Annotated in this window: 824 protein-coding genes and 20 pseudogenes (1 of these 844 running past the window's edge); 479 read left to right on the top strand and 365 right to left on the bottom strand. The window is 69.5% G+C overall.

Features of this window, described 5'->3' with window-relative positions:
* The 6 genes from OG219_RS05605 to OG219_RS05580 form a co-directional block, all read left to right on the top strand.
* On the top strand, positions 1-846 hold the 3' portion of the coding sequence (locus OG219_RS05605; protein WP_266823468.1) for an amino acid permease. It extends 594 nt beyond the left edge of the window; only the last 846 of its 1440 coding nucleotides appear in the window; its start codon lies beyond the left edge, outside the window; it ends in the stop codon at positions 844-846.
* The gene (locus OG219_RS05600) at positions 843-1877 is read left to right on the top strand and encodes an asparaginase (protein ID WP_266823466.1); all 1035 of its coding nucleotides are present in this window, start codon (positions 843-845) and stop codon (positions 1875-1877) included. Before OG219_RS05605 ends, OG219_RS05600 begins: the two co-directional genes overlap by 4 nt.
* A gap of 143 nt (positions 1878-2020) precedes the next feature.
* Positions 2021-3466, top strand: coding sequence for an aspartate ammonia-lyase (aspA, locus tag OG219_RS05595; protein WP_266823464.1), 1446 nt, complete (start codon positions 2021-2023; stop codon positions 3464-3466).
* A 33-nt stretch (positions 3467-3499) separates the two neighbouring features.
* A complete protein-coding gene (locus OG219_RS05590; RefSeq protein ID WP_266823462.1) occupies positions 3500-4432 on the top strand; it encodes a glutaminase in 933 nt (310 codons plus the stop codon).
* 146 nt (positions 4433-4578) lie between these two features.
* Positions 4579-5967 carry a polyprenol phosphomannose-dependent alpha 1,6 mannosyltransferase MptB gene (gene mptB / locus OG219_RS05585; protein WP_266823460.1) on the top strand — a complete coding sequence of 463 codons (1389 nt, stop codon included), beginning with the start codon at positions 4579-4581 and terminating at the stop codon, positions 5965-5967.
* Positions 5964-7397 (top strand): glycosyltransferase 87 family protein, encoded by a 1434-nt coding sequence (locus tag OG219_RS05580; protein WP_266823458.1) that lies wholly within the window; start codon positions 5964-5966, stop codon positions 7395-7397. The genes mptB and OG219_RS05580 overlap by 4 nt, the downstream gene beginning before the upstream one ends.
* Before the next feature lie 59 nt (positions 7398-7456).
* Here the strand turns inward: OG219_RS05580 and OG219_RS05575 are convergent.
* The 3 genes and pseudogenes from OG219_RS05575 to OG219_RS05565 form a co-directional block, all read right to left on the bottom strand.
* A pseudogene (locus OG219_RS05575) lies at positions 7457-8281 on the bottom strand (D-alanyl-D-alanine carboxypeptidase family protein); the annotation flags it as partial.
* Between the two features lie 102 nt (positions 8282-8383).
* Positions 8384-9526 carry a transcription termination factor Rho gene (gene rho / locus OG219_RS05570; RefSeq protein WP_266823456.1) on the bottom strand — a complete coding sequence of 381 codons (1143 nt, stop codon included), beginning with the start codon at positions 9524-9526 and terminating at the stop codon, positions 8384-8386.
* Between the two features lie 299 nt (positions 9527-9825).
* The gene (locus OG219_RS05565) at positions 9826-10689 is read right to left on the bottom strand and encodes a bifunctional 2-polyprenyl-6-hydroxyphenol methylase/3-demethylubiquinol 3-O-methyltransferase UbiG (RefSeq protein WP_266823455.1); all 864 of its coding nucleotides are present in this window, start codon (positions 10687-10689) and stop codon (positions 9826-9828) included.
* A 310-nt stretch (positions 10690-10999) separates the two neighbouring features.
* Here OG219_RS05565 and OG219_RS05560 point away from each other — a divergent pair, with 310 nt between their 5' ends.
* The 7 genes from OG219_RS05560 to OG219_RS05530 all read left to right on the top strand — a co-directional run bounded on the left by OG219_RS05560 (position 11000) and on the right by OG219_RS05530 (position 16481).
* Entirely contained in the window at positions 11000-11779 is a 780-nt protein-coding gene (locus OG219_RS05560) for an SDR family NAD(P)-dependent oxidoreductase (protein ID WP_266823454.1), read from the top strand.
* Positions 11780-11785: 6 nt separating this feature from the next.
* A complete protein-coding gene (locus OG219_RS05555) occupies positions 11786-12223 on the top strand; it encodes a VOC family protein (RefSeq protein WP_266823452.1) in 438 nt (145 codons plus the stop codon).
* Between the two features lie 11 nt (positions 12224-12234).
* Positions 12235-13776, top strand: coding sequence for an MFS transporter (locus tag OG219_RS05550; protein ID WP_266823450.1), 1542 nt, complete (start codon positions 12235-12237; stop codon positions 13774-13776).
* A gap of 167 nt (positions 13777-13943) precedes the next feature.
* Positions 13944-14681: a nuclear transport factor 2 family protein gene (locus OG219_RS05545; protein ID WP_266823448.1), complete on the top strand. Its 738-nt coding sequence runs from the start codon at positions 13944-13946 to the stop codon at positions 14679-14681.
* Positions 14678-15019, top strand: coding sequence for a YciI family protein (locus OG219_RS05540; protein WP_266823446.1), 342 nt, complete (start codon positions 14678-14680; stop codon positions 15017-15019). The genes OG219_RS05545 and OG219_RS05540 overlap by 4 nt, the downstream gene beginning before the upstream one ends.
* A gap of 7 nt (positions 15020-15026) precedes the next feature.
* The gene (locus tag OG219_RS05535; RefSeq protein WP_266823443.1) at positions 15027-16277 is read left to right on the top strand and encodes an RNA polymerase sigma factor; all 1251 of its coding nucleotides are present in this window, start codon (positions 15027-15029) and stop codon (positions 16275-16277) included.
* A 48-nt stretch (positions 16278-16325) separates the two neighbouring features.
* Entirely contained in the window at positions 16326-16481 is a 156-nt protein-coding gene (locus OG219_RS05530) for a hypothetical protein (RefSeq protein WP_266823441.1), read from the top strand.
* A gap of 80 nt (positions 16482-16561) precedes the next feature.
* On the opposite strand, the gene OG219_RS05525 is transcribed toward OG219_RS05530, so the two are convergent.
* Positions 16562-18025 carry an MFS transporter gene (locus OG219_RS05525; protein ID WP_266823439.1) on the bottom strand — a complete coding sequence of 488 codons (1464 nt, stop codon included), beginning with the start codon at positions 18023-18025 and terminating at the stop codon, positions 16562-16564.
* 161 nt (positions 18026-18186) lie between these two features.
* On the opposite strand from OG219_RS05525, the gene OG219_RS05520 reads away from it, so the two are divergent.
* A complete protein-coding gene (locus OG219_RS05520; RefSeq protein WP_266823437.1) occupies positions 18187-18642 on the top strand; it encodes a MarR family winged helix-turn-helix transcriptional regulator in 456 nt (151 codons plus the stop codon).
* A 21-nt stretch (positions 18643-18663) separates the two neighbouring features.
* On the opposite strand, the gene OG219_RS05515 is transcribed toward OG219_RS05520, so the two are convergent.
* The 8 genes from OG219_RS05515 to OG219_RS05480 all read right to left on the bottom strand — a co-directional run bounded on the left by OG219_RS05515 (position 18664) and on the right by OG219_RS05480 (position 26410).
* Positions 18664-19434, bottom strand: coding sequence for an SDR family NAD(P)-dependent oxidoreductase (locus OG219_RS05515; RefSeq protein ID WP_266823435.1), 771 nt, complete (start codon positions 19432-19434; stop codon positions 18664-18666).
* A gap of 57 nt (positions 19435-19491) precedes the next feature.
* On the bottom strand, positions 19492-20484 hold the full coding sequence (locus tag OG219_RS05510; RefSeq protein ID WP_266823433.1) for a LysR family transcriptional regulator: 993 nt from the start codon (positions 20482-20484) through the stop codon (positions 19492-19494).
* A 155-nt stretch (positions 20485-20639) separates the two neighbouring features.
* Positions 20640-21596 carry a fumarylacetoacetate hydrolase family protein gene (locus OG219_RS05505; RefSeq protein WP_266823431.1) on the bottom strand — a complete coding sequence of 319 codons (957 nt, stop codon included), beginning with the start codon at positions 21594-21596 and terminating at the stop codon, positions 20640-20642.
* Positions 21577-22965 (bottom strand): FAD-binding oxidoreductase, encoded by a 1389-nt coding sequence (locus OG219_RS05500; RefSeq protein ID WP_266823429.1) that lies wholly within the window; start codon positions 22963-22965, stop codon positions 21577-21579. Before OG219_RS05500 ends, OG219_RS05505 begins: the two co-directional genes overlap by 20 nt.
* Positions 22966-22973: 8 nt before the next feature.
* Positions 22974-23942, bottom strand: a complete 969-nt coding sequence (locus tag OG219_RS05495) for a cyclase family protein (RefSeq protein ID WP_266823427.1) — start codon at positions 23940-23942, stop codon at positions 22974-22976.
* A complete protein-coding gene (locus tag OG219_RS05490; protein ID WP_266823425.1) occupies positions 23939-24943 on the bottom strand; it encodes an amidohydrolase family protein in 1005 nt (334 codons plus the stop codon). The genes OG219_RS05495 and OG219_RS05490 overlap by 4 nt, the downstream gene beginning before the upstream one ends.
* On the bottom strand, positions 24940-26064 hold the full coding sequence (locus OG219_RS05485; RefSeq protein WP_266823423.1) for an FAD-dependent monooxygenase: 1125 nt from the start codon (positions 26062-26064) through the stop codon (positions 24940-24942). The genes OG219_RS05490 and OG219_RS05485 overlap by 4 nt, the downstream gene beginning before the upstream one ends.
* Before the next feature lie 40 nt (positions 26065-26104).
* On the bottom strand, positions 26105-26410 hold the full coding sequence (locus OG219_RS05480; RefSeq protein WP_266823421.1) for an antibiotic biosynthesis monooxygenase: 306 nt from the start codon (positions 26408-26410) through the stop codon (positions 26105-26107).
* A gap of 229 nt (positions 26411-26639) precedes the next feature.
* Between OG219_RS05480 and OG219_RS05475 the strand changes: the two genes are divergently transcribed.
* The 8 genes from OG219_RS05475 to OG219_RS05440 all read left to right on the top strand — a co-directional run bounded on the left by OG219_RS05475 (position 26640) and on the right by OG219_RS05440 (position 36176).
* A complete protein-coding gene (locus OG219_RS05475) occupies positions 26640-27608 on the top strand; it encodes a fumarylacetoacetate hydrolase family protein (protein ID WP_266823419.1) in 969 nt (322 codons plus the stop codon).
* The gene (locus tag OG219_RS05470; protein WP_266823417.1) at positions 27605-28543 is read left to right on the top strand and encodes a VOC family protein; all 939 of its coding nucleotides are present in this window, start codon (positions 27605-27607) and stop codon (positions 28541-28543) included. The genes OG219_RS05475 and OG219_RS05470 overlap by 4 nt, the downstream gene beginning before the upstream one ends.
* A 28-nt stretch (positions 28544-28571) precedes the next feature.
* Entirely contained in the window at positions 28572-29873 is a 1302-nt protein-coding gene (hisD, locus tag OG219_RS05465) for a histidinol dehydrogenase (protein ID WP_266823415.1), read from the top strand.
* Positions 29870-30640, top strand: coding sequence for an SDR family NAD(P)-dependent oxidoreductase (locus OG219_RS05460; protein WP_266823413.1), 771 nt, complete (start codon positions 29870-29872; stop codon positions 30638-30640). Before hisD ends, OG219_RS05460 begins: the two co-directional genes overlap by 4 nt.
* A gap of 282 nt (positions 30641-30922) precedes the next feature.
* Positions 30923-32830, top strand: coding sequence for a hypothetical protein (locus OG219_RS05455; RefSeq protein ID WP_266823411.1), 1908 nt, complete (start codon positions 30923-30925; stop codon positions 32828-32830).
* A gap of 186 nt (positions 32831-33016) precedes the next feature.
* Complete coding sequence (locus OG219_RS05450; RefSeq protein ID WP_266823409.1) at positions 33017-33889, top strand: polyphosphate polymerase domain-containing protein; 873 nt, start codon at positions 33017-33019, stop codon at positions 33887-33889.
* Positions 33886-34563, top strand: coding sequence for a DUF4956 domain-containing protein (locus OG219_RS05445; RefSeq protein WP_266823407.1), 678 nt, complete (start codon positions 33886-33888; stop codon positions 34561-34563). The genes OG219_RS05450 and OG219_RS05445 overlap by 4 nt, the downstream gene beginning before the upstream one ends.
* Positions 34563-36176, top strand: coding sequence for a CotH kinase family protein (locus OG219_RS05440; protein ID WP_266823405.1), 1614 nt, complete (start codon positions 34563-34565; stop codon positions 36174-36176). Before OG219_RS05445 ends, OG219_RS05440 begins: the two co-directional genes overlap by 1 nt.
* A 101-nt stretch (positions 36177-36277) precedes the next feature.
* Here the strand turns inward: OG219_RS05440 and OG219_RS05435 are convergent, their stop codons facing one another.
* Complete coding sequence (locus tag OG219_RS05435; RefSeq protein ID WP_266823403.1) at positions 36278-37879, bottom strand: alpha-amylase family glycosyl hydrolase; 1602 nt, start codon at positions 37877-37879, stop codon at positions 36278-36280.
* Between the two features lie 54 nt (positions 37880-37933).
* Between OG219_RS05435 and OG219_RS05430 the strand changes: the two genes are divergently transcribed.
* Together OG219_RS05430 and OG219_RS05425 are read left to right on the top strand one after the other, a co-directional pair.
* Positions 37934-38752: a class I SAM-dependent methyltransferase gene (locus OG219_RS05430; RefSeq protein WP_266823401.1), complete on the top strand. Its 819-nt coding sequence runs from the start codon at positions 37934-37936 to the stop codon at positions 38750-38752.
* 138 nt (positions 38753-38890) lie between these two features.
* Positions 38891-39703 carry an acyl-CoA thioesterase II gene (locus OG219_RS05425; RefSeq protein WP_266823399.1) on the top strand — a complete coding sequence of 271 codons (813 nt, stop codon included), beginning with the start codon at positions 38891-38893 and terminating at the stop codon, positions 39701-39703.
* Between the two features lie 76 nt (positions 39704-39779).
* On the opposite strand, the gene OG219_RS05420 is transcribed toward OG219_RS05425, so the two are convergent.
* Positions 39780-41849, bottom strand: a complete 2070-nt coding sequence (locus OG219_RS05420; RefSeq protein ID WP_266823397.1) for an AAA family ATPase — start codon at positions 41847-41849, stop codon at positions 39780-39782.
* Between the two features lie 111 nt (positions 41850-41960).
* On the opposite strand from OG219_RS05420, the gene OG219_RS05415 reads away from it, so the two are divergent.
* Positions 41961-42854 carry an MEDS domain-containing protein gene (locus OG219_RS05415; protein ID WP_266823395.1) on the top strand — a complete coding sequence of 298 codons (894 nt, stop codon included), beginning with the start codon at positions 41961-41963 and terminating at the stop codon, positions 42852-42854.
* Positions 42851-43858 carry a sensor histidine kinase gene (locus tag OG219_RS05410; protein ID WP_266823393.1) on the top strand — a complete coding sequence of 336 codons (1008 nt, stop codon included), beginning with the start codon at positions 42851-42853 and terminating at the stop codon, positions 43856-43858. Before OG219_RS05415 ends, OG219_RS05410 begins: the two co-directional genes overlap by 4 nt.
* Here the strand turns inward: OG219_RS05410 and OG219_RS05405 are convergent.
* Together OG219_RS05405 and OG219_RS05400 are read right to left on the bottom strand one after the other, a co-directional pair.
* Entirely contained in the window at positions 43836-44561 is a 726-nt protein-coding gene (locus OG219_RS05405; protein WP_266823391.1) for a winged helix-turn-helix domain-containing protein, read from the bottom strand. The two genes, OG219_RS05410 and OG219_RS05405, sit on opposite strands and share 23 nt — an antisense overlap.
* A gap of 158 nt (positions 44562-44719) precedes the next feature.
* Entirely contained in the window at positions 44720-45886 is a 1167-nt protein-coding gene (locus tag OG219_RS05400) for a serine hydrolase domain-containing protein (protein ID WP_266823389.1), read from the bottom strand.
* A gap of 184 nt (positions 45887-46070) precedes the next feature.
* On the opposite strand from OG219_RS05400, the gene OG219_RS05395 reads away from it, so the two are divergent.
* Entirely contained in the window at positions 46071-47129 is a 1059-nt protein-coding gene (locus tag OG219_RS05395; RefSeq protein WP_266823387.1) for a phosphatidylinositol-specific phospholipase C domain-containing protein, read from the top strand.
* A gap of 3 nt (positions 47130-47132) precedes the next feature.
* Here OG219_RS05395 and OG219_RS05390 read toward each other — a convergent pair whose 3' ends face one another.
* Positions 47133-48107: an acetylxylan esterase gene (locus OG219_RS05390; RefSeq protein ID WP_266823385.1), complete on the bottom strand. Its 975-nt coding sequence runs from the start codon at positions 48105-48107 to the stop codon at positions 47133-47135.
* Between the two features lie 214 nt (positions 48108-48321).
* On the opposite strand from OG219_RS05390, the gene OG219_RS05385 reads away from it, so the two are divergent.
* Positions 48322-49215: a universal stress protein gene (locus tag OG219_RS05385; RefSeq protein ID WP_266823382.1), complete on the top strand. Its 894-nt coding sequence runs from the start codon at positions 48322-48324 to the stop codon at positions 49213-49215.
* A gap of 51 nt (positions 49216-49266) precedes the next feature.
* Here the strand turns inward: OG219_RS05385 and OG219_RS05380 are convergent, their stop codons facing one another.
* Both OG219_RS05380 and OG219_RS05375 read right to left on the bottom strand, forming a co-directional pair.
* Positions 49267-50034: a ferredoxin reductase gene (locus tag OG219_RS05380; protein ID WP_266823380.1), complete on the bottom strand. Its 768-nt coding sequence runs from the start codon at positions 50032-50034 to the stop codon at positions 49267-49269.
* The gene (locus OG219_RS05375) at positions 50027-50632 is read right to left on the bottom strand and encodes a sulfite oxidase-like oxidoreductase (RefSeq protein ID WP_266823378.1); all 606 of its coding nucleotides are present in this window, start codon (positions 50630-50632) and stop codon (positions 50027-50029) included. Before OG219_RS05375 ends, OG219_RS05380 begins: the two co-directional genes overlap by 8 nt.
* 382 nt (positions 50633-51014) lie before the next feature.
* On the opposite strand from OG219_RS05375, the gene OG219_RS05370 reads away from it, so the two are divergent.
* On the top strand, positions 51015-51935 hold the full coding sequence (locus OG219_RS05370) for an NADP-dependent oxidoreductase (protein WP_266823376.1): 921 nt from the start codon (positions 51015-51017) through the stop codon (positions 51933-51935).
* Positions 51932-52627, top strand: coding sequence for a GNAT family N-acetyltransferase (locus tag OG219_RS05365; protein WP_266823374.1), 696 nt, complete (start codon positions 51932-51934; stop codon positions 52625-52627). Before OG219_RS05370 ends, OG219_RS05365 begins: the two co-directional genes overlap by 4 nt.
* A gap of 33 nt (positions 52628-52660) precedes the next feature.
* On the opposite strand, the gene OG219_RS05360 is transcribed toward OG219_RS05365, so the two are convergent.
* Entirely contained in the window at positions 52661-53161 is a 501-nt protein-coding gene (locus OG219_RS05360) for a MarR family winged helix-turn-helix transcriptional regulator (protein ID WP_266823372.1), read from the bottom strand.
* 90 nt (positions 53162-53251) lie between these two features.
* On the opposite strand from OG219_RS05360, the gene OG219_RS05355 reads away from it, so the two are divergent.
* From OG219_RS05355 to OG219_RS05340, 4 genes are all read left to right on the top strand, one after another.
* Positions 53252-54298, top strand: coding sequence for a hypothetical protein (locus OG219_RS05355; protein WP_266823370.1), 1047 nt, complete (start codon positions 53252-53254; stop codon positions 54296-54298).
* A 178-nt stretch (positions 54299-54476) separates the two neighbouring features.
* Complete coding sequence (locus OG219_RS05350; RefSeq protein WP_266823369.1) at positions 54477-55259, top strand: putative protein N(5)-glutamine methyltransferase; 783 nt, start codon at positions 54477-54479, stop codon at positions 55257-55259.
* 144 nt (positions 55260-55403) lie between these two features.
* Positions 55404-57419, top strand: a complete 2016-nt coding sequence (locus OG219_RS05345; protein WP_266823367.1) for an NADPH-dependent 2,4-dienoyl-CoA reductase — start codon at positions 55404-55406, stop codon at positions 57417-57419.
* A gap of 31 nt (positions 57420-57450) precedes the next feature.
* Complete coding sequence (locus OG219_RS05340; RefSeq protein ID WP_266823365.1) at positions 57451-57996, top strand: PadR family transcriptional regulator; 546 nt, start codon at positions 57451-57453, stop codon at positions 57994-57996.
* Between the two features lie 56 nt (positions 57997-58052).
* Here the strand turns inward: OG219_RS05340 and OG219_RS05335 are convergent, their stop codons facing one another.
* Together OG219_RS05335 and OG219_RS05330 are read right to left on the bottom strand one after the other, a co-directional pair.
* Complete coding sequence (locus OG219_RS05335) at positions 58053-58592, bottom strand: hypothetical protein (RefSeq protein ID WP_266823363.1); 540 nt, start codon at positions 58590-58592, stop codon at positions 58053-58055.
* A gap of 215 nt (positions 58593-58807) precedes the next feature.
* On the bottom strand, positions 58808-59785 hold the full coding sequence (locus OG219_RS05330) for a fibronectin type III domain-containing protein (RefSeq protein ID WP_266823361.1): 978 nt from the start codon (positions 59783-59785) through the stop codon (positions 58808-58810).
* Between the two features lie 364 nt (positions 59786-60149).
* Here OG219_RS05330 and OG219_RS05325 point away from each other — a divergent pair, with 364 nt between their 5' ends.
* On the top strand, positions 60150-60851 hold the full coding sequence (locus tag OG219_RS05325; RefSeq protein ID WP_266823359.1) for a glycoside hydrolase family 75 protein: 702 nt from the start codon (positions 60150-60152) through the stop codon (positions 60849-60851).
* 24 nt (positions 60852-60875) lie between these two features.
* Here OG219_RS05325 and OG219_RS05320 read toward each other — a convergent pair whose 3' ends face one another.
* Genes OG219_RS05320 through dhaK form a run of 3 tightly spaced genes read right to left on the bottom strand, consistent with a single transcriptional unit; the run spans position 60876 to position 62942 of the window.
* A complete protein-coding gene (locus OG219_RS05320) occupies positions 60876-61310 on the bottom strand; it encodes a PTS-dependent dihydroxyacetone kinase phosphotransferase subunit DhaM (RefSeq protein WP_266823357.1) in 435 nt (144 codons plus the stop codon).
* Positions 61303-61902 (bottom strand): dihydroxyacetone kinase subunit DhaL, encoded by a 600-nt coding sequence (dhaL, locus tag OG219_RS05315; RefSeq protein WP_266823355.1) that lies wholly within the window; start codon positions 61900-61902, stop codon positions 61303-61305. The genes OG219_RS05320 and dhaL overlap by 8 nt, the downstream gene beginning before the upstream one ends.
* A 47-nt stretch (positions 61903-61949) precedes the next feature.
* Positions 61950-62942, bottom strand: a complete 993-nt coding sequence (gene dhaK / locus OG219_RS05310; RefSeq protein WP_266823353.1) for a dihydroxyacetone kinase subunit DhaK — start codon at positions 62940-62942, stop codon at positions 61950-61952.
* Positions 62943-63208: 266 nt separating this feature from the next.
* On the opposite strand from dhaK, the gene OG219_RS05305 reads away from it, so the two are divergent.
* The 3 genes from OG219_RS05305 (at position 63209) to OG219_RS05295 (ending at position 66358) form a co-directional block, all read left to right on the top strand.
* A complete protein-coding gene (locus OG219_RS05305; RefSeq protein WP_266823351.1) occupies positions 63209-63427 on the top strand; it encodes a hypothetical protein in 219 nt (72 codons plus the stop codon).
* Positions 63428-64005: 578 nt separating this feature from the next.
* Positions 64006-65151: a hypothetical protein gene (locus OG219_RS05300; protein WP_266823349.1), complete on the top strand. Its 1146-nt coding sequence runs from the start codon at positions 64006-64008 to the stop codon at positions 65149-65151.
* A gap of 307 nt (positions 65152-65458) precedes the next feature.
* Complete coding sequence (locus OG219_RS05295; protein ID WP_266823347.1) at positions 65459-66358, top strand: hypothetical protein; 900 nt, start codon at positions 65459-65461, stop codon at positions 66356-66358.
* Positions 66359-66409: 51 nt separating this feature from the next.
* Here OG219_RS05295 and OG219_RS05290 read toward each other — a convergent pair.
* Positions 66410-66854: pseudogene (locus tag OG219_RS05290) on the bottom strand (tyrosine-type recombinase/integrase); the annotation flags it as partial.
* Between the two features lie 321 nt (positions 66855-67175).
* Here OG219_RS05290 and OG219_RS05285 point away from each other — a divergent pair.
* Positions 67176-67727: an ATP-binding protein gene (locus OG219_RS05285; RefSeq protein WP_266823345.1), complete on the top strand. Its 552-nt coding sequence runs from the start codon at positions 67176-67178 to the stop codon at positions 67725-67727.
* Between the two features lie 139 nt (positions 67728-67866).
* Complete coding sequence (locus OG219_RS05280) at positions 67867-68571, top strand: nucleotidyltransferase domain-containing protein (RefSeq protein ID WP_266823343.1); 705 nt, start codon at positions 67867-67869, stop codon at positions 68569-68571.
* A 29-nt stretch (positions 68572-68600) separates the two neighbouring features.
* Here OG219_RS05280 and OG219_RS05275 read toward each other — a convergent pair whose 3' ends face one another.
* The 5 genes and pseudogenes from OG219_RS05275 to OG219_RS05255 all read right to left on the bottom strand — a co-directional run bounded on the left by OG219_RS05275 (position 68601) and on the right by OG219_RS05255 (position 72548).
* The gene (locus OG219_RS05275) at positions 68601-69587 is read right to left on the bottom strand and encodes a phosphotransferase (protein WP_266823341.1); all 987 of its coding nucleotides are present in this window, start codon (positions 69585-69587) and stop codon (positions 68601-68603) included.
* A gap of 4 nt (positions 69588-69591) precedes the next feature.
* Positions 69592-69897: pseudogene (locus OG219_RS05270) on the bottom strand (hypothetical protein); the annotation flags it as partial.
* 134 nt (positions 69898-70031) lie between these two features.
* The gene (locus tag OG219_RS05265; protein ID WP_266823339.1) at positions 70032-70274 is read right to left on the bottom strand and encodes a helix-turn-helix domain-containing protein; all 243 of its coding nucleotides are present in this window, start codon (positions 70272-70274) and stop codon (positions 70032-70034) included.
* Between the two features lie 481 nt (positions 70275-70755).
* Positions 70756-71310, bottom strand: a complete 555-nt coding sequence (locus tag OG219_RS05260; RefSeq protein WP_266836007.1) for a flavoprotein — start codon at positions 71308-71310, stop codon at positions 70756-70758.
* 5 nt (positions 71311-71315) lie between these two features.
* A complete protein-coding gene (locus tag OG219_RS05255; protein ID WP_266823337.1) occupies positions 71316-72548 on the bottom strand; it encodes a helix-turn-helix domain-containing protein in 1233 nt (410 codons plus the stop codon).
* Positions 72549-72853: 305 nt separating this feature from the next.
* Between OG219_RS05255 and OG219_RS05250 the strand changes: the two genes are divergently transcribed.
* Positions 72854-73318, top strand: coding sequence for an NUDIX pyrophosphatase (locus tag OG219_RS05250; protein WP_266823336.1), 465 nt, complete (start codon positions 72854-72856; stop codon positions 73316-73318).
* A 527-nt stretch (positions 73319-73845) separates the two neighbouring features.
* A complete protein-coding gene (gene aspS, locus OG219_RS05245; protein WP_266823334.1) occupies positions 73846-75168 on the top strand; it encodes an aspartate--tRNA(Asn) ligase in 1323 nt (440 codons plus the stop codon).
* 54 nt (positions 75169-75222) lie between these two features.
* Here the strand turns inward: aspS and OG219_RS05240 are convergent, their stop codons facing one another.
* Positions 75223-75924 (bottom strand): 2'-5' RNA ligase family protein, encoded by a 702-nt coding sequence (locus tag OG219_RS05240; RefSeq protein ID WP_266823332.1) that lies wholly within the window; start codon positions 75922-75924, stop codon positions 75223-75225.
* A 245-nt stretch (positions 75925-76169) separates the two neighbouring features.
* A complete protein-coding gene (locus OG219_RS05235) occupies positions 76170-76415 on the bottom strand; it encodes a helix-turn-helix transcriptional regulator (protein ID WP_266823330.1) in 246 nt (81 codons plus the stop codon).
* Positions 76416-76826: 411 nt separating this feature from the next.
* On the opposite strand from OG219_RS05235, the gene OG219_RS05230 reads away from it, so the two are divergent.
* Together OG219_RS05230 and OG219_RS05225 are read left to right on the top strand one after the other, a co-directional pair.
* The gene (locus OG219_RS05230; RefSeq protein ID WP_266823328.1) at positions 76827-77867 is read left to right on the top strand and encodes an AAA family ATPase; all 1041 of its coding nucleotides are present in this window, start codon (positions 76827-76829) and stop codon (positions 77865-77867) included.
* Positions 77864-78415 (top strand): guanylate kinase, encoded by a 552-nt coding sequence (locus OG219_RS05225; protein ID WP_266823326.1) that lies wholly within the window; start codon positions 77864-77866, stop codon positions 78413-78415. The genes OG219_RS05230 and OG219_RS05225 overlap by 4 nt, the downstream gene beginning before the upstream one ends.
* Before the next feature lie 15 nt (positions 78416-78430).
* Here OG219_RS05225 and OG219_RS05220 read toward each other — a convergent pair whose 3' ends face one another.
* The 3 genes and pseudogenes from OG219_RS05220 to OG219_RS05210 form a co-directional block, all read right to left on the bottom strand.
* Positions 78431-79309 carry a DUF1932 domain-containing protein gene (locus tag OG219_RS05220; protein ID WP_266823324.1) on the bottom strand — a complete coding sequence of 293 codons (879 nt, stop codon included), beginning with the start codon at positions 79307-79309 and terminating at the stop codon, positions 78431-78433.
* Entirely contained in the window at positions 79309-79962 is a 654-nt protein-coding gene (locus OG219_RS05215) for an HAD family hydrolase (protein WP_266823322.1), read from the bottom strand. The genes OG219_RS05220 and OG219_RS05215 overlap by 1 nt, the downstream gene beginning before the upstream one ends.
* A gap of 909 nt (positions 79963-80871) precedes the next feature.
* Positions 80872-81705, bottom strand: a pseudogene (locus OG219_RS05210) (class I SAM-dependent methyltransferase); the annotation flags it as partial.
* Positions 81706-81826: 121 nt separating this feature from the next.
* On the opposite strand from OG219_RS05210, the gene OG219_RS05205 reads away from it, so the two are divergent.
* The 9 genes from OG219_RS05205 to OG219_RS05165 all read left to right on the top strand — a co-directional run bounded on the left by OG219_RS05205 (position 81827) and on the right by OG219_RS05165 (position 92046).
* Positions 81827-83203, top strand: coding sequence for an IS1380 family transposase (locus OG219_RS05205; protein ID WP_266823119.1), 1377 nt, complete (start codon positions 81827-81829; stop codon positions 83201-83203).
* A 473-nt stretch (positions 83204-83676) separates the two neighbouring features.
* On the top strand, positions 83677-84186 hold the full coding sequence (locus tag OG219_RS05200; protein WP_266823320.1) for a hypothetical protein: 510 nt from the start codon (positions 83677-83679) through the stop codon (positions 84184-84186).
* A 193-nt stretch (positions 84187-84379) separates the two neighbouring features.
* A complete protein-coding gene (locus tag OG219_RS05195; RefSeq protein ID WP_266823318.1) occupies positions 84380-85234 on the top strand; it encodes a hypothetical protein in 855 nt (284 codons plus the stop codon).
* Between the two features lie 40 nt (positions 85235-85274).
* The gene (locus OG219_RS05190) at positions 85275-86132 is read left to right on the top strand and encodes a hypothetical protein (RefSeq protein ID WP_266823316.1); all 858 of its coding nucleotides are present in this window, start codon (positions 85275-85277) and stop codon (positions 86130-86132) included.
* Positions 86129-89230, top strand: a complete 3102-nt coding sequence (locus OG219_RS05185) for a pyridoxal-dependent decarboxylase (protein WP_266823314.1) — start codon at positions 86129-86131, stop codon at positions 89228-89230. The genes OG219_RS05190 and OG219_RS05185 overlap by 4 nt, the downstream gene beginning before the upstream one ends.
* Positions 89227-89751, top strand: a complete 525-nt coding sequence (locus tag OG219_RS05180; protein ID WP_266823311.1) for a nucleotidyltransferase family protein — start codon at positions 89227-89229, stop codon at positions 89749-89751. The genes OG219_RS05185 and OG219_RS05180 overlap by 4 nt, the downstream gene beginning before the upstream one ends.
* Before the next feature lie 23 nt (positions 89752-89774).
* Positions 89775-90641 (top strand): histidinol-phosphatase HisJ family protein, encoded by an 867-nt coding sequence (locus OG219_RS05175; protein WP_266823309.1) that lies wholly within the window; start codon positions 89775-89777, stop codon positions 90639-90641.
* 59 nt (positions 90642-90700) lie between these two features.
* Positions 90701-91423 (top strand): sulfotransferase, encoded by a 723-nt coding sequence (locus OG219_RS05170; protein ID WP_266823307.1) that lies wholly within the window; start codon positions 90701-90703, stop codon positions 91421-91423.
* On the top strand, positions 91420-92046 hold the full coding sequence (locus OG219_RS05165) for a hypothetical protein (protein WP_266823305.1): 627 nt from the start codon (positions 91420-91422) through the stop codon (positions 92044-92046). The genes OG219_RS05170 and OG219_RS05165 overlap by 4 nt, the downstream gene beginning before the upstream one ends.
* A gap of 15 nt (positions 92047-92061) precedes the next feature.
* Here the strand turns inward: OG219_RS05165 and argS are convergent, their stop codons facing one another.
* Entirely contained in the window at positions 92062-93789 is a 1728-nt protein-coding gene (gene argS / locus OG219_RS05160) for an arginine--tRNA ligase (protein ID WP_266823303.1), read from the bottom strand.
* Positions 93790-94154: 365 nt separating this feature from the next.
* Between argS and OG219_RS05155 the strand changes: the two genes are divergently transcribed.
* The 3 genes from OG219_RS05155 to OG219_RS05145 are packed head-to-tail and all read left to right on the top strand — an operon-like array spanning position 94155 to position 96765.
* The gene (locus tag OG219_RS05155; protein WP_266823301.1) at positions 94155-95825 is read left to right on the top strand and encodes a hypothetical protein; all 1671 of its coding nucleotides are present in this window, start codon (positions 94155-94157) and stop codon (positions 95823-95825) included.
* Positions 95822-96043 (top strand): hypothetical protein, encoded by a 222-nt coding sequence (locus OG219_RS05150; RefSeq protein WP_266823299.1) that lies wholly within the window; start codon positions 95822-95824, stop codon positions 96041-96043. The genes OG219_RS05155 and OG219_RS05150 overlap by 4 nt, the downstream gene beginning before the upstream one ends.
* On the top strand, positions 96040-96765 hold the full coding sequence (locus OG219_RS05145; protein WP_266823297.1) for a phytanoyl-CoA dioxygenase family protein: 726 nt from the start codon (positions 96040-96042) through the stop codon (positions 96763-96765). Before OG219_RS05150 ends, OG219_RS05145 begins: the two co-directional genes overlap by 4 nt.
* Here the strand turns inward: OG219_RS05145 and OG219_RS05140 are convergent.
* The 4 genes from OG219_RS05140 to OG219_RS05120 form a co-directional block, all read right to left on the bottom strand.
* Positions 96762-97616, bottom strand: a complete 855-nt coding sequence (locus OG219_RS05140; protein ID WP_266823295.1) for a GNAT family N-acetyltransferase — start codon at positions 97614-97616, stop codon at positions 96762-96764. The two genes, OG219_RS05145 and OG219_RS05140, sit on opposite strands and share 4 nt — an antisense overlap.
* A gap of 300 nt (positions 97617-97916) precedes the next feature.
* Complete coding sequence (locus OG219_RS05130; RefSeq protein ID WP_266823293.1) at positions 97917-98816, bottom strand: aminoglycoside phosphotransferase family protein; 900 nt, start codon at positions 98814-98816, stop codon at positions 97917-97919.
* 63 nt (positions 98817-98879) lie between these two features.
* Positions 98880-99323, bottom strand: a complete 444-nt coding sequence (locus OG219_RS05125; protein ID WP_266823291.1) for a serine O-acetyltransferase — start codon at positions 99321-99323, stop codon at positions 98880-98882.
* Between the two features lie 769 nt (positions 99324-100092).
* Positions 100093-100827 carry an HAD family hydrolase gene (locus tag OG219_RS05120; protein ID WP_266823289.1) on the bottom strand — a complete coding sequence of 245 codons (735 nt, stop codon included), beginning with the start codon at positions 100825-100827 and terminating at the stop codon, positions 100093-100095.
* A 370-nt stretch (positions 100828-101197) separates the two neighbouring features.
* Here OG219_RS05120 and OG219_RS05115 point away from each other — a divergent pair, with 370 nt between their 5' ends.
* The 10 genes from OG219_RS05115 to OG219_RS05070 all read left to right on the top strand — a co-directional run bounded on the left by OG219_RS05115 (position 101198) and on the right by OG219_RS05070 (position 111674).
* Entirely contained in the window at positions 101198-101392 is a 195-nt protein-coding gene (locus OG219_RS05115; RefSeq protein ID WP_266823287.1) for a hypothetical protein, read from the top strand.
* Between the two features lie 265 nt (positions 101393-101657).
* Positions 101658-102539 carry a hypothetical protein gene (locus OG219_RS05110; protein WP_266823285.1) on the top strand — a complete coding sequence of 294 codons (882 nt, stop codon included), beginning with the start codon at positions 101658-101660 and terminating at the stop codon, positions 102537-102539.
* A gap of 73 nt (positions 102540-102612) precedes the next feature.
* Complete coding sequence (locus tag OG219_RS05105) at positions 102613-104127, top strand: amino acid permease (RefSeq protein ID WP_266823283.1); 1515 nt, start codon at positions 102613-102615, stop codon at positions 104125-104127.
* A gap of 141 nt (positions 104128-104268) precedes the next feature.
* On the top strand, positions 104269-104856 hold the full coding sequence (locus OG219_RS05100; protein ID WP_323183266.1) for a helix-turn-helix transcriptional regulator: 588 nt from the start codon (positions 104269-104271) through the stop codon (positions 104854-104856).
* Positions 104857-105035: 179 nt separating this feature from the next.
* A complete protein-coding gene (locus OG219_RS05095) occupies positions 105036-105926 on the top strand; it encodes an aminoglycoside phosphotransferase family protein (RefSeq protein WP_266836006.1) in 891 nt (296 codons plus the stop codon).
* 70 nt (positions 105927-105996) lie between these two features.
* Positions 105997-107046, top strand: coding sequence for a phosphotransferase enzyme family protein (locus tag OG219_RS05090; RefSeq protein ID WP_266823279.1), 1050 nt, complete (start codon positions 105997-105999; stop codon positions 107044-107046).
* A 91-nt stretch (positions 107047-107137) separates the two neighbouring features.
* On the top strand, positions 107138-107287 hold the full coding sequence (locus tag OG219_RS05085; RefSeq protein ID WP_266823277.1) for a hypothetical protein: 150 nt from the start codon (positions 107138-107140) through the stop codon (positions 107285-107287).
* 28 nt (positions 107288-107315) lie between these two features.
* Positions 107316-108380: an NUDIX hydrolase gene (locus OG219_RS05080; RefSeq protein ID WP_266823275.1), complete on the top strand. Its 1065-nt coding sequence runs from the start codon at positions 107316-107318 to the stop codon at positions 108378-108380.
* 40 nt (positions 108381-108420) lie between these two features.
* A complete protein-coding gene (locus OG219_RS05075; protein WP_266823273.1) occupies positions 108421-110433 on the top strand; it encodes an ABC transporter ATP-binding protein in 2013 nt (670 codons plus the stop codon).
* Positions 110430-111674 (top strand): MFS transporter, encoded by a 1245-nt coding sequence (locus tag OG219_RS05070; protein WP_266823271.1) that lies wholly within the window; start codon positions 110430-110432, stop codon positions 111672-111674. The genes OG219_RS05075 and OG219_RS05070 overlap by 4 nt, the downstream gene beginning before the upstream one ends.
* Positions 111675-111685: 11 nt before the next feature.
* Here the strand turns inward: OG219_RS05070 and OG219_RS05065 are convergent, their stop codons facing one another.
* Positions 111686-112174, bottom strand: a complete 489-nt coding sequence (locus OG219_RS05065) for a hypothetical protein (protein ID WP_266823270.1) — start codon at positions 112172-112174, stop codon at positions 111686-111688.
* Positions 112175-112358: 184 nt separating this feature from the next.
* Here OG219_RS05065 and OG219_RS05060 point away from each other — a divergent pair, with 184 nt between their 5' ends.
* Together OG219_RS05060 and OG219_RS05055 are read left to right on the top strand one after the other, a co-directional pair.
* Entirely contained in the window at positions 112359-112586 is a 228-nt protein-coding gene (locus tag OG219_RS05060) for a hypothetical protein (protein ID WP_266823268.1), read from the top strand.
* Between the two features lie 245 nt (positions 112587-112831).
* Positions 112832-113395 carry a Chromate resistance protein ChrB gene (locus tag OG219_RS05055; RefSeq protein ID WP_266823266.1) on the top strand — a complete coding sequence of 188 codons (564 nt, stop codon included), beginning with the start codon at positions 112832-112834 and terminating at the stop codon, positions 113393-113395.
* Positions 113396-113406: 11 nt separating this feature from the next.
* Here OG219_RS05055 and OG219_RS05050 read toward each other — a convergent pair whose 3' ends face one another.
* Both OG219_RS05050 and OG219_RS05045 read right to left on the bottom strand, forming a co-directional pair.
* The gene (locus OG219_RS05050; protein ID WP_266823264.1) at positions 113407-114126 is read right to left on the bottom strand and encodes a sulfite exporter TauE/SafE family protein; all 720 of its coding nucleotides are present in this window, start codon (positions 114124-114126) and stop codon (positions 113407-113409) included.
* 6 nt (positions 114127-114132) lie between these two features.
* Positions 114133-114555 carry a YkvA family protein gene (locus OG219_RS05045; RefSeq protein WP_266823262.1) on the bottom strand — a complete coding sequence of 141 codons (423 nt, stop codon included), beginning with the start codon at positions 114553-114555 and terminating at the stop codon, positions 114133-114135.
* Positions 114556-114785: 230 nt separating this feature from the next.
* Here OG219_RS05045 and OG219_RS05040 point away from each other — a divergent pair, with 230 nt between their 5' ends.
* The 4 genes from OG219_RS05040 to OG219_RS05025 are packed head-to-tail and all read left to right on the top strand — an operon-like array spanning position 114786 to position 116202.
* The gene (locus OG219_RS05040; protein ID WP_266823260.1) at positions 114786-115118 is read left to right on the top strand and encodes a hypothetical protein; all 333 of its coding nucleotides are present in this window, start codon (positions 114786-114788) and stop codon (positions 115116-115118) included.
* Entirely contained in the window at positions 115115-115561 is a 447-nt protein-coding gene (locus tag OG219_RS05035) for a MerR family transcriptional regulator (protein ID WP_266823258.1), read from the top strand. The genes OG219_RS05040 and OG219_RS05035 overlap by 4 nt, the downstream gene beginning before the upstream one ends.
* Positions 115542-115856, top strand: a complete 315-nt coding sequence (locus OG219_RS05030) for a hypothetical protein (RefSeq protein WP_266823256.1) — start codon at positions 115542-115544, stop codon at positions 115854-115856. The genes OG219_RS05035 and OG219_RS05030 overlap by 20 nt, the downstream gene beginning before the upstream one ends.
* A gap of 10 nt (positions 115857-115866) precedes the next feature.
* Positions 115867-116202, top strand: coding sequence for a YnfA family protein (locus OG219_RS05025; RefSeq protein WP_266823254.1), 336 nt, complete (start codon positions 115867-115869; stop codon positions 116200-116202).
* Positions 116203-116425: 223 nt separating this feature from the next.
* On the opposite strand, the gene OG219_RS05020 is transcribed toward OG219_RS05025, so the two are convergent.
* From OG219_RS05020 to OG219_RS05000, 5 genes are all read right to left on the bottom strand, one after another.
* The gene (locus tag OG219_RS05020; RefSeq protein ID WP_266823252.1) at positions 116426-117847 is read right to left on the bottom strand and encodes a HAMP domain-containing sensor histidine kinase; all 1422 of its coding nucleotides are present in this window, start codon (positions 117845-117847) and stop codon (positions 116426-116428) included.
* Positions 117844-118587, bottom strand: coding sequence for a response regulator transcription factor (locus OG219_RS05015; protein ID WP_266836005.1), 744 nt, complete (start codon positions 118585-118587; stop codon positions 117844-117846). The genes OG219_RS05020 and OG219_RS05015 overlap by 4 nt, the downstream gene beginning before the upstream one ends.
* A 187-nt stretch (positions 118588-118774) precedes the next feature.
* Positions 118775-119419 carry a hypothetical protein gene (locus OG219_RS05010; protein ID WP_266823250.1) on the bottom strand — a complete coding sequence of 215 codons (645 nt, stop codon included), beginning with the start codon at positions 119417-119419 and terminating at the stop codon, positions 118775-118777.
* Between the two features lie 29 nt (positions 119420-119448).
* Entirely contained in the window at positions 119449-119847 is a 399-nt protein-coding gene (locus OG219_RS05005) for a PepSY domain-containing protein (RefSeq protein WP_266823248.1), read from the bottom strand.
* A 607-nt stretch (positions 119848-120454) separates the two neighbouring features.
* Positions 120455-120778: a hypothetical protein gene (locus OG219_RS05000; RefSeq protein ID WP_266823246.1), complete on the bottom strand. Its 324-nt coding sequence runs from the start codon at positions 120776-120778 to the stop codon at positions 120455-120457.
* Positions 120779-120847: 69 nt separating this feature from the next.
* On the opposite strand from OG219_RS05000, the gene OG219_RS04995 reads away from it, so the two are divergent.
* Positions 120848-121522 (top strand): NUDIX hydrolase, encoded by a 675-nt coding sequence (locus tag OG219_RS04995; protein ID WP_266823244.1) that lies wholly within the window; start codon positions 120848-120850, stop codon positions 121520-121522.
* Between the two features lie 54 nt (positions 121523-121576).
* On the opposite strand, the gene OG219_RS04990 is transcribed toward OG219_RS04995, so the two are convergent.
* The 6 genes from OG219_RS04990 to OG219_RS04965 form a co-directional block, all read right to left on the bottom strand.
* Positions 121577-122359: an aminotransferase class IV gene (locus OG219_RS04990; RefSeq protein ID WP_266823242.1), complete on the bottom strand. Its 783-nt coding sequence runs from the start codon at positions 122357-122359 to the stop codon at positions 121577-121579.
* Positions 122360-122508: 149 nt separating this feature from the next.
* Positions 122509-123243 carry a DUF6082 family protein gene (locus tag OG219_RS04985; RefSeq protein ID WP_266823240.1) on the bottom strand — a complete coding sequence of 245 codons (735 nt, stop codon included), beginning with the start codon at positions 123241-123243 and terminating at the stop codon, positions 122509-122511.
* Positions 123240-123398, bottom strand: a complete 159-nt coding sequence (locus OG219_RS04980) for a hypothetical protein (protein ID WP_266823238.1) — start codon at positions 123396-123398, stop codon at positions 123240-123242. Before OG219_RS04980 ends, OG219_RS04985 begins: the two co-directional genes overlap by 4 nt.
* A gap of 17 nt (positions 123399-123415) precedes the next feature.
* Positions 123416-123916: a DUF6879 family protein gene (locus OG219_RS04975; protein WP_266823236.1), complete on the bottom strand. Its 501-nt coding sequence runs from the start codon at positions 123914-123916 to the stop codon at positions 123416-123418.
* A 1-nt stretch (position 123917) separates the two neighbouring features.
* Positions 123918-124112, bottom strand: coding sequence for a hypothetical protein (locus tag OG219_RS04970; RefSeq protein WP_323183265.1), 195 nt, complete (start codon positions 124110-124112; stop codon positions 123918-123920).
* A 245-nt stretch (positions 124113-124357) separates the two neighbouring features.
* Positions 124358-124798: a pyridoxamine 5'-phosphate oxidase family protein gene (locus OG219_RS04965; RefSeq protein WP_266823234.1), complete on the bottom strand. Its 441-nt coding sequence runs from the start codon at positions 124796-124798 to the stop codon at positions 124358-124360.
* A 684-nt stretch (positions 124799-125482) separates the two neighbouring features.
* On the opposite strand from OG219_RS04965, the gene OG219_RS04960 reads away from it, so the two are divergent.
* Genes OG219_RS04960 through OG219_RS04950 form a run of 3 tightly spaced genes read left to right on the top strand, consistent with a single transcriptional unit; the run spans position 125483 to position 128337 of the window.
* Positions 125483-126013 (top strand): hypothetical protein, encoded by a 531-nt coding sequence (locus tag OG219_RS04960; protein ID WP_266823232.1) that lies wholly within the window; start codon positions 125483-125485, stop codon positions 126011-126013.
* Positions 126014-126016: 3 nt separating this feature from the next.
* A complete protein-coding gene (locus OG219_RS04955; protein ID WP_266823230.1) occupies positions 126017-127132 on the top strand; it encodes an MAB_1171c family putative transporter in 1116 nt (371 codons plus the stop codon).
* A gap of 29 nt (positions 127133-127161) precedes the next feature.
* Complete coding sequence (locus tag OG219_RS04950) at positions 127162-128337, top strand: amidohydrolase family protein (protein WP_266823228.1); 1176 nt, start codon at positions 127162-127164, stop codon at positions 128335-128337.
* A 68-nt stretch (positions 128338-128405) separates the two neighbouring features.
* On the opposite strand, the gene OG219_RS04945 is transcribed toward OG219_RS04950, so the two are convergent.
* Positions 128406-129299: a helix-turn-helix transcriptional regulator gene (locus tag OG219_RS04945; protein ID WP_266823226.1), complete on the bottom strand. Its 894-nt coding sequence runs from the start codon at positions 129297-129299 to the stop codon at positions 128406-128408.
* A gap of 974 nt (positions 129300-130273) precedes the next feature.
* Here OG219_RS04945 and OG219_RS04940 point away from each other — a divergent pair.
* The 10 genes from OG219_RS04940 (at position 130274) to OG219_RS04895 (ending at position 138162) form a co-directional block, all read left to right on the top strand.
* Positions 130274-130633, top strand: a complete 360-nt coding sequence (locus OG219_RS04940; RefSeq protein WP_266823225.1) for a hypothetical protein — start codon at positions 130274-130276, stop codon at positions 130631-130633.
* Between the two features lie 3 nt (positions 130634-130636).
* On the top strand, positions 130637-131578 hold the full coding sequence (locus OG219_RS04935) for a hypothetical protein (protein ID WP_266823223.1): 942 nt from the start codon (positions 130637-130639) through the stop codon (positions 131576-131578).
* On the top strand, positions 131578-132285 hold the full coding sequence (locus OG219_RS04930) for an ATP-binding protein (RefSeq protein ID WP_266823221.1): 708 nt from the start codon (positions 131578-131580) through the stop codon (positions 132283-132285). Before OG219_RS04935 ends, OG219_RS04930 begins: the two co-directional genes overlap by 1 nt.
* Before the next feature lie 90 nt (positions 132286-132375).
* Positions 132376-132969, top strand: coding sequence for a WhiB family transcriptional regulator (locus OG219_RS04925; RefSeq protein ID WP_266823220.1), 594 nt, complete (start codon positions 132376-132378; stop codon positions 132967-132969).
* Complete coding sequence (locus tag OG219_RS04920) at positions 132966-133988, top strand: DUF2637 domain-containing protein (RefSeq protein WP_266823219.1); 1023 nt, start codon at positions 132966-132968, stop codon at positions 133986-133988. The genes OG219_RS04925 and OG219_RS04920 overlap by 4 nt, the downstream gene beginning before the upstream one ends.
* Before the next feature lie 92 nt (positions 133989-134080).
* Positions 134081-134302, top strand: a complete 222-nt coding sequence (locus OG219_RS04915) for a hypothetical protein (protein ID WP_266823218.1) — start codon at positions 134081-134083, stop codon at positions 134300-134302.
* Between the two features lie 326 nt (positions 134303-134628).
* A complete protein-coding gene (gene mobC / locus OG219_RS04910; RefSeq protein WP_266823217.1) occupies positions 134629-134925 on the top strand; it encodes a plasmid mobilization relaxosome protein MobC in 297 nt (98 codons plus the stop codon).
* Positions 134926-134927: 2 nt separating this feature from the next.
* The gene (locus OG219_RS04905; protein ID WP_266823216.1) at positions 134928-136673 is read left to right on the top strand and encodes a relaxase/mobilization nuclease domain-containing protein; all 1746 of its coding nucleotides are present in this window, start codon (positions 134928-134930) and stop codon (positions 136671-136673) included.
* A 67-nt stretch (positions 136674-136740) separates the two neighbouring features.
* Positions 136741-137133 carry a hypothetical protein gene (locus OG219_RS04900; RefSeq protein WP_266823215.1) on the top strand — a complete coding sequence of 131 codons (393 nt, stop codon included), beginning with the start codon at positions 136741-136743 and terminating at the stop codon, positions 137131-137133.
* Positions 137134-137277: 144 nt separating this feature from the next.
* The gene (locus OG219_RS04895) at positions 137278-138162 is read left to right on the top strand and encodes a hypothetical protein (protein ID WP_266823213.1); all 885 of its coding nucleotides are present in this window, start codon (positions 137278-137280) and stop codon (positions 138160-138162) included.
* Between the two features lie 296 nt (positions 138163-138458).
* On the opposite strand, the gene OG219_RS04890 is transcribed toward OG219_RS04895, so the two are convergent.
* The 8 genes from OG219_RS04890 to OG219_RS04855 all read right to left on the bottom strand — a co-directional run bounded on the left by OG219_RS04890 (position 138459) and on the right by OG219_RS04855 (position 145480).
* A complete protein-coding gene (locus tag OG219_RS04890) occupies positions 138459-140846 on the bottom strand; it encodes a tetratricopeptide repeat protein (protein WP_266823212.1) in 2388 nt (795 codons plus the stop codon).
* A 27-nt stretch (positions 140847-140873) separates the two neighbouring features.
* The gene (locus tag OG219_RS04885; protein WP_266823211.1) at positions 140874-140969 is read right to left on the bottom strand and encodes a hypothetical protein; all 96 of its coding nucleotides are present in this window, start codon (positions 140967-140969) and stop codon (positions 140874-140876) included.
* The gene (locus OG219_RS04880; RefSeq protein WP_266836003.1) at positions 140951-141067 is read right to left on the bottom strand and encodes a DUF397 domain-containing protein; all 117 of its coding nucleotides are present in this window, start codon (positions 141065-141067) and stop codon (positions 140951-140953) included. The genes OG219_RS04885 and OG219_RS04880 overlap by 19 nt, the downstream gene beginning before the upstream one ends.
* Before the next feature lie 14 nt (positions 141068-141081).
* The gene (locus OG219_RS04875) at positions 141082-143460 is read right to left on the bottom strand and encodes a tetratricopeptide repeat protein (protein ID WP_266823210.1); all 2379 of its coding nucleotides are present in this window, start codon (positions 143458-143460) and stop codon (positions 141082-141084) included.
* The gene (locus tag OG219_RS04870; RefSeq protein ID WP_266823209.1) at positions 143457-143876 is read right to left on the bottom strand and encodes a hypothetical protein; all 420 of its coding nucleotides are present in this window, start codon (positions 143874-143876) and stop codon (positions 143457-143459) included. Before OG219_RS04870 ends, OG219_RS04875 begins: the two co-directional genes overlap by 4 nt.
* Positions 143877-144064: 188 nt before the next feature.
* Complete coding sequence (locus OG219_RS04865; RefSeq protein WP_266823208.1) at positions 144065-144397, bottom strand: esterase; 333 nt, start codon at positions 144395-144397, stop codon at positions 144065-144067.
* An 83-nt stretch (positions 144398-144480) separates the two neighbouring features.
* On the bottom strand, positions 144481-144705 hold the full coding sequence (locus OG219_RS04860) for a hypothetical protein (RefSeq protein ID WP_266823207.1): 225 nt from the start codon (positions 144703-144705) through the stop codon (positions 144481-144483).
* A gap of 400 nt (positions 144706-145105) precedes the next feature.
* Entirely contained in the window at positions 145106-145480 is a 375-nt protein-coding gene (locus OG219_RS04855) for a DUF317 domain-containing protein (RefSeq protein WP_266823205.1), read from the bottom strand.
* 226 nt (positions 145481-145706) lie between these two features.
* Here OG219_RS04855 and OG219_RS04850 point away from each other — a divergent pair, with 226 nt between their 5' ends.
* Positions 145707-145862 (top strand): hypothetical protein, encoded by a 156-nt coding sequence (locus OG219_RS04850; RefSeq protein WP_266823203.1) that lies wholly within the window; start codon positions 145707-145709, stop codon positions 145860-145862.
* Positions 145863-145877: 15 nt separating this feature from the next.
* On the opposite strand, the gene OG219_RS04845 is transcribed toward OG219_RS04850, so the two are convergent.
* Complete coding sequence (locus OG219_RS04845; protein WP_266823201.1) at positions 145878-146387, bottom strand: hypothetical protein; 510 nt, start codon at positions 146385-146387, stop codon at positions 145878-145880.
* Between the two features lie 326 nt (positions 146388-146713).
* Between OG219_RS04845 and OG219_RS04840 the strand changes: the two genes are divergently transcribed.
* A complete protein-coding gene (locus OG219_RS04840) occupies positions 146714-146947 on the top strand; it encodes an AlpA family transcriptional regulator (RefSeq protein WP_266823199.1) in 234 nt (77 codons plus the stop codon).
* A 143-nt stretch (positions 146948-147090) separates the two neighbouring features.
* Here OG219_RS04840 and OG219_RS04835 read toward each other — a convergent pair whose 3' ends face one another.
* The 15 genes from OG219_RS04835 to OG219_RS04765 all read right to left on the bottom strand — a co-directional run bounded on the left by OG219_RS04835 (position 147091) and on the right by OG219_RS04765 (position 159014).
* The gene (locus OG219_RS04835; RefSeq protein WP_266823197.1) at positions 147091-147942 is read right to left on the bottom strand and encodes a DUF317 domain-containing protein; all 852 of its coding nucleotides are present in this window, start codon (positions 147940-147942) and stop codon (positions 147091-147093) included.
* A 30-nt stretch (positions 147943-147972) separates the two neighbouring features.
* On the bottom strand, positions 147973-148827 hold the full coding sequence (locus OG219_RS04830; protein WP_266823195.1) for a DUF317 domain-containing protein: 855 nt from the start codon (positions 148825-148827) through the stop codon (positions 147973-147975).
* Positions 148828-149025: 198 nt separating this feature from the next.
* Complete coding sequence (locus OG219_RS04825; RefSeq protein WP_266823193.1) at positions 149026-149511, bottom strand: type II toxin-antitoxin system RelE/ParE family toxin; 486 nt, start codon at positions 149509-149511, stop codon at positions 149026-149028.
* Positions 149508-150317, bottom strand: a complete 810-nt coding sequence (locus OG219_RS04820; protein ID WP_266823191.1) for a hypothetical protein — start codon at positions 150315-150317, stop codon at positions 149508-149510. The genes OG219_RS04825 and OG219_RS04820 overlap by 4 nt, the downstream gene beginning before the upstream one ends.
* A gap of 1 nt (position 150318) precedes the next feature.
* Positions 150319-150930, bottom strand: coding sequence for a DUF4913 domain-containing protein (locus OG219_RS04815; RefSeq protein WP_266823189.1), 612 nt, complete (start codon positions 150928-150930; stop codon positions 150319-150321).
* 93 nt (positions 150931-151023) lie between these two features.
* Positions 151024-151947 carry a DNA cytosine methyltransferase gene (locus tag OG219_RS04810; RefSeq protein ID WP_266836002.1) on the bottom strand — a complete coding sequence of 308 codons (924 nt, stop codon included), beginning with the start codon at positions 151945-151947 and terminating at the stop codon, positions 151024-151026.
* Positions 151940-152230 (bottom strand): DNA cytosine methyltransferase, encoded by a 291-nt coding sequence (locus tag OG219_RS04805; RefSeq protein ID WP_266823187.1) that lies wholly within the window; start codon positions 152228-152230, stop codon positions 151940-151942. The genes OG219_RS04810 and OG219_RS04805 overlap by 8 nt, the downstream gene beginning before the upstream one ends.
* Positions 152220-152822, bottom strand: coding sequence for a hypothetical protein (locus tag OG219_RS04800; protein ID WP_266823185.1), 603 nt, complete (start codon positions 152820-152822; stop codon positions 152220-152222). The genes OG219_RS04805 and OG219_RS04800 overlap by 11 nt, the downstream gene beginning before the upstream one ends.
* Complete coding sequence (locus OG219_RS04795) at positions 152819-153994, bottom strand: DnaB-like helicase N-terminal domain-containing protein (RefSeq protein ID WP_266823184.1); 1176 nt, start codon at positions 153992-153994, stop codon at positions 152819-152821. The genes OG219_RS04800 and OG219_RS04795 overlap by 4 nt, the downstream gene beginning before the upstream one ends.
* Complete coding sequence (locus OG219_RS04790) at positions 153991-154227, bottom strand: hypothetical protein (RefSeq protein ID WP_266823183.1); 237 nt, start codon at positions 154225-154227, stop codon at positions 153991-153993. The genes OG219_RS04795 and OG219_RS04790 overlap by 4 nt, the downstream gene beginning before the upstream one ends.
* A 102-nt stretch (positions 154228-154329) precedes the next feature.
* A complete protein-coding gene (locus OG219_RS04785) occupies positions 154330-156123 on the bottom strand; it encodes a type IV secretory system conjugative DNA transfer family protein (protein ID WP_266823182.1) in 1794 nt (597 codons plus the stop codon).
* Positions 156124-156247: 124 nt separating this feature from the next.
* Entirely contained in the window at positions 156248-156949 is a 702-nt protein-coding gene (locus tag OG219_RS04780) for a hypothetical protein (protein ID WP_266823181.1), read from the bottom strand.
* An 18-nt stretch (positions 156950-156967) separates the two neighbouring features.
* On the bottom strand, positions 156968-157465 hold the full coding sequence (locus tag OG219_RS04775; protein ID WP_266823179.1) for a hypothetical protein: 498 nt from the start codon (positions 157463-157465) through the stop codon (positions 156968-156970).
* Between the two features lie 32 nt (positions 157466-157497).
* A complete protein-coding gene (locus OG219_RS04770; protein WP_266823177.1) occupies positions 157498-158268 on the bottom strand; it encodes a hypothetical protein in 771 nt (256 codons plus the stop codon).
* 29 nt (positions 158269-158297) lie between these two features.
* Positions 158298-159014 carry a hypothetical protein gene (locus OG219_RS04765; RefSeq protein ID WP_266823175.1) on the bottom strand — a complete coding sequence of 239 codons (717 nt, stop codon included), beginning with the start codon at positions 159012-159014 and terminating at the stop codon, positions 158298-158300.
* Between the two features lie 418 nt (positions 159015-159432).
* On the opposite strand from OG219_RS04765, the gene OG219_RS04760 reads away from it, so the two are divergent.
* Together OG219_RS04760 and OG219_RS04755 are read left to right on the top strand one after the other, a co-directional pair.
* Positions 159433-160920, top strand: a complete 1488-nt coding sequence (locus tag OG219_RS04760) for a restriction endonuclease fold toxin-2 domain-containing protein (protein ID WP_266836001.1) — start codon at positions 159433-159435, stop codon at positions 160918-160920.
* Positions 160921-160993: 73 nt separating this feature from the next.
* On the top strand, positions 160994-161407 hold the full coding sequence (locus tag OG219_RS04755; protein WP_266823173.1) for a hypothetical protein: 414 nt from the start codon (positions 160994-160996) through the stop codon (positions 161405-161407).
* A 247-nt stretch (positions 161408-161654) separates the two neighbouring features.
* Here OG219_RS04755 and OG219_RS04750 read toward each other — a convergent pair whose 3' ends face one another.
* The 7 genes from OG219_RS04750 to OG219_RS04720 all read right to left on the bottom strand — a co-directional run bounded on the left by OG219_RS04750 (position 161655) and on the right by OG219_RS04720 (position 168906).
* A complete protein-coding gene (locus tag OG219_RS04750) occupies positions 161655-163178 on the bottom strand; it encodes an ATP-binding protein (RefSeq protein WP_266823171.1) in 1524 nt (507 codons plus the stop codon).
* Between the two features lie 20 nt (positions 163179-163198).
* Positions 163199-163654, bottom strand: coding sequence for a DUF6238 family protein (locus OG219_RS04745; RefSeq protein ID WP_266823169.1), 456 nt, complete (start codon positions 163652-163654; stop codon positions 163199-163201).
* A 43-nt stretch (positions 163655-163697) separates the two neighbouring features.
* Entirely contained in the window at positions 163698-165167 is a 1470-nt protein-coding gene (locus tag OG219_RS04740) for an SCO6880 family protein (protein WP_266823167.1), read from the bottom strand.
* Between the two features lie 106 nt (positions 165168-165273).
* Positions 165274-166638 (bottom strand): ATP-binding protein, encoded by a 1365-nt coding sequence (locus tag OG219_RS04735; protein ID WP_266823165.1) that lies wholly within the window; start codon positions 166636-166638, stop codon positions 165274-165276.
* Between the two features lie 55 nt (positions 166639-166693).
* The gene (locus tag OG219_RS04730; protein WP_266823163.1) at positions 166694-167380 is read right to left on the bottom strand and encodes a hypothetical protein; all 687 of its coding nucleotides are present in this window, start codon (positions 167378-167380) and stop codon (positions 166694-166696) included.
* Positions 167380-167688: a DUF6112 family protein gene (locus OG219_RS04725; protein WP_266823161.1), complete on the bottom strand. Its 309-nt coding sequence runs from the start codon at positions 167686-167688 to the stop codon at positions 167380-167382. The genes OG219_RS04730 and OG219_RS04725 overlap by 1 nt, the downstream gene beginning before the upstream one ends.
* Positions 167689-167763: 75 nt before the next feature.
* Complete coding sequence (locus tag OG219_RS04720) at positions 167764-168906, bottom strand: C40 family peptidase (RefSeq protein ID WP_266823159.1); 1143 nt, start codon at positions 168904-168906, stop codon at positions 167764-167766.
* A 627-nt stretch (positions 168907-169533) separates the two neighbouring features.
* Between OG219_RS04720 and OG219_RS04715 the strand changes: the two genes are divergently transcribed.
* Positions 169534-170283: a site-specific DNA-methyltransferase gene (locus OG219_RS04715; protein ID WP_266823157.1), complete on the top strand. Its 750-nt coding sequence runs from the start codon at positions 169534-169536 to the stop codon at positions 170281-170283.
* Between the two features lie 90 nt (positions 170284-170373).
* Here the strand turns inward: OG219_RS04715 and OG219_RS04710 are convergent, their stop codons facing one another.
* Positions 170374-171291 carry a DUF5655 domain-containing protein gene (locus OG219_RS04710; RefSeq protein WP_266823155.1) on the bottom strand — a complete coding sequence of 306 codons (918 nt, stop codon included), beginning with the start codon at positions 171289-171291 and terminating at the stop codon, positions 170374-170376.
* 543 nt (positions 171292-171834) lie between these two features.
* Between OG219_RS04710 and OG219_RS04705 the strand changes: the two genes are divergently transcribed.
* The 9 genes from OG219_RS04705 to OG219_RS04665 all read left to right on the top strand — a co-directional run bounded on the left by OG219_RS04705 (position 171835) and on the right by OG219_RS04665 (position 199487).
* A complete protein-coding gene (locus OG219_RS04705; protein ID WP_266823153.1) occupies positions 171835-173406 on the top strand; it encodes a TIGR02677 family protein in 1572 nt (523 codons plus the stop codon).
* On the top strand, positions 173406-174827 hold the full coding sequence (locus OG219_RS04700; protein ID WP_266823151.1) for a DUF2398 family protein: 1422 nt from the start codon (positions 173406-173408) through the stop codon (positions 174825-174827). The genes OG219_RS04705 and OG219_RS04700 overlap by 1 nt, the downstream gene beginning before the upstream one ends.
* Complete coding sequence (locus tag OG219_RS04695) at positions 174824-179167, top strand: TIGR02680 family protein (RefSeq protein ID WP_266823149.1); 4344 nt, start codon at positions 174824-174826, stop codon at positions 179165-179167. Before OG219_RS04700 ends, OG219_RS04695 begins: the two co-directional genes overlap by 4 nt.
* The gene (locus OG219_RS04690; protein ID WP_266823147.1) at positions 179164-180423 is read left to right on the top strand and encodes a TIGR02679 family protein; all 1260 of its coding nucleotides are present in this window, start codon (positions 179164-179166) and stop codon (positions 180421-180423) included. The genes OG219_RS04695 and OG219_RS04690 overlap by 4 nt, the downstream gene beginning before the upstream one ends.
* A gap of 184 nt (positions 180424-180607) precedes the next feature.
* The gene (locus OG219_RS04685; protein ID WP_266823145.1) at positions 180608-181765 is read left to right on the top strand and encodes a serine/threonine-protein kinase; all 1158 of its coding nucleotides are present in this window, start codon (positions 180608-180610) and stop codon (positions 181763-181765) included.
* Between the two features lie 106 nt (positions 181766-181871).
* Entirely contained in the window at positions 181872-184952 is a 3081-nt protein-coding gene (locus OG219_RS04680) for a DEAD/DEAH box helicase (RefSeq protein ID WP_266823143.1), read from the top strand.
* Positions 184949-190447 (top strand): hypothetical protein, encoded by a 5499-nt coding sequence (locus tag OG219_RS04675; protein ID WP_266823141.1) that lies wholly within the window; start codon positions 184949-184951, stop codon positions 190445-190447. Before OG219_RS04680 ends, OG219_RS04675 begins: the two co-directional genes overlap by 4 nt.
* A complete protein-coding gene (locus tag OG219_RS04670; protein WP_266823139.1) occupies positions 190444-197184 on the top strand; it encodes a DEAD/DEAH box helicase in 6741 nt (2246 codons plus the stop codon). Before OG219_RS04675 ends, OG219_RS04670 begins: the two co-directional genes overlap by 4 nt.
* A complete protein-coding gene (locus OG219_RS04665) occupies positions 197181-199487 on the top strand; it encodes a UvrD-helicase domain-containing protein (RefSeq protein WP_266823137.1) in 2307 nt (768 codons plus the stop codon). The genes OG219_RS04670 and OG219_RS04665 overlap by 4 nt, the downstream gene beginning before the upstream one ends.
* Before the next feature lie 32 nt (positions 199488-199519).
* Here OG219_RS04665 and OG219_RS04660 read toward each other — a convergent pair whose 3' ends face one another.
* Positions 199520-200578 (bottom strand): restriction endonuclease, encoded by a 1059-nt coding sequence (locus OG219_RS04660; protein ID WP_266823135.1) that lies wholly within the window; start codon positions 200576-200578, stop codon positions 199520-199522.
* A 522-nt stretch (positions 200579-201100) separates the two neighbouring features.
* Between OG219_RS04660 and OG219_RS04655 the strand changes: the two genes are divergently transcribed.
* A complete protein-coding gene (locus OG219_RS04655; RefSeq protein ID WP_266823133.1) occupies positions 201101-202048 on the top strand; it encodes a hypothetical protein in 948 nt (315 codons plus the stop codon).
* Positions 202049-203307: 1259 nt separating this feature from the next.
* Here the strand turns inward: OG219_RS04655 and OG219_RS04650 are convergent.
* The 7 genes from OG219_RS04650 to casA form a co-directional block, all read right to left on the bottom strand.
* On the bottom strand, positions 203308-203490 hold the full coding sequence (locus tag OG219_RS04650) for a hypothetical protein (protein WP_266823131.1): 183 nt from the start codon (positions 203488-203490) through the stop codon (positions 203308-203310).
* A 2447-nt stretch (positions 203491-205937) separates the two neighbouring features.
* Complete coding sequence (gene cas3 / locus OG219_RS04645; RefSeq protein WP_266823129.1) at positions 205938-208661, bottom strand: CRISPR-associated helicase Cas3'; 2724 nt, start codon at positions 208659-208661, stop codon at positions 205938-205940.
* Between the two features lie 82 nt (positions 208662-208743).
* On the bottom strand, positions 208744-209409 hold the full coding sequence (cas6e, locus tag OG219_RS04640; protein ID WP_266823127.1) for a type I-E CRISPR-associated protein Cas6/Cse3/CasE: 666 nt from the start codon (positions 209407-209409) through the stop codon (positions 208744-208746).
* Positions 209406-210152: a type I-E CRISPR-associated protein Cas5/CasD gene (cas5e, locus tag OG219_RS04635; RefSeq protein ID WP_266823125.1), complete on the bottom strand. Its 747-nt coding sequence runs from the start codon at positions 210150-210152 to the stop codon at positions 209406-209408. Before cas5e ends, cas6e begins: the two co-directional genes overlap by 4 nt.
* Positions 210149-211396, bottom strand: a complete 1248-nt coding sequence (gene cas7e, locus OG219_RS04630; RefSeq protein WP_266823123.1) for a type I-E CRISPR-associated protein Cas7/Cse4/CasC — start codon at positions 211394-211396, stop codon at positions 210149-210151. Before cas7e ends, cas5e begins: the two co-directional genes overlap by 4 nt.
* Positions 211393-212001: a type I-E CRISPR-associated protein Cse2/CasB gene (gene casB / locus OG219_RS04625; RefSeq protein WP_266823121.1), complete on the bottom strand. Its 609-nt coding sequence runs from the start codon at positions 211999-212001 to the stop codon at positions 211393-211395. Before casB ends, cas7e begins: the two co-directional genes overlap by 4 nt.
* A complete protein-coding gene (gene casA / locus OG219_RS04620; RefSeq protein WP_266836000.1) occupies positions 211998-213464 on the bottom strand; it encodes a type I-E CRISPR-associated protein Cse1/CasA in 1467 nt (488 codons plus the stop codon). Before casA ends, casB begins: the two co-directional genes overlap by 4 nt.
* Positions 213465-214905: 1441 nt before the next feature.
* Between casA and OG219_RS04615 the strand changes: the two genes are divergently transcribed.
* From OG219_RS04615 to OG219_RS04580, 8 genes and pseudogenes are all read left to right on the top strand, one after another.
* A complete protein-coding gene (locus OG219_RS04615) occupies positions 214906-216282 on the top strand; it encodes an IS1380 family transposase (protein ID WP_266823119.1) in 1377 nt (458 codons plus the stop codon).
* Positions 216283-216458: 176 nt separating this feature from the next.
* On the top strand, positions 216459-216902 hold the full coding sequence (locus OG219_RS04610) for a helix-turn-helix domain-containing protein (protein ID WP_266823117.1): 444 nt from the start codon (positions 216459-216461) through the stop codon (positions 216900-216902).
* 127 nt (positions 216903-217029) lie between these two features.
* The gene (locus tag OG219_RS04605) at positions 217030-218283 is read left to right on the top strand and encodes a site-specific integrase (protein ID WP_266823116.1); all 1254 of its coding nucleotides are present in this window, start codon (positions 217030-217032) and stop codon (positions 218281-218283) included.
* Positions 218284-218885: 602 nt separating this feature from the next.
* Positions 218886-219735 (top strand): annotated as a pseudogene (locus OG219_RS04600) (aldo/keto reductase).
* A 112-nt stretch (positions 219736-219847) separates the two neighbouring features.
* Complete coding sequence (locus OG219_RS04595) at positions 219848-220732, top strand: esterase family protein (RefSeq protein WP_266823115.1); 885 nt, start codon at positions 219848-219850, stop codon at positions 220730-220732.
* 4 nt (positions 220733-220736) lie between these two features.
* A pseudogene (locus OG219_RS04590) lies at positions 220737-222130 on the top strand (carboxylesterase/lipase family protein).
* A gap of 84 nt (positions 222131-222214) precedes the next feature.
* Positions 222215-222694: a heme-binding protein gene (locus OG219_RS04585; protein WP_266823113.1), complete on the top strand. Its 480-nt coding sequence runs from the start codon at positions 222215-222217 to the stop codon at positions 222692-222694.
* A 57-nt stretch (positions 222695-222751) separates the two neighbouring features.
* Positions 222752-223357, top strand: coding sequence for a carboxymuconolactone decarboxylase family protein (locus tag OG219_RS04580; protein WP_266823111.1), 606 nt, complete (start codon positions 222752-222754; stop codon positions 223355-223357).
* Positions 223358-224164: 807 nt separating this feature from the next.
* On the opposite strand, the gene OG219_RS04575 is transcribed toward OG219_RS04580, so the two are convergent.
* From OG219_RS04575 to OG219_RS04550, 6 genes are all read right to left on the bottom strand, one after another.
* Positions 224165-224443, bottom strand: a complete 279-nt coding sequence (locus OG219_RS04575) for a hypothetical protein (protein ID WP_266823109.1) — start codon at positions 224441-224443, stop codon at positions 224165-224167.
* Entirely contained in the window at positions 224440-225420 is a 981-nt protein-coding gene (locus OG219_RS04570; protein WP_266823107.1) for an ABC transporter ATP-binding protein, read from the bottom strand. The genes OG219_RS04575 and OG219_RS04570 overlap by 4 nt, the downstream gene beginning before the upstream one ends.
* Positions 225417-227366: a dipeptide/oligopeptide/nickel ABC transporter permease/ATP-binding protein gene (locus tag OG219_RS04565; RefSeq protein WP_266823105.1), complete on the bottom strand. Its 1950-nt coding sequence runs from the start codon at positions 227364-227366 to the stop codon at positions 225417-225419. Before OG219_RS04565 ends, OG219_RS04570 begins: the two co-directional genes overlap by 4 nt.
* Positions 227363-228304, bottom strand: a complete 942-nt coding sequence (locus OG219_RS04560; RefSeq protein ID WP_266823103.1) for an ABC transporter permease — start codon at positions 228302-228304, stop codon at positions 227363-227365. Before OG219_RS04560 ends, OG219_RS04565 begins: the two co-directional genes overlap by 4 nt.
* The gene (locus OG219_RS04555; protein ID WP_266823101.1) at positions 228304-229863 is read right to left on the bottom strand and encodes an ABC transporter substrate-binding protein; all 1560 of its coding nucleotides are present in this window, start codon (positions 229861-229863) and stop codon (positions 228304-228306) included. The genes OG219_RS04560 and OG219_RS04555 overlap by 1 nt, the downstream gene beginning before the upstream one ends.
* Positions 229864-229940: 77 nt before the next feature.
* Positions 229941-230288, bottom strand: coding sequence for a hypothetical protein (locus tag OG219_RS04550; RefSeq protein WP_266823099.1), 348 nt, complete (start codon positions 230286-230288; stop codon positions 229941-229943).
* A gap of 820 nt (positions 230289-231108) precedes the next feature.
* On the opposite strand from OG219_RS04550, the gene OG219_RS04545 reads away from it, so the two are divergent.
* From OG219_RS04545 to OG219_RS04525, 5 genes are all read left to right on the top strand, one after another.
* Positions 231109-232626 carry a carboxylesterase/lipase family protein gene (locus OG219_RS04545; protein WP_266823097.1) on the top strand — a complete coding sequence of 506 codons (1518 nt, stop codon included), beginning with the start codon at positions 231109-231111 and terminating at the stop codon, positions 232624-232626.
* Positions 232627-232719: 93 nt separating this feature from the next.
* Positions 232720-232926, top strand: coding sequence for a hypothetical protein (locus tag OG219_RS04540; protein WP_266823095.1), 207 nt, complete (start codon positions 232720-232722; stop codon positions 232924-232926).
* Positions 232927-232939: 13 nt separating this feature from the next.
* Positions 232940-233905: a Gfo/Idh/MocA family protein gene (locus tag OG219_RS04535; RefSeq protein ID WP_266823093.1), complete on the top strand. Its 966-nt coding sequence runs from the start codon at positions 232940-232942 to the stop codon at positions 233903-233905.
* 15 nt (positions 233906-233920) lie between these two features.
* Entirely contained in the window at positions 233921-234388 is a 468-nt protein-coding gene (locus tag OG219_RS04530; RefSeq protein ID WP_266823091.1) for a hypothetical protein, read from the top strand.
* Between the two features lie 58 nt (positions 234389-234446).
* Positions 234447-235016, top strand: coding sequence for an isochorismatase family protein (locus OG219_RS04525; RefSeq protein ID WP_266823089.1), 570 nt, complete (start codon positions 234447-234449; stop codon positions 235014-235016).
* 384 nt (positions 235017-235400) lie between these two features.
* Here OG219_RS04525 and OG219_RS04520 read toward each other — a convergent pair whose 3' ends face one another.
* The 8 genes from OG219_RS04520 to OG219_RS04485 form a co-directional block, all read right to left on the bottom strand.
* Positions 235401-236945 carry a carboxylesterase/lipase family protein gene (locus tag OG219_RS04520; RefSeq protein ID WP_266823087.1) on the bottom strand — a complete coding sequence of 515 codons (1545 nt, stop codon included), beginning with the start codon at positions 236943-236945 and terminating at the stop codon, positions 235401-235403.
* 62 nt (positions 236946-237007) lie between these two features.
* On the bottom strand, positions 237008-237994 hold the full coding sequence (locus OG219_RS04515) for a Gfo/Idh/MocA family protein (RefSeq protein ID WP_266823085.1): 987 nt from the start codon (positions 237992-237994) through the stop codon (positions 237008-237010).
* Between the two features lie 57 nt (positions 237995-238051).
* The gene (locus tag OG219_RS04510; protein ID WP_266823083.1) at positions 238052-238969 is read right to left on the bottom strand and encodes an aldo/keto reductase; all 918 of its coding nucleotides are present in this window, start codon (positions 238967-238969) and stop codon (positions 238052-238054) included.
* A 47-nt stretch (positions 238970-239016) separates the two neighbouring features.
* Positions 239017-239448, bottom strand: a complete 432-nt coding sequence (locus OG219_RS04505) for a heme-binding protein (RefSeq protein ID WP_266823081.1) — start codon at positions 239446-239448, stop codon at positions 239017-239019.
* Positions 239449-239481: 33 nt separating this feature from the next.
* Positions 239482-239907, bottom strand: a complete 426-nt coding sequence (locus OG219_RS04500) for a heme-binding protein (RefSeq protein WP_266823079.1) — start codon at positions 239905-239907, stop codon at positions 239482-239484.
* Between the two features lie 89 nt (positions 239908-239996).
* Positions 239997-240461 carry a heme-binding protein gene (locus OG219_RS04495; RefSeq protein ID WP_266823077.1) on the bottom strand — a complete coding sequence of 155 codons (465 nt, stop codon included), beginning with the start codon at positions 240459-240461 and terminating at the stop codon, positions 239997-239999.
* A 72-nt stretch (positions 240462-240533) separates the two neighbouring features.
* Complete coding sequence (locus OG219_RS04490) at positions 240534-241751, bottom strand: MFS transporter (RefSeq protein WP_266823075.1); 1218 nt, start codon at positions 241749-241751, stop codon at positions 240534-240536.
* A gap of 861 nt (positions 241752-242612) precedes the next feature.
* Complete coding sequence (locus OG219_RS04485) at positions 242613-242987, bottom strand: nuclear transport factor 2 family protein (protein ID WP_266823073.1); 375 nt, start codon at positions 242985-242987, stop codon at positions 242613-242615.
* An 827-nt stretch (positions 242988-243814) separates the two neighbouring features.
* On the opposite strand from OG219_RS04485, the gene OG219_RS04480 reads away from it, so the two are divergent.
* Both OG219_RS04480 and OG219_RS04470 read left to right on the top strand, forming a co-directional pair.
* Positions 243815-244801: an aldo/keto reductase gene (locus OG219_RS04480; RefSeq protein WP_266823071.1), complete on the top strand. Its 987-nt coding sequence runs from the start codon at positions 243815-243817 to the stop codon at positions 244799-244801.
* Positions 244802-245822: 1021 nt separating this feature from the next.
* Complete coding sequence (locus OG219_RS04470; RefSeq protein WP_266823069.1) at positions 245823-246725, top strand: LysR family transcriptional regulator; 903 nt, start codon at positions 245823-245825, stop codon at positions 246723-246725.
* Positions 246726-246780: 55 nt separating this feature from the next.
* Here the strand turns inward: OG219_RS04470 and OG219_RS04465 are convergent, their stop codons facing one another.
* From OG219_RS04465 to OG219_RS04455, 3 genes are all read right to left on the bottom strand, one after another.
* Positions 246781-248046, bottom strand: coding sequence for a hypothetical protein (locus tag OG219_RS04465; RefSeq protein WP_266823067.1), 1266 nt, complete (start codon positions 248044-248046; stop codon positions 246781-246783).
* Positions 248043-249278, bottom strand: a complete 1236-nt coding sequence (locus OG219_RS04460) for a neutral/alkaline non-lysosomal ceramidase N-terminal domain-containing protein (protein WP_266823065.1) — start codon at positions 249276-249278, stop codon at positions 248043-248045. Before OG219_RS04460 ends, OG219_RS04465 begins: the two co-directional genes overlap by 4 nt.
* A gap of 66 nt (positions 249279-249344) precedes the next feature.
* Positions 249345-249740 carry a nuclear transport factor 2 family protein gene (locus tag OG219_RS04455; RefSeq protein ID WP_266823063.1) on the bottom strand — a complete coding sequence of 132 codons (396 nt, stop codon included), beginning with the start codon at positions 249738-249740 and terminating at the stop codon, positions 249345-249347.
* 608 nt (positions 249741-250348) lie between these two features.
* Here OG219_RS04455 and OG219_RS04450 point away from each other — a divergent pair.
* The 4 genes from OG219_RS04450 to OG219_RS04435 all read left to right on the top strand — a co-directional run bounded on the left by OG219_RS04450 (position 250349) and on the right by OG219_RS04435 (position 253754).
* Positions 250349-251620 (top strand): MFS transporter, encoded by a 1272-nt coding sequence (locus OG219_RS04450; protein ID WP_266823061.1) that lies wholly within the window; start codon positions 250349-250351, stop codon positions 251618-251620.
* Between the two features lie 43 nt (positions 251621-251663).
* Positions 251664-252494 carry an aldo/keto reductase gene (locus tag OG219_RS04445; RefSeq protein WP_266823059.1) on the top strand — a complete coding sequence of 277 codons (831 nt, stop codon included), beginning with the start codon at positions 251664-251666 and terminating at the stop codon, positions 252492-252494.
* A gap of 65 nt (positions 252495-252559) precedes the next feature.
* Positions 252560-253120, top strand: a complete 561-nt coding sequence (locus OG219_RS04440; RefSeq protein ID WP_266823057.1) for a carboxymuconolactone decarboxylase family protein — start codon at positions 252560-252562, stop codon at positions 253118-253120.
* A gap of 289 nt (positions 253121-253409) precedes the next feature.
* Complete coding sequence (locus tag OG219_RS04435; protein ID WP_266823055.1) at positions 253410-253754, top strand: substrate-binding domain-containing protein; 345 nt, start codon at positions 253410-253412, stop codon at positions 253752-253754.
* A 514-nt stretch (positions 253755-254268) separates the two neighbouring features.
* Here the strand turns inward: OG219_RS04435 and folE are convergent.
* The 3 genes from folE to OG219_RS04420 all read right to left on the bottom strand — a co-directional run bounded on the left by folE (position 254269) and on the right by OG219_RS04420 (position 258333).
* Positions 254269-254871, bottom strand: a complete 603-nt coding sequence (gene folE / locus OG219_RS04430) for a GTP cyclohydrolase I FolE (protein WP_266823053.1) — start codon at positions 254869-254871, stop codon at positions 254269-254271.
* A 240-nt stretch (positions 254872-255111) separates the two neighbouring features.
* Positions 255112-256455 carry an aminomethyl transferase family protein gene (locus tag OG219_RS04425; protein ID WP_266823051.1) on the bottom strand — a complete coding sequence of 448 codons (1344 nt, stop codon included), beginning with the start codon at positions 256453-256455 and terminating at the stop codon, positions 255112-255114.
* A 978-nt stretch (positions 256456-257433) separates the two neighbouring features.
* Positions 257434-258333 (bottom strand): LacI family DNA-binding transcriptional regulator, encoded by a 900-nt coding sequence (locus OG219_RS04420; RefSeq protein WP_266823049.1) that lies wholly within the window; start codon positions 258331-258333, stop codon positions 257434-257436.
* A 479-nt stretch (positions 258334-258812) separates the two neighbouring features.
* On the opposite strand from OG219_RS04420, the gene OG219_RS04415 reads away from it, so the two are divergent.
* From OG219_RS04415 to OG219_RS04385, 7 genes and pseudogenes are all read left to right on the top strand, one after another.
* On the top strand, positions 258813-260219 hold the full coding sequence (locus OG219_RS04415; RefSeq protein WP_266823047.1) for an NAD(P)-binding protein: 1407 nt from the start codon (positions 258813-258815) through the stop codon (positions 260217-260219).
* A 169-nt stretch (positions 260220-260388) separates the two neighbouring features.
* Positions 260389-261271: pseudogene (gene folP, locus OG219_RS04410) on the top strand (dihydropteroate synthase).
* A gap of 105 nt (positions 261272-261376) precedes the next feature.
* Positions 261377-262720, top strand: coding sequence for an aminomethyl transferase family protein (locus OG219_RS04405; RefSeq protein WP_266823044.1), 1344 nt, complete (start codon positions 261377-261379; stop codon positions 262718-262720).
* A gap of 188 nt (positions 262721-262908) precedes the next feature.
* Positions 262909-263781, top strand: a complete 873-nt coding sequence (locus OG219_RS04400; RefSeq protein WP_266835999.1) for a methylenetetrahydrofolate reductase — start codon at positions 262909-262911, stop codon at positions 263779-263781.
* Positions 263778-264686, top strand: a complete 909-nt coding sequence (gene purU, locus OG219_RS04395; RefSeq protein WP_266823042.1) for a formyltetrahydrofolate deformylase — start codon at positions 263778-263780, stop codon at positions 264684-264686. Before OG219_RS04400 ends, purU begins: the two co-directional genes overlap by 4 nt.
* A gap of 220 nt (positions 264687-264906) precedes the next feature.
* Positions 264907-265770, top strand: coding sequence for a bifunctional 5,10-methylenetetrahydrofolate dehydrogenase/5,10-methenyltetrahydrofolate cyclohydrolase (locus OG219_RS04390; RefSeq protein WP_266823040.1), 864 nt, complete (start codon positions 264907-264909; stop codon positions 265768-265770).
* A 96-nt stretch (positions 265771-265866) separates the two neighbouring features.
* The gene (locus OG219_RS04385) at positions 265867-266934 is read left to right on the top strand and encodes a chorismate-binding protein (protein WP_266823038.1); all 1068 of its coding nucleotides are present in this window, start codon (positions 265867-265869) and stop codon (positions 266932-266934) included.
* A 90-nt stretch (positions 266935-267024) separates the two neighbouring features.
* On the opposite strand, the gene OG219_RS04380 is transcribed toward OG219_RS04385, so the two are convergent.
* The 5 genes from OG219_RS04380 to OG219_RS04360 all read right to left on the bottom strand — a co-directional run bounded on the left by OG219_RS04380 (position 267025) and on the right by OG219_RS04360 (position 272808).
* Positions 267025-268137 (bottom strand): cobalamin-independent methionine synthase II family protein, encoded by a 1113-nt coding sequence (locus OG219_RS04380; protein WP_266823036.1) that lies wholly within the window; start codon positions 268135-268137, stop codon positions 267025-267027.
* Positions 268138-268239: 102 nt separating this feature from the next.
* Positions 268240-268845, bottom strand: a complete 606-nt coding sequence (locus tag OG219_RS04375) for a TetR/AcrR family transcriptional regulator (RefSeq protein ID WP_266835998.1) — start codon at positions 268843-268845, stop codon at positions 268240-268242.
* A 173-nt stretch (positions 268846-269018) separates the two neighbouring features.
* Entirely contained in the window at positions 269019-270047 is a 1029-nt protein-coding gene (locus OG219_RS04370; protein ID WP_266823034.1) for an ABC transporter permease, read from the bottom strand.
* Positions 270047-271651 (bottom strand): sugar ABC transporter ATP-binding protein, encoded by a 1605-nt coding sequence (locus OG219_RS04365; RefSeq protein ID WP_266823032.1) that lies wholly within the window; start codon positions 271649-271651, stop codon positions 270047-270049. The genes OG219_RS04370 and OG219_RS04365 overlap by 1 nt, the downstream gene beginning before the upstream one ends.
* Positions 271648-272808 carry a substrate-binding domain-containing protein gene (locus OG219_RS04360; RefSeq protein WP_266823030.1) on the bottom strand — a complete coding sequence of 387 codons (1161 nt, stop codon included), beginning with the start codon at positions 272806-272808 and terminating at the stop codon, positions 271648-271650. Before OG219_RS04360 ends, OG219_RS04365 begins: the two co-directional genes overlap by 4 nt.
* 991 nt (positions 272809-273799) lie before the next feature.
* Between OG219_RS04360 and OG219_RS04355 the strand changes: the two genes are divergently transcribed.
* The 6 genes from OG219_RS04355 to OG219_RS04330 all read left to right on the top strand — a co-directional run bounded on the left by OG219_RS04355 (position 273800) and on the right by OG219_RS04330 (position 278176).
* Positions 273800-274711: a LysR family transcriptional regulator gene (locus OG219_RS04355; RefSeq protein WP_266823029.1), complete on the top strand. Its 912-nt coding sequence runs from the start codon at positions 273800-273802 to the stop codon at positions 274709-274711.
* A gap of 127 nt (positions 274712-274838) precedes the next feature.
* A complete protein-coding gene (locus tag OG219_RS04350; RefSeq protein ID WP_266823028.1) occupies positions 274839-275129 on the top strand; it encodes a hypothetical protein in 291 nt (96 codons plus the stop codon).
* A gap of 18 nt (positions 275130-275147) precedes the next feature.
* Positions 275148-275348 (top strand): hypothetical protein, encoded by a 201-nt coding sequence (locus OG219_RS04345; protein WP_266823027.1) that lies wholly within the window; start codon positions 275148-275150, stop codon positions 275346-275348.
* Positions 275345-275977, top strand: a complete 633-nt coding sequence (locus OG219_RS04340; protein WP_266823025.1) for an MBL fold metallo-hydrolase — start codon at positions 275345-275347, stop codon at positions 275975-275977. Before OG219_RS04345 ends, OG219_RS04340 begins: the two co-directional genes overlap by 4 nt.
* A gap of 176 nt (positions 275978-276153) precedes the next feature.
* The gene (locus tag OG219_RS04335; RefSeq protein ID WP_266823023.1) at positions 276154-277515 is read left to right on the top strand and encodes a glycine cleavage T C-terminal barrel domain-containing protein; all 1362 of its coding nucleotides are present in this window, start codon (positions 276154-276156) and stop codon (positions 277513-277515) included.
* Positions 277516-277567: 52 nt separating this feature from the next.
* Positions 277568-278176, top strand: coding sequence for a TetR/AcrR family transcriptional regulator (locus OG219_RS04330; protein WP_266823021.1), 609 nt, complete (start codon positions 277568-277570; stop codon positions 278174-278176).
* Positions 278177-278358: 182 nt separating this feature from the next.
* On the opposite strand, the pseudogene OG219_RS04325 reads toward OG219_RS04330, so the two are convergent.
* Positions 278359-279741: pseudogene (locus OG219_RS04325) on the bottom strand (ISAzo13 family transposase); the annotation flags it as partial.
* A gap of 409 nt (positions 279742-280150) precedes the next feature.
* Positions 280151-281899: a WD40 repeat domain-containing serine/threonine protein kinase gene (locus OG219_RS04320; RefSeq protein WP_266823019.1), complete on the bottom strand. Its 1749-nt coding sequence runs from the start codon at positions 281897-281899 to the stop codon at positions 280151-280153.
* 344 nt (positions 281900-282243) lie between these two features.
* On the opposite strand from OG219_RS04320, the gene OG219_RS04315 reads away from it, so the two are divergent.
* The 6 genes from OG219_RS04315 (at position 282244) to OG219_RS04290 (ending at position 288756) form a co-directional block, all read left to right on the top strand.
* Positions 282244-282726, top strand: coding sequence for a hypothetical protein (locus OG219_RS04315; protein WP_266823017.1), 483 nt, complete (start codon positions 282244-282246; stop codon positions 282724-282726).
* 241 nt (positions 282727-282967) lie between these two features.
* Positions 282968-283978 (top strand): LacI family DNA-binding transcriptional regulator, encoded by a 1011-nt coding sequence (locus tag OG219_RS04310; RefSeq protein WP_266823015.1) that lies wholly within the window; start codon positions 282968-282970, stop codon positions 283976-283978.
* A 142-nt stretch (positions 283979-284120) separates the two neighbouring features.
* Entirely contained in the window at positions 284121-285479 is a 1359-nt protein-coding gene (locus OG219_RS04305; protein WP_323183263.1) for an ADP-ribosylglycohydrolase family protein, read from the top strand.
* Between the two features lie 60 nt (positions 285480-285539).
* Entirely contained in the window at positions 285540-286901 is a 1362-nt protein-coding gene (locus tag OG219_RS04300; RefSeq protein WP_266823013.1) for an ABC transporter substrate-binding protein, read from the top strand.
* Complete coding sequence (locus OG219_RS04295) at positions 286898-287854, top strand: carbohydrate ABC transporter permease (protein WP_266823011.1); 957 nt, start codon at positions 286898-286900, stop codon at positions 287852-287854. Before OG219_RS04300 ends, OG219_RS04295 begins: the two co-directional genes overlap by 4 nt.
* Complete coding sequence (locus OG219_RS04290; protein WP_266823009.1) at positions 287851-288756, top strand: carbohydrate ABC transporter permease; 906 nt, start codon at positions 287851-287853, stop codon at positions 288754-288756. Before OG219_RS04295 ends, OG219_RS04290 begins: the two co-directional genes overlap by 4 nt.
* A gap of 363 nt (positions 288757-289119) precedes the next feature.
* Here the strand turns inward: OG219_RS04290 and OG219_RS04285 are convergent, their stop codons facing one another.
* Positions 289120-289326, bottom strand: a complete 207-nt coding sequence (locus tag OG219_RS04285; RefSeq protein ID WP_323183344.1) for an HAD hydrolase-like protein — start codon at positions 289324-289326, stop codon at positions 289120-289122.
* A 372-nt stretch (positions 289327-289698) separates the two neighbouring features.
* Positions 289699-290646 carry a methionyl-tRNA formyltransferase gene (locus OG219_RS04280; protein ID WP_266823007.1) on the bottom strand — a complete coding sequence of 316 codons (948 nt, stop codon included), beginning with the start codon at positions 290644-290646 and terminating at the stop codon, positions 289699-289701.
* A gap of 253 nt (positions 290647-290899) precedes the next feature.
* Here OG219_RS04280 and OG219_RS04275 point away from each other — a divergent pair, with 253 nt between their 5' ends.
* The 8 genes from OG219_RS04275 to OG219_RS04240 all read left to right on the top strand — a co-directional run bounded on the left by OG219_RS04275 (position 290900) and on the right by OG219_RS04240 (position 311102).
* Positions 290900-292255, top strand: coding sequence for a lysine N(6)-hydroxylase/L-ornithine N(5)-oxygenase family protein (locus OG219_RS04275; protein WP_266823004.1), 1356 nt, complete (start codon positions 290900-290902; stop codon positions 292253-292255).
* 114 nt (positions 292256-292369) lie between these two features.
* Positions 292370-293431 carry an iron ABC transporter permease gene (locus OG219_RS04270; protein ID WP_266823002.1) on the top strand — a complete coding sequence of 354 codons (1062 nt, stop codon included), beginning with the start codon at positions 292370-292372 and terminating at the stop codon, positions 293429-293431.
* Positions 293428-294489 (top strand): iron chelate uptake ABC transporter family permease subunit, encoded by a 1062-nt coding sequence (locus OG219_RS04265; protein WP_266823000.1) that lies wholly within the window; start codon positions 293428-293430, stop codon positions 294487-294489. Before OG219_RS04270 ends, OG219_RS04265 begins: the two co-directional genes overlap by 4 nt.
* A 49-nt stretch (positions 294490-294538) precedes the next feature.
* Entirely contained in the window at positions 294539-295399 is an 861-nt protein-coding gene (locus tag OG219_RS04260; protein ID WP_266822998.1) for an ABC transporter ATP-binding protein, read from the top strand.
* A gap of 110 nt (positions 295400-295509) precedes the next feature.
* On the top strand, positions 295510-296565 hold the full coding sequence (locus OG219_RS04255; RefSeq protein ID WP_266822996.1) for an iron-siderophore ABC transporter substrate-binding protein: 1056 nt from the start codon (positions 295510-295512) through the stop codon (positions 296563-296565).
* Between the two features lie 46 nt (positions 296566-296611).
* A complete protein-coding gene (locus tag OG219_RS04250; RefSeq protein WP_266822994.1) occupies positions 296612-298399 on the top strand; it encodes an ABC transporter ATP-binding protein in 1788 nt (595 codons plus the stop codon).
* Positions 298400-298456: 57 nt separating this feature from the next.
* Positions 298457-309412, top strand: a complete 10956-nt coding sequence (locus OG219_RS04245) for a non-ribosomal peptide synthetase (protein ID WP_266822992.1) — start codon at positions 298457-298459, stop codon at positions 309410-309412.
* Entirely contained in the window at positions 309399-311102 is a 1704-nt protein-coding gene (locus tag OG219_RS04240) for an ABC transporter ATP-binding protein (RefSeq protein ID WP_266822990.1), read from the top strand. The genes OG219_RS04245 and OG219_RS04240 overlap by 14 nt, the downstream gene beginning before the upstream one ends.
* A 69-nt stretch (positions 311103-311171) precedes the next feature.
* Here OG219_RS04240 and OG219_RS04235 read toward each other — a convergent pair whose 3' ends face one another.
* Positions 311172-312284 carry an alpha/beta hydrolase-fold protein gene (locus OG219_RS04235; RefSeq protein ID WP_266822988.1) on the bottom strand — a complete coding sequence of 371 codons (1113 nt, stop codon included), beginning with the start codon at positions 312282-312284 and terminating at the stop codon, positions 311172-311174.
* Positions 312285-312388: 104 nt separating this feature from the next.
* Between OG219_RS04235 and OG219_RS04230 the strand changes: the two genes are divergently transcribed.
* From OG219_RS04230 to OG219_RS04220, 3 genes are all read left to right on the top strand, one after another.
* On the top strand, positions 312389-312601 hold the full coding sequence (locus OG219_RS04230; protein ID WP_266822986.1) for an MbtH family protein: 213 nt from the start codon (positions 312389-312391) through the stop codon (positions 312599-312601).
* 66 nt (positions 312602-312667) lie between these two features.
* Complete coding sequence (locus OG219_RS04225; RefSeq protein WP_266822984.1) at positions 312668-314245, top strand: amidohydrolase; 1578 nt, start codon at positions 312668-312670, stop codon at positions 314243-314245.
* Positions 314242-314472 carry a hypothetical protein gene (locus OG219_RS04220; RefSeq protein ID WP_266822982.1) on the top strand — a complete coding sequence of 77 codons (231 nt, stop codon included), beginning with the start codon at positions 314242-314244 and terminating at the stop codon, positions 314470-314472. The genes OG219_RS04225 and OG219_RS04220 overlap by 4 nt, the downstream gene beginning before the upstream one ends.
* Here OG219_RS04220 and OG219_RS04215 read toward each other — a convergent pair whose 3' ends face one another.
* Positions 314473-315264 carry an alpha/beta fold hydrolase gene (locus tag OG219_RS04215; protein ID WP_266822980.1) on the bottom strand — a complete coding sequence of 264 codons (792 nt, stop codon included), beginning with the start codon at positions 315262-315264 and terminating at the stop codon, positions 314473-314475.
* A gap of 505 nt (positions 315265-315769) precedes the next feature.
* On the opposite strand from OG219_RS04215, the gene OG219_RS04210 reads away from it, so the two are divergent.
* Complete coding sequence (locus OG219_RS04210; protein WP_266822978.1) at positions 315770-316270, top strand: MarR family winged helix-turn-helix transcriptional regulator; 501 nt, start codon at positions 315770-315772, stop codon at positions 316268-316270.
* A 28-nt stretch (positions 316271-316298) separates the two neighbouring features.
* Here the strand turns inward: OG219_RS04210 and OG219_RS04205 are convergent, their stop codons facing one another.
* Positions 316299-316709 carry a VOC family protein gene (locus OG219_RS04205; RefSeq protein WP_266822976.1) on the bottom strand — a complete coding sequence of 137 codons (411 nt, stop codon included), beginning with the start codon at positions 316707-316709 and terminating at the stop codon, positions 316299-316301.
* Positions 316710-316790: 81 nt separating this feature from the next.
* Positions 316791-317183, bottom strand: a complete 393-nt coding sequence (locus tag OG219_RS04200) for a helix-turn-helix domain-containing protein (protein WP_266822974.1) — start codon at positions 317181-317183, stop codon at positions 316791-316793.
* A gap of 136 nt (positions 317184-317319) precedes the next feature.
* Between OG219_RS04200 and OG219_RS04195 the strand changes: the two genes are divergently transcribed.
* Positions 317320-317724, top strand: coding sequence for a hypothetical protein (locus OG219_RS04195; protein WP_266822972.1), 405 nt, complete (start codon positions 317320-317322; stop codon positions 317722-317724).
* 48 nt (positions 317725-317772) lie between these two features.
* Here OG219_RS04195 and OG219_RS04190 read toward each other — a convergent pair whose 3' ends face one another.
* Positions 317773-319323 carry a carboxylesterase/lipase family protein gene (locus OG219_RS04190; RefSeq protein ID WP_266822970.1) on the bottom strand — a complete coding sequence of 517 codons (1551 nt, stop codon included), beginning with the start codon at positions 319321-319323 and terminating at the stop codon, positions 317773-317775.
* Positions 319324-319458: 135 nt separating this feature from the next.
* Positions 319459-320958, bottom strand: coding sequence for an MFS transporter (locus tag OG219_RS04185; protein WP_266822968.1), 1500 nt, complete (start codon positions 320956-320958; stop codon positions 319459-319461).
* A 342-nt stretch (positions 320959-321300) separates the two neighbouring features.
* Between OG219_RS04185 and OG219_RS04180 the strand changes: the two genes are divergently transcribed.
* On the top strand, positions 321301-322194 hold the full coding sequence (locus OG219_RS04180; protein WP_266822966.1) for an NAD(P)-dependent oxidoreductase: 894 nt from the start codon (positions 321301-321303) through the stop codon (positions 322192-322194).
* A gap of 108 nt (positions 322195-322302) precedes the next feature.
* Here OG219_RS04180 and OG219_RS04175 read toward each other — a convergent pair whose 3' ends face one another.
* Together OG219_RS04175 and OG219_RS04170 are read right to left on the bottom strand one after the other, a co-directional pair.
* Complete coding sequence (locus OG219_RS04175) at positions 322303-322998, bottom strand: type 1 glutamine amidotransferase domain-containing protein (protein ID WP_266822964.1); 696 nt, start codon at positions 322996-322998, stop codon at positions 322303-322305.
* Between the two features lie 162 nt (positions 322999-323160).
* Positions 323161-323748 carry a PadR family transcriptional regulator gene (locus OG219_RS04170; protein WP_266822962.1) on the bottom strand — a complete coding sequence of 196 codons (588 nt, stop codon included), beginning with the start codon at positions 323746-323748 and terminating at the stop codon, positions 323161-323163.
* Between the two features lie 83 nt (positions 323749-323831).
* On the opposite strand from OG219_RS04170, the gene OG219_RS04165 reads away from it, so the two are divergent.
* The 6 genes from OG219_RS04165 to OG219_RS04140 all read left to right on the top strand — a co-directional run bounded on the left by OG219_RS04165 (position 323832) and on the right by OG219_RS04140 (position 330973).
* On the top strand, positions 323832-324224 hold the full coding sequence (locus tag OG219_RS04165; RefSeq protein ID WP_266835996.1) for a nuclear transport factor 2 family protein: 393 nt from the start codon (positions 323832-323834) through the stop codon (positions 324222-324224).
* Between the two features lie 57 nt (positions 324225-324281).
* The gene (locus tag OG219_RS04160; RefSeq protein WP_266822960.1) at positions 324282-324656 is read left to right on the top strand and encodes a ferredoxin; all 375 of its coding nucleotides are present in this window, start codon (positions 324282-324284) and stop codon (positions 324654-324656) included.
* Positions 324657-324785: 129 nt separating this feature from the next.
* Entirely contained in the window at positions 324786-325964 is a 1179-nt protein-coding gene (locus OG219_RS04155; protein ID WP_266822958.1) for an acyl-CoA dehydrogenase family protein, read from the top strand.
* A 69-nt stretch (positions 325965-326033) separates the two neighbouring features.
* Positions 326034-326831 carry an oxygenase MpaB family protein gene (locus OG219_RS04150; RefSeq protein ID WP_266835995.1) on the top strand — a complete coding sequence of 266 codons (798 nt, stop codon included), beginning with the start codon at positions 326034-326036 and terminating at the stop codon, positions 326829-326831.
* Between the two features lie 64 nt (positions 326832-326895).
* Positions 326896-329175: a tetratricopeptide repeat protein gene (locus OG219_RS04145; RefSeq protein WP_266822950.1), complete on the top strand. Its 2280-nt coding sequence runs from the start codon at positions 326896-326898 to the stop codon at positions 329173-329175.
* A 226-nt stretch (positions 329176-329401) separates the two neighbouring features.
* Positions 329402-330973 carry an NAD(P)/FAD-dependent oxidoreductase gene (locus OG219_RS04140; RefSeq protein WP_266822949.1) on the top strand — a complete coding sequence of 524 codons (1572 nt, stop codon included), beginning with the start codon at positions 329402-329404 and terminating at the stop codon, positions 330971-330973.
* Here OG219_RS04140 and OG219_RS04135 read toward each other — a convergent pair.
* Together OG219_RS04135 and OG219_RS04130 are read right to left on the bottom strand one after the other, a co-directional pair.
* The gene (locus OG219_RS04135) at positions 330970-331557 is read right to left on the bottom strand and encodes a dihydrofolate reductase family protein (protein WP_266822948.1); all 588 of its coding nucleotides are present in this window, start codon (positions 331555-331557) and stop codon (positions 330970-330972) included. The two genes, OG219_RS04140 and OG219_RS04135, sit on opposite strands and share 4 nt — an antisense overlap.
* Before the next feature lie 85 nt (positions 331558-331642).
* The gene (locus OG219_RS04130; RefSeq protein WP_266822947.1) at positions 331643-333433 is read right to left on the bottom strand and encodes a serine hydrolase; all 1791 of its coding nucleotides are present in this window, start codon (positions 333431-333433) and stop codon (positions 331643-331645) included.
* Between the two features lie 171 nt (positions 333434-333604).
* Here OG219_RS04130 and OG219_RS04125 point away from each other — a divergent pair, with 171 nt between their 5' ends.
* A complete protein-coding gene (locus OG219_RS04125) occupies positions 333605-334717 on the top strand; it encodes a nitronate monooxygenase family protein (RefSeq protein WP_266822946.1) in 1113 nt (370 codons plus the stop codon).
* Positions 334714-336288 (top strand): acyl-CoA synthetase, encoded by a 1575-nt coding sequence (locus tag OG219_RS04120; RefSeq protein ID WP_266822945.1) that lies wholly within the window; start codon positions 334714-334716, stop codon positions 336286-336288. The genes OG219_RS04125 and OG219_RS04120 overlap by 4 nt, the downstream gene beginning before the upstream one ends.
* A 91-nt stretch (positions 336289-336379) precedes the next feature.
* On the opposite strand, the gene OG219_RS04115 is transcribed toward OG219_RS04120, so the two are convergent.
* The gene (locus OG219_RS04115; protein WP_266822944.1) at positions 336380-337519 is read right to left on the bottom strand and encodes a winged helix DNA-binding domain-containing protein; all 1140 of its coding nucleotides are present in this window, start codon (positions 337517-337519) and stop codon (positions 336380-336382) included.
* Positions 337520-337562: 43 nt separating this feature from the next.
* On the opposite strand from OG219_RS04115, the pseudogene OG219_RS04110 reads away from it, so the two are divergent.
* The 3 genes and pseudogenes from OG219_RS04110 to OG219_RS04100 form a co-directional block, all read left to right on the top strand.
* Positions 337563-337640, top strand: a pseudogene (locus OG219_RS04110) (VOC family protein); the annotation flags it as partial.
* 167 nt (positions 337641-337807) lie between these two features.
* A complete protein-coding gene (cyaB, locus tag OG219_RS04105) occupies positions 337808-338368 on the top strand; it encodes a class IV adenylate cyclase (RefSeq protein WP_266822943.1) in 561 nt (186 codons plus the stop codon).
* Between the two features lie 182 nt (positions 338369-338550).
* A complete protein-coding gene (locus OG219_RS04100; protein ID WP_266822942.1) occupies positions 338551-340044 on the top strand; it encodes an acyl-CoA synthetase in 1494 nt (497 codons plus the stop codon).
* A gap of 58 nt (positions 340045-340102) precedes the next feature.
* Here the strand turns inward: OG219_RS04100 and OG219_RS04095 are convergent, their stop codons facing one another.
* Positions 340103-341725, bottom strand: coding sequence for an acyl-CoA synthetase (locus OG219_RS04095; protein WP_266822941.1), 1623 nt, complete (start codon positions 341723-341725; stop codon positions 340103-340105).
* Between the two features lie 263 nt (positions 341726-341988).
* On the opposite strand from OG219_RS04095, the gene OG219_RS04090 reads away from it, so the two are divergent.
* From OG219_RS04090 to OG219_RS04065, 6 genes are all read left to right on the top strand, one after another.
* Positions 341989-342789, top strand: a complete 801-nt coding sequence (locus tag OG219_RS04090; protein WP_266822939.1) for a crotonase/enoyl-CoA hydratase family protein — start codon at positions 341989-341991, stop codon at positions 342787-342789.
* A gap of 21 nt (positions 342790-342810) precedes the next feature.
* Positions 342811-343758, top strand: coding sequence for a Zn-ribbon domain-containing OB-fold protein (locus OG219_RS04085; RefSeq protein ID WP_266822937.1), 948 nt, complete (start codon positions 342811-342813; stop codon positions 343756-343758).
* Positions 343755-344804: a thiolase domain-containing protein gene (locus tag OG219_RS04080; protein ID WP_266822935.1), complete on the top strand. Its 1050-nt coding sequence runs from the start codon at positions 343755-343757 to the stop codon at positions 344802-344804. Before OG219_RS04085 ends, OG219_RS04080 begins: the two co-directional genes overlap by 4 nt.
* Positions 344801-345967, top strand: a complete 1167-nt coding sequence (locus OG219_RS04075) for a thiolase domain-containing protein (protein WP_266822933.1) — start codon at positions 344801-344803, stop codon at positions 345965-345967. The genes OG219_RS04080 and OG219_RS04075 overlap by 4 nt, the downstream gene beginning before the upstream one ends.
* A gap of 83 nt (positions 345968-346050) precedes the next feature.
* On the top strand, positions 346051-346293 hold the full coding sequence (locus OG219_RS04070; protein ID WP_266470230.1) for a DUF397 domain-containing protein: 243 nt from the start codon (positions 346051-346053) through the stop codon (positions 346291-346293).
* Between the two features lie 347 nt (positions 346294-346640).
* Entirely contained in the window at positions 346641-347336 is a 696-nt protein-coding gene (locus tag OG219_RS04065) for an alpha/beta fold hydrolase (protein WP_266822932.1), read from the top strand.
* A gap of 15 nt (positions 347337-347351) precedes the next feature.
* Here the strand turns inward: OG219_RS04065 and OG219_RS04060 are convergent, their stop codons facing one another.
* Together OG219_RS04060 and OG219_RS04055 are read right to left on the bottom strand one after the other, a co-directional pair.
* Positions 347352-347942, bottom strand: a complete 591-nt coding sequence (locus tag OG219_RS04060) for a helix-turn-helix domain-containing protein (RefSeq protein ID WP_266822930.1) — start codon at positions 347940-347942, stop codon at positions 347352-347354.
* A 68-nt stretch (positions 347943-348010) separates the two neighbouring features.
* On the bottom strand, positions 348011-348622 hold the full coding sequence (locus OG219_RS04055; RefSeq protein ID WP_266822928.1) for a TetR/AcrR family transcriptional regulator C-terminal domain-containing protein: 612 nt from the start codon (positions 348620-348622) through the stop codon (positions 348011-348013).
* Between the two features lie 70 nt (positions 348623-348692).
* Here OG219_RS04055 and OG219_RS04050 point away from each other — a divergent pair, with 70 nt between their 5' ends.
* Both OG219_RS04050 and OG219_RS04045 read left to right on the top strand, forming a co-directional pair.
* A complete protein-coding gene (locus OG219_RS04050; protein WP_266822926.1) occupies positions 348693-350171 on the top strand; it encodes an FAD-dependent monooxygenase in 1479 nt (492 codons plus the stop codon).
* Positions 350172-350186: 15 nt separating this feature from the next.
* Positions 350187-350942 (top strand): SDR family oxidoreductase, encoded by a 756-nt coding sequence (locus tag OG219_RS04045; RefSeq protein WP_266822924.1) that lies wholly within the window; start codon positions 350187-350189, stop codon positions 350940-350942.
* 122 nt (positions 350943-351064) lie between these two features.
* Here OG219_RS04045 and OG219_RS04040 read toward each other — a convergent pair whose 3' ends face one another.
* The 4 genes from OG219_RS04040 to OG219_RS04025 all read right to left on the bottom strand — a co-directional run bounded on the left by OG219_RS04040 (position 351065) and on the right by OG219_RS04025 (position 353929).
* The gene (locus tag OG219_RS04040) at positions 351065-352009 is read right to left on the bottom strand and encodes an alpha/beta hydrolase (protein ID WP_266822922.1); all 945 of its coding nucleotides are present in this window, start codon (positions 352007-352009) and stop codon (positions 351065-351067) included.
* A gap of 76 nt (positions 352010-352085) precedes the next feature.
* Positions 352086-352493 carry a RidA family protein gene (locus OG219_RS04035; protein WP_266822920.1) on the bottom strand — a complete coding sequence of 136 codons (408 nt, stop codon included), beginning with the start codon at positions 352491-352493 and terminating at the stop codon, positions 352086-352088.
* A 49-nt stretch (positions 352494-352542) separates the two neighbouring features.
* On the bottom strand, positions 352543-353352 hold the full coding sequence (locus OG219_RS04030; RefSeq protein WP_266822918.1) for a class II aldolase/adducin family protein: 810 nt from the start codon (positions 353350-353352) through the stop codon (positions 352543-352545).
* Positions 353353-353473: 121 nt separating this feature from the next.
* On the bottom strand, positions 353474-353929 hold the full coding sequence (locus OG219_RS04025; RefSeq protein ID WP_266822916.1) for an Lrp/AsnC family transcriptional regulator: 456 nt from the start codon (positions 353927-353929) through the stop codon (positions 353474-353476).
* Positions 353930-354098: 169 nt separating this feature from the next.
* Between OG219_RS04025 and OG219_RS04020 the strand changes: the two genes are divergently transcribed.
* The 8 genes from OG219_RS04020 (at position 354099) to OG219_RS03985 (ending at position 363911) form a co-directional block, all read left to right on the top strand.
* Positions 354099-355250, top strand: a complete 1152-nt coding sequence (locus OG219_RS04020; RefSeq protein WP_266822914.1) for an acyl-CoA dehydrogenase family protein — start codon at positions 354099-354101, stop codon at positions 355248-355250.
* Between the two features lie 73 nt (positions 355251-355323).
* Positions 355324-356085 carry an SDR family NAD(P)-dependent oxidoreductase gene (locus tag OG219_RS04015; protein WP_266822912.1) on the top strand — a complete coding sequence of 254 codons (762 nt, stop codon included), beginning with the start codon at positions 355324-355326 and terminating at the stop codon, positions 356083-356085.
* 67 nt (positions 356086-356152) lie between these two features.
* Complete coding sequence (locus OG219_RS04010) at positions 356153-357289, top strand: thiamine pyrophosphate-dependent dehydrogenase E1 component subunit alpha (RefSeq protein WP_266822910.1); 1137 nt, start codon at positions 356153-356155, stop codon at positions 357287-357289.
* Complete coding sequence (locus OG219_RS04005) at positions 357286-358254, top strand: alpha-ketoacid dehydrogenase subunit beta (protein ID WP_266822908.1); 969 nt, start codon at positions 357286-357288, stop codon at positions 358252-358254. Before OG219_RS04010 ends, OG219_RS04005 begins: the two co-directional genes overlap by 4 nt.
* A gap of 17 nt (positions 358255-358271) precedes the next feature.
* A complete protein-coding gene (locus OG219_RS04000) occupies positions 358272-359570 on the top strand; it encodes a dihydrolipoamide acetyltransferase family protein (RefSeq protein WP_266822906.1) in 1299 nt (432 codons plus the stop codon).
* 84 nt (positions 359571-359654) lie between these two features.
* Positions 359655-360254 (top strand): ABATE domain-containing protein, encoded by a 600-nt coding sequence (locus OG219_RS03995; RefSeq protein WP_266822904.1) that lies wholly within the window; start codon positions 359655-359657, stop codon positions 360252-360254.
* Between the two features lie 140 nt (positions 360255-360394).
* Positions 360395-363298 (top strand): AAA family ATPase, encoded by a 2904-nt coding sequence (locus OG219_RS03990; protein ID WP_266822902.1) that lies wholly within the window; start codon positions 360395-360397, stop codon positions 363296-363298.
* A 115-nt stretch (positions 363299-363413) separates the two neighbouring features.
* Positions 363414-363911 (top strand): hypothetical protein, encoded by a 498-nt coding sequence (locus OG219_RS03985; protein WP_266822900.1) that lies wholly within the window; start codon positions 363414-363416, stop codon positions 363909-363911.
* 47 nt (positions 363912-363958) lie between these two features.
* On the opposite strand, the gene OG219_RS03980 is transcribed toward OG219_RS03985, so the two are convergent.
* Positions 363959-365131, bottom strand: coding sequence for an LLM class flavin-dependent oxidoreductase (locus OG219_RS03980; RefSeq protein WP_266822898.1), 1173 nt, complete (start codon positions 365129-365131; stop codon positions 363959-363961).
* A 194-nt stretch (positions 365132-365325) separates the two neighbouring features.
* Here OG219_RS03980 and OG219_RS03975 point away from each other — a divergent pair, with 194 nt between their 5' ends.
* From OG219_RS03975 to OG219_RS03945, 7 genes are all read left to right on the top strand, one after another.
* Positions 365326-366015: an HAD family hydrolase gene (locus tag OG219_RS03975; RefSeq protein ID WP_266822896.1), complete on the top strand. Its 690-nt coding sequence runs from the start codon at positions 365326-365328 to the stop codon at positions 366013-366015.
* Positions 366012-366479, top strand: coding sequence for a DMT family transporter (locus OG219_RS03970; RefSeq protein ID WP_266822894.1), 468 nt, complete (start codon positions 366012-366014; stop codon positions 366477-366479). Before OG219_RS03975 ends, OG219_RS03970 begins: the two co-directional genes overlap by 4 nt.
* A 3-nt stretch (positions 366480-366482) precedes the next feature.
* Positions 366483-367034: a DMT family transporter gene (locus OG219_RS03965; protein ID WP_266822892.1), complete on the top strand. Its 552-nt coding sequence runs from the start codon at positions 366483-366485 to the stop codon at positions 367032-367034.
* Positions 366929-368191 (top strand): questin oxidase family protein, encoded by a 1263-nt coding sequence (locus OG219_RS03960; protein ID WP_266822890.1) that lies wholly within the window; start codon positions 366929-366931, stop codon positions 368189-368191. Before OG219_RS03965 ends, OG219_RS03960 begins: the two co-directional genes overlap by 106 nt.
* A 63-nt stretch (positions 368192-368254) precedes the next feature.
* Entirely contained in the window at positions 368255-368899 is a 645-nt protein-coding gene (upp, locus tag OG219_RS03955; RefSeq protein WP_266835994.1) for a uracil phosphoribosyltransferase, read from the top strand.
* A gap of 29 nt (positions 368900-368928) precedes the next feature.
* Positions 368929-372960: an amino acid adenylation domain-containing protein gene (locus OG219_RS03950; protein ID WP_266835993.1), complete on the top strand. Its 4032-nt coding sequence runs from the start codon at positions 368929-368931 to the stop codon at positions 372958-372960.
* Positions 372961-372988: 28 nt separating this feature from the next.
* Positions 372989-373930, top strand: a complete 942-nt coding sequence (locus OG219_RS03945; protein ID WP_266822888.1) for a pseudouridine-5'-phosphate glycosidase — start codon at positions 372989-372991, stop codon at positions 373928-373930.
* Positions 373931-374003: 73 nt separating this feature from the next.
* On the opposite strand, the gene OG219_RS03940 is transcribed toward OG219_RS03945, so the two are convergent.
* Together OG219_RS03940 and OG219_RS03935 are read right to left on the bottom strand one after the other, a co-directional pair.
* Positions 374004-375983 (bottom strand): N-acetylmuramoyl-L-alanine amidase, encoded by a 1980-nt coding sequence (locus OG219_RS03940; RefSeq protein ID WP_266822886.1) that lies wholly within the window; start codon positions 375981-375983, stop codon positions 374004-374006.
* Positions 375984-376262: 279 nt separating this feature from the next.
* On the bottom strand, positions 376263-377405 hold the full coding sequence (locus OG219_RS03935; RefSeq protein ID WP_266822884.1) for an aminoglycoside phosphotransferase family protein: 1143 nt from the start codon (positions 377403-377405) through the stop codon (positions 376263-376265).
* Between the two features lie 232 nt (positions 377406-377637).
* Here OG219_RS03935 and OG219_RS03930 point away from each other — a divergent pair, with 232 nt between their 5' ends.
* Positions 377638-379137: a hypothetical protein gene (locus OG219_RS03930; RefSeq protein ID WP_266822882.1), complete on the top strand. Its 1500-nt coding sequence runs from the start codon at positions 377638-377640 to the stop codon at positions 379135-379137.
* Positions 379138-379165: 28 nt separating this feature from the next.
* Here OG219_RS03930 and OG219_RS03925 read toward each other — a convergent pair whose 3' ends face one another.
* Both OG219_RS03925 and OG219_RS03920 read right to left on the bottom strand, forming a co-directional pair.
* Positions 379166-380590 carry a PP2C family protein-serine/threonine phosphatase gene (locus OG219_RS03925; protein ID WP_266822880.1) on the bottom strand — a complete coding sequence of 475 codons (1425 nt, stop codon included), beginning with the start codon at positions 380588-380590 and terminating at the stop codon, positions 379166-379168.
* 279 nt (positions 380591-380869) lie between these two features.
* On the bottom strand, positions 380870-381553 hold the full coding sequence (locus OG219_RS03920) for a TetR/AcrR family transcriptional regulator (RefSeq protein WP_266822878.1): 684 nt from the start codon (positions 381551-381553) through the stop codon (positions 380870-380872).
* A 132-nt stretch (positions 381554-381685) separates the two neighbouring features.
* On the opposite strand from OG219_RS03920, the gene OG219_RS03915 reads away from it, so the two are divergent.
* Both OG219_RS03915 and OG219_RS03910 read left to right on the top strand, forming a co-directional pair.
* A complete protein-coding gene (locus OG219_RS03915; RefSeq protein WP_266822876.1) occupies positions 381686-382726 on the top strand; it encodes a medium chain dehydrogenase/reductase family protein in 1041 nt (346 codons plus the stop codon).
* 124 nt (positions 382727-382850) lie between these two features.
* Entirely contained in the window at positions 382851-384881 is a 2031-nt protein-coding gene (locus OG219_RS03910) for a phosphocholine-specific phospholipase C (RefSeq protein ID WP_266822874.1), read from the top strand.
* Here OG219_RS03910 and OG219_RS03905 read toward each other — a convergent pair.
* The gene (locus OG219_RS03905; RefSeq protein ID WP_266822872.1) at positions 384871-385896 is read right to left on the bottom strand and encodes a Gfo/Idh/MocA family protein; all 1026 of its coding nucleotides are present in this window, start codon (positions 385894-385896) and stop codon (positions 384871-384873) included. The genes OG219_RS03910 and OG219_RS03905 overlap by 11 nt on opposite strands.
* Positions 385897-385948: 52 nt before the next feature.
* A complete protein-coding gene (locus OG219_RS03900; RefSeq protein ID WP_266822870.1) occupies positions 385949-387046 on the bottom strand; it encodes a chemotaxis protein in 1098 nt (365 codons plus the stop codon).
* A gap of 151 nt (positions 387047-387197) precedes the next feature.
* On the opposite strand from OG219_RS03900, the gene OG219_RS03895 reads away from it, so the two are divergent.
* Both OG219_RS03895 and OG219_RS03890 read left to right on the top strand, forming a co-directional pair.
* The gene (locus tag OG219_RS03895; RefSeq protein ID WP_266822868.1) at positions 387198-388616 is read left to right on the top strand and encodes a basic amino acid/polyamine antiporter; all 1419 of its coding nucleotides are present in this window, start codon (positions 387198-387200) and stop codon (positions 388614-388616) included.
* Between the two features lie 27 nt (positions 388617-388643).
* The gene (locus OG219_RS03890; RefSeq protein WP_266822866.1) at positions 388644-389906 is read left to right on the top strand and encodes an arginine deiminase; all 1263 of its coding nucleotides are present in this window, start codon (positions 388644-388646) and stop codon (positions 389904-389906) included.
* A gap of 31 nt (positions 389907-389937) precedes the next feature.
* Here OG219_RS03890 and OG219_RS03885 read toward each other — a convergent pair whose 3' ends face one another.
* Together OG219_RS03885 and OG219_RS03880 are read right to left on the bottom strand one after the other, a co-directional pair.
* Positions 389938-390459, bottom strand: coding sequence for a DUF4232 domain-containing protein (locus OG219_RS03885; RefSeq protein ID WP_266822864.1), 522 nt, complete (start codon positions 390457-390459; stop codon positions 389938-389940).
* Between the two features lie 161 nt (positions 390460-390620).
* Positions 390621-392249, bottom strand: coding sequence for an alpha/beta hydrolase (locus tag OG219_RS03880; protein ID WP_266822862.1), 1629 nt, complete (start codon positions 392247-392249; stop codon positions 390621-390623).
* Between the two features lie 289 nt (positions 392250-392538).
* Here OG219_RS03880 and OG219_RS03875 point away from each other — a divergent pair, with 289 nt between their 5' ends.
* Positions 392539-393210, top strand: a complete 672-nt coding sequence (locus OG219_RS03875) for a chaplin (RefSeq protein WP_266822860.1) — start codon at positions 392539-392541, stop codon at positions 393208-393210.
* 64 nt (positions 393211-393274) lie between these two features.
* Here OG219_RS03875 and OG219_RS03870 read toward each other — a convergent pair whose 3' ends face one another.
* Positions 393275-393793 (bottom strand): GNAT family N-acetyltransferase, encoded by a 519-nt coding sequence (locus tag OG219_RS03870; RefSeq protein WP_266822858.1) that lies wholly within the window; start codon positions 393791-393793, stop codon positions 393275-393277.
* A 119-nt stretch (positions 393794-393912) separates the two neighbouring features.
* Between OG219_RS03870 and OG219_RS03865 the strand changes: the two genes are divergently transcribed.
* Entirely contained in the window at positions 393913-394767 is an 855-nt protein-coding gene (locus OG219_RS03865) for a GNAT family N-acetyltransferase (RefSeq protein ID WP_266822856.1), read from the top strand.
* On the opposite strand, the gene OG219_RS03860 is transcribed toward OG219_RS03865, so the two are convergent.
* The gene (locus OG219_RS03860) at positions 394764-396008 is read right to left on the bottom strand and encodes an MFS transporter (RefSeq protein ID WP_266822854.1); all 1245 of its coding nucleotides are present in this window, start codon (positions 396006-396008) and stop codon (positions 394764-394766) included. The two genes, OG219_RS03865 and OG219_RS03860, sit on opposite strands and share 4 nt — an antisense overlap.
* A 59-nt stretch (positions 396009-396067) precedes the next feature.
* Here OG219_RS03860 and OG219_RS03855 point away from each other — a divergent pair, with 59 nt between their 5' ends.
* Positions 396068-396451, top strand: coding sequence for a MerR family transcriptional regulator (locus OG219_RS03855; protein ID WP_266822852.1), 384 nt, complete (start codon positions 396068-396070; stop codon positions 396449-396451).
* On the opposite strand, the gene OG219_RS03850 is transcribed toward OG219_RS03855, so the two are convergent.
* Positions 396444-397193 carry an MBL fold metallo-hydrolase gene (locus OG219_RS03850; protein ID WP_266822850.1) on the bottom strand — a complete coding sequence of 250 codons (750 nt, stop codon included), beginning with the start codon at positions 397191-397193 and terminating at the stop codon, positions 396444-396446. The two genes, OG219_RS03855 and OG219_RS03850, sit on opposite strands and share 8 nt — an antisense overlap.
* 252 nt (positions 397194-397445) lie before the next feature.
* Between OG219_RS03850 and OG219_RS03845 the strand changes: the two genes are divergently transcribed.
* A complete protein-coding gene (locus tag OG219_RS03845; RefSeq protein ID WP_266822848.1) occupies positions 397446-399452 on the top strand; it encodes a ricin-type beta-trefoil lectin domain protein in 2007 nt (668 codons plus the stop codon).
* Between the two features lie 159 nt (positions 399453-399611).
* Here the strand turns inward: OG219_RS03845 and OG219_RS03840 are convergent, their stop codons facing one another.
* Positions 399612-400016 (bottom strand): cupin domain-containing protein, encoded by a 405-nt coding sequence (locus OG219_RS03840; protein ID WP_266822846.1) that lies wholly within the window; start codon positions 400014-400016, stop codon positions 399612-399614.
* A 232-nt stretch (positions 400017-400248) separates the two neighbouring features.
* Between OG219_RS03840 and OG219_RS03835 the strand changes: the two genes are divergently transcribed.
* The 12 genes from OG219_RS03835 (at position 400249) to OG219_RS03780 (ending at position 411758) form a co-directional block, all read left to right on the top strand.
* The gene (locus tag OG219_RS03835) at positions 400249-400812 is read left to right on the top strand and encodes a carboxymuconolactone decarboxylase family protein (protein WP_266835992.1); all 564 of its coding nucleotides are present in this window, start codon (positions 400249-400251) and stop codon (positions 400810-400812) included.
* 38 nt (positions 400813-400850) lie between these two features.
* Positions 400851-402392: a sugar ABC transporter ATP-binding protein gene (locus OG219_RS03830; RefSeq protein ID WP_266822844.1), complete on the top strand. Its 1542-nt coding sequence runs from the start codon at positions 400851-400853 to the stop codon at positions 402390-402392.
* Positions 402389-403411 (top strand): ABC transporter permease, encoded by a 1023-nt coding sequence (locus OG219_RS03825; protein WP_266822842.1) that lies wholly within the window; start codon positions 402389-402391, stop codon positions 403409-403411. Before OG219_RS03830 ends, OG219_RS03825 begins: the two co-directional genes overlap by 4 nt.
* A gap of 159 nt (positions 403412-403570) precedes the next feature.
* Positions 403571-404533 (top strand): sugar ABC transporter substrate-binding protein, encoded by a 963-nt coding sequence (locus OG219_RS03820; protein ID WP_266822840.1) that lies wholly within the window; start codon positions 403571-403573, stop codon positions 404531-404533.
* 203 nt (positions 404534-404736) lie between these two features.
* Positions 404737-405648 carry a LysR family transcriptional regulator gene (locus tag OG219_RS03815; protein WP_266822838.1) on the top strand — a complete coding sequence of 304 codons (912 nt, stop codon included), beginning with the start codon at positions 404737-404739 and terminating at the stop codon, positions 405646-405648.
* A 193-nt stretch (positions 405649-405841) separates the two neighbouring features.
* The gene (locus tag OG219_RS03810) at positions 405842-406762 is read left to right on the top strand and encodes a VOC family protein (protein WP_266822836.1); all 921 of its coding nucleotides are present in this window, start codon (positions 405842-405844) and stop codon (positions 406760-406762) included.
* Between the two features lie 48 nt (positions 406763-406810).
* Entirely contained in the window at positions 406811-408259 is a 1449-nt protein-coding gene (locus tag OG219_RS03805; protein ID WP_266822834.1) for an NAD-dependent succinate-semialdehyde dehydrogenase, read from the top strand.
* A gap of 6 nt (positions 408260-408265) precedes the next feature.
* Positions 408266-409036 (top strand): fumarylacetoacetate hydrolase family protein, encoded by a 771-nt coding sequence (locus tag OG219_RS03800; protein ID WP_266822832.1) that lies wholly within the window; start codon positions 408266-408268, stop codon positions 409034-409036.
* A complete protein-coding gene (locus tag OG219_RS03795) occupies positions 409033-409404 on the top strand; it encodes a VOC family protein (protein ID WP_266822830.1) in 372 nt (123 codons plus the stop codon). The genes OG219_RS03800 and OG219_RS03795 overlap by 4 nt, the downstream gene beginning before the upstream one ends.
* A gap of 49 nt (positions 409405-409453) precedes the next feature.
* Positions 409454-410239, top strand: coding sequence for an alpha/beta fold hydrolase (locus tag OG219_RS03790; RefSeq protein WP_266822828.1), 786 nt, complete (start codon positions 409454-409456; stop codon positions 410237-410239).
* Positions 410236-410715: a heme-binding protein gene (locus tag OG219_RS03785; RefSeq protein ID WP_266822826.1), complete on the top strand. Its 480-nt coding sequence runs from the start codon at positions 410236-410238 to the stop codon at positions 410713-410715. Before OG219_RS03790 ends, OG219_RS03785 begins: the two co-directional genes overlap by 4 nt.
* A gap of 2 nt (positions 410716-410717) precedes the next feature.
* Entirely contained in the window at positions 410718-411758 is a 1041-nt protein-coding gene (locus OG219_RS03780) for a methionine synthase II (cobalamin-independent)-like protein (protein WP_266822824.1), read from the top strand.
* A 56-nt stretch (positions 411759-411814) separates the two neighbouring features.
* Here OG219_RS03780 and OG219_RS03775 read toward each other — a convergent pair whose 3' ends face one another.
* Positions 411815-412102, bottom strand: a complete 288-nt coding sequence (locus tag OG219_RS03775; RefSeq protein WP_266822822.1) for a putative quinol monooxygenase — start codon at positions 412100-412102, stop codon at positions 411815-411817.
* 236 nt (positions 412103-412338) lie between these two features.
* On the opposite strand from OG219_RS03775, the gene OG219_RS03770 reads away from it, so the two are divergent.
* The 5 genes from OG219_RS03770 (at position 412339) to OG219_RS03750 (ending at position 418829) form a co-directional block, all read left to right on the top strand.
* Positions 412339-413784, top strand: coding sequence for an aldehyde dehydrogenase (locus OG219_RS03770; protein WP_266822820.1), 1446 nt, complete (start codon positions 412339-412341; stop codon positions 413782-413784).
* Between the two features lie 29 nt (positions 413785-413813).
* The gene (gene lhgO / locus OG219_RS03765) at positions 413814-415022 is read left to right on the top strand and encodes an L-2-hydroxyglutarate oxidase (RefSeq protein ID WP_266822818.1); all 1209 of its coding nucleotides are present in this window, start codon (positions 413814-413816) and stop codon (positions 415020-415022) included.
* Positions 415023-415154: 132 nt separating this feature from the next.
* Positions 415155-416015 carry an amidohydrolase gene (locus OG219_RS03760; protein WP_266470371.1) on the top strand — a complete coding sequence of 287 codons (861 nt, stop codon included), beginning with the start codon at positions 415155-415157 and terminating at the stop codon, positions 416013-416015.
* Positions 416016-416028: 13 nt separating this feature from the next.
* Positions 416029-417738 (top strand): thiamine pyrophosphate-dependent enzyme, encoded by a 1710-nt coding sequence (locus OG219_RS03755; RefSeq protein WP_266822816.1) that lies wholly within the window; start codon positions 416029-416031, stop codon positions 417736-417738.
* A gap of 20 nt (positions 417739-417758) precedes the next feature.
* Positions 417759-418829, top strand: a complete 1071-nt coding sequence (locus OG219_RS03750) for an Ldh family oxidoreductase (RefSeq protein WP_266822814.1) — start codon at positions 417759-417761, stop codon at positions 418827-418829.
* Between the two features lie 153 nt (positions 418830-418982).
* On the opposite strand, the gene OG219_RS03745 is transcribed toward OG219_RS03750, so the two are convergent.
* The 4 genes from OG219_RS03745 to OG219_RS03730 form a co-directional block, all read right to left on the bottom strand.
* Entirely contained in the window at positions 418983-419939 is a 957-nt protein-coding gene (locus tag OG219_RS03745; protein ID WP_266822812.1) for an alpha/beta hydrolase, read from the bottom strand.
* Between the two features lie 88 nt (positions 419940-420027).
* Positions 420028-420690 (bottom strand): O-methyltransferase, encoded by a 663-nt coding sequence (locus tag OG219_RS03740; protein WP_266822810.1) that lies wholly within the window; start codon positions 420688-420690, stop codon positions 420028-420030.
* A gap of 143 nt (positions 420691-420833) precedes the next feature.
* Positions 420834-421886, bottom strand: coding sequence for a YncE family protein (locus OG219_RS03735; protein ID WP_266822808.1), 1053 nt, complete (start codon positions 421884-421886; stop codon positions 420834-420836).
* A 71-nt stretch (positions 421887-421957) separates the two neighbouring features.
* Positions 421958-423739: a hypothetical protein gene (locus OG219_RS03730; protein ID WP_266822806.1), complete on the bottom strand. Its 1782-nt coding sequence runs from the start codon at positions 423737-423739 to the stop codon at positions 421958-421960.
* Between the two features lie 167 nt (positions 423740-423906).
* Between OG219_RS03730 and fes the strand changes: the two genes are divergently transcribed.
* Positions 423907-425166: an enterochelin esterase gene (gene fes / locus OG219_RS03725; protein ID WP_266822804.1), complete on the top strand. Its 1260-nt coding sequence runs from the start codon at positions 423907-423909 to the stop codon at positions 425164-425166.
* Between the two features lie 35 nt (positions 425167-425201).
* On the opposite strand, the gene OG219_RS03720 is transcribed toward fes, so the two are convergent.
* From OG219_RS03720 to OG219_RS03685, 8 genes are read right to left on the bottom strand one after another with little or no spacing between them, the layout of a single operon-like run.
* Positions 425202-425390, bottom strand: coding sequence for an MbtH family NRPS accessory protein (locus tag OG219_RS03720; protein ID WP_266822802.1), 189 nt, complete (start codon positions 425388-425390; stop codon positions 425202-425204).
* Positions 425387-429292: an amino acid adenylation domain-containing protein gene (locus OG219_RS03715; RefSeq protein WP_266822800.1), complete on the bottom strand. Its 3906-nt coding sequence runs from the start codon at positions 429290-429292 to the stop codon at positions 425387-425389. Before OG219_RS03715 ends, OG219_RS03720 begins: the two co-directional genes overlap by 4 nt.
* Positions 429289-429519 (bottom strand): phosphopantetheine-binding protein, encoded by a 231-nt coding sequence (locus tag OG219_RS03710; RefSeq protein WP_266822797.1) that lies wholly within the window; start codon positions 429517-429519, stop codon positions 429289-429291. The genes OG219_RS03715 and OG219_RS03710 overlap by 4 nt, the downstream gene beginning before the upstream one ends.
* A gap of 5 nt (positions 429520-429524) precedes the next feature.
* Positions 429525-430157, bottom strand: a complete 633-nt coding sequence (locus OG219_RS03705) for an isochorismatase family protein (protein ID WP_266822795.1) — start codon at positions 430155-430157, stop codon at positions 429525-429527.
* 16 nt (positions 430158-430173) lie between these two features.
* Positions 430174-431817: a (2,3-dihydroxybenzoyl)adenylate synthase gene (locus OG219_RS03700; RefSeq protein WP_266822793.1), complete on the bottom strand. Its 1644-nt coding sequence runs from the start codon at positions 431815-431817 to the stop codon at positions 430174-430176.
* Positions 431814-433010 (bottom strand): isochorismate synthase, encoded by a 1197-nt coding sequence (locus tag OG219_RS03695; RefSeq protein WP_266822791.1) that lies wholly within the window; start codon positions 433008-433010, stop codon positions 431814-431816. The genes OG219_RS03700 and OG219_RS03695 overlap by 4 nt, the downstream gene beginning before the upstream one ends.
* Before the next feature lie 58 nt (positions 433011-433068).
* Positions 433069-433860, bottom strand: a complete 792-nt coding sequence (locus OG219_RS03690; protein WP_266822789.1) for a 2,3-dihydro-2,3-dihydroxybenzoate dehydrogenase — start codon at positions 433858-433860, stop codon at positions 433069-433071.
* Positions 433857-434843 (bottom strand): ABC transporter substrate-binding protein, encoded by a 987-nt coding sequence (locus OG219_RS03685; protein ID WP_266822787.1) that lies wholly within the window; start codon positions 434841-434843, stop codon positions 433857-433859. The genes OG219_RS03690 and OG219_RS03685 overlap by 4 nt, the downstream gene beginning before the upstream one ends.
* Positions 434844-435054: 211 nt before the next feature.
* Between OG219_RS03685 and OG219_RS03680 the strand changes: the two genes are divergently transcribed.
* From OG219_RS03680 to OG219_RS03670, 3 genes are read left to right on the top strand one after another with little or no spacing between them, the layout of a single operon-like run.
* Positions 435055-436110 (top strand): iron ABC transporter permease, encoded by a 1056-nt coding sequence (locus tag OG219_RS03680; RefSeq protein WP_266822785.1) that lies wholly within the window; start codon positions 435055-435057, stop codon positions 436108-436110.
* On the top strand, positions 436107-437171 hold the full coding sequence (locus tag OG219_RS03675; RefSeq protein ID WP_266822783.1) for an iron chelate uptake ABC transporter family permease subunit: 1065 nt from the start codon (positions 436107-436109) through the stop codon (positions 437169-437171). Before OG219_RS03680 ends, OG219_RS03675 begins: the two co-directional genes overlap by 4 nt.
* A 22-nt stretch (positions 437172-437193) precedes the next feature.
* A complete protein-coding gene (locus OG219_RS03670) occupies positions 437194-438096 on the top strand; it encodes an ABC transporter ATP-binding protein (RefSeq protein ID WP_266822781.1) in 903 nt (300 codons plus the stop codon).
* Here OG219_RS03670 and OG219_RS03665 read toward each other — a convergent pair.
* The 4 genes from OG219_RS03665 to OG219_RS03650 are packed head-to-tail and all read right to left on the bottom strand — an operon-like array spanning position 438065 to position 442674.
* Positions 438065-439162 carry a cell wall metabolism sensor histidine kinase WalK gene (locus OG219_RS03665; protein ID WP_266822778.1) on the bottom strand — a complete coding sequence of 366 codons (1098 nt, stop codon included), beginning with the start codon at positions 439160-439162 and terminating at the stop codon, positions 438065-438067. The genes OG219_RS03670 and OG219_RS03665 overlap by 32 nt on opposite strands.
* On the bottom strand, positions 439162-439905 hold the full coding sequence (locus tag OG219_RS03660; protein WP_266822776.1) for a response regulator transcription factor: 744 nt from the start codon (positions 439903-439905) through the stop codon (positions 439162-439164). Before OG219_RS03660 ends, OG219_RS03665 begins: the two co-directional genes overlap by 1 nt.
* Positions 439874-442003 (bottom strand): glycosyltransferase, encoded by a 2130-nt coding sequence (locus OG219_RS03655; protein ID WP_266822774.1) that lies wholly within the window; start codon positions 442001-442003, stop codon positions 439874-439876. The genes OG219_RS03660 and OG219_RS03655 overlap by 32 nt, the downstream gene beginning before the upstream one ends.
* On the bottom strand, positions 442003-442674 hold the full coding sequence (locus OG219_RS03650) for a DUF998 domain-containing protein (RefSeq protein WP_266822772.1): 672 nt from the start codon (positions 442672-442674) through the stop codon (positions 442003-442005). Before OG219_RS03650 ends, OG219_RS03655 begins: the two co-directional genes overlap by 1 nt.
* Positions 442675-442914: 240 nt before the next feature.
* On the opposite strand from OG219_RS03650, the gene OG219_RS03645 reads away from it, so the two are divergent.
* From OG219_RS03645 to OG219_RS03615, 7 genes are all read left to right on the top strand, one after another.
* Positions 442915-443565 carry a GntR family transcriptional regulator gene (locus OG219_RS03645; protein ID WP_266822770.1) on the top strand — a complete coding sequence of 217 codons (651 nt, stop codon included), beginning with the start codon at positions 442915-442917 and terminating at the stop codon, positions 443563-443565.
* Positions 443566-443610: 45 nt separating this feature from the next.
* Entirely contained in the window at positions 443611-444363 is a 753-nt protein-coding gene (locus tag OG219_RS03640) for a PIG-L deacetylase family protein (RefSeq protein ID WP_266822768.1), read from the top strand.
* Positions 444360-445073, top strand: coding sequence for a 4-carboxy-4-hydroxy-2-oxoadipate aldolase/oxaloacetate decarboxylase (locus tag OG219_RS03635; RefSeq protein ID WP_266822766.1), 714 nt, complete (start codon positions 444360-444362; stop codon positions 445071-445073). Before OG219_RS03640 ends, OG219_RS03635 begins: the two co-directional genes overlap by 4 nt.
* On the top strand, positions 445070-446155 hold the full coding sequence (locus OG219_RS03630; protein WP_266822764.1) for a 4-oxalomesaconate tautomerase: 1086 nt from the start codon (positions 445070-445072) through the stop codon (positions 446153-446155). The genes OG219_RS03635 and OG219_RS03630 overlap by 4 nt, the downstream gene beginning before the upstream one ends.
* A 10-nt stretch (positions 446156-446165) precedes the next feature.
* A complete protein-coding gene (locus OG219_RS03625) occupies positions 446166-447116 on the top strand; it encodes a catechol 2,3-dioxygenase (RefSeq protein WP_266822762.1) in 951 nt (316 codons plus the stop codon).
* Positions 447117-447396: 280 nt separating this feature from the next.
* Positions 447397-448722, top strand: a complete 1326-nt coding sequence (locus OG219_RS03620; RefSeq protein WP_266822760.1) for an MFS transporter — start codon at positions 447397-447399, stop codon at positions 448720-448722.
* A 235-nt stretch (positions 448723-448957) separates the two neighbouring features.
* Positions 448958-449752, top strand: coding sequence for a GNAT family N-acetyltransferase (locus tag OG219_RS03615; RefSeq protein ID WP_266822758.1), 795 nt, complete (start codon positions 448958-448960; stop codon positions 449750-449752).
* A 93-nt stretch (positions 449753-449845) separates the two neighbouring features.
* On the opposite strand, the gene OG219_RS03610 is transcribed toward OG219_RS03615, so the two are convergent.
* Entirely contained in the window at positions 449846-450727 is an 882-nt protein-coding gene (locus OG219_RS03610) for a GNAT family N-acetyltransferase (RefSeq protein WP_266822756.1), read from the bottom strand.
* A 152-nt stretch (positions 450728-450879) separates the two neighbouring features.
* Positions 450880-451167 (bottom strand): GlsB/YeaQ/YmgE family stress response membrane protein, encoded by a 288-nt coding sequence (locus OG219_RS03605; RefSeq protein WP_266822754.1) that lies wholly within the window; start codon positions 451165-451167, stop codon positions 450880-450882.
* Between the two features lie 235 nt (positions 451168-451402).
* Between OG219_RS03605 and OG219_RS03600 the strand changes: the two genes are divergently transcribed.
* Entirely contained in the window at positions 451403-452845 is a 1443-nt protein-coding gene (locus tag OG219_RS03600) for a hydrolase (RefSeq protein ID WP_266822753.1), read from the top strand.
* Positions 452846-452888: 43 nt separating this feature from the next.
* On the opposite strand, the gene OG219_RS03595 is transcribed toward OG219_RS03600, so the two are convergent.
* Entirely contained in the window at positions 452889-453428 is a 540-nt protein-coding gene (locus OG219_RS03595) for a hypothetical protein (RefSeq protein WP_266822751.1), read from the bottom strand.
* A gap of 137 nt (positions 453429-453565) precedes the next feature.
* Between OG219_RS03595 and OG219_RS03590 the strand changes: the two genes are divergently transcribed.
* Positions 453566-454333 carry a metalloregulator ArsR/SmtB family transcription factor gene (locus OG219_RS03590; RefSeq protein ID WP_266835991.1) on the top strand — a complete coding sequence of 256 codons (768 nt, stop codon included), beginning with the start codon at positions 453566-453568 and terminating at the stop codon, positions 454331-454333.
* A 98-nt stretch (positions 454334-454431) separates the two neighbouring features.
* On the opposite strand, the gene OG219_RS03585 is transcribed toward OG219_RS03590, so the two are convergent.
* Complete coding sequence (locus tag OG219_RS03585) at positions 454432-454872, bottom strand: SPW repeat protein (RefSeq protein WP_266822749.1); 441 nt, start codon at positions 454870-454872, stop codon at positions 454432-454434.
* A 120-nt stretch (positions 454873-454992) separates the two neighbouring features.
* The gene (locus OG219_RS03580) at positions 454993-457248 is read right to left on the bottom strand and encodes a carbohydrate-binding protein (RefSeq protein WP_266822747.1); all 2256 of its coding nucleotides are present in this window, start codon (positions 457246-457248) and stop codon (positions 454993-454995) included.
* A gap of 245 nt (positions 457249-457493) precedes the next feature.
* On the opposite strand from OG219_RS03580, the gene OG219_RS03575 reads away from it, so the two are divergent.
* On the top strand, positions 457494-457934 hold the full coding sequence (locus tag OG219_RS03575; RefSeq protein ID WP_266822745.1) for a hydrolase: 441 nt from the start codon (positions 457494-457496) through the stop codon (positions 457932-457934).
* On the opposite strand, the gene OG219_RS03570 is transcribed toward OG219_RS03575, so the two are convergent.
* Positions 457909-458844 (bottom strand): LysR family transcriptional regulator, encoded by a 936-nt coding sequence (locus OG219_RS03570; protein WP_266822743.1) that lies wholly within the window; start codon positions 458842-458844, stop codon positions 457909-457911. The genes OG219_RS03575 and OG219_RS03570 overlap by 26 nt on opposite strands.
* A 137-nt stretch (positions 458845-458981) precedes the next feature.
* Here OG219_RS03570 and OG219_RS48240 point away from each other — a divergent pair, with 137 nt between their 5' ends.
* The 5 genes from OG219_RS48240 (at position 458982) to OG219_RS03550 (ending at position 463337) form a co-directional block, all read left to right on the top strand.
* On the top strand, positions 458982-459065 hold the full coding sequence (locus tag OG219_RS48240) for a putative leader peptide (RefSeq protein WP_353962412.1): 84 nt from the start codon (positions 458982-458984) through the stop codon (positions 459063-459065).
* Positions 459066-459241: 176 nt separating this feature from the next.
* Positions 459242-460402, top strand: a complete 1161-nt coding sequence (gene sfnG / locus OG219_RS03565; RefSeq protein WP_266822741.1) for a dimethylsulfone monooxygenase SfnG — start codon at positions 459242-459244, stop codon at positions 460400-460402.
* Between the two features lie 35 nt (positions 460403-460437).
* The gene (ssuE, locus tag OG219_RS03560; RefSeq protein WP_266822739.1) at positions 460438-460992 is read left to right on the top strand and encodes an NADPH-dependent FMN reductase; all 555 of its coding nucleotides are present in this window, start codon (positions 460438-460440) and stop codon (positions 460990-460992) included.
* Between the two features lie 4 nt (positions 460993-460996).
* Positions 460997-462181, top strand: a complete 1185-nt coding sequence (locus OG219_RS03555; protein ID WP_266822737.1) for an SfnB family sulfur acquisition oxidoreductase — start codon at positions 460997-460999, stop codon at positions 462179-462181.
* 13 nt (positions 462182-462194) lie between these two features.
* Entirely contained in the window at positions 462195-463337 is a 1143-nt protein-coding gene (locus OG219_RS03550) for an LLM class flavin-dependent oxidoreductase (protein ID WP_266822735.1), read from the top strand.
* On the opposite strand, the gene OG219_RS03545 is transcribed toward OG219_RS03550, so the two are convergent.
* Positions 463327-464391 carry an acyl-CoA dehydrogenase family protein gene (locus OG219_RS03545; RefSeq protein ID WP_266822733.1) on the bottom strand — a complete coding sequence of 355 codons (1065 nt, stop codon included), beginning with the start codon at positions 464389-464391 and terminating at the stop codon, positions 463327-463329. The genes OG219_RS03550 and OG219_RS03545 overlap by 11 nt on opposite strands.
* A 98-nt stretch (positions 464392-464489) precedes the next feature.
* On the opposite strand from OG219_RS03545, the gene OG219_RS03540 reads away from it, so the two are divergent.
* Both OG219_RS03540 and OG219_RS03535 read left to right on the top strand, forming a co-directional pair.
* Positions 464490-464843, top strand: a complete 354-nt coding sequence (locus tag OG219_RS03540; RefSeq protein WP_266822731.1) for a YciI family protein — start codon at positions 464490-464492, stop codon at positions 464841-464843.
* Positions 464843-466039: an RNA polymerase sigma factor gene (locus tag OG219_RS03535; protein WP_266822729.1), complete on the top strand. Its 1197-nt coding sequence runs from the start codon at positions 464843-464845 to the stop codon at positions 466037-466039. Before OG219_RS03540 ends, OG219_RS03535 begins: the two co-directional genes overlap by 1 nt.
* Positions 466040-466077: 38 nt before the next feature.
* Here the strand turns inward: OG219_RS03535 and urtE are convergent, their stop codons facing one another.
* The 6 genes from urtE to OG219_RS03505 all read right to left on the bottom strand — a co-directional run bounded on the left by urtE (position 466078) and on the right by OG219_RS03505 (position 472307).
* Positions 466078-466770 carry an urea ABC transporter ATP-binding subunit UrtE gene (gene urtE / locus OG219_RS03530; protein WP_266835990.1) on the bottom strand — a complete coding sequence of 231 codons (693 nt, stop codon included), beginning with the start codon at positions 466768-466770 and terminating at the stop codon, positions 466078-466080.
* Between the two features lie 9 nt (positions 466771-466779).
* Positions 466780-467580, bottom strand: a complete 801-nt coding sequence (gene urtD, locus OG219_RS03525) for an urea ABC transporter ATP-binding protein UrtD (RefSeq protein ID WP_266822727.1) — start codon at positions 467578-467580, stop codon at positions 466780-466782.
* Positions 467577-468725, bottom strand: coding sequence for an urea ABC transporter permease subunit UrtC (urtC, locus tag OG219_RS03520; RefSeq protein ID WP_266822725.1), 1149 nt, complete (start codon positions 468723-468725; stop codon positions 467577-467579). Before urtC ends, urtD begins: the two co-directional genes overlap by 4 nt.
* Complete coding sequence (urtB, locus tag OG219_RS03515) at positions 468722-469618, bottom strand: urea ABC transporter permease subunit UrtB (RefSeq protein ID WP_266822723.1); 897 nt, start codon at positions 469616-469618, stop codon at positions 468722-468724. The genes urtC and urtB overlap by 4 nt, the downstream gene beginning before the upstream one ends.
* Positions 469619-469681: 63 nt before the next feature.
* Positions 469682-470905 carry an urea ABC transporter substrate-binding protein gene (gene urtA, locus OG219_RS03510; protein ID WP_266822721.1) on the bottom strand — a complete coding sequence of 408 codons (1224 nt, stop codon included), beginning with the start codon at positions 470903-470905 and terminating at the stop codon, positions 469682-469684.
* Between the two features lie 289 nt (positions 470906-471194).
* Complete coding sequence (locus OG219_RS03505) at positions 471195-472307, bottom strand: substrate-binding domain-containing protein (protein WP_266822719.1); 1113 nt, start codon at positions 472305-472307, stop codon at positions 471195-471197.
* Between the two features lie 125 nt (positions 472308-472432).
* On the opposite strand from OG219_RS03505, the gene OG219_RS03500 reads away from it, so the two are divergent.
* The 4 genes from OG219_RS03500 to OG219_RS03485 all read left to right on the top strand — a co-directional run bounded on the left by OG219_RS03500 (position 472433) and on the right by OG219_RS03485 (position 476588).
* On the top strand, positions 472433-472879 hold the full coding sequence (locus tag OG219_RS03500) for a MarR family winged helix-turn-helix transcriptional regulator (protein WP_266822717.1): 447 nt from the start codon (positions 472433-472435) through the stop codon (positions 472877-472879).
* A gap of 133 nt (positions 472880-473012) precedes the next feature.
* Positions 473013-474389, top strand: coding sequence for an aldehyde dehydrogenase family protein (locus OG219_RS03495; protein WP_266835989.1), 1377 nt, complete (start codon positions 473013-473015; stop codon positions 474387-474389).
* Between the two features lie 325 nt (positions 474390-474714).
* Positions 474715-475602, top strand: coding sequence for a glycoside hydrolase family 19 protein (locus tag OG219_RS03490; RefSeq protein ID WP_266822715.1), 888 nt, complete (start codon positions 474715-474717; stop codon positions 475600-475602).
* 80 nt (positions 475603-475682) lie between these two features.
* A complete protein-coding gene (locus OG219_RS03485) occupies positions 475683-476588 on the top strand; it encodes an aldo/keto reductase (protein WP_266822713.1) in 906 nt (301 codons plus the stop codon).
* Positions 476589-476600: 12 nt separating this feature from the next.
* On the opposite strand, the gene OG219_RS03480 is transcribed toward OG219_RS03485, so the two are convergent.
* Together OG219_RS03480 and OG219_RS03475 are read right to left on the bottom strand one after the other, a co-directional pair.
* Positions 476601-476849, bottom strand: coding sequence for a hypothetical protein (locus OG219_RS03480; protein ID WP_266822711.1), 249 nt, complete (start codon positions 476847-476849; stop codon positions 476601-476603).
* Between the two features lie 125 nt (positions 476850-476974).
* Positions 476975-477121 (bottom strand): annotated as a pseudogene (locus OG219_RS03475) (TetR/AcrR family transcriptional regulator); the annotation flags it as partial.
* Positions 477122-477243: 122 nt separating this feature from the next.
* On the opposite strand from OG219_RS03475, the gene OG219_RS03470 reads away from it, so the two are divergent.
* Both OG219_RS03470 and OG219_RS03465 read left to right on the top strand, forming a co-directional pair.
* The gene (locus OG219_RS03470; protein ID WP_266822709.1) at positions 477244-477927 is read left to right on the top strand and encodes an NAD(P)H-binding protein; all 684 of its coding nucleotides are present in this window, start codon (positions 477244-477246) and stop codon (positions 477925-477927) included.
* Positions 477924-478943 carry an NAD-dependent epimerase/dehydratase family protein gene (locus OG219_RS03465; protein WP_266822707.1) on the top strand — a complete coding sequence of 340 codons (1020 nt, stop codon included), beginning with the start codon at positions 477924-477926 and terminating at the stop codon, positions 478941-478943. Before OG219_RS03470 ends, OG219_RS03465 begins: the two co-directional genes overlap by 4 nt.
* 34 nt (positions 478944-478977) lie before the next feature.
* Here the strand turns inward: OG219_RS03465 and OG219_RS03460 are convergent, their stop codons facing one another.
* Positions 478978-479688: a dienelactone hydrolase family protein gene (locus tag OG219_RS03460; protein WP_266822705.1), complete on the bottom strand. Its 711-nt coding sequence runs from the start codon at positions 479686-479688 to the stop codon at positions 478978-478980.
* 208 nt (positions 479689-479896) lie between these two features.
* Here OG219_RS03460 and OG219_RS03455 point away from each other — a divergent pair, with 208 nt between their 5' ends.
* Together OG219_RS03455 and OG219_RS03450 are read left to right on the top strand one after the other, a co-directional pair.
* Entirely contained in the window at positions 479897-480310 is a 414-nt protein-coding gene (locus OG219_RS03455) for a VOC family protein (RefSeq protein WP_266822703.1), read from the top strand.
* Positions 480311-480346: 36 nt separating this feature from the next.
* The gene (locus OG219_RS03450; RefSeq protein ID WP_266822701.1) at positions 480347-481417 is read left to right on the top strand and encodes an adenosine deaminase; all 1071 of its coding nucleotides are present in this window, start codon (positions 480347-480349) and stop codon (positions 481415-481417) included.
* On the opposite strand, the gene OG219_RS03445 is transcribed toward OG219_RS03450, so the two are convergent.
* Positions 481414-481914, bottom strand: a complete 501-nt coding sequence (locus OG219_RS03445; RefSeq protein WP_266822699.1) for a DinB family protein — start codon at positions 481912-481914, stop codon at positions 481414-481416. The two genes, OG219_RS03450 and OG219_RS03445, sit on opposite strands and share 4 nt — an antisense overlap.
* Positions 481915-481966: 52 nt before the next feature.
* Complete coding sequence (locus OG219_RS03440) at positions 481967-482860, bottom strand: LysR family transcriptional regulator (protein ID WP_266822697.1); 894 nt, start codon at positions 482858-482860, stop codon at positions 481967-481969.
* A gap of 148 nt (positions 482861-483008) precedes the next feature.
* Between OG219_RS03440 and mgrA the strand changes: the two genes are divergently transcribed.
* Complete coding sequence (mgrA, locus tag OG219_RS03435; protein ID WP_266822695.1) at positions 483009-483998, top strand: L-glyceraldehyde 3-phosphate reductase; 990 nt, start codon at positions 483009-483011, stop codon at positions 483996-483998.
* Positions 483999-484079: 81 nt separating this feature from the next.
* Here mgrA and OG219_RS03430 read toward each other — a convergent pair whose 3' ends face one another.
* Positions 484080-484367, bottom strand: coding sequence for a DUF1905 domain-containing protein (locus OG219_RS03430; RefSeq protein WP_266822693.1), 288 nt, complete (start codon positions 484365-484367; stop codon positions 484080-484082).
* A gap of 91 nt (positions 484368-484458) precedes the next feature.
* Complete coding sequence (locus tag OG219_RS03425; RefSeq protein ID WP_266822691.1) at positions 484459-484836, bottom strand: nuclear transport factor 2 family protein; 378 nt, start codon at positions 484834-484836, stop codon at positions 484459-484461.
* 359 nt (positions 484837-485195) lie between these two features.
* Between OG219_RS03425 and OG219_RS03420 the strand changes: the two genes are divergently transcribed.
* From OG219_RS03420 to OG219_RS03400, 5 genes are all read left to right on the top strand, one after another.
* A complete protein-coding gene (locus OG219_RS03420) occupies positions 485196-485606 on the top strand; it encodes a hypothetical protein (RefSeq protein WP_266822689.1) in 411 nt (136 codons plus the stop codon).
* 161 nt (positions 485607-485767) lie between these two features.
* Entirely contained in the window at positions 485768-488101 is a 2334-nt protein-coding gene (locus tag OG219_RS03415; RefSeq protein WP_266822687.1) for an FHA domain-containing protein, read from the top strand.
* 5 nt (positions 488102-488106) lie between these two features.
* The gene (locus OG219_RS03410; RefSeq protein ID WP_266822685.1) at positions 488107-488688 is read left to right on the top strand and encodes a hypothetical protein; all 582 of its coding nucleotides are present in this window, start codon (positions 488107-488109) and stop codon (positions 488686-488688) included.
* Positions 488689-488719: 31 nt separating this feature from the next.
* Positions 488720-489721 carry a serine/threonine-protein kinase gene (locus OG219_RS03405; RefSeq protein WP_266822683.1) on the top strand — a complete coding sequence of 334 codons (1002 nt, stop codon included), beginning with the start codon at positions 488720-488722 and terminating at the stop codon, positions 489719-489721.
* A 111-nt stretch (positions 489722-489832) separates the two neighbouring features.
* A complete protein-coding gene (locus OG219_RS03400) occupies positions 489833-491317 on the top strand; it encodes an alpha/beta hydrolase (RefSeq protein WP_266822681.1) in 1485 nt (494 codons plus the stop codon).
* Here OG219_RS03400 and OG219_RS03395 read toward each other — a convergent pair.
* Entirely contained in the window at positions 491314-492627 is a 1314-nt protein-coding gene (locus tag OG219_RS03395) for a streptophobe family protein (RefSeq protein ID WP_266822679.1), read from the bottom strand. The genes OG219_RS03400 and OG219_RS03395 overlap by 4 nt on opposite strands.
* Before the next feature lie 221 nt (positions 492628-492848).
* Here OG219_RS03395 and OG219_RS03390 point away from each other — a divergent pair, with 221 nt between their 5' ends.
* The 3 genes from OG219_RS03390 (at position 492849) to OG219_RS48110 (ending at position 495444) form a co-directional block, all read left to right on the top strand.
* Positions 492849-494225 (top strand): DUF6777 domain-containing protein, encoded by a 1377-nt coding sequence (locus OG219_RS03390; RefSeq protein WP_266822677.1) that lies wholly within the window; start codon positions 492849-492851, stop codon positions 494223-494225.
* A 144-nt stretch (positions 494226-494369) separates the two neighbouring features.
* Positions 494370-494891 carry a DinB family protein gene (locus OG219_RS03385; RefSeq protein ID WP_266835988.1) on the top strand — a complete coding sequence of 174 codons (522 nt, stop codon included), beginning with the start codon at positions 494370-494372 and terminating at the stop codon, positions 494889-494891.
* Positions 494892-494973: 82 nt separating this feature from the next.
* A complete protein-coding gene (locus OG219_RS48110) occupies positions 494974-495444 on the top strand; it encodes a helix-turn-helix transcriptional regulator (protein WP_323183262.1) in 471 nt (156 codons plus the stop codon).
* A gap of 24 nt (positions 495445-495468) precedes the next feature.
* On the opposite strand, the gene OG219_RS03375 is transcribed toward OG219_RS48110, so the two are convergent.
* The 4 genes from OG219_RS03375 to OG219_RS03360 form a co-directional block, all read right to left on the bottom strand.
* Positions 495469-496071 (bottom strand): ClpP family protease, encoded by a 603-nt coding sequence (locus OG219_RS03375; RefSeq protein WP_266822675.1) that lies wholly within the window; start codon positions 496069-496071, stop codon positions 495469-495471.
* Between the two features lies 1 nt (position 496072).
* Positions 496073-496726: an ATP-dependent Clp protease proteolytic subunit gene (locus OG219_RS03370; protein ID WP_266822673.1), complete on the bottom strand. Its 654-nt coding sequence runs from the start codon at positions 496724-496726 to the stop codon at positions 496073-496075.
* Positions 496727-497343: 617 nt separating this feature from the next.
* Positions 497344-498135 carry a hypothetical protein gene (locus OG219_RS03365; RefSeq protein ID WP_266822672.1) on the bottom strand — a complete coding sequence of 264 codons (792 nt, stop codon included), beginning with the start codon at positions 498133-498135 and terminating at the stop codon, positions 497344-497346.
* 89 nt (positions 498136-498224) lie between these two features.
* A complete protein-coding gene (locus OG219_RS03360) occupies positions 498225-498857 on the bottom strand; it encodes an RNA polymerase sigma factor (protein WP_266822670.1) in 633 nt (210 codons plus the stop codon).
* Between the two features lie 752 nt (positions 498858-499609).
* Between OG219_RS03360 and OG219_RS03355 the strand changes: the two genes are divergently transcribed.
* Together OG219_RS03355 and OG219_RS03350 are read left to right on the top strand one after the other, a co-directional pair.
* A complete protein-coding gene (locus OG219_RS03355) occupies positions 499610-500104 on the top strand; it encodes a DUF1877 family protein (protein ID WP_266822668.1) in 495 nt (164 codons plus the stop codon).
* Positions 500105-500987: 883 nt separating this feature from the next.
* Positions 500988-501371: a hypothetical protein gene (locus OG219_RS03350; protein ID WP_266822666.1), complete on the top strand. Its 384-nt coding sequence runs from the start codon at positions 500988-500990 to the stop codon at positions 501369-501371.
* Between the two features lie 142 nt (positions 501372-501513).
* On the opposite strand, the gene OG219_RS03345 is transcribed toward OG219_RS03350, so the two are convergent.
* Positions 501514-501981: a hypothetical protein gene (locus OG219_RS03345; RefSeq protein WP_266822664.1), complete on the bottom strand. Its 468-nt coding sequence runs from the start codon at positions 501979-501981 to the stop codon at positions 501514-501516.
* Between the two features lie 1732 nt (positions 501982-503713).
* On the opposite strand from OG219_RS03345, the gene OG219_RS03340 reads away from it, so the two are divergent.
* Together OG219_RS03340 and OG219_RS03335 are read left to right on the top strand one after the other, a co-directional pair.
* Positions 503714-504073: a hypothetical protein gene (locus OG219_RS03340; protein WP_266822662.1), complete on the top strand. Its 360-nt coding sequence runs from the start codon at positions 503714-503716 to the stop codon at positions 504071-504073.
* Positions 504074-504184: 111 nt separating this feature from the next.
* A complete protein-coding gene (locus OG219_RS03335; protein WP_266822660.1) occupies positions 504185-504451 on the top strand; it encodes a hypothetical protein in 267 nt (88 codons plus the stop codon).
* Between the two features lie 192 nt (positions 504452-504643).
* Here OG219_RS03335 and OG219_RS03330 read toward each other — a convergent pair whose 3' ends face one another.
* Positions 504644-505414, bottom strand: a complete 771-nt coding sequence (locus OG219_RS03330) for a transposase family protein (protein WP_266822658.1) — start codon at positions 505412-505414, stop codon at positions 504644-504646.
* 358 nt (positions 505415-505772) lie between these two features.
* Between OG219_RS03330 and OG219_RS03325 the strand changes: the two genes are divergently transcribed.
* Together OG219_RS03325 and OG219_RS03320 are read left to right on the top strand one after the other, a co-directional pair.
* Positions 505773-506168 (top strand): hypothetical protein, encoded by a 396-nt coding sequence (locus OG219_RS03325; RefSeq protein WP_266822656.1) that lies wholly within the window; start codon positions 505773-505775, stop codon positions 506166-506168.
* A 591-nt stretch (positions 506169-506759) separates the two neighbouring features.
* Positions 506760-508577 (top strand): annotated as a pseudogene (locus OG219_RS03320) (IS481 family transposase).
* A 67-nt stretch (positions 508578-508644) separates the two neighbouring features.
* Here OG219_RS03320 and OG219_RS03315 read toward each other — a convergent pair.
* Positions 508645-509193: a UTRA domain-containing protein gene (locus OG219_RS03315; RefSeq protein WP_266835986.1), complete on the bottom strand. Its 549-nt coding sequence runs from the start codon at positions 509191-509193 to the stop codon at positions 508645-508647.
* Here OG219_RS03315 and OG219_RS03310 point away from each other — a divergent pair.
* Both OG219_RS03310 and OG219_RS03305 read left to right on the top strand, forming a co-directional pair.
* Positions 509162-509806: pseudogene (locus tag OG219_RS03310) on the top strand (tyrosine-type recombinase/integrase); the annotation flags it as partial. The gene OG219_RS03315 and the pseudogene OG219_RS03310 overlap by 32 nt on opposite strands.
* A gap of 131 nt (positions 509807-509937) precedes the next feature.
* Positions 509938-510273: a hypothetical protein gene (locus OG219_RS03305; protein WP_266822654.1), complete on the top strand. Its 336-nt coding sequence runs from the start codon at positions 509938-509940 to the stop codon at positions 510271-510273.
* A 329-nt stretch (positions 510274-510602) separates the two neighbouring features.
* Here the strand turns inward: OG219_RS03305 and OG219_RS03300 are convergent.
* Positions 510603-510897, bottom strand: a pseudogene (locus OG219_RS03300) (epoxide hydrolase N-terminal domain-containing protein); the annotation flags it as partial.
* A 218-nt stretch (positions 510898-511115) separates the two neighbouring features.
* Between OG219_RS03300 and OG219_RS03295 the strand changes: the two are divergent.
* Entirely contained in the window at positions 511116-511598 is a 483-nt protein-coding gene (locus tag OG219_RS03295; protein ID WP_266822652.1) for a VOC family protein, read from the top strand.
* A gap of 47 nt (positions 511599-511645) precedes the next feature.
* Here OG219_RS03295 and OG219_RS03290 read toward each other — a convergent pair whose 3' ends face one another.
* Positions 511646-513409: an ABC transporter ATP-binding protein gene (locus OG219_RS03290; protein WP_266822650.1), complete on the bottom strand. Its 1764-nt coding sequence runs from the start codon at positions 513407-513409 to the stop codon at positions 511646-511648.
* 235 nt (positions 513410-513644) lie between these two features.
* Between OG219_RS03290 and OG219_RS03285 the strand changes: the two genes are divergently transcribed.
* The 7 genes from OG219_RS03285 (at position 513645) to OG219_RS03255 (ending at position 522216) form a co-directional block, all read left to right on the top strand.
* Positions 513645-515228: an ABC transporter substrate-binding protein gene (locus OG219_RS03285; protein ID WP_266822648.1), complete on the top strand. Its 1584-nt coding sequence runs from the start codon at positions 513645-513647 to the stop codon at positions 515226-515228.
* 2 nt (positions 515229-515230) lie between these two features.
* Positions 515231-516187 (top strand): ABC transporter permease, encoded by a 957-nt coding sequence (locus tag OG219_RS03280; protein WP_266822646.1) that lies wholly within the window; start codon positions 515231-515233, stop codon positions 516185-516187.
* Positions 516184-517080 carry an ABC transporter permease gene (locus OG219_RS03275; RefSeq protein WP_266822644.1) on the top strand — a complete coding sequence of 299 codons (897 nt, stop codon included), beginning with the start codon at positions 516184-516186 and terminating at the stop codon, positions 517078-517080. The genes OG219_RS03280 and OG219_RS03275 overlap by 4 nt, the downstream gene beginning before the upstream one ends.
* Positions 517080-518810, top strand: coding sequence for an ABC transporter ATP-binding protein (locus OG219_RS03270; RefSeq protein ID WP_266822642.1), 1731 nt, complete (start codon positions 517080-517082; stop codon positions 518808-518810). The genes OG219_RS03275 and OG219_RS03270 overlap by 1 nt, the downstream gene beginning before the upstream one ends.
* Positions 518807-520807 (top strand): CocE/NonD family hydrolase, encoded by a 2001-nt coding sequence (locus OG219_RS03265; RefSeq protein WP_266822640.1) that lies wholly within the window; start codon positions 518807-518809, stop codon positions 520805-520807. Before OG219_RS03270 ends, OG219_RS03265 begins: the two co-directional genes overlap by 4 nt.
* Entirely contained in the window at positions 520774-521451 is a 678-nt protein-coding gene (locus tag OG219_RS03260; RefSeq protein ID WP_266822638.1) for a TetR/AcrR family transcriptional regulator, read from the top strand. Before OG219_RS03265 ends, OG219_RS03260 begins: the two co-directional genes overlap by 34 nt.
* Positions 521452-521595: 144 nt before the next feature.
* Positions 521596-522216, top strand: coding sequence for a hypothetical protein (locus OG219_RS03255; RefSeq protein ID WP_266822636.1), 621 nt, complete (start codon positions 521596-521598; stop codon positions 522214-522216).
* A gap of 7 nt (positions 522217-522223) precedes the next feature.
* On the opposite strand, the gene OG219_RS03250 is transcribed toward OG219_RS03255, so the two are convergent.
* The 5 genes from OG219_RS03250 to OG219_RS03230 all read right to left on the bottom strand — a co-directional run bounded on the left by OG219_RS03250 (position 522224) and on the right by OG219_RS03230 (position 528175).
* The gene (locus OG219_RS03250; RefSeq protein WP_266822634.1) at positions 522224-523147 is read right to left on the bottom strand and encodes an SGNH/GDSL hydrolase family protein; all 924 of its coding nucleotides are present in this window, start codon (positions 523145-523147) and stop codon (positions 522224-522226) included.
* Positions 523148-523225: 78 nt separating this feature from the next.
* Positions 523226-524932, bottom strand: coding sequence for an ATP-binding protein (locus OG219_RS03245; protein WP_266822633.1), 1707 nt, complete (start codon positions 524930-524932; stop codon positions 523226-523228).
* Between the two features lie 8 nt (positions 524933-524940).
* Positions 524941-525615, bottom strand: coding sequence for a response regulator transcription factor (locus OG219_RS03240; RefSeq protein ID WP_266822631.1), 675 nt, complete (start codon positions 525613-525615; stop codon positions 524941-524943).
* A 248-nt stretch (positions 525616-525863) separates the two neighbouring features.
* Positions 525864-527093: a PP2C family protein-serine/threonine phosphatase gene (locus OG219_RS03235; RefSeq protein ID WP_266822629.1), complete on the bottom strand. Its 1230-nt coding sequence runs from the start codon at positions 527091-527093 to the stop codon at positions 525864-525866.
* A 65-nt stretch (positions 527094-527158) separates the two neighbouring features.
* The gene (locus OG219_RS03230) at positions 527159-528175 is read right to left on the bottom strand and encodes a zinc-binding alcohol dehydrogenase family protein (protein ID WP_266835985.1); all 1017 of its coding nucleotides are present in this window, start codon (positions 528173-528175) and stop codon (positions 527159-527161) included.
* Positions 528176-528317: 142 nt separating this feature from the next.
* Here OG219_RS03230 and OG219_RS03225 point away from each other — a divergent pair, with 142 nt between their 5' ends.
* The 3 genes from OG219_RS03225 to OG219_RS03215 all read left to right on the top strand — a co-directional run bounded on the left by OG219_RS03225 (position 528318) and on the right by OG219_RS03215 (position 530958).
* Complete coding sequence (locus OG219_RS03225; protein WP_266822627.1) at positions 528318-529127, top strand: VOC family protein; 810 nt, start codon at positions 528318-528320, stop codon at positions 529125-529127.
* Between the two features lie 105 nt (positions 529128-529232).
* Positions 529233-530252: a helix-turn-helix transcriptional regulator gene (locus OG219_RS03220; RefSeq protein ID WP_266822625.1), complete on the top strand. Its 1020-nt coding sequence runs from the start codon at positions 529233-529235 to the stop codon at positions 530250-530252.
* 1 nt (position 530253) lies between these two features.
* Complete coding sequence (locus OG219_RS03215; protein ID WP_266835984.1) at positions 530254-530958, top strand: ribonuclease H; 705 nt, start codon at positions 530254-530256, stop codon at positions 530956-530958.
* A gap of 11 nt (positions 530959-530969) precedes the next feature.
* On the opposite strand, the gene OG219_RS03210 is transcribed toward OG219_RS03215, so the two are convergent.
* Positions 530970-531794: a tyrosinase family protein gene (locus tag OG219_RS03210; RefSeq protein ID WP_266822623.1), complete on the bottom strand. Its 825-nt coding sequence runs from the start codon at positions 531792-531794 to the stop codon at positions 530970-530972.
* A gap of 33 nt (positions 531795-531827) precedes the next feature.
* Positions 531828-532196, bottom strand: a complete 369-nt coding sequence (locus tag OG219_RS03205; RefSeq protein ID WP_266822621.1) for a tyrosinase cofactor — start codon at positions 532194-532196, stop codon at positions 531828-531830.
* A gap of 196 nt (positions 532197-532392) precedes the next feature.
* On the opposite strand from OG219_RS03205, the gene OG219_RS03200 reads away from it, so the two are divergent.
* The 3 genes from OG219_RS03200 (at position 532393) to OG219_RS03190 (ending at position 535734) form a co-directional block, all read left to right on the top strand.
* Entirely contained in the window at positions 532393-533595 is a 1203-nt protein-coding gene (locus OG219_RS03200) for an FAD-dependent monooxygenase (RefSeq protein ID WP_266822619.1), read from the top strand.
* A 91-nt stretch (positions 533596-533686) separates the two neighbouring features.
* Positions 533687-535132, top strand: a complete 1446-nt coding sequence (locus OG219_RS03195) for an MFS transporter (RefSeq protein ID WP_266822617.1) — start codon at positions 533687-533689, stop codon at positions 535130-535132.
* Positions 535129-535734 carry a TetR family transcriptional regulator gene (locus OG219_RS03190; RefSeq protein ID WP_266822615.1) on the top strand — a complete coding sequence of 202 codons (606 nt, stop codon included), beginning with the start codon at positions 535129-535131 and terminating at the stop codon, positions 535732-535734. The genes OG219_RS03195 and OG219_RS03190 overlap by 4 nt, the downstream gene beginning before the upstream one ends.
* A gap of 12 nt (positions 535735-535746) precedes the next feature.
* Here OG219_RS03190 and OG219_RS03185 read toward each other — a convergent pair whose 3' ends face one another.
* A complete protein-coding gene (locus OG219_RS03185; protein ID WP_266822613.1) occupies positions 535747-536373 on the bottom strand; it encodes an alpha-ketoglutarate-dependent dioxygenase AlkB in 627 nt (208 codons plus the stop codon).
* Positions 536374-536558: 185 nt separating this feature from the next.
* On the opposite strand from OG219_RS03185, the gene OG219_RS03180 reads away from it, so the two are divergent.
* Both OG219_RS03180 and OG219_RS03175 read left to right on the top strand, forming a co-directional pair.
* Entirely contained in the window at positions 536559-537749 is a 1191-nt protein-coding gene (locus OG219_RS03180; protein WP_266822611.1) for an NAD(P)/FAD-dependent oxidoreductase, read from the top strand.
* Between the two features lie 10 nt (positions 537750-537759).
* Positions 537760-538698: a sigma-70 family RNA polymerase sigma factor gene (locus tag OG219_RS03175; protein ID WP_266822609.1), complete on the top strand. Its 939-nt coding sequence runs from the start codon at positions 537760-537762 to the stop codon at positions 538696-538698.
* 81 nt (positions 538699-538779) lie between these two features.
* Here OG219_RS03175 and OG219_RS03170 read toward each other — a convergent pair whose 3' ends face one another.
* Positions 538780-539670 carry an aminoglycoside phosphotransferase family protein gene (locus tag OG219_RS03170; protein WP_266822607.1) on the bottom strand — a complete coding sequence of 297 codons (891 nt, stop codon included), beginning with the start codon at positions 539668-539670 and terminating at the stop codon, positions 538780-538782.
* Positions 539671-539983: 313 nt separating this feature from the next.
* Here OG219_RS03170 and OG219_RS03165 point away from each other — a divergent pair, with 313 nt between their 5' ends.
* From OG219_RS03165 to OG219_RS03155, 3 genes are all read left to right on the top strand, one after another.
* A complete protein-coding gene (locus OG219_RS03165) occupies positions 539984-541099 on the top strand; it encodes a tetratricopeptide repeat protein (RefSeq protein ID WP_266835983.1) in 1116 nt (371 codons plus the stop codon).
* Positions 541096-542169, top strand: coding sequence for a polyprenyl synthetase family protein (locus tag OG219_RS03160; protein ID WP_266822605.1), 1074 nt, complete (start codon positions 541096-541098; stop codon positions 542167-542169). The genes OG219_RS03165 and OG219_RS03160 overlap by 4 nt, the downstream gene beginning before the upstream one ends.
* 217 nt (positions 542170-542386) lie before the next feature.
* Positions 542387-544153, top strand: coding sequence for a M4 family metallopeptidase (locus OG219_RS03155; RefSeq protein WP_266822603.1), 1767 nt, complete (start codon positions 542387-542389; stop codon positions 544151-544153).
* A gap of 64 nt (positions 544154-544217) precedes the next feature.
* On the opposite strand, the gene OG219_RS03150 is transcribed toward OG219_RS03155, so the two are convergent.
* Positions 544218-544895: an AIM24 family protein gene (locus OG219_RS03150; RefSeq protein WP_266822601.1), complete on the bottom strand. Its 678-nt coding sequence runs from the start codon at positions 544893-544895 to the stop codon at positions 544218-544220.
* A gap of 105 nt (positions 544896-545000) precedes the next feature.
* Positions 545001-545564, bottom strand: coding sequence for an NAD(P)H-dependent oxidoreductase (locus OG219_RS03145; protein WP_266822599.1), 564 nt, complete (start codon positions 545562-545564; stop codon positions 545001-545003).
* Between the two features lie 116 nt (positions 545565-545680).
* On the opposite strand from OG219_RS03145, the gene OG219_RS03140 reads away from it, so the two are divergent.
* Together OG219_RS03140 and OG219_RS03135 are read left to right on the top strand one after the other, a co-directional pair.
* On the top strand, positions 545681-546334 hold the full coding sequence (locus tag OG219_RS03140; RefSeq protein ID WP_266822597.1) for a TetR/AcrR family transcriptional regulator: 654 nt from the start codon (positions 545681-545683) through the stop codon (positions 546332-546334).
* A gap of 36 nt (positions 546335-546370) precedes the next feature.
* Positions 546371-547489, top strand: coding sequence for a sulfite oxidase (locus OG219_RS03135; protein ID WP_266822595.1), 1119 nt, complete (start codon positions 546371-546373; stop codon positions 547487-547489).
* 55 nt (positions 547490-547544) lie between these two features.
* On the opposite strand, the gene OG219_RS03130 is transcribed toward OG219_RS03135, so the two are convergent.
* Positions 547545-548711 carry a glycoside hydrolase family 64 protein gene (locus tag OG219_RS03130; RefSeq protein WP_266835982.1) on the bottom strand — a complete coding sequence of 389 codons (1167 nt, stop codon included), beginning with the start codon at positions 548709-548711 and terminating at the stop codon, positions 547545-547547.
* 295 nt (positions 548712-549006) lie between these two features.
* Between OG219_RS03130 and OG219_RS03125 the strand changes: the two genes are divergently transcribed.
* Positions 549007-549642 (top strand): hypothetical protein, encoded by a 636-nt coding sequence (locus OG219_RS03125; protein ID WP_266822593.1) that lies wholly within the window; start codon positions 549007-549009, stop codon positions 549640-549642.
* A gap of 54 nt (positions 549643-549696) precedes the next feature.
* The gene (locus OG219_RS03120; RefSeq protein ID WP_266822591.1) at positions 549697-551889 is read left to right on the top strand and encodes a PI-PLC domain-containing protein; all 2193 of its coding nucleotides are present in this window, start codon (positions 549697-549699) and stop codon (positions 551887-551889) included.
* 6 nt (positions 551890-551895) lie between these two features.
* On the opposite strand, the gene OG219_RS03115 is transcribed toward OG219_RS03120, so the two are convergent.
* A complete protein-coding gene (locus OG219_RS03115; RefSeq protein ID WP_266835981.1) occupies positions 551896-554010 on the bottom strand; it encodes an alpha-galactosidase in 2115 nt (704 codons plus the stop codon).
* A gap of 177 nt (positions 554011-554187) precedes the next feature.
* Between OG219_RS03115 and OG219_RS03110 the strand changes: the two genes are divergently transcribed.
* The 7 genes from OG219_RS03110 to OG219_RS03080 all read left to right on the top strand — a co-directional run bounded on the left by OG219_RS03110 (position 554188) and on the right by OG219_RS03080 (position 564412).
* Entirely contained in the window at positions 554188-555366 is a 1179-nt protein-coding gene (locus tag OG219_RS03110) for an ROK family transcriptional regulator (protein WP_266822589.1), read from the top strand.
* A gap of 66 nt (positions 555367-555432) precedes the next feature.
* Entirely contained in the window at positions 555433-556746 is a 1314-nt protein-coding gene (locus OG219_RS03105; RefSeq protein WP_266822587.1) for an ABC transporter substrate-binding protein, read from the top strand.
* Between the two features lie 26 nt (positions 556747-556772).
* Positions 556773-557705 (top strand): carbohydrate ABC transporter permease, encoded by a 933-nt coding sequence (locus OG219_RS03100; protein ID WP_266822585.1) that lies wholly within the window; start codon positions 556773-556775, stop codon positions 557703-557705.
* Positions 557706-557713: 8 nt separating this feature from the next.
* Entirely contained in the window at positions 557714-558628 is a 915-nt protein-coding gene (locus OG219_RS03095) for a carbohydrate ABC transporter permease (protein ID WP_266835980.1), read from the top strand.
* 78 nt (positions 558629-558706) lie between these two features.
* On the top strand, positions 558707-560545 hold the full coding sequence (locus OG219_RS03090) for a carbohydrate-binding protein (protein WP_266822583.1): 1839 nt from the start codon (positions 558707-558709) through the stop codon (positions 560543-560545).
* 196 nt (positions 560546-560741) lie between these two features.
* Positions 560742-563159: a glycoside hydrolase N-terminal domain-containing protein gene (locus OG219_RS03085; RefSeq protein WP_266822581.1), complete on the top strand. Its 2418-nt coding sequence runs from the start codon at positions 560742-560744 to the stop codon at positions 563157-563159.
* On the top strand, positions 563156-564412 hold the full coding sequence (locus OG219_RS03080) for an SGNH/GDSL hydrolase family protein (protein WP_266822579.1): 1257 nt from the start codon (positions 563156-563158) through the stop codon (positions 564410-564412). Before OG219_RS03085 ends, OG219_RS03080 begins: the two co-directional genes overlap by 4 nt.
* Positions 564413-564438: 26 nt before the next feature.
* On the opposite strand, the gene OG219_RS03075 is transcribed toward OG219_RS03080, so the two are convergent.
* Entirely contained in the window at positions 564439-566163 is a 1725-nt protein-coding gene (locus OG219_RS03075; protein WP_266822577.1) for a coagulation factor 5/8 type domain-containing protein, read from the bottom strand.
* Between the two features lie 518 nt (positions 566164-566681).
* On the opposite strand from OG219_RS03075, the gene OG219_RS03070 reads away from it, so the two are divergent.
* Entirely contained in the window at positions 566682-567554 is an 873-nt protein-coding gene (locus OG219_RS03070) for a universal stress protein (RefSeq protein WP_266822575.1), read from the top strand.
* Positions 567555-567636: 82 nt separating this feature from the next.
* On the opposite strand, the gene OG219_RS03065 is transcribed toward OG219_RS03070, so the two are convergent.
* Entirely contained in the window at positions 567637-568191 is a 555-nt protein-coding gene (locus OG219_RS03065; protein WP_266822573.1) for a DinB family protein, read from the bottom strand.
* A gap of 285 nt (positions 568192-568476) precedes the next feature.
* Here OG219_RS03065 and OG219_RS03060 point away from each other — a divergent pair, with 285 nt between their 5' ends.
* The 4 genes from OG219_RS03060 to OG219_RS03045 all read left to right on the top strand — a co-directional run bounded on the left by OG219_RS03060 (position 568477) and on the right by OG219_RS03045 (position 572990).
* Positions 568477-569472, top strand: a complete 996-nt coding sequence (locus tag OG219_RS03060) for a LacI family DNA-binding transcriptional regulator (protein ID WP_266822571.1) — start codon at positions 568477-568479, stop codon at positions 569470-569472.
* A gap of 158 nt (positions 569473-569630) precedes the next feature.
* The gene (locus OG219_RS03055; protein ID WP_266822569.1) at positions 569631-571520 is read left to right on the top strand and encodes a discoidin domain-containing protein; all 1890 of its coding nucleotides are present in this window, start codon (positions 569631-569633) and stop codon (positions 571518-571520) included.
* 146 nt (positions 571521-571666) lie between these two features.
* Positions 571667-572269: a hypothetical protein gene (locus OG219_RS03050; protein WP_266822567.1), complete on the top strand. Its 603-nt coding sequence runs from the start codon at positions 571667-571669 to the stop codon at positions 572267-572269.
* A 10-nt stretch (positions 572270-572279) separates the two neighbouring features.
* On the top strand, positions 572280-572990 hold the full coding sequence (locus tag OG219_RS03045; RefSeq protein WP_266822565.1) for a fibronectin type III domain-containing protein: 711 nt from the start codon (positions 572280-572282) through the stop codon (positions 572988-572990).
* A gap of 3 nt (positions 572991-572993) precedes the next feature.
* Here OG219_RS03045 and OG219_RS03040 read toward each other — a convergent pair whose 3' ends face one another.
* Positions 572994-573353, bottom strand: a complete 360-nt coding sequence (locus tag OG219_RS03040) for a hypothetical protein (protein WP_266822563.1) — start codon at positions 573351-573353, stop codon at positions 572994-572996.
* 107 nt (positions 573354-573460) lie between these two features.
* Here OG219_RS03040 and OG219_RS03035 point away from each other — a divergent pair, with 107 nt between their 5' ends.
* Positions 573461-574132 (top strand): NUDIX domain-containing protein, encoded by a 672-nt coding sequence (locus tag OG219_RS03035; RefSeq protein ID WP_266822561.1) that lies wholly within the window; start codon positions 573461-573463, stop codon positions 574130-574132.
* 71 nt (positions 574133-574203) lie between these two features.
* On the top strand, positions 574204-575190 hold the full coding sequence (locus tag OG219_RS03030; RefSeq protein WP_266822559.1) for an aldo/keto reductase: 987 nt from the start codon (positions 574204-574206) through the stop codon (positions 575188-575190).
* 18 nt (positions 575191-575208) lie between these two features.
* Here OG219_RS03030 and OG219_RS03025 read toward each other — a convergent pair whose 3' ends face one another.
* The gene (locus tag OG219_RS03025) at positions 575209-577749 is read right to left on the bottom strand and encodes a SpoIIE family protein phosphatase (RefSeq protein WP_266822557.1); all 2541 of its coding nucleotides are present in this window, start codon (positions 577747-577749) and stop codon (positions 575209-575211) included.
* Between the two features lie 233 nt (positions 577750-577982).
* On the bottom strand, positions 577983-578909 hold the full coding sequence (locus OG219_RS03020; protein ID WP_266822555.1) for a LysR family transcriptional regulator ArgP: 927 nt from the start codon (positions 578907-578909) through the stop codon (positions 577983-577985).
* A 66-nt stretch (positions 578910-578975) separates the two neighbouring features.
* Here OG219_RS03020 and OG219_RS03015 point away from each other — a divergent pair, with 66 nt between their 5' ends.
* From OG219_RS03015 to OG219_RS03000, 4 genes are all read left to right on the top strand, one after another.
* The gene (locus OG219_RS03015; protein ID WP_266822553.1) at positions 578976-579587 is read left to right on the top strand and encodes a LysE/ArgO family amino acid transporter; all 612 of its coding nucleotides are present in this window, start codon (positions 578976-578978) and stop codon (positions 579585-579587) included.
* Positions 579588-579700: 113 nt separating this feature from the next.
* A complete protein-coding gene (locus OG219_RS03010; protein WP_266822551.1) occupies positions 579701-581011 on the top strand; it encodes an MFS transporter in 1311 nt (436 codons plus the stop codon).
* A 37-nt stretch (positions 581012-581048) separates the two neighbouring features.
* The gene (locus OG219_RS03005) at positions 581049-581870 is read left to right on the top strand and encodes a methyltransferase domain-containing protein (protein ID WP_266822549.1); all 822 of its coding nucleotides are present in this window, start codon (positions 581049-581051) and stop codon (positions 581868-581870) included.
* Positions 581871-581977: 107 nt separating this feature from the next.
* Complete coding sequence (locus OG219_RS03000) at positions 581978-582346, top strand: DUF6479 family protein (RefSeq protein ID WP_266822547.1); 369 nt, start codon at positions 581978-581980, stop codon at positions 582344-582346.
* A gap of 46 nt (positions 582347-582392) precedes the next feature.
* Here OG219_RS03000 and ligD read toward each other — a convergent pair whose 3' ends face one another.
* From ligD to OG219_RS02985, 3 genes are all read right to left on the bottom strand, one after another.
* Positions 582393-583337, bottom strand: a complete 945-nt coding sequence (gene ligD, locus OG219_RS02995; protein ID WP_266822545.1) for a non-homologous end-joining DNA ligase — start codon at positions 583335-583337, stop codon at positions 582393-582395.
* A 116-nt stretch (positions 583338-583453) separates the two neighbouring features.
* Entirely contained in the window at positions 583454-584347 is an 894-nt protein-coding gene (locus OG219_RS02990; protein WP_266822543.1) for a Gfo/Idh/MocA family protein, read from the bottom strand.
* Between the two features lie 132 nt (positions 584348-584479).
* Positions 584480-585283 carry a response regulator transcription factor gene (locus OG219_RS02985; protein ID WP_266822541.1) on the bottom strand — a complete coding sequence of 268 codons (804 nt, stop codon included), beginning with the start codon at positions 585281-585283 and terminating at the stop codon, positions 584480-584482.
* 326 nt (positions 585284-585609) lie between these two features.
* On the opposite strand from OG219_RS02985, the gene OG219_RS02980 reads away from it, so the two are divergent.
* From OG219_RS02980 to OG219_RS02920, 13 genes are all read left to right on the top strand, one after another.
* Positions 585610-586740: a sensor histidine kinase gene (locus OG219_RS02980; protein WP_266822539.1), complete on the top strand. Its 1131-nt coding sequence runs from the start codon at positions 585610-585612 to the stop codon at positions 586738-586740.
* A gap of 101 nt (positions 586741-586841) precedes the next feature.
* The gene (locus OG219_RS02975) at positions 586842-587744 is read left to right on the top strand and encodes an ABC transporter ATP-binding protein (protein ID WP_266822537.1); all 903 of its coding nucleotides are present in this window, start codon (positions 586842-586844) and stop codon (positions 587742-587744) included.
* Positions 587737-588489, top strand: a complete 753-nt coding sequence (locus tag OG219_RS02970) for an ABC transporter permease (protein WP_266822535.1) — start codon at positions 587737-587739, stop codon at positions 588487-588489. Before OG219_RS02975 ends, OG219_RS02970 begins: the two co-directional genes overlap by 8 nt.
* 120 nt (positions 588490-588609) lie before the next feature.
* The gene (locus tag OG219_RS02965; protein WP_266822533.1) at positions 588610-588741 is read left to right on the top strand and encodes an aborycin family tricyclic lasso peptide; all 132 of its coding nucleotides are present in this window, start codon (positions 588610-588612) and stop codon (positions 588739-588741) included.
* 60 nt (positions 588742-588801) lie between these two features.
* Positions 588802-590613: a lasso peptide isopeptide bond-forming cyclase gene (locus tag OG219_RS02960; RefSeq protein ID WP_266822531.1), complete on the top strand. Its 1812-nt coding sequence runs from the start codon at positions 588802-588804 to the stop codon at positions 590611-590613.
* Positions 590610-590873, top strand: a complete 264-nt coding sequence (locus OG219_RS02955) for a lasso peptide biosynthesis PqqD family chaperone (protein WP_266822529.1) — start codon at positions 590610-590612, stop codon at positions 590871-590873. Before OG219_RS02960 ends, OG219_RS02955 begins: the two co-directional genes overlap by 4 nt.
* Entirely contained in the window at positions 590870-591298 is a 429-nt protein-coding gene (locus OG219_RS02950; protein ID WP_266822527.1) for a lasso peptide biosynthesis B2 protein, read from the top strand. The genes OG219_RS02955 and OG219_RS02950 overlap by 4 nt, the downstream gene beginning before the upstream one ends.
* Positions 591295-592260 (top strand): ATP-binding cassette domain-containing protein, encoded by a 966-nt coding sequence (locus tag OG219_RS02945; RefSeq protein ID WP_266822525.1) that lies wholly within the window; start codon positions 591295-591297, stop codon positions 592258-592260. The genes OG219_RS02950 and OG219_RS02945 overlap by 4 nt, the downstream gene beginning before the upstream one ends.
* Positions 592257-593132 carry an ABC transporter permease gene (locus OG219_RS02940; RefSeq protein ID WP_266822524.1) on the top strand — a complete coding sequence of 292 codons (876 nt, stop codon included), beginning with the start codon at positions 592257-592259 and terminating at the stop codon, positions 593130-593132. Before OG219_RS02945 ends, OG219_RS02940 begins: the two co-directional genes overlap by 4 nt.
* 20 nt (positions 593133-593152) lie before the next feature.
* Positions 593153-593626 carry a MauE/DoxX family redox-associated membrane protein gene (locus tag OG219_RS02935; RefSeq protein ID WP_266822522.1) on the top strand — a complete coding sequence of 158 codons (474 nt, stop codon included), beginning with the start codon at positions 593153-593155 and terminating at the stop codon, positions 593624-593626.
* 2 nt (positions 593627-593628) lie between these two features.
* Complete coding sequence (locus OG219_RS02930; protein WP_266822520.1) at positions 593629-594378, top strand: thioredoxin domain-containing protein; 750 nt, start codon at positions 593629-593631, stop codon at positions 594376-594378.
* Complete coding sequence (gene mslH, locus OG219_RS02925) at positions 594375-595691, top strand: lasso peptide C-terminal Trp epimerase (protein WP_266822518.1); 1317 nt, start codon at positions 594375-594377, stop codon at positions 595689-595691. Before OG219_RS02930 ends, mslH begins: the two co-directional genes overlap by 4 nt.
* Positions 595692-595800: 109 nt before the next feature.
* A complete protein-coding gene (locus OG219_RS02920; protein WP_266822516.1) occupies positions 595801-596475 on the top strand; it encodes a response regulator transcription factor in 675 nt (224 codons plus the stop codon).
* A gap of 420 nt (positions 596476-596895) precedes the next feature.
* Here the strand turns inward: OG219_RS02920 and glgB are convergent, their stop codons facing one another.
* The 5 genes from glgB to OG219_RS02895 form a co-directional block, all read right to left on the bottom strand.
* Positions 596896-599097: a 1,4-alpha-glucan branching enzyme gene (glgB, locus tag OG219_RS02915; protein ID WP_266835979.1), complete on the bottom strand. Its 2202-nt coding sequence runs from the start codon at positions 599095-599097 to the stop codon at positions 596896-596898.
* A gap of 111 nt (positions 599098-599208) precedes the next feature.
* Complete coding sequence (locus OG219_RS02910) at positions 599209-600582, bottom strand: phosphotransferase (protein ID WP_266822514.1); 1374 nt, start codon at positions 600580-600582, stop codon at positions 599209-599211.
* Between the two features lie 82 nt (positions 600583-600664).
* Positions 600665-602386 carry a maltose alpha-D-glucosyltransferase gene (treS, locus tag OG219_RS02905; RefSeq protein WP_266822512.1) on the bottom strand — a complete coding sequence of 574 codons (1722 nt, stop codon included), beginning with the start codon at positions 602384-602386 and terminating at the stop codon, positions 600665-600667.
* Complete coding sequence (locus OG219_RS02900) at positions 602383-604572, bottom strand: alpha-1,4-glucan--maltose-1-phosphate maltosyltransferase (protein ID WP_266822510.1); 2190 nt, start codon at positions 604570-604572, stop codon at positions 602383-602385. The genes treS and OG219_RS02900 overlap by 4 nt, the downstream gene beginning before the upstream one ends.
* Before the next feature lie 76 nt (positions 604573-604648).
* Positions 604649-604915, bottom strand: a complete 267-nt coding sequence (locus OG219_RS02895) for a DUF5133 domain-containing protein (protein ID WP_266835978.1) — start codon at positions 604913-604915, stop codon at positions 604649-604651.
* 307 nt (positions 604916-605222) lie between these two features.
* On the opposite strand from OG219_RS02895, the gene OG219_RS02890 reads away from it, so the two are divergent.
* The 4 genes from OG219_RS02890 to OG219_RS02875 all read left to right on the top strand — a co-directional run bounded on the left by OG219_RS02890 (position 605223) and on the right by OG219_RS02875 (position 610102).
* Positions 605223-605765, top strand: coding sequence for a pep a2 (locus OG219_RS02890; protein WP_266822508.1), 543 nt, complete (start codon positions 605223-605225; stop codon positions 605763-605765).
* A 14-nt stretch (positions 605766-605779) separates the two neighbouring features.
* Positions 605780-605983, top strand: coding sequence for a hypothetical protein (locus tag OG219_RS02885; RefSeq protein ID WP_266836430.1), 204 nt, complete (start codon positions 605780-605782; stop codon positions 605981-605983).
* Entirely contained in the window at positions 605952-608546 is a 2595-nt protein-coding gene (locus OG219_RS02880; protein WP_266822506.1) for a LuxR family transcriptional regulator, read from the top strand. The genes OG219_RS02885 and OG219_RS02880 overlap by 32 nt, the downstream gene beginning before the upstream one ends.
* A gap of 158 nt (positions 608547-608704) precedes the next feature.
* Positions 608705-610102: an FAD-binding oxidoreductase gene (locus OG219_RS02875; RefSeq protein WP_266822504.1), complete on the top strand. Its 1398-nt coding sequence runs from the start codon at positions 608705-608707 to the stop codon at positions 610100-610102.
* A 20-nt stretch (positions 610103-610122) separates the two neighbouring features.
* Here OG219_RS02875 and OG219_RS02870 read toward each other — a convergent pair whose 3' ends face one another.
* The 4 genes from OG219_RS02870 to OG219_RS02855 all read right to left on the bottom strand — a co-directional run bounded on the left by OG219_RS02870 (position 610123) and on the right by OG219_RS02855 (position 612763).
* Positions 610123-610932 (bottom strand): SAM-dependent methyltransferase, encoded by an 810-nt coding sequence (locus tag OG219_RS02870; protein WP_266822502.1) that lies wholly within the window; start codon positions 610930-610932, stop codon positions 610123-610125.
* 41 nt (positions 610933-610973) lie between these two features.
* On the bottom strand, positions 610974-611492 hold the full coding sequence (locus OG219_RS02865) for a hypothetical protein (protein ID WP_266822501.1): 519 nt from the start codon (positions 611490-611492) through the stop codon (positions 610974-610976).
* Between the two features lie 155 nt (positions 611493-611647).
* Positions 611648-611893, bottom strand: a complete 246-nt coding sequence (locus tag OG219_RS02860) for a DUF397 domain-containing protein (protein ID WP_266822500.1) — start codon at positions 611891-611893, stop codon at positions 611648-611650.
* 3 nt (positions 611894-611896) lie between these two features.
* The gene (locus tag OG219_RS02855; RefSeq protein ID WP_266822498.1) at positions 611897-612763 is read right to left on the bottom strand and encodes a helix-turn-helix transcriptional regulator; all 867 of its coding nucleotides are present in this window, start codon (positions 612761-612763) and stop codon (positions 611897-611899) included.
* A 256-nt stretch (positions 612764-613019) separates the two neighbouring features.
* Here OG219_RS02855 and OG219_RS02850 point away from each other — a divergent pair, with 256 nt between their 5' ends.
* A complete protein-coding gene (locus OG219_RS02850; protein ID WP_266822496.1) occupies positions 613020-614432 on the top strand; it encodes a hypothetical protein in 1413 nt (470 codons plus the stop codon).
* Between the two features lie 35 nt (positions 614433-614467).
* Here the strand turns inward: OG219_RS02850 and OG219_RS02845 are convergent, their stop codons facing one another.
* The gene (locus OG219_RS02845; RefSeq protein ID WP_266835977.1) at positions 614468-615280 is read right to left on the bottom strand and encodes an SDR family NAD(P)-dependent oxidoreductase; all 813 of its coding nucleotides are present in this window, start codon (positions 615278-615280) and stop codon (positions 614468-614470) included.
* Between the two features lie 153 nt (positions 615281-615433).
* Here OG219_RS02845 and OG219_RS02840 point away from each other — a divergent pair, with 153 nt between their 5' ends.
* From OG219_RS02840 to OG219_RS02830, 3 genes are all read left to right on the top strand, one after another.
* Positions 615434-616000, top strand: a complete 567-nt coding sequence (locus tag OG219_RS02840; RefSeq protein WP_266822494.1) for an ATP-binding protein — start codon at positions 615434-615436, stop codon at positions 615998-616000.
* Positions 615997-616569 carry a DUF6624 domain-containing protein gene (locus tag OG219_RS02835; protein WP_323183261.1) on the top strand — a complete coding sequence of 191 codons (573 nt, stop codon included), beginning with the start codon at positions 615997-615999 and terminating at the stop codon, positions 616567-616569. Before OG219_RS02840 ends, OG219_RS02835 begins: the two co-directional genes overlap by 4 nt.
* A 190-nt stretch (positions 616570-616759) precedes the next feature.
* Positions 616760-617278 carry a hypothetical protein gene (locus OG219_RS02830; RefSeq protein WP_266822492.1) on the top strand — a complete coding sequence of 173 codons (519 nt, stop codon included), beginning with the start codon at positions 616760-616762 and terminating at the stop codon, positions 617276-617278.
* Between the two features lie 43 nt (positions 617279-617321).
* Here OG219_RS02830 and OG219_RS02825 read toward each other — a convergent pair whose 3' ends face one another.
* The 3 genes from OG219_RS02825 to OG219_RS02815 all read right to left on the bottom strand — a co-directional run bounded on the left by OG219_RS02825 (position 617322) and on the right by OG219_RS02815 (position 619193).
* Entirely contained in the window at positions 617322-617864 is a 543-nt protein-coding gene (locus OG219_RS02825) for a hypothetical protein (RefSeq protein ID WP_266822490.1), read from the bottom strand.
* 88 nt (positions 617865-617952) lie between these two features.
* Complete coding sequence (locus OG219_RS02820; protein WP_266822488.1) at positions 617953-618780, bottom strand: SAM-dependent methyltransferase; 828 nt, start codon at positions 618778-618780, stop codon at positions 617953-617955.
* A 206-nt stretch (positions 618781-618986) separates the two neighbouring features.
* Positions 618987-619193, bottom strand: coding sequence for a hypothetical protein (locus tag OG219_RS02815; RefSeq protein WP_266822486.1), 207 nt, complete (start codon positions 619191-619193; stop codon positions 618987-618989).
* 194 nt (positions 619194-619387) lie between these two features.
* Between OG219_RS02815 and OG219_RS02810 the strand changes: the two genes are divergently transcribed.
* Positions 619388-619624 carry a chaplin gene (locus OG219_RS02810; protein WP_266822484.1) on the top strand — a complete coding sequence of 79 codons (237 nt, stop codon included), beginning with the start codon at positions 619388-619390 and terminating at the stop codon, positions 619622-619624.
* A 50-nt stretch (positions 619625-619674) separates the two neighbouring features.
* Here the strand turns inward: OG219_RS02810 and OG219_RS02805 are convergent, their stop codons facing one another.
* Complete coding sequence (locus OG219_RS02805) at positions 619675-621204, bottom strand: M81 family metallopeptidase (protein WP_266822482.1); 1530 nt, start codon at positions 621202-621204, stop codon at positions 619675-619677.
* Between the two features lie 36 nt (positions 621205-621240).
* Positions 621241-622437 carry an ROK family transcriptional regulator gene (locus OG219_RS02800; RefSeq protein ID WP_266822480.1) on the bottom strand — a complete coding sequence of 399 codons (1197 nt, stop codon included), beginning with the start codon at positions 622435-622437 and terminating at the stop codon, positions 621241-621243.
* Positions 622438-622622: 185 nt separating this feature from the next.
* Between OG219_RS02800 and OG219_RS02795 the strand changes: the two genes are divergently transcribed.
* From OG219_RS02795 to OG219_RS02755, 9 genes are all read left to right on the top strand, one after another.
* Positions 622623-624416, top strand: coding sequence for a peptide ABC transporter substrate-binding protein (locus OG219_RS02795; protein WP_266822478.1), 1794 nt, complete (start codon positions 622623-622625; stop codon positions 624414-624416).
* Between the two features lie 4 nt (positions 624417-624420).
* The gene (locus OG219_RS02790) at positions 624421-625380 is read left to right on the top strand and encodes an ABC transporter permease (protein WP_266822476.1); all 960 of its coding nucleotides are present in this window, start codon (positions 624421-624423) and stop codon (positions 625378-625380) included.
* Entirely contained in the window at positions 625377-626246 is an 870-nt protein-coding gene (locus tag OG219_RS02785; protein ID WP_266822474.1) for an ABC transporter permease, read from the top strand. The genes OG219_RS02790 and OG219_RS02785 overlap by 4 nt, the downstream gene beginning before the upstream one ends.
* Positions 626243-628015, top strand: coding sequence for an ABC transporter ATP-binding protein (locus OG219_RS02780; RefSeq protein ID WP_266822472.1), 1773 nt, complete (start codon positions 626243-626245; stop codon positions 628013-628015). The genes OG219_RS02785 and OG219_RS02780 overlap by 4 nt, the downstream gene beginning before the upstream one ends.
* A 32-nt stretch (positions 628016-628047) precedes the next feature.
* Positions 628048-628962 (top strand): ROK family protein, encoded by a 915-nt coding sequence (locus tag OG219_RS02775; protein WP_266835975.1) that lies wholly within the window; start codon positions 628048-628050, stop codon positions 628960-628962.
* 199 nt (positions 628963-629161) lie between these two features.
* Positions 629162-630043: a hypothetical protein gene (locus tag OG219_RS02770; RefSeq protein WP_266822470.1), complete on the top strand. Its 882-nt coding sequence runs from the start codon at positions 629162-629164 to the stop codon at positions 630041-630043.
* Between the two features lie 172 nt (positions 630044-630215).
* Positions 630216-631286: a glycerophosphodiester phosphodiesterase gene (locus OG219_RS02765; RefSeq protein ID WP_266822468.1), complete on the top strand. Its 1071-nt coding sequence runs from the start codon at positions 630216-630218 to the stop codon at positions 631284-631286.
* Between the two features lie 45 nt (positions 631287-631331).
* Positions 631332-631583 (top strand): hypothetical protein, encoded by a 252-nt coding sequence (locus tag OG219_RS02760; protein WP_266822466.1) that lies wholly within the window; start codon positions 631332-631334, stop codon positions 631581-631583.
* 11 nt (positions 631584-631594) lie between these two features.
* Positions 631595-632794 (top strand): flotillin family protein, encoded by a 1200-nt coding sequence (locus OG219_RS02755; protein ID WP_266822464.1) that lies wholly within the window; start codon positions 631595-631597, stop codon positions 632792-632794.
* A 29-nt stretch (positions 632795-632823) separates the two neighbouring features.
* Here the strand turns inward: OG219_RS02755 and OG219_RS02750 are convergent, their stop codons facing one another.
* Both OG219_RS02750 and OG219_RS02745 read right to left on the bottom strand, forming a co-directional pair.
* Positions 632824-633039, bottom strand: a complete 216-nt coding sequence (locus OG219_RS02750) for a hypothetical protein (RefSeq protein WP_266822462.1) — start codon at positions 633037-633039, stop codon at positions 632824-632826.
* Positions 633040-633414: 375 nt separating this feature from the next.
* On the bottom strand, positions 633415-633585 hold the full coding sequence (locus OG219_RS02745; protein WP_266822460.1) for a hypothetical protein: 171 nt from the start codon (positions 633583-633585) through the stop codon (positions 633415-633417).
* Positions 633586-633805: 220 nt separating this feature from the next.
* Here OG219_RS02745 and OG219_RS02740 point away from each other — a divergent pair, with 220 nt between their 5' ends.
* On the top strand, positions 633806-634369 hold the full coding sequence (locus OG219_RS02740) for a hypothetical protein (RefSeq protein WP_266822458.1): 564 nt from the start codon (positions 633806-633808) through the stop codon (positions 634367-634369).
* Between the two features lie 23 nt (positions 634370-634392).
* Here OG219_RS02740 and OG219_RS02735 read toward each other — a convergent pair whose 3' ends face one another.
* From OG219_RS02735 to OG219_RS02720, 4 genes are all read right to left on the bottom strand, one after another.
* Positions 634393-634671, bottom strand: a complete 279-nt coding sequence (locus OG219_RS02735; RefSeq protein ID WP_266822456.1) for a hypothetical protein — start codon at positions 634669-634671, stop codon at positions 634393-634395.
* 111 nt (positions 634672-634782) lie between these two features.
* Positions 634783-635250, bottom strand: a complete 468-nt coding sequence (locus OG219_RS02730; protein ID WP_323183260.1) for a peroxiredoxin — start codon at positions 635248-635250, stop codon at positions 634783-634785.
* A gap of 144 nt (positions 635251-635394) precedes the next feature.
* Entirely contained in the window at positions 635395-635790 is a 396-nt protein-coding gene (locus tag OG219_RS02725) for a hypothetical protein (protein WP_266822454.1), read from the bottom strand.
* 231 nt (positions 635791-636021) lie between these two features.
* Positions 636022-636861 carry an alpha/beta fold hydrolase gene (locus OG219_RS02720; RefSeq protein WP_266822452.1) on the bottom strand — a complete coding sequence of 280 codons (840 nt, stop codon included), beginning with the start codon at positions 636859-636861 and terminating at the stop codon, positions 636022-636024.
* Between the two features lie 129 nt (positions 636862-636990).
* Here OG219_RS02720 and OG219_RS02715 point away from each other — a divergent pair, with 129 nt between their 5' ends.
* From OG219_RS02715 to OG219_RS02700, 4 genes are all read left to right on the top strand, one after another.
* Positions 636991-638052 (top strand): NAD(+)/NADH kinase, encoded by a 1062-nt coding sequence (locus tag OG219_RS02715; RefSeq protein WP_266822450.1) that lies wholly within the window; start codon positions 636991-636993, stop codon positions 638050-638052.
* A gap of 79 nt (positions 638053-638131) precedes the next feature.
* Entirely contained in the window at positions 638132-638587 is a 456-nt protein-coding gene (locus tag OG219_RS02710) for a MarR family winged helix-turn-helix transcriptional regulator (protein ID WP_266822448.1), read from the top strand.
* On the top strand, positions 638584-639501 hold the full coding sequence (locus tag OG219_RS02705; protein WP_266822446.1) for an ATP-binding cassette domain-containing protein: 918 nt from the start codon (positions 638584-638586) through the stop codon (positions 639499-639501). The genes OG219_RS02710 and OG219_RS02705 overlap by 4 nt, the downstream gene beginning before the upstream one ends.
* Complete coding sequence (locus tag OG219_RS02700; RefSeq protein WP_266822445.1) at positions 639461-640321, top strand: ABC transporter permease; 861 nt, start codon at positions 639461-639463, stop codon at positions 640319-640321. Before OG219_RS02705 ends, OG219_RS02700 begins: the two co-directional genes overlap by 41 nt.
* A 44-nt stretch (positions 640322-640365) precedes the next feature.
* On the opposite strand, the gene OG219_RS02695 is transcribed toward OG219_RS02700, so the two are convergent.
* Complete coding sequence (locus OG219_RS02695; protein WP_266822444.1) at positions 640366-640545, bottom strand: antitoxin; 180 nt, start codon at positions 640543-640545, stop codon at positions 640366-640368.
* A gap of 194 nt (positions 640546-640739) precedes the next feature.
* Here OG219_RS02695 and OG219_RS02690 point away from each other — a divergent pair, with 194 nt between their 5' ends.
* A complete protein-coding gene (locus OG219_RS02690; protein WP_266822442.1) occupies positions 640740-642359 on the top strand; it encodes an MFS transporter in 1620 nt (539 codons plus the stop codon).
* Here OG219_RS02690 and OG219_RS02685 read toward each other — a convergent pair.
* Positions 642350-645091: a SpoIIE family protein phosphatase/ATP-binding protein gene (locus tag OG219_RS02685; RefSeq protein WP_266822440.1), complete on the bottom strand. Its 2742-nt coding sequence runs from the start codon at positions 645089-645091 to the stop codon at positions 642350-642352. The genes OG219_RS02690 and OG219_RS02685 overlap by 10 nt on opposite strands.
* 180 nt (positions 645092-645271) lie before the next feature.
* On the opposite strand from OG219_RS02685, the gene OG219_RS02680 reads away from it, so the two are divergent.
* The 4 genes from OG219_RS02680 to OG219_RS02665 all read left to right on the top strand — a co-directional run bounded on the left by OG219_RS02680 (position 645272) and on the right by OG219_RS02665 (position 646894).
* The gene (locus OG219_RS02680; protein WP_266822438.1) at positions 645272-645508 is read left to right on the top strand and encodes a DUF6296 family protein; all 237 of its coding nucleotides are present in this window, start codon (positions 645272-645274) and stop codon (positions 645506-645508) included.
* 79 nt (positions 645509-645587) lie between these two features.
* Entirely contained in the window at positions 645588-646298 is a 711-nt protein-coding gene (locus OG219_RS02675) for an AAA family ATPase (protein WP_266822436.1), read from the top strand.
* 96 nt (positions 646299-646394) lie between these two features.
* Positions 646395-646586 (top strand): hypothetical protein, encoded by a 192-nt coding sequence (locus tag OG219_RS02670; protein ID WP_266822434.1) that lies wholly within the window; start codon positions 646395-646397, stop codon positions 646584-646586.
* The gene (locus tag OG219_RS02665; RefSeq protein ID WP_266822432.1) at positions 646583-646894 is read left to right on the top strand and encodes a hypothetical protein; all 312 of its coding nucleotides are present in this window, start codon (positions 646583-646585) and stop codon (positions 646892-646894) included. The genes OG219_RS02670 and OG219_RS02665 overlap by 4 nt, the downstream gene beginning before the upstream one ends.
* 39 nt (positions 646895-646933) lie before the next feature.
* Here the strand turns inward: OG219_RS02665 and OG219_RS02660 are convergent, their stop codons facing one another.
* From OG219_RS02660 to OG219_RS02645, 4 genes are all read right to left on the bottom strand, one after another.
* Positions 646934-647554, bottom strand: a complete 621-nt coding sequence (locus tag OG219_RS02660) for an L-threonylcarbamoyladenylate synthase (RefSeq protein ID WP_266822430.1) — start codon at positions 647552-647554, stop codon at positions 646934-646936.
* A 98-nt stretch (positions 647555-647652) separates the two neighbouring features.
* The gene (locus OG219_RS02655; protein ID WP_266822428.1) at positions 647653-648018 is read right to left on the bottom strand and encodes a cupin domain-containing protein; all 366 of its coding nucleotides are present in this window, start codon (positions 648016-648018) and stop codon (positions 647653-647655) included.
* 79 nt (positions 648019-648097) lie between these two features.
* Positions 648098-649597 (bottom strand): metallophosphoesterase, encoded by a 1500-nt coding sequence (locus OG219_RS02650; protein ID WP_266822426.1) that lies wholly within the window; start codon positions 649595-649597, stop codon positions 648098-648100.
* 67 nt (positions 649598-649664) lie between these two features.
* On the bottom strand, positions 649665-650816 hold the full coding sequence (locus OG219_RS02645) for a S1 family peptidase (protein ID WP_266822424.1): 1152 nt from the start codon (positions 650814-650816) through the stop codon (positions 649665-649667).
* 304 nt (positions 650817-651120) lie between these two features.
* Between OG219_RS02645 and OG219_RS02640 the strand changes: the two genes are divergently transcribed.
* Together OG219_RS02640 and OG219_RS02635 are read left to right on the top strand one after the other, a co-directional pair.
* Positions 651121-651768: an HD domain-containing protein gene (locus tag OG219_RS02640; protein ID WP_266822422.1), complete on the top strand. Its 648-nt coding sequence runs from the start codon at positions 651121-651123 to the stop codon at positions 651766-651768.
* On the top strand, positions 651756-652760 hold the full coding sequence (locus OG219_RS02635; RefSeq protein ID WP_266822420.1) for a GlxA family transcriptional regulator: 1005 nt from the start codon (positions 651756-651758) through the stop codon (positions 652758-652760). The genes OG219_RS02640 and OG219_RS02635 overlap by 13 nt, the downstream gene beginning before the upstream one ends.
* A gap of 22 nt (positions 652761-652782) precedes the next feature.
* Here OG219_RS02635 and OG219_RS02630 read toward each other — a convergent pair whose 3' ends face one another.
* Positions 652783-654831, bottom strand: a complete 2049-nt coding sequence (locus OG219_RS02630) for a SpoIIE family protein phosphatase (RefSeq protein WP_266822418.1) — start codon at positions 654829-654831, stop codon at positions 652783-652785.
* Positions 654832-655114: 283 nt separating this feature from the next.
* On the opposite strand from OG219_RS02630, the gene OG219_RS02625 reads away from it, so the two are divergent.
* Together OG219_RS02625 and OG219_RS02620 are read left to right on the top strand one after the other, a co-directional pair.
* Positions 655115-656191, top strand: coding sequence for a dihydrodipicolinate reductase (locus OG219_RS02625; RefSeq protein WP_266822416.1), 1077 nt, complete (start codon positions 655115-655117; stop codon positions 656189-656191).
* Between the two features lie 11 nt (positions 656192-656202).
* Positions 656203-656682 carry a carboxymuconolactone decarboxylase family protein gene (locus OG219_RS02620; RefSeq protein WP_266835973.1) on the top strand — a complete coding sequence of 160 codons (480 nt, stop codon included), beginning with the start codon at positions 656203-656205 and terminating at the stop codon, positions 656680-656682.
* A gap of 24 nt (positions 656683-656706) precedes the next feature.
* On the opposite strand, the gene OG219_RS02615 is transcribed toward OG219_RS02620, so the two are convergent.
* Entirely contained in the window at positions 656707-658350 is a 1644-nt protein-coding gene (locus OG219_RS02615; protein ID WP_266822414.1) for a GMC oxidoreductase, read from the bottom strand.
* A gap of 345 nt (positions 658351-658695) precedes the next feature.
* On the opposite strand from OG219_RS02615, the gene kstD reads away from it, so the two are divergent.
* On the top strand, positions 658696-660492 hold the full coding sequence (gene kstD / locus OG219_RS02610) for a 3-oxosteroid 1-dehydrogenase (RefSeq protein WP_266822412.1): 1797 nt from the start codon (positions 658696-658698) through the stop codon (positions 660490-660492).
* Here the strand turns inward: kstD and OG219_RS02605 are convergent, their stop codons facing one another.
* Positions 660493-661026, bottom strand: coding sequence for a GNAT family N-acetyltransferase (locus OG219_RS02605; RefSeq protein ID WP_266822410.1), 534 nt, complete (start codon positions 661024-661026; stop codon positions 660493-660495). It lies immediately after the preceding gene.
* A gap of 28 nt (positions 661027-661054) precedes the next feature.
* Here OG219_RS02605 and OG219_RS02600 point away from each other — a divergent pair, with 28 nt between their 5' ends.
* Positions 661055-661657 (top strand): uridine kinase, encoded by a 603-nt coding sequence (locus tag OG219_RS02600; RefSeq protein ID WP_266822408.1) that lies wholly within the window; start codon positions 661055-661057, stop codon positions 661655-661657.
* A gap of 91 nt (positions 661658-661748) precedes the next feature.
* Here OG219_RS02600 and OG219_RS02595 read toward each other — a convergent pair whose 3' ends face one another.
* A complete protein-coding gene (locus tag OG219_RS02595) occupies positions 661749-662249 on the bottom strand; it encodes an alpha/beta fold hydrolase (protein ID WP_266822406.1) in 501 nt (166 codons plus the stop codon).
* A gap of 265 nt (positions 662250-662514) precedes the next feature.
* Here OG219_RS02595 and OG219_RS02590 point away from each other — a divergent pair, with 265 nt between their 5' ends.
* From OG219_RS02590 to OG219_RS02580, 3 genes are read left to right on the top strand one after another with little or no spacing between them, the layout of a single operon-like run.
* Entirely contained in the window at positions 662515-663381 is an 867-nt protein-coding gene (locus OG219_RS02590; RefSeq protein ID WP_266822404.1) for a YoaK family protein, read from the top strand.
* 59 nt (positions 663382-663440) lie between these two features.
* Positions 663441-664190, top strand: coding sequence for a trans-aconitate 2-methyltransferase (locus OG219_RS02585; RefSeq protein WP_266822402.1), 750 nt, complete (start codon positions 663441-663443; stop codon positions 664188-664190).
* Between the two features lie 54 nt (positions 664191-664244).
* The gene (locus OG219_RS02580; RefSeq protein ID WP_266822400.1) at positions 664245-664694 is read left to right on the top strand and encodes a DUF6336 family protein; all 450 of its coding nucleotides are present in this window, start codon (positions 664245-664247) and stop codon (positions 664692-664694) included.
* Positions 664695-664736: 42 nt separating this feature from the next.
* Here the strand turns inward: OG219_RS02580 and OG219_RS02575 are convergent, their stop codons facing one another.
* Complete coding sequence (locus OG219_RS02575; protein ID WP_266822398.1) at positions 664737-665150, bottom strand: nitroreductase family deazaflavin-dependent oxidoreductase; 414 nt, start codon at positions 665148-665150, stop codon at positions 664737-664739.
* Positions 665151-665218: 68 nt separating this feature from the next.
* Between OG219_RS02575 and OG219_RS02570 the strand changes: the two genes are divergently transcribed.
* From OG219_RS02570 to OG219_RS02560, 3 genes are all read left to right on the top strand, one after another.
* Complete coding sequence (locus OG219_RS02570) at positions 665219-665854, top strand: TetR family transcriptional regulator (RefSeq protein ID WP_266822397.1); 636 nt, start codon at positions 665219-665221, stop codon at positions 665852-665854.
* 110 nt (positions 665855-665964) lie between these two features.
* The gene (locus tag OG219_RS02565; RefSeq protein ID WP_266822396.1) at positions 665965-666423 is read left to right on the top strand and encodes a hypothetical protein; all 459 of its coding nucleotides are present in this window, start codon (positions 665965-665967) and stop codon (positions 666421-666423) included.
* Between the two features lies 1 nt (position 666424).
* The gene (locus OG219_RS02560; protein WP_266822395.1) at positions 666425-666904 is read left to right on the top strand and encodes a pyridoxamine 5'-phosphate oxidase family protein; all 480 of its coding nucleotides are present in this window, start codon (positions 666425-666427) and stop codon (positions 666902-666904) included.
* Positions 666905-666925: 21 nt separating this feature from the next.
* Here OG219_RS02560 and OG219_RS02555 read toward each other — a convergent pair whose 3' ends face one another.
* Complete coding sequence (locus tag OG219_RS02555) at positions 666926-667339, bottom strand: cytidine deaminase (protein WP_266822393.1); 414 nt, start codon at positions 667337-667339, stop codon at positions 666926-666928.
* 173 nt (positions 667340-667512) lie between these two features.
* Here OG219_RS02555 and OG219_RS02550 point away from each other — a divergent pair, with 173 nt between their 5' ends.
* A complete protein-coding gene (locus OG219_RS02550; RefSeq protein ID WP_266822391.1) occupies positions 667513-668433 on the top strand; it encodes a serine protease in 921 nt (306 codons plus the stop codon).
* Positions 668434-668589: 156 nt separating this feature from the next.
* Positions 668590-669387 (top strand): DUF899 domain-containing protein, encoded by a 798-nt coding sequence (locus tag OG219_RS02545; RefSeq protein ID WP_266822389.1) that lies wholly within the window; start codon positions 668590-668592, stop codon positions 669385-669387.
* A 25-nt stretch (positions 669388-669412) separates the two neighbouring features.
* On the opposite strand, the gene OG219_RS02540 is transcribed toward OG219_RS02545, so the two are convergent.
* The 4 genes from OG219_RS02540 to OG219_RS02525 are packed head-to-tail and all read right to left on the bottom strand — an operon-like array spanning position 669413 to position 673768.
* Positions 669413-671692 carry a hypothetical protein gene (locus OG219_RS02540; protein WP_266822387.1) on the bottom strand — a complete coding sequence of 760 codons (2280 nt, stop codon included), beginning with the start codon at positions 671690-671692 and terminating at the stop codon, positions 669413-669415.
* Positions 671689-672012, bottom strand: a complete 324-nt coding sequence (locus tag OG219_RS02535; RefSeq protein ID WP_266822385.1) for a hypothetical protein — start codon at positions 672010-672012, stop codon at positions 671689-671691. Before OG219_RS02535 ends, OG219_RS02540 begins: the two co-directional genes overlap by 4 nt.
* Entirely contained in the window at positions 672009-673460 is a 1452-nt protein-coding gene (locus OG219_RS02530) for a PrsW family glutamic-type intramembrane protease (protein ID WP_266822383.1), read from the bottom strand. Before OG219_RS02530 ends, OG219_RS02535 begins: the two co-directional genes overlap by 4 nt.
* Positions 673457-673768 carry a hypothetical protein gene (locus OG219_RS02525; protein ID WP_266822381.1) on the bottom strand — a complete coding sequence of 104 codons (312 nt, stop codon included), beginning with the start codon at positions 673766-673768 and terminating at the stop codon, positions 673457-673459. Before OG219_RS02525 ends, OG219_RS02530 begins: the two co-directional genes overlap by 4 nt.
* Before the next feature lie 371 nt (positions 673769-674139).
* Between OG219_RS02525 and OG219_RS02520 the strand changes: the two genes are divergently transcribed.
* The 12 genes from OG219_RS02520 to OG219_RS02465 all read left to right on the top strand — a co-directional run bounded on the left by OG219_RS02520 (position 674140) and on the right by OG219_RS02465 (position 686517).
* Positions 674140-674958 carry a hypothetical protein gene (locus tag OG219_RS02520; RefSeq protein WP_266822379.1) on the top strand — a complete coding sequence of 273 codons (819 nt, stop codon included), beginning with the start codon at positions 674140-674142 and terminating at the stop codon, positions 674956-674958.
* A gap of 148 nt (positions 674959-675106) precedes the next feature.
* The gene (locus OG219_RS02515; RefSeq protein ID WP_266822377.1) at positions 675107-675745 is read left to right on the top strand and encodes a CatB-related O-acetyltransferase; all 639 of its coding nucleotides are present in this window, start codon (positions 675107-675109) and stop codon (positions 675743-675745) included.
* A gap of 117 nt (positions 675746-675862) precedes the next feature.
* Positions 675863-676087: a hypothetical protein gene (locus tag OG219_RS02510; protein WP_266822375.1), complete on the top strand. Its 225-nt coding sequence runs from the start codon at positions 675863-675865 to the stop codon at positions 676085-676087.
* A gap of 161 nt (positions 676088-676248) precedes the next feature.
* Positions 676249-676821, top strand: coding sequence for a transcriptional regulator (locus OG219_RS02505; protein ID WP_266822373.1), 573 nt, complete (start codon positions 676249-676251; stop codon positions 676819-676821).
* A gap of 143 nt (positions 676822-676964) precedes the next feature.
* Entirely contained in the window at positions 676965-677282 is a 318-nt protein-coding gene (locus OG219_RS02500; RefSeq protein WP_266822371.1) for a helix-turn-helix transcriptional regulator, read from the top strand.
* Positions 677279-678889, top strand: coding sequence for a helix-turn-helix transcriptional regulator (locus OG219_RS02495; RefSeq protein ID WP_266822369.1), 1611 nt, complete (start codon positions 677279-677281; stop codon positions 678887-678889). Before OG219_RS02500 ends, OG219_RS02495 begins: the two co-directional genes overlap by 4 nt.
* A gap of 178 nt (positions 678890-679067) precedes the next feature.
* Entirely contained in the window at positions 679068-679685 is a 618-nt protein-coding gene (locus OG219_RS02490; protein WP_266822367.1) for a DinB family protein, read from the top strand.
* Positions 679686-679835: 150 nt separating this feature from the next.
* Positions 679836-680633: an SAM-dependent methyltransferase gene (locus tag OG219_RS02485; protein WP_266822365.1), complete on the top strand. Its 798-nt coding sequence runs from the start codon at positions 679836-679838 to the stop codon at positions 680631-680633.
* A gap of 330 nt (positions 680634-680963) precedes the next feature.
* The gene (locus OG219_RS02480) at positions 680964-681167 is read left to right on the top strand and encodes a cold-shock protein (protein ID WP_126388790.1); all 204 of its coding nucleotides are present in this window, start codon (positions 680964-680966) and stop codon (positions 681165-681167) included.
* A 296-nt stretch (positions 681168-681463) separates the two neighbouring features.
* Positions 681464-683002: a DEAD/DEAH box helicase gene (locus OG219_RS02475; protein ID WP_266822361.1), complete on the top strand. Its 1539-nt coding sequence runs from the start codon at positions 681464-681466 to the stop codon at positions 683000-683002.
* A gap of 702 nt (positions 683003-683704) precedes the next feature.
* Positions 683705-684595, top strand: coding sequence for an aminoglycoside phosphotransferase family protein (locus OG219_RS02470; protein WP_266822359.1), 891 nt, complete (start codon positions 683705-683707; stop codon positions 684593-684595).
* 95 nt (positions 684596-684690) lie between these two features.
* On the top strand, positions 684691-686517 hold the full coding sequence (locus tag OG219_RS02465; RefSeq protein WP_266835972.1) for an ATP-binding cassette domain-containing protein: 1827 nt from the start codon (positions 684691-684693) through the stop codon (positions 686515-686517).
* Positions 686518-686590: 73 nt separating this feature from the next.
* On the opposite strand, the gene OG219_RS02460 is transcribed toward OG219_RS02465, so the two are convergent.
* Entirely contained in the window at positions 686591-686881 is a 291-nt protein-coding gene (locus tag OG219_RS02460) for a DUF6355 family natural product biosynthesis protein (RefSeq protein ID WP_266822357.1), read from the bottom strand.
* A gap of 17 nt (positions 686882-686898) precedes the next feature.
* On the opposite strand from OG219_RS02460, the gene OG219_RS02455 reads away from it, so the two are divergent.
* The gene (locus OG219_RS02455) at positions 686899-687141 is read left to right on the top strand and encodes a hypothetical protein (RefSeq protein ID WP_266822355.1); all 243 of its coding nucleotides are present in this window, start codon (positions 686899-686901) and stop codon (positions 687139-687141) included.
* Positions 687142-687184: 43 nt separating this feature from the next.
* On the opposite strand, the gene OG219_RS02450 is transcribed toward OG219_RS02455, so the two are convergent.
* The 3 genes from OG219_RS02450 to OG219_RS02440 all read right to left on the bottom strand — a co-directional run bounded on the left by OG219_RS02450 (position 687185) and on the right by OG219_RS02440 (position 690325).
* Complete coding sequence (locus tag OG219_RS02450; protein ID WP_266822354.1) at positions 687185-688609, bottom strand: serine/threonine-protein kinase; 1425 nt, start codon at positions 688607-688609, stop codon at positions 687185-687187.
* Between the two features lie 325 nt (positions 688610-688934).
* The gene (locus OG219_RS02445; protein WP_266822353.1) at positions 688935-689435 is read right to left on the bottom strand and encodes a cysteine dioxygenase family protein; all 501 of its coding nucleotides are present in this window, start codon (positions 689433-689435) and stop codon (positions 688935-688937) included.
* A complete protein-coding gene (locus OG219_RS02440) occupies positions 689432-690325 on the bottom strand; it encodes an amidohydrolase (protein WP_266822351.1) in 894 nt (297 codons plus the stop codon). Before OG219_RS02440 ends, OG219_RS02445 begins: the two co-directional genes overlap by 4 nt.
* A 145-nt stretch (positions 690326-690470) precedes the next feature.
* Here OG219_RS02440 and OG219_RS02435 point away from each other — a divergent pair, with 145 nt between their 5' ends.
* Positions 690471-691484, top strand: coding sequence for a LacI family DNA-binding transcriptional regulator (locus OG219_RS02435; RefSeq protein ID WP_266822349.1), 1014 nt, complete (start codon positions 690471-690473; stop codon positions 691482-691484).
* 57 nt (positions 691485-691541) lie between these two features.
* Here the strand turns inward: OG219_RS02435 and OG219_RS02430 are convergent, their stop codons facing one another.
* Genes OG219_RS02430 through OG219_RS02420 form a run of 3 tightly spaced genes read right to left on the bottom strand, consistent with a single transcriptional unit; the run spans position 691542 to position 694492 of the window.
* On the bottom strand, positions 691542-692393 hold the full coding sequence (locus tag OG219_RS02430) for an aldo/keto reductase (protein ID WP_266822347.1): 852 nt from the start codon (positions 692391-692393) through the stop codon (positions 691542-691544).
* Between the two features lie 38 nt (positions 692394-692431).
* Positions 692432-693466: an alcohol dehydrogenase catalytic domain-containing protein gene (locus OG219_RS02425; RefSeq protein ID WP_266822345.1), complete on the bottom strand. Its 1035-nt coding sequence runs from the start codon at positions 693464-693466 to the stop codon at positions 692432-692434.
* Positions 693467-693514: 48 nt separating this feature from the next.
* Positions 693515-694492, bottom strand: coding sequence for an aldo/keto reductase (locus OG219_RS02420; protein WP_266822343.1), 978 nt, complete (start codon positions 694490-694492; stop codon positions 693515-693517).
* Positions 694493-694739: 247 nt separating this feature from the next.
* Between OG219_RS02420 and OG219_RS02415 the strand changes: the two genes are divergently transcribed.
* Both OG219_RS02415 and OG219_RS02410 read left to right on the top strand, forming a co-directional pair.
* Entirely contained in the window at positions 694740-695669 is a 930-nt protein-coding gene (locus OG219_RS02415) for a helix-turn-helix transcriptional regulator (protein ID WP_266822341.1), read from the top strand.
* 293 nt (positions 695670-695962) lie between these two features.
* Positions 695963-697747: an FAD-binding dehydrogenase gene (locus tag OG219_RS02410; protein ID WP_266822339.1), complete on the top strand. Its 1785-nt coding sequence runs from the start codon at positions 695963-695965 to the stop codon at positions 697745-697747.
* Positions 697748-697838: 91 nt separating this feature from the next.
* Here the strand turns inward: OG219_RS02410 and OG219_RS02405 are convergent, their stop codons facing one another.
* Complete coding sequence (locus OG219_RS02405) at positions 697839-698732, bottom strand: NAD(P)H-binding protein (RefSeq protein ID WP_266822337.1); 894 nt, start codon at positions 698730-698732, stop codon at positions 697839-697841.
* Positions 698733-698882: 150 nt separating this feature from the next.
* Here OG219_RS02405 and OG219_RS02400 point away from each other — a divergent pair, with 150 nt between their 5' ends.
* Both OG219_RS02400 and OG219_RS02395 read left to right on the top strand, forming a co-directional pair.
* The gene (locus OG219_RS02400) at positions 698883-699728 is read left to right on the top strand and encodes a LysR family transcriptional regulator (protein ID WP_266822335.1); all 846 of its coding nucleotides are present in this window, start codon (positions 698883-698885) and stop codon (positions 699726-699728) included.
* A 588-nt stretch (positions 699729-700316) separates the two neighbouring features.
* Positions 700317-701552, top strand: coding sequence for an acyl-CoA dehydrogenase family protein (locus OG219_RS02395; protein ID WP_266822333.1), 1236 nt, complete (start codon positions 700317-700319; stop codon positions 701550-701552).
* Between the two features lie 95 nt (positions 701553-701647).
* Here the strand turns inward: OG219_RS02395 and OG219_RS02390 are convergent, their stop codons facing one another.
* The 8 genes from OG219_RS02390 to OG219_RS02355 all read right to left on the bottom strand — a co-directional run bounded on the left by OG219_RS02390 (position 701648) and on the right by OG219_RS02355 (position 707777).
* A complete protein-coding gene (locus OG219_RS02390; protein WP_266822331.1) occupies positions 701648-702238 on the bottom strand; it encodes a GAF domain-containing protein in 591 nt (196 codons plus the stop codon).
* A 31-nt stretch (positions 702239-702269) separates the two neighbouring features.
* A complete protein-coding gene (locus tag OG219_RS02385) occupies positions 702270-702872 on the bottom strand; it encodes an ATP/GTP-binding protein (protein ID WP_266822330.1) in 603 nt (200 codons plus the stop codon).
* The gene (locus OG219_RS02380; RefSeq protein ID WP_266822329.1) at positions 702850-703227 is read right to left on the bottom strand and encodes a DUF742 domain-containing protein; all 378 of its coding nucleotides are present in this window, start codon (positions 703225-703227) and stop codon (positions 702850-702852) included. The genes OG219_RS02385 and OG219_RS02380 overlap by 23 nt, the downstream gene beginning before the upstream one ends.
* Positions 703228-703229: 2 nt before the next feature.
* Entirely contained in the window at positions 703230-703667 is a 438-nt protein-coding gene (locus tag OG219_RS02375; protein ID WP_266822328.1) for a roadblock/LC7 domain-containing protein, read from the bottom strand.
* 41 nt (positions 703668-703708) lie between these two features.
* Positions 703709-705250 (bottom strand): ATP-binding protein, encoded by a 1542-nt coding sequence (locus OG219_RS02370; RefSeq protein ID WP_266822327.1) that lies wholly within the window; start codon positions 705248-705250, stop codon positions 703709-703711.
* A 786-nt stretch (positions 705251-706036) separates the two neighbouring features.
* Positions 706037-706633 (bottom strand): DUF6461 domain-containing protein, encoded by a 597-nt coding sequence (locus tag OG219_RS02365; protein WP_266822325.1) that lies wholly within the window; start codon positions 706631-706633, stop codon positions 706037-706039.
* A 221-nt stretch (positions 706634-706854) separates the two neighbouring features.
* Entirely contained in the window at positions 706855-707109 is a 255-nt protein-coding gene (locus tag OG219_RS02360; protein WP_266822323.1) for a hypothetical protein, read from the bottom strand.
* Positions 707110-707387: 278 nt separating this feature from the next.
* The gene (locus OG219_RS02355) at positions 707388-707777 is read right to left on the bottom strand and encodes a hypothetical protein (RefSeq protein ID WP_266822321.1); all 390 of its coding nucleotides are present in this window, start codon (positions 707775-707777) and stop codon (positions 707388-707390) included.
* 148 nt (positions 707778-707925) lie between these two features.
* Here OG219_RS02355 and OG219_RS02350 point away from each other — a divergent pair, with 148 nt between their 5' ends.
* Positions 707926-708288 carry a transposase gene (locus tag OG219_RS02350; protein WP_323183343.1) on the top strand — a complete coding sequence of 121 codons (363 nt, stop codon included), beginning with the start codon at positions 707926-707928 and terminating at the stop codon, positions 708286-708288.
* A 178-nt stretch (positions 708289-708466) separates the two neighbouring features.
* Here OG219_RS02350 and OG219_RS02345 read toward each other — a convergent pair whose 3' ends face one another.
* Together OG219_RS02345 and OG219_RS02340 are read right to left on the bottom strand one after the other, a co-directional pair.
* A complete protein-coding gene (locus OG219_RS02345; protein WP_266822319.1) occupies positions 708467-708646 on the bottom strand; it encodes a hypothetical protein in 180 nt (59 codons plus the stop codon).
* A 158-nt stretch (positions 708647-708804) separates the two neighbouring features.
* Complete coding sequence (locus tag OG219_RS02340) at positions 708805-709368, bottom strand: TetR/AcrR family transcriptional regulator (RefSeq protein ID WP_266822318.1); 564 nt, start codon at positions 709366-709368, stop codon at positions 708805-708807.
* 92 nt (positions 709369-709460) lie between these two features.
* Here OG219_RS02340 and OG219_RS02335 point away from each other — a divergent pair, with 92 nt between their 5' ends.
* Positions 709461-710162 (top strand): SDR family oxidoreductase, encoded by a 702-nt coding sequence (locus OG219_RS02335; RefSeq protein WP_266822316.1) that lies wholly within the window; start codon positions 709461-709463, stop codon positions 710160-710162.
* Between the two features lie 322 nt (positions 710163-710484).
* Here OG219_RS02335 and OG219_RS02330 read toward each other — a convergent pair whose 3' ends face one another.
* Positions 710485-711159 (bottom strand): HAD family phosphatase, encoded by a 675-nt coding sequence (locus OG219_RS02330; protein WP_266822315.1) that lies wholly within the window; start codon positions 711157-711159, stop codon positions 710485-710487.
* An 81-nt stretch (positions 711160-711240) separates the two neighbouring features.
* Positions 711241-711900, bottom strand: coding sequence for a LysE family translocator (locus OG219_RS02325; protein ID WP_266822314.1), 660 nt, complete (start codon positions 711898-711900; stop codon positions 711241-711243).
* Between the two features lie 310 nt (positions 711901-712210).
* Here OG219_RS02325 and OG219_RS02320 point away from each other — a divergent pair, with 310 nt between their 5' ends.
* Entirely contained in the window at positions 712211-713131 is a 921-nt protein-coding gene (locus tag OG219_RS02320) for an ornithine cyclodeaminase family protein (protein ID WP_266822313.1), read from the top strand.
* A gap of 97 nt (positions 713132-713228) precedes the next feature.
* Here the strand turns inward: OG219_RS02320 and OG219_RS02315 are convergent, their stop codons facing one another.
* The 3 genes from OG219_RS02315 to OG219_RS02305 all read right to left on the bottom strand — a co-directional run bounded on the left by OG219_RS02315 (position 713229) and on the right by OG219_RS02305 (position 714879).
* Positions 713229-713654: a VOC family protein gene (locus tag OG219_RS02315; protein WP_266822310.1), complete on the bottom strand. Its 426-nt coding sequence runs from the start codon at positions 713652-713654 to the stop codon at positions 713229-713231.
* Between the two features lie 76 nt (positions 713655-713730).
* Positions 713731-714303, bottom strand: a complete 573-nt coding sequence (locus OG219_RS02310) for a hypothetical protein (protein ID WP_266822308.1) — start codon at positions 714301-714303, stop codon at positions 713731-713733.
* A 219-nt stretch (positions 714304-714522) separates the two neighbouring features.
* Positions 714523-714879 carry a hypothetical protein gene (locus OG219_RS02305; RefSeq protein WP_266822306.1) on the bottom strand — a complete coding sequence of 119 codons (357 nt, stop codon included), beginning with the start codon at positions 714877-714879 and terminating at the stop codon, positions 714523-714525.
* A gap of 506 nt (positions 714880-715385) precedes the next feature.
* Between OG219_RS02305 and OG219_RS02300 the strand changes: the two genes are divergently transcribed.
* Positions 715386-717656: a M4 family metallopeptidase gene (locus OG219_RS02300; RefSeq protein WP_266822304.1), complete on the top strand. Its 2271-nt coding sequence runs from the start codon at positions 715386-715388 to the stop codon at positions 717654-717656.
* Positions 717657-717818: 162 nt separating this feature from the next.
* On the opposite strand, the gene OG219_RS02295 is transcribed toward OG219_RS02300, so the two are convergent.
* A complete protein-coding gene (locus OG219_RS02295; RefSeq protein WP_266822302.1) occupies positions 717819-718304 on the bottom strand; it encodes a nitroreductase/quinone reductase family protein in 486 nt (161 codons plus the stop codon).
* Positions 718305-718523: 219 nt separating this feature from the next.
* On the opposite strand from OG219_RS02295, the gene OG219_RS02290 reads away from it, so the two are divergent.
* From OG219_RS02290 to OG219_RS02280, 3 genes are all read left to right on the top strand, one after another.
* Entirely contained in the window at positions 718524-718793 is a 270-nt protein-coding gene (locus tag OG219_RS02290) for a hypothetical protein (RefSeq protein WP_266822300.1), read from the top strand.
* An 81-nt stretch (positions 718794-718874) separates the two neighbouring features.
* Positions 718875-719690 (top strand): SAM-dependent methyltransferase, encoded by an 816-nt coding sequence (locus OG219_RS02285; protein WP_266822298.1) that lies wholly within the window; start codon positions 718875-718877, stop codon positions 719688-719690.
* 365 nt (positions 719691-720055) lie between these two features.
* A complete protein-coding gene (locus OG219_RS02280) occupies positions 720056-721747 on the top strand; it encodes a serine/threonine protein kinase (protein WP_266822296.1) in 1692 nt (563 codons plus the stop codon).
* A gap of 282 nt (positions 721748-722029) precedes the next feature.
* Here OG219_RS02280 and OG219_RS02275 read toward each other — a convergent pair whose 3' ends face one another.
* Positions 722030-722377 (bottom strand): hypothetical protein, encoded by a 348-nt coding sequence (locus OG219_RS02275; protein ID WP_266822294.1) that lies wholly within the window; start codon positions 722375-722377, stop codon positions 722030-722032.
* A gap of 190 nt (positions 722378-722567) precedes the next feature.
* On the opposite strand from OG219_RS02275, the gene OG219_RS02270 reads away from it, so the two are divergent.
* Entirely contained in the window at positions 722568-723005 is a 438-nt protein-coding gene (locus OG219_RS02270; RefSeq protein ID WP_266835971.1) for a glutaredoxin domain-containing protein, read from the top strand.
* Between the two features lie 40 nt (positions 723006-723045).
* Here OG219_RS02270 and OG219_RS02265 read toward each other — a convergent pair whose 3' ends face one another.
* A complete protein-coding gene (locus tag OG219_RS02265) occupies positions 723046-723777 on the bottom strand; it encodes a TetR/AcrR family transcriptional regulator (RefSeq protein WP_323183259.1) in 732 nt (243 codons plus the stop codon).
* A 111-nt stretch (positions 723778-723888) separates the two neighbouring features.
* Between OG219_RS02265 and OG219_RS02260 the strand changes: the two genes are divergently transcribed.
* Complete coding sequence (locus OG219_RS02260; RefSeq protein ID WP_266822290.1) at positions 723889-724590, top strand: NAD(P)-dependent oxidoreductase; 702 nt, start codon at positions 723889-723891, stop codon at positions 724588-724590.
* 140 nt (positions 724591-724730) lie between these two features.
* Here OG219_RS02260 and OG219_RS02255 read toward each other — a convergent pair whose 3' ends face one another.
* Genes OG219_RS02255 through OG219_RS02235 form a run of 5 tightly spaced genes read right to left on the bottom strand, consistent with a single transcriptional unit; the run spans position 724731 to position 729393 of the window.
* Positions 724731-725876, bottom strand: coding sequence for a DUF475 domain-containing protein (locus tag OG219_RS02255; protein WP_266822288.1), 1146 nt, complete (start codon positions 725874-725876; stop codon positions 724731-724733).
* A 57-nt stretch (positions 725877-725933) separates the two neighbouring features.
* The gene (locus OG219_RS02250) at positions 725934-726329 is read right to left on the bottom strand and encodes a universal stress protein (protein ID WP_266822286.1); all 396 of its coding nucleotides are present in this window, start codon (positions 726327-726329) and stop codon (positions 725934-725936) included.
* 24 nt (positions 726330-726353) lie between these two features.
* The gene (locus OG219_RS02245; RefSeq protein WP_266822284.1) at positions 726354-727853 is read right to left on the bottom strand and encodes a tripartite tricarboxylate transporter permease; all 1500 of its coding nucleotides are present in this window, start codon (positions 727851-727853) and stop codon (positions 726354-726356) included.
* A complete protein-coding gene (locus tag OG219_RS02240) occupies positions 727853-728386 on the bottom strand; it encodes a tripartite tricarboxylate transporter TctB family protein (protein ID WP_266822282.1) in 534 nt (177 codons plus the stop codon). The genes OG219_RS02245 and OG219_RS02240 overlap by 1 nt, the downstream gene beginning before the upstream one ends.
* Complete coding sequence (locus tag OG219_RS02235; protein WP_266822279.1) at positions 728383-729393, bottom strand: tripartite tricarboxylate transporter substrate binding protein; 1011 nt, start codon at positions 729391-729393, stop codon at positions 728383-728385. Before OG219_RS02235 ends, OG219_RS02240 begins: the two co-directional genes overlap by 4 nt.
* A gap of 97 nt (positions 729394-729490) precedes the next feature.
* Here OG219_RS02235 and OG219_RS02230 point away from each other — a divergent pair, with 97 nt between their 5' ends.
* Positions 729491-731152: an ATP-binding protein gene (locus OG219_RS02230; protein WP_266822277.1), complete on the top strand. Its 1662-nt coding sequence runs from the start codon at positions 729491-729493 to the stop codon at positions 731150-731152.
* On the top strand, positions 731149-731823 hold the full coding sequence (locus OG219_RS02225; RefSeq protein WP_266822275.1) for a response regulator: 675 nt from the start codon (positions 731149-731151) through the stop codon (positions 731821-731823). Before OG219_RS02230 ends, OG219_RS02225 begins: the two co-directional genes overlap by 4 nt.
* Positions 731824-731900: 77 nt before the next feature.
* On the opposite strand, the gene OG219_RS02220 is transcribed toward OG219_RS02225, so the two are convergent.
* From OG219_RS02220 to OG219_RS02205, 4 genes are all read right to left on the bottom strand, one after another.
* On the bottom strand, positions 731901-732866 hold the full coding sequence (locus tag OG219_RS02220) for an alpha/beta hydrolase (protein WP_266822273.1): 966 nt from the start codon (positions 732864-732866) through the stop codon (positions 731901-731903).
* Positions 732867-733046: 180 nt separating this feature from the next.
* Positions 733047-735839 carry a penicillin acylase family protein gene (locus OG219_RS02215; RefSeq protein WP_266822271.1) on the bottom strand — a complete coding sequence of 931 codons (2793 nt, stop codon included), beginning with the start codon at positions 735837-735839 and terminating at the stop codon, positions 733047-733049.
* A gap of 55 nt (positions 735840-735894) precedes the next feature.
* Positions 735895-736728, bottom strand: coding sequence for an SDR family NAD(P)-dependent oxidoreductase (locus OG219_RS02210; RefSeq protein ID WP_266822270.1), 834 nt, complete (start codon positions 736726-736728; stop codon positions 735895-735897).
* A complete protein-coding gene (locus tag OG219_RS02205) occupies positions 736725-739586 on the bottom strand; it encodes an amino acid permease (protein ID WP_266822268.1) in 2862 nt (953 codons plus the stop codon). Before OG219_RS02205 ends, OG219_RS02210 begins: the two co-directional genes overlap by 4 nt.
* Positions 739587-739707: 121 nt before the next feature.
* Here OG219_RS02205 and OG219_RS02200 point away from each other — a divergent pair, with 121 nt between their 5' ends.
* Entirely contained in the window at positions 739708-740355 is a 648-nt protein-coding gene (locus tag OG219_RS02200) for a TetR/AcrR family transcriptional regulator (RefSeq protein ID WP_266822266.1), read from the top strand.
* Positions 740356-740459: 104 nt separating this feature from the next.
* Here the strand turns inward: OG219_RS02200 and OG219_RS02195 are convergent, their stop codons facing one another.
* Together OG219_RS02195 and OG219_RS02190 are read right to left on the bottom strand one after the other, a co-directional pair.
* Complete coding sequence (locus tag OG219_RS02195) at positions 740460-741254, bottom strand: hypothetical protein (RefSeq protein ID WP_266822264.1); 795 nt, start codon at positions 741252-741254, stop codon at positions 740460-740462.
* 178 nt (positions 741255-741432) lie between these two features.
* On the bottom strand, positions 741433-742182 hold the full coding sequence (locus OG219_RS02190) for a MerR family transcriptional regulator (RefSeq protein ID WP_266822262.1): 750 nt from the start codon (positions 742180-742182) through the stop codon (positions 741433-741435).
* A 46-nt stretch (positions 742183-742228) separates the two neighbouring features.
* Here OG219_RS02190 and OG219_RS02185 point away from each other — a divergent pair, with 46 nt between their 5' ends.
* A complete protein-coding gene (locus OG219_RS02185; RefSeq protein WP_266822260.1) occupies positions 742229-742696 on the top strand; it encodes a DUF6194 family protein in 468 nt (155 codons plus the stop codon).
* Positions 742697-742733: 37 nt separating this feature from the next.
* Here the strand turns inward: OG219_RS02185 and OG219_RS02180 are convergent, their stop codons facing one another.
* The gene (locus OG219_RS02180) at positions 742734-743348 is read right to left on the bottom strand and encodes a dihydrofolate reductase family protein (RefSeq protein WP_266822258.1); all 615 of its coding nucleotides are present in this window, start codon (positions 743346-743348) and stop codon (positions 742734-742736) included.
* Positions 743349-743514: 166 nt separating this feature from the next.
* Positions 743515-744477, bottom strand: a complete 963-nt coding sequence (locus tag OG219_RS02175) for a nucleoside hydrolase (protein WP_266822256.1) — start codon at positions 744475-744477, stop codon at positions 743515-743517.
* A gap of 154 nt (positions 744478-744631) precedes the next feature.
* Between OG219_RS02175 and OG219_RS02170 the strand changes: the two are divergent.
* Positions 744632-744727 (top strand): annotated as a pseudogene (locus OG219_RS02170) (IS5/IS1182 family transposase); the annotation flags it as partial.
* Here the strand turns inward: OG219_RS02170 and OG219_RS02165 are convergent.
* The 5 genes from OG219_RS02165 to OG219_RS02145 form a co-directional block, all read right to left on the bottom strand.
* Positions 744727-746190, bottom strand: coding sequence for an NAD(P)/FAD-dependent oxidoreductase (locus OG219_RS02165; protein WP_266822254.1), 1464 nt, complete (start codon positions 746188-746190; stop codon positions 744727-744729). The pseudogene OG219_RS02170 and the gene OG219_RS02165 overlap by 1 nt on opposite strands.
* Positions 746191-746406: 216 nt before the next feature.
* Entirely contained in the window at positions 746407-746916 is a 510-nt protein-coding gene (locus tag OG219_RS02160) for a DinB family protein (protein ID WP_266822252.1), read from the bottom strand.
* Positions 746906-754960, bottom strand: a complete 8055-nt coding sequence (locus tag OG219_RS02155) for a type I polyketide synthase (protein WP_266822250.1) — start codon at positions 754958-754960, stop codon at positions 746906-746908. Before OG219_RS02155 ends, OG219_RS02160 begins: the two co-directional genes overlap by 11 nt.
* A 166-nt stretch (positions 754961-755126) precedes the next feature.
* Positions 755127-755915, bottom strand: coding sequence for an SAM-dependent methyltransferase (locus OG219_RS02150; RefSeq protein WP_266822248.1), 789 nt, complete (start codon positions 755913-755915; stop codon positions 755127-755129).
* Positions 755916-755979: 64 nt separating this feature from the next.
* Positions 755980-756567: an HXXEE domain-containing protein gene (locus OG219_RS02145; protein WP_266822246.1), complete on the bottom strand. Its 588-nt coding sequence runs from the start codon at positions 756565-756567 to the stop codon at positions 755980-755982.
* 338 nt (positions 756568-756905) lie between these two features.
* Here OG219_RS02145 and OG219_RS02140 point away from each other — a divergent pair, with 338 nt between their 5' ends.
* The 17 genes from OG219_RS02140 to OG219_RS02060 all read left to right on the top strand — a co-directional run bounded on the left by OG219_RS02140 (position 756906) and on the right by OG219_RS02060 (position 776940).
* Positions 756906-757802 (top strand): S1 family peptidase, encoded by an 897-nt coding sequence (locus OG219_RS02140; RefSeq protein ID WP_266822244.1) that lies wholly within the window; start codon positions 756906-756908, stop codon positions 757800-757802.
* 86 nt (positions 757803-757888) lie between these two features.
* Positions 757889-758263 (top strand): hypothetical protein, encoded by a 375-nt coding sequence (locus OG219_RS02135; RefSeq protein WP_266822242.1) that lies wholly within the window; start codon positions 757889-757891, stop codon positions 758261-758263.
* A 457-nt stretch (positions 758264-758720) separates the two neighbouring features.
* On the top strand, positions 758721-759752 hold the full coding sequence (locus OG219_RS02130; protein WP_266822240.1) for a hypothetical protein: 1032 nt from the start codon (positions 758721-758723) through the stop codon (positions 759750-759752).
* Between the two features lie 52 nt (positions 759753-759804).
* Entirely contained in the window at positions 759805-761076 is a 1272-nt protein-coding gene (locus tag OG219_RS02125) for an FAD-dependent monooxygenase (RefSeq protein WP_266822238.1), read from the top strand.
* Between the two features lie 93 nt (positions 761077-761169).
* Entirely contained in the window at positions 761170-762567 is a 1398-nt protein-coding gene (locus tag OG219_RS02120) for an MFS transporter (protein WP_266822235.1), read from the top strand.
* A 43-nt stretch (positions 762568-762610) separates the two neighbouring features.
* Positions 762611-763459, top strand: a complete 849-nt coding sequence (locus tag OG219_RS02115; RefSeq protein WP_266822233.1) for a xanthine dehydrogenase family protein subunit M — start codon at positions 762611-762613, stop codon at positions 763457-763459.
* Positions 763456-765810 carry a xanthine dehydrogenase family protein molybdopterin-binding subunit gene (locus tag OG219_RS02110; protein WP_266822231.1) on the top strand — a complete coding sequence of 785 codons (2355 nt, stop codon included), beginning with the start codon at positions 763456-763458 and terminating at the stop codon, positions 765808-765810. Before OG219_RS02115 ends, OG219_RS02110 begins: the two co-directional genes overlap by 4 nt.
* Positions 765807-766340, top strand: coding sequence for a (2Fe-2S)-binding protein (locus OG219_RS02105; RefSeq protein WP_266822229.1), 534 nt, complete (start codon positions 765807-765809; stop codon positions 766338-766340). Before OG219_RS02110 ends, OG219_RS02105 begins: the two co-directional genes overlap by 4 nt.
* 3 nt (positions 766341-766343) lie before the next feature.
* Positions 766344-767042: an SRPBCC family protein gene (locus OG219_RS02100; protein WP_266822227.1), complete on the top strand. Its 699-nt coding sequence runs from the start codon at positions 766344-766346 to the stop codon at positions 767040-767042.
* Positions 767039-767701 carry an isochorismatase family protein gene (locus tag OG219_RS02095; protein ID WP_266822225.1) on the top strand — a complete coding sequence of 221 codons (663 nt, stop codon included), beginning with the start codon at positions 767039-767041 and terminating at the stop codon, positions 767699-767701. The genes OG219_RS02100 and OG219_RS02095 overlap by 4 nt, the downstream gene beginning before the upstream one ends.
* A gap of 20 nt (positions 767702-767721) precedes the next feature.
* The gene (locus tag OG219_RS02090) at positions 767722-768576 is read left to right on the top strand and encodes an alpha/beta fold hydrolase (protein ID WP_266835970.1); all 855 of its coding nucleotides are present in this window, start codon (positions 767722-767724) and stop codon (positions 768574-768576) included.
* Between the two features lie 78 nt (positions 768577-768654).
* The gene (locus OG219_RS02085) at positions 768655-769137 is read left to right on the top strand and encodes a MarR family winged helix-turn-helix transcriptional regulator (RefSeq protein WP_266822223.1); all 483 of its coding nucleotides are present in this window, start codon (positions 768655-768657) and stop codon (positions 769135-769137) included.
* A 73-nt stretch (positions 769138-769210) separates the two neighbouring features.
* The gene (locus OG219_RS02080) at positions 769211-769981 is read left to right on the top strand and encodes an Asp/Glu racemase (protein ID WP_323183258.1); all 771 of its coding nucleotides are present in this window, start codon (positions 769211-769213) and stop codon (positions 769979-769981) included.
* A 4-nt stretch (positions 769982-769985) separates the two neighbouring features.
* Positions 769986-771245 carry an XdhC/CoxI family protein gene (locus tag OG219_RS02075; RefSeq protein WP_266822221.1) on the top strand — a complete coding sequence of 420 codons (1260 nt, stop codon included), beginning with the start codon at positions 769986-769988 and terminating at the stop codon, positions 771243-771245.
* A 517-nt stretch (positions 771246-771762) separates the two neighbouring features.
* Positions 771763-773283 (top strand): cytosine permease, encoded by a 1521-nt coding sequence (locus OG219_RS02070; protein ID WP_266822219.1) that lies wholly within the window; start codon positions 771763-771765, stop codon positions 773281-773283.
* Positions 773280-775928, top strand: coding sequence for a hypothetical protein (locus OG219_RS02065; protein ID WP_266822217.1), 2649 nt, complete (start codon positions 773280-773282; stop codon positions 775926-775928). Before OG219_RS02070 ends, OG219_RS02065 begins: the two co-directional genes overlap by 4 nt.
* 88 nt (positions 775929-776016) lie before the next feature.
* On the top strand, positions 776017-776940 hold the full coding sequence (locus tag OG219_RS02060; RefSeq protein WP_266822215.1) for a peptidase: 924 nt from the start codon (positions 776017-776019) through the stop codon (positions 776938-776940).
* A gap of 149 nt (positions 776941-777089) precedes the next feature.
* Here the strand turns inward: OG219_RS02060 and OG219_RS02055 are convergent, their stop codons facing one another.
* Both OG219_RS02055 and OG219_RS02050 read right to left on the bottom strand, forming a co-directional pair.
* Positions 777090-780512, bottom strand: a complete 3423-nt coding sequence (locus OG219_RS02055) for a CARDB domain-containing protein (RefSeq protein WP_266822213.1) — start codon at positions 780510-780512, stop codon at positions 777090-777092.
* A gap of 537 nt (positions 780513-781049) precedes the next feature.
* Positions 781050-781712, bottom strand: coding sequence for a class I SAM-dependent methyltransferase (locus tag OG219_RS02050; RefSeq protein ID WP_266822211.1), 663 nt, complete (start codon positions 781710-781712; stop codon positions 781050-781052).
* Between OG219_RS02050 and OG219_RS48235 the strand changes: the two are divergent.
* Positions 781711-782216: pseudogene (locus tag OG219_RS48235) on the top strand (DUF5958 family protein). The gene OG219_RS02050 and the pseudogene OG219_RS48235 overlap by 2 nt on opposite strands.
* Before the next feature lie 53 nt (positions 782217-782269).
* Here the strand turns inward: OG219_RS48235 and OG219_RS02035 are convergent.
* Positions 782270-783007: a cyclopropane-fatty-acyl-phospholipid synthase family protein gene (locus OG219_RS02035; RefSeq protein ID WP_266822207.1), complete on the bottom strand. Its 738-nt coding sequence runs from the start codon at positions 783005-783007 to the stop codon at positions 782270-782272.
* Positions 783008-783377: 370 nt separating this feature from the next.
* Here OG219_RS02035 and OG219_RS02030 point away from each other — a divergent pair, with 370 nt between their 5' ends.
* A complete protein-coding gene (locus OG219_RS02030; protein WP_266822205.1) occupies positions 783378-785075 on the top strand; it encodes a hypothetical protein in 1698 nt (565 codons plus the stop codon).
* Positions 785076-785173: 98 nt separating this feature from the next.
* On the opposite strand, the gene OG219_RS02025 is transcribed toward OG219_RS02030, so the two are convergent.
* Positions 785174-785965 (bottom strand): class II aldolase/adducin family protein, encoded by a 792-nt coding sequence (locus OG219_RS02025; RefSeq protein WP_266822203.1) that lies wholly within the window; start codon positions 785963-785965, stop codon positions 785174-785176.
* A gap of 93 nt (positions 785966-786058) precedes the next feature.
* The gene (locus OG219_RS02020; protein WP_266822201.1) at positions 786059-787522 is read right to left on the bottom strand and encodes a sodium:solute symporter; all 1464 of its coding nucleotides are present in this window, start codon (positions 787520-787522) and stop codon (positions 786059-786061) included.
* A gap of 305 nt (positions 787523-787827) precedes the next feature.
* Here OG219_RS02020 and OG219_RS02015 point away from each other — a divergent pair, with 305 nt between their 5' ends.
* The 6 genes from OG219_RS02015 (at position 787828) to OG219_RS01990 (ending at position 793249) form a co-directional block, all read left to right on the top strand.
* Entirely contained in the window at positions 787828-789411 is a 1584-nt protein-coding gene (locus OG219_RS02015) for a PucR family transcriptional regulator (protein WP_266822199.1), read from the top strand.
* Between the two features lie 132 nt (positions 789412-789543).
* The gene (locus OG219_RS02010) at positions 789544-790266 is read left to right on the top strand and encodes a metal-dependent hydrolase (RefSeq protein WP_266822197.1); all 723 of its coding nucleotides are present in this window, start codon (positions 789544-789546) and stop codon (positions 790264-790266) included.
* A complete protein-coding gene (locus tag OG219_RS02005) occupies positions 790266-790841 on the top strand; it encodes a helix-turn-helix domain-containing protein (RefSeq protein WP_266822195.1) in 576 nt (191 codons plus the stop codon). Before OG219_RS02010 ends, OG219_RS02005 begins: the two co-directional genes overlap by 1 nt.
* A 19-nt stretch (positions 790842-790860) precedes the next feature.
* Positions 790861-791922, top strand: coding sequence for a low specificity L-threonine aldolase (locus tag OG219_RS02000; RefSeq protein WP_266822193.1), 1062 nt, complete (start codon positions 790861-790863; stop codon positions 791920-791922).
* Positions 791923-792138: 216 nt separating this feature from the next.
* Positions 792139-792801, top strand: a complete 663-nt coding sequence (locus OG219_RS01995; RefSeq protein WP_266822191.1) for a GntR family transcriptional regulator — start codon at positions 792139-792141, stop codon at positions 792799-792801.
* Positions 792802-792892: 91 nt separating this feature from the next.
* The gene (locus OG219_RS01990) at positions 792893-793249 is read left to right on the top strand and encodes a PadR family transcriptional regulator (RefSeq protein ID WP_266822189.1); all 357 of its coding nucleotides are present in this window, start codon (positions 792893-792895) and stop codon (positions 793247-793249) included.
* Here OG219_RS01990 and OG219_RS01985 read toward each other — a convergent pair.
* The 6 genes from OG219_RS01985 to OG219_RS01960 all read right to left on the bottom strand — a co-directional run bounded on the left by OG219_RS01985 (position 793215) and on the right by OG219_RS01960 (position 797112).
* Positions 793215-793619: a type II toxin-antitoxin system PemK/MazF family toxin gene (locus OG219_RS01985; RefSeq protein WP_266822187.1), complete on the bottom strand. Its 405-nt coding sequence runs from the start codon at positions 793617-793619 to the stop codon at positions 793215-793217. The genes OG219_RS01990 and OG219_RS01985 overlap by 35 nt on opposite strands.
* Before the next feature lie 295 nt (positions 793620-793914).
* Positions 793915-794763, bottom strand: a complete 849-nt coding sequence (locus OG219_RS01980) for a hypothetical protein (protein ID WP_266822186.1) — start codon at positions 794761-794763, stop codon at positions 793915-793917.
* Between the two features lie 155 nt (positions 794764-794918).
* On the bottom strand, positions 794919-795374 hold the full coding sequence (locus tag OG219_RS01975) for a DUF6069 family protein (RefSeq protein WP_266822184.1): 456 nt from the start codon (positions 795372-795374) through the stop codon (positions 794919-794921).
* A complete protein-coding gene (locus OG219_RS01970) occupies positions 795371-795664 on the bottom strand; it encodes a hypothetical protein (protein WP_266822182.1) in 294 nt (97 codons plus the stop codon). Before OG219_RS01970 ends, OG219_RS01975 begins: the two co-directional genes overlap by 4 nt.
* Before the next feature lie 5 nt (positions 795665-795669).
* On the bottom strand, positions 795670-796668 hold the full coding sequence (locus OG219_RS01965) for an RNA polymerase subunit sigma-70 (RefSeq protein WP_266822180.1): 999 nt from the start codon (positions 796666-796668) through the stop codon (positions 795670-795672).
* Positions 796669-796830: 162 nt separating this feature from the next.
* Complete coding sequence (locus tag OG219_RS01960) at positions 796831-797112, bottom strand: hypothetical protein (RefSeq protein WP_266822178.1); 282 nt, start codon at positions 797110-797112, stop codon at positions 796831-796833.
* A 111-nt stretch (positions 797113-797223) separates the two neighbouring features.
* On the opposite strand from OG219_RS01960, the gene OG219_RS01955 reads away from it, so the two are divergent.
* Positions 797224-798333 (top strand): FAD-binding oxidoreductase, encoded by a 1110-nt coding sequence (locus OG219_RS01955; RefSeq protein ID WP_266822176.1) that lies wholly within the window; start codon positions 797224-797226, stop codon positions 798331-798333.
* A 135-nt stretch (positions 798334-798468) separates the two neighbouring features.
* On the opposite strand, the gene OG219_RS01950 is transcribed toward OG219_RS01955, so the two are convergent.
* The gene (locus OG219_RS01950) at positions 798469-799548 is read right to left on the bottom strand and encodes a cutinase family protein (protein ID WP_266822174.1); all 1080 of its coding nucleotides are present in this window, start codon (positions 799546-799548) and stop codon (positions 798469-798471) included.
* 372 nt (positions 799549-799920) lie between these two features.
* On the bottom strand, positions 799921-801006 hold the full coding sequence (locus tag OG219_RS01945; protein ID WP_266822172.1) for an Lrp/AsnC family transcriptional regulator: 1086 nt from the start codon (positions 801004-801006) through the stop codon (positions 799921-799923).
* Positions 801007-801137: 131 nt separating this feature from the next.
* Here OG219_RS01945 and OG219_RS01940 point away from each other — a divergent pair, with 131 nt between their 5' ends.
* Together OG219_RS01940 and OG219_RS01935 are read left to right on the top strand one after the other, a co-directional pair.
* Positions 801138-802415 carry an amidohydrolase family protein gene (locus tag OG219_RS01940; protein WP_266822170.1) on the top strand — a complete coding sequence of 426 codons (1278 nt, stop codon included), beginning with the start codon at positions 801138-801140 and terminating at the stop codon, positions 802413-802415.
* The gene (locus OG219_RS01935) at positions 802415-803980 is read left to right on the top strand and encodes an AbgT family transporter (RefSeq protein WP_266822168.1); all 1566 of its coding nucleotides are present in this window, start codon (positions 802415-802417) and stop codon (positions 803978-803980) included. The genes OG219_RS01940 and OG219_RS01935 overlap by 1 nt, the downstream gene beginning before the upstream one ends.
* Here OG219_RS01935 and OG219_RS01930 read toward each other — a convergent pair.
* The 9 genes from OG219_RS01930 to OG219_RS01890 form a co-directional block, all read right to left on the bottom strand.
* On the bottom strand, positions 803973-804809 hold the full coding sequence (locus OG219_RS01930; RefSeq protein ID WP_266822166.1) for an alpha/beta fold hydrolase: 837 nt from the start codon (positions 804807-804809) through the stop codon (positions 803973-803975). The two genes, OG219_RS01935 and OG219_RS01930, sit on opposite strands and share 8 nt — an antisense overlap.
* Positions 804809-805864 (bottom strand): LLM class flavin-dependent oxidoreductase, encoded by a 1056-nt coding sequence (locus tag OG219_RS01925; protein ID WP_266822164.1) that lies wholly within the window; start codon positions 805862-805864, stop codon positions 804809-804811. Before OG219_RS01925 ends, OG219_RS01930 begins: the two co-directional genes overlap by 1 nt.
* 110 nt (positions 805865-805974) lie before the next feature.
* Complete coding sequence (locus tag OG219_RS01920; protein ID WP_266822162.1) at positions 805975-806772, bottom strand: IclR family transcriptional regulator; 798 nt, start codon at positions 806770-806772, stop codon at positions 805975-805977.
* A gap of 86 nt (positions 806773-806858) precedes the next feature.
* Positions 806859-807893, bottom strand: coding sequence for a 4-hydroxy-2-oxovalerate aldolase (gene dmpG / locus OG219_RS01915; protein WP_266822160.1), 1035 nt, complete (start codon positions 807891-807893; stop codon positions 806859-806861).
* A complete protein-coding gene (locus OG219_RS01910; RefSeq protein WP_266822158.1) occupies positions 807890-808831 on the bottom strand; it encodes an acetaldehyde dehydrogenase (acetylating) in 942 nt (313 codons plus the stop codon). The genes dmpG and OG219_RS01910 overlap by 4 nt, the downstream gene beginning before the upstream one ends.
* Positions 808831-809622 carry a 2-keto-4-pentenoate hydratase gene (gene mhpD / locus OG219_RS01905; protein ID WP_266822156.1) on the bottom strand — a complete coding sequence of 264 codons (792 nt, stop codon included), beginning with the start codon at positions 809620-809622 and terminating at the stop codon, positions 808831-808833. The genes OG219_RS01910 and mhpD overlap by 1 nt, the downstream gene beginning before the upstream one ends.
* Positions 809619-809954: a ferredoxin gene (gene fdxA, locus OG219_RS01900; protein ID WP_266822154.1), complete on the bottom strand. Its 336-nt coding sequence runs from the start codon at positions 809952-809954 to the stop codon at positions 809619-809621. The genes mhpD and fdxA overlap by 4 nt, the downstream gene beginning before the upstream one ends.
* Before the next feature lies 1 nt (position 809955).
* Entirely contained in the window at positions 809956-810996 is a 1041-nt protein-coding gene (locus OG219_RS01895; protein ID WP_266822152.1) for an NAD(P)/FAD-dependent oxidoreductase, read from the bottom strand.
* A 257-nt stretch (positions 810997-811253) separates the two neighbouring features.
* Complete coding sequence (locus tag OG219_RS01890) at positions 811254-812354, bottom strand: LUD domain-containing protein (protein ID WP_266822150.1); 1101 nt, start codon at positions 812352-812354, stop codon at positions 811254-811256.
* A gap of 150 nt (positions 812355-812504) precedes the next feature.
* Here OG219_RS01890 and sigJ point away from each other — a divergent pair, with 150 nt between their 5' ends.
* Entirely contained in the window at positions 812505-813443 is a 939-nt protein-coding gene (gene sigJ, locus OG219_RS01885; protein WP_266822148.1) for an RNA polymerase sigma factor SigJ, read from the top strand.
* Between the two features lie 200 nt (positions 813444-813643).
* Here the strand turns inward: sigJ and OG219_RS01880 are convergent, their stop codons facing one another.
* The 7 genes from OG219_RS01880 to OG219_RS01850 form a co-directional block, all read right to left on the bottom strand.
* Positions 813644-814042: a MaoC/PaaZ C-terminal domain-containing protein gene (locus tag OG219_RS01880; protein WP_266822146.1), complete on the bottom strand. Its 399-nt coding sequence runs from the start codon at positions 814040-814042 to the stop codon at positions 813644-813646.
* Positions 814039-814560: a MaoC family dehydratase N-terminal domain-containing protein gene (locus OG219_RS01875; protein WP_266822144.1), complete on the bottom strand. Its 522-nt coding sequence runs from the start codon at positions 814558-814560 to the stop codon at positions 814039-814041. Before OG219_RS01875 ends, OG219_RS01880 begins: the two co-directional genes overlap by 4 nt.
* Complete coding sequence (locus OG219_RS01870; protein ID WP_266822142.1) at positions 814557-815369, bottom strand: IclR family transcriptional regulator; 813 nt, start codon at positions 815367-815369, stop codon at positions 814557-814559. Before OG219_RS01870 ends, OG219_RS01875 begins: the two co-directional genes overlap by 4 nt.
* A 16-nt stretch (positions 815370-815385) precedes the next feature.
* Positions 815386-816255: an alpha/beta fold hydrolase gene (locus tag OG219_RS01865; RefSeq protein WP_266822140.1), complete on the bottom strand. Its 870-nt coding sequence runs from the start codon at positions 816253-816255 to the stop codon at positions 815386-815388.
* The gene (locus tag OG219_RS01860) at positions 816252-817208 is read right to left on the bottom strand and encodes a catechol 1,2-dioxygenase (protein ID WP_266822138.1); all 957 of its coding nucleotides are present in this window, start codon (positions 817206-817208) and stop codon (positions 816252-816254) included. The genes OG219_RS01865 and OG219_RS01860 overlap by 4 nt, the downstream gene beginning before the upstream one ends.
* Complete coding sequence (locus tag OG219_RS01855; RefSeq protein WP_266822136.1) at positions 817205-818563, bottom strand: M20 family metallopeptidase; 1359 nt, start codon at positions 818561-818563, stop codon at positions 817205-817207. Before OG219_RS01855 ends, OG219_RS01860 begins: the two co-directional genes overlap by 4 nt.
* 115 nt (positions 818564-818678) lie before the next feature.
* The gene (locus OG219_RS01850) at positions 818679-819884 is read right to left on the bottom strand and encodes a Rieske 2Fe-2S domain-containing protein (protein WP_266822134.1); all 1206 of its coding nucleotides are present in this window, start codon (positions 819882-819884) and stop codon (positions 818679-818681) included.
* Positions 819885-820124: 240 nt separating this feature from the next.
* Here OG219_RS01850 and OG219_RS01845 point away from each other — a divergent pair, with 240 nt between their 5' ends.
* Genes OG219_RS01845 through OG219_RS01830 form a run of 4 tightly spaced genes read left to right on the top strand, consistent with a single transcriptional unit; the run spans position 820125 to position 823733 of the window.
* A complete protein-coding gene (locus OG219_RS01845) occupies positions 820125-821120 on the top strand; it encodes an ABC transporter substrate-binding protein (protein WP_266822131.1) in 996 nt (331 codons plus the stop codon).
* Positions 821117-821965, top strand: coding sequence for an ABC transporter ATP-binding protein (locus tag OG219_RS01840; RefSeq protein WP_266822129.1), 849 nt, complete (start codon positions 821117-821119; stop codon positions 821963-821965). Before OG219_RS01845 ends, OG219_RS01840 begins: the two co-directional genes overlap by 4 nt.
* Positions 821962-822783 carry an ABC transporter permease gene (locus tag OG219_RS01835; protein ID WP_266822127.1) on the top strand — a complete coding sequence of 274 codons (822 nt, stop codon included), beginning with the start codon at positions 821962-821964 and terminating at the stop codon, positions 822781-822783. The genes OG219_RS01840 and OG219_RS01835 overlap by 4 nt, the downstream gene beginning before the upstream one ends.
* The gene (locus OG219_RS01830) at positions 822780-823733 is read left to right on the top strand and encodes a zinc-binding alcohol dehydrogenase family protein (RefSeq protein ID WP_266822125.1); all 954 of its coding nucleotides are present in this window, start codon (positions 822780-822782) and stop codon (positions 823731-823733) included. Before OG219_RS01835 ends, OG219_RS01830 begins: the two co-directional genes overlap by 4 nt.
* Before the next feature lie 18 nt (positions 823734-823751).
* Here OG219_RS01830 and OG219_RS01825 read toward each other — a convergent pair.
* From OG219_RS01825 to OG219_RS01810, 4 genes and pseudogenes are all read right to left on the bottom strand, one after another.
* A pseudogene (locus OG219_RS01825) lies at positions 823752-824287 on the bottom strand (AAA family ATPase).
* Positions 824284-824844 (bottom strand): NUDIX domain-containing protein, encoded by a 561-nt coding sequence (locus OG219_RS01820; RefSeq protein WP_266822124.1) that lies wholly within the window; start codon positions 824842-824844, stop codon positions 824284-824286. Before OG219_RS01820 ends, OG219_RS01825 begins: the two are co-directional and overlap by 4 nt.
* Positions 824841-825275 (bottom strand): acyl dehydratase, encoded by a 435-nt coding sequence (locus OG219_RS01815; RefSeq protein WP_266822122.1) that lies wholly within the window; start codon positions 825273-825275, stop codon positions 824841-824843. Before OG219_RS01815 ends, OG219_RS01820 begins: the two co-directional genes overlap by 4 nt.
* Positions 825272-825742 (bottom strand): MaoC family dehydratase N-terminal domain-containing protein, encoded by a 471-nt coding sequence (locus OG219_RS01810; RefSeq protein WP_266822120.1) that lies wholly within the window; start codon positions 825740-825742, stop codon positions 825272-825274. The genes OG219_RS01815 and OG219_RS01810 overlap by 4 nt, the downstream gene beginning before the upstream one ends.
* Before the next feature lie 131 nt (positions 825743-825873).
* Between OG219_RS01810 and OG219_RS01805 the strand changes: the two genes are divergently transcribed.
* The 13 genes from OG219_RS01805 to OG219_RS01745 all read left to right on the top strand — a co-directional run bounded on the left by OG219_RS01805 (position 825874) and on the right by OG219_RS01745 (position 841682).
* Complete coding sequence (locus tag OG219_RS01805; RefSeq protein ID WP_266822118.1) at positions 825874-826740, top strand: alpha/beta fold hydrolase; 867 nt, start codon at positions 825874-825876, stop codon at positions 826738-826740.
* 17 nt (positions 826741-826757) lie between these two features.
* Positions 826758-829043 (top strand): CoA transferase, encoded by a 2286-nt coding sequence (locus tag OG219_RS01800; RefSeq protein WP_266822116.1) that lies wholly within the window; start codon positions 826758-826760, stop codon positions 829041-829043.
* Positions 829040-830572: an AMP-binding protein gene (locus tag OG219_RS01795; protein WP_266822114.1), complete on the top strand. Its 1533-nt coding sequence runs from the start codon at positions 829040-829042 to the stop codon at positions 830570-830572. Before OG219_RS01800 ends, OG219_RS01795 begins: the two co-directional genes overlap by 4 nt.
* Before the next feature lie 170 nt (positions 830573-830742).
* The gene (locus tag OG219_RS01790; RefSeq protein WP_266822112.1) at positions 830743-832110 is read left to right on the top strand and encodes an amidohydrolase; all 1368 of its coding nucleotides are present in this window, start codon (positions 830743-830745) and stop codon (positions 832108-832110) included.
* On the top strand, positions 832100-833140 hold the full coding sequence (locus tag OG219_RS01785; protein ID WP_266822110.1) for a LacI family DNA-binding transcriptional regulator: 1041 nt from the start codon (positions 832100-832102) through the stop codon (positions 833138-833140). Before OG219_RS01790 ends, OG219_RS01785 begins: the two co-directional genes overlap by 11 nt.
* 85 nt (positions 833141-833225) lie before the next feature.
* Positions 833226-833975, top strand: coding sequence for a glutamine amidotransferase (locus OG219_RS01780; protein WP_266822108.1), 750 nt, complete (start codon positions 833226-833228; stop codon positions 833973-833975).
* Positions 833975-834727 carry a purine-nucleoside phosphorylase gene (gene deoD, locus OG219_RS01775; RefSeq protein ID WP_266822106.1) on the top strand — a complete coding sequence of 251 codons (753 nt, stop codon included), beginning with the start codon at positions 833975-833977 and terminating at the stop codon, positions 834725-834727. Before OG219_RS01780 ends, deoD begins: the two co-directional genes overlap by 1 nt.
* A 115-nt stretch (positions 834728-834842) precedes the next feature.
* Complete coding sequence (locus tag OG219_RS01770) at positions 834843-835937, top strand: BMP family protein (protein ID WP_266822104.1); 1095 nt, start codon at positions 834843-834845, stop codon at positions 835935-835937.
* Between the two features lie 16 nt (positions 835938-835953).
* On the top strand, positions 835954-837600 hold the full coding sequence (locus OG219_RS01765; RefSeq protein WP_266822103.1) for an ABC transporter ATP-binding protein: 1647 nt from the start codon (positions 835954-835956) through the stop codon (positions 837598-837600).
* Positions 837597-838730, top strand: coding sequence for an ABC transporter permease (locus tag OG219_RS01760; protein WP_266822102.1), 1134 nt, complete (start codon positions 837597-837599; stop codon positions 838728-838730). Before OG219_RS01765 ends, OG219_RS01760 begins: the two co-directional genes overlap by 4 nt.
* The gene (locus tag OG219_RS01755; RefSeq protein WP_266822100.1) at positions 838727-839662 is read left to right on the top strand and encodes an ABC transporter permease; all 936 of its coding nucleotides are present in this window, start codon (positions 838727-838729) and stop codon (positions 839660-839662) included. The genes OG219_RS01760 and OG219_RS01755 overlap by 4 nt, the downstream gene beginning before the upstream one ends.
* Positions 839663-839794: 132 nt before the next feature.
* Positions 839795-841144, top strand: coding sequence for an esterase-like activity of phytase family protein (locus OG219_RS01750; protein ID WP_266822098.1), 1350 nt, complete (start codon positions 839795-839797; stop codon positions 841142-841144).
* A 139-nt stretch (positions 841145-841283) separates the two neighbouring features.
* Positions 841284-841682, top strand: a complete 399-nt coding sequence (locus OG219_RS01745) for an ACT domain-containing protein (RefSeq protein ID WP_266822096.1) — start codon at positions 841284-841286, stop codon at positions 841680-841682.
* Between the two features lie 157 nt (positions 841683-841839).
* Here OG219_RS01745 and OG219_RS01740 read toward each other — a convergent pair whose 3' ends face one another.
* The gene (locus OG219_RS01740; RefSeq protein WP_266822095.1) at positions 841840-842343 is read right to left on the bottom strand and encodes a hypothetical protein; all 504 of its coding nucleotides are present in this window, start codon (positions 842341-842343) and stop codon (positions 841840-841842) included.
* 434 nt (positions 842344-842777) lie between these two features.
* Complete coding sequence (locus OG219_RS01735; RefSeq protein WP_266822093.1) at positions 842778-843719, bottom strand: aldo/keto reductase; 942 nt, start codon at positions 843717-843719, stop codon at positions 842778-842780.
* Positions 843720-843915: 196 nt separating this feature from the next.
* Here OG219_RS01735 and OG219_RS01730 point away from each other — a divergent pair, with 196 nt between their 5' ends.
* From OG219_RS01730 to OG219_RS01715, 4 genes are all read left to right on the top strand, one after another.
* Entirely contained in the window at positions 843916-844524 is a 609-nt protein-coding gene (locus OG219_RS01730) for a TetR/AcrR family transcriptional regulator (RefSeq protein WP_266822091.1), read from the top strand.
* 339 nt (positions 844525-844863) lie between these two features.
* On the top strand, positions 844864-846225 hold the full coding sequence (locus OG219_RS01725) for a beta-1,3-glucanase family protein (protein WP_266822089.1): 1362 nt from the start codon (positions 844864-844866) through the stop codon (positions 846223-846225).
* Between the two features lie 243 nt (positions 846226-846468).
* Positions 846469-847470: a zinc-binding dehydrogenase gene (locus OG219_RS01720; protein ID WP_266822087.1), complete on the top strand. Its 1002-nt coding sequence runs from the start codon at positions 846469-846471 to the stop codon at positions 847468-847470.
* 190 nt (positions 847471-847660) lie between these two features.
* Complete coding sequence (locus OG219_RS01715) at positions 847661-848392, top strand: thioredoxin domain-containing protein (RefSeq protein ID WP_266822085.1); 732 nt, start codon at positions 847661-847663, stop codon at positions 848390-848392.
* A gap of 9 nt (positions 848393-848401) precedes the next feature.
* Here OG219_RS01715 and OG219_RS01710 read toward each other — a convergent pair whose 3' ends face one another.
* Entirely contained in the window at positions 848402-849397 is a 996-nt protein-coding gene (locus OG219_RS01710) for a GlxA family transcriptional regulator (protein ID WP_266822083.1), read from the bottom strand.
* Positions 849398-849468: 71 nt separating this feature from the next.
* Between OG219_RS01710 and OG219_RS01705 the strand changes: the two genes are divergently transcribed.
* A complete protein-coding gene (locus OG219_RS01705) occupies positions 849469-850785 on the top strand; it encodes an MFS transporter (protein WP_266822081.1) in 1317 nt (438 codons plus the stop codon).
* A gap of 43 nt (positions 850786-850828) precedes the next feature.
* Here OG219_RS01705 and OG219_RS01700 read toward each other — a convergent pair whose 3' ends face one another.
* Complete coding sequence (locus OG219_RS01700; RefSeq protein WP_266822079.1) at positions 850829-851473, bottom strand: response regulator transcription factor; 645 nt, start codon at positions 851471-851473, stop codon at positions 850829-850831.
* Positions 851458-852594, bottom strand: coding sequence for a GAF domain-containing protein (locus OG219_RS01695; protein ID WP_266822077.1), 1137 nt, complete (start codon positions 852592-852594; stop codon positions 851458-851460). The genes OG219_RS01700 and OG219_RS01695 overlap by 16 nt, the downstream gene beginning before the upstream one ends.
* A gap of 216 nt (positions 852595-852810) precedes the next feature.
* On the opposite strand from OG219_RS01695, the gene OG219_RS01690 reads away from it, so the two are divergent.
* The 10 genes and pseudogenes from OG219_RS01690 (at position 852811) to OG219_RS01645 (ending at position 862808) form a co-directional block, all read left to right on the top strand.
* On the top strand, positions 852811-853614 hold the full coding sequence (locus tag OG219_RS01690; protein WP_266822075.1) for an ABC transporter ATP-binding protein: 804 nt from the start codon (positions 852811-852813) through the stop codon (positions 853612-853614).
* Positions 853611-854534: an ABC transporter ATP-binding protein gene (locus OG219_RS01685; protein ID WP_266822073.1), complete on the top strand. Its 924-nt coding sequence runs from the start codon at positions 853611-853613 to the stop codon at positions 854532-854534. The genes OG219_RS01690 and OG219_RS01685 overlap by 4 nt, the downstream gene beginning before the upstream one ends.
* 1 nt (position 854535) lies before the next feature.
* Positions 854536-855432, top strand: a complete 897-nt coding sequence (locus OG219_RS01680) for a branched-chain amino acid ABC transporter permease (protein ID WP_266822071.1) — start codon at positions 854536-854538, stop codon at positions 855430-855432.
* A complete protein-coding gene (locus OG219_RS01675; RefSeq protein ID WP_266822069.1) occupies positions 855425-856627 on the top strand; it encodes a branched-chain amino acid ABC transporter permease in 1203 nt (400 codons plus the stop codon). The genes OG219_RS01680 and OG219_RS01675 overlap by 8 nt, the downstream gene beginning before the upstream one ends.
* 64 nt (positions 856628-856691) lie before the next feature.
* On the top strand, positions 856692-857969 hold the full coding sequence (locus OG219_RS01670) for an ABC transporter substrate-binding protein (RefSeq protein ID WP_266822066.1): 1278 nt from the start codon (positions 856692-856694) through the stop codon (positions 857967-857969).
* 50 nt (positions 857970-858019) lie between these two features.
* Entirely contained in the window at positions 858020-859147 is a 1128-nt protein-coding gene (locus tag OG219_RS01665; RefSeq protein ID WP_266822064.1) for an alpha/beta hydrolase, read from the top strand.
* Between the two features lie 37 nt (positions 859148-859184).
* A pseudogene (locus OG219_RS01660) lies at positions 859185-859878 on the top strand (RNA-guided endonuclease InsQ/TnpB family protein); the annotation flags it as partial.
* A 278-nt stretch (positions 859879-860156) separates the two neighbouring features.
* Positions 860157-860786 (top strand): hypothetical protein, encoded by a 630-nt coding sequence (locus OG219_RS01655; RefSeq protein ID WP_266822062.1) that lies wholly within the window; start codon positions 860157-860159, stop codon positions 860784-860786.
* A 192-nt stretch (positions 860787-860978) separates the two neighbouring features.
* Positions 860979-861884: a universal stress protein gene (locus OG219_RS01650; protein WP_266822060.1), complete on the top strand. Its 906-nt coding sequence runs from the start codon at positions 860979-860981 to the stop codon at positions 861882-861884.
* A gap of 42 nt (positions 861885-861926) precedes the next feature.
* Positions 861927-862808, top strand: a complete 882-nt coding sequence (locus tag OG219_RS01645; protein ID WP_266822058.1) for a universal stress protein — start codon at positions 861927-861929, stop codon at positions 862806-862808.
* On the opposite strand, the gene OG219_RS01640 is transcribed toward OG219_RS01645, so the two are convergent.
* Entirely contained in the window at positions 862766-862960 is a 195-nt protein-coding gene (locus tag OG219_RS01640; protein WP_266835967.1) for a hypothetical protein, read from the bottom strand. The genes OG219_RS01645 and OG219_RS01640 overlap by 43 nt on opposite strands.
* Positions 862961-863292: 332 nt before the next feature.
* Here OG219_RS01640 and OG219_RS01635 point away from each other — a divergent pair, with 332 nt between their 5' ends.
* The 3 genes from OG219_RS01635 to OG219_RS01625 all read left to right on the top strand — a co-directional run bounded on the left by OG219_RS01635 (position 863293) and on the right by OG219_RS01625 (position 868789).
* The gene (locus OG219_RS01635) at positions 863293-865683 is read left to right on the top strand and encodes a phosphoketolase (protein WP_266822056.1); all 2391 of its coding nucleotides are present in this window, start codon (positions 863293-863295) and stop codon (positions 865681-865683) included.
* A 182-nt stretch (positions 865684-865865) separates the two neighbouring features.
* Positions 865866-866399 (top strand): hypothetical protein, encoded by a 534-nt coding sequence (locus OG219_RS01630; protein WP_323183257.1) that lies wholly within the window; start codon positions 865866-865868, stop codon positions 866397-866399.
* 2 nt (positions 866400-866401) lie between these two features.
* Positions 866402-868789 (top strand): glycoside hydrolase family 65 protein, encoded by a 2388-nt coding sequence (locus OG219_RS01625; RefSeq protein WP_266822054.1) that lies wholly within the window; start codon positions 866402-866404, stop codon positions 868787-868789.
* A 97-nt stretch (positions 868790-868886) separates the two neighbouring features.
* Here the strand turns inward: OG219_RS01625 and OG219_RS01620 are convergent.
* Together OG219_RS01620 and OG219_RS01615 are read right to left on the bottom strand one after the other, a co-directional pair.
* Positions 868887-869000, bottom strand: a pseudogene (locus OG219_RS01620) (universal stress protein); the annotation flags it as partial.
* Positions 869001-869027: 27 nt separating this feature from the next.
* On the bottom strand, positions 869028-869897 hold the full coding sequence (locus OG219_RS01615) for a universal stress protein (RefSeq protein ID WP_266822052.1): 870 nt from the start codon (positions 869895-869897) through the stop codon (positions 869028-869030).
* Positions 869898-870143: 246 nt separating this feature from the next.
* Between OG219_RS01615 and OG219_RS01610 the strand changes: the two genes are divergently transcribed.
* From OG219_RS01610 to OG219_RS01600, 3 genes are read left to right on the top strand one after another with little or no spacing between them, the layout of a single operon-like run.
* Positions 870144-872840, top strand: a complete 2697-nt coding sequence (locus OG219_RS01610; protein WP_266822050.1) for a bifunctional GNAT family N-acetyltransferase/acetate--CoA ligase family protein — start codon at positions 870144-870146, stop codon at positions 872838-872840.
* A 12-nt stretch (positions 872841-872852) separates the two neighbouring features.
* Positions 872853-873584 carry a CBS domain-containing protein gene (locus OG219_RS01605; protein ID WP_266822048.1) on the top strand — a complete coding sequence of 244 codons (732 nt, stop codon included), beginning with the start codon at positions 872853-872855 and terminating at the stop codon, positions 873582-873584.
* A 16-nt stretch (positions 873585-873600) separates the two neighbouring features.
* A complete protein-coding gene (locus OG219_RS01600) occupies positions 873601-874107 on the top strand; it encodes a flavodoxin domain-containing protein (protein WP_266822046.1) in 507 nt (168 codons plus the stop codon).
* A 105-nt stretch (positions 874108-874212) separates the two neighbouring features.
* Here OG219_RS01600 and OG219_RS01595 read toward each other — a convergent pair whose 3' ends face one another.
* The 6 genes and pseudogenes from OG219_RS01595 to OG219_RS01570 all read right to left on the bottom strand — a co-directional run bounded on the left by OG219_RS01595 (position 874213) and on the right by OG219_RS01570 (position 881076).
* Entirely contained in the window at positions 874213-874839 is a 627-nt protein-coding gene (locus tag OG219_RS01595) for a DUF305 domain-containing protein (RefSeq protein ID WP_266822044.1), read from the bottom strand.
* 118 nt (positions 874840-874957) lie between these two features.
* The gene (locus OG219_RS01590) at positions 874958-875371 is read right to left on the bottom strand and encodes a DUF6153 family protein (RefSeq protein ID WP_266822042.1); all 414 of its coding nucleotides are present in this window, start codon (positions 875369-875371) and stop codon (positions 874958-874960) included.
* Positions 875372-875579: 208 nt separating this feature from the next.
* Positions 875580-877836, bottom strand: a pseudogene (locus OG219_RS01585) (heavy metal translocating P-type ATPase).
* Positions 877837-878020: 184 nt separating this feature from the next.
* Entirely contained in the window at positions 878021-878278 is a 258-nt protein-coding gene (locus tag OG219_RS01580; protein WP_266822040.1) for a HypC/HybG/HupF family hydrogenase formation chaperone, read from the bottom strand.
* Between the two features lie 6 nt (positions 878279-878284).
* Positions 878285-880573: a carbamoyltransferase HypF gene (gene hypF / locus OG219_RS01575; RefSeq protein WP_266822038.1), complete on the bottom strand. Its 2289-nt coding sequence runs from the start codon at positions 880571-880573 to the stop codon at positions 878285-878287.
* Positions 880570-881076 carry a hydrogenase maturation protease gene (locus tag OG219_RS01570; RefSeq protein ID WP_266822036.1) on the bottom strand — a complete coding sequence of 169 codons (507 nt, stop codon included), beginning with the start codon at positions 881074-881076 and terminating at the stop codon, positions 880570-880572. The genes hypF and OG219_RS01570 overlap by 4 nt, the downstream gene beginning before the upstream one ends.
* A gap of 199 nt (positions 881077-881275) precedes the next feature.
* Between OG219_RS01570 and OG219_RS01565 the strand changes: the two genes are divergently transcribed.
* Positions 881276-881482 carry a hypothetical protein gene (locus OG219_RS01565; RefSeq protein ID WP_266835966.1) on the top strand — a complete coding sequence of 69 codons (207 nt, stop codon included), beginning with the start codon at positions 881276-881278 and terminating at the stop codon, positions 881480-881482.
* A gap of 67 nt (positions 881483-881549) precedes the next feature.
* On the opposite strand, the pseudogene OG219_RS01560 reads toward OG219_RS01565, so the two are convergent.
* The 3 genes and pseudogenes from OG219_RS01560 to OG219_RS01550 all read right to left on the bottom strand — a co-directional run.
* Positions 881550-882191 (bottom strand): annotated as a pseudogene (locus OG219_RS01560) (DUF4389 domain-containing protein); the annotation flags it as partial.
* Between the two features lie 29 nt (positions 882192-882220).
* Positions 882221-882439: a hypothetical protein gene (locus OG219_RS01555; protein ID WP_266822034.1), complete on the bottom strand. Its 219-nt coding sequence runs from the start codon at positions 882437-882439 to the stop codon at positions 882221-882223.
* 47 nt (positions 882440-882486) lie between these two features.
* A complete protein-coding gene (locus OG219_RS01550) occupies positions 882487-883218 on the bottom strand; it encodes a CBS domain-containing protein (RefSeq protein WP_266822032.1) in 732 nt (243 codons plus the stop codon).
* Positions 883219-883443: 225 nt separating this feature from the next.
* Between OG219_RS01550 and OG219_RS01545 the strand changes: the two genes are divergently transcribed.
* The 12 genes from OG219_RS01545 to hypE all read left to right on the top strand — a co-directional run bounded on the left by OG219_RS01545 (position 883444) and on the right by hypE (position 896926).
* On the top strand, positions 883444-884319 hold the full coding sequence (locus tag OG219_RS01545; RefSeq protein ID WP_266822030.1) for a universal stress protein: 876 nt from the start codon (positions 883444-883446) through the stop codon (positions 884317-884319).
* Positions 884320-884667: 348 nt separating this feature from the next.
* A complete protein-coding gene (locus tag OG219_RS01540; RefSeq protein WP_266822028.1) occupies positions 884668-885570 on the top strand; it encodes a universal stress protein in 903 nt (300 codons plus the stop codon).
* Positions 885571-885585: 15 nt separating this feature from the next.
* Positions 885586-888273 carry a pyruvate, phosphate dikinase gene (gene ppdK / locus OG219_RS01535; RefSeq protein WP_266822026.1) on the top strand — a complete coding sequence of 896 codons (2688 nt, stop codon included), beginning with the start codon at positions 885586-885588 and terminating at the stop codon, positions 888271-888273.
* Positions 888274-888290: 17 nt separating this feature from the next.
* Complete coding sequence (locus OG219_RS01530) at positions 888291-889187, top strand: universal stress protein (protein ID WP_266822024.1); 897 nt, start codon at positions 888291-888293, stop codon at positions 889185-889187.
* Between the two features lie 455 nt (positions 889188-889642).
* Complete coding sequence (locus tag OG219_RS01525) at positions 889643-890770, top strand: 4Fe-4S dicluster domain-containing protein (protein WP_266822022.1); 1128 nt, start codon at positions 889643-889645, stop codon at positions 890768-890770.
* Positions 890767-891222 (top strand): cyclic nucleotide-binding domain-containing protein, encoded by a 456-nt coding sequence (locus OG219_RS01520; protein WP_266822020.1) that lies wholly within the window; start codon positions 890767-890769, stop codon positions 891220-891222. Before OG219_RS01525 ends, OG219_RS01520 begins: the two co-directional genes overlap by 4 nt.
* A complete protein-coding gene (locus tag OG219_RS01515) occupies positions 891222-892031 on the top strand; it encodes an FAD/NAD(P)-binding protein (RefSeq protein ID WP_266822018.1) in 810 nt (269 codons plus the stop codon). The genes OG219_RS01520 and OG219_RS01515 overlap by 1 nt, the downstream gene beginning before the upstream one ends.
* A 1-nt stretch (position 892032) precedes the next feature.
* Positions 892033-892788 carry an oxidoreductase gene (locus tag OG219_RS01510; protein ID WP_266822017.1) on the top strand — a complete coding sequence of 252 codons (756 nt, stop codon included), beginning with the start codon at positions 892033-892035 and terminating at the stop codon, positions 892786-892788.
* Entirely contained in the window at positions 892785-894116 is a 1332-nt protein-coding gene (locus OG219_RS01505) for a Ni/Fe hydrogenase subunit alpha (RefSeq protein WP_266822015.1), read from the top strand. The genes OG219_RS01510 and OG219_RS01505 overlap by 4 nt, the downstream gene beginning before the upstream one ends.
* A 10-nt stretch (positions 894117-894126) precedes the next feature.
* Entirely contained in the window at positions 894127-894801 is a 675-nt protein-coding gene (locus OG219_RS01500; RefSeq protein WP_266822013.1) for a CBS domain-containing protein, read from the top strand.
* Entirely contained in the window at positions 894798-895895 is a 1098-nt protein-coding gene (hypD, locus tag OG219_RS01495) for a hydrogenase formation protein HypD (RefSeq protein WP_266822011.1), read from the top strand. Before OG219_RS01500 ends, hypD begins: the two co-directional genes overlap by 4 nt.
* Positions 895892-896926 (top strand): hydrogenase expression/formation protein HypE, encoded by a 1035-nt coding sequence (gene hypE / locus OG219_RS01490; RefSeq protein WP_266822009.1) that lies wholly within the window; start codon positions 895892-895894, stop codon positions 896924-896926. The genes hypD and hypE overlap by 4 nt, the downstream gene beginning before the upstream one ends.
* Before the next feature lie 161 nt (positions 896927-897087).
* Here hypE and OG219_RS01485 read toward each other — a convergent pair whose 3' ends face one another.
* Both OG219_RS01485 and OG219_RS01480 read right to left on the bottom strand, forming a co-directional pair.
* Positions 897088-897627: a flavodoxin domain-containing protein gene (locus OG219_RS01485; protein ID WP_266822007.1), complete on the bottom strand. Its 540-nt coding sequence runs from the start codon at positions 897625-897627 to the stop codon at positions 897088-897090.
* 309 nt (positions 897628-897936) lie between these two features.
* Positions 897937-898512, bottom strand: a complete 576-nt coding sequence (locus tag OG219_RS01480; protein ID WP_266822005.1) for a hypothetical protein — start codon at positions 898510-898512, stop codon at positions 897937-897939.
* Between the two features lie 242 nt (positions 898513-898754).
* On the opposite strand from OG219_RS01480, the gene OG219_RS01475 reads away from it, so the two are divergent.
* Both OG219_RS01475 and OG219_RS01470 read left to right on the top strand, forming a co-directional pair.
* On the top strand, positions 898755-898973 hold the full coding sequence (locus tag OG219_RS01475) for a hypothetical protein (RefSeq protein ID WP_266822003.1): 219 nt from the start codon (positions 898755-898757) through the stop codon (positions 898971-898973).
* A gap of 124 nt (positions 898974-899097) precedes the next feature.
* Positions 899098-900093 (top strand): nitroreductase family protein, encoded by a 996-nt coding sequence (locus tag OG219_RS01470; protein WP_266822001.1) that lies wholly within the window; start codon positions 899098-899100, stop codon positions 900091-900093.
* A 265-nt stretch (positions 900094-900358) separates the two neighbouring features.
* Here the strand turns inward: OG219_RS01470 and OG219_RS01465 are convergent, their stop codons facing one another.
* The gene (locus tag OG219_RS01465) at positions 900359-900754 is read right to left on the bottom strand and encodes an STAS domain-containing protein (RefSeq protein WP_266821999.1); all 396 of its coding nucleotides are present in this window, start codon (positions 900752-900754) and stop codon (positions 900359-900361) included.
* Positions 900755-901163: 409 nt separating this feature from the next.
* Here OG219_RS01465 and OG219_RS01460 point away from each other — a divergent pair, with 409 nt between their 5' ends.
* The 4 genes from OG219_RS01460 (at position 901164) to OG219_RS01445 (ending at position 906174) form a co-directional block, all read left to right on the top strand.
* Positions 901164-901604 (top strand): pyridoxamine 5'-phosphate oxidase family protein, encoded by a 441-nt coding sequence (locus OG219_RS01460; RefSeq protein WP_266835965.1) that lies wholly within the window; start codon positions 901164-901166, stop codon positions 901602-901604.
* 370 nt (positions 901605-901974) lie between these two features.
* Positions 901975-902460 carry a hypothetical protein gene (locus OG219_RS01455; protein WP_266821996.1) on the top strand — a complete coding sequence of 162 codons (486 nt, stop codon included), beginning with the start codon at positions 901975-901977 and terminating at the stop codon, positions 902458-902460.
* Between the two features lie 3 nt (positions 902461-902463).
* Complete coding sequence (locus OG219_RS01450; RefSeq protein WP_266821994.1) at positions 902464-903387, top strand: carbamate kinase; 924 nt, start codon at positions 902464-902466, stop codon at positions 903385-903387.
* A 429-nt stretch (positions 903388-903816) separates the two neighbouring features.
* Positions 903817-906174: a PAS domain S-box protein gene (locus OG219_RS01445; RefSeq protein WP_323183255.1), complete on the top strand. Its 2358-nt coding sequence runs from the start codon at positions 903817-903819 to the stop codon at positions 906172-906174.
* A 306-nt stretch (positions 906175-906480) separates the two neighbouring features.
* Here OG219_RS01445 and OG219_RS01440 read toward each other — a convergent pair whose 3' ends face one another.
* On the bottom strand, positions 906481-907695 hold the full coding sequence (locus tag OG219_RS01440; RefSeq protein WP_266821990.1) for a globin domain-containing protein: 1215 nt from the start codon (positions 907693-907695) through the stop codon (positions 906481-906483).
* 299 nt (positions 907696-907994) lie between these two features.
* On the opposite strand from OG219_RS01440, the gene pflB reads away from it, so the two are divergent.
* Together pflB and pflA are read left to right on the top strand one after the other, a co-directional pair.
* Complete coding sequence (pflB, locus tag OG219_RS01435; protein WP_266821988.1) at positions 907995-910256, top strand: formate C-acetyltransferase; 2262 nt, start codon at positions 907995-907997, stop codon at positions 910254-910256.
* Between the two features lie 65 nt (positions 910257-910321).
* Positions 910322-911047: a pyruvate formate-lyase-activating protein gene (gene pflA, locus OG219_RS01430; protein WP_266835964.1), complete on the top strand. Its 726-nt coding sequence runs from the start codon at positions 910322-910324 to the stop codon at positions 911045-911047.
* 358 nt (positions 911048-911405) lie between these two features.
* On the opposite strand, the gene OG219_RS01425 is transcribed toward pflA, so the two are convergent.
* The 4 genes from OG219_RS01425 to OG219_RS01410 form a co-directional block, all read right to left on the bottom strand.
* The gene (locus OG219_RS01425; protein WP_266821986.1) at positions 911406-911924 is read right to left on the bottom strand and encodes a pyridoxamine 5'-phosphate oxidase family protein; all 519 of its coding nucleotides are present in this window, start codon (positions 911922-911924) and stop codon (positions 911406-911408) included.
* 252 nt (positions 911925-912176) lie between these two features.
* Entirely contained in the window at positions 912177-914849 is a 2673-nt protein-coding gene (gene adhE / locus OG219_RS01420) for a bifunctional acetaldehyde-CoA/alcohol dehydrogenase (protein WP_266821984.1), read from the bottom strand.
* 232 nt (positions 914850-915081) lie between these two features.
* Positions 915082-915807, bottom strand: coding sequence for a CBS domain-containing protein (locus OG219_RS01415; RefSeq protein WP_266821982.1), 726 nt, complete (start codon positions 915805-915807; stop codon positions 915082-915084).
* A gap of 620 nt (positions 915808-916427) precedes the next feature.
* Positions 916428-916853 (bottom strand): hypothetical protein, encoded by a 426-nt coding sequence (locus OG219_RS01410; protein ID WP_266821980.1) that lies wholly within the window; start codon positions 916851-916853, stop codon positions 916428-916430.
* 373 nt (positions 916854-917226) lie between these two features.
* On the opposite strand from OG219_RS01410, the gene OG219_RS01405 reads away from it, so the two are divergent.
* Together OG219_RS01405 and OG219_RS01400 are read left to right on the top strand one after the other, a co-directional pair.
* Positions 917227-918135, top strand: a complete 909-nt coding sequence (locus OG219_RS01405) for a universal stress protein (RefSeq protein WP_266821978.1) — start codon at positions 917227-917229, stop codon at positions 918133-918135.
* Between the two features lie 94 nt (positions 918136-918229).
* Positions 918230-919087, top strand: coding sequence for a universal stress protein (locus tag OG219_RS01400; RefSeq protein WP_266821976.1), 858 nt, complete (start codon positions 918230-918232; stop codon positions 919085-919087).
* Between the two features lie 55 nt (positions 919088-919142).
* On the opposite strand, the gene OG219_RS01395 is transcribed toward OG219_RS01400, so the two are convergent.
* Positions 919143-919589 carry a pyridoxamine 5'-phosphate oxidase family protein gene (locus tag OG219_RS01395; protein ID WP_266835963.1) on the bottom strand — a complete coding sequence of 149 codons (447 nt, stop codon included), beginning with the start codon at positions 919587-919589 and terminating at the stop codon, positions 919143-919145.
* Between the two features lie 373 nt (positions 919590-919962).
* The gene (locus tag OG219_RS01390; protein ID WP_266821975.1) at positions 919963-920667 is read right to left on the bottom strand and encodes a CBS domain-containing protein; all 705 of its coding nucleotides are present in this window, start codon (positions 920665-920667) and stop codon (positions 919963-919965) included.
* Between the two features lie 199 nt (positions 920668-920866).
* Here OG219_RS01390 and OG219_RS01385 point away from each other — a divergent pair, with 199 nt between their 5' ends.
* Complete coding sequence (locus OG219_RS01385) at positions 920867-921937, top strand: zinc-dependent alcohol dehydrogenase family protein (RefSeq protein ID WP_266821973.1); 1071 nt, start codon at positions 920867-920869, stop codon at positions 921935-921937.
* Between the two features lie 22 nt (positions 921938-921959).
* Complete coding sequence (locus tag OG219_RS01380) at positions 921960-922667, top strand: pyridoxamine 5'-phosphate oxidase family protein (RefSeq protein ID WP_266821971.1); 708 nt, start codon at positions 921960-921962, stop codon at positions 922665-922667.
* Positions 922668-922746: the final 79 nt, after the last annotated feature.

The following is a 922746-nucleotide window of genomic DNA, read 5'->3' as shown; positions in this document are numbered from 1 at the left end:
CATGCCCCAGGCCCGTCCCTGATCACCGACAACGGCGGCATCTTCCCCAACGGCATGCTGCCGATGCTCCTGATCATCCAGGGCGTCGTCTTCGCCTACGCCTCCGTCGAGTTGGTCGGCGTCGCGGCGGGCGAGACCGAGAACCCCGAGAAGATCATGCCGAAGGCCATCAACTCCATCATGTGGCGCGTCGGCATCTTCTACGTCGGCTCCGTGCTCCTCCTGTCGATGCTGCTGCCCTGGAACAAGTACACCGGGGGAGAGAGCCCCTTCGTCACCGTCCTGTCGAACATCGGCATCCCCGCCGCGGGCGGCGTCATGAACCTCGTCGTCCTCACCGCCGCCATGTCCTCGCTCAACTCCGGCCTGTACTCCACCGGCCGCATCCTGCGCTCCATGGCCATGTCCGGCTCCGCACCGAGATTCACCGGAGTGATGAGCCGCAGCCAGGTCCCGTACGGCGGGATCCTGCTCACCAGCGGCATCTGCGTACTCGGCGTCGGCCTCAACTTCGTCGTGCCCGCCGACGCCTTCGAGATCGTGCTGAACTTCGCGGCGATCGGCATCCTCGCCACCTGGGGCATGATCATGCTCTGCCACCTGCTGTTCTGGCGCAAGACGGAGAACGGCGAGCTGTCCAGGCCGAGTTACCGTCTCCCCGGTTCGCCGTGGACCGAGGTCGTGACCATCGGCTTCCTGCTCTCCGTGCTCGTTCTGATGTACGCCGATGGGGGCGCCGGCCGGACGACCGTGCTGTGCCTCCCGCTGATCGCGGCGGCACTCGTCGCCGGCTGGTACGGAGTGCGCCGCCGGGTCGCCGGGATACGCGACGGAGCGGACGCGTGAACCAGGCAGTCCAGTACGGCAGTTCACTCGCGGCGGCTCCGGTGATCCGCGAGCCCCTGCACGCACCCGTCGCCCATCTCGTACGCGGCGGAGTCATCGAAGGCATCCACTACGGCTCGGTGGTCGTGCTGGCCGCCGACGGCGGCGTCGAGTTGCAGATCGGCGACATCGAAGCGGCCTTCTATCCGCGCTCGGCACTCAAACCCCTCCAGGCCGCGGCGATGCTGCGGGCCGGACTGCCGCTCGACGGCGAGCTGCTCTCGCTGGCCGCGGCCAGCCACTCCGGCGAGGAACGGCATCTGGCCGGCACCCGGCGGATCCTGGAGCTGGCCGGACTGCGCGAGGACCAACTGCGCAATGTGCCGGACCTGCCCTTCGACCCGGTCGTACGCGAGGACTGGGTCCGCGAGGGACGGCTGCCTTCGCGGCTTGCGCAGAACTGCTCGGGCAAGCACGCCGCCATGCTGTACACGGCCAAGCTCAACGGCTGGTCGCTCGACGACTACCTCGACCCCGGGCACCCGCTCCAGCAGGCGATCGCGGAGATCGTCGAGGACCTCACCGGGCAGGCGATCGCACGGGTGACCGTCGACGGCTGTGGCGCGCCGCTGTTCTCCGTGTCGCTGCACGGGCTCGCGCGTGCCGCCGCCCGGATCACCACCGCGGCCCCGGGCACCCCCGAGGCGCTGGTGGCCGACGCCATGCGTGAGCACGCCGAGATGGCCTCCGGGTCCGGGCGGGACGTCGCCGCGTTGATGCGGGCCGTGCCGGGGCTGCTCGCCAAGGACGGCTTCGAAGGTGTGCAGGTCGCGGCGCTGCCGGACGGGCGGGCCGTCGCCGTGAAGATCGCCGACGGGGCCGATCGGGCGCGGGTGCCGGTGACCGCGGCTGCGTTGGTCCGGGCCGGGGTCGATCCGGGTGCCCTTGCCGAGTTCGGCGGTGCGGCGCTGCTCGGGGGTGGCGTGGTGGTCGGTCGCATCCGACCTGCCCGCGCGCTTGATCCGCTGCCGGCGCATGACATGTGCGCGTGAGCGCCGTGGGCGGGTGCGGGTCCGTTGTGGCTGGTCGCGCCCACGCGGCGGAGCCGCATAGTGTCACGGCCCCGCGCCCCTTAGGTTCGTTGCCTCTTACCCCTGCTTTTACGCCTCGCCCTTCGAAAGAGGACCGCTCAGCCATGACAACCGTCGCCGCAGCTCACCGCAGCGAACACGACCTGCTCGGAGACCGTGACGTTCCCGCCGAGGCGTACTGGGGGATCCACACCCTGCGGGCCACGGAGAACTTTCCCATCACGGGCACCTCGATCTCCGCCTATCCGCACCTGATCGACGCCCTTGCCGCCGTGAAGGAGGCCGCCGCCCTCGCGAACGAGGAGCTCGGCCTGCTGGAGCACCGCAAGGCGGCCGCGATCGTCGAGGCCTGCCGGGAGATCCGGGACGGCAAGCTGCACGACCAGTTCGTCGTCGACGTCATCCAGGGCGGCGCCGGCACCTCGACGAACATGAACGCCAACGAGGTGATCGCCAACCGGGCGTTGGAGCTCCTCGGCCACGCCAAGGGCGACTACCTGCACCTGCACCCCAACGAGGACGTCAACCTCGGCCAGTCGACCAACGACGTCTACCCGACCGCGGTCAAGGTCGCCACGGTCTTCGCGGTACGCGGGCTGCTCAAGGCGATGGCCGTGCTCCAGGATGCCTTCGCCCGCAAGGCGGTTGAGTTCCGTGACGTCCTGAAGATGGGGCGTACGCAGCTCCAGGACGCGGTGCCGATGACGCTGGGCCAGGAGTTCTCGTCGTACGCCGTGATGCTGGACGAGGACCGCCTCCGCCTCGCCGAGGCCGTCGAGCTGATCCACGAGATCAACCTCGGGGCCACCGCGATCGGCACCGGGCTCAACGCCCCCGCCGGATACGCGGAGTCGGCGCGCCGTCATCTCGCGGACATCACCGGGCTGCCGCTGGTCACCGCCGCCAACCTGGTCGAGGCGACCCAGGACTGCGGCGCGTTCGTCCAGATGTCGGGCGTGCTGAAGCGGATCGCGGTCAAGCTGTCCAAGAGCTGCAACGACCTGCGGCTGCTGTCCTCCGGGCCGCGCGCCGGGCTGAACGAGATCAACCTGCCGCCCGTGCAGGCCGGTTCGAGCATCATGCCCGGCAAGGTCAACCCGGTGATCCCCGAGGTCGTCAACCAGGTCGCCTTCGAGGTGATCGGCAACGACGTCACCATCACGATGGCCGCCGAGGCGGGACAGCTCCAGCTCAACGCGTTCGAGCCGATCATCCTGCACTCCCTCTCGGAGAGCATCACGCACTTGAGGGCCGCCTGCCTGACCCTCGCCGAGCGGTGCGTCGCCGGGATCACCGCCAACACGGAGGTGCTCCGCGCGGCGGTCGAGAACTCCATCGGCCTGGTCACCGCGCTCAACCCGCACATCGGGTACACGGCGGCCACCGACATCGCCAAGGAGGCCCTCGCCACCGGACGCGGAGTCGCCGAACTCGTCCTGGAGAAGGGCCTGTTGCCCGCCGAACGCCTTGAGGCACTGCTCCGGCCCGAGGTACTCGCGGGCAGCGGCACCCCGAAGACCACCCCGGGTACCGCCCCGCGGGCGCTCTGAGCCGATGAGCACCCGGACCGGCCGGACGGCACAATGGTGATCATGTCCCCGTCGCTGACCTTTCAGCCGGTCCTGGAACGCATCGCCACCGAGATCGCGCAGACCCCCGGCCGCGGGCGGCCCGCCGACTACATTCCGGCACTCGCCGCCTGCGACCCGCGCCGCTTCGGCATGGCCGTCGCCGAGCTCGACGGCACCGTGTACGGCGTGGGGGACTGGCGGGTGCCCTTCTCCACCCAGTCCATCACCAAGGTCTTCACACTCGCCCTCGACCTGGCCCGCGAGGGCGACGAGCTCTGGGAGCACGTCGGCCGCGAGCCCTCCGGCAACGCCTTCAACTCCCTGGTGCAGCTGGAGTACGAGAACGGCATCCCGCGCAACCCGTTCATCAACGCGGGCGCCCTCGTCGTCACCGACCGCCTGCAGACGCAGACCAGCGACGCGGCCGGGTCCCTGCTCGCCTTCCTGCGCGCCGAGAGCGGCAACCAGGACCTGACCTTCGACAAGGGCGTCGCCGCCTCCGAGGCCGCGCACGGCGACCGCAACGCGGCCCTCGCCCACTTCATGGCGTCGTACGGCAATATCGACAACCCCGTGCCGGTGCTTCTGGACCAGTACTTCCGGCAGTGCTCGATCGAGGCGTCCTGCGCCGATCTGGCGCTGGCCACCGGGTTCCTGGCCAGGCACGGCCTGAGGGCCGACGGCTCCCGGCTTCTCACCCAGACCCAGGCCAAACAGGTCAACGCGGTGATGCTCACCTGCGGCGCCTACGACGCGGCGGGCGAGTTCGCGTACCGCGTGGGGCTGCCCGGCAAGAGCGGTGTGGGCGGCGGGATCATCGCGGTCGTGCCGGGGCGCTGCACCTTGTGCGTGTGGAGTCCGGGTCTCGACCAGCGCGGTAACTCGGTGGCGGGCGTCGCGGCTCTCGACCGGTTCACGACGCTGACGGGAGTGTCCGTCTTCTGATCCGCCGTCCCGGCGGGGACCGTCCGTGCCCGGAACCGGTCCTGGTCGCGCGAATCTCACACGGAGGTCACGCGCAGGCCGCCGTCCGGAGAGAAGTACGTCGCTTTACGGCCACTCGGCGTTGACACGCTTCCAGAGTGTTGGCCATGGCTTTTCCCGTCGATCTCCGCCGCTGTCAGGCTCTCGGTCTGGCCGGCTCCGCCTTTCTCGCTCTCGGCGGTGAGACGGCCGGAGCCCTGCCCGCGCGGGAGTTCCTCGCCCCCGAGTCCGCCGAGGCGGTACTCGGCCTGGTCGGCGTGTACTTCGGCGTCGTCCTGCTCATAGCAGCATGGGCGCTGCTCGGCACCGTCGTACGCGGCCCCGAACCGCCGACTCCGCGGTCCCTGCTGCTCGTTCTGGCCGTCTGGGCGGCGCCGCTGCTGCTCGCGCCACCGCTGTTCAGCCGCGACGTGTACAGCTATCTCGCGCAGGGCGCGATGGTCGACGCGCACATCGACGTGTACGCGCACGGCCCGGCGCAGCTCGGCGGGCCGCTCGCCGACGAGGTGGCGCCGGTGTGGCAGCAGAGCACGACGCCGTACGGCCCGGTCTTTCTGGCCGTCGCCTCCGCACTGTCCGGCCTCACGCGCGGGGAGCTCCCGGCCGGACTGCTCGGCATGCGTCTGGTCGCCCTGCTGGGTGTCGGGCTGATGGCGGCGGCGCTGCCCCGGCTCGCCCGGCACAGCGGAGCCGATCCGGCCGCCGCGCTGTGGCTGGGCGCGCTCAACCCCCTCGTCCTGCTGCACCTGGTGGCCGGTGCGCACAACGACGCCATCATGCTCGGACTGCTCGGCGTCGGACTGGTGGCCGCGCGCGGCCGATGGCCGGTCGTGGGCGTCGTCCTCATCACCCTCGCGGCGCTGGTCAAGGCGCCCGCCGCGCTCGGCCTGCTGGCGGTGATCGCGCTGCGCGGGCGGCGGGGAGTGGTGCGCTCCACCCTGACGACCGCCGCCGCCGCTCTCGCCACCACCGTCGTGGTGACCGCCGTCACCGGCACGGGCTACGGCTGGATCGCTGCCCTGAAGACGCCCGTCTCCCCGCACAACTGGTCGCTCACCAGCCTGCTCGGCCGTGCGACCGGCACCCTGCTGGAGAATCTCGGCAGCGGCCTCGCACCGCTTGCACTGCCCGCCTGGCACACCGCCGGAATCGTCGTCACCGTGTTCATCGTCCTGTTCATATGGCTGCGCCTCAGGCCGGGACCGATCTACGCACTGGGCCTGAGCCTCGCCGCCGTGGCCGTGTTCGGTCCGGCGATCAGGCCCTGGTACGCGCTGTGGGGGCTGTTCCTCATCGCCGCGGCGGCGCCCAGCGGTCCGGTGCGCCACCGGGTCGCGGCCGTGAGCGGAGTGCTCGCGCTCGCCGTGCTGCCGAGCGGGTACGCGCCGGACGCCCAACAGGTGATCCTGGCCGTCTCCGGCGGACTGCTCGCCCTCGTCGTGCTCTGGCAGGCCCATCAAGCGGCGCAGGCGCCGGTACTGGAGCGCACCGCATGAGACGCAAGCTCTCGTTCATCGGATTTCCCCGCGTCTCTCCCAGACTTCCCCGCACGGACCGGGGACGCCTGTTCCTCGTACTGGGACTCGTCGCCGCCGTGACCGTGTTCACCGCCACCGTGCCGCTCCTGCGCGACTGGTTCGACCTGCGCGTCTACTACGGGACGATCGACGCCTGGGCCCACCACGGCGGCCGGATCTACGACTATCTCGTGCCCGGGACGACGTACGGCTTCACCTATCCGCCGTTCGCCGCCCTCAGCATGCTGCCGATGGCGCTGGTCGGACTGCACACCGCGATCGCCGTCGGACTGCTGCTCAACTTCGCCGCACTGGCAGCCGTGGTGTGGATCCTGGTCGGGCCCGCGCTGCGCCGGTACGGCTGGTTCGGCTTCGCCCTGGCGGCCTGCCTGCTGGCCCTGTTCGAACCGGTCCGCGACACCTTCACCTTCGGCCAGGTGAACCTGCTCCTCCTGGCCCTCGTCCTGAGCGACCTGTGGCTGCTGTCCACCGGCCGGGGCCGCCGGGCAGGCGTCGGAATCGGCCTCGCCGCGGCCGTCAAGCTCACCCCCGCGATCTTCATCGGCATGCTGCTGCTCGCCCGGCGCTGGCGTGCCGCCGCCGTCGCGACGGGCGTCGCCGCCGCGGCCACCGGCCTGGCGGCCTGGGTGGCGCCGGACGCCTCGCGCTTCTACTGGACCCACGCGCTGTGGGACACGGACCGCATCGGACGTCTCGGCTATGTCTCCAACCAGTCGCTGCAGGGCGTACTGGCCCGGCTCGCCGAGCCGGGCGAACCGAGCAAGGCCGTCTGGGCGACGGCCGCGCTGGTGGTCCTGTGCCTATGGGCCTGGCGGACTTCCCGTGCCGTGGCCGGCGAGGACTGGACGGCCGCGTTCGCCCTCACGGGCCTCACCGCCTGCCTCGTCAGCCCGATCACCTGGGTGCACCACCTCGTCTGGCTGCTGCCGTCCTTCGCCGTGCTGCTGCGCAGGCGCCGGCTGCGCGTCGCGGGCATCCTGTACGCGATCCTGTGCACCAGCGTGGTGTGGCTGTGGTTCGACGACGCGTCCGGCCTCGACGGCTTCGTCGGCAGCAACGCGTACACGTGGATCACGCTCGGGCTGCTGCTGTGGCTGCCGGTCGGTCAGCCGCGGGTCAGCCGGCGGACCTTGATCCGCAGGGCCAGGGCGACGCTTCCCGCGCCGAGACAGGCCGCGCCCGCGATCGCGGCAGCCGTCGGCCAGCCGGGTCCGTCGGTCGCGGGCAGCGCGGTCGGCAGTGCGGCAGGCAGAGCGGCGGGTCCTGCCGCCGGCACGGGACGCGTGTCGAGCAGCGACCCGACGGGCTCGACCCGCCCGGACGCCTTGAAACCCCAGTCGAGCAGCGAGCGGGCCTCCTCGTACACCGCGAACCCGCCGCCCGCCTGAGGGTTCATCACGGTGACGATCAGGGTGCGCCCGCCGCGGCGCGCGGCGGTCACCAGCGTGCTGCCCGCATTGCTCGTCGAGCCGTTCTTGACGCCGATCAGGCCCGGGTACGGCTCCACCCCGTCGGCGCCGGTCAGCAGCCGGTTGGTGTTCTCGATCTCGTACGACCAGCCGCCCCCGCCGGGGAACTTGGCCTCGACGGTGGAGCAGTACCGCGCGAACTCGGCGTTGCGCAGCCCGGCCCGCCCGAACACCGCCAGGTCGTAGGCCGACGAGACCTGCCCCGGCGTGTCGTACCCGTCGGGGGAGAGGACGTGCGTGTCGAGGGCGCCCAGGGCCCGGGCCTTGGCCTGCATCCGGGCGGCGGTGGTGCGCCAGCCGCCGTTCATCGCGGCCAGCACGTGGACGGCGTCGTTGCCGGAGTTGAGGAAGACACCGCGCCACAGGTCCGCCACCCGGTAGGTGCGCCCCTCGGCGACGCCCACCAGGCTGCTGCCGTCGCCGATGCCCGTTAGTTCCTCCTCGGTGACGGTGTGCCGGATGCCGCCGGGCAGCACCGGGAGGACGGTGAGGGCGAAGAGGGTCTTGAGCGTGCTGGCGGGCGGCAGTTTGCGGTGGGCGTTGTGCGCGGCGAGCACCCGGCCGGTGCGGGCGTCGGCGACCAGCCACGAGAGTGCGGAGACGTCCTCGGGGACCTCGGGGGCTCCGGCTCGTGGCCGTACCTGCGTCCCGGACCGGTACAGCGGCGGCTGCGAGGCCGAGGCTCTCGGCGCCGGGTCCGTGCCGGCTCGGGCGGCGACCGCACTCGGCGCGAGGGCCAGGGCCCCGGCCACACAGACGGCGGAACAGCGGGCGGCGGCGCGGGAAGAGAATCCGATGGTCATTCCGCAAACGTAGGAACGTACCTGCCGAACGCCGGGGTGCCAGGCCCGAACGGCGGGATCGAGCACCCGGATGCCGCACGCGGGAGGTGCGGACGGCAGTGGTCAGGCGTGCAGCGTCGGCTGGACCTGGCGGAGGAAGGCCGCGTTGTCCGGGGTGGCGCGCATCCGCTCCAGGAGGGTTTCCAGGCCGGTCTGGCCGTCTCGCGTCTGCAGGGCGCGGCGCAGTCCTCGCATGGTGCTCAACTCGCTTGCGGGCACGAGGAGTTCCTCGCGACGGGTGCCGGACGGCGTGATGTCGACGGCCGGGAACACCCGCCTGGAGGACAGGGCGCGGTCGAGGCGGAGCTCCATGTTGCCGGTGCTCTTGAGCTCCTCGAAGAAGTAGTCGTCGGCGCGGGAGCCGGTGTCCACCAGTGCGGTGGCGAGGATGGTCAGCGAGCCGCCCTCCTCGGCGAGGCGCGCGGCACCGAAGAACCGCTTGGGGCCGTGCACCGCGGCCGCGTCGACGCCGCCGCTGAGGGTGCGGCCGCCGGAGGAGGCCGCGTTGTTGTGCGCCCGGCACAGCCGGGTGAGCGAGTCCATCAGGATGACGACGTCCTCGCCCTGCTCGACGAGCCGCTTGGCGCGCTCGATGACGAGTTCGGCGAGTGCGATGTGCTGCTTGGGCGTCTGGTCGAAGGTCGAGGCGAAGACCTCGCCCCGGACCGAGCGCCGCATGTCGGTCACTTCTTCGGGCCGCTCGTCGAGCAGCAGCACCATCAAGTGGGCTTCGGGGTGGTTGCCCGCGACGGCCGCGGCGATCTGCTGGAGCAGCACCGTCTTGCCGGTCTTGGGCGGGGCGACGATCAGGCCGCGCTGGCCCTTGCCGACCGGTGAGACCAGGTCGACGAGGCGTCCGGCCAGACCGCTCGCCGGGTGCTCCAGGTGGAGCCGGTCGCGCGGGTGCAGCGGGGTGAGGTCACGGAAGTGCGGGCGGCGGCGCAGCTCTTCGGGCGTACGCCCGTTGATCCGCTCCACGTCGGCGAGGGCGCGGGCCCCGCCGCGTACGCCTTCGACGGTGTCGCCCTTGCGCAGGCCGTAACGGCGGATCAGCGCGGCGGAGACCTGGACGTCGGTCGGCGTGGGGAGGCAGCTCGCGGCGGCGCGCAGGTACCCCTGCCCGTTGTGCGCGATGTCGAGGACACCGGTGGCCCGGGCCGGGAGCTGCTGCTGTCGTACTGGAGGGTGTTCGAGTGTGGTGGTCATGATGGGAGGTCCTTTCAAGGACGGGTTCATGAGGTCATGAGGGAGGGGGATGTGCCGGGGGAGGCGGCGTGCTCACGCCTCCGTGCGGCGGGGAGACATCACAGCGCGTACGGCGGACGGCAGGAACTGCCTGTGGCCGTGCTCAAGAAGTGATGTGCTGGAAAGCTGTTCCGCCGGTCGGATTCGACGGGCGTGTCAGCGAGAAGAGATGGAACAAACACCGGCGCCCGAGACGGGGCGTACACAAGTGCTGACTGCACTGTAGCACCCCACGCCCGAGCTCGGCTGTGATGTGTGTCTCAGCGGCCCGCGAGCAGGCCGTACAGCAGTGGGATGCGCGGTTCGGTCTCCGGCAGCCGCCACCAGCCGGACGGGGTGCGGATCATCTGCGGCCACCGGGGCCAGGGAAGCTCGTCGCTCTCCCGCAGCCGCCGAATGCGCAGGCCCGCCCCGATCAGCGCGTTGATGACGTCGTCCAGCCCGTGCATCCACTCATAGCTGTCGGTCGCGCCGCGCACGGCCGGACCGTCCGTGTAGGTGTACGTCGCATCCCGGTGGACGGCGTTGCGGCCGCCCAAGTAGTCGTGCCGCAACAGCAGTTCACCGCCCTCGTCCGGCGCCGGCTTGGGGCCCAGCGAGTTGAGCAGGGGATGGAACTCGGCGATGTACAACCGTCCCTCCGGGCGCAGGAGTTGGGCGATGGTGGTGGCCCAGCGGTCCAGGTCGGGCAGATAGCACAGGGCGCCCTTGCCGGTGTACACGACGTCGAACCGCCGCTCTCCCAGAGCCTCGACGGCGTCGTACACATTGGCCCGTACGTACGCGACGTCGGCGCCCGCCTGTGCAGCGATGCCGGCCGCGGCCGCCACGGACGCCTCGGAGATGTCCAGGCCGACGGCGCGGGCGCCTCGTTCGGCGAAGGCGATCGTCTCGGTGCCGAGGTGGCATTGGAGGTGGAGCACGTCGAGGCCGGACAGTTCGCCGAGGTCCTCCCACTCGAAGGCGGCGAACCAGCGGGCCGGGTCGAGTTTCTCCTGCAGCCCGTAGAACCGGCTGGCGAGATGAACGGGGGTGCGCGCGTCCCAGTTGGCCTGGTTGGCCCGCATCATCCGCTCGTGCTCTTGCTCGCGTCCGTTCCCGTGCCCGGCGTCCATCTCGGTCATGGGGACATCCAATCGTGCTCGGCGGGGGAGCGGCGGGAAGAACTCCGGATCGGCGCGAGTCGGTGGGTGTCGAGTCGCCGACCACGAGAGCGGGTCCTCGCGTGCGCGGTCGGGGCTCAACGGCTCTTCGGGGGCGCTGGGCTGAACCGTACGCGTCCGGACTCCGGCCGCCCGGCGACCTCCTGCGGCTGACGTCGCGCATACCAGCCATACGACACCGCGATGGCCCTGAGCCGACCCTTTTCTTGTTCTGGTCAAAGGCCGTACCTACGCTTCCAGCACCGCACACCGGCGGCACTGGACAAGGGGCATGGCAATCATGGGTCGACTGGCCGGGAAAATCGCTTTCATCAGCGGCACGGGGGCTGGAATAGGGCGGGCCGCGGCTCAGATATTCGCCGAAGAAGGGGCCACCGTATTCGGCTGCGACATCGACTCCGACGCCGCCGCGGAAACGGTCGAACTCGTCGAGAAGGCCGGCGGAGTCATGAAGTCCCTCGCCCCCGTGGACCTGTCCACCGAAGCGGGTGCCCGGGAGTGGATCGGCGCGGGAATCGGGGCCCTCGGCGGGATCGACATCCTCTACAACAACGCCTCCGCCCTGCGGAACGGGCCGTTCGAGACCATGCCCGCCGAGGACTGGTACTTCACCATCAGGAACGAGCTCGACGTCCCGTACTTCTGTACGCAGGCGGCCTGGCCGCACCTGATCGCCCGCGGCGGCGGAGCCGTCCTCAACGTCGCCTCGGTGGCCGCCGTACGGGGCGCCCCCTTCATGCCGATGGTGCCGCACGGCGCTGCCAAGGGCGGGGTGCTGGCGATGAGCAAGCACCTGTGCGCGGCCGGTGCCCCGCACCACATCCGCGTCAACACGATCGCACCCGGCATGACCCGCACGTCCGCGACCGCGCCCTTCCTCGACGATCCCGACGGGCCGAAGGCGCAGCTGGAAGCGCGGATCCCGGTCGGGCGGGTGGGGCAGCCCGAGGACATCGCGCGGGCCGCGGCCTTCCTCTGCTCCGACGAGGCCGCGTTCGTCAACGGCGCGAACCTCATGGTCGACGGCGGCGACAGCGCGATGGCCGGCTGAGCGCCCGTGACCACACGACTCGACCACGTGGGCGTCAACGTACGCGACCTGCCCGCCCAAACCGACTGGTACCAGAAGGCGTTCGGCCTGAAGACCGTCTTCGAGTTCACCCTCGAAGGGCCCGGGCTGAGCGCCGTGGTCCTGGAGCATCCGCACGGCTGGCGCCTCGAACTGCTCGCCAGGCCCGGTTCCACGCCCGGGCTGCGCGCACCCGACCCGCTGACCGCCGCCCTCACCGAGGGATACGGGCACTTCGCGGTCACGACCCCTGAGCTCGACCCCGTGTACGCGGCCCTGGTGGCCCACGGAGCGGGCGAGGCCATGGCGCCGGGGCCGTCCCCCGAGCCCGGTATTCGCATGGCCTGGGTCACCGACCCCGAGGGAAATCTCATCGAACTCATAGAGAAAAACGTCGAGCACGACCACCTGAAGAACGCAGAGTGAGGGCACGCACGATGACGGATTCGATCTCCTTGAACTCCCTGAAAAGGCTGGACAGAGGAACACTCATAGCCTGCTGCCTCGCAGTGGCAGCGGCGCAGTTGTGCATTACCGTTCCCTCTCCCATCAACGGGGAAATTCAGGCCGCTTTCGGGGCCTCGGGTTCCCAGGTGGCCTGGGTGACCTCCGCCTTCATTCTGCCCACCGCGATTCTCGAGCTGAATTTCGGTGTACTGGGAGACCTGTTCGGCCGCAAGCGCCTGCTGGTACTCGGCGGACTGATCCTCGCGCTCGGTGAACTCCTCAACGCCACCGCGCAGAACATCACCATGATGTGGACGGGCCAGGCTCTGGCGGGTGTCGGTGCCGCCGCGCTCTTCCCCAGCTCCCTCGCCGTCATCGCGGCCGCCACCCCCGACGGGAAGGACCGTGCGAAGGCGGTCTCCACGTGGGCGCTGAGCATCTCGCTCGCCTCCGCCGTGGGGCCCCTGTCCTCTGGAATTCTTGCCACGGTCGCTGACTTCCGCTGGGCGTTCGTACCGCCGGTCGTGCTCGGTCTGGTGGTCGCGGTCGCCTGCTGGAAACTGGTCACCGACTCCAAGGCCCCCGAGGGCCGCAGTCTGGACTGGCCGGGGCAGATCACCATCGCCGTCGGCCTCACCGCCCTGCTCTGGGGCATCATCGAGGGCGGCGAGCGCGGTTGGAGCAGCCCGGCGATCGTCGGCTCGCTGGCCCTCGCGGCGGTGGCCCTCGTCGGATTCATCGTCGCGGAGACCCGCGCCGCCTCGCCCATGTTCAACCTCGACCTGCTGAAGATCCCGTCGTTCGCCGCCGCCGCGGTCGTCGCGCTCGCCGGCATGTTCGGCTTCATCGGCACCGCGTACTGCGTCTCCATCCGGCTCGGCGCCGTGATGCATCTGAGCGCACTGCGGGCGAGCATGCCGTTCGTGATCCTCCAGCTGATCCCGCTGCTCCTTGCACCGGTGCTGAGCCGGATGCTGACCCGCGTCGACGCCCGCTGGCTCCTGATGGGCGGCCTGCTGCCGATGGCCGCGGGACAGTTCTGGATCGCCGCCCTCCCCATCACCACGACCTCCCTCGCCGCCTTCATCGGCCCGGTGCTGCTGCTCGGCATCGGCTTCATCTGCGTCGTGTCCTCGCTGACCTCGGCCGCCGTGAACGCCGTTCCGATCCACATGACCGGCATGGCCAGCGGCGCCACCAGCCTGGTGCGCGAGTTCGGCCAGGGCCTCGGCCCGGCCGTGATCAGCACCATCGCGATGAGCGCCGCGTCCTCGGCCCTTGTGGGCAAGCTCAGCGGGGCGGACGCGGGCATGGAGGCCGCGGCCGGTCCCCTTGCCGTGGTGAACGCGGGCAGCGACAGCGCCAGGGCGGCGGCCCAGACCGCGCTCGGCCACGGCATGGCCATCGGCGTGGTGATCTGCGGCTGCGCCTCGCTGCTCGGTGCGGTGGTCACCTTGCTGCTGGTGCGGAAGAACACCGCACGCTCGACGGTGGGCGTCACAGGTGAGACGGCGGAGGCGGCGGCCGTCTAGAACTGCGCGTACGAGGAGGGAGCCGGGGCCTTGCGCCCCGGCTCCCTCGTGTGTCCGGCGGATATAAGAGAACGCACGCCGAGCAAGAGAACCTGGAAGGGTGTCGATTCGGCGCCGGACCGTTCGTCGGTGGGGTGAAGGAAGCTCATGAGCACCGGGAGGAACCCATGAAGTACATGCTGCTGGTCTGTGGTGACGACACCGCCGAGGCCTCCGGTATGGCGCCCGTCGAACCCTGGGTCGAGGAGTTGGGCGCCGAGCGCGGCGTACGGCTACACGGCCACCGCTTGCGGCTCCCCGCCGACGCGGTCACCGTCCGTGTCCGCGACGGCGAAGTGCTGCGCACCGACGGGCCGTTCGCGGAGACCAAGGAGTACATCGCCGGGTACGACATCCTCGAGTGCGACACCCTGGAGGAGGCCGTCGAGGCGGCAGCCAAACACCCTGTGGCGACCATCGGCGCCATGGAGGTGCGCGCGTTCTGGGACGACGAGGACGCCGAGGCGGAGATCCGCCGGATCGACGCGGAACTCACCGCCGCGGCCACTGAGCGGGACTTCGACCGGGCAATGGCCTGTTACGCCCCGGACGTCGAGGTCTTCCACCCCGTGAGCGGTCTGGAGCAGAGCGGGATCAAGGCGCTCCGCAAGGCGGAGGAGCTGTGGTTCTCGACGCTGTCCGGACCCGTGGAGCGTGAGGTGCTCGACTTCCGCGTCCGGGTCGACGAGAGCGTCGCGTTCAATCACGCGCTCGTGCGGATGCGCGCCACGCTCGTCACCGGTGAGCCCCTGGACGCCACGGCGCGGGTGACCACCGGTTACCGCGCCGCCGGCGACCGCTGGCAGATCGTCCACCAGCACACCTCGGTCCCGTTCGACGCCGGACTCACGGGGGGCCGGTCATGAAGTACGCGCTGTTCATCTGCAACCCCGTCGGCGGCGAGGAGCTCAGCCCCCAGGAGATCGCCGACGACCCCCGCTTCCTCTCGTACATCGAGGAGGTGCGCGGCCGCGACATCGTGAAGGGCGGCGCGCGGCTGCGGCCGGCCTCCGACGCCACCACCGTGCGTGTCCAGGGCGACGAAGTGCTGCTCAGCGACGGGCCGTTCGTGGAGTCCAAGGAGTACGTCGCGGGCATCGACATCGTCGAGGTCGCCGACCTCGACGAGGCCATCTCGCTCGCCTCGCGGCACCCCGCCGCGCTGGGCGGCGGCTCGGTCGAAGTACGTCCGGTCTGGGAGTGAGCCGGGAGTGAACGACGTCGAGGAGGCGGTCGCCGCCGCCTTTCGCGAGGAATGGGGCCAGGTCGTCGCCACCCTGATCCGGGTGACCGGCGACTGGGACCTCGCCGAGGAGTGCGCGCAGGACGCCTTCGCGCGGGCCCTGGACCGGTGGCGGCGCGACGGCGTGCCGAGCCGCCCCGGCGCCTGGCTGACCACGACTGCACGCAACCGCGCCCTGGACGTACTGCGAAGGGAGGCGGCGGGCGCGGCGAAGCTGCGGGAGGTGGCCGTGCTGGCACGGGACGAGGGGCCCTGCGACCCGGAGGACTCCGACTACGGGAGTGAAGTGGGGGACGACCGGCTGCGGTTGATCTTCACCTGCTGCCACCCGGCGCTCCCGATCGAGGCGAGGGTGGCGCTGACGCTGCGTACCCTCGCGGGACTGACCACACCCGAGATCGCCCGCGCCTTCCTCGTCCCCGAGGCGACGATGGCGCAGCGCCTGGTCCGCGCCAAGCGGAAGATCCGCAACGCGGGCATCCCCTACCGCGTACCGCCCGCGCATCTGCTGCCCGAACGCACGACGGGCGTCCTCGGCGTGCTCTACCTGCTCTTCAACGAGGGGTACGCCGCCACGGCCGGCGCCGATCTGCTGCGCACGAACCTCTGCGCGGAGGCCCTCCGGCTCGCCCGCGTCCTGGCCCGCCTGATGCCTGACGAACCCGAAGTGCTCGGCCTGCTCGCGCTGTTGCTGCTGCACGACGCGCGGCGCGGCACTCGGGCCGACGCGGCGGGCGAGCTGGTGACGCTGGAGGACCAGGACCGTACGGCCTGGGACAGGGCCGCGGTCGACGAGGGCGCCGCCCTGCTCGAGACGGCACTGCGGCGCGGGCGTCCGGGGCCGTACCAGATCCAGGCGGCCATCGCGGCCTGCCACACCACCGCCGCCACGGCGGAGCAGACGGACTGGGCCGACATCGCGGCGCTGTACGGGGAGCTTGCCCGCTTCGTGCCCTCCGCCGTGGTGCGGCTGAACCGCGCGGTGGCCGTCGGCATGGCGGAGGGGCCCCCGGCGGGCCTGGCGCTCGTGGCGGAGTTGGAGAGGGAGGGCGAGCTGGACGGCTATCACCTGCTGCCGGCCACCCGCGCGGATCTGCTGCGCCGCGGCGGGCGTACGGCGGACGCGGCCGAGGCGTACGGCAGGGCCCTGGAGTTGGTGGAGAACGAGGCGGAGCGGCGGTTCCTGGAGAGGCGGCTCGCGGAGTGTCGATCGGCTTAGGGCGTGTTCGTCGGTGGGGTGCAAGGACCCCACGACACAGGAGGCCCAATGTCCGCCACCGTCCTTACCCCGCATGTCCGGAAGGTGCTCGCTCTGCTCCGGCGCCGACCTCCGGGGCGGGATGCGCCGTTCGACGGCAGGACACCCGACCGTGAGCAGGGCGGCCCCGACGTCTGGCTCGCCGGTCTCCGGCTGGGCGGTTGAGTGCGGGATCTGCCGCCACGCTCCGGAGTCGGGCGGCCGCCCCACTGTGGGGCGGCCGCCCGACTCCGGGACGGATCAGATCAGGCCTTGACCTCGGACGCCTCGGGAGCGGAGTCCGACGTGGCGGTGGGCTCCAGCTCCGTGGCCGCCGCCCGGACGGGGATGAAGAAGGCGAGGATCGCCGCCCCGAGGCCCACGCCGCAGCCGATCAGCATGGCGACACGGAAACCGTCCTCGGAGGGCAGGGCGTAGCCGCCGAAGTCCGTGGTCATCTGCGCGAGGACGACACCGATGACGGCGGCCGACACGGAGCTGCCGATCGAGCGCATCAGGGTGTTGAAGCTGTTGGCCGAGGCGGTCTCCGACTGGGGCACCGCGCCCATGATGAGCGCGGGCATCGCGCCGTAGGCGAAGCCGACGCCCGTGTTGCAGACGATGGTCACGACCAGCAGGCCCCAGGTGGAGCCGGTGCTCATCAGCGGCAGGGAGATGCCGTAGCCCACGGCGATGACGAGGCTTCCGACGGACAGGGTGACCTTGGGGCCCTTGGCGGCGGAGAGCTTGGCGCCGATCGGCGACATCACCATCATCATCAGGCCCGCCGGGGCCATCCACAGGCCCATGGCCAGCATCGACTGGCCCAGACCGTACCCGGTGGCCTCGGGCAGCTGGAGCAGCTGAGGCACCACCAGCGACTGGGCGTACATCGCGAACCCGACCAGGATCGAGGCCGCGTTCGTCATCAGCACCTGCGGACGGGCGGTCACACGCAGGTCGACCAGCGGCTCGCCGGTACGCAGCTCCCACCGGCCCCAGGCCAGCAGCAGGACGATCGCGGTGCCGAGCAGGCCGAGGGTGGTGCCGCTTCCCCAGCCCCAGTCGGCGCCCTTGGAGACGCCGAGGAGCAGGCAGACCAGCGCCGCGCCGAGTCCGATCGCGCCGAGCACGTCGAAGCCGCCCGAGGCGGAGTTCTCGCGGCCCGCGGGCACGAGGAAGAAGATCAGGGTGCCGACCGCGAGAGCCAGGACGGCGACGACCCAGAACAGCACGCGCCAGCTGGCGTTCTCGGCGATGGCCGCGGAGAACGGCAGGCCGAGTGCGCCGCCCACGCCCATGGACGCGCTCATGATCGCGATGGACGAGCCGAGCTTCTCCGCCGGCACTACGTCACGCAGCAGGCTGATGCCCAGGGGCACCACGCCCATGCCCAGGCCCTGGAGACCGCGTCCGGCGATCATCGGGACCACCGAGGAGGACAGGGCGCAGACCACCGAGCCCAGGACGAGCGGTACCAGGGAGGCCAGCAGCATGCGCCGCTTGCCGTACATGTCGCCGAGGCGTCCGGCGACGGGAGTCGCCACCGCAGCCGCCAGCAAGGTGGCGGTGATCACCCAGGAAGCGTTCGAGGGGGAGGTGTCGAACATGGTCGGCAGCTCCCCGATGAGCGGCACGACCAGGGTCTGCGTCAACGCGGCCACGATGCCCGCGAAGGCGAGGATGCCGACAACACCGCCGGAGCGGGGTGTGGGCTTGGAACTGTCCACGGGGGTACTCCCTGTTGATCTTCCGGATCCTGGCGAGATGCATCATGCAAGTGATGTGCATTATGCACGTCCGATGCATCATACACATCGCGCCTGGTATAACTGTCGGGGGAGTTGGCTTCCCGGCGGGGAAGCGAGCCAGGAGCCGAAGGAAGCGTCGCGTGGACAAGCCCCTTGACCTGATCGAGTTCGAGACCATGCTGCTCGGGCGGTACATGGCCCTGCTCACCCCGCGCGCACGGGGTCTCGAGGGGCGCCTGGACCGGAGTGCCTATCTCCTGCTCAGCCGTATCCAGGTCGAGGGTCCGATGTCCATCGGCCAGCTCAGCGAGGCCTTCGGTCTGGACACCTCCACCCTCAACCGGCAGACCGCCGCCATGCTGCGGAACGGGGTCGTCGAGCGCATGCCCGACCCCGAGGGCGGCATGGCCCGCAAGTTCGCCATCACCACTGAGGGCGAGCGCCGCCTCGCCGCCGACCGCACCGAGAACATCAGCGGCCTGGAGAAGGTCATGCTCGAGTGGTCGGCCGAGGAAGTGGCGGAGTTCGCCGGATATCTCAGCCGGCTGAACCGTGACGTCGAGCGCCTCGACGGGCGTCCCTGGCCGCGCGACTGAAACCCGGGCGACGCCGCGACGTCAGTGCGCGTCGAGCGCGTTCGTGATCGCCTTCACCCCGCCGTGCGCCGAGTAGCCGCCGTCCACGGTGATCTCCGCGCCGTTCACGTACGAGGACTCGTCGGAGAGCAGATAGACGACCAGGGGTGCCACCTCGTCGCAGGTGCCCGGCCGCCCCTGCGGAGTCATCGCCAGGTGCGCCTGGGTGAACACCGGGTTGGCGGTCGCCATCAGCGGCGTCTCGATGTAGCCGGGGTGGATCACGTTCGTACGGATGCCGCGCGGGGCCAGCTCCAGGGCGGCCACCTTCGACAGCCCCCGCAGCGCCCACTTGCTGGCCGTGTACGCGACCGCGTGATGGGCGGTGAGACCGGCGACCGAGCCGACGTTGACGATGGAGGAGCCCTCGCCCATGAGCGGGACGAGGGCCTGGATGCCGAGCATCGGGCCGGTGGTGTTCACGGCGAACGCCCGGTTCCAGTCGGTGAGTTCGACCGAGCCGAGGCGGGCGCGCATGGGGATCCCGGCGTTGTTGACCAGCCCGTGCACGGCCGGAAGGGACGAGGCCAGGGCCGACCAGTCGTCCGGGGACGACACGTCCAGATGCTCGTAGCGCACGTCCAGGCCGTCGGCGCGCAGGGACGCGGCCAGCTTCTCGCCCAGGTCGTCGAGTACGTCCGTCGCGAGGACCGTGGCGCCCTCGCGGGCCGCGGCGGCCACCTCGGCGGCTCCCTGGCCCTGCGCGGCTCCCGTGATGACGACGGTGCGGCCCGCCAGACGTGCACGGCTCACGGCTTCCTCCAAGGGGGTGCGGGATGCGGGCCCTCCACCGAAGGGCTCCGCTCCACGCTAGGAAGCCGGGGCCAGCTCCGGAAACGCGTGTTCCTCATGGCTGGCATCCACGTCGGCGATCTCGACCGCCTCCGGCCGTACGGGCTCGTCCAGCGTCGCCCCCACCTTCCGCAGGGTCTCGCGGAGCCACCGGTGCGCCGGGTCCGAGTGCCGGTTGTGGTGCCAGTACATGGCCTCCACCAGGGGTACGTCGGGGAAGGGCGCCGGCACGGTGACACACCGGGCGAACCCCTCGTACCGCCGCGCGAGCCGTTCCGGCACCATCGCCACCAGGTCGGTGCCGCCGACCAGGAACGGCAGCACGCTGAAGCCCGGCGCGCTGACCTGCACCCGCGGGGTGATCCCGAGGGTCTCCAGCTGGCGGTCGGCCGGGGTGAGACTCTTGCCGAAGGCCGAGGCAGCGTGCGGGAGTTCGGCGAGGTCGCGCAGCGTGAGCCGCCCGTCGATCAGGCGTGGATTGTCGGGGTCGACGATGCACACGAACCGGTCGTGCATCACCGCCTCGCTGATCCCGGGCAGCCGGTAGCCGAGCGGCACCACCATCAGGTCGTGGCAGCGCAGATGCGTCTCGCTCTCGGGCTGCCCGTGCACCAGCGGATGGAAGTCGATGCGGACGCCCGGTGCCTCGCGCGCGATGACCCGGAGCAGCGGCTCCATGAACACCGTCATCACGTAGTCCGACATCACGACCGAGAAGCGCTGCCGACTGCGTTCCGGGTCGAAGCTGCGCGTGAGCGACATCGCCTCCTCGGCCTTGTACAGGGAGGCCTGGACGACGGGAAGCAGCCGCTCCGCGAGCGGCGTGAGCTCGTACTCCCGACCCACCCGCACCAGCAGCTCGTCGTTGAAGTGCCGCCGCAGCCGGGCGAGCGAGCCGCTCATCGCGGACTGGCTGGTGGAGAGCCGGACACCCGCGTGCGTGACGTTCTTCTCCTCCAGGAGGGCTTCCAGTGCCACCAGAAGATTCAGGTCGATTGCTCCGAGACCCATGCGTGTTTCCTTCCGGCCGCGTCGTTGAAGCTCGGTGAAACCGGAGCGTAACGACCGGGTTCCCGTCGAGGAAGAGTCCGGGAGGGAACTCACAGGGATCCGATAGCAGCCATCGGATCCCTGAATGTGTGCAGGTCGACAGGGGTAGGGGAGCGCTACGGCCGGGGCGTCCGGCCCCGCTTGCGGGCACGCGGCAGATACACGTCCGTGCGCCCGAGCACGATCCGGTTGGAGAGGCACCCGAGGCGTTCCACGGTGAGCGTCACCTCGTCGCCGGGCTTCAGTGGCGGGGGCGTACGTTCCCCGACGCGGCCCCAGAACTCGGCGAGCGCGCCCCAGCCGCAGGTGCCCGAGCCGAGGATGTCGCCGGGGCGCACCCAGGCGTCGCGGGAGGCGTACGCCGTCATCTCCGCGAAGGTCCAGGACACGTTCGCCAGGGTGTCGCGGCCGATCAGCTCGCCGTTGAGCGTGACGGTCATCTCCAGGTCGAGGAAGCCGTCCGGATCGAGCCGGTCCGCCACCTCGTCCGCGGTGACCAGGTACGGGCCGAGGGTGTTGGCGAAGTCCTTGCCCTTGGAGAAGCCGAGGCCCAGGTTCTTCTCCGGCTTCTGCAGATCGCGCGCGGACCAGTCGTTGAAGACGAGGTAGCCGACGATGTGCTCATGGGCCTCCTCGGGCGTGAGGTCCCGGCCGCTGCGGCCGATGACCGCACCCACCTCCAGCTCGAAGTCGAGGACCGAACACCCTGCGGGAATCGGCACGTTGTCGTGCGCGCCGTACGCCGCGTGCGGATTGGTGAAGTAGAAGTTCGGCGCCCGGTACCACTCCTCGGGCACCTGCTCCAGACCGTCCAGCGACTTGGCGACGCCCTCGATGTGCGCTTCGAATCCGACGAAGTCCCGGATGGACGGGGGCTTCAGTGGGGGCAGCAGCCGTACCTGATCCACCGTCAAGTCGCTGTCCTTGGCAAGTGCTTCAGCCCCTGCGTGGTGCAGTGCCTGCTGCTCGACGAGCGCGAGGACGGTGGTGCCGGGCGGCAGCGGATGAATGACCCCGGCCCGGACGACCCCGGCGCTCTCCACGCCCTCGTGTTCATATGTCGCGAACCGCATGCTGCTCCCAGTGGTTGGTGTTGGTGACGGTGCCCGCGCTCAGATAGCCGGCGAAGAGCCCCTTCGGGTCGCGCACGGCTCGTATCTCCTGGAGCCGCCGCCATTGCGCGTCGCCCATGAACTTCAGCTGCCGCACGGTGAAGTCGGAGTCCCCGAGGTACTGGCCCGCGGTGACCGGCCGCATCCGCACCATCGCGTCGTCGAGCCAGGCCCGCAGCTCGGCGTCCCGCTCGGGTTCGTCGTGGACGACGTACGTCGCGCAGTAGATCTCCGACTGCAAGGAGAAGGCCATGTCGGGGAGTTGGCGCAGTGGGGCCATCGAGAACCAGATGGTGAAGGTCCCCCGGGTCGGCTGGTCGGTGAACGCCTTGCGGATCGCCGGGACCACCTCGTCGGCGGGCCCGGTCAGCCAGGCGTTGTCGACGAGATAACGGTGGCCCTCGGGGTTGGCGATCCGCTGGCCCTGGATCTGTTCGGCGAGTGTCGTCCGCTGTGCCTCGATCCGGAACAGCGCCCGGTCGGCGTACGGATTGGCGTGCAGCGGCGCCAGCGCCTCGGCGGCCTGCTCGGGCGTGTCGGTCATGGAGACGCCCGTGACCAGCAGCACCGGCTCGTCCTGGCCGGGCGGGGTCTGCGTGAGGGCGACGATCTCGACCAGGTCGGAGACCGTGTGGTGCATGCCGTGCAGCCAGGTCATGACCTCGTCGAAGAGGTCGAGCGGGTACGCGTGCACGGTGTGCGCCAGATGCTTCGGCAACGGGCGGGTGCGCAGGTGGAAGCGGGTGACCACCCCGAAGAAGCCGGGGCCCGCACCGCGCGCCGCCCAGAACAGGTCGCTGTGCCGCGTCTCGTCCGCGCGCACCAGCTCGCCCTCGGCGGTGACGACATCGATCGCGACGATGTTCTCCGCCGCCCAGCCCCAACCGCGCGCGTTCCAGCCCTGCCCGCCCTGGAGCAGGAAGCCGCCGATGCCGACCGACGGACAGTGCCCGCCGTTGAAGAACCGCCCGAACTCACCCAGATACGGGTTGAGTTCGTCGCCGCCGCGCACGCTGGGCGTCGCTGCCACGATCCCGGTCGTCTCGTCGTACGACAGCTCCCGAAAACCTCCGAGGTCGATCAGGAGTGCCTCGTCACGCACCGACCAGGCGGCCCAGCTGTGCCCTCCGGAACGTACGGCGACCTGCCAGCCGCGCTCGGTCGCGAGCCGCACTCCTTCGACGACGTCCTGCTCGCAGACCGCATTCAGGACGGCCGCCGGTGAACGGTCCGACGGGCGACGGGCGTTGAAGACCCGCCCGAAGCACGCCTCCTCGAAGTCCTCGTCGCCGGGGAAGTGGAGCGTGCCGGAGAACCTGGTGGTGTTCATCGGGGTACTCACTTGATCGCGATCGGGTTGACGGGCGCGCCCACCGCGCCGGTCACCGGCAGGGGCGCGGCGACCAGCAGGAATTCATGGACGCCGTCCGCCGCGCAGTCCTCGGCCAGCTCCTCCAGGTCCCACATCTCACCCAGCGGAAGACCCATGTTGGGGATCGCGATCTGATGCAAGGGGGACATGGCGGGCTGGGGGAACTCGTACGGACGTACCTCAAGCCCCCAGGTGTCGGAGGCGATCGCGGCGATCTCCGTGCGATGCAGCCAGCCGAGCGTGGTGAAGGAGAGACCGGGGGCGTCCCCGGCGGCGTACCCGCCCCATTCGCCGAGCCGCCGTACCCTGCCCAACTGCCCGGTGCGGATGAGCACCAGGTCGCCGCGGCGTACGGAGGAGGTGGCGCCCTGGGCCTCGATCGTGGCGCGCAGGTGTTCCTCCTGGATCGCGAATCCGTCCGGGAGTTCGCCGTGTTCGTCGCCGACCGCGCGGCCGACGTCGAGCAGGACACCGCGGCCGGTGAAGGCGTTCCTCATGTGCTCGATGCCGGTGACCGAGTCGCCGTCGCCGTTGACGATGGTGCACGGGCGGCCGTTCCACGCCTGCTTGTTGTCGTAGATGTGGCCAAGTCCGTCCCACTGCGTGGAGGCCTGCAGCGGCATCACGACATGGTCGTCGGCGCCGCCGAAGCCGTGCGGGAACCCCTGCGTCCCGGCGGCCGCGTCGGAGCCGGTGTCCTTCATGTAGTGGACGGGGTTGATCCGGCCGCGGAAGCCGCGCTGCGGGCCGTCCTCGTTGAACTCCTGGGCGAGCGAGAAGGACCGGCCGCGGCGGACAAGACCCGCCGCGTGCGCGCGCATCGCGTCGTCGATGTGGTTCAGCGTGCCCAGCACGTCGTCCTCGCCCCAGCGTCCCCAATTGCGGTACGCGGAGCGGGCCTTGGCGAGCTCTTCCTCGATGGGACCGAGGCTCATCGGATACGTCCTTTCTGCAGCAGGTCGAGGGCGTTGCCCCCGGCGACGGCGGCACGGTCGGCCGGTGACAGACCGGCGGCGTCCAGCCGCGCCACCGGATCGTCGACCCCCATGTCGAACGGGAAGTCCGTGCCGAGGACGACCCGGTCCACACCGACCTCCTCGACGAGAGCGCGCAGGGCGCGCGGGGTGTAGACCAGCGCGTCGAACCACATCCGTTTCAGGTATGCGCTCGGCGGCTCGGCGCAGCCCCGCGCGTCCTCGCGCACGTGCCAGGCGTGGTCGGAACGGCCGATGTACGTCGGCAGATAGCCCCCGCCGTGCGCGGCCACCAGCTTGAGGCGCGGGAAGCGGTCCAGGACGCCGGTGAAGATGAGATGCGACAGCGCGACCGTCGTCTCGACGGGCTGGCCGACCGTGTTGCCCAGGTAGTGGCCGGCCAGCCGCTCACCGAGCGAGCAGCCCCAGGGGTGCACGAACACGACGGCGCCCAGTTCCTCGGCCTTCTGCCACACCGCGTCGTGCGCCGGGTCGGCCAGTTCCCGGCCCTCGACGGCGGTGGACACGCTGATCCCGTACAGGCCGTACTCGGTGACCGCCTTGTCGAGCAGCGCGACGGCGAGGTCGGGGTGCTGAAGCGGGACCGTGCCCAGGCCGTACAGCCGCTCGGGTGCGGTGGCACAGTGCGCGGCCACCGCTTCGTTGACGGTACTGGCCAGGCGTACGGCGAGACCCTCGTCCGCCCAGTAGTGGTGCATCGGCATCGGACCGACCACCTGGATGGCGACGCCCATCGCGTCCAGGTCACCGAGCCGGGCGCTGACGTCCGTCAACTTTGGCGCCAGGCGCCGGAGTTGGGCGCGATTGGCGGTGAGCGACGCGGGGGAGTGCGCCCGCTGTTCGGCTGCCAGCTCGGCGGCGAGGCCCGGAGTGCCCGCGCAGAGCGCGTCGGCGGCGGGGACCGCGAGATGGCCGTGGAAGTCCACGACGGGGGTGCTCATGCCGCCGCCGTCAGATAGTCCAGGGTCTCGGACATGATCCGGCCGGGGTCGGCGCCCGGCGTGTCCGGGTGGATCTCCCAGTCGGCGAGGCGCAGCGAGTTCTCCAGGACCACGCGAACCCGGGGCAGCCGGCGCGCCATGAACGTGTCGAGCGCCCGGTCGAGCGGCTCCGCGCCGGTGACCAGTTCCGCGAGCACCACCGCGTCCTCCGCGCACATCGCCGCGCCCTGGGCGATCAGTGGCGGGCAGGCGTGCGCCGCGTCGCCGATGATCACCGTCCGGCCGCGGTGCCAGGGCTCGTCGACGAGGATCGCCTCGATCCACCGGTAGTCCACCGCCGTGTCCTCGGGCAACGAGGCGAGGATCTTGCCCCAGACGCCCCCGTACCCGGCGCCGCGCTCACGCAGCAGCGGCAGGGGAGCGCGGGGCCCGATCAGCGAGGCGTCCAGGTTCTCGTCGAGTAGATAGGCGTAGCACTGGTCGGCCGAGATGGGGGAGTAGCCGGCCTTGTAGCGCGGGCCGCCGTAGTAGACCTCGGCGCAGTCCATCTCGGCCGGGCGCTCCGCGACCACCCGGAAGATCGACATGCCGACCGTACGGGGCTCGGTGGTGATGCCGATCAGCGAGCGCATCGCGGAGTTGATGCCATCGGCCCCAACGACCAGGTCGTAGCGCCCGGCGGAACCGTCGGTGAAGGTGACGTCCACGTGCCCGGCGGACTGGTCGAGCTTCTCGACGCTCAGTCCGAGACGGACCCGCACCCCGTGCGCGTACACCGCGTCGCACAGCGCGTTCTGCAGGTCCGAGCGCAGCGCGCCCGCCGTCGACGGGAGATCCTCGCCGCCGGTGTGCGGGGTGGGCAGCTCCGCGATCAGCTCGCCGTCGGCCCGGCGCAGCCGCAACCGGTCGAAGGGGACGGCTCGGGCCAGTACCCGGTCCAGTACGCCGACGGAGCGCAGCGCCTTGAGGGCGTTGCCCTGGATGGTGATGCCGTGGCCCACACCGAACCACTGGGGCGCTATCTCGGCGAGCTCGACCTCGACGCCGCGCTGGGCGAGTGCGAGGGACAGCACGCTTCCGGTGATGCCGCCGCCGACGACGAGCACCTTCTGTACGGGCATGGATGATCCTTGGATACGTAGAAGCGGAGGGGTGGCGCGGTCAGCCGGCGAAGCGGTCGCCGAGCCGCCGGAAGTGCTCGACCGACGGTGGTTCGGCGAAGAACGGGCCGACCAGCGCCCGCCACCGCTGGAAGCGCTCCGACTCGCGGAACCCCACGGTGTGGGCCTCGACCGACTCCCAGCCGACCAGCAGCAGAAATGTCCGCGGCCGCTCCTCGCAGCGCAGCAGCTCGGTCCAGCGGAAGCCGTCGGCCCCGTCGAGCACCTCGCGCGCCTTCTCGAAGACGGCCTCGAAGTCCCCTTCACGGCCGGCCACCACGGTCAGCTCGGCATGCTCGACGATCACGCATCTCTCCTCGGGTCGGACGGTGCTCCGAGCCTGCTGGGAGCCCGGATGCAGGGTCAACGGATCGAGGCATCGGCAAGGGGCACGTCATCCATCCCGTACGACGATGGGCCGCTGATCACCGGGCCTCCGGGGCCCTGATGCCAGGCATCGCGGATCGCCATTTCCGCCGCACCCCGTGCGGTGCCTAGCGTCGGAGGCAAGCCACCCATCCCCGCGAGGAGCGCCCGTGCCCGACCGACTCCCCACCCATGCCGGACCGTTCGCGCTCGGCACCTTCGCAGCCGACGGATTCGGCGCCTTCCCGGGCCTGGTCGTCGGGCGGAGGGTACGCAGCCTCTCCGATCTGGCGCCGTCCGTGCGGGCGGTCGTCGAGGACTGGGACGTCCTCTTTCCCCGTCTGGTGCTCCTCGCCGTCGAGGCGGACGACAGCTGGTACGACCTCGCCGACCTCCGCGTCCTCGCCCCCGTCGAGCCCGGCCAGATCCTGCAGAGCGGCGCCAACTACCGCAAACACGTGGTGGACCTGGTGGCCGCCGAGAAGGAGAGCGTGCACGGCGCCACGCCCGAGGAGGCGCGCGCCAACGCCGAGAGGATGATGGACGAGCGGATCCGCAGCGGCGTCCCGTACGTCTTCCTCGGCTCGCCGCGCGCGATCTGCGGCCCGTACGACGACGTGGTGCTGCCCGTGCTCGGCGAACAGCACGACTGGGAACTCGAACTCGCCCTGGTCATCGGAAAGTCGGGCAGGAACATCCCCGCCTCGGACGCCATGGAGTACGTCGCCGCGTACACCATCTGCAACGACCTCACGACCCGCGACCGGCTCTACCGGCCCGACCTGAAGGCCATCGGCACCGACTGGTTCACCGCCAAGAACGCCGACACCTTCCTGCCGACCGGCCCCTTCCTCGTACCGGCCGCCTTCGTCGGCGATCCCTCGGACGTACGGATCACCCTGCGCCACAACGGAGTCGTGCGCCAGGACGAGACCGCCAAGGACATGATCTTCGACATTCCGCAGCTCATCGCCTACGTCTCGTCGACCACCACCCTGCGCCCCGGCGACCTGCTGCTCACCGGCTCCCCGGCGGGCAACGGCGCGCACTGGGGTGTCTTCCTCAAGCCCGGGGACGTCATGGAGGCGGAGATCACCGGCCTGGGCCACCAGCGCAACACCGTCAGGAGCGGACAGTGACCACCTTCCAGCCCATCACCCATCTGCGCCATGTCGACCTAGCCGTACCGGACTTCGACAGGCAGCGCGCCTTCTACGGCACCACGTGGGGCCTGACCGAGGTCGCGAACGACAGCGGTATCGCGTTCTTCGCCGCCGAAGGCAGCCCCGAGCAGTACATCGTCCGGATCCGCGAGGACGAGCGGAAGCGGATGGACCTGGTCGCGTTCGGCGCCATCTCGCCGGCCGCCGTGGACGAGCTGCATGTACGTCTCGGCCGGGCCGGGGTCCAACTCATCGGCGAGCCCGGCGTGTTGGACACCCCGGGCGGCGGATACGGCTTCCGCTTCTTCGACCCGGACGGACGCGTCGTCGAGGTGTCCGCGGACGTCGAGACCCGCACCCACCGCAGGATCGAGGAGCGCGAGGCGATCCCCGTCCGCCTCTCGCACTGCGTGGTCAACTCCCAGAACCCGGAAGGGCTGCGGGACTTCTACGTCCAGCACCTCGGGTTCCGGCTCACCGACACCCTGTACTCGACGCACATGGGCGACCTCATGTACTTCCTGCGGTGCAGCCCCCTGCACCACTCCTTCGCCATCGCGCGCGGCCCCCATGTCTCCCTGCACCACGCCTCGTTCGAGATGCGCGGCGTCGAGGAGTACATGCGCGGCACCGGGCGCGCGCTGCGCGCCGGGACCAGGCTCACCTGGGGGCCCGGCCGCCATCTCGCGGGCGACAACACCTTCTCGTATTTCCACGACCCGCACGGCAACACCGTCGAGTACACGACCGAACTCGCCGTCCTCGAAGAGGACCTGTGGCACCCCGGCCGCCACGACGTCGGCGACCCGGTCACCCAGGACCAGTGGGGCACCGCCGACCCGATGAGCGAATCGGTCGCCAAGGAGCAGTTCAACGATCCGGACGTGCTGTTCGTCGCTCCGCCGGTCTGATCCGACTACCCCCAGAAGGGCCGCAGTTGTGGCAACGACACTGAAGCACGCAGTTCCGAAGGCCGAGGTCACGGCCTCGCTCGACCAGGTGCGCGAGACCGTCACAGGCGTCATCGCGGACATCCGCGAGCGCGGTGACGACGCCGTGCGCGCCTACTCCGAGAAGTTCGACAAGTGGAGCCCCGACTCCTTCCGGCTCTCCGCCGAGGAGATCGAGGAGATCGTCGCCTCGGTCCCGCAGCAGGTGATCGACGACATCCGGTTCGTGCAGGAACAGGTGCGCTCCTTCGCCCGTCAACAGCTCGACTCCATGGGCGAGTTCGAGGTGGAGACCCTGCCGGGTGTACGGCTCGGGCAGAAGCACATCCCGGTGCGGGCGGCGGGCGCCTACATCCCCGGCGGGCGCTACCCGCTGACCGCGTCCGCGCACATGACCATCGTCACGGCGAAGGTCGCCGGCGTCCCGCGCGTCGTCGCCTGTACGCCGCCGATCCACGGCGAGATACCGGCGGCCACCGTCGCCGCCGCGCACCTCGCGGGCGCCGACGAGATCTGGCTGCTCGGCGGGGTGCAGGCCGTCGCCGCGATGGCCGTCGGCACCGACACCATGAAGCCGGTCAACCTGATCGCCGGGCCCGGCAACGCCTACGTCGCCGAGGCGAAGCGGCAGCTCTTCGGCGAGATCGGGATCGACCTGTTCGCGGGCCCGACCGAGATCCTGGTCCTCGCCGACGACACCGCCGACCCCTTCGTCTGCGCCGTCGACCTGCTCTCCCAGGCCGAGCACGGACCCGACTCCCCGGCCGTCCTCATCACCACCTCCCGGGAGGTCGCCGAGAAGACCATCGCCGAGGTGGAGCGCCTCCTCCCCGGCATGCCCACGCGCGACTTCGCCGGGCCCGCCTGGCGCGACCACGGGCAGGTGCACGTCGTGGACACCGTCGACGAGATGTACGCGCTCGCCGACGAGTTCGCCTTCGAACATGTGGAGGTCCTGACGGCCGAACCACGGCTGGCGCTGACACGCATGTCCCAGTACGGCGCCCTCTTCCTCGGCGAGGGCACGTGTGTGTCGTTCGGCGACAAGGTCATCGGGACGAACCATGTGCTCCCCACACGTGGTGCCGCCCGCTACACCGGCGGTCTGTGGGTGGGGAAGTACCTCAAGACCGTGACGTATCAGGAGGTCACCGACACCGGGTCGGGGGCCCTGCTCGGACGGCTGTGCGGGCGCGCCTCGCGTGTCGAGCTCTTCGAGGGGCACGCCCGATCCGGAGACGTACGGGCCGCGAAGGCCGCGGGCGACGAGCTGCCGTGGAACGTCGCATGACACTGCGCGGGCGTACGGCGCTGATCACGGGCGGCGGCGGACCGCTGGGGCGGGCCTTCGCGCTCGCCCTGGCGGGATCCGGCGCCCGGGTGATCCTCGTGGGCCGGAGCGAACAGGCGCTCGCGGACGCGGCGACGCGGGTGGTGAAGGAGGGCGGACGGGCTCGTACGGCGGTGTGTGACGTCTCCGATCCTGAGTCGGTGAGCGCGCTCGCCACCGAACTCATCGACGAGGACGTGTCGTTGCTCGTCAACAACGCCGGGGTCGCCGGTCCGGTGAAGCCGCTCACCGACATCGAACCGGACGAGTGGGACGAGGTGTTCGCGGCCAACGTACGCGGGGTGTACCTGCTGTGCCGGGCCTTCCTGCCGCCGATGATCGAGGCCGGGCACGGCGACATCGTGAACATCGCGTCCGTGAGCGGCAAACGGCCGCTGCTCAACCGGACCCCGTACACCGCGTCCAAGATGGCGCTCCTCGGCCTGACCCGGACACTGGCGGGAGAGGTCGGACCGTACGGCGTCTCCGTCAACTCGCTTTCCCCGGGCCCGGTTCGGGGCCCGCGCATGGACCGCAACTTCCGCCTGACGGCCGAGTTGACCGGCACCACCGCCGAGGCCGCCGAGCGGGACTTCGCCGCCCGCGCGGCCCTGAACCGGCTGGTGGAGGAGGACGAGGTCGCCCGGGCGCTGGTGGCGATGCTCGCCATGCCGGGCCTGTGCGGGGCGGACATCGATCTGTCGGCCGGAATGATCGCCCCCGCCTGACCAGAGACTCCGACTCGACGGCGGGGCGGGCTGCTTCGGTGGCCCGCCCCGCCTTTCCGCATGCCCTGTGGGCACTCTGTGTGACCGCCATGAAGCGGGCGGCGTGATCCGAGGCATCGGGCTCCGATATGCGTGTGCGCGGCTCCTATTCCCGGGTGTGCAGGGCTGATTCACTCCCTCGTGCGCACCTTCGGTGCCTCGGCCCGGGCCCTCGCCACCCTGTATCCGGCGGCCGCCGGTCACGCTGTGCGACGGCGTACTCGAACCCTCGGAAGGCATGCAATGACGCTGATCACCCGACGCTCGATCCTGATCGCAGGTACCGCCACAGCCGGCGCCCTGCTGGTTCCGGCGGCCTCGGCGACCGCCGCGCCGACGAGAATCGCGTCCGGCACGAAGATCTCGGTCGGCTCCGGCGAGACGTACGAACTCTCCGCCACCACGCGCGTGAGCGAGCTGTCCATCGCCGACGGCGGCAAGGTCACCGCGCCCGACGGCTACAGCGTCACGCTGACCGTCGACGGCGTGGAGACCGGCCAACTCCTCACCGGGACGGGCGGAACCGAGACGCTGATCTCGGCGGGCACGTATCGGGGCGACCTCGTCCTCACCGTCGCGGAGGCGAACGCGGTGACGTACGAGACCCTCACGTTCCCGTTCCGGCAGGCCGTCTACGTCGACGCCGACGGCGTGGTGACCACGAAGTCGGTCCTCAGCAGCGTGCGCGGAGGCAAGCTCACCGACACGCTCGCCAAAGGCGTCGCCATCACCTCGACCGGCGAGTGCTTCGACGGCGTCTTCGTGCAGAACGGCAGCTACACGCTGCAGAAGGCCGCCATCTCCCTGACGGGCAACGGCCGTTGCGACTTCGCGGGCTACGGCGCCGCGGTCGTCGGCACCGGGTCGTCCACCAAGCTCGTCGTGGACGGCGCCCGGATAGCGACCAAGGGCGTGGTCCGCACCACCGTCATCGCCAACGACGGCGCCAACGTCATCGTGAAGAACTCCGAGCTCCAGGCGGAGAACGGTGTCCTGCCCGCCGACTACCAGGCGACCGTGGAGACCCCGTACATGGAGTCGGTGCCCTGGATGCTCGGCCTCGACGGCAACGTCCGCGCCACCAACCTGATCGGCGCGAACACCAAGGCCACGTACATCAACTCCTCGGTGTTCTCGGAGACTTGGGGCGCCCTGTCGGTGGAGGGCGGCAGCGGCCTCCAGTTGACGGCGATCAACAGCAGGGTCGGCAACACGGGCACGTACGGCTACGGCACGTACGCGATCGGGGACGCCACCGTCCGGGTCCTCGGCTCGCGGTTCGACGTCGGCAGCTACGCGACGATCATCGCCGGGCCCGCCGCCTCGGTCCACTACGGCGACAGCGCCCGGGCAGCCGTCGCGGAACTCAACTCCTCGCTCGGACTGGGGCTGACCGCCGCCGAGTTGGCCGCACTCCCGGTCCGGAACACGGTCGTCGACTCGGGCCACTTCGGCTACATGTTCTTCGGCACGGGCACGCTGAGGCTCGACGGCGGCACGGTCGTCAACTCCGAGAAGGCCACCTTCCTCAACAAGGGGCAGCAGACCGCGATCACGGTGGACGGCTCAGGCGGTGCCCGGCTCAACCCGCGCAACGGGATCATCCTGCAGATGATCCAGCTCGACGACCCGGGCCCGGTGAACGTCGACGGCAAGATGCTCAACACCGGCGTCTACACCGAGCCCACGGGCGACCCGACGAAGGACTCCGCCTTCGACGTGACCGCCGTCCACACCGCCGACGGCGCCGCCACCTTCGACTCCATCGCCCTGAAGGGCGACTTCTACAACGGCATGCGCAAGGGCAAGAACATGGTCCTCACCTTCGAGGACTCCACCGTCCAGGGCGTCATCTCGGCGACCGCGGCCAAGCACCACGTCGGCACTATCGACGCCTCGAACTTCTACGAGCTGGGCGAGGTCACCAACACCGCGCGGCCCGCCGTCAACAACGGCGTGGTCGTGCAGCTGAACAGCGGCTCGTCCTGGACGGTGACCGGCACGTCGTACCTGACCAAGCTCGCCGTCGCCGCCGGCGCGGCCGTACGGGCACCGCGCGGCAAGTCCCTGACCATGACGGTCGACGGCACCACGACCGCCGTCGAGCCGGGCGGCACCTACTCCGGCGCGATCGTCCTGACCGTTCAGTGAGCGATCCCTCCTGACGCCTCACGGGGGAGGCGGTGCCCGGTATCCCACGGGATGCCGGGCACTGGTCGTTGTTCACTTGGAATTCACGTCCTGGTTTTAGAGCGTTCAGAGAAGCCCTTCATGGAGCCTTCATCTCTTACATGTTTCTTACCTGGAGATGTACGGCCCTCCGCACGAAGGGAAGCCATGACTGAGGCCCTACAAGTGGCCAGCAGACTTCACGCGTTCAACCGGTACGAGCTGAAGTACCTGGTCCCCGTGGATCAGGCCGCGGCCATCCGTGACGAGCTGGGCCAGCGGATGGACCAGGATCCGCACAGCCCGGTAGGCGGATACGGGGTGTGGAGTCTCTACTACGACACTCCTCAACTCCGCTTCTACTGGGAGAAGATCGACGGCCTGAAGTTCCGCCGCAAACTCCGGATCCGGCACTACGGCGACCTGGCAGGGGTCACCGACGAGACCCCGGTCTGTGTGGAGATCAAGCAGCGCGTCAACCGCGTGACGCAGAAGCGGCGGATCACGCTGCCGTACGCCACGGCCCGAAGACTGTGCGACGAGCGGGAGTTGATCGACCACTCCGCCAAGGAGAAGGCCTTCGTCCAGGAGGTGATCGAACTCGTCGTACGGCTCAACCTCCAGCCCACGGCCATCACCGGCTATCAGCGGGAGGCACTGGTCGGCCGGGCGGAGGACACCGGGCTGCGCGTCACCTTCGACCGCCGGATCCGCGGGCGCGACCGCGATTTCCACTTCGGCACGCAGGACGTGGAGAACCGCTTCACCATCCCGCCCCACATGGCGGTGATGGAGATCAAGGTCAACGAGCGTGCCCCGTACTGGATCACCGACCTGACGGCCAGGCGCAACCTGAACCTGGTCCGGGTCTCCAAGTACGTCCAGTCCATCGAGGCGTTCGGTCTGGCACCCCGCTCCGTCTTCCACGTCCGCGAGGAAGACCTTCCGCCGGCCCCGGCCGGAGGACTGCCCGCCCAACGCACCACCCCCGTCCCCACATCCCCCACAGCACCCCGCGCCACGGAGGCACTCCAGCCGTGAACTTCAACCTTCAGGACCTGAGCGGCACGTTCAGCGTCACCGACATCATCATCGCGATGTCCCTGTCCTTCGTGCTCTCCACCGCGATCGGATACGTCTACCGGGCGACCCACCGCAACGTCTCCTACAGCCAGTCGTACGTCCAGACGCTGGTCATCGTCGGCATGATCGTCGCCCTGATCATGCTGGTCGTCGGCTCGAACCTGGCCCGCGCCTTCTCGCTCGTCGGCGCGCTCTCCGTGGTCCGCTTCAGGAACGCGGTCAAGGAGACCAGGGACGTCGGCTTCATCTTCCTGGTGATGGGCCTCGGCATGGCCTGCGGTGCGCGTTTCTACACCCTCGCCGCGATCGCGGGCGCGGCCATCTGCCTGATCATCCTCGTGATGAACCGGTTCAACTGGTTCGCGCTCAACGTCCAGCGCCAGGTCGTCAAGGTCCAGGTGCCGGCCGGTGAGGACTACACGCATGCCATCCAGGACGTCCTGATCCGCTACACCGACGAGTTCGAGCTGGTCTCCACCGAGACCATCCGCGGCGGCGCCCTCACCGAGGTCTTCTACACCGTGCGCATCAAGAAGGGCCACGAGCCGGGCGAACTGGTCGCCGCACTGTCGGAACGCACCTCCGGTCAGCGTGTGACCGTCCTGACCGGTTACGACCAGACGGATCTCTGATGGCCGCCCCGACACGGCTGGTGCACCGCATCCCCGTGCGGTTGCGCCACCACTGGAAGCCGGCTGCCCTGCTCTGCGTGGGCCTGGCAGTCCTCCTGGTCTTCTTCGGCGATGCCCGGATCTCGCCCTGGGTCACCAGCGCCTCGGCCGAGGACAGCGACACCATCACGGAGGACATCCAGGGCACGGTCGACCTCTACGACTCGACCACGCCGCACTCGATCCAACTCGAGTACGACGAGGACGACTTCGACGAAATGGCCGACGGCTACGTGGAGGACGGCAGCAAGGAGTACATCGAGGCCGACCTCACGATCGACGGCACCTTCGTGAACAGCGTCGGCATCCGGCTCAAGGGCAACTCGACGCTGCGCAGCCTGGCTTCGGGTGGTGCACAGCAGGGTGGCGTCAACCGGCAGCAGGGCGCCGCGAACGGTGGCGCGGCCGCCGGCGGTATGGGCGGCGGCGGTATGGGCGGTGGAGGCGGCGGCATGACGAATGTCCAGCTCTCCTGGGAGAAGCCCGAAGAGCTGCCGTGGCTCATCAAGATCGACGAGTACGTGGAAGGACGCGCGTACCAGGGCGAGCGGCAGATCGCCGTGCGACCCGGCAGCAACGACGGCCTGCCGCTCAACGAGGCCGTCTCGCTGGCCCTGATCGACGAGTCCGACCAGGCGGCACAGCGCTACTCCTTCTCGACGCTCAAGACCAACAACCGCCCGGCCGCCACCCGGCTGATCGTGGAGAACCCCTCGAAGGAGTACGCGGAGAACACGGTCGGCACGGACGGCGTCCTCTACAAGTCGCTGAGCACCGGTTCGTTCACCTACCAGGGCGACGACCCGACCGAGTACGAGACGGACTTCAAACAGCTCACGAAGGAGGGCAGCCAGGACATCCAGCCCGTGATCGACCTCATCAAGTGGGCCGAGGAGGCCACGGACAAGGAGTTCGCCGAAGAGCTCGACGAACACGTCGACGTGAAGTCCTTCGCCCGCTACGTGGCGACGCAGAACCTGCTGCTGAACTTCGACGACATGAGCGGTCCCGGCAAGAACTACTACCTCTGGTACGACCTGGGCACCGAGAAGTTCTCGGTGCTCGGCTGGGACTACAACCTCACGTTCAGCGGAGACGCCACGACGGGTCCTGACGACGCCATCGGCATGGGCGGCGGCGGTATGCGCGGCGGCGCGGCCCAGGGCGGCGACGCCACCGAGCCGGGCGGCACCCAGGGCGCGCCCGAAAGGATGCCTTCGGGGATGCCGTCCGGTATGCCGCAGGGCGGCGGCGCGGGCATGCCCGGAGCGCAGCAGGGCGGCCAGGACGGTGCTCGGCAGGGCGCAGGCGGCGGAGGTATGTCCAGCGGCCACAAGCTGAAGGAGCGCTTCCTCGAACTGGACGCGTTCGACGAGGTCTACCACGAGGCCTACCAGGACCTCTACGAGCAGTTCTTCGGTTCCGGCACCGCGCTGGACGCCCTCGACGGCATTGTCGCCGATGCCAAGAACGCGGGCGCCGGGACCGGGCTCGACGAGGCCGCCAAGTCACTGCGCTCGACGATCACTTCGCGGACGGAGAGCCTCGCGAAGGACGAAGTGATCACCGGCTGACACGCGGCGGCACAGTACGCCTGCACGGCTCGGAGCGCGCCGGATTCCCCAGGGCATCCGGCGCGCTCAGTCACTGCAGCACCTTCGCGGCGCCGGCCGGGCTATCGGCCGATGTCGAAGATCCCGTACCCGAAGCCTTCCGCGGCGACGGTTCCGCCGTCGACCTGAACGCCGGACACCTCCAGAGGCCGTGGCTCCGCCGGGATGCCGTACGCGCAACTCACCGCCTTGCGCTGCGGATTGACGACGACGAGGTACCGCCCGCCCCGTACGTACACGAACGGGTAGCCGGCGTGCAGGACTTCCACCGAGCCGCCGGAGCCGAGCTCCGGTGTCGAGGTGCGCAGGGTGATGAGGCGGCGTACGAAATGGAGCAGCGAGGTCTCGTCGGCACGCTGCGCCGCGACCGAGGGGCGGTCGGGCGCCGGATCGAGCGGGAGATAGAGGCGGTCGGCGGGGGCGGTGGAGAAACCGGCGTTCGGGCCGTCGTCCCACTGCATCGGGGTGCGGGAGCCCGCGCGGTTGTAGCGCGGGCCCAGCACGCTGCCCTCCTTGTCGGGGAGGTCCGGGATGTAGCGCATGCCGATCTCGTCTCCGTAGTAGACCGCCGGGAGAGTCGGCCAGGTGAGCTGGAAGGCGAAGGCGGCGGGGAGCTGTTCGGCTGTGCGGGGGCCGCAGTTGAGGCGGGAGAAGTCGTGGTTCGCGGTCGGGAGGGAGATGAAGCCGCTGTCGGCCACGGCGGCCGACGCCTTGCGCCAGGCTTCGACGAACAGGCCGGGCGTGCCCTTGCCGCTCGGGTCGAAGAAGCAGTCGAGCGGGTCCCAGGACTCGTTGACCGTGCCCTCGGTGTTGCTCCACAGGGACCGCAGGGCGCGACCGTCGGTGGGGCCGCCGAACTGGAGGAAGAAGTCCGTGTGGAAGCCCGCGGGAACGGACACCTCCGGTTCGCCCCACTCCGAGAGCAGCACCGAGTCCGGATGCGTGTCGTCCAGCCAGTGGCGCAACTCCGTCCAGATCCCGGCCGTCCCGGTCTTGTCGGGGTCGTCCTTGACCAGCGACGCGGCCATGTCGACACGGAAGCCGGACAGACCGAGCCCCAGCCAGTGGTCCATGACCGCACGCAGAGCCGCACGGTTGGCGCGCGGGCCCTCGGCGTCGACCGGCTGACGCCAGGGCTCGGCCGGATTCTCCCGCGCGTAGCCGAAGTTGAGGGCCGGCTGAAAGGCGAAGAAGTTCGGCAGGTACGCGCCGGGGCGGGTGCCGGGGGAGTCGACGAAGCCGTCGGGACGGCCATCGGCAGGGTTCTCGGACGCCCAGATGTACCGGTGGTCTGCCGGGTCGTTCGCAGCGGCCGTGAACCAGGGGTGCTGGTCGGAAGTGTGACCGGCCACGAGGTCCAGCAGTACGCGGATGCCGTGGCTGCGTGCCTCGTCGACGAGCTTGGCGAGGTCGTCGTTCGAGCCGTAGCGGGGCGCGGTGTTCAAGTAGTCGGACACGTCGTATCCGGCGTCCCGGAACGGTGAGACGAAGCAGGGGTTGAGCCAGACGGTGTTGACGCCCAGCCACGCGAGGTGGTCGAGGCGCTCGGCGATTCCGTCGAAGTCGCCGATGCCGTCGCCGTTCGAGTCGGCGAACGACTGCGGATAGATCTGGTAGAAGACGGCGTCGGCCAGCCAGCGGGGGGCGGGGCGGAACGAAGTCATGAAGTGGACCTTAGACCGGCGCGCGAGGCACGCGCTGCCCCTATGCTGAGCGCGATGTTCACCCCGCAAGGTCCCACCCTCCGCGAACTGGCCGTGCAGGCCCTGTCGTCCGTCGAGCACGGCTACGACCTGCTCGCACCGAAGTTCGACCACACCCCGTTCCGGACACCGGACTCGATCCTCGACGCCGTGGCAACGGCACTGGACCGGATCGGACCCTTCGACCGTGGACTCGACCTGTGCTGCGGCACCGGCGCGGGGATGGAGGTGCTGAGCGAGCTGTGCCGGGAGAGCGTCACCGGGGTCGACATCAGCGCGGGGATGCTGGCTGTGGGGCGCGAGCGGGCGGGCGCGGCTCGTGCGCGGGGGCGTGGTGAGGCCGAAGCGCCGGAGCGTGGCGAAGTGGAGCCCTTGGGGCGTGCGCTTCCCGACCGCGCGCCGCGTGTCGCATGGGTGCGCGGTGACGCCCGTGCCCTGCCCTTCGCGCCCGTCTTCGACCTGGTGGTGAGCTTCGGAGCGTTCGGCCATTTCCTGCCGCGTGAGCTGCCGGGGCTGTTCGCCGAGGTCCACTCCGTGCTGAGGCAGGGGGGGCGCTTCGCGTTCCCGATCATGGCTCCGCCCCGGCCGAGCTCGCCCGGGTACTGGGTCCTGCTGGCCTTCGACATGGTGATGCGGGTGCGCAACGCCGTCTGGCGCCCGCCGTTCGTCATGTACTACCGGGCGTTCCGGCTCGACGACGTACGCCGTGAACTGGTGCGGGCCGGGTTCGAGGTCGAGCTGCACGCCCTGCCCGAGTTCGGCCGGCGCCCGGACGACAGCCCGCGGTGCCGGATGGTCGTGGCGACGCGGGGAAGCGGTGGGACGCCCGCGTAGGTACCCCAGCTCGACTGGTCGTGGCGTAGGCCTGCCCCTGCTCGGGTTTGGATTTCCAACTCGCGCGGCTATGGTGAGTCTACTTTTCAAACTAATTAGCTTGAGCCCCATGTCGAACCGACCGTGCGAGGAAACGCGATGAGCGTCTCACCACCGGACAGCACGCACGCCACGAGCGACGCCGTGGCCCGTATAGACCCCCTGTGGTGGTCATGGGCGGGCGCACACGGCGGACACGTCGCTGCGGCGGCGCTCTCCGCCGTACGGGATCGCGCGGCCGCCGCGGGGCAACACCCCGCACGTACCCTGACCACCCATTTCCTGGCCCCGGTCGACGCACGCCCCCTGCCGCTCACGGTGACCGTGCCGTCGACCGGGCGCCGCGCCTCGACCTGCATGTTCACCGGGCAGCAGGACGGGAGGCCGGTGCTCGTCGGCTCGGCGGTGTTCGGTACGGGCCGTCCGGGACCCTCGTACGAGAGGCGCACCGCGCCCGATGTGCCGGGAGCGCCGGACTGCCCGCTCCTCGACCTGCCCGTCGGTCTCGCGCCCTTCGCCAAGCAGGTGGAGATACGCCCCGCCACCGAGGACCTGCCGCTGGCCGGAGGTGAGAAGGCCGAACTCGTCGCCTGGGTGCGGTTCGCCGACGACCGGCCCCTGGACGCAGCGGCGGTCGTCACCCTGACCGACGTCCTGCCTCCCGGCCTCTACGCACACTGGCGCACCCCGCGCCCCGTGCCGACCGCCGAGCTGACCGTCCACTTCACCGACGCGCTCGACGACGGTGCACCTCGTGGCTGGGCCCTGGTCCGTATCCGCACCGAACAGGCCGGCAGCGGCTGGGCCGTCGACGACAGCACGGTGTGGTCGGCGGACGGCAGGCTGCTGGCCCTCGCCCGGCAGGCCCGGGTCGTCCAGAGAGCCCCTTCCCCCGTGCGAGAGGCCTTGTGAGCATCACCGGAGCCACGGGCTGACACCCAGGGAGCGGCGCAAGTCGCCGCAGGCCCTCGGTCCCTGTCGTGGACCCCTACGGCTCCTCCGGCCACCTGCCGCCAAGGGCCAGTGTCACCGCCGCGTCCGGGCCCAACTCGTGGCCCTCGCGCACTGCTTGGGCGAAGCGGGTGTCACCAAGGTCCGCGCGCAGTAGACGGGCGTACTCCCGGCGGAAGATCGTCGTCTCGGAGTGACCGAGCCGCGGGAGCCCGGCGGCGTACCAGAGGCGTCTGCTGACGCCGAGGAGCCGGGCGGCGAGCTCCGGCTCGCCCCGGCAGACCTCGGCGACCACGAGCAGGTCGGCGACCGCGGCGGCGCCCAGCCGGTCGTTCATCCGCCACTTGGCGGCCAGTGCCTCACGTCCCGTCCGCAGTGCTTCGTCCGGGTGGCCCAGGCCGATCCCGGAGAGCGAGACGAAGAAGTCACCCCAGGCCCGCATCCACAGCTCACCGCGTTTCGCGCAGTCCGCGCGCAGCCGCTCGGCCACCGTCGCGCACCGCTCGAAAGCGCCCTGGCCGGCCAGGAGATAGGCCTGTACGGCGAGCGTCAGCAGCTGGAAGAACTCCGCGCCGCCGCCACCCCCGGGCCGCTGCGGCGCACTCCCGTACAGCACGGCCGAGCGCGCCGACTCCCCGCGCACGGCCAGGCTGGCACCGGTCAACGGGAGGGCGGGCACCGGCAGTTGACGTTCCTTGGCGAGCCACACATACGCGGCGCTGACGGACTCCGCGGCATCCAGATCGTCCGGTACGACCGTGACCAGGCGGTGTGTCCAGGTGGCGAGCGTGTGCTCGGGGCCGTCGTGGTGCTCTCGGCGCAGTGCCCGTTCGAGATAGCCGCGCCCCTCCTCGGCGAAGCCGCAGGCGAACCAGAAGTACCAGAGGGTGCCCGCGAGTTCGAGCGCCGTCTCCGGTTCCAGCGCCGCCAGGCACTCCTCCATCGCGAGCCGCAGGTTCGCGTGCTCCGCGGTGAGTCGCTCGGCCCACATCCGCTGGCCGGGACCGAGCCACTCGGCCTCGCCCTGCTGGGCGACCCAGCGGAAGTAGTCGCGATGGCGGCGGCGTACGGCCTCCTCCTCACCGAGACCGCTGAGCCACTCGGCGCCGAACGAGCGGACCGTGTCGAGCATCCGGTAGCGCACCGCCGCACTGTCGCCCTCACGCGTCACGATCGACTTCTCGGTGAGCGACGCGAGCAGCGCGAGGATCTCCTCGGCGTCCAACGGGCCGCCGTGGCAGACGAGTTCGGCCGCTTCCACGTCCCAGCCGCCGGCGAAGACCGACAGCCGGGCCCAGAGCAGCCGCTCAAGCGGGGTGCACAGTTCGTGGCTCCAGCCGATCGCCGTACGCAGTGTCTGATGCCGGGCGAGGCGCGGTCGGGCGGGTGAGACCAGCAGGTCGAAGCGGGAGTCCAGGCCCTCCAGGAGCCGTTCGAGGGGGAAGCCGCGCAGGCGCACCGCGGCCAGTTCCAGGGCCAGCGGAATCCCGTCCAGACGGGCGCACACGGCGGCCACGCCCGCCCGGTTGACGTCGGTCAGCGTGAACGAGGGCACGGCCGCGGCGGCACGCGCCGCGAACAGGGCCACCGCGTCGTCCCGTTCGCCGAGCGGCAGCGGCGCCACCGTCAGCAGATGCTCACCCGGTACGCCCAGCGACTGCCGGCTGGTGGCCAGCACGTGCAATTCCGGCACCTTCGCCAGGAGTTCCTGCACCACCCGCGCGCACTCGTCGAGCACGTGCTCGCAGGTGTCGAGGACGAGCAGCAGCGGAGCCTGGGCGAGATGCTCGCAGAGCGCCTCCAGGAGCGGCAGCAGGGTCTGCTCGGCCAGCCGCGTCGCCTGCGCCACGGCGTTGGTGAGCAGATCCGGGTCCTGCAGCTCCGAAAGCTCCACGAGCCACACCCCGCCCGGAAAATCCTCGAGTGCGAGGTGCGCCGCCCGCAGCGCGAGCCGTGACTTGCCGACACCCCCGGGGCCTGTGAGGGTGACGAGGCGGTTGGTGTCCAACAGGCCCGAGACAGCGACGAGTTCGCCTTTCCGTCCGATGAAGGCGTTGGCCTCGGCGGGCAGATTGCCGGTCCTGCCGTTCCGCACTGAGGCCGCCATATTTCCCCCTCACCCGACCGGATGGCGGTCACCCTAACCCTCTGACGCGCGGCCCGCTTCCGGCGTAGCGTGGATGGGCCCCAGCACACCAATCCCTGGGGGGTGCGGGAGATGGCCGTAGTACCGGCACTGCGAGTTGTCGGACAGATGCGTTCCGGAGACCATCTGCTGCTCGGCTACGACACGGACGAGGAGCGGGAGACCGTACTCGCCGCATTCCTCCTCGACGGACTGGCCAGCGGGCAGCGCGGGCTGGTGCTGACCCCGGGAGAGATCCCCGCGGGGCTTGCCCTGTCCTTCCTGGAGGCGCAGGGCTGCTTCGTCGACGACGAGATCGCCGCCGGACGACTGGCGGTCGATGCGCATCTGGCCACGCCCGAGGGGCTGTGGGATCTGGACGAGGTGATCCGCCGCGAGGCGCGCCGTGCGGTCGGCGACGGCTTCCTCGGCCTGCGCGTCAGCATGGAAGTGCTGCGCGGCGGGGCGGACAAGGGGCTGAAGATGCTGCACGACAGCGAGCTGCTCCTCGACCCCGTCTTCGCCACCCTGCCCGTGCTCGGCATCTGCCAGTACGACCGACGCGTCTTCGACGAGGGCGACTTGGCCCGGCTCGACGGACTGCACCACGGCCGGGTCGCCGCCGACCTCGTCTGGCGGGACGACCTGCTCTCCATCACCCGCACCTTCGCGCCCCCCGGCCTGGCCCTCGCCGGGGAGATCGACGACACCAACGTCACCGCCGTCGCCCGCGCCCTGCACGACGAGACGGTCCGCGCCCGCGCCCGCACGGTGAACGGCATCCGCGCCCGCCTCGACCTGCGCGACCTGAGCTTCGTCGACGTCAGCGCCCTGCGGCTGCTGGTGTTCTCGGCGCTCGGCCTGTACGCGGGCGGCGGCACCCTCGTCCTGTACGGCGTCGCCCCGCATGTCCAACGGGTGATGCGGGTGACCGGCTGGGACCGCGTTCCGGGCCTGCGTCTGGAGCAAGGAGAAGAAGTGCCATGACCCGCACCGGGTTCGTCCACCAGGCGCTGTGCTACGGCTCGGACGACGAATTCCTCGAAGGGACCCTCGAGTTCACCCGCGACGGCCTGGACGCGGGCGACGCCGTCCTCGCCGTCGTGAAGGACCACAACATCACCCTCCTCGAATCCGCCCTCGGCGCTCGCGCCCACGAAGTCGAGTTCGTCGACGCCGACGACTGGTACCGCTTCCCCTCCCGCACCCTGGGCCAGTACCACGCGTACTGCGCGGACCACGGTACGGACCGCCGCGTCCGCATCATCGGCGAACCCGTCTGGAGCGGGCGCACAGAGTTCGAGGCACGCGAGTGGACGCGCTACGAGTCACTGCTCAACGTCGCCTTCGCCGACTCGGGCCACTGGATCCTCTGCCCCTACGACACCCGCACCGTCCCCTCCGAGCTCGTGCGCACGGCGACCCGCACCCACCCCGAACTCGCCCTCGGCGCCCGTACTTCGGCCCCCAGCGGCCGCTACACCGCCCCGGCCGACTTCTATGCCGAGTGCGACGCCGCCCTCCCCCACTGCCTTAAGGGCGTGGGAGGTACCCCCATGGCGGGCCGCCTTCCCGACGGCTCGGACGACATCCCCTTCGGCCGCGGCCGGTCGGCGGCCCTGCGTGCGGCCGTCGGCGCGTACGCCCGCCGCTCGGGGATGCCCGAGCAGCGGACGTACGACATGGTGGCGGCCGTGCACGAGGTGGTGACCAACGCCGTGCGGTTCGGCGGCGGGGGCGGTGTGCTGCGGCTGCGCAGTGACCCCGACTACGTGATCTGCGAGGTCGCGGACGCCGGCGCGCACAACTCCCCGGCGCCCGCGCGGTTCCCCGGACAGCTGCCGCCCGGAGCGCGGGCCGCGGGCGGTCACGGGATGTGGGTGGTACGACAGTTGAGCGACCTCGTCGCCGCGGATCTCGGGCCCGAGGGCTCCACCGTACGCGTGTACTTCCGCCGCGCTGGAGACCTCACCCCGCGGCCGGCAGCGTGAACTCATAGACCAAGGCGTCCTGTTGGGCGTCCACCACGAGGTCGGTGATCTCCAGTGGACGGTCGTACTGGTCGTGCACCCGCCGGGTGACCCGTACGGACCGGGGGAGCTGGGTGATCGAGTCCCGGTGGTGCAGGGTCAGCCCCGCCTTGCGCATCCAGTCGTAGGCACGCCTCAGTTGGGCCGACGCCGTGCCGTCGGCCCGGTCGCGGTAGCGGGCCAGCTCCTCGACCTCGGTCACCGCGACGGCGGAGAAGGACGTCACGGCCGTACGCAGTCCGCTCCCGTCCGCGGCTGCCGACTCGTAGCGGTGCACCAGCGTCGGCCGGAGAGGTTCGAGCCCCAGCGCGTGCGCGTGTTCCGGTGGGGGAGTCTCCCAGATCACGGTGGTCCGGTGGACGGTGCACGGTTCGGTGGTGTGTGCCCCGACGGGGAAGTCGAGGGACGGGACGTGTTCCGCGGTGCTGCCGGGCAGTGTCGCGTGACTGCCGCGCCGGTCGGTGGAGACCAGGCCACCGCGCCGCAGCATCTGCAGCGCCTGCCGAACGGTCTCGCGGCTCACGCCGAAACGGTTGGCCAACTCCCTTTCTCCCGGCAGGCGTTCGCCGGGTGGAATGGTCCCGTCGCGCAGATCGCCGAGCAACAGCGCGGCGATCTGCGAGTAACGGGGCTCGTGGTCGGACGGGTGGGCGGTGCGGGCCATGTCCGCGCCCCTCCTGAGTGGTGACGTGCGTGGTGACGAAACGTAGCCGTGCGGGCTCATTGCGCGACCAGATCTAAGCATTGGTCTAAACCACCAGGGAAGGGCGGCCGGGCAGTTCGGCCGATTTCAGCCCGCGCCTCCGTGCGGCGCGGAGGCGTTCAGAGCGCGCTGTACAGCGCGTCCACGAGCGCCATCTTCCTTGGGTCGTCGGCGATGTGAGGGCCCATGCGGTTCATGACGTACCCCAGTGACACGCCCGCCTCCGGGTCGGCGAGACCGCAGGATCCGCCGAAGCCGTCATGTCCGAAAGCCCTCGGGTTGGGCCCGTACGAACCGTTGGGTCCGCTCAGCCACAGCCCCAACCCGATCTCCGTCTCGTGCTCGAACCCGGCACCGAGCACCAGGTCACGGCAGCTGCCCTGCCCCTCGCGCACCCGCTCGGCGGCCTCCGGTGAGAGCACCTCCCGGGAGTCGTACGAGCCGCGCCCGGCGAAGATCCCGTACAGCGCGGCGATCGCGCGGGCCGTGCCGTGGCCGTTCGCGGCCGGGATCTCGGCGGCCCGCCACTGCGGCGTGTTGGCCTCGGCCGCGCCTACGGGCGGATTGGCGAGAGCGGCCAGCGCGGCGGGCGCCAACTGGGCGAAGACCGCCGCCTGTTCACTGGTCGAGGCGGCACGCGGATGCACCAGCTCGGCCGCCCGCCCCGACTCCTTCTCCGGCAGCCCGATGGTGAAGTCGATCCCGAGTGGCCCGGTCACCTCCCGCTCCAGGAACGCACCCGGCAGCAACCCCGAAACCCGCCGCACCACTTCACCCACCAGGTGTCCGAACGTGATCGCGTGATAGCCGGACCGCGACCCCGGCTCCCACCAGGGCTCGTGTGCCGCGAGGCGTTCGACGGTCAGCTCCCAGTCCAGCAACTGCGCGAGCGTGTGCGGCTTCCGCAGCCCGGACAAGCCCGCGCGATGCGACAGCAGATGCCGTACGAGCACCGACTCCTTGCCCGCAGCCGCGAACTCCGGCCAGTACGCGGCCACCGGGGCGTCGAAGTCGAGCAGCCCGCGGTCGGCCAGGATGTGCGCGCACAGTGCCGTCGGACCCTTCGACGTCGACCACACGTTGACCAGGGTCTCCCGCTCCCAGGCCCTGGTGCGTGCCGCGTCCGCCCAGCCGCCCCACAGGTCCACGACGGTCTCGCCGTCGAGCGTGACCGTCACCGCCGCGCCCAGCTCGCCCCGGTCGCCGAAGTTCTCCTCGAACGCGGTGCGCACCGCCGAGAAGCGTGTGTCGCAGTGGCCTTGAACGTGCGGTGCGCGCTGGGACATGGGACCTCCGTCGCCCGTAGGGAGGCCCGGAGTCGGATCCGGGCCGGATCAACGTATCGCTGGAACGTACCGACTGGTCGGACTGGGCGGAAGCGGTCGGACCGCATTCGTCATCGCGTGATCTCCCGCAGGCCACCCAACACCCCTACAGTGCAGGTGAGTTGACCGATGAGACGCGGGAGGCATGGGGACAATGCGGAGACACGTGAAAGTGCTGGCGCGGACCGGGATCGCCGTGGGTACAGCGAGCGTGCTGGCCCTCGCCACGGGACCCCAGGCGACGGCCGCCGACCTGTCGTACTCGTCCAGCACCTCCGTGGGCGTCCACAACGCCTACGAGAAGACGAAGTACCCGTACTTCGCCGACGCCCTGGACTCCGGCGCCGGAATGCTCGAACTCGACGTGTGGACCAATGTGTTCGGAGCCTCCTGGCGGGTCTCGCACAGCAACCCGCTCGGCAACGACAACAACTGCGTGAACGCGGCGAACGCCTCCGAGCTGCGCGCCAAGGCCACCAACCGCGACCTCGGCGGCTGCCTCGCCGACATCAAGGCCTGGCACGACGCGCACCCGGGCCACCGGCCGATCCAGCTGAAGATGGAGATGAAGGACGGCTTCCTGGGCACCAGCGGCCGTGGCCCCGCCCAGTTGGACGCCCTGCTCACCTCGAAGCTCGGCGACGCCCTGCTCCGCCCCGCCGACGTTGTCGGCTCCCACCCCGACCTCGACACCGCCGTCCGCGCCGACGGCTGGCCCGCGCGCTCGGCCCTGGCAGGCAAGTTCATCGTCGAGCTGATCCCCGGCACCGTCGAGGAGGGCAACCCCTTCGACACGCTGTGGACCGACCGCGAGTACGCCACGTACCTGCGAGACCTCGCCGCCGCCGGACGCCTGCGCGAGGCGGCCGCCTTCCCCGCCGTGCACAACGCGGCCACCGGCGACCCCCGCACCCGCTACACCGACGCGACCATCCGCCCCTGGCTCGTGGTGTTCGACGGCGACGCCGCCACCTACGCCAACGGCACGATCGACACCGCCTGGTACGACGACCGCCACTACCTCGTCGTCATGACCGACGCCCAGAACGTGCCCCCGGCCATCGACGGCACCAACCCCACCCAGCAGCAGGCACTCGACCGCCTCGCGCTCCTGGCCGGCAAGGACGCCACCGTCGTCTCCGCGGACTGGTACCCGCTGCCCGCCGTCCTGTCCACGGTCGTACCGCGGGGGACCTCCGGCTGAGAACTACCCGGCCGCGAGGTGGGCGGGCAGCCAGCTCAACTTGGCCGCCTCCTGGTAAGTGCCGCCGCCCTCGTGGTCGTTGAAGTCGTACACCTCGATCGTCTTGTCCTCGGTCGCCCACGCGTTGAACGCCGCGAACACCGTGGAGGGCGGGCACGTCTGGTCCTCCAGGGCGACCGAGAAGAGGGCCGGTGCCCGGCCGCGCGCGGCGAAGTGCACGCCGTCGAAGTAGGAGAGCGTGCGCAGCACTTCGTCGGTGCGGCCGCGGTGCGTCTTGAGGAAGTTGCCGATCTCCCGGTACGGGTTCCGGTCCGTCAGTGTCGCGGCGCGCGGGAAGTCGCACAGGAACGGCACGTCCGGCGCGATCGCCGCCAGGTCGGGTACCAGACCGCCCACCGCGATCGTGATGCCGCCGCCCTGGCTCGCGCCAACGGCCGCGGTGCGCGCCGCGTCGACCAGCGGATGTGAGCGGGCCGCCTCCACGGCGCGCACCCCGTCCGTGAACACCCGGCGGTAGTAGTAGTTCTCGGGGGCGTCGACGCCACGGGTCATGTACCCGGGGTACGCGGGCCCGCTGCCCACCGGATCGGGGGTCTCACCGCCGCCCCACGCGCTGCCCTGGCCGCGCGTGTCCATCACGAAGTGCGCGAAGCCCGCCGAGGCCCACAGCAGATGCGTGTGCGGAAGGCCGCGTCCGCCGCCGTACCCGACGAACTCCACGACCGCGGGCAGCGGCGAGTTCGCCCAGGCGGGCAGTGTCAGCCAGCCCTTGACCGGGTGCCCGCCGAACCCGGCGAACGTGACGTCGTACACCTTGACGGTCTTCAGATGCGTCTCGACCGGCTCGAAACGGGCGCCGAGTTCGTGTTCGCGGGCCTCCTGGAGCGTCTTGGCCCAGAAGGTGTCGAAGCCCTCGGGCTCGACGGACGCGCTGCGGTAGTCGCGGAGTTCGTCGAGGGGGAGGTCGAACAGGGCCATGAAGGACCACCTTTGGTGTCGGGGGCGGATGATCACACCGTACGTGTGCCGTCTCCGGGGCCGCCAGGCCCTTGCTTCTCGCCGGCCGCGCTCCCGCGAGGAATCCGTCCCCCGTACGACTGATCGGCGCTCACTATGGAACCCGCCCACCACCGGCAAGTCCTGGCAGGCGGCAGTCCTCGACACCCGCCCCGACACCCGAAAGGCACGCGCCATGAACCCCGGCACCCGCACCATCACCGTAGGCATCGACGGTTCGCGGGCGAGTCTCGACGCGGCGGACTGGGCCGCCCGCGAGGCCCAGCGCCGCCGCCTCCCGCTGCGTCTGCTGCACGCGGCGCCCGGACCCGCCGTGCCCGCACGGATCCCGGACGTCGACGTCCCGGCCGGGCGCACCAGCACCGCACTCGACCACGCCGCGATCCAACTGGCCTACGCCCACCCGGCGTTGGACATCATCGCGCGCAGCACCGACAAACCCGCCGTCCCCGCGCTGCTGGCGGCGGCCGCGCAGACCGAGACCCTGGTGCTCGGCTCACGGGGCCAGACCGGGTTCGCGGGTCTCCTGGTCGGCTCGGTCGCTCTCGCGGTGACGGCCCGCGCCGAACACCCGGTCGTTGTCGTGCGCGCGGGTGAACTCCCCGAAGACGAACGGATGCCGACCGTCGACGGCACCCCGACGAGCACGGCTCCCTATCTCCCCGTCGTCCTCGGCCTGGACCTGAGCCACCCGGCCGACGACCTCATCGGGTACGCCTTCGACACCGCGGCCGTCCGCTCCGCGCCGCTGCACGTCGTGCACACCTGGACCCTGCCCCCGCCGCGCGGCCACGCGCCCGGCACGCCCCTCCCCGGCCACCCGGACGAGCGGGAGGACGGCAAGTGGCATGTGCTGACCAGCACGTTGCAGCCGTGGCGCCACAAGTTCCCGGAGACGCCCGTCTCCGAGCAGGTGATCTACGGCCACCCCGGGCACCATCTGCTGAGGGCGTCCAACCGGGCGGGTCTGCTGGTCACCGGGCGCCGGATGGGCGAGGGCCTGGGCCGCGCCGCGCACTCACTCATCCACCACGCGATGTGTCCGGTGGCGGTGGTGCCGCACGGCTAAGGGCAGAGAAGAGAAGAGCAGGGCAGGCTGGCAGAGCACCGCACGAACCGCTCAGCCGAAGCGCTCGATACGGATGCGGTCCACCGGTTGCCCGGCCTCGACCAACAGCCGCGACGCATGCTCCGCGAACCCGTTGGAGCCACACACATAGGCCTCCCACCCACCGGGTGGCTGCTCGGCCAGGAGCGGTGCCACATGTGCCGCCGCCATACGTCCTACCGGCACACCCTCCGGCGCGCTGCGCGTGAAGACGGTCTTCGTCTCCTCGCCGTACTCCCGCGCGTAGATGAGCTCTTCGGGACCGCGCGCCGAGACGAGCAGGCGCAGCGGCACGTCCAGACCCTGTGCGCGGTGGTGCCGCAGCATCGACATCAGCGGTACGACACCGGATCCGGCGCCGATGAGCAGCGCGGGCCGGTCGCCGGGCCAGGCGAAGAAGCCGCTGAGCGGCCCCCGTACCTGCACCGTGTCGCCGAGCTCGGCGACGGTGTGGAACCAGCCGGAGACCTCGCCCCCCTCGACATGGTCCAGCGTCAGTTCGACGTGTCCGGCGTCGTCGGGCGGAGAAGCGATGGAGTAGTGGCGCTGTGCCACATACCCGTCCTCGGCGGTCAGCCGCAGCATCAGATGCTGTCCCGGCAGATGCCCCATCCACTGCGGCACCGCGAACCGGAACGTGGCGGCATGCGGCGTCTCCCGGCGGATCTCGGTGAGCGTGGCCGTCTGCCAGGTGGCCGCGGCCCGGTTGCTCACCGCGATCCGCCCGGGCACGGCGAAGCCGGTGTTCGGCACGAAGGTCTCGGTCGTCGTCTCAGTCACCGGAGTAGCGCTGCTCTTCCCAGGGGTTGCCGCGTGCGTGATAGCCGTTCTGCTCCCAGAAGCCCGGCTCGTCGTGGTCCAGGAGCCGCAGGCCGGCGATCCACTTGGCGCTCTTCCAGAAATACAGGTGCGGCACGATCAGCCGCGCCGGACCACCGTGCTCGGCGGACAGCGGCTTCCCGCCGTACTCCCACACGATCCAGGCGCGGCCGCCGGTCAGATCGGCGAGCGGGAGGTTCGTGGTGTACCCCGTGTGCGAGTAGGCGACCGCGTGGGTCGCGGTCGCGTCCGGGCGGACCTCGTCCAGGAACGCGTCCAGGGACACGCCCCCGAAGCGCACGCCGAACTTCGACCAGCTCGTCACACAGTGGATGTCGCCCTCGTACGCCGAAGCGGGCAGCGTGTGTGCCTCGTCCCAGTCCCAGGTGCGCGGCGCGGCCACCAGACCGTCGACTCGGAAGGTCCAGTCGGCGGGCGCCAGGTCGGGGGTGACCTCGGCGGACAGGACGGGCCAGTCGTCGCCCGCGTCGTACTGGCCGGGCGGCAGTCCGGCATTGTGGGCGCGCGGGCGCCCGGTGAAACCTCGGGTGACGTTCATACGGGTGGAGCCTCCAGGCCGCCGGGAGCGACGGCCCGCCGGTCGAGCGTGATCAGTACTTACGCATTCAACCGTACGTGGCTGTCGACTATGCCCGAGCCTCTACGGGGCCCCGATCATTGCGGACATATGAACTCTCCCCGGGCCCGGGAATAGCCGCGCCGCGATCTTCCTTGCCGCTAAGCGGGTCCGGCGATGTCCGGTGCGGTTCGGCAGCGCCCCAAAGGGGCGCGGGGAACTGCGCGACCAGCCACGACGGACCCGCAGGTAACGCACCGGACTGGCGGCGGAGCGCTTGGTGCCGACGCCGGTGGCCCCGACAGCTCCAGCGGGTGACAGTGGTCCCGGCAACCGGTGACAGCGAGGGAGAGTGAGGAAGCACATGCCCAAGGCGTACGTCTTCACGCGGTTCGGCGGACCCGAGGCCGAGGCACTGGTGGAGCAGGAGCGGCCGAGCCCGGGCCCCGGCCAGGTACTGGTCGCGGTACGTGCGGCGGGCGTGAACCCCGTCGACTGGAAGCAGCGGACGGGTCACGCCCGACCCGGTGGCCCCGCACGCGAACTGCCCGCGGTGTTCGGCAACGAGGTCGCGGGGGTCGTCGAGGAGGCCGGCGCCGATGTGACCGGCTTCGCCGTCGGGGACGAGGTCTTCGGCAATCCGGTGGCGGGCGGATACGCCGAGTACGCCCTGCTTCCCGTGACCCTGACCGCGCACAAGCCCGCCGAACTGTCGTACGTGGACGCGGCGACCCTGCCCGTCGCGGCGGCGACCGCGTACGACGGAGTCCGCCAGCTGGATCTGCCCGCCGGCGCGACTCTGCTGATCACCGGTGCGGGCGGCGGTGTCGGCGTCGCGGCCACGCAGATCGCCCGCGCCTTCGGAGTGCGTGTCGTCGGTGTCGCGAGCGATGCCAAGAAGGACTTCGTCGAGTCGCTCGGGGCCGTGCACGTCCCGTCCGGGCCGGACCTGGCGGAGCGGCTGCGCGGGGCTGCCCCGGACGGTGTGGACGGCGTGTTCGACCTGGTCGGGGGCGAAGTCCAGGAAGCCGCGGCGACGCTCCTCGCCGACCCTACGAAGCTGATCACCGGCGCCGACCGGAGGACCGCCGCGCGGCTCGGGGGCGGGCCCGTCGAGCGTGCCCGCAACGCCGCCGTGCTCGACGAGGTGGCGAAGCTCGTGGTCGAGGGCAAGCTGCGGCCGTTCGTCACGCAGACCTTCCCGCTCGACCGGGCGGGCGAGGCGCTGCGCACGGTCGAGGACGGTCACGCGCGCGGCAAGATCGTGATCGAGGTCGGCGGATGAGCGCGCACCCCCTGGACAATCCGGCGTTCGGTGCCCTGACCGGCCCGCACGCCCACTTCGCCGAACGCCGCGGCCGCGTCCTGCGCTACCCCCTGGACGTGTCGCCCTGGCTGGCCCTCCCCGACGAACCGGACGCCGACGACTGGGCGGACCTCGCCGCCCTGGTCGGACCGGGCGGCGAAGCCCTGCTGGCCGGTTTCACCGGGCAGACCCCGGACGGCTGGGAGTTGACCTTCAGCCTGGACGGCGTTCAGCTGGTCGACGACGGGATCGCCGCGGCCCCGGACGCCGAGGCGGTGCGGCTCGGCCCCGCCGATGTGCCCGAGATGCTCGACCTGGTCGAACGGACCAGGCCCGGACCCTTCCTGCCGCGCACCGTCGAACTCGGCACCTATCTCGGGATACGCAGGAACGGCGCCCTGATCGCCATGGCGGGGGAGCGGCTGCACCCGCCGGGCTGGACCGAGATCAGCGCGGTCTGCACCGACCCGGACTTCCGCGGCGAGGGCCTGGCCACCCGGTTGATCCTGGCCGTCGCACACGGCATCCGCGAACGCGGCGAGACCCCGTTCCTGCACACTGCCGCGAACAACACCAACGCCATCCGCCTCTACGAGTCCCTGGGCTTCCGGGTCCGCCGCACGACCCGCTTCCTCGCGGCACGCGTGCCCGAGCACGCGGCGGTGTCCTGAGCCCCATGACCGCGCGGGCGGGTCGCCGGCCGGTCAGTCCGCGGACGGGCCGCTGACCGGCTCGTCCGCGCCCGCCGCGTTGTACCGCAGCAGATACGAGGCGAAGCGCGCGAGATCCTCCTCCGGCCAGCCCGCGAGCCGCTCACGGAACGCCTCTCGGCGGCTCTCGGTCACCTGGGCGAGGATCTCCGTGCCCGTCCCCGTCAGATGCAGCACCTGCACCCGGTGGTCCTCCGGGTCGAGCCGTCGTTCGATCAGCCCGGACCGCTCCAGCGCGGCCACCTGCCGGCTCACCGTGGACTTGTCCAGCGCGTAGTGCGCGGCGAGGTCGGTGGCACGGCAGCCGCCGCGCTCCTCCAGGTGCCCGAGCAGGGTGTACGAGACCAGGGACAGCTCGGGGTGCATACGCCCTGCCGTGGCCCTGGCCCGCCGGGCGAAGGACGTCATCTCGCGCTGGATGGTCTCGACGGCCGCATCGGCGGCAGTGGCAGTGGCAGTGACAACGGTCTCATCAAGCACTTCGGCTGCCTTCATGGGAACCTCCCTCGCGCTACTAGTTGTATAGTACAACCTGAAGTGAGAGTTGTATTTGCCAACCAGTATGTCGATCGAGTAGGAGTTCGCATGGTCACCGGGCTGCGGTCACCGGCGCTGCGTCATGTGCTCACGCACCTGATCACCCCGCTGCTGATGTGCATAGGTATGGGGCTCGCCTACATGGGCGCCTTCGTCACGCCCGAGCCGAACCACCTGCCCGTCGCCGTCGTGGGCAGCGGTCCCGAGGTCAAGGTGTTCGCGCAGTCGGTCAAGGACGAGGCGGGGGACAAGCTCGACGTCCGCACCGTCGCGAGCCGCGCCGAGGCGGTCGACCTGCTCAAGTCCCGTGACATCACGGGTGCGTACATCCCGAGCTCGAAGGCGCCGGAGCTGGTCGTCGCCACCGCCGCTTCCGACATGGGAGCCACGGCGGTCGAGAAGGTCTTCACCCCGGTCGCCGCCCAGCAGAATCTGCCGCTGAAGGTCACCGACGTCGCCCCGCCGGCCGCCGACGACCCCACGGGCCAGGGCCTGTTCTTCCTGTTGATCGCGCTGAGCATCGGCTCGTACGCGTCCGTCGCCGCACTCGGTGCCGCGGGCGGCGAGCTGCCCATGCGGGCACGGGCGCTGCTGGCCGTCGGCATCTCCGGTGCCGTGAGCGTCATCGGCACGCTGCTCGCCGGACCGGTGTTCCACCTCGCGGACCACGACCTCGCGAGCGTGTGGGGGATGAGCTGGCTCTACTCCGCCGGCATCCTCTTCATCGGCGTCGGACTCCACACGTTCCTCAAGCGGTGGACCACGCTCGCCATGATGGTGCTCTTCGTGATGCTCAACTTCACCAGTTCCGGTGGTTTGTTCAGGCCCGAGCTTCAGAACGGCTTCTTCGGCACCCTGCACGCCTTCTGGAACGGCGCCGGGTTCGTCGAGGGAGTCCGGGGCCTCCTCTACTTCGACGGCGACGGCCTGTCCGGCAACCTCTGGACGCTGGTCGTCTGGCTGCTGGTCGGCCTCCTGGTGACGGCCGTCGCCGGTGCCGTGGAGCGAGGGCGAGCCCGTGGCCACGTACGGCCGAAGCCCCTCGATGAAGCCGAGGAGGCCGAGGAAGAGCTGGAGGAGTCGGTCGCTGTCTGACCGTTCCTGTTAATGTTTCCGCGTCGGCTGTGGATCGCCCCAGTCAAAGAGTTGCCCAGGAGGTGGGACCCATCAACGCTTGGTCAGGTCGGGTGCTCTCACCTCAAGGCAACGCGGCTCACCGCCAGTAGGCGGCCGCGAGAGCGCCCTTCGGCTCACCGAAAGGCCCTCGGCTTCCATGCCTCTTCTGCTCCCTCTCTTTGATTCCGTTGTCACCACGCTCCGCTCCGCCGGCTGTGTCTTCGCCGAGGACGAGGCGGAGCTGATCCTCTCCACCGCTCGCACCCCGGACGATGTCGCCGCCATGGTGGACCGGCGCGTCGCGGGACTTCCCCTTGAACACGTGCTCGGCTGGGCCGGGTTCCACGGGCTGCGCGTCGCCGTGGAGCCGGGTGTCTTCGTGCCCCGTCGCCGCACCGAGTTCCTCGTCGACCAGGCGGTCGCCCTCGCGCGGGACGCGTCCCTCGTCGTGGACCTGTGCTGCGGCTCCGGCGCGGTGGGCGCCGCACTGGCCGCCTCCCTCGGCGGGCCCGAACTGCACGCCGCCGACATCGACCCGGCGGCGGTGCGCTGCGCCCGCCGCAACGTCGAGCCCTTCGCCGGTCACGTCCACGAGGGCGACCTCTTCGCCGCCCTGCCCGACACCCTGCGCGGCCGCGTCGACGTGCTGGCCGCCAACGTGCCGTACGTCCCCACCGACGAGGTCGGACTCCTGCCGGCGGAGGCCCGCGACCACGAGCCCCTCGTCGCTCTCGACGGTGGCTCCGACGGGCTCGACATCCTGCGCCGGGTCGCCGCCGAGGCCCCCCGATGGCTGGCCCCCGGCGGCTGCCTCCTCGTCGAGACGAGCGAGCGCCAGGCGTCCCGGGCCGTCGAGGCCTTCACTCGCAGCGGCCTGGCAGGCCGGCTGGCCGTATCCGACGAGCTGTACGCCAACGTCGTGATCGGCCTCAAGCTCTAGCCACTCGACCGACTCCGCTCGCTCGGCACGTCGCGTTCCCCGTCGCGTCGGCCGAGTGAGCGACCTCATTGTGCAACTAGTTGCATAAACTGCGGCCCGTCGTTTACAACAGACATCACGACACCGCGCACGGAGGGCCGCCCGATGAGCCGTTACCCGCACCTGCTGACCCCGCTCGACCTGGGCTTCACCACGCTGCCCAACCGCGTGCTCATGGGCTCCATGCACGTGGGCCTGGAAGAGGCCGAGCGCGGCTTCGAGCGGATGGCGGAGTTCTACGCCACCCGGGCCCGCGGCGGGGTCGGCCTCATCGTGACCGGCGGCATCGCGCCCAACGAGGCGGGACGGCCGTACGAGGGCGGCGCCAAGCTGACCACCGAGGCGGAAGCCGATCAGCACGCGGAGATCACGGCCGCGGTGCACCGCGAGGGTGGGAAGATCGCCATGCAGATCCTGCACTTCGGGCGGTACGCCTACCACCAGGATCTCGTCGCGCCCAGCGCCCTCCAGGCCCCGATCAGCCCCTTCCCGCCGCACGCGCTCACCGACGCCGAGGTCGAGCAGACCATCGACGACTACGCGCGCGCCGCCCGCCTGGCGAAACGGGCCGGCTACGACGGCGTCGAGATCATGGGCTCCGAGGGGTACCTGATCAACGAGTTCATCGCTACCCAGACCAACAAACGCGAGGACCGCTGGGGCGGCTCGTACGAGAACCGCACGCGCTTCCCCCTGGAGATCGTCCGGCGTGTGCGCGAGGCGGTCGGCGCGGACTTCATCATCATCTACCGCCTGTCGATGCTGGACCTGGTGCCCGGCGGCTCCTCCCTGGAGGAGGTGATCACCCTCGCCCAGGCCGTCGAGGCCGCCGGAGCCACGATCATCAACACCGGCATCGGCTGGCACGAGGCCCGCATCCCCACCATCGCGACCTCGGTGCCGCGCGGTGCGTACACGTGGGTGACCAAGAAGGTCATGGGTGCCGTCTCGATCCCCCTCGTCACCACCAACCGCATCAACACCCCCGAACTCGCCGAGCAGTTGCTCGCCGACGGCCACGCCGACATGGTGTCCCTGGCCCGCCCGATGCTCGCCGACCCCGACTTCGTCGCCAAGGCGCAGGCGGGCCGGCCCGAGGCCATCAACACCTGCATCGGCTGCAACCAGGCCTGCCTCGACCACACCTTCAGCGGCAAGATCACCTCCTGCCTGGTCAACCCGCGCGCCTGTCACGAGACGGAGCTCGTCCTCTCGCCGACCAAGCTGCGCAAGCGAGTTGCCGTGGTCGGCGCGGGTCCCGCCGGACTCGCCTGCGCGGTCTCCGCCGCCGAGCGCGGCCACGACGTCACCCTCTACGACGCCGCGCACGAGATCGGCGGCCAGCTCAACGTGGCCCGCAAGGTCCCCGGCAAGCAGGAGTTCGACGAGACGATCCGCTACTTCCGTACACAGCTCGAACTGCACGGCGTGGACGTGCGGTTGAACACCCGCATCACCGCCGAGGACGTCCTCGGACACGACGAGGTCGTGGTCGCGACCGGCGTCAGCCCGCGCACCCCCGAGATCCCCGGCGTCGACCACCCCAGCGTCGTCGGCTACTTGGACGTGCTGCGCGACGGCGCCCCCGTCGGCGACCGCGTGGCGATCCTCGGCGCCGGAGGCATCGGCTTCGACGTCGCCGAGTACCTGACCGACAGCGGCGACAAGGCGAGCGAGGACCCGGCGACGTACTTCCGGAACTGGGGCGTAGACATGGACTACCGGGGGCCCGGCGGCCTCGCCGCCCCCGAGCGGTCCGCCCCGCCCCGCACCGTCCACCTCCTCCAGCGCAAGGCCTCCAAGGTCGGCGCCGGACTCGGCAAGACCACCGGCTGGATCCACCGCGCCGAACTCAAGCACCGCGGCGTCACCATGGTCCCGGGCGTCCAGTACGACCGGATCGACGACGCCGGACTGCACGTCACCATCGAGGGACAGAGCCAGGTCCTGGACGTCGACACGATCGTCCTGTGCACCGGGCAGGACCCGCGCCGCGGCCTGTACGAGGAGCTGCTCGCCGCGGGCAGCAGCGTGCACCTCATCGGTGGCGCCGACGTGGCCGCCGAACTGGACGCCAAGCGAGCCATCAAGCAGGGCACGGAGCTGGCGGCGGCACTGTAGGGGTTCCGCGACCCGTCCCTAGGATGACCCCATGTCACTCCCGCACGCGATCCTCACCGCCCTGCTAGAGAAGCCGTCGTCGGGCCTCGAACTCACCCGGCGGTTCGACAAGTCGATCGGCTACTTCTGGTCGGCGACGCATCAGCAGATCTATCGCGAGCTGGGAAAGCTGGAGGCCGAGGGCCACATCCGCGAGTTGCCGTCCGAGCAGCCGGCCCGCGGGCAGAAGAAGAGCTACGAGGTCCTGCCCGCGGGCCGCGCCGAACTCGCCCGCTGGACCGCCGCCTCCCAGGACCCGAAGCCCCTGCGCGACACCATGCTGCTGCGGCTGCGCGCCTCCGCCGTCGTCGGCACCGCGGGCATCGAGGGGGACCTGCGCCGCCATCTCGACCTGCATCAGCGGCAGTTGGAGGAGTACGAGGAAATCCAGACGCGCGATTTCCCGCCAGGGAAGGACACCGCGCAGGACCGACTGCGGCACCTCGTCCTGCGCGCCGGAATCGACCTGGAGACCTTCTGGACGCGGTGGCTGGCCCACGCGCTGGAGGAGTTCGAGCAGTTGCCCGCGCACGAGTAGCGGCCGCCCCTCCGACCGGAGTCGGGTGGACGGCCGCCGTGGTGACGAACCCCGGATCAGAGCCGGTGCGGCTTGGCCCGGCGGCGCAGGAACCAGGCTCCCGCTACGGCGCCAGTGGCCACCAGTGCCGCACCGCCCACCAGGGTGACGGTGCCGTAGTCCTTGGCCGCTCCACCGAAACCGCCCATGACCCCGAGCGACGGCGTCGCGGAGACTCTGGGCGTCGCGGTGGCGGTGGCCGAGACGACGATGGACTGGGTGCCCGCCGTCGTTCCGTCCTGGCAGACCACGATGACGGTATAGGTGCCAGCGCTAACGCTTGACCAGGAAGCCGCCTGACTGGTGCTCGTCCCGGTCAGGGCCACCTGGCGCCCCTGGGCGAAACTGCCCTGTCCACTGGAGAGCAACGAGGCATTGCCGAAGCTGCTCCCATTGCTCGGACAGGCACTGGTCGTGACCGAAACCGTGGAACCGCTGGTGCTCACGGAGATCCCCGAACCCAGTGCGACGGCCGACGGAGCGGCCAGGGTGAGCGGAAGCGCAGCGGCGGCGGCCACGGTCAGGCCGGAGCGGAGAAGTATCTGACTAGTACGCATAGGACTGCCCTCCAGCGGCACGGTTGGCGGTACATCCCATGCGCCGCCGAGGATTGGCAAGGCCCGTGCTGCCTTCAGGTGTGAGCCAACGTGCCTTTGGCCCGGCCCGCATGCGGACGGGGACCGGGCAGGTGACGGATTCCATCGTCCGGCCGACGCCTGGCGGCCTGTCTCTCCACTCGGCCGCCGCTCAGGTACGTCCCGCCGGCGCCGAATTATCCCTCGGCGCCCGTCGTCACCGTGCGCTCCGCCGAGTACCCGCCCCACGTGCCGTCCGGCAGCTTCGCCCGCATCCGCACCCGGTGCGTGACATCCGCGTCCCGTCCCACATAGAAGCTGTACGTCGCCTTCTCGCTCGGCGCGGTGCCACCCCAGACGAGCGAGGTCGCCACTTCCCCGTCCAGGTGGATCTGATACTCCGTGATCACACCGTCCGCGTCCGGCGGAATCCAGGACAGATCGAGGTAGTACGCGCCGTCGGCGAGGTGCGTGGTGGCGCGGAAGTCGGTCGGCGCGGTGCCCTTTCCGTCGTCGGAACCGGGTGCGGTGGTGAGCCGGACGGCATCGCTCGCGGCCGAGACGTTGTCCGCCGCGTCGCGCGCCTTCACGGTGAAGGAGTAGCCGGTGCCGGCCCGCAGCCCGGTCACCACGGTCGCGGTCTGCCCGCCACCGACGCTGTGGATCTTGGAGGCGCCCTGATAGATGTCGTACGAGGCCACGCCCTGGTCGTCCGTCGACTTCTCCCAGGACAGCTGGACCGACCCGCTCCCGACCGTCTTTCCGCTCGGGCGGCCGGGGCTGCTCGGGGCCTTCTCATCGGCCGCCACTGCTGCCGGTGTGGTGGCGCGGACCTGTTTGCTGGGCGGCCCGGGATTTCCGTCGGCGTTCAGGGCGCGGACGTTGAAGACGTACGTCGTGGACGGCTTGAGCCGGGTGATGTCCACCATGTGCTCGGCGCCGGGCACCGCCTTGACCTTGGTCATGCCGCGGTACACCACGTACTCGGTGACCTCCGGATCCCCGGAAGCCCGGTTCCACATGACGTGCACGCTGGTCGCGCTCCCCGCCGCGGCGGTGACGCCCATCGGTGCCGAGGGCAGCTTTGCGCCCTGGCCGTCGCTCTGCGCGCCCCACCCACAGGACGTCAGGACGAGCAGCGAGCCGCAGATCAGCGCGTGGGGAACGCGTCGCACGGTCCTGCCTTCCCTCGACGGGATTGGTCTGTACCTATTGGACACCGCCGGTGCGATCACATCAAGAGGGCGGTGGCCGTTCGTCGGACCGTCGAGGGGTACGTATGCTGATTCATGACGCGGCGTGAACTCGCCCCTTTCTCAGGGGAGTTCACGCCCACGGCGCGGACCGCTGTCGTCGCTGTTCCCGCGCCGGCGAAGGCGGTCGAGTGGCCGGAGCCGACTGCGGCTCGGGCCCTCGGCCGCACACCGCCTGTCACCTCGGCCGTGCACCGTCCGGACCCCTCCCGGTGGACGGGCCGTCAGATACGCACCACATTTGGGCGGGTGACCGTCAATGTCCCCCAGGAGAGGGTCTCTCATCGTGCGTGTCCAGTCGCTGACGCTGGCCGTGGCCGGCGCCGCCCTGCTCGCTCCTGCCCCCGGTCCCGCGGCGCTTCCCACCGCCGCCCGCCCGAGCACCCCCGTGGCGGTGCATGAGGGGAACGTCCAGGCCGCCGACCTGCTTGCGAAGGTACGCGGCTGCGTCCAGATCTCGAACGGGCGCTACCGCAGTGACGACGGTGCCCGCGCCGACATCCCCGTCTGCGGAACACGGGGCGCCGTGTTCTGGAAGGCCGACATGGACATCGACTGCGACGGCCGCCCCGGCCCGCGCTGCAACAGCCGTACCGACCCGCTCTTCTCCGACGCCACCGCCTACCAGCAGTCCGACGGACAGCAGCTGGACGCCGAGACCCTCCCGTACATCGTCGTCCCCGGCGTCAGCAGCATCTGGAACCACCGCGACCACGACGTCCGCGCCGGTTCGGTGGCCGCCGTGATCTACCGTGACCGCGTCCAGTACGCGGTCGTCGGCGACATCGGCCCGCGCCACATCATCGGCGAGGCCTCGTACGCCACCGCCAGAGGCCTCGGTATCCGCCCCGATCCGATCCGCGGCGGGACGGGCTCGGGGGTCACCTACCTGGTGTTCAAGGACTCCCGGGTCTCGCCCATCGAGAGCCACCGGGCGGCGGTGACGCTGGGGGAGAGCCTGGCGCGCAAGTTCGTCAAGGAGAACTGAGCCACCTCTCCCGGCGGGCCTACATCATTCCTTCCGGTACGAGTACGCCTCCGCCGCGGCCGCCTCCACCGTGGTCAGGTCCGCACCCGCCGAGGCCGTGACGACCGCGGCCACCGCGCCCTCGACGAAGGGCGCGTCCACCAGGCGGGTGTTCTCGGGGAGCTCGTCGCCCTCGGCGAGCAGCGCCTTCACGGTGAGGACCGCGCTGCCGAGGTCGGTGAGGACGGCGACCCCGGCGCCGCGGTCCACGGAGGCGGCAGCGGCGGAGATCAGCTCGGCGCTCGTGCCGAGGCCGCCGTCCATCGTGCCGCCCGCCGGGGCGACGGGAGCCGTCGTGCCGCCGCCCGCGAGCCCCGTCGCCAGCTCGGCGACGGAGGCGGCGACGGCGGCACTGTGCGACACGAGCACGATGCCGACGAGCTGGGGACCGGAGTCGGCGGAGCCCGTTGCGTCACTCACCGGCCGCCTCCTCCAGGGCGCCGATCAGCAGTGCGGAGGACGTGGCACCGGGATCCTGGTGACCGACACTGCGCTCGCCCAGATAGCTCGCCCTGCCCTTGCGGGCCTGCAGCGGGATCGTCGCGGCGGCACCCTCCTCGGCGGCGGCCTTCGCCGCGGCGAAGGAGTCGGAGAGCGCGTCGACGGCGGGCACCAGAGCGTCGATCATGGTCTTGTCGCCGGGCGCGGCTCCGCCCAGTGTCATCACCGCGTCCACGCCCGTGCGCAACGCGTCGGCGAACTGCTCCTCGGTGACCTCGGCAGCGTCCCCGAGCGCCTTGCCGGTACGGCGCAGCAGGGTGCCGTACAACGGTCCGGACGCCCCGCCGACCGTCGAGATCAGCTGCCGTCCGGCGAGCGTGAGGACGGCGCCCGGCGTGTCCGGGGCCTCCTTCTCCAGCGTGGCCGCCACGGCGGTGAACCCGCGCTTCAGATTGCTGCCGTGGTCGGCGTCACCGATCGGCGAGTCCAGGGCGGTGAGCCGTTCCGCCTCGCGGTCCACGGACGCGGCGGTGACCGTCATCCAACGGCGGAAGAAATCGGCGTCGAGCACGGAATCTCCTTGCGTGGTACGAACGTTGACGGGATGCGGAGTTGGTGTCAGACGCCCCAGCGCAGGCCCGGTGTCTTCACAGGTGCGTTCCACAGCCGCAGCAGCTCCTCGTCGACCTGGCACAGCGTCACCGAGGCACCGGCCATGTCGAGCGAGGTGACGTAGTTGCCCACCAGGGTGTGCGCCACGACGACCCCGCGCTCGGTCAGCACCCGCTGCACCTCCGCGTTGAAGCCGTACAGCTCCAGGAGAGGCGTCGCGCCCATGCCGTTGACCAGGACCAGCACGGGATTGCGCGGGTCGAGGTCCTCCAGGATCGCGTGCACCGAGAAGTCGGCGATCTCCCGTGAGGTCATCATCGCGCGCCGCTCACGGCCCGGCTCGCCGTGGATGCCGACACCCAGTTCCAGCTCCCCGGGGGGCAGGTCGAAGGTGGGGCTGCCCTTGGCCGGAGTGGTGCAGGCGCTGAGGGCGACCCCGAAACTGCGGGAGCTCTCGTTCACCTGGCGGGCCAGCGCCTCGACCCGCTCCAGCGGTGCGCCCTCCTCGGCGGCGGCGCCCGCGATCTTCTCCACGTACAGCGTCGCGCCCGTGCCGCGCCGCCCGGCCGTGTAGAGGCTGTCGGTGACGGCGACGTCGTCATTGACGAGGACCTTGGCGATCCGGATGCCCTCGTCCTCGGCGAGCTCGGCCGCCATGTCGAAGTTGAGCACGTCACCCGTGTAGTTCTTCACGATGAACAGCACGCCCGCGCCGCTGTCCACGGCGGCCGCGGCCCGCAGCATCTGGTCCGGCACAGGTGACGTGAAGACCTCGCCGGGACAGGCCGCCGACAGCATCCCGGGACCCACGAAACCGCCGTGCAGCGGCTCGTGCCCCGAGCCGCCGCCGGACACCAGGCCCACCCTTCCGGCCACGGGAGCGTCCCGCCGTACGATCACCCGGTTCTCGACATCCACCGTCAGCTCCGGATGCGCTGCCGCCATGCCCCGCAGCGCGTCCGCGACCACCGTCTCCGCCACGTTGATGAGCATCTTCATGGGTACCTCCTGGTGAGATTAGCAGCTGAGCCTCTGACCGGTATGTTTCCTGGTCAGAGCGCGTGCGGCTGGTTTTTGATCTTGGCGGTCCGTAGCGGCTGGAAGCGGGGTCTGGCGGGGCTGATGCTGACCTAATGCTGACTTTTGTGACGGAGTGTCAGGTGTTGATGTCATGCGTGTGGGCGAGCTGAGCGGGTCCACTCTGTGCAGTATCGACGTTCAGGGTGAGGCGGTCACCTGTAGCGACACCCTTTGGCCTGTGGGCGATGGATCAGATCGAGACGGTCGACGCCGCCCGGCCCGCATACGTACGAGCCGCGGCGGTGGTCGTCAGCAATTCCGGTGCGGACTGGCGGAGGGACGAAGGAGCCGGCCGTTACTTCCTCGCCGTCGAAGAGTCGGAATCCGTCGGGGGCGCTGACACCGGTCCTTCGCTCGCTGGACTGCCGTTGTCGGCGCTGGGGTCCTGTTACGGACCGGTTTAGAGCGTGTGCGACGAATCGAGCGCTGGCGAGATGCCGAGTGGCGTGCTCATGGCCTGACGCAATGGCCGCCGGGGCAACAGAACCCGGCGTACAGCTCGGCTCGTCTGCCGCTACCTGCGGTTTTGCCTTGGAAAGGGCCTCTGATCTGGGACGGAGGCCCTTTCTGATCTTTCATGGGCTTGCCGCGTTAGGCGGCGAAAAGTCCCTCGGAAGTCCCTCAGACAGAGCTGAAAGTCCCTGAAAAGTCCCTGGAGCGGAGGGGCGGATGACGCTTCTGAGCTGGTTCGGGTCGATGGGACATCACGCTGTCGCTCAGCCCCACAGTTTGCAACTGCCGTGAGGTAGGAGGTGGTCTGCGGTGGAGTGTTCGTGGTCTGAGGCCGGTGCACTCGTAGGGGCCGCGTGAGCGAGGGGTGGCCACGTGCGCAGCGAGTGTGCAGAGGGGTGGCCACAGAGGGACGTGGTCGGTCGCTGTCCGCTGTTGCCACTGTTGTGGGTATCCCACAAGGCAAGAGTCCGTCCCGGGTGTCAGTGCCATCGGGTGTAATCGGGACGGAACTCGATGCTGGGGGTGGCGCGTGGGCAGTGTGGACGCAGGTACAGATCAAGTCGCCAACGACATGGCCGTGGTGATGGGCTGTGTGATCTTCTGCCTGCTCATCGCACCGATCGCCGTGCAGATGGTCTTCCCGTTCTGCTTCTGGGCAGCGCGGCGGGTCAGGGGTGCCGTGAACGGGCGGCGCCATGGGACGACCGGCACGAGCCGGGGGATCGTCAGGCGGCTCGATATGGCCATGGAGAGGTTCCAGATACCTCTCTCCTGTCGAGAGGAACTGCGGGACAAGCTGCTCGAACTGTGGGTCATGACCGCCGTTGCGACCCTCCTCGTCGCAGGGCCGATCCTGACGGTCTTCGGGCTGACCATCCGCGACTTGAACGGGTTGCAGACTGAGGACGGCGCAGGACCGGACTCGTACCGGGCGTTTGCGTCCGTCTTCACCGTGGTGATGCTCGTCCTCGGCGTTGTTGGCGGGATGGCCCGGATTTTCTCCCCGCGCCTCCGCCTGCCAGCGGTCAGGGCGGCGTGCCAGGCGCTGATCACAGCGCATGAAGTCCGGGATGGGAGGACGCCGTCGACACGGCTGGACGCATCGGTCAGTGGCCTGGGCGCGATCCTCGTCCATTGGGCTCAAAAGGACGAGAGCAGGTGGCTGCGAGCCGAGATGACCACCCACGCGACGAGGGTGCGGGACACGCTGAGAGCCGGCAGCCGTGAGGTGTTGCAGAACGGGCCCCAGGCGGTGGATGCAGTGGCCCCGAGGCTCGGCAAGATTCTTCACGGGTTGTGTATGGAAACCCCCCTCGCGCTGCTGGGGGAGGCGGAGCTTGTACCGGCAACCGATACCGGTGAACGGGACAGGAAGAAGACTGCACTGCTCGTCGGGGTCGGTATTGCCTTGTCGTCCTTCCTCGCACTCGGCCTGACGACCCTGGGAGTACCCGAGGGCGTGGTGTCCGTCGTGTCGGTGGGGCCGGTCCTCCTGCTGCCGCTCTTTCTGTGGGGGCCATCCGGGCTGGTGCATGCTCGGGACCTCCTGAGTTCCGGATCAGGTGAGTCGAGCCCGGCCGCAGAAGCTGAACCGGCGGACACGCAGCGGACCCCGCAATCGGCTAGCTCCGAGGGAGCCGACACCCAGCCCGTGACCGGGGGCAGGGCTGGGTGAGCCGACGCGGCGCTGGTGCTCTTCCCGGCCGGGTCCTAGCCCGGCATGGCCCAATTGAGCAGCCAGGAGATGAGTGCGCGGGTAGTCCCAGAGACGACTCCGGTGACGAGGGCGAGGCGGGCCGACGGACGTGATGGTTTGTGAGCCGGAGACATGCGAGTTCCTTTTCGAGAGACAGATCAGGGGCGCGACGTCGTTGTTCCAGCTTGAGCCCGGGAATCTGATGCACCCACGTCTCCTGAACACAACTGAAAGAATCTGAAAGCCAGTTGGAGCGGCAGGTGAAGGGGCAGCAGTGGGGATTGCGATGCCGAGCGAAGTCAAGCTGCCGCCCGGTCCTCTGAGGGAACTCGTGGCCGCCGTGCATGGTCTCTACGTGGATGCAGCGATGCCGGGTACCAGCCGGATCAGTCGCCTCATTCGGGAGCGAGACGACCTGCCAGACACGGTCAGCCACGAGATGGTGGGGAAACTGCTGCATGGGGAAGCGCTCCCAAGGTGGGAGAAGCTCCAGTGCGTGATTCAGCAGCTCTGTGACATGGCCGTGAGCAGGCCGGCGGTGGAAGAAGAGAGAGTCCGTTTTCACTCGCTGTGGCTCGCCGCTCAACTTGACCGAGACCAACGACCCAAGGCCGTGCCACCCGTCAAGCCTTCCTCCCTGCTGATGCTTCAGATTCGCGACGCCGCAGGACGCACGGGTTCGGAGATGAAGCAGCTGCAGCACCGCTTCCAGGCGGTTTGGTCGGATGTCCTTGGCGAGCGACGAACGCTGAGATCTGAGGACCGGGGAGACGGGTGGGCCTTCTGGGAGGGCGGGACCGATTTGGTGAGCCAGGCCTACGACGAGCTTCTTCCAGCCCTCGCTGAACGGCTCCACGACAGTAACGAAGCCGCGGAGTCACGGTTGCCTCTGCGCCTGAGCGGTGCGTTACACCTTGGTGCGGTGGTCACCACCGAAACGGGTTTGCATGGGCGGGGAATGAACGAGGCGGCTCGGCTCTTGGACGCTCCTGTGGTTCGCAGTGCGGTTGCGGAGGTGATCAGCGAGGTTGCTGTCGCGGTGTCCGATCAGGCTTGGGACGCGGCCGGGGGGCGCGAGGAGACCAACCACTGCCGTGCCATCTTCGTATCGAGGTTCAAGGAATGGGCTGGTGGCCCGGTACGGCTCTACACCCCGCGTCCCTGGTGGCCGGATTGGAAACGATGAGCGGCGGTCTCGGCCGACTGCCCTTGGCCGAGACCGCCCTGGGGCGAAGTGTTACGCCGACTGCGCTTGGTCTTCAACGCTGCCGCGCGCATCACGAGGGGAGAAGACCTCTGAGGCGTTGGTGATGTCGGGCGTGTTGGCCACGGACTGCCGCTTGCGGGCGCGCGGGACGAGCTTGACGACGGCCTCGGCGGCGGCACGCACGAGGTCGTCGAGGACGGTTTTGGTAGATGTCCCGGGTGATGCGGGTGTCGCTGTGGCCGAGGGTTTCTGAGACGACCTTGATGTCCACACCCGCCGCGAGCATGAGGGGCGCGGCGCCGTGGCGGAGGTCGTGCAGTCGGATCGGCGGCAGGCCGGCCTCGGCCACCAGGCGCTCGAACAGGTCGGAGACCTTGCCGGGGTGGAGCCAGGAGCCGTCCTCCTTGGTGAAGATACGACCGGTCAGCTTCCAGGCCGTGCCCCACTTGTGGCGCTCCTGGTCCTGGCGCTCGCGGTCAAACCGCCCCGCGGCAGACGATCACCTGCTACCGGTCACACCACTGACCATCACGAGCACTCCGTCCCCGACCCACACCAGCTCCGCGACCAGCAACTTCAAGAGGGAATCAGCTCATCGACATCGCGACGGTGATATCACCAGAGGGATAGGGAGTCGGGCGGCTTGTGCCCCATGGTGGTCATCCGCCACCTGCCGGGCTCTTTCCGGATCTCCCGGTTGCCCTGCGGGGCTGCCCGGTGAGGTCGGCGAGCGATCCGTTCACTTATGGGAGATCGCGTTGACGCCCTAGCTCCTGCCCATCGAGAGGTTCCAGCTATGTCTCGCCCGCTCGAAGAATCGCCCTACGCGTTCACCGTCCCGCCTCTGGTCGAAGCGGTGCCGGCAGCACGGGACCGCGTTGTGGACCGCGCTCGGCGGCTTGGGCTGAGCCTGGGTGAGGAACTGATCCACGACTTGAAGCTGCTCACCGGGGAACTGGTCGCGAACTCGGTCACGCACACGAAAGCCGCGTGCGTGGTGTGCGTACGGTTGGCCGGAGAGCGGCTCCGCGTGGAAGTCACTGATGCCGATCCCACCTCGGTGACTCCGGCACAGGCGCTGTCCACGGACGAGCATGGGCGCGGCCTGTCCCTCGTCGCCGCATTGGCAACGGAGTGGGGGTCGAACCCCTGCACAGCGGGGAAGATCACTTGGTTCGAACTGGCAATCCCCACCTCCACAAAGCAGGCCGCACCTTTGACGTCCTCGCAGGGCGACGTGCCTGCAGAGAGGGCGATCGTCACCTGTGCCGGCAGCGCCCACCTGGCTGTCGCGGAAGCTGTACCAATAGCCGATGTACATCCGCGAGTTGAGCATCAAGCGGCCTGAGCGGCTTACGACCAGGCCGCTTCCGGCAGAGCCACCTGGAATGACCGCTGACCCGGACGGCCCGCTGTCCGTGGACAGTGTTCCGGGCCGGTCGAAGAAACCGCGTGCATGCTGCGTAGGAAATACGGATAGTGGCCGCGTGGATCCGGTTGCCGCGGCGCGCGCCGTTGTAGAGGAACGTCATCCTGCCGCTCGGGCTGCGTTCCTCGGGGGCAGTGTCGTCACGGAGCGCCGCACGGTGACGTCTGATCTCGACATCGTGGTGCTGTTGCACGGAGCGCCGGCTCCTTACCGGGAGAGCCTTCAGCATGGAGACTGGCCGGTCGAGCTGTTCGTGCATACCGAGGAGACGTGGCACACCTTCGTAGAGCGGGAAGTGCGGAAGCGTCGATCGCCACTGCTGTGGATGTGCGCGGACGGACTGCTGTTTCTTGACAGGGACGGTGCCGGTGAGCGCCTTGCCGCCGAAGCCCGGAAGCGGGCCGCCGCGGGGCCACCCGCTGCGACTGTCGAGGAGATTGAGGACTACCGCTATGCGATCACGGATCTCCTAGACGATCTTGCCGGAAGCCCCGACCCGGGCGAGCGTCTGTTCATCGCCACGGAACTGGCGCGGCGGACCGGTGAGCTGGCGTTGGCGCATGCCGGCGTGTGGAGTGGCGGCGGGAAGTGGCTGGCCCGGCGCCTTGTGATCACTGCGCCGGGGCTCGACGTGCGCATGCATGACGCAGTCCGTGAGGCATTGGACGGACGGTGTGTGGCCCTTGTCGATGTGGTGGACGAGGTACTGGCTCAGGTCGGCGGGCGCTTGTGGGCCGGGTATCGGCGTAGCAGAACGGCGTGACTGACCCTGACCCTGGACGACTTCGACGGTCAGAACGCCCAGCCGCGACGGTCGGCCAGCCATCGCAGAGTGACCTCGCCGCACCAGGTCTGGTGCTGGCGAATGTACGGGGACCAGTCCGCCGGGGGTTGTGCGCCGGAGACCAGGAAGAAGCCCGAGAGGGCGGCCAGGGCCGCATCGAGCCGCTGATCGTCGACTTCTCGGGCTGTGGGGTGGCTCGCGAAGAGGGTGGTGGCATCGTGCCCGTCGGCGTGCGCTGTGGCCAGGAGGAGTACGAGGTCAAACCAACTTGCCCCGAGGCACGGCCAGTTCCAGTCGCAGATCCACGCGGATCCGTTCGTATCGAGCAGAACGTTGTCCTGGCGCAGGTCGTGGTGAAGAACTGCATTGCCGGCCACGGCCTGTCGCCATTGGGTTTCGAGCTCAGCCAATGTTTCCAGCCGGTTGGTCGGCACCCATGTCGGCAGGGCTTTCGTACTGGAAGCACCGCTGGCGAGGCCGCGCCAGTCGGCGAAGTCGCTGCCGTCACCGATCGGCTTGAGGCCGACCTGCTGGAGTGCCTCGGATGGCGTGGAGAGTGCTTCGGCCGTGACCGTCCAGGCGTCGAGCGTCGCTGCGAGTTCGGCAGGGTTCCACGGCGCATTGGGCATGCGGCCGCCATCGACCGCATCGAATCCCAGGACGATCCACCCGTCTGCCTGCTCCTCGATCCACCGTAGGCGGGGCGCGGGAACCTCGGTCGGCAGTGCCTGGTTGATCAATGCCTCGCGCTGGTAGCAGTCGGCGATTACAGCGTTGTCCATGGTGTTGACCGCCTTGATGAACGCAGGACCGTTGGCGCTGCGGAGTACAGCGGCGAAGCCGCTGGTGAACCCGCTTCCGGTGCTCGGCCCTGCGTCCACCACACCACCCAGGCGTCGGGAGATGAGCTGACGGACGTCCTGCGGGAGGTCGTCCCAGCGCGGGCGCACGGCCGTGGCGCTGTACTGGAGACGCGGGGTGATGGTGTTCGGCATTCCGTCAGGGTGAGGCAAGTACATCGGTCTGCGCGACGGATTTCTCACGAGCATCTGGCAGGGTCCGCCCGGTGACAGCTGGCACCTCGCTTGCGATGTGTATGACGGATCGGCCATCGGCCATCACCCGCACGGTGTCGGCCAGCGCCTGCTCGTCAAGGAGCCGCGCCTTGTAGGCGCTGCGTTCACGCTCCTTCTCGAGTTCCGAGCCGAGTTCCCGGCCAGCCAACCGCTCGTGGGCTGTGATGTCGGACGCGGTGAGCTAGACCCGTACGAGCCGCGCTTCTGTCCCCATGACGCGCTTGAACATGGCGGCTGCCACGGGCAGGGCGCGGTTTGGGTAAGTGAATCTTCGGAACCGGACAGATGCCCGGTGAGTGCTACGACGTTGTGTTGGCTGCGAGGCTCCGGGCGGTGGTGCTGTCTTCGTAGGCGGCAGAGAGGTCAGCGCCGCGAGAGAGCCGTCGACGCAGAGCCACGAGGCTGGTGATGGATGCTAGGCCGCAGCATCGGTCCGGTGAGTTCTGGCGGAGCTTGCAGGCCGTCCAGCAGCTGAATGATCTTGTCGATGTTGGTCAGCTTGCGGGCTCCGGACTCGAGCATCGACAGGAAGGCTTGGCTCAAGCCAGTGATTGCGGCTATGTCGTCTTGGCGGATCCCACCGCGCTGCCTGATCAGCTGGCACATGCGCCCGAATTCTCGGTCGACCAAGGCTTGCCGGACATCAGGTATCTGCCAGATGTCCGTGGGGACGCTGCGCGCCGTCTGCCAGTTGTCGCGGCTGCAACCGGAACAGACGTCTTCCCTGTTGTACCGGCTGAGACGGCATCGGCAGAGGCTACAGAGCCGGGTACCGCCGACTGGTGCGGGAGTGCTTCTCATGGCGCTCACGACGATGTGCTCCGTGCCCGCCGGCGATAGGGCGGCATCTGACGTACGTCGAGACGAGTAGTCACTGCCACCCGCCCCATCCGTGCGTGTGTTCGAGCAGCTCTTGGATCTGTCGCCCCAGGTCCTCGTGCCGGGGAGCGCCGCGGTTAATGCCTGATCGGGCATCCGTTCCCTCCGGTAGTCGGTGATGCCCTCAGACTGGAGCCAGTCAAGGTCAAGGGCCCGGACAGACTGTCCGGGTCCAATTCCTCGCGCTTGCCACCTTATTGATGGAATGTCAGGAAACGGTCTTGCTGGCCTCGTGCAGTACGGCCCCCCACGGGTACCGGCGCCCCGGCATCCCAGCCCGCGGCTCGGCGAGCGGCCACACCTCGTCTCCGTAGATCAACCGCACCCCTGAATCCTGAAGGGCTTTGATGTGCCCATCCCATGCAGGGTGGCGAGTATGCGCGGCATTCACCCGGGGCCAGACGACCACCGGTAGCTCCAGTGTCCCGATGGCTTCGTTGACCTGTGTCAACGCCTGGTTGTCCGAGATCCCCAGGGCGAGCTTGGCGACGGTGTTGGCACTCGCCGGGGCGACGACGTAGCAGTCGACTGGCGGATGCGGCCGGGAGCCACCCGGCAGGCGTGCTTCGGCCCGTACAGGGAGGCCGGTCAACCCTTCGAGCTCCGTGGTCTCCCCGCTCGCGCGAAGCCACTGACCTGCGGTTGGTGTGAGCGTGACCGCGACCGTCCAGCCCCGTTCGAGTGCCGGGACCACGAGCCCTGTACGCAGTTCCTCGATCCCGCCGGCGCTCGATCCGACGACGCCCAGCACCTTGCCCTGCATCGAACTCACTGCACCGCCCTGCATCGTTGGGCCATGGCCAGCAGCTCGGACGAGTGGCTGCCGCCGGTGACCGGGGACTGTTTCCTCAGGTCGCGAAGGGTCTCGCGTACGCGTGGATTGTTCCGCACGAGCTGCGGCGAGGTGCGTTCGGCCTCCCGCAGCTCGCTGAAGGACTCGTCGACGCGACCCCTGAGGCAGAGGCCCCGGGCGTAGTCGATGCGATGGGACACGGCGCGTTCCGCCGCCATGTGGGAGACGTCGATGCGGCCATGCTCGACGACGTACGGGATGTTCTCCAGGTCAAGCTCGATCGACAGGCGGTGCAGCTTGACGTTCGTCGGACCGAAGCACGTATGCCAGTGGTTCTCGTCGGAACCGATCCGGTCGGCGAGCCGCTGCGCCTTCTCCAGCAGGGAGTTGGCGGTAGGGCGATCCTGGTGACGTGCGGCGGCCACAGCAGCTCGCAGATGAATCATGCCAAGCAGGCTCAAGGCGGCCGGGTCGTCGTCGCGCACCTGACTGGCGAGCCAGGCCGCCGCGGTATCGCCGAGTTCGAGGGCGTCCTCGTAGCGCCCGTTGGCCAGCAGTGCGTGCGTACCGGAGCGTGCGGCGGAGACGAGCGACAGCGGGTCCTCGGATTCGTCGGCGGCGCGCATGGCGCGCTCGGCCGCGAGCCACGACAGGTCGGACTCGCCGACCTTGGCGAGGGTGGTCGCCGCTAGGTGATGCGTACGAGCCGAGACGGCGAGGCCGCGTCTCCGCTGATCGCCAGGCGGAAGGTCTTCCAGTTCCTGGGCGGTCCTCAGCAGACCGGGCAGGGCGGCGATGACGTCGCCAAGAACGCCGGCCTGGTAGTCGCCCCAGCCTCGTTCGACGAAGACCTGCGCCTGGTCCGGCCGCGGCAACTGCCGCTCCGCTGCGGGACCGAACAGCAGCTTGGAGAGCCGCCGAGGGCTCATCAGCGCATCGCGGACGGCCGGCACGTCGTCCATGTGCTTTTCCTCGTCCTCCAGGAGGACGGGCTGACCCGTCAAGTCGCCGAGCGGGACACGCAGTACACGAGCGAGCTCAGCGAGCTTGTCGATCCTGGGCGGCTTCCGCACGCCTCGCTCGATCTTCGACAGCCAGTCGGTGCTGTGCCCGACGAGACCGGCGAGCACAGGCTGCGTATAGCCTCGGCGCTCGCGGTAGAACGCGATCCGCTCTCCGATGCTGAGGTGATCACCAAGACCACGCATGCGCGCTGCCTCCCCCACTTTGGTCCGTCATCCACGGTAGCGGCCGAGCAGGCCGCGAGATCAGGGAGCGATTCGGGCTGCGATGCCGTGCTCAACATCCACTGTCGGGCCTAGAACGGGCCGGACACTTTGTCCGGCTACACCCACGAGTCCACGAGGCGCCAGAGGGTGATCACCGAAGCCCTCCGCGAGGCCGCCCAGCTACATCCGATCTGGGGCCTCGATGCCGCGCAGGCCCAAACCAGGGTCCAGCGTTCGAGCGGTGATCTCGCACAGGGCCGGTCTCTGAGTTAAGGAGCATCTGCATGCCCCGCGCACCGTTCCAGGTCCTCGTCGTACCTTTCCGCCGAGTCGGTGAGCAGAGCGAATTCGCCGTGCTGCGACGCACGGATATGGACGTCTGGCAGGTTGTGGCCGGAGGAGGCGAGGACGACGAGAGTCCGGCACAAGCAGCGGCACGCGAGGCCCATGCAGAACTCGGCCTCTGCCGATCTGTACCGCTCTACCCGCTGCAGTCCACAGCCAGTATTCCGGCACGGTTCTTCGTCGCTCACAGCAGCTGGCCTGCCGGAACCTACGTCGTACCCGAGTACTCGTTCGCCATCGATCTGACGGAAGCAGAGATCAAAGTCTCCCACGAGCACACGGAGGCCCAATGGCTGGACTACCAGGCAGCCCACGACGTGCTCCAGTTCGACAGCAATCGCACCGCTCTCGGCGAGCTGCACGAGCGCCTGCTGGCCTCCGACCTGCCGCTTCCGGTCGATTGATCACCCGTAGCTCAAGCCCCCCGGGTAGTCCGCACGGTCATACTCGGCGCTCACGGCCCGCGAGTGTGCGCGATGACGATTCTCTGTTGTAGTTGTGCCCCGAGACCTCGGCCTCCGACGGAACGGGACAGAAGACGAGCAGCTACCGAGATCACGTGAGCCGGCGAGTTGCAGATCAGTCGACGCACGCCCACACGCTGAGCACCAGGCCCATATCTCGCTGTCATCTCGCGGCGCGCCTCGATATCCTCCGTGGCAACGCATCGACGGAGACGAGTAGCCCGGGATCACGCGAGCCGAGAGAGCTGCCGGTAGCTGGGAAGGCGGCCTCGCACCCCGAGGTGAAGACCCTCCCGAGTGCGGGGAGAAACGGCCTCATGGCCCAATGCCCCGTCGGCTGACCCCCGTTACCGGGTTCGAACGAGGCCGCCGCTGTCGAGTGGCGGTGAAGGCGCGGTGGCACCGCGAGCTGCCCCTTCTCGCCCGCGCCCCCCAAGGGATCATGACGAGGCCCTGGGAGGGCTGCGATGATCCACGCGACTGGCCGTGTACTGGTGTCTGACCTGCGTGAGCATGTGGGTCGGACCGTGTCCGTATCGGGCTGGGTGAACACACTCCGCCTGCTGAGCAAGGTGCAGTTCGTTGTCGTGCGCGACCACACCGGCATGGTGCAGGTCACCCACCAGCGCGGCGGCGACAGCGACGCTGTAGAGGCCGCACTCCAGGGGCTCACCCCGGAGTCCGCGGTGCGGGTCACCGGCCGGGTGGCCGACAACCCGATCGTGAAGCTCCACGGTCTGGAGATCATCCCGGAGACGGTCGAGGCCCTGAGCAGGGCCGAGACGCCTTTGCCGATCGACGAGCACACCGGCCTGGAGCACCGCCTCGACTGGCGGTTCCTGGACGTACGGCGGCGCCCGGCCGCTCAGTTGCTGTTCGCCGTGCAGACCACGCTCGAGCAGGGGATGCGCGAGTACGCCTACGGGCAGGGCTGCACGGAGATGCACACACCGAAGCTGATGGGCACCGCCTCGGAATCCGGGGCCGAGGTGTTCGAACTCGGCTACTTCGGCCGCTCCGCATACCTGGCGCAGTCGCCGCAGTTCTTCAAGCAGATGGCGATCGCGGCCGGGATCGACAAGGTCTTCGAGATCGGGCCGGTTTTCCGAGCGGAGCCGTCGTTCACCTCCCGGCACGCCACCGAGTTCACCGGCGTGGATGTGGAGCTTGCATGGATCGACGGGGTCGAGGACGTGATGGCGTTCGAGGAGCGGATGCTCGCGCACGCCATCGCCAGGGTCGTGGACGCGCACGGTGAGGCGATCCTGGAGTTGCTTGGCGTAGAGGTCACGGCGCCGACGGTGCCGTTCCCGCGGATCACGATGGCCGAGGCCCAGCAGATCCTGCGGGCGCAGGGCTGGGATCCGCAGGGTGTGAAGGAGGACCTGGACCCGGAGGGCGAGCGCCGTATCGCCGCGCACATCAGGGAGCAGACTGGGCACGAGTGGGTGTTCGTCACCCACTATCCGACGAGCATCCGGCCCTTCTACCACATGCGCCCGCCCGATAGCCCGGGCGTGACGCTCAGCTTCGACCTGCTGTGGAAGGGGTTGGAGGTCACGACCGGTGCGCAGCGGGAGCACCGCTACGACGTGCTCGTGAAGCAGGCCGAGGAGAAGGGCCTGCGACCCGAGCCGATGCAGGACTACCTCAACTGCTTCCGCTACGGGTGCCCGCCCCACGGCGGTCTGGGCATGGGGCTGGGCCGGGTGCTGATGGTGCTGCTCGGCTTCGACTCGATCCGGGAGGCCACGTTCCTGTTCCGTGGTCCGAACCGCCTTACTCCGTAGGGCCGGGTAGGCAGCGGGCCGCCATCGCCGTGCCGCGATCGGAGGAGGTTCGGTTCACCGTAATGGGAGTGTGTGGACAACCTGCCAGCGGTACGCCCTGTGTTCGCGGCGGAGCTCCACGATTTGCGCTTGGTGGACATTCAGTTCCACCGCGTCGAGGCTGCGGAAGGGCAGTATGGCGGTGCGTACTTCGCGTGCGGGCATCGTCTGGTTGCAGTAGGCGAGGCCCACGTGTGGCCGCAGGCTGGTGGTCGGCTTGTCCATGGGCAGCCTTGACTCGATGCCGGCGGCTGCGAGCGCGGCGTGGAGGCGCAGCACGGGGTGCCACGGGGCGATGCTGTAGCGGATCGCCCCGCGGGAGGCAGTGAGGGGAATCGCCTGAAGGGTGAACCGCTCGATGTCGCGCTTGAACGCGTTAGCGACCAGGCGCTCCAACTGCTGTGAGCTGATCTCCTTGGCGAGGCCGATGCGGCTGAGGGTGAGGTGAAAGCCGTCTTCGTCGATCTCGTCGAAGCCGAGGTGCCGGAGTTCCCGTTGGCAGTGGCGCGCTTGGCCGATCAGAGGGATTGCGTCGGGGAAGGTCAGCATCCAGTAGTAGGCGCGGGTGGTGCTGGTCCAGCCGGGCCGGTCCCAGTGGTTGACCATCTCGTCGACGGCAAAGAAAGCGTCCCAGTCGTGTGCCGAGATGATGCCGGGGTCATTGGGATCGGATGGGGGCGCGGGTGGGAAGGCGCGCGGGTCGATCGCGAGCATCATCCGGCTTCCCCGTCTCGTGCGCGGTCGTGCGGACCATCGTGGCAGATGTCGTGATGAAGCCCTGCCCTTCGGCTACGGGGGGAGGCCGAAGGACAGGGCAGCTCTTCATCAGGCCGACCGCGACATTATCGACGCTGCTTCGTCTCGTAAAGGTCGCAAGGTGCCAGACATCCACGCCGCTCTCGCAAGCGCTGCGGTAACCCTCCCTGAGCCGCAACGGAAATGGGTTATCTGCGGGTTCCTTTCTACAACGGCGGATGTCCCAATGGCCCCGAGGGTTCGCTATGCGGTGGGGTCGGGTGCGCTGAGGTCCGCAGCATGGGGCCAGTGAGCTCGATCGGCACGTCAAGGCCATCGAGCATCATGATGATCTTGTCGATGTTGGCGAGCCGTCGTACGCCTGATTCCAGCATCGACAGGAACGGCTGACCGAGCCCGGTCAATGTGGCCAGGTCTTCTTGTCGTAGTCCTCCGAGGCGGCGGACCAACACACAGAAGGTCCCAAAATCCCGTATGGCGAGTGCGTGTTGAACCTCAGTGTCGGCCCAGACGTGTTGCAGCGTCGACGGCTCTTGTGTCCGGCGGATGCACGCGGAGCAGGACGTCTCATCGTTGTAGCGGCTGAGGTGGCATCCACACCCTTTACACCGGCGCACTTGTCGAGGGCGAGGTGCGTCGAAGGTAGGTACGGCCAATGCGGACACATCTCCTCCGTTGAGTGGGCGCTCTTGGGCTGCCGGTCGCTGGGACCGGTGAGGTATGGCGTGTACAGGACCATGACATCGGCGATCGGGTAGCTGAGCTATCACGGACCGCTACCGAAGCTGTTCATCGTGCCCGAGGAGACTTTTCAACATCCGCTTACACATGGGTTCATGAGGGGGAGACTTAGGGTCCGGATCATGACGAAGGACGGGCAGGCGGTATCGGACATGGCGAAGCGCCGCGTTGGGTGGCGTCCGGACAGACTCCGCGCCATGCGGGAGGCACATGGGCTGACCCTTGAGGGGGCTGGGGAGCGTCTGCGGGACGTCGCGCGCAGTGCTGGCATCACGGAGCCGGCAGCGAACTTCCAGACTCTTTGGCAGCACGAGCAAGGCGAGGTCTACCCCGGTCCTCACTACCGTCGCGCGTACTGCTTGCTCTACAGGGCGACGGAGCCTGAGCTTGGTTTTCGGAACGCGCTGCCGGACGAGGCGACGCTGTTGAAGCTCACTCCCTCAAGTGACCTTCACAATGGCGCTCACGTGTTGGCTGTGGAACGCGCCCTCGCGCAGATCGCGCCGGGAACCGACGACTCCGATGGGCAGGAAGTACAGCAGCGGATCATCGACGCTTGGAAGCGGCGTCATACGGGTGGCGACCCGAACCGGCCGACGTTGCTGATGGTGGGTGGTTTTGCGGGGAGTGGGAAGTCGGAGTTTTCTCGCTTTATCTCCCGGCTCACAGGCTGGCCCGTGCTCGACAAGGATCCGATCACGCGGCCCTTGGTGGAGCGGCTCTTGGTGGAGTTGGGCAGTGAGCCGAACGACCGGCACTCCGCGGTCTACCGTGACCACGTGCGGTCACTGGAGTACCAGTGCCTCCTGGAGACGGCGTACGCGAATGTCGACTGTTCCATCAGCACAGTGTTGAGCGCGCCCTTCGTGTCGGAGGTCACGGATGTGCGCTGGATGCGGCGATTGGTCAACCGGTGCGAGGCGCGGGGCGTGAACGTCGCCGTCGTCTGGATCCAGTGCGACCTTGAGACGATGCACGAGTACATCAGCTTCCGATCCGCGGCCCGCGACAGCTGGAAATTGCAGCACTGGGACGAGTACGCAGCGACCATTGATCCTGAGCTTCGGCCCGCCGTACCGCACTTGGTGGTGGACAACCGGCTTGGCTCGGCTATTTCCCTCACCGACCAGGTGCGTCAGGTCTTCGGGACGGTCTTCTCATGAACCAGGGCGTCTTGTTGTACGGCCCGCCGGCGTCAGGCAAGGACACTGTTACTGCGGCCCTCAGCGATCTCAACGCTCTCTATACGGCCTTCACTCGCTTGAAGGTGGGCACGGGGAAGACACAGGGCTATCGAATGGGCACGCCCCAGGAGTTGGCTGATCTCGAGGGGCGCGGCGACGTCCTCTACTCCAATGCCCGGTACGGCAATGTCTACGTCGTCGACCGTCCTGGCCTGGCGCTGGCGATGGAAGACGGCCGCATTCCGATCCTGCATCTGGGCCAGGTGACGGGCATCGAGGCTGTCGCCAACGGCTATCCAGCTGCCTGGTCTCGGGTCCTGTTGTGGTGTTCTCGGGAGGTCACCGCTGCGCGGTCGAAGGAGCGGGGAGACTGCGATTCGGATGCACGGCTCGCTGCCTGGGATGCAACCGAGCGGGATCTCACCGAGAACAGCCATGCGACGTGGGACTTGCGGGTCGATACCGAGGCCAACTCGCCTGCAGCCACTGCTCTACAGATTGATCGCCTCATTCGCACTCCGGGATGACGAGGAGAAGGCCTGTTACGGGGCTGGCTCCTGTCCGAAGGTGGTCTCCGCTGTGCCGCTGTCGTCATGCAGCAGCGCGAGGGCTTCACTGATGGTGAGTGTGGTGTCCCGAGCCTCGTCCCAGGAGTGGAGTACCTCGGCGGCTGCGCGCATCAGCTGTCCGGGGAGGCCAGTTTCGTCGAGTAGGTCGGCGGCGTCCTCAAGTTCTGGAGCCCACCGCCAGGCTCGGGAGGCCGTCTTGGAGATGTACCCGGTCTCTGTCAGATAGCTGCCTGTTCGCTTGCTGGCGATGTGTAGAAGTTCGTCCGAGACACCGTTCTCGTCCGCGAGCCCGTAAGCCACTGCTGCCAGGACACGGGACGCCTTCTGGTAACTGGAGTAGGCGAGCTTCAACGCGGACGCCTTCCCGATGTCGTCGCCGAGCTGGTGGGTCTGCACATCGGTGCCGGCGAAGAGGTCCTCAAGCCGGCCGACCTCTTCCCGCGGCCCTGCGAGGTAGAGGGTTGGGGATTTGCCGCCTACGGGAGGGGAACCGACGACGGCTCCATCGACGACAACGGCGTCGGGGAGGCACTCCGCGACGTTCCGGACGCGCTGCGGAGTGATCGCATTCGCCTCAACGTAGGTGCCGCAGAAACCGTGGGAGGCCGCCTGGGCAGCAACATCTTCTGCGGCCGCGGGCGGACACAGTGACAGCAGTACATCAACGCTATCGACGAGGTCAGCGAGGGTGGCGACCGGCTTCATGCTGGCCCGGCTGGCGCGCTGCCGGGAGCTCTCGCTTCGTCCCGTCGGGCACCACAGCACCGTCGTGCCCCTTGAGCGAAGTTGCGCAGCGAAGGCTGCCCCCATGCTGCCGGGGTGCATAAGCCCGACTGTTACCTCAGTCGCCATCACCGTGCCGTCCTCGTTTGAGCGGTGCTCAGCAGCAGATTGATGGCGCTGAGGGCATCGGGTACAACATGGTCGGGCGGACTCAAGTGATCAGGCCAGGGCCGGCCTTGGCTGACCCAGATGGTTTTTAGGCCCGCGGACTGGCCCCCGCGTATGTCGTTCTCGGGGTTGTCGCCGACCATCCAGCTCTCTTCCCAAGGGGTGCCGCCGCAGCGGGCGACGGCGACGTGAAATGCGTCCGCTTCTGGCTTGCGTGCGCCGATTTCTTCTGAGATCACGACGGCGTCGACCGACCTGGTGAGTCCTGCGGCAGCGATCTTGGCGCGCTGGATGTCGGCGGCTCCGTTGGTGAGGATGCCCAGTCGCCACCGCGCGGCGCGCATCTTCGCCAGGCCCTCGATGACGTCCGGGCGGCGGGGCACTCTGGCGGCGATAGCTGTGACGTAACCGTCCCAGAGTTGCGTGGCCGGCGCTTCGAGAACGAGCTCGTGGCGCAGCCGCTCGAAGGTGGCCGGATAGGCCCTCTCCTGGAGTGCGCCAACGAGGTGTTCTTCGGCTCCACTGTCCAGGCCGTGGGTCCGGCAGAAGTCTGCCGCCCATTCTGCGAGCGCCCGCTGGCGATCACAGAGAGTGTTGTCGAGATCGAAGAGCACCAGCCTTTGCATAGGGCGAGACCCTAGCTGGATCCGGTGCCCAGCACGGCACCCCCGCCGGGGTGCGTCACCGCACCTGGGTGGGCATGGGCGGCTTCAACGATCACAGAAGAGGACTAATGGATCCGCTGATGCCCGGATCGCAGAGGTGCCGTCGACGGCGAGCGCGGGGATCAGCGGCGCAGTCACCGCAGGGGCGAGGAACCTGCTTTGGCACCCAAAGCGAGGATGCGGTTTCCCTGGGTTCTGCTACAGCAACGCTGCCCGGTACGGGCAGTCCCACCGGGGCGAGAGCCTGGTGTACGCCGAGGGGTTCGGGCTCAGCCACGCTGGACTCGACTTTCATCTCCCTCACGCCTGGTGCGTCCGGCCTGACGGGACGGCCCTGGACCCCACCTGAAATGACGCGCCGGGCCGGCCGTACGTCGGCATCCCGGTTGCTGATCCCGAACTGTCGCCTGTCGGAGGGGGCTGATTGCTCGCGGACTTCGCACGGACTCTTCCGCTGCTGCGCGACGGTTTTCCTGAGGTGGCCCTGGCCGACCTCGGTCGCTCGCTATGAACCTGAGCGGCAAGCTCCAAGGGCTGTCTCTCGGGCGGGGTCAGAGTCGGGTCGCGGCGCTCGGCGAGTCAACTTTGGCTCCCTCGTCGCCTGGCTGATTCCCTCGGGTGTCGAACGCCCCGTAGTCCTCCAAGCTGACATTCACGGGCATCCTCATGGGGAGCGCGGAGCAGCTCCGCCATGACCAGGCGGACGACGCACTGCGCGGGTCGCCCGGTAACCCGCTGGAACTGGGGCGGACGGTCAAGGATGAGCGCAGCTCATCGCGGTAGCGGCGTCCTTGACGGTCCGTCGTGGACCCGACACTTCAGGAATGGGCGGCTCGACTTGCTCCCTCCCTGTTGTCTCTACCGTCGGGCGAGCAGGGCGTACAGCAGCGGGACCCGCGGCTCGTCGTCGGGCAGCTGCCACCAGCCTTCGCGGGTACGGGTCATACGTTCCCAGCGGCGCCAGGGGAGCTGCGGTGTCTCCCGCAGTCTCTCGATCTGCAGGCCGGCGGCAACGACGGCGTTGACCACGTCATCGAGCCCATGCATCCACTCGAAGAAGTCCGTGGCGCCCTGGAGGGCCGGACCATCGGTGTACGTGTGGGTGGACTCCCGTTGGATGGCGCCGCCGGCCAGGTAGTCGTGGCCGATCGCAAGACCGTTGGCGTGGTGATCGTGGCCCACGAGGTCGGGGCCGTCACCGGTGTGGGGCCGGGGGCGCAGGGCGTTGAGGAGCGGGTGGAACTCGGCGATGTACAGCCGGCCTCCCGGGCGCAGGAGTCTGGCGATCGTCTTGGCCCAGGGAATCAGGTCGGGGAGGTAGTACAGGGCTCCCTTCCCTGTGTAGATCACGTCGAACTGGCGCCCGTCGAGGACTTCGGCTGCGTCATACACATTGGCCTGGACGTACTCGACTGGGATGTTGGCGCGCTGCGCGAGTTCTCTGGCTGAGGAGACGGCTTGCCCAGAGAGGTCAAGGCCTACCGCCTGGGCGCCGCGTTGGGCGAAGGCGATGGTTTCGGTACCGAGATGGCACTGAAGGTGGAGAACGTCGCGCCCTTCCAGTTCACCGAGGTCTTCCCACTCGAAGGGGGCAAACCAGCGGGAAGGGTCGGGAGTCTGGCCGTCCTCAAGGCCGTAGTACCTGCTGGCGATGTGGACGGAGGTGCGCGCGTCCCAGTTGAGCTCATTAGCCTCGCGCTTTCATGAGGTGGCCTGTCCGCAGGCTGATCAGAAACACAGAAAGTGCTCTTGACCTGCAACGATAGGACTTGCTGAGGGTCCTGTTGGCTGCGAGGGAAAGAGCACTTTCCGGGTGAGAGAGCCTATCGCGTCGTACCCGCGTGTCCGTGTCCAGGGAGACGGCCGCCAGGTGGTCTCGCAGGCTGGCTCGGTCCTGCTGGTGGAGACGGTCCGTAGAACCGGCCTCGACCAGGCGATATCCGCGGCGCTGGCACCGTGGCGCAAATCCCGGACCGTCCATGATCCGGGGAAGATCCTCCTGGACGTCGCACTGGCGGTCGCGTTGGGCGGGGACTGCCTGGCCGATGTCGGCATGCTGCGGGCCGAGCCCGCCGTGTTCGGGCCGGTCGCCTCCGACCCGACGGTCTCCCGCCTGGTCGACACCCTCGCAGCCTCCGGAGAGAAAGCTCTGCGGGCGATCCGTGCCGCGCGGGCCGAAGCACGCCAGCGGGCCTGGCAGTTGGCCGACGGGAAAGCGCCCGATGCGGGCAGGGCGGTGACCGTCGATCTCGACGGGGTGCTGGTGATCGCGCACTCGGACAAGGAGGACGCCGCACCGACGTGGAAGAGAACCTACGGTCACCACCCGCTGATGGGGTTCGTCGACCACGGACCGGGCGGCACCGGTGAGCCGGTGGCGGCCCTGCTCAGGCCGGGGAACGCGGGCTCGAACACGGCCACCGACCACATCACCGCCACCCAACTGGCCCTGGCTCAACTGCCGAAGAAGTACCGGCGCGGACGTCAGACTCTGATACGCACCGACTCCGCGGGCGGCACCCACGACTTCGTCGCCTGGCTCGCCCAGCGAGGACGGTGGCTGTCCTACTCGGTCGGCATGGTGATCACGGACACGATCCACCAGCACGTGCTGAAGGTTCCGGCGTCGGCCTGGACGCCCGCCGTCGAGGCCGACGGCGAGATCCGCGACGGCGCCTGGGTCGCCGAACTCACCGGCGATGTCCTGGACGGCTGGCCCAAGGGCATGCGGCTGATCGTTCGGAAGGAACGGCCGCACCCTGGAGCTCAGTTGCGGCTCACGGACGCGGACGGCATGCGGCTGACCTGTTTCGCCACCAACACCTCCGGCCGGCCGATCGCCGAACTCGAGCTCCGTCACCGGCTGCGGGCCCGGGCCGAGGACCGCATCCGGGCTGCCCGGGCCACCGGCCTGCGGAATCTCCCTTTGCACCGCACCGCCCAGAACCGGATCTGGCTGGAGATCGTACAGATCGCACTGGACCTGCTGGCCTGGATGCCGATGCTCGCCCTGACCGGCAAGGCCAGGCTCTGGGAGCCCCGCCGACTGCGGCTCCGTCTTTTCACCACGGCCGGACAACTCGTGACCACCGGCCGTCGGCGGATCCTCCGCCTGGCCCGGCACTGGCCCTGGACCAGCCACATCACCACAGCTCTCGAACGGCTCGCACTCCTGCCGAACCCCGGCTGACCAACGGATTCCCGTCCCTACAACAGCAGCTCAACACTCGGAGCAGTGGAACCCGGCGCCACCCCGAGGCGACACTCGGGCCCTGGGCCTGCACAGCCTCCGCCCACGGCACGAAAACGGTTCACCGACTCCGTCGGCGGACCGTCACGAAACTTCGAGGTTAGCTCGCATCATGTCCCGGCTGGTGAGGTCGAGCCCTTCGGATGCCTCATTCATGCCGTCATCCAATCACTGGCCTTCGGGAGTACATATCACCTCGGTGATATCACTCAGGCAATGGTCCCGCTTCTGCGAACTAGGCATCCTTGCAAGCTCGTTCGGCTCGCGTTCGGAGTCGGATGTTGAATGCATCTTCTCCCCGCGAGCAACACCTTGGCGAGCGGGGGGCGTGGCTATTCGCCGCACTGGAACACACCTCGCTGCGTGTCCGTATTTCCGACACTTGCTGGACGGCCCATGAGGAGGGGCACAACGTGACCACGTTGACGCACCGATGGCTCCCGAGTCGCATGCCGGACGACACCGATGTGCGACAGGTTTACGGCTACTGCTTTGACGCCGCCGGCCGGGTTTTGCTGGGAGTGGAGCACGGTGAGAGCGCCGGGCATCATATGCCCGGTAGTGAAACGGAAGCAGACGGATACGGCTGCCTCGCAACGTTGATCCGAGAGTGTCGAAGTAAATATCGGGTCACCATCGCAAAACCTATTTACCTGGGATATCGGCAGGTTCGAGACGAAGACGCCAAACTGGCCTACGCCGAGCTGTTTTTGGCGGCGCGCATCACTACGTTCCATCGCCTTAGTCCCGCGCCTGGCGGCTGTCACTCATTCCGAAGGCTGCTGACACCGGTCAACTGTGTTCCCGATCGACTCGGCTGGGGAGCGGAGGGATTGCTGCAGACTTCTGCCGCCGCCGCTGTCGCAACGAGCGTGTTCGGCCTCGACCTGTCGGTTCTGCACGACGAGATCTATCGGAACTGAGCAAGCTCGGTGAAATGAGCAGCAGAAGGGGAGAATTGTGGCATCCGTACCGCGCAAGCCGATCGTTGAGAGTCCAGGCAACGGGCGAGGCGACGTACCAGAGCGCGGCGTCTTGGTACTTGCCTATGGACACAGGAGATACCACCGCCAAGCATATTCACTGGCCCTGTCGTTGCAGCGCCACTCTCCCGGCATGCATCGCACCTTGGTCACCGATGATGTCCGATGCGTGGCAGCAAAGGCATACGACTCAGTGATCAAGATCGAGACTGGGCAGTCCGATGACTGCCGTCTCAAGCTCAGTCTCGATATGTATGCCCCGTACCCTCACACCCTCTACTTGGACGCCGATGCTCTTGCAGTCCGCCCCATCGAGCCAGTATTTGACCTATTCGACAGCTCCGACGTAGGAGTAGTTGGGCGTGACATCGCAGCCGACCAAGAAGAACTCTGGTACGGGGACGTCGCTTCAATGTGTCGCGCAGCAGGAACAGGCTGGCTACCGAAGTGCAACAGCGGCCTGATCCTCCTCCGCGCCACCGACGTAACTCGCCACGTGTTCGCCCGCGCCCGCGAATTGGCCAACCAGTACAGCCAATTGGGGCTGCATACCTTCCGTGGAGGCATCGCCGACGAGCCCCTACTGGCGATGGCACTCGCAGAGCAAGACATCCACGCCCAAGACCTCACTGCTCTCGCGTCCGCGACACCCATTGGCATCAATGGCCCACTACGAGTCAACGCGCTTACCGGAGCGTGCACATTCGCCAAGCAGGGGATTGAAGTCGAGCCCGCTCTGATCCACTTCGCAGCTGACTACAGCTCGGACTACCGGCTTGCCGGCGCCCACTACAGGCGTGAACGCCTCGCGCTTCATCTGTCTCAGCGCCTCGGAGCGCCTGTCAGGACAGCCCGGATCACCGCAGGGCTGCGCTACGGCATTCAGTGCGCAGCGTTCAACACCTGGATCCGCATAGCTGGCCGCGCCCCTCGCGACCCCTCCGGCTTCTTCGGCACAGCGAAGCAGCCCTTTGAGGTGTCCCAGTGATCAGCGACAGGAAGCAACCTTCGTTCAAAGAGGAGAACTTGTGACGCAGGTGCCACAGCCCGGTGAGACTTCGCCGATCCACGAGTCGACGGCCGGGGATCCCGCTTTCCGGATCGCGTTCCTCTTCCACACCAATCTCGACCTGCTCAGCCAGACCCTGCCGCGTTGCTTGGAAGCCCTGACGGTAGGGACTCAGGAGTCCTTCGAGGTGGTGCTGCACTGTGACGGGACTCCCCCGCAGACCGTCGCCCAGCTTGCCCCGCAGCTGGCCCAGTGGGGGGTCGACGAGGTGCGAGTACGCCGCCGAGACCGGTTCGTCGCTTCTGGGGACGGATCGAACAACGGGCACCGCAGACTGTTCGACCTGCGCTCCCCATACCTGATCGTCATCGAAGACGACGTGGTCATGTACCGCACCGACCCGTCGTTCGACGCCTTGGCCGCCTGCCGGCGCCTCTTCGAGAAGCACCCGCGGGTTCCCGCGTTGAGCAAGGTGAGCGACTACCACCAGTGGTCCTGGAAGCTCGAAGACGCAGGTGACGAGCTGGAACCTGGCGTGCGTTCCGTCAACCGGCTGTCCACGCACTTCATCGCGTACGACCTGCGACGGTTCATCCCTGTTGCCGATCGCTTTGGTGGCTTCGACCTCGACGTGTTCATCGACCGCGACGACCTCAGCTACAACTGGGAGGATCTCGTCTCCCACGTCGCCACCACTGCGGAACGCCGCATCGCCTTCCCCGAAGGCTGGCCGCTTGAAGTGTTCCACTGCGACCGCAAGGTCGCCCCGGGGTCGATGTACCACACCCAAGATCCCCGGCTGAAGGCTCAAGTCCTCGCCGAGCTGGAGCAACGGTTCCGACCGGGTCTCGACAGGCTCGTTGAGGTGACGGCATGACGACCGCGCCGACACGCATCAACTCCTCACCCGCGTACGCCGAGCGCCTGGAAGCGTGGCGTACGCGCCTCGTGGAGAGCAGGCATCTCTCGAATCGCTTCCGCGACCGGTACTCGATCGTCCTGGCGCAGATGGAAGCTCTCGCCTCGACGGAAAGCGTCGCAGCAGCACGGGAGGCAGCAGCCGACGACCCTCATCGAGCCGCTGAGTTACTGGCTGGCATTACCGTGCTCCCATCGGCAAGCCGAGCCAGCGCGCCTCTGCTCTTCGACGGGGACGCGGACATCGTGAAACTGCTGCGAGACCTGCTCGCCGAATGGCCCCACCTGGATGACTTCATGGCGGCCCAGCAGCCCTTGGCTCAGACCGCCGTCCCGATCCACCCCTCCCGTAGGGCACGCATCCTCCGAGTCGATGAACGAGCTTCGTGTGACTTGGTGGCTCTGGTCTGGTCGGCCGGATCCGTAGAGGAGCGGCAGAGGAACGCTGCTCTGATCGCCGGCATCCTCCCTGAGCGGAGTGGTGCGGGTGAGCTGAGGCTCGCCGTCCAGAGCGAGTACGCGCTGGTCCGGACGGAAGCTTCGGCGGACCCTTGGGTCTTCTCGCCGAACCTCGGTGAGACGTTGGAGGATGTGCTGCGATCGAGGAGGCTCGATTCGCGCAGCCGACGCCGGATCCTTACCGCCCTGCGGCGGCTTCGCGCAGCGATGCTGGAGGCTGGCCTGATCTGGCAGGGCTTCGCTCCGCGGAACATGTTTCTGCGCGATGGGGAGATCGTCCTCATCGACTTCGAGGAGGTCGTCGACAGCAGCGCCTCGCCGGCGCGCGCTGCTGAGTGCCTGCTGTGGCACAGGATCTTTTTTGCCGACAGCCTGACCGCCGCGGAGTCCGCCGAGCTGTTCGCCGTGGACAGCGATGGTGCGCCCACCATCCCTGACGATCATCCGCTGCCCGCGGACTCGTTTGAACGGGCGCTGCTCGCGGTCGATACGGTGACGTGGCGGCAACGCCGAGAGCTCCTCGGCCAGTCCCTCCGTCTTGAGGGCCAGCACCGACGCCCTGAGCGGAGGCGTGACGGTGGGGTTCTGTACGGGCATGAGCTGGGGCACTTTTGGGGCGACTTTCTGCCAGTTGCTCATGAGGTCCGGCTCTTCAGCCATCTGTCGCCGATAGAAGATCCAGACACGCTGGTCGCATGCCTGGAGGCATTTGAGGCCGCGATGGAGGCCGACATCTGCCGTGCCATTCGGGCCAGTTACACAGGCACGGGCGATGGCAGTGCAATGCGCACGGAGGGCCTCATCGACGCCCTGGATGCTGCTGGCGTCACCGCTCTTGCTGAGGCACGTCAGAACACACGGTCCTGGTATGAGCAGTTGGCGGCAGACCCTGCTCGTCTCATGGACGAACTTCTCTTTCAGCTCGGCACCAATGTCGGCGGCGTGACCCAGCCGCTCCTGGACACCTACCTCGTCGGCAGTAGCGACGCCCGGAAAGGGCACGAGGAGGATCTGGTCGAGACTGTTCGAGTTGGCCTGGACTTCCTGCACGGCGCCGAGCCGGATCAGCCCTTCCTTCGCTACGCAGAACCGACCGCACTAAGGCAGTCCATCGCCCAGCCCTTGCCGCGGGAAGGGCTCGGCTTCGACCACGTCCTTGCCGAGGTCAACGATGTCGTTGCCCGCTACTCCATCGGGCAGGGGCACTCCAGGTATTTGGCGTTCCCCGACTCGGGCAACGCCTTGGCTGCCCTGGCCGGCAACCTTCTCAGTCCGCTCCTCAACCAGAACCTCATAGCCGTCGACCGCAGTGCGCCGTCGGCGACCTTCGTTGAGGCCCAGGTCATCGAATGGCTGCGGGAGCTGGTCGGGTATCCGACTGCTCCGCTCACTGAACTACGCGGAGTCAAAGACGTCTCCGGTCTCTGGACGACCGGAGGGCATCTGTCCAACCACATCGCGATGCTCGCTGCGCTGGGACACACCTTCCCCGACGCACGCAAGCATGGTCTGCGGGGGCTCGACACCCAGCCAGCGGTCGTCATGGCCGGGCCGATCGCTCACTACTCGCACAGCGACGCCGCGTTCCACCTGGGCCTGGGCTGGGACGCGATTCTCTCCACCGGCGCCAAGCAGGGCTACACGACCGACCCGGAGGCTGTTGACCGGCTTCTCTCGGATCCGCCTTCCGGCCGTACGCCGTTCATGGTGGTCGGAGTGGCCGGGAACTGCCGGACAACAGGGCTAGACGATCTTGAGGCGCTCGGCGAGGTCTGCCGCAAGCATGGTGTGTGGTTCCACGTCGACGCCTGTCACGGAGGAAGCCTGATCTTCAACGATCGGCTGCGGCAGCAGCATCTCCGTGGAATCGAGCAGGCCGATTCTGTTTCGCTCGACCCCCACAAGGGCCTCTTCACTCCATACCCCTCGTCGTATGTCCTGTTCCGAGAGCGTGAAGTCCTCACCCAGTTCAGTCGTCACACGACGACTGTCATGGCGGACGACTGCTGGGACCTTGGGCTGATCACCCCGTTTCTCGGATCGCGGGGCTTCCAAAGCCTGCCGACCTGGATGCTGTTGCGTCACGTCGGCACTCGTGTCTTGGGCGCGATGGTGGAGGCCCGGCAGGCCCTGGTGCGCTACCTGGAAAGACGACTCGACGAGACCGGGCTGTTCGTCCGCCTCAACGACGTTGACTTCTACCGGTTGGCGTTCGTGTTCTGCCCGCCAGGCGTTCGTAGCGCGCTCACCGGCCTGGATGCGGCTGGTAGGCAGCGAGCGGCGAAGGTTGTGAGCGCGTACACGTCGCGGGTGAACACAGGCCTGTATCAGGCTGGTGAGGTGTGCTTCGACGAGCACTCGCTCGCCGACCTGGCTGACCGAGTGGGTGCTGGTGCTGGAACCGGCTACACGATCATGGCCGCATGCCCGGGCAACCCGCTCCTCACCCGGGCTGATCTGGATGTCGCGGTGGAACGGCTCGTCGCCGAGGCACAACCGTTGGTCGAGCAGATGCTGGCGGAGATCCGTGGAGAAGCCGTACATCAGCAGCACGCTCCTCGACTGAGCGGGCCTGCCGGATGGAACGACGGCGAGTGAGCGGCGACGTCGTATCCGCGATTGATCAGTTCCTCACCGATCAGTCCTGCGACGCAGTTGCCGCATTCGTCTACGGCTCAGTCGCGACTGGCCAAGCGGGGCCGACGAGCGATGTGGACACCTTCGTGCTGTTCACACAGCCGTTGTCCGCGGTTGCGGTGCAGCGGCTCCGGTCGGGCTTCGCCGAGCTCCAGGAACGTCTCGGATACACCCCTGACGTCGTCTATCCGGTTGAGCTGTTCACCGTGCAGCAGGCCCATGGGGCGCTGGCCGGGAACGAGGTCAGCCGCGCCATTCATCAGGCCTGCTCTCAAGGGGAGGTCAGCTCCGACCTGGCCGAGTCGGATGCCGTGGAAGTCCTTCGTGCCCTGCTCGGTGCACGGCTGACGGTGCGCGCCTCCGCGCAGCTCGATGAGCTGACCGTACGTGCCAGCCAGGTTCTGACCCGTCACCTGCGCGCCGCTTCTACACCGCCCGAGCGGGAGGTTCTCCGCGCGCTCGGCATACGAGGGAACAACTGACCGCACAGAGGAAGGAAGATCCGTTGGCTACGGAAGATTTCGCATGGAAGGCCTCGCCTGGCCAAGTTCTCCCGGCGGACAACCATGTCCACACAGAGTGGTCGTGGGACGCTTCGACGGGGGTGATGGAGAAGGCGTGCGAGGAGGCGATACGGCTCGGGCTGCCAGCCATCTCCTTCACCGACCACGCGGACTTCACCGCGTGGGCGTTCCCTGGTGAGGCGGAGGATTCGTCCGTCGTCCGGGTCATCGACACCCACGCTCACACTGGTCTGTTCGACTTGGACGGCTACTGGGAGTGCCTGGAACGCTGCCGCGACCGCTATCCGGATCTCAAGATCCTTGCCGGCATGGAACTCGGTGAGCCGCATCTGTTCGAGAAGGAAATCAGCTCGCTTCTCGAGCGGCGGCACTTCGACCGGCTCCTCGGATCTCTGCACTCGCTGGCCGTCGACGGGCAACTGCACTACGCGCCGTTCCTGTTCACGGCTGAGAACGCTGATGAGCTCATGCGGACCTACCTGACCGAGACCCTCCGCATGGTGGAGGCCAACAGCGTCTTCCAGGTCCTCGCGCACATCGACTACCCGATGCGAGCTTGGCCCAAGGGGGCGAAGCCCTACGACGCGAACGACTACCAGGAGGAATACCGGGCCGTCCTGCGGGCGCTGGCCCGCTCCGACCGGGCACTGGAGATGAACACCCAAGGGCCGTGGCCGGCTCCTGAAGTGGTGCGCTGGTGGTACGAGGAGGGCGGCTCGGCGGTGTCCTTCGGAAGCGACTCCCACGAGCCCGAGACGGTGGGCCGGAACTTCGCCGCGACCGCAGCGATGGTGGAGGCTCACGGCTTCAAGCCGGGCAAGGACCCCATCGACTTCTGGCGCCGATGACCATCCCCGCCAAGAGGAGGAGATCAATCATGCCCGCGGAGCCCGTCTCAGATCGACTGGTGCCATCGCCTGTGTTCATCCTGAGCTCGATACGCTCCGGATCAACGCTGCTGCGGTGCATCCTCGACACTCACAGCAAGATCCGCGCCCCCCATGAGCTGCACCTGGCGGACCTCGAAGTCCAACTCATCAGCCCATACGTCGAGTTGGCCATGCAGACCTCCGGGCTCGCCACTGCCGAGATCGAGCACCTGCTGTGGGACCGGATGCTCCACCGCGAGCTGGTCCTGAGCGGCAAAGACATCGTGGTCGACAAGACGCCCGGCAACCTGCTGCTGTGGCGACGGCTCACCGAGTGCTGGCCACAGGCCCGGTACATCTACCTGACCCGCCACCCCCTGCACATCCTCGAGTCGGCGATAGCCGGAAGACCCGACCAAGACCCCGCCCAGACCGAAAACTTGGTGACGACGTATCTGCGGGAACTTCAGGAGGCTCGCAGTCAACTCGGCGGTCTCACCGTGAGCTATGAGGACCTCACCAGCAACGCGGAAGAGGTGGCCCGCAAGATCTGTGTCCACCTGAATGTGGCGTGGGAGCCCGAGATGCTCACGTACGGCTCCGTAGATCACGGCCCGTTCGTGCAAGGTATCGGCGATTTCACCGAGAAGATCAAGAGTGGCGTCGTCATGCCCGGCCGCGACATGCCAGCCGACGCCGATGTGCCCGAGAGTTTGATCGCGGCCTGTCGAGCCTTCGGGTACATGGAGACAGCTCGATGAGAGCCTCGGCCACCGTCGCTCCCGAATCCGATGACGGCGCAGCCCTCCTCAGCCGGCAGGAGTCTCGTCAGGAGAAGGCCCGCACGGTGCTGGACACGCTGAAGCCGTTGCAGCGTTGGGAACGATGCGGTGAGCCGAGGCTTTGCGGGGCCATGTCCTACGACCTATTGGTCGCCCCGGACATCGACATCGAGATCTTCGGGGACCTGCGGGTAGACGCCGGATTCTCACTCGTGTCCGATTGGGCGCGAGATCCGGCGGTAGACCGAGTGTTGTTCATCAACGCAGTGGGGGAACCCGACGCCGGTCTCGGTTGGGAACTGCACTACAGACTCGACGGCGTGCGTTGGGCCGTACAGATGTGGCTTCTTCCGACTGACTACGAGGGGCCGCGCTCGGCTGATCTCGTTGCACCGATGCGCGCGGCGCTGTGCTCGACCACGCGGAGCCGGATCTTGCACATCAAGGAGGCTCTGGTGGCGCGCAAGGCCGAGTACCGGTCGATAGATGTCTATCGCGCTGTCCTCGACCACGGCGTGAAAGGCGTTGAGGAGTACAACCAGTGGTGTCGGTCGTACTCCTCAACAGGGCTCCTCAACTGGAGCCCCGCTCCGCTCCGGTAGCGGGGCTCCAACTGGTCACATCTGGTCGGGTGCCTCGATCCCGAGGAGGCCCAGGCCCAGTTCGAGTGTCCGCGCTGTGATGTCGCACAGGACCAGGCGGCTCTGCTTGATGTCGCCCTCGGATCGCAGGACGGGGCACTTCTCGTAGAAGCTCGTAAACGCGCTGGCCAGGCTGTACAGGTAGTTGGCGAGCTTGTGGAACTCCAGACTTTCGGAAACGTCGGAGATGAGGGCTCCGAATTCGAGCAGTTCCAACGACAGGGCCCGCTCGGCAGGCTCGGCGATGACCAGTGTGTCGACGTTTGTCAGCGGCTGCTCTACTCCGGCACGCCGGAAGATGGAGCAGATCCGGGCCCTCGCGTACTGAAGGTATGGAGCGGTGTTGCCGTCGAACGACAGCATGCGGTCGTAGTCGAAGACATAGTCCTTCAGGCGGTCCGTCGAGAGGTCTGCGTACTTGACCGCTCCGATACCGACGGCCCTAGCGACGGCTGCACGGGTGTCCTCGTCGAGCTCAGGGTTCTTCTCGGCGATGACTGCGGACGCACGGACGACTGACTCTTCGAGCAGGTCGACCAGCTTCACGGAGACGCCGGCACGGGTGCGCAGCATCTTGCCGTCGTCGCCGAGGATTGATCCGTGGCCGACGTGCTCGGCTCGGGCGGGCGGGACCAGCCACTGGGCGTCCCGAGCCACGTCGTAGATCATTTCGAGATGCTGTCGCTGAGGCAGGCCGACGACGTACAGCAGCCGGGTCGCCTTCAGGTTCCGCAGGCGGTGCCGGATGGTAGCCAGGTCGGTGGCGCCGTACCCGAATCCGCCGTCGCCCTTCTGGACGATGATGGGCAGCGGGTCACCGTTGCGGTTCGTGTAGCCCTCAGGGAACACACACTGAGCGCCTTCGCTCTCCCGGAGCAGGCCGAGTTCAGCGAGCTCGTCCACGACCGACTGGAGTTGGTCGTTGTAGTAGCTCTCGCCGAAGAAATCGTCTTCGGTGAGCTTTACGCCCAACATGCCGTAGACGGTCATGAAGTACTTCTTGGACTCGTCGACCAGGGTCCGCCAGAGTCGCAGCGTCGTCGCGTCGCCGCTCTGGAGAAGGACGACCCTCTTGCGAGCGCGGTTCTTGAACGTCTCGTCCGCGTCGAACTTGACGCGCGCAGCCTTGTAGAAGCCGTTGAGGTCACCGACCGACAGTTCGTGAGCGGCCTCGGACTCGCCGATGTCGAGGAGGTGCTCAACGAGCATGCCGAAGGGAGTACCCCATTCGCCGATGTGGTTCTGGCGGATGATGGTGTGGCCCTGCCACTCCAGCAGGCGTACGGCCGCGTCCCCGATGATCGTCGAGCGAAGGTGCCCGACGTGCATCTCCTTCGCAGCGTTCGGTGCGGAGTAGTCGATCGCGATCGTTTCCGGCGCTTTCGCCTGCGGGACAGAGAGCCGCTCATCACCGACAGTGTCGGCGAGGAGCCGCCCGAGCACCTCGTCAGCGAGCGTCAGGTTGATGAAGCCGGGGCCGGAGATCTCCACCGATGAGCAGAGGTCATCGAGCTGAGCGGCCTCGACAACCTGGCTGGCGATGTCGCGGGGCTTGCCGCCAATCTTGCGCACCAGGGCGAGTGCGGCGTCGGACTGGAAGTGCGCGTGCTGGGATCGTCGGATGACCGGGTCGACGGGGGCGCCGGCTACGGCTTCGAACGCGGGGGCCAACCGCTGATGCAGCAATTCTTCCAGATTCGCCATTCGAAAAATCTAGCTGAGCCAAAAGATGAGTGTCCAATCACGGGATTGGCGCCACGGCGGGCCTAGGCGGTACCCGGCGCAGGCTCGGCCGTCCGGGGCCAACGCCGCAGCAACACGCAGCGTGATTACCTCGCTACAAGATTTAAGAAACGGTCGAACCCCCACACACAGGATGACGGCCACGTGATACTCACCGACATGCCGGACCCTGTGCGCGCCTCCCACCATGAGATCGGTTTGACCAGCGGACCCTTCAGCAAGATGGGGCACCCGAGGTCTCCAATCAGAGCTGCGGCGGCGGCCGGCGCAACGCGGTGCCAAGTACCAATCCCGCTGCCACAGCCGCTGACCATGGGAGGACTCCGATGAAGACCGCCGTGCTGCTCGTCAAGAACGGCATCGGGTTCGGTCACCTGAGACGCGCCGTGCTCATCGCCGAGGCCATCCGGAACGAAGGTCGACTCCGGCCCGTGATCATCAGCCAGGCCAGCTCTCTGAGCCTGTTCCGCGACACCCCCGTCGAGGTCATCAACTTTCCGCTGTTGCACAGGGTGTCGTCGGCCGTCGCAGAGGACAGCTACACCGCGATCCTTGACAGGCTCCTCGAACGACTTGATCCGGCGGTAATCATCGAGGACACCTACCCGGACCCTCGCTACCTTTCCCTCAAGTCGCTAGCTCAGCGCCCTCGGCTACTGGTTATGCGTCGCCTCGATGGGACGTCGTTCGACCAGCTCCGCACGCAGGGTCGGTTTGCGGCGTACGACAAGATCCTCATCGCGCAGAGCCGCGAGGCCTTTTCACGTGAAGGGCACAGTGGCGACTCGATGGCTGCCGTGCAGTTCGGCACCAGGTTCTCCTTCATCGGGAACCTCAGCTATTCGCCTTCTCCTGCCGAGATCTCGCAGACGCGCGCCGCCTACGCGCCCAACGACGAGCCGCTGGTGGTCGTCAACGGCGGGGCTGGTGGAGATCAGATGCCTGACGGTTACGGCGACCGTCTCTTCGGTGCCTGCGCGCAAGTGGCCGCACGGCTCCACGCGGACGGTGATCGAGCGCGGTTCGTATTCGTCACCGGCCCGTACTATGCCGGCAAGCCGTTGCAAGAGACAGGAAACGTCACGGTCCGCCGGTACGAGCCTCGGCTGGCGGGACTTCTCTCTGCGGCTCATGTCGCGATCATCAAGCCCGGTAACAATGCCTTGTCCGAGGCGTTGCTGGGGCAGGCCCATCTCGTCCTCGTACCAGACGTCTCCTTCATGGAGGGTCTCGACGAGCATGCGGCTCGAATAGCTGAGCAGTACGGCGGTGCCACAGCGACGACTGATCCGGACGCCCTGGAGAAACTCGTCCGCCGAGCTCTCGCGCGCCCTCTTCGCGAAGTGCGGCTCGAACCGAACCACAAGGGTCTTGCTGATGCAGTCGATGCCATTCACGAGCTGGCCCAGCGGCCCCTGCCCCACGTCCCACGGCGCCGCCTCATGCTCGTCCTACACCCCGGCTCTGGTCAGCAGGCCGACGCCTTGCGCCGTGCGGTACCGGAATCCCTGGAGAGTGCGCTGATCCTCAATGAGACCGCGCCGGAGGGAGCACCCGCCGTCGCACAGTTCGATGGACCGTGTGCCGGCCTGGAGGAAGTACAGGCGTTGTTGGTGAGCGCCGAGCCACCCAACGCCACGCCACAGGAGATCGCGGACCGCGGCATCCGATTGCTCATCGCGCCCAATGCTGTGTCTCCAGCGGTGGAACGGTGGAGGCAACTGGCCCCGTCCATACCGACGGTGGCCGTCCAGCACGGCTACACCGTCACGGCCGCCGAAGGGCGGGCCGAGTTCTGTCTCCGAAGACTTGCTCAAGTACTGGCTGCTGAGGAACCGGCGTGTGTGATCTTGGACCTGTCGAGGTTGAGTAGCGAGAGAGCCGTCGAGCAGTACCTAGCCGAGATCGGCGATTGGCTGCGTCTCCAGCCTGTTGAACTCATCGGCCCCGAAGCAGCCACCGCTCTCCTCGCCCGACGTCTATTGGAGTCATCGTGACACCAGGGGTGGATTTTGCGACCGATGCTGTAGAGCCCGAACTCCGGAGCGTCTGCACATTCGATGTTCGCCATGCCGACAGCGACGTGGAAGGTCTGGTTGACCAAATCATGGGTCTTCTCGACACCGGCGTGACGCTGGTGGATCTCTCGCACCACGATCACCGAGGCACAGTCATCGAACTTCGAGCGCAGCCGAAGGGCGGTACCGCTCAATGACGCTCTCAGAGTCCACGGCCAACCTGATCGCCGACGTACAAAAGCAAGGGTTCGCGATCTGGCCCGGGTTCCTTCAGGGCGAACGATGCGACGAGATACGTAGGCTCGCCGAGCACCTGGCGGGCGGCGAACATGCCAACCGCTACCCCAAGTCCACACGGGTGTGGGATCTGTACCGGCATGGGGAAGAGTTTGTTGACCTTCTCGCCGACCCAGACCTCACCGCGGTGTTGAACGGACTGCTGGGGGAGAACCACCTCGTATCCGACTACAGTCTCAACGTCGTTCAGCCCGGCCAGCCAGTCGATGGCTGGCACATCGACTACCCCTACAACGAGATGCCGGCCCCTGTGACTGGAGCCGTCCTGGGGTTGCAATGCGTGCTGGCTCTGGATTCCTTCCGCTCCTCAAACGGAGCCACTCAGCTGGTTCCCGAGTCACACGCGAGGACGGACCGTCCCGACCCCGACGCCGTCATCGAGCACGCGGTGTTCGACGGTGAGCCCGGAGCATTGTTGATCATGGCGGCAGCAACCTGGCACCGCTCAGGCTTCAACGCATCCGCAGCGCCGCGGTCAGCTGTCCTGATGAGCTTTGTGGAGAAGTGGGTGCGGCCGATGTCCGACCCCCCGGAGCCGGGGCCGTGGGGACGCACAGACGCCTTGCGGATCCTCCTGGGCATGCAGCGGCCACCGGAGACGATCAATGGCGTAGCAATCTAGAAGTCGTACACCGCGAAGTCCGTCACCGGGCGGTAGCCGATCCGCTGGTACAGGCCGTTGCTGGTGGGGTTGGCCAGGTCGGCGAAGAGCAGCACCTCCGCCGCGCCCGCCGCCAGCGCCGCCCGGCTGGCCTCGACCGTCGCAGCGCCCGCGTAGCCGCGGCCGCGCAGGTGGGCCGGGGTGTAGACGGGGGCCACCCTGATCTGGCCAGCGACCATCGGGGTCACACCCGCCATGGAGACAGGAGTGCCGTCCGGGGTCTCCCAGAACGTGATGCGTCCGTGGTCGATGCGCGTGTCGGCCCAGGAGCCGGCGTCCACGGAGGGGGCTGCTCCGAGGGCCTCGGCGAACTCTCCGTGCCAGCACATGAGTTGATCGCGGTCCTGCTCACCCGCGACCCTGCCCCGGCCCTCCGGACGCGGTTCCGGCGGGGTGAGCGTGCCGAGGCGGTACAGCCGCTGGCGCTCGTGGATCGTCGGCGTCGCGCCGGTGTGCCGTTGCCAGGCCTCGGCGAAGGCGGCGGCGGTGTCGCTGTCGGCGCTGACGCCAGGGATGGGGAGGCCGAGGGCGGCCAGATGAGCGGCGAGGGTGTCGGACTCGTCGGGGGTGAGAGTGGTGAGGTTCAGACGGCGGGGCGGGGTGCGGAAGTAGGCCGCGCGGACCTCGCCCGCCTTTTCCAGAACGCCGAAGACGGGTGCTTCGGCGCCGTATCCGTGCGCTCCGCGCGTCCGCAGTCCCTCGGTCACCATCAGGGGGATGGTGTGCAGGGCAGGGCGCGAGTGCAGGAAGTCTCCTGCGCGGGCTAGGAAGCTGTCTACGTCATCGGTGAGGTGCCAGTCGTCCGGGCGCATGCCTCATGATCCCGCGCGTTCACGGACTGCGCCCGTGGTTTTCCGACGGGGCGAGGCGACGGGGCGCGGTCAGGCGCCGCCTCCCCCAGCGGCCCCGCCGCCCACTCCGGCTCCGGGTCCGTCGCCAGGCGGCCGCGCAGGTGCACGTTCCCGGAACGCGCTGGCCCGGTTCGACCATCGCGCCCCGCAGGGTCCCCTCGTACCAGAAACCGCACCGTTCGGCGATGTGGCAGCAAGAGTTGCGGCCGAGGGCGTGGTCCAGTTCGAGGCGGTGGAGGCGAGCGCATCCGCACCGGGAGTTCAGGTCAGGGCTTCGGCGATCTGGTCAGTGATGTTCACGAGCCAGGCAGGGTCTCCGTTCTGGCGACCCCATTGCGCGGACATCACTGCACGCGCCTGGGCCCAACGAGAGACGCGCTCTCGGTCGAGTTCGGCGGCATCGGCGAAGATGTGGAGACGACGAAACAGCGCCGTCTTGAGGTCGCTGGCGGTGAGCAGATCATCGAAGTGGCCGCGGAGTAGTTTGATGGCGTCGTAAGCCGGATCGCCGACGTATCCCTTGGGGTCGATCGCCAGCCAGGGCTCGCGCTCGGCCCGCAGCACGTTGGCGTAGTGCAGGTCGCCGTGGACGAGCGTGTCCGGCTGGTGTGGGCCAAGTTCCTTCACGGTTGAAAGCGCGGCGTCGACTACCCGCTGCGGCAGCGGATAGGCCAACTCCTCTGCTCCCTCGCGGATTTCATCCAGCCACCACTGCTCGGCGTGATCACGCAGCCGTGGTAGGCGTGGAGGAGCTGGCACAGCCAGTCGACGGACGAGGCGGCCTGCGATGGCCACCGCCTCGTCAACGTCGTCGAGATCAGCAAGGCTGGTCTGTTCTGCCTGCTCCAGCACCATGGCGAAGTTCGAGTCATCACGCTCTTGCAGCAGCACGGCTCCGTGTCCACCCCACCGGGCAAGAGCGTGGGGCTCATGAACAAGGCCCGGGTGCGGATGCGAGATCTTCAAGACCCCGGGGTTGCCAAGGTGCAGCACGGGGACTACGAGTCCGACCTGTCCGTGCATTGCTGTAGCAGTCGGTGTGCAGCTCCAACGCTCGAGTAGCTCATCCACCAGGACGGGCAGGGACGCAAGCCAAGCCCTGCTGCTTTCGCCCTCCCGATCGATGGTGCTGCTGGCGAAGTCATCCGGTATCTCGATCATCCAGCACCCTTGGAGGCCTGATCCGCTCCGCTTTGTCCGTCGTCCTCAAGTGGAACGGACAAGCTAGGTCGTCTTTTCTCGCACGACCTGGGCGGGTACGCCGACCACTGTGGCCCCGGCCGGAACATCATGGGTTACGACAGCTCCGGCTCCGATGTTCGCCCCTTGCCCAATGTGGAGGCTCTTCTCGAACGGGGTGATCACCACGGCGTTTGCCCCGATCATGACATCGTCCCCGACGATGATGCGGTGCGGTGATCCTGCAGGGGCACGAACTGACAGCGTGACGTTCTGCCAGATACGTACTCGCCGGCCGATCGTCACGTTGTCGTGGACGACCGTTCCGAGCCCGTGGTGGCCGAGATACACGTCGGGGCTAATGTCTCCGCCAACAGCAAGTGAGTTGTGGTAGAGGAACGAGTTGAGTTGCTTGACGCGCTTGGCGAGCCAGCGGTGCTCTCGCTTGCGTAGTGCGATCGCCCGCATCCACAGCCATTCAGGGCTCACGGTCGGTGCTCCTCCTGCCTACGTTGAAGTCGTCGTACGGGTAGGTTCGTCGGAAACAGTCAGCTTTCCGCTGCTGTTCATCTGGCTCAGGGGTCAGCCCTGATTCTTGGTTGACCGTGACGGCGCAGGGAGTTCTAAGCACAGAGCCCCAGCCGGGTTCGATTGAGCTCGGGCCGTGGGGCACGGATCTCCGTCCTTACTCACCTCGGTAGCCCCACTCTTCCCAGACGATGCGCTCCCACTCTTGCTGGTCGTACTCATGTCGAAGTGCCCTGCGTCGCTGCACTTCTGCTCCTACAGCTATCCCGATCGCCAAGGCAGCAACGATGCTGAAGGCAGTCCATACTCCAAAGAGCGAACTCACCAAAAGCGTCCCTCCGCCGAAGGCGAGTACGCCGACGGCCACGGCAGTCGGGTCGTTCTTCCACCGATTCACCACCCGCGTTCTGGCCGCGACCTGTGGTTGTACACTCCGAGCGACGATCCGCGAACCATGAGACCTGGCATTGATCTCCGCCTCCAATCAGAGTGGATTCCTTTGGAAGCACCGAGGTTGATCGTCGACGGGCTCGCTGGGTGGATCAAACGTGGCAACCGTCCACGAACCCCGAAGGAACGGTCTCGCGCGGATAGGCAGGTCGTGTAAGAGCCTGATCCGCGCGACAGCGTACGACCGCACCTCGGTGCTGGGGTATTACTCCCGTGATACGGGCATTGCCGCGCCGTACCTCTCGCCGCTGTGTGGCGCGTCTGTGTCGGTTTCGTGGAGTCAAGGCTGCATGGGCTGGGCCGTGACGCGCGCGATGGCCTCGATCAGGCTCGGTACATCTTCAAGACTGTTGAGGACGACGTTGGCCCCTGCGTCTTGTAGCTGGGCTGCGGTCGTCTTGCCGGAGGGAACACCCAGTACGGCGGATCCGCCTTCGAGTCCGGTTCGGACGTCTTCGAGGGAGTCACCGATGATCACGGTGTTGGAGCGGGTGAAGTATGTGCCGTATTTGGCCTCGGCCCGTTTCTGGGCGACGGCGACGAGAGAGGGTCGGTGATCGTCGTCGGAGGCGTAGCCGCCGATTTCGGTGTCTACGAAGCGGTCCAAGTCGAAGGCTTCGAGCTTCAGGAGAGCGTTGGCTTTGAGGTTGCCGGTCACGGCGGTCGGCACCAGGCGGGGGTGATCGTGGACGGCACGCAGGGCACTGATCGCTCCCGGCATGACTACGCCCTCACTGCGGAGGTCTGCCGAGTGGCCGGCCAGTCGCTGCGGCAGCAACTCGACCATGAGCGGTACGAGTTCGGCGACGTCCCTTTCCGGCACACCGTTGTCGAGGAGCAGTCCGCGGATCGCGAGTGGCATTGTCACGCCTGTCCCGCGGGCTGGTAGCCGCTCTGCCGGGCGGCCGACGACTTCCGCAAAGGCTTCGCGATACACCTGCCGGTCGATGTCCCCGACGTACAGCAGGGTCCGGTCTATGTCCCACAGGACGAGTACCAGGTCGGCCTCGGTCACGTTCAGCTCCTCAACCCGCCTTGGCTGCAGTGGCCCGTTCCAGCAGGTCACGAGCGTACGGTGCGCGAATGATCGCCTGAGCTCGTCAGTCAGGTCTGGATGTGCTTCAAGTGGGGAGCGTGGCCTCAACAGTCCTTTCTGGAATGGATATCACCCCAGTGATATCACCTGCGGAATGTACGTAGAGGAAGTTTGACGGGACAGTCCTGTGGTCAGCAGCCACCGATCGCGCGAGACCCACGGTCGAGGGCGTACATCAACGGCGCGCCACTATGTACGGGAGATCGGGTGCTTGTTCCTACTCGCCGCCGCGAGGCGACGCAGAGCGTGCTGGCGCGCTCGACGCCGGATGGCATCTGGGGGCTGTCCTGTGGCCGTTAGCATCTCCGCCGTCGCGCTGCTGGCCATCATCGCCTTCCTGCTCATCAAGAAAGGCGGGCTCAACGCCGGGCACGCGATCGTCTGCATCCTTCTGGGTTTCTACCTGGCCAGTTCCTCGATCGCGCCCACGATCTCTGGAGCCACGTCGCGCGTGATCGAAATGATCGGCGGGATCAAGTTCTAACTATGAGTACCAATGCCGGCAGAGCGACAGATCGTCCGCTTCTTCTGAATTGACCGCTCGGCCGCTCTGCGCGATCACTCGTCCCCTACATCGGATTTCCGCTGCGGCGGACGCATTCCGGAGGCTAAAAGGTGTTAATGGACGCCGCTATGGAGCGCGGCGAGCAACTGTCCCACTCGTCCGAAGCGACGGTGGCGGGATAGTTATGAGGCGTGTATCGGCGTTCGACCGGCATCCGGCTCGTGATGACTTCCCGCTACGGACAGTGCTGGATGACGCTGCGATGGGCCGGTGGGAAGGCGCCCGGGAACTGCTGGCCGCGACCGCTACGGACTGGGACCGACGCATCTCCCGTCTCCAGGTCCTCGCCCGCGCCGGGGTGCGGCTGACGTTCGCCGATACGTGGGCACAGGCCGAACCGCGGTCCCCTCACGCTTTGGCCCTCCTTGCGACCGTCCAAGCCCTGCGGTCGATGGCCGGCCCGCGGGGCGGGGGCAACAACGTGGCGATGGCTCAAGCGTGGGAAGTGTGCGATGCCGCCTGCGAGGCCCTGCCTGCTGATCCGGCACCGTACGTCGTCATGCTCGCTCTCCTCCGCTACCACTCCCCGAGCCGTGACCGGCAATGGCGGGCGACAGTGCAGACGGTGTGGAAGCAGGTGGGGGAGCGCGACCCGTGGAACAGAGAGGCGCACCACGAGCTCCTCACCTACATGTTCCCCTCCTGGCATGGCGTAGGGGGCGAAGTGTTCCACTGGGCACAGGAGCGATGCGCCCACACTCCCCGTGGGCTTCCGCTCCACACTCTCCCTTTGGTCGCTCTCGCCGAGTCACACCGAGTGCGGATGGAGAAGGAGGGACACCGGTACGGACTGACGGTTCATCCGTGGACGGATAACCCTTCGACTCGGCAGACATGGGAGAACTGGTGGACATATAGGGCCCCTGGAAGCCCGCACGCCGCTTTCCATGAGGACGCCAACTACCTCGCCCACGCCCTGTCCTTCGCGAACCAGCACAGGGAAGCCGCGGAGGTATTCGACGCCATTGGCCCATACGCCACCGACGTTCCCTGGAGCTACTGCGGGGACGCTCCGACGCTGTTCACCCGCCATCGCACCTGGGCGGTCAAGGCGTCTGCACCGTAAGGCCTTTCGCAGGTAGCGACCTCAACACCCCCTGCGCATCTACCAGGTACGACCAACGAAAGTAGGTCTTGTCATGCCTCTGGACATACCGAGCGTCACACTGTCGGAAGAGGAACGCCTCGCCGAGCTCGGCATCACCCAGACTCTGGACCGCTCCATGTCGGGGCGCCAGAATTTCGCCGTCTCGTTCACGATCATCAGCATCCTGTCCGGCTGCCTGACCATGTACGGGTTCGGCATGAACACCGGCGGGCCCGCCCTGATCATGTGGGGGTGGGTGCTCGTCGGCCTGATGACGCTCTTCGTCGGCCTGGCCATGGCGGAGGTCTGCTCCTCCTACCCGACCTCTGCCGGCCTCTATTTCTGGGCCCACAAACTCGCCCCGCGCACCTCCGCTCCGGCCTGGGCCTGGTTCACCGGCTGGTTCAACACGCTCGGCCAGGTCGCCGTCACCGCGGGCATCGACTTCGGCGCCGCATCGTTCCTCAACGCCTACCTGAACCTTCAGTTCGGGTACGCCGCCACCCCCGGCCACACCATCACGCTCTTCGGCCTCATCCTTCTGCTGCACGCCGCCGTGAACACCTTCCGGGTGCGCATCGTGGGCTTCTTCAACACCGTCTCCGTGTGGTGGCATCTGATCGGTGTCGTCGTGATCGTCGGCGCGCTCCTGACGATCCCCGACAAGCATCAGTCCCCCGGGTTCGTGTTCACCGAGTTCGTCAACAACACAGGCTGGGGCTCCGCTGTCTACGTGGCCCTCATCGGCCTGCTGATGGCCCAGTACACGTTCACCGGATACGACGCGTCCGCCCACATGACCGAGGAGACGAAGAACGCGTCCGTTGAAGGGCCGAAGGGAATCGTCCGATCCATCGTCGTCTCTTGGGTGGCCGGCTTCGTCCTTCTTTTCGGGCTGACCTTCGCCATCCAGTCCTACACAGGCTCCCTTGATTCAGAAACCGGGGTGCCGCCAGCGCAGATCTTCATGGACGCCCTCGGCGCGAGCACCGGCAAGATGATGCTCCTCGTCGTCATCGGCGCCCAGTTGTTCTGCGGCATGGCATCCGTGACCGCGAACTCCCGCATGATCTACGCCTTCTCCCGCGACGGTGCTCTCCCGTTCTCCACCGTGTGGCACAAGCTGCACCCCGGGACCCGTACGCCCACCAACGCAGTGTGGCTCGCTGCCGGCGGTGCGTTCGTCCTCGGCCTGCCGTACTTGTACAACGTCACTGCGTACGCCGCCGTCACCTCCATCGCGACGATCGGTCTCTACATCGCCTACGTGGTCCCGACGTTCCTGCGCCTGCGCCAGGGCAAGAACTTCCACCGGGGTCCCTGGCACCTGGGCCGCTTGTCGACGCCTGTCGGCGTGATCGCGGTGGCCTGGGTCATGCTGATCACGGTCCTGTTCATGCTGCCCCAGCTCACCCCAGTGACCCTGGAGACGTTCAACTACGCGCCCGTCGCCGTCGGAGTGGTGCTGGCCTTCTCCGGAACCTGGTGGCTCGTCTCCGCACGCAAGTGGTTCCTCAACCCGAACCACCCACGGAACGCTGCTCCGCTGGGCGTCGCGCCGCAATAGGCGTCTCGATGACACGCAGCTCGCTGGCCACGGTGATCGACGCTCGCACCGTCGCCGCCGAACGTCCACTCCAAGGTCGCGTGGACACGCGACGCGTCTTCGGCTAGGCGAGGCGGCAATCGCACACGAGGGCCGTCGGCTGTGCGGGTCAATCGCTTGCGCGGATTCGACTGCACGCGCCCGCACAGCCACCCCCATCAACTCCGAGTCCACGCGATTCGAAAGGATGCTCGATCGGTGTCGGCCCAGCCTCGCGTAACGCCTCGACCCCTCACTCCTGCTCAGGTCCGGGTAGCTCGCAAGATCGCTGGCGGCTTGGACACCGCCCAAACGGCGTTCGAGTTGGCCATCACATCGGGCACCGTCAACGTGCAGTTGGCGAGCATGGGCCGGAAGCTCGGAGTGAGCGGTCGGGCCGCAATCGTCCATGCCGCCTACGAGTCCAGGCAGATTCCTCGCCCCGAGCGGGAGTCTTACGACGGTGAGTTCACCGAGATCGAGATTCAGATGTGGGACCTCATCGCGTCGGGTGCAACGGTGCAACGCATTGCCGACGTGTTCCGAGTCTCGCGCGCTACCGCTCGCGTGCGGATCAGACGCTTGCGACGCCGGCTGAAGGCTTCCAGCGACGCGCACCTGGTGACTCAGGGCTGGCGATACGGCGTGGCCGATGAATCGGTCACGGACACGGGTTCTGAGATGACGATCGCAGTCGCACGGAGCAGATGACCTGTCGCAGGTAGAGACCCGCGGTACTGCTCCACCGCTCGGGACCTCAGGCCCGACTGCGTTGTCAGTGGCGCCTGGCAGGCTACGCAACCACACAACATCACCGTGTGCGATCACTCAACCACGGCTTGCGTCAAACATTGGTTTCGTCAACGGGAGGATGCACCACTGTGACCGACATGCCCGAGACGGTCCACCGCTGGGTGGCGTCGGTGACGAACAGCTTCTGCATCATCGCCGATCACTCATCGGCCGGTGACGGACGTCCCGACGTGTGGGAGGTCGAAGGCCAAGATGGACGCCGGTGGTTCGCCAAGCGAAATCCGGGACCCAAACTGCACCGGCGTGAAGTTCGCGCCTATCAGGAGGGATGGACTGGCGCCCTCGGAAAGGATCGGGCCCCCGTCCTGGGAGCTGTGGACAGCGACGCACGCGCCATCGTGATCACCGCCATTCCTGGCCGCCCTGTCCGAAGCCTCCGACTGGATTCGAAGGAAGAGCAGGAGGTGTACTTCCAAGCCGGTCTGCTCCTCGCTCGGCTCAACGCCGCGAAGCCCGGCAAGTCTGGGTCTGCCTCAAGCCCAGCGAACTGGGACGAGAGCGTCGAGAAGATGCTCGCCGGCGCCACCCTGTGTCTGGCTCCAGACGACGTCGCGATGGTCCGCTCGCTCACCAAGGACACGCCAGCGTTGCTGCCTCGCGTGGTGTCGCATGGCGACTTCATGCCCCGGAATTGGCTGTGGGATCAAGCCGAGCGTCGGCTGAGGATCATCGACTTCGAGCGGACCTGCATCGAGTCCGCTGTTTGGCGCGACCTGCCCCGCCTCGGCTACCGCATCCTGCGCGGCCGACCCGATCTGGAAGCAGCGTTTGAGGAAGGCTACGGACGCACACTCACCGCCGAAGAACGCCAGGCCAGTTCCGCGTACGCCGCGCTCGATGCGGTGAGCGCCCTGCGCTGGGGCCTCGAGCACCACGACATTGAATCCGTCGACGAAGCCCACACCATGCTGCGGCATCTACAGGCTGAGTACAGCGGCCGCCGCATCAATAAGGGTGCGAGCCGATGAGCGCACTCACCCTTACGTTCACCGTGCTCACGGCTTGCCGCACCACCCCAGGCGGGATCCGGTGAGCGGCATGGACAACACGGAGTGGGAAGAGGAGCTGACGGCTGATGTATTGGCCGAGCGGTACGGGATGACGGTGGAGGTGGTGGAGCGGGTACCGATGGGCACCGACACCGTCAACCGACGGGTTCTGACATCCGATGGCCGGCGGCTGTTCGTGAAGGAGTACGCGTCGACGGCCGACTTGGACGCTGCGCGGTCGGCCTGGGACATGTCGGAGTTCTGCCGGGCGGCTGATCTCCCTGTACCAAGGGTCTGGCCTGACCGTGACGGCGACCTCATCGTCTTGTCCGAAGGCAGCGCATGGGCCGTAGTCGACGAGGCTCCTGGCCGAGTGGCCACGACTGCAATGACCGTGGCGCGAGCGGAGCACATCGGCGTGGTGCTCGGGCGCATGCACCGGGTGCTGGCCGCCTACCCCCTGCCGAAGCTCGTGCAACAGTCACGGTGGCGAACCGGATCCGTCGAAAGCGCCCTGGCCAAGTGCAGTGCCGTATCGACAACGGCGAGGCGGAGCGGTCACGGCAATCTGGCGCAGTTGCGTGAACAACTCGACCAGCGCCGCCAGGACCTCACCAAGCACGTCGGCCGCCTCCGGGCCGGGCTGCCGGAGGAACTGGTCGAGCAGGCTCTGCACGCGGACTTCACTCGCCCCAACATGCTCGTCCTCACCGATGTCGTCACCGGCATCATCGACTTTCGCAGCGCGAGAGCCTTCCCGTCGTGGGAGTTGGGGCGCGCCGTATTCGACCCCCGGACGGTGGCCACCAGCGACCAGTGGGCAGCCTGCGCCACGGCGATGGTGTCCGCCTACCGCTCAGAGAACCCCACTCTCCCCCTGCACGACGTCCTTGCGTGCCTGCGGATCGCGCTGCTCTACATGTTGTTCAGCTTCTACGGCGCAACCACCAGCGAGTACGGCCTGCCGCACGAAGCAGAAGTCGACCTACAGCGGCACTGGCAGGACCGGCTGATCACCATCCGCCGCCTTCTGGACAACTTCGACGACCTCGACGACGCGCTCAAGACTGCGGCCGACCGCCCCGGGGACCGCCGATGACCTCCAACCGCGAGCGACTGGCTGACGATCCACGGTTCCGGGACACCCACTTCGCCACGGGATTCCGCAGCCTAAGAGCCGGCACCGGGCTATGGACGAGGTCACGGCCACCGCCGCCCTCTTCCGCGCCCTGCTGACCGAAGCAGCTCGGCGCCACAAGCTCACCAGCGTCGCCGAGCTCGGCCACGTGGCCAGCCGGATGTCACGCGCCGCCCAGCCAACCCACCTCGAACTGCCCTGACCGCCGCCAACCCCCCAGGGAACCTCCCGTGCCCGAGCTCAACAGCCCACCCCCCATAAGCACGCCGACGATGGAGGAGGTGCGTGCGTACTACGCCGCCCAGCCAGCCCCTCTGTTCTCCGCCACGGGTCTGGTGGTGGACACACGTGACCGCGTGCTGGTGCTCAGCCCGTCCTGCAAAGACCATCTGGAGCTGCCGGGCGGGCTGATCGACGACACTGAATCGCCCGAGGAAGGACTGGCCCGGGGACTGAAGGAGGCACTGGGCCTGGCTGTGACGGTCGGTCGACTCCTGGCAGTGGACTCCGCTCCGTCCGCCGACCGGGGACGGTCAGCGGTGATGCACCTACATCTGGTCGGCCCGCTGGACAAGGATCAGGTCGCAGGGATCTCGTTCCCTGACGGCGAGATCGTTGCGGCGAACTGGTACGCGCCCGAGGAGGCTCTCGCGCGTCTGCCGGAGCCACTCGCCGCGCGACTACGCGCAGGCCTGGCCGCGTGGCATATCGGGGCGGTCGCCCACTTGGTCGATGGCCAGGTCCAGCGCGGCTCCCCCGCAGGGCTTGCCGCACAACGGCGGGCCGAACTGGAACATGCGAACATCCTTGATCCAGCTTCATGGCGGGCAGTTCGGCCGAAAGTGCTGGCCTGGTCGACCGTCCTGTTCACCGACGCAGTCGGACGGGTCCTGCTGCTCCAGCCCACCTACCGCACGGATCGAGGGTGGGAGCTGCCGGGCTGCGATGTGGACAGCGATCTCGGGGAGAACCCGAGGCAGGCCGCACGCCGTGCAGTCCGCGAACAGCTCGGCCTGGACGTCCCGATGGGTCGGCTGCTGGCCACGAACTGGGCGAACAAGACCCCCCACCCTGCGCAGGTCGGGTTCACCTACAACGGCGGGGTGCTCGGCGAGGCCGACCTAGCGCGGATCCGTATCGACACCGCAGAGATCCACCAGTGGCGCCTGGCCGAGTTGAGCGAGGTGGCATCCGGGGTAGCCCACCCGCTGTACCCGCGTATCGAAGCCTGCCTGTCCGCGCTGCACGAGGCCACCGGCCCGCTGGAGCTGTATGGGGGCGTCCCTTGGGCCTGACACCGCCAGCCTGCCCAAGCCGGAACAGACAGGAGCATCGATGACAAGGCAAAGTTCGCGTCCCGACGATGCGTCGTCTGCGGAGCCCTCCGAGTCAGAGCGTCTGCTCTTCGGCGGCCCTCTGCGCTACGACCTCGGCTGGAATAAGCACCAAGATGCCTTCCTTCACCTCGGCTTACGGTCGATGGTGACGCGGCTTCCGCATCTGCTCGTCACTACAGGCCAGTTGGCTTGGCAGGCGGATAAGCACGCTCTCCGTCTGGTCGCGTGCGCGGAGATCGGCCGGGGCATCAGCCAGGCGATCGGCCTCATCGCTGTGAACCGGATCCTCGGCCATATCCTCGCCGGAGGCACCACCTCCGAGCGGTTGACGGAAGCCGGACCGGCCTTGGCCGTCGCCGCGTCCGCCGCTCTGGTCGGTGCAGTGCTGAGGGCTCTCTCTACGGCAGGCACGGGCCAGTTGGAGCCGAAGGTCGAACGCGTCGCCACTGAGCGATACTTGGCCCACACCGCCAACGTCGAGTTGGAGGCTGTCGAGGACGACGAGTTCCACAAGCTCCTCGACAGCGCGCAGTACGGAGCTGGCTCCGCCCGGCGCATGGTGAAGTACGCACAGAACGTCATCAACGCCCTGATATCGCTGATCGCCGCGGCGGGGGTTCTTGGGATCTTGCACCCGGCGCTCCTGCCTCTACTCGTTGCGATGACGCTTCCCAGCGCATGGGCCACGCTGTCGGTGGCACGGCGCCGCTACATGTCCTTCCACGCCTGGTTGCAACATTCGAGGGCCGGCCAGCTGATCAGCCGCCTGCTGATCTCCACTGAAGCGGCGCCCGAGATTCGCGTCCACAACGTCGGCCCGTTTCTCCTGCACCATTTCCGGGCCATGTCTCAGTCCCAGGAAGGGGAACAGGACAGGCTCGCGCGGCTCGCCGCTCGCACCGGTCTGATCGCCGCCGGATGGACCGGACTTGCCACTGCTGCCGCGTACGCCACCCTCGGCGGATTGCTGTGGACCGGGGCCATGGCACTCTCCGTCGGCGGCACTGCCGTCCTCGCCATCCGTACCGGGTCTTCCAGCCTGGAAAGCCTCGTCAACCAGGTCGGCTTCATGCACGAGGAGAGCATGTTCGTTGGGGATCTGTATGAGCTCTGCGATGAGGCGACGAAGCGAGCGATCCCCATCGGCGGGCTGCCCCTCCCCAAGAAACTGAAGCAGATCACCTTTGAGGACGTGACCTTCACGTACCAGGGCAAAGACGCCAAGCGGGCCCTCGACGGCGCGAGCCTGACCATCCCCACGGGGAAGATCGTCGCGCTCGTGGGTGAGAACGGCAGCGGAAAGACCACATTGATCAAGCTGCTGTGCGGTCTGTATCAACCGGATTCAGGTCGAATCCTGTGGAACGACGTCGATGCCGCGCAGGCCGACAGGCAAGAGCTCGTCTCCCGTGTCGCAGCCGTGGGCCAGGACTTCTACCGGTGGCCGTTCACGGCAGCAGTAAATATCGCCATCGGCCGCCCCGAGACCGCCATGACGGACGATCGCCTGGAACTCGCAGCCCGCTATGCCGGCGCCGAGGAGCTGATCTCCGAGCTGCCAGGCGGATGGAAGACCCTGCTTGCCCGCGGGTACAAGGGGGGTCACCAGCTCTCGGGCGGCCAATGGCAGCGTCTGGGACTCGGCCGCGCGCACTACAGGCAAGGCGAGATCCTCATCGTCGACGAACCGACCTCGGCACTCGACGCGAAGGCGGAGCAGGAACTCTTCGAGAAGATCCGCATCCTCGCCGACGCCGGGCAGACGATCATTCTGATCACGCACAGGCTCGGCTCCGTGAGGGCAGCAGACTTCATCCACGTCCTCGATCACGGCCGGGTCGTGGAGTCCGGCACCTTCACGGACTTGTTGTCCGACGAGGTGGATGGCCCCAAAATCTTCCGGGGCCTATACCAACTTCAGGCGGCCCAGTACGCGACTGAGGCCCCTGCCGTCCCCTCCCAGAACGGGCACTCCCAGGCACAGGGCTCTGCGAAGAGCGGGCTCCAGTGACCGCCGTCGCCCCCGCGGCCAGTCTGTGGCGGCATGCAGACTTTCGTCGGTACTGGGGCGGACAAGCCGTCACCGTCACCGGTTTTGGCATCACGACCATCGGCACCTCGGTCATCGCGGTGGTGGACCTGAACGCCTCGACGATGCACGTCGCGCTGATCGCCTTCGCTGGAAAGTTGCCGCAACTGCTGCTCTCCCTGCACGCGGGCGTCATCGCCGACCGCTACCGCAAACGGCCCATCATCATCAGCTGCGACCTGCTGTGCGCCGCCACTCTGGCCACCATCCCACTCGCCCAATGGCTCGCCCAGATCACCCTGGAGCAGCTGTACGTCGTCACATTCCTCGTCTCCGCACTCCACGTCATCGGTAGCAACGCCTCCATCAGCTACCTCCCAACTCTCCTGCATGGAGATCAACTCAAAGAGGGCAACTCGAAGTTAGGGGCTGCCAACTCGCTCGCAGACCTGGCAGGCAACAACCTGGGCGGCGTGCTGGTCTCCGCATTCGGCGCCGCCCGGGCGATCGCGCTGGACGCGGTCTCCTACCTGATCTGCGCCTGGTGCGTGGTGCGCATCCGTCACCCTGAACCCGCTCCCGTCCCTAGGCCCGCTGGCAGCAGCCAGTGGACGGAGATTCGCGAGGGACTCGACTACACCCTCAAGGCCCCCGTGGTGCGCCCGATCGTCCTCTCCAACGCCACCACCAGCTTCGTGCTCGCCGCGAGCTCGGCAATCTGCTCCCTGTACCTGCTGCGGGAACTGTCCTGGAGCCCGACTGCTCTAGGCATCGTCATGGGCGCCGGCGGCATCGGCGGGTTCCTCGGCGCGCTCGCATGGCGGCCGCTCGAACGCCGGTGGGGAGCCGGTCCCGTCATGCTCACTGCTCTCGCCCTGAACCCGATCGCCCAGGTACCGCTCATCCTCGCCGGGCCCGGCTTGGGCGGTCAGCTCGCGATCGGTACGGGCATGGTCATCCAAACCTGCGCCGCGGTGGCGCACGGCGGCCTGCAGCGCAGTGTTCGCCAGGAGCTCTGCCCCGAGCATCTACAAGGCCGCGCCCAGTCCACCGGAGCGTGGCTCGCCTTCGGACTACGCCCGTTCGCCGCCCTCCTGGCCGGCGCACTGGGCACCCGGATCGGCTTGCGCCCCACTCTCGTGGTCATCACCTGTGCTCTGGTCGCTCCGTTCCTCGTCCTGTGGCGATCCCGCCGCGCTCTAAGCGAGCTGCGAGCCCGATAGGGGGACGCCGTCTATGCCGCCTGTGTGCTCTCTCGAAGGCCGACGTACCCGAGCCACTCCAGAGCAAGCATCAGCGGCATCCGGAAATCGGGTGCCCACATCGCTGGCAGGTCCGGCACCTCGTAAATCTCGGGGGTCGTCGTCAGCGAGGAGATCAGACGGTTGAGCGGTCCGCCCTCGGACGGGGGGAGATGCTCGGCGAAGAGCTCGCACGCGGCAGCGGCAGCGTCCTTGGTGTGCAGGTATTCGGCGCCTTCTGTTCGCACGTACGGCGTGACCGCAGCCCGCGCAGCCGGATCGTCAAGCTGCTCATCGCGGTCGAGGGCGTAGAGGAACAGTGCCAGGGTCTGGAGGGACCAAGTGGGCACCACGCTCGAGTCCTCAGCAGGCCACCTCTGTGCGATGAGCCGCGCAGCCCGACGTACGGCGGTGTCCCATGCGGCGTCGCCCTCGCCGCACGCCGCTACCTGGTCGGTTGCCCGCTGCAGACTCGATTCCATATGCAGCAAGGTATCCGCTCGGCAAGGGCTCAACACTTCGATCAACAGATTTCGCACGGGATCAACTCCCTTACCGAGCCTGCAATCTCGGGGTGCCATCCGTCACTCGGAATCCTGTCGTGTCGTCCTAGTGGAACGAGGCGCGCGTGCGTCTCCGGAGCTGGTGGACAGTAGGGTCATTGGCATGGGAAGCGACGACCGCTGGCAGCGGCGGGGCAGCCGGGTGCTCTTCGCGGGCGGACCGCAGGGCCGAATCCGGCTGACGGTCGACGAAGCGGTACGCCCCGACGGTGAAGCCGTCGCGTACCCGTACGTCGCGGCGCCGGACTTCTCTGAACTAGGAACTGAGCCGTCTCCTCGCCCTGTTTTGGGTGGGCTCATGCCCCGTTCCAGGCCCTCCAACGACGGCTGAGGTGTCTGGGCGCGTCATCCAGGGGCGTACGACGAGCGGGCTAACCCGGTACGGCGTAGATGTGACGGTGTGGCCCTGCCTTCTCCGATCGAGCGGACGTTCGCCGAAGCATGGCGGACTCTGCCTCGGGAGGTCGCGTCACCCGGCGGGCTGATCGTGGAACAGGGGTTATAGGCAGGTCGCGCCCGAGCGGGGCTTCGGCTGTTCTGCCTCTGACCCGGCGGCCGGGTTACGGTCGCGGTGTGGTGAGTGAGGTGGATGTGCGGTGGCTGCTGGTGTCGGTGACGACGGCCGGGGCGGCGCCGTCGTTGCGGATGCAGGTGTGGCGGAAGCTGAAGGGGCTGGGGGCGCTGTATCTGCAGCAGTCGGTGTGTCTGTTGCCCGACCGGCCCGCGGTTGTTGGCGCGGTGTCGGAGCTGGGTGAGCGGGTACGGGCCGACGGCGGGCGCATGCGGGTGATGCACATTGAGGTCGCCGACGACGGCGAGCGGTCTGAGCTGGCCGCGGAGATGACCGCGGCGGTCGATCGGGAGTACGCGGAGGTGCTGGAGCGGTTGCCGTCGTTCTTCGCGGAGTTGGAGATGGAGTCCGCGCGCGGGCGGGCCGTCTTCGCGGAGGTGGAGGAGTCGGAGGCGGACCTGGAGCGGTTCCGGTCGTGGGTGGCGAAGATCGATTCCCGGGACTACTTCGGTGCCCCGCGCGGCGAGCAGGTGCGGGCCGAGCTGGCGCGGGCCGGCGATGCCCTGGCCACATTCGAGACAGCCGCGCTGGCCGGGGAGGACACCGGGGGCACGGGCACGGTGTCGTAGCGCCCGCCGTTTCAGAGCCCGGCCAGGAACAGCAGTCCGGAGATGACGAGCCCGGCCTCGATGAGGCGGACGAACGCCTGGTCGCTGATCCGTGTGACGAGGCGTTTGCCCGCCCAGGCGCCGGCCAGGGTGGCGGGCGTGAGGGCCGCGCCGAGCAGCAGGACCCGTAGGGAGAGCAGGTCGCCCGCGCCGTAGGCGGCGGTCTTGGTCAGGTGCAGGGTTAGCGCGCCGGCGGCTTCGGTGCCGATGTAGGCGCCGTGGGTCAGGCCCTTGGCGAGGAAGAACGGGGCGGTCATCGGGCCGACCGAGCCGAGCAGGGCGGAGCCCAGGCCGGAGGCGGCGCCGAGGGCGGTGAACGCGGCGTCGGTGGGCGGCTTGGGGTGCGGGTTACGGCGCCGCCAGATGACCACGGCGATCAGGAAGGCGCCCAGCAGCCGCTTGAGCGGGGCCAGAGGGGCATGGGCCAACAGCAGGGCGCCGCCCGCGGCCAGCGGGATCGCGCCGAGGGCGAAGCGGCCGATCAGCGGCCAGTGCAGTTCGCGGCGGTTGAGCACGGTGCGGCTGGCGTTGCTGGCGATCTGGGCCAGGGTGAGGACGGGGATCGCCACGCGCAGCCCGAACAGCGCGGTGAAGACGGGCAGCAGCAGTACCCCGCCGCCGAACCCGGCCACGGCCGAGACCAGGGCGAGGGCAAAAGCGGCAGCTGACGCGGCGAGCAGGGTGAGGATCACGTGCGGCTATTCCTGGGCAGCCGCGGCGGGGAGCCCGGCGAGGCGGCGGACGACGTTCAGTCCCTCGTTGGTGCCGGGCCAGTGCCGGGTGAGGGAGTCGGGGCCGGCCTGGCGGATGACGGCGCGCAGCGCGAGGGCGATGGCGAGGGCGTCGTCGGCGTAGCCGAGGACGGGGATGAAGTCGGGTACGAGGTCGATGGGCAGGGCCAGGTAGCCGGCCAGCAGCCACAGCAGCCACCGGGTGCGGCGGGGCATGGTGTGGTCGCGCGCGAGACGGGACACCAGGCGCAGCAGGTCGGGCAGGAGGCGGACGGCTTCGGTGAGCAGGTTGCCCTTGGGGCGGGTGAGGGCAAGGGCGGCGAGAAGGATCAGCCAGCACACCAGCAGGCCGGCCGCGGTGCCGATGAGGATCTGCCATATGCCGTTCACGGCTTACTCCGAGTGTCGTTGCTTGTCCGGGCACGAGGCCCCTTCCCGTGCCATGTTACGGGTGTAACATCCCGCACGGCTGCGGGGCTGCTCCTCCGTTTGGCCAATGAGCACTTCACTTGGCCGCTGGTGCGCTCAGCGGTCACTCGGGCTTGCAACCGGTACCTGGGTACAGGTTTACCGTCGAAGGTGTCCCCGGCTGCGGGGATGTGATGACGGGAGTGAGCGCGATGACCGATCGTGCGTGGGTGCCGCGGTCCTGCACGCTTCCCACCAAGGAGCGGCCCCTGCGGGTCGCGGAGTGGGATGCGCTGTTCGCGGAGCAGCTGACCTCGCTGTCCCGGCCCGAGGCGCTGCGTCTGCGCCTTGACCTGGCCGGCGGTGGGGGCGTTGTCGAGCGGGTTCGTGACCTGGTGGAGCGGGAGGGCGGCTGCTGCTCGTTCTTCACCTTTGCGGTCACCCCCGGCGAGGACCTGGTCCACCTGGACATCTCGGTGGACCAGGCGCATGAGGAGGTCCTGGAGGCCATCGCCGTGCGGACTGGCGCCGGGGAGTCGCGGTGAGCGCGGGCCTTCGCAGCGGGCAGGTCGCCGAGGCGGCCGGCGTGAACGTCCAGACGCTGCGCTACTACGAGCGGCGCGGTCTGCTCGACGAGCCCGAGCGCAGCAACGGCGGGCACCGCCTGTACGGCGAGGAAGCGGTGACCGCGCTGCGGGTCATCAAGGCAGCTCAGCGCCTGGGCTTCACGTTGGACGAGGTCGCCGAGCTGCTGGAGGCCGGCCGCCACCGCCACGGCCGCCCCGTGGCCGGGCTGCAGGAGCGGGCGACGGCCAAGCTCGCCGAGGTCGACGCGAAGATCACGGACCTGACCACTATCCGCACCGCGCTGGCCGCGGCCGTGGAGGCGGGCTGCGACGACCTGACCGCCTGCGCCTCGATGGAATGCTGCCCCATCCCCTTCACCGATCTCGCCGAGGAGAACCGCCATGCCGGACCGTGCTGCTGAGCCGCGCCCCCACAAGGCGCCGAAGGCGCTCGCGGGCCTGGCCGCCCTGGCCTATGTGGCGTGCTGCGCGCTGCCCGTCCTGATCACCGCGGGCATCCTGGGCGCGGGGGCCGGGGCTGTTGTGGGCTGGCTGCCCGCCCTCGCCGTCCTCCTGGCGGTGCTCGCCGGTGGGACCTGGTGGCTGGGGCAACGCCGTCGCTCCTGCTCCTGCGCTCCGAAAACCGCAGGTGAGGATGGGTGCTCCTGCCAGGCATCCGCTGATCCCGTGAAGATCACGAATGTGGGTCGCCGATAGGGTCACCCGCATGGTTGTCGCTCGTTCCGTTGCCCTGTTCGTCGTCGCCGCCCTCTTCGAGATCGGCGGCGCCTGGTTGGTCTGGCAGGGCATCCGTGAGCACAAGGGCTGGATCTGGATCGGCGCCGGCGTCATCGCCCTCGGCCTCTACGGCGTGGTCGCCACCTGGCAGCACGACGACAACTTCGGCCGCATCCTCGCCGCCTACGGCGGGATCTTCGTCGCCGGTTCGATCGCCTGGGGCATGGTCGCCGACGGCTACCGCCCCGACCGCTGGGATGTCATCGGCGCCCTGGTCTGCCTCGCGGGCATGACCGTGATCATGTACGCACCGCGCGGGAACTGACCTTGCAACGGCCGCCCACGCCAGCCAAGTAGAACGCTGAGAGTGGCCAACTGCGGCGACCACACCCGTCGGTCCCGCAGCCACCTGACACGGCGTCGGCGCACGCATCTCGACGTGCGGACGGCTTGTAGCGTCGTCGGTGGCGGGATGGGAGCCATCGGCGTGAGCACAGCACCGATCCGCTGTCTCATGCGAGCGACTCTCATGCCAGTGACCGGACTGCTCATCGCGCGGTGGCTGCTGCCCGCGCGGATCGAGGAAATCCGTTCGCGGGGCGGCGCCGTCCGCTGGCTGCGGGGCGTAGTCGGACGCGGGCGTCGAGCCCGCCGCCGGGCGTGGGGTGCAGGGTGATCTCGCCGCCGGAGGCGTTGACGAGATGGCGGACGATGGGCAGGCCGAGGCCGGTGCCGTCGTGGTGGGAGTCGGAGGCGCGCCAGAACCGGTCGAAGGCCCGCTCCCGGTCGGCCGGCGGCATGCCGGGACCCTGGTCGATGACGTGGAGTTCTGCGCCTTGGGCTCGGGTGAGGGTGAGGGTGGTGCCGGGCGGGGAGACGCGCAGCGCGTTGGCGACCAGGTTGTCGATGATCTGCTCCAGTGCCCCGGAGATCGCCCAGACCCGGCCGGCCGTGGTTCCGGTGACGGCGAGGGTGACGTGTTGTTCGGCGGCGAGCGGCTCCCACATCGCGGCGCGCTCGGCCAAGACGGCGTCCAGGTCGGTGGGTTCCGGTGTGGTGGCGGTGTTCTCCAGGCGGGCCAGGGCGAGCAGCCCGTGGACCATGCGGGCGAGCCGTTCGACCTCGTCGATGGTTTCGTCGAGGCTGGCGTGGGCGCGCGCATCGAGGTAGGGCTCGAAGTTCTCCAGCCGCAGCCGCAGCGCGGTCAGCGGGGTTTTGAGCTGGTGAGAGGCTTCGGCGGCGAACGCCTGCTGGGCGTCGAGCAGTTGCTGCAGACGGGTGGCGGTGTGAGTGAACGAGGCCGCGAGATCGCGTAGTTCGGGCGGGCCGCTGCTGGCGTCGGGCGGGGTGGTCAGGCGGCCGTCGGCGAGCTGGGCGGTGGCGCGCCGCAGCGTGCGCAGCGGGCGGGTGATCCAGCGGGCGAGGGTGAAGGCGACCAGGGCGACCGCGGCCAGGACGCAGGCTCCGATCAGGGCGAGGGCGAGCCAGATCCGGTGCACCCGGTCGGTGACCATCGTCATCGGATACGTCAGCCGCAGGGCGCCGCGGATCGTGGTGCCGGACGAGCCCGGCTGGGTGGCGTACAGGATCTGGCTGCCGTCCGCGCCGGCACCAGTGCCGGTGGTGGGCTGGTTGTGCAACGCGGTGGCGATGTCCGGCTGGAGAGACAGGTTCGTGCCGGTGCGCACGGCAGATCCGGATGCGGCCAGGACGATCCCGTTACGGTCGACCACGACCGCCTGACTGCCGGTGCGGGAGGTGTAGTCGCCGATCACCGTGGGCAGTTCGGCGAGGTTGCCCTCCTCGATGTTCTCCTCGGTGACCTCGGCGAGCATCGCCGCATCCCGCTCGACAGTCTGGGCGAAGCGGCCGGTCTCGCCGCGGGCGTAGAGGTAGCCGAGCGGGATCTCCAGGCCGGCCAGGACCAGCAGGGCCAGGCCGAGGTAGCTGAGCAGCAGTCGTCGGGTCATCGCGGGCCCTCCGGCGGGCCGGTCCCGTCGGCCCGGGCTTCGGGGATGGTGAGGCGGAAGCCGACACCCCGTGCGGTGGTGATCCAGGCCGGGTCGCCGAGTTTGCGGCGCAGGGCGGCGACGTGGGCGTCGAGGGTTTTGGTGGGGCCGAAGAAGTGCGGGTCCCACACCGCGTCCATGATCTGCTGGCGGGAGTGCACGGCGCCGGGATCCTGGGCGAGATAGGCGAGCAGGTCGAACTCCCGCGGGGACAGGGCGACGTCGCGGCCGTCGAGGCGGACCTGGCGCGTGCGGCGGTCGAGGTGCAGGGAACCGAGCTGCTGCGGTACGGCTGCCGCGGGCGCGGCGGGTATCGCGTCCGGTCCCGGCGCCACGGCCGGCAGGGCGCCGGTGCGGCGGGTGACCGCACGGATACGGGCCACCAGCTCCCGTACGCCGAAGGGTTTGGCGAGGTAGTCGTCCGCGCCGAGTTCCAGGCCCACCACGCGGTCGGCTTCGTCGCCCCGGGCGGTGATCATGATGATCGGGATGGGTGAGCGGGCGCGCAGGCTGCGGCACACGTCCAGGCCGTCCATGTCCGGCAGCCCGAGGTCGAGCAGGACCAGATCGGGAGCGTCGGCGGCGTCCGCCAGTCCGGCGGCGCCGGTGCGCACCCGCTCCACCGTGTAGCCGTAGCGGCTCAGCCCCTCCGTGAGTGGCTGGGCGATCCGGTCGTCGTCTTCGATCAACAGCAGCCGCATGGCGCCAGGCTCGCACAGCTGTGCCACGAGAGTTGGGGTGTTCACGAGATGCCGCCTGGGACCTGGGAGAACGGATGATGCCACTGCCATGGGCGGTGTAGTGGGGCAGCCGCCCAGCCGGTCAACGCGGGAGGAAGGACCGGCCGGGCGGCGGGAGCGGGACGGCGGCGCGGGACACCGTGGGGAGTCAGTCGGCGTCGGCGCGGTCGCCGTCCTCGCGTCCGTGATCCTCCCGGCCGTCCCCTCCGCCCTCGTCGTCGCGCCGCTCACCCGTGCCCGGCGGCAGGCCGGTCGGGAGTGCAGAGGCGGTCGGTGCTGCACCGGCTCCGCTTCCCGCAGGGGGCGGGGCGGATGCCGTGGCCTCCGAGGGCGGCGACGGCGCGGCGGGTGACTTCGGCGCGGAGACCTGCGCGGTACCGTCGGCGCCGCCGGGAACCGGGTTGGAGGAGACCGTGTCGCTGACCACCGACAGCGCCAGGCCGAAGCCGCCCATGACCACCAGGGCGGCGGCGGCCGACAGGGCCGGCCTGCGCCGCACGGCCAACTGCTGCCACCGGCCCGCCGATCGCGCGCCGACCGGGCCCGCGCGCCGCTGTCCCCCGTCCGCACTGTCCGACTCCGTGGCCGGGTTGTCGTCCTGCCCCGGGCCGGGTGGTGGTACGCCCACTGCCCAGGACTGCGAGGGTGCGGGAGAGGGGTAGTCGAAGGAGTCCTCCGCGTAGCGGGCTCCGTATCCTGCCTCCGACGGGCCGAGGCCCTCGGTGTCCAGCACCGCCGTGGCGTCGGTTGCCGGCTCCCGGGCCGGTGCGGGGTGTGCGGGGTCAGTGGGCATGGCGCTCCTCCCTGCGGGCCGACCGGGGATCAGCTGCCGGCCTCGTCGGCCTCCTCGTCCTTGGTCTTGACGACCTTGTACGTTGCGGGGTCGAGGTAGACCTCGACCTCACTGCCGTCCGCCTTCTTGATCTCCACCGCGTACATCCCGGGGTTCTCCGCGTCCTCCTCGGACTTGACCACCGTGCCGGGATAGGCCGCCAGCGCCGCAGCCTCGGCCTTCTCCTTCGCCTCACCGGTCAGCGGCGTCTCCACCGCATCGCCGCCTTCCGCTTCCGCGGCTTCGTCCTCGGCGGGAGCGGCAGCCTGCGTATCGCTCGCACCGGCGGCGGAATCACCGGAGTCGGAACCGCCGCCACAAGCGACGAGCGCGAACATCAGCACTGCGGAGGGAACGGCGGCCAGGGCACGACGGGGCATTGCACGCATCAGGTGTCTCCAGAGCGGTAGGGGTGCGGAAGTCCAGAGGCCGGGCTTCCGGGGGAACGTCACCGACCCTAGAAACGCGCCTTGTAGAGCAAGCCCAGGGAAGTGACAGCAGCAGACCAGCAAACGACCAATCTTTCGCCACCACCGCTGTCACTGCACCGCGACGGCATGGCCTGTCGGCCGGAGCCCGACGGGGGGCTTCCAGATCTCCGTCATGCCCGCCGGGTCGGCCGACCTGTCAGCGGGAGAACAGGGCCGGTTGATCCGGGAGAGGAGTCAACGCCTTCGCGCGCTGGGCAGCACGGAATGGACACAGCTCAGGGCCGTGGCATCTAGGCCGCCCCGGTGCGGGTGGGCGCTGGAATGCCAGGGTCCGCGGAGTTGCTTCGACGGGCCTGTTCGGCGTCGCGCCGGGCGAGTTGTCCTGGGCTCCGGCAAGGCTGACTTCGCGTCCTTCCATCTAGCCGAGCCCGCCCTCCAGTTCGTCCTTGGTGATACGGGCCACAAGGTTGTCGCGGAGTATCCGAACTCAGGCCGGCCGTAGAAGCCTGTTGATCGGTACAGGTCGGCCGCTGACGACTTCCGCGTGACGTCGCGCAGGAAGGTGTCAGGTGGTCGGCGGCAGGACGGGCGGGAGGGCCGCGCCGGCAATGCCTGCCAGGCTGTCCAGGACGGGCAGGAGTGTGACGAGTCGGGCGGCGGGAGAGCTATCCCACTGTGCGACGGTGTCCCGAACCTGCTGGACCAGCTCAGGTTCGATGCGACACAAAGCCTGCAGTTCCGAGAACCACACCGCTACCGGCACCACGATCGCACCGGCAGGATCCACGACCCGGTACGGCTCGTACGGGTTTCCGGTCTCTTCTAGACAGCCGGTCTCCGGCAGCACAAAGCTCGTCAGATGACGCGGCTGACTCTGTGCGTCAACCATGACTGGAAGCTAGCAGACACGGCTTCTGAACTGGGCAGATATCGCTGCTAGTTCAGTCAACAGGACTCGGTGCGCGTTCTTGCCGTACATCGCGGGCGGGTAGCGATGGTCACGCAGCACCACTATCTCCATGACGCGGAGATCACGGACCTGCCCGGGGGCCTGGTCGACGAGCGCGAGAAGCCAGCGGACGCCGCGTGCCGCGAACTGGCCGAGGAGACCGGACTGCGGGCGATGTGGCTGTACCCGCTGGGCACCGTGGCCACCGCGCGTGCCGTGAGCACCGAGACGGTCCATCTCTTCCTCGCCCACGGCTGCATCCCGGGCGCCGCGTCTTTGGACGCCGGCGAGGCGGTGCGTACGGGGTGGCGGCGGTGGCACGAAGTCGACGAAGGCAACATCAGGGCCGTACAGGCCGCGATGCCTCCGGCGCTCGCCGACGCCGCCTCCCTCGCGGCAGTGCATCGTGCCGGTGCCCTCTTGCGCGCGGTCGGCGGCGCCTTCCCGGATGCCGACGCCGACCTCCCGAAAGCCGCGTGGGCGGCGTACACCGTTGCCGGTGCGCGCGATCCCCTGATGGATGAGCGGCTCAGCCTGGTGTGGCTGGACGTCGCGATCGGGCGGTACGCGGAAGGCGCCGCCATCCTCTCCGAGTTGGAGTCGGCGTACGAGGGTGCGGATGGCGAGGGCGCGTGGATGCGGGCCGCCGACCGGTATGCCGCTCTTGCTCAATCACCAGCTTGAGCAGGAGAACAAAGCCCAACGGCTCGTCCGCCGCAACGACCGACACGTCAGTCGTCACAACTCCTGTGCGGGGATGCTCGTCCAGCAGGAGCGAAGTGATTCCTCCAACTTGGCGTTCTGGGTGAAGAGTTGGTCGTCGATGGCAGTGATCGAGCGAATGCCGGCGATGGCGTTGGTCGCGAAGGCGTGCGGGAAGTTGTGTATGTCGCCACGGCGTACAGGGGCTGACTCGACGGCGTAGCCGTAATCCGGCAGGGCGTTCCGCAGGAGGTGCATGGTCACTCCGGGCAGAACGTCGGCCTGCGGCCACTGGATCGTGCCGTCATTGCCAGAGAACGCGATGTTCCAGGTCGCTCCCTCGCTCACATGGTCGTGGGCATCGAGAAAGAGCACGTCGTCGAAACCGCGGGCCTGCGCGGTGCGCCGGTGGTAGAGCTGTGCGAACAGACCTGTGTGCTTGACCTCGGGGACATCGCGGACGAAGGCCGTGGTGGCGACCCGCATTGGGTCAGGAGGCGCAGTCGGGGCCGGGCGCGTGGTGATCAGAACGTCGGGCGGGCCGCCTGTTGGCCTGGCCATGTTGAAATCGCGCTGGAACAGGGTGATCCGAGCGGAGACCGGACCAGCGGTGTCCGCCGTCGTTTCGCGCAGCCAGCGCCGCACCTGCTGTTCGTCGACCTGGGCCCCGAACAGGGTGTCGGCGTCGTGCTGCAGTCGATGCAGGTGGAGGTCGAGACCCTGGACACGACCTGCGACGACGACGAGCGAGGTGAATGAGCCGTATCCGCACAACGCCAGGGCCGCCAAGTCCTCAACTGTGGCGGGCTTGCCGTTCACGCGCACGATTCCCCCGGCTGGTTGGGTGACGAATCTCGTGGAGGTTACCGCCTACCCCGGCGCTCCATCGCCGTGGGCCAGCTCCGGCGAGCAGGCAGATTCGAGCGTCGGATACCCCATTCCGCATGTCCGCCTGATATCCGACGAGTTCAGGACTGGTCTTGATCAGCCGCACGCGGAGGCACGACTCCAGGCACTCCAAGATCGGGCAACGCCGGCTCCATGCGTGGCGGCGTATCGAGCGCCGCCAAGTACCGGGCCTCGATGATCTGGTTGAAGTGCTTCATCCGCCGTGTGGACGCGGTCGAGATACGCGCCTCACGGGTGCGTGCCCAGAACGAGCGGCCGATCTCGCCGGCGAAGATCTCGTCGCACATGGACGCCAACCAGTGCTCCGTCAGGTCCCCGAGCTCGAACCACATCTCCCAGTGCGACACCACCAGGTTGACGTACATGTGTTGCCGTCGGAGCAGAACCGTCCGGGACGCGTCGGGGCCGCCCCAGCAGTCGAGATACTCGGGGTTCTCCATAGCCAGCCTGGTGAACTCCATGTGCATGGTGCGGGTGTTCTGTATCCGGGCAGCCTTCGCCTCGCGGGCCTGGAGTACCAGTGAGGCCGCCACGCCGACGACGGCCAGGCCGGACAGAAGCGCGGACACGGCACCGTATGCCTGGGCGATATCGCCGATCCGCTCCCAGTCCTCTCCGCTGCCGTCCAGTGCCGGAAGAGCGAGGGGGGACACGACGACGAGGCCCATAGAGCAGACGACGGCGAGCACGGACAGCGCCAGCGTCGCCGCACGCGAGCGATACCAGGGACGTCCGTGAATGCTGCGAGTGGGGCGAGAGGCGGTCGCGGGAACGGGCTCCGGAGGCGGTGTCATGCCGACGCCTCCGTGCAACGGGCACGCAGCAGCGGGCCGGTGACCCGTTCATGGAATGACGAGAAGTCCTCGCCCGTGCCGTACAGCTGCTCGAAGTCCGCGCGGCAGGCCTCAATCAACCGAGCGTCGTCATGCCGATACGCGCCGGCCAGCACGCCGTCCGGTCCGTACCTCAGCTCATAGAGGCGGATGTTCCCGAGAATGACAAGTTCGGAAAACCATCGGGGGGGGGTGCCTGGAAGCCGGGTCGGCCCTGGCCGACCACGACCCGGATCCGCTCGCCCCGACGCACCCGCTCGTCAAGCACGGCCATCTCCCACACGAGGTAGTCCGACGGCGGCAGTTCGACATAGCGAGCCCGGCGCAGCACCAGGCCACGGGACTCGGCGTCGTCGAACTGGCGCTTGATCGCGGGCCGCGCCTCTTGGAGAAGGTCGACGGACTCCTGCCAGGCACCTCGGTCGAACGCCTCCCACGACGAGAAGCCCGGTTCCTGGAAGTGCTGCCCGCACTCCAACTTGTCGAACGTCGTCACCTCGGGCCGGGCGTAGTCCTCCCGAAACGCCTGAAGGTACTCGTTGACGGGAAGGAACGGGCCCCGCGCCTCGGAGGGCGACGCGACGAGCGCGCTGATGGTGGCCGCGCTGAAGCCCGGTGTCCCAGCTCCGCTCATATCAGGCATCCGGCATGTCCGGCTTCGCAGCGACGAGCAGGCTCCTCGGAATGATCACGAGACGCTCGTCGGCACCGACGGAGACTCCCTCGGGAAGACGCTCGGCCACGAGCGCGGTCACGTCGCGACCGATCACGGCGACGTCACCGTTGTCCATCTCCCAGATGTCCGGGCAGCTCTCCGAGCCGCTCGTCAATCCCAACTCCTGTGGAGACCGGCCCAGTCGACGCATGAAACCGGCGTCGGCATCCGCTTCCCACGGGCGATCTATCGCCATCTCCCCAACCCCAAGCCGTAGCCGAGCGCCTACACCACGTGAAGATCAATCCGAGGCTAACAAGCAGGCAGGGCGCCCGCAATGAAACCCGAGAGGTCGCCACTGACCCCACCGGTGACATCGGCGTAGATGTCAGGTTCTGCCCCTCCTCTGGCCCATGGGTGTTAGGCCGCGGCGCTCCCGGTCTTCGGCCGGGCGGCGCTCACCTGACCCATGGCCCGGTCGATCGTGATCTCGATGACCACTCGCTCCGGATCCGGAGCCGGCGTCCTCCCGTACCGCTCCGCGTAGCGGGCCACGGCGTTGTCGACCGCCGCCGCGTCGGTCAGCACGTCGGCGGTGCCTTCCAGTGTGGCCCAGCGGCCTCCATCGACCTGGCAGACGACCGCGTGGGCTTCGCCAGGGCGGGACGCCTGGATGTTCGCGACCTTCTTGCTTGATTTGCGGGTGATAACTCGCGCGACTCCCGCGTCGGCGTCGAGGGTTACGCCGACGGGCACTACATGAGGGCTTCCGTCCGGGCGAAGGGTGGTCAGTGTGCACAAGTGGTACTCGCTCCAGAACGCTGAGTGCTCAGAGTTCTGGCTGAATATGTCGCTAGGCATGGCCAGGAGCGTAACGCGAAGTAGCACACAGATTGGCGCGGGAGTGACCACTTACACACGCCTTCTCGTGCTCTGGCGCGGTAGGGATTTGCGATTTAAGTTGCTCAATGTCCAAATTATGGATCCGCTAAATATCTCAAAGAGATAACGGAAGTGTTCACTGGCTGCGCGGTGGTGACCAATATGAGCGCAAGCGAATCAGCAGTTCAGAGGCATGATCGAAATCGGGAATGGTCGATTTATTGGCCTTTGTTGAGGGTGGCGACCTCCTGCCGGTGGACCTTGAGTCGTAGCTTTTCAGCCTTGATCTCATGTGGACCTCACGTAAGGTCCGAGACTGTTCCCGCAGGAGCTTCGGTCGGACGGTTAATCGTTCGCTCTCGTGATTTAGCGAGCCCGAAGAGGCCTCTTGCGTGTCCTCGCGGCTCGATCGCTGAGACCGGCGAGCGCCCTTCGGCCGGTGCTGGTCTCGGCGCCTGCTAGCGCCGCTCGGGGACCGAACCTCGTTGAACCGTGGTGGCTGGCGCGCGGCTCCGAGCAAGAGCTCCGATCGGCCGGTACGAAGGGATTGCTCAGGTGTCTTCAGGAGAGAGTCGCGGGGGCGCTCCGGAATCCGCGGTGCCCGCGCAGGAGAGGGCGAGCCGTCGGAGGTTGGGGCGTTGGCGTACGGCTGAGAGACGGACCGTGGAGCGCGACCTCCACCGTCGGCTGCGGCATGAGCTGCGCGGCCTCGGCATAGACCCGCCCCTGGACGTGGAGGATTTGGCCAGGGCGCTGAGCGAGAGGCTCGGACGCCCGATCGTTCTGCGCCCCTTCCCGTTGGAGAAGCCGGGCCCGTCGGGGTTGTGTGTCGACACGCCGCAGATGTACGTGGTCCTGTACCAGCAGGAGACGACGCGGACGCATCAGCGGCAGATCATCCTCCACGAGATCTTCCACATCCTCGTCTCCGAGTGGGAGGGAGACCAGGCGGAGGAGTCTCCGGACGACTTCGTCGAAGGTTGGGCGACCCTCATCCCCGTGTTGGATCCCAAGCTGATCAGGCGGGTCGCCCGCCGGTGCTCCTACGAGGACGCGGAGGAGTGCCAGGTCGAACTCGCGGCCACGATCGTCTTGGAGTGGGACTCGGTGGTGGGCGAGCTCCCGCCGCTGTCGGAGGATCCGGAAGTGCGTCGGGTTCAGTCCGCCTTGGGCGACCGGCGAGGGTGGCTGTAGTCCGTGAGTGAACTACTCCTGCTGATCATCGCGGGTGCCGTGGTGTGGAGGCTCTACCTGTGGTCTCGAGCCCCGCATGACGCTCCCACGAGGTCGGTCGCCCTCTGTCTGCTGAGTGCGGGGCTGTCGTATCCCGTGGCCATGCCGGGCGGCACGACCGGCATCGACACCGTGGCCGGGCACGGCACGGCGAAGCTGGTCCAGAACATCCTCCTGCTGCTGACCGTCTACTTCCTGATGTGCTTCTACCTGTACTCGGTCGACGGGCCGACGGCTCGGCGTCGCGCCCGGAGGGAAGCCGTCGTCGTGTCCGCGGTCGCGGTGGCGATCAGCCTGGCGGCGTTGACCGTGCCCCACGAGGAGTTCGCCGGTTCGTTCAGCACGGCGGACATGACGATTCCGCAGATCGCCTTCTTCTACGCCGGCGCGGGCTCGTACCTGATGTACGCGCTCGGCGCCGCCGGGCGCTGGACCGCCCGCTATGCCCGCATGTCACGCCGCCCGCACGCCACCGGGTTGTGGATGACCGCGATCGGTCTCGGCGCGATGGCGGCGGCCTGCGCCGTCCGCGCGGTCTTCGTCGCCGTGCGGGGGAGCGGCGGTACCGTTCCGAACCGGCTCATGGCCGGCGTGGCGTTCTTGCTGGTGGTGTCGATCCTGCTCTTCGTCGCGGGCGTCACCTATTCGGCGGCCCGCTCCAGGATCACGGCAACGCGGCTGTGGCTGCGGCGCCGCCGGGACCACCGTCGGCTGACCCCGCTGTGGCAACTGCTGACCGAGGTTTACCCGGAGAACGAGTTGCGCCCAGCCTCCCGAGGCCTGTGGGACAGGTGGCGGGCGCGTGGCGTGCACCGCCGCTACCACCGACGGATAGTTGAATGCCGGGACGGGCTGGTCGACATCAGCCCCTATCTGGTGGACGAGGGCGGCGCCCCCGACCTGCTCCGCTTGGAGCCGGCGGAACTGGCGGGCCGACTGCGGCGTGCCGCAGTCACGATCCGGCAGGGCTCTCCGGCGCCGGGTCAGGCAGCGCCGCTCGCGGTGCCGACGGTGGATGACCGGGACGCGGACGTGCGTCAGCTGATCGCGGTGTCGGAAGCGCTCCGGCTGACCGCGTGACCGTGGAAGAACGAGGGAGACGTAACGAGATGCTGATCACCGCAGGCCGGGTTCTGACCGGCTCCGGGACGTACCTGGAGGACGGCGCCGTCCTCGTCGAGGACGACTCGATCGTCGCGGTCGGGCCGCGCACACAACTGACTGACCGCGTCGGCGCAGACGGCAGGCACCTGGCGTTTCCCGACGCGACGGTGGTGCCCGGGCTGATCGACGCCCACGTGCATCTCGCCTTCGACGGCGGCGGTGACCCAGTGGCCACCCTTGACGAGTCGAGCGACGAGACGCTGCTGGAGGACATGCGTCGGCGCGCGGAGCAGCTCCTGCGCAGCGGGGTCACGACGGTCCGGGACCTGGGAGACCGCCACGGCCTGGCGCTCCGCCTGGACGAGGAGATCGGCCGGGGCGGCACTTCCGGCCCGCGCATCGTGTCCGCCGGCACACCGGCCACCCCTCCTGGAGGCCACTGCCACTTCCTGGGCGGTGAGGTCTCCGGCGTGGAGCAGGTCCGTGACCTCGTACGACGCAACCTCGCGGCGGGCGCCGGTGTTATCAAGGCCATGGTGACCGGAGGCGGCCTGACCAAGGATGGGCCGAAGAGCTGGCAGAGCCAGTTCACCCCGGATGAGTTGCGGGCCCTGGTGGACGAGGCCCACGAGGTCGGCGTTCCGGTGGCCGCGCACGCACATGGTACGGACGGTATCGCCGCGGCCGTGGAGGCCGGCGTGGACACGATCGAGCACTGCACCTGGATGACGAGCGACGGCTTCGAACTCCGCGAGGACGTCCTGAAGAAGATCGTCGACGACGGCATCGCGGTCTGCCCGGCCGTGAGCCCCCACTGGCAGATGCTCCCGCGCTTCTTCGGCGAGGAGCGAGCGGCGGCCATGTTCGATCTTGTCCGGCAGATGGCGGAGGCCGGCGCCAAGCTCATCGCCGGAACCGACGCGGGAGTCCAGCGCGCGGGGTTCGACGGGCTGGTACCGGCCCTGTCGTTCTACGCGAACCTGGGCCTGCCGACCAGCAAGATCCTCGACATGGCGACAGCCGACGCGGCAGACGCGCTGGGACTGGGCGAGACGGCGGGCCGGATCGCTCCTGGATTCCGAGCGGACCTGTTGGTGATCGAAGGGGACCCACTAGAAGACCTCGACGCGCTGCGAGCGATCAGTGCTGTGATCGCCACAGGACGACATTACGAGCTGTAGAGATCAGACCCCGCACGACAGCTGACGCGCGTCCTGCCCGGGCCTTCGGGCTGGGCCTCGGGCAGGCGCTACTCGTCTGCTTTCGGCTCTTGCTCTTCCAGCTCCGTGACCAGGTTGTTGACGAAGTCCATGACGTTTGTCGGCAGGCCCTGAGGGCCCATCCCGCGCCCCTTGATCCGGCCAACGGTCCCCTTCCTGGAGGCGGACAGGAGTTGGAGACCTTCGTAGACCTGACGCGCCACGGCATCATCCGGCTGGAAGTACATGGGTGATACGCCGAGGAATGCCGCCAGACCTTCAAGGACGACGGGCGATGACGTTTCCACGGCGCCGGTGCGCAGGTCCAGGACCCCCGCTGCGGAGATGACTCGGGCGCCGGCGTGCGCGTTGATCGCGTCGGCGATCTCCGCGTCCGCCGGCGGACCCTGCTCTCCGGGATACGAGCGCTCCAGGATCAGGGTGATCTTCTCCGCCAGAGTGCCAGGTGGTCCCGCGGAGCCCGGAGTGGACGTAATGGCCTCAGCCTCGGCTTCACCACCCTGCGCCTTGGCGATCGATCGGTCCTCCGCCCGCCGCAGCTCCTCCCCGCTCACCCCGTAGGCCGCTGCCAAGGCAGGGACGTACTTGTCCTTGAGTCGCCGCTCCCCACGCTCCGCTCCCGCCACGGGGCCAGCGCTCTTGGTCCCGATCAGCTTCGCCGTCTCGTACTGGTAGTAACCGGCGTCGCATCGCAGGTCGGTCAGGTCGGGGAGCCCCGTGCGAGGGAATAGGTCGTCCAGGTCCCGCTTTAGTGCCTTCGCCAGTGCGGGCAGCTTTTCCGGGTCGGGGGTGGCCAACCCGGTCTCCCAGCCGGCGACCGTCGAGTCCGCCACGCCGACGGTCGTCGCCACGTCGGCCTGCGCAACCTCGGCGGCGCGCCGCACGGCGCGCACGCGGCCTCTGTCGAAGTGACGGGCGGACATCGAACCTCGTTTTTCTGCAAACCGAAGTAACATCGGTGAGTTGATTTTTTGCGCGAGTGGGGATAGCTTCAGCTTAGCGAAATACGGGAAGCGTCGCACGTGCGCTCGGCCTTCGCCTTCCGGTGTTCGGGAGCGCTGAGGCCGAGCAAGTCGATCCGGGAGGGTTCTGTGTCGTCCTGTGCGCAGGGCGCTTCCAAGACGTAATCGGTGCCGGCGGCGGAGTATTCCTCGGGCGTCAAGCGACATGTGTTCCCGCCTTTCGGCAGGGAACCGAGTTCACATCACTGCTATCCGCGCCCTTGTGCGGTACTTGCGGGGTAGCTGTCACGTGAGGAGTTTCGTATGTCTCTGCTTCGAACGACGGCCTGCGGTATGGCCGTTCGGGCAGGGCTTGCGATCGGTGCGGAGGCATCAGCTCGTATTGATGTGCCGTTAGGTGTGCGGGCGCGGGCATTCCCGAGTCGCACACCGGCTGGGCGCTAGCTCGCCCGTGCCGGGGGCGCTCGGCCGCTGACGAGCCAAGCAGTTGGGGGCGTGTAGTTCAGTGCCGCTGCCGACAGGACTGCTGGCCAGGTGACACGCGCCCCAACACCCCAGAACGGCTTGGTAGTCGCTGGGTAAGCGCTGCCCGTACGCGGAATGGGGACGCATCGGCCCGGCCGTGTATGTCGAGTTGGCGTCGGATCGGCCCACAGTCCGCAATCCGCTGGAGTGTTGGAAGCGGTGTGCATATGTTGCTGGTCCGCCGGCGAAACCGCCGAATCAGCACCCGCTCAAGGGAGGAAATCAGAGAGCCACAACAGGCGCCAAGTCCGCGTTTTTCAGAGGGAAATGAGACCGGCGTCCAGAAGTTAGCAGCTTCCGGACGCCGGGACCGCCACCCTGAAGGGCGCGGATTCATAACCGGGGCGAGTCGGCTGACCTTTTCGACGAGAACGGCCGCCCCACCCCACCTACGAGTGAGGAATTCTCGCATGCCCGCATCCCGGAGCGGAAGGGCGCTCGCCGCCCAGCCCGCCAAGGCCGTTGCACCCACTGACGGTATCCGCCAGCACCGCCTGGCTGCCCTCCTGGCGGACATGGTGCCCGGTGCCCGCACCATCCGTGTCTCGCAGCACCAGCCCAGCCAGACCTGGCCGAGCCCCTACACCCGTGCGTACGACGAGCGGGGGCAGCCCATACGTCTCAACCGGACCCAGTGCGTGGCCGCCGCCCGCTGGGTGATCCGAGCCTTCTCCGAGGCGAACTGGGACGAGGCGCACGACCTCGACCTGAACACCGGGACCCTGCAATCCGCTGCCGGGGCCTGCGCCCCATCGGACGGGGGCCGCTGACCCGTGGCCCGGATCCGAACGATCAAGCCCGAGGCCTTCGCGTCCGAGTCGCTCGCCGCCGTCTCCCTCGCCGCAGAGCGGACCTTCTTCGGTCTCCTCACCCAGGCCGACGACCACGGCCGCTTCCGCGACCAGCCCGCCGTCGTCACCGGACTGCTGTGGTCGCTGCGCCCGGAGCACGGCCCCGTGGACGTCGAGGACGACCTGGCTCAGCTCGCCACCGCCCACCTGATCTGCCGCTACGAGGGCGATGACGGCAAGCGGTACTTGCACATCGTCACCTGGCGCCAACACCAGAAGATCAACCGGCCCAGCGGCGTCCGCTTCCCCGCCTGCCCCGACCACGACGTCGAGCAGCTCAGCCAGGGCGCACCACAACCTCACGGAGACGTCATGGAGTCCTCCCTGAAGGCTCACGGAGGACTCAGTGAGGGCTCACGCACCGCGCAGGAACTCTCCGAGCATCGGAAAACAGCAGCTCAGAGCACACTCCACGAGTCCTCACGGAGCCGTCATGGAGGACTCAGTGAGCCCTCCATGAGTCCTCACGGTCCGGATCTAGGACCTAGGAACTTGGATCTAGGAACTACTTCTCCTTCGGGGAGCGCAGGCGCCCCCGCACCGGAGACCGTCTCGACCCAGCAGCTCATGGCCGAGTACGCCGCTGCCTGCGCCCACCGTCCGCCCAGCGGCGTGCTCGGTCACCTCGGACGGGAGACCGCCAAGCTCCTCGCCGAGGGCATCGATCCCGCTCACATCCGCGCAGGGCTGGCCCGCCACCGGACCAAGGGACTGCACCCGAGCACCCTGCCGAGCCTGGTCCACGAGGCCATGAACGCCACCTCCGCCGGTTTGGTGCGGACGGAATCGCGGCCTAACGTGCCCGGTCACCGGGCCTGGGCCAATCCTGCCGACCCCGCCACCGCCTACGCCGAGGAGCTGTGATGCGCGACCACGACGCCCAGCCCATCGGCGGCATCGCCCGCCGCCTGGCCAACATCCTCACCTCCCGGGGCATCGACCCGGCCGCCCCGATCACCGACCCGGTCGAGCCCATCCCCGCCCTCCAGGCGGCCCAGGCCCGCATCCCGGCCCGCTACCAGACCGCCGTCGCCGACCACCCGGCGGTCGCCGCCTGGGTCCGCGAGGTCGCCGAGGCCGGCCGTCCCGGACCCGAGGGAGCCCCGGGCATCGCCCAGGGACGCTCGCTGCTGATCGTCGGCACCACCGGCACCGGCAAGACCCACCAGGCGTACGGCGCGATTCGGTCTCTCCTCATCGCCGGAGTCCGGCTGCGCTGGAAGGCGACCACGGCCGCCGACCTGTACGCGGAACTGCGGCCCCGCCCCGGGCACGACGGTGAGCGGGAGCTGATGGACCTCGCCCGCTGCCCGCTGCTGATCATCGACGACCTCGGCGCGGCCAAGAACAGCGAGTGGACCGAGGAGATCACGATGCGGCTGATCAACCGCCGCTACAACGAGATGCTCCCGACGCTGATCACCACCAACCTCGGCATGGCCGACCTGCGTCAGCACATCGGCGACCGGGTCGCCTCCCGGCTGACCGAGATGAGCGACAAGGTCATCCTCGACGGTCCCGACCGCAGACGAGCCCTTGCAGCCGATCGTCGCCGCATCCCTGCCGCCTGATCCCTGCCGCGACCGCTTCCGCCTCCTTCACGCACCAACCCCCAGGTCGCGTATGCCTAAAACGCGCCCGGGGCGACCGGAGACACCCACATGCACAGCACCGAGAACCAGATGCCGCGCACCCTCGGCGACCTCACCTGGCACGAGAGCGCCGCCTGCCGCTCGACGCCCCACCATCAGGTCGACCCGGACATCTTCTTCCCCGAGCCGGACGAGATGGACCGCATCCGCGCCGCCAAGGCCCTGTGCGCCCAGTGCCCCGTCCGCACCACCTGCCTCGACGCCGCCCTCGAAAACGGCGACCGCGACGGCATCCGGGGCGGCATGACCGAGGAGGAACGCGACCTGCTGCACCGCAAGTTCCAGAGCCGCTTCGACTACACCCGCGTGAACGCAGTACTGGCCGGTCGCGACATCCACCTCACCCAGGCCGAGCGCGAGGCGGTCGTCCGCGCCGCCTACCAGGCCGAGGTGCCGGCCGAGCGGCTCGCCTGGCTGCTCAAGGTCACCGAGGAGCACGCTGAGAAGCTCTACCGCCGCACCCGCCGGGAGATCCGCAACCGGGCCGTCGACCAGCAGAAGAAGGCGAACAAGGGGAAGAAGAAGCCCAAGAGCTCTACCGAGGCGGTCAAGGCACCCGCAGCGGAGACACCAGCGCGCAACGACCTCGGGACGGCCGCGTGAGCCACAGCGCGCCCATACCGGCGCGGATCACCGGCTGGGACCGAGCCGCGATCGTCGCCCTCGGCGGCGCCGGGTGCGCGCTCTCGTACGACGCCCTGCAGCAGATGGCCAGCGCCATCCACGTCCGCGGCCCCCTCACGTTCGTCTTCCCCTTGGTGATCGACGGCTTCATCGCCTACGGGGTACGCGCCCTCCTGGTCCTGCGCACCGCGTCCTTCGCCGCCCGCCTGTACGTGTGGATGCTGTTCGGCACGGCGACGGCCGCGAGTATCTGGGCCAACGCCCTGCACGCCGTACGCCTCAACCAGCAGCGTCCCGAAGACGGCGGACTACGGCTCGGCGACGTCACCGTCGGCGCCCTGTCCACCATCGCCCCGCTCGCCCTGGCCGGAGCCGTCCACCTGTACATCCTCATCGCCCGGCGGGTCACGGAACCCGGTCACCACGGACACCCGGACAACTTCGGTGTCCGCACTGACCGAATCGCCGCTGACCGGCCGGAGACCCCGCTCGCGGCGGACGGACACCGGCCGATCCCGGTCACCTCCGGCCACTCGGCCGCGCTGTCCAGTGCGGAGAGCGGACGCCCGGCGGTCACCTCCGGCCCGGACGTACCGCGAGCGGCTGACCGGGAGGAGCCATCCGGACACCCGGAGAGCGCCCCGGAGCCCGAGCCCGCGCGCGGCGGAGACGCCGCTGAACTGGGCGGACACCCGGCCAGCAGACCTTCCCCGATCACCCGCCTGCGGCTGGCCGCACCCTCGGTCACCGAACCGGAGACCGGCCCGGACACCGCCTCGGAGACCTCGGACAACGGCCGTCCGGACACCACCCTGTCGGCGGACACTCTCCTGCCGATCGCCCGGCAGGCGGTCACCGACGCGGGCAAGGTCACCCGCGAGGTCGTCGCGGACGCCATCCGCGGACAGGGCAAAACGCTGGCCAACGACCGGCTGACCGCCCTGATGCGACAACTCCGCGCCGAGACCGGCCAGGACTCGGCCACCAAGACCGGCTGACCGAACGGCCCGGACAGGCGGGCGGCCAACGGCGACAGCCGGGCCGCCCGCCCGCACCCCACCAACTCCCGTCCACGCACCGGAGACACACAATGCGCACCACACCGGCCACCCCCGCCGAAGCCGACGCCTGGATCACCGTGCTCCAGCGGTACGGACACCTGCACCGCGCCGAACCCGGCCCGGACGGCGCCTGGACCGTGCAGCGAACCCCCGCCAGCACGCCCCACACCCTGCACCACCCGGTCCTCACCCTCGACTTCGTCGCAGAGGTCCTACACGACGTGCGCCGCACGAAGGCACAGACGCTCTGATGACACCCTCCGAGTCGGCTGGAGACACCTCTGACCTGCGGCAAGACGACTGCCCGGCACGAAGCCGAGCAAGCTGTACCTTCCGAAACTCCTTCGCGGCCCAGGGCCGCGAAGGAGTTTCGGAAGGGCTTACCCCCGCCCCAGGAGGGGTGGGGGAGGCCCGGCACCAGGGGGTGCCGGGCTCGGAGGCTGCGACCGAGGGCGGATCGCAGCCAGGAGGGGAACCGAACCCGCCCGCTCCGACGCGTACGCGTCCTCGCCTGCGCCAGAGCGTCCACCGCGACCAAGTCCGCAGCGTCCGCCTGACTCAGGATGAACTCGACCTGGTGAAGCGTGCCGCGGAAGCCGTCGGCCTGAAGACCGCCGGGTTCCTGGCCGACGCCGCGGTCGCGGTCGCCCAGGCCCAAGGAGGTCCCCAGCCATGGCTGTTGGACCAGCGCGGCCGAGTCGAAGAACTCATGGACGCCAGTGCCCAGCTCGCCCGCGCCGGCAACAACCTCAACCAGGTGGCCCGCATCCTCAACTCCGGCGGTCAGGTGGAGTACGCGGACGACGTGGTCGCCCGTGTCCTGCGTGCCGCAGACCGGGTCGAGGCCGCCGCGATCGAGATGGCGCGGCGCTGACAGTGGTCCCCGACATCTCCGTCGGCAGCCGCACGTACGGACTGCTCAATTACCTTTACGGGCCCGGCCGTCGAGACGAACACACCGATCCGCACCTCGTCGCATCCTGGATGCCAGGGCTCGCCCCCGACCCCGGACGCGATCCGGCCGCCACGCTCAAGCAGCTCACCGACCGGCTCGACCTGCCCGTTCTCGCCTTGCCGAAGAACCGCCGTCCGTCCCGGCACGTGTGGCACTGCCCCGTCCGCACGGCGCCCGGCGACCGTCACCTCAGCGACGCCGAATGGGCCGAGGTCGCCCGCCGCATCGTCCACGCCACCGGAATCGCCGAAGACGGCGACGACAAGGCATGCCGGTGGATCGCCGTACGCCACGCCGACGACCACATCCACCTCGTCGCCACCCTCGTCCGCGAAGACGGCCGCCGCCCCCGCCGCCACGAGGACGGCATCCGTGCCCAGGCCGAATGCCGAAAGATCGAGAAGGAGTTCGGCCTGCAGATCCTCAACGGCGGCGACCGCACTGCTGCCCAGCGCCCCACCAGCGCCGAACGCTCCAAGGCTGAGCGATCCGGCCGCACCGAAACACCCCGCGAGACCCTGCGGGAGAGCGTCCGCAACGCCCTGGCCGGAGCCGCCAGCGAGGAGGAGTTCTTCCACCGCCTCGCCGAAGCCGGCCTTCGGGTCGAACAACGCATCGCCCCGTCCGGCGACACCCTCGGATACAAGGTCGCCCTCCCCGGCGACCGCAACCGCGACGGCGAACCCGTCTGGTTCTCCGGCTCGAAACTTGCCCCGGACCTCTCCCTCCCCAGGATCCGCCAGCGCCTCGACGCCGGACGACCCGACGACGAGCCCGCCATCGACCATGCCGATGAACGAACACCTCGCCCGGCCCACGCCCGACGTCAGGCGGCCCCGGTCGCCGAACGGGCGGCATCGATCCTCGACGGGGACGACGACGAGGACTCCGCCGCCCAACTGGCCGGCGTCGGCGAACTCCTCGACGCACTCGCCCAGACCGCCCCGGCCTCGACCCGTAAGGAACTCGCTGAGGCTGCTCGCGCCTTCGAACGCGCCACCCGTTCCCACATCCGCGCCGAGCGCGCCGACAATCGAGCCATCCGCTCCGCCGCCCGCGGCATCATCCGCGCCGGCAACGCCCTCGGCAAAGGCGAAGACGGCGGCGCCACCGCGATGCTCCTGTCCACGATGGTCCTCGTCACCATCGCCGCGGTGCGCTGGCACTCCGCCCGCGGCCACGCCCAGCAGGCAGCCGCCGCACAACGAGCCGCACAACACCTGCGCGGCGTCTACCGATCGGCCGCCGCTGCCCCCATGAACGCGATGCGCGAGCACGGCCGTCGCCTCCCCGAACCCGTACGAGACCGGTACGCCGACAGTCTCGGAACCGTCCTGCCCGAGCAGGCCGACGCCGTACGTCGCGAACCCGGCTGGGACGCCCTTGCCGCCACCCTGGACCAGGCCGAGCGCGCAGGACACGACCCCGATGCCCTGCTCCAGCAGGCCATCGAGTGGCGCGAACTGGGCACTGCGGACAGCGTCACCGACGTCCTCGTCTGGCGACTGCGACGCATCGGCAAACTCCCCGCCACCATGGACCCGCCCCGCGCCCGTACGAACACACGGGCAGCGCAATCGCGCCCTCACCCGTCCCCGCCACAGGTACCCGAGACGCCGGCTGAGACCCGCCATGTCGGCCCTCGCTCCCGAGGACCGAGGCGCTGAGCAGCACAAAGAGCTGGACACCGACGGCCGGCGCCTGTTAGGGCTGGTTGATATGGAGAAGGAGACAATGCAGATACTCAACGAAGGCCTTCACCCCCAGAGAACCGCTCTGCCGGAGACGGCCCTCGGCGACGACCCCCTGCTGCGGCTCCAGCAGGAGACGCAGCTCGGCGACGGCAGCATCGGTCTCCGTGCCACCACCCACCCCGAGGCAATCGTCATCACCGGGATCCCCGTGATGTGCCCGCAGTGTGGCGCCCGGCGCGACTGGATGGTGATCTGCGACCGCAACGAGATCAGCATCCGCTGCCGCTGCGCACACCAGTGGGTCGAGCGCGAACTGACCCGGGCGGACTACGAGGCGATGATCGACGTCGGTGGGCAGGACTACCCGAGTCTCGAAGCCGCAGCCCAGGCTGTTGGGTACGACGGCACGCTTACCGGGGCGTATTTCACTTGATCGCGGTCCTCGTCCTCGCCGTGTTCCGTCGGGCGGTGGAGGTGTTCGCACAACTGCTCGGTACGGCAATCCGCTGTGGCATCCTCACAGTTCATGACCATGACGGAACCTGTGCGGCGATGGCGGAAGAGTCGACTGGGACGGGTGTCGGACAAGCAAATAGGGGAGTTGCGCACGGCCCTGGATCGCCTTGGCTACGACTGGTGGCCGCTGCCCCTCGGTGTCCGTGTCGCCATACGCCGACGCACTGTCAACAGCCTCCGTATGTTTGTCCACTCGATCGCCGCGACGCTCGGTGTCTCTACGGTCGTGATGTATGCGGCATGGGTCGTCATCGATGCCGAGTTGGAGCCGATGCATCCTGGCCCGCAGGCCGTGGTTGGGCTCTACGCCTGGGGCCTCCTCCTTGCCTTCACGGCGGGAGCAACCCGGGAGGCATACGTCTCAGCTGGCCGGTCCGTCCTGGTGGTCCTGTGCGCGGAGGCGATCAAGGCGTGTGCCGAGGCGCATAGAGCGGGAGGTCCTCGGCGGGCGGAACGGATGCAGGCTGTATCGGCTGCGCTCCGGATCGTGGAGCATGGTGTCCTGAAGGCGTACCGCACGCGGGGGACTGTTCCGCATCTGTCCCCGCGCCGCTCCGAACTGCGCCGTCATGCTGGTCAGGTAGTGGCCCGACTACGCGTCGCGGAATCCCGCCTTGACACAGGGGCCTCGCACGATGCATTGGAGGAGCTGGCGGGCCTGCTGGCCACTGTCGCCGAGCAGTACACCGCTGGAAATGTAGGGACTCTGCTGTCCCCCAGTTCGCTCGATGGCCTTCAGCCGGTTCGTGAGCGCGAGCTGCTGCGCGTGGGGCTCTCCGTGTTGGCCATCGCCGGCGCCGCCGTCATTGTGTCGCTGCTGGGCGTCCCGGATCTGGCTGCCGGTGTGCTCGTTTCCGCCGCAGGGGTGCTGGCGCTCTTGCTGTTGTTCGGCCGGAGGTGGCATCAATATCTGCCTGTGGCCGAGTTATTCAAGCCTGGTCCCTAGCCCGCGCTTCCTTGAGCTCTCGGTCCGCACGACCATGTCTCGGGTTGACGGGCGGGTCTGAGCGTATGGCCCGCCTGCGGTGGCGAGAGGGTCACCCCGTGGGATCGGGAACACCTGAACGATAGGCGCGCACGAACGAGGTCCACGTCTTGGCGTGGACGGTCATCCGGCGATGCGGATCCTTCGAGTCGCGCACCACGGCTTTACCCAGCGGGGGGGGGTGAGGAATTCCATGCAGTTGTTGTTGTGTCCGCTGTAGCTGCTCTTGACCCATATGCCGGTCGATGCGGTGTCCGTCAACGCTGCACGTCCTTGTCATGTTCAGTCCGGGGCGTTTCGTCATCGTGAGGGCTTGACCCGAAGGCGTCAAGATGAGCCTGTCGGCAGGCGAGTGTGTCGGGGTGTTCCTCCCCGAGGACACGGATGCATGCTTCGAGGTTCAGTACGGCCAGAGGTTGCGCCGCCGTCAGATCGCCGGCCCCAGTGAGGATCCGGATCAGCTCGGTGCGCATGGCCAGGGTGTGTGGGTGTTCCGCGCCGAGCAGCTCCTCACGGGGGGTGAGGACCGATCGTGCTGCGACTTCCGCTTCCGCCCAGCGTTCCTGGCCGCACAGGATGCCGGCGAGCAGATCCCGGACGACCAGAGTGCGAGGGTGCTCGGAGCCGAGGGAGTGCTCCCGCTCCGTGAGTGTGGCGGATGCGAGGGCCTCGGCCTCATCGAGGTGCCCCAGCTGGTACAGGGCCCAGGCGAGTGTGTGGCGCGCCGCGAGCGTGTACGGGCTGTTCGGGCCGTGGGCTGCTTCGCTGGTGGCCAGGTTGGCGCGGGCCAGTGCCTCGGCCTCGTCCCAGCGCTGCTGCTCACCGATGGCTTCGGCCAGGCAGGCTGTGCTCATGATCGTGTCGGCGTGTTCGAGTCCGAGGACCCGCCTCCGACCGTCGACGGCGCGTCGAAGGTGCTGCTCGTCCTCGGCCCATTCACCCAGCCCGTACAGGGCCAGACCCAGCGCATGGGCGCTGTCGAGCGTCTGGACGTGGTCGGGGCCGAGCTGTGCCTCGCGGGTGTGCAGAACTTCGCGGTGCATCTCGACGGACTCCGCGTAGCGTCCCAAGTCAGCCAGAGAACAGGCGAGTTCGTATCGGTCGTCGAGCAATTCGGCCTCCGTGGCAGCGGACACGGACGAGGGGACGCGCACGGCGGACTCCGCGAGGAGGTGCGCCGACGTGTAGTCGCCGCGTTCGCGGCTCTGGTCGCGAAGGTAGCGGACAAGGCTGAGGGCCTTCGGTGCGGCGGCCGAGTGGGCGGCGGCAGCGCGGCGTAGCAGTGCCAGCGCGTGCGGAGTGAACAGCCGCAGGGTCTGGGCGTCGAGGTAGGTGCCTTCGGCTTCACCGTCGTGCAGCAAGTGGTCCAGCAGCTGGGTGGCGGAGGCCAGGATGCCCTCGCGCTGGTCGAGGGGGATGCGGGCTGCCACGGTGTCCAGGAGGAGGGCGTGGGCCTGGAGGGAGGGTACGGCGGGTCGGCCGACGTCTCCAGGAACTTCGAGGTCCGCCACCATGGACTGCGACATCAGGCCCCGGAGGGCGGCGTCCGCCTTCCGGGTGGGGAGCGGCGGCTCGGCATGGGCGAGGGCGGTGAGCCGGAGCCGCTGGGCGTGGAGAAGGCCGATGGGCAGGGGGTCGGGCGCGTAGCAGGACAGCAGCCACATCAGAGTGGTCGCCTCGGGGACGCCCCGGTCGGTCAGTGCGTCCAGCGAGATCTGCCACGTGGAGCTGATCAGCCGGCGTAGGTCACGTTCGTCCGGGTCGGCGGCTTCGTCCAGGGTGCCGCTCGGGTCATCGCGCAGGCGTTGGAGGAACTCGTCCACGGTGAGCGGATCGAGCCGCCGCTGGCCGAGGTAGGCGCCGGCCAGGGTGAGCGCGAGCGGATGGCAGCCGAGGCCGTTCGCGAGTCTCTCCAGTGCAGCTTGGTCGTAGCCGCTCACGTTGAGGTCGCGCAGGACCCGTACGGCGTCGTCCAGACCGAGGACATCGAGGCGGCGACGGTCGGCGTCCTGCCACAGAGGCGCGCTGCCGTGGCGCGTGGTGACGAGTACGGTGCCACGCCGGGAGCGGCGCAGCCAGATGCCGTCGCCGAACACGCTCGGGTCGTCGGCGTTGTCGAGGACAAGCAGCCACGGTTCGGCGGAGGCATCGAGGCACTGCCAGACGAGATCGGCGGCGGGGCGCTGTCCGACCCGCGCCGCCTCGACTTGGCCAGGGTCGGCACCACGGTCGAGGGCGACGGCCAGCATGCCGGCGCGGAACGCGACCTCGGTGGCCGCGTTCACCCACAGTCCCACCACGCCCCGCGCCACGACCTCGTCGAACACGTCCTTGGCGAGTACGGTCTTCCCGCTCCCCGCGGTGCCGTGGAAGACGAACTTCGCGGGCGAGACGCCGGGATGACCGATGGCGTGCAGCACGTCACGGCGTATGTCGTGACGGTCCCGGACAGGAGAGGGCGACCGCGCGGTGAGCGGCACTCGTACGGAGTCGGGTCCCGAGCGTTCGGACACGGTGGGGCCGGGCATCGCGGTGTGGTGCGCGACGTACTGGTGGCCGATCTCCACGACGTACTGGTCCCGGGCGGCGCTGTTCCAGCGGGCCCGATCTCGTATCGAGATGTCACCGGTAGCCGGATCCGCCACCGTCAGCCTCCCTCGCTCATTCGGTTCTCAACGGACATGGTCGACGAACTCACCGTGCAGAAGGGCTCGGACGAAGAACGCCCACGAGTGATCGTGAAAATCGATCACCGGCCCGTGGGGCATCTTCGAGTCGCGGATCGGAGCTCTTCCCTGCGGGGGGGGGGGGTGAGGATTTCCATGCAGCCGTTGTCGGCGCCGCTGTAGCTGCTCTTGCGCCACACGCGTATCGGCTCGATCACGACTCGCCGTCCTCTTGGTCAACTGTCCTGCGCTGAACCGGCGTTACGCCGGCGGCTTCGCACTCGGTACGGCAGGCCAGCGTATCCGGATGATCGTCTCCCAGCACGCGGGTGCAGACGACCAGCCTGTCGGCGGCCAGTTCTCTGGCCTCGTCCACGTGCCCGTTGCCGCGCAGAATCCGGGACAGCAGGATCTCGACGGAGAGCGTGTGAGGATGCTCCGGACCGAGAACCTGCTGCCGGGCCGCGCGTACCGACCGCGCTGCCTCCAAGGCCTCCGGCCACTGTCCGAGGCGGGACAGGACGTCGGCCAGGCGCTGGCGCGCGGCGAGCGTACGAGGGTGATCCCTGCCCAGTACCCGCTCGCTGCCCTCCAGCGTGGCGCGGGTGTGGACCGCCGCCTCGTCCCATTCCCCGGTGCCGGCCAGCACCCATGCCAGCGCGATCCGGCTCAGGAGCGTGTGCGGGTGATCGTTCCCGAGCGCCTGCTCACTCACCGCCAGGTTCTCCGCGGCGAGTTGGCGGGCCTCGGTCCAGCGCTGCTGTTGCCCGATCGCCTCGGCCAGCCGGCCCCGGCTGTCGATCGTGTCCGGGTCCGCGGCGCCCAGGACCGCCGTACGGCCCTCAGCGGCACGTCGCATGTACTGCTCGTCCTCCGCCCAGCGACCAAGGCCGTAGAGGGCGATCCCCAGGGCGTGGGCGCTGGCCAGGGTGTCCGGGTGATCAGGGCCCAGCACGGACTCACGGGCCTGCAACGTGGCCTCGTGAACCGTGACCGCCTCGTCGAAGTGCCCCAGGGCGGCCAGAATCCTGCCCTGTTCGTGCCGGTCGGTCAGAGCCTCCGCGGACATCCGGCCGTCGGTGACCCGGGCCGCGTCGTCGGCGAGCGTCCGCGCCGTGGGGTAGTCACCACGCTCGTACGACTGGTCCCGCAGGTCACGGACGATGGACAGCGCCGCCTCGGTGGCCGCCTCGGCGCGGTGTGCGGCGGCATGCCCAAGCAGGGCCGAGGTGTGCGGGGTGAACAGGCGCAGGGTGCGCGTGTCCACGAAGTGATCGGAGTCCGTCGACAGGAGTCGGCACAGCAGGCCGGCGGCGGACTCCAGCAACAGCACTCGTTGGTCGACCGGCATGCGCGACGCGACCGTCTCCAGGAGCAGCGGATGCGCCTGGACGCAGCGCACGTCGGTCCGTCCGGCTCCGGCCTTTGCGTCCGGGACCGCGACCAGCGAGTGGGACATGAGCCCTTCCAGAGCCCGGTTCGCGTGATCACCCGTAAGCGGTGGGGCCGCGTGCGGCAGCTCGGTCTGGTCGATGCCGGCCGGAGCGAGAACCCCGACCGGCAACGGCGCGGAGGCAAAGCACGACAGCAGTCTGAGCAGCGTCGTCGACTCGGGAACACCCTGCTCGGCCAGGGCGTCCAGGGAGATCTGCCACGTGCTGGTGATCAGCCGCCGCAATTCCTGTTCTCCCGGTGCCGCTCCACGGTCGAGGAGGGATGGGTCGGAGTCGAGACGCCTCAGGTACTCGTCCACAGAGACCGCTTCCAGAAGTTGTCGGCCCAGATACGCGCCCGCGAGGGACAACGCCAGCGGGTGGCAGCCGAGCCGCAGTGCCAGCAACTCCAGCTTCGCCGTGTCCTCAGCACTCACCGCGAGATCCCGTAGGACGTCGACGGCGTAGGGGACGTCCAGCACGTCCAACGGGTGCGGGGCTCCGCGACGCCACTCGGCGGCATCCCCGCGCCGCGTCGTGATCAGCACGATGCCGCGGCGGCTCGATCGCAGCCAGGCCCCATGCCGGAACACCGCGGGATCGTCGGCGTTGTCGAGGACGAGCAACCACGGTTCGGGGGAGCGGTCCAGGTAGTGCCAGACAAGATCCGCGTCTGCGCGGCGGCCCTCGCGCGCGGCATCGACCTCCTGCTGCGCGGCTCCTCGGTCGTGGGCCACCGCCAGCATCCCGGAACGGAACGTCGGCTCGTCACAGGCGTTGACCCACAGCCCCACGACTCCACAGCCTGCCACCGCCTCGTCGAACACGGTCTGAGCCAGGGCCGTCTTGCCGCTCCCCGGCATGCCGTGCACGACGTGCAGCCCGTTCGTCGCGGTCGCCGGATCGCGAATGGCCCGCAGGAGTTCGCCTCGCAGGCCGTGGCGGTCACGCAGAGGCGAACTCAGCGGACTGACCATGGGCGTGCGCACCGACTCGGGGCTGGCCCAGGGCAGTCTCGCTCCTGGCGACGGCCGTTCGTACTGCTGGACCGTGTAGTCCACGATGACCTGGTTGCCGCCGGCCTGGTACACACTGCTGCTTCCGTCGGCCACGGCCCGCAGGACGTGATCCACTCGCGGAGTGCTGAACCGTTCCGTCATCGCTCGATGATGTGCTGGTCTCGGCCGGCCTGGTAGACGCGCGCGCTCCCGGATGCGTGCGCGTGCAACTGCACCGAGGGAACCGGCGGTTGCTCCGCCTCCGGCAGTGATGCCCGCGCCTCCGCGAGAACGTCCTCAAGCTCCTGGGCGACGGACGGATCGGCGGCGAGCAGACGCCGCAACCTGCGGCGCCAGTCCCGCTCCAGGTCTTCGGCACCCGCCGAGTCACCATCGCGCCGGACCACGAGGATCTCCTCCCGTGTCTCCTCCAACGCGGTGCCGACCTCGTCGGCCTGCGCGGGACGCACCCGACGCCACAGCGCTACCACGCCGTCACGCGCCTGCTGCCAGGCATCGGTGGCCATCAACGCGACGACAGTCGTCCCCGCGGTCTGCGCCAGCACTTCCGGATCCATGACCGCTTTCCCCCGAACCTCTTGACACGTGACGACGATGATAGGCAGCGCCTCGCTCGCCGAGTAGACGATCTGCCCCGTCGGTGGCTGGTGAGAACGCATCTTGGCCGAAACGTATGGGATCACTCCGCGTACGCCCTGAGAGCCGCCCCTGCTTCAGGAGCGGCTCTCAGGATCAGCCGACGGCGTCAGACGGCGGCCAGGTGGTTGGCGAGGTGTAGCGCGTGAGTGGCTACGGACAAGGCGGCGTGAAGGCCGATGACCTCGTGAAGCGTGGGGTGTACGACCGGGGTCCAATCGCCCCGTAGGCCCGGCCAGTTGGCGAGCAGGACCTCCGCCGAGGCCAGACGGAGGCGAGCGGTCACATCCACTCCGTTCCCGAGGCTGGGCGCCCAGCTGAGCAGGATGGAGCCGGCGCGGAGCGGGGTGGGGCCCTGGTCGGTTATCCACATCGTGTGGATCGGCTGGGCGGGATGGGGGTGCACGCTGCGGAGGAGGACGCCCCGTACAGATCGAGGCATGGGATGACGGACCAGGTCACTGAGGATCAATGGGTGCGAGGGGTTGATCGGCGGTGCAGAGGGCTGTGTACGGGGGTGGCCGGTCATACGTCGGCCCAGTCCAACTGGTCGCGGACGGCGGGCGGTAGCACGCCCTCCTGGCCGTTCTCGGCGATGTAGACGGCTCCGTCCGATCCGGTGATCTCCACGATGCGGCCGATGCGGTGGGCGTACGGCCAGTCCGGGTTGATGGCGAAGTACGCGGGCAGGTCGGGATCGAAGGTCTGGAGCTGATGGACCAGCTGGCCGACGGTGAACTCGTAGGGCAAGACAGCCTCCTGGGCGATGAGGGTGGTAAGCGGGAGCGTGCTGGGCGGTTTTAGTCGTCTGCGTCGAGTCGAAGGAGTTCGCGCAGCACAGCGGGGCCCTTCGACGGGGCGGCGGACTCCGTTCGCTGCTGTTCGGCGCGATGCCGCACGCCTTGCGCGGTGGAGTAGTTCTTTGTGGACGAGCGGCTACTCGTCCAGGTGGAGCAGCTGCACGACGCGACGAAGTGATCTCGTCCCGTGCATCCCTCGGTGAGCGGCTTACCGCTTCTGGTGTGCAGGTGTTCCGAGGGACAGACGGTGTTGTCGGCGTGGTATGCGGTCACGGTGATCGAGTGGCGGGGCATGAGGCGGCCTCCGGGACGGAGTTGGGGCAGGTGGTGCGGCAGCTGAGGGTTGGGTGTCAGACGCAGCTGCAGTAACGGGTCGGGAAGGCGACCAGCGCGGCGAGGAACCCGGCTACGGCCTGTGCCGGGGTGTCCGGACCGAAGGTCTGGCGCCAGGCCGTGGTGCCGTCCTTGTCCGTGACGTGGATGTGCCACAGCTCGCCGCGCGCTGCCTCCTGGCTTTCGGGGAGGAAGCCCACGTATACGCGCTGGTCGGGGCTGGAGCAGTGGACGTTGCAGTCCAGATCGGTGACGACGTCCCATCCCTGGCGCTTGAGGAGGTCGGTGACGGGTCGGGCGCAGTGGCATTCGAGAAGCCACTCGCGCTCGCCGAGGGGGTGCGGAGGAAGCTCGGCCAGGAGCTGGAACGGAGCGGTGGCGGTGAGCGTCACGAACAGAGAACCCTTCGTTGACCTGCGGCTTTTCCGGGCTCCCGTACGTTGACATGGTCTTGGGTGGTGTCTCCAGTCGTTGCCCGCGGTGTGCGTCTGCCGTGGGCGAACTGGCCGCGGATGCGACGGCTGACGTCCGTCCAGCGCGGAATGAAACGGCCGCTCCCTCAGCTGGTGTGGGAGCGGGCGTTCACGGAGCCGAATGGGGAGAAGGGGAGGAGCTGGCTTGGGCAGTGAGGAGATCCGCGTGCACGACGAGGCTGTCGACGACGTCGAGGCGGCGTCGGTCGGCCGGTCCCGGATGGCCGATGGGCGGCGAATTGAGCTGAGCGTGGAGGAACTGGCGCGGCTGGTGGACGCCGAGGCCGACGGTTCGCTGTGAGCGGGCCGGCATCGGCTAACGCTGCGCAGAGCGCGACCTGTTGTGCGGAACGTTCTGGTGCGCCGCGGTGTCGACGCTCGGCTGGTCCCTTGGCGGGTTCGTCGCCGGCGCGCCGGAGCGTGCCAGGGCCGCCTCGGCCCGAGGCTCCGCTGACCGCGTCAACGACCGGGCCAGGCCCTCGGCGAGGTACCCCTCCGGGTAGGCGTCGATGATGGACCGGACGGCATGAACGCGGGCCTGGCTGCTTGCGTGAGCGGTCAGCAGGTCGGACGACGAGGACCCGATCCCCTTCAGATCGTGGAACAACGGGACGCGGCCCGCGCGGGTGAAGCGGTGAACCCGCTCGCGGTGGTTCGTGATGTCGCTGTCGTCGATCTCCAGCGCCCCGCGTATCCGCAGGACGGCCACGAGGGCAGGGTCGTTCACCTTGCCGTCGCGCAGACAGGTGTGCAGATCGTCCAGGGTGTATCCCCAGGCTGCTTCGATCATCTGGTCGGCGGCGGCGAGGTCGGTGGGGTCGGGCACCGATGGATCCCTTTCTCGGTGGATGTGGGTGGGCGGTGAACACGAGCACTGGCGGTAGTGGTCGGCGGACGGGGGCGCGGAGGGGGAACCGGCGGGGCGGGTGGATGCGCCCGGGCGGGTATGGGCACGCCAGTTCGGCGACTTCGAAACGGCAGCGATGAAGCGGAGGGTGAGCAATGCAACTAGCGCGGCAGGAGCTGAGCCCGCGTGGAGGTCACCGGGCGCTTCTGGCCCGCTCGAACGCACAATTCGCACATTCCTCGGGCGCCTTGCCTGAGCCGCTACAGGCCGATGCAGTGGACCGTGTACGGGAGACGGGAGACCTGATGAGTGATGTCGGCGGAGGCCGCTCGAAGTCCAGTGACGGCCCGACTCTCGATGAAGTGCGCTCCTGGCCCGCTACGGTGAGCGTCCCCAAGGCCGCGACCGCGCTCGGCGTCTCAAAGAGCCACCTCCACGCACTGGTCAAACGAGGTGAGGCGCCGTTCAAGCTCGTGCCCCTCGGAGGCCGCCACCGCGTGATCACGGCTTCGCTGGTGCGCCTGCTCGAAGGCACCTGACTGGGAGATGGCCATGCCTCGCATGCGTTGGCCGAACTGGTCGGTGACGGCCATGGCCCTGAGCCGGGTGTCTGTCGGCGGGGGCTGGTGGGACCGGCGAGTGGACTCCCGGTGACGTGGCTGCCCTTTGCGGGGTGTGGCGGTCATCGACGCCGAAAGGCGCGGACAGGAAGGACGGCGCTGGGACCGGGTGCTGTCGCGACCGCGGCGGCACCCACCACGGCCCGGTGGATGGTGGTGCGGGCCCGGGCGGCAGAGGCTCGGCGGACATCCAGAGGAGTTGGTACGGGCGGTGTGACCGGAGTGATGTGGGCGGTGCCGCGGTTTCGGGCAGGAACTTCGGGCGCGTACCGGAGTACGGGCACGGGGTCCGCCAGGCGCGCGGTGGTCGCCGCGATCAGGTGGATGGGCGTGCGGGAGGTGAAGGACGCGTACCAGCGTGAGCGGTAGCCGTCCTGGCCGCCCCACAGGAGCCACCGGTGTTCGTCGCCGTGCAGTTCAGCGTCTGGGCCGGGGAGCTGGCGAGAGTAGGTGAGTCCGGCAAGTTGGTCGGGGGCGGTGCACACGGTTGCGGCCCAGCTGTCCGTGCGTGTCCACCCTGCTTCCGTGAGGGGACGCAAGGCCCCGTCGACCGGATAGGCCTTCTGGGCCAGGTAGTTGTCCGGACCCTTGGCGTAGCCGCTGGCGAGGGCGGTGGTGAAGGCGGTCACCAGTTCGGTGGGGGTGGGTGAGTCGAAGGTGGCCATCCAGCGCGGAGGACCGAAGGGATCGGCGTGGACGGCGATTTTCCACAGCGTGTAGTCCGGCCCCTCGGGGAGGTAGCCGAGGCGTATGTGCCGCTGCGGCGAGGAGACGTACACGTTCGCCAACTCGTCGGAGTGGAGGTCGAAGTCGTGGTCGAGGAGGGGCGCGAGGGCGGGGTCGCCAGTGAAGGTGGAGCCGGCGAGGTAGAGCGGGGAGACGTACAGGTCCCCGTCGGGGGCGGTGTTCGGCACGGTGGAACTCCAGGACTGAGGGGAGGAGCGTCAGCGCTGCCGTCGGGGTCCGGCGTGCGTGGCGAGCGTGGGCGGCGCGGCCGGGGGCGCAGCTACGGGCATTGCCTGGGAGTGCGCGCTGCGGGCGAGCGCCGCTGCGGAGCGCGAATCGGGTCGGCTCGTGTCCCTGCGGGTGACCGATACCAGTGAGCGGTGGCGGTCGGGAATCTGGTCTGTGACGCGGGGCACGGGGGTGGGGTCCGTGAACACGGCGGTCGCGGCCGTTATGAGGTGCTGCGGTGTGTACCGGCTGAAGAAGGCTTGCCAACTCGGCGTGTACACGGGGTCGGTGCCGGCGGACATGCGCCACGTCGACTTCTCGGGCGCGAGCAACTCGTCGTATTCGTGGAGCCAGCCGACGCGCATCTGATAGGCGGCGTGGCCGTCGGGCGAGACGCTGCGGAAGGGCCGGGAGCCGTGGACCGGCTCCCACCGGTGGCGGGCGATCAGGGACGCGGGGCTGGTGCCGGTGTAGTGCCTGCCGCCGCTGAGGTGGTCGGCGAAGTTGTTGTGCAGTCCGTCGACGAGGGTCTTGGTGAACGCGGCCACGATCTCGTGGGGTGTGTTGCGGTCGAACGTGGTGATCCAGTCGGGGACGCCGAGCGGGTCCTCGGCGTAGGAGATGGTCCACCCGCCGTAGAAGCTCTCCACGGGGTTGGCTACGCGTACGCGCTGGCACGGGCTGGTGTGGTAGGTGTCGGTGCCGAAGGCGACGGTCTTGGTCCAACTGGGAGCAACGTCGAGGGTGTTGAAGATCCTGCGGCTGTCGCCGGGCCCGGCGAGATAGCCGGGGCTGATCAGGACGTCGGCGTTCGGGTCGGGGGCGCGGGGAGCAAGGCTGGGCATGCGGTGGCCTTTGGGCGGTGGTGCGCGGCTGGCTGGGCAGATTGTGTTCGGGAGCACGCGGGCGCGATCGCGGCGGCGGGATCTGACTGAGGGCACGGGAGTCACCTGGTCCGGGGCGGGTTGACGAGTTCGGTGGGAGGGGCGGGCGTGTGGGAGAGGTCGGGCATGGTGGGTTCTCCGAAAGGTGTCTGAGCGCCGTCAGTGGGACCGCGCGGCGCGTTCTGACGTCGTGCGGGCCGTGGCGGTGGTCGGTGCCGCAGCCGTCTGGGCATTGGTGGTGGCCGGCCCGCTGTGGCGGTGCGGCGAGCGGGCCCTGGCCGCCTGGGCACGCCGGCCGAGCGGGGTCGCAGCAGTGGCTTCCCGCTCGCGCTCCAGCCGAAGGGCCGCGGTTCGATAGGCGGCTTGGTCCTGGCGCTCGCCGACGGCCAGTAGGTAGATCTCCCGTTTGTGCTGGGAGGAGGCAGGAGCGTCCCGGTACTGGATGACGAGCCGCCAGCGGGTCTCGGGATCGACGTAGACCTTGTGGCAGCCCGCCAGTTCGCGCTGCAGGGCGGCGCCGCGTTCGTTGCCGTGGACCAGGTGCTGCAGTTCGAGCAGGGCCAGGTCGCGGATGTTCTCCGGTACGGCGCGCAGGTCGGCGAGGGCCTCGGGATGGGCGGCGAAGGCGTACCGTGCCCGGCTCATCGCGTGCCCCCACGGGAGTGAGTCGGGGCAGGCGCTCCCGCTGACCGCGGTGGTGATACGGGCGCCGGAGCCACCGCGAGGCTGTTGCCTGTGACCGTGGAGCGAGCGCGGGCGGCTGCCGTTCGGCGGCCGACAACGCCTTGCGGGTCAGGTGCCAGAGGCAGCGGCGACTCCCGCTCCATGACCCACGTGTCGGCCTCCTCGGCGCTGGTGAAGGCGCCTTCCCGCACGGTGTAGGAGCGCAGGTCCTTGGTCGTCTCTTCTAGGAACAGGCGATACGGCGTGCGCACGGAATCGGAGTGGCTGTCGTAGACGAGGGTGCGTACCTCGACGCCGGAGTCGAAGGAGCACAGGTTGTCGGTGTAGTGGTCGAGGAGCTCGTACCGGTCGCCGGGGTTGGTCCGGAGAAGGCCCTCAAGGCGTGCCGTGAGTGCGTCGGCGGGTCGCGGACCGTGGTGGTTGGACACCTCGGCGGCTTCCGTCGGGCAGCCCCGGCGGATCAGCCAGTTCTGCGCCAACGGGACGACCGGGTGGCGCTCGGACGCGAAGTCGAACGTGCGCTGCTCGACGTCTCGGGTGATGTGCAGCGTGACGTACTCCGCAGTCCCGGGGATGTCCCAGATCGCGGACCGGTCATACAGCAGCAGGTGGCTGTCGCGGCCATTCGCGCGGTGGTGCTCGGCGAGGGTGACGAACTGGTCGTCCGCGAGCATGGTGGAAGCGAAGTCCTCACAGATCTGCTCGGTGGCGGCTTCGAAGCCGTCGATCCTGTAGTCCGGTGCGGGAGGTTCGTACGTGGGGGCCATCTCAGACTCCGACGGGCTCGGGGGAGGCCAGCAGCCGGTGGTGGGGTCGGGCCGCACTGGTGGTGCAGGCCCCGAACGGGCCGTCCGGGGTGCGGAGTTGGAGCAGAGCCGGGTCGAGGTGGTCGCGGTGCCAGGTGGAGGGACCGGTGAGGCCGGCCTGGGCGTCGGTGAGCTGCTGCCAGGCGAGCCACAGGGCGTGCAGCCGGGCGACGGCCTCGGGGTGCTCCTGCCACTGCCGGCACCATGGGCGGCCGGTGGTGATCTCCCGTCCGTACACCGGTAGCAGCAGGTCGTGCACCCAGTTCGTCAGCGCGGCCAGTTCCACGGCGTACGCCTTGGCGCCGAGCGCCAGGATGAAGACGGAGGCCGGCCCGCCCTCCACGGGGGCGTGGGGATCACCTCCTGCCGGGGCGGAGGCCGATGCCGTGCCGCCAAGGTGAGCGGCATCGGCCTGTTCACTGCCCTGCGGAGACGGCTGGTCGTCAGTGAGCCGGGCGAGGGTCTCGCCCTGTTTGCGGCTCTCGGTGACGAGGCGGGTGACTGTGGCGACGAGGTCGTCCAGGTCGTGGTCCGGTATGCGCACCGGCTTGCTCTCGTGGGCGGGTTCGGACATGGCTACCCCTGTGCAGGATCTGGTGGGTGGGGTGTCGAGGTTCCGGAGAAACCGGGGTTTGGCCCGGCCGGGAAACAGGTGTAGAAGCGCAGCTCAACGCGGTGCGCGATGGCGGCAGGTGGGAGGAGGCGGCGCCAGGAGTTCCAGGGCGCGGGCGGCCTGTTGAGGCACAACTCCGTTGCCCAGAGCGGTCAGTTGGGCGGGGCGTCCCAGGCCGAGTGTGTCGGTCACCCAGCCGGGAGGGAGGCCTTGCATCCACTCCACGAACAGCGGGCTCAGGCGGCCCGCGTCGTCGGTCGGCCGTGGTGCGGGACGGGTGACCGTCTCCCATCGGGCGATGGCGGCGGCGTACGGTCCCCAGGTCTCGGTCCGTCCTTCTCGGACGCCGGATCCCCGAACAGCGGCAGCGACTGAGTGAGCGGCGTCCAACTCGCGGCTCCCTTGCGCCGGCCCGTCGTACGGGTGAGGTCCGCGTTCGTGGTGGGCCGTAGTCGCGTCGCAGCTGAGGGCAGGGTCAAGTCCCCGTTCCCGTGACGCTGGTTGGGCGAACCTTTCGTACCGTCCGAGGCTTTCGGGGTGGGCAGGAGCCACTCGACCTCGTCCGCCAGGTTCGGGCCGTGGCCGCCCTGCTTGCGTTTCGCCGGGTGCTGACTGCCGCCGTTGGCCCCCAGGTTGCTGGTAGGCGTCTTGAGCAGGGGCGATCCGTCCGGACGGCCAGGCGGCGAGGAAGATCCGCTCCCGGCGGTGCGGGGCTCCGACGTCAGCGGCGCGAAGCACGCACCAGCGCGCATCGAACCGGAGGTCGGCCAGGGAGCCAAGTACGGCACCGAGTGCTCGCACAGCAGGCTGACCTGCGGTGTCTCCCAGGCACCACGGGCAGAATTCCACGTCGCCAGGGGAACCGGCGGGCGAGGAGAGGAGCCCGCGGACATTCTCGATCACCACCAGACAGGGGTTGAGGGCTTCGACGGCGCGGACGACGTGGTGCCACAGACCGGACCGGGTACCATCAGCCAGTCCGGCTCGGCGGCCGGCGACGGAGACGTCTTTGACAGGGGAAGCCGGCCGTCAGGACACACACCTCCGGGACTTCGGCCCAGTTCACAGCCGTGATGTCGCCGAGATTGGGCACGGTCGGCCAGTGCCGGGACAGGATCCGGACCGGTCCCGGATCGATCTCGGCATGCCAGGCGATCGTTCCGCCGAGGACTGCCTGGACGCCGAGATCCAGACCTCCGTACCCGGAGCACAGACTCCCGATCGACGGCTGGGGCGGTGTCGTCGGAAGGTCAGCGCGCACGGCGGGACACCGGCATGTAGGCGAGACGGATCGGCTCGGTCGCGGGGAGCTTCGCCGGGACGCGGTAGATCGAGTTCGCTGGGCGTGCCGAGCGGCTCAGCGCGGCGAGAACACGGGGTGGGGTGCCGTCGATCCCGTCGGCAGCGCGCCGCAGCGTGACGAAGGTTTCCTGCAGTGAGTCCACCGTGAGGTCCAGCCGGTCCTGCGCGACGTTGAAGGCGGCCTGGCGGGCATCGCGCAGATCCGCCGAGGCTGGGGCCTCCGCGTACTTGCGCAGGAATCCGAGCTGTTCGAAGGCATCGGTGTAGTTGGTCATGGCGCGTCCCGCCGGGGCGGACGCACTGGTGTAGGCGGCGATGACCGGCCCGAAGTCGAGTCCCGGGTCGTCGGCGGTGGCGCGGAAGAGGACCTCGTCGGACAGGTCCTTCACCAGACCTGTCAGTGCACCGAGATGATGGGATGCGGGCGCCAGGTCGGGAAGGGAGCTCTGCGTGTACGACCGAACCATTTCTGAGCGGAGCATCTCGAACTCCCGGGCCATCGCGTACAGTTCGTCCTTCTCCAGGCCCGCGCGGCCGGTGTGGTCGGTCACGACGGACTCCGATGGTTGTGTCGGTCGGGAGACGAGGCGCAGGCGGGCGCGACCGGCGCCGAGGGGGCCGGGGCAGCCGCGAGGTGGCTGCGGGCTCGGGCCGCATCGATGCGGGCGGCCGGCGGTGACGTACCTGGCCGGCTGGTCCGCTGCGGCGGTTCGGGTTCGTGTGTGAGGCGCAAGCGGCGGCGTACGTCGTCCAGCGGACCGAGGGCGTGCAGGGCGTACCCGATCAGCCGTCCTGGGGCCAGGGACTCGTTGTCCGCGAGCGCGCGCACCTGCCGGGCGGAGGCCGCGGCCGTACGGACGAGCGAGGCCTGGACGACCTGTCCGCCAAAGTGCTCGGCCACACCGGAGAGGGACAGCGGATCGCAGATCCGCAGGACGCGTTCGGCGTCGAGCGTCCCGTCGGACAGTGCGCTCCGGCGCTGTGTCTCCCACAGCACGGTCAGCTGATCGATGGGTTCGCCCCGGTGATGCAGCGCGCCCAGAGCGCGGTAGATCTGCTGATGACCGATGTCCGCGAAGTCACCCGGATGTAGCCAGCCGACAACGTCGAGCAGCTGCTCGGGCCGGGCGCTGATGCAGCCGAGCAGGAACTCCTCGTCGGCGAGGACCTGTTCGTCGACGGGCTGTGGCTGCTGGGAGGTCGACGTGTTCGGTGCCGGGGGTGGTACCGGTCGCGGCTCGGTGCCCCACCGGTGGGCGAGGTCGGCGAGGACGTCGGACAGGATCTGGGCGTGGCGGACCGTCTCCTCGACTCCGCCGCGGACGGCGTCGGCACGAGCGGCTTGATGGAGGCGGACCGCGTGCTGGGTGACGCTGCGGTGGATGGCGCCCTCCAGGACCATCCGCCCGTAGACGGGCGCATGGGTGGTTCGCGGGCACGCGGAGATCAAGGAGTGGGCGTACGACGCGGTGAGCCCACGGGTCCGGGTGCTGGCCTCCTGCACCGTGTCCGTCACCCAGGACAGCGGGATCGGGTCTCCGCTCTTCCCCGTTGTCGCCGGGTGACCGTCGGCACGGAGCTTGAGCATCGCGGCGTAGAGGGCGGCGTGCGCCGGACGGGAGAAGTGTTCAGGCCGCAGCCAGGGCGCGAGCTGGTCGAGCTGGCCGGGGTCGAGGAAGACCGAGCCCAGGACTGCCTGCTCGGCCTGGACGAGCGGCTTCACCACCGGTCCTTGCGTACGGCCGTGCGTTCGGTGCGCAGTTTTGCGATGGCGCGGTCGGCGGCGGCCATGTCGGCGGCGAAGTGGTCCAGCTCGCCGGTGAAGTCGGGGTCCGAGGCGGGGACGGTGCCGGTCGGGGTGACCAGCCACCAGTGGCCGTCGCGGCGTACGGCGGGAGTGTCGGCAAGTCGTTCGGACGAGCGGACGGATGCCCAGGTCGGTACGGGGTGGGACACGAGAACACCTCAGGAAGAACAGGGGAGGTCGAGCAGCGGCTCGGGGACGTGGTGGGCCTACGTCCGTGCGTCTCGTGCGGGCCTTGCGCCGGGCCGGGGCGGTCATGCCGCCGGGCCGAAGTCGTCGCGGTGCAGCTGCTTGGCCAGTGCTCGCTCGGTGATGGCCGCGGTCGCCCGGGCGGAGGCGGCGCCGAGCCGGTCGGCGTCCGGCTCGCGGTACCACGGCTTCAGATCGAGGAGGGCGGGGCGGACGCCGGTCGCCAGCAGCAGTGCGGAGCCCTTGGGCAGGGCCCGGATCGCGTCGGTCGGCAGCACGCGCTCCTGACGCATCGACACCGACGTGGACCTGCCCGACTCGCTGGTGGATACGGACACCGTGCGTATGTCGTGGTCGCCGACGAGGCGGGAGAGCTTGTCGGCGAAGTCGGCGTCGTCGATGCCGGAGCCGATCAGCTTGATCGTCGCGGCGGACCACAGGGCATCCATGCCGGCCTCGCCCCACACCCGTACGCCCTGGCGGTAGGACTGCAGGATCGTGATCGGGATGACGCCGCGGGACCCGAGGTGGGAGTAGAGGTCCGGGAGGTCGGAGATCTTGCAGACGTTGGCGGCCTCGTCGAGGATCGCGAGCAGCGGGGCGTCGAGGCGCCCGCCGTCGCGTTCGGCTTGGATGACGGCCGCGCGCATCACCGCGTCGGCGGCTGCGGCGATGATCGCCGAGGCGGAACCGCCGCCGTCCTTCGACAGCAGGAACAGGGTGTCCTTGCTGGTCGCGAACGCCTCCGGCTTGAACTCCCGTACCTTCTCCAGACCGTTGGGAGGGGTGACCCAGGCCGCGATGGTGGGGTCCAGGAGACAGCTCGCGTACTGCCGGGCGGTCTCGAAGATGCCGTCACGGGTCTCGACAGCTCCGGCCACGGTGCCCTGGAGCTGGGCGGCGACGGCGTCGAGACCGGCGTCCTGCAGGAGGTCGATGGGGGTGCGGTCGGCGGGGGAGGCGAGCCAGGCCAACACGTCGGTAATCGGCCGGTGGTCGCGGGCCGCGGCGAGGAACAGCGCGGTGAGGGTGTTGGCGGCGGCGGTGGACCAGAAGTCGCCCGCGCTCGACTCGTCCACGGAGGCGGTCACGAAGTGCCCAGCCAGCCGCCGGGCCCCGGCGAGATCGTGGGCGTCGGCGAGGATGTCCCACCACATGCTCTGCGGGGCGTGGGCGATCTGCTGCGGGTCCAGCGTCCACACCGTGCCCACCCGGGAGCGCTCGTCGAGCGTCGCGGTGAAGGCATCGCGGGCCGCCTTGTTCGAGGTCAGCAGCACCGGGCCGGGGGCGCGCAGAATCGCGGGTATCGCAAGGCCCGAGGTCTTTCCGGAGCGAGGCGCCATGATCGCGAGGAGCACGTCCTCCCAGGAGGAGCGGACCTCGGTGCTTCCCGGCTTCAGCGTGCCCAGCAGCACGCCGCGGTCGTCCGGGACCACTGCCTTGGGCTTGACGCCCTTCAGACTGGGCCGTAGATCGATCGCCTTCGCGGCGATCTTCTTGGGCAGCAGGTCGGCCAGGGCCCGACGATCGGCCAGCCCGCTGGGATTCCGGCGAAAGCGCAGCCACAGTCGGCCGCCGAAGACGGCCGCCACCGTGAGCGTGACGGCGGGCAGCAGATAGCAGCTGGTGAGGACGGCGGGCTGGGCGAGATGCGGCCAGACGAGCTCGGGGTGCAGGAGCGCGTCGGTCGGCTGGAAGGCTGCCCACGGATCGGAGCCGGCCACGGCGTTGAAGAGATTGCCGAACAGCCAGGCCAGCGAGCCTCCCGTCATACCGAGACCGGCGATGCCAATCAGGAGGTAAAGGAGGAAGTCGGTGCCGGTGGTGGTCGAGGGCGTGCTGGTACGCGGAGATGGCAAGGCGGGATCCAGAGGGGTGCGGACCTACGGGTGGCGGCGGGGCGGTGGGTTGCTCTGGCGATCACGAGTCGGCTCCTTGCGGTTGAGGGTGAGCAGGAGAGTTGGACGGAACGGCGGGGAGCGGTCAGCGAGTCCGGCCCGGCCGGGGCGTGGTGGGCGGCGTGGCGGAGGGCTCTTCGGCGGCCGGCGTGGCGCCGGTGTGAGGGCGCGGGGCCGTCGCGTAGTAGCTGGCGACGCCTTCCTGCCAGCTCCGCTTCTGGGGCGGTCCGAGCCTCTGCGTCTGGTGGCCGGCGCCGCGCAAGTCCTCGGCGAGAGAGGTGAGCGTGGCAGCGGCGTCCTCGAAGAGGTGGGACAGGTCCCAGCCGTCATCGGTGTCGGCGACGTTGGCCTGCACGGCCGCGGCCTCGAAGAACTCGCCGAGGCGGACGAGGACACCGTCGTCCGGGTCCACGACGTGCTCGATGAGGTCGGCCGCCTTCGCGTACGTCTCGGCTCCGTTGAGCTGGTCGGTCAGGGACAGGATTTGCTGCCCGTAGACGCGCGTGCCGAGGGGATCTGTGGGCGTGGTGATCCGGGTGACGTCCAGGCCGGGATCGAGTTCGACCCGGTAGCCGACCGCGGTGAGCATCCGGGCGGCATGGCTGGCCATCTGGTTCTCGCGCTCTTCGCCCATGTCCCAGGGCAGGCGGTACCAGAAGGAGAGCGGGGTGGTCTCGATGACGAAGCCGGCGCGCTTGAGGAGGGTGACGGCCAATTCGTCCCCGCCTTCGGCGGTGACGTTGCCGGTCGGCTCGCGGGTGATGACGACGTCGGGTGTGGTCGACATGGAGGCCTCCGTGGCGGGTCAGAAGTGGGGGTTCTCGGTGGGCCGGTCGCCCCCGGTGGCGGCTGCCAGAAGCTCGGGCAGGTCTGCGGGGTCGGCGTCGCGTTGGTCCAGCCACCAACCGGCGCGCGTCAGGGGCCGCGCGGTGTCCTCGGTGGCCGTCCACTCCGCCTCGCTGGTGGTGCCTTCGAGCACCAGGGCGGTGTACGCGGCGGCCATGAGCTGGTGGCGGCAGCGGGTGCCCCAGGCGATGGCGCGGTCGGTGCCATCCAGCGGAGGCATCCGATACCGCGTCGACCATTCCTCGGCCTCGGCCTGCTCGGCGGCTCGCTTCTTCGCCAGCCACTCGGCCTTGGACTCGGTGTCCTCGCCCTGGGCGGCACGCCAGCAGTCGGTGCAGTCGCGCTCGGCGAGCCAACGGGCGTAGCCGGCACGCCGGTCGGCCGGACGGTCGGAGAGATCGGCCTGAGTGCTGTCTCCACAGGCATGGTTGATGGTCCAGATCTTCTTTACGGCCATGAGCCGGGCTCCTTGTGCGATCGAGAGGAAGGTCAGCGCGTACGGCGGGGGCTGGACGGCGAAGCTGGTGAACGGGCCGCTTCGTCCGGGGAAGTGGGCTCGGCGGCGGGGCGGTGCGGGGAAGACGCGAGAGCGGCGCGGGCACGGGCGGTGTGCGTGACCGACGGGACGTCGTGCCGGGGGAGCAGAGGCACCTCGGACAGGGACGGGGCGTTGCCCGGCGTTATGTCCGGCATGACCGCCAGGTCGAGCTGGGCGGTGACGAGCTGGTCGCCGAGGAACGCGACGTGGTGGGCGATGGTGCGCAGGTGCTGGCCCAGCTCGCGGCCGTTGGCGGTGTCGAGCCGATCGCACCAGGCGGCGGCCGTGTCGATGAACTCCTCCAAGTCGCCGACGACGCCCTGGTGTTCGTCGAGGATCTGTTCCAGGACGTCGGCGACATCGGCCGAGCGGCGCAGCTCGTGCAGTTCTCCGGTCAGGGCGGTCAGTGACTGTCCGGGCAGTGCCTGGCGTACGGGCACCCCGTCCGGCGTGGGGATCGGGGGCGGCAGCATGATGCGGGGGTCGGCGGCGACCGAGAGGCCGACGTCCTGGAACTCGCGGCTTGCGCGGGCCACGGCCCGCACCGCCGTGTTGTGCGGGGTGTCGCCGGGCAGGAAGTAGAGATCGAGGGTGTTGTTGTAGCGGAAGTGGTGCTTGCGCAGCACTTCGTCGAGGAACGGGTGGTCGTCCGCCACGGCAGCGGCCACACCGAGGTCGGGGTGGACACCGAAGGCGACGTCGGGCTCGAGTTGCAGTTTCATGCTGAGGACTTCCTTTGGGTGCGGATGACCTAGCGGGCGCGGATCGGCTGCCGAGCGGCCGGGTCCGGGCGGTAGGTGACTGTGACGTCGGGCCGCTGCGGCACCGAAGTACCCGCGCGGGCCGGGGAGATGGCGGTGGCGGCTTGGGCCCGGCGCTGCCAGGTCGCGGGAGTCGGATCGGGACGTCCGTTGCCGCGGATGTAGGAGAACGCGTCGAACGCGAGGGCCGTGCTGTCCAGCCGCGTCTCGACGTAGCGCAGATCGCCCTCGCCGTGCAGCAGCACGCCTTCGCGGGTGCGCATGTCGGTGCCGACCGCGCGCAGAGTGCCGTCGGGGTCGCGGACCTGGTCGTGCACGACGATCCGGGCTGCCCGGATATCGGCATCGAGCGCGCGGGCGGCGGCGAAGACCGCCTCCCCGCCGCCGAGGACCTCCGGGACGGGGTTGTTCTCCGGTCCATCGAGGAGACCGCGGCCGGGGTTGCGGCGGGTGGCGGGCTGGAGGTCGTATGTGGCGTCGGAGGTGACGCTGTACTGCGCGGCGCGCAACGACTGGACGGCCTGCTGTCCGCGTCGCGTCAGGTCGTGATCCGGCTCGGTCAGGGCATAGAGGCGGCTGCCGGGCAGCCGCTCGAAGCCGACCCGCCGCAGCATGTGGTCGGTGACGTGGTTGTCGTGCGATGTCGCTGCCACGACGCCGTACTGGTCGTGGTGGGCGACGGTGATGTGCGGGGGTATTTCAGTCACGAGAGGTGCACCTCGCAGAGGTCGGGGCAGTGCGGAGGACGAGGATGTGGCCCGAAGACGGATTTGGTGGGGCCGCGAATCCGCGCTAGCGCGATCCGGTCGGGGGTCGTGCCCGAGGACGCCGAGCGGCGGGGCAGCTGCGGTACGTGACGTGCTCGCGGGCGGCCATGGTCCATGAGCCGGGCAACTGGGCAGTGATTGCCTCGGCGAATGCCGCAAGGTCCTCGTGCTCGTTCGGCCCGTGGGCCGAGGCGGTCTGTTGCCCTGAGGCCTACGCAGTAAAACGGGGCCAAGAGAGTGTCCGGCGGGCCTCGTTCGCAACCGTGTACGATTCGAGCAGCATCTGTCGCGGAGCTGCGGGGGGACGTTGAATCTTCGGCATCAGACTGCGAACTTCGTCAACGCGTCTTGGTCCTTGGTGGAGTTGCGTGACCTGGTCTTCAACATGCTGAGCCTGCTCTCCATGGAGCTAGGCGAGAACGGCGGCATGGCTGGCGACGATGAAGCGGGCCGGGCCTTTGCCGCTGTGTACAAGGAGGCTGTGAAGACGGTCTTCGAGCAGGCTGGGTTCGCTCATCGGGTGATGGCCAACGGCGCGGGCGCGCTGCTCAAGTCCGCCGAGAATTTCCTGAAGGCGGAAAGCAGCATCGCAGAGGAGCTCCTGGGGCAAAGCCCTCAAGGCCCAGGAATCGGTGCACAGCCGTCGGGCCCCGACTGCACCCCGCGCGCGAGCCACAACGCCGAAGATCTCCCCGAAGTCGTCGGCGAGACCAGCGGAGTCGACCAGTACCTCTTCAACGAGCGCTTCCTCGGGCAGCCGGCCAAGCTCCGTGCCGTGGCCGACACCTGGCGGAGCGCAGCCAAGATCCTCGAAAACGCGTACTGGGACTCCGAGGCCGCGTGGAAGAGAGCCACCCTCGACGAGGCCGGTGAGACGGCCGACGCGGTCGAGGAGTTCTTCAGAAAGTTCGTGGGCAAGAGCTCACCGCCCAGTTCGGTGAGTGAAGACGAGACGCTCATGGCGAACCTGCCCACCGCCTGCAGGATGATTGCCACCGCCTGCGACGCCTACGCCGATCACATAGAGACCGTCAAGCAGCGGCTGCCGTACGAGGAAACGTCCCCCACCGGCGAGGTCCTCTGGCCCTGGGAGCAGCCGCGGTTCGGAGGCGACGGCCGCGACGGTGGTCTGCACGAACTTGTCGCGAACGATATGCGGATCAACGCACTCGGGAACATCCCGCCCGCTTTGGACAGCTCCAAGGCCCGGGTGAAGATGCCGCGGCCGGACAACGACAGCCTCGTGCCGGGGCTGCCCCCGTTCCTGGCTCCGCTCATCCGCATCCCGACCCTGGTCCCGGTGGCCTACCGCCCGGCCAACGGCCCACGTGTCCAGCCGATATCCCCGGCCACTCCCCCTGACCCGCGCTTCCCGCCGCTCACGCCCGGAGCGCGGAAGAACTTCCAGACCTGGCTGAACTCCCTCCGGCAGGGGGGCTTCTCCGGTGGCAAACCCGCCGAGATCGCCTACCAGAAGCGCGTGGCCGGCTATCCCGAGTACGAAGTCCACATCCCGGCCGGGCTCAGCGTGAACAACACCCTGATGGTGGACGGATTCCGCGACAGCGACGGCATGGCGATCGAAGCCAAGTACGTCAACAAGCCGGACCAGCGCTGCTACCGCTCACTGGAAGATCTCCGAAAGAACCACGACAACGGTGACAGAGACTTCCTCTACGACAAGGACCGGCGGGAGCTCCGCAAGTACGCGGCCGCGCTCAATGACCCGCGGAACACGGAGATGCGAGGCGTCGAAACCGTCACCAACAACCAGGAGGCAGTCCAGTACTGGCGCATCATGATGGCCGCCTACGGAGTCAAAGGCCACGCCCGCTACGTTCCCTGACCACCGCTAGTACTCCCCGCACAGGAAGCGCCCCGCCACGATGGAACCGGAAGAGATCGCAGAACTCCGCACCATGTACGTCTTCACCTCGCCGGAGGGGCAGACCTGGGGCCTGACGTACGAGAGCCTGGAAGCGAAGCTGCGAGAACGGAACCCCGACGAGTTCATCGGTATCGACGACGGCTCCGACGGGCCGGTCAAAGGCTCGTCGATGCATTTCGGCATCACCCTTGACGACGAGCAACTGGAGGGAATGGCCCTGCTGTCGCCCGAGGGCGTGGCAGCGTTGGACTGCAACGCCCACTTGGCAGCCGCGTTCGCTCTGTGGCTCAGGAACGACGTGGTGCCGACCGGCATGGAGGTCATGTTCAACACGGAGTGGGGTCTGGAGGCCGACTTGCCGCCGACGCCCGTTCCCGATGCACCTCGGCCGCGAATCATTGCCGCCTTTGTGGCGCACGTCGAGGAGACCGGAGGCCTCGACTGAATTCTTTGCCGCCAGGACCACTCTCCTCCGCGAGTCAGGCGCCGGCGGCCCGCCCGGAGCGAGGCTGGTGATCAGGGCAAGCTTGCTCCAGCGTGGCGGGCATGGGGGATGACACAGCGGAAGGCACGGAGTCGCCCGGTGGTCAACGGATTCGACATCTACTTGATCATTGAGGCCGTGCCTGCGCTGTTTCCCGGTCCCGGCAAGGGGTATGACGCCATGCCGTACGCGAACCGGACCTACGTGATCACGCGAAGGCTCCCGGGACGATCTTGGACATCCGAGCGTCCGTGTCAAACAACTCGCGCTCCCGCGGGTGCAAAAGATGTTGAGTAATGAACGATCGGCCGGCCACCTTCCATAGGCCACGCCCCTTGGTGAGAGCGGAGACGGCCTGGGTCTCAACGCCGGTGAGCCCCAACAAGGAAGCCGCTGAAGCGAGTTGGTCGGCTTCCTGACGGTAGATGATCCGGGTCGAGCAGTCGGTGAGCAGCCCCTCGGCCAGGGCCCGGCCCCGGGAGCCGGCATCACCGGCGGCCAGCAGGTCGCTGAGGCGGTGGATGACCATCAGGTTCGCGATGCCCAATCCGCGGGAGAGCTTCCACTGGCTCTGCATCCGTTCCAGCAGTGCGACATGGCGCATCACGCGCCAGGCTTCGTCGTAGATCACCCAGCGCCGTCCTCCGGCGGGGTCGGCGAGCGCGGACTCCATCCAGGCGGAAGCGCACGTCATCGCCAGGACGAGCGCGGTGTCATCGCCCGCACCGCCCAGGCGGGACAGGTCGATGGACAGCATTGGCGCGCTCGGGTCGAACGCCACGGTGCTCGGCGCGTCGAACATCCCGGCCAGGTCACCGTGTACCAGCCGGCGCAACGCATGGGCGAGGTCCTCGGCGGCATGCCCGAGGCGGCCGGACAGCTCGCCGAGCGCGGCATCGAGCCGCTCGGGGGAGCCGAGGACGTAGGCGACCTCGCCCAGCAGCGGCGTGGTGCCGTTGGCCTCGGCGTAGGCGACGACCTGGTCGAGCGCCACGTCAAGGGCGGTGTGCTCCATGGGATGCAGCTCGCGCCCCAGGACCGTCTTGGCGAGCGAGCCGAGCAGCAGAAGGCGCCGCTTGCGGACCTCGCCCGTCCAGTCCTCCTCGTTGACGCCGTACGGCCGGGCGGGCGCGTCCAGGGGGTTCAGGCGTCCGGGCAGGCCGGGGCCGAGCGCGATGGTCTGCCCTCCCAGTTCCTGGGCGACGACGGTCCACTCGCCCTTCGGGTCGCAGGGCACGTAGATCCGGTAGCCGAAGGCCACGGCGCGCACGGCGAGGGACTTGGCCAGGGCGGACTTGCCCATGCCGATGATCCCGGCCAGCAGGATGTTGGGGTTGGTGAAGCCGTCGAGGCGCCCGTAGAGGGCGAACGGGTCGTAGGTGAAGGCGGCTTCGGCGTGGACGTCACGGCCGATGTAGATCCCCTGCGCGCCCAGGCCGCCCTCCGCGAGAAAGGGGTAGGCCCCGGAGGCCGTAGCCGTCGTCATCCGGTGGGCGGGGAGCTTGAGACGGCCGCCGCGGGCGGAGGCCGGGCCGGGCCGGCCAGCGGCCGGGTAGGTGGCCCGCAGCTCGGGGTCGAGACCGGGCGCCGTCGGGCGGGCTTCGGGACGTACGGCGTGGCGGGCTTGGTCGCGGGCGGCGGCGAACTGGGTGCGGGCGGTGCGTGCCGTGCGGCGGTCGCTCTTGCGGGGGACGAACAGGGGGCTGGCGCTGGCGCGGGTACGAGAGGGCATGAGGGTGGTGCTCCTGGAGGTCAGTGGCGGGTGAGGCCGGTGAAGGGGTCGCGCAGATCGGCCGGGGTGTGGTCACGGCGGACGCGGGTGGCGGTGACCAGATGGCGTTGGCACACGGTGAGTTCGGGCGCTCCCTCGGGCAGCCGGGCCCGGCACGCCTCCCGGGTAGGGAGGCGGCCGGAGCTGGGGTGCGGGGCGGCGTGGAACGCGGCGTGGAGGTGCTCGGCTGCCTGCCACAGCCGGATCCGGCACGCCCGCAGATGGTCACCCTCCGCCCTGGCCACCGGGGTAGTGCGGGCGGTGTGGGCGTCGAGCAGTCCGTACAGCGCGACGACGTGGGCGTGCAGGGAGTCGAGTTCGGCACGGCCGGCGGCGACCGGGGCGACCGGCATGTTGATCGCCTGGTGGAAGTCGAGCGCGGCGGTGGCGAACGGGACGAAGTCCGGAGCCAGTTCGGGCATGGGCTCGGTCGGCATGAGGGTGCCCTTCGGTAGAGCGCGAGATGGTGGTGCGTGTGCGCTACGGGCGGGCGAGGGGCAGGGCGGCGTTGGTAAAGGCCTCGGCCTGCTGCCAGGTCAGAAGGCGCAGGTCGACGAGGGCGGCGACGGCGGCCGTCTCGATCGCCGCGCAGGCGGCGTTGAGTTGTTCGTCGGTGTCGGCGCTGACGGTCAGCAGGCCGGTGAGGGCGACGTCGGCGTGTCCGGCGATCAGCTGGCGCTCGCGCTGCTTGATGTCGGCGTACTCGACCGAGTCCTCCTCGGAGTCGACCTGCCCCTTGCGCTGCCGCTCGGCGGCGTCCGCGATCACGGTGGCCTTGCGGCGCTGGACGTCCTTGAGCGCGGAGTCCAGGCCCTTGGGCTCATAGGTCAGCGAGAGGGTGCGGCGCACGCCGGAGGTGAACAGGAGCTGGTGCAGGAAGCCGGGTGAGGTTTCGATGCGGGGCCAGTTCTCGATCCAGAACGTGGCGTGGTGGGCCGAGTCGGTCTGGATCCGGTCGGCCTTCTCGACCAGGACGACGGGTCCGGCGGCAGCGGGCTCGGCCTGCGCGCGGCCGGAGGAGGACCACTGGTCCAGGGCGGCCGATGCCTTCGGGTCGTACGCGGTACGGATCACGGCGGCGATCTCGGCCGCGTCCAGCCAGCCGCTGGGGGCGAGACCGGAGTTGCGGGCGGCCTGGTCGAAGGTGGCGGTGAGCTGGGCCAGGACCGTGAAGGCGCCGGTGAGCCCGCCTCCGGCCTGGTTGATCAGACGGCGGGCGGCCTTCAGATCGAGGGCGAGCGCCACATACGCCTCGTGCGGAGCGGCGGCCGGTCCGGCGGCGGCCAGCAGGTCACGGTAGATGGGACCGGCGAGGTGGGTCGCCTCGTTGCCGTGCTCGTGCCAGTAGCGGTTGAGCGCGTCGCCGGAGTCGGGCACCGTGCGCTCCAGGACCTGGACCCGGGCGATGTGCCCGGTGCGCGCCAGCGCTGCCAGTGTGCGACCCCATCCCGCGACGTTGCTGGACTGGGTGGCCGGGTCGAGCAGCGCGAAGGCACGCGAGGAGACCTTCACGACCGCGGTGAGCGTGCCGTGGTGCGGATCGTGCACCGCGCCGAAACGGCCGCGCGGGGCAGTGACCACGCGCAGGGACGCTGCCGTGCCCGGGAGATGGAGAAGGCCCTCGCGGCGCGGCCGGGTGGACGGCCGGGCGAGCCAGACCAGCTGGCCCCGCGAGCGGCGCAGTGCGTACCGGGCGGTGATGGGTGCCCAGTCGGCGAGGGACCGTCCGCGGTGGCGGATGAACACCGCAGCCAGGATGACCGCCCACAGCGGTATGAGCTTGAGCGCCCCGGTAACGCCGGAAGTGAGCAGCACCGCGAGCAGCAGCAGCCCGGTGACGGTGACGACGATCAGCTGAGGAGCCGACAGGCCGAGCAGTACGCCGCGCCGCGAGCGATGCGGGAACTTCACGGTGGCCGGGCTGTCAGGCTGAGAGGTGTCGGAGAGCATGGCGAAGCCGTCCTTGGAACGTGGAGAGCAAGAAAGAAAAGAGGAGGAGGAAACGGGGCGGGCGGCGCCGGAGGCGACCGGCGCCGCCCGCCCCGTCAGCCGAGGGCTACGAACCCGATCCCCCCGGCGGCTGGGGATAGACCCACCGCTGCGGCGTGGCACCGCCCTGCGGAGAAGGCCCGCTCACCGTGGACGGCCCGGGACGCCGGGGTGCCGGCGGATCCAGATGCGTGACCTGCGGCTGCGCCACCGCCGCGCCCTGAGGCGTCGGCCCAGAGGAGACCGGCGCCGCATCGGCCGCCGTCTCCTGCCCGGGGCGCTGGATCAGCGGCTGACCGCGGTCACCATCGGTGGGAGGCCGCCGGATCAGTGCCCGGCCCTTGTCGCCGCTGGCGTTGGAGTCCTCACCGAAGCGGAAGTGGGTCTGCTTCGGCTGGTCGCCCCCGGCCGATCCGCCGGTCGGGTCGATGCCGGAGGCGACACCGCCCGAGCCCTGGCCCGGAACCTTCGACGGGCCCTGCGGAGCACGCATGCCGGTGCCGGCCTGCATCGCGAGCTGGCCCGCGGTCTTCGCCGCACCGGCAGCCACCGCCATCCCCGCGACGCCCGTACGGTGCAGGTCGCCCTGGTCACCGCCGTCGGCCGCCCAGTGCACGAACTTGTACGTGGCGTAGGGGCACAGCATCACCAAGACCATGACGACGATGCCCGCCATGGCGTCGGATAGGGCGGCGAGTCCGTCGGAGGCGTCGCTCTTGCCCATGGCCGAGACGCCCAGCAGGAACACGATCGTCATCAGCAGCTTGCTGACGATCAAAGTGCTGGTCGCCTCGATCCAGCCGCGCCGCCAGCGCTTGGCGACTTCCCAGCCGCCGCCCGCGCCGGCGAACACCGCCAGCGTCACCAGGACCAGGATGCCGACCTTGCGGGCGACCATCACCGCCCAGTACAAGAAGGCGCCGATGGCACACCCCAGGCCGACCATGGCGGGGATCGTCCAGCCCAACGCGTACATCGGGCCGAGGTTGTTGACCTCGATGACGCGGCGGATCGCGTCGTCGACCGAGCTGTTCGCCGCCTTGAACAGCCCGGCGGACAGTGCGTCGACCACGGTCAGCGCGACGGTGGTGCAGGCGATGGCGGCGAACGCGAACAGGACACCCGCCACCGTCCCGGTCACCGCTTGCGCGAGAGCGCGTTCGTCACGGCGCCAGGCCGCCCGCATCAGCTGCAGACAGAACGTGCCGACGGTCAGCACGAGACCGATGGGCAGCAGCAACTCGTAGTTGCTGCGGAACCACTCGGCGTTGAGATCGACGGCCGTGGTCTTGTCGACAGCCGTCGAGGCGAGGTCCGCGGCGGACTGGGCCAGTTCGCCCATCGACTTGGCGATCCAGGCACCGATGCCATCGGTGATTGCCTCGCCGGTCGAACCGACGACGCCGCCGACGGTGCTGCACACCGTGTCCATCAGGGGAAGGTCACATGCCCCCATGAGGGCACCTCCGTTCGGGGATTGGGGGCGATCAGGGCGCGACGCTGGGCAGCACGCCGACCAGGGCACAGGCCTGGTCGGGGCGGCACTGGACGGCGAGCGTCGTGGAGCGGGACTCGGCTCCGGCTCCGGAGCCCTTCCAGGCGATGGCCTGCTTGCCGGTGACCGTGACGGCGTAGACGTACGCCTCGGTGATCGCGCCGGGGTCCTGGGCCAGGGCGGTCTTGAACGCCTGCGGGAAGTGGCCCTCGCCGACCTTCGCGGTCGCGTGCTGGCGGTTGTCGTGCATCCGCGACCACAGCACCGGGCTGGGCACCTGATCGGAGACGGACTCCCAGTCGGCGTACTTCTTCTCGTCGGTCATCCACCGCTTGAGCCCTGCGACATGCTCGGCCCGGGAGAAGGAACGGGTGTCGTACGTCCACAGGACCTTGGTGGCCGTCTTGGCGAAGGCGATCGGATCGCTCGTCCGGGGCGGTGACGCGACGGCCCCACGCTTGCCGTCGGTCGCTTCCGGCGAAGCCGCCCGCGGCGTGGACTCCGGAGTCGGGGAGGGCTTCGCCGAGGCGGGGCTCTCCGCGCGGGTCAGATACGCGAGGAGACCGGCTACGGCCAGCATCACGGCGAGGGCGAGTCCGCCCATCAGGGCACGTCGCAGGACCGATGCGGGTGCCCCGTACGTGCGCTCCTGAGCATTGAGGGAACGTTTCTTCGGCATCAGTGAACCTGCGTCCCCATCGCTGAGAAGAACGCGACGATGCCGTTGGCCGCGCCGAGCAGCAGTGCGCACCCGGCGGCGATGACTGTGCCCTTCTTCCCGTTCGCCTCAGCCTGGTGGCCGCCGCTGTGATGGCCCCACGCCCAGACGATGGCGGAGATGGCCAGGGCGCCGACCACGGCGATGATCCCGAAGAGGTTGATCGAGGAGATGACGTTCTTCAGCACGCTGAGGCCGGGGAGACCGCCCTCCTTCGGAGTGATGCCGGGGTTGTACGCCAGGTACTGGGCGTGCTGCATGAGCTTCATTTGGAACTCCAGTGCGATTTTGGGCACGCGAGGGCCCGAGGGGAGATGGAGCGAGGGGAGGGGAGAAGAGGCCGGTCAGACGACTCGGCGGGCGGCGAGGATGTCTGCACGCCAGTCGGCGAGGGTCGAGATCTTGACCACGTCACCGGTTTTGGGGGCCTGCAGGATCAACCCCTGGCCGATGAACATCCCGACGTGTTCCGGCACTTTGGCCGTGCCGCGGGTGAACAGGAGGTCACCCGGCTTGAGGGCGTCGACGCTGACCGCCTTGCCCTCCTTGACCTGCGTGTACGTCGTGCGGGAGATCGAGACACCGCCGGCCTTGTACGACGCCTGCATCAGGGACGAGCAGTCACACCGGCCCATCGGGTCCTGGCCGTGCGGAGCGGAACACGTACCACCCCACTGATACGGCGTACCGAGCTGACCAAGGCCCCAACGGATCGCGGTACGCACTGACTTGGGCGCACTCGCCGGGATCTCGTAGCCCTCTGGGACGGACCCTGCGGGAATCGGGCCGAACGAGGACCCGTCCTCGCCGGTGCCGCACCCGGCAACGGCCGAGGAGGTTGCCTGCTGGCTCTCACCACCGGTGTCGCTGTCCTTGCCGGAACTTCCGTTCTGGCCGAGCGACTTGGCGATGGCTTTCTGGAGGGCTGTGGCCAGCGGCTCCCACTTCGCGTACGCGTCGGGAAAGCCGCTCTTCTGGACCGCCTGCGCGGCCTGGGCGATGGTCATCGACTGCCAGCCCGAGACCTTGAGCAGGCCCTCGTAGAATTTCGTCGAGGCGTGCACCGGATCACGAACCTCGGCAGCCGTACCCCAACCTTGGCTGGGACGCTGCTGGAAGAGGCCGAGCGAATCCCGATCGCCGTAATCCAGATTCCGCAGCCCCGACTCCTGCAGAGCCGTGGCCAGGGCAACGATCTGCCCCCGCGCCGGCACGTTCATCGCGACGCCGGTGGCCTGGATCGTCTCGGCGTTCGGTATCTGCTCCTCCGGGTCATCCAGCCCCGAAACGGACACGGACCCCTTGCCGCCGCCCTTGAGGATCGACTTCACCAGCTTCGCGACCGCCGCGCTGTCCGCAGCCTGTGCGCCACCCGCAGAACAGGAGGCCTGGGCACTGCTGGAACCAGCGAGAGCGACAGCGACCGGCGCTATCAACAACGTCGGGCCGAGCGCCACGGCCCCTGCTATGGCAACGACCTTCTTCACGGACGCGGGCCGAACGCCGAACCGCAGGACAGAGAACTTGGCCCCGGGGAGGGGCGCGCCTGGGCATGCTGCATCGGCAGCTCCTTACTCGTAGGCAGCGCGGCGCAGGCGTTCTCGTCGAAAAGGCCACCGGCACCGCGCCGGTTATGAATTCGCGATCCCTGAGGGAGGCAGGGAAACCAGGGCCGGGAGCTGCTAACTCCCGGCCGCTGGCCCCTTACTGGAAGCGGCAGCCAGCCGCGCTCGTAATCTCACTCGCCACATGGGGAGTCCCCTTCGCCGATTAGGAAGCCAGTCGGTGGGGTGCCAGGCACGCTGTCCTTGGACGGAACGGCACGCGTAGACACAGCTCAGCAGGGGCGTAACCAGGTTCCGTCCTGCGAACACGGCGAGACTGTAGGGACGAAATCCGGCCGCACCAAACGACCCGTGCCTCGGGCGGTTTCGGGGCGCTGAGCCGAGATCTGCTTCATTGGGTGCGGCCGGAATTCGGGGTTAACCTCCAGCGCATTGCTCGCCACGGCGACTGCTTTCGCAGTTCCGCGGAGCGACCCATGCCGACGTGCGCATCCCTCCGCGAACGGAGAAATGGGCGCACGACCGCCCCCTGAAAGAGAGAACCGCGCAATGCCGTACACCCTGCACCGAGGCGACGCGCTGACCGCCCTCGCCGGCATCCCCGACAACAGCGTCGATGCCGTGATCACCGACCCGCCCTACAACAGCGGCGGTCGAACGAGTAGCGAGCGCACCGGCCGCTCCGCACGCGCGAAGTACACCTCGGCCGACGCCGAGCACGACCTCGCCAACTTCCCCGGAGAGAACCGAGACCAGCGCTCGTACGGCTTCTGGCTCACCCTCCTGCTCACCGAGTCTTATCGCGCCACGGTTGAGTCCGGCAGCGCGCTCGTCTTCACGGACTGGCGGCAGTTGCCGACGACGACGGACGCGCTCCAGGCCGCCGGGTGGACCTGGCGCGGGATCGCCTCGTGGCACAAGCCGGTATCCCGGCCGCAGAAGGGCCGACTCAAGCAGTCGTGCGAGTACATCGTGTGGGGAACCAAGGGGCCCGTCGACGCCAACCGCAACCCTGTCTACCTGCCTGGCCTCTACACAGCGAGCCAGCCCCGGAAGGACCGCGTGCACATCACGCAGAAGCCCGTGGAAGTGATGCAGGAGTTGGTGAAGATCTGCCCGCCGGGCGGAACGGTCCTCGACCCCTTCACCGGGTCCGGGACGACCGGCGTCGCCGCCTTGCGCGAGGGCCGCCAGTTCATAGGCGTCGAACTCTCCGAGCACTATGCCGACATCGCAGAGGAGCGCCTCCACAACGCTCTGACACAGGACGACTTCGAGCTCGCCGGGCCTGAGGAGTGAGAGCGAGGAGCCCGTCACTGGGGGCAGAACACAAGAAAGGGCTGTTGCGTCACCGGGTTCGTGTGACGCAACAGCCCTTGGCTGTGGGAATCAGGAGACTTCGATGCTCCGCTGGAACAGGCCACTCGCCCGATCGAGATCCTCACGCGATCCGATCCGCACTTCGACGCCGTCCCGGATACCGAGGCACCCCAACCCGCGGACATCCCGCGAAAAGCCGTCCTGCAACTCCACCGTGTCGGGATCCAGCTTCAGATTGACGACGAGCACCCTGTTGCGAGGCTGAAAACGCACCGTGGCGACATTTTTGATGCGCCTGTACGCGATGTAGTGGGCCTGAGTCTCCTTCTGCACGTCGCTGTAGGAGAGGAGAAGCTCGTCGAGATCCGCATACAGGTCCTTCAGGTTCTGCGGGCACGCGTCGAGGTACTGCTGCACCGACTTCGCAGAGACCGGTCCGGCGGGGCGGTGCGTTTTCGAGGCTCTTCCCCGCGCCGTAGCGGAGGCGCCAGCAACCGAAGCGACGAGCTGAAGCGTGAGCACGTCGTCGAACACGCGGTAGCTCACCAGGTCGATCCGGCGGCCGATCATCTCGATGGCGACAGTGTCGTGGTGCGTGAACGATCCGGCGATGCAGACGATTCGGGGATTACTCCAGTCGATCTCCTCAGCCGCCCTGGCACCGAACTTCTCCCTGACCAGGCTCTCGAACTCGTGGTGGTGATCGTGCAGCCACGACAGGTACGAGAGCGCCTGGTTCACGACATTCTGGTCGCGCGAGCGCTTGTACTCCACGATTACCGGCGTCCCGCTCTCATCCAGGCCCAGCGAGTCGATCCGGCCCCGGTGACGACCGGTGCGGTACTCGGTCACCAGAAAGCGGATACCGAGCATCGCTTCCATGTTGGCCTCGATGAGAGTCTGCAGATCGCGTTCCACACCCACGGACGCTCCGGGTATCTCGGTAGCCTGCCTGCCCCTCACCCTGAAGACCTTCAGGTCGCTCACGTGTCTCCCCGGCTCTGCTCCGATCGCTGCGAACGAACAATCGAAACCAGAGGGCATATATTCCAGTGGGGCTCAGGACCTGATGGCTGCGGCGGGGTGGTCCGACATGCAGCCTGGAGGATGTCCCGTCTGGCCTTCCGGTCGCCGGCGAGGTGGCGACCGTACGCATCGTGACGGTGACCGCCCCCGTGCGATCTGCCGCGGAAAGGCCACGGTTTCCACGGGCTGAGCGCTCGCAGCGTGAGGGCTTCCCGCTTGCAACTGCTGACGCGATCCGGCGAACCTGGAGCTCAGTGCTGTGCTTCTTTCCGCTGCCGTCCGTAGCCGTGCCGGCCACCGAGCGGATTCTGGCCAGTTATTGCGGGCTCTATCAGCCCAGCGACTATCAACTCACCTGATCCAAAAGTGGCTTCTCGGGCGATAGCTGCCTGACGGCATGGCCGTTGAGCGGCTTCAGGGACGACCTGTTCCGGGCACTCAGGCGTGATTGTCAGTGGCAACTGTCAGGGTAGGAGCAGTAGATGTGAACGAGGGGCGGTGTAAGTGCTGCAGCGTGATGACTCGGGAATCGCAGAGTCGTTCGATTTAGATTCGTTGACGGTGGGCGACCGGCTCAGACTGTTCAACTTCACCCAGCGTGATAACCACGTCGCGTACCTGTGGGTGCTCCGGGCGATGAATGTGCTGCGGGCTGTGCACCAGGTTCAGGTCCACACCGATGACGTGGCGAAGGCCTTGAGCGAACTTGCGGCAGCGCACGACGAGGTGCCGAGCGCTGCGGACCTGAACCTGCGGGCCATGCTCGACAACCTCGCGGCCGAGGATGAACAGGTCCTCTACAAGGTGGAGGATGCGACGCGGTGCGGGAATCTGGCCGCCTACCGCAACCGCCAGTCGGTGTACCAGTTCACGGAGATCGGCTACCGCGTCTACTGCGCGGTGGAAGAGGTCATCGGGTCGCGGGTCCAAGACGCAAACCTGTCGCGTCTGGTCTTCGCCGACATCCTGGCGGACTTCAAGGCCCTGGCCACCGCGAACCGGCAGGCCGACCAGGACGAGGTCTACCGCAAGCTCACCCGGCTCGACAGCGTGCTGGAGGACATGACTCAACGGGCAGCGCGCTTCTATTTGACGCTCAACGACGTAGTCCGTACGACGGACATCTCCCCCGAGACGTTCCTCCGCTACAAGCATGCACTGCTGGCCCACATGAGCGAGTTCACGGCCGAACTGGAACGCTATGCGCCCCGCCTGGCTGAGGCTGTGCATGAGGTGGAGGACACCGGGGTGGAGACGCTGCTGGAGCGGGCGGCCGCAGCGGACGAACGGCCCATGATGCGCCCGGCTGTACGGCTGGAGGACTGGCGGCGGCGCTGGATGGGGCTGCGGCAGTGGTTCTTGGCCGATGGCACGGGCGGGTCCAGGGCGGATCAGTTGCAGGGCGCCACTCGCACCGCGATCTCTGGGGTCATCGCCCTGCTGAGGCAGGTCACGGAGTCACGCAGAGGCGGCGTGAGCCGCACTACTCAGCTGCGGCATCTGGCCGCGTGGGCTGCCGCGGCACCGGATGAGCAAGCGGCGAACGCTCTGGTCGCCGCTGCTTTCGATCTACGCTCCGTACGGCATCTTTCGGGCGCCCACGACGATGACGACCAGATCTCGCCGCGTTCGACGTGGTGGGAGGCGCCGGGTGTGGAGATCAGCGTCAGCCTCTTCAAGCACGGTAAAAGGCCGGCGCAGGGAGGTCCGCAGCCGGTGCGGAAGTCCCGGGGCGCGCACGCCCGCCTGCGCGAGGCGCAACTGGCAGAGCGGGCCGCGGAACGGAGCGCGGCGGAAACGCTCCTGGAGCACGGACCTCATGATCGAGTACTGAACCAGGCGGAGACTCGCGCCGTGCTCAAGCTGCTGACCCGCGCCCTGGAGGCGCGAACGGTCGTCGCGGGACGTCTGCGCTCAGGCACCGGCAGCAGCGATGTGCTGACGCTGCGTCTCGTGCCCAGTGAACACGGGAGTCGCGTGCGGACCGAAACCGGCACGCTGCACCTGCCCGGTTTCGCCCTGGAGATCAAGCCCCACGGTGCGATGCGTCGCCGTCTCGGATCGGAGGCGCCCTGATGCCTGCCCATCGCGTAGCCGCATCCGTGGAGCCCGCGGACCTCAGCTCGTACCAGCAGGCGGCCCGGCTCATGTTGTTGCACAGCGTGGTCACCGAGACCTACCCCCGGACCAAGGCGCTTGCGTCGGTCCTGCAGTGGGCCGACGAACTGACGAAGGACTTCCGGGACCTGTTCGGATACACGCTGTCCACGAGCGCCCGTCATGCTCGCCTCCTGCGGCGGCTGGATGCCTTCGACGAGAGCCAGGCGTTTCTCACGGTGAAGAGTAAGAAGCCCTTCGACCGGCGGCGGCTCGCATACCTGTGTCTGGTCCTGGCGTGCTTGAACCGGTCGCGGATAGAGATCACCCTCGCCGATCTCGTCAAGTTCCTTGCTCCGTACGCCAACGCCATCGAGCATCTCGGCTTCGACGCGACGGCAGCGGGCCACAAGGACGCGGTCGTTGACGTGATGGACTGGCTGGTCGACCGAGGGGCGCTGCGGATTTCCGACGGTTCCACCGAGGACTGGGCCCGCGACCACGATCGTGGGGACGCGCTGTTCGACATCGACCACGACGCCTGCGCAGCCCTCTTCAAGCCCAACAGGCCCCTGCAGCACCTGACGAGCGCCGCCGGTCTGCTGGACACCCCGACCGCGGGCACCGGGCGGGACCCGCGTCGGCGTCTGGCTGCCCAGCGGGCCCGACGGATGCTCATCGAGCACCCGGTGGTCTACTTCGCCGGCATCGACCCGGAAACCGCGATCGCGCTGCGCCAGCCCACTCTGGCCGAGGACATCGCACGTCTGACCGGTCTGCCCGTCGAGCGCCGGGCTGAGGGGATCATGCTTGTCGACACCACGGGGCGCTTCACGGACAAGCGTTTCCCGGGGCGAGGAGGAGCAGTCAACCGGACCGCCGGTCTGATACTGGCGAAGATCGCGGACCTGCAGGAAGACCCCGACCGTTCCGACAGCCTGCAGCGCCTTCTCCCACCTGACCCGCGAGAAGAACACGCGGACCTGCTGAGTCGCATCGACATGGCCCTGCCCGAGGCCGGCACGCTCGAAGCCCTCGCTCATGACCCGCAGACAGACAACGGCCAAGGGACGCACGGACCAGGAACGGAAGCCGACGCAGCCGAACAGCGGGCGGGCCTGCCGTTCGTTGAGCAAGGCGTGCTGGAGCAGATGATCACCGAGCTGTACGAGGAGTTCGGTCCGTCCTCGTTCACCAACAAATGGCAGGGCGATCCAGGAGGGCTCCTGGCCGAGGCCCTCTCTCTGCTGGCAGACCTGCGCCTGGTGCACCTCGTCCCTGGGGGAATCCTGGTGTGCCCTGCCGCGGCGCGTTACCGCAATATCACCGCCGTGCTGCCTCGACCTGCGTACGAAGGTCAGTTCGCCCTCGACTTCCCCCTTGAGGACACCTCTCGATGACGCTCATCCCGCATCCCCGCAACGCCGAGTATCCGGAGGCCCGATTCAAGCCCACGCGTGCGGGGGTGATCGGCCTGTGGGACTACATCGACGAGGAGTTCGTCTTCGCCGACGGTCGCCTGGTGCTTCGCGGGCACAACGGATCCGGCAAGACCAAGGCCCTGGAGGTGCTCTTCCCCCTCGTGCTGGACGGCGTCCTAGACGCACGACGGCTGGATCCGTTCAGTGGCGAGGAACGGACCATGAAATCGAACCTGCTCTACAAGAAGCAGGAGTCCGCATACGGCTATGTATGGATGGAATTCGCCCGCACTGCCCCCGACGGCAAGGTCATCGAGGCTGTTACCGCTGGCATCGGCATGCGAGTGACGAAAGCGATGCCCTCGCCGGCCCGCTTCTACTTCGTCACCGATGGCCGCATGGGCCTCGACTTTGGTCTCCTGGACGATGCTTCGCGGCCACTGCGGGAAAAGGCACTGGCGAAAATGCTGGGCGAGGATGCCACGTACGAGACGGCAGAGGCATACCGCGATGCCATCGACGACCGGCTGTTCGGCCTTGGACGCGAGCGCTACAGCCAACTGATCAACCTGCTGCTCCAGTTGCGGCGCCCTCTCCTGGCCAAGGACCTGGATCCGGCCAAGGTGTCCGACACCCTCACCGCGGGTCTGCGCCCCGTCGACGAAGACCTGATCAAGCAAGCCGCCCGGGACTTCGAGAACCTCGCAGAGATCCAGGCGCTCCTCAATGCCTTGGCCGGGGCCGACACAGCCGTACAGAACTTCCTGCGTGAGTACACCAGTTACCTGCAAGTCCACGCCCGAGACCGCGTAGACCAGGTCAAGGAGCGCACACAGGCCACGGCCGACGAGTGCGCCAAGATCCTTCAGGCAGCGGAGGAACGGCGCACCGCCGACGGGCAACTGGCTGAGGCACGACAACGCCGGGACACCGGTGAACGGCAGCGCAAAGAGATCGGCACACGTCTCGCCACCCTCAGGAATCATGACGCCGTTACGCAGCAGAAGGACCTCGACGAGCTACGTGACCGAGTGCGCGACGAGAACCAGGGCATCAAAGACAGCGACCGCCTCCTCAACGGCGCTTGGGGGCACCTGGCCACTCTCAAGGGTGAGGCAGAGAAGGTCGGCGAGCGGTGCGAGAAACTCAACGCAGCCGCATCACGGCACACCCGAGACCTCTTGGACGCGGCACGCCGCTCCGGCATCCTCCTCGAAGAGGACGCACTGAACTTCGATACCGCGTTCCAGACGCACGTCGTCGGCTACACGACCGCACGCGAAACCGAACTCGAAGATGTGCGCCACCATCTCACCGCGGTCGAGCAGGCTATGGAGGATCAGGGCCGCGAGCAAAAACGTGTGGATATCGCAGCTGCTGAACTCACGGAGACCGAGCAGAAGTCAGCTGCCGCCGCCGATCAGCTCAGCCAGGCGCGCGCAGAGGCCGCCCAGGATCTCGACCAAGTCATCGCTCGCTGGACCGGCGACGGCGAAGCCGCGGTTCTCTGCCCCGCCGACCGTGCACCCTTGCTCGCTGCTTTGGCCGCGGCAGGAGAGCCGGCAGCGACCCCGCTGCCTGAGGTCTTCCGCGCTCTCACTGATCAGCGCCGAACTGCTGCCCTCACCCGCGTCGAAACGCTCAAGAGGCAGTACGGCGACATCTCGGACGCCCTGCACAAGACGCGAAGCGAGCGAGACAGGGTGGCGGCTGAAGAAGACGAGGCACCTCCGCTCAGCGACCTGCGACCCGCCAATAGAGAGGGAAGGCCAGGCGCTCCGCTGTGGCAGCTCGTACGGTTCGCCGATCACATTTCCGATGACCACGCTGCCGCGGTGGAAGGCGCCCTGTACGCGGCCGGGTTGCTCACCGCATGGCTGCACCCCGGCTCGGAGGCCACCGACCAGGCACTGCGCGATAAGGTCGCCGACGCCTATCTGCGTCCACTGCCCGTCACACAACGGCCCACCGGGAGCACACTGGCCGACATCCTGGTTGTCGAAGACCAGGAACATGTGAGCCCCGAAGGTGTGCAAGCCGTCCTCGCTTCCATCGGGGTCACGGACGAAGCTCCGACAGCCGACAGAGACATCGACACGGATAGCGCCCCTTACATCACCGTCGGGTCGCATTTCTCCCTGGGCGTTCAGGTCGGTGCCCATCCCAAGGAACAGCCGGAGTACATCGGAGCCACTGCACGGGCTGCACGCCGACGTGAGCGGCTGAGCCGCCTCGATGGGGCCATCACCGTGCTGGAGACCCAGCTCACAGATGCCGAGGGTCAACGGCAGGACGCCCAGGAGGTGTTCGACGACTTCGACCGCGCGCGCTGCCAGCTCCCCAGCACCCAGATGATCGACGAAGCGGCACGCGACGTGGCGGTGATCGCCGGCAATCTCGCCGGAGCTCGCCGTCGCCTTGAGAAGACTCGCAAAGACCTTGATGGTGCTGTTGCCCGTGCACACGAGAAGAAGCGGCTGTTGAGACAAGCCGCCACAGCCGCGCGGCTTCCTACGACCCGTGAGGAACTGAAAAACGTCGCCCAGGCCGTCACCGATTTCGGCGCTGCCGGTAAGGAGCTTGCGGTATGCCGAGAACAGATCGATGAGGCCGAGAAGGACCTCGCGGGCCGCAAAGAGATTATCGAAGGGCAGGCGCAGACCTACGCCGAGGAGGCCGAGCAGCTGCAGACACGCAAGGATGCTTTCGCCGTCCTGGAAGAGCGGCTACGTACGAGGCAAGAGACGCTTGAAGCACCGCTCCGGGAGATCCTCCAGAAGATCAAGGTGGCCGAGGGGCAGCTGGCGGAAGCAGAGAAGGCACACCGGCGTGCGGTGAAGGACGTCGAAGACCAGCGCGACCGGCTCATGAAGGCCAAGAACACTCTGGAGTTCGTCGGCGACGTCCTGACGACCGCCGTGCGTGAGCAGCTACGAACGACCCTCACCCTTGAGCCGTACGCCCGGCCGGACCTGCTCGGCCTCCTCGACACAGTGGTGGACACCGTCTGGGTGCCGCGCGAAGTGTGGCCATCTGCCGAGGAGACCGTGCGGCGACTCATGGACATGCTGACTGCCCACGACACCTCGGTCACCGGCATCGAGGCAGCCCGCAGCGCCGTCCCTGCGACCGTCATCTCCCTTGTCGACGCACTCGATGAAGCCACTCAGGGCCGCCGTATCACCGAGAGCCTCCTGAAGACCGCCACCACAAAGATTTCCACGGCCATCACCACGTTGGAAGGCGCCCTGCTCGGATCCGATCAGGGCTACCTCTTCGAGTGGGAGCAGGCCGGCGACATCATCTTGGCCCGGGTTACCGACAGCGAAGGCCCGGCGCCAGTGGCGGACTTCGGGCGCCGATTGGCCGAACAACTCGCCGACCAGCGGGTATTGCTGGAGGAGAAGGAACGCACCGTCCTTGAAGACGGCTTGCTGACCGGGCTCGCCGAGCAGATTCACAGCCGCACCACTGCGGCCCGCGATTTGGTCAGGAACATGGACGCCGACACCCGGGCCAGGCCGATGTCGTCCGGAACGACGGTCGGCATCCACTGGGTCGCCTCCGACAGCCTGACCGACTCCCAGAAGGCCGTCAGCAAACTGCTGGAGAAGGACGCGTCCGGACTCGCCCCCGCGAGCTTGGCCGAACTCCGCTCCCACCTGCGCAGCCAGATCCGCACCAAGGCCGCCGCAGACAAGAAGCAGAGCTACCAACACGTGATCGCCGAAGTCCTGGACTACCGATCCTGGCGCAAGTTCGAACTGCGGCTGTTCCGCCCGGGCATGAGTGAGGAGGAGAGGAAGAAAGGAGAAGTTCTCACCAAGGCCAAACACAGTGTGATGTCCGGCGGTGAGAAGTCCGCCTCCATCCACCTGCCACTCTTCGCCGCCGCCCATGCCCAGTACAGTTCCGCCTACCCCACCTGCCCACGCCTGATCGCCCTCGACGAGGCGTTCGCCGGCATCGACGAGAAGTACCGCCCCGACTTGCTCGCCCTCACGGCCAAGTTCGACCTCGACCTCTTCATGACCGGCTACGACCTGTGGATCACTTATCCCGACGTGCCGCAGATCTCGCACTACGACATGAAGCACGACGAGGCATCTCACACTGTCTCCGCCATGCTGCTGGTCTGGGACGGCGAACAGATCCTCGACGACGTCGGATACCCCGGATCCGAAGATCTGGCCGCCGAGCTGCTCAACTTCCGGCCAAGCCGCCACGTTCCAGCCCACGCGGGGTTGCTCACCGACGTGCCTGAGGAAGAGCCGATGGACACCGGCATTGAGGAAACCGAGAACGAGGGGGAGCAATGAGCCTGCCGACGCCCGACGCATACGAGCGCTATCGCGGCCCCGAGTTCCGCCGCCTTCTTGGGGCCGCCCGGCGCTCTCTTGAACGCAATGGAGGCGAGATCACCGGCTCCATCGGCCTGACGAATCCAACGACAGATGAGCGCAACGCCATCATCGGCATCACAGGCGTGTATCGCTCGGCGGACGTCCGCCGAGTCTCTCTTCCACTCGAGGCACTGGACCAGAACGTCCGCAACGTCACCGGCGCTTCCCTCCGAGAGCTCTTGGAACGACTCGGTCCTCCGCTGCGGTTTCGAGCCGACGAGCGGAGCGCCATTGATCAGGCCCGGCAGCAGCTGTTGGCCGAGGGAGAGGCCAGCACGCTTCACGCCCAGAACCCCTGGTACAAGGAGTGGCTGAGCGGCCTTGCCTCTGACGGGACGATCACTGGGCTGATCAATAAGAAGGACGAACGCCTCCTCAGCCAGGCCATCCGAGTTCTGGAATACCTCGATGCTCGCACCAGCGGTTCGCCCCCGGTCATGCTGGCCGCCTTGGCCGACGCCGCCACGGGAAACACCAAGGCCCTCAACCCTGGCCAAGGCTCGCTGCCGACCCTCGTACTCCGTGCGCTGGCAACAGCACGAGGAGTTCCGCTCGAGGCAGGAGCCGAGGCCCGGCGCGAGCTCTGGGACGCGTTTGACGTCATCGTCGACGACCTGGCCAGCCGCGTCCTCGTCCTCAATCTGCCGGCGGCTGGTCGAGGGCTGGGGGAGTGGCTCACTGACGCGGCTCGATACGGCACCCCCTTCCACGTCACACTTCACCAGCTGGTCACCTTGCCCGTCACCGTGCACCTGCCGCTGGTGTACGTGTGTGAGAACCCGGCTGTCCTCCGCCGCGCCGCCGGAGAACTCGGCGCAGACAGCCCGCCGTTGATCTGCGCCGAAGGCCGGCCTTCAACGGCCTTCCACCGACTGGCCCGCTTGATCGTCAACGGCGGGGGCCGACTCCTCTACCACGGGGACTTCGACTGGCCGGGAATCGACATGACCAATCAACTCATCGGCCGCTATGGAGCTGAGCCCTGGAAGATGAGTGCTGAGGATTACCTGGAAGGGCTCCGGACCGAAGACGACCACGTCGCCTTGTCCGGAAAGGCCCGTAACACTTCATGGGACCCGCGTTTGAGTAATGCGATGCAGGAGCATCAGGCGGCTGTCTACGAGGAAGGCGTCGCTGACGCCCTCCTGGCGGATTGGGGTAACCAACTCTGATCATGGGCGGGTGATGACCTGCTGAGGGGGCAGTCGACAGCCGCCGGGGCGGGATGCCCCACGGTAGAGCGGCAGAGACAACAGAACCCTGCATGCCCCGTACAACGAGCGACTAGGCTTGATCGGCGCCCACGAATCTGGACCGGAGGGCGCAGGGGTGCGTGTAAGGAGTGCTGAGCAGCAGATGACGGGGACGCCCGAGCGGATCGGCCGGTACACCGTGGCCAAGGAGCTGGGCTCGGGCGGCATGGGGGAGGTGTACCTCGCCTACACCCCGGGTGGTCAGCCGGTGGCGGTGAAGCTGATCCGGAGCGACAAGCTGGACCCCGTCACGCGAGCGCGTTTCGAAAAGGAAGCGCTGATAGCGCGCACCGTGATCGGTACCAACAGGGTGGCGCGGTTCCTGGAAGCCGACCCGTTCGCGGACCGCCCCTGGCTGGCCATGGAGTACGTGGCCGGACGCACCTTGCTGGCGTGCGTGGACCAAGACGGCGTTCTCCCTTTGCCGCTGGTTGCCAGTCTCGGCGCGTTGCTCGCCGAGGGGCTGAGCGCCGTGCACGATGCGGAGCTGCTCCACCGGGACCTGAAGCCCCAGAACGTCATCATGGGCACAGAAGGCCCCATAATCATCGACTTCGGACTCGGTGCGTTCATGGATGCCGCGAAGGAGTCCCTGTCCCATAGCGGGATGATCATCGGGACGGTGCGCTGCATGCCGCCGGAGCAGGCGAGCGGGCATCCGAAGGTGACGCCGGCGGCGGACGTGTACGCGCTGGGCACGGTTCTGCTGTACGCGGCGGCTCGCCACTACCCGTATGACGGTGCGGTGTGGGAAGCCGTCGCCATGCAGGTGGCGAATCCTGACATCGGCCCGGATCTGAGCGGTGTGCCCGAAGGGCTCAAGCAACTGATCGCCTCCATGCTCGCCCACGTTCCCGAGGACAGGCCGACGCTGGATGACGTTTCAAAGGCATGCTCGAAGCTGCTGAAGGCCGCTGGAAAGGCGCCGGCCGACGCACGACTCGCGCTGATTGCGCATACGACCGCGGGTGGTACGCCGGATGCGGCCAAGGAGCCGTTGTCCCCATCGTTCGAGAAGCTGCTTGAGGACCAGGCCGAGATCACTGACGACGCGGGTCTCGACTCGCCGCTCGACAGTCCGCGAGGAGCTGCTGAGGCGGAAGAGCCGGAACCGGAGGAGGTGGCGCAGGACGAGCCGCACCCCGACGCCGCCGAGAAGGCCGTGAAGCCAAAGGCCCGGCCCAAGGCCGTAAAACCGCCGGCATCGAAGCGGGTCGCGGATGAACTGAGGGCGGAGTACGCGGCGGACACCGCGCTTTGATGGCCACGCTGTCAGTACCTGGTGGGAAGCTAGGCGCAGGGGCGAATGGGGTCGGCTTGGACGCTGTCCATACGTCTCGTGAATGGTGAGCGGTGCGGGGCGCGCCGTGAGTGAGGAATCGGAGCGGACGTTGAGCGTCGAGGCGGGATCCGTGGGCGGGCAGAGCGATACGGCGAGGGATGCCCGGGAGCCGGACGAAGCCTCGTCACTGAAGCGGCCGACTGACACTGGCGGATACGCGGCGGGCGCACAGGTCCTGATCCGGGACGAGCTGTGGCTGGTGCGCAACTGCAGGGACACCGACCGTGACGGATGGATGGTCGAGGTCACCGGCATCTCGTCGTTCGTCCGCGGGGTCGATGCCACCTTCTACGACCGGCTGGATGTCGTTCAGGAGCTGGACCCGCGCGAGACCGAGCTGGTGGCTGACGATTCTCCGAACCACCGCAGATCCCGTCTGTTCCTTGAGGCGATCATGCGGAAGACGTTCCTGCCGCAGACCGAGCACGGCCTGGCGCTGGCGGACAACTTCCTCATGGACCAGCAGGTCCACCAGTTGCGCCCGGCGGAGCTGGCGCTGTCGATGAAGAACCCGCAGCCGCGGATCCTGATCGCGGATGTGGTGGGTCTCGGTAAGACCCTGGAGATCGGGGTGCTGCTGGCGGAGCTGATCCGGCGGGGGCGCGGCGAGCGGATCCTGGTGGTGACGCCGCAGCACGTGCTGGAGCAGTTCCAGCGCGAGCTGTGGAGCCGGTTCGCGATCCCGCTGGTGCGGCTGGACTCGACCGGCATTCAGCGGGTGCAGCAGGACATCCCCGCAGGGCGGAACCCGTTCGCGTACTTCAAGCGCGCGATCATCTCCGTGGACACCCTGAAGAGTGACGTGTACGCCCACCACCTGGACAACACCGACTGGGACGCCGTCGTCATCGACGAGTCCCACAACCTCGTCAACCGCGGCACGAAGAACAACGCGCTCGCCCGTCTACTGGCACGCAAGACCGACGCGCTGGTGCTGGCCTCGGCCACCCCGCACAACGGCGACGCCACCTCCTTCGCCGAGCTTGTCAGGATGCTGGACGAGGCTGCGATCGCCAATCCGTCCCAGTACGAGGTGAAGGACCTCGCGCACCTCTACATCCGGCGCACCAAGACCGCGGCCGAAGTCCGCGAGTCCCTCAAGGGGACCTGGGCGGACCGCGGCCCGTCCCTGCCTCTCCACGCTCCGGCCACCGAGAAGGAACGCGCAGTCCTCGAGGAACTGGCCACACGCTGGATCCCGGCCGACCTGGCGACTCCGTCGGTGAGCCGGCATCAGCTCGTCCCGTACCGGTTGCTGAAGTCGTTCCTCTCCTCGCACAAGGCGCTGCTGGCGACCATCAAGACCCGCATCGGAAACCTCGACAACCCGCCGCCCGACAAGCCCGACAACGGTTCGAAGACACGGAAGCGGCCGGAGGACCCGGCGGTACGCGAAGCGGCACGGAAGGTCGAGCGGACGGCCCTGACCGACCTGCAGCACCTCGCCGAGCAGATCGAGGACCAGGACTCGGCGAAGCGGGCAGCGCTGCTGGACGAGCTGCGGGAGCTGGGCGTCGGCCCAGGCTCGGACACCCGAGTGGTCGTGTTCTCCGAGAGCATCCCCACCCTGAAGTGGCTGGCGGAGACCGTCCCGGACGCACTCGGCTTCAAGCGCACCACCAGCCCGGACGAGAAGAAGCCCTGGCTGGGATACGGCGGAGCCGTACAGGTCATGCACGGCGAGGCCAGCACGGATCAGGAACAGCAGGACATCGTCGAGAAGTTCGGGCTGCGCGACGACCCGGTGCGCATCCTGTTCACCGGCGACGTCGCTTCCGAGGGCGTCAACCTGCATCAGCAGTGCCATCTGCTGATCCACTACGACCTGCCGTGGTCCCTGATCCGCATCGAGCAGCGCAACGGCCGTATCGACCGGTACGGGCAGGAACACCGGCCTGAGTTCCGCGCGCTGATCCTCGCCAGTGACATCCCGTGGCGCACGGACGAGACGACCGGGCAGCCGCGGACCCTGGATGACCGGCTGGTGGGCGAGAAGCTCCTCAGGCGTGAGGAGGAGGCCCACAAGATCGAAGGTTCGGCTGAGGCCGTGACCGGCCTGTACCGGGCCAAGGAGGAAGAGAGCCGCCTCACCCAGGACCTGATCGCGGGCCGCACCGTTGAGGAGTCCATCAAGCAGTCCCAGCAGGGCGGGGCCGCCTTCCTCACCGGGCTGCTCGGCCAGGTGGGCGCAGTCCATGAACACCCCGAAGTGGCCCGCGCCGTCGTACCGAAGCTCTTCCGGTCCACCGCCGACTACTTCGACGAGGCGCTGCGGCAGGTCTCCCGTCCCAACCCCGAGGACATGCTGTCGCTGCGGCGCGACGACGACGGCACCATCGCCTTCGAGCCACCACGGGACCTGCTGTACCGGCTCAAGGCACTGCCCAAGTCGTACCTGGACGAACAGCAGATCCTGCCGCGCAAGACCGAGCCGGGACGCATGCGCATCACCTTCTCCAAGGACCTCGCCAGCGCACGCCTGAAGGCGGCGAGGGAGACTACTGCGTCCCAGTGGCCGAACGTCTCGTACGTCACCGACGTCCACCCGGTCCTGGACTGGCTCACGGACAAGGTGCTCGTCGAGATCGGGCGTCACAAGGCCCCGGTGCTCGCCGCCACCGTGGACAGCCCGACCTTCCTGGTGCAGGGCATCTACTCCAACGCGTTGGGCAAGCCCACCATCGTCGAGTGGATGGCCGTCTCCGGCCTTCCCGACAGCCCGCACGTCACAGCGCTGACCGCCGACGTACTGGAGAGCTACGGCGTGGGCCCGAACATGCCTGGCCGCGCCACGCCCCGCGACCTGCCGGGCCTCAGCGCGCTCGTGCCCGACGCCATCGATGCCGCACAGCGACAACTCGCCCTCCTTGAAGGCGCGTACCGCGAGCAGATCGAAGAGACCCTTGCTCCCTATCGCAAGAAGGTCACCGACTGGCGGCAGGACGCCCTCTTCGCCAGTGCGCGCCCGAAGGAAGCGGAGCTCGACCGCACGGCCAAGCGACAGCTGAAGCTGGTCAAGTCCCTGGAGACGGCGGGCGAACCGATGCTGCGCCTGCTGGCCGTCCTCGAACCGCACACCGCCACCGAAGGAGGCACCGAACGATGAGCACCGACTTCGACTCCTTCGCCAACCGTGGCGAGTACCTGTCCGCGCACTACTTCGCCGACCAGCTCGGCACCGACCTCAAGAAGGGCCTGTTCACTACCTGGGCGCAGCGCGAGGGCGACGAGAACGACCCGCGCAAGACCCCGCGCGAGCTGCTCCGCACGCTGCGCACTCCCTACCTCGCCGACGAACTGCGCGGCTACTTCGCCAAGACCAGCCAGGCCGACGCCGACGACGAAGCCCGCCTCAACACGCACAACAACCCCGAGTGGACCAAGCGCCTCGCGGAGTGGCACCAGATGGTCCTGCGGACCCTCGGCTACGACACCTCCCCGGCCGAGCTCACCGTGCACCGCGCCGGCCGCGACCACACCCTGCCTGTCGCCTACCACGGCCACGGCATCATCGCCCTGGACTGCGGCTGGACCGCCGCCAACGACGACGCGCTCAACCCTGATCGTGCCGGACGGCTCCTGTCGTCCGTGCGGGTCAGCGCGAGCGAGTCGTACGAGACGGGCGCGGCCCTGGCCTCATGGCTCTTTCAGAGCGAACTCGGCGAAGTCGGCGGCCCGCACCCGCGTTTTGTCCTGCTGCTCTGCGGTGGCGTGATCCTGCTCGCTGACCGGCAGGCCTGGAACGAGGGCCGCTACCTTGCGGTCAACCTCGACGCCGCCCTGGAGCGCAACGACCGCGCTCAGCAGGGCGAACTCGCCACAATCGCCGCCCTGTTCAGCCTGGACATGCTCCGCTCCGGTGAGAACGACACCAGCCGCGCGATCGATGCCCTGCTCAAGTCCTCCGGTGACAACGCGGCCGGCGTCTCCGGCGAACTGCGCTACGGCCTGCAGCGGTCGGTCGAGATCATCGCCAACGAAGTCCTGCACCGGATGGCGGATCCGAAGAACAACGTCACCCCGGCTGACATCGAAAGCCCCAAGATCCCCTTCGCGCGCGAACTCACCCGCGAAGCGCTGCGCTACCTCTACCGCGTCCTGTTCCTGCTGTACGCGGAGGCTCGTCCCGAACTCGGCATCCTTCCCGCCGACGATGGGTCGTACGAGGCCGGCTACTCCATGGCACGCCTGCGCGAACTCGTCGAGCGCGACGAGGAACTTGTCGAGGAGGAGGCAAAGAACGGCTTCCACCTCTTCCAGTCCCTCGACGTCCTGTTCAACAAGGTCAACTTCGGCCACCGCGCGTACGGCACCGAGCCCGACGACTACCAGCCCGGCGACGACGAGGAGACCCGCAAGGCCAAGGAGGCCCGCCGCAGCGAGGGCCGCGGCCTGCGCTTCGAGGCCCTGCGCAGCGAACTCTTCGAGCCGACCGCCATCCGCCTCATCGGCACCGGCGTCCTGGACCCGCGCAGCGACGAGGACAACGATCCCCGCTGGCTCAACCTGTGTCTGCGCAACGAGGCCCTCCACGAGGTGCTTCGGCTGCTCACCATGAAGAAGGGCAAGCGCGGCGAACGCGGCGGCTTCATCTCCTACCGCAACCTCGGCATTAACCAACTCGGTGCTGTCTACGAGGGGTTGATGTCCTACACCGGCATCATCGCCAAGGAGGAACTGTGCGAGGTGGCCCGAGGCGGTGACCCGGAGCAGGGTTCCTGGCTCGTCCCCTCGCACAAGCAGGACCAGTACCCCGACAAGACCCTCGTCCAGTACGGCGAGGACGATGCTCGCAAGGGTCTGCGCGGTGCCAAGAAGTACGAGAAAGGCTCGTTCGTCTACCGGCTCGCCGGCCGCGACCGGGAAACCTCTGCCTCGTACTACACCCCCGAGTCGCTGACCAAGGTCACCGTCGAGCTCACCCTCAAGAACCGCCTCGACCAGGAACGGGGCGAAGACGGGGGCGCCGAGAGGACGCGGGCCTCGGAGCTGCTGAAGTACAAGATCTGCGAGCCGGCGCTCGGCTCGGGTGCGTTCCTCAATGAGGCCATCAACCAGGTCGCCGACGAGTACCTGCGCCGCCGCCAGGACGAACTTGGCATCACCATCCCCTCGGCCGACGCGATCACCGAGAAGCAGAAGGTCAAGGCGTACATCGCCCTGCACAACGCATACGGGGTCGACCTCAACGCGACTGGTGTCGAGCTGGCCGAGGTGTCTCTGTGGCTCAACACCATGCACCCAGGTATGCGCGCTCCGTGGTTCGGCCTGCACCTGCGCCGGGGCAACTCCCTCATCGGCGGGCGCCGCGCGGTGTACGCGGGCGACGACGTGGCGGGCAAGGACAAGGCCTGGCTGAAGGCGAAGGGTGCCCTGGCACCGACACCGCTGCCCTTCCTCAAGGACGGCGAATCGCAGCTGCTGCCCGACGACGCGGTGCACCAGTTCCTGCTGCCGAGCCCGGGCTGGGCCGCGGTCGCGGGCTCGAAGGAAGCCAAGGAACTCGCCCAGGAAGGCGTCGAGCAACTCGCCGCCTGGAAGAAGGGGATCCTCCAGCGCCCCAAGCGCAGCACCGCGCACCTCAATGCGGACGGTAGCCCCAAGCTCAATCCCAAGACCAAGCAGCCGAAGCCGGAAGCACCCTCGCAGTTCACGAAGCTGCGGGACGCTGCACGGAGGGTCGAATTCCTGTGGGCGGCAGTGGTCAAGCGCATGGAACTCTCCGAGAAGGAGATCGCGCGCCGGATCGACCTGTGGCAGGCCGATCCGACGGATCCCGAGTACGCCTTCCTCCAGCACCCCGATCAGGCGGTGCCGAAGGAGAAGGTCCTGGAGGACCTCTTCAATGCGGTCGACACGCCGTACTGGCGGCTGAAGAAGGTCATGGACGCCTGGTGCGCCCTGTGGTTCTGGCCGGTCGACAAGACCGCCTTGCTGGACGGGAGTGACGGTGAGTACGCCGCACGGACTGTGGTCAGTGACGCAGACGGCCTCAGCGAGGTGCTCGACGGGGTGCTGCTGACCGGGGAATTGCCTGAGGCCCAAGATGTTGCCGGGCCGACGCCAGTTTCCGCGCCGGCGCCCGCGCTGCGGTTCGTCGAGGAGTCAGCTCTGTTCGCGCTCGGCCCCGAGCAGACCTCCTTCGAGGACCTCGAACTGTCCGCGGACGACGATGTGGTCGTGGAAGTGAGGCAGGTCGGGTCGAAGGCAGCGAAGAAGGGCCCGGCTAAGCCGAAGGCGCTGGAACGACGGCCGATCGTCCCTCTCAAGGATCTCGACGACTGGCTCGAGTTCTTGGAAGCCATGCTGGGCACGGCCGACGTGCCCGAAGGCACTCTCATCGACAGTTTCAAGAGCCTCGATGAATTGAAGGGCTTCGAAGAGACACTTCCCGGCTTCATGGGAATGGACATCGACAACCCGGAGGACCGGTTCCCGTGGCTCCGGGCCGTGCGCGATATCGCAGGAGAACAGGGCTTTTTGCACTGGGAGTTGGAGTTTGCCCTCGTCTTCGCGCGTGATGGCGGCTTCGACCTGCAGGTGGGAAACCCGCCGTGGGTGAGGCCTCGGTGGAACGAATCGGCCGTACTCGCGGAGCGCGAACCGTGGTTCGAGCTGGAGGACAAGGCGTCCACGGCCGTGAAGGACCGCCGACGCCGGGACCTTCTGGAGTCTCTGGCGGCTCGCCGGTATGTGCTTGGCGAGCTGACAAATACGAGTGCGCAGGTCGCGGTGTTCAGTTCCCCGCAGATGTACCCGCTACTGACGGGGACCCAGCCGGATTTGTACCGAGCGTTCATGTCCCAGGTTTGGGCGCACACCTCTGCGAGCGGGACCGCTGGGATGGTTCACCCGGATACGCACTTCACCGGGGACAAGGAGGGCAGCCTCCGGGAGGCAGCGTACCGGCGGCTTCGTATTCACGGCGACTTTGTCAACTCCGGCCAACGATTCTTCCCACGACCGGTCGGTGACACTGCCCACTTCGGGGTGCACGTCTACGGACGGCCTACGGAGATCGGCTTCGACCATCTCTCATGGTTGGTCTCCGTGGACTCGCTGCGGCACTCTGCTCAGCACGATGGCTCGGGCGAGGTGCCAGGCGTCCGGTACCGCAACGGTGAGTTCGATGAACGCCCGCACCAGGCCCGCGTCGTCCGGGTGGACACTCACCTTCTGTCCGTCTGGCAACGCCTCCTGGACGAGGCCGATCGTCCTGTCGAGCAGGCCCGTCTGCTGTTTCCCGTCAGTACGGCGGAAGCCTCGGCGATCGAGGCTCTGGCGGACTATCCGCTGCGGCTCGGCCCTCTGCTGCCCCAAATCACGCGCGGATATGAGGAGAGCGGTGCCAAACAGGACAATTTGATCGACTATAACCGCCCCGATCCGGTCACAGGTCAGGAGTACCGCCCGGACCGTTGGCGCCACGTCATTCTCAAGGGGACCCAACTAAGCGTCTCCACCCCAGTGTTCAAGCGTCACGATGCCAACAGCAACGATCCATACGGTGCTGATCTTGTCCTCCTCCCGCCGGACTTCGTACCCGACACCGCGTACGTACGGGAACAGGGGAGAGCCCACGCCTACTTGTCCGAGCAGGAACGATGGATCGACCATCGGGCCCTCGCGCGCCTACGGTCCAGCGACAAGGCGATGACCCGTGCGCGGAAAAGGGTTGCTCACGACGATCGCATCCCGGAGGAGCAGGTGACTCCGGCGCAGATCGACGCCGTGCTGGTGCAGCGAGCCCGGCGGAGGTATGTCACGTTTCACCGACTGGCCTGGCGCCGTCAGGTCGCACCCAACACCGAGCGGGCCCTGTACGGGGCTCTCGTGCCGCCCGGGACAGCCCACATCGATGCCGTGCACAGCCTCGCGATGGCCGATTGCCGCCACACCGCATTGGTCGCGGGCTTTTGGGCCTCGCTTCCGCTGGACTACTTCCTCCGGGCAACCGGCCGGGGCGATCTTCGAATCGCTGGCGCCAAGGTCACTCCCGCTCCGACCCCCGACCACCCCCTCGCCCCGGGCCTCCTTTTCCGTACCCTCCGCCTGAACTGCCTCACCCGCGCCTACGCCGACCTCTGGGCTGAGCTCTACGACCCTGCCTGGCCCGGCCAGGAGCGGTGGGCCCGCGAGTGGCCCGGTCTCCAGCGTCTCGACGACGTGACCCCGGACTGGCGCCCAGAAACGCCTCTCCGCAGCGAGCGAGCCCGCCGCTCCGCCCTGGTCGAGATCGACGCCCTGGTTGCCGTCTGGCTTGGTATGGACGCCGACGCGCTGATCGCCGCATACCGGGGCCGTTTCCCCGTACTCCAGAAGTACGAGGCCGTGACATGGTTCGACGCCGACGGCTGGAAGCTCGCCGGCAACGCGCGCACGATCGGACAGCGACAGACCAAGGAGACGTGGAAGCAGTTCGAGGCGTACCGAGCCGCTCCGGACACGGCCCCCGTGCCGGAGGGCTACACGCAGCCCTTCCACAAGGCGGATCGCGAGGCGGAGATGCGCGAGGCGCATGCCGTCTTCCAGAAGCGACTCGATGAAGCGATTGCCCGAGGCGAGTGGGACCCGGTCAAGCAGGAGGTGCCGAAGCCGTGAGGCCAACGCTGGAGGCGCGGGGGCTCAAGGAGAGCCTGCTGCAGTATCTGTCGACGACGTATGCGTTGACGGACGAGGGCGCGCGGGAGGCGCTGCACCGGTTCCTGGGGGACGAGACGGCGGGGATGTTCCGCGGGCCGTACCTGCGGATCCGCACTCCGTTCACGGCGGCCGGCGAAGGGTGGCGCAACCACCTGGAGTGGCAGCGCGAGGGGTTCACGCCGTACGCGCACCAGGCGGTCGCGTTCGAGCGGCTGACGTCGGCGAACGGGCACACGCCGCAGCCGACCCTCGTGACCACGGGGACGGGTTCGGGCAAGACGGAATCGTTCCTCTACCCGGTGCTCGATCACTGCCGCCGGGAGCGGGAGGCGGGGAAGACCGGCGTCAAAGCGGTGTTCCTCTACCCGATGAACGCACTCGCGACCGACCAGGCGCAGCGCATCAACGACCTGCTCACGCAGAACGACGAGGCACTCGGCAAGCTCTGGGCGGGGCTGTACATCGGGGACCGCGCGGCGACGCAGTACGAGAAGGTGCGTACACGGCGTTCGGACATGCAGCTGTCGCCGCCGGACATTCTGATCACCAACTACAAGATGCTGGACCTGTTGCTGCAGCGTGAGGACGACGCCCCGCTGTGGCAGGACGCGGACATCCGGTATGTCGTGGTGGACGAGTTCCACACGTACGACGGTGCGCAGGGCACCGACGTGGCGATGCTGCTACGACGGCTCGCGTCCGCGGTCGGCATGTCCGAGAAGGGACGCCCGCTGGGGCGTATCTGCCCGGTGGCGACCTCGGCGACGCTCGCGTCGGGAACGGACGCCGACGGGGTGACGCGTCTGCTGGAGGTGGCAAGCGACGTCTTCGGTACGGAGTTCACGGCGGAGTCCATCGTTGGGGAGAACCGGCTGTTGGTGGAGGAGTTCATCCCGCTGACGGACGTGAAGATGCAAGGGCTGCCCACTCCAGACGAGCTGCTGGCACTGCCCGATCCCGCTTCCGGCGAGGAGGCGATGCTCGACCTCATCAAAGCAGTGACCACGGTCTCCGATCCGGATCCGTTCCTGCTGGGTGAGAACCTGAAACGGCATCTGTTCACCCGGGCGGTGATGCAGGCGCTGGACGGCGAAGTGAAGACCAGCCCCGAAGTGCTGGACGTCATGTGGCGTGCAGGTGCGGCCGGTTGGGCGGAGGCGGTGGCCCGTCAGCCGGAGAAGGCGGCCGAGGCGCTCGCCCGGTTCGTGGCGCTGATGTCGTACGCGCGTGACCCCAAGTCCCCTCCGGGGGAGCCGCGTCCGTTCGTACACGTCGAGGTGCACCAGTGGGCCCGGTCTGTCTCCCGGCTGCTGCGTGGCGTACTGCCGTGGCCGAAGGCCGAGTTCCGTTGGGACGCGGCCGGCATGGCGGACGCCAGCGCCACGGACGGCGGCCGAACGGCGCCGGTGACGACCGCGACGTCGGGGCAGAGCGCCAACCTGTTCCTGCCAGCCATCTACTGCCGGGACTGTGGGCGGTCGGGCTGGGCGGTGTTCTCGCCGGAGAGCGATGACCACGACGTCCAGTTCGACACCTTCAAGATCCGTCGCGCCTCTCTCGGCCAGGACAAAGCTCGGGTACGGAACCTGATTGCGGCGACCGAACGGGAGGCCCGAGAGGGCTCCGGAACGGCGCCGATGACGGCCGGCGGCAGAGGCACGATCGCGGCATCGCAGGGCTCGGGCGGCTTGCTGATGGTGCTGGACGGCGCGCGCAAGCGACTGCGGCTGCCGGATCCGCTCAACGACTACGACAAGGACACCAAGGAGCCGCGGCTGACCGCCCGCGACTCGGCGTTCGTGCTGGTCAACTTCGGTGGCACGGTGGCGAACACCGCGGCCAGGGAAGACTGGTGTGCGGCGTGCGGCGAGCGCAACGCCATCCGCTACCTGGGCACCGGGTCGGCCGCGATGGCCGCGGCGTCGATCACGCAGCTGTTCACGGGCGGGGAGCTCGACAAGAAGCTGCACGAAGACAAGACGCTGATGTTCAACGACTCGGTGCAGGATGCAGCGCACCGGGCCGGGTTCGTCGCGAACCGTTCGTACACCTTCTCGCTGCGTGCCCTGCTGGCCAAGCACCTAAGGCACGACGAGCCGACGCCACTCAACGACCTGATCGCGGGCGTGGTTGAGGCCACCACGGACAAGGACACGCTGGCTGCGGTGGTGCCGCCGGATCTGCACGGCTACAAGGGAGTTGATCGGCTGCTGTCCGGCGAGGGTCGCGGCGGGAACCTGCCGACGTGGCGTCTGATCGGGCAGCGCCTCGCGTTCGAGGCACTGATGGAGTTCGGCTTCCGATCGCGCAACGGCCGCACCCTGGAACTGACCAGGACCGCTGCTGCGCAGGTTCGTATCGACGATGCGGCGGCCGTCGTAGCCCTCGTCAAACGGATCCACGAGGAGTGCGTGCGCGACGGTGTCCCGCTGATCGCTCAGGACGACGCACGCTATCTGGCGTTCGTACGGATCTTCTTGGAACGGCTGCGCACCCGGGGCGCGGTGGCCCACAAGTGGCTGAGCAAGTACGTCGACGAAGCGGGTACCAGCCGGTACTTCATCTGGGGCAAGCGGGCGCCGGGCATGCGGGCATTCCCTAAGCGCGTCGCGGCCCCGGTGTTCCTGCTCAGCCAGCCCAAGAACGGCAGCGAGTTCGACTTCGCGACCGGGCGGTTGTCCTGGTACGAGCGGTGGGCCGGGCGCTGCCTCGGTCTCCCGCGCGAGATGGCGCCGGAGTTCTGGAGTCGGCTGCTGCCAGAGCTGGCCTCGCTCGGCCTACTGTCGGTCCGTACCCCGGATGACACCTCGGTGCGGGTGTACGGGCTGAAGCCGGGCAACATTGAGGCGCAGCTGCTGGACGACGAGCAGGTGCGTCACGCTTACGTGCGTTGCCCGGTGTGTTTCTGGGAGCAGACGGTCCACCCGTCCCTGCTCGACCAGTGGCACGAGCAGCCGTGCCCCTCCTACCGCTGCCGCAATGGCCGCCTGGTGGCCGGCGACAGGCCCGAGGGCCTGGGCGTGCACCACCGCGACCGCGACTACACCGACGACTACTACCGGCGTCTGTACCGCAAGGCGGGCACCTATCAGGTGGTCACCGCTGAGCACACCGGAATGCTCTCCCGTCCGGAGCGGGAGAACGTGGAGAAGGCATTCAAGCGCCGCGAGGGCTTCAAGGACCCCAACGTCCTGTCGTGCACCCCGACGCTGGAGATGGGCATCGACATCGGTGACCTGTCTGCGGTCGTGCTGGCCGCGTTGCCGCGTCGGCCTGCCAGCTACGCCCAGCAGGTCGGGCGGGCGGGACGACGTACGGGCAATGCGTTCTTGCTGACTATCCCCGACCGGCGGCGCCGCGACCTGTACTTCCTGGAGCGGCCCAAGGACCTGATCGCGGGCACGATCGTGCCACCGGGCTGCCATCTGTCGGCCATCGAGATCCTGCGCCGCCAATACCTGGCGCACTTGCTGGACCTTGCGGCCGCCGGACGGCTGGTGCGTGCGGACGGCATCGTGTTGCGTGCGCTGCCGCACAAGGCGCCTCGTCTGTTCGGGCCTTCGGGCTACCTGGTCGACCTGGTGGAGTTGGCCATCGCCCAGGGCGAGGAGCTGGCGAAGGGGTTTCTGGAGCTGTTCCCCTCCGGTGTCAACGACCAGGCCAAGGCCGATCTGCGCGCGTACGCCACCCACGACCTGCGCTCCAAGGTCGAGGAGGCCGAACGGGAGTGGTTCCGCGGCCAGCGGGCACTGCGGTCTCGGCTGCGTGAGATCGATGATGCCCACGAGGAACTGCACGACTCCGATCCGGACCAGGCGCGGCAGAAGGCCGAACTGGACGCCGAACGACGTGGAGTTGGCCGCCGCCTGATGAACCTGGGCGAGACGTCGGCCCAGAGCGCTCTGTGCGACCTGGGGCTGTTGCCCAACTACGCGCTGATCGATTCCACGACCGTTCTGTCGGCGACGCTGTACGGCGAGGACGGGGTGGACGCCAAGACGGGGCAGATGAAGTACACCTCCACCACCGATTCCTACGAGAGGCCGCGGCGTATCGCGCTGGAGGAGATGGCCCCGGGCAACACCTTCTACGTCAACGGCCACAAGCATCAGATCACCGGTCTGGAGATCGCAACCGGCGGCCGGCAGGAGTGGCGTACCTGGCGGGTATGCCCGGGCTGTGGATATGTGCGTACCGAGGACGCCGCCGAGGACCGGTCACCGTGCCCGCGCTGCAAGACCAGTCATATCGCGGACGACGGCTCCTGCCTGTTCCAGATCGTCGAACCAGCAACCGTGACCTCGCGGGACAAGCGGGAAGACGCCCAGATCCGCGACGACAAGGATGACCGGGACCGCCGCTTCTACACGGTCGTGGACGCGGTCGACATCCCGGTGGAGGCCATTGAGCCGGGCTCGTGGCGGCACGACAGCCAGACGTTCGGCGTCGACTACTGCCGTAAGGCGATGATTCGCCGGATCAACGTCGGACCGGTCCGTTACGACGCTCCGAACCGCGACGACTTCGCCGGCCACCGGGTGCGCCTGAACCCGTTCCACGTGTGCACGGCCTGCGGCGCGGCCACCGCGGACGGCCAGCCGGTCTTCGACCACGACACTGACGCGCTCGACTCCCTCGCCGCTCGCAGCGGAGCACTCAAGCACCACCGTCCATGGTGCCCGCTGCGGCGCGGAAAGAAGGACGGCGTACGTCAAGAACCCGTCCTGCTCGCCCACAAGTTGGAGACAGAAGCCTTGCGGGTCCTCATCCCCGCCGCCACCGCAGACGTCGATTCCAAGGTGCACTCATTCAGGGCCGCACTGCGTCTCGGCGTGGACCTTCACTTCGGCGGCGACCCTCAGCATCTGGCCACCACCGTCGCCTCCATGCCGGACAACGAGAGCGGAGAGCGCCGCTGGTTCCTCGTGCTCTTCGACTCGCTCCCCGGTGGCACCGGCTACCTGGACCGGCTCACCGACCCGATCGCCTTCCGCGACACCCTGGCCAAGGCGTACGAGATGCTCAAGGAGTGCCCGTGCGCCGAGGAGCAGCGCCGGGCCTGCCACCGCTGCCTGCATCGCTACACCCCAGAGCCGTTCCAGGACATCGTCTCGCGCCAGGCCGCGCTGACGATGCTGGAGTCCTTGCTGTTCAAGCAGGACGGCTCGGACGGCTGGGAGTGGAGCGAGGTCGACCACACCGGACTGGTCGGCCTGGACGCCCAGGTCGAATCCGACCTTGAGGCGCGCTTCCTGGCGGCCCTGCGCGACTGGGTGAAGGTCACCGACGACGCCTCCCTCGACGAAGACGGCCATGCGAGCGGGCATCTGCGCTTCACCGACGGTCCTGGGGTCGTGCACTGGCGGCTGACCGCGCAGCAGCAACTCCGAGGCACCGTCACTGACTTCACCTTCACCCGCATCGACGGACCCGCCCAGAGCGTCAAGGTCTACCTCGAAGGCTTCCGCTTCCACGCCAGCCGCGAGCACAACCAGATCGCCACCGACGCGGCGAAGCGCACCCTCCTGCGCGCCGAAGGGGAGACCGTCTTCCAGATCACCTGGGCAGACATCGATCTCTTCGAGAAGCGCCCCACCCGTACACAGCCCGTATGGCCGCCGTACCGGGGCACGGCTCAGGAACAGGCCAAGACCGCCTACGAGCAGTACGGCGGCCAGCGCGCCCACTTCGCCGACGCCGTCTTCGCCAACCCCATCGACACCCTGATCGCCTACCTGCGTGATCCGGATGCCGACCGCTGGGCCCGCCGGGCCCGCGCCCTGGTCACCGGACTGACGGCCCAGCCAGGCACGGCCCCGGTCACCGCGACCGGACGCCGCAGCGAACTCGTGGCAGCCCTGCGCGGCCAACTGGCCACCTTCTCCGCCACCGAGCGCCACGACAAGCCGGTCGTAACGGATGCCGCCGGCATCGGCCCCGTCCACGTCTTCCGCACGCAGGACGAGACCGGGCTGCCGATCGTGTTCGCCCTGGACGCCGCCGACCCCGAGGCCCTGAAATGGACCGCCCTCGCCGTGCTCGACGACTCCGAAGCCGTGCTGGACACGGACGAGCACAAGGAGCGCTGGCGGTCCTGGCTGTACTGGACCAACCTCACCCAGTTCCTTTCGCTGGCCGGCGGTGACGGCGTCCAGCTTGCCACCAGCAAATCCGCGGACTTTGAGGTCGAAGTCCTCGCGGTCTGCGGCGGGCTCGGCGAACTCGACTCACTCATCGGCGTCCTCGCACCCGCCGTGTCAGAGGCGCCCGCGGCCGTGGTCAAGCCCGTCGACCCGGACCCCGGGCACGACTCGGCCGCTGAAGCCGCCGTTGCCCAGGCGCTCCGGGACGCCGTCTGGGACGAGGACATCCTGGAGATCCTGCGCGAAGACGCCGACGAGGCACCGGACTTGCTCCGCCTCGCCGAGACACTTGCCGACCGCGGCAAGCAGGCACCCGTCTTCGGCTACGAACTGGGCACCAGCCGCTGGCAGGCCGACTTCGCCTGGCACACCTCCGCCCTCAAGATCGCCGTTGTCTCCGCCCACCAGGGTGACGACGACCCCGAGGCCCAGCGCCGCGACGCCGCGTATGCCGAGGACGGCTGGACCGTGCGTACCGCCGCCGAATGGCTCGCCCACCTCGACGAACTGCTCGACCAGCTCCCCGACACGGAAGAAGGCACGCTCCGATGACCGCCCGGCTCAGCCTGTACCGCAAAGCCGAACAGGAGCTGTACAAGCTCGACCGCTCGGTCAAGGCCCAGTTCTACGACTTCTGCCACAACTTCCGGAACAACCCCGATCTCCCGGGTCTCAGGAAGAAGAAGCTCAAGGGCGACTCCCGTATCTGGTCGGCTCGCGTCAACCAGGACTATCGGGCCCTGCTCACCCCCACCGGTGTCGACGCCGACGGCGCCGAGAGCTGGCTGGTCATCGCCGTCCGGCACCGCAAGGACGTCTACGAAGAGCTTCAGGTCGCTGTCAACCGCGTCACCGGCGAGATCGAGTTCGTCGACCTCGCCGTCGTCGGCGACAGCGCTCTCCGCAGGGTCGGCATCACCCTCACTCCGGCCGAGCCGGAGGAGCAGGCCCCCAAGCCCGAGACTGTCCCTGAGCCCGAGCCTGCGGCGCCGGCGCTGCTCTCCGCGTACGACGCAGGGCAACTGCGGGGTCTCGGCGTCGCCGAGCAGCTGATCGACCTGGCGCTTACGGTGACCACCAGCGCTGAGCTCGACCAACTCGTCGAGAGCGCCCCGCTGTTGTCGAAGGACATCCTGTACGGCCTCGCCGCCGGGATGGACATCGACGAAGTCCGCAATGAGATCACCGCACCGGTCAAACTCGACCAGCAGCCCGACCCCGACGACTTCGCTACAGCGTTCTCCCGCACCAAGGTCACCACAGTCGACGACGCAGTACGCGCAGTCATCGAGGAAGGCGACTTCCGCGCCTGGAAGGTCTTCCTGCACCCCACGCAAGAGCGCATCGTCCACCGCCACTACAAGGGCCCCGCCCGCGTCTCCGGCGGCCCCGGCACCGGCAAGACGATCGTCGCCCTGCACCGGGTCAAGCATCTCGCTGAGCAGCTGCCCCCCGGGCACAACAAGCCGATCCTGCTGACCACCTTCACCAAGAACCTCACCACTGACCTGCGCCTGCGGCTCGCCTCCCTCGTCGAACCGGAGTTGCTGGCCCGCGTCGACATCGCCCACATCGACCAGCTCGCCGCTCGCGTCCTAGGTGAAAACACCGCCCCCGGACGTGGCAAGCAGCGCGTCTACGACCACGTGGCCCTGAACGAGATGCGCCAACTGCTGGCCGAACTCGATGACCGACGCTGGGAGCCGGAATTCCTCCTTGAGGAGTGGGAGCAGGTCATCCTCGGCCAGTCGGTCCCCACGCGCTCCGACTACTTCAAGGCTCGACGCGCCGGTCGGGGCCGCGCGCTGACCCGCCCCGAGCGCAACCACATCTGGAAGCTCATCGAGCAGTTCACCGCCCGGCTCGACAAGCTCGGCGTCGAAACGTGGGGCCAGGCCGCCGAACGCGCCGCCCGCTTCGAGATCGAGCGCGCCGCGAAGATCAGGGCCCGCCGCGAGTACAAGGAAGAGATCGGTGGCAAGGACCTCATCCACCGCGATGACAGCTCCGGCATGCGCTACATCGGATACCGCTACCGGCACATTGTCGTCGACGAGGCCCAGGACCTGCGCCCCGCGCACTGGAAGATGCTGCGGGCCATGGCCGACCCTGACCAGCCCAACGACATGTTCGTCGCGGGCGACACCCACCAGCGCATCTACGACCACCAGGTCGCTCTCGGCGCCCTCGGCGTCAACATCCGAGGCCGTGCCTCACGGCTGACCCTGAGCTACCGCACGACGAAGGAGATCCTCGCCGAGGCCCTCCGCGTCGTTGACCCCAAGAGCAAGAACGAGAAGGTCACGTACGACGACCTCGACGACGGCACCGACACGCTCGCCGGATACCGTTCCGTCCTCCACGGTCCCAAGCCCGACTTCAATCGGTACGACACCTGGGACGACGAACTCGCCGGACTCGCCACGACCTTGAGCACGTGGCGCGAGGAACTCTCCACCGACGAAAAGGGCGCCTCCCTCGACCCCAGCGGCCGCATCGCCGTGTGCGTGGCCGACCGCGACATGGTCAGCCAGACCATGTATTACCTGGCTACCAAGGCGGGCATCACCTGCGCCGAACTAACGAAGGACGGCCCCAAGGGCGACGGCGAAGTTCACGTCGGCACCATGCACCGCTTCAAGGGACTCGAGTACCAGCGCCTCGCCATCGTCGGCGCCAGCGACGGCATCATCCCGCGCACCAGCGTCATCGAGCGCTACCGCACCGAAGACCCGCCTCGCTACGAACGCGAGCAGCGCAAGGCTCGCTCCCTGCTGTTCGTCGCCACGACCCGGGCCCGCGACGCCCTGAACATCAGCTGGCACGGCAAGCCCAGTCCGTACCTGCCAATCTGACGCGCCGTACGGCACTCCCGGGCCGGAATTGCCTACGGGGCCCCGGCCCGGGACAGGGAACTCGCCTCGTAGCGCAGCTGGTAGGCGCGTACGCCGGTGCCGTTCATGCGGTAGAGCGTGATCGTCGACAGGAACTGCTTTTTGACCTCCGCGGTGCGGTGGCGCTCCTTCTCCCCGATGCCGCTGATCCACTCCTCGATGTGCTCTGGGAGCTTGAACGCCAATTCATAGGCGCCGACCGCGTCTGCGGGTGAGAGCGTCCATTCCGCCGCGGCTCCCACGCCCCGTCGCCTGATCCGCACCGTATGGTCGGGCTTCGCCTCGGCGTACTCCAGGAACCCTCGGTGATCATCGGCGGCGAGCGGCAGGATGAATGGCGCAGCCGGGAAACCGAGGAGCAGCTCCGCGTCGCTGTGCTGCCGGAGCACCGTGGCGAAGTCCTCAATCACGGTGCCGGCGGCCTGCTTGAACTTCCCCTCGGGGATGATGACAGGTGGCAGCTCCAGCGGGGATGTCTCCAGAGCCTTCCGCAGCTCGGATCGCATCCAATTCAGCGGAAATGGGGCCGATTTCGGCAGATGCTGCTGTGCTGCGCACAGACTCGTCGCCGTAGCTCCGATGTTGCCGAGCAGCCAGGCGAAGGAGGCACCCGACAGGTCCACGAGAGAGATCTGGTGGGCGAGTGCGTACTTCTGGGCGTCAGCGGTGAACCCGCTCGCGGAGAACAATGCGTATGAGTACTTGTACCGCTGCCGGGGCCGCGTCCCGGCGCCCGTCATGAAGTTCTCGTTCACGTCGTGCATGACACCATGGGCGTTCCGGACGACCTCCAACTCGCAGCGTGTCTGGTAGTACTTGGCTTCCAGAAACAGCCGCACCGGCATGGAGAACGCCGGGGTGAAGGCGAACTCCCCGAGAACGTCGACCTGGTGAAGCGCGCCCCGCCCTCGGACCCGGAGAGTCTGGCCCTCCGTCACCAACTCGACCGGATCCTGATCTTCGTGGACGAGAAGCCGGTAGCCACTGAAGCGCAGCAGCCAGGCCAGGGACTCTTCCAGTAAGTAGCCTCGCAACGACGAGTCCTTGAGCACCTTTGTGCTCCTTCCCGCTGAGCCGATCACGCACAGGCAAACGTGATCATCTCATCCGGGCGGCTGGAGGGGACGGCCACGTGACGAGTCACTGCGGGTTGGCCACGTCCACGTTGTAGGTGGGGACCCACGGCTTCTCCCGGCAGTTCCAGACACTCTCATTCGTTGGGCTGCCCAACACTGTGTGTGGGTTGGTTTGTTACTTCCGGTGGTTGCGAGTTCTCTCGGCCGTAGGGGTAGTGAATCTGTTCTTCGTCAGCCGGGCTCGCGTACAGAAACGGCCTGAGTTGTACGGCGGGGCCGGGGAGGAGGCCGTATGGCGGTTGGACTTCTGCCCCTTGATGGCCAAGGAATAAGCTCGGATTCATGAGCACCCCTTCTGAATCAGAGCCTGACAGTGCCGAGAGCGGGAAGCCCCGAAGGTCTCCAAGGGTAGCGAGGCGTGAGTGGTGGAGATCTCCCACGGTTCAGTACTTCACGGAAATTGAACAGCGCTACGGGAAAATGTTTCCAGTGGCGCGGATGATCGAGAATTCGATGGCAAAGCAAGCCTGGCCGTCCGAACCTATGTCGACGGCTCTGCAACGGCTTGCCGGGCCTGGAAGTGCGGAATCCGCGGCTTCTGCCGCCGTCGCCCGGATGAACTCCATCCAACTTGCCTCCCCTACATGGGGAGAATCCATTGCCACCCTTGTCGCCAAGCGATCCACGGCACTTTTCCCTCCGAATGTCCACGAGTGGCTTTCATCGGATGCCCTGCGTCACGCGACGAGCATTCCTGAACTGCTGCCGGACAATCTCGTGGACTTTGAGGAAGAGCAGTGGTATCAGCTCCTTTCCATCAGCAGCGAGGACCGGCTGTCCTTTGCATGGGCCCCGAGAAGCGAAGTGATCACGCTCTTGCTACAGGCCCCCGATGCCGTCGGCCGACAGGAGGTCTTGAACGAACACAAGGCGGTCATCCTTCAAGATCTGGGGGAATCGCTAGGTCAGGTCGATCGTCGAGAAATTGCAGAGCTGGCTACCTTTGCGGCCAAGGCCACAGAATGCGAGAGCGGCGGCTACACGGAGGCAGCCACGGCACTTGCAGCCAATGTCCTTGACTCCGCTCTGGAAAAATATCAACAGGCCATTCTCGATAAGCTCGATGTTCCGCGGAAAATTCAGAAGCGCCACCTTCTGACTCAAGAGATCGCCGGGAAACACCCCGGCGAGGTTGAGCGCGAGCAATTCTTTGGGTCAGGTAGGCTGATCTTGCTACTGGCTACCTACGGCCTGAATGGGGTGTTCGAAACCTACCGGCTACCGAAGCCGCCGGACCCTAAATTCAACCGAAACATGCTTGCCCACCGAGTGGGGGACGACACTTACAAACCGCACTATGCGCTTCATGCTCTGCTGCTGACGAACGCGCTCCTGAGGTGGTTGCACATCCAAGACCTCGGGGACGCCGAGCACTCGGGCGAGTGAATTTCGATCTTCATTTGAGCCCTCAAAGTCACCCCGCACAGTCTCCGCCCAGTCCTCACGCATGAACCATGCGGGACATTCCTATTGGACTGATGGCAGACCCTCGTGAGAGTGCGAAACGGTGGGGAACGGCTCTGATGACATTAGCGTCGGCAGCGCACCCACAGTCGCATCGGAGCACCGGTCGCGCCAATACGTGCCATCAGTCCAGGGGGGAGAAGAACTGCTCTAGGGCGAGCTTGCGCCACTCGCCCAGTTTCCATGACGCGGGCACCTGGCGTGTGGGCGATGCGGCGTGGCTCAGCTGCGGAGCCAGGAACCCGGGGGTGGGCCATTCGGTGCGTGGATTCCGCCTCGGGCGCAGCCCACGGCGTAGGTCGCCCAGTCGCGTGCGTGATCGCTTAGGGATCCGTCGCTTGTCATGTGGTGGAGGGTTGCCAAGGTGTCTGGGCTGCGCCATGGGGAGGACCGTGGCGCCTTGTATAGATGGCTGTCCGGGACCTTGGCGCCAAGGACCAGTTCGCTCAACACGCACCGTGCTTCTAGCGATCCGCCTGCAGCGGCGAGATCTCGTGCCGTCTGCAGGGCCAGCGCGGGCGAGATCCGACTCTCGCGCACCAGTTGGTGCAGTACAGCATGCCCTCAGGCAGGATGACGAACTGTCCCAGGCGACCTCCGCAGGCGCGGAGCCGACCACAAGCGCGAGCGCATCGACCCTGCGGACTAGGGGTGACCTCCGCAGGTGCGGAGCCAATGTCGCCCACCTGCTCGACGCACACAACAACATCAGGTGACCTCTGCGGATGCAGAGCAGACGACCGTATCCACCCTACGGTGTGCCGCGTCGACGGGTGGCCGTCTCCGCAGACGCGAGGCGGACCCACCCACCGATGCCGACGGCCTGAACCGTCGGGTCTGAGCCACCTCCGCAGACACGGAGCGGACGGGCTGGCTGCGCAGCACTGCACGGAAATCACGGGGCGACGCGGAGCAGACATCCCGGGCGCGCGGATGACGGAGGCGGCCGGCGAGTGACCTCTGCAGGTGCGGAGCATCCTTGATGATCGGCCCTGGCATGGTCGACGATGACGGGTTACCTCCGCGAGCGCGGAGCAGCGTGCCGCCGAACGACTGCATGAGGCCGGTGACCGGGTGACCTCCGTCGGCGCGGAGCAGCTGCCCCCGACCCTCGCAAGCCGCTTGGCGTGCGGGTGACCTCCGCAAGTGCGGAGCAGCCTCGGCCGCCCGGACGTTTGCGATCATTTGCGCCGGGTGACCTCCGCAGGCGCGGAGTAGACCACGCACGACGCCTCGTGCTCGTAGAGCAGGCCGGGTGACCTCCGCGAGTGCGGAGCAGAATCCATGTGGTAGAGCACCCGGGTGGCGGTGAACGGGTGGCCTCCGCGGATGCGGAGCAGCCTGGATCTCGCATTGGGACCCACGGCTGACCTCCACGGGTGCGGAGCAGACCCGGATCATCTGGGACGACGCCAACGTGCGGATCGGGTGACCTCCGTAAGTGCGGAGCAGCCCTGACCGTTGCCTTGCTGGGCCCGTCGGTGGATGGATGACCTCCGCGGGCGCGGAGCAGACTACGCCACCGCCACCCACCTCACGACCATGGACGGGTGACCTCCGAGGGTGCGGAGCAGACTACGTGCAGGCCCTCGAAGGCGCCGGCGTCACTGGGTGACTTCCGCGTATGCGGAGCAGACGACGACGAGTACGCGCAGTCCGAGATGCAGGCCGGGCGACCTCCGCGAGTGCGGAGCAGACTACTGCGAGGCGGGTGAGCCGATCCTGTACCACGGGTGACCTCCGCGGGTGCGGAGCAGACTGGGCCGAACTCCACACCCACAGCGCCTTCTCCGGGTGACCTCCGCAGTTGCGGAGCGGACGGCGCTCTCATGTTCCTACTCGCCGGCGTCATCGAGTGACCTCCGCGGGTGCGGAGCAGACACCAAGCCGTGCCTCCGGGTACCGTGCCCTGACGGGTGACCTCCGCGCGTACAGAGCGGACGCCTGCTGGTGGGGCGCCGCAGCCGAAGGAGGCGGGTTACCTCCGCGGGCGCGGAGCGGACGAGACCGGTCGCATCGGCCGGCCCTTCATCCGCGAGTGACCTCTACGTGTGCGGAGCGGACAGCTTCCGGCCAACCGCGACATAGGCGGGGTTCGGGTGACCTCCGCGGGCGCGGAGCAGACCGCAGGACCGTCGGCAACCACGGATGGCCTGGCGGGTGACCTCCGCCCTCCGTGGGCGCGGAGCAGACATCGCCCGCACCATCGGCAACGGCACGAACAACGGGTTACCTCCGCGGGCGCGGAGCGAACGCCGAGGAGAAGCTCGCGGTCTGGAACTGGTCCGGGTGACCTCCGCGAGTGTGGAGAGGGCTTCGCCGTGCCGTCACCGAAGTCGACGGACACCGGGTGACCTCCGCAGGTACGGAGCGGACTCTTCGTACGCGTTCGCCAGCTCCGCGGTTCCCGGGTGACCTCCGCTGTGTCACGCGGGTGCGGAGCGGACGTAGTCGACATGATCCGCGCGGCGTTCTTCTGCGGGTGACCTCCTCGGAGCGGAGCGGACGAAACCTCCCTGGCCGAGGCGACGCTGGAGAACGGGTGACCTCCGCGAGTGCGAAGCAGACTCGTAGGTAACCGGCCAGTCGTCGGAGGCGCCCGGGTGACCTCCGCGAGCGCGGAGCAGCCGGCCTCGGGGTCCCACCGGCCTGGGGCGGCATCGGGTGACCTCCGCGGATGCGGAGCAGACGGATCCGGCGCCACCGGCGTCTCCCCACCCGCCGGGTGACCTCTGCGGGCGCGGAGCAGACGAGGTCGGCCGAGGCTGCGGCTTCGACGTCGACGGGTGACCTCCGCGAGTGCGGAGCAGACTAGGAGTTCAGCCTTCTCCAGGTGCTCTGGCACGGGTGACCTCTGCGGGTGCGGAGCAGACCCGGTGAACATGGTGGTCCGCACGAACGGCACCGGGTGACCTCCGCGGGGTGCGGAGCAGACTACGGCACGCCTGCCTCCATCACGCTGTCCGACGGGTGACCTCCGCAGGTGCGGAGCAGACGCGCTGTACCTCTCCATCCCCGGTGAGGTCGCCGGGTGACCTCCGGGGGTGCGGAGCAGACTCGAGGTCGAGGGCGGCGCCGTTGCACCAGCGCGGGTGACCTCCGCGGGGTGCGGAGCAGACGACTCGGGGGTCGGCGGCTTCGACGCCTGGGTCGGATGACCTCCTCGGGTGCGGAGCAGACCGACTGCGGAAGGGAGGCGCCAGGCCCCGCGGCGGGTGACCTCCGCGGTGCGGAGCAGACAGGTCCTGGTAGCGCTCGCCCTCGGCAGCCAGCGGGTGACCTCCGCGGGTGCGGAGCAGACCCGGCCTACCTCGGTGAACTCGAAGACGTCGGCGGGTGACCTCCGCGGGTGCGGAGCAGACGCCGATGACATCGCCGGGGCGACGAAGCCCTGCGGGTGACCTCCTCAGGTGCGGAGCAGACGCGTGCCGGACGTGCCCGTAGTCACGCTGGAACGGGTGACCTCCGCACGTGCGGCGCGGACACGAGCGCGTGCCGCTGCCAGGCGTCGGTCTGCGGGTGACCTCAGCGACTGCCGGAGCAGACATGGCGCTCAGGAGGGTCAGCGGCCGCAACACCGGATGACCTCCGCGGGTGCGGAGCAGACTCCCTTTTCTTCTTGGTGACCTCCGCGAGGACCGGGCGACCTCCGCAGGTGCGGAGCAGACAGCTTCCTGTCGTTCTCGTCGACGATGAGCGACGGGCGACCTCCGCAGGTGCGGAGCAGACTCTTGCTGACCTGCACAGATAGGTCGGTTTTGCCATTTTGTTATCAAAGTGCGTGGCTCGCGGCCGGAGGAGCTGACAGGGGTCAGTGGCGTATGAGGCCGTTCTGTGGGTCGAGGCTGATGGCTCTTCCTGCTGCCCGGTAGGCGTTGATGGCGGTGGGGGTGACGGGGTGGGGCAGCAGGATGAGGTCGCGTAGGCCGGGGATGTGGGACCAGTTGTCGGGGATGTGGGTGGCGGGGCCGCGGCCGGTGAGCCATTGGCTGTTGACGGGGATGGTGGCCTGCATGAGCCGTCGGAGGGTGTGGCGGTCGTCGGGGTCGATGTGCTGGGGCAGGGCGGTTCGCGGGGTGTGGTGGGTGGGGTGGAGCCAGTGGTGGCCGTCGGGGGCGAGGTAGGTGGGCAGGATGCGGACGGTGTCGGCGCCGAGGCGGGTGGCGATCTGGTCGGGGTGTTCGTCGGTGTTGGTGAGCGGGTGCAGGTCGCGGACGGATGCCGGCGCGGGGATGGCGGTGAGGTGGGCGGTGGCGGCGCGTTGGGTGTCGTCGGCGAGGCGGGCGGTGTCGTCGGCGCCTGCGAACTCGGGTCCGTAGACCTGGTCGACGAGGCGTTGGACGTCCTCGGGGACATTGACCGGTTCGCCGTCGAGGGTGGTGAGGAGGTCGCGGGTGCGGCGCAGGAGGGAGGCGGGGTAGACGTCTCCCCAGGCAGGGGGCGGGAGTTGCCCGGCGGGGATGAGGACGGCCAGGCGCGGCTTGGCCGCCCAGGTGGGGCGGTCGGTGCGGGGGTGGCGGTGGCCGCGGCCGGCTCGCTGGAGGAGGAGGGCGAGCGGGGCGAGGTCGCTGATGACGAGATCGAAATCCACGTCAAGTGACTGTTCGGCGACCTGCGTCGTGATCACGACAAACGGCCGGTTGGGGCGTTTGCCGTTGGGGCCGGTCCATCGTTGGAGGCGGCGGGTGATCGCGGTGCGCTGTCGGGCGGGCATCCGGGCGTGCAGGATCCGCACGAGCGGCCGGTCGGTGCTGGTTGGCCAGGCGGTGTCGAGGAGGTCGCGGGTGGCCTGGGCGTCGGCGACGGTGTTGCAGATGACCAACGCGCAGCCCTTGCCAGCCTGTTCGAGGGGGGCGAGTAAGCCGAGCACGGCGCGGGCGCGGCCTCCTTCATGGTCCGGATTGTGGGTGTGGGTGCAGGTGTGGGTGTCGATGGTGAGGGGGTGGGCTCGGTTGGAGCCGAGGGTGGGTGAGGTGGTGATGGTTCCGGTGGTGTGGTCGATGTAGCTCCAGCCGGGGTAGCTGGGGTTGACCGGCGGGGTGTCGTGGTGACCGGCGCCGCGGCGGTAGGCGTGAATGAGGGCGGCGGCACTGGCGCCGGTGACGGTGGCGGACAGCAGGACGACGGGGACGCCGAGGGCGCCGAGCCATTCGAGTAGGCGCAGGGTCAGTGCGTGGCCGTGGGCGTCGTAGGCGTGGACCTCGTCGATGATGACGGTCTTGCCGGACAGGCCGAGCCAGCGCAGGGCCATGAAGCGGTGCGGGAGGACGGCGAGGGCGGCCTGGTCCCAGGTGCCGACGGCGATGCCGGCGAGGAAGCCGCGGTGGCGGCCGCGCAGCCATTCGGCCACGACGTCCGGGCTGCTGGTCGCGGTGGCGAGCTGGTCGGGTGTGTAGTCGGCGTCCAGCCAGGCCATCGCGTGCAGCAGCGTGATGGGGGGTGGGGTACGGCAGTTGGCGCGGGCGTAGGCGCGGACGCGGGCCCACATGGCGTCGGTGGTGGCCATGGTCGGCAGCAGGAAGGCCAGGCCCTTGGTGCCGGCGGACGGTCCCATGATGCGTTCGGCGAACAGGGCGCATTCGGTTTTGCCTTCGCCGGGCGGCGCGGTGATCAGCAGCAGGCCGGGGCCTTTAACGGCCAGGGCCGGGAGGGATTCAGCGAGGCTGGTCTGAAGGGGGTGCAGGGTCTTGCCGCGCAGGTGGGGGAAGAGGTTGTGGAAGCTGCGGGTGCGTCGCCAGGTGGGTGGGACGAGTTGGGCTTCGCGCAGCGTCTTGGGAGCGGCGCGGCGGGCACGTCGTACGTGGGCGTGCCAGTCGTGGGTGGGGTCGCGGTCCCAGCGGCGCTGGCGGGCGCGGATCCAGGGCAGTTGGGAGACGAGCCAGTCGGCCAGGATCACCAGGCCGGTGGTGACCGCCGCGGCGGGGCCGGTGGCCGGGCGGATGGGCCAGGCGGGGGTGCCGAAGAGGTCATGGATGAGGTGGACGAGGTGTTCGCGCTGCTCGTCCCATGCCTTCTCGCCCAGGCCGGGTGCTGCGGCGAGCGGGCAGGTGAGTTCACTTCCCTGGTGGGACAGGGCGATCGGGTAGGTGCCGTGGTGGCCACCGAGCAGCTGGCCGATCTGGTGGGCCACACCGCGGGTGGGACGGCCGGTGAGCGGCAGGCCGTGCAGGCGGTGCAGGAGTTCCGGCAGAGCAAGGTGTGTAGCCCGCTGGTGGCTCGGGCTGCTGGCGGCGGCGGGTGCGGGTTCGTATCCGGGCTGTCCGGTGAGCTCGTGGGCGCCCGGCACGCAGCCCTGGAAACCAGGAGTGATCTTGCCGAGGTCGTGGAGGCCGGCCAGGCAGATGACGAAGGTGCGGGCCTCGGTCTCGGTCATGCCCCAGCCCTCAGCGATGACCGTGCGCTGGCGGGGGGTGAGGTAGCGGTCCCACAGGGCCGCCGCCATCACAGCGGCGTCGATGGCGTGGCAGCCCAGCGGGTACGGGTGGGTAAGACCGCGTTCCTTGCCCCACAGCCGGGGCTCGAACGGAGCGGACACGCGCCCTGATTCCTCTCGTACGGACAGGCAGGCGGCCCCGGCGTCGGCCGGGGCCGGGCGGAGAAACGGCGGGAGCCAGGGGTCAGGCGCGGTAGGGGGCGATGGACAGCAGGCCCAGGCCGTAGGCGCGGCCCTGACCGATGCCGGTGGTGATCGCGGTGCGCAGGGCCTCGGGGTCGGTGACGGTGGCGACGCCCTCGAAGCGCATCGCGCGCAACCGGATCCCCTTGCTCTCACTGCGCGAGCCGAGCACGTCGGGCTGCGGAAGGTCGAGGACGAGCTGGTTGGCCAGTCCCGCCCGGCCTGCTTGGCGCTCCCACCAGGCCAGGGCTTCCTCGCCGGAGACGGGCACCCGCTTGCCGCGCCGGGCGCCGGGCACCGGCACGCTCTTGATCGGGTTGGCGTCGATCCGGAACCGCACGACGCGGCCTTCGTCCACCCAGTCCAGCAGCGGGCCCAGGTCGCGGTATTCGACCTTGCTGGCGTAGCCCGAGGGGAGGGCGTTGCGGTTGATGGGCAGCGTGGACTGGATCAGCAGCAGCGCACCGGTCTGCTCGCGCTCGATGCGGTAGAGGGTGTTCGTGGCCGTCCGGGGTGCGGGCCCGAGGGCGTCGGGGAACAGGGCCTGGACCGTGGTGTGCAGGCGGGTGGCGTCCTTCAGGTCGCGGTGGACCTCCCGGCTGCGGGCCGCAAGGTGGAGCTGGGCCAGGTGCACCGTCTGGGTGGCGGCCGTGGGGGCGGTGGTCATGCGGCGGCTGCCTCTCGGTAGGCGGTCAGTGCGGTAAGCCAGTCCGTACCCCGGCCGGCGTCATCGGCGTCGGGCAGCGGGCGTTGCCGCTCCCACACGGGGCGGCTGGTGAAGTGGCGTTGCGGGCCGGGCTGGTCGCGGACCTCCGTGTCCGGCAGCACTCCGGGCTCGGGGGCTGTGTCGTAGAGGAACGTCACCGGCTCGCGAACGCCGGACCGCGCTGGGGTGCGGTGCAGCGGCAGGCGGTCGAGCTCGGCCAGCGGGTCGGCCACGTCGGACCGGATGAGGATCGGGGTGTCCGGGACGCAGGACCGGCGACCCAAGTACGGGGCGAACCGGGGGCGTTGGAGGGCCTGGACGCACCTGACGAGCGTGGGCGCGGGGCCGGTGACGGCGACGGTGAAGGCAGCGTCCGTCAGGTACCAGCGCTGGGTGAGGATGGTGCCCTCGCCCAGCTTGCGGAACTTGCCGTCGGCGGTAGGCGGGGTGAGGTGGCGGGGGTAGCCGCCACCGATGGTGTGGAAGTCCATCTCCCGCTGGCCCGGACGGTCCACACGGATGGTGAACGACAGCTCGCCGAGGTCGGTGGCGTCGCTGTCGCGGGGGCGGCCCAGGCAGCAGGCGAGCAGTCCGATCAGTCCGGAGCGGGTGGGCCAGCGGTGGGTGGCGCGCACCTCGAAGTCCGCCTCCGAGCCCCAGGACTGCAAGGGCCCGGACAGGTGCAGCAGGAGCCCGTCGCTCACGACAGCTCCTTGGCGACGGTGTCGCTGATCCGGGCGATCAGGTCGTCCAGGCCGTCGAGACGGTCGCCGAGCGCGTCGAAGGCTTCGTCGGTCAGGCCGCTGTGCGCGTGGGTGACCAGGCCGCCAGTGCCCAGGAAACGGTGGTGGGCCCTGGCATGGTCGTTCAGCCGATGCAGGGAGCGGGGCAGGTAACCCTCCGTACTGTCGGGCACCGGGGTCTCGTAGGCGCCGACCAGGCTGACCGGACGGTCCGAGCGCACCGCGACGTAGGTCAGGTGCGGCACGGTGAACGGGGCGGTGCCGGAGGCTTTGGCCGGCAGCACCGTGGTGACGAAGGCGCGCACGAACTCCGCCAACACGGCCTGGGCGGTGTCGGTGTCGGCGTCGAGGTTGCCCAGGAGCTCGGTGACGTTCACGGACGTGTAGCGGTAGAAGGTGGCCGAGGTGTAGCGCTGGTCACCCATGTGCCCGGCGCCGCGCTCGGTGCCTGCTTCTTCGAGGACGTCGTCGACGGCGGTGAAGTAGTCCAGCTGGGTACTGGCCGCATGGGTGCTCAGTCCGTGCGCCATCTGCACGGCGCCGTCGACCGTGGAGCCGGCCTCGTTGGCGAGCATGCGGCCGAAGGCGGCGACCGAGGCGTTCTTGGACTGCAGAATGGTCAGCACCGCCGCCTTGGGCACGATCTTCGCCGCGTACTTGGCCAGCAAACTGCCCTCGCCGACGGCGGGCTCTTCCTCTGCGTCCGCCGCCGCGTCCAGGTCGGCGTCCGCCTTGGTGCGGGTGGTCTTCTTCGCCGCCTCGGCCTCGATGTCGAAGACGGCCTGGGTGATGTCGCCGTGGTGGGTGTCGGCCAGGTCCGCCAGCTCGTCCAGGGCGCTTTCGGGCAGGAACAGCAGGGCGTTGGTGCCCTGCGAGTCGGCGATGCCCAGCCCCTTCACCCCGGCCGCCAGGATCAGCATCTGGCCTGCGGCCAGGGCCAGTTCCGGCTGCCAGCCGCGGGCGGTCAGCCGCTCGGCGACTTCCTGGGGGACGCCGCGGGTACGCACCGCGCGGATCCCGGTGGCCTTCTCCACGGCCCTGCGGGTGTGCCGCTTGCCGTTCTGCGAGGAAGTGCGGGCGCGCATCACACCGCCGTAGCGCGCGGACTTCGGAGCCCCCTGCCGGTCGCGGTTCACGTTGGAGTACGGATAGGACTGGATCAGGTGAAGGTCGACGTGCAGGCTTCCCGGGCCGATGTTGATCACTTGGTGTTCTCCTCAGCGGTGCGGCTGGTGGGGGTGTGGAAGGCGCGGGCCCAGTCGACGCGGACGTCGTCCGCCCACTTCGGCCAGCGGGTCAGATCCCGCAGCAGCACCGGCCACTTGACGGGGATCTGCTGCGAGCGCAGCAACGAGATCGCGCCGGGAAGCTCCCGGACGAGGTCGTCGCCGCCGAGCTCGGCCAGGTGCGACAGCGCATCGGCCGCGTTCTGTCGGCGCATCGCGCCCGTATGTGCGGCGCGGGCGTAGGACCAGCCCAAGTTCTGCCACACCTCCGCCGGCTTTGCCGCAGGCGGCGGATTCGACTTCGCGGTACGGGGGTTGGGGGCGTCGTGGACGGCGTACAGGCAGGCCACGAGCAGATACGGGCGTTCGGCCTCGCGGGTGGGCGCGTAGGCCGGGATCCCTCCGGCGGGCAGCAGATGCATGTACAGCTGCCACGGGGAGGACAGCTCCTCGGCCAGCCCGTTGCGCAGGGCGGCCCGGCCGCCCGGGGTGGCACACGCGCTGCGGACGGTGCGCATGAACCGCTCGAACGACTCCAGCGGGTTCTTCTTGGCCGACGGGGCGGGCGGGGACTCGGTACTCATGCGGCCTTCGCCCTCCTTCCGGGAGTGCGGGGGTGGGTGAGCTGGGTGCGGGCCTGGGCCACCGGGTGCAATCCCTGCGGGCTGGTCGCGGCCGGCCGGGTGGTGGCGTCGTAGATCTCCAAGGCCAGGCTGCGAAACCGGGGCGCTTCAGCGTTGTCGTGGCTGATCGAGGGCCAGAACAGCGCCTCGGCGCGGTCCCAGTACGCGGCGGTCGCCTCATCCGCCCACGGGCAGGACTTCTCGCCGGGCGCCAGGTGCTTCCACGCCGTGCGCAGAGCCCTGGCCAGATCGGCCGCCGCGCTCTCCGCCGCCTTGCGGGTGTCAGCCACGCGGGCCGCGCGCTCAGGGTGCCGGGAAGGCAGGAACGCGGCGATACTCGCCGGGGTCGTTGCGGCGTACCAGTGTTCGTCCCGCTCCTGCTTTTCCTGGTGGCAGCCCAGCGCCCGCACGCGCACCGGCCCCAGCCCGTCGAGCACGTCCTCGGGCAGGTCAGCGAACACCGACAGCCACGCCGGAAGAATCTGTCCCTGGACGCCCGCCGCGGCGGGATTCTTCGCGTGGATGAAGGCGTCGAAGTCCCGCAGCAGGGAACGGCGCCAACTCGCCCGCACCGGGCCCCCCTTGGCGCGGTCGATGACGAACGGATCCCGGGCCGGGGGCAGATCCGTCCGGGTGCCCCAGGCCACCCAGCAGCCCGTCGTCTCCGCTCCCGTCTCGTCCGAAGACAGCAGCACATGGTGGGCGCTCCGGCCCGTCAGGAGCGAGACGGGCCCGCAGGCGGGGGACGGCAGCAGGGGGTCTTCGAGCTCCTCACGCTCCCACGGCGCGAGATCCTGTGCCGGAACTTCTCCTCCGGCCGGCGGCGGGCACGACAGGACGAGTGAGGTGAACAGGCTCTCGCCCAGCGGGTGAATGGAGACCAGCGCCCGCAGCGGCGCGGCCTTCATGTTCTTGGAGTTCACGCCGCTGTGCTGGCGCTGGGCTCCGGTGCCGGACGGCCCGTAGCCGCGCCAGGCGAGCAGCCAGCCCAGGGCCTCGCCCGACGGTACGGGGACTGCCTGCGGCGTCCGGTCCAGCCAGGGCTGGTTCGATCCCGATGGCCTCGGCATCACCAGTTTCCCGGGCGGAGCCTGGCGCGAGCACTCCGCCGCAAGACGGGGATCCTGGAGAAACGGCCGGTGCGGATCATAGAGATCGAACCGGTGCCGCCACCGGTCGAAGTAGGCGTTCACAGCCCCCGCATCAAACCGGCCCGCCGACAGCAGCGCGTCGAAGCGGTCCTCCCACACATCCCGGTCGGGCACATCAAGGCCGCCGGCGCGGACCGCGAGCGCCGTCAGGAGGCGCCGCAGCATCGACTCCACCGCCGGATTCGCCACCTCAAGATCTGCCACAGCATGAGCGGCCAGAAGAGCCGTCCGCAGACCGGCTCCCCGGCGGCCACCAGGCTCAGCCCCCGGCACCAGGGCTGCTAACTCCTCGGGATCCACGTCCCGACGGAACACCAGCGTGACGCACGGCTGGTCAGCCGCGCTGAAAGCACGCAAGATCCCCCTCCTCACACTTTCGGAAACGTCAACAGCGCCCGAAAACCGACGAGTTCACACGCAGTCGCCGACGCCAAGCAGAGGGCGACGCTAAGGGGACCTATGGGGTAGGCGCAACCGGAACCATCAGACTCGCCGCAATTGTCAGAGCCGCCCGATACAGTCCCCACGGATACGCTCCGCACGCGCAGAGGTAACCCAGGGACGTATGGAGCAAATCGCCACGATGTCCCCCAGCTCCGCATCAGCGGAGGCCGACGCTCCGGCCCGCCCGATCGAATGGCTTGAAAGCGTGTCCGAGGACTGGTTAACGGTCGCGATCGAAAAGGAGGGCCCGTCGCGGCATACAACAGAACGGCAAAGCCGCCCAGATCGTGCAGGTCGGCAAGGGTTCGCTCCGCATCCGCGGAGGTGATCCGCCGTCGGACTGGGCGAGCATCATGCCGTACATGTTCGCTCCGCATCCGCGGAGGTGATCCGACGCCGCGCATCTGCCGCATGGCGGTGCGCATGTTCGCTCCGCATCCGCGGAGGTGTCCCGAAGTACGGCGCCCCCGACCATAGGCTGACGCCGCTCGCTCCGCATCCGCGGAGGTGTCGCGACCGTGGTCGCTGAACTGGAGCGCGACCTGCAGTTGGCTCCGCAACCGCGGAGGCATCCCGTAGGACGCGACATCCGCCAGGATGGCCCGGCTATTGGCTCCGCATCCGCAGAGGTATCCCGGCGACGTCCTCGAACCAGGCGATCGCCTCGGGGTTGGCTCCGCGTCCGTGGAGGTGTCCCGGTGTACGGGGCGAAGCCGGGCGGGAGCAGGCGATTGGCTCTGCATCCGCGGAGGTGTCCCGGCGATCTCCCGGCACAGAGCGGCGATCAGATAGTTTGCTTCGCTTCCGCGTAGGTAGCCCGAGCATGTCGTTGCGGATCCAGCCATAGGTGCCAATCGCTCCGCACCCGCGGAGGTACACCGTGCTAGACGCTCGCGAGCCTCACCGCCTGGGCGGTACGCCGACGTTCCTCGCGCGCGTCCAGTGCACCACTGCGTTACTTCTGCGTCCCTGCGGAGGTATCCCGAATCGGAAGGGGGCTACAGGAGGCTGACCTGGGAATTCTCACGCCTGGGAGCATCGCTGAGGCCAGTCGTGGACCCTGGCCGCAGTTCAGTACCGGCGGAGGGACTGAGCAGCATTGGCGATCCGGAACGTGTGTCTGCCGGTGCAAGTCCGGAAGTCTCTAACCTCGCGCTTTCATGAGGTGGCCTGTCCGCAGGCTGATCAGAAACACAGAAAGTGCTCTTGACCTGCAACGATAGGACTTGCTGAGGGTCCTGTTGGCTGCGAGGGAAAGAGCACTTTCCGGGTGAGAGAGCCTATCGCGTCGTACCCGCGTGTCCGTGTCCAGGGAGACGGCCGCCAGGTGGTCTCGCAGGCTGGCTCGGTCCTGCTGGTGGAGACGGTCCGTAGAACCGGCCTCGACCAGGCGATATCCGCGGCGCTGGCACCGTGGCGCAAATCCCGGACCGTCCATGATCCGGGGAAGATCCTCCTGGACGTCGCACTGGCGGTCGCGTTGGGCGGGGACTGCCTGGCCGATGTCGGCATGCTGCGGGCCGAGCCCGCCGTGTTCGGGCCGGTCGCCTCCGACCCGACGGTCTCCCGCCTGGTCGACACCCTCGCAGCCTCCGGAGAGAAAGCTCTGCGGGCGATCCGTGCCGCGCGGGCCGAAGCACGCCAGCGGGCCTGGCAGTTGGCCGACGGGAAAGCGCCCGATGCGGGCAGGGCGGTGACCGTCGATCTCGACGGGGTGCTGGTGATCGCGCACTCGGACAAGGAGGACGCCGCACCGACGTGGAAGAGAACCTACGGTCACCACCCGCTGATGGGGTTCGTCGACCACGGACCGGGCGGCACCGGTGAGCCGGTGGCGGCCCTGCTCAGGCCGGGGAACGCGGGCTCGAACACGGCCACCGACCACATCACCGCCACCCAACTGGCCCTGGCTCAACTGCCGAAGAAGTACCGGCGCGGACGTCAGACTCTGATACGCACCGACTCCGCGGGCGGCACCCACGACTTCGTCGCCTGGCTCGCCCAGCGAGGACGGTGGCTGTCCTACTCGGTCGGCATGGTGATCACGGACACGATCCACCAGCACGTGCTGAAGGTTCCGGCGTCGGCCTGGACGCCCGCCGTCGAGGCCGACGGCGAGATCCGCGACGGCGCCTGGGTCGCCGAACTCACCGGCGATGTCCTGGACGGCTGGCCCAAGGGCATGCGGCTGATCGTTCGGAAGGAACGGCCGCACCCTGGAGCTCAGTTGCGGCTCACGGACGCGGACGGCATGCGGCTGACCTGTTTCGCCACCAACACCTCCGGCCGGCCGATCGCCGAACTCGAGCTCCGTCACCGGCTGCGGGCCCGGGCCGAGGACCGCATCCGGGCTGCCCGGGCCACCGGCCTGCGGAATCTCCCTTTGCACCGCACCGCCCAGAACCGGATCTGGCTGGAGATCGTACAGATCGCACTGGACCTGCTGGCCTGGATGCCGATGCTCGCCCTGACCGGCAAGGCCAGGCTCTGGGAGCCCCGCCGACTGCGGCTCCGTCTTTTCACCACGGCCGGACAACTCGTGACCACCGGCCGTCGGCGGATCCTCCGCCTGGCCCGGCACTGGCCCTGGACCAGCCACATCACCACAGCTCTCGAACGGCTCGCACTCCTGCCGAACCCCGGCTGACCAACGGATTCCCGTCCCTACAACAGCAGCTCAACACTCGGAGCAGTGGAACCCGGCGCCACCCCGAGGCGACACTCGGGCCCTGGGCCTGCACAGCCTCCGCCCACGGCACGAAAACGGTTCACCGACTCCGTCGGCGGACCGTCACGAAACTTCGAGGCTAACGCCAGCACACGATGACCGTCCACTCTGCCCTATCACGACAGGACAGCCACACCAAAACGCTGATTCTCCGGAATCTGATCCTGCTCGCCAGCAGTTATCCGTGCGGCTTCGCCGCGCGAAAGGCGGGAGGACAGAAAGTCGGCTGCTTTGGCAGCGCCTACCCCCGGAGACACGTGATGGGTAACCAATCCGAGCCTTTCGTCGAGGCTGCCTTCCTGAATGTGCAGAACGCTGCGAACTACATGGGCATCTCGGTGAACACCCTCTACGTCTGGCGCCACCGCCGGCAAGGACCGCCCAGCTTCCGGATGGGGCCCGGCGGAAGGGTCATGTACCGCCGGGACCTGCTCGATGCGTGGCTCAGCGAACAGCAGCAGGCGGACTCGCGGTCGAACCAGGCTCTCAACCCGCTGAACAAGGCCCCGCGGCAGCGTGAACGGCGCCGGGCTGCCTGACCTGGGGAAACGGTTCTGAAGAGTTCAGCAACACTCGGAATTTCATGCACACGGACGTCGTCTGTGTGTCTGATCGCGACGCAGATCGCGCCGAGAGAACCATGGCGAGGCTGAGGGCAAGACGAGTATGGCGGGTTACATCGAAGACCGGTGGCTCAAGAAGCGGCCGAACAAGGAGACGGGCAAGCGCGAACGCACTGCCCTGTGGGGCAAGTGCACGCGCTACCGCGTCAAGGGGATACCGGGGGTCCGCGACCGGTCATTCGACACGGTCGCGGACGCCAAGGCGTGGCTGGCCGAGACGCAGACCGACTCACGGCGAGGAGACTTCGTCGACGCTCGCGATGGTGCGATCAGCCTTCGTGAGTACGTCGAGAAGCACTGGTGGCCCTCCCAGGTGCATCCCGCTCAGACGTTGGAAAGCATGAAATACCGAATCTGGGGGCAAGTGCTGCCGCAGCTCGGGGAGTTGGCCCTCAAGGACATCGGCGTCGCGGAGCTGCGCAAGTGGTCGGCCGATGTGCAGCGCGCGGTGGCATCGAGCACGGCGTACGTCGCATGGGTGTACCTGAAAGCGATCATGCAAGCCGCGGTCGAGGACAAGCGGCTGTACCGCAACCCGTGCAAGGGCAGCAGCTCGATCAAGCCGCCGAAGAAGCCGGAGCGTAAGGCTCGTGCCTGGCAGCAGGATCGTGTTGACGCCGTACGGGAGGCGCTGGCCGACCGGTACCGGATCACGGTCGACCTCGGGGTCGGGTGCGGACTCCGGCAGGGTGAGGTGTTCGGCTTCAGCCCAGACGATGTCCGCGACGGCTTCGTGCACGTGGAGCGGCAGATCCTCATGTACAAGTCGCAGCTGTACTTCGGTCCGCCCAAAGGCGGCAAGGAACGCGATGCGCCTCTGCCCCAGGCGCTCGCGAAGCGGATCCTCACGCATCAGGAGCATTTCGAACCGATCGAAGTGACCCTGCCGTGGCTGGATCCCGAGGAGCCCGACCTCGCACGCGATGACCGGCGCAAGGTGACGGTCCGGCTGCTCGTCTACACAGGGCGGCGCGGCGCGATCAACCGCACCACCTGGAACACCAAGGCATGGAAGCCCGCGCTCGCCGAGGCGGGAGTCATCCCGCCGCTGCCCAAACGGCAGCCGGGCGAGAAGCCGTCGCGCGTCTGGGAGCCGAGCCGCGAGCACGGCTTCCACGTCTTGCGCCATACGTACGCCTCGGTGATGCTCGAAGCCGGTGAGTCGATCGTCTCCCTCGCGAAGTGGCTGGGCCACTCCGACCCGGCGTTCACGCTCCGGACGTACACGCACTTCATGCCGCAGGCCGGCGCGCGGGGATTGTCCGCCATCGAGGCGTGGTTCACGGACCTCGGCTGAAAGTCCCTGAGAAGTCCCAGAGGGCGAGACCACCCGCCGGATGCCCACAAACGTGCAGGTCAGAGCGTGATCGCTCCTTGAGTGGGACTCTACCCGGCGTACAGCCCGACTCGTCTGCCGCTACCTGCGGCTTTGCCTGGGAACGACGAAAACTAAGGATGCGCGGAGTGGAAGCCAAGTACCGCTGCTGTGGTTGAACGCGTGCTCAGGCTGCTGCTACGGTTTTTTCGGTCACGAGACCTGCGTCACCACCTTGAAGGAAGGAGATGTCCGTGCATACCCGACCGGCTTGTCTCCTTCGCTCGCCCCAGTGTGCGTCCGGTGTCCCGGTCATTCGCCACGCCTTCGGATGGAGTTAGCCGACCCATCGGGCAGCAGCCCGCAGAACGTCAGGTCCGCAACACCGCAGTGTCGACACGGGCGGGAGCCGTCGCCCGCGCTCCGGCGCTCTCTCACGTGGTGTTTCGGCGGGTGATGTCGTTACGCGACAGGCTGCCCAGAGGATCGCAATCGCCACCCCTTCGCGCGCCTCACGACGTTCCCCCGTGCCTTGGGCACGCCGTCACCGGGACCCGCGAAATCCAGCGGATTGAGTCCTTCTCATGCCCCCTGCACCGCTTGTACCGCTTGTACCGCTTCATACGTTGAACGATGGCCATATCGTTCCCGCCATCGGTCTGGGCACCGCGCCCATGGACGACGCACAGTCAGAGGACGCCGTCCGGCACGCCCTGCGGGCCGGCTACCGCCTGATCGACACCGGCGCCGCCTACCACAACGAGCAGGGCGTCGGCCTGGCCGTCGCCACCGCGGGAGTCCCCCGAGAGGAGATCCGTGTCCTGACCGAGCTGCGCGGCCGGGACCACGGCTTCGAGGAGACTCTCGCGTCCTTCGAGCAGGCCCGCCGACGGCCGGCCCTCGACTACGTCGACCTGTACCTCATCCACTGGCCCCTGCCCCTGCTGGACCGCTACCCGGACTCCTGGCGGGCGATGATCAGACTCCGTGAGGAAGAGCTGGTCCGCTCGATCGGGGTGTCCCACTTCACCGCGGCACACATCCGGCGGCTGGAGCGGGAGACCGGCGTGGTGCCCGCGCTCAACCAGGTCGAGATGCACCGCCGCGTACCCACAGGACGATCTGCGGGCCGTGCACGCCGAGCACGGCATCGTCACCGTGGCCCACAGCCCTCTCGGCCGGGGGAACGTCCTGGTCGAGGACCCGGCTGCACTGGCCGTCGCCCGCGCCCACGAGGTCACCCCGGCCCAAGTGGTGCTCCGTTGGCACGTGCAGCTGGGTGTGGTCCCCCTGCCCAGGTCAGGTGATCCGTGGCGACGGCTGGAGAACCTGGACGTGTTCGGCGTCGAACTGTCGCAGGACGATACGGCCAGGATCACGGACCGCCCACGAGGCCGTATCGGACACGATCCCGAGACCCACGAAGAACTCTGACTGCACAGCCGACCGGGCCGGCACCCGGGCATCCCACATCCGGGCACCGACAACCGCTACCTGCAAGACCACGCCCTATTTCCCCCACCGATGAAGAACAAGGACCGTTTACATGACCGCGCCCACCGCACACACCCCAGAGCACATCCCGGAATACACCCCGGAAGAACTCGCCGTCTTCGAACAGCAGTGGATCGACACCGTCCAGGAGGACCAGGAGCTCACCCGGTTCGGCCTCTACCCACAGGGATCGCGCGACCGCGGCAAGGGGGAGCTCCAGGGCAGCTACCAGATCTACCTGCCGCCGGCCTACGAAGACGATCCGGATGCCCGCTTCCCGGTCGTCTACTGGCTGCACGGTGGCTTCGGCAACGCCCGCCAGGGCGGCGCCGCGGTGCAGCGGATCGACGCCGCGATCCGCGTCGGCGCCATGCCGCCGACCATCGTGGTCCTGCCGCAAGCCCTGCCCATCGGTTGGTACGTCGACTCCAAGGACGGCGCGCGCCCGGTGGAGCAGACGATCGCCGACGACCTGGTCAACCATGTCGACGCCACCTACCGGACGATCCCCGAGCCGTGGGCGAGAACGATCGAGGGCTTCTCGATGGGAGGCTTCGGCGCACTCCACATCGGCTTCAAGTACCCCAAGATCTTCGGCCGGGTGTCAGCCATCGCTTCGCCCCTGTTGAAGGACCTCTCGATGGAGCCCGACGAGCGGGTCGCCAACACGTTCTTCGGGGACCAGGCGTACTACGACGCGGTCAGCCCCTGGACGCTGCTTCTCGCCAACTCCCCGGAGATCAGGAACCACTCGAAGGTCCGGCTGATGGTCGGCTCCCGGGACGAGCGCCTGGTCGGCGTCGTCCGTGAGATGGACGAGATGCTCGCCACGCTCGGGGTCGAGCACGAGTACCACGTGGTGGCAGGGGCCGACCACGACTATCCCGTCCTCCTCGACGGTCTCGGCGACCGGTACGCCGCCTTTTGGCGGAAGTGATCACATGACAGCTCCCAACCTTCCCGTTCGGACCGAGCACGGCCAGGTGACGGGAGTGGTGTCCCGGCTGGCCTCGGTCACTGTCTACAAGGGCATCCCCTACGCCGCTTCCACGGCCGGCCACAACCGCTGGCGCCCGCCGCTGCCCCTTCACCCGATCCGCGCCCGGTGCTGGTCTGGATCCACGGGGGACGCTTCCTGTTCGGGCAAGGCGGTGAGCCGGAGTTCGACGGGGCGGCTCTGGCGAGCAAGGGTCTCGTGGTCGTGACGCTCAACTGCCGCATGGGCGTCTTCGGTTACCTCGCTGTGCCGGAACTGGGCGTGGAGTCCGGGCACGGCGCCAGCGGCAACTACGGGCTGCTGGACCAGATGGCGGCGCTGTGCTGGGTGCGGGACGACATCGCCGCGTTCGGCGGCGATCCGCAGCGGGTGACCGTCGCCGGGCAGTCGGCCGGCGGGGCGTCCGTGGTCGACATGCTGTACTCGCCCCTGGGCCGGGGCCTGTTCGACCGGGCCGTCGTCGAGAGCGCCGCGCTCCATCCGAGGGATCCCGCGATCAGCACGCTGGCGCCCTCGCCCCGGAACCTGGTCCAGGCCGAGAAGGACGGACTCGCCTACGCCGCGAACCGGGGCGCCACGGGTCTGGCCGACCTGCGCACCCTGCCCGCCGGCGACCTGCTCCGGGGCAGCGATGTGAACGACACGAGCGTCCCCGGCAACCCGCCGCCCCCGCTGTTCCGGCCTGTCATCGACGGTTGGGTGCTGCCCCGGACCTACGGAGAGACCCTCGCCGAGGGCCCACCGGTCGGCGTCCCGGTTCTGACCGGCAACAACAAGGACGAGAATGGCGCCACACCTCGTCAGGAGGTGACCCTGGAGCAGTACCGGGCGAGGGCCGCGGTGAAATACGGCGACATGGCGGAGGAGTTCCTGGCCCTCTACCCCGCGGCGACGGATGTCGAAGCGAGCGAGCAGACCAATGCCGCGCTGCGGGACGCCACCCGGGTGTCCACCTACCTGTGGGCCACCGAGTACGGCGCCACGACGTCGAACCCCGTGTTCACGTACTACTGGACCCATCAGCCGCCCGGCGCGCAGGGCGAGGCCCGCGGCGCGCACCACGGCTCCGAGATCGCCTACGTCTTCGCCAACCCGCACACCGTGGGTGCTCCGTACACGGAGACCGACCGCGGTATCGCGGACACCTTGTCGTCCTACGTGGTCAACTTCGCGACCAGTGGGGACCCCAACGGTCCGGGACTGCCCGCGTGGGCCCCGGTGAGCGATGGCTCCCCCACGACATTCGAAGTGGGGACGGCGTTCGACCGGCTCTCCGTGGCGGACTCGGAACGGACCGACTTCCTGATGAGGTTCTTCGCCGCGCAGAAAGCGTGGTGACCGTGCGGCCCGCGGCCGGTCCCGGCCTTCGCACCGGGCGGGCCGCAGCAGACCCGGCATCCGCACCACACCGAAGGAAAGAGCATGTCACTCACCACTGAGGGGGCCGACGAGATCCTCGCAGCCTGCGCCGCCCGCGCCCGCGCCCGGGCCATCGACAAGGCGACCGGCATCGCCGTCGTCGACGTCAACGGCTTCGTGTTGTGCGCCCGTCGTTCGGCGAACACCCGGCCCAACACCCTCGAACTGGCCAGCGCCAAGGCGTACACCGCGGCCGTGATGGGCTGCCCCACCCAGCTCCTGGAGCCCTGGGCGGACAGCAAGCCCGTGCTCTTCATGCAACTCTCCCGGCTCGGCAAGTATCCGATCATGGCGACCGACGGCGGAGTGCCCGTCAAGCGGGACGGCGAAGTCGTCGGCGGGCTCGGCTTCTCCGGTGCCACCGGCGCCGAGGACCAGCGGATCTGCGAGGAGGTACTGGCCGCACTCGGGTACGAACGGGACTTCGTCCCGCCCAAGCCGAGCCTGGACGCCGCGAGGGCCAAGTTCGAACAGCACGCCTGAGTCCCGTCGCCCTTGCTCGCACCCCAGCCGCCACATCGCACAAGCCCAGGAGGACCCATGCGTCTGCCCCCGATATCTGAACCGACCCAGGACCAGGCCTCTCTCCACGCGCGGATCACGGACCGCCGCGGTGGGGTGCCGGGACCGTTCGCGGTGCTGCTGCACAGCCCTCACGCGGGCGACAAGCTGGAGGAGCTCGCCACAACCTGCATGCGCGACTCGCAACTCGTACCCCGGCTACGCGAGTTGACTCTGCTGATCGTCGCCCGCCGCCTCGACGCACAGCACTCGTGGAACGCCCACATCGACAAGGCCGTTGCGGCAGGAGTGGACCGGGAGGCACTGGACCGGCTGGCCCGCGGCGAGCAACCGCGGTTCCCCCGCCCCGACGAAGATGTGCTCCACCAGTTCGTCACCCAGATCCTCGTAGAGCACTTCACCGACGACGAGACATATGCGGCCGCCCTCGCGGAACTCGGCGAGAGCTGTCTGGTCGAACTGGTCATCGCGCTCGGCACCTTCGCCACCTTGGCCATGCTCCTGAACGTCTTCGAGGTGGACCTGCCGCCCGGCAGTGAGCCGCCCTTCCCCGACGTACGGGATTTCCAGCGGGTGCTACGCCCTGACCACGCCGATTCCCCAAAGACCGCGCCAACCCTGTAACGGAGGCCGCCCCAATGGTTCCCTCAGCTCCCGGCCCACGGTGGATTCGTTCCGGGCGGGCGCCGGCAAGGCGGTCGTAGGCCTGCCTCACAGCCTGTTCCCCGTGGACGGCTTCACCTCCGTCCGCGACCCGCTGCATGCCCGGGTGCTCGTGCTGGACGACTCAGCGACCCGGCTCGCCCTCTGCGTGATCGACCAGACCTCGGTCTTCGACGACCAGATCGCCCGCACCCGGGACATCCTCCGCCGGGTCTGCTCGGTGGAACCCTCCCACTGCCTGGTCGTTGCGAGCCACAGGTTCTCAGCCCCGCACATCGTGCCGCCGGAGCACGACAGGGCGAAGAACGCCCTGCTGGGCAAAGCCGTCGACGAACGCGGTGGAGCAGGTGGCCGTCGAGGCGGAGCGTATGATGCGGCCCGCTCGCACCGGCTTACGGATCGGTGCGAGCCGCGTCAACGTCCAGCGCTACGTGCCCACACCGCACGGCTGGTGGCTCGGGGCCGACGACAACGGACCGGTCGACGGCTGCGTGGGTGTGACGCGCATCGAGGGCGAGGACGGCCGTCCCATCGTCGTGCTCGTGAACCATGCGGTGCAGTCCTCGGTGATGAACGGCTCGGCCACTCAGGCCGGCGAGCGGCAGGTCACCGCCGACTTGGCCGGTGCGACCAGCCGTCGGATGGAGGAGTCGTACGGCAACGGCGCAGTCGTCCTCTTCCTCATCGGCGCGGCACGTGACCGGCTCCCTGTCTCACTGCCGTTCACACCACCGTCGGCAAGGACGGTGAGCTGCGGCGGACCGATGCCTACGAGGCCCCGGCTTCGCTCTCGCGGAGCAGCTCGGCGAGAGGCTCGCCGACGACGCCGTACGGGTAGGCGAAGCCGTCCGCGTCGGCGTGCCGACCGTGCCGCTCCGCGTGGTCAACGAGCAGGTGAAAGTCCCCGCCCAGATTCCCCTCGCGGACCTGCACGCCCTCCGCCCGACGACGAGGTACGACTTCACCCCGGACGGCATGTCCGAGGCACCGGTCGTGGTGGCGGTGCGGCCGCAGCAGGAGTTGTGCATCCGCTTCGGTGTCCTTCACCCGGGAGGTGAATACCCGGCCAACTCCTCTGCCCGGATACAGGCGACCTGGGTTCCTCCTGGCGCCGCCACAAGCGGCGGGCGTTCGCGCCGGCACGCGTCGATGACGTGGGGGCATCGCGCGGCGAAGGGGCAGCCGGAACCGGTCGGGGGCGCCGCGACATGCTCGGCGGGGGTCGCGACTGCCCGCCGGGCGGCCTGCCGGTCCGGGTCGGCGACCGGGACCGCTTGCAGCAGCGCGCGGGTGTACGGATGTCCGGGCTTGGTGCAGACGGCTTCCGCCGGACCGGATTCCATGACCGTGCCGCGGTAGAGGACGACGATACGGTCCGAGATGTGGCGCACGACGGCGAGGTTGTGGGCGACGAACAGGTAGCCGAGCCGGTACTCGCGCTGGAGGTCCCGCAGGAGGTTGAGGACCTGGGCCTGGACCGACAGGTCGAGCGCGCTGACGGCCTCGTCGCAGACGACCAGGCGCGGCGAGGGCATCAGGGCCCGAGCGATCGCGATGCGCTGGCGCTGCCCGCCGGAGAACTCCCGGGGGTACCGGCGCAGTGCGTCAGGTTCCAGGCCCACCCGAGCCAGCATGTCGGCTGCCTGGTCGTGTGCGGTCTGCCCGGACGCTAGCCGGTGTGCGAGCAGCGGCTCTGTCAGCGTCTGCGCGACTGTTCGGGTGGGGCTGAGGGAGCCGTAGGGGTCCTGGAAGACCACCTGCATGTCCCTGCTCAGCCGGCGCCGCTGCGACCTGCCGGCATGCGTGATGTCCTCGTCCTCGAAACGTATGGTGCCCGCACGGGCCTTGGCCAGGCCGAGCACCGCGCGGGCGATCGTGGTCTTGCCCGATCCGGATTCGCCGACCAGGCCGACGGTCTCGTCGGCTCCGACGTCGAGGCTGACGTCTTCGACAGCGCATACGTGGCGCCGGCCGACGTGGTAGTCGACGCTCAGTCCTTGGACCGAGAGCAAGTTCGTTGTCATGGTGTCCTCGCCGGTTGAACCTTCTGCCAGTTGACGCATCTGACCTGGTGGAGCCCGTCGTCGTCCGGTGCTGTGCTGAGGAGCGGGATCGGTTCGCGCGTGCACTCCGGGCCGGCCAGGCTGCAGCGCGGCTCGAAGCGGCAGGCCTTGGGCCGGCGGTTCGGGGGCGGCACCATGCCCGGGATGACCGGTAGTTCACCGGTGCCGCTCCAGCGCTCCGGATTGCATTCCTGCAAGCCGAGTGTGTAGGGATGGTGCGGGTGGTGGAAGAGGCTGTGGATCGGTGCCTCCTCCACGATCTGGCCCGCGTACATGACGACGGCGCGGTCGCAGAGGTCGGCGACGACCCCCCAGTCGTGGGTGACGAGGATGACCGACATGCCTGTCTCGGCCTGCAAGGTGCGCAGCAGCGCGAGGATTTCGGCCTGCACTGTCACGTCGAGGGCGGTGGTGGGCTCGTCGGCGACAAGGATGCGGGGCCCGGTCGCGAGCGCTTGGGCGATGCAGACCCGCTGCGCCATGCCGCCGGACAGTTCGTGCGGGTAGCGGCGGTAGACGTCCGCGGGGTCCGGCAGGCGGACCTGCTCCAGCAACGTCAGGACCCTTTCGCGAGCCTCACGCCGTGACAGCTTCTCGTGTGCGCGGATCGTCTCCACCAGCTGGGAGCCGACGCGGAACGACGGATCGAGACTGGACATCGGCTCCTGGAACACCATCGCGATTTCGCTGCCGCGGACATCGGCGAGCTGGCGTTCGGTCATCGCCGCGAGATCCCGGCCGCCCGACATGACGTGCCCGGAGCTGATCCGTCCGTTGTCGGGCAGCAGGCCCAGCAGGGACAGCGAGGTGACGGACTTGCCGCAGCCGGACTCGCCGACGAGGCCGAGCACCTCACCTGGACGCAGGGTGAAGGACACCCCGTCGACCACCGTGACCGGACCTTCCGGCGTGTCGAACTCGACGGTCAGTCCCCGCACGCTCAGCGCACCCGGTTCGGCGGCGTCCAGGGAATCCGGCGCGGCGGCCTCCGCCGGGCGTGTACGCGGCGCCGCTGGGCGCCCGGTCTGCGCGGTCCCGGACCAGCGTTCCACGGCCGCGTCCCGCACCGCGTCGCCCACCAGGCCGAACGCCAGGATGGTGAGCGCGATGATGCCGCCGCTCGGGACCAGCAGCCAGGGGTCCTGGTTGATGGCGTCCGAGGCCTCCCCCACCAGCCCGCCCCAGCTCGGGGCCGGGGACTGGATTCCCAGGCCGAGGAACGCCAGACCGCTTTGCAGTGCCAGCGCGATCCCGGCGTACAGCGAGGTCTGCACGATGACGGGGCCGGCGATGCGGGGCAGTACGTGGCGGCTGACGATCCGAGGGTCGGTGACCCCGGACGTTCGGGCCGCCGCCACGTACAGCTCCTCGCGCACCGCGATGACCGCGCTGCGGATGACCCGGATGACTCCGGCGGAGCCGAGGATGCCGATAGTGATCATCGCCACCGTCATCGAGGAGCCGAACACCGACAGGACCGCGAGGGCAACGACGATGGTGGGCACTGAGAGCATCAGGTCTGTCACGTTGCTGACCACCCGGTCGGTCCAGCCGCCCAGGTAGCCGGCGGCCAGGCCGACGGGCAGGCTGACGACCAGCAGCACCGCAACGCATTCCAGAACGCCGAGCAGGGTGTCCTGGCCGCCGTACAGCAGCCGGCTGAGCACGTCACGGCCCAGCTCGTCGGTGCCGAGCAGGTGGGCTGAGCTCGGGGTGGCCAGGACGTGGTCGAGCTTCTGCGCAAGTGGCGGATAGGGGGCGACGACTGGGGCCAGTGCGCAGGCCAGGGCGAGCAGCAGGAGATACGCGGCGCTGATCACGCCGAGCGGTTTTCGCGCGACTCGCCGCAGGAAGGTGCCGGCGGCGAGCGCGCCCGGCCGCTCGGCATGGACGGTCTGGGGGGTCACTGGTGTCTCACTTTCGGATTGAGCAGCCCGTAAAGCACGTCCAGGACCAGGTTCACGATGACGACGAGGACGGTGAAGTACAGCACCGCCCCTTCGATGACCGGTATGTCGTGCTGATTGGTCGCGTTGACGGCGATGCTGCCGAGCCCGGGGAGCACGAAGACCGCCTCGATGAACACCGAGGCACTCAGTGCGCTGACGAACGCCAGCCCGATCACGGTGACCACAGGAATGGCGCCGTTGCGCAGCGCGTGCTTCCAGATGATGGACCGGCGCGGGATGCCGTTGGCCCGTAGCGTGCGGATGTAGTTGCTGGCCATTGCATCTTTCATGGAGTCCCTGGTCTGCTTCGCGATACTCGCGATGCCGACGAGTCCGAGTGCGGTGACCGGGAGGCACAGCGCCCACAGCCAGGTGCCGAACGACTGCGTGGGCGAGACGTAGCCGGTGGCGGGAAAGGCGCGCAGCGTGACGGCGAACACCTCGATCAGGACCAGTGCCACCCAGAATCCGGGGAGAGCCAGGCCGACGAGGGACAGTGCTTCCACGAAACGCCCGAGCACTCCGCCGCGCACGGCGCTGACCACGCCGAGCAGGATTCCGACCACCGCGGCGAACACGGTGGCCAGCAGCACCAGGGAAAGCGTGACCGGGAGCCGCTGGTTCAGCGTCTCCGAAACCGGCTGGCCGGTGAAGACGGACGTGCCGAGACTGCCGTGGAGCAGGTTGTCGAGGTAGTGGCCGTACTGAGACCACAGGGGCTCGTCGAGGCCGAGTTGGTCCCGAAGCTTGTTGTAGGCCTCGGTGGACCCGCTCGCTCCGATGAGGGCGCGAGCGGTGTCACCGGGGACCAGCGATTCCAGCACGAACGTCACCGCGGTCACCATGACGAGCAGCGGTACCGACAGGGCGAGGCGCCGAGCTATCAGGGTCAGCATTACGGGTGCAGCTCTACGACGTTGAGATGGGCGCCGGGCAGCTGGCTCGGGATGCCTTTGACCCCGCGGGAGAACACCACCGTGTCGATCTGGACGACCGGGACGGTGTACGCCTGCTTGACTGCGACCGCGGCGAGGTCGGCCATCTGCGCGGCAAGCTGGGACTGCGGGGCCTTCGAGGCCTGGGCGAACTTGTTCAGGAACGAGGCGTCGGTGGCGTGGTAGGGGTTGAGGCCCGCCTTGGCCAACCACAGCACGCCCATCTGGAGGAACATCGGCTGGCCGTTCCACGCCACCGACAGGGCGCCGGCCTGGTACATGTTGGTGGACATCGCCGGGTAGCTGCCTGATGACACCAGCTTGACCTTGACCCCGATGGCGGCCCACTGCTGGGCGATCGCCTGCACCATCTGCTTGGTCTGCGGATCGAACGACGTGTACGTCAGGGACATGGAGAAGCCGTTCGGGTAGCCGCCCTGGGCCAGCAGCTGCTTCGCCTTGGCCGGGTCGTACGTGTAGTAGTTCGCCAGCGACGGCACGTACTCGTCGAAGCCTTCTGTTGTCGGCTGGTCGGTGGCCGAACCGAGCGCACCGTACACGGCCTTGGCGATGCCGGACCGGTCCACGGCGTAGTTCAGCGCCTGGCGGACCTGCGGGCTGGCTAGGGCCTTGGTCTTGGTCCCTTCGCGGTCGAGCAGGAAGACCCCGTTCCACTGCGTGGGACCGGTGTTGGTGACGGTCAGTCCTGCGGACTTGGCAGTCGGCATCTGTTGCGCCGTGCCGAACATCAGGTCGACCTGACCGGTCTGCAGGGCCGACAGCTCAGCGGTCTGGTCGGCGATGACCTTGATGACGACCTTCTTGTAGTGGACGCTCGACTTGTCGTAGTAGGCGGGGTTGGCGGTGAACGTGTAGTGCTCCCCGGGCACCGTCGCGCCGGAGTCCAGGACGTAGGGGCCCGCGCCGGACGGCTTGCTGGTCAGCGAGCTCTTCTTCTTCAGGCCGGCCGGGCTGATGATGTCGCCCGCCAGGAAGTTCTGGGACAGCAGGAGCGGGAACTCCGGGTTCGCCGTCTTGCTGGTCAGGGTGACCGTGTCGGCTCCGGAGGCGGTGGCTTTCACGCCCGCCAGGTTGCCCGTGGTAGGGCCGAAGCCGGTGGCGAAGTAGTTGATCGAGTCGGCCACGGCCTGCGCGGTGACCGGCGAGCCGTCGGAGAACGTGACGCCGCTGCGGATGGTCAGCTGGAAGCGCGTGTTCCCCTCACCGAGGTAGCGCCACGAGGAGGCCAGCCCCGGCGAATAGGTACCGTTGCCGGTTTGCCTGATCAGCGGCTCGTAAGCGAGCTGCATCGGGTACAGGCCGTTGCCGTTGTCCGCGCGCGACGGGTCGAAGCTGGCCGGCGCCGAGTTCACCGCGATGGTCAGGGTGGTCGACTTGGCGCCGGAGGACGCGTTGGTGCCGCCCACCGCCCCGCCTCCGGAGCACGCGCTGAGGGCCAGCAGGCCCATGGCGCCGAGGGCAAACGGCCATACGGGTTTGCGGTTCGATCTTGGAAGCATCGTTGATTCCACTCCTTGATCACGATTTGCAGTGCTGATGTAGCTGATGTAGTAAGGGAGACCGGGGGATGGCCCAGTCAGCGGTGCCCGACGAGGTGGTCTGACACCGCGTCAAGGCGCTTGCTCTCGGCCTCGGTCGGTTTGAGGCCGGCTGTCGCGAGCAGCGTCGGCATCTGTGCCACCGTGCACGCGCCGGCGGAGAGCGGTTCGCGGCGCCATCGTGTTCCGACCGGTATGTCTGGGTGAGGAAATCCGGCCCGTGCGCCTTGTCTCCCTCCGGTAGGAAGGGCGTCGGCGGTGTCTGGGAATTTGCCGCCGCTGACCCGGTAGGCGTCAAGCGGCAGATGGGATTGCGCAGGGTCGGCGTTCATGCCGAAGGCCGTCCCGCCGAAGGTGATGGGGAAGGCCGACAAATCGGTCGACATGGGGATACGCCGAATGCTCGGATGAGCACAACTCCCGAAAAGCCAGGCTGTCGGATCGGCCGCGACCCGCAGCCGAGACCCGCGGATATGAGGAGAACACTGCTCGGCTGTCGCGGGTGTGCCCGAGACAGCGTTCGACCTCATCGGGTGGGCTGCAAGTCGCAGTGGACGGAGGGAGTTACCCGGCGGTCGCCGCGAATGCGTGGTGTGGAACGCGGAACCCGGTTCCTGGCAGCACGGGCCCTACCTGGATCAGCAGGGTGGTGTCAGTCCGTGTCGTGCGCGAGGGAGCGGGGTGAACACGCTGCCCGGTTTCCACTTGGGCCGCTCGCACCATCCGGCCGAGTCGTCGCCCGCCGGCCTTCCGGCTCCGCAGCGGGGGCGTCCTGGCACGTCGGCACGACCCTCGGGGCCGGGCCGTGCGCAGCGTGGGGCGTGACGTGTGACCAGCGATCCCGTCATCATGTCCCTCCCCTGCTCGGCAGCCTGCGGGGCCGTACGCCCTGCTGAGTCAGAGGGTTACGAACACGTGACGTCGCTGTCAACAGTTTCGCCTTGCGAACCTGAGGTCTCTGCTCATCCTTAGGTTGCACGGAGGGAAGGTCCACGACGGGCTCAGGCGCTCTACGCTTGTCGACCTGGTGCCCCGCGGGGCACCACTTCTGGCGTTCGGATGCGCCATTCAAAGGGACAGCAGCCAGTCGGCTCCGGTTCAGGGCCGCGACTGGTGTCTTCCTGTCTGCCGGCACGGGGCCACGGCGGCCACCGGTCCGGTCACCCGTCGCGGATACCTGTCGTTGACGAAAGAAATCCGATCTTGATGAGTGAACTTCTCAACCGTCAGCCGGTTCCGACCGAGTCGGGCCTGGTGGCCGGTACCCCGGCCACGCTGCCTGGCGTCACCGCGTTCAAGGGGATCCCCTACGCAGCGGCTCCCAGCGGTCCGCTGCGATGGCGTCCGCCGCAGCCGCCCGCGCCGTGGACAGGCGTGCGAAACGCCGCGCACTTCGGTCCGGTCTGCCCGCAGACGCCCCGCGGCCAGCAGCTCCGGATGAGCGAGGACTGCCTGTCCCTCAACGTGTGGACGGCAGCAGGACCCTCGGACCGCAGTCCGGTACTGGTGTGGATTCACGGAGGCCGGTTCATCATGGGCGCGGGCTCCGAGCCCCTGTACGACGGAGCCGCGCTCGCCGGCGCCGGGCTGGTGGTCGTGACGCTCAACTACCGGCTCGGCGTACTCGGCTTCCTGGCCACCCCCGAGCTCAGCGCGGAATCCGATCACGGAAGTTCCGGCAACTACGGCCTGCTCGACCAGATCGCCGCCCTGCGCTGGGTGCGGGACAACATCGCGGCATTCGGCGGAGACCCGGACCGCGTGACGATCGCGGGCCAGTCCGCCGGCGGTGCCTGTGTCCAGGACCTGATGTACTCGCCGCCTGCGCGGGGACTGTTCCATGGTGCCATCGCCGAAAGCGGCGCTCGCCATCCGCGCGACCCGTCACTGGCCTACCTGGCCAGTTCCTACCGCACCAGGGAGCAGGCCGAAGCCGAAGGAACCCGGTATCTCCAGGACCTCGGCGTAGCGACGCTCGAAGAACTGCGCGCCCTTCCGTTGCCGGACCTGCTGCGCGGCAATGACGCGGACCAGGCCGGAGGGGGACACCAGCCTCCGCTGTTCCGGCCGGTCCGCGACGGCTGGGTGTTTCCCCACAGCTACGCCGAAGCGCTGGCCCTCGGGACGCAGGCCGATATCCCCGTCATCACCGGAACCAACAAGGACGAGGACGGCGCCTCCCCGAAACCGCACGTCAGCCTGGCGGAATACACCGCATCCGCCCGCCGCCACCTCCGCGACAGCGCCGACGACTACCTCGCCCTGTACCCCGCGTCCACCGACGCGGAAGCCGGCCGGCAGTCCAGCGCATCCGCCCGCGACCACGCGCGCACCTCCACCTGGCTCTGGGCCACCGAATGGGCCAAACACGCCCGCAGCCCGGTCTACACCTACTACTGGACGCACGTACCACCAGGGCCGGACGCGGAATCCGCAGGCGCCTACCACGGATCCGAGATCAACTACTTCCTGAACAACCTCTATGCCACCGACCGGCCATGGACGGCGGAAGACCACCGGATCGCCGACACGGTATCCCGGTACGTCGTCAACTTCGCCGCCACCGGCGACCCCAACGGACCGGCACTGCCGCAGTGGGTGCCGGCCGATCCAGCAGCCCCGGCGACGATGGAGATCGGCGACCGCTTCGGTCCCATCCCGGCCGCGGAGCCGCCCAGGCTCGACTTGCACCGCCGGCTCATGGCGGACCAACGGGCCTGGTGACGCCCGCTCACCCGCCAACAGACGCACCTGGACGAACGCCCTCCGGCCAAGCACCGTGATGACCACCGCCACCCCGTCATGAGGGGAAAGCCAATGGCTCAGTACTTCGACGTGCCGACGATCCCCACCGGGTCGGCCATGCAACTCGTGTCCGCCGTCATCGAGGACGGCCGGCAGCACGGCCGGTCGTTCGCCGCCACCGTCGTCGACAACCGGGCGAGCGGCTGGATGCCGCAGGAGTCCGCCGTCTTCGACTGGTGGCAGCCGGCCGGGTACCCGGCCGGCTGCCGCTTCACCTGAAAAGAGAAGATCCATGCAAACCCGAACCCGCTGGGCCGTCCTCGGCACCGGCTACCTCGCCCAGACCGCGATGCCGGACCTCCAACGCACCGAGAACGTCGAGGTGGTGGCGGTCGGCTCGCGAGACGCCGAGCGTGCCGCAGGATTCGCCCGCCGGTGGGGCATCCCCCGCCACTACGGGAGTTACGAAACGCTGCTCGCCGACGGCGGTTTCGATCTCGCCTACATCGCGACCCCGCCGAGCACGCACGCACCGCTCGCTCGCCTCGCGCTCGAATCCGGATTCCACACCCTGGTGGAAAAGCCCTTCACCCTGGATGCCGACGAGGCCGCCGGACTCGCGGACCTCGCTCGCGAACACGGCCGGTTCCTGATGGAAGCCATGTGGACCCGGTTCAACCCGGCGATCCGCGCGGTCGGCAAACTCATCGGCGACGGGGCGATCGGCGAGGTGGTCAGCATGCACGCGGACTTCGGGCTGCGCCTGCCGGCCCACCACAACGCCTACAACCCCGCTCTCGGCGCTGGTGCCCTTTACGACCTGGGCTGCTACAACGTGGCCTTGGCTCACCACGTGCTCGGCCCTCCGACCCGTATTGAGGCCCGCGGCGCCCTCTCGCCCGAGGGATTCGAGCTCACCGCTGCCGCCTACCTCGGCTATCCGGACTCCTGCTTCGCCCAGTTGGCCGTGAGCATGATCAGCCGGATGTCCCCAGTGGCCCGGATAGGCGGTACCGAGGGCGAGATCGTCATCGGCCCGACCTTCCTGAACCCAAGATCATATGAACTGATCGGCGAACACCGGGAGCTGTTCAACGTCGAACTTGAAGGGGACGGCTGGGTCCCGATGTTCCGCGAGGTGAGCGAAGCCGTACAGACAGGACTGACCGAACTCGGCACCAATCCGCTCGCGGACTCGATCGCCGTGATGCGCACCATGGACGCCATTCGCCGCTCCATAGCGGCACCCGCTCAGTGACCAGAGGAGACCAGCATGCCTGTCGTAGTGATTCAGTCCGCCGAATTCGGCATCTACCTCCGCATGGATGCGCGGGAGGTCACCAGCAAGGCCGATGACGGCTCCGGGACGGTCAACTGCCAGTACCAAATCGCGCCGTGGGAGATTTTCGAGATCTCAGCCGCTGACGACGACGGCGCAGTGACGATCGCCTCGGTCTCGTTCCCCGACGTCTACCTCCGTATGGATGCCCACGGCGCGCCCCCGTTCGCATCCGACAGCGGTGGAGGCACCGTCAACTGCCAGTACGGGGTCGGTGAGTGGGCGAAGTTCCGGCTGGAGGAGCAGGCCGACGGCACGTTCCTCATCGGCTCGGCCGCGTTCCCCGGTGCCTACCTGAGAATCGACGGGCGCGGCGTGGACGAGGCCGAACCCCACGGCGGGATCGTCAGCTGCACCTACTCCCCAGGCGGGTGGGAGAGGGTCCGTCTGATCCCGCAGTGATGCCCCCGTGCCGCTCGGTCCGGCAGTCCCACCACACTTACCGATACGGAGCCTTCCGGTGACCATCAGCAAGCTCGATACCAGGACCGCCCTTGTCCTCAACGACATGCAGAAGGGCGTACTCCGCTTGCCCCTTGCCCCGCAATCGAGAGACGAGGTGGTCACACGGTGTGTCAAGCTTGCCGCTGCCTTTCAGCGGCACCGGCTACCGGTGATCCTCGTGGCCATCGGGGGCCCGGCTCCGGGCCGAGTCGAGCAGGACCTCGACCTGCCGGAGCCCCCTGGTCCCGACTTCGCCGAGATCATCGATGAGTTCGCCGACCAGCTGCATGACCTTGTCGTCCCCACCTTCCGCTGGGGCGCCTTCCACGGAACCCACCTCGACTCGGAACTCCGGCAGCGCGGCATCACGCAACTGGTGTTCGGCGGAGTTTCCACCAGCTCCGGCATCGAGTCGAGCGCCCGGTCCGCATTCGACCTCGGCTACAACGTCAGTGTCGCCGTCGACGCGGTCTCGGATTTCGATGCCGCAGCCCACCGCAATTCGATCGGGCGGGTCTTCCCCCGGATCGCCGAGTCGGATGTCACCGACCGCATCATCGAGTTGCTCGACGGCCGCGCCCGGTAGGCGAAGGATCAGCGAAGTCAGAGGGAGATGGCCCCCGATGCCAGATCCCACCGAGGAAGCCCGCCGGCTCACCGCCGCCGAGACGGAGTGGATCGTCCCGGTCGCCGTGGTGGGCTGCGGCCGGGACGGGGACACGGCAGGGCCCCGGCGGTGAGGTATGCGGGGCGCTGACCGGGATGTGCCACTGACGCTGGGACCTCGCCCTGGCCCGGTTCGCGTTGGTTCTCGGCCCTCCGCGTGCGCCGGGTCGGACGCGCACCGGGTCCGGCGCCTCCGCTGTGCGGATGTCGCGGTCGAGGGAGGGCGACGACTGCGAGGTCGATCAGCGCCTTGACGGGTCGGTGGACGCCGTCGACCAGCGCCACCTCCGTCGATTCCTTGTCGTCACCGCTTGGGGCGCGCGGCGAAGAAGCGCCGGAAGAAATCCAGTTCGGTCGCGCTCGCGACCGCTCGGGGGCTGAACGCGTCACCGAGTTCCATGGTCAGCGGCTCACCGTCGAACCGCCGCCAAACGGGCAGGTGGCCGCCGTTGGGGTCACCCGACTTGAGGAAGTTCGAGACGTACGACGACATGACCCCTGCGATCGTACGGTCGTTGTGCGTCCATGGCCTTTCGGGATTCGCCGCCAGGCTGTTGAAGACGTAGTAGATCTCCGATCCGTGAAATGCCCCCCGCGTGCCGGCGTCGTGCCCGGCCGGAGCGTGCGTCCAGTAGTACGTGCGCGGCGCGGTCCCGCCGGCTCGCGACCATGCCTCCGCCCAGAGATAGGTCGATGAACGCGAGTGCGCGCGTGCCGACTCGTTCCAGCGAGTACGTGCCTCTTCGTCGCTCTGCGCGGGGAACAGCGAGAGGAACTCCTCACCCATCTCCCCGTACACCGTGTGCGCGTGTTCAAGGTATTGCGCCAGGGTGGTCGTCGGCAGTGGCGATGCTCCGTCTTCGTCGAGATTGCCGCCCGTGATCACCGGGATGTCGCGGTGGTGAGCTCCCGCAAGCGAGTCGTCGTACGTTCGCCGGAACACCACTTCGTCGAGCACGGGTCGGAACAACGGGGGACGATGACCGCCCGGCCCTGGTTCGTCCGCGTCGTTGCCCACGAGCAGTTGCTCCACGGGCAGCTCACGCAACTCGGCCAGGGTGTTGACTCCGTGCTTGTGCATCCACTCCTCGCCCTGGCTCAGGGCATCGTCGCGGCGCCGGTACGACGCGGCGACGAAGTCGAGGGAGGGGTCTCCCGGGTGAAGGGCACCGCTCTCCGCGATGGCGCCGTGCAGGAGGTCCTGGGACAGCGGCGAATAGACGAGGTCCATCACGCATGCGGCACCAGCGGACTGCCCGGCGACGGTGACGCGGCCGGGGTCGCCACCGAATGTGGCGATGTTGCGTTGTACCCACTTCAGGGCCGCGATCTGATCGAGCAAGCCGTAGTTGCCCACGGTGCCCGCGGCGGCGCCGCCTCCCTCGATCGACTCCTCCAGGAGTTCGCCGGTCGCGAGGAAGCCGAAGACTCCACTGCGGTAGTTGAGGGTGACGACGACGACGCCGGTCGACGCGAGCGCCGCACCATCGAAGGTCGGGTCGCTTCCGTGTCCGGAGATGAACCTACCGCCGTAGATCCACACCAGGACGGGCCGTCGTTCGTCGTCGACCCCCGCGGCCCATACGTTCACGGCGAGGCAGTCCTCACTCATCGGGAGCGTCCCAGGCCCCGCGTTCTGAGGGCAGATCGGGCCGAATCGGACCGCGTCCCGCACGCCCGACCAGGGCGTGGCCGGTTGCGGTGGGCACCATCGATTCTCACCGGCGGTGCTCGCGGCGTAAGGGATGCCGCGGAAGACCGTGACACCCGGCTGTGCGGTTGAGGCGCCTCGTACGGTGCCGAGGTCGGTTACCGCGATGGGCGCGGTCGACTTCGCTGTCTGATGCACAGCTGCTGCTCCATGGTCGTTCGGTCCAGGTGGATCTGTCCGGCTGGGTTCGTGCGCTGCGCTCAGTCGGCGCCGTCCGCGAGCACCTGACGTCGGATGGTGTCGATGCTCTCCATGCCGGCAACCGTGTCTTCGAGGGGGTTCTCAGCCGCCTCCGTGTGTCCGCCGGAGACGGCGCGGGTCACCGCTCGGAACATCGGGGTGTATCCGGCCCCCTCCGGCTGGATCGTGACGGTCTCGCGGTCGTCGCCGATCGCGAGCTCGTAGGTCCACGGGTTCACGAAGCCCGGGAGGGTGATGGCGCCGGCGGTACCACCGATCACCGCGTGCTGGGGAAGCCAGCTGGTCATCGAGCAGGAGACCTGTGCGAACCGGCCCTCCGAGTACTCCATGGCGGCGGCACAGGATGTGTCGAAGCCGTCCGCGGACGTCCCCGACGCGCTGATCCGGATCGGCGCGCCGCCCAGGAAGTGGTGGGTGAGCGCGACGTTGTAGATGCCGAGATCCAGCAGCGCTCCTCCCCCCAGCTCGGCGCGCCACGCGTTGTGGGCGGAATCCAGGTTGCGACCGAAGTTGGTCGTGACGGTGCGGACGTCACCGATCACGCCGTTCGCGACGTGTTCCGTAGCGGCTTTGACGACCGCGTTGAAGCGCGTCCACGTCGCTTCCATGAGGAAGGCGTTCCGCGACCGGGCGAGCGCGACCAGTTCCCTGGCTTCCTGGGCGTCGAGCGTGAACGGCTTCTCGACGAGAACGGACTTGCCGGCCCGGAGAGCCGCCCGCGCGAGGGGGAAGTGCGTACTCACCGGTGTTCCCACGTAGACGACGTCGACGTCCGGATCCGCGAAGAGTGCCTCCGGGTCGTCGAACGCCCTGGGAATGGACCATTTCTGAGCGAACGCGGCAGCCCTGCCCGCGTCACGCGAGCACACCGCGGTGACGGCGAGACCCTCGGTCGCGATCATGTCGGGCAACACCGTGTTGGCGATGTAACCGGTACCGACGACACCCCAGCGGATGACGTCGTTCCTGGGCGGTGTGGAGTACAACCTTCGTTCCTTCCGTGTGGGTGTCCCGGGGAGTCCCTCGATACGCGCGGGGGCGACTCAGCGTGAGGCGGCCGAGAGCGCGTCGAGTTCCTCCGGGGTGAGATCGAGCGTTGCCGCCTCGACGAGTCCTGCGACCTGTTCCGGTGTCCGGGCGCCGGCCACGGGGGCTGTCACGGTCGGTTGGGCTATGAGCCACGCCAGTGCGACGGTGGACTGCGTGACGTGATGGTTCGAGGCCGCGGTGTCGAGCGCTTCCAGGACGCGGTCGCCGCGCTCGCCGAGGTAGCGGGCCGCGAACTCGCTGTGCTTCTCCGCCTGGGCGGCGTTCCTCACGACGCCGGCCAGAAATCCCGACGCGAGTGCCCAGTACGGCATGACGGCGAGTCCCTGCTTGGCGGCCACCGCCCCGAGTTCGCCTTCGTAGGCACGTTCAACGAGGTTGTAGTGGGGTTGGATCGCCACGGGGGCGTGGAGATGCTCGTCCTGAGCGATCCGCAGCCACTCCTCAACTCGCTCGGCACGGAAGTTCGACACCCCGATGCTCACGATCTTCCCCGCGTCCACGAGGGACGAGAACGTCCCGGCGACGTCCGCGAGAGGAACGCTCTCGTCGTCGTAGTGGGCGTAGTACACGTCGATGCGATCTCCGCCGAGGCGCCTCAGCGAGGCGTCGACGGCGGCGAGGATGTTCTCGCGCCGCAGGCCGGGCAGTTGCGAGTGCTTGCCGACCTTCGTCGCGATCACGAACTCGTCGTGGGCCGCACGGGATGTCAGCCAGGCGCCGATGACGCTCTCGGATGCCCCGTCACCGTAGCCGTCGGCGGTGTCGAGGAAGTTCCCCCCGGCGCTGCGGTAGGCGTCCAGAACCTCGAACGCCTGCTGTCGGTCTGCCGATCGCCCGAAGGGTGTACCGCCGAGGTTGACGGGAAACACCTCCAGCCCGGTCGAGGCGATCGCTCTGCGTATGGGCGCCATGCGTGTGTGCTCCTTCTTCCTTTTGTGGGCCTTGTGCGTCTTGTGCGTCACGCCACGGACATCGGGTCATCGGCGTCGACACTCGACAACGCGGCCCGGGCCACCGCCTCGTTGTCATCGGGAGCCGCGCCGCCGACGCCGAGACCGCCGACCAGGACGCCGTCGAACCGGATGGGCAGGCCGCCGCGCATGTTGGTCTCCTCGTTGCCCGCGGCGAGCGCGAGAACGATGGCGTCGTGGTCGCTCATCCATCCACTCGGCCGATCGTCCGCGCACGCCGTTTTCGCCGCCCGTCGGCTCGAACCCGCGTTGAGAGGGTTCGCCCCGTCCGCGCGGCAGAACGCGACGACCTGCAAGCTCGGATCGACCACCGTCGCCACCAGACGCAGCCCACGTCGCGAGCCTTCGGCGATCACGCTCGTGACGATCTGAAGTGCGGCCTGATGGGAAATCAGGACCGGCTGGTAGGTATTGGACACTGTGAGTCCCTTCTTCTTCGGTCTTGGCCGATGTCAGTCGAACGCGGCGAAATCTGTCTCGAAGCCGAGTTCGTCGAGCACCGCGTCGCCGATGGCTTGGTCCTCGTCCCCGCGAGCGCCGGACACCCCGAAGGCACCCAGCAGACCGCCGTCCCGCTTGATCACGAACCCTCCGGGGCCCGTCATGATCGGATAGGGGCCGAGTGACGACAGCCGCGCGAGTGCGTCGGGGGTGAGGTGTGCCCATTGCTCCAGAAGGAGGGTCGGACGCTCCATGATCGCCGCCGTGTACGCCTTCGAGGTGGCGAGTTGCAGGACGAGGTCTCGAACGCCGTCCGCGCGGCGTGCCATGACGACCCGGCCTTCGAGATCGACGACGACGGCCGCGACCGGCTTTCCGATGCGGGCAGACTGCTTCACGCAGGCGCTGATGACCTGTTCGGCGATGGCGATGTTCATTCCTTGCGCACCTCTCATGGGGCGGCTTGTCCGTTGGGCGATGCTCCGGGCCGGGTGGCGGGACGTCCCGCCACCCGACCCGGAGGCGCTCAGTTGCGCTCCGCCGCGAACCGGTCGAGCGCTTCGGCGATGACCTCGTGATCGAGGGCGTCCTCCTCGCCCGAGGCGGAGATGGTCGCCGTCATCACACCGTCGACGAAGATGGGGATGCTGCCGCCGGCGAGGACGTACTCCTCCGGGAGTTCACTGCCGAAGCCCGGATCGGCGTCGCGCTTGAGTCGTGCGAGCAGCGAACTGTGGCCGAACTTGTTGACCGTCAGGATCTTCCGCCGGATGACGTCGGCGTTGAACTGGCCGGTGGTACCGAGTTGTGCCCGGTACGCCAGTTCGTCTCCGATGTGGACGTCGACGCAGAGGTTCACGCCCCATTCGAGGATGATGCCGACGGTGATCTCTCCCAGCCGGGTGGCGTCGTCGCGAACGAACCGGGGGAAGTCGCGATCGGGTTCCTTCTGGATCTCTTCGAGGGTGTAGGTGGGATTGGGACGGGACATACGTGTCTCCTGCGGTAGGGAAGGTGTGCTGTCGGTGTGCGTGCCGACGAGGATGGTCAGTGATCGCCGGGTCTACCCTCTGGCCCTCGACAGCAGAAGAGGGGCCCCGGCCGAGCGTGCGACGGGCCTGGCACGCGTGAGCTGCGGGATCCACAGGAGCCCGAGGAGCGCCGTGACCGCGCCGCAGGCCGCCATGACCACCATCAGCGCGGTCGGGCCGTTGGCGGCGAGAGCCGGTACGAACACGCCGTATCCGGCGATGGCGAACCGGCCGATGCCGTAGGTCAGGCCCTGCGAGGTGCTGCGGATCTCGGTCGGGAAGATCTCCTGGGTCCACACGCGGAACAGGCCTTCTCCCGCCCATGCGAAGCCGACCCCGGTCGCGCAGAGCATCACGACGACCGACCAGAGACTGAATCCGGCTATGACTGGAACGAGGGATCCCACGACGGTGAGCGCGGTGCCGAGGACGAACAGCACCCGCCTCGCGGCGGCGCGATCGACGAGCCGCTGGAATGCGACGCCCGCCGCGATGAGCAGCAGTGTCGTCCCGACGGACACGATCGTCGCGGTGAGCACCGTCGACTTCGAGATCGTCGTGATCAGGTAAGTGCTGTACTGCCCGGTGATGTTGCCGGACACGGAGGAGAAGACGTAGAACACGGTGATCGCGATGAGCGCGCTTCCGTAGGGGGGCCTGAGCAGCAGCCGGAGATCCCGCTTCCTCCGCGCCCGCGCATCGACGGTCACATTGGCCTGCTCCCAGGCCGGCGACTCCTTCATCTCCCGGCGCAGGAACCACACGATCAGCGAGACGACCATGGGGTGGACGAAGAGCAGGCGGGCGCCGAGACCGCCCAGGTCCGACACGCCGATACCGATGAACTGGGTGAGGACCACGCCCGAGAAGAGGAACACCTGGCTCATGGCGACGGCCGATCCGCGACGGCCCGCACTCGCCTCCTCGAACACCAGGGCGACAGAGGCGGGTATGTCGGCTCCGAGCGCGAGCCCGGTGATCACGAAGCCGACTACGAGCACCGCCGGGTTCGGCGCGATGATGATGACGAGCATCGCCACTGCGCAGATCAGGAGATCGGCCGAATAGACCGCCCGCCTGCCGAACACGTCCCCGAGCCGGCCTCCGACGATCGCGCCGACCGCGAACGCCAACTGGAATCCGGAGACGAGTACGCCGATCATCCAGGGGCTCAGGTGGAAGACCGAGTTGAACAGAACGATCGAGACGCCGACGCTGACCGACGTCGTGCCGTCGAGGTACGACGCCATTGCGCCGAGTATGGTTGAGCGTTTTGAGTAGCGCGCTGACTCTATATCTGTCACTTGTCCGACGCCTTTGCTGTACCGCGTTGTACGCCTAGATCGGAAAAGGGGTCGCATCATTCCTTGACGAGCGCATGCGGCTCCATATGCGCGACGACGCAATACCGACAGTGCGCGTCGAGACACTTGGAGCCCACAATGGGCGGCCCTGCGTGTTCGATCGCCTGTGAATGCACGTCGTCGCGTGTGTAATCCCCCGGGTTGGGGTGATAAATCATCGCCCACGCAAGTGAGGAAACATCGGCGGCAATCTACTGGCCGTCGACGTGATGCTCTGACCTGTGTCTTCGGTCGCGCACGAATGTGCGCCATCGCGTGGGTAACCCGCGGGTACGCAAGAGAGCTGTCGCGCTACAAACCACTGCCGCATCAGCGGCATTCCAATGGCTGACTGCGCGACGCCCAGACGCAGCTGTATATGCCCGCTCCTGACTAAGTGGGGCACAACTGCGCGGCGAAGGGTTCTACGCGGCAGGCAGGCGCGGCCTCTGATTCAGCACAGAGCTGCTGCTCGCAACCATTCTCCGCCTCCTTACGATATGACAGCCAGATTAAGTCAGCGTTTACTCGAAGGCAATAGCCTCCTGTGAGCAGTTCGAGCCTGTCGTAAACCGTGATCGTGTGCCGCGCGCCGCGCGAAGGCCGGGTCGGCGGACGGTCCCGGCGGTCCGGAACGCGGCCGCCAGGCGTGCGCACCGGACCACGGCGACGTCGGCCGGCCACGGGGCCGGGGGCAGCGAGACCGGCAGGCTGCGTTTCCCTGTCGTGTGAGCGGTCTGATTCATGAAGCGCGCCGCGGTGTGCCGGCTACGGCTTCACGGGGGTCGCCTGGAAGGCGATCACCTGGATGCCGTCGTGCCGCTCCGCCCATACCGCGGTACACCGGCTCTCCGACACCACGGGCTCGGCGTCGATCGCGATGCGCGCCGAGAGCCGGTACACGACGACAGCCGTGGCTGCTTGCAGTGTGACCGACTGATCGGAGACCGACAGGTCCTCATACCGAAAGAGGCCGTCGCCGAGACCCGCCAGATAGGACTCACCTGTGTCGAGCCTGCCCGTCGTGTGAACGTAGGAGCACTGCGGGCTGATGAGCTTACGCAGGCAGGCCACGTCGTTGGCCAACATGGCCTGGATGCGGGTTCTCTCCAGCGTGCGTACGGAGTCGGCCGTGATGGTCATCGGGGCTGTTCCTTTCCCACGCGGGTCGTGGCATGCGGGCGGACGAGATCGCGGCCCCGGGTTCGTCGGCGCTACGAAGCGGCATCAGGCCGCGGGCGTGCGGCGTCACAGCTGATGCGAGGAGAGATGGGAGCCGATCACGGCTCAGAAATCAGGAAGGCAGGCGGTACGCCTGCGGTGGGTGCGTCCGAACGCCAGCGCCAGTTGGAGCCCGCCCACCACGGTGAGGACGGTAGTACGCCCGGGACGAAACCGTCCCTTCGTTGCGTACAACCTTAGATTGCGGTCGATCGAAGGCCGAACTCGTTCACCCGCTGGACACGGACGCCGAAGCTGACCAAGCTGAGGTCTCACAGACCCGCGGCCCTCGTCGGCCGCCGCAGCGACAGGGGGCATCGTGGAATCGGAATCGCCGATCTCATCGTGTGTCGTCTCCCGTGCTGCCGTCTGGGCCCACCATTCCGGAGTGGTCAACGTCGGCACCGCGGGCGATGACTCGGCCGGATGGTGTGAGCGTCCCAAGAAGAAATGACTCCACATCCCCGCTGCCGCAAGCAGAGCGGGGTTTTCGGAGCATGCCGTCATGGCCTTACGGTCCAGGTAAGGCCAGCGCCAGTCAGCGGGCTCCGTTCCACGTAAGAGGTAGGCAGGGCCGCGTTGGCGGTACCGCATGAGGCCGCCTTGTGCCGCCCCCACGGCAGCATTCGAGTGGCCACGGCCAGCAGACGGACAATTCCGGATCCGACACCCCCACGAGCTCGGCGGCATGTGACCGCCCACTCGTGGGGCACTGGTTCACGCCCGGACAGACGCCGGCCGACCCCCACATGGAGTTCGACATTTCAGGAGTATCGACCATGCGTGAAACTTGCCGTCCCCTGGGCTCGACCGACCTTTCGGTGTTCCCCGTGGCGCTCGGCGGGACGGCCTTCGGCATGAAGGCCGGCACCCGGGAATCACATCGACTGCTCGACACGTACCGGGCTGGTGGCGGCAACTTCCTGGACACCGCGGACTCCTACCGGCCGCCAGTAGAGGAAATCGCCGGATTCGATTCGGAATCCATAATCGGCTCCTGGCTGAAGACCTCGGGAGCCCGTGATGAGATGGTCATCGCCACGAAGGTCGGGAAGCACCCTGCGTATCCCGGCCTGCGCGCGACGAACATCCGACGCGCGGCTGAGGCTTCTCTGCGGCGGCTGCGCACCGACCGGATCGATCTGTACTTCGCGCACTTCGACGACCAGGGCGTCCCCGTCGAAGAGACCGCCTCGGCGTTCTCCGAACTGGTCGACGCCGGAATGATCCGCCATATCGGCCTGTCCGACTTCTCCGGCAAGAGAGTGTCCGAGTGGATGGACGTGGCAGCCAGGAACGGGCTGCATCCGCCCGTCGCTGTTCAGCCGCACTACAACGCCGTCGAGCGCAGCGGCTTCGAAACCGACCTGATGCCGGTCGCCCTGCACCACGCGCTGGCCACCGTCCCCTACCGGGGGCTCGCCTTGGGATTCCTCACTGGCAAGCACCGGTTGGAGCGCGACGACGCTCGGTTCTCTCCGGCGGCGCAGTACGTCAACGAGCGCGGCGCTCAGGTCCTCGACGCGCTGGACGAGATCGCGCAGGAACGCGGGGTGCAGATCTCGACAGTGGCCCTGGCATGGCTCGCGGCCAGGCCCACTGTGGTCGCGCCGATCTTGAGCAGTCGTAACGCCGCGCAGCTGCCCGCGCTCCTCGCGGCTGCCGAACTCACGCTGACCGACGCCGAGAACCGACGCCTCGACGAGGCATCAGGCCGCCTCGTGCCGCAGGGCTGAATGTGGTCGGCATCCGCAGAGCACTTCGCACAAACCGGATTCGCAGCCGCATACACCGAGCCCTGGCACCCAGAACGACCAGTTCGCCCACTGAAGTTGCCCCGGTCTGATGGACATGGACGGGCTTGCGGACCATGCCGCAGATTGAGCGAGGCTGGCGGACGCCTCGGCGGCGTGTCGATGTTCGTATTCGGCGGGGCTGAGCCGGCCGTTCGCCGAGTGTCGCCGACACGGGTTGTGGCCAGGGGCATTGCATGAACGGGGTTCGTCGGGTTCGTCTGTGACGCCTGGTCATGTCCAGTAGTTCGTTCTTGCCCCGGAACGCAGTGCAGGCACGCCGCCGGTGATCATGTGGTTGTTGACGCCCCATGACCACCGAGTGAGACCGTGCCTGCCCCTGGCACGTGGGTACCCGGCAGAAGAACCTCCCCGCGTTCGACGGCTTCGACCTCTCGGTGTCCATCAGCGCGCTGGACACCAACAACTAGTTCGGCCTGGGCACCACCGCGGGGCGGCACTTCACCGAGTACAGCCAGAAGCGTGACGCGTCGGGCACGGCCGGCAAGCGCCTGGACAGCGACATCCCCGAGAAGCTTCGGCTCATGAACCCGATGTACCACCTCCGCAAGGGCAACCCCGACCGGTCCAACAGTTGCCTGTTTTCTCCACACCCGAGGCAGCCATCACCGCGGCCGGCACGTCCGGCCAAGGCACTGGTGGGCTCCACGGAGAACCGGCGACAGTCGAATATGAGAGCCCACCAGTACCGACGCCGTAGTACTCCAGCACGTGAGCCGACCCTGCGCTGTCACCTCCACCGTGAACCCCGACTCCCGCAGCGCCACGGCAAGTTCTGCGGGATCCCACGGCCGGGCACCCCTTCGAGCAGGGCCCGTACCAGCCGGCCCTTCGTCGCCTTGTCGAAGTGGCTGACGACCTTCCCGGGAGTCGGCCATAGCCTGGGGCTTTAGCATTTCTGTTGACCTCGGCAGGAGCGTCGGGGCATTCGTGGAGGGGCGGCATGGATCTCGGCGGTCTCGACATGAACGCGCTGACGCCGCTGCACGCGCTGCTGGAGGTGCGGCATGTGACGCGGGCCGCCGAGCGGTGCCATATGAGCCAGCCCACCATGAGCGCCTACCTGGCCCGACTGCGCCGCTATTTCGACGACGAACTGCTGGTCAGGGGCGCTGCCGGTTACGAACTGACACCGCTGGGGCACCGGCTGCTCCCGCTGGTGGCCGAGGTACTCACGGCGGCCGAGAGCGTCTTCCGGACCCGTGCCGGCTTCGACCCCGTGACCAGCGAACGTCGCTTTGTGATTTCCTGCTCCGGCTATGCGACCGGTGTGATCGGCCGCCCTCTGAACGCCCGCCTCGGCAGCGGTTCGCCGGCGCTGTCGATCCAGTTCTGCGCGTTGAAGGACGGGTTCGCGGAGCGCGACCTGCTGGAGGCCGATCTGGTGATCGCCCCGCTGAGCTTCAGCGTCCCGGCCGAGAGCGAGAAGCTGTTCAGCGACGACTTCGTGTGCCTGCTGGACTCCGGCAACCCGGTGGCGGCGGAAGCCGAGCTGACGGCCGAGGTGCTCTCCGGACTCCGGCACGCGGGCGTGAGCCGCAGGTCGGGCACGCCGACCGTCGCGCACCGGCTCATCGACGGGCTGGGGGTGCAGGGGCGGCTCGCGGTGCTGACCGACGAGTGGGCGAACCTGCCCTGGCTCGTCCAGGACACGGACCTGGTCGCGCTGCTACCCCGGCGGGTCGCCGAGCGGGCCTCCCAGGCCGGCGGCTTCACCATCCGGGAGGTCCCCGGGTACGACGGGGCGCGCTTCACCGAGTCGATGCTGTGGCACTCCAGCCGCAACGCGGACCCCGGGCTGCGGTGGTTGCGCGGCGAACTGCGTGCCGCGCTGGGCGCGCCCTGACGCACCACCGCGGACGGCCACCCTGACGCAGCACCGCGGGCCTCGCGAGAGGCACTCAGAGGCCGTCGCCGCGGAGTTCCTCCAGGATCTCACCGACCTTCGACGCGACGGCCTCGGCGGATCCGCGCGCATAGCGCGAGTTCATCGCCTCATAGGTGCTGCGGTCGTAACTCGCGGCATCCGCCATGTACTTGGCCGCTCCGTTGGCCATCGTCATGACGAGGGTGCCCGCGAACGGGGAGTCCTCCTTGATGCCGAGGCCGGTCCCGCTGGACAGTTCCGCCCGCAGGCCGACCAGCACGATGTCCCCGATCCGCACCGCGTCGATCGGTACCTCCGCCTTGCCGTCCGGCTGGAAGGGGTAGTTCCGCACCGGGCGCAGGTCCTGCATACGGGCGGGTGCGACCTGCGCGTGGACGGTGGTGCTGGTGTTGACGACCCGCAGACCCCCGCCCGTGGCGGCGCACCGGATCCCCTCGCTCACCCGGACCGCCTCGGCTCCCAGCCGCTCGCCGAGCAGGTCCACCAGCAGGTGACCGGCCTCGTGGACGTCGGCCCTCGTGTACGCCCCGCCCCTGTGGGCGACATACCGGTTCGCGGTGAGGAACGGGGCCTGGTCGCCTGCCGCGCCGATCAGGAAGAGGGCAACTGCCCCGTCCCCGTAGGACTCCTCCACATGGCGGCAGGCCGCGCCCGCCAGATCCGAGGTGACGAGCCTTTCGCCCGTCCGCGTGCGCGACTCGTTCATGACGGAGGACTGGACGGCGTAGTTCATCAGGATCGCCAGCGGCTGCCCCCCGTCGTCCTCGATACGGACGACGCCCACGCTCTTGTCGGACACGCCGCTCTCATCGGCGCCGAGCCACCAGCCGTCCGCTGTGAGGACGTCCCGGTTGACGTTGACACCGCAGGTGCCGCGCCCGAACCCCACCCGGGCGGACCGCATGGTCCGCCGGGCCTCCGTCACGGACCGGACCACGGCGTCCCGCACGGCCTCCCGCAGCAGGGCGTCGCTCCGTCCGCCCGTTCCCGCCGCCTGAAGATGCGGGGCGGAGAAGGTGTGGCTCGCGCACACGACGGTGTTGCCACCCGCGACGCGGCCGGCCGTGGCGGCGGCCTCCCGCAGCTCGCGCACGGCGTCCTCGGGAATCGACGTCAGCTCGACCACGACGAGGGCGACGCGCTGCGCCCCGTCGTCGAGGAGGACCGCCCTCGCGTGCAGGCTGTCGTGTTCCCCGGTGAACCCGTCCAGGGGATAGACGTCGGGGGGAAGGTCGATGACCGACTTGCCGACGCCGGCCGCGAGTTGGGACCCGGTCACCGCAGCGTGCCCCTGATCATGCCGACCAGGCCGTCGACGATGCCGGACTCGGCGTACCCCTGCACGATGGGGCAGCCGTTGACCTCGAAGGTGTTGCGTGCGTACGACTGGTCGTCGGCGAGGTAGCCGATGCGGTCGTTGGCGATGGAGATCAGCAGGGTGTTCGCGAGGGGGGACTCCCGCTGGAGCCGCCGGTAGATGTCGGTCACCACCTCGCCCGACACGCCGGCCAGGGCGACCTCGTTGATGGTGACCAGCCCCAGCCGCAGGTCAACCGAGTCGACCTTCTCCTGGATCATGTCCTCCATCACGTCCACGCCCTCCTTCATGGGACAGGCGAGCACCCGTTCCGCCGCGCCGATGCGGACCGTGGAGGTCAACTCCCGGATCCCGCCCGCCACCCGTACGGCTTCCGCACCGACCATCAGCCCCTGGGCGGCCATCGCCTCGTAGGCGAACACCCGCTCGTCGTCGGTGGCGCCCCGCAGCTTGCCGAGCGCGACCCTGGGCGACTGGTCGCCCACCGGCCCGAGGGTCCACAGCGCCACGACACCGCCGCCGAGGTGCCGCTCGACATACGCGGTGGCCGCCCCCGCGAGGTCGGCGCTGACCTCCTCCGTGCCCAGCACCACGGTGGAGTGCACCGCGTAGTTGAGCAGCACCGCGATCGGGTCGCCGGTGAGGGTCTCGAACCTGAGCACCCAGACGGTCTTGTCCGACGGGCCGTCGGGGTTGACGCCCATGGCCCACTTGCCCGCGATGTACTCGTCGCGGTTGACGTTGACATCGGCGGTCCCCTTGCCGAGGCCGAACCGGGCCGGCTGGGACGACGCCCTGGCCTCCTTCAGCGCGCCGATCATCCTGTCGTACACCCAGGCGGTGTAGGTGTCCGACTCCGGAGGTCCCCCGTGCGCGAGCGCACCCGGGGACACCAGGCCAATCCGGGGGGCGCTGTGGGTGTGCGTCGCGGTGATGACGATGTGGTCGAAGGGGATGCCGAGTTCCCGCTCGATCCGCTCGCGGACCGGCGTCATGTCGCCGGCCTCGATCAGATCGGCCGACAGCAGAGCCACCTCGTGCGCCCCGTCGTCGAGGACGAGCGCCCGGAGGTGGATCCGGTCGTGCACGCCGGTGAACGACCCGCCCAGCGGATTGAGATTGGTCAGGTCCTCGGGCGTGATGTCGACTTTGGCGACACCGACCCGCAGATTCCCTGATGCGGACGAATTCAAAGGTGACTCCTGATCTTTCCGGGCGAGACTGAAGCCGACCGAGACGTCAGCCGGCCGAAACTGCAGCTACGCCTGCTTCTGCTGCAGAGCCGGCTCGCGCATCGAGGTGAACTGGCAGTTGATGATCTTCGACTCTTCGCCGGCCGGTTCCCATACGACGGTGAAACGGTTGCGGAGGGCCAAGACCCCTTCCGCCACCTCCACTTTCATGTCCTCGACCCCGCTGATGAAAGCCAGCCCTCCCAGGAAACGGATGTCCTCCTCCGTGCGCTCGATCGACAGATATTTGGTCCGGGCATTCCCGATGTAATCCAGGATTTCTTCCTTGGTGTTGATGTTGCCGTTTCCGTGTATCCAGACCACTCCGTCGTCGAGGAGAGCCGCCAGGGCTTCGCCATCCGCGCCGAGCATGGCATCCCGACGGGATCGGTCCAGTCGAAGGATGGTGCTCGCGTCCGTCATCTCAGGCTCCTGTACAAGGGTCGAGCCGGGATTCCCCGGGATTGGTGGGGACTCTTCCATTCGCGGCGGGGAACCAGCAAGACCAGGGAAATGGCGATCCCCTATGTTCGTTATAGGGGATCCTGATGAGGCGGTGAGACGGGCCGTCGGCGGGTGCCCACGAGTGCCTCTCCGATCTGTCCACGATGCCGCTGAGCAGGGGTGAATGCCTCTGGGTGCGACGGTTGGCGACGGCCGTAAGCCCTCCGCAGCCACTTCCTGTCGATATCCGTACGCACATCTTGCGTGACCAGAATCTTGCGTCCGTCGCGCCGAGGGTGGCACGGTCTCTCTGCCCGGCCCACCTGGCCGCGGACTGCTTACCCGGGAACCCGCCGACGAGCCCGTGAGCGCCGCGCCATCACAACGAGGTCCGCCGGGTCGCCCCGCGCAGACCCCGTGCGAGGAATTCCAGCGAACATATTCAGCGGATATTCCGCGAATTACGGCGGTGGGCGTACTGCTTGCCGTGCGTGAGTGGACAGCTCGTCAAACTCCGAATGTTTTGCCGCGTGGCCCGTCCCCGGTCAGGTTCGAAGACCCCACAACGTAGTGAGGAATCAGCGAGTATGCCCAAGGACCAGAGCTCGCCCCGCCCCTGGTACATCGCCACTCTCGGCGGCATGGCCTCCTATCTCGAAGGCGCGACCATGGTGAGCCTTTCCATGGCCGTCATTCTGCTGCAGAAGCAGCTCGGACTCAGTGCCTGGAGTGTCGGCGCGCTCAGCGCCTCGCTCACCCTGAGTTTCTCCACCGGGGCCATTGTCGGCGGCCGCCTCGGTGACCTTTTCGGACGCCGGGTGATCTACTCCGCCGACCTGGTGATCTACGCCCTCGGCGCGCTGATCGTCATCCTCTCGCCCAACCAGGCCGTCCTGTTCGCCGGCGTCATCGTCACCGGTCTCGCGATGGGTGCCGACATTCCGGCCTCGCTGGCCCTGGTGGCCGAGGAGGCGCCCCCCGGACGGCAGGGTGCGGCAGTGGCGTACTCCCAGACTCTGCTGATGACGGGCGTCGGGGTCTCCCTGGTCATCTCCAACTTCGTGGCGGACACGGGCAGTCTGGGCGCGCGGCTGCTGTTCGGCCACCTGCTGGTGGTCTCGGTCATCGTGTGGGTCATGCGCCGCGGCGTCGCAGAGTCGTCGGCCTGGCTGAAGAGCCGCGCCGAGAAGAACTCGACCGGACGGCGGAAACTGAAGGAAACCTTCCGCAAGCCGCACGGGACCGCACTGCTTGCCACCACCCTGTTCTTCGTCATCGGCGGCATCATGCCGAACACGCTGACGCAGTTCGGCCCCTACCTGATCGTCAACCTCGGGCACTCCACCATGCAGGTCTTCAGCACCATCGGAACGGTCACCTTCGTGGTGGGCCTGGTGATCGCACTCCTGCTGCAGCGCTTCGCGGACACCAAGTCCCGCACCGTCTGCCTCGCCCTCGGTCTGGTAGCCCTGGTGATCGGCCCCCTGGTGGCCATCCTCGGCAACTTCTCCGTGGCATCCCTGACCGCCCTCTTCATCCTCAACACCATCGCCGGAAGCTGGGCCGGTGACGGCATGTACCGCATCTTCACCCAGGAGATCTTCCCCACCGAGATCCGCAGCACGTCCCAGGGATTCACCTACGGCATGGCCCGCTACTGCATGGCCGGGTTCAGCCTGCTCACCCCCGCACTCGTGGCCTTCTCACCGACCCTGCTCATGCTGCTCCTCATAGGCCTGGGGCTGGCCGCCGCGGCCATCGGCCTGCTGTGGCTTCCGCGGATCCCGCGCCACGGTCTCAACGAGCAGACCCCGGTGACCGTCCCCGCCGACCCCGTCTCGGTGGCCGCTCACTCATAGCCCCGTACGTACACCCCCGTACAGCAGAAGGAAGTGTGACCCTGTGCCTCCTGTCCCGATCCGCACCCTGAACGACGGCGGCGTCATCCCCGCCCTCGGCCTAGGCACCGCTCCCCTGGATGACGCACGGACCGAGGAGGCGGTGGCACACGGCCTCCGTATCGGGTACCGGCTGATCGACACAGGCGCCGTCTACGGCAACGAGGGCGGCGTCGGCCGGGCCGTCGCCGCCGCCGAAGTCCCGCGTGAGGAGATCCGGGTCCTCACCAAACTCCCCGGTCGCCACCACGGCTACGACACGACCCTGGCCTCCTTCGAGGAGTCCCGCGGCCGGCTCGGCCTGGAGTACGTCGACCTCTACCTCATCCACTGGCCGCTGCCGCGGCTGGACAAGTACGTCGACTCCTGGAAGGCGCTGATCAGGCTTCGCGAGGAGGGACTGGTCCGCTCGATCGGAGTGTCCAACTTCACCGCCGAGCACCTGGACCGCCTGGAGAAGGAGACCGGGGTGCTGCCCGCCGTCAACCAGATCGAGATGCACCCCCAGCACCCGCAGGAGGAACTGCGCGCCGTACACGCCGAGAAGGGCATCATCACCCTCAGCTACAGCCCTCTCGGCCGCGGCACCGGACTGGTCCAGGATCCCGCCGTCGCAGCCGTGGCGGCGGCCCACCGGGTCACCCCCGCCCAGGTGATCCTGCGCTGGCACCTCCAGCTCGGAGCGGTCCCGCTGCCCCGGTCGGGCGATACGTCGCGGCGGCGCGACAACCTCGACGTGTTCGGCTTCGAACTCTCCGCCGCCGAACTCGCCCGCGTCGGCGACCGCGCCCGCATCCGGATCGGCTACGACCCGGAAAGCCACGAGGAGTTCTAGCCGGCGCTCCGGCCCGGACACGAAAGACCGGACACGAAAGACCGGACACGAAGGAGAAGACGAACATGCGTCTGTCAGCACCCACCGGGACCGGCCCGGAACAGGTTGAACTCTCAGAGCGGATCAGAAGCCGTCGCGGGGCCGTCGGCGGCCCCTTCCTGGTGTGGCTGCGCAACCCCGCGCTCGGCGAACACCTGGAAGCACTCGGTACGTACTGTCTCCGCGAGTCCTCACTGCCGCTGCGACTGCGGGAGTTGGCGCTGCTGGTCGCCGCTCGCCACTTCGACGCGCAGCACTCGTGGAACGCGCACTTGGCCAAGGCGGTCGACGCCGGAGTGGACCCGGCCGCGCTGCAACGCCTGGCCCGCGGGGAGGAGCCGCGGTTCAGCAGCCCGGACGAGGAAGTCCTCCACCGCTTCGCGTCCGAAGCGCTTGAGGGGCACTTCGTCGGCGACGAGACCTTCGCCGCCGGACTTGAGCACTTCGGGGAGCCCGGGCTGGTCGACCTGGTCGCCGCTCTGGGGACCTTCTCGATGTTCGCGATGGCCCTGAACGTCTTCCAGGTGGACCTGCAGGCCGACCACGATCCGCCGTTCCCGGACATCAAGGGATTCCGCCGGACGTAGCGGGGCGGCAGACGAGTCGAGCTGTACGCCGGGTTTTGTCGCCGGCCGGCTGACCACCGGAAGCAGTGGTTGAGCGTGGTGGTGTCGATCATGAAGCCCTGAGCCATACCGCCCTGAGCAGTGAGCCAGTGGTGGAGCTGGACAGCCGCGTACTTGGAGGTGTTGATCGTCCGGCGCTGGAATGGACGCCCGTGCTTGTTCTTGGTCGTGCTGAGATGCGACTCAAGCTCTGCGATCAGCAACGGGGTCTGGTGTCATCTCCGGTGACGGGAGTACATCGTCCAACCTGATGGTCGACGGATTCACCAAGAACCTGGCAGCCAATGTGCAGGTGGTTGGGGACGAGCGGGGCATGTTCGACCGGGCGACGGCCAAGGCTGCCGCAGCCAAGATGATCCAGGCCCACCCCGACCTCCAGTACGCGTTTGTAGCCAACGAGGACATGGCCTTAGGTGTGCGGCAAGCGTTCGATGCGGCGGGCGCCTACAGCGTGAAGATCGTGACCGTCAACGGCACCGACCAGGGACTCGCCGCGCTCAAGGACGGGAAGTTCGCGGCGACGGTCTCCAACTCGGTCCAGGACTTGGGAGCACTGGCGGTGACACACACTCGCTCTGCTGCGCGGGGAGGGTAAGGACAAGATCGAACACATCGATGCCCGTCTGGTGACCAAGGCCAACGCGGACACAGCGCCCCTGTATTGCGATACGGATGACTGATCGGCCAAGTCAAGGGGGCGGCTGGCAGCTGCGTTGAACGGCGAGCCGCAGGGCGCCCGAAGTCGTCGAGGAGGCCGTCGGCTTCAGCCTTGATGCCTCGCGGGATGCCAGGTGGTCGGGATCGGCCGCTAGGAGTTGGCGGCCAGGTGGCGAACCCTTCCTGGGCTCCCTTGCGGCCGCGCTCACGCCGACGGCGACAACGGCCTCGCCAACTCCCACAACCCGTCCGGAGCGATTCGTCCCCACCGTGCGATCTACATGTCCAGCACAACTTCAACTGACCATGTAGGACGCAGTCCACCAGCAGGTCGCTCGTCGGGCGGGGTGAGGCAGGCGTCGGTCGTGCGGTCTCCTGAGGGCGGCGAGGCGAATCCAGGTGCGGCAGGCTGAGTTCGTGGCGGGCGCGCTCGCTGGTCACGGGCGCTGACGTCAGCGAGCCAGGATGAGGCTCATCGCTTCCGCGCGCGTCGCGGACCTGCGCAGTTGGCCGCGTACGGCGGATGTGGTCGTCCGGGCCCCGGGCTTGCGGATGCCCCGGGCCGACATGCACATGTGCTCGGCCTCGACGACCACGATGGCGCCGCGCGCGCCCAGGATGCCCATCAGGGCGTCGGCGATCTGTCCGGTGAGGCGTTCCTGGATCTGGAGTCGGCGTGCGTACACCTCCACCAGCCGTGCCAGCTTGGACAGTCCGGTGATCCGGCCGTTCGCGGCGGGGATGTACCCGACGTGGACCGTGCCCCGGAAGGGCAGGAGATGGTGCTCGCACAGGCTGACGATCTCTATGTCCTTGACCAGGATCATCTCGTCGTGACTGAGTTCGAACACGGTGGTCAGCACGTCTTCGGGCTCCTGCCGCAGCCCGGCCAGGAGTTCTTGGTACGCCTTCGCCACGCGCGCGGGGGTGTCGCGCAGTCCTTCTCGGTCGGGGTCTTCACCGACGGCGATCAGCAGTTCGCGCACGGCGTACTCGGCTCGCTTGGTGTCGAACGCGGAGACAGGTTGTCCGGGGAGCGGATTCAGGTGCGTCATGGGGGTCCCGTCTCTGCGTCGGGGCGAGTGCTCGGCAGTTGTGCGGAGGGGGCGCTGGGGAATGGTGCGGGCGGGGCACCAGGCGGGAGCCGCCTGCCTGGTGCCCCGCCCTGATCGTGGTGCCCTCGGGTCACCGGGATCTCGCTGAACCTTCCGGCGGCCGGGTCTTGGATGCCGTTCCGCCCGAAGGCGTGGGGTGGACGGGCTCGGGAGCGGGGGAGAAGCCGTAGCTGGCCCTTGTCAGCGCTTGTCGCCGGCGAAGGGCCTGCGGGTGACGGTGGCGCGGATGGTGGTCTGGGAGTGGCGTTCGACGGTGGGGTTGGCGGAGCCGCCGTCGGGCTCGCCCCAGACCAGTTCGACCTGCTGTCCGTACTGCACGTCGTCGTCGATCATGACGACGGAGATCCAGCCGCGGACGTTGGACGTGTAGCTGCACAGCGTCGAGATGCCGACAAGGCGGCCGTTGCTCTCGACGCGGTCGAACTGGGAGGCGGCGTAGAAGGCGGCGGGCATCTCGATGTACTTGAAGCGCCGGTCGCCCTGCTCGTACTGGGAGGCGAAGACCCGGGCGACGTCGTCGCGGTGCCAGGCGAGCCATGCCTTCCGCCGGTGCTTCTCACCCTTCAGCCGCTCCAGGGCTTCGCGGCCGATGAAGTCGTGGTCGAACTTGAGGATGTGTCCGTAGCCGAGGTCCCAGGGGGTGACGTAGTAGTCCTCGACATGGTCGGAGGTGAAGCTGCCGCCGAGGGAGAGGTTGGCCTCGAAGGTCCTGACGCCGAGCCATTCGCGGTAGGTCTTCATGCTCTCGCCCGAGTACACGGCGGGGACGGTGTTGGCGATCCAGCCGGACTCGGTGGCCACGGAGGCGTAGGCTCGGGCGCCGATCTGACGGACCCCGAAGGGCTCGCCGGCTTCCAGGATGGCGTTGCGGACGTCGTCGATGTGTTCGTACGGGCCGAAGAACTCCAGCCCGGGGAAGCCCGACATACGGTGGTTGAGGGCGGTGACCTCGTGCTTCCCGATGTTGAACTTGCCCATGCTGAAGAAGGGGATGTCGGGCATGGGGCCGCCGTTGACCTTCTCGAAGATCGCCGAGGCATGCGGGCCCTGGAGCTGGAGTCGGAAGAACTCACGGCCGTTCGGGTTCTGCGCGGTGCGCTCGTCGCGGCGCAGGGTGACGTCGTAGCCTCCGGTCTCGGCGTGGAACTGGACCCAGTTGAGTGCCGGCGGGCGGCCGACGAGGCGGACGTGGTTGTCGGCGAGGCAGAACAGGATGCAGTCACCGATCATGTAGCCGTCGTGGTTGACCGCGACGAACTGCTTGGCCTTCATCGGGCCGAACCCCTGGAAGGTGTTGGCGCCGACGTCGGCCAACAGCCGGTAGCAGTCGGGGCCTTCGACGGTGAGGTCGGTCATGTGGTGGGACAGATCCATCAGCGCCGCCGAGGTGCGCCAACTCTCCTGCTCGTCACGCCAGTTGGTGAACTCGGCCTTGATCGGGAACGGGTAGGCGCCGGATCGGCCGCTGCGCAGCAGGCCCAACGGGCCTCCGGTTGCCTGGATCTGGTCTTCGAGGTGTGCCATCGGTTTCTCCATGTCGTCGCGATGCGTGGGTGAGGCGGTGGCAAGGGCGTGGGGCCGGCCGTTGTGGCGGCGGGGCGAAGCCGTTTGCGGCGCCTGGCGTCGTGAGTGACCCGGCTCGGGGGTGTCGCGGCTGATGGGTACAGCACGAACGGGCGGGCACGCCGAAGGAGCGGAAGCCTTCATCGGCGAGGTGAACTGTACGGTACGGTACACCTCGGGTGAGCTCAAGAGCCGGGGCGCGGAATTTCTGGAGCGGATGGTCGACGGCGGCGGGCCGCAGGTCACGTTCCGGATCGTACGAGCTTCGGACCTGCGCTTTCCGGGTCGACTTCGTCGGCCCGGTCAGGAAGTTCCTGGCGGCGCACGGCCAGCCCAGCCGTTACTTCGGGCGGGGTGTACGAGAGTGTCTCCCTGCCTTTGCACGGCACTTGCCTAGCCTTTGGACGGCGGCGTCGCGTCCGTGAGGCCTTCGGGTCCGCCCCCTCTTCAAGACGGATGGAAGTCATGTGGGAGTCCCGACGGTTGTCCTGGACCCCACGCACAACCCGGCGGGCGCTGGTCTTCGCCGAGGCGTTCAGGAGGTCTTCGGCGTCAGCGGAGACAGGGACGTGCGCGGCGTATTCCGGTCGCAGGAACCGAAGCTGTCGGAACTCATGGTTGTGCGGGACCGCGACTGATCATGCCTCGGGAAGCCACGCTGGCAGCGATCACGGCGGACGCTCTCGGTATTGAACGCGTGCACGTGAAGCCGAGCCTGGCCGCAGGACCGGGGGCAGTGCTCGCCTGCGTCGGCGAGAGCGTAGGTCCTCTGGTCGGTGTAGCCCACGTCGCCGTTTTCACGATCACCGCGGGTGAAGCGCGTACCTCCTGGGCGACGGCGTGCGGCGCACGGTCATGACGCAGAGCTCTGCCCTGCGACGGAGACCGCAGTCACCACGACGGTACGGCGAAGCCGCAACCGTGGAGTGGCCCGCTCCGTCAGATCGACTCGCGAACGACGACCCGCGCAGGCGGGGGCTCCAGACCACTGGCGTCGAGCCCCAGCGCGAGCCGGGCACTGAGCCGGCCGTGGGCCTCGCCGTCGACGTTGATCGTGGTCAGGGAGGGGATGACGTGTTCGCCGTAGCCGTTGTCGTCGAAGCCGATCACAGCCGTGTCGTCCGGCACGCGCCGGCCCAGGTCGCGCAGGGCGGTGAGGACGCGCAGGGCCACGTCGTCGTTGAAGCCGGCGATCGCGGTCACCTCGGGGGCTTGAGAGAGGAGTGCGTTGACGGCGTCGGCGCAGGCGGACCGGTCATGGGGGGCGATGAAGGAGACCGGAGTGGGGATGCCAAGGTTCTGCGCGGCATGCCCGGTGAAGCCGAGGCGGGCCGCGGCGAGCGGTGACTCGGCGTCCGGCATCGCCAGGGCGATCCGGGTGTGACCGTGGTCGACGAGGTGGCGGAGTTGGAGGGCGGTGTGGGCGGCGAGACCGTTGCGCCAGCCGCCTCCCAGGTCGTCGAGTGCGTGACCGGTGAGGTACGTCTCGCCGAAGCGGATCACTGCGCGGGGGACGATGGCGTCGAGGATCTGCTGCGTGGACTGCGCGGTGTGGTGGCCGTGACGGACCAGGAGGACGTGGTCGTGGGCGGCCAGTTCCGTGTCGAGGCCGTGGATGTAGCTGCGGGAATACGCGCCTTCCATGCCCGCGTCGATGTTCAGGACGACTACCCGGGAGGTCCCTTCGCGCAGTGCTCTCGCCACGCCGTGCGGAACGTAGCCGAGTGTTCGGGCCGCCTCCTTCACCCGGTCGCGGGTGGCGGCCGAGATCGTCTGGTGAGGGTCGTCGTTGAGAACGAAACTGACGGTGGCGCGAGAAACACCGCTCGCCGCGGCCACGTCGTTCAGCGTGACTCTTCGGGAAGTCCCCATCGCCCCTGCTCTGACGTTGTCGTGCGCACCTGAGTCCCAGCGACACGGCGTTCGCCCATTGTAAGGAGGCCGACGGGAGCCGAAGCGCGGGCGACTACGGGACGCCGAGTGCGCCGGTTCTGTCGGATCGAATTGCCTTGCTTCGTACGGCACTGAACCGTACGGTACGGCGCGGCGGGGTTCGGGACCCTAGATCGGGCGCGTATCGGGAGTTCCGCGTCCCTCTGTATCCTCGCGTCGTCGCGCCGAGCCGTTGGAAAAGAGACGGGCGAGGGGTGGTACGCCGCGGCGTACCGGAAGGCCGGCCGTGGCTCCCTCGTCGGTCATCCTCGACGATCACCGTCGGCCGAAGGTCACTTGACGACCGGCTCGGCTTCCCGGACGGGCTCCCACTGGTCGGCTGCCTGCCGGCTCTCCGTCATCTCTCAAGGCAGGACGTCGACTTCATGGCCTCGAACCCAACGCGTCACACGTATCACGGCCCCGTCCGTTCGTACGTCGTCATCGGTGACACGCACCTGGCCGGCCGGGTGTGCAGTGCCCTTCACACCTCGTCCGACGCGGTGCGGCACCTCCCGCGTCCACGTGACCCCGAACTGCGCGCGGCGCTGGCCCTGCGGCCGGCGGGCGTGGCTGTCCTGCTCCACGACGACGTCGCGGCCCTGCGCTACGCGCTGGCCGTCGCGCACGTCGCGCCCGACGTTCCTCTGATCGTCACCATCTTCGATCGCACGATCGCCGACGAGCTCGCGCGCCTCCTGCCGCAGTGCGATGTCACCTCGCCGGCAGACCTCGCGGCGCCGTCACTGGCCGGCCCGTGCCTGGATCCTTCCTTCGTCGCCGCTCGCCGGCGCGGAGGGTGTGTCCAGGTCGTCCGAGAGCGTGACGGCGTCCTGGAAGCAGAGGAATCAGCCCTGCCAGGGCAGTGGCGTCGCCGGTACCGCAGAAGGTGGGTCGGGTTCCAGCTGCGCTCCCACGATCCGGGCACCCGGCTGCTCGTCCTGGGTATGCTCGCGATGCTTGTCGTACTCGCCGCCGACTGGATGTGGCTCACGGCGTTCGGTCACCGCCCGTCCGAGGCGCTGTTCGAGGCCGCCCGGGTAGTGGCCGGCGTCGGTCCGGCCGCTGCGCCACCGGATGCCCACGCCTACCAGATCTTCGCCGCCCTCGCGATGCTGGGCACCGTCGCCTTCACCGCCTTCTTCACCGCCGGAGTGGTCGAGCGGATGCTCGGTCCGCGCCTGATCGGACTGATCGGTCCGCGAACCCTGCCCCGCGCGGGGCACGTCATCGTGGTGGGAATGGGCCAGGTCGGCATGCGGCTCTGCGTCGAGCTGCGCGCACTGGGCATACCCGTCGTCGGCGTCGAACGCGACCCGCAGGCCGCCACCGCGCGGCTGGCGCGCACCCTCGGCATTCCCGTCATGGACGGTCACGGCAGCGACCGCCATGTACTGGAACGGCTGCGTATCGGTCACGCCCGGGCGCTGGCTGCCGTCGGTTCCGACGACCTGGACAACGTGGCCGTGGCCATCGCCGCCCACGGCGTCGCGCCTTACATCCGCGTGGTGATGCGCGCGGGCGAGGACGACGCCATCGCCGAGACGCGCTCGCTGCTGCCCATGGGTGTCGTCTGTGACATCACCGGTCTGGCCGCCGGTTATGTGGTCGCCCGGCTACGCGCTGAGCCGGTCGGTGACGTGGTCGCCCATCGCGACGAGATCAGGTTGCGGGACACCTCCGGCGTGTGGCGTCGCAGCGCTCTGGTCGGTCACGACCGCTGCGCCCACGTCCAGGGGCGGCGCCAGATGACAGGCGACGAAATTGAACTGCCCAGGACTAGAACGATTTAGCCATCCGTTGTAACGTGCTCGCTATATCGATTTAGCTTTTCCAGCTCGCAGGGCGTACGGCCCGCAGGCGGAGGAGGTCGTTCGACCGATGATCGACATGCGATGCGCCGTTGCGCAGCCACCATCGAAAGGTCCCGCCGGGCTTCCACGACCCGGCCGGTGCCTGGTGATGGGCATCCTGAACGTGACTCCGGACTCGTTCTCCGACGGTGGCCGGTATGCCGAGACTGGACGGGCCGTGGAACGAGGCCTGCGGCTCGCCGAGGAGGGTGCGGACCTGGTGGACGTGGGCGGCGAGTCCACCCGGCCGGGAGCCGAACCCGTCCCGGTGGAGGCGGAGTTGGCCCGTGTGGTGCCGGTGGTGCGGGAGCTGGTGCGTGCGGAGGTGGCCGTCAGTGTGGACACCATGCACGCGGCGGTCGCCCGCGCCGCGATCGAGGCCGGCGCGTGTCTGGTCAACGACGTCAGCGGTGGGCTGGCGGATCCTGCCATGGCTGCCGTCGTCGCGGGGGCAGGGGTGCCGTATGTGGCGATGCACTGGCGTGCGCCCAGTCGTGAGATGGACCGCCACGCGGTCTACCGCGACGTCGTCGGCGACGTCACCTCCGAACTGCTGCGCCGCGTGGAGGCACTCACTGCGGCCGGAATCGATCCGGCGCGCATCATCCTCGATCCCGGACTCGGGTTCGCCAAGCGGGCCGCCCACGACTGGGAACTGCTCACGCATCTGCCCGCCCTGCGGGCCACCGGTTTCCCCGTGCTGGTGGGGGCGTCCAGGAAGCGCTTCATCGGTGCCGCGTTGAGCGACCGGGCGGGGATCGACTCCGTGCCCGGCGACCGCGACGCGGCCACGGCGGCGGTGTCCGCGCTGGCTGCCGTAGCCGGAGCGTTCTGTGCACGACGTCCGCTCCAGTCTGCACGCGGTGTGCGTGGCCGCCGCCTGGGCGGGCGACCGCCGGCTCCCGGAGTCGGAGACCGTCGTGCGGAGCCAGTGCAGAAAGGCGCTGCACGAGTCTCGCCAAGCTCTAAACCCGTCTGCTAGCTTGCGCTAGATCGTTCTAGCGATCCCCTTTTCCTCCCGAAGTGAGTCGATTGTGACGAGCCGCGTCACTAGATCGATTTAGTGCCTCAGGGAGATGGCTTTGAGAGGAGCCGCAATGGCAATCCCCAGTCTTCAGGACGGCATCGACAAGGCCGGTTCGCCCATAGGTCTGCTGTGGCAGCCGAACGCCGAGCCGTGGACCCCCGAGGTGGTCGAGCGGGAGTACGTCGGATGGCGCCAGGAGCAGGCAGCCTGGCACGAGGGCGTCGCACTGCTCAACCTCTCGCACCACATGTACGACCTGTGGATCGAGGGCCCCGACGCGACCCGCGTGCTGGCCGAGTGCGGCGCCAACAACTTCGAGAAGTTCGCGATCGGCCAGGCCAAGCAGTACATACCGGTCACCCGGGACGGCAAGATCGTCACCGACGGCATCCTCGCCCGGCGCGCCGAGAACAAGTACCTCCTCAGCGGTGTCCCCGCCGCCCAGCACTGGGTGCAGTACCACGCGGAGAAGGCGGGCTACGACGTCGGCTTCGAGACCGACACGTCGTCCGCCTTCCGTCCCGGCGGCGGTGACCCCAAACTGTTCCGCTACCAGATCCAGGGTCCGCTGGCACTGGAGCTGATCGAGAAGGTCTTCGGCGGCCCGCTGCCGGAGACCAAGTTCTTCCACTCCACCCCGGTCACCCTGGACGGCCGCTCCTTCGAGGCGCTGCGCCACGGCATGGCCGGACAGGCCGGCTACGAGTTCATCGGCCCGTGGGAGCACGCGGCGTATGTGCACGAGGCGTTCCTCAAGGCCGGCGAACCGCTGGGCCTGGTCCAGGTCGGCGCGCTGGCGTACACCACGCCGAGTGTGGAGAGCGGCTGGATCCCCTCTCCGGTCCCGGGCATCTACGCGGACCCCGAACTCGCGGAATACCGCGCCTGGTTGCCCCTGTTCGGCATCGAGGGGAAGCGTCCCCTCAACGGCAGCTACTTCTCGGAGGACATCGCCGACTACTACGTATCCCCGTACGAGCTGGGCTACGGCAAGCTGATCCACTTCGGCCACGACTTCCACGGTCGCGACGCCCTGCTCAAGGCGAAGGACGAACCCCGCCGCACCAAGGTCACCCTGGTGTTCGACGCCGACGACGTGCGCCGGGTGGTCGGCGGGGGAGAGGATCCCGGCTTCGTCCTCACCTACGCCCGTCACCGGGTGGAGACCTCGGCCGGCCTGGTCGGTACGACCATGCAGACCGCGTCGATCGACCCGGTCCGCACCGTCCTGGCGCAGACGCTGATCGACTCCGCGCACGCCGAGCCCGGCACCGAGGTGACCGTCGTCTGGGGCGAGCACCCGGGCCTGGGTACCGACCCCGAGGCCGACCTCGGGTTCCCGCGCATCCGCGCCACCGTCCAGGTCAGCCCGTTCGACCGGCACGCCCGCACCGACTACCGGCGCAACGCGTAGCACGGACTCCGGCCGCCCGGCCGGAGTCCGTGACCGGCGGCCGGCCGGAGGCAGTTGCATGCGACGCGCGTCCGGCCGCCCGTCGGTAACACCCCGCTCGTTTCCCCTTCTCCGGGTCGAGAGCTCTGCCCTGCCGACGGTCGGGCCACGCGCCAGGCGGCCCGCCCTTCTTACCGACGAGGAGCATGATGAACCCCCTCAGCACAGCCTCGGCGGCGGTGAGCACATCGCTGCTGGAGGACTTCTCCCTGGAGATGACAGGCAAGGACGTCCCGAAGCTGGAAGAGGCCCGGGACTCCATCCCGCAGGGCACCCGCATCAACGTCACCTTCCTCGGCAACGAGAACCTCGCCATGCGCCTGGAGGCGTCCCGCGCGGTGAAACGGCTCGGCTTCGTGCCGGTGCCGCACATCTCCGCCCGACGTCTCGGCTCGCAGGCCGAGTTCGAGGAGTTCCTCGCCGCCCTGCGGGCCGACGGCACCGGTGCCAACGTCTTCACCGTCGGCGGCGACCCCAGCCGGCCCGAGGGACCCTACGAGGATTCGCTCGCCCTGATCGAGACGGGACTGCTGCGGGAGTACGGCGTCCGGCACGTCAGCATCAGTGGCTACCCCGAGGGCCACCCCGACATCGCCAGGGACGCGCTCTGGTCCGCGTTGCGCGACAAGAGCGCGTCCATCGCCGGGCAGGAACTCGACGGCAGCGTCATCACCCAGTTCGGCTTCGACGTGGACCCCGTCCTGGCCTGGCTGGAGAAGGTCCGCGGGGAGGGCATCACGCTTCCCGTCCGGATCGGCGTCCCCGGCCCGGCCGGCGTACGGCGCCTGATGTCCTACGCCACCCGGTTCGGCGTCGGCACCAGCGCCTCCATCGCCAAGAAGTACGGCCTGTCCATCACCAACCTGATGGGCACCGCGGGCCCGGACAGGTTCCTGCGCGCGCTCGCGGACGGCTACGACCCGGCCCGCCACGGAGACATAAAGATCCACTTCTACACCTTCGGCGGCCTGCGGGCCACGTCCGAGTGGATCGCACAGTTCAGGAAGGACAACCTCGTATGACCGTCACGCAGGTCGCGCCCACCGGAATCGCCAAGAAGACCGGGGGAGCGGGTCACCAGGCGTCGCTGATCGTCCAGGGCGCCGACGCCACCGGCATTGTCGCGGCCGTGACCTCGGTCCTCGGCCGGCACGGCGCCAACATCGTCTCCCTCGACCAGTACTCCGACAACCCGCAGGGCGGCGCCTTCTTCCAGCGCACCGTCTTCGGACTGGACGGTCTGCGGGCCGCGCTGCCCGGTCTCCGCGCGGATTTCGACAAGGAGTTGGTGAAGCCGTACGGCCTCAGCTACACGCTGCGCGACCTGTCCGTACCGAAGCGGGTGGCGATCTTCGCCTCCAAGTCCGACCACTGTCTGCTCGACCTGCTCTGGCGCCATCGCCAGGGCCAACTCCCCGTCAGCATCGCCATGGTGATCTCCAATCACCCGGACACGGCCGAGGAGGTGCGGTCGTTCGGCATCCCCTTCTTCCACGTCCCCTCCATGGGAGCGGACAAATCTGCTGCCGAGGCCGAGCATCTGCGGCTCCTCAAGGACAACGTCGACTTCGTCGTCCTCGCCCGCTACATGCAGATCCTCTCCGGCGACTTCATCGAGCGGGTCGGCGTGCCGATCATCAACATCCACCACTCCTTCCTGCCGGCTTTCATCGGCGCCGGCCCCTACGCCAAGGCCAAGGAACGCGGTGTCAAGCTGGTGGGCGCCACCGCCCACTACGTCACCGAGGATCTCGACGAGGGGCCGATCATCGAGCAGGACGTGGTGCGCGTCAGCCACGCCCACACCGCCGGGGACCTCACCCGTCGCGGCGCCGACGTCGAACGTGCTGTCCTCTCCCGCGCGGTGCTGTGGCACGCCGAGGACCGGGTCATCCGCAACGGCAAGCACACCATCGTCTTCGCCTGAACCATGTCTCGTCCCGCACACCCCGGCAGGGACGAGAGGTCCTGTGTCGTGCCGGATCACCCAGGGGCGGCGGGGCGGCATGCGTTTTTCGCTCGGGCCCCGCTCCGATGCTCTCCGCCGCCCCGGTCCCGGTGGCCGTACAGCCGCGGTTGATCGCGAACTCCGTGGGCGGTCCTCCTGGTTGGGCGAAGTGTTCACCAGCAGAAAGCGGTTCGCCATCATGACAACCACCATCGACGGTGCCCGGATCGCCCGTGGCATCCGGGCCCGGGTCGCCGAACAGGTCGCCGAGGCCGCGGCCTCCGGACGGGTGCCCGGACTGGCGACCATCCTGGTCGGAGACGACCCGGCCAGCGCCGTCTACGTCGCCGCCAAACGCCGCGCCATCCGCGAGGCAGGCATGCGCGACTTCCACCGCCACCTCTCCCAGCACGCTTCCGGGGACGAAGTCGCCGCGGTCATCGACGAGTTGGCGGCCGACCCGGACGTCTCCGGCATCCTCCTCCAACTGCCCCTGCCCGCAGGCCTCGACGCCGCGACCCTGATCGACCGGATCCCTGCGACCAAGGACGTCGACGGTCTGACCACGGCCAGCGCCGGCCGGCTGGCCCGTGGCGAACGAGGACTGCGTCCCTGTACCCCGAGCGGCGTCATCGAACTCCTCGACGCCGAGGGCATCGAACTCAGGGGCGCGTCCGTCGCCGTCGTCGGCTGGGGCGAACTCGTCGGCCGCCCCCTGGCCCAACTGCTGCTGCGGCGCGGCGCCACCGTCACGGTCGCCCACGAGTTCACCGCCGACCTCGCCGCCGTCACCCGCCCCGCCGACATCGTCGTCGTCGCCACCGGCGTACGGGGGCTCATCGGCCCCGAGCACGTCAAGTCCGGCGCCACTGTCATCGACGTCGGCATCCACCGCACTGCCGACGGCCTGACCGGTGAAGTCCGCGCCGCTGAACTCGACGGCATCGCCGGCCGCATCACCCCCGTACCGGGCGGGGTGGGACCGATGACCATCGCCATGCTGATGGTCAACACGCTCCGCGCGGCCGAGTGGAACGCCATGCCCAAGGCCGTTCCCGCATAAGAGAGTTGGGAAGTCAGCGCTCTGAGCGGTGACGCGCGTCCGCGCCGTCCGACTGCCCTCGGGAAAGTGCCGCTGCGCTCAGGAAAGGTGCCGGACATGATGGAACTCCCTCCTCTGGCCCGGCTCGGCGGCCGGTTGGCGACCGGACTGGCCGACGTCACCCATGACCCCGCTGCCCTCGACTCCGCGGGTTTCTGGGCCGTCGTGGCAGACTTCGAAGGGCGCCTGACCTGCGCCCGCTTCCGCGACGTACGGCCCGCCGCGCGACACCCAGCCCGGGCTGCCCGATGGGACGGGCCCGCGCCCGGGCAGTGGGCCACGTCGCTGGATCGCGACGCCTACAAGGACGGCGTGCGGCGGATCCGCGAGCACATCGCCCGCGGCGAGGTGTACCAGGCCAACCTCTGCCGCGTTCTCTCGGCGCCCATCGCGGCCGACGCCGACATCGAGGCGCTGGCCGACCGGCTGGCCGCGCGCCACCGGGCGCCGTACGCCGGTCTGATCAGACTGCCGGGCCTCGGACTTGAGGTGGCCACAGCCTCCCCGGAGCTCTTCCTGCGTCGCGAAGGGCGGCTGATCGAGTCGGGCCCCATCAAGGGCACCGGGCGCACCGAGGCGGATCTCCTGGAGAAGGACCACGCCGAGAACGTGATGATCGTCGACCTGGTCCGCAACGACCTCGGCCGGGTGTGCGCCACCGGCAGCGTCACCGTGCCGGAACTGTGCGCGGTGGAACGCCATCCCGGACTCGTCCACCTGGTTTCCACAGTGCGCGGAGAACTGCGAGACGGAGCAGGATGGCCCGAGCCGCTCGCCGCGACCTTCCCGCCGGGATCCGTCACGGACGCTCCGAAGGAGAGCGCCCTCGGCATCATCACCGCCCTGGAGACCGCACCACGCGGGCCGTACTGCGGCGGCATCGGCTGGGTCGACGCCGATCGCGGCACCGGCGAACTGGCCGTAGGCATCCGCACGTTCTGGATCGACCGTGTCCGGCAGCGCCTCAACTTCGGCGCCGGAGCGGGCATCACCTGGGGCTCGGACCCCGAACGGGAGTGGCAGGAAACCGAGTTGAAGGCGGAGAGGCTGCTGACCATCGCGTCCAACGGTTCGCCCTACGACGCGAAGCCGCACCAACGGCTCGCCGCCCGCCCCGGCGCCTGAGCCCCCGGCCGCTGCGGTGCCTGAGGCCCCCGCCGCCCCGGCCCCCGAGTACCCGCCCGCCACATCAGGCCCCGGGGCGGTGTTCCGCCGTCAGCCCCAGACCAGACGTGCCGTCTCGGCGACGAGTTCCAGCTTGCGGCGCTGGTTGCCGAGGGTCAGCAGATTGCCCTGGCTCGTCGAGGCGAACCCGCACTGCGGACTGAGGGCGAGCTGCTCCAGCGGCAGATACCGCGACGCCTCGTCGATGCGCCGACGCAGCGTGTCCACCGACTCCAGCTCCGCCACCTTGGACGACACCAGCCCAAGGACGACGGTCTTGCCGGGCGGCACGAACCGCAGCGGCTCGAAGCCGCCGGAGCGCTCAGTGTCGTACTCCAGCAGGAAGCGGTCGACCTCGACCTCGCCGAACACCCGCTCCGCGATGGGCTCGTAGCCGCCCTGGGCGGACCAGGCGCTGCGCATGTTGCCCCGGCAGAAGTGCATGGCCACGGTCATGTCGGCCCGCCGTGCGCGGGCGGAACGGATGAGACCGTTGTCCGTGTCGATGATGTGGGAGAGATGCCCCTCCAGGTCCGTCACCCGGCGCATCCGGGCGGCCTCGGGATCGATGTTGGCCCAGTAGGCCAGCGAGTCGAGCTGCAGCCAGGAGACCCCGGTGTCGATCAGGTCGGCGATGTCCCGCCTGTAGATGTCGGCCAGCGCCGCCACCGCGTCCTGCCGGGTCGGATAGACGCCGTCCGAGATCCCCGGCCGCCAGAAGCCCGCCACCATCGTCGGACTGGCCATGGTGATCTTGTACGGCCCCGGTGCGTTCCCGGACAGCCAGCGGGCCTCGGCGAGGGACAGCGGCGTCCGCCGGTACAGGGGCTCCGTGATGGCCACCGACGCGACGTCGCCCTCCAGTTCGGCGCCGTCGCTGTCGCGGATCCAGCGTGGACGGGCCGACGACTCCTCGGCGGGTGCCAGCCCGCCGACCGTCTCCACCACCGAGGCCATGAAGTCGTCCCGGCGCACCTCGCCGTCGGTGAAGACCTGTATCCCGGCGTCCTGTTGCAGCTTCACCGCGGCTGCCGCCGCCTGGTCCTCCAGCTCCGTGAGCTCCTTGTCGGAGAGCGCGCCGCGTCGGCGTGCGGCGCGTGCCGCCAACAGCTCCTCCGGACGCAACAGGCTTCCCACATGTTCGGCTCGGATCGTCGTCGGCATCGGCCGTCCCTTCACGCCTGACACTCGGGCGACTGTACGGTACGGTCCAGTACGCTTCGAGGGCAAGACATGTGCCGGCTACGGCTGGCTCCGCGGGGAAGGTCAGACAGGGTCGACGGAGACGCCGTGCAGGAAGACCCGTACCGCCTCGTTGATGGACGCACGGACCTCGGCGTCGGTCAGCTTGACGGGGGCATCCGTCAGCAGCCGCATCTGGGCGTGGCCGAGCATGGCCTGGTAGAGCTGTTCCGCCGCTCGCAACGGGTCCTCGACCCTGATCAGGCCGTCGTCGTGGGCCTGTTGGAGGCAGCGCCCGAGCACCGCGTGACCCGCGTTCGGCCCATGCTCCGCGAAGACCTCGCCGAGCCCGGGAATGCGCACGGCTTCGGAGGTGACCAGGCGGTGCAGGGCGATGGCCTCGGGCGTGAGGACGACACCGGCGAAGTGTTCACCGAGCGCGACGAGGGTGTCGGTGAGGTTCGCGCTGCCCGGCGTGAACGTGTGCAGCGGCTGGGACCACTCGTCGCACAGCGCCTCCACGGATGCGCGGAACAGGGCGCTCTTGTCGGTGAAATAGCGGTAGAGGGTCGCCTTGGAGCCGCCCACCGCCGTCAGGACGTCCTCCATGGAGACACCGGCGTAGCCGCGCGCGATGAACAGCTCACCCGCAGCCCGGGTGATGAGTTGTCGCCGGTCCGTCGCTGTCATCCTCACACCGGCCATGTTAGGTGCCGGCCTGCTGCGGACCTCGGTCAGCTCCACCGCCTTTGACGCAGACCAGGAGTTCCCGTTCTCCTGAGCACGTTCTGGCCGTCGGTCGCGCGCGAGGCACACCACCTGGCGGCGGTGTGCCTCGCGCGGCTGTGGTGTCGGCGAGCCGGTCATGGACTGCGGCGGCGCAGCAAGGTCGAGATGGTGACCGCTGCCACCAGGACACCTCCGTAGAAGACCGAGGAGACCCACGCTTCCAGGCCCAGCAGTTGGAGCCCGAGGATGCCGGTCGCCAGGAAGTAGATACCGATGAAGGTACCGATCGGGTTGAAGCGTCCAGGCAGGACGATCGCGGTGCCGAGGAAGACCGAGGCGAAGACCGGCAGCAGCAGGGTGTCGGAGGTGGTGGGGTTGTAGCCGCCCAGGGCCGCGACGGCGATGACCGCGCCGACACCGCACAGGGCGCCGGAGGCGACGAAGGAGCCGAAGCGGATCCGGTTGACGCGGATGCCGGAGAGCCGGCTGACTTCTCTGTTGGCTCCGACGAAGCGGATGTGGCGGCCCAGTGGGGTGAACGCCAGCAGATAGGCGAAGCCTGCCACCAGCACCACGCCGTAGTAGAAGGAGACCGGCAGCCCGCCCACGGAGTACAACGCGATCTTGCCGAACCCGGTCGGCAGACCGCTGACCGTGTTGAGGTGCGACAGCCACAGGGCGATGCCGCCGAGGAGGGTTCCCATTCCCAGGGTCACCACGATGGTGTTCACCCCGACCACGACGACGAGCAGGCCGTTGACCACGCCGACCACGATCGCGCCCAGGACGGCGACGAACGCCGCCGGCCACACTCCCCATCCGTGCTCCACGACCAGAACGGGCAGGATCGTGGCGGAGAACCCGAAGACCGCGGGGACCGACAGGTCCACGAACTCTCCGACACAGACGGTGCACAGCAGGGCCATGGTGAGGAACACCAGGGCCTGCTGGGAGCCGAAGATGGTCTGGAAGGTCCCCTTGGTCAGGAACACCCCCGGCTCCGCGGCGGCGTACACCGCGATCATGGCCACCCAGATGCCGATCACCGAGTAACGCGAGGCGAAGTGCCCGGCAAGGGCGGAGGCCGACGTCAGCTTCCGTGTCTGCGTCGCCTTCGGTGCGGCAGGGGGTGTGTCGGTATCTTGCTGGCTGGTGACGTTCATCAGTCGCCCTGTCCCTTTCCCTGAGGTCTTGTGTCGTCGCCGAAGACCGCGTGGACGATGGCGTCCTGTTCCAGTTCGCCGCTCAGCTCCTTGGCGACCCGGCCGTCGCGGAACACCAGCACCCGGTCGCACAGCACGGCGAGGTCGACGGGGTCGATCGAGGCGAGGATGATTCCGCAGCCGTCCCGCGCGGCCTCCCGGATCGCGTCGATGATGTCGTGGCGGGCGCCGACGTCGACAGCCTGCGTCGGTTCGTGCAGCACCAGCAGGTTCGGTGCGCCGGCCAGCCACTTGCCCAGCAGGACCTTCTGCTGGTTGCCGCCGCTCAGTGTGTGGACCGGCGTTTGTGGGTGGGGCGGCCGGATGTCGAGTTTCGCGATCATCGCGGCGGTCTCCTCGGCCTGCCATGCGGAGCCGGTCCGCAGTCGGCTGCCGCGGCCGCGCACGCGCGGCAGTGTCAGGTTGTCCGCCACCGAGAGTTCGCCGGCCACCCCCGCCTCCAGGCGGCGCTCGGGTACGAACGCCACCCCCGCGTCCACGAACTCCTCGGTGCAGCCACGTTTGCGGTCCAGGGCAAGGTCGCGCCCGTGGACCGACAGCGTGCCCGCGCCGGCCGGGCGTGCGCCCGCCAGCGCCTCGGCCGCCTCGACGAAGCCCGAGCCGATCAGCCCGGTCAGTCCGAGGATCTCGCCGCGCCGGATGTCGAGGTCGAGGCCGGTCACCGAGCCGACCGCGAGACCCCGCGCCGAGGCGACGACCTCGTCCTTGACCTGGCTCCCGACCCGCCCGTGCGTGACGAGGTGACGTCCGAGCATCATGCGGGTGAGCGAGACCTCGTCCACCTCGCTCGTGGGCAGGCCCGCCTCGACCACGGCGCCGTCGCGCAGCACCGTGACCCGGTCGGTCGCTTCGACGACCTCTTCCAACTGGTGTGAGATCAGCAGGACCGAGGTGCCCTCGTCGACGAGCGACCGGACCAGCTCGAAGAAACGGGCCCGCGCCGACCTGCCCAGCGCCCGTGTCGACTCGTCGAAGACGATCAGCCCACCCCCCGGGCGGTGATCCTGCACCGCCCGGGCGATGGCGACCACGGCCCGGTCCTCCGCCGAAAGCTGCCCGACCTGGCGGCCGACCTCCAGGGGTCGGCCCAGCCGGGCCAGGACCTGCTCGGTCGCCCGCTGCTCCTCGCGGCGGTTGATCCGCCGCGAGAGCCGGCCTGCCCGATAGTGCCCCAGCCGCACGTTCTCCCACACTGTCAGGTCGTCCACCAGTCCGCTGTTCTGGTGGACGACCGAGACTCCCGCCTCGCGCTGCTGCATCGGGCGGACGGGCAGCGCCAACTGCTGCCCGTCCACCGCGATGGATGCTCCCGGGTCGGGCGCGTACACGCCCGTGAGGATTTTGACGAGGGTGGACTTCCCGCACCCGTTCTGGCCGACCAGCCCGTGCAGTTCTCCGGGGACGATCTGAAGATGGACCCCGCGAAGCGCCCGGGTCGAGCCGAACGCCTTGGACAGCTCGGCCACTTCCAGACGATGGCGCGGTGCCGTGTCCGGCGGGTCGGTCCGCGAGTCGGCGCTCACGGTGTCCGCCTCGTTCGTCACCCGATGCCCCAGAGCTTGGCGAAGTCCGCCTGGAAGGAACCGTCGCCGAACCACTCACCCGAGGCCTGGGCCGCGGCTGTCACCTTGATGCTGTCGATGTTCTGCTTGGTGAACAGCCGCATGGGCTGGGCCTCGTCGATGGGCCCGGACTTGGTCATCATGCGCAGGAGTTCGTCGGTCACGCCGAAGCCCATGTAGACCTGGTCCGCGGCTACGACGGCCTTGACCGAACCGCTCTTGATCAGGCCCAGTCCGTTCACCGAACCGGCCGCTGTGGACACGGAGATGCCGGCGGAACGCCCCGACTGCTGGATGCCCTGGATGGTGGGCTGGAGGCTGTCCTCGAACTGGGTGTAGTAGTAGTTGGCACTCGGGTTGCTCAGGACGTTGGAACTGGCCTTCGAGGCCAGCAGGGCCGGCGTCGAGGCGGTGATCTCCGTGACCGTGACCTTGCAGCCGGGGCAGTACTTCTTGTAGATCGGCAGCGAGTCGGCCACCATCTTGATCGCTGTGGGGCTGTCGGCATTCTGCGCGATGATCAGATTGGCCTTGCCCTTGGAGTCGGCGATGATCCACCAGGCCATCGCGGTGGCCTGAGAACTCGCACCCGGCACATAGCTCACCTGGTTGCTGTTCTTGACTCCGGCCGGAGGGTTCTGGTCCGCGATGACGATCGGGATGCCCTTGGCCTTCGCGGCGTCGAGCGCGTTCTGCGCCATGCCGTAAGGGATCGCGTCCAGGATGATCCCGGCCGCGTCCGCGGTGATCGCCTGCTGGACGCAGGAGGCTATCGCGGTCGGCTGGGCCTTGCCGTCGCACACCTGCTGCGAGAGGCCGGCCTTGGAGAGCGCCTGCTTCGTCGACCCGGCCGTGGCGACGAAGGCGGGGACCTGCTGGACGATCGGGATGTAAAAGACCTTGCGGCCCTTGAACTTGTCCACGCCCGGCACACTCGTGGTGGGGACGGGGTAGGTCTTGGCCATGGCCTGCAGGGCCGCCACCTTCTTCTCGGCGGTGGCAACCCCCGATGCGGAACTGTCCTTGCCCGATGTGGTGGAGCCGGAACTGGAGCTGGAGCCGCCGCATCCTGCCAGCATCGCCGACGCGGCGAGCACAGCCGTGCACGAGGCCAGCCACCTTTTTCTGATAAGCGTCATTGCTTATGCCTCCATGGCCGAGCGTCCGTACTGCCTTGAGTGGACGCTGGTGGTGTCTGGAACCGCCCACGGTCACTGCGCGGGCGGAGAAGATACGAGAGGAGTGCGTTCGGGCCCTGGTCCGCGGCTTGCGCCGCGGCGGCACCTCACACCTGAACCAGATCGCGAAGCGGACCGTGGCGTGGTGAGGCCACCGAGGCGCCCTCGTCCACGTACCGCTCGTTGATCACAAAGACCGCGGACTGATTCGGATCGCGCGGTCGTCCGGTAGTCGAAGATTCCCGGCTCGGAGTCACGGTGACGCCGAGCCCTTCGACGGCTCATTCCTCCGCGTCCGAACCGAGTGCTGCGCAGTGATCACGATCTGCATCGTCAACCCCTGCCTGCCGCAAAGGCCCAGTTCGCGGACCAACTCCCGTCAATGGCCGAAAGTGTGTGCATGTCGGCAGGCACGCGGAAGCGCATCGGCAACAAGTTAAGTTTGCGAGTCGCGCACGGGCCGCGGTCTCCCCAGGGGCTTTCCCCTTGGTCGTGGATGACCTGGACGCTGGATCTATGGAGTTCCGGAGATCAGGAGTTCTCGCCGACGCCGTCGCGCTGTACCGCGCCGGTCCGGGGCGTCCGGTGGCAGCCGTGGTCAGGGATCCGGGTGTGAACCACGAGACGCTTCGCCTGACTCTCGTTCTTGGGAGAGTTCCCTTGGCCCGCCTCCCGCCCCGTGGGCCGGCTTCAGTCGAAGCCTGCAGGCCGGCACTGTGCCGAACCGAGTTTTCCAGCTCAGGCCTCGCAGTCGCGAGTGGGTTCTGTTACCGTCACTAGATCGATATAGTGACGGTAGGCGTGTCGACCGATGTGACCCTGACGGTCTTCCGCTCTGTCATCGTCTGCCTTCCAGGTTCGCCGCCTGCGAGATGACTCCGCCCAACTGCATCGCCCCATGTTCGACGCGGCCCGGAGGGACACCGGTGCCGTGGACGATCGGAGGACCGCCATGGACCGTCTGCTTCTCATGCGTTGTTTCGTCATCGTTGCCGACCTCGGCAGTTTTAGCGGGGCGGCCAAAGCGCTGGGGTCGTCGGGATCACTCGTGTCGCGGTATGTCGCCGAGCTGGAGCGGCAGGTCGGCGTCCGGTTGGTCAACCGCACGGCCCGCTCGGTGAGCCTGACCGAACCGGGCCTGCGCTACGCCGAGTTCGCGGCCCGCATCGTGAAGGAGATCGACGCCGAGGACTCCAGCATCGCGGATATGCACGACAGGGCGGAGGGTGTGCTCAGCATCATCTGCCCGAAGTGGATCGGGAGCCTGGACCTCGGGGACGCCATCGCCGCCTTCTCCGCTGCGCACCCGAAAATCCAGATCCGGTTCGAGCTGGGAGGCATGTCCGACCGGACGTACGACTTCCTGGACGGCGGTTTCGACCTGGCGTTCCACACCCGGGACCTCCGGGACTCCAACGTCCGGCTGAAGAAGATTGCCTCGCTGCCCTTCGTCCTGTGCGCGTCGAAAACGTACATTGACGAACGCGGCCCCCTGACGCACCCCAATGATCTGGCTGCCCACGACTGCCTGGTGCACGTCAACGACCCCGTCTGGCGCATCGGGCACGGCCCCACCTCCACGCTGCACAAGATCCGCAACGTGGTCTTCTCGTCCAACTCTTACATCGCCCTGCAGAAGGCAGCCGTGCACGGGCGCGGCATCGCCCTGCTGCCGCAGCGGTCCGCCTACGACGATCTCGTCTCCGGGGCCCTGCAGGTCCAGTTGCCCCACCTGGCGGCACCCGACCGGCCGCTCTACGCGATCCACGGGCCCGGGCCGGGCACCCAGCGTAAGATCACGGTCTTCCTGGACTACCTCGCCCAGTGGTTCGCGGAGAACCCGATTCCCACGATCGGCCGTTGACATCCGCCGACACCTGCGCGGCGCGAAACCTTACAGTCCGCCCCGGTAGCTCATATTTTCTACCAGCTGGTGGGCAGGTGTGCTCGGTGTGGCAACGCGAAGCGAGCCGCGAAGGAGCTGTCTCTTCATGTGCGAACCCTTGGGTGAACCGACGTCGCGCCGGACGATGCTGGGCGCGATGGCCGCATCCGCCGCATCCGCCGCTGCCGCCGTCGCCGTACCGGTGCTCGGCGCCGAGCCGGCCGCGGCCGCGACGACGACCGGATCCGCGCCCGCCGGAGCGGGCCTGACCGTGACCCTCCTCGGCACCAACGGCGGGCCGCCGCCCCTGGCCACCCGGTACGGTATCTCGTCGGCGCTGACGGTGAACGGCAGAACGTATGTGATCGACTGCGGACGAGGAGCGGTGACGCAGTAACTGCGCGCCGGTCTGTCGATGCCGTCGCTGGCCGGGATCTTCCTGACCCACCTGCACGCCGACCACATCGTCGACTACTACTCGTTCCCGCTGCTGTCCGCGGGCGCTTCGGGCGCGCAGGGCTTCCAGAACCCGATCGAGGTCTACGGCCCGGTCCCGTCGGCATCGCCTCGATGGTCGCCGGCGCTCCGGGGGCCGTGCCGGGCACCGTCGAGATGACGAGGCTGGCCGGTCAGGCGTACGCGGCGCCGCCGACCTTCTTCATGACCGAGCACGCGGGCATCGACCTGGCGACCCTGCTCAACGTCCACGACGTACTGCCACCGTCGGGTGTCGGCGCGTCGGCGACGAACTCCGCGCCGGCCATCGCGCCGTTCGCCGTCATGGAGAACGACGACGTGAAGGTCACCGCCGTCCTGGTCCCGCACGGCGCGGTGTTCCCCGCCTACGCCTACCGCTTCGACACCGACCACGGCAGCGTCGTGTTCTCCGGAGACACCGCGCCGACCCCGAACAACATCAAGCTCGCGGCGCACGCGGACGTCCTGGTGCACGAGGCCCTCTACCCGGCGGGGCTCGCGAGCCTGGGCCTGCCCCAGGCGCTGATCGACCACATCACCTCGACCCACACGGACGTGGCACAACTCGGCCGGATCGCCGCCGAGTCGGACGCGGGAACACTGCTCGCCACCCACCTCGGCCCGGGACAGCAGACCGTGGTCTCCGACGCGACCTGGCGACGCCTGCTCCGCGACAGCGCACGCCGGGCCGACTTCGGCGGGTCGATGGTGCTGGGCACGGACCTGCTGCATCTGCCGGTACGACGGCGCGGGTTCCGCCGATCCTGAACCACCCGGCGTTGCGCAGAAGTTCCGCATTGCTTGCGCTGTGGGACCGATCACCGGTGCGTCACGACTCTCGCCTTGTCCGAAACCGCCTGTTACCGTCCACCTAAATCGATCTAGTCAGCGGCCGGCGCCCCGACGACGCCCTGGACGATGACGTCCACTCGATGGAGTGTGAAATGGACTTGGTCGCACAACAGCGCAGTACCTACGAAGCGGTCCTCCGGCTGAACGAGGCACCGTTCATCACCGAGCGGCCGGCGATGTTCAGTCCGGCCGCCGCAGCGCAGGACGAGGGCAACTCACGGGGCACCTTCGGCCGCTTCGCGCAGATCCTGCTCCCCGAGGAGTACTCGGACTGGGTCGAGGAGAGCGCCGCCCATGTCGGCTCGTGCTATCTCGGTGACTGGACCTCGCTCCACAAGGTGAAGGTGCACGGCCCGCAGGCGCTCGCGTTCCTGGGCCGACTGGGGATGCGGGACCTGTCCCGCTTCGAGACCGGGCAGATCAAGCACCATGTGCAGCTCGACGAGAACGGCTGGATCGCCTCCGAGGGCGTGCTGTGCCGGCTCGGCCCCGAGGAGTTCGTCTACACCGCGGGCAGTTGCGACTGGCTGTTGTGGCAACTGGGCCAGGGCGGTTGGGACGCGGCAGCGACCGACGTCAGCCCCGACCGGTTCATCTTCGGCGTCCAAGGACCGGCATCCTTGGCCACGTTGGAGAAGCTGACGGGGGACGATCTCCGCGACATCGGCTTCAGCCGCAGCCGTATGTCGACGGTCGACGGGGTCCCGGTACGGGTCCTGCGCACCGGGATCTCGGGCGAACTCGGGTACGAGCTGCACGGGCCGACCGAGCACGCCAACGAGATCTGGGCGGCGGTCGTGGCGAGTGGGCAGGACGTCGGCATTCGTCAACTGGGCTTCCGGGCCCAGCCTGTTCAGCACATCGAGGCCGGGATCGCGACCAACGGGCTGGACTATCTGCCGGCGTCGATCCTCACGCCGGGTGCGCCGAGGCAGTTCCGCAAGGGCACGCCCAGCGGCAGTTTCGTCCCGGCGGGCGGGGTGACCGACTACTTCCGCAAGCCGGGCGAACTCGGCTGGGGGTTCCGCAAGGGCGTCCCCGACCGCGACTTCATCGGCCGGGACGCTCTGGTCGCGGACGCCGAAAAGGGCCTTCCCGGCCGCCAGTTGGTCGGTCTGCGCTGGAACGAACAGGATGTCGCCGGCGTCCTCACCTCGCTCCTGAGCGACGCTGAACTGCCCGACCAGATGGAGATGCCGCGCGCACGCGGCCCCCACTTCGACCAGGTGTTGATGTCGGGCGATCCGGTGGGCGTGGCAACGGGCCGCACCGTGAGCCCGACCCTGCGGGCGATGATCTCCCTGTGCGTACTCGACCCGGCGCACACGGCACCCGGCACGGAGGTCGTCGTCCTGTGGGGCCGGCCGGGCACCCCGCAGCGGGAGATCCGGGCGACAGTCACCACGCTGCCGTTCAAGCCGGACAACCGGCGCACCGACGTCACCGCACTGTGACCGCCCCACCTCGCTCTACGATCTCCACCGCCCCTCTCCCCACCCGCGGACCATGGCGGGCCGCAAGCAGTTCGACGTGGACGAGGCGCTACGACGTGCGATGCACGTCTTCTGGCGCTGGGGTTATTCGGAGGCCTCGATCGATCGCCTGACCGAGGGCACGGGCCTGGGCCGGGGCTCGCTCTACGGCACCTTCGGCGACAAGAGCACCCTCTTCCGCAAAAGTCTCCAACGGTACGCGCAGACCTACCACCCGCTGTACGAGCAGGCGCTGTCCGGCCCCCACTCGAGCCCGGGCGCCGTTGTGGCCGCCTACCTGCAGGTCACCCTGAACCGCATCGTCGACCCGACGGTCCCGGACGGCTGCCTGCTCACGGTGTCGGCAACGCAGTTCCCGGCCCTCGACGCGGAGGGCCGGGCGATGGTCCGCGCCATGATCGACGGTTTGCGGGCGATGCTGGAGCAGGCGTTGCTGGCGGCGGGGGCCGATGATCAGGAGGCGGCAGAGCTGGCGTTGTGCACGCTGGCAACGAACAAATCCCTGGCAGTGCTGAGCCGCGCCGGCTTCTCGGGCGAAGACCTGGCAACCGTCGCGGCAGCCGCCGCCAAGAATGCCAAGGCTGTGCCGAACCGGCCGGTCGAACCGTCGGGGCCGCGATAGGCGGGAACGACTCCGTCGCCAATGGATCTGCAGAGACCTTGGGGCAGCCGGCGGCTCGGCAGGAAGTGACTCGACCCAGCCCTCATAGAGGCGGAGCCGACCCTGGCGACGAAATCGTCCCACCGGGGGCAGAAGCTGACCTGAGCCGCCTCGGTCTTCGGGCACTTGGGGCTTGCCGGGAATCAACACGCTGGTTTGATCTTGGTGTTGTCCGGGGCGAGGAACCTCGCGATGTCTTCCTGCGTGCGGAAACGGGCCGTTGAAGCAGGGAGATGGACACCATGGGCTTCCAGGAGCGGACGGACGTCTTTCACTGCGCGGCTGATGGTCACGGCGGTGGTGTTGAAGAGCTGGCCCAGGAGGTCCAGGGTCGCGAGTTTCCGCAGGTGGAGCACGGTGACCAGGACCCGGTCGGCTGAGGTGAGCTTGGCTTTGGCTCCTGCGCCAGGGGCCACCAGGCGTTCGTGGCTTCGACGCGTGCGGAGCACTCGCTCGCGTTGGACCTCCATCGCTGGAGTCAACGAGTCGATGAGTTCGCTGAGCTGCCGGCGGGTCATCCCGGTCAGTTCCGGGTCCTGGAGCGAACGCCGCGTGAGGCGAGTCGGTCGGTCCGCCAGGGCCTCGTCCGGTGTCCTGCCGGCGGTCGCGGCCTCCATCGGACGCTGGGGGTGGAGGGTGTAGTTCCAGTCGCCGTGGAAGCGGTGGCGGGTGATGGGCAGGGCGGCGATCTCGTCGTCGCTGATGCGGATGCCGGTGGGGTACTCACCGCTGTCGAGTTCGGCATCCACGATGAGACCGGTGCGGCTGGTGGTCGCGGCGATGATTTGGAGCATGACTTCATGGCTGGTCAGGGGTCTGCCGCGCCAGTTCATGGTGAACTGGGCGAACAACCGGTGCTCGATCTTGTTCCACTTCGAGGTGCCTGGCGGCAGGTGACACACCGTGATCTCAAGACCGGTCTCAGCAGCGAGACCGGCGAGCTGCGTCTTCCAGCCGCGGGTGCGGTAGCCGTTGGAGCCCCCGCCGTCGGCGGTGATCAGCAGCCGGCGGGCGCGGGGGTAGTCGTGCTGGCCGCGGGCCTGCCACCAGCGCCGGATCGAGGCAACAGCGAACGTCGCGGTGTCGTGATCGGTGCCGATACTGACCCAGCCGGTGTTCGCAGCAGTGTCATAGATTCCGTACGGAATCGCTTTCTCGGCCTGGCCGGGGAAGTCGTGCGTCTTGACCTTCACCGGCTGTCCTGCGGGCCGCCATTGGTGCACGGCGTTTTTGTAGTCGCCGATCAGCTCCTTCTTCTTGCTGTCGACGCTGATCACCGGGTCACCGGTGTCCCTGTGGTCTCGTGCCTGCTCGTTGAGGTAGCGGAACTGGGCGTCCCGGTCCGGGTGCTGAGCACCTTCGATGGTCCTGGCGTTGGCCTGCAGACTGAAGCCCTCCTCTCGCAGCAGGCCGGCGACCGTGTCGGCGGAGACCCGGTGGCCCTGCCGGGTCAGCGCCGCTGCCAGCTTCCGGGTCGACTTCGTCGTCCAGCGCAGAGGCGACATCGGGTCGCCCCGCTCGTCGGGTCTGCCTCCTCCCGTTCGGCCAGAAGGCACTTGACTAGCGCCGGGGCGGCTACGACAGACCGAAGCCCGGCTTCCGACGCGGCGGCATTCTGCGGTGATCTCGGCTTCGGCCGGCCGTACCTGCTTCTCCAGCCGCGGCGGTGTGGTCCCGGATCCGGGCATCGGTGCGCTCGGCTTCCTCACCCGTCGCTGAGAGACCATCAAAGGTGCGGGCGCGCTAGACCACCAGCCACGAGGGCCCAACCGTGGTCGCGATGCGACAACGCCTCCGTGGACAAGGCCGGCTCAAAACTCATCACCCCGGCGGGAGCGTGGGCCGGGATCCGGAGACCGGGATCACGACCTGGGCTAGCTTCACCGGACACACTATGTCAACCCATCCCATTGCTACCTTGAGTTGAATCTCCGTTCAGTTCGCACTCGCTTCCCACAATCGGACAGTGCCGTCCCAACTGCCGCTCGCCAAAGTCCTGCCGTCTGGGCTGAACGCCAAGCAAGTGACCGTATTGGTGTGGTGGCCAGTGAGGGTGGCAACAACCGTGCCCGTGGCCACATCCCACAGCCGTACCGTGCCGCTGTCCAACCCTCCGCCTCCTGCGATGATCCGGCCGTCAGGGCTGAAGACCACAGAGCAGAACCCGCTGTCGCCTCTGAGCACCGCAACGGCCTGACCTGTCGACACGTCCCAGAGCCGGACCGTCCTGTCATGGCTGGCGCTGGCCAGTGTCCGGCCGTCGGGGCTGAAAGCTACCCCGATGACCGGATGGTCGTGGGTGAAGGTGGCGGCGGGCTCCCCCGTGGCCGCGTCCCACAGCCGTGCCGTTCCTTCGTAACCGGCACTCGCCAGGGTCCGGCCATCCGGGCTGAACGCCACCCCTTTGATTCCTCCGACGTGGCCCATGAGGGTCGCCGTAGTGCGGCCCGTGGCCACGTTCCACAGCCTGAGTATGCTGTTGCTGCCGTAGAATCCACCACCGCCGGCCAGCACCCTCCCGTCGGGGCTGAACGCCACAGCGTCGACCTCTTTGCGGTTATTGAGGACACGCGTAGTCCGGCCAGTTGCCAGACTCCACAGCCGGATCGTCTCGTCGGTACTGCCGCTCACAAGGTTGTGGCCGTCGGGACTGAACGCCACCCCGCCGACGCCAACGGTATGGCCCGTGAGGGTTGTAGTGCACCGGCGAGTGCCCGTATCCCACAGGCGCACCGTGTGGTCTATGTGACCGCTGGCGAGTGTCCGGCCGTCGGGGCTCATCGCCAGCCCGAAGACCATCCCTCCGTCACAGTCGAGGGTGGCCGCATAGTGCCAGTTCAGGTTCGTCCGCCCCCGATGCTGCAGTTCAAGCGCGGTGAGCCTGGAAGCGACGAAGCCAGCGGTGGAGGGGCGGTACCGAGGCTCTTTTGCAAGTAGATCGAGAACCAACTTGTCGAGATCCACCGGCACTTCGGGACGGAGATCTCGCGGGCCTCCCGGCGTCTTGTCCAGATGCTCGCGCATGAGCGCGAACGGAGGCTGGTTCTCCGCGAAGGGCGGCCGGCCGGTCAGTAGCGCATGCAGAACACACCCGAGTGCGTAGAGGTCGACGCGATCATCGACCTGTTCACCGGTCCACTGCTCGGGGGCCATGTAAGCCGGGGTGCCAAAGATCCGCCCGGTGACGGTGAGGGTGGAAGATGCATCGAGGGCCTTGGCTATCCCGAAGTCACAGATCTTCAGCGGGCCGCCGGTGACCAGGAACAGGTTGGCTGGCTTGATGTCCCGGTGCACGATATGGCGGGCATGGGCTGAGGCCAACGCCTCGGCGGCCTGAACCATCAAGGACACTGCCTGTCCGATGGGCAGCCCCGTTGGTGCGCTCGCGAGTACCGTCGCCAGATCAGCGCCGCGCAACAACTCCATGACGATGAACAGTCGGTCGTCGTGGCGGCCGATGTCATGGACCATCGTGATCCCCGGATGCTGCAGACTCGCCGCGATCGTCGCTTCCTGCCGAAACCGATCGGCCAGTTCCGGTTCAGCGTCCAGGGAGAGCAACACCTTGACCGCGACGGGTCGGCTCAATTCCTGGTCGTAGCACCGCCATACCTCGCCCATGCCGCCTTGACCCAGGCGCTCCTGCAGTTCGTACCGACCCGCAAGCTCAAGTCCAGGCTTCATGGGGCTTCCCAAATTTCATGTGTAGATCTTCCCGTCATGGGAAGCGCCGCAGATTGAGAACCTTGATCGAGATCGGCTCGCGCGAAGCTCCGGGCAGACCCGGCTTCATCGCATGACCTGGATTCAATTGCTGGAGATTTCATTCCACCAGCAAGGCCGTTGCCGAACCAGCCCTCGGCATAAGAAGCTGTTGTCTTTCCGGGCGTGATCTCTGACTTTCCGCTGGTCAGGCATGGTTCCGGTGTCGCCGAGGGAGGCTTGGACCGGTCTGTTCGTCGAGGGTGGCATAGAAGCGGTCGGTGTTATCGGTGCGGGGCTTGCTGGAGGAGCGGGAGAGGGTGGCCGTGGAGGAGCTTCAGGTGGAGGCCGATCGGATCCTGGACGCGCTCGGCGAGGCCGAGATGGTGCTGGAGCGCCGGGTCATCGCGCGGGAAGCACTGGCCGAGGCCCTGGCCGTCCCCGAGGACGCGAGAGACGTGCCGGTGCCGGAGGCGCCTGGTCAGCCGCTGGCGCCGTCGACGGTGGGCAAGGTCCCGGTCGCCAGGTCGAGGGTGCCCGACCGTCGGGAGGGCATGACGGCTGCGTCACTGGCGCCGGGGTACCAGAAGATCGTGGAGCTGTTTGAGGCCGAGCTCGGACTCGGGGTGGAGGGCATGCAGGCGAAGGAGATGACGGCCCGGCTGGGGCTGGAGTTGTCGGCGGCGAAGATCGAGGGGGTGCGCTCGCGGGCGAAGCGGCTGGCCGAGAGGGGCTGGGTGGAACGGACGCCGGAGGGCCGGTTCAGGCATGAACGGAGCCCGACGGCCCACTGCTGCCGAATCGCGTGAACACTCCACCATCGCCGCGGCGGCTGGAACGGAGTGCGGTCGCGGCAGACGACTTCGACACCGGGCCTCTGGGCCAGCCACGAGGAAAAGTGGGTTGCCTCCCGGTCGGGCACCACATCGACGGGGTGCACGGTCTCGATGTCTCTGTGCAAGGGCGTTGACAAGCGGATCCAGCGTCCTCCAGGGTGAGGGCGGCATCAGGCAAATCGGTTTGTGCCCCAGGGCCGAAGAAGGTGACGTGATGACGCGCAGACTCGAACGCCCCAGCATCGGGAGCGTGGCCGCGGCCGCCGGTGTCAGTCGCACGACGGTCTCTCACGCCCTGAGCGGCAAGCGCAGTGTGTCCGCGGAAACGCGGAAGCGGATCCTGCAGGCCGTCGAGGAGCAGAACTACCGCCCCAACATGGTCGCGAAGAGCCTCCGCAGTCAGAAGACCCAGTCGGTGGCGCTGCTGCTGGTCGACATTGCGAACCCCTACTACCCTGCTGTGGCCCGCGCCGTGCACGACGTGCTGGCGGCCGAGGGCTACGTCTCGCTCATCGGCAACACCGACGGCGACGCCCGTACGGAGCGGACGTTGCTGGAAGAGATGGTGGCCCGGGGGGTCGACGGAGTCGTCATGCAGCCTTTGGCGCTTTCCGCCGCAGAGGTGCGCCAGATCACGGGCCCCTCGATGCCGCTCGTCATCACCACGACCTATCCCCATGACGTACCCGCCGACGAGGTGCTGACCGACGACTTGCAGGGACTTGGCGAAGTCGTCGATCATCTTGCGCGGCAGGACATACGTGACCTCGGGTTCATCGCGGGGCCACGAGGTGGCATCACGGGACCGCTGAGGCTGGACCTGTTCCGGGCCGTCGCCGCCGGCGCGGGTATGGACGTGCCGGAACATCGGATCGAGTACGCACCTCTCGGGCGTGCGGGCGGAGCGGCCGCGGCAGCCCGGCTACTGGCCCGCGCCGACCGTCCTCGCGCGATCCTGTGCGCCAACGACCTGATCGCGATCGGTGCGATGGAGGCCACCCGCGAGGCGGGCCTACGGGTTCCCGAGGACGTCGCGATCGTCGGATTCGACGACATCGAGACGGCGGGTCTCGTCACACCCCGGCTGACCACGGTCGTCAATCCCGCAGCGGCGGTCGGTGACGCCTGTGCGCGCACCATCCTGTGGCGGGTGGAGAACGGCCCGGACGCGCCGTACCGGCGCATCGTCTTACCCACCAGCCTGGTCGTCAGGCAATCGGCCTGAGCCGCTTCCGGAAACCGGTCCGGACCCCGCCGCACCGCCACCGCCGGATGCAAATCGATTTGCATCATCACGGGACGGGTGAGCACATCAGGTCGATCCCGATGGATCGACACCGCACAGATGGACAAGGACTCAAAACCCCATGACCCAGACCCCCGCGCGTTCCGCCGTAGAACTCGATGAGGACTACCGGCACACCACCACCGACGCCTGCCTGCCGAGGGACCTTCTCGCGGACGAGGTCGCCCAGCGCCGCGAGACCTGGTACGACGTCGACGACGTGGTGCGCGCCGCCAACGCCACCGACCCCGAGGACCGCGCCACGCTGCTCTCCCTGGTCGACGGCATGCGCGACAGCACGCGCCTGCCCGGCTGGGAGTACGAGGAGCCCGAGTCCTTCGACGCCATCCGCGCCTCCGTGGCACCCGCGCCGGCCGTCGCGTACGACAAGGACGGCTACCCCGACAAGGTGCGCGCGGCGTGGCTGGGACGCATCGCCGGCTGCAACCTCGGCAAGCCGGTCGAGTACGGGGACTACTGGACCGTGGAGCGCATCCGGGACTACCTGTTGCTCACGGACTCGTACCCGCTCACCGACTACTTCGTCGCCCTCGACCCCATGCCGAAGGGCTTCGAATTCCGGGAGAACTGGCCCGAGACCACCCGCGGGCACGTCGACGGATCGGCGCGCGACGACGACATCGACTACACCATCCTGGGGCTGCACCTGCTGGAGACCCACGGTCGCGGGATGCGCACGGAGCACGTGGGCGAAGCCTGGACCGCACTGTTCCCGCTCCAGCAGATCTTCACGGCCGAGCGCGCGGCGTACATCAACCTCATCAACGGGCTGCGGGTTCCGCAGGTCGCCCGTTTCCGGAACCCGTACCGTGAGTGGATCGGCGCGCAGATCCGCGGTGACGTCTTCGGCTACGTCAACCCGGGTGACCCGTGGGCCGCTGCCGAGCTCGCTCACCAGGACGCCGCGCTCTCCCACACCGCCAACGGCGTCTACGGGGAGATGTGGGCCGCCGCCCTCGTCGCGAGCGCCTTCGCCGCGTCGGACGCCGCCGAAGCCATCGACGCCTCGCTCACGGTCGTGCCGCCCCGCTCGCGACTGCACGAGGCGATCAGCCACGTCATCCGGTTGCATTCCGGGGGCGCGACCTGGGAGTCGGCGCTGACCGAAATCCACGCCGCCTACGGCCGCTACTCGTGGATCCACACCATCAACAACGCCGCCGCCGTCACGGCCGCCCTGCTGTGGTCCGAGGGCGACTACACGAACGCCGTCGGCAAGGTCGTCATGAGTGGCTGGGACACCGACTCCAACGGCGCGACCGTCGGTTCGGTCGCCGGCATCCTCACCGGCACCGCGGCGCTCCCGGCGCACCTGATCGAGCCCCTGCACAACCGGACCCGCTCGGCCCTGTTCGGCTTCGACAACTCCGTCATCTCCGATCTGGCCGCTCGTACCGTGCGCTTCGCCCGGACCGGCTGACGGTCTCCGGCCCACACAGCGGGCCCCGTAACAGCGAACCCTCTATCAATGGAGATGAGGATGGCCACGATCACCCGCCGCCAACTCCTGGGCGCCGGCGGCGCTCTGGGAGCCACGGCACTCCTGAGCGCGTGCGGGTCGACAGATCCGGCAGGCTCCGAGCAGGCGATCACCATCTGGAGCAGCCTGTCCGACGAACAGCAGAACGACTATTTCCGCAAGCATTTCGCCGAGGCGTACAGCGGCAAGTACCCCGTCCTGTTCAGCCCGAAGGCGGCCGGCACGATCGACCGTCTGACCCAGACCGCGCTGGCCGCCGGGTCGGGACCGTCGATGATCGGCACTCCCGGTCCGTCCAGTTTCGTCTCCTCGTACTGGTCCGCCGGGTACCTCGCCGACCTCGGGCCCTACGAGCAGCGTTACGGGTGGGCGGAGAAGTTCGCGTCCTGGGCGCTGGCCGCCTCCGAGGTCGAAGGAAAGCTCGTTACCCTGCCGGGCTCGTACGAGACCATGGTCTTCTACTCGAATCCGGCCACGCTCGACAAGCTCGGTCTGACCGTGCCCACCACGCGCGAGGAGTTCGAGAACTTCTGCACGGAGGTGAAGGGGCAGGGATACATCCCCCTCGCCGCAGGAAAAGCCGACTACAAGGGCGCCAACGAGTGGTTCGCCAGCCTGGGCCTGAATCACGGCGCGGGTCCTGAGGCGGTGTACTCCGCACTCCAGGGTGAGACCAAGTGGACCGACCCGGTCTTCGTCGACGCGATCGACCGGATGGCCTCGTACTTCAAGAAGGGGTGGTTCGGCGGCGCCGTCGACCTCTACTTCACGACCAACTTCCCCACGCTGTACGAGCAGCTGGCCTCGGGGAAGGCGGCCGGGATGCTCTCGGGCACCTGGGACTTCCCCAACTTCGGGGCCTACTTCGGGAAGGCGGCGGGCAACGACGCCACCTGGGACTGGACGACCGTCCCCTCGCTCGGAAACGGCGTTCCACCGGTCGTCTGGGACCTGGCGATCGGCGGGTCCGTCGGCATCAGCACGAACTTCCAGGACACCGCCGCGGCCGCCGACTACCTCAACTTCCTCACGACCGATCTCAAGACGATCATCGCGAGTGTCGAGGACATGAACTTCGCGCCGTCTCCCATCCGCATCGCGGCGGCCGACTTCTCCGCGAAGGCGGACAAGCGGACCGTACGGCTGTACTCCGAGCTGTCGGCCGCGAAGTCGATCGGCTACACCACCTGGACGTTCTTCCCTCAGCAGACGGAGACGTACATGATCGACTACTTCGAGAACGTCATCACCGGCCAGCTGAGCGCGAAGGCATACTGCGAGGGCATCCAGTCCCGCTTCTCCAGGGAGAAGGCCGAAGGCCGCGTGCCGACCGCGCCGAAGCCGGGCGGAGGGCTGTCATGACGATCCCCGAAACCGCACTCACGGCGGGAACGCAACCGGGCCACGTCCCGGCCCGGCGACTGTCCGCCGCTCCGGTGATGCACCGCCGCGGTGCGCTCGCCCCCCTGCGTGAACGCAGGGTCTCCGGCTGGTTGTTCCTGCTGCCGCTGATCGTCTTCAACCTGTTCGTCGTCCTCATCCCGAGCGCCTTCGCGGTGTGGTACTCCTTCACCGACTGGACCGGTATCAGCAACAAGGCCACCTTCATCGGCCTGGACAACTACACGAACCTGTTCCGGGACCCCGAATTCGTCCAGGGCCTGTGGCACAACATCCTCTGGACGCTCTTCTTCCTGATCGTCCCGATGTCCATGGGGCTCTTCGGTGCGTACGCCCTCTCGCGCATCACCCGTTTCCGTCTGCTGTTCCGCACGCTGTACTTCATCCCGTACATCGTCGCCAGCGTCGTGAACGCGTCCATCTGGAGGAGCATCCTCGACCCGCAGAACGGCCTGGGGAACCTGCTGAACATCAACCCACTCGGAGACCCGCAACTGGCCCTGTGGTCGGTGGCGTTCGTGAACAACTGGGCCTGGTGGGGATTCCTGGTCGTCGTGTTCCTCGCCGCCATGCAGGGGGTGGACCCCAGCCTCTACGAGGCGGCCACCGTGGACGGCGCCGGGGTGGCGCGGCAGTTCTTCTCGGTGACCCTGCCCGCCATCCGGCCGACCTTCGCCTTCCTTGGCCTGATGACGATCATCTGGTCGTTCCTCGCCTTCGACTACGTCTACATCCTCACCCAGGGCGGCCCGGCCGGCTCGACCGACCTGCTCTCGACCATGGCCTACCGCAACGCCTTCTCCAACCTCCAGGGCGGCTACGCCTCGGCCACGGGCATCGTCATGGCACTCATCAGCGGTGTGGTGGTCACCGTCTACCTCGTCATCCGGAAGACCAGGAAGTGGGAGACATGAGCATCGCCGTACCCTCGCGCACGCCCGCCCGGAAGGCGCCGAACGACCGCACCGCCTCGGCGGATGGCCGTCGCCGCCGCTTTCCCGTAGGCCGCACCACTGTCTATGTCGTGCTGACCGCGTTGGCGATCTTCTCCCTGGGCCCTATCGTCCTGTTCTTCTTCAACTCCCTCAAGACGAACAGCGAGTACGCGGCCGATTCGCTCGGACTGCCGACAAGCTGGACGTGGAGCAACTTCACGACCGCCTGGACGCAGGCCAACATGGGCGCCGGTCTATGGAACTCGGCCGTCATCGTGATCGGCACCGCCGCGATCACCTGTGTCGTCGCGGGCCTCGCCGCCTACGCGCTCGCGCGGCTCAATGTGCACGGGGCGTCGGGGTTCATGACCTACCTGCTCGTCGCGACCTCGCTGCCCTCCCAGATGTTCCTGGTGCCGCTGTTCTACATGTGGGCCAAGGCCGGACTCTACGACTCGCGTTTCGGACTGGTCCTGATCTACTGCGGCCTGTTCTCCCCCTTCGCCACCCTCCTTCTGCGCTCGTTCATGCTCGGCCTTCCCCGGGAGATGGAGGAGGCCGCACGGGTGGACGGAGCCGGCGAGCTGCGTGTCTTCCTGCGGATCGTGGTCCCCAACATGCTCCCCGGGATCCTGACAGTGGCCCTCACCACGGGGCTGGCGGCCTACAACGAGTTCCTGTTCGCGGTGACGATGATCCAGTCCGACTCGAAGATGCCGCTTTCGACGACGTTCTTCAGCTTCCAGCAGGGGTTCACCCAGAACTTCACGCTGATCAGCGCGGCCGGATTCATCATGATCGCGCCGATGCTCATCCTGTTCCTCGCACTGCAGCGAAGGTTCATCAACGGACTGGCCAATTCCGGAATGGGCGGCGTGTGAGCGTGCCCGATGCTCAGCCGCGCTCGGTCCATTCTTCACTGCCGCGGCCAGGTCGCGTACGTCCACCTGTCCTGCAGACACCTGGCCGGCGAGGCCGTCGGCCGCCTCCTTGACGGTGAACCGAACGGGCAGACCGGACGCGTGCAGGTAGCCGGCCGCGAACACCGTCCCGGAGGGTTCGTAGCTGTGCTTCGGGGCCGGCACTCGGGCCAAGGAGCGGAGGAGAGAGGTGGCTGGTGAGCTCCGTCGAGGGGCGCCCATTGCGTGCGTACAGCCTGGCTCGTCTGCCGCCACCTGCGGCTTTACCTCGGAAAGGCCTCTGACCCGCGTACACGGACGAGCGCAGGACGTCCTGGGACGTTTTCAGTGGTGGGTGAGGTCTTCCAGAAGGCCGAGCAGACCGATTGTGTCCGTCAGGTCGGGAAGGACGGTGGCGGCGCCGGCCGCGGTCAGTTCAGACTGCCCGTGGACGCCCGTGGCGACAGCGATGACATGGGCACCGGAAGCGAGCGCTGCCTCGACGTCTCGCGGGGTGTCGCCGACGAGGACGACAGGTGTGTCGTCCGGCAGGGTGCGGTGATCCCGAATGCGCCGACGAGCGACATCGACCAGCTCTGACCGATCGACCGCGTCCGCCCGAGGGTCACTCTCCGAAGTATCCGCGCCGACGGCGCGATGGTCACGTGTGACGACACGCGTGGGCTCGGGTGAGTCGTCCGGCCGTCGGCCGCCCCGCTGTGCAGAGCCGCGGGCGGAGGGTTCCTGGACTGCGGGGGCTCGCCCGCATGGCCAGGGCGGTCGGATGCCATCGCCGTAGCCCGCCGGCCGTCAGCTCCTCCGGCAGTCCTCGACGGGCGGAAAACGATCGCCGCCGCACGGACCGGTGATCCGTACGGCGGCGAACGTCCTGTCGGCCCGCGGGACCGCGGTGGGGCCGGCCCGTCAGGGGCGGCTGGTCAGATATCCGCCCATGGAGGTGAAGTACTCCGTCGCGGACAGCTCCCGGCCGTCCTCGGTCCGTACGCGCGTGATGGCCAGGCCGTGGTTGCGGCCGGTGCGCGCGTCGGCTCCGGCGACGATCACCACGCCGTCGCCCTCGCGGTAGAAGATGCGGCCGGGCGTACCGCCGTAGCGGCCCTGGGACACCACGGCGGCGAGGACCTCGAGGCGCCTGCCCCTGTGGAAGGTGAAGGCGCTGGGGTACGGCTCGGACTGGGCGCGGACCAGGCGCTCCAGGTCCTGGGCCGGCCAGGTCCAGTCGATGCGGATGTCTTCGTCGGCCCGCTTGTGGAAGAAGCTCGCCTGGGAGCGGTCCTGCTTGGTGAACTCCGTCTGTCCGGTGGCGATGAGGTCGAGTGCGCCGACGGTGACCGGGGCGATGAGGTCGACGGTCTTGTGGAAGAGGTCGGTGGTGGTGTCCGTCGGTCCGACCGGTACCGCCTCCTGCCGGACGATGTCACCGGCGTCGAGTTCGTCGTTCATCATGTGCGCGGTGACGCCCACTTCGGACTCGCCGTTGATCAGGGCCCAGATCAGCGGCGAGAAGCCGGCGTACTTGGGCAGCAGCGAGTCGTGCACGTTGAGCGTGCCCCGGCGCGGCAGGTCGAAGATGCGCGGGGGGATCCACGTCCGCCAGTTGTTGGCCACGATGATGTCCGGGTCGGCCTCCTTGAGGCGCTCGAACAGCTCGTCGTCGTCAGGGCGGTTGCGGATCAGCACCGGGACGCCGTGTTCCTCGGCGAGGTCGGCTACGGAGTCGCTCCAGATCTTCTCGTACGCGTGCTCGCTCTTGGGGTGCGTCACGACAAGGACCACGTCGTGTTCGGAGTCCAGGAGAGCTTGCAGGGTGCGGTGCCCCCAGGTCTGGTAACCGAACATGACGACCCGCATGGGGTTCCTCCTTGAGGCAGGGGCGCTGACCAGCGGTCAGTAAAGCAAGGCTTACCTTAGTTTACAACGGCTGTACATAGCGCCCCAGTTGGTGGGCATCGGCACACGCTTGGCGCTCGACGCGCCCTATCGACACCTTCACAGGATTAGCTTAGGCTCACCTAAGTTGCAGGCGAGCCGCTCTGTCGGCGTGCCCGCATTTCGCACTTTCCCCCACGCCTGGCAGGCGACTGCCCCGCACAATGGGAGTGACATGTCGCAGGTTCTTCCTGGTGGCGCACCACTGGTCCACGACCTCATTGGCATCGGCTTCGGCCCGTCCAACGTGGCCATGGCGATCGCACTCAGCGAGCACAACGCAAGCGCCGGCGGGCAGGAGGCGATCACCGCTCAATTCTTCGAGCAGCAACCGCGCTTCGGCTGGCACCGCGGCATGCTGATCGACGACGCGACCATGCAGGTGTCCTTTCTCAAGGATCTGGTGACGCTCCGGAACCCGGCCAGCGAGTTCAGCTTCCTCTGCTATCTGAAGAGCAAGGGGCGGCTGATCGACTTCATCAACCACAAGAGCCTCTTCCCGCTGAGGGTGGAGTTCCACGACTACTTCGAGTGGGCCGCTGCCAAGGTCGACGACATGGTCTCCTACGGCCACGAGGTCGTAGGGGTCACTCCTTTCGTCCGTGACGGAGTGGTGGAGCACCTGGACGTGACGGTCCGGTCGGGGGAGGGGCTCGCGGTCCACCGGGCCCGCAACCTCGTCTTCGGTACCGGGCTGCGTCCTCTCATGCCGGAGGGCGTGGAGCGCGGCGACCGCGTCTGGCACAGCTCCGAACTCCTGGCGAAGGTCGACGGATTGGAGGGTTCCTCGCCCGATCGGTTCGTCGTCGTGGGCGCCGGGCAGAGCGCCGCTGAGAACGTCGCCTACCTGCACCGCCGCTTCCCCCGGGCCGAGATCTGCGCGGTCTTCTCCCGCTACGGGTACAGCCCCGCCGACGACAGCAGCTTCGCCAACCGGATCTTCGACCCCGGGGCGGTCGACGAGTACTTCGCCGCGCCCGAGGACGTCAAGCGCCGGCTGATGGACTACCACGGCAGCACCAACTACTCCGTGGTGGACATCGATCTGATCGACGACCTATACCGGCAGATGTACCAGGAGAAGGTGCTCGGCACCGAGCGGCTGCGCTTCCTCAACGTGTCCCGGCTCGCCGACGTCAAGGAGAGGCCGGACATGGTCCGTGCCACCGTGAAGTCCCTCGTCACCGGTGAGGAGACCCTCCTGGACGCGGACATCGTGGTCTTCGCCACCGGCTACAGCCAGGCCGACCCCCTCGGCCTCCTCGGCGGCGTTGCGGACCGCTGCCTCCGCGACGACGAGGGCCGCGTCCGCGTCGAGCGTGACTACCGCATCACGACGGACCCCGATCTGCGCTGCGGCATCTACCTGCAGGGCGGCACGGAGCACACGCACGGCATCACGTCGTCCCTGCTGTCCAACACCGCCATCAGGGTCGGCGAGATCCTGGACTCGCTCCTCGACCGGGGCCTCAAACCCGCTTCCGACGAGGCCCGGATGGTCGCCGACGGAACCGGCAGCACCGCCGGTTAGGCCTCTCGCCGGTTCGCCCCCCCCACACCGCCGCGCCCTGCCCGGTGCACCGCACCGGGCAGGCGCGGCAGCCCTGTTCAACCACGTGAAAGCAAAGGGATAACGTACGTCGACATGGGCATGACTGCAGTTGAGCGCCCCGTGCCCAGGGGCACAACAGGGGCCCGTCACAGGCGGGTTGTGGGTTTGGGCATCCTTGTGGTGATCCTCGTGACCGCGGGGGCGGTGTCGTTGGCTGTCGGTGCGCGGGCGTTGAGTCCTGGCGAGGTGTGGCACGGGCTGTTCGCCGCGCCGCAGGACTCGGACCAGCGGCTCACCGAGATCAGGCTCATCGTGCAGACCGTGCGGGTGCCCCGGACGGTGCTCGCGATCGTGGCGGGCATCGCGCTGGGGGTCGGCGGGGCCTTGATCCAGGGGTACACGCGCAACCCGATCGCGGACACGGGCCTGTTGGGGGTGAACGCCGGCGCCTCGTTCGCCGTGGTGTCGGTGATCGCCGTGTTCGGGTTCTCCAACCCGTTCCAGTACGTCTGGTTCGCCTTCCTGGGGGCGGCGGTCGCCGGAGTCGTCGTGTTCGGTCTCGCGAGCATCGGCCGGGGGGCGGGCAACCCCTTGACGCTCGCCCTTGCCGGACAGGGGATCACGGTGTTCCTCGCGGCGATGACCACGGCGGTCGCGCTGTCGGACCAGGCGTCGCTGAACGCGCTGCGGTTCTGGAACGCGGGCTCCGTGGCCGGTGTCCAGTTCGACGTCATCTGGCCGGTGGCCGCGTTCATCGCGGCCGGGTTGGTGCTGGCGCTGACCACGCTGCCCGCCATCAATCTTCTCAACCTGGGGGACGACGTGGCGCGGGGGCTGGGCGTGAACATCGCGCTGAGCCGGACCATCGGCATCGTCGCCATCACCCTGCTTGCGGGCGCGGCGACGGCGGCGTGCGGCCCCATCGCGTTTCTCGGGCTCATGGTGGCCCACGTGGCCCGGTATCTGACCGGGCCGGACTATCGCTGGCTGGTGCCGTACGCGGGCCTGCTCGGGGCCATCATCCTGCTGGTCTGCGACATCGTGGGGCGACTGGTGGTACGGCCGGGTGAGTTGGACGCGGGTGTCGTCGTCGCTCTCCTCGGCGCCCCGTTCTTCGCGGTTCTGGTGTGGCGCGGAAAGTTCAAGAACGCATGAACGGGACGGACTTGAAGCCATCGGTGGCGCCGGGCGTGCGGCTCGGCCACGTGTCGTTCGTGTGGCGGCCCTGGATCGTGTTCGTCACGCTGCTGCTGGCGACGGCGACCTTCCTGATGTTCTGCCTGTCCATCGGCGTCGGGGACTTCCCCATCGCCCTGCCGCAGGTGATCTCCACGATCCTGGGCGGGGGCGAGCGGGTCGACAGATTCGTGGTCATGGATCTGCGGATGCCGCGTGCCCTGGCAGGCCTCATCGTGGGGATCGCGCTGGGGGTGTCCGGAGCGATCACGCAGTCCATCGCGCGCAATGCGCTGGCCAGTCCGGACATTCTGGGGGTCACCGGGGGAGCCAGCGCGGTCGCGGTGTTCCTGGTGACGGTGTCGGGCGGGACAGCCGCGGCGATCGTCGATGCCGTGGGCCTGTCCGCGGCGGCGCTCGGCGGCGGTCTCGGCACGGGGCTGCTGGTGTACTTCCTGGCGTGGCGGCGCGGGATCGACGGCTTCCGGCTCATCCTCATCGGCATCTCGGTGAGTGCCGTGATGGAGGCGATCACGACCTGGCTGCTCGTCACGGCCGACATCAGGGACGTGGCCCGGGCACAGGCGTGGCTGGTCGGCTCGCTGGACGGCCGGTCGTGGGACGAGGTCTGGGTGGCGCTCTGGTCCACCCTCGTTCTCCTGGTCGTCGTGTCGTGTGTCGCCTTCCAGTTCAAGCCGATGCACTTCGGCGACGAGGTCGCCGCGGGCCTGGGCGTCCGGTACTCGATGGTGCGGGCGGTCCTGCTGCTCTGCGCGGTGCTGCTGGCCGGTGTGGCGGTGGGCGCGGCGGGCCCGGTGCCGTTCGTCGCGCTGGTGGCGCCGCAGGTGGCGATGCGTCTGGCGCGGTGCCCCACACCGCCGATGGTGGCCTCCGGACTGGTGGGAGCGTTGCTGCTGATCGGTGCGGACCTGGTCGCGCGCACGGCACTGCCGATCACTCTCCCGGTCGGCGTGGTGACCGCGGCGATCGGCGGACCCTTCCTCGTCTATCTGTTGGTGCGGGCGAACCTCAGATAGCTGCTGGCTGCTAAAAAGGTTAGGCACACCTAAATACGAGGGGGGTCTTGTGGTCGCTCAGCACGTCACCGAGATCGAGACCGAGTCCGTGGCCCAAGACGTCTCACGGCTGGCAGCCAGGGGGGTCACGGTCGGGTACGGCGGCCGGATGGTCATCGACGATCTCGACGTGGCGATCCCGCCAGGGGTGATCACCACGATCATCGGCCCCAACGGCTGTGGGAAGTCGACCCTGTTGCGGACCCTGTCGCGGCTGCTCAAGCCGGCCAAGGGGACGGTCGTCCTCGACGGCGACGACATCGTCAAGCTCAAGACCAGGGACGTGGCGAAGAAACTCGGCCTGCTGCCGCAGGCACCGGTCGCGCCGGAGGGGCTGACGGTGGCCGACCTGGTCGCCAGGGGCCGCCATCCGCACCAGAGTTGGCTGCGGCAGTGGTCCTCGGACGACGCGGCCGTCGTGGAGCGCGCGCTCGCCATGACCGGGGTGTCCGATCTGGCCGACCGCCCGGTCGACTCCCTGTCCGGCGGCCAGCGCCAGCGCGTCTGGATCTCGATGACCCTGGCTCAGGGCACCGACCTGCTGCTCCTCGACGAGCCGACCACCTACCTGGACCTGGCGCACGCGATCGACGTGCTCGACCTGGTGGACGACCTGCACGAGTCGGGGTGCACCGTGGTCATGGTGCTGCACGACCTCAATCTGGCCACGCGCTACAGCGACAACCTCATCGTGATGAGGGAGGGGTCGATCCTGGCGCAGGGGCACCCGCGTGACGTGATCACCGCCGAGCTGCTGCACGAGGCTTTCGGGTTGCGGGCCAAGGTGATTGACGACCCGGTGGGAGACCGGCCGCTCGTCGTGCCGATCGGCCGTGCGCACGTCCAGCTCGATCAGACGGGGCACAGATAAAACACAAGTTCAGGCGCAAGTAAGGCTAGGCTAGCCTCACTTGGGGCGATAAGGTTTGCCTGCCCTCAGGAAGGGGCGTAGTGGACGGCGCGAGAGCAAGGGATTTCCGGATGCAGCTCCATCGAACAAAGCTGATGAAGTCCTCGCGGCGACTGGCGGCGGTACTGTCCGCCGTGGCCCTCGGCGCAGGTCTCCTCGCCGGATGCGGTTCGGACTCCGCGGACGAGACGAGTGACAAGCCCTCGTCCACCACCGCGGCCGGCGTCTTCCCCGTCACGGTGGAGCACGCGTTCGGATCCACCGAGGTCACCAAGGCTCCTGAGCGGGTCGTCACCGTCGGCTACACGGACGACCAGACCGTCCTGGCCTTCGGCATCAAGCCGGTCGGCATGGTGGACCAGTACCCGAACCCCGCGGGCCAGAGCCCCGACATCAACACCCAGTGGCCCTGGGTGAAGGACAAGTGGGGCGACACCAAGCCCGAGGTCATCATGAAGAACGGTGACTCCGGCCCCAACTACGAGAAGATCGCCGCCCTGCGGCCCGACCTGATCATCGCGGTCTACTCCGAGATCGACCAGGCCGCCTACGACAAGCTCTCCCAGATCGCCCCGACGGTGGGCCGCACCAAGACCGAGAAGGAGTTGTTCAGCGCGCCCTGGCAGGACAACGCGCTGCATATCGCCAAGGCGCTCGGCAAGGCCGAGGAGGGCGAGAAGATGGTGCAGGGCATCCAGGACCAGCTCGACGCCGCCAAGGAGGCGCACCCCGAGTTCGCGAGCCAGACCGCTGTCGCGCTGTCCTGGTACGAGGACTCGGTGGCGCCGTTCACCTCGACCGACGTGCGCGGACGGCTGCTGACGGGCATCGGCTTCAAGTACCAGACCGAGATCGACAAGATCGCGGACGGCAGCTTCTACACCAAGCTCTCTCCCGAGCGCGTCGACCTGGTCGACGTCGACCGCATCTTCGTCATCAACGACAAGGCGGACACGGCCGCACTGAAGAAGTTCGAGCTGTTCACCAACCTGGACGCCGTCAAGAACGGCAAGGTGTCGTACCTGCTCGACAGCGAGGGCCCGGCGATCGGCGCGGCCATCTCGCAGGGCACCCTGCCGTCCATGCCGTACGCGATCGACGAGCTCGTCAAGTCGGCGGCCGGCTAAAGATGTTGAACGACGCGACCTGCGCCCGGCCTGCCATGGCCCGGGTGTGAGCGGCACGGACACGGGCGTCGCCCCGGCGGTCCTGCGTACGGCTTCCGGACGCGAGGCGTCCCGGTGGGTCGCGGCGCACTGCCGCGAGGTGCCGGGGCTGACGGCGGCCACCGTGTTCACCACGGTGGCCGGCGCGGCGCTCCAGGTGCTCCCGGTGCTGCTGCTCGGCCGGGTGGTCGACGGAGTGGTCGAGGGCGAACCGCGCTCGGTCCTGGTCACGGTCGGGGCGTTGATGGTGGCCGCCGCGCTGCTCGGTGCGGCAGCCACCGCGGTGTCGACGTACCTGATCGGGCGGCTGGGCGCGGATCTGCTCGCGCGGCTCCGGGAAGGCGCCGTACGGGCGGTCCTCGGTATGCCGAGCGCACGGATCGAACAGGTCGGGCGGGGAGACGTGCTGTCCCGGGTCGGCGACGATGTGGCCGTGCTGTCCAGGGGCATACGGACGGCCATCCCCACGGTGTTCTCGGCGGGAGTGCTGGTCTTCATCGCCACGGTCGGCATGTTCGGCCTCGACTGGCGGCTCGGCCTGGCGGGCGCCGGGGCGCTGCCCGCGTACGGGCTGGCCCTGCGTTGGTATCTCCCCCGGTCCGCCCCGCTCTACAGGAAGCAGCGGGTGGCCCAGGCCGACCGTGCGCAGGCGCTGATCAGCGGTCTGAACGGGATAGACACCGTCCGTGCGTACCGTCTTGAGGACGCCTTCCGCGAGAAGGTCACCCGTGAGTCGTGGCGGGTGCGCGATCTCGGCATCGAGGTGTTCCGGTTCTTCGGCCGGTTCGTCGGCAGGGAGAACCGCGCGGAGTTCATCGGCCTCGTCCTGATCCTCGTGGTGGGGTACGCCCTGCTGGAGGCCGATGCCGCCACCCTGGGCGAGGTGTCGGCGGCCCCGCTGATGTTCCACCGGCTGTTCACCCCGCTGGGCGCCATCATGTTCACCTTCGACGAGGCGCAGAAGTCGGGCGCGAGCCTGACCCGGCTGGTCGGGGTGCTGGGGGAGGACGCGGAGGACCGGCTGGTGGGCGACTCGGCCGTCGCGTCGGCGGACGCCGCGTCGTACCCGGTGACGGTGGAGGGGCTGACGTTCCGTTATCCCGACACCGAGGAGCCGGTCCTCCGGGACGTCGACCTGAGGATCCCGGCCGGCGGTTCGCTCGCGCTGGTGGGGGCGACGGGCGCGGGCAAGTCGACCCTGGCCGCGCTGATCGCGGGCATCGGGACCCCGCAGGCCGGGTCGGTGCGCGTCGGGTCGACCGACCTCGCCGGCCTGGACGAGGCCGGCGCCCGGGCCCTGGTGAGCATCCTGACGCAGGAGACGCACGTGTTCGCCGGGCCGCTCGCCGACGACCTGCGGCTGGCCGCGCCTGAGGCGACCGACGCCGAGCTGATGGAGGCGTTGCGCACGGTCGGCGCCGACGGGTGGGTCGACGCGCTGCCCGACGGGCTGAACACCATGGTCGGCGAGGGCGGCGAGCGACTGGACGTCACCAAGGTCGCCCAGATCGCCCTGGCCCGACTGGCGTTGGGCCGGTCGCCGGTGGTGGTGCTCGACGAGTCGACCGCGGAGGCGGGCAGCGAGGGCGCCGCCGAACTGGAGCGGGCCGTACGGGCCGCGTGCTCGGGCCGGACCACCTTGTTCGTGGCGCACCGGCTGACCCAGGCGATGGCGGCGGACCGGATCGCCGTGCTCGACGCGGGACGCGTGGTGGAGCAGGGAACCCACGAGGAGTTGGTGGCTCTGGGCGGCCGGTACGCGCGGCTGTGGCTGGCCTGGCGAGAGGGCAGTTAGGCAAACCTAACTTAGGTTAGGCTAACTTTCAGTCTGTGAAAGGGTGCTGAGTCTTCGATGATGGAACCGAGCGCTCGTCTCGTACAACTTTCCCCCACACGATTGACCGACGTGCGCCGGCGGACCGGCGACTATTCCGACCGGACCATCACCGAAGCCTGCGCCATCGCGCTCTCGTACTGGGCGACGGGCCACAGCCCCGAAGGCATCGACCTCAAGCCCGGCACTCTGTTCGCCGATGTCCTCGGCTGGATCGACAACGGCGGGGCCGGGCCCGGCAGTTGGGAGATCGGCGCGGACGACCGGAGCATCGCCGTCCCGGAAGGCGTCGGGCCCGCCGACGCGCAGCTCGCACTGGACGACCTGGCCGACTTCCCCGACCGGCCCATCGGCACCGTCGGCCCGTCCAGTGTGGCGGCCCGGCTAGAGGCCCTGAGCGAGTGGAACGACACCGGCGCCGACCGGATCCGACCGACCATCGTGGAGATGTTCCGTGAGCAGGCGCGGAACAGGCCGGACGCCATCGCCATCGTCGACGAGCACCACTCCCTGACCTACCGTCAGGTGGCCGAACGTTCCAGCCAGTTGGCCCACCATCTGATCGAACGCGGACTCACCGCCGAACAGGCCGTCGGCATCTCGCTGGGCCGCTCCGCCGACATGGTGATCGGACTGCTCGCCGTGCTCCAGGCAGGGTGCGCGTTCGTGCCGCTCGATCCGCAGTGGCCCGCCGCCCGCCGAGCCGTCGTCATCGAGGACGCCGGGATCGTGCTCCAGCTCAACGACTCGGGCGAGCACGACCCGGGTGAACCGGAAGCCGTGGCCGTCGACCTCGGCGACTGGCGGTTCGGTTCCTACCCCGTCGAGGAGACCGGGGTCACCGTCCACGGCAACGCCCTGGCGTACGTGATCTTCACCTCCGGTTCGACCGGTCGCCCCAAGGGCGCGATGATCCGGCACGAAGCGATCAGCGAGCGACTGCTGTGGCAGGTCGAGGAGATCCTGGGCTTCGGCCACGACGACGCGTCACTGTTCAAGGCGCCGTTGTCCTTCGACATCTCCGTCAACGAGATCTTCCTGCCGCTGGTCAGCGGCGGCAGGCTGGTGGTCCTGCGGCCCGGCGGCGAACGCGACCCGCACCACCTGCTGGGCGTCATCGCCGAACACCGCGTCACCTTCACCTACTTGGTGTCGTCCATGCTGGACGTGCTCCTCGATATCGCGGGCGACTCCGGGCAACTGGACAGCCTGCGGCACGTGTGGTGCGGCGGCGAAGTGCTGACCCCGGAGCTGTACGAGCGGTTCCGTACCCGGCTCGACATCCCGATGTACCACGGCTACGGCCCGGCCGAGACGACGATCGGTGTCTCGCACGTCATCTACCGGGGCGCGGCGGAACGCCTGTCGACCTCGATCGGCAAGGCCAACCCCAACACCCAGTTGTACGTGCTGGACGACGAGCTGCGTCCGGTCCCGGTCGGCGTGGGCGGCGAGCTGTACGTGGGAGGGTTCCTGCTGGGACGGGGCTACGTCAACGCGCCCGGCCTGACGGCGTCCCGGTTCGTGGCCAACCCCTTCGCCGGGGACGGGTCCAGGCTGTACCGGACCGGCGACCTCGCACGGTTCGCCCCGGACGGCTCACTGGACTTCCTCGGCAGGGCCGACAACCAGATCAAGATCCGCGGTATGCGGCTGGAGATCGAGGACGTCGAGGTCGGTCTCGCCGAACATCCCGGCGTACGGCACACCTGCGTCGTCGCGAAGAAGAACGCGGCGGGCGGCACCTACCTCGTGGGGTACGTGATCCCGGCCGCCGGGAGCGAGACCCTGCGGGCGGCCGAGGTCAAGGCCTGGGCCGCCGAGCACATGGTGGAGTACATGGTGCCCGCCCATGTCGTCGTGATGAAGGAGTTCCCGCTCACCGCGAACGGCAAGCTCGACCGGAACGCGCTGCCGGAGCCCGCCGTCGGGACGGGCTCGATCGTCCCGCCCACGACCGAGAACGAGCGCCTGGTGTGCGCGGCGATCGCGGCGCTGCTGCAACTGGACGAGGTCGGTGTCGACCAGGACTTCTTCCAACTCGGCGGAGACAGCATCCTGGCGATCTCGCTGCTGAGCGCGCTGCGCGACGCGGGCCTCTACGTCACGACACGGCAGATCTTCAGCAACACCGTGGTGGGGGCGCTGGCGGCGGTGGCGAGCCGTGAGGACGTCTCCACGGTGGACCACGGCGATGTCGCGACCGGTTCAGTAGTGGGGTCGCCCATCGTGCAGTGGCTGGGCGAGACCACGGACGCGATCGACGGCTTCGTGCAGTCGGTGGTGCTGAACACCCCGGCGGAGCTGACCCCCGACGCTCTCGACGCGATCCTCGCCGCCGTCCTCGGGCGGCACGACATGCTGCGCGCCAAGCTGGTGCGCGGCGACCGTTGGAGCTTCGACATCCCGGAGGCGGACCAGGCCCTCGCGGGATGGCAGGAGAGCGACCGGCCTCTCGACGAGTGCGTCGCGCTCGCCACCGACGGGCTGGACCCGGCAGGCGGCGTGATGCTGCGTGCCGTCTGGCGCCGCGAGGCACGGCAACTGGTCCTGGCCGCCCACCACGTCGTGGTCGACGGCGTGTCCTGGCGGGTCCTGATGGAGGACCTGGCCACGGCCTGGCGGCAGTTCACCTCGGGCGCACCGATCGAGCTGCTCCCGGCGGGCACGTCGTTCCGGCGTTGGACGCAGTTGCTGGAGCGCGCGGCTTTCGACGCGGACAGCGCCTACTTCTGGCGTCCCCTGCCAGGAGCGGACGAGCCGTTGGGCAGGCGCGCGCTGTCCGAAGCCGACACCGTCGCGGGGGAGCGGGTACGGACCGTCTCGGTCGGCCCCGATGTCACGGCCGCGCTGCTGGGCGAGATTCCCGCGAAGTTCCACGCGGGCGTCAACGACGTGCTGCTGACCGCGCTCGCCGTCGCCCTCGCCCGTTGGCGCCGCGACCTCGGGCAGCACCAGACGTTCGCGCACATCGAACTCGAGGGCCACGGCCGCGAAGGACAGTTCGTGGCGGGCACCGCCGGCTTCGAGCCCGAACTCTCGCGGACCGTGGGCTGGTTCACCACCCTCTTCCCGGTGACCGTGGACCCCGGCGCGGCGGCCGACTTCACCGCACCCGCGTACCTCGCCGCCGCGCTCAAAGCGGTCAAGGAAGACCTCGCCCTGGTGCCGGACAACGGCGTCTCCTACGGTGCCCTGCGGTACCTGACCCACACCGAGTTCGACGCGCCCGCACCGCAGGTGCTGTTCAACTACCTGGGCCGCTTCGACGCGGGAGCGTCCGGGGACTGGCAACTCGCCGGTACTACTGGGCAGTTGGGCGAGAGGCGCGACCCGAGGATGCGCCTGCCGCGCGCCCTGGAGTTCAACGCGATCGCCGAACCCGCCTCGACCGGCGAGTACGAACTGGTCACCACCATCTCCTGGCCCGACGGGATGTTCACCGACGAGGACATCGCGACCATCGGCGAGTACTTCCGGGGCGCCTTGGCCGCCCTCGCCGCGCTCGACCAGGGCGGCCACTCTCCCAGTGACTTCGGCCTGGTGCCGCTCGCCCAGGCCGATGTCGATGTCCTGGACGGCCCGGCGCTGCGGAACATCCTGCCGTTGACCCCCTTGCAGGAGGGTCTGTACTTCCACTCGGTCTTCGACGACGACTCGACGGGCGCCTACGTCGAGCAGCAACTGCTCACCCTGGACGGCGAGGTGGACGCCGACCGGCTTGCGGCGGCCGCCACCCGGCTGCTCACGCTGTACCCGAACCTGGCCGCGCGGTTCGTGGCCCTCACCGACGGCCGTGTGGTCTCCGTACTGGAGAGCGGAGTGGAAGCGCCCTTCACCACGCTGGACCGCCCCGGCATCACCGACGACGAGATACGCGACCACGCCGAGCGGGACCGCCGCGCCGGGTTCGACCTGGCCACCGGACCGCTGATGCGGTACACGCTCATCCGCGCGGGCTCCGGCCGCAACGTCCTGGTGCAGACCGTGCACCACATCATCGCCGACGGCTGGTCGGTGCCTCCGATGCTCCGCGCGCTGCTGACCGAGTACCACGCACCGGGGACCGTGTACCCGGTCGGCGGCTTCCCCGACTACGTGCGCTGGCTCGCCGAACGCGACGACGACGAGAGCGACCGGGTGTGGCGCGATCAGCTCGCCGAGCTGCCCGGCCCCTCGCTGGTCGCCGAGGGGCACACCCCGTCCGACCGGTTCGCCGACACCGCCGTGGAGCCGGGGGACGGCATCGACTCGGCCGTCCGGTCGGCCGGAGTGCCGCTGAGCGTGGCCGTGCACAGCGCCTGGGCGGTGACGCTCGGCGGCATCCTGCACGGCAACGACGTGGTGTTCGGTTCCACGGTGTCCGGGCGCGACGCGGAGGTGCCCGGCATCGAGCGCATGGTGGGTCTGTTCATCAACACGATCCCCGTGCGCGCCCGTTGGGCCGGTACCACCACGGCGCGCCAACTGCTCGCCTCGGTACGGGAGCACCAGAGCGCGGTACTGCCGCACCAGCATGTCTCGCTGGCGAGGATCGGCCGCCAGACCGGCGCCGGCCCGCTGTTCGACACCCTGGTGGTGTTCGACGTCGCGACCGATCTGGCCGCCCTGCGGGGGCCCGACGACGCGCTGGTCATATCCGGCATCGTGAACGAGGGCGCCCCGCACTACCCGTTGACGCTGGTGTTGGAGCGCGCGGTCGACGGGCGTCCGCGCTTCAACCTGATCTACGACGGCGAACTGCTGGGGGAGGCACGCGCCCAGGAGATCCTGCGCACGTTCACCCGGAACCTCACCGGACTGCTCACCCGGCCGGACGCCCTGGTCGTCGACCTGGTGGCCCTGGCCGACGACCAGCTGCCCGAGGGCGACCGGTCTCCCGCGCTCCGTGGGGGTCCGGGGGGTCGTCTCCCAGGAATGGGCAGCACCCCGACGACCCTGGGTGGACTGTTCGACGCCGCCGCGAACCGCGACCCCGCCGCCACCGCCGTCACCCAATGCGGTCTCGACGGCGGTACCCGGTCACTGACCTACGGCGAACTGGCTGACGCAAAGGGTGAGTTGGCCTCGACCCTGCGCGCGGCCGGTGTCGGGCCGGGCAGACGGGTCGCCGTAGCCATCCCCGCCTCCCTCGAACAGGTCGTCGCCCTCGTCGCGATCGTCACCGCGGGCGGCGCGTACGTGCCGCTGGACCTGGCGTACCCGGACGAACGGCTGGAGTACATCCTCGCCGACGCCGCTCCGCAGGTCGTTCTCGTGGACCGTGACCAGCGGGACCGCTTCACGGAACTGCTGGCCAGGGCAGGCGTGTCGGCCCGCGTGCTCGTGCAGGGGGACGAGCTGCCGCAGGCCACCACCGAGCCCGAGGTCGGCCCGCACGACCCCGCGTACGTCATCTACACGTCCGGATCGACCGGCAGACCCAAGGGCGTCGTCGTCCCGCACTCCAGCGTGGTGACACTGCTCGCGAACACCCGGCCCGAGATGGATTTCGGCCCGCACGACGTGTGGGTCCAGTTCCACTCCTTCTCCTTCGACTTCGCGGTCTGGGAGCTGTGGGGAGCGCTGGCGCACGGCGGTGAACTGCTGGTACCGGAGTACGGGTTGACCCGCTCCCCGGTCGACTTCCACCGGCTGGTCCGCGAGCGCGGAGTGACCGTCCTCAACCAGACCCCGTCGGCGTTCTACCAGTTCATCGAGGCCGACCGGCATGCCGGCGAGCCGGTCACGGCACTGCGCCGGATCGTCTTCGGAGGCGAGGCGCTGGATCTCGGCCGCCTGCGCGGCTGGGTCGAGCGGCACGGCACCCGTTCGCCCGAGCTGGTCAACATGTACGGCATCACCGAGACCACCGTGCACGTCACCCACCGGGTGCTGACCGACGCGGACTTCGGCCTCGGCGGCGACGTCAGCCCGATCGGCGGTCCGATTCCCGGACTGGTCATCCACCTGCTCGACGACCGACTCCGGCCGGTGCCGCCGGGCCGGGTCGGTGCCATCTACGTCGCAGGTGACCAGGTGGCGCTCGGCTACCTGGGCAGGCCCGGGCTCACCGCGGGCCGGTTCGTGGCGAACCCCTTCACGGGCGACGGCTCACGCATGTACCACACGGGCGACCTGGCCCGCCGCACGCTCGACGGCGAGCTGGAGTTCACCGGGCGCGCTGACGACCAGGTCCAACTCAAGGGATTCCGGATCGAGTTGGGCGAGGTGGAGTCCGCGGTCAGGGAGCTCGACGGCGTGGTCGATGTGGCCGTCACCGTGGCGGACAGCGGAGACCACCTGGTCGCGCACGTCGTGGGCCGGGTACCCGGCGACTTCGCCGGCCTGCTGTCGGCGAAGCTGCCCGCGCACATGGTGCCGGGCCGGGTGGTGCGGGTCGCCGCACTGCCGCTGACGGTCAACGGAAAGCTGGACCGCAAGGCCCTGACCGAGCGTGCCGCACAGGACGACACCCCGGTGGCCGCGATCGATTCCGTGCTCGCCGCACTGGTCGACATCTTCGCCGAGACACTGCCCGGCTCCGCCGTGGACGGTGACACCGACTTCTTCAGGGCCGGGGGCGACAGCATCGTCGCCATCACCGTGATCAACCGGGCCAGGGCGCTAGGCCTGCCGATCGCGCCACGGGACGTGTTCCTGTTCAGGACACCGCGCGCACTCGCCGAACACCTGGGGACACGCACACCGCAGGCGTCCACGCCCGTACCCGCACAACGCGAGGACGGCCCGCTGACGCCGACACCGATCATCTTGCGCCAGCGGGAACTCGGCGGATCACTCGCCCGATTCGCCCAGGCCAGGACGCTGACGGCACCCGAGGGCACCGGGTTCGCCGACGCCGAGCGCGCCGCGAACGCCGTCGTGGCCGCGCACCCGGCCCTCCGCCTGCGGCTGCGCGTCGAGCACGGGGTGTGGGCGCTGCGCACCGAAGCCGCCCGCGAGGTCACCGTCGTACGTACGGACGCGACCGATGCGACGACCGCGGCGAACGAAGCCGCCGACCGGCTCGATCCCGAATCCGGGGAAGTCATCGCGTTCACGTGGCTCGAGGCGAGCCGGACCCTGGTGGTCACCGTGCACCACCTCGCCGTCGACTCGGTGTCCTGGCTGATCCTCCTCGACGACCTGGCAGCCGCCATGCGCGGGGCGACCCTGCGACCGCCGACCACGTCCTACGCCGAGTACGCCGAAGCACTGGCGATCCAGTCGACCCACGCGATCGACGACCTCGGACACTGGATCACCACGCTCCAGGCGCCCGGGCTGCTGCCCGCGGTTGAGGGACTGCCTTCGGTTGAGGGACTGCGCGAGACCACTGTCGTGCTCGCGCCCGAAGTGAGCGACCGCGTGACGCGCACCGCACCCGTCGCACTCGGCGTCGGTCTCACCGAGTTGCTGTGCGGAGCGCTGCGAACCGCGCTGACACACATCCAGCAATCGCCCACCGACCTCGCGATCGAGCTGGAGCGGCACGGCCGGGTACCCGTGCGGGAACACCACGACTACACCCGCACGGTCGGCTGGTTCACCGCCATCGCACCCGTGCGGCTCACGGCGCACACCGACCCCGTCGTGGCGGCGCGCGAGGTCGCAGAACGCCAGCCGGACGAGCGCGGGCACGTCGGCTACGGCCGGCTCAGGTACCTCAACCCGCAGACGGCCCCGCTGCTGAACGCCCGCCCGCAGGTGCTGTTCAACTACCTCGGCCGCGGCAGCGAGTCCCAGGCGCTGCACCTCGTCGGCGGCGAACAGGGCAGCCCGTACGCCGTCGAGGTCAACGCCTGGACCGACGCGGCCACCGGAAGCCTGCACGCGGACTTCACCCTCGCCGAGGGCATCCCCGACGAGATCACCGAGCACTGGCTGAGCGCACTGGAACACATCGCGGACGCCTCCGCGACGGCAGAGCGCACGGCACCGGTCACCCCCCTCCAGCGGGGCCTGTTCTTCCAGGCCCAGATGGCGGGCTCGGCCGGACACTACGTCGCGCAGAACTACTTCACCTTCGACCGGCGTCTGGACACCGACGCGCTGGCCGAGGCGATGGCGCGCGTGATCGCACGGCATCCGGTCGTCGGCGCAGGCTTCACCACCGACGACGACGGAAACCCGGTCCAGACCCTCAAGGCGGGCCGGCAGGTCGATGTCCGCACGATCGCTCTGGAGACGGACGCGGAAGTCGAAGCCCTACGGGCCCGGGACCGCGACACGGGATTCGACCCGGGTGAACCGCCGCTGATCCGGCTGACCGTGGTGCGCCTGCCCGACGACCGCGACGGCCTGCTGCTGAGCTACCACCTGCTGCTGTGGGACGGCTGGTCCCGCGAGATCATGCTGCGGGACCTGTTCGACGCCTACCGGGCCGTCGTCGCGGGCGAGCCCCCGGCCCCTGCCCCGGCCACACCGAGCTTCGAGGACTACGCCCGGACGCTCGACGCCAAGGACGCCGCCGTATCGGAACGCTTCTGGGCGGACCACCTGACCGGCCTCCCGGGCCCGACGCTGCTCGCCGGACCTGCGCCGTCCCTGTCGGACGACCTGCCGCGCGCGCTCGTACACACCCTGACCGCCGAACAGTCGGAACTGCTGCGGGAAGCGGCCAAGGTGCACGGCGTCACGCTGAACTCGGTACTGACCGGCGCGTTCGGCCTCCTCCTCGGCGCACACACGGGCCGCAGTGACGCCGTGTTCGGAGTGACCGTCTCCGGCCGGGAGGGAGAGGGGCTGTCCGACATCGTCGGCGTGCTGCTCAACACCGTGCCCATGTGGACCCGGGCACGGCCGGACGACACGGTCCGCGAGTACCTGTCGGGCGTGCAGACCGCCAGGGTCGAGGCGATGGAGCACGAGCACCTCGGCCTCGGCGAGATCCAGCGGGCCAGTGGGCACGACACCCTGTTCGACAACCTGTTCGTGCTCCAGAACTTCCTGGACATGGACGCGTTCGCCGAGATGAACGCGAGGCACGGCATCACCTCGGTGAAGGCCGACGACTCCACCCACTATCCGTTCACGTGGGTCGTCACGCCCGGCGAACGGCTCACGGTCAAGCTGGAGTTCCGCGACGACGACACCGAAAGCGCCCGTTCCCTCCTCGACGACTACCTGAGCGTGCTCGAAGACCTGGCCGGCTCGACCGGGCCGGTGGGCGCGCTGCGGGGTCTGGGGCCGGAGCCCGAGCCCGCCGAACGCACGGACGTCGGCACGGACACCGTCGTCGACCGGTTCGACAGGGCGGCGGACCGCGACCCGCAGCGCGTCGCGCTCGTCGCCCACGGTGCGACCATGACCTTCGCCCAACTCCGGGACCGCAGCCGCGCGGTGGCCGGTGTACTCGCCGGGCGCGGCATCGGCCCCGAGGCGACCGTGGCTCTCGCGGTCCCGCGCTCCCTCGACTCGATCGTGGCGCTGTTCGCCGTACTGCGAGTCGGCGCCGCGTACGTGCCGCTGGAGCTGGACCATCCGGACGAGCGGATCGCCGCGATCGTCGCGGACGCTCGACCGGACGTGATCCTCACCGTGACCGCCGTGTCGCCCCGGCTCACCGGCGACCTGATCGAGCTGGACCAACCCCTGCCCGAGGCCGAGCCGTTCGCGACGTTCGCGCCGGACGACCCGAACCGCCTGCGGCACCCCGCGTACACGATCTACACCTCCGGATCGACCGGGAAGCCCAAGGGCGTGGTGACCGAGTACGCCGGGCTCACCAACATGCTGATCAACCATCAGCGCCGCATCTTCGAGCCGGTGTTGGCGGAGCACGAGCACCGGGTCTTCCGGATCGCGCACACCGTGTCCTTCGCGTTCGACATGTCCTGGGAGGAACTGCTGTGGCTCGCCGACGGCCACGAGGTGCACATCTGCGACGAGGAACTGCGGCGTGACGCGCCCCGGTTGGTCGAGTACTGCCTCGAGTACGGGATCGACGTCATCAACGTGACGCCAACGTACGCGCAACAGCTGGTCGCCGAGGGCCTGTTGGACAACCCGGCACGTCGTCCGGCACTGGTGCTGCTGGGCGGCGAGGCCGTCACCCCGACGCTGTGGCAGCGGCTCGCCGAGACCGAGGGGACCGTCGGCTACAACTTGTACGGACCCACCGAGTACACCATCAACACCCTTGGCGTCGGCACCTTCGAATGCCAGGACCCGGTGGTGGGCGTGGCGATCGACAACACCGACGTGTACGTCCTCGACCCATGGCTGCGGCCCCTGCCCGACGGGGTCCCCGGCGAGCTGTACGTGTCGGGCATCGGCATCGCGCGCGGCTATCTCGGCCAGTCCGCCCAGACCGCGCACCGCTTCGTCGCCTGCCCGTTCGGCGAACCCGGCGAGCGCATGTACCGCACCGGGGACCTGGTGCTCCGGCGGCCCGACGGGAACCTGATGTACCTCGGCCGCACCGACCAGCAGGTCAAGATCCGGGGACACCGGGTCGAACTCGGCGAGGTCGAGGCCGCGTTCGCGGCGCACCCGGCGGTACGGTTCATCGCCGCAGTCGCCCAGCCCGACCCGGGGGTCGACGGCGCGTACCGGCTGGCCGCCTACCTCGTCCTCGACGGCTTCGACCTGGCGGCGGTCGCAGCCGAAGTGGGCACCGGGCTCCCGGACTTCCTGCGCCCGACGCACTACGCCCAGGTCGACAGCATCCCGCTGACGGTGAACGGGAAGGCTGATACGAAGGCGTTGCCGGAGGCCAAGCCGCTGGGCGCGCTGACCACGGCGGGGGAGCGCGGCCCGGAGACCGAGACCGAGACCACGGTCTGCGAGTTCTTCGCCGAAGCACTGGACCTGGACGATGACGAGGTGAGCGCGGTGAGCGACTTCGTGTCCCTCGGAGGGCACTCCATGCTGGCGGTGCGGCTGATCGGCCTGCTCCGCCGCGAGTACGGTCCTGTGATCACGATCCGTGAACTGCTCACCCTGCGAACCCCGGAAGCGATTGCCCGCCACCTCGATGACAACTCCTGACACGCAGCGGCCCCGCCCGGGGTCCGACATCCTCCGGACCGCACTGCGCCGCAACGTCGGCGCCATGGTCTGGGGCACCGTCCTCATGGGCCTGTACCAGGCGGGTGAGACCGCCTTCCCCATCGCGCTCGGCCTGATCGTCGAACACACGATGCAAGGAGACCGGAGCCTCGGCGCGCTCGGCCTTTCGATCGGCGCGCTGGCCGTGATCATCACGACCGTGTCGCTGTCGTGGCGGTTCGGGATGCGGGTCCTGCAGAAGGCCAACACAACGGAGGCGCACCGCTGGCGGGTGCGGGTCGCTTCCTGTGGGCTCCAGCCCGTGGCCAGGGACGTCGACCTCAAGTCCGGCGAGGTGCTGACCATCGCCACCGAGGACGCCGACCAGACCGCCGACATCATCGAGGTGGTGCCGCTGCTGATCAGCTCACTGGTCGCGGTGCTGGTCGCGGCGGTCGCGCTGGGCCTGGCCGACATCCGGCTCGGCCTGCTGGTGATCGTGGGAACCGTCGCGATCCTGTCGATCCTGAGCGTGATGTCCAAGCGGATCGGCGCCAGTACCCAGGAACAGCAGGCCCGGGTGGCGCGGGCCGGCGCGAAGGTCGCCGACCTGATCATCGGCCTGCGCCCGCTGCACGGCTTCGGCGGCAACCACGCGGCGTTCCGCTCCTACCGGAAGGTCAGCACGGAGGCGAAGCACCAGTCGATCACCGTCGCCAAGGTGAACGGTGTGTACGCGGGCACCGCGCTGGCCCTCAACGCCGTCCTCGCCGTGGCGGTGACCCTGACGGCGGGTTGGCTGGCCTTCGACGGCCAGATCACCATCGGGGAGCTCGTCATGGCCGTGGGTCTGGCGCAGTTCATCATGGAACCGCTGAAACTCTTCTCGGAGATGCCGAAGTACGTGATGATCGCGCGCGCTTCGGCCGAGCGGATGGCGCTGGTGCTGTCCGCGCCGCAGGTTGCGACCCCGGGGACGCAACTCCCTGCCGCCGGTGGAGACCTTGAGATCGACTGCGTCCGGTACGGGTCCCTGCGCAAGGTGAAGTTCCGTGTGTCAGCAGGCGAGTTCGTGGCGATCGCCGCCTACCAGCCGCGCGCGGCGGCCGACCTCGCGTCGATCCTGGCCATGAACGTGCCGCCCGTCTCGTACGAGGGAGTGGTACGGGTCAGCGGGCAGGATCTCGCGGACCTGGCGATCGAGGCGGTCCGCGAACACCTGTTGGTGAACCCGTACGACGGGGAGATCTTCGCGGGCACCCTCCGCACGAACATCGACCCGTCCGGCACCAGCCGGATGGTCCCCGAGGCCGTCGAGGCGTCCATGCTGACCGACGTCGTCGCGCTCCACCGCGAAGGACTCGACTACGGCGTCCGCGACCGCGGCGCGAACCTCTCCGGCGGGCAGCGCCAACGGCTGTCCCTGGCCCGTGCCCTCGCCGCCGACACCGACGTCCTGGTCCTGCGCGACCCGACAACAGCCGTCGACGCGGTCACCGAACAGCTCATCGCGCGCAACGTCGCGAAGCTGCGCCGAGGCCGCACCACCCTCGTCCTCACCAGCAGCCCGGCACTCCTGGACGCCGCCGACCGTGTCCTCGTACTGAACGACGGAGTCATCACAGCCGAGGACACCCACCGCAACCTCCTCGCCAAGGACGAGGCCTACTGCTCGGCGGTGGCACGGTGACGCGCCCCGTCAGGGGCGCGGGGAACTGCGCGACCAGCCCCCACCGGGCCGCAGACAATCACCGTGCCCTCAGCGGAGCGTCCAGGCCACATCCCTGAGCAGGGCGTGCCGCCACCCCGCCCGGTCGTGGCCGGATGCCGACCGAGAGGCGCGCACGGCCGCACCGGCCTGCGCGGCCAGGGCCTCGACCGACTCACAGTGCGGCAGCATCCGCGTCTCGTGTTCCCCCACGTCGAACGCGACCCGCAGCCCGGACAGTTCGGGCCCACGGTCCCGCAGGCGCGCGGCGATGGATCCGCCGAGCGGGCCGCCCAACGGGTCGGCCAGGCCCATGGCGTCGGGCGTCCACCAGAACGACCCCGACTGGCAGGCGACGCGCGACACCAGGTCCGGAAACTCCAGCGCCGCGTACACCGCGCTCAACCCGCCGAGGCTCTGCCCGGCGACCACCAGCCGGTCGAGGTCTGCGTGTACGCCGGATTCCGCGACCAGCGGCAGGAGTTCGTCCCGGACCGCCTCCCACAGTTCGGGCTTGCACGCGAACTCGGCCTCCCTGTCCTTTGCCGGAAGGAAGACGAGTGTGACGGGGGGCGTCTCACCACTTGCGACGGCCGAGTCGAACGCGGTCATCGCCGGGTGCAGATACAGCCAGTCGTCCCCGTCGAGCAGCAGGACCACCGGTCCGCCGCCGCCCGCCGGGTGGATCCGCACGGTACGCCGCCCGCCGAGCCGTGAACTGGCCCAGCGGAGCCGGGTGTTCGGGACGGGCAGCACGTCGGAAGCGCTGACGACGGGCCAGTGCGGCTGGGCCGGTGCGTCCGGGGTTGCGGCGATGGACCGGTCACCGCCCGCACCGACCGGGTTGAACGGGTCGGCGTACGCCGCGTCGCCCGCGAGGAACTGGTACGTCACCCGCAGCCGGGCGGGCATACGCACCTCGGCGTACCAGCAGTCCGTGTCTCCCCATCGGCGCAGGGGTACCGGCTCCGACCAGCTCTCGAACTCGATGCTCGCCGGAGACCCGCGCCACAGGAACAGGGTCGACCAACCGCCGTCGTCGGCAGGTTTCGACGCGGGTGCCCCCGCCGTCGCCCAGAACTCGTCGGTGCCGGGGATTCCGGGCAGTCCGAAGTCGACGAAGACGTTCTCCATATCGGCCGCACGGCCGGAGACGGGACGCATGAACGTCTCCTTGTGAGAGAGAAGGGGGAAAGGCTAAGCTCCTTCTAATTTAGGCGAGCCTAACCTAATCAACGTATTCCTCGGACCCGAGGAGGCAATGAAACATGAGCACCAACCCGTTCGACGACACCGAAGGCCGTTTTCTGGTCCTGGTGAACGACGAGGGCCAGCACTCCCTTTGGCCGTCCTTCGCCGAGGTGCCCGGGGGATGGACGATCGCCCTCGGCGAGAACACCCGAGAGGCGTGCCTGGACTTCGTCGAGGCCCGCTGGACCGATCTGCGCCCCCGCTCCCTCGCGACGTCCACGGAGGCCTGACCCGAGGACGCGGCCCATTCGCTTCCGCGACCCGGGCCGGCCAACACCCTTGGGGGGACACCGCTGTTGCTCTGCACCAGACTGACGAACGCCCGCTTCCTCACCATGGACCCGGACCACCCGGTCGCCCACGACCTGGGCATCTGGCAGGGCCGGATCGTGGGCCTCGACGAGGCCGTGACCTCCCTGCCCGCCCGTGAGGTGATCGACCTTCAGGGCGCCACCGTGCTGCCCGGGTTCATCGACGCCCATGTCCACCTGGCCTGGACCGGGTTCAAGCAGAACACCCCGAGCATCGCGGGGTGCACGGGGATCGACGACGTGCTCGCCATCGTGGAGGAGGCCGTCACCCGGAAGAGCTCGCCCGGCGCCTGGGTGAGCATCGCCGGGTACGACCAGCGGGCCCTGGGACGCCATCTCACCGCTGCTGAACTGGACAAGGTCAGCCACGGGCACAGGCTGTTCGTGATGCACGACTCCGGGCACGGCTGCGTCGTCAACTCCGCCGTTCTCGAACTGCTCCCGGCCGACATCCCGCACGACAACGGCTTCCTCGCCGAGGGCGCCATGGGCGCTGCCCGTGCACTCCGTCTCCCGTACTCCCAGGGGGAGTTGGCCGAGGCGATCGGACGGGCCGCCCGGACCTGTCTGGCCGAGGGCGTCACCGCCTGCGCCGAGGCAGGCGTCGGCGGAACCCTCTTCGGCCACAGCCCCGTCGAGCTCGGCGCCTACCAACTCGCCCGCGAGAAGGCCCTGTTGCCGTTACGGGTGCAGCTCATGGTGTCCGCGGACCGGCTGCGCCCGGTCGCCGCGCACGAGGCCGACGGCATTCCCCGGGCCCTCGACCTCGGCCTGCGCACCGGGTTCGGCGACGACCGGCTCTCCGTGGGCGCGCTGAAGATCTACACCGACGGCGGCATGATGGCCCGGACCGCCGCGCTCAGCAGTCCGTACGACGGGCTGGACCACGCGGGCCAGTTGCAGGACGATCCGGACAAGCTCGCGGACATGATCGTGGACGGGCACCTCGCCGGGTGGCAGCTCGCCGTCCACGCGATCGGCGACCGCGCGGCCGACATCGCCCTGGACGCTCTGGAACGCGCCCAGCGCCTCCGGCCGCGCCCCGGCGCCCGGCACCGCATCGAGCACGCCGGCCTGATCCGCCCCGACCAGCTCCCGCGCTTCGCGCGGCTCGGCATCAGCGCGGTCGTCCAGCCCAGCTTCCTGCGCTATTTCGGCGACGACTACGCGGCGATCATGGGTGAGGAACGGGCCCCGTGGCTCTACCGCGGCCGGGCGTTCCTGGACCACGGCATCACACTGGTGGGCAGCTCCGACCGCCCCGTCACGGACGGATCCCCGTTGCGAGCCGTCCAGTTCATGGCCGAGCGTGCCTCCGAGTCCGGCCAGGTGATCGGCCCGGACGAGGGCGTCACCGTCGACGAGGCCCTGCGCGCCTACACGGTCGCCGGGGCGTTCGCCTGCCACTGGGAGGACAAGTTGGGAAGCCTCACTCCGGGCAAGCTCGCCGACCTGGTCGTACTCGGCGACGACCCCCGGCGCGTCGACACCTCGCGCATCGGAGACATCGAAGTGGCGGCGACATACGTCGACGGCCACGAGACCGGGAGGTCGGCGTCATGACCAGGAAGGCGGCGGTTGTGGAGAGCTACGCGCACCTCTGGGAGGGCGACCTGCTCCGGCATCGCTGGGTCCTCTGGAACACGGCCGGGGAGACCCTGGTCTTCGACAGGGAGATCAACTGCCCCGTGGACATCGACGGCGAGCCGGTCCTGCACGAGGTTCTGCGCAGGATGCGCGAGGCGGGCGTACCCGAGACCGACGACTATCCGGGCCGGCCGTGCGCGTAGTCACGACAGGCCTCCGGTCTCCGTGGCCCAGTCCCTGATGAGCCGGACGGTCTCGTCGAGGCGTTCCTCGTGCAAGTAGTGCCCGACGCCGGGCCAGTGGTCGACGCGGGAGCCCGGCACATGCAGGGTGCCGCGCTCCCAGGCGGCGGCCGAGGCCGACGTCCACACGGTGAGCGCACGCTGGGTGCGGGCGCGCAGATACGCCTCGCTGTAGGGGCGGACGCCGACCGCTCCGGAGTCGGTGTACATACCGGCGTACGCCTGGGCGATGACGTGATCCGGGGTGCCGAGCATGGTGCGGATGTGGGCGGTCCGCAGTCCGGTTGGGGCGTCGGGTCCGAAGGCCTCGGCGACGAAGGCGGCCGCGGTGCGGGAACCGTTCTCGCGGTATTCGGCCAGGCGGGCCGGGATTCCGTCGACTTCCGGGCCCTGCGCGCCGTGGGCCGGATCGAGCGCGACGACAGCGCGTACGGCGTGCGAGTGCCGTACGGCGAGCAGATTGACGACCTGGCCTCCCATAGAGTGCCCCACGGCGATCACCGGCCCCGTACGGAGCGCTTCGATGAGGGCCGCCAGGTCGTCGGCCATTTCCACCGGAGTGTTGCCGTCCAGGGGCACTTCGGAGCGGCCGTGCCCGCGCAGGTCGGGCACCACGACCCGGAACCCGCCGGCCAGCGCCTCGGCATGCGGCGACCACTCCCGCCCGTCGCCGCCCCAGCCGTGCACGAGCAGCAGAGCGGGCGCGGGGCTCGCCCCGAGGTCGGTGTGAAAGAGCCGGATAGGGTCGGTCACTCTGTCCCTTGCCTTGGCCGTCGTGGGGGAGTGACACGGGGCTTCTGTCGCCGGTGTCGTCCGAGTGCCGAACTCTCCGCAGCGTGCGCTGCCGTCCTTCCACCGCCAATACGATCTAATAGGCCTGTCGCGCACGGGGCAAGCAGATACCGGTAACCACCGGTCGACAGCTCCGCTTTGAATCCGCGCGGCCCTCGACTCCGGATGGTTGTGCATGCCCGCTTCCTCTTCCCACCGTGATTCCGCGCAGCCCATAGACGACGCAGAAGGCTCGCCGGACACGCCGCAGTACCACGATCTGTTCCTGCAGCCGCGCTACACCGTCGAGCTGGCGCCATTGGAAGACGAAGAAGAGGACAGCTTCTCCTCGCTCCCGGCCCAACCCGTACAACGGCGGCGCGGCGCAACCCGAAGCCGTTGACCGCCAAGGTGGTGACTGGCGGCGGACAGGGGGAGTGGCCCTCGGTTTTACTTGACTAAGGCAAGTAGCAGTTACCGTGGGCTCATGTCCACACCGCCGCCCGCAGCGCCCGTCTCGACCGACGTGGTCGCGATCGAGCAAGCCCTCACCCGCGTCGCATACCTGGCAGGCCGTGCCCGGCAGCACGAGCGTCTGATGGCCGTGGCAGGCCTGAACCTGGACCGGGCCGCGGCCGCGATCCTGCGAAGCATCGCCGAGAGTGAGCCGGTGCGGCCCGGGGTGCTGGCGGTTCGGTTGTCCGTGGAAGCCTCACACGTCAGCCGGCAGCTACGGCAGCTGGAGAAGGACGGCTACGTGATCCGCATCCAGGATCTCCGCGACAGCCGTGCTCATCTCATCCAGCTCACCGACGCCGGACTGGCAGCGGCCGAGCGCATCCGAGAGGTGAGCCGCCGAGGCATGCAAGTGGCTCTCGCGGACTGGTCGTCCGAGGACCTGCGACAGCTCGCCACGCTCTTCCACCGGCTGGTCGACGATTTCGTCACGCATGCCGAGGCGGCTGTCGAAGTCGGACCCGCCGCCTGACGGAACCACGCCCGTCCGTCGGCAGCCCTCAGGCCTTCGGCTGGGTGAAACGGATGCTGTTGCCGAAGGGGTCGCGGAGGCCGCAGTCGGTTCCGTACGGGCGCTTGGTGGGCTCCTCGGTGAACTCGACGCCCCGGCCGAGCAGAGTCTCGTACGTCTTGCGGCAGTCGTCCGTGCTGAAGATGAGTGAGCCACCCATCGCGCCCTTGGTGATCAGCTCGCGGACCTGCTGCGCCGTCTCCGCGGGCATCGCCGGAGGGCCCGGCTTCTCCAGCAGGATCTGGCGCTCCGGGTGACCGGGAATGCTGACGGTCAGCCAGCGCATGAAGCCCAGGTCGACGTCGGCGCTGACCTCCAGGCCAAGCTTGCCGACGTAGAAGTCGAGAGCCTCGTCCTGGTCGAGGACGTAAATCTGTGAGTGTGTGATCGCGGTGAACATGTGCATCACGCTACTGGGCAGGCCGGACGAAAACTTATCCAAAACTGCTCTTTCGACGGACGGTACCGGCCGTGCGCACGGTCAGGCGGTCGGCCGCGTCCACGCCATCGTGAAGCACGTCGGTACGCCGGTGGCGGCCGTTTCCTTGCGGTACGTCCTCGGTGACCGGCCGACGATGTCGCGGAACGTGCGGCTGAAGGTTCCCGGGCTGCCGAAGCCGACTTGGAAGCAGATGTCCGTCACGCTGCGATCGGTCTCCCGCAGCAGGAACATCGCCCGCTCGACACGGCGGCGCTGCAGGTAGCGGTGCGGCGTCTCGCCGAACGTGGCCCGGAAGGTGCGCGTGAAGTGTGCCTCCGACACATGGGCGATCCGGGCGAGGGCCGGGACGTCCAGTGGCTGCGCGTAGCCGCGGTCCATCGCATCCCTCGCCCGAAGCATGCGGCGGTTGGTCTCTTCTGCGGCACGGCTCACGCCTTCATCACACCACGGGTCTCCGCCCGTGGTGTAGCGGGCTACACCATGGATTCGGGGGGCCGGTCCCTCGTGGCGGCGAGCGTGCGACGACATCGTGGTCGGCAGAGATCGCATCGAGGAAGGGACCATTTCCATGGCCGCGAACCGCCGACGCGGACGCCGTACTGCCGCCATCGCCACAGCCGCGGTTGCCGTCGCGTTGACTACCGGACTTGTCACCGGCTGCGAGAGCGTCGACGAATCACTGGACTGCTTTCAGAACGCCGGCACGATCGCCGACAGCCTCAGGGCGATCCATGACACGGGCCTGGACGCCGCGAACGACCCCACGCGGACGGAAGAGTCCATCGACACCATCGACAAGAACCTCGACAAGATCGGCGACGACACGGACAACGACAAGGTCGACAAGGCGGTCGACGACCTCAACGAGGCGATCGCGGACTACAACAAGGCCATTTTGAACGGCGACACCGCCCCGGACTCCAGCCAGATCAACGACGCGGCCGACGAACTGACGAACGTCTGCACGTCGTGACGAGTGTGTATCGCCGCCCGGGGGGCGCGGTGACGTTCTGTCTGCTGATCAGTCGATCAGCGGCAGCGCGAGGAAGGTGTGGTCCCGCCAGAGGCGACGGGAGGCTTCCTCCGGGTAGGCGGTGACGTGCGGGTCCGCGTCGAGGACCTGGACGAGTCGCCGCTCGGTGTCGTACGAGGGCCAGCCCGGGTCGCCCGTCGTGGCGAACGCGGTCCAGGACGCGCGGAAGTGGGACGACAACGCCTCGGCCTCGGGAGAGGGTTCGGCGCCGGCGAACAGCAGGGCGCCGATGTCGGCGTCGAACGTGCCGAACAGCAGCGGAATGTCCAGGCCGTGGCAGGCGCCCAGTGCGCCGCCGTTGCCCGGGGCCGGCCAGGTCAGCTCGTACATGTGCGCGCGGCCGCCGCCGGCTGTCTGGGCCTCGACCAGGTGCAGCGAGGGCATGTTGAACAGCCAGTCGGTCTGGACCCGTTCGTACAGTTCGCCGGGGGAGGCGTCCGGGAAGGCGGTGCGGTAGGCCTGTTCGCCGTCCGGTCCGGGCCCGAACATGCGCAGTACCGCCGCCGCTTCCTCGTCGGTGATCTTCCCGAGCTGTCCGCCGAGGGCGAGGAACAGCCGGAACTCGTCCTTGTTGTGCCCGGCGATCAGCTCCACGTCCCGTGCCGCGCCGGCCGCCAGCGCCTGCCAGGGGGTGGTCGGCAGGATCTCGCCGTCGACGACCGGGGAGAAGGGGGTCTGCGTGGGGACGACCTGCCCCCACCTTTCCTCGTACTGGCGCATCTTCGAGCTCAACGCCTCGCCTGCGGCGGGCAGTTGGCGTGGGTCCACCGTGGACAGGTCGGCGGCAGTCGGTCGCAGGCCCACCTCCGCGGCGAGGACGGCAGCGATGTCGCGGGCCAGCTCGTCCGAGAAGTACGTGCCGGGCATGCTCTGCGCGATCGCCCGCCGGAACAGTCCCGCCGCGCTCGGCATGGCCAGCAGCGAGGCGACCGATCCGGCGCCGGCGGACTCGCCGAAGACGGTGACCCGACCGGGGTCGCCGCCGAACGCCGTGATGTTCTCCCGTACCCATTCCAGGGCTGCGACCTGGTCGAGCAGGCCGCGGTTGGCGGGCGCCCCGTCCATGCGGGCGAAACCCTCCATGCCGACACGGTAGTTGAGGGTGACCACGACCACGTCGCCGTCGCTGGCGATGCGCCTGGCGTCGTAGCCGGGGCTGCCGGAGTGGCCGAGTTTGTAGGCGCCGCCGTAGATCCACACCATCACCGGGCGGTGGGCGGCCGGGTCCGGATCGGGGGTCCAGACGTTGACCGTCAGCCAGTCGTCGCCCGTGGGTGAGTCCAGCAGGAGCGAGCGGCCCTGGAACCCCGACTCCTGCGGGGGCGGCGGGCCGAAGACGAACGCGTCCCGTGTTCCGTCCCAGGGGCGCGTGGGGCGCGGCGCCTGGAACCGCGCTTCTCCCACCGGCGGTTGGGCGAACGGGATGCCACGGAACACGGACAGGCTGCCTTCCCGGCGCCCGCGCACCGCACCGGCGGCGGTACGCACTATGGGCTGTGTGGAACCGTCTGCCGACTCGCGTGACGTGCCTGTCGTCATCGATGACTCCCCAATGGTCGCTGGTGGAACGGTGGAACGGTGCGGGTACACAGGCGCCTGGCCGTCGCCTCCCGCGAGGCCGGGACGGCGACCGCCAGGAGGTCGGTGACGGGTGGTTGCCCGGCGCGCGGGATGTTACGCCTTCGCCTCGGACACCTGCGGGGTTTCGGCCAGCTCGTCTTCCGGACCTGCGGCGGGGGACGCCGCCTGCGACGTGGCGGCGCGCTGACGCGGGAGGAAGGAGGCGAGGAGGAGGGCGAGGAGGGCGGCACCGGCGCCGACGGCCATCACTGTCTTGAAGCCGTTCTCGGAGGGCAGCGCGGTGGTCCCGAAGTCGGTGGTCATCTGCGCCAGGATGACGCCGGCGAGTGCACTGGCGAAAGAGGTACCGATGGACCGCATCAGGGTGTTGAGGCTGTTCGCGGCGGCCGTCTCGGTGGCGGGCACGGCGCCCATGATGAGCGCGGGCATCGCACCGTAGGCGAAGCCGACACCGGCGCCGATGACGCAGGAGACCAGAACGAGGTGCCAGACCTCGGACATCAGGAGGATGTTCAGGCCGTAGCCTGCGGCGACGATGACCGCGCCCGTCATCAGGGTGATCTTCGGGCCCCTGGTCTTGGAGATCGCGGCGGACAGCGGAGCCATCGCCATCATCACCAGTCCCTGCGGAGCCAGGACCAGGCCGACGGTCAGCATGGACTTGCCGAGGCCGTAGCCCGTCTGTTCGGGCAGCTGGAGCAGCTGCGGCAGAACCAGGGACATCGCGAACATCGAGAAGCCGAACGCCACCGAGGCGAGGTTGGTGAAGAGCACCTGACGGCGGGCGAGGGTGCGAAGGTCCACCAGCGGCTGGGCGGTGCGCAGCTCGAACGCGCCCCATGCCACCAGTACGACGACGGCGGTGGCGAACAGTCCGAGGACGGTGCCGCTGGTCCAGCCCCAGTCGGAGCCCTTGGAGACGGCCAGCAGCAGGGAGACCAGGGCGGTCGACAGACCGATGGCACCGATCAGGTCGAAGCGGCCGCCTGCGCGCACCTTCGACTCGGGCACGACGGCCAGGACGAGTGCGAAGGCGACGGCGCCGAGGGCGGCCGAGGTCCAGAACAGGATGTGCCAGTCGAAGCGGTCGGCGATGAAGGCGGCCGACGGCAGACCCAGGGCGCCGCCCACTCCCAGTGAGGCGCTCATCAGGGCGGTGGAGCTGGTGAGCCGCTCGGCGGGCAGCACGTCGCGCATGACGCTGATGCCGAGCGGAACGACGGCTGCGGCCAGGCCCTGCAAGGTCCGTCCGATGATCATCGGGACCAGGGAGTCGCTCAGCGCGCAGACGACCGAACCGGCCACCAGCAGGACGATGCTGACCAGGAGCATGCGGCGCTTGCCGAACATGTCGCCGAGGCGCCCGACGACCGGCGTGGCGACGGAGGCGGCGAGCAGTGTGGCGGTGACCGCCCAGATGGTGTTCGACGCCGAGGCGTTGAGGAGTTTCGGCAGCTCCGGGACGATCGGGATGACCAGGGTCTGCATCAGTGAGACGACGATCCCGGCGAAGGCCAGTACCGCCACCACGGCGTTCGACTTCGCCGGTGCGGAACCTCCGACCTTGGCGGATCGGGCAAGGGCGTCGGACATGGCGGAGCCTCCGGTCGAGGGAGCGCGGAATTGCTTGACTCACTCAACCGTAGGTGGATTGATTAACTTAGGCAAGTTTTCTGGTTGGGTGGGCGATGCCGGCACCCGGCGGTGGAACGATGCGGGGCGGGGGCCGGTGGCTGTGGCGTGGCCGGCGGCCATTCAGCCGCCCGAGGGGCTCCGTCGCGACACCATTGGCGGCAAGTCCCGGCAGCGTCCCGTGGGGCGGTGCGCAATCCCGCTCTCAGGTCGTGGCAGCGTGGACTTGTGTCCGGGGACCGCAACCGGCACGGCACGGCACGGCAGCAACCACCGCACCGCAGGGATCAGGAAGTTGATGACATGACCGACAAGCTCACCGTCAGTGTCCTGGGCACCGGGATCATGGGGGCCGCGATGGCCCGCAACCTTGCTCGCGCCGGGCACACCGTCCGTGCCTGGAACCGCAGCCGGGACAAGGCCGAGCCGCTTGCCGCCGACGGGGTGTACGTCGCCGACACCCCCGCCGAGGCGGTCCAGGGCGCCGGTGTCGTCCTCACCATGCTGTACGACGGCGCAGCCGTCCTGGACGTGATGCGGCAGGCCGCGCCCGCACTGCGCCCCGGTGCCTCCTGGGTGCAGTCGACGACCGCCGGGATCGAGGCCGTCGCCGAGCTGGCCGACTTCGCCCGCGAGAACGAACTGGTCTTCTACGACGCTCCGGTGCTCGGCACCCGGCAGCCCGCGGAGGCCGGGCAGTTGCTCGTCCTGGCCGCGGGGCCGAGCCAGGACCGCGACGCCGTGACGCCCGTGTTCGACGCGGTCGGCGCCCGCACCGTGTGGACCGGCGAGGACGGCGCGGCGGGCAGCGCCACCCGTCTCAAGCTCGTCGCCAACAGCTGGGTCCTCGCGGCCACGAATGCGGTCGGCGAGGTCCTGGCCCTGTCCAAGGCCCTCGGAGTGGACCCGCAGAGCTTCTTCGACGCCATCGCGGGCGGCCCGCTCGACATGGGCTACCTGCGCGCGAAGGCCGGCCTCATCCTCAACGACCAGCTGACCCCGGCCGCTTTCGCGGTGTCCACCGCCGGCAAGGACGCCCGCCTGATCGTCGAGGCCGGCGAGCAGCACGGTGTGCGCCTGGACGTGGCCGCGGCCTCCGCCGAACGCTTCGCCCGTGCCGCCGCCCAGGGGCACGCCGACGAGGACATGGCGGCCGCCTACTTCGCCAGCTTCGACGAGGTGCAGGAGAAGACCTGACCTCAGCAGGCCTGGCCTCGGACCTGCGGCAGCAGCTCAGCGGGGCGACGCTCACCTGCAGCGGTGTTTCGACGCGAGTGGGGTCGAGCGCCGGTCACCGCCCGTCGTTCAGGCGAGCTTCTTCAGCAGTTCGGCGGCGAGCGGGGCGGAGGAGGCGGGGTTCTGGCCGGTGACCAGGTTGCGGTCGACGACCACGAACGGGGCCCACGGCTCGCCCTCCTGGAAGTCGGCGCCCGCCTCGACGAGACGGTCCTGGAGCAGCCACTTGGCCTTGTCGGCGAATCCGGCCTGCGTCTCCTCGGTGTTGGTGAAGCCGGTGAGGCGGTAGCCCGCGAAGGCGTTGGCGCCGTCCGGGCCGGTGGCTGCGAGCAGCGCCGCCGGTCCGTGGCACACCACGCCGAGCGGCTTGCCCGACTCCAGCGCACGGGTGAGCAGCCGGCCGGACTCGGCGTCGACCGCGAGGTCCTCCATCGGGCCGTGGCCGCCCGGGTAGAAGACGGCGGCGTAGCCGTCCAGGTCCACTTCCTCCAGCTTGACGGGATTCTGGAGCTCGTCGATCGACGTGACCGCCTTGGCGATCCGGTCGGAGCCTTCCTGCCCGCCGTTGAACTCGGGCGCAAGGCTCGCCCGGTCCATGGTCGGCACCACGCCGGCCGGCGTGGCGACGACGACCTCGTGACCCGCGGCCTTGAACGCCTCGTACGGGGCGACGACCTCCTCGGCCCAGAAGCCGGTCGGGTGCTGGGTGCCGTCGGCGAGCGTCCAGTGGTCGGCGCCGGTCAGCACGAAAAGGATCTTCGACATGGTGCGTGTCTCCGGGGGGTGCGGGCCCTGACGGGCATGGGCGGGGAATCCGGACTGTTTCACTCGCACGCTCCGACGGTCTGTGTCCGGATCGTCAGCGTGGCGATGTCCTCGACGCTATGCCGCTCCGAGACGGAGGACCAATAGGGAACCCGCCGGGGGTCATAGGGCATCCGATGGACCGGCCTGCTGCCGCACCGATGCGCGCTGCTCCAGAACGCGCAGGGCCCGTTCGCCCCACCGGATGTTCTCCTCCTCGAAGGAGCGCCCCCGCATCAGCGTGAGATACGGGCCGACGCGCTCGCTCCCGGCAAGGAACTCGTCCTCGGTGCGCCCGTCGAGGAGGCGGTCGCGCAACCGCTCGTAGCGGGCCAGCTTGGCGCGCGCCCACTCCAGCCGCTCGGCGATGGCCGCCCGTACGGCCTCCTCGTCCCCTGAGTCGACGGACTGGACCTTGACCAGCAGCTCGTCCCGGATGGCCGTGGGCTTCGGGAGCTCTGCGGTGAAGTCGCGCAGGGCGCCGCGGCCCGCCGCGGTGAGGGAGAAGACCCGCTTGTTCGGCCGGCGCTCCTGCCGTACGAGCCGGGCCTCGATGAGCCCCTCGGACTCCATGCGGTCGAGCTCGCGGTACAGCTGCTGCGGGGTCGCCATCCAGAAGTTGGCCACCGACGCGTCGAAGCCCTTGGCGAGGTCGTACCCCGACGCCTCGCCCTCCAGAAGCGCGGCCATGACCGCGTTGCGCAATGCCATGCCCCCCAGGCTAGACGTCGGCCACCCCCGCTACTAATCTGTTCCGCACCTAATCAATTAGTTGAGTATGAAAGGCGGGCGTGATGCACCCCTTCCGCAAGGCCGTGGAGGCCGGCGACATGGCGGCGATCGAGGACATGCTGGCCGACGACGTCGTGTTCACCAGTCCCGTGGCCTTCCAGCCCTACCCGGGCAAGGCGATCACGGCGGCCATCCTGCGCGGCGTCACCCGTGTGTTCACCGACTTCCGCTACCTGCGCGAAATCGGCGAGCCCGGTGGCCGTGACCACGCGCTGGTCTTCCAGGCCAAGGTGGGCGACAAGGAGATCACCGGCTGCGACTTCCTGCATTTCGACGAGGACGGCAGGATCGATGACCTGATGGTCATGGTCCGTCCGCTGTCAGCGGCCCACGCGCTCTCCGAGGCGATGGGGGCGCAGTTCGAGCGGATCTCGCAGGAGGCGGCGGGCGCGTAGCCGCAGCCCCTCTCCGCTGCCGGGTTTGACGCGATTCTCTCCGGCTACCCGCTTGTGGTGACAACTACGACATCCCAACGGGAGCTCTTCCGATTTCTGGAGGCCCGCTTCGCCTGCGCCCAGGCCTGTACCGAATGCGCACGGGCCTGTGCGCTGCGCGCGAGCTGTATGGATCCGGACGGGCCGAAGGAAGAGCAACTCATCCGTCGCGAGGGCATCTTGTGCGCGGAGGTCTGCGACGCGACCTGCCGCGTGCTGTCCGAGCAGCTTCAGCAGGACGAGGCAGGGATCCGCGTCCAGGTGGAGTGGTGCCGGGCGGTCTGCCTGGAGAGCGCCGGTGTCTTCGAGGAGTACGCCGGGGCGGAGAGCGCGGTGAAGGCCTGCCGTGAATGCGCCCAGGTGTGTGCGGACTTCATCGCCACGCTGAGCTGAGCGCCTTCGGGCCTCAGGTCCGACGAGTGTGAAACCGTCACCGGCATTCCCAATTTCTGCAACGCGTTCTACCGTGTGCGCCGACCAGCCCGGGAGAACCAGCTCAGTCAGTGGGAGCCAGGAGGCGCCGTGCATCTCGAGTACACGCCAGAGCAACAGCGATTGCGCACCGAACTGCGCGGCTACTTCGCCGAGTTGGTGCCCGACCACTCCTACGCCCGGTACGCCGATCCGGCCGCGCAGAAGCGCTTCTACCGCGAGACCATCCGCCGCCTCGGCACTGACGGCTGGCTCGGCGTGGGCTGGCCCAAGGAGTACGGCGGGCGCGGGCTGAGCCCGATGGAACAGTTCATCTTCTTCGACGAGGCGGCGCAGGCGGTCGTACCGCTGCCGCTGATGGCCCTGAACACGGTCGGCCCGACGATCATGCAGTTCGGCACGGAGGAGCAGAAGAGGTACTTCCTGCCCAGGATCCTGTCCGGCGAGATCGACTTCGCGATCGGGTACAGCGAGCCGGACGCGGGCACGGACCTGGCCGCGCTGAAGACGAAAGCCGTCAGGGACGGCGACGACTACATCGTCAACGGGCAGAAGATCTGGACGACCAACGGCGACACCGCCGACTGGGTGTGGCTCGCCGTCCGCACCGACCCCGCGGCCCCGCCGCACAAGGGCATCACCATGCTCCTGGTCCCGACCTCGGACCCCGGCTACTCCTGCACCCTCATCAACACCCTCGCCTCGCACGACACCACCGCGAGCTACTACGAGAACATCCGCGTCCCCGTCTCGCGCCGCGTCGGCGAGGAGAACAAGGGCTGGCGGCTGATCACCAACCAGCTCAACCACGAGCGGGTCACCCTCGCCGCGCACGGCACCATGGCGATCCGCGCCCTGCACGACGTGCAGCACTGGGCGATGGAGACGAAGCTCGCCGACGGACGCCGCGTCGTCGACCTGCCCTGGGTGCGCCGCCGTCTCGCCCAGACCCACACCAGGCTCGACGCCATGAAACTCCTCAACTGGCAGATGGTGAACGCCGTCCAGGAAGGCACCCTCACCCCGCAGGACGCCTCCGCCGTCAAGGTGTACGGCTCCGAGGCCCGCCGGGACGCCTACGCCTGGCTGATGGAGATCGTCGCCGCCCCCGCCGCCCTCAAGGAGGGATCCACGGGCGCGGTCCTGCACGGCGAACTGGAACGCGGCTACCGGTCAGCGGTGATCTTCACCTTCGGCGGCGGCAACAACGAGATCCAGCGGGAGATCATCTCGTGGATCGGTCTGGGGATGCCGCGGGTGCGGCGTTAGCCTGCTGGTGTGGACGCCTCTGAGGCGGGTGACCCGGGGCTTTTCGGACCGTCCTCGGTGACCTGGCAGATGCACGGCGACCCGATGATGTGGGTCGCCGGAGTCCGCGCGCTCTATCTGCAGGCACTGCACCCGCGTGCGGTGCGGGGTGTCATGCAGAATTCCGACTTCCGGCGCGACGCGTGGGGCCGGCTGATGCGCACCGCGAACTTCGTGGGGACGACGACGTACGGGACCAGTGAGGCCGCTGAGAAGGCGGGGGCGCGGGTGCGGAAGATTCACACGATGCTCACAGCGGTGGACCCGGCCACGGGGGAGCGGTACCGGATCGACGAGCCCGAGCTGCTGCTGTGGGTGCACTGCGCCGAGATCGACTCCTATCTGCACGTCCTGCGGCGCTCGGGGTTCCGCCTCACGGACGCGCAGGCGGACCGGTACGTCGGTGAACACCGGGTCAGCGCACGGCTGGTGGGGCTCGACCCCGAGGTCGTACCTGCGGACCGGGCCCAACTGGCCGCGTATTTCGAGAAGGTGCTGCCCGAGCTGGCGGCTGGTCCGGAGGCGCGGGACGTGGACGACTTCCTGTTGCGCCCGCCGACACACCCGTTGCTCGTACCGGCGCGCGCCCTGCTGTGGCGGCGCGTCGCGCACTTGGCGTACGCCTCTCTGCCGCCGTACGCCCACGGGTTGTACGGCAGAGCGGCACCGGGGCCCGCCGTGGTGACCCGGCGCCTGCGTGTCACGGGCACCATGCTGCGCTGCGTTCCCGCACGGCTGCGCTGGCAACTTCCGCCCAAACACATTCTCCGCGCCATGTCACGACTCGGCCCCGGCTCGCGCCCGGCGCCGTACAAAGTCGACAGATAACTCGCCATACTGGACGGGCCGGGGGAGGGCGCGGGGCGAGCATCGACGGGGGCGGTCGCAGGAGATGGCGGAGACCAGGCTGATCCAGAGCCGGTATCGGCTGCTCGATCTCATCGGGCGGGGCGGTATGGGCGAGGTGTGGCGTGCGCGGGACGAGTCGCTGGGCCGGCATGTGGCGGTCAAGTGCCTCAAGCCCCTCGGTCCGCACCACGATCAGTCCTTCACCCGAGTGCTGCGGGAGCGGTTCCGGCGCGAGGCCCGGGTGGCCGCCGCACTTCAGCATCGCGGGGTGACCGTCGTCCATGACTTCGGTGAGTCCGACGGCGTGCTGTATCTGGTGATGGAGCTGCTGGAGGGGCGGAACCTCAGCCAGCTCCTGGAGGACAACAAGCAGCACCCGCTGCCGGTCGCCGACGTCGTCGATGTCGCCGACCAGGTGGCCGCGGCCCTCGCGTACACCCATCAACAGGGCATCGTGCACCGCGACTTGAAGCCCGCGAACATCATGCGGCTCTCCGACGGCACGGTGAAGATCTGCGACTTCGGCATCGCGCGCCTCGCCCACGACATCGGGTTCACCTCGCGGCTGACCGGCACCGGCATCGCGATGGGCACCCCGCACTACATGTCGCCGGAGCAGATCGGCGGTACCCATGTCGACCAGCGCAGCGACCTGTACTCGTTCGGGTGCGTGCTCTACGAGATCGCCACCGGGGCGCCGCCGTTCGACCTCGACGACGCGTGGGCGGTGCTCGTCGGTCACCGGGACACGCCTCCCGAACCGCCGCGCCGGCACCGGGCCGAGCTTCCCGAGTACTTCGAGAAGATCATCCTGGATCTGCTCGCCAAGGAGCCCGAGGAGCGCCCGCAGGACGCCCGCGAACTCGGCCGCCGCATCAGCGCGGGCCGCACGACCCCGATGTACGTGCCGACCGTGGTCACTCCCGCCATCCGGCAACCGGGGGCGGAGCAACGGCCCTTGGCACCCTCGGCCCAGGCGCGCCCCGAGCAGCCGCCCTCGCGCGAAACCCGGCTGCCCTCCTGGACCCGCGGCATGACCACCGGCCACAAGGCGACCGGCGCCGGTCTGCGCGTCACACCGCCGGACGCCTCCGCGGGCCTCACCGGCGAGTGGATCGCGCGTCCGTCCACGGCCGTGGCACGTGAGCCCGAGCGCGCCGAACGTCCCACCCCCTCACCGGAGTTGATCACCACTCTGGCGGGGCGGCACAACGCAGGCCTGAGTCTCGGGCGGCTCGGCCGGTGGACGGAGGCGGGCGAGGTGCACCGCGCGGTCGCCGCCGAGCGGGGACACGCCCTCGGCCCCGACCACCCCGACACGCTCGCCTCCCGCTACGAGGTGGGGTTCACGCTCAGTCGCACCGGACGCCCGGCCGAGGCGCTGCGCGAGTACGCGCATGTCGCCCAGGCCAGGGAGCGGGTGCTCGGTCCCGATCACCCCGACACGCTCGCCGCACGGCAGGAAATGGCCTATGTCCTCGGACAGTTGGGCCGCCACTTCGAGGCGCACCAGGCCTATACGTCCGTGCTCGCCGCCCGCGAGCGCGCCATGGGCCCCGACCATCCCGACACCCTGCGCTGCCGCCACAACCTCGCCTTCAACCTGAGCCGGCTCGGGCGCCTGGAGGACTCGTACCGCATGGCGAGCGAGGTGGCGTCCGCCCGTGCGCGGGTGCTCGGCGCGATGCACCCCGACACACTCGTCACCCGGTACGAAGTCGCTTACGCGCTCGGCCAGTTGGGGCGCTGGCCCGAGGCGCTGCACACCTACCAGGAGGTGGCCGAGGCCCGCGCGCAGGCGTTGGGTCCCGACCACCCGGACACGCTGGCCGCCCGCTATGAGGTCGGCATCAGCCTCGGGCGGCTCGGCCGCAGCGCGCAGGCGCTGGAGCTGTACCGCGACCTGATCGACGACCGCACTCGCGTGCACGGTCCCGCGCACCCCGAGACCCTGCGGGCCCGGCACGGGCTCGGGGTCAACCTCGGCCGCATGGGGCGCTGGGAGGAGGCCCTCGCGGAGTCCCGTGACGTGTGCGCCATCCGGGAACGGGTGCTCGGGGCCGATCATCCGGACACTCTCGTCAGCCGTCGCGAGGTTGCCGTCGGGCTTGGGTGGCTCGGCCGGTGGGCCGATGCGCTCACCGAGTACCGCGGGGTGGCTTCCGCCCGTGAGCGGGTTCTCGGGGCCGATCATCCCGATGCGCTCGCCAGTCGTAACGACGAGGCGCACTGTCTGGAGCAGCTGGGGCGGGGGCAGGAGGCCGTGGAGCTTTATCGGAGGGTGGCTGCGTTGCGGCAGCAGCGGGCGTCCGGGGGGCAATGAGGGTGGTTGGGGTCGTGGGGTTTCGCCCCCGCCGCCCCTATCCGTCCCATTTCTCTGGGGCTGCGCCCCAGGCCCCCTGGGTCGTTTGTTTGCTGCGGGCTGTGGGGGCTTGTCGCGCAGTTCCCCGCGCCCCTGCGGGGGCGCGACCCAGCCCAGCCCCGTACGGGTGCCCGCCGCTTGCCGCGTACCTCTGGCCGCCGTAGATCATCGCGTGTTACCAAGAAGCATGCCTGCACTCGAGGGATACGACGCCGTGATCGTCGGCGGGGGACACAACGGGCTCGTCGCCGCTGCCTATCTGGCCCGGGCCGGGCGGTCGGTGCTGGTGCTGGAGCGGCTGGGGACGACCGGTGGGGCCGCCGTGTCCACGCGGCCGTTCGCCGGGGTCGACGCGCGGCTGTCGCGCTACTCGTACCTGGTCAGCCTGCTGCCGCGGAAGATCGTGCGGGATCTCGGGCTGGACTTCCGGGTACGTGGGCGCACCGTCTCCTCGTACACGCCCGTCGAGCGCGACGGCAAGGCGACCGGACTGCTTGTCGGCGGCGGTGAGCGGCGCACCCGTGAGGCGTTCGCGCGGCTGACCGGATCGGACGGCGAGTACGCGGCGTGGCAGCGGTTCTACGGGATGACGGGCCGCGTCGCCCAGCGGGTGTTCCCGACGCTCACTGAGCCGCTGCCCACGCGGGACGAGCTGCGTCGGCGGGTCGACGACGAGGAGGCGTGGCGGGTGCTCTTCGAGGAGCCGATGGGCGCCGCCGTGGAGGAGTACTTCGCCGACGACCTCGTACGCGGTGTGGTCCTCACCGACGCCCTCATCGGGACCTTCGCGGATGCCCACGACCCCTCGCTGCGGCAGAACCGCTGCTTCCTCTACCACGTGATCGGCGGCGGCACCGGTGCCTGGGACGTGCCGGTCGGCGGCATGGGCGCCCTGACGGACGCGATCGCCGTGGCGGCGCGCAACGCGGGCGTCGTGATCGCGACCGGCCACGAGGCCCTGCGGATCGAGACGGACGGGCGGGCCGCCGAGGTCACCTACCGGAGCGCGGACGGCGAGGGCGTCGTCGCGACCCGGCACGTCCTGGTGAACGCCTCGCCGCAGGAGCTCGCGCGTCTCACCGGCGATGAGCCGCCCGCTCCGGCCGAGGGCGCCCAGCTCAAGGTGAACATGCTCCTGAAGCGTCTGCCGAGGCTGCGCGACACCTCCGTGGATCCGCGCGAGGCGTTCTCCGGGACCTTCCACATCGCCGAGGGATACCAGCAGTTGGCCACCGCCCACGCACAGGCCGAGGCCGGTGAGCTGCCCACCGCGCCGCCCTCCGAGATCTACTGCCACTCGCTCACCGACCCGAGCATCCTCGGCCGGGACCTGGTCGAGCAGGGCTACCAGACCCTCACGCTCTTCGGACTGCACACGCCGGCCAGGCTCTTCGCACGTGACAACGACGCCGTACGTGACGAGCTGCTGAAGTCGACCATTGCGCAGCTGGACGCCCACCTCGCCGAACCCCTCGTCGGCTGCCTGGCCACCGACGCCGACGGCCGCCCCTGCATCGAGGCGAAGACCCCGCTCGACCTGGAACGCGACCTGCGGCTGCCCGGCGGCAACATCTTCCACCGCGACCTCGCCTTCCCGTACGCGCAGGAGGACACCGGGCGCTGGGGCGTGGAGACGCGGCACGCGAACGTCCTGCTGTGCGGGGCGGGCGCGGTGCGTGGCGGAGGGGTGAGCGGGGTGCCCGGGCACAACGCGGCGATGGCTGTGCTGGAGGAGCCGGGCCTTGGCGGCACGCGCTAGGCGGTCGCCTCCTCCGGCTGTCCCGTGCGCTCGAACGTGAGGATGGTGACCCCGTCGCCGACGACCCTGGAGTCCGTCAGACGTAGACGCTTCTTGTCCGACGTCGCCCCGAAGAGGCGCTTCCCGGTCCCGAGGACGACCGGGAAGACCATCAGGCGGAGCTCGTCGACGAGGTCCTTCTCGATGAGGGTCTGCACCAGTCGGGCGCTGCCGTGGACCACGATGTTCCCGGGCTGCGTCTCCTTGAGATTCGCCACGTCCTCGACGACGTCGCCGCTGAGCACCGTGGAGTTGTTCCACTCGGCCTTGTCGAGGGTCGAGGAGACGACGTACTTGGGCATGCTGTTGAACTTGTCGGCGAACTCGCCCTCGCGAGAGGGCCAGGCGGCGGCGAACCCTTCGTAGGTGACCCGGCCGAGCAGCAGCGCGTCCGAGTCCTGCGTCTCGTCGAGCTTGAACTGGTTGCCTTCGTCCCCACGGTCGATCTCGAAGCTCCAGCCGTCGTACTTGAAGCCCTCGCCTCCGCCGGGCGCCTCGAGGACGCCGTCGAGCGAGACGAATTCGGTGACGATGATCCTTCCCATGCTGTCGCTCCCTTTCCTGTTCCCGGTGGATGCGGGCCTTCATGGCGGATGTGGTCCGTGACGCACACATCTCACCTTCGAGCCTTCAGTCCCGGGACGCCACCCAGCCCACCGCAACAATGCGCGCGGCGTCCGCCGGACGTGCCTCGTCGAAGAGGACCTGGTGGCCGGAGTCGACCCGGAGTGCGTCGACGTAGGCGCCACGGCCGACGTACAGCTGGTCGGTCGCGTACCGCCAGCGCGTGGTGAGCTGCCGCGCCTGGGGCAGGTCCGCGGTGAGCCGGTGCCAGACCCGTCCCGACCAGCCGGTGACCGACCCGGTGGGGTGCTCCTGCGGTTCCTCGCCGTGCGGGGCCGTCGTGAAGGGAACCGGCTGCCAGGTCGTGCCGCCGTCGGCCGAGGACTCCAGGGAGAGGCGGTCCGCCTGGGGTTCGGTGTCCCACCACAGTGCGCAGCGCAGGCGCGCGGGACCGGTGGCCGTGTCGAGCGCGGGCAGCGTCAGTGTGGCCGTCGTCGTGCCCGTCATCCCGGAGAACCAGGACGTGCGGCCGCGCGCGGGGCGGACCGGTACGGCGCGGGCCAGGTTGTTCGCCGCGGCGACCCGGGGAGCGGAGCCGGATCGCCAACTGCGGGCGGGATGGACGGAGTTGCCGAGGACGATCAGGAAGGAGTCGGTCGTCGGGTCGAGGACGAGCGAGGTGCCGGTGAAGCCGGTGTGGCCCGCGGTGCGAGGGGTGGCCATCGCGCCCATGTACCAGTGCTGGTACAGCTCGAAGCCGAGGCCGTGCTCGTCGCCCGGGAAGGCCGTGTTGAAGTCGGTGAACATCAGGTCCACCGTCTCCGGCTCCAGGATGCGCGCCCTGCCGTACGCGCCGCCGTTGAGCAGCGTGCGGCCGAGGATCGCGAGGTCCCAGGCACAGGAGAAGACGCCCGCGTGGCCGGCCACCCCGCCGAGGGAGTACGCGTTCTCGTCGTGCACCTCACCCCACACAAGGCCCCGGTTCAGCCCCGACCAGGGCAGCCGCGCGTCCTCGGTGGCGGCGATCTTCGGCTTCCAGGAGGCGGGCGGGTTGTAGCGGGTGCGGTGCATGCCGAGCGGGGCGGTGATCTCCTCGCGGAGGAGAGTGTCGAGCGTGCGGCCCGTGATCTTCTCCAGAACGAGCTGGAGCGAGATCAGATTCAGGTCCGAGTAGAGGTACTTGGTGCCCGGCGGGTTGAGCGGGGCCTCGTTCCAGATGAGTTGGAGTTTTCCCTGGTGGGTCGGCGCGTTGTAGAGCGGGATCCAGGCGCGGAAGCCCGAGGTGTGGGTGAGGAGTTGGCGGATCGTGATGCCCTGCTTGCCGCCGCCCGCGAACTCGGGGAGGTACGAGGCGACCGTCGTCTCCAGAGCCAGCGCGCCGCGCTCGATCTGCTGGACCGCGAGGATCGACGTGAACAGCTTCGAGACGGAGGCCAGGTCGTAGACGGTGTCCTCGGCCGCCGCGATCTGCTGGTCGGCGGGGAACTCGACTCCGGTGTCGGTCTTCTCGTCGTACGCCGCGTAGCGCACCGCCATGCCGATCGGCTGATGCAGGGCCACTGTGCCGCCGCGCCCGGCGAGGAGGACGGCGCCCGCGTACCAGGGGTGTTTGGGGGAGGGGCCGAGGAACGCCTCGGCGTCGGCGACCAGTTGGCGCAGATGGCCCGAGAGCAGTCCGGCGCGCTCGGCCGATCCGTGCCGCAGTGTGGGCAGTCCGGCACCACTTCTCTCGGAGGCAGTGGCGGGCCCAGCGGGGAAGGGGGCGATGGCCAGCGCGCCGCCCAAGGCCGCCACCCGTCTGCCCAGTTGACGACGGGTCAGCCCGCTGTGTGCTCCACCCGTTGCTTCATCGGTCATCGAGAAGTCTCCCGCCGCGCCGCCTGAAAGTATCTTTCCTGGTTCGCCTTGCGGGGTGAAACTTTCCTGTCAGGGGAAGAGTGTGTCAACCGTGGCGGGCGGTTCCGGTAAATCTGACGGAGCATCAGAAAAGGTCTTCCCTCGTCCGGAGGACTGCGGCATCCTGCGGCCATGCAGACGGAGCTGAGCAAGAGACTGGGAGTCGAGCACGCCATCTTCGGCTTCACGCCGTTTCCCGCCGTCGCCGCGGCCATCAGCCGCGCGGGCGGCTTCGGTGTGCTCGGCGCGGTCCGCTACACCGCCCCCGACGACCTCAAACGCGACCTCGACTGGATCGAGGCCAATGTCGACGGCATGCCCTACGGCCTGGACGTCGTCATGCCGGCCAAGAAGGTGGAGGGTGTGACGGAAGCCGACGTCGAGGCGATGATCCCCGAGGGGCATCGGCAGTACGTCACGGACACCCTGGCCAAGTACGGCGTACCCGAACTCGCCGAGGGCGAGGTGTCCGGGTGGCGTATCACGGGGTGGATGGAGCAGGTCGCCCGCAACCAGCTCGACGTCGCCTTCGAGTACCCGATCAAGCTGCTCGCCAACGCGCTCGGCTCCCCGCCCGTCGATGTCGTGGAGCGCGCCCACGAGCGGGGGGTGCTCGTCGCCGCCCTCGCGGGCAGTGCCCGGCACGCCCGCAAGCACGCCGAGGGCGGCATCGACATCGTCGTCGCGCAGGGCTACGAGGCGGGCGGCCACACCGGGGAGATCGCCTCGATGGTGCTGACGCCGGAAGTCGTGGACGCCGTCGACCCGTTGCCCGTACTCGCGGCGGGCGGCATCGGCAGCGGGCAGCAGGTGGCCGCCGCGCTCAGCCTCGGCGCCCAAGGTGTGTGGCTCGGCTCCGTGTGGCTGACCGTGACAGAGGCGGACATGCACTCGCGCGGCGTCACGCGCAAGCTGCTCGCCGCAGGGTCCGGCGACACGGTCCGTTCCCGCGCGCTGACCGGCAAGCCGGCACGTCAGCTGCGCACCGAGTGGACCGACGCCTGGGACGACCCGAACGGGCCCGGCACGCTTCCCATGCCGTTGCAGGGACTGCTCGTGGCCGAGGCGCTCTCCCGGATCCAGAAGTACGAGGTGGAGCCGCTGCTCGGCACACCCGTCGGGCAGATCGTCGGCCGGATGAACAGCGAACGCAGCGTCCAGGCCGTTTTCGACGATCTGACCCGGGGGTTCGAGCACGCCGTCGACCGGATCAACCGCATCGCGGGAAGGGGCGAGCAGTCGTGAGCAAGGATGCGAGTGCGGCGGGGGCCACGCCGCCGAACGGTTTCTGGGCCCAGGCCGCAGCGGACCCCGGGCGTACGGTCCTGATCACCCCGGACGGAGACGAGTGGACCGCCGGCCGGCTGCACGCCTCGGCCAACCAGCTGGTCCACGGCCTGCGCGCCGCAGGCCTGGCACGCGGCGACGCCTTCGCGGTCGTCCTGCCCAACAGCGTCGAGTTCTTCGTCGCCTACCTCGCCGCCTCCCAGGCGGGCTTCTATCTCGTTCCCGTCAACCACCACCTCGTCGGCCCCGAGATCGCCTGGATCGTCTCCGACTCGGGCGCCAAGGTGCTCATCGCGCACGAGCGGTTCGCGGACGCCGCCCGCCACGCCGCCGACGAGGCCAAGCTCCCCGCCACGCACCGATACGCGGTCGGCCCGCTCGCGGGCTTCCGGCCGTACGCCGAACTCCTGGACGGACAGCCCGAGTCGGCACCCGAGGACCGCACGCTCGGCTGGGTCATGAACTACACCTCGGGCACCACGGGCCGCCCCCGCGGCATCCGGCGCCCGCTGCCCGGCAAACTCCCCGAGGAGACGTACCTCGGCGGCTTCCTCGGAATCTTCGGCATCAAGCCGTACGACGACAATGTGCACCTCGTCTGCTCGCCGCTCTACCACACCGCAGTGCTCCAGTTCGCGGGCGCGTCCCTGCACATCGGCCACCGGCTGGTGCTGATGGACAAGTGGACGCCCGAAGAGATGCTCCGTGTCATCGACACCCATGCCTGCACGCACACCCATATGGTCCCGACCCAGTTCCACCGACTGCTCGCGTTGCCGGACCACATAAGGCAGGCGTACGACGTGTCGTCGATGCGGCATGCCATCCACGGCGCCGCGCCCTGTCCCGACCACGTGAAGCGGGCCATGATCGAGTGGTGGGGCGAGTGCGTCGAGGAGTACTACGCGGCCAGCGAGGGCGGCGGGGCCTTCGCGACCGCCGAGGACTGGCTGAAGAAGCCCGGCACGGTCGGCAAGGCCTGGCCGATCAGCGAACTTGCCGTCTTCGACGACGACGGAAACCGGCTGCCGCCCGGTGAACTCGGCACCGTCTACATGAAGATGAGCACCGGCGGATTCTCGTACCACAAGGACGAGAGCAAGACGAAGAAGAACCGCATCGGCGACTTCTTCACCGTCGGCGACCTCGGCCTCCTCGACGAGGACGGCTACCTCTTCCTCCGCGACCGCAAAATCGACATGATCATCTCGGGCGGGGTCAACATCTACCCGGCCGAGATCGAGGCCGCGCTGCTCACCCACCCCGCCGTCGCCGACGCGGCCGCCTTCGGCATCCCGCACGACGACTGGGGCGAGCAGGTCAAGGCGGTGGTCGAGCCCGCGCCCGGACATGAGCCCGGCGCCGCCCTCGCCGCGGACATCCTCGACCACTGCGAACAGCAACTCGCGGGATACAAGCGCCCCAAGAGCGTCGACTTCATCGAGACGATGCCGCGCGATCCGAACGGGAAGCTCTACAAGCGGCGGCTGCGGGATCCGTACTGGGAGGGGCGTACCCGAGTGGTGTGACGCCGGCCGTGCTGGTTGTCTGCCGCGGGACGCAACGCCGTCGCACGGTCCACCAGCAGCTGGTCCGCCCGCCTGATCGGAGAGAAACCCTCTAGGCCGGAAGCAGTCGTGCCCGAGTGTCGGGAAGCCTGGCCCACCAGTGGTCGTAGCGGCTGTAGACCCGGGGGTCGCGGTCGGCCAGCACCGTCGTCAGGTACCGCGCCTCCTCGGCGAGTGCCTCCCACGCCTCGGGCGGAAGGTCGTGGAAGGCCGTGGCCTCGATGCCGCCGTCGACCGGGCGCCATACGCCGGCGACGTAGCCGTCGACCAGCAGGGTGGGCAACACGTCGCCGTTGTTGCGGATCACCAGGCGGCGATAGGCGGGCGGGATCATACGGCTGCGGTCGGCGTAGGCCAGCAGGGTGCTGTCCCACATGGCCATGAGCCGAGGTGGGGCCGGAGTGTCCGAGGGCGGGCGCGGGGCGCCGGGGATGTCGAACAGGTCGGTGCCGTCGGGTCCTTCGAACTGATCGAGGGAGCCGCCGAGTGCGCGTAGCGCCTCGCGGATCGGCGCGCGCTGCACCATGGCGAACTGGGCCACGTCCGCCACCGAGGCCGGACCGAACCCCTCCAGATAGCGCAGGACGAGCGTCTGCAGCGCCTGCGGTGCCGCCTCCCGCCCCGTGGGCACGGGACCTGTGCGCGCCGCGACGTACGACGACCGGGTGTTGAACGACCACGGCCCGCCGGTCGGCACATGAAGCAGCGGTGCGTACGCCCGCAGTCCCCACCATGCCCCTGCCTTCTTCTCCGCGCCGAGCCGCTCTTCGACCCATACCTGCATCTCGGCGGCCGTCCGCGGGGCGTCGGCGAACGCCAGCAGCTCCGGCACCAGCTCCTCGCCGTCCGCGGGAGTGAGCCCCGCGTCAGCGAAGCGGTAGCCCAGACGCGAGCCGTACAGCGTCGGCTGCATCGCCTCGCGGAACACCTGGTAGTCGTCGGCATGGACCGCGTGCAGCGTGATCCGCATCAGGGTCGCCTTGACGACCGCGCGGCCCGTGAAGGCGTCGTCCAGATCGGCCAGGGAAAGGCCGGCGAGCCGATTCCACAACGCGAGGTACGGCGAAGCGGGGTGCTGCGCCTGCAGCGCGACAACGCGACGCACCGCGTCGACGACGTTCAGCGGCTCCCGCTCCAGCAGGAGTTGGCGGCTCAGCGTGGCCCGGTTGAGCTCGCGAGCGGTGATCTTCATGCCGAGGATTGTGCCGGGGACCGACGGACGGCCGCCAGGACTGGGAGCGTCCCTGGCGCCGGTTCAACCGCAGGACAACGTGCGGGTGCTCTTCGACCCGGTCGGGCATCCCTTCTGCCTGTGCCGTGACGACGGTCAGGGCCTGCTGCGACTGGCGCGTCCGCGCGAGCGCGACGTACAAGGTGATGGAGATACCGTGCGGGTGCCTGCCCCCTGGGGCTTCCGCAGGATGGTCGAGGCGATCATCGACGGTGTGTGGCGCACGGTCCGAGGAGAGGGGAACGGCCTGTGATCGAGGTGGAGTTGAAAGCTCGGGTTCGTTCACCCGAGGCGGTCATGGGGCAGCTGGACGAGCGCGCCGAGGCTCGCATCGAGGTGTACCAGGACACCTATTATGATCTGCCCGACGGCTCGCTGGAGAGGCAGGACCAGGAGTTGCGCGTGCGGACCGTCCGCAGCCCGAACGGCCTGCGGACGCTGCTGACGTTCAAGGACGCGACGGTCGACGAGGCCTCCGGCTCGAAGCCCGAGCGCGAAACCCGTGTAGACGATTCCCAGGCGGCGCACGCCATCCTGCAGGGGCTCGGCTATGTTCCGGCGATCGCCTTCTCGAAGCGGTGCCGCAACTACGACTTCGAGGCCCGCGGCCGACGGATGCTCGCCACGCTGGTCCGGGTTCCCGAGATCGACGGGATGTTCCTGGAGGTGGAAACCCTGGTTGCCGAGGACGACGTCACGGCCGCCCTTGACGACGTGCGTGCGGTCCTCGCCGAACTCGGTATCGGTCCTCAGGATCTGACGCGGGAGACGTACACGGGGGCGGTGGCGGCACAGCGCCGAGGACGATGAGTCCGGCAGCGCACCGCTTGCCCTCGCCATGAACCGCTACTCCTGATGCGTCGGGGCGACCGGAGCGGTCGGCTCCGGCGGAGTGGTCAGAGCCGTCGGGTCACCGGAGCCTTGGGGTGGGTGCTCCCGATCTACGTGCGTCGCTTGACCTCCTTCGTACGGCGGACCCAGGATCACGTGTCATGAAGCCTGAACACGGCAGCACGGTTGACGGAGTCCTGCGGCGCAGCGCCCGGCGTGTCCCGGCTCGCGTCGCGGTCGACTACCGAGAGCGCTCCTGGACCTACGCGGAACTCGACGAGGCCGTCTCCCGTGCGGCGGGCGTCCTGCTGGAGCAGGGACTCGATCCGGGCGACCGCGTCGGAGCCTACGGCCACAACTCGGACGCGTACCTCATCGGCTTCCTGGCCTGCGCACGCGCGGGACTGGTACACGTGCCCGTCAATCAGAACCTGACCGGCGAGGACCTCGCGTACATCGTCGGTCAGTCCGGCAGCTCACTGGTCCTGGCAGACCCGGACCTTGCCCATCAACTCCCCGACGGCGTACGCACATTGCCACTGCGTGACGCGGACGACTCACTGCTCGCACGGCTGGACACGGCACCCGCCCACGACGGCGCCGAGCCACGCAGCGAGACCCTCGTGCAGTTGCTCTACACGTCGGGCACCACTGCCCTGCCCAAGGGCGCGATGATGACGCACCGCGCCCTCGTGCACGAGTACCTGAGCGCGATCACCGCCCTCGACCTGAGCGCGGGGGACCGGCCCGTGCACTCGCTGCCGCTCTACCATTCGGCGCAGATGCACGTGTTCCTGCTGCCGTATCTCGCGGTCGGCGCGACGAACATCATCCTCGACGCGCCCGACGCCGATCAGATCTTCGACCTGATCGAGGCCGGCCGCGCGGACAGCCTGTTCGCGCCGCCCACCGTGTGGATCGGCCTGTCGAACCGTCCCGACTTCGCTTCACGCGACCTGAGCGGACTGCGCAAGGCGTACTACGGGGCCTCGATCATGCCGGTGCCCGTCCTGGAACGGCTGCGCGAACGGCTGCCGAAGCTGGCCTTCTACAACTGCTTCGGCCAGAGCGAGATCGGCCCCCTGGCCACCGTCCTCGCGCCCGACGAGCACAAGGGGCGGATGGACTCCTGCGGACGCCCTGTCCTGTTCGTCGACGCGCGGGTGGTCGACGAGAACGGCAAGGAGGTGCCAGACGGGACACAGGGCGAAGTCATCTACCGCTCACCGCAGTTGTGCGAGGGGTACTGGGAGAAGCCGGAGGAGACGGCCGAGGCCTTCCGCGACGGCTGGTTCCACTCCGGGGACCTCGTCGTGCGGGACGCCCACGGCTACTTCACCGTCGTCGACCGGGTGAAGGACGTCATCAACTCCGGTGGCGTACTGGTCGCTTCACGCCAGGTAGAGGACGCGCTGTACACGCACGAGGGAGTCGCCGAGGTTGCGGTGATCGGCCTTCCCGACGAGCGCTGGATCGAGGCGGTCACGGCGGTCGTGGTCCCCCGCGGCGAGGTCGGCGAGGCGGAACTCCTCGCGCACGCACGGGAGAAGCTCGCCCACTTCAAGGCGCCCAAGCGAGTGCTGTTCGTGGACGAGCTGCCGCGCAACGCGAGCGGGAAGATCCTCAAACGGGAGTTGCGGGAGCGGTTCGCCTGAGATGCGGGCTCTTGCCGTTTTTCGCCTGAGATAGGGGCTCTGTGCCACAAATGGAGACTCAGCGAGCCGCCTCCGCCGCAACCGACCGTGCCCACCGATAGTCCGCCTTCCCGCTCGGTGACCGCTGGATGGTCTCCGTGATGACGAGCTGGCGCGGGATCTTGTAGCCCGCGAGGTGGGTGCGGCAGTGGGTCTGGATGTCGTCCAGGGACGGGTGGTCCGCGCCGCGGCGGAGTTGGACCACTGCTGCCACGTGGTTGCCCCACGTCTCGTCCGGTACACCGGCGACGAGGGCGTCGTAGACGTCCGGGTGGGACTTGAGGGCCTGTTCGACCTCTTCCGGGTAGACCTTCTCGCCGCCGGTGTTGATGCACTGGGAGCCGCGGCCGAGGACGGTGACGATGCCCTCCTCGTCGACGGTGGCCATGTCGCCGAGGAGTACCCAGCGCTCGTCGCCCTTCTGGAAGAAGGTCTCGGCGGTCTTCTTCGGGTCGTTGTAGTAGCCGAGGGGCACGTGGCCGCGCTGTGCCACCCGCCCCGGCTCGCCGACCGCGACCGGCTCGTAGGTGGCCGGATCCACCACCTGCGTACGCGAGTTGACGCGGATCCGGAAACCCCGCTCCGGCCCCGAGTCGGCCGTCGCCGTGCCGTTGAAGCCGGATTCCGACGAGCCGAAGTTGTTGAGCAGCATCACGTTCGGAACGAGCGCCTGGAACTGCTCGCGCACCGTCTCCGACATGATCGCGCCGGACGAGGACACGCTGAACATGGAGGAGCAGTCGGTTCCCTTCAAGGGGCCGTTCAGCGCGTCGATCAGTGGCCGCAGCATCGCGTCGCCGACCAGGGACACGCTGGTGACCTTCTCCTTCTCGATCGTCCGCAGTACTTCCTCCGGTGCGAACTTGCGGTGGATCACGATGCGTTGGCCGAAGTTGAAGCCGATGAAGGCGGTGAGTGTCGAGGTGCCGTGCATCAGCGGGGGAGTGGGGAAGAAGGTGATGCCCTCGCCTCCGGCCGCGACGCGCTCGGCCAGCTCCTCAGGACTCTTGACCGGCTCGCCCGTCGGGGCTCCACCGCCCAACCCGGAGAAGAAGAGATCCTCCTGACGCCACATCACACCCTTGGGCATCCCGGTCGTACCGCCGGTGTAGATGATGAACTGGTCGTCCGCCGAGCGTGCCGGGAAGCCCCGCTCCGGGGATCCAGCGGCCTCCGCGTCGGCGAAGTCCACGAGGGGCGGCGATGAAGCGGTGGACGCGGGTGCCGCCCCCACACGTATGAGATGCCGCAGGGTCGAGGCTCGCGGCAGCGCCGCCGCCACCCGCTCGGTGAACTCCGCGTCGAAGACCAGGGCCACCAGATCCGCGTCCCGGTAGAGGTAGACCAACTCCTCTTCCACGTAGCGGTAGTTGACGTTGACCGGGACGACCCGCGCCTTCAGGCAGCCCAGCACGGTCTGCAGGTACTCGACGCCGTTGTAGAGGTGCAGCCCGAGGTGCTCGCCGGGGCGGATGCCGCTGTCGATCAGATGGTGCGCGATGCGGTTCGCGGCCGCGTCCAACTGCGCGTACGTCAGCCGGCGTTCCGCGCCCGTGCCGGGGTGGTCGATGTACACGAGTGCCTCGCGGTCGGGGACCACGTCGACGACCGACTCGAACAGGTCGGCAAGGTTGTACTCCACCGCTCCTCCTGACCCCGGACGACTTTTGGCGGCCCATCGGCTCGGCGCCATCGGCTCGACGGTCATCAGAGCAAAGCCGGACCCAACTGTGAAGGGTCCGCGCAGAAGAAATCTGACTACCTGTCAGAAAACTCTTGTACTGGCTCCGCGCCTCCTGCAACCTGTTCTCGCATCCGAGACGGTCGGAGACGACGAGAGACGACCGGAGACGACCGGAGTCGACGGAATCGGTCCGGGACGGTCCCAGACGGGGAGGAAGCCAAATGGGTGGTACGGAACACCTCACCGTGCAGCGCGAAGGCGCCACACTGGTGCTCACGCTCAACAGGCCGGAGGCCAAGAACGCGCTCTCGCTGCCGATGCTGGTCGGCCTCTACGACGGCTGGACCGAGGCCGACGAGGACGACGCGATCCGCTCGATCGTGCTCACCGGCGCGGGAGGCGCCTTCTGCGCCGGAATGGACCTCAAGGCGCTGGCCGGCCAGGGAATGGAGGGCCAGGAGTACCGGGACCGGATGAAGGCGGACCCGGATCTGCACTGGAAGGCGATGCTCCGTCACCACCGTCCCCGCAAGCCGGTGATCGCCGCCGTCGAAGGACACTGCGTCGCGGGCGGCACCGAGATCCTCCAGGGCACCGACATCCGTGTCGCCGGCCGGTCGGCGACCTTCGGGCTGTTCGAGGTGCGGCGCGGCCTGTTCCCGATCGGCGGCTCGACGGTCCGCCTCCAGCGTCAGATCCCGCGCACCCACGCCCTCGAAATGCTGCTCACCGGCCGCCCGTACACGGCGCGGGAAGCCGCCGACATCGGCCTGATCGGGCATGTCGTCCCCGACGGAACCGCCCTGGACAAGGCCCTCGCGATCGCCGAGCAGATCAACGCCTGCGGCCCGCTGGCCGTCGAGGCCGTCAAGGCGTCCGTGTACGAGACCGCCGAGATGACCGAGACCGACGGACTTGCCTCCGAACTGGCCCGCGGCTGGCCGGTCTTCGACACCGCCGACGCCAAGGAAGGGTCCCGGGCCTTCGCCGAGAAGCGCCCGCCCGTCTACCGGCGCGCCTGACCTCCGAAGGAGACATCCGGGATGCCCGAAGTCCTCAAAGCCCCCCTCGTCGTCGAGTTCCCCTTCACCCGCTCGCTCGGCCCCGTCCAGAGCGCGTTCCTCACCGGTCTGCGCGAGCGCGTCGTGCTCGGTGTGCGGACCGGCGACGGCCGGACCCTCGTCCCGCCCGTCGAGTACGACCCCGTCACCGCCGAGGAGATACGCGACCTGGTCGAAGTCGCCCCCACCGGCACCGTCACCACCTGGGCCTGGAACCACGAACCCCGCCGCGGCCAGCCCCTGGACACCCCCTTCGCCTGGGTCCTGGTCCAGCTCGACGGCGCCGACACCGGCCTGCTGCACGCCCTCGACGCCCCCGGCCCCGACGCCGTCCACACCGGCATGCGCGTCCGCATCCGCTGGGCCGGCGAACGCTCCGGCGCCATCACCGACATCGCGTGCTTCGAGCCGTACGACGGCGATCCGCCGGAGCCCACCGGGCAGGGGCACGACGGCCGCTTCGAGGACATGGTGACGGGCATCGTCGCCCCCGCCCGCCTCGACTACGTCTACTCGCCGGGCCGCGCCCAGTCGGCCTACATCAGTGCCCTCTCCGAGCAGCGGACCGTCGGCGAGCGCTGCCCGTCCTGCCGCAAGGTGTACGTCCCGCCAAGGGGTGCGTGCCCCACATGTGGGGTCGCCACATCAGAGCAGGTGGAAGTAGGTCCGGGCGGCACGGTCACGACGTACTGCATCGTCAACATCAAGGCGAAGAACCTCGACATCGAAGTGCCGTACGTCTACGCGCACATCGCCCTCGACGGCGCCGACCTCGCGCTGCACGGCCGTATCGGCGGCATCCCCTACGACCAGGTGCGGATGGGCCTGCGCGTCGAGCCGGTGTGGACGGCGGGCGGCCGCTACCCCGACCACTACCGGCCGACCGGCGAGCCGGACGCGGACTACGAGATGTACAAGGAGCTGCTGTGACGCGTGAGATTGCCGTGGTCGCCTTCGCGCAGACCGACCACCGGCGCACCAGTGACGAGCACTCCGAGGTGGAGATGCTCATCCCGGTCCTGCACGACGTCCTCGACCAGACGGGGCTGAAGACGAGCGACATCGGCTTCACCTGCTCCGGCTCCACGGACTACCTCGCGGGGCGCGCCTTCTCCTTCACCATGGCGCTCGACGGGGTGGGCGCCTGGCCGCCGATCTCCGAGTCGCACGTGGAGATGGACGGCGCATGGGCGCTGTACGAGGCGTGGACGAAGCTGCTGACCGGCGACGCCGACACCGCGCTCGTGTACGGGTACGGCAAGTCGTCGCCCGGCTCCGTACGGGACGTCCTGACCCGGCAGCTCGACCCGTACTACGTGGCGCCGCTCTGGCCGGACTCCGTCGCGCTCGCGGCGCTGCAGGCGCAGGCGCTCATCGACGCCGGCGAGACCGACGAACCCGCGCTCGCCGGTGTGGCCTCCCGTAGCCGCGCGTCGGCGTCCGCCAACTCCCATGCCCAGCTGAGGGGTTCGGTCGACCAGGGCGATTACGTCGTACGTCCCTTGCGCACCGGCGACTGCCCGCCCGTCGGCGACGGAGCCGCCGCCGTGATCCTCGCGGCGGGGGAGCGGGCCCGCGAACTGTGCGAGCGGCCCGCCTGGATCCGGGGCATCGACCACCGCATCGAGGCGCACAGCCTGGGCGTCCGCGACCTGACCGACTCGCCCTCCACGCGCCTCGCCGCCGAGCGGGCCGGCGCCTTCGAACGGCCCGTGGACACCGCCGAGTTGTACACCCCGTTCACTTCCCAGGAGGTCGTCCTGCGCAAGGCGCTGCGCCTGGGGGACGAGGTGAGCGTCAACCCCTCCGGAGGGGCGCTCGCCGCCAACCCGGTGATGGCGACGGGGCTCATCCGCATCGGTGAGGCCGCCGCCCGTATCCATCGCGGTGAGTCCGACCGGGCGCTGGCCCATGCCACTTCGGGCCCGTGCCTCCAGCAGAACCTGGTCGCCGTACTCGAAGGGGATGCCCGATGAGCAAGGAGCCCGTGGCCGTCGTAGGCATCGGCCAGACCAAGCACGTGGCCGCCCGACGGGACGTGTCGATGGCGGGACTGGTCCGCGAGGCCGCCCAACGGGCACTGGCCGACGCGGAGTTGACGTGGGCAGACATCGACGCGGTCGTCATCGGCAAGGCGCCCGACTTCTTCGAGGGCGTCATGATGCCGGAGCTCTATCTCGCCGACGCGCTGGGTGCCGTCGGCAAACCGATGCTCCGGGTGCACACGGCGGGCTCGGTCGGCGGATCGACGGCACTCGTCGCCACCAACCTGATCGCGGGACGCGTCCACGGCACCGTCCTGACCCTCGCCTACGAGAAGCAGTCCGAGTCGAACGCCATGTGGGGCCTGTCGCTGCCGATCCCCTTCACGCAGCCGCTTCTCGCCGGGGCGGGCGGCTTCTTCGCGCCGCACGTACGGGCGTACATGCGGCGCACGGGCGCGCCCGACACGGTCGGCTCGCTGGTCGCGTACAAGGACCGCCGCAACGCGCTCAAGAACCCGTACGCGCATCTCCACGAGCACGACATCACGCTGGAGAAGGTCCAGGCCTCGCCGATGCTGTGGGACCCGATCCGGTACTCGGAGACCTGCCCGTCCTCGGACGGGGCGTGCGCGATGGTCCTCACCGACCGGGCGGGGGCGGCCCGTTCGCCGCGGCCGCCCGCCTGGCTGCACGGCGGCGCGATGCGCAGCGAGCCAACGCTCTTCGCGGGCAAGGACTTCGTCTCGCCGCAGGCGGGCAAGGACTGCGCGGCCGACGTGTACCGGCAGGCCGGGATCGCGGACCCGCGCCGTGACATCGACGCCGTCGAGATGTACGTACCGTTCTCCTGGTACGAGCCGATGTGGCTGGAGAACCTCGGTTTCGCCGAGGAGGGAGAGGGCTGGAAGCTCACCGAGGCCGGGGTGACGGAGCTTGACGGGGACCTGCCCGTCAACATGTCGGGCGGGGTGCTCTCCACCAATCCGATCGGCGCCTCCGGCATGATCCGGTTCGCCGAGGCGGCACTTCAGGTACGCGGCCAGGCCGGAGATCACCAGGTCGACGGGGCTCGCCGGGTGCTGGGGCACGCCTATGGCGGCGGATCCCAGTTCTTCTCGATGTGGCTGGTCGGGGCCGCGCCGCCCGCCTCCTGAAACCGTCCCCCTCACGTGGCCTGTCCGCCGCCCGAACCGATCGCTAGGCTGACCGCGGACGACGAACCGGGAGGAGCACGGACGTGGCCGAAAGCACCATTGAGCAGCACCCGCTCGCGGGCTGGGACAAGCCGGAGCTGGACCTCAGTGCAGCAGAGTGGCATTCCAGCAGCCGAGGACGGGGAGACGTCCAGATCGCCTTTGTCGAGGGCTTCATCGCGATGCGCAACAGTGGCCGGCCCGAGAGCCCTTCCTTGATCTTCACCCCGGCGGAATGGGGCGCGTTCGTGTCGGGGGCGCGGGAGGGCGAGTTCGACCTGACCTGACCTGACCTGTGCTGCTTCGGAGGTGATCCTCCCTTCTTTCTTGAGGTCAGGAGGGGAGGATGACCGCTGTACGCGTCGGCGGGAGTACCCCGACGCCGGCCGATCCCTCTCGAGGGGTCGGCCCGATGCCGCTGAGGTACATCACCGGCGGCGTTGTCGCGCTTCTCTTCGGGTGTCGTCTGGTGTGCGGCGCGCATGGTTCGGCTGCGTGACGGGCGTGCGACTGCGGGGTGGTGTTTGCCTACTGGGCAAATTAAATCGCCCTGTGGGTTGACCGTATGTGCTGCTCCCCTGATCCTGGGAGCAGCCGTCCGCAGGGACCCGCGACTCGCAGGAGGAAGAGCGAAATGGCGACATTCGTACTTATTCACGGTTCCTGGGGTGGAGGGTGGGTCTGGGACCGCATGCGGCCCGTTCTGGAAGAGGCCGGCCACCGTGTGCTGACTCCCACGCTCACCGGGTTCGCCGAGAAACACGATCTTTCCCGGCCGGAGGTGGGGCTCTCCGTCAATGTCCAGGAGGTGGCCGACCTGCTCGCCGTCGAGGGGGTCGACGACGCGATCCTCGTGGGCCACAGCTACGGCGGCATGGTCATCACCGGGGTGGCGGCCCTCGCCCCGGATCGCATCAGCCGGATCGTGTACGTGGACGCCTTCGCTCCCACCACCGGCGAGTCGGCCTTCACGGTGCTTCCTTGGCTGGAGGACGCGTTCGCGGCCCCCGAGGGAGGCCCGGACTGGGAGGTCGCCCCACTGGATCCGCGCGCGCTCGGTGCCGACGAGGACGGCGCCACATGGCTGGAGGACCGCCTGACCCCCATGCCCCGCCTCACCCACGCCGAACCGCTGGGACCCGGCAGCGAGGAAGTCCTTGACGGCAAGCAGGTGACCTACATCCACTGCGCGGCCCAGGAGTTCTTCAACGACACCGCTGCCGCCGTGACCAAACGCGGGTTCCGGCTGGTCACCCTCACCGAGGTCACTCACGTCGAGGTGCTGGTGCAACCCCAGGTCCTGGCCCGCGAACTGCTCGCGCTGCTCTGACCGGTCGGCGAAGGGTCAGCGCCTGGATTTCGGTGACGGAACAGGGTGATGCATCGGCATCGTCGCGGCGGTCGACGCGACCAGCACGGTGGCGGGCTCCTCGCCCTTGTTGGTCAGGCGGTGCACCTTCGACGAGTCGAAGTGAAGGGAATCGCCGGAGCTCAGGGTGATGTCCTTGCCGTCCAGGCGGAAGAGGACGCCGCCCGACAGGACGTGCAGCCACTCTTCGCCCGCGTGCTTGGCGTCCTTGGTCGACTTTCCGGGTTCCACCTCGACACGGATGACCGCGATCGTCGACCCCGGGCCGCTCAGGACGGTGTAGTGCCCGTCCTGTCCGGGGTGCTCGACCGCATCGTCGGCTCGTACGAGGTGGTAGTCCTCCAGCTCCTGCTCCTGGATCAGCTCACTCACCGAGATCCCGTACACCCGGGCGATCTGGAGGAGGCTGCCGATGGACGGCTGCCGGTGCCCCTTCTCCAGGCGGGAGAGGTGCGTGACGGAGATGCCGGTCTGCTCGGACAAGGTCACCAGCGTGATGCCGCGTTCACTGCGCAGGTCTTTGAGCCGATGACCTACCCAAGCGTCCAGCTCGTTCTCGTCCGCCATGGTTGTAACATACACGCCACATAGACAAAGCATGTTGCCGAGTTGGCAAATATCGACCGGCCTTCCCCTCACCGTCCAGCAAGGATCGCAGCCACCCCGGATTCGAACCGCTCGTCGAAGGACGTCGGCGCGAGATGTCCGGCCACGCGGTGGAGCGAGGGATAGGTCGTCCCGGAGATCGCGCTCGCCAGGATGTCGCCCAGTGGGCGCTGGCCGACCGCCTGCTCCTCCTGGGTGAGGCCCAGGGCGAAGTAGGTGACCGCCCACGCGGTCCACGCGGCCTCGCGGTCGCCCAGCCCGGACTTCAGCAGCGCCTCCACCAGAGTCTCCGCGAAGCGCAGGGTGTTCGGCTCGGCGGCGTAGGTACCCACCACCAGTGCGGCGCCGTCGCGGTGGGACAGCAGAGCGCGACGGTAGCGGCGGGTCAGCTCACGGGCGCGTTCGTCGGGGGCGGCCGGCAGGCCGGTCAGCGGGATTTCGCCGAGTACGGCGTCCGCCATGAGCTCCAGCATTCGGGCCTTGGTCTTCACATGCCACTGCACGGTGTTGATCCGCACGCCGAGGCGGTCGGCGACCGCTCTGGTGGACACCGCGTCCAGGCCCTTTTCGTCCAGGAGGTCCAGTCCCGCGCGGATCACCGTGGCTGGATCCAGACGGTCGCTCTGTTGCTTGTTGGTCACTGACCTAGTTTACTGCACCATAAAGGTCTTGGTCAGTGACCAAGAACTCGACCAGGAAATGGGTGATCGTATGGAAACTCAGCAGGTCGTCATCGCCGGAGGCGGCCCCGTCGGGCTCTGGCTCGCCGCCGAACTGCGGCTGAACAACATCTCCGTGACCGTTCTGGAAGAACGCACCGAGATCGACCAGCGCTCCAAGGCGCTCACCGTGCACCCGCGCGGCGTCGAAGTACTGGCCTCACGCGGAATCCACCAGCGGTTCCTCGACGAGAGCCTGAAGATCTCCACGGGCCATTTCGCCAACCTCGCCAACCGGCTCGACTTCTCCGTCCTGGACACGCCGTTCCCCTACACCCTCTTCATCCCCCAGGCCCGCACCGAGGCGCTCTTCGAGGAGTACGCCCTCGGGCTCGGCGCCACCATCCGGCGCGGGCATCGCGTCACCGGCTTCACCGAGCACGCGGACTCGGTGACCGTCCAAGTGGAGGGGCCGGAGGGGCCGTACGAGATCCAGGCCGAATACATCGCCGGCTGTGACGGCACCCGGAGCACCGTGCGCGAGGCCGCCGGCATCGATTTCCCCGGCACGCCCTCCACCTACCTCGGCTGGCTCGGCGACGTCCTCTTCGACAACCCGCCCCCGCCCGGCTTCAACAGCTTCGACGAGCGCGGCGGGTTGATGATCATTCCGCTGCCCGACAATCGGTGGCGCATTGCCGGCACCAGCCCCGACAGCGCGACCACCGAGTGGCCCGGCGACCTCACGCTGGACGAACTGCGGCAGAAGGTCATCGACATCGCCGGTGACGACTTCGGCATGCGCGACCCGTCCTGGCTCTCCCGCTTCGGCAACGCCACCCGTCTTGCCACCCACTACCGGCGCGGACGTGTCGTGCTCGCGGGCGACGCCGCCCACCAGCACTACCCCACCGGCGGCGTCGGCATGAACGTCGGGTTCCAGGACGCCTTCAACCTCGGCTGGAAGCTGGCCGCGACGATCGACGGCTGGGCCTCGGACGGGCTGCTGGACACTTACCACAGCGACCGGTACCCGGTCGGCGAGCAACTGATGGAGCACAGCCGCGCGCAGACCTACCTGTTCCACGCCTTCTCGCCCGAGGGGCTCGCCCTGCGCGACCTGCTCAGCCGGATGGTCCCCGAGTCACGGGAGTTCAGCGACTTTCTGGCCGGCCGGCTCACCGCGCTCGACGTCGCCTACCCGAGCGCCGACCCGACGGCCCACCCGGTGACCGGCACCCGCGCCCCCGACCTCACCCTCACCGCAGCGGAGAGCACCCTGTTCGGCGCGCTGCGGGCGGACTCGTACGTCCTGCTCGACCTCACGGCCGGTGGTGCGCTCTCCGACCGGGCCCAGGAGCGGATCACCGTGCACGGCGGGGCGCCCGACCGGACGCGGGACGCCTGGGAGGACGTACGCGCCGCCCTGATCCGGCCCGACGGGCATGTCGTGTGGGCCTGGACGGAGGAGGACGACACCAAGCTGGCGGCGCAGGTGGACGCGGTCGTCACCACGGCGCTCGGCCGCTAGAAGGGGACGGGAGTCATGGATCTCGGACTGAAGGACAGGGTGTACGTCCTCACCGGTGGCACACGCGGGCTGGGCTACGCCGTCGCCCGCGAACTGGTCGCCGACGGCGCCAAGGTGGTCGTCACCGGCCGCGACGAGAAGCGCGCCGCCGAGGCGGCGGCCGAACTGGGGCCGAACGCGGCCGGAGCCGCCGTGGACAACTCCGACCCGCAGGCGCCACAGCAACTGATCGCCACCGCACGGGAGTTGTTCGGCGGCTTCGACGGCATCCTCGTCAGCGTCGGCGGACCGCCCGCGGGCAATGTCGCGGACAACACCGACGAGCAATGGCAGGCCGCCTTCGAGTCGGTGTTCCTGGGCGCGGTACGGCTCGCCCGGGCGGCCGCCGCGGAGCTGGGAGACGGAGGCTCCATCGGGTTCGTCCTGTCCATCACGGCGCACGAACCGGCCCCCGGGATGGTCATCTCCAACGGGCTGCGGCCCGGACTCGCCGGGTTCGCCAAGTCACTCGCGGACGAGCTGGGCCCGCGCGGAATCCGCGTTTTCGGGCTGCTGCCGGGGCGGATCGGTACGGATCGCATGCGCGAGCTGGACGGGCTGTCCCCCGATCCCGAGACCAGGCGGGCCGCCAACGAGTCCGGGATTCCGCTGCGGCGGTACGGGGCGCCGGAGGAGTTCGGCCGTGCGGGCGCGTTCATGCTGTCGCCGGCGGCCTCCTATGTAACCGGGGTGATGCTGTCGGTGGACGGTGGGGCCCGGCGCGGGTTCTGACGTCGTTCGACGGCAGGGTGCGGGGCGCTTACTCAGCTCCCCGCGCCGCTGCCTGGGTTGGGCCTGGGCACACAGCAGCGGCCATCGCGGGTGCTCGCGATGGCCGCTCTGTACTGGGGAAATCAGGCGGAGTTCACGTCAGGCCCGCCCGCGAGCAGCGTGCGCCACCGGGCGACGATGTCGTCGACCGCCGCGTCGCCCTCGGGAATGAGATCGCCCAGCACGGGGAAGTCGTGGACCTGCCCGTCCACGCGGAAAAGGGACACGTCGACCCCGGCGGCTCGGAGAGCGCGGGCGTAATCCTCCCCGGCGTCACGGAGCGGGTCGTACTCGGCCGTGACGACCAAGGCCGCAGGTGTGCCCGTGAGTTCGGGGGCGGCGGCCGGGGACAGCCGGGGGTCCGACAGATCCTGCCCAGGGGCGTAGAGGCTGATCCAGTGCTCGAACTCGCTCGTCGACACGAAGTAGCCCTTGGCGAACTCGACGTAGGAGCCACGGCGATGGCCAAGGTTCACCGCCGCGCAGATGAGCAGTTGGGCACGTACCGTGAACTCGTCCGTGGACCGCGAGGCCTGCGCGACGACCGCGGCGAGATTGCCCCCGGCGCTGTCACCGCCGACGAGGATCCCCGGTCCGCCGGCATGGAGGTCGGCGGCCTTCCGGCTGAGCCAGGCCGCTGCGGCGAGCGCGTCCTCGACGGCTGCGGGGTACGGGTTCTCGGGTGCCAGCCTGTAGTCGACGTTCACCACCACGCCCCCGCTGCGTGCGGTGAGCTTGCGGCACAAGGCGTCAGAGGTGTTGAGCCCACCGACCGACCACCCGCCACCGTGGAAGTACAGCAATGGCGGCAGGCCGGAATCGTCCTCCGGGTGATACACCCTCGCGGCGATGGCTCCTGACGGCGTCGGGATGTCGACATCGGCGGTCGAGCCGACCCGGTCACCCGAGCCGAAGCTCGCCGCCAGCGTGTCGAGTTGGAGCCGGGCCTGCTGGATGGGCAAGTCAGCCAACGACGGACCGTCCGAGGCCATGTCGATGAGGCGCTGCACGCCAGGGACGAGCGGCATCAGGACTCCTTTGTCATGGATGCGTTGGAGACGCGGGAAGCGGGCGTGACCGAGTGGTGCGGGCGCTCGGCGGGCCTCACCGCAGAACCGCGAACCCATCGACCTCGATGAGCCACTCGGGCAGGCCGAGCGTCTGCACACCGAGGAAAGTGCTCGCTGACACCGGCCACGCGCCGTCGAAGGCACGTTGACCCGCGGCGAAGATGGGACCGATCAACTCGGGTTTGTGGCCGACGACATGAATCGTGTTCTTGATCAGATCGTCCGGGCCGGCTCCGGCGGCCTCCAGGGCGGCCCTGAAGTTGCGGAAGGCCTGTTCGGCCTGTGCTTCATGGTCTCCAGGTCCGACGAGCTCGCCGTCGGAGTCGAGCGCGATCTGCCCGGCGATCGCGATGAAGCGGCTGCCGGTGCCGATCGCCGCGTGGGTGTAGAGGCCCTGGATCGGAGGTGCGAGAACTTCCGGGTTCACTCGTTGAATTGACATTGCGGTTCCACTCTCATTTCAGGGTCGGCGCACACACCTCGGCACCTCCTCACTGCAGGACGTCGGGCTCCTCGTCCACCACGAGTCCGGCGAGGAGGTTGAAGTTGTGCCGGGCCATGTTGGCGTTGCTGAACTGCCGGTGAGCCAGCGTCACTTCCTCGTCGCTCATGATCCGCGGCTTGCCCGCCGCGTCGGCCAGCAGCTGCATCTGGCAGGCCCGGTCCATCGTGATGAACCACCAGGCCGCCTCCTCGACGGACCGGCCCACGGTGAGCAAGCCGTGATGGCGCAGGATCGCCGCCCTGCTGTCTCTCAGGCGGTCGGCGATGCGCTCGCCCTCCGCCTTCTCCAGTACCAGGCCCTTGTACTCGTCGAAGAGCACATGGTCTCCGGCGAAGGCGCACGATTCCTGGACGATCGGGTCGAGCAGCTTGTTCAGCGAGGCGAACGCCCGGCCGTGGATCGTATGAGCGTGCGCGACGGCGACCACGTCGGGGCGCGCGTGGTGGATCGAGGAGTGGATCCAGAAGGCGGCCTTGTTGGTGCGGCGATCGCCCTCGATCACCTGACCCTGCTCGTCGATGAGCAGCAGATCGCTCACCCGGATCTTCGAGAAGTGCACGGCGTACGGGTTGACCCAGAACCGGTCCGGGAACTCCGGGTCGCGTGCCGTGATGTGTCCTGCGATGCCTTCGTCGAACCCGTAACGCGCGAAGATCCGGAAGGCGATCGCCAGCTGTTCCTTGCGGTGTCGGCGCTCGGCCTCGACCGAACCCTTCACGTCCGACAGCTGGGGTATGTCGAGCTCGCCGATGCTCTCCGGATCCGCTGCGCCGGCGCTCTGAGTCGACACGGACATGTGCTCATGCCTCCCTGTTCGGTGCTGTTGGGCCTCCTTCAGCGTGCGCCCGGCAAACCAGGGAAGTCAACCCAGTAGGCAAATCAATGTGCCTACTGGGCAAATTCGGTCTCACGTTGGATCAGGCTCGGCCGTCCCGCCGCCACGCACCCAGCACCATCAAGGTCTTCGTCCCGATCACCGGCCCGGAGCGGCGCAGCCGGTCGATGACATCGCGCAGATGCTGGACGCCGGACACGCGGACCCGGACCAGCGCGTCGGGATCCCCGGCCACCGTGAAGACCTCCAGGACCTCTGTGACGCTGGTGGCCGCCATGGTGATCATCTCGACCTTGACGTCCCCCGAGAACCTCAGTTCGACGAAGGCCTCGAAGCTGGACCCGAGCTTGCCGTGGTCCAGGACGACCGTGTAGCCCGCGATCACCCCGACCCGTTCGAGGCGGTCGATGCGCCGCTTCACGGCGGAGGGGGACAGGCTGACCTGCTCCGCGATCTCCGTGACCGACCTTCGACCGTCCTGCACCAGCAGGTCGATGATCGTGCTGTCGACACTGTCGACGTGCTCGGTATCCGACATGGTCACACCTCACTCGCGAGCAGGTTCTTTGCGTAGAACCCTGATCAGACTTCATAAAGTTTGCGCGCACAACAAGATGTCAGCAGGTTAATTGCATCATGGGCGGCGCTCTGTCGACTGTGGTCATCCACGAGTCCACCAGGACGAGACCGCAGAAGAGGGCCCAGCAGTGAAAGTGGAACGCGAACTGCCATCCCGTGAGGCTTATGACCTGCTGGAACTGGTCACGGACGTCGCGGACAAGGAACTGGGGCCACGGGCCGCCGAGTTCGAGGAAAGCGGCCGGTTCCCCCGGGAGGTCTTCGGCCTCCTGGGCGAGGTCGGGCTGCTGACTCTGCCGTTCGGTGAGGACGTCGGCGGCGGGGGACAGCCCTACACGGTGTACCTGCAGGTGCTGGAGGAGATCGCCGCGCGCTGGGCCGCGGTGGCGGTCGGCATGAGTGTGCACACGCTGTCGTGTCACCCGGTGACCACGTTCGGCACCGAGGCGCAGCAGGCCGAACTCCTGCCGCGGATGCTGAGCGGCGAGGCACTGGGCGCGTACTCCCTGTCCGAAGCCCACGCGGGTTCCGATCCCGGGGCGCTGCGCGCGTCCGCCGTACAGGCGCCGCACGGCTGGACCGCACGGGGCACCAAGGCCTGGGTCACACACGCCGGTCAGGCCGACTTCTACACCGTGTTCCTGCGGACCTCCCCCGACGCGAGCCGGGGCATCTCCTGCTTCCACGTAGACGCCGACACGGCAGGGCTCGTCGCGGGAACACCGGAACGCAAGATGGGTCTGCGCAGCTCGACCACCGCCGAGATGCACTTCGAGGACGCGGTCATCCCCGGGGACAGACTCGTGGGCGCTCCTGGCCAGGGGATGCAGATCGCCCTGTCGGCGCTCGACGCAGGCCGGCTCGGGATCGCGGCGGTCGCCGTCGGCATCGCGCAGGCCGCTCTGGACTACGCGGTCGACTATGCCCGGGAGCGGCAGACGTTCGGGCGACCGGTCATCGAGCACCAAGGCGTCGGATTCCTGCTGGCCGACATGGCCGCCAGGACCGAAGCCGCCCGGGCGACCTACCTGGTCGCCGCACGCCGCAAGGACAACGGGCAGCCGTACACCCGGCAGGCCAGTGTGGCCAAGCTGATCGCGACCGACACGGCGATGGCGGTCACGACCGATGCGGTGCAGGTGCTCGGCGGCGCGGGATACGTGCTCGACCACCCGGTGGAACGGTTCATGCGGGAAGCGAAGATCACGCAGATCTTCGAAGGCACCAACCAGATCCAGCGCCTGGTGATCAGCCGTCAACTCGCTGATCCCGCACGCTGACCGCCGCCGCGACGCCGGCCCTTCATGTCCGGCCGCCGAACCCTTCATGCCTACACACGTGAGGAGAACTGTCGTGCAGTATCGCGATGCCGTAGCCGTCGTCTCCGGCGGCGCCTCCGGCCTCGGGCGCTCCGTGGTCGAGAGGTTGCACTGGCAGGGAGCCACCGTGGTGGTTCTGGACCTGCCCACCGGAGCGGGCCGTGAGTTCGCCGACCACCTCGGCAAGCCCGCGCACTTCATAGCGGCCGATGTCACGGACGAGTCCGCGGTGCGTGCGGCGTTCGCCGAGGCCGCCGAACTCGGCCCGCTGCGCGTGGCCGTCAACTGCGCCGGGGTGGCCACACCCGGACGGATCATCGGCAGCCGGGGTGTGCTCCCGCTCGACCAGTTCCGCCGCGTGGTGGACATCAACCTCGTGGGGACCTTCAACGTCCTGAGCAACGCCGCGGCGGTGATGGCGGGCAACGACCCCGTCGACGGTGACCGCGGGATCATCGTCTGTACCGCCTCCATCGCCGCGTACGACGGGCAGATCGGGCAGGCCGCCTACGCCGCCAGCAAGGGCGGCGTCGTCTCGCTGACGTTGTCCGCCGCACGGGACCTGGCGGACAAGGGCATCCGTGTGGTCACCGTCGCGCCCGGACTGTTCGACACGCCACTCATGGCGGGACTGCCGGAGAAGGCGCGTGCGGCGCTGGAGGTCTCCGTGCCCCACCCTTCCAGGCTGGGTGCGCCCGACGAGTACGGCGCCCTGGTCGAGCACATCATCGACAACCCCATGCTCAACGGCTGCGTGATCCGCCTCGACGGAGCGCTCCGTATGGCACCGCGCTGACGCGCCGAGGCACGTGCCGTCCAGCCATCCGCCGGTGCCGACCGGCGCATCCGAATCGAGAGCCGCCATGCCACGTAAGCAAGCCAAGCCGACCGACGACGCCCAACCCGCCGACGGCCCCGTCCAGTTCCTCTCGCCCGAGGGTGTCCTCGGGCCCGACAGCAGGCTCGAACTCCCTTCCGCGATCGATCTCCCCGCGCTCTACCGGGACATGGCACTGGTACGCCGCCTGGATTCCGAGGCGATCGCGCTCCAGCGCCAGGGGGAACTGGGCCTGTGGCCCTCACTGCGCGGTCAGGAGGCGGCCCAGGTCGGTGCGGCCCACGCGCTGGCCGAGCAGGACATGGTGTTCCCCACCTACCGTGAACACGGCGTGGCCTGGTGCCGCGGACTCGATCCGGTGTCGCTCCTCGGCCTCTTCCGCGGTTCGACACTGGGCGGTTGGAACCCGTACGAGCGGCGCTTCGGCCTCTACACCCTGGTCATCGGCGCCCAGACGCTGCATGCGGTCGGCTACGCCATGGGCCTGGTCCGGGACGACGTGATCGGCTCCGGGGACGACACCCGCGACACCGCGGCGCTGGTCTTCCTCGGTGACGGAGCGCTGAGCGAGGGCGAGACCAACGAAGCGTTCCTCTGGGCCGCTGTCCAGAACCTCCCCGTGGTCTTCTTCTGCCAGAACAACCAGTGGGCCATCTCCGCTCCCTACAGCGTGCAGAGCCGTGTCCCCGTCGCTCAGCGCGCGTCCGGCTTCGGCTTTCCCGGCATGACCGTCGACGGCAACGACGTGCTGGCCTGTCTCGCGGCGACCCGTGAAGCGCTGAACCGTGCCCGGTCCGGCGGCGGGCCGACCCTGATCGAGGCGGTGACCTACCGGATCAACGCGCACACCACCGCCGACGACGCCACCCGTTACCGCCCGTCCGCCGAGACCGACGAGTGGACGGCCAAGGATCCGCTGGAGCGACTGCGCCTGCACCTCACAGCTAGCGGGGAAGCCGACGAGGAGTACTTCGCCGACATCGAGCGACGAGGGCAAGAACTGGCCGAACGCCTGAGGGCCGGCTGCCGGGCACTGCCTACGCCGGACCATGCCTCGTCCTTCGAGAACACCTACACAGACATGCCGGTCGAGCTGAGGCGACAGCTGGCAGAGCACTCGGAGTACCTCGCCGCCGGCCAGGAGATCGGAGCCACTCGATGAGCATCTCCATGGTCAAGGCCCTCAACAACGGGCTTCGCAAAGCCCTGCAGGACGATCCCAAAGTCCTGCTGATGGGCGAGGACATCGGACGCCTCGGCGGGGTGTTCCGCGTAACTGACGGCCTCCAGAAGGAATTCGGCAGCCTGAGAGTCATCGACACACCCCTCGGCGAGGCGGGCATCGTCGGCTCCGCCATCGGTCTCGCCCTGCGCGGCTACCGTCCGGTGTGCGAGATCCAGTTCGACGGCTTCGTCTACCCGGCCGTCAACCAGATCATCAGCCAGCTCGCGAAACTCCGGCACCGCTCGGGCGGCGTGATCACCCTGCCCGTGGTCATCCGCATCCCCTTCGGCGGCGGCATCGGCTCCATCGAGCACCACTCGGAATCGCCCGAGGCCTACTTCGCCCACACCGCCGGACTCAAGGTCGTCACCTGCTCCAACCCGCAGGACGCGTACGACATGATCCGCCAGGCCGTGGACGACGACGACCCGGTGATCTTCCTCGAACCCAAGCGGCACTACTGGACCAAGGGCGAGGTCACCGATGGGCCTCCGGCACCGTTCGCCCGAGCCCGTGTGCTGCGGGCCGGCACCGACGCCACACTCATCGCGTACGGCCCCATGGTCCCGGCAGCTCTCGAAGCAGCCGAGGCCGCCGCCGAAGAAGGCCGCAGCGTCGAGGTCATCGACCTGCGCTCCCTGTCACCGCTGGACCTGGACACCGTACGGGCGTCCGTCCACCGCACGGGCAGGGCCCTGGTCACCCACGAGGCCTCCCTGTCCCACGGGTTCGGGGCGGAGCTGGCCGCGAGGATCCAGCAGGAGGAATTCCACTTCCTCGAAGCGCCGGTCCTTCGGATCACCGGATACGACACCCCGTACCCGCCGAGCCGCATCGAGTCGGACTGGCTTCCGGGTGTCGACCGGATCCTCGATGCCCTTGACCACAGCATGAGTTACTAGAGGAGGGGCGGGTCACCGTGTCGAAAGAGCAAGTTTTCCTGCTGCCCGATGTCGGCGAGGGCCTCACCGAGGCCGAGATTCTCCAATGGGCAGTGCAGGTGGGCGACTCCGTGGAGATCAACCAGGTCATCGTCGAGGTGGAAACGGCGAAGGCCGCCGTCGAACTCCCTTCTCCATATGCGGGTGTTGTCGGCACTCTGCATGCGCAGGACGGGGAGACCCTGCCCGTGGGTAAACCCCTCATCACCATTCTCAGTGACGTCAGCGGCACTCCCCAGGCGACGAAACCTGCTCCCGACAGAGAGGCGCTGCTGGTGGGGTACGGCCCGCAGGAGGGCAGCGCTCGCCGCAGACGCCGAAGGCCCGGGGTCCCGCCCTCGCCGCCCACGGACCGGCCAACAGCGCCAACCCCCGTACAGGCAACGGCCACAGAGCGGACAGCGGCCAAGCCCCCCGTCCGCAAACTCGCCAAGGACCTGGGTGTCGACATCACCACCGTCACACCCACAGGCCCGGTGGGCACGGTCACCCGCGACGACGTGCGCCGTGCAGCGGAGGCCGAACCCGTGGCGGCAGAAGCTCCGAAGCTCGGGACCCCGGAGGCCGCGGCGGAGACCCGCATCCCGATCCGGGGCGTACGCAAGCACACCGCGGCCGCCATGGTCGCCTCCGCGTTCACGGCACCCCACGTCACCGAGTTCATGACGGTCGACATCACGGCGACCATGCGACTCCGTGACACGGTGGCCGCCCGCCGCGAGTTCCGCGAACTGCGCGTCACGCCTCTGCTCTTCGTGGCCCGGGCACTCCTGCTGGCGCTGCGCAACACCCCTGAGGCGAACGCCAGTTGGGACGAGCCGGCGCAGGAGATCGTGCTCAAGCACTACGTCAACCTGGGCATCGCCGCCGCGACCGGGCGCGGGCTCATCGTCCCCAACATCAAGCACGCCGACCGGATGTCGCTGCGTGAACTCGCCGAAGCACTCGCCGCGCTCACCGGCACAGCCCGCGACGGCAGGACAACACCCCAGTCGATGATGGACGGGACCATCACCATCACGAACGTCGGCGTGTTCGGCGTGGACACGGGAACGCCGATCCTGAACCCGGGTGAGGCGGCCATCCTCGCCATGGGCGCCATCCGCCGCACCCCCTGGGTCGTGACCGACGCGTCGGGGACCGAGACGATCGAGCCCCGGTGGGTCACCCAGCTGGCACTGTCCTTCGACCATCGCCTCGTCGACGGCCAGCAGGGCTCCCAGCTACTGGCGGACACCGCCGCCTTCCTGCACGAACCGGGGCTGGCGATGCTCTGACGCGGCATGAGTGCGCGGGCGTGCCCTTGGCCCCAGGGCGGCGAGCGGGAGCTAATGGATGCTCGCGCACGTATCATTAGCCCCATGGACGACTCGCTCAGCCGGGACGCACGGCTCGCCCTCGACCTCGCTCTGACCGTCCGGCACGACGGCCACGGGGGAGTCGCGGACGATCTCGCCGAGCCCACGGGCCTCACCGCATGGGTACGGGCGCACCTGGACGTCCTGCCGGGTAGTGAGGCGTACGTCGCCGACGACCCCGCGCTCATCGCCGTACGCGATCTGCGTGCCGCCGTCCGCGCCCTCTTCGCCCGGGCCGTGCGCCCCGCCGAGCCGAGCCCCGCCGACGCCGCGAGGCTGCTGCCCGTACCCGAGGCCGTGGCGCGGCTCAACGCGGCTGCCGCCCGCACCCCGACCGTGCCCGTCCTCGCCTGGCCCGACGGCGCCGACCCCGTCGTACGGCAGCAGCCCCAGCACGGCAGGCCGGAGCTCACCGCGGTGCTCGCCCGCGCCGCGATCGCGTTCCTCGCGAGCCCCGACCGGCAGCGCCTGCGCGCCTGCCACGCGCCGCGCTGTGTGCGCTACTTCCTCAAGGAGCACCCGCGTCAGGAGTGGTGCAAGGCGTCGTGCGGGAACCGCGCCCGGGTCGCCCGGCACCACGAGCGGCACAAGAAGTCCGCGTAGACCGCGGCTGGTTGCGCGACGGCCAGTAGTGGTCGAACGGGGCGCCCCCGCACCGCTCCCGGCGTACGCTGAGGTGCCTGTAGGTCACGGTGCGCAGCCGCTCCCCGCGCTGGCTGCAACACCGTGCCAGGGGGTGCGCCATGGGGCAGCGAAATGCACGGAGCAGAAGGACACTCTTCGAACGTGAGAGTGAACTCGCCGCGGCCGACGAGGCGTTGAACGAACTCACCGGGCTGCGCAGGGACGGCACCGAACCGCCGGGACGTCCCCGCGGCGCGCTCCTCGCCTTCGCGGCGCGCGCCGGACTCGGTAAGACCACACTCCTCGCCGAGGTCCGTCGGCGCGCCGCGATCAAAGGCTGCACCGTACTGTCCGCGCGCGGCGGCGACCAGGAGCAGCGCGTCGCCTTCCACGTGGCCCGCCAGCTTCTGCAACCGCAGCTCGCCGGGGCCGCGGAGTCCGAAATCCGTGCCTCGCTGGGGAGTTGGTACGCGATCGTCGGCCCGGCGCTCGGCCTGTGCGCGCCGGCCGAGGGCGCCCCGCCCGACCAGCAGGGCCTGCGCGACGGTCTCGACTGGGTGCTCACGCACCTGGCCGTGCAGCGCGCCCCGATGGTGCTCGTGCTCGACGACGCGCACTGGGCCGACCCCGAATCGCTGAGCTGGCTCGCCGCGTTCGCGCCGCGCGCGGAGGAGCTGCCGCTGCTGCTCGTCGTCGCCTACCGGCCCGAGGAACTCCCCGACCACGCCGAGGCGTTCAGGGGACTGCCCGGCCGCGCGGGCCAGCGCCCCATCGACCTCGAACCGCTCAGCGCCGCGGCCGTCGCCCGTCTCGTACGGGAGGATCTCGGCACCCAGGCCGACGACGCGTTCTGCCGCGAGTGCTGGGCGGTCACCGCGGGCAACCCCTTCGAGGCGGTCGAGCTGACCGCGAAGGTGCGCGACCGCGGGCTGACGCCCACCGAGGCCGGGGCGCACCTGCTGCGCGACCTGGCGGCCGCGGTCAAGGGCAGCGGGCTGATCGCCCGCCTGGAACGCCTCGGCACCTCGACCGTGCGGTTCGCCTGGGCCTGCGCGGTCCTCGGCACGGAGATCCATCCGACGCTCGCCGCCGCCGTCGCGGGCCTCGGCTCCGAGGAGGCCGCCGACGCGGCCGACGCGCTGCGCGGCGCCCGTATCCTCACCGGCCCTGTGACCGCCGGGGGCACTCTGGAATTCGTGCACCCGCTCATCGCCACCGCCGTCTACCGCGCCATCCCCGGCGGCGTCCGCGTGGCCCTGCACGGGCAGGCCGCCTGGTGCGTGGTCAACGAGGGGATCGGCCCGTCGGCCGCCGCACGTCACCTCATGGAGACCCACCCCGACGGCGACACCTGGGTCGTCCAGCAACTCCGCTCAGCCGCCCGCGAGACCCTCCGCGCGGGCGCCCCCGACGCCGCCCGCAGCTACCTCGCGCGCGCCCTGCGCGAACCCCCGCCCTTCGAGGACCGCGCCGCCGTCCTGTACGAACTGGGCTGCGCCTCCCTGCTCACCGAACCGGCGACCACGGTCAACCATCTGCGCGCCGCCCTCGAAGAGCCCATCACCGACCCCGAGCTGCGCCACAACATCGTGTACCGCCTCTCCCAGGTCCTCGCCCACAGCGACCGCCTCGCCGAGGCGTCCGAGACACTCGCCCGCGAGATCCCGGTGACGGGCGACGCCCGGGTGCGGCTGCGCATGCAGTCCGAGCAGTTCATGTGGGACGCCTTCCGCGCCGACGAACCCGACTCGCCCGCCCGCTCCCGCCGCCTGGCCCGCCTCGCCGACCGGCTGACCGGCCGCGACCTCACCGAGCGCTATGTGATCGGCCTGCGCGCATGGGACGCCACCCTGCGCGGCGAACCCGCCCACGTCGCGCTCCACCACGCCGAACGCGCCCTCGCCGGAGGGCTCGGCTGGGCCGAGGCAGACCGCGGCTTCGAGGTGCCCGTCCTGGTCGCCCTCACCTTCATGTACGCGGACCGCCCCGGCCGCACGGAGGAACTGTTCGCCACCGGGATCGCCGACTTCGAGTCCCAGGGCTGGCACGGCGCACACCTGTCCTTCGGCTACACCCTCCTCGCGTACGTCCGCTACCGCCGCGGCCGGCTCACGGAAGCCGAGGACTTCGCACGGGCGGGCCTCAGGCTCGCCCAGCGCGTCGGACCCGGCACTCCCGTGCACTGGTACTCCGTCGGTGTCCTCATCGAGATCCTGCTCGCCCGGGGCAAGATCACCGAGGCCGCGCAGACCGGCGAGGACCACGCGTTCGGCGCGCCCTTCCCGGCCGCCGTGACCTTCCCCGACGTCCAGACCGTGCACGGCGAGCTGCTGCTCGCCCGCGGCCTCACCAAGGACGCGGCCGTCGAGCTGGCGGCGGCCGGGCGGCGCCTCGACCCGCGCGGCATGCGCAACCCCGCCTGGTGCCCCTGGCAGCTCCACCTCGCCCGGGCCGAGAGCCACGACGCCCCGGAACGCGCCGTCACCACGGCACTTGAAGCGGTCAACCGCGCCCGCCAGTTCGGCGCCCCCTCAGCGGTCGGGCAGGCACTCCGTGCCGCCGCCGAGGTCTCCTCCGGCTCGACCCGCGTCAAACTCCTCGAAGAGTCCGTCGGTCACCTGGAGTGCTCCCCGGCCGCCTACGAACTCGCCTGCGCACTGATCGCGCTCGGCACCGAGCTGCGCCGGGCCGGGCGCCCCAGGGAAGCCGCCGAGCACCTCTACCGAGGACTCGACGCGGCCGTGCAGTGCGGCGCCGACGGACGCGTCGAAGAGGCCCGCGACGAGCTGGCCGCCGCCGGCCTCGGGCCGCGCCGACTGCACAGCACCGAGACGGACACCCTCACCGCCCGCGAGCGCACCGCCGCCGCACTGACCGTCCGGGGCCGCAGCACGGCCGAGATCGCGGCGGAGCTGGACATCGACGAGCCGGCCGTCGTACGGCTGCTTTCGGCGGTCTACCGGAAGGTGGGCACGGAGCGCATGGGACTCGGCGCCGCGCTGGGGGAGCAGCCGTCCCCGTAACCGGGGGAGCAGCCGGAGGAACAGGCGTTTCCGCGACCCGGCAACAGTCGTACACCTGACCGTTCACAGGGCGCCCCCGGGGCCCGGCTCACGCCCGTGCACGTACCATTGCGGCATGTCCTTCCTCCGCCGCCGCAGTGCCACACCCGCCGGGCCCGACTTCGATGTTCTGGCCATGGACCCGGGTGACTGGCCGGGCAATCTCGGCGCGGGCCTGCTGCCCGCTCCCGACGGCAGCTGCCAGGGCGTTTTCCTGCGCTACGACCTGTTCGGCGGCCGTGGCCCCGCGATGATCATCGGCAATCTGCCGGAGGGCTCCCCGGCCCGTGACGTCCCGGAGGGAGAGATCCCCTTCGAGGTGGCCCAGCTCCTGCTGGCGCTGGAGAACGAGGAGGAGGTCACCGTCGTCGGCACCGAGGACATGCCGGTGATGCAGGGGGACAACCTCCTGATCGTGCGCCGTCTCAAGCTCTCCGAGACCCGCATCTCGTGCGTGCAGTTCGACCGCAGCGACAAGGTCCTGGTGACCATCGCCGCCTGGGACCGCCCCATCACCGACGATCTGTACGCGCTGCTCAAGCCGCTGCCGGCGGAGCTGTTCCAGCAGGGCTGACCGGGCGGTAGCCGGTCCGCCGCACTCCTGGAACGCGCGGCCCCTCGTCACCCCGCCGCGGCGTCCGGCCCGGTGCGCTCTCCCAGGCGCTCGAGGATCCGCTTCAGCTCCTGCGGACCGCGCGGCGCCCCCTCCCGGTCCCGCCGCGCCACCTCTTCGCGGACCAGCGGAATGACGTATCGACCGAAGTCGACGGCGTCGCCGAGGAGGTCGTATCCGCGGGCGGAGATGATGTCCACGCCCAGGTCGTAGTAGTCGAGCAGGGCCTCGGCGACGGTCTCCGGTGTGCCGACCAGGGCATTGGAGTTTCCCTCTCCGCCGGTCGCCGCGGCCGTGGGGGTCCACAGGGCGCGGTCGAAGCGCTCGCCCTTCCTGGCGATGGCGATGAGCCGCTGGGCGCCGGTGTTCTCCGGGCCGTCCGGGTGGTGGCCGCGGGGTGCGCTGCGGCCCGCCGCACGCCGGTCCCGGATCGCCGCGACCGTACGGTGCGCCTTCTCCCAGGCCAGTGCCTCGGTGGGCGCGAGGACCGGCCGGAACGCCACCTGGATGCGAGGTGCGTCGGCACGGCCCGCCGCCCGCGCCGCGGCACGCACCGACTCGATCTGCTGGGCGGTCTCGGCGAGCGGCTCGCCCCACAGGCAGTAGACGTCCGCCTCCGCGCCGCCCGCGGCATAGGCGGCGGGTGACGAGCCGCCGAACGAGACGCCCGGGTAAGGGCGTTGGACGGGGAAGACGTCGCTGACGTAGTCGTGGAAGCTGTAGTGCTCGCCCTCGTGGTCGAACGGCTCGTGCCGCGTCCACACCTTCTTGACGATCTCGATGTACTCGCGGGTGCGGCTGTAACGCTGGTCCTTGGTGAGCGTGTCGCCCTCGCGGCGCTGCTCGTGGTCATTGCCGCCGGTGATGAAGTGGACGGCGAGGCGGCCGTCGCTGATCTGGTCCAGCGTGGCGAAGGTGCGCGCCGCGTACGTGGGATAGGAGACGTTCGGCCGGTGGGCCAGCAGGATCTGCAGCCGGTCCACCTTCGCCGCCAGGTATCCGGCCGCCGGCGCCGGGATCGGCGTGTCCGAGCCGTACGCGAAGAGAACCCGGTCCCAGCCGTGGTCCTCGTGCGTCCGAGCCAGCCTGAGCGTGTACTCCTTGTCGAAGGAGGCGCCGGAGCGCGGCGTCGTCTCGGAGGCGTTGTTGGTGTACGCGATGCCGAGGAACTCCACAGGCATGGCAGGCCCTTTCGTGTGCGGACGGGCTGGCGGAATGTCCATTCAGCATTGCGCCAAAAGACGCGTCAACCGCCGGGAGGCCTGGTGGGAGCGCTGCCACACGCTGTTCACAACGCCGCAGCAATTCGTTCGTAACGTTGACCACTGGGCAGGCAACTGTCGTCTGTGTCACTGGTGTTGGCGAAAGGATCTTCATGGCCCAGCTTGCCGTCTTCGACCTGGACGGAACGCTTGTCGACACCCCGCGCGCGATCATCGAGACGTTTTCGGCGGCCTTCGGGTCCTTGGGCGTCGAGGTCCCCGACGCTCCGGAGATACGGGCCACGATCGGGCTTCCCCTGCAGCGGGCGTTCGGTGACCTGCTGGGAGTCGCCCCGGACGACGAACTCGCGACGCGCGGAGTTCGGCAGTACCAGATCCACTACAAGGAACTCATCCTGCCGCGCGCCCAGGAGCTGCTGTTTCCCGGCGTCGCCGAGGGTCTCGCCGGGTTACAGGACCGCGGGGTGACCCTCGCCGTGGCCACCAGCAAGTTCCACGCCAGTGCGGACGCCCTGCTGTCCGCCGCAGGGCTGCGCGACCGCTTCGCCCTCGTCGTGGGCGCGGACCAGGTCACCCACCCCAAACCCCATCCGGAATCAGGGCAGTTGGTCCTGGACACCCTCGGCATTCCCGCCGAGCACGCGGTGATGGTCGGCGACACCACGCACGACCTGAAGATGGCGAACGCCGCGGGCCTGCGCTCCATCGCCGTCACCTACGGCATCCACAGCGCCGCCGAACTGGCCACGGCCGAACCGACCTGGACCGTGGACACCTTCGACGAGGTGGTCGCGCGCCTCGACAAGGCACTGACGACCCAGGACCAGGGGTCCGCCGTATGAGCACACGAGCCACCGACTGGCTCCTCGCTGTCGCGGGCGGCGTACTCCTGACGCTGATGACCGAGTTCAACGGGCAGTTGGCGCACCACACGACCGCCGTGTACGCCTCCTGGGTCGCCCACGGCATCGGTGCCGTCGTCGCCCTGGTGCTGGTCGGCGCGACCGCACGCGCCGTGAGTCGGCCGCGGCCTCTTGCGGAGGAGCCCGGCAGGGCGCCCCTCTGGTTCTACCTGGGCGGCATCCCGGGCGCGTTCGTCGTGATCCTCTCCGCGATCAGTGTGAACAGCGAGCTCGCCCTGTCCGGAACCATCGCCCTGATGCTGACCGGGCAGGTCCTGTTCGGTGTCGCGTCGGACCAACTGGGCCTGCTGCGCATCCCGAAGCGCCGCGTCACCGCCACCGATCTCGCGACCGCCGGCCTCGTCCTGGCGGGCAGTGTCCTGATCGTCCTCGGCGGGGCGTGAGACATGAGCCTCTATGTGTTACTGGCGCTCCTCAACGGAGTGATCATCGGCACCAGTCGTGCCGTCAACGGTCAACTCAGTACCCGTATCGGCCCGTTCAGGGCCTCGGTGGTGAACCACGTCGTCGGGTTCGCCTTCCTCACCGTGGTCCTGTTCGCCCTCTACAGCTGGCCGAAGACGGGCTCCGCCCCGTTCGCCGCCTATCTCGGTGGCGCGTTCGGCGCCCTCTTCGTCGCCGTCAACAGCCATGTCTTCCCGCGCCTCGGGGCGATGAACGCCTCGCTGCTGGTTATCAGCGGGCAGGTGCTCTCCGCGGTCACGATCGACTGCGTCGAACAGAGATCGGCGCCGTCCGCCGTCCGGCTCCTGGGTGTCGTCCTCGTCCTCGCGGGACTCTCGCTGCCCCGGCTGTCCGCCCAGATCCGCAGGAACAGGAAGGAGACGCAGGAATGCCCGAACGAGACGGAGCCCAAGTCCGTGAGCGAGACGGAACCCAAGTCGGCGACGGAGTCCAAGCCCGCGACCGGGACCGGCAGCTCGTCGAAGAGCTCCTGAACGACCGTACGTACCACATCGAGTTCAACGGGCACCTCACCAACCACTCCAAGCACGCCGTGGTCGCGCTGGCCGGCCTCGGCGTGCCCGGGCCCCGGATCAAGGCCTACTACGACAACTACGCCAAGCTCACCACGTACGGATACGGCCTCGAACCGCCGAAGCCCGACCGGCACACCATCACCGAGGACAACTGGCGCCAGTACCTCGGACAGCGCACCAGCTTCTGGTCGTACTGCGACTTCTTCGACCGGCGCGAGCGGGAACTGGGCCTCGACGAAGTACTGCGCCGCTATGTGCCGGAGCTGCTGCCCGGCTGGGTGGGCGCGTTCACCCACGCCACCATCCATCTCGGGTGGGCGCTGGACATCGGCAACCGCTGGATGGCGATCGAGGGCCTGTCCTACATGGCGTTCACCTACGTGTCCTGTCACCCCGAGCGGGCGACGGCACCGGCCACGGACGACGTGTCCCCGGTCGATTCCCTGCTGCGCCTCGCGGGGGAGTGGGACGAGCGCCGCGACGAGCTCACCCACTGGGTGGCCGACGTCGTCGCGGACACCTCGCCGGTCGAGGACGGCCGTATCCATCCCGAACTCCTGCGCTCCGGGCTCCAGTTCCGCATCGCCCGCACGCTGGACGCCGGGCATCCCCTGATCCACGCCACCCCGGGCTGGCTCGACGACGGCGCACCGCCGGACTGGGAGGCGCTGTACTACGCCGTCACCCTGCTCTATCTGTCGAAGCCCGGCGACTTCGTCCTGCTCCACCTGATCACCTCACTGCACGCCGTGGAGCAGATCGCCGGGCGCCTGCCCGCCGATGAACAGGGCCGTGCGGTCCAGTACTTCTGGACCGGACTGCTCGGCACCGTCTTCTCGGGCGGCACCTTCCCCCGGCGCCACAAACTCGCCGCACTGCACGGTCTCTTCGAGTCCGCCGTCGACACCGGTGCGGACGAGGCACGGCAGCAGGACTGGCGCGTGATCGTCGCCAGGGCCGTGCTGGAAGAGGAGGAGCACAACCCCAAACTCGCCTACGTACTGCGGCGAGTGTGGGAACGCGGCGGCCGCCGCTCCGTCTACCGCGTCGCGGCAGCCCAGTTCACCGCCACTCCGGAACTTCCTCCCACCTTCGAGGAACCCCCCACCGAGTAACGCACCGGCAAACGCACCAGCACAGGAGAAGCACCGCCCATGTCGCAACTCCCGTACCACAATGTGCACTTGCTTCCTCAGACCAACCAACTACGCGCGTTGCACACGGTCATCCGTGACCGTGACGTCCGCCGCGCGGACTTCGTCCACTACTCCCGCCGGATCATCCGCCTGCTCCTTGAAGCGGGCCTGGACCAACTCCCTTTCGACACCCGTGAGGTGACCACCCCGGTCGGCGAGACCTACCACGGTCTGAAATTCGCGACCAAGGTGTGCGCCGTACCGGTCATCCGGGCCGGCGAGAGCATGGAGACCGAGCTGCGGGAGATCCACCCGGGCATCCGCATCGGCAAGATTCTGATCCAGCGCGACAAGCAGACCAAACTCCCGCACCTGTACTACTCCCACCTGCCGGCCGACATCGCCGAGCGCCACGTCCTCCTCCTCGAACCCATGCTGGCCACCGGAGGCTCGGCGAAGGCCGCCATCGGTGTCCTGCTCAAGGCGGGGGTACGCGAGGACCGCATCGTCCTGGTCGACTTCCTCGCTGCGCCCGAAGGCATCCGTGCCGTCCACGAGGCCCACCCCGACGTCACGATCGTCACCTCGTCGATCGAGGAACGCCTCAACGGACACGCCTTCATGATCCCCGGCATCGGTGACTTCGGGGACCGCTACTTCGGCACGGCCGACGCGGGGGCCAGGTGAACACGACGAGCCGCACCCTGAGCCCGGCAGTGGCACCCCCGCCCCGCACCGGGCAGATCGCAGGCCTGCCCGACCTGCTGCTCCAGCAGGCGAGAACCCGCCCGGACGCCGTCGCGGTCACCGGCGGCGGCCGCACTCTGACGTACCAGGAGCTGGTCACCTCCGCGTCCCGGCTGGCCGCCCGCCTGTGCGAGCTCGGCGTGGGCCCGGACGACTGCGTCGGCCTCTACGCGGAACCGTCCGCCGACCTGATGGCCGGGGCCTGGGGCATCCTCTTCGCCCAGGGGGCCTATCTGCCGCTGTCCCCGGAGTACCCGGACGCCCGGCTGCGCTACATGATCGAGGACAGCCGCACCGCAATCGTCGTCACCCAGCACCACCTGGCCGACGACCTGGCCGCTCTCGTCCCGCCCGGCACGACAGTCGTCAGCCTGTCCGAGACCGCCACCGACGCGGAGACACCCCTCGGCCCCTGGCGGGCCGACTCCCTCGCGTACGTCATCTACACCTCAGGCAGCACGGGCCGGCCGAAGGGGGTGATGATCGAGCAGGGCGGCGTCGCGTCCCAACTGCGCTGGATGCACACTTGCGGCCACCTCGGAGAGGGCACCACGGTCCTGCAGAAGACGCCGATGAGCTTCGACGCCGCGCAGTGGGAGATCCTGGCGCCCGCGCTGGGCAGCCGGGTGGTGACGGCGCCGCCCGGCAGCCACCGTGACCCCGAGGCGCTGATCGCGGTGATGAGGGCGAACGAGGTCACCACCCTCCAGTGCGTGCCGACCCTGCTCCAAGCCCTGGTCGACACCGAGGAGTTGGGCCGGTGCACATCGCTCTCCCGGGTCTTCTCCGGCGGCGAGGCGCTGACCCGCAGGCTCGCCCGGGCCTTCTTCGCCGAGCTTCCCGGGGCATCGCTCATCAACCTGTACGGTCCGACCGAGTGCACGATCAACGCGACCGCGCACGTCGTGGACCTGGAGGCCGTCCCGGACGGCGCGGGCACCCTCCCCATCGGTGTACCGGTCGACAACACCCAGTGCTTCATCCTCGACGAGAACCTGGCCCCGGTGGACATCGGCGAGCCCGGCGAGCTCTACATCGGCGGCACCCAGCTGGCCCGCGGCTACCTCCACCGCCCGGAACAGACCCGCGAGCGCTTCATCCCGTCGCCGTTCATACCGACCCAACGCCTCTATCGCACCGGCGACTTGGCGTACTGGAACCCCGACGGCACGATCCAGTTCTCCGGCCGTGCGGACAACCAGGTCAAGCTCCGCGGCCACCGCATCGAACTCGACGAGGTCGCGCTCGCCGTCGAACAGCACTCCTGGGTGCGCCGGGCCGCGGCGGTCGTGGTCGACGACGCGCGCACCGGCCACCAGCAACTCGTGGCCTGCGTCGAGCTGAACCCCAAGGAAGCCGCCCTGATGGACCAGGGCATCGACTCCGGCCATCACCGCTCCAAGAGCGACCGGCTGCAGGTGAGGGCCCAGCTGGCCGGCGCGGGCATAAGGGAGTCGACAGGCCGGGAAACGGTGGCCCTGCCGGGCGCCCAGGAGACCGAGCACCAGCGTCGGCAGGTCTTCGCGCGCAAGACGTACCGCTTCTACGAAGGCGGAGACACCAGCCGCGACGACCTGCTGACCCTGCTCGCACAGAAGCCCGTCGCCCCAGGCCCGCCCAGGGACCCGGACCTGCCCCTGCTCGGCGAAATCCTGCGCTGGTTCGGCCAGTTCAGCAGCTCCGAGCGGCTCCTGCCGAAGTACGCGTACGCCTCACCCGGCGCCCTCTACGCGACGCAGCTGTACGTGGAGACGGGCGGCGTGCCCGGTCTCGCGCCCGGGGTCTACTACCACCACCCCGTGGACCACGCCCTCGTCCGCGTCGGCCCCAGTGAACTCCAGCCCGGAGGCTGCCCGTTGGTCCACTTCGCCGGACGCCGGAGTGCCATCGAGCCGGTGTACCGGACCAACGTGGAAGAGGTGCTGGAGTTCGAGGCCGGCCACATGGTGGGTGTCTTCGAGGAGGTGCTGCCCGAACACGGCCTGGACCTGCGCCCGTTGGACCGGCTTCTCGGTGTCAAGGAACGGCTCGACGTGGCCGACGACGACCACTACATGGGCACGTTCGAGATCCGCCCGCACGACGGGACACCTCGGCGGGAGCCCGTCGAGCTCTACTTACAGGCGCACCCCGGCCGGGTGGACGGTCTGCCGTCCGGTCAGTACAGCTACCGCGACGGTGACCTGACGCGAGTGTCGGACGAGCTCGTGCTGCGCAAGCACGTGGTCGCGATCAACCAACAGGTCTACGACCGGGCGTCCCTCGGTATCACCGCCGTCAGTCGCACGGACCGCCCCTGGCTGGCGTACCTCTCGCTCGGCGCGCACCTGCACCACCTGCAGCGCAACGGACTGGGCCTCGGCTTCATGTCGTCCGGCTACAGCTCCAGGAGCGGACGGCCGCTCCCGGCGGCACGGCGCATGGACGCCGTCCTGTCGCACCTCGGACGCGCCCCCGGCGAGGCGTCGTACTTCTTCCTCGGCGGCAGGGTGAGCGAGGAGCAGCTCCGCAGCGAGGGCATGTACGAGGACTCGGTCCACATGAAGGGCCCGACCGAGATCATCAAGGACGAACTCGGCCGCATACTGCCCGACTACATGCTCCCCAACCGGGTCCTGATCCTCGACGCGCTGCCCCTCACCGCCAACGGCAAGGTCGACAGCCGGGCCCTGGCGGCCTCGGACGAGGTCAAGTCGGCTGTTCCGGAAGGCCCGTTCACCGCTCCGGCCACCCCGGTCGAGCGATGGCTCGCCGGGGCCTGGAGCAAGGCGCTCCGATACGAACAGGTGTCGGCGGCGGACGACTTCTTCGCCAGCGGAGGCAACTCGCTGACCGCCGTCACGCTCGTCAACGCGATCAACCGGGAGTTCGGCATCCGGCTGCCCTTCCAGGTCGTCTTCGAGTGCCCGCGGCTGGTGGACCTGGCGGCGCGGATCGACACTGACGGCGGTGCGGCGGTCTCGCGGCTGGTGCCTCTGCGGCAAGGCGCTGCGGACAGTCCGGTGTTCTGCTGGCCGGGGCTCGGCGGCTACCCGATGAACCTGCGGCTCCTCGCCCGCGAGGCGGCCTTCGGCAGAGCGTTCCACGGCATCCAGGCCCACGGCCTCAACCCCGGCGAAGCGCCCTACGCGACCATCCGCGAGACGGCCGCCGCGGACCTCGCCGAGATCCGGCGCTTCCAGCCGCGGGGGCCGTACACGCTCTGGGGCTACTCCTTCGGCGCCCGTGTCGCCTTCGAAGCGGCCTGGCAACTGGAGCAGGCAGGTGAGCGCGTCGAGAACCTGATGCTGATCTGCCCCGGTAACCCCGAGGTGAGGGGCGCCGACGCGGACCGGCACGGGCGTACGGCGTCGTACGCGAACCCGGCCTACGTCACCATCCTGCACTCGGTGTTCGCCGGAACCGTCAGCGGCCCCGACCTCGACCGCTGCCTGAAGGAGGCCAGGGACGAGGAGAGCTTCGTGACGTTCGTCCACGGGCTGCTCCCCGGCCTGGACCGGCCGTTGATCCGCCGCATCACCCAACTGGTCGCCCGCACCTATGAGTTCGAGTACACCTTCCGTGAGCTCACCGAACGCCGCCTGAACACCCCGGTCACCGTCTTCAAGGCGGCGGGCGACGACTACTCCTTCATCGACGGCCAGTCCGGCTACGCCGCCGCGCCGCCCACGGTGATCGAACTCATCGGTGACCACTACAGCGTCCTCAAGGAGCCTGGCGTCCTGGAACTCGCGCAGGCGATCCGCAACCGAACGAAGGGATCCACCATGCCGCACCTCACCATCAAGCACTTCCCGAAGGACTTCACCGACCAGCAGAAGCAGCACCTCGCCGAGACCCTCACCGCGGTCATCGTGGAGCAGTTCGGGACGTACGACGGAGCCGTCTCGATCGCCCTGGAACCGGTGCCCCGGGAACAGTGGCAGGAGGCCGTCTTCGAACCGGAGATAACCGGCCGAAGCCATCTCCTGATCAAGGCGCCGAACTACGCCTCGAACTGAACCCGATCTCGAATTGCGGAGGACACAGATGAGCACCCGCAACGCGATCCCTCTCGTCTTCGGCGAAGAGGTCGCCGAGGCCCTGGCGGCCGGGGAACCGGTTCTCGCCCTGGAGTCCAACGTCATCACGCACGGCCTGCCCTACCCGGACAACGCCGCCACCGCGCACAAGGTGGAGGCCGCCGTACGCGCGGGCGGGGCGGTGCCGGCGACCATAGGTGTGGACGACGGCCGTCTCCTCATCGGCATGGGCGAGAAGGACATCGAACGCTTCGCGTCGACACCGGGCATCCCCAAGGTGAGCAGCAGAGACCTGCCCGTGGTGCTGGCGAGGGGCGGCAAGGGCGCCACAACGGTCGCCTCCTCGCTGGTCGCGGCGGAGCTGGCCGGTGTCCCGTTCTTCGCGTCCGCCGGTATCGGCGGCGTGCACCGGGGTGCCGAGACGTCCATGGACATCTCGTCCGACCTGGTCCAGTTCACCCGCTCCAAGGTCGCCGTGGTCTGCGCCGGCGCGAAGAACATCCTCGACCTGAACCTGACCATGGAGTACCTGGAAACCCAGTGCGTCCCGCTGGTGTCGTACCGCTCGGACGACTTCCCGGCGTTCTACTGCGCCTCCAGCGGCATCCGCAGCCCGCACCGCATCGACAAGCCGGAGGTCGTCGCCCGGGTCGTGGAGAACCACTGGGCGGCGGGCAACGACAGCGCGGTCGTCATCACCACCCCGCCGCGCGCCGAGGACGCCGTCGACAGCGCGGTGGCCGAGGCGGCTCTCCAGGAGGCCCTGGCCGCCGCGGAACGGGACGGCATCCGGGGCAACGCCATCACCAAGTACCTGATGCGCGCCATCGACAAGGCGACGGGCGGCCGTACCTCGGAGGCCAACATGGCGGTCCTGATCAGCACGGCCGAGACCGGCGCCCGTCTCGCGGCGGCTCATGCCCGCCACCGCCGGGAACACGCGGAGTGAACGCGAGGGGGCCGGGCCCGCGCAGTTCGCGGACCCGGCCCCTTCTGTCCCTGTGCGGGTTCCTACGGGGGCTCTACGAAGCTGACGAGCGCACCTGCACATCTGCAGCCCGTACGAACGCCACCCGATGCCCGAACTGGATCTCGTAGTACATGTCCGTGCCGATCACGACCTTGTGCGGTGTCGTGTCGAAGGTCGGGGCGTAGTAGTACTCGCCCGGCACCTTGTCACCGACCGCGTACTTCTGGCCCGCGAGCAGCTTGTACGGCAGTGGCGAGACCGCCTGGACGGGCACGCCCGCCGGGTAGGCCTCCTTCTCCGGGTAGGCGCGCCCGTAGACGGGGATCTCCGTGAGCCCTGCTCTGGGCGTGGCCACGAGTCCTGACGCGTTCACCGCCGTGGGCTGCTTCTGCGGGTTCTTGAACCAGGCCTTCTGGCCCAGGTACCAGATCGCCGTCCAGTCGCCGTCGCGGCCGGCGACCGCGTACCGCTGGCCGGTGGAGACCCGTGAACCGATGTCGTTCACGTCGATCGTCGAGTCCGCGCCACCCGGTCGCAGCCCGATGTCCTTGATCAGGGGCGATTTCTCGTCCGCCGCGCTGTAGAGCCGCACCTCGCTGGAACCGTGGACGGCGCAGGCCTCGCCGCTGGTGACGCAGCCGGTGTACGCGGGCCGGTTCTCGGTGAAGTCCGGCAGCACGGTCACCAGTCCGCCGACGGCTTTCGCCGTGCCTCGGAAGGGGTGGCCGAGCAGCGTGAAGTAGTGCTGCCAGTCCCAGTACGGGCCCGGGTCCGTGTGCATTCCGGGGATGGTCGACGTCGTCGGTCCCGGAACGTTGTCGTGGCCGAGGATGTGCTGCCGGTCCAGCGGAATGCCGTACTTCTTGGCGAGGTACGCCACCAGCCGCGCCGAGGCCCGGTACATCTCCTCCGTGTACCAGGCGTCCGGCGAGGCGAGGAAACCCTCGTGTTCCAGGCCGACCGACTTGGCGTTGACGTACCAGTTGCCCGCGTGCCAGGCCACGTCCTTGGCCTTCACATGCTGGGCGATGTGCCCATCGGTCGAGCGCAGGGTGTAGTTCCACGACACATAGGTCGGGTCCTGGACCATCTTCAGGACACCGTCCCAGGTGCCCTCCGTGTCATGGATGACGATGTACTTGATGCTCTGCGAGACGGGCCGGTCGCCGAGGTCGTGGTTCCCGTAGTCGCCCTCGCCGAACTCCTCGTACGGTGCGGGGATCCACTCGCAGGACACGGTCGTCGGGCATTCCGTGCCGACTGCCGAGACCGTACGCAGACCCGCTCGCCCGAGCTGCTCCCTGTCGGGGCTCAGGCCGGGCTGGGCCGCGAGCTCGACCTGCTGACCGGCGTCCGTGGTGCGCCGTTCGCCGCCGCGGAGCACCTCGTAGACGTCATCGGCGTACGTCGCCGCCGTCGCGCTGTCGTCCGCACCTGAGAAGCGCGCCACCGCCCCGTACCAGTCGGCGGCGTCCTCGCTCAGCGGCTCGCCGAGGTCCTGCTGCGCGACGGCGAGGAGCGCGGCGCCGCCCGCCACGTTCGCGGCCGGGTCCGTACGCAGCTGCTCCGCCGGCAGGCCGGTGAGCTCGGCCGCCTTCGTCAAGGTCTTGAGGCGGGCGGGGAGTTCGGAGTTCTCCGGCACCTTTGTGTCGGGGTGCAGAGCCGCGCGCGAGCTGTCGCCACGGGCGTCCTCCGTGCCCTCGCTGTGATGCGGCGCGCCGGCGATCGCCGTGCGCGCGTCGGTGAGGTGCATGGGGCCGTAACCGCCGCTGACGCTCGGCGCCCCGCCGTGCGCGTCCCAGCGGGACTGCAGATAGGAGACGGCGAGAAGCACACTCTGCGGAACGTGGTAGGTGGCGGCCGCTCCGGCGAAGGCCATCTGCAACTGCGCCGAGGAGGCCTGCGCGGTGCCGGCGGAGGGGGCCGCGCCGAGCAGGGGCAGCAGCAGCGCCGCCGAGGCGAGGGTGCCGGCGGTTCTGCGCGCGCGTCTGTGTCCGGCGATGTTGCTGGGGTCGGTGGCGGGTCCTCGCAAAGCAGCCTCCTGGGACGGTCGAGCGCGGTGGGGCGTGCGGGGCCGAACGTGCGTCAGTGGTACCGGCTCTCCGACGATCCGTCAATCATGCCCAGACGCAGGCGATTTCCCATGTCAACGAGGGGTGGAAGGGGTTTCGTGGCGGCGGCCATCCCGCCTGCGGAGCGTCAGTGGCGTGGACCAATAACCCGGATGGTGTAGGCACAACCGGGTCGCCGGACATGACGAAGGTCCGCGGTGCGCCCCTGTCCAAGGCGCAACCGCGGACCACCATCCCCGTCAGCGAGTGCCGACCGCCGCTCGAACGGCCCGTCGGGCCATCTGGCAGTCGTCGTGCAGCCGCCGCAGCAGCAGCCGCTGTTCCTCGCCGGACGGCGCAGCACCCGGGTGGGCCGGACCCGGTGCCGCCGGGGTCGCATCGTGCATCGAACGCTGCATGGCCGTCTCGTACGTACGGATCTCACGGGTCAGTACGAGCATCAGATTCACCAGGAAGGCGTCGCGCGCCGCCGGTCCCGCCGACTGTGCGAGCTGGCTGATCTGCCGCCGTGCCACCGGAGCGTCACCGAGGACCGCCCACAGCGTCGCCAGGTCGTACCCCGGCAGGTACCATCCCGCGTGCTCCCAATCCACCAGCACTGGACCGGCCGGTGAGAGAAGGATGTTCGACAGGAGTGCGTCGCCGTGGCAGAACTGGCCCATTCCCTGGCGGCCCGCCGAGTGCGCGATGCCGTGCACCAGCTTCTGCAGATCGCCCATGTCCCGGTCCGTGAGCAGACCCAGCCCGTGGAAACGGGAGATCCGCTCCGCGTAGTTCAGCGGGGCGTTGAACGTCCCCGCCGGCGGCCGCCACGCGTTCAGCCGGCAGATCGCGCCCAGCGCCGCCCGGATGTCCGCGCGGGGCGGGGCCTCCGCCGGATGCCGCTGCAGCGCGGCCACCCGGCCCGGCATCCGCTCGATCACGAGGGTGCAGTTGTCCGGGTCCGCCGCGATCAGCCGGGGCACCCGGACCGGCGGCCGGTGCCGCACGAACGAGCGGTATGCCGCTATTTCATGCCGGATCCGCTCCGCCCAGATTGGGGAGTGGTCCAGTAAACACTTGGCGACGGCCGTGCTGCGCCCGGTCGTGCCGACCAGGAGCACGGATCGTCCACTGCGGCGCAGCACCTGGACCGGAGCGAACTCCGGGCAGATCCGGTGCACCGACGCGATCGCCGTGCGCAGTTGTGCGCCCTGAGGGCCGGACAAGTCGAGTCTCCCGCTGAGCGGTTGGGTACCGAGCCCCGGAACGCGCCGCGTCCTGCCGGCGCCGAGCACGGGGCCCGCCGCGGGACGCGCGGGGTCGAGGTAGGGGCCGCTGCCGGCCGGGCGGGGGTGCAGCGACCGGGGCGGGGCGGACACGGAGGACGATGCTGTGTACATGGGCGAGACAGATCCCTTCGTGTGCCTGCAAGATGCCGCGCTACCCGCCCCGGCCGCCCTGGTGCACCCTGGGGAATGTCCTGAGGCAACCGGGTCGGGGTGGCGCGTTCCTACCTGACACCGGATGCCCAGTGGCACACCATCTGGCGCACCCTGGCGAACCCTGGCGAATAGTCGCTCAGCAACTGACAGGCGGTTACTGTCAAATCAGCCGAGAACCTGGGGGCTTGACGTGAACGGACAACCCAACACTCGCCTGTCGGACCTGTTCGGCCTGGCCGGCTGGTCCAAGGGCGAACTCGCGAGAATGGTCAACCGGCAGGCGGCGGCCATGGGCCACCCCCAACTGGCGACCGACACCTCACGGGTGCGGCGGTGGATCGACACGGGAGAGATCCCGCGCGATCCGGTGCCGCGGGTGCTGGCAGCTCTGTTCACCGAGCGTCTCGGCCGTGTCGTGACCATCGAGGACCTCGGTCTGGTCCGGCACGGGCGCGTGGGGAAACGGCAAGGCGGCGGGAGTGTGGAACATCCCGACGGAGTGCCGTGGGCGCCCGAGCGGACTGCTGCGGTCCTCACCGAATTCACGGGAATGGACCTCATGCTCAACCGACGCGGCTTGGTGGGTGCGGGCGTCGCGCTCACCGCAGGATCCGCACTCAGCACTGCCATGCACGATTGGCTGCATACCGATCCGGCCCTCACGGCCGACGCCCCTGATTTCGACAATCCCCTGCACGCCGACCCCGCTGGGTTCGACCGCTACGAGGCCGCCCCCATCGGGTCGCAGGAGATCGAGGAACTGGAGCGCTCGGTGGAGGTGTTCCGGGCCTGGGACGCGGCCCGCGGGGGCGGGTTGCAACGCAAGGCTGTGGTGGGCCAGCTCAACGAAGTGGGAGGAATGCTCTCCTACCGACACCCCGACCATCTGCAGCGGCGCCTGTGGGGCGTCGCCGCCAACCTCGCCGTCCTCGCGGGCTGGATGTCGCACGACATCGGCCTGGAGCCGACGGCTCAGAAGTACTTCGTCATCGCCGCCCACGCGGCCCGTGAGGGCGGCGACCGGCCCCGCGCCGGGGAGGCACTCTCCCGAGCGGCTCGCCAGATGGTGCATCTGGGCCGGCCCGACGACGCACTCGACCTGATGAAGCTCGCCAAGTCCGGCTCCGGCGAAGAGGTGTTGCCCCGGACCAGGGCCATGCTCTACACCATCGAGGCCTGGGCACAGGCCTCCATGGGCAAGGGCCAGGCCATGCGGCGCACCCTCGGCGAGGCGGAGGACCTGTTCGTCTCCGACCGGGGCGACGTGCCTCCACCGAGCTGGATGCAGATGTTCGACGACGCGGACATGCACGGTATGCAGGCACTCGCCTACCGCACCCTCGCCGAACACGAGCCGGCCGCGGCCGCCACCGCGCAGCGCCATGCGAAGGAGGCGCTCAAGCTGCGCGAGTCGGGCAGGGAGAGGTCGCAGATCTTCGACCACATCTCCCTGGCGTCCGCCTGCTTCATCGCCGACGACCCCGAACAGGCCGACAGGTACGCGCGACTGGCCCTGACGTCGATGGGGGCCAACTCCTCCCACCGCACCTGGGACCGGCTGCGCGAGATGTACCGGCTCACCGGGCAGTACTCCAGCTATCCGAAGATCAACGAACTGCGTGAGGAGATCGAACTCGCCCTGCCGAAGGGCACGTTCAAGCCGAAGGGCGGCAACAGCGCGCGGGCGTAGGCCCGCCCCGGGGACGTAAGTCCGGTCGTCAGGGGCCGACCCTGGCCACGAGCACGCAGGCGTCGTCCTCGCGCTCGGTCTCACCGAATTCCTCGACAACCGTCCGTACACAGTCCTGCGCCGTGCGGGCCCCGTGGAAGCGCGGGGCCAGAGCGAGCAGCCTCGGGACGGCCGCTGTTCCCGTGCGCCTGGGGACCAGTCCGTCCGTGTACAGGAGCAGCAGGTCGCCGTCCTCGAGCGTCTCCTCGGCCTGCCCGTAAACGGCCCCGGAGGTCGCCCCGAGCAGCACGCCGTCCGGCGCCGGCAGTATGCGCCCCGTCCCGTTGCGGAACAGCAGCGGGGCGGGGTGTCCTGCCTGTGCCCAGCTGAGGGTGCGGGTCTCGGGCCGGTAGCGGCAGCAGACGGCGCTGCCGAGGGCAGGTTGCACGGAGGCATCAAGTAACTGGTTGAGCCAGGACATGAGTTGGCCCGGCTGGGTGCCCGACATGGCCATACCGCGCAGGGCGCCGAGCAGCATCGCCATGCCCGAAGCCACCGGGATGCCGTGGCCGGTGAGATCGCCGACGCTCAACAGGGTTTCCCCGTCGGGGAGTTCGAGAGCGTCGTACCAGTCGCCGCCGACCAGTGCGCTGGTCGACGACGGCAGATAGCGGGCGGCGAGGTCCAAGGTCTCGGGACCCCGTTGCGGGAACCGCAGGGAGCCACGCCACGGCGGCAGCACGGCCTCCTGCAGCTCTACCGCGAGCCGGTGCTCGGTCTGCGCGATGTGCCGCTGGCGCTGCAGCGAGTCACGGGTCTCGCTCACCGTCCGCTGGCTGCGGCGCAGTTCGCTGACGTCGCGCAGCACGGCCCACATCGAGACGGTGCTGCCGTCGGCGTCGAGCACGGGCTCGCCCATCATGTGCACGGTCCGCACCCCGCCGTCGGGGCGCTGAATACGGAACTCACCGTCGATGGGCTTGGCGTCGATGAGGCAGTCCGTGACCATCGCGGTCAGCATCGGCCGGTCCTCGTCGAGCACCAGCGACGGCAGCTCGTCGAGCGTGAGCGGGGGAGCGGCGGGGTCGCGGCCCAGGAGCTGGTAGAGCTCCCCCGACCAACTGGCCTCGTCCGTCAGCAGATTCCACTCGGCGCTGCCGACCCGGCTGAGCAGCGAGCCGCGCCGGGGTGTGACCGGCACGGCTCGGACGGCGGGCGCGGCCTGGACGGGCGCGGTGGACGGTCCGTCCCGCAGCTGGGCCAAGTGCTCGTCGAGGTCGTTGAGTTGATGCAGTGCCAGATTGCACAGCGCACGCTGCCAGCGTCCCTGCGGGTCCTCGTCGTCGGCGGGTGCCTCACGCCGTACGGCGTCCACCTCCCCGCGCAGCCGCCGCGTCTGCGATATGAGCGCGTCAACCGTGCCGCGCTGGGGCGGCTGGGCGGCTGAGCGATCCGCAGAGAGATGGGAGGGCATGACGTACTCCGATGCGGGGACGGTACGACCAAGGCTGAGGAAGGACCGTTACGACTGTCGCACAGCCTGCGACGCGCTGTAAGGGATTTGGCAACACACGATACGGTGGTGCACCTGGCATATGCCACAGTCCCCATGGGGCAGGTACCCAGGACGTATTCGGTACGCGTCCGGCGTGGTCAAGTCGTAGGCGGCGTACGCGACTTGAAGGTGTTCGGGGCTATGCGTGCGCTCCGGTCATTCTCTTGTTCGAGGGTCGTTTGTGCTAGCCCCTCCGCGTTACGGAATCCGCCGTGCGAAGTCCTGCGTCTCGGCCTCGTAGAGAGGGGCCGGGTCGATGCCCATCGAGGCGAAGTTGCCCTCGATCTCCAGGCTCACCAGGCCGTGCAGGCGGGCCCAGAGAATCGTGGCGCGTGAGGCGACCGCCGCTGTCACGTCTTCGATTCCATGTCGCTTCATCCACTCCTCGAACCGGGCCCCCGAGTCCTGGGAGACCGCGGTGTCCGGCTTCGCGAGGGCGCTCGCCACGTCCAGTACGACGGTCATGGCGGGCTGTGCGGCCTCCACCAGGCTCGTCGACTGGGCGTCGTACCCCTGCAAGGGCGCCCGGAAGAGCAGACGGTAGCGGTGCGGCTCGGTCAGGGCCCAGTCGCGGTAGGCCCGTACTACCGATGTCAGGCGCGCGACCGCGTCCTGCGGCGTGCCGTCGGCCGCGCGGGCGAGCGTGGACGTCAGGTCGCCGTAGGCGTCGACGACCAGCTCGGTGAGCAGGCTGTCCCGGTTGGCGAAGTAGCGGTAGAGCGCGGGGCCGGTCATGCCGACCTGCTTGGCGATGGCGTTGAGCGACAGTGCCTCCGGGCCGCCCTCGGCCAGCTGTCGCAGTGCCGCCGTCTTGACTTCCTGCCGTACCTGCGCGCGGAACCGATCGCGCGGGCCGGGCCTGGTCCGGTTCTCTGCGGCCATGTCATCGCCTCTTCGTCTGCTGCCGGTGGTCCTCGACCTTGAGCTTGACTTACGGAATATAGAGGAGCAAGCTTTAGTTAGAACCTATCACGAACACGTGAAGCTATTACGAAACGAAGGAGCTTGACGGCCATGAACAGCGAGAACGTGACTGAGGTAGTCCTCCCGGGCGTGGTGGAGCCGTCCGGCCTGGAGATCCGCGTGCGCCCCGCGCCGCGGCCTGCCGCGGGCGAGGTCGTCCTGGTCCTGGAGGCGTCCGGGGTGTCGTTCGCCGAGCAGCAGATGCGCCGCGGCAAGTACTACGACCAGCCGCCGTTCCCCTTCGTGCCCGGCTACGACCTGGTCGGAGTCGTCCTCCGGGTCGGCGGGGGAGTGGACGCCTCGCTGATCGGCCGCCGTTTCGCCGCGCTGACCAAGGTCGGCGGCTGGGCCAGTCAGGTCGTACTGCCGGCCGCCGACCTGGTCGAGGTTCCCGGCGCGCTGGACCCGGCCGACGCCGAGACGGTGGTCGTCAACGGCATCACCGCCTGGCAGATGCTGCACCGCGTCGCCAAGGTCCGCGCCGGTCAGACGGTGCTGGTGCACGGCGCGAACGGCGGCGTGGGCTCGACCCTGGTGCAACTGGCCACCCATGCGGGCGTCCGCGTCATCGGCACAGCCTCGCCCCGCCACCACGACGCGGTGCGCGCGCTCGGCGCTCTGCCGCTCGACTACCGCGCGGCCGATCTGCCCGCCAGGGTGCGGGAGTTGGCGCCGGACGGAGTCGACGCCGTCTTCGACCACGTCGGCGGTGACGGGATCGTCGACTCCTTCCGGCTGCTCTCCCGCGGAGGCACGCTCGTCTCGTACGGCAGCGCCGCAACCCGGGATGTCACCGGATCCTCCAAGCTGCCCGTCCTCAAGCTCGTGGGGCGGCTGTTCCTCTGGAAGCTGCTCCCCAACGGCCGGCGGACGCACTTCTACAACATCTGGGCGGGCAAGCGCCGTGCGGCCGCCTTCCAGGCCCGCCTCCGCACGGACCTCGGGCAGGTGTTCGCCCTGCTCGCCGACGGCACCATCAAGGCCCAGGTCGCCGCCCGCATCCCGGTCAGCAAGGCCTCGGAGGCCATGCGGCTGGCGGAGTCCGGCACCGTCACCGGCAAGGTGATCCTCGTCCCCGACGCCCACATCTGACGTCCGTCACGGTTCGACCGCTGTTCATCCCCGCCTCACCGCAGGGGCATGGACCTCGACGATCGCCCCGTGCACGCTTGCGCGCGGTGTGCCGCAGGGGCACTCCGGTGATGAGGGCGGGCGAATGACACCGATCAGCCGAAGAGGGTTCGTGGGGCTCGGCGCAACGGTCGCGGCAGGCGCCGCGATGGGCGTCGGCGCGCGGCCGGCCGAAGCCGCAGGCACCGCGGCAGCCGCGACCGGCACGATCTCGGACGTACGGCACGTCGTCATCCTCATGCAGGAGAACCGCAGTTTCGACCACTACTTCGGCCGCCTCAACGGCGTTCGCGGCTTCGGCGACCGCAGCGGTATCGCACTGTCCGGCGGCCACTCCGTCTTCAACCAGCCGAACGGCGGCGGCAGGCAGTACCCCTGGAAGCTGAGCTCGACGCCCGACGCCGGCGGCACGGACGGCGAGACCCTCGCGCAGTGCAACGGCGACCTCCCGCATTCGTGGTCCTCGCAGCACTCCGCCTGGAACAAGGGACGGCTCGACAACTGGGTCTCGGGCGTCGGCAACGTCCGCACGATGGGCTATCTCGACCGCTCCGACATCCCGTTCCACTACGCGCTGGCCGACAACTACACCATCTGCGACGCCTACTTCTGCTCCACGCTCAGCGCCACAGGACCCAACCGTACGTACCTGTGGAGCGGCAAGGTCGACGCCACCAGCTACGACGGCGGCGACGAGTCCGGGCTGACCTGGCAGAACTACGCCGAGGCACTGCAGACGGCCGGAGTGACCTGGAAGGTCTACCAGAACGCCCAGGACAACTACGGCGACAACGGCTGCGCGTACTTCAAGAAGTTCGCCGACGCCAAGGCGGGCGACCCGCTGCACGACCGCGGCATGGCCTCCGTACCGGCGGTCACCGGCTCCACGCCCGACGACATCGCCGCCGCCATCAAGGCCGACGTCCTCGCGGGCACGCTGCCCCAGGTCTCCTGGGTGGTCGCCAACGAGGCCTTCTCCGAGCACCCGTACGCCCCGCCCGGCGACGGCGCCCACTTCGTCGACCTCGTCTACCGCGCCCTCGCCGCCGACCCGGAGGTCTTCGACTCGACCGTCCTGTTCCTCAACTACGACGAGAACGACGGCTTCTTCGACCACGTACCGCCCCCGGCGCCGCCCGCCGGCACGGCAGGGGAGTTCCTCAACGGCGTACCGTACGGCCTCGGCTTCCGCGTGCCCATGCTGGTCATCTCGCCCTGGACGCGCGGTGGCTGGGTCTCCTCGGAGGTCTTCGACCACACCTCCGTGCTGCGCTTCCTGGAGACCTGGACCGGCGCGCTCGGCAAGCCCGCCGCCTGTCCCGACATCAGCGCCTGGCGCCGCAAGGTCACCGGCGACCTGACCGGCGTCTTCGACTTCGCCCACCCGGTGTACGGCCCCGCCTCGCTGCCCGCGACAGGCGTCATCGGCTTCGACACCTGCGGCCCGCTGCCCAACCCGGTGCCCACCACCAACGCGCTGCCGGCCCAGGAGCCCGGCACCCGCCCCGCCCGCGCCCTGCCGTACCAGCCGAACGGATACCTGGACCACCTGGAGTTCGGTACCGGCGGCAAGATCCTCGCCTGGTTCACCATGGCCAACCAGGGCACCCCGGCCAGGAGCGCCGCGCACTTCTCCATCCACCCGAACGCCTACCGCGACACCACGCCCTGGCAGTACACCGTCGACGCGGGCGGCACGGCCTCCGACTACTTCAACATCGGCACCGGGTACGGCGCCGGGAAGTACGACATCTCCATGACCGGCCCCAACCGCTTCCTGCGCCGCTTCAAGGGCGACGCGACGCAGGCGGGCAAGTCCGTGGAGGTGAGCACCCGTTACGCCACCGAGCCCGGCACGGGGAAGACCGCGGTCTACTTCAGGATGGCCAACTCCGGCGCCTCCTCGGTGAAGTTCACCATCACCTCGAACCACTACCGCGGCGACGGCCCCTGGACGTACACCGTCGCCGCGGGCGCCTCGGCGGAGGACCACTTCAACGCCGTCGCGTACCAAGGCGGTTGGTACGACTTCACGGTCACCGTCGACTCCGACGCGAGCTGGTCGCGCCGGTTCACCGGACACATCGAGACGGGCGCGGCGAGCGTCAGCGGCTGACGCGCTCGTAGAGCTCCGGGCGCGGGGCGAGTTCGACGGTCACCCGGCCGCCGCTCTCCTGCGCCCGGACCCCCGCCTCGGCGACGGCGGACGACGCGTATCCGTCCCAGGCGCCGGGTCCGGTGACCCGGCCCTCGCGGGTGGCGTCCACCCATGCCTGCACCTCGCGGTCGTAGGCGTCCGCGAACCGTACGAGGTAGTCCTGCGCCACTTCCTCGTACGCGCCGCCCGCCGTCGTCACGACCATCGTGTGCTCTTCCCCGATCCGCGCGCTCCCGCTCTCGCAGACCGCCTCGCACCGCACCTGGTAGCCGAAGCCGGAGTTGACGAAGATCTCCACGTCGACCAGCGCGCCATCCGCGGTCTCGAACAGCACCAGCTGGGGGTCGACGAGACCCTCCGGGGCGTGCGCGGAGGAGCGCGGGCGCAGCACCGTCACGGCCGTGAGCTCCTGGTCGAGCAGCCAGCGCGCCGCGTCGATCTCGTGCGAGACGGAGCTGTTGACCAGCATCGCCGAGGTGAAACCGGGCGGCGAGGAGACATTGCGGTGCGTGCAGTGGAGCATCAGCGGACGGCCCAGCCGACCACTGTCCAGCAGCGACTTGAGGCGCTGGTACTCGGCGTCGTACCGGCGCATGAACCCGACCTGCACCAGCCGACGGCCGAGCCGAGCCTCCGCCTCCACCACCCGCAGCGCCCCGGCTGAATCCGGCACCATCGGCTTCTCGCACAGCACCGGCAGGCCGCGCGCGAAGGCCGCGAGCAGGGCCTCCTCGTGCGCGGGCCCGGGGGACGCGATCAACACGGCCTGTACGCCGGGTGCGTCGAGCGCTGCCATTGCGTCGGCGTGGACCGAGACGCCGTCGATTCCGGCGACGACGTCCTTGGCCCGCCCGGTGTCGGGGTCCGCGACCGCGGCCACCCGAGCGCCGCCCACTACCCGGTCGATTCGCCGTATGTGGTCGGCACCCATGTGTCCTGCACCCAGGACCGCTACACCCAGTAGTTCACTCACGTGCTCCGCACCTCTCCCGCCGACAGCTCAGGATCATTGTCGGCCGTGGAGATCAGTAACGCAGCACCCCTGCGATCCCTTTCGCGTCCCCGAGGCTGCCGTCGGGGACGAAGCGGACCTCGGCGCCGGTCTCCAGACACTGTTCGACGATCTCGTCCACGATGTCCTCGCGGGCGTCCAGGTCGCCGCTCTCGGCGGGGATGAGATGGTCGCCGCCGCCGTCGCGCACCGTCACGCGGTAGTTCTCCTCGACGGCGAGCAGCTGGACGCGGCCCTCGGTCGCGCTCTGCCACACCTCGTCGACTCCTGCGGCGAACGCCTTGCGGCCGCGTGCCGTTTCGAGTTCCCGTGCCACCGCGTCGACTTCCTTCTTTGCCTCGGCGGTGATCAAGGGGCGCACCGCCTGCCACACGGCGTCGGGCGTGCCGTGCGCGAGGCCGCCGTGCGGAATGTGCGCGGCCGCCTTGGTGACGGTCCCGATCTCGTCCAGGAGGGAGAGCGCGGCGGTCTCACCGGTGACGTACAGCGGCCGGGGATGCTTGCGCAGGACGGCGCTCACCGCGGTGTCGGCGTCACGCAGGAAGTGGCGGGTCTGCTCGTCGCGGAAGGTGCTGGGCAGGTCGCCGACGCGTTCCTGGCGCTCGGCGTCCGGGTCCTCCAGGCTCCGGGTGAGCGGAAAGCCGTCGGAGTGCTGCTCGGCGACCCGGTCGGCCCCGCCGTTCCACAGCGTGACCTGGTCGGCCGATACCGACAGCACCCAGAACGGCCGCTCGGAGGCCTGCGCGGCGACGAGATTTCGGGTGAGGAAGGTGTCCGAGAGCACCACGCGCTCCGGCACGGTACGGGCCAGCGACCAGACCTGGTGCTCGCCGGGGGCGGCGAAGATGGCCAGGCCGTCCTCGGCGTGGGCCAGATCGACCTCCGTGAGTGCCCGGTCGAGCTGCTCGACGAGATCCATCCGCCGTTCGCGGGTGACCGACGGATCGGCCTCCAGCTGCTTCTTGGCCTCGGCGACCACATTGCGCAGCCGGACCGGATCCTGTGCGTTGTCGGGCTCGCGGCGATGCGTCGGCGTCAGCACGGAGACCGCCGGATACGGCCGGGGCCTGCGCAGTTCGGTCAGGGTGGCGGGACTGAGTGCGTGCTCCATACCTGCACGATAGGACCAATTCGCTTATCGGGCATTTGGTGCATTTGATTGCTAGGGTCGCTCGCGTCGACAGATCGCGTAGTCCTCATCGCCGTCGCCGGACGCCGATGCCCCACCGTCGTAGGACGCCCATGACCGTCGTAGGACACCCATGACGCAGGCCGACACGGAAGCCAAGGCGTCACCGGCCGCCAAACTCACCCTCCTGACGCTCACCACGATGGTCGTCGGCTCGATGGTCGGAGCCGGAGTCTTCTCGCTGCCCCGCCGCTTCGCCCAGGAGACGGGCGTGGCCGGAGCACTGATCGCGTGGGCCGTCGCCGGCACCGGCATGCTGATGCTCGCCTTCGTCTTCCAGCGGCTCGCCATCCGCAGACCGGACCTCGACGCGGGCGTCTACGCCTACGCGAAGGCTGGCTTCGGCGAGTACCTCGGCTTCTTCTCGGCGTTCGGCTACTGGGCCAGCGCCTGCGTCGGCAACGTGACGTACTGGGTCCTCATCATGTCGACGATCGGGGCCATCGCTCCGGCACTCGGAGAAGGCGACACCGTCCTGGCCGTCGTGCTCTCGTCGGTGGGCCTGTGGGCGTTCTTCTTCCTCATCCGCAGAGGGGTGAAGGAAGCCGCGGCCATCAACCGGATCGTCACCGTCGCCAAGGTCGTGCCGATCCTCGTCTTCGTCGTCCTGGCGCTCTTCTACCTGAAGCCCGACGTGTTCGCCGAGAACTGGGGCGGCGCCGACTATGCGGGATCACTGTTCCAGCAGGTCAAAGGCACCATGCTGGCCACGGTCTTCGTGTTCCTCGGCGTGGAGGGCGCGAGCGTCTACTCACGGCACGCCAAACGCCGCGAGGACGTCGGCCGCGCGACCATCCTGGGCTTCCTGAGCGTCTTCGCCATCTTCGCCTCGGTCACCATCGTGTCGTACGGCCTCATGCCGATGGGCGAGATCGCCGAGCTGCGGCAGCCCTCCATGGCGGAGGTCCTGGAGCACGCCGTCGGCACCTGGGGGCAGGTCTTCGTCAGCGTCGGCCTGATCGTCTCGGTGCTCGGCGCCTATCTCGCCTGGACCCTGATGGCGGCCGAGGTGCTGTTCGTCGCCGCCAAGGACGATGACATGCCCCGCTTCCTCGGCCGCTCCATCGGCGACGACGTACCCGCGCCCGCGCTCGTGATGACGACCCTGCTGACCCAAGTCGTGCTGGTCGTCACGCTGTTCTCGGACGACGCCTTCAACTTCGCGCTCGACCTGACCAGCGCGCTGACGCTGATCCCGTTCCTGCTGGCGGCGGGCTTCGCTGTCAAGATCGCCCGCGCGGGCCCCGGCAGCGACCTCCTCGTCGCCGCGCTCGCCACCGTCTACACCGCCTTCCTGCTCTACGCGGCCGGGCTGAAGTACCTCCTCGTCTCGTTCATCATCTACGCGCCCGCCACGATCCTGTTCGTGATGGCCAGGCGCGAGCAGGGCAGACAGCTGTTCTCGCCCCGCGAACTCGTCATCCTCGCCGTCTCGGTCGCCGGCGCGATCCTCGGGATCGTCGCTCTGGCGCTGGGCTGGATCAGCCTCTGACCCCCAGGACCTGGAGAAAGGCACACCGTGACCAGTCAGGACAGCACGAACGGGACGGCGTACGGCGTCCACTCCGAGGTCGGCAGGCTGCGCAAGGTGCTGGTCTGCGCGCCCGGCCTCGCACACCGCCGGCTCACCCCCACCAACTCCGACGACCTGCTCTTCGACGACGTCATGTGGGTGGAGAACGCCCAGCGTGACCACGCCGACTTCGTCAACAAACTGCGTGAACGAGACGTCGACGTCGTGGAACTGCACGACCTGCTCACCGAGACCATGGCGATCCCGGTGGCCCGGGACTGGCTCCTGGACCGGAAGATCACCGCCAACGAGGTCGGACTCGGACTCGTGGACGACACCCGGGCCTTCCTGGAGTCCCTCGAACCCGCCACGCTCGCACGGTACTTGATCGGCGGTCTGGCCACCGGCGACCTGCCGGACGACTTCCGCTCCGGTCATCTCGCACTCGCCCGCGAGTCGACGGGCGTACGCGAATACCTGATGCCGCCGCTGCCCAACACCCTCTACACCCGCGACACGACGTGCTGGCTGTACGGCGGCCTCACGCTCAACCCCCTCTACTGGCCCGCCAGGCACGACGAGACCCTCCTGATGAAGGCCATCTACACCTTCCACTCCGACTACGCCGGCTCCACGGTGTGGTGGGGCGACCCCGAACTCGACTGGCGGCAGGCCACGTTCGAGGGCGGCGACATCATGCCGGTCGGCAACGGTGTCGTCCTCATGGGCATGAGCGAGCGCACCTCACGGCAGGCGATCACCCAGGTCGCGGCCGCGCTGTTCCAGAACGGGGCGGCCGAGCACGTCATCGTCGCCGGTATGCCCAAGCTGCGCTCCGCGATGCACCTCGACACCGTCTTCACCTTCGCCGACCGCGACCTGGTGACCCTCTACCCGACCATCATGGACGCGGTCCACACCTTCTCCCTCCGCCCGAGCGACAAAGCCCCCGGCATCGAAATCACCGACGAGGGCTCGCGTCCTTTCACCGAAGTCGTCGCCAAGGCCCTCGGGTTGCCGCAGTTGCGGGTCGTCGAGACCGGCGGAGACGTGTACGCCTCCGAGCGCCAGCAGTGGGACAGCGGCAACAACGCCGTCGCCCTGGAACCCGGTGTGGTCTTCACCTACGACCGCAACACCCAGACCAACACGCTGCTGCGGAAGGCCGGCGTCGAGGTCATCACCATCGTGGGCGCCGAGTTGGGGCGCGGACGGGGCGGCGGCCACTGCATGACGTGCCCGATCGTGCGGGACCCCGTCGAGTTCTGAGCGGCTCGCCTGCCCCTCCCCGCCCCGGACCTCAGGCCTGCTTGAGCGCCTTGTCCGCGGCGGCCACCGACGGCTTCCACCATGTCGTCACCGGCTCCCATACGAGGACGACGTCCCCGGCGCCCAGCTCCTGCGCCGTGAAGGAGCGGCCGAACCGCGACGGATCGGCGGAGACGGTGATCGAGTCCACCCGACGGGCCTCGGGCTCGGCGAGGTCGGCGATCGTGCGTACGGCGGCGTACGCCGTCCTGCCCGCGCCGATCCGGTACGGCCCGCTGTCCCCCGCGGGCACCGGCTGGGCCGTGCCGTCGAGGTCCCCGAAGGTGACGGTCGGGATGCGGTCGACTGTGCAGGTCCGCTTCGAGTGGTTGGTGACGCTGATGTGTACGACGGTGGCGTTCGCGGACTGGTGCGCCGCCAGGGTGAGGGCCTTCTCCGGGCAGGCGGCGACCTTGGTGGCGGTGGAGCCCTGGGCTACGGCCGAGCCCTGAGGCGCGGCGACGAGCAGTGCCGCGGCGGCGGTCGCGAGGGCGAGGACGGGACGGATACGCATCAGTGGTGTTCCCCCTGTGATGGACGTGCATATGGGTGCTGTGGCGTGCCCGGTCGAGGCGACGCCCGCACAGTGTGACGGCCGGGAAGTTCGAGGGGTTGTAGCCGACTTGTCCGTGTTACGGGGCTGTTGCATTTCCCGGTGCATCCTCGCCCCCGGGTTCAGTCGCCCGCGTCCGGCGGCCCGCAGGAGCTGCCGCTGTCCGGCAGGGAGCCATACAGCAGGAAGTCGTCGACTTTCTGGTGCACGCACTCGGAGGACGCGTACCCGGTGTGGCCGTCGCCCTTGTTGTCCAGCACGACGGCCGAGGAGCCGAGCCGCGCGGCGGTCTCCAGGGTCCAGCGGTACGGAGTGGCGGGGTCGCCGCGGGTGCCGACGAGGAGCATCTTCGGGGTGTCGACGTCGCGCACCTCGTCGCGGATGTAGTCGGTGCCCTTGGGGCGGCCGTAGCACGTCAGTACCTGGGTGAGCCGGTACTCGCCGAAGACCGGGGACACCTGCGCGTACTCGGCACGCAGTGCGTCGATCTCCTTGGTGACCTGGTCGGCGCTGGGCCGGTCGGGGTCGTCCGCGCAGTTGATCGCCATCAGGGCGGCCGGGAGGTTGTCGAGGGGGACGTCCACCGGGTCGACAAGGCCGCCGTCCGGGCTGGCCGTCACGGTCAGCTCGTCGTCCTTGCGGGTTGCCACCGCCGGTCCGCCCGGCCGGGTGCTCACGGAGGTGTCGGGGAGGGCCGCGCCGCCCGAGAGCTGCATGAGCCAGCGGGTGTCGCCGTCCTGGAGCAGGGAGTTGAGGGCCTGCTCCAGCGTGGGCCACATCTGGCGGCTGTACAAGGCCTGACTTATGGCGCCCACGAGGTCCTGTCCGGTGAACTCCTGGCCGAAGTCGGCCGGAACCGGGTCCGCGTCGAGTGAGTCGACGAGCTGGACGACCTGCTTTCGGGCGCTGCGTGGATCCTGCCCGAAAGGACAGGCCAGGTCCTTGGTGCACCAGGTGAGGAAGTCCTCCAGCGCGGCCTGCTGGCCGGCGGCGCCCACCAGCCCCTGCTCCGACAGCGGCTCGGTGAGCGTGTCCACGCCGTCGAGGACCAACCGGCCGGTCTTCTTGGGGAATTGGGCCGCGTACACCGCGCCCAGTCGTGTTCCGTAGGAGAAACCGAGGTAGTTGAGCTTCTTGTCGCCGAGCGCCTGCCGCATCACGTCCATGTCCCGGGAGGCGTTGACCGTGCCTATGTGGGCCAGTACGGGCCCCGAGTGCTTGGCGCACTCGTCGGCGTTCTTCCGCAAGGCCTTGAGGGCGGCCTGCGGATCGCCGCTGTCGGTGGTGCCGTCCGTCGTGCCGTAGTACTCGTCGCCGCCCTCGCCACAACTGACGGGCGAGGACTGGCCGACGCCTCGCGGATCGAAGGTGACCACGTCGTAGCCGTTCGTCAGGCTCATGAAGTCATCGCCGCCAAAGGCGAGTTGAGGGATTCCCGCGCCGCCGGGGCCGCCGAAGTTCAGCAGCACCGAACCTCTCGACTTTCCCGTCGCGCGGTAGCGGGCCATCGCCACGTCGAGCGTTCCTTCACTCGGGTTCGCGTAGTCCAGCGGGACGGTCACCTTCCCGCACCGCATGTCCTCGGGCATGCCGTAGCCCTCGCACGCGGCCCACTTGATCCGCTGGCCGTAGAAACGCGACAGGTCGGGTGTGTCGGCGGCCGTCGCCACCGAGGGCAGTCCGGCCGCCAGCAGGGCCAGCGTCACGGTCGCGGCTCCGGCGAACGCGCAGCGTTGGTGCACGGACAGCATGCATGCCTCCAGGACGCCCGGCTGCCCCCTCGCTCACGATAAGGGCGGGTTCCGGCGGACGCCTCTGGGCGAGCGGAACGGGCCGTGGTGCCTTACCCTGCGCGCCTTCCCGAGGGCCGATCCGCGTGCTCCGCAAGCGCCGACTGCCGTCGCACGAGCCGCCTCACCAGTTCGATAACCATGACGCTCGATGGGGTGAAAGACCGATTAGCCATAACTCGGATGGTTCTCCCGCGTTTTATGGCATGCGGGCGACCGCCCGCGACCATGTCTGGAAGGCAGGGACCCTATGAAACGGGTTACCCGAAATGGATTGATCGCGGCAGCCGCCGCTTCGGGAGCGATGGCCGTGACCATGCCGGCGTACGCCGACTCCGCGGCGGACGGCACAGCGGCGGGCTCGCCCGGGCTGATCTCCGGCAACACCATCCAGCTCCCGGTGCACGTTCCCGTGAACGTGTGCGGGAACACCGTGAACGTCGTTGGGCTCCTCAACCCGGCCGCGGGCAACAACTGCGCCAACGAGGGCGGCGGCGGGGCGGAGGCGCCCGGCGGAACTCAGGGCGGTGCCGTGGAACACGGCGGAGGTGCCGCCGCACACAGCAGCGGAAAGGATTCGCCAGGTGTGCTCTCGGGCAACGGCGTGCAGCTTCCCGTACATCTCCCGGTCAACGTCACCGGGAACTCCGTGAGCGTCGTCGGTATCGGGAACGCGGCTGTCGGCAACGAGTCCACGAACACCTCCGGCGGTCGGCCCGACCGTCCCGTCAAGCCCGCGCCGAAGCCGTCCGCTCCGCCCGCCAAGGCGCAGTACGCGCCTCCCGGCACGCCGTCGGGGCCTGTGGCCTCCCTCGCTCGGACCGGCGCGGACCAGGTGGTGCCCGCGATCGCCGGGAGCGCGGCGCTGGTCCTGGGCGGAGCTGTCCTGTACCGGCGATTCCGGCCCGCCGCGGTTCGCTGACGCGGGGCACGGCAAGGGCGGAAGGCTCCACCGGGCTCGTGACCGGTGGGGCCTCCGCGACTCCTCAGCCCAATTCGTCGCGGAGGATGCTGTACCGCACACCGTCGCGCCAGCGACCGTTGCGGAACACGACACTGCGGAGCACACCCTCGCGAGTGAACCCGACCTTCTCCAGGACGCGTTGCTCGGCGATGTTGTCCACGTCGGTGTCGGCCTCGATACGGATGACGAGCGTGTGGGCGAAGAGGTACTGGACCAGTTGTCGCTGGGCCTCGGTCCCCACGCCCTTGCCGCGTGCCTCGGGGAGCAGGCAGATGCCCATGTTCCAGTAGTGCGTGGTCCGACTGGAGACGATCTTCCGCCAGGCGACGAATCCCATCGGCTCGTCGTCCCGCGCGACCATGAGTTGCCCCGCGTCCTCGGTGAGCAGACCGTTCTCCGCCCACTGGCGCCGCCAGCGCCCGATGTCCCACCAGCCGAACCACTGGAAGGGTTCGACCGTCTCCGGCTCCAGGAGGAAACGCTCCAGGACGGACAGGTCGTCCTCGGCCACCGGGCGCAAAGTCACGTGGTTGTCGCTCATGAGCGTCAACCTTATGAGCACAGTCTTCAAGGGGAATCCCCCGGGAGATCGGGAAGGATTGCCGCGGTGCGGGCGACACCGCGCCGCGCGGCACCACACCGACGAAAGGGAGCGCCCACATGACCTCTCCGGGACCCGAGGACCTCGTCGTCACGCAGGCCTCGCTCGACGACTGGACGGTGGTCCGCGAGTGGGCCGCCGACGAGGGATGGAATCCCGGGCTGTCCGACAGCGTGAGCTTCTTCGCCCAGGACCCGGAGGGTTTCTTCATCGGCCGGCTCGGCGGCGAACCGGTCTCGGCCGTGTCGGTCGTCAACTACGGCGCCGACTACGCCTTCCTGGGCTTCTACCTCGTACGCCCCGACCTGCGCGGCCGCGGCTACGGCATCACCACCTGGAAGACGGCACTCGCCCACGCCGGCGGCCGGACCGTGGGACTCGACGGGGTGGTCGCGCAGCAGGACAACTACCGCCAGTCCGGCTTCGAACTCGCCTACCGCACCTCCCGTTTCGGTGGAATCGCCCCCGTGGGGGAGACGCCGGCGGGAGTGCGGCCCGCCGAGGCGGCGGACCTCGCGGAGGTCACGGCGTACGACAGCGGCTGCTACCCCGCCGACCGGCCGCGCTTCCTGGAGTGGTGGCTGAGCGGACCGGACCACCGTGCCTTCGTCCGCCGCAGCGGCGGACGCCTCACCGGGTACGGCGTGATCCGCCCGGGCCGCGACGCCCTGCGCATCGGCCCGCTGTTCGCCGACACCGCCGAGGACGCGCGGGCGCTGTTCGTCGCGCTGACCGGCGAGGCCGCCGGGAGGGAGGTCGCCATCGACATCCCCGGGACGAACGCGGCCGGAGTCGTGCTCGCCGAGGAGTTCGGCCTCACCCCCTCTTTCGACACCGCCCGTATGTACACGGGTCCGGTCAGGCCGTTCGCGGGCGAGCGCGTCTACGGGGTCACCACCCTCGAACTCGGCTAGGGACACCTGCCGTTGGAGGTGACGGCCGTCTTCGGGTGACTCCCCGTGGGGCGCCGAACAGGAAAGGCCTGTCGGCGCCCCACCACAACGACGGCCAGCGCGGCCGTTATCAGCGGAAGTGACGTCCAGGGAAGGGCCCCGGCGCCCGCACCCTCCAGGACGAGCCCGCCAGTGAACGATCCGGCCGCGATCCCCGCGTTGTACACCGTGGCCTGCAGCGACGTGGCCACGTCGGCGTTGGCGGGGCCGGAGGCGTCGACCAGCGCGGTCTGGATCAGGGTCGGCGCTCCGCCGAACGCGGCGCCCCACAGAGCCACCGACACGAGGAGTACGGCGGGGCTGCTCGCGTACAGACCCAGGACGAGCAGGGCGCACGCGATCATGGCGAGCGCCGTCAGCAGCGTCCGTCGCAGGCATGTGTCGACCAGTACGCCGGTGATCCAGATCCCGACGACAGTGGCCGCCCCGAACACCAGCAGGACAAGACCGGTGTGGCCGAATCCCACATGCTCCGCGAACGGGGCGGCGTAGGTGTACATCACCTGGTGCCCCAGGAGCAGCAGCAGGGTGACGGACAGGACGGTCGCGATCCCCGGCAGTGCGGCGACCCGGTGCAACGGCACGCGTGCGCCCGCCGCCTCACCGGGGAAGTCCGGAACCCGCCGGCGCACCCAGACCACGAGCAGCAGGGCGCCGACCGCCGGCAGGGCGAAGACCGCGCGCCAGCCCAGGACGTCGGCCAGTGCGGTGCCCGCCGGGACACCGAGCGACAGGGCGAGTGTGATCCCCGCGAGGACGATCGCGATGGCGCGGCCGCGCCGCTCGGCGGGCACCATACGGGCCGCGTACCCGACGAGCATCGCCCACATCAGGCCGCCCATGACCCCGGCCACGAGCCGGGTCGCGAAGGTCAGCGCGTACGCGGACGACAGCGCGGTGACGGCGTTGCAGCAGGCGAAGCCCACGAGCGCGCCGATCAGTACCCGGCGGCGCGGCAGACCGCGCAACGCGGCGGTGAGCGGAACGGCGGCCAGGAAGGAGGCGAGCGCGTAACCGGTGACCAGGAAGCCGGCCCGCCCCTCCGAGACGCCCAGGTCCGATGCCATCCGCGGCAGCAGACCGGCGGGCAGCAGTTCGGTCATGACGGCGGTGAAGGCGGCCGTGGACAGGGCCAGGAGCCCTGACAGTGGGAGCGCGGCGACAGGCGTGCTCGTGCTGCCGACGGGCGGGGCGACGGTCATGGGACCATGCTGAAACCTTCACATCAGTGTGAAGGCAAGCTCGGCCTCCAGGGGGAGCCATGAAGATCGGTGAACTGTCGCGCCGCACCGGCGTCCCCACCAGGATGCTGCGGTACTACGAGGAGCAGAACCTGCTCCACCCGGCGCGGGGCGAGAACGGTTATCGCGAGTACGGCGACGCTGCCGTGCAGTGCGTCCAGCAGATCCGCGGGCTGCTCGACTCCGGGCTCACCACCGAGATCATCCGCGCCATCCTGCCGTTTCTGTCCGGCCCCGGCGAGATCCACCTGCACCCCGAATGCCTGACCGCCGAGACTGCCGGGCTGCTGCGCGAGGAGATCGACCGCATCCAGAGCCGTATCGACTGCCTGGCCCGCAACCGGGACGCCCTGCGGGCCTATCTGACGGCGGTGCAGCCGGACAGTCCGGATCGCGTCAACTAGCCAGCTCCCGTGCCCGTCCCGCGGCCTCGCGTACGGGGCCCCGGTGCACGGGGCCGTGCCCGGGGACCAGGACATCGGCGGCGAGGGCCTCGATGTCCGCCAGCGACGCGCGGGCCTGCTCGCGCTCGGCGTCGAACATCGCGGGCAGGAGCTGCGGACCCCGTACCCGTGACGTGGGGTGGGCGCTGACCAGCGCGTCGCCGGAGATCAGGATCCCGGCGTCCGGCATGTGGAACACGCAGTGCCCCGCCGTATGACCGGGCGTGTGCACCGGGACCGGACGGCCGGGCAGATCCAGCGGGCCCTTCGCGGGAAACGGCTCGGGCCTGGTCATCCGGACGTCCTTCTTGCCGCCCGACTTGATGGCGTGCAGCGCCCACGGCAGTACACCCGGTCGCCACGCCTCGCGCAGCACCTGGCCGACGCTCACCTGGTGCAGGAACTCCCGGCGCGCGTGCGGCAGTTCGGCCTCGTGCAAGTAGACGGGGATGCCGAACGTGCTGCTGAGGTGTTCGGCCGAACCGAGGTGGTCGTTGTGCGCGTGCGTGATGAGCACGCCCGTCACGGCCTCGGGCGCGTGACCGAGAGCGTCCAGGGAGGCCAGGACCGCCTGACGGTCGCCGGGGTAGCCCGTGTCGACCAGGGTGACGGCGTCGCCCTCGGTCAGGATCACCCAGTTCGTGTTGCTGCCGTGGACCAGATGAACTCCGGCAGCCACCTCCACCATCGCGCCGTCGCGCATGGCTCTCTCCCGACGTTTGAGATCTGTTCCGGCCCGAGTACGGCCGTGTCACGTGGAAGGTATCGCGTGTTCCGGAGGGCGTGACGACGGCAGTTCAGCCGGTCTCCGGCCGCCTCCACCGGAGGTGTTTGCCGAACGTGAACGGAAGTTGTGGTTCAGGGACTTGACGTGCTCGTGACGAGGCGCTGCCATATGGCGAGTCTCGTTGACTTTTGTTCGACTCTGCGAACAAACCGCTCAAGGGAGAGCCGCATGTCCACTATTTCGAACACCGCGCGTCTCAGGCGCCTCTTGAGACGTGCGGTCGTCCAGTGTGCCGTCCTGTGTCTCGCCATAGCGGGGCTGGCCGGCCTGGGCCGGTCGGCCGAGCCGCTCGCGGCCGAGCCGGCCGCCGTCAGCACCAATCAGATCGGGGTCAACCCCGCACCGATGGGCTGGGCTTCCTGGAACAGTTTCGCGAGCATCATCGACTTCGACACGATCAAGGCCCAGGCCGACGCCCTCGTGTCCTCGGGAATGGCGGCCGCGGGCTACAAGTACGTCAACATCGACGAGGGCTGGTGGGTGGGCACCCGCGACAGCGCGGGCAACATCACTGTCGACACCGAACAGTGGCCCGGCGGGATGAAGGCCATCGCCGACTACATCCACAGCAAGGGCCTCAAGGCCGGGATCTACACCGACGCCGGTAAGAACGGCTGCGGCTACTACTACCCGACCCCGGACACCGTGCCCGCCGCGCCCAACACCGGTATGGAGGGCCACAACCAGCAGGACCTGGAGGCCTTCCAGAACTGGGGCTTCGACTTCGTGAAGGTCGACTGGTGCGGCGGTGACGCCGAGGGCCTCGACCAGGAGACGACGTACAAGGCGATCAGCAACGCCAACGCCGCCGCGACCGCCGTCACCGGCCGCTCGCTCGTGCTGTCGCTGTGCGAGTGGGGCACGGGCAACCCCTGGAACTGGGCTGCGGGCACCGGTGACATGTGGCGCACCAGCACCGACATCGTCTTCTGGCCCAGCAACCCGACGATGGCCGGCATCCTGGCCAACTTCGACAAGTCCCTGCACCCCGCGGCCCAGCACACCGGCTACTACAACGACCCGGACATGCTGACGGTTGGCATGAGCGGTCTGAGCGCCGCGCAGAACCGCACCCATATGGGGCTGTGGGCGATCGCCGGCGCGCCGCTGCTCGCGGGCAACAACCTTGCCACCATGAGCGCTTCGACCGCCTCGATCCTCACCAACTCCGAGGTCATCGCGATCGACCAGGACGCGCGCGGCCTGCAGGGCGTCGAAGTCGCCGAGGACAGCACGGGGTTGCAGGTCTACAGCAAGATCCTCTCCGGCACCGGCAAGCGCGCGGTCCTGCTGCTGAACCGTACGTCCGCGGCGGCCAACATCACCGCCCGCTGGCAGGACTTGGGGCTGACCACGGCCTCTGCCGCGGTGCGCAACGTGTGGTCGGCGTCCAACGTCGGCTCGTACGCGACGAGTTACACCGCCGCCGTTCCCGCAGGGGAGGCCGTCCTGCTCACCGTCTCCGGCACGGAGGGCGCCGGGACGACGTACGAGGACACCACCTCGGCCACGACCCCCACGTTCACCGGCGTCACCGCGGCCAACGCGGGCACGAAGCTGATCGACATCAGCTACGCCAACTCCGGTTCCACAGCCCGCAAGGCGACCTTCAAGGTCAACGGCCAGTACACGCAGACGCTCGCCCTGCCGCCCACCGGGTCGTCGACCACCTACCGCACGGTCTCCGTCCTGGCGCATCTGGCGAAGGGGGCCAACACACTGGCCTTCGGGACATCCGGTACCGCACCCGACATCGACGCCGTGGCCGTCCGCGCCATCCCGGGCACCAACGGCACGGCGATCGTCGGCACCGGCTCCGGACGCTGCCTCGACTTCTTCAAGAGCACCATCACCAACAACACCCAGGCCGAACTCTGGGACTGCGGCGGAGGCCAGAACCAGACGTTCACGTACACCTCGCGCGGCGAACTCGTCGTCTACGGCAACAAGTGCCTCGACGCCTACAACAGCGGCACCGCCAACGGCACCCGCGTCGTCATCTGGGACTGCCACGGCGGCACCAACCAGAAGTGGACGGTCAACGCCAACGGCACCATCACCAACAACGTCTCGGGGCTGTGCCTCGACGCGATCAGCGCCGGCACCGCCAACGGGACACTGATCGACCTGTGGACGTGCAACGGGGGAGCGAACCAGCAGTGGACCCGCAACTGACCGGTCGCTGACCTCGGCATATCCAGTGCTGCGGGGCGGGACGGCCAGGGTGGACGCACATAGTCAACAATTGTGCTTCACATCTTGCTGACGACCTGGGTGGCCGGTTACGGTCACCGCCAGGACACCGCAAGAGCCGCCCGCCCCGCATCACCCGTCTCAGCCCATCTGGTCCTGATCCGAGAGGTGCTCGACCGTCACGCCCGTCTCGGTGAACGTACGCGTCACCAACCCCGACGTGTAGACCCACAGAATGCGCAGAGGACTGTCACCGACATTCCTGAAGAGATGAGGAATCGGTGACGGAACGTAGGTGGTGTCGAACTGCTCCAGCTTCGTCACCTCACCGTCGACCACGACCTCCGCCACGCCTTCGAGGATCGTCACGTGCTCGTCGCAGTTGTGCGAGTGCATGGGCGCCCCGGAACCGACCGGGTACACGCTCATCCCGCTGGTGATCCGGTTCTCCCCGCCCGCCGACGTCGTGGTGATCAGCGGCGTCGACACGACGGCGCCGCCTCGGTCGAGCCGGCGGACGGACGCGGCCTTGATGATCGTGCTCACTCGGAGTTCCTTTCCAGTTCACGGTGGTGCGCTCAACGACGTTAGGTCGCGTCCCCGTGAATGGGTGCCCTCCGGCGTGCAGGTTTACCTTGCATTCCGAGGTGGGTGAGCTTCCCGAACCCGGCTGTACCGTCGGCGGCGTCGCACGGCTTCCCAGTACGTGCCTGAAACACGCCGGAAAGAAAAGGCAGGTATCGGCCACATGAGGCTCCCCGTTCTCACCGATGACGAGATGGATCCGCGCCAGCAGGAACTGGCCGCCCGCATCGCCGGCCGGCGCGGCGCCGTACGCGGCCCGTTCCGGGTCTGGCTGCACAGCCCGGAGATGTGCGAACGCGCGGAGTCCCTCGGTGCCTTCGCCCGCTTCGACTGCAGCCTCCCCAAGCACCTGCGCGAACTCACGCTGCTGATGGCCGCCCGGAACTGGGACGCGCAGTACTCCTGGAACGCGCATGTGCACCAGGCGATCGAGGCCGGCATCCCGGAGGCCGCGGTCAAGGCCGTCGCCGAGAAGCGCGAGGCGGTCTTCGACAACGAGGCGGACCAGGCCTTCTACCAGTTCTGCAGGGAGATCCTGGAGGACCACTTCGTCTCCGACGAGACCTTCGCCCGAGCCCACGAGCACTTCGGCTCCAAGGGCCTGGTCGACACCATCGGCGCGCTCGGCAACTTCACCATGCTCGGCATGTGTCTGAACACCTTCCAGGTGGACCTGCAGGCCGACAAGGAACCCCCGTTCCCGGACATCCGCGGCTACGGGCGTCTCGTTTCCGACGGCGACCGGCCGCAGCCGTGACAGCCCCGACCGCCCGGAACACGCAGGGAGGTACCGCCGTGACCCCCAGGAAACCGGCCGCGCCCACGGCCGCCAAGAGCGCCGGCGTGCCGGCCGAGGCCGTGCTCCGCGTACGAGGCGTCACCAAGAACTTCGGCGGGGCGGCCGCGCTCAAGGGCGTCGACCTCGACCTGTACCCCGGCGAGATCCACGCGCTGATGGGCATGAACGGAGCCGGCAAGTCGACGCTGGTGCAGATCCTCTCCGGGGTCCACCAGGCCGACGGCGGCACCATCGAGGTCAACGGGCACACGCAGTCCGGGCTGACCGTGCGCAAGGCCCGCCGGCTCGGCATCGCCTGCGTACCCCAGCGCCGTGAACTGGCCATGGGTCTGACCGTCGCCGAGAACGTCATGCTGGGCGATCTGCCCACCCGGCGCGGCACCGTGCACTGGAAAGCGGTCCGGGACGAGGCGAGGAAGGCGTTGTCCGGCCTCGGTATCGACATCGACGTGGAGCGGACCGCCGCCTCGCTCACCGTCGCCGAACAGACCATGGTCGAGGTGGCCCGCGAGGTCCGCCGCGGCGGCCGGATCCTGATCCTCGACGAGCCGACCGCCTGCCTGAGCGCGGAGGCCGCCAACCAGATCCGTGACCTGGTGCGGACCCTGCGCGACGACGGCGTCGCCGTCGTCTACATCTCGCACTACATCGACGAGGTCATGGCCGTCGCGGACCGCCTCACCGTCCTGCGGGACGGGGGAGTGGTGCGCAGCGCACCGGCCTCCGAGATGGACCAGGCAGGGCTCGTACGGAGCATGGTCGGCCGGGACGTGGTCTCGCAGCGCCCCGAGCGCCCCGCCCCGAAGCACGAGGCCGGTCTCGTCGTACAGGGTCTGAGCCACGGCAGGGCCATCCAGGACTTCACCGTCGAGGTGCGCAAGGGTGAGATCGTCGCCGTCCTCGGGCCCGCGGGCGACGCGCAGTCGCGGCTGTTCGACCTGCTGTCCGGCCGGCAGCGCCCGGACGCCGGTGAACTGCACGTCGACGGCAGGTCCGTGCCCTTCGGCCGGGTGCCGGCCTCGCTCGCCAGCGGTCTGCGCTGTGTCACGGGTGACCGCCGCAGCCTGGGCCTCGTCCAGGGCATGTCCCTGGACGAGAACCTGATGCTGGCCGACGACCGCTTCGCGCGGCGCAGGCTGCACCGCCGTACCGAACTCGCCCGCCGCGCCGCACCGCGGCGCAGCAGCTACGGAGTGGTCGCCCTCGCCGGAAACCCGCCGGTGGGCGCGCTGTCCGGCGGCAACCAGCAGAAGGTCCTGCTGGGCAAGTGGCTGGAGACCGAGCCGGTCGCCTGCTTCCTCGAAGACCCCACCAACGGGGTGGACGTCGCGGCCATGGCCGACATCCACACCCTGGTCGACGACCTCGCCTCACGCGGCGTGGCCGTACTGCTCGCCTCCTCCTCCGCCGAGGAGGTCATGCGCCTCGCCGACCGTGTCGTCGTCGTCAGCGCGGGGCGCGCGGTCGCCGAACACGCCATCACCGACATCACCCGCGACGAACTCGTCGCCACCGCCCTCGGAGGTCAACCCCAGTGAGCCTCAAGACCCCCTCCGCCTCCCCGGACGCCGTGGCCGACTCGCCCAGGTCCGAGCGCACCGCGTCCCGCCTGACGCCCCAGGCCCTGCTCCGGATCCCGCACGGCGGACTGATCGTCGTCCTCGTCCTGGTGGCACTGTTCACCGCCCTCCAGGCGGACTCCTTCACCACCTCGCAGAACCTGATCAACGTGCTGCGGCAGATCAGCGTGACCGCGGTGATCGCCGGCGGGCTGACCCTGCTGATGACCGCCGGCGGCATGGACTTCTCCATGGGCAGCAACGCGGCCGTCGCCGTGTCGGTGGGCGCGACCCTGCTGCACAGCGGCCAGTCCACGTTCGTCACCGTGGTCCTCTGCCTGCTGCTCGCCACCGCGATAGGCCTGGTCAACGGCTTGGTGGTGACCTACACCAAGGTCGCTCCGTTCGTCGCCACCCTCGCGTCCGCGATGCTCCTGGACGGCGTCGCCCTGCTTGTCCTCAACGGCGAGAGCGTCACTATCGGCGACAAGATGTCCGCCCTGGGCAACTCCAAGTTCCTCGGCATCCCGTACCTGCTGATCGTGGCCCTGCTGGTGCTCGTGTCGATCGGTCTGATCATGCGCTTCACGACCTTCGGACGCGACGCCTTCGCGATGGGTGGCAATGAGCATGTGGCCCGACTGAGCGGCATCAACGTCCCCGCACGCAAGCTCGCCCTGTACGCGCTCGCCGGCGCCCTCGCCGGCCTGGCCGGGCTGATGCTGCTCTCCCGGCTCGGCGCCGCCGCCCCGAACACCGGCGGCCTGCAGACCCAGCTGACGGCCGTCGCCGCGGTGGTCATCGGCGGCACCTCGCTCGCCGGCGGCCGCGGCACCGTCGTGGGGACCGCCCTCGGCGCGGTACTGCTCGGCGTCGTCGCCAACGCCCTCAACCTGCTCGAGGTCAACAGCTACTACCAGTACGTCGTGACCGGCGGGGTACTGCTCGTCGCCGCCATCGTCAACGAGTTCCAGCGCAAGTCCGAGCCGGGCCACTAGCGCCGCGTCAGGCCGTTCGGCGCCGGGGACCAGGGACGTCCGCCGGTGCCGCGCCGACCAGGAGCGCACATCGATCTTGCGCATCCCCCGCAGCTTTCGCGCGCCCCCACATCCGTGTCACCACCCCTTCTCTTCAACGATGCAGGAAAGGCCAACCCCATGAAGCCCACCGCCCGCCACCGCCGCGCCGCCGCGGCCTCCCTCGTCGGCGCCGCTGCGCTGGTCCTGTCCGGATGCGGCACGGAGAACGACGGCGGGGGCGCCGCCGGCGGCTCGGTCACCCTCGGTTTCGTCAACGGCGCCAACACCAACTTCCACAGCTGTCTGCTGAAGGCCGTGGAGGCGCAGGCCAAGACGGACGACGCCAAGGTGTACTCGGCCAACTCCAAGCAGGATGCCGGGACCGAGCTTTCCAACATCGAGGACATGATCTCCCGGAATGTGGACGCGCTGATCGTCCAGACCGTCAACGTCGACGCCCTCGAGGGCGACATAGCCAAGGCCAAGGCCGCCGGTATCCCGATCTTCCTGACCTCCGTGGCCACGGACGACATGTCGGACGTCCTGGGCGTCGCCAAGGTCGACCTGAAGAAGGTCGGCGCGCTGGACGCCGGCTGGATAGGGACGGACGCCGCCGGCAAGGACGTCAAGGTCGGCATCGTCGCGGGAGCCCCCGGCGCCGCCTCCGACCTACTCGTGGGCGGCTTCAAGGCCGGCCTGCCGGCGAACGCCAAGGTGGTCGCCAACCAGCCCGGCATGTTCAACCCGGTCAAGGCCCAGGAGGTCGCCGAGAACATGATCCAGGCCAACCCCGACCTGGACTACGCCTTCGTCGCCAACGAGGAGATGGGCTTCGCCGTACGCAAGGCGTTCGACGCCGCCGGTGCCGAGGACGTCAAGATCGTGACCACCAACGGGACCGACGAGGGGCTGGCCGCCGTCAAGAGCGGGGACTTCTCCGCCACCGTGGCCAACTCGGCGATGACGATCGGCCAGACCGCGGTCAAGAACACGATCGCGCTGCTGAACAAGGACAAGACAGTTGACAAAATTGCCAACATTCCTCTTCTCTTGGTCACCAAGGACAACTTGAGCGAGGCGCCCCAGTACTGCCCCAAGTAGTCGGGGCCCCATCGGGAAACGGTGCCTGTCTCACCGCGTCCGAGCCGCAATACTCGCCGCGCCGCAATGTTCTAGGTAGTGCCTCCCCCGCTCTCGGAATCCCTTGAGCGGGGGACCCCATCAAGGAGATTCCGGCGGCCGGCGAACCCACGCACCCTCCCCCTCCGGTCTCGGGCTGACGGGAGGGGGTCTCCGGAGGAATCATGGACCGCTTGCTCCTCATGCACAGCTTCGTCACCGTCGCGCAGGTCGGCAGCTTCAGTGGAGCCGCCAAGAAGCTGGGCTCTTCCGGCTCGCTCGTGTCGCGGCACGTGGCCGAACTGGAACGGCAGGTAGGCGTCCGTCTGGTCAATCGCACGGCCCGTTCGGTGAGCCTTACCGAGCCGGGCCAGCGGTACGCCGAATTCGCGGCGCGCATACTCGACGAGATCGAGGCCGAGGACGCGGGCATCGCCCATCTCCATGACCGTGCCGAAGGCACGCTCAGCATCATCTGTCCCAAGTGGATAGGAAGTCTCGATCTCGGGGATGCCATCGCCGCATTCTCGGCGGCGCACCCCAAAATTCACGTCCGCTTCGAACTCGGCGGAATGTCCGATCGGACTTACGACTTCCTGGACAGCGGATTCGACGTCGCCTTCCACACCCGGGACCTGCGCGACTCCAGCGTCCGGCTCAAAAAGATCGCCTCATTGCCCTTCGTACTGTGCGCGTCGAAGGAATACCTGGACCGGGAGGGCCCGCTCAACGAGCCGAACGGCCTCGCGCTCCACGAGTGCCTCGTGCACGTCAACGACCCCGTGTGGCGCATCGGCCACGGCCACGCCTCCACGCTGCACAAGATCCGCAACGTGGCGTTCTCGTCCAATTCCTACCTGGCTCTGCAGAAGGCCGCCGTGCACGGCCGTGGCATCGCCCTGCTGCCGCAGCGCCCGGCCTACGACGACCTCATCTCCGGCGCGCTGAAGGTCCTGCTCCCCGAACTCGCCGTACCCGACCGCCCACTCTACGCAATTTACGGTCCCGGTCAGGCGACTCCCAGGAAAATCACCGTATTTCTCGACTTCCTCACCGAGTGGTTCTCAAGCAATCCCATTCCGGTGATCGACAAGTGACCTGATCCATGGCCGGTAAGTGACCTGACCCTGCCCGACCGTTGCCCGCACCAAACGACCGGGCGTGCAAGAAACGTTTGCGATGCCTGCGCGGCAAGGCTGTTGAGACCGCCTTGGCCGCAAATCTACGATCGCCGGGAGTAGGTGACCGTACAAGTCCCGCAGGCGTGCTCTGCGACGAAGCGAGGAATCCATGGGAATCCAGAGAATCGAATCGGTCACCTACAGCATCGCCGACCTCGGCGAATGCGCCCGGTTCTTCGACGACTTCGGACTGCTCCTGGTGGAGAGGACCGACGAGTACGCGGTCTTCGAGACGCTCACCGGCCAGACGCTCCACCTGGACACCGACCCCGGCCCGCTACTGCCGCCCCCGGTGGAAGGCGGCCCCACCCTCCGTGAGGTGGTGTGGGGCGTCGACACCCCGGAGGAGCTGGAGCGGCTGGTGGCGGCCGTCGGCCGTGACCGTGCCGTTCGCGAGGACGCCGCCGGGGTGTTCCACACCGTGGACGAGACCGGCTTCGGAGTCGGCCTGACCCTGGCCCGGCCGAAGTCCGCGCCCGTCACCCCGCGCCCCGCCAACGCGCTGGGCAGCGTCAACCGCTGGAACACCGCGCTGGAGGCGATCACCCGGGTCCACCCCCTGCGGATGTGCCACGTGGCACTCAACATCCCCAAGGAGGGCCGGGAGAAAGCCGTCGGGTTCTACGTGGAGCTCCTCGGTTTCCGGCCCACCGACGTGGTCGAGCCCATGGGCGTCTTCATGCAGGCACCGGGCGACGAGGACCAGCACACGATGCTGCTGTGCCACCGCCCCGACAAGGCAGGCGTCAACCACATCGCGTACGAGGTGCCCGGCTTCGACGACGTCATCGAGGGCGGCAACTACATGATCGACCAGGGCTGGCGCGAGGCACGCAGACTCGGCCGCCACACCGTAGGTTCCAACGTCTTCCGGTTCGTGCACGCGCCCTGCGGCGGGCGGGTCGAGTACGCCGCCGACATGGACCGGGTCGACGACACCTACGAGACCCGCGTCCACGAGACCACGCCGCCCCACCACATCTGGGCCCTGCGCACCAACCGCGACCAGCAGGACGCCCCCGCCTCCTGACCCAGCCCCCTGTTCATTTCGCTCGCCGGCCTGAAAGGGCACCCACTGATGACCACCGACCACGGCTACCCCGCCGTCCGCATGTACATAGCGGGCGAGTGGTGCCAAGGCGGCACCGGACGCACCGCCCCGATCGTGAACCCGGCCACCGAGGAGGCGATCGGAGAAGTACCGCTCGCCACCACCGCCGATCTGGACCGCGCACTCGACTCCGCCGCCGAAGGCTTCAAGACCTGGCGCGACACCCCCATCGTCAAGCGAACCGCCATCCTGCACGCCGCCGCCGACCTCCTGGAGGAGCGCAGTGTGGAGGTCGGCCGGATCATGACCCTGGAGCAGGGCAAGCCCCTCGCCGAGGCGGTCGGAGAGGCCAACCGCGTCGCGGACACCCTGCGCTGGCACGCCGACGACGCCCGCCGCGCCTACGGCCGCATCATTCCCTCGGCGCCCGGCACGCTGCTGTCCGTGCGCCGCGAACCCCTCGGGCCCGTCGCCGCCTTCGTCCCCTGGAACTTCCCCGCGGGCGGGCCGATGCGGAAGATCTCCTCCGCGCTCTCGGCCGGCTGCTCCATCATCATCAAGGCCTCCGAGGAGACCCCGGCCACCGCCGCGGCCCTCGTCGGCTGCTTCGTGGACGCCGGACTCCCCGACGGTGTCCTCAACCTGGTCTTCGGTGAACCGGCCGAGGTCTCCGCCCACCTGATCGCCTCCCCGGTCGTCCGCCTCGTCGCCTTCACCGGCTCGGTCCCCGTGGGCAAGCTGCTCGCCGCCGCCGCGGGTGAGGTCATGAAGCCCTCCCTGATGGAGCTGGGCGGCCACGCCCCGGTGATCGTGTGCGCGGACGCCGACCCGGCCAGGGCCGCGCGCCGCGCCGCACAGGCGAAGTTCGCCAACGCCGGACAGGTCTGCACCTCGCCGAGCCGCTTCCTGGTCCACGAGAGCCTCGTCGAGGACTTCACCGCCGAGTTCGTGAAGGCCGCCGAGGCGATCGTCGTCGGCGACGGCCTGACGGAGGGCACCACCATGGGACCGCTCGCCAACGAGCGCCGGCTCCAGGCCATCCAGCGGCTGACCGACGACGCCGTCAGCCGCGGAGCCACCGTCCGCACGGGCGGCGCACGCCTGGACCGCGCGGGCTACTTCTTCGCGCCGACCGTCCTGACCGACGTACCGGCGGACGCGGACCTGATGCACGAGGAGCCGTTCGGGCCGATCGCGCCCATCGTCCCCTTCAGCGACCTCGACGACGCGCTCGCCATCGCCAACGCGCTGCCGTACGGCCTCGCCGCCTACGGCTTCACCGAGTCCGCCGCCACCGCCGAGCGACTGGTGCGCGAACTGGAGGCCGGAATCCTCTCCGTCAACCACTGCGGCGGCTCCGTCAGCGAGGCCCCCTCCGGCGGCGTCAAGGACAGCGGCTACGGCAGGGAGGGCGGCCCCGAGGCCCTGGACGCCTATCTGGTCACCAAGCGCGTCTCCCACCTGCTGGCGGGCTGAGGCGCCATGCGATACGCCCGTGTCTCGGTCGGCGGACGAGCGGTGTGGGGCCGCGTGGGGGAGGAGGACATCGAGCTGCTGTCCGAGTCCCCGCTCGTCGGGGACCCCACCGTCCTCGGTACGGTGTCACGTGCCACCGCGACCTGGCTGCCCGTCGTCGTCCCGCCCGTGTTCTACGCCGTCGGCTTCAACTACCCGCGGCACATCGCGCACGCCGGCGCCCAGGTGCCCAGCCGCCCCGAGGTGGGCTACCGGGCCAACAACGCGCTGACCGGGCACCTTTCACCCATCGTGAAGCCTGCCGAGGTGGCGGGCCGGTTCGAGGCCGAGCCGGAACTCGTCGCGGTCATCGGCCGCACCCTGCGGCACGCCACCCACGAGGAGGCGCGCAAGTCCGTCTTCGGCTGGACGATCGGCAACGACATCAGCGCCCGCACCTGGCAGCACGAGGACCGCACGTTCTGGCGCAGCAAGAACAGCGACACGTTCAAGCCCATGGGGCCCTGGATCGAGACCGACGTCGACGCGCTCGCCCAGACGACCACACTCCGCGTCAACGGTGAGGTCCGCTCCGAGTTCCCGACCGGCGACATGGTCTTCGACCCCTACGACTACATCGTCGAGATCACCAAGCACATCACCATGCACCCGGGCGACGTGCTGTGGATGGGCGCCGAGTCCACCTGCCAGATCGAGCCGGGCGACACCGTCGACGTCGAGATCTCCGGCATCGGCGTGCTGTCCAACCCCGTACATCCAGAAGGGATTCACGCATGAGCAACGCACCCCGCTACATCCACCACGTCAACTTCCCCACCACCGACCCCGACCGCACCGCCGAGTGGTACACGAAGGTCTTCGGGCTGAAGCGGATCATGCCCAAGTCCAACACCCGTGTGGTGCTGATGACCCGCGGCAACTTCGACCTGCACTTCACCCCGGTCGAGGAGATGGAGCGCATGGCGCCCTATCACTTCGCCGTCGAGGTCGACGACTGGGACGACTTCCTCGCCCACCTCAAGGAGCTCGGCATCCGGCACACCCGCACGATCGAGCGGCCCGAGAACCAGTCCAAGTTCTGCTACATCCACGACCCCGACCACACCATGATCGAGCTGGTCTGGCACGGCAAGCGCCCCAACTGATCGCGCGCCGACAGGAGTTCGACCCACAGCCCCGCTAGGAGTTCACCCCATGCCCATCGCCGACTCCGACGGCACCTCCATCTACTACGAGCGCCACGGCAGCGGTCCGGCGATCCTGTTCGTGCACGGCAGCGGCGGGCACCACGCCGCCTGGTGGCAGCAAGTGGCCGCGCTGCGCGATGAGTTCACGGTCGTCACCGTGGACCTGCGCGGCTTCGGCAAGTCCGACTCGTCGATGCCCGAGTTCGACGGCCAGGACTTCCCCGGCGACGTGGTCGCCGTCCTGGACGCCGAGGATCTGACCGACGCCATGCTGGTGGGCCAGTCCATCGGCTCGGTGGCCGCCCTGCGCGCCGGTCTCCTCCGCCCCGAGCGGGTCGGCTCGGTCGTCCTCGGCCACTCGCTCGGCGGGATCAGCCACCCCGAGCTGAAGGAACTTGCCGCCGCCGACCGCGCCGAGGCCGTCAAGCTCCCCGTGATCGACCGCCTCCTCACCAAGCGGTTCCAGCAGGAGCGGGCCGACCTCACCTTCCTCTTCCAGCAGATGGGCACCTTCAACGTCGCGAAGATGGCCGACCTGCGCAACCTCGACACCAACGGCCCGTCCCTGGAGGACATCGAGGCCTCGGGCGTCAAGGTCGCGTTCCTGGCCGGCGAGAAGGACGCGGTGCTCAGCGTGAAGACCGTGACCCGCGCCCACGAGCTGACGCCCGGCTCGCACCTGGAGATCGTCCCGGACGCCCCGCACTCCATGTACTGGGAGACGCCGGCGCAGTACAACGCGGCCGTCGCCCGCCTGCGCCGCACCCTCACCGCACAGAAGGAAGCCGCATGAGCAGCCTCACCCTCGACGCCGCCGAAGAGATCATCGACGCCGCCCTCAAGCGCGCTCAGTCGCTCGGGAAAGCCGTGAGCGTCGCCGTGGTGGACGCGGGCGGCTTCGTCATCAGCGTCCGCCGCTCGGACGGGGCGCGCCCGCTCACCCCCGACATCGCCCGCGCCAAGGCGTACACCGCGGCCGTCATGCAGCGGCCCGGCAAGATGCTGAAGAAGTGGCAGGAGAGCCAGCCCGTCTTCTTCTCCCAGCTCTCCCAGCTCCCCGGCGCCGCCCTGCCGATCATGGCCACCGAGGGCAGCATGACGATCAAGAAGGACGGCGAGATCATCGGCGGTCTCGGCATCGCCGGCGGCACCGCGGACGAGGACCAGCAGATCGCCGACGAGATCCTTCAATCCCTCGGCTACGAGCTGGAGTTCGCCGCCTGGGGCGTCGCGGGCAAGCCGGCCGGGAACACCGAGAAGGCGGTCTGATCATGGCGGATACGTTCAACTACCGCATCGACCACCACGGCAGCCTGGTCCGCCCCGCCGAGCTCCTCGCAGCGCGGGCGCAGGGCGACCCCGAGGCCCTGCGCGCGGCCGAGACCGAGGCGGTCAAGGACGTGGTGACCTTCCAGCGCAAGCTGCGCTCCACGGTCGTCACCGACGGGGACTTCCTCCACGAGGACTTCCGCGGCGCCGTCTTCGACGCCGTCTCCGGTTTCCGGCGTACCGACGAGGAGACGGCGGACGGCCTCTCCCGCTGGGTGGCGGAGGCGCTGCCCAAGGCCAACCACCCCCTGGCGGCCGACTCGGCGAGCAAGCTGGCGGACCTGACCTGGATCGCTCCCAAGGTCTCCCTGCCTTCCCCGGCCTACCTCGCCGCCACCACCTTCGCGCCCGAACTCGCCGGTTCCGGCGGTCCCTCCTCGGCCCGCGAACTCGGCGAGGCCCTGGCGGAGATCATCAACGCGGAGATCGAACTCCTTGTCTCCCGGGGCGTCCGCCTCATCCAGCTGAACAACCCGCTCCTGCTGGCCCACACGGCCACCGAGCCCGCCGGCGTGGGCGCGCTCTCCTTCGAGGACGCGCTGGCCGTCGAGGCGCTGGCGGTACGGCTGGACGCGCGGCCCGAAGGAGTACGAGTGGGCGTCTGCCCCGGCTGGGAGGCCCCCGCCGCGGTGGACCGGGCCAAGGCCGAGCGGCTGTACGGGGAGATCCCCGCCGACCGCTGGATCCTGCCGTACGACAAGGGCACGGCGGCCGAGGTCGACCTGCTCAAGGCCATGCCCGAGGACCGGGACGCGTGCCTGGGCGTCGTGGACGCGACCGTGCCCGAGCTGGAGGGCATCGACGAGGTGATGGCCCGCATCGACGCGGCCGCCGAGGTCAAGGACCTGGAGGACATGGCGATCTCGCCCTCGCGCGGCTTCGCCGACCTGGCCGTACGTCCGCTGCTGAGTACCGAGGAGCAGCGCCTCAAGCTGGTTCTGGTGGAGACCCTCGCCCGCTACTGCTGGGGCAACGAGTTCTGAGACGTCGACGGCCGGGAAGCGCGGATGCGCTTCCCGGCCGGGGCGTGCAGGCACCTTCAGAGCACCTCGGCGAAGGTCACCGTCCGCTCGGTCAGCAGCGGTCGCACGGTGGCCACGATCAGCTCGGCGAAGTAGTCCGCGGCGGCGTGCGCGTCGAAACCGGCGCGGTCGGTGTACTGCTCGTACAGCACGAAGCTGCCCTCCTGGTCGGCCTCGGCGTGCACCTCGTACGCCAGGTTCGCCGGTTCGCCCCGGGTGTGCTCGCGCATCTTGAGCAGCGCGGCGCGCACCGTGGCCTCGTCGGTGGGCTCGCACCTGTAGTGGGCGACGACTGCGTAGGCCATCTGTTCTCTCCTAACGGGTCTTACGGCTCGGGGGACGGCGTCGAAGATGCCGTCCGGCCTGCCGATTCCAGCACGGAACACCCGCCCGCCGACCCGCGCGTGGCGCAAGCAATGACTGCCGCCGCGGGGCTGGTGGCAACGCCCCGACATGGTGTGTTGTCGCATTCGGCCCGTATGGCCGTTGCCTGTGCAGACCGCGGAACCCGCACCGCGGCGGACGAAGGAAGTGATCTTCAATGCGAACCCTGGAAACCCTCTCCGGTGGAGAGTGGTTGGCGACCGGCGAGTGGATCGAAGTCCACGACCCCTCCGACCTGCGCACCCCCGTCGCCCGCGTCCCCGCACTGAGCGCCGCCGACGTCACCCGCGCCTACGACCACGCCGAGCAGGGCTTCGCCGTCTGGAAGCGCACCAGCCCCTTCGAGCGCGCCCGGATCATGACAGATGCGGCCCGGCTGCTGCGCGAGCGCGTCGACGGGATCGCCGAGGACCTGGCCACCGAGATGGGCAAGACCCGCGCCGAGGCCACCGTCGAGACGATCAAGGCAGCCGACTTCCTGGAGTACTACGCGGGCATCGCCCGTCAGGGCTACGGGACGCTGGTGCACGACGTACGCCCGGACACCCGGACCAGTTTCCAACGGGAGCCGATCGGCATCGTCCTCGCGATCACCCCGTGGAACGACCCGCTCATCACCCCGGCCCGCAAGCTCGCGCCCACCCTCGCGGCAGGCAACGCGGCCCTCCTCAAGCCGGCCACCGACACCCCGCAGGCCGCCCTGCACTTCGCCCGCGCCCTGCACGACGCGGGCCTGCCGGCCGGCGTCCTCAACGTGATCACCGGCCGCGGCGCGCAGATCTCCGAGGCGCTGATCTCCGACCCGCGCCTCGCCGCGCTCACCTTCACCGGCAGCAACGAGGTCGGCGAGGCCCTGCGCGCCCAGCTCGCCAGCCGCAACGTCCGCTTCCAGGGCGAGCTCGGCGGCAAGAACGCCACCGTCGTCCTCGCCGACGCCGACCTCACCGCCGCCGCCAAGGCCGTAGCGGCCGCCGGCTTCGCGCAGGCCGGGCAGCGCTGCACCGCCACCAGCCGGGTGATCGTCGAGCGGTCCGTGTACGAGGAGTTCACAAGGCGGCTGCTCGCCGAGGCCGCCGCCCTGCGTGTCGGCCCGGGTCTCGCCGAGGGCACCACCATGGGACCGCTGGTGAGCGCCCGCCAGCGCGACGGCGTCCTGTCCGACATCGAGCGCGCCGTCAAGCAGGGCGCCACGGTCCTCGCGGGCGGCGACCAGCCGAAGGACGAGGCGCTGAGCCACGGCTGCTACGTCAACCCGACCGTGCTCGGTGACGTGACGCCGGACGCGGACATCTGGCACGAGGAGGTGTTCGGCCCCGTCGTCGCGCTGCGCGCGGTGGACTCCTTCGAGGAGGCCGTCGAGGCGGTCAACGACTCCGACTTCGGCCTCGCGGCCGCCGTCTTCACCCAGAACCTGGGCGCCGCCCACCGGTTCGCCGAAGAGGCCGAGTGCGGCCAGGTCGCGGTGAACACCACCACCTCCGGCTGGGACGTCCATCACCCGTTCGGCGGCTTCCGGGACTCCGGATCGCCGTTCAAGGAGCAGGGCGAGGAAGCCCTGCGCTTCTACACGCGCGTCAAGACCGTCGCCATCCACTTCGGCTGACGGGCCGCTGCAAGGAAAGGAGGATGCCGATGGCTGACGAGACGATCGGCATCGTCGGCGCCGGCATCGTGGGGCTGGCCACGGCCCGCGAGATCGCCCTGCGTCGCCCCGGCACCCGAGTGGTGGTGCTGGAGAAGGAGCGGGAGGTCGCCGTCCACCAGACCGGGCACAACTCGGGCGTGGTGCACGCGGGGATCTACTACGCGCCGGGCAGCCTCAAGGCGGACCTGTGCGTGCGGGGCGTGTCCATCCTGCGCGAGTACTGCCAGGAACGCGGACTGCCGTACGCGGAGATCGGCAAGCTCGTCATGGCGGTGCGCCAGGACGAGCTGGGCCGGATGGAGAACCTCTACCAGAGGGCCAGGAACAACCACGTGCCCGAGTTGAGGAAGGTCTCCAAAGAGGAGATCAAGGAGCTCGAGCCCCATGCCGGGGGTATCGCGGCACTGCACTCCCCGCGCACCGCGATCACCGACTACCCGGCGATCGCCCGGGAGTTCGCCAAGGACATCGAGGCCTCGGGCGGCGAGGTGCGGCTCGGCTTCCAGGTCACCTCCATCACCAACGTCCCCGGCGGGATCGAGGTGGCCTCCGGACAGGACCGGGTACGCGTCGACCGGCTGATCCTCTGCGCGGGCCTGCAGTCGGACTCCGTCGCGGGGCTCGCCCAGGACAAGAAGGCCCCGAAGATCATCCCGTTCCGGGGCGAGTACATGCTCCTCAAACCGGAGCGCACTGACCTGGTGCGCGGGCTCATCTACCCGGTCCCGGACCCGCGTTATCCCTTCCTCGGCGTGCACTTCACTCCACGCGTCGACGGCTCGGTCGAGGTCGGCCCGAACGCCGTCCTGGCACTGGCCAGGGAGGGCTACCGGCTCAGCAAGGTCTCGCTCAAGGACCTCGCCGGACTCGCGGCCTACCCCGGCTCCTGGAGGATGGCGGCCCAGCACTGGCGGACCGGCATCAAGGAGTACCGCGGCTCGCTGTCCAAGGCGGCCTTCATGAAGGACGCCAAGCTGTACGTCCCCGGGGTCGGCGTCTCGGACGTGGTCCGCGGCGGGGCCGGCGTACGCGCCCAGGCCCTGGACCCGGACGGCACGCTCGTGGACGACTTCCGCATCCACCAGGTGGGCCGGATCACCGCCGTCCGCAACGCGCCCTCGCCTGCCGCCACGGCCTCCATGGCGATCGCGGAGCACATCGTCGGCGCCGTCTTCGGCGACGTCTCCGCAACCTGAGAATGCCCTGCGTACAGCGGACTTTCGCGCAACAACTGCTTGCATCCCCAGGTCTCTGCAAAGGGCTCACGCCCGCCTAGCGTTCCATCCGCACCACCCCGCCACCCCTGTCGAAGAGAAACGGCCGAAGACATGTTCGTTGTCGACACCCAGATCCACATCTGGAAGGAAGAGACCCCGGACCGCCCCTGGGTCCCGGGCGCGCGTGAGCGCATCCGCCTCAACGGGCACCGCGAGGAGGCCTTCTCCTACGAGGAGGCCCTCGAGCTCATGGACGAGGCCGGCATCAACCGGGCGCTGATCCTGCCCCCCTCCTGGGAGGGCAACCGCATCGACTACGCGCTCGAGGCGTGCGAGGCGCACCCGGACCGCTTCGGCATCATGGCCCGCGTCCCGCAGGACAACGAGGTCGAGGGCACCGCGATGCTCAAGGACTTCGCGCAGAACCCGCACATCAAGGGCACCCGGCTCACCTTCCACCGCCCGCAGGACCGCAACTGGATGATCGACGGCACCAACGACTGGTACTGGCCGGTCGCCGAGGAGCTTGCCGTCCCGACCATGGTGCACGCCCCGATCTGGAAGCGTGAGCTCGGCCAGATCGCCGCCAAGCACCCCGGCTTGAAGATCATCATCGACCACATGGGCATCATGGCCCGCTGCGTCGACGACGCGATCGGCTACTGGGTCGCGGAGACCGCCGACCTGGCCAAGCACCCCAACATCTACGTCAAGGTCTCGGCTCTCCCCGGCTACTCGACGCAGCCCTTCCCGAACAAGAACATCGAGCAGTACGTGCGCGAGATGGTCGACAAGATGGGCCCGGAGCGCTGCTTCTACGGCACCGACATCACGCGCCTGCTGGGCCACGGCATCACGTACACCGACACGGTCGAGCAGTTCACCAAGCACTACGACTTCACGCCCGAAGAGCTTGAATGGATCATGGGCCGCGGCATCAGCGAGGTCCTTGACTGGCCGATCGAGGGCTGAGGAAACACCTGAGATGACGGACACCAACAACACGCCAGGCGCCGACGGCGGTGACGCCGTCGTCTCCGCCTTCAACGCCGTCGGCGCCGACTACATCTTCTGCTCCTCGGGGTCCGAATGGGCCCCGGTCTGGGAGTCCCTGGCCCGGCGCCACCGGGACGGGGAGCCCGCACCGGAGTACCTGGACCTCACCCACGAGACCGTCGCCGTCGGCATGGCCACCGGCTACGGACTCGTCAAGCGGCGGCCGCAGGGCGTGCTGCTGCACGCGGCCCCCGGCCTGCTGCAAGGCTCGATGGCGGTGCACGGTGCGCTCCTCGCGGGCGTCCCGATGGTGGTCACCTCCTCGGAGTCGACCACGTACGGCGACGGTCCTGGGCAGGACCCGGGCGGCCAGTGGTACCGCAACCTGTCGATCGTGGGCGGCCCGCACCAGATCGCCCAGCCGTTCACGAAGTGGTCCAACGAGGCCGCCAGCGTGCACACCCTGCCCACGATGATCGCGCGGGCGGCGGAACTGGCCTGGCGGGCGCCGGCCGGTCCGGCGTACCTCAACATCCCGCTGGAGATCCTCCTGGAGGACTGGGACGGCCGCGAGGCCAAGCCCATCGTCCCGCCGGGCTCCACCCACAGCTCGCCCGAAGAGGTCGACCCGGTCGCCCAGCTGATCCGCGAGGCCGTCAACCCCGTGATCGTGACGGAGACGTCGGGCCGCGAAGAGGGTGGTTTCGAGGCGCTCGTCGCCTTCGCCGAGGCGTGGAACATCCCGGTCGTCGAGCCCGACTCGGCGGTGTGCGGCAACTTCCCGCGCACCCACCCGCTGCACGCCGGCAGCGACATCGGGCCGTGGATGGACGAGGCGGACCTGATTCTGCTCGTCAACTGCCGTGCTCCGTTCTACCCGCCTTCGCGCCGGCCCTCCAAGGCGACGATCGTCGTCATCGACGAGGTGCCGCAGCGCCCGCACGTCGTCTACCAAGTCCTGTTCGCGGACAGGTACTTGGAAGGAAACGTCGCCAACACCCTGCGCCAGCTCGCCAAGCGGGCCAAGGATCTCGATGTGGCCGCCGTCACCGCACGCCGCGCGGCGCAGGAGGAGCGGCACGCCGACGAGCAGGCCGCGATCGTCGCGGCCGAGGCGAAGGCGGCGCAGGCCGAGGGCATCGACCCGGTGCTCGTCGCCGCGACCCTGCGCGGGCTCCTCGACGGCCGGGACGCGATCGTCGTCGACGAGACCATCACGCACAGCCGTGTGGTCAAGCGCCATGTCCAGACCTCCGACCCCGACTCGTACTTCTATGTGCAGGGCGGGCTCGGCCAGGGCATGGCGGTCGCGCTCGGCGTCAAACTCGCCGCCAAGGAGCGGCCCGTGGTGCTCACCATCGGCGACGGCGCGTTCACGTACAACCCGGTCATCCAGTCGTACGACGCCGCCAACGCGTACGAACTGCCGCTGCTGATCGTGGTCTTCAACAACCGCGTCTACAAGTCGATGAACCTCAACCACCGCAGGTTCTACCCCGAGGGCGCGGCGGCCGAGACCGGCGAGTGGCTCGGCACCGACCTGCACCGGCTGCCCCGACTCGCGCAGTTCGCCGAGCCGTTCGGCATGCACACCGAGACCGTCGACGCGCCGGACGCGCTCGCCCCCGCCCTGGAGCGTGCGCTCAAGGCCGTGGCGGAGGGCACTACCGCAGTCGTCGACGTCCTCGTCACCCGCTGATCCAGGAGGCACCCGCCACCATGACCGACACACCGACCCCCAAGCCCGGCAAGGTCCTGGTCCCCGCCGAGGACCTGCGCACCTTCGGCGCCGCCCTCCTCGAGAAGGGCGGCCTCAGCCCCGAGCACGCCCGCACCACCGCCGAGGTGTTCGTCTGGGCCGCTCAGCGCGGCGTCGACTCCCACGGCACCGCACGCATCCCGGCCTACCTGGAGCTGCTCGCCAAGGGTGTGGCCAACGCCGAGCCCGACATCAAGCTGGAGTCCAGCACGCCTGCCGCCGCCGTCCTCGACGCCGACCGCGCACCCGGCCCGGTGGCGCTCACCGCGGCGGCCGAGGAAGCGGTGACGCGGGCCAGGACGACCGGCATCGCCACCGTCGGAGTGCGCCACACCGTCCACACCGGCGCCATCGGCTATTACGTCTCGAAGATCGCCGAACAGGGCCTGGTCGGCATCGGCTTCGTCGCCGGGATGCCCAACATGGGCTACACCGGGGTCAAGGGCGCCGCCGTCGCCACCAGTCCGCTCGCCATCGCCGTGCCCGCCGAGAGTCACGCACCGCTCCTGCTCGACATGGCCACCGCCACCATTGCCTTGGGCAAGATCCGCCAGGCCAAGGCGAGCGGCACCCCGCTGCCCGAGGGCGCCGCGGCCACCGCGGACGGCACGCCCACCACCGACCCCGCGCTGGCGGTCATGCCGCTGCCGCTGGGCGGCGTCAAGGGGTCCGGCATGTCGCTCGCCTTCGAGCTGCTCACCAGCGTGCTCGTCGGCGCACCGATCTTCGCGGCCTTCCACTCGGACGACCCCCAGGGCCGCAAGCACCGACAGAACGCCCTGCTGATCGCGATCGACCCGGCGGCCTTCGGCGACACGGACGGTTTCACCGCCGCCGTCGACGCCACGCTGAGCACCCTCAAGGCCCTCCCGGCGGCGGACGACGCGGCGGGCGTGTTCTACCCCGGCGAGCGCAGCGCGGCCGTGGCCGTGGAGCGTGCCGAAAAGGGGGTACCCGTGGCGCCGAAGGTGTGGCGCGAACTGATCGAGAGCGCCGAGAAGTTGGGCGTCACACCGCCCGAGCCCCGATAAACAGGGCTCACCAGGTCTCCGCGAAGGGGGACGGAGGGACAGGTGGCAGGGGCGTCCGCTGTGCGGGGCGGTCGCCCCGGCCGCCACGTCCGCCAGGTCCGAACCGAAGCGCCCGCCGGGCCCGTTCAACGTTGGGCGTCGACCGGTCGACTCTCAACCGGCCTCGGGTGCCTCGGAGTCGACCGCCCGCCGCACCTGCCGCGAGATCAGGGCGTAGACCGCCCGGGCCTTCTCGTCGTTCTGGCCGTCGTACCCGTGGTCGGCCTTGGGCACGTCGTGGTGCTCGACCAGCGCGCCCGCCTTCCGCAGGCGCTCGGCGTAGCGCTCGCCCTCCGACTTGAGGAGGTCGAACTCCGCCGTGATCACCAGGGCCGGGGCGATGCCCTTGAGGTCCGCGGTGTCCGACGGATGGGCGGGGGACGCCAGCCGGTCGGCGCGCTCGCGCGGGTCCGGCACGTACGCGTTGTCGAAGATCTCCGCCATCCAGGGGCGCAGCATGGGCTTGGCGATGGCGGCGCGCTTGTCCTTGGCGCTGGTCACGAGGTCCAGCGGCGGGTAGTGCAGGACCTGGAGCGCGATCGAAGGCCCGCCTTCCTCCAGGGACTGGCGGGCGACGGCCGCGGCGAGACCGCCACCGGCGCTCTGCCCGCCCACGGTGAGCCTGCTGCCGTCCCAGCCGTGCTCGTCTCCGTGCGAGGCGATCCATCGGACGACCTCGTAGGCCTGCCGGGGCGGGGCGGGGAACCGGTGTTGCGGGGCGACGGCGTAGTCCACGTTGATCACGACCACACCCGCCTCCGCCGCCAGGAAGCGGCAGAACGGATCGTCGATCTCAGTCAGCGGTATGACATAGCCGCCGCCATGGAAGTTGACGTGCACCGGCGGCGGTCCGCCGTCGCTCACGGCTGCGGGCGTGTACACCACGACCCGGGCCGGAGCGACCGAGGTGGGGACCGTCAACTCCCGTGCGTCGCGCGGGAATTCCGGGAAGCGGCCGTGCAGGGAAGTGTCGGAGCCACGGCCTTGGGAGCGCCGGCTCGCCGTCACGGCGAGGCGCTGGATCGACTTGGCGGCGAAGGCGGCCACGGCCGGCCGGGCGAGGAGAGACATACCGTTCCGTTCGTCGAGCCGTCTCGCCCATCAACAGGATTCCTGTCGATGGGTGGGGCGATGCTAGCACGGGGATCGGTACTGCCCCTCAGACCTTCAGGGCGATCTCGACGTCGTTGCCGAAGCCGGTCGGCAGGTAGGACCCGCTGGTGCGGAGGTGTTCGAGCAGTTCCGGGCTGCGGTTGGCGTTGTCGGCCACCACCAGGGCGTTGGGCGCCAGGTGGGGTTCGAGCAGGCGGAGTACGTCGAGATACAGGTTCTTGGCGCCGTCCAGGAACACGAGGTCGACCGGACCGGGAATGCCGCGGCTGAGCGTGTCGAGAGCGTCGCCGTCCCTGATGTCCACCAGATCGTCGAGACCGGCCTCGGCCAGTGACCGGCGTGCGGCCGCCGCCTTGCCCGGCTCGAACTCCGTGCCGATCAGCAGGCCGCCTCCGTTGTCCCGCAGCGCGGCCGCCAGGCAGATCGTGGAGACACCGAACGACGTTCCGAACTCCACGACGGTCCGCGCGGACCGGGAACGGGCGAGCAGATAGAGCAGGTTGCCGGTCTCCGGCGACACCGCGAGGTGTGTCTCCTTCGCGGCGGACAGGAAGAACTGCCTGGAGTCGGGACCGCCCGCGCCCCAGGAAGCGCGTTCCTCGGGCGTCAGCTTCGACATGCGCTCACGGAACGCCGTCTGGGTCCTGGCCGCGTCCGCGAACAACTGCCGCAGCACGTCGGCCGCCGGTGCGCTGGTGAGCGTCGTCATGACAACTCCTTCTTGATCTCGGTGCCCTCAACCGTCGCACACGCGGCCGTGGGTACGTCGATGGAGGAGCCGGTCCGGGTGCCCTGCCCATCGCGAGGTCGCGATGGGCAGGGCACCCGGCCGAGCCGTGGCCGTGCGGTGTCTCAGTGACCCAGGCTGATGCGGGTCACCAGGTCTTCGCCCGCCGGGCCGGAGCCCGACTTGTCCACCACGTAGGCGGTGCCGTGGACGACCTCGACGTAGTTCGGGTTGGCGCCGGTGGCCACGGTCTCCACGACGGCCCCTTCGCGCGGGTCGACCACCGTGACATTGGCGGCCGTACGGTTGGCGACCAGGACGTTGCCCGAACGCTCGTCGGTGGCCACGGACAGTGCACCCGCGCCGGTGGCCACGGACTTGACGACAGCCCCGTCCTTGAGGTTGACGACCGAGACGGTGCCCGCGGTCTGGTCGGCCGTGTAGGCGAAACGGCCGCTCTTGGACAGCGAGACCGAGATCGGGCCGTCACCCGTGGGGATGAACCGCGGGGTCTCGGAGCCGCGGGACACCTCGATGATCCGGTCGCCGCCCAGGTCGGCGGCATACACCGTCCCGGTCTTCTCGTTCACGGCGAGGCCCGTCGGGCTGGAGCCCGCGACCGTCACGCGCTCCTTCTCCACGAAGGTCTTGCTGTCGTAGGCGACGAGGGTGCCGGAGCCGAAGGCGCTCGCCCACACGGTGTTGTGCCGCTCGTCGACGAGGATCTCGCGGGCGTGGGCCACGTCCGGCAGCGTGGCGAGGTGCTCGCCGGTCTTCTGGCTGTAGACGGCGACGGTGTTGCTGCGGGTGTTCGTCGTCCAGACGGTGTTGTGCTCGTCGTCGACGGCGACACCGTAGACGGCTTCGAGGGCACCGGTGGTCGCGTCGGTGACCGGCGGGGTGTACGTCGCCTCGATGGCCAGGGTGTCCGGGTCGACCTTCAGCAGGCTGGAGTTGGTGACCGGCGGCCGGCCCACGGCGGTGGTGACCCACAGGGCGTCGTTCCGCTCGGAGTACGCCGACTGGTACAGGCCTCTCACGAGCGGTGCGGAGGTGACGGCCGAGCCGGTCGCGGTGCCGGCCTCGGCGGTCGCGGTGCCGGTCAGGACCGCGCTGCCCGCGGCGAGGGCCACGGCGACCGCGGCGGTACGACGGATGGTGCGGGTGAATGAGGTCATGCGGTGTCGATCTCCTTGGTGGGACACGCCTCAAGGGCGCGGTGGATGGGTGTGGGGGGTCTGTGGGGGCGTCAGCTCCTGGCCGCGTGCTGCGGTCGGCGACGCAGGACGAACACCGTGGTGCCCGCGGCTCCGGCCGCGCCGCCGAGTGCGGCGGCAGCCGCCGACCAGGCGATGGTCGCGACCGACACGGAGCTCTCGACCGACGCGGCCACGGCGGCGTCCGTCACGGGTTCGGGCGCCGCGGTGGCCGAGGTCTGACCGCTGCCCGAGGCCGCCGTGGTGCCCGGCTCGGTCACCGTGAACTCGACCTTGAGCGTGGTGGGTGGGTTGGGGGCGAGGAAGCGCAGCCAGTGCGCGCCCGCGGTGGTGTCGGCGGGGATGGCCAGGTCACCCTCGTACGAGCCTGCCGAATCCGCCTGCCACTGGCCGAGGATGCCGTCGTCGTCGAGCTTGATGGTGACGGTCTCCCCGGCGGGGAACTTCGTCACCTTGAAGTGCAGCGTGCCGCCGGGCTGCACCTGGCTGGCGGTGATCTCGGCCTTCGCGCCCGCCGAGTTGGAGGCGCTGGCCGGGGCACCCGAAGCGGCGGGAATCGGCGTGGCGGAGGCACTCGCGCTCGTGTCGGATCCGCCCGTCGTGGCCGCGTCGGAGCCGGAGGTCACGGTGAAACCGGCCTTGAGGCTCGTCGCCGGGTTGGGGGCGAGGAAACGCAGCCAGTGCGCACCCTTGGTGGTGCCCGCTGGGACGGTGACGCTGCCGGAGAACGAACCGTCCGCGGCGATGCCTCCGGACCACTGCCCGATGATCTCGCTGTCGTCCAGCTTCACGGTGAGCTGCTCGCCGGCCGGGAAGCCCGTCACCTTGAAGGAGACCTTGCCGCCGGCGGCGACACTGGATCCCGCGGTGATCGTGGCGGAAGTCCCGGTCGTGCTGCCGGAGCCGCCGCTGGTTCCCGAACCGCCACTGGAGCCGGTGCCGCCGGTCGAACCGCCACTCGATCCACCGGTCGAACCCGAGCCGCCGCCCGTGCTTCCGCTGTCGGAGGACGTGACCGTGATGTCGGCCTTCAGGCTCGTCGCCGGGTTCGGGGCGAGGACGCGCAGCCAATGCGCCCCCGCCGAGGTGGAGGAGGGGATGGTGACCGTGCCCGAGAACGTGCCGTCGGAGCCCACGGCGCTCGTCCACTGACCGAGGATCTCGCTGTCGTCCAGCTTGACCGTGACGGTCTGCCCCTTGGTGAAACCGGAGAGCGTGAAGGAGACCTTGCCGCCCGCCGCGACCTTCGCACTGCTGGTGAGCTTCACCGCGGGCTCGGTCGCCGTCGAAGTGGGCGTCGGAGTCGGCGTCGGCGTGGGGGTTGGCGTAGGCGTCGGTGTCGGCGTCGTGGTGTCGCCCGTCACCGTCAGGTTCTCGCTGCGGATGCTCGTCTGCGGCGCCAGGAAGCGCAGCCAGTGTTCGCCGCCGACGGTCGCGTCGGCCGGTACCGTCACGCTCCCCGAGACACTGCCGTCCTCGCCGATCGTGAACTGCTTGAGCAGCGTCTTGTCGTCGAACTTGATGCTCAGGGTCCCCCCGGCGGGGAAGCCGGTGGCCGTGAACGACACGTCGCCGCCGGGCTTCACGGAGGTGGTCCCCAGGGTGACCGCGGGCGCCGCCGCGTCGGCCGCGAGCGCCACCGTGGGGGTGGTGTCCACCCCGTCCGAGGTCGCGGTGACGAACGGTACGGCCAGTGCGCCGAGACCGAGAGTCGCTCCGGCGGTGAGCGCGGCCACGCGGCCGATCCTGGCCCGGGCGGTGCGTGCCGACGGCGTGGTGACGGATATGGGGGAGGAGGGTCTCTCGGAGGTCATGGTGGGTTGCTCCTGGGCGCTGAAGTGAGGGAAGCGGCGGGCACTCGGGTGCGAAATATCGGCACCGCCCGGCGCAAAAGGTGATGAAAGGTGACGAAAGGTCAAATTAGGGTAGGCTAACCTAAGAATGGCCAGGTCAGTTCCCCCTTCATCCGGAGTCCAGCCGCATGTTCGAGCTCGTGCCGCCCGAGGGCGCCCCGCACCACCCGCCCCGACTGCCGCGCCCCGACGCGCTGCCGCGACTCCCGGAACCGGGCTGCCCGCTGCCCGCGCCGGAAGGCGTCGAGGAGTTCTGGGCCGGGATCCGCCGACGCGGCACCCCGCTCGTCTCGCCCGACCCCCGGGGCAGCGTCGACCATGTCGCCGTGACGTACCTGTGGCGCGGCACCCCCGCCACCCGTGCCGTCCAGGTCCTGCCGAACAAGCTCGGCGACCCGCGCGTCCCCGAGGGCAACCTGATGGAGCGGGTCCCCGGAACGGACGTCTGGCACTGGACGCTCCGCCTGCGCCACGACTGGCGCGGCACCTACGACTTCTACGTCGACGAGGGTGAGGGCCCGGAGGTGGGCACCCCCGAGTACTGGCGCTGGCTGCGCACCCAGCGGCGCGCCGACCCCTTCAACTCCCGCACGCTGCCCCGTCGTTGGGACGGTGATCCCGTTCCGTACGCCGAACTCCCCGCCGCGCCGGGCTCGGCGGACTGGTCGCCGAGGCCGGACGTCGCCCGCGGCACGGCCACCGAGTACAAGGTGGAGAGCGCGCACCTCGGAGGGTCCCGGCGGGTCTGGCTGTACGAACCCCCCGTGCCGGACCGGGAGTTGGTGGACCTGCCCGTCCTGCTTCTGCTCGACGGAGAGCACTGGCAGCCGCGCCTCGGTCTCGCGCACCTTCTCGACAACCTCATCGCGGACGGCCGTATCCCGCCGCTCGCCGCCGTGCTGCCCGAGTCGGTGGACGCGGACACCCGATGGGCGGAGCTGACGTGCCGTCCGGAGTTCGTCGCCCACCTCACGGACGAGCTGATGCCGTGGGCGGCCGGGCGGCTGCCGGTCACGGAGGACCCCGCCCGCACCGTGATCGCCGGACAGAGCCTCGGCGGACTCACCGCCGCCTATGCCGGACTCTCGGCCCCGCACCGCTTCGGCAACGTCCTCGTCCAGTCGGGCTCGTTCTGGTGGCCCGTAGGCCCGGAGCCGGAGTGGCTGACAGGCCGTATCGCCGACGGTCCCCTGCTGCCGGTGCGCTTCCGCCTCTCCTTCGGCGAGCAGGAGTGGGTGGCCCTCCCCGCCGCCCGCCGCCTGCGTGACAGCCTCGCCGCCGCCGGTTACGACGACGCCTCCTACGGTGAGTTCAACGGCGGGCACGACTACCTGTGCTGGCGCACGGAACTGGCCGACGGACTGGTGGAGTTGCTGTCCGGAGCCTGAGCCGGGATGCGGGGAGGAGGGGTGCACCGAGCCGGTCATCCCCGCCTCGCCTCCACCCGGCCCGCGCACACCTCGTGCGGGGCCGGGCCGAACAGGGCGCTCCAGCCCTGCGGCACCGCACGCCAGGCCGGCCACAGCGACAACTGACCCCGGGCGTTCTCCAGCACCAGGTGGGTGGCCTGGCCCTCGGCCCCGGGATCGAACGGTCCGGACTGAAGGGTCATGAGTCCAGCTCCTTCAAGCGGGCCGCGAGATGCGCGGCGATGTCGTCGAGGTGCCGGTCCCGCATCAACTGCGGGTGCGTGCAGTCCAGGTCGTGATTGACGACGGTTCCGGTCACGTGCGGGCGCCAGGCCTCGCGGGTGAGCCAGTCCTCCGCGCGCGGCGCGGCGGCTGTGAAGAACAGCAAGTCGCCCTCGTACACCCGGTGTTGGTGCTCGCGCATCATCCGTGCGTGGTTAGGTACGATGTCGACGATCTTCGACAGAGTGTGGTCGCCGAGTCCGGCGAGCGGGCTGCCCGCCCTGCGCAGCGTGGCGAGTACGTCGTCCTTGGTGCGTTCGTCCGTGCGGTCGAAGCCCGCCATGCGCAGTACGGCGGTGAGCGCGTCGCCCTCCTCGGGGGCGGGCCGCTCGCGCCACTGCTCGGCAGGGAACGCGTCGAGCAGCGCGAGGAGTTCGACCTCCTCCCCGGCCTCCTGGAGCAGCACGGCGACCGTGTGGGCGAGGATCCCGCCGACGGACCAGCCGAGGAGGCGGTACGGGCCGTTCGGCTGGACCTCGCGGATCCGCTCGACGTAGTCGGCCGCCTCCTCCTGCAGCGTGCCGGGCAGGGGTTCGTCGCGGACCAGGCCCCTGGCCTGGATGCCGTACACGGGCTGACCCGGACCGAGCCGGGCGGACAGGCCCGCATAGCACCAGGAGATGCCGCCGGCCGGATGGAACGCGAACAGCGGAGGCCGGCAGCCCTCGGCGCGCAGTCGGAGCACGACATCCAGCGCGTCCCCGGACGCGGACGCCGTTCCCGCGGAGTCGAGGCGGGCGGCCAGCGCGGCCGGCGTCGGGGCCTCGAACAGCGAGCCGATCGTCAGCTCGGCGCCGAGCTCCTCCCGTACTCGCGCCACCAGCCGCACCGCGAGCAGCGAGGTGCCGCCCAGGTCGAAGAACGCGTCGTCGGGACCCGCCTGTTCGACCCCGAGCACCTCCGCGAACAGCCGCGTCAGCGCCTCCTCGCGCGGGGAGGCCGGGCGCCTGGCACCCTCGCCGCCCGCGAAGACCGGGGCGGGCAGTTCGCGGCGGTCCAGCTTGCCGTTGGGGCTCAGCGGGAAGGCGTCGAGGGCGACGACCGCCGCCGGGACCATGTGCTCCGGCAACTCGCGTGCCAGCGCAGCCCGTACGGCCGCGGGGTCGGCGCCCCCCGTCACGTAACCGACGAGCCGGTCGTCGAGGACCAGCGCACAGGCGCCGTCCACCCCGTCCTGCGCGGCCAATGCGGCCTCGATCTCGCCGAGTTCGATGCGCTGCCCGCGCAACTTCACCTGGTGGTCGGTGCGGCCGAGGTACTCGACCTCGCCCTGCTCCGTCCAGCGCGCCAGGTCGCCCGTGCGGTACATACGGCTGCCGGACGGGCCGAACGGGTCGGCCACGAACCGGGACGCCGTCAGTTCGGCACGGTTCAGATAGCCGTCGGCCAACTGCACCCCTGCCAAGTACAGTTCGCCCGGAATTCCAGGCGGGCAGGGCTGCAGCGCGGCGTCGAGTACGTACAGGCGGGTGTTCCACACCGGCCGTCCGATCGGCACCGGGCCCGAGCCCTGCGGGGCGCAGGCGTGGTAGGTGACGTCGACGGCGGCTTCCGTCGGCCCGTACAGATTGTGCAGCCGGGCGCCCGGCAGCGTGCGCCCGAAGACGTTCGCGGTCTCGCGGGGCAGGGCCTCGCCGCTGCAGAAGACCCGGCGCAGACCCTCGCACGCGGCCGCGTCGGCCTCCGCCAGGAAGACCTGGAGCATCGAGGGCACGAAGTGGCAGGTGGTGACGGCCTGTTCGCGGATCAGCCGGGCCAGATAGACGGGGTCCTTGTGACCGCCGGGTTCGGCGACGACGAGCGTGGCGCCCTGGCGCAGCGGCCAGAAGAACTCCCACACGGACACGTCGAACGAGGACGGCGTCTTCTGCAGCACCCGGTCCTCGGCGCCGAGTCCGTACGCGTGCTGCATCCAGCGCAGTCGGTTGTCGATCGAGGCGTGCGGGACGACGACGCCCTTGGGGCGGCCGGTGGAACCGGAGGTGTAGATGACGTACGCGGGATCGGCCGGAGTGAGCGCTCGCGGCGGGTTCACCCATGAATGCGTGGACACGTCGAGCCCGTCCAGGACGACGAGCGGGGTCCCGGTGTCCTCCGGAAGGCGTCCCGCGCGGTCGGTGACGGCGCACACCGGCGCCGCGTCCTGAAGCATGTAGGTGAGCCGTTGCTCCGGGTAGTCCGGGTCCAGCGGCAGATACGCGGCGCCCGCCTTCAGCACGGCGAGGAGGGAGACGATCAGTTCCACCGAGCGCGGCACCGAGACCGCGACCACCGCACCCGGCCGGGCACCGAGGGTCTGCAGGTGCCGGGCCAACCGGTTGGCGCGGGCGTTGAGTTCCGCGTAGGTCAGGGAGATGTCCCCGTACACCAGAGCCGTCGCATCGGGGGTCCGCGCGGCGCGCGACTCGATGGGACCGATGAGCGTGGTCGGCGGCAGCTTGCGGTCGGTGCGGTTGAACTCCTCGACGACCAGGGCGTGTTCGGCCGGAGTCGCGATGCCGTGGGCGGCGAGCGGCAGTTGCGCGTCGGTGGTGGCGAGCCCGTCCAGGAGATGCAGGAACCGTTCCTGGTGCGCGGCGAGTTCGGCGTCCTCGTACAGCGCCGGATTGCCGTCGTGGTCGATACGCAGTCCGTGGCCGTCGGTGCGGTCGTAGATGTTGACCGTCAGGTCGTCGACCGGGCCGGCCGACAGGTTCCGCGCCCGTGTCGGCGCACCCGCGAAGTCCACGCCGTAGTCGAAGGGCATGACGTTGACGAGCGGGCCGACCAGGCCCCGCATCTCACCCAGCAGCCCCAGGTCGCGGCGGATGTCCTCGTAGCGGTAGCGCTGGTGTCGGCGCACCTCCCGGATGCCGAGCACGACCTGCCGCACCAGCTCCGCGAAGGTCGCGTCCGGGGAGACCGTCAGCCGCAGCGGCAGTACGTTCATCACCATGCCCGGCACGCGGAGCGCGACCGAGCCCATGCGGCCCATCATCGGCAGGCCGAGCACGACGTCCGACTGGGCCGTCGCGCGGGAGGTGTACAGGGCTTGGGCGGCGATCAGGACGTCCGGCCAGGTCGCACGGCACCGGGCGGCGAGCTCGCGCAGGCCCTCCGTGGTGCGCGGCGGCAGGTACGTCGTACGGCGGCGGAACGTCCGTGAGGGCAGGGCGCCGCGGCCGGCGAGCCGGGGTGCCTCAGGGCGGTCGGCGAACGCCTCGGCCCAGTGCGCGCGGTCGGCCTCGAAGGCCTCCGAGGAGCGGTACTCGGCGTCGTCGGCGACGAGGTCGGCGAGCGCCCTGAAGGTGCGCGGCCCCGGCCTCTCACCCCGCGCGAGCGCCGAGTACACCTCCGCGGTGCGCCGGACGAGGAGCGAGTAGCCGAAGCCGTCCATGACGAGGTGATGGATGCGCTGGTACCACAGCCACCGCCGTTCGCCGACGCGGAACAGAGCGTGCCGGAACAGCGGGCCCGCCGCGAGGTCGAAGGGTTCGGCGAGGTCGGCGCGCATCCACGCCTCGGCCTGCTCCTCGGCGTCCTTCGCACCCCGCAGGTCGCGCACGGTCAGCGGCAGTTCGACCGTGGCGGCGATGTGCTGGCGCGGGCCGTCGGAGGTGTCCTCGACGCGTACGCGCAGCGAGTCGGCCTCGGCGACGACCTGCCGCAGGGCTGCGGCGAAGAGTTCCGGGTCGACTCTCCCGTCGATCTCCAGGCACTCCGCGGTGTTCTGTGCGGGGCTGAGCGGATCGAGGGCCTGCGCGTACCACATGCCCGACTGGGCCGCCGTCAGCGGCAGTTCGGTGACCGCGGTGCCGGTGTCGCCCGTCATGAGGACCGTCATGAGACGACCCCCAGGAGTGGCGCCCAGGCCTCGATGGCGGGCTGCTCGGCGAGGTCCGCGAAGGCCGCCTCGACGCCGTGCTCGCGGCGCCAGCGCTCCAGCAGCGCCATGACGCGGACCGAGTCGAGGCCGTAGTCCACGAGGTTCTCGTCGAAGGGGATGTCAGCGGGGGACTCGCCGAGGGTGTCGGCGACGTCGCTGCGGATCTGCTCCAGGGTGAGGGTCATGGGGCTCACACCTCCTTGAAGATCGCGTCGGTGGTGGTCACGACCGCGCAGCGCCCCGCGGCCCAGCGCAGCGCCATGTCGTGGTCCTCGCGCGAGAAGTCGGCGACGGCGTCGGCGACGACGAACGCCTGGATGTCCCGCATCCACGCGTCGCAGGCGCTCATCAGCACGCCGATGTGCGCGTACACGCCCACGACGATCAGCTGGTCGCGATCCTCGTCGCTGAGCAGTTCCTCAAGACGGGTGCGCACGAACGCGCTGTACTTCCACTTGGTGAGCATCCGGTCGCCGGGCTGCGGCGCGACCACGTCCGGGACGCTGAGCGCATGCGGGTCGTTGGCGACACCGGGGCCCCAGAAGTCGAGCTGGAGACCGCGCTGCCGGGGCGTCTGCCCGCCCCGCTGCGTCGAGTACACGACCGGAATGCCGAGGCTCCGGGCGCGGTCGAGCAGCCGGGCGGTGTTGTCGAGCATGCCGGTCAGGGGCGGTTCACCGGCCGGGAACGCGCCGAGGAAGTGGTTCTGCAGGTCGTGGACGAGCAGCACGGCGCGCGCGGGGTCCACGGTCCAGGCGACGCGGTTCGCGGGCAGCTCGTCCTCGGTCGGCAGGGGATAGGGGGCGATGGCCGGAAGTGCCATGGGAAATCTGGGCCTTTCAGTGCTGCTCGGCGACGGCGGTGGACCGCAGCTGCTTCTTGCTGACCTTGCCGATCCCGGTCTGCGGGAAGGCGTCGACGAACTCGACGAGATCGGGGACCTTGTAGGCGGCGATGCCGCGCTCGCGGACGAACCGCTTGATGGCGACGGGTTTCAGTGGATCGGCGCCCTCGCGCAGGATCACGTAGGCGAGGGAGCGTTCGCCGAGGTACTCGTCGGCCACCGCGACGACGGACACGTCGTGCACGGACGGATGGGCGAGGATGATGTTCTCGACCTCCTCCGGCGCGACCTTCTCGCCGCCCCGGTTGATCTGGTCCTTGGCCCGGCCCTCCACGACGAGGTGGCCACTCGCCGTACGGCGCACGATGTCGCCGGTGCGGTAGAAGCCGTCCTCGGTGAAGGCCGTCGCGTTGTGCTCGGGAGCCCGCCAGTAGCCACGGACCGTGTACGGGCCGCGCGTCAGCAGATGCCCGAACTCGCCCTCGGGAACGTCGAGTCCGGCGTCGTCGACGATCCGGATCTCGTCGTCCGGGGAGATCGGCAGACCCTGCGTGGTGACGACCGTCTCCTCGTCGTCGTCGAGCCGGGTGTAGTTGACGAGCCCCTCGGCCATCCCGAAGACCTGCATCAGCCGGCAGCCCAGCGCGGGTGACAGCCGGCGTGCCGCCTCCTCGCTGTACTTGGCGCCGCCGACGAGCACCAACTCCAGGCTCGACAGGTCGTGTTCGGCCTCGGGACCTGCTTCCGTCCACACCAGCGCGAGCGGCGGCACCAGACCCGTCATGGTGATCCGCTCCCGCTCGACGAGGGGGAAGGCGGTCGCCGGATCGGGCCCGGGACACAGGACGGAGGTGCCCCCGGCGTACAGCACGCCCAGCCAACCGGGCGAACTCATGGGGAAGTTGTGCGCGGCAGGCAGTACGACCAGGAAGCGGGTGTCCGCGTCGACGCCGCAGATCTCGTTGGAGCCCCACAGCGAGTACAGGTAGTCGTCGTGGGTGCGCGGAATGAGCTTCGGTACACCCGTCGTGCCGCCGGACAGCTGGAGGAACGCCAGCTCGTGGGGTTCGGGACCGGAGAGCGTCCCGGACGGGTCGGACGGCACCTCGGCGAGCGCCGTGTGCTCGCCGGGATCGCCGACGACGAAGACGTGCCGCAGGCTCGGCGTGCGCTCCTTGACCCGTGAGGCCAGCACACGGTGGTCGAAACCCGCGTGCTTGTCGGGGATCACATAGGCGACCGCCTCGGTGAAGGAGCAGAAGTAGCCGATCTCTGTCTCGCGGTGCGCGGGCAGCGCGTACACCGGGAGCGCGCCGATACGGAACAGCGCGAAGACGACCTCGAAGAACTCCCCGACGTTCGGAAGGTGCAGGACGACCCGGTCGCCTTTGGAGATCCCGCGCGCCGCGAACCCGGCGGCCAGCCGGTCGACGCGCTCGTCGAGTTCCCGGTAGGTCCAGGTGCGCCGCTCGGGCGCCGGGTCGACGAGGGCGATCCGGTCGGGATGGGCGGCGGCGCGCTCGCGCAGCACGCCGCCGAAGGTCTCCCCGCGCCAGTAGCCCGCCTTGCGGTAACGCTCGGCGAACTCGGCCGGCCAGGTCGGTGCGTCGACACCGGGGGTGGTGGCGAGAGGAGTCACAGCGAGGCCCCCACGGCGCTGAGGAAGGTACGGAACTTGGCGCCCGTCTCCGCGGTCTCGGCCTCCGGCGAAGAGGCGGCCACCACACCCGCCCCCGCGAAGAGCCGCAGCGAGCGCCCCTGGGCCTCGGCGCAGCGGATCGTCACGACCCACTCGCCGTCGCCGTCCGCGTCCTGCCAGCCGACCATGCCGGTGTAGGGACCGCGGTCGAAGGGTTCGAGCTCGGCGATGACGGCGCGGGCCACCTCGGTCGGCGTGCCGCACACCGCCGGAGTGGGGTGCAGCGCGGAAGCCAGGTCGAGGGCGGAGACGGCGGGGTCGGCGAGTTCGCCGGTGACGGTCGTCGACAGGTGCCACATGGCCGCCGTACGCACCAGGGTGGGCCGCTCCGGCACCTCCAGGCGGGTGCAGAACGGTGCGAGTGCCTCTCGTACGGCTGCGACGACGACGGCGTGTTCGTGCAGGTCCTTCGGGGACTCCAGCAGGGCCGCCGCGCGCCGGACGTCCTCGGCGAGGTCGGGGCTGCGCTGCGCGGAGCCGGCCAGCGGGTTGGCGGTCAGGAGTCCGCCCCGGCGGGCGACGAGGAGTTCGGGGCTGGCGCCGATGAGTGTGCGGCCGGGGCCGCTGGGGACGGCGAAGGTGTATCCGGCCGGGTCCCGGCGCGCCAGTCGGCGCAGCATGGCGGGCAGGTCCGGCTCGCGCGGGGAGGTGAGCTCCAGGGTGCGGGCGAGGACGACCTTGTCGAACTCCCCGGCACGCATCCGCGCGACGGCGGCGGCGACCGCGTCGCCGTAGCGTGCGGCGGCCGGAACTTCCGTCACCTGCCAGTCGGTTCGCTCGTCGGTGTCGGGTACGGGCAGCGCGATGAGCGGGTCCTCGCGCAGCGGCGGCGCCCACCGTACGGACTCCGGGACGGCGAGCGAGGGCGGGGCGTCCGGGGCGAAGGGCAGTGAGCCCACGACGATCGGCGCCGGGGCGCCCGCGCGCCTTCGGGCGTCGAGGACCTCCCGCACCCGACGCGCCAACGGCCGTGTGTCGTGGGGTATTTCGGTGGCGGTGCCGCGGCCTAGCAGGGTGTGCCGGGGAGAGGCGAGGAACCGGTCGGTGCCGGGGCGGTAGGCGTCGAGCAGGGCGGTCGCCGTGCCGGGGGACACCAGTGTGGGGGTGACGGCTTCGTGCAGGGATGCAGACATGGGGTGTCTCCAGTGGGGGAGAGGTGGCACGACCGTGGTCGGTGCGGCGGGGGCCGGTTCAGGCCCGGAGGGTGGCGCCGCCGTCGACGTAGAGGTCGTGCATGGTGATGTGACGGGCACGGTCGGAGACGAGGAAGGCGACAGCGTCGGCGATGTCGGCGGGGTCGGCGATCCGGCCGAGCGGGATGCCCGTGCGGTGTGTCGCGAGGTCACCTTCGATGACGCGCCGGGTCGCTTCCTCCTGGTCGGTGGAGGCGGTCCACAGCGCGCGCTGCATGTCGGTGAGGGTCGAGCCGGGGGAGACGGTGTTGCATCGGACGCCCCGTGACGCCACCTCCAGGCCCAGGCATTTGGTGAACATCACGGCCGCTGCCTTCGAGGCGGCGTAGGCGGCCAGGCCGGCGCGGGGGATACCGGCCGCGTTCGATGCGACGGTGACGATGCTGCCGCGGCCGCGCCCTGCCATCCGGCGGGCGACGGAACGCGAGACGTGGAACACGCCGTTGGTGTTGACGGCGAAGGTGGCCGCCCAGTCCTCGTCCGTCAGGTCCACGACGTCCGAACTCCGCAGGATTCCGGCGACGTTGACCGCGATGTCCAGCGGTCCGAGGGTGCGCTCGGCCTCGGCGACCAGGGCCTCGACGGCGCCGGGGTCCGTGACGTCGAGCGCGCGGGCGGTGACCTGCCCGCCGTACTTGTCGGCGAGTGCCGTGACACCCTCGGGGGCCAGGTCGGTGGCGAGGACGCGGGCGCCCTGCTCGACGAGCGCCGCGACCACTGCCTCGCCGATGCCCCGGCCCGCCCCGGTCACCAGGGCGAGCTTTCCGGCGAGCCCGGTTCCGGCGCTCACTTGACCATGGCCTTGCGGATGTCGTCGAGCACCGAGACGGCCGCGTCCGCGCCGCCCAGGCTCGTCCACTTGGAACCGTCGATCACGGTCGCGTGCTTGTCCTGTACGGCGCTCAGCTGCTTGTACGCCGCCTTCTTCGCCAGCGCGGCGAGCAGCTCGGCGTCCGAAGTACCGGGGTCGAGGGTGCCGATGAACAGCCAGTCGCCGTCGATCTCCTTGAGGTTCTCCTCGCTGATCGGCGTCGAGTGGCCCTCGCCCTGCTCGGCCTGGATGCCGGGCCGCTCGAAGCCGAGGTCCTTGAGGACGTCGCTGATGAACACGCCCTGCTGCATGACGGCCGAGCCCTTGGCCGAGTAACGCGTCACGGAGACGCTCGCTCCTGCCTGGTCGCCGAGGTCCGTCTTCAGCGCCGCGACCTTCGCGTCGTACTCGGTGAGGAATTTCTCGGCCTCGTTGGTCCTGCCGAGCACCTTGCCGGTGAGTTCGAGCGACTTCTTCCAGCTCTTGGTGCTGTCGATCGTGACGACGGTGGGGGCGATCTTCCGCAGCTGCGCGAGTACTTGTTCGTCGGCGAGCTGCCCGGCGAGGATGACGTCCGGCTTGGCCTGGACGACCTTCTCGATGTCCGGGCCGGTCACGGCGCCGACCACGGGTATGTCCTCGGCCTTGTCCGCGAGGTAGGCGGGGGCCCCGCTCTGGCCGCGACCGGCCGTCAGGCCCACCGGCTCGACGCCGAGGGTGAGCGCCGAGTCGAGGTCCATCTCGCTGAGCGCGACGACCCGTTCGGGCGCGGCCGGAACCTTCACCGCGGTGCCGGTGGCGTCGGTCACCTGGGTCGTACTCGCCGCGCTCGTGCCATCGGAGCCGGCGCTTTTCTCCGAGGATCCACAGGCGGTCACGACCAGCGCGCAGGCGGCGAGAAGAGCGGCCGAAACGGCGGGGCGGGCGATGCCACGGGAAGGGAAGAGCGGGTTCGGCGCCATGGCCTTGGATCTCCATAGGTGTTCGAGAGCAGGTGGTCGCGGAAGTGGGCTTCCGACGTCAACATCCGTGCACAGCAAGGCAGTTGATGTGCGTTCAGGCATGCTGAAGCTGTCGGTTCCGATGGGTTCGGAACGGCAAAACTTAGGTTAGCCTAACCTCATGAGAAATTGGACGTCAACAAATGTGTCAACAATCAGGGGGGTGCGGGCCATGGGCCGGACCGGGCCCGGCCGGCCACTCCCGTCGGAGGCGCGCCCCGTCCTCCTGGCCACCGCGGGGCTCGTCCTCCTGCTCCTGGCCCTCGTCCTGCTGTCCCTCCTCATCGGCACCGGATCAAGCTCCGTCGGCGGCGCCTGGGACTACCTGGTCGGCGATCCGGCAGCCCGCGCCGACGCCCAACTCCGGCTGGCCGTCATGGACGTACGCCTCCCGCGCACCCTCGCCGCCGTACTCGTCGGCGCCTGTCTCGGCACGGCCGGCTGCCTCCTCCAGGCCGCGACCCGCAACCCGCTCGCGGAGACCGGGCTGCTCGGCGTCAACTCCGGCGCCGCCTTCGCCGTCGTCCTCGGACTGACGTACTTCGGCGCGTCCTCGTCCGCCGCGCTGATGGTGTGGGCCCTGCTCGGCGGCATGGCCGCGAGCGCCATGGTCCTGCTGCTCGCCGCGTCCGGGCGCGCTGCCGGCTCCCCGCTGCGGCTCGTCCTTGTGGGCTCCGCGCTCGGCGCCACCTTCCACGGCCTCACGTCGTACGTCCTGCTCGGCACCCAGTCGACGTACGACACCTACCGCTACTGGACGATCGGCTCACTCGCCGGAGTCGAGACCGCCGACCTTCTGCCCCTGCTGCCGCTCGCCGCCCTCGGCCTGCTCGTCGCGCTCGGCAGTGCCCGCCCCCTGTCGGCCCTCGGCCTCGGCGACGACACCGCCCGCTCGCTCGGTCACCATCCCGGCCGGGTCCGCCTCGTCGTGGCGGGAGCCGTGTCGCTGCTCGTGGGCTGCGCGGTCGCGGTGGCCGGCCCCATCGCCTTCCTCGGACTGCTCGCGCCCTACGCCGCCCGGGCCCTGACGGGAGCACGGATGACCGCCCAACTCGTACTGTCCGCACTGATCGCGGCCGATGTCATGATCCTCGCCGACATCCTCGCCCGGATCGTCATCCGGCCCTGGGAGACACCGGTCAGTGTGCTGCTCGCCTTCGTGGGCGGGCCGTTGCTCGTGTGGATCGCCCGCTCGCCGCGTCTTTCCACGGCGGGAGCGGCGGCATGACCGAGGTGAGGTCACGCGATGTGACCCCGCCCGACAGCACGGTGCTGCGCACCGGCGGCCTCTCCTGGCTCTTCCCGCGCCGCGGCGCGCTCGCCGTCGCCGTCCTCGTCCCCCTCCTCCTCGTCCTCATCGCCCTTGCGGTGCTGGCGAGTTCGACCGGGATGAGCCTGTCCCAGACCCTCTCCGGGCTGCTCGGCACCGGCGACGCCGGGACCGTCATGATCGTGCGGGACTTCCGGCTGCCGCGCATCTTCGTCGGCCTCATGGTCGGCGCAGCCCTCGGTATCGCCGGCTGCCTCACCCAGACCCTCGCCGGCAACCGGCTCGCCACCCCCGACCTCGTCGGCGTGAACGAGGGCGCCACCGCGGCCGTCGTCGCCTCGGCGGCCGGCTCCGCGACCGGCATGGTCGGCGACTGGTGGCTCGGTCCGCTCGGCGCCGTCGCCGCCGCGGTCCTCGTCGTCCTGTGCGCGGGCGGGGCGGGCGCCGCCGGCTACCGCGTCCTGGTGGTCGGCATCGGCGTCTCCACGTTCATCGGCGCCGTGAGCGACCTCATCATGTCCCGCGAGAACGACAACACCGCGGGCGGCGTGTTCCTTTGGGCCGTCGGCAGCCTCAACGGGCGCGACTGGAACGTCGGTACGCCGCTGCTCATCGCCCTGCTGTTCCTGGTCCCCCTCTCGCTGGCAGCCGGGCACCGCCTCCAACTCCTGCGCTTCGACGACGACATGGCGGCCTCGCTCGGCGTCGACCTGCGACGGATACGCGCGGCCTCGCTCGCCCTCGCCGTCGCTCTCGCCGGCATCGCCGTCGGCGTCGGCGGCCCCATCGCCTTCGTCGCCCTCGCCGCCCCGATCCTCGCCCAGCGACTGGCGGGACCCACCCGCGTCCCGGTCCTCGGCTCCGCCCTGACCGGCGCCGCCCTCATCGCCGCGGCCGACGCGCTGGGCCGGGTCGTCGCCCCCGTCGAACTCCCCGTCGGTGTCGTCACCAGCGTCCTCGGCGGCCCCTTCCTCCTCTGGGTCCTCTTCCGCCCGGACCGCACCACCGGAAAGGCCTGACCTCCCCATGCACGACCACCCCATGACCGCAGCGGCGACCGACGCGAGAGGCGCTGTGCCCGGCCTCGAAGTCCGCGCACTGCACGCCGGCTACCCCGGCCGCCCCGTCGTCCAGGACGTCGACCTCACGCTCCCCGTCGGGCAGGTCGCCGCCGTCGTCGGCCCCAACGGCTGTGGGAAATCAACCCTGTTGCGTGCCATCGCCCGGCTGCACCGGCCCGAGTCCGGCACCGTGCACGCCGACGGAGCCGACATCTGGAGCCTCAGCCGGCGGCAGGCCGCCCACCGGGTCGCCCTGCTCCCGCAAACGCCGCGCGCACCCGAAGCCGTCACCGTGGCCGGGCTCGTGCGCTACGGCCGCCATCCCCACCAGGGCCTGCTGCGCCAGTGGTCGCGCGAGGACGAGCAGGCCGTACGCGACGCACTGGAGGCCACCGGCACCACCGACCTGGCCGCCGAACGCCTCGACCGGCTCTCCGGCGGCCAGCGTCAGCGCTGCTGGCTCGCGATGGTCCTGGCCCAGCACACGCCCGTCGTCCTGCTCGACGAACCCACCAGCGCCCTCGACCTCGGGCACGCGGTCGACGTCCTCGAACTCGTCCGTGAGGTCGCCGCCACCGGCCGCACCGTGGTCATGGTCCAGCACGACCTGGCGGCCGCCGCACGCTACGCCGACACGGTCGTCGCCATGAAGAACGGCCGCGTGATCGCCCAGGGCGTCCCCCGCGACACGGTCGACGAGGCCCTGGTGAAGGAGCTCTACGGCCTGGACGCCGACATCCTCCAAGCCCCTGGCGACGCCTCGCCGGTCGTCGTACCGCGCGCCGGCCGGACGGACGTACGACCGGTGTCTGCGTCCCCATCGCTGCCACCGGCGGCCTCCGCGCCATCGCTCACTTCGACGCCACCGGCAGCCACAGAGTGAAGGTCGCCCCCTTGCCCGGTCCCGGCGACGCCGCGGTGACGTCCCCCTCGTGGGCCCGGGCGATGCCCCGGGCGATGGTCAGTCCGATGCCGCTGCCGCCGGCCGGCGCGGGATGCCCCGGGTGCTCCAGGCGCTCGAAGCGGCTGAAGATCCGGTTCAGGTCGTGCCCGGGGATGCCGACACCGTCGTCCGCGACACGGACCACGACGCGGGGTCGCGGACCGGCTTCGCCGTGCACGGAGACCGACACAGTGCTGTTCGCGTCGCACGCGGTCAGCGCGTTGCCGAGCAGGTTCACCAGGACCTGGGTGACCCGGTCGGGATCGCAGAAGGCGATGACGGGGGCGTCCGCCGCGATGGCGAGGGCCACGCCCTGGTCGTCGTACAGGGGGCGCAGCCGCTCCGCCGTGGCCCGGGCCAGCGCGGCGACGTCCGCCTCCTGGCGGTGCAGGGCGAAGGCTCCCTCCTCGACGCGCGACAGACTGGAGAGGTCGGACGCCAGCCGCCGCAGCCGGTCCAGGTCGTCGGAGAGCGAGGCGAACATCGCCTCGTCCGGCGTGAAGATGCCGTCGGCCATGCCCTCGATCTGGCCGTGCAGGATGGTGATCGGGGTCCGCATCTCATGGGCGATCTCGGAGACCAGCCGGGCGCGCCGCCGCTCGGTGTCGGCGAGTGCGGCCGCCAGCGTGTTCACGTCGTCGGCCAGCGCGGCGAGGTCCGGCTCGCTGGGCAGTTCGAGGACGGTGTCGTAGCGCCCCTCGGCGAGCCGGTGCGTGGCCTCGCGGATGGTGTCCAGTGGGCGTACCAGGAACCGGGACAGCGCGACGGCTGCGAGGACGGCGGCCGCCACCCCGGTCCAGAAGCCGATGTTGTCGGGGTCGACGCGATGGTTCCAGGGGCCCCTGACCAGTACTTTGGCCACTGCCGTCGCCGCCAGCGTCACCACCAGGACCGTGACGTGGGAGAGCACCAGACGATTGCGCAGCGACAGGCGGGAGTGGATCCGCCGCAGCCGGGCACGCCAGGTGCCGGAGGGGCGCCCGGCCTTGTTTTTTCCCCCGGCCACTACCGCTTGTCCTGCGGATTCGGGGCCGGTACGCCCTGGGCGGGACGGCCGATGAACCGGTAGCCCACGGCCCGTACTGTGCCCACGAACCGGGGCGCGTTCGCGTCGTCGTGCAGCGCCCGCCGCAGCGTACGAATGTGTACGTCCACGAGTCGTTCGTCGCCGAAGAAGTCCTCGCCCCACACCTGGGTGAGCAGACCGCGTCGGGTGAACACGCGGCCGGGAGCGCGGGCCATGGCGACCAGCAGGTCGAAGTCGAGGGCGGACAGCTCCGCCGTACGGTCGCCGTCGATCAGGACCGTCCGTGTGACCGGGTCGGCGGTGAGGCCGTCGAAGCGGAGTGTGCCGTCGTCGTCCGGAGTCCCTCCGGGGCCGTTGTCGGTGCGCCGCAGGATGGCACGTACCCGCAGGGCGAGTTCGCGCGGGCTGAACGGTTTGGTGACGTAGTCGTCGCTGCCGTTGGTGAAGCCGATGAGCCGGTCCACCTCCTCGGTCCGCGCGGTGAGCATGATGACGGGGACCTGGCTGGACTGCCGGATCCGGCGCAGTACCTGGAAGCCGTCGAGGCCCGGCAGCATCACGTCGAGGACCACCAGGTCGGGCCGGTTCTGGGCGACGGCCCGCAGCCCGGAGGGTCCGTCGGCGGCCTCCACCACCTGGAAGCCGTCCGCCTCCAGATAGCCGCGCACGGTCATCCGGATCTTGGGTTCGTCATCGACGACCAGAACGCGCTGTGTACTCATCGTGCTCACTTTCCGGCACGGGCGTGGCACGGGTTTCGGCCACTGCTGCGGATCCTCCGGCGGCCCGGAGGTACAGGTCCTCGAATGCCGCCAGCGTACGGCGGATGTCGTGCTCGGCGACGATCTCCCGACTGGCCTCTCCCATCCGCAGCCGGGCCGCCGGATCGCGGAGGACTGCGGTGAGGGCCGAGGCGAGTGCGGGCACGTCACCGGGCGGGAAGAGGTAGCCGTTGCGGCCCGGGTGGACCAGGTGCGGCAGGGCCATCGCGTCGGCCGCGACGACCGGCTTGCCTGCCGCCATCGCCTCCATGGTGACCAGGCTCTGCAGTTCGGCGGTGCCGGGCATGCAGAAGACGTCGCAGCGGGCGTAGGCGTCAAGCACCTCCTGGTCGGTGGCCAGTCCGTGGAAGGTGATCCGGTCCGCGATGCCGAGTTCCCCGGCCAGTTCCTCCAGGGCGCGTCGGCAGGAGCCCTCGCCGACGATCTCGCCCCGCACGCCCGGCCGGTCGGGCAGCAGCGCCAGCGCACGCAGGAGTTCATGGACGTTCTTCTCCTTGTCGAGCCGCCCCACGAACAGCACACGCGTTGGCGGGCCGTCGGTGTCCGCGGCGGGCTGGGAGAAGCGGTCCAGGTCCAGGCCGCAGGACACCGGGCGGGCCGGGACGCGCAGACCGTTGTCGTGCAGCAGCCGGACGGCCCGCGCGGTGGGCGCCGTGACGGCCTGGGCGCGACGGAAGACGCGTACGAGGTCGCGCCAGGCGAAGCGGCAGACGGCGCGCGCGAGCCGGGGCGGGAGCCGGGTGTAGCCGAGGAGGTTCTCCGGCATGAAGTGGTTGGTGGCCACCACGGGTGTCCCGCGCCGGTGGGCGGCGGCCGCCAGCGTCCGGCAGACGGAGAAGTGGGACTGGATGTGCACCACGTCGGGAGAGAGCCGGTCGAGGAGGCGGGCCGCGGGCCGGACGGTCTGCCAGGGCAGGCAGACGCGGAAGGTGGGATGGAACGGAGTGCGGTGGGAGGTGATCCGGTGCACGGTGATCCCCTTCTCCACGGTGGTCCCGGGTCCTGCCTCCGTCGCGGGGCAGACGACGTGCACGTCGTGTCCCCGGCCGAGGAGTCCCTCGGCGAGCCGCTGGGCGAAGTTCGCGGCGCCGTTCACGTCTGGCGGGAAGGTGTCGGCGCCGATGACTATGCGCTGTTGTCGGGGATGGGGGCCTTGCATGACGTACTCCCGCGGTGCTGAGGGCCGGCGATCCGAGGTCAGGTGGGGAAACGGGGTGGAACGGGTGATGTGGAGCACGCCCGTGAGTGCGAGCGCCCAGCAGGCGAGGCCCGCGGCGGCGGTGGCCGGGGAGAGCCCGGGTGCCTCGCCGAGCAGACCGACCCCGATCAGGACGGCGACGAACGGGTCGACCAGTGTCAGACAGGCGACCGTGACCTCGGGCGGCCCCGCGGCCTGGGCGCCCTGCGTGAGCCAGAAACCGGCGAGGGCGGCGAGGGCCAGTCCGGCGAGGGTGCCGCACAGTGCGCCGCTCAGGCCGGACGAGGTGAACTCCTCGCCCGCCGCCCGCAGCAGCACCGACATACAGCCGTAGGCGCACCCGGCGCCGACGGCTCGCGCCACGCAACGCCCCTGGCCGGGCAGCAGGTTGGCGACCCCAGCGCAGCAGGTCACGACCAGCAGGATCAGCAGCCCCGCCTGGAACTGGGCCGTCGCCGTGACGGACGTGGCGACGGTGACACGCGAGGCGATGCCGGCGAAGGTCCCCGTCCCGACGATGATCGCGGCCAGGGCCAGCCCCGTGGCCCCGTCGAGCCCGGCACGGCGGACCCGCAGTCCCCAGAGCACGCTCACCACGACGGCACTCACACCGAGCGGTTGCACGATCGTCACGGGTGCCAGCCGCAAGGAGGTGATGTGCAGCGTCGTACCGGCCCCGAGCAGGGCGAGCCCGGCCAGCCAACGGGGTCGTCGAATGACGGCCGACAGCGCGGTCGGCTTCTCCGGGGAGGTCTGGTGGGTCGCGTCGTACTGGAGCCGCGCGCCGGCCGCGTAGCAGCAGGCGTTCAACAGGCTGAGCACGATGGCCAGTTCGGTCATCAACGGCTCCGGCCGACGCGCAGCGCGTCGGCCACCGCGAACAGCAGGGCGATCTCAAGGCCCAGCGTCACCCGCTCCGCCAGGCCGAGCACGCGGGCCGCCGCGTTCGACGGCGAACGGCTCGCGCTGACATGCGTACCGAGGAAGAGCAGTGCGGCTCCCGAACTCGCCCAGGACAGCTGCCGTATCCGGCGTGCCGGTGCGTTCGCCGGCCGGTGGCCGCGCAGTCGGCGGGCCAGCAGCAGACCGGCGGCGGGCAGCGCGGCCAGCGAGGCGCCCGCCGCGTGCCGGTGCACCAGTCCGCTCAGGGACTCGGCGCTGCCCGCCTCATCGGTGCGGAAGACCGCGCAGAGCGACAGCCCCGCGCACCCGACCCCGAGCGCCGCCGGCGCGACGGCTCCGACGGGCAGGCGGCTGCGCAGCAGTGCGGCGAGCAGGGCCGCCGACCCCGCCGCGGCGAATCCGGCGCAGGCCGTGAACAGCGTCGCCGCCCCTTCGTGCAGGGCGTAGTCGCTGAGCGTCTGGCCGACCGGGTCGACCTGCTCGGACCATCCCAGGTGAAGCATCGCGGCCAGCGCGACCGAGCCTGTGAGGGCGGAGTGCGCCGCCGACGCCAGCCGGGTGTGTCCACCGGGACCGGTAGCGGCCCGCGGGGAGAGGAGAACGTGCATGACCGCAAGACAACGGGCGGCCGATAAGGCGCGTACCACTCGCCGTATGAAGCTTCCGTGAAGCGGAGCCCGGTGCTCCTGATCGGGGCTGCACGCCGACCGTTGCGGGAGGGGCGGTTCAATACCGCTGTGGCGGGACCGTAGCGTCGCCGAAGCGCAGCGGCAATATGGAGAACAAAATTGTTGACAATCTTGTTGGACTAGATTTAGGTTCGACAGGCACTCACTCAGGGAGGGCACATGCCGAAAGAAGCCCGTCCGAGCACCGGAGAGCAGGCCAAGCAGCACGCGCTCACGCAGCTGCGGCAGGCGATTCTGCGCGGCGACATGGCACCGGCCCAGCGGCTGGTGGAGAACGAGCTCGCCGAGCAGTTCGGTGTGACACGGGCCAGCGTCCGGGCAGCGCTGATCGAGCTGGAGTCGGAGGGTCTGGTAGAGCGGATCCGCAACCGGGGATCACGGGTGCGGGTGGTGACGGTCGAGGAAGCGGTGGCCATCACCGAGTGCCGTATGGCCCTCGAAGGGCTGTGCGCGGCCAAGGCGGCCGTCGCGGCCAGCGACGAACAGCTGGCCGAGCTGGCGGACCTGGGCACGGCGATGACCAAGGCCGTCGCCGACGGCGAGCCGATCACCTACTCCGAGCTCAATCACGAAGTGCACGCCCGGGTAAGGCAGTTCAGCGGCCAGCAGGTGGCCGTGGAGCTGCTGGAGCGGCTCAACGCGCAGCTGGTGCGCCATCGTTTCCAGCTCGCGCTGAGACCAGGTCGGCCACAGCAGTCCCTGAGCGAGCATCTGGCAATGATCGAGGCGATCACGGCCAGGGACCCGCAGGCGGCCGAAGCGGCCGTCCGCGCCCACCTCAGCAGCGTGATCGACGCGTTGCGCGACTGACGCGGCCGAGGCGGGCGCACACCTGTCCACCAAGGAGAGTTGAGCATGACGCACGGCTACGCGCCCGCCACCCCACCACGATCAACGCTTGTCGTCACCGCGCATGCCGGAGATTTCGTGTGGCGGGCCGGGGGCGCGATCGCCCTGGCCGCCTCCCGCGGAGAGAAGGTCACCATCGCGTGCCTGACCTTCGGCGAGCGCGGCGAGTCCGCCAAGGCCTGGCGCGAGGGCAGGAACCTCCAGGAGATCAAGGCGATACGCCGCGAGGAGGCCGAGAAGGCCGCCGCCACCCTCGGCGCCGAGGTCCGCTTCTTCGACGCCGGTGACTATCCGCTGGTCGCCACCGCCGAGCTGACCGACCAGCTGGTGGCCGTCTACCGCGAGACCCAGCCCGACGTCGTGCTCACCCACCCGGTCGAGGACCCGTACAACGGCGACCACCCGGCCGCCAACCGGATGGCCCTTGAGGCCCGCGTCCTGGCGCAGGCCATCGGCTACCCCGGCCCGGGCGAGATCATCGGCGCTCCGCCGGTCTTCTACTTCGAGCCGCATCAGCCCGAGATGAGCGGCTTCAAGCCCGAGGTGCTCCTCGACATCACCGAGGTCTGGGAGACCAAGCGCAAGGCGATGGAGTGCCTCGGCGCCCAGCAGCACCTGTGGGACTACTACACCGACCTCGCCGTCCGCCGCGGCGTCCAGCTCAAGCGCAACGCGGGCCCCAACCTGGGCCTGGCCCACAAGACCATGGCCGAGGCCTATATGCGTCCCTACCCGCAGATCGCGAAGGAACTGGCATGAGCGGCGTGATCATCACCAATCCGCCGAAGGCGGAGCTCAAGGACGTCGAGGCGCTCGCCGGATACGGCGTCGCCACCGTCCACGAGGCGATGGGCCGCACGGGTCTGCTCGGCACGCATCTGCGCCCGGTCCAGCAGGACACCCGGGTCGCGGGCACCGCGGTCACGGTGCTCAGCTGGCCCGGCGACAACCTCATGATCCATGCGGCGGTCGAGCAGTGCGGTGAGGGCGACATCCTGGTCGTCACCACCACCTCGCCCTCCACCGACGGCATGTTCGGCGAGCTGTTCGCCACCGCGCTCAAGCAGCGCGGGGTGCGCGGCGTGGTGACCAACGCGGGCATCCGCGACACCGCCGAGCTGCGCGAGATGGGCTTCCCGGCCTGGGCCGCCGCGGTCAGCCCGCAGGGCACCGTCAAGGCGACCGGCGGATCGGTCAACGTGCCCGTGGTGATCGGCGGCCAGATCATCCGTCCCGGCGACGTGATCCTCGCCGACGAAGACGGTGTGGTCTGCGTGCCCCGCGAGCAGGCCCGCCAGGCGGCCGAGGCGTCCGAGGCCCGCGAGAACAAGGAGGCCGCGACCCGCGCCGCCTTCATCGAGGGCCAGCTCGGCCTCGACCGGTACGGCCTGCGCGAGACCCTCGTACGTCTCGGCGTGACCTACCACTCGTACGACGAGTACGCGCGGAACGGAGGAGCCGAGTCGTGACAGTGCCTGACGAGGTGCGCTGCATGCTCATGCGCGGCGGCACCTCCAAGGGCGCCTACTTCCTGGCCGAGGACCTGCCCGCCGGCGCCGGCGCCCGCGACGACCTGCTGCTGCGTGTCATGGGCAGCCCCGACCCGCGCCAGATCGACGGCCTGGGCGGGGCGCACCCCCTGACCAGCAAGGTGGCCGTGGTCTCCGCCTCGGCGGACCCCGAGGCGGACGTCGACTACCTGTTCCTCCAGATCGGGGTGGACAGGTCCGAGGTGTCCGACCGGCAGAACTGCGGCAACCTGCTCGCCGGGGTCGGCCCGTTCGCCGTCGAACGCGGACTGGTCGCCGCGGGGGACGGACGGACGTCCGTGCGCATCCGCATGGTCAACTCCGGGGACTTCGCCGTCGCGAGCTTCCCCACCCCGGGCGGGCGCGTCGACTACTCCGGCACGGCCGAGATCTCCGGCGTGCCGGGGACGGCCGCGCCGGTGGTGATCGAGTTCCCGCAGGGCTCCGGCCCGCTGCTGCCCACAGGCCATGCCCGCGACATCGTCGCCGACACTCCGGTGACGTGCGTGGACAACGGAATGCCGACCGTCCTGATCGCCGCCTCCTCCCTCAAGGCCACCGGCTACGAGAGCCCCAAGGACCTGGAGGAGGATCTGACCCTGGCCGACCGGCTCCGGGAGATCCGGCTCGAGGCCGGCAAGCTGATGGGTCTCGGCGACGTAGAGGGCACCACGGTGCCCAAGCTCAGCCTGCTGGCGGCGCCGCTGGACGGTGGCGCGGTCATGACCCGCACCTTCATCCCGGTGCGCTGCCACACCTCCATCGGGGTCCTGGGCGCCGCCAGCGTCGCCGCGGGACTGCGCGTCGAGGGCGGTGTGGGCGAGGGCGTGGCGCGCCCGCCCGCACAGGGGGACCGGCTACGAATCGAGCACCCCACCGGGTTCCTCGACATCGAAGCCGGTATCGCATACGACGCCGAGGGCGTCCCCGTGGCCCGACGCACCGCCGTCGTCCGCACCGCACGAAAAATCTTCGACGGCACGGTCTTCGCCCGGCCGGCCGGAGCCGCACATCACCTGTAAGGAGGCCCACATGGCCCCGCCGCTCGGCGACATCGCCCACCTCGGGCACGTCGAACTGCTCACCCCGGACCTGGACGCCAGTCTGAGGTTCTTCACCGACTACCTCGGCCTGACGGTCAACGGGCAGAACGGTGACTCGTACTACCTGCGCACCTGGGACGACTACGAGCACCACAGCCTGATCCTCACCGCCCACGAGACCGCGGGCATGCGCCGCACCGCGCTGCGCGCCTCCAGCGAGGAGGCCCTGCAACGGCGGGTCAAGGAGCTGGAGAGCGCGGGCCACGAGGGCCGCTGGACCGAGGACGAGCCGGGCATCGGCCCGATGTACGTCACCACCGACCCCGACGGCCACGAGATCGCCCTGTACTGGGAGTCCGAGTGGTACCAGGCCCCGGACGAGCTGAAGCCGGGCCTGAAGAACCAGCCCCAGGCCAAGCCGGGCCACGGCGTGGGCGTGCGCCGTCTGGACCACGTCAATTACCTCGCCGCCGATGTCGCCGCCAACGCCGACTTCCACCAGCAGGTCCTCGGCGCCCGCCCGACCGAGCAGATCCAGCTCGACGACGGCAGGATCGCCGCGAAGTGGCTGACGTTCACGAACAAGTCGTACGACGTCGTCTACACCGAGGACTGGACGGGTTCGCGCGGCCGGCTGCACCACATCGCGTTCGCGACCGACACCCGTGAGGACATCCTGCGCGCCGCGGACCTCGCCATCGACACCGGCGTGTTCATCGAGACGGGGCCGCACAAGCACGCCATCCAGCAGACGTTCTTCCTGTACGTCTACGAGCCGGGCGGCAACCGCATCGAGCTCTGCAACCCGCTCACCCGGCTGGTGCTGGCCCCCGACTGGCCGCTGATCACCTGGACCAAGGAAGAGCGGGCCAAGGGGCAGGCCTGGGGTCTGAAGACCATCGAGTCGTTCCACACGCACGGCACACCGCCCGTCGGCTGACGACGGCCGGGCGGTCTCACAGGGCGAGAACAAGTCACTGAAAACGGGCGGGGCGGCACACAGCTGTGTGCCGCCCGTACCCTTTTACCTGCGCATTCCTATGCATCCGGGGCCCTGGTGGCCGTGTCTTGATTGTTGCTGAGATTGTTAACAAAACCGTTGACACTCGGGTTGATGAATCCTTAGCGTCTCTCCCACCAACTCGGGTCAGCCGCATGAGCCGCGACGACCCTCCCGTACTCCCTCCAGGGACATGCCTCCCGGACGAGAGGAAACAACGATGTCTCCCTCCACCGCTCTCCCTGCCCGCGGCGGGGCCAGACTGGCCTTGCTGGTGGTCGGCCTGTGCTGGCTGGTCGTGCTGTTCGACGGCCTCGACATGTTCATCTACGGCTCCGTGCTGCCGCACATGCTGGAGACCAAGGCGCTTGGCATCGACCCCGCCAAGGCCGGAGACGTCGGCTCCTACGCCACGTTCGGCATGCTGATCGGTGCCCTCTCCTCCGGCACGATCAGCGACTGGGTCGGCCGCAAGAAGACGATCATCGTCTCCACCGCCGTCTTCTCCCTGGCCTCCGCGCTCTGCGCCTCCGCCAACAGCCTCGACGCCTTCAGCCTCGGCCGCTTCCTGGCCGGCCTCGGCCTCGGCGGCCTGCTGCCGAGCGCGATCACCCTGGTCACCGAGTACGCCCCGCGCGGTCGCGGCGCCCTGGTCGTCGGCTCCCTGATGACCGCCCACCAGACCGGCGGAATCGTCGCCGCCTTCGTCGCGAAGTGGACCGGCGACTGGCGCACCTCCTTCTGGATCTGCGTGATCCCGCTCTTCATCGGCGTCCCGCTGGCGGCCAAGTACCTGCCCGAGTCGATGGCCTTCCTCCAGGCCAAGGGACGCGACCAGGACGCCCTGGCCCTCGCCGACCGCTACGGCGTGGACCTGGCCGCCAAGGACAAGGCCCGCCAGGCCGCCGGCGAGCGATGGAGCGCGCTGGCCGCCCTGTTCCGCGGCCGCCTGTGGGTCCAGACCCTGTTCTTCTGGCTGGCCTCCTTCGGCGGACTCCTGCTGGTCTACGGCGTCTCCCAGTGGCTGCCGACGATGATGCGCGCCGCCGGCTACGACCTCGGCTCCTCGCTCAACTTCGTCATCGTCATCAACCTCGGCGGCATCGTCGGCATGCTGATCGGCGGCAGGCTCACCGACAAGTTCGGCGGCTCGCGCATCGCCGCCATCTGGTTCGGCGCCACCGCGATCGGCGTCTACCTGCTCAGCGTCCACATGCCGCTGGCCCTCACCTACATAGTCGTCTTCCTGACCGGCCTGTTCCTCTTCAGCGCCCAGGCGATGATCTACGCGACGGTGGCCGCCCGCGCCGACGCCGAGAACCGGGCCACCGCAGTCGGCTGGGTCTCGGGCATGGGCCGCTTCGGTGCCGTCTTCGGCCCGTGGCTGGGCGGCCAGCTGCTCGCCACCGGCTCGAACTCCGCAGGCTTCGTCGCCTTCGCCATCGCGGGCGTCTTCTCACTGGTGTTCGTCAGCCTGACCGGCCTGCGCAGCGTCCGCTCGACGCCCGACGCCGAAGTGCCGAAGCAGCTGGCCACCACCGGCTGACTGGGGGAACGGGAGACACGCGCCTGGGCCGGACCCGAAGAGGGTCCGGCCCAGGCGCGTTCGCGTCACCGGCAGCTTCCTTTGCGAGTGCGTGTACGAGAACCGCGGCGATGACGCCGGAGATGTATCGATGTGTAACGCTGCGTGCACGTCAAGAGGGCGATGTCCATGTGGCGTTGGGTACCAAGAACGTTTCCCCATTGCCCTGGCCGTCGCAGGGTGCTGGAGTGATCCCATGGATCACGTTGCGGTATTGGCCCTGTTCGACCGGGACATGCGAGAGGGGGCGCGGCCCGACGCCCCGGGTGCCCGGATCGAGCACGTCGGCAAGGTGGTGCGTCAGGTCGGCACCGAGCGCGGCTGGAGCGGGGTGACCTGGTCGGACCTGGACGAGGCCATCGCGGACGAGGTGATCGCCGAGCAGATCCGGTACTTCACCGGCCTTGGGCGAGAGTTCGAATGGAAGCTCTACGGACATGACCAGCCCGAGGATCTCGGTCAGCGGCTGCGGGACGCCGGGCTCACCGCCCAGCCCGAGGAGACACTCATGATCGCCGAGCTGGGCGATCTCGTGCTGGACGCCGAGCCGCCCGAGGGCGTACGCCTGCTTCCCGTCACCGACCGGGCGGGTGTCGACCTGGTGGCCGACGTGCACGAGCAGGCCTTCGGTACGGACGGCACCCGGCTGCGCCACCAGCTGCTCGCCCAGCTCACCGGCGACGAGGACACGGTCGTCGCGGTGGTGGCACTCGCCGGTGACGTCCCGGTCAGCGCTGCCCGTATGGAACTCCTGCCCGGCGCCCGGTTCGCCGGCCTGTGGGGCGGCGGCACCGTCGAGGCCTGGCGCGGCCGGGGCATCTACCGAGCCCTCGTCGCACACCGCGCCCGCGTCGCCGCCGACCGCGGCTACCGCTACGTCCAGGTCGACGCCTCCAGCCAGAGCCGCCCCGTCCTCGCCCGCCTGGGCTTCCAGCCGCTGACCACGACGACACCGTACGAGTACACACCGGCCGGGACCGGGTCCGCCTAGGTCGGCCACCCGGTGCCACCTCCCGGCCCCCGCGAGCGGGGCCGGGACGATCTGTCCGACGGACCGCGACGCATGGCGCCGGCGGCGCAGCCGTCACAGGTCGAGCTGGTACTCCACCGCCTTGTGCGTGGGCAGATAGCCGAGCGCGTCATTGATACGGAGCATGGGCGCGTTGCTGTCGGCGGTGTCGGTGAGCAGGCCGGCGAGTTCGGGATGCCGGAGGCGGGCGTGGCGGATCGACTCCGCCTTCATCCAGAGCCCCAGGCCGTGGCCTCGGTGCTCGGGCAGTACGCCGGTGCCGTAGTGCTGGCCCTCACCGCGGCCGTCGCCCGGCACGACCAGCTCGGAGAATCCGGCGATCGAGCCGTCCGAGCGGTCCACGGCGGCGACGGTGTGGAGCAACTCCCCGCGCTTCGCGATGGCTTCGGCCGCCGACAGGACCCGGTCCACGTCCCAGGCGACCGTCCCGTAGTCGGTCCCCTCCATCGGCATGTCGTCCATGGCCCGCCGCGAATTGGCGAAGGTCTGCGCCAGTTCGGCCGGTACGGCGCCGTCCCAGTTCGTCAACTCGTAGCCAGGGTGCGGGCGTTGGGTGAGCTCGGCGATCCGGGCGGGATCCACGTCGGCGAGCGGCAGCCTCGCGTACGTCAGCGCCAGCACCCGGCGGAAGCCGCGCGCGGCCAGGAACAGGTCGCCGGGGGAGGCGTCCTCGGCCTGCGCGAGGAGCGACCGCCGCTCCTCGTTCCGCGCCGTGTCGACGGCGGCTTCCAGAAGGAGACCGCCCACTCCTTGCCGGCGCTCGCCCGGATGGACGGTGATCTCGAGCTCCGCGAGATGCTCCTGCCCCTCCTTCGTGAACAGCCGCAGGAAGGCGGAGCCGAGCGGGACTCCGTCGGCGTCGGAGGCCAGCCACGCCAGGCGCCGGCTCGACGGGTTGGTCTCGGGATCGGTCAGCGGTGTGATGCGTGGCGGCAAGGTCTCTCCGTGGCGACAGGGCGGGTGCGGTGAAACCCGCAGAACCTAGCCGCCACGGAGTGTGACCCGCAAGAGAATTAGGGCCTGACCGGCGGATCGGGCCGGTGGACAGACCCTGGGCGGCGGCGCGAGGACTCGCGCTGCCCCGCCTGTCAGCGGCGCGCCCGTGTCCGCCGCGACCGTCCACCGCGCGAGCGGTCGAGCGCCGCGACGCCCACCGCGGCCAGGCCGATCTGGATGAGCCACTCGATCCAGTCGACGCCGTTGGTGTCGGCCACGTCGAACGCGTCGGCGACCGCGGCGCCGACCAGCGCGGCCACGATGCCGACGACGATCGTCAGCAGGATGCCGATGCGCTGGCGTCCCGGGACGACGAGCCTGCCCAGTACGCCAATGATGATGCCGATGACGATGGCACTGATGATGCCTGAGATCTCCATCTCCGCCCCTCTTTGTCGGTTCCCTCGTAGGTATCCGTGTGCCCCCTGAAGGCGGAGGCAGTCCGCTCCGCCGCGTGCGACTGCGGTACGCCCACTCCGGCGACCTCCTGTCCGGCGCCGCTTTCGTCATGTACCGTTCAAGAATCTGTCGCCCGGAAGACGGCCAACTCCCGTTCTACGCGCGCAGACTTGGCGCCCCGCACCGCCTCTTCCACCCCTCACGGAGGTTTGCCGGATGTTCGGATTCAGAAGATCCCGCCACAGACTCACCACGGCGCTGGCCGCGTTCGGGCTGCTCCTCACCGGCGCCGCCGTCCAGATGACCACCGCCACCCCGGCCGCCGCGGCGACCCCGCACCGGATCCTGTTCGACAACACCAAGGCCGAGACCGCCGGCAACGCCGACTGGATCATCGGCACCAGCCAGCCGGACCCGCTGGGCCAGGACTCCACGCCGTCGGCCGAGACCGACTGGACCGGAGCGATCTCCGCGTGGGGCGTCGCCCTGCAGAAGACCGGCAACTACTCGCTGAAGACGCTCCCTTCGGGCAGCACCATCACGTACGGCACCACGGCCGCGACGGACCTGCAGAACTTCGACACGTTCGTCCTGCCCGAGCCGAACGTCCTGCTGAGCACCGCTGAGAAGACCGCGGTGATGAAGTTCGTGCAGAACGGCGGCGGCCTCTTCCTCGTCTCCGACCACACCGGAGCCGACCGCAACAACGACGGCGAGGACGCGGTCGAGGTCATCAACGACCTGATGTCCAACAATAGCGTCGACAGCACGAACCCGTTCGGCTTCACCGTCGACACGCTCAACGTCGGCACCGAGAACCCGAGGGCCATCTCCAGTACGACCGACCCGGTCCTGAACGGCTCCTTCGGCAAGGTCACCGGCAGCATCATCCGCAGCGGTACGACGGCCACGCTGAGCCCCACCGCCAACTCCGGGGTCAAGGGCCTGCTCTACCGCAGCGGTTACTCCGGCAACACCGGAGCCTTCTTCGCCACCAGCACCTTCGGTAGCGGCCGGGTCGCGTTCTGGGGCGACAGCTCGCCCATCGACGACGGCACCGGCCAGTCGGGCAACACGCTGTACGACGGCTGGAACGACACCGCCGGTACGAACGCCGCCCTCGCCCTGAACGCCACCGAGTGGCTCGCGGGGACCGGCGACGGCGGAGGCGGCGGGGGTGGCGGCACCTGCACAGCCGCGCAGCTGCTCGCCAACCCCGGCTTCGAGTCCGGCAGTTCGTCCTGGACCGCCAGCAGCGGAGTGATCACCACCGACACCGGTCAGGCGGCCCGCACCGGCTCCTACAAGGCCTGGCTGAACGGCTACGGCGCGGCCCACACCGACACGCTCTCCCAGTCGGTGACCATCCCCTCCGGCTGCGCGGCCACCCTGAGCTTCTACCTCCACGTGGACACGGCCGAGACGACCACCAGCACCGCGTACGACACCCTCAAGGCCCAGGTCCTCAACAGCAGCGGCACGGTCCTGGCGACCCTGGCCACGTACTCGAATCTGAACGCCGCGACGGGGTACACCCAGCGCACGTTCAATCTCGCCGGTTATGCCGGGCAGACGGTCACCGTCAAGTTCACCGGCATCGAAGGCTCCACGCTCCAGACGTCGTTCGTCATCGACGACACGGCCCTGAACGTGAGCTGATCGGACGCGGAGGGGGCGGGTCCTGAATCAGGGCCCGCCCGCTTCATCCGGTGCGCAGCCACCCGGTGGCGGCCACGACCTCATGCGCGATGTCCATCACCGTGCGGTCGTCGGTCGCCACCCGCAGGGTGTCCGGAGGCACCCGCTCGTCCAGCAGCCGCGCCTTGTGGGCACTGTTCGCCATCTCGCGCTCCAGCTCGGAGCCGAGCTCCCGCCCCTTGAGCCGCCGGGCCGTGGTGTCGTCGGTGGCGGTCAGCAGCACGCGGAAGATCCGTACGTCGCTTCCCATCGCCCGCTCGAACAGACTCGCCGACTCGGCCAGCACGCTCACGGTGTTGGTGTAGACGAGACGCCGGTAGCCGAGTTCGGCGAAGTTCCCCCACACCGCCCGGAGGTTCCGCTCGGTGACCCCGGCGCGGTGCGGGTCGCCGTCCGGCGCCGGATGCACGTACCCCATGAAGTCGCCCTCGATCACGGCGTGAGCGACCTCCGCGTCCCTCAGCCGCGCCGAAACCTCCCAGCCCACCGTGGACTTGCCGACGCCCGCGCGCCCGCCGATGAGCAGTACCTCCGGTTGGTCCATGCAAGAAGCGTGCCAGCCCGGGGCGCTCCGGGCGATCGATGTACGTCCGGTCGCGTACGCCCCTCCCGTGGGTGGCGCTTGACATGCAGGCAATTGCCTGCATAACTTTGAGTGTGCGATCAGAAACCGACCCGGGCTTGGACCAGGTCTTCAAGGCGCTGGCCGACGAGACGCGGAGGCGGCTGCTCGACCGGCTGCACGAGCACAACGGCCAGACGCTGGGTGACCTGTGCGAGCGCATCGACATGAGACGGCAGTCGGTGGCGCAGCATCTGGCGGTCCTGGAGGCCGCCAACCTGGTCAGCACGGTGCGGCGGGGGCGGGAGAAGCTGCACTACCTCAATCCGGTGCCGCTCCACGAGGTCCAGGAGCGGTGGATCGACAAGTTCGAGCGCCCGCGGCTGCGCGCGCTCAGCGCAATCAAGCGACGAGCCGAGGAAGCCATGACCGACAAGCCGACCTTCGTGTACGTCACCTACATTCGGAGCACGCCCGAGAAGGTCTGGGACGCGCTCACCGACGCGGACCTCACCGCCGCGTACTGGGGCCACAGCAACGTCTCCGACTGGCAGCCCGGCTCCCGCTGGGAACACCGGCGCACGGACGGCTCCGGCATCGCCGACGTGGTGGGCACCGTCGTGGAGAGCGAGCGTCCGACCCGTCTCGTGGCCACCTGGGCCGCACCCGAGGACGAGGGCCAGGAGGACAAGTACTCCAGGGTCACCTACGACATCCAGCCGCACGCCGACATCGTCCGGCTGACCGTGACCCACGAGGACCTCACCGACGAGGGCGCCCTGAACGACGTGAGCTCCGGTTGGCCCGCGGTGCTGTCCAACCTGAAGTCCCTGCTCGAGACCGGCAGCCCGCTGCCTCAGGAGCCGTGGCTGGTGCCGAACGGCTGACGTGTCGACGTCGAAGGGGCATGGAAAGGCCGGCCCGCGCTGAGCGGGCCGGCCACACGTCGGCTTCCCTTCCGAGATTCGCTGTCGCTTCCTTGTGGCTACGCCCGAGGCGTGCTGCCCCTCGCCGTGACCGCGCACATCGCCCCCAGCACCACGGCCAGTGCGCCGATGATGATGCTGTTGAGTACGACTCCGGTGTCCGGGCTGGTGCCGACGATCCACGGCGAGATGATCATCCAGGTGCCCATCGCGCAGATGGCCCAGCTCAGGCCGTACATCCTCTCCGGCGTGATGGTGAATCCGAGGGCCAGCAGGGCTATCGCGATGCCGATGACGAGGTTGTGCGTCACGAGGGCGGGCTGGCTTGTCGTGTAGTGGAGTATCCACGGGGACACGGCGCAGTACAGGCCGAGCAGGAACACCGGCCCGTCCACGAGCGCCACATCGCGGCCGCCGACCATGCGGGCATACCGGTCCCGCATTTCGTTTACGTCGGGGTGGCTGCTTATGTCACCTCTGGGGTGCGAGACGTTGGCCATGACTCGTCTCCTTCGAGCTCTTTCGATCTCTGTGGCCCTGCCGCCTCTGGTGCGGTATGCGGTAAGTGCCACGTACCTCTCATTGTGCGCTTATTTCTTCTTTATGTGTAGCGGGAGGTGTCAGGTGCCGGAGACGAGTAGGTAGTCGAGGTTGAAGCCACCGGTTTCGCAGTAGACGGTGACCGTTTGTTCCCCCGCCCGGAGGTCGACGGGTACGTGCACCGACTGGTAGGTACCCCAGCCACCCGTGGCCGGCACCGAGGCCGTCGCCAGCGTGGTGCCGCTGTCGTCGCGCAGCGACACGGCGTTCGCCGCGGTGGTGTCCGTGCCGTTGGCAACGCGCAGTTCAAGATCGTAGGAGCCTGTCTGAGGCACATCGACGCGGTACGCGAGCCAGTTGCCCGCGGCCGTCCAGCCCACGTTCTTGCCGCCACTGGCGGCGGGGTTGTTCTCGATGAAGTTGCTGCCGTCCGCGGGCCAGCCCTGCTGGTCGGCGTAGGACTCGGCCTCGATCTTCTCGCCCACGGGGGCCGCGTGCGGCTGCACGGTGAGATGGACGGTCACCTCGTCGTGCGCCCTGCCGTCGGTGGCGTAGAAGGTCAGGTCCTGCTCGCCGGCGGCGGTCGGACGGATCGTGACCAGGCCGGTCGCCGGGTCGAGGGTGACGCCGCCCGGCAGTTCGGTGGCGTAGTAGGCCAGCCGGTCCCTGTCCCGGTCGGTGGCCTTCAACTGCAGGTTCACGGTGCTGTACTGGTCGGCGACGACATCGGCCGCCTGCTCGAAGACCGGGGCGTGGTTGCGGGAGCCCGTCGGAACCTTGCCCTTCCACCGGTAGGTGGCGAAGGAGCCCGCCGGAACGGTCACCACGAACGTCTGGCCGGCGACAACCACCCGGACCTCGCTGTCGGTGGCGGCGCTGTTGCCGAGGACCGCGGTGAAGGTCCCGTTCTTGGAGCGGTAGACCACGTTGCTGACACCGTGCTCCGCGGCGCTGGACTCGAGGCGCACGTCACCCGGGGAGAGATACTTGGAGAACTGCCCGATGGTGTACAACTCGTCGCGGACGGTGAAGTCCTTCGTGAGCGTGTTCACCTTCACCAGCCGGTCCGGCCACTTGGTGGTCGCCGCGACCTCGTCCCAGTCGATGTCGTTGTCGCGGGAGGGCGTCCAGTGCAGTGTCCCGCCGTCCTGGTCGGTGGCCTGGGCCCAGAGGATGTAGGAACCGGCGTCGAGGCGGAAGTCGTTGAGGACGGTCGAGGGCGACAGGTCGCTCGTCTCCGTGAGATGGACCGGCTTTCCCGTCTCTTCATAGGCGTCGCGCATGACGCTCGGGTCGCCCCAATAGGGGTGGAAGGCGATGGCGTCAGACGCGTCGCGGACCTGCTCGCCGCTCACCGAGCCGTCCGGGGCGTCCTCGAAGATGCGGTAGTAGTTCTTGGTCGCCGTGCTGTTGGGGTCGCGCCAGTCCCAGAAGTTGAAGTCGTGCACATACAGCTCGGTACTGAGCCGCGCCTTCTTGAACTCGCGCTTGATCGCCAGGGTCAGCTTCTGCTGCTGCTCGACACTGATGTCCATGGCCGGGTAGACGACGTCCATGCCCGGCTCGTTCAGCAGGGTCAGCGCGTCGACGTCGATGCCCTTCTTGGCGTACGCCTGGACGAACTTGACGTAGTACCGCGCGAACACGTCGATGCAGTCGTCCCGCAACTTGCCGACCTGGTAGTAGTCCGTGGTGCTCCCGGGCTTGAGCGCGACCTCACCGGTGAACCGGTTGTTCGTCTTCATCCACGCCGGTGCGCTCCACGCCGACGCGAAGAAGGTGGCCTTGGGGTTGTAGCGCTGGATGAGCTTGATCGTGTCGATGATGTGCAGGTCGATGTCCCGCTGGATGGAGAAGTACTTCAGACCGAAGTCCTCGGTGACACCGGCGGGCAGGTCGTCCTCCGACCAGAACGGGAGGTGCTCGATGAGATCGGGGCTGCCGATGGTCAGCCGGAAACGGTCCAGGCCCGCGCCGGTCTTGGGGTCGACAAGGAGCCGGATGGCTTCCTCGCGCTTGGCAGGAGTGAGCTTCCACAAGTTGGACACGCTGGTCTCGTCCAGGGAGAAGCCGATACCCGTGTATTCCTGCCGCGCGGCGCTGGGGTCGACGACCACGGTGGCATCGACGGAGCCGCCGGAATCAGTCCCTGTCCGGACACTTGGCAGCGGCTGCCACGCTTGCGCACCGCCGGTCGAGTAGGTGCCGGTCACGACCTGGCCGGTCTTGGCCGACCCGTCGGCGGCTCGGTCCGCAGGTGCGGCCGGACCCGTGCCGACCAGTGTGGACAGTGTCGTGACGGCGATGGCCGCGATCGCGGTGAGAGTGCGTCTCACAGCTGCTCCTGGGCTCGGGGGCGAGGGGGTTGGCGCTGTGCTGAACGGGAGGCGGGCGATCGTTCCGCCGCCAGAGGGGTGCATGCATGCGTTCTGACGGGGCGACAGTCACCACGACAACTCCCTCCCGCCCCACCGATGCGGCAGATCCAAGCAATATCCTTGGTGTTAAGTCAAGGCTTGAAGAAAGTCGTCCTGGTAAAGCGGGCACTGCTGCAACGGAGTTACGACATACGGAGGCCGAGGTGTGGGAGCCGAGTGAGGACGAGCGGCTGGCGCGGTTGCCCGAAGGGATCTGGGGGACGCCGTATGTCGGCAGGCGCTTTCCCGGCTCCCGGGCGGTCACCGAGAAACCGGGCCTTGCCGAGGGCGCCAACTGCCAGCTCTTCGCCTACGAGGTACTCCGGCACTGCTCGTTGACCCTCCCAGGCTGGCGGTCGAGCGACCTGTGGGACGACACCGCACTCACCGAACGGGTCGCGCACGCCCGGCCGTTGGACCTGGTCCTCTTCAACGCCACCGACGACGCCTGGGGCGCGCACGTCGGCGTGGTCGTGGGGGAGGGCCGGGTGCTGCACCTCTGCGCCGAGGTGGGGCTTCCGGCCATGTGGGGCATGGCGGACTTCGCCACCCGCGACCGGTATCGCACGCTCATCGGCTTCAAGCGGGTCCTGCGGCGGGCGTGAGCCGCCCGCCCAGCTCGCCGGCCCTTCGTACGAACGCCTCGTGCAGGTCGTCCGCCGCCCGGGGCACGGAGTCCGCCCTGCGGCGCTGCAGCATCAGCACCACCTGCGTGGAGTCGTCGTCGAGCGGGCGGTAGGTGATCGCGCCGCGCCGCTCCAGCGGGTCGCCGATCACGCTGAAGTCGGGCAGGACCGTCGCGCCCAACCCTTCGGCGACCATCAGCTTGCCCATCTCGGCGCCGTCGGTGGAGTACGAGAAGGCCGGGGCGTGGCCCTCCAGGAGCCGGTGGACGTAGCGGTGCATGACGTATCCGGTGCGCATGGCGATCAGCGGCTCGTGCTCGTCGAGGAGGTCGGACGCAGAGACCGTGTCCAGCGAAGCGAGGGGACTGTCCGGCCGTACGCACAACACCGGGCGTCCGCGCAGCAGTTCGGTGGTCTCGAAGTCGGCGGGCAGGTCGTCGCCGTCGAGATGGTTCACCAGGCCGAGGTCGAAGCCGCCCTCCGACAGCGCCCGGTGGATGTCCGACTGCTGTGCGCCGACCACCTCCACCTGCGTCAGCGGATGCGTCGCGCGGAACTCGCGGACCGTGGGGATGAGCAACGGCACGGTCGCCGCGTTCACCGTGCCGACGCGGACCATACGGCTGACGCGGTGCTGTTCGCCCGCCGCGCCCCGCAGCCGGTCCACCGCGTCCAGCACATTGATGATGTGCGGCAGCAGGTCCCGCCCCTCGGCGCTCATCCTCGCGCCGGTCCGCTTGCGCTCCAGCAGGTCGACGCCGAGTTCGCGCTCCAGATTGCGTACGGTCTCGCTGAGCGCGGGCTGGGAGAGGTGCAGTTCCTCGGCGGCCCGGCGCAACGAGCCGAGCCGGGTGACCGCCGCGATGTATTCCAGCTGCTCTATTCGCACCGCAGCAGAATGCGGTCGCCGGATTAGCGCGTTCAAGGGTTTCCCTGTCACACCTTCGTGAAATTCGCCGGTCCGGGATGCGAGACCGGTCGGCTGTTCCTTGACGGTCCGGACGGGGGGCTGCGACGATCGACGACATGAAGATGCGACTGGACCTCACGCGGCGACGCCATGTCGACCTCGCGCGTGTCTCCAGCTCCTTCTGTTGTCGCGAAGTCTGACGATCCCGACGGTAGGGTCCCCTTCGCACGGACCATCCGCCCACCGGTGAAATCTCCCGCACGGCGCCTTTCTGTGCTTTCCGGCACCCACCGCACCCGTTTCACCGCCCGCATTCCCATGGGAAAGCCGGGCTTGTAGTTCGTCATGCCTTCGTATCGAACAGCGGGAGTTCTCCGTGCCCGAAACAGAATCCGCACCTGACACCCCCACAGACACCGCGACCGAACCCGTCAAATTCGCCTACTGGGTGCCCAACGTCAGCGGTGGCCTGGTCACCAGCAGGATCGAGCAGCGCACCGACTGGGGTTACGACTACAACCGTGAACTCGCCGTCCTCGCCGAGAACAACGGCTTCGACTACGCGCTCAGCCAGGTCCGCTACATGGCCAGCTACGGCGCCGAGTACCAGCACGAGTCGACCAGCTTCAGCCTCGCCCTGCTCCTCGCCACCCAGCGCCTGAAGGTCATCGCCGCCGTCCACCCGGGCCTGTGGCACCCGGGCGTCCTCGCCAAACTCGGCGCCACCGCCGACCACTTGTCGAACGGCCGCTTCGCGGTCAACGTCGTCAGCGGCTGGTTCAAGGGCGAGTTCACCGCCCTAGGCGAACCCTGGCTGGAACACGACGAGCGCTATCGCCGCTCCGAGGAGTTCATCCGCGCCCTGCGCCAGATCTGGACCGAGGACCACACCGAACTCGCCGGAGACTTCTACCGGTTGAGGGACTTCTCCCTCAAGCCCAAGCCCCTCAACACCCCCGAGCGCCCGCACCCGGAGATCTTCCAGGGCGGCAACTCCACCGCCGCCCGCGCCATGGCGGGGCGGGTCTCCGACTGGTACTTCTCCAACGGCAAGGACTTCGACGGCGTCACCGAGCAGATCGCCGACGTCCACAAGGCCGCGACCGAAGTCCGGCGCAAGGCACCGAAGTTCGGCCTCAACGCCTTCCTGATCGCCCGCGACACCGAGGCCGAGGCCCGCGACACCCTCCGTGAGATCGTCGCCCAGGCCGACAGCGAGGCCGTCGAGGGCTTCGGCGCCGCCGTGAAGCAGGCCGGCCAGTCCACCGCCGACGGCAAGGGCATGTGGCAGGACTCCAGCTTCGAGGACCTCGTGCAGTACAACGACGGCTTCCGTACGGGGCTGATCGGCACCCCGGAGCAGATCGCCGAGCGGATCGTCGCCTACAAGCGTCTCGGCGTCGACCTTCTCCTCCTCGGCTTCCTGCACTACCACGAGGAGGTCGACTACTTCGGCCGCCGGGTGCTGCCCCTCGTACGCGAACTGGAAGCCCAACTGCCCCAGTCGTACACCGAGTCCGTGGCCGCTCACGCCTGACCACCACCGTCTCCCGTCGCGCAGAAAGAGAGCCCATGGCCACCGTCCTGTCCGTCTCCGGCAGCCCCTCCGTCTCCTCCCGCACCGCCAAACTCCTGCGCCACCTGGACGCCCGGCTGGCCGCCCAAGGCCACGAGGTGATCCCGCTCGACGTCCGCACCATCCCGGCCGAGGCCCTGCTCGGCGCCGACTTCAAGCACCCCGCCATCGTCGAGGCGACCGAACTCTTCGCCCGCGCCGACGGCGTCGTCATCGGCACCCCCGTCTACAAGGCCGCCTACTCGGGCGTCCTCAAGGCCCTCCTCGACCTGCTCCCGCAGTACGCCCTCACGGGGAAGGCCGTGCTGCCGCTGGTGACCGGAGGCAGCACGGCGCATGTCCTCGCCCTCGACTACGCGCTCCGCCCCGTCCTCAACTCCATGGGCGCCGCGCACATAGTCCAGGGCTGGTTCACCCTCGACAAGGACATCACCACGGGGGAGGACGGCAGCATCACCGTCGCGCCGGGCACCGCCGAGGCCCTGGCCCAGGTGGTCGACCAGTTCTCGGCCGCGCTCGGCCGCACACCCCTGCTGGCCGCGGCGGTCTGACACCGTGACCGCCAAAGTGATCGCCGACGACGTCGAGGCCCTGGCCGTCGCCGCCGCGCTCGCCGAGGAGTTCCGCGCCGGTGCCCCGGCGCGGGACGCCGAACGGAGGCTCCCAGGCACGGAGTTGGAGCGGCTCTCCGCCTCCGGACTGCTCGCCGTCACCGTGCCCGCCGAGCACGGCGGCGCGGACGTACGCCAGGAGACCCTCGCGGAGATCTTCCGGCTGCTGGCCTCGGCCGATGCCAGCCTTGCCCAGATTCCGCAGAACCACTTCGTGTATGTGAACGTGATACGCCGTCAGGGCACCTGGCGACAGCGGGAGTTCTTCTTCGGCGAGGTGCTGGCAGGTCGCCGCTTCGGCAACGCCCAGTCGGAGGCGGGCACCAAACACGTCCAGGACATCCGCACCCGACTGGAACCCCGGCCGGACGGCTCGTACCTGCTCACCGGCGTCAAGCACTACTCCACCGGCGCGCTCTTCGCCGACTGGATCCCCGTCCTCGCCCGAGCCGAGGACGACAACCTGCATGTCGCGTACGTCCCACGGGACGCGAGCGGAGTCACGGTCGTCGACGACTGGGACGGCATGGGGCAGCGTACGACGGCCAGCGGCACCGTCCGCCTCGAAGCCGTGTCCGTCCCCGCCGACCGGGTCGTCCCGCACCACCTCACCTTCCAGGGGCCGCAACTCCACGGCGCCGTCGCACAGTTGCTGCACGCCGCCATCGACGCCGGGATCGCCGCGGGCGCACTCGGAGAGGCTGTCGGGTTCGTCCGCACCAAGAGCCGGCCCTGGTTCGAGAGCGGCGTCGACACCGCGGCCGAGGACCCGCTGCTCATCCAGCGCTTCGGTGAACTCGCCATCCAGGTGAGGGCGTCGGAGGCGCTGCTCGGCGCGGCGGCCCGAGCGGTCGACGCGGCCCGCGAAGACCTCACCGAGGATTCGGCCGCCGAGGCGTCGATCGCGGTCGCCGCCGCGAAGGTGCACGCCGCGGCCACCGCCGTGGAGGTCGCGAGCGCCCTCTTCGAGGTGTCCGGCACCCGCTCCGCCCTCAACTCCCTCAACCTGCACCGCCATTGGCGCGACGCCCGGACCCACACCCTGCACGACCCGGCCCGCTGGAAGATCCAGCACATCGGCCGCTACGTACTCAACGGCACGAAGCCGCCCCGGCACGGCCTGCTCTGAAACGGAGACCCACGTGTCCCTCACCTTCCACTGGTTCCTCCCCACCAACGGCGACAGCCGCCACGTCGTCGGCGGTGGCCACGGCACCCCGGCCACCGTCTCGGGACGGGACCGGCCGCCGACGGTCGCCTATCTGAGCCAGATCGCCCGCGCGGCCGAGGACCTGGGTTTCGTCGGCGCGCTCACGCCCACCGGCGCCTGGTGCGAGGATGCCTGGCTGACCACCGCGATGGTCAGCCAGAACACCGAACGGCTCAAGTTCCTGGTCGCCTTCAGGCCCGGCTTCGTCTCGCCCACGCTCGCCGCGCAGATGGCCTCCACCTTCCAGCGGCAGACCGGCGGACGGCTGCTGCTGAACGTGGTCACCGGCGGCGAGAGCCACGAGCAGCGCGCCTACGGCGACTTCCTCGACAAGGACGCCCGATACCGCCGTACCGGCGAATTCCTGGAGATCGTCCGGGACTTGTGGGACGGCAAGACCGTCGACCTCTCCGGTGAACACCTACAGGTCGAGGACGCCAAGCTCGCCCGTGTGCCCGACCCGGTCCCCGAGATCTACTTCGGTGGCTCGTCACCCATCGCCGGTGAGATCGCCGCCCGTCACGTGGACGTCTACCTCACCTGGGGCGAGCCGCCCGCCCAGGTCGCCGAGAAGATCGCGTGGGTACGCGGGCTCGCCGCGAAGGAGGGCCGGAGCGTCCGCTTCGGGATCCGGCTGCACGTCATCACCCGGGACACCTCCGAGCAGGCCTGGGCCGAGGCCCACAAGCTCCTCGACGGCTTCGACCCGGAGACCGTGAAGTCCGTACAGGCCGGGCTCGCGCGCAGCGAGTCCGAGGGGCAGCAGCGCATGCTCGCGCTGCACGGCGGCAGCCGCGACGGCCTGGAGATCCACCCGAACCTCTGGGCCGGGATCGGGCTGGTCCGCGGCGGCGCGGGCACGGCCCTGGTCGGCAGCCACGACGAGGTCGCCGAGCGCATCGCCGAGTACCATCGCCTCGGCATCGACGAGTTCGTGTTCTCCGGCTATCCGCACCTGGAGGAGGCGTACTGGTTCGGCGAGGGCGTCCTGCCGCGTCTCGCAGCACAGGGCTTGTGGCAGCACCCGTTCGCGAAACCGGCCGCTCCAGCCGCACAGGTGCCCTTCACGAGGTGAGCCGGCCGAGCGAACCGAGGTGTGCCGTGCGCACCTCGGCGGTCTGTCCCTGCACCAGCAGGAACATCCCCTCGCGCGCCAGCCGCTGCGCGGGGCTGCTCAGGTCGATGGACCGCCCGCCACCGGCCACGACGGCCGCGGTCGTGGCCGCGCGCATGACGTCGTACGCCCGCGTCTTCACCGCCAGCCGCTCCGCGATGCGTTCGGTCGGCACCGGGTGGTCGGCCAGCTCGTACGCCTGCCGCCTGACCTCGTCCAGGCGGGTGCGCAACGCATCCGCCGTCTCCTTCGCGGCGGGGTCGCCGTCGGCCGCGGCCAGCAGGTCGAGTGCGGAGGCGGTGATGCCGAAGACGGCCGGTGAGGCGTTGGTGTTCTTCGGGCGGTCGGTCGCGGCCCAGGTCTCGTACGGGGTACGCAGGGCCACCGCGTCCTCGGGCAGCCACAGGCCGTCCAGCTCCAGGGAGACCGTCCGGGAGGCCGTGAGTGCGGCGAGCCGCATCGGGGACGAGGGGCGCAGGCCGGGCTGCTCGCGCGCCTCGGTGAACGCGAACAGCGCCTCGTCCGCGTCCGTGACTCCGGCCAGCAGCATGACGTCGTTGAGGCCCCAGCCCGTGTACCAGGGCACCGTCCCGTCGAAGCGCCAGCCACCGCGCTCGCGCGTGACCCGGACCGGGACGCGCGGATGGGCGCGCAGCTGGGCGTACGCCACCCCGGACAACAGCTCCCCGCTCGCAAGCGGCCCCAACAACCGCTCCCGCACCGAGAGTTCGCTCTTGGCCAGGGTCTGCACCGGTGTGTGGTGCTGGGTCTGCACGAACCACGTCGAGCAGCACGCCCCGGCCAGGATCTCGGCGGTCTCCCGGGCCACCGCGGCGGGCGCCGCCGACCCGCCGTACGCCACCGGCGCACCCACTCCGAGCAGCCCCGACCCCTTGATCGCCTCGATGCTGCTCGCGGACACGCCCTCCTGGTCCACGCGCTCCGCCTGAGGTGCCAGTACCTCGGCGGCGAGGCGACGGGCGCGGGTGACGAGGGGGTGCGGTGCCGTGGTCATCGAAAAAATCTCCCGGTGTCGTGGTGTCCGGTGTCGATCCGGCCGTCTCCCGTTCGTGTAGGCAGTGAGAAGCGGTACACGACCGAGGAGGACATCTCATGAAGCACTACCTGTTGAGCGTGATGCAGCCGGTCGGCGAGCCGCCCGCGCCCGAGGTCCTGAAGGAGATCATGCACAACCTCGAGGTCTTCCACGCGGAGCTGCGCGAGGCGGGTGCCTGGGTGTTCGCCGGAGGACTGCACGGCCCGGAGACGGCCACCGTGCTGCGGGCCAAGGACGGCGACGTACTGATCACCGACGGTCCCTACACCGAGAGCAAGGAGTACCTCGGCGGGATCTGCCTGATCAAGGCACCCGACCTCGACGCGGCACTCGAATGGGGCCGCAAGGCGACGCTGGCGACCACACTCCCCATCGAGGTGCGGCCCTTCATGGGCGAAGCCGACAACTGATGACCCCGAACGCCGGCATCGAGGCCGTCTTCCGCGCGGAGTACGGCCGCTCGGTCGCCGTCCTCGTCCGCTTCCTCGGCGACATCGACCTCGCCGAGGAAGCGGTTCAGGACGCGTTCGCCACGGCCCTGCGGACGTGGCCGGAGTCGGGCGTGCCGCCGAGCCCCGCCGGGTGGATCATCACCACCGCCCGCAACCGGGCCATCGACCGGCTGCGTCGCGAGTCCTCGCGCGAGGCCAGGCACGCCGAGGCGGCCCAGCTGTACGCGCAGGACGAACCGGCCGAGGAGGGCCCCGTGCGCGACGACCGGCTCCGCCTGATCTTCACCTGCTGCCACCCGGCGCTCGCCACCCAGGCGCAGGTGGCCCTTACCCTGCGACTGCTCGGCGGTCTCACCACCCCGCAGATCGCGCGCGCCTTCCTCGTACCCGAGCCCACCATGGCCCAGCGCCTGGTCAGGGCCAAGGCCAAGATCCGCGACGCACGCATCCCGTACCGCATCCCGCGCGACGCCGACCTCCCGGACCGGGTGAGGGGAGTGCTGGCGGTCGTCTACCTCATCTTCAACGAGGGGTACGGCGGCCGGGCGGAACTCTGCACGGAGGCGCTGCGCCTCGGCCGTCTCCTGGCCGAACTCATGCCGGACGAGCCCGAGGCCGTCGGCCTGCTCGCCCTGATGCTCCTGATCGAGGCCCGACGGCCCGCCCGTACGACACCGGACGGCGAGCTGGTCCTCCTCTCAGACCAGGAACGCTCCCTGTGGGACGGGGCCCTGGTCGCCGAGGGCCAGTCCCTCGTCCGCGCCTGCCTGCGGCGCAATCGGCCGGGCCCGTACCAGATCCAGGCCGCGATCAACGCCGTGCACAGCGATGCCCCGACCGCGGCCGCCACCGACTGGGGCCAGATCCTCCAGCTGTACGACCAGCTGGCCGCGCTCACCCCGAGTCCGGTGGTCGCCCTCAACCGGGCCGTCGCCGTCGCCGAGGTCGAGGGGCCGAAGCCGGCGCTGGCCCTCGTCGACGCACTCGACCTGGACGACTACCACGCCTTCCACGCCGTACGGGCGGACCTGCTGCGCCGGCTCGGCCGTCACACCGAGGCCGTGCGGGCGTACGACGCGGCCATCGCGCTCACCGAGAACGCGGCGGAGCGCGCGTACCTCGAACGAAGCCGGGCGGCGCTCGTACGAACCTGAGCCCGCGCGGTCACACACACGAACCTGAGCCCGCACCCTCACACGCTGAGCGCCTCCCGCACCGACCGTTCCGCCTCCTGCCCGCCCTCGCCCGAGGACGTGACCCGCCCGGCCTCCAGGACGTAGTACCGCTGCGCCGCCCGCATCGCGAAGCCGACGTGCTGCTCGACCAGGAGGACTGAGAGCCCGCCGCGAGCGGCGAGGGCGAGGATCGTCTCCTCGATCTCGGTCACCACGGAGGGCTGGATGCCCTCGGTGGGCTCGTCGAGGAGGAGGAGCCGAGGGTCCGTCACCAGTGCGCGGGCGATGGCGAGTTGCTGCCGCTGGCCGCCCGAGAGCAGCCCGGCGCGCCGGCCCGAGAGGGCCCGGAGCGCCGGGAACAGGTCCAGCGCCTCGGCGATCGCCTCCTTGCCGCGCGCCCGCCCGTCGGCGACCAGCTGGAGGTTCTCCGCGGTCGTGAGGTGCGGGAAGGCCTGCTGCCCCTGCGGAACGTAGGCCATGCCGCGGGCCACTCGCTCATGGGGCTTGCGGCGGGTGATGTCCTCGCCGTCGAGACGGACGGTGCCGCTCTGCGGGGTGAGCAGTCCGACGGCGGTTCGCAGGAGGGTGCTCTTTCCGGCGCCGTTGTGTCCCAGCACGGCGGCCACACCGTCGTGCGGGACTTCGACGTAGACCCCGTGCAGGACGGAACTGCGGTGGTAGCCGACGCGTACGTTGTCGATCTCCAGCATCATGTCCGCTCACGCCTCCTGTACGGCGACGCCCGCGGCGGCCTCGCCCATAGGGGACTCCGCGTCCGGCGTCTCAGCCTTGTGCCCGAGATACACCTCCTGCACCTTCGGATCCGCCTGCACCTCGGCCACCGTCCCCTCGCTCAGCACCTTGCCCGCGTGCAGCACACTGACGCTGCGGGCGAAGGAGCGCATGAAGTCCATGTCGTGCTCGATGACGACGACGGTCCGCTCCTGGCTGATCAGCTCCAACAGCTCGCCGGTGGCCTGCCGTTCGTCGTGGCTCATACCCGCCACCGGTTCGTCGAGCAGCAGCAGCCGTACGTCCTGGACGAGCAGCATGCCGATCTCCAGCCACTGCTTCTGACCGTGGGCCAGGGTTCCCGCCGGGCTGTCGGCGAGCTCGGTGAGGCCCACCGTCTCCAGCGCGCGGGCGACGGGCTCCGGCACGCCCTTGCGGCGGCGCAGCATCGTCAGTACGCCCCGGCCCGCGCCCGCCGCGATGTCCAGATTCTGAAGCACCGTCAACTCGTCGAAGACGGTGGCGGTCTGGAAGGTCCGGCCGATCCCCGAGCGGGCGATCCGGTGCACGCTGCGCCCGAGGATGTCCTCGCCCCCGAAGCGCACCGAACCCTCCGCCTTCACCAGCCCGGTAACGGCGTCGACGAGAGTCGTCTTGCCCGCGCCGTTCGGCCCGATGAGGAACCGCAGATCGCCCGGGCGCACATCGAGGTCCACTCCGTCGACGGCGGTGAAACCGTCGAAGGACACGCGCAGTTGTCGTATCTCAAGACCTGAGAGCTCACTCATACCGCTTCTCCCACTGGAAGGGCGGGCGCCTTCTCGTCGATCCCCTGCTCGTCGGCCGGCCGGGAGGACCTGCGCCGCCGCCGGACGATCCCCACCAGTGACGCGAGTCCGCCCGGCAGGAACGCAAGGGCCACGATGAACAGCAGCCCTTGGAAGTAGGTCCAGGCCGCGGGGAACTCCTCCGACAGCGCCGTCTTGGCCCAGGCGACACCGACCGCGCCGAGTACAGCGCCCACCAGACTCGCCCTGCCGCCCACCGCGGCGCCGATGACCAGCTCGATGGACGGCACGATCCCGATCAGCGCGGGGGAGATGATCCCGACCGCGGGTACGAACAGCGCGCCCGCGAGTCCGGCCATGCCCGCCGCCACGACGTACGCGACGAGCTTCACGTTCGCCGGGTTGTATCCGAGGAAACGAACGCGCTCCTCGGAGTCCCGTACGGCGACGAGGAGTTCGCCGTAACGGCTGTGGATCAGCTGGCGGGCCAGGGCGATCAGGAGGAGCAGGACCGCGGCGATGATGAAGTACACCATCCGCTGGTTGACCGGGTCGTCGAGGTCGTAGCCGAAGAAGCCCTGGATGTCGGTGAGTCCGTTGGTGCCGCCGGTGGTGGCCTGCTGGCCGATCAGCCAGATGGCGAAGGCGGCGGCGAGGGCCTGGCTGAGGATCGCGAAGTACGCGCCCTTCACCCGGCGCCGGAAGATGAACGAACCGAGGATCGCCGCGACGGCCATCGGCAGCAGCACGGTCGCCGCGAGCGCGAAGAGCGGATTGGCGAACGGCTGCCACCACCAGGGGAGTTCGGTGGCGGTTCCGTACAGCTGCATGAAGTCGGGGAGGTTGCCGGGTCCCGCGTCCGCGATCTTCAGGTGCATCGCCATGGCGTAGCCGCCGAGCCCGAAGAAGACGCCCTGCCCGAGCGTCAGCAGCCCGCCGCGGCCCCACGCCAGGCAGATGCCGACCGCGACGATCGCGGTGCACAGGTACTTGGCGAGCAGCCCGAGCCGGAAGTCGGACAGCGCGAGCGGAGCCACGGCGAAGAGCACCACGGCACCGGCGGCGAAGCCGGCCGCGGGGCGCACGGCGGTGAACCGGCCCTTGAGGCCGCCGAGTTGTTTCGAAGCCGGGGGAGTGGTGGTCATACGAGACTCCTCGTACGCAGCGTGTACAGCCCCTGGGGCCGCCACTGGAGGAACGCGACGATGGCCACGAGGACCAGCACCTTCGCGACGCTGACGGTGGTGGAGTACTCCAGGACGGACTGCAGCACGCCCAGCACGAAGGCGACGATCACGCTGCCCTTGAGCTGTCCGATGCCGCCGACGACGATCACGAGGAAGGCGTCGATGATCACGTTGGTGCCCATCGTGGGCCCGATCGGACCGACCAGCGTCAGCGCCACCCCGGCCACCCCGGCGAGCCCGGATCCGATGAAGAACGCGGTGCGGTCGACACGGCCGGTGGAGATGCCGGACACCTCGGCCAGGTCCCGGTTCTGCACGACGGCACGGATCCGCCGCCCCAGCGGCGTCAGACGCAGCGTCAGCGACAGCGCGACGACCGCCGCGACGGCCAGCCCCAGAATGAACAGGCGGCTGTTGGCGAAGGTGAGCGGGTCGTCGCCGCCGATGACGGTGATGTTCCCGGTGAGAACATCGGGCGCGCGGGTCTGCACATTGGGTGCGCCGAAAATGTCGCGGGCGAGTTGCTGGAGCATCAATGAGACGCCCCATGTGACGAGAAGCGTGTCGAGTGGCCGGAGGTAAAGGCGGCGAATCAGCAGCCATTCAAGGAGGGCGCCGAGTGCCCCCGACACGAGAAAGGCGACGGGCAGCGCGACGAGGAGCGAAATCCCTGCGCTGGAAATGGACTTCTGGAGCACGTACGTGGTGTAGGCGCCGGCCATGATGAACTCGCCGTGGGCCATGTTGATGACATTCATCTGGCCGAAGGTGAGCGAGAGGCCGAGCGCGATGAGCAGCAGAACGGCACCGATGCTGATGCCGGTGAACATCTGCCCGAGGATCACGGTCATGCGGCGACTCCGGGGAGGCGGGACGCGGGGGCCGCAACGCGTTGGGCCCCCGCGCGCGGGTGATCAGGAGAGGCCGGCGGCCCAGTCGTAACCCTTGAGGTAGGGGTCCGGCTTGATCGGCTTGCCGGAGTCCCAGACCTGCTCGATCAGCCCGTCCTCGCCGATCTTGCCGATACGGGCGGTCTTGTAGATGTGCTGGCTGGCGCCGTCGACCGTGACCTTGCCCTCGGGTGCGTCGAAGGTGATGCCGTCCGAGGCCGCCTTGACCTTCTCGGGGTCGAACGACTTGGCCTTCTCGACCATGGCCTTCCACAGATAGACCGAGGTGTACGCGGCCTCCATCGGGTCGCTGGTCGGCTTGTCCTGGCCGTACTTGTCCTTGTACGCCTTCACGAACTTGGTGTTCGCGGCGCCCGGAGTGGTCTGGTAGTAGTTCCAGGCCGTCAACTGGCCCGCCAGGTACTGCGCTCCGATCGACTTGACCTCTTCCTCGGCGATCGACACCGAGACCACCGGCATGCCCTTGGCGGTCAGGCCCGCGGACTTGTACTCCTTGAAGAAGGCCACGTTCGAGTCGCCGTTGAGGGTGTTGAAGACCGCGTCCGCCTTCGACGCCTTCACCTTGTTGGCGATCGTGCTGAACTCGGTGGAGCCCAGCGGCGCGTAGTCCTCGCCGAGCACCGTCATGCCGTTGGCCTTGGCGTACGCCTTGATCTCCTTGTTGGCGGTGCGCGGGAAGACGTAGTCGCTGCCGACCAGGTAGATCTTCTTCTTGCCCTGGCTCTTGAGGTAGTCGAGCGCCGGGATGATCTGCTGGTTGGTGGTCGCGCCCGTGTAGAAGATGTACGGGGACTCCTCAAGTCCCTCGTACTGCACGGGGTAGAACAGCAGCGACTTGTTCTTCTCGAAGACCGGCTTGACGGCCTTGCGGCTCGCGGAGGTCCAGCAGCCGAAGGTGGCAGCGACCCGGTCCTCCGAGATCAGCTTCTGCGCCTTCTCGGCGAACGTCGGCCAGTCGGAGGCGCCGTCCTCGCTGATCGGCTTGATCTGCTTGCCGAGCACACCGCCCGAGGCGTTGATCTCGTCGATCGCCAGCTTCAGCGAGTCGCGCACGGTCACCTCGCTGATCGCCATCGTGCCGGACAGCGAGTTGAGCAGTCCGACCTTGACGGTGTCACCGCTGACGTCCGCCTGCGCGGCCTTGTCGGACGTACCGCCCGCGTCGGTCTTCGCGCCGCACGCGGAGAGTGCGACGACGGCCGCGAGTGCGGCGGCGCCGGCCACCACCCGGCGTCGGAGAATATTGGAACCGCTGGAACCGCTGGACAAAAGAACCCCCTCGGGCTGTGGAGGAGACAACCTCCTGAAGTGCGGTCCACAGCCTCAAGTGACCCTGTTTCCAAGGTGTTTCGCGATACTTTCCCGGCGGTATCTTCCCGCTCTCATGCAGTGATCGCGGGGAAATCCTGGGGCAACAAAAAATGCCCGGGGCGGAATTCGTCACCTGAATTCACAATTCGCCCGAGGCATTCTAGTTACTTCCTGTGGGAAGTATCTTGGCGGGAGCGCGGTCATGTCAAGGGTGGGAACCGTGAAGGTCGAGCTGGGCGACCACGTCGAAGCCGACACCGTCCGCCCGTGCCAGATAGATGCGTTGGCGGACATGACCGCCCCGCAGATGGAGCAGGCCGCGCGGGCCCTCGTACGACACCTTCTCGGCCGCCGCTCCGATCGCCGACACGTCGAGCGTCCTGGCCCGGCCGATGAGCGCGGCCAGCAACAGCACGCCCTCGTAACAGGATTCACCGAGGCTTCCCAGGGCCGGTGCCTCGATGCCGAACCGCCCGGCGTACTGGCCGTGGAAGTCGAGGGTGTCCTGGTTCGCCAGCGAGGCGAAGAACCCGGCGGTGCTGTAGAGGTCCACGGTGGCCGTCGGCCCGCTGGCCATCAGCATGTTCTCGTCCATCAGCGTGCTCAGCCGCAGACAGCGCGCGTCGAGGCCCGCCGCGGCGAACGCCCGGTTGAAGCGGACCGCGTCGCTGCCGACGAGCAGCATGAGCACGCCGTCGGCGTCCGACCGCTCGATCCGGCGCAGCACCGCGTCGAAGTCATGTGTGCCCAGGGGGAGATAGACCTCTCCCTGGATCCTGCCGCCCGCCTCCCGGGCGAAGGCGTGCGCGGCCCGTGCCGTACGGCGGGGCCACACGTAGTCGTTGCCCACGACGAACCAGCGCCGCACCCCGCGCTCATGGGCCAACAGCCCCATCGCGGGCCGCAGTTGATCGCGCGGTGTCTCGCTGGTGAGGAACACGCCCGCGGTGTTCTCGCCGCCCTCGTACAGCGCGGTGTAGACGTACGGCACCCGATGCGCGATCCTCGGCGCCAGCGCCTGCCGCACCGAGGAGATGTGCCAGCCCGTGACGCCCTGCACGACCCCCAGGTCCACCAACGCCTCGACGTGGTCGGCGACTTCGCGCGGTCCGCTGCCGCCGTCGACGGGCAGCAGCCGCAGCTCCCTGCCGAGGACGCCGCCCGCGCGGTTGACCTCCTCCGCGGCCAGCTGTGCGCACAGTTCGCAGGTCGGTCCGAAGATCCCCGCCGATCCCTGCATCGGGAACACGAGCGCCACCCGGAGCACGGAGTCGTCTGCCGTGAACCAGTCGGGCGAAGGCGGATCGGGCCGGAACATGACGTCATGATTTCGGGTCCGCCCGGTGAACTCCAGTCCGTCTCATACCATGTACAGCCCCGCAGATGTGCGTGCCGGACCCCGCGTCTCCGGCATGATCCGCCGGACAGACCCTAGGGAGCAGGATGCCCACGCCAACTCCGCGTCAGCCCCAGGATCTGGCGCACCTCCTGACGCGGGCCGAGCGGCTGGCCGCGCGCCGGCTCCAGAGCGTCCTCGACGAGGACGGCTGCTCGCTCGACGCCTGGCGGGTGCTCGCCCTGCTCTCCGACGGCGAGGGGCATCACATGACGGCGATAGCCGAGGCCGCCTTCCTGCCGCCCCCGACGCTGACCAAACTCGTCGACCACCTCGTCGACCAGAACCTGGTCCACCGCCGCGTCGACCCGCTCGACCGGCGCCGCATCCTCGCCTACCTGACCCCGCGCGGCCAGGCGTACTGGCGGCGCCTCGACCGTGAGGTCCGCGCCCGGTGGCCGGTGCTGAGCGACGGCGACGACGAGCTGCTGCGTGCCCTGCTGGGGCGCCTCACCGACGCGCTCGACGGAGCGGGCGCCGACACCACCCTCTGACACCTTCCGCAATCAAGGGGAACTCTCTGTAAGGCTGATCTCGCGGAGAGTGCTTTTGCTTGCCCGGAATTTATTTGGGCACCTGAAAGGTTGGTATATACATCCAGCTGAACATCCCGCTCTGCATCCAGCTATCGAGTACGTCGCGCGGCCGCTCCACCCGTCCGCGCCCGACCAGCGAGGCACCGTGAACCACTCAACCCCCGAACAGCCCGCCGACGTCGTCTCCCGGCTGCGCGCGACCTTCCGCTCCGGTCGCACCAAGCCCGTCGAATGGCGTACGACCCAGCTGCGCCGACTGCGCGAGCTGCTCACCACGCACGGCGAGGACATCGCCGCCGCCCTCCACGCGGACCTCGGCAAGAGCTCCACGGAGGCCTTCCGCACCGAGATCGACTTCACCGTGCGCGAGATCGACCACACCCTGGACCACCTCGACACCTGGCTGCGCCCCGAGTCCGCCCCGGTCCCGGCGCACCTCGGCGGCGACGCGAGCGCCTGGACGCAGTACGACCCCCTGGGTGTAGTCCTGGTCATCGCCCCCTGGAACTACCCGGTGCAGCTCCTGCTCACCCCGCTGCTCGGCGCGCTCGCCGCGGGCAACGCGGTGGTCGCCAAGCCCAGCGAGCTGGCCCCCGCCACGTCCGCCGTCCTTGCCAGGCTGCTGCCCCAGTACCTCGACACCGACGCGGTCGCCGTAGTCGAGGGTGCCATCCCTGAGACCACGGCCCTGCTGGCCGAGCGCTTCGACCACATCTTCTACACCGGCAACGGCACGGTCGGCCGCATCGTGATGCGCGCAGCGGCGGAGCACCTCACCCCCGTCGCCCTCGAACTGGGCGGCAAGTCCCCGGCGTTCGTCGACCGTGGCACCGACCTGTCCGTCGTCGCCGACCGCCTGGTCCGCGGCAAGTTCCTCAACGCCGGGCAGACCTGTGTCGCACCCGACTACGTCCTGACCGACCCCGAGACCGCCCGCGCTCTTGAGCCCGAGCTCACCCGGGCCGTCGAAGCGGTCTTCGGCGCCGAGCCGAAGACGTCCACCGAGTTCGGGCGGATCGTCAACGAGCGGCACTTCGACCGGCTCAGCTCGCTGCTAGGCTCCGGCCGTACGGTCACCGGCGGCGACAGCGACCGCGCCGTCAAGTACATCGCGCCGACCGTCCTCGCCGACGTCGACCCCAAGTCGCCCGTCATGGCGGAGGAGATCTTCGGCCCGATCCTCCCGATCGTCACGGCGGCGGACCTCGACGAGGCCATCGGGTTCATCAACGACCGCGACAAGCCGCTGGCCCTGTACGTCTTCACCGACTCGGACGCCACCCGGCAGCGGCTCGCCGCCGAAACCTCGTCCGGCGGCCTGGGCTTCGGCCTGCCGCTCGCCCATCTGACCGTCTCCGACCTCCCGTTCGGCGGGGTCGGTGAGAGCGGCATGGGCAGCTATCACGGCCGCTACTCGATCGAGACGTTCAGCCACCGCAAGGCGGTGCTGGAGAAGCCGCTCGGCTGACGCGGGAGGCGGGCGGTGGCCCGGGCCGGTTCTGAACCGGCCCGGGCCACCGTGCTGTTCAGGTGCACCGGGTGTCATGGAATGCGCCGGTATCGGGCGCGCCGCTCAATTGTCGCCGAATGCCCGGCAGTTCACCCGCCAACGTTGTCAGTTCGGCTTGGTCTATACCTTGACTGGTACAGACCAATGCGGTTGAGTGTGCCTCCACACCCCCCACCACGGCCGCCCCCGACGCCGTGCCGGCTCGGCCGGCGCGTGCGCCCAAGGCTCTGCTTCGCTTTGCTCTTGGTCGGGTGCGGCCGTGCTCCGCAAAGGAGTTGATCCTGTGTCGAGGCGCCGCATCTCCGCACTCATGGCAGCAGTCGTCATCGGAACCGCCGCACCGGTGCTCCTGCCGGCCGCGAGTGCTTCCGCCGCGGCTTGTTCGAGCTACCCGAGCTGGGTCGCCGGCAAGGCGTACGTCACCGGCAACATAGTCCGCTACACCGACGGCAAGGCCTACATCGCCGAGCACGACAACCCGGGCTACGACCCCACCATCAGCACCTGGTTCTGGGAGCCCTACGCCTGCGACGGCTCGACGACGCCCGTCGGGACCTTCCCCGTCACCGAGGCGCAGTTCAACCAGATGTTCCCGAGCCGGAACTCCTTCTACTCCTACAGCGGTCTGACGGCCGCCCTGAGCGCCTACCCGGCGTTCGCCAACACCGGCAGCGACACGGTGAAGAAGCAGGAGGCCGCGGCCTTCCTCGCCAACGTGAACCATGAGACCGGCGGTCTGGTCCACATCGTCGAGCAGAACACCGCCAACTACCCGCACTACTGCGACTGGAGCCAGTCCTACGGCTGCCCGGCAGGTCAGGCGGCGTACTACGGCCGCGGCCCGATCCAGCTCAGCTGGAACTTCAACTACAAGGCCGCGGGCGACGCGCTCGGCATCGACCTCCTCAACAACCCCTGGCTGGTGCAGAACGACGCCGCGGTGGCCTGGAAGACCGGTCTCTGGTACTGGAACACCCAGAACGGTCCCGGCACCATGACCCCGCACAACGCCATGGTCAACGGCGCCGGCTTCGGCCAGACCATCCGCAGCATCAACGGCTCCCTGGAATGCGACGGGCGCAACCCCGCGCAGGTCCAGAGCCGCGTCGACGCCTACAACCGCTTCACCTCGATCCTCGGCGTCACGCCCGGAGCCAACCTCTACTGCTGACGTCGGTCGGTGAACGCGTCCCCACGAGCGGCACCCTGAACACGTACACGCAGGGGCAAATCCTGTGCGAAGCTGCCGCGATGACCTCAGAGAAGATCACCGCGGCAGCAGCAGGCACCTGGAAACTCGGAGATCTGCCCGTCAACCGCATCGGATACGGCGCGATGCGGCTGACGGGCAGTGCGGCCTTCCATCTCGGCGTACCGAGCAACCGTGAACGCTCCATCGCAGTGCTGCGGCGCGCGATCGAGCTGGGCGTCAATCACATCGACACCGCCGCCTTCTACTTCTCGTCGCTGCGCTCCGCGAACGAACTGATCAACAGCGCGCTCGCCCCGTACGCGGACGACCTGGTCATCGCCACCAAGGTCGGGCCGCACCGCGACTACTCGGGGGAATGGGCCACCGCCGCCAGGCCGGACCAACTGCGCGGCCAGGTCGAGGAGAACCTGCGGCAGCTCGGCCGCGACCATCTCGACGTCGTGCATCTCCGCCGGATGCGGCAGGACTCCATCGCCGAGCACTTCGGCGCGCTGGCCGAACTGCGTGAAGCCGGCCTGATCCGGCACCTGGCGATCTCCGACGTCGGATCCGGGCACCTCGCCGAGGCGCAGGCCATCGCGCCGGTGGTGAGTGTGCAGAACAAGTACGGCCTCGACTTCCCGGACCCCGAGGCCGATGCCGTCCTGCGGACCTGCGGCGAACAGGGCATCGCCTTCGTGCCCTTCTTCGCGATCGCGGGCAAGGGCGGCGCACAGGGCGCCAGCGGCACCGATGACGAGGAGGTGCTCGCCGTCGCGGGTGCGCACGGCGCGACCCCCGCGCAGATCCGGCTCGCGTGGACGCTGCGACAGGGCCCACACGTGCTCGCCATCCCCGGCACGGGCAACCCGGACCACCTCGCCGAGAACGTGGCCGCGGGCGCGCTCCGGCTCACCGACGAGGAGTTGGCCCGCCTCGACGCGAGGCACACGCAGGGCGAGTGACCGCCCCGCTGTTCAGGATTCGGCCGCTTTGGGATCCACCGCGGGTGTGCCCAACCCGTCGATGAGCAGGTCCAGGAGCCGGGCCATGCGCGCCTCCCCCTCCTCGCCGGGGCCGGTACGCCACAGGAGTCCCAGCAACAGGGCGACGGCGCTGACGACCGCCTCGTAGATCTCACCCGCGAGGCCGTCGTCGGTGAGGGAGTGCGGTACTCCGACACGCCGTGCTTGATGCGCCCGTAGTGCGCGAGCCGGTCGAACCACAGACGCAGCGCCTCCAGCGGGGGGTGGTCCTCGAGCAGTTCCGGGGCGTACGCCGCGAGTTGGTCGACCTCGTGGCGGTAGACCGCAAGGATCAGCGCCCCGCGGGTGGGGAAGTGCCGGTAGAGAGTCCCCGGGCCGACGCCGGCCTTCTTGGCGATGGAGTTGAGCGAGGCGTCACTGGAGGCCGTGAACGCGTCGCGTGCGACCTCGATGATGCGGGCGCGGTTCTGCCGCGCGTCCGCCCGCACGGGCTGGTTCCGCCGCTCGGCCATGCTGCCGCTCCGTTCCTCCGCCAGGGATCGGTTGCGTACCGGAGACCTCTCCGTTACTGTCGAAAGCTATCCGGAGACCTCTCCGGTCAGCTTGAGCGTACGTGGGCGAAGGCGGTACGGACATGAAGGTCGTCCTCTTCGGAGCGAGCGGCATGATCGGGTACGGGGTTCTGCGGGCGTGCCTGGACGACGACGCCGTCCAGAGCGTCACCGCGGTCGTCCGGCGCCCCCTCGGCCTGCGCCACCCCAAGCTGCACGAGGTGGTCCACGCGGACTTCACCGACCTCACCGACGTGGCAGCGTCCCTCGACGGCGCCGACGCCTGCTACTTCTGCCTGGGCACCCCTTCGGCCGGACTCACCGAGGCTGAATACACCCGCGTCACCCACGACTACGCCCTCGCGGCAGCCCACGCACTCCTGCCCCTGAACGACGAGCTGACCTTCGTCTACGTGTCGGGAAACAGCGCCGACAGCGCGAGCAGGACGATGTGGGCGCGGGTCAAGGGCCGGACCGAGGACGCACTGCTTGCCCTGCCGTTTCACGCGTACGTCTTCCGGCCGACCTACATCCGGCCCCGGCAGGGCGCCCGCCCCGGAACCCGCTCCTACCGCCTGATGTACGCCGCCACCTCCTGGCTCTACCCCGTGCTGCGCCGCCTCTTCCCACAGCACATGACCACGACCGACACGCTGGGCCGCGCCATGCTCGGGGTGACACGGCTGCGGGGGAGCGGACCGCGCGTTCTCACCAGCACGGGGATCAACCATCTCGGCGCCCGGCCGCTGCCGGAGGTGACGTCATGACGGGGACCGTCCTGGTGACCGGCGGCACCGGATTCGTCGCCGGCTGGTGCATCGTCGAACTGCTGCGCCAGGGGTACGAGGTGCGCACCACGGTCCGCGGCACGTCCCGTCGGGAAGCCGTTCTGGCCGCTGTCTCCACGGAGGTGGACCCGGCGGACCGCCTCAGCTTCGCCGTCGCGGATCTGACGTCGGACGCGGGCTGGGCGGCGGCGGTCGAGGGCTGCGAGTACGTCCTGCACGTGGCCTCGCCGCTGGGCGCGGACGCGCCCAAGGACCCGGACGCCTTGGTCGTTCCGGCCCGGGACGGGGCACTGCGCGTGCTGCGCGCGGCCACGGACGCCGGGGTACGGCGGGTCGTCATGACGTCCGCGTGCGCCGCCGCGACGCCACCCCTGGCCGACCCGGACAGCATCAGCGACGAAACCCGCTGGACCGACACCGACGACCCGACCCTGACCGCCTACCGGAAGTCGAAGGCCGTCGCGGAACAGGCCGCCTGGCACTACATGCGGGACCAGGAGGGACCGACCGCACTGGCCACCGTGTTGCCGGGAGCGGTCTTCGGGCCACTGCTCGACGCGGCGAACCGGGGTTCGGTGCAGGTGATCGAACGCCTGCTGCGCGGGCGGCTGCCCGGGACGCCGCGGATCGGGTTCGAGGTCGTAGATGTGCGCGACCTCGCCGACCTCCACGTACGCGCCATGACCTCACCCGAAGCGGCGGGGCAGCGATTCATCGCGGCCGGGGAGTTCCTCTGGATGGCCGAGATCGCACAGGAACTGCGCGCGGCGCTCGGTGACGCCGCGGGGAAGGTGCCCACGCGGAAACTCCCCGACTTCGCGATGCGCCTGCTGGCGCGTTTCGACCCCGGCGTTCGCGCGGTCGTGCCGTACCTGGGACGCAGGCATCTGCACTCCGCCGACAAGGCGCGACGGATGCTGGCATGGCAGCCGCGCCCCGCCGCCGAGACCGTCACCGACTGCGCGAGGAGCCTCGCCGCCCACCAGGTGGCGTAGGCCCGATGCCATGGGCGGGCTGCCCCCGGGAGACTCAGCCCAACTGCTCGTGCAGGAAGGCCACCGTGCTCTGCCAGGCCTGCGCGGCCGACTCGGGGTGGTACACACTCGGACGTCCGTCGTTGAAGAAGGCGTGCTGGGCGGGGTACAGACGCAGGTCCGCAGTGATGCCGGACTGCCGTTGGATCGCCTCGCCCAGCTCGTCCAGCTTCTCCTTCGGAATGCTGGTGTCGAGTTCGCCGTAGTGCCCCTGGACCTGAGCCTTGAGGCCGGAGAAGTCGGGCAGCTCGCCCCGGATCACGCCGTAGAACGGCACCGCCGCACCGACACGCGGATCAGCAGCGGCCAGGTACAGGACGAAGCCGCCGCCCATGCAGAAGCCGACGGAGCCCACGGCGGCGGAGGTGACCTCGGGCAGCCCGAGGAGGTGGTCGACCGCGCCGGAGAGCAGCTCGACGCCGCGCGGCACCGGCAGCTCCCTCATCATCCGCAGCGCTTCGTCCTTGTCGTGGGCGACATTGCCGCCGTACAGGTCGGGGGCCAGAGCCACGAAGCCCTCCGCCGCCAGCCGGTCCGCGACATCCGCGATGTGATCGGTGAGGCCCCACCACTCCTGGATGACGATGACGCCGGGCCCCTGCCCGGACGGCGGCAGCGCCAGATAGCCGTGGGCGGTGGTCCCCGCGCTGGGGAACGTCACGTTCTGATGGGCGGGGGCTCCGGTCGACTTCGGCAGCTCGGACATGGCACTCAACTCCTGTGGGGACAGCGTCAGGTGGGGGCACGGCGGGCCGGCCCCGAGTCGATCTCCACCATGCCATGCCTGCGTGTGCTGCCTGCGCCCGGCCCGTGCGGACACCGCCCGCCATCGATCCGGGATGCGGACGGGGCGCTCGGGGGATGCCGTACCCTACGTGTTACGTATAACGCACGGAGCCCGCGGAGAGCCCCTGATGAGACGCATCGCCCTGGTCACCCTCGTCGTCGACGACTACGACGAGGCGATCCGCTTCTACACCGAAGCCCTCGGTTTCCGGCTCGTCGAGGACACCCCGCGGCCAGACGGCTCCCGCTGGGTCGTCGTCGAACCGGGCACGGAAGGCCAGGCCACGGACGGCCTGGGCACCGGGCTGGTGCTGGGCCGCGCCAAGGACGAAGCACAGCGCGCGCGGGTCGGCGACCAGACCGGCGGGCGCGTGGGCTTCTTCCTGCACACCGAGGACTTCGCCGGCGACTACGCACGGATGCGCGCCGCGGGCGTGACCTTCCTGGAGGAGCCGCGCCACGAACCGTACGGCTCGGTCGTCGTCTTCCAGGACCTGTACGGAAACCGCTGGGACCTGCTCCAGCCCGCCACCACCGCCTGAACCACCGAACCGACGACCTGCCGAGGAAACACACGCATGACCGCGCCCCGCATCGACATCGACACCATCCGCAGGCTCCCCAAGGCCGTCCTGCACGACCACCTCGACGGCGGCCTGCGCCCCGCCACCCTCGTGGAACTCGCGGAGTCGGTCGGCCACACCCTGCCCACCACCGACCCGGACGCCCTCGCCGCCTGGTACTACGAGGCCGCCAACTCCGGTGACCTGGTGCGGTACATAGCCACCTTCGAGCACACCCTCGCCGTGATGCAGAGCCGCGAGGGCCTGCTGCGCACCGCCGAGGAGTACGTCCTCGACCTGGCCGCCGACGGGGTCGTCTACGGCGAGGTCCGGTACGCGCCCGAGCTGATGGTGAACGGCGGGCTGAACCTGCCCGAGGTCGTCGAGACCGTGCAGGAGGGCCTGGCGGCGGGCATGGCCAAGGCGGCCGCCCAGGGCACTCCGGTGCGCGTCGGCACGCTGCTCTGCGGGATGCGGATGTTCGACCGCACCCGTGAGATCGCGGACCTCGCCGTGGCGTTCCGGGACGGCGGTGTCGTCGGCTTCGACATCGCCGGGGCCGAGGACGGCTTCCCGCCCGCCGACCACCTGGCGGCCTTCGACCACCTGCGCCGCGAGAGCGTCCCGTTCACCATCCACGCCGGTGAGGCCCACGGCCTGCCCAGCATCCACCAGGCCCTCCAGGTCTGCGGCGCCGAGCGGATCGGTCACGGCGTCCGTATCACCGAGGACATCGTCGACGGCAAGCTCGGCCGCCTCGCGGGCTGGGTCCGCGACCGCCGTATCGCCCTGGAGATGTGCCCGACGTCCAACCTCCAGACGGGTGCGGCGACTTCGATCGCCGAGCACCCCATCACCGCCCTGCGCGACCTCGGCTTCCGCGTCACCCTCAACACCGACAACCGTCTGGTGTCGGGCACGACGATGACCCGCGAGATGTTGTTGCTGGTCGAGCAGGCGGGCTGGACCGTAGAGGACCTGCGCACGGTCACCGTGAACGCGGTCAAGAGCGCGTTCATCCCGTTCGACGAGCGCAACGCCCTCATCCGCGACGTGGTCCTGCCCGGCTACGAGGCCACGCTCTAGCCCAGTCCCCGTACATAGGCGGCCTGGCCGACATGCTGAAGATCGTCGGACAGGACGCTGACCAGGCGCGCACCCAGGGTGACCGGCGGGTCCCAGCGCTCGTCCACCACGCGTTCCAGGTCCTTGGCACCCAGTCCGCGGACGAACCCCAGCGTCTGTGCGTGCACCGCGTCGTAGTAGCCGAGCAGCAGGTCGCCCGAGTCCACCCGGACCTGGGCGACCTGCTTGGGCGTGTGGCCGTACCCGGTGTCCGGATGCGGGAGCCCCAGCGCGAAGCGGTCGGCCCAGCCCTGGGAGAGCCAGACCTGTTCCAGCTCGGCCACGTCGGCGACATGGTCGTCCTGGACGCGGGTGAGATGCCAGATCAGCCAGGAGATCGAGTTGGCGCCGGCGGCGGGAGGGGTGTTGAGGCCGTCCGGGGGCAGTCCGTCGACCGCGGCATGGACGTCTTCCTGGATGCGGCTGAAAGCGTCGATGAGGATGTCCTTCGCATGCATGCGTCCACCATCGCGCACGGCGGTCCCTCACGCGCGCCGATTCCGAGGGCCGTCAGGCCCGCTCCTCCGGAGCGTCGAGCAGAACCATCAGCGCCCGGGCCGCCGGACTGGTGGCGTCCGGCGGCGGCAGCATGGCGACCGTCTCGTACGACGCCTCGGAGACGCCCTTGAAGGGGAGGGCGGTGAGATCGCCGGCCTCACGCTTGAGGCCGAAGTGCCGCGGTACGACGGCGATCCCGAGGCCCTCGTGGACGAGTTCCAGGAGGCTGTGTACGTCGTTGACCTCAAGGGTCACGGTTCGGTGGACGCCCGCGGCGGCGAAGGCCGCGTCCGTGGTGCGGCGTGGTCCCCAGTCGGGGTGGAAGTCGACGAAGGCCTCGCCGCCCAGTTCCTCGGGCGTGAGCACCGCGGCGGTCGCCAGGTGGTGCGCCCGATGGCACAGCACGGTCATCGGCTCGCTGGTCAGCGGGACCGAACGCAGCTGGTCGGTGTCCGCCTGGGTCCGCACGGCGAAGGCCAGATCGAGCCGCCCGGCGGCGACCTCCTCGGCCAGTGCCCCCGATCCCGCCTGCCTCAGACAGATCTCGACGTCAGGATGGCGGCGGCGGAAGGCGGCGAGGAGCGTGGCCACGTGCACCCCGGCGATGCACTGTTCGGCGCCGAGGGTGAGCGTGCCGCGCAGCAGGCCCTGCACCGCGGCCACGGCGTCGTGGGCCGAGCGGACCTGGGCCAGGATCCGCTCCGCCTCGCCCAGCAGAGCGCGGCCGGCCTCCGTGAGCGTGACCCGGCGGGTGGTACGGACGAACAGCGGAGCCTGGAGCTCCCGTTCCAGGGCGCGGATCGAGGAGGACAGGCCGGACTGCGACACCATGAGCCGCTCGGCCGCCCGGGTGAAGTGCTGGTCCTCGGCGACGGCGACGAAATGCTGGAGATGGCGCAGTTCCATGAAGGGCAAGGGTAGCCGCCGTGCGGTGACCGCCCTCGCCGATTGAGAAGCCCCGGTGCTGAATCCCATCCGATTCTCCCGTTGGACCGCTGCCCCAGCAGCGCGCGAGAGTGGAGACCTGATTTTCCCGGCATCTCAGGAGTACACGTTGTACACCGCACACACCGACCGTTACGCGGACATGCCCTACCGGCGCACCGGACGCAGCGGCCTGAAGCTCCCCGCGCTGTCGCTCGGCCTGTGGCACAACTTCGGCCCCGACCGGCCGGTGGAGACCCAGCGCGCGATCCTGCGCCGCGCCTTCGACCTCGGCGTCACCCACTTCGACCTGGCGAACAACTACGGCCCGCCGCCCGGTGCCGCCGAGTCGGCACTCGGCGACGCCCTGAAGGCGGACTTCACGCCCTACCGCGACGAGCTGGTCATCTCCACCAAGGCGGGCTACCTGATGTGGCCGGGCCCGTACGGCGAATGGGGCTCGCGCAAGTACCTGCTGTCCTCGCTGGACCAGAGCCTGGGCCGCATGGGCCTCGACTATGTGGACATCTTCTACTCGCACCGCCCCGACCCGGAGACTCCCCTCGAGGAGACGATGGGCGCCCTGCACTCCGCGGTCCAGCAGGGCAAGGCGCTGTACGTCGGCGTCTCCAACTACTCGCCGGAGCAGACCCGCGAGGCCGCCCGCATCCTGGGCGAACTGGGCACCCCGCTGCTCATCCACCAGCCGCGCTACTCGATGCTCGACCGCCGCCCCGAGGACGGGCTCCTCGACGCCCTGGACGAGCTGAAGATCGGCTCCATCGCCTACTCGCCGCTGGAGCAGGGCCTCCTGACCAGCCGTTACCTCGACGGCATCCCGGAAGGCTCGCGCGCCGCCAGTGACAGCCCGTTCCTGAGCGCGGACACGGTCACCGAGGATCTCGTACGACAGCTGCGCGCTCTCGACGAGATCGCCAAGTCCCGTGGCCAGTCCCTGGCGCAGCTGGCGTTGGCCTGGGTGCTGCGCGGCGGCCGGGTCACCTCCGCGCTCATCGGCGCGAGCAGCACCCAGCAGCTGGAGGACAGTGTCACGGCCACCCGCGCCCTGGACTTCGACCCGGAGGAGCTGGCCCGGATCGACGCGATCATCAAGGCGTGAGGCGCACGACCTCGCGGTCGGACGGTCCGGGGCCGACTTTCGCCCCGGACCGGTTCGTCCACAGGCCGCACACGCCGACCGCTACGCGTTGAGCCGCTCCTCCAGGCGGACGGTCACCGTGTCGCCCTCCGCCTTCCCGATCGCTTTGCGTACCTCGGCCTTCACCGGCAGCATGTGGGTGCCGTCTCCCAGGGCCATGAAGGAACTGCGGAAAGGATGGCCGTCGATCGTGCCGCTGACCTTGACCAGGCCGCGGGTTCCGAAGAAGGCGACGGACTCCGGCCATTTGACATAGGTCCAGCTGCCGGCCTCCGGGCTCTTCCTCAGGACCGCGGTGAAGTGCGCGTTCACCTTGCTCACGGTGTTCATGGATCCTCCCTTTCCGTAGGTGCCCTACTCAAAAGACCACCGTGAGCCGGAAAACTCATCGCGGGGCCACCGCCGGCCGCGCCGTGGCGAACTAAGCCGGAACGCGGTCGAGGAATCCGTGCACATTCCGGATTCGGTCCTCGCCGTCGAGAGTGATCACGTCGAATCCGGCGACGGGCGCCGAACCGTCCGCCTCGTCGACCAGCTCCCAGCCGAAGCGGGCGATGTCGTGGTGCCCGTCGACCGCGCCCGCGAGGCGGAAGGTGAAGCCCGGGAACTGCTCGTGCACCGAGGCGATCACGGCGGCTATCTGTCCGTGTCCCCGCACCGCGGCCAGCGGATCGGTGTAGCTTCCCTCCGCGGCCCACGCGGCGGCGACCGCCTTCGTGAGCGCGTCGGGTTCACCCGCGTTCCAGGCCTCGAAGTACCGGGCGACGGCATTCTCGTAACGGTCGTTGCTTGCGGACATGGTGGATCAGCCTCCATCAGGGCGGGGTTCTCACTGGTCAGGGGTCGGATTCCGGCGGGCGTTGCCCCGCTGGGTTCCGATACCGAAACCATGCCGGGAGACCGTCGCCGGCGTCGATTACCTCGCAGGTAAGGGCGCCCGACCGTGTTTCGGCCAAACCGGGCCGCGAATATGCCAGGAGACTGGCTGGAATGGCATGGTGACAGAGTGTCAGGAGTGGCGATACTCAAAGTCAAGGGCAATTCAGCCAAGCCCGCACAGCGTCATCATGCACCGCAGTAGCGCCATCATGCACAGCAGACGAGCCGCAGGGAAAGCGAGGCAGTACCGGCAGCGAGCGACGCGATGGGGGAGCGATCGTGCACGACGAATTCCTGTGCTATGTCACCGCCTACGGAATCTGCGGCGGTCAGCGTGTCGGCGTTCCGCTGGGCAGCTATCGCGCGCCCACCCTGGCGCTGGCCCTGTGGTGGATGCGGGACCGTGCCGCGTGGATGGCCGAGCGGCTCGACCCGCAGCCCGAGGATCCGACCTTCCCGCCGAACTCCATCGCGCCGGTGGGGGCAACCGTCCCCGACGTGCCGAGCGTCCTCCGTGCCTGGTGCGGCGACTCGACGCAACAGGAGCTGGTCGCCGACGACTTGGCCGCCGGGAAGCTCGTCCGTGTCGCCACCAACGACGACACCACCGAGTACGAGTTGATGGCCGAGTCCGTGGACGCGCGGCGCATGCAGAGGACCGCCGCCGCACTCGGCACCTCGGCGGCCTGACCGCCGAACCGCTCACCCCGGATCGCGCGCGGGACGAAGGTGTGCTTCCTGGATCGCGCGCCGGACGAACACGTCCGCCCGCATCCGACGAATACCTCCGCCCCCATCCCGGCGAATGGGCCCGTCGGGCGAATAAATGCACGAATAGCTAGAATTCAGACATGGCAGAGCGGCCGGTCGCGCCCATCGCTCCCGAACTCGTCCTCGAAACCGAGACGGGCTTCACGGTGATGAGTCCCAGCCGCGACTATCACGTCGGACGCGACCCGTTGAGCGATGTCGTCATCGACGACGCCCGGGTCTCCTGGCACCACGCGGTACTGCGCCCCGACGCCGACCACTGGACCATCGAGGACGAGAACAGCACGAACGGCACGTACGCCGACGGCAAGCGCGTCCATGAGTGGGGCGTAGGCCCAGGCACCGTCATCCGCTTCGGCAACCCCTCCGACGGCCCCCGGGCGAAACTCGTCGACCGGCCCCCGGAACGCCCCTCGGCCGTGTCCCTGCCCTTGGCCACCGGCACGTTCCGCCGGCCGACCACCGTACGGCCGCTGCCCGCCCGGACCGTCCGCATCGGCCGCGGCGGCGACAACGACCTGGTCATCGACGACCTGATCGTCTCGCGACGGCACGCGGAACTGCGGGCCCAGCCGGACGGGACGTACGAGATCGTCGACCTCGGCAGCCACAACGGCACGTTCCTCAACGGCCAGCCTGTCGCCCGGGCGCCGGTCACACCCGGTGACATCGTGGGCATCGGTCACTCCGCGTTCTGCCTCGTCGGCGACCAGCTGCAGGAGTACGTCGACACCGGCGAGGTCTCTCTCGACGTCCAGGACCTCATGGTCGCCGTCGACCACGGCCGTAAAACACTCCTGGACCAGGTGTCGTTTCCGGTCGGCGAGAAATGCCTGCTCGCCGTCGTGGGCCCGAGCGGCGCCGGGAAATCCACGCTCCTGAACGCCCTGACAGGACAGCGTCCCGCCGACCGCGGCACGGTCCTGTACGACGGCCGCGACCTCTACCGCGACTACGCCGAACTGCGCCAGCGCATCGGCCTCGTCCCGCAGGACGACATCCTGCACGCGCAGCTGACCGTGCGCAAAGCCCTCACGTACGCCGCACAACTGCGCTTCCCGCAGGACACCGCGAAGGCGGAGCGCCGTGCCCGGGTCGACGAGGTGATCGGCGAGCTCGGCCTCGAGCAGCGCGCCGACCAGCCCATTCACAGTCTGTCGGGCGGCCAGCGCAAGCGGGTCAGCGTGGCCCTGGAACTCCTGACCAAGCCGTCGCTGCTGTTCCTGGACGAGCCGACGTCCGGCCTCGACCCCGGCATGGACCGCTCCGTGATGCACATGCTGCGCGGCCTCGCCGACGACGGCCGCACGGTCATCGTGGTCACCCACAGCGTGCTCAGCCTCGACGTCTGCGACCGGCTCCTGGTGCTCGCGCCCGGCGGCAAGGTCGCCTATTACGGACCGCCCGAGGACGCTCTCGCGTTCTTCGGCTACGAGGAGTGGCCGGAGGCGTTCGAGGACTTCGAGCGGGACCACGACCGGGACTGGGCGGGGGACTACCGGGAATCGCCGTTCCACCGCCAGTACATCGACAACTCCACCTCACAGCCCTACCTGGCCCAGGCCGCCCCGGTCGCCTCCGTCGCACCGCCGCCCAAGGCCCAGAGCTGGGGTTCCCAGCTCGGCACCCTGGTCCGCCGCTATGCGGCCGTGCTCAGCGCCGACCGGACCTTCCTCGCGATCATGATCGCGCTGCCGTTCGTGATGGGCGCGATGGCCCGGGCACTGGCCGGCAGCGAGCTGGTCCAGGACTCGGTGATGGACGCGCTGCTCATCCTGTGCGTCGGCGGAGTCCTGACGGGCGCGGCCAACGCCGTGCGCGAACTGGTCAAGGAGCGGGTGATCTACCAGCGCGAGAGAGCCGTCGGCCTGTCCAGATCGGCGTACCTGATGTCCAAGATCGTGGTCCTCGGCACGATCACCGTGGTGCAGGCCGTCGTGCTGACCCTGGTCGCCCTGCTCGGCGTGGACCTCAACGCACCCGGCGGGGAAGGGGTGCTCATGCCGCCGCTCGTGGAGATCACGGCGGCCGTGGCCCTGCTCGCCTTCACGGCGATGATGCTCGGCCTCCTGGTCTCCGCCCTGGTGCGCAAGGAGGAGGTCACGATGCCCCTCCTCGTGCTGCTCGCCATCGTCCAAGTCGTCTTCTGCGGCGCGCTCCTGAAGCTGAACGGCGTGCCCGGCCTGGAGCAGTTCTCCTGGCTCGTGCCCGCGCGCTGGGCCTTCGGCGCGATGGCGGGGACGATCGAGATCGCCAAGATCCTCCCGGGGGACTCGACCGCCGACCCGCTGTTCCGGCACGAGACCGGTGTGTGGCTGCTCAACATGGGGATGCTGGTCGTGCTCTCCGTCGTCTTCGGGTACGCCGTGATCCGCCTGCTGCGGCGGCACGAACCCGCCGTCATGCGGAAGTAGGTGCGATGACGACACCCGACTTCCGCCCCACCCACGTGATCCCCCAGGACGGGCTGCCCGCCTGGGAGTCCCCCGACCCGTCCCGGCCCACGGTGCCCCTCGACGCGCTGCTGCCGGTCCAGCTGATCGACCGGCTCGGCGACTGGGGCCGGGTCGTCTGCGCCAACGGCTGGTCGGCCTGGGTCGACGGCCGCCTGCTGATCGCCGTACCGCAGGCGCCGCCCGCCGCCGGCAGCCCGCTCACCCGCACGGCCGACCCGCGCCCGCTGCTCGCCCGCGTCGAGGAAGCGCTCACCCGCTATCGGAGCGCCGCCGAGGATCTCGCGGCCGGGCGGCTCGACGGGCAGTCCTTCCGCGGCCGTACGCAGGGGCAGCGGATCGGGGTGGTCGTCGACGGCGAGTCCCTCTGGCTGTACGACGGCGAGCACGAGCGGTGGGTGTACTGCGACGGGACGCGGCTCAGCACCTTCGCCGCGTCCCAGAAGCCGGCCACAGCGGCGCGGGAGCCCGTACGGGAAGAGGCGCCGGCGGACCGCGAACCCACGCGGGTCGTGACCTACGACGAAGACGACCGGAGTGACGTCTGATGGGCTACGAGGACGACCGGAGTGACGTCTGATGAGCGATGGCGGGCGCCACGACACCAGCATCTTCTCCGGGCGCCCGTCCGACCTGATCGGACGGCAGATCGCCGGCTACCGGATCGAGCGGGAGATCGGCCGTGGCGGCATGGCCGTCGTCTACCGGGCCAAGGACCTGCGCCTGGACCGGACCGTCGCCCTCAAACTGCTCGCGCCGGAGCTGGCCCGCAACGACACCTTCCGCGGCCGCTTCACCCATGAGTCGCGGGTGGCGGCCGCCATCGACCACCCGAACATCGTGCCGGTATTCGAGGCGGGCGAGACGGACGGCGTCCTGTACATCGCCATGCGGTACGTCGCCGGACGCGACCTGCGTCATCTGCTCGACCGCGAGGGCCCGTTGCCCGTCAAGGTGGCCGCCCGGATCGCCGTCCAGGTCGCGTCCGCGCTCGACGCGGCCCACGACCACGGGCTGGTGCACCGGGACGTGAAACCCGGCAACATCCTGGTGGCGCAGGGCACCGACAGCGACCACCCCGAGCACGTGTACCTCACGGACTTCGGTCTGACGAAGAAGTCGCTGTCGCTCACCGGGTTCACGAGCGTCGGCCAGTTCGTCGGAACGCTCGACTACGTGGCTCCCGAGCAGATCTCGGGCAAGCCGGTGGACGGCCGGTGCGACGTCTACAGCCTCGCCTGCGTCGTCTACGAGACGATGGCCGGGAAACCGCCCTTCCAGCGCGATGACGACATGGCGCTGCTCTGGGCCCACCAGTACGACGAGCCGCCACCGCTGACCGAGAAGCGGCCCGACATCGCCGCCCCGGTGGACGGCGTACTCGCGAAGGCGCTGGCGAAGAGCCCCGACGACCGTTACGACTCCTGCCTCGCCTTCGTGGCCGCGCTGCGGGTCGCAGCGACCGGCGCCACCGACGCCGGACACGCACCGACGCAGGTGGACCGGCGGGCTGTCGGGGCCCCCGAGTTCAGTCCGCCGCCCGATCCGCCGGACTGGGCCCGGCCGGTGTTTCCGGGGTAACTCGTCTCCGACGGCTCTTGGGCGACGAATGTCCTGCGGGGGTAAACCCCCCTCAGCACAGGCCAGTTGGCGGGATGTGACGATCGGTGGAGACCGGCGAAGCTCGTCCGTATGACGAAGATCAAGCGAAACGCCGCCCTGCTTGCCGCCTCCGCCGCCGTGCTCAGTCTCACCGCACCACTGACCGCGACGGCGTCGACCGCCGGTGCCCCCGCACTGTTCGACTGGGCGAAGTGCGAGGGAAGCGGGCTCGATCCGCGGCAGCAGTGCGCGACCGTCGAGGTGCCGATGGACTACGCCGACCCCGATGGCGAGAAGATCGGTATCGCCGTCTCCCGGATACCCAGCGAGAACCCGCAGGCGCGTCGAGGTGCCCTGCTGCTGATCCCCGGCGGGCCCGGCGGCTCCAGCCTCAACAACCCTTCGGGCAAGGGGCAGGACCTGCCGCAGGAGGTGCGGGACACGTACGACCTGATCGGGTTCGACCCCCGCGGGCTAGGCCGCTCCACCCAGGTCACCTGTGGTCTGGAGTACAGCGACCTCGCCACGTCGAAGCTGCGTCCCTGGCCCGCCCCCGACGGTTCGATCACGGAGAACATGGCCACCGCACAGCGGATGTCGGACGCCTGCGCGCGCAACGGCGGCGAGCTGATCAAGCACATCAGCACCGCCAACGAGGCCCGTGACATCGACCGCGTCCGCGCGGCGCTCGGCGAGCGGAAGCTGTCCGCGTGGGGTGTCTCGTACGGGACGTATGTCGGCGCCGTCTACAGCCAGTTGTTCCCGAACCGCACCGACCGCATCGTGCTGGACAGCAACGACGACCCCGACCACACCCGGGTCTCCCGGGCCTGGCTCGCCGGTCACGAGGCGGGCGTCGAGGACACCTTCCCCGAGTTCGCCAAGTGGGCCTCGGCGCCCGGCAATCCGGACCGGCTGGCCGAGACGGCGGACGAAGTGCGGCCACTCTTCCTGCGCCTCGCCGCGAAGCTGGACCGCGAATCGATCCCCTGGCCCGGCGCGAACCCGGAGGAGCTGAATGGCAATGTGCTGCGCCAGACCATGCTGGACAGCCTCTACGCGCCCAGCGGCTTCCCACACCTGGCCCGGTTGATCCTGGCCGCGCAGAAGGGCACGCTGCCGCCGGCGCCCCCCGCGCCGCCCGAGTCGGTCCTGCAGAACGTCACCGCGGTCGGCGCCGGGACCCTCTGCAACGACATCGCGTGGCCCAAGTCGGCCGCCGCGTACGAGCAGGGAGTTGCCGAGAGCCGGGTCAAGTACCCGCTGACCGCGGGCATGACCAGGAACGCCATGGTCTGCGCCGCCTGGCCGTTCACGCCGAAGGAGCCCCCGGTACGGATCACCGACCGCGGCCCCTCCAACATCCTGCTCATCCAGAACGAGCGTGACGTGGCCACCCCGCTCAGTGGCGCCCTGAATCTGCGCAACGCCCTCGGCAAGCGCGCCACCATGGTCACCGTGAACTCCACCGGTCACGACGCCTATCTCGCCAACGGCAACGAATGCGGGGACCGAACCGTCTCCCACTACCTGGCGACGGGGGAGCGCCCCCACCGGGACACCTACTGCGGCTAGCGGGCGTGTACTCCGGGTTCCTCGGCGCCGATCTCGCCCTTGCGGTGGACGCCCTTCGCGAGCAGGCCGCCGAGGAACCCGGTGACCAGCCCCCACAGCGCGGCGAACCCGAGCGCGGTCCACACCTTGGGCCGCAGGAAGAGTTCGCCGCTCAGACCGCCGCCGATGTCGCCGATGCCGAGGATCGACAGACCGTAGTGCGCGGAGATCCGGGCGACGAGATAGATCATGAGCACGGTCAGCACGAGCGCGACCGCCATGTGCACGGCGTGCTGCCACAGCCGCATCCGGGCCGGTGAACGCGCGGCCATCAGGAACGCGGCCGCGAGGAGCAGGACCGCGTCCACGACCAGCAGCCACCACACCTTGCTGTCGTAGTCCGCGAGCGTACTCAGATTGAGGGTGGAGATGTCCGGAGTGCGCAGCACCTCGTCGAGGAGATGCGGCATCGGCAGCCCGAAAGGCCCGTCCACGCGCCCGGTCCAGGTGGCGCCGAGACCGAGCGTGAAGGTGAGCCACACGAGGTTCGGCAGTCCGAGGAGGATCACCGCGAACGTCTCGGCGGTGTGCCCGCGCGTCGCCGCGACCACCAGGGCGATGACCACGCCCAGGGCGACGTACGCGAGCAGCAGCGCGACCATGGCGAACGCGGCCGGACGCACCGACTCCTGGAAGCGCAGCAGCCGGGGCGGGAGCGGGGCCCCGCGCGAGACCAGCAGGGCGATGACGAGGACGCCCGCGAGCCACAGCACGCCGAAGACCAGCGTCAGCGGTACGTCGGTCGTGAAGCCGACCTTGGGCGAGGCACCGAACAGGTCGCCGATGTCGCCGATCGATCCGTCCCCGAGGGAGATGCTGAAGTCCTGGCGGGCGAAGAGCGCGAGTCCGACGAGGGCGAGCAGCCACAGAACGGCGATCCGGGCGGCCCACCCGGCCAGTTCGGGGGCTCCGGCGACGGCCCGGTGCCGCAGCGGCCGCAGGAACCCGGCGGCGATCACCAGCGCTCCGGCGAGCGTGACCGACAGGGGAATCACCGTCAGCCCCGCCTGGGTGTCGGCGATCACTCCGGCGTCGCCCGAGAGCTCGATGGTGCCGCCGACGGCCGTGACGACGGTGGCCGCGACCACCCGCGGGAACGCGTTGTCGGGGAGGTCCGCCGCACCGGCCGCCCACAGCCCGAGCGCGGCGACCACCCCCATGACGATCAGCCCGGCCAGCACCGCCAGGACGGCCTGGAGCCAGCCGTGGTGGGCGGCCGACTGGCCTCCGTGGCGGACAACTGCCTGGTCGGACGGTGTCTGGGGGGTCACGCTGCCACGCTAAGCAGCGCCGACGCGGTCCGCCCGCCGGGAGGGGCCGACCGCGTCAGCTTGCGGACGGTACGGGACCGGAGCACACAATGGGCTCGTTATGTGAGAAAACGACAGATAGCTTTTGAAGCGTCATCAAAGACTTTAAGAGGCATGAAAGCCTTGAAATGACGCAGAGCTTTTGAACTGCCTCGGGATCCCTACACCGGGAAGAAGAGCTCGTGAGTGTCGAACCGCCGTCCTCAGGCCGCCCCACCGGACCGCCTTCGGGCCCGCTGTCGGGCCCGTCCCAGCCGGGTCCGTCCGAGCCGAGTCCGACCCAGCCGAGTGGCCGCACGCCGTCCGGGCCACCGCCGAGCGGGGCGGGTGGCGGCGGCTCGGGTGGCAGCGGCTCGGGTGGCCCCTCAGGGCCCAGCGGACCGGGTGAACCGGGCGAACCCGGCAAGGGCCCGGACCGCCCCTGGTGGAAATCCGCACCCCGCGTCGCGCTGATCACCGGAGTCGTGGTGGCCGCCGTGGTCCTCGGCCTGGTGTTCACCCGCGACGACGGCGGCAGCGACACGTCCGCGACCGGCGGCGAGGTCTTCCTCCAGTCCGCGAGCAAGTCGGGACCCGACCCGTTCACGGAGTCGACGGCGACCGACAGCTCCGCCGCGCCCGAGACACCCTCGATGCCGACGGCGTCGGAATCCGCCAACGTGACGCGAGGCGTGGACGGTTCGGCGCCGGGCCTCTACGGCGGCACCCGCAACGTCTCCAGCTGCGACGTGGAGAAGCAGATCAAGTTCCTCCAGGCGGACCCGGCGAAGAACAGCGCGTTCGCCTCGGTGGTGGGCCTCCAGACCTCCCAGGTCCCCGGCTATCTGCGCGCGCTCACCCCGATGCAGCTGCGCTACGACACCCGGGTCACCAACCACGGCTACCGCGACGGGGCCGCCACCAGCTACCAGGCGGTCCTCCAGACGGGCACCGCCGCCCTCGTCGACGACCACGGAGTGCCCCGGGTGCGCTGCGCCTGCGGCAACCCGCTGGGCGAGCCGGTCCCGCAGAAGACCACACCCAAGCCGACCGGCGACTCGTGGCCGTCCTACCAGACGCAGAACGTCGTGGTCGTCTCGCCCGCGACGACGGTCATCAACATCTTCGTCATCTTCGACCCCGACAACGACGAGTGGATCGCCCGGCACAAGGGCGACACGGGTCACCGCGACGAGAAGACGGACCCGCCGGCGCACCAGCCCTTCCCGTCGGCGAGTGTCCTGTCCCCGGCGCCCAGCTCCAACTCCCCGTCGCCGTGCGTGTCTTCGGCTCCCGGTACGACGCCGTCGGCACCGCCCAACGGCTCGTCGAGCCCGTGCACGTCGACGTCCCCGTCGTCCTCACCGCCCACGTCGTCCGAGTCCTCGCCCTCCGAGTCCGACTCGGACTTGGAGTCCCCGCCCTCCGAGCCTCCGACGACGGCATCGGACTCGTCTTCGTCACCCGACCTCTCATCCTCCGCCACCATGACGGAGACGACGGAGTCGTCAGCGTCGGTGACCTCGGCCTCCGCGTCCTTGAGCGCCCCGGAGTCGTCCGCGACCTCCCCGGGGCTCTGAGGCGGGCACCGAGAAACGCACCGAAATCCGCACCGAAAAACGGTGCGGATTTCCGGCGCACGGCCGATCCTCGTAGGCATGGCCGACATCGCCGGGTTGCCGCCCGGGAACCCCCATCCCGACCGGAACTTCGGGTCGTGGGACATGCTCGCGCAGCGGGACGGCGATCGGCGGTCCGCCGGGGCGTTCGTGGGGGAGCGGGACACGCTCGTCGGAAGTCTGCGGAACCAGCGGCTCACCCTGCAGATGAAGTGCGCCGGGCTCGACGCCGAGGCGATGGCCCGGCGCTCGGTCGAGCCGTCGAACCTGTCGCTGCTCGGACTGGTGCGGCATCTGGCCGGTGTCGAACAGACCTGGTTCCGGCGGGTGATGGCCGGACAGGACGAGCCCCGGCACTACCGCACCGACGACGATCCCGAGGGGGACTTCAACGGCGCGGTGGCCGACCCCGCGGTCGTCGCGCAGGCCTGGGACACCTGGCGCTCCGAGGTCGCCTTCGCCGAGCGCTTCGTGGCAGGCGCCCCCAATCTCGACATCAGCGGCACGGACGGCGACGAACCCGTCGAACTCCGGTCGGTCCTGGTGCACATGATCGAGGAGTACGCCCGGCACAACGGCCACGCCGACTTCCTGCGCGAGCGGATCGACGGGAGGGTCGGGCGGTAGCCGTCCCGGTGGGACGAGCGATTCCACCGAGAGCGGAACGCCGGTCCCTTCCCGTACGACTCCGCGCTTCTAGGCTGAAGGGGTGAGCAACCAAGCGCCGAACGAAGCCCGCGTCATCCCTCTGCGTCCGGCGGCCGCGCCGGGTCCGGCCCCGGCTCGGACCGACGCTCCGGCACGTGCGCCGCAGCTGCGTCCCCGGCCGGTCCTAGCGCCACGCCAGGCGCAACCCGCCCCCGCCCCGGCGAGCAAGGAACCACTGTGGCGCGACCTCGTGGGTGACGTCCTGCGGCGCGAGCGGCTCGCCCAGGAGCGGACCCTCAAGGACGTGGCCGACGCGGCGCGGATCTCGATGCCGTACCTCTCGGAGCTGGAGCGCGGCCGCAAGGAGGCCTCGTCCGAAGTCCTCGCGGCCGCCGCGCGTGCCCTCGGCCTGGGCCTCACCGACCTGCTCTCGCTGGCCCAGGACGAGCTGACGCGGCTCTCTCAGGTCAGGCCGGGCCGGAGCCGCACCACATCGACACCTCGATACGACGGGATGTGCCTGGCCGCCTGACACAGGGCCCGTGGCGCCCGGGAGTCAGATCACCGGCAGCCGCCGGCTCACCACCTCGTCCGCGAGCCCGTACGCCACGGCCTCCTGCGCGGTGAAGATCTTGTCGCGGTCCATGTCGGCGCGGAGGGTGGCGACGTCGTGGTGCGTGTGCCGTGAGAGGACCTCCTCGACCTGCGAGCGGATGCGGAGCATCTCCTTGGCCTGGAGGGTCAGGTCGGAGACCGTGCCCTGCCGCCCGCCGCTCGCGGGCTGACCGAGCAGCACGCGCGCGTGCTCCAGCACGAACCGCCGCCCGGCATCGCCCCCGGCCAGCAGCACCGCCGCGGTCGAGGCCGCCTGCCCGACACAGAACGTCGAGATCGGCGCCTGCACGTACGTCATCGTGTCGTAGATCGCCATGAGCGAAGTGAACGATCCCCCGGGCGAGTTGATGTAGATCGCGATCTCGTTGTCCGGGCCCGACGACTCCAGATGGAGGAGCTGCGCGATGACGACGTTCGCGACCCCGTCGTCGATCTCCGTACCGAGGAAGATGATCCGCTCGGACAGCAGCTTGCTGAACACGTCGTACGACCGCTCGCCCTGCGGGGTCCGGTCGACCACGTTCGGAATCGTGTACGTACCCATGTCAGAGCCCCATCCGTCGCCGTGACGCGGCCGGCCGGACGTCGTCGAGCGACTCCACGACCCGGTCGACCATGCCGTATTCCTTCGCCTGTCCGGCCGTGAACCAGCGGTCACGGTCGCCGTCGCGGGAGATCGTCTCCTCGCTCTGGCCGGTGTGCTCCGCGGTGATCCGCTCGATGGCCTTCTTCGTGAACTCCAGGTTCTGCGCCTGGATCTCGATGTCCGCGGTGGTTCCGCCGATACCGGCCGACGGCTGATGCATCATGATCCGCGCGTTCGGCAGCGCGAAGCGTTTGCCGTGCGCTCCCACACTGAGCAGGAACTGCCCCATGCTCGCGGCGAATCCCATGGCGAGCGTCGACACGTCGTTCGGGATCAGCGTCATCGTGTCGTAGATCGCCAGGCCCGCGGTCACCGATCCGCCCGGGCTGTTGATGTACAGGCTGATGTCGGTCCGCGAGTCCTCCGCGGACAGCAGGAGCAGCTGGGCGCAGACCCGGTTCGCGGAGACCTCGTCGACCTGCGTACCGAGCAGGACGATCCGCTGCGCGAGCAGTTGCGCGGCCAGATGGTCGTCGAAGCGGGTCGCGGGGGTGTCGCCCTCGTCGGCCCGCGGTGCGCGGGCCGGGTCCATGCCGGTGATGAGTGGAGTCATCGGTCCTCCGTGAGGTGTCGGAGCGGCGCGTCTTTCGTCGCCGCGATCTCCACCATCGGACCGAATGCGCCCCGGGATCAGGTTTCTCGGCCGGTAGCAGATTCGCTACGGGCAGAGGGGGAGGCCGAACCCGGAAGCGGCGTCGGCCGGTCCCGGTCCCGGCCGGACGTCCTCGGCTCGGCCGGTCTCGCGCAGCGACCGGAAGAAGGCCCCGGGCGCCGCTGCAGGGCTCGGCCAGTGCATCGCCGCGCCGGGCATCTTCGCGAGCTCCCTTTGAGGGTGGAGCCCGCTGTTTCCCGCTTGATCTGGTGTGCTTGTGTGCGGCGCTCGGACAGCGAGGCCTCTGCAGGCCAGACCAGCGAGCGGCCGCACTACTTCCGCGACTTGTCGGTGAGTTGGTAGCTGCCGAGTCCATGCCGGGCGGTGAGCGCGACGACATTGAATCCGTGTTTGGTGAGCGACTCGTCAATGTGGTCGCACAGTTGCTCGTGTTCGCCGGTCTCGCAGGCGCTGTGCTGAATCAGACGGCACGATTCCCAGACTCACCCTTGGCGCAACGCCTTCTCACGCCCCCGAACGGGGAGTGGCCCGGCCGATGGGCTCAGCGGGGTCCCGTCCTACCCGCCGCTTGCCTTACCGTTGCCGGCCCCGCTTTCCGCGCCGTCGGAGTCGTTGCCGGGAGTCCCGTTGCCCGGCGTGGCGGTGTTCCCCGCCGTGCCCGTGCCGGTGTCCGCAGCGCTCTCGCCGGGTTTGCCCGTGTCGCTGGACCTGCCCGGTGCGGCTGTCGCGCGCGCCAGCCGCTCGGCGCAGTACGCGGCGACCTTGCCCTCGCCGCCCGCCGCCGCGACGAGTTGCTGCCAGGCCGTCGCGTCGAGCGCGTTGCCGCGGTCCTTGACGTGCTCGTAGGCGCGGCAGTGGGCCTCGGTGTCCTGGGCGGCGGCCGAGCCGTCCGTCGGTCCGACGCCGCCGGAGGATGCCGACGAGGTCTCACCGCTCGGCCGGGCCGGGGCGGACGCCGAGGGGTGAGCGGTCTTCCGGTCGGCACCGGTGCCGACCGTGGACGAGTCGGCCGAACCGATGGCCGCGACCGCGACACCGCCCAGGGCGAGGCTGGAGACCACGACGGCGAACGTTGTCTTCACAGGGCGCCCGGTTCGCCGCTCCGCGGGCAGTCGCCAGTCGTCCCGGCGCCGGGTACGCGCCCGATGCGCGTCCGTGCCACGGGTGGCCCGGAAGGCGGCCACGGCCCGCTGCTCGGCCTCGGGAGCGAGATCGGCTCCGCGTAGGACGGTGGCCAGCACCGTCTCCAGCGCGGTGTCGCCACCTATGTCCCGCGGGGCGGACACGGCGTCGTCAGGGGCGACCCATCGACGGCCCGGCACTCCGTCGCCGCTCAGCCGTTCACGCATGCCCGCTTCCGTTCCTGTCCGACATATTCGATTCACCTGGAGTTCCGGGCCCTGCTGCCTGTCCGCCGGCCCAGTGCCGCGGGCGTCGTTCACTTCGACTCCCCCAGCGTCCAGGACGCCTCATCCGTCACACCCTCTGCCACCTGGCCCCCGACGCCCAACTGGTGGGCGAGGCGTTTCAGACCTCGGTGGGCGGCGGTGCGCACCGCTCCCGGGCGCTTGCCGAGGACGCGCGCGGAGGCGGTACCGTCCAGGCCGACAACGACTCGCAGGAGCACGGCCTCGGCCTGGTCCTTCGGCAGCCCACGGACCAGTTCCAGTGCCCGCTCGGTGGAGAGGGCCTCCAGTGCCTCGTCATGGGTGCTGTGCGGGCCGGGCAGGTTCAGTACGTCCTGCTCGGTCCCTCCCGACCGGGGCCGCACGCGCTGGCGGCGCAGATGGTCCAGTGCCCGGTGCCGGGCGATGGTCGCCGTCCAGCCGCGGAAACCGGCCCCGTCCCCCTTGAACCGTGCGAGGTCACGGGCGATCTCCAGCCAGGCGTCGGACGCCACGTCCTCCGCGTCGTCGCCGACGAATCCGCGCAGATACCCGAGCAGGCCCGGCTGCACGATCCGGTAGGCGACCGCGAAGGCGGTCTCGTCCCCGTCCTGGGCCCGCGCGACTGCCGCGCTCAATTCCCCGTCGTACGTCTGTACGCGGCGGGATTGCCGTGCCTGGCCCAAGACTGTCCTCGTTCGCACCTGGTTCAAAGCGAGTCCGTTCTGTCCGACGAGCACCGTTGGCATCGACGGCCCCATTGAGACCAGCGCGTGTTCTCACGGAAGTGTCACAACGCATCAGGCGTCCCTGACGTTGTCGTCGGAGCTCCTGTCGCGTGGGCGGCGAAGCCGCGAGGGCCGTCGGCAGCTCCAAGGAAACGGCGACGTAAGGACGTTGAGCCGATCCGTGCGCCGGGCCGGACGGCGTCACGGCTCAGCAACGCCTGGCGAATCCGGTGTTCGGACACCTGCTCGCAACCCGTGCCGTCCCGGCCGGGTGACGTATCGCGCCGGCCGTGCGCTGTGTGAGTACCGAGTCCGCGCCGGACTGCCCGATGGTGATCGGTGATCGGTAATCGGTGATCGCCAGGCCGGACGTCGGTGCCACGACCACTCCCGGACCCTCTCTCCGCGCCGCTCTCGACTCCCCCCGGAGGCGACATGGAGAGGGACGGGGGCGGCCGGACCCCAACCAATGGTTGGGGTCCGGCCGCCCCGCACGCCGTTCGGACCGACGGCGGACGATCACCTCACCCGTGTACGCCCCGAAGCCGCGCAGCGAGGTCGGCAGGTGATCCGTCACCTGGTTCTCCGGGGTTCCCACAACTGGCGCAGAGCCGCCTCCCACCTTGCCGTACGACGGCCGGGGGGGCTTCCGGAACGCGGCGTGCGCCGGGCGGAGTGATGCTCCGGCGTCCCCGTGCGCTCCTTCTGTGATGAGCCTCTACTTTCATTTGCGAGCGGTACCGCCCCCGGCACTGCGCAACAGCGCGACCTGGCTGGAACGGCTGTTCGGGGACGCCTCGGACCCCGTCCGGCACCGCGTCGACCGGCACCGCGAAGATGTGCTGGACAAGCGATATCTGGACCAGGAACTCCTCTACGCCGGCGATCCCCCGCACAGCGCGGAGCATCGACCCCAGGCCCAGGTGGTGCTCGGCGGCCGGCCGGTGTTCCACCCCGATCGGTACAAGCCGCCGTTCCTGGTGCTGACGGCGGGCCAGGCGCAACGGGTGGCCAGGTTCCTGACGATGGCCGACTTCGACGCGCTGTGGGTCTTCGCCCGCGACGAACTACTGCCGCGCTACGGCGGCGTCACCGCAGAGCCCGACACGCGGGGCATCTTCGCGGCGGCGCATCGGGAGCTGACGGAGTTCTACACGCAGACTGCCGCGTCCGGAGACGCGGTGGTGAAGTGGCTGCCGACCTGAAGCACGCGGCACGCGGACTCCTCCATGGCCATCGCCAGGCTCAATCGGCAGACCTGACGTCCGCGCCGTACGCCTGCTGGGCCGCCGCAAGGTATTCCGGGTAATGCCCGACGCCTCTGGAGATCCTCGACAATAGACAAACCGGCCTCTCACGATCGGGCACGGGTACCTTCTGATCCGAAGATCATAGATATGCCCGCGAACCGGTGTCGACTGCTGGTTCCATTGGAGTCATGTCGACGCCTCCGCCCCCGAGCGATGAGCAAGCATTGCTCCAGTACCAAGCGGTAGCCACTCGCCGAGCCGGCTTTGACACGATGATGTGGCAAGTGCCTGGTCTGGGGCTGACGGCTCAGGCGTTCCTCATGACAATCGCTCTCAGCCCAGATACGGGGCAACTGGCGCGGGTCACTTCTGGGGTGCTGTCGATGGTGGTGTCCTTCCTGTCCGTGCAGCTCTTGGCGAAGCACCGCCACCACGAACTGGCTGACAGCATCTGGTTGCAGGAGTTCGAGAGGGTGAGGGGACTGCCTGAAGTCCATGCTCCAGGAGCAGAGCGCTGCCAAGCTGCGGGCATTCAGTCCAAGGGCTTGGTCAAGCTTCGTTCCCATCGGGTCTGGACCGTTGGGTTGGCTGCGTTCGGAGTTGTCGGCTTCGGCGTAGCAGTCGCGGCCTTGGTGCGGCCCTAAGTCACGCCTGAGCAAGCGTGCGGCGCTCTCAGCTTGGGAAGCTGCGATCATTCTGGGCGGACTCGGGCGCTGACCGAGGTGCGACCCCGTCGGGCTCGGTTGCTTTCACCGTGATTCCCCGCTCGATCTGGTGCGTGTGTGGTGCGGCGCGCGTGCGGCGGCCGCGCTCAACCAGCCTCCTGCCGCATGTAGTCATGGCCCTGGTGCATGACGGGACTTTGGCTGTAGACGAAGATGCAGCCATGGGATCAATGCAACCGGATATGGCCTGGCCGTTCCCCTCAGGCGTCTTCCCTTCGGAGTTGCTGGCCATTGTCCAACGCACAGTTGCCGACGGGAAGTTTCCAGCCCTGATGGTGATCCACGACGACGAGGATGACTGGCTCCTGTGTGACAGCATCCACGATCCGAACGCCGACGATGCCTCGATCGTGACGCACATGGATCACGTCCTCGCTCAAGACTCGTCGCTCGCAGACCTGGCCGGCATGCCTCCGGGCCACGTCGCGGAACGGTCGAGGGCTCAGACTCCGTGGAAGATCAGACCGTGGACGTACGCGAGCGACGAAGAGACCTGACCTTCCACCCCACACGCTTTCCAACTGTGGTGATGGGGCCTCGGGCTAGCCGTGGTGAACGGCACTCAATGAGACGGAAAGTGAGACGGGCGGCCATGCCGGTGGTCAGCTGCACTCTGCTGTCTCATGATTGAGAACCGGGTCAGCGCACGTGCGTGGCCGCGTGAAGAACGAACCGCTCGACCGCTACGCCGGTGAGATCATGTCTGCGCTTGTGGTCAGCCACATCATCAGCCGAAATCATGTCCCTGGCCTCGATGACTGCGGCGTCCGCAAGCCGCACGAGCTCCTGGTCATCAGTAAGGAGTTGCATACGCCAGCGGATCTGTCGAGTGACGCCGCGCAGGCGGTGCGATTCGAGTGTCGCTGCTGTCGACTCGGGACTAGCTGGATCGAGTTGCATGAGCTCCCACCGCCGATACTGGCTGCTCCGATAGTCCGTCACAGCCTCCGCGAACGCGCTGTAGGCGGCCAGCCGATCTTCGCGCAGGCGATCCGCCCGGGAGCTGCGCGTCGCGGACTCCGCTGCGCGGCGCTGGAATGCGTAGGTGGTCGCTGCTCCAAGTAGCGTGCCGAACACAGCTACAAGACTTGCGTAGACAGCCTGCATGCGCAGAGCAAAGCATCTGGGCCAGAGGCGCGCACTACCGCCTACAGCGGTAAGAACCCCGGGTGCTGTCGGGGTTGAAAGTCTGGTCTTCGTTGGCCGGAAGGACGCTCCCCTCCGCAGCATGGCCTTCGGCCAGCAGTGACGACGCGCCTCAATGACCTGCAGGTTCGTAGCGTAGCGGGTGACGAGAATCGAACTTGCGCCCTCAGCTTGGGAAGCTTGGGTCTTCAACGGGCGATTGTTGGGCTGACCTGTGGCGGAGTGATGTTGGAGTTCTGGCTGTACCTGTGGTCAGCCTCCGCTGTTCCCCGTGGTTCCCCGCAGGATCTGGCACGCGAGTGGCACGATCCCTCCTCCGAGCTGCCGGGGATGAAGCTCGACCTTGGAACGTGCTGGCACTGTCCATGTGTATTCCGCAGTCCGGCAAGAGTTGCAGGCCTCGGATACCACAGAGAGCGGTGCGTTTGAGCCTCGCGAGGCAGTGGAGTGTGATGGCCAGGGTCGGGTGATGAGGCGCCGGGCCCAGGCTCGGGAAAGGCCGTCGCACGACGGCTGGCGATCGGTCCAGCACGATTATTGGATCTCCTCGAAGGGCAGGCTAGGCGTTAAAGCAGGGGGTGGGGAAGATCGCAAATCAGAGGCAGGGGCAGGATTGGGCACGGCCTGGGAATCTTGGCTATGGAGGGGCATCGGACGCCGCTACGTTTGTCGCTGCTCCTCTTCTCGCCGGAGCGGCAATAGCTCTCATTGGTGTAGTCTCTTCTGATCGTGAAAAATTCCGGTGGCCGGATCAGTCTGCATTTGTGCTAACGATAGCGTCACTCGTTCTCGTGCTGTGCATACAACAGAGTTTCTCGGCGCGGCAATTCCTCTATTCGGCTGCCGACGCAAGGGACTGGTGGGACAGCGATTTGGATGGTGTAGAAGCCCACATTCAGAGGCAGCAGCGTGAGGCTTTGCGAGTCTGGAATCGGAGATCTTGGCGAATTGGGATCTCTTACAATTTTGGTGTTGCATTTCTGTCTTTAGGCATAGCCCTGGTCTTGGCTCCACCCGAGATCCTTACCACAGGTGCACCCGTTCAAGAGGGTTGGCGCTGGGCCGCTTCAGGTATTGCTTTTCTCGGTTTCGTCATTGATGTCATTTGGACAATTGCACAACGAGTGCCGGAATTCATGATCTATAGAGCCCGGCGGCGGTTGCTTCGACGGGCCCGGTCAGAAGGGGGATCGTAATGCCACCAGGACAGCCGCCAGATTCTCTCACCTGCCCTGCGTGCGGTGCATCACGATGGTCATACGTCACAGGACGATCAGACGACGATGAGCACTATGGTGCGTGCCAATTTCAGGACATTCGTTTGGAATATGTCGCTGGATGCTCACTCGGCGAGGCTGAGGCGATCGCGCGAGTAGTGCGTAGGGACCGAGAGAGCACCACAGGCGATCCGTAAGGGGCACTTGCTGCCATGACGGTGGGTGCACCCCGGATCTGGGGCTTGCCATGCCGTGGACGGCTTTAAACGGCAGTGAACTGGTCGGAAGGCGAGGCGACCCACCATGAGTCGAGCCGCCTCATCGAGCGCAACCTTCTGATCCGTAGCTCTAGTGGGATCAGTCAGTGACGGCTATTCCGACCGCTACCGAGCCCCGCAGGGGCGCTATTGGTCGCGGGTGATCGCTGAGGTTGCGGTACTTGGCTGCTGTACCGCAGGATCCACACGGGGGTGACCATGGAACGGCATGTGCTGGAATCGCTGTTGGCCGGTGATGACGAGGCGTCCGTGATAGCTCTGGCCACCCTCCACAGCGGCGCCACCTACTGGGTGGGAGACCAGGCACAACCCGCAGGCCAGCATGCCGGAGTCTTCATGCGTCGACTTCAGCGCATGAGGATGCACGGACTCGAACCTCTTGGGCTGGAACGAGCAGTGCAGCTGATCCGCGAACATGGCCGGCGCGTGCGCACAGGGCTGATCGATTCTGCCGATCGGACATGGACCACCCTGCTCTTCCTCACCGAGGACGGCAGCGCACTAGTGGCCTGCGCCGGCTGGCCGCTGCCGCTAGTTGTCAGGGAGCCACCGCTTTAGGAGTTCGATCCCGCGGCTCCGATACCGCCCTCGCAGCGCTACCGGTGGAGCGTGGGCGATTGCTCAAGGCCGCCTGTGTCCACCGTCGTTGATGTCAGGTTGGATGGTCCGATGGAGCGTATTGAGGTCGAGCTGTTCACAGATGGTGGCAACGACGCCGTGGTTCGCATGCCCGGTAGAAATTTCCCCGGGGTTCTGGTGCAGGGCGACTCCCTTCACATCATCCGTAGCGCCGTGGTCGAGGTGACGGAGGCATGTGAGCGAGGCGACCTGGATGAAGCTCGGGACTCGGCCAGCTTTCTTCTGGCGGACCTGGATGCTCTGCTGGCGCGGTATGAGGCTGCGTTGCGCGAGCACGATATTCGGCGGCCGTATTGAGCTTTCGGGCCATCAGCTTGGGAAGCCGCGATTATTCGTGGCCGGTTTAGGCGCTGACCTCGGCGAACGGCCGAGTTGCGGCGTCCTCGGCGACGCCTGCGTTTCCCGTGATTCCTCGCTGTTCCCCGCCCTGAAGGGTGTTGCACAAGGCCGTGTTCGGGCAGGCCAGAGTGTGTGAGCACAGTCTTCTGGTCATGATGCGAGGGCGAGGTTGTGCATGTGGGCGACGGCTTGGACCGCGTGATGGAGGCCGTCGCCGTGCTGTCGGCAGTCGCGGAGGATCTTGTAGTTCTTCAGGCGGCCGATGACGTGTTCCACGCGGGCGCGGACCTTGCGGTGGGCGGAGTTGTCGTCCTCCTCGCCCGGGAGCAGAGCCCGTCCGGGGCGTTTTCGGTGCGGTACCGCCATGCCGCAGTTGAGGTAGGCGCCGTCGCCGAGCACCGTCACGCCCTCACAGTGTCGGCTCAGCCCGGACGCACGCCAGGCGTGGGCGTCCGCCGTCGTGCCCGGCACAGGGCGAGCTGCCGCGATCACGAGCCGCGTGTCCGCGTCCACGACGACCTGCACGTTCGCGGAGAACCGGTAATTGCGGCTGGACGCGGCCACCTTTCGGTCGCGGAGCGGGATCAGTGTGCCGTCCACGATCCACAGGCGTTCTGGGGCATCGGCCGGGCGGGAGACGGGCTCGATCGCGAGCAGCGGTCCCAGTCGTTGGATGACCCGGCACACGGTGGAGGAGGAGACACCGAACAGCGGGCCCAGCTGCCGCATCGTCAGATTGGTGCGGTAGTACACCGCGACCACCAGCACCCGCTCGGCCAGCGGCAGCGACCATGGCCGGCCCCGCAGGGTGCCGTCACCGCCCCGCTCCCGCACCACCTTCAACAGACGCCCGAACTGCGTCACTTGCAGCCCGGTGAATGTCTCCACCCACACCCGTTCGGCCCTCAACACCCCTGCCATACACCGGAGATGCCCAGTTCACAGCCTTGTGCAGCACCCTTTAGGCGCCTCTGATGAGGTCGGCAGAGTCTCGATGACCGGGTCAAGCCGTTGACGATCTTGAAAACCGTCGTGGCAGCGATGTCACCGTGGGTTCAAATCCCACACCCACCGCAGGCGAACGGCCCCGACCAGCTACATCGGTCGGGGGCCTTCGGCTTGGTCGGTGTCCGAGGGCTCCCGCTGTTCCCCGTGGTTTCCCGGTCTACCGGGCACGCAAGGGGCACGGCAACTGTTGTTCCTGGTGGAAGTCGCTCCCGGTTGGGTAGAGCCAGCGCAACGTCTTGCCTGTGTCCAGGTGAAAGAGGTGGGGGATTTCATGGACCGAATGCTGCGGTGGTCCGATGAGCTTTCCAGTTCGGACGCGGAGGCGATCGAGCGCTTCCTTGGGCCGAGACTCCGTCAGGTGCAAGACACTCAGCCGCCTGGGTCCGACCAGCATCGGGCCGCAGCGAGCGTGTCCAACCTGCTGTCTGAGGTCGTCCCGATCTTGAGTTCTTACATCCAAGCAATGTCGCTCCCTCCCTTCGGTACGGCAGCGGAGCGATCTGCAAACACCGAGCGGCTTAGCAGCGGGATCCTCCTGCACTGGAACTGGCTGGTGTGCATAGCCGAGCCGTGGCGGGAGGAGCCTGGATTCGACCACGTCCGTTGGAAGCGTCTAGTCATCCGCAACGCAGAGCAGCAAGCCTTTGTCGAAAGATTCAGCCAGTGAAGCGGGTGTTCTCTCGGTCCTGCCCTAAGAGCTCAGACGCCGAGCCTGCGCTTCCTTTACCACCACTCGCCCTGGCTCCCATCCCGTCTGCGGTCGGCCCACACACCGTGGAGCGGGCGTGGTTCATGGCGTCCAGGTGGAGCGCGCCACTGTACGAACGACCTGGACGCCATGGGCCGCGTCTGCTCGGCTCTGCCTGGGTCGATAGCGGACGGGATGGGAGCCCCCGCACCAGCCACTCACGGCCGGCACTCGCGAACGGTGCCCCCCGCCATCCTGGAGTCTGAGCGCCCCCGCCGGAGGCTTGTCCTGACCGTCACGGCTGCATGTACAGGTCTCCACTCTGGGCCGTAACTTGCTGCGGCCCCATGGGCCGACCCCGGCGCCGAAGGCGCAGAGGGGTCGGGCCCAAGGGGCCAGCCCGCGCCGTGCGCGGGCACTTGAAACAGTGGAGAAGGTCTGAGCCAGCTGGGCTGTCTGTTACATGTCCGATCCCGGTAGATGCTTGACATTCCAGTCCCAGCTGATGGTTGACGGTGGCCGTGATCGGCTTTGCTGTGCGCGTTGTTGGCGCGTGTGGGGAGGCCGGGATTGGCTCTGGTGGAGTTGTCGGTTGTCGAGCAGAGATACCGGGCTGTGCTTGCGGTGCTGGCGGGTGCGACGGTGACGGAGGTCGCCGCTCAGCTGGGCGTTTCGCGGCAGACGGTGAGCGGGTGGAAGTCGCGGTATGAGGTCTCGGGTCTGGCGGGTCTGGCGGACCGTTCTCGTAGGCCGGCCTCGTGTCCGCATCAGGCGTCTGCCGCGGTGGAGGCGGAGGTGTGTGAGCTGCGGCGTGAGCATCCTCGGTGGGGGCCGCGGCGGATCGCTCATGTGCTGGAGCGGTCCGGTGCGGTGGAGCCGGTGCCGTCGCGGATGACGGTGTATCGGATCCTGGTCCGTCACGGGCTGGTGGAGCCGGGGGTCCGGCGCCGGAAGCGGTCGGATTACAAGCGCTGGCAGCGGGATCGGCCGATGCAGTTGTGGCAGATGGACATCGTTGGCGGCGTGATGCTCGTCGACCCGGTCACCGGGGTGCTGTCCGAGGCGAAGGTCGTGACCGGGGTGGATGATCATTCGCGGTACTGCGTGATCGCGTCGGTGGTCGAACGGGCGACGGGGCGGGCGGTGTGTTCGGCGTTCGCGCGGGCCTTGCAGGCGTTCGGGGTGCCGTAGGAGGTGCTCACCGACAACGGGAAGCAGTTCACCGACCGGTTCGGGCAGGGCGGTGAGGTGTTGTTCGACCGGATCTGCCGGGAGAACGGGATCGCGCACCGGCTGACCCAGCCGGCGTCGCCGACCACGACGGGCAAGGTGGAGCGGTTCCATCAGACACTGCGGCGTGAACTCCTCGACGACTGCGGTGCGTTCGAGAGCATCGCGGCGGCCCAGAGGGCATTGGATGCGTGGGTGGAGGAGTACAACTGCGTTCGTCCGCATCAGGCGTTGGACATGCAGTCTCCTGCCGACCGCTTCACCGCGGTTGCTGAGCAGGAGCGGGGCGTGCTGGGCGTGCGGGTTCCTGGCGTGCTGGCGCTGGTGCCGCAGCAGCGGACGGCGCCCGTGACAGAAGATCCTGCTGATGTGCTGCCCGATGGTCCTGCGGATCCGCCGCTGCCGGTGTCGGTGTCGGTGGAGCGGGGTGGGCCGGTGGAGTTCGAGCGGGTGGTGCCTGCGAGTGGGAATCTGCAGGTCGCGGGCAAGCAGTTCTGGCTCGGTCCGGCCCGCTCGGGGCTGACGCTGACCTTCTGGGCCGACACGTCGGTGATCCATCTGCTGATCGCCGGGACGCGGGTCAAGACGGTGCGTTCGCATCTGTCCGTTTCGGATCTTGCGGTGCTGGCGGCCCGGGGAGGACGTGCGGCCGGGCCGTCTCCGCTGCCGGCCGGTGATGCGGCCGCGTTCGAGGTGGACCGGGTGGTGAACAACGGTGGGCTGGTGGGCCTGGGCGGGCATCAGGTGCTGGCGGCGGAGATTCTGGGCGGCCGTCAGGTGGGCATCCGGATCGACGACGAGACGCTGTCGTTCTTCGACCTGTCTTCGCGGGAACTGCTGCGGGTGCGGCCCAACCCGCTGAACAGCGGGGAAGTCCGCCGGTTGAGGGGACTGCGTCCAGCCGGGCCACCACCGCGTCCGGGTGTCGAGCCGGTGCGGGTGCAGCGGCGGATCAGCGCGGTCGGCACAGTCATGGTCTGCCGGCAGGTCGTCTCGCTCGGGCGGACGTACGCGGGCCAGACCGTGACCGTGCATGTCGCGGAGTCGACCCTGACCGTCGAACTGGACGGCCAGGTCCGGGTCATCCAGCGCACCACCGACATTCCCGTCCGGCATGTGAAGGCGAACAAACCCCATGAAGTTTCGGATGTTGTCTAGGCCCACCGTCAAGCATCACCTGGGACCAGAACGTCAGCCATCACCTGGGACTAGACAGGGCTGCCTGTTACAGCCTGAAGGACAGCTCCAGGTCGTCGCCCGGAAGGTGGAACTCCTCCAGGGTGAGCGGCTTCTCTGCGGCGGTCAGCGTCACGCGGATGATGTGGAGTAGCGGGACGCCTTCGGGGAGCCTGAGAGCCTGGGCTTGGTCCGGGAGTGGCATGCGCGTGCGGATGTACTCCGTGAAGTGGAGTTCGTGGCCCAGGTCGGCAAGTGTTCCGTAGAGCTCCGGGGCCTGCGGGGGCGCTTCCTCTTCGTACTTCGTGTCGACTAGTACGGAGAACGGCACGTACGTGCGGTGGAGTTGGCGGAGGCGGCCGTTGTCGGCGGTCTGCAACGCGTCGTAGGTGAACATCGGCTCGCCTGGGGGGATGCGCAACAGGTCGGCGAGTGCGAGAGGGGCGTCCGTGCGCGTGGCTACGGGGGGTTCCGCGTTGGCCCATCGGATGCCGTCGGCCTCGGCGTAGCCTCCGTCCGGAGTGCGGCGGACGCCGCGCGGACGCGTGAGGCTCGGGCGGCTGTGGGGGGAACGGGCGAAGGTGCCTCGGCCCGTGATGACCTCGACGAGACCGGATGCCCGTAGCTCCGTGAGGCCCTGACTTACCGTGGCCATGCGCCCCGGTGAGGCGCTGGGCCTGCGTCGTTCGGACTGCGCACTTCCCGCGAAAGGCTGGGGGCGTATTGAGCTGGCCGAGACGCGTCCGACAGCGGGCAAGGCGTGGACCGACTCTGGCGAGGCGCACGACAGACGGGGCCTGAAGCAACGTGCGGCGGGTGAGGTACGCATCGTGCCGATTCCGCCTCCGTTGGTGCTGCTGCTCCGTGAGCACCTGAAGGAGTTCGGCACGGCGAAGGACGGCCGGCTCTTCGCGAGCGAGCGGGGCAACGTCGTGGCCGCGTCGTCGTACTCGCGCGTGTGGAAGCAGACGCGGGAGTTGGCGCTCGTACCGGGACAGGTCTCGTCCGTGCTGGCCTTCCGGCCGTACGACCTCCGCCATGCGGGCGTCTCGCAGTGGCTCAACTCCGGTGTGCCCGCTCCGGAGGTGGCGGCTCGTGCAGGGCATTCGGTGGACGTGCTCCTGAAGATCTACGCGAAGTGCATCGACGGCCAGGAGCAGGAGATGAACGACCGGATTCTGAAGGGGCTAGGGGAGGGTTCAGCGGACTGACACAACAACCTGATCGAATACGGAAGCCCCGGGCTACGAGTGGTCCGGGGCTTCGGTCTGCCGCGAAGTGTGTGCTCTCCTGGGCTATACGGCCGGAGAACGATCCGGCCAGGTCCGACTGAGGAGACACCATGCCCCCTGAGCCCATAAGTACCCCCACAGAGACCCGCGTTCGCCTGAAGGATGGTAGCTATGCCGTCCTTACGCTCGCGGACGTCGCTGTTGCTGCCTTGCATACGCCCGAAGACGAGAAGTACGACGTGCTCGCGGTGGTCGGCGGAAAGAACGTCCCCGCCCTCGTGCTCGCGCGGAATGCACTGAATGGCCAGGACCCGTGGAACACCAACGTTGCCGAGATGGCTCTGCATGATCTCGGGTTCAACATCCTGGTGCGGCGCCGGTTCGACAACGCCACCGGTGAGCCGGTGCGGCTAACTCGTGAGCAGATCAACGACTCGTCGATCTGACGCCGGACGACGTCTCTGACGCGATCGCCCGAACGGCATTCACCGGATGTGAGGCTGGCTTCTATGCCGGAGCTCCGGACTGCGAGCGGTCCAGGGCTCCGGCCTGTCCACAGGTGGTCCACACGGCTACGCGCGGAACTCGTGAAACAAATGCTGACCTGCCCGAAGTACGCCAAGATCATTACGTCACCATTACGTGATCACTGGCAGACGGCTGCTTTCGGCGGCATCCGCCTGCACAAACGCCAAGACCCCGTCCTCAGCGAAAGCGCTGATGGCGGGCTCTCTGGGCACCTCATACAGGGTGCCCCCGGCAGGATTCGAACCTGCGCACACGGCTCCGGAGCCCGGATATCCGCGAAGCGACCCCGAGTTCCGTCGATCTCGGTGGTGAACTGGGGCCATTCGTTCAGCCGCGCCTCCGCCGCACGCCAGTCGTAGCTGTGCCGTCAGTACCGTACGAGCTCTTCGAGGTAGTCCCGCCGAACTCCGTATGCCCGGTCCACGCCCAGCAGTTCGTCTGGACGGGCGCGTGCGGTCGATGCGCTGGTTCAGATCGTCGGGATCGCTCTGCGGGAAGTCGATTTGGCAGGGCTGAACGGGGGCGGTATCCGAAGAGGCCATGTCTGTGGATGCTGTCTCCGGGGCCAGCGATCACGCCGGGCGATTTTCGGACGTCGAAGGGTCCGCCGGATCGTCCGCCCGGCCGTCCGCGGAGCCGTCCGCAGGCCAGAAGGACGACGTCGCTGCGACGCTGAATCCCGTGCCCGCGCCGCCGATGAGTTTCCGGGTGAGGATCGGTCGACAGTAATGACGACGATTCCCCGCCCCAGGAGGTACTCATGCCCGCCGACGGATTCACCACCTGCCTGTGGTTCGACGGTCAGGCCGAAGAGGCCGCGAACCACTACTGCTCGATCTTCAAGAACTCCGAGCTCGGCAGGATCGGTCGCTACTCGGAGGCCGGACCGGGGCCCGCCGGTTCCGTGATGGCCGTCGAGTTCGTGGCCAACGGCCAGAAGTTCGTCGCCCTCAACGGCGGCCCGCAGTTCACCTTCGACGAGGCCATCTCCTTCCAGATCTACTGCGAGGACCAGGACGAGGTGGACTTCTACTGGGACAAGCTCACCGAGGGCGGCGGCGAGGGCGGCCCCTGCGGCTGGCTCAAGGACAAGTTCGGCCTCTCCTGGCAGGTCGTCCCCACGAAGCTGATCGACATGATCAGTGACCCGGACGCGGAGAAAGCGGTCCGCACGACCCAGGCGATGTACAAGATGGGCAAGCTGGACATCGCTGCCCTGGAGAAGGTGTATGCGGGGGAGTGAGCCAACCGGCTCGGCGCGCAGCGGTCGGCCCGCCCCTCACGTGAGGCTCAGGCGAGCTGACCGCTGTGCAACGCCGTGTACACGCCGCCCCGCCGCAGCAACTCCTCGTGTGTGCCGATCTCCTGGATCGCCCCGTCGCCCATCACGACGATGCGGTCCGCACCGCGGACGGTGGACAGCCGGTGCGCCACCACGAACGTGGTGCGGCCGTGCAGCAGCCGGGCCAGCGCCTGCTGGACCAGAGCCTCCGACCGGGTGTCCAGCGCCGAGGTGGCCTCGTCCAGGATGAGCACCCGGGGATCGCGGATCAGCGCCCGCGCGATGGCGAGCCGCTGCCGCTGTCCTCCGGAGAGCCGCGCCCCGTGCTCGCCCACCACGGTGTCGAGCCCTTGCGGCAGCCGGTCCACGAACTCCAGCGCGTTGGCGTCGCGCAGGGCATCCCGTACCGCCGCGTCCCCGGCGTCGTCCATGCCGTACGCGACGTTCTCCCGAACCGTGCCGTCGAAGAGGATCGACTCCTGCGGTACGACGGAGACGAAACGCCGGTAGGTGCGCAGGTCCAGGGTGTTCATGTCGGTTCCGTCGAGCAGCAGCCGGCCCGATGTCGGACGGATGAAGCCGATGACGAGATTGAGCACCGTCGACTTCCCGGCCCCCGAGGCGCCGACCAGGGCGATGGTCTCGCCGGGGGAGACGGCCAGGCTGAAGTCCCGTACGGCGGGCCTGTTCTCGTCGTAGGCGTGCCCCACCCCTTCGAAGGTGACGGCACCGCGCAGCGAGGTCACCTCCGCCTTGCCCTCGTTGTCCTCCAGCTCGGGCGCCTGGAGCACCTCGCCGATCGAACGTACGGACTCCAGGCCCTTGGTGATGACCGGCGCGAGAGCCGCAAGTGTCGTCGTGGAGTTGGTGAGTGTGGTCAGGAAGGCGCTGAGCATGACGACGTCGCCGGGTGTGACACCCCAGTAGCCGTAGTACGACACCAGCGCCGCGGCGGTGAGGAACAGGATCCCGACCATGTTGAGGAACACCCACGCCAACGAGCCGAACCGCCCGTTGAGCAGATCGAGCCGCATCCCAGAGCGCAGGACCTGGCGCAGCGTGATGTCCATCCGCCGGAGCGCCTTGCCCTCCAGCCCGTGCGCCCGGGTGACCGAGATGAGCCGGGTCATTTCGGTCACCCGTGTGGACAGGTGCTCGACCTCGTGGCGGAAGTTCTCGTTGTGGCTGCGCAGTCGGGTCCGCAACCGCGCCACCAGAAGGGCCGCGACGGGCACGATGCAGAGGAAGACGGGCAGGAACTCGGGTGTGCGTATGGCGATGATGACGAGTCCGCCCGTGAGCACGGTGAGCGCGCCGAGCCCGTTCTCGGCGGTCTGCTGCACCATCTGCTCGACGGTCTCCACGTCCCGGACGACCTTGGCCTGCAGGACGCCCGCGCTGACCCGCGAGTGGTAGCCGATGGACAGTTGCTGCATCCGCGTACAGAGCGAGGAGCGCAGATCGGTGCCCATGCGGCGCACGCTGCCGTACAGCAGGCGGACGTAGAGGAGATGCAGCGGGAGGTTGACCGCGAGGATGAACAGCAGGGCCCCTGAACTGACCCAGAGGCGGCCGATCGGCCCGTGCTGGACGACAGTGTCGATGATGGACGCGGTGATCAGGGGCAGCAGCCAGAGCGGACTGTGCTTGACCGTGAAGACGGCGAATGCGGCGGCGAGCCGCCACCGGTCGGTGCGGAACAGATAGGCCAGCGTGCGGACCGGGTGCTCACCCCGGTAGCGATGGTCGAGCGGTCTTTCGGACGACGCCATCGGCGTTGGTCCTCCCCAGTGGCGGAGTAGCGGGCAAGCGCTTTCCTGCCCATCCCGGGCTGGAGTACACCGGGCCGGCGGTCTGCCTCCGGCATGGCGGGGAGTCGCGTAAAGAGTGGGTTTCCGAGGTTAATTCCAGCGCTCTGAGGGTTGGCGTGGAACCGTCGCCCCGTTATCGTTCACGCACTTCACTCAATCGTTCCGCTGAACGAATAGCGAGAAGGACGGTCGGTCCATGTCCGACATCCACCACCCGGGACGGCGGTCGGTCCTCGTCGCGGGGGCCGCGAGCACCGCCGCGCTCGGCGCGTCCTGGCTGCTCACCGGCTGTACGGGTGCCGCGGCCGCGCCCGTGCTGCCCGCCGCCGCCCAGAAGGGCGAACCCGACCGCGGTGGCACCCTCCGTATCGCCCGGCCGCCGGCCTCCGACGCCGAGACCCTCGACCCGGCCAGCGCCCTGTCGGCGTACGAATACCTGGGCGCCCTCTACAACCGGCTCGTCCGCGTCGACACCGACGGCGATCTCGCCCCCGACCTCGCCGAGTCCTGGGAGCCCGACGCCAAGGCGCGCACCTGGACCTTCCGCATCCGCCAGGGCGTCACCTTCCACGACGGGCGCAAGCTCACCTCGACCGACGCCGCGTACACCCTGCGCCACATCCTCGACAAGGCGACCGCCTCGCCCCAGGCGGCCGTCCTCGAGCCGCTCATCGACCCCGACACGCTCCGCACCCCCGACGACCACACCCTCGTCGTCCCGCTCAAGAGCCCCAACGCGGAGTTCCCGAGCCTTCTCACGCACTACAACTGCTATGTCGTCCCCGATGGCAGCGCCCGCTCGATCGGCCGCACCGGCATCGGCACCGGTCCCTTCAAGCTGGAGTCGTTCGCCCCCGCGGGCCCCGGCCGCGTCACCGCGTACGAGGACCACTGGGAGGGCCGCCCCGTCCTCGACGCGATCGCCTTCTACTCCGTCGCCGACATGTCGGCCCGCTCGAACGCCCTCCTTGCGGGCCAGGTCGACCTGCTCGCGCAGACCAACCTCGACTTCGCGACCGCCCGCGTGGTCGCCGCCTCCGACCGGGCCACCATCGCGCGCGTCAAGAACGCCCAGTGGTACGTCCTGCCGATGCTCACCACGGAGAAGCCCTTCACCGACGTACGGGTCCGGCAGGCGATGAAGCTCGCCTACGACCCCGAGCACGTGGTGAAGGTGGCCCTGCAGGGCGCGGGCACCGCCGGCTGGGACAACCCCGTGCCGCCCAGCGACCCCGCCCACATCGCCGCACACCCGAAGCACGACCCGGAGAAGGCGCGGTTCCTGCTGAAGCAGGCCGGGCACGAGGGCCTGGCGATGGACCTCTACACCTCCTCGTACGACCCGATCTTCACGCCGATGGCCCTCGCCTACCAGGACTCCGCCAAGCGGGCCGGCATCCGGATCAAGGTCAAGACGGCGGCGGCCGACTCGTACTACACGCAGATCTGGATGAAGAAGCCGCTCATGGCGACCTACTGGTACACCGGCAGACCCGTCGACCAGCTCTTCACTCAGGTCTTCCGCAGCGGCTCCTCGTACAACGAGACGGCCTGGTCAGACAAGGAATTCGACGCGCTCCTGGACCGCGCCCGCCGCGAGATGGACGACGCGAAGCGCCGCGAACTGTACGGCGAGGCGCAGACCTTCGTCGTCGAGAAGGGCGGGGCGATGACCCCGATGTTCGCCGACCGGCTCGTCGGCATCTCGCGGAAGGTGCGCGGATACGCCGAGCACGGCTTCGAGTTCGACTACCTCGGCATCGGCCTGAAGGGGGCCTGAGCATGTTCTCCTTCATAGCCCGCAGGGTGGCCGCCGCCATCGGCACGCTGTTCCTCTCCTCCGTCCTCGTCTTCCTCGCCGTACAGGCCCTGCCCGGCGACGTCGCCACCCAGATCCTCGGCAAGGACGCGACACCGGACGCCGTGGCCGCCCTGCGCGAGAAGCTGAAGCTCGACCAGCCCGCTTGGGAGCGGTACGTCGACTGGGTCCGCGGCGCGCTGCACGGCGACTTCGGTGTCTCCCTCGTCTCCGGGAAGGCGGTCGGCGGCGAAGTCTCCATGTACCTCGGCAACTCCGCGCTGATCGCCCTCGTCACCGTCCTGTTCGCCGTCACCGGCTCGATCGTCCTCGGCATCCTCGCGGGCCTGTACCGCGACCGCTGGCCGGACCATCTGATCTCCACGGTCAGCCTGGTCGGGATGAGCGTCCCCGAGTTCGTGGTCGCCACCGTGCTGGTGCTCTGCTTCTCGGTCGCGCTGCCGTGGTTCCCCGCGGTCGTCCTGTACGGCCCCGAGGCGAGCGTCGGTCAACTCCTGCCCTCCGTATGGCTTCCCGCGCTCTCCCTCGCCGTCGTCATGGCCGCGTACATCGTGCGGATGGCCCGCACGTCCGTCATCGACGTGATGGCCGGCGAGTACGTCACGACCGCCCGGCTCAAGGGACTGTCGAGCTGGCGGGTCGTCACCCGGCACGCCCTGCCCAGCGCGCTCCTGCCCACCCTGCACGTCATCGCGCTGAACGTCGCCTGGCTCGCGGGCGGAGTCGCCGTCGTCGAGAACGTCTTCAACTACCCGGGGATCGGCAAGCTGATGCTCTCCTCGGTCCAGAACCGCGACCTGCCCGTCATCCAGGCCATCGCCCTCATCAGCGCCGTCGTCTACGTCGCCTGCAACCTGGCCGCCGACCTCGGCGCCATGGCCCTCAACCCCAAGCTCCGCACCCGAGGGAGGACCCGATGACCACGCTCGACACCGTCCCGGTGGCCGCACCGTCGCCTGCCGCCGAGGCGCGCGCCGTCCGCGCCTGGCGCACCCTGCGCTCCTCGCGCGCCGCCGTCATCGGCCTCACGATCGTCGCCGTACACGTGCTGATCGCCCTCCTCGCCCCGCTCCTCACCTCCTACGACCCCATCGCCAACGACGCCTCGCACGCCCTGCTCGGCCCGAGCTGGGACCACTGGGCGGGAACCGACCAGTACGGGCGCGACGTCCTCGCCCGGGTGCTGTACGGCGGCCGGTACGCGCTAGGCGTCTCCGTCGCCGCGACACTGCTGACCGTCGCGCTCGGCACGGTCGTCGGGTGTGCGGCGGCGCTGCGCGGCGGCTGGTTCGACGACGTACTGGGGCGGGTCCTGGACGCCGTCCTCTCGGTGCCGTCGATCCTGGCGCTGCTCGTCATCGTCACCGCGCTGGGGACGGGCCCCGCGGTCATCGTCCTCGCGATCGCCGTGGTGTACGTGCCCCAGGTCGTACGGGTCGTGCGGGGCGCGGCACTTGCGGTGGTGCCCGCCGACTACGTGACCGCCGCCCGCGCCCGTGGTGAGGGCACCTGGTCGATCCTGCGGCGCGAGATCCTGCCGAACATCACGGACGTGGTGTGTGTCGAGTTCGCGATGCGTGCCTCCTGGGTCGTACTGCTCATCAGCTCGCTGTCCTTCCTCGGCTTCGGTGCCGATCCGCCGACCCCCGACTGGGGTCTGATGGTCGCCGAGAACCGGACCGCCATCACCGTCGTCCCGATGGCGAGCCTCGCGCCGATCATCGCCCTGGCCACGCTCGTGGTCGGACTCAACCTCGCGGCCGACGGCCTGTCCAAGGCGTGGGGCGTCGACCGGATCAGGGAGGGGTCCTGATGACCTCGATCGTCTCCGTGAAGTCCCTTTCCGTGGCCTACCGTTCGGGCGGTCGGGACGTGCCCGTCGTGCGAGAGGTGTCGCTCGACGTCGGCGCCGGGCAGACACTGGCGCTGGTCGGCGAGTCGGGCAGCGGGAAGTCGACCGTCGCCGCGACACTGCTCGGCCATCTGCGGCACGGGTCCCGGATCACCGCGGGCTCCGTACTCGTCGACGGGCAGGACGTCTTCGCCCTGCCCGCACGGGAGTTGAGGCGGCTGCGCGGCGGGACCGTCGCCATGGTCGCCCAGAACGCGGGCCACGCGCTGACCCCCTCCATGCGGATCGGCCGGCAGATCGCGGAGGCGGGCGGCGAGGTGCCGGTCGTGGACCTCCTCGAACAGGTCCGGCTGCCCCGCCCCGCCGAACTCGCCCGCCGCTACCCGCACGAGCTCTCCGGCGGCCAGCAGCAGCGCGTCGCCATCGCCATGGCCATCGCGGCCCGCCCCAAGGTCCTCGTCCTCGACGAACCGACGACCGGCCTCGACGTCGTCACCCAGCGCAGCGTCCTCGACCTGATCGGCGCCCTGCGCGACGAACTCGGCCTGGCGGCCGTGCTGGTGAGCCACGACCTCGGGGTCGTCGCGCACATGGCCGACGAGGTGACCGTGCTGCGGTCCGGCCGGGTCGTGGAGGCCGCGACCACCCGGCAGCTCTTCGCGACGCCCCAAGACCCTTACACCAGACGGCTGTTGGCGAGCGTCCCGCGCCTCGACGACGCAGGACTCGCGATCGTCGGCGAGGCGGGCGAGCGGGAGGTCCGGCCCAAGGCGCAGGTGCCCGACAGCTCACCGGTCGCCGTGTCCGCGCGGGACGTCACGATCGACTACGGGTCGACCCGTGCCGTGCACGGCGTCTCCTTCGACGTCCGGCGCGGCGAAGTCCTCGCCCTCGTGGGGGAGTCGGGCAGCGGCAAGTCCACGCTGGCATGGACGCTCGCGGGACTGCGTACCCCGTCCGGCGGCACGATGACCCACGAGTCGGGAGACCTGGCGCGCCCCGCCCAGAAGCGGCCGCCGTCCCTGCGGCGCCGGATCCAGCTCGTCTTCCAGAACGCGGACACCTCGCTGAACCCGCGCCGGTCGGTGGGCGACGCGGTCCGGCGCCCGCTGCACTTCTTCGGCACCGCCCCTTCGCGCACGGAAGCGGCGGCCCGAGCCCGGCAGCTCATCGCCGACGTACGCCTCGACCCGGCCCTCGCCGACCGGCTGCCCGCCCAGCTCTCCGGCGGCCAGCGTCAACGCATCGGCATCGCACGGGCGTTGGCCGGCGAACCGGACGTCCTGATCGCCGACGAGATCACCACCGCCCTGGACGTCTCCGTCCAGGCCGATGTCCTGAGGCTCCTCGACGACCTGCGCCGCGAACGCGAGCTGGCCTGCCTGTTCATCAGCCACGACCTGGCCGTCGTACGAGGCATCGCCGACCGTGTCGTCGTCCTGCGCCACGGAGTGGTCGTCGAGGAGGGGCCCACGGACGCGGTCTTCGCCTCGCCCGGACACCCCTACACGCGCCAGCTGATGGCCGCAGCCCTCGAACCCGACCCGGACGCCCTGCCGTTCGTCGACGGCACGGCCGACTGGGAGGACGACGCGGCCGGACCGGACGACCTCTGGACCGAACAGGGCAACGGCCACCGAGTGCGCCGCTGGCGCCCGGCCGGCCACCTCAGCACCGAAGGAGTTTCGTGAAGTACCGCGAGCAGTTCGAGCACCAGGTCGTCCGCGAGGACGTCTGGATCCCGACCCGCGACGGCAGGACCGAACTGCACGCCCGGATCTGGCGCCCGGCCGGCACCGATCCCGTGCCCGCGCTGCTCGAATACCTCCCGTACCGCAAGAGCGACTGGACCGCGCCCCGCGACGCCCAGCGCCACCCCTGGTACGCCGGGCACGGTTACGCCTCCGTCCGCGTCGACATCCGGGGCCACGGCGACAGCGAGGGCACACCCGGCGACGAGTACGACGAGCAGGAGCTCGCCGACGGCGTCGACGTCGTCAACTGGCTTGCCGCGCAAGCCTGGTGCACCGGCAAGGTCGGCATGTTCGGCATCTCCTGGGGCGGCTTCAACTCCCTCCAGATCGCCGCCCTCGCCCCCGAACCGCTCAAGGCGATCGTCACGGTCTGCTCGACGGACGACCGCTACGACAACGACGTGCACTACATGGGCGGCGCCCTCCTCGGCATCGACATGCTCGCCTGGGCCGGCACCATGCTGGCGTTCGCCTCCCGCCCGCCGGACCCTTCCCAGGTCGGCCAGGACCGCTGGCTGCCCATGTGGCGCGAACGCCTCGACGCCCTCGAACCCTTCCTGCACACCTGGCTGGAGCACCAGCAGCGCGACGACTACTGGCGGCACGGCAGCGTCTGCGAGGACTACGGCGCGATCGACGCGGCCGTGCTGGCCGTCGGCGGCTGGCACGACCCGTACCGGGACGCCGTACTGCGCCTCGTCGAACACCTCCCGGACGATCGCGTACGGGGGCTGATCGGCCCCTGGTCGCACCAGTACCCCGACCGCGAACTGCCCCCCGGCCCCGCGATCGGCTTCCTCCAGGAGACCCTGCGCTGGTGGGACCAGCATCTGAAGGGCGAGGACACGGGCGTCATGCGGGAGCCGCTGCTCCGCTCCTGGATCAACGACCCCGTGCCGCCCGCCACTTCGTACGAGGTGATGCCCGGCCGCTGGGTCGGTGACACGAACTGGCCCTCCCCGGCGGTCACATGGGACGAACGTCCGCTGGGCACGGGCGACGCCCCCGTCCTCGTACGATCGCCCCAGCACACCGGCCTCGACGCGGGCCGCTTCTTCCCCTTCGGTAACGCCAGCGACCTCCCGCCCGACCAGCGCGAGGAGGACGGCCGCTCCGTCTGTTTCGACTCGGCACCGCTGGAGGAAAGGGTCGAGATCCTGGGCCGCCCGCGCGTCCGGCTCCGCCTCGACAGCGCCACCCCGCGCGCCAACGTCGTCGCCCGCGTCTGCGACGTGGCCCCCGACGGCTCGTCCACGCTCGTCACACGCGGCGTGCTGAACCTTCTCAGCAGGCACGGGCGCGACCGGGCCGTCGAGTGGACCCCGGGCACGTACGAGGACGTCGAGTTCGAGCTCAACGGCATCGGGTACGCGTTCCCGCCCGGCCATCGCATCCGCGTCGCCGTCTCCGACACGTACTGGCCATGGGTGTGGCCGCACGGAGAACGCGGCGAGCTGAACGTCGTACCGGCTCAGAGCGCGCTGCTCCTGCCCGTACGGGAAGCCGTGGACGAGCCACCCATCCACTTCGAGGAGCCCGAACAGGCGCCGCCGCTGCCGGTGACGTACGACCGGCCCGCCGACCCGGGGCCCGAGCGGCTGGTCACCCACGATGTGGCGAAGGGGGAGTGGACCCTGGAGGTGGACCCCAACTACGGGGGATCCCGGACCTACCCGGACGGCCTGCGCTACGAGGAGAGTGCCCGCGAGACCTACCGCATCCGCACCGACGACCCGCTCTCGGCCACCGCTGTCTCCGAGTGGACGATCCGGCTGCGGCGCGGGGACGATTGGGACGCGGAGATCGTTACGCGGACGGAGCTGCGGGCCACGGCCACGGACTTCATCATGGACAGTCGCATCGAGGCACGGGCGAACGGAGAGACAGTGGTCAAGCGCGTATGGCACCGGAACACCCCGAGGACGTCGGCGTGAAGGCCGCCAGGACCCCTCGCCGTGCCGTCGCCGCCGCCGACCGCACCCGCCAGCCCACCGAGGTGCGCCGCCGCCTCATCGTGGAGGCGGCCGTGCCGCTCATCGCCGAGCGCGGGTACGCGTCGGTGGGCGTGCGCGACGTCGCCGCCGCGGCCGGGGTCTCGGTCGGCACGGTCACGTACCACTTCGGCAGCGTCCAGGAGATCCTCTCCGAGGCGATGGTGCTGCACATCGAGCGGTACTACGCGGCGCTCAGCGACGCCGCCGAGCATGCGACCAGCGGGGCCGAGGCGCTGCGGCTGCTCGTGGACGCACTGTTCACGGAGGACACCGACCGGCACTGGCGGATGTGGTTCGACTACTGGAACGCCGGCGACCAGGACCCGGACCAGGCCTTCGCCCGCGGCCAGGGACAGCGGTACGAGGCCTGGCACACCCAGATCCGCGAACTGGCCGAACGGGGCGTCGCCGACGGCGAGTTCACCTCCGAAGACCTCGACGGCTTCACGGTCCGCTTCGCCGCACTCGCCGACGGTCTTGCCCTGCAACGCCTGCGGCAGGCACCCCCGCTGAGCACGGAGGACGCCAGGCGCCACCTCAACCGACTGGTCGAGACAGAGCTCCGGAGCCCGTCGGTCGGGTGACCGGCTGCCATGATCGGCGGAATGAGACAGCGAATAGACCTGGACCTGGCCGCGGCCTTACTGGTCGAGCACAGAGCGCGATGGACGTCCGATCAGTGCGTGGTGTCTCCCATCCTGTGGAGTGGAGGCGGGGACGCTCCTCCCGTGGCGGACCGCAGGCATGTGGACGCCCCGAACTGGTTGGGATTACGGATCACGCACGCCGGCTGGGAAGTCCGGCTTGACGTGGAGCTGGAGGCCACCGGGTGGGCGCACCTCCACTTTCTCTCGGAGACCGCCGGCGTGCACGAGCGCCGGCGGGTCCGGTCGCTCGACAGGTGGGACGCCCTGCTCGATCAGGCGGTGGCGAGGGCCTCCCGTATTCGCCTGGTCCACGCCCAGCTGGTGGCCCGTGCTTGCACCACGGGATGGCTGGACTGGATCCACGGGGAGCTGTGGCTGCTGCCGACCAGCCTCGTCCGCATACGCAGTGGGCTGATGGCTTCCGTGGCGAAATCCCTGGGCTCAGGTCCGACCGCGCCGGAGCCGGCCCACACCATCGCCCACGACCCCGCGGCCATCCTGGCCGGACACCGCACCAACAAGATCATCCCCTTCGACGGCATCGACCGGGCGCGCCTGCACGGCGGTATCACCACGTCGGGCATGACCGTCTCCATGACTGACGGCACGCGCCACAAGCTCCTGTGGATGAGCTCCGAGCCGGCCCGCCGTCTGCTGACGGACCGATTGCTCCCGATCCTGGGTGACCGCCTCACCCGGTGACGGCCCGTCAGCTCACGTGATCGGCGATCACCCGGGTGATCTCCCGCGTGATGCGCACGATCCCAGGTGACCGGACCGCACACGGCTTCGGCGTCGACGTGGTGGGCGCCAGGCAGAAGTGCAGGTAGTCGTCGTCGCGGTGCAGGGCGGTGCGGTCGCTGGCCTGCTGGGTGCAGTACACGGGGTTCTCGTGCTCGTACGAGGTGCACGGGAGGTACTGGACCCAGGTGTCGCGGGCCGACGCCGGGCTCACGGTCTTGCCGGCGTCGGCGAGCAGGTCGCCCGAGGCGCGGGCTCGCTGCTCGTACAGCGAGTTGACGGTGTGGATCCGGTCGGGCGTGATCGGGTCGGGCCCTTGGAGTACCCACACGATCCTGGGCCGTTGCGCGCCGCCCGCCTCCGCGATCTGGTCGGTGAGCTGCTTCATGTCGGCTTCGTACCGCTTGAAGTACGTGCTCTTCGACTTGTCGTACGTGATGCCGTCCATGCACGGCGTGTAGCCCCAGGCGTTGGCCCAGAACTGCAGCACCACGTAGTCCGGTCGGAGCGAGCGGACCAGGGCGGCCGCCTTGTCGGCGGGCGGTACGAGGGAATCCGCCCCGGTCCCTTCCAGGTAGTCGCACAGGGTGGTGCCCGAGTACGGGGCGCTTGTGTACCGCGCGTCCAGCTGATCGCGCAGGAGATCCCCCAGCACCTTCTGGTTCTCCATGGCGAGCGAGTCGCCGAGGTAGAGCACCGTGGGCGCCTTCGAAGGGTCGGCCGACGCGGTCGGGGAGGCGGCGGGCCGCTGACGCGTCGTCGAGCTCGGTGACGCCGAGGTTTCGGGCGTCGCGCGAGCGGGCGGCGACGCCTCGGGCTCCGACGCCGGGTCGCCGCACGCGCCGAGCAGCAGCCCCGCGAGCAGCGCCCCCACCATCCACCGCTTGCGCATACGCCAACTCCCGCCCCGCCCACCGAAAGAGCTCCCCAGGCAAGCACAGGCGGGCACAAGGAGGAAGACGAACGCCGGTCACATCTCTGCGCCTTGCGGCCCTGCGCCGCCCCAGCCCTCGACGACTCCGGAGAGAAGCTCCAGCAGATCCCCGAGCGGCAGCGGCTTCGCCATGTGGGCGTCGAATCCGGCCGCCCGGGACTCGCCGTGGTCGGAACCCCGGCTGAACCCGGAGACCGCGATGAGACGCACCTTGTCGCCGTGCGGGCGGGAGCGCACCCCGCGGGCGACCGTGTAGCCGTCGATGTCCGGCAGGCCGAGGTCGCACAGGACGACGTCGAAGAGGCTGGACTCGGTGGCCGTCAGCGCGTCCGCGCCGGTGTGCACGGCCGTGACGTGGTGACCCTGCCGCTCCAGCAGGGCGCGGTAGGTCGTGGCCAGGTCCGTGTTGTCCTCGACGATCAGGATGGCCAGCTGCCGTGCCGTGGGGCGGGCCGGCGTCGCGGGGCGCGGTTCCGGGGTGCCGGAGGGGGCGAGGGGGAGCAGGGCGCGGAACGAGGCGCCGGTTCCGGGACCGTCGCTGTGCGCGGTGATCCGGCCGCCGTGCAGTTCGACGATCGTCCGGACGACCGCGAGCCCGAGGCCGAGCCCCTCGGGGGTGCTGGGGCCCGCGGGAGCCGCCCGCATGAAGACACCGAACAGCTCCTCGGCCTGGGCCGGTCGGAAGCCGATCCCGTCGTCCTCGACAGTGAGCAGCGCCTGCCCGTCCAGCGTGGTCAGCCGCACCCGTGTACGGCCGCCGGGGAGCGTGTACTTGAGCGCGTTGGACAGCAGATTGGTCAGCACCTGGGCCAGCCGCAACCGGTCCCCGTCGACGAGCACCGGATCGGCGGGCAGTTCGACGTCGAGCGTGCGGCCCTCATGGCCGAACAGGCCACGAATGTCGGCGGAGCCGCTGTCGACGACCGAGCGCAGATCCGTCCGCCCGCGCACCAGCTCCATGCGACCGGTCACGGCCCGCGTTCCGTCCAGCAGGTCGTTGCTCATCCGCACCAGCGTGGCGAGCTGCCGCTCCAGGACCGACAACGCCGGATGGCAGTCAGCCAGGTCGAGCGCCAGCAGCTCGGTCGCCGCCGTGGCGGCCGCCAGCGGATTGCGCAACTCGTGCGAGAGGGTCGCGATGAACCGGTCCTTGGCCCGCTGTTCCTCCCGCAACGTCCGTCCCGCCGCGTCGAGATCGGCGTTCGCACGGCTCAACTGCTCGTTCACCTCGCGGATCTCCCGCGCGCGCACGAAGAGGTCGATCTCCATGCCCTGCGCGAGCATCTGCGCGTCGGCGACGGCACGCTCCTGCTCCCGCCCGACCTGGCGCAGATGCACGAAGTCGGTGACGTCCTCGACGCGGTGGATGATGTGCGTGACCCGCCCGTCGTCGAGCACGGGGGTGTTGACGGGACTCCAGTACCGCTCGGCGAACGCGCCCGCCTCCCCCGTGGGGATGTCGTACCGCTGCAAGGCCATCGTGTCCGTACGCCCGGTGTCCACCACCGTCCGCAACGAGCGGCGCAGGTTGGCGACGCCGTTGGCCGACGGGTCGTCCGGGTTGTCGGGGAACACGTCGAAAATGGGGTGTCCGACGATGCTCCGCTCGGTGCGGGTGGCCGTGAGATAGGCGCGGTTGACCTCCACGATCGTGAAGTCGGGCGCCAGGATGAGCAGTGGGGAGAGCGTCGAGTCGAACAGGAGCCGGAAGTCGGGCGTGGGATGCGGGGTGCTCGCGGACATGGCGGCCCTCAGGGATCGAGTCGGTAGCCGAAGCCGCGCACCGTGGTGATCCGCGGTGCGGGAGTGGGCAGCCCGGCGAGCTTGCCGCGCAGCCGGTAGACGTGCTCGACGACGGTCGCGGGCTGCTGCCAGGACGCTCCCCAGATCTGCTCCAGGAGTTGTTCGGCGGAGAAGACCCGGCCGGGGGAGCGGGCCAGCAGCTCCAACAGGGCGTACTCCTTGGGCCGTAGCGTCAGCGGCACGCCTGCCATGTCGGCCCGACGGGCGGCCGTGTCGACGCGCAGCGCCCCGACCTCAAGGACGGAAGGCACCTCGGGCGGCTGGGACCGGCGCAGCACGGCCCGGATACGGGCCACGAGTTCGCGCTGCGAGAAGGGCTTGACCAGGTAGTCGTCCGCGCCGATCTCCAGGCCCGCGACCCGGTCCGCCTCGTCACCGCGCCCGGAGACGACGATCACCGGGAGGCGGCTGGTGGAGCGCAGCGACCTCAGCAGCTCCAGGCCGCTGCCGTCCGGCAGCCCCAGATCGAGGACGACCAGATCGATGCCGCCGTCGTACATCGCGGCTTTCCCGGCGCGTGCGTCGATGGCCCACGCGACGGTGAACCCTTCACGTTCCAGATAGGTACGGCACATCAGTGCGAAGTCGGGATCGTCCTCGATCAGCGCGAGGTGTGGACGCATTCCGCACCACCCGGCCCAGCTGCCGCCCACACGTTGTGTCCCTGGTGAGCGGGCGTTGATGCCCCGACCATGTGGCGAAGGTAGAACAGGAACCACCCACGGTTCAAGGGGGAGCCGCCCGGGGGGAGTTCCGGCTCGGGTTCGCGCGGCGGTGCGGGGATGTCATCACCGCCGCACGAACCCGAGCCGGGACGCGCCGACCCTCACTTCCCGGGATCAGCCGACGCCGCGAACCAGCAGGTCGGGCCTCACGTCGCGGTCCGTACGCGGATGCGGGAGGCGAGTACCGCGACGTCGTCCTCCGCCTGACGGGCGTTGAGACGGACGAGCACCTCGTCGAGCAGAGCGTCGATACCCGCCCCCGGCGGCAGCCGTAGCCTGGCCAGTCGGGCGAGCGAGGCGTCGATGTCCTCCCCGCGCCGCTCCACCAGACCGTCGGTGTACATCACCAGGGTGTCGTCGGGGGTGAGCGTGCGGGTGGCCTGTTCGTAGCCGCCCACTCCGGTGCCCAGCGGGGGGCCGACCGGCAGTTGGAGCAGCTCGCCGGTGCCGTCCTTGGAGAACACGACCGGAGGCAGGTGCCCGGCGGAGGCGAGCGCGGCCGTGCCGCGTGCCGGGTCGACCTGGACGAGCAGACAGGTGGCCGGTCGCCGGTTGCCGTCCTCGGCGACCGCGGCGTCGAGCCGGCGCAGTACCCGGTGCGGCGGCAGGTCCGTGGAGGCGACGTAGCGGAGCATCGAGCGGTACGCGTTCATGTCGACCGCGGCGTTCAGGCCGTGCCCCATGACGTCGCCCACGACCAGCAGGGTGCGCCCGAAGTGCAGCCGTACGGTCTCGAACCAGTCCCCGCCCACCAGGGTGCTGCCACCGGCCGGGAGATACCGGGTGGCCAGGTCGAGGTTCGGATGCGGCCGGCCCGGTTCGGCCAGCAGCGCCCGCTGAAGGTTCAGCACCGTGCTGCGTACGGCGTTGTGCTGGCGGGAGTGGCCGAGGTGGACGGCCGCGAGGCGCGCCGCGTAGTGCGTGCCGGAGGTCTCCAGGTCGGTGAACTCCTTCCCCTGCCGGACGGCGAGCATCACCCCGTACAGACGTCCGTGCGCGAGCAGTGGCACGGTCATGACCTGCCGCGGGATCCGTCCGGACAGGTCCATCGAGGCAGTGATCGGATGCCCCTCGTCCAGCGCCTGCACGGACAGGGGCCGTGCTCCGTGCGCGGGCCACGGGGTCAGCAGCCCGGAGTCTCCCGCCGTGGCGACGCGTGACAGGTCCGGCTCGTGCGGGTGCTGTGTGCTGGCCGGGGCGTCCGCGGGCAGCAGGTCCACCGCCGCGGCGTCGCAGAAGTGCCGGCACACGAACGCGGCGAGCTCCTCGCACGTGGTCTGCTCGTCCAGCGTGGTGCCGATCGACTCGACGGCATCCTCCATGGCACCGAACGGTGACTCCGCACCCGGAGTGTCCGCACCGCCTCGGCCCGTCATGCCACCTCCACAGCCACACACGCCTGGGTCCATCCACGCACGGGGGAGACGGGCCCGCACCCCGGTCAGTGCCGGGGCGGCATGTCGTTCACCAGCACGGCGGCACCGTCGAAGCGGCCGGCCTTGAGGTCCTGCAGGGCCTCCTGGGCTCGTGAGAGCGGATACGTGTGTGTCGTCGCGCGTATGCCGTGGCGAGCCGCCAGCGCCAGGAAGGCCCGCCCGTCCTCGCGTGTGTTCGAGGTGACGCTGCGCAGCTCCTTCTCGTAGAACAGCTCCCGCTCGTAGTGGAGCGGCGGTGTGTCGCTCAGGTGGATCCCGGCGACGGACAGGACTCCGCCCCGGTCGAGCGCCCGCAGGGCCACCGGGACCAGGTCGCCGACCGGCGCGAACAGGATCGCGCTGTCCAGCGGCTCGGGGGGCTCCTCGTACGCTCCGCGGGCGGACGCCGCCCCCAGGGCGAGCGCCAGCCGCCGGGCCGCCGGGTCCCGCGTCAGTACGTGCACGGTGGCGCCCTGCGCCAGCGCGAGCTGCGCGCACAGGTGGGCACTGCCGCCGAACCCGTACAGACCGAGCCGCCCGCCCGGCGGCAGCGAGGCCCGCAGTAGCGCGCGGTAGCCGATGATGCCCGCGCAGAGCAGCGGGGCCAGGGCGACGTCGTCCAGGTCGCCGGGCAGCCGGTACGCGAAATCCGCCGGCACGGTTGTGTACTCCGCGTAGCCGCCGTCGGCGTCCCAGCCGGTGTATTCGGACGCCGGACAGAGATTCTCGGCCCCGCGCACGCAGTACCGGCACGTGCCGTCCGTACCGCGCAGCCAGGCGACGCCCACCCGGTCGCCGAGGGCGTAAGCGCGCACGTCCTCGCCCAGTGCCGCGACCACGCCGACGACCTCGTGCCCGGGCGTCACACCCGGCCGGTGCACGGGCAGGTCTCCCTCGGCGACGTGCAGGTCGGTACGGCAGACACCGCAGGCGCGGACATGTACGAGGAGTTCGCCGGCCCGCGGCACCGGCACCGGCTTCTCGACGAAGCGCAGCGGCCCCTGCTCGATCGGCCCGGGCCGGACCGCTTCCCACGCGTGCATCATCCCGTGCCCCGTCCCGTCGACGACCCCCGCTGTCCGCTCTCCAGTTTGGTGCGGAACGTCCCGTTCGGCGCGCGGCCCGGGCCGCGCCTGGCTAGCGTGAAACGTGGAACCAGTCACCCAACCGGAGAAGGTCGACGTCATGGCCGTACAACCCGAGGGAACGCCCTGTTGGGCGGACGCGATGTTCAGCGACATGGAGGGGGCCAAGAGTTTCTACGGTGACGTGCTCGGCTGGACGTTCGGCGAGTCCGCCAGCGAGTACGGCAACTACACGCAGGCGTACAAGGACGGCAAAGCGGTGGCCGCCGTCGTCCCGCCGATGCCGGGGCAGGAGGGCCAGTCCGCCTGGTGCCTCTACTTCGCCTCGCCGGACGCCGCCGCGACCGCACAGAAGATCCGCGACAACGGCGGCGCCATCCTGATGGAGCCGATGCAGGTCGGCGACTTCGGCACGATGGCCCTGGCCAGCGAGCCCAGCGGCGCCGTCTTCGGGGTCTGGCAGGCCGGCACCCACGAGGGCTTCGAGGCCATCTCCGAGCCCGGCGCGTACGCCTGGGCCGAGGTCTTCACCCGTGAGCCCGAGAAGACCGACGCGTTCCTCCCCGCCGTCTTCCCGTTCAGCGCGAAGCAGATGGACGGACCCCATGACGGACCCGAGATGGACTTCAGGATCTTCAACGTCGGCGAGGACACCGTCCTGGGCCGGATGAAGATGACGGACGACTTCCCGCCCGAGGTCCCGTCGTACGTCAACGTCTACTTCACCGTCGAGGACTGCGACGCGGCAGTGGCGAAGGCGACCGAACGCGGCGGCATTCTGCGCTTCGGGCCCATGAGCAGCCCGTTCGGCCGGTTCGCGGCGCTGAGCGACCCGCAGGGCGCGTCGTTCTCCGTCATCGACCTCACCACGACCGAGGGCGACATGCCCAAGATGACCGACGTGTCCTGAACCTTTCGCCCGCGAGGGCAACCACGCGGACGCGGTTTTTCGTCCCTTCTTGTGGCCGCCGCACCTTCGGGTGACCGACCCCCCACAAGAATCGCGGGAGACCGCATGCTCCGCATCCACTTCACGTCGCACGATCTGCAGAACATCCGCGTGGCCCGGCAACCGGATCCGCTGTGGGAACTGGTGTGCAGCGTCTGCCGGCTGGAGACCGGGCAAGGACCGCTCGACTTCGGTCACTGGCGCCGCTCGGCCCGCGACCGGCTCTCCAGAGACCCGGTCGCGGGCCGAGCGCTGCGCCCGCTGCGGTCGCTGATTCCCTCGACGGGCTACATACCGGACTTCCTCACGCCCTCGGTCACCGGCGGCGATCTGCCGGCCGGACTCGACCAGGTGCGGCGCACCCCGCGCACCCGGCTGGTGCGCGACCTGACACGGCTGGCCGACTCCCGCCCCGTTCCGAACTGGGCGACCTCACTGGGCAGACCGGGCGGCGACCCGCTCAAGTCACTGGCGAACGCCCTCGGGGTCTACTTCCGCGCCCTCCTTGAGCCGTACTGGCCGCACATCCGCACGGCGGTCGCCGACGACGTCGACCTGCGCTCCCGGGACCTCCTCGACGGCGGCACCCAGGCACTCCTCGACGGACTGCGTCCGCTGGCGCGCTGGAAATCTCCCGTGCTCGAGGTGGACTACCCCATCGAACGCGATCTGCATCTGGAAGGGCGCGGCCTGCTCCTCGTCCCCTCGTTCTTCTGCTGGCGCCGGCCGACCGCACTCGCCGACCCCGGGCTCGACCCGGTGCTCGTCTATCCGGTGGCGAAGGCACCCCTCGCTGTCGCACGCGCCGCGGACGACGGGCTCGAACGCCTGCTGGGCCGCACCCGCAGCGTCGTACTCGCCGAGGTGGCGGGCCGCCACGCCCGCACCACCTCCGAGGTCGCCGCGGCCGTGGGGATCGCGCTGCCCAGCGCCAGCTACCAGATCGGCGTCCTGCGCGACGGGGGACTCGTGGCCAGCCGCCGCGACGGCAAGTACGTCCTGCACACGGCCACCGCGCTGGGAGAGCGGTTGCTCGGCAGCAGTGGCGGGCTTCGACCCGGTACCGGAGCAGCCGTCCGACCGTGACATCATCGGGGCCATGCCTGAACGTGTTGTGGCCGCCTGTGACGGGGCGTCGAAGGGGAACCCGGGACCCGCCGGATGGGCCTGGGTCGTGGCCGACGGTGACGAGACCCCCACCCGGTGGGAGGCCGGCCCGCTGGGCACCGCGACGAACAATGTCGCCGAACTCACCGCGCTGGAGCGCCTGTTGACGGCGATCGCCCCGGACGTCCCGCTGGAGATCCGGATGGACTCCCAGTACGCGATGAAGGCCGTCACCACCTGGCTGCCCGGCTGGAAGCGCAAGGGCTGGAAGACGGCCTCCGGAAAGCCCGTCGCCAACCAGGAACTGGTCGCCCGCATCGACGAACTCCTCGCCGGGCGCACCGTCGAGTTCCGCTACGTCCCCGCGCACCAGGTCGACGGCGACCGCCTCAACGACTTCGCCGACCGGGCCGCGAGCCAGGCGGCGATCGTCCAGGAGCCCGCGGGCAGCGACCTCGGTTCCCCCCAGCCGCCGGCCGCTCCCGACGCGGTCCCGGCCGCCGCCGCGCGCCGCCGAGCCCCCGCCAAGACCGCGCGGCAGGGCGGCCCGGCCCGCACGATAAAGGCGAAGTTCCCCGGCCGCTGCCTGTGCGGACGCTCCTACGCGGCGGGCGAGCCCATCGCCAAGAACGGCTCCGGCTGGGGCCACCCCGAGTGCCGTACGACGGAGACGGCCGACGCGTAGCCGTCAGACTCTCAGGCCATGTCGAACGTGTAGTGCGCGGTGTGATCCAGCAGTTCCGCCGGCCGCACGTCGTTCCACGGCTTCATCGTCTCGTCGAGGTCGACGACGTCCGGGGTCCCGCCCAGCGGCAGATAGCGCGAGCCGGGGTGACGGCGCTGCCAGTCGGCCCACAATTTGTCTATGAAGGCGTGGTGGAGCCAGAACACCGGGTCGTTGGGGGACACGCCGGTGGCCATCTGACCGCCCACCCAGACATGGACCCGGTTGTGCAGATTGACGCCCCGCCAGCCTTCGAGGTGGTTGCGGAAACCGTCCGAGGAGCTGTTCCACGGCGCCATGTCGTACGTCTCCATTGCGAGTACGGACTCCACCTCCGCGCGGGTGGGCAGCTCCCGGGCGCTACCGCCGAGCGACCTGCGGAGGTAGGTACGGCTGTCGACGCGCACGCTGATCGGCCAGTTGCCGGCCGAGGCCGCGAAGGGGCCGTCCATCACCTGGCCGTCCCGGCTGCGCCCGGTGCCGCCGAGGAAGTCGGGCGCCCACAGGGACGCGCGAGTGGTGCGGTCGGTGCTCCAGTCCCAGTACGGCAGGGCGACGGCGGGGTCGACCGACTGCAGTGCCTGCTCGAACTCGATGAGGAATCTGCGGTGCCAGGGGAGGAACGACGGTGAACGGTGGCCCGTCCGCTCGCCGTCGTCCGTGTCGCCGACGATGAACGCGTTGTGTGTCCTGACGAAGGCGTCGTAGCGGCCACTGCGCTTGAGCTGCACCAGCGCGTCGGTGAAACGCCGCTTCTCGTCGGCGGTCAGGCTCGCCTGGTTCTTGCGTACGGTCATGTGCGGAACTCCACAGTCTGCTTGCGGGGCAGGTCAGTTGGCATGGAACGGGACGAGCGGGGCCCCTTGCAGTTCCACGACCGCGGCGCGGGCGGCGGCGCGTGGGGTGGCCACCGGGTCGTAGTGGCTGACCACGCTGATCCAGCTGCCGTCGGCGTTGCGCATCACGTGCAGCTCCACGCCGTCGATGAACACGGCGTATCCGGCGCCGTGATGGTGCCCGCTCCCGCTGGTGGGCCGTCCGGCTATACGGCGGCCCTGGTAGACCTCGTCGAAGGCGCCGGGCCCGCTGTGGTCGGGTCCGGCGGCGGATGCCGTTGGTGCGGTGAGGGGCTGGGAAGCGGCCACGGCGGTCAGCGTGGCCGCCGCGCCCATGACACGGCGACGGGTGAGATCCGGCATACGAAGTCCTCCTGTATCGGGCCCTGTTGAACGACTCGGTATGCCTATCGGTTCGTCAGAGTGTGGGAGAAATCGCCGAATGTCGGTTGGCTGTGATCCGGACAATTAAGTAAATGTCGTGCGCAAGCTGCCGCGAGGCCCTCCCCTGTTACGCTTCGCAGTCAATTGACCGCAATGTGCAACAAAGGGAGTGCGCGTGAAGATCGCGTGCGTCGGTGGCGGACCCGCCGGCCTGTACTTCTCGATCCTGATGAAGCGCCAGGACCCGTCCCACGACATCACCGTCTACGAACGGAATCCGGCCGGATCGACCTACGGCTGGGGGGTGACGTACTGGGCGGGCCTGCTCGACAAGCTCAGTGAAGGCGACCCCGAGTCCGCGCGCGCCGTCAGTGAGAACTCGGTCCGCTGGAGCGACGGGGTCGCCCAGGTCGGCGGACGTGCGACGGTGCACCACGGCGACGAGGGGTTCGGAATCGGCCGCCGCCGACTGCTCGACCTGCTCGCCGAGCGGGCCGAATCCCTCGGCGTGCACGTCGAGTTCGAGCACGAGGTCGCCGCCGACCGGCTGCCCGACGCCGATCTCGTCGTCGCGGGCGACGGAGTCAACAGCGCCCTGCGGGAGCGCTACGCCGACCACTTCGGCAGCGACGTCGCGCTGGGGCGGAACACCTATGTCTGGCTCGGCACGACCAAGGTCTTCGACTCCTTCACCTTCTCCTTCGTGGAGACCGATCATGGCTGGATCTGGTGCTACGCCTACGCGTTCAGCGGGGAGCACAGCACCTGCGTGGTCGAGTGCTCTCCCGAGACCTGGACCGGTCTCGGGCTCGACGCGGCGAGTGAGGGTGATGGTCTCGCCCTTCTCGAGAAGCTCTTCGCCGACCTCCTCGACGGGCACGGGCTGATCGGGCGGGCGCAGAGCGACGGCAGCTCGCAGTGGCTGAACTTCCGCACCCTGACCAACCGGACCTGGCGGCGCGGCAACCTCGTCCTGATCGGCGACGCCGCCCACACCACGCACTACTCGATCGGCGCGGGCACCACCCTCGCGCTGGAGGACGCCCTCTCGCTGGCCGGAGCGCTGCACGAGATCCCGGACCTGGACGCCGCCCTCGCCCACTACGAGCAGGAGCGCAGGGCCGCGCTCCTGTCGATCCAGAGCGCGGCCCGCCACAGCGCCCAGTGGTACGAGAACCTCCCGCGCTACATCCACCTCCCGCCGGCGCAGATGTTCGCCCTGCTCGGCCAGCGCCATTCGCCGCTGCTGCCGTACGTCCCCCCGCAGCTGTACTACCGGCTCGACCGCGCGGCCGGACAGCTGGAGGCGCTGCGCCGGTTCAAGCGCTGGCTGGGGCCGCGGCTGGCGCGAACGGTGCAGGCCCGCACTCAGCGGTAGCCGTCCATGACCGGGTTTCTTTGGTGAATAGCGATTCACTAGCTATGGTGAATTGCTATTCACCTATTTTTTTTGGACTCCTGGAGTACCCATGGCGGCTCTGCGTGAGCGATTGACGGTCCCGGTGCTTGCGTTCGGCGCGATCGTCATGGCCGTCACACAGACGGTGGTGGTGCCGCTGCTGCCGGACCTTCCCCGGCTGACGGGCGCCTCGGCGGGCGCGGTCTCCTGGATGGTGACGGCGACCCTGCTGGCCGGAGCGGTGCTCACTCCCGTGCTGGGCCGGGCGGGAGACATGTACGGCAAGCGGCGCGTGCTGCTGATCGCCTTCGCGATGATGACGCTGGGTTCGCTCGTGTGCGCCGTCACCTCCGACATCGGCATCCTCATCGCGGCGCGGGCCCTGCAGGGCGCGGCGGCCGCGGTCGTGCCGCTGTCGATCAGCATCCTGCGGGACGAACTGCCGCCGGAACGTACGGGCAGCGCGGTGGCGATGATGAGCTCCACCCTGGGCATCGGAGCCGCCCTCGGCCTGCCGCTCGCCGCGCTGATCGTCCAGTACGCCAACTGGCACGTCATGTTCTGGGCGACGGCCGCACTCGGCGCCCTCGGTCTCGCGCTCGCCTCCTGGGCGGTGCGCGAGTCGCCCGTCCGTGAGCCGGGCCGCTTCGACACGCTGGGCGCGCTGGGGCTTGCCGCGGGCCTGGTCTGTCTGCTCCTTGGCGTGTCGCAGGGCGGCCAGTGGGGCTGGAGCAGCCCCCGGATCCTCGGCCTGTTCCTGGCCTGCGTGGTCATCCTGACCCTGTGGTGGGTGCAGCAGCGTCGAGCCGAACGGCCCCTGGTCGACCTGAAGCTGGCTACCCGTCCGCGTGTCGCGCTGCCGCACGTGGCGGCCCTTCTGACCGGCTTCGCCTTCTACTCGAACACCCTGGTGACCGCACAACTCGTGCAGGCGCCCGAGGCCACCGGCTACGGGCTCGGGCTGTCCATCGTGGCGACCGGCCTGTGCCTGCTGCCCGGCGGTGTGACCATGCTGCTGCTCTCGCCCGTCTCGGCACGCATCTCCACGACCCGCGGCCCGCGGGTGACGCTGGCCATCGGCGCAGCGGTCATCGCCCTCGGCTATGTCCTGCGCATCGCGGACAGCCGCGACCTGTGGGCGATCATCCTGGGCGCCACGGTCGTGTCGATCGGAACGACCTTCGCCTACTCGGCCCTGCCCACCCTCATCATCCGCGCCGTGCCCGCCGGGCAGACAGCCTCCGCCAACGGCGTCAACGTCCTGATGCGGACCATCGGCCAGGCCGTGTGCAGTGCCGCCGTCGCCGCCGTGCTCGTCCACCACACCAGCCTCATCGGCGGCGCCCCCGTGCCCACGCTGCACGGCTATCTGCTGGCCTTCGCCCTGGCGGGTACGGTCGCCCTGGTGGCCTGCGCCGCCGCGCTCGCGATACCCGCCGACCCCGCCTCCCGTGACACCGGACGTGCCAGCGACCGTACCCAAGCGTCCCGCGACGAGGCACTCGAAGGAGCATGAGTACCGTGACCAGCCCGCCCCCCGGTCTCACGGCATCCGCCACCGCCCCGCCGCGCCGCGACGCCGAGGCGACGAAGGCGGCCATCCTCCGCGCGGCCCGCCATCTGCTGGCCCGCCGCGCCCACGCGGACATCACGCTCAAGGCGGTCGCCGATCGGGCCGGGGTGAGCCCGCCGCTGATCCTGAAGTACTTCGGCAACAAGGACGCGCTGTTCGCGCGTGTCATGTCCTTCGACTCCGACACGGCCGCTCTGCTGGACGCGCCACTGGAGGACCTCGGTCGGCACATGGTCCGCCAGCTGCTCGTCGGCCAGACCGAGCGCGGCGCCGATCCCATCCTGCGGATCGTCTTCGCCCCGCTCCAGGGCGAGCAGGGCGACATACTGCGCGCCAACTTCCGCACCCAGGTCAGCGACCGGCTCGCCGAACGCCTCACCGGCCCCGACGCGGGCCTGCGCGCCGAGCTCGCCGTCAGCACCCTGCTCGGTCTCGGCGTCATGTACGGCATCGCCCGCGGCACCAGTCTGCGTGCCACCGCGATCGAGGACATCGTCGAACGGTACGGCCCGACGGTGCAGGCTCACCTCACGCGCCCGGTGTGAGGAACGGGCGGCTCAGTTCACCCCTTGCGGGCGGAACTGGACGCTGATCCGAGGTCCCGCCGCCCGCGCCGACTTGGGGATGGCGTGCTCCCAGGTGCGCTGGCAGGAGCCGCCCATCACGATCAGGTCGCCGTGCCCGAGAGGACGCCGCACGGTGTCCCCTCCGCGGCGCGGACGCAGCAGCAGATCGCGCGGGGCGCCCACGGAGAGGATGGCGACCATGGTGTCCTCACGCGCGCCACGCCCGATCCGGTCCCCGTGCCAGGCCACGCTGTCGCGGCCGTCGCGGTAGTAGCAGAGCCCGGCCGTGGTGAACGCTTCACCGAGCTCGGCGGCGTAGTGCGCGGACAGAACGTCCCGCGCCTCGTCGAGAACCGGATGCGGCAGCGCGTCGCCCTCGGCGTAGTAGGCGAGCAGTCTCGGTACGTCCACCACCTGCTCGTACATCTTCCGCCGCTCGGCCCGCCACGGCACGTCGCCGACGAGCCGATCGAAGAGGGCGTCGGCCCCACCGAGCCACCCGGGCAGCAGGTCGATCCAGGCGCCGTGGCCCAGCGCGGTCCGGCGCATCCCCTTCAGCGGGGTGAGGCGCGGCTTGTCGGTCTGGTCGAAGAGGGAGCCCTGGAGGTGCGTGGACATGGGGTCAGCGTACTCCGTAATCGAATGTATGTTCCATGCGTGAGGGGATGACAGGAACGGCCCAAGCGTCTGTCGGAGGCTCAGTCGCTCGCCCCGGTTCGGTGACCCGCGTCACACCCGGCTCCTGTCAGCAATCGGGGCTCCGTCCCGTTCAGAGGGCACGTGAACGAGACAGGAGCAACGCCATGAAGCACCGCATCGTCGTACTCGGCGCCGGATACGCCGGGGCCTTCGCCGCCGGAAACCTGGCGCGTCGGCTCTCCCCCGCCGACACCGAGATCACCGTCGTCAACGCCGTGCCCGACTTCGTTGAGCGGATGCGGCTCCACCAGCTCGCGATCGGCCAGGACCTCGCGTTCCGCAAGCTCGCCGACGTCTTCGCGGGCACCGGGGTGCGGCTGCGCCTGGCGCGCGTCACCGGTCTCGACCCCGAGCACAGGACCGTCGCCGTGACCGACGAGGACGGCGACGGCGAGCTCGCGTACGACACGCTTCTCTACGCGCTCGGCAGCTCCGTGGCCCAGCATGGCGTCCCCGGCGTGGCCGAGTACGCCTTCGATGTGACCGGCCGGTCCTCGGCGCTGCGTCTGCGCGAGCGCCTGGCCGGCCTGGGCGAGGGCGGCACGGTGCTGGTCGTCGGGGAGGGGCTGACCGGCATCGAGACCGCCACCGAGTTCGCCGAGTCCCGGCCCGATCTTTCGGTCGCGCTCGCCGCCCGCGGCGAGCTGGGCGCCTGGCTCTCCCCGAAGGCCCGCCGTCACCTGCGCCAGGCCTTCGACCGGCTTGGCATCACCGTCCACGAGCACACCGGCATCGAAGCCGTGGAGCCGACACGGGCGATCGCCGCGGACGGCAGGTCCATCCCGGCCGACGTGACCGTGTGGGCGGCCGGGTTCGCCGTGCACCCCATCGCGGCCGCCAGTGGCCTGGAGGTCGCCGAGACCGGCCAGATCGTCGTCGACCGGACCATGCGCTCGGTCTCGCACCCGGACGTCTACGCCGCCGGTGACTGCGCCTACGCGATCGGCGAGAACGGCCGGCCGCTGCCGATGTCCTGCGGGTCGGCCGGCTGCACCAACATGCAGGCGACCGCCGCGATCATCGCGCGCCTGACGGGCAGCGAGGTCCCGAACACCGCACTGAAGTACTACGGCAACCACATCAGCCTCGGGCGGCGGGACGCGATCTTCCAGATGGTGGACGGAGACGTGCGGTCGAAGTCCTGGTACCTGGGCGGCAAGGCCGCCGCGCGGCTCAAGTCGAGCGTGCTCAAGACGGCCGGGTGGGCCATCGTCCACCCCACCTTCGGCATGCCGAAGCGCAAGCGCCGCCTGGCCACCGCGCCCGACCGGGCAGGTGCGAGGGTTGCTGCATAGGCTGTTCCGCATGGACAGCGCAGCCCTCGATCGGTTCGAGGCCAGCCGGGGCCGGCTGGCCTCGCTGGCATACCGTCTGCTCGGCTCGGCCGCCGACGCCGAGGACGCCGTGCAGGACACGTTCCTGCGCTGGCAGGCCGCGGACCGCGAACGGGTCGAGGTGCCGGAAGCGTGGCTGACCAAGGTCGCCACCAATCTCTGCCTCGACCGGCTCCGCTCGGCGCAGGCGCGCCACGAGCGGGCGGCCGGTGCCTGGTTGCCCGAGCCGCTCCTCGACGGCGACCCGATGCTCGGACCGGCCGACACCTTCGAGCAGCGCGAATCGGTGTCCTTGGCCGTGCTGACCCTCCTGGAGCGCCTCTCGCCGGTCGAGCGGGCCGTCTACGTTCTGCGTGAGGCCTTCTCGTACGGCCACGCCGAGATCGCCGGGATCCTCGACATCACCGAGTCCGCGAGCCAGCAGCATGTCCACCGGGCCCGGATCCGGGTCGCCGCCGAGCGCCGCCGCGGCGGCGAGGCCGACCCCGTGTCGGCGCGCCGGGTCGTCGAGGAGTTCATCGCCGCCGCCACGTCGGGGCGCACCGAACGGCTGGTGGCGCTGCTCACCGACGACGTGACGGCGGTCTCGGACGGCGCCGGACTGGCCAAGCGGCTGTTGCGGTACACGACGCGTGAGCGGGTCGCCTCCTATGTGCGGGCCGGCTTCAAGCCCACGCCGGCGAAGCGGCGGCTGGCCGGCGGCTCGCCCGCGATGTACGTCGCGCAGGTCAACGGCTCCCCGGCGGTCCTTGCCGTCGTCGACGACCGGGTCGTGGGCGTCGTGGCGTTCGAGGTCAGCGACGGCAAGGTCGCGTCCCTGCGCGGCGTCGCCGCCGCGGACCGGCTCGCGCGCCTCGGCGAGGCCTGGCGGCAGCACAAACCCGACGCGCCGGTCATCAACGCGTGGTGACCGGCGCCACTGGAATCCGGTGGACCCCGCCATGCAGTTCGGATCCGAGCGCCCCTGGCCACCCATTGCTCGAAGTCGCATTCACTCGGGATCGGCGAGGACCTCGCGGATCACATGCTCGGCGTTGGCGGCCATCACGGGGTTCGTCGTGCGGTAGTACGGGAGCTGGTTCAGGGCCATGGAGAGGGCCCAGCCGCGACCGCGTGCCCAGGTGGCGTCGTCGGAGCCTGTCGCGTGCCGGAACGTGGGTCTCGCTCCGGCGGGGAGAAGGTTCCAGGCGGGGATGAGGTCGCAGGCCGGATCCCCGGTGCCGAGGGTGCCGAAGTCGAGGACGGCGCTGAGGCGGCCCTGGCGGGTGAGCAGGTTCATGGGCATCAGGTCGGAATGCAGCCACACGGCCGGCCCGGTCCAGAGGGGAGCCGACAGCGCCGCCTCCCAGGCCGTCGTGGCGGCGGATGTGTCGATCATGCCGTCCAGTTCGCCGAGCGAGGAGCGTGTCTCGGCGTCCACGGATGCCAGCGGCCCGCCCCGGTAGGCGGGCGGTCCGCCCGGCAGGTCGACCCGCCACAGCGCGGCGACGAAAAGACCGAGGTCGGCGGCGAGCCCGTCCGCGTCGATGAGGGTGTCAGGCGCGGGGAGTTCGCCGTCGAGCCAGCGGAGCACGCTCCAGGACCACGGGTATCCCTCGCCGGGCGCTCCGGTCGCGAGGATCTCGGGAATGGCGAACGGAAGCAGTGGGGCGAGGAGCGGCAGCCACCGTGCTTCCTTCTCCACGTCGCCGGCGCCCTCCGGGACGCGGGGGAGGCGTACGGCCATGTCGTCACCGAGTCGGTAGAGGGCGTTGACGGTCCCGGACGACGTGACGCGCTTGAGTGGCAGGCCGGCCCAGCGGGGGAACTGCGCTGCCAGCAGCCGCCGTACGAGCGAGTCGTCGATCGGCACTTCGTGGGCGTGCATGGGGCCTGCGGACATCAGCGCCTGCTCTCGGGGTCGAAGGTCAACGCCCGCAATCCTGAGGCTGGTTCGGGCTTCTTCACAACGCCAGGCAACCCTGCGGCCACCGGTGTCGTCTTGATCGGTAACGAGTGGGCGGCGCGTCGACCGTACTCGGCGAGGGATTCCCGGACGTATTTCCGTGTGGAAATCCAGCGCACTATACTCCCTGTGTATACATGGTGTGTATACGTGAGGCGTATAGGTACTGGCCTGGCGCGTCGGCACCCAACAGCCAGCACCACTGGTCAGCGCTCCTATGCGTCGACCGATGGCAGACCGAAAGGTATCCATGTACGGCAAGGCCTTCGCCCCGGAGTACCAGGGCGCATTGACCACCCTGTCCGTGAACTCCTCACTGACCGATGTCCTCGCGGCCGGCACCGAGCAACTCCGCGCGGCCGAGCGCGTGGGCGCGCGGGCGGAAGCAGCGCGTTCGGGTCTCGCGGTAGCCGAGGCGCACCGGCGCCTCGGACAGGTGGCGGACGCCGACCGGGCGTGGAAGGCGAGTTACCGCACGGCCCGCGAGGCCGGGGACGAGGGAGCGATGGCGTGGGCGCTGTGGAGCGGCGGCACGCTGGCCAGGCAGCGTGGCGCGTTCCCGCTGGCGTGGCGGCTGCTGCGGCTGGCCGCCGAACTCGGCGAGCACGCCGGGGACGTCGTGGTGCGCGGCTACTCCCTGGCGGGGCTGGCGGAGACCGGCCGCATCCAGGGCGACTACGCGGCGGTGACCGAACTGCACGAACAACTCCTGGCCGAGGCCCGCAAGCGCGGCGAGGCCCGCCACACCGTATGGGCCCTGGAGGGCATCGCGCAGATACACCGCAACACCGGCGCCTACGACACGGCGTACGCCATGTTCGAGGAGGCGGCCCAGATCGCCGCGCGAGCCGAGGACCGGCGCGGTCACGCTTGGGCCCTGCGCGGGCTCGCGGACATCGTCTCCGTACGTGACGAGGACCTCGACCGCGCGCTGGAGCTGCTGAGCGAGGCGGAGGCGTCCTGCCGTGCGATGAACCTGTCCGGTGCGCTCGCCTACAACCACAAGATGCGCGGCAACGTCCTGTATCGGGCCGGGCGTTACGAGCAGGCGCGCGACGTCTACACGCAGGCGCTGGCGGAGTTCGAGGCGATGAGCGAGCCCCGCGGCCGGGCCCTTGCCCGACTCGGCCTGGTGAAGTCCCTGGCCCGCCTCGGCCGCGACCGCGCCGAGACCGCCGCGGACCTGGCCGAACTGGCCCGCGTACTGGAGAGCATCGGACTGCGCCACGCCCGGCGGATGGTCGAGCGGGCACGGACGGAACTCGGCCTCGGTCTCCTGCCGTCTGCCGGGCAGGTCACAGGCGCGGATGACGCGGATGCCATGGCCCACTCGGCCGACGGCGCCGGCACGGAGGTCGCACGATGACGCTCCTGTCCATATCCGCGCAGTACCCGCAGTCCCCGCCGGACGCCCCCGCCGCCCCGCAGATCCTGCACCGCTGCCGCGAACTCGTCGCCCCCGCACTGGAGGAGGCGATCGGCGGACTGCACCCCTGGGTGGGGGAGATGGCCGGATACGCGCTGGGCCGCTGCGAGGTGGGCGGTGCCCCCGCGACGCACAGTCAGGGCAAGGGCGTACGGCAGGCGCTCGCAGTCCTGGGCGCGGAGGCGGCCGGTGCCTCCGCCGACGCGGGTGTGCCGGGCGCGGTCGCCGTGGAACTGGTGCACACCTTCTCGCTGTTGCACGACGACATCATGGACGGCGACGCACTGCGCCGGGGCCGCCCCGCGGTGTGGAAGGCGTACGGCACGGGCCCGGCCGTTCTCGCGGGGGACGCGCTGTTCGCCCTGGCCGTGCAGACCCTCACCGCGACGCCCGCGACTTCGCATGGCGCCACCGCCGTACGCCATCTGACCACTGCCCTCGGCGATCTGGTCCGTGGCCAAGCGGACGACCTGCTGTTCGCCCACCGGCCCTGGACCGGCCCCGACGCTGTGGGCGTGGGGGAGTACGAGCGGATGGCCGAGCACAAGACCGGCGCCCTGCTCGGCTGCGCACTGGCCCTGGGGGCTCAACTGGCGGGAGCGCCACGGGAGACGGCGCAAGCGCTGGACGGCGCCGGACGTCATCTGGGCGTGGCCTTCCAGATCGCGGACGACCTGCTGGGTATCTGGGGAGATCCGGCGGTCACCGGCAAACCGGTCCACAGCGATCTGCGGCAGGGAAAGAAGACGCTCCCGGTCCTCGCGGCCCTGCACGGCCCCGACCACCGCGCGCTGGCCGAACTCCTTGCCTCCCGGGCCGCCCTGGACGACACCGCCGTCCGCCGGGCCGCGACGCTCGTCGAGCAGGCGGGCGGCCGTTCCGCCGCTCTGCGCGAAGCCCGTCGCCATCTCGGCGCCGCGCACACACTCCTGGCGAGCGCGTCCCTGGCCGCGCGCCCCGCCCGTGACCTGCGCACCCTGCTGTCGTCCCTCGCCCACCGGGTGGTCTGACACCACTTCGCCTCCGGTCCCGCCCGGCTTCTCTCCACCGCGGGCCGGAGGAGCGCTGCGACCTCGGTCACATGCACGTGTCAACGCTTCCCACCAGGCAACCTCCTCATCTCCTCGAACATCTGTCGCCCCGGGACCCGACAGTCCCCACGGCGCTCAACGGTGCCGTGCGTCAGGGCGGTTGGCGATCCCGGCCGCCCCTGTTCGAAGGAAAACAGTGCGTAGACCCCACATACGCCGCGTGGCGATCGCCGTCGCGGTGACGACGGCCGTCACGCTCCCGACCGGCCCCGCCTTCGCGGCCGTGCCCGACTCGCCGGTACGCGCCGCGGCTTCGGCCTCATCACCGGTGGACGCCGCCCGGGCGGCCGCGTTCGCCCACGCCTCGGCCACCGGCGTCAGCCAGGGCGACACCTTGCAGGCGAAGGACGTCATGACGGACCCGGACGGCAAGCAGCACGTCCGCTTCGTCCGCACCCACCTCGGTATGCCGGTCCTCGGCGGCGACCTGGTCGTCCACCTCGGCAAGCAGTCCGACTATCTCGGCGTGACCCGGGCCGCCGACCATGCCGTCCAACCGGCCACCACCGAGGCGAAGCTGACGCCGCAGCAGGCAGAGCAGAAGGCCGCCGCGGTCGCGAAGGGCGACGCGGGCGCCGCCGAACTCGTCGTCGACGCCCGTGACGGCGCGGCCGCACTCGCCTACCAGGTGCGGGTGACGGACAGCGACACGGCCGAGGCCGGCGGCTCCCGCACGGTCGTGGTGGACGCCCGGTCCGGCCGGATACGCAGCAACATCCCCGACAGCGACGAGTTCATCTCGCCCAGCCTGGGAGAGACGCTGCGCGAGCGGGGCGAGCAGCTGAACCCCGAGACGGGTACGTCGGCTCCGCCGGCCGGACTCCTCGGCGCGACAGCCGCCACCACATACCCGGTCAAGGCCACCGGCAGCGGTACCTCCCTCTTCGCGGGCAAGGTGACGCTGACCACCACCCGCACCGCGCGCACCAGTTACCTCCTCAAGGACCCCACCCGGTGGAACACCGAGACGCGGGACGCCAGGGGCCAGGAACTGGAAGCCTTCGCGCGCGGCAAGAAGTTCACCGACGCCGACAACAAGTGGGGCAACGGGGCCACTTCCAGCCGGGTCACCGCCGCGGTCGACGCCCAGTACGGCATCACCAAGACGCTGGACTTCTACAAGGCGACCTTCGGCCGCAAGGGCATCAAGAACAACAGCGCGGGCGCCCGCGCGATGGTCCACTTCGGCAACAAGGTCGGCAACGCCTTCTGGGACTCGACGTGCGGCTGCATGCTGTACGGCGACGGAGACGGCGACATGCTCAAGAAGCCGCTGGTCGTCCTCGACGTCACCGGTCACGAGCTGACCCACGGGGTCGTCGACGCGACCGCAGCCCTCGAACCCACCCGCGTGGACCAGGACGGCAACCAGTACGGCGAGCCGGGTTCCCTCAACGAGTCCCTCGCCGACATCTTCGGCTCGGCGGTCGAGTTCTCCGCCAACAACCCCAAGAACCCGCCCAATTACCTGGTGGGCGAGAAGCTCGGCCTGGCGCAGAAGTTCCTGCGCCGCCTCGACCGCCCCTCCCTGGACAAGCTGGAAGGCGCGGTCGACTACTGGTCGCCCGAGGTCTACGACACCGAGGTCCACGCGGGCTCCGGCGTCTCCTCGCACGCGTACTACCTGCTCGCCGAGGGCAGCGGCAGGAAGACGATCGGCGGCGTCACGTACGACTCGCCCACGTACGACGGTTCGCGGGTGACCGGCATCGGACGTGCCAAGGCAACGGCGATCTTCTACCGCGCGCTGACCCGCTACATGGTCTCCACGACCGACTTCCACGACGCGCGGAAGGCCACGCTCAAGGCCGCCGCCGACATGTACGGGGCGAGCAGCACGGAGTACAGGACGGTGGCCAAGGCCTGGGTCGCCGTCAATGTCACCGCTGCCAACGGGCAGTAAGGGAAGGCACTACCGACGGCTTGAGGGTGTGCCGCCACCGGGGCACCCTCAGGCCGTCCGGGTCTCAGTGCTGCTGAGCCTTCTGCGGCGTCGCCTCGCTGGGCCGTACGACGACGTACCCCTCGCCCTCCAGCTTGAGCTGCACGGCCTCGCCGGACCCGCCGCGGATCATCGAGCCGATCGACTGCGAACGGTGCAGCGAGGTATGGAGATTGGCGGTCCAGCCGACGATCGCGTCCGTGTCGACGAACACCGGCTGCTGTGGTGAGACGGGGATGACCAGCGGGTTCCCCTCGCAGACAAGACCCAGACTGCCATGGCCGGTGAAGACGCTGTTGAAGAGGCCGCCGCCCGAGATGCCCGCGCCCTTCACGGTCTTTATCTCGTACGACACGGTGGCGTCGAAGCACAGCACATTGCGCCCGTTGACGGTGAACACGTCACCCGGCTCGATGTCGACGATGAAGCAGTTCTGTGCCTCGTGCGCGAACCAGGCCTCGCCCTGCCCGCGGACGGTCATCAGCGGCAGCCCCTCACCGGTGACGGCCCGTTTGAGCATGCCGCCCACGCCCTGGCTCTTGCGCTCGAACTGCAGATTCCCCCGGTAGGCGATCATCGCCCCCTGGCGTGCGAACATGTCGCCGCTGACGGCGTACTTGATCGACTTGGCGTTCTGGATGGTCATGCCCGGCGCGACGGCGGACTGCACCATGTGGTCACTGGAAAAGAGATCACCCTTCATGCGGGCATCTTGGCCCGGAGGGTTGAGTTCCGCCAGGATCTAGGCGACTTGGAGATACGTGAAAGGCCGGCCCGGGGCAACCGGACCGGCCTCGCACGGGAGTTGTCAGGCGGCGGCGGGCGTGCCGGCCTGGCCGAAGAGGGCGTGAATGACCTCGGTGAGCTGAGCGGCGACCTCGGTGTCGTCGACCGGGTGGGTGTCGGCGAAGCGGGTCACGGAGCCCGGGATGGACAGCTTGACGTCCTCGAGGACGGTGCCGCCGGCGATGCCCACGGCCTTGCGGGCCTCGTCCTGCGCCCACACGCCGCCGAACTGGCCGAACGCGGTACCGACCACGGCGGCCGGCTTGCCGGTGAAGGCGCCGGCGCCGTACGGGCGGGACAGCCAGTCGATGGCGTTCTTGAGCACGGCCGGAATCGTGCCGTTGTACTCCGGCGAGAAGAGGAGGAAGGCGTCGGCGCGGCCCGCGGCCTCACGCAGACGGGCAGCAGCGGCGGGCACGCTGCCCTCGACGTCGATGTCCTCGTTGTAGAAGGGGATCTCGGCCAGGCCCTCGAAGAGCGCCACCTCGGCGCCCTCGGGCGCGAGCTTGACGGCCGCCTCGGCGAGCTGGCGGTTGTGGGAGCCGGCGCGCAGGCTGCCGACGAGAGCGAGGATCTGTACGGACATGGATAACTCCCGAAGCTGAAACATTGCGGCAACAAAGCGGACCGAGGTCCGTTTAAATTTGTACCACTGAAGCGGACCGCAGTCCAGTTGTCCCTGTCTGCCGTTACGCTGCATTCATGTCGACCCCTCTGCCGCCCTTCCCGAAGCGACAGGAACCGTCCGGCGAGCCGGTTCTCATGGAGCTCGAGCCCCCGGGTGGCGCCCCGCAGCTGCGCGCCGACGCGGCGCGCAACCGCGCGCGTCTGCTGGAGGCCGCCGCCCGGCTGGTGGAGGAGCGCGGGGTGGCCAACGTGACGATGGAGGCCGTCGCCTGCGCGGCATCGGTCGGCAAAGGGACCGTCTTCCGGCGGTTCGGCGACCGCACCGGCCTGCTGATGGCGCTCTTGGACCACACCGAGCAGCAGTTCCAGGCCGCGTTCCTCAGCGGCCCGTCCCCGATGGGCCCCGGCGCCTCACCGGTGGAGCGTCTGCATGCCTTCGGTATCGGCGCCCTGCGCCAGATGTCCGACCAGCTCGACCTGTACCTCGCCGCCGAATCGGACGTCACCCGCCGCTTCAGCCTGGCTCCCTACCGCGTCCGCCTCATGCATGTAGCGATGCTGCTCCGCCAGGCGGTCCCGGCCGCGGACACCGAGCTCATCGCCCAGACGCTGATGGGATATCTGGAGCCGGCCCTGATCAACCACCTGACCCGCCAGTGCGGCATGCCGCTCGAACGCCTGGAGTCCGGCTGGCACGACCTGGTGAACCGGAGCACCGCCACCGTCTGATAGCGGTACCCCGCGGCTCGGGAGGACAATACGGGCATGGCGCATCGCCTAGACGACGTGAGCGGGCCTGCCCAGGTGGCCGGGGCAGGTGAGGGCATCAGCGGGCAGGAGCTGGCCCTCGCCGCCCGCAATCACGGGCTGCCGCTGGAGGCCCTGCGGTACGACGTGACCCCTCCGGGGCTGCACTACGTACTGACGCACTACGACATCCCGTACACCGAAGACTCCTCGTGGCGACTGGACCTCGGGGGCCGGGTGCGGCAGCCGCTGGTACTCACAATGGACGAGCTGAAGTCGTATCCCGCGGTGACGCAGCGGGTGACCATGGAGTGCGCGGGCAATGGCCGGGCCCTGCTGACGCCGCGGCCGGTGAGTCAGCCGTGGCTGGTCGAGGCGGTCGGTACGGCGGAATGGACCGGCGTGCCGCTGCGGGTGCTGCTCGCCGAGGCCGGAGTCGGGGCCGGGGCGGTGGACGTGGTGTTCACCGGCGCCGACCACGGGGTCGAGCGAGGCATCGAGCAGGACTACCAGCGTGCGCTTCCGCTGGACGTGGCCACCGGCGGTGAGCCCGAGGTTCTGGTCGCGTACGAGATGAACGGCGCCCCGCTGCCTCCGCAGCACGGGCGTCCGCTGCGACTGGTGGTGCCCGGCTGGTACGGCATGGCGCACGTGAAGTGGCTGCGCGACATCACGGTGACCGACACACCGTTCACCGGCTTCCAGCAGGCCGTGGCCTACCGGCTACGCCAGGACGCCGGGGAGGAGGGCGAACCGGTCACCAGGATCGCCCCGCGCGCCCTGCTGGTCCCGCCCGGCTTCCCGGACTTCATGTCCAGGGCGCGGGTGGTGCGGCCCGGCGCCGTGCCGCTGGAGGGACGGGCCTGGTCCGGACGCGCGCCGGTCGCCCGGGTCGAGGTGAGCACGGACGACGGACGCACGTGGTACGAGGCGGAGTTGGACCCGGCCGGCAAGCACCGCTGGTCCTGGCGGACTTGGCGCTTCCCGTGGACGGCCACGCCCGGCAGTCATGTACTCGGCGCGCGGGCCACCGATGCGGAGGGGCACACGCAGCCGCTGGATCAGCCGTGGAACCGGGGAGGCTTCGCGGTCAACCTCGTCCAGCGGGTTCCCGTTCTCTGCGTGGCCCCTGACTGAACCCCCGTACGGACGGCCGGAGTCGCACAAGCACCCCGGCCGCCCGGAGGCCCCGTCAGCTGAACGGGTCCAGGGTGATGTAGGCCTGTTGCGGATTGCCGTCGTGCACGAGCGACTCGTGGGCACCGACGTCGTCGAAGGCGAACGCGTAGGCCTTGCCGTCGGCCATCTGCGCGTGGATCTTGCGGGCGTAGTGGTTGGTCACCGTGTCCAGGTAGAAGTTCGCCGAACTGGCGTCCGGCTGGTTGGGGTTGACCAGGAGCGTGGAGCGGTTGAAGCCCGCGCACAGGGTGCGTGAAATCGGGCCGCGCACCAGGTCGTTGGGGGCGTCGAGGAGCTTGTAGCAGCCGAAGATGCTGTCGGCGTCAGGCTTCTGGAAGCTGGTGACGACCGCTCCGGCGCTGTTGGTGAAGTTCATGACGTTCCCTGAGACCCGGCCGAAGTACTTCGTGTTCGGCTGGTCGGTGAACGGAGTCACCGTCAGCGTCGACGAACTGTACTTCGTCCACACGCGGTTGATGTAGTCGTTCATGACCGTGCTGGGCAGCGCGCCCACCTGGACTCCGTGACCGGGGGCGAGGGCCCGCAGGACGGTGCCGTCCGGCTTGGTCTGGATCAGGTTCGCCCAGCCGCCCGGCTGTCCCCGCAGAGCGCTGAAGAACCCGTTGTACCCGCCCGCTTTGAGGTGACCGGTGTTCTTCGTCGTCCCGTCGGCGAGCTGGACTCCGACGGCGTACGGGGCCGAGAACATGTCCACCTGCGTGCTGTTGATCCACAGACCGGCGTCGTTGAGCGTGTACTCGGACCAGTTGAACAGGATGTTGCGGTTCGGGTCGCTCGGATTCTGCACGGCCGGCTGCACCAGACCGCCGGTGGTGAGCCGGAAGTCGAGCTTCTGACCGTAGGAGAAGTAGACCCGGCCGGAGAACTTGGGCATCCGGATCGTTTTCGACTGCCCGTTCGCCGGTCCGGCGATCGACGCGTCGGGCGCGGGCGTCGGCGGATTGCCGCCGGCGGGCCAGGCGTGGAACGTGCCGTTCGCGTCTGCCCAGCCCTGCTGTCCGGTCGTCAGCAGGGTTCCGAGGTTGTAGATGTAGACCGCGTCGCCGCGGGCCGAGTTGTTGGTGATCTTCAACGGGATGGTCGCCGGGACGGCGGCCTCGGCCCCCGACGGGGCCCCAAACGTGAACAGGGCCGCGGCGAGGGTGGCCGCGGCCACCATCATGGACCGCCATCTGAGTTTTCCGAGCACGCTCTTCCTCCTTCGGGTGGGGGCCTCCGGTCTTTCTGAGAGCGCTCTCAGAATTCCGCCGGGTTGCGTACATGTCAACGCTTTCTGCAGTACTGGTCTGGTCCAATTTCGAGTCGGTCGGTTCGCGTCCCATCCCGGACAGGAAGCGGCACCGCGGTCGTCCGAAGAGCGGCCCGGCACTCCAATGGGCCCGCGCCGTTCGCGCCGCCCGGCCTCGGCGCCGAGCATGGGGGAGTCCCGTACGGCAGGAAGAGGACGAGCCCCCATGACCAGACGCATCCCCTCCGGCACCGGCCGATCGAGCCGATCACGCAGGACCGCCGCCCTCCTGGCCACGCTCGCTTGCGGCGCCGCGCTCGTCTCGTGCAGCACGGACAGCGGCAACGACAGCGGTACCTCCGTCAGCCCGCGCCCCACCGCGCCGAACGAGTCCTCCTTCACCGGAACGGCGCCGTCAGCGCTCGCCTCGGCCGGCGCCTCGGTCATCGATTCCGCGCGTGCCTCCGCGTCGGCGGCGGCCTCGTCCGTATCGGCCGCGGCATCCGAGTTCGCGGCCTCCGTCTCGGCCGACACTGCGCGGGCCAGTAAGGCGGCGGAGGCGGAGCTGAAGAACGTGCAGGGCTCCGGCAACGCGACGTCGGAAGTCGCCATCACCGGGTTGCCCAGAGCGCAGACCGGCGGACTCCTCGCCGTGCTCGTCGCCATCACCAACAAGACCGACACGAAGGCCTCGTACGCCGTACAGGTCGACTTCGAGGACTCCGACGGCAAGGTCGTGGAGACCAGGTTCGTCGGAGCCCAGGACCTGGAACCCGGCAAGCGGGCCGAGCCCGTCGCCATCAGCAGGTCGCCCGTCGAACCCAAGCTGACCGCTCGGCTGGCCAAGGCCCAGCGATACTGACGCGGCGCCCGGCTCGCCGCCCCGCCCCGGTCGGCGGAGCATTGAGGCATGGGCATGGCCGCAATCCCTGAGCAGCGGAGCGTGGGCGGGGCCGGCAGAGGGATGCGCGCGGTGCGCCTGGTGGCCTGGGTGCTGGCCGTCCTGTGCGTCGTGATCGTGACGGCGACGGCGACCGCCCGCTCCACCGTTCTCAACGCCGGCTTCTACCGCAGCGCACTCGACGACCAGCACGCGTACGACCGGGTGTTCGATCAGGTGCTCGTCGACCCCGCGGTCGCGCCGGTCACCCGCGACCTGCTCGGGCAGCTGCCCGTTCCGGAAGCGCTCGTCACGTCCAACCTGAAGACGGTCCTGCCGCCCGAGACACTTCGCGCGCTCGTAGACGCACAGGTCCGGCACCTCATCTCCTACCTGCGCGGCGACGAGAATCCGCTGAGCCTCTCGGTCGACCTGAGACCTCTGACCGCCAACATCGGGGACGTGGCCCAGATCTACTTCGGTGATCTGGTCGCCTCGCTCCAGGAGCGGCCGGTGGCCGACTTCGCACAGTTCCGGGCGAACCTCGGCCAGGCCATGGACCGGCTGGCCAAGGGGCAGCCACCTGCCTGGCTGCCCGCGCTCTCCCTCTCCGAGGAGCAGGCGGCTGCCGCCACCGAGACACTCCTGGGGCTCGTGCCGCCGGGCGAGCGCTCCGCGCTGCGCCCCGACATCGAGGTGGCGCTGGAGAACGGGAACGTCGCCGGGGCGCTCGCCGCCGTCGGGCCCGTGGCCTTCTCCGACCGGACCCGCGAAGCCGCGGACCATCTGCGAGGCGTCGCCGACGGCGACACCTGGAACATCTCCGCCGACATCGACGAGACCGACGGGACGCTCCAGCACGTTCGCGCCGTGACCCGACTCGCCCTGGACGTCGTGGAACCACTGGCCCTGCTGCTCGCCGCCGCCTCCCTCGCCGTGCTCTGGTTCACCGGGCCGAAGAGCGTGCCACGGCGACTGCGGCAACTGGGCTGGGCGCTCGCGGCCGGTGGCCTGGTCGCCGCCCTGGCCGCGCTGATCCTCGGCCTCGTGACCGGCCGTCAGGTCGTGGGCACCCCCGCCTCCTGGCCCGAAGCGGTGTCGCGCCTGGTCGACGACGTGCAGAGCGCCGCGTTCGACCGCCTGCTGACCGTGGCCGCGACGACAGCCCTGGTGCCCATCACCGCGGGCACCCTCCTGGTCGCCCTCGCCTGGGCGGCCGAGCGGCGCCCGGAACCGTTCGCCACACGCCGCGCGCAACTCGCCCCGGCGCTCGGAGTCACGGCCGTCGCCCTTGCAGGCGTCGCGCTGGTCCCGCTCGCCTTCGCCGGCCAGAGCGCCCGCGTCTGCCAGGGCAGCGCCAGGCTGTGCGACCTGCCCTACGACGAACTCGCCCAGGTCACCTCGCACAACGCCATGTCGACGACGGCCGACCGATTCATCGGCCCGCTCCAGGACCCCGACATCTCCGGCCAACTGAACGACGGCGTACGGGCGTTGCAGATCGACACCTACCACTGGGAACGCCCCGAGGACATCACCCGGCGACTGGCCGAATCCGACTTCCCGCCCGAGCTGCGCGCGCAGATCGAGGACGCGGTCAACCGGTTCAACCCGCCCCGCGAGGGGCCGTGGCTGTGTCACTCGGTGTGCCGGGCGGGCGCCCTTGAACTGGTGCCCACGCTGCGGGAGGTGGGGGACTGGCTGCGCGCCCATCCGTCCGAGGTCCTGACCCTGATCGTGCAGGACGACATCAGCGGTACCGACACCGCGGACGCCGTACAACAGGCCGGTTTGAAGGACCTGTTGTACACCCCGGACCAGGATCCGAACCGCCCCTGGCCCACCCTCGGCGAGATGATCGAAGACGACCACCGCCTCGTCGTCTTCGCGGAGCGGGCCGACGGACCGGCGCCCTGGTACCGGAACTTCTACCGGTACGGGATGGAAACCCCCTTCGCCTTCCGGGCCCCGCAGGACATGACCTGCGAACCGCACCGGGGAGGCACCGGCAAACGGCTCTTCCTCCTCAACCACTTCATCACCATCGACGGCGGCAGCCGACTGGACGCGGGGCAGGTCAACCGGCGTGAGGACGTGCTGGAGCGCGTCCACGTCTGCGAGCGGCAGCGCGGCCGGCCGGTCAACTTCGTCGCCGTGGACTACACCACGATCGGGGACACGGAAGGCGCCGTGGACGCGCTCAACGCCGAGCGCGCCCAGGGCCGTTGAGAAGCCTTACGCCTCCGGCTCCCGCACCAGGTGCAGCGCGGCGCTGGACCAGTCACCCCGGGGCAGCTCGACGTGCAGCCCGTACTCGCCGAGTACCGAGGCGTGGTGCACGGCACCGGTGCGGGCGTCGCGGTAGCGGGCCCCGGGGGCCAGACCGCGGAGCCGGACCGGGACCTGCGCGGCGCCGTGCCGCGAGGTGCGCCGGTACGCGAGGAGCAGGGTCTCCGAGGCGTCGGCGGCGGTGTACTGCACCACGGAGACGGCGTCCTCGGCCGGTGGCGACAGACGGTCGAGCCTGCCGTGCTGCACGAGGTGGCGCACCTGCTTGTACTCGGCCACCAGGGCGGCGCCCTCGCGCAGTTCCTCCTCGGACCAGTGGGTGAGATCGCCCCCGATGCCCAGGGCGCCGGCCATCGCCACATGGAAACGGAAGCGCAGCGGAACCGTCCGCCCGGTGAGCTGGTTCGGCACGTCCGTCACCCACGAGCCCATCGTGCGCGCGGGATAGACCTGGCCGTAACCGTGCTGGATCCCCATCCGGTCGGCGGCGTCGGTGTTGTCCGACGCCCACGCCTGGTCCGTACGGGACAGGATGCCCAGGTCGACCCGGCCGCCGCCGCCGCTGCACGACTCGATCCGCAGTGCCGGATGGTCCGCGCGGAGGCGGTCGATGACGCCGTACAGGTTGCGTACGTACTGCGGTCCGAGGCGGTCGGCGCCGTCCTGCTGCCCGGGCCAGCCGGCCTCACTGAACGCCCGGTTCATGTCCCACTTGAGGAAGTCGATGCCGTGGTCGCCGACGAGCCGGGTCAGCCAGTCGTACGCCCAGTCCGCGACATCGCGGCGGGCGAAGTTGAGGACCAGCTGGTTGCGCAGTTCGGAGCGGGGGCGGTCGGGGAAGTGCAGTACCCAGTCCGGGTGTTGGCGGTAGAGGTCGCTGTCCGGATTGACCATCTCGGGCTCCACCCAGAGGCCGAATCCCATCCCCAGCCGGTGCACCGAGTCGACCAGCGGCGTCAGCCCGTTGGGGAAGCGGTCCGGTGAAGGCGTCCAGTCACCGAGTCCCGCCCGGTCGCTGCGGCGCGCCCCGAACCAGCCGTCGTCGACGACGTACAGCTCGACCCCGAGCTCCGCGGCCCGTTCGGCGAGCGCCTTCTGGCTGACCTCGTCGACGTCGAAGCCCGTCGCCTCCCAGGAGTTGTACAGCACCGGAGCGACCTCGTCCGGATGCGGCAGGACATGCGCGATGGTGTACGCGTGCCAGGCTCGGCTGGCCGCGCCGAAGCCGCCGTCGGTGCACAGACCCGCGAACGGGGGAGTGGCGAACTCCTCGCCCGGCGCGAGCGGCACATTCGTACCGTCGTGGCCGACGCCGCCGGTGAATCCGGCCCGGCCGTCGGGGGTGCGCTGCGCGGTGATCCGCCAACTCCCGCTCCAGGCAAGGGTGGCGCTCCACACCCGGCCGTGCTCCTCCGTGGCCTCGCCCGCGTCGAGCATCACCCACGGGTTGGCGTGGTGGCTGGTGATCCCGCGACGACTCGTCAACACGGTCTCGCCGTACGGCAGTTGTTCCCGGCGCAGCTGGCTCTCGGCGCACCACTGGCCGGTGACGTGGCTGAGGCGGTAGTCCCGCAGGGGTGGCAGCGCCCACGCGGCGGAGTCGGTGCGCAGCAGGGTGACGGGCTCGTCACCGGCGTTGCGGACCACGGTCCAGCGCTCGATGACGTCCGAGTCGCCGTGCACTCGGTAGTGGAGTGTGACATCCAGGGGGTAGTTGCGGTCGCGGAAGCCCAGTTCCAGCTTGTCGTCACTGACGCGCCGGCCGGTGGGCTGCCACTCGAAGGCGCGTGACCCATCCGTGAACCGGACCTGGAGCGACGGCGGCCCGTAGCGCGTCCCGCCGTCGACGGGAAGCTCCTCCCTGACAGGGGAAATGCCCTCGAAGCTGCTGGCCGCGGGAGCCTCGGGTACGACGAGCGCCTCTGCCTCCGCGAGCGTAAGCCGTGGGCCCCATGCGAGGTGGCAGGGCGTCCCGGTCTCGTCGACTCTCAGCGCGTACGACGTGTTCGGTGTGGCCAGCAGATAGACCCCGGAGTCCGGGGCGAAGGAGATCATCGACAGGGGTCCTCACGTTCCAGTTGTGCACGAGATGGTCGAAAGCCAACCCCGACCTTCGATCATGTGTCAACACCTCGCCCATATCTGTCTTTTGCAGGCGGCATGCCCTTCAGGGAAGGTGCCCAAGTTAATCCTGCTTATTTTATTGACAGCAGAAAATAAGGGACTTAGGTTCCGGCCATGCGCTCGACCAGTCGAACAGAGGCGTTCCCGGCCCACACGCCGGCCGTCTCCCAGATCTTCACCACCGTGCTGTCCCACGGCCCGCTCACGCGGTCGGAGATAGCGGGGCGAACCCAGCTGTCCGCGGCGGCGGTCACCAAGGCGGTCCGGCCTCTGATCGAGGCCGGTTACCTCCAGGAGGACGTCGACGAGGAGGCGCGGCAGTCGTCCCTCGGCAGGCCGGCCAACCCGGTGCTGGTCGACGGAGGCAGGGCGCTGTTCATCGGGGTCAAGGTGACGGGCGACGAGCTCATCGCGGTACTCACGGACCTGTGCTGTCGCATCAGGGTCGCCCGGCATGTGCCGCTCACCACGCGTGACCCCAAGGCGGTGCTGGCCTCGATCGCCGGGCTGGTGCAGGAGTTGCTGACGGAGGCCGACGGCTTCGGGGTCCAGGTACAGGGCCTGGGCATCGCGGTCTCGGGCGATGTGGACCGTGCCGCCGGCGTGGTGCGGTACTCACCCTTCCTGGAGTGGCGCGACGTGCCGCTCGCCGAACTGGCGGGGATGACGACGGGGCTGCCGGTCACCGTCGACAACGACGTCCGGGCGCTGACCGTCGCCGAGCAGTGGTTCGGCGCCGGAGTGGGCCTCTCCGACTTCGCCGTGGTGACCGTCGGCGCCGGTATCGGCTGCGGCCTCGTGGTGCACGGGCAGGTGGTGTCCGGGGCGTACGGCGTGGCCGGGGAGATCGGGCACGTCGCCATCGATCCGGCCGGCCCCCTCTGCCACTGCGGCAACCGGGGCTGTGTGGAGGCGATCGCGGCGGACTCGGCGATCGTCAGCAGGGTCCGGGAGGTGACCGGCGTCCAGGTCGCCGATGCCGCCGAGGCCCTGGACCTCGCCCATGACGGTGACCCCGGTGCGCGGGAGGTGTACGCGCGGGCGGGCGAGGCGATCGGCCGCGGCATCGCGACCGTGGCCAATCTGCTCGGTCCCGAGCGGGTGATCATCTCCGGTGAAGGCCTTGCGGCGTACGACCTGTTCGCCGAGCAGATCCGTGACGCCTTCGCCGCGGCCGCGTTCGGATCGGCCGCGCGGTGCGACGTACAGACCCGCCCGCTGCCCTTCGAGGAGTGGGCGCGCGGGGCCGCGGCCACCGCGATCCAGTCCTTCATCCGAGCCGACACGAACTGACCGTCGGACGCGTCCAGACCCGTTCCCAAATGCACTGATACGCACTGAAACGCACGAGGAGTAGCTATGACGCAGCAGAGCCGCAACCCCTTGGCTGCGCGTGGGCCAAGCCGCCGCAGAGTGACCGGCGGGCTGTTCGGACTTGGGGCCGCCGCGCTGGCCGCGCCCGTTCTGACCGCGTGCGGCGGGGGACCGGCAGCCGACCCGAAGACGGTCACCTTCGGATCCAACGGCGCCGACGCCACCCCGAAGAAGGCCTACAAGACCGTCACCGACGCTTTCACCAAGGACAGCGGGCTGACGGTCAAGACGAACACCGTCGACCACGACACCTTCCAGAAGAGCATCACCACCTATCTGCAGGGCACCCCGGACGACGTCTTCACCTGGTTCGCCGGCTACCGCATGCAGTACTTCGCCAAGAAGAACCTCGCCACCCCGATCGACGACGTGTGGGACAAGATAGGCGGCGGCTTCAGCGACGCCGCCAAGCAGCTCTCCAAGGGCGAGGACGGCAAGTACTACTTCGTGCCGCTGTACAACTACCCGTGGGGCGTCTTCTACCTCAAGAGCGTGTTCGAGGAGCGCGGCTACGAAGTCCCGCAGAAGTGGAGCGATTTCGTCGCGCTCGCCAAGAAGATGAAGGCGGACGGCCTCTCCCCGATCACCTCCGGATACGGCGGCGGCGACACCTGGAGCATCCTCGGCGCCTTCGACTACATCGACCTGCGGGCCAACGGCTACGACTTCCACATGTCCCTGCTGCGCGGCGAGACCTCCTGGACCGACAAGCGCGCCGTCGCCATCCTCGACACCTGGCGTGAACTGACCCCCTACTACCAGGCGAGCGGCGGCGGCCGCTCCTGGCAGGACGCCGCGCAGTCCCTGATCGACAAGAAGTCCGGCATGTCGGTCACCGGCCTCTTCATCGGCCAGCAGATCACCGACGAGGCGGTCCGCAGCGACCTCGACTTCTTCCCCTTCCCCGAGATCGACTCCGCGTACGGGCAGGACGCAGTCGAGGCGCCCACCGACGGGTTCATGCTCAGCAAGAGCCCCAAGAACGAGGACGGCGCCAAGAAGTTCCTGGAGTACCTCGGCGGCGCGCAGGCCGAAGAGCTGTACGCGGGCGTCGACCCGAGCAACCTCGGCGTCAACGACGAGACCTCCACCACCGCGTACAACGCCCTGCAGAAGAAGTCGGCCGATCTCATCGGCTCCGCCAAGAACATCAGCCAGTTCGCGGACCGCGACAGCGACCCGGGCTTCATCTCCACCGTCGTACTCCCCGGCCTGACCGAGTGGCTCAGCCACCCCGACGACGGCACCGAGACGCTGAAGAAGATCGAGTCCCAGCGCTCGCGCTACTTCACGGCCTGACCAGGACCGGAAAGGTCTCACGCACCGTGTCCTCCCTCCCCTCACCCCGTACAGTCCGCAAACGCGCCCGCAGCCTCGGCCGCGGTGACCGGATCTTCCTCACCGTCATCATCGGCATCCCCCTTGCCGCGCTGCTCTTCTTCGTCTGGCTGCCCGCACTGGCCTCGCTCGCGCTGTCCTTCACCACCTGGGACGGCATCGAACTGGCCGACATCCACTGGATCGGCCTGGAGAACTACAAGGAGATCTTCACCAACTACCCGCCGTTCTGGCCCGCGGTGCAGCACAACGTGATCTGGCTGCTGTTCACGGCACTGCTGCCCACGCCGTTCGGCATCTTCCTCGCCTACCAGCTGGACCGGAAGATCCGATTCACGAAGTTCTACCAGACCGCGATCTTCCTGCCGATGGTGCTCTCGCTGGCCGTCGTCGGCTTCATCTGGGAGATCATCTACAACCCGGACACGGGACTTCTCAACGGCATCCTGAACGCCGCCGGAGACGGCAACCACATCGACTGGCTCGGCAACCCCGACCTCAACCTGTGGGCCGTGCTAGTCGCTTCGGCCTGGCGGCACACCGGCTACATCATGATCCTCTACTTGGCAGGCCTGAAGGGCTTCGATCCGGCGCTCAAGGAAGCAGCGGCCCTCGACGGCGCCAACGGCCGCCAGACCTTCCTGCGCGTGGTCTTCCCGGCCCTGAAACCGGTCAACATCATCATCCTGGTCGTGACGGTCATGGAGTCCCTGCGGGCCTTCGACATCGTGTACGTCCTCGGTGGCGGCGTCGGCAGCAAGCCCGGCATGGAGCTGCTCTCCCTGCTCATCACCGACAACATCATCGGCGAGTCCAGCCACATCGGTTACGGGTCCGCCCTCGCGGTCATCCTGCTCCTGGTCTCCCTTGCCGCCATCGGCACCTTCCTCGTCCAGACCGTCCGCAAGGAGGACCAGTGACCACGACCGTGCCGCGTCCGGCCTCCCGACTGAGGGCCCGGCGCGAATCCCAGTCCCAGGACGGCCCCTCGAAGCCCCGCAGCCAGGCCGGCCGCCACGTGATGCTGGGCGGCATCGCCCTGCTCTGGCTCATCCCGCTGCTGTGGGCGATCTACACCTCGCTGCGTCCGTACTCGGACACCGCGAAGAACGGCTATCTCTCCTGGCCGCACAGCCTGAGCCTCGGCAACTTCACGGACGCCTGGGAGCAGTCCGGGATGCCGCACTTCTTCTGGAACTCGGTCCTCATCACGGTGCCGGCGGTCCTGGGCACCCTGCTGTTCTCGGCGGCGGTCGCCTTCTTCGTCTCCCGCTTCGACTTCCGCTGGAACATCGTCCTGCTGATGCTGTTCACCGCGGGCAACCTGCTGCCGGCGCAGGTTCTCATCACCCCGCTGTACAAGATGTACCTGCTCATCCCGCTGCCCTACTGGATGACCGACTCACTGCTTCTGTACAACTCGATCTGGGGCATCATCTTCATCCACATCGCCTACCAGTGCGGGTTCTGCACCTTCGTACTCAGCAACTACATGAAGACGATCCCCAAGGAGATCTCCGAAGCGGCGCTGGTGGACGGCGCCCCCATCTGGCGGCAGTTCTTCCAGATCATCCTGCCGCTGTGCCGCCCGGCGTTCGCGGCCCTCGCGACACTCGAATCGATCTGGATCTACAACGACTTCTTCTGGCCGCTGGCCCTCATCGAGACCGGCGACAAGCGCCCCATCACCTCAGCCCTGGCCAACCTCCAGGGCGCGTACTTCACCAATCCCAACCTGATCGCGGCCGGTGCGCTGATGACCGCGATCCCGACGCTGCTGGTGTACTTCGCGCTTCAGCGCCAGTTCATCAGCGGACTCACCATCGGCTCCGGAAAGGGCTGAGCCGCCGGAACGCAGGGGCTTGAGCCGCCCCGTGCCCCCAACCGTCCCGTTGACAACGTCGTCCTGGAGGTCGGACCCATGCGGTCATCGTCGTTCTTCACCATGCCCGGAGCCACCTCGCGCTCCGGCCGCCGCGCCATAAGATCCCTGCTCGTCATCGCCCTCACCGCGGGCGTCGCCACAGCCGTCCCGGCGGCTCAGGCGGACACGCCCACCGCGACTCCCGCCGCCACCGCCACCGAGCTGGCCGCCAAGCCCTACATGGGCTGGTCGAGTTGGAGCATGCAGTCCTCGAAGTACCCGGGACTCAATCCGGACGGCGACTACAGCTACCTCACCGAGGCGAACGTCCTGAAGCAGGCGGACGCCCTCGCCTCCAAGCTGAAGAACTACGGCTACGAGTACGTCAACATCGACGCCGGCTGGTGGATGGACAAGAACTGGAAGTCCGGGTTCGACCAGTACGGCCGGCAGACGCCCGACCCGGTCCGGTTCCCCAGCGGCATGAAGTCGGTCGCCGACCACATCCACTCCCTGGGCCTCAAGGCCGGCATCTACCTGCCCGTCGGTCTGGAGAAGGGCGCCTACAACGACGGCAAGACGCCGATCTGGAACGCCGAGAGCTGCACCACGGCCGACATCGTCTACGGCGATCTGCGCACCACCAACGGCTGGGACAGCGCGTACAAGATCGACTTCTCGAAGCCGTGCGCGCAGAAGTACATCGACTCCCAGGCGCAGCTGTTCGCCGACTGGGGCTACGACTTCCTGAAGATCGACGGCGTGGGCCCGGGCTCGTTCAAGTCCGGTGACAACTACAACAACGTCGCCGACGTCGCCGCCTGGCAGAAGGCCATCGCCACCGCCGGTCGCCCGATCCACCTCGAGCTCTCCTGGTCGCTCGACATCAACTACGCCGCGGACTGGAAGAAGTACTCCAACGGCTGGCGGATCGACACCGACATCGAGTGCTACTGCAACACCCTTGTCACCTGGGAGAACTCGGTCGACAACCGGTGGGACGACGCCCCCGCGTGGAGCAACAAGGGGGGCCCGGGCGGCTGGAACGACCTCGACGCCCTCGACGTCGGCAACGGTGAGATGGACGGCCTCACCAAGGCCGAGCGGCAGAGCTACATGACCCTGTGGGCCATCAGCAAGTCGCCCCTCTACACCGGTGACGACCTCACCAAGCTGGACAGCTACGGCGTCTCCCTGCTCACCAACAAGGAAGTCATCGCCGTCGACCAGAGCGCCTCGCCCATCGCGCGTCCGGTCACCACGGTCAACGACCAGCAGGTCTGGGGCACCAAGAACGCCGACGGCAGTTACACCGTCGCCCTGTTCAACCTCGGTGACTCGCCTGCCTCCGTCACCGCCAACTGGGCTTCCTTCGGATTCACCGGCAACGCCTCCGTGCGCGACCTGTGGAACAAGTCGAACCTCGGCACCTACAAGAACAAGATCACCGCGACGCTGCCCGCCCACGGCTCGCGGCTGTTCACCGTCAAGCCCGCCGGCACCACTCTGGCGACCACGAGCTACGAGGCCGAGGACGCGGCCAACACCCTCTCGGGCAACGCCTCCGTGGCCGGCTGCGACGCCTGCTCCGGCGGCAAGAAGGTCGGCAACCTCTACACCGGCGGCAAGCTGCAGATCAACAACGTCACGGTGAAGAAGGACGGGATCTACACCGTCAAGGTCGCGTACGTCAGCGGCGACGCCCGCTCGGTGAACGTCTTCTCCAACAGCGGTAACGGCACCAGCCAGAAGTTCCCCTCCACGGGTGACTGGAGCACGGCCGAGACCGTCAGTGTCCAGCTGGCACTGAAGGCGGGCACCAACACCATCACCTTCGACAGCGGCAGCGGATACGCACCGGACATCGACAAGATCGTCGTCCCGCAGTCCGTCTGAGTTCAGCAGTCTGTCGACCCGCTTCCCGCGGGGCCCGGTGACCTGAACCCGGGCCCCGCGGGGAACCGTCCCAACGCCGACGTCTCCTGCGGTGATTCCCCCCTCAGCCGTTTCCGCAGCGGTCGTCCTCCCACCGGCTGTTCCCGCATGAGCCGTTCCCGCATGAGCCGTTCCCCCGGATATGGAGTGCACAACCGTGGACATCCAGCACACCGAACCCAGCGACAACGCGCCCAGCCGCCGAGGCTTCCTCACCCTCGCCGCCGCTGCCGGCGCGGGCACCGCGCTCGGCATTCTGCCCACCTTCACCGCTTCGGCGGCCCCCCTCCGCCCCACCGAGTCGCCCATGCTCTCCGCGGCCGCCGCCGCCAAGAACGAGCTGTGGTGGCAGGCTCCCGGTTCACCCAACTCGATGATCGAGCAGGGGCTGCCGGTCGGAAACGGGCGCCTGGGGGCGCTCGCGAGCAACGACCCCTCCAGCGAACATCTGGTGATCAGCGACGCCACCCTGTGGACCGGCGGTCTCAACGACAAGCTGGAGAGCGACGGCCAGTTCCCCTACGGCCGCGCCGACTTCGGCTCCCTGACGCTGCTCGCCAAGCTCACCGTGGCCATCCCCGACCACGACCTGGGCAACGTCAACAACTACCGCCGCTCCCTCGACATGGCCCAGGGCCTGATCAGCACCTCGTACGAGATCTCCGGCGTGACCTACCGGCGACAGGTCTTCGCCAGCCGCCCGGACGACGCCATCGTCCTGTACTTCTCCCAGCAGGGCGGCGGCTCCTACACCGGCAGCGTCTCCCTCGCCGGTACCCACGGTGAGTCCACCACCGCCAACAGCGCGGGACGGTACGCCTCGTTCGGCGCCTCCTTCGCCAACGGCCTGAAGTACGGCGCCGCCGTCACCGCCTACAGCGGCAGCGGCCGGGTCCGCGTGGACGGTACGTCGATCTCCTTCAGCGGCTGCAAGGACCTCACCGTCGTGTTCAGCGGCGGCACCAACTACGCGCCCGACGCCGCGGCGAAGTACCGCGACCCGTCCGTGGATCCTCAGCGTCTGGCCAGGACCAAGGTCCTGGACGCGGCCGGCCACTCCGCGAGCACTCTGCTCCACACCCATGTCGCCGACTTCCGCCCCCTGTACGGGCAGCTGGACATCAACCTCGGCACCTCGTCCGCCGCGCAGCGCGAGCTCGACACCTGGGAGCGGCTGCAGGCGCGCTACCGGGACGACGTTCCCGACCCGGAACTCGAGGCGGCCTACCTGCAGTTCAGCCGCTATCTGATGATCTCCGGATCACGGGGCAGCCTGCCGATGGGCCTCCAGGGCCCGTGGCTGGACGGCAACGACCCGGACTGGATGGGCGACTACCACACCGACATCAACATCCAGATGAACTACTGGATGGCGGACCGGGCGGGCCTCTCCGACTGTTTCGACGCCTACACGGACTACTGCATAGCGCAGTTGCCCGACTGGACCGAGGTCACGCAGCGGCTGTTCAACGACTCGACCAACAGGTTCCGCAACACCAGCGGCAAGGTCGCCGGCTGGGCCGTGGCCTTCTCCACCAACCCCTATGGCGGAAGCGGCTGGTGGTGGCACCCGGCCGGCAACGCCTGGCTCGTCCAGAGCCTGTTCGAGCACTACGAGTACACCCAGGACCGCGCCTACCTCAAGAAGATCTACCCCCTGCTCAAGGGAGCCGTGGAGTTCTGGGAGGCCCGCCTCATCACCACGACCGTCACCGACGCGTCCGGGGTCAAGCGCGAGGTCCTGATCGACGACAACGACTGGTCGCCCGAGCACGGCCCGCAGGACGCCAAGGGCCTCACCTATGCCCAGGAACTGGTGTGGGGCCTCTTCGGGAACTTTCACACCGCTTCCGAGCTGCTCGGCAAGGACGCCTCCTACCGGAAGACCATCGACGGTCTGCGCGAGCGCCTCTACCTGCCCGTGGTCAGCCCCACGAGCGGCTGGCTGGAGGAGTGGATGTCGCCCGACAACCTCGGCGAGACCACGCACCGGCACCTGTCCCCGCTCATCAACCTGTTCCCGGGCGACCGGATCCGTCCGGACGAATCGACGCCGAAGGACATCCTGGACGGCGCGACGGCGCTCCTCACCGCGCGCGGTATGGTCAGCTTCGGCTGGGCCCAGGCCTGGCGCGCCCTGTGCTGGGCGAGGTTGAAGGATGCGGACAAGGCGTACCGGCTCGTCGTCAACAACCTGAAGCCGTCGGTCAACGGCAGCAACGGCAGCTCGATGAACCTCTTCGACATCTACGAGGTCGAGCAGGGTCGCGGCATCTTCCAGATCGAGGCCAACTTCGGAACCGCCGCGGCGGTCGTCGAGATGCTGCTCTACTCCCGCCCGGGACACATCGAGCTGCTGCCCGCGCTGCCCGCCGCCTGGGCGGCATCGGGCTCGGTGTCCGGTGTGGGTGTCCGCGGCGGTTTCGTGGCCGACCTCAGCTGGAACAAGGGCAAGGTCACGCAGCTGAAGCTGAAGAGTGTCGGCGGCCGTGCCACGACGCTGGTCGCGGGCGGCGCCTCGCGGAAGATCAGCCTGAAGCCCGGTGAGTCGCTCACGCTGCGGAACCTGGGATGAGGGCCTCCTCATTCCGGCGCCTGGCGACGGCCGTCGCCTCGGCGCTGATCATGGCGGTCTGCGTCCCCCTGGCGTCCGCGTCAGCGGTGCAGCAGTCGCCTGCGCAGCAGGCCCCGACGGGCACCGCGGCGGCCCCGGCCGCCGCGCAGGGCAAGCACTCCGTGGTCACCTGGGGCGCCAGCGCCGACCGGCAGAGCGCCGGGCCCGCCGACCGGAGTTACCGGTTGATCGTGCGCACCAGCGTCGGCGGCACGAACATGCGGATCCGGCTGTCCAACGCCTTCGGCGAGAACCCGGTGACCTTCGCGAGCGCGTACGCGGGGCTGCAGAAGCAGGGTGCGGAGCTGGTCCGAGGCTCCAACCGGCCGCTGTCCTTCGGCGGGGCCGCGTCCGTCACCGTCCCGGCAGGTGAGACCGTGCTCAGCGATCCGCTGCCCGGGAAGGTGGCCGCCCAGAGCAATCTGGTCATCAGCCTGTACGTGACGGGCGCCCAGGGACCGACGACCGGTCACGGCATGGCGATGCAGACCAGCTACGCGACCGCGGGCAACCACGCCGCCGAGGAGGGGGCGACCAGCTGGACCGATCCGATGGGGTCCTGGTACTGGCTGGACGCCGTCAATGTGGAGACCTCCACGTCCATCGGCTCGCTGGTGGCCCTAGGCGACTCCATCACCGACGGCTGGCAGTCCAGCACGGACCTGAACCGGCGCTGGCCCGACTACCTCTCCCGTCGGCTCCAGGCGGCGGACACCCCCGTCAAGGGTGTCGCCAACGAAGGGATCTCCGGGAACAAGGTGCTCGCGGACGGAGCTGGACAGAGTGCGCTGAACCGTCTGCAACGCGATGTGCTCTCCCACCCCGGCGTGCGCACGGTCTTCCTCTTCGAGGGCGTCAACGACATCAAGGCGCACTCGGGAGTCACGGCTCAGGACATGATCGACGGCTATCAGAAGATCATCGATCAGGCCCACGCGGCGGGCAAGTGCGTCGTCGGCTCCACCATCGCCCCCTTCAAGGGCTGGTACGAGTGGGACGCGGCGGCGGAGTCCGTACGCCTGGAGATCAACGAATTCGTCCGGAACAGCGGGGAGTTGGACGCGGTCACCGACTTCGACCAGATCCTGCGCAGCCCCTACGACCACGAAAGGATCTCTCCGTTCTTCGACAACGGCGATCACCTGCACCCCAATGACGTGGGGATGGGGGCGATGGCCGACGCGGTCGACATCGGGAGCCTGGCCTCCTGCTGAGGCCGGGCTCCCGAGAAGTGGTGCGGTCAGGGGAAGTTGACCACCACCGACGGAACGGTGGTGGTACCCGAGGTCGGCGAACCCGTGTCGTTGATGACGCGCTCGTACTGACCCTGACCGCCCAGTGAGATGACCATGATGTTGTGGAACTTCACGTTCGGATTGACCGGCGTCGCGAATCCGTGGTGTTGGAGGATCGCCGGATTGACGTTGTAGTAGCAGTAACTGCCCATGCCCCATGCCTCGTGCGTGGTCACGGTGTCGGCGACCTTGTAGGCCGCGTACCCCTTGATCGTGCCGTTCTGGATGGCGGCCTGGTTCGGAGCGTCGTACGCCTTCTCGTTCTGGAAGAAGATCGTGCGGCCGCCCTGGCCGTACCACTGGACGTCGTACTTGTTGAAGTGCTCGACGAACAACCCCGTCGCCAGTACGTCGTTGCCGTTGACGCGGACGCCGTAGTCGGCCCGGTTGGTCTCCCAGCCGACTCCCGCGCCATGGTCGGCGCGCCAGACCCAGGTGTGGTCGATGATCGTGTTGCGGCTGTTGACCACCATGCTGGTGGTGGCCTTGCCGGCGCCCGCGCCGCCGATGCGGATGAAGACGTCCTGCACGGTGGTCGGGTTGACGGAGTGGTTCGCCGAAGCCCCGGTGGGCCCGACCTCCAGCAGGGTGGCGGAGTTGACGGGACCGGCGTCGATGAGGAACCCCGCGAGCCGGACGCCGTCGACGTCGGCCACCTTGAGCGCGGTGACGCCGTTGTCCGGGATCAGGGTGGCGTAACCGAGGCCGAGCACCACGGTGTTGGCGCGGTTGACCTGGATCGGCTGGTCGAGGTGGTAGATCCCCGGTGTCAGCAGCAGGTGGAGGCCTTGCGTGAGTGCCTCGTTGAGGGTGGCGGCGGTGACACCGGGCTTGGCCACGTAGAACTGCGTCAGCGCCAGTGACGTGCCGCGAGGTGTACCGGCTCCCCAGGTGGTGCCGCGCGAGTTGACCCGCTTCTCCGGCAGGAAGACGCGGTACTCCGTGCCGTTGAGGTAGAGGAACGGCTTCTCGCGGGAGATCGGCGTGGTGGTGAGCGTGGTGTACGGCGGGTTCGGGAAGGTCTGCGCGGGGGCGCCCTCGACGCCCGAGAACACCATGTTCCAGACGGCGTTGAGCCAGCCGCCCACAAAGCTGTCGCGGGTGTACCACTGCTGCTGCGAGTACGGGCCGACCGTGCCGTCGACGCGGCTGTCGGCGATGTAGCCGCCGCTGGCCCAGCCGTAGCCGTTGGGGGAGAGGTTGAGGCCGCCTCGGACGTGCATGCGCCGGAAGGGGGCGGCCTGTGCGACGGCCCACCGGTTCGTGCCGTTGACGGGAGTGATCGCGAGGTTCTCCGCCGAACGCCAGAAGTTCTGTGTGGCGTTGCCGCCGAACCAGCCCGCGTCGACGGTGATGTCGCCGTTGATCGACGTGTCGTCCGGGGACAGGCCGAGGCCCGAGATCGAGGTGTAGAAGCCGAGTTGGGCGTTGAGCCCGTTGTACGTGCCCGGCTTGAAGAGGAACTGGTAGCGGCCCGTGCCGAACTGCGCCGACTCCTGCTGCGCGAACACCTGGTCCAGTCTGGCCTGGATGCCGGGGGTCGAGGGGTCGAAGACGATGACGTTCGGGCCGAGGTCACCGCCGCCGGGCAGGGCGAGCGGCTTGACGGGGGCTGCGGATGCCGGCGTGGACAGGCCGAGCAGAGCGGGAGCGGCAGCCACGGCGGCCATCGCTCCGAGAACGGACCGGCGAGCCGGCGGGGGCTGGCCGGAGTCGGAGGAATCTGTGTCTGTGAAGGCAGAGGGCATGGGGGCAACTCTCCTGGTTCAGGAAGTGAACGATGGAAGGTGCGGGGAGCGCTCTCTTGCCGATGCATGCTTCATCCGCGTGAACCAGGCGTCAAGAGTTGTGACCGGGATCCCGGATGTTGTTGCGGACTGGACAGTCAACTGGGCAACGTTGTGCGGTAGTTCATTCATGTATGGGGTCTATCGATGCCTCTTGCCGTGCGGCCACCGCGTTCAAGAGGTGCGCGATGGGTAAGCGCTGTCCGCTCCGCGGCCCTCTCGCGCGCTCGCGTCACGGCGCTCCGCACGCCCTGTCCCGAGAGCGCTCTACGGCGTCGGAACGCCGCGCCGTTAGGGTGCGGGGATGAGCGGACAGGCTCCCACGCTGGAGGATGTCACTCAGGCCGACGGCCACAGCGAGACCGGCAGGACATGTGAGCCGGCGACAGAGAGGCGGACGAATGACGCACCCGATCACCGTGGGCGTGGACGGATCGGACGAGAGCCGGGCCGCTGCGGCGTGGGCGGGCAGGGAAGCCGTCCGGCGCGGACTGCCCCTGCGGGTGGTGTACGCCTGGCACGGGCAGTCGCACCAACTGGCCGGCGGGCCCGACCGCGAGGAACAGGCGCGGTGGGCACAGGAGTTGGCGGAGGCCGCCGCCCGCACGGTCACCGAACGGCACGCGGGCCTGTCCGTTTCGGCCGAGGTCCTGGAAGGCGGCGCCGTCGACTCGCTGGTCGCCGCGGCGTCGGACGCCGAGACGCTGGTCCTCGGTTCACGCGGACACGGAGCGATCGTCGGCTTCCTGATCGGCTCCGTCGGACAGCAGGTGATCGCCGAGGCCGCCGGCCCCGTCGTGCTGGTGCGTGCCGATGACAACGCCGCGTCCGAGGCGGCGGGCCGCGAGATCGTCGTAGGGCAGCAGGGTGGTCCGGACGACAGTGCCGCCGGCCTCCGGTTCGCCTTCGAGACGGCGGCGGCCCGCGGCGCCTCGGTGCGCGTCGTACGTGCGTGGAGCCTGCCGCCGCTGTTCACCTACAGCCCCGGCTCGTTGAAGCTCCTTGACGAGGCCGGGGGACTGGAACCCTTTGAGAAGAAGGCTCTCACCGAGGCGGTGAAGCCCTGGCGAGAGCAGTTTCCCGAGGTGCCCGTCACCGAGTACGTCGAGATGGGCAGCGCCGGACAGGTCCTGCTCTCGCTGGCCGCGCGGGCCCAGCTGATGGTCGTCCAGCGCCGCGCCGAACGCTCGGCCGTGGGATCGCGGATCGGTTCGGTGGCCCACGCGGTGATGCACCACGCGCCGTGCCCGGTGGCGGTGGTCCCGCACTCCTGAGTGCCTGCGGGAGGCGGCTTCGGGCCGGTGCGCCTGGGTACCTGACCGGTGACGGGCCGGTGGCCGCCGCCGGCGCCGCGGCTCACAAGCCGACCGCTCCGTCGATGCGTTCGCGGAGCAGGTCGGCGTGGCCGTTGTGGCGGGCGTACTCCTCGATCATGTGGATCAGCACCCAGCGCAGCGACACCGTCCCGAGCCAGGAGTCGTGGCCTTCGACGTCCAGGCCGGGCGCTTCGGTGACGAAGCGTTCGGCGAACGCCACGTCGGCGTGCCAGGCCTCCCAGGCCGCGGCGACGACCGCGGGTTCGGACACGGCGCCGTCGAAGTCCTCGTCGGGTTCGGCCTCGGTGGAGAACCGGGGCGGCGCGTCCTGCCCGGCCAGTACGTTCCGGAACCAGCGGCGTTCCACATCGGCGAGGTGCCGGACCAGTCCGAGGAGTGAAAGCGTCGAGGGCTCCACGGACCGCCGCGACAACTCCACGCCCAGGCCCGCGCACTTGAGTTCCAGCGTCGCGCGCTGGGCCGCCAGTACGGAGACCAGCATGCCGCGCTCGTCCCCGGTGGTGCGGGCGTTGAGGCGGCGGCGCTCCTGGTGCTGTGCGGTGAAGAAGTCGGCTCTTCGCTGTGGTCCGGTCATGCGCACGATTATCGGCGCCGGGCGGTGGAGTTCCTTGAAGGGCGCTTCGACCAGGGGCGTTTCGACACCCGGCGGGTTGTTCTGCCTGGTGCCCGGCGGCTGCGGGCCGCGTTCAAGTCCCGTAAACAACGGCTGTGTTGGGCTCGAACCACGGCAGTTTTGGCGTGAACTATTGACGGCAACATGCCAGTCCGGTTGACTCGCCGCCCAGCGCCGGTACCGGTTCCGGAACCGGTACCGGCCCTGGGCGCGAAGGCGCGATCCCCGTGTTCCGGGAGGCAAGTCATGGCTGTGACCATCGCCGATGTGGCTCACGCGGCCGGCGTGAGCAAGACGACCGTGTCCCGGGTGCTGAACACCCGGGGCGAGGTCGACGCGTCGACGGCGGCCCGGGTCCGCGAGGTCATCGACCGCATGGGCTACGTGCCCAGTTCGGGCGCGGTCGGACTGGCCCGGGGGAGCAGCCGGACCGTGGGCATGCTGGTGCCCTCACTGACCTGGCCGTGGATGGGCGAGGTGCTGCAGGGTGTCGTCGACACCGTGGAAGCCGCCGACTTCGGCCTGCTGCTGTTCACCTGCAACCGGGGTACCGAGTCCGTCGCGCGCTTCACCAGCCAGGTGTCGGCGCGCGCTTTCGACGGTCTGCTCGTGGTGGAGCCGGAGAACACCCTCGACATGCTGACGGCGCTGCACCGCGAGGGCCTGCCCGTCGTCCTGATCGACGACCGCGGGCACCACCCCGAGTTCCCGTCCGTCACGGCCACCAACTTCGAGGGCGGGGCCTCGGCGGCCCGCCATCTCCTGGCCGGTGGCCGACGTAAGCCGCTGGTGCTCACCGGGCCCTCACGGTTCGGCTGCGTACGCGACCGGCTCGCCGGGTTCCGTGCCACCTGCGCCGAGCACGGCGTCGGGCTCGATCTGATCGTCGAGGGCGACTTCACCGAGACCGACGGCCGCGCGGTCGTGCGCCGACTGCTCGCCGAGGGGCGGGAGTTCGACGCCGTCTTCGCGCACAACGACCTCGCGGCGGTGGGCGTCATGGGCGCCCTGCGGGACGCCGGGATCCGCGTGCCGGACGATGTCGCCGTGATCGGCTTCGACGACATCCCGATGGCCCCGCACACCGAGCCGTCACTGAGCACGGTCCGCCAGCCCATGCGGGAGATGGGCGAGACGGCCGCTCGCATGCTCCTCACGCGCCTCGCGGGCGAGGAGATCTCGACCGCTCCCGTCGTCCTGCCCACGGAAATGATCACGCGCCGGTCGGCGCCGGCGGCCTAGCCCCCGCCGAGCACCCCACGTACTGCCGGTCGGAGACCACAGGCAGCACCAGAGCACGTCGACGTCCGCGCTCCCCGGCACCACAGGACGCCGACATGAGCCAACCACCGCACACCCGCACGGAGCACTGGCACCCCCAACTCCCTTAGGAGAGCCGCATGCCATCCCGTACCCCCCGCACGTTCATGACCGCTCTGGCCACCCTGTCCGCGCTGTCGCTGGTGGCGGCAGGACAGGCCTTCGCCGGGCCGGCTTCCGAATCCGTCGCGGCAGCCGTCGCCGCCTGGGACGCCGACCAGGCGGCCGCCGCCTACACCGCGAACCCCGCCGCGGTCACCGCCTCGGGAAGCGAGAACGCCGGCACCGCCCCGGGCCTCGCCTTCGACGGCAACGCCGCCACCCGCTGGTCGAGCCAGTTCGCCGACGACGCGTGGATCCGCCTCGACCTCGGCTCCACCCTCCGCATCGACCGGGTCGTCCTCGACTGGGAGGCCGCCTACGGCAAGAGGTACGTCCTGGAGGTGTCCAAGAACGGCACCGACTGGACGCCCTTCTACACCGAGACCGCCGGCACCGGCGGATCGGTCACCGCGCACACCTACCCGCAGGAGGTCACCGGCCGCTATGTGCGGATGCGCGGCGTCGAGCGCGCCACGCCCTACGGGTACTCGCTGTTCGCGTTCAAAGTCTACGGCGGCGAGCCCGCCCCGGCCTCCACGACCCGTACGAACCTCGCCCTCAACCACCCCGCCTACTCCAACCTCTACCAGCACGCGGGCAATTCACCCGCCTTCGTCACCGACGGCGGCTGGCCCGCCGACCTCAAGGCCGACCAGACCCGCTGGTCCAGCGACTGGAACGCCAACCGCTGGGTCTCCGTCGACCTGGGCGCCACCTCGACCATCAACACCGTCGACCTGTACTGGGAGGCGGCCTACGCGGTCGACTACCAACTCCAGGTCTCCGACGACAACGTGAACTGGCGGACCGTCTACCAGCCGTCCGCCGCAGAGGTGGCCGCCCGCCGAGCCGACGTCAAGTCCCCGGCGGACGCGGTGGGCCGCCGCGACACGGTGACGCTGCCGACGCCCACGACCGGACGGTACGTGCGGATGCTCGGCAAGGAGCGCCGCTCCTTCTACAACCCGGCACCCGCGACCGCCCAATTCGGCTACTCGCTCTACGAGTTCCAGGTCTGGGGCACGGGCGGCAGCGCCGCCGCCGCGTACCCGGCCCTGCCCGGGGAGCAGTCGGGGACGTACCAGACGATGTTCTTCGACGACTTCACCGGGGCGAGCCTGGACCGCTCCAAGTGGCGGGTCGTGCGCACCGGCTACGAGATGGGCCCGGTCAACGGGGAGTCCCAGGCGTACGTCGACTCCACCGACAACATCGCCACGCAGAACGGCAGCCTCCTGCTGAAGTCCAAGTACTGCAACGACTGCACCCCGACGCCGGCCGGAACCTACGACTTCACCTCCGGCCGCGTCGACACCAACACCAAGTTCGACTTCACATACGGGAAGGTCAGCGCCCGTATCAAGTTGCCGGTCGGCGACGGCTTCTGGCCCGCCTTCTGGCTCCTCGGCAGCAACGTCGACGATCCGAACGTGTCGTGGCCCGCGTCCGGCGAGACGGACATCATGGAGAACGTCGGCTACGCGGACTGGACCAGCACCGCCCTGCACGGCCCGGGCTACTCGGCCGACGGCAACATCGGCGCCCGCACCGTCTTCCCCGCCGGAGGCCGAGTGGACCAGTGGCACAACTACGCGGTGGAGTGGACACCGACGGGCATGCGCTTCTACCTCGACGACGTGCTCGTCCAGGAGACGACGCGCAACAAGCTGGAATCCACCCGAGGCCAGTGGGTCTTCGGCCACAACCAGTACGTCATCCTCAACCTGGCGCTGGGCGGCGCCTATCCGGCGGGCTGGAACCAGGTCACCACGCCCTACTGGGGTCTGCCGCAGTCGAGCGTCGACAAGGTCGCGGCCGGGGGAGTACAGGCCGAGATCGACTGGGTGCGCGTCGAGCAGAAGAGGTGAACCTGCCTTCCGGTCGATGGTGAAAAACGGTGCGAGCCGGGTCTCTTGACGAACGGCTGGTCCAGTCCTACTTTCCAGTCATCGTTCAAAGACAGGACCGTTGTTCATTCATGTGAACGACGGCACCCCCCACTCAAGGAGCCCGGATGCTCACACGTCTTCGAACTCTCGGTGTGGCCGGCGCGGTGTGCGCTTCGTCGCTGCTGGCCGCGCCGGGGGCCTTCGCCGAAGTGGAACCCGGCGGCTGGACATCGGTCTCGCCCACGTACACCGTGCAGGAACGGGGTTGCGGCCAGGTCGACGGCCTGACGTTCACGCTCACCTGCTCGACCGCGAGCGGAGACCAGCGGGCCGAGCGGCGGTACGCCACGTACACCGGCGGCACGCGGCAGTTCGAGGGCTACTTCAGGGTCGCCAGCCTCAGCGGCACCCGGATCAGCCTCAAGCAGACGTTCAACGAATCGGCGGCAGGCCCGTACTTCATGCTTGCCGTCGAGCGCGGCGGACGGCTCTACGCGGTCCACGGCGGCACCACGCTCTCCAACGCGGGCACCGTCGGCGCGACGGTCCGCGTCAACACGGTGCACCAGGTGGGAACTTCGCACCGCACCTACATCAACGGCTCGCTCCAGCACACCTATGCGAGCCCGTCCGGAAGCTTCTACGACAAGTTCGGCGCCTACCGCACCGCCAGTGGCGCGGGACCGGCGACCGTCGTGTGGAGCAACGTCAAGTTCTGGCGCAAGTAGCAGGCACCGTATGCGGATACCCGTACGCGTCGCAGCGCCGACAGTGCTTCTCCTGGCACTGTCGGCCTGCTCCGCGCCACAGACGGCGGACGAGGGCGGCGGACTGCGCGCCCACCTCACCTCTCCCACGGACATCGATCTGAGCTGGCAGGAGGACGAGCCAGGAGTATCCGGTCAGGCGCTGGAGTTCGCGACCGAGAGGTCGGGCCCGTACACCGTCCTCCGGTACCTGCCGTCGAGCGTGACGACCTACCGGCACCCCGATCTGATCCCGAACACGACCTTCTTCTACCGGCTCCGTCCCTTCCGCGGCCCGGTCTCGGCCCCGCTGACCGTCTCCCTGCCCGAGGGCGAACTGACACAAGCGGACGAGGACTCCGGCCATGACTGGCTCCCCGCCCGCAAGGACCCGGGACGCGTCGTCCCGGGCCGGCCCCTGACGAATTCCGGCGCGGGCGCCCCCACCGATTTCAACGCCGTGGTCAAGCATGCGAACGGCATCCTCTTCACCTGGACGGACCGCGCGTCCGACGAAGCGGGATTCCTGCTGGAGGCCCGTAGGCGGGGAAGCTCCGAGTACGAGCCCCTCGTGGTCCTCGATCCCGATGTCAACTCCACCGGATTGATCACCCTCCCCGAGGAGAAACAGGCGTCCTACCGCGTACGGGCCTTCACCTACGGCGAGTTGTCGAACGTGGTCCGCCTGACCACAGGCGAATGACCCCTACGCGTTGTCGGCCCTGGACATGCGCAGGGCGAGATCCTGGAGCAGATCGGCCGTCTTCACATCGGTGCGTCCGGAGTCGTGGAGGTCGGCGAGTTCGGAGAAGAGGAACGCGAAGGCGCCCACGAGCGAGATGGTGGCGGGCAGATAGGCGTCCGCGACGGCCTGGCCCGCCTCGGCGGGCCCGGCGTCGGCGGGCACCTCCACCCTCGGGAAGACCTCCGTCACGAGCGCGCCGAGCTGCGTCTCGGTCGACTCGACCTCAGCGTCGTCGTTGTCGGCCTCGGCGATCCTGCGGACCATCGCGTTGGTCTCGGTGAGGACGCCGATGGCTCGCAGGATGATCTCCGTCTGTTCCATGCCGTGAGCCTAGACGGGCGATGCCCGGCTGTGGCCTCGGTGTTCGGGTCGTGATGATAGACAGAGGGCGTGAACAACCTCTCCAGCTCCCGCCCGGAGCACGCCCGATGACCAGCGGCATCGACACTCCGGACCGCCGGGGCCGCACCGGACTCGACCAGGTCGGCCGCGATCTGACCGGCAACCCCCGGATCAAGGTCCGGGACGTGACACTCCTGTCCAGCCACTGGTACGTGGAGCGCACCACGACCTTCGACTTCCAGCACGCCGACGGCACCTGGAGCACCCAGGAACGCGAGACGCACGACCGCGGCAACGGAGCCACCCTCCTGCTCTACGACACCGAGCGCGAAACCGTGCTGCTGACCAGGCAGTTCCGCTACCCCGTGTACGTCAACGGACACCCCGACGGGATGCTGGTCGAGACACCGGGCGGACTGCTCGACGAGGACGACGAGCATCCCGAGGTCGCCGTACGACGCGAGGTCATCGAGGGGACCGGGCACACCGTCGGCGAGGTCCACCACGTCTTCGACGTCTACATGAGCCCGGGCTCGGTCACCGAGCGGGTCGGTTTCTACGCCGCCTCCTACGGCCCCTCGACCCGTACGCACGAGGGCGGAGGGCTGGACGAGGAGGGTGAGGACATCGAGATCGTCGAACTGCCCTTCCGCCGGGCCCTGGAGATGATCCGCACCGGCGAGATCGCCGACGCGAAGACCATCATGCTGTTGCAATGGGCGGCTCTGGAGGGCCCGTTCAAGGGGACACGCCCTTGACTTGAAGTGCTCTTCAAGTTCCAGACTCCCGTTCAGGCCCCGGGTTCCGGGCCCGAACGGGAGGCGACACCATGAAGTACCGCACGATCGGCACCGACCCGAAGACCCGCCGTGAGGTGAGCGTGCTCGCGCTCGGCGCGATGCTGTTCGGCTCACGGACGGACGAGAAGACCTCCTTCGCCGTGCTGGACCGCTATGTCGAGGCGGGTGGGAACTTCATCGACACGTCCGACAACTACGCGTTCTGGACCGACGACAGCCAGGGCGGCCAGAGCGAGAACCTGCTCGGTCGCTGGCGTCGCAGCCGCGGCATCGGCGACGAGATCGTCATCGCGACCAAGCTGGGCGCCCGGCCGCTGGCCCCCGGCACCGGATACGTCGACAACCCGGAGGGCCTGTCGGCGAAGGTGATCCGCGAGGCGGCCGAGCGCAGCCGCGAACGCCTCGGCGTGGAGAAGATCGACCTGCTGTACGCGCACATCGAGGACCGGACCGTCGACCCGCGCGAGACCGTGGAGGGGTTCGGCGAGCTCGTCGCGGAGGGCAGCGTCGGGCTGCTCGGGGTCAGCAACCACGCCATCTGGCGGGTGGAACGGGCCCGTTCCCTCGCCGCGGCGGCGGGCCTGCCCGGTTACGAGGTCCTGCAGTACCACCACAGCCACCTGCGACCGCGCACGGACGTCCCCAACGGGCTCTTCCCGGACGGCAGCCTCGGCGGAACGGGCGCCGAACTGCTCAGCTACCTGCGGGCCGAGCCCGGCCTCACCCTGGTCGCGTACTCACCGCTGCTGACCGGCGCGTACGTACGGCAGGACAAGCCACTGCCCGCCGACTACGACCACCCGGGAACACCGGTCCGGCTCGCCGTGCTCCGGGACGTGGCGCGGGAGACCGGAGCGAGTGTGAACCAAGTGGTGCTGGCCTGGCAGATCGGCGGACCACTGCCGATCGTCCCGCTGGCGGGGGCGTCCTCCGTGGCGCAACTGGAGGAGAACCTGGCCGCGGTGGAGCTGGAACTGACGGCGGACCAGCGGGCCCGGCTGGACGGCGCCCACTGACGGGCAGCGGGTCGCGGCCTACTCGTCCTCGTCGCGCGCGGCCCGGCGCGTGGTGAGCAGGAGGGCGATGTCGTCGGGGCGCTCGGTGGACTGCCGGGCCTCCGCGGTGAGCAGGTCGGCCGCCGCGGACACGGAGGGGCCGCCCGTGCGGCCGCGCCGTATGCCCGCTCGGGACAGGTTCGCGCGGACGGCTTCGACGCCCTCGTCTATGTCGGTGCCGGGCCGCTCGACCAGACCGTCCGTGTAGAGGGCCAGCACGGCGCCGGGTTCAAGGAGGAGGTCCGTCACCGGGTAGTGGGCCTTCGGGTCCACTCCGAGCACCACCCCGCCGGGCAGGTCCAGGACCTCGGTACGGCCGTCGGGGTGGCGGAGCAGGGGCTGCGGATGCCCGGCCCGAGCGGCCCGCGCGACACCCGTGACCGGGTCGAGGCGGACGTAGACGCAGCTGGCGAACTGGCCCGGGTCGAGGTCGATGAGCAGCCGGTTGGTGCCGCTCATCACCTCGTCCGGGGACCGGTCGCTGAGCGCGAACGCCCTTACCGCGCTGCGCAGTTGGCCCATCGTGGCCGCGGCCTGGACACCGTGGCCCTGGACGTCGCCGATGACCAGCGCCAGCCCGTCGCCCGCCTCCACGACGTCGTACCAGTCGCCGCCCACGTCCATGCCCAGGGTGCCGGGCAGATACCGCTCGGCGGTGGTCACCAGTGGGTGCGCGGAGAGGCGGTGCGGGAGCAGGGCCTCCTGGAGACCGCGGGCGAGCGCGGCTTCGTTGTCGTAGCGCCGGGCCCGTTCCAGGGCCTGGGCGATCAGTCCGGCGAGCGCCGTGAGGACCGTGCGTTCCTCGGTGCTGAAGGTGCGGGAACGGTCGAAGCCCAGGATGCAGGAGCCGACCGGGCGTCCCGAGGCGATCAGCGGCAGGAAGGCCCGGGCGCCCTCCTTGGCGTCCAGCGCGATGCCGGGATAGGCGGCCGCCAACTGCTGCATCGACTCGTAAAAGAGCGGGCGGCCGCTGGTGAGCGTTTCCACCCCCGGTAGCCGGACGTCGAGGGGCACTCCGTCGTAGGGGGCGAGGAATCCCTGCGGGAAGCCGGTCTCCCAGGCCAGGTACAGGCGCCGGTCCTGGAGCAGGTAGATGGCGAGCCGGCGTCCGCCGAACGCGGGCAGCAGCTCCCGCATCACCACCTCGGACACCTGGCGTGCGGTCACTGCCTCGGTCAGCGCGATGGCGAGAACGATGGGCCGGTACAGCGGCGCCGTCGTGGATGCGCCGTCCGCGGGTTCGACGACCTCGGCCCCTTGGGCCGCCGGCGCCTCGAACGGGTCGGCCTCCGCGGCGTCCGCGACCCGTCCCATCGGCACGAGCTTGCAGGTCAGGCTGCCCTGTCCCGCGTAGATGGACATGGTCAGCCACTCACCGCCGTGCCGCCCCGGTGCCTGCCCAGGGCTGTTCCCGTGCGGGCGTCTGACCTGGAAGTGCACCGGATCCGGCGACACCAGGGCGCCGCGCAGATGATCCTCGTAGGACGGCCGGGACAGCCAGGGCACGGCCTCCCACAGCGGCCGCCCCAGCAGCTCCGTCCGGGGCCGGCCGAGCAGCTCGGTGGCGCGCGGGTTGGCGTAGGTGATCAGCCCGAGCCGGTCGAGCGCGAACACACCCTCCGGGAGGAGGTCCGCCGCCCGGTCGGCGGCCGGGCCCGTGCCCGGATCGACGACCGCGCCGCTCACCCGGTACGGCGGACCGGGCGGCGCTTGTGAGGGCCACAGAGCCAGTAGGCGCAGCCCGCCCTCCGCCGTGCGCACCGGCAGTGCGTGCACGGGCGGGCGCCCGGCGGCCGTCTCGCGCAGCGCGGCAAGGAGCAGGCGCGGATCCTCCCGGGACAGCATGTCGGCCAGCGCGTCCGGCGTGCCGGCGAAGCCCCCCGGCGCGGTGCGGAGCAGCGTCGCCAGCGTGTCGTCCGCGGTGACCGTGCCGTCGTAGGGATCCCAGGTGAACGCTCCGACACATTGCGCGGAGGGACCGTCGGACGGGGCCGGCACATTCAGCGGCTCGTCGTCCCACGTGACGGTCCCGGGTCCGTTCTTGTCGAGCGCCGCCAGAGCGGCACCCAGCTCCTCGGCCACGGCTGTCATCCGGTCGCGGTCCGGCAGTACCTCGGTGGCGTCCGAGGCCGAAGGGCGCAGCACCGTCAGGACACCGAAGGACGTTGAGGCGCCCACGACGGGGACGTACAGGGAACCGAACGGGAACGGCAGCCCGGCCGCCAGCTGCGGGTAGCGGCGCATCGTCTCCGTGGCATCGGTGAGCAGCACCTCCTCGCCGAGCCGATGGACGTCGGCGACGGGGAACGGCCGGTCCACATGCATGCGCCACCAGGGGCGGAACAGCTGATTGGGCAGGCCCGCGAGGACGGCCATCCGGAGCAGTCCGGGTGTGGTCGAACGCAGGTAGATGCCTCCCGCGAAGCCGCGGGCCGCGCGGACGGCGTCCGCCACGGCCCCGCTGAGCAGGGCTGGCAGGCTTTCCAGCGCCTGGATCTCACGCTCGGCGCTCCCAGTCATCGGTCTGCCCTCGTCCGCCCGCCGCCAGGGAGATGTCACAGCAAGAATGCGCCTGACAGGCCCCTGACCGCACCTCGACGCTCTCAGCAGCAGCCCGGGGCTGCCCGAGGCTGTGCATGGCCGAGCTCAACCGTGTCCGGCCGCGCTCAGCCATGTTCAGTCATGTTCAGCGCGAAAGATACCCGGTTTGCTCGAGTACCTCGCCCAACTCGTCCCACACCGCCGCTGACACGTCAGCCACCGGCGCGGGGCCCGGGGGCGAGCGCCTCTGCGGCGACCGCCGCCACGGCCCCGGCCACCGCCGCGAGCGCGGGGGAGTCGAGTTTCCACTGCTGCCAGAACAGCGGGACGTCGACGGCCCGGTCCGGCGCGAGATTCACCAACCGCCGCGCCTGCAACAGCGGTTCGGCCTGTACTTCGGGCACCATGCCCCAGCCCATTCCGGCCACCACGGCGGCCAGGAACCCCTCCGAGGTGGGCATGAAGTGCCGCAGCGGACTCCCGCCGCGGCCACCCCTCAGAGCCCGGACGAAACCGTCCTGGAGACCGTCGTTCCGGTCGAAGACGACCAGCGGCGCGTCACCGATCACCTCGCGCAGCGGCACGTCCGAGAGGCCGCCGAGCCATCTGTCGCGGAAGCCGGGACTCGCCACCGGCAGGTACCGCATCCGGCCCAGGGCACGGACGGAGCAGCCCGCCACCGGGTCGGGTGACGAGGTCACCGCCGCGAGCACCTGCCCCTCGCGCAGCAGCGTCGCCGTGTGGTCCTGGTCCTCGCGGCGCAGCTCGAAGCAGAGCCGCAGTTCCTCCGGCACACGGGTGAGCGCCGGGAGGAACCAGGTCGCCAGCGAGTCGGAGTTCACCGCGATCGACAGCCGCGTCGCCCCGCCGGATCCGGTCATGCCCAGCTCGGCGTGCGCGTCGCGCTCCAACTGGGCCAACTGGCGCGCGAAACGCACCACGACCTCGCCGGACTCGGTCGGGCGCACCGGTTTCGTCCGCATCAGCAGCACTCGGCCCGTGCGCTGCTCCAGTGCCTTGACGCGCTGGCTGACCGCCGACGGCGTCACATGGAGCGCTCCGGCCGCCGCGTCGAAGGTGCCCTCGTCGACGACCGCGAGGAGCGTGCGAACCTGGTCGAACGGCAGTTCAGTCATCACGCGTGCTAATGATACGTAAGAATCTTTAGCTGTACTATCGGCGGCCGCCTTCCTAGCGTCGAAGCCATGACAGACGCCCTGACCGCCGCGGCCGCCGGATTCGGCACCGGCCTCACACTCATCGTCGCCATCGGCGCTCAGAACGCCTTCGTCCTGCGCCAGGGCATCAGCCGCGAGGCGGTACTCGCCGTGGTGGGCATCTGCGCACTCTCCGACGCGGCGCTCATAGCCCTGGGAGTCGGTGGGGTCGGCGCGATGGTCGTGGCCTGGCCCGCGGCGCTCACGGCGGTCGGACTGGTCGGCGGCGCCTTCCTGCTCGTCTACGGATTCCTCGCCGCGCGGCGGGTGCTGCGGCCCTCGGCCCTCGCGGCGGCGGCCGCGCCGACGCACTCGCTGCGCCGCGCCGTGCTCACCTGCCTGGCGCTGACCTGGCTCAACCCGCACGTCTACCTCGACACCGTGTTCCTGCTCGGCTCCATCGCGGCCGACCGAGGCCCGCTGCGCTGGACCTTCGGACTGGGGGCGGTCCTGGCGAGCGTGTGCTGGTTCGCCGCGCTGGGCTTCGGCGCCCGGCTGCTCAGCCGCTTCCTGGCCCGCCCGTCGTCCTGGCGCGTGCTGGACGGTCTCGTCGCCGCCACGATGACCGCGATGGGCGCCATGCTGATCGCGGGAGCCTGACACCCGTACACCTGGCCCGGGCGGATGAGTCCGCACCCCGCCGACACGCACAACTCCCGCTCGGACATAGTGATCCCTGCAAGCGAAAGATGTAGCTACCAACCAGGACGAGCGTGGACACGAGCAAGAGCGGTACGGACAGCGACCCCACGGCGGACAACGGGACACCGGAACCGGTACGGGCGAACAGACGCGGATGGCGCCGCTGGGCGATGGACACCCGGCCGTTGCGGCGCCCGGCGTTCCGCCGGCTGTGGTCCTCGACCATCGTCACGGCCGTCGGCAGCCAGCTCACCGCGGTCGCCGTGCCCAAGCAGATCTACGACATCACCGGCTCCTCGGCATGGGTCGGCTACGCGAGCCTCGCCGGCCTGCTGCCCCTCGTACTCTTCGCCCTGTGGGGCGGCGCGATCGCCGACAGCATGGACCGGCGAAAGCTGCTCCTCGTCACCAACACCGGCATGGCCGTCACCTCGGTCCTCTTCTGGATACAGGCCGCCACCGGACTCGGCTCGGTGCTCGTCCTGATGGTGCTGCTCGCCCTCCAGCAGGCGTTCTTCGGCCTGAACTCACCGGCGCGCCAAGCCTCCATCGCCCGGCTGGTCCCCAAGGACGAACTGCCCGCCGCGAACGCGCTCGGCTCGACCGTCATGCAGACGGGCCTGGTCGCCGGACCGCTGCTCGCCGGCGCCCTCATCCCCGTCATCGGCCTGGCCGAGCTCTACCTGATCGACGCCGTGGCCCTGTGCGTGACCGTGTGGGCGGTCGTACGGCTTCCCGCCCTGCCGCCCCTGACCGCAGCCGCGTCCAGGCGGGCGGGATGGCGCGAGGTCGCCGCCGGCTTCCGCTACATCTCGCTGCACAAGGTGCTGCTGCTGTCCTTCCTCGCCGACATCATCGCCATGGTCTTCGGGATGCCCCGCGCACTCTTCCCACAACTCGCGGCGCAGACCTACGCGCCCTACGGCGAAGGGCTCGCGCTCGGCCTCCTTTTCGCGGCGATCCCCATCGGCGCGGTGCTCGGCGGGCTGGCGTCGGGCACGTTCTCCCGCATGCGCCGGCACGGCCTCATGGTCATCGTCGCGGTGGCGGCCTGGGGAGCGGCCATCACCGGGTTCGGGCTGAGCAGCAGCCTGTGGGTGGCGGTGGCGTTCCTCGCCGCGGCCGGAGTCGCCGACATGGTCTCCATGGTCTTCCGTGGCGCGATCCTGCTGTCCGCCGCCACGGACGACATGCGCGGCCGCATGCAGGGCGTGTTCACGGTCGTCGTCGCGGGCGGGCCCCGTCTCGCCGACGTCCTGCACGGAACGGCCGGCTCGGCCTTCGGCGCCCGCACCGCCGTCGTGGGCGGCGGCCTGCTGGTGATGGCCGCCACGCTGGTCCTGGCCACCGCGACACCGGCTCTGAGGCGTTACACGATCTGAATGCGCGGTCTCCCGGGTCGGTCATAGAGTTACCGCCATGGGGGAAACGCGACCTACCTCGGAATTCCACGCGCAGAACATCACCGCCGAGAGCGTTGCCCGGCTGGTGGCGGCTCTGGACGCCCAGGACATGAATGACGGCGTACGACGGCTGCGCACGTGGGCGCACACCGCGGTCGGCCCGCGGCCCGGCGAGCGGGTGATCGACATCGGCTCCGGTACGGGATCGCAGTCCCAGGCACTCGCGGCCGCCGTCGCCCCCCACGGCGAGGTGCTCGGGATCGAGCCGAACCCGGGGCTCCGTATGGTGGCCGAGCAGCGCGCTGCCGCCGCCGGCAGCACCCTGGCCCGCTTCGTGGACGGCGACGCGCTCACCCTGCACCTGCCCGACGCCTCGGTCGACGTCGTGTGGTGCGAGCGCGTACTCCAGCACCTTCTGGAGCCCGAGAAGGCCGTCGCCGAAATGGCGCGGGTGCTGCGCCCCGGTGGGCGAGTAGCCCTGCTGGACACCGACTGGGCGACCACGATCCTGCACCCCGGTGACCCCGAGACCATCGCGGCCATCACCTCCGGCGCACTGGCCGCGGCGGCCGACCCCTACTCGGGACGCAAGCTGGTCGGCCGGCTGACGGCGGCCGGGCTGGTCATCGACGACCGCGGATCGCAGGCGCTTCTCCAGGACCACACCTCCGTGGCATGGCCGCTGATCCGCATGCTGGGCGATTCCGCCGTACGCCGCGAACTCATCACCGAGACACAGCGCGACCGTCTGTACGCGGACATCACGGAGGCCGCCGAGCAGGGGGCGCTGCACATGTCCGTGACGATGTTCGGGGCGGTCGCGCACCGCCCGTCGTAGGGCTGGCGCATTGAGTGAATAAAGGCGTTTGTCGGAATACACTTGATTGTCCGTCGCCGACGGAGCGCTTTGCACTCTTCCCCTGGTATTGGGGGTGCTCGAGCAAAATGAACACGGCGAGCTACGAAGTAATTGCAGCGAGCTCGACGATGAACGCGGTCGCCGCATTCATCGGTGGCCTCATCATCGCCGGTGCCCTGGTCTGGGCCGTCCGTATGGGCATCAAGGTGCGTCGGGAAGAACCGCGGCCACCCAGTGTCGAAGAGCAGACCAGGTTGCCCGAATCCGGGGCGGTCCACGAAATCCGGGAGATGCGGGATGCCGACGAGGTTCCGCACGCGGCGGATGAGAGTGAGCGGCTGATGCCGTACAACATGCACGCGGCCGGGACCAAGCGACGCGATGACCAGAAGCGACGGCGCTGGGTACCCGGGTCCAGCGGCTCCTTCGGCGGCGGAGGCCTGGGCAGGACGTGACCGTGCCCGCATGGCAGCGGGTCGGGCCTGTCCGTCGGATCAGGCCCTAGGGAAGATCGGCCGCCGAGTCCTCGGGAGCCAGGTCGGGCCGGAGCCGGAGCCACGACGGCTGGCGCAGCAGTCCGGCTCTGGTTCGGGTGCTGTACCGGACTTCGCCCACCAGCCGCGGCAGGACCCAGTGCGCCCCGGCCACCGGCGGGACGGTGTCGAAGGGGCAGTCCTCGGTCTCGGCTGCCTTCAGGAGCCGGGCGAGGACCGACCGTTCGGTCTCGCTCCAGCCGGTCCCCACGCTTCCGACGTAGCGCAGCCGCCCCGCTTGGCGCTGTCCCACGAGAACGGCACCGGGTGGCCCCGACAGCCGTCCCTTGCCGGGAACCCAGCCGCCGACGATCACGTCGAGGGTCTGTACGTTACGGATCTTGACCCAGGCTCGTGAGCGCACCCCGGGCTCGTACACGGAGTCCAAACGCTTGCAGACCAGCCCCTCCAGACCGTTCTCCCGGGTCGCCCGCAGGGCCGCCTCTCCGTGGCCGACGATCGCCGACGGCGTCGACCAGTACGGCCCCGCGAGGGCGAGGTCCTCCAGTTCCTGGCGCCGTCGGACGTAGGAGAGGGCGGTCAGGTCCCGCCGCCGCAGGTACATGACGTCGAACAGGACGAGATGCGCGGGGGCTTCCACCGCCCGACGAATCGCCTTGCCCGGAGAGTCCGCGAGCCCCATGCGGGACTGCAGAAGCTGGAAGTCACCCCGCCCCTGCTCGTCCAGGACCAGGATCTCGCCGTCCAGAACCGCGGGGGTGCTGCCGAGCGCTCCGCCCAGCGCACGGAGTTCCGGGTAGGCGGCTGTGATGTCCTCTCCCGACCGGGCGCGCAGCACGATGCCGCCGTCCCCGGGCAGATAGATCACGGCACGCTGGCCGTCCTGCTTGGTCTCGTACGCCCAGCGCGCGTCCTGCCCTGCGGGCGGCAGGGAGCCGGCGGTGGCGAGCATGGGGGCGATCCGCGGCAGTGTCACAGGTGTGTAGTCGACACAGCTCCGGGCACCCACTCGCCCTTGACGGCCCTTTCGCCTGAACGGCGCTGCCCGGCGAACCCGCAGGCCGCGCCCTAAGCCTCCATCGCCTGGGCCATCAGGGTCTGCAGACGCAACCCGCGGTGGACATCGAGCTCGCCGGACTTTCCGGAGCGGACGGCGGTGGCGAACTCCCGGCGCAGCACGGGCCAGCTCTCCTCGTGGTCGAGTGCGGCGCCGTCGTACACGAGCTCGGCTTGCGGGCCGAACAGCTCGATCCGGGTGATGCCGTGCTCGACATTGACCGAACCGGACAGCGACGCCTGGCTCACGGCGCCGCTCGCGTGTTCGCAGGTGAGCTCGATCCAACGGCGAGGGTCTCCGGTGCCCCGCACCCGCACGATGGGACCCAGGGCCGCGTCCAGCAGATCGAGAACGTGCGGCCCGAGGTCCAGCAGCGCGCCGTGCTCGAGACGCCAGGCGGTCGCGAAGTCGCCGCCCAGGAAGGCGCCGTGCAGCCAGCAGGCCCGCGCCCCTACGGCGTCGACGCCCTGGGCGGCTGCCAGGAACCGCCGGGTGGCCGGGTGGTAACGGCTTGTCAGGACGAGCTGGGAGACGACGCCGGCCGTGTCGACGGCGTCCACGAGACGTTGCGCCGACGGCAGCTCCAGCGCCAGCGGCTTCTCCAGGAGGAGTGCCTTGCCCGCTTCCGCCGCACGGCAGGCGAGCTCCGCCTGAACGGAGGGCGGAACCGCGAAGGCGACCGCTTCGCAGCTGTCCAGCAGGTCCTCGAAGCGCGCGGCGACATCGGCGCCGTAGGGTGCGGCCGTCTCGTGGGCCGCATCGGCGCGGCGCGCCCACACCGCGGTCAACTGCGTCTCGGGCCCGGCGGCAAGCACACGTGCGTGCACGGCGCGCGCCCATGGCCCGGCTCCGACGAGCCCGACCTTGACCGGTGAATGGGACCAGGGCAGCGAGGCGTCGGTCACGGGAAGTCTCCTTTGCGGTGTGGGCGGACCAACTTCACCACGTCGACCGCCGCTTCGACCAGGAGTGTGCCGGCGAGTGGACTGCTGACGCGCCCGTCCTTTGTGCGATCAGGAGTCGGACGTCACGCCATTTCACTGAATTTCTGCGCGCGCATCCTCTACGAGCGTGAGGGCGCGATCCTCGCGGCGGCCGAACTCCTTGGCCGCCGGTGTTTCGCCATCGCTCACCTGCGCTTCGGCACCGGAACTGTCGCTCTGCTCGCCGAATCCGGCGTCGCGTGCCCGAACCGCCGCCGTGGCCCGGTCGTGCACCTCCAGTTTCGCGAAAATCCGTGAGACATAGTTACGCACCGTCTTTTCGGCCAGGAAAAGCCGCCGTGCGATCTGCCGGTTGCCCAATCCGCCTGCGAGCAGGTCCAGTATCTCAAGCTCCCGGCTGGTCAGATCGGAGAATCCGGTCAGCACCGGAAGGCTTCGTATGGTGGAGAAGTATCTGCTGAACCGGGCGGCTATCGTCGGGCTGAAAGCAGCGCCCCCTTTGGCCACTATCCGAATGGAGTGGAGCAGCTCCTCGGACGACCCGATCCGCGCGAGATAGCCGCTGACGCCGCTGCGCAGGGCGGCGACGATCACGTCGTCGTCATCGTTCTGCGACACGACGATCATTTTGGGCCGGGACTTCTCGTGGCGGTATTTCGAGAGGATCTGCTGGACGTTCTCGCAGATGGTTCGTTTCGAGGGCGGCTCGCCGATGATGATTACGTGGGGATGTAACTCGGATTTTTCGAGACATCGCATACCGTCTGCGCCATCAACTGCCCGTCCGATCAGGCTAACGTTGTCATCCTGCTCGATAATTGCTTCCAGCCCGGCAAGAGTAACCGTGTCTTCGCTGAGGATGAACAGGTTTATTTCGGAGCAGGAATTCGGCTGCACAAGTCTCCTTCTGGGTCATTCATCTGCATGAGGAAGGGTGCATGGCACGATTGGTGCCGAGTATGCGTAGGTGGCTGAGGGGAACGCAAGTGCGCCTCTTAAGCGAAGGGTTCCGTTCCACTTAATGGTCGACTTTCGGCCGAGGAGTCTCCGGCGCACAGGAAATCCGCAGGAAATCCCCAGGAATTTGCAGGACGCCTCGGCCCCGGCTGGTGCCGCCGCGGGCGGAGCCGGTGGCCGCGCGACCGCGCGCCTGCACCCGCCAAGTCACCGTCGGCCCACGAACGCGTTGGACGTACAGCGAAGCGAACGAATACTTTCAAGGCATGGTCGATATCCCGCGTCGGCGCTTGATCATGCTCGACGTGCTGGCCGCACTCGGGTTCGCACTGCTCCCGCAACTGTCGCCGCTGCGGCCGTACATCAGCGACGAGGTGAGCAACTCCACCGCGTGGCTGCTGGCGTTGAGCACCGCGCTGCCGCTCGTCGTCCGGCGGCTGTGGCCCGTGCCGGTCTTCGTGTTCGTCCTGACCGTCGCCTGCGTGGCCCTGCCGTTCGGTCTCGCGCCGACCTCGTTCCTGGCCGCCGCCTACGCCCTGTACCTGGTGGCCGTGACGCGGAAGCGGCCAACAGGGCGGTCGGCGGTCTTCGTCGGCGGGGTGAGCGCGGCGGGCGCCGCCGGGCTGACGATGACGGGGGCACAGGGCTACCAAGGCGGGACCCAGGCGGTGCAGGTCGTGCTCGGCCTGCTGGTCCTCGGCGCCACCTGGGCGGCGGGGTCGGCCGTCAGGGAGCGGCGGGAGAGCCTGCGACGCGTCATCGAGCAGACGGCCGAGCGGGCGAAGGTCGAAGAACGTCTGCGCATCGCCCGTGACATCCACGACGTCGTCACGCACAGCGTGGGCCTGATCGCGGTCAAGGCCGGTATCGCCAACCACGTGGTCGACACCCATCCCAAAGAGGCCCAGGAAGCCCTGGCGGTGATCGAGGACGTCAGCCGCCGGGCGCTGCAGGACATGCGGGCCACCCTCAAGGTGCTGCGCCGGGACCAGGAAGGGGCCCAGGACCTCCGGCCGGTTCTCGGGCTGTCGGACCTGCCCTCCCTGGTACGGACGGCCGAGGCCGCGGGTGTGCGCGTCGACCTGCGGTCCAGTGGCACGGAGGAACCTCCGGACGGTGTCGCGCTGTCCGCGTTCCGGATCGTCCAGGAGGCTCTGACCAACGTCATCAAGCACGCGGCGCCTACCCGGTGCCGGGTGCACCTCGTCGCGGAGCGGGGCGAGTTGACCATCGACGTCGCCGACGACGGCCCCGCGTACGCCGGGCGGCCCACCGTGCCCGGCGGCGGACTCGGCCTCGTCGGGATGCGGGAGCGGGCCGCCGCGCACGGCGGCACCATCACCGCAGGACCGCGAACGGGCGGTGGCTTCCGGGTCGCGGCGACACTGCCGTACTGAGCCGGACTCATCCGCAAGTATGGCTTCGGCCCGCGAAGGCCGTCCGGTACTCCCGCCCCGGGACCGATGCGGCGGACAGGCCGCCCCGCGAGACTCGGCGTGTGATTGACGTCCTGAACTTGACGAAGCGGTACGGCGAGAACACCGTCGTGGGTGGCCTCACCTTCACGGTGCGGGCAGGTGCCGTCACCGGATTTCTCGGCCCCAACGGAGCCGGGAAGTCGACCACGATGCGGATGATGCTCGGCCTGACCCGACCCGACGACGGCTCCGCACGGATCGGCGGGCACGCCTATCACGAACTGCGGTACCCGGCCCGCCATGTCGGCGCCCAGCTGGAGACATCGGCTCCGCATCGCAGCCTGACCGCCGCTCACCACCTGCTGTGGCTGGCACAGAGCAACCGGATCCCCCGGCAACGGGTCGCAGAGGTCCTTGAGATGGTCGGCCTGACAGGCGCGGCCCGACGGCGGGTCGGCACCTTCTCCCTCGGCATGGGCCAGCGGCTCGGCCTGGCCGCGGCGCTGCTCGGCGACCCGCCCGTCCTGATCCTCGACGAGCCGGTCAACGGCCTTGACGCGGAGGGAATCCGGTGGCTGCGCGAACTGCTGCGCGCGATGGCCGCCGAAGGACGCACCGTTCTCGTCTCCAGCCACCTGATGGCCGAGATGTCGGTGGTCGCGGACCACCTGATCGTCATCGACCACGGGCAACTCCTCGCGGACACCGGCATGTCGGACTTCATCCAACGTCACGGAAGGACGTACGTACGCGTGCGAACGGCGGAACCCGGGCTCCTCGGCAGGGAACTGGAACGGAAGGGGGCCTCGCTGACGGTCGCGACGGACGGCAGCCTGGAAGTCGGCGGCATGTCGGCGGCCGAGATCAACCGGGTGGCCGCGGCGGGCGGGCTCCCGCTCGACGAGCTGAGCACCCACACGGGATCACTCGAGGACGTCTTCCTCGGACTCGTCGGCAAGGGCGGAAGGAACACCCATGTCTGAGACGGTCGCGGCCATCCACGCCGAGTTCACCAAACTGCGCTGCGTCCGCGGCACGTTTGTCGCGCTGCTGATGTTCGTCCCCATCAGCGTCCTCATCGCCGCCCTGGGCGGCTGGTCCGCGAAGTCGGCGCTGGAATCGGACAACCCCGGACTCCGGTCCGACTTCACCCCCCAGCAGGCCGGCCTGGACGGCATCCTCTACGGCCAGCTCGCCCTGATCGTGTTCGGGGTGCTCATCGTCACCAGCGAGTACGGGTCGGGCATGATGCGCGTCTCCCTGCTCGCCGTCCCCCGACGAGGCCGGCTCTACGCGGCGAAGATGGCCGTCACCGCTGCCGCCGCCGCGTTCGTCGCGATCCCGGTCACCGTCGTCAGCTACCTGGTCACCCAACTCGCCCTGGGATCCCACGGCGTCTCGATCAGCGCGTCCGGTGTCCCCCGAGCCCTGCTCGGCGCGGTGGTCTACCTGACGCTGATGTCCCTGTTCGCGGCGAGTACGGCCGCGATGGCCCGCAGCGCCATCGTCCCGCTGGCCGTTCTGCTGCCGATGGTGCTCGCCGGAACGCAGATCCTCTCCGTCATCGGAGCGACGAAGGAGGTGGCACGGTACTTCCCCGACCGGGTCGGCATGGAGATGCTCACCGTCAACTCGCCCGACGCTTACACCGGATTCGCGGTGCTGGTCGTGTGGACCGTGGCGGCACTGGTCTGCGGCTACCTCCGGCACCGTCGCTGGGACGCGTGACGGGACGCGGCTGAGGCACCTGCCCCATGCCTGTGGGACATGCGGCGCCGTAACTTCCCAGACAGATCACGGACCGAACTGGTCGGCCCGGAGGATCTGACCCCAACTGGGAGGTAACACATGTCTGTTGCGATCTACGAGCCCCCGACCCTGCAGGAAGTCGGCGACTTCGACGAGCTCACCAAGTGCCTCGGCGTCGGAAGCTGCAACGACTTCGCCGGCTGTGGTTACGCCATCGTCTGCTTCTGGTGATCACGTCCGGTGCCGGTGCGCTCAGGCGCACCGGCACCGGGCCCGGGGGAACGAGGCGACATGGAATTCGTAGTGCTTCCGGACTGCCCGGCCGGTGCCGCGTCGGCCACGCGCCTTCGGGCGACACGCCGGATCGACCACGCGTCGGGGCGGCCCTGGATTCTGGGCGACTGGCCCCAGGGCGAGGCCACGGTGGTCGAAGCGGGCCCGCGGCGGTTGGTGCTCCTTGGCCACACCCGGCTGGACGAGACGGCCACGGCGGCGGGGCTCGGCCGGATGAGTTCGCTCCACGACGTGGATGCGGTCGCGTCCCGGCTGCCGGGCGTCTTCCACCTGATGGCTTCGATGGACGGCAGGACCCGCGTCCAGGGTTCGGTCGCAGGCGTACGGCAGATCTTCACGGCCGTGGTCGGCGGGGTGACGGTGGCGGCGAGCGGGGTGGAACCGCTGCTGCGGCTCACCGGCGCGGGCATCGACGAGGCGGTACTGGCCGCCCGGCTGCTGGCGCCGGGCGGAGCGCCCTGGCCGCTCGCCCAGCGTCCCGTCCGCCACGGTATCGACCCGCTGGACACCGGGCATTGGCTTCACCTCGACGCCAACGGCCGTTCGCAGCACACACGTTGGTGGAAGCTGCCCGAAGCGTCCCGCTCGCTCGACGAGGGCGCGGCGGCCGTGCGCTCGGCGCTGTCCGAGGCGATCGCCACGAGGGTGAGCTCGGGCGCAACGATCAGCGCCGACCTGTCCGGGGGCCTGGACTCCACCAGCCTCTGCTTCCTCGCCGACGCGGCCGGCGCCGATCTGGTCACCTACCATGTCGCCCCGCTCGACAGCGCCAACGAGGACACCGCGTGGGCGCACAAGGCCGCCGCGCTGCTCCCGGCGGCCCGGCACCACACACTGGCCGCGGACCGCGCCGAGAACCTGTTCGACGTCGGCTACAGCACCGACCACGCGAACGCGGCCCCGGAGGGACCTTCGACCTGGGCCTCCGGTCTCGCACACATCCGGGACCTCGCGAAGCGGGCCACGGCGGAGGGCGCGTCCCTGCATCTGACGGGCTTCGGCGGGGACGAACTGTTCGGCCGGATGCCCGCCTGCGCCTGGTCACTGGCCCGCGCCCGGCCGGTCGACGGCCTCCGTCTGGTGAACCGCTACCGGCTGGCCAACCGCTGGTCGTGGGGCGCGACCGTGCGAGCCCTCGCGGACCGGTCGACGTTCGCGGAGAACCTCACCGCGGTCGCCACCCGGATCGGCGCTCCACTCCCACCGCTCGACGAACCCGACTTCGGCTGGGTGTCCGCGCCCCGCATGCCGGCCTGGGCCACACCGGACGCCGTGACGGCGGTCCGGCAACTGCTCACCACGACGGCCGCGGAGGCGCCCGAACCACTGGACGCCGACCGGACCCGGCATCAGGCGCTCGCGTCACTCGCCTTCGAAGGCGCCACGATCCGCCACGTCAACACGGCCCTCACGGGCACGGGCATCCACTGGGACGCGCCGTTCCTCGACGACCGCGTACTGGAGGCCGCCCTTGCCACCCAGGTCGACCAGCGCCTGGCGGGCGGGCGGTTCAAGCCCCTGCTGACCACGGCCCTGCGGGGCGTCGTACCCGCCGACATCCTCGACCGCCGCGACAAGGGCGAGTTCAGCGCCGAGACGTTCCGGGGCATCGAGCGGAACCGGGCCCGGCTCCTGGAACTCTGCGAGGACTCGCACCTCGCCCGGCTCGGGCTCATCGACCCGGCGGCGTTCCGCTCCGCGGTGCTCAACCCCGGGCCGATGTCCCACCACCTCCAGCCGATCACGACCACCGTGGCGTGCGAGAGCTGGCTCCGATCGCACACCCAGGACACGGGAGAACCCCGATGAAGCTGAGCCTTGCCCGCGACGTCACCCTCACACCCGTCGACTCGGGGGCCGTACTGCTCGACGGACGCCGAGGCCGCTACTGGCAGTTGAACGAATCCGGCTCCACCATTCTGCGGAAGCTGCTCGACGGAGACACCCCCGACGTGGCCGCCGCGAACCTGTCCGCCGCCGCCCCGGTGAGCGACGACCAGGCGCGGCAGGACGTGATGGCGCTCATCGACTCACTGAGCGCGGCCAACCTCCTGGAGGTCTCGTCATGACCACCCCCGTCGTCGCCGAGCAGGCGGCACGTCTCCCGCTGCGTCGACAGCTCGCGCCCCGATGCGCCGCCGGCGTCGCACGCCTCCTGGTCCGGCTGCCCCCGGCCCGGCTGCAACGGATGCTCCGCCTGATCAGCAGGGGAACCCGGCCCGCCGCCCACGCCGAGGTCGCGCGGGCCCGACGGTCGGTCGTCTCGGTCAGCACGCGCTGCGCGGGCCTCGGCTGCCTCCAGCGGTCCGTGGCCACCGTCCTGCTCTGCCGAGCACGGGGCCGGTGGGCCGACTGGTGTACCGGCTTCCGGACCCAGCCCTTCGGCGCGCACGCCTGGGTCGAGGTCGACGGGCGGCCGGTGGACGAGCCGGGGGAACTGAGCGCGTTCCGGACGGTACTCGCGGTGCGCTGTCCCGACGGGAGCCGCTCATGACGGCGATCAGGGCCGAGGGCCTCTACGCGTTCTACGGCACCACACCCGCCGTCAACGGACTCGACCTGACAGTGCCCGACGGCGCGACGTACGGCTTCCTCGGGCCGAACGGCGCCGGCAAGACGACCACGATCAGCATGCTGACCACGCTGCTCAAGCCCACAGCGGGCCGGGCGGAGGTGGCGGGCTTCGACGTCGCGAACCAGCCGGCCGAGGTCCGCCGCCGGATCGGCATCGTCTTCCAGGAGTCGACGCTCGACCAGGACCTCTCGGCGGCGGAGAACCTCCGCTTCCAGGCCGACCTGTGCGGGCTTCCCCGCCGCGAGGCACGTCGCGCCATCTCCGCGATGCTCGACCTGATGGAGCTGTCCGAACGCGGCAGGATCCCCGTACGACAGTTCTCCACAGGACTCCGGCGCCGCCTGGAGATCGCCCGCGGCCTGCTCGGCGCTCCCCGGGTCCTCTTCCTCGACGAGCCGACGACCGGCCTCGACACACAGACCCGCGCGGCCGTCTGGGACCACCTGGACCGGCTGCGGCGGGAGCTGGGCATCACGGTTTTCTTCACCACGCACCAGCTGGAGGAGGCCGAGCACTGCGACCGGATCGCGATCATCGACCGGGGCAAAGTGATCACCGAGGGGTCGCCCGCGGAGCTGAAGTCCATCATCGGATCCGATGTCGTCGTGCTGCGCACGGAGGACGACTCGCGCGCCGCGGACGCCGTGTCCGACCACTTCGGCCTCGCGGCGGAGCTCACCCCCGACGGACTGCTGCTCCGGGTCGCGAACGGTTCCACCCTGGTGCCGCGGCTGTGCACCGAACTCGGCCTGACCGTGCACTCGGTGACCGTCGTACCACCGACGCTCGACGACGTCTTCCTGCACCACACCGGGTCCGCCATCCGGGAGAGCGGGACGGGCGCGCACACGCTTAGCAACATCGGGGAGGGACTGCGATGACCCGGATGGACACCGTCCTTGAGACGCCCGGCGGCAAGGCGGTCACCGCGGGACCGCCGCCCATCGGCCGGCCAGGGCATGCCCTCAGGCCGGTCCTGCTGCTCTGGCGGCGGGAGATGACCCGGCTGCGGCACAACCCCGTACGCCTCGCCATGGGCCTGGTGACGCCACTGCTGTTTCTCGTCGTCCTCGGCACCGGACTCGACGCGGCGTCGTCCAGCCTCGGCAAGGCGCAGCTGAACGATTACCGGGCCTACCTCTTCCCGGGTGTGCTGATCATGTCCGTGCAGGCACCGGCGATCGCGGTGGGGATCTCGCTCGTGTGGGACCGCCGGCTCGGCGTGCTCCGGCAGATGCTCGTCTCGCCGTTCCCCAGGTCGAGCATCGTGCTCGGCCTCGCGTTCGGCGGAGCCACCACGGGTGCGATCTACGGCCTCCTGGTCCTGTCGGTCGGAGGCATCGCCAGTATCCGGTACACGCCGATCCTGCTGGTCGTACTGGTGGAAGTACTGCTCGTGTCACTGATGTTCACGTCTCTCGGGCTGCTCGCCGCGGTGACGATCAGGCAGGTCGACACGTTCCAGATCGTGGTGAACCTGAGCCTGATGCCGTTGATGTTCTTCTCCGGCGCGATGTTCCCGCCGAACGGGCTGCCGGGCTGGCTCGCCATCGTGGTCAAGCTGAATCCGCTCACGTACGGCGTCGACGCGGTCCGCCGAACACTGCCGGGTCCCGAATCCCTGAGCTCGGAACAGACCCGCCTGCTGATCGGGGACTGGAATCCACCCGTGGCCGCGGAGCTGGGACTGCTGGCCGCCATCGCCGCCGTCACGCTCGGCCTGGCCACCTACCGGTTCTCCCGTACGAAGTGAGCGGGTGGACGGTGCGCACGGTGCGGATCACGAACGCATGGACAGGGACCGCGGCACGGCTGCTCCTGGCGGCGGTGCTGGGCTACGCGGGCCTGGTCAAGATCAAGGACCTCAGGGAGGCCGGCCGCTCGGTCGCCGTCTACCAGATCGTGCCCACGGATGCCGCCCAGTTCGTCGGCGGGGCACTGCCGTTCGTCGAGGTGGCGGTCGCGCTGCTCCTGATAGCGGGGCTGGCCACCAGGGCGGCGGCGACCGCCACGGCCGCCCTGATGGCGATGTACATCGCCGCCATCGTCTCGGTGTGGGCACGGGGACTGTCCATCGACTGCGGTTGCTTCGGCGGCGGAGGCACGCTCACGGACGGGGCCGAACGCGGCTACGTCATCGACATCGCGCGGGACCTGCTCTTCCTCGGCGCGGCCGTCCTCCTCATCTGGAATCCGCGAACTCGCTACGCGCTGGACCGCTGGGTCCTGGACGTCAAGGAGGGCTAGGCATGCAGTCGACGGACACCACAGGCACAGCGGAGAGTACGGACACCCGGGTGCGGGACATGGTGCTGAAGCGGCACCGGCGGCGGCGCACCGTCGTGGTGTCGCTCGTGGCCGCGCTCGCCATCGTCGCCGCCGCGCTGGTCGGCGCCGGCCTGGTCAGGGCCACCAACTCCGATGCGGGCGAGGCGCCGAGCCAGGTGCCCACCGGGACGACGGGCGACAAGGCCGGGCTGGTCTTCGCCGACGGCGCGGTACGGATCGATCTCTACCTCGACTACCTCTGCCCCGAATGCCGCAACACCGAACGGGCCCTGGCCGCCGACCTCAAGACCTTGAAAGCGAACGGGAACGTGACCCTCGTCTATCACCCCGTCGCCTTCCTCAACGACTACAGCAGCCCCGGCGGCTATTCGACGCGGGCGGCCTCCGCCGCGGCCTGCGCTGCGGACGAGGGGAAGTTCGAGCAGTACACCGCGGTGCTCTTCGAGAAGCAGCCCGCGGAACGGGGCCCGGGGCTCAGCGAGGCCCAACTCGTCGCCGCCGGCCGGGACGCGGGAATCACCGGGGACTCTTTCACGACCTGCGTCCAGGACGATACGTACGACCCCTGGGTGACGTACGTGTCCGACGTGGCCGCCTCGGACAACGTGGCGTTGACCCCGGTCGTCATGGTGGACGGCCGACGTGTCGACGTCACCGGCGCGGACCCGGGCGGCTCACTCGCCCGCGCGGTGGACGAGGCCGGCCGATGACGCGGCTGACCGTGGCGCTCTCCGGGGACTGCATGGCGACCAGAGGAGCGTTGATCACCTCCGAACCCGCCGCCGTGGAACTCCGCGAACTGCTGTGCGCCGCGGACTTCGCCTTCACCAACCTCGAGGTGGTCCCCAGTGACGGGCGCGGCCACCCGGTGCACAACGCGGCGGGCGGCGGCGGCCTGATCGCCGACTCCCGCGTGATCGACGAGATCGTGGACGCGGGCTTCACGGTGCTCGGCTGCGCCAACAACCACGCGCTGGACATGGGAGTGGACGGCGTGCTCCGCACGACGGAACTGCTGAACGAGAAGCGGGTCCCCTTCGCCGGGATCGGCGCCGACCTCCCCGCCGCCCGGCGGCCCGTCTACGTCGACCGGCCCGGCGGCAGCCTGGCCCTGATCTCCTGCAGCTCGACCTTCCTGCCCGGCCAGGAAGCGGCCGCCGCGTCACCGGAGTTGCCGGGCAGGCCCGGGCTGAATCCGCTGCGGCACAGCTCGACACTGGAGGTGACGGCCGCCCAGATGGGCGCGCTCCGGGAGATCGACGCCGAGACGGGGCTCCGGGCCCGGCGGGCCGAGGCGCGCACTCTGCTCGGCATCGATCCCGCCATGCCCTCGCCCGAGTGGCTCACCCTGTTCGGCGCCCGTTTCCGGGTGGCCGACGAGCCGGGCTTCACGACCGTGTGCGACCGCACGGACCTCGACGAGATCTCCCAGTGGGTGGGCGAGGCCAGGCGCCGCGCGGACCTCGTCATGGTCAGCGTGCACTCCCACGAGCCCGGCGCGACCCCGGAGATGCCGGGTGAGTTCCTCCGCGCGTTCGCCCACCGGATGATCGACGAAGGCGCCGACATCGTGGTCGGTCACGGCCCGCACTTCCTCCGCGGCGTGGAGCTCTACCGGAACAAACCGATCTTCTACAGCCTGGGCAACATCGTCAGCCAGATCGAGCTCGCCGACCGTATCCCCGCCGAGGACTATGCGAACGTGGCCGCCCCCGGGCAGCTCACACCGGGGCGGTACTTCGACGAACTCAGCGGCCACGGGCGACGGTTGTTCGCCCCGCACCGCCAGTACTGGCAGTCGCTCGTGCCGCTCCTCACGTTCGACGACGGGGCGCTCGTCGGTGCCCGCCTCCACCCGGTCGAGCTGGGCTTCGGCGAGCCCGTCCATCGCCGCGGCCGGCCGCGGGCGGCCGGACCGGCCGAAGCCAAGGAGATCCTCACCGACTTCGCCCGGCTCGCGGTGCCGTACGGCGCGACTGTCACCGTCGGGGACACGGGCACGGGCGAGTTGGTGATCGAATAGACCTCAACAGCCTTTGGACGTCAAGGTTGTTGAGAAAACGGCGCTGCTAAAATAGCGGAAATCGATGGCCCAGGAATCACAAGAATCAGCAGTATGCGAGGAATACGGGATGGCCGAGGCGGTCCGGGTGCTGATCGCGGACGATCAGGCACTGTTGCGCGGGAGCTTCCGACTCCTCGTCAATTCGACACCCGGAATGGAAGCGATCGGCGAGGCAAGTGATGGCGCCATGGCGGTGGAACTGGCTCGCCGACTCAAACCGGACGTCGTCCTCATGGATCTGCGGATGCCGGTCATGGACGGTATCGCGGCCACGCGGCAGATCTGCTCCGACGAGGCGATGGCCGGAGTGCGGGTACTGGCCCTCACCATGTTCGACATGGATGAGTACGTCTACCCGGCCCTCCAGGCAGGCGCGAGCGGATTCATGCTGAAGGACGCCTCGCCGTCCGACCTGGTCGCCGGGATTCGCGTCATCGCCACCGGCGAGGGTGTGCTGGCGCCGACGGTCACGCGACGCCTCATCGGAAACTTCTCGCGCCGCAGCGAAGCGACACGGCCCGCGCCAAGGCTGGTCGGGCTCACCAAACGGGAACAGGAGGTGCTCGTGCTGATCGCGAACGGACTCTCGAACGCCGAGATCTCCGAGCAACTGGTGATCAGCCTGCCCACCGTGAAGACCCACGTAAGCAGCCTCCTCGCCAAACTGCACGCCCGTGACCGCGCGCAACTCGTCATCATCGCCTACGAGAGCGGCCTCGCCGAGCCCGGGATGCCGACCTGACGAAGCCCGCGTGGGGGGTGCTGGCCAGGCCTTGTGTGCACCGGTGTGCGACTCGGGCGGGGCGGTGTAGGCGATTTTCGCCCCCTCCGCCCCTACCCGTCCCTTGTTCCTGGGGGCTGCCGCCCCCAGACCCCCGCTGTCGGCCTGAACGGCCTCGTCCTCAAACGCCGGACGGGCTGAAAGATCTCTCCCCGGCCGGAACTGAAAGATCTCCCCTGGCCCGGGCTGAAGGATGTCTCCCCCGGCCGGAGCTGAAAGATTTCAGCGTCGGACGGGCTGAAAGATCTGCCGCTCGGGGCGGAAGATTTCAGCACTGGCCGGGGAAAATTTCAGCCCCTCCGGCGTTTGAGGAGCGGGGGTTTGGGGGCGGAGCCCCCAAGGGACGGGAATGGGTAGGGGCGGAGGGGGCGAAGAAGGCTTCTATGCGGGGCGTAGCCAGATGGTTGCCAGTGGGGGGAGTGTGAGCTGGATGCTGGCGGGGCGGCCGTGGGCGGCGTGGGGTTCCGGCTTTACCGGGTCGGGGTTGGTGATGTCGCTGCCGCCGTAGCGGGCGGTGTCGGTGTTCAGGATTTCGTGCCAGGCGGGGATGTCGTCCGGGATGCCGAGGCGGTAGTTGTGGCGGACCGCCGGGGAGAAGTGGGAGACGGCCAGCAGGGGGGTGCCGTTGGTGTCGTGGCGGAGGAAGGCGAAGACGTTGTCGTCGGCGGCGTCGCCGGTGATCCAGGTGAAGCCGGTGGGGTCGGTGTCGCGTTGCCAGAGGGCGGGTTGGTGTTGGTAGGTGGTGTTGAGGTCGCGGACGAGGTCGCGGATGCCGCGGTGGTCGGGTTCGGCGGGGTAGGCGGGGTCGAGGAGCCACCAGTCGGGTCCGTGGGCTTCGGACCATTCGGCTCCTTGGGCGAATTCCTGGCCCATGAAGAGGAGTTGTTTGCCGGGGTGGGCCCACATGAAGGCGAGGTAGGCGCGGAGGGTGGCGCGTTGTTGCCACCAGTCGCCGGGCATTTTGGAGACGAGTGAGCGTTTGCCGTGGACGACTTCGTCGTGGGAGATGGGCAGGACGTAGTTCTCGCTGTAGGCGTACACCATCGAGAAGGTCATCTCGTTGTGGTGGTACTTGCGGTGGATGGGCTCGTGGGAGACGTAGTCGAGCGAGTCGTGCATCCAGCCCATGTTCCATTTGAGGCCGAAGCCCAGGCCGCCGAATCCGCCGGGGCCGATGTGATGGGTGGCCCGGGTGACGCCGTCCCAGGCGGTGGATTCCTCGGCGATGGTGACGATGCCGGGGTTGCGGCGGTAGACGGTGGCGTTCATTTCCTGGAGGAAGGCGACGGCGTCGAGGTTTTCGCGGCCGCCGTGTTCGTTGGGGGTCCACTGGCCGGGTTCGCGGGAGTAGTCGAGGTAGAGCATGGAGGCGACGGCGTCGACGCGCAGTCCGTCGATGTGGAACTCCTCGCACCAGTAGACGGCGTTGGCGACGAGGAAGTTGCGGACCTCGCGGCGTCCGTAGTCGAACTCGAGGGTGCCCCAGTCGGGGTGGGCGGCGCGCAGGGGGTCTTCGTGTTCGTAGAGGGGGCGTCCGTCGAATTCGGCGAGCGCCCAGTCGTCGCGGGGGAAGTGGGCGGGGACCCAGTCCATGAGGACGCCGATCCCGGCCTGGTGGAGTGCGTCGACCAGGTACCGGAAGTCGTCCGGGGTACCCAGGCGGGCGGTGGGGGCGTAGAAGCCGGTGACCTGGTAGCCCCACGACCCGCCGAACGGATGCTCCGCCACTGCCATGAACTGCACATGCGTGAAGCCCAAGTCCGAGACGTACGCGGGGAGTTCGTCGGCCAGCTGGCGGTAGGTCAGCCCCGGCCGCCACGACGCGACATGCACCTCGTACACGGAGAACGGGGCCTCGGTCACCGGCAGTTCTGCCCGGCTTGCCATCCACGCGGAGTCTTCCCACGCATAGGACGACGCGGTCACGATCGACGACGTGTTGGGCGGCACCTCGGTGCGCCGGGCCATCGGATCCGCCCGCAGGGTCCGGGATCCGTCGGGACGGGTGATGTCGAACTTGTAGAGCGTTCCGTCGGCGATACCGGGGAGGAAGAGTTCCCATACCCCGGAGGAGCCGAGCGACCGCATCGGAAATCCCGCGGCACCGTCCCAGTGGCAGAAGTCCCCGCAGACCCTGACCCCCTGGGCGTTCGGCGCCCACACCGTGAAGCGGGTGCCGAGGACGCCCTCGTGGGTCATCGGGTGGGCGCCCAGCGCTTTCCAGAGTTCCTCGTGACGCCCTTCGCCGATCAGATGCAGATCGAGTTCGCCGAGCGCAGGCAGGAAGCGATACGGGTCCTGTGCCTCGAACTCTGTGCCGTCGTACGTCACCGACAGCGTGTACTCAGGGATCGTGTCGAGCGGCAGCACGCCCGAGAAGAGCCCGTCACCCACGTCCTCCAACTCACTGCGTGCCCCGTTCACCAGCACGGCCACAGCCTGGGCGTACGGACGCAGCACACAGAACGAGACGCCGCCCGGTACCGGGTGCGCGCCGAGCAGGGCGTGCGGATCGTGGTGGGCGCCCGACAGCAGGCGCCCCCGGTCCGTCGCGTCCAGCGGAGTGTCCAGCAGGGCGTCCATCGAAGCGGCCGGCCGTACGCCGACCGATGCGGTGCGGACTGTCACGGCTTCAGCCTCCTCAAAGGGGTAAAGGGGTAGGGGGAGTGGGTGGGGATGCTCGCCCGAGGCATGTCAGTGATCCTCGGCGAGACGCTTGACCGCTGCCATCGGAACGGGCAGCCAGTCGGGGCGGTGCCGGGCCTCGTACAGGACCTCGTACACGGCCCTGTCCGTCTCGTACGCGCGCAGCGGCTCAGGCTCCTCGCGCGGGTCCCATTCCGCCTCGGCGGCGTAGCCCGCGCAGAAGGCGTCCCGGCAGGACCGCGCCCACTCCGGACGCCACGGGTGGCGGGACCGGGCGGCGTAGTCGAAGGAGCGCAGCATGCCCGCGACATCGCGTATGGGGGACTGCACGCGGCGGCGTTCGGCGAGCGGGCGGGCCGGCTCGCCCTCGAAGTCGATGACGGACCAGCGTCGGCCTGCCCGCAGCACCTGCCCGAGGTGGAGGTCGCCGTGGATCCGCTGCGCGGGACGGACCGCCGATTCGAGGGCGGCGAGCGTGTCGAAGGCGGACCGCAGCCCGGATGCGTACGGCCGCAGTTCGGGCACGGAACGCGTGGCCGCGTCGAGTCGCTCGCTCATTCCCTCCGCGAGCCGCCGGTTCTGCCGCCGACTCGGGGTGTCGACGGGGAAGGCCGTGGCCAGCGCCAGATGCACCTCGGCGGTGGCCCGCCCCAGTTCGTACGCCTCGTCCGTGAACCCCCGTCCCGAGGTGAGGGACCGTAGGGCCAGGGTCCAGCCGTCGTCCGCCTCACGCAGGAAGGGCTGAAGCACGCCGAGCGTCGCCTCGCGCGGGTGCGAGGTCCGGATCCAGGCCACGGGTGCGGGTACGCGGGTGCAGCCCTGTCCGGCCAGTGCCCACGGCACCTCCAGGTCCGGGTTGATGCCGGGCTGGACGCGGCGGAAGATCTTCAGGATGAACGAATCCCCGTACACCAGCGAGGAGTTGGACTGTTCGGCGTCGAGGAGGCGCGGGGCGAGACCGGCGGGGACCGCGACTCGCGCGTCGCGTTCGAAACGCAGTGGGCCGGCCGTGCCCGGGGTGCGCAGCCGCTCCAGGAGCATCCCCGCCGCCTTGGGATCGTGGAGGGCGTCGTACACGATCAGATCGGCGAGCGGGCCCGCGCTCGGGCGTCCGATGACGGCATGGGCGAGACGGGGCGGCAGCGCCTTCCCGACCCCCAGGAGCAGTTGATAGCAGTCGTCGGGCGGGGGAGTGCCGGTGCCGCCGTGGGCGGGCTGACCGAGGTGTTCGGTGCGGACCAGGAGGTGCAGGCAGCCCGGGTACAGCTCGGTCGTCGACACCAGGGTCAGATCCGTGACGGGGCGGCCCTTGCCCGCGAACCAGCGCTGCCGTGGCAGCCATGCGCGCAACAGCTCGGCGAGCGAGGTCACCAGCGGAGCGGGGCTGAGGCCGCTCGGACGGTGCAGCGCGGTGTTCGGCATGGCGACACGTCCTTTCAGAGGCAGGCGATCTTTGAGGGGCACTCGGGCACTCGGCCACCAGGTGGGGACGAGAGGCATCGGGTCAAGGTCGCCTGATGACGCTGGGTGCGACTGCGCGGCGGAGCCGGAACCAGTAGAAGCCGTGACCTGCCAGGGTCAGCAGATAGGGGAGTTCGCCGATGGCGGGAAAGCGGACTCCGCCGATCAGTTCGACGGGAAAACGGCCGTTGAATTCCCGCAGGTCGAGTTCTGTGGGTTGGGCGAAGCGGGAGAAGTTGTGGACGCACAGGACGAGGTCGTCCTTGTATTCGCGGAGGAAGGCGATGACGGCGGGGTTGGAGGACTGGAGTTCGGTGTAGGAGCCGAGGCCGAAGGCCATGTTCTGTTTGCGGATCTCGATCATGCGGCGGGTCCAGTGCAGCAGTGACGAGGGGGAGGACATGGAGGCTTCGACGTTGGTGACCTGGTAGCCGTAGACCGGGTCCATGATGGTGGGGAGGAAGAGGCGGCCGGGGTCGCAGGAGGAAAAACCTGCGTTGCGGTCGGGGGTCCACTGCATGGGGGTGCGGACGGCGTCGCGGTCGCCGAGCCAGATGTTGTCGCCCATGCCGATCTCGTCGCCGTAGTAGAGGATCGGGCTGCCGGGCAGGGAGAGCAGCAGGGCGGTGAAGAGTTCGATCTGGTTGCGGTCGTTGTCCAGCAACGTCGCCAGCCGTCGCCTGATGCCGATGTTGGCGCGCATGCGCGGGTCTTTGGCGTATTCCGCGTACATGTAGTCGCGTTCTTCGTCGGTGACCATTTCGAGGGTGAGCTCGTCGTGGTTGCGCAGGAAGATGCCCCACTGGCAGCCGGAGGGGATCGCCGGGGTCTTCGCCAGGATTTCGGATACGGGGTAGCGCGACTCGCGGCGCACGGCCATGAAGATGCGCGGCATGACCGGGAAGTGGAACGCCATGTGGCATTCGTCGCCGCCCGCGGAGTAGTCGCCGAAGTAGTCGACGACGTCCTCCGGCCACTGGTTCGCCTCCGCGAGCAACACCGTGTCGGGATAGAGGGCATCGATCTCTTTCCTGACCCGCGCCAGGAATTCATGGGTGGCGGGGAGGTTTTCGCAGTCGGTTCCCTCCACCTGGTAGAGGTATGGCACCGCGTCCAGCCGGAACCCGTCGATCCCGAGGTCCAGCCAGAAGCGCAGCGCGGCCAGGATCTCCTCCTGGACCCGCGAGTTCTCGTAGTTGAGGTCGGGTTGGTGGGAGAAGAAGCGGTGCCAGTAGTACTGCTTGCGGACGGGGTCGAAGGTCCAGTTGGAGGCTTCGGTGTCGACGAAGATGATGCGGGCGTCCTGGTACTGCTTGTCGTCGTCGGCCCAGACGTAGTAGTCGCCGTAGGGGCCGTCGGGGTTGGCGCGTGATTCCTGGAACCAGGGGTGCTGGTCGCTGGTGTGGTTCATGACGAAGTCGATGATCACGCGCATGCCGCGCTGGTGGGCGGCGTCGACGAATTCCACGAAGTCGGCGAGGTCACCGAATTCGGGGAGGACGGCGGTGTAGTCGGAGACGTCGTAGCCCCCGTCCCGCAGGGGGGATTTGAAGAAGGGCGGTAGCCAGAGGCAGTCCACGCCCAGCCATTGGAGGTAGTCCAGCTTCGCGGTCAGGCCCTTGAGGTCGCCGATGCCGTCGCCGTTGCTGTCCTGGAAGGAGCGGACCAGGACCTCGTAGAAGACGGCGCGTTTGAACCACTCGGGATCGCGGTCCTTGGCCGGGGTGTCCTCGAACGTGTCCGGGACGGGCTCGTTGACCATCATGCGGAGGACCCTCCGATCCGCGGTGCGGGGCCGACGGCGAGCACATGCGCGCCGCCGGGCTCCAGACGCACATAGTTGGCGGCACCCCAGCGGTAGGTCTCGCCGGTGAGCTCGTCCGTCACTGGCACCGAGTCGTTGCGGTCCAGGCCGAGTTGCGGCATGTCCAGCGAAATCGTGGCCTCCTGGGTGTGGTGGGGGTCGAGGTTGACCACCACCACGACCGTGTCGTCGCCCGTGCGCTTGCTGTACGCGATCAGGGCATCGTTGTCGGCTTGGTGGAAGTGAAGGTTTCTGAGCTCGTGCAGGGCCTTGTGGTGCCGCCTGATCCGGTTCAGCTCCGTGATCAGCGGTGCGATCGTCCTGCCCTCGCGCTCGGCGGACTCCCAGTCGCGCGGCCGTAGTTGGTACTTCTCGGAGTCCAGGTACTCCTCACCGCCGGCCTTGGCCGGGGTGTTCTCGCACAGCTCGTACCCGGCGTACACCCCCCACGCCGGCGACAGCGTCGCTGCGAGCACAGCCCGCAGCTCGAAGGCAGGGCGCCCGCCGTGCTGGAGGAACTCGGGCAGGATGTCAGGGGTGTTCACGAAGAAGTTGGGGCGCATGAACGCGGCTGTCTCACCCGCGAGTTCGGTGAGGTAGTCGGTCAGCTCCGCCTTGGTGTTGCGCCAGGTGAAGTACGTGTACGACTGCTGGAAGCCGACCGCCGCGAGCCTGTGCATGACCGCGGGCCGGGTGAACGCCTCCGCCAGGAAGATCACGTCCGGGTCGGTGCGGTTGATGTCCGCGATCACCCGCTCCCAGAACAGCACCGGTTTCGTATGCGGATTGTCGACGCGGAAGATCCGTACGCCATGGTCCATCCAGAAACGGAGCAGCCGCACGGTCTCGGCGATCAGCCCCGGCATGTCCTTGTCGAAGGCGATCGGGTAGATGTCCTGGTACTTCTTCGGCGGGTTCTCGGCGTACGCGATCGTGCCGTCAGGCCGGTGCTGGAACCACTCCGGGTGCTTCTCCACCCAGGGATGGTCGGGAGAGCACTGGAGCGCGAAGTCCAGGGCGATTTCGAGACGCAGGTCCGCTGCCCGGCGTACGAACGCGTCGAAGTCGTCGATCGTGCCGAGATCTGGGTGGATCGCGTCGTGCCCGCCCTCCGGGGAGCCGATCGCCCAGGGCACGCCCACATCTGAACGGCTCGCCGACAGGCTGTTGTTGGGGCCCTTGCGGAAGGTGTTGCCGATGGGGTGGATCGGCGGGAGGTAGACGACGTCGAAGCCCATCCTCGCGATGCCGGGCAGGCGCTCGGCGGCGGTACGGAACGTGCCGTGCGGCCGCTCGGGCGTGCCCTCGGAACGCGGGAAGAACTCGTACCAGGCGCCGTACAGCGCCCGTTTCCGCTCTACGAGCAAGGGCAGTGGCAGGGAGCGGGAAACCCGTTCACGCAGCGGGTGTTCCGCGAGGACGGCGTCCGCCTCGGGGGTCAGGGCGGCCGCGAGACAGGCGGCCGGTGGCCGGGACTCGTCGCGCAGGGCGTTGGCGGAGGCAAGTACCGTCCGCCGGTCCGCCGGGTCCGGGACTCCGGCGGCGGCCCGCTCGTAGAGCTCGGCCCCCTCCTCCAGCATCAGCCCCGTGTCGATACCGGCCGGGATCTTGATCCCGGCGGCGCGGCGCCAGGCGGTCAGGGGGTCGCGCCATGCCTCCACCAGGTAGGTCCAGTGGCCCTCTGTCCCGGCGGACACCGTGGCGCCCCAGCGGTCGGTGCCAGGGGCGAGTTCACGCATCGGGGTCCACGGCCCGGGGAGCCCGCTCGGGTCGCACAGGACGACATTCGCGGCGACCGCGTCATGGCCCTCGCCGAACAGGGTGGCCGTGACCTGGAAGGTCTCGCCGGACACCGCCTTCGCCGGCCGCCTGCCGCACTCGACGACCGGGTGGACGTCCACGACCGGGATGTCGACAGCGCCGGCATCCACGGTCGCTGCGTCGGCCGAGCGACCGTGCACGGTCGCCGCGTCGGCCGAGCGACCGTGCACGGTTGTCGCGTCGACCGAGCGGGCGTTCACGGTCGGTACGTCGACCGCGCGCGTACCCGTGATCGGCACGCCGACCGAGCGGATTCCCGCGTTCGGGATGTCGAGGGCACCGACATCCACGGCCGGGATACGGCCGGTGTCCGGGTTTACGTCCATGGTTTTCGCCTCCGCCGTCCTCGAGCCCAGCCTGCGGTTCAGATCCGCGTCGGAACGTCCCGACGCGCCGGGGGACTCAGGGACACGTGCCCGCCGCCCGGCTCGGTCCCCTGCCCTGGGAACCTCGCGCCCTCGCGACCGACGAAGCGCCGCGCAGGTAGTGCTCGGCGGCGTCCGCGGCCTCGCGCGCGCAGCGCTTGCCCATGAGCACGCACAGCGTGTATCCGGTGTTCTCGAAGTTGCCCCGCACCACGTGGTCGGCCGGGGCCGCGAGCAGCAGACGTTCCCAGGCTCTGTACCGTTCCAGATGCCTGGCGACCTCGGCTTTGGCGGGCAGCAGCAGCATCACGCTGGTCACCTTCCCACTCTCTCGACCGCGCACGGCTCGCCCGGATGGCGAGTGAGGGCCGTGCACGCAGGGGCACCGACCCGTTACAGAGATCGGAACCCTCACCCATGGTGCCTGCGCGGCCACCGAGCGTCTTGTTGGCTCTTCAACAACATTGGAGCCGGTCTCGTGTTGCACGAATGGAGCAGTGCTCCCACTCTGGGACTGACTCAGAAGCGATCAGCGCTCACGCTACGTGTTCGGGGCTCGGCCCGCGGGGACGAGGAGAAGCGGGAGCTTCGCCGGTGAGGAGCCAACGACAATGAAAGCTGCAGTGCCCTGCTACTACCACCTCGACGTTGAGGTCAGCCCGGAACGGGTCGGACAGGTCAGGCGCATTCTGGCCGCTCACCTCCGGTACTGGAATCTGGAATTTCTAGTCGAGTCCGTCTGTCGCTGTGCCGAAGCGCTGCTCCACACGATCGAGGAGCACGCGGCGGACAAGAACACGACCATCGAGATGTGGTGGAACGGTCAACACCTCATCACCGCCGTGTCGGACAACGACCAGGACATCCGCCCGCACAACACGCCACAGGGCTGCCTCGCCCAGATCGCCGCTCTGAGCGACGGCTGGGGCTGCTGCGCCACGGGAGCCGGCGGAAAGATCATCTGGTTCTCGTGGCGGGCCCGGGCCGCCGAACGTGCCCCGCTGGTTCCGCCCACGCCCGCGCCCAGCCTGCGAGAGGCACGCCGGATGCCTCGCGCGCTGCCCGTGCCTGCGCTCGCCGGATCCCGTGACAACCCCGGAGTCACGATCGTCGGATCCCATGACGACACCGAGCCCGCGGTCGCCGCTGGGTGATCCCACGGCGGGCGGTGTCCGACGGCGAAGGAACCGACTTCGCCCTGTTCACCGAAGTCATCGAAGTCGCCGAACGCGTCGATCTCGCACTGATCGACGCGTTCGGCGTTCCTCGCACAGTCACGCTCACCGAGCTTGAAGCTTTCGAAGAGCACGGACAGGCGCCGCGCGTGCCAGAATTGTCCCGTGGAACGGGGGCTCCTCGAGCGCGACCATGAGCTTGCCCAACTGGCAGCCGCCGCGCGGGAAGCGGCCGACGGCGCCGGATCCGTGGCGCTCGTCTTCGGCGAGGCGGGGATCGGCAAGTCCAGCCTGGTGAAGGCGCTGCCGGAGGTACTGCCGCCCGAGGTGCGCGTGCTGCTCGGGGAGTGCGACGACCTCACCACACGACGGCCGCTGGGCCCGTTCCGTGACCTCGTCGGGAGCGTGGGTCCGGAACTGGCGCGGGCGCTCACCGAGGGCGGCGACCGCCATCTGGTGTATGACGCACTGCGGGCGGAGCTGAGAAGAGCGCCGCATCCTGCGGTACTCGTCGTCGAGGACGTGCACTGGGCCGACGAGGCATCCCTCGACGCCCTGCGCTTCCTCGTCCGCAGGGTGGAGCGGCTTCCCGCGGTGCTGGTACTGACGTACCGGGACGACGAGTTGGGCCGTGAACACCCGCTGCGCCATCTGCTCGGCCAGGTGTCCCGGGCTGAGCGGGTGCACCGCCTGCCGCTGTCCCGGCTCTCCCCGGACGCCGTGCGCCGGCTGAGCGCGACCAGTCAACTGGATCCGGTGCAGCTCTACGAGGTGACGTCGGGCAATCCGTTCTTCGTCGCCGAGGTGGTGGCGGCCGGCGGTACCGGTGGTGTGCCACCGACGGTGGTGGACGCCGTACTGGCGCGGCTGCGGGGGCTGGACGACGCGACCCGTGACGCTCTGGAGCAGCTGGCCGTAGTGCCGTCCGCGGTGGAACGTCCGCTGTTCAAGGCGCTGTTGACGGACAACGTGGCCGAGCTTGCGGCGGCCGAGCAGCGCGGGCTGATGGTCGTCACCCCCGAGCGGGCAGGCTTCCGGCACGAGCTGATCCGTCGCGCCATCGTCGACTCCCTGCCGGCCGCGCGGCGGATCGAACTGAACCGGAGTGTGCTCGCCGCGCTCGTCGCCGTACCAGACTCCGACTCCTCCCGGATCGTCCACCACGCCGCGGAGGCGGGGGACCAGGACGCGATCGCCCGCCACGGCCCCGGCGCCGCACACGACGCGTCCCGCGCGGGCGCCCACCGCGAAGCCGCCGCCCACCTGCGGCTCGTGCTGCGGCAGCGCGACCGGTTCGCCCCGGCCGAGCTGGCCGACCTCCTTGAGCGGTACGCGGTGGAGAGCTACACCATCGCGGACTCCGTGGCCGCCGTGGACGCCGAGCGGGAGGCGGTCCTGCTGCGCCGGTCCCTGGGGGACGCCCGGGCGCTCGGCGCGGATCTGCGATGGCTGTCACGGATCCACTGGTGGGCCGGTGACGCCGAGGAGGCGCGTGCGGCCGCGAGAGAAGCCATCGCCGTACTGGAGGAGGCGGGCGACGACCGGCTGCTCGCGCTCGCCCTGAGCAACACCTCCCAGCTGCACATGCTGTCCGACCGGCACGCACAGGCGATCGCGTTCGGTGAGCGCGCCATCGAACTGGCCCGCAGGGAGGGCGATGCGGAGATCCTCGCGCACGCACTGAACAACGTCGGGTCCGCCCGCTGGCGCGGCGGAGACCCGCTGGGACGCGCGCAGGTCGAGGAGAGTCTGAAGGTGGCCCTGGGGGCGGGCGAGGTCGAGCACGCCTGCCGGTCCTACGCCAACATCATCTGGAGCCTGCTGGAGAACCTGGAGTACGCCGAGGCCGACCGTTTCCTGGCCCCGGCCATGGAACTCGCCGACCGGGCGGAACACTTGGGCTTCCTGAGCTATCTCCACGTCGAGATGGCCATACGTCAACTCGCCGCCGGGTCCTGGTCCGACGCCGAGCGGCATGCCGAGATCGGGGCGCACGACTTCGTTCCGGCCCGCTGCCCCGCGCTGACCGTGCTGGCCCGGGTGCGGGTGCGCCGTGGCAGGACCGGCGGCGACGAACTGCTCGCGCAGGCCTGGGAGATCGCGGTGCGCAGCAGCGAGCTCCAGCGCACCGGACCGGTCGCGGCGGCCCGCGCGGAGTCGGCCTGGCTGCGCGGCGATCACCCCGCGGTGGCCACGACCGCGGGCGCGGTGTTCGCGGAGGCCTGCCGGCTGGATGCCGCGTCGCACCGGGCGGAACTCGGCTACTGGCTGGCCAAGGCCGGGCATCCGGTTCCGGCGGACGGCTCGGAGCATCCGTACGCGCTGCAGACCGCGGGGCACTGGCGCGAGGCGGCACGGGCCTGGCAGGCGGCCGGCTGCCCGTACGAGCACGCCGCGGCGCTCGCCGAGAGTCCCGACCCCGACGACAAGCTCACCGCACTCGCCGCTCTGGACGCGCTGGGCGCGGAGCCGCTCGCTCATCTGGTCCGCGCGGAATTGCGGGCGCTCGGCATACGGCGGATCCCGCGGGGTCCGCTCGCGGCGACCCGGGAGAATCCCGCGGGTCTCACCGAACGCCAGTTGCAGGTCATGGGGCTGCTGGCGCAGGGGATGACCAATGTGGAGATCGCCGACCGTCTGGTGGTGTCGGTACGCACGGTCGACAACCATGTCTCCGCCGTGCTGGACAAACTCGGCGTCCGTACCAGACGCCAGGCCGCCGCCCGGGCCGTGGAGCTGGGCATGCTGCCCGGCCCGTGAAAGCTAGGTAGCCGCAGCGGCGAGGTGGGTGGCGGGCACGGATGTCTGCGTACCGGCAGCGCGACTAGAACAGGCGCATCGGAACCATCCGAGGGAGACTGGAACAGGGGACCCGGACAGGGGAACCCGGAACCGGTCCCCAGACACGGGGGATGCGCATGTCCATCACACCGGCACAAGCGGCACAGCAGGAACTGACCGGATTCAAGGGGCAGTTGATCGGTCCGGACGACTCCGGGTACGACGAGGCCCGCAGCGTGTACAACGCCATGATCGACAGGCGGCCCGCCCTGGTGGCGCGCTGCACGAGCGCCGAGGACGTCTCACACGTCGTCGGCTTCGCCCGCGACCACGGCCTCCCGCTCGCGGTCCGCGGCGGCGGCCATCACGGAGCGGGCCTGGGAACCTGCGACGACGGAGTCGTCCTCGATCTCTCCCCGCTCAAGGACATCGAAGTCGACGCGAAGGCCCGCACGGTGCGGGTGGGCGGCGGCTGCGTCTGGGGCGAGGTCGACCAGGCGACCAACCCGCACGGTCTGGCCACACCCAGCGGCATCATCTCCACGACGGGCGTCGGAGGCCTCTCCCTCGGCGGCGGCCTCGGCCACCTCACCCGCAAGTGCGGGCTGAGCGTCGACAACATCCTGGAGGCCGACCTCGTTCTCGCGAGTGGCGAGCAGGTACACGCGAGCGCCGACGAGAACAGCGACCTCTACTGGGCGATCCGCGGGGGAGGCGGCAACTTCGGAGTCGTCACCTCGTTCCTCTTCCGGCTGCACGAGGTCAGCACCGTCGTCGCGGGCCCCACCTTCTGGCCCGTCGAAATCACCGCCGAAGTCCTCACCGCCTACCGGGACTTCCTTCCGCACGCGCCCCGCGAGCTGAACGGCTTCTTCCTGGTCGGATCCGTCCCGCCGGCCCCGCCGTTCCCCGAGGAGCTCCATCTGCGCAAGGTCTGCGGCGTCGTGTGGTGCTACGTCGGGGACGACACGGAAGCGGCCGCGCGGCTGATGGCACCGCTCCTGGACGCCTTGCCCGAGCCGCTGCTGCACGGCCCCGCGCCGATGCCGCACCCCGCGATCCAGTCCGCGTTCAACGCGCTGTACCCGCCCGGCGACCAGTGGTACTGGCGCGCGGACTTCGTCAACGAGGTCCCCAACGAGGCGGCCGAGCTGCACGCCAAGTTCGCTGCCGAACTGCCGACGTGGAAGTCGACGATGCACCTCTACCCGATCGACGGCGCCGCCCATGACCACGCCCCGACCGACACCGCGTGGAGCTACCGTGACGCGCGCTGGGCGTCCGTGTACGCCGGTGTGGACGCCGACCCGGCCAACGCCGAACTCATCAAGCGGTGGACGGTCGACTACTTCGACGCGCTGCACCCGTTCTCCGCGGGCGGGGCCTACGTGAACATGATGATGGACGAGGGCCAGGAGCGGGTGCGGGCCAGCTATCGCGACAACTACGCCCGCCTGGCCCGCATCAAGGCCGACCGCGACCCCGACAACCTGTTCCGGCTCAACCAGAACATCGAACCGGCGTCGGGGTCCTGACGGTCACGTCGTCCTGACCGTCACGGCTTGCGGGCCACTCCGCCGTGGACGTCCGTGGGCTCGGGCGAGGTACCGGGCTCCGGACGCCACAGCGGGCAGGACACGATGCCGGGTTCCACCAGTTCGAGGCCCTCGTAGTAGGCGCTGACCTGCTCGGGGCTGCGCAGCACGTACGGGATGGCGCCGGTGTCGTCGTAGCCCTGCTGGGCCTCTTTCAGGGCCGCGTCGGTGTCGGTGCTGTCGTAGTGCACGAAGTAGCTGCCGGAGGGCAGGGCGGCCTGCAAGCGGCTGACGATCGACTTGGCCTCCTCGTAGTCCTGGATGTGGCCGAGGATGCCCATGAGCATGAGGGCGACCGGCTGGTCGAAGTCCAGGATCTTTCCTGCCGCCTCGATGATCTTCTCGGGCTCGTGCAGGTCGGCGTCGATGTAGTTCGTGACGCCCTCGGGCGTGCTGGTGAGCAGGGCCTGAGCGTGGCGCAGCACCAGCGGGTCGTTGTCCACGTAGACGATGCGCGACTCGGGCGCTATGCGCTGGGCGACCTGGTGGGTGTTGTCGTAACTGGGCAGGCCGGTGCCGATGTCGAGGAACTGGCGGATACCGAGTTCGGCGGTCACGAAGGTCACCGTGCGGATCAGGTAGTCGCGGGAGGCGCGGGCCATCGTCTCGATGTTCGGGGCGACCTCGCGGTAGGCGTCGCCGGCCTCCCGGTCTACCTCGTAGTTGTCCTTCCCGCCCATCCAGTAGTTCCAGATACGAGCCGAGTGCGGCACCGTGGTGTCGATCTTCGCCAATGCCTCTTGGTCGGGGGTGGGGCGGCCGTCTGCCATGAGAAATCTCCTACCGTGCGTCACGGTCACGCGGTCTGTCGCTAACCTATCGTCAACGTCTGTGTACAGCGCCGGAGTTGAGGGCAAGGAGGAGGGGCGGGGCCGTGGCTCGGCCGGGCCGCTTCTCCCACCTCTCCCTCGTCTCGCGCGTCGAAGGTCACGACGGGGGCGTGCTGGGCCAGCGTGCGGAACGCCCGCTCGTAGGCGCCGACCGCCTCGGTGTCGTCCGCCCCACCCGTCACATGGATGAGGGCGCCGTCTCGTTCGGCGACCGCCTCGGCGAAGTCGAGCGCCTGGATCCAGGTCACCCGGGAGCACCCACGGCGCAGCGGCCCGTAGACGAGCTCATGGATGATGCTGCCGTCGACGGCCAACCGGCCCGGGGCGGCGAGGAGTTCGCGGTACGGTCGGATCGGGTCCACATGGTGGAGGTGCCCCCGCGAGCGACGGATCTCGAATCCGTGGCGGGTGAGCTGGGCGATCAGGGCACTCCTGCCGACGCCGTCGGGGCCCTCGACGACCAGTGTCCGGCACTGGGCGAGGGCCTGGTGGAGGATCATCCCCGCACCCACTCCCTCCAGACAGACCGACTCCCTCAGTGTGGAGGGACAACCCGCACGGCGGGAGGGTGCGTGCGGGTTGTCCGGTTGTGCTGCCGTAGTGGCGGCCCGGCGGGTGAGGTGGTGCCGGTCCTACGGCAAATCGTGGGCCGGCCTCAGGCGATCAGGAAGTCCGCCTGGCCCGACTTGGCGCCCTGGAGGAACGAGACCATCTCGTCCCGGGAGTAGACCAGCGCGGGACCCTCGGGGTCCCTGGACTGGCGGAAGGCGACGCTGCCGTCGGGCAGTCGCTTCGCCTCGACGCAACTCCCGCCGTTCGTACCGCTCCAGGGCTTCTGCCAGCCCTCGGTGCCCAGGTCGACGGCCGGCATGCCGCTGTGGATGGGGCCCATGCGTTCCATGGATCACAACTCCTTACGCAGTTCACCCAGGATGGTCCTGGTTCGAGCGACCGGTTCCGCCTGAACGGACATCCGGTCCAGTACTTCGAGATAGCTGACGACGTCGTCGGGACGGTCGACGTAGACCGCGCCGGCGAGGCTTTCGGTGTAGATGACGTCGGGCAGTTCGGAGAAGCCGAAGCGGAAGTGGTGGAACGGACCGAACGCCCCGGGGTGTGCCCCCGCCTCGAAGCGCATGATCTGGATCCTGACCTTCGGCATGTCCAAGGCCTCGTGCAGGCGGTCGATCTGAGCCCGCATCACCTCGGCCCCGCCCACGGGACGGCGCAGCACCGTCTCGTCGAGGATGGCCCAGATCGCGGGCGCGTCCGGCTTGGCGAGCAGGTCCTGACGCTTGACGCGCAGGTCGACCCGGCGGGCGATCTCCTCCTTCGACTCGTTGGGGAAGCCGACCCGCATGAGCGCGGTGACGTAGTCGTAGGTCTGCAACAGGCCCGGAACGTAGTGGGGTTCGTAGAGACGGATGACGCTGGCTTCGCTCTCCAGACTCACGTAGGCGCTGAACCACTCGGGCAGCACGTCGCGGTACTTGTACCACCACCCGGGCTGGTTGGCCTCCCTGGCCATGGTGAGGAAGTCGTCGATCTCCGCGGCCGGTACCCCGTAGGTGCGCAGCAACTCCCGCACGTACGGGATGCGGAGTCCGACCTCGGCCTTCTCGATCCTGCGGACCGTGAGGGGCGTGACCTCGATGGCGCGTGCCGCGTCCTCGAACGACACCCCGGCCGCTTCCCGCAGTTGCCTCAGCCGCTTGCCGAGAACCATCCGCAGGACGGTGGGTGCGCTGCCGCCTGAGCGGTTCTCGCTCACGTCCTACCTCCCGGAACGGCCGTCACAGCGTGCAGTGTGCCACGCGGTCGATGACAGAGACAGAGCGATGCGGATCGTTCTGAAATTATCAGAACGCCGGTTGCATGTTGAGTGTGTCGGCCACCATAGTGATCGAGGGACCTGTCGCACCGTCAGCGGTGCTGGGGGTCAACTGTGTTCGGCCGTACGGGAATTGATGTTTCGGGGGTACGTACGGCCGGGGCGCAGCCGCACGTGACCGTGATGCGAGACCGGGATGGCCACCGTGACCGACGGACAATCGAGGAACCCGGGCAAGGCACCCGCCGGGGCCAACAAGGCGCTGGCCGGGGCCCTCAAGGACGCTGCCTGCTCCTACGCCTCACTCGCCCTCCGGGTCAATGAACTGGGCCGCCGCCAGGGCGTGGACTCCCACTACGACAAGGCGTCGGTCACCCGCTGGCTCCAGGGCCAGCAACCACGGGGAGCCACACCGGAGTTGATCTCCGCCGTGCTGTCCGAGCGGCTCGGCCGCGCCGTGTCACCCGCGGATCTCGGCTTCCTCCCCGATCAGCAGCGCCCTGTCGCGGGCAGGGCGCTCGTCTATGGGGAAGACGTGGCCGAAACCCTTCACACCCTGGCCGAGTTGGGCTCCACCGACATCTCGCGCCGCAGCCTCCTCGGCTCGGTGCCGTTCGTCGCCGCGGCGCTGGCGAACCCTCAACGCGAGTGGCTGCTCTGGCTGCTGGAGCACCCGGAGGCCGGGCGGCCGACCCTGGTGGCGAGCGGCGGACCGGTCGAGCAGGTCCACGCGATGATCGCCATGTTCGACCAGATGGACAACCAGTACGGCGGCGGCGGAGTGCGCACCAGCATCGTGCACTACCTGTCCACCGAGGTCGTCCCCATGCTGCAGCGGCGCGGTACGCCGCCGCACTCGCAGCGCCAGTTGTACGCCGCCGCCGCGCGCCTCGCCGCGATGGCCGGCTGGAGCTCGTACGACGCGGGTGAGTACGGCCTCGCGCAGCGCTACATGACCCAGGCGCTGCGACTGTGCGCCGAGGGCCGCGACCGGGTGCTCGGCGGCCAGATCCTGGCAGGGCTCTCCCACCTGGCCACCAACCTCGGACGCCCCGACGAGGGGGTGGCCCTGGCCAGGGCCGGTATCGCCACGGCGAAGGACGCGGGCAGCCCGCTCGGTCTGATGCGCCTCTACGCCATGTCGGCGCGCGGACACGCTGCCCAAGGCCGCTCGGGCGAGGCCACCGAGGCCCTGTGTATGGCGGAGGGCCAGTGGGATGCCAGTAAGGGAGCCGCGCAGGAATCCGTCTGGGTGCGCTACCTCGACCACCACTATCTCCAGGCCGAGTCCGCGCTCTGTTTCCGTGACCTCGGGCTCGCCGCGCAGGCGGAGCGCACCGCGAACGAGTCGCTGAGCGCCAACGCCGACCGGCGCAGGCGGCAGGCCATCAGCCGCTCGGTGCTGGCGACCGCCCATCTCCAGCAGGGCCGCCTCGACGAGGCGGTCGGCACCGCCACCGAGGCACTCGACACCTTGAGCACCGTGCACAGCGAACGGTCGATCCAGGCGCTGCGCGACTTCCGGGGGCGGCTGGAGTCCCGCCGCCACGAGCCGCTTGTCCAGGAGTTCGAACGCAGGTCCCGCCCGGTCCTTGGGGCGGTGGCATGACGGGGCGACCCGGTGCCTTAGCGCCGCCCGGCGTCTCAGTACCCGTCGGGCGAGGGCGCGTTCTGGGCGCGGTCGACGGGCAGATGGGCACCCGAGATCCCGCTCGACCAGTCGGACAGCAGGAAGGCCACCACGCGGGCGACTTCCTGGGGCGCGACCGGCTCTCCGCCCGGGAACTCGTTGGCCGCGAACCCGGCGAACGCCTCGGGGTCCTCGCTGCGCATACGGTCCCAGCGCCTGCCCGGGATGAGCATCGAACCGGGGGAGACGGCGTTCACCCGGATCCCGTCCGGACCCAGTTCCCGGGCGAGCGAGGCCGCCAGGTGGATCTGCGCGGACTTCGCGACGCCGTACTGGACGGGCGGACCGGGCTTCCAGCCGGAGATCGACGAGATCACCACGACCGAGCCGCCGCCCGCCGCCCGCAGATGCGGGACCGAGGCCCGCACCAGTCGCGCGGCGTGGCCGACGTTCACTTCCCAGGTCGCCGCCCAGTCCGCGGCGTCCGCCTGCTCGAAGCCACCGCCGCGAGATCCGCCCGCGCAGGCCACCACCCCATCGAGGCCGCCGAAACGTTTCGCCGAGGCTTCGACAAAGGCCTCCAGCCGCTCAGGCTCGGTGACGTCGAGCGGCTGGGTGAACAGGGGAGTGTCCAGCGAGCCGGCCAGAGCCGCGAGGCCGAGCTGGGTGCGCGCGCAGGTCGCCACCCGTGCACCCTCAGCGGCCAGCAGCCGCACGATCTGCTCACCGAGCCCCCGCGTGCCACCGGTGACCAGTACGCGCTTGCCGCGCACGCCTGGCCACCCGGTGCCACCGCTCGGCTGCACCTCGGCCCGGCCCCCGCTCACGTTCCTCACGTGATCGAACATACATCCCACTCCACTACGCGCCTGCAACCGGACAACCCCGATTACCCCTGGTCCCTTCGCTGGTCCGGCGTGTTGGCTGCAGGAGCAGCCACCGAGACCGTCCCCCACCGTGCTGCACCCGAAGGAGGATCGATGACGGCATCCAGGGCGCATCGCCACGGGCCGTCGCCCTCACTGGCACGCGACGTCCACTCCGATGTCCCCCAGGGCGTTCTCGCCGCGGACGGACACGGGCCCGTGGGACGGATCCGGCCCGGTGAGAACCCCGTGACCCCGTCGGTCCCCGCGAGCAGAACCCACCTGCTGCGGACCACGGTCCCCGCCCACCCGTCGCGCGCGTCAGGTGTACGGACCATGGTCGCCGAGTACCTCAAAGGCCTGGGGCTGACACCCGACTACGTCGACAACGCTGTCCTCGCGACGGGCGAGCTGTTCGCCAACGCCATCAGACACGGAACCCCCGGCCCCGGCCTCACGATCACCGTCACCATCGAGTGCACCCCGCACGACCTGCGCGTGACGGTCGCCGACCGCTCGTCGGCCCTGCCGTGCCCGCGTACACCGGACGGAGCCGAGGAGTCGGGACGCGGACTGGCCATCGTGGCCGCGCTGGCCGACGACTGGGGCATCGCGCCACCCGAGCCGGGCACCACGGGCAAGAGAGTGTGGTTCGCGCTGGCGCTTCAGGGGGCGCGATGAACGGATCCCCAGGACACCTCGCCGTCAACGGGGAGCCGCGGCGGGACCGGGTGGAAGCCCACCGGATGGTCCCGGAGCTCGCGACGGCGCTCGCCGGCGAACTGGAGCGCAGGGCCGACGAGGAGCGGAGCCTGATGCGGCAGGCCAGGGCGGACCCCGCCCCCCAGCGCCGACACGCCATCGCCGAGCGCCGCCGGGCCAACGCGGCCGCCCTCAGGACGATCGTCGACCATCACGGTTGGCCTGCCGCCGACCTTGTCGGCCCGCCCGCCTCGACGGCAGCCCTCATGATCCTTCTGCACGCCGCGGACCTCGACTTCCAGCTCCTGTGCCGAGACCTGATCGCGCAGGCCGCGGCGGACGGGCGCTGCCCCGCCCTGCACCACGCCTACATCGCCGACCACTGCGCGGTCGAACAGGGGCAGCCGCAGTTCTACGGCACCCGCGTCAATCCCGTGACCTTCCGCCCGTATCCGGTCCGCCGGCCAGGGACGCTCGACGAGCGCCGCCGCGACGTCGGCCTGGGCCCGCTCGACGAGCAGATGCGGACGCTGCGCGCAGGCGAGTGAGGCAGCCGGGGAACGTGATGTGCGGCACGTGCGGAATTGCCCTCGCATCCGCCCGGGAAAGGTTCTGGCTGCGCACGGCTTGATCGCCGATCAAGTAAAGGGAATTCCCTGGCCACGGCATGTCCCGCTCATTTGACACTTCGTCGAGGGCACAGATAGGAAACAGCTCTCTGAGGTGGAGAGGTGCACTGTGCGCGAGCCGAACGTGGTCGAGGACTGGCAGGAGTACGAGGAGCATGCCGGCCTGCGCGTCCGCGTCCACGGTATGGAAAAGGCGGAGCCGCCGCGGGGGCGTGACGACGCCGCCGAGGAACTCACCTACTTCCGGTTCCGTGTCACCGTCGAAAATCGCACGGGTGAGCATTTCGGTATCCACCTCGAAGACGGCCAGATCGATGTCCGGGTCGGTGGCGACGGCGAGAGCGCGTTCCTCGACTGGCGGAACTCACAGTTCATCGAAGGCTTCGACGTCTATCCGCTGCGCCGGGCCACCGCCGTCCTCTACGCCGCGTGCCCCGACACCCTGCTGTCCCGGGTGGACATCCAGATCCAGCTGAAGGTTGATGAGGAGTGGACCGAGCGGTATCTGTGGGCGGGCGGGATCCACGCCTGCGAGCATCCCGTCGACGCCGGTGAACGTCCTGGCACGGGAAGGGACAGCCTCGCCTGCCAGGTGAGCAACTTCCTGCGGAAGGAAGCGGGGTCGTGAACCGCGGGGTCCCGCGTCTGCGGCACGACCCGCTGGACGGGCCCTAACGCTCCGCGGCCGGGTTCCCCTCGACCCACTGAATGAGGAGCTGCCGCACGTAGGGGTTGCCCTCCTGGGCGGCATGCGCCAGCCGCTCGGAGCCGGCCCGCGCCGCCCGCCAGGCCGTCGGCGAGTCCTCCGCGTGTGCGTGGTCCGCGGCGGCGAGTGCGTCGGCCGCGAGGCCCCGCAGCTCCTCGGACAGATCGTCGTCGGCCGCGGACCGGTATGCCTCCAGGCGGAGAGCCGCCATGTCCTGGGAGGAAGCGGAAGGCAGCGCCAGGGGTTGGGAGTAGCCGCTGACGGCGATGACGACACAGAAGGTGGCGATGTCCCGGCGGCTCTCGCGCTGGCCCTTCGCGATGGCGGGCGCGAGCCATGACGGGGCTCTCCAGTGCGAGACCGAGGTGGCCGTGAGGAGAGCGACGGTCAGCAGTACGAGAGGAATCCAGCCACCCAGGAAGAAGCCGATCGGCCCGAGCACCAGGAAACAGGCCCCGCTGAGTATCCAGATACGACGGCGGCCGAGTCTCAGGTGTCGGGGATCCATACGGTTCAGTGTCGCAGGAGCGCCTGTTCCGGAGTGAGGGGGCGGGTGATTTCTCGCAGGGGCCCCCGCCCCACCAGATGCGTCCGGATCAGGACAGCTTGCGGCCCACCCCGCCGTAGGCGTCGACGGCGATGTCGGTGGCCGGTGAACCCCCGGCTTCCGGGCGCCACTTGGTGACCGGGGCGATGCCGGGCTCCACCAGCTCGAGCCCGTCGAAGAAGCCGCCGATCTCCTCGACGCTGCGCACGTAGTACGGCACGGCACCGCTGGAGTTGTAGGCGTCCGAGGCCGCGATCATGCCCTCGCTCGTGGAGGTGCTGTCACTGATCACGAGGTGGCTTCCCGCCGGGAGCCCGTCCATGATCCGGGACACCAGCCCGCGCGCCTTCTCGTAGTCGGCGACATGGCCGAGAGTGTTGAGGATCATCAGGGCGACCGGCTGGGAGAAGTCGAGCGTGCCCTCGGCGGCCTTGAGGATCGCGTCGGGGTCGTACAGGTCGGCGTCGAGATACGCCGTCTTGCCCTCGGGCGTGCTGGTCAGCAGGGCACGGGCGTGGGCGAGCACCATGGGGTCGTTGTCGACGTAGACGATCCGCGCGTCCGGGGCGAGCCGCTGGGCCACCTCATGGGTGTTGTCGGCGGTCGGCAGCCCGGTACCGATGTCGAGGAACTGGCGGATGCCCTGGTCCTCCACGAGATACCCCACCGCGCGGCCCAGGAAATGGCGGCTGGTGAGCGCCACGTCGACCAGCCCGGGGAAGATCTGCTTGATGTGGTCGCCGATCTCGCGGTCGACCTCGTAGTTGTCCTTGCCACCGACGAAGTAGTTCCAAAAACGCGCGGAGTGCGGCTTGGTGGTGTCGATCCGGGCACGTATCTCGGCCGCGGCAACGAACTGGGGGTCGGGGTCTGACACGAGGGCGCCTCCTGCGCAGCGGGCTTCTACGGGCTAAACATCAACTTAGACGTTCGGGCCCGGCCCACGCTTCGCTTCGACTCCTCAACTACTTGCTGATGTACGGGTTTTGGCCAACTGTCGGACGACTCTGGCGGCATCGGGCAGCGGTGCGTACCATGCCGCGCCTGCGTCGTACCGCAGTCCAGGGCTCGGAACCGGTCGCGCTAGGGGAGCAGCTTGTCGAGGGCCGAAGGCCCCTCCTCCGCAAGCTTGCGCTCGGCCCAGGCAAGGGTCTTCGGAGTGATGTCCCGGCCTGTGGCGAGCACCAGATCCTCGGGGGACACGTCACCTCCGGAGCCGGTGTGCAGCAGCGCGTCGGGGGTCGTCGTGTCGTCGGACCGCGAGGACGAATCGGGCTGGCTGGTTGACATGATCTCTCCCTGTTCCACCTGACCTCCTCTCACGCTACGGGCATTCCGCGCCCCTCGCGCGCCCCGTGCCCAGACGCAGCTCAGGGGGCCTTCCGCGGGAAGCGGGCCCCGTTCGGGCGTACAGCAATGTCGGCTCCCGGCCGCCGAGGCGATGGTGGAGGCATTCGTACACCCAAGACTGATCGGAGCTTGCTATGCGTATCCGTCTGATGGCTGCCACCGGGCTGGCGGGCGCGGCCCTGCTGCTCACCGCGGGAACCGCCGTCGCGGCCGACCCCGACCCGGTCGGCGTCGCCGTGGGCAGCCCGGGTGTCCTGTCAGGCAACGTCGTCCAGATCCCCGTCGACCTCGACCTCAATGTCTGCGGCAACACCATCAACGTGGTGGGCCTGCTGAACCCGGCCGTCGGGAACGAGTGCGAGAACCGCTGACCGGAGGTGGCGCCGGGCAGGTCCTCCCTGCCCGGCGGTGCCCCGTCAGCTCAGTCGTCCTCCCCGGTGAGCGGCTCGTTCGAGGGCTCGATGATGCGGGCCGTGAGGTCCGGCTCGGTCATGTCCGGGTCGAAGGGGAACATGGGGCGGCGGATGCGGCGGTGGCCCAGGCGGACGAGGTCCTGGTCGACGCCGCCCGGGGTGAGAGCGAGCTTCCAGCCGGCGGACATGTCGAACAGCTCGGGTTCGAGGTAGCCGATCTTGACGATGACGATGTCGGAGCCGCGCGGGTCGAGCGCGAGGTCGGTGAAGTCGTTCTCGTGGTGGTACGGCTTGCGGAGCCGGGTCAGGATCACGTGCACGCTGCCGACCCGCAGGACGACCTCGGTCCCGGCGTCCCGGTCCCCGTGCCGTACCGCGTGGACGACCCCCGTCATCGTGAGCGGTCCGGCATGCCGGTCGTCCACCTCGGCTCCTGCCGTGACCGTGACGGTCGCACCGACGCCCGCCTTCTCCGCGAACTCGACGGCCTCCGGGCCCGGCACCGAGGCGTAGATGACCGCAGGTCCTGATGGGTCCTTGAACTCCGGCCGGGCGAGCACCCGTTGGAGTCCCCAGGTGACATCTCCCGCGCCGCCCGCCGTCGGGTTGTCGCCGGTGTCGCTGACGAAGTACGGCCGGGCGGCGGGGGAGGAGGCGAGCGCCTCGTCGAGGCACTCGTCCAGTGATCCGGTTGGTGCCACGAACGCGAACTCGCGCCGCGCCGCCCAGAATCCGCGGGCCAGCCGCTCCGCGCCCGCGGTGACGGCGGGCTCGGACGATCCGGTCACGACGACCGCGGCACGGTTGCGAGGCTCGTCCGCCCACGCGTACCCGACCCAGATCGCGGCGTCGACGACGCCGTCCGTCGCCTCCACGTTGTCGACCGCGGCATACACGCTCCTGGCCGGTTCGATGCGCGTCGAGGTCTGCTCGCCGGCCAGCAGGACGGGCACCGGGATCCAGGCCTTGACCGGCCGGGGCGCACCGGTCGTGAGCAGGTCCACGAGATTGCGCGCGGCCCGCTCCTTCGTCTCCATGTGGTCCTCGTGCGGGGCCATCCGGTAGCAGGTGATCAGGTCGCTCATGTGGGCCAGCTCGCGCGAGACATTGCCGTGCAGGTCCATCGAGGTGGACACGATCACGTCCGGCCCGACCGTCGCGCGGACCCGGGCGAGCAGGACGGCCTCGGCGTCGTCGATGCCCTCCACCGTCATGGCGCCGTGGATGTCGTACCAGAGGCCGTCCAGGCTCGGCATCTCCGCGAGCCGCTCGAGGAGTTCGTCGGCTAGTTCCGCGAACGCGGCGGCGGTCACCGTACCCCCCGGCAGCGCTTTGCCGACGAGCGCGCCGTGCCACTCGGCGGCCGCGCGCAGCGGCGTGTCCGGTGCGAGGAACGGATAGCGCGTCAGGACGCCCTCGCCGCGCAGCGGGTGGAAGGCGGGAGCCTCGGTCCGGGCCGGCGAGAACGTCGACGACTCGATGCCGAGTCCGGCGATGGCGATGACGGGGCGGGCGACCGCGGTACGGCTTTGCGACATGACTCCTCGATTCGGATCGGTGGTCGGCCCCGGACGTCAGGCGTCGCCGGTTCCGGTCACGGCATGGAGCGCGTGTGCCAGGGCGCGTTGGAGCGCGAACTGCCCGGCGCCGACAAGACCGGCATCGGCCCCGAGGCTCGCCCGCTCGATCACCAGATGCTTGGTCACGAGCGGATGGCAGCCCTCGTACAGCTGGCTGCGCACGGCGGCGACGAACGGTTCGAGCGTGGAGACGATGCCGCCGAGGTACACGGCGTCGGGGTTGAAGAAGTTGACGTTCGCGGCCAGCACCATGCCGAGGTACCGGCCGGCCTGGCGGACGGCTCGGGTCGCCTCGGGGTCGGCGTCGGACGCGAGGCGGACCACGTCCTCGACCGAGGTGACGTCGAGCCCCCTCTCGCGCAGGATGCGGACCAGTGCGGCGCCCGAGGCGACGGTCTCCAGGCAGCCGGTGTTGCCGCAGGAGCAGGGGATGTCGTGGCCCGCCTCGACCCGTACATGGGTGATCTCGCCGGCGGCTCCGGTGCCGCCCCGGTACAGCCGCCCGTCGGCGATGACGCCCGCGCCGATCGCGGAGCCCGTCTTCACCATGATCGACTGACGTCGCTCGGGGGGCTGGACGCTGTGTTCGCCGACGGCCATGCAGTTGGCGTCGTTCTCGATGGCCACCGGAACGCCGAAGCGGTCCTCCAGCCAGGCCCTGACGGGGAACCTGTTCCAGCCGGGCATGCGTGAGGGCAGGGTCACCACGCCGGAGGCCACGTCCACCGGACCCGGCAGGGAGAGACCGACACCTCTGAGCAGGTCCCGGCCGTGCTGCTCGGCGAGGGACTCCAGCGTCCTGGCGAGCCCGGGGAGCGCGGCCTCCGGTCCTTCCGCCGTCGGGAACGGGACGGTCGAGACATCCGTGATCCCGCCACCCGGAAGCACGACACCGACGTGTGCATGTCTGCCGCCGAGCTCGGCCGCGACCGCGAACCCTTCGCTGCCGCCGAGGCGCAGGACCTTGCGCGGACGGCCCCCGGCGGAGGAGCGCGTGCCCTGCTCCGCCACCAGCCCATGGGTGACGAGCTGGCCGACCGTGAGCGAGATCGTCGACGGCGCGGCACCGAGCAGCTCGGTGAGCTCGGTGCGGGTGGTCGCCTGCCCGGAGGCGAGCAGTTCGAGCACGCGCTCGGCCAGCGAGGAGACGCCGGTGACGCCTCTGCGGTGCGCCGGGCTTTTTTCAGGCATGGACGAATTAACTTCCGACGAGGGATCCGAGGCGATGAGAGTACGTCCCAGAAGCCGCCCCTCCACTTTTTTCAGAACAGCAGAAACAGGCTTTTTACAGGAGTGCGTCTGTTTCTTCGACCAGTCGGGTCGTTGACTGGCTCCGCCACGCGCCGTCGTTCACCCCGAGGATCCTGAGGAGAGCCATGTCCCCTGCTCGCACGACACTTGTCACCGGTGCCGTCGTCTCGGCGGGCGCGCTGCTGCTCGCGGGGTGCTCCGGCACGAGCGGTACGTCGTCCGCGTCCCCCGACACCATCAACTACGCGCTGCCCGCGAACTTCACCCCGAACTGGATCCTGCCGATCGGCACCGCGGCGCACCTCAACACCAACAACAGCTCCATCTCCGACAGCCTGTGGGAGCGGCTCGTCGCCTACGACGGCTCCACCGGCAAGATCGCCTGGAACAAGCAGGCGTCGATAGCCACCGCGGCCGACTTCGCGAGCGACGGCAGAAGCGTCGACATCACGCTGGGCAACCGCACATGGAGCGACGGCAAGCCGATCACCTCACGCGACGTCGAGTTCTGGTTCAACCTCATCAAGGCGAACAAGGAGGAGTGGGCGGGCTACAACCCCGGCAAGGCGCCGGACGACTGGACGTCGTTCAAGACCGTCGACGACCACCACTTCACCATCACGTTCGACAAGGCCTACAACTCGCAGTGGATGCTGGCCAACGAGCTGACCGACATCCATCCGCTCCCGCAGCACGCCTGGGACAGGACGAGTGCCACGGCCGCGGTGTCGGACGCCGACCGGACTGCCGAGGGCGCGAAGAAAGTCTGGACATACCTCAACACCGCCGCGAAGAACATCTCCGGCTACGAGAAGGACGCCCTGTGGAAGACCATCAGCGGCCCCTACTCGGTCAAGTCGTTCTCGACCTCCGGCAAGGTCGTGCTCGCCGCCAACAAGAAGTACGACGGCGGTGAGAAGCCGAACATCGCGACCGTGAACCTGCTTCCGTTCACGACGGCGGACGCCGAGAAGAACGCGCTGCGCTCGGGGAGCGTCGACTACGGCTACATAGAGGCGACCGACCTCGACCAGAAGGACAGCTTCACCGCGCAGGGCTACTCGGTGAAGCCCTGGTCCGGCTGGGCGATCACCTACATGCCGTACAACTTCAACAACCCTTCCATGGGCGCCGTGTTCAAGCAGCTGTACGCACGCCAGGCGGTCCAGAAGTCGATCGACCAGGACAGTCTGGCGAAGGTCATCTTCAACGGGACCGCGGTGCCCGGCTACGGCCCGATCCCGCAGGCCCAGTCGTCCGACTTCCTCTCACCGACACAGAAGAACAACCCGTATCCGTTCTCGACCTCGGCGGCCAAGTCACTGCTGACCAGCCATGGTTGGACCGAACAGGGCGGCGTGATGGTCTGCACGGACGCGGGCAGCGGTGGCTCGCAGTGCGGCGAAGGGGTCGCCAAGGGCACCAAGTTCCAGATGGAGGTGCTGTCGCAGTCCGGCTCGACGGTCACCGACAACATGATGAGTGAGATCCAGTCGTCGCTGGAGAAGACCGGGATCAAGTTCTCGATCAAGACCGCGCCCGTCAACTCGGTCCTGTCCCAGACCCCGCCGTGCACCGCGAGCGAGTCGATCTGCAAGTGGCAGCTGTCGTTCTTCGGCACCGCCGGCAGCTGGTACTTCAACGCCTTCCCGACCGGTGACTCGCTCTTCCAGACCAAGGGCGGCTCGAACTTCGGCAACTACTCGAACCCGGAGGTCGACCAGCTGATCACCGCGTCCACGACCTCGAACTCCGCTCAGGCCGTCCAGGACTACAGCGCGGCCGTCGCGAAGGACCTGCCGGTCATCTGGCTGCCGGAGCCCGACTACCAGATCTCGGTCGTCAAGGGAGGCCTCGGAGGCTTCTCGCAGGACTCGCTCGCCAACTTCCACCCGGCCCAGTGGAAGTGGACCAGCTGACCGCATGGACACCCTTCTCTATCTGACCCGGCGCGTCCTCCAGTCCGTCGTGGTGATCCTCATCGTGACCGTGGTGGTCTTCTGCCTCCTGCACGCGCTGCCCGGGGGTCCCGCACGCGGGATCCTCGGCCCGCAGGCGACCGCGCAGCAGATCACGCAGTTCAACCACGAGCAGGGCCTGGACCGTTCACTCCCCGTGCAGTACGTCTACTACCTGCGCACCCTCCTGCACGGCGACCTCGGCACGTCGTACACCCTGAACGAGGCGGTGTCGCGACTCATCGAGCAGCGGCTTCCCAAGACCCTCGTCCTGACCGTGCTGTCCGCGTTGGTCGGGCTCGCGCTCGCGATCCCGCTCGGCATGTGGCAGGCCGTCCGGCGTAACAAGCCGGCGGACTACGTCATCACGACGCTGAGCTTCGTCGCGTACTCGACGCCCGTGTACTTCCTCGGGCTCGTCCTGGTGCTGGTGTTCACGCAGCTCCTGCCCTGGTTCCCGTCGCAGGCGCCCCAGGGTGACACGCTGGGGCAGGTACTCGCGCAGCCGAACGCGCTCGTCCTGCCGGTCGTCGCGGGAGCCGCGTCCATGGTCGCCGTGTTCAGCCGCTACATGCGCGCCGCGACTCTGGAGAACCTCTCCGAGGACTACGTACGCACGGCGCGGGCAGGTGGCGCGGGGCCGCGCGCGATCCTGTGGCGGCATGTGTTCCGCAACTCGCTCACGCCCGTCGTCGCCATGCTCGGCTACTACATCCCCGTGCTCTTCGGCGGCGCGCTCGTGGTCGAGCAGCTCTTCAACTACCCAGGAATGGGGCTGCTGTTCTGGAGCGCCGCGCAGTCCTCCGACTATCCGGTCCTGCTCGGCTGCGTCCTCGTCATCTCCGTGGCGACCGTCATCGGCACACTGCTTGCCGACGTCGTCCAGCGGATCGTCGATCCCCGAGTGAAGGCGGGCCGGACATGAGCGCCGTACTGACCGTGGAGACCGTCACCGGCTACAGCCTCTCCGTACGCCGGTTCACGCGGAACAGGCTCGCGGTGGCCGGACTGGTCGTCGTCGTACTCTTCCTGCTCTTCTCCTTCGTGGGCCCGTGGATCTATTCGACCGACCAGACCCACACGGACCTGACCCAGGTGAATCTCGCGCCGAGCGGGGCGCATCTGCTCGGCACCGACGCCGTCGGACACGACGAGCTCGGGCGGCTCATGTTCGGCGGCAAGGTGTCGCTCCTCGTCGGCCTCGCGGCCGGCATCCTCGCCACCGTCATCGGCACGCTCTGGGGCGCGATCGCGGGGTATGCGGGCGGCTGGATCGACGCGGTCATGATGCGTGTCGTCGACGCGGGGATCGCGATCCCGGCGCTCTTCATCCTCCTCGTCGTCTCCGCCATCACAACTCCGGGCATCTGGGGGCTCGTCCTCATCCTGGGTCTGGTGTCGTGGCTCGTGCCCTCGCGTCTCATCCGGGCCGAGACGCTCACCCTGAAGGGCCGGGACTATGTGCTGACCCTGCGGGCGATCGGCGGCACGCACGGCCGGGCGATCGCCCGGCACATCCTGCCGAACTCGGTCTCGACGATCGTGGTCGCCGCGACGTTCCAGGTCGCCGACGCCATCCTGCTCGTCGCCTACGTGTCCTATCTGGGCCTGGGCGTCCAACCGCCGTCGACGGACTGGGGCGGGATGCTGTCGGCCGGTCTGACCGCCGCGTACTCCGGACGCTGGTGGCTCATCGTTCCGCCCGGCCTCGCCATCATCCTCGTCGTGTGCGCGTTCAACGCGATCGGCGACGGACTGCGCGACGCCTTCGACGTGAGGGGGCGTGGATGACCGCCGACATCCTGCGGATCGAGAACCTGGGCGTCACGTTCTCGACGGAGACGGGCGACGTGCCCGCCGTCCGCGACGTGTCGCTGCACGTCCGGCCCGGTGAAACGCTGGCCCTCGTCGGCGAGTCGGGCTCCGGGAAGTCGACGGTCGCGCTCGCGGCGATGGGGCTGCTGCCGGGCAGCGCACGCGCCACGGGCCGCGCCCTGGTCGGCGGCACCGACGTCATCGCCGCCGCCGAGGCCGACCTCACCGGCCTGCGAGGCCGTACGGCGTCGATGGTGTTCCAGGAACCCGCGACCGCACTCGATCCGCTGACCCGGATCGGCGCGCAGATAGCCGAAGTCGTACGCAACCACCGCCCCGTCACCGCCAAGGACGCGGCCCGGGAGGCGGTCGAACTGCTGCGTCGCGTCGGCATCCCGGACCCGGAGACGCGGGCGGCCGCGTTCCCGTTCCAGCTCTCCGGCGGACAGCGGCAGCGCGTGGTCATCGCCATGGCGATCGCGAACGCGCCGAGCCTGCTCATCGCGGACGAGCCGACCACCGCGCTCGACGTCACCGTGCAGGCCGAGATCCTGGACCTGCTGCGGGGGCTGGCCGCCGACTCCGGCACGGGGGTGCTGCTGGTCACGCACAACATGGGGGTCGTGGCGGACTTCGCGGACCGCGTCGCCGTGATGTTCCAGGGGGAGGTCGTGGAGACCGGGCCGGTGGAGCAGGTGCTGCTGCGACCCGCGCACGACTACACCAAGCGGCTGCTGGGTGCGGTGCCCCGGCTGATGGTGGCCGGGGCGGAGGCGGCGGGTCGGCCGCCCTTGGTCAGGGTCGTGGCGGAGGATCGGCCGGCCTTCGGCGAGCGGGACGGTGAGCCGGAGCTCGTCGCGGATCAGACAGTTGTCGGTCGGTCCTCCGCGGGCGGGACGACCGCCGGTCGGCCCTCCGCGGACCCGGTGGTCGATCTGCGAGCGGTGTCGGTGCGGTTCGGGCGCGGGCGGCGAGTGGTACGGGCGCTCAGCGAGGTCTCGCTCACGGTCCGGCCCGGCGAGACCGTCGGGCTCGTCGGGGAGTCCGGCTCGGGCAAGTCGACCGCGGCCCGCGTCGCGCTCGGCCTCCTGCCGCCGTCCTCGGGTTCGGTCACGCTCTTCGGCGCCGACCTCGGCCGGACCAGGGGGCGTGCCCGGCGTGCCCTGCTGTCCGGCGTCGGTGTGGTCCTCCAGGACCCGGTGGCCTCGCTCGACGCCCGGATGAGCGTGGGGGAGTGCGTCGCCGAGCCCTTGCGTGTCCACCGCCGGGGGATGTCGTCGGCGGAGCGCCGGGCCCGGGTCGGGGACGTACTCGAACTCGTCCGGCTGCCACGGGAGTTGGCGCATCGGGGCCCGCGGGAGTTGTCCGGCGGTCAGCGTCAGCGGGTGAGCCTGGCCCGCGCGCTGGTCCTCGAACCGCGGCTGCTGGTCGCCGACGAGCCGACCAGCGCGCTCGACGTGAGTGTGCAGCAGTCGGTCCTGGAGGTGATCGCGGAACTCCAGGACGAACTGGGGTTCGCGTGCCTGTTCGTGTCCCACGACCTCGCCGTCGTCCAGCAGTTCGCGCAGCACGTGGTCGTCATGCGTGCCGGGCGCATCGAGGAGGAGGGCAGTACCGCGACCACACTCCTGCACCCGAGGACGGACTACACGCGGCGGCTCATCGCAGCCGTGCCCGTACCGGACCCGGTCCTGCAACGCCGTCGGCGCGAGGAACGGCAGGCCGTCACGGGGGTCACCGCGTGAGCGACACGGGGGCCCAGGGTCCGGTGCCCGACGTGTTCGCCGGTGTCGACATCGGCGGCACGACCACACAGGTCCTGCTCTGTACGGCCGACCTCACCGTGATCGATTCCATGGAGGTGCCGACACCGGCGAGCGAGGGCGGGCAGGCGATGGTCCGCGCCGCGCTCGACGCGCTGGGCGTCCTGCGTGCCCGGGTGCCCTCGCGGCTGCTCGGGACAGGTATCGGCGCGGCCGGCGTCGTCGACAGCCGCGCCGGGCGCATCCTCGTGGCGAGCGACTCCTTCCGCTCCTGGGCCGGGTTCGAGGTGACGGCGACCGTCGAGGAGGCGCTCGGCGTCCCGGCCTTCCTCGACAACGACGTGAACGCCTTCCTGCGCGGCGAGGCGGCCAAGGGTGCGGTGGTGGACGAGCCGTACGTGCTCGGGATGACGCTCGGCACCGGCGTCGGCGGTGCGCTCCGGCTGAACGGCGAACTGCTCGACGGCCCGCACGGAGCCGCGGGAGAGGTGGGCCACATCCCCGGCTTCGGAGACCTCCCCTGCACCTGCGGTGGCCGCGGGCACCTGGAGACACTCGCCTCCGGCCGCTCGATCCGGGCGCGGTACGGCGAACGGACGGGACGGCTTCTCACCGCACGGGCTGTCGCGGAGGCGGCGGTCGACGGTGACCCCGACGCGGTCGCCGTGTACGAGGCCGCGGGCGCGGGCGTCGCGCGCGCGATCCTGATCACGGCGGGCCTCCTCGACATCACGACCTTCGTGATCGGCGGCGGCGTCAGCCGGGCCTGGGATCTGCTCCAGCCACCGATGCTGGCCGAACTCGCCGCCGGACCGCCCGTCAGCGGGCATCCGATCCGGGTCGTGCGGGCCCGGCTCGGCAGCGATGCCGTCGCGATCGGGGCCGCGTCCCGTGCGCGTACGGAACTCGGCGCGGTGTCGCGGGTCTAGGGGACTGTCCGGCATGATCGGCCGGACAGAGCCAGGGGGCGCGCGGTGCTGTCGCCTGCCGGGTGGCGACCGCATGCTCAACTGTCGTTTTCTGGACGGTGAGTTGACGACTGGCGTCCATACATTGGTCTGTACATGCCCCTGCTTTGCAGGCCAGACTGTGCGCCGAACAAGCGCCCCCCACCGAGGAGTACTCCACATGCGCATGCCCGCCCGGCAACGTTGTCACACGGCTCTGGCCGGTCTCGTCACGCTCGCCACGGCCGCCGTCCTGACCGTCTCCGCCACCGCGCCCGCCGCTGCCGCCGACACCTGGACCGAGGTGGGCTCGGACCGCGCGGACCCGCTGAGCGAGAGCCAGGGCCTGACCTCGGTCGAGGTCCCGGCCGGAAGCCCGAACCGCTACACGGGGGTCGGGACCATCCCCGTCGACGTCTACTCCCGCGGCTGGAACCACGTGGGCGACCCGGACGCCTCGTACAGCGGCTACTACGTCGAGCCCTACCAGGCCGACGGCGGCACCGCCAAGATGTTCCGCGTGCAGGCACCGGGCGGCGGCGCGTGGTCGGAGTACGTCCACACGCTCAACTCCGGAGAAGCGCTGAACAACTCCTGGGTCGCCATCTCACCGGGCGGCTCGTGGATGGTGAACGGCGAGTACGGCACCATGACCAGATTCCTGGTGTTCCCGACCCCGGGCGTGAACTCGAGTACGTCGCCCTCGGCGAACCTCCCGCTGGCGTCCACCATCACCCTCGACCACGCCGTACGTGACGTCCAGGGCTGCGACTTCGTCACCTCGACGCAGCTGCTGTGCTCCTCCGACGACCCGGCGGGCACGCTCTTCGGCTACACCAAGCCGCTGCTCCAGATCGACCTGTCCGCCGAGCCGGGCAGTTCCAACGTGACCGGTCACGTCACGGCCCTGCGCCAACTCCCGCTGCGCAGTGGCTGCACGGGCACCTTCGAGACGGAGGGCATCGACTACGACCGCCGCACCGGCACTCTGCGCGTGATCGTCATCTCGCCCGGCTTCTGCGTCATCACCGATAGCAAGACCTACAAGTTCACCAAGAGCTGAGCCAGGCCGAATTGGGGTGTCCGAGGGGGTGCGTGGCGCACAACTGCCTGGATTTTAGGCAGGTTTCGCCCCGCCACCACCTCGGGCACTCCCGGGCGCGGCCACCTCGCTCCATACTGTGGGCCGAAATCCGGCGCGGACCCGTACACGGACCGAAAAGGACGGCTCACCCATGATCGGATGGCGCACCTCCGCCGTAGCCACCACCCTCGCCTGCACCGCGGCCCTGGCCTGTACCGCAGGCGTACTAGCGGCACCCGCGGGCGCGAGCGAGCAGCACCGGCCGGGGCCCGGAACCTTCGACCTGCAGGCGCACCGCGGTGGACTCGGACTGCGCCCGGAGAGCACCCTCGCCTCCTTCGCGCACGGTCTGGAGATCGGCGTGAGCACCCTGGAACTGGACGTCCAGATCACCAAGGACGGCCAGGCGGTGGTGACCCATGACCGGCGCGTCAACGGCACCAAGTGCCAGGACACGGCGCCGGTTTCCCCCGGCGATCCGCAGTACCCGTACGTCGGCAGATACGTGAACACCCTCACCCTCGCCCAGGTCAGGACGCTCGACTGCGGCTCCCTGACGCTGCCCGCCTTCCCCGAGCAGGTGCCGGCGCCCGGCGCGCGGATGCCGCTGCTCAGCGAGGTGTTCGACCTGGTGAAGAGCTACCGCGCCCACGACGTCAAGCTCAACGTCGAGACGAAGGTGGAGGCTGGCGCACCCACCGAGACAGCCCCGCGCGAGCAGTTCGTGCGAGTGACCGCCCGTGAGATCCGCCGGGCCCACATGCTGCGCCAGGTGACCGTTCAGAGCTTCGACTGGGGCGCTCTGATGGAGATGCGCGAAGTCGAGCCGCGGCTGCCGCTGGTGGCCCTCGACAACAAGGACTTCCTGCAGGTCGGTCAGCCCGGCGCCTCCCCGTGGCTCGGTGGCATCGACATCGACGACTTCGGCGGCGACCCGCTCAAGGCCGTCAAGTCCTTCGGTGCCGCCGCCTATTCGCCGGTCCACGGCACCCCGCAGAACGGCAAGGTCACCGACCCCGACTACGTGCCCTATGTCACCGCGCGGATGGTCGACGACGCGCACCGCCTCGGGCTCAAGGTGATCCCCTGGACCATCGACGACCCGGCCACCATGAACAAGCTCATCGACGACGGCGTCGACGGGCTGATCACCGACTACCCGGACCGGCTGCGCACTGTGCTGGCCGAGCGCGGGTTCAAGCTGCCCAAGCAGTACGGGTAGGGCTTACAGTCGAAAGGACACCCGAATGATGGGGGGCGGCCGGCGGTGGTGGAGGACGAGGCCGTGATCGGCTGTACGGGGGAAGTGCTCATCGGTACGCGGGGAAGCGCCGGCCCCGGCGAGATCCTGGTGCGGGTCAGAGGTGGCACGGAGACCTTTCTCGCATGGTCGCAGGAGCCCTTGCAGACGGGGGCGACCGTGCTCGTGATCGATTCCCGGGGCTGCCGTGAGGTCGATGTCATCAAGTGGGCTGATCCGCTGGACGTGTTGGGCGATGGCCTCGCCGACGCCGGCTGAGGAGGAGAAGCATGTTCGGTTATCGCGTTCCCGCTCCCGATGAGGCGATGCTGATCTCGGGAGGCAAGCGAGGGCTGGGCGGAGCGCCCTTCCGAGTCGTGATGGGGCACGGAAAGTTCGTGCTCCCGATCTTCCGCAAGACCCGCTTCCTCACCCTTTCGATGTGCGAGTCCGAAGTCACCGAGACCTGTGTCACCAGGCAGGGCATCTCGCTGCACGTCCGCGCCGTCATCGCGTTCAAGGTCGGCAACGACACCGAGAGCGTCATCAACGCGGGGCAGCGGTTCCTCTCCGACCAGGACCAGATGTCGGTGCTGACCGGCCGGATCTTCGCCGGCCATCTGCGTTCCATCATCGGCTCGATGACCGTCGAGGAGATCGTCACCGAGCGGCAGAAGCTCGCCGCGGAGGTCCTGGACACCTCGAAGGTCGAGATGGCGAAGATCGGCCTGATCGTGGACTCGCTGCAGATCCAGTCGATCGACGACGGAGACACCGGCTATATCGAGGCCATGTCCGCCCCGCACAAGGCGGCCATCCAGCGGCAGGCGCAGATAGCGCAGGCCCAGGCCACCCAGGCCTCGGTCGAGGCGCAGCAGGTGGCCGCGCGCAACCAGGCCGAGTACGCCCGGCAGACCGCGATCGTGAAAGCGGAGTACTCGGCCGAGGTCGACCGCGCGCAGGCGCAGGCCGCGCAGGCGGGACCGCTGGCGCAGGCCCACGCGCAGCAGGAGGTGCTCGCCGCCCAGACCGAACTGGCCCAGCGCGCCGCCAAGTTGCGCCAGCAGCAGCTGGTGGCCGAGATCGTGAAGCCCGCCGAGGCCGAGGCCGAGCGGATCAGGGTGCTCGCCATCGCCGATGCGGAGCGCATGAAGATCCAGGCGGAGGCCGCCGCGTCGCACGACCGCGTCGCCCTCGACCGGATGCTGATCGACCAGCTCCCGCTGATTGTCAAGGAAGCCGCGGGCGGCCTCGCCGGTGCCAACGTCAACGTCCTCAACGGCGCGGACGGTCTCGGCGAGATCGCCGCGGGCCTGGTGGCCCAGGGCCTGACGATCCTGGACTCCGTCCGCCAGAACCTGAACGGCCAGAACCCCGACGGGAGCCCTGAGAAGACCCAAGGGCTACTGGAGTTGCAGGGGTATTCACGTACGCAGGGGAAGGACACCGACGAGGGGGAGCGGGACGAAGACCCCGGCGACCCTCGCTAGGAGGCCGCACTCCGCGGTTGACGCTCGCGTCAGGAGAGCCAGCCGGTCGAGCCGGACCCCGGCGGAAGGGCGCGGGAGTTCGGGAGGGGAGCGGCGGGAGGTCTCGAAGGGAAACCCCCGGATGCGGGACCGGCGTTGACGATCCAGTCGAGTTCGCGCTGGATCCTGCGGGCTTCGGTGCGGACCTGCAGGGGTATGTCGCCACGCTCGGATATCAGTTGGGCGTAGATCGGTACGTCGTGCACGGTTGTGCTTCTCCTCGGGGTCGATGCCTCGCCACTACGGTAAGGCCGCGGCGTCGCCGCAGGAGACATCCTCCCAGTTCGGACAGAACCGGAAGCACCCGGCCAAGGAGTGACACCGGCCACCCCGGTTCAGAACACGGGCGGTGGACCGGGGTGCCCGGGTGAACCGGCCCCGCGGATCGGTTCACACGGGAGGCGCGCCCTTCACACAGGGTGCGCCCCGCCTTGCCCACGCGCACCGTCTCACTCCCTCCCGGAAGCCGGACGAGGCGCTGAGAATGATGCGCAGTGAACAGGCCCCGCCCACCATCCGCAGCGGGGCGGGGTCTGTTCACGTCGGCACCCCGCCACGTCCGGTGCGGGGTGCCGGCCGCGTCAGAGGTCGTCGTCCTCGGGCTCGTCGAACCGGCCGGCGCCGTATTCAAGTAACTTCGCCGTCTCCACCAGCGGTGCCAGCGGGTCTTCTTCAGCGGCGTTCGGGCTGCGCCCCGCGCCGCTGCCCCGCCATGGACGGAGCCGGGAGAGCCATCTTCTGATCGTGGACATCGCCAAAGGGGAACCCTCCAGGGTCCAGGGCGGACAGCTGGCCGAAAGATGTCGCGCCACCGAAACGCCATACTGCGCCACCCCTTCCGCCACGTAGAAATATCTACCAACATGAGCATCGAGAATGGGGCAGACCGGAGGAATTTCGCACATTCTTGCGGTCTTTGAGGAGTTGGCTCCGGGTCCGGCAGTACGGCGCCAGCAACCGCGGAGGAGAGCCATGAGAAGTCGCTCGAACCAAGCAGTGGAGTGGCTCGCCGCCGCCGCGACGGACCCCCGGGCGTGCAAGAGGCAATGGCACGCGGACAACGGGACCGCGGTACTGGCGGCCGGGCGGTTCTGGGATGTGCTGAGCGTGCCGGAGGAGTTGGGCCTCCTCGCCCTCGACGTCCTGCTGCGCAATCCGCGGCAGGAACCCGGCCCCACGCTCTGCGACTTCGCCGCCCACAGAGTGGGCTTCTTCCTGCCGCCGGATCCCGACAGCCGCTGGGTCGGAACCGGCATCCGCTACGCCGGCCGCGGCGCGTGGATCGCCGCACCGCCCCCGAACCGGGTCACGGGATTCCTGCGGTGGCTCGTTCCGCCCGACGGCAGCGGCACCCTGTACCTCCCCACCGCCGTGGAGCTGGCCCTTCAGGAAGCCACCGGGTTACTCGCCACCCTGCTGGGACCCGTGGCATCCCGCCCGCCGGACGGGACGGTCGCCGCCACGGGAACCGACCGTCCCACCCACCGCCGGCCGTGCGGCCCTGGCGTCCCGAACAATGACAGCAGCCCGGAATGACCGCACGCGCGGGCACGGCTGCCTCAGTCGGCGGGATCGGCACCGGCCAGGCAGACGGCAACACGTTCCCACCGTCCCCTGTCGGCCGCGCCGTCACGTCTCCTGCCTCCGGGCGGGGCGGTGAGGGCTGCCCACTGCGAGTCGTGCCGGCCCGGCACTATCCGGCCCCTGGCCCACCACTCGGCCACGAGGGAGGCGTAGATCGGGGGGTTCGCCCCCTGCGGATCGGCGATTTCGGCGTGCGGCCGAGAATGTGTCCCCTGGTCCAGGAGGCTCCCGGTCGTGGTGGATGTGCTGTCCATGCTGCTGCAACGCGGCCGGGTACGCCGGTGGTACGCCCGCGCTTGCATATGACGCCGAATCGAGTGAGCACGCCCCCTCGTTCGGGGCCATGTACTTATCGGATGAGCGACTCAGCTCTTGTGGGCGCGCAGCGCGGCGAGGGCGCGGTCGGCGTGTGCACTCATCCGCAGTTCGCTGCGGACCACCTCCAGGACCGTGCGGTCCTGTGCGATGACGAAGGTGACCCGTTTCGTGGGCGCCAGGGAGAATCCGCGCTTCACGCCGAACCGCTCACGGACCTTGCCCTCGGCATCGGACAGCAGCGGAAACCCGAGCGTGTGACGCCCGGCGAACTCCTGCTGGCGGTCGACGGTGTCACCGCTGATTCCGACCGGCCGCGCTCCGGCGGCGGCGAACTCGGCGGCCAGATCACGGAAGTGGCACGCCTCGGCGGTGCAGCCCGCGGTGAGGGCGGCGGGATAGAAGAACAGCACCACCGGTCCCTCGCCGAGCAGTTCCGACAAGTGCCGCTCGGCACCCGTCTCGTCCGGCAGAGCGAAGTCCTCGACCGTGTCGCCCACATCCACCTGACCCGTCATGACCGTCCCTCCCCATCCTCGGCGACGCCACGTGCGCCAACACGAGCGGTACTCCACTGGTGCTGTCGCGCGATATTACTGGAAGGTAAGTCGCAGTGAGGGACGGGGTTCCGGTCACGGTGTCCGGCGCAACCGGACCGGTGCTCACGCCGTCAGCGCATGCCTTGGCGCACCTGTCGCGGACGGTGCCGTGCGCACCGCCGCCCGCACGGGATACGTCGTCTTTCCCGGGTCCACCATCGGATCCCCGAGCACGATCCGGCCCGCCGCGTGCAACGCGTCGCACTCGTCGGTGGGCAGCGCCACGTGACAGCCTCCGCGCCCGGCCTCGGAACCGACGGACTGCCAGTAGCCGTACCGGCGACGCCCGTTGGCGTGCACGGTGAGGAAGACCGGGGCGCCCTGCTCCATGACGATACGCAGGACTTCGGCACCGCCGGGGCTGAGTGGAGTGCGTGCGCTGGGGAGAGCCCGGAGTATGGGGCCACGGCCTCCGGTCGGGGCCTGCTGCATGGCGCGGCGGTGGAGAGGGGGCGTCATGTGCGGGCGGCCTTTCGACGAACGGGGTTCGATCGCGTACCGCCGGGAGCGGTGACGTTCTCGCTGCCCCGCATTGTTCCCGAGAGCACTGACAATGCGGGCCGGACAACGCTCCGGAGCGATGCCCGTCTTGTCAGACGCATGCTCAACTCCTCGCGTTCCACACCTCCATGACGTCCTCACGAACCACACATCCCCGTAACACCCGTGACAGTGAGGATCTCTTCTCGCCTAACCCAGGAACGCCGCCGTGGCCGTCACGAACCGGTCGGCGTCGTCGAGCCACGGGAAGTGCCCGGCACCCGGCTGAACGACCAGCCTGGCATCCGGGAACAGGGCGGCCAGCTCGGTCACCGCACGAGGAGGGGAGTTGAGATCGACCTCGCCGGCCAGCAGCAGAACCGGCACCCCGAGCAGGGCGAGCGCGGCGCGCGTGGTGTCCGGGTCGAAGGCGCCCTCGGCACCGTAGACGGCGGCGGCTTCGTCGTTCCGCTGACCGTCCTCGGCGGCGTGGTGGGCTCGGGCCTTCTCGTCCCAGCGGCCGTAGAGGAACGGCGCGACGGCCTGCCAGCTGTCGTCCGTCGCCCGCCCCGCGGTGATCTCCTCCAGGGCCGCGTACGCCTCCGGGAACCACGGCTCGTCCCGGCGGAGCCGCGCCGTCTCGCGCCGCACATCTCCCGTGACGGCAAGCCCGACGGCCATGACGCTCGGCGTGATCAGTGCGAGCCTGCTCACGCGCTCCGGGTGGCGGGCGGCATAAAGCGCCGCCAGATTCGTACCACCGGAATGCGCGAGCAGGTCCATCGTCTCCAGACCGAGATGCTCGCGCAGCGCCTCCACGTCATCGACAAGTCGGTCGCAGCGGTACGAGGAGGCGTCGCCGGGCGTCTGCGACTCACCCGTGCCCCGAAGATCCAGCATGACCAACTGCCGGTGCGCGGAAAGGCCGCCGAGGTCACCGAGGTACACGGACGCCTGCATGGGTCCGCCGGGCAGGCAGACCACAGGAGAGCCGTGTCCGAACACGTGGTAGGCGAGCTTGGTTCCGTCAGGTGCGGAGAAGTTGGGCATGGCCAAGACCCTGACAGCGTCGCCCGGCCGCAGCAACTGGATTCGGGGCCTGCGGGAATGCCAGGGAAGGTGCTGCCCTGCGCGGGGGAGGCTCACCGATGGCAAAATGGAAACCCCCTGGAGGTCTTCATGGCCATTCAGCGCGTAGGCCTGGTGGTCCACATGGGCCGCACGGCCGCCCAGGACGTCGCCCGTACGGTCCACGACTGGTGCGACGCCCACGACATCCCCTGCACCGATATCGATGTGTGGGCCAAGGACCACCAGCGCCTCAGCGGCCGGGCGGAAGCCGAGGCGGCGGGCAATCCCGACCTCGTCGTGACGCTCGGCGGCGACGGCACCTTCCTCAGAGGGGCGAGGATCGCGCTCAAGAACCGGGCGAGCGTACTGGGGGTCGACCTGGGCAAGGTCGGCTTCCTCACCGAGGTGCCGGCGTGCGACGTCACCGAAGCGCTGGAAGCCGTCCAGCACGGCCGCGCCACCGTGGAGGAACGCATGACGCTCGCCATGCGCGCCTCCCGGGCCCTCGAGATACCCGAGGGGATGGAAGCCCTGCTCCGCTACGGCCGCGGCCCCGCCCTTCCGCCGCCGCAGGTGCGCCCCGAGAGCACCGAGGGGGAGGGCTGGGGGCTGGCCCTCGACGTCATGGCCCTCAACGACGTCGTGGTGGAGAAGCTGGCCCGGGACCACCAGGTGAGCCTGGGTGTCTACCTGGCGGGCCGCCTGCTGGCCTCCTACTCGGCCGACGCCGTCGCGGTCGCCACCCCCACCGGCTCCACCGCCTACAGTTTCGCCGCCGGCGGCCCCGTCCTCTCCCCGCACATGGACGCGCTCGTCTTCACCCCCATCGCGCCCCACATGACCTTCAACCGCAGCGTCCTGGCCGCCCCCGACGAGCCGGTGGCCCTGCGCGTCCTGCCGCATTCGGGACAGGCCGCGGTCAGCGTCGACGGCCAGCTGCGCGGAGTGCTCGACCCGGGCGACTGGATCGGCGTCTTCCGCGCCCCCCAGCGAGCGCGCCTCATCCGCCTGCGCCCCACCGACTTCTACGGCAGGCTCCGCGACAGATTCCGTCTCACTGACGCACCCGCCACGGCCGCGGACGGCGAATCGGCCCCGTTCCTGCGACCCGACAGCCCGGTACCACCGGATCTCGCCCACCTGCGTCTGCCGCCGCCAGTGGCCCGCTGAGCCCCCTGCTTACCCCCTCTTGACTCTTCCTTACCCTCCCTTTCCCGAAATACCTCTGACACAGAGCTATCTTCGAGGCGTGGAGTCAGAGAGCTTTCCCGAGGAACTGGCCGACACCCTGGCCGGAGTTCAACGGCTGATCAGGCGGCGGCTGCGCAGCGGCATGACCACCCCGCAACTGCGCGGCGCCGAGATCGACCTACTGCGCCTGGTCGTGGCCCGCCCCGGCATCGGTGTGTCGGAGGCCGCCAAGGACCTGTACCTGGCGGGCAATTCGGTCTCCACACTGGTCAACCAGCTGGTGCGGGAGGGCTATCTGCTCCGCGAGACGGACCCGTCCGACCGGCGGGCCGCGCGACTGCTGCCCACACCGGCGGCACAAGCACGGCTGCACGACTGGCGACAGCGCCGCGCCGCGCTCGTACGCCGCCAGGTGGCCCTGCTCGACGAGGCCGACCACGCCGCACTGGAGGCAGCCCTCCCGGCCCTGCGCAAGCTGGCGGCGAACCTGCACGAGGAGGCCGAGGAGACATGACGCGTCACACGACCGAAGGGGAAGACCCCGTGCGACAGGGGAGTACGAACGGCGAGGAGCCGGGCGCCGATCACACAGAGGCCCCGGTGAACGACGCCGTCACCTGCTCCGGACTCACCTACACCTTCGGCGAGACGACCGCGGTCGACGCACTGGACCTCTCCGTCCGTGACGGCGAGGTGTTCGGACTGCTCGGACCCAACGGCGCCGGCAAGACCACGGCCATCCGCTGCATGACCACGCTGCTGCCGGTCCCCGCCGGCATGGTCCGTGTCTTCGGACACGACGCCACCCGCGAACGCATGCCGGTACGCCGCCTGTTGGGCTACGTACCGCAGCAGCTCTCCGCCGACTCCGGACTCACCGGCCGGGAGAACGTGGAGCTGTTCGCCCGCGTCTTCGACGTCTCCCGGCGGGAGCGCGCGGCGCGCGTGGGCCAGGCGCTCGCGTCCGTCGACCTCACCGACGCGGCCGACCGGCTCGCCAAGACGTACTCCGGAGGCATGGTCCGCCGCCTCGAACTCGCCCAGGCACTGGTGAGCGCACCCCGGCTGCTGATCCTCGACGAACCGACGATCGGCCTCGACCCGATCGCCAGGACCAACGTGTGGGAGCACATCAACGCCGTACGCGAAGCCACCGGCATGACCGTCCTGGTGACGACCCACTACATGGACGAGGCAGACCAGTACTGCGACCGCGTCGCGCTGATGCACCACGGCCGCATCCACGCCCTCGGCACCCCCGGCGAGCTGCGGACGAGCCTCGGCGAGCGGCGCGGGATCCCTACGAGCGGCGAACTGCCCACGCTGGAGGACGTCTTCCGCGACATCGCCGGCAGTGGCCTCGACGACAAGTCAGGAGACTTCAGCGATGTCCGAAGCACCCGCCGTACCGCGACCCGTGTCGGCTGACCGCGCCCACCCGGCCGGCCTCGACCTGCTCCTCGTCCCGCCCCGGGCCCGAACCGGCTGGCGCGTACTGCCCGCCCGGGTCGGCGCGATGTGCGCGGTCGAGCTGCAGAAACTCCGCCACGACCGCACCGAGCTGTACACGCGGGCGGTCCAGCCGGCGCTCTGGCTGCTGATCTTCGGAGAGACCTTCACCAAGATCAAGGCGATACCCACCGGCGGCATCCCCTACATCGACTATCTGGCGCCCGGAATCATCGCCCAGTCCGCGATGTTCATCGCCATCTTCTACGGCATCCAGATCATCTGGGAGCGTGACGCCGGGATCCTCACGAAGCTCCTCGTCACCCCGACTCCGCGGTCGGCGCTCATCACGGGGAAGGCCTTCGCCTCCGGGGTGAAGGCGGTGATCCAGGCGGTCGTGGTCATCGTCATCGCCGCACTGCTCGGCGTGGGGATGACCTGGAACCCCCTTCGCCTGCTGGGCGTTGTGGTGGCCGTCGTCCTCGGGTCGGCCTTCTTCTCCTGCCTCTCGATGACCATCGCGGGCATCGTGCTCAGCAGGGACCGCCTGATGGGCATCGGCCAAGCCATCACGATGCCGCTGTTCTTCGGCTCCAACGCCCTGTACCCGGTGGACATCATGCCCGGCTGGCTCCAGGTCATCAGCAAGATCAACCCGCTGAGTTACCAGGTGGACGCACTGCGCGGGCTCCTGCTCGGCACGCCCGCCCACCTGGCACTCGACTTCGGCGTCCTGGCCGTGGCCGCGGCCCTCGGCATCTGGTCCGCCTCGTCACTGCTGGGCCGCCTGGCCCGCTGAGACCGGCGAGCACGCCGGGCCGCGCGTAGGTGCCGCTGGTGGCCCTACCGGTCCTCGGGGCGCGTACCGAACTGGTCCTTGAGCTTGTCCTGGGCGGTGTCGACGTGACCGCTGTACTTGCCCTGCGTCTTGTCGTCGACGGCGTCGCCGGCCTTGTCGATGCCCTTGTCGGCCTGTGCTTCATGGCCCTTGAGCATGCTCTTCAGCTTGTCCATCACGGACATGATCGTGTCCTCCTTGATGTGCCCCCACTGACTCAGTCTTGCCGTGGAGCCGGATCCCCGCATCTCAGCGCCGTGCGCGGGCCGCCTCCCAGGTGCCGCCGGTGATCGATTGGTGGGGTCGGTCCCACGGGATTAACGTCGATGGAGTGAACGCCCACGTTCACTTCTGATGACCTGAGACGCAGGGCAATCCCATGACAGGCGCTCAGACGACACCCTCAGAGCCTGCCGAATCCCCGGAGCGGGGCCGAGGCAGCGGTATCGCACTCCTCGTCATCGCCTCGTGCCAGCTGATGGTGGTCCTCGACATCACCATCGTGAACATCGCCCTGCCGCACATCCAGACCTCGCTCGGTTTCTCGACCGAGAACCTCTCCTGGGTGATCAACGCCTACACGCTGACCTTCGGCGGGCTGCTTCTGCTCGGCGGCCGCCTGGGCGACATCCTCGGCCGGCGCAGGGTCTTCATCTTCGGCGTTCTGCTCTTCGTGTTCGCCTCACTGCTCGGCGGACTCTCCCAGGAATCCTGGCAGTTGCTCGCGGCACGCGCGCTGCAGGGCGTCGGCGGCGCCATCGCTTCCCCCACGGCGCTGTCGCTGATCACCACGACGTTCCGTGAAGGGCCCGAGCGCAACAGGGCGTTCGGAGTCTTCGCGGCCGTCTCCGCGGGCGGCAGCGCGATCGGGCTGCTCGCGGGCGGACTGCTCGTGGAATGGCTCGACTGGCGCTGGGTCCTCTTCGTCAACGTGCCCATCGGACTGCTGATCGTGGCCGCGACCCCGCGCTACATCCGCGAATCCGAGCGTCACCCGGGCCACTTCGACATCCTCGGCGCGCTCACCTCCACCCTCGGCATGGTGCTGCTCGTCTACGGCTTCATCCGTGCCTCGGAGGAGGGCTGGAGCGACACCGTGACCGTCGCGGCCTTCGCGGCGGCGGTCGTGTTCCTTGCTCTCTTCATCCTCATCGAGCAACGGTCGAGGCAGCCCATCACCCCCCTGTGGATGTTCCGCGACCGCAACCGCGCGGGCGTCTACGCGATGATGCTGAGCCTGGCCGCGGCGATGTTCGGCATGTTCTTCTTCCTGACCCTGTTCGTGCAGAACATCCTCGGCTTCAGCCCGCTGCGTGCCGGTCTGGCCTTCCTGCCGGTGAGCGTGATCATCGCGATCGGCGCGGGATTCGCCTCGCAGTTGCTGCCCAAGTGGGGTCCCAAGCCCTTCATGGCGGTGGGCGCGATCCTGGCCGCCGTGGGACTCGGCTGGCTGACGCTGACCGATGTCGACAGCACGTACCTGGGCAGCATTCTCGGCCCCATGCTGGTCTTCGGCTTCGGCATGGGTCTGCAGTTCGTGTCACTGACGCTCATGGCGGTGTCGGGGGTGGAGTCCCAGGAAGCGGGAGCGGCGTCCGGGATCCTCAACGCCACCCAGCAGGTGGGCGGGTCGCTCGGCCTGTCCGTGCTCGTCACCGTCTTCGGTACGGCCAGCCGCAACGAGGCCACCGACCAGGTCGCCAAGTTCATGGCGGAGGCCACCCCGGCCCAGCAGCTCGAGTTCCGCAGGACGGGCCAGCTCCCGGCGCCCTGGAGCGATCAGGTGCTCGCCTCCGGCATTTCGAGCTCGTTCATCGTCGCCGCCATCTTCGCCGTCGTGGCCGCCCTGATCGCCCTGATCGTCATCCAGGTGCGCCCCGACGACCTGAAGCGCCTCCAGGGCGGCGGTGCCATGCCGCTGGCGCAGTCCGAGCCCGAGGACGCCGCGGTGAACGTGGCCGACGCGGACGCGCGCGAGGGCCGCCCACCTCAGGGCTGAGCGTCGGGGGGCAGCGGCTGCTCGGCCCAGATCACCTTGCCCGCGGGCGTGTAGCGGGTACCCCAGCGTTCGGCGAGCTGTGCGACGAGGAACAGACCGCGTCCGCCCTCGTCCGTGGTGGCCGCGTAGCGCAGATGGGGCGAGGTGCTGCTGCCGTCGAAGACCTCGCAGATGAGGCTGCGGTCGCGCAGCACACGCACCTCGATCGGGCCGTTTCCGTACCGGATCGCGTTGGTGACCAGCTCGCTGAGGATCAGCTCCGTGGCGAAGGCCATGTCGTCCAGTCCCCACTGGGCCAGCTGCCGGGTGACCGAGGCGCGTACCTCACCGACGGCCGCCGGGTCGGACGCCACCTGCCAGTCGGCGATCCGGTCGGGCCCCAGCGCGTGCGTGCGCGCCACGATCAGCGCGATGTCGTCGCTCGGGCGGGCCGGCAGCAGTGAGTCCAGAACGGCCCGGCAGGTGTCCTCCGGTGACCGGTCGGCCCCGGTGAGGGCGGTGCGCAGCATTTCGAGCCCGACGTCGATGTCCCGTTCCCGGTCCTCGACGAGCCCGTCCGTGTAGAGAACGAGCCGGCTGCCCTCCTCAAGGACGAGATCGACCGTCTCGAACGGGAGGCCCCCGAGGCCGAGCGGCGGACCGGCGGGCACCTCGGGGAACTCGACGTGTCCGTCGGGGCGGACCAGCGCCGGCGGCGGGTGGCCGGCCCGGGCGACGGTGCATGTCCGGGAGGTCGGGTCGTAGATCGCGTACAGGCAGGTGGCACCGGTGACGGCGGCGCCGCTTTCCTCCTCGTCCTGGTCGAGGCGGCCCACCAGTTCGTCGAGGAGCCCGAGCAGTTCGTCGGGCGGCAGGTCCAGCGACGAGAAGTTGTGCACGGCGGTGCGCAGCCGTCCCATGGTGGCCGCGGCATGCAGTCCGTGCCCGACGACATCGCCCACGACGACGGCGACCCGGGCACCGGACAGCGGCAGTACGTCGAACCAGTCGCCGCCCACCCCCGCCTGCGCGGGGAGATAGCGGTAGGCGATGTCCAGGGCGGTCTGCTCGGGCAGGTTGCGTGGCAGCAGGCTGCGCTGCAGTGTCACGGCCATGGTGTGCTCGCGCGTGTAGCGGCGTGCGTTGTCGATGGACACCGCGGCACGGGCGACCAGTTCCTCGGCGAGGGTCAGTTCCTCCACGTCGAAGGGCTCAGGCTTCTCGGAACGCCAGAAGTTGGCCACGCCCATCACCAGCGGGCCCACGCGCAGCGGGACGGTGATCAGCGAGTGGATTCCGTACTCCACGACCTTCGCGGATCGCTCCAGATCCTGGGCGAGCCACCCGGTGGCCTTGCTGAGGTCGGGCTCGACCAAGGACTCGCCGGTGCTGATGCTGCGGGCCTGCGGTGAGGTGGCGACGAGGGTGATCTGCTCGCCCACCGGGTAGAGCGGGGCGTCCGCGCGGATTCCGCTGGACGCCGTGCGGCGCAGTCGGCCGACCGTTTCCGGCTCCTCGCCGCTCAGCACGGCCTCGGCCAGATCCACGGTGACGAAGTCCGCGAACCGCGGTACGGCCACCTCCGCCAGTTCCTCGGCGGTGCGGGTCACGTCCAGGCTCGTGCCGACGCCCACCCCCGCGTCGTACAGCAGTTTGAGCCGCTCTCGTGCCACCTCCGCCCTGCCGGACAGCGCCCGCAGCTCGGTCGAGTCGCGCAGCGTCGCGACGCTGCCGGACGGGCCGCCCTGGAGCTCCGTCGCCCGCTGGTTGACCGCCAGCAGCCGGTCGCCGACCAGATGCACCTCGTCCGTGGCGACCCGTCCCGAGTCCAGCAGATCGGCGATGTCCGAGTCGAGGCCGAGTTCGCGGACGAGCCGTCCCTCGGCGTCCTTGGGTAGATCGAGCAGGCGGTGTGCCTCGTCGTTGGCGAGCAGCAGCCGTCCCTCGCCGCTGATGATGATCACGCCCTCACGGACGGCGTGCAGCACCGCGTCATGGTGCTCGTACATCCGGGTCATCTCGTACGGGCCGAGGCCCCGGGTCTGGCGCAGCAGACGTCTGCTCACGAGCGCCGTCCCCGCCGTGGCCAGGGCGAGCGCGGCGCCCGCGGCGGCCAGCAGGAGCGGCAGCTGCCGGTCCGCGACACCGCCCACGTTCGCCGTCGTGATGCCGGCCGACACCAGGCCCACGACCGTTCCGTCGGGGGCCTTGACGGGCACCACGGCCTGCACCAGCGGCCCGATGGTTCCGGTGATCTCCTCGGTGATGGAGCGGCCGGCCAGTCCGGGGGAGATGTCCCCGACGAACTTCTTGCCGATCCGGTCCGGGTAGCGGTGGGTGTAGCGGATCCCGTCGGTGTTCATGACGACGATGAAGTCCACCTCCGCCGCCTTGCGCGCGGCTTCGGCCTTCGGCTGGAGCAGAGCGGTGGGGTCGGGGGAGCGCAGCGCCGCGACGGTGCCGGGCGCGTTCGCGAACGTCTCGGCGACGGCGAGCGAGCGGTTGTGGGCCTCCAGCGTGCTGTCATGCCGTACCTGCAGCACCAGCGCCACCACCGCGGACACGACCAGCAGCAGCACGATGACCACTTGCAGCACGAACACCTGACCGGCGACACTGCGCCCGCTCAACGCCGACCGCAGCTTCCCGAACCGTCTTCGCCGCGATCCGCCCTCGTCCGGCCCCCGCTGACCGGGCGGTCTGTGGGGTGTCCGGGTCGACTGAGCCCAGGATCGACCCATTAGTCGGACCATGTGCATATGTCTACACTGCCCGGCGCCCGGAGGCGAGGGGCGTCACACGCTGCGACAGGGGCCCGGGGCGCACGCCGGGACCGGGGAGCCCCGCGGCCGGCATGGTCCGGTCGCATCATGGAGGTGGGTCTATTTATCGTCATTTGTCCCTCGGGCCCGCCTCAAGCGCTGGAGGTCGTCATGGAAACCACGGACCGTTACCGGCTGTCCTTCACCCACCGGCGATCAGGTACGGGCGCGACGACGGATGAGGTGATCGTCGAACGGACCGACACCGTGGGGCCGGGCGGAAACCCCGTGTACTGCGATCCCACCGGCATCCTTCGCGCCGAGATCAGCCCGGCGGGGGAGGTGCGGATGCTGGCCAGCGGTGCCTACCAGGCGCCGACGGCCCCCTCCGCCGAACCGCTTCCCTGAGCGATCGCGCCCTTGGACTTCTCTCGGGAGACGCGACGCTTCGCCTCGGCGGGCACGTCGTGTGGGTGACACTGGCCCAGTGATTGTCGAACGTGCGTATGCCCACCTCCCCTCGTACGATCAGGACGCCTGGCCGTGGTCGGTGCCCTGCGTACGCCAACTGCTCGACGAGGGGCTGCGCTTCACCGCGCCGGTGACCTTTCTGGTCGGTGAGAACGGCTCGGGGAAGTCGACCCTGGTCGAGGCGCTGGCGGAGGCGTTCGGCCTGGATTCATACGGTGGCTCGCACGACTGGCGCTACGCCTCCGCGCGCGGCAAGTCGGTGCTCGGCGAGCGGATGAAGTTCGACGCGGCTCCGCGCGGGCGCCGTATGGCCACCAACTGGTCGGCCCGCAAGGGCTTCTTCCTGCGGGCCGAGACCGCTCTCGACGCCCTGGGCAGGGAGGGCTTCTCGCCGGACTCGGTCAGTCACGGCGAAGGCTTTCTCGCCGCGTTCCGCGGAAAATTCCTCCAAGCCGGGCTCTATGTCCTGGACGAGCCGGAAGCGGCGCTCTCGTTCTCCTCCTGTCTCGAACTCATCGGGCACATCGACCGGTTGACCAAGGAGGGCGGCCAGGTCATCTGCGCCACCCACTCCCCACTCCTGACCGCCCTGCCGGGCGCGGACATCGTCGAGGTCGGCGAACACGGCATGCGCAGGGTCTCCTGGCGGGAGCTCGGCGTCGTGGACCACTGGCGCCGCTACCTCGCCGACCCGGACGCCTATCTGCGCCACATCGTCGAGCCGTAGGCGGCCATCTCGCCTGCCGCCCGACCGGTGCACAGCGACAGGGTGCAGCTCGATGGCACTGGCGGTGACTACACCCCTGCCACTACATTTGGCTGCATGAGTGTAGTCACCGTGCGGATCCCCGACACCATGGACCACGCGTTGCGCGCCGCCGCCGCCGACGCACCCTCGCTGAACGCCTACATCGTGCAGGCGGTGCGCCGCCAGATGACGCTCGACGCCGCCCGCAAGCTCGTCGCCCTCGGTGCACAGGCTCTCGACCTCGACGGCGAGGGCGACGCCCTGTGACGATCCGCAAGGGCGACGTGTGGGACGTGGACACCGGCAAGGGCACCCGCACCGTGCTGGTCGTCAGCCTCGACGGGCTCGCCGACGCGTACGGGGCAGTGGTCGCGCTCGTGCTGCATGCTCCGGCCGTGCACCCCGACACCGCGATGAGCGTGCGACTCGCCTCCCCGGTGGACGCATCGGTCGTCGCCGTCAACCTGGTTCAGCTGTCTGCGTCCCGATTCGAGACGGGGACAGCGCACGGCAACATCGGCCCCGATCAGCAAGAGCTCGTCGACAACGCACTCCGTGCGGTCCTCGACCTGTGACCTCCCGCGGCATGCGCGGCCGCCGACCCTGAGGCCGGACTACTCGAACCGCGAAGGATCTCCGGCTCCCCGGCGTACGATCTCGGCTTCCCCACTGGAGAAGTCGATGACGGTCGTCGGCTCCGTGCCGCAGTCGCCGGAGTCGAGGACGGCGTCCACCACGTGATCGAGTTCTTCCTTGATCTCCCAGCCCTGGGTCAGGGGCTTGTCCTCGTCGGGCAGGAGCAGGGTGCTCGACAGCAGCGGCTCGCCGAGTTCGGCGAGGAGTGCCTGGGCGGCGACATGGTCGGGAATCCTGACGCCGACGGTCTTCTTCTTCGGGTGCAGCAGCCTGCGCGGAGCCTCCTTCGACGCCGGGAGGATGAAGGTGTAACTGCCGGGCGTGGACGCCTTGATCGCCCGGAACACCGTGTTGTCCAGGTGCACGAAATGGCCCAGCTGCGCGAAGTCCTGGCACATCAGCGTGAAGTGGTGGCGGTCGTCGAGCCGGCGGATCGTGCGGATGCGGTCGAGTCCGTCGCGGTTGCCCAGCTGGCATCCGAGCGCGAAGCAGGAGTCCGTGGGGTAGGCGACGAGACCTCCGCCGCGGATGATGTCCGCCGTCTGGCTGATGGTGCGCGGCTGCGGGTTCTCCGGGTGCACGTCAAAGTACTTGGCCATGGGCCGAGCTTAGGGCCGCGGAGGCGGCGTTTCCGACCGCCTCCCCAGGTGTGCCTCGCTCTCTCCTCGGGTGGGCGTCGCTCCCGGTGCGGGCCGGGCTATGCGTCCGACGCCTTCGCGTACTCCCTTGCCATGCCTCCGGCGAAGTCGTAGACCACGGCCTGTTCGTCTCCCACGACCCATGCGTCGTGTCCGGGCGGGACGACGAACACGTCGCCGGGTCCGACCTCGCTCTCGCCACCGTCATCCATGCGGATGTGCATCCGCCCCTGGACGACATAGCCGTTGTGATGGACCTCGCAGCTCTCGGTTCCCGCGATGGGAGCCACGGACTCGGACCAGCGCCAACCCGGCTCGAAGGTGCCCACGGCGAAGTCGAGCCCGGTGAGGTGGACGGCTTCGAGGTGGCCACGAGGGAAATCGCGTCGCTCATCAGGCTTGTCGACCGTCTTGACCTCGATCATGACGGCTCCCTTCAGATCGGACCCCCTCCACTCCATCGTCTGCCTGTCCACCTGGGACCGCCAACCGGGGGAACGCGCGTCAGAGGAGGGGAATGGTCACCTCGTCCTCGACGGGCGGATCGACTTCCTGTTCCCGGTTCCCCGTCGCAGAGAAGCAGCGCAAGCGGATCGAGGCCGGGGTGACGTCGAGACGCAGGAAGCACTTGAAGAAGGGCGGGCTGTACGTCGCCGATCCGGGCGAGAAGAGCTGGGTGTAGGCCTTGCGCACCGGGAGGCGGAAGCGCGAGGCGGGGCCGGGTCGGCGTCCGGCGCCCAGCAGGCCGGCGACGAGGCGGGTGCGCAGGGTGACCGGGGCGGGCTCGGCCTGGCTCCGGGTCGGGGGAATGCCGAGACGTTTGGCGATGACGGCCCTGGCCTGGGCCTCGGTGAGCGTGAAGAAGCGGCGCAGGTGGAGGCGGCGTCCGTAGAGCCTGCTGTAGAAGGCGAGGGAGTCACCGCGCAGCGGGTAGCAGCGGAAGTCGTCTTCGCCGACCTGGGCGACGGAGACAGGGGGAATGGTGTGGGTGGCGTGCATGAACGCCCCGCCGCCGCCCGCGACCACGTACTGGATGGTGCGGCCGTCCACCCGTACCGGATAGCGCTGGTAGTTGTGGATGTCGCCCCCTATCGCGGCGACATAGTGATGCGCGGGATCGCGCACGATGTCGTCGACGGTGCCGCCGTCCTCGATGCGGCACGGGTGGTGCTTGGCGTCCACGTACAGGGGGGAGCCGGTGACGAGGATTTTGGGAACGGCTCCCTTGGAGACCTCCCGCAGCCACCGGCCCTGCTCGGCGTCGATCGTCCCCAGGAGTCCGGTGTCGATCCCTATGATGCGCACCGGTCCGGCGTCGATGGCCCAGTACGGGCCCGGCTGGACGGCCTGTTGGGCGGGAGCGGAGCGCATCTGCCGTGCCTCGGCGAGGCGTTGTTCGTCGGGCGGGCGCGGGGTGTGCCACAGCAGCGACCGCAGCCACGCTCGCGACAGCTTGCGCGGCACGGCTCGCGGTGTCGGCGGCGGGGCGTCGCAGAACTCGCGCATGAAACCCTGGAGGTCCTCGTACCAGTCGTGGTTGCCGGGTATCGCGTAGACGGGCGCCTGGTAGTCCCGGTACGGGCGGTAGAACTTCGTGCCGTAGTCGTCGGCGCTGCCGACCGGGTAGACCACGTCACTGGCGAGGACGGCGAACCTCGTGTCCTGACCGACCTTCAGAAAGCCCGGGACCACGGCGTATTGAGGGTCGTCGCCCTCACCGGTGTCGCCGATGACCATGAAGGAGAAGTGGTCCGGATCATCGCGCCGGACCACCGCGTCCGCGGGCGCCCCGGCCGCCTTCCGCTGCTCCACCCAGCGGCTGCGGGTATCTCCCGTGGGGTCGCCGAACCAGGAGGCCAGCACGCCGTTGCGTGCGGGCCACAGCGTCCTCGGATTGAGCCACGAGAGCTTCTCCACCCGGCGCGGCATCAGCTCTTTGTAGTCGCCGGGTTCTGGGGCTCCCCAGCCGGCCCCCTCGGCGGTGTCGCGCGATGAGTCGGACATCGGTGAACCGTAACAACCCGCGGCGTTCCGGCACATGGCGCGTGCCGGAACGCCGCTCGCCTGTGGATCAGGCGGTGTGGAGGGTGAGCCCGTAGCGGCTGAGGATCTCGTTGATGGGCTGATACCAGGTCTCGCCGCCGCTGCTGCAGTTGCCCCAGCCGCCGGACGTGACGCCCTGCGCCTGGTCACCGCTGATGAACGAGCCGCCGGAGTCGCCGGGTTCGGCGCAGACGTTCGTCTTCGTCATCTGGCGGACGGCGCCCTGGCTGTAGTTGACGGTCTCGTTCTTGGCGAGCACCGTGCCGCAGTGCCAGTGCGTGGTCGAGCCCGAACGGCAGATGGACGCGCCGATGGGAGCCTCTCCCGAGCCGCGGACGAGCTGGTCGGAGACGGTTCCCCAGCCCAGGACGACGGGCACGGTCCACCAGCCGCTGCCGACGTTGACCCAGGCGTAGTCGTTGTCGGGGAAAGAGGAACCCTGGAAGTTGCCGATGTAGCTGCCGTCCCAGCCCCTGACACCGGCGCTGGGCTGTCCGCAGTGTCCGGCGGTGACGAATCCGCCGTACACGGAGAAGCCGATGGAGCAGCGGACGTTGCCCGTGTAGTACGGGTCCCCGCCCACGGTGCCGGCGGCGAGCGTGCGCGGCGCCTGCTCCGTCACGTCGAGTGTCACCGGACCGGCCTGGCGGGCCCGGGCCACGAAGGCCTGGACATCGTTGTCATCCTTCTGTTCGGCGACCACGCCGACGACGACCGAGCTGCTCTTGGGGTCGACGTGCCAGCCGCTGACACCGGAGGGTGCGTCCAGCTTGTCGATCCGCGCCATGGCGGCGTCGAGCCGGCGCTCGCTGTGCTCGACGAGAGTGACCCGGGCGCCGGTGGCCTCGACGGCTTTCCTCCGTGCGTCGTCGGTGATCGCGACGGTGAGCTTCCCGCTCTCCGCCTCGAACCACGACCCGCCGTAGGAGGCGCCGGCGGCACGCTCGGCAGCTCGCTCGACGGTGCGGGCCGTCGCCTCGGCCTTGAGCCGGTCGGTGGCCTGGGCCTTGGTCAGGCCCAGGTCTTGCTGCATGGCGGTGATCAGGGCCGAGGATGCCGGGGCGCGGTCCGCGGCGGTGGGGGAGTCGGCGGCGGACGCCTGGGTGCTGACACCCGCGGCCACGGTGCTCAGCAGCAGGGCCGCGGACAGACAGGATCGCAGAACTGTTGTGCGTCTCAAGGGAGTTGCCTTTCGTCGTTCCGGTCGTGGGGTAGGAGCGGAAGGGCAGGGTGAGAGCGCTCTCACGGTTGTGCGCCGATGACGCTAGCCGCTGATCATGGGCAGGTCCATGCCAATCGCGCCGATTGTTCCCCCGAGGCCGTCCGGGGCGGCGGGGGCCGTCCACGATCTGCGGGTGCGGGTGTCCGTATCTGTGGGTTGTATGTCCCTACGGCCATGGCACCGAGCCACCGGTCCGACGAGGCTGGAATCCGTCGCCGGACGGTCCGGTGACGGCAATGACCAAGAAGTGCGGGTGAACGCGATGACCACCGATTCGAACCCGGTCACCGGGGTGAGCGTGCCGGACACCAAGCTCGCGAGGGAGGCGACCGAACTGGTCAGGGACACCACGAGCGACCTCGTCTACCACCACTCGCGCCGTGTGTACCTGTTCGGCGCCGTGCAGGGCCGCAACCGCGACCTGAGCTTCGACCCCGAACTCCTCTACATCGGCGCGATGTTCCACGACCTCGGACTGTCCGAACGCTTCCACTCCAGCGGACGCCGCTTCGAGGTGGACGGTGCGGACGAGGCGCGCCGCTTCCTGCGCGCACGCGAGGTGCCCGAGGACAGCATCCGCCGGGTGTGGACGGCGATCGCCCTGCACACCACGCCCGGTGTCCCGGAGTTCATGGAACCGGAGGTGGCCCTGGTGACGGCGGGCGTCGAATACGACGTACTGGGCATCGGCTACGACGACATCTCCGCCGCCGACCGCTCGCGCATCGTCGCCCTGCACCCCCGGCCCGACTTCAAGAAGCAGATCCTCGGCGCCTTCACCGACGGCATCCGCCCCAAGCCGGAGACCACGTTCGGCAACGTCAAGGCGGACGTACTGGAGCACTACGTACCCGGCTTCGAGCGGGGCGACTTCGTCCGCACCATCCTGGACTCTCCATGGCCCGAGTGACCTCCCGCGACTTCGGCGCCGCGGCTCACGTCGTCGCGGTGCTGGCCTTCGACGGCGTACAACTGCTGGACGTCACCGGCCCGGTGGAGGTCCTGACGACGGCCAACGCCTACGGAGCCCGCTACGACGTGCGCCTGGTGTCCGTCACCGGCGCCGACATCCGCACCTCCGCGAACGTGCGCATCGGCGTCGACGGCAGCTGGGACGAAGTCCCCGGGCGGCTGGGCACGTTGCTCGTGCCGGGCAGACGCGAGTGGCGGCACGTGGTCGCCGACGACGGCCTGGTCGCCGCAGCGGCCGACCTGGCAGGCCGCGCCAAGAGGGTCGCCTCCGTGTGCGCCGGCGCCTTCCTGCTGGCGGAGGTCGGAGCGCTCGACGACCGCCGGGCAGCGACCCATTGGCAGCTCGCACAGGAGCTGGCCGCCGCCTATCCCAAGGTGACCGTCGAGACCGATCCGCTGTTCGTACGGGACGGCAAGGTCATCACCTCCGCCGGCGTCACCTCGGGAATCGACCTCGCCCTGGCCCTCGTCGAGGAGGACCACGGCCCCGACCTGGCCCGCGACGTCGCCCGCGAACTCGTCGTCTTCATGGCACGCCCCGGCGGACAGTCCCAGTTCAGCGCCCGCCTGACCCCACGGGACGCCACCCACCTGGTCGTCCGCCGCGTCATGAACCTCGTGGGAGCCGACCCCGCCGCCGCCCGCGACCTGGACGCGCTGGCCCGCGGCGCCGGAGTCAGCACCCGCCACCTCAGCAGACTCTTCCGCGCGCAGACCGGGATGACAGTCGGCCAGTACGTCGAGTCGGTCCGCCTCGAAGCCGCGCGGGCACTCCTGGAATCCGGCAGCGACACCGTCGACGCGGTGGCCGAGGAGGCGGGCTTCGGCTCGGCGGAGTCGATGCGCCGTGCCTTCCAGCAGGCGCTGGGCGTCTCACCGACGGCGTACCGGGCGCGTTTCCGTACGACGGGCAGGGCGGTGGACGGGTGACCGGTCTGCTGCCCTCCGGCCGTCAGGCGTGTGTGCGGGCCAGCAGTAGCGCGACATCGTCGTCGGGTTCGGGGCGCAGCGAGCCGAGCAGCATGTCGCTGGTCCGCTCCAGGGATTGCCGTGTGCTCTGGAGGAGGCGGGTCATGGTGTCCAGGCCGGTGTCGATGGGTTCCGTGCGGTTCTCGATCAGACCGTCGGTGTACAGGGCGAGCAGGGAGCCCGGCGGCAGCTCCACCTCCATGGTGCCGAAGGGCACGCCGCCGACGCCGAGGGGCACGCCGCCGGGGATGTCGAGCAGGTCCGCGCTGCCGTCGGGGCGGATCAGGACCGGCGGGAGGTGGCCGGCGCTGGACAGCTCGCACGTGCCGCGACCGGGGTCGCACACCGCGTAGACACAGGTGGCGATGGCGTCACCGAGCGAACCCGCGATGTCGTCGAGGTGGCCCAGCAATTCGGCGGGAGAGGGGTCGAGCCGAGCGAGGGCGCGGGTGGCGGTACTCAACTGCCCCATGATCGCGGCCGCTTGGACGCCCTTGCCCATCACGTCGCCCACGATCAGGCCGGTCCGTCCCCGGCTCAGGGGCAGTACGTCGTACCAGTCCCCGCCGACCTCGCTCAGGGCCGGCAGATAGCGGACGGCGATGTCGAGGCCTTCGTGGTCCACGGGGGTGCGCGGGAGCAGGCTGCGCTGCAGGGTCAGGGCGGCGGTGCGTTCGCGTCCGTAGAGCCGGGCGTTGTCGACGCAGATCGCCGCGCGTGCGGCGAGTTCGGAGGCGAGGATGCGGTCCTGTTCGTCGAACGGACGGGTGTTGATGGTGCGGTACAGACTGAGCGTGCCCAGCACTTCGCCGCGTGCCACCAACGGGACGGCCAGGTAGGAGTGGACGCCGGCCACCCGCAGGGTCTGTGCGGCGTGGGAGTCCCTGGCGATGCGCCGCATCGTGGCGGAGTCCACACGTTCCACCAGGATCGGCCTGGCTTCCCGGACGCACTGGGTGATGATCCGCGTCGAGCTGTAGGTGGCCAGTTCGCCGACCGGGTCCGCGGCGTGGATGGCGTCGGTGAGGTACCCGGCCGCCACGGCCAGCGCCCGGAACTCGGCCTGGGCGTCTCCGGTGACCGCCGTGGTGGTGCCGTGCGCGACCACGGCTTCGAGTACGTCGACCGCGGCCAGGTCCGCCAGCTGGGGTACGGCCACGTCGGCCAGTTCCCGGGCGGTCTGCTGAAGATCGAGTGTGGTGCCGATGCGGGCACCGGCGTCCGCGATCACGGACAGGTGCTCGCGCGCCTGGGAGATCTCGGCAGCCGCCTGCTGCCGCTCGGAGACGTCGATGATGGACATCGCGAGGCCCAGGACACGGCCCTCCGCGTCCTCGATGCGGTGGTACGACTCCGAGTACGCACGGTCCTCGGTGTCCCGCGGCGTCCTGCCGACGGTCATCTGGTCCAGCAGGGGTTTGCCGCTGGCCAGGACCAGGCGCATGCGTGACTCGATGACCTCCGCGTCGAGATCCGGCATCATCTCGGCCAGCCGGTGCCCCAGGACCGTGTCCTCGGGAAGTCCGTTGATCCGCTCCAGCGCCGGATTGACGCCCACCCAGCGCAGGTCGTTGTCGAAGACCGCGATGCCCACCGGGGTCTGCTGCACGAGGCTGTGGGAGAGGGCGAGGTCCCGCTCGACGCGCCGTACGGTGGTGGCGTCCGTGACCAGGCTCAGAATGTGGATTCGCCCGTTGCTGTCGTGCAGTCGCATGGTGCGGAACTCCACGGGGCGTTCGGTGCCGTCCTTGTGCTGCATGGGGAAGACCCCGGCCCATCGCGCTCCCGAACGTACCTGCCCGAACAGCTCGCGCGCCCGCTGCAGGTTGTCGGGTGACACCAGGAGCTCGTCGGTGCGTCGGCCGAGGGCCTCCTCCGCCCGGTACCCGAGCAGTTGTTCGGCCTCGGGGCTCCACAACCCGATGCACCCGTCGCTGTCCACCACCACGGCCGCGACCTGCAACAGGTCGAGCAGCCCACCCGGCGCCGCGGTGACCTCGTCGTCGTCGTTCCAGGTCGTATACCCGTGCATTCCAGCCGCTCCTTCCGGCGCGGCACCGGCACCGCCAAGATCCGTCCTGCGGGATCTCCGATTACGTCACACCACGCCCCGGAGAGCAACACCTGCCCGGGGAACCCGTCCATGAACCGCAGGTGGCGGGCCCCGGCGCAGATGTCCGCCGTTCCGCACATGCCACCGAACGGGTGACGGCGCGGGCCCGCCGAAACCGTTCCTCGGCGGGCCGGGGTCCATCAGACATTTTCACCAGTCACGGCTCTATGAACCTCGAGGTCCGCTGGTTACTCTCCGCCGCATGATTTCCACGGTGGTCTGGGGCACCGGCAACGTGGGCCGCGCGGCCATCCGCGCCGTCGACGCCCACCCGGCGCTGAAACTCGCTGCAGTACTCGTCCACAACCCCGAGAAGGTCGGCCGCGACGCGGGCGAACTCGGCGGGCTCGACCACGGACTGGGGGTCACGGCGACCGACGACATCGATGCCGTACTGGCCGCCGGCCCCGGAGCCGTCGTATACGCGGCGACCGGCGACATCCGGCCCGACGAGGCGCTCGACGACATCGGCAGGGCGATCCGCGCCGGCGCCGTGGTCGTCACCCCCGCGCTGTACCCGCTCTACGACCAGCGCAACGCCCCGCCCGAGTTCCGCGATCCGGTGCTCGGCGCCATCGCGGACGGAGGAGGCTCACTGTTCGTCTCCGGCGTCGACCCGGGCTGGGGCAACGACGTACTGCCCCTGCTGATCAGCGGACTCGGCACCACGCTCGACGCCATCCGCTGCCAGGAGATCTTCGACTACTCCACGTACGAGCAGGAGGACTCCGTCCGCCACCTGATCGGCATGGGCCACCCGATGGACTACGAGCCGCTGATGCTCGCGCCGTCGATCCCGACCATGGTGTGGGGCGGGCAGATACGGCTGATGGCCAGGGCCCTCGGCGTCGAACTCGACGACATCCGCGAGACCTTGGAGCGCCGAGCCCTCGAAGCGACGGTGAGCACCCGCACGATGGGGGAGTTCGAGGCAGGCACCCAGGGCGCGGTGCGCTTCGAGGTGCAGGGGATCGTCGGGGGCGAACCCCGCATCGTCATCGAGCACATCACCCGCATCCACGCCTCCTGCGCACCGGACTGGCCGACACCTCCCGACGGTGGCGACGGAGCACACCGCGTCATCATCGAGGGCAGCCCCCGCATCGAGGTCACCGTCGAGGCCACCGACGAGGGCGAGAACCGGTCCGCCGGCGGGAACGCCACCGCGGTCGGCCGACTGGTGGGCGCCATCGACTGGCTCGTGGACGCGGAACCCGGACTCTACGACGCGCTCGACGTCCCGCTGCTTCCCGCAGTCGGCCGACTCGGAAGGAAGTGACCCCTATGACCATGCAGATCGACATCCCCGAGGGCCAGGAGCCGATCGGGTACGTGTGGGGCGAGTTGGTGCCCGGCATCGGGATGGCCGCCGCGAACTTCTCGCTGTCCGTGTACGAGCACACCACCCTGGGACTGCGCGAGTTCGAGGCCGCGCGCCTGCGCATCGCGCAGATCAACGGCTGCCTGTTCTGCCTGGACTGGCGGACCGAACGGGAGGGCCAGAAGGTCGAGGAGGAGTTCCCGGAGGCTGTGACCCAGTGGCGTACCACTGACGCTTTCGACGACCGCACCAGACTGGCCGCGGAGTACGCCGAGCGGTACGCCCTGGACCACCACGGTCTCGACGACGAGTTCTGGACGCGGATGACCGCGCTCTACAGCCAGCGCGAGATCGTGGAGCTGAGCATGAGCATCGGTTCCTGGCTGGCGTTCGGCCGGCTCAACCATGTGCTCGGCCTCGACGCCGTGTGCGTGCTGCCCACGCACTGAACCGGATTTCCGGACCCGCCGCCGTTACAGGTCGGTGGCGATGATCTTCTCGATGTTCCGTTCGGCGAGTGCCGTGATGGTGACGAACGGGTTGACGCTGGTGTTGCCGGGGATGAGCGAGCCGTCGATGACGTAGAGGCCCGAATAGCCGTGCAGACGGCCGTAGTTGTCGGTGGCCTTGTTGAGCACCGCGCCGCCGAGCGGGTGGTACGTGAGGTGGTCGCCCCAGATCTTGTAGACGCCGAAGAGGTCGGTGCGGTAGATCGTCCCTTCCGTTGCGTTGATCTTGTCGAAGATGGACTTGGCCATGTCGATCGAGGGCTGCTTCCAGGCGGTCTGCCAGTTCAGCTCGGCCTTGCCCGTCGCGGCGTTCCAGGTGAACTGGGCGCGGTTGGGGTTCTTGGTGATCGACAGGTAGAACGAGGCGAACGTCTCGATCCCGGTGGGCAGCGGTGCGACCTCGGCGAACGCGCCACCGGCGGCCCAGTTGTCGATGCCGCCGCACGGAATGCTCGCCTGGAGTGCGCCGGTCGGGTCCCACAGGTGGTTGGCGCGACCGCACATGACGTTGCCGTTGTCGCCCCACCCCTGGCCGATCTCGGAGTTGAGGCCCGGCAGCGCGCCGGTGGCCTTCAGCTTGACCAGGAGCTTGCTGGTGCCGACGCTGCCGGCCGCGAAGAAGACGCGGTCCGCTGTCACGGTCTTGGTGGTCGTGGTGTCCCCGTTGGTGTTGATCTGGTCGATGACGACGGTATAGCCGCCGCCGGACGCCGGCGCGACCGAAGTGACCTTGTGGAGCGGCGAGATGGTGACCCTGCCGGTGGATGCGGCCTGGGCGAGGTAGGTCTTCTGCAGTGACTTCTTGCCGTAGTTGTTTCCGTACAGGATCTCGCCCGCCAGCGCCGACTTGGGGACGGTTCCGAGGGCCTCCTGCTTCATGTAGTCCCAGTCGTATACGTCGGGGACGAAGACGAACGGGAACCCGGACCGCTGGGCGTGCTTGCGGCCGACCCGCGCGTACTGGTAGGCGGCCGTGCTGTCGAACCAGGCCGGGTCGATGGTGCTGACCCCGAGCGCGGCGTTGGCCCGCGGGTAGTAAGTGCCGTACATCTCGTCGGCGTTCACCGACGGGAGGACGGCGGCGAAGTTCTCGCGCTTCGGCGTGACGGCCATACCGCCGTTGACCAGGGAACCGCCGCCGACACCGCGGCCCTGGTACACGATGATGCCGCCCATCTCCTCGGCGTCCAGGATCCCGGTGTAGCGGGGGACGTCCTTGTCGATCGGGAAGCCGAGGAAGTTGCTGAGGGGCTGCTTGGTCCTGGTGCGCAGCCAGTACGACCGGTAGTCCGGGCTGGTGGTGTTGGCGAAGATCTTGCCGTCCGTGCCGGGGGTGTCCCAGGCCATGCCCATCTCGATCATGTGTACATCGACACCGGCCTGGGCCAGGCGCAGGGCGGCCACGGAACCGCCGTACCCGGTACCGATCACCAGGGCGGCGACATGTGCTCCGGGCGCGATCGGTCCGGCCGCGGCGACGGCCTGTTCCTGGGCGGACGCGGTGCGGGCCGAGAGGGTTACAGCTCCAAGAATAGAACCAGTTCCAGTGATGAATCTTCTACGCGAGACACCCCTGGAGGCCTTGTTGTGCATGGTAGTGTCGTTCATGTGACACTCCTCACTCTCTACGAGTGAGAACACGTTCTACTGTTGCTAGCGTGTTAAGTCACTACATACCTCTAGGTAACTTGTGTCCGATTCGGGATGGCTGGTGGGCCGCGCCCCCGCCTCGGAAGCAGACCGGCAGCCCGATCGGACAGGTGCCGTCACCCGCGAACCCGATGCGTGCGAGGGCTCCGTGAGCCGCTGACGTTCGCGCGGCGTACACCTTGACTTCACAAGACCCCCGCGCAACATTCCTGACGCCGCATCAGAACCGGGACGCCCAGCGCCCGTTGCTTCCCGGGGTACAGCACGCTCTCCCGTCCCTTCGCCCGGTTGGAGCGCCCTGCCATGTCCACAAGTACGACCCCTGCGAGAACGACCGAACCCCCTGCCGCACCCGGGCCGTCACGGCGCCGGGTGCTCGGCGCGACGGGCGCCTCCCTCGCACTCGCGGTCGGCTTCGCGGGCGCGGCCGACTCCGGCGAACTGCCCCTGCTCGGCACCTACGACGTCGTGGTGATCGGTTCCGGAGCGGCGGGGATGACCGCCGCGCTGACGGCCGCGAAGCAGGGCCTGAGCTGTGTCGTCGTGGAGAAGGCGGCCACCTTCGGGGGCTCGGCGGCCCGCTCCGGCGCGGGCATCTGGATACCGAACAACCCGGTGATCCTCGCCGCCGGCGTCCCCGACACCCCCGCCAAAGCAGCCGCGTACCTCGCGGCGGTGGTCGGCCCCGACATCTCCGCCGCGCGCCAACAGGCCTTCCTCGGCAAGGGCCCCGCCATGCTCTCCTTCGTCATGGCGAACAGCCCGCTGCGCTTCCGGTGGATGGAGGGCTACAGCGACTACTACCCGAACCTGCCCGGCGGACTGCCCGGCGGCCGTTCCATCGAACCCGACCAGCTCGACGGGAACATCCTGGGCGCCGAACTCGCCCGCCTGAACCCCTCGTACATGACGGTCCCGAGCGGCATGGTCGTCTTCAGCGCCGACTACAAGTGGCTCACCCTCTCCGCGGTGAGCGTGAAGGGCGCCGCCGTGGCCACCGAGTGCCTGGCCCGCGGCACCCGGGCGGCGCTGCTCGGCCAGAAACCCCTCACCATGGGCCAGTCACTGGCGGCAGGCCTGCGCGCGGGCCTGCTGGCCGCACAGGTGCCGGTGTGGCTGAACACCCCGCTGTCCGACCTGTACATGGAGAGCGGATCAGTCACCGGGGCGGTCGTGACGCGCAACGGCGCACCGGGCCTCGTCAGAGCGCGCCGCGGAGTGATCGTCGGCTCCGGCGGTTTCGAGCACAACGCGGCCATGCGTAACCAGTACCAGCAGCAGCCCATCGGCACCGCATGGACGGTGGGCGCCAAGGAGAACACCGGCGACGGCATCCAGGCGGGCGAGCGGGCGGGCGCGGCGCTCGACCTGATGGACGACGCCTGGTGGGGCCCCGCGATCCCGCTGCCCGACCAGCCCTACTTCTGCCTCGCCGAACGCACCCTGCCCGGCGGGCTCCTCGTCAACGCAGCGGGCGCCCGCTTCGTCAACGAAGCGGCTCCCTACAGCGACGTCGTGCACATCATGTACGAGCGTGACGCGACCGCACCGGACATCCCGGCCTGGCTGATCGTCGACCAGAACTACCGCAACCGCTACCTGTTCAAGGACGTGGCCCCGACCTTCACGTTCCCCGACGCGTGGTACCAGTCGGGCGCCGCCCACAAGGCCTGGACCCTGGACGCGCTCGCCGGTCGGATCGGCGTCCCCGCGGCCGCCCTGCGCGCCACCGTCAACCGCTTCAACGGCCTCGCCCTGAACGGCACGGACACCGACTTCCACCGCGGCGACAGCGCTTACGACCACTACTACACCGACCCCGCGATCCTCCCCAACTCCTGCCTGGCACCCCTGTGGCTGGCGCCGTTCTACGCCTTCAAGATCGTCCCGGGCGACCTGGGCACCAAGGGAGGCATGCGCACGGACGCCCGGGCGCGCGTACTGCGGCCCGACGGCTCCGCGATCCCCGGCCTGTACGCCGCGGGGAACGCCAGCGCCGCCGTCATGGGGCACAGCTACGCCGGCGCGGGCTCCACGATCGGTCCCGCGATGACCTTCGGGTATATCGCGGCGCTGGACATCGCGGCCGGTGTCCCGTGATCAGGCCTGGAACTCGGTGAGATCGATGCTGTGAACGTGCAGCGGATAGCCGTACACCGGATGGGTCGTCTCGTGATCCAGCTCCATGCCGAGCTTGCGGATGATGTTCTCGGAGGCGTCGTTTCCCATCCGGTTGATCGCGATGACACGGTCGAGGCCACGGTCCTGGAGCGCGAACTCCAGCGTGGCATGGGCGGCCTCGGCCGCGTACCCCTGGCCCCAGAACTGTGAGCCGAGCCGCCAGCTGATCGCCACGGCGGGCAGTACCTCAGGAAGGAACTCCGGCACGGACAGCCCTGCGAAACCGGCCACTTCGCCCGAGGCCAGCAGCTCGACGGCGAACAGGCCGAAGCCCTCCTCGTCCCACTCCTCCTCCCACCGCTCGATGTCCTCGGCGGTTTGATCCAGGTCGCGCACGGAGCCGTCGTCGATCCAGTGCATGACCTGGGAGTCCGCATTGATGTCCGCCATGGGCGTGAGGTCGTCTTCGTACCAGCGGCGGAGCAAGAGGCGGGGGGTGTGGATCTCGGTCATGGCGTCCATCCTGCCTGACGGAGCGAGAATGCCCACCATGACGATGATCTCGACTCGCGCCCAGCAGGTCGCCGAGATGGCCGAAGCCCGCGCCCGCGACGGGTTCGCTCTGGTCGCCCTCGACGGCCCGGGAGGCTCCGGCAAGTCGTCCCTGGCCGCCGCGCTCGTCGAGGTACGCGGAGTCGTAGTGGTGCACGGTGACGACTTCTACCGACCCATGAACACGGAGGAACGCGCAGCGCTGGATCCCGTGCAGGGCTACCACCGCTACTTCGACTGGCAGCGGCTGCGCGAGGAGGTGCTCGCCCCGCTCGCCGCCGGCCGCGAAGCCGCCTACCGACACTACGACTGGGAGACCGGGACCCTGGCACCCGACGAGATCCACACCGTCCCCCGCTCCGGCATCGTCGTCGTCGAGGGCGTGTACTGCGCCCGGCCCGAACTCGCCGACCACTACGACCTGTTGGTGTACGTCGGCACCTCGCGCGAGGAATCCATGCGCCGACTCCGAGCACGCGGCCATGACCACGGCCCGATCGACTGGGAGTCCCGCTGGCGCCTGGCCGAAGAGCACTACCTGGCCGCAACCCGGCCCCGGGAACGCGCCCACCTGGTGGTCCCCGGGTACTGAACCCTCCCCGTGCGTCAACGGCAGGACGGGGACGCCCCGTTGGTCGGGTAGTGACTCTCGAAGACCGCCGCGTCCGTGTCGCGGGCGGACGTCAGGGCAGGCTGTCACCCAGCTCCAAGACCAGGTCGGCAACCGTTTCGGGTTCACGCAGCGTCGGCAGGTGATCGGATCCAGGCATCCTCACCAGACGACAGCCCGGAATCCGCGCGGCCATCTCCTCGTTGCACCGGATCACCTCGGCCTGATCCCGCTCGCCCAGCGCCAGCACGCACGGCAGTGCCAGCTCGCCGAGCCGGTCGAACGCGGGTGCGTCAGGGACTTGATAGGGGTGCGTGGTGAACCACGCGGGAATGGCCCCGCGCAGGTGTGCGGCGGCCTCCTCGTCCTCGTCGACACCTGCCGCTGCCCAGGTCCGCAGGCCCAGAGCGACCAGGCCGTCCATGTCGCCGTCCTTCGCCAGCGTCTCGATCTGCGCCATCAACTGCGGCGAGGAGAGCCCTTCGTAGCCGGTGACGCCGGGAACGAACAGGGCGAGCCCCGCCACCCTGCCCGGCTCGTCGAGTGTGAGGCTCAGCGCCGTGGCACCGCCCATACTTCGCCGCCCTGACCGACACCATGAGTTCTCCCATGCCACCAGCCTGTCCCAGCGCCCCTCGGCTCACCAGGGGAAAGCCGGTCGCGTTCGCTTCATCAAGCCCGGTGCGCTCCCGGTAGGTGGTTTCTGAAATCTGAGTAACGCTTCGCCCAAATATGTGGATTTATCTCAAATGCAGTCACACCATGAACAAAGAAGAGATGTGTGCACCTTGCAACTAGTCGGGACGAGTTCTTGACTCTGGGCGCTTGGAGGTAAAGGCATGCAATGGAGCGGCCTTGAAACAGCCCATCGGCGGCGGGCGCGACTCGAACGTTCTCGGGACGTCGAGCGCGTTTCCCCGACCTTGCCGGTTCAGAGCAACGGCGGGGCCGAACTCGTGGATGACCGGAGAGTGGACCTGGCCGCCGCCCACGCGTCGCCGGAACTGCTGGTGATTCGCGACCGGCTGCTCGTAGCCCTGGCGTTCTCGTCGGGCATCTTCGAAGCGATCTGCTTTCTCTCCTTCGGCAAGGTCTTCACGGCGTTCCAGACCGGGAACCTGGTGTTTCTCGGACTTGGCGCCGCGGGCACCCGGCCGCCCGCAGGCCCGGATCCCGTACGCGTGGTGATCTCGCTCGCCGCGTTCGCCGTGGGCGCCGCGCTGGCCGCGCGCATCCTGACCGCCCTCAATGGCGACGACGAGATAGAAGACACCGAAATCTTCGAAGCGTGGCCGCAACGCGTGTCCATCGCGCTCGGCGTCGCTCTGGTGGCGCAGGTCGGCTTTCTCGTCGTGTGGATGACGATGTCGCCGTCCAGCCCTGTGTCCAACATCCTGGTCGCCCTCAACGCTTTTGCGATGGGCCTGCAGATGAATGCGATTCGGTCGCTCCACGTGCCCGGCATTTCCACCACGGCTGCCACAGCCACCTACATCAGCTGGGTCACCGGAATCACCACCTGGACCCACAAAGCGGCCGCGGCCCGCCGCCTGACCGGGGTCCTGGTGGGCATGGCCGCCGGCGCCTTCGTCGGGAACTGGCTGCTCAACCACGCGCACACCTACGCCCCGGTACTGCCCGTGGCCGTCATCGCACTCGTCGTCGCGATCGCCTCCGTGACACTGAAGCAGGAACCTGCGCGATAGCCCGTACCGTGCCTCAGTCTCCGGCAACGACGGTCCTGGCCCTGCCGCACAATGGTCCGATGGTTGACGGTACTTCGCGGACAACGGCCCAACCCCCGTCCCGGTTGGTCAAGGACGAGGAGCTGACTGGCCATTCCGTGGTGGCCAACAGCACCATGAACCGCGAACGGGTCCTGGCAGGCGTCAACAGCTACACCCGCGAACTCGGCTTCGCCCCCACCGAGTTCCTGAGCAGCGACGACCACGGCCTCGCCCCGTCCTGGCTGGACCTGTGCAGCGGAGAAGGACTCGCCCTGCGCGAAGCGGCGCAGCAGCTCCCGCGAGCCGCAATCACCGGTGTGGACCTGGTCGGCCCGCTGCTGCGAACAGCCCTGCCCGAAGGTCTGGAACTCATCACCGCAGACCTCGGCCGATGGTCTCCACGCCGCCGCTACGACCTGGTGACCTGCGTCCACGGGCTGCACTACATCGGCGACAGGCTCGCCCTCCTGGAGCGGGCCGCCACCTGGCTCACCGGCAGCGGCCTGCTCGTCGCCCATTTCGACCCCTCGACGCTGCGGCGCCCCGACGGCAGCGACGCCTCCCGCCCGGTCCTGGCCGCACTGCGCGCTGCCGGCTTCCACTACTCGGCCCGCCACCACCGCCTCAGCCTGCAAGGCGGCCGCCCCATCACGCTGCCCTTCACCTACCTCGGCGCCGACCCGCAGGCCGGCCCCAACTACACCGGCCAGCCGGCGGTCGCGTCGTACTACGGCCCCCGCGCCGTACCGCAAGTGGCTGCCGTGGGCCCTGCGCACCTCGATCCGTAACGCCCGGGCGACAGGCTGCGGGACGCTTTCCCGCCCTCGGATAGCGTGCCGCCCATGACGAGTACGCAGCGAACCAGTACCGGGCCGGCAGCCCAACGGGCCACCAACGAGGAGGGCGTACGTCTGCCCCGGCTGCGCTTCACGGTCGTGGTGGTACGAGGGGCGGCGCAGGGTGTCGCTGCGGTCGCCCTGCTCTGTGTGGGCATGTTCTTCGTCGCCGACCACCACGACCGCGTGACATTCCTCGCCGTGGTGTCGGGGTGCTCCGCGGTTTTCGCGGGCGTCGGGATCGTGTTCGGAGGCTTCTTCTGGGCAGTGTGCCTGGATGACATCAGACGGTGGCGTGACTGGCGCACGATCACCGGCCAGACAGGCGCCGTCACGATCATGGCTCCGGCTCTGGTCCGGGCCGGTGTCCTGGCGCTCGTGCTCTTCCCTGGCGGCCTCGGGCTCTACCACCTGGTGGACAACGCCGCGTATGACAGCTGGTTGTACGGGAGTTGAGCACCGGTGGGCAACTCGTGGGCGATTGCGGCGCGGGAGGGCTCAGGGTTGCTTGCGGATGAGGAAGACCGGATGGTCGGCTGGGTCGGGGAGTGCGGTCAGGACCTGGGAGACCGTGGGCATCTTGCCGTACCGCTCGCGGTAGGTGGCCAACAGGGCGGGGCGCTCGGCCTCGGGCACCTCCGCCGTGGTGACGCCCTCGGTGTGTCCACGGGTGGTCAGCCGGCAGTCGGGCGAGGCCCGCAGGTTGAGCGCCCAGTCGCTGAGACCGCGGTAGGAGACGAGATAGCGCTCGCCTTCGTGTTCCAGTACGGCCACGGGCACCTTCCGCCAGTGTCCGGTGCGGCGACCCCGTACGGAGAGCTGTGACACGACGGACCGTCCGAACAGCGACGCCAGACGATTCCCGACGTGCCGTTGCATCCAGGGCGGCCTGAGATAGGTGCGGTTCTCCATCGGTCCTCCTCCTTGGCTTATTGCTAGGGTAGCTCCAAAGTTATGGTCACCCTAGAGTTGGTGGGGAAATGAGTCTCCGAGAGCTCAAGAAGGAGCAGACGCGGCAGCGGATCGCCGAGACCGCCTGGCGGCTGTTCGCGGAGCGGGGCTTCGATCGCGTCCGGGTCGTCGAGGTCGCCCGGGAAGCTCAGGTCTCCGAGGCCACGGTGTTCAACTACTTCCCCATCAAGGAAGACCTCTTCTACTCCCGGTTCGAGGCCTTCGGGGAGCAACTGGTCGAAGCGGTCCGCAGCCGTGCGCCCGGTGAGTCGGCCCTCACCGCTTTCCGGCGTCGACTACTGGCCTCCGGCGGCCTGCTGGCCCGGGTCGAGGCCGGCGACACCGACGCGCTGGACCAACTGCGCACGGTCAACCGAATGATCGCGAACAGCCCGGCCCTGCAGGCCCGGGAGCAACGCACACTCACCGCCTGCGCGGACGCCCTGGCCGCGACGCTGGCCGCCGAGTCGCGTGCACCGGACGACGAGTTCACCGCCCGCGTGACGGCCAACGCGCTCCTGGGAGTCCACCGCGCCCTGCTCGACCACGTACGCCACCGGATCCTGACCGACGACGAACCCGCCCGGCTCGCCGCCGACGTCCAGCGACTCGCGGCCCGCGCCTTCGCCCTTCTGGAGGACGGCATGCGCGACCACGTCGCCTGACCAGCGCATCCGACGGCAGGATGAAAGGCCGCCGCATCGATGATTTTCCCTCGCCGCGGCGGTCCTACATCTGACGAGCGTCGACGATCGACGAGAAGGTGGTGGTCGCGGTGAGCAACCCGGCGTTGGAGGAAGCCCTGGCGCGGCTGGATGTGTTCGTCGGAGAGTGGGTGGTGGAGGCTGACTTTCCCGGTCAGGCCGTGCCTGCCGGACGCAGCGTGTTCGAGTGGACCCTGGACGGAAGGTTCCTGGTCCAGCGCACCGAGATCCCGCTTGCCGAGGCCCCGGACAGCATGGCGGTCGTCGCGGTCGATCCGGAGACGGGCGAGTACACGCAGCACTACTTCGATTCGCGGGGCGTCGTACGGCTGTACGCGATGAGCTTCGCCGACGGGGTGTGGCGGCTGCTGCGTGAGGCGCCGGACTTCTCGCCGCTCGCGTTCCGGCAGCGGTTCACCGGGCAGGTCGGTGACGACGGCAACACCATCAGTGGCGGCTGGGAGATCTCGAACGACGGCTCGGCCACATGGGAGCAGGACTTCGCCCTCACCTACCGCAGGAGCCGCTGAGATGAATCCCGGTGTGTCACCCGGATCACCTGCCGAGGTCGTGCGTGGCATCGTCGACGCGAGCCTGTACATGGTGCTCGCCACCGCCGACGGCGCCGGACGGCCATGGAGTTCCCCGGTCTACTTCGCTCACCTGGAGTATCGCGAGTTGTTCTGGGTCTCCTCGCCACAGGCCGCACATTCACGCAACATCACGGTGCGACCCGAGGTGGGCATCGCGGTTTTCGACTCGTCGGCACCGATCGGGACCGGTCAAGGCGCCTACATGTCCGCTGTCGCCGCATCGGTGGACGGCCCGGGGATCGAGCGCGCCGTCGAGGTGTTCTCCCGCCGCTCGGTCCTGCACGGTGGCTCCGCCTGGACGGCGGACGACGTGCGGGGAGCCTCCGGCCTGCAGCTGTACCGCGCCGTGCCGGACGAATACTGGATCCTCGCCAAGGACGGCCGACCGGACCATCGCATCCCGGCCCACCTCGCCTGACGTCAGCCGTCCCGGAGCGTTCTACTCGGCGTCGAGCTGGTGGTCTGCCCAGACGTAGCTCTCGGGCAGCAGGTCGGTGATGGGGACGGCTCGGATGCGGTCGCCCGAGCCGACGATGACCCTGAGGGCGGGGAAGTAGTCGAGGAGGACCTGACGGCACCGGCCGCACGGGGGAACAACGCCCCGGTCGCGGTCGCCCACGGCGACGATCGTGTCCAGCTCGTAGACGCCCTGGGCGGCTGCCGTGCCGATGAGGACCAGCTCGGCGCAGGGGCCTCCGGTGAAGTGGTAGGCGTTCACGGCGGTGACGATCCGGCCGTCCCGCGCACGGGCCGCGGCCGCCATCGTGTGGTTGTCGCCCCGGCAGCGAGTGCGCGCGACGTGGGCCGCGGCCTGGACGAGTTCGTGGTCGACGGGGTGGGTCTGCGTGGTCATGTTCCCTCAGGATGTGGCCGTAGAGCTTGTCCTCGGCCAGGTCGTGGGCAGTGAACAGGTGCTGTTCTGTCACAGATCATCGACAACGCCAACCCATCAGGCGGGTCCCCTCTCTTGCACAGCGGACCGACAGCCCCCGTCCGCCGCCTGCACCAGCCGAGGAGACATCCGCCATGCCCGAGACATCCACTTCCGCGATCCGGCGTCTTCGTGGCCGGGCCATGGGAGTCACCGTGGCCACCACGGCCCTCGCCCTCGCCGCCCAGATCCCGGCGACGGCCGCGGTAGGTCAGGCCCGTGCCGCCTCGGCCGACCCGGTCTCCGCCATGACGTTCACCGCCAAGGAACGCCGGGACTCCCTCGCCTACTGGACGCCCGCCCGCATCAAGGCCGTCGGGAAATCCGTGGACCTCGGTCCGACCGGACCGAAGGCCAAGCCGTGGCGGGGCACCGCTCTGAAGACCGTCGGGCGGCTCTTCTTCGTCAACGCCCGGGGCTCCGACACCTGGTGCACTGCCACTGCCGTGAAGAGCGCCAACCGCTCCACCGTGATGACCGCGGCGCACTGCGTGCGCCTGGGCTCCTCGCCCTTCAACACCAGCAGCTCGATGGTGTTCGTCCCCGGCTACAGCAAGGGCCAGAAGCCGTACGGCGCGTTCGCGGTCCGCATCGCCGCGACCCCGCGCAGCTGGGAGAACGAGTCCACCAACGACATGTCCGCGCTGGTCGTCGACACCGACAAGAACGGCCGCAAGCTCACCGACGTCGTGGGCGGCCAGACCATCGCCTTCAACCGCGCGGTCGGGGGCACCATCTCCGCCTTCGGCTACTCCGCCACCAACCCGCAACTCGGCGAGGAACTCCTGCGCTGCGTCGGCACGGCGAGAAAGATCAATGGCGGCCAGGCCATCCCCTGCGACCTGACCGGTGGCTCCAGCGGCGGCCCCTGGCTGGCCGACTTCAGCGCCACCACCGGCAAGGGCGTCCTGGTCTCGGTCAACGCCTCGCTGGACTCCCTGACACCGACCGAGATGCAGGGTGAGGTGCTGGGCGCCACGGCCAAGCAGGTGTACGACCGGGCCCAGCGGGGCTGAAGCAGCGGCACCCCGTGTGAGGGTCCTGGATTCTCCGGGGTCCTCAACGTGAAATCAGCGATTCGCTGTCCGCTCGCCGAGGCCGCCGGCCAGGGCGCAAGCTGGAGGGTGAGAGCGCCTGCCCGGTGCAGGTCGACAGCAGTCGGGAGTATCGAGATGACGAGGATGTCGAACCTGCCCGAGGTGGTGTCGCGCGAGGAGTGGCTGGCCGCCCGCCGTGAGCTGTTGGCCAAGGAGAAGGAACTCACCCGGGCGCGTGACCGGGTCAATGCCGACCGTCGACGGTTGCCGATGGTGCGCGTCGACAAGCCGTACACCTTCGAAGGCCCGAACGGGACGGTGAGCCTGCTCGACCTGTTCGAGGGGCGGCCCCAGCTGGTCATGCACCACTTCATGTGGCTCTTCGACCTCGATGCCGACGGCGCCGAGCACCCACGCGACACCGGCTGCCCCAGTTGCTCCTCCGCGGCAGACGGGATCGGCCGACTGCGGCAGCTGCACGTCCGCAACACGACGCTCGTCGCGGTGACCCGGGCCCCGTACGCGACGCTCGCCGCGTTCCGCGAACGGATGGGATGGACCTTCCCCTGGTACTCCTCGGCGGGCAGCGACTTCAACTACGACTTCCACGCGACCGTCGACGACAGGGTCGCGCCGGTGCGCATCTTCGACCGCACCGAGGCCGAACTGGCCGAGGCCGGAATGCCGTGGTCGGAGAGCATGCGCGGTGACTGGCCGGGCATCAGCGCGTTCCTGCGCGTCGAGGACGAGGTCTTCCACACGTACTCCACGTTCGGCCGCGGCATCGAGGAGTTCCACAACGGCTACCCCTACCTCGACCTCACCGCGCTCGGCCGCCAGGAGGCGTGGGAGGAGCCGAAAGGCCGCGCGGCCCCACTCGGCCTTCAGGTCGGCGGCCCCGGCATGCGCATCCCCGACGAATACGACGCCTGACAACGCGGGCCGGTCGTCCCTGCCTCTACGACCGTCGCCGGCGTCCCCCAACCGCCGCACGCCGCAGAGGACTTGCCGACGGCGTGGCATTGAGGCGCCGTCGGCGACGCCACAGCAGCAGGACCAGGACGACGATCAGCAGCGGCAGCAGCCGTAGTGCCCAGGTGCCCGCGGACACGGGTTCCTCGGGTGGGCCGAGGCCGGCCGCCTGGCGGGGGGTGGGGGCACCGAGCCAGACGGTGTCGTCGTCCGCACCGACGGCGGACGGTGTGCGCAGGGAACGGTCGACACCCTGGGGGAGCGTGCCGAAGTCCGCGTCGAAACGGCCGTCCGGGACCTGCCGGAGGGAGATCCGGGTGAGGTCGACCCCGCCGTAGACGTAGTTCTTGGCACCGTCGGCGGTCTTGTCGGTGACATCGAACTCGCCCTCGGTGTAGGAGTCGACGTACTTGTCGAAGGTGTCCGTGGGCGTCCAGTCGTCCGTGGTCCGCCAGTCGGTGATGTCACCCGTGTCGATGAGCTCGCCGTACGTGGTGTCCTTCGTCCGGCTCCGCTCGCGGTACCACTCGGCGGCGACCCGGGCGAGATAGACGCGGCGCAGGTCGGCGTACTCCGGCGCGGTGTTGATGGCTTCCTTCAGCCTGGGCAGGATCAGGCTGCGGTACATCTCCTCGTTGTGCTCCTCGGTGGCCCGGTCCTGCTGAGGGCAGGTGCGGGTCGTGTCGGACCCACCGAGCTCCGACAGGTACTGCGTCTCCATCTTGACGTCGAGTGGCGCGTCGAGGATGTACAGCTTGTCGCCGTCCTGGTGGACGGAGGCGGGCGCGGGAGTGATCCAGTTGCGGGCCGACATGCACTCGCCCTGGAGGCTGTCCCAGTACCGCCGGCCGAGCGCGGTGTGCGGATGGATGAGCTTGCCGACGGTCTGCTTCATCCGCAGGTCGGCCTCCAGCAGGATCCGCCCGGCGTCCGTACGGCCCAGCTGGTCGTCGACGATGCGGTCCGGCTCGGTCGGGTTGAGGTTGACCCAGAAGTCGGAGGGGTCCAGGGACAGCCAGACGAAGAAGGCGTCGGAGCTCCGGGTGGCGGCCGCGATGCCGGTGGACCGGCGGATGTCCCCCTTCAGGGGGTTCAGGTCGGCGCTGAAGGAGTACTGCAGGCCGCTGCCGTCACCGGGGTCCGCGAGGTAGCGCAGCTCCATGGTGGAGAAGTCGATGCCGCCGTTGCCCATGGCGGGGAGGGCGAGGGTGGCGCCCAGGCCGGTGGCGCTCGCGGCGTCTGCCTTGTCCTCGCCCGCGTCGCACGGCCCGGCCGCGACTGCCGCCGCAGCAAGGGCCGGCGTCGACGACTTCGCGCCGTTGGGCGCTGGCCTGCGCTGCGACTGGGCACTCGGAAGCGGGCACGTGGGACCTGGGGCAAGGGCGAACACGGACCTGAGCACGTCGGTGCTCCACTGCCCCATTTCCTTCTGCACCCCCTCGAGATCGACCGCCAACATCTGCGCAGCCGTGGCATTGCGCAGCGTCCTCACCCGCTCGTAGTCGCGCTCGACCTTCTTCTGCTTCTTGGTCTGCGCATCGGGTCCGGCGGCGGCCGCACTCTGGCGGGCTTTCGCGATGTCCCTGGCTCGTCGGGCGGTTTCACGGACGGTGAGGTCGTACCTGCGCGCGTAGGAGAGACGCGTGTCCCGGCGGTACAGAGCGGCGCACTTGGTGGCGCACTGCCGTCGCTCGGACGACGCGGCGGCTTTGGCCTCCGAGGGGATGTCGAGTTCGTCCTCCAGCTCCTGGAGCAGTTCCTCGGAATGTCCGCCCGGACGGTTCAGCGCGCTGATGGCGGGGAGGTGTTTGATCCCCGCGTCCTCCAACTGTCTGACGAGTTCCGGCGCCAGAAACCTCTTCATCGGGCCGAGCTCGACGAGCGACGCACGCCAGGCCTCGCCGAGCTTGAAGGAGAGGTAGCGGGGTTCGGTCAGGAGCTTCTGGATCTGTTTGTCGGTCAGCAGCAATGGGTTGAGGAAGTCGACGGCACCGTTGCGGTACCGGTCGAAGGCCTCGTCCTTCCATCCCTTGCGGAGGAAGTGGTGGAGCAGGAACCGCAGTTCCTCGACCGGCCTGAGCGGAGGACTCAGCAGGGGGTTCTCCTCGGGGTACACCTTGGAGAGATCGGTCCCCTCCGCCGCCCCCGGCGGCCGCTTGTCGTTGTCGTCCGCCGCACCGGGAGGAGCCGCGGCGACCGCAGTCAGCAACGCCAGCAGCAGGGCCGTAAGGGCACGCAGCCAGACGTGAGCGGGACGCCGGTTCACTGCCCTTCCCCGGCCTCTGTCCGCTCCTCCTGACCGAACACCTCGTCGATCAGGCCGAGTTCGGCGTCAGCGGCAGACCGCGACCGGGACAGCGCACGGACCACCCATACCCCCACGGCGAGGACGACCACCGCCCACACCAGCCCCGACGCACCCCCGGCAACCCCCTCCGGACAGCTTCCGGCCCGCACCGGCAGCCCGCCGTTGTACGTGGGCGCGACGCACTGGGCGGAGGCGGACGAGGGCGAGCCGAGGACGAGGAGGGCGACGGTGGCAACCAGAGTGAACAGCCGTACGCCGATACGGGTGATGGTCGTCATGACGCCTCCCTGGTGGCCAGCGGCATCGCGGTCCCCTTCAACTCCATTACCTTCTGCCTCAGTTGGTGTTCGGACGGGATGAAGGTGTCGGCGCCGGGCCGGGTGCGGTGCCAGCGCTGGACGGCGAGGTCGAGCTGCGCCTGCTGGAACCGCAGGAGATGGCGCAGTCCCGCCGTACCGTCGCGGCGCCACACCCGGAGCTCCAGCAGCAGACGCCGGCGCGGGGAGAGCAGCAGCCCGATCTCCGGCTCGGTGACCGCGCCTTGACCGGAGGCCGCCTCGGCACGCAGAGCTTCTCCCACCCCCGCTGCCTGCGCCCGGAGCCCGCGACGCAGGACGAGCACGTACAGCACCACGAAGATTCCCGAGGTGAGAACGGTGAGCAACGGTACGCCCAGCAGCAGACTCAGTGTGTCGTCGTCCCCGAACCAGCCCGACCTGCGCTTGTCGAGGTGCATCAGCACCATGTCCGTCTCGAAGTGCCCGCCCACCGCGGCCAGCAGCCCGCCGCCGACCACCAGCAGCCGGTCCCGCCGTTCGGTCAGCCACCGGGCGGCGCCGATACCGGCCCCGGCTAGCGCCGTGAACGCCACGTGCGTCGCCATCAGCCCGACGACCTGCCGGTCCCAGAACTGGGTGGGGTGGTGGGCGACGTTGATCAGGCTCATGAAGTGGACCGTCTCGGCGAGGTTGTACCCCAGGCCGACGGCCGCTCCGACGACCACCCCGGACACCACACCGTCGAAGTGACGCCGGAAGAGGAAGAAGAGGACGGCGACCCCGGCCGCCTTGCCGAGTTCGGTCACCAGGGCCGCGTTCAGGGACATCAGGGTGAGGTACGTGCGGACGGTGGCCTGAGGGCTCTCCCAGTCGAGGAGGAAGCCGGGCGCGTACCTCTGGTACCAGGTGATCATGACGATCCCCAACCCGCCGCTGATCAGCGCTCCCCACCCCAAACCGGCCAGCAGGAGCCACCCGGGCAGACGGCGCAGCAGCTGCACCCGGTGCACGAGCAGCAGCGCGGCCCCGGTGGTGAGCAGACAGAGCAGCAACTGCGGCAGGCTGCTGCCGAAGGCGTCCAGTGGCATCACGGCGAACGGCAGCAGCAGCGCGCCGAGGATGCCGAACTGGCAGGCCCGGACGGTCCCTACGGCCGCGGCGGTGCCGTTGCGCCAGATGACGAACAGCCAGAGACCGAGCAGTACGGCGACGCCCCATCCGGTCAGGAGCAGCACACGCGTCACCTTGAACGGCGCCGGCTCGGGCGGCAGGAACACGATGATCACGTTGGACCACTGACGCAGTTCGGGCGCCGACCAGAACAGGATCTGCCCGATGGCGTACGCCACCGACAGCCCGACCGCCACGACGATCGCCCCCGCCATCCCCGGCCGGGCCACGGGCGGACGCTTGGGCCGCGGCGGGACCACTCCGGTCCCCGCGCTCATGAGTCGTCTCCCAACGGCGGCAGCGAGAAGTCGGGCAGGGAGGGCAGGCTCGGGAAGTCGGTGGGGAAGCTCGGGATACCGTCGGTCGGAAGGTTCGTCGGCAGGTCGCTCGGCAGCTCGGTCGGCAGATTGGTCCAGTAGTCGGTGGGCAGATCCGTGGGCAGCGCGGTCGGGAACCCGCTCGGCAGGGCCGTCTGCCCGGGCTGCGTCGGGATGTTCTCCGGCATCGGGTAGGCGGGATCGGTGGAGACCCCGAGTACGACGGCGATGACGACGCACATCGCCCCGATCCCGCCGATGACGGTCATGAGCAGCACATAGGGCCGGGGACCGAGTTCAGGCCCGTACGGCGATGGGCTCTCTGCCGGTAATCGGCTCTCCGGTCGGCCTTCTGATCCGTCACCGCCAGGCGGCTCCCCGACCGGATCGTTCCTGTCCGCGGTGGATGCCATGGCTACCTCCCCCGAGGTGGTGCCGTGTACGTCGATTCCGTCTGCGTCCGTGATGAACGCCCGCGCTGCACAAGAGAGTTGCGTGTCTACTTGCCCCGCATTATGCCCATCACCATGCCCGGGTTGAACCCATACGCACGGAACGCGGCCGCTGCGGGAGACGGAAGGAACCATTCGGGACCGCACGCTCGTGGCCCCCAACGGAGCGCGGTGAGAGGGGGAAGGGCATGGACGGCGGAAGGATCGTGGAGGACAGGAGGCCCGGGCTCGGTGGATTCGTCCAACGGTTCCGCGCCCTGGGCGGGAACCCGTGGACGCTACGGTCGCTGCGCGCGCTGGTCACCGTGCCACTCCTGTGCCTGACCGGCTTCCTCGTGGTGCCGGTGGCGGACGAGTACCAGGACCAGCAGACCTACCAGCATGCCTCCCCCTGCCCGGCCGGGCAGGGGCGTACGGCCGACGCGGATCCCGACTGCCTCGTGCCCGGCACCGGTCTGGTCACGGACAAGGTCACCTGGAGCAAATGCGAATCGATCGGATACGGCGCGGAGAAGTGCCGGCCGGCCTACAGCCTGCAGGCCGACCTACGGGTCCAGGAGGAGCGGCGTTCCGAGTGGATCGACGTGGGCAAGGACATCTACCGCTCCGTCGAACGCCGCGATGTGGTCGACCTGTACATGTGGCACGACGAGGTGGCACGGATCGCCGCGGGCGACCGTACCGAGCGACTGGATCCGTACTTCGGCCTCCGGTACGGACCGATGGCCTGGCTGGCGGGAGCCTGGCTCGTCCTGGTGGCCGCCGGCTTTGTGGCGACGGGCTACACATGGATGCTGTTCAGCCGGCTCGGCCTGTTCATCCTGGGGTGTTCCCTGGTCCCGTTCATCGCGATCGTCGGGGTGATCGAGGGTGCTCTGTTCGGGGCGGTGCCCGCGTGGATCTGGATCGTGGGTGCGATCGGGATGGCGGTTGCCAGCGCTGTCGTGGTGTCCGGACTCAAAGAGGACGTCGAACGCCAGAGGGGTGTCAGAACCCGGTCTCGGTGAACGGGCTGTCCGTGGAACGTCCTTGGCGTCCTCAACGATTCACGGGCAGGAGGGAGAGCTTCCGCGGTGGCAAACCGGTGTCTTGAACGGCTTATTGCAGCGATCATGGACCGGTCACTGACACGCAACCGCTGAGGAATCGCTCGCCATGCCTGTGCCTGCCGACCCGACGATCCTTCATCCGATGCCAGGGCAGCCGCGGGTGGTGCTGCTCAGGCCGCTGGTGAAGTCCCCGCTGATCGAGGTGGGGGAGTACTCCTACTACGACGACCCGGACGATGCGACCGCGTTCGAGACGCGCAATGTGCTCTACCACTACGGGCCCGAGAAGCTGATCATCGGCAAGTTCTGCGCGCTGGGCACGGGCGTCCGGTTCATCATGAACGGCGCCAACCACCGGATGGACGGCCCGTCGACCTTCCCCTTCCCCACCATGGGCGGCTCGTGGTCCGAACACTTCGACCTGCTCACCGGTCTGCCGAACCGAGGGAACACCGTTGTCGGCAACGACGTCTGGTTCGGCCACGGCACGACGGTGATGCCCGGCGTACGGATCGGGCACGGGGCGATCGTCGGCTCCGGCGCCGTGGTCACCACCGACGTACCCGACTACGGCATCGTCGGCGGCAACCCGGCCCGCCTCATCCGCACCCGCTACAACGACCAGGACATCGCCCGGCTGCTGGCGGTGGCCTGGTGGAACTGGTCTGCGGAGCACATCACCGAGCACGTACGGACGATCATGTCGGGGACCATTGCCGATCTGGAGGCTGCCGCTCCGGCATGAGGCGCTGAAGGGCACGGCCCAGCAGTCGGGATGCGCCATAAATCGAACACGTGATTGAATTATGGCCGTGGCAGACCATCGGATCCGTGTCCGAACCGTACGAGCGAGGCTGGGCCCATGTCCGCACCACTGCCTGTGACCGTGGCTCCGCCCTCGCCGAAGGGTGGCCGCCGAGTTCGTGTCAACGGCGAGAGTCTGGGGGTGGCGTACAGCCTCGAAGACCTCTCCGAGTTCCTTCGCCGTGCGGGTCTGGACGTGGACCCGGTAGCCGCCGCGGCGTCACCACTCATCGACTGGCGCGGCGTCGGGCCGGAGTGCTGGAGCCCTGAGGCGCGTAGTTGAAGGTTCCGGTGGTGTTCTGCTGAATCCGCGGGTTGTCGGAATTCGGGACGTCGAATGTCCAGGAACTCCTCTCCTGGAGGTCCTGTAGGCTTGAATCAGCCTGTCGTGAGGGCTTTTGAGGTTCCGTCAATTACCGGGTATTGGGAGTACGAGGAGGCGGGGTGCCGGACAGAAATATTGAGTTCGGTATGTACGGTGCCCGCGGCATCAAAGGCTTTGAGGCTGTGGCTCGACGGCTCGACGCCCTGGCGGGCTATGTCGCGACCCCGGTCACGGTACGGCGCGGTCTGCTGGCGCGGCTGCACTACCTCACCCGCACCGATCACGCCCGGGCAGCGGCGCGCGAGGCCGGTCTGACGGTCACCGACCGCACGATCAAGGCCTGGCTGCAGGGCGGTCAGGGCCCCTCGAAGAGGAACCTCGAGAAGATCGAAGCCGCGTACCGTACGGTGCGCCGCCACAATGTCGCCCGCCATCTCCTCGGTCGCCTCAACGCCGCAGGCCGCGGCACCCGGGTCGAGATCCATCCGCTGAACCAGTCCCAGGTGGAGCGCCCCCGCCAACGGGTCGTGGAGTTCCGGACGCTGAACGTGCGGCACTGGGACCGCGTCGTGGAGGCCTGGGCGGCCGGCGACGACCAGGCGCTGGATGACGCGTGGGTGGAGCAGATCGTGGACTTGGGCAGCCAGTGGGGCCAGTACGAGTACGTGACCAATGTGGGGTTCGCGGCCTGAGGAGCCGCCCCCGGTACAGCGGCAGGCTGACGCACGCTCTCAACCTCGGTGGATGGCAGCACACGTTCTTCTGAAATGGCGAGGGTGACGCGTCATTGGCATGTCTCATACGAGATATGCATAGCCTGCCCTAGAGTGGGCCCGTGGCGTTGACATTGGGTGAGCGGGTGCGCGCGGCGGTGGCCGCGCTGATGCAGATCACGGGGGAGTCGCAGGCCGACCTCGCGGCCGCTCTGGGCGTGAGCCAGACGCAGATCAGCCGTCGCCAGTCCGGCACCGCCGCCTGGAGCCTCAACGACTGCGAGGCTCTCGCGGCGCACTACGGCATGGACGTCCTGGTGCTGCTGGCCGGCCCGACACGGGCGTGCGAGGCGCTGTCAGCCGGGCGCCGCCGCCCGGCCCGTACGGCATCAGACCCCACAGCCGCAGTCCCGGCGGGTGTGAAAGGGGCGGCGGGGTGACCGGCTTCGAGGCGATCGACGCGCTGCTGGCCGGAGCTCGTCAGGAGGCCGAACTGCCGCCGGCCGGACAGCGGCGTGTGCTGCGCGAGGCCCTGAACCTGTCTCGTACGCAGGTGGCCCGGGTGCTCGGAGTGAGCCCGTCCACGGTCGGCGGCTGGGAGAGCGGCCGCGACCCGTCCGGTGAGATCCGTGAGAAGTACGCGTACTTCCTTGAGGGGGCGCGGACGAAACTGGAGGAGCAGGCCGAGGCGGCCGCGCGGGAGGCGGCGTCGTCCGAGGAGTCGGCGGACCAGAACTCCACGGACCAGAACTCCACCGGCCAGAGCTCCACGAACCAGGATTCCGCGGATGTCGAGCCCGATGGGGCCAGCGCGGACGAGGTGGAGACCCTGCCCGCACCCCGGCCCTGCGTCCTGTGCGGGCGACCCGCGGGCCATCAAGTCGCCGGTTTCCCCCAGCACTTGGACCCGGGCGAATGCAGCGCCCCGGACGAACAGCCGCAACGCCCCGCACCACCGACGAAGACCGAGGCACCAGCGAACCCGGCACCGGCCGAAGCGCCCCCCGCCACCACAACGCCCACGGAGTCAGCGAAGCCCGTCAAGATCGTCCCAGTGGGCCGGCGCGTCCAGCCGGCCTCCGAGCTCCCCGACCTGATCGGCGACACCGTGGCGACCGCACTCGCCGAACACGCGGGTGACGTGGACGCGGCGACCGCGGCCTTGGTCAAGCGGGCGATCCCGGACGCGATGGCGCTGCTGGACGAAACCCGCAAGGGCGGCCGCTACGACATCGTGGCCCACCCCTGGATCCCGGACATCCTGCGCAAGCAGACCGCCCGCGGCGCCGACCAGATCTGGGAAGCACGCCCCAAGTGGGCACGCCCCGAACTCCCGGCGGGGCGGCACGAGGTGACCGCCCTCGACATCAACGGCGCCTACCTCTCGGCCCTGAAAACCCACCTCCCGATCGGCCAGTTGGAACACTCCACCGACTCGTCCCACGACCGCCGCCGCGCCGGCGTCCACCTGATCACCCCGCCCGTCTGGGAGCACGAGGCGGTTCTGCCCAACCCGCTGGGCAACCGGGACGAAGCCGGCCCGCTGTGGGTCACGGAACCGACCCTGCGCCTCCTGCTGCGCCTGTCGGGTCCGAAGTACGGTCTGTGCGACCCGCCGGAGATCCACGAGTCGTTCACCTCAGGCGCGACCGAGGGGCTGCTGGAGAAGTTCCGCATCGCGCTCAAGGACGCGCGGGACAGGGCGATCATGGATGCGGACGAGGTGACGCTCGAGTACGTGAAGGCGATGTACTCGAAGTTCGTCTCCACCATGGGGGAGTCGAACTACAACCGGGAGTTGTACCGCCCGGACTGGATGCACCTGATCCGTTCCCAGGCCTTCGCCAACCTCTGGATGAAGGCCTACAAGGCGTACGACGAGGGGCTCGTCGTGGTCCGAGCGATGGGCACCGACGAACTGCATGTGAGCGGTGACTGGCGCAGTGTCTTCCCGGAGGGCCGCGGCGTTTCCGAAGTGAAGATCAAGGACACCTACACCGTGGGCAGGGACACTGATCCGGCAGCCGTCCGGGAGCACGACCGCTGAGAGACCTAGCACTTCGTCGGCCCGCGATCGTTCCCAAGGTCCGGCCCCGGCTCAGTCACGCCCCAGTGAGAGCTGCGGAAAAAAATGGGGACGCGATGTCGTACTGACTCTGACAGGCTGGCGTGTCAGGAGATCGACCCCCAGGACCGGCAGCTCGTCTCAGGAGTGTCCAGTGCTCGTGATCCCGCCTCGACTGGCCCCATTGCTGGAGCAGTTCGACTTCGCGCGCGAGCGACTCGCAGGCCGCATCGCAGGGCCCGTCATGGACAGCGGCGATGGAACGGACATCGAGGTCGGCCCCATGACCGGCGAGGAGTTCTTCTGGGAGCCGGTGCCCGACTGCTGGTCGGTGAGGCGGCGCTCGGACGGGCCCGGGCCGCGCGCGACCCTCCTGGCCGGCACCGGCGCCTGGGGGCGCGACGCCGCAGCGTATCCACACCCCTGGCCGCCGCCCTTCACCAGCATCGCGTGGCGCCTGAGCCACCTCAGCGAAATGCTGACCCTGCGCGCCGACCACACGGACGGCGGCCATGTGCTGACTCGGGACGACTATCTCGTCGAAGGGGACGTCGCGGAGGCCGTCGCGGTATTCGACGCCGGCGCCGCCGCATGGCGGAAGGCGCTGCTGAGCGCCGACGACGCCGCGCTCGACACCGTGGGGCACTGCACGTACCCGCACGGCAGCGACGCGGAGGAACCGTTCATCGACATCGTGTGGTGGGTCAACCAGGAGTTGCTGCACCACGGAGCCGAGATCGCCCTGATCCGCGACCTCTATCGCGCACGACAGCACTGACTCGCTCGGCAGTGGCCCAGGCACGGAAGGTCCCTGTCTCCGCGCCCCCGGCACCAGCAACTACAGCCATATGCAAGGAAGTTGATGTGCGAAGCTGTCGCCAGTAGCTCGCGGGCGAGAGGCCGTGGCGATCGTCGAGAGGAGCCCAGCGTGAGGCAGGACGGCTTCAGTGCCGAAGGCATGGACACCAGCAGGCCGCACCCTGCGCGGATCTACGACTACCTGCTGGGCGGCAAGGACAACTACGAGGTGGACCAACAGGCCGCCGACGAACTCGCCGCAGCGGCACCCGAGGTCCGGATCGGCGTGCGGGCCAACCGCGCCTTCCTGCAGCGCGCCGTCCGTTACGTCGTCGGCAGTGGCGTCCGCCAGATCCTCGACGTCGGCGCCGGGCTGCCCACCGCGCCGAACGTGCACGAGACCGCCCAGAAGGTGGCCCCGGACGTGCGCATCGCGTACGTGGACAACGATCCGCTCGTCAAGGCGCACGCCGACGCGCTGCTCGGCCGCTCCGGCGCCAACAGCACCGTGCTCGGTGACGTGCGCGACCCCCGGGCCGTCGTGGATCACCCCGACGTCCGCCGAGTCATCGACTTCGACGAGCCGGTCGCCCTGCTCCTCGCCGCCGTCCTCCACTTCCTCACCGACGCGGAGAAGCCCGCTCAGGTCGTCGCCACCCTGCGCGACGCGCTGCCGGCCGGCAGCTTCCTGGTGCTCTCGCACGCGACGGGCGACTTCGCTGATCGCAGCAGGGCCCAGGCCGTCTACAACAAGGCCACCGCCACGCTGAACCTGCGGTCCCGCGCCGAGGTCGAGCGGTTCCTCGACGGCTTCGAACCGGTCGAGCCCGGCCTGGCCCAGGTGCCGTTCTGGCGCCCCGACACCCCGCCGCCGACAGGATCCGGCGAGATCGGCTTCTACGGGGCCGTGGCGCGCAAGACCGGCTGAACCGCCGGTCGGCTGCTTGCCCCGCGAGCGGAGCACGGCGCCGTGCTCCGCTCAAGCGCATATCCGCAGCTGCGGGTTCGGAAATTTGCGCAGTGTGTGGTCATGGCAGTACGGGTGGAAAGTAGTACGCGCTGTGCCCGGATCCGAGCATCGTGCTACGATTGATCACAGTTGCAGTTGTGGTTCCCGTTGACTTCAAGTGCCTTAGACGAATTCATTTCGTCGGGCATTTTTGTATTTCCGGTGTTGTTTGCCGGACGGGGTTCATCGCAGCGACGCGGGGGTTCACACAGTGCGAACCCCTGGGCATGGCCTCGAAGGAGATTTGACATGGCTACCGGTACGGTTAAGTGGTTCAACGCGGAAAAGGGTTTCGGTTTCATTGAGCAGGACGGCGGCGGCCCGGACGTCTTCGCCCACTACTCGAACATCGCCGCCCAGGGCTTCCGCGAGCTCCAGGAAGGCCAGAAGGTGAACTTCGACATCACGCAGGGCCAGAAGGGCCCCCAGGCGGAGAACATCACTCCCGCCTGACGCTGACGCGTCTGAGACAGCTGGGACCCACACCTTGCGGTGGGGTCCCAGCTTGTTGCTTTTGCAGGGTTTGCTCGATGTGCGGTGATGACGCACCCGCGCTCCTGTGATCCAGCCGGTCTCCCGTTCCGGCGGATTCGATGAATTCCGGTTATCGGATTCCGGTGACTGTTCTTTACCGAGCCGGTTCGACCGGCTTCTTTTATTTGGACTTACATTCGGCTCGTTCTTGCAATTCGTACGGCTTATTTCTGCCGGGAATTCCTCGATGCGTGCCATATCGAGGAAGGTTCTCCATGAACCGCTCAGCGCGCACGAACGACCGTTTCTCCAACTCCCGCAAGGATGGCTACGCCGGTTCCGACCGCGGGGCCCGCTTCCGTCCGCAGGGCCAGGATCGCCCCGGCGCCCGCTCAGGCGGCAACGGCCGCCGTCCGGCCGCGCCGCAGGGCGAGTTCGCGCTGCCGGACACCATCACCCCCGGCCTTCCCGCGGTCGCGTCCTTCGCTGAACTGGACCTCCCCGTCGAGCTGCTCGAGACGCTCACCAGCCTCGGCGTGAACGAACCGTTCCCGATCCAGGCCGCCACCCTTCCCAACTCCCTCGCGGGCCGCGATGTCCTGGGCCGCGGGCGCACCGGATCGGGCAAGACGCTCGCCTTCGGCCTGGCGCTCCTGGTGCGTACGGCCGGGCAGCGTGCCGAGTCCAAGAAGCCGCTGGCCCTGGTCCTGGTTCCCACCCGCGAGCTCGCGCAGCAGGTCACCGATGCGCTCACCCCGTACGCCAAACTGCTGAAGCTTCGGCTGGCCACCGTGGTCGGCGGCATGTCGATCGGCAGGCAGGCCAGTGCACTGCGCGCCGGGGCGGAGGTCGTCGTCGCGACTCCCGGGCGCCTCATGGACCTCATCGAGCGCAAGGACTGCCGCCTGGACCGGGTGAGCATCACCGTCCTGGACGAGGCCGACCAGATGGCCGACATGGGGTTCATGCCGCAGGTCACCGCGCTTCTCGACCAGGTACGCCCCGAAGGCCAGCGCATGCTGTTCTCGGCCACCCTGGACCGCAACATCGACCTCCTGGTCCGTCGCTACCTTCACGACCCGGTGGTCCACTCGGTCGATCGGTCGGAGGGCGCGGTCACCACGATGGAACATCACGTGCTGCATGTGCACGGCGCCGACAAGTTCGCCACCGCCACCGAGATCGCCGCCCGCGACGGACGCGTGCTGATGTTCCTGGACACCAAGCACGCCGTCGACCAGTTCACCAAGCACCTGATGAGCAGCGGCGTAAAGGCCGCGGCGCTGCACGGCGGCAAGTCGCAGCCCCAGCGCACCCGCACCCTAGCCCAGTTCAAGACCGGACACGTCACGGTGCTGGTCGCCACCAACGTCGCCGCCCGGGGCATCCACATCGACGACCTCGACCTCGTCGTCAACGTCGACCCGCCCAGCGACCACAAGGACTACCTGCACCGCGGCGGCCGTACGGCGCGCGCCGGTGAGTCCGGCAGCGTCGTCACCCTGGTCCTGCCCAACCAGCGCCGTGACATGACCCGCGTGATGTCCGACGCCGGCATCAGGCCGCAGGTCACCCAGGTCCGCTCCGGCGAGGCCGAGTTGAGCCGCATCACCGGTGCTCAGGCCCCCTCCGGTGTTCCCATCGCAGGCAGCGCTCCGGTCACTGAGCGCCCCAAGCGCGGCGGAGCCCCCTTCCGCGGCATGGGCACCCGCCCGGGTCGGGCCGGCCGCGTCAGCGGTGAGTCCCGCAGGTCCGCCGAGGCCCGCCAGACGGCCGAGGCACGAAAGGCAGCCCGGGTCCGCCGTGGCGCATAGTCCGAGCGTGGGATGACAGCCCTCGTCGACACCGGCAGCCTCACCGCACCTCGCTGATCGGCGATGCCCTCGGAACCGGCCTCGTACGTCGAGCGAGGTCGGTTGCTGACGTCTCACCGACCGGCAGCTCACGGCGGGCGCGGGTGTCGGGTCGATGCCGTGGCGCACGCGCGCCGGAGCGTGGGGAAGGCTCTCGCGTACGAGCCGTGCTCCCGTGCTCCCTGATCGCGCCGCCGGCTCTGCGCCACACCGGGCTGCTCCACGACCGCCGACGACGGGGGTGTCATGCACTTCGTGGAGGGGCGGGCCGAGCGGCGGACGGCCAACGCCGTCTTGAGTTCCGGCGTCAACCGTCCGAAATGGCAATGCCCCGATCCGGTCACTGATCCCCTGCGAGCGAATCGAACGGGACCGCACTCACGGTTTCGCTAGAGCCACTTGATCCCTGCATCGCCGCCTCGAACTTCCGTCCGAGAGTTCGCCCGTGAATACCCGTTACGAGTCCTTGATCAGCCCCGTTGGTCGGTCGCTTGTCCGTATCACCGTGAACTCAGGAGGATTCGTGAATCCCGTCCCCGCCCCTGCTGCCGTTCACCCCGCGTTCGACCACCGGCCCATGCCGTCTACCCGCGTCGGGCACGGTGTTGACGCCGCCGACGCCGTCCGGCTCCCCTCGTCACGCGCGGCACAGCGGTGGGCCGCATGAGCACTCCGAAGCCGCTCCCGCCCGTCCTGTCGGCGTGGGCCGAGGATGTCGTCGGCCCGGTCCAGGCCGTGCGGGACGTGTCGCACGACCGCCCCAACTCCCGGGTGTGGCAGCTGACATGCGGCACAGGCCGGGTATTTCTGAAGATGGCACCGACACCGACGTTCTACGTCCGCGAAACCCGCGCCTACCGGGAAGCCGCACCCGCGCTGGAGACCGGGACGGTGCCGCGCCTGCTGGAGACGCACGCGCAGCAGCAGTCACTGCTGATGACCCAAGTCCCCGGTCGGAACGTGCAGACGCTTGCACTCGCCCCGGCCCAGCAGCGCGCGGTGCACCGGCAGGCGGGCAGGTGGCTTCGGCGTTTCCACGGCAGCCACGGTGATCTGACGCCGACGGACCACGCCGACGCGGTGTCCGAGGTCGCCCGCGCGGTGCGGGGAGCCGAGGCGCATCTGGAGAGCGCCGGAGACCTGATCGGCAAGGAAGGACAGGAGATCGTACGACAGCACGCCACCGAGCTCGCGCGGCTCGGCCCTCTGCCCGGCGGATACGCGCACGGAGACTTCCAGGAACGCAACTGGCTGCTCGACACAGCGACGGGCACGTTGGCAGTGGTGGATCTGGAGCGGGCGCGGCCGCACGCCGCGGTCGTCGACTTCGTCCGCCTTGCCTGCGGGCCCTGGGTCGGCAGGCCCGACCTGCGGGAGGCGTTCTGTGACGGCTACGGCCGCACTCTGACATCCGTCGAAGAGACCGCGCTGCGCTGCCTGACCGCGCTCGACGCCGCGAGTGCCATCTCCTGGGGTGTGCCCCACCACGACCGCGAGATCGTTGAACGCGGCTACGCGGCTCTGGCCCGGCTCGGGAAAGCGGGCGCCGCGTGAAACGGGATCTCGTACCGCCGCAGGGTGCGCCCTCCGGTGCCGGATCAGCCGGCCGCGGCACGGCAGCGGCCTTACCGCCTCCGCCGCCCGCGGAGATCCGCTATGCCGGCCGGCACGCGAAGAACCCGCTGGACGAGGCGGCGTTCAGCAAGATGTGTGCCCGCTTGCCGCGAGTACTGAAGCAGACTGCGCGCCTTGCATGGGCCATCGACCGGCGGGCCGTCCTCCTGTTGCTCGGCTGTCAGTTGCTGACCGGCGCCGCAGCGGCCGTCCTGCTGACCTCCACCACGCGCGCCATGCGTCCGATCCTGGCCGACGGCGCGGTCTCCGAGCGGCTGCAACAGGCGCTGCCCGCCCTGCTGGTGATCGCCGGCGCGGCGGCCGCGGGACGGGTGGCGAGCGCGGTCGCGTCGTACGCCGATGGGCGGATCACCCCGCGCCTGACCACCGCCTCCGACAGCGCCCTGGTCGAGGCTGTGTGCCGGATTGAGGCCGCCGCGCGCGGCGAGGACGGGATCTCCGACCGTCAGGAGGCCGCCGAAATGGGAGTGGTCCGCAGCCATGTGATGGTGCAGGACGCCACCCGGCTCACCTCCGCCCTGGTACGCATGGTCACCGCCAGCGGGGTGCTGTCCATCCTGCATCCGCTGATGCTGCCGCTGCTCCTGCTGGCCGTGGTCCCGGCCGGAATCGGGGCCGTCCTCCATGCCCGCGTCACCTACGAAACCCACTACGCCAACGTGGGCGACCGCAACGTCCGCCAGATGATGCGCTGGTGGGCGACCAGCTCCAAGTACACCGACGAGATCCGCGCCAACGGCATGACCGGATACCTGCTCTTCTGGTACCGGGCGATCTCCGAACGCATGGACACACGGACACTGCGGGCGGCGCCGAGAATGCTGCGGATCGTGCTGGCCAGCTCGACGATCGGCGGCATCTTCCTGGTCGGCACCTGGGCGGCACTCGCGTGGCTGGCCGCCACCGGGCGGATCGAGCCCGCCATCGCCGCGACCGCGGTGGTCGCCGTACAGACCACACTCGCCGCCCTGAGCCAACTTGTCATCTATGGGGCGGCGATGTTCCACACCTCCCTCTACCTCGCCGACATGGACGGCTTCCTCGCCCACGCCGCCGAACGAGCCCCTCACCGCGGCAAACGGACGGTCACCGGACCGCTGGAGGAGATCCGTCTCGACGAGGTCGTCTACCGGTATCCGGGCAAGAGCAGCCCGGCCCTCGACGGCATCTCCCTGACTTTACGCAGGGGCGAGATCTGGGCCGTCGTCGGGGAGAACGGATCCGGCAAGTCCACCCTCACCCGGCTGCTGGCGGGGATCTTCCTGTCCGACACCGGTCGCGTCACCTGGAACGGCATCGACATCACCGACCTCGACCCCGACCATGCGTGGCAGCGGTGCGGCCTGGTCCCGCAGAACTTCGCCCAATGGCCGCTGCGGGTACGGGAGAACGTCACGCTCGGGCAGCCGCACACGCCCGACGATCACCCGGTCTGGGAGGCGTTGGACGCGGTCGGTATGAGGGAGCACGTCGAGGAGCTTCCGCACGGGCTGGACACGCTGCTGGCCAGAGAGCTGTTCGGCGGGACCGAGCTGTCCGGCGGTCAGTGGCAGCGCCTGGCGTGCTCGCGCGCTCTGTACAGGCGGCCGGACCTGCTGATCCTGGACGAACCGACCTCCCAGATGGACGCCCGCGGCGAACACGCCATCCTGGAAGAGATCAAAGCGATCGCCGCCGACCGCATCACGATCGTGGTGACGCACCAGCTGACCAACACGAAAATCGCGGACCGGATCCTCGTGATGGAACACGGCCGGATCACCGAGCAGGGCTCGTACGACGAACTCGCCGACGCGGACGGCCTGTTCAGGGAACTCCTCACCCTTTCTCAGGACCGCTGACTGCAAGGTCCGCGGTTCCGTACTCCGTACCGGCCAGGGAACGGCGGTACGGAGTACGGAGGGTGATGGAGCGTCAGCAGGTACGCCCGACGTAGTGGGCGCCCTGGATCCTGTCGGCCGAGCCCAGCCAGGACGTGCCGGGGCCGACGCACCGCTCGTAGTCGGATGCCCGGGCGACCTCAACCTTGATGACGACCCGCGAACCGTCGGAGGTGCAGTGGTTGTAGAAGGCGTCGGAGCCGGTCTCGTAGAAACCGCATGGGTCGGCGGCCGCAGTGGTCGCGGCGGCTCCCACCGCGCCGAATGAGGTGAGCACGAGTGCGGCGGAACCGAGGGCGCTGGTCACCATACGACGAACACGCAAAAGAAACTCCTTGGTCAATGGAGGGAACGGGCCTGGAAGGGCATCTGTCTGCCGATCGGCTGGATACCCGCTCCATGATCACCGCGCCGACCGGCGCAGTTGGTCGAATGTCATGCCATTCACCTGGCGAATCGATTTACCGCTACATCAATCGGATGGTCCTGCGCCCGCCTGAAACGGAGTTGCTCGCCATGAAGTACACGCGGGAGAGCGAGCGGAACACGCACTACGCGGAGGAAGGGGAGCCCGGTGAACGCTGACGAGACTGTTGGTAGTCCCGCGTATTGGAAGTTGCGGAATGCCTCAGCCCGACGCGGAGAGCTGGGCCAGCAGTTGCATGATCTGGGTGTCGCCGCCCCATTTATCCTTCTGCTGAGCTTCGCTGAGGCGTTGGCTGAGGTCACTGGCCTTGTCGGCGGCCTCGTTGGTCTTGCCCTCCTGGACCTTCTTCTCGATCTCGGCGGCCCTCTTCTGCGATTCCCGGTACAGGGCCGGGTCCATGTTCCCGGACTGGGCGGCGATGGCAGCGGTCAGCTCGCTGCTGAGCGTGGTGGGGTTCGGGGCCGAGACGGGCTCGACGGTCGCGCTGGCGGTGGGGCTGGCCGAGGTGGCGGGCGGTGGCGAGGACGGCTCTTCCGACTGTGTGGTGGCGGAGGAGACGGAGGGCGTGGCGGAGGATGCCGCGGTGGTGTCACCGTCGTCGTCAGTGCCCACGAGCAGGAGGAGAACGGTGAGCAGTCCGGCGCCGGCGACGAGCAGGGCGCCGACGGCGATGGGCAGGCGCCGGTCGCGCTGGGACGGTCGGCCGCGAGACGAGGACCGCGCTCCGACCGGTGCCGGGGTGTCGGCTATCGGGGGCAGTGGTGCGGTGGCATCGCTGATGGGCGGGAGCACCTGGGTGGCGGCTGCGGCGGGTGCCTCGGCGGTGGCCTGGAGTTGGCGGGCGACGTCGGTGGCGTCGTAGGGGCGGTCGGCGGGGTCCTTGGCCAGCAGGGCGTGGACCAGGGCCGACAGCTGCGGCGGAGCGTCCGGGCGAATGGTGTCGAGCTGGTGGGGGGTCTCGTGGACATGGCGGTAGAGGACCTGCGCGGCGTCCGCACAGGCGAAGGGCGGCTGCCCGGCGAGGGTTTCGTACAGCACGCAGCCCAGGGCGTAGAGGTCGGCGGCCGGGCCCGCCGGGTGGCGCAGCGCCTGCTCGGGCGCGATGTAGGCGGGGGTGCCCAGCATAGGCGCGTCGTACTGGCCGGCGGTGGCCGTGGCGTGGTCGGTGAGCTGGGCGATGCCGAAGTCGACGACCTTGAGCATGCCGTCGTCCGTGACGAGCAGGTTGGCGGGCTTGATGTCGCAGTGCTGCACCCCGGCGGCGTGTGCGGCGGCCAGGGCGCGCGCGGCCTGCGCGCCAAGATCGGCGGCCCGCTGCCAGGCCAGGCGGCCCTCGGCCGCCAGCAGGTCGGCCAGGCTGCGGCCGTTAACCAGCTCCATCACCAGGAACGGGCGGCCGTCGGCGGTGTGCCCGAAGTCGTACAGGGCGGCGATATTGGCATGGGTGAGCCGCGCCGCGGCGTGCGCCTCCTGCATGATCAGTTGTACGGCGGTGGTGTCGCCGGCGGGCGCGGCCAGCAGCTTCACCGCCACGGCCCGGCCCAGCGCGGTGTCCCAGGCCCGCCAGACCTGGCCCATCGCGCCGCTGCCGAGCGGCTCCGTCAGGCTGTACCGGTCAGCCAGCAACTCGCCTTGCATATCCCATCCCCATCACGTGCCCGCCCAGAGGCCCACACTCTAGGCACGTGTGGCCGCCCTCGCGCCCAGGGGGCCGGGGTGCGGAGCTCTGGCAGTAGCGGGTGTTCCCGGCCGGCGCCGGCCAGCTGCTCACCGTCGGCTGACTTCTGCGGCGTAGTCGGCGCCGAAGCCCTGGCTTTCGCGGGTCCAGCTGTCCCCTGGTGTCCTGCACGGTTAGCCAGATGAGCAGGTGCACGGCCGGCTCATCCGGACTCACCGTCGGCCGGAAGCGCCGGTCGTCATGCGGTACTGACGCGGTGCTTGGCCAGGCAGGTCAGGCAGCCGGTGTGTCCAGGGGGCGCAGCTCGTCCGCGTACGAGACGGAGATCCGGCGCATCAGGCCGTCGTCGGTGATGTCGTACTGGCCGAGGCGCCACAGGGGCGGCGAATACGCGTGAACGGAGACCGCGTCGTCGGTGGCGCCCGTGAGGCGGTGGATGTGCTCGGGGCCGAAGCAGAAGGAGTTGCCCGCGCCGACGGTGACGGACAGATGGCTGCCGCCGATGCGTGGGTTGGACTCGTTCAGCCCACCCTGGACGACGGCGACCGCCCCGGAGGAGATGTCGTGGTCGTGCCAGCCGGTGTCGTTCTGCCGGGTCCAGCACAGGAGCCAGACGTCGACGTACTCGTCGCGGTACAGCGACGCGTAGTGCCGCTCCTCGTCGGAGAACGCGACCTGTTCGCGCCAGAGGTCGGGGCGGGCGGCGAGGTCGTCGACGAGCGCCTGGAGTTCGCGCTTGTCGAGGGTGCGGTCCGGCAGGGCCTGATACGTCATGGGGTGGCTCCCTTCAGCAACCTGGCTGGGTTGACGGTGCGCAGGGCGTGGACGGCGGCGTCCGCGCCGAGGTCGGGGATGGTGAGGGGCGCGTAGGGGCGGTCGCTGCCGCTGACGATCACGTCGATTCCGACGGCCCTGACGAGCGCGTCCACGCCGCGCGTTCCGTAGGACGAGGTTTCGTAGAAGGCGTCGAAGTCGATCTCGCCGCGCCCTCCGCCGCGGGCCGCGTGGCGCTCGCCGTGCAGCGGGGCCAGGCCGGCGAGGGCGGCGAAGCAGACGCGCAGGCGCGGGTGCCGGGCGCGGCCGAAGGCGCGGAAGGCGAACCAGGACGCGTGCATCTGCTGGAGGTAGGGGACCAGCGCCGGCCACCAGGGCGGGGCGCCGGGGGCGGGCGGGGCGGCACCGGGGTGGATGAAGAGCGGCTTGTCGTGGTGGGTGAGGACGTCGAGGAGAGGCGCGCAGCGGTCCCAGCCGGCTGCTTCCAGCAGTGCGGTGGCGGGGAGTTGGAGGCCCTGGCAGCCGCGGCGGAGTTCCCGTTCGACCGCTTCGGGAGCAGGCGATGACAGGCACACCGAGGCCCAGACCCCGAACGGCGCGGGGAGCGCTAGAGCGCCGTCGTGGAAGGCGGCAAGTAGCTGTGCGGCCTCGGCGGGTGGCAGGTGTTCGACGCCGAGGGGGCTGGACAGCGAGACCAGGGCCAGGTCGAGGCCGTCGGCGCGGGCGAGCCCGACGCGGGCCGCGATGTCGTGGTCGGCCGGGTCGACCTCGTACGGCGGCTCGCCCGCGAGGTGCAGGGTCCAGCCGTCGAGGTGGGGTGGTGCCGTACGGGCGCGCAGCAGCTCGATGAACTCGGGCGGCCAGATGTGCTGGTGGACGTCGGTGAGCACACGGCAGTCCTTGGGGGAGTCCTCGGGGAGGAGTGGTTCGAACAGGAGGTTAACCGCTTCACTTATGCGCTTAACTTAAGCGCTTAACAATGCGGAGTGTCAAGGGTGCGCTGCAGTGGGGACGGGTCCCGGTAGGCTTCCCGGTATGGCCAGGCCCAATAAGCGCACCACCCTTCGGGAGGTGGCCGAGGCCACCGGCCTCTCCACCGCAGCCGTCTCCTATGCCCTGCGCGGCAAGCACGTCTCGAAGGAGACCGAGGAGCGGGTACGCAGGGCCGCCGCCGAGCTCGGCTACGAGGCCGACCCCATCGCCCGCGCACTCGCCAGCGGCCGCACCAGCATGGTCGGCGTCCTCGCGGGCGACCTACAGGACCTGTGGCAGCAGCAGTTGATGGCGGCCATAGGCCGGGAACTGCTGGCGGGCGACCGCTACGCCCTCATTCTGGACGCGGGCGGCGATCCCGACCGCGAGCTGGTGCTTGCCAAGCAACTGTGCGACCAGCGCGTCGACGCGCTGCTGGTGTCGCCCGTGAACCCTGCGGCCGAGGGCTGGGCGGCGATCGCCGACGCGCTGCCGGTGGTGGCCGTCGGGGACTCGCTCAGTGCGGCCCGTACGGCCGGAGAGGTCATCTTCGACAACAGGGCCGGCATCGACGCCGTACTGGAGTACCTGCACGGTCTCGGCCACCGCCGGGTGACCGTTCTGACCCCGACCCGGCCGAGCACGCCCGACCGGCCTGCCGACGTGTATGCGCGCGAGGCCGCCGAGCGGCTCGGGCTGAAGGCCGAACTGGTGCCCTGCCCCCAGGAGTTGGGCGAGGCGACGGCGGTCGCGCGACGCCTGCTGGAGGGCCCGCGACCCGCGACGGCTGTCTTCTGCTTCTCCGACTCCCTGGCGTACGGCGTGTACGCAGCCGCGGCCGAGGCCTCGCTCGAAGTCGGCCGGGACGTCTCCGTCGTCGGCTTCGACGATCACCCGGTGTCCCGTGTGCTCACCCCACCGCTGACCACGGTGGACTGGGGGCTGGCAGGGATAGCAGATGAGGCGGCCCGGCTGATCGTCGCCGCGATCGAGGGAAAGCGGGTGCGGAGGAAGCGGATTCTCTGCGCGCCGCGGATGAGTGAGCGAGGGTCGGCGGTGCGGGTGCAGGGGGTCTGACCTCAGGGCGCTTGCGACATGAGCCGGGCAGGTGTGGATCCCCGTGAGCTGGTCGGTTCAGGCGTCCAGGCGTCGTTTGGCGAGCCAGGTGACGATCTCCGGGTCGTGGTGGCCGAAGAACAGTGACGTTCCGCCGTCGAGGGTGGCGATCCGGGCCATCTGCTCGTCGGTGAGCACGAAGTCGAAGATGTCGAAGTTCTCCGCCATGCGCTCAGGCCGGACCGACTTGGGGATCGCGACGATGCCGCGCTGGGTCAGCCAGCGCAGCACCACCTGCGCCACGGACTTGCCGTACTGCCGGCCGATCTCGCTGAGCAGCGGCTGGGTGAAGAGGTCGTTCTTGCCTTCGGCGAAGCCGCCCCAGGACTGGATCTGCACCCCGTGCTCGCGCATGAGGTCCTGGTAGTCGGCGCGTTGGAAGAACGGGTGGGTCTCGATCTGGTTGACCGCGGGCGTGATGTCGTTGTTGACGATCAGGTCGATCAGCCGGTCGGGGTAGAAGTTGGCGACGCCGATCGCCTTGGCGAGCCCTTCGCGGTTGAGGGCCTCCATGGCGCGCCACTGCCCGTACACGTCGCCGAATGGTTGATGCATCAGATACAGGTCGAGGTAGTCGAGGCCGAGCTTGTCCAGCGACGTCTCGAAGGCGCGCTTGGCGTTGTCCTCGGCGGGTGCGTCCTGGATCCACAGCTTGGTGGTGATGAACAGTTCCTCGCGCGGGATGCCACTCTTCTTGACCGCCCGGCCGACGGCCTCCTCGTTGCCGTACGCCGCCGCGGTGTCGAGCAGGCGGTATCCGGCGGCGAGGGCGTCGGTTACCGCCTGCTCGGTGTCCTCCGGCGGGATCTGGTAGACGCCGAAGCCGAGGGTCGGCATCTCGGTGCCGGTGTTCAGGGTGACGTGCTGCATGGGGGTCCTTTCGGTGGTGCCGCTTGTGCGTGGGGCGGTCAGAAGGTGATGAGGGCTTTGAGGACGTGGCGGTCCGCCATGGCCCGGTAGGCATCGGGGGTGCGGTCGAGCGGGAAGTGCTGGTCGAAGACACGGCCAGGGGTGATCGTGCCGTCCAGGACGTCCGGCAGCAGCTCGTGGATGTAGGCGCGGGCCGGGCTGGCACCGCCGGTGAGGGTGATGTTGCGCATGAACGGGGAGGGGCCGAGGGGGCCGTCCTCGTACTGCGGGACGCCCAGGCGGCTGACGGTCCCGCCGTCGACGACCGCCCCCAGAGCGGTCTCGAGCGTTTCGCGCGTGCCGACGGCCTCGATGACCTTGTCGACGCCGTCGCCGTCGGTCAGGTCGCGCACGCGCGCGACGCCTTCGCCGCCGCGTTCGGGGACGACGTCGTCGGCACCGAAATCGCGGCCGAGGTCGGTGCGGGCGGTGTGGCGGCCCATGAGGATGACGCGCTCGGCCCCCAAGCGCTTGGCGGCGATCACCGCGCACAGGCCGACCGCGCCGTCCCCGACGACCAGCACCGCATCCCCTGGGCCGACGCCGGCCGTGACGGCACCGTGGTGGCCGGTGGTCATCACGTCCGACAAGGACAGCAGGGAGGGCAGCAGTGCCGAGTCGGCGGCGACGGGCAGTTTGACCAGTGTGCCGTCGGCGTGCGGGACGCGTACGGCCTCGCCCTGGCCGCCGTCGACACCGTCGAAGCCGTACCGGCCGCCGTGCCGACAGGAGATCTGGAGGCCCTTGGCGCAGTAGTCGCAGGTGTTGTCGCAGTACGTGAACGGGGCGACTACCAGGTCACCGGCCTTGAGACCTGTCACGTCGGCGCCGGTCTCCTCGACCACGCCGAGGAACTCGTGACCCATCGGTCGGCCGGTCGCAGCGGTGGGCATCGACTTGTAGGGCCACAGGTCGCTGCCGCACACGCAGGACAGGACCGTGCGTACGACGGCGTCGGTGGGCTGCTGGATCTTCGGGTCGGGACGGTCCTCGATCCGGACGTCTCCGGCTCCGTACATCACTGCTGCACGCATGAGGGAAGTGCTCCTTGGAAGTGGGGGAGGGGCGCCGCTGAGCGCGGGTCAGCGTTCGAGCATCTGCCGGCCGGCCTCCGTGTGGGTGTCGCCGGCGGCCGGCGGGAGGGCGCTGAGCTTCGCGAGCTGCCCGGCGGTCAGTTCGATGGCATCAGCAGCGGTGTTCTCCTCGACCCGGTGAACACGCTTGGTGCCGGGGATGGGCGCGATGTCGTCACCCTGGTCCAGCAGCCAGGCAAGCGCGACCTGCGCGGGCGTGGCACCGGCCTCGTCGGCGACGGCCTGGACCTCGTCGGCGAGGCGCAGGTTGCGCTGGAAGTTCTCACCGGTGAAGCGCGGGTTGCCGTGCCGGAAGTCGCCCTCCTTGAAGCCGTCCGCGGAGCGGATCTGGCCGGTGAGGAAGCCGCGACCGAGCGGTGAGAAAGGCACCAGACCGATGCCCAGCTCGCGAAGGACGGGCAGGATGCGGTCCTCGATGCCGCGGGTCCACAGCGAGTACTCGGACTGCACGGCGGTGACCGGCTGGACGGCGTGCGCGCGGCGGATGGTGTCCGGGCCGGCCTCGGACAGGCCGAACGCACGTACCTTGCCCTCGGCGATCAGTTCGGCCACCGCGTCGGCGGTCTCCTCGATGGGCGTGTTCGGGTCGACGCGGTGCTGGTAGTAGAGATCGATGTGATCGGTGGCCAGCCGCTTGAGCGAGCCCTCGACAGCGGTACGGATGTTGGCCGGGCTGCTGTCCACGTTCCAGGCGCCCTGCCCGGCATGGGAGACAAGGCCGAACTTCGTCGCCAGGACCACGTGGTCGCGACGGCCCTTCAGGGCTCGGCCGAGCAGCTCCTCGTTGGTGTAGGGGCCGTAGATCTCGGCGGTGTCGATGAAGGTGACCCCCAGTTCCAGCGCCCGGTGCAGGGTCCGGACGGACTCCGCCTCGTCGGTCCCGGAGTCGGTGTATCCGTGGGACATGCCCATTGCGCCGAGCCCGATCCTGGAAACCTCCAGGTCACGCAGCTTGATGTAGTGCATTTCTCATCTCCGGATTCTTGCCGACCGGTCATTCCACTGTGGCCCGCTTGTCCTGGAGGCGCCTGCTCGGGCAGTCGGCCGGGCCGGACGGTAGCCGATTCGTATGCCCATGAGCGGAAGGTGCCGGTATCTCGTCCCTCCACCTTCGCGTGGTTTCCGCCGGTGTGGCAGGGCGGGCTCTTCGGGGGTAATGACAGGGCCCCCCACCGCGCTGCACCGCAGGTCAGTGCAGTGTGACACTGAAACCATGGCATCCGAGGGCACTCCCACCGGCCGTGGCGCGAACAGCGAGGGCGCGGAGCTGGGCCGGTTCCTGCGCGCCCGGCGTACGCAGACCCGCCCGGAGCAGGTTGGTCTCACGGTCGGCGCCGGGCTGCGCCGCACCCCGGGGCTGCGCCGGGAGGAGCTGGCGACCCTGGCCGGGATCAGCATCGACTACTACGTGCGCCTGGAGCGAGGCAAGGAGACCCGGCCCAGCCCCTCCGTCCTCGACGCGCTCGCCCGTGCCCTGCACCTGGGCGACCAGGAGCACCAGCATCTGCGCGAACTGGCCGCCCGCGCCGCCCGGTACGCCCCCGAGCCGCCGCCCGCACCGAGCCGTACGGTGCGTCCGCACCTGAAGCTGCTGCTGGAGTCGATGCGCCCGAACCCCGCCTATGTCATCAGCCGCAGCATGGACATGCTGGCCTGGAACCCGGGCGGTCTCGCCGTGTACGCGGAGTTGGAGGACTGGCCCGTCAAGCAGCGCAACCTCGCCCGCTACCTCTTCCTCCACCCGGCCGCCCGCACCCTGTTCCACGACTGGGACCGCCAGATCACCAGCTGTGTCGCCCGACTGCGCGCCACGGCCGGTACGGCACCGGACGCCCCCGACCTGACCAACCTGGTCGGTGAACTCCTCCTCAAGAGCCCCGACTTCGCCGGCCTCTGGGAACGCTACGAGGTCACCGGCCGCAAGCCCATGCAGAAGACCTTCCACCACCCCCACGTCGGAACGATCACCCTTACGTCCCAGTCCCTGCAGGTGGAAGGCACACCCGGCCAGCGGATCGGCGTCTACACAGCCGAACCCGGCACCCCCGACCACGACGCCCTCCTCCTGCTCGACATGACCGCGCCCCAGCCCGGTCCGCGCAGTGTTGCGCCGAACCAGGGATCGCCCCGCGCGCAGTCCTGACAGCACGATCGGCCGGGGTAGGGGCTCGGGGCGGGAGATGTCTCCGACGAGGGTCGGCGGGCGTGCGCAGGGGGTGCCGCGGGCGGTGGTGCACCCCCCTCGGACACGTGAACGCAGGCCGCCTGCAACGGAGTTGGCGTCTCCATCAAGCAACGCCCTGATCTCCGCCCGGAGTTCATGGTGCAGCACTCTGGTCGTAGCAGATCAAGCTGGGCTACCGTCGGTAACACCCTGCCGTCGCAGTGGCAACTTGCGTGTCCTCCGCCCCTCCGCACGTCTTCGGAAGGCAGCCCATGCAGAAGCAGCCAGCCCCGGCCGGGATCACCCGCCGCCACGCCCTCACCGTGACCGGCGGAATGGTCGCCGCGGCGACCATCGCTCAGTCGATGCCCGCCTTCGCCGCCGAGTCGCAGGAGGCGGACGCGATCGTCGTCGGCCACGGGCTCGCCGGTCTTGTCGCCACGGCCGAACTGGCCGCGGCCGGACGAAAAGTGCTGCTCCTGGACCAGGAACCCGAGGCGAGCCTGGGCGGCCAGGCGTTCTGGTCCTTCGGGGGCCTGTTCCTCGTCAACTCCGACGAGCAGCGGCTGATGGGAGTCAAGGACACCCACGACCTCGCCTGGCAGGACTGGCTCGGCACAGCCGGCTTCGACCGGGGCCTCGACGATCCCTCCGGCCAGGACCACTGGGCCTACAAGTGGGCCGAGTCGTATGTGGACTTCGCGTCCGGCGAGAAGCGGTCCTGGCTCGCGGGGCTCGGGGTGCAGTGGTTCCCGATCGTCGGCTGGGCCGAGCGCGGCGGCGGGCTTGCGGACGGGCCCGGCAACTCGGTCCCCCGCTTCCACGTCACCTGGGGCACGGGCCCGGCCGTGGTCGAGCCGTTCGAGAAGAAGGTGCGGGCCGGGGTCGCGGACGGCAAGGTCACCTTCAAGTTCCGCCACCGCGTCGACGGCATCGTGACGACGGGCGGCGCCGTCACCGGCGTACGCGGCGCGATCCTGGAGCCGAGCAATGCCTCGCGCGGCAAGCCCAGTTCGCGCACCGAGGCCGGCGAGTTCGAACTCCATGCCCCGGTCGTGATCGTCACCTCGGGCGGGATCGGCGCCAACCACGACCTCGTACGGCAGAACTGGCCCGCCCGACTCGGCACCCCGCCCAAGTCCATGATCACCGGCGTGCCGGCGCACGTCGACGGGCGGATGCTCGCGATCACCGAGAAGGCGGGCGGCCGGATCGTCAACCCCGACCGGATGTGGCACTACACCGAGGGCCTGCGCAACTACGACCCGATCTGGCCGGGCCACGGCATCCGCATCCTGCCCGGCCCGTCCTCCATGTGGTTCGACGCCACCGGCAGACGCTTCAACTCGCCCGACATCCCCGGCTACGACACCCTCCACACCCTGAAGTCGATCACCGACACCGGCTACGACTACTCCTGGTTCGTCACCACGCAGAAGATCCTCGCGAAGGAGTTCGCGCTCTCCGGCTCCGAGCAGAACCCGGACCTGACGGAGAAGAACATCTGGATGCTGCTCTCCCGCATCTGGCAGACCCCGGAACCGATCGAGAAGTTCAAGAAGAACGGGGTCGACTTCGTCGTCGAGACCACGCTGTCCGAACTCGTCAGGGGCATGAACAAGCTCACCGGCGACAGCCTGATCCAGCTGGAGGACCTCAAGCGCCAGATCGACGCGCGGGACCGGGAGATCGACAACCCCTACACCAAGGACGTCCAGGTGATGGGGATCCGCAACGCGCTGGCCTATCCCGGGGACACGCTCAGCCGCACGGCCTCGGCCCACAAGATCATGGACTCCAGTGCCGGTCCGCTCATCGCCGTCCGCCTCAACATCCTCACCCGCAAAACCCTCGGCGGGCTCCAGACCGACCTGTCAGGCCGCGTCCTCAACGCCTCGGGCGACCCGGTCCCCGGCCTGTACGCGGCCGGCGAGGTCGCCGGCTTCGGAGGTGGCGGTGTCCACGGGTACCGCTCTCTGGAGGGCACCTTCCTCGGCGGCTGCCTGTTCTCAGGCCGCCAGGCGGGCCGGGCGGCGGTCGCGGCGACCGCTACCTGAAGCTCCGTCTCCGGCGACGCCACCGGCTCGCTCGTGCCGGCGACTTCAACGGCTCGTTTGTGCCGGTGACGTCGCAGAACCTGGCGAAGGACTACTGCGCCAGGACAGCCGGCCTGAGCACGTCCTCGCACCACCGGCGGAAGCCGGTGGGCGCGGAGTCAGGGGTGTTCGGCTCGACGGCACCGTAGAAGCCCTGGTCGTTCAGGGCGTCGACCATGTCGGCCACCCCCTGAGCCCAGGCCTCGCTCGCTCCGAAACGCAGCTCCGTCGCCTTGTAGTCCGCGCTGCTGGTCCGTTGGACGCGCACCGGACGGTCCAGCACCTCGGAGACGACCTGTGCCATGCCCTCGGGGGACAGGTCGTCGGGTCCGACCAGTGGGACGTCCTCCTGTCCGGTCCAGGAGCCGTCGAGGAGCAAGCGGGCCGCCGTCGCTCCGATGTCGCGGGTGGTGCAGGTGCGCAGTACTCGGTCCTCCGCCAGCGCCAGGAAGAACACGCCCGCGTTGCGGATCGACTCGGCCTGCTCAAGCAGGTTCTCCATCAGGAACGGCGCGCACAGCGCCCGGTAGTGCACGCCCATGGCCGCGATCGCGTCGTCCATGGCGAGCGACGCCGAAATCTGCCCGGCATTCTTCGCCACATTGCGGCCCAGGGTGGAGACGCCGACGATCCGCTCGACGCCCTGGGGGCCGATCACCTCGCGCAGCGGCTCGGTGAAGTCCTGGAAGTGGCCCTCGACGCTGTCGGCCGCGGGCGTCGGGGGCACCAGCCAGAACAGGCGGTCGGCACCCGCGCACGCCTCCTTGAGAACGGTGGGATCGGCGTGCGATCCCCGTACGACCTCGACGTGTTCGCGCACTCGCGGGGAGAGGCGGGCGGGGTCGCGGGCGATCACCCGGATACCCGCCGTGCGGTCCGGGGTGTGGAGGAGGCGGTCGAGAACCTGCCGGCCGATCTGGCCGGTCGGGGTGGTGACGACGATCACGGACAACTCCAAAGGGAGGCTTGAAGGGGACGCTTGAAACGGATGTCCAACGGGATGTCGTCGAGCCTGGCGCCTTGCGTGCCCGAACTGAAGGATCGATCCGCTCGCGCTTGTTACCCTCAGGGCAATACCGAATGGAGGGGGGAGAGTGTGGAATCCCGTCCGCTGCGTTACTTCGTCGCCGTCGCCGAGGAGCTCAACTTCGCCCGGGCCGCCGAGCGGCTGGGCATCTCCCCGCCGCCCCTGTCCCGCGCTATCCGCCAGTTGGAGACGGAACTGGGCGTCACCCTCTTCGAGCGGACCACCCACAGCGTGGCGCTGACCCCGGCAGGAACGACGCTCCTCGCGGAGGCGACGTTCGCCCTCGACGCCCTGCAGGCAGCCGGGCGGCGGGCTCAGCGCGCGGCAGCGACGGAACCGAAGCTGGTACTTGCCGTCAAGGCCGACGGTGACGCGGGACTGCTGGAGGGGATCCTGGCGCGCTACGCGTCCGATCCGGCTGCCGTACCGGTCGCCGTCCGGCTGTGCGGCTGGCACGAACAGCCGCAGCTCCTGCGCCGGGGCGAAGCCGACGCGGCCCTGGTCCACGAGCCCTTCGACCACACCGGCCTGGATACTGAGACCTTGGCCGCCGAACCCCGCGTCGCGGCCCTCGCAGCCACCCACCCGCTCGCCACCCGGGAGCGCCTGGCCCTCGCCGACCTCGGCCTGCGCCCCGGCGACCTGCACCGGTTCCTCGAAGACATCCGCAGCGAGGGCCGCGACCTCGCCCAACTGCTCACCATCGTCGGCCTGGGCGGCCTCACCCCCCTGCTGCCCGCCTCCGTCGCCGCCCGCTATCCGCGCCCCGGCGTCGTCTACCGCCAGGTCCCCGACTGCCCGCCCGCGGTCCTCGCCATCGCCTGGCCGCAGCATTCCCGCTCGACGGCCACGGCGGCACTGGTGCGTGCCGCCGCGTCGGTGGCAGACGCCGTACGGGACCAGCGGGCGGGCTGACGCGACCGGCGCATGCGGTGCCGGCATCGGGACCGTGCCCAGTGGTACTGGATGAGGGCTTGGACGGAGGCAGGCGGTCCTCGCCGGCGACCGGCGGATGTGGCTGGAGTGGCAGTCGTTGCTGGAGTGCTGCAGGGGGCGCAACGCGTGGGCGTCGACTGGCCTACGGGACTGTCCACGCGTTCGTGATCATGGCTGATCTGCGTCGGTCCATTCGCGTCGCGGCGCGGAGGCGGGATCCTTCTCGGCCAGACAGAACTTGACTGAATGTCAGCCAACGCCGGCGGCTATTCGCGAGGCAGTTGCCTGGTGGGCAGGCCTGGGTCCCCATGGGGAGGAGCTTGTTCGTGTCGGGGTGGTTCCTTGCCGAAGCCTGTTCGTACGTGAGCAATTGGCGTTGTGTCTTGCACGGTTGGGGCCGGATCGCAAGATGCCGTGTTTTGGCCAAAGAGGGAAGGCGATCTTGGCTGGGATGGATCGATAAGTAGACAATATCCCCCGTGTGGTCGGCGTGTGCCGGAGAGCCACTGCCCAACGAATGGCCTCCCAGGTCCAGACCGGACGTGGGGGTAGCGCGGAGGAGGGGTTGTGGAACGGTATTTCACTAGCGCGTCGCACGAGGACCTGCGACGCCGGGTGCGCGAGTTCGCGGAACGGGAAGTGCGTCCACGGATAGCCGAGATGGAGGCCTCCCGGACGGTGGCGCACGAACTCTCGCGCCTCATCGCCCGGCAGGGCTGGATCGGCGTGACGATCGACAAGGTGTACGGCGGTATGGGAGCCGGACACCTGGCCAAGACGGTCATCATCGAGGAACTGGCCCGCGTGAGCGGAGCCATGGGGGCCATGGTGCAGGCCTCCCAGCTCGGCGTGGCCAAGATCGTTCATTTCGGCAGCGAGCGGCAGAAGCGGCAGTGGCTGCCGCGTATCGCCGCGGGGGAGTGCCTGCCGACGATCGCGACCACCGAGCCGGAGTCGGGCGGCCATGTCCTTGGGATGAGTACCACGGCCGTGCGTGACGGTGACGATTACGTGCTCAACGGCCGCAAGGTCTTCGTCGGCAACAGCCACGTGGGCGACGTGCACGGAGTGGTGCTGCGTACCGGTGAGGGGTCGAAGGGGCTGTCGGCCTTCCTCGTCGAGGCGGACAGGCCCGGTTTCTCACTCGCCGAGCAGCAGCCCGCCATGGGACTGCACGGGTTCAGCTTCGGTGAGCTGATCTTCGACAACTGCCGGGTGCCGGCGGCGAATCTGCTCGGTGAGGAAGGACAGGGTCTCGCGGTCGCCTACTCCTCCAGCATCCTCTACGGCCGCCCCAACCTGACCGCGGTCTCCCTGGGTATCCACCAGGCCGTCTTCGAGGAGACGACCGCGCTGTGCATCGAGCGGGAGCGGTACGGGGAACCGCTCGGCAAGCTCACCAACATCAAACTCAAACTGGGCAGGATTCAGCACCGGCTCATGCAGGCCCGGTTGGCCGCCTACCACGCCGTACACATGCTCGACCGGGGACTGCCCTGCGACCCGGAACTGATGAGCGCCAAGCTGTTCAATGTCGAAGCCGCCATCGACTCGGCCCGTGACGGCATGGAGATACACGCCGCATCCGGCCTGTTCACCGACCGCCCGGTGGAGCGCTATCTGCGCGACGCCCACCACATCTACGCACCCGCGGGGACGTCGGACATCCAATTGCTGCGTCTCGGTGAGATCGCCCTCGGTACGGCCAAGGGCCAGTGGTCCGAACGCCTGGCAGACCTGGTACGGACGGAGTCCGCCGAGCGCCGGGACGCACAGCTGGAGACGGCTGGGCACGTGGGCTGAACCACCGGGAGCCACGGACCCAGTGTCGTGCCCGCGGCTCCCACATCTGTTTCAGGGCCCTTGCGCGCAACGTGGCGGTCGCCGCCCGTGCTCGCTCAGATCCGGCCTCGGTCCTCCAGCACATAGAGCTGGTCGACCAGTTGCTGTGCCATCGACTTGATGGTTTCCAGGCCCGCTCGTCCCCAGGGGTGAGCGTCCGTGTCCACCACACAGATGGTGCCCAGCGATATCCCGGTCTTCCAGTCGATCAGCGGCGCGCCCATGTAGGAGCGGATGCCGATCTCGTCGACGACCCGATTCCCGGCGAACCGCGGATAGTCGCAGACGTCCTCCAGCACCAGCGCCTTGCGACGTACGACGACGTGCGGGCAGTAGCCCTGATCACGTGTCATGGTCCGGCCGACCGGCGGCTGCTGGGACTCCGGCTGCAGCTCCACGCCCGGCCGACCGGCCGCGTAGAGGCCGGCGAAGTACTGACGGCTCTCGTCGATGAAATTGACCATGGAGAACGGTGCGTTGGTGACGTGCGCCAGGTGGCGTGCGAACTCGTCGAATTCCGGCACCGGGGCGTTCCCGATGCCGATCTCGCGGAGCCTGGCCACTCGCGCCTGCGCATCGCTGTCCTCGGGGGTCAGCAGCAAGTGGCTTGTCGGGTCGTATTGGGAGTGGGGAACCGGGGTGGACATGCAGGCTCCATTCGGCTGCGCTGAGGGTGTGTCAGCGCAGGGGGTTAAGCTCCGCGGGCGACATGCCGGGAGTCGAGGCGAGCAGGTGCTGGACGAGTGCGATCAACACCCTGGTGCTGGAGTTGCACTGCCGGGCATCACACATCACGACGGGTACATCGGGCTTGAGGTCGAGAGCCGCGCGGACCTCTTCGCTGTCGTAGTGGTAGGCGCCGTCGAATTCGTTGACGGCCACGATGAAACCGATACCGCGGCGTTCGAAGAAGTCGACGGCGGCGAAGCACTGCTGGAGCCTGCGGGTGTCGGCGAGGACCACGGCCCCCAGCGCTCCGTTGGACAACTCGTCCCACATGAACCAGAACCGTTCCTGCCCGGGCGTACCGAACAGGTACAGGACGTGGTCCTGGTCCAGGGTCATGCGGCCGAAGTCCATCGCCACCGTGGTGGTGGTCTTGTCCTCGATACCGACCAGGCTGTCCGTGCGGACGCTGACCTGGGTCAGCAGCTCCTCGGTGCTCAGCGGCTCGATCTCGCTGACCGCTCCGACAAAGGTGGTCTTGCCGACTCCGAATCCTCCGGCGATGAGGATCTTCAGGGCGGTGGGGAAAGGGTCAGAGCCGTTTGCGAAGACCATGCAGCACCGCCTCCAAGAGGTTTCGGTCGGTCGGGGAAGCCGCCTCGACAGCGCGTGGCGCCCGTGTGGTGAGCGCCTCGTGCTGGACGAGGTCGGACAGCAGAACTTTGGTGATGACAGCGGGCAACCGCATGTGCGCGGCCACCTCGGCGACCGAAATGGGGCCGCCGCAGAGGTTGAGGACCTGGTCGTAGTCGGGGCCGAGATAGACGTTCGGCCGACTGCCGGTGGCCATCACGAGGGTGAGGAGGTCGAAGTGCGCTGAGGGACGGGTACGCCCGTTACTGACGGCGTACGGCCGGACCAATCGCCCGGCCTGATCGTCCAGCCACGTCCCTTCCTGCGCGCCCGACATCCTCAGCGCCCCGCATCGCGTGACGCGTTGGCCGCCTGCTGGCGGGCGGGCGTGACGAAGTACGGGCGGACGCTCTTGACCAGCATGGCCATCTCGTAGCCGAGTACAGCCGCATCGGCCTCCCGATCCGCCAGCACGGCCAGCGAGGCGCCGGAACCGGCGGAGCAGACGAAGAGCACGTGGGTCTCCAGCTCCACCACCACCTGCCTGACGTCGGCTCCTGCGGCGAACCTCATACCGGCGCTGCGGCCGAGCGAGTGGAGACCGGAAGCCAGGGCGGCCATGTGTTCTGCTTCGGCTATTTCCCCGAAGCCGTCATAGGCCTTCACCAGTCCGTCGGAGGACAGCAGAAGCGCGCTGCGGGTGTGCGGGACCCTTTGGACGAGTCCGGCCAGGAGCCAGTCCAGGTTCTGGGGCTGGCCGGTACCAATGTCACTCACGGTGGGGTTCTTCTCCTTGAGGGTGAGGTCGGAGGCCGCGGTCAGCGGGAGTTGTCGGCTGAACTCTCGTCGGGAGCGTCTTCGGCGAGGCTGATTCCTCGACGGAAAGCTGCCATCAGGTCCGGATTGTGAGCGGCTTCCTCGCCGTCCCCGTCCCCGGTTCTGCCGGTGACGGGACCGTCTCGCAGCTCCGGTACGAGGTTCTCCTGCGCGCGGCGCTGTGGCAGCATCGGCCGGCCGTCACGGGGGCCCGTGTCGTGCGAGAGCACATGGCCCCCTGGCCGCGTGGGCTCGGCCGGCCGTGTGTGCTGTTGCGACACCGGCATCGGTGTGGGTACGGGCTGGGCCGGAGGCAACGGCTGCGCCGAGGGCGGCGGAGGGATCACGGGGTGCGAGGCAGTGGGCGCCTGCACTGCCGAGTGCCGTGCTTCGACGGGCGCCTGGACCGGTGCCGCGACGGGCTCGTCACCGATCAGGCCGCGCGGGATGATCAGGACCGCCTGGATACCGCCGTAGATGTTGGTCTGCAGCCGGACCGCGATGCCGTGACGGCGAGCGAGGGCGGAGACCACGTACAGACCGATGCGGCCGTCCGTGAGCAGCTTGCTGATGTCGATGCGGTCCGGCTCGGAGAGCAGTGCGTTGACGCGCGCCTGCTCTTCGAGCGGGATGCCGAGTCCGCGGTCCTCGACCTCGACGGCCAGTCCGGCGGTCACCCGCTGGGCGCGCAGCAGTACTTGGGAGGTCGGATCGGAGAAGGCCGTGGCGTTCTCGACCAGTTCGGCCAGCAGGTGGATGACGTCGGCGACGGCGTGTCCGCGCAGCGTCCCCTCGATCGGCGGCACCAGTTTGACCCGGGAGTAGTGCTCGACCTCCGCGATCGAAGAGCGCAGGACCTCGGTGAGGGTGACCGGGCGGGTCCATTGGCGTCGGGACACCGACCCGCCGAGCAGGGCGACGTTCTCCGCGTGACGGCGGATGCGGGTCGCCAAGTGGTCGACCTGGAAGAGGCCTTTGAGGAGCTCGGGGTCCTCGACCTCGTTCTCGAGCTCGTCGAGGATGTTGATCTCTCGGTGCACGAGGGACTGCAGACGCCGGGCGAGGTTGACGAAGACCTCGACCTTCTCCTCGCTGTCCGGCGAAGGGCCGCGGGTGAGTTGGGTGGTGTGCGCGACGGCGGCCTGGGCCTGCCACATGCTGACACTGATCTCGTACGCGAGTTGACCGAGGGTGTCTCCCCGAGCGGGAGCCTGGTGGGTGAAGGGAGCCGGCTCCACTCGCTCGCCCCGCTCCAGCCGGTCCAGCGCCTCCTGCAGGTTGGCCTGGCCGACGGAGACAGCCCGGCGCAGCCCCCCGTACTGCTGCGGCACCCGCCGTGCCTCGGTGCGGGCGACGAGCGCGGCACCGACCAGAACGCTGCAGCCGAGGACGGCACCGCCGGCCAGCACGCCCCAGGTGGCGGCGTCGGCAGCTCCGTCCTGCGCGAGGAGGACGAAGATGACCACCGCCGAGGCCAGCGCCGCCATGAGGGCCGCGGGGAGGACCGCGATGCGTATCGCACGGGATTGCGTGGCTGAATCCATAACCTCGTCCTGGCCCGACGGCCTGCCGTGTCTGCTGCGTCCCGAGCCCGTCGCGGACGCCCCAGCGGGTTCCGAACGCACTGGATAGGTCGGGGATTCAGGCATCGGAGTCCTCTCGATCAGCCAGGTCAGACGTGCGCCAGAGCAGCGCTGAATAACCGTCAACTCGCGTACACGATTGGACAGTTAATAGGCTCGCCACCCTACGCCACGCTCATGAATGTGGCGTAATCGCATGGGGGATCAATTCGCCGCAAAACGGGATTCCCGGTCTGCAGAAACGATTGCCCTATTGTTCCGCGCGGGATGGTGCAGTCCTGACACCGATGCGCGTCTACGCGCCAAAAGCCCCTTTTGCAACTTGCTGCAACGTGACGGAAATACCGCAGCGTCGTGATGCCGAAAGGCAGGCCCTGTCCACTCCTCGTTCGCGGGCATTGGCTGTCGCATACACGTGGCGAGTGACCGGGCGCCGCTACCCGACGACGCGGATGCCGATGGCGGATATGCATCGGCCGGTACGTCGGAGACGTGCATCGCCCGTACGTCGGCGAAGCGGTCGCGATGAAGCGGCGGTGTCGGTGAGTTGGGGACGAAGCCGAGCGCGAGGCGCTGTTGCGCAACGCGGCGCCACTGCCCGGACGTGAAGCTCATGCACGCGTCCGCTCTCTGAAACCTCACCGGCTTGGACCGAGCGCAAGACCGCGGGGCGTATGGCCAGTTCAGGCTCTGTGGCTGGCTGTGATGCTCGCGCCGGCCAAGTCGGCCCGCTATCCGGAGGGCCACTCAGCCGATGACGAAGGCAGGCAGACGCTCGTTCTCCACTTCGTCGCGGGGGAGGGAGAGGCCGAATCGGATCTCTATGAGCGCGAGCGTGTGGCGGTCCCGGTCGCGGTAGGACTCGCTGTCCGGTCGGGCGTACTCACCGTCGGGATGCAGTACACCGGCCGCCACCAGCTCAGGCAGCAGGAGGTCCGGCTGCTCGCCCCATCGCCAGACCTCTTCGCCGATTCCGAAGCGACAGACGTCCACCCCGTCTCGCGCGTAGGAGAACATCGCCGGGGGATGGTCCACGGAAGGGTTCAGGTGGACGACTTCGACTCCGCTCCGGGAAACGTCGGCCAATCTCTCGCCGCCGTCCCCCAGCCCGTACTCGACGGCGAATGACCAACCCCCGCGCGCACCGACACGCACCACGTCATCGTCGTCCGTCGCCAGATCGAGAACCATGTCCCAGGCCTCGATGTCCGTGATCGGCGACACGACGGAGCCAGGCACACCACCCATGCGCAACCCCAACTCCTCCGGGGTGATGCCGCGCGCGAAGACCACGCAGTGCCGCCAGTCGTCCTGATCCACAAGCCACTGAATGCCGCCACCCACGACGCCCACCCTCCCCACGGGGCACAGGCTGCGCCTCCATGCCCGACGAAGTGATCACCCTAGCCAGGGGCACTGACAAGTCCGCATACGCAGGGTTGACCGCCTCGTGGTCCCGAGTTGTGGGATCGACCTTCGCTGTCACGAGAGGCTCAGCAGCCCGCCGTCGTGGGGTGTCGTGACGAACGGGCCCTGAGACAGCTGTCGTTCGTCGTGTTCTCCGCTTATGGCTGGGCGTCGGCCGTGACCTTGGTGGCCGCACGAACGAAGGGGGCGATGGCTGCGGAGTGCGCGTCCTGCGGCCACGCGACGGCCAGAGTGGCCGACTTCAGGTCGCTGACCGGCCGATAGGCGATCTCGGGCCGCGGATACCGCGAGGCGACCGAGGCGGGGAAGAAGTAGACGATGCTGCCGAGCTCGACGAGTCTGAAGATCTGCGGCAGGTCCGAGGCACTTCGGGCTGTGCTTGCCGCAGGCACGTCGTCCCCGGCTCGGCCGGGCTGATGGTCGACTGCTCCGGGAGGGCCGTGCGTGCTGGAGGCGACGCCTTACACGCCGCGCCACGACTTCCAGGGCTTCTCCGATGACGCCGACATCCAGGCCACCATGGCGCGACTGCCTCAATTCACGACCGTGAGCTAGATGATCAATTCAAAGGGATGCTTGCGGAGGGTGTGGGGCGGGCGGCGGACGAAGCCGCCGCGAGACGGTCAGGCGGCGGGCTGCCGGCCCTGGTTGTCGAGGTGGGAGCGGGCGGTCAGGCGTCAGGGTCGACTTCGGGGTGCGTGAACCGCACGGGCTTGCCCAGCGACCGGGCGTAGGCGATTTCGGCTCGGGTGCTGTCTCCGATGTAGTCGCCGACTACGAGCACCTCATCAGCGAGCCGGATCTTCGCCCGGTGCAGATCGTCGAGTCGAACCTTCAGCGCCTCGGCCTCGACAGGATCGGACCAAAGTTCGTGCGGCGACTTAATGTCACAGCCCGGTTTGACGACAATCCTTCCGGCTTTGGTCTCCCGCAGATCGGCCTCGGTCATCTCGGTCATGAAGCGGGTGGAGCCGCAGATCACGACGATACGCGGGAGGCTCAACAGCTTCTTCGCGTCGGCGAGCTTCTCCTCGGGGGTGAACAGTTGCGGGTGTGACACTGGTTCCTCCTGGTGGTGTGGCCCAAGGGTGCCTGCGGAGACGAGAACGAGGGTGTCCAAGATCGTTTTGTGACGAACGACGGGGCATTCCCATCGCCTTCGTCCTGACCGGGGCCAAGGCCGACGAAGGCGAGACCTCCTTGACCTTCTGGCAGCCGAATGCGAGCTTCTGCGAGAGCGCCCCCGACAGACTCTCATCGGCGACAAGAACTACTTCGGCCGTGGTTTCGAACGCGAACTGTCCGAGCACGGAGTCCAGTTGCTGCGGCCTGCCCGTAAAGGTGAACGGGAACGGCCTGTCGCAGCCCTGCTCAAGCCGCTGCGACAGGTCATCGAATCGATCAACGAGACCTTCAAGGGGCAGCTCGACCTCGAACGGCACCGAGGGCGCGCACCCGGAAGTGTCATAGCCCGCGTCATGCAACGCATCCTCGCTCTGGCCGCCGCGATCTGGCACAACGACGCCACCGGACAAACCGTCCTACGTTCAGTGATCGCCTACGATCACTGACCCCTTGGAACAGATCATCTAGGGCGAGACAGCGGGTGCACGCGAGGAGTGCCAGGTCACCTGGGCAAGCCCAGCCAGGTCACCGTGGACAAGCCCACCACGACGGCGTCGCGCGCAGATCCGCCATTGAAGCCCGATTGGCCTGGCACCTTGCCGCCTGCCATTCCGGCGTCAGTGATCATTCCTGGACATCACCTTGGTGGCGACGCTTGTCGGAGCGGCTCACCAGTTCGCCGGCCGCGATAGTCGCGGTTGCCACGACGCGGACCCAACGAGGGCCGCCCCTCGCTGCCCACACCACACAGACGCACCCCGCGATGACGAGCAGCAGGACGCCGAGCAGTACAACGATGGTCATGGGTCTTCCCCCTGTTGTGTCGGTACGCCTCGATCTTCACACGTACCTCCACTCGGGGACTATTGATCAAGTACGGAGATGTGATGGGCACTGTGGTGACGCACAACGTCGCCCTCGGCCTGACGGGACGTCTCGTCGGCCCAGCCCACCAGCACCGTCTACTTGACCCCGGCAGCGCCCAGCAAAGCCGCAGCTGTGGCCGTTCCGATGCCGGCGAGCTCCTGGGCTCGTACGACCGCCCGGGCGCTCGTGCCGTCGAACACGATCGTCAGCTGCACCGCCAGGGTCTCCGGATCCGCCGCCCCGGCGGCGACGAGCTGGGCCTGGAAGAAGTCGGTCAGGTGTTGCTTGAACCGGCGTGCGACCACGCTGCCCGGATGCTCGGGGTCCTTGAGCTCCACCGCCGCACTCACGAAGGGGCAGCCGAGGAAGCTGCTCTCGGTGGCCATCCGGTCCTGCCGCTCGAACACGGTCAGGATGCGCTCGCGCGGCGACAGCTCGTCGTCAGGGCCCGGTAGAAGGGCGGCCTGGTAGGCCGGACCGAGGCCGGCGAGGCTCTCCGCGATCACCTCGTCCTTGGACCGGAACAACTGGTACATCGACTTCTTCGAGACTCCGGCGGCCTTGCATAGGGCGTCCACGCCGATGCCCATGCCCTCGCGGTAGAAGAGCTCGCCTGCCGCGTCGAGCAGCCGCTCGCGGGGTGTCGTCGATGTCGTCATGCCATCGAGAGTACCGGTCCGGCTTGCCTTTGGAAACCGATCGGTTTACTGTCATGGAAACAGATCGGTTTCCCATCTTCTCTGGAGTCGAAATGACCACTCTCGAAGGCGCCGTCGTACTGGTCACCGGCGGCAACCGCGGCATCGGCAAGGCGATCGTGGATGACCTGCTCACCCGTGGGGTGAAGAAGGTCTATGCCACTGCGCGCAACCCGCAGCCGAGCGCCGACGCCCGCGTCGTACCGCTGGCTCTGGAGGTCACCGACCCGGCCTCGATCGAGGCGCTGGTGGCGGCCGCACCGGACGTCACCGTGCTGATCAACAACGCCGGCGGCAGCGCACCGGACACCTACCTTGACGCGCCGATCGAGGACATCCGGAACGTCTTCGAGACCAACTTCTTCGGCCCGCTGAATGTGACCCGGGCCTTCGTCCCAGTGATCGAGCGCAACGGCGGCGGTCACATCCTCAACGCCCACTCGGCACTGTCCTGGGTCGCCTGGCATGGCGCGTACTCCGCCACCAAGGCCGCGTTCTGGCTGCAGACCAATGCCATTCGGATCGAGTTGCTGGACCGCGGCATCGGCGTGACGGGCCTGCACATGGGGTACGTCGACACCGACATGACCGCGGCGGTGACCCAGCCCAAGTCGAAGCCTGCCGACATCGCCAAGGAGGCGCTGGACGGGATCGAGAAGGGCGCGTTCGAGGTGCTCGCCGACGAGACGTCCCGTCAGGCCAAGGCGGCCCTGTCCGGCGACATCACCAACCTCTACCCGCAACTCAAGGCCTGAGCAGTCTCGTTCGGCGGTACTCGTCCGGCGCACGGCGAACCGATCGGCTTCAGCGAGGCGGGTCCGGTCGAGTGCGGAGCCGCCTCGGGCAGCAGGCCCGCGCCTCACTCACCGCGGGCCTGCTGCCGTGCGCGTTACGCCGTGAAGCGGTGGCTGCCGGAACCGGCCTGGTACGCCACGCGGCCGTCCGCTGTCCGACGGGTTGTGTGAGTGGGGTGTGCCTTGTCGTTGCGGCCCGCCCCGACGGCGCGGTGCGGTGCGGTGCGAGCAGCATTCGCCAACTCGCCGGCATGGCCCGCCCGTGCGAACCAAGATGGGTGGGTCAGCGGACCGTTCCAACTCCCAGTTGCCTGGCCCAGTCCAGCAATTCGGGTTCGGCCAGGGTGGTGCCCAGCCAGTCGTGATCGAGGTCGGCTCCTGGAAGGGAGGGCACGACCGCGATGTGGAGTCCGGCAGCACGCGCCGCGGCGATGCCCGTGGCCGAGTCCTCGAAGGCGACGGAGTGTTCGGGAGTCGTACCGATGGCCTCGCATGCCGTGAGGTACAGCTCCGGTGCGGGCTTGGGGGAACGTACTTCGTCGGCTGCGAACGAGTGGGTGAAGTAATTGGCGAGACCGGCTGACCACAGTGCCGTGTCCAGCAGTTCCCGGGGGCTGTTGCTGGCGACGGCGATGGGTACGGCTGCCCGGCAGGCGCGTACCAGTTCCGCTGCCCCGGGGAGGGCTGCGGCGCCCCGGGCGAGTTGCCGGCGGACTCTTCCGAGGAGTTCGCCGGCGAGTTCGGCGCCGGTGCCGGGGCGCCCGAGGTATTCGGCCATGGCCTCTCCAGCGGCTTCCGCAGTGCGGCCGATGACCAGGGCCTTCTGTTCCGGGCCGAAGGGATGGCCATGCGCCGCGAAGATGGCCGTTTCCGCAGCGGTCCAGCAGGGTTCGGTGTCGACCAGCAGTCCGTCGCAGTCGAAGACCACAGCCTCGGCGCTGGTGGGGAGCGAGCCCATGCAGATGTCCTTTCACTTCGGGTGAGCGCAGGTTGCCGTTCAGCGGCTGTCGGATCGCCTGCGGTTGTGTCGACCGGTGCCTTACTGTCCGAGCGCGAGCCGGATGCCGAAGGCGGCGATGACCGTGCCGGTGACCCGGTCGAGACAGCGGCGGGTCGAGGGCCGTTGGAGGCGGTTTCGGAGCACGTGCGAGAGGGCGATCAGCACGCAAGCCCAGATGACGGCCAGAAGTATGTGTATACCGGCCAGGAGCACCCCTGGAGCGAGGTGCGGGGCGTCGGCGGGGATGAACTGCGGGAGCACCGCAACGTAGAAGGCGCCCATCTTCGGGTTGAGGAGATTGGTCACGAACCCTTGCCGCCAGCCGCCGAGCAGGGTCTCGTCGGCGCCGGCTTTGGTCTCGGTCTCGGGCCCGGTCTCCGCTGTCCTCGGGCTCTCGCTCGATGAGCGGCGCCAGGTGGCCCACAGCAGCCTGCCGCCCGTCCACACCAGGTACGCGGCCCCGGCCCAACGAAGAGTCTCGTACGCGAGGTGAGACGCGGTCAGCAGTGCGGTCACACCGAGCGAGGTGAGCACGCCCCAGACCAGCGTGCCGCTCTGGATACCGAGGACCACGCCCCAGGCGCGACGGCGGTGCCCCAGCGCCGCGGTGCGCAGGATGAGAGCGGTATCCAGTCCGGGAGTGAGGGTGAGAAGTCCCACTATCAGGGCGAAAGTCCCTATCGCGTCCGGGGTGATCATGAGTGATCACCCTAGGTCGGGAGTCGTGAAACGTCCACATTCCTGCCCGAAAGCGGGCAGGGATCGTGGTGTTCGCCTCTGGCTTTACACATGACACCCGACGGTGACGCTCCGGGGATGCGTCTGAGGCGGTGAGGTCGGCCGGTCAGCCTGGATTACCGCACGTATCCGTGCGACCTCTACGAGACGGTGTCTGACGTTGTTCTTGATCCTGGGTCCTAGGTCCTCGGTCGTGGGAAGGGCCTGGTCTCGGGCGGGAGACGGATGTCTTGGCGGTGCCACCCCGGCACACTGATCCTCGGCTCTGTTCGTGGCGAAAGGCGTGTCGGTGGCCCCGAGGCTGTTCAACGATGACGACGTCCGTGCCCAACTCGATGCCGGGACGGCCGTCAGGGCCATCCGGGCGGCGATCCTGGCCCACTACGAAGGCACTCTCCAGGCGCCGGCGCGCGTCCGTGCCAGTCTCGGTGACGGGCACCTCGTCTTCACCGCCGGGTATCTGCGCGAGAAAGGCCTGTTCGGATTCCGCGCGTACGCCACACACGGTGAGGCGGAACAGTTGGTGGCCGTGTGGAGCGACGAAGACGGCGAGCTGCTGGCGCTGGTGCACGGCGTGGAGCTCGGGGTTCGGCGGACCGGGGCTATCGGTGCTGTCGCGGTGGATGCGGCGGCCAGGCCTGGCGCGGTCCGTGCGGGAATCGTGGGTGTGGGCCCGCAAGCCTGGTCGCAGCTGTGGGCCTTGTGTTCGGTGCGACAGGTGGAGGAGGTCGTGGTGGTGGCCCGGCGCCGGGAGCGTGGCGCGGCTTTTGCCCGGAGGGCCTCTGACGAGTTGGGAGTCAGGGCGCGTGCGGTGGTCGCGGTGGAGGACGCCGTACGGGAGCGGGATGTGGTGATCGTGGCGACGAACAGCACAGTCCCGGTTTTGGAGAGCGACTGGATCGCTCCCGGGACGCATGTGACGACTTTGGGGCCGAAGACTGTTTCCCGGCACGAAGTGCCCGCCGAGCTGGCCCGCCGTGCCCAAGTGATTCTCACCGACTCCCGGGTCCAGGCTGCCAGTTACTCCGAGCCGCACCTCTTCGCTGTCGATCAGATGATCGACCTCGGTGCTGTCCTGGCCGGGGCGGAACCGGGCCGTACCGCTCCTGACCAGATCACGGTGTTCTGCTCAGTCGGCCTGGCCGGAACCGAGGTCGCCCTCGCTGCCGCACTGTCGAAGACATCCACCTGATCACCGCGACCCAGACCGGGCGCCTGACCGGGGATACCTGCCGCCGCCCTGCACCGGGGGAGTCCGATGCTCCTGCCAGTCAGACCAGGTGCCCTGCTCAGACGACCGGCTCGCCGATGCCCAGCATGTTGCCCTCGCTGTCACGGAACCAGACGGCGCGCTCACCCCGTGCGCCCTTGCTCGGGTAGTTCCCGTCGATCTCGGCGATTCCGCCCCTCGTCCGGAACCCGGGCACATCGACCTCCTCGAACACCACGCCGCGCTGCCTCAGCTCCGACACCACCGTGTCGATGTCATCGACCTCCCACCCCATCTGAGTGAAGGTGCCGGGCGACGCTCCGGTTGATCGGAACAGTGCGAAGTCCACGCCTCCGCAGCGATAGAGCAGCCCACCCGGCCGTTCGTCGACGGGTTCCAGGCCGAGCTGCTCGGAGTAGAAACGCCGTGCCCGTTCCAGGTCCTGGGCGGGAAGCCTGGTCGCCACTCGTCCCCGGGCCAGAAGGTTCCTGTCGTCTGAGCTCATGTCCGCAGTGTGCCGCGAGCGGCGGCCGGAGGAGTGGAGCGACAGGTGCGTGCTCCCGGCGGCAGCTGTAGTGCGGTCAGGGGGCGAACGCCTCGGTCAGGCGCACGCTGAAGCCGTCCTCTTCCATCAGGACGACGGTGACGCCGAAGGGGGAGGGATGGTCCAACTCGAGCGGGGTGAAGGAGAAGTCGACCGCGGCCCGGACCGGCGGCACCAGCTCACCGCCCGGCTGCGGCTCAAGCGCGGGAAGCCACTGGGGTTCGACCGAGGCCCGGCCATCGAGGGAGTGGGCCGCAGGCCGCTCGGTGTAGGGGAACTGGTGGAGGATATGGCCGTCCGTCGTGGCGTGCACCATGTTCAGGCACGGGGCCGGACCGACGACCGGCAGCTCGCAGACGGTGGCGACGTCGTGGGTCTCCCAGGCGAGGACGACTTCGTCGGCGCCGGCCGCCGCGGCGATGTTCGAGAGCTGGGCAATGCCGGTGAGCGCGTCCTCGCCCGCCTTGATCGGGCGCACCCAGATCAGGCCGACCAGCTCGCCACGTACCAGAGGCATGATGACCGGGCGGGGCACGGTCCCCTCGCCCAGACCCGCGGCGTACGCGTTCTTCATCGAGACGACCAGCGCATCCCACACCTGCGTGTCCACGAACTCTCCCTCACCAACGGCACGTTCACGAGCATGCTGACCCTGTCATGGCGGGCTCGCCGCCGCCAACCGCGTGCCCTGCACGCGCTCGTGGACCGTGTCCGGCTCGGTCCACCTGGAACACGGCCTTGCCTGGTTGTTGCATTGGCGCCGTACACCGATTCGTGACGAGCTGACGAGACCCCAAGATCATCTCGTGGCGGCGTTAGGCGGGCGCCTTTACTGGCCTGGAGACCGCACCCAGGGAGCGAAGCGTTGGCCAGGCGCCGCGTCCTCGCGCCAGTACCTCAGGACGGTCTCCTGGACGATCTCGAGTCGCCCGGCGGCAATGAGGCACGAGACGGGCTCCCGCCCGCCGGCGTCGGCCTCGAAGGCGACCACGACGGGCAGTTCTCCGCCGAGATGGCGAGCGACCCGCGAAATCTCGTCCGGCGATGCGGCACGGAACGTCGGATCGTGGAAGCTCGACGGGCAGTTGACGAAGGCCGGGTCGTCGAAGACCAGCTCCAGGCCGTGGTGGTAGGTCAGATCATGACCAGCAGCCAGCCGAAGTTGCCCGGCGGACCAGGCGACCACATCCCAGTCCGACCAAGGCCCTTCAGGGAGCTGGATCCCAGCATGTCGTCCTCCGACGTCCACCCTCAGCCCCTCATCCGTTCGAACAGATCGCCAGGCTACTGCTGCGGCGGCACCGCGATGTGACGGCCCCAGCCCGATGGCCAAGGGAAGGGCTCGCCGTCGAACCCGCGGGTTCTGCACCGAGCCGCCCTGACCGTGCGCACAGCCCGGCACCGGCCGAAAAGCGCCCCGCGTCAGGACGAACGGCCAGCAAGCATGGGCCAATTCGAGCCGTTGTGTTGTTGCATCCATGACAAGATCGAGTGAGTGGTGTCACTCTGATCTTCGCGCGTTCACTATTCCTTCACGCCCCCACGTCTTGCGCGCCACCGAGTTCGGCCACGCCTCGTGCGTCTTCTCGTGCCGCGCCCTTCCCCCGCTCAGTGCGTCGCAGGTCGGCCACACCCCGCCGACCTGCTCTCCCGGCCTGCATCACAGGCCTACCGTCGCAGAAGGAGAAGCCCTTGCTCCGGCCACACCACACCTCCAACCGACGCAGATACACGGCAGCGTTGGCCCTCACGACCGCGGGCACTCTGCTCGCCGCGGGTTTCCAGACCGGCGTCACGTCCGCGGCCCCCCTCGACCGCGACGACGCGAAGATCGTCGCCACTCCCCGGGCCGGTGCGGCCCCGGCGGAACTGTCTCCCGCCAAACACGCCGCACTGATGAAGAGCGCGGCGCTCGCGGCAGGTGACACGGCGAAAAGCCTCGCCCTGGGCTCCCGGGAGAAGCTGATCGTCAAGGACGTCGCGAAGGACGCCGACGGCACCACCCACACCCGCTACGAGCGCACCTACGCCGGCCTGCCGGTCCTCGGGGGTGACATGGTCGTGCACGTCAAGGACGGCCGCAGCACAGTGTCCGAGGCCACCGAGGCCGCCATCAAGGTGTCGACAACCACCCCCGGCATCACCTCAAGCACCGCCGCCGGCAAGGCACTTGCGGTGGCCAAGAAGGCGGACGCCAAGAGTCCCGCGGTCGACGGTGCGCCACGGCTGGTCGTCTGGGCAGGCGGAGGCAAGCCCGTCCTGGCCTGGGAGTCGGTGGTGGAGGGAATCCAGCACGACGGAACACCGAGCGAGCTCCACGTCATCACCGATGCCACCTCGGGCAAGGCGGTCTTCGACTTCGAGAAGGTGCAGACCGGCAGCGGCTCGGGGCAGTACAGCGGGACGGTTTCGGTCGGTACCACGCTCTCCGGCTCCACGTACCAGCTGCAGGACCCCGACCGGGCCGACCAGAAGACCTACGACCTGAACCAGGGCACCTCCGGCACCGGAACCCTCTTCACGGATGACAACGATGTCTGGGGCGACGGGACTCCGGCCAACCGGCAGACAGCCGGCGTGGACGTCGCGTTCGGCGCTGCGGCCACCTGGGACTACTACAAGGACGTCTTCGGCCGCAACGGCATCCGCAACGACGGTGTGGCCGCCTACAGCCGGGCGCACTACGGCAACGCCTACGTCAACGCCTTCTGGTCCGACACCTGCTTCTGCATGACGTACGGCGACGGCGCGAGCAACACCCACCCGTTGACCTCACTGGACGTCGCCGCGCACGAGATGACCCACGGCGTCACCAGTGCCACCGCCGGCCTCGTCTACTCGGGTGAGTCCGGTGGCCTCAACGAGGCGACCTCGGACATCTTCGCCGCGGCTGTGGAGTTCCAGGCCGACCTTTCCGCCGACGTTCCCGACTACCTGGTCGGCGAGAAGATCGACATCCGCGGCAACGGCACCCCGCTGCGTTACATGGACAAGCCCTCCAAGGACGGGGTGTCCCGCGACTACTGGGACGCGTCGCTCGGCGGCATCGACGTCCACTACTCCTCGGGCCCGGCCAACCACTTCTTCTACCTGCTCTCCGAGGGCAGCGGCGCCAAGACCGTCAACGGGGTCTCCTACGACAGCCCGACCTCCGACGGCGTGGCCGTGACCGGCATCGGCATCGAGAACGCCGAGCAGATCTGGTACCGGGCCCTCACCACCTACATGACCTCCACCACCAACTACGCCGGCGCCCGGGTCGCGACCCTCCAGGCCGCCTCCGACCTGTTCGGCGCGTACAGCGACACCTACCTCGCCGTCGCCGCCGCCTGGGCCGGTATCAACGTCGGCGACCGGATAGCGCTCGGCGTCAACCTCGCCCCGATCGACGACCAGACCAGCGGCGTCGGCCAGGAGGTCTCCCTGCAGACCGACGCCTTCACGACCAACTCCGGCGCCGGTCTGACCTACGAGGCCACCGGGCTGCCGGACGGCCTGACGATCAGCGACACCGGACTGATCTCCGGCATCCCGACCACCGCCGGGACCAGCGACGTCACCCTGACGGTCACCGACGCCACCGGCGCCACCGTCTCGGACAGCTTCAGTTGGAGGGTGGCGAACATCTACGCCAACGGCACCCGCGTCGACATCCCCGACGTCGGAGCCGCGGTGGAGTCCCCGGTGGTCATCACCGGCCAGGACGGCAACGCCTCGGCCACCACCCAGGTCTACGTCAAGATCGTCCATACGTACCGCGGCGACCTGACGGTCGAGCTGGTCGGCCCCGACGGCACCGCCTACTCGCTGCTGAACCACAGCGGAGGTTCCGCCGACAACGTCGACCAGACCTTCACGATCGACGCCTCCGCACAACCGATCAACGGCACCTGGAAACTGAGGGTCCGTGACACCGCCGCGATCGACGTCGGCTACATCGAGCGGTGGCAGCTCACCCCTTGATCTCTACCGACTGTCTTGCCCGTCCGGGCCGCTGTGCGGACCGGACGGGCAAGCCTGTTCAACCGGGGTGTCGCATGCGGTGGTTGGCTGTTGCGGCGGTCGGTAAGCGCGTTGTCGCGACCGCCGGCAGCCGTGGGGTGGGGCGTCAGCCGATCAGCTGCTTCACGTGCTGTCCGGCACGCCGGGCCTGGGTTCCAGGACCACCACCGCGGTCTCGGGCGACCGCAGCGCGGCGTAAGCGTCCAGGTCTGTATCGATCTCGCGCCACCGGGCCCAGAGCCGCAGCCGCTCATCGTCCAATGCGGCGCGACCTCGTACCAGCCGCGGTCCGTCGACCAGATCGACGGTCGCGTCCGGGTGCGTCTGCAGGTTCAGCCACCAGGCCGGCTCACCTTCACCCCACCCGTTCATCGCCAGTGAGACGAGGTTCGGACCGTCGTCGAAATACGCGATGATGACGCTGCGCTGCCGGCCGGTGCGGCGCCCGGTGGTGGTCAGCCGGAGCGCGCCCCACCTCTTGGCGCGTGGTCGCCACAGCCCGATCCGCCTGCCGCAGACCCGGTACAGGCCTCGGTGCACCGACCAGGCCAGACGGATGAACCAGCGTGGCGGGAGCCGCGGTGCCTTCCCCCGCTGCCCGACCGACATGGCGACCTCCCGGACGTCTGGCTCGCTGCGGTTGTGGAGCGGACGCTAGCTGCGGACGGCGCCTGCCGATAGAGATTTGGCGGGCGCCGTCCTGCGAGCTTGGCGCTCGGATCAGGTGTCGGACCTGGTGAGTAGATCGCGGTGACCGTTGCCGGCCCGTGACGGACTCGGGAGCGGCTCCTGGTCCCCGACCTGCTGTGGACGTTCGGAGCCGGACCTTTGACGGGCACGGTCTACTACGTTCTGCCGGACGGCGAAGCCTGGTTCGCCAACTCCTCAATCGCCCTGTGGCTCCAATCCCTGGACCACCACGGCCGGCACGTCAGCCAGTCCGAGACCCTCAACGACCCCGATGAGTATGAGGACGAGGCGATCGCAGAGCTCAGCCGGGCACCGGCCCAGCAGTACTGGCCGTCGTGCGGGCCGCACCAAAGGCCGCCGGTCAGCGCGGGATATGAGAACCAGCGCTGGAACCCGTCGGAAATATGAACTGGTGTACAGGGTCAGGCCGTTGGAACGTAGGTTGTGCGGTGAACAACCCTCGCCTCGGCTGAAAGACGGACGCTACCCATGACCGACAACGCAACGACGCCCGGATCAGCGGCACATCAGAAGATCGACACGTCGGTGCCGCACTCGGCCCGGATCTGGAACTACTGGCTGGGCGGCAAGGACAACTACCCCGTCGACGAGCAGGCAGGCGACGCGTACACGGACGTCTTCCCCGGCATTGTCACCATCGCCCGCAGCAGCCGTGCCTTCCTGCGCCGCAACATCACCTACCTGGTCGCCGAGGCGGGCATCCGGCAGTTCCTGGACGTTGGTACCGGCCTGCCGACCGCTGACAACACCCATCAAGTCGCCCAGCGGATCGCCCCTGAGAGCCGAATCGTCTACGTCGACAACGACCCGATGGTCCTTGCGCACGCCCGAGCCCTGCTCTACTCCACGCGGGAGGGGGCGACCGCCTACGTCGACGCGAACGTGATGGACCCGGATCGCATCCTGGCAGCCGCCGCCGAGACGCTGGACTTCACCCGCCCCACCGCCCTCATCCTCAGCAACATCCTTGGCCATGTCGCCGACGACGAGCAGGCACGCTCCATCGTCACCAGCCTGATGGACGCACTGCCGTCCGGCAGCTACCTCTCCATCAACGACGGTTCGCTGGGCATCGACCCGGTCTTCGAACGGGCCCAGGACGCGTACAACGAAAGCGGCGCCGTCCCGTACAACCTACGCACCCCCGACCAGATCACGGCCTTCTTCGACGGCCTCGACCTCATAGATCCCGGGGTGGCCTCCGTCCCCCTCTGGCGCCCGGACGCCACCTCTCCGGCTCCGGAACCCATCGGCGAGCACGGCGGCCTCGCCCGCAAGCCGTGACACCCGGACGGGCCCGTACTCAGTGAGTTGCGGGCCCGGTCTGCCGAGGACAGCCGGGCAGATCAGCTCTGCAGTTGATGCTGGCCCACCTGGTGGCGGCCGGGCTGCTCAAGGGGCGGGGCCGACAGGGTATCGACGCCCCCATGTCCGGGTGGCTGTGCGGTGGTTGAGGCGGTTGTCGCAGTCCGTGGATGTTGACGTTCTGTCCAACGCCCGGTGTCGCCGTATCGGCATAAGCTCGCCCCTCAACTGACGGTAAGCGCTATCACCCGGCAAAGAAGCGGTCGTTGAGCGGTTCTCCCGCCGCTGGAACCGCGTGGCGCCGTTGGCCGAATGGGCCCTGCAGCAGCGGAAGGAAAGCCACGGTGTCCGACAAAGGACGGCTGATCGCCGGTCGATACCGCATCCTCGACCGGATCGGCCGAGGCGGCATGGCCACCGTGTGGCGCGCGCACGACGATCTCCTCGACCGCCAGGTCGCCGTCAAGAAGCTCCATCCCCAGCCGCATCTCGACGCCGACGAACTCGACACCCTCTTCGAGCGCACCCGCCGCGAGGCCCGCAGCGCCGCCCGGATCAGCCATCCCAATGTCGTTGTCGTCCACGACGTCGTGGACGACGAGGGCCTGCCCATCATCGTCATGGAGTACGTGCCTTCCACCACCCTCGCCGACCGGATCAAGGCCCACGGCCCGGTCCCGCCCGAAGAGGTCGCGAGGATCGGCCGTGGCGTGCTCGCCGCGTTAAGGGCGGCGCATCGGGCCGGGGTCCTGCACCGGGACGTGAAGCCGGCCAATGTGCTGCTCGCCGAGGACGGCCGGGTGGTCCTCACCGACTTCGGTATCGCCCAGGCCTCCGAGACATCAAATCTCACCCGTAGCGGCCAACTTGTGGGGTCGGTCGACTTCATGGCCCCCGAGCGCCTGGTCGGCGCCAAGCCGGGTCCGGCGGCCGACCTGTGGGCGCTGGGTGCAACGCTCTTCCAGGCGGTCGAGGGCCGCTCGCCATTCCTCCGCGACACGGTGGCGCAGACGATGTACGCCATTGCCATGGAGCCGGCTCCCGAGGCGCGGGGAGCCGGGCCGCTCACCACGCTGATCCAGGGTCTGCTCGTCGGCAATCCGGCCGAGCGGCTTTCGGCCGAGGACGCCGAGCGCATGCTGCGATTACCGGCAGGCGAAGCGGGCTCCTCTGTCGTTCCGCCCGCCGCCCGTACGACGGCCGACAATGTTCCGGTGGCGGGAGCGGGGCCGAACCCGGGCCGCGGAACGGACGAGGCATACGCTGCGGGGCAGCCCGCGGAACGTCCGCAGCCCGCTACGACCGACCTGCAGGCGCAGCGGTCCCCGGGCCGTTCGAAGAAGCCGGTTGTGCTTGCCGCAGCGGTGGCCACGGCGCTGTTGATCGCGATCGCTGTGCTGATCACCATGCCGGCGGAGAAGAACGGCACCAGCGCCACGGCGTCGGACGGCCCGCTCCCGGCCGACGAGCCCACGCCGCGGTCCACGGACACGTCCGCACCCGCGGCATCCCCTGCCGACTCGGCACAATCCTTGAGTTCCGGCGCCACGTTGTCGACGCCCCCCTCGTCGCAGTCGGCGTCCCAGGCCGCGCAGGAGGACTCCGAGCCGGAACCCGAAGACAAGGACACGTCCGCGGCGAGCGGATCTGGCACACCGGTCGCCCCGGCCGGCCGTGCCCTCGTGGTCGCCGCCTCGGGCAAGTGCCTGAGCAGCGGCGCCGGGACCGAGGGACTGCAGCTGGTCCAGGCCACCTGCGACGGCTCCGCGGCGCAGCGATGGCAGACCGGATCGGGAGGGGCCCTGCGGTCATCGGGGAAATGCATGACCGTGGCCGGAGGCGCGACCGAGGACCGGACCGAGATCCAACTCGCCGGCTGCAACGGCGACACAAGCCAGCGGTTCCACCTCGCCGGTACACAACTGACGGCCGATCAGTCGCAGAAGTGCGTCGACATTTTCGGAGGCGCGAGCGGGACAGGGGCGGTCCTTTGGGAATGCAACGGGAGGGACAACCAGACCTGGACACTCCAATGACCAAGGGATTGCGGGTCAGTGAGGTCCCCGCCGGTGAACAGCACATCCAACCTGTCCCGCAACACGGCATTGTCGTTGGGACCTGTCCGCCGGATCATGTTCGGGTAGGGCTCGGGAGGTCGGCGGCACGCCTTCTGCACTTGTTGTTGGTTACGACCCGCAAGCGATACCTGGCGTCGACGGCGAGGCTCTTCATGCGCGCTGCCGGAAGAGAACCCCGTTGATCACCGGCGATGACTCTCCCAGCGCCCGCCCCGTTGCCCGGACTTCGCTGGACAGGCCCTAACCTTCACCTGCGTTGTACGGCGGTGATGGTTGGTCCCAGATGGCGTCGAACCGGCTGATGATCCTGCGGAGTTCGCGGGCGCTTCGGGGTGAAATGGCGTGCATCACGGTGTCGAGGAGAGCGCGGGCTTCGAGGGGGTTGCCGCAGCAGTACCAGTGCGCGTTGCTCCACTCGTAGTCGTGCCACAACTGGCGCTCAGGACGGTGGACGTAGTCCCTCCATGAGTGCACGGCTGCGCGGGTGTCTCCCGGCTGCAGGTAATTGCGGGTGTGCTCCAGACGGAAGATCTCGGACGATGCACGGGAGGACAAGCCGTTGATGACGGGCTTTGCGCCAGCTGTCATAGGGCGGGGGTTGCCGGCCCGGATCTGCCCTGGCCGTCTACGCGGCATGGGCCTTTCGGTTCGTCGTCATGCCGCGCATGGTGCCACGATCTCGAATGACTCCTCCAACGGGTTTCGCTCGGTTGGGGATTCGCGCGGACGTGCGGCCTGGTTCGAGGGGTATTTCGGCTCATCGATAGCCTGCGTCATCATGATGCGTGCTTGGATCTTGCCGATGCTGCTCGTTGTCTGCGGCTCCTTCGTTGCGACTGCGCAAGTCTTCAAGGGGAACCCCGGCGCAGCCGCAGCACTGCTGCTGGTGTTTGTGCTGCTCGCGGGCGTCAACTCGCCTCTGATTTTTCCGAGGTCGATCGGTGCGCTGGAGGCGCAGCGTCGCAGCGCGGTCGACGGTCGGCCGGTCGTCTTCTGGCGGTCGGGCTGCAAGTACTGTCTGCGTCTGCGTTTCCGGTTGGGCCGTAGCGCCCGCCAGTTGTATTGGGTCGACATCTGGCGTGACCCGGCTGGAGCGGCGGTGGTGAGGGCAGCCAACGATGGCAATGAGACCGTGCCGACTGTTGTCGTGGCGGGGCAGTCACACGTCAACCCTGATCCTGAATGGGTGCGCGAGCGGCTCTTCCCTCCCGCGTGACCGGGGCCGCTGCCATAGTGGATGACCTTCCCTGTATGGCTCATGACTCAGTTCTGAGTTCTCCCCGCTGCTGGGCGATGCCCAAGTTCCGGATGAGCTGGGTCAGTTCTTCGACGAAGAGTTTGTCCGGGCTGAGGGTCTGGGTCTGCAGGTGGCCGTAGATCTCCAGTGAGACCAGGCCGTGCAGGTGGCTCCAGATGCGCAGGGCGAGGGCCACGGCGGCCGGGGGCAGGTCGGGGAAGGCCGGGCGGACCTTGTCGAGGAGGCCGGGGTCGAAGTCGGACCAGGTGAAATCGCTGTCCGCGTACCGCTGTTCGGCGTGTGGCCAGGCTGCTGCCGCCAGAGCGGTGATGCCGGTGCAGACCCGGCGGGCGGCGTCCGGGGCAGCGCCGTCCGCTGGCGGACGGTAGCCGGGGACGGGGTCGCCGTAGATGAGGCGGAAGCCCTCGGGGTGGTCCAGGGCCCAGCCGCGGAAGGCGCGGGCCCACGCCTGGATTCGGGCGGCCGGGTCCTGGGCGGGTGCGGCCTCCCAGGCGGAGTCCACGGTGTCGGCCAGCGCGGTGTACACGTCGTTGATCAGCGTGGTGACCAGGTCGTCGCGCGTGGCGAAGTATCCGTAGATGGCGTTGGCGGTCATGCCCATCTCGCGGGCGATGGCTCGCAGTGTGATCGCGTCGGGGCCGCCCGAAGTCATCAACTCGAGTGCGACCTTCTTGATTTCGGCCGTCGTCTCGGCCCGCAGCCGCTCGCGGCGCCCTCTGATCGTTCCCACAACCGAAGACTCTACAGCGTCACTTTGATACGCGCCGTGCATTTACTTCACACCGTATAGTCTTCGCGTGCCGTGAAGGGATCTCGGCAGCCGCAACCACAGGGGAGAGCCATGCGCATCGGAGTCATCGGAGCCACCGGCGGCATCGGCAGCCGTGTCGTCACGGAAGCCCTCGGTCGAGGGCACCACGTCACGGCCTTCAGTCGCGATGCCTCGAAGATCGAGGAAGGTCGGCAGAACGTCATCTGGAGGAGCATCGATGTCCTCGATACCGGCAGCGTCGCCGCGGCCATCCCCGGCCTCGACGTACTGATCAGTGGATTCCAGCCCGGCAACGCCGCCCAGGACATCGCCGATACGGTGGCGCGCTCGATCGCCGATCCCACCGTGTACGTGACCGCCGCACGAAGCCTGCTGAAGGCGCTGGAGAGCCACCCCCGGACCCGACTGATCGTCATAGGAGGCGCCGGCAGCCTGGAGATCGAGCCCGGACTCGTACGGGCGGACAGTGACGACCTGCTGCACGAGACCCTCGACGCGATCGGCCTGCCGAGGGAGTACGCCGCCGCGGTGCGCGGGCACCGCGACGCCCTGAACGTCCTGCGCACGTCCAACCGGCTGTGGACGTACCTCAGTCCCGCGGAGGACATCGGCCCCGGCGAGCGCACGGCCCGGTTCCGTATCGGTACCGATCAGCCGGTCCTCGACGCGGACGGGCGCAGCCGCATCTCCATGGAAGACGCCGCTGTCGCACTCATCGACGAGGCGGAGCTGCCCCGCTTCGTCCAACGCCGCTTCACCATCGGCTACTGAGCCGACATCGGTGGACCCACGCCACTAAAACGTCCGCATCCGGGCCGTACGACCGGTGCCGACGGAGGTGCCTTCGAGATCCCCACAGTGGCGGGGCGCGAATCTCTTGGGTGATCGCGGAGCCTGCGGGCGCGGGCCCGTCACGTACCGGCCGAGATCTCAGTCGTCTCGTCCGAGGTGATCCCCTTCTCCTCGGCCGCCTCAAGAGCCTTGTTGCGGCGCACGGATGACAGGAACGAGGCCGCGATCAGGACCACTCCGGCCAGTCCGGTGATGATCTCGCTGATCTGGTGCTGGATGGTGATCAGCAGGATCGCGGCGAGGGCGCCGATGGCGTAGTGGGCGCCGTGCTCCAGGTAGACGTAGTCGTCGAGGGTGCCCTGGCGGACCAGGTAGACGGTGAGGGACCGGACGTACAGGGCGCCGATACCGAGGCCGAGCGCCATCCAGAAGATGTGGTTGGTGATGGCGAAGGCGCCGATGACGCCGTCGAAGGAGAAGGAGGCGTCAAGCACCTCCAGGTAGAGGAAGAGGAAGAAGGCGGCCTTGCCGGCGAGGGCGACAACCGGCACCTGTTTGCCCTCCGCCCTGGCCTCCTCCTCTTCTTCGTGTTCGTGCTCTTCCCCTTCTTCGAGCCTGCCCTCGAAGTATCCCGAGAGACCGCCGACCACGAGATAGGTGATCAGCCCGGCGACACCGGAGAGCAGCACCGTGGCGGACTTGTCCGCGTGGCCCGTGCTGACATGTGCGTGCGCGGCAAAGGTCAGCGCCGAGACCAGCAGGACGATCAAGGCGATGCAGACCGACAGCATGTCGACCTTGCCGAGCCTGGCCAGCGGGCGCTCGATCCAGCCGAGCCACTTGATGTCACGGTCCTCGAAAATGAAGTCGAGGAAGATCATCAGTAGGAACATGCCACCGAAGGCCGCGATCGCCGGATGGGCGTCGGTCACCAGGCTCTCGTACCGGTCAGGTTCATCGACGGCGAGCCGCACCGCCTCGACCGGGCCCACCTGGGCGCTGATGGCGACGATCGCGACCGGGAACAGCAGCCGCATACCGAGCACCGCGATCAGAATGCCGACGGTGAGGAAGAGCCGCTGCCAGAAGGCATTCATCCTCTTCAGGATTCCGGCATTGACGACGGCGTTGTCGAACGACAGCGAGATCTCCAGGATCGAGAGGATCAGTACGACCCCGAAGGCCTCCCATCCCCACTGCCAAGCGGCGAAGGCGAGACCGAGTGCGGTGACGGCCAACGGCCAGCGAAATGTTCTGAGGATCATCGTTTTCCCGTGTGGTGAGGGTGAGTTCCGAGGGGGCTGGGACTCCAGACGACTGTGTCAGGAAGCGGCCTTCACGGCGAGGACCGGGCAGTCGGCTCCCAGCAAGATCTGCTGCGCGGCGGAGCCCATGATCAGCTTGCCCACCGCGCTCCGGCGCCGTAGTCCGATCACCACCAGGGACACATCAGGCTGCTCCGCCAGTTCGATTATCTCCTCGGCCGCATCGCGCCCGCCGAGCACCTGGCGGATGTCGAACTTGATCCGCAGTGCGGCCAAGTCCTCGCGGACATGGGCCAGATCGGGTTCCTGTGCGAAGCGAGGGTCCACGTAAGCGTCGCCGCGCGAGGTGTTCACCACCAGCACGCTCTCTCCGCGTCTGCGGGCCTCGTCGATGCCCGCCCGCAGTGCTGCCTCACCCTCGGGTGAGGGTACGTATCCGACCAGTACGGTCATGTCTGTTCTCCCTCCCATGCACTCTCAGGCGCTTCGCTCACGCAGGGGACGTACGACGAACCGCCGGACCAGCGGCCAGATCAGCATCAGGGCGATCGCCGTGTAGACCACGTAGGACACCGGGCCGCCCACCAGCCCCGACAGCTCGCCGCCCGACAACTGCAGGGAGCGCCGTCCCTGCAACTCGGCCCGCGGGCCGAGGATGACGCCGATGATCAACGGAAGAATCGGCAGTCCGAACCGTCGCATCGCGAAGCCGAGAAGTCCCAGGAGCAGCAGCAGGAACAGGTCCAGGGGCTGTGCGTTGACGGCGTACGCACCCATCGACGCGAAGAACAGGATTCCGCCGTACAAGTAGGGGCGCGGTATCTGCAGCAGTTTCGCCCAGGCCGGCGCGAGCGGCAGATTCAGCAGGAGCAGCAGCAGATTGCCGATGAACAGGCTGGCTATCAGCACCCAGACGAGGCTCGACTCGCGCTCGAACAGCAGTGGGCCGGGCTGGATGCCGTAGGACTGGAACGCCGCGAGCATGACCGCGGCGGTGGCGTTCGTCGGCAGCCCGATGGCCAGCATCGGGACCAGGGTGCCCGCCGCGGAGGCGTTGTTCGCCGCCTCGGGTCCGGCCACACCCTCGATCGCGCCCTTGCCGAACTCCTCGGGGTGCTTGGTGAGCCGCTTCTCCGTCGCGTACGAAAGGAAGGTCGGGATCTCCGCCCCGCCGGCCGGCAGCGCACCGAACGGGAAACCGAACGCCGTACCCCGCAGCCAGGGCTTCCACGACCGCTTCCAGTCCTTCTTGCCCATCCACGGCCGCCCGACCGGGATGACCTCGACCGGCTTGCGCCGCAGATGTGCGGCCACCCACAGCGCCTCGCCGACGGCGAAGATGCCGACGGCGACCACGACCACGTCGATCCCGTCGGCGAGCTGCGGGACGCCCAGAGTGAGCCGCTGCTGCCCGGACACCGCGTCGATGCCCACCAGGCCGATCGTCAGGCCCAACAGCAGTGAGATCAGGCCCCGGACGCGTGACGCGCCCAGCACTGAAGTGACCGCGAAGAAGGAGAGCAGCATCAGGGCGAAGTAGTCCGGGGCGCCCAGGCTGACCGCGAAGTCCACCACGATCGGGGTCACAAGGACCAGCAGCAGGGTGCCGATGGTGCCTGCCACGAAGGAACCGATCGCGGCGGTCGCGAGGGCCTGCGCCGCCCGCCCTGACTTGGCCATCTTGTTGCCCTCGATGGCGGTCACCACCGAGGACGACTCCCCGGGGGTGTTCAGCAGGATGGAGGTGGTCGACCCGCCGTACATGCCGCCGTAGAAGATGCCCGCGAACATGATGAACGCCTGCACCGGCTCCATGCCGTAGGTGATCGGCAGCAGCAGCGCCACCGTCATGGCCGGGCCGATGCCCGGCAGCACACCCACCGCGGTGCCGACGAGGACACCGACCAGCGCGAGCAGCAGGTTCATCGGGGCGACGACATCCGCGAAGCCCTGCAGCAGATGGTCCAGGTTCTCCATCACAGGATCCCTTGCAGCACACCGGCCGGGAGGTTCACACCGAGCCCGATCGCGAAGGCGTAGAACGTGGTGAGGGAGAGCGTCACCGCGATCAGCAGATCGCGTACGTAGTGCCGGTTCCCGAGGGCCAAGGCCGTCCCCCAGAACAGCAGCGCGCCGCTGATCACCCAGCCGAGCCGTTCGATCAGCACCGCGTTCACCAGGAACGCGCCGATCAGCAGCAGCACCGTGCGCCAGTCGATGCTCTGGGACAGGTCGACGTCCTCGCCGGCCTCCGGCTCGCCGTGGCCGCCCCGGGCGACATCGACCGCGTACAGCGCCGCGACCGCCACGAGCAGTACGCCCAGGATCAGCGGCACCGCGCGCGGCCCGACCGGGTCGGTGCCGCTGGTGATGTGCGGGATCCCGAGCCCGTCCACGATCACCGCGGTGCCCAGCAGGACGAGGAACGCGCACACACCGTACTGTGCGCGGTCCTTGCCTTCGGACGGACGGACGTCCTCCGCGCTCCGTTCGTCGACCGGGGAGCTCATGCCAGCCCGAGCTCGGTCAGCAGGTCGGCGACGGACGTGTCCTGCTCCTTGAGGAAGGTGCCGAACTCGTCACCCGTGGTGAACGCGTCGGCCCAGCCGCGCTTGGTCAGCTCGGCCTTCCACTCCTGCGAGTCGTGCATCGTGGTCAGACTGTCGATCCAGGTCGTCCGCTGCTCTTCGGTGATCCCCGGAGGGGCGACGATGCCGCGCCAGTTGGTGAAGACCAGGTCGATCCCGGACGACTTGAGCGTGGGGGAGTCCTTCACCGCGTCGATGGGCTTCTCGCTGGTCACCGCAAGGACCCGCACCTGTCCCGCCTCGATCTGGTCGAGGAACTCGCCGACTCCGCTGGCGCCGAAGGCGATCTTGTTGCCCAGGATGGCGGGCAGCAGCTCGCCGCCGCCGTCGTAGCCGATGTAGTTGACGCTCTTCGGTTCGATACCGACGGCTTTCGCCAGCTGCATCGGAAGCAGATGGTCCGGGCCGCCCGGCGAGGAACCGCCGCCCACGGCCACCTTCTTGGGGTCCTTCTTCCACGCGGTGACGAGGTCGTCGATCGTCTTGTACGGGGAGTCCTTCGACACGACGATCGCGCCGGCCTCCTCGATCAGCCTGGCGATCGGCGTGGTGTCGGTCAGCGCGGCCGCCGACTTCGAGGTGTACGCGGCACCGACGACGCCCAGCCCCATCTGCATGGCCAGCTTGCCGTTGCCCTTCTCGTTCACCAGGCGCTGCAGGCCCACGGTGCCGCCGGCCCCGGGCAGGTTGTACACCTGGACGCCGGACGCCACCTTGACGTCCTGCATCACCTGGGCGACGGTCCGGGCGGTGACGTCGTACCCGCTGCCCGGAGTGTTGGGCACCATGACCCTCAGACCGGTGACGGGCTTGTCGTTTCCGCTTCCGCTGCTCGATTCGTCCTTGTCCGCGGTGGCGCCGCAGGCGCCCACAGCGAGCAACCACGCAGCGGCAAGAGCTCCGAGAAGTGCGGCTCTGCGATTTCCCATGGCTCATCTCTTTCGCTCGGGCGAGTCCGGCGCCATGATTGTGCGGCTCCACGGACAGCCCGCCCACGTTGTGTGACCATTGAAGGTTGAGTTCATAGTGGTCGTGACGACCCGCCGCCATACGCTCGCCGGAGAGCTGCTGGTACTGCAGCTCGCCATCGTGGTGATGGTGCTGCTCGCGGTCGCCGCCGTCTCACTGGCGCAGTCCAAGGCGACGTTCGACCGGGTCGAGGGGCGACGGGTGACCGCCCTCGCCGAGGAGCTGGCCGGAAACCCACTGCTGCGCACCCAGCTTGTCCGTCCCGCACCGGCCGAGACCCTCGCGCCGCTGCTGCAGACCAGGCTGACCGGATCGGACGTCACCTCCGTCACGGTGGCCGACACCGAGGGCGAGATCGTCGCCGCCACCAATCCCACCCTGGTGGGGACCCGCCTGCCGGTCGAGGGACCCAGCGTCGCGCAGGCGCGCGGCTGGTCGGGGGAGTTGCTGGTGGACGAGCGTCGCGAGCTGGTGGCCCAGGTCCCGGTGCTCAGTGCCGACGCGGGCCACATCGGCGAGCATCTCGGCACGGTCATGATCGGACGGGCCTCACCGACGGTCTGGCAGCGGCTGAGCGGCGCCTCCTCGTACCTGCTCGCCTACCTCGGCATCGCCAGTGTGCTCGGGGTGGCTGGGTCCTGGCTGCTCGCCCGGCGGATCAAACGCCAGACCTTCGGCCTCGAACCACGCGAGATCGCCGGTCTCGCCGAGCACCGTGAGGCCATGCTGTTCGGGATAGCCGAGGGCGTGATCGCGCTCGACCCGCAGCTACGGCTGACGCTCGTCAACGAGGTCGGCCGCAGACTGCTCGATCTTCCCGAGGACTGTGTCGGGATGAGCCTGGCCGATCTGGGCATCGAGGGCAGGCTGTACGACGTACTGGCCGGGACCGGCGGCGAACACGGCACCGAAATCGGCACCGAGCGGCGCGACGAGGTGGTCGTACGCCGGGGCCGGGTGCTGGTGATGAACCGGATGGACGTCACCAAGGACGGCCGCCGACTGGGCTCGGTGACGACCCTGCGGGACCGCACCGAACTGGCCCAGCTGGAACGCGAGTTGGGCTCGTTCCGCAGCAGCACCGACCTGCTGCGCGCGCAGGCCCACGAGTTCTCCAATCAGCTGCACACCATCTCCGGGCTCATCCAGATCGGCGAGCACGACGAGGTCGTACGGTATGTCCGCGCCCTGCGAAGGCACCGGGACTCGCTCGATCTGACCCTCACCAGCCGGGTCCGTGACCGGGCCGTCGCCGCGCTGCTCATGGCCAAGTCCTCACTCGCCGCGGAGCGCAGGGTCCGGCTGCGGATCTCGGAGCTCACGGCACTGGACAGGCTGGAGCCTGCGGACTCCGCAGATGTGGCGACGGTGCTCGGCAATCTCGTCGACAACGCCCTCGACGCGGCCACGGCCGGAGACCTGGACAACGACGCCTGGGTGGAGGTCGAACTCCGCCAGGATGCCTCCAGCGTGGAGATCGTGGTGCGTGACTCGGGCCCGGGCGTGGCTCCCGAGCTCGCGCACGAAGTGTTCTCCCACGGCTTCACCACCAAGGCCGCGCAGGGCGGCGACCGGGGGATCGGCCTCGCGCTCACCCGGCTGGTCTGCAAACGCAGAGGTGGTGAGGTGTCGGTGGCCAACACACACGCGGGCGCCATGTTCACCGCCCGGATGTCCGTGGGCCGGCTGACCGACCGGGAAACGGAGGAAGTCCGATGATCGATGTACTGGTCGTCGAGGACGACTTCATGGTGGCGCGGATCCACCGCGGATTCGTCGAGGGCGTCGAGGGCTTCCGCGTGGTCGGATCGGCGAACTGCGGGGAACAGGCGCTCGCCGCTGCCGCCGAGCTGCAGCCGGACCTGGTACTGCTCGACCTCTATCTGCCCGATATGTTCGGCCTGGAGGTCATCCCCCGGCTGCGGACGGCGGGCCACGACTGCGATGTGCTGGTCATCAGCGCCGCCCGCGAGGCGGAGACGGTCCGGGGAGCCGTCCGTCACGGCGTGGTCGACTACCTGCTGAAACCGTTCGACGCAGGCGACCTCAAGGAGAGGCTGGAACGCTACAGCGCCCGGCGCGGCAATCTGCGCGCCCCCCTGGTCAGCGGGCAGGCCGATGTGGACCGGGCACTGGGCCGGGTGACTTCGCCGACGGTGACGCCCACCCTCCCCAAGGGCATGAGCGTGGAAACCGCGGAACTGGTCGAACGTGCGCTGCGCGCAGCAGACGGCACCTTGTCCGCGGCCGAGTGCGCGACCCTGGTCGGCATCTCCCGCGTCAGCGCGCGCCGTTACCTCGAATATCTCAGCGTCACGGGCCGGGCGGTGGTGTCGCTGCGTTACGGACACGCGGGCCGCCCTGAGCGCCGCTACCACTGGCATGCCTGACGGGGACTGTGGGTTGTAGGACTTGGGGTCGTACTACGGCTGTCACTTGCGCAGGGGCACGGTTTACGGCCTGCCCGTCACGCTTTCGAGGTCGGGAGCGCGGCGCGCAGTCCGCGGCGCAGCGCGCCGAGCTGGTCGGCGATCATGCGCTGGGTCACGTCGGCGTCCTCGACCAGGGCCGAGCCGTGGAACGTGCCCGGATAGTGGTGCAGTTCGGTGGAGACGCCGGCCTGGAGCAGCCGCTGGGCGTAGGCCAGGCCTTCGTCACGCAGGGGATCGAACTCACAGGTGGTCACGTAGGCGCGCGGCAGGCCGGACAGGTCCTCGGCGCGGGCCGGGGCAGCGTACGGCGAAACGCCCTCGGTGCCGCGCACACCAGCGCCCAGGTAGTAGTCCCAGCTCAGTTCGGCGTTGGGCCGATTCCACAACGGTGTGTCCGTGAAGGCCCGCATCGACACGGTGTCCAGACGGTCGTCGAGCTCTGGGATACCGAGCAACTGGAAGCAGAGCGCCGGGCCGCCCCGGTCACGTGCCACCAGAGCGACGGCCGCTGCCAATCCTCCGCCGGCGCTTTCCCCGCCCACGCCCAGCCGCTTCAGATCGATCCCCAGCTCGGCGGCGTGGGCCGCTGTCCACAGCAGTGCGGCGTAGCAGTCTTCGAAGCCGGCCGGGAACGGATGCTCGGGGGCCAGCCGGTATTCCACCGACACCACCACCGCGCCCACTTCGGCCGCGATCCGGGCGGCGTGGGAGTCGAACATCGCGACGCTGCCGAGCACGAACCCGCCGCCGTGGAGGTACAGCAGTCCGGGCAGTGTGCCGTCGGCGTCAGCCGGCTTGTACACCCGGACGGGCACCTGCGGGTCGCCCTGCGGTCCGGGGACTTCGAGGTCGCGCACGTCGAGCGGTATCGGCGGCTCGTAGACCGGAACATCCGCGATCAGGTCGCTTTCCGACTGCCGGACCAGCTCGATGTCCGTCAGGGGAGTCTGCGGGAACATCTCGATCCAGGGGGCCAGCTCGGGGTCGTACGCGTACGTCATATCGGACTCCTTCGTTGCTGACTCGCTCCGGCAGCCGGGTGCTCGCCCCACGATGACTCTGGGTTTGCCGGTCTCGGTGCCCTCGATCAGGGCCCGGGTGTCAGACGGTCACCGCGGGGCCTGTTGGCCAACGGGCGGAGGCGAAACGCCCGTTGGCCAACAGTCGTAGGTACCGCCTCGTCACCTGTGCGAGGTGTACTCCACCACCTGCTGGTAGGTCGGACGGTTCTGCCAGCTGATGTTGTAGTGCTTGATGCCGCCGAGCATCGTCTGGACGATCGAGTCGGCGCACCACTGGTCGCCCGCCGCGCACAGCTCGTCGCCGGGGTAGACCTGGGCCGCGGTCTTGCCGGCGGCGGTCTTGAGGGTGCTGATCAGGATGTCCCGGCAGCCGGTGAGGGTGCCGCCGCCGCAGTACTTCTGCGCCAGCGGGCCCTGCACCGTCTCACCGAGCACCGCCCGGATGTCCTTGTCCACGTAGCTCCACCATCCGTACTGGAAGGCGCTTCCGGCGTGCGAGCCGGTCGGTCCGTGTGAGGCCGACGGTGACTCGTCGATGGGGAGGTTGGTGGTGATGGCGTTGTAGAGGCTGGTACCGAGGCCCGGTTCGAACTCGGCCTTCACCAGGAGCGGCCACCAGGCGTCCAGGATGCGGATCGCGTCGGCGTTGGCGTAGGTCTTCGAGCCCTGCACGGTCTCCGTGCGTTTCGACCCCGCCGTCACCCATACGGACAGCTTGCTCACCGCCGCCGCGGCCGTGGGATCCGTGATGGTCTGGCTGTTGAGGACCTTGAGCAGGTCCGGGAGCACGTCCTCGGACCGTAGATCGGTGAGTGCGGCGTCGGCCATCGCCTTCGTGAGCGAGGCTCTGGTCACTCCTCCCGCGGCTACGAGCTTCTTCACGCGGTCATCCAGGAGATTGCCGCGATGGACGGAACCATCGCCCCAGGAGGCCATGGTGTAGTCCTTGGCCAGCTTGTTGTTCCAGGAGATGTAGTAGTCCTGGTCGATGGAGTTGGGATGCGCGGACGCCGGAGTGTAGGTGGCGGTGTTCGTTGTCGGATTCCACCCCTGCCACTCGTAGGCGGTCTGTGCCCACACCGGGAACTCGGCGTCGACGCCGGTGGCGCGCACCGGGTTGTTGCCGCTGTTGTAGTACGCGGTGTGCGACGAGTCGGCGTAGAACCAGTTGAAGGTGTAGTTGATGTTCTGTACCGCGCTCTGGAAGGTCGCCGGGCTGCTGACGTACCCCGGATCGTTGAGCATCTGGAAGCCGATCAACGAGTCGGTCTCGTGCATGTAGGAGGAGCGCAGAGTGGTGTACGCGACCTTCTTGCCGCCGACTGTCGCTCGGTACTGCACCGGGCCGTACTTGGTCCGGTAGACCTGCATGCGGTACGAGCCCGCCGCGGTGCCGTCGGCGGTGGTGGGCACCCAGGAGTTGGTCTGTTCGACCTTGTCCATGGCCGTGCAAACACCGTGGTAGAGGTAGTGGTAGTCGTCCTGGCACAGCTCGACGGCGTACGTGTCGATGATGTCCTGGCCGGAGGTCGTGGCGCTCCAGGAGTAGTCCTGGCCCCGCCCGATCTGGACGTAGAAGCTCAGCCCTGCGAACGAGGCGCCGCGGGCGCTGATTCCCGGGCCCTGGATCTCCTGGAGCATCAGGAGCTGGGGCGCGAAGTAGCCGGTCTGGGGACCGAAGACGGCGATCGGATGGCCGCTCGCCGTCTTACTGCCGTTCACCACAAGGGCGTTGGACATGCCCAGCTTGGCCGAGGAGACGGCGTCGGCCGCCGTTTCGGCTGAGGAACTGGTGGAGGTCGTGGTGGCCGCGCTGCCCGTGCGGTCGTAGACGAGCGGTTCCTGGGTCACCGAACCGGCGTCGGGAAGGGCCTGGCCCTGCGCGACGGCGGGCTTCGTCCCGTACGGGAAGCTCTGGCCGTTGTGCACGGTGAGGGCGGCTTCCGGGTCGTTGCGCTCGCGGAAGGACTCCCACACCGTGGTCCCCTGGGTCACGCCGTACTGGGACTGGGCGGCGAGGAGCGAAAGGGCGTTGTTGACCTCGCCGCCACCCCCGGAGCCGAAGAGCGCGCCGATGACGGAGGCCAGCGCCACCAGGTCGGTGAGCTTGAAGTGCTCGATGGTCCCGGCGTTGGTGATCGCGTCCTTGTGGCCGGTCAGGGCGTACTCGCCGGGGAAGTAGCGGCCGCTGTCGGAGGCGTCGATGTAGGCGTTGATGCCGGCGACGTAGGCGGTGACATCGGCGAGGGCCTGCTGGCCGCGGGCACCGTTGTTGGCGGTGACGCTGTCGATCTGGGCCTGCAACTCGGCCTCGGTGTACGGCGCACTGCGCCAGAACAGCTGCTCCAGACCCTGATTGGAAGGGTCACCGCCCGCGAAGGGGGTCAGCTGGCCGCGCCCCATGTGCCGGAAGACGTCCATCAGCCACAGCCGGTCCTGCGCGGCGGCGTACCCGGCGCCGTACTCCGTGCCGTATCGCGTGGTGCCGGTGATGTGCGGAACGCCCGTCTTCTTGTCACGGACGATCGTGACGTCGGTACGCCCGCCGGGATTCAGAGTCGACTCGACCTGGTCGGCGGCGACCCCGAACGAGGAGTCGTTGAAGAAGTCGTTGATCTTGGCGTCGGTGAGCGTGGAGTAGCCCGAGGCCAGGTTCGCGTAGGGGCCCAACTGGTCCTCGGCATGGGCGGGTTGGGTGCCTGCGACCTGGTTGAGCAGGATCTGGGCGAGGGTGGCATTGCCGTTCTCACCGGGCGGCAGGATGTCGGAGCACTGACCGCCGCAGTAGTCGTTGGCAGCGGCGGTGACAGCCGTAGGGGCGGCTGACGCCTGGGTGAGGGGAGACAGGAGACCGGCGACGAGAAGGCATACGGATGCCGTCTTCAGAGCCTTGGGCAATCTGCGGGGAGTTCTCAGTCTGTCCAGGATGGTGCGTGCGGTGCGCCTTTGCATGGCAGCTCCTCGGGGACGGGATGGACTGGACGCGGTACCGCCGCAATTGCGGCCTTCAGGGCGAGGGGACCTCCGGGTTTCGCTGTGCCCTGGCGATGACTCGGTCCATGTATCGGGCGAGCAGGCCGGGAACGGCTCCGGACGCGAAACGCAGGAGCCGGGTGCTCGCCCCGGGGATGACTCTGGGTCTGCCGGATTCGGTGCCCTCGATCAGGGCCCGGGCGACCTGCTCCGCGCTCAGGGCGTTCTCGCCGCTGGAGAGAGCGCGCAACTCGGGGGGTTTGAGGGGTGTTTCGCCGGCGAGCATGGGCGTGTCGACATCGGGCGGGTGGACCACGGTGACGGTGACCCCGCGCGGTTTGAGTTCCTGGCGGAGTACCTCGCACAGACCGCTCACGGCGAACTTGCCGGGTGTGTAGGCCCCGTAGCCGAAGACGCCGACGAAGCCCGCTGCCGAGGAGACGCAGGTGATGCTCCCGCGTCCGTCGGCCCTTTCGTCGGCTATGAGGTCCGGGACGGCCTGCTGGACCGCGAACAGGGTGCCGAAGTAGTTGACGTCCATGTGGCGGCGGTGGTCGTCGGTGGTGAGTTCGGTGAAGTAGCCGGGTTTGGTGATGCCCGCGCAGCAGATCAGGGACCGGACCGCGCCGAATTGCGCGCGGGCGTCCTTGAAGGCGGTGCTCAGGTCGTCCTCGCGTCGTACGTCGGCGGGCGCGACGAAGAGGTTGTCGTGCTGTTCGGCGGCCAGTCGGGTCGCGGCTTCGTCGGCGAGGCCGATCGCGGTGACGTGGGCACCCGCGTTGAGCAGGGCGCGCGTGGTCGCCAGTCCGATGCCGCTGGTGCCGCCGGTGACGACGGTGTGCCGTCCGGCCCAGTACGTGCGGTTCAAGCCGGCACCTCCTCAGTGCGTTCCGGGGTGACAGGGGCTTCTTGCTCCGCGTGTGCCGCCGAGTAGGTCGTCTCGGTGACGTCCGGCCAGTCGAAGCGGTCCCGCAGTTCTGCCAGATAGGTCTGGTAGGCGTGGCTGTTGACGTAGTTGGCGTGGCGCGGGCTGTCCAGGTACCGGATCCCGCCGCTGAGGTCGGGGGTGTCGTCGCTCTTGAGCAGGGCCAGGTCGGCCTTGTGGGTGCCGGTCTCGCGGGCCCGGATGTCCATCACGATGAGCTGGGCCATCTCGTCGAAACGCTTGTAGGCGGCGTCGGCGAACTCGATGAAGCCGAGGACGTACAGGGAGTCGTGCTCGCGGGAGAAGACGTTGAGGTACAGCTGCGGGTGGCCGGCCTTCCAGCGCAACAGTCCTTCGTCGAGGAACGGGACCCGGTACTCGTAGCCGGTGGCGAGCAGGACGACGTCGATGTCCTCGGTGCTGCCGTCGGCGAAGGCGACGCCCGTCGGGGTGAGGTGACTGACATCGGCTTTGGCGATGAGGTCGCCGTGGGCGAGATGGTGCAGTACCTGCGTGTTCATGATCGGGTGGCTGGTGAGCAGGTCGTGGTCGGGCGTGGGAAGCCCGAGCCGGGTGAGATCGCCGACGAGGGTGTCCACGAGTTGGGTCGGGTCGCTGGGCAGACTGACCCCCTTGGGCGGTTCGAGCACCCCGGCCAGCAGGGCGTCGGTCGGCACTCCGTAGACGTGCTTCGGTACGTAGCGGTAGCCGCGCCGCACCGACAGGAACGCCGTGTCCGCGTGCCGGGCGGCGTCGCAGGCGATGTCGACACCGGAATTGCCCGCGCCGACGACGAGCACCCGCTTGTCCCGCAGCTCCATGCCGTCGTGGAAGGTCACGGAGTGCCGGACCTCGCCGGTGAAGGTCTCCGCGCCGGGCAGCGTCGGCTCGTTCGGGTGCCAGGTGACACCCGGCGCGGCGATCAGGCCGTCGTACTCGCGGACCTCACCGGTGGAGAGGGTGACGCGCCACCGGTCGTCGGGCAGCGATTCGGCGCTGCTGACCGCGACCCCGAAGGTGATGTGCCGCGGCAGGTCGTAGGTGCGGGCGAAGTCGCGTATGTAGTCGCGGATCTGTTGCCACGTCGGGTAGTCCGGATAGTGGGCGGGCATCGGGAAGCCGTAGAAACCGCTGGTGTACTTGGAGCTGATGAAGTGCGCGCTCCGGTACATCGGGCTGCCCGGGTTGTCCATGTCCCAGATGCCGCCGACCTCGGTGTGCTTCTCGAACCAGTCGAAGGGCACCCCTTCCTGGGCCAGCGCGCGGCCCATGACCAGGCCGGAGGGACCCGCACCGACCAGGCAGTACTTCCGCCGGTAGGCGGCCGGTGCCGGTGCGGCGGCCGTACGGTCGCGTCGGCGCAGCTGCGATTCGGCGATGGCGGCGTAGACCGCGGGCTTGCGGCTGCGCAGCCGGAGGGCGACCACGACGCCGGCCGCCGCCGCGACCGCGAGGGTGACGGGAACCGTGTTGACGACCGTCGACGCCGACCCGGTGAGTGTCGCGTAGTTGACCACCACCAGAACGAACCCGGTGGTCAGGCCTGCGAACCCGATCGCCGGGGCGATGACGCCGCGCCAGAGGTCCCGGTCCTGGCGCTGCCAGAAGAACACGATCACCGCGAGGGACGCGGCGGCCTGCAGCGCGATGACGCCGAGGGTGCCGAGCCCGACCGTGCTGGCCGCGTAGGCGGTGTAGGCGTCCGCGCCGCTCACCGCGAAGCACAGCGTCGTGACGGTGGCCACGGCGGTGACGGTGAGACTGCCGATGTGCGGGCTGAGATGCCGCGGGTGGTAGCTCCCGAGCCGGTGCGGCAGGACGCGTTCGCGGCCCAGCGCGAACAGGTACCTGCTCGCGGCGTTGTGCAGCGCCAGCAGCGAGGCGAGGATGCTGGTGCACATCAGGACGGCGGCAATGTCGTACAGGCCGGTACCGCCGTCCCGCTGCATCAGCGTGAACACCAGGTTGCCCAGCTCCTCACGTGCGAGGTCCGGTGCCCGGCTGCCACCGGCGGCACCGACCACGATCCACGTGGTGAGGATGTAGAACAGCCCGATCGCGGTCACCGCGATGTAGGTCGCCCGCGGAATGCTGCGCTCCGGCGAGCGGGTCTCCTCGCCGTACAGCGCCGCGGACTCGAATCCGACGAAGCTGACGAAGGCGAACATCAACGCGATGCCGACCGATCCGGAGAAGACCTGACCGCCGGTCCAGGAGACTGCGGGGAACGCGTCGGCGCCGTGCCGGCCTGCGGCGACGACGTCGAAGACGAGCAGTACCGCGAACTCCCCGATCATCAGCGTGCCCAGGACCTTCGCTGACAGGTCCGCCGAGCGGTAGCCGAGCGCGGCGACGACGACGAGCGCGAACGCGCTGTACAGGTACCAGGGCAGATCGACGTTCTCGGTCAGCAGCACCAGCCGGGTGAAGTACCCGAAGGAGCCCACCAGTCCGCAGGTCAGCGCGGTGTACGCCAGCACCGCCACATAGGCGGCGGCGACGCCCGCCGGCTTGCCCAGTGAGCGGCCGATGTAGGTGTAGAAGGCGCCGGTGTTCACCACCCGGCGGCCCATCGCGGCGTAGCCGACGGAGAAGCACAGCAGGATCAGCATGCCGGCCAGGAAGGCGGCCGGGAGGCCGGCGCCGTTTCCGTAGATCAGGGCGAGCGGAACATTGCCGATCATCGCTCCCAGCGGCGCGGCGGCGGCGATCACCAGGAACACCACCCGGCCCGTGGACAGGACGCGACGGTCGCCGGGGGACGGGGGACCTGACGGTTCGGTTGTGGTTCGACGTGCCATGTGGTGCTCCCGGAATGTCGGTGCTTCAGCGGCGCGGCACTGCGCCGACGATGGCGGGAAAGTATCTCGGCCATCTGCCTTGGTCAAGTGGCCAAGTCAGACGTTGTGGCATCCTGTGCCCATGACTGGTCCGCGTTCTCCCCGCCGCCGAGCCGACGACTCCCGTCGCACCGAGCTGATCACCGCCGCACGCTCCGTGATCGCAAAGGAGGGCGTGGCAGCGGCGACGACCCGGCGCATCACCCAGGAGGCGGGTCTGCCGCACGGCACGTTCCACTACTGGTTCTCGGGGAAGGAGGAGCTCTTCGAGGAGCTCATCGCGGAGGTCATCCGAGAGCTCAAGGAAGGCGTCGCCACCGTTGTCTCCAGCGTCGAAGGCGACTCCGACGCGAGCCTGCGGGACCATCTGCGGGCCGCCTTCGACGTCGTACGACGTGATGAGCAGGTGGAGCCGGGCAGGCAACTGGCCATGTACGAACTGACGGCACTGGCGCTGCGTACCCCGGCACTGCGCGACATGGCCCTCCGGCAGTACCAGGCCTACCGGGCATCGGCCACGACGGTGATCGATCCCTGGTTGGCGGCCAGGGACATCGACGTGCCGGGCGGTGCGGAGGCACTCGGCCGTCTCATCTCCGTGCTCTTCGACGGGATGGTCCTGGCCTGGCTCGCCGACCCGGAAGGCAGCGACCCGGACGAGGTGTTCACCCTCATCGACACGCTGGTCTCCAGCCATCGGTCCGCGTCAAAGGGGAGCAACTCCGGCTGACGGAGTGAGTTGCGCGACCATCGGTGGCGGCCCCGACCGCCTGACCAGGTATGAGGAGGGGCCAGTCCTGTGGGCCGGCACCGGTCCTCGGACGGCATCCCGGATCAGGAGTGACCGCTCCCTGCCCCCGTTGCTGTCCCGCCCGGTCGGCCGTCCATCGACGGCGGGGGCAGCGGCGGCTGAACGCCTGGGGTGGACGGGGCGTCGTCATCCAGGTCGCCGCGCAGGGCGGCGATGGCGAAGGCCACCATGGAGGCCAGGAGGAGTAGCGCGAGCGGTCCCCAGATGGCCGGGATCGCCCACATCGGCCAGCCGTTGGCTGCCTGCGCCCAGAGCGTCAGGATGGCTGTGACGCCGATGCCGACGCCGTGCCACCGGACCACGGTCGCTGCTTTCGCGTGACGCCGGTTGCCCCGCACGATGAGTGGCCACAGCCCTCCGACGAGGGCGATCAGGCCGAATGAGACAAGGGCGAGCGCGCCGCCGAGGCGGTCCTCGGGCCACTCCAGGGGCCCAGAGGAGGTCTGCTGCCGCCGTCCGTCGGCGTCCCGTACCTCGACGACCTGCCCGTGCCAGATCAGGCCGACGACCTTGTCGTCCGGCTCCATCTCCGACACCACCGGCTCGGTTCCCGGGAACGTCACCTCCCACGACTTACCGGATGGCAGCAACAACTCCGCCTCCGGTGCCTTGCTCCGCTTGCCGCGGTGCATGTCGGCCTTCCGAACGGTGAAATCCTGCTCCCACAGGCACCCCGACGCCTTTACCGGGACGGAGGCGCACGCCGGCGCGGCACGGAACTCCCGCTCTCGCTCCAGCGCTCCGCGGATCTCGAAGGCCGTCGCCACCCCCGCGACGAGAGCCACGACAGCGGCCAGTACCCATACCGCGCTCCGCATCGTCTTGTTCCCCGCCGCCCCCGCCGCCCCCACCGTGCCCCATCACCTTTCCCACGAGTTCCCGAACACGTATTTGAGCACACCGGCCGATGGCCGCCGATGCCCCCTACGGGCAGCGCACGACCTACCGGGCTTGCCGGGCCCAGGCAACGAATGAAGGCGGCTGACCTGCGCCTCGCTAGGAGGAGGTCGGTTCCTGAGTGGACATGACGACGGCTGCCAAGTCTGCGCCTGCTCGGAGTAGCGCCACGGTTCGTACGGCGATCTGGTCAAGACGTTGTCGCAGGATGCGTTGGGCCTCTTCCAGGCCGTCGAACTGGCGCAGGGAGTCCATGATCTCGCGCACCGCGGGAATGCCGTAGCCGGCGGCGCGGAGGGCCGCAACGATCCTGGCCGCTCGGATCGCTGAAAGACCGTAGCGGCGTGCTCGCAAAGACGTCACTCGCTCAGGGATGACGAGCCCTTCCTGTTCCCAGAACCGCAGAGTCGAGGGACGCACATTGAGTGCTCCGGCGAGCTCCGTGATCGTCATCGCGTCACTTTCCCGCTCGAACTCGGGTGCGTTCGCCTCCGCCTGGATCGCACGCAACGCCTGTTGTGCGTGCAGAGCCTCGTCTCGTTCCCGTGCGAGTTGAACGTGCACCGCGTTGACCGCCGTGGCTGCCGCCGCGATCGTCTCCGTTCGCAGCTCCGCAAGCATCTGCCGGGCAGCGACCGGCCCCACGGCACCCGCGAGTCCTCGATAGGCGCGCAGGGCCTGCACATGAATGGGCGCGTAGGAGCGGTAACCGTTGCTCGATCGAGCGGCCGGCGGAATGACTCCCAGCCGCTCCAGGTCGCGAACCTGTTGCAGCGAGTACCCCGACTCCCTGGCGACATCGACTGTTCGGAGCGGTACCCGTTGCGAACCGCTCGCCGGCCCGTCCATCGCCAACCCCACATAAGCACTTGAAGGTGATGCTTGAACCATGAGTATGGAACAGATCATCGCGACCGTCCGAGACTTCGACGGCGCTCTCGTGTTCGTCCCGGAGTCGGGAGGCGACTTTCCCGAGTCGGCATGGGGGGACGCGTTCTTCTACTACGCCCCTGACGGGCAGATGCCTCAGAGTGTCCAGCCTTACGGGACGATCGTCACCAAGAACCATCCCGGCGACGACGCTTCCGACCTCGATCCTCCGGGCCGCTGGCGCGTGAACATCCACGTCGACCGTGCGACGTTCTGGGAGCTCACTGGGGAGAAGCCGCGCAGCCTCAGCCGCCCCCGCGACTACGCGGCCGTCGACAGTGTGATGCCGCACCCGGTATACGGCGCGCTTGGCTGGATCTCCGTCGTCAATCCCGGCGAGAGGACAGCGGACACGGTCGTGCAGCTTCTGCACAGCGCCCACGACGCCGCTCGTGCCCGGTTCGAACGGCGCCATGAAGTGGGAAGGGAGTGATCGCCGGCTGCGGGGGCCGAGTTCCATCCGTACCGGGTCACTTCACGAAGCGGTACTTGAGGTGGGTGGCGAGAGGCGTGGCGACAACCCTGACCGGCTCGAGGTCCCGCCGTCCTGCGCCCAGTGCGTCGAAGAGCCGCAGTCCCTCTCCGAGGAGCGCGGGCACCACGTGCAGCTGCAGCTCGTCGATGAGTCCCTCCCTGAGGTACTGCTGCACCGTGCTCGCGCCGCCCGCGATGTCGACGTTCCTGTCCCCGGCGGCGGCCTTCGCCTGGTCGAGGGCGCTGTGGATGCCGTCGGTGACGAAGGTGAAGGTGGTGCCGCCCTCCTTGACCAGGGTCGGCCGGGGGCGGTGGGTGAGGACGAAGACCGGGGTCCGAAACGGCGGGTTGTCGCCCCAGAACTCCTCGCCCGTGTCGTACATCATCCGCCCCATGACCACCGCTCCGGTGGCGTCGAACCACTCGCGCATCAGCTCGGAGTCACGGTTCTCCTCCCCGCCGGTCATGCCCTGGCGCTCCCGCCAGCTCGCCAGGTTGTGGATCCACTCGAAGAGCGGCTCGGCGCCGTCGCCGCCCGGGTTGTCAAGGGCGACGTTGCTGCCTGCGACGTAGCCGTCGAGGGAGATGGCCATGTCCGCTGTTACGGTCACGATGGGTTGCTCCTGAAGTCCTGGGATGTGCTGCCTTTACTCTCACGTCGATCGGGAACCGGCGCATTCGACATGCCAAGCGGGGGCACTGTGGCCACATCTCGAGCACGTCCTGGCGGGGCAGAGGGGATGTTCGCTCACCCGGTGCCGTATGTGCCGGGAGTGGTCAGGTTTTCTCCACCGTCGTCAGCCACAGCTTCACGTACCGCTCCACGTCGACGCCCAACGCCACATCCACCAGGCGCTGTTCGGACGCGCCTCCATGTATCTCGGACTCGCCGTGACGCGGGCGGCGGTCGACGATCGTCTGGCCGCGGGTGGGGCCCGGGGCCAGGCTCACCTCGACCGGGAGGTGTGCGGTGGTGATCCCCTCCGGGTCGACGACCGCGCAGACCGCGCCCGCGTCACCGAGGCCGCCTGTGGGGGTGGGGTCGCCGGAGGTGGCCGGGTCACGCTGGGCGAGCAACTCACCGGCCAGCCGAAGGCGGGGCTCAGAGCTGGAGCGCAGCCGCTGGACATCCGCGGCCGGGACCAGGACCTGCTGGAACACGTCGAGGCCGTACATCGTGATCGGCACCCCGGCGGTGAGCAGGATCGCGGCGGCTTCCGGGTCGTGCCACACGTTGAACTCCGCGACCGGCGTGGCGTTTCCGGTCGCCACCGCGCCGCCCATGAACACGATCCGCTCGATGTTCCCCACGACTTCCGGGTGCGTACGCAGGAGCAGCGCGATGTTGGTCAGCGGCGCGGTGGGTATCAGTGTGACCGGCCTCGGCGCGGCGAGGATCTCCCGCCGCAGCAGCGTCACCGCGTCCACGTCGACCGGTACCCGGGTCGGCGCGGGCAGCCCGAGGTCGCCCATCCCGTCCTGCCCGTGCACGTGCCGCGCCGTCCGCAGCGGCTCGATCAGCGGCCGCTCGGCACCCCGCGCGACGGGGATGTCGGGGGCGCCGGCCTGCTCCAGCACGGTCAGGGTGTTGCGGACGACCCCGTCGACATCGGTGTTCCCGGCCACGCAGGTCACCGCGCGCACGTCGAGACCGGGATGCCGTACGGCGAACAGCAGGGCCAGGGCGTCGTCGACACCGGTGTCACAGTCGATGATCACCGGTATGGGCTGACCGGTCATGGCGGCGCTCCTCCGTCCAAGGGTGGTTATAGGACAGCGACTCTACGCAGGCGCCGACAGTGGACCGGTCGACCGTTCACGCATCCGACCGGACGCGATCGCTGGAGACGAGGCGTACTCCTCGTGGGCGAACCGCGCCGGCCTGTGCAATGGGCTGCGGCGCAGGCAGATCGTGACCCGCATCGCCCGCCGAGGCGTGGAGACATCCGGCCGCCTGGGCCGCCACTGCCGGGTGGTCGAGCGCACCATCTATTTCGCCGAAGTCGATCGAGTCAAGCCCGCGTAGCGGTGTGCGACTCCGCCGGGAAGCAGGTATTCGGACAGCAGGTTGTCGGCGCGGCGGGATGGCAACCCCATGTCGTGCAGGAGTTCGTCCGCGCAGTGGATGTCGTAGGGGCCGAAGTCGTAGCCCCCGGAGTCCGGCAGGACCTGCTCCTGCCAGGCCAGGCGGGCGTCGATGGCCTCCCGCATCTCCTGCTCGCCCGGGGTGGTGCGCAGCGTCGCCCGGAAATGACAGGTCAGCCAGTGCGCGGTGAGTTCCACGCCCATGATGTTGTTGAAAACCTGCCGGAAGCCGACGAACCCCAGCCGGTCGATGCCGGGTGGCACGATGCCGCGGTAGAGCCGCAGCCGCCCGGCGGAATCATGTGCTTCCACTCCCGAATCCAGGAACGGGAAGACTTTGTGGTGCCCTGTGGCGAACACGATGACATCCGCCGCGACTTCCTCGCCGGTCGCCAGTCGCAGCCCCTTGTCGGTATACGCCTCGACAGCACTGACCTTGGAGGCGATGAGGCCGCGGCGGACGGCCCGCGCGTAGCCGCGTGGCATCACTCCCGCGTGGGTCAGGTGGAAGGGGAGCGTGTGAGTGGGCCGCAGCTGCTTCGGAAGCCGGTACAGCCCGGTGGAAAACAGCATGTCGCGGCCGATGAGCCACCACAGAGCTCGCTTGACCCGGTCGTCGATGCGGTCGATCGGACGGATACAGGCCGGATCGTGGTAGCGGGGCAGGAGTGCCTCACCGAGCCGGGTGAGCAGGATCCACTTGTAGCCGACCAGGCCCAGCAGGAGCCTCTCGGGGACCATCCAGTTCACCTTGCGCTGCACGATTGTGGCCGAGGTCGCCTCGCGTGCGGCGCGGGTGATCAGGTCCAACGCGGACTTGCCGCCGCCCACGACGACCACGCGTCGGCCGACGAACGTCCCGGCCCGTACTTCGTTGGAGTGCAGCACGGTCCCGTGGAACGACTCACGCCCGGGAAGCTCGGGCAACTGGGCGTGATGATGAGCCCCGCTGGCGACAACGACGTAGTCGAACGATTCGCGATGCACCTCCGCCGCCTCGTCCCCAGCGGCCCGCGACTCGATCGACCAGCCCGAGGCGCCCACCCGTCCGGGCCCATCCACTGGCCGGATGAAGATCACTTCGGTGCCGGGTCGGACGCGGTCCAGCACACCGAAGGTCTCGGCGTAGTTCTCCAGGTAGCGTTGAGTGTTCGCGGCGTCGGCGAAGTGCAAGCGGTTGGGCAGGTCCGCGAACTCGAAGAGGCGGAGCGCGGACTGGTTGGCCAGCCCGTCGTAGCAGCCCTCTGCCGACCAGATGCCGCCGACCTGCTGGTACTTGTCGAAGACCGTGACGTCGAAGCCGTTCTCCAGCAGCACCTTGGCGGTGACGATTCCCCCGGGGCCGGCCCCGACAACACACGCTCTCATCAGCTGCCACTCTCCTTGGGAGATCGCCGCATCCAGCTCGCACATCATCCCGGTTGCGGACCCCCGTGCCCAGCGCACGGCCGCAGTGCCCGAGGCGCCAGGACCTGAACGACCACGGCGAGACCCCAGGACACGCCGTACGCGGTCAACCCCCGCCGGCGGAGACGACCGCGCGCGTCACGGCGCGTCAGAAACCGGGGAGGTCATCTCCAGTGTTCAGGCGCCCACGACCCCGTCGACCCCCTCACGCAGAAAGTCCGCGTGCCCGTTGTGGCGGCCGTACTCCAGGAGCACGTGCACCATCACCATCCGCAGCGATACCTCTTCGCCCCACCTCGGCTGATACCCGGCCAGGTCCAGGGACTTCGCCTCCCGCTCGATACGGCGCGAGTTCTCCACCTCGGACTCCCAGGCCGTGAACGCTTCGTCCCTGGTCGAGGTGCTCGCGTCGTACGCCGCCTGGAAGTCGATCTTGTCGGACCAGACCATGGGCGCGTCGTTGTCCTCGAACACTCGACGGAACCAGGCACGCTCCACCTCTGCCATGTGCCGCACCAGACCGAGCAGCGAAAGCGTGGACGGAGGCATCGACTGCTGCCGCAGTTCCTCGTCGGAGAGCCCTTCGCACTTCATGGCGAGGGTGGCGCGGTGGTAGTCGAGGAATGCCCGCAGCATGTCGCGTTCGCTTCCAAAACTGGGCGGTCCGATTCGATCGTCACTGGTCACTGGCTGTACTCCTCATCCGTGCCTGCATGTCGGTGATTGTGGGGCGGGGTGTTTCGATCCAGTCGCGGATCACCTGGGCGGTTGTCGGGGCGTGTTCTTCGAGCATGCTCAGATGACTGCCGGGGGTGTCGGCCGTGTGGTGGGGGCCGGGCCAGGACGACTGCCATTGGTCCGGCATGTGCGGCAGGGGTTGTGTGGCGCGTACGTGCAGGGTGGGGACGTCGGTCGGGTTCGGCTGCCAGCCGCGGAACATGCGGGTGTAGGCGCCCAGGGACAGCAGCGTCAGGTCGTCGACGGCGGTGTCGAACCGTTCGCCTGCGGTCAGGGGGATCCGGGCGGGCAGGGCGAGCAGCCACGGCTCGGCTTCCCGGTCGGGGGTGATGTGGTAGGAGTCGAGCAGGACGAGCCCGGCCGGGGGAGTGCCGCTGGCGGCCAGTTGGGCGGTGACCGCGTGTGCGGCCGTACCGCCCATCGAGTGGCCCACAACGACGAACGGGCGGTCGCCTAGGTGGCGTTGCACGGTCGCGGCATGCAACTCGGCCAGTGTTTCCAGGTCCTGCGGCACGGCGTGGCCGTGGTCGACGCCGGGGTGCTGGAGCTCGAAGACGTCACGCTCACCGTCGAAGCAGGGAGCGAGCCCCGCGTGCCAGGGCCGGCCGAGGTTGGTGGCGAAGCCCGGCACGCACACCAGTGCCGTGGCGCCCGTGCCCGTGGCCAGCCGCAGGGGCGGCATCGTGTGCCGGGCGATGTCGTCGCGGCCGAAGGAGGGCGCGCCGAGTGATGCGGTCACCAGCAGGTGCATGGCCGAGACTGTGTCGCCCGTCTCGCAGACCTTTCGGTACAGGGTCGGCAGGGACTGCCCGGCGCGGCGGGGGCGCGCACTGCGAGCCTCTGGCGGGACAGGCCGGGCCGTGTGCGAGGAAGCGGACGGGAGGGTGTCCGCGGGACGGGCGTGTGCACGATCCGGAGCGGCCTCGTCCCCGCCTTCGCCTTGGTCTGGTGCGGTGGCCGCCTCGTCGGGCAGTACGCCGTTCAGCTGCGCGTACATGTGATCCGTGAGCTCCTCCGCGCTCGGCCGGTCGTAGGCGACGGTGGCCGCCAGCGTCAGTCCGGTCAGCAGGTTCAGCCGGTTGCGGAGCAGCACGCTCATCAGCGAGTCGAGGCCCAGTTCGGAGAAGTCCCGGTCGACAGCGTCAGCTTGCGTGTGTCCGAGCACGGCGGCGACCTCGGCGCGGATCAACTCCAGCAGGGCGGGCCTGCGTTCGGGCTCGGGCAGCGCCGCCAGCCGTTCCCGCCAGGCTCCGGCGGTGCCGTCGGGCCCTCCGCCTGTCGTTGCTCCGGGCGAGGCAGTCGGCCGCGCCGCGCGCAGCAGTCCGCGCAGGGGCGGCGCTATGGGTGCCCCGTTGGCGAGTGCGCCCGCCGAGTGGTCCAGTGGCAGCGGTGCGAGGACCGATTCGCCGAAGCCGAGCGCGGCGTCGAACAGCGCCAGCCCCTGCTGTGGGGAGAGCGCACGTACCGCGCCGCCGTGGACGTGGCCGGTTCGGGCCGCCATCCCTTCCTCGTCCGCCCACGGGCCCCAGGTCAGTGACAGTGCGGGCAGGCCGTGTGCGGCGCGGTGGCGGGCGAGCGCGTCCAGGAAGGAGTTCGCTGCCGCGTAGTTGGACTGGCCGGGGTTTCCCAGCAGGCCGGCGGCCGAGGAGAACAGCACGAAGTGCGACAGGGGCAACTCCTTCGTCAGCTCGTGGAGATGCCAGGCCGCGTGGGCCTTCGGCCGCAGGACCGACGCGAGCCGCTGCGGTGTCATCGCTTCCAGTACGCCGTCGTCCAGGACGCCGGCCGCGTGCACCACGGCGGTGAGGCCGGGCCCGAACTCCTTGATGACGGCGGCCAGTTGGCTCTGCTCGGCGGTGTCGCAGGCCACCAGGTCCACCTGTGCGCCCGCCCGCTCGAGGTCGGCCCGCAGCACCTGCGCGCCCGGCGCGTCCGGTCCGCGCCTGCCGGCGAGCACGAGATGCCGGACCCCGTGCCTGGCGACGAGATGCCGGGCCAGCAGCGCGCCCAGGGACCCGGTGCCGCCGGTGATCAGGACGGTGCCCCGGCCGAGGGAGCGTTCGCGTGTCGGCCCGGGTCGGGCGGTGAGCCGGGGGACGGTCAGGGAGCCCTCACGGATGGACAGTTGGGGTTCGCCCGTGGCGACGGCGGCCGGAAGCAGCCGCAGTGAATCGGGCCGGCCGTCCACGTCGACGAGGGTGAGGCGTCCGGGGTACTCCGCCTGCGCGGCCCGCAGCAGCCCCCAGACCGTGGCGGCGGGCAGGTCCGGATCCTCGGCCGCCGCATCGCGCGTCACCACGACCAGCCGTCCGGAACCGGCGAGATGCGTCTGCAGCAGATCCAGGGCGCGCACGGCCAGCGCGAGTGAAGCGGCGGCCGGGTCGGTGCCCTGGTCGGCGGGGTCGGCGGGTTCGGTCAGCGAGGCGATGAACGTCTCCGCGGGACCCGCGGGCGGGAGTATCTCGGCCAGCCCCAGATCGTCAACGTCCGTCACCGCAAGGGCGGCTCCCTCACCGGCGGCCGGAACGCCGGTCCAGCGCAGCCGGTACAGCTCTCCGGCCGCCGGGGTGCCTCCCGCGTGCGGGACGGGACGTGTGGTGAGCGACTCCACCCGGGCCACGGGCACGCCGGAGGGGGTGGCGAGGTCGAGGGCGATGCTGTCCGAGCCCACTGTCGTGATGCGTACGCGCAGTGCCGTGGCCCCGGTGGCGTACACGGTCATGCCCTGCCAGGCGAACGGCATCCGGGCCGGTCCGGCGGGCGGCTCGGCGAGCAGTCCGGCGTGCAGGGCGGCGTCGAGCAGCGCCGGGTGGAGGGCCCACTGCCGGGTGTCCGTGCCCGGCACCGGGCCGATCTCGGCGAACAGTTCCTCGCCGCGCCGCCACAGGGCGGTGACGCCCTGGAACGCCGGCCCGTACGCGTGACCGGCGGCGGCCAGACGCTGGTAGGCGCCTGTGAGATCCACCGGTACGGCGTCCGCCGGAGGCCACGCGGAGAGCAGGCCCGCATGACCGAGGGCGCCCGGGAGGGCGGGGCCGAGCCGCCCGGTTGCGTGGTGGGTCCAGGGGCCGAGCGCACCGGAGGCCTCCGGCCTGGAGTGCACGTCCGCGGTGCGGCGCCCGGCGTTGTCCGGTTCTCCCAGGGCCACTTGGATCTGGATCCGGTCGTCGTCGGTGGCGGGCAGGGGTAGCGGGGCCAGGAGGGCGAGGTCCTCCAGTACGTCGAGGCCGCACGCGTCGCCCGCGTACAGCACGAGGTCGGTGAAAGCGGCGCCGGGCACGAGGGCGTATCCGCCCACGACGTGGTCGCGCAGCCAGGGCTGGGCGGAGCCGGAGAGCCAGCCGCTGCACAGCAGCCGCTCGGTGCCGGGCACGGTGAGAGTCTGCGTCAGCACCGGGTGACCGGAGGCGTTTGCGGCGCCGGCAGTGGTGTTGGCGGCGGTGTCGGGCAGCCAGTGGCGTCGGCGTTGGAAGGGATACGTGGGCAGGTCGGCCGGCTGTGCGCCGCTGTCCGCGTACACCCGGTCCCAGTCCACCGGCAGCCCGTGGACGTGGAGTCGGCCCAGCGTGGTGAAGAGCGTGTGTGGTTCGGGCTCGGTGTCACCGCGCCGGGCGGCGGCGGTGAACAGGAGTTCCTTGCCCGTCTCGGCGAGCGCGGTCGCGGCCTGGGCGGTGAGGTGTGCGTCCGGGCCGATCTCGGCGAACGCCGTGACCTGCCCGTCGTGCGCCAGCCAGTGCACGGCGTCCCCGAACCGCACGGCCTCGCGGGCATGCCGTACCCAGTACGCGGCCGACCGCAGTTGGTCTCCGGTGGCAGGGCGTCCGGTCAGCCCCGACACCACCGGGATGCGAGGCGCCTCGTACGTCAGCCCGCCCGCGATGTGGCCGAACTCGGCGAGCATCGGCTCCATCAGCGGGGAGTGGAAGGCATGGCTGACCCGCAACCGGGTAGTGCGGCGCCCGCGCCGGGCGAATCGCTCCGCGAGCGCGAGGACGGGTTCCTCCGCGCCGGAGACGACCACCGCGCGGGGGCCGTTCACGGCCGCGATCGCGACTTCGTCGGTCAGCTCGCGCGTGACCTCCGCCTCGGTGGCGTCGAGTGCCACCATGGCGCCGCCCGTGGGGAGATTCCGCATCAACCGTCCCCGCGCTGCAACGAGTTCGACGGCGTGCGGTTCGGAGAGAATGCCCGCGGCGTGGGCCGCGGCCAGCTCTCCTACGGAGTGCCCGGCCAGGAAGTCCGGTCGTACGCCCCAGGATTCGAGCAGTCGGAAGGCGGCCGTCTCGAAGACGAACAGGGCCGCCTGGGCGAAGTCCGTACGATCCAGCAGCGCACCGTCGGCGGCTCCCCTGAGCACCGGGCGCAACGGGCGCTCCAGATGCGCGTCGAAGCGCTCGCACAGGGCGTCGACAGCAGCGGAGAAGACCGGGAAGACATCGCACAACTCCTCTCCCATGCCCACCCGTTGGGCGCCCTGGCCGGTGAACAGCAGGGTCAGCCGACCGGGGGAGACCGCTGGGTGCGGCGCAGTGGAGACGGCCAGGTCGTCCAGGGCGTCCAGGGCCGTGCTGCGGTCGCCGGTGGGGACGGCAGCACGGTGGGGGAGTGCGGCCCGGGCGGTGGCGTGGGTGAACGCGACGTCCAGAAGGTCGAGTTCGGGCCGTTCGCGCAGCGCGGCCGCGGTCTGCGCGGCCTGGGCCCGCAGGGCGGCCGGGCTTGCGGCGGAGAGGAGCAGCGGGGGCGTCGCCGCGCGGCGGCGGGCTCGGCTCCGGCCGGACGGTGGGACCGCGCCCGCTTCGGCGCCGGCCTCTTCCAGGATTATGTGCGCGTTGGTCCCGCCGATTCCGAAGGCCGACACCGCTGCCCGTCGTGGACGCCCCGGCTCGGGCCGCCACTCCTCTTCCCGGGCCAGCAGCCGGACGGTGCCCGAGGACCAGTCCACCTGCGGCGAGGGCTCGTCGGCGTGCAGGGTGCGGGGAAGGAGGCCGTGCTGCATCGCCAGGATGGTCTTGATGACGCCGCCGACACCGGCCGCGGCCTGGGTGTGCCCGAGGTTGGACTTCAACGAGCCCAGCCACAGCGGGCGTTCGGTGGGCCGGTCCTGCCCGTATGCGGCGATCAGCGCCTGCGCCTCGATCGGGTCCCCGAGTGCGGTGCCCGTGCCGTGCGCCTCCACCGCGTCGACGTCCGCGGGGGAGAGGCCCGCGTCGGCGAGCGCCGCGTGGATCACCCGTTGCTGGGCGGGCCCGTGGGGCGCGGTCAGGCCGTTGGAGGCGCCGTCGGAGTTGACGGCCGAGCCGCGCAGCACTGCCAGCACCGGATGCCCGTTGCGCCGTGCGTCGGACAGCCGCTCCAGCAGGACCAGTCCGGCGCCCTCGCCCCAGGCGGTGCCGTCGGCCCCGGCGGAGAAGGGCTTGCACCGGCCGTCCGGAGCCAGCCCGCGCAGCCTGCTGAACGCCACGAACGGCGCGGGTGTGGCCATGACGGTCACCCCGCCGGCCACGGCCAGGGAGCATTCGCCCTCGCGCAGGGACCGTGCCGCCGTGTGCATGGCCACCAGCGACGACGAACACGCGGTGTCCACCGTGATCGCGGGCCCGCGCAGGCCCAGGGTGTAGGCGATCCGGCCGGAGGCCACGCTGGGCGTCGAACCGAGTGCGAGGTGGGCTTCCAGCTCGTGCCCGCCGCGGTGCAGCAGACGGCCCGCGTAGTCGGAGTGCATCACGCCGACGAAGACACCGGTGTCACTGCCGCGCAGCTCCGACGGATTGAGGCCCGCCCGTTCCAGCAGCTCCCACCCGGTCTCCAGCAACAGCCGCTGCTGCGGATCGGTGGCCAGCGCCTCGCGGGGCGACATCCCGAAGAAGGCCGCGTCGAAGTCGGCCGCTCCATGCAGGAAGCCGCCCCTGCGGGTGACCGAGGTGCCCGGCCGGTCAGGATCGGGGTCGTGCAGGGCGTCCACGTCCCAGCCCCGGTCGGAGGGGAAGTCCGAGGTCGCGTCCGTGCCGTCCGCGAGCAGCCGCCAGAGATCCTGCGGGGACTGGACGCCGCCCGGGTAGCGGCACGCCATGGCCACGACGGCGATCGGCTCCGCGGGCTGCCGGCGCGACCCGCCGCCGGACGTGCGCGCGGGCCCCGTAGGGTTGTCGCCCCGCAGCATGCCGCGCACCAGCGCGGCCGCGGCTTCGGGCGTCGGGTGGTCGAACACGAGGGTGGCGGGCAGGTCGAGACCGGTCGCCGCGCCCAGCCGGTCACGCAGCAGCACACCGCCGAGCGAGGTGAGCCCGAGCGCGGTGAAGGGCCGCCCGGGATCGACCGTGTGCGCGGGCAGACCGGCCGTCCGCGCGGTCGCTTCGAGCACCAGGTCCAGTACGGCATCGGTCCCGGCCGTGAGCCGGCCGCGCAGCGCGGCCGAGGCGGCCGGCTGCTCCGCGGCGAGGCGCTCCGCCAACTGCTCGGCGAGCGCCGGCCGGACGATCTTCCCCGACGCCGTGCGGGGGAGGGAAGCGGTCTCGTAGATCTCGTCCGGCACCTTGAACCCGGACAGCCGCTCGCGGCAGTCGGCGAGCAGTTGAGCCGTGTCGGTCCCCTGTGGTCCGGGGACGACGAAGGCGACCGGCACCTCGCCGAGCACATCGTGCGGCTTGCCGATGACGGCGGCGTCGATGACGTCGGGGCGGGCGAGCAACACTTGCTCCACCTCGGTCGGGTTGACGTTCTCACCGCCCCGGATGATCAGTTCCTTGACCCTGCCGGTGACCCGGAGATGGCCGTGCGCCACCCACCGGCCGAGATCACCAGTGCGGTACCAGCCGTCGGTGAACGCCTCCGCGGTGGCGTCGGGGCGGTTGTGATACCCGGTCATCAGGCCGGGTCCGCTCACCCAGATCTCCCCCTCGTCCCCGTCGGCGACCCCGGCACCGGTGGACGGTTCGGTGAGCCGCACCCTGAGCCCGGCCAGCACAGGCCCACTGGAGGCGTCGTCGCGGGGTCCGTCGAGCCGGCTGACCGCGATCTTCCCGCAGGTCTCCGTGGAGCCGTAGCCGTCGAGCAGGGGAGCGGCCAGTATCTCCTCCACCTCCGCCCGCAGTCCGGGGGGACAGGGCGCGCCCGCGGTGACGCACACCCGCAGCGAGGAGGGCACGGGACCTGCGGTCTCCCGCAGCGAGTCGAGCAGCAGACGGTAGGTGGCGGGCACCCCGGCCAGCACGGTGAACTCCTCCGCGGCCAGCGCCTGGGCGAGGTTCGCACCCCGCTCCAGGAGACGGGCGCCGGCACCGACCGAGACCACTCCCAGCAGACACAGCGAGTGCGCGTAGCAGTGGGACATCGGCAGGGGCCACAGCAGCCGGTCCTCCTCGCGCAGCTCGTACGCGGGCACGTAGGCCGCCGCCACCGACCACAGGGCGGAGCGCTGCGTGGAGACCACGCCCTTGCTCGGCCCGGTGGTGCCCGAGGTGTAGAGGATCCAGGCCGGATCGTCCAGGCCCAGGTCGTCCCGGGGCGGCAGGCCGGGATCCGTCCCGGCCAGGTCCTCGAAGAGGAGTACGCCGACGGGTTCGCCCTCGTGCAAGGCGTCCGCTCCGGCGGCGATCACCCGCAACTCGGGCTGCTCGACCGTCAGTTGGGCAACCCGCGACAGTTGGGACACCTCGGTGACGACCCAGGTCGCGCCGCTGTCGCCGAGGAAGTACGCCAACTCCTCGTCCGTCGCACCGGGGTTGAGCAACACGCCGATGGCCCCGGCTCGCAGCACGCCGAGGCACGCCTCCACCAGCTCGACCCGGTTCCCGAGATGGATGGCGACCCGGTCCCCGCGCTGTACCCCGAGCCGCGCCAGGTGCCCCGCCAGTCGGCCGGTACGTTCCTCCAGCTCCCCGTAGGTGACGGTGCGACGGGCGTCCTGGTAGGCGGTCTTGCTTCCCCGCCGAGCCGCGTGCGCCCTCAAAGTGCCGGGCAGTGCACGCACCAACTCGCCCTGGAAATCCGTCATCCCCACCCCATTGATCACATGCCGGTCACGGCAACCGTATGTCAGCCGAACGCACGTTCAGAGTCGCCGCGCTCGTGTGGTGTGGGTGTGTTGACGTGCGAGACGTCGTGGCGGTTGTCGCCCGTCGACCTGGTGCCGTGCTCGAACTGAGCACGGCGTGGGCCCGTCAGGGAATGCGTGCGACGGCGGCGTAGATGCCGCTGCCCTCGGGCGCGGGCGCCGGGGGCGTCGTGAACCACTCGGGGGCGGTCACCAGACCGGGCTCGACAAGCTCCAGTCCGTCGAAGAACCGGGCGACCTCCGAGCGGGTGCGGAAACCGAGACGGATGCCGCCCTTGGCGTACTCGGCGGTGACCCGCTCCGCCAGCTCCGGGTAGAGATCGGACGCGGCGTGCGACAGCACGAGGCAGCTGCCCGACGGCAGGGTGGCGACCAAGTTGCGGACGATGCCGTGGGCGTCCTGCTCGTCGGGGATGAAGTGCATCAGCGCGATCAGGGACAGCGTGATCGGGCGGTCGAAGTCCAGCACGGCGCGGGCGCGTTCGAGGATCGCGTCGGGCTCCCGTACGTCGGCCTCAATGTAGTCCGTCTTCCCCTCCCGACGGCTGATCAACAGCGCCTGGGCATGCCGCAGCACGATCGGGTCGTTGTCCGTGTAGACGACCTTCGCGGCAGGCGTGATCTGCTGGACGATCTGGTGCAGATTCGGCTCGGTGGGGATGCCCGTGCCGATGTCGAGGAACTGGTCGATGCCCTGCGCGGCGGCCCAGGCAGCGGCCCGGTGCATGAACTGGCGGTTCTGCCGGGCCGCATCACGCGCTTCGGGCGGCAGCTTCTCTCCCACTGCCTCGTCGACGGGGTAGTTGTCCTTCCCGCCCAGAAGCCAGTCGTAGATTCTCGCGGGATGCGCCTTGCTGGTGTCGATCTGCGAAGGGCGGGGTGTGTCGGTCGTCATGACGGGCTCCGGCGCGCGAGGAGATTCAGCGATGCTTACGATCATCGTAGTCTGGCACACCATTTCACCGGCCCATAAAGGGAGTTGACCGGGACGTCGCCCGACCCCGGTGGTGAATCCGTCGCGCCATCGCGTGTGTCCCGGCCGTGGCTGCCGCGGCGAGTACGAGCGCCTCCACCACGTCGCGTGGCTGTGCGGGGCGCAGCACCCCGGCCCGCCGCAGCCGGCCGCGGGCCCACCACGTGAAGGGGATGACCACCAACGGCGAGGTGGCCACCCCCGGCGTGTATCCGCGGACGACTGCCGACTGCGCCACGTGCACCAGCGCGTGCAGCCCGAATGCGTTGAGAACCCGCTGGTAGAAGTCCGATCGTCCGCCGGTGCGGTGTCCGTCCGCGGCTGCGGTGGCAACCACGACGGCCATCCCCGCTACGGCTGTCGCGAACTCGCGCCCGTCGATGGATTCCAGCCGCTGCCATATCCGCTCCGGCACCTTCGGAAAGCGCCCGCGCAACTCCGGCACCCGGTCACGGGCCCAGCCGGGCACCGTAACCACTTCCTCCAGGTCATGCGCCACCCAGGCAGCCAGCAGCCCCAAGGTGACGGCGGTGCCGACCCCTCCGTCACCCTCACCTGTCCTGTGTCCGCTCATGGACGGGAAGTCTGTCAGCACGGGCCATGTGTCCAGGGAGTGAGCGTTCCTGTGAGGCGGTGGCCGTGCTCGGTGGGGGTAGGCCGGAGGCGGCCTACCCCCACCGAGCACGGCCGGGCACACTGAGGCGTTGGCCGGCTGCCACCGGGCGTCGCTGGGCACACTGTGGCCGCGACGCGCCGCAGTCGCGCGCCATCACGTACTCCGAAGGGTTTCCGGGCACCGACGCGCCCTTCGTCAACACGCACCACCCCAGCACCACGGCACGGAAGCACGGCACGCCCGGTGACCAGTCGGACGTGCTCCGAACCCGACCGACCGTCCTCGGGGAGACTTGGGTGACCACAACACGCGGTACCACCATCAGACGTTCCCGGCTTGTCGCCTCGGTGTTGAGCTTGCTCGTCGTGGCCGCCCTCGCGGGATCCGGCACCAGCGCCGCCGCGGCGCCCACGGCCGGCGCCGCACCGTCCGCCGCCTCGGTGTCCGGCGTGGCCTCGGCCGTCGAATCCCTGGGGATAGCCGGGACGACCTGGGCCGTGGACGAGCGCACCGGGAAGCTGCGGGTTCTCGTCGACTCCACGGTCGCGGACGCGGACCTGGCCCGACTCCACCGTGCCGCCGGACGTTTCGCCGATGCCGTGATCCTCGAACGGCTCGACGGCCGGCTGCGCACCCTCCTGTCGGGCGGCGACGGCGTCTACGCAGCCGGTTGGCGCTGCTCGGCGGGGGTCAACGTGCAAAGCGGCTCCACGTACTACTTCGTCACCGCCGGCCACTGCACCGACGGCCTGCCCACCTGGTACACCAGCCCCGCGCTGTCCACCATGATCGGCCCCACCACCGGCACCAGCTTCCCCGGCAACGACTTCGGTGTCGTCCGGTACTCCAACACGGCCGTGCCACACCCGGGCACCATCGGAACCGTCGACATCACCGGCACCGCGACCGCCTACGTCGGCCAGAGCGTCTGCCGTCGCGGAGCGACCACCGGTGTCCGATGCGGCGTGGTCACCGCGTTGAACGCGACCGTCAACTACGCGGACGGAACCGTCTACGGGTTGATCCGGACCAACATCTGCGCCGAACCGGGCGACAGCGGCGGCCCGCTCTACGCAGGCGACAAAGTCATCGGCATCCTCTCCGGCGGCTCCGGGAACTGCACCACGGGAGGGACCACCTACTACCAGCCGATCCAGGAAGTCCTGAGCACCTACGGCCTGTCCGTCTACTGACGAAGGCGCCTCCTCGGGAGGGGTCCCGGGACCGGCGGATTAGAAATGCCGGGCGGGAATCCCCCCTTTGCATCAGGAGGTCCATGATGAGTACGGGCATGCGCCGGCGAGCCGCGACGACTGCTGTGACGTTGACCATGGCGGGCACACTGGGCTTCGGCCTGATGACGCCGGTGGCGTCTGCCGCCGCCAACGGGCCCTGCTACGACGGGCGGTGCAAGACCACCGTGTCGGCGCCCAAGACCATCAAGGTCAGCAGCCGCAAGTTCGGGTTCGGGAAGTTGAAGATCACGTACATCAGCTCCCGGTCGGTGCGGATGTCGGCCACCACCACGGGCGGAGTACGGCTCAGCGGCAGTACCAGTCCGGGCGGCACCGTCCAGTTCAACAACCTGAAGATCTGGGTGAAGTCGGTCTCCGGCCGCAAGGCCAAGCTCCAGCTGTTCCCCACATCCCGCTGAACCCTGCCGTCGAACCCCGGTGCGTCCATCTCGCGCCGGGGTTCGACGTTTCCCGAATGGCAGGCGCGGCCGGACACGCCGGCACTGAGCCGCCCCGGATCGCTCCGGCGGCACATTCTCCCGTGACGCCGCACACGCCGGGCCCCAATGGAGGCGAACGCCCAGGTCAGCCCCCCGTGCACGCGGCTCGTGGGCCCCTCCGTGGCACCGCACGTCCGTGTTAACTCGGATCGCAGCCTCTTGCCAAGCGGGATCGTACGTGTTCGGATTATCTCTGTCGGGCGGCCCCCCACCGTCCCGAATCCATAGCTCGACGCCTGTACGGCGGGGTGGGTGCGCCCTGCCTCCGCTCCCTCAATCTCTCCCGATATCGACGCGCCCTGAGCGTGGCCGCGGCATGCCCGCGCTGGTGCGAAGGCCGTGTCCGGTACCTACGAGCGAGTCCTTGGAGGAACCCGTGTTCGATCTTTCGTCTGTCGATCTTCTCGATGCCTTCATCCGTGAGCTGCGGCTGTGCAAAGTGCGCAGCGGTGAGCATGTCGTCGTGCTCTCCGAGCCCGGCAGCCGCGGCGACTACGTGGAGGCCGCGTTCGGCGCGGCCAAGGCGTGCGGCGCGCATGTCATCGCCGCGACCGTGCCCGGCGGCAGCCCCGCTCCGATGCCGAGTACCCACACCGGGGCCGGTCCCGGCCTGGTGTCCGTCCTCAACGACACCACCGCACAGGACCTGCTGAAGTCCGCGGATCTGGTCGTCGACCTGACCCGCGAGGGCTTCATCCACGCGCCGGTCCAGCAGGAGATCCTGCGCGCGGGCACCCGCATCATCTTCGTCTGCGACGCCCCGGACGTGCTCATCCGCAATCTCCCCAAGGAAGGCGACAAGGCCGAGGTCCAGGAGGGTGTCGACCTGCTGAAGAGGTCGTCCGTCATGCGGGTCACCTCCGATGCCGGAACCGACCTCACCGTGCAACTCGCTGGCGCCAAGCCGGAGTTCCAGTGCGGGTTCGCCGACGATCCGGGCCGCTGGGACCACTGGCCGAGCACGATGGTGCTGTGCTGGCCGGAGATCTCCGACGGACAGATCGTGCTGGCGGAGGGCGACATCCTGCTGCCCTTCAAGGAATACGTCCGCGACCGCGTCACGCTGGAGATCGTCGGCGGGCACATCGAGAAGGTGTCGGGAGGCGCCGAGGCCACGCTGCTGTCGACGTTCTTCGAGGACGCGCAGGACCAGTGGGCACGCAGCCTCTCCGACATGGGCTGGGGTCTGATGCGCACCGCCGACTGGTTCGCCACGGCGATGTACGGCAAGGACGACCTGATGGGCATGGACGCCCGCGCCTTCGCCGGCAACTTCCTGTGGTCGACCGGCCCTCACCCGGTGCTGGGCCGCGAGTCGTACGCCCACCTCGACATCGCCATGCGCGGATGCACCGTCTCGGTCGACGGCACCGAAGTCGTCACCGGCGGAAAGCTCACCGACCGCTGAGCTGCCACACCGCGCACGAACCACCCGTACATGCCCATGAGTTGGAGGAAGAGTGGCGTCCAGCCAGTCGTACGAAGTCACTGTCGTCGGGGGAGGCCTCGGCGGGCTGACCGCAGCCCTGGCGCTGCGGCAGCGCGGCCTGCGCGTCACCGTCCTCGAGCAGGCCGCGCAGCTCGGCGAGGTCGGCGCGGGCATCCAGACCGCACCGAACGCCAGCCGGATCCTGATGGGCCTCGGGCTGCGCCGGCAGATGGAGGCCATCCACACGGAGCCGCTCGACCAGGTGCGGCGCCGCTGGAAGGACGGCAGCATCGTCGCTCTGACCTCACTCGGGCAGCGCTGCAAGGACGAGTTCAACGCCCCCTACTGGCACTATCACCGGGCCGACCTGCACCGCATCCTGCTGGACGCCTGCCTCGACCCCGCCGGGCCGGGCCCCGTCGTGGAGGTGCACACCGCGAGCAAGGTCGTCGACCTGGACCGCACGGACCCGGAACGTCCCGTCGCGGTCACCGACGACGGACGGCGCTACGCCTGTGACGCGCTCATCGGCGCCGACGGCGTCCGCTCACAGGTCCGCGATCTGATGGGCGCGCCCGACACACTGCTGTTCTCCGGCGAGATGGCCTACCGGGCGCTGATCCCCGGCGACCTCATCGCCGCCGACCCGGCCACGCGATGGCTCGTCGACCGCTACCAGAGCACCATCTGGTACGGCCCCGACCGGCACCTCGTGCACTACATGATCCGCGGCGGCGAGTACCTCAACGTCGTGGCGTGCGTGCCGTGCACGGACGAGGTCCGTGAGAAGTGGGCCGCCCCCGCCACCGCACAGGATCTCGTCGACGCCTTCCCCGGCTGGGACGACCGCGTCCCGGCGATGCTGTCCAAGGCGAAGGAGGACGTTTCCGTCTTCGCGCTCTACCACCGGCGGCGCGACCCGGTGTGGATGGACGGCCGCGTCGCCCTCCTCGGAGACTCCTGCCACGCGATGCTGCCCTATCAGGCGCAGGGCGCCTCGCAGGCCATGGAGGACGCCGCCGTCCTCGCCGAAGAACTCGGTGCGGTCACCATCGGCGGCATCGAAGGGGCGCTGCGCCGCTACGTCGACCGGCGCGCCAAGCACGCAGGGATGGTCCAGGACGCGTCGCTGGAGAACAAGACCTTCTACCACCTGCCCGACGGCCCGGAACAGCGGGCCAGGGACGAGAGCCTCACACGCGGATTCGACGGCGAATCCGACCTCTCCTACGAGTGGCTGTGGGGCGGCACTCCGCTCAATGACCCCGATCTCGGCGCCTTCTCGTACCGCTTCGCGCGCTGAGGCCACCCGCCCGCACTCCCTCCGCCCCCCACCCCCCGTTCCCGGCACCCGCAACCGCCGTGCTCCGTCCCCGATCCGACACGTGGAGCGAACGTGAAGACAGGCGATCAGATAGTTCAAGAGCTCCCCTGGAGATGGCCGGTCCAGGGAAAGATCTTCATCATCGGTGGCCTCGGCTACCTCTTCGACGCATACGACATCGCGCTGAACGGCTTCCTCATGCCGCTCCTGGGCGCGCACTTCGATCTCTCGCTCAGCGGACGCGGCCTCGTGGCCACCGCCAACCTCGTCGGCATGGCCGTGGGTGCCGTCGCCTGGGGTGCGGTCGCGGACCGGATCGGGCGCAAGCAGGCCTTCAGCGTCACACTGCTGATCTTCGCCCTGTTCTCGGTGCTCGGCGCGCTCGCACCGACGTACCCGGTGTTTCTCGCGCTGCGCTTCCTCGCGGGTGTGGGCCTCGGCGGCTGCATCCCCGTCGACTACGCGCTCGTGAGTGAATTCTCCCCGCGCAGGCTCCGCGGCAGGGTGCTGACCGCCCTCGACCTGTGGTGGCCGATCGGCGTGACGCTGTGCGGGCTCGTGTCGACGGCGATGCTGTCCCTCGACGGGAACTGGCGGTGGATGCTCGCGACGATGGTGCTGCCCGCGATGCTGTTGTTCTGGGTGCGCCGCGGGATCCCGGAGTCGCCGATCTATCTGACGAACAAGGGCCGGGAGGCAGAGGCCCGGCAGGTCATCGACGACCTGGTCGCCCGCACCGGCGCGCCGGTCGAGCCGTACGTCATCCCCGAACCCGTCGCCGAGACCGGCCCGCGTGGAGTGGCCGCCGCGGCCGAACAGCTGCGCCGCGTCTGGAAGTTCAGCCCGCGCATCACCTCGGCGGCCTGGCTGCTGTTCGCCACGATCATGCTCGTCTACTACGCGGCTCTGAGCTGGATGCCGTCCATCCTCAAGGAGGAAGGCCTCGGTGACACGGCCGCCTTCATGAGCACCACCCTGATGAGCGGGGTCGGCATCGTCGGCGTCGTGGTCTCCACCGCACTCGTCGACATCGTGGGCCGCAAGTGGCTCATCGGCGTGTCGGCTCCGCTCGGGGCACTGGCGCTGGTGGTGTTCGCGCTGGTGATGAAGATGCCGACGGGGTCGGTCGTGGCGATCGCCGTGTTCGGCTTCCTGATGCAGCTCACCATCCCCGCCCTGTACGCGTACGTCTCCGAGCTGTACCCCACTCCGCTGCGGGCGAGCGGCTTCGGCTGGGCCTCGTCGGTCAGCCGGGCCCTCACAGGCTTCGCCCCGCTGCTGTTCGGCTCGGTGATGTGGCCCGTGCTGGGGCTCCCGGTGACGTTCGCGGTGCTGGCGCTCGCCGTACTCGGGGCCGTCGTATGGATGGCGTTCGCGGCCCCGGAGACGAAAGGCCGGGCCCTGGACGGCGACGACGAGCAACTCCCGGTGCCCGCGCCCCGGGTGGCGGCCGAGCAGGCGGCTCTCTGACCCGCCTGGCCCACCACAGCACACCACGCACGACAGGAGGACCATGAAGCCCGCCCCGTTCCGGTATCACCGGGCACCCGACGTCGACGGAGCCACCAGGCTGCTGGCCGAGCTCGGTGACGACGCCAAGGTCATCGCCGGCGGACAGAGTCTCGTCGCGATGATGAACTTCCGGCTGGCCCGCCCGCGGCATCTCGTCGACATCGGCGGCCTACGGGAGCTCGACCGGCTGCACCGCGACGCCGGCGGCGGTCTGCGCATCGGGGCGCTCACCACCCATCACACGGTGGAGACCGCCCCTGCGGGGACGCTCGGGGCGGGCTTCGAGGTCCTGCGGGACGCCATGGGCTGGATCGGGCACCTGCCGATCCGCACCCGTGGCACCGTGGGCGGCAGCATCGCGCACGCCGACGCCACCGCCGAGTGGTGTTTGCTCGCGGTAGTTCTGGACGCCGAGCTCGTGGTCCGTGGGCCGCGTGGCGAGCGCCGGATTCCGGCCGCGGACTTCTTCCTCGGCTACTACACGACCGCCCTCGACCCGGACGAACTCCTCGTCGAGATCGTCTTCCCGCGTCCCGCTCCGCATGCGGCCCTCACCGAATTCGCCGAGCGGCGCGGTGACTTCGCGATCGTGGCGGCCGCCGTGGACCTCGACGTCGACGAAGGAGCCGTACGCGGCGGCCGGGTGGCGCTCGGCGGAGTCGCGGCAGCGGCGGTGCGGGTGCCGGAGGCAGAGGCCGTGCTGGCGGGCGGCGGCTCCTTCGACGACTGCGCGTCCGCAGCCGCGGCGGCCGTCGAACCCCCTGCCGACGCGTCCGGCAGCACGCCCTACCGCAAGGAACTCGTCCGGACACTGGTCCGGCGCGCCTGTGAGGAGGCGATCGCCCGATGAGCAGGCAGAAGCTGGTGGGCAGGTCCGTCGCGCGCCGCGAGGACCCGCGGCTGCTGTCCGGGCGCGGCCGGTTCGTCGACGACATCGCGCTGCCCGGCATGCTGCACGCCCAGTTCGTACGCAGCACGGTCGCCCACGGTGAGATCACTTCCGTCGACCTGTCGGCGGTACGCCAAGTCCCGGGCGTCGTGGCCGCGTTCACGGCGGACGACCTGGAGCTCGGCGACATCACCGCCCAACTGGGGCGCCCACTCTCGGAGTTCGTCCCCACCGCCATGCCCGTCCTCGCCCGCGACAAGGTCCGCTACGTGGGGGAGCCCCTGGCCATCGTCGTGGCCCGGGACGCCTACGCCGCGGAGGACGGACTGGAGGCGGCCCGCGTCACCTACACGACGCTGCCACCGGTCACCTCCGAAGCGGCGGCGCTCGCGGCCGGCGCCCCGCTCGTCCACGCCGAAGCCGCCCGCAACACCCTCGTCGACGTCTCCCTCTTCGCGACGGACGGCATCGACAAGATCTTCGAGTCCGCGCCCTGCGTCGTCCACGTCGAGAGCAGGACCGGCCGGCAGAACGCGCTGCCGCTGGAGACCCGTGGCGCCGTGGCGCACTGGGACGACCGCGAGGAACAGCTCGTCCTGCACACCTGCACCCAAATCCCGCACCAGGTAAGGACGGTGGCCGCACGCAGCCTGCGCCTGGACGAGCGTGCGGTGCGGGTCGTCGTACCCGACATGGGCGGCGGCTTCGGCCAGAAGTGCGTGGTCGGACGCGAGGAGATCGCGGCCGCCGCGGCCGCGCTGCGCCTGCGCCGGCCCGTCAAGTGGATCGAGGACCGCAAGGACGCCCTGTCCGCGTCGTTCCTCGCCCGCGAACAGCACTACCAGGTACGCGCCGCCTTCGACGCGGACGGCCGGATCCTGGGGCTCGACGCGGACGTGGTCTGCGACATGGGCGCGTACTCCTGCTACCCGTTCACGGCCGGCATCGAGCCGCTGATGGCATCCGCCGAGATGCCCGGCGTCTACAAAGTCCCCGCCTACCGGGTGCGCGGCCGGGCCATCACCACCAACAAGGCACCCACCGGGCCCTACCGGGGGGTGAGCCGCCCGCAGTACGTGATGGTCGTGGAGCGGCTCTTCGAACGTGCCGCGCGCGAACTCGGCCTCGATCCGGTCGAGATCCGCCGCCGCAACGTCATCACCGACTTCCCGTACACGGGCGTCAACAACATCACCTACGACCCCGGTTCCTATCTGGAGTCGCTCAACCTCTGCGAGCAACTCGTGAAGGACGAGGGCTGGTACGAGAAGCAGGCAGCGGCGGCTGCCGAGGGACGGCACCTAGGCATCGGCTACGCGTGCTTCAGCGAGCGCACCGGCTACGGCTCCACGGCCTTCGCGCAGCGCAAGATGCAGGTCGTGCCGGGCTTCGACATCTCCGAGGTGCGGATGGACACCAGCGGTGCGGTGACCGTCACCACCGGCACGATGAGCCACGGACAGAGCCACGAGACGACCATGGCGCAGATCGTCGCCGACGAACTCGGCCTGGACATCGCCAAGGTGAGGCTCCATCAGGGCGACACCGACCGCATCACCTACGGCTTCGGAACCTTCGCCAGCCGCTCCATCACCGTCGGCGGCAGCGCGGTGCGCCTGGCCGCGGCGAAGCTCGGCGACAAGCTGCGCGCCATCGCGGCCGCCCGCTGGGACATCGACCCCGACGACGTGGAGCTGACGGACGGTGCCGTCCGTCGCCGGGACGGCGCCTCCGACGCCCTCACCTACGAGGCCATCGCCGACATCGCCTACCTCCGGGCGCACCTGCTGCCCAAGGACATCGAACCGGGTCTGACCGCAGCCGCCACCTTCGACGTGTTCAACGACGGCACCTTCTCCAACGCCACCCACGGCGTCGTCGTCGAACTGCACGAAGGCACCGGACAGGTGGAGATCCTGCGGTACGTGTGCGTGGAGGACTGCGGCGTCGCCATCAACCCGCAGGTCGTCGAGGGACAGTGCCGGGGCGGCATCGCACAGGGCATCGCCGGCGCGCTGTTCGAGCAGGTGACCTACGACGATCAGGGCGAACCGTCGGCGACCAGCTTCATGGACTACAAGGTGCCCACCGCCCACGAGATCCCCGACGTACTGATCCACCACCTGGAGACGCCCTCCGCGTTCACCGAGACCGGTGCGAAGGGCGCCGGCGAGGGCGGCACCATCGGCGCCCCCGCCGCCGTACTCAACGCAGTCAACGACGCTCTGCGCGCCACGGGCGTCGAACTCGACAACACACCCGTCACCCCGGAGACCGTGCATCGCGCCCTGCACCTGGAGGCCACCTCATGACCGAGGAAACAGCCCTGAGCGAACGTGAGTTGCAGCTCCTCGTTCTCGACGTCAACGGCGAGCAGCACGAGGTGATCACCGAGCCGCGCCGCACACTCGTCGACGTGCTCCGGCACGAACTGCGGCTGACCGGTACGCATGTCGGCTGCGAGCACGGCATCTGCGGCGCCTGCACCGTGCTGGTCGACGACCGGCCCGCCCGCGCCTGCCTGATGTTCGCCGCGCAGGCCGAGGGCACCCGGATCCGAACGGTCGAGTCCCTGGCCGACGGAGACGAACTCGGAGATCTGCAGCGGGCGTTCAGCGAGCACCACGGATTGCAGTGCGGGTTCTGCACACCCGGCTTCCTGATGCTCGCCGAGGGGTTTCTGGCCGAGCGGCCGGAGGCGACCAAGGACGAGATCCGCGAGGTCGTCGCCGCCAACCTGTGCCGGTGCACCGGCTACCAGACCATCGTCGAGGCGATCGACGGGTGCGCGACGGCCCGGCGCCAGGCCTGCGCGAACCTCTGTGACAGCAAGGAGAAATGACGTATGCAGCTGACCAACGCGGTCCCGGTCAAGGCCTCGCCGGACGAGGTCTTCGCCCTGATGAACGACGTCGAACGGGTCGCCTCCTGCATGCCGGGCGCCGCGCTCGACGGGCAGGACGGCGACGTCTGGCAGGGCAGGGTGAAGATCAAGGTCGGACCGATCAGCGCCGCGTACGCGGGCACGGTCCGGTTCCTGGAGGTCGACGCCGAACGGCGGCGGCTGCGGGTCCACGCCCGCGGAGCCGACACCCATGGCAGCGGCGACGCGGAGGCCGAAGTCGCGCTGGATGTGCTGGCGGCACCCGAGGGCGCGCTGCTCCAGCTCTCCACGGACCTGGTGATCCGCGGCAAGATCGCCCAGTTCGGCAAGGGCGCGATCGGCGCCGTGTCGGACCGGATCCTGCAGCAGTTCGCACAGAATCTGGGAAGCCTGCTGGACGCGGACCGGGCCGGGGGAGCGGCTGCCTCCCCGAACGTGGGTGCCAACTCCCCGCGCGTGGGCGCCACTTCCTACCCCGCCTCGCAACCCGCCCTCGCGCCGGACTCCGAACTCGACGGCCTGGCGATGCTGGTCGGCCCCGCGGCAGCCAAGTACGGCCTGGTCGCAGGGGCGTTCGCGTTCGGCCTCATCGAGGGCTGGCTGCTGGGCCGGCTCGGCGCCCAGGCGCGCGAACTGCGGGCCCTGCGGAGGGCTTCATGAGCACCGCGCGGTACGGGCAGCAGACCGAACGCACCTACCAACGCGCCGGCTTCGGTGCTCCCGTGCGTCGTGGCAGCCGACCCGCGATCGTCGTGGTCGACCTCACGCGCGGCTTCACCGAGGAGGGCTTCCCCTCGGGTGCGGATCTGACCGAAGTCGTCGGCGCCACGGGCGAGTTGATCGAGGCGGCACGTCCGGCCGGAGTGCCCGTCGTGTTCACCGCGATCGCCTACACACCGGCCGAGGCGGCGGGTGACGCCGTGGTCTGGCTGCAGAAGGCGCAGGGCATGCGGGCCCTGCTCGAAGGCGGCGAGGAGGTCGAGGTCGATCCCCGGCTGCCGCGCGAGCCCGACGACCACCTGATCGTGAAGAAGGGGGCCTCCGCCTTCTTCGGCACCTCGCTGGCCGCCCTGCTGACCGGCCTCGGCCGCGACACGGTCCTGGTGTGCGGGGCGACGACGAGCGGCTGCGTGCGGGCGACGGCCGTCGACGCCGTGCAGTCCGGGTTCTCGGTGCTGGTTCCGCGCGAGTGCGTCGGCGACCGGGCGTCCGGCCCGCACGAGGCGAACCTCTTCGACATCCAGGCCAAGTACGGCGATGTGATCGGCCTCAAGGACGCCGTCGCCTACCTCGACGCCCTGCCGAGGAGTGCCACGTGACCCCACCGCCGGAGGACCCCATGACGCCCGCTCCACCCGCCCGTTGCCTGCCGCAGTCCGCGCTCGCCGATCTGGCCGATGTGCCCGCCACGAGCCGCTGGGTGCGTTCGGGCGGCACGCGCCTGCACGTTCTCGACTACGGCGGCCCGGGCGTCCCGCTCGTCGTGCTGCCCGGCATCACCAGCCCGGCGATCACGATGGACTTCGTGGCCCGTGAACTGACCGATCTGGTACGGCCGTTGGTCGTCGACGTCCGAGGGCGGGGACTGTCCGACGCGGGAGGTTCCTACAGTCTTGAGGAGTACGCCGAGGACACCGAAGCCGTCATCACGGGACTCGGACTCGACCGGCCCTTGCTCTTCGGACATTCGATGGGTGCGCGCATCGCGGCCGTGACCGCCGTTCGGGGCAAGGTCGCCGTGCGCGGCACGGTGCTGGGTGACCCGCCGATGAGCGGACCGGGGCGCGGACCCTACCCCACCACGTTGGACGCCTTCCTGGGCCAGCTCGCGCAGGCGGTGCGTGGCACGGATGCCGACGAGGTGGCACAGGCGTGGCCGCGCTGGCCGCGCCAGGAGCAGGCACTGCGGGCGCGCTGGCTGGCCAGCTGCTCGGAGGACGCCATCGTGGCCACCCACCGAGGCTTCGAGAGCGAGGACTTCTTCCACTGGTGGCCCTCGGTGCCCGGCCCCACGGCACTGCTGTACGGCGCGGACAGTCCCGTCGTCACCGCCCAGGGCGCCCAAGAGGCGGCCCGGCTGCACCCCTCGGCCGTGTTCCGCGAGATCCCGGACGCCGGCCACATGCTGTTCTGGGACAACCCTCCCGTCGCGCTCGCCGCGCTGCGGGAGGCACTGCGCCCGATGCTGACCTGACGGCCGCCCGTGGTTGCCGTTCCGGACCGTCCCGATCCGGGGTGCCGAACCGATCAAGAGCCGTGCTTAAGTGGCTCCATGGCTGACGAAACCGCTACCTCGACCTCCACTCCGCCCCGGCCTCCCGTCGCGCTGACGGCCGCGCCCGGCTACCAAGTCCGGCGCCTCTACCAGGCGTACCTGGCGATCTGGATCCGCGCGGTGGACCCGACGCTCACCGGCCCGCAGTTCGCGGTGCTGCAGACCGTGGAGGCCGCACCGGGACACGATCAGCGGTCGCTGGCGTCGGCGGTGGCCCTGGACACGTCGACGATGGCGGACGTCGCCCGGCGGCTGGAGAGCCGGGGCCTGATCGTACGCAAGACGGCCGCCGCCGACGGCCGCCGCAAGCTGCTCTATCTGACCGAGGAGGGTGAGCAGACCCTCCGCGGCGCGAACGCCCGTGCCCGCCAGCTCGACCAACGACTCCTGGAGCCGTTCGGAGCCGAGCGGCACGAAGAGATCATGCACCTGCTCACGTCCCTCGCCGACCACTGGGAGGGACTGACCGAGAACTCGTAAGCCGCTCGCTGAGGCACGCCACGGGTTCTGGGTCGCCACTGACCGTAGAGACACCAGATGTCCGGAGGATGCCATGACCGACCACCACATCGGCCTGATCGTGCCCAGCTCGAACCTGACCATGGAAACGGAGCTCCCGCGCATGCTGCGGGACCGCGAGTCCGTACTTCCCGAGGACCGGTTCGTCTTCCACAGCAGCCGGATGCGCATGCAGCACGTCACGCCCGAGCAACTGCGCGCCATGAACGCGCAGACCGGGCGCGCGGCCCTGGAACTCGCCGACGCCCGCCCCGACGTGGTGGCCACGGCCTGCCTGGTGGCGATCATGGCGCAGGGACCGGGGTACCACTGCACCGCCGAGGACGAGATCACCGCCGTACTCCGCGACCAGGGCGCCCAGGCGCCTGTGGTCTCCAGCGCCGGAGCCCTGCTCGACGGCATCAAGACCCTCGGGGCGCGGCGGGTCGCGATCATCACGCCGTACATGAAGCCGTTGACCCGCGTCGTCGCCGACTACATCGAGGACGCGGGCACCGAAGTGGTGGACGCGCTGAGCCTGGAGGTGCCGGACAACCTGGCGGTGGCTCACCTCGACCCCGCCGACCTGCGCGATCACTGGCGGCGCCTGGACCTCTCCCGGGCCGACGCCCTCGTCCTGTCCGCATGCGTCCAGATGCCGTCGCTCCCCTCCATCCAGCCGGTCGAGGACGCGGCGGGCCTGCCGGTGCTGTCCGCGGCCACCGCCACGGCGTACCGCATCCTCGCCGAACTGGGCCTGCCCACTGTCGTGCCCGGCGCCGGCAGCCTGCTGAGCGGTCGCGTCCCCAGCTCCGCCACGGCCTGAACCCGTGAGGGACATCCTGGAGACCCTCGACGGCTGGTGCGCGACGGGCACCCGGTTTGCTGTGGCAAGCGTCATCGGCACGTGGTCCTCCTCGCCGAAGCAGCCGGGCGCGGCGATGGCCGTGTCCGAGAACGGGGAGGTGGTGGGGAGCGTCTCGGGCGGCTGCGTGGAGGCCGCGGTCTACGAGCTGGCGCGCCAGGCCCTGGAGACCGGGGAGGCGGTCACGGAGACATTCGGCGTCGCCGACGACGACGCGTTCGCCGTGGGCCTGACATGCGGGGGCACGCTGGAGATCTTCGTACGTCCCGTGGCGGACGCCCAGTTCGCCCAGTGGTCGGCCCTGGCCGCGGCGGTCCGGGAAGGCCGTCGGGCGGCTATGGCGACAGCGCTCTCCGGCGCGTCGGCGGGAGCATGCCTGCTCGTACGCGACGACGGCGGGGTGACGGGCTCGCTGGGAGAACGTGACCTGGACGTACAGGCACTCGCGCGGATGCGCCGGCATGACCCGCTTAGGGAGCCTTGCCTGGGCAGTGGATGGGCCGAGTCGGCCGATGGGCCGAGCGAGAGTTGGCGTGGAACCTCGGCCGGAGCGGAAGCAGCGGACCGCCGAGCGATGAGCACGGACGGCCTCGAAGCCCGGGACTTTTCGGCAACGACCCCACTGGACAACGGAGTTACGCGGGAGAGGCTGCCGGACGGCACCCGCCTCTTCCTCGAATCCTTCACGGAGCCCCCGCGCCTGCTGATTTTCGGAGCGATCGACTACGCCGGAGCCCTGGCACGCCTCGGGGCGTTTCTGGGGTATCGAGTCACCGTGTGCGACGCGCGGCCCGTCTTTGCCACGGCTGCCCGCTTCCCGGATGCACACGAGATCGTGGTCGACTGGCCGCACCGGTGGCTGAGCGGTACGAGGGTCGATGAGCGCACCGCCATATGCGTCCTCACGCACGACCCGAAGTTCGACATCCCCCTGCTGGAGGTCGCGCTGCAGACCGAAGCCGCCTACATCGGCGCCATGGGCAGCAGGCGCACGCACGAGGACCGACTGCGTCGCCTCCGCGACGCGGGCGTCGACGACAGGGCCCTCGCACGGCTGCGCTCACCGATCGGGCTCGACCTGGGCGGGCGCACCCCGGAGGAAACCGCCGTGTCCATCGCTGCGGAGGTCATCGCGCTGCGCGAGGGCGGCACAGGGCGGAGTCTGACCGAGACCCTCGCTCCCATTCACGCGCTCCGGGCCTCAGCGTCCTTCATGGCCCAGTGAACTCGCGCTGTACGGGAGGGAGAGAGCGCCCGGGGCCGCGGGGAAATGCGTGCGGTCAGCCCTTGACGGAGAGACTCCACCGGGAGATAGTCAGCATCCGGACTAATTCTCCGGCGCGGCGGCTGCGGGTGGATCGCGACCAGCCGTATCCGGCTATGTGTCCAGCGAGCTGCTCGGAAACCACACAACGTCGTGCCCGACTCGGTTCGTACCGACACCGTGCACGCAGTCGACGGGCGATTGCCATCGCGGGGCGCCGGCCGTCATCCCACTGGCCGACGTCCCCCCTCCACCTTGCCTCGGGACACCCCCTCATGAGGCCTCCTACTGCTCCGTGAAGGCGGCCTCGCCCCTGGCCGGTTGACGCATCCGCTGCCCTGCCGTCTGTCACGGGGCCGCGATCCGGCCGTGGCACGTTCCACGAACCCTCCCGCAGGACGTACTGCGGGTCGCCGGGCGACGACGTGCTGTCGCCGGCCCACCTCATCAGCGGTGCCATCCCCGAAGGGAACAGCTCATGACTGACGTCTCACCACCCATTGCGTCGCCACCCGTTGTCTCGGCGGTCGAACAGAACGGGGTGAACCCCGTCCCGGACGCGGAACGGCATGGCACACCGGGCGGCTTGTTCCCCGTCTGGTTCTCCTGGAATGTGTCCATCCTCGGGGTCAGTTGCGGCATCTACGTGTTCGGAGTGGGCTTGAGCGCCTGGCAGGCGATCCTGGCCGGGCTCCTGGGGTACGTGCTGTCCTCGACGCTGGTGGGGATCCTCGCGGTCGGCGGTCCCCGTACGGGTCTGCCGACCCTCACCCAGACCCGGTCCGCCTTCGGTTTCCACGGCAACAAATTCCCCACCTTCTTCGCCTACCTGTCCAACGTCGGCTGGAAGGTCACCATCATCACGCTGGCATCGACCTCGGGAGCCAGCCTCTTCGCCCGGCTGTGGCCCGGTGCCTTCGCCGACGATCAGGGTGAGGCGACCGTTCCGGCGATCGGGCTCTGGTACGTCGCCGTGCTCGTGGTGTCCGTGACGGTCGCGGTGTACGGCCACCAGATGATCCTCAAGGTGGAGAAGTGGATCGCCTGGCTCACCGCGGTGATGACGGTGGTGTTCATCGGCATGGTCGTTCCCCATATCCGCTGGGACCGGATAGGCGGCGCGGAGAACGGATCGCTGGGTGAATTCGTGGGTGGCGTCATCCTGGCCATGACGTTGGTCGGGCTCGGATTCCTGCACTACGGCGGCGACTTCGCCCGCTACCTTCCGCGCACCACCAAGGCGCGCAGTGTGATCAGCTGGACCACTTTCGGCATCGTGCTTCCCGTCGCCGTACTGCTCATTCTCGGTGTGCTGCTCGCTGCGGGCGATTCCGGTCTCGGCGCCGCGGCCGCGAACGATCCCATCGGCGCGCTCACCGACCTGCTTCCCCTGTGGTTCTTCATCCCGTTCACGATCGTCATCGTGATCTCGCTGGTCGCCGCGGCGATCACGGGCCTCTACTCCTCGGGACTCGCACTGCTCGCCCTGGGAGTGCCGGTGTCCCGGGTCGGAACAACGGTCATCAACATGGTCATCATCTCCGCCGGGGCCTTCTACCTGCTCTTCCTGTCCGACTCGTTCCTGGCCACCTTCCAGGCCTTCCTGGCCCTGATCGCGGTGGTCATGGGCACCATGGGCGGAATCCAGCTGCTCGACTTCATCCGCCAGCGCCGACTGGGCTGGAACGTCGACCTTGCCAAGCGTGCGGGCGAGGGAGGCCGCAGCGGGCGGTGGACGGCGCTGGTGTCACTCGGCGTCGCCACGGTGATCGGCCTGGGCCTGGTCACCTCGTCCGACCCCAACCTCGCCAAGGTGGTCGGCTTCCTGCTGTCCGACTCGGCGAAGAAGGGCGTCGTCGGCAGCACCAACATGGGTGTTCTGATCGCGATGGTGGTCGGCGCCGCGATGTACGCGTTCCTCACCTTTGTGCTGAAGATCGACCCGAAGGGCACGTACACGGCACGGCGTGAATCCGAACCCGTGAGTGTTTCCTCATGACCTTCGAAAGCCCCGATCAGTGGCATGCGCCGGCGACCTACTGGTTCTGGCACAGGATTCCGACGGCCGAGGAGATCCAGGAACAGCTGGACACCCTTGCCGCGGCCGGGTTCAAGTCGTTCCAGATCCAGACCCGGCTGTCGTTCCCGCTCGAGGACTATCTCGGGCCCCAGTATCTCGCCGCGTGCCGGCTCGCCGCCGACGGAGCGGCGAGCCGGGGGCTGATGATGGGCATCTACGACGAGTACAACTGGCTTTCCGGGCACGCGGGCGGACGTACCGTCGACGGACGCGATGAACTGCGCGAACGGCACATGTTCTGCACCACCGGGGAGCCCGACGGAGAGTTCGCCGAGTGCGCAGTCGACGAGATCCGCGCGAAGGACGTGGACTACCTGCTGGAGCCCGGAAAGAACTGGGTGTTCTCGGGCGGGGTCGTGCGGTGGGACGAATGGGAGATCGTCGCGGCCCTCGCCCATCCGGCGGGGGACATCGATTCCGAGCACTCGATCACGGACGTCACGGAACACGCTCAGCTCATCGAATCCGGCGAGTCCGGATGCCGAGTGCGCGTACCCGCCGAAGCACTGGCCGGCCAGTCGGCCGTCACCGTCTTCGTCGCCGCACGGTGCGCGTCGAGCCGCATGATCAATTACCTGCTGCCCGAGGCGGCGGAACGCTTCCTCGAAGTCGGCTACCAGCCCTACGCGGAGGCCTTCGGCGCGCACCTGGGAACGACCGTGAGCTACGTCTTCTTCGACCAGCCGCACGGGTGCTTCTTCGACTGGCGGCAGCGCCGCGCTCACGTCGACTCGTCGCTGATGTACGCCCCCACCGTCGTGCCGGACGACCGTCGAGTCCTGTTGTCACTGGCGCGCGAGGTCGGCCCGCTGACGGCGGCCTGGCGGTGCGACTTCTTCGAGCGCTACTCGGCCGTCGGGATCGACGCGTTCTTCGGGACGCTGTCGAAGTGGTGTGCGGAGCACGGCGTGGCCCTGTCCGGCCATGAGGTGCTCGGTTACGTCTCCTCCTGGAACCCTGCCGCCACGATCATCACCGAAGACCCACGGACGAACTTCGGCACCGACTACTTCGGGCTGGACCGCTGGCGCGACATCACGGCCGTCGACGCGCGCAACGAACACCCGCAGATCAGCGCCAAGTTCGGCGATTCCGTGGCCCGGTCGAACGGTCGCAGCGGCTGCCTGGTCGAGCAGTACTTCGCCCGCACCGAGACCGGATCGCACTTCGCGGCAGGCCGCTGGGAACTCACCCTTGGCCAGTTGCGCGACCAGACCGTGCGTCACCATCTGCTCGGCGCACGGCAGTTGCTGATGCACGCCTTCTGGCTCACCGACGGCCACGAGGGCGACGAGCTCTTCACCAATCCCCGGTTCGACTTCGCCCCCGGCGTGAACTTCGAGCCCTGGTTCGCCTACCACCGTGCGTTCGCGGAGGAGTCGGGAAGGCTTTCGGAGTTCCTCGACGCAACCCGGCCGCTGGACGAGATCGCCGTGCTGTATCCCCTGCGGACGAGCTGGGCGGAAGGCCCCACGCATCCCTACGGCCAGCACACGGCGTTCTGGACCGAACATCTGGCCCGCGCGGGACACGACTTTCACCTCGTCGACGAACGGGACCTGCGCGCGGGACGGATCGCAGACCGTTACCGGACCCTCGTCCTGCCAGGGGTGTCCGTCGTCCAGGACGACAACACCATCGACGCTCTAGCGGAGTTCACACGCGGCGGGGGAGCACTGCTGGCATCGGGACCGATCCCGCACGCGACCCAGACGCGGGGCACCGACGACCGGGTGAGCCGACGGATGCGGGAACTGCTGAGTGGACCACGGGCCCGGCACTGGCCGGACATCCCGTCACCCGCGGCCGTCGAACCCCATCTGGACCGCTCGCTCGCCGGCCACCCGGAGGTCGACTGCGACGGGGCGGTGTGGTCACGTCGCGCACTTGACGCCGAGGGGACCCGGATCGCTCTGTTCAACGACGACGACTGCGAGCGAACCGTCCACATCCGGCCTACTCAGCTCCCCGCCCAAGTGACCCGGTGGAGGCCGGAGTCCGGTGTGGTCGAGGCACCGTTCGAGGTCGACGGCTCGCTGCGGCTGAGCCTCGCCCCCGGTGAACTGGCCTGCTGGCACCTGACGCACGGCACACGCACCGTGCCGGTGCCCCTCATCCTGGACCAGGGGTGGCTGCTCACCGCCGGCGCCGCCGAGCAGCCGGTCGACGTCGATCGCGGCTGGGAACAGCAGGGGTGGGACCGGTACTCGGGAGTCGGCGAGTACAAGAACACCTTCGACCTCACCGCCGACGCCCTGGCCTGGCCCGACTGGGAACTCGTCCTGCCCGTCGTGCACACGAGCGCCGAGGCCGAGATCAACGGGCAGACCGTGGGCCGATGGGGATGGGCTCCCTTCCGTTGCAACATCGCCTCGTCCACGCTGCGTCCGGGGCCCAACGAACTGCGCATCCGCGTCTCCTCCACGGCGGCCAACCACTACTACGCGGGCACCCGCCACCAAGCCGGACCACCCGATCCGAGCGGACTCGCCGCCGCTCCGCGGCTGCGACCGAGGCTGGCCGGATTCTCGGACCAATCGGAGCGAGGTGCCACAACCGTCTAGGAGAGGAAACTGCTGCCCCGTTGATCTCCTGCAGAACCGAGTGCGACAGTGAGCGCGTTTGACCACTTCCCGAACCAGGAAGGTTCCCATGCGCTTACGTCGTTCCGTCCTCAACACCCTTGCCGCAGCGGCGAGTCTGTCCCTCGCACTGACGCCGGCCTCCGCAGTCGCGCAGGATCGGCCGACCGGTTCCCACACCGGGACCGGCATGGCCGTCAACACCAAGTCACGCGCTCAACTCGACGCCTACTGGACCCCGGAGCGGATCCGCCAGGCCAAGCCGATGCCCGCGCCCGAGGCCGTCTCCGAGGTACGGCCTTCCTCCGGCGCAGGCGCCGAGGTCACCGCCAGGCCGGTGCACGTCCCCGCGACGAGACCCGCGGTGAGCGCGGGAGTTGAGGCCCAGGCCAGCGTGTGGGGGACAGTGGGGCGCCTGTACTTCACGATCCCGGGCCAGGGTGACTACATCTGCTCTGGCAACGTTGTCACGAGCAACAACGGTTCGGTGCTGGCCACCGCGCGGCACTGCGGCTTCGGCGACGGCGGTACCAACTACCGCTTCGCCCCCAACTACAACACGGGCAACGCGCCCTACGGCTGGTGGAGTTGGCGCAGCGCTGGCTGGGTCACGGGAGGCGGCCAGGAGAACGACAGCGCCTTCCTCGTCCTGGACACTCCGGGCGGCCGGCGCGTGCAGGACGTCGTGGGCTCCACCGGGCTCGGCTTCAACTGGTCGAGCAACTACGCGCACATCATCGGTCTGCCGGCCGACAAGGACTACGCCGTGTGGTGCGAGGGGCAGGGCTACGCCGGACCCGACGGGCAGCGCCTCATGAACAACTGCAACGGCCTCTCCGGCGGCGCCAGCGGCGGTGCCTGGATCGAGAACTATCAGCCTGACGGCTCCGCGATACAGACCGGTGCCTACTCCGGCAGCTATGGATCGGCTGCCGCCACATCGGCGTACGGCAACTCCGCGTACGACGTCTGGAACGGGGCCCAGAACAGCTGACGGCCCCCAGAACAGCTGACGAGACAGCCCTCGCAGCGCTTCTTGCGGATGGCGGGGCGGGCTGCTGCGAACGGTTGTGGACCGAGGTCGAAGGGCCCGCTCCCTTACAGGAGTGGGCCCTTCAGCCTGTGTTACTCAGCGGCGAATGCCTATTGCTGTGCGCCGCCCTGACGATCGTTGCGCAGGGCACTCTGGTTGATCACGAACTGCGAGCCGGGTTCGATGAGGATGTTGCCGTCGCGTGAGTTCGTGATGGTGACGTTGTTGAGGGTGGCGCTGCCGCGGGCGCCGCCCATGGCGAGGATGCCGGATCCGTTGTTGGACTTGTCGATGGTGACGTTGGTGATCTGGACGTCCGGCATAGTGCCGCCGCCGGTCTTGAACTGGATGCCGTCGTAGGTCGAGTCGTGGATGTCGGTGTCGCGGATGACGACCCCTGGGATGTTCACGCCTTGGGCGAACAGCGTGATGGCTCCGAACTCCTGGTCCTCGTTCCAGAACGCACCGCCGGTGCGGTACAGCCCGTTGTTGGCGATGAGGGTCTGTCCGGAGAAGGGCACCGGGTCGTGGTCGGTCGCCAGCATGATGCCCGGGTAGTTCATGGTGTCGTAGATCAGGTTGTTCTCGATGGTGTTGCCGTAACCGCCGTAGACGGCGATGCCGTTGGCCCGCCACGGCAACTGGACCGTGTTGTTGCGGAAGTGGTTGTCGTGGCCGATGTCGACCGACTGGTCCTTGACGTATTTGCTGGCCCACACGGCGAGGGCGTCGTCACCGGTGTTGCGGAACGAGGAGTTCTCCACCGTCGAGTTGTGGGTTCCGTTGGTGAAGTTGATGCCGTCGGCGTAGGTGTTGCGGATCCGCATTCCGGTGAACTCCAGTCCGTCACCGGGCCCCCAGAGTTCGGGGATGTTGCTGTAGTCGCGGCCCACCCACACACCGACGTTGGCGTGCTCGATCCACACGTTGCTGATCTTCGTGTCCTGGCCGAACCGGCCATTGAGACCGACGCCGCCCTCGGCGTTGCCGTCGCCGCCCCGGATGGTGCCCGAGCCGAAGATGGCGATGTCCGAGATCTTGGTGTTGTCGTCGATGTCGAAGCCGAAGTTGCCCTCGTGCGGGTGGTTGATGCCGCCCGCCTGGTGGGGCGGGGTGAGGGTGTAGAGCTGCGAGTGCCACATGCCGGCGCCGCGGATGGTGACATCGCTGATGCCGACCTGGTTGTAATCGCCGCGGTTGAGCGGGTCGTCGGTGAGGATCTTCTGCTCCTGGCGCCACTGGCCCGCCGGGATCCACACGCAGTCGATCTGCCCGTTCTGGTCGGCGGTCACGGCACGCTGGATGGCGTCCGTGTCGTCGATGCCGTCGTTCGGCACGGCTCCGTACTGCGTGATGGAGACGCAGCCGGCCGGCTGGGAAGCGGCCGGGGCCACCTGCTCCAGGTCGACCAGGTCGACGATGTAGAAGGAAGCGGTGTCGCCCGCGTCACGCTGCAGCCGGAAGGTGGTCCCCGCCGGGTACGTCTGCGTGAGCAGTGCGTTGGACTCGTCGAACAACCGGCGTGCGTCGGTGCCCGGGGTGTTGGTGAGCCCTTCGGGCGAGTCGGTGTTGCCGTACAGCCAGCTGTGCTTGGAGCTCAGGTTGAGCTTGCGCACGAAGGTGCCGTTCGCGTAGAGGCTCAGGGTGGCCTCGGTGCCCCCGCCGCCCGCGGCGTCCGGAATCGAGTTGCGTACGACGATGGAGTTCGCCGGGCTGGTGGAGGTGAACTGGACGTACTGCCCGGTGGAGTTGAGGCGCACCGACTGTCGGCCCGACGACTCGGTGGCGAAGTTGGTGTGACCGAAGGTCCGCAGCTGATCGGTCGTCAGAAGGGTTCCCTGGTACGTCCCTTCCTCCGCCTCGTACTCGATGTACGGTACGGCGGCGCCGCGGCCGACCACGATGGAGCGGGTGAAGATGTTGTTGCTCTCGTTGGTCTCGGTGACGGTGTTCGTGGCGTCGGCGGTCGCGGTGAGCACGCTCGCACCGCTCGTGGCGGTCCACGTCCCGCTGATCGTGACGTTGGCGGTGGCGCCGGCGGCGATCGCCCCCGCCGTACCGTTGAGTGTGGTGCTGCCGACCTGGACGCGCGCCACGGAACCCGCGGACGCGGCCGAGATACCCCGGTTGTGCACCGCGACCGTGAAGGACACGGACGCGCCGACGGCGGGGCTGGCCGGGTTGGTCGTGATGCCGGTGACCTCGAGGTCGGGTCCCGGGCTCTGGGTGACGGTCAACTTGTCCGCCGCGGTACGGCTGTTGTTGGTGCTGTCGAGTTCGGGCACGGTGTCCGTCGGGTCGACCACGGCGGAGACCGTGTAGCTGCCCGTGGCCCGCTTGCCCACGCCTACGGAGACGGTCTCGGAGGCCCCCGCCGCGAGTGCGCCGACCGGGGCGCTGCCGGCGACGGTTCCGTCCACACTGACGTTCACCGTGGTGGCAGGGGAAGCGGCCGTACCGGAATTGCGCACCGTCGCCCGGACCGTGACGGTGTCCGACTCGGTGGGCGCTGCCGGCGTCCAGGTCAGGTCGGTGACGACGAGGTCGGGGTTCGGGGCCGCGGCGCCGATGACCTCGAACTCGGCGACCTGCGCGCCGTATCCGCTCGAGTTGTTCGTGAACCTCAACTGCACGTCGGCGTACCGGCCGCTGACGGCGATCGTGACCGAGTTGGCGTTCGAGGCGGGGTTGAAGGTGTAGTCGGCGCCGGCCTTGATCGAGGTGAATCCACTCGCGGACTGCTCGCGTGCGAGGACCTCGATGTTCTGTGTCCTGGTCGCCCAGGCCGCGTCGGGGTTGAGCTTCAGGGTGATCCCGCTGAGGTCCGCGTTGGCACCCAGTTTCACCGTCAGCGTCGCGGGGTGTCCGTTGGACTCCCAGTAGGTGCCCACCTGCCCGTCGTTGGCGTTGGTCGCCGTGAACGACTGGACGAACGACGAGGCCTCGATCGGCTTGTTGAGCGAGAGGTTGGTCCCGTCGACCGGAGGTTCCTCGGGGTCGCCTCCTCCGTCGGTGCCGTAGACCTCGACCTCGGACAACTGGGCCGCGTTCCAGCCGGTGTTGGCGCTCACCTGCACGCGGACGTGGCGCACGCTGCGGGCGGTGAAGTCCACGGTGACCGTGTTGGATCCCGCCGGGGCGAAGCTACGGGTGGCCGAACCGGACAGGGACATGAAGGTGGAGCCGTCGGTGCTGCCCTCGATCGAGAGGGTCTGGGTCCTGGCCTCCCAGGTGGTGGGCAGCTTCAGGACGACCTGGTTGGCTTCGACGGTGCCGCCGAGATCGACGCGTATCCACTGAGGGAACGACCCGGCCGGGCCTTCCCAGTAACTCTGCTGGCTGCCGTCGGTGACGTTCGTGGCGGGATAGCCGCTGTGGGCCCCGCTGGTCGTGGCGATCTTGCCGAGCGCAAGGTTGGGTCCGCGGACCGCAGCCGGTGCGGCGGTGGCGGCGCTGGGTTGGAGACCGACGGTGGCCAGGCCGGCCAGGAGCAGGCCAATGATCGTCCGTAGGCCGAATCGCTTCCGTCTCATGGCGTCCTCGTTCCATGGCAGGGGGACGACGGGGGGAGCGGTGGTGCGGGAGATGCGGAGGTGCAGGCTGGGGACCGGGAGGTCGACCGTGGAGCGCGACGACACGCGAGGTAGCAGGGGCCGACTGAGGCCCGACTGCTGAGGATTGCCGTCAGGCAGTCGCTAATTTGCGTGATTCCATCGGAACTTTGCTTCTCCAGGACAGATTTCTGGCTACCGTTCCGTTTGTCAATGGCATGCACACGGCGTCTCGAAAGGGTGTGGCGCCGGTGCCGACAGGAAAGGTGGGGTGGGCGCTCTCGCCCGGGTGTTGCGCGCGGCCGGTCACCCTCGAAGGGCCACGGGTCAGGCTCGCGGGGGCGGAAGAGGAGATCGCCGAGCTCGATGCCTGCCAGGAGCGCAGGTCATCGAGGGTGTGCCTCTGAGGCCCTTGTTCGGCCACATTGGAGCTCGAACGGGCGGTGAGCCTTGATCAGGAGTCGACGCCTGGAGACTGACGGCTCCCCGTACGGCGGGTTGGATGCGGTCAGGCGTCGATCAGGCAGCCGCTGCCTGGGCTTTGCGGGCGAGCAGTTGAATCGACTGGAACTGCCGTCGGTCGGTGGGCTCAGGCTCGCGAACCATTCGAGCCACCTCGGCCAACCCGGACTCGCGCAGCAGCGCGGCGAGGTGATCGGGCCACCACCGATAGGCCGGCGCGACTGCGTGGTCGAAGATCTGCGTCGGGTGGGACGGATCCTCGCTTGCCGAAAAGCCGATCAGAAGGTGGCCGCCGGGTGCCAGCACACGTTGGAACTCCGCCAGGATGACGGGGAGTTCCTGCGGCGGAGTGTGGATGATCGACCAACGTGAGAGTACGCCGCCCAGCGCGCCGTCGGCGATGTCCAACGCGGTCATCGAACCCACGTCGAACCGCAGGCCCGGATAGGCCTGTCGAGCCAACTCGATCATCGCGGGAGAGGCATCGACACCGAACGCCGCCAGCCCCAACTCGTCCAGATGAGCGGTGATATGGCCAGGCCCACACCCCAGGTCCGCGACCCGGCCGTCCCCACTCGCACTGACGACCTCGGCGAAGGCACCCAAGATTGCGCGATCCAGGGGACTGTCGCGCAGCGTGTCGCGGAAGAGCTCCGCATAGGTGGTGGCAGAAGCGTCGTAGGCCTCGCGGGTGGCACTGAGGGCGTCGTGTTCGACCATGCCCGCGACAATAGTTCCTGGAGCTTGCGTCAGGTTGATCCGGGCGCGGCTTCGATGGGATGAACCCAATTCCAGGCGGAGCGCCGCCTGTTCACAGGAGGCACTCATGCCCGAGCGCGACGTCGTGCTCAACGAACTCGCCCAGGGGCTGCGTCCGATGGCACAGGGCATCGAGTGGTTTGACGCACTCGGTCCGGAGGAGCAGTCCGAGACGCTGCGTTTCCTGTCCCACCACTGCATCCAGGCTCGCGTTGCCGCCGAAGACGGACCGGAGAGCGTTCGCCGTGCCGGGTTGCGCGCGACGCACACGCCGGCGGTACTGATCACACGCGGACGGATCGACCTGCAACTGGGGAGATCGCCGGCCTTGCCCCTCTCGACGAACGCCGCAAAGCGTTTCGGCTGCTGATCGCGGTACTCGCGATTGCCGACGGGCGGCGACGCGAGCGCTTCTGCGGCGATGGGTGCAGTCACTGGTGGCGCAGGCTGTCCGTCGCCGGCTGACTCCCTCGGTTGGCACCTGCGCACGGGTCGGATCTTGTAAGGGGCGTGGGTGGTCACTCGGGGGTTCGGCGAAGGATCAGGGTGATGAAGCCGAAGCTGTCGCGGTAGCTGTGCAGCCATTGCGAGCGGTGGGTGGTGGCAACGGTGAGAACTTCCGCGCTGTCGGGGTGCTCGGGGTGGTCCAGTGCCCAGGTTGCCAGGGATCCGGTCCAGCACCACTCGAAGTCGTCGAGTTCCTGACGTGTGCTGATGTGCCCGAAGACAGGGGTCCAGCCGTGGGCGACGACGCGGTCCATGGTGGTCGCCAAGTCCTCGTATTCGCCGAGCATTTCGCGGGCGGCGGAGGTGGGCTCGCGCTCCCAATAGGCATCGCCGACCAGGATGCGTCCGTCGGGGGCGAGGTGCTTGCGGGCGGCGTCGAGGGTGGGCAGGAGACCGCCGAACGCATGGGTGGCACCGACGCTGAGCACTGCGTCGAAGGGGCGGGGTGATGCGAACTCCGTGGCGTCCTGGTGATGGAGTACGAGTCGTTCTCCGACTCCCAGATCGGCCGCCTCCTGCCGGGCCTTGGCCAGCAGCGGGGCCGAGTTGTCGACGCCTTCGGCGGTCACATCCGGATGAGCGGCCAGGGTCCGTAGAAGCCAGGCCGCCTCACCGCAACCGAGGTCGAGTACGCGTTCGTTGCCGCGTTCCACGGTTCGACGGAGCAGCCGTCGCACCGACTCGTCGTCAAGAGGGGCGTTGATCGGGTGATCGGCGTGCGACAGCTGAGAGATCATTTCGCGGTTCATGGCGCGCAGCCTGACAGCGTGGGCCACCCGTCGCATCTGCATTACCCCGCCCCCGCCCGGTCCTGGCCTTCTGTGCACCGGCCTTGTGGTGTGCATGGCGTGCGCTTGAGTACGACGTGTGATGGGTATGGACGACAGTCTCCGCATGTGTGCGTATCGTGTCGAAGTAAGCCTGATATCAAGGTAGTTGGGGGCCGTTGTGGGATCAGGGGACGACAACGACAGAGTTGGCTCGAAGCCTGCGGACCCAGGTCCGGGTGCGCCTCAGGACCCGCCGGGCCCCCGGTCGGCGTCTGCCCCGGACCGGGGGCAAGGCGCGGGCGAGCCTTCGGCGCCGACCGGGTCAACAGCCCCGGACCCGGCCTGGGAAGTGCCCGCGGCACCGAACGCGCCCTCGGCGCCGCCCGCGGACTCCGTGCCCCCGCCGCTGGGTCCGCCGTCGGCTCCGGGCTTCTCGCCGTTCCCGCCCCCGCCGGACCAGCCGCCCGTGGTCGGCCCGCCATCCGTGCCCGACCCCGTGCGTGCGCTGGCCGTGGCCCTGCTGAACCTGAGCGGTCTGGGCCTGGGCTATGTGTTGCTGCGCCGCTGGCCGGCGGCGGCCCTGTGCTGGGCCGCGACGGCCGTGCTGCTGCTGATCGCGCTGCCGGCGGATCCGAACGGCGTACCCGGTGGCCTGGTGATCGCCTACGTCCTGTTCCTGCTCCTCACCGCAGCCGACGGAGCGCGTCGCGGGCTGCGTGCCCCGGCCGGGCAGGCGGCAGCGACGACGGGAACGGCCGGCCGGGCCGGTCTGCTGCGGCCACCCGTGGTCATCGCTGTGGGGCTGGTGCTGCTGGCGGTGCCGGCGGGCGGCGCGGTCGCCTACGACGCGGCGCGGGACGAGGCCGTGGAGCAGATGCTGCTAGACCGGCTCGCCGCCGCCGACGAGCTGGTCGAGAAGGGCTCGACAGGCGCCTTCGCCGGCTCGAAGGAGCAGTACCAAAGTGCCCTGGCCCGATATCGCGAACTCGCCGAGGAACACGAGGGATCGAGAGCCGCGAAGCTCGTACCGGACCGGCTGAAGGACTACTACACCACCGTGGCAGGCCCGTACGCGAAGGACGAATACTGCGGCGCCGTCGAACCGCTGACGTATCTGCGGACCGTTCCCGACGTGGTGGACAAGGACGTGCTGGGTGATCTGGCCGCATGGCCCGACGACCGGCTGGCCACCTCGCTCTACGAGTGCGGCGTGCGGCTGCTCGGGGTCGGGGCGAGCTCGGACGGGGGTGAATTCGGCGTGCTGATGCGCACGTTCCCGGACTCCGAGCAGGCGGGCAAGGTGGAGCCCGCGGTCCGGGGCAAGATCCAGGAGCTGGACGGGGAACTGTCCGGCGGTGATCAGCCCCCCTGCGATGTGACCGACGAGGTGCGGCGGGTCAGCGACACGGCATCGGGGCTGCCCGGCGACAGCGCGACCGTACTGACCGCAGAAGCCGGTGAGGTGGTGGAGTCGGGGACCTACGCCTGCGGTGTGGATCAGTTCAACGACGACGACTTCGCCGCGGCGCGCGAGACGATGACCGCCTTCGCCGACACGTACAAGGTCAGCAAGCGCCGCGGGCAGGCTCAGAACATCGCCATAGCCGCGGAGATCGCCGAGGAGGCACCTGCGGCGGGCAAGTTGGTGCCGTCGGCCGCCAAACCCAGTGGCTCCGGACTGGAACTCGTCATCAGCAATGACGCTCCGGACGATGTGGAGATCCTTTTCACCGGTCCGGTCACCGGAAAGGTCGAGCTCAAGTCCTGCGGAAGCTGCGAGACGTACACCAGCGAGTCGAGCGGCAGATCCCTCGCCTGCCAGGACACGAGCAAGAGCTATCCGAAGAGCCGGCTGACGCTGCCCGCCGGCAACTACTACTTCCTCTACAAACGCGCCGACGACACGGTCGACAACGCCAACCACAGCTCCACCATCAAGATCGAGCCCGGCTACACGTACACGGACTGCACGTACGTCGTCCAGAGCAGCCCGTGGGACCTCGATCTGCCCGAACTGGAAGTGCCTGAACTGGAAGTGCCGAACTGACCCGACCATCCGTCGCCGAAACCGGCCGGTAGCCGGGACGGGGCACTGCAACGTTGAGTCGCGGTGCCCCGGCCGGTACGGATTCAATCGCCTGCGGGTCAGTCCTTGTAGTCGGGGGCGATGCGCTCGACCAGTCGGAGCAGCGCCGACCAGGCGAGGTCGTACGCCTTGTCGTCCTGGAGGTCCGAGCTGTGGTCCTCGCCCGCGAGTTGGCGTGCGGTCAGCTCGCAGATGCCGGGAGGGGGGATGACGAGCCCGGCGCCCGCGGCGGTGGCAGCGGTCTGGATCTCGCAGGCCTTGTCCAGGTAGTACATGCGCAGGAACGCTTGGGCGGGGGTCTCGCCGACGGTGAGCAGACCGTGGTTGCGCAGGATCATCGCGGGGTGATTGCCGAGGTCGGCGACGAGGCGCCGCTGTTCGGCGAGGTTGAGGGCGACGCCCTCGTAGTCGTGGTAGCCGAGCCTGCCGTAGAACTCCATGGAGATCTGGTTGAGCGGGAGCAGGCCGCTTTCCTGGGCCGCGACCGCGCAGCCCGCCCTGGTGTGGGTGTGCAGGATGCAGTGGGCGTCGGATCGGGCGGCGTGGATGGCGCCGTGGATGACGAAGCCGGCGGGGTTGACCGGGTGGGGGGATTCCTCGACAGGGTGGCCGGTCAGGTCGATCTTGACGAGGTTCGATGCGGTGATCTCCTCGAAGAGGAGGCCGTAGGGGTTGATCAGGAAGTGGTGCTCCGGACCGGGGAGGCGGACGGAGATGTGCGTGAAGATCAGGTCGGTCATCCTGAAGTGCGCCACGAGACGGTAGACCGCGGCGAGTTCGCGGCGCAGTCGCAGTTCCTCGCCGGCCGCTGTAGGGGCGGTGCGGTCGGGGCGCAGGGACAGCTCGGTCATCGGTGGCACTCCTTCTGAGATGGGGCCGGTGATTGCGGGATGAGCGCGTGCCCCGGGCCGGCCGCCCGGGGCACGTTCGTCGGTGCGGGCCGGTCAGGCCGCGCTGAACTCCGGTGTGGCGGGGGCCGGTTCGCCGACCAGGCGGCGGCGCCAGGCCTCGACGACGGCTTCTTCGGTCGGCTCGGTCAGGAGGCTGACGGCCACGTAGGCGGCGAGCCCGGCGAGCAGGCCGTAGTAGATCGGCTCGTTGGCGAGGAGCCCGTCGGTCACCATGAAGGCGATCACCGTGGTGCCGCCCGCGATCATCGAGGCCATGGCGCCGGGCAGGTTGCCGCGCTTCCAGATCAGGCCGCCGAGGATGGGCACGAGCAGGCCGCCGACGAGCAGGTTGTAGGCGACGGTGAGCGCTTCGATGACATCGCCGAGGACACAGGCGATGGCCATCGCGGTCACCCCGAGGACACCGATGGCGAGCCGGTTGGAACGTATCTCGTCGCCGTCCTGCGATCCGGTGGCGGCGGGGCGGGTACGGGGGCGCAGCCGGGCCCAGATGTCGTTGTTGGCGACGGTGGCGGAGGCGATCAGGGCGCCGCTCGCGGTGGACATCATCGCGGAGAGCGCGGCGGCCAGGACCAGGCCTCTGACACCGGTGGGCAGGGCGTGCTGAACGATCGTGGCGAACGCCTGGTCGGCGCTGGCGAGGCTCGGGTAGAGCGACTTGGTGGCCATGCCGATGACGGCTCCGGCCAGGGCGTAGACCAGGCAGTAGACGCCGGCGACGGTGCCGCCCCAGGAGGCGACCTTGTCGGAGCGGGCGGTGAAGACCCGCTGCCAGATGTCCTGCCCGATCAGCATGCCGAAGGTGTAGATCAGGACGAAGGTCAGGATGGTCTGACCGCCGATGGAGGTCGGGGAGAGGTAGCCGTCCGGCAGCTTGTCCGCCATGGCAGAGAAGCCGCCGGCCTTCACCACGGCGATGGGCAGCAGCAGGACGAGCACACCGATGCTCTTGACCACGAACTGCACCATGTCAGTGAGGGTGATGGACCACATGCCGCCGAGCGCCGAGTAGCCGACGACGATCGTGCCGCCGACGACCACGGCGACCCAGCGGGGCACGTCGAACAGGACGTCGAAGACGCTGGCGTAGGCGATCGTGGAGGTCACGGCCAGCATGAGGGTGTAGATCCACATCACGACGCCGGAGATCACGGCGGCGGTGTCGCCGTAGCGAAGCGAGAGCATCTCGGCGACGGTGTAGACCTTGAGGCGGGCGATGCGGGCCGAGAAGAAGATGCTCAGCGCCAGCAGCCCCAGTCCGATGGCGAAGACCATGGCGGCGCCGGAGATGCCGTAGGTGTATCCCAGGCGTACGCCACCGATGGTGGAGGCGCCGCCGAGCACGACGGCGGCCATCGTGCCGGTGTACAGGAGCGGTCCCAGTCGCCGTCCGGCGACCAGGAAGTCGCTCTTGGAGGCGGCACGTTTCTTGCCCCACCAGCCGACGCCGATGATGCCCAGCAGGTATACGGCCATGACGAGGTAGTCGACGGTCATCAGGTCCTCCGATTCACTGCGGCCGGCGCCTGATGCGCGAAACCGCCAAACGGCTGCTCAGGGGAGCAGGGGGAGAGGAGAGGCAGGCGACCGCGCGCAGGGCGGCCGGGGAGGCCGCGCGGCGGTGCCGGTGTGAGGGGAGGTGTGTACACGCGGTGCGAGGGCCGGGGTGGTGCCCTCCGAGTGGGATGACGATATCGACGGTCCGCACTGGTGCCGAAGTGGCGTTTCTGTCCAATATGGAATCGCTCATTGGATGAATCCGGCACACCCCCCGTGCTGCCGGGCTGGGAGGATGCCTCCTGATGACCGAGTCCGAGCAGCCGTCCGTGCCCCTGAGCGCGTTGCTCGCCGATCCCGCGCTGGGCCTGCGCCAGGTTGCGGGCCCTGTCGGGGACCACCGGGTCAGTACGGTCGGCACCACGGAGATCGAGGACCCGTCGCCGTACCTGGTGGGCGGCGAACTGCTCCTCACCGCCGGCGTACGTCTCCCTCTCGACGCCGAGGGCATCGACACGTACGTACGTCAGGTCGTCGGCGCCGGAGTGAGCGCGCTCGGGTTCGGCGTCGCCCCGGTGCACGAGGAGGTTCCGCCTGAGCTCGTCGCCGCCTGTGACCGCCACGGGCTCCCGCTCCTGCGGCTGCCGCCGAGCACCCCGTTCGTAGCAGTCGGGCAGGCCGCGTACGCCGCGATCGCCGAGGCCCGGAACCGTGAGCTCCGCGAGATCTCCCGAGCGCAATCGGCGCTGGCCGCGGCCGCCGCCCGGCCGGATGCGCTCCAGGCCGTGCTCGCCCAGCTCAGCGCGCACACCGGCGCCTGGGCTGTCCTCTACGACGCCCAGGGCAACGAACTGTTCAGCGCCGGTCCCCGCCCCGCATCACCCACGCCGGGACGCGTGCGCGATCTCGCCGTACGCACCACCGCCCGCGTCCGCACCGGTTCCGCCGGACGATCCGCACCGGCCGCGGCGGCCGATCACCAGGGCGGAACCCACCTGACCGTCCACACCCTGCCCGGAGCCGACGGCACCACCACGACGCTCGCCCTCGGCCAGGCCGCCACCACGGCCCCGACTCTGGTACACCGCCAGGTCACCAGCACGGCGACCGTCCTGCTTGCCCTGCTCACCAGCCCGCGGCACGCCCTGGGCACCGACACCCACAGCGCGGGGGCGCTGGTACGGCTCATGCTCGGGGCCGCCCCGGCCGACGTCGCACCCGCCCTCGCGCCCGCCGACACGACAAACGCCGCACACTGGATCGTCGTGCACGGCCGGCACACGCCCCCACGCTCCGCGCCGGCACCGCACCCAGGCGACGACCCGGCCCAACTCGCCACCCTGGGCACCGCCTTGGGCACCCCCCACCTCTACGTCGACGGCTCCGAACTGAAAGCACTGGTCCCCAGCGCACCGGACGCCCGCCCCGAGGCTCCCGCGCAAGCCGCCGACCTGGGCTGGGTCCTCGGTTTCAGCACACCCGCGCCGGCCTCGGACCTGCCGCACGCCGACCGTCAGGCCGAACGCGCCCTCCAACGCGCGATCGCCGACCGAGTGCCCGCTGTCGTCCACACCAAGGACCCGCTCACTGTTCACGGGCTCATCCCCCCTGCCGACGCCCAGGATCTGGCCCGCACTCGCTTCGCCCCGCTCGACCAGGCAGGCGCGCCGGGTGCCGACGTGCTCCTCGACACCCTGCGGACCTGGCTGACCCTGCACGGCAGTTGGGACCGCACCGCCGCGACCCTGCACGTCCACCGCAACACCGTGCGCCACCGCTTGGCACGGGTCGGCGAACTCCTCGACGTCGACCTCCAGGACCCCGGCGTACGCATGGAGCTCTGGTTCGCCCTGCAGTGGCTGCCCGGGGTCACGAGCCCGCCGACCTGACACCCGATCCCGGGATGCGCGGCGTGCGCGGTCGCCTCCCCACGAGCAGGATCACGATCAGGATCACGATCAGGATCGTTCGTTAAAACGAACGGTGGGTTCATTATCTCAAGAGTTCGGTATAGTGAACGCATGGTTCATTCAATCGAGGCTCTTCGGGCAGGCGCACAGGTCGGCGCCTACCTCGATGACACCTACCTGGAGCAGGTCGATACGCGGGTGATCGCGGTCGGCGAGAGGGACGGGACGCCATGGGCGGCCGTCGAGCACTGCCTGTTCCATCCGCAGGGCGGGGGCCAGCCGGCCGACCGAGGGTGGCTGGAGGACGCGGAGGTCATCCCGGTCCGGGACCGTCAGTCCGGACTGGTCGTGGCGATGGCGCCTGAGGGCGGCAGCCTTCCGCCCCTCGCCGAAGGACAGAAGCTGCGGGCCCGGATCGACCTTCGGACCCGGACGGCTCACGCAGCGCTGCACACGGCCGGACACCTCGTCGAAGCGGTCGGGCGGATGCAGGGGTGGGAGATGGTCGGCAGCAACCATTTCCCCGGTCAGGCGCGGATCGAGTTCCAGGCGCCCGAGGCGGACGCGCGGCTGACCGACCCGGAAGGGCGGGAGGAGCTGACTGCCGCGCTGCGCACCGCGGTGGCAGCCGCGATCGCCGACGACCTGCCGGTCTTCGCGCGGTGTCTCGCCGACGGGCGGCGCGTGGTGCATCTGGACTCGCTGCACGCCGCGCCGTGCGGGGGCACACACGTGCGCAGCCTCGGCGACCTGGCCGAAGTGGTACTGCCGACGCTGAAGGTCAAGAAGGGCCGCATCCGCGTGTCCTACACCGCAACGCACAGGAGCCGCTGATGACGCCCCCGCCGTCCGGCCGCCAGCCGGTGAGCAGTACCGCGGCCGCCGTCGGCGCGAAGATCCGCCTGCGCCGCCAGCAGCGCGGCATGAGCGCCGCGGAGATGGCCCGGCGCGCCGGGCTGAGCAAGGCCACGCTGTCGCAGTTGGAGGCCGGCAACGGCAATCCGACGATCGACACCCTGGACGCGATCGCGATCGCCCTGCGCATCCCGATCGCCGACCTGCTGGCACGTGACGCCGACACCGGGCCGGTCTTCCGGCCCGGCACGGACATCGAACCCGGCGAGGTCTCACGGGAGTTGCTACGCCGTATCAGCAGCGGCAACAGCCTGGAGATCTGGCGGCTGCGCATTCCGCCCGAGACGGAGCTGCCCGGCGTCCCGCACGCCACCGGCACGATCGAGCACCTGCTCATCGCCACCGGGCACGTCACCGCCGGCCCCGTCGACGCCCCGGAGGATCTGGGCCCGGGCGACATGCTCGCCTTCGCCGGAGACGCCCCGCACTTCTACCGCACCGGCGCCGAAGAAGTCGACATCACCGTCGTCTTCGCCTCTCCCATCAGCACCTGAGACCGAGGAACTCCTGCTCATGAGCACCACCATCGCCACCACTCCCTCCAGTCGTGCCTTCATCAGCGACAACATGGCCGGGGCGTCCCCGCAGATAGCCCAGGCCGTCGCCGAGGCGGCCGCCGGGCAGGTCCTGCCTTACGGCAACGACCCCTTCACCGACGGCGCCCGCCGCAGGCTCAGGGAGATCTTCGAGCGGGACGTCGAAGTCTTCCCGGTCTCCACCGGGTCCGCCGCCAACGGCCTGAGCCTGGCCGCCCTCACCCCGCCGTGGGGCAGCGTCCTCTCGCACCCCGACAGCCACATCAACACCGATGAGTGCGGTGCTCCGGAGTTCTTCACCAACGGCGCCAAGCTTGTCGGTGTGCCGGGCCCCGACAGCAAGATCGACCCCGAGGCGCTGCGGGCGGCGGTGCGCCGCCGGGCCGGTGACGTGCACAGCGTGCAGCCGTCGGCGCTGAGCATCAGTCAGGCCACCGAGAGCGGCAGCGTCTACACCCTGGAGGAGATCCGCCTCCTGTCCGCCATCGCCAAGGACGCGGGACTGCGCGTCCACATGGACGGCGCGCGCTTCGCCAACGCCCTGGACCATCTCGGCGCCAGCCCGGCCGAGATGACCTGGAAGGCCGGCATCGACGTCCTGTCGTTCGGCGCCACCAAGAACGGCGCGATGACCGCCGACGCCATCGTCTCCTTCGACCCCGCACTCGCCGCCGAGCTCGCCTTCCGCGCCAAGCGCGCCGGCCAGCTCGCCTCCAAGATGCGCTTCCACACGGCCCAGATCGACGCCTACCTCACTGACGGCCTGTGGCTGCACAACGCCCGCCAGGCCAACGCGATGGCGACCCGGCTCGGCGACGGCCTCAAGGCCATCCCCGGCACCGGCCTGCTGGCCACACCGCAGGCCAACATCCTCTTCTGCCGCCTGCCCCAGCACGTCACCGAAGGACTCCTCGCCGAGGGCTACGCCTTCTACCACGACCGCTGGGAACCGGGGATCGTCCGGTTCGTCACCGCCTTCTCCCACAGCGCCGACGACATCGACCAACTCCTCGACGCGGTCCGCCGCCACACCCGCTGACCGAGACCGACGTCTACGACGCGTCGCGTGGCTTCAACCTGGTGTAGTCGGCTACGAGAGCGCCAGGACCACTGGTCGAGGCAACTCCCCTTCAGGCACTGGCGGCTGACGGCCGTACGACTTTGGACCACGATCGGTTTCGCGCGTTCGGAACTCTCCCGCATGCCGGATGAAGCCCATAGATTGAGGAGGAAAGAGAGGTCATCGGAGGCCGAGATGCTGTTCAAAGGGCTGCCGCACGAATCGATACCCAAGCTCGAGCGCCCGGCATCGGTGCGCGAGCAGGTGTACGAGGCGCTGCTGGGGCTGATCACTTCACGGTCGCTGCGCCCTGGCCAGCACCTGGTGGAGAGCGAGCTCGCGGGCCATCTCGGGGTCTCACGGCAGCCCGTACGAGAAGCACTGCAGCGGCTGAACACCGAAGGGTGGGTGGACCTTCGCCCCGCCCAGGGTGCCTTCGTCCACGAGCCGACCGGGGACGAGACCGATCAACTCTTCGGCGTCCGCGTCCTGCTGGAGACCGAAGCGGCGCGCCTGGCCGCGGTCAGCTCTTCGGGCGAGGGACTTGAGCGGCTGGACCAGCTGTGCGCGACGGGCGAGGCCGCGGTCGCCGCCGATGACGTGGAGACGGTGGTGACCGCCAACGCCACGTTCCACGCCTGTGTCATGGAACTGGCTGGGAACGCAGTGCTCGCGGAGCTGGCCGCCCATGTCGAGCAAAGAGTCCGCCGGTACTACACACCCATCGTCCGCCAGGCTTGGGTGGAGCACCGCGAGCTGATCGCGGCCATCGCCGCCCGCGATGACGCACGCGCACAGCAGGTCATGCGCGCCCACACGGTGGACGCCAGAACGCGATTCCCGCCGAGGGTCGGGTAGTTGACGTAATCAGGCTGATGGCGGGGGAGTCAGAGAACCTGAGCCGGAGGAAGACGGGGCTATGTAGAGTACGAGTATGGGTGTGCCGCGTATGACCCTGCAGACTCAACTGGTGCTGCGGGCTTTACTGGAGGACCCCGCCAGGCAGCGGTACGGCCTTGAGCTGTGCGAGCTGGTGGGATTGCCGTCGGGCACGGTCTATCCGATTCTCGCCCGCCTGGAGCAATTCGGCTGGGTGGACAGCACCTGGGAGGACCCGACGGTGCACGAGAACGCAGGGCGCCCGCGCCGCCGCTTCTACCGGATCACACAGGACGGCGCCGTGCAGGCCCGCGAGACCCTGGCGCGCGTCTACCGGTCCAGGAGGCAGCCCTTGCCCGGATGGGTCGGCGCGGTCGTTCGCCCTTCTCCACCTACTCGAGGCCACCGAGACGGAGAGCGTCCCTGATCTTGCTGAGCTTCGCGGTTGTCGCGGGGGTCCGCTCCTGCGGGTGTTCGCAGAGACGGAGGGCATCCTCAATCTCGTTGAGCTTCGCGGCGGGCAACACACCTGCCCGCTCGATCAGGTCGTCCCCGGACATGGTGGTCAGCCATGTGCAAGGGGTGAAACCTGGACTCGGAAACCCGAACCGCAGCACGCCTTCAAAGGGCAATCCTTCTGTGGCGCCTACTTGCACTTCGACGCCCAGACCGCTGATGTCGACGCCGGCCGGAGCGACGACCTGCATCGCCCGGACCCCGGACGCGTCTTCCGCCGACAGCAGCACGACCAGCCGCCGCTCGTCGAACTCGACCCACCAGACTTCGCCACGTTGCACGTGTCCTCCTGACACAGGACGGCAGGCGAATCCGCGCGGCCCTGACGCACCGCGGAGACGGGTCCGGCCACCGTTGACCATCGGTGTGCGAGGGTAACGCGGCACCTGCTCGGGCGGGCGAAGTGGGACGCCGACCAGGCCCACGACGACGTGCGTGGCGCCAGTACACCGGTGTCGCGGGCAGGATCGAGACCCGGTTCCGCAGGGGCAGCAGGACGCCTGGCGGGCGGCGATCGAACCCTTCCTGGAAGTGCTCAGGGAGGACTGTCACGGCCGTCCCCGTGCGCCGTCCGGGTCAGATACCCCGCGCCTGCCGCAGCTTGCGGATGTTTCGTACCGCCCCTTCGATCCCTGCCCGCGCCGGGTGCCGGGACGGGAACTCCCGCAGGGCCTGCTCGTAGAGCGCCTGCGCCTCGGCGAGGTGGTGCGGCGAACCCGTCAGCGCCAGCGCCGCCAGCGCGGCAGCCACGTTGGCGAGCCGAGCCGGATGCGCCGGGTCGTCGGCGGGCGTGACACGCAGCGCGGCGCGGGTGCGCTCAAGGCCCTCCTCCAGAAGCGCGAGGTCGGCTCCCGCCACGCCGCGGAGCACCAGGGCGTTGGCGAGGTTCGACTCCTGGCCGAGCCGGTCGGGGTGGTCGAGCGGGATGACGTCGAGGCAGCGGCGGTGGACGGCGACGGCCTCGTCGATGTCCTCCAGACGGTCGCCGTGCCGGAACGTCTCCTCAAGGGCCGTGCCCAGCGCCGCCAGGTGGCGGCCCATCTCCGGGTCGCCGGTCCAGGCGACGGCGACCGCCTGACGGCCGTACTCCACCGCCTGCTGGAGCAGCTGCGGATCGCGTTCGCGCTGCCAGCGCAGCCGGTACAGCATGCACAGTCCGGACAGGGGCGAGGCGCGTTGCGCGTCGTCGGCCTGGTAGCGGTCCTTGGCCAGATCCATCGCCTTGACCGCGGCCAGGAGCATGGCCGGGTCGCCGGTCCTGCCGTATCCGAGCCGCAGGGCGTCGGCGGCGGTCAGCGGGTCCTCGTCGAGGAGTTTCCTGGCGTCGGCCCGAGGATCGGCCACGCCGGACCCGGACTCGCCGCTCGGGCCGGTCATCCCGGCCGCCTTGTTCGCTTTCCTCGACTTGCCGAACCACCTGGCCACGCTGCCCCCTGCGTCGGCGGAGATGACGGGTCAGTACAAATGAGCGTACGTCCAAGTCGCCCCGGATTGGAGGGACTTGAACCCGTCGTTCCTTGCCGACCGCGGTACGGATCTCCGGCAGTCGCGTCGCTGCACGTTGTCCCGCTGCGGGATCGTCAATCGGTCCGGCTGCGGAGGCTCCGCGCCAGGGTGGGGATCATCACCGTCGCAGGGACGAGGTGCAGCCCGAGGAGGGCGGTGGTGGTGGCGGTGTTCGCCCCGGAGAGGAGGGGCGGGACCAACGAGATCGCGGTCAGCGACACTGCCGTCCACACGAATCGCTCGGCGGGGCGAGCGCTCCAACGAAGAAGAGCGACGGCAATGACGATGCCCACGACCGAGAAGAAGCCGGTCACCACGGCGAACCCGGACAACGGGATCGTCTCGCCACCATCGGGGACCTCGAAGTCGACGCCGACGGCCTGGGCCAGCGCCGCGGCGAGGGTGGTGGCCGCCATCGCTGCGAGCGTGGCGATGAGGCCGGTGCCGGCGAGCCCGCGGAGTCGGTGGGTGTGGCTGGTCCGGCCCGATGCCGGGCCTGCGACGACCCCGGTGTCCTTCCTGCTGTTCATGTCGTTCCTCCGTCATTCGGCAACTGGCGTACGGGTGTGTCGACTGGCATGTGACGGTCCTGGCCTGGGGTGACGATGCGCACCCTCGCCGTGCGACGGCCGGGGTTCCGCAGGGCGCGGACGCCGGTGCCGCGGAGCCAGAACCCGGCGTCGCGTCCGAGGACCGGCCCGGGCTCGCCGTCGCGCAGCTCCAGCTGCACCCGCCCGCGGGTGACGACGCCGAACGCGTCGCACCACTCCGCCGGGACCACCGCGACACGAGCGCCACCGCGCAGCGTGAGCGTCCACACCGGGACTACTCCGTGCCGTCCGCCGGCAGGCGCTCCGGCAGCCCGAGCCGCGGGAACCGGTCCTCGTGGAACGTGATGATCTCGGTGATCGCCCCGCCGGTGACGCGCAGGACGTCGATCGTCAGCGGCAGGTACGCGCCCTCCCGCTTCTGCCAGTGGTAGTAGGCAATGGCGGGCTGCCGGTTCACGGCGGTGGGGACGGCGCGCAGGCCCTTCATGCCCTCGAAGCCGCTCTCGATCCAGTAGTTCACCACCGCGTCGCGGCCGACGTACAGGCCCGGCGTGGGCGGCATCGAGGTGCGGACGTCGTCCCGCAGCAGGGTGGCGAGCGTGCCGACGTCCGTGGCCACGCTGGCGTCGGTGTAGCGGCGCACCAGCTCGCGCGTCCCAGCGTCCTGTTCGCCGCCGGTCCAGTCCTGCCGCTCGGCGGGCAGGTGCTCCCGCATGCCGGCGCGGGCCCGCTGCAGCGCGCTGTTCACGGAGTTGACGGAGTCCCCGAGGAGCTCGGCGACGTCCTTCGCCGGCCAGCCGAGCACGTCCCGCAGGATCAGCACGGCCCGCGGGCGCGGCGCGAGGTGCTGGACCGCGACCAGGTAGGCCAGCTCGATCGTCTCCCGCGCGACGGCGACGGTCTCCGGCTCGTCCGCGTCGCCCGCGGGCAGCTCGTCGAGCAGCCGGTCCGGGTAGGGCTGCAGCCACAGCACCTCGCCGCCGGTCGCAGGCTCCGGGCGGCGCTTGGCGAGCAGATCCAGGCAGGCGTTGGTGGCGATCCGGTACAGCCAGGCCCGGAACGTCGACCGTCCCTCGAAGGTCTCCCGCCGCCGCCAGGCACGGAGGAACGTCTCCTGCACGGTGTCCTCGGCGTCCTCGAACGACCCGAGCATCCGGTAGCAGTGCACGTGCAGCTCCCTCCGGTGCCGCTCCGCCAGCCCCGAGAACGCCGGCTCGTCGACCTCGCCCAGACCACTCACGCCCAGCTCCTCCAGCCGCTTGTCCGCACTCATCACGTCGTCCTTCCGCCTCGTCGTGTCCCGTCGTAGGTATGACGGGTACGGACGCGACAACTCATCACTGGGGCCGGTCGGCATGGCTGCGTAGCGCCCGGCGGTGGCAATCCCGACCTTGAATCGGAAGCTTGGCCGCCACGGAACCCCAGGGCAGGACAGTCAGCCGATCCACTGCTTCCAGCGGGCACGGGGCGGATCGCAGCGGCCTGAGTCGACGGCCTGTTGGTAGGCGCGATCGGCGAGTTCCTTGTCCGACCGCACTCGGCCGTTCACGTCGGGGAGATTGTGCCCGTTGCCGTCGGTGACTTTGGAGATTGCGACGACGCAGTCGGGGCGCACGGTGCGTGTCGCATACCAACCCAGGGTCGCGGTGGCCAGGGCAACGACTGTGCAGGCGATGACTAGTATCTGCCGCGGACTACCGGCTCTGCGCGAGGTCACCGGCGCATCGTACTGAGCGCAAAGTACTCACTGGCTCACCGAGCTCGACTAACCTGCGCGCTCAACCTTCGGGGGCAACACCAAAAGGGGGCGGTCGTGGGGACCGGGTCCGTGAAGCGGTTCGAACGTATTGCTGTCATCGGGGTGGGCATCCTGGGAGCCAGCGTGGGCTGGAACCTGTCCCGGCACGGCGCCAAGGTCGTCTTCATCGACGCAGGTCAGTCGGGCGAAGGCGTCACCAACTGGTCCTTCTCGTGGGTCAACGCCAGCAACAAGACCGTGCGCAAGTCCTACTTCGACCTGAACGTCGCGGGCATGGCAGCCCACCGTGAGCTTGCCGAGGCCATCGGGCCGGACTCGTGGTGGTATCCCAGCGGCCACCTGCGCTGGGCAGACGATCCCGCAGTGGAGGCGAAGTTCCTTAAAACAGCCGAACTGCTGGCCGCCTGGGACTACCGGGTCGAGGTGCACACGGGGGCCGAGGTGCGCCGCCGCCTCGAACCTGCTCTCACGATGCCCGGCGATGTTCCAGTCCTGTTCTACCCCGACGAAGCCTGGGTGCACGGACGTCATCTCGTCGGCCGCCTGGTCGGCCAGGCCGTTGCGTCCGGTGCCGAGCTCCGGTCAGGCATCGCGGTCTGTGACATCGGCACCCATGCCGACGGGAGTATCCGGACAGTTGCTCTGTCCGATGGGTGCCGTCTCGACGTCGACATCGTCGTGAATGCGGCAGGCCCCAGCGCCTCCCAGGTGGCCGGGCTTGTCGCACGGCACTTGCCGATGCGCCGGGAACCCGGCGTCGTCACTCGGATCGACTGTGCCCAGGTCCCGGTTCACCGGGTCCTGCACGCGCCTCACCTCGAGATCCGTCCTGACGGAGACGCTTCGATGGTCCTCCACAGCCGCGAGGTCGACGCACTCATCGACACGGGCGAAGAGCCGGCGCAACTCGCACGGCTGCTCCACGAATCGGCGCGGCACGTCGTTCCCGAGCTCGGCAACTCCCGCATCGCACAGACGCGGGTGGCCGAGCGGCCCATCCCGGCCGACGGATTCCCCTCGGTGGGCGCGGTGCCGTCCGTGCCGGGCTACTACGAGGCCGTTTCCCACAGCGGCATCACGCTCGGGCCGGTGATCGGCCGACTGCTTGCTTCGGAGATCCTGACCGGGAGGAGAGACGAGATGCTTGCGGACTTCCGCCCGGAGCGGTTCCCCTCGTGACAGCCCAGGCAGGCGCCAGATGATGGCCCGGTCGACGCGTCGATGGGGGACGAACAACGCGGTCGGCGGAGCCCTGCACGCAAGCAGGGCCCCGCCGATCACACCCCCGACGTCGAGCTCAGAGAACTCAGGAGCTCAATCGCACTCGGGCACCCCAGGCATCCAAGCCGGACCGGTGAGGAAGATGTTGCTGATCCACCCGCGCTGCAGCGGCAGATACGACCAGGCGTCATTGGTGATCCCGCCGTACGTCACCGACTGACCGTGCACCTGGCACTTCACGTACACCGTGGTCGGCTCGGGGATCGTGCCGACGATGTCCGACTCGGTCGTCGGATTGGCTCGGACGTTGACGTTGGTGGCCCACACGTGCTCCGGCGTGTCCGGCGGCGGATGCACCACGTTGCGCTGCGCCACCGCCGCGGTGACCGCCCGCGCGGCGGTGCGGGACGCGACACGATCGGCATTGGCCCTGTCCGCGGGGCTCTGCGCGATCCCGTTGTCCCGGTACATCACGTGCGGGGCGTTGTCGCCGATCGCGCTGTCGCCGAAGTCCTGCAGCCACCGGGCCTGCCACTCGTCGGAGCCGGGATACGCCTGCTCGTTGCAGACCGCGTCGTCCGTGCGGCACACGTCGAAGTAGCGCCCGTCGCCGATGAAGCCCGCGAACACCGCCGGCACGTTGAGGCGTTGCATCAGCCCGCCGCGCGAGGCGTCGGCGGTGCCGTCCGAGTAGTCGGGGTTGAGGGTGACCATCTGGCCGTTCTGCCCCATGCCGATCTGGCCGTTGTTGCGGGAGGCGTCGCCGACGTTGACGATCGCGCCGATCTCGTCGGCGTTGCGCTGGTTGCCCTGGATCGCGTCCTGCGCGATGGCGTTCTTGATCACCTGTGCGCCCTGCGAGTACCCGAGCAGGATCAGCGTCGGACGGTTCGGGCAGGAGGCATAGAAGTTGATCTCTTCGACGAGCTTGTCCCGGCCCTTGTACATCGAGGTCCAGTAGTCGTCAGGGCCCCAGTCGCCGGGCAGCCAGTCGGGCCAGTCCAAGGCGGAAGCCGGATAAGGGAGATTGCGCACAGTGACGTCGCTGTCGAAGACGCCGACGTCGGACAGTGCGCTCTTCAGCGCCCGGATGTAGGTGTCGTTGACGCCTACGGTGCCGTAGGGGTGGCCGCTGTCCGTGGACTCCGAGGTTCCGTACGCCGACAGGATCACCCACGGCTTGCTGCAATCCGCGGGCGCCTGCGGCGGGTTGGGTCCCGGGTACTGCGCATGCGCCGCCGTCGCGTTGCCGAGACTCAGGGCCAGTGTGAAAGCCGATAAGACGGCCAGAGTGAGCGCCCAGACCTGCCATCTGCCCCTTGCGCCACCTCGGCCCTCTCCGGTTATTGCCGCAGTCGTCATTCGGTCCCCCTCCGTCATTCGTTCGGCATGGCCACTGCTGTCGCCATCGCTCGCGACAAGCTGGGCCCGAACTCACTGACAGCCTTCCTTCCCGTCATGCTCACCACAATCATTTCGATTGGGGTCGAAAAGGGCAGGCCACGGCGGGGACTTGAGACCGGTCCGGCACGCGGATTCGTCACGTCAGGTGCCGCGCGGGTCGTGTGCTCCCATCTCGGCGAGCTGCTCGACGGCACCGTCCCGCAGGCTCTGCGGATGCCGCAGCGGGACCACGCCCACGGAGCGGCCGTTCTCGTCCAGCAGGCGCCCCATGTGCTTGACGGTGCTGAGGACCACCGAACGGTCGTCGATGGTCAGGGACGGCAGCTGCCGGGACAGATGGGCCTCGAAGGCGTGCACGTCCCCGAGCACACGCAGCCACACGTCGATGACCAGGTTGTGCGGGCCCGTCGTGATGGCGCACGAGCGCACCTCGCGTACGCCGGACAGCACCCGGCCCGCCTCCTGCAGCCGCTGGGCCGGCACGGACGCGAAGTAGACGGCGGACAGCGGCCACCCGGAGAGCGGGCGGGCCAGGTCGCAGCGGAGGCTGAGCCTGGTGGCGAGCAGCGACTGGAGCCTGCGGCGCACGGTGGTGAGGCTCGCGCCGGTAGCCACCGACAGGTCGTTCACCGACGTACGACCGTCCATGCACAGCAGTTCCAGGAGCCACGCGTCGAGAGAGTCCCAGCCCGACTCGGTCGCGGAGCGGGCCGGTGGCGGCAGGGCCGCCTCGATCCGAGCGCTCTGCAGCGCGTCCAGGCTGCGTAGTCGCCAGCGGCTGCCCTCGATGGGAACACCGGTCGAGACATGCGTGCGCGTCGCCCGTACTCCTGGGATGCGCTGGAACATCAGGGTGGTGAGCCGGGCCAGTTCGGCCAGGTCACGGGTCTGCACGGCGACCACCAGGTCCCGGCCGCCCGCCGTGAGTTTGATGTTCGCCACCGAGGGCTCGGCCGCGAGCGCCCGTGCCACATCGGCCGACGCGCCGGGCTCGGTGTCCACCTCGACGACACCCGTCACCACGACCCGCGTGTTGGACAACCGCGGATACGCGGTCACCCAGGCGAGCCCCGCGTCCTGAAGCCGCTGCCAGCGCCGCGCGACGGTGACCGGGTTCACCCCGAGGACGTCACCGACGAGCGTCCACGGAGCCCGGGGATGGATCTGCAGCGCGTGCACGACACCGCGGTCGAGCTCGTCCAGTTCCGGCACGGCGGAATCCTGCATGTCCATCAGCGGCGTATCTCTGCGCCCGTGCGGGCAATCCGGCGAGAAACCTGCACCGTGACACGTCGTCTTCTTGCGCATTCCACACTCCCTTCTCCTGACCCCGACGCTGGAGGAGTGACCCACCCGCCATGACGCGACCGACCACGAAGACCGCGCTGCGCGTCCACAACGCCCGCCTCATCGACGGCACCGGATCGTCCCCCGTGGACGACGCCGTCGTCGCCATGGACCCCGAGGGGACCATCACCTACGCGGGACCCGCCGCGACGGCTCCACCCGCACCCGGCGACACCGACGCCTACCGCGCCCTCGACGCCGGTGGTCGTACGGTCCTGCCCGGCTTCTTCGACTGCCATGTCCACCTGGCGTACGCGCAGGGCTCTCCGCCCGGCCGCCGCGCGGAACTGGATCCCGTCCTGGTCACACTGGACACCGCCGAACGACTGTCGCAGACCCTGGCCGCCGGTGTCACCAGCGTCCGCGATCTGGCCGGTCTGTCCGCGGGCTACCGTACGGCCGTCGAGACCGGCCGGATCGTCGGGCCGCGCGTGCACACCGCGGTACGGATCATCAGCCACACCGGGGGCCACGCCGACGTACGGCTGCCCGACGGAACGGATCTCAGCGCCGGCATGTCGGAGATCGCCGACACCGCCGACGCGGCGCGGCTCGCCGTACGCCGGGTGCTGCGCGAGGGCGCCGACGTGGTGAAGGTCTGCGCCACCGGAGGCATGGGCAGCCCCTACGACGACCCCGACGACGAGGGCCTCCTCGAGGAGGAGATCCGGGCCGTCGTGGACGAGGCACGGCGGCACGGCGGCATACCGGTCGCCGCGCACGCCCAGGGCAACGCCGGCATCCTCAACGCGATCCGCGGCGGCGTCACCAGCATCGAGCACGGGTACGGGCTCGACGAGCGGGCCCTGGACATGGCGGGGGAGCGTGGCGTATTCGTGGTCCCCACGCTCTCCACCATCTACGCCGGCATCAACAAGGACACGATGCCGGACTACCACTACCAGAAGAAGGTCCGCTGGTCCGGGGTCACCAAGGAGAACATCGCCCGCGCCATCGAGTACGGCGCCCGGATCGCGCTCGGCACCGACGCCGCCGTCGGCCCGCACGGCGTGAACCTGATGGAACTCAGCTACCTGGTGGACCTGGGCATGGACCCCATGGCCGCCATCGTCGCCGGCACCCGCACCTCCGCCGAACTCCTCGGCGTCTCCGACCGGCTGGGCACCCTGACGGCCGGCCGCACCGCGGACCTGATCGTCTGCGACGGCGATCCGCTCACGGACATCGGCGTCCTCGGCGACCCCGCCAACATCGTGTACGTCGTCCAGGACGGCGTCGTCCGCAAGGACCTCCTGCTCCCCGCTGCCGCGACCGGAAGGCGCTCCTGATGTCCTCACTGACCAGCCTTCCCGCCCCGGACAGCAAGTCCCCCGACACCGAGCGGCCCAAGGGCATCGACCGGGTGCTCTCCCTGATCGAACGGGTCGGCAACAAGCTGCCCAACCCTGTCGTCCTGTTCGCCGGCCTGTTCGTCGTGCTGGCCGTGGTCTCCACCGCGCTGTCCGTCGCGCACGTCTCGGTCCAGGTGCCGGGAACCGACGAGACGAAGCCCATCGCCGGGCTGTTCACCGGCGAGGGGGTGCGCTGGCTGGTGGAGAACCTCGTCATCAACTTCGCGACGTTCCCGCCGATTGGCGCCGTACTCGTACTGATCATGGTGGTCGGGCTCGCCGAGAAGACCGGCCTGCTGGAGGCCGCGATGCGGGCCACGCTGGCCCGGGTGCCGCGTGCCGTGCTGCCGTACGCGGTGGCGCTCATCGCGAGCCAGGCGCACATGATGAGCGACGTCGGCGCCATCGTGCTCCCGCCGCTGGCGGCCGTGGTGTTCAAGAGCGCGGGACGCCATCCTGTCGCGGGCCTCATCGGCGGATTCGCCTGCGTCACGGCCGGCTACGCCGCCGGATTCACCATCGGCTCCCTCGACGCCCTGTACGTCGGCATCACCCAGCAGGCGGCCGCGGTACTCCCCGCCGCCGCGGGGCTCGACATCCACCTGCTCATCAACTACTTCTTCACCGCGGCGAGCAGCCTCGTACTCGCCGCGCTGGGCGGCTTCCTCATCAGCCGCGTCCTGGAACCGCGCCTGGGCCCGTACGAGGGCTCCGCCGAGGACACCGAAGACATCGCGCTCACCCCCATCCAGCGCCGGGGACTGCTTTTCACCACCCTGGTCGTCCTCGTCTACGCGGCCGGCATCCTCTCCCTCTGGCTGCCCGAAGGCGCTCCGCTGCGCGGTGAGGGCGGCGCCTTCGTGCCCTCGCCGTTCCTCTCCGGCATCGTCCCGGTCCTCTTCGGCGCCTTCCTGCTGGCGGGACTGACGTACGGGTTCACCGTGCGGAAGCTGACCGGTGCCGAGGACGTGGCCTCGGCCGTGACCGAGTCGGTGAAGAGCATGTCCGGCTACATCGTGATGATGTTCGTAGCCGCGCAGGTCATCGCCCTGTTCACCTGGTCGAACGTCGGCGTGCTGCTGGCCGTGAAGGCCGCCGCCCTCTTCACCTCCCTCGGTGTGACCGGCTTCTGGGCGATCCTGGCCTTCGTCCTGCTGGCCGCCTGTCTGAACCTCCTCGTCGTCTCGGGATCGGCCCTGTGGTCCCTCGTCGGGCCCGTGTTCATCCCCGCGTTCATGCTGATGGGCATGAGCCCCGCCCTCAGCCAGGCCGCCTTCCGTATCGGCGACTCCGCGACCGGCGCCATCACCCCGATGAACCCCTACCTCTTCCTCATCCTGGCGATGCTGCGCCAGTACGAGCCCGAGGCCAGACTCGGCACACTCATCTCCCGGCTGGCCATCTTCGTGGTGCCGTTCCTGCTGGTGTGGCTGGCCATCCTGGGGATCTTCTACGGCTTCGACCTGCCGCTCGGGCCCGGAGCACACATCGGCCTCAAGTGACGTCACTGCCCGGCTGGGCGGCTCCACCGGAACCCTCCGGAGGAGCCGCCCACTCCAGAACCGTCTTCGCGAACTCCTCCGGCAGCTGCTCGGGCACGGGCACATGACCACCGGACAGCACCCGGGTCTCGCAGCCGAGCGCGGCGGCGAACCTCTCCAGGCCGGGCAGGGAGTAGTGGTCGCCGGGGGCGCAGACCGCGAGGGTGCGGGCGGTGACGTACGGCAGCCGCAGGTCCATCTCGTACTGCCGCACGGCCACATGGCCGTCCTCGACCCGGTCGAGGACGGCCAGCGCGTCGACCATGAAGCGGCCCAGGGCGGCCTCCTCGCCCTCCTGGTAGAAGCCGCGGCGGTGGTTCCACAGCTCCAGCAGATGCGAGCCGTCGGGCTTGGCGACGACATGGTCGATCTGCTTCCGCCCACCGGCCGTGCGCCGCTTCTCCTCGTCGATGAAGGGTGTGGCGGAGAGCAGCAGACTCGACACACGGTCCTGGAACCGGGCCGCCAGCTCCACGGCGATCACTCCGCCCGTGTGGTGCCCGACGAGGTGGAAGCGGTCGAGCCCCAGCGCCTCGATCAGATCGCCCGCGGCGTCCGCGAACCGCTCGATGGAGTGCGGACCTTCGGGCCTCGCGGACGCGCCGAATCCCAGGGTGTCCATGGCGATCGCCCGATGCCCGGCACCCACGAGCGGGAGGACGTCCAGGAACTCGGTCCACGAGCGCGGGGTCTGATGCAGCATCAGGACCGGCTCTCCGGCGCCGCATTCGACATAGTGCAACTGCCCGAAACGGCTGGGCACATAGCCCTTTCGCAAGGTGTCCGTCATCAGTGGCCTGCCTTCGCTGGGGTCGGGGCGGAAAGGGCCGGCAGCACCGACGAGCCGATGGCTTCGATCAGTTCGGCCGGCGGGTCGTAGGAGCCGACGTGCTGGAGGAACACCCCCGTGACGCCCGCGGAGCGCAGGGCGCCGAGCCGCTGAGTAATCTGCTCGGCGGTACCGAACAGACAGAACTCCTCGGCGAAGCGGAGAGCCGCCTCGTCGCTTATCCACGCCGAGCAGATCTCGACGGCGGCCGGCCAGTCCTCGGCGTGGACGAGATCGGGGTACACGCCCTCGACGGTCTTGGGGACGTCGACGTCGATGCCCGCGAGGGCAAGGAAGGGCGCTCCGCCGTTCTGCGCGATCGACGCGCAGATGGGTTTGATCAGCCGCGCCTCGGCCTCGATGTCGTCGGTCACCGCGCAGAACGCGGAGACGGTCAACGGGATGTGGTCGGCGCTCCGGCCCGCGGCCTCCGCGCCCTCGCGCACCCGAGCGGTGGCGCTCCGCAGGGTCCGCGGCGAGACACCGCTGAGGAGGATCACACCGTCGGCGATCTCACCGGCGAGCTGCAGGTTCTTCGGCCCGCTCGCGGCCAGGTGCAACGGCACGCCGGGCCCCGGATCACGCAGCCGGGAGCGGACCCCGGCGTCGCCGAACTCCCACTCCTCGCCGTCCAGCAGCGCCCGAAGCATGCGCAGTCCCGCACGCATCCCGGCCGAGGTGGTCTGCCGCAGGCCGACGGGCCCGACCGAGCTGTTCCCGACGCCGAGGCCCAGGGTGAAGCGGCCCGGTGCCAGTTCCGCCACGCTGCGGGCGGCGGAGGCGACGACCGCCGGATGCCGGGTCGCCAGGTTGGTGACCGCCGTGCCGAGGCCGATCCGGTCCGTGCCCAGCGCGGCGGCGGTCAGCGTGGTGAACACATCCCGCCACAGCAGCTGGGAATCGGGGAACCAGACGTCGTCGAAGCCCAGCTCCTCGGCCCGGCGTACGGTCTCGACCACACGGTCGGCCCGGTCGCAGGGCGGTACTCGGACACCGATACGCAATGGGGACTCCATGAGCCCGGAGCGTAGGAGCCGCCCTGGTCAGAGGGGAACGAGACGGGTCCGCTGAGCGGGACAGCAGTGCGGGAAGAGTCGCCACCACGACGACGTCACCCCCGACGACGTCACCGCGGCGCCCGATACGCCTCGAACACCGTCAGCCGTGACCTGATGGCCTCCGCCGCCGCGGTCAGCGCCACCAGCAGCCGCGGCACATTGCTGCCCGCCGTCGGCGCCACGACCGACAGCGCGCCGAGAAAGACCTCGTCAGCACCCCGTACGGGCACGGCGACGGCAAGATAGCCGGCGCGGTGCTCCTCGACCTCGGTGGCATAGCCCTGCGCCCGGATGCGGGCGAGCTCCTCCGGGAGCCGGGCGGCGGTCAGCGTGCGGGGCGTGCGCCTGCGCAGTTGCGGGATCACGGCGTCCGGCGGGTACTGCTCGGGCAGCATCGCGAGCGTCAGCTTCCCGGCGGCGGTGCTGTGCATCGGGATGTGCCGTCCCCCCACGCTGGCCCGGGCCCGGTTGCGGTGCGCGCCGAAGTTCTCGATGCACAGCAGTTCCGTGCCGTGCGGTACCGACAGCGTGACGGCGTTGTTGACGCTCTGAGCGAGGTTCTCCACCACCGGACGCGCGGCCTCGCGCAGGGTCCGTTGACGAGGTGCCCGCAGGCCGATCTCGTACAGCTGGAGCCCGAGCCGGTAGTTGTGGCCCTCCCGCTCCAGGAGTTCCCCGGCGACCAGCTCCTGGCAGAGGCGGTACACCGTGGCCTTCGCGACCCCGGTGCGGGCCGTCAGTTCGGCGAGGCTCAGCGAGAAGTCGTCGTCCTGGAAGGCCGCCAGAATGAGGCCGACCTTGCCGAGGACGGTCTTGGGAGGCTCCCTGTCCTCTTCCCCTGGCCCGTAGGCGTGCGCAGCCGTCACGGTCCGACCTCCTCACCTCGGTGGCCGCCTCGGGCCGAGGCGGCCACCGGCACCGAGCAGTACAGGAGGAAAAATATAGACGTACTTCAATTACCTCGGGATGTACGGGATGTACCCGCTGTGCTGCTCAGATCGAGGGCGATGTCCGTGATCATGTCCTCCTGGCCGCCGACCAGCCCGCGTCGGCCGACCTCGACTAGGACGGCGCGGGTGTCGAGACCGTAGCGGGCCGCGGCGGTCTCCGCGTGCCGGAGGAAGCTGGAGTAGACGCCCGCGTAGCCGAGGGTGAGAGTCTCGCGGTCGACGCGGACGGGGCGGTCCTGGAGCGGGCGTACGAGATCGTCGGCGGCGTCCATCAGGGGGAACAGCTCGCAGCCGTGCTCCCAGCCCATCAGGTCGGCGACCGCGACGAAGGCCTCCAGGGGACAGTTGCCCGCTCCCGCGCCCTGTCCGGCGAGCGAGGCGTCGACGCGGGTGACGCCGTTCTCGACGGCCACCACGCTGTTCGCGACGCCGAGGCCGAGGTTGTGGTGGGCGTGGATGCCGAGTTCGGTGTCGGGGGACAGGACGTCGCGGTAGGCGCGGAAGCGGTCCCGGACGCCGTCCATCGTCAGGCGGCCGCCGGAGTCGGTGACGTACACGCATTGCGCGCCGTACGACTCCATCAGCTTGGCCTGGCGGGCGAGCTCGGCGGGCTCCGCCATGTGGGACATCATCAGGAACCCGGCGACGTCCATGCCCAGTTCGCGGGCGGCGGAGATGTGCTGGGCGGCGATGTCGGCCTCGGTGCAGTGGGTGGCGATGCGTACCGAGCGGATACCGAGCGAGTGGGCCTGCTTGAGGTCGTGGAGGGTGCCGATGCCGGGCAGCAGCAGGGTGGTGGGAATCGCCCGGTGTACGGCGCCGACGACGGCCTCGATCCACTCCCAGTCGGTGTGCGCACCCACTCCGTAGGTGATGCTGGAGCCCGAGAGTCCGTCGCCGTGGGAAACCTCGATGGCCGCGACTCCGGCCGCGTCGAGGGCGGTCGCGATGGTGCGGGCCTGGTCGACGGTGTAGCGGTGGCGGATGGCGTGCATGCCGTCGCGCAGGGTGACGTCCTGGATGTACAGCGTGGTCACTTGGCAGCCTCCGCACTCCGGTGGGCGGCCAGGCGTTCCGCGGTGCGCAGCGCGGCCGAGGTCATGATGTCGAGGTTGCCGGCGTAGGCGGGCAGGTAGTGGGCGGCGCCCTCGACCTCCAGGAACACCGACACCTTCAGCGGGGTGGCGTCGGCCGGGACGAGGGTGCGCAGCGGGTCGTCGGCGCCGAGCTGCTCGAACTGCACCTTCTGCTTGAGGCGGTAGCCCGGCACATAGGCCTGTACGCGCCCGACCATCTCCTCGACCGACGCGATCACCGCCTGCTCGTCGCATGCGGAGACCAGGCAGTGCACGGTGTCTCGCATGATCAGCGGCGGTTCCGCCGGGTTGAGCACGATGATCGCCTTGCCGCGCGCCGCGCCCCCGACCTTCTCGATCGCGGAGGCGGTGGTCTCGGTGAACTCGTCGATGTTGGCCCGGGTGCCGGGACCGGCGGAGCGGGAGGCGATGGACGCGACGATCTCCCCGTAGTGCACGGGGGTCACGGCCGAGACAGCGGCGACGATCGGGATCGTGGCCTGTCCGCCGCAGGTGACCATGTTGACGTTCGCGCTGTCGAGATGGGCGTCGGCGTTGACCGGCGGCACCACGTACGGGCCGAGGGCGGCCGGGGTGAGGTCGACGACCGTGCGGCCCAGCCCGCGCAGGACATGGTCGTGGCGGCTGTGGGCGCCCGCCGAGGTGGCGTCGAAGACGATCCGGACCTCGGCGAACTCGTCGAGGGTGATCAGCCCGTCGATGCCCTCGTGTGTGGTGGCGACCTTCAGCCGGCGGGCGCGGGCCAGGCCGTCCGAGTCCGGGTCGATGCCGGCCATCGCGGCCATCTCCAGCTCCTCGGACAACCGCAGCACCTTGATCATGAGATCGGTGCCGATGTTGCCGGAGCCGATGACGGCCACCTTCGTACGGGTGCTCATCACCTGTCTCCTTCCGTCGCGAACTCCACGGCCACCTGGCCGAGTTGACTGATGCGCGCCTCGAACCGGTCGCCCGGGGCGGCGACCGCCATCGGGCCAAGGGCTCCGGTGAGCACGACGTCCCCGGCCCGCAGCGGATCGCCCATGCGGGCCAGGGTGGAGGCGAGCCAGGCCGCCGCGTTGAGCGGGCTGCCCAGGCAGTCGGCGCCGGTGCCTTCGGAGACCACCTCGTCGCCGCGGGTCATCGTCATCCGTACGCCTCGCAGATCAAGTCCCGTGAGCGGTACGGGAGTACCGCCGAGGACGAACAGGCCGCTGGAGGCGTTGTCCGCGACCGTGTCCACGATGGTGATGTCCCAGTCCGCGATCCGGCTGTCCACGATCTCCAGCGCGGGCAGCGCGAAGTCCGTCGCGCGCAGGATGTCGACCACGGTGCAGTCCCGGTGCGGGAGTTCGGCTTTGAGGACGAGGGCCACCTCTGCCTCCACCTTCGGCTGGATCAGCCGCCCTGCCGGGACCGAACCGTTCTCCGCCACCGCCATGTCGGCGAACAGTGTCCCGAAGTCCGGCTGGTCCACGCCGAGTTGGGTCTGTACGGCGGGTGAGGTCAGGCCGATCTTGCGGCCGACGATGCGCCGCCCGGCCGTCAGGCTGCGCTCGACGTTCGCCCGCTGCACGGCGTACGCGGTGTCGATGCCGGAGAGGAAGGTGCGAACGGGCGGGCAGGGAACCCTCGTTCGGGTCGCGTCCAGCAGGCCGTCGGCGGCCTTGGTGACCTCCGGGGCGCTCATCGGCCGCCGCCCTGCGTGGAGCCGACGAAGAGCGTGTCGACGCCCACGGGACCGAGGCCGGTCGCCCCGCCCGGCGTACCCAGCGGCCCCGCACGCCCCGGCAGGGGTTCCTCGAAGAAGCGGCGGTTGTCGGTGCGGAACTCCTGGTCGGCGAGGCGGTCGACGGTGATCGCCTGCTCCGGGCAGGCCGTCTCGCAGGCGCCGCAGTCGATGCATTCCGCCGGGTTGATGTACAGCTTGCGGTCGCCCTCGTAGATGCAGTCGACCGGGCACTCCTCGACACAGGACCGGTCCATGATGTCGACACAGGCCGCGCCGATGACGTACGCCATGTCAGTTCTCCTTCTCTGTGGAGTGCCCGGGGAACAGGGCCGCCTCCGGATCGATGACGGTGGCCGCGTTGTTGACCGCGGTGGCCACCTCGCCGAAGCCCACGGCGATCAGGCGCACCTTGCCCGGGTAGTCGGTGATGTCGCCGGCCGCGAACACGCGGGGCAGATTGGTGGCCATCCGGGTGTCGACGGAGATGTTCCGCGCCCGCAGCTCCAGGCCCCAGTCCTTGAACGGGCCGAGGTCGGCGAGGAAGCCGAGCGCGGCGACGACGGTGTGGGCCGGGAGCAGCCGGGTGGCCTTGGTGGTGCGGTGCCGGACCTCGACCTGCTCGACCCGCGTGGTGCCGTGCAGTGCGCTGATCTCGGAGTCGGTGACGATCTCGATGCCGAGGGTGCGCACCTTGTCGACGCTCGCGCGGTGGGCCCGGAAGCGTCCGGTGCGGTGGACGAGCGTGACGGACCGGGCGATCGGCGCGAGCGTGGCCGCCCAGTCGAAGGCGCTGTCGCCGCCGCCGACGACCACGACGTCGTGGTCGGTGTGCTCGGAGGGGGCCGGCACGAAGTAGACCTGCCCCCGGCCGAGGTAGTCCTCGCCCGCCGGGAGCGGCCGGGGGGTGAAGGTGCCGACGCCGCCGGTGATGACAACTGCCCCGGCCCGTACGGTCGTTCCCCGGTCACTGCGGACGACCGGGCGGCCGTCGGGGCCGTGGGACAGGCCGACCGCCTGGTGTCCGAGGAGGTAGCGGGGGCCGTACGGTTCGGCCTGGGCGACAAGGCTCTCCACCAGGTCGCGGCCCCGCACCGACGGGAATCCGGCGATGTCGAAGATGGGCTTCTCCGGGTACATCGCGCTGATCTGGCCGCCGAGCTGGGGCAGTACGTCCATGACCGTGACGCGCAGTCCGCGGAAGCCGGCGTAGTAGGCGCCGTAGAGGCCCGCCGGGCCGGCGCCGATGATCAGGACGTCCGTCTCGACCACCTGCGACTCGTCCGTGGCGGTCGGGTCGTCCATGGCGACCGGCTCATCAGTAGGAACGCTCATGGTCCAGGAGCGTAGGGACGGGCCCGGCGCCGCCCAACGGAATCGGTCCGCCAGGCGGGACATGCCCCAGGGGATCTTTCGGATGGCCAGCGGGCCGCTTGGGAGCCGCTGTTGCTGGTGGCGGTGCTGGGCGGACCGTCGTCATGCCGGCGGAAGCCGATTGATGGGAGGCCCGGGACGCTCGCGCGGGAGCCGTACGTCTCGCCGCCGCCAGCGTCTGGCTCTGAGCCCGTGAGCCGAACGGACCCTGGGCCGGGTCAGTATCCGATGGCCTCGCGGAGAAGCAGCACGGTGCCGCGCCCTGGGCGGGGTTCCGCGTTGAGGATGAGCAGGCGGTTGACGGCGCTGGGCATCCCGTACACCGCCTGGGCGCGGGCGTTCTCCAGTGGGAGGGCGTGCTCCTCGACGCGGCGCAGCGCTGTGCTCAGGTCGGGCACCACCTTCTGCGCGCCGACGATCCAGACCGCGTGGGCGGCGCCGCCCGCGTTGGCAGGGAGTTGGCTGCCACTGCCCGAGGCAAGAACGAGCGAGCCGGTCTCGGTGACCGCGGCAACGCTGTTGACGACGAATTCGGGGCCGGCGGCCAGCCTTCGGATCTCGTCGGCGCCGGTGGCACGGTCGATGGCCAGGAGGCGCGGCCTGATGGCGTCGTACCGGCCGCCTGCGTTGATGTCCTCGTCGATGCCGGACAGCCGGAGGGTCTCGCTGGCTCCGGTGAGTACGCTGACGCCCTCGGGGAGCAGGTCCTTGATGCGGGCGCGCGCTTCTGCGGCGTCGTCGAGGATCTCGGCGGCGAAGCCGCCCGCACGCAGCGCGGCGGCTGCTCGCTCCAGTCGTTCGGCCGTTGCCGGGTCGGTGAAGGATGCGGCCGGAGCCGGGGTGGCCGTGGCGTTGGCCGTGTTGGTCCCGGAACTCTGCGCCGCGTGGGGCGCCGTGCCCGCCAGGGGAGAGGTGTCGAGGTACCTGACCTCGTACACCCGCTCGGCGAACTTCCAGCCCTCCGCGGTGCGCTGGTAGCGGTCGTGGTAGACGGCGTAGTTCAGACCCTGGCGTCCGTCGAGGGCCCGCGCGAGTTCTTGGATGTAGGCGCGGCCGGTCGCGGTGTCGCCGTCGAGCAGGATCGTGCCGGGGTGTGTGGTCTGCACGAAGAAGTCCCACTGGCTCTGCAGCCGCTCGCCCCCGGCACGGATCTCCTCTCGGCCGATCTGCTCGACGGGGATGTTGGGCATGCGCAGGGCACCGTCCGGTGTGAACAGCGACGCCAGGCGAGGTCGGTCGCGCATCATCGCCGCGTCGGTGAACTCGCCCCGCAGCGCCTCGATCTCGACGCGGTCCGCGATGGCCTGGAAGTCGTTCATCTAAGTCCCCTCTCCGTCTTGTTGTCGTCCTCACCGCTCCGACAGCGCAGCACTTCGGAATGTGAGGCGGCGCGTCGGCCTCACATTCCGGTGCGCTGTCTTGTCGTAACGGGTAGTGGCACAGAAGCGAGCGAGGGAGACGGCCAGACCATGACCACCAGAGCCGAGCCCGGCGACGATCAGAGCGATCCGGGCCTCAGCGCGATCATGAGCGAGCGGCGCCAGGTGATCAACCTCGCCTATCGGCTCCTCGGGTCACTTGCCGACGCCGAGGACGTCGTGCAGGAGACCTACGCCCGCTGGTACGCCATGTCCGCACGGGAGCAGGAGGCCATCGAGTCGCCCGGCGCCTGGCTGATGACGGTCGCCAGCCGCATCTGCCTGAACCTGCTCAGCTCGGCACGGGCCAGGCGCGAGACGTACGTGGGCGACTGGATCCCGGAACCGCTGCCCCAACCCACGGAGTGGATCACCGGGCGCTCCGGCGTCGGCGGGATCGACCCGGCCGACCGGGTCACCCTCGACGAGTCAGTGACGATGGCCTTCCTGGTCGTCCTCGATTCGATGACCCCGGCCGAGCGCGTCGCGTTCGTCCTGCACGACGTCTTCCGCTACCCCTTCGGCGAGGTCGCCGAGATCGTCGGCCGCACCCCGGCGGCTTGCCGCCAACTGGCCTCGTCCGCCCGCCGTCGCATCCGCACTGCGCAGAGCCCGGCGGGCCCGAGTACCGAGCAGGCCGGCATCGTCAGGCAGTTCAAAACGGCATGGGAGGCCAAGGACATCGACGCCCTGATCAGTCTGCTCGATCCCGACGCCACCGCGACCGCCGACGGCGGCGGGCTGGCCGTCACCCACCTGCTTCCGATCGTGGGCGGTCAGCAGATCGCACGCGGCTACGCCAAGATCGCGCGTCTGTGGGGCGGCCGCACCACGATCCTTGAGTGCACGGTCAACGGCCTGCCCGGCCTGGTGGCGCAGCAGAACGGCACCATCGTGACCGTGTTCGCGTTCGAGATCGCGGGCGACCGGATCAGGCATGTATGGGCGGTGCGAAACCCTGAGAAGCTCCGACCTTGGCGGATCCGCTGAGGAGCGACCCGAAACACCGCAGCGATTGGATCGTGACCCGCGCCGAGCCCACATCTCGCCCAGGTCGCCCAGCAGTGCGTCGTGTCACCCTGGCGCGAGACCGGCCAGGCCGCGTGAGCACCGTCGTCGTTGGCGCGTTCGCCGCTCCCCGGGCCCACCGACCGGCCGCGCCCCGTCATCAACCTCTGTGGGCAGAACAGCTAGACAGGCTTCAGAGCCAGAGTGACGGTCCCCGAAACGCACGGCGTGCCGTCGGCCTTGAGCACGGCCACGTCGAGCGACATGCGCGCGCCGTCGACGGCCGTGACCGTCCCGGTCCAGGTGAGGGCTTCGCCGGCCACGGCGGTCGTACGGTTGCGCCAACTCACCGACTCCAGACGGGATTCGGCCCCGGCCCAGGCCAACGCGTACCGGGCGAGCGTCTCGCCGTGCAGCGTGGACTGTACGACGACATCGGGGAAGCCCTCCGAGGCCGCGAACTCGGCGTCGTAGTGGATGCGATGGGCGTTCCAGGACACCGCGCTGAACCGGAACAACTGCACGCGGCTGTGCGTGTAGTGCCGCGGCGGGCAGACCTCGCCGGGGACGTGCGGGTTCATGCGCCCGTCCCAGGGGTGAGGGCGTCCTGGACGACGATCGTCTCGTCGACGGCCGTCAGTTCGCCGCCGTCCGGCGCCGTGTAGCGGGTGGTGACGCCGAGCAGCACGAAGTCGCCGGACCGGCCCTTCTTGTACGCGACGGAGGTGACCGTGCGCGAGGCGGTGACCCGGGTGCCCGCGAGCGGGGCCCGGGTCAGACGTACCGACTGGCCGCCGTGCACCTGGCGGACCGGGAGGCCCTGGGTGCAGGGAGACTCCCGGGCGGCCAGGCCGTCCGGGCGCAGTTCCTGCTCGGCCGGTCCGTCCTCCCAGCTCATGGTCGACGCGAGGAAGAGGGCGGGGGCCTCGACCGGCGCCCCCCTGGCCTCCTGTTCACGGGCCTCGTGGATGTAGTCGGTGTCGTTGAGGGCGGCGGCGTACCGGCAGAAGTCCTTGACGGTGAGCGTGCCGCAGTCCTCGTCCTCCCAGCGGTCGACGAGCGCGCGGGCCCGGGCCAGCACCTCGTGCAGTGCGCTCACAGGGCCGACCGCAGCGACCGGCTGATGCCCAGGCCCGCGGTGCGCAGAGCGCCGGTGTGCGCGACGGCGTCCATGCGGTAGGTGGGCGCGGTGATGGACAGGGCACCCGCCAGCGCGTCCTGCCGGCCGAAGACGGGGACGGCCATGCTCATGTAGCCGAGCCGTACCTCCTCCGCCTCGGTCGCGATGCCCTGCTCCCGGATCCGCTCCACCTGGCCGCGCAGCCGCCCCGGCGAGGTGATGGTGTGCCGGGTGAACGGTTTCAGCCCGTTCCTGACGACCTCGCCGAACAGAGGGGAGGGGGAGAACGCCAGGATCGCCTTCCCGGTGGCCGTGCAGTACAGCGGGAGCCGCCCCGCCACCCGCGACTCCTCGCTCAGCCCGCGGTGCGCCAGGATCTTCTCCAGGTACACGACGTCGAGGCCGTCGTGGATCGCGAAGTGGATGGTCTCGTGGGTCGCCAGGAGGAGATCCTCCATGTACGGCTGGGCCACTTCCCGCAGGATCCGCTGCCGGTGCACCCGCTGGCCGATCTCGAACAGGCGCAGCCCGAGCCGGTAGTTGCAGTCCGCTCTCTCCAACAGGCCCCAGACCACCAGTTCCTGGCAGAGCCGGTGCACGGTGGCCTTCGCCACGCCCGTACGGCGTACCAGATCGGCCAGGGAGAGCGAGTCGTCGTCGACGGTGAACGCCTCCAGGATGGGCCGCACCTTGCCGAGGACGGAGTTCATCGGGTCGGGACAGGAGCCGTTGGGTGCGGCGGACATGGGGGAGGGGATGGGGGCGCGGTCGATGGGGACGACGGTCATGGCGGACACCTCACGGTCACTCGGCGGACGAAGACTCGGCGAGAAAGGCCAGGCTGAGCGGGTTGTAGAGATCGGCCTTCTCGTGCTGGGGCCAGTGCCCGCACTCGTTGAAGACCTCAAGCCGTGCCCCGGAGATGGCGGCGGCGATCGCCTCGGCCTCCGGGACGTCACCGAGCGGGTTCTTGTTGCCCCACACCACCAGCGTCGGCGCCTTGATCCTGGCCATCCGGTCGGGCCGCAGCAGATTGCGCTCGCGCGCCTCCAACTCCTGCAAGGCCAGCAGGTTGTGCAGGTTCTTCTGGAAGTCGGGGTGGTGGTAGATCTCGTAGCGCACCTGCGTCAGCTCGTCGCCCAACTCCTCGTCCCACTCGGCCCACAGCAGCCGCAGCCGGTCCCGGGTGTAGGAGATCTCCTCGTTGAGGGCTGCTGCCCGGGTGGACGTCTTCAGCCGCTCCATCACCGCCGGGTTGATCTTCGTGCCGCCCATGCACAGCAGTTGGAGGGAGGTGACCCGGTCCGGGTACTCGCTCGCCGCCCAGGACCCCACCCAGCCGCCCAGCGACTCGCCGACCAGGTGGGCGCGTTCGGCGCCCACCGCGTCCAGGTAGGCCATCAAGTGGTCGACGTATGCCGGGATTTCACCTGGGCGGTCCGGCTTGCCGGTGTAGCCGTGCCCGAGCATGTCGATCGCGTGGCAGCGGTATCCCGCCGAGGCGTGCGCCGGGATGTTGCGGACGAACGCCTCCAGATGGCCGGTCGTGCCGTGCAGGAAGACGACGTGTTCGCCGTCCTCGGGGCCGGCCTGCAGGGCGCGGGTGGTGACATCGCCGGTCTCGACGTACGCGTGGCGGTAGTCGATGCCCGACAGTTCGGTCCAGATGCTCATGACTGCCTTTCCTGGGGGTGTGCGGGGTCGAGGACGGCGACGGCCATCCCGGTGAGCCACTCGGGCATCGGTTCGTACGCCAGCCGCTGGCCGGGCACGTGGTCGAGCACGGCCGACATCAGCAGCCAGGTGCGCAGCTCCTGCGCCCCGTTGCCCGCGACCTTCTCCAACTCCTCGGTTGAGTAAGCGGTGATACTCCGCATCTCGCCGCGCGAGACGAGAGACAGGAACTCCTCGTCGAACTCCGGGTTGAGCGAGGCCTCCGCGGCCCGGATGATCTCGCGGCGCCTGATGTCGTAGTCCTGCCAGTTCTCCCGGCCGTTCAGCCAGGCGCCGACCATGAACTCCTCGTCGTCGCCGTGCGGTTCGCGCCAGTCCGGCCAGGGCAGCCGGTGCGAGAGCCCGCCGGAGCCGATCACCGCGACGCGGCGGTCCTCCGGGAAGGCGAGTACCGCCTCCCGGATCGCCCGGCCCAGCTGCTCGCAGCGTTCGAGGGTGGGCAGGGGAGGGGCGAAGACGTTCACGACGATCGGTACGAGTTCCACGTCCAGGCCTTCCAGGAGGTACTGGATGGCGTGCGACTGGCCGTGGTCGATCTGCAGCCGGGCGGAGAAGGCCGGGTCGAAATTGCCTTCCTCCACAAGGGAGGTGGCGATGTGCCGGGCGAGCGGGATGTCGACCGGCTGCGGACCCTTCGGGGTGCCGGACTCGCCGCTGGCCACGCACTCGCCGACGCCGATGGTGAAGCTGGGGATCAGGTCGAGCCAGAAGCCGCGGAAGTGGTTGGAGCCGACGAGGATCACCGTGTCGGGGCGGGCCGCGGCGAGCGCGTCGCGTGCCTCGGCGAGCGCGTCCCGGAACCGCTCGGCACGGTCCTTGTGGAAGGTCTCCTCCCAGTGGGTGTTCATCAGCGTGCTGTGCGACGCGCCCACGCCCAGGACGATCTCGGTCATGCCGGTTCTCCTTCGAACTCCAGGTCCAGTTCGGCGCGGGAGCGGGTGACGGTGTCGACGGCCGTACGGACCAGATGGCGCGTGAGCCTCTCCATCGCCCGTACGGAGACGGTGTTCATGCCGCGGGCGAAGTCGATGTCGAACGGCGTCTCGGCCTCGCTCACCTTCGGCATCCCGACGCGGACCGTGGGGATGCCGCGCCCGCGCAGGATGTTGGCGTCGGTGGCACCGCTGTTGCCGCGGACGGCCTCGTGAGCGCGGCCCTCGAACGCCTCCCAGGCGGCCGTGGCGCTGCGGGTGATCCAGTTGTCCGGGGCCGTGCGGGTCCCCGGGATGGCCAGGACCATCTCGGCGCTGACGTCGAGCCCCGGCAGCTTGTCGCGGATCGCGTCCAGCGCGGCGGCGAACTCCCGCTTGGCGCGCATCGGCGTGGCGTCCGGGCCGATGCGCAGGTCCACCATGAGGGTGCAGGCGGCCGGGGTGACCGCCGCCATCCGGGGCCAGCCGCCGCGCACCGACGACACGATGCCCTGCGGCGCGACCGTGCCCGCGGTGTGCCGCTCGGCGTACTGGACGAACCACTCCTCCAGATACCGCGCGACCTCTCCGGCACGGGCGATGGCGTTGTCGTATGGCAGCCGGTGGCGGGAGCCGACGTAGGTGTGCGTGCCGCGGACCGTCACCTCGAACCAGACGAGGCCCACCTCGTCCCAGGAAACCGTCCAGCCGGGCTTGGCGATGACCGCGTAGTCGGTCCACAGGCCCTGCTCCAGGAGGAACGAACAGCCCACGCCCTGGCCGGTGTTGAGCCTGGTGCTGCCCGGCCGGGAGTTGGTGGGCATGCCGCCCGCGCCGAACGCCACCACCAGGTCCCCGGTGAGCGGGATGCCGGCCAGGGCGATCGCCTCGGCGGCCATCATCACGCAGGCCGCGTGGCCCTTCGGATTGGACGCCCCGAGCCCGACCACCAGGTCGTCGTGGACGGTGGCCCGCGGGCGCATGTCGTCCCGCAACTCCGGGCCGATCCAGGGGAGATCCTCGCTCTCCTCGCCCACGGTCAGGGTGTCGATGGGCGCGTACAGCATCAGGTCCGGGCCGGTGCCGTCGCCGTCGAGCCGGGCCCAGGCGTTGGCCTGACGTTCGTCGAGCGGCTGGACCGCGGACCGGCAGCCCGTGGTGCGCAGCGTGTCGGCGATGTGCGCGGCGAGCGGGGCCTCGTCGCCGGTCGGGGACGGGATGTCGACGAGCCCGGTGATCAGGTCGCGCAGCCGGTCGGCGGTGATGTGCCGCCAGGCGTCGGCGGTGTAGGCGGCCCGCTTGTCGTCCAGCCCGGCCAACTCGCCTGCCGCGCTCACTGGTTGATCCTGTGGACCTGGGTCATGGTGGTGCGCTCGAAGCGCTTCTTCGCGAACGGGAGCCCGATCGCGATACCGGCCCCGATCAGCAGAGTGAGCAGTGTGCGGCCCATGGTCAGGCCTCCTTACCGTCGGTGCCCGTCGCGGCCAGCTTCTTGCCGTACTCCTCCTCGCTGAGGTTCCGCCAGGCGGTCAGCGAGATGTCGGGGCGGTAGAGCTTCTCGGGGGGCGCGTCCGTGATGTCGACCATCCAGGCGTCCTGGCCGGAGAACTGGCCGTGGAACAGCCAGCGGATCGCGCCCAGGTACTTGCCGTAGAAGCGCAGGGTGTCCCAGCCCTCGGTGAAGTTGACCATCACGCCGACGTAGCGGTGGTTGTCCTCGTCGACGGGGACGTAGAACTCGTAGTGGATGAAGTTCGGGTAGGCGATGCGCAGCACACCGGGCATCGACAGGGACGCGAAGCCGGGGAACTCCTGGGCCTCGATCGTCGGGTTGATCTTGTCGGCCTTGCCGGTGTTGCCGATGTTGAAGGTTTCCTTCGGCGGCTGGAACTTCCACCAGCGTTTGTTCGACCAGCGGCCGACCCCCGGGAACTCCGCCTCCCAGTAGACCTCGTCCTGAACGCGGAAGATCCAGCGGCCCTTGGGCACGATCCGGGTGATGTTCCAGGTCGGCATCGGCTTGAACAGCCGCCAAAGTGCCGTGCGGTGCAGGTACTTGGCGTGCCCCTCGTCGAAGCCGTTCTCGCAGGCGAAGCGCCAGTTGCCGCTGCGCGGGTCGATGCGGCCGCCCATCACGAAGGCGTTGGAGACGAGCTCCTCCGGCAGCTGCGAGTCGATCGCGTGCGGGTCCTCGTCGGCGAGAGGGATGTACACCCACACCATGCCGAGCCGCTCCTCGACCGCGTACGTGCGGACGGAGACCTTGCCGGTCAGGCGGCAGCCGGGCCCGTCGGTGATGACCGCGGCCAGCTTCCCCGTGGGCAGATCGAAGGTCCAGCCGTGGTACGGGCAGCTCACCGTGCCGGGGAACTGCTGGTCGCCCTCGGACAGCGGAACCCCGCGATGCGGGCAGCGGTTGTGCAGCGCGTACGCCGTGCCACCGTCCCGGATCAGGGTGATCTTCTCCCCGCAGATCGTGAACGGGAGCGGCTTGCCGGTGATCTGGCTGGACCAGGTGACCGGGTACCAATAGCCGCGGAAACCCGTGCCCGCGGCGTCGTAGTGGGGCCACGACTTCCAGTCCTGCCGTCCGGGCTCCACTGGTCTGCGGCGGCTCCGGACAGGGGGCTGTGCGTCGGGCGACTCCTCGACCGTCATCGTGCGTGTCCTCCTGCTGCCGGGTGAACTGTGATGGCGAGCATGCGGCGGACGACGGATCCGTCCAAGGGACCCGTCTCGCTGAGCAGACCGCACCGGTCCTGGCGGCATGCCCGGGGCCCTGACCTGCGTGTCCCGCTCAGCGGACCCTCGTCAGTGCGGCTGCGGCACACGGCGTTCTACGGTGCGCCAATTCCAGGGCCCCACCCAGACGACCTGTCGCAACCCCCGAGGTGCCCCATGCAGACACGGTTCAGCACACGACGTTTCCTTGCCGGCCCCGCCGCTCTCACCGCCGCGCTGCTCACGCTCACCGCGTGCGGCGCGGGCACCACCGACTCGACCGCCGCCGGCAACGACGCCGCGGGCCCCACGATCCGCATCGGCGTCGGAATCGACGCCTCGTACGCGCCCTTCTTCCTCGCCGACGCCGAAGGGCTGTGGGCCAAGCACGGAGTCGACGTGCAGCTCGTGCAGTTCGGGCAGGGCAGCGAGGGCGTCAACAACCTGATCGCCGGACAGGTGCAGATGTCCGGGAACTCGGACACCACCACCATCAGCATGCTCCAGCAGTCCCCCGACCTGCGGTCCCTGCTGGTGTACGAGCAGTCCGGGAAGTATCTGAAGGTCGTGCTCGGGCCGAAGGTGACCTCCCCCTCCAAGATCCGCAAGATGGCCGTCGCGCCGGGCCTGTCCGAGATGGCGGCGACCCGGTTCCTGGAGTCGAAGGACATCGACCCGAAGTCGGTGGAGTTCGTCACCGCCGACCCGCCGGAGATCCCCGCCCTGATGAAGAAGGGCGATGTCGACGCGTACGTGCTGTGGGAGCCGTGGCCCACCAAGGGCGTCGAGCAGGGCGGGAAGGTCCTGGAGAACACCGGCGCCTTCGGGCTGACGTACGCCCAATGGCTGCTCACGAATTCCGACTGGCTGAAGTCCAACACCGACACCGCGGTCAAGGTCGCCGAGACCCTGGAGGAGGCGGCCCGGCTGACCGAGTCCGATCCGCAGGCGGCGGCCGAGGCGACCGAGAAGGCCGTGAAGGTGCCGGCGGCCCAGACCGTGACCGCGATCAAGGAGATCGACTTCGGTGTCCGCGACTTCACCGCCGCGGATCTCAAGGGCTACGAGAACACGGCCCAGTTCGTCCTCGACAGCGGCAAGGTCAAGGCGAAACCCGATGTCACGGCGGTCGTCCAGCGCGGCTGGCTCAACGAGCACGTGAAGGGATCATGATGACCAAGGCCATCGAGACCGACCGCCCCGAAGCCGGTCTCGGCGACCGACGCGGCGCGGCCCTGTGCGCCGACGGCGTCGGCATCCGCTTCGGCTCCTTCGAAGCGGTCCGGGACATCAGTCTCGACATCGCCGCCGGTGAGTTCCTCTGTCTGCTCGGCCCCAGCGGCTGCGGCAAGTCCACCCTGCTGTCCGCCATGGCCGGATTCACCGCCGTGGACACGGGCGGCCTCACCGTCGGCGGCGCGCCCGTCACCGGCCCCGATCCCGACCTCGGCATGGTCTTCCAGAGCAGCGAAGCCCTCTTCGACTGGATGACAGTCCGTCAGAACGTCATGTTCGGGCCGAGGATGCGCGGACGGTCACGCGCGGTGCAGGCACAACTGGCCGACGAATACCTCGGCCTGGTCGGACTGCGGCACTGCGCGGACCGGTTTCCGGGCCAGTTGAGCGGCGGTATGCGCCAACGCGTGCAGATCGCCCGGGTGTTGGCCAACGAGCCCGACGTCGTGCTGATGGACGAGCCGTTCGGCGCACTCGACGCACAGACCCGGCAGGTCATGCAGGAGGAGACCGACCGCATCTGGCGCGCCTCGGGCTGCACCGTCGTCTTCGTCACCCACGACATCGACGAGGCGATCCTGCTGGCCGACCGCATTGCGGTGATGACCGCGGGTCCCGCCGCCTCCATCAAGTCCGTCTATCCGGTGGACCTTCCGAGGCCCAGGGAGGAGTCCGACCCGGCCGCCGTGGAGCTGCGCCGCGCCCTGCGGCAGGACATCGGCGAAGAGGTACGCAAAGCCCTGCGCGACCAGGGTCTCGACCCGGAGGGGGACGCACGATGACCGTCGTCACGGCGGGTGCCACCGCCACCACGGGAACCGGCCGCCGCCAGGCCTGGGCGGGTGTACGGACACTGCGCACGGTCGGCATCTACACGCTGTCCGTCCTCGCCGGCGTCGGCATCTGGCAACTCCTTGCGATGAAGTACGGCCCCTCGCTGGTCGCCTCCCCGAGCGAAACCCTCTCCGCCGCCCGGGAGTTGGCGAGCGACGGCACCCTCACCAACTCGATCATCGCCTCCAGCCGCCGCATCCTGATCGGCTGGGGACTCGGCGTGGCCGTCGGGGTTCCGGTCGGCCTGCTGGTGGGCCAGATCAAGGTCGTACGCCAACTCCTCGACCCGTACATAGAGTTCTTCCGCTTCATCCCGCCCGTCGCCTTCGTGACCCTCGCCGTGGTGTGGCTCGGCATCGGGGAGTCCTCGAAGGTCGTCCTGATCTTCTACACGGCCGTTTTCATCGTCACCCTCAACACCAGCGCCGGGGTGATGGCGGTCAACGAGTCCAAGCTGCGGGCCGCGGCCAGTCTGGGCGCGAGCCGTAGGCAGATCCTCCAGGGGATCGTGCTGCCGTCGACCGTTCCGCACATCGTCACCGGAGCGCGCCTGGCCATGGGCAACAGCTTCCTGACCATCGTCTCCGCCGAAATCGTCGCCGCCCAGGTCGGGCTCGGCTCGCTGATCTGGACCTCCCGCAACTACGGGCGGATCGACTGGGTCTTCGTCGGCATCATCACCCTGGGAATCCTGGGGTTCGTGTTCGACCGGGTGCTGCGGATCGTGGCGTCCCGGGTACTGCGTCGATACGGAGTGAAACTGTGAGTTCCGGGACCTCCCGCGCCCTGCTGCTCGACCAGTTCGGCTCGCTGCCACGTCCGGTGGAGCGGCCGGTGCCGGAGCCGAAGCCCGGCCACACCCTCGTACAGATGCGGGCGGCCCAGGTCGCGCACCTCGATCTCAACGTCGTGGACGGCAGGTTCGGGATCCTGCCCGACCTGCCGGCGGTGCCCGGCACCACCGGCTGCGGGATCGTCCTCGCCTCGGACACCCACCCCGAGGGCAGCCTGGTCAGGCTCGGCGGCAAGGGCCTCGGCATGCGGCGGGACGGCTGCTGGGCGCAGCACGCGCTGGTGCCGGACGCGGCGGTATCGGCGGTTGCGGAGGGCACCGACCCGGCGCTGGCATGCAGCTACTTCTCACCGGCGGGCACGGCCTGGGCGGCGGTCCACGCGGTCGCAGGCGTCCAGCCGGGGGAGCGGGTCCTGGTGACCGGGGCGGCGGGTGCCGTCGGCTCCCTGACCGTGCAGGTCGCCGCGCGGGCCGGGGCCGAGGTGATCGGCGTGGTCGGCCGCCCCGGCAAGCTCGACCACGTCCCGGCCGCCGCCAAGGCCCTGCTGGCGGCGGACCTGTCGGCCGAATCGGTGGGCGGCCCCGTCGACGTCCTCATCGACACGGTCGGCGGCCCGGTCCTGCGGGCCGCCCTTCCACTGGTACGCCCCCGCGGCCGTGCCGCCCTCGTCGGCTACACCGCGGGCCGCGAGTTCGACGTGGACCTCGCGGACTTCCTCCTCGCCGACGTCTCGCTGCTTCCCGTCAACCTGATGACCCGGGGCAGGGAGGTCGCGGCGGACGCGGAACGCCTGCTCGGCGCACTGCGCACGGGGGAACTGACCCTGCCGATCGAGCGATACGGCCTCGACGGCCTGGAGGAGGCGGTGGACCGACTGCGATCCGGGGAGGCGGTCGGCAGGGTGGTGCTGGAGCTGGTCTGACCCCGAGGCGAGGCGCTGTCAGCCCTCCAGGGCGGGCAGCCCCGCCAGGCCGGACTCGCGCATGACGCGTTCGACGGTGTCCGCGAGCGTGCTGTCGGCACCCAGGACCGTCTCGACGCCGCCGGGCAGCAGATCACGCGGCCGGTACCACTCGCGCAGCTCCGCCTCGCCGTACTCGGCGGCCTGGGGCTTGGTGGCATGCCGCCGCAGCGTCTCGTCGAACGGGACGTCCAGGTAGTAGCAGTGCGTGCTGCCCCGATGATCGTCGGCCAGCCGTTGGAGCATCCGGCCGTAGTGCGCGACGTACAGGATCCCCTCCAGCACGACGTGGTAGCCGGCATCGAGGGCGTATCGGGCGACGGTGTCGATGAGACCGATGTTCGCCGCGTCGGGGCGGTCGCGCTCCCGCAGTACCACCCGGCGCAGATTGTCCTGCCCGACCAGCGCCAGTCCCCGCCCGAACCGCTCCCGAATGCCGGCAGCGACGGTCGACTTGCCCGAGGCGGAGTTGCCGTCAGCACAACGAGCCGCGTCTCCGTGCTCCCCGCCCTCATCCGCGCAGCTTGCGGGTGAAGCGGTGCAGGTGGGGGTCCAGGGTCGCGAGAGGCTCGGTGAGGACCTCGTCGGGGGTCGGCCAGCGGATCGCGGTGAACTCCTCCTCGTCGTACCAGGTGACGCTGTCGGCCTCGGCACGGAGGACGTACCAGAGCGAAACGTCGGTGTGCTCGCCCGGCCCTCTGGTCCGTGTCCAGGTGAGGAAGAGAGGGCGCTCGCCGGTGACGGTGGCCGCGACCGCGGGGATGCGGAGTTCCTCGGCGCACTCCCGGACGACCGTGGCCCACGGGTGCTCGCCGGGTTCCACATGTCCTCCGGGAGGCAGCCACAGGCCCGCCTTGCGGTGGGCGACAAGCAGCATCCGCCCGAGCCGCTCGTCGAGGACCACGAAGTAGGCGACCAGGTGCGTCGGCGGGACATCCGGCTTGCGTGCCCGGTACAGCGGCGCACCACTGGCGATCCACTCGGCGGCCCTCTCCAGATGGGTCCGCTCCAGGTCGTCCCAGGGCTCGATGTCCTCCAGGAGGCCGCGCAGTTCGGCGTGCGAGGTCGTCATCCGGGCATCGTGTCAAGAGGTACGACATCGCCGTCCTGCGGCAGGATCACCACCGCATGGCCCCGGCAGCACACCGCACCCTCCGGCCCGCAGCGCTCGACCAGCTCCAGGGTGACCTCCCTGCCGGCAGGATCCACCGACCGCACCTCGCCCGTCACCACCAGGCGGTCACCGGCGTACGCGGGCGCCCGGTTCTGCCAGCTCACCTCCCGCACCCGGCCGCCTGGACCCGCGAAGTCCGCCGCGGCGCGGTGGAAGAGACAGCCGTGGAGCTGGGCCATGACGACCGGCCCGGCCAGCCCCTCTGAGAGGGCGAAGTCGGTGTCGTAGTGGATGCGATGGGCGTTGCGGGTGACCGTGCCGAACCGCAGCAGGGTGATCGCGTCCGGCGTCAGCTCCACCGGCCGTACGGACCGGACCTGATCGGTCATCGCACGATGAACCTCTCTGTGACCTCGATCAACGTCTCCTCCCGCGTGCCGTACGTCTTCTCGACCGTCAGCAGCAGGAACCCCGTGCTCTTGCGCTCGACGGCCGTCACGGCGCGCCGCATCTCGATCCGGTCGCCGACGCGCACCTCGCCCCGCCAGCGCACGTGCTGGCCGCCTGCCATGAGACGGACGTCGAGGCCGTCGGTGCCGGGGACCTCGTCCCGGTACATGCCGTCCGGCCGGAACTCCGCCCGATCCGCTCCGGGGGCCGCTCGCAGCAGACTCACCGCGTACATCGGATGGACCATGAAGTCGGCCCGGCCGGGATCGACCAGCCGTGCGTCGCTCTCCCCGGCCGCCCGCGCGAACTCGGCCGCGTGCTCGGCCCGTACGACCCCCAGCGGCCGTCGTTCCCAGGTGCCGATCAGCGCCCGGGCCCGTGCCTCGGCCGACTCCCACGCGGACATCCGCAGCCTCCCCGCACTCGGTGGTGTCCGGCGGACGGTAGACGTCCGCGGCGCACGACGGCCATGCACTCGGCTCGCTCAGCGGACCGATCCGCTTGGGCGGATCATCACCGCCGTCACACCATCGGGGCATGGACCTCATGGACATCCAGGCGCCCCCGGAGGGCACCTACACGGAAGCGGACGGCGTCAAGTACCACCACGTCGAGCTGGGGGAGGGCAGGCCGACCGTCTTCCTGCACGGCGGCGGCCCCGGCTGCACGGGCTGGTCGGACTTCGGGCAGGTGGCCCGGCTGTTCGCCGCCGACCGCCGCTGCCTCCTCGTCGACATCCTTCAGTACGGGAAGTCCGCGAAGCCCGTCATCGAGGGCCCCATGTGGGACTACCACGCGGCCAAGACCGTGGCCCTGCTCGACGAACTCGGCATCGAGAGCGCCGACTTCGTCTGCAACTCCTGGGGCGGCACCATCGCGCTCAACCTGGCCGCCAAGTACCCCGAGCGCGTACGGTCGTTGGTGATCACCGGCAGCATGCCCGTCTTCCACGGCCCGCTCGCCCCCCTCCCCGAGGGTGGCCGCCGGGGCCGCAACGCCCGGGACATCTACTACGGGGGCACCGGCCCGTCCTGGCAGAAGATGCGCGAACTCATCGCCCGCCTGGAGTGGTTCGACCCGCAGGCCATCCCCGACCAGACCGTCACCCTGCGCTACGAGCAGAGCCTCGACCCCGAGGAGACCGCACTGGCCGGCGCCTCCGACAACCCGCGCGGCGACTGGCAGGACCTCACCTCGGAACTCGGCCGGATCGCCGCGCCGACCCTCTTCCTGTGGGGCATGTACGACGCGTTCCTCACCCCGGACTACCCGCTGATGTTGGCCCGCATGATCCCCCGGGGAAACCTGCACGTGATGGACCAGGTGTCCCACCACCCGCAGGAGGAACGGCCGTACGACTACTACAGCGTGGTCAGCGGCTTCCTCAACCAGCTGGGTCACTGACGTCCCGGGAGGACAACGTGCTGCGAGTCGTCGAACTGTCCAGCCCCTTCGCCCGGTTCGCGGGACGCCTGCTGGTCGGGCTCGGTCATGAGGTAGTCCTCGTCGAGCCGCCGGAGGGCGACGAGACCCGCCGTGAACTCGACGGGGACGCGTTCGCCCACTGGCACGCGGGCAAGTGGTCGGTCACCCTTGCCTCGCCGGGCGACCTGCGCGGACTGCTGGCCGGCGCCGACGTGCTGCTTGACGGGAGCCCGGGCGGAGCCGAGGCGTTCACCGAGGGTCTCGAACACCTCGTCCATGTGCGCGTGACCCCCTTCGGCCTGGTCGGACCGCGCACCGGCTGGCAGGGCACCGACCTCGTCGTCGCCGCGCTCGGCGGCATGCTCGCCCAGGTCGGCGACCCCGACGGCCCGCCCCTGCGGCTCCCCGAGAACCAGGCCGAGCAACTCGCGGGCGTCAACGCGGCGATCGCGGCCCTGCTCGGCGTACGCGCCCGCCGCCGCGGGCCCGGGCAGCTCATCGACGTGTCCGCACAGGCCTGCGTCGCCGCCGCCCTGGAGGCCGGCACCCTCGCCTACCTGCACGAGGACCGGGTGGCACCCCGCCCGGGCCGGGTACACCCGCTGGTCCCGCATGGCCTGTTCCGCGCCGCCGACGGCTACCTGGGCGGCGGGCTCGGCGGCAGCCCCCGCATGTGGGACGCGCTGCTCGCCTGGCTGCGCGAGGAGGGCGCGGAGGCCGACCTCGCGGAGCCGCGCTGGCAGGACCCGGTCGAGCGCAAGAAGCACCAGGACCATGTGTTCAAGGTGGTCCAGGACTTCGTGGGGACCTGGCCGAAGGCCGAGTTCGCGCGGCGCGCCCAAGAGCGGAAGCTGCCCTGGGCAGCCGTGGACCTGCCCCATGAACTGCCGGACAACCCGCAGCTCGCGGCCCGCGGCTTCTTCACGAAGGTCGGGGAGCGGACCGACCTCGGGTTTCCGTTCGCGTTCCCGGAGGGCCACCGCGTCACCGAACTCGCCGTACCGGACCTCGGCGCGGACCAGTCGCTGCTCGACACACCGCGCGAGGTGCCGCCGGTCACAGGGGACTCCCGGCGCCCCGCCCTCGACGGCATCCGCGTCCTCGACCTGACCTGGGTGCTCGCAGGCCCGTACTGCACCAAGATCCTGGCCGACCACGGCGCCGAAGTGATCAAGGTGGAGTCCGCGGGCCGCCCCGACCCCACCCGGTTCGCGCCCTTCATGCACCTGTCCCGGGGCCCGCACACGGACCCCGACACCAACGGCTACTTCAACGAGGTCAACCGCAACAAACGCAGCATCGCCCTCGACACCCGCACCGAGGACGGCATCGCCGTGCTCCGCGAACTCGTCGCCCAGTGCGATGTCGTCGTGGAGAACTTCAGCTCCACCGTCATGACCAAACTCGGCCTCGGCTACGAGGAGTTGCGCGCGATCAACCCCGGCATCGTCTACGTGAGCATGTCGGGCATGGGCCACACCGGACCGCGCAACGGCTGGGTGTCGTACGCCGACACCGTCTCGGCGAGCGGGGGCCTGACCGGCCTCACCGGCTGGGGACCCGACGACGTGGTCGGGGTCATCTACGGCCATGGCGACATCGTCGCGGGACTTCAAGCGGCCCTCGCCACGGTCGCCGCACTGGAACACCGCCATACGACCGGCCGCGGCCAGCACATCGACCTGTCCCAACTGGAGGCGATCGCCGCGCACATGGGAACGAGCCTGCTCCACGGACAGCGCGCGCGGCCGGCCGGCAACACCCACCCGAGCTGGAGCCCGCAGGGGGTCTACCGCTGCCTCGGCGCCGACCGCTGGCTGGCCCTCAGCGTCCGCGACGACACCGAATGGGCAGCCCTGTGCGAGGTGATCGGCCGCCCCGAGCTGGCCACCGACGAGCGCACCCGTACGGCCGAGGCGCGCAGGGGCTCGTCCGCGCTGGTCGACCACGCGTTGGGCGAATGGACCCGTACGATGCCCGCCGACGCCGCCGCGGAGCTGCTCCAGGAGTGCGGTGTCCCCGCCGGAGCCGTGCAGGACGGGCGTGAACTCGTCGAGCACGACCCGCAGTTGAGAGCGCGCGGCTTCTATGTGCGCGGGGAGCATCCGGTCGCCGGGGCCTACCTCCACGAGGGCCTGCCGATCCGCCTCACCCGCACCCCCGGTGGCATCCATCGGGCCGCACCCGTGCTCGGCGCGGACACCGACGCCGTACTGGGTGAGGTGGCGGGACTCGGTCCTGAGGAGATCCAACGCCTGCGCGACAGCGGTGTGTTGCGATGACCGACACCATCCCCGCGCTCCTCGACTCGGCGGCCGAGCGGTTCGGCGACCGGGTCTTCCTGAGCGTCGGGAAGGTGACACGCACCTACCGTCAGGCCCGAACCGCAGCCGCAGAGACGGCGGGCGAACTGGCCGCGCGTGGCTGCAGGCCGGGCGACCGCGTCGCCGTCATGGCCCGCAACCGGATCGAGTTCGTCGACCTGATCCTGGGCTGCTCCTGGCTCGGCGCGGTACTGATACCGCTGAACACCGGCCTGCGCGGGGCGGGACTCCGGCATGTCCTGTGCGCCTCGGACCCCCAATTCGCGCTGGCCGACGACGAGTTGGCCGCCCGCGTGACAGAGGCCGGCTACCAAGGGACGCTGTGGACCGGCGACGACGTCCCCACGCCCGGCCGGGCCCCGGCGATCGCTCCGGCGCCGCTACGCCCGTACGACACCGCGTTCGTGCTCTTCACCTCGGGCACCACGGGGCCGTCCAAAGGCGTGCGCTGCCCGCACGCCCAGTCCGTGTGGTGGGGCCGCAATGTCTCGGACGCCCTGCGGCTGAACGCCGACGACGTGCTCCACACCTGCCTCCCGCTGTTCCACACCAACGCCCTCAACACCCTCGCCCACGCCATGACCGTCGGCGCGGCCTGCGTCATCGACGAGCGCTTCTCCGCCACCCGGTACTGGGACCGGGTGGCTGAGGCCGACGCCACCGCCGTGTTTCTGCTGGGCGCGATGGTGCCGATGCTCCTCGCCCGGCCTCCCCACCCCCACGACCGGGCGCACCGGGCCTGGCGCGGCCTCTCCCCGGCCACCCCGGGCCCAGCCTGGCACCCCTTCCGCGAGCGGTTCGGCGTCACCCTCGTCGACGGCTTCGGCTCCACGGAGACCAACCTCGTCATCGGCTCGACGCCCGGGGAGCAGCGGCCCGGACGCATCGGCACCCTGCGTGACGGGTTCTCCGCCCGGGTCGTCGACGAAGGGCTCGACCCCGTCCCGGACGGTACGCCCGGCGAGTTGCTCGTCCGCAGCCACCGGGAATTCGCCTTCTCCACCGGGTACTTGGGGGAGGATCGCTCGGACTACTCGGGTGAGTCAGAGAAGCCGCCGGCCGACTCCTGGCGACGTACCGGCGACCGGGTGATCCGTGATCCCGACGGCTGGTTCCGCTTCGTCGACCGCCTCAAGGACGTCATCCGGCGACGCGGCGAGAACATCTCCTCGTACGAGGTGGAGTCGGCGGTCCGCACGCATCCGTCCGTCGCGGACGTGGCCGCCTTCCCGGTGGCGTCGGAACTGGCCGAGGACGAGGTCATGGTCACGGTGGTGCCGTGTCCGGGCCACGCGCTGGACCCCGTGGACCTGGTACGTCACTGCGAGCGCGACCTGCCCGCGTTCGCACTGCCCCGCTACATCGACACCGTCCCCGAACTGCCGCTCACCGAGACGGGCAAGATCCGCAAGGCGCTGCTGCGGGAGCGCGGGGTCACGGCCACGACCTGGGACCGGTGTGCGGTCGGTCTGCCGCCGGAGCTGTAGCAACCGGCCGAGCCCGGCTCTGGGAGCCCCGCCACCTGCGGGTCCGCTTCTTCTCCGCCGCCCAGCTCGTCCCCCACCTGACGCGACGGCCGGGCCACTGACCTGCCCGCACCCCATCCAGTAAGCCGACGTGGTTGTGCAAAACGTTTTGGATATCTAGCTTGTGCGCCATGAACGACAGAACGCCTTCGCCGGCCGGCCGCCTCCTGGTGAGCGGCTGCGATGTGCTGCGGGTCCCGGCGCAGGGCGAGTGCGAGATTCTGCGGGCACAGGACATCGTGGTGGCGGACGGCGTCATCGAGGACGTACGACCGACCGGGGATTCCTCCGGTTCGGGCTCCGCGGCTGACGTGATCGACGGGCGCGGCCTGCTGGCCGTTCCCGGTCTGGTCAACGCGCACACGCACAGCCCCATGGTCCTGATGCGCGGCGCGGCCGAGGACGTGACGGTGGAGGGCTGGTTCAACGACCGTGTCTGGCCGATGGAGTCCAACCTCACCCCGGCCGACGTACGGATCGGGGCGAAGTTGGCCTGCGCGGAGATGATCCGCTCCGGTGTCACCACCTTCGCCGACCACTACTTCTTCCCCGAGCAGATCGCGGAGGCGGTCGCCGAGACCGGCCTGCGGGCCGACATCGCGCCCACGTACTTCAGCAGCCGGGGCGAGGCAGCCCTGGAGGACACGGTGAAGTTCGCGGAGGCGTGGCACGGCGGTGCCGACGGCCGGGTCACCGTCTCGCTCGGGCCGCACGCCCCTTACACGGTCGAAGACGGCGACCTGCGGACCCTCGCCGGACACGCCCGGCGGCTCGGCCTGCGCATGCACATCCACGCCGCCGAGCACCTGGAGCAGACGCGGTCCAGCCTGGAGCGGCGCGGCATCACCCCGATCCGGGTGCTGCACGAGACCGGGGTACTGGCGGCCGGGGCACTGATCGCGCACGGCTGCGGGATCGTCGAGGACGACCTGCCGTTGCTGGCCGAGTACGCCGACACGACCGCCGTGGCCTGCTGCCCCAAGGTGTACCTCAAGCACGCCCTGTCTCCGCTCACTCCGGTCAGGGGACTGCTCGCCGCCGGAGTCGCGGTCGCCGTCGGCACGGACGGCGCCGCCGGTCACAACACGCTCGACGTGTGGGAGGCCCTGCGGCTGGTCGCCCTCACCCAGAAGCAGGCGGAACGGGACGCCACCTGGATGACCGTCTCCGACACCCTGCGCCTGGCCATGCGCGGCGGAGCCCGAGCCCTCGGCCTGCAGAAAAAGATCGGGGCGCTGGAGCCGGGCATGCGGGCCGACATCGTCCTGACCGACCTGTCGGGGCTGCACTGTCGTCCACTGCACGATCCGCGCGCCGCGCTGGTCTACAGCGCCCGCGCCAGTGACGTACGGACCGTCGTCGTCGACGGCCGGGTCCTGATGCGTGACGGCCGGCTGCTCACCGTGGACGTGCCGGCGCTCCTTGCCGAGGCCGACACCCGGGTGGCCCGCATCCTCGACACCTCCCATGGCAGGGCGGTGCAGCACTATGACCCCTGAGCCGTACGCGCGGGCGGCGGTCCGGCGCCCCGCTTCCATCAAGGACGTGGCCGCCGCGGCAGGCGTCAGCGCCACCACCGTCTCCCACGTCCTCAGCGGCAACCGGCCGGTCAACGAACACACCGCCGCGCGGGTGCGCAGCGTCGTCAACCGGCTCGGTTACGTCCCGGCATCCCTGGCCCGCAGTCTCCAGGCCGGTTCCACCTCGGTGATCGGCCTGCTGATCCCGGACATCAGCAACACCTTCTTCGCCGAACTCGCCAAGGGCGCCGAGGACGCCGCCCACGACCTCGGCTACGGCCTGATCCTGTGCAACACCGAGTTCGACGCCGACCGCGAGGACCGCTATCTCGGCATGATCCGCAGCCGGTTCATCGACGGCATGGTGTACGCCTCGGGATCTCCGCCGTCCCGGCGGAGACTGGAAGCCCTCATGGGCAAGTTCCCCATCGCGCTCGCCGACGAGGAAGTCGAGGGCCTCGAAGGCGCCCTCATCGCCACCGCCGACCACGAAGCGGGCGGGCGGCTGGTCGGCGAGCACCTCCGGGCACTCGGCCACCGCAGGGTCCTGATGCTGACCGGCCCGCGCGCCCTGAAGAGCAGCAACGCCCGCGCGAACGGTTTCGTACGGGCCTTCCGGGGCGAAGTCGTCGAACGCGTCGGTGACTTCAAGGAGACCTCCGGATACGGCCTCGTCGCCGAACTCCTCAAGGAGGGCGGTCTCCCCGAAAACTGCACGGCCGTCTTCGCGGCCAACGACCTCATGGCGTTCGGCGCCCTGACCGCGCTCCGGGAGGCGGGTCTTTCGGTGCCGGAGGACGTCTCGGTGGTCGGCTTCGACGACATCCGGGCCGCCTCGCTGGCGCATCCGCCCCTGACCACCGTCCATCAGCCGGCCTACGACGTGGGCCGCACCGCCACCGCTCAACTCCTCCAGTACGTCACCCGGGGCGAGGTCCCGCCCCCCTCCCGGCACACGCTTCCCGTCGAACTCAAGGTCCGCGGCAGCACGGCACCCGCCGCCCACTGACCCTCACCCGACCCCAACCACCCACGCATCGCACGGAGTTGCCGTGCCGCGCGGCAATACCCCCTGTCCCGAAAGGCGGTTCGCCATGCCCAGAGTGCTCGTCGTGGGCGAGTCCTGGTTCACCTACACGGTCCACCAGAAAGGCTTCGACGCCTTCCACACCTCCGAGTACACCGAGGGCGGAGGCGCCTTCCTCGACGCGCTCCGCTCGCGCGGCCACGAGGTGACCTATGTGCCCTCGCACGAGATCCCGAGCCGGGTTCCGGCCTCCGCCGACGGTTTCGACGCGTACGACGTCGTCGTCATCAGCGACGTGGGCGCCAACAGCTTCCAGCTCCCGCCCGAGACCTTCAACCGCTCCGTCCCCGCGCCCGACCGGTCCGAGCTGGTACGCGGCTTCGTGGAGCGCGGCGGCGGGGTGCTGATGATCGGCGGCTATCTGACCTTCAGCGGCATCGACGCCCGCGCACGATGGGGGCGCTCCCCGCTGGCCGCCGCCCTGCCGGTGACGATGCTGGACCGCGACGACCGGGTGGAACTCCCGGCCGGCGCCGTCCCCGAAGTCGTGGGCGAGCACGCGGTCGTACGCGGTCTTGACCGGTCCTGGCCCGCGCTGCTCGGACTCAACGAGGTCACGCCGCGGCCGGAGGCGTCGCTGCTGGCCGAGTGCGCCGGGCATCCGCTGCTCGTCGTCGGCGGCCACGGCGCGGGCAGATCGGCGGCGTTCACCTCCGACGTGGCACCGCACTGGGCGCCGCCGGCGTTCCTGGACTGGAAGGGCTATGCCGAACTCTGGGACCGGCTGGTGCGCTGGCTCGCAGGAGCGGAGCTGTGATGGCAGGACACGCGAGTACCTCGTCCGTCACCGGCACACCACACATCGCGGCCCGGCCGGGCGACTTCGCGCCGCTCGTGCTGATGCCGGGCGACCCGCACCGCGCCCGGCGGATCGCCGAGACGTTTCTCAAGGACGCGCGGCAGGTCACCGACGTACGCGGCATCCTCGGCTACACCGGAAGCCACCGGGGCGTGCCGATGTCGGTACTCGCCTCCGGCATGGGCATCCCGTCCGTGACGATCTACGCGACCGAGCTGTTCCGCCACTACGGCGTGCGCAGGATCGTCCGGGTCGGCACCGCCGGTGCGATCCCGTCCTCGGTGTCCGTACGGGACGTGGTCATCGCGTCCGCCGCCCACACCGACTCCAGCCTCAGCCGCCTCCTCGTGGACGGCGTGACCCTCTCGCTCGCTCCCTCCTACCGGCTGCTGCGTGCCGCCGCGGGCGCCGCCGAGCGGGAGCTCTCCGGCGGCGGGGCAGTGCACATCGGACCGGTGTTCAGCAGCGACCACTTCTACCTCGACCGCCCCGCCCTCTTCGACGCCCTGGAGCGCCGGGGCACGCTCGCGGTCGAGATGGAGGCGGCAGGGCTGTACGCCGTGGCCTGCGCGGAGGGCGGCGAGGCCCTCGCCGTGCTGACCGTGTCCGACCATCTCCGCACCGGTGACGCCCTCACCGCCGAGGAACGCGAGACGGACTTCGACCGGACGCTGCGCATCGCCGCGACCGCACTGCTCACCGATGTCTGAAATTCCCTCACCGGAAATCAAACCGAAACCGGGCAACGTAGCCAAAACGTTTTGCACTTTCTACTGTCAACGCAGCCGCTCACTCAGCAACAAAATGATCAGGAGGTCGAGGTCGATGATGCGATACGGGAGAAGTGCCGCCGTCGCGGTGGCAGGCATGCTCGCGCTGACCGCGTGCGGGGGATCGGGCGGGGACGATTCCGGAGCTTCGTCCTCCGGCAAGCCGCGCATCAAATTGGTGCTCAATGGCGGTCTTGGCGACAAGTCGTTCTTCGACTCCGCCTACGCGGGTCTGAAGAAGGCCGAGAAGGACCTCGGCTACGAGCTCAAGGTGGTGGAGCTCGGCTCCGACCGCACCAAGTGGGAGCCCGGCTTCGAGGACGCCGCCTCGGCCGACGACTACGACATCCTCGCCGCCGGCACCTTCGACGTCACCGACTACATAGGCAAACTCGCCCCGGAATTCCCGGACAAGAAGTTCTGGGTCTTCGACGCACCGGTCGACTACAGCGGCAAGAACGGAGCCTGTTCCAACAAGTGCGAGAACGTCTACTCCGTCACGTTCAAGCAGAACGAGGGCGGCTATCTCGCGGGATTCCTGGCCGAGAAACTGGTGGCCGCGAAAGCCCTCAAGGGAACCGAATCGCTGAAGAAGGTCGGCGTCATGGGCGGCGTGAAGATCCCGTTGATCGAGGACTTCGTCGTCGGTTTCAAGTCGGGCTTCCAGGCCGCCGGCGGAAAGAACTCCGATGTCCTCGTGCAGTACGTGGGCGGCGACAAACCGTTCGGCGACCCGGCCAAGGGCAAGGAGATCAGCACCGCGATGTACGGCCAGGGCGCCGCACTGGTGTGGCCGGTCGCCGGGCTCTCCGGGCTCGGCACCTTCGAGTCGGCCGTGGGCGCCAAGCGGTACGCGTTCGGCGTCGACTCCGACCAGTACCAGACCCTCACCGACCCGGCGCAGAAGGACATCGTCGTCACCTCCATCCTCAAGAACGTCGGCAACGCCCTGTACGAGGCCGCGCAGAAGGACCAGAAGGACTCCCTGAAGTACGGCGCCGTCTCCACCGTCGGCCTCGCCGAGGACGCCGTCGGCTATGTGAACGACGACCACTTCAAGGAGTTGGTGCCCGAGCAGATCCGTACCGAGGTCCAGGAAGCCGCCGACAAGGTCAGGTCCGGCTCCGTCACGGTGCCCAGCGCCCTCTAGCCGAACGGCCTTGATGATGAACGAGCCATGGGGCAAGGACGGACCGGCCGTCGCCGCCCGCCAGGTCACCAAGACCTACGCCAACGGGGTGCGCGCGGTCCGCGCCGTGGACCTGGAGATACCGCCGGGCGAGATCCGGGCGGTCGTCGGTGAGAACGGCGCGGGCAAGTCCACGCTGATGAAGATGTTCTACGGCCTCGAACAGCCCAGCGCGGGCGAGATCCTGGTCGGCGGACGCCCCCGCGTGCTGCGGGGCCCGGCCTCGGCGATCGCGCTGGGCGTGGGCATGGTGCACCAGAACCTCATGCTGGTGCCGTCCTTCACCGTCGCCCAGAACGTCGTCCTCGGCGTGGAGCCGGGCCGTCGCGGTCTGGTCGATCCGAAGGCGGCCGTGGAGAGGACCGCCCGGCTCGCGGAGGAGTCCGGACTCGTCGTCGACCCCAGGGCACGCGTCGAGGAGGTGTCGGTCGGGATGCGGCAGCGCACCGAGATCCTCAAGGCACTCCACCGGCGTGCCCGCGTGCTGATCCTCGACGAACCGACCGCCGTGCTCACCCCGCAGGAGACCGAGGACCTGTTCGCCGCCGTACGCCGACTGCGCGACAACGGGATGACCGTGCTGTTCATCTCGCACAAGCTGCGCGAGGTACGGGAGATCAGCGACAAGGTGAGCGTGATGCGCGCCGGCTCCCTGGTGGGGACGGTCGCCACCGCCGACGCCACCGAGCGGTCACTCGCCGCCATGATGGTCGGCCGGGACATGTCCCTGGACGTGGACCGTTCCCCCGCCCGCCCCGGGGAGAACACCCTGCGGGTACGGAGCCTCGGCTACCAGGCCCCGACCGGCCAGTCCCTGCACGGCCTCGATTTCGACGTCGCCGCCGGGGAGATAGTCGGCGTGGCCGGCATCGAGGGCAACGGCCAGAGCGAACTCGCCGAAATCCTCGCCGGGTTGCGCCGCCCCACCGCGGGCACGGTCCGCGTCGACGGCACCGACACGGCCGGCCTCGACGTGGCGGGCCATCGTCGGGCGGGCATCGGCTACGTACCGGAGGACCGGCTGTACAACGGCGCCGCCCTCGACGCGTCCATCGCCGACAACCTCGTCGTCGACCGCCACGACCGACCGCCCCTCGCCCGCCGCGGCGTCCTGCACCCGGGTGCCGTACGCGCCCACGCCGAGCGGCTGATCGACCAGTACGCGATCCGCACCCCCGACCCGTCGGTCCCGGTACGCGCACTGTCCGGCGGCAACCTGCAGAAGGTGATCGTCGCCCGCGAACTCTCCGCAGGACCACGCCTGTTGATCGCCTCCCAGGTGACGCGCGGGGTGGACATCGGCGCGATGCGGTTCATGTACGAGCGTCTCGTCGCGGCGCGTGACGCGGGCGCCGCCGTCCTGCTGATCTCCGCCGACCTCACCGAACTCCTCGCCCTCTCCGACCGGTTGCTCGTCCTCAAGGACGGCCGCCTGGTCGCCCGGTTCGACGACACGACCGGCCTCACCGAGAAGCGGGTCGGTCTGTACATGCTCGGCGTCGAGCAGCACGACCGCGACCGGCTCATGGTCGGCCTGGATGACCTCGCAGCCGGCCTGGATGAAGCCACGGCCGGTCCGGAAGACCTCGCAGCCGGTCCGGAAGACCTGGGGGAGACCCCGTGAAAGACGCTGTGACCACCACTCCCATGACCCTGATCGAGACCGAGGACCGCCGCCAGTACCGGGCGACCCGGCGCCGCGACTTCGTCGTCGACCTCAGCATGGCCCTGGCCACCATCCTGGCCGCCCTGGCCATCGGCTTCCTCGTCATGCTCGCCACCGGCAACGACCCGATCCGCGCCTACCAGGTGATGCTCACCGGCCCGCTGGACCGCTCCTTCCGCGTCGGCCGCTGGCTGGAGGACGCCACCACGCTCACCTTGCTCGGGCTGTCGGTCGCGATCCCCTTCCGCGCCCGGCAGATCAGCCTCGGCGCCGAAAGCCAGGTCTACGCCGGTGCGCTGGCGGCCGCGACCGTCGCGATCTTCCTCCCGCTGCCGCCCGTCGCGGCCGTCATCGTGCCGATGGCCGCCGCAGCCGCCGCGGGCGCAGGAATGGGCTTCGTACCGGGATCGATGAAGGCACGCCTCGGCGCCAACGAGATCGTGGCCACGCTGATGCTCAACGCCATCGTCGTCCGCGTCTACGACTACCTGGTCAACGGCCCGTTGAAGGAGCCGGGCAGCAGCGCCGTGCACTCGAAGTCCATCCAGCAGGACTCCGCGCTCACCCCGCTGAGCGACTGGTTCGGTGTCCCGCTGGGCCGGGCCAACATCGGTTTCGGGGTGATGCTGCTGACCGCCGTCGCGCTGTGGCTGCTCATCACCCGCACCCCGCTCGGCTACCGCATCCGCATGACCGGGGCCAACCCCGACTTCGCGGCCTACGGCGGCATCCGCGTGCCCCGCGTCATCGAGTGGAGCTTCGTCATCGGCGGCGCCGTCGCGGGCCTCGCCGGAGCCCATCTCGTCCAGGGCGTGTACGGGCGACTCGAACCGGGGCTCGCCGGAAGCCTCGCCTTCGAAGGGATCGTGGTCGCCCTGCTGGCCAGGAACAACCCGCTGGTCGTCGTGGTCGCCGGACTCTTCTACTCCTACCTGCGCGCCGGGGGCGACATCATGGAACAACAGACGGACGTCGGCACCGAGATCGTGGTGGTCATCCAGGCGGTCATCGTGCTGCTGGTCACCGCCCAGGCCCTGCCGAACCTCCTCAAGCGACGCATCGCGCGCAGGCAGGTGGGCGTCCGATGAGTTCCGTACTCGACGTCGTCCTCAGCAGCGCCTTCCTCGCGGCCGTGCTGCGGATCGCCACGCCCTACCTGCTCGCCGCGTTCGGAGGGTTGGTCGCGGAACGCGCGGGCATCAGCAACATCGCCCTGGAAGGCCAGATGCTGAGCGCGGCCTGCACCGGCGCGCTCGTCGCCGGATACAGCGGCTCCGTCGCCGTGGGCGCGCTGTGCGGCGTCGCGATGGCGACACTGCTGGGCGTACTGCTAGCCGCGCTGCGCCTGGAACTTGGCGCCGACGCGATCATCGCGGGCATCGGCCTCAACCTCCTCGCCTCCGGCGGCACCGCCTACGCCGTCTACAGCCTCCTCGACGACAAGGGCGGCACCTCCGGCCTGAAGAGCGGCAGCCTGCCGACGGTCACCCTGCCGGGCATCGAGAACATCCCCGTTGTCGGCGATGTGCTGAGCGGCCAGAACATGGTCACCTGGCTGGCCTTCCTGGCCGCACCGTTCGTCGCCTGGCTGTTCTACCGCACCCGCTTCGGCTTCCACCTGCGCGCGGTCGGCGAGATGCCCGACGCCGCCGAGTCGGTCGGGATCGCGGTACGGCGTGTCCAGTACACCGGACTCGCCCTCAGCGGAGCCCTCGCAGGACTCGCCGGGGCCTTCCTCAGCATGGGCTACGTCTCCTTCTTCGTACGGGACATGACGGCCGGCCGCGGCTTCATCGCCCTGGCCGCCGTGTTCCTCGGCGGTCTGCGGCCGTGGGGTGTCTTCCTCGCCGCGCTCGGCTTCGGAGCGGCGGAGGCACTGGCCGTGCAACTCGGCACCCTCGACGTACCGCCGCAGCTCGTGTCGACGATCCCGTACGCGCTGACGCTGGTCGCCCTCGCGCTGTACGCGTGGCGCCGCAAGCGCCGGGGCCGTGCCGTGCCGGCCGCTGCCTCACTCTGACGCCTCGGCAGCACCCCCTCTTCCCTCAGCCACAGGGCTCTCCCACCCGCAGCTCGTCGAGCGAACGGGTCGGCGAGCCACGCCCCACGACCCCGTGCACATCCCCGTTGGCTCCCCTTTGGAAGGACATCCATGCGCCACAAATCCCCATCGCGCCGTGAACGCGCGCTCCTCGCCTCACTCGCCGCAGTCGGTCTCCTCGGCAGCCTGGCCCTCACGAACGGCTTCGCGGCGGAACCCGAGGCGGACATCTCCCGGAAGCCGCAGGACGTGCGGCTCCTCGACACACTCACGGTCCCCGCCGGGACGACGGAGTTCGGCATGCCGTTCGGCGGGTTGTCCGGCATCGACTACAACCCGCGGTCCGGCGAGTACGTCGCCCTCAGCGACGACCGCTCGGAGAACGGCAAGGCCCGCTTCTACACCCTCCGACTGCCCCTCGACGGGGCAGCGTTCGCCGACGACAAGCCCGCCCTCGACGGCCTGACCGTGCTCGCCGACACCACCGGTGAGCCCTTCGCCCCCAAGGCGGTCGACCCCGAGGCGATCCGCTGGACCCCGGGCGGGAAGAGCCTGCTGTGGACCAGCGAGGGCGCCTCTTCCATCGGGCAGCCCGCCTTCGTCCGCGAGGCGGCCACCTCCGGCGGGTACCTACACGAACTGCCGCTGCCCAAGGCGTACGCCCCCGTCCGCTCGGCCTCGGGCACACTCACCGCCGGGGTGCGCAACAACCAGGCACTGGAAGGGCTCACCCTCTCCCCGGACGGGCGCACGGTGACCACCATCACCGAGAACGCCCTCGTCCAGGACGGCCCCGCGGCCGGGCTGACGGTCAAGAGCCCGTCCCGGCTGCTGCTGATGGACCGTCGGACAGGCGAGGCGAAGGCGGAACACGTCTACGAGGTCGACCCGATATCCGACGCGCCCACAGCGCCCCTGCCCCCGCCGGTCGGCACGTACTCGGCGGACCGCGGAGTCTCCGAGATCCTCGCCGTCAATGAGACCGACTACCTCACCGTCGAACGGTCCTTCGCCTCCGGTGTCGGCTTCTCCATCCGCCTCTACTGGACCAGCACCATCGGCGCGACGGACGTCAACGGCAAGGACGCCCTGTCCGGCGCCGAGAAGCCGATGCCGAAGAAGCTGCTGTACGACTTCACCACCTCCGGCACCGACGCCGACAACGTCGAAGGCATCACCTGGGGACCGCAACTGCCCGACGGCTCCCGCTCACTCGTCCTCGTCGCCGACGACAACTTCGGCTTCAACGGCAGCGCCACGAAGTTCCACCTGCTGTCCGTCCGGCCGGATCTCCTCGCCACCCGCACCCCGGACGTCAACGGCGACGGCGCGGTGAACGCCAAGGACCTGGCGGCCATCCCGACCGCCGGCGCGGCTGGAGACCTGGACGGCAACGGCCGTACGAACGCCGCCGACGTCCGGCTCTGGATCTCGTACACCCGCGCCTTCCCCACGACCTAGCCACTTGGTTGTGTGCACGGGGATTTCCGTGTCTGGGGCCAGCTGGCTTCGCGAAGCACTGGCTCAGAGAGCGTGAGGGTGCGGCCGGTTGCGCGAGCGGCGAAGGTCCTGCATTTCTGGTCCGTGTACGATCGCCGCCATGAGTGGTGAGGCTGACCTGCAGAAACTGCTGAGTAGCATGAGCCCGGAGCTGAGGCCGGGCCGCTATGTGTTCACCGTTGCCGAGGCCGGCATCCCGCCGGGTGTCACACCCGTCGTCACGGTCACCGAGCAAGAGGGCCTGACTCTGGTCGTGCGGCTTGAGGACGCCGATGAGGCAGGGCTCGCGTACGACTATGTGGCGGGCTGGATCACGCTCCGCGTCCATTCTGCGCTGGATGCCGTCGGGCTCACCGCCGCCGTTGCCCAGGAGCTCGCCGCCGCGGGGCTGAGCTGCAACGTCGTGGCCGGTTTCCACCACGACCACCTTTTCGTTCCCTACGAGCGCGCGGCTGAGGCGGTCGCCTTGCTGGAAGACCTCGCACGACGGTCCGCCTGACTTCGGCAACTGGCCGGCCGCGTAGCGGACGGCGAAACGGTGGCCGGCACCCCAACGGGGTGCCGGCCTCAGTCATGAAGATCGCCAACAGCCAACAGCCAACAGCCGACCTCGGCATTGCCGAGGTCGGCTGTTTTCCTGGCGGTGGCGTTGGACGTCAGGCGCAGAGGACCCGCGTCTCCGGTGTGTACACCGGGCCGCCGCTGATGTTTGTCGCGTCGCTGAACTCTGCGTAGTAGTAGGTGTAGAAGCCCATGTTGCCGTTGCAGCCCGAGTCGGCGGAGACCTGCAGGGTCAGCGTCACGGTCCGGCTCTGCCCGGGCGGGATCGTGGCTCCGTAGTTCGGGCCGAGGTTGGCGGGCCCGGTGCCGGAGCAGGGGGTGCTGCCCGTGTCCGTGGTCAGGCTGCAGTCGGTGAAGCCGTACTTGAGGTCGGGCCGCTGAGTGGTCAGCCAGGTGGGCTCGATCGTCTGGTAGACGAACAGGATGTCGTAGGTCTTGTTGTTGGTCAGCGTCATCGAGAGTTTCACCGTGCCGCCGGGCGTCGTGGTGGCGGAGTCGGTGACAAACGTCAGGTCGGCGTCCGCCGCACTCGCACTCGGGGCCAGGCCGAAGACGGCGAGGAGGAAGCCGAGAACGGTGGCGAGACCCAGGCGTCTCATACGTGTTGATCGCATGGCCCGGGAGGCTAGGCGGGCCGCGCGCACGCCGTCTGCCTCGCGAATAGCGCCCCGACCGTAGACCGGCTGAATGTGCTCCTTGTGTGCCAGTAGTGCGGTGGGTGTGTGAAGTGGTCGCTTGGGTCGCAGAGGTGCACGGCATCAGGAGGGGATGTGGGGCTCGCGGGAGCGGAGACATGCCTGCCGGCTGCCAGGCGGCGCATGCTGATATTGGCGTGATCCCTGATGCGCGGGATGTCGTACCGTCTCGCGTGGTGCGGATGTTCTCGGGCACTCGTCGATATTCCCGAAGGGGCCCATGGGGACGGCTGGTTACCGACGCCGTGTGCCGCCTCACCGGCACGGTCTGCCCGGGAGCGCTCTCCCGCCGGCCGGGACCGGCGTGCCTTCCCGCGCGCCGCGGCACTCGCCCCAAGTCAGTAGCGGCCGCCCACCACTTGGGCCGCCAGCGCATCGAGCGCGCTGACTTCACCGGCCGTCAGACTGATGCCCTCGGCGGCCGCGTTCTGCTCCAGCCACTTCACGCGCTTGGTTCCCGGGATGGGAACCACGGGGACGCCGAGGTGCTCGCTGCGCGCATGCACCCAGGCAAGGGCCAGCTGCGCCGCGGTGACCCCCTTGCGTTCCGCCAGTTCGCGGACGCTGTCGGCGACGGTGTCGTTGGCGGTCGTCTGGAAGCGGGGGAGTCGCTTGCGGGCGTCGCCTGCGGGCAGGGTTGCCGTATCCACCGTCCCGGTCAGGAAGCCCCGGCCGAGCGGCGAGTACGCCACCAGGGCCACTCCCAGTTCGCGCAGGCAGTCCGCGACCGTCGTCTCCAAGTCACGGGACCAGATCGAGTATTCGCTCTGGACTGCCGTGATCGGGTGAACGGCGTGCGCGCGCCGCAGGAGCGCGGCGTCGACCTCGGAGAGGCCGATGTGGCGGATCTTTCCCTCCTTGACCAGTTCCGCCATGGCACCGACGGACTCTTCGATCTCGGCGGTCTGCGGGGGCCGGTGCAGGTAGTAGAGGTCGATGTGGTCGACGCCCAGACGCATCAGGGAGGCGTCGCATGCGCGCTTGATGTAGCCGGCCTCACCGCGCAGCACCCAGGTGTCGCTGCCCATGCGGTCGATGCCGGTCTTGGTCGCGAGCTGGACTTCGTCGCGTCGGCCGGCGATGGCGCGGCCCACGAGCACCTCGTTGTGGCCGAAGGCGTATGCGTCAGCGGTGTCGATGAGGGTGATGCCCAGGTCGAGGGAGCGGCGGATGGTGTCGATGGCGTCGTCCCAGTTCGTCGCGCCATATCCCTCGCTCATTCCCATGCAGCCGAGCCCTTGGGGGGAGGTGGTGAGGTCGCCGAGTGAGATCGTCTTCATGTGAGTGGCTCCGTTCGGCGTCCGCGGCACATCCGCAGGGGCACAGGCGCGCGCGGGACCGCAGGACGGTTGTAAGGTGACAGAGATACCGGAGGACCCTCCGGTAGCAACTACGTTATCGGAGGGTCCTCCGGTAAGCAAGAGGGGTCATGAACGCCTGCCTGCCCGGGCGGCGCGACCGGCCCAGGGAGTGCGCATGCAGGAACATCACGGGCCCCCGCAGCCGGTACGTGCCCACGCTCGCCGAAACCGCGAGAAGCTGCTGGCCGCTGCGCTGGAGGAGTTCGACCGCGCAGGCAAGGACGCCTCGCTGGGCGCCATCGCCAGGGCTGCCGGGGTGGGCATCGCAACCCTCTACCGGCACTTCCCGGACCGGGAGTCCCTCGTCCTTGCCGCCTACCGGTACGAGGTGGATCAACTGTGCTCGGCCGCGGACGACCTCCTGGGAGCACTGCCGCCGGACCAGGCGCTCAGGGAGTGGATGAAACGCCTGGCCCACCTGATGGTCACCAAGCAGCAGATGTCCGCAGCGCTGCAGAGTATGGGTCCTTCCGGTGCTGGCTGGGCGTCCGAGTCCTACGCGCAGGTCTTCCGAACGGTCGGCACCCTCCTCGACGCGGGCGTGGCCGCCGGAACGGTACGGGGCGATCTCGAGACGGCTGACGTGGTCCTGGCCATGAGCGGGCTTCTGCGCCTGGACGTGACGGGCGAGTGGAGGGCCCAGGCCGACCGGCTGATCGGCCTCCTCATGGACGGCCTGCAGACCGGGACACGTTCCCCGGACGCCGCGGCGCGGGATGCGTGACCTGCTGTCCGGGGAGGCGCCGGTCCGCAAGAAGGGCCGCCGGGTGAACCGGCGCGGTACGCGACGCGGGTGACGGGGCACGTGCTGCTGCAGCCAGTCGGTTCCTGGCCTGGTTGTCGCAGCCGCGCGGCTGCTCCCTGGGTTTCGTCATCGGGCGAGGTGCTGAGTGCGGCGGGTCGGCGGGGCCCCGGCAGGGGCGTCATTCTCATTGACACCAAGGCCTCGGCGAAGGTACATACCAATCACCTTCGAGAGAGCGCTCTCAGAAGCTTACGGCGCTCACTCAGGCTTGCCAGGCACGTCAGGATCCACAGGACCCCGCCCTGTTGAGGAGACACCATGCCGAGCAACCCCACGTGGCCGGCGCATCGTTGGCCGGCACTGCACAAGCCAAGAACCCCGCTCGTCATCACACTGCTGGTCGCCCTGCTGGCGGCCCTTCTGGTCGCGGTGGCCCAGCCCTCCGCCCACGCGGTCGACACCCTGCTATCGCAGGGGAAGCCGGCCACCGCCTCGTCCACCGAGGCGGCCGGAACCCCCGCCTCGGCCGCCGTGGACGGCTCCACCACCACAAGATGGTCCAGCGCGTTCAGCAACCCGCAGTGGCTCCAGGTGGATCTGGGTGCCACGGCGCAGATCACGCAGGTGGTCCTCAACTGGGAGGCCGCCTACGGGACCGCCTTCCAGATCCAGACCTCCGCCAACGGCACCACCTGGACCTCGATCTACTCCACCACCACCGGCACGGGCGGCGTGCAGACTCTCAACGTCACCGGCTCCGGTCGGTACGTCCGCATGTACGGCACCGCCCGCGCCACCCCGTACGGCTTCTCGCTCTGGGAATTCCAGGTCTACGGCACCGGCGGAACGACCCCGCCGGGCGACGCCTTCTGGGGTGACACGAGCGCCATCCCGAACCCGCAGAACGCGGTAACCGTGTCGATCCTCAACAGGACCAACGGCGCCTACCCGGACAGTCAGGTGTACTGGAGCTTCAACGGCCAGACGCACTCCATCGCGGAGCAGCCCTACCTGGACATGCCCGCCAACTCGGCAGGCCGGATGTACTTCTACGTCGGCTCACCGACCAGTCAGTACTACGACTTCATCGAATTCACCGTCGGCGGCGGCGTGTTCAACGGCAACACCACCCGCGTGGACGCCTACGGCCTGCCCCTTGCGATGCGACTGCACTCCTTTGACGGCTACGACGTCCAGGTCGGGGAGACCCAGGCCTTCTTCGCCAAGTCCCGCACCCAGGTCTTCCAGGACTTCATCAACGCCGTTCCGCAGGAGTTCAAGGTGCTGGCACAGAGCCAGGCCCCGTACCGCATCATCGCCCCGGGCAGCGACGCGAGCTTCAAGCCGGGCGGGGTGAACGCGAACTACTTCACCGCCTATGCCCAGTCGGTCGGCGTCAACGAGACGACGCAGTACATCTTCGGCTGCGCCGGCACCATGGCGAGCAACCCCAACATGTGCGCGGCGCTCAACCGGCACGTGGCCACACTGCCGTCCTCGGGCCAGGCGGACCCGAACCAGTACTACCTGTCGGCCCCGGCCAACTACTACGCCAAGTTCTGGCACGACAACGCCATCAACAAGCTCGCCTACGGCTTCCCCTACGACGACGTCGCGAGCCAGTCGTCCTTCGTCTCCCACGCCAACCCGCAGTGGCTGGCGGTGGCCGTCGGCTTCTGACCGAGGCAGTCCGACCTCGCCCGTACGCTGCTCACCGCAGTGGCCGGGCGGGGCTGGGCCGGACAGCGGGCGGCTCCTGCCCCCGGCAGGCGACATCGGTAGTGATCGCTGGAAGGCCAAGTCGGCCTGGAATGTTCGTATCTCAACAGGCGGAAACCCGGGGCGAGTCGGGAATGAAGCCGCAGCGGCTGCATGTTGACGACCGCTGACCGACTCGCCTACCCCCGGGAAGAAGGCAGGTCCATGACGTCCTCGCCGACCACGATGCGCGCCGTCCGGCTCTCCGCCCCCGGCCCCGTGGACAACCTGCGGCTGACCACGCTCCCGCTCCCGCCCGAGAGGGACGGCTGGGTGCGCATCCGCGTCGAGGCGTTCGGCCTCAACCGCTCGGAGCTGAAGCTTCGGCTGGGTGTGAGCGTGGGCGTCAGTTTTCCACGGGTGCCGGGTATCGAGGCCGCAGGCACCGTCCACGCCGCCCCGCCCGGCAGCGGACTGGCTCCCGGACAGAAGGTCGTCGCCATGATGGGAGACATGGGGCGCACTTACGACGGCGGTTACGCCGAGTACACGTCGGTGCCGCTGTCCCAGGTCATCCCCGTCGACACCGAGCTGCCCTGGGAGGTGCTGGGTGCCCTGCCGGAAATGGTGCAGACCGCATACGGCTCGCTCACCATCGGCCTGGACCTGAAGCCCGGGCAGTCCGTGCTGATCCGTGGCGGCACCTCCTCGGTGGGTCTGGCCGCCGCGGCCCTGGCCACCTGGCGCGGCGCCACGGTGCTGTCCACCACCCGGCAGGCCGGCCGCCTCGCTTCTCTCAAGGAGCACGGTGTCGACCACCCTCTGCTGGACACCGGCGAAGTCGCGCCCGCCGTACGGGAGTTGTACCCGGACGGAGTCGACGCCGCCCTTGATCTCGTCGGCACGCCGACCCTGCCCGACACCCTGCGCGCGGTGCGCGTGCACGGCACGGCCTGCTTCGGCGGCAGCCTCTCCAACCAGTGGACGGTGCGGGACTTCTCCCCGAACGAGTACCTGCCCAAGGGGGTACGCCTGGCCGGCTACTTCGGCGACGCCGCCGACCTGCCACGGGAAGCCTTCCAGGAGATCCTCGACGCGGTCGCGGCCGGCCAACTGGCCTTCCCCGTGGACCGCGTCTACGAAGGCCTGGAGCAGGTACCGCAGGCCCACGACGACATGGAGCACGACCGCGCCACCGGCAAACTCGTCGTCCGCGTCCGGCATTAGGGCCTGTCCGAAGCGTTGACCAAAGTCGCGGAACGGTCTCGGCGCCGTCCGCCTCTGCCCGGCGGCGTCGAGAGCCGGCTCGCGGTCCGCTGCGGAGCCCTTGTGTCTGCGACCGTGTGATTGGAATTCCCTGTGCGTTTGCCGTGCTGATGATCTAAGGTCGCGCTGTTCTCTGGGGAGGGGCTGGCGCATGGTGCGTGGGGGTAGATGGGCTGTGCTGTGCGCGGTCGCGGTGCTGACGGTGACGGGGTGCGGGCAGCGGGCGGCGGAGTTCAAGCCCAGGTTCGAGAGCGCGGAGGAACTGCCGGAGACGCTCCGAAAGGACGGCACCACCATCCTGGTGGGCGATCCGGACGCGCAGATGACGGTGCGCCTGTACGAGGATCCGCGCTGTCCGGTCTGCGAGGAGTTCGAGACCACCGGCGGGGCCCCCGCCCTGCGCGAGGCGATGCTCGACCGCCGGGCGCGAACCGAGTACACCCTGGCCTCCTTCCTGGACGACCGGGTCGGCGGCAGCGGGTCGAAGAAGGCGGTCAACGCACTCCGTGCCGCGCTGGAGCAGGGCAAGTTCGTGGAGTACCACGAGGTGCTCTACGCCAACCAGCCCGAGGAGATCGTCGACGGCTACACCGACGCCTATCTGCTGGAACTGGCCGGTGAGGTGGAGGGCCTGCGCGGACCGGAGTTCAACGCGGCGGTGAAGACCATGAAGTACCGCTCCTTCGTCACCGCTTCCGAGAAGGCGTACGAACGGGCCGGGGGAGCCGAGGAACCAGGAGGACCCGGAACACCCACCGCTGTGATCAACGACAAGCGGATCCCGCTGGAGTACAACAGCCTGCTCTTCGACAACGAGGTATTCACCGGACTGCTGCAGCAGATCTACGACAAGCCCTGGGAGTGGGAACAGACCTCCTTCTGAGTCGGTGGGCTACCCGGCCTTGTCCGTGTCCGCGCGGAAGGCGCGCCGGTAGGCGGCGGGTGTGGTGCGCAGGGCCTCGTGGAAACGCCGGCGCAGGTTGACGGCCGAGGAGAGGCCGACCCGGTGCGCGATGGTCTCCACGGGCAGGTCGGTCTCCTCCAGCAGCGCCCGGGTGGCGGCGATCCGCCGGTCCAGCAGCCAGCGTCCGGGACTGATGCCCAGTTGCTCGGTGAACCGCCGGGTCAGCGTGCGGGCCGAGACCTGGGAACGGACCGCCATCTCGGCGACGCTGACCGGCTGGTCGAGGCGTCCGGCCAGCCACTCAAGGAGTGGGGCCAGCGAGTCGGCGACCGGTCCGTTGGTGGGCAGTTCGGCGTACTGCAGCTGGCAGCCCTCGCGGTGCGGCGGCATCACCATTTGCCGGGCGATCCGCATCGCGTACGCGGCGCCCTGGTCGGCGCTCACGAGGTGCAGGCAGAGGTCCACACCGGCCGCCGATCCGCCGCTGGTGGCGACGTCGCCGTGGTCCACGTAGAGCACCGCGGGGTCGACCCGCACTCGCGGGAACCGGGTGGCCAGCTCGGCGGCTCGGGCCCAGTGGGTGGCGGCCCGCCGGCCGTCCAGCAGGCCGGCGGCGGCGAGCACGACGGCGCCCGAGCAGATGCCGACGATCCGCGCGCCGCGCCGGTGCGCCTGGCGGACCGCGGTGACCACCGCCGACGGCACCTCGGTGCCGACCGGCTGCTGCCAGCCGGGGACCAGCACGGTGTCCGCGCGATCCAACGCGTCCAGGCCAGTCGTGACCAACATGTCGTAGCCGGCCTGGGTGCGCACCGGGCCGGGGTGCTCGGTGCAGACCTCCAGCGCGTAGCGGGAGGGGATCGCCGGGCCGTGGTCGCCGAACACCTCGGTCGCGCAGGCCAGCGGGAAGGTCGACTGCGGGGGACCCAGCAGGGCCACGACCCGGTGCGGCGTCGGGGAACTCGGCACCGAACGAAGCGTCATGGCGCGAAAGTACCTCATCATGTCGTTCGGGACACTGGGTTGACCGATTGGTCCAGTCCAACATCAGTCCTGTGACCACCACGCAGACCCGGACCGCCCAGACCGATCCGCCAACCGCCCGGCCCCCGTTGTGGGACCGGCGCTTCTCGCTCTACTTCACCTCCCGCGCCGTCTCGCTGGTCGGCGACGCGATGATGCCGGTGGCCACCGCGCTCGCGGTCGGCCCGCTGTACGGGATCTCCGGGGTCGGCCTCGTCCTCGGCATCTGGACCGGGACGTTCGTCCTCCTGGTCCTGTTCGGCGGGGTGTTCGCCGACCGGCTCGGCGCACGCCGGATGATGGTCGGCGCGGACCTCGTCCGGGTACTCACACAGGGTGTGCTGGCTGCCGCGTTCTTCGCCGGGCCGCCGCCGTTCTGGCTCCTTGTGACCATGGCGGCACTGGCCGGTGCGGCAGTTGCGATGTTCCTGCCGGGTGTGAACGGGATGGTCCCGCTGGTCGCCCGCGAGCCGCAACGGGCCAACGCCACGCTGAAGGTGGCCGACGCGCTCGCCCACCTGGTCGGCCCGGCCCTGGCGGGACTGCTGATCACACTGACCGGCGCCGGGACCGTGTACGCGATCGACGCCGGCACCTTCCTGCTCAGCGCCCTGTGCCTGGCGCTCATCCGACTCGCCCCGGCCGACGCGCCCACGGACACCCCGGCCGATGCGAACTCCGCTGCCCACACCGGAAGTTCACTCCGCCGCGACCTGCGCCAGGGCTGGCAGGAGTTCCGCGCACGCACCTGGATGTGGGCGGTGATCCTGATCTGGGTGGTCTTCGGCGTGCTGCTCTTCGGCCCGCTGGTACCGCTCAGCTCGGCGCTGATCGGCGCCCGGCTCGGCCCGAACGCCTACGGCCTGGTGGTCTCCTTCCTCGGCGTCGGAACGGTGCTCGGCGGCCTGTTGGCACTGCGGCTGCGCCCGGCCCGGCCACTGGCGGCCGGCACCGTGGCGATGGTGCTGTTCACCGTGCTGCCGCTCTGCGTGGCACTGGGCGCCGGCCTGCCGGTACTGCTGGCGGGCCACGTCCTCGGCGGCGGCGCCTTGGCGTTCTGGTCGGTGATGTGGGCGACCAGCGTGCAGACCCACACCCCGCCCGCGGTCCTCAACCGGGTCAGCGCGTACGAGCTGGCCGGCTCGGTGTCCGGGATCGCGCTCGGCCAGATGCTGGCGGGGCCGGCCACCACGCTGGCCTCCCCGGGGCGGCTGCTGCTGGTGTCGGCGGGCACCTGCCTGGCGGGCTGCGCAGCGCTGTTCGCGACCCCCGCGATCCGTACCCTGCGCCGCGCCGCTCCCACGGACGGCGGGAAGTCGGGGGCGCCGGGCGGTCCGGACGGAGAGTGAGCGGACCCACGACAATCCTGGAGCCGGGCGTGCAGCGGCCGGTCTAGAGAATGCCTCGTTCGTTGGCCCGCGCCAGGGCTTCCACACGGTTTCGGGCACTCAGCTTCTCCAGGGTCCGCTGAAGATAGGTTTTTACGGTGTTGCGCGTCAGGCCCAGCGCTTCGGCGATCTCCGGGTTGGTCTCACCCATCGCCACTCTGCGCAGAATCTCGTATTCGCGGCGCGTGAGTCCGCATTCCTTGAGCTTCCTCGTCAGCAGCGTGTTGAAATCGTGCTCCATGTCGGTGCAGATGACCCGTTCACCCGCGTGCACGCGACGGATGATGTCCACAAGGTCCGACCGTTCCGCGTCCTTGATGACCACGGCGTGCGCGCCGGCGTCGAGCGCCGCGTTCAGCGCCGCGTGTTCGGGATAGGCAGTGAAGATCACCACTTTGATGCCCGAGGAGTGTGCGCGCAGTTCGCGGATCACCTCCGGCGCCAGCATGTCCGGCAGCCGAAGATCCAGCAGTACGACATCGGGACGAAGCCGGCGTACGGCCGTGATGGCGTCCCTGCCGCAACGGGCATAGCCCGCGACCTTGATCCATGAGGTGCTGCTGAGCGCCATGGTGACGCCGTCCAGGACGATGGGGTGGTCGTCCACGACCAGCACCTGGACTGTTTCTGTGGTCATGCGGGCACCCACGCCTGCACGGTGACGCCGCCGTCCTCGTTGCGACAGATGCTGACCTGGCCGCCCACCCGGGCCAGGCGTTCGGACATGGTGGGCAGTCCGAGTCCCTTGGCTGTCTCGCAGGCGGGGGGCAGTCCCACGCCGTCGTCGGCGATCCTCACCGTCACGCCGTTCGACGCGGCGAACACGCTCACTACGACCGAGTGGGCCCGCGCGTGCTTCTCCACGTTCAGCAGCGCCTCGCGAGCGGTGTCCGTCAGGGCTCTCATGTGCGCCGCAGGCAAGGGCGGCAGTTCGGTGACGGTGATCAACCGGGCGAGGATACCGGTGCGTTCCTGCAAGGCGCGGCAGTCACCGCGGAGGGCCACGCCGAGAGTGAGCTCCTCGGGCGGCGCGCTCAGGGCGTGCAGAGATCCGCGCAGTGCCGCCGCCGCTTCCACGGCCTGCTGCTCGATGTCGCCGAGTCTGCCCTGCAGGCTGTGCCCGGTCGGCAACTCGTCGACCAGCGTGCGGATTCCGGCACCGATCGTGAAGAGCATGGCGCCGACCGTGTCGTGCAGTTCGTTGGCCACGCGGCGCCGCTCCTCATGGACGGCGACCTCCGCCGCGTGCTTGGCGCGCTCCGCGACGACCGTCGCGGCGGCCGCACGGCTCGCAGCCTGCTCCATCAGGCCTGTCGTCCGATCGGCGAAGGGTGCCGCGAAGCGGTTGGCGCCGTACAGCACCCCCAGCAGCCGGTCCTCGTAGATCATGGGAACGGCGATCATCGCGCCCAGTCCCTCGGTGGCCACCTGCGGGTTGAAGTGGTGCGTGATGTTGTCCGCGCGCCGGTAGTCGCTCACCCACAGCGGGCGACGGCGCTGCACGACCTGCCCGCCGAGGCCGAGGCCGGTGGACACGATCAGGCCGTCGACGGCCGGAGTGCGGGTGTTCACGGTGTGGCGCAGCACGATCTGGTTGTCGCCGTCCGGTTCGCCGACCCACGCCACGTCGACACCGCTGGACGCCGGCACATCGTCGACGATCCGGCGCATGGCGGTGGAACCGTCGAGGAGGGCCAGGATCTGGCTGTACCCCTCGGTGAGCTCGAAGAGCACGTTCGGCTGCGGCCGTCTGGCCCGTTTCGGTGCCATGTGAGTCATGGTAGGTCGCCTTTCGCCGGGCCCCACCAGGGCCGACCGGCCCACGTACGGCCCGCTGCCTCCATGCTTGCCCCCCGCCGTGATCCGACGCCATCTCCAGATGGAGATATCCATGGGGAGACCTGCCTTCGGAGCTATGCGGCTGCCCCCGTGGAGCGCACGATCTCGCCACCCGCCGGAGCCGGCGGGAGAGCGACGGAGGCTCGGATGCTCCAGATCCGCAATCTGCAAGTGAGTTACGGCGGAGCCGTGCTGGCGCTGAGATCGGTGTCATTGGACGTGCGCCAAGGCGCGGTGGTGGCGGTGCTGGGGAGCAACGGCGCTGGGAAGACGACCCTGCTGCGGTCGATAGCAGGAACCCTCTCCCACCACGGTGGAGCTGTCGATCAGGGTGCGATCGAGTTCGAGGGAGTGAACACGGCGGGCCGATCGCCCTCGGCGATGGCGGCGGCGGGCGTCGTCCTCGTGCCGGAGGGCCGCCGCATCTTCACCAGCCTCACGGTGGCCGAGAATCTGCGGGCCGGGGGTTTCGGGGTCCGCGACCGGGCCCGGCGCACCACAGCGCTGCGCCGCGTCCATGAGCTGTTCCCCCTGCTGCACGACCGGGCCGACCAACGGGCGGGACTGCTCTCCGGCGGTCAGCAGCAGATGCTCGCCATCGGCCGGGCCCTGATGGCGAGCCCGCGGCTGCTCCTCATCGACGAGCCGTCGCTGGGGCTCGCGCCCCAGATGGTGGGCCGCATCGGAGAGGTGATCGACGAGATCCACACTCAGGGCACGACCGTTCTCCTCATCGAGCAGAACGCGACCATGGCGCTCGGCGTCGCCTCCCACGCATTCGTGCTCACCGTCGGAGCCGTGACCCTTCAGGGCAGCGCCGCCGAACTCGCCGCCGACCAGGCCGTACGGGAGCTGTATCTCGGAGGAACACCGAAACCCGAGCTGGCCACGCAAGCGCCCCCCGCATCCGGTCTCGCCCCCACCCCGGCACTGAGGCGGTGGACGGCATGAGCGAACTCTCCGTCCCCGTCGTCGAAGGCGCCGAGCCGGTGCTTGAAGTCCGTGGTGTGACGGTCGGATTCGCCGGCGTCATCGCACTGGACGACGTCTCGTTCGCCGTCGCCCCGAGGGCCATCCACGCTGTCATCGGTCCCAACGGGGCAGGAAAGTCAACGATGTTCAACGTGCTGTCCGCCGTCTACAAAGCGGACAGCGGATCAGTGCACTTCAACGGCACGGACGTGACGCGGCTGCACCCGCACCAGCTCGCCGGGCTGGGAGTCGCCCGTACCTTCCAGAACATCGCCCTCCTCCCGGGCAGTTCCGTCACCGAGAACCTGCTCCTCGGCAGACACGCACTGATGCGGCCCGACCTGACACGGCCGTGGCTCCGCCGCGCCCACCGCACGCGACGCAGGCACTTCGAACGTGTCCAGGAGATCGCCGCGTTCACCGGTCTCGCCGACCTTCGCGCGACACCTGCGGGGGAGCTCTCGTACGGCGACCAGAAGAGGGTGGAAATAGCGCGGGCCCTGTGCGTCGAACCGAGCCTGCTCCTGCTCGACGAGCCCGCGGCCGGCATGAACGCCCACGAGACCGAGGCCATGGCGCAGCTCATTCGCAGCATTCGCGACAGTCTCGCCATCCCCATCCTCCTGGTGGAGCACGACATGGGACTCGTGATGGGTATCGCCGACCGAGTCACTGTCCTGGACTTCGGCCGCCGCATCGCGGACGGAACCCCCGTGCAGGTGCAGCAGGACCCCGAGGTGCTGCGTGCCTACCTCGGCACCAGCAGCAACGGCGACGCGTCCGAGCAGACCCCCATCTCCGACCCGTCCGAGCAGACCCCCATCTCCAGCCCGTCCGCGCCGACTTCCGACCCGGGCAGCCGCCAGGCGAACCCGCTTCAGCCCACTCAGGAAGCCTGATATGCACAACTTCCTTCAACTGCTGATCGGCGGCATGTCCCTCGGCGCCGTCTACGCGCTGCTCGCGCTCGGTTTCGTCGTGGTCTTCAAAGCCGGCGGCGTCGTGAACTTCGCCCATCCGGCACTGCTCATGGTCGGGGCCTACTTCATCTCCCGCTTCAGCGTGGGCTACGACGTCCCCTTCCCCGTGGCCGTACTCGCCGGAGTGGCCATCGCGGTGGCCATCGCCCTGCTGGTGGAACGGCTGCTGGTCAGGCAAGTTGCCGGTCACGCGATTCTCGCGGTCAGCATCATGACCATCGGTGTGGACGTCCTCGTCCAGACCGAGGTCACTCGCCGTATCGGTATCGATGTCCTGCCCATGGGAGACCCGTGGGGCAGCGATGTCGTGGACGTGGCCGGCGTGACCGTCCCGCAGACCCGCTTGATCGCGCTGGCCGTCAGCGTCGTCATCATCTCGGGCTTCCTCACCTGGTTCCGGCTCTCGAACTGGGGTGTCGCCATGCGCGCCACCGCGGAGGATCCGATCACCGCGTCCTTGATGGGCATCCGGCGCAGCCGTGTATCAGCGGTGTCCTGGCTGATAGCGGGGGTCCTGGCCGCGATCGCCGGACTGTTCGTTACCGTTTTCCCCTCACCAGGGCTGGAACCCGCGACAGCGGCGGTGGCCCTGCGGGCCTTTCCTGCCGCGATCATCGGCGGCCTCGACTCCGTCGGAGGCGCCGTCATCGGCGGTCTCGTCGTGGGCGTCACCGAGGCGCTCGCCCAGGGATACGCGGAAGACCTCTCCACGCTGGGCACCGGATTCCACACCGTCATGCCCTATCTCGTGATGGTGCTGGTGCTGCTCGTCCGGCCGACCGGCCTGTTCGGAACCCGGGAGCTGCACCGTGTCTGATTCCCCGCTCACCACCTCCACGCCGCCGGGCACCGGCCGACGAGATCAGCAGCACAAGACGTCGCACCGGCCTGCGGCAGCCGCCACTGGCAGCCTGGCACGGAGCCTGGGGACAGGCCGGACGGTCACCGTCGCCGTTCTCGCGGTGCTCCTCGTCCTGCCGTTCTACTTGGAGTCGTTCTGGCTGCAACTCGGCCTGTTCATCTTTGCCACCGCGGTCGCCGCACTCGGCATGACCCTGCTGCTCGGCCAGGTCGGCATGCTGTCCCTCGGGCACGCGTTCTTCGTCGCCCTGGGCGCCTACGGATACACCTATTTCGCCGCGGACGGCGTGGACGGCGCGCACGGCTGGTCGGGCCTGGGGCTTCCACCGGTGCTCGCAGCCGTCCTCGCCGTCGGGCTCGCCGGGGTGGCCGGCCTGCTGTTCAGCCCAGTCGCCGCCCGGCTCCGCGGTATCTACCTCGGCATCGCGTCCCTCGGTCTCGTCTACGTCGGCCAGCACGTCCTGGTCAACGCCGAGACGCTCACCGGCGGCGTGAACGGACGCGATGTCCCCGGCTTCAGCGCACTCGGCCTGAACTTCGAGGACACGCCCGGGCAGACGCTGTTCGTCCTCGGGGTGCCCTTCCAACGCGAGGAACGCCTCTGGTATCTCGCACTCGGCACACTCCTTGCCGCCCTCGTCTGCTACCGCCTGCTCGTGCGCTCTCGCACAGGACGAGCCCTGCGCGGCATACGTGATCACGAGGTGGCGGCCGCGGTCATGGGCGTCGACGTCGTGCGCTACAAGGCCTACGCGTTCCTGATGTCCTCGATGTTCGCCGCCGCCGGCGGTGTCCTGCTCGCCCTGGCCTTCCGCCGCATCATCCCCGAGACCTTCGGAGCGGCACTGTCCATCGAGTACCTGGCGATGGTCGTCATCGGCGGCATCGGTTCCGCGTCCGGAGCAGCGTTCGGAGCAGCGTTCGTGACCTCCCTGCCACCGGTTCTCGAGAGGTACGCGACCCAGCTCCAAGGCGCTGAGAGCACCGGAGGCCTCAGCGCGGCGGTCATCGCCAAGTTCGTGTACGGCGCCGCCATCGTCCTGGTCATCATCTTCCAGCCCGGCGGCATGGCCTCCGTCGGAACCCGCATCCGCCGTATCGCCGAACGCCGCCGCGTCCGCCGCCACAACGCTCCGGAGCCCACCACCTGACCCCGTTCTCCATCTCTCGTTCCGCATCGACTTCTCTCGTTCCGCATCGACGAAAGAGATCATCATGACCACGCCTGTCCCTTCCCGTCGCAGAGTCCAGCACGCGCTGGCCGCCGGCCTCGTCCTCGGCATGATCGTCACCGCCGGGTGCTCCACCAAGGCGACGGGCGACGACGCCGGCAGCACACAGGCCGGAGGAGTGGCCGCCGGGCCCGGCGTCACCGACACGACGATCCAACTGGGCGTCCTCACCGACCAGACAGGCGCCTTCGCCGGACTGGGCAAATCCGTGGGCCAAGGGCGCGATCTGTTCTGGTCCGAGAAGAACAGCCAGGGCGGGGTGTGCGGCCGCAAGGTCGAATTCGTGGTGAAGAACCACGGCTACAACACTCAGCAGGCCGTCTCCGCCTACAGCCAGATCAAGGACGAGGTGCTGGGCGTACAGGAGTTGCTCGGGTCCCCGATGATCGCGGCACTGCTCCCGTCCATCGAGTCCGACGACATGCTCAGCCTCGTCGTCTCCTGGTCCTCCACCCTCCTGGAGAACCCCAACGTGGTCGTCCCCGGGTCCACCTACGACGTCGAGATGATCAATGGCCTGCAGTATCTGGTCGATTCGGGCAAACTCCAGCGCGGCGACACCATCAGCCACGTCTATCTCGAAGGCGACTACGGTCAAAACGCATTGGCGGGGAGCCGCGCGGCAGCCGAAAAGCTCGGCCTCACACTCAAAGAGCACTCGATCAAGCCCACCGACTCCGACCTGACCGCGCAGGTCACCGCGTCGCGCAACAGCGGCGCGAAGGCCGTTCTCCTCTCCACGGCGCCGGCCCAGACAGCCTCCGCCGTCTCCGTCGCCGAGGCCTCCGGCTACGACGCCACCTTCCTGGGCTCCAACCCCACTTTCACCCCCACCCTGCTCAGCGGCTCCGCCAAGACGGCTCTGCAGGAGAACTTCCTCCTGGTCGGCTCCACCGCACCGTTCGCGTCCAAGGCCGAAAAGCCGACGGCGGTGCGGGAGGCGTACGAGAAGAAGTACACGGAGCAGCCCACCTCGTACGTCAATCTCGGCTACGCCCAGGCCGAGATCATGGCCGGGATCCTTGAGGCCGCCTGCGACAAGAAGGACCTCACCCGCTCAGGCCTCCAGACCGCCATGCGTGGCCTCTCGCTGGTGGACACCGGCGGCCTGATCGCGCCCCTCGACTACAGCGAGGCCGGTGCGATCCCCGCGCGAGAGGTGTACGTGCTGCGCCCGGACGGCAAGGCGGCCGGTGGCCTCGTCATCGCTCAGGAGCTCTCCTCCTGCGACCTCGCCAAGACCTACGAGCCCGCCGAATGACCAGCTTCACGACCCTCGGCTCATCCGCGAGTTGAAAGGGAGACACCGATATGCGCGACCCCGTACCGCTGCGCAGCACCATGCAGCCGGTCCAGCCCCCTGAGGAATCCCACGTGGCCGCTGCTGCCACGTCCCGCCTGAAACATCGCGCACGGCACCGCATGCGAAATCTGATCGCGACCCTGGCGGCAGCTTCCGTCTGCCTCGGCGTTCTCGTCACCACCGATGAGGCCAACGCCGTCGGACAACCCCTCAGTTCCTCGGCGGCGAGCGACTACACGAGCTACATCGATCTCCCCTACGCGTCCGGCACCAGCCAGGTCCTCGACCTGTACGTGCCCGAGGGCGCCCGCAAGCCGCTCCCGGTAATCGTCTACGTGCACGGCGGCGCCTGGTCCGGCAGCGACAAGTCCGAGCTGAAGCGGACCATCGGCTGGGAGGCTCTGCTCGACCAGGGCTTCGCGATCGCCTCCGTCAACTACACGCTCAGCGCCAACGCCAAGTTTCCGACGCAGATTCAGGAGGTGAAGTCCGCCGTCCGGTACCTGCGTTCCGTCGGCCCCCAGTACAAGCTCAATGGGAAGGTCGGGCTGATGGGTGCGTCGGCGGGCGGCCAGATCGCCGGGCTGGTGGGCACCACCTGCGGTGTTCGCTCGCTTGAGGGCACCATCGGCACGACCGGGCCCTCCAGTTGCGTCGACGCGGTCATGGACATCGCGGGGCCGACCGATCTTGGCACGCTGGGGGCCACCAGCCCGGCCCTGTCAGGCGCGGTGGCTGCCTACCTCGGCTGCCCGGCCGGTGTGGAGTCCTGCTCCTCCGCCGTGTTGAAGCAGGCCGACCCGACCACCTATGTGACCTCCTCACGGCGACTACCGCCTTTCCTCATCGCGCACGGTGATGCCGACACCGTGGTCCCGCTGGAGCAGAGCCGGCGATTCCTCACCTCGCTGAAGCAGGGGTGCGGGAACGTCAGCCTGTTCACCCTGAGCGGGCAGGACCACTTCTTCGCCACTCTCGGCGCCCTCCTCGAGCCCTTTCCCGCCCGGACCGTGCAGACTTCGAAGGGCTGCGGAAAGACGAAGACCGCCACTGAGCCACCACTCGGCTACGCCACCATCGGCGCCTTCTTCCGCAGCAGCTGGGATTCGCCGTCCGGGCGGATCGCGGTGCCCTGACCCGCAGGTTGGTCTCTACCTGTGGTCTCGCTGGTTTGTGAGAGTGACCGGGAATCAGGTGAAGCGGGCGTTCAAGTACCGCTACTGTCCGACCGATGCGCAGGCGGCCGAGCTGTTGCGCACCTTCGGATGCGTTCGCAAGGTCTACAACTTGGCGCTCGCCGCCCGTACGCAGACGCTGTGGCACTTGCAGACGGCGTTCACCCACTTCTTCGCCAAGCGGGCCAAGTACCCGCACTTCAAGTCCAGGCGAAATTCCGGGAAGTCGGCGGAGTACACCACGTCCGGCTTCCGGTTCCGTGACGGGAAGCTGACACTGGCGAAGATGCCTGAACCGCTGGACATCGTGTGGTCGAGGCCCCTCCCCGCAGGAGCGGAGCCCTCGACGGCGAGGTGTCGCAGGATGCTGTGGGCCGCTGGTTCGTCTCGATGCTGTGTGACGACCCGTCCCTCGAGCCCCTGCGGGCCAACGGCAACGCGGTCGGTATCGACGTGGGCTTGGACCACCTGCTGACCCTGTCGACCGGGGAGAAGGTCACCAACCCGCGCCACGAGCGCAAGGACCGCGTTCGCCTGGCGAAGGCTCAGCGGACCTCGCGAAGAAGACCAGGGGTTCGGCGAACCGGAACAGGGCCCGGCTCAAGGTCGCCAAGATCCATGCCCGGATCGCCGACCGTCGGCGGGACGGCCTGCACAAATTGACCACTCGACTCGTGCGCGAAAACCAAACACATCGGCCACCTGCGGCAGGAAGCAGCGCAGCTCGTCTCGTCATCGACGAGTACTGCCGGGAAGGGGCGGCAGACGGCGAGGATGTGACGGAAGCTCTCGCCGGACTGCGCGTCGAGCCGATGTCGCGCGGTCGGCAGGCCAACAGGGCCTCCAGAGAGGGCCGTTCAGCCCCATGGGAGCGGACCTTCGGCCTCCGGTGAAGCCCGCCCCGTGCCGCGAGAGTGAGTGGTGTCAGGCACCGACCCGACATCCTCAGATTCCCGAAGGGATCACCATCATGGCCGTGCACGAGCACCCTCACCGGCGCCCGGGGTTCCACCTGCCCTCCTGGCGTGGGCACCGGACCACGTCCACCTCTGAGTCCGCCGTGTCGGCGAGCACCGACACGCACACCCTGCGGGCCTACTCCTTCGCGTCACTGCGCCTGCTGACCGGATTCGCCTTCCTCTGGGCCTTCCTCGACAAGACCTTCGGCTTCGGGTACGCCACCCCGTCCGGCAAGGGTTGGATCGACGGCGGTTCGCCGACCAAGGGCTTTCTGAGCGGCGTCGCCGCCGGGCCCATGGAGTCCACCTTCCACTCCTGGGCCGGCGACACCTGGGCCGACTGGCTGTTCATGGCCGGTCTGCTCGGCGTCGGGCTCGCTCTGATCGGTGGCATCGCACTGCGCCTGGCCGCCCTCGCGGGCACCGCCATGATGGCGCTGATGTGGATCGCCGAATGGCCGCCCGCCAAGCACCTCTCCGACGGTTCGGCCAGCATGTCCACGAACCCGTTCGTGGACTACCACGTCATCTACGCCGTCGCCCTGATCGCCCTTGCCCTGGCTGCGGCGGGCGATACCTGGGGCGTCGGCAAGCTCTGGGCCCGGCTGCCGTTCGTGCGCGACAACGGCTGGTTGCGCTGACAGCAGGAGGGACCGCGGGACCATACCTGGCCCGCGGTCCCTTCGCCGTACCGCGCACCCTCGGCGGGCTCTCGCGCATAGGGCCGGTCGGCCCCTGCTGGGGACCTGCGGCCTCTCCAACATGCCCGCCCCGGCCACGAAGCTGGAAGCGGATACCGCGATGCATCCGATCTGCCCTTGGAGGTACTCACCATGTCCCGCACCGTCACCGTAGGTCTCGACGGCTCGTCCGAGAGCCGGGCCGCCGCCGAGTGGGCAGCCCGTGAGGCGAAGCTGCGCGGGGTGCCGTTGAGGCTGGTCAACGTCTGGGAGCCGGTACCCGTGCCGATGGCACAGGCTCCCCTTCTGGGGGCCGAGACGCAGCAGCACTGGTCCGAGCGGATCCCGCGGGAGGCGGCCGAGGGGCTGCGGTTGCGCCACCCTGGCGTGGAGGTCGTCGTGGAGCAGCTCACCGGGCGGCCGGGCGAGGTGCTGTCCGACGCGGCGAAGGAGGCCGAGCTGCTGGTCCTGGGCTCCCGGGGCCTGAGCGGCATCGGCGGGTTCCTGGTCGGTTCCGTCGGCCAGGCCGTCGTCGCACACACCGAGCGGCCTGTGGTCCTCGTACGGGCCGGGGAAGCAGCCGCCGACGAGCACACGATGGACCCGGCGGGGATTCCGTCCGCCGCGACCGGGTACCGGCCTGTCGTCCTCGGGCTCGACACCGCGAGCCCCGACGAGGCCGTGATCGAGTTCGCGATCGACGCGGCCCTGCGACGTGCCACCTCCCTGCAGGTCGTCCACGGCTTCAGCCTGCCGCCCTATTTCGCGTACGGGCTGCCCGACGACCCCGAGCTGGACGCCAAGGCGGTCGCCGAGTGGGCGTCCGCCCTGACGGAGATCCTGAGTCCCTGGCGACAGAAGTTCCCGTCCCTCGAAGTCGTCGAGCACTCCCGGGCCGGCAAGGCCGCCGACCAGTTGGTGGCCGCCTCCCGCGACGCCTCCCTGGTTGTCGTCGGCCGCCGGATCCGCCGCTCCCCGGTCGGCGCCCACATCGGGCCCGTCACCCACGCCGTACTGCACCACGCCGCCGCCCCCGTCGCCGTCGTCCCGCACGACTGACCTGCCCGTCGGGAGAAAGGGACAGCAAGGGAGATGAGGACCATGGAATTGCCCCTGGTCGTGGGGGTGGACGGATCCGAGCCGAGCATGCGCGCCGTGGACTGGGCGGCCGACGAGGCCGCCCTGCACGGGGTGCCGTTGCGGCTCGTGTACGCCTCGCTGTGGGAGCGGTACGAGGGTGCCGCGCTCGCCGAGGGTCTTGGCAGGTCCTCGGAGCAGGTGCTGGCCGACAACATCGTCGACGCCGCCGCGAAGCGGGCCCAGCGACGGGCCCCGGACCTGAAGATCTCCACCGCGGTCCTGCCCGATGACGCGGTCAGCGTGCTGCTCGACGAGGGCCGCCACGCCTTCGCGGTCGTCACCGGGTCGCGTGGCCGCGGTGGTATCGCCGAGCTGCTGCTCGGCTCGGTCAGCCTGGCAGTCGCGGCCCGCGCCTACTGTCCGGTTGTCGTGCTCCGCGGCAGCCACGACAACCGGCGCACGCCCCGGACCTACCAGCGCATCGTGCTCGGCGTCGGCGAGGAGCCGGGGAACGCGGCGGCCGTGCGCTTCGCCTTCGAGGAGGCGGCGGCCCGGTACGCCGGATTGCAGGCCGTACGGGCCTGGCGCCGTCCCGCGCACAGGACCACCGACCACCCTCTGCTCGCCGGAGAGCCCGCCCGCCATGACGAGCAGCGGGCCACCGAGGATCTGGAAGCGGCGCTGTCCGGCGCCGCGCTCGAGCACCCGTCCGTGCAGGTGCGCCGACGGACCGTCGAAGGTCCTGCCCACCAGGCGCTGCTGGACGCCTCGGCCACCGCCGATCTGCTGGTCGTCGGAGCTCAGCGGCGTCGCGGGCGCAGCGGGCTCCAGCTCGGCCGGGTCGCCCACGCGGTCCTGCATCACTCCGCCTGCCCGGTGGCCGTCGTACCGCAGCGGGTGTGATCGCAGTGACCGCCTCGGACCCCATTCGTCGAGCGGCCTCCGCCCGAGGATCGAGCACCGGCGAGCGACCGCTGGTGCTTCTCCGCCGTGCAGAAGCCCATCGCATGCTCAACTCCCACACGGCCGTCCCAACCTCGATCAAACCTGACGATTTCGGCTGCGGCGGGCAGATTCGTGATGTAAAGCTGGAATCACCACTGGGTGTGCTCGCGCTCCGTGGGTTTCGACAGGGCCGCAATCCGCGCGACCCCGGGGGTCGAGGTGATCCGTGACTCGTTCGACGGTGCCGCTCCTGCGCAACACGTCGAGCCTCTCGAGCACCACGACGAGCCGGGCGCCCTCGGCCCTCATTTCACTTCTGGACCACCCCCCCGCTCCGTCTCCAGGCACAGCAGCTCCCGCTCGTACGCCATACGCGGCGGTGTCGCCTTCTTGTCGGCCATGCCGCCGCCCGCTCCCTCGACGACGCTTACGGAGTCATTCCATGCCCAAGGCCAAGCACGAGGACAACAGCACTGCCGTCCTGACCGGCGAGGAACTCCAGGCCCTGGACGCCCACTGGCGTGCCGCGAACTATCTGGCCGTCGGTCAGATCTACCTCATGTCCAACCCGCTGCTGACCGAGCCGTTGCGCCCGGAGCACGTGAAGCCGCGGCTGCTGGGTCACTGGGGCACGTCACCGGGTCTGAACCTGGTGCACACCCACCTCAACCGTGTCATCAAGGCCCGCGGCCAGGACGCGCTGTGCATTTGGGGCCCCGGCCACGGCGGGCCCGCGGTGCTTGCCAACTCCTGGCTGGAGGGCACGTATTCGGAGACGTATCCGGACATCGGCCGGAACGGCGAGGGCATGGCTCGGCTGTTCAGGCAGTTCTCCTTCCCCGGCGGGGTGCCCAGCCACGTCGCGCCCGAGACGCCCGGCTCCATCCATGAGGGGGGCGAGCTCGGCTACTCCCTCTCGCACGCCTACGGGGCCGCGCTGGACAATCCGGACCTGCTGGTCGCCTGCGTGATCGGTGACGGCGAGGCGGAGACCGGTCCGCTCGCCGCCTCCTGGCACTCCAACAAGTTCCTCGACCCGGTGCACGACGGGGCGGTGCTGCCGATCCTGCACCTGAACGGCTACAAGATTGCCAACCCCACGGTGCTGGCCCGGCTGCCCGAGTCCGAACTCGACGACCTGCTGCGCGGATACGGCCATGTGCCGATCCATGTCATCGGCGACGACCCGATGACTGTGCACCGGGACATGGCCGCCGCCATGGACGACGCCCTGGACCGCATCGCCCTCATGCAGCGCACCGCACGCGAGGACGGCGTCACCGAGCGGGCCCACTGGCCGGTGATCGTGCTGCGCACCCCCAAGGGCTGGACCGGCCCCGCCGAGGTCGACGGCCTGCCCGTGGAGGGCACGTGGCGCGCACACCAGGTCCCGCTCGCCGCGGTCCGCGACAACCCCGAGCACCTGCGGCAGCTGGAGACCTGGCTGCGCTCCTACCGGCCGGAGGAGCTGTTCGACGAGCACGGCAGTCCCCGACCCCAGGTGCTGGCCTGCGTACCGGACGGCGCCCGCCGGCTCGGTGCGACCCCGCACGCCAACGGCGGGCTGCTGCTGCGCGAGCTGCCCCTGCCGGAGCTGGAGCGGTACGGCGTTCCGGTCGACAAGCCCGGCGCGACCCTGCACGAACCCACCCGGGTCCTCGGCGACCTGCTGGAACACGTCATGCACGCCACCGGCGACCGCCGCGACTTCAGGATCGTCGGCCCGGACGAGACCGCCTCCAATCGGCTCCAGGCGGTCTACAACGCCAGCGGCAAGGCGTGGCAGGCCGAGACCCTCACGGTCGATGAGCACCTGGACCGGCACGGCCGGGTGATGGAGATCCTTTCCGAACACACCTGCCAGGGCTGGCTGGAGGGCTACCTGCTGACCGGCCGCCACGGTCTGTTCTCCTGCTACGAGGCCTTCGTCCACATCGTCGACTCCATGGTCAACCAGCACATCAAGTGGCTGCGCGTCACCCGCCGACTGCCCTGGCGCGCCCCCATCGCCTCCCTCAACTACCTCCTGACCTCACACGTCTGGCGGCAGGACCACAACGGCTTCTCGCACCAGGACCCCGGCTTCGTCGACCACGTCCTCAACAAGAGCCCCGAGGTCGTACGGGTCTACCTGCCGCCGGACGCCAACACCCTGCTGTCCGTCGCCGACCACGTGCTGCGCAGCCGCGACTACGTCAACGTCGTCGTCGCCGGCAAGCAGCCTTGCTTCGACTGGCTCACCATGGACCAGGCCCGTGCCCACTGCGCCCGGGGCGCCGGGATCTGGGAGTGGGCCGGTACCGAGGACGGCAGCCGTGAGCCCGACGTGGTGCTCGCCGCCGCGGGTGACGTGCCGACCCAGGAGGTACTGGCCACCGCACAGCTGCTCCGCCGGCATCTGCCGGACCTGGCCGTCCGCATGGTCAACGTCGTCGACCTGGCCCGGCTGCTGCCCCAGGAGGAGCATCCGCACGGCATGCCTGGATCGGAGTACGACGCGCTGTTCACCCGCGACAAGCCGGTGATCTTCGCCTACCACGGCTACCCGTGGCTGATCCACCGCCTCGGCTACCGCCGCACCGGCCACGCCAACCTCCATGTCCGCGGCTACAAGGAAATCGGCACCACCACCACGCCCTTCGACATGATCGTCCGCAACGACCTCGACCGCTACCGCCTCGTCATGGACGTCATCGACCGCGTCCCCGGCCTGGCCGTACGCGCCGCCCCTGTACGGCAGTTGATGGAGGACACCCGGCTGCGGCACCACGACTGGATCCGCGAACACGGCACCGACCTGCCCGAGGTCGCCGAGTGGACCTGGGCCAACTGAAGAGGCCGCCTTCCACAGGAGCACACCGCCATGACCGTTCGCATCGGCGTCAACGGCTTCGGCCGCGAGGTACCGGACCGCACCAACCGGGCCTGCGGCCTCACAGCCTTGGCGGCCGACAACTGATGGCCACGGAAGAGAGCGGCACAGCTGTGCCCCGCGCACCACGGGACACAGCGGCCGTGGTCCTCGACACCGACGGAGTCATCACCGACTCGGCGCGGGTACACGCCACTGCGTGGAAGACCGCGTTCGATGCCTACCTCGAAGAACGCCGGCCCGACGGTCCCGCAGACCAGGGGCCCTTTGACGTAGAGGACGACCATCTGCGGTTCGTCGACGGCAAGTCCCGGCTCGACGGGGCTGCATCCTTCCTCCGCCTCCCGGCACGCCCGCGAACTCCCCGACACGCGGGGGCGCCGGACCTCTTCGACACCCTGGTGGACGGCGGCGAGGCCGCCCGCCGCACCTGCCCGGCGAACCCGACCCGGCCCTCTTACTGGAGGCGACCCGCCGTCCCGGGGTCCCCGCCACCCTCGCCACCGTTGTGGAAGATGATGCCCTGGCCGGAGTTGAGGCCGGGCGGCGTGGCGGCTTCGGACTGGTCATCGGTGCAGACCGGACCCACGCCCCCGGGCACCCGTGCCGCATTGCTGAACCACGGCGCGGACCTGGTGGTCGACGATCTCGCCGAACTACTCGACGGGGAGAACTGACGATGCCCGACCGGACCGACTGGACCTGGGAGTACGAAGGCTACGACCCGGCGCAGGAGCGTCTGCGTGAGTCCCTGTGCACTCTCGGCAACGGCTACTTCGCGACCCGGGGCGCGGCTCCCGAGTGCACCGCGGACTCCGTCCACTACCCGGGGACGTATGCGGCGGGCTGCTACAACCGGCTCACCTCAGATGTGGCGGGACACCAGGTCGAGAACGAGGACATGGTCAATCTGCCCAACTGGCTGCCGCTGCGCTTCCGCACGGGCTCCGGGACCTGGCTCTCGCCGGACACACACAGACTCCTCGATCACCACCAGCGCCTGGATCTGCGTTCCGGCACGCTGGAGCGCACTCTTCGCTACGAGGACGAGGGTGGCCGACATCTCGCTGTGCGGCAGCTGCGCCTTGTCCACATGGCCGATCCTCATCTGGCGCTGCTGCGCACCGAGTTCACCGCCGAGGGCTGGTCCGGGGAGGTCGAGGTCGAGTCGGCTCTCGACGGGACGGTCACCAACACCGGCGTCGAGCGCTACCGCTCACTCGCCTCCCAGCACCTCACACACGTCCACACCGGCACCGCGTCCGACGACACGGTCTGGCTGCGCTGTCGCACCACTGCCTCCGACGTCCGCGTCGGCCTGGCCGCCCGTACCGTCACCGACGGATCCGCCGAGACCGGCACTGCACACGAGGGCGCGCGGGCCGCCCATCTGCTGCGTATCCGAGTGACCGACGGCCGCACGGCGACCGTGGACAAGACGGTCGCCCTGCACACTTCCCGCGACCCGGCGATCAGCGACCCGCTGTACGCGGCCGTCGACCGGGCCGGCCGCGCCCCGGACGTCGCCGCGCTCCTGGCCTCGCACCGCAGGGCCTGGCAACAGTTGTGGCGCAACGCCGAGCTCGATGTGCCCAACGGCGCGGGGCCCATCCTGCGCCTCCACCTCTTCCACGTGCTGCAGACCCTCTCCCCGCACACCGCCGACCTGGATGTCGGCGTCCCGGCGCGCGGCCTGCACGGCGAGGCCTACCGCGGTCATGTCTTCTGGGACGAACTGTTCGTCCTGCCCTACCTGAACCTGCACCTCCCCGAGGTCTCCCGGGCACTGCTCACCTACCGCCACCGCCGTCTGGAACGGGCCTGCTCCGCCGCCACCGACGCTGGGCACACCGGCGCGATGTACCCCTGGCAGAGCGGCAGCAACGGCCGTGAGGAGACCCAGCAGCTCCACCTCAACCCGCGCTCCGGACGCTGGCTGTCCGACCACTCCCACCTCCAGCACCACGTCGGTTCGGCGATCGCGTACAACGTGTGGCAGTACTGCGAGGCGAGCGGCGACACACAGTTCCTGCACACCAAGGGCGCCGAGATGCTCGTACAGATCGCCCGGTTCTGGTCCGGTATCGCGGCCTACGACGCGACGCTCGGGCGCTACCGGATCACGGGTGTCGTGGGCCCCGACGAGTACCACGAGGCCTACCCCGGTGCGGACAAGCCGGGGCTCGACGACAACGCGTACACGAACGTCACGGCCGCCTGGGTACTCGCCCGCACCCTCGACGTACTGCGCGGCCTGCCCGATCCGCGCCGCCGGGACCTCTTCGAACGCACCGCGCTGGATCCCGGCGAACTCAACGCGTGGGAGGACGTCTCACGGAAGCTGCACGTACCCTTCCACGACGAGGTCATCAGCCAGTTCGCCGGCTACGGCGACCTCGCGGAACTCGACTGGGACGGCTACCGGAAGCAGTACGGCGACATCCGGCGTCTCGACCGGATCCTGGAGGCGGAGGGCGACACCGTCAACCGTTACCAGGCGTCCAAGCAGGCGGACGTGCTCATGCTCGGCTATCTGTTCTCACCCGCCGAACTGCGGGGCCTGTTCCAAAGGATGGGGTATGAACTGGACGACGACACCTGGCAACGCACCGTCGATCACTACCTGCGCCGCACCAGCCACGGATCGACCCTGAGCAGCCTGGTGCACGGCTGGGTGCTGGCCCGGGCGCGGCGCGCCGACGCCTGGACATACGTCCAGGAGTCGCTGGCCGGGGACATCGCCGACCTGCAGGGCGGCACCACCGGCGAGGGCATCCACCTCGGCGCGATGGCCGGCACCCTCGACCTCGTACAGCGGGGCCTGACCGGCCTGGAGACCCGCGGCGGCGCGCTGCGGCTCGACCCGGTACCGCTCCCGGAACTGTCCGACTACGGTTTCGCGATCCGCTACCGCGGCCACTGGGGGGTTCAACTACGGCTGTCATCAGGGGAGGTGCGGATCACCGTGCCCGAATCCGACCGCGAGCCGATCGACATCGCCCTCGCGGACCGCACCGTCTCCGTGGCACCCGGAGAGTCCTGCACCCTCGACCTGCCGGACCGGTGACCGCCGGGCACTGGGTGTGGTCCAAGACGGAATACCGTGCCCGCTGCGACGGAGCGTCGAGCTCCGGCAGATGCGTCGTGTGGGTGGTGTCGTTCCCCGAGTGGAGCAGACGCGGCGTCGGGCCGCGCCGCAGCGCTTCGCGGGCCGCCCAGTCGGCGGCGTCCGCGCTCTCGGGCGAGCCGTCGACGCCGACGGTGACGAGGCGTTGCACGGTGCACCTGCTTGACGGTGGGGGCGTTCAGCAGTGCGGCACGACAGCCACAGGGCAGGGGGCGTGGTGCAGCACCGCGTGGTTGACAGGTCCGAGCTGCATGCCGACGTGCCCCTTCCTCCGCCGCGCACCGACGACCAGCAGGTCCGCGGTCGATGCGGCATCCAGCAGAGCCGCACGGCCATGGCCCTCCACCAGCTGTCCCCGCAGATCGATGCCGGGACGCGCCAGAGCGGCCGGGAAAAGCAGCCGGTCCATGAGGTGCTCCGCGGTGAACCGGTGTGCTTCGCTGTCCCCGCGGTGATGGGGGTGGTCGGGGACCTCACGTGCAGGACGGCGCCACGCGTGCGCGGCGGTGAGCGGTACGCCATGCAGCTCCGCTTCGTGCAGGGCGAATTCAAGGGGCTTCTGTGACTCCTCGGACTCGCCGATCCCAACCACCAGGCGGTGGAAGCCGCGCTGCACGTTCTTCTCCGCGCCCCGCACGACGATGACGGGCGACTCCGCGTGCGCCGCCACCGACAAGCCGACCGAGCCCAGCAACAGCCCGGTCAGTTCGCCCCTGCCCCGGCTGCCGACCACGACGGCGTACGCTTCGGCGCTGAGACGGATCAGGGCGGAGGCCGCGTCCTCGGTGAGCACGTCGGCCGTCGCCTTCACCGCGACGGCGCGGCGCATCGCGCGCTCGACAGCCGACGCGGCGACGTTGTCCGCGTAGACCTGAAGTGAAGGCCGCCCGGCACCCATCGACGGATGCAGGCCGCCGTACCCCTCCCAGGGAGACGCGTACACGATGCGCAGGGCCACGCCTCGCGCGGCTGCCTCGTCCACGGACCAGTCGAGCGCCTGGAGGCTCGCACTCGAACCGTCGACCCCGACGACCAACGGCTTGTCCACGACGCCACCACCCCTCGGCACAGCCCTCTGGCTGGGGCCTTCCTGTTGGAGGCTTCCACCCTGGTGCGCCTGCCGGGAGGGGCGGATCGGACCCCCCTGGGGACATTCGGCCCTGTCCATCGCGCCGAAGGGCCCGCTGGTGTCTCTTAGGGCCGACCGGCCCACCGGGCGCACCCGTTCAGCCCATGGAGCCGGTCCCCGCCCCGCTGGACGATCGAACTGTCAAGCGGCTGGAGGAGACCAGAGATGACGGACGACGAGCGCAGCCGACCTACGGTGCATGCCCTTCTCTCGGACGGCACCACCACACGCATACGCCCTGTGGGACCCGGTGACCACGAGCAACTGCAGGGGCTGTACGAGGAGATGTCCCCGGATAACCTCCGGCTGCGGTTCTTCGGGGCGAGCCGCCGCTCCGCCAAGATGGCCGCCGACCGGGCCTGCGCACCACCGCGCCCCGGCTATCGTGCCCTCCTCGCCGAGACCAAGGGCCAGGTGATCGGCCTGGCCGAGTACGAGGCCGGCGAGGACGACGCGGAGTCGGCCGAGATCTCCATCGCCGTGGCCGAGGGACTGCACCACCGGGGCGTCGGCACCCTCCTCGTCGAACATCTGGTCTCGGCCGCCCGCGCCGGGGGCATCACCGCGTTCACGGCCGACGCGCTCAGCGAGAACCACGAAGTACTCCAGCTCTTCGCCGACCTCGGGCTGCGCACGGCCCGCCACTTCGAGGGTCCGGAGGTGCGCTGCGTCATTGAGCTCGCAGAGGACGAGACCTACCTGTCTGCTGTGGAGACCCGAGGCCGGGCAGCCGACGTGGCCAGTCTGGAGCCGCTGCTGAGGCCGGACGCGGTCGCCGTGGTCGGCGCCGGGCGCAGGCCGGGGTCGGTGGGGCGGGCCATTCTGCACCATCTGCACCAGGGCGGCTTCAAGCGGCGGCTCTTCGCGGTGAACCCCGGTGTCACCTCGATCCTCGGAGTGCGCTCCTACCCGTCGATCGGCGCCTTGCCCAGGACTCCCGACCTCGCGGTCGTCGCCGTGCCCGCTGCCGCCGTCCCGGCCACAGCCGAAGAGTGCGGCAAGGCCGGCGTACGAGCACTCCTCGTCGTCTCCGCCGGACTCGACGGCGCACAGGCTCAGGCGCTGCTGGCAGCGTGCCGTACGTACGGCATGCGGCTGGTCGGGCCCAACTGCCTGGGTATCTCCAACACCGATCCGGAACTCTCCCTCGACGCCACCTTCGCCGCCGATCATCCGCGCCCCGGCACGGCGGGCGTCGCCGTGCAGTCGGGAGGCATTGGCATCGCCCTCCTCGACGGACTCTCCCGCCTGGGAATCGGCGTCTCGTCCTTCGCGTCCCTCGGCGACAAGTACGACGTCAGCGGCAACGACATGCTGCAGTGGTGGGAAGGCGACGGGCGGACCGACCTCGCTCTGCTGCACCTGGAGTCCTTCGGCAACCCGCGGGCGTTCTCGCGTACCGCCCGGCGTGTGACCCGTCGCATGCCGGTGCTCACGGTCGACGCGGGCCGCACCGACGCGGGCCGCCGCGCCGCCGCCTCGCACACCGCGGCCGCCGCGACCCGGACCATGACGCGCGAGGCCCTGTTCACCCAGGCGGGCATCACCGCCACCCGCTCGGTCGGTGAACTCCTCGAAACCGTGGCCCTGTTGCACTCGCAACCGCTCCCGGCCGGGAGCCGGATCGCCATCGTGACCAACGCGGGCGGCGCGGGCGTCCTGGCCGCCGACGCCTGCGCGGAGGCCGGACTGGCCCTCCCGCCGCTCACCCCTGAGCTGATCGGCGACCTGCTCGCCGTACTGCCCGACGGCGCCGCCGCGGGCAACCCCGTCGACGCCTCGGCGGCCGTCACGGAGGAGCAGCTCAGGAACTGCGTGGACCGGCTCCTGCGGCACCCGGGCGTCGACGCCGTCCTGCTGGCCCTCGTCCCCACGGCCGTCGCCGCCGCGACCGGTGACGACCTCGTGCGGGCCCTCACCGACGGTCCCGGCCGCCGCACCCGCACGCTCGCCGTCGTACGGCTGGAACAGGACCTGCCCGTCAAGCTGCTGCCCGCCAGGGACGGCGGCGCGATCCCCTCGTACGCCGAACCGGGAGCGGCCGCAAGGGCGTTGGCCCACGCGGCCCGGCGTGCGGCCTGGTTGAGCCGACCGTCGGGGACCATTCCGGATCTGGCGGGAGTCGACACGCCCCGCGCGCACGCCGTCGCCGAGACGTATCTCGCCGCACACCCGGACGGCGGCTGGCTCGACCCGCGCACCTGCGCCGAACTCCTCGCCTGCTACGGCATCCCGCAACTGTCCTGGGCCTGGGCCGAGACCGAGGACGACGCCGTCATCGCCGCCGAACGGCTGCGCGGCCCGGACGATCGCGTGGTCATGAAGGCCCACTGGCCCGGACTGCTGCACAAGTCCGAACAGCACGCCGTGCACCTCGATCTCCAGGGTGAATCCCAAGTGCGCGCCGCCTTCCGGGACTTGGAGACACGCTTCGCCGGGCTGCTGACCGGTGTGGTCATCCAGCCGCTCGCCGCGCGCGGTACCGAGTTGTTCGCCGGCGTGGTGCAGGACGAGGTCTTCGGCCCGCTGGTGCTGTTCGGGCTCGGCGGTACGGCAACCGAGGTACTGGCCGACCACGCCGCCCGCCTCGCCCCGCTCACCGACCACGACGTGCACGACCTGATCACCGCCCCCCGCTGCGCACCGCTGCTGTTCGGCGCGTACGGCAGCGGCCCCGTCGACCTCGAAGGCCTCGAGCAGCTTCTGCTGCGCCTGTCCCGCATGGCCAGCGACCTGCCCCAGCTCGCCGAATCCGACTTCAACCCCGTCCTCGCCACGCCCGGCCGCGTCACTGTGCTCGACGCACGCGTACGCCTGCTGCCGCGCGGGCCCCAGGACCCGTACCTGCGCCGACTGCGCTGAGGAGGAACCGCCATGAAGCACAGCAAGATCGGCTCCGTGATGACGACCGATGTCGTCCGTGCCGCGTACGGCACCCCGTTCAAGGAGGTGGCACGGCTGCTCGCCGACCACCGCATCAGCGGACTGCCGGTGGTCGACGACGATGAGAAGGTCATCGGGGTGATCTCCGAGACCGACCTGATGGTGCGGCAGGCGGAGGCGTCCGACCCGCACGAGCCGAAGCGTCGCTTCCGGCTCGCCGACCTGACGCGCGGTGCCAAGAGGCAGGCCGCCAAGGCCAGGGCCCGCACCGCCGGTCAGCTCATGACTGACCCGCCGGTCACCGTGCACGCCGACAACACCATCGCCGAGGCGGCCCGGACCATGGCGCAGCGGCGGGTGGAGCGACTGCCGGTGGTGGGCGAGGGGGACCGGCTCGTCGGCATCGTCACCCGTCGCGATCTGCTCCAGGTCTTCCTGCGGCCCGACAGGGAGATCCGTGCTGAGGTGATCCAGGAAGTGCTGGTGCGTGCGCTGTGGCTGGCACCCCGGAGCGTGGACGTCTCCGTGATCGAGGGGGTGGTCACGCTCGACGGCCATATGGAGCGCAAGAGCGAGACGGAGATCGGCGTATCCATGACGCGTCAGGTCGACGGCGTTGTCGCGGTGGTCGACAAGCTCACCTACCACCTGGACGACTCGCGACTCCAGCCCGGCGAGCAGGATCTGCACGGCGTCGCCGACGACTGGCTGCGCAAACTGTGAAAGGAGGCGGACCGCCATGCCCGACAGCGTGTTGGTCACCTACGGAACAACGAACGGATCCACTGCCCGGATCGCCGAAGCCATCGCCGACGTCCTGCGCAAGGACGGGCTGACCGCCGAGGTGCGGCCCGCCCAGACCGTGGCGAGCGTGGCGTCGTACGACGCTGTGGTGGTCGGAGGCGGACTGTACGCCGGGCGCTGGCAGAAACACGCCCGCCGCTTCGTCCGCCACCGCCGCGCACTGACCGGACGCCCGCTGTGGATGTTCAGCAGCGGCCCGCTCGACGCCTCGGCTTCGGAACGGGACATCCCGCCCGTGCCCGGCGTCCGGCGGGCCATGACCCGGCTCGACGCCAAGGAGCACATCACCTTCGGAGGCTGCCTCGAAGACGGCGTGAAGGGATTCTTCGCCCGGAAGCTCGTCTCCTCCGGAAAGGGCGGGGACTTCCGCGACTTCGAGCAGATCGAGGCGTGGGCCGCGGGCATCGGTGCCGAGCTGGTGGGCGAACCGGGGAAGAGGTGAGCCATGCCTGCCTCTGCTCGCCGCGGGTGGCAGTAGTGGCCTGTCAAGTACCACATCTGGGGCCGGGCCAGGCCTTGCGGCCCGGCCCCAGAGCCGTTGTGAGCGTCAGTTCTTGCCGAGGAGCTTGTTCATCTCGTCGATCTCGGCGTTCTGGGCGGTGATGATGTCGTCGGCCAGGGACTTGGCCGGGCCGTACTCGCCCTTGTTCTTCTCGGTGGTGGCCATCTCCACCGCGCCCTCGTGGTGGTCGATCATCATCGTCAGGAACATTGTGTCGAAGCCTGTGCCCGAGGACAGCTCCAGCTCATCCATGTCCTTCTGGTCCATCATCCCGGGCATGTCGGAGTCCGAGGAGTGATCCATGCCGGGCATCGAATCGGGTACGTCCTCGCCCCAGGACTTCAGCCAGCCGGTCATGGTCTTGATCTCAGGTTCCTGGGCCTTCTCGATGCGTGAGGCGAGGTCCTTGACGTCGGTCGAAGAGGCGTGCGCGGAGGCCATCTCGGCCATCTGCAGCGCCTGCTGGTGGTGGGGAATCATCTCCTGGGAGAAGGACACGTCCTGGTCGTTGTGCGCGCCGGCGGTGGTGTCGGCGCTCGCCGACGGCGAGTCCTTCGCCGTGGAGCTGGAGTCGCTGCCGCTGTCGTTGCCGCAGGCGGCGAGTACGAGTGCGGTGACAGCGGCCGTCGCGACGAGGGCCGCGCGGCGGGTCAGGGGACGGGCGGTGCTCATGGTGAACTCCTTGGATGACGCGATGAGTTCGCGACAGATCGGGACGGGTTCGGGACATGCCTGAGTGACGCACCGGCGCTGCCCATGGGCGGCGACAAGGGTGCGGCCCGGTCTTGTCCTAGATCCGCAGGAGTTGTAGTTCGGCGAGTGACGGTGGCGCGCGTCCGCCGTCCGACGAGGTGGTCGCGTACGAGCCATGCGGCTCGGGAACGGCGGCTTGGCCCACTGGGTCCGGCAGTGGAGCGGGCAGGACGTGCCCCGTGCCGACGGCGCCGGACGCACAGGTCGGGTCGGCGTGCTCGGCATGCCCGCCGCCGTGACCTGCCCCGTCGCCGTGGCAGGCGAACTCCGTGCCGACTGGCATGGCGCTCGCACTCATCTGCTGCGGGTGCCCGTGGTGAGCCGGGGTGGCACTCGCTCCGCCCGGACCGAGAGCGTGCATGCCCAGCAACCCGACCAGGAGCCCGAGCACCAGCAGGGCGCGCCACCGCCGCTGGGGCGGTCGCGCGCTGTGCTGTGTGCGGGCTGTCACGTCTTCATGGTACGGAGAGCGGGGAGCCGGCGTCGTACTCCGGCTCGTCCTGGCCCATCTCGTCCTGAAGCTGCTGGTGGCCTGGCCGCTGTATGCCGCGGCAAGCGGGAAATCGAGGGCGCTTCGGGCGGCGGGCCGTGAACTGTGGCTGCTGTGCGCCAGGTTGGTACGGCTGCTGCGGTTTCCCGTGCACACTCGCGAGTGCCCGTCACGGGGCGAGGGAGAAGTAGTTCTCCTCTTCCTGGGTGAAGTGCAGTCGCAGCACGCCGTACAGGCCGTACAGGCAGGCACGCAGGTCGTCGAGTTGATCCGGGCCCAGCCGACCGTCGGCGTCGGTGAGGGTGAGGTGGGTGGCGATACGTCGGGAGAGTCGTTCGATCTCGGCGTGGGCCCTGCTCATGGTGGCCGTGGACTCAGGGCCACCGAGGGAGGCCGCGAGGGCGGGATAGAGCTGGTGCTCCTCGGCGTACTCGTGCGGCAGCAACCGTTCGGTGAGCAGGTGGTGCACGTGCTGGACCGCGGCTCGTGCCCGTTCTTCCGACTGGCCGGAGAGGCGGTCCGCGGCGGTGCGGACCGCTTCGACGACCTCCCGCAGTTCGTCGTGCTCGGCCGCGAAGCGGTGGATGAGGCTCTCGGCGGCGGGTGTGAGCGGTGGCCCGGCGGCGCGGTCGGTGAGCAGGGCGCGCAGGGCGTTGAGGATGACGGCGACGTCGATGCCCTCCTGGAGCAGGGCACCGGCTGCCGGTGGCAGCAGCCCGAAGGCCGCTGCCACCATCGCGGCGAGAGACATCGCCATGCCGCCGAGCGCGCTCTGTACCGCGATGCGCCGGGCCCGTACGGCGATGGTCATCGCGTCGGCCAGACGGTCGACGCGATCGGTGGTGAGCACGATGTCGGCTGCCTCGGAGGAGGCGGTGGAGCCGCGGGCGCCCATGGCGACGCCGATGTCGGCGGCCGCGAGCGCGGGTGCGTCGTTGACGCCGTCACCCACCATCACCGTGACGGCTCGTTCGCGTTCCGAGCGCACCTGGGCGACCTTGTCGGCAGGGCTGTTCCGTGCGTACGGCGTCGAGGCCGAGGACCGCCGCGACTTCGCGTGCAGGTTCGGCACGGTCGCCGGTGAGCATCAGGAGCCGCTCGATGCCCGCCGAGCGCAGGCGCCGCAGCGTCCTCGGGGCGTCGTGGCGCAGTGGGTCGTGCAGCAGTACGGCGCCGCTGAGTTCGCCCTCGACCGTCACCCAGACGACCGTCGCGCCGTCCAGCACGGCTCGGTTGTCGACCGCGCGGGCCCAAGCAGGGCTGTCCGGTCCGAGTCGAACCCGGCCGACGGTGAGCCGGTGGCCGTCGACGGTGCCGATGGCACCGAGACCCGGCTCCTCGTGGACATCCGCGGGCAGGGACAGCTCAAGGCCGCGCCTGTGGGCCTCGTCGACGAGGGCCTGGGCCAGGACGTGCGGTGAGAGCTGGTCGACAGAGGCGGCCTGCCGCAGCACCTCCGCCGTCTCGCGGTGGGGCGCCGCGGTCACTTCGATGACCCGCGGGCGGCCGGTGGTGAGCGTGCCGGTCTTGTCCAGAACGACAGTGCGCGCCCGGCCCAGGGTCTCCAGCGCGCCGCCGTCCCGGATCACCACACCCCGGCGGGCGGCACGCGAGAGGCCGGAGACGATCGCCACGGGTGCGGCGAGCAGCAACGGGCAGGGCGTGGCGACCACGAGGACAGCGACCGCGTCGGTCGCGGATCCGCCGACCGCCCAGGCCAGACCGGCGATGACCACTGCAAGAGGTACGAACCAGGCGGCGTAGCGGTCGGCGAGGCGCACCACCGGGGCGGATTCGGCACTGGCCTGCCGGGCCAGCCGGACGATCTCCGCGTACGCGCTGTCCTGCTCGGTCGCGGTGGCCCGCAGCTCGAAGGCGCCGCCCGCGTTGACGACGCCGCTGCGCACCAGCGCGCCGCCGTCGCGCTCCACCTGGAGCGACTCCCCGGTGAGCACCGACTCGTCCAGGAGGACGGAGTTGTCGGTGACCCGTCCGTTCACCGGGACGACCTCGCCCGGCCCGACCACGAGCAGGTCGCCCACCGCGACCTCGGACAGCGGCACCGTGCGCACCTCGGTGCCGGTGCGGCGGCGTGCCGACCGCGGGGCGTGCTCCAGCAATGCGCGCAGGTCGTGTGAGGCACGCCGCTGCGCGGCTGCCTCCAGCGTCCGCCCGGTGGCCAGCATCAGCGCGATCAGGGCTCCGGCCCGGTACTCGCGAACGGCCAGTGTCCCGCCCAGGGCGAGCACGGCGATCACGTCCACGCCCCCGTGCCCGCGGCGCAGGGTGTCCAGCACCCACGCCACCGCCGGCACCACGGCCGCCACCGTCCCCGCCGCCCAGCACAGGTCCGCCGTCGCGCGAGCGCCCGTCAGCCAGGCGACACCACCGGCCACGAGAGCCGCGGCGGTGACCACGAGGAGCACCGATTCAGTGCCTTTGCGGAAGAATCGAGCACGCGTGGAGCAGCCTCCTCGGGCTCACCCGACAGCAATGCGAGCCTCGGACGGCGTCCGCAGCGAGTTGTGGACCAGGGGGTGGCGCGATCCTGATCCGTACGGAGTCGTGGTGCCGGGACCGTCGGTCCGCAGGGGCAAGGACCGGTCGGCCTCAGGGCAACGGTTCGCCCAGCTCCCCTTCGACCGCGCCGGCCATCGCGCGCAGCACACCGAGCGTCCGCCGCGCCTCCGCCTCGTCGACCTCGGTGATCGCGAAGCCGACGTGCACGATGACGTACGTTCCGACATCCGCGTCGGGCGTACAGCTGAGGCAGACCTCGCGCCGTACCCCGCCGAAGTCGACGGTGGCCATGCGCAGTCCGGCGTCGTCGTGGATCTCCAGGACCCGTCCTGGGATGCCCAGACACATACGCGTTCACCTCTCCCCGGCCAGCCGCGCGGCGGCGACCGCTGCCTGGCCGTAACTGATGCCGCCGTCCCCGACCGGAACTTGGCCGCCGACCAGCACCCGCAGTCCCTGCGCGTGCAGTCTGCGCCTGACCTCGGTCAGCAGCCGACGGTTGACGAAGCAGCCGCCGCCCAGGCACACCGTGTGCGGCGCACCATCCTCCACGGCCCGCACGACGAGCTCGGTGGTGACCAGCGCGAGCGTGAGATGGAAGGCTGCGGCCAGTCGGGGCACGGGCTCCCCGCTGGACCGGCGCTCCAACAGGTCGGTCAGGGTCGCCGCGGGGTCATACACCCACAGACCGTTCACCCGCACGATCCGGTGGGCCAGCGGCACCGCGTGCTCGGTGCCCGCCGCGGCTTCGAGGAGGACGGCCGCCTCGCCCTCGTAGCCGACCGCGTCCGCGAGGCCGAGCAGTGAGGCGACCGTGTCGAAGAGCCGCCCCGCGCTGGAGGCGCGCGGGCAGTTGACGTCGCGGGCCACCATGGCGCGCACGGCGGCGACCTCGGACGGATCGAGGCGGTCCGTGAAAGCCCGAGTCAGCCACGGGTACGGGCGCGGTGTGCCCAGCGGTTCACCGCCGAGCAACTGGCCCAGAGCCGTGCGGGAAGGATGGCGTACCGCCGCGTCGCCGCCGGGCAGGGGCGCTGTCGCGAACCTGCCCACGCGGCGGTAGCCGCTCAGATCGGCGACGAGGATCTCGCCGCCCCACAGGGTTCCGTCGTCCCCGAGCCCCAGACCGTCGTAGGCGACCCCGAGGAAACGGCCGCGCACCCCGTGTTCGGCCGCTACGGCGGCCACGTGAGCGTGGTGGTGCTGCACGGGGATGCGGCGCAGCTGCTGCGCCTCGGCCCACTGCGTGGAGAGATAGCCGGGGTGCAGGTCGTGCGCGATGGCCACCGGCTCGATGCCGGTGAGTCGTTTGAGATCGTCGTACGCCTTCCGGAACGCGTCGTACGTCGCCATGTCCGCCAAGTCGCCGGTGTGCGGGCCGAGATGAGCCCGGTCGTCGGCGGCGAGCGTGAAGGTGTGTTTGAGCTGGGCGCCGGCTCCGGCGACCGGTGTGCCGACGGCCAGTGGCAGGGGAGCGGGGGCCAGTCCGCGTGCTCGGCGGACGGTGATCCGGGTCCGCCCGGTGAGCTGGACCACCGAGTCGTCGTAACGCGCGCGGATCGGCCGGTCGTGCGTGAGGAAGCCGTCCGCGACGTCGGCGAGAGCGTGCCGGGCCTCGGCGTCGTCGACGGAGATCGGCTCGTCGCTGCGGTTGCCGCTGGTGACCACGAGCGGCCGTGCGAGGTCTTCGAGCAGGAGGTGGTGCAGGCCGGTGGTGGGCAGGAACAGACCGATGCGGGGGAGGCCCGGGTGGACTTCGTAGGCGAGGGGGGCCTCGCCGCGCACCGGGCGAGCCCTGAGCAGCACCACCGGACGCGCCGGAGACGTCAGCGTCTCGCGCTCCGTACTGCCCATGCCTGCCAGGCGTGCTGCCGCATCGACGTCGCGCACCATGACGGCGAAGGGCTTCGCCGGGCGGTGCTTGCGGCGCCGGAGCTCCGCCACCGCCGCGGGATCGCCCGCGTCGCAGACCAGTTGGTAGCCGCCGAGCCCCTTCAGCGCGATGATCCCGCTGTCGGCGACGGTCTTCACCGCTGCCCGCAGCGCCGCCTCGTCGCGCAGTTCCCCCCAGGCCAGTTGGGGGCCGCAGGTGGGGCAGGCGAGGGGTTCGGCGTGGAAGCGGCGGTCGGCCGGGTCGGCGTACTCGGCCGCGCAGTCCGCGCACAGCGGGAAGCGGCGCATGGTCGTGCGGACACGGTCGTACGGCAGGTCCTCGATGATCGTGGCGCGCGGTCCGCAGTCGGTGCAGTTGATGAACGGGTAGCGGTGGCGTCGGTCGGCGGGGTCGGACAGCTCCCGCAGGCAGGCGTCGCAGATCGCCGCGTCGGGAGGGACCTCGCGCGGCGCCGTCCCCGTGTGACCGGGTGCGCTGTGCCACACGCGGAAGCCTGTGCCGTACGCCGACTCCTTGTCACCCGGGGCCAGTTCGACCCGGCGGACGCGGGCGAGGACCGGCGCGTCGGCACGCAGCCGGGACGCGAATTCCTCGATCACACCGGGTGGTCCCGCCACCTCGCCCTCCACATGCCCGTTCACGTTCGCCACCCAGCCGGACAGGCCCAGCGTTTCGGCGGTCCGGTACACGAAGGGCCGGAATCCGACCCCCTGTACGGTCCCGTACACCTGGAAGCGCCGAACGTTCATTGCTCCTCCCGGGCTGTGGCAGCGAGAAACCGCACGATTTCGTCCTCGACCGAGGCGATGAGGGGTTCCACTGCGGCCGCGACAGCGGGTGAGAGCCCGGTGCCGAGGGAGCTTTCGGCGCCCTCCACGGCGTAGACGACGAGCCGCGTCGGCAACTGCCCCAGCACACGGGCGAGTTCGACGGCCTCGCCGAGGCCGAGCCCGTGCGAGCTGGTCGTCGTTGGCCGGTCGAGGCGCTCGGCGTCGAGTTCGAGGCGGTGGACCCGGCCGGGGCTTGCGGGGTGCGCGTGGGCCGCGTCGACGACCACGGCCAGAGCGGCGCCCTCCCACAGTCCGATCAGGCGGCCGGGGTCGCCGTCGCAGATGGCGAACTCGGTGCCGGGCGGCAGGGGCCGGTTCCCGGACCGCTCCCGCAGCCGGGCTACGACCTTCCATCCCACGCCGTCGTCCCGCCGGAACTCGTTCCCGACGCCGACCACGGCGATCCGCGTACGCGTCCTCATATCCGCCAGCGTGCGTCGGCACGGGACCACCTCACAGGGGCCGAACGACCCTTTTCGGGGGCCGATCAGTCTCCGTCCGGGCGCAAGGGCCATTCGGCACCCGAGTGAGCACCGACTGGCTCAAGTGCCCTGCATATAGAGGGAGTTGGCTGTAAGTGAAGGAGCTTCCCGCTATGCAGTCCCACAGGAGGTGAGGACAGTGCGTACGACTCTCACGCCGGAGTTCTATCAGCTGTTCGCCGTGCTGCTGGTCGCGGCCATGGGCGTGACGTTCGTCGTTGCGGCGGTGGCAGACGCGTTGCTCGTCCGGCTGCTGCGCCGTCTGCACACGTGCCGCCAGGCGACTCTCCACCGTCGTCATCCGGGGGTCGGCTCCTCAACGAGGCCGGTCGCTCACTCGCGGTAGTCGCCGAACCGGCCACCCGCCGGTTGGAACATGAGCCACCCGGCGAACGCTGGTCGCGCTGTTGCGCCGGTTCCTCACCGCCCTGGTCGAGTCGGAACGGCGGATACGCGTCGGTCATCGGGGCGGCGTAGGGCGGCCACGCGCAGCGCCCACCGGTTCAGACCGGTCACCAGGTCGAAGATGCCGTGCGGATAGCGGCCGGTGGGGGCCGGCGCGATCCCGGCGAACAGCGTGAGCAGCCCGATGAGCCCGCCCGCGGCCCGAGGCGCGCGGATGCCGCCCAGCAGGAGTCCCAGGACCAGGTAGTGGGGGATGGCCAGGAGCCACCACGTCACCAGGACGAGGCCACGGACAGTTGCTGCGGGTACGCCAAGTCCCGGTGCGCCGGGTAGTCGGGGACATCGGCGGGGGTGAAGGGCGGGTAGCGGTCGGTACCGAGTGCGCCGTACGCGTAGTAGGCCACGCGCCGACTCCAGCGCAGCACACCGGTGTTGAAGTCGAAGAGCGGGCGCGGGTTGCGGCCCGTGACGAGGACGGCGACGAACGCCGCCACGCTCGCGCCCGCGAACGCCACCCACAGGAAGACCAGGATGACGACGTGGGAAAGGGCGAGCAGCCACTTCACCAGTCACAGCCACCGGGACAGTTGTGGATCGAGGGTCGCGTTCAGCCGGGCGAGCTGCCGCGGGCGCACGGCTTGCGTGCTCATGGCGTTCGGTCCCTTCGCGGGGGAGGGGATCAGCGGTAGTTGCGGTGGTCGTCGTGGCCGCCGATGTAGTGCCGCTCGTCTATGACGGTCTCGCGCTCGCCAGGCCGCTTGACGCCGATCGTGGCCAGGAACGTGATGAGTCCGAGGACCCCTCCCGCCATCAGGATGAAGCCGACCATGAACGAGCTGTAGCCGAACACCAGGCAGGCGCCCAGCACCATCGCACCGAGCAGGACGAGCGGAACCATGGCTGTTCTCCTTTGTCGGCCGGGCGCCCTGGGGTGCCCGGGCTGTCTCAGAGCTTGCGAAGCCAGTCGTCGGCGACGCCGTGCAGGGCCTGTTCGGCCGGCTTCAGGTGGGAATCGTCGATCCGGTACGACAGTTGGTCGACGACACCGACGACGCCGTCCAGTTGGCTCGTCATGCGCAACGCGACGTGCTTCTCGCTGAGCCGCTCCAACTGGCCATTGAGAGTGACCACGCCGTCGTGGACGTCGACCCCGATGGTCTGGGGCGCCAGCCACAGGGAGTCGACGACGACGCCCTTGACCACGTCCGCCTGGATCTCGTCGTCCGTGCGCAGGAAGACCTGGAGCAGGTCCCCGCGGGTGACGATGCCTACGAGCCGGGCCTCCTCGTCCACCACGGGCAGCCGCTCCACGTGGTGCAGCGCCATCGTGCGGGCCGCCTCGGCGACGGTGTCGTCGGCGTGGACGGTGACGGGCGGCTCGGTCATCAACTGCCCCGCGGTACGGGCGTGAGCCTTCGCCGCCTGTCTCCGGGCGCCGCGCGTCAGCTCGGCGAACCGGAAGTGGCGCTTCGGCCCGTAGGGCTCGGAGGTCTCCGCCTGCCGCACCATCAGGTCGGTCTCGGAGATCACCCCCATGACCTTGCCGTCCTTGTCCACGACCGGGAGACCGCTGACGCGGTGCTCGCCGAGCAGCCGCGCGACGTCCTTGAACGGGGTCTCGTAGCGCGCCGTGACGACGTCGGCGACCATCAGAGCGCCGATCTTCGTGTGCTTCATGGTGTTCCTTCCCACGCCTTCATCGTCCGGCGCGTGAGATCGCGCCCCCAGAGGCTGACCGGGCAAGCAGGCCGGGACGTTCGGCCCGGACCGCCACCTTCCGGGGGCCGAACGTCCCCGACAAGGGTCGAACCGCCCCTCCTGCCGGCCGGGCACAGGTGTGACGGTGGAGGTAGTCCTCTCTTCAGTGGGATTTCCTCAGCCGGACGGAAGGCGGTGGGGACAATGGAGCTGCCCCTGATCGTGGGCGTCGACGGATCGGAGTCCAGCCTCCGCGCGACGGACTGGTCGGTGGACGAGGCGGCCCGCCACGGCCTGCCGCTCCGCCTGGTGCACGCTTTCCTCTGGGAACGCTACGAAGGCGTTGCACTCGGGAGTGACCTTGGTCGGCGCCCCGGGCAGGTGCTCGCCGAGAACATCGTCGGATCCGCCGCGGAACGCGCCCGGCGGCGCAGGCCGGAGGTGAAGATCTCCACCGAGGCGACGCCGGAGGAAGCGGTGTCCGCTCTGCTGCACGCAGGTCGCAACGCCTCGCTCCTGGTGACCGGCTCGCGTGGCCGCGGCGAGCTGACGGGACTGCTTCTCGGATCGGTCGGCCTGGCCGTGGCGGCCCGCGCCCACTGCCCGGTGATCGTGGTCCGCGGAGACAAGGCAGGACTGGAGGGCACGCACGAGCGGGTCGTGCTTGGTGCCGGGGACCCCGCCGTGAGCGGTGAGGCGGTGCGATTCGCCTTCCGGGAGGCCGAGGCCCGTCGGTGCCCGCTCGAAGTCGTACGAGCCTGGCGCTGCCCCGCGCACGAAACCACCGACCACCCGATGCCGGCCGACGAACCGGCGCGGTACCACGAGGAGCGGGCTTCGGCCCTGCTCGACGCCGCGCTCCACGACGCCGTCGCGGACCACCCGGACGTCCGGGTGCACCGCACCACGGTCGAGGGACCGGCACGGAAGGTCCTGCTGCACCGCTCGGCCGCCGCTGACCTCGTGGTCATCGGAGCCCGGCGCAGGAACGGTCACGTCGGCCTGCAGCTCGGCCGGGTGGGCCACACGCTGTTGCACCATGCGGACTGCCCGGTGGCGATCGTGCCGCAACAGGCGTGACCGTGGAACATGCTCCCGCGCACACCGCACTGCTCCTCGCGCAGGAGTCCCGTGTCTGCCATGACCGCGGTGCGGTGCCCGCCGACGGTGATCGACATGTCGTCGTACCCATCTCGACCGGCGAGGTATCGGTCTCGACACCGACCCCTCTGCCCTCGGCCGCGGCGATCACGCTGTGGACATCGTTTTCTCGCACGCGGAGGGAAGGCTTCCCGGTCCGGTTGCCGATCGCCGGCCTGCGCTGGGGCCGAATGGACCCGGGGGAGGACCTCGCGGCCCCATGCGCACCGGGTTGCCGTGGCGGGACGCTGGCGGTGAGGAACAGGTCGAGCACAGGAGGTACGTGTCATGCTCCCGCCCGTAGCCGTCGGAGTCGATGGATCCCCCGAAAGCCTGGCCGCCGCCGAGTGGGCGGCCCGCGAAGCTCTGCGCCGTGAGCTTCCGCTGCGCCTGGTGCACGCCTGGAACTGGCACCCCCGCCAGGTGGACGGCGAGCCGGCGACCGCGGTGCAACGGCATCTGGCCCGGCGTGCCCTGCGCCAGGCGGAGGAACGCATCCGCGGCGCCTGCCCCGGCGTGCGCCTCTACGACGAGCAGGTCGAGGGCCCGGCGACCGAGGCACTGCTGAACGCGGCCGAGCGGGCCGACCTGCTGGTGCTGGGCTCGCGCGGGCTGAGCGGCTTCACCGGATTCCTGGTGGGCTCCATCGCCCTGGGCGTGGTGGCGAAGGCGACCCGTCCTGTCGTCCTCGTACGAGCGGGGGAGGAGGCGGAGGACGAGCATTTCCCGGCGGACCACGGCAGTGCGTCCACCCGGACCGGGTACCGGGACGTCGTCCTCGCCGTCGACCTGGGCGACCCGTGCGACGAGCTGATCCAGTTCGCCTTCGAGGCGGCCCGGCTGCGCCGCGCCCGGCTCCGGGTGGTCCACGCCTGGCAGCCGCCCTTCCCCCTGAACCTCGGCCCCGGGGACATCGGTCTGATGAACGACCTGCAGCAGGTGGAGGAGTGGCAGGGTTTCCTGTCCGCGCTGATCGGGCCGTGGCGCGACAAGTACGCCGACGTCGACGTCCTGGAGACCGTCGTGGCGGACAGGCCCTCGACCGCGCTGATCCGGGCCGCCTCCGGGGCGAGTCTGCTCGTCGTCGGCCATCGCACGACCGAGCGGCCGGTGGGCCCGCGCACCGGACCCGTCACGCATGCCGCCATCCATCACGTCGGCTGCCCCGTGGCCGTCGTACCCCACGAGTGAGAGGCCGGACCTGTGATGAACGCGCCGACGCAGTACGTGTACGGATTCGCCGACGGCAACCGGGAGATGGCCGGGCTGCTCGGCGGCAAGGGAGCGGGGCTGGCCGAGATGACCAGGCTCGGACTGCCCGTGCCGCCGGGCTTCACCGTCACGACCGAGGCCTGCAAGGTCTACCTGGCCACCGGCGAGGAGCCGCCCGAGCTGGGCATCGAGGTCGCCCGGGCACTGGCCGGTCTGGAACGGGCCATGGGTCGCACGCTAGGACAGCCGGACGAGCCGCTGCTCGTGTCGGTGCGCTCGGGAGCCCGGTTCTCGATGCCCGGGATGATGGAGACGATCCTCGACATCGGCCTGAACGACGCCTCGGTGGCGGGGCTGGCCAAGGCGTCCGGACAGGACCGGTTCGCCTGGGACTCCTACCGGCGGTTGCTGCAGATGTTCGGCCGGACCGTGATGGGCGTGGACGGCGAGCTGTTCGAAGCGGCCATCGCCGAGCACAAGGCCGCGCGCTCGGTGACCGCCGACCACGATCTCGACGCGGGTGAACTGGCGCTGCTCACCGAGGAGTTCAAGGCGGTGATCCGGCGTGAGGCCGGCGAGGACTTCCCGCAGGACCCGGTGGATCAGTTGTACCGGGCCATCCGCGCGGTCTTCGACTCCTGGAACGGGGAGCGGGCCCGCGTCTACCGTCGGCGCGAGCACATCCCCGACGATCTCGGTACCGCCGTGAACATCCAGGCGATGGTCTTCGGCAACCTCGGCCCGGACTCCGGCACCGGTGTCGCCTTCACCCGAGACCCGGCCACCGGCGCCCCCGGCATGTACGGCGACTACCTGTCCGACGCGCAGGGCGAGGACGTCGTTGCCGGTGTGCGTGACGCCGTACCCCTGGACGAACTCAAGACGCTCGACCCGCGTTCGTACGACGAACTCGGCGAGCACCTGCGGACGTTGGAGCGGCACTACCACGACCTGTGCGACGTCGAGTTCACCGTCGAACGGGGCCGATTGTGGATCCTGCAGACCAGGGTCGGCAAGCGCACCGCCGAGGCAGCCTTCCGCATCGCGCACGATCTGCGCGAGGAGCGGGCGATCACGGCGGACGAGGCCCTGGCACGGGTCGACGGCACCGAACTCACCCGGCTGATGTTTCCGCGTTTCGACACCCGGCCGACCGATGTACCGGTGGCCCACGGCGTGCCCGCATCACCGGGGGCCGCGGTGGGCGTAGTCGTCTTCGACTCGGCCAGCGCCGTGCGCCGTGCCGCGGCCGGAGAACACACCGTCCTCGTACGCCGCGAGACCACCCCGGACGACCTGCCCGGGATGATCGCAGCCGAGGCCGTCCTCACCAGCCGCGGCGGCAAGACCAGCCACGCCGCAGTCGTCGCCCGGGGCATGGGCAAGGTGTGCGTGTGCGGGGCCGAGGCGCTGACCGTTGACCCCGTCGCCCGGCAACTCACCACGTCCTCCGGGGTAGTCGTGCGTGAGGGCGACACCATCTCCGTCGACGGCACTGCGGGTACCGTCCACCTCGGCGCGCTCCCGCTCACCGCATCCGAGGTGGGGCGTGCCCTGGAGACCGGATCGGCGAACAGCGGTCCGCTGACGGAGGCCGTGCTGGGCTCGCTCGCCCACGCCGACTCCGTACGCCGCCTCGAAGTGCGGGCCAACGCCGACACGCCCGAGGATGCCGAGCGGGCCCGCGCCCTCGGGGCGCAGGGCATCGGGCTGTGCCGTACCGAGCACATGTTCCTCGGCGAACGCAGGGCGCTGGTCGAGGCGATGATCCTGGCCCGCGACGACACGGCACGCAAGCAGGCGCTGGCGGCGCTGCTCCCGCTCCAGCGAGAGGACTTCACCGGCATCCTGAGGGCGATGGACGGACTGCCGGTGACGATCCGGCTGTTGGATCCCCCACTGCACGAGTTCCTGCCGGACCGGACGGAACTGGCTGTCCGTATCGCCGGCGCCGAGCATCCCGACCCCCACGACCGGGCTCTTCTCGCCGCGGTCGAGCGCATGCACGAGGAGAACCCGATGCTCGGCCTGCGCGGCGTACGCCTCGGTCTCGCCGTGCCCGGACTGGTCGCGATGCAGGTGCGCGCGATCGCGGAGGCCGTCGTCCAGCGGATGCGCGACGGCGGGCACCCGCACGCCGAAATCATGATCCCGCTGGTCGGGACGGTGGAGGAGCTGACGCTGACACGAGCCGAAGTCGAACGTGTCCTCGCCGAGGTCACGGCCGAGACCGGCCAGGCGCTGGACTGCCCGATCGGCACCATGATCGAGCTGCCGCGCGCCGCGCTCACCGCCGGCCGCATCGCCGAGGCCGCCGACTTCTTCTCCTTCGGCACCAACGACCTGACCCAGACCACCTGGGGACTGTCCCGCGACGACGCGGAAGCCTCCTTCTTCCCCCTCTACCTGGAGAAGGGGATCTTCGCGGTGTCGCCCTTCGAGAGCCTCGACCAGGAAGGTGTCGGCAGGCTCGTGGAAATCGCCGTTGAGGCCGGCCGCGCGGTCAACCCCCGTCTGCAGACCGGCGTATGCGGCGAGCACGGTGGCGATCCCGAGTCCATCCACTTCTTCCACCGGGTGGGTCTGGACTACGTCTCCTGCTCGCCCTTCAGGATTCCGGCCGCCCGCCTCGAAGCCGGACGGGCGGCGCTCACCGGCACGGACATCAGCGACAGCAGGTGACGAGGGAGGTGACGGTCATGCTCCGACCAGTTGTGGTCGGCCTGGACGGTTCACGCGAGAGTGACGCCGCGGTCGACTGGGCCGCCAGGGAAGCTCTGCGCCGAGGCCTGCCACTGCGTCTGGTGCACGCCTGGGAAGGGCTGCCCGACGCGGAGACGGGCGCGACCCTGCCCGAACTGCAGGTGCCGCAGTACTGGGCGCGCCGCGTGCTGCGCAGCGCGGACGACCGGCTGAACGAGCGCTATCCGCAGTTGTACGTCGCCGCCGAACAGGTGAGGCGGCCGCCGGGTCCCACGCTGCTTGCCGAGGCGGAGACCGCCGAACTCCTGGTGATCGGCAGCCAGGGCCTCGGCGGTGTCGGAGGGTTCTTCTCGGGATCCGTCGCCATGGCGACCGTCGCGCACGCCGAGCGGCCTGTCGTTCTCGTACGGGCCGGTGACACCGGCGAGGACGAGCACCTCCCGGACTCGGCGGGGAAGCCCTCGGTCCGTACGCCCCTGCGGGACGTCATGGTCGCCGTCGACCTCGGGCGACCATGCGACGCCGTGCTGGAGTTCGCGTTCCACGCCGCGGAGTGCCGTCAGGCGCCGATACGGGCCGTTCACGTCTGGCGTGTTCCGCGCGGACACGGCATCCCGGACACGGAGGAGCGCGCACGGCTCAAGGCGGACGCGGAACGGCAGCTCGCGGCGTTGTTGCAGCCCTGGCGCGAGAAGTTCTCCGGCGTCTACGTGCGCGACAGCGTGATCGAAGGTCGCCCGTCCCACGAGCTCGTGAAGGGCGCGGGAGGGGCAGGCCTGCTCGTGGTGGGCCGCCGGAGGCGTCGCGCCGCGGTCGGTTCCCACACCGGTCCGGTGGCCCACGCGATGATCCACCATGTGAGCTGCCCCATTGCCGTGGTCCCGCACGACTGACACGTCAGGCTGTCGCGAACTCGTCGAGCCCCGCGCCTCGAAGCGGGCGAGACTCCAGAGAGGGAGCCGGCTCCGCGCGGGCGACGCAGGAGGCGGGTGCGACAGCGACGTTCCTGGACGTTCGACGGCTGTGTCCTCCCGAAGGCGGGACCTTCGCGACTTCGAACAGATCGAGGCATGGGCCGCGCACGTCGCTGCCGCGCTCGCGCGTGGATCGGGGCAGCTCTGAACCTGCGCGCTCCCGTCCCTGTTGAGATCCGCTGGCGGGCGCCCGGCGCGACGCCCCTGGTCGTGCCCGGGCGCAGACCGAGCCCCAATGGGTCCCGGATGTGCTTGAAGCATGGGCCGAGCGGCGGGGGTGGGGACCATCGGCCCATCCCGCCGCGAGTCCGCTGCGCCGATGCTGGTGTCGGACGCCCCATCGGTTCGACCAAGTTCGACCAAGGAGGCCGTAGATGACCACCGCCGGAACCACGGCAGTCCTCGACCGGGCAGGGCTCAGCGCCCTGGTCGCCGCTCTGGCGGCCGACGGCCGCACCGTCGTCGGGCCCACGGTCCGCGACGGTGCGGTCGTGCTCGCCGAACTCGACTCGGCCGAGCAGCTCCCGTACGGCTGGGGCGTGGAACTGGACGCCGGACGCTACCGGCTGCGGCGCCGCGAGGACGGTGCCGCCTTCGCGCACTCCGCCGGACCCCAGTCCTGGAAGAACTTCCTGCACACGCAGCGCGAGAAACTGTGGAGCGCCGACCGCTCGCCCGACGGCGGGCTGACCGTACGGCCGGAGACCGTCACGCCACCCTCGTACGCCTTCCTCGGCGTCCGGCCCTGCGACCTGCGGGCGATCGCCATCCAGGACCGTGTGCTGGCCGGAGGGCGTTTCAAGGACGACGGCTACGAGGCCCGCCGCACGGGTGCCTTCCTGATCGCCGTGGAGTGCACCGAGCCCGGGGCCACCTGCTTCTGCGTCTCCATGGGCGGCGGGCCCGGCGCGGACGCGGGATTCGATCTCGCGCTCACCGAGGTCGTCGACGGTGACGGGCACCGTTTCCACGTACGCGTCGGGAGCGAGGACGGAGCGCGGCTGCTCGCCGCAGTTCCGCACCGCGCGGCAGACGCCGCCACCCGGGACTCGGCGCGTGCCGCGGTCGCCGGCGCGGCCGACCGCATGGGCCGGGCCATGCCACCGGTGAGCCTGCGGACGCTCATGGGCGAAAGCCTGGAGGCCGAACGCTGGGACGACGTCGCCGCCCGCTGCCTCACCTGCGGCAACTGCACCATGGTGTGCCCCACCTGCTTCTGCACCACGACCGAGGAGGTCACCGACCTCACCGGCGACCACACCGAGCGCTGGCAGCACTGGGACTCCTGCTTCGACCTGGACTTCTCCCATCTGCACGGTGGCCCGGTGCGCTCCTCGGCGCGCAGCCGCTACCGGCAGTGGCTCACCCACAAACTCGGCACCTGGCACGACCAGTTCGGCAGCTCCGGCTGTGTGGGCTGCGGGCGTTGCATCGTCTGGTGCCCGGCAGGCATCGACATCACCGAGGAAGTCGCGGCTCTCCACGAGGAGGCACGGCAATGAGCACCTTGACCCACGTGTCGACGGCCTTGTCCGCCAGGCACCGAGACCGGCTGATGGGGATGGCCCACGAGGTCACCTTCTCGCAGGGCACCCGCGTCTTCGAGGAAGGGCGCAAGGCCGACCGGTTCTGGATCATCCGCTCCGGGACCGTCGTGCTCGACATGTATGTCCCCGGCCGGCGCTCACCCGTCATCGAGACGCTGGGCCACGGCGAACTCGTCGGCTGGTCCTGGCTGTTCCCTCCCTGTACATGGCAGTTGGGCGCCGAGACGATGACCCCGGTGAGCGCCTTCGAGTTCGACGCCGACACCGTGCGCTTCATGTGCGAGGACGATCCCGTGTTCGGCAGTGCGGTCCAGCAGTGGGTGGGCCGCGTCCTCGCGCACCGGTTGCAGGCGTCCCGGACACGGCTCCTGGACCTGTACGCGCCCTACGGAGGCGGGCAGCCGTGATGAGTGCCTTCCCAGTGCCGTACCGGGTCGTCGACCGCCGGTGGGAGACCCCGGACACGAACACGATCCGCCTCGAACCCGTCGGCGGGGAACTCCCGCGGTTCGCGCCCGGCCAGTTCGCCATGGTCCACGTCTTCGGGCGCGGCGAGATACCCGTCTCGATAAGTGCCATTTCCGCTGCCACGGGAGACCTCGCCTTCACGGTACGCAGCGTCGGCGCCGTCTCAGACGGGCTGTACGAGAGCAGCGAGGGACAGGTCATAGGCGTCCGCGGCCCTTACGGCACAGGCTGGGAACCGGAGAAGGCCGCCGGGCAGGACCTCGTGGTCGTCGCCGGCGGCATCGGGCTCGCCCCGCTGCGTCCCCTGATCCGGCAGGCGGAGGCCGACACGAAGCCGTACGGCCGGCTCAGCGTCCTCATCGGCGCCCGCAGCCCCGCCGACCTCATGGCCCGTTCCGAGGTCCGGCGCTGGCAGACCGCGTACACCGGCGTCACCGTCGACCGGCCGGACGCGGACTGGGACGGCGACGTCGGCCTGGTCACCGCCCTGATCGGGCGCGCCCGCTTCACGCCGGACAACAGCACGGCGTTCATCTGCGGTCCCGAGCCGATGATCCGCGCGACCGCACGTGAACTCGCCGCGGCCGGCCTGCCGGGCGACCGTATCCGCGTGTCGCTGGAACGGAACATGCGCTGCGCCACCGGCCATTGCGGCCACTGCCAGCTGGGGCCGCTGCTGCTGTGCCGGGACGGCCCCGTCGTCACCTGGAGCCAGGCCGAACAGATGCTCTCAGTAAGGGAGTTGTGACATGGCGACACCCACGCTCGCGGTCTTCAAACTGGCCTCCTGCGACGGCTGCCAGCTCACCCTGCTCGACTGCGAGGACGAACTCCTCGGCCTGGCAGGGGCGGTGGAGGTCGCCCACTTCCTGGAGGCGTCGAGCGCCGTGCGGCCAGGACCGTACGATCTCGCGCTCGTCGAGGGATCGGTCACCACGCCCGCCGACGCCGAGCGGATCCGGGCCGTCCGCGCCCAGTCGCGGCACCTGGTCACTATCGGCGCCTGTGCTACCGCGGGCGGCATCCAGGCCCTGCGGAACTTCGCGGACGTCGACGAGTACCGCCGTACGGTCTACGCGCGGCCCGAGTACATCGACACGCTCGCCACGTCCACGCCCGTGTCCGCGCACGTGGACGTCGACTTCGAGCTGCGCGGCTGCCCCATCGACCGTCGGCAGCTCCTCGAAGTCGTCACCGCCTACCTCGCGGGACGCAAGCCGGACATCGCGAACCACAGCGTGTGCTTCGAGTGCAAGCGACGCGGCACCGTGTGCGTCACCGTCGCGCACGGTACCCCCTGCCTCGGACCGGTCACGCACGCCGGGTGCGGAGCGATCTGCCCGGCCTACGGGCGGGGCTGCTACGGCTGCTTCGGCCCCTCCGGTTCCGTGAACCTGCCTGCCCTGATCCCCGTGCTGCGGCGCGACGGGATGGATGAAAGGGATACGCGCCGATTCCTGGAGACCTTCAACGTCGCCGCGTTCGCCAAGGAGGCGCAATCGTGACGCACAAAGGGTCCCGCGTCCTGCACGTCGGCTCGCTCGCCCGGGTCGAAGGGGAGGGCGCCCTGCACCTTCGCGTGCGGGACGGCGCGGTCACTGAGGCGAGACTGCAGATCTACGAACCGCCCCGGTTCTTCGAGGCGTTCCTGCGCGGCCGCGCGCACACCGAGCCGCCGGACATCACCGCCCGGGTGTGCGGGATCTGTCCGGTGGCGTACCAGATGAGCGCCTGCGCGGCGATCGAGGACGCCTGCGGGACCGAGATCGATCCGGTGGTGCGCGAGCTGCGGCGCCTGCTGTACTGCGGGGAGTGGATCGAGAGCCAGACGCTGCACATCTATCTGCTGCACGCTCCCGACTTCCTGGGCTGCGACGGCGCGATCGACCTCGCCCGCGCCCACCGGAGCCACGTGGAGCGCGGTCTGCGGCTCAAGCAGACGGGCAACGCGCTCATGGAGCTCCTCGGTGGACGCGCCATCCATCCGGTCAACGTCCGGCTCGGCGGCTTCCACCGGACACCTTCGAAGTCCGAACTGAAGCCGCTGGCCGAGCAGTTGCGGCGCGCCCTCGACGACGCCTGGGAGACCGTGCGCTGGGTGGCCGGCTTCGACTTCCCCGACGCCATCGTCGACGCCGACTTCCTGGCGCTGGCCGCCCGGGGAACGTACGCCATCGAGTCCGGAACCCCCGCGGTCCTCCGCCCCGACGGGACCCGCACCACCTTCCCACTGGAGGACTTCTCGCTGCACGTGCGCGAGGGGCAGGTGCAGCACTCCACCGCCCTGCAGGCCACGCTCGACGGCCGCCGCCATCTCACCGGCTCGCTCGCCCGGTTCGCGATCAGCGGGCACAACCTGTCCCGCACGGCGCGCGAGGCGGCGCTCGAAGCCGGGCTCGGTGACCCGTATGACGGCGCCGTCTGCCGCAACCCCTACCGGTCGATCCTCGTGCGGGCCGTGGAGACCGTGTATGCCGTCACCGAGGCGCTGCGGATCATCGAGACCTACGAGCAGCCACCGCGCCCGTACGTGGAGGTGCCGCCCAGGGCAGGGACCGGGCACGGTGCCACGGAGGCTCCGCGCGGACTGCTTTACCACCGCTATGTGCTGGACGCGCAAGGGACCGTCACCGATGCTCGGCTCGTCCCGCCCACGGCCCAGAACCAGGGAGCGATCGAGGACGATCTGCGCCACGTCGCCCAGGGCGCCCTCGACACCGGTGAACCGGACGACGAAGAGCTGACTCACCTCTGTGAACGGGCCATCCGCAACCACGACCCGTGCATCTCCTGCGCCACCCATTTCCTCGACCTCACCGTCGAACGCAGCTGAGGAGGACGTCATGTCCGTGCCTGCCAAGCATCCCAAGGGACGGCACACCGTGAGCGATGTGATGACCCACACCGCCGTGGCCGTCGGCCGCGACGCCCCGTTCAAGGAGATCGTCGAGCTGATGGCGCAGTGGAAGATCAGTGCGCTGCCCGTCCTGGAGGGCGAGGGGCGGGTCATCGGTGTGGTCTCCGAGGCGGACCTGCTGCCCAAAGAGGAGTTCCGCGACAGCGATCCCGACCGCTTCACCCAGCTCCAGCGCCTCTCCGACCTGGCCAAGGCGGGGGCGGTGACTGCGGGCGAGCTGATGACGTCGCCGGCGGTCACCGTGCACGCCGACACGACCCTGCCACAAGCCGCGCGCATCCTGGCACAGCGCAAGGTCAAGCGGCTCCCGGTCGTCGACGCTCTGGGAATGCTCGAGGGAGTGGTGAGCCGCAGTGACCTCCTCAAGGTCTTCCTGCGGACCGACGAGGACATCACCCGAGAGGTGGCCGACACGGTCGTCGCGTTCCTCTTCCCCGACCAGGCGGTCACGGCCACCGTCCAAGAGGGAGTCGTCACGATCAGCGGGGCCATTCACAACAAGACCCTGGTCCCTGTCGCCGCCAGGCTTGCCCGGGCGGTCGAGGGCGTCGTCGACGTCCGTGTGGACCTCACCGAGCCCGATCCCGCGCCCCCGCAGTGAAGTACCTCGACGAGTACCGCGACCCCGTGCTCGCCCGCCGTCTGCTGGACGAGCTGCGGGCCACCGCCACCCGTCCCTGGCGGATCATGGAGGTGTGCGGCGGGCAGACCCACACCCTGGTGCGCCAGGGCATCGACGAGCTCCTGCCCGCCGGCATCCGCATGATCCACGGTCCCGGCTGCCCGGTCTGCGTCACGCCGCTCGAAACCCTCGACCGGGCCATGGCGATCGCGGCGCGGCCCGGTGTGATCCTCACCAGTTTCGGCGACATGCTGAGGGTGCCCGGCAGCTCCACCGACCTGCTGTCGCTGCGGGCGCGAGGGGCCGATGTACGGGTCGTGTACTCGCCGATGGACGCCGTGCGCGTCGCCGAGCAGCACCCCGACCACGAAGTCGTCTTCCTGGCCGTCGGGTTCGAGACCACCGCTCCGGCCAACGCGATGGCCGTCCATCACGCCTCACGGCTGGGCCTGGCCAACTTCTCGATGCTGGTCAGCCACGTCCTCGTACCGCCCGCGATGACGGCCCTGCTCGATGACCCGGACTGCGAGGTCGAGGCGTTCCTGGCCGCCGGGCACGTGTGCGCCGTCATGGGCTGGCGGCAGTACGAACCGATCGCCGCCCACTACCAAGTGCCCGTCGTCGTCACCGGATTCGAGCCGCTGGACCTGCTCGAAGGCATCCTCATGGCCGTCCGGCAGCTCGAAGGAGGCCGGTACGAGGTCGAGAACCAGTACGTGCGGGCCGTACGCCGCTCCGGCAACACGGAGGCGCAGGAACTCGTCGCGCGGGTCTTCCGCACCACCGACCGGGCCTGGCGCGGCATCGGCACCCTGCCTGCCAGCGGTCTCGAACTCGCCCCCGACTACGCCTCGTTCGATGCCGTACGCCGCTTCAGCGTCCATGGCCTCCGGCCCGCCGAGGACCCCGACTGCATCGCCGGAGCCATCCTCACGGGTGCCCGGCTGCCCACCGACTGCTCCGCCTACGGGGTTCGCTGCACCCCGCGTACTCCGCTCGGCGCTCCCATGGTGTCCACGGAAGGGACCTGCGCCGCCTTCCACGCCGCCGGCCGACCGAGGAGGACCGTGTGAACCTCGACTGCCCTCTCCCGCACACCGACGCTGAACTCGTGCTGCTCGGGCACGGCGCCGGGGGGCGACTCACCGCAGAACTCCTGGACACACTCGTCCTGCCCGCGCTGGGCGGGCCACCGGGCGGACCCCTGGAGGACGCGGCGCTCCTGCCCGGCAGCGGTGAACTCGTCGTCAGCACCGACTCGTTCGTGGTGAGCCCGCTCGCCTTCCCCGGAGGCGACATCGGCTCGCTCGCCGTCCACGGCACCGTCAACGACCTGGCCATGCGCGGCGCGCTGCCGGTGGCCCTGACCCTCGCGGTGATCGCCGAAGAGGGACTCCCACTGTCGGAACTGCGCGCCGTGCTCACCTCCGCGGGCAAGGCCGCGCACGACGCGGGCGTTCCCGTCATCACCGGAGACACCAAGGTGGTCGGGCGCGGCGCCGCCGACCGTCTCTTCCTCAACACGACCGGTATCGGCCGCCGTATTCCGGGCCTCGAATCTTCCGCCGCCCGCGCTCGCCCCGGAGACGCGGTCCTGCTCTCCGGACCCATCGGCCTGCACGGCATGGCTGTCCTGTCCACCCGTGAAGGACTCGGTTTCGAAACCGACCTCGCGTCCGACACCCGCCCCTTGCACCGACTCGTCCAGGCCATCGCCCCGTTCGGTGCCCACGTCCACACCCTGCGCGACCCCACCCGCGGCGGACTGGCCGCCTCCCTCAACGAGATCGCCCATGACTCGGCCGTCTCCGTCGAGATCGACGAGAGCGCCCTGCCGGTCCCGCCCGCCGTCGCTTCGGCGTGCGACCTCCTGGGTCTCGACCCGCTCACCGTCGCCAACGAGGGCTGCATGGTCGCCTTCGTAGACCCCACAGCCGCGGACGGCGTGCTCGCCGCGCTCCGGTCCCTGCCCGAAGGCGCGGAGGCCCTGCGCATTGGCGAAGCGGGCTCCGGCACTGAGGGCCGCGTCGTGCTCCGCACGCTGGTCGGCGCACGGCGGATCATCGACATGCCGCTGGGGGAGCAACTGCCGCGTATTTGCTGAGGGGCGGCGGGCGGCCCTTCAGGACGCGTGGGCGCGGGCCGCCCGAAGCACCACGTCCAGCACCTCGACAAGTACCGAATCCCGCGTCCGTCCGGATGTCTTCCGGACGGACGCGGCGCTCGTCGATCGCCCTGTGTCCGGCGCGTGGTGGACATGCCGCTCTACGGGAGCAGCCTGCGCGTATCCGCTGAGCGCCGAAGCTCCGCCTCACTGTGCTCGGCGAGGTCGAGCGCGATCTCCAGGGCCCACGCGTGGACCTCCTCCCAGTCACGGAAGTCGCCGTAACGGCCGCCCATGAGGCGGTAGATGACCCGTCCCACGGCCGGGATGTGCTCTCGTTCCAGCGCACCCGCGAAGAGCCAGTGGCCACGCGGCCGGACTGCGCGCCTCAGCTCCGGCAGCTGCTTCGGTTCGGCCGCGTGCTCCTCGAACCAGCCGCCGACCACACGTGCGAGACCGACACTGAAGAACCACACCGGCCGCGTGCACAGTTCGTCGCTCCGAGCGCGTACGAAGTCCGCGGCGGCGGGCATCCAGGCCCCGCTGTGGATCGCGCTCCCCAGTACGAACGCGTCGTAGCCGTCCGTCTCCAGCTTCTCGTCCACCGGCCGCACGTCCACCTGGTGTCCCAACTCCCGCAGCCGGTTGCCGAGGCTCTCGGCGACGCCCCGGGTCGAGCCGTGCTCGCTCGCGTAACCCACCAGTATCTGTATCTCGTCACCTCGTCAGGGCTTTCGGGGAAGCGGTGTTCAGGGGAAGCGGAACGACCTGCGCGCCCGGCTCGTAAGGCGGGCGCGCAGGCCGTGCGGCACCGAGCTGAGCGGTGCTCAGACGTGCCGCACCGGGATGGTCCTGGTACCCGCCCTCGTCTCGGGAACCGGGACCTCGACAGTCAGCACACCGTCCTTGTATGCCGCGTGGCGCTTCTCCGTCTTCTCCTCCCAGCCTCCGCCGACGCGACAGCACCTGCCAGAGCCGGTCGGCCCCTGTATCGGCCGACCGGCCCCGGGTCAGGTGGTTCTGCGCTGCCACTGCGGTCCGACCTGGTCCCACTCCCGGCCCCATTGTTCGTAGCGTCGCTGGTCGAGCCGGCACCGTGCGACGCGCCCGGTTCCGAACGCCAGGCCGCCGAAAGCGAGCGCGGCTGCGGTACCCAGGACGCTTGCCTCGAGGGCTGCCTCGCCGGCAGTCAGCGGCTCCGCGGTGAGGTTGCCCTGCCCGTTCGTCCAGACCAGCACCTTCGATCCGGCCCTGTGCCCGGATTCCACCGCGGTGCGGCCGGTGCGCGTGGAGCCGTCCGAGGCCGCCCAGCGGACCTTGGCCCAGGCGCGGCCGTCGCTCACTCTCTCCGTCGTCGTCTCCGCCTGCGTACTGTCGACGAGCACGGCCTCGACGGACTGCCGCTCCGCGCGGACCTGTGCGAAGGACTCATCGGCGGCAAGGGCCGTCACCGTGCCGACGAGCGTGCCGCCCAGCGCGATGACCGTCCACACGGCCAGCACGATCCATGCTTCGGCGACGTCGTCGCGTCGTCGCAGAGGATTGCTCCGCCACCGCCACAGCCTCGTGCGCTTCACCTTGTGCATCGGACCGCACCTCCTTCTCGTCGTCACGGGCAGAAAGGTGGCATCCGGGAACGCGCCGGGGCAGGGGCCGATGGGACGCCTTCGCAGGGTCGTTCGGGGTCCAGACGTATCCGGCAGTGGGCCGTTCAGCCCTGGTCCGCGGGGGCGGGACGGGCGTCGGGCGGCTGGGGAGGCGGCGGACCGGATGCCGATGGGCCCGGCATGCCCCGGACTCCTGCCATCTCGGTGCGGGAGGCACTCCGGTGCTTCTGCCCGACGACGACGCGGACGGGTGCGCGGTCGGTGAACCTTCGGCGTTTGCCGGACTTGAGATGGTCGGCGAGGCCACCACCGCCGAACAGGTGCTGCTCCAGGGGCTCCCGCCGGCTGTCCGAAGACGGTTCCCGGTGGCGGAGTCGAGCGGGACCGCAGTGATCGCCGGTCGGTCGGACCCGCCCGGCTCCTCGGACTCCCCGCGCTGAATGTCGCGTTGGGTCCGTACGGACCCCGGTGAGGGACCACCGGCCCCTCGCGACGCTGCCCTTGGACTCGCAGGATCGGAGGACAGCAAAGCCTGTCCGATGCCAGTCCGGAGAGGAGGGCATCATGCACTCCGCGACTCTTGACGCCGCGACCTTGGAAGCCTTCATTACGGCCGCGGTCGCCGCGCCTTCGATCTTCAACACCCAGCCGTGGCGCTACCGCCTGGAGCCCGAGACCGTCTCGCTCCAGGTATGGGCGGCCACGGAACGAGGCCTGCGGCACACGGATCCCACGGGCCGCGCTCTGCACATCTCGGTGGGCGCGTCCGTCTTCAACCTCCGTGTCGCGGTCCACCACTTCGGCTGGTCCCCTGTCACCCGCCTGCTGCCCCGCCCCGAGGACCCCGGACTGCTCGCCACCGTGCGCCTGGCGGCTCCCTTCTCCCGGCTCACCGCGGGACACCGCTCGGACCTCTACGAGGCGATCACGCGCAGGCACAGCAGCCGGTTGCCCTTCTCAGGGAAGCCGCTGCCCCCGCACGTACAAACCGAACTCGTCGAGGCCGCACACGGGGAGGGAGCCCTGCTCACCTTCCCCGCGTACAGCGAAGCGGACCGCTTGCTCCGACTGACCATGGAGGCCGAACACCGCAACAGGAGCGAACCCGATCGCGGCGCGGAGAGCCGCCGCTGGATACACCCTGACCTGTACGAGTCCACGGACCTGGGTCTCCCGCAGTCGGCACTGGGCCCGCAGGACGCGCACGAGCGACTCGCCATGCGAGATTTCACCGCGCAACGGCATGCGGAGCGACTGCCGGCCCAGCCCTTCGAGTCCAAGCCAGTGATCGCGCTGCTGACCACCGAGCACGACCGCCGTGCCGACTGGCTGCGGGCAGGGCAGGCGCTGGAACACGTCCTGCTGGTCGCGACGGCCCATGGCCTTCGCGCGTCCCTGCTGCACCAGCCGATGGAATGGCCCGACCTGCGGAGGTCCCTGAGCCGGGCACCCGCACAGATGCTGATCCGCCTGGGATACGGCCCGGCCGGCCCCGCCACCCCGCGCCGCGCCGCGCACGAGCCGTCCGATACCGGACTGCCGGACCAACAAGGCAGCTGAGACCGACCGGCTGCCCGACGGGATCGCCCGGCGAGGCGGAGCCGGCAGTGAGGCGGCGTCCTTCGGCCCGGCCACCACCAGCAGGGCACCCGGGGCGCCTGCACCGGCATGCTGCCGTTCTTCTTCGCAGCCTGTTTCACGGGATTCGCCCGGCGACACCGAGGGGGCGCGCTCTGGTTTGCCGCGTACCTGCCACCGGCCGTTGGCGCACGCTGAGCCTGCCCGGTCCGTGGCGCCGTGCTGCTCGACGATGTCTGCCCGCTGGTCAGCCGGCCGTCGCCGACGTGACGTCGCCTGCACCCTCCTCACGGAAGAGAGCGTCGGGAAGGCGGGGGTACACGTCGAAGGCGTGGGCCAGATCGGTGAGGCGCAGCATCCACAGGATGCGCGCGCTGGTGGTCACGAGCAGCAGTCGGCCGCCCTGGTCCAGAGCGCGGTTCCGGGCGCGGCACAGGGCGGCCAGACCGCGGCAGTCGATGAAGGTCACGGATCGCAGGTCCAGCACCAGCTCGGGGTTCGGGCCGGACGTCAGGGCATCGAGGCGTGCCGATGCGGTCGGCGCGGTGTGGATGTCGATCTCGCCACGCAGTTCCACGACCGTGGTGCTGCCGACGACACGTTCGCGCAGGCAGGGCGCGGACTGGATCCGGGATTCGTTCATGGGCCTCAGGCAAGCCCGGACGACGGGGCGGACGGAAGGGCCGTTCGGTCCCTTTGAGTGGTCTTCGGGCGCTGTTCCTCGCGGGACGTGGGCCTTGATGAGGAGTGGACCATTCGGCACGCCGTTGACCGGCGTCGTCGGGCAACCAGGCCGGCGAGCCCTGCTCGGTGACCTCTCGTGACGGTTCGCAGTCTTCGTCTTGGCGGTGCGGCGGTGTTCCAGGAGCCAGGACGCTGTCGGCGGACCCCGAGTTTCCCGGGTCCTCCTCGGGCTTCGGCGTCTTGGGCCGACCGTCGAGGCCGCCGGGGTCACTCTCCGGCCGTCCTGGACCGGTGGGCCCTCGTCCCCGGCCCCTTCGCCGGTCAGCATGAAACGCATACCGCTGTACCGCGTGAAAGTTGGTCCGCTGATGTATCCCAACGACGGTTTCCGCGAACTCGACCGGCAGGAGTGCCTGCGCCTGCTGGCCAAGGCACCTGTCGGCCGCGTCGTCCACACTCGTCACGCCCTGCCCGCGGTCCTGCCGGTCAACTTCAGCCTGGACCCTGATTCCGCGGTTCTGCTGCGCACTGCGGCGGATTCCGAACTGTCCCGAGCGATCGACGGTGTGGTGGTCGCCTTCGAAGCGGACGAGGTCGACGCCGTCGCGCACTCCGGCTGGAGCGTCGTCGTCACAGGCCGGGCCACGGTGGTGACCGATCCCGCCGAGCACGGCCGTCTGTCCCGGACCGGTCCAAGTTCCTGGGTCCCCTCGCCAGAGGAGGTCTTCATACGCATCGCGGCCGAGCTGGTCACCGGCCGTGCACTCGTCGGCGGACGCACGCTGTACGGGGTGGATCTCTCGTCCTGAGCGCCTGAACTCCGCGTACGGCTCGTATGGGACTTGCCAATGTGGTCTGAGGGGCCGGTGCATCTGGTGGCCCCGCTGAACCATGCCCTGGTGCCGTTTCGTCTCTTGGACAACGCCATCACCGGTGCCGTATCCGGGCGGTGTCTGTCTGCCCCCGCACCGCGCATGTGGTGGCGATGCGGGCTGCCGTCCCGGCGAGAACCAGCGCCGTGCTGTGCCCGGCCACCGCGGGGCCGTTCGGGACGAGGCCGTAGGGACCAATGGTCCCTCGGCAGAGGACGGGTGGCCACTGACCACGGTCGCTTCCCCGCAGCAGGATCGGTTGCAGATCAACTCCCCTGGGGGAGCCGCCAGATCAAGGAGTGCAGCCATGCCCGCGTGGGAGCACTGCTCAGCATGGGCGTACGGATCGCCGCCCTCCAAGGCGCTGGCGCCCAGGCCCAGCCTGCTCGCCGACCGCCGCTCGCCCGGCGAGCGCGGCGGGGCCGTCATCATCTTCACCGAGGACGTTGGAACAGGCGTGCGTCACGCCGACGCCCAGCACACCGGTGTCTGGGTCTCGTTGGGCGAACCCGCCGGCACCTGGCGGGAGCGCATCGAGCTGCTACCCCAGTGTCAGGTCGACGACAAGACGATCGCGGCGACCGGTAACGCGGACATCAAGTTCACGCACCGACTGCCGGCCCTGTACGACCACCACACCCGGCTGTGCCGCGAACCGCTCCACACCTACGGCCTGGTCGGGCTCGATGTTGCCGACGAGGTCTCCTCCTCGCCCGCCTCCTTTGTCGCCGACCAGGCGGAGAACCGGCCGCACACCATCAAGGCCGGGCTCGTCGCCGGCCTGGAGGACTGAGCCATGCGCATCGTCGTCGCCCTCGGCAACAACGCCCTCTTGCGCAGGGGAGAACGCCCGGGCGCGGAGGTCCAGCGGGACAACATCGACCGGGTGGCCACCGCCCTCGCGGCTCTCGCCCATGAGAACGAACTCGTCATCACCCATGGCAACGGGCCCGAGATCGGCGTGCTCGCCGTCGAAAGCGCCGCCGACCCCGCGCTGAGCGCCCCCTGTCCGCTGGACCTGCTCGGCGCCCAGACCCAGGGCATGATCGGATCGATGTTGGCCCGCACCCTGCGCAACGCCCTGCCGGGGCGGCGTATCGCCGCACTGGTCACCCATACCGTGGTCCGAGCCCACGATCCCGCCTTCGACCGTCCCACCAAGTTCGTCGGCCAGGTGTACCCCCGGAAATGGGCACAGTCACTCGCCCGCGATCACGGCTGGTACGTCGCCGAGGACACCAGCGGCTGGCGCCGCGTCGTCGCCTCCCCGCAGCCCGAGCGGATAGTGGAGACTGACACCGTCCACGACCTGCTCACCTGCGGAACTGTGGTCATCTGCGCGGGCGGCGGAGGCATCCCCGTCACCGCCGACAACGACACCGGCGGGCTGAGCGGAGCCGAAGCCGTCATCGACAAGGACCTCACCGCGGCCCTGCTCGCCGAGGACCTCGAAGCCGACTTCCTTCTCATCCTCACCGACGTTCCGAACATCTACGCCGACTACGGCACCCCGGACCAGCGGCCCGTCCTCGACGCCACGCCCGACGAACTGCGTCACAGCGGTTTCCCCGACGGCTCGATGAAGCCCAAGGCGGAGGCGGCCGCCCGCTTCGTCGAACGCACGGGAGGCGTGGCCGCGATCGGGGCTCTCGACGCCGCGTACGACATCGTCCACGGCACCTCCGGCACCCTCGTACGGCCCGAACTGCCCATCATCTAGGGACCGGTCGGCCAGGCCTCAAGGTGTAGAGGGAGACATGAGCCGGATACGCCCGTGGCCCGCCATGGGGTGATCCTGGAGCCGCCTACCACGTCAGCTGCGTAGGCCGCGGCAGTTCGGGCGCGACCAACGCCTTGGCGAAGGTGAGGTGACCACCCCTTACCTGGCCTGTACAGCGACTGCGCCGGCCGGACGCGATCGCGATGAGGTCCTGGACGGAGCGGCCAAGCCGACCGGTCCAATGACGGGACGACGAAGGGGCCGCCCTCGCGGAGGTACGCGCCGTCAGAGGGGCACCGTTCAGGCCGTCGCCGACACTCTGGGGGACACGACCCAGACGGTCACCGGAGGCGCTGTCGATGCACACGTTCGACCGTTGTGAGGCCAGTAAGCGACATGTCGCAGTAGACGCAGTACAAGTGCGCTGGGATGGCCCGATTCACGTTGAGCGGCACGTCTGGGGCGGACATGGATGATTTTGTCGGAGTGGCGTCGGTTCGACCCGTCGATGTGGCGGTCCAGGAACAGTGCCAGTGCGGTGTTGAGCCTCATAAGAGCAGGCCGGGAGGTGCCGAGGAGCGGTTCCGCGGCCTGTTGGAGGCGGCGCCGGATGCCATGGTGATCGTGGATGACGCCGGAATCATCAAGTTGGTCAATGCCCAGACCGAGGCCTTGTTCGGCTACCCGCGTGAGGAACTCCTGGGCCATCCTGTCGAGTTGCTCGTTCCCGGTCGCTTCCGGGCCCACCATGCCCTGCATCGTGACGGCTACTCCGACAACCGCCAGGTACGCCCCATGGGCGCCGGACTCGACCTCCACGGCCTGCGCAAGGACGGCACCGAGTTCCCCGTCGAGATCAGCCTCAGCCCCCTGGAAACCACCGACGGCCTCCTCGTCTCCGCCGCCGTCCGCGACGTCAGCGACCGCAAAGCCGCCGAGGAGCGGTTCCGCGGCCTGTTGGAGGCGGCGCCGGATGCCATGGTGATCGTGGATGACGCCGGAATCATCAAGTTGGTCAATGCCCAGACCGAGGCCTTGTTCGGCTACCCGCGTGAGGAACTCCTGGGCCATCCTGTCGAGTTGCTCGTTCCCGGTCGCTTCCGGGCCCACCATGCCCTGCATCGTGACGGCTACTCCGACAACCGCCAGGTACGCCCCATGGGCGCCGGACTCGACCTCCACGGCCTGCGCAAGGACGGCACCGAGTTCCCCGTCGAGATCAGCCTCAGCCCCCTGGAAACCACCGACGGCCTCCTCGTCTCCGCCGCCGTCCGCGACGTCAGCGAACGAAAACGGGCCGAGGAACGCATCAACGAACTCGCCGCGCTCGTGGAGTCCTCCCAGGACGCGATCCTCGCCAAGACCCTCGACGGCCACATCACCTACTGGAACGCCGCCGCCCAACGGATGTACGGCTACACCCGGGCCGAGGTCATGGGTCGACACGCGTCCGTGCTCGCCCCGCCCGAACGCAGGGACGAGATCGACGCGCTCCTGGACCAGCTGCGCGATGGCGAGAAGATCGAACACTTCGAGACCCTGCGTCTCACCCGCTCCGGCGGCCTGCTGGATGTCGACATCACCCTGTGGCCCACCCGCGCCGAGGACGGCACAGTCATCGGCGCGTGCGCCATCGTCCGCGACGTCAGCGACCGCAAGCAGGCCGAGGCGGAACTGACCATCCTGTACGAGCAGCAGCGGCACATCGCCCTCACCCTGCAGCGCAGTCTTATGGGAACCCCGCCCGCCATCCCGGGCCTGACCACCGCCAGCCGCTACCGGCCCGCCACCCAGGGGGCTGGGGTCGGCGGAGACTGGTTCGACCTCATCCCACTCGGGGCCGGCCGGGTCGGTGTCCTGATCGGCGACGTGATGGGCCGCGGACTGGAAGCAGCCGCTGTCATGGGCCAGTTGCGCTCCGCCGCCCACGCCCTGGCCAAGACCGGCATGCAGCCCCGCCAGCTCATGCAGGCCCTGGACACCTGCGTCGCCGACCTGGACGTCCCCGATCAGCTGGTCACCTGCTGCTATCTGGTCATCGCCGCCGACGCAGGCGAGGTCACGATCTGCTCGGCCGGCCATCTGCCCACCCTGATCGCCACCCCCGGCGAGGGCGCCCGGGCACTGCCTGCGCCGGTGAACGCGCCCCTCGGCGTTGGCGACATCCTCTACCAGCAGTCCAGCGCCGTCATCCCGCCCGGCGCCACCCTCGTGCTCTACACCGACGGTCTGATCGAGACCCCCGGAAGCGACATCGGGGACCAACTCGCCCAGCTCACCACCGCGCTGAGCGATCTCTTCGCCACCACCCCCGACCTGGAAGCCGCCGCCGACCACATTCTGGCCACCCTGCTGCCCGACGCCGAGGCCCACAACGACGACGTCACCCTGCTGCTGACCCGGCTGCCCGATGCGCCGCTGGCCGCAGTCACCACCGAACTGTTCGCTGTCCCCGACTCCGTGCCCGAAGGCCGCGCCTTCCTCACCAAGGCCCTCTCCACCTGGAACTGCACCGCGACCGCGGACGACGCGCGCCTCCTGCTCTCGGAGATCCTGACCAACGCCGTCCAGCACGCCCAGGGACCCATCGGCCTGCACGTCTGCCGCACCGACACCGAGCTGACCGTCGAGGTCAGCGACCGCAGCCCGCATCTGCCCCAACCCCGCCCAGCGGCCGAGGACGAGGAATCCGGTCGCGGGCTGATTCTGGTCCGCGCCCTCGCCGACAGCTGGGGTGTGCGTCCCACCGACGAGGGCAAGACGACCTGGTTCACCCTCCAGCTGTAGAGCTGTGGTGCGGCGATTCGCAGCCCGTTCGCCGTCGCCGAACCGGCGCACTTCCAAAGGCCGGGGGGACTTCTACTGGTTCTCCCGAGCCCCACACCACGGCGAAGGACACAGGCCACGGCGCTCAGCTCCTGGCCCGGACACCGTTGCCCCGGACCCGGCCGCACGCGACCTGCGGGTGTACTCCAGGCTCTCCTCGTCCACGTTTCCGTTGGCGCGCAGCCACACCGAGGCCCTGGGCCCGGGACTTGGCGCTGGTCATCACGAGATTGACCAGGGGGTTCTTCGCCGGAGCGGACGAGGTGCTCAGGCTGCTGTGCCGGGCAGCCACAGGTCGGGGCCGAAGACCTCGTACCGGATGTTCCGCGCCGGGATCCCGGCGGTGAGGAGACGTCCGCGCACGTTCCGCATGAACGGCAGCGGGCCGCACAGATACACCGTGGCCTCCTCGGGCAGTTCGATCCCGTCGAGATCCATCAGGCCGGCCTGGGCGTCGGGTTCCTGCAGGCCGGGCTGTTGGTACCAGAACACGGCGCGGGCCTGCGGCAGTTGCTCGACCAACTCACGGGTCTCGGCGCGCAGGGCGTGCTCGGCGGGTGAGCGATCCGCGTGCAGGACCAGGACTGGGCGGGTGGAGCCGATGGCGGTGAGATGAGCCAGCATGCCCGCCATAGGGGTGCAGCCGATGCCCGCGGAGACGAGCACGAGCGGGGCGGTGGCGTCGGCGGGGTCGTCGAGGGCGATGTCGCCGAAGGGTGCCGAGAGCGTCAGTTCGTCTCCGGCGCAGACCCTCTCGTGCAGCAGGTTGGAGACTTCACCGTCCGGCGCTCCGACCTCTCCGGTGACCCGTTTGACGGTGATCCGCCGCAGGTCGTCGCCGGGGGCAGAGGACAGGCTGTACTGGCGCAGCTGGTGCACTCCGTCGGGCATCCGGACCCGCACGCTCACGTACTGGCCCGCCCGTGCGGGAAGAGAGGGTTCGTCGTCTGCCGGACGGAGCAGGAAGGACACCGCGTCCGGCGTCTCGGGGCGGCGCTCGACGACCGTCCACTGCCGCCAGGCCCGGCCCGCTTCCACGCCCGCGTCCTGGTACAGCCGGGCCTCCTGGGCGATCAGGGCGCCGGCCATCAGCCAGTACACCTCGTCCCAAGCGGCCGCCACCTCTGGGGTGACCGCGTCGCCCAGTACCTCGGCTATGGCGCCGAACAGGTACTTGTGCACGATCGTGTACTGGTCCTCGGTGACGCCGACGGCGGCGTGTCTGTGCGCGATACGCGCCAGCAGGGCGTCGGGCCGGATGTCGGGTTCGTCGAGCAGTGCTGTGGCGAAGCCGGCGATGGAGCCCGCCAGAGCGCGGCGCTGAGCCCCGCTGGCCTGGTTGCCCCGGTTGAACATCCCGTCGAGCAGCTCCGGGCGGTCGCGGAACATCGCGCCGTAGAAGCGGGTGGTGATCTCGTCGAGCGCTCCGGCCACGGCGGGCAGCGTGGCCCGCACGACGGCGGCGGATTCTGCGGACAGCATGGAGCCTCCCGGACAGGGGGTGAGAGGGGGAAGCCGCCGCATCTCAAAGGGCGGCTGTGTTCTGTGTAGCAGGCACCCGACCGTGTTTCGGGCTCGTTTCGCCGCTCCGGGTGAAGAGGGGCCGAACGGCCCCATCGATTCGGGCACATCGGCCCCAGGGACCCGCGCTGATCAGGGCCGGACGGCGCCGCACGGGACTCCCGACGGCCCTGCCCGCGGCCGCCGCCGCGGACGAGCATCGACAGTGAAGGCGTCCGTGGGATCCCGCGGACGGTGTCGTGAGGTATGCGGAGGCAGTGATGACGACGGTGGCCCCGGCAGGCGTGGAAGCACCCGTGTCCGCGTGGCGTGGCTTTACGGGTGGGCGTTGGCTCGACCGTGTCGACGTGCGTGACTTCATCCAGGCCAACTACGCGCCCTACGAGGGGGATTCGGACTTCCTGGCCGGCCCGACCGAGCGAACCCTCGCGGTCTGGGGCAAGGTCAGCGCGCTGTTCCCGGAGGAGCGGCGCAAGGGAATCCTTGACGTCGACCCGGGTACCCCGTCCACCATCACCTCGCATCGGCCGGGCTTCGTCGACCGGGACCGTGAGCTGATCGTCGGCCTGCAGACCGACGCCCCGCTCAGGCGGGCCATCATGCCCAACGGCGGCCTGCGGATGGTCGAGAACAGCCTGAAGGCGTACGGCTACAGGCTCGACCCCTTCGTCGCTCGTGTGTTCGGGACCTACCGCAAGACCCACAACGACGGCGTCTTCGACGCGTACACGCCCGAGATGCGCGCTGCCCGCAAGGCCGGGATCATCACCGGTCTGCCGGACGCCTACGGCCGCGGCCGGATCATCGGCGACTACCGGCGTGTCGCCCTGTACGGCACGGCACGCCTGATCGAAGTCAAGCAGGCCGAGCTGGCCTTGCTGGATGCGCAGCCCTCCAGCCCGGACATCATCCGTGACCGTGAGGAACTCGCCGAGCAGATAAGGGCGTTGGGCGAGCTGACGCGGATGGCGGCCACGTACGGCTGTGACGTCTCCCGTCCCGCCACGACCGCCCGTGAGGCCGTGCAGTGGCTCTACCTCGGCTATCTCGCGGCGGTGAAGGAGCAGAACGGTGCCGCGATGTCGCTGGGCCGCACCTCGACCTTCCTGGACGTCTACCTCCAGCGCGATCTGGACGAGGGCCACATCGACGAGACCCGCGCCCAGGAGCTGATCGACGACTTCGTGATCAAGCTGCGGATCGTACGGTTCCTGCGCACCCCCGAGTACGATGCGCTGTTCTCCGGCGACCCGACCTGGGTCACCGAGTCCATCGGCGGCATCAGCACGGACGGACGCACGCTGGTCACCCGCACCTCCTTCCGCTTCCTGCAGACCCTCTACAACCTCGGCCCCGCCCCCGAGCCCAACCTCACCGTGCTCTGGTCGCCCCGACTGCCGGACGGCTTCAAGCGGTTCTGCGCCCAGGTCTCCATCGACACCAGTGCCGTCCAGTACGAGTCCGACGAACTGCTGCGGCCGTGCACCGGCGACGACACCGCGATCGCCTGCTGCGTCTCGGCGATGGCGGTCGGGCAGCAGATGCAGTTCTTCGGGGCACGGGTCAACATGGCCAAGGCCCTGCTGTACGCGATCAACGGTGGCCGCGACGAGGTCACCGGCGAACGGATCGCCCCCGAGGCGCCCGCGTTGACCGGCGAGTACCTGGAGTACGAGGAGCTGGCGGCGGCGTACGACCGCACGCTGGACTGGCTGGCCGCCACCTACGTGAACACGCTGAACGTCATCCATTTCATGCATGACAAGTACGCCTACGAGCGCATCGAGATGGCCCTGCACGACCACCCGGTGCACCGCTTCATGGCCTGCGGAATCGCCGGCCTCTCGGTGGCGGCCGACAGCCTGTCCGCCGTGAAGTACGCCCGGGTGAAGGTGATCCGGGACGACACCGGTCTGGCCGTGGACTACGAGATCGAGGGCGACTACCCGGCGTACGGCAACAACGACGACCGTGTCGATTCCATCGCGGTCGACCTGGTGAAGTCCTTCATGGCAAAGGTCCGCGAGCACCCCACCTACCGGGATGCCGAGCACACCCAGTCGGTGCTGACCATCACCTCCAACGTCGTCTACGGCAAGCACACGGGCAACACCCCGGACGGACGCCGCGCCGGACAGCCCTTCGCCCCCGGCGCCAACCCCATGAACGGCCGTGACCGCCACGGGGTGGCCGCATCCGCGCTCTCGGTCGCCAAGCTCCCCTACGAGCAGGCCCGTGACGGCATCTCGCTCACCACGACGATCACCCCGGAGGGGCTGGGGCACGCACCCGCCGAGCGCGCCGGCCATCTGGTCGGCATCCTCGACGCCTACACGGCCTCCGGCGGCTTCCACATGAACGTCAACGTGCTGGACCGGGCCACGCTGGAGGACGCGATGGAACACCCGGAGAGGTACCCGGAGTTGACCATCAGGGTCTCCGGGTACGCCGTCAACTTCGTCCGCCTGACCCGCGAGCAGCAGCTCGACGTGATCAGCCGCACCTTCCACGGCGCGCTGTGAACACCGGCTGCCCCACTTCGGCCCCGGGCCCGGCATCCGCCGCCGGGCCCGGGGCCGACGGGTCCCTGACCGGCCGAATCCACTCCTGGGACCTGTCCACCGGCGTCGACGGCCCCGGCACCCGGTTCGTCCTCTTCGTCAGCGGCTGCCCGCTGCGCTGCCTGTACTGCGCCAACCCCGACACCTGGCACATGCGCGACGGCCGTCAGGCCACAGTCGACGAGATTATGGGGAGGATCGAGAAGTACCGGACCTTCATCCAGGCCGCGGGCGGCGGCGTGACGATCAGTGGCGGCGAGCCGCTGCTCCAGGCGGGTTTCACCGCGGAGATCCTGCACCGCTGCAAGGAAACAGGACTGCACACCGCCCTCGACACCTCCGGCTTTCTCGGCGCCCGCGCCACCGACGAACTCCTCGCCGATACCGACCTCGTGCTGCTGGACATCAAATCCTTCGACATCCGCGCCTACCAGAAGCTGACCGGCGGCCAGCTCGCCCCCACCCTCTCATTCGCGACGCGTCTGGACCGGCTCGGTGTCCCTGTCTGGATCCGCTATGTCCTCGTTCCCGGCTGGACCGACGACGAGAGTGCCGTGGAGGGCCTGGCCGCCTTCCTGGCCGGCAAGGGCAACGTCGAGCGCGTGGACGTGCTGCCCTTCCACAAGCTGGGCGCCGGCAAGTACGAGGCGCTGGGTATCCCCTTCCCGCTGCGCGACAGCCCCACGCCGGACCCCGCCCTGGTGACACGCGTGTGTCAACAGTTCCGCGCCCACGGTCTCCGCGCGGACTGACACCGACCGGGCCCGATGGGCCGAACGGGGCCGCGTGTTGGTGCCGTTGGTCCGGGACCAGGGCCCACCGTCCGCTGCCGTACCGAACCACCTCGGAGCGCCGCGCATCGCGCGCGGAGGACGGTACGAGCGTGTTCGGGCCGCTCGCATGGCTGCCTGCTGCTGCCTTTTGGTCAACTGCCGCACCCCGGCAGGGCCTTGGGTACGGGATCAGGCGATGTCGTCGTGGACGGGACGATGTTCGTTCCGGCTCGTGGCTTCAGTCGTGTACGAACCGCGCGCGGGTGGGTGGACCTTGGGGCGTCCGTGACCGTTGCCTCGTGTGTGTCGCCAGAGGAAGGGTGACGTGCGTCCGGAGTCAACCCAACAGGCCGAGAGCTGTGCCCCTGCCGGACGCTTCAGGCGCGGGGCCACCGCCTTGGGCGGGGTGGGGCGCGGCGGTGAGTCGGATGCCGGTGATCAGGTCGGGGCGGATGCGGACCGCGTAGTCCATGGTCTGGTTCGCCCAGGGGTGCAGCATCGCCCGGTAGCGGGCCAGTTCGTCCGGGTCGGTGACCAGGTGGGCGTAGCCGGTGGCCACGACGCTCCAGCCGAGGTGGGTGTGGGGGTCGATGGAGTCGGCCTCGTAGGCGACGACGACACCTTCACCGCTGGCGTGCCCGGTGTGCGCGGTCAGGGCCGCGCCCTCGTGGGTGCGGATGATGATGTCGCCGTCGTCCAGGACGTGGTTGACCGGGCGGATGGTCGGGAGCGCGTGCTGGGTGAAGACGATCCTGCCCAGCGAGACGCTGCCCAGCAGTTTGAGGGCTTCGGAGCTGTCGAGCTCGACGCTCTGGCGCGGTCCGACCGCGGGCGGCTGGGCATTCTTGGTTGCCATGATGAACTTCCGTATGGATTCGTCGCTCACTACGTGTCTCCGACCCGCACAGCGAGACCTTCGAACCGCCCGCCCCTGCTGCGACGGCTGGTGAGCCGGTACGGCATGGTCGTCCTCCTTTGGGCGGGCTGAGAGTCTGTTACGGCATACGGAGTGACAGAGGGGCCGTGCGCGCGGCCGGAGGCCTCCATCGAACGGTGGTTGATCGTGCAGCGCCAGGGCCGTTCGGCCTCTGCTGCGGTCCGGCCGACCCTATTCAGCGGCGGTGTCTTCCTCGCCGTGGAAGGCCGCGCGCATGATCTGCTGCATGTCGTCGAGCATGGGCATGCGGGGGTTGGCGGGAGCGCACTGGTCCTCGTAGGCGTTGAGGGCCTGTTGGGACAGGGCGTCGAGGAAGGTCCGCTCGTCGATGCCGAGGGCGTGGAAGGACGGTTCGATGCCGACGGCGTCGCGGAGACGTTCCACGGCTGCGGCGAGGGATTCGACGCCTTCGGCCGGGGTGTCGGCGGGCAGGCCGAGGGTGCGGGCGATCTCCTGGAAGCGTTCGGGGGCGCGGTAGTTCTCGTACTTCGGCCAGCCTGTGAGCTTGGACGGTATGGACCCGTTGTAGCGGATGACGTGCGGCAGCAGTACCGCGTTCGTACGCCCGTGGGCGATGTGGAACGTGGCCCCCAGGGTGTGGGACATGGCGTGGACGATGCCGAGGAAGGCGTTGCCGAAGGCCATGCCGGCGATGGTCCCGGCGTTGTGCATCTTCTCCTGAGCCTCGGGGCTGCCCGCCCGGTCGTTCACGGCTGCTTCGAGGTTGGCGAAGATGAGCCGGATGGCGTGCAGGGCGGGGCCGTCGGTGAAGTCGTTGGCGTAGACCGACACGTACGCCTCGATGGCGTGGGTGAGGGCGTCGAAGCCGCTGTCGGCCGCGAGGGCCGGGGGGAGGTCGGCGGTGAGCAGCGGGTCGATGATGGCCACGCTGGGGGTCAGGGCGTAGTCGGCCAGCGGGTACTTCTTGCCGGTCGCGGGGTCGGAGATGACGGCGAACGGGGTGACCTCGGCGCCGGTGCCGGAGGTGGTGGGGATGCACACCAGGCGGGCGCGTTCGCCGAGGACGGGGAAGCGGAAGGCGCGCTTGCGGATGTCGGAGAACTTCTGCCGCATGTCGGCGAAGTCCAGGTACTTGCCGGCGGCCTGCTGCTCGTACAGCAGCCACATCACCTTCGCCGCGTCCATCGGCGAGCCGCCGCCCAGCGCGATGATGGTGTCCGGGCGGAACTCCCGCATCAGGCGGGCGCCGCGTTGCACGGAGTCGATGCTCGGCTCGGGCTCGACGTTGTCGATGACCTGGACGGTCACCGGCTCGTGGCGGCGCTGCAGCACGCGGCTGATGCGGTCGACGAAGCCGAGGCGGGTCATGGTCGCGTCGGTGACCACGGTGACGCGGTGCACGTCCGGCATCGAAGCGAGGTAGCGGATGGACCCCGGCTCGAAGTAGATCTTCGGCGGGACTTTGAACCACTGCAGGTTGTTGTGGCGGGTGGTGACCCGCTTGACGTTCAGCAACTGCGCGGCGGAGACGTTGTTGGACACCGAGGTGCTGCCCCATGAGCCGCAGCCCAGCGTCAGCGACGGCAGCAGGCTGTTGTAGATGCCGCCGATCGCGCCCTGCGAGGAGGGGGAGTTGACGATGACCCGTACGGTCTTCATACGCATGCCGTACGCCTCCGCGAGCGCGGGGTCCTCGGTGTGGATGACGGCGCTGTGGCCCTGCCCGTGGAAGGCGACCATGTCGGCTGCCAGATCGAAGCCCTGCCGCTGCGAGCCGGCGCGCAGCACGGTCAGCACCGGGCACAGCTTCTCCCGGGTCAACGGCTCGTCCGGGCCGACCCGGTCGGCCTCGACGAGGATCAGCGAGGTGCCCTCAGGCACGCTGAACCCGGCCCGCTGGGCGATCCACTGCGGGCTCTGGCCGACGGCCGCCGCGTTGACCTTGGGCTCGCAGCCTCTGCTCGAGGTGTCGGCGGGAAAGAGGAACGTCTCCAGCTTCACCTTCTCCTCGGCCGTGGCGAGGTGGGCGTGGAGCGTACGGAATTCGGCGAGTGCCGCGTCGTAGATCTCGGTGTCCAGGATGACGGCCTGCTCGGAGGCGCAGATCATGCCGTTGTCGAACGTCTTGGACAGCACCAGGTCGTTGACGGCCCGACGCAGCTTCGCGGTCTTGTGGACGTACGCCGGGACGTTGCCGGCGCCGACACCGAGGGCGGGCTTTCCGGCCGAGTACGCGGCCTTCACCATGCCGTTGCCCCCGGTCGCCAGGATCAGCGACACCCCCGGGTGGTTCATCAGGGTGCCGGTCGCCTCGATGGACGGCTCCTCGATCCACTGCACGCAGTGCTCCGGCGCGCCTGCGGCGACGGCCGCGTCCCGCACGATGCGGGCCGCCTCGGCGCTGCAGCGCTGGGCGGAGGGGTGGAAGGCGAAGACGATCGGGTTACGGGTCTTCAGCGCGATCAGCGCCTTGAAGATGGTGGTGGAGGTCGGGTTGGTGACCGGGGTGACCGCGCACAGCACGCCGACCGGCGCCGCGATCTCGATCATGTCGTCGATGTCGTCGCGGGCGATGACGCCGACCGTCTTCATCCGGCCCATGCTGTGGGTGACGTGTTCGCACGCGAACATGTTCTTGGCGGCCTTGTCCTCGAAGACACCGCGGCCGGTCTCCTGCACGGCGAGCAGGGCCAGTTCGGTGTGCCGGTCCAGGGCAGCCACCGAGGCCTTCTTCACGATGTGGTCGACCTGCTCCTGGGTCAGCGACTCGTTGTCGGCAAGCGCCTTGAGGCCATTGGCGACAAGCCGGTCCACAGCTATGGCGGTCTCGGACGGCCCGCTGCCGGGAGTGGTGGTGCGGGTGCGGTCGTCCTGTCCGGTCATGGTGAATGCGCCTCCGTCGTCGAGTTCCGCAGCGTGGGTGGGGAGCGGCGCCGCGGGGGATCGGTACCGCTCCCAACACCACAGTCACTCCTGGCGGCCCCCGCCACCCAGGTGCCGATGGTCCCTGCTGGGTCCCGACCGGCCCTCGCCCGCCGGACTGGACGGCCCGCACTGTCGAGGTGTGCCGGGACGGCCATCGTCCCGGCGGCACGCCGCCGAAGCGGCGTCGCGGTCACCGCTCGGGGAGCCAGTGGTGGGCGATCCGGCGCGAGGGGTGTTTCTCGGGCGGGTGGGTGTCGTCGATGCGGAAAGTGAGGCTGTTCATCACGCCCACGACGCCGTCCACCCGCCAGGTCAGCTGGACCACCAACGGGATGTCACTGCGGCGTTCCAGGCGTCCCTCCAGCGTGGCCAGACCGTCGTGGACGGAGACGATGACGGTGTAGGGCGGCAGGCACATGGCACGGGTCAGGACCTCGTCGATGACCTCCTGGCGGATTTCCTCGTCCGTTCGCAGGAAGACCCGCAGCAGGTCGCGGCGGGTGGCGATGCCGATCAGCCGGTCCTCCTCATCGACCACGGGCAGCCGTTCGATGTGGTGACGCTCCATCACCCGGGCCGCGTCCGCGACGCTCTGCTCCGGGTGCACAGTGATCGCGGGTGTCGACATCAGCTGCCCCGCGATCGTGGCGCGCGCCTTGGCGGTCGCAAGCCGCGCCTTGCGGCGCAGCGCGGGGAGCCGGAAGCGGGGTCCCCGGTCCCGTTCGGCCTTGGCCGCCTGTCGGCGTATCAGATCGGTCTCGGAGATCACGCCCACGACCTTGTCGTCGGCGTCCACCACCGGCAGCCCGCTGATCCGGTGCCGGTCCAGCAGCCACGCCACATCCTTGAACGGCGTCTCCCGGCGAGCGCCAACGACCTCACTGGTCATCACCTCGCCGACCTTGCAGGCCTTCATGGCTGTCTGCCTCCTCCACCGGTTCAAGCTCTTCAGCGGAGCGCGACCGGTGCGCTATCGGTACGACCCCTGCGGGCCGACCCGGATCCCCGCCGGGCGTCGCGCCCCTGAGGTGTGCACCGGGGGCTGGAACTCGCGGGTCCGAACGGCCGGTTCGGCCGCTGATGTCCCTTCGGACGGTCCCGGGCAGCCGGCCCCTCGATGCCCCTTCAGCCTCTCGTGCAAGGGGTTGAGGGGGCAGGGGCCGACTGTCCCGAGCCCCCGGGCCGAACCGCCCCCGCGTCGGCCGGCCCCTGGTAGGCCCGACGGGCCCGCCACGACGAAGACCCGAAGTGTGCACGGCGGCCGACTCACCGTGGCGCGTGGAGCGGCGGAGGGAGGCGCAACCTCCAGCCGGCGCGGGGCAGTCGCCGCTCACCGCCGCCACGACGGCACCCGCGGAAGGAGCTACAGCCATGCGAACCCCAGACAGAAGTCCGCGACGGTCCGCAGCCCGAAGCAGTGAGCGTGGCTGTAGTTCGGTATACGAGCTCCGCTCACCTGCTCAGCGTGGTTCGCGGCGGGCATCGGGAACGGACACGGGGGAACTGTGCCCCGCAGAGACTCCTGCCCCGGAGGGATCACGCCGAGTGCGCGTCCAACTGTCCCGCCTCGCCGCCCGCGGAGCCTTCGCCCGGCTGCCCACCGCGCCAGGGCGGGGCGGCCGGCCGCCGGCCGACGCTCCCTTCGTGGACGGCCCGCTCCACCTGGCGGCGCAGCCGGTCCTGTAGCCGGTCGGTGACTTCCCGGCTGGTGGCGTCCTGCGCGTGAACGACCACGACGGTGCTGCCCACCCGGAGGTCGGCCACGGCCGACCACGGGTGCTCGGCGTGATGGGCTGCCGCCTTGGCGATCCTGACCTCGCCGGTGACCGCCGACAGCCCGGCCCTGTTCAGGACCGCGTCGATCTTGGTCCGGACGTACGCGAGGACCTCCTCATCGACCTCCCCTTCGGCTCGCACTCGCACGGCGGGGGTTTCGCGGGCACTGGTTTCCCTGGCAGTCATCCGGACCACTCCTTCTCGTTCGTGCTTCGTGTCGGCTCCAGCCTTTCCGCCGACGCTCGCCGGCCCCCAGGGCCGACCGGCCCTGATCGGGCCCGACCGAGGCGCCGATGGTCCTCGGAGCCGGGCTCGTCGTGACCCGTCATCTGCTGAGACGCGATCGGTCGACAGGCCCCGGCGGGGTCTGAAGGACCAATCGCGCGCGAGCCCGTCCGGGTCCCGGCGGAGCCCAGTAAAGGGAAGGGGCGGGGGAGAGGACCACGGCCCGACTCCGGGCCGAAGGGCCCAGGGAAAGGGCCTGCCCGGCCCCTGCACACCATCCGGTGCTCGTACCACGCTCGACGGAGGACATACGGACACCGAGGAGGCGCAGGTCATGGATCGACACGTTGCCGCGGGGATCGACGGTTCCCCCGAAAGCCTCGCCGCCGCGCACTGGGCGGCCCGGGAAGCACTGCGCCGCGGCGCAGAGCTTCAGCTGGTACACGCCTGGCAGTTGCACCCGCGTCCCGCCGCCTACGTGCCCGCGGACATGACCGAGCGTGGCTGGGCCCGGCACATTCTGGCTGAGGCGTCGAACAGCGTCCGCGCCGCGCACCCCGGGCTGCGCATCGTCGATCAGCAGGTGAAGGACTCGCCGGTCGCCGCACTGCTCGCGGCGGCCGAGCGGGCCGAGCTGCTGGTGCTCGGATCCCGCGGGCTCGGCGGTGTCGCGGGTTTCCTGCTCGGCTCGGTGTCCGCGAGGGTCGTCGCCAGGTCGTTGCGCCCCGTGGTCCTGGTACGCGCGGGCGAGAGCTCCGCCGACGAACACTTCCCGGCCCCGGACGGCGTCTCCCCGGACGAGATCCCCGAGATCCCGTACCGCGATGTCGTCCTCGGCCTCGACACCGGTCAACCTTGCGACGAGCTGATCGAGTTCGCCTTCGAGACCGCCCGGCGCTGCAGCTCCGTGCTGCGCGTGATCCACACCTTCAGTGCCCCGCCGGGATACGCCACCGCCGACCGGGTCGCCCCGCAGCCCGGCCCGGAGCTGCTCGCGGAGCACGAACACGCTGTCGTCGCGACACTGCGCCCGTGGTGCGAGAAGTTCCCCGAGGTCACCGTCACCGAGAGCGTCGCCGAGGGCCGGGCGGCCACGGTACTGACCCGCGCCGCGGCCGGCGCGGCCCTCGTCGTCGTGGGCCGTCGGACACGGGACGGCCGTCTCGGTGTCCACACCGGTCCGGTCACCCACGCGGTGCTGCATCACGCCGGCTGCCCCGTCGCCGTTGTCCCGCACGCCTGAACGGAGCCCGAACCCGGACTCCATCCGCTTCATCCACGACACCGGCCCTGAGAACACGACTGAGCAACTGACCAAGGGAAGGCAGGAAACGGACATGGCCACCCGTCATGTGACCGTCGGCGTGGACGGCTCACTCATCGCCGTACGGGCGTTGGACCGGGCCGCCGAGGAGGCAGCTCTTCGTGGCACCGGTCTGGAGATCGTGTACGCCGTGTCCGACCTCGACGAGGCCGGACCGGTGCTGGCCTCCGCCGTCTCGCGGGTACGGAAACGTCACCCCGGCCTTTCGGTGACAGCCGTGCCCGTCGTGGGCCACCCCGCGCAGATGTTGGCTGCCCTCGGCCGGAGCGCGGCGCTGACCGTTGTCGGCACGCGCGGTTTCGGCGGGGTCACGGGGCTGCTGTTCGGCTCGGTGAGCATGCGCCTGGCAGCACACACCGACTGCCCGCTACTCGTCGTACGAGGGGACCACCGGCCCAGCGGACACGGCGAGGTGTTACTCGCCATCGAGAGCGATGCCGACGCCGACGCGGCGGCGTACGCCTTCGCGGAGGCGGAACGCCGCGGCGCCCGGTTGTGGATTCTGCACACGCGGACCCAACGCCAGCCGGCTCCCGAGGCGCCGACCCCGGTGCTCGCGGGCCGGACGGCACGGATGCAGGACGGCATCGGCCAGCGCACCAGTGCCGAGAAGGCTGCGGCCGGTCATGCCGTGGCAGCGCTCCAGGAGAAATACCCGCAGATCGGGATCGAGACCCGCAACGTCGGATCCGGCACGGCACACGCCCTGCTGCAGGCGACTCGCGCGGTCGACGTCGTGGTCATCGCCGCCCACCGTCGGCCCGAAAGGCTCGGCCTGCGCCTGGGCCCCGTACCCCACGCTCTGCTGCACCGTGCGCACTGCCCGGTCGTCCTCGTTCCCGACGGGCGGCACGACGAGTCCCACACCTGAGCAGGACACCGCCGACCTGTGCAGAAGGTTGCCCCGGAGGCCTCTGGTGGTTCGTTCACACGTCGGCAGGGTGGGGCGCGGTGGTGAGTCGGATGCCGGTGATCAGGTCGGGGTGGATGCGGACCGCGTAGTCCATGGTCTGGTTCGCCCAGGGGTGCAGCATCGCCTGGTAGTGCGCCAGTTCGTCCGGGTCGGTGACCAGATGGGCGTAGCCGGTGGCCACGACGCTCCAGCCGAGGTGCGTGTCGGGGTCGATGGCGTCGGCCTCGTACGCCACGACGACGCCCGAATGGCTGCCCTGCGCGGTGTGCGAGGTGAGGGCGGCGCCTTCGTGGGTGCGGATGATGATGTCGCCGTCGTCCAGGACGTGATTGACCGGGCGGATGGTCGGCAGCGCGTGCCGTGTGAAGACGATCCTGCCCAGCGACACGCTGCCCAGCAGCCGCAGGGCCTCGACGCCGTCGACCTCGACGGAATGCCGTGGTCCGGCGTCGGCCGCCATGACGGTCTTGCGTACACTCTCGTCGCTCACTCCATGCCTCCGTCAATACCCCGACGCCGTCACCAGGGCCACCAAGCGTCGGCCGGCGGTGTGGCCGGTTACGGCGTCCTCCTGGTCGCTCGGTCGCTTCGACGGCAGAAGAGCGGAGGACCTGCCACGTCGTACGGAACAGGCGTCGGGGCCACGGGAGGGCCGGTTGGCCAGTGGAACGTGGATCGGCCATGCCGCGCCAGGGCCGTTCGGCCCCATCCGGCGGAAGACCGTGGCCATACGGCCTCAGGGATTCGCGGTGCGTACGCCGTACGCACGGTCTCCTTCATGCCGTCGCGCGTGGTCGTCCCGGCCCTCGACCGGCTCCGCGCCCCTCGGCCCGTCAGGGCGCCAGCTGGGAGCGGCGCCGGGAAGCGGCGTCCGCGGCCGGGCCGCCGGTGTCGTCGACCCGGTAGCCCAGCCCCTCAGAGACGTCGACAACCCCGTCCACGCCGCCGCACAGCCGCACGGCGACCGCGATGACGCTTTTGCGCTCGACCGTGCCAATCAGCGAGACGCGGCCGTCGACGACATGGGCCGTCACCGCGCCGGGCGCGATGCCCAGCGTGTGCACGAGCACGTCCCGGTCGATCTCCTCGCGGATGGCCCGGTCCCCGCGCAGGAACACATGCAGCAGATCGGCGCGGCTGATCACGCCGACCAGCCGGCCCGCCTCGTCCACCACCGGCAGTCGCTTGACCCGGCTCTGTTCCATCACCCGGGCGGCCTCGACCACGGTCCACTCCGGCCGTGCGGTGACGGCCGGGCTGCTCATCAGCCCCTCGGCCGTGGTCGCCCCGGCCTTTGCCCGGTCGGCGGGCCGCGGATGCAGCGCGGGCAGCAGGCCGGCCGGGTCCAGCTGCGCCGCCTCCTTGCGGAGCAGATCCGCCTCGGAGACCACGCCCACTGGGCGGTCGTCATCGTCCACGACCGGAACAGCCGTGATGTCGCACTCGGCGAGCAGTTTGGCAATCTCCTTGAAGTTCGCGTCCCGCTGTACGCGTACGACCGATGTCGTCATCAGGTCGCTCACCATCCGATGCCGCATGGTTCCCGCCTCCTTCTGCGCACGCTTTCCCCGTCCAGTCTCCGGCGACGAGGAGGAGCTCCGCAGGGGCCGGTGGGCCCTCATGCGGGCCGACCGGCCCATGCGGCTCGCATCCTCAAGGGTCACGCTGGAAGTGCACGGATCCTTTCGTCGTCGGAACGGGCCGGACTGGTCCGGCACAGTGAAGAGAGGTACGGCCATGAAAGCGCTCGTCTTCCACGGTCCCGGACACTCCGCATGGCAGGACGTCCCCGACCCCGCGATTCAGGATGCCGGTGACGCGATCGTCCGCGTCGATGCCGTCACCATCTGCGGCACCGATCTGCACATCCTCAAGGGCGACGTGCCGGAGGTGCCGTCCGGAACGGTCCTCGGGCATGAAGCCGTGGGCGAGATCGTCGAGGTCGGCAGCGATGTGCGCACGGTTCGCCCCGGCGACCGGGTCCTGGTCTCCTGCATCACCGCGTGCGGTCGCTGCCGCTTCTGCCGGGAGGGCACTTACGGGCAGTGCCGCGGCGGCGGAGGCTGGATCCTCGGCCACCTGATCAACGGCACCCAGGCCGAGTACGTCCGCGTGCCGTACGCCGATCTGTCCGTGCACCCGCTCCCCGGCGCCGTGGACGGCAAGGACGCCGTACTGCTCGCCGACATCTTCCCCACCGCCTACGAGGTCGGCGTGCTCAACGGGCATGTCCGGCCCGGAGACACCGTCGCCGTCGTCGGGGCAGGTCCCGTCGGGCTCGCCGCGATAGCCACAGCCCGGCTGTTCTCACCCGACCGGATCATCGCCGTGGACCTCGCCCCGGCCCGGCTGGACGCGGCGAAGCACCTCGGCGCCGACGCCGTGGCGGGCGCCGGCGAAGAGCCCGAACGGCTCGTCGCCGACCTCACCGAAGGACTCGGCGCCGACGTGGTGATCGAAGCGGTCGGTGTTCCCGAGAGCTTCGAGATGTGTACGCGCATGGTGCGGCCCGGCGGACACGTGGCCAATGTCGGCGTACACGGCAAGCCCGCGACACTGCACCTCGAGGACCTGTGGATCAAGAACGTGACGATCACGACCGGGCTGGTCGACACGTACTCCACGCCCACCCTGCTGCGCATGATGGCGGCCGGCCGTCTGCCCGCGTCGTCCATGGTCACCCACACCTTCCCGCTGGACGGGATGGAGGAGGCGTACGACATCTTCTCCCGGGCCGCCGACACCGGCGCCCTCAAGGTCGTCCTCGGCGGGCAGCGGCACGACGTCCTGACGGTCAGGGCCGCCTGACGGAGAAGGGAGACGATCCGCGATGTCAGAACAGACTCCGCAGAACAGCGCAGGGGAACCGGTGCGGCAACCTACCGAACTCCCGGGCGCGGCCCAGGGCGACGTCGGGCGGCGCATCGCCCAGCGACGCCAGGAACTCGGCCTCTCCCGCGAGGAAACGGCCGTACGGGCGGGCACGGCACCCGGATACGTCCAGTACCTGGAGGAACAGTCCACCGCCGCGCCAGGCATCGCCGTCCTCATCCGGCTCGCTGACGCACTGGAGACCACCGTGGTGGCCCTGCGCGGTGGCGACGCCGACCTGCCGCCCGGAGTCGGCCGGGCCGCCCGCCACCCCGAACTGGTCGAGCTGAGCCCCGCCGAATGCGGTGCACGGCTGTCGACGCACGGTGTCGGACGACTCGCGGTCACCACGAGGACGGGCCCGGTCATCGTCCCCGTCAACTACAGCGTCGTCGAAGGCGCGATCGTCTTCAGGACCGAAGCCGGTACGACGCCCGCCGAGGCCGCCGGAACCCAGGTCGCCTTCGAGGTCGACCACATCGACGAGGCACTCAGCCAGGGCTGGAGCGTGCTCGTCCGCGGCCGTGCGCGGGTGGTGACGGACCCCGACGCCGTACACAGGCTGGCGGACCGGGCGTACAGCACCCCTTGGGCGGGCGGTGACCGCGACATGTGGGTGAGCATCGATCCCGCCAGCATCACCGGGCGGGGAATCACGGTGCGTTGATGCGGACCAATTCCCCCGTGGGTATCGGACCCCGTACTGCAGTGAGGGCAGCCGATGCCACTCTGCACGGCTCCGCTGT

Source organism: Streptomyces sp. NBC_00038 (genome assembly GCF_026343635.1).
Taxonomy (GTDB): Bacteria; Actinomycetota; Actinomycetes; order Streptomycetales; family Streptomycetaceae; genus Streptomyces.
Note: the sequence above shows the minus strand (reverse complement) of the source record. Positions and strands in the feature narration are given on the sequence as shown.

Coding starts and splice junctions, on each gene's coding strand:
- aspA (WP_266823464.1), top strand. CDS start 2,021: ATGACAACCGTCGCCGCAGCTCACCGCAGCGAACACGACCTGCTCGGA.
- OG219_RS05590 (WP_266823462.1), top strand. CDS start 3,500: ATGGTGATCATGTCCCCGTCGCTGACCTTTCAGCCGGTCCTGGAACGC.
- mptB (WP_266823460.1), top strand. CDS start 4,579: ATGGCTTTTCCCGTCGATCTCCGCCGCTGTCAGGCTCTCGGTCTGGCC.
- OG219_RS05580 (WP_266823458.1), top strand. CDS start 5,964: ATGAGACGCAAGCTCTCGTTCATCGGATTTCCCCGCGTCTCTCCCAGA.
- rho (WP_266823456.1), bottom strand. CDS start 9,526: ATGACCACCACACTCGAACACCCTCCAGTACGACAGCAGCAGCTCCCG.
- OG219_RS05565 (WP_266823455.1), bottom strand. CDS start 10,689: ATGACCGAGATGGACGCCGGGCACGGGAACGGACGCGAGCAAGAGCAC.
- OG219_RS05560 (WP_266823454.1), top strand. CDS start 11,000: ATGGCAATCATGGGTCGACTGGCCGGGAAAATCGCTTTCATCAGCGGC.
- OG219_RS05550 (WP_266823450.1), top strand. CDS start 12,235: ATGACGGATTCGATCTCCTTGAACTCCCTGAAAAGGCTGGACAGAGGA.
- OG219_RS05545 (WP_266823448.1), top strand. CDS start 13,944: ATGAAGTACATGCTGCTGGTCTGTGGTGACGACACCGCCGAGGCCTCC.
- OG219_RS05540 (WP_266823446.1), top strand. CDS start 14,678: ATGAAGTACGCGCTGTTCATCTGCAACCCCGTCGGCGGCGAGGAGCTC.
- OG219_RS05530 (WP_266823441.1), top strand. CDS start 16,326: ATGTCCGCCACCGTCCTTACCCCGCATGTCCGGAAGGTGCTCGCTCTG.
- OG219_RS05510 (WP_266823433.1), bottom strand. CDS start 20,484: ATGGGTCTCGGAGCAATCGACCTGAATCTTCTGGTGGCACTGGAAGCC.
- OG219_RS05505 (WP_266823431.1), bottom strand. CDS start 21,596: ATGCGGTTCGCGACATATGAACACGAGGGCGTGGAGAGCGCCGGGGTC.
- OG219_RS05500 (WP_266823429.1), bottom strand. CDS start 22,965: ATGAACACCACCAGGTTCTCCGGCACGCTCCACTTCCCCGGCGACGAG.
- OG219_RS05495 (WP_266823427.1), bottom strand. CDS start 23,942: ATGAGCCTCGGTCCCATCGAGGAAGAGCTCGCCAAGGCCCGCTCCGCG.
- OG219_RS05490 (WP_266823425.1), bottom strand. CDS start 24,943: ATGAGCACCCCCGTCGTGGACTTCCACGGCCATCTCGCGGTCCCCGCC.
- OG219_RS05485 (WP_266823423.1), bottom strand. CDS start 26,064: ATGCCCGTACAGAAGGTGCTCGTCGTCGGCGGCGGCATCACCGGAAGC.
- OG219_RS05460 (WP_266823413.1), top strand. CDS start 29,870: ATGACACTGCGCGGGCGTACGGCGCTGATCACGGGCGGCGGCGGACCG.
- OG219_RS05455 (WP_266823411.1), top strand. CDS start 30,923: ATGACGCTGATCACCCGACGCTCGATCCTGATCGCAGGTACCGCCACA.
- OG219_RS05450 (WP_266823409.1), top strand. CDS start 33,017: ATGACTGAGGCCCTACAAGTGGCCAGCAGACTTCACGCGTTCAACCGG.
- OG219_RS05440 (WP_266823405.1), top strand. CDS start 34,563: ATGGCCGCCCCGACACGGCTGGTGCACCGCATCCCCGTGCGGTTGCGC.
- OG219_RS05435 (WP_266823403.1), bottom strand. CDS start 37,879: ATGACTTCGTTCCGCCCCGCCCCCCGCTGGCTGGCCGACGCCGTCTTC.
- OG219_RS05430 (WP_266823401.1), top strand. CDS start 37,934: ATGTTCACCCCGCAAGGTCCCACCCTCCGCGAACTGGCCGTGCAGGCC.
- OG219_RS05425 (WP_266823399.1), top strand. CDS start 38,891: ATGAGCGTCTCACCACCGGACAGCACGCACGCCACGAGCGACGCCGTG.
- OG219_RS05420 (WP_266823397.1), bottom strand. CDS start 41,849: ATGGCGGCCTCAGTGCGGAACGGCAGGACCGGCAATCTGCCCGCCGAG.
- OG219_RS05415 (WP_266823395.1), top strand. CDS start 41,961: ATGGCCGTAGTACCGGCACTGCGAGTTGTCGGACAGATGCGTTCCGGA.
- OG219_RS05410 (WP_266823393.1), top strand. CDS start 42,851: ATGACCCGCACCGGGTTCGTCCACCAGGCGCTGTGCTACGGCTCGGAC.
- OG219_RS05405 (WP_266823391.1), bottom strand. CDS start 44,561: ATGGCCCGCACCGCCCACCCGTCCGACCACGAGCCCCGTTACTCGCAG.
- OG219_RS05400 (WP_266823389.1), bottom strand. CDS start 45,886: ATGTCCCAGCGCGCACCGCACGTTCAAGGCCACTGCGACACACGCTTC.
- OG219_RS05395 (WP_266823387.1), top strand. CDS start 46,071: ATGGGGACAATGCGGAGACACGTGAAAGTGCTGGCGCGGACCGGGATC.
- OG219_RS05390 (WP_266823385.1), bottom strand. CDS start 48,107: ATGGCCCTGTTCGACCTCCCCCTCGACGAACTCCGCGACTACCGCAGC.
- OG219_RS05385 (WP_266823382.1), top strand. CDS start 48,322: ATGAACCCCGGCACCCGCACCATCACCGTAGGCATCGACGGTTCGCGG.
- OG219_RS05375 (WP_266823378.1), bottom strand. CDS start 50,632: ATGAACGTCACCCGAGGTTTCACCGGGCGCCCGCGCGCCCACAATGCC.
- OG219_RS05370 (WP_266823376.1), top strand. CDS start 51,015: ATGCCCAAGGCGTACGTCTTCACGCGGTTCGGCGGACCCGAGGCCGAG.
- OG219_RS05365 (WP_266823374.1), top strand. CDS start 51,932: ATGAGCGCGCACCCCCTGGACAATCCGGCGTTCGGTGCCCTGACCGGC.
- OG219_RS05360 (WP_266823372.1), bottom strand. CDS start 53,161: ATGAAGGCAGCCGAAGTGCTTGATGAGACCGTTGTCACTGCCACTGCC.
- OG219_RS05355 (WP_266823370.1), top strand. CDS start 53,252: ATGGTCACCGGGCTGCGGTCACCGGCGCTGCGTCATGTGCTCACGCAC.
- OG219_RS05350 (WP_266823369.1), top strand. CDS start 54,477: ATGCCTCTTCTGCTCCCTCTCTTTGATTCCGTTGTCACCACGCTCCGC.
- OG219_RS05345 (WP_266823367.1), top strand. CDS start 55,404: ATGAGCCGTTACCCGCACCTGCTGACCCCGCTCGACCTGGGCTTCACC.
- OG219_RS05340 (WP_266823365.1), top strand. CDS start 57,451: ATGTCACTCCCGCACGCGATCCTCACCGCCCTGCTAGAGAAGCCGTCG.
- OG219_RS05335 (WP_266823363.1), bottom strand. CDS start 58,592: ATGCGTACTAGTCAGATACTTCTCCGCTCCGGCCTGACCGTGGCCGCC.
- dhaK (WP_266823353.1), bottom strand. CDS start 62,942: ATGAAGATGCTCATCAACGTGGCGGAGACGGTGGTCGCGGACGCGCTG.
- OG219_RS05305 (WP_266823351.1), top strand. CDS start 63,209: ATGGATCAGATCGAGACGGTCGACGCCGCCCGGCCCGCATACGTACGA.
- OG219_RS05295 (WP_266823347.1), top strand. CDS start 65,459: ATGCCGAGCGAAGTCAAGCTGCCGCCCGGTCCTCTGAGGGAACTCGTG.
- OG219_RS05285 (WP_266823345.1), top strand. CDS start 67,176: ATGTCTCGCCCGCTCGAAGAATCGCCCTACGCGTTCACCGTCCCGCCT.
- OG219_RS05275 (WP_266823341.1), bottom strand. CDS start 69,587: ATGCCGAACACCATCACCCCGCGTCTCCAGTACAGCGCCACGGCCGTG.
- OG219_RS05265 (WP_266823339.1), bottom strand. CDS start 70,274: ATGTGCCAGCTGATCAGGCAGCGCGGTGGGATCCGCCAAGACGACATA.
- OG219_RS05260 (WP_266836007.1), bottom strand. CDS start 71,310: ATGCAGGGCAAGGTGCTGGGCGTCGTCGGATCGAGCGCCGGCGGGATC.
- OG219_RS05255 (WP_266823337.1), bottom strand. CDS start 72,548: ATGCGTGGTCTTGGTGATCACCTCAGCATCGGAGAGCGGATCGCGTTC.
- OG219_RS05250 (WP_266823336.1), top strand. CDS start 72,854: ATGCCCCGCGCACCGTTCCAGGTCCTCGTCGTACCTTTCCGCCGAGTC.
- aspS (WP_266823334.1), top strand. CDS start 73,846: ATGATCCACGCGACTGGCCGTGTACTGGTGTCTGACCTGCGTGAGCAT.
- OG219_RS05240 (WP_266823332.1), bottom strand. CDS start 75,924: ATGATGCTCGCGATCGACCCGCGCGCCTTCCCACCCGCGCCCCCATCC.
- OG219_RS05230 (WP_266823328.1), top strand. CDS start 76,827: ATGACGAAGGACGGGCAGGCGGTATCGGACATGGCGAAGCGCCGCGTT.
- OG219_RS05225 (WP_266823326.1), top strand. CDS start 77,864: ATGAACCAGGGCGTCTTGTTGTACGGCCCGCCGGCGTCAGGCAAGGAC.
- OG219_RS05220 (WP_266823324.1), bottom strand. CDS start 79,309: ATGGCGACTGAGGTAACAGTCGGGCTTATGCACCCCGGCAGCATGGGG.
- OG219_RS05195 (WP_266823318.1), top strand. CDS start 84,380: ATGCATCGCACCTTGGTCACCGATGATGTCCGATGCGTGGCAGCAAAG.
- OG219_RS05185 (WP_266823314.1), top strand. CDS start 86,129: ATGACGACCGCGCCGACACGCATCAACTCCTCACCCGCGTACGCCGAG.
- OG219_RS05165 (WP_266823305.1), top strand. CDS start 91,420: ATGAGAGCCTCGGCCACCGTCGCTCCCGAATCCGATGACGGCGCAGCC.
- argS (WP_266823303.1), bottom strand. CDS start 93,789: ATGGCGAATCTGGAAGAATTGCTGCATCAGCGGTTGGCCCCCGCGTTC.
- OG219_RS05155 (WP_266823301.1), top strand. CDS start 94,155: ATGAAGACCGCCGTGCTGCTCGTCAAGAACGGCATCGGGTTCGGTCAC.
- OG219_RS05145 (WP_266823297.1), top strand. CDS start 96,040: ATGACGCTCTCAGAGTCCACGGCCAACCTGATCGCCGACGTACAAAAG.
- OG219_RS05140 (WP_266823295.1), bottom strand. CDS start 97,616: ATGCGCCCGGACGACTGGCACCTCACCGATGACGTAGACAGCTTCCTA.
- OG219_RS05130 (WP_266823293.1), bottom strand. CDS start 98,816: ATGATCGAGATACCGGATGACTTCGCCAGCAGCACCATCGATCGGGAG.
- OG219_RS05105 (WP_266823283.1), top strand. CDS start 102,613: ATGCCTCTGGACATACCGAGCGTCACACTGTCGGAAGAGGAACGCCTC.
- OG219_RS05095 (WP_266836006.1), top strand. CDS start 105,036: ATGCCCGAGACGGTCCACCGCTGGGTGGCGTCGGTGACGAACAGCTTC.
- OG219_RS05090 (WP_266823279.1), top strand. CDS start 105,997: ATGGACAACACGGAGTGGGAAGAGGAGCTGACGGCTGATGTATTGGCC.
- OG219_RS05085 (WP_266823277.1), top strand. CDS start 107,138: ATGGACGAGGTCACGGCCACCGCCGCCCTCTTCCGCGCCCTGCTGACC.
- OG219_RS05075 (WP_266823273.1), top strand. CDS start 108,421: ATGACAAGGCAAAGTTCGCGTCCCGACGATGCGTCGTCTGCGGAGCCC.
- OG219_RS05065 (WP_266823270.1), bottom strand. CDS start 112,174: ATGGAATCGAGTCTGCAGCGGGCAACCGACCAGGTAGCGGCGTGCGGC.
- OG219_RS05060 (WP_266823268.1), top strand. CDS start 112,359: ATGGGAAGCGACGACCGCTGGCAGCGGCGGGGCAGCCGGGTGCTCTTC.
- OG219_RS05040 (WP_266823260.1), top strand. CDS start 114,786: ATGACCGATCGTGCGTGGGTGCCGCGGTCCTGCACGCTTCCCACCAAG.
- OG219_RS05030 (WP_266823256.1), top strand. CDS start 115,542: ATGCCGGACCGTGCTGCTGAGCCGCGCCCCCACAAGGCGCCGAAGGCG.
- OG219_RS05025 (WP_266823254.1), top strand. CDS start 115,867: ATGGTTGTCGCTCGTTCCGTTGCCCTGTTCGTCGTCGCCGCCCTCTTC.
- OG219_RS05020 (WP_266823252.1), bottom strand. CDS start 117,847: ATGACCCGACGACTGCTGCTCAGCTACCTCGGCCTGGCCCTGCTGGTC.
- OG219_RS05015 (WP_266836005.1), bottom strand. CDS start 118,587: ATGCGGCTGCTGTTGATCGAAGACGACGACCGGATCGCCCAGCCACTC.
- OG219_RS05010 (WP_266823250.1), bottom strand. CDS start 119,419: ATGCCCACTGACCCCGCACACCCCGCACCGGCCCGGGAGCCGGCAACC.
- OG219_RS05005 (WP_266823248.1), bottom strand. CDS start 119,847: ATGCGTGCAATGCCCCGTCGTGCCCTGGCCGCCGTTCCCTCCGCAGTG.
- OG219_RS05000 (WP_266823246.1), bottom strand. CDS start 120,778: ATGGTTGACGCACAGAGTCAGCCGCGTCATCTGACGAGCTTTGTGCTG.
- OG219_RS04985 (WP_266823240.1), bottom strand. CDS start 123,243: ATGACACCGCCTCCGGAGCCCGTTCCCGCGACCGCCTCTCGCCCCACT.
- OG219_RS04975 (WP_266823236.1), bottom strand. CDS start 123,916: ATGAGCGGAGCTGGGACACCGGGCTTCAGCGCGGCCACCATCAGCGCG.
- OG219_RS04965 (WP_266823234.1), bottom strand. CDS start 124,798: ATGCCTAGCGACATATTCAGCCAGAACTCTGAGCACTCAGCGTTCTGG.
- OG219_RS04950 (WP_266823228.1), top strand. CDS start 127,162: ATGCTGATCACCGCAGGCCGGGTTCTGACCGGCTCCGGGACGTACCTG.
- OG219_RS04945 (WP_266823226.1), bottom strand. CDS start 129,299: ATGTCCGCCCGTCACTTCGACAGAGGCCGCGTGCGCGCCGTGCGGCGC.
- OG219_RS04940 (WP_266823225.1), top strand. CDS start 130,274: ATGCCCGCATCCCGGAGCGGAAGGGCGCTCGCCGCCCAGCCCGCCAAG.
- OG219_RS04930 (WP_266823221.1), top strand. CDS start 131,578: ATGCGCGACCACGACGCCCAGCCCATCGGCGGCATCGCCCGCCGCCTG.
- OG219_RS04925 (WP_266823220.1), top strand. CDS start 132,376: ATGCACAGCACCGAGAACCAGATGCCGCGCACCCTCGGCGACCTCACC.
- OG219_RS04915 (WP_266823218.1), top strand. CDS start 134,081: ATGCGCACCACACCGGCCACCCCCGCCGAAGCCGACGCCTGGATCACC.
- OG219_RS04900 (WP_266823215.1), top strand. CDS start 136,741: ATGCAGATACTCAACGAAGGCCTTCACCCCCAGAGAACCGCTCTGCCG.
- OG219_RS04885 (WP_266823211.1), bottom strand. CDS start 140,969: ATGCCCCACGGGCCGGTGATCGATTTTCACGATCACTCGTGGGCGTTC.
- OG219_RS04875 (WP_266823210.1), bottom strand. CDS start 143,460: ATGACGGAACGGTTCAGCACTCCGCGAGTGGATCACGTCCTGCGGGCC.
- OG219_RS04870 (WP_266823209.1), bottom strand. CDS start 143,876: ATGGATCCGGAAGTGCTGGCGCAGACCGCGGGGACGACTGTCGTCGCG.
- OG219_RS04865 (WP_266823208.1), bottom strand. CDS start 144,397: ATGCCTCGATCTGTACGGGGCGTCCTCCTCCGCAGCGTGCACCCCCAT.
- OG219_RS04840 (WP_266823199.1), top strand. CDS start 146,714: ATGAGTGATGTCGGCGGAGGCCGCTCGAAGTCCAGTGACGGCCCGACT.
- OG219_RS04830 (WP_266823195.1), bottom strand. CDS start 148,827: ATGCCCAGCCTTGCTCCCCGCGCCCCCGACCCGAACGCCGACGTCCTG.
- OG219_RS04825 (WP_266823193.1), bottom strand. CDS start 149,511: ATGAGCCGGGCACGGTACGCCTTCGCCGCCCATCCCGAGGCCCTCGCC.
- OG219_RS04820 (WP_266823191.1), bottom strand. CDS start 150,317: ATGGCCCCCACGTACGAACCTCCCGCACCGGACTACAGGATCGACGGC.
- OG219_RS04815 (WP_266823189.1), bottom strand. CDS start 150,930: ATGTCCGAACCCGCCCACGAGAGCAAGCCGGTGCGCATACCGGACCAC.
- OG219_RS04780 (WP_266823181.1), bottom strand. CDS start 156,949: ATGTCGACCACACCCGACGTCGTCATCACCCGCGAGCCGACCGGCAAC.
- OG219_RS04775 (WP_266823179.1), bottom strand. CDS start 157,465: ATGGCCGTAAAGAAGATCTGGACCATCAACCATGCCTGTGGAGACAGC.
- OG219_RS04770 (WP_266823177.1), bottom strand. CDS start 158,268: ATGAAACTGCAACTCGAGCCCGACGTCGCCTTCGGTGTCCACCCCGAC.
- OG219_RS04755 (WP_266823173.1), top strand. CDS start 160,994: ATGTACGTCTTCACCTCGCCGGAGGGGCAGACCTGGGGCCTGACGTAC.
- OG219_RS04750 (WP_266823171.1), bottom strand. CDS start 163,178: ATGCCCTCTCGTACCCGCGCCAGCGCCAGCCCCCTGTTCGTCCCCCGC.
- OG219_RS04745 (WP_266823169.1), bottom strand. CDS start 163,654: ATGCCGACCGAGCCCATGCCCGAACTGGCTCCGGACTTCGTCCCGTTC.
- OG219_RS04740 (WP_266823167.1), bottom strand. CDS start 165,167: ATGCTCTCCGACACCTCTCAGCCTGACAGCCCGGCCACCGTGAAGTTC.
- OG219_RS04735 (WP_266823165.1), bottom strand. CDS start 166,638: ATGGACACGGTGTGCAGCACCGTCGGCGGCGTCGTCGGTTCGACCGGC.
- OG219_RS04730 (WP_266823163.1), bottom strand. CDS start 167,380: ATGCCGAAGAAACGTTCCCTCAATGCTCAGGAGCGCACGTACGGGGCA.
- OG219_RS04725 (WP_266823161.1), bottom strand. CDS start 167,688: ATGAAGCTCATGCAGCACGCCCAGTACCTGGCGTACAACCCCGGCATC.
- OG219_RS04715 (WP_266823157.1), top strand. CDS start 169,534: ATGCCGTACACCCTGCACCGAGGCGACGCGCTGACCGCCCTCGCCGGC.
- OG219_RS04700 (WP_266823151.1), top strand. CDS start 173,406: ATGCCTGCCCATCGCGTAGCCGCATCCGTGGAGCCCGCGGACCTCAGC.
- OG219_RS04695 (WP_266823149.1), top strand. CDS start 174,824: ATGACGCTCATCCCGCATCCCCGCAACGCCGAGTATCCGGAGGCCCGA.
- OG219_RS04690 (WP_266823147.1), top strand. CDS start 179,164: ATGAGCCTGCCGACGCCCGACGCATACGAGCGCTATCGCGGCCCCGAG.
- OG219_RS04685 (WP_266823145.1), top strand. CDS start 180,608: ATGACGGGGACGCCCGAGCGGATCGGCCGGTACACCGTGGCCAAGGAG.
- OG219_RS04675 (WP_266823141.1), top strand. CDS start 184,949: ATGAGCACCGACTTCGACTCCTTCGCCAACCGTGGCGAGTACCTGTCC.
- OG219_RS04665 (WP_266823137.1), top strand. CDS start 197,181: ATGACCGCCCGGCTCAGCCTGTACCGCAAAGCCGAACAGGAGCTGTAC.
- OG219_RS04655 (WP_266823133.1), top strand. CDS start 201,101: ATGATCGAGAATTCGATGGCAAAGCAAGCCTGGCCGTCCGAACCTATG.
- cas6e (WP_266823127.1), bottom strand. CDS start 209,409: ATGACCACCGCCCCCACGGCCGCCACCCAGACGGTGCACCTGGCCCAG.
- casB (WP_266823121.1), bottom strand. CDS start 212,001: ATGAGTACCGAGTCCCCGCCCGCCCCGTCGGCCAAGAAGAACCCGCTG.
- OG219_RS04610 (WP_266823117.1), top strand. CDS start 216,459: ATGACCGTCCACTCTGCCCTATCACGACAGGACAGCCACACCAAAACG.
- OG219_RS04605 (WP_266823116.1), top strand. CDS start 217,030: ATGGCGGGTTACATCGAAGACCGGTGGCTCAAGAAGCGGCCGAACAAG.
- OG219_RS04595 (WP_266823115.1), top strand. CDS start 219,848: ATGACCGCGCCCACCGCACACACCCCAGAGCACATCCCGGAATACACC.
- OG219_RS04585 (WP_266823113.1), top strand. CDS start 222,215: ATGTCACTCACCACTGAGGGGGCCGACGAGATCCTCGCAGCCTGCGCC.
- OG219_RS04580 (WP_266823111.1), top strand. CDS start 222,752: ATGCGTCTGCCCCCGATATCTGAACCGACCCAGGACCAGGCCTCTCTC.
- OG219_RS04570 (WP_266823107.1), bottom strand. CDS start 225,420: ATGACAACGAACTTGCTCTCGGTCCAAGGACTGAGCGTCGACTACCAC.
- OG219_RS04560 (WP_266823103.1), bottom strand. CDS start 228,304: ATGCTGACCCTGATAGCTCGGCGCCTCGCCCTGTCGGTACCGCTGCTC.
- OG219_RS04555 (WP_266823101.1), bottom strand. CDS start 229,863: ATGCTTCCAAGATCGAACCGCAAACCCGTATGGCCGTTTGCCCTCGGC.
- OG219_RS04550 (WP_266823099.1), bottom strand. CDS start 230,288: ATGTCGACCGATTTGTCGGCCTTCCCCATCACCTTCGGCGGGACGGCC.
- OG219_RS04545 (WP_266823097.1), top strand. CDS start 231,109: ATGAGTGAACTTCTCAACCGTCAGCCGGTTCCGACCGAGTCGGGCCTG.
- OG219_RS04540 (WP_266823095.1), top strand. CDS start 232,720: ATGGCTCAGTACTTCGACGTGCCGACGATCCCCACCGGGTCGGCCATG.
- OG219_RS04535 (WP_266823093.1), top strand. CDS start 232,940: ATGCAAACCCGAACCCGCTGGGCCGTCCTCGGCACCGGCTACCTCGCC.
- OG219_RS04530 (WP_266823091.1), top strand. CDS start 233,921: ATGCCTGTCGTAGTGATTCAGTCCGCCGAATTCGGCATCTACCTCCGC.
- OG219_RS04510 (WP_266823083.1), bottom strand. CDS start 238,969: ATGGCGCCCATACGCAGAGCGATCGCCTCGACCGGGCTGGAGGTGTTT.
- OG219_RS04500 (WP_266823079.1), bottom strand. CDS start 239,907: ATGAACATCGCCATCGCCGAACAGGTCATCAGCGCCTGCGTGAAGCAG.
- OG219_RS04495 (WP_266823077.1), bottom strand. CDS start 240,461: ATGTCCCGTCCCAATCCCACCTACACCCTCGAAGAGATCCAGAAGGAA.
- OG219_RS04490 (WP_266823075.1), bottom strand. CDS start 241,751: ATGGCGTCGTACCTCGACGGCACGACGTCGGTCAGCGTCGGCGTCTCG.
- OG219_RS04485 (WP_266823073.1), bottom strand. CDS start 242,987: ATGACCATCACGGCCGACTCCGTACGCACGCTGGAGAGAACCCGCATC.
- OG219_RS04480 (WP_266823071.1), top strand. CDS start 243,815: ATGGAGTTCGACATTTCAGGAGTATCGACCATGCGTGAAACTTGCCGT.
- OG219_RS04470 (WP_266823069.1), top strand. CDS start 245,823: ATGGATCTCGGCGGTCTCGACATGAACGCGCTGACGCCGCTGCACGCG.
- OG219_RS04455 (WP_266823063.1), bottom strand. CDS start 249,740: ATGACGGACGCGAGCACCATCCTTCGACTGGACCGATCCCGTCGGGAT.
- OG219_RS04450 (WP_266823061.1), top strand. CDS start 250,349: ATGCCCAAGGACCAGAGCTCGCCCCGCCCCTGGTACATCGCCACTCTC.
- OG219_RS04440 (WP_266823057.1), top strand. CDS start 252,560: ATGCGTCTGTCAGCACCCACCGGGACCGGCCCGGAACAGGTTGAACTC.
- OG219_RS04435 (WP_266823055.1), top strand. CDS start 253,410: ATGGTCGACGGATTCACCAAGAACCTGGCAGCCAATGTGCAGGTGGTT.
- folE (WP_266823053.1), bottom strand. CDS start 254,871: ATGACGCACCTGAATCCGCTCCCCGGACAACCTGTCTCCGCGTTCGAC.
- OG219_RS04425 (WP_266823051.1), bottom strand. CDS start 256,455: ATGGCACACCTCGAAGACCAGATCCAGGCAACCGGAGGCCCGTTGGGC.
- OG219_RS04415 (WP_266823047.1), top strand. CDS start 258,813: ATGGCCTCGAACCCAACGCGTCACACGTATCACGGCCCCGTCCGTTCG.
- OG219_RS04405 (WP_266823044.1), top strand. CDS start 261,377: ATGGCAATCCCCAGTCTTCAGGACGGCATCGACAAGGCCGGTTCGCCC.
- OG219_RS04400 (WP_266835999.1), top strand. CDS start 262,909: ATGAACCCCCTCAGCACAGCCTCGGCGGCGGTGAGCACATCGCTGCTG.
- purU (WP_266823042.1), top strand. CDS start 263,778: ATGACCGTCACGCAGGTCGCGCCCACCGGAATCGCCAAGAAGACCGGG.
- OG219_RS04390 (WP_266823040.1), top strand. CDS start 264,907: ATGACAACCACCATCGACGGTGCCCGGATCGCCCGTGGCATCCGGGCC.
- OG219_RS04385 (WP_266823038.1), top strand. CDS start 265,867: ATGATGGAACTCCCTCCTCTGGCCCGGCTCGGCGGCCGGTTGGCGACC.
- OG219_RS04380 (WP_266823036.1), bottom strand. CDS start 268,137: ATGCCGACGACGATCCGAGCCGAACATGTGGGAAGCCTGTTGCGTCCG.
- OG219_RS04375 (WP_266835998.1), bottom strand. CDS start 268,845: ATGACAGCGACGGACCGGCGACAACTCATCACCCGGGCTGCGGGTGAG.
- OG219_RS04370 (WP_266823034.1), bottom strand. CDS start 270,047: ATGAACGTCACCAGCCAGCAAGATACCGACACACCCCCTGCCGCACCG.
- OG219_RS04360 (WP_266823030.1), bottom strand. CDS start 272,808: ATGACGCTTATCAGAAAAAGGTGGCTGGCCTCGTGCACGGCTGTGCTC.
- OG219_RS04355 (WP_266823029.1), top strand. CDS start 273,800: ATGGACCGTCTGCTTCTCATGCGTTGTTTCGTCATCGTTGCCGACCTC.
- OG219_RS04350 (WP_266823028.1), top strand. CDS start 274,839: ATGTGCGAACCCTTGGGTGAACCGACGTCGCGCCGGACGATGCTGGGC.
- OG219_RS04345 (WP_266823027.1), top strand. CDS start 275,148: ATGCCGTCGCTGGCCGGGATCTTCCTGACCCACCTGCACGCCGACCAC.
- OG219_RS04340 (WP_266823025.1), top strand. CDS start 275,345: ATGACGAGGCTGGCCGGTCAGGCGTACGCGGCGCCGCCGACCTTCTTC.
- OG219_RS04335 (WP_266823023.1), top strand. CDS start 276,154: ATGGACTTGGTCGCACAACAGCGCAGTACCTACGAAGCGGTCCTCCGG.
- OG219_RS04330 (WP_266823021.1), top strand. CDS start 277,568: ATGGCGGGCCGCAAGCAGTTCGACGTGGACGAGGCGCTACGACGTGCG.
- OG219_RS04320 (WP_266823019.1), bottom strand. CDS start 281,899: ATGAAGCCTGGACTTGAGCTTGCGGGTCGGTACGAACTGCAGGAGCGC.
- OG219_RS04310 (WP_266823015.1), top strand. CDS start 282,968: ATGACGCGCAGACTCGAACGCCCCAGCATCGGGAGCGTGGCCGCGGCC.
- OG219_RS04305 (WP_323183263.1), top strand. CDS start 284,121: ATGACCCAGACCCCCGCGCGTTCCGCCGTAGAACTCGATGAGGACTAC.
- OG219_RS04300 (WP_266823013.1), top strand. CDS start 285,540: ATGGCCACGATCACCCGCCGCCAACTCCTGGGCGCCGGCGGCGCTCTG.
- OG219_RS04295 (WP_266823011.1), top strand. CDS start 286,898: ATGACGATCCCCGAAACCGCACTCACGGCGGGAACGCAACCGGGCCAC.
- OG219_RS04290 (WP_266823009.1), top strand. CDS start 287,851: ATGAGCATCGCCGTACCCTCGCGCACGCCCGCCCGGAAGGCGCCGAAC.
- OG219_RS04280 (WP_266823007.1), bottom strand. CDS start 290,646: ATGCGGGTCGTCATGTTCGGTTACCAGACCTGGGGGCACCGCACCCTG.
- OG219_RS04275 (WP_266823004.1), top strand. CDS start 290,900: ATGTCGCAGGTTCTTCCTGGTGGCGCACCACTGGTCCACGACCTCATT.
- OG219_RS04270 (WP_266823002.1), top strand. CDS start 292,370: ATGGGCATGACTGCAGTTGAGCGCCCCGTGCCCAGGGGCACAACAGGG.
- OG219_RS04265 (WP_266823000.1), top strand. CDS start 293,428: ATGAACGGGACGGACTTGAAGCCATCGGTGGCGCCGGGCGTGCGGCTC.
- OG219_RS04255 (WP_266822996.1), top strand. CDS start 295,510: ATGCAGCTCCATCGAACAAAGCTGATGAAGTCCTCGCGGCGACTGGCG.
- OG219_RS04245 (WP_266822992.1), top strand. CDS start 298,457: ATGATGGAACCGAGCGCTCGTCTCGTACAACTTTCCCCCACACGATTG.
- OG219_RS04240 (WP_266822990.1), top strand. CDS start 309,399: ATGACAACTCCTGACACGCAGCGGCCCCGCCCGGGGTCCGACATCCTC.
- OG219_RS04235 (WP_266822988.1), bottom strand. CDS start 312,284: ATGCGTCCCGTCTCCGGCCGTGCGGCCGATATGGAGAACGTCTTCGTC.
- OG219_RS04230 (WP_266822986.1), top strand. CDS start 312,389: ATGAGCACCAACCCGTTCGACGACACCGAAGGCCGTTTTCTGGTCCTG.
- OG219_RS04220 (WP_266822982.1), top strand. CDS start 314,242: ATGACCAGGAAGGCGGCGGTTGTGGAGAGCTACGCGCACCTCTGGGAG.
- OG219_RS04210 (WP_266822978.1), top strand. CDS start 315,770: ATGTCCACACCGCCGCCCGCAGCGCCCGTCTCGACCGACGTGGTCGCG.
- OG219_RS04205 (WP_266822976.1), bottom strand. CDS start 316,709: ATGTTCACCGCGATCACACACTCACAGATTTACGTCCTCGACCAGGAC.
- OG219_RS04195 (WP_266822972.1), top strand. CDS start 317,320: ATGGCCGCGAACCGCCGACGCGGACGCCGTACTGCCGCCATCGCCACA.
- OG219_RS04190 (WP_266822970.1), bottom strand. CDS start 319,323: ATGACGACAGGCACGTCACGCGAGTCGGCAGACGGTTCCACACAGCCC.
- OG219_RS04185 (WP_266822968.1), bottom strand. CDS start 320,958: ATGTCCGACGCCCTTGCCCGATCCGCCAAGGTCGGAGGTTCCGCACCG.
- OG219_RS04180 (WP_266822966.1), top strand. CDS start 321,301: ATGACCGACAAGCTCACCGTCAGTGTCCTGGGCACCGGGATCATGGGG.
- OG219_RS04175 (WP_266822964.1), bottom strand. CDS start 322,998: ATGTCGAAGATCCTTTTCGTGCTGACCGGCGCCGACCACTGGACGCTC.
- OG219_RS04170 (WP_266822962.1), bottom strand. CDS start 323,748: ATGGCATTGCGCAACGCGGTCATGGCCGCGCTTCTGGAGGGCGAGGCG.
- OG219_RS04165 (WP_266835996.1), top strand. CDS start 323,832: ATGCACCCCTTCCGCAAGGCCGTGGAGGCCGGCGACATGGCGGCGATC.
- OG219_RS04150 (WP_266835995.1), top strand. CDS start 326,034: ATGCACGGCGACCCGATGATGTGGGTCGCCGGAGTCCGCGCGCTCTAT.
- OG219_RS04145 (WP_266822950.1), top strand. CDS start 326,896: ATGGCGGAGACCAGGCTGATCCAGAGCCGGTATCGGCTGCTCGATCTC.
- OG219_RS04140 (WP_266822949.1), top strand. CDS start 329,402: ATGCCTGCACTCGAGGGATACGACGCCGTGATCGTCGGCGGGGGACAC.
- OG219_RS04135 (WP_266822948.1), bottom strand. CDS start 331,557: ATGGGAAGGATCATCGTCACCGAATTCGTCTCGCTCGACGGCGTCCTC.
- OG219_RS04130 (WP_266822947.1), bottom strand. CDS start 333,433: ATGACCGATGAAGCAACGGGTGGAGCACACAGCGGGCTGACCCGTCGT.
- OG219_RS04125 (WP_266822946.1), top strand. CDS start 333,605: ATGCAGACGGAGCTGAGCAAGAGACTGGGAGTCGAGCACGCCATCTTC.
- OG219_RS04115 (WP_266822944.1), bottom strand. CDS start 337,519: ATGAAGATCACCGCTCGCGAGCTCAACCGGGCCACGCTGAGCCGCCAA.
- OG219_RS04100 (WP_266822942.1), top strand. CDS start 338,551: ATGAAGCCTGAACACGGCAGCACGGTTGACGGAGTCCTGCGGCGCAGC.
- OG219_RS04090 (WP_266822939.1), top strand. CDS start 341,989: ATGGGTGGTACGGAACACCTCACCGTGCAGCGCGAAGGCGCCACACTG.
- OG219_RS04085 (WP_266822937.1), top strand. CDS start 342,811: ATGCCCGAAGTCCTCAAAGCCCCCCTCGTCGTCGAGTTCCCCTTCACC.
- OG219_RS04075 (WP_266822933.1), top strand. CDS start 344,801: ATGAGCAAGGAGCCCGTGGCCGTCGTAGGCATCGGCCAGACCAAGCAC.
- OG219_RS04065 (WP_266822932.1), top strand. CDS start 346,641: ATGGCGACATTCGTACTTATTCACGGTTCCTGGGGTGGAGGGTGGGTC.
- OG219_RS04060 (WP_266822930.1), bottom strand. CDS start 347,942: ATGGCGGACGAGAACGAGCTGGACGCTTGGGTAGGTCATCGGCTCAAA.
- OG219_RS04050 (WP_266822926.1), top strand. CDS start 348,693: ATGGAAACTCAGCAGGTCGTCATCGCCGGAGGCGGCCCCGTCGGGCTC.
- OG219_RS04045 (WP_266822924.1), top strand. CDS start 350,187: ATGGATCTCGGACTGAAGGACAGGGTGTACGTCCTCACCGGTGGCACA.
- OG219_RS04040 (WP_266822922.1), bottom strand. CDS start 352,009: ATGCCGCTCGTCCCTGGCGTGCAGCGCCTCATCGACATGGCCTCGGAC.
- OG219_RS04035 (WP_266822920.1), bottom strand. CDS start 352,493: ATGTCAATTCAACGAGTGAACCCGGAAGTTCTCGCACCTCCGATCCAG.
- OG219_RS04030 (WP_266822918.1), bottom strand. CDS start 353,352: ATGTCCGTGTCGACTCAGAGCGCCGGCGCAGCGGATCCGGAGAGCATC.
- OG219_RS04025 (WP_266822916.1), bottom strand. CDS start 353,929: ATGTCGGATACCGAGCACGTCGACAGTGTCGACAGCACGATCATCGAC.
- OG219_RS04010 (WP_266822910.1), top strand. CDS start 356,153: ATGCCACGTAAGCAAGCCAAGCCGACCGACGACGCCCAACCCGCCGAC.
- OG219_RS04005 (WP_266822908.1), top strand. CDS start 357,286: ATGAGCATCTCCATGGTCAAGGCCCTCAACAACGGGCTTCGCAAAGCC.
- OG219_RS03995 (WP_266822904.1), top strand. CDS start 359,655: ATGGACGACTCGCTCAGCCGGGACGCACGGCTCGCCCTCGACCTCGCT.
- OG219_RS03990 (WP_266822902.1), top strand. CDS start 360,395: ATGGGGCAGCGAAATGCACGGAGCAGAAGGACACTCTTCGAACGTGAG.
- OG219_RS03985 (WP_266822900.1), top strand. CDS start 363,414: ATGTCCTTCCTCCGCCGCCGCAGTGCCACACCCGCCGGGCCCGACTTC.
- OG219_RS03980 (WP_266822898.1), bottom strand. CDS start 365,131: ATGCCTGTGGAGTTCCTCGGCATCGCGTACACCAACAACGCCTCCGAG.
- OG219_RS03975 (WP_266822896.1), top strand. CDS start 365,326: ATGGCCCAGCTTGCCGTCTTCGACCTGGACGGAACGCTTGTCGACACC.
- OG219_RS03970 (WP_266822894.1), top strand. CDS start 366,012: ATGAGCACACGAGCCACCGACTGGCTCCTCGCTGTCGCGGGCGGCGTA.
- OG219_RS03965 (WP_266822892.1), top strand. CDS start 366,483: ATGAGCCTCTATGTGTTACTGGCGCTCCTCAACGGAGTGATCATCGGC.
- OG219_RS03960 (WP_266822890.1), top strand. CDS start 366,929: ATGCCCGAACGAGACGGAGCCCAAGTCCGTGAGCGAGACGGAACCCAA.
- OG219_RS03945 (WP_266822888.1), top strand. CDS start 372,989: ATGAGCACCCGCAACGCGATCCCTCTCGTCTTCGGCGAAGAGGTCGCC.
- OG219_RS03935 (WP_266822884.1), bottom strand. CDS start 377,405: ATGTACACAGCATCGTCCTCCGTGTCCGCCCCGCCCCGGTCGCTGCAC.
- OG219_RS03925 (WP_266822880.1), bottom strand. CDS start 380,590: ATGCCCTCCCATCTCTCTGCGGATCGCTCAGCCGCCCAGCCGCCCCAG.
- OG219_RS03920 (WP_266822878.1), bottom strand. CDS start 381,553: ATGGCCGCAGAGAACCGGACCAGGCCCGGCCCGCGCGATCGGTTCCGC.
- OG219_RS03915 (WP_266822876.1), top strand. CDS start 381,686: ATGAACAGCGAGAACGTGACTGAGGTAGTCCTCCCGGGCGTGGTGGAG.
- OG219_RS03910 (WP_266822874.1), top strand. CDS start 382,851: ATGACACCGATCAGCCGAAGAGGGTTCGTGGGGCTCGGCGCAACGGTC.
- OG219_RS03900 (WP_266822870.1), bottom strand. CDS start 387,046: ATGGAGCACGCACTCAGTCCCGCCACCCTGACCGAACTGCGCAGGCCC.
- OG219_RS03895 (WP_266822868.1), top strand. CDS start 387,198: ATGACGCAGGCCGACACGGAAGCCAAGGCGTCACCGGCCGCCAAACTC.
- OG219_RS03885 (WP_266822864.1), bottom strand. CDS start 390,459: ATGCGTATCCGTCCCGTCCTCGCCCTCGCGACCGCCGCCGCGGCACTG.
- OG219_RS03880 (WP_266822862.1), bottom strand. CDS start 392,249: ATGCTGTCCGTGCACCAACGCTGCGCGTTCGCCGGAGCCGCGACCGTG.
- OG219_RS03875 (WP_266822860.1), top strand. CDS start 392,539: ATGAAACGGGTTACCCGAAATGGATTGATCGCGGCAGCCGCCGCTTCG.
- OG219_RS03870 (WP_266822858.1), bottom strand. CDS start 393,793: ATGAGCGACAACCACGTGACTTTGCGCCCGGTGGCCGAGGACGACCTG.
- OG219_RS03865 (WP_266822856.1), top strand. CDS start 393,913: ATGACCTCTCCGGGACCCGAGGACCTCGTCGTCACGCAGGCCTCGCTC.
- OG219_RS03860 (WP_266822854.1), bottom strand. CDS start 396,008: ATGACCGTCGCCCCGCCCGTCGGCAGCACGAGCACGCCTGTCGCCGCG.
- OG219_RS03855 (WP_266822852.1), top strand. CDS start 396,068: ATGAAGATCGGTGAACTGTCGCGCCGCACCGGCGTCCCCACCAGGATG.
- OG219_RS03850 (WP_266822850.1), bottom strand. CDS start 397,193: ATGCGCGACGGCGCGATGGTGGAGGTGGCTGCCGGAGTTCATCTGGTC.
- OG219_RS03845 (WP_266822848.1), top strand. CDS start 397,446: ATGTCCACTATTTCGAACACCGCGCGTCTCAGGCGCCTCTTGAGACGT.
- OG219_RS03835 (WP_266835992.1), top strand. CDS start 400,249: ATGGATCCGCGCCAGCAGGAACTGGCCGCCCGCATCGCCGGCCGGCGC.
- OG219_RS03820 (WP_266822840.1), top strand. CDS start 403,571: ATGAAGCCCACCGCCCGCCACCGCCGCGCCGCCGCGGCCTCCCTCGTC.
- OG219_RS03815 (WP_266822838.1), top strand. CDS start 404,737: ATGGACCGCTTGCTCCTCATGCACAGCTTCGTCACCGTCGCGCAGGTC.
- OG219_RS03810 (WP_266822836.1), top strand. CDS start 405,842: ATGGGAATCCAGAGAATCGAATCGGTCACCTACAGCATCGCCGACCTC.
- OG219_RS03805 (WP_266822834.1), top strand. CDS start 406,811: ATGACCACCGACCACGGCTACCCCGCCGTCCGCATGTACATAGCGGGC.
- OG219_RS03800 (WP_266822832.1), top strand. CDS start 408,266: ATGCGATACGCCCGTGTCTCGGTCGGCGGACGAGCGGTGTGGGGCCGC.
- OG219_RS03795 (WP_266822830.1), top strand. CDS start 409,033: ATGAGCAACGCACCCCGCTACATCCACCACGTCAACTTCCCCACCACC.
- OG219_RS03790 (WP_266822828.1), top strand. CDS start 409,454: ATGCCCATCGCCGACTCCGACGGCACCTCCATCTACTACGAGCGCCAC.
- OG219_RS03785 (WP_266822826.1), top strand. CDS start 410,236: ATGAGCAGCCTCACCCTCGACGCCGCCGAAGAGATCATCGACGCCGCC.
- OG219_RS03780 (WP_266822824.1), top strand. CDS start 410,718: ATGGCGGATACGTTCAACTACCGCATCGACCACCACGGCAGCCTGGTC.
- OG219_RS03775 (WP_266822822.1), bottom strand. CDS start 412,102: ATGGCCTACGCAGTCGTCGCCCACTACAGGTGCGAGCCCACCGACGAG.
- OG219_RS03770 (WP_266822820.1), top strand. CDS start 412,339: ATGCGAACCCTGGAAACCCTCTCCGGTGGAGAGTGGTTGGCGACCGGC.
- lhgO (WP_266822818.1), top strand. CDS start 413,814: ATGGCTGACGAGACGATCGGCATCGTCGGCGCCGGCATCGTGGGGCTG.
- OG219_RS03760 (WP_266470371.1), top strand. CDS start 415,155: ATGTTCGTTGTCGACACCCAGATCCACATCTGGAAGGAAGAGACCCCG.
- OG219_RS03755 (WP_266822816.1), top strand. CDS start 416,029: ATGACGGACACCAACAACACGCCAGGCGCCGACGGCGGTGACGCCGTC.
- OG219_RS03750 (WP_266822814.1), top strand. CDS start 417,759: ATGACCGACACACCGACCCCCAAGCCCGGCAAGGTCCTGGTCCCCGCC.
- OG219_RS03745 (WP_266822812.1), bottom strand. CDS start 419,939: ATGTCTCTCCTCGCCCGGCCGGCCGTGGCCGCCTTCGCCGCCAAGTCG.
- OG219_RS03740 (WP_266822810.1), bottom strand. CDS start 420,690: ATGACGACGCTCACCAGCGCACCGGCGGCCGACGTGCTGCGGCAGTTG.
- OG219_RS03735 (WP_266822808.1), bottom strand. CDS start 421,886: ATGACCTCATTCACCCGCACCATCCGTCGTACCGCCGCGGTCGCCGTG.
- OG219_RS03730 (WP_266822806.1), bottom strand. CDS start 423,739: ATGACCTCCGAGAGACCCTCCTCCCCCATATCCGTCACCACGCCGTCG.
- fes (WP_266822804.1), top strand. CDS start 423,907: ATGTTCGAGCTCGTGCCGCCCGAGGGCGCCCCGCACCACCCGCCCCGA.
- OG219_RS03720 (WP_266822802.1), bottom strand. CDS start 425,390: ATGACCCTTCAGTCCGGACCGTTCGATCCCGGGGCCGAGGGCCAGGCC.
- OG219_RS03715 (WP_266822800.1), bottom strand. CDS start 429,292: ATGACGGTCCTCATGACGGGCGACACCGGCACCGCGGTCACCGAACTG.
- OG219_RS03710 (WP_266822797.1), bottom strand. CDS start 429,519: ATGACCCTCACCCTGGAGCAGATCCGCAGCGACGTCGCCGACACCCTC.
- OG219_RS03705 (WP_266822795.1), bottom strand. CDS start 430,157: ATGGCACTTCCGGCCATCGCCCCCTATCCCCTGCCGACCGAGGACGAG.
- OG219_RS03695 (WP_266822791.1), bottom strand. CDS start 433,010: ATGTCTGCATCCCTGCACGAAGCCGTCACCCCCACACTGGTGTCCCCC.
- OG219_RS03685 (WP_266822787.1), bottom strand. CDS start 434,843: ATGGCGCCGAACCCGCTCTTCCCTTCCCGTGGCATCGCCCGCCCCGCC.
- OG219_RS03680 (WP_266822785.1), top strand. CDS start 435,055: ATGGGCCGGACCGGGCCCGGCCGGCCACTCCCGTCGGAGGCGCGCCCC.
- OG219_RS03675 (WP_266822783.1), top strand. CDS start 436,107: ATGACCGAGGTGAGGTCACGCGATGTGACCCCGCCCGACAGCACGGTG.
- OG219_RS03670 (WP_266822781.1), top strand. CDS start 437,194: ATGACCGCAGCGGCGACCGACGCGAGAGGCGCTGTGCCCGGCCTCGAA.
- OG219_RS03660 (WP_266822776.1), bottom strand. CDS start 439,905: ATGAGTACACAGCGCGTTCTGGTCGTCGATGACGAACCCAAGATCCGG.
- OG219_RS03655 (WP_266822774.1), bottom strand. CDS start 442,003: ATGACCGAACTGGCCATCGTGCTCAGCCTGTTGAACGCCTGCTGCTAC.
- OG219_RS03650 (WP_266822772.1), bottom strand. CDS start 442,674: ATGCACGTTCTCCTCTCCCCGCGGGCCGCTACCGGTCCCGGTGGACAC.
- OG219_RS03645 (WP_266822770.1), top strand. CDS start 442,915: ATGCCGAAAGAAGCCCGTCCGAGCACCGGAGAGCAGGCCAAGCAGCAC.
- OG219_RS03640 (WP_266822768.1), top strand. CDS start 443,611: ATGACGCACGGCTACGCGCCCGCCACCCCACCACGATCAACGCTTGTC.
- OG219_RS03635 (WP_266822766.1), top strand. CDS start 444,360: ATGAGCGGCGTGATCATCACCAATCCGCCGAAGGCGGAGCTCAAGGAC.
- OG219_RS03625 (WP_266822762.1), top strand. CDS start 446,166: ATGGCCCCGCCGCTCGGCGACATCGCCCACCTCGGGCACGTCGAACTG.
- OG219_RS03620 (WP_266822760.1), top strand. CDS start 447,397: ATGTCTCCCTCCACCGCTCTCCCTGCCCGCGGCGGGGCCAGACTGGCC.
- OG219_RS03615 (WP_266822758.1), top strand. CDS start 448,958: ATGGATCACGTTGCGGTATTGGCCCTGTTCGACCGGGACATGCGAGAG.
- OG219_RS03605 (WP_266822754.1), bottom strand. CDS start 451,167: ATGGAGATCTCAGGCATCATCAGTGCCATCGTCATCGGCATCATCATT.
- OG219_RS03600 (WP_266822753.1), top strand. CDS start 451,403: ATGTTCGGATTCAGAAGATCCCGCCACAGACTCACCACGGCGCTGGCC.
- OG219_RS03595 (WP_266822751.1), bottom strand. CDS start 453,428: ATGGACCAACCGGAGGTACTGCTCATCGGCGGGCGCGCGGGCGTCGGC.
- OG219_RS03585 (WP_266822749.1), bottom strand. CDS start 454,872: ATGGCCAACGTCTCGCACCCCAGAGGTGACATAAGCAGCCACCCCGAC.
- OG219_RS48240 (WP_353962412.1), top strand. CDS start 458,982: ATGAAGATGCGACTGGACCTCACGCGGCGACGCCATGTCGACCTCGCG.
- ssuE (WP_266822739.1), top strand. CDS start 460,438: ATGGCCACCGTCCTGTCCGTCTCCGGCAGCCCCTCCGTCTCCTCCCGC.
- OG219_RS03545 (WP_266822733.1), bottom strand. CDS start 464,391: ATGACCACGGCACCGCACCCCCTCGTCACCCGCGCCCGTCGCCTCGCC.
- OG219_RS03540 (WP_266822731.1), top strand. CDS start 464,490: ATGAAGCACTACCTGTTGAGCGTGATGCAGCCGGTCGGCGAGCCGCCC.
- OG219_RS03535 (WP_266822729.1), top strand. CDS start 464,843: ATGACCCCGAACGCCGGCATCGAGGCCGTCTTCCGCGCGGAGTACGGC.
- urtE (WP_266835990.1), bottom strand. CDS start 466,770: ATGCTGGAGATCGACAACGTACGCGTCGGCTACCACCGCAGTTCCGTC.
- urtD (WP_266822727.1), bottom strand. CDS start 467,580: ATGAGTGAGCTCTCAGGTCTTGAGATACGACAACTGCGCGTGTCCTTC.
- urtC (WP_266822725.1), bottom strand. CDS start 468,725: ATGACCACCACTCCCCCGGCTTCGAAACAACTCGGCGGCCTCAAGGGC.
- urtB (WP_266822723.1), bottom strand. CDS start 469,618: ATGACCGTGATCCTCGGGCAGATGTTCACCGGCATCAGCATCGGTGCC.
- OG219_RS03505 (WP_266822719.1), bottom strand. CDS start 472,307: ATGTTCCGGCCCGATCCGCCTTCGCCCGACTGGTTCACGGCAGACGAC.
- OG219_RS03500 (WP_266822717.1), top strand. CDS start 472,433: ATGCCCACGCCAACTCCGCGTCAGCCCCAGGATCTGGCGCACCTCCTG.
- OG219_RS03485 (WP_266822713.1), top strand. CDS start 475,683: ATGACCTCAGAGAAGATCACCGCGGCAGCAGCAGGCACCTGGAAACTC.
- OG219_RS03470 (WP_266822709.1), top strand. CDS start 477,244: ATGAAGGTCGTCCTCTTCGGAGCGAGCGGCATGATCGGGTACGGGGTT.
- OG219_RS03465 (WP_266822707.1), top strand. CDS start 477,924: ATGACGGGGACCGTCCTGGTGACCGGCGGCACCGGATTCGTCGCCGGC.
- OG219_RS03460 (WP_266822705.1), bottom strand. CDS start 479,688: ATGTCCGAGCTGCCGAAGTCGACCGGAGCCCCCGCCCATCAGAACGTG.
- OG219_RS03455 (WP_266822703.1), top strand. CDS start 479,897: ATGAGACGCATCGCCCTGGTCACCCTCGTCGTCGACGACTACGACGAG.
- OG219_RS03450 (WP_266822701.1), top strand. CDS start 480,347: ATGACCGCGCCCCGCATCGACATCGACACCATCCGCAGGCTCCCCAAG.
- OG219_RS03445 (WP_266822699.1), bottom strand. CDS start 481,914: ATGCATGCGAAGGACATCCTCATCGACGCTTTCAGCCGCATCCAGGAA.
- OG219_RS03440 (WP_266822697.1), bottom strand. CDS start 482,860: ATGGAACTGCGCCATCTCCAGCATTTCGTCGCCGTCGCCGAGGACCAG.
- OG219_RS03430 (WP_266822693.1), bottom strand. CDS start 484,367: ATGAACACCGTGAGCAAGGTGAACGCGCACTTCACCGCGGTCCTGAGG.
- OG219_RS03425 (WP_266822691.1), bottom strand. CDS start 484,836: ATGTCCGCAAGCAACGACCGTTACGAGAATGCCGTCGCCCGGTACTTC.
- OG219_RS03415 (WP_266822687.1), top strand. CDS start 485,768: ATGGCAGAGCGGCCGGTCGCGCCCATCGCTCCCGAACTCGTCCTCGAA.
- OG219_RS03410 (WP_266822685.1), top strand. CDS start 488,107: ATGACGACACCCGACTTCCGCCCCACCCACGTGATCCCCCAGGACGGG.
- OG219_RS03405 (WP_266822683.1), top strand. CDS start 488,720: ATGAGCGATGGCGGGCGCCACGACACCAGCATCTTCTCCGGGCGCCCG.
- OG219_RS03400 (WP_266822681.1), top strand. CDS start 489,833: ATGACGAAGATCAAGCGAAACGCCGCCCTGCTTGCCGCCTCCGCCGCC.
- OG219_RS03385 (WP_266835988.1), top strand. CDS start 494,370: ATGCTCGCGCAGCGGGACGGCGATCGGCGGTCCGCCGGGGCGTTCGTG.
- OG219_RS03375 (WP_266822675.1), bottom strand. CDS start 496,071: ATGGGTACGTACACGATTCCGAACGTGGTCGACCGGACCCCGCAGGGC.
- OG219_RS03370 (WP_266822673.1), bottom strand. CDS start 496,726: ATGACTCCACTCATCACCGGCATGGACCCGGCCCGCGCACCGCGGGCC.
- OG219_RS03365 (WP_266822672.1), bottom strand. CDS start 498,135: ATGCGTGAACGGCTGAGCGGCGACGGAGTGCCGGGCCGTCGATGGGTC.
- OG219_RS03355 (WP_266822668.1), top strand. CDS start 499,610: ATGAGCCTCTACTTTCATTTGCGAGCGGTACCGCCCCCGGCACTGCGC.
- OG219_RS03350 (WP_266822666.1), top strand. CDS start 500,988: ATGGCCCTGGTGCATGACGGGACTTTGGCTGTAGACGAAGATGCAGCC.
- OG219_RS03345 (WP_266822664.1), bottom strand. CDS start 501,981: ATGCAGGCTGTCTACGCAAGTCTTGTAGCTGTGTTCGGCACGCTACTT.
- OG219_RS03340 (WP_266822662.1), top strand. CDS start 503,714: ATGGAACGGCATGTGCTGGAATCGCTGTTGGCCGGTGATGACGAGGCG.
- OG219_RS03335 (WP_266822660.1), top strand. CDS start 504,185: ATGGAGCGTATTGAGGTCGAGCTGTTCACAGATGGTGGCAACGACGCC.
- OG219_RS03330 (WP_266822658.1), bottom strand. CDS start 505,414: ATGGCAGGGGTGTTGAGGGCCGAACGGGTGTGGGTGGAGACATTCACC.
- OG219_RS03325 (WP_266822656.1), top strand. CDS start 505,773: ATGGACCGAATGCTGCGGTGGTCCGATGAGCTTTCCAGTTCGGACGCG.
- OG219_RS03305 (WP_266822654.1), top strand. CDS start 509,938: ATGCCCCCTGAGCCCATAAGTACCCCCACAGAGACCCGCGTTCGCCTG.
- OG219_RS03295 (WP_266822652.1), top strand. CDS start 511,116: ATGCCCGCCGACGGATTCACCACCTGCCTGTGGTTCGACGGTCAGGCC.
- OG219_RS03290 (WP_266822650.1), bottom strand. CDS start 513,409: ATGGCGTCGTCCGAAAGACCGCTCGACCATCGCTACCGGGGTGAGCAC.
- OG219_RS03285 (WP_266822648.1), top strand. CDS start 513,645: ATGTCCGACATCCACCACCCGGGACGGCGGTCGGTCCTCGTCGCGGGG.
- OG219_RS03280 (WP_266822646.1), top strand. CDS start 515,231: ATGTTCTCCTTCATAGCCCGCAGGGTGGCCGCCGCCATCGGCACGCTG.
- OG219_RS03275 (WP_266822644.1), top strand. CDS start 516,184: ATGACCACGCTCGACACCGTCCCGGTGGCCGCACCGTCGCCTGCCGCC.
- OG219_RS03270 (WP_266822642.1), top strand. CDS start 517,080: ATGACCTCGATCGTCTCCGTGAAGTCCCTTTCCGTGGCCTACCGTTCG.
- OG219_RS03260 (WP_266822638.1), top strand. CDS start 520,774: ATGGCACCGGAACACCCCGAGGACGTCGGCGTGAAGGCCGCCAGGACC.
- OG219_RS03250 (WP_266822634.1), bottom strand. CDS start 523,147: ATGCGCAAGCGGTGGATGGTGGGGGCGCTGCTCGCGGGGCTGCTGCTC.
- OG219_RS03245 (WP_266822633.1), bottom strand. CDS start 524,932: ATGTCCGCGAGCACCCCGCATCCCACGCCCGACTTCCGGCTCCTGTTC.
- OG219_RS03240 (WP_266822631.1), bottom strand. CDS start 525,615: ATGCGTCCACACCTCGCGCTGATCGAGGACGATCCCGACTTCGCACTG.
- OG219_RS03235 (WP_266822629.1), bottom strand. CDS start 527,093: ATGACGGGCCGAGGCGGTGCGGACACTCCGGGTGCGGAGTCACCGTTC.
- OG219_RS03230 (WP_266835985.1), bottom strand. CDS start 528,175: ATGCACGCGTGGGAAGCGGTCCGGCCCGGGCCGATCGAGCAGGGGCCG.
- OG219_RS03225 (WP_266822627.1), top strand. CDS start 528,318: ATGGCCGTACAACCCGAGGGAACGCCCTGTTGGGCGGACGCGATGTTC.
- OG219_RS03220 (WP_266822625.1), top strand. CDS start 529,233: ATGCTCCGCATCCACTTCACGTCGCACGATCTGCAGAACATCCGCGTG.
- OG219_RS03210 (WP_266822623.1), bottom strand. CDS start 531,794: ATGACCGTACGCAAGAACCAGGCGAGCCTGACCGCCGACGAGAAGCGG.
- OG219_RS03205 (WP_266822621.1), bottom strand. CDS start 532,196: ATGCCGGATCTCACCCGTCGCCGTGTCATGGGCGCGGCGGCCACGCTG.
- OG219_RS03195 (WP_266822617.1), top strand. CDS start 533,687: ATGGCGGCTCTGCGTGAGCGATTGACGGTCCCGGTGCTTGCGTTCGGC.
- OG219_RS03190 (WP_266822615.1), top strand. CDS start 535,129: ATGAGTACCGTGACCAGCCCGCCCCCCGGTCTCACGGCATCCGCCACC.
- OG219_RS03185 (WP_266822613.1), bottom strand. CDS start 536,373: ATGTCCACGCACCTCCAGGGCTCCCTCTTCGACCAGACCGACAAGCCG.
- OG219_RS03180 (WP_266822611.1), top strand. CDS start 536,559: ATGAAGCACCGCATCGTCGTACTCGGCGCCGGATACGCCGGGGCCTTC.
- OG219_RS03175 (WP_266822609.1), top strand. CDS start 537,760: ATGGACAGCGCAGCCCTCGATCGGTTCGAGGCCAGCCGGGGCCGGCTG.
- OG219_RS03170 (WP_266822607.1), bottom strand. CDS start 539,670: ATGTCCGCAGGCCCCATGCACGCCCACGAAGTGCCGATCGACGACTCG.
- OG219_RS03165 (WP_266835983.1), top strand. CDS start 539,984: ATGTACGGCAAGGCCTTCGCCCCGGAGTACCAGGGCGCATTGACCACC.
- OG219_RS03160 (WP_266822605.1), top strand. CDS start 541,096: ATGACGCTCCTGTCCATATCCGCGCAGTACCCGCAGTCCCCGCCGGAC.
- OG219_RS03150 (WP_266822601.1), bottom strand. CDS start 544,895: ATGAAGGGTGATCTCTTTTCCAGTGACCACATGGTGCAGTCCGCCGTC.
- OG219_RS03145 (WP_266822599.1), bottom strand. CDS start 545,564: ATGTCCGTACAGATCCTCGCTCTCGTCGGCAGCCTGCGCGCCGGCTCC.
- OG219_RS03140 (WP_266822597.1), top strand. CDS start 545,681: ATGTCGACCCCTCTGCCGCCCTTCCCGAAGCGACAGGAACCGTCCGGC.
- OG219_RS03135 (WP_266822595.1), top strand. CDS start 546,371: ATGGCGCATCGCCTAGACGACGTGAGCGGGCCTGCCCAGGTGGCCGGG.
- OG219_RS03130 (WP_266835982.1), bottom strand. CDS start 548,711: ATGGTGGCCGCGGCCACCCTCGCCGCGGCCCTGTTCACGTTTGGGGCC.
- OG219_RS03125 (WP_266822593.1), top strand. CDS start 549,007: ATGACCAGACGCATCCCCTCCGGCACCGGCCGATCGAGCCGATCACGC.
- OG219_RS03120 (WP_266822591.1), top strand. CDS start 549,697: ATGGCCGCAATCCCTGAGCAGCGGAGCGTGGGCGGGGCCGGCAGAGGG.
- OG219_RS03110 (WP_266822589.1), top strand. CDS start 554,188: ATGCGCTCGACCAGTCGAACAGAGGCGTTCCCGGCCCACACGCCGGCC.
- OG219_RS03105 (WP_266822587.1), top strand. CDS start 555,433: ATGACGCAGCAGAGCCGCAACCCCTTGGCTGCGCGTGGGCCAAGCCGC.
- OG219_RS03090 (WP_266822583.1), top strand. CDS start 558,707: ATGCGGTCATCGTCGTTCTTCACCATGCCCGGAGCCACCTCGCGCTCC.
- OG219_RS03080 (WP_266822579.1), top strand. CDS start 563,156: ATGAGGGCCTCCTCATTCCGGCGCCTGGCGACGGCCGTCGCCTCGGCG.
- OG219_RS03075 (WP_266822577.1), bottom strand. CDS start 566,163: ATGGCCGCCGTGGCTGCCGCTCCCGCTCTGCTCGGCCTGTCCACGCCG.
- OG219_RS03070 (WP_266822575.1), top strand. CDS start 566,682: ATGACGCACCCGATCACCGTGGGCGTGGACGGATCGGACGAGAGCCGG.
- OG219_RS03065 (WP_266822573.1), bottom strand. CDS start 568,191: ATGACCGGACCACAGCGAAGAGCCGACTTCTTCACCGCACAGCACCAG.
- OG219_RS03060 (WP_266822571.1), top strand. CDS start 568,477: ATGGCTGTGACCATCGCCGATGTGGCTCACGCGGCCGGCGTGAGCAAG.
- OG219_RS03055 (WP_266822569.1), top strand. CDS start 569,631: ATGCCATCCCGTACCCCCCGCACGTTCATGACCGCTCTGGCCACCCTG.
- OG219_RS03050 (WP_266822567.1), top strand. CDS start 571,667: ATGCTCACACGTCTTCGAACTCTCGGTGTGGCCGGCGCGGTGTGCGCT.
- OG219_RS03045 (WP_266822565.1), top strand. CDS start 572,280: ATGCGGATACCCGTACGCGTCGCAGCGCCGACAGTGCTTCTCCTGGCA.
- OG219_RS03040 (WP_266822563.1), bottom strand. CDS start 573,353: ATGGAACAGACGGAGATCATCCTGCGAGCCATCGGCGTCCTCACCGAG.
- OG219_RS03035 (WP_266822561.1), top strand. CDS start 573,461: ATGACCAGCGGCATCGACACTCCGGACCGCCGGGGCCGCACCGGACTC.
- OG219_RS03030 (WP_266822559.1), top strand. CDS start 574,204: ATGAAGTACCGCACGATCGGCACCGACCCGAAGACCCGCCGTGAGGTG.
- OG219_RS03025 (WP_266822557.1), bottom strand. CDS start 577,749: ATGACTGGGAGCGCCGAGCGTGAGATCCAGGCGCTGGAAAGCCTGCCA.
- OG219_RS03015 (WP_266822553.1), top strand. CDS start 578,976: ATGACAGACGCCCTGACCGCCGCGGCCGCCGGATTCGGCACCGGCCTC.
- OG219_RS03005 (WP_266822549.1), top strand. CDS start 581,049: ATGGGGGAAACGCGACCTACCTCGGAATTCCACGCGCAGAACATCACC.
- OG219_RS03000 (WP_266822547.1), top strand. CDS start 581,978: ATGAACACGGCGAGCTACGAAGTAATTGCAGCGAGCTCGACGATGAAC.
- ligD (WP_266822545.1), bottom strand. CDS start 583,337: ATGCTCGCCACCGCCGGCTCCCTGCCGCCCGCAGGGCAGGACGCGCGC.
- OG219_RS02980 (WP_266822539.1), top strand. CDS start 585,610: ATGGTCGATATCCCGCGTCGGCGCTTGATCATGCTCGACGTGCTGGCC.
- OG219_RS02970 (WP_266822535.1), top strand. CDS start 587,737: ATGTCTGAGACGGTCGCGGCCATCCACGCCGAGTTCACCAAACTGCGC.
- OG219_RS02965 (WP_266822533.1), top strand. CDS start 588,610: ATGTCTGTTGCGATCTACGAGCCCCCGACCCTGCAGGAAGTCGGCGAC.
- OG219_RS02960 (WP_266822531.1), top strand. CDS start 588,802: ATGGAATTCGTAGTGCTTCCGGACTGCCCGGCCGGTGCCGCGTCGGCC.
- OG219_RS02955 (WP_266822529.1), top strand. CDS start 590,610: ATGAAGCTGAGCCTTGCCCGCGACGTCACCCTCACACCCGTCGACTCG.
- OG219_RS02950 (WP_266822527.1), top strand. CDS start 590,870: ATGACCACCCCCGTCGTCGCCGAGCAGGCGGCACGTCTCCCGCTGCGT.
- OG219_RS02945 (WP_266822525.1), top strand. CDS start 591,295: ATGACGGCGATCAGGGCCGAGGGCCTCTACGCGTTCTACGGCACCACA.
- OG219_RS02940 (WP_266822524.1), top strand. CDS start 592,257: ATGACCCGGATGGACACCGTCCTTGAGACGCCCGGCGGCAAGGCGGTC.
- OG219_RS02930 (WP_266822520.1), top strand. CDS start 593,629: ATGCAGTCGACGGACACCACAGGCACAGCGGAGAGTACGGACACCCGG.
- mslH (WP_266822518.1), top strand. CDS start 594,375: ATGACGCGGCTGACCGTGGCGCTCTCCGGGGACTGCATGGCGACCAGA.
- OG219_RS02920 (WP_266822516.1), top strand. CDS start 595,801: ATGGCCGAGGCGGTCCGGGTGCTGATCGCGGACGATCAGGCACTGTTG.
- glgB (WP_266835979.1), bottom strand. CDS start 599,097: ATGGACGCCCTGCTGGACACTCCGCTGGACGCGACGGACCGGGGGCGC.
- OG219_RS02910 (WP_266822514.1), bottom strand. CDS start 600,582: ATGCCGAACACCGCGCTGCACCGTCCGAGCGGCCTCAGCCCCGCTCCG.
- treS (WP_266822512.1), bottom strand. CDS start 602,386: ATGATGGTCAACGAGCCCGTCCCGGACACGTTCGAGGACACCCCGGCC.
- OG219_RS02900 (WP_266822510.1), bottom strand. CDS start 604,572: ATGGACGTAAACCCGGACACCGGCCGTATCCCGGCCGTGGATGTCGGT.
- OG219_RS02890 (WP_266822508.1), top strand. CDS start 605,223: ATGAAAGCTGCAGTGCCCTGCTACTACCACCTCGACGTTGAGGTCAGC.
- OG219_RS02875 (WP_266822504.1), top strand. CDS start 608,705: ATGTCCATCACACCGGCACAAGCGGCACAGCAGGAACTGACCGGATTC.
- OG219_RS02870 (WP_266822502.1), bottom strand. CDS start 610,932: ATGGCAGACGGCCGCCCCACCCCCGACCAAGAGGCATTGGCGAAGATC.
- OG219_RS02865 (WP_266822501.1), bottom strand. CDS start 611,492: ATGATCCTCCACCAGGCCCTCGCCCAGTGCCGGACACTGGTCGTCGAG.
- OG219_RS02860 (WP_266822500.1), bottom strand. CDS start 611,893: ATGGAACGCATGGGCCCCATCCACAGCGGCATGCCGGCCGTCGACCTG.
- OG219_RS02850 (WP_266822496.1), top strand. CDS start 613,020: ATGGCCACCGTGACCGACGGACAATCGAGGAACCCGGGCAAGGCACCC.
- OG219_RS02840 (WP_266822494.1), top strand. CDS start 615,434: ATGACGGCATCCAGGGCGCATCGCCACGGGCCGTCGCCCTCACTGGCA.
- OG219_RS02835 (WP_323183261.1), top strand. CDS start 615,997: ATGAACGGATCCCCAGGACACCTCGCCGTCAACGGGGAGCCGCGGCGG.
- OG219_RS02825 (WP_266822490.1), bottom strand. CDS start 617,864: ATGGATCCCCGACACCTGAGACTCGGCCGCCGTCGTATCTGGATACTC.
- OG219_RS02815 (WP_266822486.1), bottom strand. CDS start 619,193: ATGTCAACCAGCCAGCCCGATTCGTCCTCGCGGTCCGACGACACGACG.
- OG219_RS02810 (WP_266822484.1), top strand. CDS start 619,388: ATGCGTATCCGTCTGATGGCTGCCACCGGGCTGGCGGGCGCGGCCCTG.
- OG219_RS02805 (WP_266822482.1), bottom strand. CDS start 621,204: ATGTCGCAAAGCCGTACCGCGGTCGCCCGCCCCGTCATCGCCATCGCC.
- OG219_RS02800 (WP_266822480.1), bottom strand. CDS start 622,437: ATGCCTGAAAAAAGCCCGGCGCACCGCAGAGGCGTCACCGGCGTCTCC.
- OG219_RS02795 (WP_266822478.1), top strand. CDS start 622,623: ATGTCCCCTGCTCGCACGACACTTGTCACCGGTGCCGTCGTCTCGGCG.
- OG219_RS02790 (WP_266822476.1), top strand. CDS start 624,421: ATGGACACCCTTCTCTATCTGACCCGGCGCGTCCTCCAGTCCGTCGTG.
- OG219_RS02785 (WP_266822474.1), top strand. CDS start 625,377: ATGAGCGCCGTACTGACCGTGGAGACCGTCACCGGCTACAGCCTCTCC.
- OG219_RS02780 (WP_266822472.1), top strand. CDS start 626,243: ATGACCGCCGACATCCTGCGGATCGAGAACCTGGGCGTCACGTTCTCG.
- OG219_RS02770 (WP_266822470.1), top strand. CDS start 629,162: ATGCGCATGCCCGCCCGGCAACGTTGTCACACGGCTCTGGCCGGTCTC.
- OG219_RS02765 (WP_266822468.1), top strand. CDS start 630,216: ATGATCGGATGGCGCACCTCCGCCGTAGCCACCACCCTCGCCTGCACC.
- OG219_RS02755 (WP_266822464.1), top strand. CDS start 631,595: ATGTTCGGTTATCGCGTTCCCGCTCCCGATGAGGCGATGCTGATCTCG.
- OG219_RS02745 (WP_266822460.1), bottom strand. CDS start 633,585: ATGTCCACGATCAGAAGATGGCTCTCCCGGCTCCGTCCATGGCGGGGC.
- OG219_RS02740 (WP_266822458.1), top strand. CDS start 633,806: ATGAGAAGTCGCTCGAACCAAGCAGTGGAGTGGCTCGCCGCCGCCGCG.
- OG219_RS02735 (WP_266822456.1), bottom strand. CDS start 634,671: ATGGACAGCACATCCACCACGACCGGGAGCCTCCTGGACCAGGGGACA.
- OG219_RS02730 (WP_323183260.1), bottom strand. CDS start 635,250: ATGACGGGTCAGGTGGATGTGGGCGACACGGTCGAGGACTTCGCTCTG.
- OG219_RS02725 (WP_266822454.1), bottom strand. CDS start 635,790: ATGACGCCCCCTCTCCACCGCCGCGCCATGCAGCAGGCCCCGACCGGA.
- OG219_RS02720 (WP_266822452.1), bottom strand. CDS start 636,861: ATGCCCAACTTCTCCGCACCTGACGGAACCAAGCTCGCCTACCACGTG.
- OG219_RS02715 (WP_266822450.1), top strand. CDS start 636,991: ATGGCCATTCAGCGCGTAGGCCTGGTGGTCCACATGGGCCGCACGGCC.
- OG219_RS02705 (WP_266822446.1), top strand. CDS start 638,584: ATGACGCGTCACACGACCGAAGGGGAAGACCCCGTGCGACAGGGGAGT.
- OG219_RS02700 (WP_266822445.1), top strand. CDS start 639,461: ATGTCCGAAGCACCCGCCGTACCGCGACCCGTGTCGGCTGACCGCGCC.
- OG219_RS02695 (WP_266822444.1), bottom strand. CDS start 640,545: ATGTCCGTGATGGACAAGCTGAAGAGCATGCTCAAGGGCCATGAAGCA.
- OG219_RS02690 (WP_266822442.1), top strand. CDS start 640,740: ATGACAGGCGCTCAGACGACACCCTCAGAGCCTGCCGAATCCCCGGAG.
- OG219_RS02685 (WP_266822440.1), bottom strand. CDS start 645,091: ATGGTCCGACTAATGGGTCGATCCTGGGCTCAGTCGACCCGGACACCC.
- OG219_RS02680 (WP_266822438.1), top strand. CDS start 645,272: ATGGAAACCACGGACCGTTACCGGCTGTCCTTCACCCACCGGCGATCA.
- OG219_RS02670 (WP_266822434.1), top strand. CDS start 646,395: ATGAGTGTAGTCACCGTGCGGATCCCCGACACCATGGACCACGCGTTG.
- OG219_RS02660 (WP_266822430.1), bottom strand. CDS start 647,554: ATGGCCAAGTACTTTGACGTGCACCCGGAGAACCCGCAGCCGCGCACC.
- OG219_RS02655 (WP_266822428.1), bottom strand. CDS start 648,018: ATGATCGAGGTCAAGACGGTCGACAAGCCTGATGAGCGACGCGATTTC.
- OG219_RS02650 (WP_266822426.1), bottom strand. CDS start 649,597: ATGTCCGACTCATCGCGCGACACCGCCGAGGGGGCCGGCTGGGGAGCC.
- OG219_RS02640 (WP_266822422.1), top strand. CDS start 651,121: ATGACCACCGATTCGAACCCGGTCACCGGGGTGAGCGTGCCGGACACC.
- OG219_RS02635 (WP_266822420.1), top strand. CDS start 651,756: ATGGCCCGAGTGACCTCCCGCGACTTCGGCGCCGCGGCTCACGTCGTC.
- OG219_RS02630 (WP_266822418.1), bottom strand. CDS start 654,831: ATGCACGGGTATACGACCTGGAACGACGACGACGAGGTCACCGCGGCG.
- OG219_RS02625 (WP_266822416.1), top strand. CDS start 655,115: ATGATTTCCACGGTGGTCTGGGGCACCGGCAACGTGGGCCGCGCGGCC.
- OG219_RS02620 (WP_266835973.1), top strand. CDS start 656,203: ATGCAGATCGACATCCCCGAGGGCCAGGAGCCGATCGGGTACGTGTGG.
- OG219_RS02615 (WP_266822414.1), bottom strand. CDS start 658,350: ATGAACGACACTACCATGCACAACAAGGCCTCCAGGGGTGTCTCGCGT.
- kstD (WP_266822412.1), top strand. CDS start 658,696: ATGTCCACAAGTACGACCCCTGCGAGAACGACCGAACCCCCTGCCGCA.
- OG219_RS02605 (WP_266822410.1), bottom strand. CDS start 661,026: ATGACCGAGATCCACACCCCCCGCCTCTTGCTCCGCCGCTGGTACGAA.
- OG219_RS02600 (WP_266822408.1), top strand. CDS start 661,055: ATGCCCACCATGACGATGATCTCGACTCGCGCCCAGCAGGTCGCCGAG.
- OG219_RS02595 (WP_266822406.1), bottom strand. CDS start 662,249: ATGGGCGGTGCCACGGCGCTGAGCCTCACACTCGACGAGCCGGGCAGG.
- OG219_RS02590 (WP_266822404.1), top strand. CDS start 662,515: ATGCAATGGAGCGGCCTTGAAACAGCCCATCGGCGGCGGGCGCGACTC.
- OG219_RS02585 (WP_266822402.1), top strand. CDS start 663,441: ATGGTTGACGGTACTTCGCGGACAACGGCCCAACCCCCGTCCCGGTTG.
- OG219_RS02580 (WP_266822400.1), top strand. CDS start 664,245: ATGACGAGTACGCAGCGAACCAGTACCGGGCCGGCAGCCCAACGGGCC.
- OG219_RS02575 (WP_266822398.1), bottom strand. CDS start 665,150: ATGGAGAACCGCACCTATCTCAGGCCGCCCTGGATGCAACGGCACGTC.
- OG219_RS02570 (WP_266822397.1), top strand. CDS start 665,219: ATGAGTCTCCGAGAGCTCAAGAAGGAGCAGACGCGGCAGCGGATCGCC.
- OG219_RS02560 (WP_266822395.1), top strand. CDS start 666,425: ATGAATCCCGGTGTGTCACCCGGATCACCTGCCGAGGTCGTGCGTGGC.
- OG219_RS02555 (WP_266822393.1), bottom strand. CDS start 667,339: ATGACCACGCAGACCCACCCCGTCGACCACGAACTCGTCCAGGCCGCG.
- OG219_RS02550 (WP_266822391.1), top strand. CDS start 667,513: ATGCCCGAGACATCCACTTCCGCGATCCGGCGTCTTCGTGGCCGGGCC.
- OG219_RS02545 (WP_266822389.1), top strand. CDS start 668,590: ATGACGAGGATGTCGAACCTGCCCGAGGTGGTGTCGCGCGAGGAGTGG.
- OG219_RS02535 (WP_266822385.1), bottom strand. CDS start 672,012: ATGACGACCATCACCCGTATCGGCGTACGGCTGTTCACTCTGGTTGCC.
- OG219_RS02530 (WP_266822383.1), bottom strand. CDS start 673,460: ATGAGCGCGGGGACCGGAGTGGTCCCGCCGCGGCCCAAGCGTCCGCCC.
- OG219_RS02525 (WP_266822381.1), bottom strand. CDS start 673,768: ATGACCGTCATCGGCGGGATCGGGGCGATGTGCGTCGTCATCGCCGTC.
- OG219_RS02520 (WP_266822379.1), top strand. CDS start 674,140: ATGGACGGCGGAAGGATCGTGGAGGACAGGAGGCCCGGGCTCGGTGGA.
- OG219_RS02515 (WP_266822377.1), top strand. CDS start 675,107: ATGCCTGTGCCTGCCGACCCGACGATCCTTCATCCGATGCCAGGGCAG.
- OG219_RS02510 (WP_266822375.1), top strand. CDS start 675,863: ATGTCCGCACCACTGCCTGTGACCGTGGCTCCGCCCTCGCCGAAGGGT.
- OG219_RS02480 (WP_126388790.1), top strand. CDS start 680,964: ATGGCTACCGGTACGGTTAAGTGGTTCAACGCGGAAAAGGGTTTCGGT.
- OG219_RS02475 (WP_266822361.1), top strand. CDS start 681,464: ATGAACCGCTCAGCGCGCACGAACGACCGTTTCTCCAACTCCCGCAAG.
- OG219_RS02470 (WP_266822359.1), top strand. CDS start 683,705: ATGAGCACTCCGAAGCCGCTCCCGCCCGTCCTGTCGGCGTGGGCCGAG.
- OG219_RS02455 (WP_266822355.1), top strand. CDS start 686,899: ATGGAGGGAACGGGCCTGGAAGGGCATCTGTCTGCCGATCGGCTGGAT.
- OG219_RS02445 (WP_266822353.1), bottom strand. CDS start 689,435: ATGACGTATCAGGCCCTGCCGGACCGCACCCTCGACAAGCGCGAACTC.
- OG219_RS02435 (WP_266822349.1), top strand. CDS start 690,471: ATGGCCAGGCCCAATAAGCGCACCACCCTTCGGGAGGTGGCCGAGGCC.
- OG219_RS02430 (WP_266822347.1), bottom strand. CDS start 692,393: ATGCAGCACGTCACCCTGAACACCGGCACCGAGATGCCGACCCTCGGC.
- OG219_RS02425 (WP_266822345.1), bottom strand. CDS start 693,466: ATGCGTGCAGCAGTGATGTACGGAGCCGGAGACGTCCGGATCGAGGAC.
- OG219_RS02420 (WP_266822343.1), bottom strand. CDS start 694,492: ATGCACTACATCAAGCTGCGTGACCTGGAGGTTTCCAGGATCGGGCTC.
- OG219_RS02415 (WP_266822341.1), top strand. CDS start 694,740: ATGGCATCCGAGGGCACTCCCACCGGCCGTGGCGCGAACAGCGAGGGC.
- OG219_RS02410 (WP_266822339.1), top strand. CDS start 695,963: ATGCAGAAGCAGCCAGCCCCGGCCGGGATCACCCGCCGCCACGCCCTC.
- OG219_RS02390 (WP_266822331.1), bottom strand. CDS start 702,238: ATGTCCACCCCGGTTCCCCACTCCCAATACGACCCGACAAGCCACTTG.
- OG219_RS02385 (WP_266822330.1), bottom strand. CDS start 702,872: ATGGTCTTCGCAAACGGCTCTGACCCTTTCCCCACCGCCCTGAAGATC.
- OG219_RS02380 (WP_266822329.1), bottom strand. CDS start 703,227: ATGTCGGGCGCGCAGGAAGGGACGTGGCTGGACGATCAGGCCGGGCGA.
- OG219_RS02370 (WP_266822327.1), bottom strand. CDS start 705,250: ATGGATTCAGCCACGCAATCCCGTGCGATACGCATCGCGGTCCTCCCC.
- OG219_RS02345 (WP_266822319.1), bottom strand. CDS start 708,646: ATGACCATCGTTGTACTGCTCGGCGTCCTGCTGCTCGTCATCGCGGGG.
- OG219_RS02340 (WP_266822318.1), bottom strand. CDS start 709,368: ATGACGACATCGACGACACCCCGCGAGCGGCTGCTCGACGCGGCAGGC.
- OG219_RS02335 (WP_266822316.1), top strand. CDS start 709,461: ATGACCACTCTCGAAGGCGCCGTCGTACTGGTCACCGGCGGCAACCGC.
- OG219_RS02330 (WP_266822315.1), bottom strand. CDS start 711,159: ATGGGCTCGCTCCCCACCAGCGCCGAGGCTGTGGTCTTCGACTGCGAC.
- OG219_RS02325 (WP_266822314.1), bottom strand. CDS start 711,900: ATGATCACCCCGGACGCGATAGGGACTTTCGCCCTGATAGTGGGACTT.
- OG219_RS02315 (WP_266822310.1), bottom strand. CDS start 713,654: ATGAGCTCAGACGACAGGAACCTTCTGGCCCGGGGACGAGTGGCGACC.
- OG219_RS02295 (WP_266822302.1), bottom strand. CDS start 718,304: ATGTCGGTCGGGCAGCGGGGGAAGGCACCGCGGCTCCCGCCACGCTGG.
- OG219_RS02285 (WP_266822298.1), top strand. CDS start 718,875: ATGACCGACAACGCAACGACGCCCGGATCAGCGGCACATCAGAAGATC.
- OG219_RS02275 (WP_266822294.1), bottom strand. CDS start 722,377: ATGACAGCTGGCGCAAAGCCCGTCATCAACGGCTTGTCCTCCCGTGCA.
- OG219_RS02270 (WP_266835971.1), top strand. CDS start 722,568: ATGATGCGTGCTTGGATCTTGCCGATGCTGCTCGTTGTCTGCGGCTCC.
- OG219_RS02260 (WP_266822290.1), top strand. CDS start 723,889: ATGCGCATCGGAGTCATCGGAGCCACCGGCGGCATCGGCAGCCGTGTC.
- OG219_RS02255 (WP_266822288.1), bottom strand. CDS start 725,876: ATGATCCTCAGAACATTTCGCTGGCCGTTGGCCGTCACCGCACTCGGT.
- OG219_RS02250 (WP_266822286.1), bottom strand. CDS start 726,329: ATGACCGTACTGGTCGGATACGTACCCTCACCCGAGGGTGAGGCAGCA.
- OG219_RS02245 (WP_266822284.1), bottom strand. CDS start 727,853: ATGGAGAACCTGGACCATCTGCTGCAGGGCTTCGCGGATGTCGTCGCC.
- OG219_RS02240 (WP_266822282.1), bottom strand. CDS start 728,386: ATGAGCTCCCCGGTCGACGAACGGAGCGCGGAGGACGTCCGTCCGTCC.
- OG219_RS02235 (WP_266822279.1), bottom strand. CDS start 729,393: ATGGGAAATCGCAGAGCCGCACTTCTCGGAGCTCTTGCCGCTGCGTGG.
- OG219_RS02225 (WP_266822275.1), top strand. CDS start 731,149: ATGATCGATGTACTGGTCGTCGAGGACGACTTCATGGTGGCGCGGATC.
- OG219_RS02220 (WP_266822273.1), bottom strand. CDS start 732,866: ATGACGTACGCGTACGACCCCGAGCTGGCCCCCTGGATCGAGATGTTC.
- OG219_RS02215 (WP_266822271.1), bottom strand. CDS start 735,839: ATGCAAAGGCGCACCGCACGCACCATCCTGGACAGACTGAGAACTCCC.
- OG219_RS02205 (WP_266822268.1), bottom strand. CDS start 739,586: ATGGCACGTCGAACCACAACCGAACCGTCAGGTCCCCCGTCCCCCGGC.
- OG219_RS02200 (WP_266822266.1), top strand. CDS start 739,708: ATGACTGGTCCGCGTTCTCCCCGCCGCCGAGCCGACGACTCCCGTCGC.
- OG219_RS02195 (WP_266822264.1), bottom strand. CDS start 741,254: ATGCGGAGCGCGGTATGGGTACTGGCCGCTGTCGTGGCTCTCGTCGCG.
- OG219_RS02190 (WP_266822262.1), bottom strand. CDS start 742,182: ATGGACGGGCCGGCGAGCGGTTCGCAACGGGTACCGCTCCGAACAGTC.
- OG219_RS02185 (WP_266822260.1), top strand. CDS start 742,229: ATGGAACAGATCATCGCGACCGTCCGAGACTTCGACGGCGCTCTCGTG.
- OG219_RS02175 (WP_266822256.1), bottom strand. CDS start 744,477: ATGACCGGTCAGCCCATACCGGTGATCATCGACTGTGACACCGGTGTC.
- OG219_RS02165 (WP_266822254.1), bottom strand. CDS start 746,190: ATGAGAGCGTGTGTTGTCGGGGCCGGCCCCGGGGGAATCGTCACCGCC.
- OG219_RS02155 (WP_266822250.1), bottom strand. CDS start 754,960: ATGACGGATTTCCAGGGCGAGTTGGTGCGTGCACTGCCCGGCACTTTG.
- OG219_RS02150 (WP_266822248.1), bottom strand. CDS start 755,915: ATGACGACCGACACACCCCGCCCTTCGCAGATCGACACCAGCAAGGCG.
- OG219_RS02145 (WP_266822246.1), bottom strand. CDS start 756,567: ATGAGCGGACACAGGACAGGTGAGGGTGACGGAGGGGTCGGCACCGCC.
- OG219_RS02135 (WP_266822242.1), top strand. CDS start 757,889: ATGAGTACGGGCATGCGCCGGCGAGCCGCGACGACTGCTGTGACGTTG.
- OG219_RS02115 (WP_266822233.1), top strand. CDS start 762,611: ATGAAGCCCGCCCCGTTCCGGTATCACCGGGCACCCGACGTCGACGGA.
- OG219_RS02110 (WP_266822231.1), top strand. CDS start 763,456: ATGAGCAGGCAGAAGCTGGTGGGCAGGTCCGTCGCGCGCCGCGAGGAC.
- OG219_RS02105 (WP_266822229.1), top strand. CDS start 765,807: ATGACCGAGGAAACAGCCCTGAGCGAACGTGAGTTGCAGCTCCTCGTT.
- OG219_RS02100 (WP_266822227.1), top strand. CDS start 766,344: ATGCAGCTGACCAACGCGGTCCCGGTCAAGGCCTCGCCGGACGAGGTC.
- OG219_RS02095 (WP_266822225.1), top strand. CDS start 767,039: ATGAGCACCGCGCGGTACGGGCAGCAGACCGAACGCACCTACCAACGC.
- OG219_RS02090 (WP_266835970.1), top strand. CDS start 767,722: ATGACGCCCGCTCCACCCGCCCGTTGCCTGCCGCAGTCCGCGCTCGCC.
- OG219_RS02085 (WP_266822223.1), top strand. CDS start 768,655: ATGGCTGACGAAACCGCTACCTCGACCTCCACTCCGCCCCGGCCTCCC.
- OG219_RS02080 (WP_323183258.1), top strand. CDS start 769,211: ATGACCGACCACCACATCGGCCTGATCGTGCCCAGCTCGAACCTGACC.
- OG219_RS02070 (WP_266822219.1), top strand. CDS start 771,763: ATGACTGACGTCTCACCACCCATTGCGTCGCCACCCGTTGTCTCGGCG.
- OG219_RS02065 (WP_266822217.1), top strand. CDS start 773,280: ATGACCTTCGAAAGCCCCGATCAGTGGCATGCGCCGGCGACCTACTGG.
- OG219_RS02060 (WP_266822215.1), top strand. CDS start 776,017: ATGCGCTTACGTCGTTCCGTCCTCAACACCCTTGCCGCAGCGGCGAGT.
- OG219_RS02055 (WP_266822213.1), bottom strand. CDS start 780,512: ATGAGACGGAAGCGATTCGGCCTACGGACGATCATTGGCCTGCTCCTG.
- OG219_RS02050 (WP_266822211.1), bottom strand. CDS start 781,712: ATGGTCGAACACGACGCCCTCAGTGCCACCCGCGAGGCCTACGACGCT.
- OG219_RS02035 (WP_266822207.1), bottom strand. CDS start 783,007: ATGAACCGCGAAATGATCTCTCAGCTGTCGCACGCCGATCACCCGATC.
- OG219_RS02025 (WP_266822203.1), bottom strand. CDS start 785,965: ATGACCGAGCTGTCCCTGCGCCCCGACCGCACCGCCCCTACAGCGGCC.
- OG219_RS02020 (WP_266822201.1), bottom strand. CDS start 787,522: ATGACCGTCGACTACCTCGTCATGGCCGTATACCTGCTGGGCATCATC.
- OG219_RS02015 (WP_266822199.1), top strand. CDS start 787,828: ATGACCGAGTCCGAGCAGCCGTCCGTGCCCCTGAGCGCGTTGCTCGCC.
- OG219_RS02010 (WP_266822197.1), top strand. CDS start 789,544: ATGGTTCATTCAATCGAGGCTCTTCGGGCAGGCGCACAGGTCGGCGCC.
- OG219_RS02005 (WP_266822195.1), top strand. CDS start 790,266: ATGACGCCCCCGCCGTCCGGCCGCCAGCCGGTGAGCAGTACCGCGGCC.
- OG219_RS02000 (WP_266822193.1), top strand. CDS start 790,861: ATGAGCACCACCATCGCCACCACTCCCTCCAGTCGTGCCTTCATCAGC.
- OG219_RS01995 (WP_266822191.1), top strand. CDS start 792,139: ATGCTGTTCAAAGGGCTGCCGCACGAATCGATACCCAAGCTCGAGCGC.
- OG219_RS01990 (WP_266822189.1), top strand. CDS start 792,893: ATGACCCTGCAGACTCAACTGGTGCTGCGGGCTTTACTGGAGGACCCC.
- OG219_RS01975 (WP_266822184.1), bottom strand. CDS start 795,374: ATGAACAGCAGGAAGGACACCGGGGTCGTCGCAGGCCCGGCATCGGGC.
- OG219_RS01965 (WP_266822180.1), bottom strand. CDS start 796,668: ATGAGTGCGGACAAGCGGCTGGAGGAGCTGGGCGTGAGTGGTCTGGGC.
- OG219_RS01945 (WP_266822172.1), bottom strand. CDS start 801,006: ATGCAGGATTCCGCCGTGCCGGAACTGGACGAGCTCGACCGCGGTGTC.
- OG219_RS01940 (WP_266822170.1), top strand. CDS start 801,138: ATGACGCGACCGACCACGAAGACCGCGCTGCGCGTCCACAACGCCCGC.
- OG219_RS01935 (WP_266822168.1), top strand. CDS start 802,415: ATGTCCTCACTGACCAGCCTTCCCGCCCCGGACAGCAAGTCCCCCGAC.
- OG219_RS01930 (WP_266822166.1), bottom strand. CDS start 804,809: ATGACGGACACCTTGCGAAAGGGCTATGTGCCCAGCCGTTTCGGGCAG.
- OG219_RS01925 (WP_266822164.1), bottom strand. CDS start 805,864: ATGGAGTCCCCATTGCGTATCGGTGTCCGAGTACCGCCCTGCGACCGG.
- OG219_RS01910 (WP_266822158.1), bottom strand. CDS start 808,831: ATGAGCACCCGTACGAAGGTGGCCGTCATCGGCTCCGGCAACATCGGC.
- mhpD (WP_266822156.1), bottom strand. CDS start 809,622: ATGAGCGCCCCGGAGGTCACCAAGGCCGCCGACGGCCTGCTGGACGCG.
- fdxA (WP_266822154.1), bottom strand. CDS start 809,954: ATGGCGTACGTCATCGGCGCGGCCTGTGTCGACATCATGGACCGGTCC.
- OG219_RS01895 (WP_266822152.1), bottom strand. CDS start 810,996: ATGAGCGTTCCTACTGATGAGCCGGTCGCCATGGACGACCCGACCGCC.
- OG219_RS01890 (WP_266822150.1), bottom strand. CDS start 812,354: ATGAACGACTTCCAGGCCATCGCGGACCGCGTCGAGATCGAGGCGCTG.
- sigJ (WP_266822148.1), top strand. CDS start 812,505: ATGACCACCAGAGCCGAGCCCGGCGACGATCAGAGCGATCCGGGCCTC.
- OG219_RS01880 (WP_266822146.1), bottom strand. CDS start 814,042: ATGAACCCGCACGTCCCCGGCGAGGTCTGCCCGCCGCGGCACTACACG.
- OG219_RS01870 (WP_266822142.1), bottom strand. CDS start 815,369: ATGACCGTCGTCCCCATCGACCGCGCCCCCATCCCCTCCCCCATGTCC.
- OG219_RS01865 (WP_266822140.1), bottom strand. CDS start 816,255: ATGAGCATCTGGACCGAACTGTCGGGCATCGACTACCGCCACGCGTAC.
- OG219_RS01860 (WP_266822138.1), bottom strand. CDS start 817,208: ATGACCGAGATCGTCCTGGGCGTGGGCGCGTCGCACAGCACGCTGATG.
- OG219_RS01850 (WP_266822134.1), bottom strand. CDS start 819,884: ATGACGGTCGAGGAGTCGCCCGACGCACAGCCCCCTGTCCGGAGCCGC.
- OG219_RS01845 (WP_266822131.1), top strand. CDS start 820,125: ATGCAGACACGGTTCAGCACACGACGTTTCCTTGCCGGCCCCGCCGCT.
- OG219_RS01840 (WP_266822129.1), top strand. CDS start 821,117: ATGATGACCAAGGCCATCGAGACCGACCGCCCCGAAGCCGGTCTCGGC.
- OG219_RS01835 (WP_266822127.1), top strand. CDS start 821,962: ATGACCGTCGTCACGGCGGGTGCCACCGCCACCACGGGAACCGGCCGC.
- OG219_RS01820 (WP_266822124.1), bottom strand. CDS start 824,844: ATGACGACCTCGCACGCCGAACTGCGCGGCCTCCTGGAGGACATCGAG.
- OG219_RS01815 (WP_266822122.1), bottom strand. CDS start 825,275: ATGACCGATCAGGTCCGGTCCGTACGGCCGGTGGAGCTGACGCCGGAC.
- OG219_RS01810 (WP_266822120.1), bottom strand. CDS start 825,742: ATGTCCGCGTGGGAGTCGGCCGAGGCACGGGCCCGGGCGCTGATCGGC.
- OG219_RS01805 (WP_266822118.1), top strand. CDS start 825,874: ATGGACCTCATGGACATCCAGGCGCCCCCGGAGGGCACCTACACGGAA.
- OG219_RS01795 (WP_266822114.1), top strand. CDS start 829,040: ATGACCGACACCATCCCCGCGCTCCTCGACTCGGCGGCCGAGCGGTTC.
- OG219_RS01790 (WP_266822112.1), top strand. CDS start 830,743: ATGAACGACAGAACGCCTTCGCCGGCCGGCCGCCTCCTGGTGAGCGGC.
- OG219_RS01785 (WP_266822110.1), top strand. CDS start 832,100: ATGACCCCTGAGCCGTACGCGCGGGCGGCGGTCCGGCGCCCCGCTTCC.
- OG219_RS01780 (WP_266822108.1), top strand. CDS start 833,226: ATGCCCAGAGTGCTCGTCGTGGGCGAGTCCTGGTTCACCTACACGGTC.
- deoD (WP_266822106.1), top strand. CDS start 833,975: ATGGCAGGACACGCGAGTACCTCGTCCGTCACCGGCACACCACACATC.
- OG219_RS01770 (WP_266822104.1), top strand. CDS start 834,843: ATGATGCGATACGGGAGAAGTGCCGCCGTCGCGGTGGCAGGCATGCTC.
- OG219_RS01765 (WP_266822103.1), top strand. CDS start 835,954: ATGAACGAGCCATGGGGCAAGGACGGACCGGCCGTCGCCGCCCGCCAG.
- OG219_RS01755 (WP_266822100.1), top strand. CDS start 838,727: ATGAGTTCCGTACTCGACGTCGTCCTCAGCAGCGCCTTCCTCGCGGCC.
- OG219_RS01750 (WP_266822098.1), top strand. CDS start 839,795: ATGCGCCACAAATCCCCATCGCGCCGTGAACGCGCGCTCCTCGCCTCA.
- OG219_RS01745 (WP_266822096.1), top strand. CDS start 841,284: ATGAGTGGTGAGGCTGACCTGCAGAAACTGCTGAGTAGCATGAGCCCG.
- OG219_RS01740 (WP_266822095.1), bottom strand. CDS start 842,343: ATGAGACGCCTGGGTCTCGCCACCGTTCTCGGCTTCCTCCTCGCCGTC.
- OG219_RS01735 (WP_266822093.1), bottom strand. CDS start 843,719: ATGAAGACGATCTCACTCGGCGACCTCACCACCTCCCCCCAAGGGCTC.
- OG219_RS01730 (WP_266822091.1), top strand. CDS start 843,916: ATGCAGGAACATCACGGGCCCCCGCAGCCGGTACGTGCCCACGCTCGC.
- OG219_RS01725 (WP_266822089.1), top strand. CDS start 844,864: ATGCCGAGCAACCCCACGTGGCCGGCGCATCGTTGGCCGGCACTGCAC.
- OG219_RS01720 (WP_266822087.1), top strand. CDS start 846,469: ATGACGTCCTCGCCGACCACGATGCGCGCCGTCCGGCTCTCCGCCCCC.
- OG219_RS01715 (WP_266822085.1), top strand. CDS start 847,661: ATGGTGCGTGGGGGTAGATGGGCTGTGCTGTGCGCGGTCGCGGTGCTG.
- OG219_RS01710 (WP_266822083.1), bottom strand. CDS start 849,397: ATGACGCTTCGTTCGGTGCCGAGTTCCCCGACGCCGCACCGGGTCGTG.
- OG219_RS01695 (WP_266822077.1), bottom strand. CDS start 852,594: ATGGCACCGAAACGGGCCAGACGGCCGCAGCCGAACGTGCTCTTCGAG.
- OG219_RS01690 (WP_266822075.1), top strand. CDS start 852,811: ATGCTCCAGATCCGCAATCTGCAAGTGAGTTACGGCGGAGCCGTGCTG.
- OG219_RS01685 (WP_266822073.1), top strand. CDS start 853,611: ATGAGCGAACTCTCCGTCCCCGTCGTCGAAGGCGCCGAGCCGGTGCTT.
- OG219_RS01680 (WP_266822071.1), top strand. CDS start 854,536: ATGCACAACTTCCTTCAACTGCTGATCGGCGGCATGTCCCTCGGCGCC.
- OG219_RS01670 (WP_266822066.1), top strand. CDS start 856,692: ATGACCACGCCTGTCCCTTCCCGTCGCAGAGTCCAGCACGCGCTGGCC.
- OG219_RS01665 (WP_266822064.1), top strand. CDS start 858,020: ATGCGCGACCCCGTACCGCTGCGCAGCACCATGCAGCCGGTCCAGCCC.
- OG219_RS01655 (WP_266822062.1), top strand. CDS start 860,157: ATGGCCGTGCACGAGCACCCTCACCGGCGCCCGGGGTTCCACCTGCCC.
- OG219_RS01650 (WP_266822060.1), top strand. CDS start 860,979: ATGTCCCGCACCGTCACCGTAGGTCTCGACGGCTCGTCCGAGAGCCGG.
- OG219_RS01645 (WP_266822058.1), top strand. CDS start 861,927: ATGGAATTGCCCCTGGTCGTGGGGGTGGACGGATCCGAGCCGAGCATG.
- OG219_RS01635 (WP_266822056.1), top strand. CDS start 863,293: ATGCCCAAGGCCAAGCACGAGGACAACAGCACTGCCGTCCTGACCGGC.
- OG219_RS01625 (WP_266822054.1), top strand. CDS start 866,402: ATGCCCGACCGGACCGACTGGACCTGGGAGTACGAAGGCTACGACCCG.
- OG219_RS01610 (WP_266822050.1), top strand. CDS start 870,144: ATGACGGACGACGAGCGCAGCCGACCTACGGTGCATGCCCTTCTCTCG.
- OG219_RS01605 (WP_266822048.1), top strand. CDS start 872,853: ATGAAGCACAGCAAGATCGGCTCCGTGATGACGACCGATGTCGTCCGT.
- OG219_RS01600 (WP_266822046.1), top strand. CDS start 873,601: ATGCCCGACAGCGTGTTGGTCACCTACGGAACAACGAACGGATCCACT.
- OG219_RS01595 (WP_266822044.1), bottom strand. CDS start 874,839: ATGAGCACCGCCCGTCCCCTGACCCGCCGCGCGGCCCTCGTCGCGACG.
- OG219_RS01580 (WP_266822040.1), bottom strand. CDS start 878,278: ATGTGTCTGGGCATCCCAGGACGGGTCCTGGAGATCCACGACGACGCC.
- hypF (WP_266822038.1), bottom strand. CDS start 880,573: ATGAACGTTCGGCGCTTCCAGGTGTACGGGACCGTACAGGGGGTCGGA.
- OG219_RS01570 (WP_266822036.1), bottom strand. CDS start 881,076: ATGAGGACGCGTACGCGGATCGCCGTGGTCGGCGTCGGGAACGAGTTC.
- OG219_RS01555 (WP_266822034.1), bottom strand. CDS start 882,439: ATGGTTCCGCTCGTCCTGCTCGGTGCGATGGTGCTGGGCGCCTGCCTG.
- OG219_RS01550 (WP_266822032.1), bottom strand. CDS start 883,218: ATGAAGCACACGAAGATCGGCGCTCTGATGGTCGCCGACGTCGTCACG.
- OG219_RS01545 (WP_266822030.1), top strand. CDS start 883,444: ATGGAGCTGCCCCTGATCGTGGGCGTCGACGGATCGGAGTCCAGCCTC.
- OG219_RS01540 (WP_266822028.1), top strand. CDS start 884,668: ATGCTCCCGCCCGTAGCCGTCGGAGTCGATGGATCCCCCGAAAGCCTG.
- ppdK (WP_266822026.1), top strand. CDS start 885,586: ATGAACGCGCCGACGCAGTACGTGTACGGATTCGCCGACGGCAACCGG.
- OG219_RS01530 (WP_266822024.1), top strand. CDS start 888,291: ATGCTCCGACCAGTTGTGGTCGGCCTGGACGGTTCACGCGAGAGTGAC.
- OG219_RS01525 (WP_266822022.1), top strand. CDS start 889,643: ATGACCACCGCCGGAACCACGGCAGTCCTCGACCGGGCAGGGCTCAGC.
- OG219_RS01520 (WP_266822020.1), top strand. CDS start 890,767: ATGAGCACCTTGACCCACGTGTCGACGGCCTTGTCCGCCAGGCACCGA.
- OG219_RS01515 (WP_266822018.1), top strand. CDS start 891,222: ATGAGTGCCTTCCCAGTGCCGTACCGGGTCGTCGACCGCCGGTGGGAG.
- OG219_RS01510 (WP_266822017.1), top strand. CDS start 892,033: ATGGCGACACCCACGCTCGCGGTCTTCAAACTGGCCTCCTGCGACGGC.
- OG219_RS01500 (WP_266822013.1), top strand. CDS start 894,127: ATGTCCGTGCCTGCCAAGCATCCCAAGGGACGGCACACCGTGAGCGAT.
- OG219_RS01480 (WP_266822005.1), bottom strand. CDS start 898,512: ATGCACAAGGTGAAGCGCACGAGGCTGTGGCGGTGGCGGAGCAATCCT.
- OG219_RS01470 (WP_266822001.1), top strand. CDS start 899,098: ATGCACTCCGCGACTCTTGACGCCGCGACCTTGGAAGCCTTCATTACG.
- OG219_RS01465 (WP_266821999.1), bottom strand. CDS start 900,754: ATGAACGAATCCCGGATCCAGTCCGCGCCCTGCCTGCGCGAACGTGTC.
- OG219_RS01460 (WP_266835965.1), top strand. CDS start 901,164: ATGTATCCCAACGACGGTTTCCGCGAACTCGACCGGCAGGAGTGCCTG.
- OG219_RS01455 (WP_266821996.1), top strand. CDS start 901,975: ATGCCCGCGTGGGAGCACTGCTCAGCATGGGCGTACGGATCGCCGCCC.
- OG219_RS01450 (WP_266821994.1), top strand. CDS start 902,464: ATGCGCATCGTCGTCGCCCTCGGCAACAACGCCCTCTTGCGCAGGGGA.
- OG219_RS01445 (WP_323183255.1), top strand. CDS start 903,817: ATGGCCCGATTCACGTTGAGCGGCACGTCTGGGGCGGACATGGATGAT.
- OG219_RS01440 (WP_266821990.1), bottom strand. CDS start 907,695: ATGCTGTCCGCAGAATCCGCCGCCGTCGTGCGGGCCACGCTGCCCGCC.
- pflB (WP_266821988.1), top strand. CDS start 907,995: ATGACGACGGTGGCCCCGGCAGGCGTGGAAGCACCCGTGTCCGCGTGG.
- OG219_RS01425 (WP_266821986.1), bottom strand. CDS start 911,924: ATGGCAACCAAGAATGCCCAGCCGCCCGCGGTCGGACCGCGCCAGAGC.
- adhE (WP_266821984.1), bottom strand. CDS start 914,849: ATGACCGGACAGGACGACCGCACCCGCACCACCACTCCCGGCAGCGGG.
- OG219_RS01415 (WP_266821982.1), bottom strand. CDS start 915,807: ATGAAGGCCTGCAAGGTCGGCGAGGTGATGACCAGTGAGGTCGTTGGC.
- OG219_RS01410 (WP_266821980.1), bottom strand. CDS start 916,853: ATGACTGCCAGGGAAACCAGTGCCCGCGAAACCCCCGCCGTGCGAGTG.
- OG219_RS01405 (WP_266821978.1), top strand. CDS start 917,227: ATGGATCGACACGTTGCCGCGGGGATCGACGGTTCCCCCGAAAGCCTC.
- OG219_RS01400 (WP_266821976.1), top strand. CDS start 918,230: ATGGCCACCCGTCATGTGACCGTCGGCGTGGACGGCTCACTCATCGCC.
- OG219_RS01395 (WP_266835963.1), bottom strand. CDS start 919,589: ATGGCGGCCGACGCCGGACCACGGCATTCCGTCGAGGTCGACGGCGTC.
- OG219_RS01390 (WP_266821975.1), bottom strand. CDS start 920,667: ATGCGGCATCGGATGGTGAGCGACCTGATGACGACATCGGTCGTACGC.
- OG219_RS01385 (WP_266821973.1), top strand. CDS start 920,867: ATGAAAGCGCTCGTCTTCCACGGTCCCGGACACTCCGCATGGCAGGAC.
- OG219_RS01380 (WP_266821971.1), top strand. CDS start 921,960: ATGTCAGAACAGACTCCGCAGAACAGCGCAGGGGAACCGGTGCGGCAA.